The organism is Mannheimia pernigra (assembly GCF_013377995.1).
Taxonomy (GTDB): domain Bacteria; phylum Pseudomonadota; class Gammaproteobacteria; order Enterobacterales; family Pasteurellaceae; genus Mannheimia; species Mannheimia pernigra.
The window spans coordinates 1,268,773-2,169,356 of the sequence record NZ_CP055305.1; the positions used below are offsets into that span (position 1 = coordinate 1,268,773).

Sequence of the window (900,584 nt, forward strand, 5' to 3'; positions counted from 1 at the left end):
CCAATAAATATCATATGGAAGATGTTCACCGTGCAGGTGGTATTATGGGCTTATTGGGCGAATTAGACCGTGGAGGATTAATTCATCGCCATACTAAAACAGTATTAGGTTTGACAATCGAAGAACAATTAAATCAATATGATATTATGCGAAATAAAGATCCAGAATTGCATAAATTCTTCCGTGCTGGCCCTGCGGGTATTCGCACCACCAAAGCATTTTCACAAGATTGCCGTTGGGATACCGTTGATGATGATCGTGAAAACGGTTGTATTCACAGTGTTGAAAATGCGGTCACTAAAGAGGGTGGTTTAGCGGTATTATTCGGCAATATTGCTGAAGATGGCTGTATTGTCAAAACCGCTGGTGTGGATGAATCTATCTGGACATTTACTGGTACAGCTATTGTATTTGAGAGCCAAGAAGATGCTGTTGCAGGCATTTTAGGTGGAGAGGTAAAAGAAGGGCATATTGTAATTATTCGTTACGAAGGTCCGAAAGGTGGGCCTGGTATGCAAGAGATGCTTTATCCAACCAGTTATTTAAAATCAATGGGCTTAGGTAAAAAATGTGCGTTATTAACTGATGGACGTTTCTCTGGGGGGACATCAGGTTTATCTATTGGACACGCCTCGCCAGAAGCTGCATCAGGTGGTGCAATAGCGTTGATTAACAATGGCGATACGGTATCCATCGACATTCCAAACCGTTCAATCAACTTGATGATTTCAGACGAAGAATTGGCGGCTCGCCGTGAAAATATGGAATCTCGTGGCGAGGATGCTTGGAAGCCAGTTAATCGTGAACGTGAAGTATCATTTGCGTTGAAAGTATTTGGGCATTTTGCAACCTCTGCCGACAAAGGAGCCGTACGCGATAAATCATTATTGAAATAAATAATGTTATAAAACAAGCTTCAATTTTTAAGATTGAAGCTTGTCTATGGCAAAGATTTATGGCGAAGATGAATTTTAAGCAAAATAAGCTATTTTTTTCCATTCGCCTGTTCTTCTGCTTTTTTCCGTCTAATTTCTTTGGGATCAGCAATTAAGGGGCGGTAGATTTCAATTCTATCGCCATCATCTACTGTTTCATTCAATTTTGCAGGGCGACTAAAAATCCCCACTTTGTTTTCTCGCAAATCAATTTCAGTGTATTTTTCTAATATACCCGAAAGCAAAATAATATTTTGAATGGTGGTATTTTGTGGCACTTGTAGTTTTTTCAAAAAAAACTTATCGGGGTAAGCATACACGACTTCTACATTAATTTTCTGTTCTTCTTTTTGTACGCCTAAATCAGACACTATATACCTCTCTCGCTCGTTGTTTAAACGCATTTACCATTTTTAACGTCATTTCATTGAATATTTTGCCAAATACCAATGCCACAAGGGGGCTTGAAAATTCAAAATTTAGCTCCAAGGTGATTTTACAACTTTGCTCATCAAACGGAGTGAATGTCCAAGCTCCGTGTAAATGACGGAAAGGCCCCTCAAGTAATGTCATTTCAATTTTATGTGGCGGGGTCATTTTATTGTGTGTACTGAACGTTTGGCTAATGCCTAGCTTTTGGATATGCAATTCAGCCTTCAGCTCATTTTCGCCAGTGCCCAGCGTTTTGGAGCCAACACACCCCGACAAAAATTCAGGGTATTTTTCATAATTATTGACGAGCTGATACATTTGCTCAGCACTGTAAGGCACTAAGGCAGATTGATTTACGATTGGCATAATTTCTTTAATAAATTAACAAGCGGTTGGATTTTACCAAAATTTTGCAAATCTATAAAGAAACGCTTTTGACTTGTAGATAGACGGTTTGCCCTTTTGAAATGGCCAGTTCCTCAAAAGACCACAAGCTAATCGTACTCCAAATTTGTTGATTTTCGACATTGATCTGTATATCCACTTTATTTGAGTGATGCTCAATTTGGCATACGATGCCTTTTAATATATTACGAATAGAACTTTGTGCTGGCTTTTCAATGCTTAGCGAAACATTAGCACTTGCAATAGTCACACGCAATTTTTCACCTAGGCGGTAGTGAGGGATTTCGTTAATCCATAATATCTGGCCATTGAGATCAAGCCCCAGCATTTTATAGCGAGTTTGATGTTCTTTAATAGGCAGCTCAAGCAGGCTAATACGTTGATTATTTGGCTGCCAAGCTTCAAATGCAGGGCTTTGCCAAACATTGACAACAGTATTAAAGGCGGTCACTTTGCCGTTTTCAAGCAATACTAAATTATCCGCCAGCCGCACGATTTCATCGAGGCTATGGCTAACGTATAAAATCGGGATTTCAAGTGTAGTGGCAAGCTGGCTTAAATAATCTAAAAGCTCTTGTTTACGAGGCAGATCAAGAGCAGATAAAGGCTCATCCATCAATAAAATATCTGGAGAACTTAATAACGCACGTCCAATTGCTACACGCTGTTTTTCACCGCCAGATAGGCTGGCAGGGTAGCGATCTAACAAATGAGAAATGCCTAAAAGCTCGACAATTTGCAAAAAATCGGCAGAATTTGACCGCTTGCAACCGTATTTGAGGTTTTTCTCCACCGAATAATGAGGAAAAAGTCGATGTTCTTGGAATACATAACCAATATGGCGTTTTTCAGGCGGAAGATTTATGCCTTTTTGGCTGTCAAACAGCGTACGTCCGTTTAATTCAATCAGCCCAGATTGTGCCGTAGAAAGCCCCGCAATTAAATTAATCAGGCTAGATTTACCCGCCCCCGAACGACCGAAAATAGCAGTAACGCCTTTTGCTGGAAGAGTGAGATTAATGTTCAGCTCAAAGTTACTGAGTTGTTGGGTAAGATTAAGTTTTAGCATAACGTTTTTGCCTTTCCGCTAACCATTCGGAACAGAATAGGGCGATAAGTGAAATGACGATTGCCACCATACAAAGCCGAGCAGCTGCCATTTCGCCATCTGGGGTTTCGATAAAGGTAAACAGGGCAGCTGGAATGGTTTGGGTTTGGTTTGGAATGTTGGACACAAAGGTAATGGTTGCCCCAAATTCACCCAACGAGCGAGCAAAACCTAACACCGTGCCAGCCACAATACCCGAGAATGAAAGCGGTAGCGTGAGGGTGAAAAAGACGTTGAGCGGTGTTGCCCCCAAGGTGCGGGCAGCTTGTTCCAGTTTAGGATCAACTGAATCAAACGCTAAGCGAATAGAACGCACCATTAGCGGAAATGCCATCACCATTGAGGCAAGCACCGCTCCCTTCCAAGAAAAACTAAAGCTAACATTAAACCACTCCCACAGGTATTGTCCGATTACTCCTCGTTTCGCCATCGAGATAAGCAATAAATAGCCAATAACAACAGGAGGCAAAACTAGGGGAAGATGCACAATGCCGTTTAAGAGATTTTTACCCCAAAATTGTTTGCGAGAAAGCAACCAAGCCACCCACACGGCAAGTGGCAGGGCAAGCATCACTGCAATGGAGGCAACTTTTAGGCTGAGAACAATCGCATTGAGTTCTTGTGGGGTAAAATCAAACATCACTCAATCAGTTTAAATCCAGCGGCTTCAAATCGGGCTTTGGCTTCTGGTGTTTGTAGAAAATCTAAAAATTTTATGGCAGATTGTTTTTCACTCACCACCGCGGCAGGGTAAACAATCTCGCCATAGCTTTCAGGTGAGAAAATAGCAACGACTTTCACTTTATCAGACGCTTTTGCATCCGTTGCATACACAATGCCTAATGGCGATTCGCCACGTTCAACAAAGGAGAGCGCATCTCGCACATTTTTTGCACGAGCTAATTTGGGCTCAACCGTTTCCCATAAATTATAGTAAGTTAAAGCTTTTTGGGCGTATCTGCCTGCTGGAACGTGGGAAGGATCGCCCACAGATAAATAGCTGTTTGCTAATTCTTTGGTAAAATCGACCGCTTGTATGCTATTGGCTTGAATTTCACTCTCTTTCGGGGCAACTAAAACGAGGGCATTTTTGATGATATTGGTTCTGTTTTTAATTTTAGCAGGTTGTTTTTTGGCAAGATAATCCAGCCATTTTAGATCAGCAGAAATAAAAACATCTGCTGGTGCATCTTGTTCAATTTGTTTGGCTAATGCGGAAGAGGAGGAAAAAGAAAAGGTTACTTTATCTTCAGGATATTGTCGCTCAAAATCTTGATTAATTTCCTGCAATACGTTTGTCATTGAAGCTGCGGCAAAAACAGTTATGTTCTCCGCCCACGCTGAAGTTGAGGCAAGGGCGAATAAAGCGGAAATAGTGAGTTTTTTGAGTTTGTTCATTTGGTTTTTCTCCTTTTTCCCCCGCACGGCAAGCCATAAAGGGTTAAGCATAATTCAGCCCCTCTAGGGCTTCGTAATTTAGAGTGGCAGAGCCACTCATCTATGCGTAACCTGGTTACGCACTTGTGCGTGCCAGGCACATATCTAAGACCTTAGCCCAATCCCTCGTTGAATTAAAGAATAAGCTACACTATATAGCACCACACATAATGCAATGAGTACTGCAAATGTATAAATCAAATGCACATCGCTAATACCAAGAAAGCCGTATCTTAAGCCATTAATCATATACACAATCGGGTTGAATTTTGACACTGTTTGCCAAAATTCAGGCAGTAGCGAGATAGAATAAAACACGCCACCTAAATAAGTAAGAGGCGTAAGTACAAAGGTTGGAATGATCCCTATATCATCAAAAGATTTAGCAAAAACCGCATTAATCAAGCCACCTAATGCAAAGGCAATAATGGTTAAAAAGAGCGTTAAAATAATGACGCTAACGCAATAGATATCAAGTCTGACGAAAATCATCGCCACACACATTACTAATAGGGCGGCTAAACTTGCTCGTAGGATACTGCCTAACACATAGCCCCAAATAATATTATGAGTGGAAAGGGGCGAAATCAGTAGCTCTTCAAAATCACGAGTGAATTTGCTTAAAAAGAAAGATGAGGCGGTATTCACATAAGAGGCGGTAATTGCTGTCATCATAATTAAGCCAGGAGCGATAAATTCCATATAGCCTATACCGTTCATTTCCCCAATACGTCCGCCGATTAATTTACCAAAAATCAAAAAATATAGCGTAGTGGTGATAACTGGTGGCACAATGGTTTGTCGCCAAATTCGTAGAATACGGCGACATTCTTTGCAAGCTAAGGTATAAAATCCGATAAAATTCATTTTATTGAGCCATATTGATAAAAAGTTCTTCCAAGCGATTAGATTTGTTACGCATACTTAATACTTCTGCTCCTTGCTCAGCAATTTGCAAGAAGAGATGAGTGAGCCCTTGCTGGCGTTTTACATTCACTTCAAGGGTATTTTCATCTAGCCACTTATGTGGATAATGTTGAATAACAAGCGGTTGATTTTTATCAGAATTTTGCAAATCTAACACAAAAACCTCACTTTCTAATTTTGTAAGCAGAGCCTTCATTGAGGTATTTTCAATGAGTTCACCATTTTGAATAATACCGATATGACGGCACAGGATTTCAGCTTCTTCCAAGTAGTGCGTAGTAAGAATAATGGTTGTGCCTTGATTATTCAGATCTCGTAGGAAATCCCATAATGAACGGCGAAGTTCAATATCTACACCTGCTGTTGGTTCATCTAAAATCAACAGTTTTGGATTGTGCATTAAAGCTCTGGCAATCATCACTCGACGTTTCATTCCCCCTGAAAGTTCACGGGTAAGATGAGTTCGTTTTTCCCATAAATCGAGTAATTTTAGCCACTTTTCTGCCCGTATTAATGCTTCTTTATGAGCAATACCGTAGAAGCCAGCCTGCTGCACCAACACATCAATAACTTTTTCAAATTGATTAAAATTAAACTCTTGTGGTACTAAGCCAATTTGGTGTTTTAGTTGCACTTTTTGCGTATCTAAATCGTAGCCAAAGACTTTCACGCTCCCACTTGTTTTATTCACAAGTGAGCTGATAATGCCAATAGTTGTGGATTTTCCTGCACCGTTATGTCCTAACAAGGCGTAGAAATCGCCTTGTTCAACCACAAGGTTGATCCCTTTTACCGCTTTTATGCCAGTTGGATAGGTTTTAACAAGGTTGATTAATTCTAATGCTTTCATCTCTTTACTCACTTTCTGCAACCGCCCGAATAGTCGATTCGTCAATGTTTGCATCAAAGGCGTTGCGAAGTAACATCAATTTTTCATCATTAAGCAACGCTGATTTGGCTGCTTCCGTTAATTGTTTGAAAATTGTTCGGCGAATTTCGAGCGGAGTCGGTTTTTCCGCATTGTCGCCTATGGATAAATCGTAGGTGTAACCTTTTTCAGCTAAGGCTATTTCTAAATTTTTACGTGATTCTACATTATCTAAATGTGCCATATTCGGTTTCAAAACCAAAGAAAGGTGGCTATCAGCGTGTTTGTCTAAGTAGCTATTTAGGCCAATTTGGCGAGAAAAACCGCCTAAGTGGAGCGAATTGGTAATATCGCACCATCTATCTTGTTGGCAAGATAATTTAATGGTTTTTTGCACCAATTCAGGCGTACGTTCTTGCAAAATGGCTTGTTTAATATCCGACGGTTTAGCACTGTCTTCTTGGCTTTCTAATTCAGGATTGAGCCAAGTCCATTGGTAATCTTCATCTTCAACGCTTTTGGGTGCAAATTCTACTTTCTGAGTAGTTGGCTGAGCAACTTGGTGTTGATTTTCAGTAAAGTGAATAAAGTGTTCGTGCAATAAAGCGGTCGAATTTTCTGATTTTTTTGCAACAAATCGAGTAGGTGTTAGCTCAGGCTTTTTTTTTTCAGTTTGAGCTAAATTGGCTTGCTGTTGCTGTAATTTTTTACGAGCTTCAAGTGCTGCCATTGCAGGAGAAAGCGTAGGCGGACTATTTTCTTGCTGTATTGCTGGTTTTATATCAGTCGCTTTTGTTTCAATGACTTGCGTATCGGGTGAGTCAATGACTGCTTTTTCCTGAGTTCTATCAAAATTTTCTTTTAATTTAGCGATTTGATTTTGTGGTTTTGATTGCGTATGTGAAGCCAGATGGTTTACTTGTGGCATAACAGAAGTAGGCGATGTGGCTAATGTAGCCATTCTTTCAGTCTGTTTTGGGTGGAAAGCTAAAGCACGCAATATTGCCATTTCTACTCCAGCACGCTGTTCTGGAGCAAATAGCAGCTCTTTTTTACTGTTAAGAATGAGTTGATAGAAAAATTGCACATCTTCAGGTGGTATCTGTTTTGCCAGAAAATGAATAAGGGTTTCTTCGGTTGTGGTTGTTTTCAAGAGTTGCAGCATCGCAATTTTGTGCAAGGTTTCTGCAATATCGCTGAGTAGCTGTTGCCAATTCACGCCTTTAGAGGCAACTTGCTCAATGATTGCCATTGCTTTTTCGCCATCAGCTTGGGCAATCGCTTGCACTAATTCTAGGGGTTGGTTGTCATCAATTAGCCCGAGCATTTGGCTTACAATAGGTAATGTAATATTTCCATTACTCATTGCGATAGCTTGATCAGTCAGGCTGAGAGAGTCTCGAATGCTACCTTGTGCCGCTTTTGCCAGCTTTTCAATCGCAAGGGTTTCGTAGGGAATGCTTTCTGCGTTGAGAATGAACTCTAAATGGTTTGCGATTTGCGATTGCTCTAATGCACGCAAATGAAATTGCATACAACGCGATAAAATGGTAATCGGTAACTTTTGTGGATCGGTAGTGGCTAATAAGAATTTGACGTATTCAGGCGGCTCTTCAAGCGTTTTTAGTAACGCATTAAAACTGTGGCGGGAGAGCATATGCACTTCGTCAATCAGATAAACTTTAAAACGCCCAACAGTTGGTTTGTATTGCACATTATCAAGTAGTTCACGGGTGTCTTCCACTTTGGTGCGAGAGGCAGCATCGATCTCAATCAGATCGATAAAATGCCCCTCTTCAATTGCTTTACAATTAGCACATTCACCACAAGGCTCGGCCGTAATACCGTCTTCACAGTTTAGCCCTTTAGCAAACAGACGGGCAATTGACGTTTTACCAACACCACGCGTACCTGAAAACAGGTAGGAATAGTGAAGTCTATCTTCTCTTAAACTATTTTCAAGAGCAGATAAAACGTGCTGTTGCCCAACGACTTCTGAAAAGCGTTGTGGTCTCCATTTGCGGGCTAAAACTTGATAACTCATAGGCTTTTCTAGTGAGAGAATATTTACAAGCGGTTCATTTTTGTTATTTTTTTGCAAAAAATTAATAAAAAACGACCGCTTGCAACAGGTTAATGTCCTTCAAAACTGACTAAGCTAAAGGAGGTAATGCCTTCTTTTGCTAAACGCTCTTTGCCACCTAACTCAGGTAACCAAATAACAAACGCAGCATTTTCTACTTTGCCCCCCAAGCGGCGGATTAATTTGGCTGTTGCATCAATCGTGCCGCCAGTGGCTAATAGGTCGTCAATCATTAACACATTGTCGTTAGTATTAATGGCATCTTTGTGAATTTCTAACGTGTCTTCGCCATATTCTAAAGTATAAGACTGAGAAATGACTTCACGGGGTAATTTTTTAGGTTTGCGAACTAATACAAAAGGCACGCCAAGTGCTAAAGCAACAGGGGCCCCGAAAATGAAGCCACGGGACTCCGTGCCGACAATTTTCGTAATGCCTTTGTCTTTAAATTCAGCCGTAATAGCATCAACTGCTGCTTGAAAAGCTGTTGGCACTTCTAAGAGAGAAGTAATATCACGGAAAATAATCCCTGCTTTAGGGTAATCAGGAATAGATTTGATGGAAGATTTAATTAAATCTAATTGGCTCATTATTTAACCTATATATAATTTGAAAATAACCAGAAAACTCTATAGAAAAATGGGAGAAATTTCAAGGAGAATAGTAAATTTCCTTATAAACATTTTGCGGGTTTAGGTAATCCTGCAATTTTTGTGGCTTGTTTCGCGGGACCTTCAGGAAATAAACGCTGCAAATAACGGCTGCTACCTTTCTCTTCGCCAAATTCTTGTGCAATGGCTTTCACTAACATACGAATAGCAGGGGACGTTTTGTATTCTTGATAAAAATCACGCACCAAATAGATGATTTCCCAATGTTCTTCAGTTAATGTGATTTGCTCTTTTTCTGCGATTTTTTCTGCTAATTCTGAAGACCAGTCAGCTAAGTTTTTTAAATAGCCTGCATCATCAGTTGGATATTCGATATTATTTAGTTCAATAGACATAAAATAAAAATGCCACATAAAGTGGCATTCCTCTTAAATTTTGGTATTAATCGTCATTACCTAATACGCCAAAGATTTGTAAGAAACTCACAAATAGGTTGTAGATAGAAACATATAAATCAACCGTTGCACGAATATAGTTGGTTTCACCACCGTGAATAATATTGCTAGTTGCAAGCAAAATAGCACCGCTTGAGAAGATGATAAATAAGCTGCTTAATGCTAAGCTTAAAGCTGGAATAGCTAAGAAGATATTTGCCACAATGCCGACTAATAACACCACAAAAAGGGCAATCATCATTCCACTGATAAAGCTCATATCTTTTTTCGTTGTTAATACATAAGCTGAACAGGCAAAGAAAACTAATGCAGTTGCACCAAATGCAAGGGCAACAATATCGCCTAAGCCTGCTCCAATATAACGATTTAAGATTGGGCCTAAGGTGTAGCCTAAGAAACCAGTTAGAGCAAATACGCTTAAAATTCCAGCACTACTATTAGCTGTTGCGTTAGTTAAGAAAAGCAATCCGTAGAAACCTACTAACAATCCCCACCAAGGCATCATTGGTGCATTCATTGCCATTGAGGTAAAAGCAACTACTGCGGAGAAAGTTAAGGTTATTGCCAACAACATATAAGTATTACGAAGCACTTTGTGAGTGCTGATGAGTGATTCTTTGGTTGAGTAGCTATGAGCTAAACGATTTTCCATAAAAATTCCTTCTATTTTTTTGTTTTTAAATCGGAAAAGCCGATGGATTTATATCTATGGATAAATTTCCATAAATCGAGCCCTAAGTTAGCGATAATTGATGGTAAAGTCAATGCGATTTTGTCACGTAAGAGTAAAAAAAATAATTTAGTTATGTTACACTTAATCCAATTCTACTGCTTGTTTCTTTAGACCTGTTATGATACTTAATTTCCCAACTTGTTTAACCTTGGTTCGTATCGCAATGATCCCACTGTTTATTGTGGCGTTCTATCTACCCACTAAATATGCTGCTGAAATTGCAACTTTTATCTTTTTTATTGCTTCCATTACGGATGCTTTTGATGGCTATCTAGCACGTAAATGGAATCAAACAACCAGACTAGGTGCGTTTTTAGACCCTGTTGCTGATAAGGTGTTGGTTGCGGTGGCTTTTGTGTGTGTAGCCGAATATTATCATACTTGGTGGATCACAATTCCCATCTGCATTATGATTGCACGAGAAATTATTATTTCTGCCTTGCGTGAATGGATGGCAGAACTTGGTGAGAGAGCAAGCATTGCGGTTTCAATTTGGGGAAAAGTGAAAACCACTGCACAAATGTTAGCCTTAGGTGGGATGATTTGGCGACAAAGCGAAGCAATGGAGATTTTAGCCTTTATCCTACTTTATATTGCAGCAGGTTTGACTATTTGGTCTATGTTGCAATATTTAAATGCCTCAAAAAGTAGTTTGTTGAAGTCGTAAGCGGTTCATTTTTATTATTTTTTTGCAATTATAGGCATTCCTAGCATTGCATACTATGAAGTTCATTAAGCCTAATGTCCGAATTTAATGCCAAATCTTTTCTTGCCGATGTCCCTCATCAACCAGGTGTTTATCGTATGTATGATGGCACGGGAACCATTATCTATGTGGGTAAAGCCAAAGATTTAAAAAAGCGTTTATCTAGCTATTTCCGTGCGAATTTACCCAATCGTAAAACCGAAGCATTAGTGTCTCATATTGCTCATATTGAGACAACACTTACCCATTCTGAAACAGAAGCGTTGCTGCTAGAACACAACTATATTAAAGAAAATCAGCCCAAATATAATGTGCTTCTACGTGATGACAAAGCCTATCCTTATATTTTGCTTACAAAGCACCCGCATCCTCGTGTCACCAGTTTTCGAGGCAGCAAAAAAATGAGCGGTGAATATTTTGGGCCCTACCCAAATGCTACCGCAGTGCGAGAAACGCTCTATTTGTTACAAAAGATTTTTCCTGTGCGTCAATGTGAAGATAGTTACTACAAAAATCGTTCTCGCCCTTGCTTGCAATATCAAATTGGACGTTGCCTTGCTCCTTGTGTTGAGGGTTACTGTACGCAAGAGGAATACAATAACCAAGTCAAATTAGTTCGACTTTTTTTACAAGGCAAAGATCATCAAGTGGTTGAGTATCTGATCGGGAAAATGGAAAGTGCGGCTGAAAATCTTGAGTTTGAGATGGCAGCACGTTATCGAGATCAGATTCAACTTGTGCGTGAAGTAATGGAAAAACAGTCAATTACCACCGACCGTTGGGATGATTTGGATTTTATATCAATTGCTTATCAATATGGAATTGCTTGTGTGCATATTCTCTTTGTGCGGCAAGGCAAAGTGTTAGGCAATCGAAGCTATTTTCCCAAAGTGCCGAATCATACTGAACTTGCTGAGCTGAGCGATACCTTTATTGGGCAGTTTTATTTGCAGATGAACCAACATCGTACCATTCCAAATCAGATTGTCATTGACCAAGCGGTAAGTGAAAAAATAGCACTGGAAGCGGTGCTTTCTCAGCAAGCAGGGCATAAAGTGACGATTTTAAATAAAGTGCGGGGAGAAAAAGGACGCTATCTTGCGTTAGCTCAAACTAATGCAATGGCAGCACTCAATGTTCAGTTAAAGCAAGAGGAGCGAATTCACACTCGCTATGAGGCGTTACAAGCGGTGCTAAATCTCGAAAAAATAACCAGAATGGAATGTTTTGATATTAGCCACACGATGGGTAATCAAACCGTGGCTGCTTGCGTGGTATTTGATGAAAATGGTATTTTGAAATCGGATTATCGCCGTTTTAACATTGAAGGTATTACACCTGGCGATGATTATGCTGCAATGGAGCAAGCACTATTGAAGCGTTACGATAGACCCCAGCCGCCTGAAAAAATCCCTGATATTATTTTTATTGATGGTGGTAAAGGTCAGCTCAATCGGGCATTGGAGACTTTTGCTAACCTTAATGTGGAATGGGACAGATCAAAGCCTCTTTTGATTGGTGTAGCAAAAGGGGTAGAACGTAAAGCAGGGTTGGAAACCTTAATCATCAGTAAATGGGATAAAGAAATTAATTTGCCGCCTGACAGTCCAGCATTGCATTTAATTCAGCATATTCGAGATGAGGCTCACAATCACGCTATCAATGCCCATCGTAAAAAACGTCAAAAAGCCTTTACTGAGAGCGGTTTAGAAAGTATTGCAGGGGTAGGGGCTCAGCGTCGCCAAGCCTTATTGAAATATTTAGGCGGTATGCAAGGCGTAAAAAATGCTACTCTTGAAGAAATTCAAAGTGTGCCAGGCATTTCCAAAGCATTGGCAGACGTGATTTTTGATACTTTGAAAAATAGTTAGGTAATAGACAAGCGGTTATTTTTTAGAAATTTTTCGTTATTACGTAGCAGTTGCACAAAGACCTAAATTTTATTTCACCAAATGATAATAATGCTTATTGCCACCCTTATTCGTTGTAAAATGTGGGAGGGCAAAGAAGTAGATGTGTTTTTAACACCAGAAGAATGGAGAAAGTTATCAGGTGTTAATGAGTCATTAAAAAATACCGAATGGATTCATTATCCAATTACTGAAGGAAAAGCAGAAAAGAACCTTTTTTATAAAAAATCAAGGGTGTACCAACGAGAAATGAATTTTAATGGCAATAGACATTTCCTAAATTCAGTAAATAGTAAATAGTAAATAGTAAATAGTAAATAGTAAATAGTAAATAGTAAATAGTAAATATCCCTACTTGAATAAATATACATATATCAACACAACAAAGATGTTTGGTCATAATACATTTATTTTATATGATAAAAAACTGTAAAAAATTATTGTGCAATATAATTACATTACAGATATCCTAAAAATCCTTTTTTCTCAGCTCGTATCCCCTGTAATGACAGTAGTATTTCAGAGTCTGATGAATTACTAAAGACATATTTTCACTAAATTTCGGAGAAACATAAATGTCTAATGATAATATGGCTTTATTGGCGGCCGCTTCATATGCTGATTTTAAAGATATCAAAAATCTTGATGCTCTTCAAAATGCATTAATATAAGAAATGTCTACAGCACAAGCTGAAAAATTTACTAATATTTATGACATAATTGCTCATAAACTAAACACCTCTAATGGTTATTCAGGAACTATTGTTAAGAATAAAAAAACAAATGAGATGTTTGTGTTACATAGGGGAACAGAAATTAAAACAGGGGCTGATTGGCTAGAAGATGGTATTTTGGGTTACAACAGGATTACCCTATCGTCAATTAATGGATGCCAAAGCTTTTGTTGATGAGAATATTCGTAATGGAAATATTAAAGGAAATTTTATCAATGTAGGCTATAAAAAATATGAAGTAGATCACAAATTCAATATGTGGTGATGTATTAAACTTATTGGGTGTGCTATAAACGCCACCCATAATCATCCTATCCCCTATGTTTAGGATTTAGCATAAAAATGATAGCGAGATTTTATGATGAGTAAGCTAAAGCAACACTTTTTAAAACACCGATTCTGTTATATCTCTCTAGGGTTATTCTTATTTTTGTTTCACCAGATGATAATAATGCTTATTGCTACCCCTATTCGTTGTAAAATGTGGGAGGGAAAAGAAATAGAGGTGTTTTTAACCCCTGAAGAGTGGAGAAAGCTATCTGGGGTTAATGAATCATTAAAAGAGACTGAATGGATACCTTATCCTATACTTGAAAGTAGATTTATTGACACCCCTTTTCTTGTGCAAAATAGAAATTCATATCAAACAAGAGTACACTTCTATGGAAAAGAACATAAACTTAGAGCTATAAATAATAAATACTCTAACATTAATATATATTCTTATATATATCCTAAAAATATTTTAGGTCACAATACATTTATACTTTATGATAATAATATAAAGAAAAAAATTGTTCAATATAACATGATTTTTGGGCATGGTAATAATATTTTTTTTCTGGTCAGTTTTATTGTAAGGAAGATGGTATTGCACAAGCTTACAAATTATTAGAAAACTTTTTACTTTAAGCTTAGGAGGTAATATGTCTAATGATAATTTAGCTTTATTGGCGGCTGTTTCATATGCAAAATTAGAAAATATAACTAATGCTAATTCTATTCAAGACGCATTAATTATAGCAGAAATACCGGAATCACAAACTCAAGAATTTACTAATACCTATGAACTAATAGCTCACAAGCCAAACACTTCTAATGGTTATTCTGGAACTATTGTTAAGAATAAAAAAACAAATGAGATGTTTGTGTTACATAGGGGAACAGAAATTAAAACAGGGGCTGATTGGCTAGAAGATGGTATTTTGGTAACAACAGGATTACCTTACCGTCAATTAATGGATGCCAAAGCTTTTGTTGATGAGAATATTCGTAATGGAAATATTAAAGGAAATTTTATCAATGTAGGCTATAAAAAATATGAAGTAGATCACAGAATCAATATTTAGTTATTTTTTATTCACATTTCTTTGCTAGGATTTGTTCTATGAGGAATTAACTTGGTGACTAACCTAGATAACTAGATTAAAGCTCCTTTAACCAATCTGTTTTAAAATGGAAATTTGATTTTGTTAGTTACTGTGATTAAAACGCCATTCGCACTTCCTCAAATACAGCTCAAAATGAGCTTTAGAGGTGTCGTTAAACCTGCGTAAATGGAGTTTGGCTTAGTTCTAAAAATTCTCAATTTTATTGATGTGATTATGATTTTCTGCAAAGTATATGCTGTAATTGATGCGAAAATAGTGAAATTCACTCACATTTAGTATGTCTAGTATGTCGTAACGTAACTTGTGTAGAAATCTGTATAGACAATGCTGTTGGGCTTCACTTGTTTGCGAATTATCTGCGGCATCCGCTGCTATTACCCCTGCGACGAAGAGCTCGAAAAGTTTGTGCTATTTTAGGAGACTTTTATCATGGCGTTATCTTAAACTAAATAAGAAATTTAGTCATTATTTATGAGTAACCTCTTAACCAATTTTTGTAAAATTAATTTTTCGTACAATAGTTAATATCTAGCGTGGTATAAATATAAGCTGTTAACTAGAATTTGAAGTGGAAATCAGGATAAGTGTATAAAGAAGTTTTAGATAATAAATTATGAAGAGTTTTGAACATAAAGAATACCTCTATCTGTTATTGTGTTTTATATTAATTATTAGTAATTGCTATTCATATGATAAGGTGGAGTGTTTTAACCGTAATGAAGTAGATGTGAATCACTCTATAAATAGTTTTTTTGAGAAAATGAAAGAGGATAGAGAGAAAAGAAAAAATAAATATGAAAGTTGCAGGTATGATCAAGAGTGTGAAATATGGGTTTCTCCTAAAATAGATATTTATAAATTAGAGTATAAGTTGCATGATTATATATATAATTATAGCGATAATATACTAATTGAAGATGACTCAGGTAATCTAATAAAAGTAATGAAGCTAGATCTTAGTGACTTTTTTAGAGATTTGAATGCCAAAGTTGTGGAGGGAGTTGAAGTGGGAAGTCTTATTGATCATTCAGTTATAAATCATAGGGGAACTCACTTAGAGCTTTACAATCTGGATAGTTTTTTGATTAAGAAGGATGTGTTGTTGGTAAATGTAAAATCCTTAACAAACATAATTCAAGGGTATCATTATCGCTTGGATATTGATTTGCTTAAAGTGCCATCATACGATGGACTTTCCGAAAAAAGATATTATCCTTTAAATCAATGTGGTGAAGTTATTAACTTTAATGAGTATGAGATTTCTACTAATAATTAGGATTGAATATGACTATAATTAAGATGAATCAAGAATATGATAAAATAGTACTTGATGCACAGGATAAAAAATTAGCAGAAGTTATGTTTTTAATGAGCGATATCATGAAAAATGGACATGGTAGGCTTGTATCAGCGGCTAGCTTTGGTGTTATTGATAAGTTTATGTCTGGCATAAAGGATAATGGAGATAAGATTGATTTTTCTAAATATACCTTAGGAAAATCTGGAAATATTGAGTTAACTCATAATGATATAGTTGAGCTTATTTATACTGTAGCTTCTAATAAAGAAGATGCCAGGCTGGGAATTAGATCATTTTTGAACTACAATATAAATACTAATTCCGCAGATTATGCAAAAAGAAGTTTGGTTTTTGGTTCATTTGAAGCGCTATTGGATACAAAAAACATCCGTTATGTTATTGACTCAAAAGGAAATCCAGTAGGGGTTAAAAATTATAGCGTAAGTATAAAGGATGATAATTATGATTATAATAGCACCAATGTCAATAAGTACCTTAATCTGGCTTTAAAAAACTTATTAAGTTATGGAAATGATCATATAGTAAAATTAAAGTTTATTGAGGATAGAAAAGAGAATGAATTGTTCAAAGATATATCAATAAGTGAGTATGGTTCTATTTTACAAAAATATAAGAGGGAAACTGTTTTCTCAAAAGAATGGAATACTGGTGCATTGGCTGTCAGAGGGAATGAACTTCTTATGCATCAATACGTCATGCCGTTATCTCAACAAGCGTTTCTTTATAGTGTTAGTGCTAACATCCTAGCTCTAGAAAGGCTCAATAATTTTTTAAGAAATAGCGAGAAAGGATTACAGAACTATTCAAGTCAGTATTGGCCTAATTATGGTTTGGCACAGAAAAATAAATTTGATATTACTACAAATAGAAGCACTCCATTAATTAACAATCCGGAATTTTTTGATGCAACTAAACATAAACAAATTGGCGTAAATAAAGAAACTTTGAATGCCTTGATCGATCCCAAGTCTATCAGTATGTCAAATATGTTAACCGATAACTTTCGTTGGGCTAATTATAATTTATCAAAAGACGCTATTAATATTCCGAAGTACCAACCGAAATTTTGGTCTAACCAATATGAAACCATTATGCTTAATCGTTCTTTGGGAAACCGACCAAATATACCTGTAGATCCTTTAATCCTTGATTTAAATGACGATGGCGCTAAAGCTGTAAGTTATAATGATAAGCCTGTACTATTTGATATTGATAACGATGGTGGTTCCTTGGAGGAAACAGGCTGGCTCAGCCATCAAGATGGATTATTAGTTAGAGACCTAAATAATAATAGCAAAATTGATAATATGTCAGAAGTGTTCTCTGAATATTATGCAGGAAAGGCTGGCCGTAACGGTGAAAGTGGTGAAAAACGGTTTAAGAATGGATTTGAAGCATTAAGAACATTAGACTCGAATAAGGATAATATTTTTGATAGCAAAGATACTGATTTTAATAAAGTTAGAATTTGGCAAGATAAAAACCATAATGGTCTTACCGATTCGGGTGAGTTGCAAACACTTTCTAGTCTTGGAATTACTGCAATTGATTTGACATATCAAGAAATGGGAGGACAACTCTTCAGCGGCAATGAGCTGTTAGCGAAGGGAAACTTTATTCGCAATGGTAAAAAACAAGAAGCAGTTGCTGTAAATTTTCTTGCGAATCCACGTGGCCATACAATTACTAATGTCGCAGGAGGGAAGAAAACGGTTACAGAAGGTTCTGGACTAATTGCTGGAACAAGTAGTTTTACTGCAACTGACTGCAACTGATAATCAAAATCGAGATTTAAATGCACGGCAGCTTGGCGTCACAAATATCCAAGCAGGCAACGGTAATGATATTTTACGTGGTGATGCTCAAAATAACTGGCTAGCTGGTGGAGGTGGTTCAGATACCTTCCATGGCGGAGATGGCGATGATGTATTACTGATTGATGGAGATGATTTACCTGAAAATATACACGGTGGCAAAGGAGATGATATTGTTCAGGTTGTTGGTGATAAGCCAGTCTCTCTCGACTTAGGCAAAGCTGAAATTGAAATTGCCCACGGTGGAAGGGGGAATGATACATTTGTATCTTCAGGCAATAGCTCTGTGTTTGTGCGTGGTGGTGATGGTAATGATGTGATTGTGGGTAGTATTGCCAATGATGCGTTATCAGGCGAAAACGGCGATGATTTTATTTCGGGTAATGCAGGAAAAGATTTAATACGAGGGCATCGTGGTAATGACCGTTTGTTTGGTGATGATGGTGACGATGTCATATTTGGTGGTTCTGATGATGACTTATTATATGGTGGGCAAGGAAATGATACTTTGCTTGGAGAGGGAGGAGATGATTATTTAGACGGTGGTGAAGGTCTTGATATTGCCGAATTTTCTGGCAATTTTGCAGATTATAAAATTACCAAAATGGGAGATGGTATCCTTGTGAGTGATAAAACACAGGGGCGTGATGGCACAGACTTTTTGCGTAATATTGAAATGATGAATTTTAAAGATATTACGGGTTATGCTGTTCCTACCGTAAATTTAGAATGGGAAAATCCAACGCCTGTAGAGGATATTCTTTACCAAGATAGTAAAGGTCAGGCTTTTGATGGTTCACGTCCCTATATCATTAAGCCAGCTCAATTGCTGAAAAATGATATTGATCTACAGGGTGATAAAATCATCATTTATCAAGCGTCCAATATTCGAGGCGGTACTATTAAAGAACTACCCAATGGAGACATTGAGTTTACACCAGCAAAAGGATTTAAAGGCATTGCGAGTTTTGAATATTCTATTAAAGACTCAAAAGGGACTAAAGCAATTCAAACTGTTGGTAGCGGTGAGTTAACAGGTAAAGTTTATCTTGTTCCGCCTTCACTACCTTCTGATCCTGATATCATTCGCCAGTATTATTTGGAAGCGAATAATATTGCACCTGTATGGAATCATTATACAGGTAAAAAAATTCGTATAGGACAGTTTGAGCCAAGTGGTCCATTCTCTGTAGCAGAAGAAGTTGCGGACTACCGACATCCTGAATTACGTAATAAGATTGATAAAAAATGGTTACATGACTACGAATATAAACGCCAAGAAGAAGATAAGGTCTTTAGTAAACATGCTACAGAAGTTGCGGGTATTATGGTTGCCGAACGTAATGGGGAAGGTGGGGTTGGTGTTGCTTATGATGCCACAGTAGCAAGCTATTGGGTTGGAGCAAATGTTTCTAGTTTGGATCAGATGAAAAACTATGATATTGCGAACCATAGTTGGGGGCATAATCAAAACTTTAAGCAACAAATTAAGTTTTCCGATAAAAGCAAAACAATTTTTGATATTTATAAACCAGCTTTGATAGAGGGGCGTAATGGTTTAGGGACAGTTATAGTCAATTCTGCAGGTAACGATAGACAAAAAGGCGGAAATACTAATTATTCTGAATTGACTAATGTCAGATATGGAATTGCAGTGGCATCTGCTGAGCAGAATAGACAATTTGAGACTAAAATTGCCTTCTATTCAAATCAAGGTGCAAGTGTTTTAGTCACAGCCCATGGTTCTGATGCCTATTCAAGTTCTCGTGAGATTGTGAACGAAAATGGTTCAACATTGGGGCAAGAGTATGCCCGTAATAATGGAACAAGTTTCTCTGCACCTATTGTTTCAGGTGTAATTGCACTAATGCTTGAGGCAAATCCTTACCTTGGATATCGTGATATTCAAGAAATTCTTGCCCTTACGGCGACAACAAAAGGAGTAACGGATAGCAAGTGGCAACGTAATGGTGCTAAGAACTGGAATGGTACAGGCATGCATGTAAGTCACGATTATGGTTATGGAGTAATAGATGCTCAAGCAGCGGTAAGATTAGCTCAAGATTGGAATACTCAACATACTTATGAAAATGAAGTTAAACTAGAGGATATCTACAAATCAGGAAAAGTTAATCAGGCTATAACAGATAATAACGGCAGACAATTTTCGGTAGACGTTTCGAATTTTTCCATGTTACTCGAAAATGTAGCAGTTAAAGTCAATCTGACACATACCAGAGCCAGTGATTTAATTATTAAATTAATTTCTCCGTCAGGCACAGAATCTATCTTAATGAATAGACCTGGAAAAGATCCTAAAGATGACAATCCGATGGGAGATATTAAATTTGGGGAGTCATCCACATTAAATTACACATTCAATACCACCTTATTAAAAGGAGAGAATCCTAATGGGCAATGGAAATTACAAGTTTTTGATGTTGCTACAGGAAGCACGGGAACGTTACATGATTGGTCATTGAGTTTCTATGGACGGGCTTATGGATCTGGTGATACTTATGTATATACGGATGAGTTCCATAACAACCAAGCGGCCGATACATTGAATGATACGAATGGTGGAATAGACACTATTAATGCGGCTGCTATGGATGGTGTTATTGAAGTAAATCTCTCAACAGGCAAAGCTGATTTAGCAGGAAAAGCGTTGACAATTACAAATCCTCAACAGATAGAAAATGTGACAGGAGGAGATTACAACGATAAACTCACTGGAAATAATGCTGCTAATATACTTATTGGTGGGCGAGGCCATGATACCCTAGTTGGTTTACAGGGTAATGATGTTCTAGTGGGAGGTCTAGGCAATAATACATTGACAGGAGATCAGGGAAATGACACTTTCATTATTGAGAAGAAATTAAATAGTCAGGATGTGATTACTGATTTTAGCGTGGGTACTGATCGTTTAGTCTTTACTGGATTTGAATCCTTTAATTTATCTAAACAGCAGCAGGGGAATGACACCCTTATTTCTTTAGGCAATGGCCAAACAGTTCGACTGAATAATGTACAAGCTAATAGATTAACTAATAACAATATTGTGGTAACTACAGAGGTGTTTAAGCCTTATTGGTTAAATCAAGCTGGTGGCTATGGATTCTCGAATGATAATGCTGAAGTTGCTCTACCTGATTTTGGTGTGGCTTTCTGGGGAACAGAAGGTGAAGATCGCCTGTTCGGGGGTAATGGTGATGATATCCTTCGAGGGGGAAGAGGTAATGATGTCATCGTCGGTGAGCATTCTGCGGATTCTGCCACAGGTGGCAATGATACACTATACGGTAATGATGGTGATGATCGTATTTTAGGTGGCGGAGGTAACGATACGCTCTATGGTGGAGCTGGCTCTGACTATCTTGGTGGTGGTGCAGGTAATGATGTTTTGTACTTAGAAGGTGATGATGCGGCACTATCATCAACTTATCGTAACCAACAATATACGACACTAAATCAATACAATAATGTTGAGTTCAGTTGGGCAAGAGCAGAAGGTGGTAAGGGAAGTGATAGATTTATTGTAGTTAAAGACACGTCTCCAAACGCATCTAAAGGGCTGTTGAAGAATCTCATTTGGGATTTTGATATCAATGACAAAAATGAGAAAATTGATATTTCTCAGTTTAAAGGTGTGACTACTATCAACTTTTATGGATTTAGCGTTAATAATGAACAATATACAAGAATCTGGCTAGGTGAGCCTAAAGCAGGTACACAATATGTGACAGTAAAAGGCATTAAGCCTGATCAGTTGAAAGCTGAGATGTTTATCTTTTCCAAAGAACAAGCAGAATTACCTCAATTAGTTCATACTATTGCCGGAACTAATAGTAACGATACTCTAAAAGGAAATGCGATAGGTAATCTGATAGATGGGCGATCAGGTGCTGATAGTATGTCTGGTGAATTTGGCGATGATACCTATATTGTTGATAATGTAGGCGACAACGTGCTAGAAATTAAGGATGGAGGATACGACATAGTCAAATCTTCTGTCAGTTATACATTACCTAACTATGTTGAAGAGATTCAACTGCTAGGTAATGCTGCAATTAACGCTATTGGAAATAGCGAAAATAATCGTTTGGTAGGTAATTCAGGTAATAATAGACTGGATGGTAAGGCTGGGTTTGATACAATGATTGGTGGCTTGGGTAATGATACCTATGTCGTTGATTCTCACCTTGATAAAGTGATTGAGAAAGCTAATCATGGGACTGACACTGTTATTTCATCGGTCTCTTATACCTTACCTGAAAATGTAGAGCATGTAGAGTTAATTGGTAACGCACATGTTTCTGCAACGGGGAATGATACCAATAATTCTCTTAAAGGCAACTCGGGAAATAATCGATTGATTGGTTATGGTGGTAATGATTCTCTAAATGGTATGCGCGGGAATGACTTCTTAATGGGCGGTTCAGGAAATGATACTTATCATTTCAATAGAGGTGATGGCATCGATACCATCTATGATGAGCAAGGCAGTGACATGTTACGTTTTACTAATATAAACCATAATCAACTTTGGTTCCGTAAATTAAATATGGATTTAGAAGTCAGTGTTATTGGTACTCAGGATAAAGTAGTTATTTCTGATTGGTATGGTAAGAATTATAAAGTAGAAAATTTTGTAGCTGCAAATAATAAGTCTTTAAACCATGCTAGTGTAGATAAACTGGTCAGTGCAATGGCAGCGTTTTCCCTACCATCAGCAGGACAGATTTCATTACCGCATGCAGTCAAAACAAAATTAGAGCCAATTCTAGCTGCTAATTGGACATAATTTTTATTAATTCTTTAAAGCCTCACTGTGTTCTTGAAAAATATGGTGAGACTTTTTATTTGATGAGGAAGGTAAGATTCATTAATAGTAATATCAGTAAGATACTGTGCAAAAGAAAGCTCTTCTACTTTATTACTAGATGCAGTGACTGGAGTCGGTTCAAGCTTATTGATAAAATTCTCCATATCGGCACAAACTGACAAAATAAAAGCATCGCCTATAGCAAGTACAAGTACCGTATTTTTTAGAAATTTAATATAGTGTTCCTTTGTGAGTAAGTGGATAAACTAAAATTTTGATCTTCAAAATATCTAATTATTATAATTTAAGGGGCTGTCCTAGATAACGACTAAAACTCCCATTTAGGTTAAGATAACCCAATGAGAAAAAGTCGTCTAAGTCAGTACAAACAGCATAAACTCATCGAGTTGTTTGTGGCAGGCGTAACTGCTCGAACAGCGGCTGAGTTGGTAAATGTAAACAAAACCACCGCAGCCTATTACTTTCACCGTTTGCGATTGCTCATCTATCAACATAGCCCTCATTTGGAAATGTTTGAGGGTGAAATTGAAGCGGACGAAAGCTATTTCGGTGGTGCTCGCAAAGGTAAACGAGGTCGTGGTGCAGCGGGTAAAACCGCCGTATTCGGGCTTTTAAAGCGTGACGGCAAGGTTTATACCGTTGTCGTACCGAACACACAATCTGCCACACTTTTGCCGATTATTCGGGAAAAGGTGAAACCAGACAGCATTGTTTACACCGATTTTTACCGAAGTTATGATGTACTTGATGTGAGTGAATTTAATCATTTTCGTATCAACCACAGCCCGTACTTCGCTGAAAATCAAAATCATATTAACGGAATAGAGAATTTTTGGAATCAAGCGAAGCGAGTACTCCGAAAATATAACGGAATTAACCGAAAAAATTTCCCTTTATTCTTGAAGGAATGTGAATTTCGGTTTAACTTTGGTACACCAAAAGAACAGCTCAAAACGTTGCGAAAATGGTGTGAGATTTAGGGCTAATCTACTACAGCCCCTAAGCTAGTTATCTAGGACAGCCCCTAATTTAAAAATAAGATATGCTTTCAATTAAATCATCTAATGATTTGGTCATCTCCATTGGTTCTGATAAAAACGCTATAAAATATCTGAATTTATATTTTTCTTAGTTAAAATTAGGTAGTCAGGGTAATGATTGACAACCCCACTGATTTTAAAACTATAACCTTTTCTTTTTTAGCAATTCTATGCCACAAAACAATATTTCCAGAACTAATTACTTGAGAAATTACAGTAGACTCCCCTTCATTCCTGCTTATTTTTCATATAAGCTATAACTTAATAGGTCTGCAAAATATTTTGGATTGATTTCTTTTGGAAGCTGATATTCTGCTTTAATCTGAAAACGATCCTGATCAATCCATTTATAAAATTCTTGTTGAGAAAACGCTAATTGTAACTGTTTGATTTTATTTTTAATTTTTTCAAAATACATATGACTTAATTAAATAGCCTTCCATATCAGCAGTATTCATTGCTCAACAACTCTCTAAAATAGATTTATCTTTATCAAAGTCAAAAGACTCATTATCTATTAATTCGCTTTGTTGAGTTAGCGTTAATGCTTAGGGATTATTATCAAGCGCTGTCGAAACTAATTCTCTATTTTTTCATCATTACTACCAATTACTCAATAATCTTTTGGGCTAAAGCCAGCTAACGTTACTGCCGAAATCATTACATATTCTTTACTTACTTGATTTGAACCATTTACAGGCAATTGTTTGGTAATTAGAACCTAAAAATAACCGCTTGTAATTTAATATCAATGATAAATAAAATTACGCAAACGTTTGCTTATTTGTGCTTAAATCCGTATAATTCGCTCCATTTTTACTTCTCTTAGATATTTGAGGCTCTATGCAAAAAATTCTTTATCCTGTTGATTCCAAACCGCCATTCGGCTTAACTCTTCTTTTGGCTACGCAACATTTGCTGGCGGCGTTGGGCGGTATTATTGCTGTTCCGTTAGTAATTGGTAATGTGTTGAATCTACCTGCAGCAGATATTATTGTTTTGGTTAATGCGGCGTTATTGGTTTCAGGTATTGTCACCATTATTCAATGTCAAGGAATTGGGCCTATCGGCTTACGTTTACCTAGCGTGATGGGGACGAGTTTTACCTTTGTCGCTGCGGCTCTTGCTATCGGTTTTAGTGAGCACGGCGTAGCTGGGATTATGGGGGCTTCGTTAGTTGGCTCTCTTGTGATGATTATCGGTAGCTTTTTTATGCCGTATGTGCGTAAACTTTTCCCACCTGTAGTAACAGGCGTTGTTGTCATGATGATCGGCTTGAGTTTAATTCCTGTTGCAGTAGACTGGTTCGCAGGTGGTCAGCGAGGGGATGCTCATTATGCGGAACCTGCAAATCTTGCGATGGCAACCTTTGTATTAGTGCTCGTTGTGGTTTTAGTGCAATGGGGGAAAGGCATTTTTTCAGCCGCTGCGATTGTAATTGGTATGATGGTCGGCTATGTTGTGGCTTTAGTATTAGGTTGGATTAATTTTGAGAATATAAAATCAGCCGATGTGGTTGCTATTCCTCAACCATTGCATTTTGGTCTGGCCTTCCCAATTTCAGGCATTATTGGTATGAGCATCGCTTATTTAGTGACGATTGTAGAATCAAGCGGTAACTTTTTAGCCCTAGGAAATGCCACTCAAACGGAAATTTCGGGTAAACATTTACGTGGTGGTGTATTGTGTGATGGATTAGGTTCCGCATTTGCCGCAATTATGTCTACTACGCCATTTTCTTCTTTTGCACAAAATATTGGCGTGATTTCTTTAACGGGTGTTGCAAGCCGTTATGTCGTAACAATTATGGGGTGTTTATTAGTATTAGCAGGTATTTTCCCTTGGTTTGGGGCATTGATTGTCTCTATTCCAAGCCCAGTTTTAGGTGGTGCAGGGCTAATGATGTTTGCAATGATTATTTCAGCCGGTATTCAAATGCTAGATAAAGTGGAACGTTCTAAACGTAATGGGTTAATTATTGCGATTTCAATTGGTTGTGGATTAGCGGTAACTACTCGCCCTGAGCTATTAGATAAATTGCCTTCATTTGTAAAAGAAGTATTTGGTTCGGGTATTACGGTAGGTTCATTATTTGCATTAATTTTAAATTTAATTTTGCCGAAAGATGAAAGTAATGAATAAGACAATGAATAGTGATTGATGTAATCGGTAAATCTTACTTGAAATTTGATTGATTAATCACTATCTTAACGAATGCTGTACGCCTTAACTCGTATCAGTTGAGGCGTTTCTTTTTTAGTTAGATATTTAAGGAAAATTTATGAGTAATGTTATTCATACAACAGATGCGACATTTGAACAAGATGTATTAAAATCAGATGTGCCGGTATTATTAGATTTTTGGGCACCTTGGTGTGGGCCTTGCCGTATGATCGGGCCTGTGCTTGACGAGTTATCTGTTGATGCACAATTTGAGGGCAAAGTGAAAATTGCAAAAATGAATGTAGATGAAAATCCATCTGTTGCTGCACAGTTCGGTGTACGTAGCATTCCGTTTTTACTCTTGTTCAAAAACGGCGAAGTGATTGCTCAGCAAGTTGGTGCACTTCCACACGCCCAAATGGCTGAATTTATTAAGCAAGCACTATAATTAAATTAGAGCGGAAGCAGAGCGAATTTATCGCTCTGTTTTTTCTTGAATGATCAGTATGCAAAAAAAATAGCAAAAAAGACCGCTTGTTTTATAGGCAAATGATAATATCAGACTTAAGCGAGTAGGTTTTCATTAAATGGGAGTATTGTTATGGAGACGATTGTCATTGTAGGCGGAGGTGCAGGCGGATTAGAGCTTGCAACTTATCTAGGACGAAAATTAGGGCGTAAAAAAAAGGCAAAAGTGATTTTAATCGATCGCAATGCTACTCACTTATGGAAACCATTGTTACACGAAGTCGCAACAGGCACACTCGATGAAGGCGTAGATGCATTAAGCTATCGTGCTCACGCAAAAAATCACGGCTTTGAATTTCAACAAGGCACCTTAGTAGCTGTTGATAGAGAAAATAAATCGGTTTCTCTGGCTCCTATTTACAACGAGCAAAGCCAATTATTAGTGAAAGAACGTCATATTAGCTATGATAAACTGGTCATTGCAATTGGGAGTAAATCTAATGACTTTGGCACGAAAGGCGTTGCAAAGCATTGTGTTTTCTTAGATGGTTCAGAACAAGCAAAAGCGTTCCAAAAGCGAATGATGGAGCTGTTCTTGCGTTTTTCTCATAGCGAAAACAAAGAGGTAAAAATTGCTATTGTAGGTGGTGGCGCAACAGGTATTGAACTTTCTGCTGAGCTTTATCATATTGTTAAAAACTTAAATTCGTATGGTTTTGGTAAGTTAAATCGTGCTAGCTTAAAAGTGACACTCATTGAGGCTGGGCCTCGTTTAATTCCTGCTTTACCCGAAAGGATTTCTATTGCTGCATTTCGAGAGCTGAAAAAAGCTGGGGTAGAGGTACGCTTAGGTACAATGATTACCGAGGCTTGTCCAGATGGCTTAATGACGCGTTTAGGCGAGAAGATCGAAGCAGATATTATGGTGTGGGTAGCAGGGGTGAAAGCCCCAGATATGACCTGTGCATTTGGTTTTGAAACTAATCATTTAAACCAAATTGCGATCAAAGATACCTTACAAACTACGGTGGATGATTCGGTATTTGTAATTGGTGATTGTGCCTCGTTAATTCAAGACGGTAGACCTATTCCACCAAGAGCACAGGCGGCTCATCAGATGGCAACCCAATGCGGTAAAAATATTGTTGCCTCGCTTGAAGGGAAAGAGATGAAAGCGTTTAGATTTAATGACAAAGGATCGTTACTCTCATTTTCAAAATTTGGTACTGTGGGTAATTTAATGGGAAATTTAGTCAGTGGCGATATGTTTATTGAAGGTAAAATTGCCCGATTTGCGTATCTTTCGCTATATAGAATGCATCAAGTTGCATTGCATGGTTATTTTAAAACAGTGTTGATTGTTTTGGTCGGACAAATTAATCGCTTTTTACGACCAACAATGAAATTACATTAAAATCCATCGCATTATTGATCTGCACCCAAAGGTTGGACTAAACAACCACTGATTAAGGTGCAGATTTTTTATGACTAAATAAAACGTGATCAGGTTTTATCTTCGATTTGGGAAAATTGATGACTTACTCGTTAATCTGTTCAGTGTATTTAAGAGGATTGCCTTCAATTTATCTAGGATAGTCGCTATGCTACTGTGAATTTGCAAAAATTAAACAAAATATGACCGCTTGTAACTGAATATGACAAGCGGTCTTTTTTGGCTAATTTTTTGCAAATTAAATGGCTAAACCGAACGCATAGAATGCGACTAAAATCACCGCAATGATGGCTGTGCCTAAGTTCAGTTTTTTTGCTTCGCCTGAAATTAAGCGACCAATAACTAATGTTGCGAATCCTAACATAATACCGGTTACAATATTTGCAGTTAATACGATAAATACCGCACATACCAAGCCAGACATCGCACCAACAAAATCACTGAAATCTAATTTAGAGACATTGCTCAACATCAATAACCCTACATACATCAATGCAGGAGCCGTTGCATAGCTTGGTACTAAGAAAGCCAGTGGTTGGAAGAACAGCATAAATAAGAAACCAATACCAACGACTACCGCGGTTAAGCCTGTTTTACCGCCAACTGCTGTGCCTGCAGCCGATTCAATATACACTGCTGCAGGTGCTGTACCGAATAAACCAGATAAAATTGATCCGAAAGAATCTGACGTTAAGGCTTTATCACCATTGATGATTTGGCCATCTTTATCTAATAAATTAGCTTGGCCTGCCACCGCTCGAATTGTGCCTGTTGCATCAAAAATCGCCGTCATCACTAATGCAAATACCACAGGTAAAATGGCTGTGTTTAGTGCACCCATAATATCTAAGCTTAAAAATAGCGAATTTTCGCCAAAGCTTGGCATTTTGAAAAAGCCTGAATATTTTACGCTTGGATCAAACAATAACCCTACTATAGTAATCGCGATGATTACCCATAAAATGCTACCTTTTATTTTTAGTTTTTCTAAACCGATAATGGCAGCTAGACCTATTAACGACATTAATACCGGAAATGATGTGAAATCGCCAAGTTTTACAGGAATATCCATACCGCTATTGATGACTAATTTTACGTTAGTAGCCGCAATGATAAGTAGAAATAAGCCGATACCAATACCTGCACCGTGTGCAATACTGCTTGGTAAATTACGCAAAATCCAAGTACGAATGCCTGTTGCAGAAATAATAGTAAAAACTACACCCATTAAGAAAATCGCACCTAAGGCAACAGGAATAGAAACTTGTTGCCCAAGCACTAAACTAAAAGCGGTAAAAGCAGTTAAAGAAATGGCACAACCAATTGCCATTGGTGCATTAGCCCATAGCCCAATTAAGATGGAGCCTAAACCAGAAACTAAGCAGGTAGCAATAAATACCGATTCCGCAGGAAAACCCGCTTGGCTTAACATTCCTGGCACAACAATAACTGAATAGACCATTGCAAGAAAAGTAGTTAAACCTGCGATCACTTCTTGACGAACGTTTGAGTTACGCTCTTCAAATTTAAATAAGGACATAAAAACCTCAAAGAAAAATAGAAAGGAGAAAAATGGTGGGCTGCATTCTACAGAAATTCAAATTAATTGGCAAACGTTTGCGTAAGTTGATGAGTAACTGAATTCAAAGATTAGCGAGATACGAAAAGACAGCTGATATTGCAAAAAATTGTTTATTTTTGACCGCTTGTAGTAAAAAATCTGCACCTCAGTGAGCTGTTTAGTCCAACTTTGGGTGCAGATTATCTATTACTGTATTAGTAGTCGATAAAGGTAGCTTGATCTGCCCCTTCTTTTTCAACCTTAGGTTGAACCATATGTTCACGTTTCAAACCAAGTTGTAATGCGACACCAATTGCAATATAAATCGATGAGTAAGTACCGAAACCAATACCAATCAATAATGCAAGTGAAAAGCTATATAATGTTGGTCCACCTAAATAGAACAATGCTAATACCACGAAGAGAGTCGTAATAGAGGTCATTAACGTACGAGAAAGTGTTTGGCTTAATGAAATATCTATTACTTCAATTGAGCTTAAACGGCGAATTTTCGAGAAGTTTTCTCTGACACGGTCGAATACAACGATAGAGTCGTTCAATGAATAACCCACTACAGATAAAATAGCTGCTACGAATGTGAGATCGATCTCAATCTGCAATAAAGAGAATACGCCAAGTGTCACTAATACATCGTGTGATAATGCAACAATACCGCCTAAGGCTAAACGCCACTCAAATCGTGTTCCAACGTAGATAAGTAGCATAGCAAGGGTGGCAAGGGTGGCATAAATAGCACCTTGAGTTAGTTCTTCACCAACGTTAGGACCAACGAACTCAATGCTTTTGATAGTCGCGTTCGGATCTAATGTCTGGTGGATCATCGCCATCACTTTATTTCCGACACTCATATCACCGGCATTCGCAGACAAGCGGATCATTAGGTCTTTTTGGCTGCCAGTAGTTTGTACTAACGCACTACCATAGCCTCTATTTTCAAGTTCCGCACGCAGTTTTGTTAAATCAGCAGGCTGCGAAAATTGCGTTTCAATAACCGTGCCACCAGTGAAATCTAAACCCCAGTTAAATCCTTTCGTTACGATGATGAAAGTACATAATACAGAAATAATAATCGAGAAGATGAAACCCAAATAGCGGTATTTCATAAATGGGATTAATTTATAAGGCAGTTTAATGTCTGCTACATCTTGTTTTGTATTTTCAATAGCCATTTATTCCACCTTAAATCCAAAGTTTTTTCACACGTTTGCCACCATAAACCCAGTTTACGAGCATACGCGTTCCTGTAATCGCCGTAAACATTGAAATGATTACGCCTAAAGCCAGAGTGATTGCAAAGCCTTTTACAGGACCTGTTCCGACGCCATAAAGCACAAGAGAGGTTAAGATTGTTGTGAGGTTTGAGTCAAAAATACTGGAAAATGCACCGCTATAACCTTCGTGAATAGCTTGCTGAACAGAACGTCCATTGCGAATTTCTTCTTTAATTCGTTCATAAATCAGTACGTTTGCATCAACCGACATACCTACTGCAAGCACAATACCAGCAATGCCTGGCATAGTTAGGGTTGCTCCAATTAATGACATTAAACCGATAGTTAAAAGCATATTTGCAATTAATGCAAAAGAGGCAAACACACCAAACATTTTATAAAACACTAAGCAGAACAGAATTGTTAAGCCTAGACCTAAAATACTCGCATTCATACCTTGTTTAACATTATCAGCACCTAACGATGCACCGATAGTTCGCTCTTCTACAATGACGATTGGAGCAATTAACGCACCAGAACGTAATAAAACAGCAAGGTTTTGTGCTTCAGCTGCAGAATTAATACCTGTAATTTGGAATTGGTTTCCTAGACGGGTTTGAATGGTGGCAACATTAATAATTTCTTGATGTTTTTCCAAAATTACTTTACCGTTTGCATCTTTACGACCTGAATCTTTAAATTCGGTATAAAGCGTTGCCATTGGCTTTTTGATTGCCATCTTGGTTATTTCGCCCATCATTTCGCCACCAGCAGTATCTAATCGGATACTAACTTGTGGCAACCCTCGCTCATCTGTGCCTGAGGTTGCATCAATAATGTGCTCGCCACCTAAAGATGGCTTACGGCGTAAAACGACGGGTTCACCATCACGGGTATTCTGTATTTCAGAATCTGCGGGAACAATCCCTTTAGCTGCAGAAGCTAAATTCGCTTCTGTATTTACTAAACGGAACTCAAGTGTTGCAGTTGCACCTAAAAGTTCTTTTGCACGGGCAGTATCTTGAACGCCAGGTAATTCAACCACAATACGATCTGCCCCCTGACGTTGAATAGAGGGTTCTGAAACGCCCAACTCTTCTACACGCTTACGTAAAATAGAAAGATTTTGCTCAATCGCTACACTACGAGAATCTGAAAGAGCTTGTGCTGAAGGGGTTAAGGTAATGCTATTACCTTTTAATAATACATCAAGTGTTGGATGAACACGTTGAACTAAACGAACTGCTTTTTCTGCAGTTTGGCTGTCTGCAAATTCAATGTCAGTTGCAAAATTTTCCCCTTTTTTGACCGCTTTATATTGCAGTTTTTCTTTACGGAAATCGTTACGCAGACTGTCTTGCAAAGTATCTTGTTGTTTTGCAAGAGCCGTGTTCATATCTACTTCCATTAAAAAGCGAACACCACCAAGTAAGTCTAAGCCTAACTTCATCGGACTCCCGCCAATACTTGAAAGCCAATCTGGTGTTGCAGGTGCAAGGTTCAAGGCAACTGAATAGTTATTACCCAATACCTCTGCGATTTTTTCTTTCGCTGCTAATTGTTGCTCGCTGCTTTCTAAACGCACCAAGATCGAACCATTTTCTAATATGGCTGATTTGGGCTGAATATTCACAGATGAAAGTGTAGATTGAATTTGAGTAAGAGTTTCAGGTGTGGCTTGTTGCCCACGAGTACCAGAAATTTGGACTGATGGATCATCACCATATAAATTTGGAAGGGCGTATAAAGCACCAATGGCGATCAATAAGATCACCATTAAATTCTTCCATAGCGGGAAACGGTTTAACACAATAAATCCCCAAATAGTAAAGTTGGATTAGCGGTTATTAAAGCGATTTTAATGAACCTTTTGGAAGTACAGCTACAACGAAATCACGTTTAATGGTTATTTCAGTTGTGTCGTTTAATGCGATAACAATATTGTCATTATCAGCCGTTATTTTGGTAATTTTGCCGATTAAACCACCGCTGGTTAATACTTCTTCGCCTTTTGCTAGGCTTGCTAGTAATTCACGTTGTTGTTTTTGGCGTTTTGCCTGAGGGCGATAAATCATAAAATAGAAAATTGCACCGAAAATAATCAGGATAAAGATCATTTCCATTCCGCTACCTTGTTGCATAAAAACTCCTTAAATTGTCTTAAGTGGTAGAAAAAAATGATGTTATAAAAACGCCTGTTAAAATAGCATAAATTCAATGAATTAACGAGTAGAAAAAGCCATCAAATGCTTTTCTTTTAAGCAAAAATGAGGTTAGCGTTAGTTAAAAAGTAGCTTTTTTAATTTTTTACCAAAGAAATAGCCATCTAGCCTAAATTATGATGGATTATTGCCTTCTACATCAATAATCAACACTTCAGATTGTGATCCTAACCGCATTGGTATGCCCCAAAAACCATAGCCTGATGTGACAAAATAATGACCTAAGCCGATTTTTTCATAGCCGTAGTGTAATTGATACATAAACTGAGTAATAATATTTGCAGGGAAAATTTGTCCTTTGTGGGCGTGGCCTGAAACTTGAATGTCAATCGGCAGTTTAGTGTGTTTTTCAATTTCTGTCGGACGATGGTCAAGTAAAATCACGGGCAATTTAGTATTGACAGATTGCAGTAATTGCTCAGCAGATGGGCGTGTTTTGACTAAATCATCGTTACGTCCAACAATAACAAATTTTCCATCAATTTCGACCGCTTGATCCCATAAAACCCGAATACCTGCCTGACGAATGGCCTGGGCAATACTTTCTTGATTGCCAAAGAAATCGTGGTTGCCAAGTGTAGCATATACGCCAAGTGGTGCATTGAGTTTAGCGAGTGAACTGTGCATATTTTCTGAATGATAAACCGTTAAGTTATCGTCCATAATATCGCCTGGTAGTAAAATGAGATCTACGTTTTCTTGCTGAAAAATCTCTGCTAGTTTATCGAGTTGTTTTGCCCCAAATTGTTTGCCTAAATGTAAATCACTTGCTACACCAATACGAATTGGTTGTGCTAGAGGTTTTTCTAATTTGACTGAATAATGCACCAGCGTTGGCACATAAGCATTATAAAACCCAAGCCCAATTAAGCCTAAAAAAGCAAAAGGGTAGAATATCTTCAAGCCTCGATTAACGGAAGGATTCCCTCTGGTTAATTTGTAAATACAAGCGGTCAAAAAACTGATAAAAAATGCAAATAGCAACAACACTAGCACCAGTGCCATTACTCGAAACAGCAAGAACATTCGGGTAATGGCTAGAATGACCATTCCATTAATAATTAAAAAGCTAAGAAAGCTAACGGTTTTACGGTTTTTTGTAGATAAATTAAGTAACCAGCCAATAGTTTTTGCAAAGCTGTATAAAAAGAGTTGTAACACTGCAACAGCAATTACGACGGTAATATAGTAACGGTATTCCAAGCGTCTATCCTTAAATGAGAGGCTAAATTTAGCCTCATTGTCTTAACAACACGATATAAATGCGATTACAACCCTGCTTTCAGACTTGCTTCCACAAATTTATCTAAATCGCCGTCTAGCACTTGTTGTGTAGTACGGTGTTCTACCCCTGTACGATGATCTTTAATGCGTGAATCGTCTAACACATACGAGCGAATTTGACTACCCCAGCCAATGTCGGATTTATTATCTTCCATTGCCTGTTTTTCGGCATTTTTCTTGCTCATTTCCAGCTCATACAGTTTCGCTTTCAATTGTTTCATCGCTTGATCTTTATTTTGGTGTTGCGACCTACCGTTCTGGCACTGTACCACAATCCCACTTGGTTGATGGGTAATCCGCACAGCAGATTCAGTTTTATTGACGTGCTGACCGCCCGCTCCTGAAGCACGGTAAACATCAATACGCAGATCGGCTGGATTGATCTCAATATCAATATCATCATCAATTTCAGGATAAACAAATGCGGCTGAGAACGAAGTGTGTCTTCCGTTGTTAGCATCAAATGGGCTTTTACGAACTAAGCGATGAATACCCGTTTCAGTTCTAAACCAGCCGTAAGCGTAATCGCCAGAAATTTTCACTGTGGCAGATTTAATCCCTGCTACATCACCGTCTGAAGCCTCCATCAAATCGGCTTTAAAGCCTTTAGATTCCGCCCAGCGTAGGTACATTCTCAGCAGCATTTCCGTCCAGTCTTGTGCTTCTGTTCCACCTGAGCCTGCTTGTAAATCTAAGTAGCAATCTGCACTGTCGTGAGGCCCACTGAACATCCGTTTAAATTCTAAATCTGCCAGTTTTTTCTCTAATTCATCGGCCTCAAGCTGGGCTTCGTTAAAGGTGTCTTGATCTTCTGCTTCGATAGCAAGCTCAATCAAACCTTCCACATCTTCAATTCCTTGCGCTAAGACTTTGATAGTATTAACAATTTGCTCCAACATTGAGCGTTCTTTCCCTAATGCTTGGGCTTTCTCTGGCTTGCTCCAGACATCGGGCTGTTCCAGCTCTGCATTCACTTCTTCTAAACGCTCGACTTTATGATCAAAGTCAAAGATACCCCCGAATGATCGAGGTTCTTTGGGTTAGATCAGCAAGTTGAGTTTTAATTGGATTGAGTTCAAACATCGATTGATTCCTTTTACTGTTTTATAAGGGCGTGATTATACCGCAAGCGGTTAAATTTGTAGAATTTTTTGCAAATGAACGGCATGCGAAACAAAATGTCGTTATTATGTGTATAGTGCACATTTATTTATATTAAAGGAGCCTAAAATGTTAGAACAACTTGCCCAACGCTCAGCACAACACCCAAATAGTAGCAAAATTATTTTTCAAGAGACGCAACTTCGTACAGAAAAGTTAGCCGAAGAAGAGATTAGTCGCACACTTAAATCTATAGTGAGTAATGAAGGAATGATCAATATTGATGGAGACGATTTCAAGATGTTCGAACGTGCTGAGGAGGTTCAAGCCTATTTGATCGAATTTGAACAGTGTCAATTTGATAAAAGATCGCTCTCTTCCCTCAATCAGCAAAAGAAATTTGATATTTTATTAGTGAATATTCAAGCCTCTGCAGAGATAACTCTTGAGACCGTCTACCAAATTATGGGGGAGATAGAGCAGTATGCGAATGAAGATGCTGCGATTATTGTGGGCGCAGATTACAGCGGTGATCACTTACGCTTATTTATTTTAGGTGGTTATGGCGAGATTAAAGAGCCTATCAAACAACATGTGGTTGAGCTGCCGCGTGAGAATAAGCCAGAGTATTATGACGCTCAGTTAGTCGAGCAGTTTATCGATGCGTTGAGAGATAATCCAGCGACCTCCATAGCGAGCTTGCAACGTCGCTATTCAATCGGTTTTAATCGCACCGCCCATAATTTAGATATTGCCAAAGCCCGACTCCAACAAGAGCAAGCCTAACGTCTCAACAAGCGGTGAATTTTGCAGGTTATTCTGCAACATCACTGCTTATTCTTGCTATAATTTCACCTCTATTTGAAAGGGAGAACATCATGGCAAACCGACCCAGTGATATTGACGCCACACTACTGCAACTCGAAATTTTACGCCGTATTCCAAAATTGCCTCGAAAAATTGATGCAAAAAGCCTACACGAACAGCTTCTTGAAACCGGTTTTGAGCGAGATTTAAGAACTATTCAACGTACGCTTAAAATTTTATGTGAACATTTTGATATTGAATGTGATGAGCGTTCAAAACCCTTTGGATACAGTTGGAAACTACACTCCGAAGGTTTGGTATTGCCTATTTTAAATGAGCAGCAATCACTATTACTGAAACTTGCCGAGCAACATTTGAAATACTTGCTACCGGCAAATTTAATGGCATCGATGAAGCCCTTTTTTGAACAGGCAGATAAGATGGTCTCAGGCAGTAAAGACAAGCCCGAATATCAATGGCTAAATAAAGTTTGCTCAACACCAACCAGCTTACCGCTTATCCCAGCCAAAATTAAAGATGAGATTTTTGCTGCTGTAAGCCAAGCACTATTTCAAAATAAATTGCTCCATATTGAATACCAAAATCAATTTGGCAAAAAGCATTCAGCAACCATTATGCCGCTGGCGATAGCTCAACAAGGGGCAAGTATTTATCTGGTCTGTCGTTATGAAGGATTTGAAGATAATCGATTGCTTGCTCTGCATCGTATTCGCAAAGCTGAAATTTCCACTTTTACCTTTGAACGCCCGAAAGATTTTAATTTGCAACGTTATCAGAATGACGGTCATCTCGGTTTTGGTAATGGCGATAAAATCTGCCTCACTTTCTCGATTTCCAAATCGGCAGGCTTTCACCTCACGGAAACCCCAATAGCCAAAGATCAAAAGATGTTGGAAGAGAGCGAAGAACACTATCGTTTCCAAGCCACGGTTGCGGATAACAATATGCTAGAATGGTGGCTACGCAAATTTGGGGAAGATATTTGGGATATAGAAAAAGAGCCAGTTTAGTTTTATGCAAGCGGTTGATTTTGCGATATTGGTTGCAAAATCAACCGCTTGTTTTAAGCGTTGATCGTCAATAACAAACCCTTTAATAATAAATTCTCGCAATGTATTGGTTGCCCAAATACGGAACTGAGTCGCCTCTCGGCTGTTTACACGATAGCCTACGGTAATAATGGCATCGAGGTTGTAGAAATCAAGGTTACGACTAACTTGACGATTTCCTTCCTGTTGAACTATTCGAATTTTTCGAGTGGTTGAAATTTGTTCTAATTCTCCCGTTTCAAAAATCTGCTTTAAATGGAAATTAATTGTATGAGATTGAACCCCAAACAACTCTGCCATACTCTTTTGTGTTAGCCAAAAGGTTTCATCAAGATATTGCACTTCAATTTGTACATCTTGCGGTGCCGAATAAAATAGAATGTTCGCACTGGTGGGTGTGGTTAATGCTTGCATAAATTTCTCCTTCCTTTGAGTGATACCTTAACACAAAACCAACGCAGATTTTGGGCTGATTTTGTGATCTTCATCGAAAAAATATCGATTTTCCGACTTTTAATTGCACCGATTAGCCTGTATTAAAGAGAGAATTTTCGTAAAAAAGGGAGACATTAATGCCTTTTCAACTCACATTCTGCCAACAGGTTGGCTCTTTTCACAAGAAAAACCAAGATGCGTTATTCAACGGTAAAGCGGTTTATCAATGGCAGTATAAAAATGCTGAAAGTGATATGTTGGAGGCAAACAAGGTGATGTTTGGTATCGCAGATGGTGTTTCGCATAGCTCTCAATCCCAGCTTGCCAGCCGTTTTTTAATGGGAAGGTTGAGTGAATGCCAAGAGCTTAATTCAACGTGGTTGCGTGCCACACAATTTGCCCTTTGTGAAAAATATGCAGCTGTGCATTTTGGGATAGGCAGTACCTTTGTCGGTTGTGAATTGCACGCTAATGGCAAGGGCAAAATCTTAAATGTGGGCGATAGTCGAGCATACAAGATTACCGCACAAGGTCAGTGGCAACAGCTCAGTGTTGATCACACCATGCTAACCGAAATGCGGCAACAAGGCGTTGTCGATGAACATACGCAGTATGCTTCCATCTACAACGGCTTGACTGATTGTCTCATTGCCGATTTTGAGGCGGATGATTTTCGTATTCATACAGCTGAATTTCAGCTGGAAAAAGGCGAGAGTATACTGCTGTGTAGTGATGGATTACATGACAGAATTTCATCAGAGAGACTAAATTGGCTCTGGCAACAAAGTCAGGACAATTGCGTTAGGCTGCATTTTCTTCAACGTTTTATCAAAAAATCAGATGATTTTTCTGTCGTGATTGTTGAGATATTGTAATTGATACGACATAAATTGTCGTGTTAACACTTAAAATCATCTTATACCCCATTAGATATAAGGAACGCCATATGAAAAACGATCTTAACTACGCAGCAGAACTTATCCGTCAAGCAGACGGCATTTTAATTACCGCAGGGGCGGGGATGTCGGTGGATAGCGGTTTGCCTGATTTTAGAAGTGTTGGCGGATTTTGGAATGCTTACCCACCACTTAAAAAGTTTGATTTGCAATTTATGGACATTGCCACACCGCTTGCTTACCAACAACGTCCTGAGCTTGCCAAATGGTTTTTCGCTCACCGCCTAAATCAATATCGCCAAGCCGAACCGCACGAAGGCTATGCAATTCTCAAACGTTGGGCAGAAAGCAAAAAGCACGGCTATTTTGTGTTTGCCAGCAATGTGGATGGGCATTTCCGTAAAGCAGGCTATTCCGAAGCCCGTATTTATGAATGTCACGGCACATTAGAGCGTTTGCAATGTGTGGCAAATTGCCAAAGTAAATCGTGGTGGTCTTACGGTTATCAACCGATAACTGATGATGAAAACTGCGTGGTCTTAAACGAAGCCCCTCGTTGCCCCGACTGTGGCGGTTTGGCTCGCCAAAATGTATTGATGTTCAACGATTGGAGCTATGCCGAAGGTTACCAATTTGGCAAAGAAGCTTTATTAAATGAATGGCTAGGCAAAACGGAGCGACCAGTGGTGATTGAAATCGGTGCAGGCAAAGCCATACCAACCGTGCGTAATTTTTCCGAACGCACCGCCAAACAGAAAAGAGGAGGTTTAATTCGAATTAACCCGATAGACGCAGGCGTGCCGAAAATGCACTTTTTAAGTTTGGAAATGGGCGGATTGGAGGCGTTGAAAGCGATTGATGAGGTTTTAAAATAAGATATTTTCTATTAAAATCAAATGGTTAAAATAATTTTGCTTGCTTGCTTGCTTGCTTGCTTGCTTGCTTGTTATTATTGTGTGAGAATTAAACATCTTTTCAATATGGAGTTATATTATGGAAGCCTCTACAACTATCAGAAAAATGCTGGCAAGAGGTCAAATTATCGTGCCAAGTTATCAACGAGCTTATGCTTGGGAAAAAGACAAACAGGTTAGTCAATTTTTGCAAGATCTGGAAGAATATCGAAAAAGCAAGGCAAGTTCCCCTTACTATTTTGGACACTTCTTATTTGAAGATAAAGGTAATGATACCTTTCACATCGTAGATGGGCAGCAACGCCTGACAACAATAGTTATTTTTGTGACTGCACTTTTTCAGCGTTTGAAGGAAATTCACAATGTAAAAGAAATAGCTGCATTACCAATTAAACTGCAAGCTAAATATGGTGAAATGGTGCAGTATTATCATCAAGATCGATTCCAAACCGTTGAGTATGATAGACGATTATTTAAAGATGCTATTATTGACGGTGTAGTAGGTGCAGTGCCTGAACTGAGTAGTGTAGATACTGAATCTAAGCGTCGTTTTTTACAAGCATTTCAATATTTTAGTGTTTATTTCTCACATTGCGAGGAAGAACAATTATTACATTTATTGGATATTGTAAGTGATGCATCTTGTACTACTCACGCCGTAAAAGATGAAGCCGAAGCCATTCAAATGTTTATTTTCCAAAACAATCGTGGGAAAAAACCAACTGATTTAGAAGTTATAAAAGCAGAATTGATGTTTTATGTACATCTCTATGGCACAGCAGAACGAGATAACTTATTAAAAGAAATCAAAGATCGCTTTGAAACCATATATAAATCAATTTCGGCTATTGAATATAAAATCAGTGAAGATGATGTTCTGCGCTACACTATTCGAGTTTATGGAAATTCATTAAATGCCTTGAATGAACTGACTCCACAAAAGTGGATTGCAAAACGATTAAATGAAGCAGACAAAGACATGGAGGAAAAATCGGGTATTCAGTTTATTCGTGAGTTTGTATTAGAGCTTTCTCTCAGTTTTGAAAATCTAAAACAATTTTTTACCAAAGATGAAAAATCTGTACATAAAATCCACTCTTTCGTTTCACTTGGTGATTTAGGTGCAGTAATGCCATTTGTATTAAAAGCCTATAAATTTAATCTCGGCTTAGAACAAAAATCAGCATTATGTGAAGCATTAGAATCTATTTTACTTCGCCATAGATTAGCTGGAACAAGAGCAGATTTAACAGCAAGACTAAAAAATGTATATCAGAGTTTTAATGCCAGAAATACTAGTATTGACCCCATTCTAACACTTATCAATGAATTGAAAACTTGTGATGAATGGTGGTGGAATTACTGGAATAATAATGTAATTAAAACTGCGTTAAGTGGAAATATTTATAACCCTATCGCAAAATTCCTTCTGTGGAAATATGAAAACTATTTAGAGTCAAAAAATGCCAATGGCTATGAGCTTACTCGCTTTGAAGAGGTGAAAAGCCCAGAATTAGAGCACATTTCGCCTAAAACGCCAAAAGATCAATCAGAGATCGCAACTGGATATGATGAGTACGATAACGAATTTAATGCAAACTACCTACATTGCTTAGGTAATTTAATGTTAATTTCAAAATCTCAGAATTGCTCTATTGGGAATCAGTCATTTGAAGATAAGCGTAATAGCTATAAGAATAACCGTTTGGCACAGCAGAGAGAAATTTTTGCTATGACGGAAAAAGATCCTAAATGGAAAAAAGAAGAAATTCAGGCAAGACGAGATAAGATTATTTCATTTTTAATGAGCATTCTGTAACTCTCCTCAATTTATAGCGGTGCAACTTTGCAAAAAATCTGCAAAACTGCACCGCTTATTTTTTTCCTTTTCCCGACTTTTCAATCCTACTATTAGCCTGTTTAAGTACATTCTTCCATTCTTATACTTTTGCTAAAAATCTAGAATTTTTATGCGAAACAAAATAACGCATGAGTGTGTATCATCCTGATATCTAACACCATAGGAGTAAAAAATGAAAAAATACTGTTTAACTGAAAGTACAGAAGAAGTAGATGGAAAAACTGTCTATCAAATTCAAGCATTAATTGATATTCCAAGCATAGATATAAAGAAAGGTGATCTTGGTGGTTATGTTGAGGGCGAGCATAATTTATCTCATGAAGGAGATGCGTGGATTTATGATACAGCATTGGTAATGGATAATGCTAAAGTTTATGGAAGTGCGCAAGTTCGTTATAGTAAATTAACAGACAATGCTGAGATTTTTGATAATGTTCGTATTGTTTATGAAAGTGAAACAGAATCTGAGCTTGAATATACTCAAGTATGGGTTGGAGAAGATGCTAAAATATATGGTGATGTTATGCTCCGTAATAATAGGAGGCTTCATATTTTGGGTAATACTAAAGTGTATGGTAGGACTATTTTCTGTAATAATATAGAAATTAATATTAGTAGAAATGTTGAGATTTTTGATGTTAATTTTAGTGACAATGTAAAAGTAGATGTTTTTGATAACGCTAAAGTTTTGGATTCTATACTGGCGTATAATCATTATATAGACATATATGAAAGTGCTGTAATTAAATCTTCTAGAATTCAGTTTAATCAATATTTATATATTAAAGGAAGTGCTTATATTAATGGTTTGGTCAGTAATTCCTGTAATTTATCGTTAGGGGATTATCTTAAAATATATGGAAAAATTTGTGGAACACCAAAGCTAGAAGGCAAAGTTTATATTGGTCAAGATACTTTAATAGATGATAGTTTGATTGTTTCTGGAAATGGACGGCTGAATGGTTCTATGTTGAAAATTGATAGAATATATTTACCGGATAATGCAGATATTGATAGTAATGGTGCAGTGTTTTTTGTAAATTATATTAGCGATCTTAGTAGAAGTATAACAGTTTATCATAATCAGAATAACGGTTTGTCTGTTGGGTTTATTATTAATTCTACAGATTATGATAATAAACGCTATTTTGCTACTTTGGATGAGTTTAGAGAGTTTTTACAAGAAAATGCTAATCAAGATGAGATTGAGGATATTAATTTGATATTAAAGATTGCTGAGAAGAGGATCTTAAATAGGAAGTTACCTATGGTTATTGAAAATATTGAGAGTTAGAAATTATTGGATTCTTCTAATTTGGGTTAGAGAAAGCGGTGCAATCTTGCAAAAATTCTGCAAAATTGCACCGCTTATTTTTTCCTTCCCCGACTTTTAAATCCCACCATTAGCATGTTCAAATATATTCTTCCATTCTTATGCTATGGCTAAAATCTAGCATCTTATGCGACACAAAATAACGTATCTTTACCTAGAATATCCCTATCTCACAAAACAGGAGTAGCAAATGAAAAAGTATTGTTTAATTGAAAGTGATAAAGGCGATGATAAGCAAAAACTCTATCAAATTCAGGCGTTGCGAGATTTTACGACAAGTGATGGTCACGAAGTGAAAGTCGGTGATCTAGGCGGTTTCATTAGCGGTGAGCATAATTTGTCGCAAGAGGGAAATTGCTGGGTGGCGAATAGTGCGGAAGTATGGGATCAGGCTTATGTCTCCGAAAATGCCTATTTGGGAGGTTTTTCTCGCTTATATGATCAAGCACAGTTATATGGCAATGCTCGGGTTACAAGAGGGAATATTGGTGATAATGTCAAAATTTATGGTAATGCTCAAGTTTCTGTAAAGGGACAGATTTCAGACCATGTAGAAATTTTCGGGAATGCTGCAGTATGCGGAAAAAACACTCGTATTTGTGGTTCCGTGAAAATTTTTGAAAATGCCCGTGTGGGTGGAAATGCTATTGGAAAAATTTGGATTTCTGATAATGCTCAGATTTATGGTAATGCTCAAATTGAAGCAAATTGCCATATTAAAGGAGATGTGGAAATTTGGGGAAATTCGATCATTCAAGGTAATCGAATCAGGATTGAAGATAATGTCAAAATCTGTGGGGCGGAAATTAGTGGTAGTAATGATTTTTTCGGTAATACTCGGATTATTGGTGAAAATATTGTGATCAATGATGGTGTTAATTTGGGTAGTAATGCCTTTATTCAATCTCAAAATGATTTTTTGCAAACAAAAATATTTTCGGATTTTCTAGAATATTTAACAGCATATAAAACAGAAAATGGATTTGAAATTCGTTATAACAATGAGCCTTTCTCACCGACACAAATCCGAAATGCCTTAAAGGCTTATTCAGAATATGAAACGGCAATTAAATTAGCAAAGTCACGCATTTTGGGAGGTTTCTAATGAAATATCGTTTAACTGAAAATACTGTAGAGTATCAAGGAAAAACACTTTATCAAATTGAATCATTAAGAGACTTTTCATTTTACCGAAAAGGTGCTTGGGAACATTCTGTAAAAGAGGGAGAGCTAGGAGGTTGGATTGAAAAAGAAGAAAACCTTTCTCAGCAAGGTAATTGTTGGATAGCCGAAAATGTTTATGTCTTTGGTAGTGCCAAAGTCGAGCATAATGCGATTATTACAGGCAAAGGCATTATTCACGGAAATGCAAGAGTATTTGGTCGGGCTTGGATTTATTGTGAAAATCACTATAAATTTGATATATCTGATCAAGTAAAAATCTATGGTGATGCTTTTATTTGTGATGTAAATCTGACAATGAAAGATAATGCAAAAATATATGGTGATGCTGAGGTAAACGGATATTACTCATCACTTTCTATGTCTAATAATGCTATTTTTTGTGGTGGTAAGACGAATAGTTCGGAAAATGGATGTATTTCTTTACGAGATAATGCCGAAGTGCGTGGCGGTTGGTTGAATAATAGTTGCTCAGTATATGGTAATGCAATTATCTATGGTGGGGGGATTCACGATAATGCTGAAATTTACGGCAATGCTAAAATTTATGATTCAGACATTTGTGGTGAAGCGAAAGTGGAAGGCAATACCGAAGTGAAGTTTGATACCAATATCGGTAGTAATGCTTATCTTTGTGGCAATGCGATTGTGGAACGAGATGAGGATGTGATGACATTCTCGAATATCGGCACACTGGCACTGTTACAAAATGAAGAAATAGAAGATATGAAGCATCTCACTTTTTTCCGAGCCAGCGACAAAATGCAGATGACGATTGGAAATCGTTTTTACGATGATCCGGAAAAGTTTTTACAGCATACCAAACTCTTTTGCCAAAATTTACAGGCAATGCTCGAAATGGCAGAACAGCGGTTTGGTTATTCGGAGAAATTTTAATGAAAGCTGATTTCACTCAATGGGTCATTAATGGTTTTATCGCCTTGCCAGAGGTACAAAAACAGCAGCCGATTGTGGAATATAAAGGTAACAGCATTATTATTACATCAAAGTTATGGGATAAACATTTAAGTTTACAATTTATCAAGCATTCCAATACCCATTTTGAAGGTAGTTATTGCTATCAATTTACCTTAGAAAATGGCGAGAGATTTTTTGATATGCCGATAAGTGTTGATTGTTTAATGTGCAAAGAAAACGGTAAGTTTTATGATCTCGGTTGGATAAATCAAACCCGATTTGATGCTCCTAAAACCTTATTCTGTGAAAGTATGCTTGTGCCACTATTAGTTCCGATTTATCGCCAGCTGACCTTAAAGAAAATTGTTTGGGGAACCAGCGGTGATAATTCATATCAATATGCGATGTTTGATCATACGCTCAATACTGATGAAATTGACCCAGAACAGACTATGGAAGCGTACTTCTCCATTGAAAAATGGAGCTATCAAGATTTTTTAAATAATGAGAGTGTAAAGAGTAAGGAGAATTAAAATGGAAAAATTACCGAGAATTGTTGTATTAACTGGTGCAGGCATTTCCGCCGAGTCAGGTATCCGCACATTCCGAGCCGAAGATGGCTTGTGGGAAAATCATCGGGTGGAAGATGTCGCCACGCCGGAAGGCTATAAACGGGATCGGGAATTAGTCCAACGCTTTTATAACGAACGCCGCCGTAAGCTGTTTGAGCCCGAAGTGCAACCGAATGCCGCCCATTTGGCATTGGCTAAATTGGAAGAAAAACTCGGCGAAAATCTGCTGATTGTAACCCAAAATGTCGATAACTTGCATAAGCGTGCCGGTTCGAAAAATGTGATTCATATGCACGGTGAATTGCTGAAAGTCCGCTGCCCAAACAAAGGCACGGTCTATGACTGGCAAGGCGATGTGACGGACGAAAGTCGCTGTACTTGCTGCATTCAACCGGCAAGATTACGTCCGCATATTGTCTGGTTTGGCGAAATTCCGTACCAAATGCTAGAAATTGATGAGGCGATTTACGATTGCGATATTTTCGTCTCAATTGGTACATCGGGTAATGTGTATCCTGCCGCCGGTTTTGTGGAAAAGGCAAACCGTTGGAAGTCACATACCATTGAACTCAATTTAGAGCCGAGTAAGGTTAAAACGGCGTTTAAAGAAGCTCGTTACGGTAAAGCCACAGAGATTGTGCCGCAGTTTGTGGATGAGATTTTAGCTAGATTAGAAGAATAGGGGATAAAAGCGGTCGGTTTTTTGTAAAAATTTGCAGAAAATCGGCCGCTTGCATTCTTTATCAGAGGTAATGGGAGATTTAAAAGAGCGAGAAGCAATCAAATTGTTCAATAAGTTTCCCTATTTACGTAAGCATAAATTGTGGGCAAGTACTTTTGGGCAAAAGTTTACTGCGTAGACACTGTAGGTATTAATGCAGAAATGATAAGGACGTAGGTGAAATATCAGGGAAAAGCACGAATTAGAAGATAAACAACTTCATTTATCAGATATATACAAATTCGGCTGCTATGAATTCGAATATTAATCGCCCCCTACTGGGCTTTTTACTAAAAGTTAGCATTAAATCATACTAAATATTGCTCGAATATAGTGTGCGACAGCTTCATCTTTATTGTAACCAATGACTTCATTATTTGGTAACGCTGCTTTTAAACGAGGATCGGCATTTGCCATTAAACACCCTTTACCAGCTAGGCTCAACATCTCTAAATCATTCATTCCATCGCCAAAAGCAATGCAGTCTTGCAGAGTATAACCACGTAATTTTACTAATTCTTCCAACGCATTTGCTTTACATACGCCTTTTGCCATCACTTCAAGACAGAGTAACGCTGAATAGGTCATCTGTACCTTATCGCCATACGTTTCTCTAACATAATGCTCAATTGGCACTAAGGCTTCAGGTGTTCTACCAATAAAAAAGACTTTCTCTGTTTTTCTACCGTGGTGGTCGCCAAAATTAACCACTTGATAACTAAACCCAGAATCTTGATGAAAATTTTTTAACTCTGGGATCGCTTTATTAATAAACCATTCATCGCCTTGATAACTGTTTAAGCAAACATTCTGGTTATCAAATTCAATATTCATTAATGCAAAAGCAATATTCTCAGGCAAATAGTGGCTGACAATTTTTTTACCATCTAAATTATTTGCTCTTGCGCCGTTTGAGGTAACTAACATTGCATTTTCAACATTTATTTTGCGGATAATATGAGAAACATCAGGGTAATTTCGACCAGTCGCAAAAAAGATATCTACGCCTTGTTGAGATAGTTTTTCTAAGGTATCAATCGTAAAATTGCCAATTTTATGATTGGCATTTAGTAAAGTACCATCAAGATCGGAAATAATGGCACGAAATGGTTGAGTCATAGTTGATCCTCATCAGTAAAATTATTTAAAAAGGCTATCAAATTTGAGTTGAAATTTCAAAGAGAATAACAATATTGAAGTATTTTTTCATTTTATGAAAAAACGGGTTAAAAGTTAAAATATCATATTTATTTGTGATATTGATTAATTGTTTTAGATTGATGGGGTGATTTGGATTTTTAATCTAATATATTGATTGTACACGATATAAAACTCTAAATAGATGATCTATTAGTGGAGTTTAAACGGTTGCGTAAAGAGAAAAATGCTATTGACATTGGTCTGTATAAAGCTAATATAAGCCTTACGACTGAATAACAATGCAAACATAAACACAATATGGAAAAATTTACCTTACTTCGACTCTCTCTGTTATCGCATTTTGTGCAAGCATAAAGATTGTCTAGAGAAGTAAATGAACTATCCGCATTCTTGCCCGCACTCAATATGCGGGTTTTTTTATCCCGAAATAACAAAATAAAGGTTTTATTATGAGTAACAATAACATTATTATTTTCGATACTACACTGCGTGATGGTGAGCAATCGTTGAAAGCAAGTTTGACGGTAAAAGAGAAACTACAAATTGCACTTGCTTTAGAGCGTTTAGGCGTTGATGTAATGGAAGTGGGGTTTCCTGTGTCTTCAGCAGGGGATTTTGAATCGGTGCAAACAATTGCTCGCCATATTAAAAATAGTCGTGTAGCAGCACTTTCTCGTGCAGTACCAAAAGATATTGATGCTGCTTACGAAGCCTTAAAAGTGGCAGAAGCCTTTCGAATTCATACCTTTATTGCGAGTTCTGCTTTACACGTTGAAGCTAAATTAAAACGTTCATTTGATGATGTAGTTGAAATGGCGGTAGCTGCGGTTAAACGTGCTAGAAGTTATACCGATGATGTTGAATTTTCGTGCGAAGATGCAGGGCGTACAGGCATTGATAATATTTGCCGTATTGTAGAAGCCGCAATTAATGCAGGTGCAACAACAATAAACATTCCTGACACTGTGGGTTTTTGCTTGCCAAATGAATACGGTAATATTATTCATCAAGTGATGAACCGTGTACCAAATATAGATAAAGCCATTGTTTCAGTACACTGTCATAATGATTTGGGAATGGCAACCGCTAATTCTTTAATGGCGGTACAAAACGGAGCTAGACAGATTGAGTGTACTATCAATGGAATAGGCGAGCGTGCAGGAAATACGGCATTAGAAGAAGTGGTAATGGCAATTAAAACTCGTCAAGCATTTATGGGGGTGGATACTCGTATCAATACTCAAGAAATTCATCGAGTAAGCCAAATGATAAGCCAGCTTTGTAATATGCCCATTCAGCCAAATAAAGCGATTGTGGGAAGTAACGCATTTGCTCATTCATCGGGCATCCATCAAGATGGTATGTTGAAAAATAAAAATACCTATGAAATTATGTCGCCTGAAACAATTGGCTTGAAAAAAGAGAAGCTAAACTTAACTGCTCGTTCAGGACGTGCTGCAGTGAAAGGGCATATGGCGGATATGGGTTATACCGAATCTGATTATGATCTAGATAAACTCTATGATGCTTTCTTACAACTTGCTGATAAGAAGGGGCAAGTATTTGACTATGATTTAGAAGCACTTGCCTTTATTGATATGCAGCAGGGCGATGAAGATAGATTATCACTTGATGTAATTACTACTCAGCTTATTAGTGGCTTACCTGCATCAGCGTTTGTGCAGGTGGAGTTAGATGGCGTTCGCCAAAGTGCTACTTCACAAGGCGGTAATGGCCCCGTTGATGCTACTTACAATGCGATTATGAACATTGTGGGTATGGAGCTAAAAATGTCTCACTATAATCTCACTGCAAAAGGAGAAGGGGCGGAAGCATTGGGGCAGGTTGATATTGTGGTGGAATACGAAGGCAGAAAATTTCATGGCGTTGGTTTAGCAACAGATATTGTAGAGAGTTCAGCAAGGGCGTTAATTCACGCTATCAATGCGATTTACCGCTCACAAAAAGTAGCGAATTTAAAGCCTAAAAAATAATAATTTTATTAGGGTCAATGACAATTTGCTCTTTATTTCTTCTTCGTTTACAAGCGGTCAGATTTTTTGAAATTTTTGCAAAATTTAGCTAAAATCTGACCGCTTGTTTTTGGTTATCAAAAATAAAAAGATGAAAGAATTTTAAATTAATTGGAACTATTATAAAAATGCATTCTCTAAAGAGTAGTGCAATGGAATTGACACATTATAAATTATAATTAGGAGAGTCCGCAGTTGAGCGAGCAGATCACCGACCAAGAGTTAGTCGAAAAAGCACAAAAAGGTGATAAAAAAGCATTTAATTTACTTGTAGTACGCTATCAAAATAGAGTTGCGAGTTTACTGACTCGTTATGTAGCAAGAGACGATATTCCTGACATTGTTCAAGAATCTTTTATTAAAGCTTACCGCTCTTTAGAGTCTTTTCGTGGGGAAAGTGCTTTTTACACTTGGCTTTACCGTATTGCAGTTAATACTGCAAAAAATCATTTAACGTCTTTGGGCAGAAGACCACCTAAAGAGGATATTTTAGCAGAAGATGCTGAAAGCTATGATGTCGGTGCTCAGCTTCGTGAAAGCGATACACCTGAAAATTTAGTGTTATCGGAAGAATTAAAAAAAGTTGTATTTGATACGATTGAAAATTTACCTGAAGAGCTTAAAATTGCTATCTGTTTAAGGGAATTAGACGGTTTAAGCTATGAAGAAATCGCAGAAGTGATGGAGTGTCCGATAGGAACAGTACGTTCACGTATTTTCCGTGCAAGGGAAGCAATTGATGCGAAAATCAATCCACTTATGCAGTAAGTAGAATTAGTTTTAGAAATCTCGAAAATCATTGGAGACAATTATGCAACAACGCATTATTCAACGCGAATACCTTTCTTCTTATATGGACGGGCAAGATGTTGATAGAGAGTTTGTAGAGACTTTAACCCATAGCTCAGAATTACAGCAAAAATGGGCAAGTTATCATACTATTCGCAGTGTGATGCAAGGCGATGAAATCATTTTAGGTGCGGATTTTTCTGCCCAAATGGAAGCCTTACTTGAGAACGAAGAAATTAAATCTCAAAATACTGCGGAAAAACCAAAAGGTTTATTACTTAAACTTAAACGTTGGAGTACACCTATTTTACAAGCAGGTATTGCTGCCTCGGTGTGCTTAGTGGCAGTAATTGGCGTAAATTCAATGAACTCTAGCGAAGACATTGCTCAAACTCAGCAACCTGTGTTACAAACGTTTCCTTTTAGTAATTCTGTTGAGGCGGTAAGGTACACTGCTTTAGTACAAGAGCAGCCAACTACTGAACAATTAGAAATTCAGCAACGCAAAATTAATGCGTTGTTGGAAAATCACGAGTTACAACGCCGTACAAATAATTTGCAAAATACTTTGCCAGAAGAAAAACAGAAAGCCCAAACTTCAACTTCTTCTAATTAGATTAGTAAAATAGAACGGAATGAACTAAAAGAAAAAATTAAGAAAGCTACATAATTAGTAATTATGTAGCTTTTTGTATGGCAAATATAACGAAAAATAGAAATAACTTACAAATAGCGAAATAATTTTAATTTTGATAAAATGGGCACAATTAATTTGATTTGAGAATAAATATGTTTATTAAGATAATAAAATCTTTTTTGATGTTCATAGCTATTTTCACTTGTTCTGGTTTTGCTTTGGCAGCAGATACAGGGATAAAAACACCTTTATCATATTTAGCGTCAATGGCTGAAGCACATAAAAAGTCGAATTATGAATTACTTTATATTTTTCAGCAAGACAGCAACGTAGGATTTTTCCGATTGCGTCATATATTTACTGATAAAGCGTATGCCCAATTATTAAACCTCGATCATAACCGAGAAGAAATTATCCTAAAAGGTAACAGCGTTAGTTATTTAGGATACAATTTTCGGCCTTTTAGCTTAAATAGCCACCATATTTTAGATAACCTTCCTAATGTTCTTTACGCAGATTACCATAACTTAAAAGGGTATGTTTTTTTAGATTTGGGTAAAGATCGTATTTCAGATAGAGTGACGAAAGTCATTCGCATTTTACCAAAAGATACTTTCCGTTATTCTTACACGCTTTGGATTGATGAAGAAACCAATTTGCTACTTAAAAGCCAATTACAAAATGAAGACAATATTGTGTTAGAAGAATTTCGAGTATTACAGCTTTATCAATCTCCAGAGCTTGAAATGATTGCAAATGCGATTAACTCTTTGATGTTGCCGTCCTTAACCTCTCCCCCAAAAGAAGAGGTCAAATTGCCTTATGATTGGGATATTAAAGAACTACCAACAGGTTTTGAACTAGTACAGAACCAAACAGTAACAGGGGCAACCTATCAATTTGACAGTGAATATGTAGATAGCCGTTTATATAGTGATGGTTTATCTAGTTTGACAATTTACGTTATGCCTAGTCAGGGAGCTAATTTTGATGAATATGCTTGGCGACAAGGTAAATTAACCATTTTAAATCAGACAATTAATGATAAAGATATTGTTATTATTGGCGATGTACCGCTACAAGTAGCTAAGCAGATTTTGAAAAATATTCAGTTTAAAGAAGGAGCATCGCGATGATGATAGAAGAAGCCAGTGTGGTTGAATATCATAATGGTATTGCGATTGTACAATGCAACGCAAAAAGTGCTTGTGGTGCTTGTTTGGCTCGTACTACTTGTGGTTCAAAAGCATTATCCGCTTTAGCTGGTGAAAAAATGGCTCCTCGTTTTAGTATTCGTGTCGACGAGCCGTTAAAAGTGGGAGATAAAATTCAGTTAGGTTTAGCTGAAAATACGCTACTGAAAAGCGTTTTTTTAATTTATGGGATACCTTTGCTTGCTTTAATCATCACAGCGGTCGGATTTTCACAATTTTTTGCAAATGAACTTATCGTTTTATTCGCAATGTTGATTTTTACAGCAATAAGTTTCTGGGGGGTAAAGAAATTAATGGATAAACGCAGTCAGCAAATCCATTTTTCGCCCATCTTTTTAGGTAAAGTTTAGGAGATTTGAATGGACAAAATATGGCTTAATAATTACCCGCCTTACTCGCCAAAAACCATTGAGGTGAATCAATATGAATCATTAGTTGATATGTTTGAAGCCGCAATAAAACGCCATCTAGATATTCCAGCTTATATTAATATAGGGCAAATTCTAACCTTTCGTAAATTAGAAGAACGTAGCCGTGCTTTTGCTGCTTATTTACAAAATGAATTACGTTTAGAAAAAGGTGATCGTATTGCGTTAATGATGCCCAATTTATTGCAATATCCAATCGCCTTATTCGGTGCTTTGCGTGCAGGGCTCGTTGTGGTGAATGTCAATCCGCTTTATACGCCCCGTGAATTAGAGCACCAACTTAACGACAGTGGTGCAAAGGCGATTGTGGTTATTTCCAACTTTGCGGCAACGTTAGAAAAAGTGGTATTTAATACGAATATAAAACACGTTATTTTAACTCGAGTAGGCGATCAGCTCTCTTTTGGTAAGCGTACTTTAGTGAATCTCATCGTTAAATATATTAAGAAATCAGTTCCCAAATATAAGTTGCCTCACGCTGTTAGCTTTAGAGAAGCATTAAGTATTGGCAAGAAAAGGCAGTATGTAAAACCGCATATTTTAAGTTCTGACCTCGCCTTTTTACAATATACAGGCGGTACAACTGGTGTGCCTAAAGGTGCAATGCTAACGCATCAAAATCTCATTGCCAATATGATGCAAACAAAATGGATTGTAGATCCACTATTAGGTAACGCTAAAAATATGATTGGTGCTACTGCCTTGCCATTATACCATATTTTTGCATTATCTTTGAACTGTCTCTTATTTCTTGAACTAGGTATTACAGGATTATTAATTACAAATCCTCGTGATATTCCAAGCCTTATTAAAGAATTAAAGAAATATAAAGTATCTATTTTTACAGGGGTAAATACACTATTTAGTGCATTACTGAATAATCAAACACTAAAAGAAGTGGATTTTTCATCCTTAAAATTAAGTGTTGGCGGTGGGGCTGCAATTCACGCTAATGTAGCACAAGATTGGTACGATTTAACAGGTTGCCACATTATTGAAGGCTATGGTATGACTGAATGTTCGCCTGTTATTAGTGCAACACGTAGTGATTCAGTAGAATATTCAGGCTCAATAGGTATTCCTTTGCCAAATACAGATATTCGCATTGTAGATGCTGAAGGTAATGAGCTACCTTTGGGCGAGCAAGGCGAGTTATTAGTTAAAGGCCCTCAAGTGATGCAAGGGTATTGGAATCGCCCGGAAGAAACGGCAAAAGTATTAAATGATGGCTGGATGGCAACAGGCGATATTGTTGTTATGGGTGAAGATCTTAATTTACGCATCGTTGATCGTAAAAAAGATATGATCCTTGTTTCTGGTTTTAATGTCTACCCAGCTGAAATTGAAGATGTTATTTTACAAAATCCAAAAGTGAATGAAGTTGTTGCTATTGGTGTGCCGAGTGAGCTTTCTGGCGAACGTATAAAAATTTTTGTGACGAAAAAAGATGAAAGCTTAACCTGCGATGAACTGCGTCGTTATTGCCGTCAATTTTTAACTGGCTATAAAATTCCACGTGATATTGAATTTCGTGATGAACTACCCAAAAGTAATATTGGAAAAATTCTTCGCAACGTACTAAGAGATGAAGAATCAGCAAAATCAAACGTTAATAACGCTTAAATAACATAATTAAGGAGCTTACAATGAAAATTGTTGAGGTAAAACACCCGCTTGTAAAACATAAATTAGGTTTAATGCGAGAAGCAGAAATTAGCACCAAAGATTTCCGTGAGTTAGCAAATGAGATTGGTAGCCTATTGACTTATGAAGCAACCAAAGATCTTGAAATGGAAAAAGTTGAGATTAATGGTTGGAATGGTAAGAAAATTTCAGTTGAACGAATTAAAGGTAAAAAAGTTACCGTGGTGCCAATTTTGCGAGCTGGTTTAGGTATGATGGATGGGGTGCTAGAACACATACCCAGTGCAAGAATTAGTGTAGTGGGGATTTATCGTGATGAAGAAACGTTAAAACCAGTTCCTTATTTTTCAAAATTAGCAAATGATGTAGATGAACGCCTAGCGATTATCACAGACCCAATGTTAGCAACGGGTGGCTCAATGGTAGCAACGATTGATCTACTGAAAAAAGCAGGTTGTAAACACATTAAAGTATTAGTATTAGTTGCAGCACCCGAAGGGATTAACGTGCTAGAAGAAGCTCACCCAGATGTTGAACTTTACACAGCTTCAATTGATAGCCACTTAAATGAAAAAGGATATATTATTCCAGGCTTAGGTGATGCGGGCGATAAAATTTTTGGCACCAAATAGTATTTAACGTTAATAAAAATACAAGCGGTCATATTTTGTAAAATTTTTGCAAATATGACCGCTTGTTGATCTGCATTTCAAAACCTAGGTTCTTAATGTGAGGTGCAGATCATTTTTGGGAGAGATCATCAAGCGGTCAAATCTTAACATTTTTTTGCAAATTATTCTAAAAATCCTTCCAATAACTCATTTAAGAATAATTTTCCGTGCAGGGTAATTTGCCAATGCGTTGGAGTTTCAAAAATATAATCTTGGCTTAATGCCCAATCCATTGTGGGGCGAACAACCTCCCTATCTAGCCCTGTAAACCATTCAAACTCTTGTTTTGGCACAGCTTCAAGCAAACGGAATCGGTTCATAAAAAACTCAAATGGGCGATCTTCTAGCTCAATTAAATCTTGGCTGTAGCGGTATTCACCCCGCATATAGCCTTTTGGGTGTTTGGTTTTACTAAAGCGGTAAATTTCGCCCGTTGGATAGGAAATTTTACCGTGAGCACCGCAACCAATTGCTAAATAATCGCCAAACCGCCAGTAATTGAGATTGTGCTTGCATTGGTAGCCTTTTTTCGCATAGGCAGACGTTTCGTATTGCTCATAGCCTGCCGCAGTTAAAAGTTGATGCCCCTGCTCAAAAATATCCCATAATTCGTCATCATCTGGCAAAGTGGGTTTACGATAATAAAACATCGTATTAGGCTCAATAGTGAGCTGATACCACGATAAATGAGGTGGATTAAGAGCAATCCCTTGTTCTAAATCACTTAACGCTTGTTTTACCGATTGATTTGGTAAACCGTGCATTAAATCAATATTAAAACTGTTCAAGCCAAATTTTGCAGAATTTTGGGCATAGATGACCGCTTGTTTTGCCTCATTTGCATCGTGAATTCGTCCGAGTTTGAGCAATTTTTCTGGCTCGAAACTCTGAATGCCCATTGAGATGCGGTTGACTCCGCCTTGGGTGTAGCCAACAAATTTCTCCGCCTCTGCTGTGCCAGGGTTGGCTTCAAGCGTGATTTCAATACCCGCCTCAAAGGGGATTCGCTTTTCTACTTCTTTTAATAAATAAGCAATACCTTCGGACGAAAACAGACTTGGTGTGCCGCCACCAATAAAAATAGAGTGTAATTTACGATCGCCTATGGCTGCTTGATAAGCGGTTAAATCTTGCAATAAATCTGCAAGGAGATGTTCAATATATTCTTTCTCTGGAATAAACCCTTTTTGAGCGTGAGAATTGAAGTCGCAGTATGGGCATTTTTGTACACACCACGGAATATGGATATAAAGGCTTAAAGGCGGTAAAATAAGTTTCACAATAAATATTTCGTTATGTTTAAGAAGCCTAAATAATAGCGAAAAGCAAATAAAGTGGGAAGTAGAGATTTTTTCGTGAACTAGATCACAAATTCAAAAATTCCCTCTTTACCGCTTTGGCATTAATGATATGATAGTTTCGTTTCAAAAAATTAATATGTTTTGATAAATTCACTTCATATTAAAAACAAACTATCCAATATAGCGACCTTAAGGAGCTTACTATGACAAAACAATTTGAACATAACGAATCACGTCGTGGTTTTATGAAATTGATGGCTGGTGTGGGTGCAGGTTTTGCATTCAGCACGACATTAGGCACATTCTCAGCACCAGTAGCAGCGGCAATGGCTCCTGCAAAAGGCTCTGTGATTGAAGCGGGTATTTCTTACTCTCTTTCCACTGGGTTCGACCCATTACGTACCACTGGTGCAACCCCAATGGCAGCAAACCTCCATATTTTTGAAGGACTCGTGGATTTACACCCAGCCACTCGCGAGCCATACTTAGGTTTAGCGGCAAAAATGCCTGAAAAAGTGGACGACGTAACCTACCGTGTAACACTACGTGATGGTGCGGTATTCCACGATGGCAAGCCAGTAACTACTGCAGATGTTGTATTCTCTTTTGAGCGTGTACTAGATGACAACAATAAATCTCTATTCAAAGGTTTTATTCCATTTATTGACAGCGTAAAAGCAATTGATGAGAAAGTCGTTGAATTTAAACTCAAATATCCATTTGCATTATTTAAAGAGCGTTTAACGATTATCAAAATCGTACCGAAACATGTGATTGAATCTGTGGGCGAAAGTGCATTTGATGCAAACCCAGTAGGTTCTGGTCCATATAAATTTGTCTCTGCGGTTAAAGATGACAAAATCGTCTTTGAAGCATTTACTGCTTATAATGGTATCTATCCAGCGAAAGCAGAAAAAATGGTTTGGTCATTGTTATCGGACGATGCTGCTCGTGTAACTGCACAAGAATCTAAACGTGTTCAAGCGATTGAGTCTGTACCTTATCTTGATATTCAACGTTTAAAATCGAAAAGACAATCTATTGATTCAGTTCAATCATTTGGCTTATTGTTCTTAATGTTTAACTGTGCCGAAGCACCGTTTAACAACCCGAAAGTACGTCAAGCATTCCACTATGCGTTAGACACTCAAAAAATGATCGATATCGTCTTCTTAGGTAACGCACGCAAAGCAACGTCTTACTTACAAGAAACGCACCCTGATTATGTGAAAGCAGAAACTCAGTACGATTTCAACAAAGAAAAAGCAGTTGCACTATTAAAAGAAGCAGGTGTAGATAAATTAGAGTTTGAATTACTCGCAACAGATACTTCTTGGGTGAAAGAATGTGCACCATTAATTCTTGAGTCTTGGAATGCTATCCCAGGTGTGAAAGTAACTTTACGCCACTTACAATCTAGTGCGTTATATGGTGAGTACATTGCATCAGGTAACTTCAAAGTGGTTGTTGCACCAGGTGACCCGTCTGTATTCGGTAACGATGTGGACTTATTATTAAGCTGGTTCTACCGTGGTGACGGTTGGGCGAAAAATCGCTACCGCTGGTCTGAAACCGCAGAATATGCAGAGGTACAAAAACTGTTAGATGCAGCAGTGTCAGCAAAATCACACGATGCGGCAAAAGCAGAATGGGCAAAAGTGTTCAATATTATTGCTGAACAAGTTCCGCTCTATCCTCTTATCCACCGTAAATTACCAACGGCTTGGGATGCTAAAGCATTAACGGACTTCCAACCATTGCCAACCACAGGTATGTCATTCTTAGGTGTTGGACGTAAATAAGCCTTAACACACGGCTAAGCAAGCGGTTGTTTTTGGGGAAAATTTTGCAAAAAATCGACTAAAATCAACCGCTTGTCACTTTAAATTTATACTCAAATTTTCTGTGTTTTTTATATAACAACATAGAGTATGTTTTGCATACTGAAAACAAATTAACCCAGTGTATTTCGCACTCGACCTTCCTATAATATTTTATAGCTGGAGATAAAAATGGAAATTGTACTGCGTCTGTTATTCCGCCGCATATTGGCACTACCTATTATGATCATCGGGGTAACAGCACTCGTTTTTATTATTTTACAATTCACGCCGGGAGATGCTGCAACCGTAGCATTAGGAGATGCTGCCAGTGATGAAGCTAAAGCATTATGGCGTGAGCAACGTGGGTTAAACGATCCGTTACTGGTTCAATACTTTCGTTTTCTCGGAAACCTTCTCGTGTTTGATTTAGGGGTAACTACTCCACCTGAATTACCTATTTCATCAATGATTGCCAAAGCGTTCCCAATCACATTGCAATTAACCTTTATCGGTGTCATTTTAGCTGCGGTTATCTCATTTACACTAGGTGTATTTGCAGCACTTCATCGTGATCGTCTTGTCGATCAAATCATTCGTCTGTTCTCCGTTGCAGCAGTTGCAACACCATCTTTCTGGCTCGGTATTTTATTAATTCAATACTTCTCACTTGAACTCGATTGGTTGCCATCTGGTGGTTATGTACCATTTAGTGAAGATCCGAAAGAGTGGGCTATCTCAATGGTTCTACCGTCTCTTGCATTAGCGATTCCAGTTTGTGCCTCATTAATCCGTGTAGTACGTACTGCAATGGTAGAAGAAATGGATAAAGATTATGTGCGTACCGCAATTGGTAACGGTGTACCATATTCAACCGTTATTCGTCGTAATGTATTGCGTAATGCCTTAATTACACCTGTAACCGTTCTTGGCTTGCGTGTCGGTTACTTACTCGGTGGGGCAGTTGTTATCGAACAGATTTTTGACTTACCAGGTATGGGTAAATTGATTTTCAATGGAATTACTAATTTGGACTTAAACTTAGTACAAGGCGTGGTACTAACCATTGCATTGACTTTCGTGTTAGTCAATATCATTGTTGATATTCTTTACCTAATTATTAACCCTAAAATTCGGAGTCTATAATGTTTCGTCAAGGATTAGCAGACAGACTTGCTTCTGGCGGGGCAAGATTCAAAGCATTATCAACCACATCCAAGATCGCGTTAATTTTCTTAATTATTATGGCTCTTATCGCAATTTTGGCACCATTAGTTGCACCTTATGACCCACTTCAAACACTACGCCCAGTCCAAGCTCCAGGTTCAGAGTATTGGTTCGGTACAGATCGTTTAGGGCGAGATATTTTCTCTCGTATCGTTTACGGAGCAAGAACCTCACTCTTTATTGGGTTAGGGGCTGTAGCTTGTGCCATTGTATTTGGCAGTATCTTGGGAGCAACCGCGGCAACCGCTGATAAATTCGGTAATGAAGTCATTATGCGTCTGATGGATATTCTAATGGCATTCCCTGGCATCGCACTTGCAGCGGTATTGCTTGCCACATTCGGCAACTCTTCACCGATTATTATCCTTACGATTGCGATTGTTTATACCCCGCAGCTTGCTCGTGTTGTACGTGCAAATGTTGTTTCCCAATGGGAAGAAGATTATGTGCGAGCAGAGCGTGTAATAGGTGGTAGCCGTACTTATATCTTATTAAAACACGTTGTGCGTAATACCGCAGCACCTGTACTTGTGTTTGCCACAGTAATGGTTGCTGATGCGATTATTCTTGAAGCATCACTTTCTTTCTTAGGTGCAGGGGTTCAGCCACCACACCCTTCTTGGGGTAATATTTTATCTGAAGGGCGTAACTTAGTCTTAAGTGGCTTCTGGTGGGCAACAACTTTCTCTGGTTTGTGTGTACTTTTAACCGTATTATCGTTAAATATTCTCTCTGAAGGTTTAACGGATGCATTAGCGAATCCGAAAACGAAGAAGAGCCCAACTGCAGCAAAAAATGATGTATCAAAACCGCTTTCAACCGATGTTCAAGAGGCAATGGCGGAGGGCTTAGCATTAAAACGCTACTTACTTCAATTGAAGCAAGCAGAAGTCGTGCGTACAGACCGTATGCAACTTAACCCAAATGCAAAACCGATTTTGCAAGTGAAAAACTTATCTATCCGCTTCCCAAACCGTTATGGTGAAACCCCATTGGTGGATAATATCAGCTTTACCGTACATGAAGGTGAAACGATGGGCTTGGTAGGGGAATCTGGCTGTGGTAAATCAATCTCTGCCTTCTCAATTATGGGATTATTACCACCAACTGCAAAAATCACAGGTGAAATCCTGTTTACTGACCGTGCTGGCAATCAGTACGATTTACTGAAAACAGATAAGCTTAATGATCTTCGTGGTCACGAGATTTCAATGATCTACCAAGATGCGTTAAGTGCGTTAAATCCATCAATGCGTATTCGTGAACAAATGGAGCAGTTAATCAGTCGTGGCGGTAAACAGTCCGCAGAGACATTACTCAAATGGGTACATCTTGATCCTGAAAAAACTCTCAACCGTTATCCACACGAACTTTCAGGTGGTCAGCGTCAGCGTGTTCTTATTGCAATGGCATTAGCACGTGAGCCAAAACTGTTAATTGCAGATGAACCAACCACAGCATTAGACGTAACCGTTCAAGCAGAAGTCATTAAGCTTCTCAACGAATTGCGTGAAAAACTGGGCTTTGCAATGGTGTTTGTGAGCCACGATTTAGCCTTAGTTGCTCAAATTGCTCACCACATCACGGTAATGTATGCAGGACAAGTGGTAGAAGCATCGCCAACTAGCGACTTACTGATGCATCCAACGCACGAATATACACGTGGTTTGTTAGGCTCAGTACTTTCAACGGAATGTCGTGCAGAACGCTTATATCAAATTCCAGGCAGTGTGCCTTCTCCGTTTGACTTTGCAAACGGTGACCGTTTCGCTAGCCGCTCATTGCGTCCTGATGCGAATCCAAAACAACACTTGAAACTTGTTCCAACTGGAGAACACCCACAACACGTTTGGGCATCTCACTTAGAAGAAAATCAGGGAGCTAAACTATGAGTATGAAACCCATTAAAGAGCAGCCGATTATTGAGCTGAAAGATATTGTTGTCGAGTTTCGCTCCCGTGATGGAACGCTATTCAACCCGAAAAAATTCCGTGCAGTAAATGGTGTGAGTTTAGATATTCACGCTGGCGAAACAGTTGGTATTGTAGGGCAATCTGGCTGTGGCAAATCTACCCTAGCAAACGTGATGATAAGCCTTCAAAAACCAACTTCAGGCACGGTAAAATTTAATGGATTAGAGATGAAATACGGTAGTGCAGAAGCTCGTAAATACTTCGGTAGCCAAGTATCTGTTATCTTCCAAGATCCAGCAACGGCACTAAACCCTCGTATGCGTGTATTAGATATTCTCAAAGATCCGATGGATATTCATAATATCTTACAACCACGAGAGCGTGAAAAACGAGTTTATGATCTTCTCTCTCGTGTAGGTTTACCACGTTCTGCTGCACTAGTTGAGCCAACTCGTTTATCGGGTGGTCAAAAACAGCGTGTCGCAATCGCCCGTGCATTGGCATTAAATCCCAAATTAATTGTAGCTGATGAACCAACTTCAGCACTTGATGTATCAGTTCGAGCTCAAGTCCTGAACTTACTTGCCGATTTGAAGAAAGAGTTAAATCTTGCAATGGTGTTTATCTCGCACGATTTACAAACGGTTAATCAGGTTTCGGATCGAATTGTGGTAATGAATGGCGGTAAAATTGTCGAAATGGGCAATGCAAGACAAGTTTTTGACACACCAAAAGAGGCATATACGAGAACCTTGATTGAGTCAGCCCCGTCATTATTATAATACGGTAGGGGCAAATCCAATTTGCCCCATAATTCAGTTTATTATTTTCGCTACAAGCGGTAAAATTTTCACCAAATTTTACCGCTTGTATTTTATTTTATGATCACAATTAACCAAATTCTCGAAACAGATTTACTGATTGTCGGCTCTGGTATCGCAGGGCTTTCTGCCGCAGTTGAAGCAAAAAGCAAAGGCATTAATACTTTACTGATTAGCAAATCCACGATTGGCTCTGGGGCGAGCTATTTTCCCCTTAAAGCCACATTAGGCATTCAAGTGACAGGCGATGAAAAAGACCATCCACTTTTTAGAGCAGATATTGAAAATATCGGTAAACAAAAAATCAATCCGAATGTCATACAAGCCTATATTGAAGATTCACCGAAAGCAATTGCTTTATTAGAGCGTATCGGCTTTAAGCCTTGGAAGCGTAATGACAACCGCCCAGCTTGCTTTGCCAAATATACCCGCCCCATTTATTTAATTAAGGACTGGCGAGAGGCTGCTCTGCGAGCTAAGCAGATTTTACAAGAGCAACAGATTCCGTTCTATGAAAATGCGACGCTTTTACATATCGTTGCCGAGCATAATCAAGTGCAAGGTGCTGTATTTGCATATACTACAAGCGGTCAAATTTCTTATATTTTTTGCAAAACTAACCATATCATTTTAGCCGCGGGTGGTCTTGCTGGGCTTTATAAAGATAACCTCTACCCAGCTGATGTAATAGGTTCGCTCCATTCTGTTGCCAAACAAGCTGGGGCAACATTAGTCAATCTGGCTTTTATTCAATTTATTCCTGCCTTTGTTGAACCCAAATATAAGGTATTATTCGGGGAACATACGTTGAAATACGTCACTGAAATTACCGACTCAACAGGCAAAAATCTATTCCCTCATTTAAATGAAGCACAATTTAGCAAAATGATGCTTGAACGCAGCCATTATGCACCATTTAGTTTGGATTTTGAGTGTGTGGAATTTGACTTAGTGATGATGAAGCATTTGCTGGAAAATCCAGATGAAAAAGGTATTTACCTCAAATACAGCCCCAAAATTTATGAAGATAAAGAAGAATTTTACACCGTCTATTTAAATTGGCTGAAAAATGAAGTGGGGATTGATTTAGTGAGAGATAAAATTTCGATTAAACCTTTTGCTCATAGTTGCAATGGTGGGATTCAAATTAATGAATGGGGCGAAAGCTCCGTTAAAGGTTTGTTTGCAATTGGAGAAATAGCCCATTGTATTGAGGGTGCAAACCGTATGGGGGGCAATTCAGTTGGGGGCGGTTTAGTATTTGCAAAACGTGCCGTTGCTGAAATTATACGCACTCTACAAAACGTACATTTGCAAAAAAATGCAGATTTTTCACCGCTTGTCGTTGCGGAAAAAGCATTAAATAAACTGGCTAATCCAAATGCCAATCTAACACTTTCTGCAAGCGAAGTGCTTTCCACTATTAGAGAGAATATGGCACTATATGCGAATGTTTATCGTACCACAAGTAACCTTAAACTGTTACTTAACACTCTAAGTAATTTGGAACAGCAATTTGATCCAATCTACCACGCCCAACATCAAGGTATTGAAATTTACAATGCATTAAAAACCGCTCAATTAATAGTAAAGCATATGCTTGATGAGAAGAGTTTGGGGGCACACTACTTATCTGAATAAAATTAGTCTATAATACGCCTCTTCCTGTCATAATAACTTAGGAGTATAAATGAACAACTACCTACTCAAATTAAAGCCTAGTACGGCGGTCATACTTTCTCTTTTGACTGTCTTTATTTTAGGTTTTACGATGATTGCACTTGGCTGGGTGCCTCAAATTTCAATTTTAGCAGTCATTGTTATCCTCTTACTTTTTGGGTTAGTGAATAAAATTCCGTTTAAAAATATGCAGGAGGGTATGGCAAATGGGCTGATGTCTGGTATTGGTGCCATTTATTTGTTCTTTTTTATTGGATTATTAGTTTCTGCATTAATGATGTCTGGGGCAATCCCAACCTTAATGTATTATGGCTTAAGTGTGATTTCTCCTGAGTTATTTTATATCTCTGCTTTTGCCTTGAGTTCTGTGGTCGGTATAGCGTTAGGTAGTAGTTTAACAACAACCGCCACTATTGGCGTTGCCTTTATTGGAATGGCAGCTGCATTTGGCGCGAACCCGGCAATTGTTGCAGGAGCCGTTGTTTCCGGTGCCTTTTTTGGTGATAAAACCTCTCCGCTTTCAGACACCACCACTATTGCAGCGTCTATTGTGGGTATTGATATGTTTGCTCATATTCGCAATATGCTTTATACCACCATACCAGCGTGGATATTTACCGCACTTATACTTTGGTTTTTAACCGAACCAGCTGATGCTCAGAACTTAGCGAATATTGAAGACCTAAAAACCCATTTACAAGCCACAGGGCTTATTCACGGTTATACACTACTGCCATTTATAACCTTAATTTTAATGGCGATGAATCGTATTAATTCAATTTATATCATCGTCACGACTGTAATTTTATCGCTTATTATTACCTACACGCATAGCTCACCCAGTTTAGAGCAACTGGGTAATTATTTCTTTACGGGTTATAAACCCGCTGAAGGTATTGACTTAGGTGAAGTGGAATCTTTAGTATCTCGTGGTGGTATTAATAGTATGTTCTTTACTGTTACTATTGTTGTATTGGCATTAAGTTTAGGTGGTTTATTACAAATTTTAGGTATTTTACCTGCTCTACTTAAAGGCATTAGTAGTTTTTTAACCAATACTGGGCGTGTTACTTTTGTGGTTGCAAGCACTGCGGTAGGTATTAATGTATTAATCGGTGAACAATATTTAAGCTTATTATTATCAGGTAATACCTTCCGTTCCACCTATGAACATTTAGGGCTTGAGCTGAAAAATTTATCTCGCACTATTGAAGATGCTGGCACGGTAATCAATCCATTAGTGCCTTGGAGTGTGTGTGGTGTGTTTATCAGCAGTGTTCTGAATGTGCCAGTGTTAGACTATTTGCCTTACGCATTCTTCTGTTACATTTGTTTAATCCTCACGTTAATTTTTGGATTTACAGGCGTAACTATCAGTAAAAAGCCAACTAATACATAAAGTTAAGATACAAAAAATGCCTACAAATTTGTAGGCATTTTTGCTTATCAGAGCTGAATAACTATTTGTTTTGCTAACTCTCTAGCAAGTTTATCAATATGCAATACATCAGCAATTTCTTTCACTTGAATTGGGGCAATATTTTCCACTACCGTTCTATTCACATTCACAATATCGGTAAAACGAATTTGTTCATTTAAAAATGCCTCAACGGCAATTTCATTTGCTGCATTCATCGCGGTTGTCGCATACTGCCCTTCTGTAAAAGCCTCAATCGCTAATTTTAAGTTTGGATAACGAGCAAAATCAGGCTTAATAAAAGTCAGCTCTTTTAATTTAAAGAAATCAAGTGGCGGTACGCCTGCATTAATTCGATTTGGGTATGCCATAGTGTGTGCAATCGGCGTACACATATCAGGATTACCCATTTGAGCAATCACCGAACCATCAATATATCTTACCATTGAGTGAATGATCGATTGCGGGTGAATAATAATGTCCATCTCGTCTGCCGTTGCATTAAATAACCAACGAGCCTCAATATACTCCAATCCCTTGTTCATCATTGTCGCAGAATCTACCGAGATCTTTTTTCCCATCGACCAATTTGGATGAGCGACAGCCTGAGCTGGGGTAATTGCCTCAAATTCAGTTAACGGTTTGGTGCGGAACGGACCTCCCGAACCAGTGAGAATAATTTTACTCACACCTAGTTCTGCAAGCGGGCAAAAACCGACTTTTTCTTGTGCTTCAGGCGGTAGCGATTGGAAAATCGCATTATGTTCACTATCTACCGGCAGTAATTTCGCTCCCGATTTGCAAGCTTCATCAATAAAAATCTGTCCACAAGTTACCAATGATTCTTTATTGGCTAATAACACTTTTTTGCCTGCTTTCACAGCTGCAAGCGTTGGTAATAAACCAGCTGCTCCAACAATGGCTGCCATAACCATATCAACATAAGGGTGAGCGGAAAGCTCGCAAATTGCTTTTTGCCCTGATAACACTTCTGTTTTTATGCCTAAATTTGCCAATGATATTTTCAAGTCTTGAGCTGCTTTTTCATCATCCATTGCCGCAAAAGTGGGTTGATATTGCTGGCATTGTTCTGTCATTAATGCCACATTTTTTCCACCAACCAAAGCAAATACTTCATACTGTTCTTTATTATGTTCAACCACCGATAAAGTGCTTTTACCAATTGAGCCTGTTGAACCTAAAATCACTAACTTTTTCATTCTTTTCTCTTTATTTTTATGTAAGAGAAAATGCCACTTTCCCTTACAGATCTCAAATTTGATCTTGCAAAATTTTTATAAAAAACGACCGCTTATATTTAGCTTGAAAGTCTTTTTGCCTCAATCACATCGTCTAATTGCGATACTCTCGCCAATAATTTATTTAAAATGGCAACATTATTCAGTTGAATTTCCATATCAATCGTAGCCAGGCTGCGTTTAACGTCTGTTCGGCTAGAAACACCTAACACATTTACTTTTTCATTCGCCATAATTGCACTCACATCTCGCAATAAACCGTTTCGGTCATTTGCAATCACACGAATAGTTAAGCTCAAACCTGAAACATAGCCTTCCCCCCAATCTGCCTCTACTACACGTTCTGGATTTGTATTCAACAATTCGTGTAATTGCTCACAATCGGCTCGATGGATAGAAATACCTCTCCCTTGTGTGATATAGCCCAAAATTTCATCGCCTGGAATTGGCTGACAGCACCGAGCAATAGAGTGCATTAAATTACCAACCCCTTCAACAACCACATAACCTTTACTCGGTTTTTGCTGGTTATTATTTTTATTAACCTGTTTTAACACTGCCTCATCTTCTTGCTCGGCAGTAGGCTTAATTAATTTCGATTGCAAATAATGCATTAACTGATTTAAACGAATATCACCGCCACCGATGCCTGCGTATAAATCATCAAACTGTTTTAAGTTATAGCGAGGCAGCGCATATTCCTCTATTTGTCTAAATGTGAAACCAAATTTTTCCATTTCGGTTTCAAGAGCCTCTTTACCAATCGGAATATGCTTTTCTCGATCTAATTTTTTAAACCAAGCAATAATTTTTGAGCGAGCCTTGCTCGTATTCACGAAACCCGTATTTGGATTAAGCCAATCTCGGCTTGGGTTGGGTTCTTTCTGAGTGATGATTTCAACCTGATCGCCCATTTGCAAATGGTAAGTAAACGGCACAATTCGGCCTGCTACTTTTGCCCCAATACAACGATGTCCGATTTCGCTGTGGATTGCATACGCAAAATCCAGCGGAGTTGCTTTTTGTGGCAGATCGATTACCTCGCCTCTTGGCGTAAAGACATAAACACGATCATCAAAAATTTGTGTCCGCATTTCTGCCACCATATCCCCTGAATCGGCAAGATCGTTTTGCCACTCAAGTAATTTACGTAACCACACAATTTTTTCTTCATAGCCTGAACGCCCAGCAGTTGCTCCCTCTTTGTATTTCCAGTGAGCAGCCACCCCCAGCTCGGCATCATCGTGCATTTGCTGGGTACGAATTTGTACCTCAATCGTTTTATCTTCTTCACCTAATACCACGGTATGCAAAGATTGGTAGCCATTTGGTTTTGGATTGGCAATATAATCATCAAAATGTTCGGGTAAGTGAGTGTATTTAGTATGGATAATACCTAATGCGGTGTAGCAATCTTCTAGCGTTGGCACAATCACCCTCACCGCTCGAATATCAAAAAGCTGATCAAATCTCAAACGCTTTTTCTGCATTTTTTTCCAAATGCTATAAATATGTTTTGGGCGCCCATAAATCTGTACATTGTCGATTTCATCAACTAAACAAGCGGTCAAATCTTCAATAAAATTTGCAATATAACGTTCGCGATCAAATCGGCGTTCGCCTAAATCAAATTTAGCAATTTGGGTATAAGTCGCGGGGTGTAACGTACGGAAACAATAATCTTCCAACTCCCATTTAAGCTGCCCGATACCTAAACGGTTGGCAAGCGGTGCATAAACGTGGAAACATTCTTTGGCGGCTAATACGATGTCTTCTTCAGTATGTTGGCTACTATCTCTCAAATAAGCAATGCGTTCAGCCAGTTTAATCACTACGCAACGAAAATCGTCTACCATTGCCAGTAACATACGGCGGATATTATCGATTTGTAAATCAGACACATTGTGAGCAGATAACTGGCGGATATTTTCCATTTCCAGCACGCCTTTCACTAAGTTTTTGATGTGATTATTAAAATCTTCTTTTAATTGAACAAGATCAATAATATTGTGTTTTACAAGAGGGAAAAGCAACGCCGCCACTAGGCTGTCATCGTCCATATTCAAGCCGTGAAGCACTTCGACCATTTCAATGCCATACCACATCAAACTATAATCGGTATCGAGCTTTTCTTGAGCGTACTCCCAAGCGTGTTGAATGTGCTCAAATGTAACAGGAGACATATTCAGGCTCGTACACCAGCTTGCTAATTCAAAATTATTTGGATCAAGTTGGTGGGAATAACGAATTGCTACCATAAAGCCTCCTTGTAAATTTTCGTCAAAATCAGACCGCTTGTTATCGCTGAATATGGGGTGCAATTATACGTCCAATTTCAGAAAAAATTTACTTATTTTATAAAAATTTAGCACAGAGATTAGCATCGTGATTACTCCTTAAGAGGTAACATTCTTGTGATAAATCAAACCTATTAACACAATTATTTGCACGACTTCACGCTCTTGATTAAAATACTCGCGTTTTTATTTATTTTCTGTGGGAACAATGACAATTTTAGTGTTAGGAATCAATCATAAAACCGCCTCTGTGGGTTTAAGAGAGAAAGTCGCATTTGTGGATAGCAAACGTGAGCTCGCTCTCAAGCAAATTCAAGAAAGTGGATTAGCCGAAAGCGTTGTTATTCTTTCTACTTGTAACCGCACCGAACTCTATTTCCATCAGCCCAATATTTCGCCTCACAAAGAGAGTGATGATAATATTAAATGGCGTGAACAGTGCTTAAAATGGTTTGCTCAAGTGCATCAACTTGATGAAAAAGCACTAGGTGAATGCCTCTATTTCAAACAAAATTTAGATGCTGCTAACCACTTAATGAACGTGGCAAGTGGCTTGGATTCTCTTATTTTAGGTGAGCCCCAAATTTTAGGGCAAGTAAAACAAGCTTATCAATATAGCGAAGATTTTTACCAACAACATCACAAAACGATCTCTACCAAGTTATCTCGCTTATTCCAACGCACATTTGCTACTGCAAAACGTGTTAGATCTGAAACGGAAATTGGTAGCCAAGCGGTTTCTGTTGCTTATGCAGCTTGTGGTTTAGCTCGCCAAATTTTTGATAATTTCGGGAAATTACGTTTTTTGCTTGTGGGGGCGGGTGAAACCATTGAATTAGTGGCTCGTTACTTAATTCAACACGGTGCAAAAAATATGATGGTGGCTAATCGTACCCATATTCGGGCAGAAATGTTAGCGGAAAAATTAAATTTCCCAATGCAAATTCTCTCTCTAAGTGCATTACAACTAGGCTTAAATCAAGCCGATGTCGTGATTAGCTCAACGGGCAGTGCGGATACACTTATCACTAAAGAGATGGTTGAAATTGCTCAAAAACAACGTCAATTTGACCCACTGTTGCTTATTGATATTGCTGTGCCTCGTGATATTGATGAAAAAGTAGGGGAATTAGAGGGCGTTTATTCTTATAGCGTAGATGATTTACAAAATATCATTCAACGCAATATGGCTCAACGTGAAGAGGCTGCAAAACAAGCGGCTGAAATCGTAAAAGAAGAGAGCAAAGCCTTCTTTGAATGGTTAAAACAGCAACAATCTAGCGATCTTATCAAACGCTATCGCCAAGATGCAGAATATATCCGACAAGAACTATTAGACAAAGCCTTGCAAGCTATCACACAAGGTCAAGATAGTGAAAAAGTGATCAGTGAATTAAGCTACAAACTCACTAATCAGCTGCTCCATATACCAACCCAAGCTTTACAAGCTATGGCGAAAAGTGGAAATTCAACGGGGTTGCAAAGTTTTTCTAAAGCATTACGTTTAGAAGAATAATGTTGAGCACGCTGTGTTCCTATGCTTTTGCAAAAAATTGAAAAAATTTGACCGCTTGCTGATCTACACGATGCTTCCTACGGCAATTTATCTCAGATCACGCTTCTAATTTTAACTTTCCTCAAATTTCCGCTATAATGCTACTGTTTTTGCAACTCCTTGCAAATGATTGAATTTAGAGGACAAAAAATGACGCCTGTTGTTGCCTTAGTTGGTAGACCAAATGTGGGTAAATCCACCTTGTTTAACCGCTTAACTCGCACTCGAGATGCCTTAGTGGCAGACTTTCCTGGCTTAACCCGTGACCGCAAATATGGACACGCCAATATTGCTGGTTATGATTTTATCGTAATCGATACTGGCGGTATTGATGGTACAGAAGAGGGCGTGGAGGAAAAAATGGCAGAACAATCGCTATTAGCGATTGAAGAAGCAGATGTTGTTCTTTTCTTAGTAGATGCTCGTGCGGGTTTATTACCTGCAGATATTGGTATTGCACAATACTTACGTCAACGTGAAAAAACTACGGTGGTAGTTGCAAATAAAACAGATGGTATTGATGCCGACTCACACTGTGCAGAATTCTATCAACTTGGTTTAGGCGAAGTGGAACAAATTGCCGCAGCTCAAGGGCGTGGCGTGACACAGCTTATTGAGCAAGTGCTTGCGCCTCTTGGTGAACAGTTAAATGCAGAGCAAGCGGTCGATTCTGATGAAAATACTGCAAATAATGAAGAAGTAGATGAATGGGATACTGATTTTGACTTCGACAATGAAGAAGATACCGCTTTATTAGATGAAGCATTGGAAGAAGATACTGAAGAAACGATTGAAGACAAAAATATCAAAATTGCGATTGTTGGACGCCCAAATGTAGGCAAATCAACGCTTACTAACCGCATTTTAGGTGAAGATCGTGTGGTTGTGTACGATATGCCTGGAACAACTCGTGATTCTATCTACATTCCGATGGAGCGTGATGGTCAGCAATATACCATTATCGACACGGCGGGGGTGCGTAAGCGTGGTAAAGTCAATTTAGCCGTTGAGAAATTCTCCGTAATTAAAACGCTACAAGCTATTCAAGATGCCAACGTGGTGCTTTTAACCATTGATGCTCGAGAAGGTGTTTCTGATCAGGATTTATCGCTGCTTGGCTTTATTTTAAATGCTGGTCGTTCGCTAGTTATTGTTGTCAATAAATGGGATGGTTTATCGCAAGATATTAAAGATCAGGTGAAATCAGAACTTGATAGACGTTTAGATTTTATTGATTTTGCTCGTGTGCATTTTATCTCAGCACTACACGGCTCAGGTGTGGGCAATTTATTTGATTCGGTGAAAGAGGCCTATGCTTGTGCAACCCAAAAAACCTCAACCTCAATGCTGACCCGTATTTTGCGTATGGCAGCCGATGAACATCAACCTCCACTCGTAAATGGTCGCCGTGTTAAATTAAAATATGCCCACCCAGGTGGTTATAATCCGCCGATTATTGTTATTCACGGTAACCAAGTGGAAAAATTAGCTGATTCTTACAAGCGGTATTTAAGTAACTATTTCCGTAAGAGTTTGAAAATTATCGGCTCTCCGATTCGGATTTTATTCCAAGAAGGCAATAATCCATTTGCAGGTAAGAAAAATAAACTTACACCAAATCAATTACGAAAACGTAAGCGTTTGATGAAGTTTATTAAGAAAGCGAAGAAATAATCTTACTCTCTCCCCTTGTGGGAGAGAGACCGAAAAACGCCTCGTTCAGAGGTGTTTTTCAGAGAGAGGGAAAATAACGAAGATTTTCTAAAAACAAACAGCCCCCTCTCCCTGATTTTTCTTCTGAACGAAGAAAAATCTGTCCCTCTCCCACTAGGGGAGAGGGCTATAGATATAAAAAGGTTCAATATATGATGATGCAATACTCTCCCAAATTTAATAACGCTAAAGTATTGGTGCTAGGTGATGTTATGTTAGATCGCTACTGGTTCGGTGCAACCAATCGTATTTCACCAGAAGCCCCTGTGCCTGTAGTGAAGGTGCAAGATATTGAAGAGCGTGCAGGCGGTGCAGCAAACGTGGCTATGAATATTGCCAGCCTTGGCGTACCCGTTACGCTTCATGGTTTAATTGGTCAAGACGATGCAGGATGTGCATTAGATAGGCTGCTCAATTCACATAATATCCAAAACCATTGTGTAGCAATTAATTCACACCCTACCATCACTAAATTGCGGATTTTATCTCGTCATCAGCAATTATTACGCTTGGATTTTGAAGAAGACTTTCAAAATGTCGATTCAACCGCGCTACTTGCAAAACTTTCACAAGAAATCACCGCTTGTGGTGCATTGATTTTATCGGATTATGGTAAAGGTACACTTAAATCAATACAACAGATGATCCAAATTGCTCGCAAAGCGAATGTGCCCGTTTTAATTGATCCGAAAGGTACCGATTTTGAACGCTATCGTGGCGCCACGTTACTTACCCCTAATATGTCTGAATTTGAAGCGGTTGTTGGGTATTGCAAAGATGACGATGAAATCGTCACGAAAGGCTTAAAAATGATTGATGATTTTGAGCTTTCTGCATTACTCGTTACTCGTTCAGAGAAAGGAATGACGTTACTTCGTCCAAACCAAGAACCTTATCACTTACCCACTCAAGCAAAAGAGGTTTATGATGTCACTGGTGCGGGTGATACCGTAATCAGCGTATTAGCGACTGCAATTGCAGACGGTCGTCCTTATGAAGAAGCTTGTTATTTAGCTAATGCTGCTGCAGGTGTTGTGGTCGGTAAATTAGGCACATCAACAGTAAGCCCTGTTGAATTAGAAAATGCGATTCATCAACGTGCAACAACAGGTTTTGGAATTGTTTCTGAAATAGAGTTAAAAGCAATTATTGATGAGGCGAAAAAACGTGGAGAAAAAATTGTGATGACGAATGGTTGTTTTGATATTCTGCATCCAGGACACGTTTCTTATTTAGAAAATGCGCGCAAATTAGGCGATCGCTTAATTGTAGCGGTAAATACGAATAATTCAGTGAAACGCTTAAAAGGTGAGTCTCGCCCAATTAATGATTTAGCGGCACGAATGGCCGTGCTTGCAGGTTTAGCCTCCGTTGATTGGGTAGTGCCTTTTGATGAGGATACGCCACAACGTTTAATTGCTGAAATGCTACCTGATTTATTAGTAAAAGGGGGAGATTATAAACCTGAAGATATTGCAGGTAGCCAAGAGGTGTGGGCAAACGGTGGCGATGTAAGAGTACTTAACTTTGAAAATGGTTGCTCTACCACGAATGTAATTAAAAAAATTCAATCGCTATAGTTTAGTTATGAAAAAAATCATTATTGATACAGAGCAGTTTCAGCGAATTATTTCTCGGATTTCCCATCAAATTATTGAAAAGCATGGGGATTTACAAGATGTCGTTATCGTGGGTATTAAACGTCGTGGCGCTGAAATTGCTGAACTCATTCAAAAACGTATCAAAGAATTATCTCAAATTCAATTACCCAATATGGCGTTAGATATTACTTTCTATCGTGATGATTTGGATTTAATCTATCAAGATCCTGTATTTACTGGTGCGGAAAATCAGCTTAATCTCAACGGTAAAAAAGTGATTTTAGTGGACGATGTTTTGTTTACTGGAAGAACTATTCGTGCTGCGTTAGATGCCTTACTTGATTTTGGTCGAGCCGATAGAATTGAATTAGTTATTTTAGTTGATCGTGGTCACCGAGAGCTGCCAATTCGGGCTGATTATGTCGGAAAAAATATCCCCACTGCGAAAAATGAGCAAATTCAGGTATATACCTCCTATTATGATGGCATCAATCAAGTTGTCTTAGTTCCTGTAGCACATAAAGAGTAATAAAAAGTACTTAATTTAAGTGAACCTTTTCGATAAACTAATCTCTAAGAAAAGAATAACTTATTTATCTCCATTAGGATTTTTATAAAATGAAATTAGTAAAATCATTATTTGCTGTTGCTATTGCAACAATCACACTTACCCAAACAGCTCAGGCGTTTGAAGAGCGAGTGGTTGCATTAGTGAATGATACCCCTATTATGCAGAGCCAAATTCGAACTATGCTGGGTAAGAAAACCGTAACAAAGGCCTCTCAACGTATGGCGATTGATCAATTAATTGACGATATTTTAGTACAACAAGCAATGAGAGAAGCTAACGTAACCATTAGCCCTCAGGCAGTGCATCAAGCGGTTGAAAATGTGGCTATTCAAAACGGTATTACTTATGGTCAATTATTAGATACATTAGATTATCAAGGGATTACGCTAGAAGAGTTTAAACATAACATTGCTCAACAAATGGCTATGGAACAAGTTCGTCATATTAGCATTGGTAAATCTATTCAAGTTTCACCGCAACAAGTTCAAACTCTTGCGAAAGAGTTAATGGCAAAAGATAAATCTGCAGGTAAATTAAAAACAGTCATGGGTAAAGAGCATCGTATTAGCCATATTTTGCTAAAAACTAACCCAATTTTAAACGATAGACAAGCAAAAGCGAAATTAAACAGTTTAATTGCAGATATCAATTCAGGCAAAACGACCTTTGAAGAAGCCGCTAAAGTACATTCTGTTGATTATGCTTCAGGTGCAGATGGTGGCGATTTAGGTTTTAACCCCTTAGGCATTTATGCCCCTGAATTTGCAGACGTAGCATCTAAAAGTAAAAAAAATCAAATCTCTGCCCCATTTAAATCGCAATTTGGCTGGCATATTCTAAAAGTAACGGATGTTAGTAATAGTGATAGAACTGAAGATGCTTATCATCAAAGAGCCTATCAGCAGCTTGTTAATAAACAAGCAGAAGAAGCCTCAAAAGATTGGATTAAAACATTAAGAAAAGCTGCAAATATTCAGTATATTGGTCAGTAATTAAACAAATTATAAGAACCTCGCCTAGCGGGGTTCTTTTGTTATTTAAAGGATAATAATGAGTTCACAAAATTCAAAAAAACATTTAGGTCATACTGCTCGTAAACGCTTTGGACAGAACTTTTTACACGATATGAATGTTATTCATGGTATTGTTTCCGCGATTAACCCAAAAAATGATCAATTTTTACTGGAAATTGGCCCTGGTTTGGGGGCATTAACGGAGCCTGTTGCAGAATTAGTTGATAAACTGGTCGTGGTAGAAATTGACCGTGATTTGGCAGAACGCTTACGCCATCACCCATTCTTAAACCAAAAATTAACGATTATCGAACAAGATGCGCTACGTTTTAATTTCCGAGAATATTTTGAGAGTCAAAATTTAGAGGAAGATTCCGTTCGCGTATTTGGTAATTTACCTTATAACATCTCCACCCCATTAATTTTCCACTTATTGACGTTCCACGATCTCATTCAAGATATGCACTTTATGTTGCAAAAAGAAGTCGTCAAACGTTTATGTGCTGCACCAAACAGCAAAGCCTATGGCAGATTAACTATTATGGCACAATATTATTGCCAAGTAATTCCTGTGCTTGAAGTACCGCCAACCGCATTTAAACCTGCTCCAAAAGTGGATTCAGCAGTAGTGCGTCTAGTACCTTACAATAAACTACCGCACCCGGCGAAAGATGTTTATTGGTTAAACCGTGTAACTACACAGGCCTTTAACCAACGTCGTAAAACATTACGTAATGCACTTTCTAGTCTGTTTACTGCTGAACAGCTTGAAGCATTAGGTATCAATTTAACTGCACGTGCTGAAAATCTAACGATTGCAGATTATGTTCGTTTAGCTAACTGGCTATATGAAAACCCGCCATCAATAGACAAAACAGAAGAGCTTATTGACGAAGATATTTAAAAATAGAAAAGTAGTTGGAGGGTAAATCCAACACGCATTAAACTTGATTTAAAAAGGATTGAGCCCAGTACAATACTGATCTCAATATTTAAGTTAATAAACTGCCCAACTTTTGGGGACAGATCAACAAGCGGTTATTTTTTATGGAAAAATTACAAATGAATATCTTAAAAGCAGGCGAGAAAGCCCCTCAATTTACTCTTCAAAATCAGGCTGGTGAAGCTGTTTCTCTTTCCCAATTTACGGGTCAAAACGTATTAGTCTATTTTTACCCTAAAGCCCTCACACCAGGCTGTACCACGCAGGCTTGTGGGCTGCGTGATAGTAAATCAGAGCTTGAGGCACTTAATGTAATTGTGCTTGGTATTAGTCCTGATTTACCCCAAAAATTAGCTCAATTTGCTGAGAAAAAAGCACTAAATTTTACGCTTTTATCAGACCCTGATCATAAGGTAGCAGAAGCCTTTGGTGTGTGGGGCGAAAAGAAATTTTTAGGCAAAACTTATGAGGGTATTCATCGCATTAGCTTTTTAGTAAATGAGCAGGGTGTGATTGACCACGTTTTCGATAAATTCAAAACAAGCGAGCATCATCAAATGGTTGTAGATGTTATTAAAGGATCAAATTGATGGCTAAGAAAGCGATTTTCCTAGATCGTGATGGCACAATTAATATTGATCACGGTTATGTGCATAAAATTGATGATTTCCAGTTTATTGAAGGCGTTGGAAAAGCGTTAAAACAGTTTCAAGACAAAGGCTATTTGCTTGTGTTAGTCACTAATCAATCGGGCATTGCACGTGGTTATTTTAGCGAAGATCAATTTATGCAACTGACTGAATGGATGGACTGGTCATTAGACGAAGACTATGGCGTTGTGCTAGATGGAATCTACTACTGCCCACATCATCTAGAGGGTAAAGGTGAATACTGTGAAGATTGCAATTGCCGTAAGCCGAAATCAGGAATGTTTGAGCAAGCGATAAAAGATCTCCATATTGATCCGTTTCAATCGTATATGGTAGGCGATAAATTAGAAGACTTGCTCGCAGCAGAAAATGCTGGTGTGAAAACCAAGGTATTAGTGCGAACAGGTAAAGAGGTAACGCCAGAAGGTGAGGCAAAAGCCGATTTAGTGCTGGATAGCCTTGTTGATTTGGTTAGATATATTAAATAAAGAAAGCAGGCATTTGATTGCCTGCTTTCATTTTTTATTTTCGGCATTGAGCCAAAATGTCTAATTCCGTTTTATAACTGTTTAAAGTGCTGAAATCCATATCGTTAATACTGAACATAGTATGGAAGAGATTATCATGCGAATAAGCATTATTTTTCGCATTATTTCTAACACAATTTAAATCAAAGGGTTTATTTTGAATCCACATGTTAGAAAACCACATAATCATCGGGATATGGGTTTGATATTCAGGAGCAATTGCATAAGGAGCACCGTGTAAATATAAGCCGTTCTCACCTAATGATTCGCCGTGATCGGAGACATAATATAATGCACTTTTCCACTTATCATTCTGTTCTAATTTGGTAATGATTTTATCGAGAAATTGGTCAAGATAAATTATACCATTATCATAAGTATTAACTAATTCTTGATTAGAGCAGTGGTTGATTTCATTAGTATCACAAGTGGGTGTAAATATTTTTTCTGAATTTGTATATCGCTCATAATAAGTAGGCCCATGGTTTCCCATTGTATGTACAATAATCATAAAATCTTTTGCGGTGTCATTAGCTAATGCTTTATCAATTTCGGGTAATAAAATATTATCTAAGCACTCTCCATCACGACAATATTCTGGCAGATTAAAATTTAATACATCAGTGCTTGGTATATTCTTACACACACCTTTGCAATCACTATTATTATTTAACCAGTGAATATCAATATTTGAGCGTTGTAATATATCGAGTAAATTATCCTGTTTGTAAGATAAATTGACATTAAAATCGTCTTTACTCAAGGAGGAAAACATACAAGGCACGGAGACTGCAGTTGCAGTACCACAGCTAGTTACATTCGGGAAATTAATAATCTGATCGCCTCGTGCTGCTAATTTGGGTGTTGTTTGGCGATAATAGCCGTTGAGTCCCCAATTTTGAGCTCTTGTTGTTTCACCAATCACAATAATAGTTACGTTTCGGTAACTATCAGACTTAGCTTGTTTTGCATTTATATCAATTTGCTGATATGGCGTGTTATCTCGATAATAATGACGAATTCCTTTAATGCCAGAGACTATAAAGTTACTCGGAGTAATTAAATGTGCCAGGTTTTTATGATTTCTGAAAAAAGAAGCATAGTCTTGATAATGAAATTTTGCTATACCTAAGATTACGCCTGCTGATAATAAAATGGATACTATTCGGATCAATAACTCTTTCCACCAACGTTTATAAACAATTTTGGTGTTTAAATAGAGTAATGTAGGTAAAATACCGAGAAAAAATAACCACAAAACATATGAATTAGTAAACATTCTTGAGCTTTCGGCAATATTCGTTTGTAGCACATTATTTAACATATCTACATCAAAATAGATGTTAAAAAAGAGCGAGTTATAGCTAATTGCGGCACTCACTAAAATGAGTAATGGAATAATGATTTTATGTAAAACAGGAATAGCAAGAATATTAAGAATAATATTTAAAGCAAAAAAATAGACTATTGGCACACTATATAAAAAATAGTCTGCACTAGTGCCATTAAATGGCTGAATTTTTAATATTTGCTGAAAAAAGCCGAGATTTAACGCGACAGTAAAATAGAGCGAAACAATAAAAATAAGCGTTGTTGAACTTAATTTAAAAGAAAAAAATTTCATTTTATTTTTCCATAAAAGATAGGAGTGGCTATAAGACAGCATATTCTTTTAGTAAGTTTCAATAATTTACGCTAAAATTCTACATTATTTTTTTAATATATAAATGATCCGATGAACTACAACGACAACGCACTCTCTGCCCTAAAACTTGGGCAAAAAACCGAATATAAAAGTGAATACGACCCAACACTTTTACAGCCTGTGCCACGCAAATTAAACCGCGATGGCTTGGGAATTACGCAATCTCAGCCATTTAATTGTGGGGCAGATATTTGGACTTGCTATGAACTTTCGTGGCTAAACCAAAATGGCCTACCGCAGGTAGCGATTGCTGATGTAGCAATTGATTTTAAAAGTGAAAATTTAATTGAATCAAAAAGTTTTAAGCTTTATTTAAACAGCTTTAACCAAACAAAGTTTAATTCTATAGAAGACGTGGAGCAAACGCTTCAGAGTGATTTGGCGAACTGTGCAAGCGGTCAAGTTTCGGTAAAAATTGACAAATTATCGCATTACACGCAACAACCGATTGTGGACTTTGAAGGGGAGTGCATTGATGAGCAAGATATTCAAATCGACCGTTATGAATTTTCACCCCACTATTTAGAAAATAGTGCAGAAGGTGAGGTTGTGGAAGAAATATTAGTGAGCCATTTACTTAAATCTAACTGCTTGATTACCTCACAACCTGACTGGGGCAGCATTCAAATTCACTATCAAGGTAAAAAAATAAATCGTGAAAAACTGCTGCGTTATTTAATTTCTTTTCGGACACATAATGAGTTTCACGAGCAATGTGTTGAGCGGATTTTCTGCGATTTAATGCAATTTGCACAGCCTGAAAAATTAAGCGTTTATGCACGTTATACAAGACGTGGTGGGCTAGATATTAACCCATTTAGATCAAATTTTGAGGACGTGCCTGCTAATTTGAGAATGGCACGTCAATGATTTCGCCATTTTTTGTTCCCGTTTGAACCGCTCGGGTTGCCTTTCTTTTGGTTACTTTTCTTTGGCAAAGCAAAAAAGTAACAAATAGCCGATGTTGATTTTTATGATGAATGAATATAGCCCAAATTATTATATTGGTGTGATGTCTGGGACTAGCTTAGATGGCGTAGATATCACCTTAATGGATTTTGCAAAAAATCCGCCTAAAATGACCGCTTGCGATTTTTTTCCAATGCCAGAAAATTTGCGAGCGGAGATATCTGATTTGATTAAAACTGGCGAAACTCATCTTCAAAAACTCGGTGAAATTGACCATCGTTTAGGCGTGCTTTATGCGGAAACGATCAAGGCGTTTTTAGCGAAAAACCAGTTAACGGCAGAAGATATTCAAGCTATCGGTTGCCACGGACAAACTGTGTGGCATTCTCCAGACGCTATTTATCCGTTTACTATGCAAATTGGTGATATGAATTTAGTTGCAGCTAAAACAGGCATTACGACTATTGCGGATTTTCGCCGTAAAGATATGGCTGTGGGTGGGCAGGGCGCGCCGCTTGTGCCTGCGTTTCATCAGGCGATGTTTAGCGAACTGAACCGTGTAACCGTGGTGCTAAATATTGGCGGCATCAGCAACATTTCAGTGCTAAAGCCGAATAGCCCAACAATTGGCTATGATGTTGGCGTGGGTAACACTTTGATGGATAGCTGGATTGAGCAGCATCAACGAAAAAGATATGACAAAAATGGCGAGTGGGCAAGAAGTGGAGAGGTAAATGAGGCATTGTTAGCTTTATTACTCGCTGATCCTTTTTTTGCCAAAGCTCCCCCAAAAAGCACTGGGCGAGAGTTGTTTAATTTAATGTGGCTTGCAAAAAAATTGCAAAATTTCACCGCTTGTAAGCCTGAAGATGTGCAGCGTACCTTAGCTGAATTTACCGCAAAAAGTATTGCTAATGAATTGGCTCAGTTTGAAAGTGAATTGCCTTGCTTATTGTTGGTTTGTGGCGGTGGGGCAAGAAATCCGTTATTAATGGAAAGGTTGTCTCACCTTTTACCAAATTGGAGGGTTGCCATCACAACTGAGTTCGGTTTAGATGTTGATTATGTTGAATCTGCTGCATTTGCGTGGCTTGCTTACCAACGAATGAATAATTTAATCAGTAATATGCCAACGGTAACTGGGGCAAAAAAAGCGGTAAGTTTAGGGGTAATTTACCCTGATGAATAAAGTGAAATAATATGAGTGAAAAAAATTTACTGAATGCCTTAGGGCAGATGATTACCGAGCAGCGTAATCCTCATTCAATGAATATCGACAAACTGTCTGCACTTGAGATCGTGAAAATCATCAATAATGAAGATAAACAAGTGCCTATCGCAATAGAAAAATGCTTAGCGAAAATTGCACAAGCGGTAGAAAAAATCGTACAAGCCCTTCATCAAGGGGGGCGTTTAGTTTATATTGGTGCTGGCACGAGTGGGCGGTTAGGTGTGCTAGATGCGTCGGAATGTCCTCCAACTTATGGTGTAAATCCTGAAAGCGTGGTGGGATTAATTGCAGGTGGTGAGCGAGCGTTACGTTTTCCAGTTGAAGGGGCAGAGGATAATGCTGAGCAAGGAGCATTAGACTTACAAGCGGTCAATTTTTCTAAAAAAGATGTATTAGTGGGCATTGCAGCAAGTGGCAGAACACCGTATGTGCTAGGGGCAATGGAGTATGCTAATTCATTCGGGGCGGTGACCGTTTCAATTGCCAGTAATCCACATTCCGCAATGGCTCAAATGGCGGATATTGCAATTGACACCATTGTTGGGGCAGAAGTACTCACGGGCTCTAGCCGTATGAAATCGGGTACGGCACAAAAATTAGTGCTGAATATGCTCACTACCGCTTCAATGATTTTAATCGGCAAATGCTATCAAAATTTAATGGTTGATGTGCAAGCGACTAATGAAAAGCTAAAAGCTCGTGCAATTCGTATTGTTATGCAAGCCACAGAGTGTGAAAGGAGTATTGCTGAAAATACCCTAAAATTAGCTGAAAATAATGCGAAATTAGCAATTATGATGATATTAGGTAATTTAGATAAGCAAGAGGCTGAGAGTTTATTAGTACAGAATCAGGGAAGATTGCAAAAAGCGTTAAATGTGTAAGGCTTGTAACGTAATTTCTTCCCCAAAAGGGGAAGAAATATGGAAGCATTAAGCAAATAAATGTCTATGTTTTACTAGCTCTTCTTTTGTTAGGCTAAATACTCCTAATCCACCATTTTCAAATTCCAGCCAGTTAAATGGTACGGTTGGGAATTGTTCTATTAAATGCACCATACTGTTACCCACTTCGCAAACGAATACGCCATTATCATTTAAATAATCAGCAGCTTCGGCAAGCATACGTTTGGTTAAATCCAAGCCATCTTTACCAGAACCGAGTGCTAATTCTGGCTCGTGATGAAATTCTTGTGGCATATCACCCAAATCTTCTTCATCAACATAAGGTGGGTTAGTAACAATTAAATCGTATTTATCTTGCGGCATATTGTTAAAGAGATCGGAGCTGATTGGAAAGACTCGGTGCGATACTTGATGGCGTTCAATATTAATTTGTGCCACATCTAAAGCATCAAGGGAGAGATCAACGGCATCCACCTCCGCGTCAGGAAATTGTTCAGCACAGGCAATAGCAATACAGCCGCTGCCTGTACACATATCTAAAATACGGTGTGGCTCATTTTTGATAATACCTTTAAAGCCATTTTTAATGAGTTCGCCAATAGGAGAGCGTGGCACGATCACTCGCTCGTCCACATAATATTCGGATCCGCAAAACCAGGCGGAATGAGTTAAATAAGCTACAGGCTTGCGAGAGCCTAGGCGTTCACAAATTAAATCAATTACACGTTCTTTTTCTGCTTGTGTTAAACGAGAAGAGTAAAGCGATTCTGGTATATCAAAAGGGAGATATAATCCGGCTAAAATTAATTGTTGGGCTTCGTCCCACGCGTTGTCATAGCCGTGCCCATAGTAAAGATCGGAAGCATTAAAATAGCTGTATGCCCAACGCATCATATCTTGAATGGTAGCTAAATCATTAGCCACTGGCATCGCTGCAATTTCATCAAGGAGTTCGATATTATATTTAAACATATTAAGTGCCTTTTGCATAATGATAGAATTGCTGTTTTATACCACATTTTGCTTTGTGTTAGAATGTAAAAATGAAAAGAGGGAATTATTATGCCAGAGAAAATACTAGAAGATGAATTTGCTTTGTTTCGCGAGGCAGCAAAAGGAACAAAAAAGATAGCACAAAATACTTATGTGCCAAAATCAGAGCCTCGCAAAAAATTACAAGAATTAAGAGAATTAAAAGAAAAAGCGGATATAGAGTTTTATTTTTCAGATGAATATGAGCCATTGCTTAAAGAAGAAAATGAAAAAGTAAAATATCTACGTGAAGATGTCGATCCTCATATGCTAAAAAGGCTCAGACGTGGCGACTTTCAGCCTGAACTGTTTTTGGATTTACACGGTTTAACCAAAGAAAAAGCAAAAAAAGAGCTGGCGGCATTAATTCTTGCTTGTGAGCGAGAAAAAGTGTTTTGTGCCAGTATTATGACGGGTTTTGGTACTCGTGCCTTAAAAGATCAAATTCCTCGCTGGCTTGTGCAACATCCTAAAATTATGGCGTTACATCAAGCACCCAAAGAATGGGGAGGCGATGCCTCTATTTTGATTTTAGTTGAACAGCCTGAAAACCCCGAGAAAATGTTCGGACGATAGCGAGGCATTGGAATATTTTATTATTCTGAATACGGAAAATAATTGAAGCATTTGGAATAAAACCTTAGTGAAACTTGTGAAAGTTAAACTAAGGTGCAAAAAAATCCACTATTTTGCCGATGGTTATATCCATTAATTGAGGGTTAGAAAAAGCGTGATCAGCCCCTTCAATGGGGATCAGCTCAATCACATTCTTGTCGGCAAATTGTTGGGATGTGTGCAGTGCTACCATTTCATCTGCTGTGCCGTGTAGAATTAAGATTTGATCGGCATAGTCTAAGTAATCGTTTTGTGTAATATCAGATTCAGCGAGTTCATTGAAAAAGGTTTGGCTGATTTTCATTTGGCGGTCAAAACCCCATAAAATTTCTCTCCCTTTTGCCAGTTTTTGCCGCTCTTCTTCTGATAAGCGATTCATTAGTGAGTGATAAATTTGTATGGCTGGTGCACGTAAAGCAATTTTTAGAAATGGATTGCCTTGTTCGCTAATATATTTGAGCGTTAAATAACCGCCAAAACTGGTGCCATAAGCGTAGATATTTTTCGCATTTAGCGTGTTTTTGGCATAATGAATAACTAATTGCAGATAACTAAGACACTCTTCAACTGAAAGTTTTTTGCGTGCATCATTGCCGTGACAAGGAAAATCAAAAGCAAGAGCGGCATAACCGTTATACTTTGAGATTAAACGTTCGCCAAATTTAGTATTTGATTTTAAATCTTTTGATGAGCCAAAACCGTGTAGAATCAGCACTACATTTTCAATGTTGTGCAGATCTTTTTCATAAAACAGCTTGCAGCGAATGCTGAAACCTTGTTCGTTAATCTCAAAGCGTTTTTCCATTTTAGTTCAATTCCACGATGCTTTATATGATTGCAGTTTAACATTGTTCCCTTACAAGCGGTCGGATTTTTCCATTTTTTGGTAAATTTAATCGGGTATGACTAGCTAAGTACAAAATATATTTATAGAATGTTTCACTCATTTTTAAAGGAGAAAGCAAAATGTTACAACTTATTTTCGCTATTTTATGTAGCGTAACCGTTGGCGTATTAATTAAATTCGCACGCCAAAAAGGCATCAGGATCGATCAAAGTATCGCAGTAAACTATATCGTAACGACTACGATGACATTTTTATTACTTAAGCCTGATTTTCAAGAACAATCCATAACTGATATTGTTGCCAATAACCCATCTTCTTATATTTTTGTGATTTTAAGTATCACTCTTCCCACTATTTTCTTAGTGCAAGCCAAAGCACTTGAATTTGCAGGTATTATTAGAACAGATGCAGCACAGCGTTTGTCTTTATTTTTGCCTATTCTTGCCGCATTCACTATTTTTGGTGAGGAAGTGACTAACAATAAATTAATTGCTTTGCTATTTGCTTTTGTGGCGTTGGTTTGTTTGCTTTGGAAAGGTAATCAAGGTATAGAAAAAGGGGGAAAAATTGCGATTATCAGCCTTTTCCTAGTTTGGGTTGGTTATGGCGTGAATGATATTTTATTCAAACAGATGGCGAAATCAGGCTCTGCTTTTCCCGTTACCTTAGCAATTGCTTTTATTGGTGCAGGCAGTTTTATGTTTATTTATTTGCTACTGAAACGTACTCAATGGCACATTCCAAGCGTATTAACAGGTTTGCTGTTAGGCGTGTTGAATTTTGGTAATATTTTATTCTATATTCAAGCCCATCAAGCAATGAAAGATGATCCAACACTCGTCTTTACAGGAATGAACTTAGGCGTTATCTGTTTAGGTACTTTTGTGGGGGCATTTTTCTTTAAAGAGAAAATTCATAAAGTAAACTATTTGGGTGTGGCGATTGCGATTGTCGCAATTATTTGTTTATTCTATTGGCGATAAATTTAGGGTGATTTTAGGTAGAATTGCAACATTTTCAATAAATTTAACCGCTTGTTAGTTTTATCCACATATATTTCATAAAGGATTCCATAATGAACCCCAAAGCCTTGCTTGCATTTATTGTTTCTACTATTTTTGCTACTCAAACCGTTGCTACCACAACAGATAAACTTATTGAGCCTAAACATTTTTTGAATGGGACGGAGATAGGCTACGATCTGAATTTTAATGATCAAAATTATCGTACTATTGAAACAGCAATCAATGGTGAAAAAGTACGCTTTCGAGCTTTTGAGCGAATTGTTTATGTAAAAAATCCTGTTGAGCCTGAATATCAGAGTATGAATATTTATGTGCCAGAAAGCTATTATAACGAGGGAGAGATTAACGGTTATAAAGCGGATACTGCCCCCATTTTCTTCCAAAATTGGATAAAAGGTTATATGCCCACTAAAGCAGAAAGTGATGAGCAAAAAGGAGAGGTCGGTTTACCTCATTTGATTTTACGTGCACTTTCTAAAGGATATGTTGTGGTGAGTGTTGGCGTGCGAGGTCGTACCTTGCAAAAAGAGGGGAAATACATAGGAAAAGCACCAGCCGTAATTATGGATTTAAAATCAGCCGTGCGTTATTTGCACGCGAATGATGAAAAAATGCCAGGCGATGCGAATAAAATTATTGCAAATGGTACAGGTGCAGGTGGGGCAGTGGCTGCTCTATTGGGAGCTTCTGCCGATCATTTTGATTATGAGCCTTATTTCAAGGAAATTGGAGCATTAAAAGCAAGTGATAAAGTATTTGCTGTTTCTGCGTATGCACCAATGACCAACCTTGAAAATGCCGATATGGCGTATGAGTGGCAATTTAACGGTGCGAATGAATTGGCAGAGCGTTTTCCTATTTATCTCAATAGCTTAAATTTAACAGATGAATCAGGCAATCCATTAACACTCGATTTACAAGGTAATGGTTCTTTTAAAGATTATTTAGCAAATTTAATTAAAGATTCAGCAAATAAAGCCTACAGTCAGTTAGCTGAAAATAGTGAGCAACAAAAAGCGTTTCAAGAAATTAGTTGGCTATCTTTTGAAAATAATAAAGTGAGCAATGTGGATTGGTCTGGCTATGTACTTTCAGAAAAACGAATGAAATCATCGCCAGCGTTTGATATATTCAATGCAACTTCAGATGAAAACAATCTATTTGGTACTACGACGGAAAATAACCGCCATTTCACGCTTTATAGTGCAGAACGTTCATCAAATAAAGAGATTCATTTAGCGGATCCACAAATAGTGAAACGAATGAATCCAATGTTTTATTTGGATAACCCAAATGCAGCAGAGCATTGGCGAATTCGAGTAGGGACTGCAGATCGTGATACGTCATTGGCTATTTCTGCGATTTTAGCGATTAAACTACAAATGGAAGGTAAAAATGTGAGCTATAAAACGCCTTGGGGCGTTTTGCATTTAGATGATGATTTAGATGAGTTGTTCGAATGGGTTGATGAAATCGTCAAACCCAAGCCATAAAAAATGGAGTAGAATAGGCAGATCGAAGGATCTGCTTTTTTATAGATTGAAGATGTATGCAAGTTAAAAAATTTAGTCAAAAATATGTGAATTGGGTATTAAGGCTCGGGCGATTAAGAGCCTCGCTTCTTGGTTTTTTTATGGTTGCAGCATCAGCAATTGCCATTCAAAGCGGATTAACGTATCTGTTTATTGGCAAAATAGTTGTGGTAGATATTTTACGCTCCATTGCTTTTGGATTAATTTCCGCCCCCTTTGTCCTCTATTTTTTCACATTATTGGTTGAAAAGTTAGAACGCTCCCGTTTAATGTTAGAGAAGGCAGTTAAAGATTTAGAAGAATTAAGAGAACAAGATGCTTATCTCCACGCTAAATTAGAAAAGAACAACCGTGATAAAACTATCTTGATGGCAACGATTAGCCATGAATTACGCACACCGCTCAATGGCATTATCGGCTTAAGTCAAATTTTGCTTGATGAGGAGCTAAATGAAAAGCAGCAGGAATATCTTAAAACGATCAATATGAGTGCAACCGCATTAGCTCATATTTTTGGCGACATTATTGACTTAGAAAAAATTGACAGCAGTCGTATTGAACTATTTAGGAAAGAAGTAGAATTTGAGCGATTTATTCGAGATATTACCAATTTCGGTAATTTTATGGCGGGAAATAAAAATATTGATTTTGAATTAAAGTACCCGAAGAATTTACCTAAATATATTTATATTGACTATGCACGCCTAAGTCAGATTTTATGGAACTTAATCAGCAATGCGGTGAAATTTACCCCTGCAAGCGGTCGAATTTTGCTAGAAATTTGCCAACTGGATAAAGAGCAATTTAGTTTTAGTGTCGCAGACTCAGGCATTGGTATTCCTGAAAAAGAGTTACGCAAAATTTTTGATATGTTCTACCAAGCTGAAAATTCAAAAGAGAAAAAGGCACAAGGGAGTGGCATTGGGTTGTCCGTTTCAAAACGGATTGCAAAATTAATGGGGGGAGACTTAGTCGCTAAAAGTCAAGAAAATCAGGGCTCAACGTTTACGCTCACTGTTCAAGCAGAAAGTACAGAAACAAAGCCAGAGCTAGAGATTCAACATCACGCGTTAAAAGTGCTTCTTGTTGAAGATATTGAAATGAATGTGGTTGTTGCTCGTGCCATTCTAGAAAAAGTCGGTTGTGATGTTGATGTAGCGATGAGTGGGGCAGAAGCGTTCAAATGTTTTGAACAAAATAGTTACGATTTAATTTTATTAGATATTCAGTTGCCTGATACCACCGGTTTTGAGATTGCACAAACATTAAGAAATCGTTATGAAAATGAAGAAATTGATTATCTGCCCTTACTGATTGCATTAACGGCGAATGTGATTCAAAGTCAACAATCTTATCAAGCACAGGGTATGGACGATGTACTGCATAAACCGCTCTCCTTAGAGGCGTTAGTCAATTGTTTAAATCATTACTTCGATAATAGCTTTTTGCAAAAAGAGAAGGAAAAACAACCGCTTGCAGCTAATAAATTGTCTGAAGAGCCTTATAATATTTCAATGTTAGATGAACTTACCGAAGTAATGGGAAAAGACGCCGTGCTGGCCAATATGGATCTATTTGCTGATTTAATGCCAACGTATTTAGACAATCTACAACGTTATTTAAGTGATTGGCAAGCAACATCGGATCCTCAAAGTCGAAAATTAGTGGCAGAAGAAGCACACAAAATCAAAGGTGCTTTATCATCTATCGGTTTAGAGCAATTACAACGAGTTGCTCAACAAGCTCAATCGGATAATGGCAAGCAATGGGAAGAAAATATTACCTCTTGGGCAGAAAGGATTCAGTCAATATGGCAGACCGATTTGCAAGCCGCGAGAGAATATATCAATATGTTAGATAAAGTGTAGTTATTTACCACTTCTTTATTTTCGGATTCACAAATTCAATCCCTTTATCTTGATAGCTTATGCCTTCCAGCTCTAGCAGAAAACGCTTATTCGGTAAGCCACCCCCAAAACCAGTTAGCGTTTGATTTTTACCAAGCACTCGGTGGCAGGGAATAAGAATAGAGATAGGGTTACGCCCCACTGCACCACCTACCGCTCGCATAGCATTCGGATTGCCTAACTTGTTTGCTATTTCTCCATAGGTTGTGGTGTTACCATAAGGAATTTTACGCAGGATTTCCCAGACAGATTGCTGAAAATCGGTGCCTTGTGGAGAAAGAAAATCCAAAGGCTGGAATGCAATTTTTTCTCCTGCGAAATAGCGGTCTAAAATTGCTTTTGTTTTGCAAAAAATGTCTAAAACTGCACCGCTTGTTTGGGGTGCTTTAATAAAGTGTTCTACCGACGTTGAGCGCTGTTCTTGCTCAAATTCAACATAAATTAACCCATCTTCTTGGGCAAGTAAAAGCAATTTGCCTACAGGGCTTTGGTAATAATCGTAGTAAATTTGTGATTTCATTGAATATTAAAATAGAGTGACACCATAAATGGCGATGGCTGGAAAGTATAATGGACTTTGTTACACCAATCAAATTTTATCCAATTTCAATTGTTGCGATCTGTTGAACGCCAAGCTGATGAAATGATGTACGCCATAATGGAGTTTGTTTTGGTATTTTGGACTATTTTTTCGTATAATTGATTTTCTTTTTTAATATATAAAACCTTTCACATTAATTAGTGCTAAATGATTGACTAAATTAGTGGGTTATATAGAATTTAGCACATTGTTCTGGATGATTTTCTGGAAAACTATGAGGATATTTTATGAAACTTACCTCAAAAGGGCGTTATGCGGTAACCGCTATTTTAGATATTGCTTTACACGGTAAATCAGAGCCAGTGAGTTTAGCCGATATTTCAGATCGCCAAGCGATTTCCCTTTCCTATTTAGAACAGCTTTTTGCACAGCTTCGTCGTGACTGCATTGTGCAAAGTATTCGCGGTCCAGGTGGCGGTTATCAATTAGGCAAAAAGCCAGAGCACATTAGCATAGGAATGATTATTTCTGCAGTTAATGAAAATATTGATGTCACCAAATGTAAAGGGAGCGGCAACTGCCGGAAAGATTCTCAATGTTTAACGCATTCTTTGTGGGAGCGATTAGAAGATCAAATTGAGCAGTTTTTAGGGACAATTTCAGTGGCAGACTTAGCCGCAGAACACGCTGATCACGATTGTGAAAAAGCCCATTGTCACGAACATTCTCATCATCACTAATTGCAAAATTTTTAATAAAAACAACCGCTTTTGAGTTGTTTTAACTAGGAGTAACAATGAAATTACCAATTTATTTGGACTATGCCGCAACCACACCAATGGACGAACGTGTTGCGAAAAAAATGATGGAATATATGACCAAAGACGGTATCTTTGGTAACCCAGCTTCTCGCTCTCACAAATTCGGTTGGGAAGCAGAAGAAGCGGTTGATGTAGCTCGTAATCAAATCGCAGATTTAATTGGGGCAGATAGCCGTGAAATCGTTTTCACTTCAGGGGCAACAGAGTCTGATAATCTTGCAATTAAAGGTGCGGCTCACTTCTACCAAACAAAAGGTAAGCATATCATCACGGTTAAAACGGAACACAAAGCGGTATTAGATACTTGCCGTCAGTTAGAGCGTGAAGGTTTTGAAGTGACTTACTTAGATCCTGAAGAGGACGGTTTAGTCGATTTAGCGAAATTTGAAGCAGCAATTCGCCCAGATACAATTTTAGTGTCCATAATGCACGTGAATAACGAAATGGGCGTTATTCAGCCAATCAAAGAGATTGGTAAAATTTGTCGTGCGAAGAAAATTATTTTCCACGTAGATGCAACGCAGTCTGTTGGTAAAATCGAAGTGAATGTACAAGACTTAAACGTCGATTTAATGTCTTTCTCTAGCCATAAATTATACGGACCAAAAGGTATCGGTGGTTTATATGTTTGCCGTAAACCTCGTGTACGTTTAGAAGCGATTATTCACGGTGGTGGTCACGAGCGTGGTATGCGTTCAGGAACATTACCTGTTCACCAAATCGTGGGTATGGGTGAAGCTTATCGTATTGCGAAAGAAGAAATGGCAACAGAAATGCCCCGCTTAAAAGCACTTCGCGATCGTTTATACAACGGCTTTAAAGATATTGAAGAAGTTTACGTAAATGGTTCAATGGAAGAAGGTAAACGTATTGATTCAAACTTAAACATCAGCTTTAATTTTGTTGAAGGTGAATCTTTAATGATGTCATTGCGTGATATCGCCGTATCATCAGGTTCAGCTTGTACTTCTGCAAGTTTAGAGCCATCTTATGTGTTACGTGCTATCGGTCGTGACGATGAATTAGCCCATAGTTCAATTCGTTTTACGTTAGGCCGTTGGACAACGGAAGAAGAGATCGATCACACTATTGAAATCGTGAAAAAAGCAATCGTGAAATTGCGTGAGCTTTCTCCACTTTGGGAAATGTTTAAAGAAGGCGTGGATCTCTCTAAAATTGAGTGGAATCACCACTAATGCAGAAAAATTTTGCCGTGCGAGGTAGTCTTTAATGCAAGGCTTTGCAATCGCAGGCAAAATTTTCCTAATCTAACAAATAATTTGGAAGGAATACAAAATGGCATATAGCGAAAAAGTAATTGATCACTACGAGAACCCTCGTAATGTAGGTACATTTGATAAAGAAGCTTCAGATGTGGGAACGGGTATGGTGGGAGCACCTGCGTGTGGTGATATTTTACGTTTACAAATTAAAGTAAACGATCAGGGTATTATTGAAGATGCACGCTTTAAAGCGTACGGTTGTGGTTCTGCCATCGCATCAAGCTCGTTAATTACCGAATGGGTAAAAGGCAAGTCTTTAGATGAAGCGGGCGCAATCAAAAACAGCGACATTGCAGAAGAGCTTGAATTACCACCGGTAAAAGTTCACTGCTCAATTCTTGCAGAAGATGCGATTAAAGCAGCAATCGCAGACTACAAAGAAAAACAAGCGAAGTAATATGATACAATCAATGCAAGCGGTCGATTTTTGCAAAAAATTTGCAAAATTTCACCGCTTGCATTTGCTATTTCTATCTTGATTTAATCCATTCACATACAATATCCATAAGGACAGTACAGATATGAGTATTACCTTAACTGAACCAGCAGCAAACCGAGTTCGTACATTTCTAGAAAACCGTGGAAAGGGCATTGGCTTAAGGCTTGGCGTGAAAACCTCAGGGTGTTCAGGCTTGGCGTATGTGCTGGAATTTGTTGATGTATTAAATGAAGACGATCACGTATTTGAGCAACACGGAGTAAAAGTGATTGTGGACGAAAAAAGCCTCGTTTATCTCAATGGTACAGAGCTTGATTTTGTCAAAGAAGGCTTAAACGAAGGCTTTAAATACAACAATCCGAATGTGAAAAATGAATGCGGTTGTGGCGAAAGCTTTAATGTTTAAGGAGCAAAAATGAGTAATCCATTTATACTATTTGACTTACCCGTTCAATTTCAACTTGATAATGCCCAGCTTTCTGAGCGTTATCTTGCTTTACAAAAACAGCTTCACCCCGATAATTTTGCTAGCTATTCAAGTGCAGAACAACTTGAAGCGGTGCAAAAATCAGCAGATGTGAACGATGCGTTAAATATTCTTAAAGATCCGATTTTACGAGCAGAAGCGATTATTGAAATTCACACAGGTGAAGCTAAAAACCTGGAAGAAAAAAGTATGCGAGATGTGGATTTCTTAATGCAACAGCTCGAATGGCACGAAAAGCTCGAAACCATCGAACACCGCCAAGACGAAACCGAATTAACGGTTTTCTTAAAACAGATTAAAACTGAGCAAAAATCGGTACTTCAACAGCTTGGAACAGAATTAAATGCAGAACAATGGCAAAAAGCAAATGCCTTAACCGATAAATTACGCTACTTCAAAAAGTTGATTATTCAGATTGAGAAAGTAGAAGAAAAATTGTTTGAAATGTAAATACAAGCGGTCATATTTTATCGGGGTTTTGCAAATGAAAAGTTTAGACGTGTTACTAGATAAACAATCCGCTTGGTTAATTTTAAGAGACTGGTTCGCTCAAGCAAAAAATCATTACGAAATTTTGGCAAGCTATCCTGAAGATGCCAGTGCGGCTTTAGTCGGAATGCAGCTTTCCACCCGCTCACCGCTTGGAGCAATGCTTTATGAAACAGGTGGAGTACTTATTGACCACGGTTGGCTACGCATTTTAGGCTCAGACAATGAAAAATTACCCCGTGGGTTGTTCGATTGGAATTTCGGCAAAACCTTCAAGCAATCGGGCGAGCAGCCAAGCCATTTATTGATTGCAGATGATGCGATTGGCGGCTATTTTGCCATTAACGCAGGTGGAATTGGGGCTGATATCGGCAACGTGTATTATCATCACCCGAAAAGCCAACAATGGCAAAGTCTTAATTTTGGCTATTCTGAATTTTTAGGCTGGGCATTATCTAGCGATTTAGACGAGTTTTACCAAGACCTCCGCTGGGAAAATTGGCAAGCCGATGTTAGAAAATTGCAAGGTCATCAAATTTTAGATTTAAACAGCAAAATTGCCATACCGATTGAACGCCACTACCAAAGCGTTTTTGCCCCTGAAAATATGGGATATTCGGTGGCTTAAAAATTTTTCTCTCTCCCACAAGGGGAGAGGGGGATAGATTAGAGAGATAAAAATATAATGGCATTATTACAAATTTCTGAACCCGGTCAAACCGCTGCACCACATCAACACAGATTAGCAGTTGGCATTGATTTAGGCACAACAAATTCATTGGTTGCGACTGTTCGTAGCGGGCAGGTGCAAGTGTTGTTAGATGAACAAGAAAGAGCATTAGTGCCATCGGTCGTGCATTACAGCGAAACTGAAAAAACAGTCGGTGTTGAGGCTTTTGCAAAAGCAGCACTTGATCCACAAAATACGGTTATTTCCGCCAAGCGTTTAATTGGGCGTTCGCTTGCTGATGTTGAGCAACGTTATACCAATTTACCTTATCAATTTAATGCGAGCGAAAATGGCTTGCCGCTCATTCAAACGGCACAAGGGAATAAAAGCCCGATTGAAGTTTCAGCAGATATTTTAAGCCACTTGGCACAATTCGCAGAAAAACGTTTAGGTGGAGAATTATCGGGCGTAGTTATTACTGTGCCTGCCTATTTTGATGATGCCCAACGCCAAAGCACTAAAGATGCGGCACGTTTAGCTGGCTTAAATGTATTACGTTTATTAAATGAGCCAACGGCGGCGGCAATTGCCTATGGTTTAGACAGTGGTCAAGAAGGCGTAATTGCTGTTTACGACTTAGGTGGTGGCACGTTTGATTTATCCATTTTGCGTTTACGCAAAGGCGTGTTTGAAGTATTGGCAACGGGAGGCGATACCGCTCTTGGCGGCGATGATTTCGATCATTTATTAGCCGATTGGATAGCCGAACAAGCTAATTACAAACCACAAACTGCTAGCGAACAGCGCGAATTATTAACTTTAGCAACTCAAGCAAAAATTGCTCTTTCACAAGCGGCCGAATTTGAGGTGAATTTTGCAAATTGGACAGGTACTGTGAGTCGTTTGCAATTTAATGAGCTAATTCAACCGCTTGTAAGACGTTCTTTAATGGCTTGTCGCCGTGCGTTAAAAGATGCTGGCGTGGAAGCTGAAGAGGTGCGAGAAGTGGTGATGGTAGGTGGTTCAACCCGAGTGCCTTTTGTGCGTGAGCAAGTGGGTGAGTTTTTTGGTAAAACGCCATTAACATCTATTGATCCAGACAAAGTGGTGGCGATTGGTGCGGCAGTTCAGGCCGATATTTTAGTGGGTAACAAGCCTGATTCTGATATGTTGTTATTAGATGTCGTGCCTCTTTCATTAGGTATTGAAACAATGGGCGGTTTGGTGGAAAAAATTATTCCACGTAATACTACTATTCCTGTTGCTCGAGCCCAAGAATTTACCACTGGCAAAGACGGGCAAACAGCAATGACTATTCACGTGCTACAAGGCGAGCGTGAGCTGGTGGAGGATTGCCGTTCATTAGGTAAAATCAGCCTGCGTGGTATTCCTGCAATGGCAGCTGGTGTGGCACAGGTTCGAGTCACTTATCAAGTTGATGCAGATGGTTTATTAAATGTAACGGCAATGGAGAAATCAACAAAAGTTCAGGCATCGATTCAAATTAAGCCATCTTACGGTTTAACTGATGAAGAAGTTACCCAAATGATTAAATCTTCGATGAGCAATGCCAAAGAAGATATGGCAGTTCGTCAACTCGTTGAGCAAAAAGTGGAAGCAGACCGTGTGATTGATAGTGTCGTGATTGCATTGAAAGAAGATGGCTCAGAGGTATTGAACATCGAAGAATTTAAGGCGATTGAAGCTCAATTAGCCCGTTTAATTGAATTAAAAGCAGGAACAGATCGCCTAGCTATTCAGCAAGGCATTAAAGATTTAGATTTAGCCACACAAGAATTTGCCGCACGCCGTATGAATTTATCTATTCAAAAAGCATTAGCGGGTAAAAAAATGGACGATCTTGCATAAGGAGTGTTATGTCTAACTATGTAAAAACCGAACTCTCAGAGCCGTTTAGAACTGTTTCGGTGGAATTTGATTTAGAAGATAATCGCATTTTTGAATTAGGCGAGCGAATTAATGCAAAATATGAAGCTGCTTATATGAACGGCTATAATTGGGCGGCATTTTTACGAGCTTATCTTAGTATTTATCGTCCAAGCCTATTAGAGTTATTAGAGGAAGATCCTGAGGTAGGGTGCTATTATGTAACTTATCCGCTTTCGGAGAAAAGCAAAGAAAAAGCGAGAGAATTGAAAAATATTATTATTTATTTGGTTGAGAATGAAGATGAAATGTTCAACTTCATTGGAGAGCATATAGATAATATTGAATGGGATTAATTAAAGGAAAATTAAGATGCCAAAAATTGTATTTCTTCCACACGAAGAGTTTTGCCCAGAAGGTATGGTTATTGAGGCTAAGACTGGGGATAATTTATTAGAAGTTGCACACGATGCTGGGGTGGAAATTCACCACGCTTGTGATTGTTCTTGTGCTTGTACTACTTGCCATGTCGTCATTCGTGAGGGGTTTGATTCTTTAAACGATACAACCGATCAAGAAGAAGATATGTTAGATAAGGCTTGGGGCTTAGAAATGGATAGTCGTTTGAGCTGCCAATGTGTTGTTGGCGAGGAAGATCTCGTTGTTGAAATTCCAAAATATAACTTAAACCACGCAAATGAGGCAGCACACTAATGAAATGGACAGATACCCGAATGATCGCAGAAAATCTGTATGATATGAATCCAGATTTAGATCCAACCACCGTGCGTTTTACCGATATGCACAAATGGATTTGCGAAATGGACGATTTTGATGACGATCCTGAAGCATCAAACGAACATATTCTTGAGGCGATTTTAACCATTTGGTTGGAAGAGTACGAGTAATAAAGAAAACCTAAAGCATTGGCTTTAGGTTTTTTGCATTTAATATCTTAACAATTTGTTTGTTTTATTTTTTTCACAGCATAACCTCTACGTTTATTTAATTCCTCTCGAATTCCTTGTTTTTCAAATCCGTCTTGAATAACTTGTTGCACATCAATTTTCATTGCGGCTCGGTAATATTTTTGAGCAAGTGCGGCTTGTGGGTAATCGCGATTTTCAAAGGTTAATCGCCCCCTTGCATCCGCCTCACAAGCAAGCAGAAAATCAAAAAATCGTTTTGGTTTTCGCCATACATCAAGGGCATTAAAGAGCTTGATGACAGTTTCAGGGCGGAGTGCTGCCATTTTGTGGCAATGGGTGTGATATTCTGTAACAAGCAATGCGAAATCTTTAATCTCTGTGGGTATTTTTAAACGATTAGCCAATTCTCGGGTAGGTTGAATACCTTTGACTTCGTGCCCGTAGTGGTGAGGCAAAATCTCTTTCGGTGTTAAGCCTTTGCCAAGATCGTGACAGAGAGCGGCAAACAGTAAAGCGGTCGGATTTTCCGCATTTTTTGCAAGTCTTGTGGCTTGTTCCAACACCATTAATGTATGTACACCCGAATCAATTTCGGGGTGATGCTGTGCTGGTTGTGGCACGCCGAAAAGCCGCTCTAGCTCGGGAAATAAGACTTTTAATGCCCCAACTGAACGCAAAACCTCAAAATAAATGGATGGATTGTTAGTTTCAAATACTTTTTGTGTTTCGAGCCACACTCGTTCTGCGGTGAGCGTTTCTAGCTCGCCACTTTCCGCAATATTTCGCATTAAATCAAGGGTTTCAGCGGCTATCGAAAAGCCGAAATGGTGAAAGCGGGCAGCAAAGCGAGCCACACGTAATACTCTAAGCGGATCTTCGCTGAATGCGGGTGAAATGTGGCGTAACACACGGTTTTCTAAATCTTTTACGCCGTGGTAAGGGTCAAAGATCGTGCCATTTTCATTTTGTGCAATAGCATTAATGGTGAGATCTCGGCGGATTAAATCTTGTTCTAGTGTGACCTCTGGCGAAAAATCGCAAATAAAGCCGTTGTAGCCATTACCTTGTTTACGCTCTTGGCGGGCTAACGCATATTCCTCTTTGGTTTCAGGGTGGAGAAAAACAGGAAAATCTGCCCCTACTTGCTGAAAGCCTTGAGCGATAAGCTGCTCAGAAGTTGCTCCCACTACCAAAAAATCCTGATCTTTCACGGGCAAGCCAAGTAATTTATCTCTCACCGCACCGCCGACTAAATAGATATCCATTTTGCAAAATTTCCCTAAAATATCACCGCTTGCTACATATCCGTTTTTTCTTTAAATTCGCATAAATCTTCAATAATACAAGAGCCGCAGCGAGGTTTGCGGGCAACGCAGGTATAGCGACCGTGCAAAATTAGCCAATGGTGAACATCCACTTTAAATTCATCTGGTACGACTTTGAGTAGCTTTTCTTCAACTTGTACGACATTTTTGCCAGGCGCGAAGTTGGTACGGTTAGCAACACGGAAAATATGGGTATCTACCGCAATAGTTGGATGCCCGAAAGCTGTATTCATTACAACATTTGCTGTTTTTCTGCCTACGCCAGCAAGAGCTTCTAAGGCATCGCGATTCTCGGGTACTTCGCTATTGTGTTTTTCAATGAGATCTCGACAGGTTTTAATAATATTTTCAGCTTTGCTATTAAATAATCCGATAGTTTTAATATACTCTTTTAGCCCATCTACACCTAAATCTAAAATTGCTTGTGGCGTATTTGCTACAGGAAATAGTTTATCCGTTGCCTTGTTTACCCCTTTATCGGTGGCTTGTGCGGAAAGAATTACGGCAATGAGTAATTCAAAGGGATTGCTATAATTGAGTTCCGTAGTCGGCTTGGGGTTTTCGTTGCGTAAGCGAGTTAAAATCTCAACACGTTTTGCTTTATTCATTATTAATTAAAAATTCCTTGTTCGTAGAGCATTTTAGCAACCATAATAAAAGACATTGTTACGAGCATTGGGCGAATTAATTTTTTGCCTTTTGTCATTACCATTTTAGCACCGAGTGTGCCACCAATAAATTGTCCTACCATCATAATTAAACCGACTTTCCAAATGATCGCACCACCGATAGTAAAAAAAATCAGTGAAGCAAAGTTAGAGGTAAAATTAATGACTTTTGCGTGTGCAACGGCTTTAGGTAAGTTAAAGCCCAGTAGTAAGATAAAGGCTAGTGTAATAAAAGAGCCTGTTGCAGGACCAAACATACCATCATAAAAACCTAGTGCAATGGATGCGGTAAAAGCAAAAGTAGTAAAACTAATTCGCTGTTTACGATCTTTATCTCCTACATTTGGGCTAACTAGAAAATAGACACCAATCATTAAAATTAAAAATGGCAGTAATGTTTTTAGGAAGTCAACATCAATATTTTGTACAAAAATAGTCCCTGCGGCAGAGCCGATAAAAGTACATAAAATAAGTCTCCAAATCGGCTTTAAATTCACGGCTTTTTGACGAATAAAATAAAAAGAGGAGGAAAATGATCCACCGCAGGCTTGTAATTTATTTGTACCTAATGCGATTGCTGGTGGCAATCCTGCAGCCATTAAAGCTGGAATAGTCAGTAGCCCGCCTCCGCCTGCAATAGCATCAATAAAACCAGCAATGGTAGCAACTAGGAATAAAATGGCTAAAATATCAATGCCTAATTCCATTAATACACCACCATTTCATCACTATGTACGGCGACAGAGCCAAATTCATAGCCCAGTAGTAGCTCAATTTCTTTCGATTTTTTCCCTTTAATGCGAAGTAAAGCCTCACTGCTGTAGCGAGCAATACCTAAGGCAATAGCCTTTCCGTCTTGATTGAAGATTTTAATAACCTCTCCGCGTGTAAACTCGCCTTTAATTTGAGAAACGCCAACCGGTAATAATGATTTATGTTGCAGCAACGCTTGCTCAGCACCTAAATCTACAACAATTTCCCCTACTTGTGGGGCGGCAAAGATCCAACGCTTTCTACCCTCCAAGCGGTCAGATTGTACTAAAAATTTGCTGCCGATAGCCTCGCCATTTGCTAAATCAACCAACACATTCGGACGAGAGCCAGAGGCGATAATCGTTTCTACGCCTGAGCGAGTGGCGATATCGGCTGCTGTAATTTTAGTGCTCATTCCGCCTGTCCCTAAACCTGTTGAACTGCCACCTGCCATTTGGCGGATTTCAGGCGTAATCTTTTCCACTACAGAAAGTAATTTAGCATCAGCGTTCGAGCGAGGATCAGCATTAAATAATCCCTCTTGATCGGTCAATAAATAGAGCTGATCTGCTTGGGCAAGAATAGCAACTAATGCAGATAAATTATCGTTATCGCCTACTTTAAATTCTTCAGTGGCTACGGCATCATTTTCATTAATGACAGGGATAATTTTTTGAGCGAGTAACGCATCGAGGGTATCACGAGCATTTAAAAAACGCTCACGGTCATCAAGATCAGCACGGGTTAATAACATTTGCCCGATATGAATATTATAAATATCAAATAAATTTTCCCACACTCGAATTAATTGGCTTTGCCCAACTGCCGCTAACATCTGTTTAGATGCTAAGGTATTCGGGAGTTGTGGGTGTCCTAGATAATCACGCCCAGCTGCTGCGGCACCTGAGGTGACAACGATCACCCGATGGTTTTGGTGCAATTGTGCGATTTGTTTCACGAGTTCTAATATATAAGGGCGACTTAAACTTTTTTGGCCGTGCGTTAGCGTGCTTGTTCCGAATTTAATGACGATAGTTTTTGACATAAGTGCTTCACTTTTATTTAAAAAATAATGCGAATAAAATTATCATTTTTAAGGTGTAAAATCACGCTGAATTTGATATAAAATCGAACCAAGTGACATAAAAGGTATAGAAAATGAAAATTAGCGTGATCGTAGCTCGAACAAAGAATAATGTGATTGGTAAAGGTAACGAAATGCCGTGGCATTTACCTGTGGATTTAGCGTGGTTTCGTCAAAATACGGTAGGCAAACCGGTGATTATGGGAAGAAAGACGTATGAATCAATAGGCAGGCTTCTACCAAAACGCCCGAATATTATTCTTTCTCGCTCAGAGATGATTGTGGAAGGCGCTTATGTTGCCCAATCGCTTGAACAAGCGGTCGAATTAGCTAGAAATCTTGCAAATGGTGATGAAATGATGATTATTGGCGGAGGAGAATTATTTAAACAAGCGTTACCACAAGCAGAGCAGCTCTATTTAACCGACATTCAAGCGGAGATCGATGGCGATACTTTCTTTGAATTTGATGAAGAAAATTGGACATTGATAGAAGAAAAATGGTCGGAAGTGGATGAAAATAATCCATATCGCTGCCATTTTATGGTGCTTAAACGTAAAAGTGATTAATAAATAAGCAATCAAAAATAAAAAGTTGAACGCAAACCTTTGCTATTTTTCGTCCTAGATACAAATATGTTCAGACATCTTAAAATATGACCGTTGATTTTAATTTTTATTGTTTAGGGAGACTTCAATGGAGTATGTTGAAATTTTAGGCTATGTCGCAATGGTTTTGGTTGCTAGCTCATTTTTATTAAAAGATGTGATTAAGCTCCGTGTAATCAATTCGTTAGGTTGTGCTTGTTTTGTTGTTTATGGTTTATTGATTGGCTCAATTCCAGTGACAGGCTTAAATGCTTTAGTCGTTTGTATTAATTTATACTATATTTTTAAAGGTAATAAACCTAAAGTGATAGAGCATTCTTAAATAAATTGGATGAGGGCAAATAGTTATTTGCCCTACTGCTATAAATTATAAAGAATATCTAACGCATCACTTAGTTTTTTAACAGTAAAAACGTCCATATCTTTAATCGGCTTTTTAGGCGCATTACCGTGGGGAATGATGGCTCGCCTAAAACCGTGTTTTGCTGCTTCACTAATTCGTTCTTGTCCGCTAGTCACAGGACGGATTTCCCCTGCTAATCCCACCTCGCCAAAAATAACTAAATCTTGTGGTAATGGGCGATTGCGAAAGCTAGACATTAAAGCCAAGATCAGAGCCAGATCGGCACTGGTTTCGGTTACTTTCACACCGCCTACGACGTTGACAAACACGTCTTGATCTGACATTTGTAGTCCGCCGTGTCGATGTAAAACTGCAAGCAGTAGCGATAAACGGTTATGATCTAAACCAACGGCGACACGGCGAGGATTTGCTAGCATTGAATGATCGACTAGAGCCTGAATTTCAACTAGAAGTGGGCGAGTTCCTTCCCACAACACCATTACAGAGCTACCAGGCGTTTGTTCTTCGCTACGGCTAAGGAAAATTGCAGAGGGATTTTTAACCTCTTTCAAGCCCTGCTCAGTCATTGCGAATACACCTAGCTCATTTACTGCACCAAAACGGTTTTTATGGCTACGCAAAGTGCGGAATCGAGAATCGGATTCGCCTTCAAGTAATAATGAAGCATCAATAGCGTGTTCCAATACTTTTGGGCCAGCAAGTGTCCCATCTTTAGTGACATGCCCTACCATAATAATGGCGACTTGGCGGGTTTTAGCATAACGAGTTAAAAATGAAGCACATTCTCGAACCTGTGAAACGCTTCCTGGAGAGGATTGAATATCGGATAAGTGCATCACTTGAATAGAATCGATTACCATAATTTTAGGTTTTTCTTGATCGGCAATATTGCAAATATGCTCAACGGAGGTTTCAGATAGCATTTTAAGATTTTGTGCAGGTAAACCTAAACGGTTAGCACGCATTGCCACTTGCTGCAAAGATTCCTCACCTGTAACATAAAGAGTAGGGATATTTTGAGCTAAGCCACACATTACTTGGAGTAAAAGCGTACTTTTGCCTGCACCAGGGTGTCCGCCAATAAGAATGGCAGAACCTGGTACAACCCCCCCACCTAGCACACGATCTAGCTCATTAAAACCACTGCTAAAGCGAGGCACTTCTTGCAGGCTAATATCTGAAAGTGCTTGCACTTTGCCTGATGTTTTACCTGCGTAACCACTAAAGCGGTCAGATTTTGCTGATTCTTTACTCGAAATCAACCTAACTTCGCTGATGGTATTCCAAGCCTTACATTCACGGCATTGCCCCATCCAACGGGAGTATTCCGCCCCACAATCATTACAAACATAGGCGGTTTTAGGTGCTTTTGCCATTTTTTATCCTTGAATTTGAAAAATTTTGCGAAATTCTAGCAAAAAACTGTATGAATAAACAGAGTGAATATTTATTTTTTCGATCTGTGTCGAAAATTTAGAAATTGATAGTCGCACCTTTAGCAAAAAATTTGCACACTTTGTTTGCCAAACTTTTTGGTTTTTTTATAAGGAATTTATATGCAAAAAATTTATCTTTTTCGACCGCTTGCAAAAGCGTTTACCTTGATTGAGCTAATGATCGTGATTGCAATTATTGCCATTCTAGCCACTATTGCGATTCCATCTTACAACGCTTACACACAAAAAGCGGCTTTATCTGAATTATTGAGAGCATCGGCTTCTTATAAATCAGATGTTGAGCTGTGTATTTATAACCGTAATGAGCTGGATAATTGTTCGGGCGGTACAAATGGTATTCAAGCCAATAAAGCTGATACTAGCGACACCAAATATCTTAAGACGATTACGGTAAATAAAGGTGTGATTACCGTAACAGGAAAAGGCTCGCTTGACGGCTATAGCTACACGCTAACACCAGCCTTTTCCAATAATACGATCAGTTGGAGTGCAAGTTGTACCGCCTCGAATAATGATACCAGCTTGTTCCCCGCAGGTTTTTGTAATTAGCTAGGTAGAGAGGAAATCAAAATGGCGTATTCAGTTACCGATCTTAACAGCCAGCAAATCATTGAAATTTCTGCCGAACAATGGGCAAAAAACGGCAATGAAAAGCAGATTTTGTTGCGATATTTAGCCGTTCCGTTGCGAGAAACTGAATCACAATTATGGTTAGCGATTGATGATATGCAAAACTTGAGTGCGTGTGAAATCTTTGCTTTTATTCATCATAAGCAGATTGAGCCTGTTTTGATTTCCTCTGATGAGTTGAAATTTTTACTTAATGCCCTTTCACCCGAGCAGAGTCGCTTGCAGAGTGAAATTTATGAGGATAATGCCGCTTATTCGTTATCAAATGCAGAGCAGGTAGATAGAAACGATCCGATTATTCAAATTTTAGATAATCTCTTTAAATTTTGCTTAAAAAATAATGCCTCAGACATCCATTTGGAGCCTCAGAAAGAGAGGTTACTCATTCGACTAAGAATTGATGGAGTTTTACATCTTTATAAAACGTTTCCTCAAAATGTATCAAACCGACTGATTTCTCGAATTAAATTACTAGCGAAACTAGATATTAGTGAAACCCGTTTGCCTCAAGATGGGCAATTTCATTTTAAAACGATTTTAGCAGAAACCTTAGATTTCCGCGTTTCAACTTTGCCTACGCATTTTGGTGAAAAAGTGGTACTTCGGATTCAAAAAAATAAGCCAATTAATTTGGACTTTTTAGAGTTAGGATTTACCCCAAGCCAGAAAGAAAAATTGCTCAATGCACTGAATCAACCGCAAGGCTTGATTCTAGTAACAGGGCCGACAGGTAGTGGTAAAAGTATCACGCTTTATAGTGCATTAAGTCATTTAAATAGCAATGAAAAACATATTTTAACCGCGGAAGATCCAATTGAAATTGAGATAGAGGGTATTATTCAAACTCAGGTAAATCGTGGTATTCATCTTGATTTTAGCCAACTACTGAGAACCTTCCTTCGACAAGATCCTGACATCATTATGCTAGGTGAGATCCGTGATGAGGAGAGTGCAGAAATTGCCTTAAGAGCGGCACAAACTGGGCATTTGGTTCTTTCGACATTACATACTAATGATTCACCCTCTGCCATAGAGCGATTATTACAACTAGGCATTAAGGAATATGAACTAAAAAATACATTATTACTCGTCGTTGCTCAACGTCTATTAAGGCGGCTTTGTACAACGTGCGGAGGAATTGGATGTACGCATTGCTATCAAGGCTACAAAGGTAGAATTGGGATTTATCAACTCTTGAGCAGAACTGCAAAAAATTTTGAAAAAACGACCGCTTGTTTAGATTTTGAAACCTTAGCTGAGAGTGCAAAAGAAAAATTAGTGGAAGGAAAAACAGATCAGAATGAAATTTTGAGGGTATTAGGAAATGGCGAAAATCTATGAATACCATTGGAAAGCGGTTGATCGTTTCCAACAAAAACGTAAAGGCAGCCGATTATCTAGCAGCCGAGAAGAGCTTGAAAGTATGTTGCTAATGAAAGGTTATGAGCAGATTCGCATTAATCGAAACTTCGTTTTATCTCAAAATCCGAAAAGAGAGCAGATCAGCCAATTTATTTCCCAGCTTGCGTTATTAGTGAATTCCGCTATATCGTTAAAACAGGCTCTTTCGATGATTTTACAAAACTGCCGAAATATTAAAATGTATCAATGGCTAAGCGAGCTCATTTTGCTGATTGAAAATGGTTATTCTTTTTCACAATCATTAGAGAAACAAGATAAATTTATTGCTAATCAAGAACTTCAACTGATTAAAATGGGCGAGCAAAGCGGAAAACTAGGTATCATCTTAACGAATTTGGCGAAAAGCCGAGCTAAGTCTGATAAGTTAGCTAAAAAAGTGAAGAAAATCCTGTTTTATCCTGCGATTGTATTGTTTATTTCCCTGTCTCTTTCTCTCGGATTGTTGATCTTCATTGTGCCCCAGTTTGCAGAACTTTACGGCACAAAAGAGAAAGCCTTACCACTGATTACGGAAATACTATTTTCTCTTTCCCAGTGTTTGATTGAACAGAAGCATCTTCTACTTAGTTTATTACTAGCGGTCGTTTTTTTCCTCTTTTTTGCAAAAAGAGAGAACGGGTTTGTGAGGTTAAAAATGGCGTTATTGTCTAAACTCCCTGTATTTCGACAAATCATACAGCAAGCCCGTATTGTCTTTTTTAGCCAAAATATGGCTTTAATGTTGAATGCTCATATTCCGTTAGATTTGGTATTAAAATCCTTTTTATCTGAAAAAAGTGATGATCCTATATTACAAAAAGAGGTTGAATTTATGCTAAATCTCTTGCAACAAGGCTACCCATTTTCGCAAGGCATTAATCCAAATGTGTTTGGCTTAGATATGCCACAAATGATCGAAATCGGCGAGCAAAGCGGCAACGTTGCCAACATATGCGAACATATTAGCGAGATGTACCAACAAAAACTGGATTATCAAATTGATATGCTCTCTCAGTTATTAGAGCCAATGTTGATGTTACTGATGGGAATAATTGTGGGGACTATTATTGTCGGTTTATATCTACCCATTTTTGATATGGGAAGTTTAGTGGAGTAATTATGTGGCTTTTACTTTCCTTTTTATCTGCCTTTTGGTTTAAAGCGGAAATGCCAAGATTTGCAATAAGAATAAACCAGCAAATTTATCAAGCAGCTAATTCAATCAATCAGCTTAATTTAACCGAGCAGCAATTTATTGCACTCTCGTCTTTAAAATCTCAACAAACAAGATGGGTAAACCTCTTTTTTCTACTTTTTCCGCTTATTATGTATTGTTCGGAAAACCCGATTATGGGCGGAATTTTTATTCTACTTTGCTTTCTTTCTCTTTTAGATATTTGCTATTACCTAACGGATACTCGCTATATCGGGCTTATTTTTCTACTTGTTTTATGGGAAAGCGTAAACCATTTCCATAATCAAACGTTATTGTTTACCTCACTGTTTTGTTTATTTATCGCGCTCTTTTCCTTTCTCGTTTTTAAAAAAGAAACATTTGGCTTTGGCGATATGTTGTTATTGCTAGCGTTATCTCCCTTATTCAATATAGAAAAAATGTTACTGCTGATATTAACGGCTTGTTTATTAGGCATTTTTTATTACTTAACTTATTGGTGGATAAAAAAGCAAAAATTAGAAAAGTTGGCATTTATTCCGTTTATTAGTTTGGCGGTGGGCGTTATTGTAACGCTTGAAAGCTGGGGGATTAATTATTAGAATTGAGGAACTTTAATTTTGAGGAACTTTTATGACTTACATTGTGGGTTTAACAGGTGGAATTGGCAGTGGTAAAACCACCGTTTCGGATTTATTCGCCGAACTTGGTGTAGAAGTGATTGATGCCGATATTGTCGCTCGCCAAGTGGTTGAAAAAGGCTCACCACTTTTAGTGAAAATTGCTGAGCATTTTGGTAAGCAAATTTTAACTGCAGATGGAGAGCTAGACCGCACCGCACTCCGCTACATTGTGTTTAACAATGAAAACGAAAAAACGTGGTTGAATAATTTACTCCACCCAGCAATTCGAGAAACAATGGTAAAAAAATTGCAAGAATCGACCGTTTGTTATCTGATTTGGGTTGTACCACTCTTGATTGAAAATAAGCTCACCGAATTTTGTGACCGCATTTTAGTGGTTGATGTCAGCCCAGAAATTCAGCTCGAACGAGCCACCAAACGAGATAAAAGCAAAGTGGAAACCATCCGAAAAATCATGGCGACTCAAGTCAGCCGTGAAGAAAGATTAAGTTACGCTGATGATCTGATTGAAAATAACTTACCGATTGAGCAAGGATTCGTTTTGATTAAAGAGCAAGTGAATAGTCTGCACCAGAAATACCTAACATTAGCAAATAAAAAGGAAAAAGAATGTCAGAAACTATCGTAAATTGCCCGACTTGTGAAAAAGAGGTTGTGTGGAATAAAGAAAGTAAATATCGCCCATTTTGCAGTGAGCGTTGTCAGATCATTGATTTGGGGGATTGGGCAGCGGAAAAGCACGCTATCGCCAGTGAAGAGGAGGATCTTTTTAGCGAAGATTTAGAAAAATATTAGCTATGTAAATTGAGCAGAGAAACTCTCTAGCTCTAGCCAAATATCATCGCTAAATTCTTGTTTGACTTTACGCTCTAATTCGGCCAGTTGGTGGATTAGAGCGTAAAGTTTTTTATAATTTAATCGTTGTACAATCTGGCTGTAAAATGGTCTGCGGTTTTGCCAGATCTTCAAGCGGTCAAATTCCGTTCTTAAATTACCATTAAAGAGCGGTTGTTCGCTTGAGACTGGTGTGGGGGCGCGTGTGATTTCAAGTAAAATCATCAGCTCTTTTTGTATGATACGTAATAAAACAACCGCTTGTACTTCTTCATTTTGTAAGTGATGTAAAATGCGTTGAGCTCTCCCGATTTTCCCTTCAAAAAGGGCATCAATCCATTGGAATGGAGTAAATTGAGCGGAATGTTCCACTACTTCTTTGACTTTATTAAGGGTAATTTTGCCATCATTGCATTGAAGCTGTAGTAGTTGTAATGCTTGTTTTAATGCAAGTAAGTTGCCCTCGTAGCTATAGCAGAGTAGCTGATTTGCTTCAGGTTCGAGTTGCAAATTCATCTCTTTTGCTCTATTGCTTAACCACTGAGGTAACTTACTGATTTCTGGCGTTTGGCAGTTAATTTGTACTACTTGAGGCTCAATTTGGGTAAACCAAGCCTGCTTTTCCATCGTTTTGGAAAATTTAGGCAAATGCAAAATAAAAAGGAGATCTGAATGAATTAATGCACAGAATTCGGATAGCTTTTTAAATTGTGTCGTTGTTGGAGATTCAGGAAAATTCAAAATAATGATTTGTCGGGAGAAAAATAATCCCATTTCTTGGGCTGTTTCAAAAAGTGCTTCCCAGTTTGTGTCATTTTTTACGTCAATCTCTTTTTTCTCATCAAAGCCTTTTAAACGAGCGGATTGGATAATCAAATCTTTAGATTCATTCACCAACAACAAGTCGTTCCCTGTTAATAAATAAAAGGGATGTAATCCTTTGTTTAGAGAAAGTTGAAGCGCTTCAGGGAATAGCTTTTGCATAGATAAATGGCGAAAAATAGTTCGCCCCTACAAATTATTGTTATTTTGAAAGTTCTTTTTTCAACGCAGCCATTTTAATAATTAACTGGCGAGAGGCTTGTTCGTACATATCTTTCATAATCATCTCTTTTTCTGCTGACTTGGCAAGTGCAGCACGAGAGTCATCAAAGAAAGTTCGATGGGCAGAAACCGCTAGTGGATATTGCCCTTTATTTGGAATATCTGCAATTGCTTCTACATTCAGTGTTAATATTTTTTCTGCTTCACGAGCTTGTTTAAATACTGAGACAACCTTGCTATTTGTAGATGTTGAAACTAAACGAAGTTTTGATACATTTACAGAACTTGGCACTAATTTTACATCATTTAATTGTAATTGATTACGTAAAATACGAGACATTTCACTATGTTGATCGGCACTTTCAAGCGTTAATGTTCTGAGTGATTCAGGTAGTACTTCGTTGTTTTTAAAATGCCAACTGCAAGCAGTGAGGGCTAAAACAGCAACGAGGGAGAGTTTTTTAATCATAAGTTTTCCTCTAAGATAGTACAAGCTTAGCAGCTTGTACTATCAATTTATATAGATATTATCCTTTAACTACAAAGCTCAACATTTTAAATGGAATATAGATTTCTTTAATGATTTCTTGACCATCTAAGAATTTCACTACATTCGGTTCTGCTTTGGCAATAGTTTTCACTTCATCTTCAGTTGCGGTTGCAGGTACGGTAATTTTGCCACGCACTTTACCGTTTACTTGCACCACAACGAGTTTTTCATCTTCTACCATTGCAGTTTCGTTTGCTTGCACCCAAGGGGCGAAGTCGATGGTTTGCTCATTACCTAAGGCTTGCCATAATTCAAAACAGATATGTGGCGTAATTGGGTAGAGCATACGCACCACCGCACTTAAGGCCTCCGCCATTACTGCTTTGTCTTGCTCACTTTCAAGCGGTGCCTTGGTGAGCTTATTCATTAGTTCCATTACCGCCGCAATTGCTGTGTTGAAGGTTTGGCGGCGACCAATATCATCACTCACTTTCGCTATTGTTTTATGAACATCACGGCGAAGCTCTTTTTGGGCTTTGTCTAATGCAGATGTATCTAAAGTTGTCGTTGCTGGCGATTTTGCATATTCATACACTAAATTCCATACACGACCTAAGAATCGTTTTGCGCCTTCTACGCCAGATTCTTGCCATTCAAGGGTCATTTCTGCAGGGGAGGCGAACATCATAAATAAGCGAACCGTATCCGCACCATATTTTTCCACCATTTCTTGTGGGTCGATACCGTTGTTTTTCGATTTTGACATTTTCGTCATACCGCTATGAACTAGCTCACGACCTTCAGGATCGGTTGCTTTAGTGATTCTGCCTTTTTCATCACGCTCAAGTGTTACTTGCGTTGGACTTACCCAGATACGCTCGTTCGTTGGGCTGGTGTAGTAGAACGCATCGGCAAGTACCATACCTTGACAAAGCAGTTTCGTTGCTGGCTCGTCTGAATTTAAAATGCCTGCATCACGCAATAATTTGTGGAAGAAACGGAAGTAGAGCAAGTGCATTGTCGCGTGCTCAATACCGCCGATATATTGATCTACGGGTAACCAATAATTTGCCTCGTCAGAATCTAACATTCCATCAAAATATTGCGGGCAAGTGTAGCGTGCGTAGTACCAAGATGACTCCATAAAGGTGTCGAAAGTATCGGTTTCACGCAATGCGGGTTTGCCGTTGTAAGTGGTTTTTGCCCATTCTGGATCTGCTTTGATTGGGCTTTTCACGCCGTCCATCACCACATCTTCAGGCAGGATCACGGGTAGATCTTGTAATGGAACAGTTACCACTTCGCCTTCTTCGGTTGTCATCATTGGAATTGGTGCCCCCCAATAACGCTGGCGAGAAACACCCCAGTCACGCAGACGGAAATTCACTTGGCGTTTACCCACGCCCATTGCTTCTAATTTGTCTGCAATCGCATTAAATGCTACCTCAAATTCTAAGCCGTCAAATTCAGCAGAATTGATTAATTTACCGTGTTCGGTGTAAGCTGCTTTTGAGAAATCCCATTCTGAGCCATCAAGCGGTCGAATTACCTGATTAATTTGCAAATCGTATTTTTGAGCGAACTCGAAGTCACGTTCATCGTGGGCAGGCACAGCCATTACCGCACCAGTTCCATAGTGCATTAATACGAAGTTTGCGACCCAAACTGGCACTTCTTTGCCTGTTAATGGGTGAATAGCGAATAAGCCAGTCGCCATTCCTTTTTTCTCCATTGTGGCAAGTTCGGCTTCCGCCACTTTGGTGTTTTTAGCCTCACGGATAAATTCCGCTAATTCAGGACTATTTTCTGCTGCCAATTCTGCCAATGGGTGAGCGGCTGCTACCGCCACATAACTCACGCCAAAGAAGGTATCTGGGCGAGTGGTGTAAACAGGCAAGGTTGCGTTTGAACCAGCGATTTTGAAGGTGATTTCCACCCCTTCAGAACGACCAATCCAGTTGCGTTGCATTGTTTTGACTTGATCTGGCCATTGCGGAAGGTTGTCTAACTGGGTTAATAACTCTTCGGCATAATCGGTGATTTTGATAAACCATTGCGGAATTTCACGCTGTTCAACAGGCGTATCGCAACGCCAGCAGCAACCCTCGTGAACTTGCTCGTTGGCAAGTACGGTTTCATCATTCGGACACCAGTTTACGGTTGAGGTTTTTTTATAAACCAAGCCTTTTTTATACAGCTCAGTAAAGAACCATTGCTCCCATTTGTAATATTCAGGGCGACAGGTTGTCACTTCACGATCCCAGTCGTAAGAGAAGCCCAGCATTTTAAGCTGACCTTTCATATATTCGATATTTTCGTACGTCCATTTAGCCGGAGCAGTATTGTTTTTCACCGCTGCCCCTTCTGCTGGCAAGCCGAATGCGTCCCAACCCATTGGTTGAAGCACGTTTTTACCGATCATACGTTGATAGCGTGAAACTACATCGCCAATCGTGTAGTTACGCACGTGTCCCATATGCAATTTGCCTGATGGATAAGGCAGCATTGAAAGGCAATAATATTTCTCTTTAGTAACGTCTTTAACTGCTTTGAACACTTTATTTTCTGCCCAATAGTGCTGAACTTTCGGTTCAATCTCACTTGGGGTGTATTGTTGTTGCATAAAATCTAACCTTGCTTTGAATTAGTTAAAAAATTGCTATGATAATACCGTAAAACAAGGCTCTTTTGAATGGCAAGCGGTGGGATTTACAAGGTTTTTTGCAGATTTTTGCGATATGCTTCGAAAAATCATTAAATGATAAGTGAGAAAATGCAGAACTTTGATTATGATATTTCAAGATATTTTTGTAACAACAAAAAATATTGATTTGATTGAGTGATGATGTTATAACTGATGAGGTTCATCGCAAATGAAATTGGAATATGATGAGCAAAAAAGTATAAAAAATACCTTAGAAAGAGGACTCCCTTTCTCAATGGTAAAGGATTTCGAATTTGATACTGCATTTATTAAACAAGATTTACGCAATGAATACGGCGAAATTAGGTATCAAGCTTTAGGACTAATTGAGACTCGACTTTACGCCTTGGTTTTTTGTCTAAGGCAGGAAGTGGTGAGGGTAATCAGTTTTAGAAAAGCTAATTCAAGAGAGATTGCAATTTATGAAAAAAACAGAAAATCAGATAATAGATAATGAAAATCCGGAATGGACACAGGCAGATATTGATAATGCTTTGGCATTCCAGCAAATGCCTGAACAACTTCAATCTTTAGTTTTACAATCACAAGCTAAGAAAAGGGGCAGACCTTTAAGCCAAAACAAAAAAGTGAGTGTGACAATTCGTTATTCATCAAATGTGATTGAGGCTTTTAAAGCTACAGGCAAGGGTTGGCAGAGTAGAATGAATAAGGTTTTGGAAGATTATATTGCTCAGCATTGAATTAAGAAAAGTAGGAGATACATTATGAATGCTAATAATGTAAGAGTTTATAGCCCAATATTATCTAGTGATAATTTAGAACATTTAATATGGTATGCTAAGTGTAAAAATAGACTAAAAGAAGCGATTCAAATCAATTTGGATAATTGTACGATCCAAAGAATGGAAAGGCTAGATAAAAATTCTACTGTAGAAGATATTAAGAAATTAGGGTTATATCCTTTATATAAGATACTTACCGAGTGTCCAAATATATTAATTTCTGCTTTAGGTATAAATGAAATGCCTGGCTGTTATATCTCTAGAGCAAGAGAGGCTTATAACTTATTTTGTAAAAAATTTATTCCTAGTTATGTTGATGATCCTAATGCAACGAATAAACCATTTAATGTTGAGGAAGAAAAAATAATATTTAGAGATCTTCCTTTAGATACACAAAAAGCATTAGGATGTTTTTATTTACCATACTTATTAATACAGTATATCTATAAGTATAACTCAGGGCAATCTGGTTTAGATAAATTCAGGCATTATTTATATGGAGTTATCCATTATTTAGATATGGTGTCAGCTTTTGAATTAGAATTGGCAAAATATGCCTTTTGGAAAATTAATGATAAATCAGTAATTCATACTTTATCAAGTGAAATAAAGGAAAGACGAAAAAGAATAAGAAAAAATTTTGTGAAAGAAAGAAATTCATTAAATTCAATCAGAGCTGCTTGTCTTAATTCTGCAATGGATACATATTGGATAAGAAGTATTTGTATTGGGACTGATGAAAGAGAAGCGATTTTGAATGGATATACTATTTGTGAACATTGGCTAGCAACTAATGATGATAAACTCTATATTATAGCTAATGATATAAAGCCCGTCCAAAGCATAAATGGGTTTGGATATATTATAGAATCTGTAAGAGAAAAAGAGTTACTAGAATTTTCTTATTGGAAGGAAGTTGATAATTTATCTTCAAAGGTGTTAAATGATAGAAAATATTTATCTGATAGTCAATTTGATATAAAAATTGAAAATATCACAGAATCAATTTCTCAATTGGATGATGCATTGGAAAAATATTTTCGGAATTTAACAGTTAGAAGCCAACCTGATTAAGATTGGCTTCTATGTAGTATAACAGACTAGACTGTGATAATCTCAGTTCCACCCATATAAGGTCTTAACACTTCTGGCACAGTAATTGAGCCATCAGCATTTTGGTAGTTTTCAAGTACTGCTACAAGCGTACGCCCAACCGCTAAACCTGAACCGTTTAGGGTGTGGACTAAGCGAGTTTTTTTGTCTGATTTTGCTTTGCAACGTGCAGCCATTCGGCGCGCTTGGAAATCCCACATATTTGAGCAAGATGAAATTTCACGGTAAGTGTTTTGCGCCGGTAGCCACACTTCTAAATCGTAAGTTTTTGCTGAACCGAAGCCCATATCGCCTGTGCAGAGTAACACTTTGCGGTATGGTAAGCCTAAAAGTTGTAATACTTTTTCCGCGTGGCCTGTTAATTCTTCTAAGGCTTCCATTGATTTTTCAGGAGCAACGATTTGCACCATTTCTACTTTTTCAAATTGGTGCATACGAATTAAACCACGCGTATCACGCCCGTAAGAACCCGCTTCAGAACGGAAGCACGGTGTGTGGGCGGTGTAGCGTAATGGCAAGGTTTCTTCATCAATAATTTCATCACGCACTAAGTTTGTGACAGGCACTTCAGCGGTTGGAATTAAGCTATATGAGCGCTGTACCTCGTTCGGATCTTGCCCCATTAATGGTTGTGTGTGGAATAAATCTTCGCCGAATTTGGGTAACTGACCTGTGCCGAATAATGAATCTTGGTTCACTAAAAATGGTACGTTGGTTTCTATGTAGCCGTGCTGTTCGGTGTGCAAATCTAACATAAATTGCGATAACGCACGATGCAAACGAGCCAGTTTGCCTTTCATTACCACAAAACGGCTAGCGGTTAATTTCACGCCTGCGGCAAAATCTAAACCGTTTAACGCTTCACCTAGTGCTACGTGATCTTTCACCTCAAAGTCAAATTGACGAGGCTCACCCCAGCGAGAAATTTCTTGGTTTTCGCTGTCATCTTTACCTAATGGAACTTCTTCTGCGGGTAAATTGGGTACAGATAATAGTAATTCACGGATTTGGTTTTGGACTTTGTCTAATTCTACTTTTGCTGAGTCTAGTTCGTTACCCATCGAATCCACTTCAGCTAAAAGGGCTGAAATATCTTCGCCACGTGCTTTAGCGGCACCGATATTTTTAGAACGTGCATTACGCTCAGCCTGTAAAGTTTCAGTTTTTACTTGCAGGGTTTTACGTTGTTCTTCTAACGATTTCACACGCTCAATATCTAAAATGAAATTACGTTTAATTTTTAATATTTCTGCAACTTCTTCTAGGTTGGTACGCAGTAGATTCTGGTCTATCATATTAATTTCCTTAATTTAAAATCTATTAATGGATAAGGTTTATCCACGATTCGCATTTTTCATAATACGTTGTTTGGCGACTTGCCATTCACGATCTTTAATATCTTCACGTTTGTCGTGTAGCTTTTTCCCTTTTGCTAAGCCAATTTTCACTTTCGCCCACGCATTTTTCCAATACATTGAGGTTGCTACAATGGTGTAGCCTTCACGATTGACTTTTCCGAAAAGTGAATCTAGCTCACGCTTTTTTAGCAAGAGTTTGCGGGTGCGAGTTGGGTCACTCACGATGTGGGTTGATGCCATATTAAGTGGCGTAATCATCGCGCCAAATAAAAAGGCTTCGCCGTTGCGAAAAATGACGTAACTGTCGCTGATATTGCCTTTTCCTGCTCGAAGTGCTTTTACCTCCCAGCCTTGTAGTTCAATCCCTGCTTCAATTTCATCTTCAATGAAATATTCGTGTCTAGCACGTTTATTTAATGCAATCGTATTCGATGCTGCTTTTGGTTTTTTTGCCATAATTTTAGAAAGTGTTAAAAATTTATTTGAATTCTACCCTAAACGAGCTAAACAGTGAACAGCGAAAGGAGGGAAACCTTTGCAAGCGGTCAAATTTGCTGAAAAATTTGCAAAAAGCGTGTGTTTTATTATCCACTTTGCTGATGGCTAGACGTGCGAGCATAGCGAGTAAAAAATTCATAAAAAATGACCGCTTGTGGTTACTCAAACATATCCGCAAGTAAAAATTGTAATACCGAATCCATTCGTAAATGTGGAATAGATTGGTCAAACTCAATCCGTTTTGGCTCAAATTGATCGAACTCAAAATGGTTAAATTGCCAATAATTTTTATCTGGCAATCGGCTTGGCACTGTGCCAGGGTAGAGCGTCACTTGTTTTTTATCGCTTGAGCGGATACCTCGAATTGCTCGCAGAGTCTTATCGTTTTGCGTGACTTTTACCGCATCGGTTGCTTGAATTGCAGAAATGGCTAAATAACCCGTTTCAATGCCATTAAATTCGGCGTGTCTGCCCCCTTCTTGTACAAGTTGTCGCATCAGGCTTTCTAAGTTTGGTATTTGATCGCTTGTGATATGGTCAGCTTTCGAGGCAATAAATAGTAGCTTGTCGATATTTGAAGAGAAAAGTCGGCTAAATAGTGATCGATTACCGTAATGAAAATGGTTGAAAAGCTGCTGTAGCCCTAATTTCATTTCCATAAATTCATTATAGCCATAATTTAATGGTGTGAGGCAGTCGGCTAGGATCACTTGGCGGTCGAATGTTGAGAAATAATCTTCATAAAATGGTCTCACAATTTTTTTCTGGTAATGCTCATAACGTTTTTTTAGTGTATGGAACAGGCTGTTTTTATCGCTTTGCTCTAGCTTTTCCCATTCTGCTTGGTTTAAATCTAACAGTGGAAAAAATTGGAAAACGGGAGCACCTTTTGAATTTTCTGTTGGCAACACAAATCGCCCTGGCTGAATATATTGCATTCCCTCTGCTTTACAGGCGAGTAAATAATCGGTGTATTGCTGGCTTAAGTCTGCGAGCAAGTTTTCGTTTGTTTTTGCAAAAAGATCGACTTTTTTGACCGCTTGTAACCAAGGTTGAGCCAATTCGAAACGTTTATCTTTATGTACCGCTTGCTGGGTTTGTGACCACTCTTTATATGAAAGAGAGAGTAGTGGTAAATCCAATAGCCATTCGCCAGGGTAATCAAAAATATCCAGATATAGCGTACTTGTTTCTTTAATATGGCGAAGTAGGGAGTGTTGGCGTTGGTAGCGAATCGCAAGACGAATTTCACTAATGCCAGTGGTTGAGTTTGGCCAGTAAGGCGGATTAGCTTCAAAAGATTGGCGGTTTTTATCATATTCAAATCGAGGAATGGTTAAATCGCCCTGTTCTACCCGCTTTACCGAAATAATTTGCCCATTGCGAGCAGGGGCGAATAAATGCAAATGGGCGTTGCCCGCTTGATTAATGTGTAAAAGCTGATCAATCAGGCTGGTAATAAATGCTGTTTTACCACTGCGGCTTAACCCTGTAACAGCAAGGCGTAAGTGATTATCCAACCCACGTTGAACAAAGTTATTCAGTTTATGATGAATTTTAGAAAACATTTTGCAACTTTTATTGATAAAATAACCGCTTGATTATACAACGTTGTGGGGCTGTGTTAAATGGAAAACAAAAATCCAGCAGAAATTGAGCTGAAAATTATGCTCAATAAATCTAACATTCCGTTCATTAAAAATTGGCTGAATAGCTTAGAACGGTTTGAGTTAATTGAGCATAAATCTCAACTATTAGCGAATTGTTATTATGATACACCTGAGCAGTTTTTTGCCTCAAAACAGATGGGGCTGAGGGTGCGTGCATACAATCATCAATTTGAAATGACGCTTAAAACACAAGGCGAAATAGTTGGTGGCTTACATATTCGCCCTGAATATAATTTAGCACTTTCAAAAAATGATCCCGATTTTCTCGCTTTAGTTAAAAAATTTAATTTGCCTTTTGAGAATGCCAAACAGATTGCCGATAGTTTACAAGTGATGTTTAGTACAGATTTCATTCGTGAAATTTGGTTATATAAAGTAGGAGAGTCTGAAGTGGAGGTGGCACTTGATCAAGGTTTGATTAAAAATCAATATGGTAAAGAAGTTATTTGTGAATTGGAGTTTGAAATTAAACAAGGTAATTTAAGTGATTTATTGCTCTTAGTGGACACTATGCCACAAATTGATGGAATGTGGCTCAGCGGTTTAAGTAAGGCTCAACGTGGCTATTTAAGTGGACAAGCGGTTAAATTTGAACAAAAAATTGCCAATGCAATGCAACAAGAAAATAGTTATCAGCTAGAACAAAAGTTGGCTGATTTTATTCGAATAGGGGGTGAAAATCGTGCTGTTCTGGCACGCTTTAATCAATGCACCAACCAGCAATTTGATTCTTGGCAGCAGGCAAAAGAATTTGTAAAAAGTAAAGGCTATTTTTTATCCAATTTGGTGGCATTGAAAAAACGAGAATATGCCTCATAATTTATTCATTTTTCATTTTCTCCGATATTTTGTGTTTTTCTCGTAATTGATTAGCAATAATTTGAATTGCCTCTCCTGCACTGATGCCTTCTGCCATCAGCTTTTGAATGTCTTCCACGGCTGCTTGTTGTTGCTCGTGGGTAAGTGATAAAAGTGAATTATCCATAATGTTCCTTTTAGTTTAAGGGTGGGAAGTTCCAGTTAAAAAATGCGAAGAGGGTTTGCCATTGCTTATCAAGCGGTGCAATTATTTCAATTTTTTGCAAAGTTTTTGGGTGCTGAAATTGTAACTTATGGGCGTGTAGCATTAAACGATCTACACCTGATTTTTCGCTCAACGCACGGTTTTGATGGAGATCACCATATTTACTGTCGCCCATAATAGGATGAAAAAGATGCTTTAAATGGCGGCGAAGTTGGTGTTTTCTGCCTGTTCGGGGATATAATTCTACCAAGCTATAACGTGCATTTGAATGTTTTCCCGCAGGGAAAGGCATTTCAGCAGTAGCTAAGCCTTCATAATCAGTAATAGCCTCTTGAGCGGCTTTTTCTTGCGAAAATTTATCGGCGATTTTATCTAAAACCACTTTGAGCGGATAGTTTATTCGTGCTTTTCCTCGCAAATAACCACGCACAATCGCTAAATAACGTTTTTGTACTTGATGTTGTTCAAATTGCTCACTCATAAGCCGTGCCATTTCGCTATTTAATGCAAAGAGCAAAACACCAGAAGTAGGGCGATCAAGCCGATGAATTGGGAAAACGTGTTGCCCGATTTGATCTCGCAACGTTTGCATAGCAAAAATAGTTTCGTGCTTATCAAGCCAGGAGCGATGAACCAGCATTCCGGCAGGTTTATTGATCGCTATGATTTCATCATCTTGGTATAAAATTTCAAGTTCCATTCGTTTAATCTTTTAATAATTGCTCTAATTTTAATATCGGTGCTGAAATGGTGGGAAGATAGTCTTCATTCTTCAATGCCTCTTCCAAATAAGGCGTAATGGCAAAATTGCGAGGCAAATTTGCATTAGCTTCTAAAATTGCTCGCATTCTTGGAATAAAGATCCATTGTAACCATTGCGTGGGGGTTAACGTGTCTAGGCAAAATGGTTGTTGATTGGCTAAGGCTTCTTGGCTTGGGGGGGTGGCTTCCCAAAGCTGATGAATATGAAGAGCGATTTCTAAGTCAGATAAATGTTGTTTAACTTTTGCGTTTATTTCGGGAGATTTCATTTCAGTTTCACTTGTTAAATGCGTTTTTTTCAGTAAAAATAATGGCAAATTCTACCATTCAAACTTATTTCCCTCTAGGAATTTATATGCAAGATTCAGATTCAACTCATCAGCCAACTATTTTACAAAAAATCGTACAAGATAAAGCGATTTGGGTGAAGCAAAAAGAGCACGATTTTCCACTAAGAGAGTTTCAGCATAAAATTGTGAAAAGTGAGCGTGATTTTTATGCTGAATTAGCTAAAGGTACGCATCAAGAACCAGCTTATATTTTAGAATGCAAAAAAGCATCTCCATCAAAAGGGTTGATTCGAGCTGAGTTTGATTTAAATCACATTGCATCAGTTTATAAAAAGTATGCGAGCGTGATTTCAGTTTTGACCGATGAGCAATATTTTCAAGGCGATTTTCGCTATATCGACCAAGTAAAACAGCAAACTACACAACCAATTTTGTGCAAAGATTTTATGATTTCGCCTTATCAGGTTTATCTCGCTCGTTTTTATAATGCCGATGCGATTTTGCTGATGCTCTCGGTTGTTGATGATGAAACTTACCGTGAACTTTCTACGTTAGCTCACGAGTTAGGAATGGGCGTTTTAACCGAGACCAGTACAGAATCGGAATTTAAACGTGCGTTAGCCTTGAAAGCGAAAGTGATTGGCGTGAATAACCGTGATTTACACACGCTGAAGATTGATATGAGCCGAATTGTTCGCTTGGTAGAAAAATATCAAGATCACATTCCTGCCGATGTGTGTTTGATTTCAGAGTCGGGCATTAATGATCATCATCAGATAAAACGCATTAAGCCTTATGTGCATTCCTTTTTAATTGGCAGTAGTTTAATGGGAAATCGTGATCTGGATAATGCCGTGCGTGCGGTTATGTTCGGGGAAAATAAAGTGTGCGGTTTAACCCGAGTACAAGACGTAAAGGCGGTTTATGAGCAAGGTGCATTATACGGTGGCTTAATTTTTGCAGAAGGTTCTCCTCGCCAGCTTTCATTACGACAAGCACAAGAATTGGTGGTAAATGCTCCTTTGTGTTATGTAGGCGTTTTCCAAGATCAAGCGGTAGAATTTGTAGAAAAAATTGCAAAACAGCTTAAATTATGTGCAGTGCAGTTACACGGTTCAGAAGATGAGAAATATATCGCCGAATTGGCTGAAAAATTGGGCGATAAAACGCAAATTTGGAAAGCATTATCGGTAGATCTTGACGCTGAACACATTGAATTTACCGATAATCCAAAAATTACTCGCTATGTATTAGATAGTAAAGTCGCAAATCAACAAGGTGGCACGGGTATCACATTTAATTGGTCATTAATTCCAGCTGCATTAAAACAGAAAGCGTTATTAGCTGGTGGAATTAATGCAGAGAATATTGAAGAGGCTTTGCTCCAAGGCTGCTTAGGCGTAGATTTAAATTCAGGTGTTGAAAGTGCTAAAGGTGTAAAAGATTTTGCAAAATTAACCGCTTGTTTTACGAAAATTATTCATGCGTAGCGACACGGCGAATCAAAGTGTGTTAGAATAAAATCGGTTTTAACAATAACTAACAATGAGGGTTTATATTATGGGGACTTTGGGTTATTCAATGCTAACAGTGGTGTTTTCACTGAGTATGATCGTATTTTTAGCCTACAATATTTTCTAATATTTATTCTATTATTAAGACACGGAAAATCCTTTGATTTTCCGTGTCTTGTTTTGAGGGATATATGTCTAAACTCACTTTTGCCTCGCTTTCATTTAATGCGGCAAATACGCCTGTTTCTGAGCAATTTGATGATATTTATTTTTCCACCCAAGATGGCCTAGCAGAAAGTCAGTATGTGTTCCAAGAAGGAAATCAACTTTGGGAAAAATGGCAATTACATTTAAGTGAGGCTTTTGTGATTGCTGAAACGGGTTTTGGGACAGGCTTAAATTTTTTAGCCGTTGCTGATAAGTTTCAGCAATTTCGAGCGGCTTTTCCAGAAAATCAACTTAAGCGCCTTTACTTTATTTCGTTCGAAAAGTTTCCTTTAACTTCAACGCAATTAGATGAGGTTCATAAACATTATTCGCAATTTGCCATATTATCTGAAAAATTAACCGCTTGTTGGCAGCCCCGCCAGAGCGGTTGTCAGCGTTACCATTTTGACAATATCTATTTAGATGTATGGTTTGGCGATATTGCAGAAAATTTACCACAGTTGGGCGATTTATATAATTCTAGTGTTGATGCTTGGTTTTTAGATGGATTCTCACCAGATAAAAATCCTGAAATGTGGAATGAGCAGCTTTACAATCAAATGTTTCGCTTAAGTTCTCAGGGCGGTAGCTTTGCGACTTTTACGGCTTCAAGTGCAGTGAGAAAAGGATTACAAGCGGCTGGTTTTGAGGTGAAAAAACGCAAAGGTTTTGGCAAAAAACGTGAAATGTTATTTGGCGAAAAACCGCTTGATAGCACAATTTACGCCCCCAATTACCCCTATTTTTATGCAAAAAATGAAAAAGTAGATGATGTGGCAATTATCGGTGGCGGGGTAGCAAGTTTATTTGTTGCGTTATCGCTCTTAGAAAAAGGCAAACAAGTGACGCTTTATTGTAAAGATGAAAATGTTGCAATGAATGCTTCTGGCAATTTACAAGGTGCGATTTATCCACAGCTGAGCGATGATGATGAGCGTAATGTCAGGTTTTATGTCCATAGTTTTGATTATGCGTTGCAGCGATTGGCACAATTAAAAAGTCAAATTGAGTTTGAATATAATGCAAATGGCGTAGCACTTTACGCCTATGATCATAAAACAGCGAAAAAATTGGAGAAAATGGCAGAGCAGACAGAGGATGAAACTCTGTTTGCACTTTGCTCAGCCACAGAATTAAGCGAGAAATTAGGTTTAAAAGTACCAAATGGAGGTGCTTTTATTCCACAAGGTGGTTGGCTCTCACCAGTGCAACTTGTGAGAAATGGTTTTGCTTGGCTTGAAGATAAAGGCTTGAATATTGTACTTAGCCATAAAGTGGAAGCGTTACATTTTTCTCAAGGAAAGTGGCAATGGCAGATGAATGGAAAAACATTTCAACATCAAGCCGTTGTATTTGCCAATGGTCATACGCTCAATGAATTTAGCCAAGCCAATGGTATTCCGCTCTATCCTGTTCGAGGACAGGTAAGCCAAATTCCAACCACAGCGGAGCTGCAAAAACTAAAATGTGTGGTTTGCTATGATGGTTATTTAACGCCAAAATCGACATCAGGCACCCATTGTCTTGGGGCAAGCCATATTCGTGATAATGCGGAAATGGATTTCAGTGTAGCCGAACATGGTGAAAATCTTGCAAAACTTCAGCAAAATGTAACCGCTTGTAGCTGGACGGATGGGGTTGATTTATCTGAAAACAGGGCGAAAGTTGGCGTTCGAGCAGCCCTTAGAGACAGAGTGCCGATGGTGGGGGCAATGCATCATTTTGAGCAACAAAAAATACAATACGCTAACTTGTATAACCAATTAAGGCGAAAGCAAGCGGTTGAAACTGCGGATATTTTTGCAAATTTATATATGGTTAATGGCTTGGCTTCTCGTGGCTTAACTACAGCCCCGTTATTAGGAGAACTGTTAGCAAGCCTAATTGCGAATGAGCCAGTACCCATCAGTGAAGATATTTGGCATAATTTAAGTCCAAATCGAACTTGGATGAGAAAATTATTGAAAGGTTCAGCGGTGGAATAAAAAGCAAATCCCGAAATTTTATTTCGGGAGTTTCATTTTTGCATTAGCGAATAATACCACGTGTTGAACGTTTGAAGAACTCTTTGAAAATAGCAATAGCAGGCTCATTTTCTGCAATTTGTTCAATTTCTACTAAGCCTTCTTCTAATGTTTTACCGCTAGAATAAATCAGCTTATACACTTTGCGAATTGCGTGTAACGTTGCTTTATCGAAACCTCGGCGTTTCAAACCTTCAAGATTAATACCAAATGGACGAGCGTGATTACCTTGTGCCATCACATAAGGTGGGACGTCTTGGCTAACCATTGAACCTCCGCCTAACATAGCATGTGAGCCGATTACCACAAACTGATGAATAGCAGACATACCGCCTACGATGACGAAATCATCTAACGTAACGTGTCCTGCAAGGGTGCCATTATTGGCAATAATACAACGATTGCCAATAGAACAGTCGTGAGCAATGTGGGTGTTGATCATCAATAAGTTGTCATCTCCAATCTTAGTTACCCCACCCCCTTGCACCGTACCACGGTGGATCGTGACACTCTCACGAATACGATTACGGTTGCCTATCATCACTTTTGTTGGCTCACCTTGATATTTTAAATCTTGATTGATTTCCCCAATGCTCGCGAATTGGAAAATATGGTTGTCTTCTCCAATCTCAGTTAGACCATTTATAACAACGTGAGAGTGAATTTTGGTTCTGGCACCGATTTTTACATCTTTACCAATCACCGTAAAAGGGCCAATTTCAACATGAGCACCAATTTGTGCCCCATCTTCAATAATAGCAAGTGAGTTAATCTTAGCCGTTGAGTCAATTAGACGCATAGTTTAGCTCCTTTATTTTAAGCTAGTTAATTATTTACGGCGAGCACACATTAAGTCTGCTTCACACACTAATTTGCCATCAACGTATGCTTTACCAGTGAATTTAGTAATACCACGCACTTCTTTTAAAAACGCCACTTCAAGTTCAAGTTGATCGCCAGGCACTACAGGGCGTTTGAAACGAGCATTATCAATTGCTGCAAAATAATAAAGCTCATCTTCACTTAATTTACCATAGGTCGCAACTGCTAATACGCCTGTTGCTTGAGCCATTGCTTCAAGAATTAATACGCCTGGAAAAATCGGTGCATTCGGGAAATGTCCAGTAAAACAAGGCTCGTTAAAGGTTACATTTTTAATTGCTTTTAACCATTTGCCTGCTTCGTAATCAGTTACACGATCAACTAAAAGAAAAGGGTATCTATGTGGTAGCATACCCATAATTTCGGTAACTTCAATAATTTTTGACTCACGATTTTTAGTTGTAGTTTCTGTCACTTTAAGACCTCTAAATAAAATTAATCGTTAAAACGTTTTTCAAGTGATTTTAAACGTTTATTCATTTCATCAATATTCATCACTAATGCGGCAGTTTTACGCCACTCTTTATTGGTTTGTAGCGGAATACCTGATGAATAAATACCTTTTTCTGTAATCGGCCTCATCACCATTCCCATACCAGTAATAATTGCACCGTCGCAGATTTCCATATGACCGTTGATAACGCTAGCCCCACCAATCTGGCAAAAGCGACCGATTTTTAGGCTACCAGCCATAATGACACCACCTGCAACGGCGGTGCCAAAGCCAATATGAACATTATGTGCGATTTGGCAAAGGTTATCAATAATCACATTATCTTCAATGACCGTTGGATCTAACGCACCTCTATCAATACAAGTGCAAGAGCCAATTTCAACACGATTACCAATAATTACCCCGCCAGTTTGTGGGATTTTGATCCACTGACCTTTATCGTTAGCATAGCCAAAGCCATCACTACCAATAACAGCAGATGATTGAATGAGACAATCAGAGCCGATTTGAACGTTATGATAAACCGAAACATTTGCCCAAAGCTGGGTTCTTGCTCCAATTTTACTATTTTTACCTACAAAGCAGCCTGCACCTATTATAGCACCATCGCCTAATTCTACACCGCTTTCAATGACAGCGTTTGCTCCAACAGAAACATTATTGCCTAATTTTGCTTGAGATGAGATCACAGCACTTGGGTGAATATCTGTAGCTGCTTTGGGGGAGGAATCCATATATTGTGCAATTAATGCGTAGGCGACATAAGGGTTAGCGACAATAATTATATTTTGATCTTCACGACAAAACTCAACATCTGCTGGGCTAACAATGATTGCACCTGCATTGCAAGCGGTTAAATTTTCCCGATATTTTGCATTTGAGATAAAGGTAATTTGAGCACTATTTGCTTTATTTAAAGCGGCTATACTTTGAATAGCCAAATCGGCGTTACCCCTAAGGGTACCGCCGATATGCTCCGCCAAATCAATTAAACGGAAATTTCCCATTATTTTTTCACTTTTTCTTGCTTCGTTGCTTCAGTTTTAGTTTCTGCTGGTTTTTCTATTTTGATATCAGGGTGTTTTTTCACAATAGCTTCAAGTACCGCCTCAGTGATGTCTTTGCTTTCATCCTCAGCATAAAGAGCGATTTGTGGTTGAAGCACTAAAGTATAGCCTTTAGATTTTGCAATATCTTTAATCGTGGCATTAACTTCATCAATAGCTTGTTTTTGTGCTTCTTGTGGGTTAATACCGCCATTTTCTTTATTTGCTTGCTCAATTTTTTTCTGGAACTCATCTGCTCGTTTTTGGAACGCTTCTGCTTTTTTTGCAAATTCCGCTTCACGTTTTTGAATCGCTTCTACTTTCTTTTGGAAAGCATCTGCTTCTTTTTGGATTGCATTTTGACGAGTTTGAATATCTTTTGAGCGTAAGCGAGGCGCTTCTTTTTCTAATGCCGCCACTTTCTTTTTAATAGATTCTTCTACGGCTTTTTGCTCATTTTGTAATTTTTGTGCATCAGCGTTAATTTTGTCACGTTCAGCAGTTAATTCTTTATTTTCTTCAGCTAATTTTTTATCATCTTCTGCAAATTTTGATTGGCTTTCTTTTATAAATTTATTGAATTTTACCGTGGCATCTAATAATACAGGGTGGTTTTGTAACACATAAGTCGGATCAACAAAACCGATTGTATCAGCGGCAGTAGCCATACCAGTTGCACTTGCTAAAGCAATTGTTAAACTTGTTGTTTTAAATAATTTTTTCATAGGTTTTCCTTTTTAAATAAACGTTTAAATAAGCGATCAATTTGCAAATTTCATCACATTTTTGACCGCTTGCACTGAATTAGAATGAGCTACCGATATTAAATTGGAATTGCTCAATTTCATCATGCTCATATTTGCGAATAGGTTTTGCATAAGAGAATGATAATGGTCCAATCGGAGAGAGCCATTGGAACGCTACGCCTGCAGAAGCACGGAAACGTTTGAAGTCACCATAATTAGGTAATGTTGAGTATTCTGTTTGTTTCCATTTTGTATTCCAGGCAGTAGCAGCATCAACAAATATAGAGGTTCTTACATTATGTTGATATTTATCGCTCACAAAAGGCGTTGGTGTAATTAATTCTAAACTTGCCGCAGCTAAAGCGTTACCACCAATAATCTCGTTTTTCACATTATCAAATTTGTTAGATTGATTATTATAGTAAATGGCTTTCGGTCCAATTGCTCCATAAGAGAAGCCTCTTAAGGTGCCAATACCCCCTGCGGTGTAAAGTTGATAGAATGGAACCTCTTTGCCACTAAAACCATTAGTGTAGGCTAGGCTTGCTTTAGTTGAAATTACCCATTTGTGTTCACGATTTAATGGGAAATAGTTTCTAAAATCTGCACTTACACGATAGTATTTATTATCAGACCCTGGAATAGTAATTTTGCCACTAAGACTTGCAGCGGTTCCTTCAGTTGGGAAATAACCTCTGTTTAAGCTGTTATAGTTCCAACCTAGTGAGAAATCGAAATCATCTGCTTTGATTTTGTCATAGTAGCTTGAGCGAGGATTAAACTCAAAGTTCATTGATTTTACATATTTTTCACGCGTATATTCACGAGCTGCATTTTTGATTTTATCGTGCGTATAACCTAACCCTAAGTAGTATGAGTTATTTTCATTTACAGGGAAGCCTAGTGTGCCGTTAATGCCGTAAGTTTGGCGTTTATATGAAGTAACGTTATCATTTTTTGAGTTATTGTAATCTTCATAGAACGCATTACCACCTAAACTCACGCCATCTTTTGTGAAATAGGGTTCGGTATAACCTAAGTTAATGCTTGTGCCATAGTCATTACGGTTACCATTTAAGCTAATAGTTGAGCCCATACCCAAGAAATTATCTTGCTTAATCCCAGCTTGATAGCTAATACCATTTTCTGTACCGTAACCGATACCGAAGTTAATACTACCCGTATTACGCTCTTTGATTTTATATATAATATCAACTTGGTCTGAGGTGTTTTCTACATTTTGCATTGACATATCAACACTTTCATAGAACCCGGTTCTTTCTAAGCGAGCTTTACCTAGTGAGGCTTTATTTGTTGATAACCAAGCACCTTCTTGCTGACGCATTTCACGGCGTAGAGTGGAGTCTGCGGTTATATCATTGCCCTCAAAACGGATTTTACGTACATAAATTCGACGACCTGCATCAACGACAAAGCTGATTTTAACGCTGTTATCTGCATCATTAAATTGTGGGTAAATATCTACTTTTGTAGAACCATAACCAGCATCGCCTAAAATTTGTTTAATATCTTCTTCGATTTGCGTTAAATCAGCTTTACGGAACCGTTGACCAGCTTTAAAACCTTTTAATAACGGATTTAATTTATCGTCCATATTGGCTGTATTACCAACAATACGCATCTCACTGATATTATATTGTGAACCTTCATTTAATTTATAAGTAAGGTTTACTTCAGTTTTATCATTATTAAATTGTACGTCGGTGCCTTCAATCACAAATTTTGCATAACCACGATTTAAATAGAAATCTCTTAATGTTTCTAAATCTTTTTGGTAGGTCGCTTGCTCAAATTTACTACTTTCAAAAATATTCCACCAAGAAACGTCGGGTTGAATATCTAAGTTTTCTAATAATTTTTTATCAGAGAACGCATTATTTCCTTCAAATTTAATTGTCTTGGCTTTTGCAACATCGCCTTCATCAATTACTAATTTAACATTAACACTGCCTTGCGCATTATTTGTTACAACCGTATTGATTTTTGCCAAATAACGACCAGTAGCATTGTAATGTTCAATCAAACTCTCTTTAAACGCATCTAATTTTGCTGCGTTGAAAATTTCACCTTCATTGATTAAGTTTGCTTTTAAATTTTGTTCTAAAGCCTCTTTGGGGATAGCTTGGTTGCCCTCAATTTCTACTTTACTGATAATTGGTTTTTCTGCCACTTTGATAACAAGGGTATTGCCTTCTCGTTTTGCGCGCACATCGGCAAAACGTTGTTGGCTAAATAAGTGACGAACAACATTAGATACATCATTATCTGTGGCGGTTTGACCTACTCTAACAGGGATAGACGAAATAATAGCTGCACCTGTTGTTGGTTGTACGCCTTCAACACGAATATCTTTAACTACGAAAGGTGCAGCAACTACACCATTAGCAATTAAAAGAGAAGAAAGTAATAATTTTTTCATTGAAATTATCCTATAAATCTTTTGCAAGATGATTGCAAAAATGTTTGAAAAATAAACCGCTTGTTAAAAATGAATAATGTCATTTATAAAAGCAAAAAACATTAATCCCAGCACAAATATAATGCCGATTTGTTGAAATAACATCTGTACTTTTTCTGATAATGTTTTGCCTCGAATAGCTTCGACTGCTAATAAAATCAGTTGTCCGCCATCTAATGGCAAAATTGGAAATAGATTCATTACTCCTAAATTGACACTGATGAGTGCCATAAAACTTAAGTAATAAATCCAGCCAATTTCAGCCGTTGCCCCAGCCCCCTTTGCCATTGAGATAGGGCCACCTAAATTTTTAATCGATAAATCACCAGAGATTAAATTACCGATAAATTGTAGTATGGTTTGAATTAAAGACCATACTTTTTCAATACTTTTAGAAAATGCAGTAATAATATCATATTTTAATTCGGTGCGATATTTATCTGCAAGTCTTTCGTATGTTGGTACGATGCCAATAATATAGCGATTATCTCGTTTTTCAGGTTGAATTATTAGTGTCTTAATTTGTCCGTTTTGTTCAATTTTGAGTTCAATTAAATCACCATTTTGTACAGACTCTATTAAAGTTGTCCAATTGAAAGGTTGTTGGTTTACTTTTAAAATCCTATTTCCTGATGCTAAGCCTGCTTTTTCTGCGGGTGAATTTTCGATAACCTCTTTTATTTCAGCCATTATTTTTGTGCTTTTAGGCCGAATACCTAATGCGGTTAGTGGGTTTTCTTTGGTACTATCAATCTTCCAGTTGGAAAGATCTAATTCATAATGCTGAACAGCTTGGCTATCATAGAATCGCCCCTCTAGTTGAACGTTCTTATTTCCTACTGATCCAACTAATGCCAAAGAGGCACTTTCCCAATCTTGAATATTTTGATTATTGATTTTAGTAATTTCTAATTCAGTAGGTAGTTTGGCTTGTGCTGCAATGGTATTAGGCAAAACTTCACCAATGACAGGCTTGATAGTAGGAATACCTGAAACAAATACTACCCAATAAGCCAATATCGCAAAAATAAAGTTTGCAGCTGGGCCTGCAAAAATAATAAACGCACGTTGTAAAACAGATTTTGCGGCTAATGATTGTTCTGGTGTGGCATTAACCTCTTTCTCGCCATTCCACATTTGAACATAACCGCCTAATGGAATTAATGAGAAAGCAAATTCTGTCCCGTGCTTATCGGTTTTCTTAAATAGCACTTTACCAAAGCCAATAGAAAAACGAGTGACTTTCACACCGCATTTACGTGCAGCCCAGAAATGTCCGTATTCGTGCACGAATACCAGTACGCAGATTAAAACAAAAAAGGCAATAATTGAGGTCATATCTTATAGCAAAAGAAAGTTATAGTACAAAAAAGAAGAAGGTAGCAAAAAATGGAATCGCTGCTGTTAAGCTATCAATGCGATCTAAAATACCACCGTGCCCTGGAATGAGATTGCTACTATCTTTAACACCAGCTTGACGTTTAAACATACTTTCAGACAGATCGCCTAGTACAGAAATGGCTACAGTTGCAATAGAGACTAAAATAAATGGAGTAGTCGCTAATTCTCTACCGAATACATTAGTTGGCGTAAGTTGAAGGAATGCGAAAGCGATTACACCAGAAGTTAATAAACCACCCAAAACACCTTCCCACGATTTACCTGGAGACACCTTGGGAGCAAGTTTTCTTTTGCCAAAAGCTCGTCCAAAGAAATATGCACCTGAATCAGCACTCCAAACTAATAAGCAAACATAAAGGAATAAATAAGTACCTTGATAAGGATTAATGTGGTAATTGTAGAAACGTAATGCTAATGCACCAATTAAAAATGGAATTAAAGTTGCAAAACCAAATAAAAATTTAGCTACTACTGATTTTTCCCATAATTTTGCGGAATTTGGGTAAGTAATTACTAAAATAAGAGCAATTAGCCACCATATACAACCAACAAAGAGAAGGGGAGCGGTTTCATCGGTAATAAAACGTGTAGCACGAATATAATCGGTATTGGCAACTATCGCAAACAGTAATAAACAAATGGTTACGAGTGCTACAATAGCTCGTGGTACAGAGCGTTTAAAACCTACAAATTGAGCCCATTCCCACATTCCAGCCACAATAATAGCAGATAGAGCCAACGTTAATGATAACGGAGAGAGCCAAAAAATAGCGGCTAATACCGCAATAATCATAATAATTGCCGAAACTACACGTTCTTTAAGCATCGTATTTCCTTTTAGATTTTTTAACAACCACCAAATCGGCGTTCACGTTGTTGATAAGCCAAAATTGCTTCAGTAAATGTGTTTTCATCAAAATCTGGCCATAAAACAGGGCTGAAAAAAAGTTCAGCATAGGCAATTTGCCATAATAAAAAGTTGCTGATTCTTTGTTCTCCACTGGTTCTAATGAGTAAATCAACCTGAGGTTGGGTTTCAGTTGTTAAATGTTGTTGAAAAAGTTCAGCGGTGATTTGTGTTACATCAATCTGGTTTTCTTTTACCTGCAATGCTAATTTTTGCGTAGCTTGAACAATGTCCCAGTAGCCACCATAGTTTGCAGCAATATTTAAAATAAGCCCGCTATTGTTTTTTGTTAATTTTTCCGACTCAGCAATACGTTTTTGTAAGCTGTCACTAAAGGCTGATTTATCGCCAATAATATTCAAGCGAATATTATTTTTATGTAATTTTTTTACTTCAGAATCTAATGCTTTGGTAAAAAGTGACATTAAAGCTGATACTTCGGGTTCTGGTCTGCTCCAATTTTCACTACTAAAAGCATAAAGTGTTAAAACGTTAATCTGATGTTTAGCTGCAAAACCTACCGCAGAACGAACCGCTTTAACACCATTTTGATGCCCGAAAATGCGTAATTTGCCTTTCTTTTTAGCCCAGCGACCATTGCCATCCATAATAATTGCAACGTGTTTTGGCATATTTTGAGGATCAAAGTTCACAGGTCCACTCACTAAAATAATAGAGATAAGATAAAAATGGCACTAACTATACCATAGGATAAGGCGTAGTGGAATTAACAAGCGATATTTGCACAAGTTTTTATAAAAAAATGAAAAAACTTAATGATTGTCATCAAATTGTCATAATTGTTTTCTACACTTAGTCACGCAACAGCAATTTAATGTAAGGAGAATTACTATGCTAATGCGTCAGACTAAAAAAGTAATGTTATTAGGTTATATTTTTGCCTCAGTGGCAGTGGCTTCTCACGCACACACTATTACAGGAGCTGGGGCATCATTCCCTTATCCGATTTATGCGAAATGGGCTGCTTTATATGAAAAAGAAACGGGTAATAAAGTCAATTATCAATCAATTGGATCGGGCGGTGGTCAGCAACAAATTATCGCAAAAACTGTTGATTTTGGGGCATCTGATGACCCGATGAAAGCAGAGTTATTACAACAACATCAATTATTACAATTCCCTGCCATTATTGGTGGTACAGTGCTAGTGGTTAATATTCCTGGTATTAAAGAAGGTGAATTAACACTTTCTGGCGATTTAGTTGCTCAAATCTATCTGGGCAAAGTAGCTAAATGGAATGATGCAGCCATTCAAAAATTAAACCCCAATGTAAATCTGCCTGATAAAGATATTCTAGTGATTCATCGCTCGGATGGTTCTGGCACCACTTTTGGTTTTACTAACTACTTATCTAAAGTATCAAGTGAATGGAAATCAACAGTCGGTGAAGGAAAAGCCGTGAAATGGCCAAAAGGACACGGTGGTAAAGGTAATGAGGGGATTGCAGCCTATGTTCGCCAAATGAAATATTCTATCGGTTATGTGGAATATGCTTACGCAAAACAAAACCAACTTGCGTGGACAGCATTACAAAATCAATCAGGCGAATTTGTTCAGCCGAACAAGGAAAGTTTTATGGCGGCAGCAAGTAATGCTAAATGGAATGAAGCAGAAGGTATGGGCGTGATTCTTACCAATGAAGCTGGCGAAAAATCTTGGCCGATTACCGCAGCAAGTTTCATCTTAATTCATAAAAAAGAGGGCAAGCCTGAAGCAACGCAAAATGTGGTGAAATTCTTTGATTGGGCGTTTGCAAAAGGGCAGCGTGTGGCAGAAGAATTGGATTATGTGCCAATTCCTGAAGAGGTTGTAAAACGCATTCAAGCTAAATGGAACGCTGAATTGCAAAAATAAGGAAAAAAACGACCGCTTGTATTAGGTGGGCGGTCGTTACTTTGTCACAGATTTCATACAGAAAAATGATTATGCCTAAATTGAATCAATGTTTAAATCAAAATCGATTTGAAATATTTTTTAGAAATATGACCGCTTGTTTTGCGTGGTTGGTGTTTCTTTTACTTGCTGCAATTATGATTTCGTTATTTATAGAAAGTTGGCCAAGTATCAAAAAGTTTGGTGTGAGTTTTTTATCGGATAGCGAGTGGGACCCAGTGCAGAACCAGTACGGAGCGTTAATGCCTGTTCTCGGTACATTAATCACTTCCTTTTTAGCATTGATGATTGCCGTACCGATTTCATTTGGGATTGCCGTATTTATCAACGAACTTTCGCCACAATGGTTAAAACGCCCGATTGGTACAGCCGTTGAAATGTTAGCCGCTATTCCTTCGATTATTTATGGTATGTGGGGCTTGTTTGTATTCGTCCCGTTATTCCAAGAATATGTTCAACCAACAATGATCGAATGGTTGGGTGATTTGCCTATACTTGAATATGTATTTTCAGGTGCCCCCTTTGGTATTGGCTTATTTACTGCGGGCTTAGTGCTTGCCATTATGATTATTCCGTTCATCGCATCAATGATGCGTGATGTTTTTTCTATTGTGCCGCCTATGTTGAAAGAAAGTGCCTACGGATTAGGCTCAACCCGTTGGGAAGTGCTCTGGAAAGTGGTACTACCTTATACCAAAACAGGGCTTATCGGCAGCATTATGTTAGGGTTCGGACGTGCATTGGGCGAAACAATGGCGGTCACTTTTGTGATTGGTAATGCTTTCCAAATACCCAATTCATTATTCTCGCCTTCGGTGTCTATTGCTTCAGCTATTGCAAATGAATTTAATGAAGCCTCAGGCTTACAAAAATCGGCGTTAATTGAATTAGGTTTAGTTCTTTTCTTTATTACCACCATCGTACTAGCCATTTCTCGCTTAATGATTTTAAGAATGCAGCGTAAGGAAGGAAAATAATGAAAAATTTACAAAACGCTCGTTTTTATAGACGCAAATGTTGTAACAGCATAATGCTAAGTTTAGCCTATATTGCGGTGGCTTTCGGTTTGTTTTGGCTTTGTTGGATTTTATATTCATTAGTTAGTCGAGGAATTCCAGGTCTTTCGCTAGATCTTTTCACACAAATTACCCCAGCACCAAATGAGCAGGGCGGTTTAAGCAATGCGATTTTAGGCTCACTGCTTATTGTAGGAACAGGCACGCTTATCGGTACGCCTATTGGGATTTTAGCCGGCACGTATTTAGCGGAATATGGCAACTATAGCCGTTTGGCGAAAGTCACTCGTTTCCTCAATGATATATTGCTTTCTGCACCGTCAATTATTATCGGCTTGTTTGTGTACACGCTTTATGTGTCAAAAGTAGGGCATTTTTCTGGCTGGGCAGGTTCTTTAGCGTTAGCGTTATTGGTTATTCCCATTGTGGTGAGAACCACAGACAGTATGCTTAACCTTATTCCAAATAACCTGCGTGAAGCGGCAATTGCATTAGGTTGCCCTCAATGGAGAGTGATTGTGATGATTTGTTATCGTGCAGCAAAATCAGGAATTTTAACCGGCGTATTATTAGCGGTTGCTCGTATTTCAGGTGAAACAGCACCATTGCTATTTACTACATTATCTAACCAATTTATGTCTTGGGATATGAATGCACCAATGGCGAATTTACCTGTTGTGATTTATCAATATGCGGCAAGTCCGTTTACAGATTGGAATAATCTTGCGTGGGCAGGAGCGATTTTAATTACCTTATTCGTATTATGTATCAATGTGTTAGCCCGTGTTTTCTTACAACCCAAACAGAAATAATAAGGTGTTTAGAAATGAACATAGAACCAAAAATTTCAGTACAAAATCTTAATTTTTATTATGGCGATTTCCACGCTTTAAAAAATATCAACTTAAATATTGCAAAAAACAAAGTAACCGCATTTATTGGGCCTTCTGGTTGTGGTAAATCCACCTTATTGAGAACTTTTAACCGTATGTTTGAGCTTTACCCAAATCAAAGAGCGGAAGGCGAGATCAATTTAGATGGCGAAAATCTATTAACCACCGAGACAGATATTTCGATTATTCGTGCAAAAGTGGGGATGGTATTCCAAAAACCAACGCCATTTCCTATGTCAATTTATGACAACATCGCCTTTGGCATTCGTTTATTTGAGAAATTATCAAAGCAAGAGATGAATGAGCGAGTAGAATGGGCTCTAACCAAAGCCGCTTTATGGAATGAAGTAAAAAATAAGTTACACCAAAGTGGCGATAGTCTATCGGGTGGACAACAGCAACGTTTATGTATTGCCAGAGCGATTGCTATCAAACCTGATGTTTTATTGTTAGACGAGCCCTGTTCGGCACTAGACCCCATTTCTACAATGAAGATTGAAGTCTTGATTACTGAACTCAAGCAAGATTATACTGTGGCAATGGTAACGCACAATATGCAACAAGCTGCACGTTGTTCCGATTACACCGCATTTATGTACTTGGGCGAGCTAGTGGAATTTGGCGAAACGACACAAATTTTTAGCCAACCCAAAATTTCACGTACGGCAGATTATATTCAGGGCAAAATGGGCTAGTTAATTCAATTAATGCAGTGTTAATACAATTTCACTGCATTTCTTCTATTGGAGTATGGATAATGAGCAGAAGCATTTTAGTGGTAGAGGATGAACGAGGCATTCGTGAGATGATCACTCTTTTTCTAATGCAACATCAATATGATGTGATTGAAGCGGAAGATTATCAAAGTGCAGTAAAAAAACTGGCTGAAAAACCACAATTAGTTTTACTAGATTGGATGTTACCAGGGCGTTCAGGCGTGCAACTCATTGAATATATGAAAAAGCACGAAGACATAGCCCAAATTCCTGTGATTATGCTCACGGCTCGTAGTGCAGAAGAAGATTGTATTACCTGCTTAAACGCTGGAGCAGATGATTATGTTATCAAACCTTTCTCTCCCAAAGTGTTATTGGCTCGGATTGAAGCTGTGTGGCGAAGAATTTACGAGCAAACCGTGCAAATTATTCAAATAGGTGATTTAACGTTAGATGAAAATGCCCAGCGAGTTTTTTATCAATCGGAACAAATCCATTTAAGTTATACTGAATTCAAATTACTCCATTTTTTTATGGCACACCCAGAAAAAGTGTACTCCCGCGAACAGTTATTAAATCGAATTTGGGGCGATGATTTAGATGTAGAAGACAGAACGGTTGATAGTTATATCCGCCGCTTACGCCGTAGCCTTGAGGCTTGCCAATGTGATAGCTATGTGCAAACAGTAAGAGGAAGTGGCTATCGTTTTTCTCAACATATTCAAGGTGAGTGATGAAAAAACTACTTAACTTGTTAGCAGAACTGATTTTAGCGATTACCATCGCTTTTATTTTTAGCTTATTTGGCTTGGATATCAGCACTTGGTTGATTGTTATTTTTGTGGGCTTATTGATATGGCATCACATCACGGAACACCGCTTACTTCAAACCCTCAATCCGAAAAGTAAGAAAGAGCTAGAGCTGATTAATTTAGAAAATTTTTCTCAAACCATTGCTTATTATCGGAATAAAAATAAGAAAGAGAAATTTGAGAATTTACGCCTGCTGTCTAAATTAAATAAAAATATCCAATATTTACCTGATGCGATTATGGTTTCACAAGCAGATGGCGAACTTGTTTGGTGTAATCAAGCCGCTCAAAAAATGTTTGATTTCTATTGGCATAAAAAAACGCAAAAAAATATTCTTAATGTGATTTTTTACAAACAATTTAAGCACTATTTTGCCCAACCTAAAAAAAGCCGACCGCTTGTGTTATTAACGTATAACGAACGTTATATTGAAATTCACATTCATCAATATGACCCAGAAACCTTGCTGATTATCGGGCGTGATATTACAGAAATGATAAAGTTGCTAGGTTCCAGACAAACATTTTTAAGTAATATTAACCACGAATTAAGAACGCCACTCACGGTTTTACAAGGCTATTTAGAAATATTAGCTGATCAACCTATACAAAGTTTGCTACAAGAAAAAGCGATAAAAGCGATGCAAGAGCAGAGCTTGAGAATGACGAATTTATTACAGCAGCTAAATATGCTGGCAAAGATTGAAACTTCATCAAATAAAGATCACCAACTGTTTGATATGTCTGCAATGATTCTTTCACTTAAAAAAGATGCAGAAATTTTAAATACATATTCACATCAAATCAGCTTTGATATTCAGCGAAATGTAGAAATATTCGGTAATGAGCACCAGCTACATAGTGTAGTGTCTAATTTAATTTATAATTCAATTAAACATGCTGGGCAGGCTTGCCATATTGAAATCAGCTGGAAACCTTGCGAGCAAGGTATGAAATTTGAAGTAAAGGACGATGGAATCGGCATTCCTGAAATCCACTTGCCACATTTAACCGAACGTTTTTATCGAGTTGACGAATCCCGAAGTAAAAAGACTGGCGGCAGTGGTTTAGGGCTGGCAATAGTGAAGCACGCATTAGAGCAACACGGCTCAACACTCAACATTATCAGCAAAGAAGGCGAGGGGAGCCGTTTTTCTTTTGTACTGAAATCCGCATAATGCTCCCATAATGGTTAGAAATTATCTTTTTTCTTCCGAAGCGCAATAAATTCTTGTAAATCGACCGCTTGCATAAACGGATTAACTTGCATTTCAAGCCTAATGGTAGTAGGTAGAGTGGGCTTATTTTGAGAACGTAGAATATCAACTTGTTCTTGATATTCTGCGAGAGTGCAACTTGTGGGTAACACAGCTTCGGCAAATTTTAAATTGCTCTTAGTATATTCGTGGGCTGGATAGGCTTTAACCGAGTCAGGCAGATTTTTAAAGCGTTGTAATGCATCAAATTGTGCTTGATAATCGCCCGTGAAAACACGTCCGCAGCCGCCAGAGAATAACGCATCGCCACAAAATAGATAATCATATCCAAATAAATAGCTAATATGCCCTGCGGTATGTCCCGCACTCTCTATAATTTGCACCTCATAACCAAACAATTTTATATGTTGCTCTGGCGAAACAATCATATTGGCAAATTCGGTGGCTTCTTGCGGGCCATAAATAGGTATATTCGGGTATTTCTCAACAATGCCTGCTACACCATCGGTGTGATCATTATGATTATGCGTGAGTAATATAGCGGTCAAATTTAGCGAATTATTTGCAATAAAATCTAAAACAGGCTGATGTTCTGATGGATCAACAATAATCACATTTTGCTCTTTACGAATTGCCCAAATGTAGTTATCGCTTAATGCCGGAATAGGAGTGATCTGGAGCATGGCTTTCTCCTGATAGGGAGTTTAGATAAAAGGGTGGGGCGTTACCAGCAGCTCTCGGCACACAGAAATTTCAACCCAGACTGCTTTCTTCCGAACCTGATCAAGTAAGCTGAACACCGTTGCGAGGAACCAATAACGCCCCATCGGATTACGCTGATTGCGTAAGGCTTGCTATTATAGATAAATTTAAAAATAAGACAAGGTAGAATTTTACAAGCGGTTATTTTCTGGTTGAAATTTGTCAATTTTTGCAAAAATATGACCGCTTATCATCAGTTATGCTTTTAATAACAATGCCACCGCTTCGCAGGCGATTCCCTCGCCACGCCCAGTAAAGCCTAATTTTTCAGTTGTCGTCGCTTTCACATTCACTTGTGCAATATCGCATTTCAAATCATCGGCAATCACTTGACGCATTTTATCAATGTGCGGTCGCATTTTCGGTGCTTGGGCGATAATGGTTACATCCACATTTCCCACCTTGTAGCCTTGTTCTTGTACTTGACGATAGGCTTCAATCAACAAACCTCGACTGTCCGCATTTTTATATTGCATATCGGTATCTGGAAAGAGTTTGCCAATATCGCCTAAGGCGACTGCACCGAGTAACGCATCCGTTAAGGCGTGTAGAGCAACATCGCCATCACTGTGGGCGATAAAGCCTGTATGGTAAGGCACTTCAACGCCTGCAATTATGAGTGGGCGGTCTTCACCGAAAGCGTGAACATCAAAACCGTGTCCGATTCGAATCATCTTATTCTCCAAATTTATAAACTAGGGCTATGTGTGAGATAAAATTCCGCCAAGGCTAAATCTTCAGGGCGGGTAATTTTCAAATTATCGCTTCTGCCAGAAACCAGCTGTGGTGAATAACCAGAAAGTTCCATTGCAGAGGCTTCGTCTGTGACATTTTGTCCTTTTTCAAAGGCGGATTGCAGCGCTTTCTTTAAGCGATCTGCGGGAAAAAATTGCGGTGTGAAAGCTTGCCAAAGGGTTGTTCTATCTTCCGTGTATAGAATCTGCGTGCTGTGAGCTCTTTTGATCGTATCTACCACTGGGGTGGCTAGAATGCCGCCTTGTTGATCTTCAATTTGCAAAATTTTGTCTAAATCTGACCGCTTGAGACAAGGGCGTGCGGCATCGTGAACTAATGCCCACGCGGTTTCATTTTCAATCTGGCAGAGGGCATTGAATACGGAGTTTGCTCGGGTTTCGCCCCCAAAGACGATTTGTACTTTATCTGATTTCAGCAGGGCAATGTTGGCATAGAAAGGATCATCTTTTGCCACCGCTACAATCACTTTGTGAATTTGTGGATGATCAATAAAAAGCGAAACCGTATGCTCTAATACGGTTTTCCCTTTTAATGTTAAATATTGTTTAGGTTTGTCTGCCTGCATTCGGCTACCAATGCCAGAGGCTGGAATAACAGCAATAATTTCTCTCATCATAAACCTATTATTTATTTTACTTTTGGTACAATGCGGTAGAACATTTCATTCTCTTTTACCATTTCACGCTCAAGTCTGGCACGTTCTTCAAGTGCATCTACACCATTTTTTAGATCGTAAATTTCTGCTTCAATGAGTTTATTCCGAGCGGTCAATTTAGCATTTTCTTCTTTTAATTGTGCGACTTCTGCTTGAACATCTTGATAATCCGTCCAGCCGTTTTTGCCAAACCAAAAGCTATATTGGAAAAAAACGAGTAGAAGGGCAAAAAAAATAATCAATAAACGCATTTAGTTCTCTTTGTTTAAACTATAAATACAAGCGGTCTGATTTTACCTTGAATTTGCAAAAAGTCCAACCAAACGCTTGTTTTGAATATGCTTAAGTTAATAGTAAATGTTGATATAACGCAAAAAAACGTTTGAGCAATTTTCAAAAGTTTGAAGTATGTAACATTTTTTCTATTTCATTTCGGTATAATAGGCTGAGTTAAATTTTTATAACTATTATGAGGTAATTACTATGTTAAATCGTATTGAACAAGAACTTGCAGACTTAGGCATTACAAACGTGAAAGAAATTGTGCGTAATCCTAGCTATGAGCAACTATTTCAAGAAGAATTGAACTCAAATCTTCAAGGTTATGAAAAAGGTGTTTTAACAAATTTAGGGGCGGTAGCGGTTGATACTGGTATTTTTACTGGGCGTTCGCCGAAAGATAAATATATTGTGTTAGATGAAATCACAAAAGATACTATTTGGTGGACATCTGAGGCGGCTAAAAATGACAATAAGCCAATGAATCAATCAACGTGGCAAAGTTTAAAAAGTTTAGTGACCGATGAGCTTTCTAACAAACGCTTATTTATTATTGATGCGTTTTGTGGGGCAAGCACTAAACATCGTATTAATGTACGCATTATTACACAAGTAGCGTGGCAGGCACACTTTGTGAAAAATATGTTTATTCGTCCAACGGAAGAAGAATTAAAAGATTTTAAGCCTGATTTTGTTGTCATCAATGGCTCTAAAGTGACCAATCCGAATTGGAAAACACAAGGCTTAAATTCGGAAAACTTTGTGGCGTTTAATATCACAGAAGGTATCCAAATTATTGGTGGTACTTGGTACGGTGGTGAGATGAAAAAAGGTATGTTCTCAATGATGAATTACTTCTTACCACGTAAAGGTGTTGCTTCAATGCACTGTTCGGCAAATGTTGGTGAAGAGGGCGATGTGGCAATATTTTTCGGTTTATCTGGTACAGGTAAAACAACATTATCAACAGACCCAAAACGTAAATTAATTGGTGATGATGAGCACGGTTGGGACGAAAACGGCGTATTCAATTACGAAGGCGGTTGTTATGCGAAAACTATCAATCTGTCTATCGAAAATGAGCCAGATATTTATCGTGCAATTCGCCGTGATGCGTTACTAGAAAATGTGGTTGTGCGTGAAGATGGCGTAATTGATTTTGATGATAAATCGAAAACAGAAAATACGCGTGTAAGTTATCCAATTTATCATATTGATAATATTGTTGTGCCGTCAAAGGCAGGGCACGCCCAAAAAGTGATTTTCTTAACCGCTGATGCATTTGGGGTGTTACCACCTGTATCTAAACTCACGCCAGAGCAAACAAAATACTACTTTTTATCTGGTTTCACTGCAAAATTAGCCGGTACAGAGCGTGGTATTACTGAGCCAACCCCAACATTCTCAGCGTGTTTTGGTGCAGCATTCTTATCGCTTCATCCAACACAATATGCTGAAGTGTTGGTAAAACGAATGGAAGCAGCTGGTGCTGAAGCGTATTTAGTCAATACAGGTTGGAATGGCTCGGGTAAACGCATTTCAATTAAGGATACTCGCGGTATTATTGATGCGATTTTAGATGGTTCAATTGAAAAGGCAGAAATGGGGAAATTGCCAATTTTTGATTTAGCCATTCCAACAGCGTTGTCAGGCGTTGATAGCAATATTTTAGACCCTCGCAATACTTATGAAGATAAGTTACAATGGCAGACCAAAGCGGAGGATTTAGCAGAAAAATTTGTCAAAAACTTCGAAAAATATGCAACTAATGAAGAAGGCAAAGCATTAATTGTAGCAGGTCCAAAATTATAATTTGTAATTAACAGTAATTAGAAACTCAAGGACTAAATCTTTTTAAAGGTTTAGTCTTTTTTTATAAAGGAGTATTTTAGTATGACAACCTTCCAATTAAGGTTAAAATCCAAAGATGAACTGACGCCACACCCAACAACGCAGTATTGGCGAAAATGCCAAGTGGAAGAGCTATTTGATATGCCGTTTATGGATTTAGTATTTAAAGCAGCACAAATCCATCGTGAAAATTTTGATGCTAATGCAATCCAACTTTCTACTTTGCTTTCAATTAAAACAGGTGGTTGTCCAGAAGATTGTGAATATTGCCCACAATCTGCTCGCTATAATACTGGCTTAGAAAAGCAAACTATGTTGGATATTGAAACTATTATTGAAAAAGCCAAAATTGCGAAAGAAAGGGGAGCAAGCCGTTTTTGTATGGGAGCTGCTTGGCGAGGACCAAAACCAAAAGATATTAAAGTGGTGTCTGAAATTGTAAATGCTGTAAAATCATTGGGTTTAGAAACCTGCGGTACTTTTGGGATGCTGGAAGACGGAATGGCGGAAGAATTAAAAGAAGCAGGTTTAGATTATTATAACCATAATTTAGATACCGATCCTGAACGTTATAATCAAATTATTCACACACGCAATCACGAAGATCGTATGGATACCTTAGGTAAAGTACGTAATGCAGGCTTAAAAGTATGTTGTGGGGGGATTGTTGGTATGAATGAAACCCGACCAGAACGAGCAGGGCTGATAGCCAGTCTTGCTAATCTTGAACCACAACCAGAAAGCGTGCCGATTAACCAACTTATCAAAGTAGAAGGAACTCCACTTTCTGATGCACAAGATTTAGATTGGACAGAATTTGTTCGCACAATTGCCGTGGCAAGAATTACTATGCCACATAGTTTTGTCCGACTTTCAGCGGGTCGAACGGCAATGCCTGAGGCAATGCAGGCCCTTTGCTTTATGGCGGGAGCTAATTCTATTTTTTATGGCGATAAATTGCTCACCACAGAAAATCCTGAGGAAGATTCTGATCGTAAATTAATGGAGAAGTTAAATTTATATCCGTTACAGTATGAGCGTAATGATTAACTTATCTTACAAGCGGTCAATTATTCATCATTTTTTGCAAAATACATCTTGTATAGAAGGGGGCTTTCATTTGTGAAGCGCCTTTTTCTGTAAACGTCTTTGCTTAAAAAAATCACTGATCTTTTGGCTACATTCTTTACCGAGCACATTACCCTGCACGTCTAAAAAATGGTTCATTTTATAATCTTCAAACAGGTGATAACGTGAACCTACAGCACCTGTTTTATAATCACTGGCACCAAAAACTAATCGCCCAATTCGGCTATGCAAAATAGCCCCAGCACACATAGGACAAGGCTCAAGCGTAACATATAGCGTGCAATCTAATAAGCGATAATTGTGAATGGCTTGCCCTGCTTGGCGAATAGCTTGCATTTCAGCGTGGGCAGAAGGATCTGAAAGTTGGATGGTTTGATTCCAGCCTTTGCCAATAATATTTTGATTTTTATCCACTAAAACTGCCCCAACGGGAATTTCGCCTTTTGTTTCGGCTAAATCTGCCAAATCTAAAGCATATTGCATAAAGGCGATATCCTGTTCGGAAATATCCGTTGAGCAGGATATTTGATTAGGTTTTATAAACATATTTGCAAAAAAATATAAAAAAAGAACCGCTTGTAAATCGCATTATTTAAATTAAAAAATGCCCCATATTGGGGCATTATCTAATTAGTCACGGCGAGCCCGTTTTTCGTTAAAACGTTTTTCTTTAAAGCCGCCTTTTCTATCCTTATTAAAGCCACTATCACGGCGAGGACCTCGCTCACGGCGATCATCTCTGCTACGTCGGTCAGGATTGCTATTACTTGCACTGTTCGCGGGCCCTAACAGGCTCATTTGCATAGGTTTACTTAACACTCTGGCTTTATGTGTAAAGTGTTGTACTAACTGGTTTGGCATACCTTGTGGTAATTCAATGGTAGAGTAGGTGTCGTATAATTTGATATGACCAATATAACGACTACTGATATCCCCTTCATTTGCAATCGCACCAACAATATGACGTACTTCTACGCCATCTTCACGACCAAGCTCAATACGATATAAATCCATCGCAACATTTGTGCCTTGACGTTCTTCACGGCCATTTCTACGCTCATTTCTGTCATTGCGATCACGCCCACGCCCATTTTCTGAACGAGCGGCACGAATAACAGGATCAGGAGGAAGGATTAATTTTTGTTTTTCTTGCAATAACATCATCATTGCAGCTGCTAATTCTTCGTGATCTTGATCTGCTGTGAATAAGTCTTCTAGTAATTCACGGTATTTTTCTAAATCGTGGTGTTCTAGCTGTTTAGAAATTCGAGCTTTGAATTTCTCACGACGTTTTTCCATTAATGTTTCGTGATTTGGGATCGGTACTTCATTAATTGGTTTTTTGATTAAATGTTCAATATTGCGTAGTAAGCGGCGTTCGCGAGGCTCAACAAATAATAATGCACGACCTGAGCGGCCCGCACGGCCAGTACGACCAATACGGTGAACATAAGACTCTTCTTCAAGCGGAATATCATAGTTTATGACAAGGCTGATACGCTCAATATCAATACCACGAGCTGCAACATCTGTTGCGACTAAAATATCTAAGCGACCTGAACGAAGTTTTTCTAATGTTTGTTCACGAGCTTGTTGGGTCATATCACCATTTAATGCAGCGGTACGATAGCCATTACGTTCACATAGTTCTGTAATATCAATTGTACCTGTTTTGGTGCGAGTAAAGATGATAGCGGCATCAAACTCTTCTACCTCTAAAAAGCGTAATAACGCATCATTTTTACGGAAGCCGTTTACTAACCAATAGCTTTGCTCAATATCTGGTGCAGAGCGTTCTGTAGCCTTAATTTTTACTTCTTGTGGATCATTCATAAAGCGACGAGTAATACGGCGAATTGGCTCAGGCATTGTTGCAGAGAATAATGCAGTTTGATGATTTTCTGGTAGCTCAGCCATAACAGTTTCAACATCGTCAATAAAGCCCATACGAAGCATTTCATCAGCTTCATCTAACACGATAAATTTTAATTCAGATAAATCTAAAGTACCACGACGGATATGGTCAAGAATACGACCTGGTGTACCCACAACGACTTGTGAGCCTTGTTTTAAGGCACGAAGTTGAATGTCATAGCGTTGTCCACCATAGACAGTTACAATACGAACACCTTTCATATTTTTAGAAAATTGTTCACAAGCATCAGCAACTTGGATCGCAAGCTCACGGGTTGGGGCCATTACTAGCATTTGTGGATGGCGTTGAGTTGGGTCTATTTGTGCAAGTAAAGGTAAAGAGAAGGCAGCTGTTTTTCCACTACCTGTTTGAGCCATACCAAGCACATCACGCCCAGCTAATAAATGAGGAATACATTCTTGTTGAATAGGCGATGGGTTTATAAATCCCATATCATTTACAGCATCAAGAATAGGTTGAGGTAAGCCTAAGTCGGCGAAAGTTAAAGATTCAGTTGTCATAAAAAACCATTATTTAGGAAAGCATAATACAGAAAATAAGATTAATTTCTGTATTTGCATTCAATGAAAATTATATTGTTGAAATCTAGGTAGAAAATGAAATAACAAAGCAAGTGGTGCCTTAAAAATCCCCTGAGTATACGTAGCAGTTAATTTTATAAAATTAACCGCTTGTCTGTTCTAATTTTCCCTATTCAACAATGGGCGTTGTTTGAGTCATACCACGAATTTGTGATAGTTCAAACAGGGCAAAACGATACTCAACGAAGTTAAACACTTGATTTGCTAAAGCAAGGCGGAAGAGGCTAACTGCCTCATCTTTATGATCTAATTTGAGTTGTTGTTTTGCTAAATAGAAATACGTTTCTGTTAGTATTTCTGCATATTGTGAGCTATTTTCCTTAGCTTCGGAATCCATTATAGCACGAAGTTGAGTTAAATTTAGCTTACCTAAAAAATAATTTACAATATTTGTTCCCCAATAATCTGGAGAAAGGGCATTAGCTCTCTTTTGTAAATTATTTTTAGCGTCTTCTGGAGTCAATTCTAACTCGTTAAAATAGAGCCATAACACCCGATAAGGATCTTTTTTATCTTCTTCATAAAAACGTAGTAAGTCACGCTGAGCTTCAGAATAGCGGCTGCTATAGTAGAATGCTAACCCACGATTTAGATAAGTATAACTATATTCGTTATCTAACTCTAATACCGCATTAAATGCATCAATAGAGCTGTCATAATCGCCTTCTAAAAGCAGATATAATCCCATATAGTTATAAGCTGCTGCCATTCGTTGATTAATTGAGATAGCTTGAGCAAAATCATAACGGGCTAATGACCATAATCCCAAGCTGTCATAAATCACACCTCTTTCAAAATAAAGGTCTGCTTGTTCAGAGGGCGTTAATTTGGCTTCTTCCAATACCTGACTAAGCCTTACCATCATCGCCTCTTGTTCAAAACGAAATTGTGGATTAAGTTCTGATAATGCTAAATTTTTAATCGAAACTAAATCTGAGTAACGACTAGCACAGCCAGTTAGTATTAAAATAGATACTAAATTAAGTAAAAATAAGCGGATTCGAAACAACTTAAACAGCTGTGCCATTACAGAATATCCTTATTAAGGCGCTAAAAACTGAATAACAGACAAGACAAGTCTGTTATTCACCTTTATATGTAGAGCTAGATATTTTCTTGCTCTGTGGTAACAATATCTTCAGATACAGTTTCTTCCATATTTTTTTCTGAGTTAGTGTTGTTAAGATCTTTCATCGTTAAGCGAATACGTCCTTGACGATCGATTTCTACCACTTTCACCTGTACTTCTTGACCAACTTGTAGGTAATCTGCAACACGCTCTACACGTTCGTTAGTAATTTGTGAAATGTGAACCAATCCCTCTTTACCACCAAGAATTGATACGAATGCACCAAAATCAACCACACGGGTGACTTTACCATTGTAGATTTGGTTTACTTCAACTTCTGCTACGATCTCTTCGATGCGTTCCATTACTGCTTTCGCCGCGTTACCGTCAGTGGCTGCAATTTTCACGGTACCATCATCATCAATATCGATTGAAGTGTTGGTTTCTTCGGTTAAGGCACGGATTGTTGCACCGCCTTTACCAATCACATCTTTGATTTTCTTCGGATCGATCTTCATTGTGTGAATACGTGGTGCATAGTCAGAAATATCTTCTCTAGGTGCAGGGATTGCTTGTTCCATTACTCCTAAAATGTGCATTCTTGCACCTTTTGCTTGGTTTAATGCAATACGCATAATTTCTGGCGTAATACCTTCGATTTTGATGTCCATTTGAAGTGCGGTTACACCAGTACGTGTACCTGCTACTTTAAAGTCCATATCACCTAAGTGGTCTTCATCACCTAAGATATCTGAAAGTACGACAAATTTATCTTCTTCTTTTACAAGTCCCATTGCTATACCTGCAACAGCTGCTTTAATTGGTACGCCCGCATCCATTAATGCTAATGATGCACCACACACAGATGCCATTGAAGAAGAACCATTCGACTCAGTAATTTCCGAGACCACTCGCACAACATACGGAAACTCTTCTGCTGTTGGCATTACCGCTAATACGCCACGTTTCGCTAAGCGACCATGACCGATTTCTCGACGTTTTGGCGATCCGATACGACCAGTTTCACCTACAGAGTATGGAGGGAAATTGTAGTGGAAGAGAAAGCGATCTGATTTTTCGCCAGTAAGCTCATCGATTGTTTGTGCATCACGTTCAGTCCCTAAAGTTGCTACAGCCAATGCTTGAGTTTCACCACGGGTGAACAATGCTGAGCCGTGAGTTCTTGGTAATACACCTGTACAGATGTCTAACGCTCGTACAGTATCTACAGTTCGACCATCAATACGCGGTTCACCTGCGATAATACGGCTACGTACGATTTGGCTTTCTAATTCATTGATAATGTCGTTAATTGCGTTTTCTGAAATTGTTTCATCTGCTGTTGTGATCTGAGCAATAACATCTGCTTTAATTGCATCAATTTGCTCGTAACGAGCTTGTTTTTCAGTAATGCGATAAGCATCACCAATGCGGCCTTCTGCTAACGCTTTTACTTTGTTGATTAAATCGGTATTTGGAGCTGGAGCAGTCCAATCCCAGCGTGGTTTGCCAGCCTCCGCAACGAACGCTTTAATGTTCTCAATCACCACTTGTTGTTGCTGATGACCGAACACTACCGCAGAAAGCATTTGCTCTTCGGTTAGAATATCCGCTTCAGATTCCACCATTAATACAGCTTTATCTGTGCCCGCAACTACCAAATCTAAACGGCTAAGTTTTTGTTCGCTGGTGGTAGGGTTTAATACAAATTGATCGTTAATGAAACCAACACGTGCTGCACCGATAGGACCATTAAATGGCACGCCAGATAAAGATAATGCGGCTGATGCACCGATCATTGCCACTAAATCAGGGCTGATTTGTGGGTTTACTGAGACCACCGTGGCAATTACTTGAATTTCGTTAAAGAAACCTTCAGGGAATAATGGGCGAACAGGGCGATCGATTAGGCGAGCAGTTAATGTTTCACCCTCAGATGGACGCCCTTCACGCTTGAAGAAACCGCCTGGAATTCGGCCCGCTGCATAAGTACGTTCTTGATAATCAACGGTTAATGGGAAGAAATCTTGACCTTCTTTCACCTCTTTTTTCGCCACAACAGTGACAAAAACGGTTGTGTCATCCATACTTGCCATTACGGCTGCGGTTGCTTGGCGTGCGATTGCACCCGTTTCTAAGGTTACGGTATGTTGGCCGTATTTAAATTGTTTAACAATTGGAGTCATTCTGTTTTCCTTTTAAAGAATTACTATTATATTTTTTGTTTTATTTCTTTAAATTGCGACTAACAAAAAAACTCTTAGACGAAAAGAATTTTTGGTAGCCGCCTCTCAATATGAAAAATAAAACTTGCCTATTGTACAGAAGTTTTCATAAAAAATCGCCTGTTTTTTGCTTATGCAAGCGGTTATTTCTTGATTGTTTTTTGCAAAATAATCATCAAAGATGACCGCTTGTGTTTCAAGCTAGACTAAAATGGTTAAATCGTAGAAAATAGCCTCCATTTATCCAGAGAATAAAATTAGAAATGACCGCAGAAATCAATTACGAAGGCATTGAGCAAATGCCTATCAAGCGTTTTACTGAAGACGCTTACCTAAATTATTCAATGTATGTGATTATGGATAGAGCATTGCCTTTTATTGGTGATGGTCTAAAACCCGTACAACGACGTATTATTTATGCAATGTCCGAGCTGGGCTTAAATGCTTCGGCAAAATATAAAAAGTCGGCTCGTACGGTGGGTGATGTATTGGGGAAATTCCATCCACATGGCGACAGTGCTTGTTATGAGGCGATGGTGCTAATGGCTCAGCCTTTCTCTTATCGCTACCCACTTGTTGATGGGCAAGGAAACTGGGGAGCTCCAGACGATCCAAAATCATTCGCAGCAATGCGTTATACTGAATCCAAACTCTCTAAGTTTGCTGAAATTTTATTAGGCGAATTAGGGCAGGGAATGGAGGATTATCAGCCTAATTTTGATGGCTCGTTAGAAGAGCCAAAATATTTGCCTGCACGTTTACCGCACATTTTGCTTAATGGCACAATGGGCATTGCGGTAGGTATGGCAACCGATATTCCTCCGCACAATATTAACGAATTGGCTGATGCCAGCGTGATGTTATTAGATAATCCAAAAGCCACTCTAGATGATCTTTTAACCGTAGTGCAAGGCCCTGATTACCCAACCGAGGCAGAAATTATCACGCCAAAAGCGGAAATCGCCAAAATGTACGAGCTCGGGCGTGGTTCGATCAAAATGCGAGCGATATGGAGAAAGGAAGAGGGTGAAATTGTGATTTCAGCTTTGCCACATCAGGCTTCCCCATCAAAAATCATTGAACAAATTGCCAGCCAAATGCGTAATAAAAAATTGCCGATGGTAGATGATATTCGTGATGAATCTGACCACGAAAACCCGATTCGGATTGTGATTGTGCCACGCTCAAATCGTATTGATTTTGAGGCGTTGATGGATCACTTATTTGCTACTACCGATCTGGAAAAAAGCTATCGTGTGAATATGAATATGATCGGTTTAGATGGCAAACCTGCGGTAAAAAATCTGCTGACGGTTTTAACTGAATGGCTGACCTTTCGCCGTAGCACCGTTACTCGCCGACTCAATTACAAATTAGACAAGATTTTAAACCGCTTGCATATTTTAGACGGTTTGATGGTTGCCTTTTTAAATATTGATGAAGTGATTGAGATTATTCGTAATGAAGAGGCGCCGAAAGCGGAATTAATGGCTCGCTTTAACTTAAGCGATATTCAAGCCGAAGCGATTTTGAATTTACGCTTACGTCATTTGGCGAAGTTGGAAGAGCATCAACTACAAGCAGAAAAATTGGCACTTGAAAAAGAGCGTGATGAATTACAGTTAATTTTAGGCTCAGAACGCCGTTTAAATAGCTTAGTCAAAAAAGAGATTCAAGCAGACGCTAAAACATTTGCCAGCCCACGTCGTTCACCATTGGTTGAACGTGCAGAATCAAGAGCGATTGCAGAAAGTGATTTAACCCCAGCTGAAGATATTACGGTGATTCTGTCTGAAAAAGGCTGGGTACGTTGTGCGAAAGGGCACGATATTGATGTACAAGCATTAAGCTACCGTGCTGGTGATAGCTATCTTGCCCACGCACGAGGCAGAAGCAATCAACCAGTGGTGTTCCTTGATAGCACAGGACGAGCTTATGCGTTAGATCCAACTTCACTGCCGTCTGCTCGCTCGCAAGGCGAACCTCTAACGGGTAAAATTACCTTACCTGAAGGAGCAAGCGTTCAACAAGTATTAATGGCAAATTCAGACAACAAAGTGCTAATGGCATCGAATTCAGGCTACGGTTTTATCTGCTCATTTGAAGATTTAGTTTCTCGTAACAAGGCTGGGAAAGCGGTCATTTCTTTAACAGAAAATGCAAAAGTGTTACCGCCGCAGTTGTTGGAAAATGATGACAATTTATCGCTCGTGGCAATGAGCAATGTGGGCAGAATGTTGGTGTTCCCTGTAAGCGAGTTGCCTGAATTATCGAAAGGAAAGGGGAATAAAATCATTAATATTTCTGCAGCTGCTGCAAAATCAGGTGATGAATACTTAGCTCGATTATTGGTAATCAAACCGACAAATTCCCTGGTCTTTGTTTCAGGCAAACGCAAAATCACGTTGAAGCCGAGCGACATCGACAACTACCGCGGCGAACGAGCAAGAAAAGGCTCGCAGCTAGTGAGAGGACTGAGCACCAACTCAACGGTGGAGGTTGTGGAGTAGCTTCTACAAAGCTAAAAAATCCTCTAATCGTTTATATTTAAAAATACAAGCGGTCGGTTTTGCAAAAAATTCTGCAAAACCGACCGCTTGAACGTTTTAATTAGGCAATCTTCTCCAGCTTCGCAGGTATTCCATTTCGTACCGCCGAGCCACAGACCCAGTCTACCCAGGGGGATTTAACGGCTTTGGTGTGGTCGATAATGCCGAGATCGTTCAAATTAATGCCTTTGGCGATCATTGGGTTAGCTTTGACTTCCACACCGTCGATGGTGTAGGCACTTGCCCCGAGCTGTTTGTGACCATAGCCGTGTTCAATCGCAATCGTACCACGGGCGAGTCCATCGAGTACCACGATTTGCACGTTAAGGCTGGCAGTTGGGGTACTGAGTTTGATAAGATCGCCTTGAGTAATGCCATTTTCCTCTGCATCTTGACGGTTCATTGCCACAATACCTTCTGGTTTTATTGAGAGTAGTCGTAGCAGCGGGGCAGTAATACTGCTCATAATGTTCGATTTGAACGAAATAAGCTTGAAGCCCCATTCCGATTGCGGGTAGTGTTGTTCCAGCGTGGAGCCGTCGGCAAAGCGTGGCGGCATATAGCGCGGGCAGCCCCAGTAGTGCTCGCCGTTACTATGATGCTTAGCTTTATAAACCGTTTCGTTCCAAATTTGCAGGCAATTTTTCCACTGGAACGCCATATTATCTTCTTTCCAGGCTGATTCGTGTGGGGCGAAACGTCCGCCCTTGCAGTAAATCGCCGCCACTTTCAACACTTCCTCTGCTTTGAGTGTCTGCTCAATTTTCGGCAAAATACGTTGCACTCCAGTCAGTAATAAATCTTCTTGGCTGGCATCAGGGGCGGGCTTCTCGCCGACAAACGCCACGTTCGCCGCTGCTCGTAAGAAGTAATCTTCGGAGCGGTTGAGCGGATATTTGTTGCCTTCTAAATCGGTAATTGCATTCTCACCAAAGCCTGGCAAGCCCATTTTCTTGGCAACCGCAATCACAAAGGCTTCCATACAGACTGTGTCGCCCTCGGCGGTTTTGGCGTTCGGGGACGGTACAATTGGGTGGCGGGCGGTGCTAGCTCGGGTCGGCACGCCGCCCCACGGCGTTGAAAAGCCCCAACTCTCGAAGTTGTGCGTGTCCGGCACGATGTAGTCTGCAAGGGCAGTCGTTTCATTCATAAAGGCATCAACCGCCACAAAGAGCGGTAAGATTTTCGGGTCTTTCAGCTTCTCCAACGCAATCGGGTTCATCGCCGCCAAGCCATAGACGGGGTTGGTCATATGGCTGATCCACGCTTTGGCAAAGTAGGGATAGCCCTGCACCATCGAGGTAATCATCTCGGTAGTCTGCCCGCCGGTGAAAGGGTACCACGCCCCCTGTGCTGGATACGGATTTTCGCCTTTCGCTACTTTTTGCTTGTATTCGCTTGAATTTTCGTAGGCTTTTTTACTGCGGGCAAGGTTCGTGCCTTTCGGCTTCACTTGGTTCGGGAAGTTCGCCAAATCGTAGCGAGGACCATCGCCAAAATCTTTGAATTTGCCCGCCCCGACCGACATTCCGCCTTTTTTGTTCATATTACCGACCATCGCATTCAGCAACAAAATCGCCCAACTGGTGTAGAAACCGGTGCTGTGCATTGTGCCGCCGTGGGTAATGGCATTGGCTTTGTGACCGTGTGAAGTGAATTTTTTCGCCAAGTTTTCAATCACTTGCACCGGCACACCGCAAATCTCGCTGTATTCTGCCAGCGTTTTTTGTTGGGCGGACTCTTTCAGCAACTGCATTGAGGATTTCACCCGCACTTCCGTGCCGTCCAACAATTTTGCAATTTCATCGACAAAAATGACCGCTTGTAAGCAATCTTTCGCCGCCACCAGCTCGCCGGTTGCCTGATCTTTCACCACAATCGCATTCTCTTCCACTTTATCTTCGGGATCGCGTTGCACCGCTTGCAGATCGGTAATGCGTAACGCCTGCCCGAATTTCGGGTGTTTTTCGTCCGCCACAATCAAATGCGAAGCATTGCAATAGCTGGCGTGGTTGGCTTGGGTCATCGCTGACAGGCTTGGGCGAGAGAGATAGTCGGCGTTGAAACGGTCGTTTTCGATAATCCAACGCAACATCGCCATGACCAAGGCCAAATCGCCCTCGGGCTTAATTGGCACCCAGTTGTTGTTTTGGGTGGCAAGGGTAGAAGTCATCTCCAAACGAGGGGCGACCACCACATAGCTGAAATTGTCGTCCGGACGACGTTTGGCAAGCTGGCGGGCTTGGCGTTTGAACGGATTGCCCGACTGTGCCGGCGACGTGCCGATAAACAGGATAAATTCGGCGTGATCCCAGTCCGGCTTGGCGTGCTGATTGTTGTCGAAATCCTTCATAAACGCCCCCGAACCGTTGCGGTAAGACGCTCCGCAATACGCCCCGTGCTGGGAGAAATTGATCGTGCCGAAACTGCGTTGGGCAAAGCGTTGCAACAACGGTTGACGACCTTCCGGGCCGGCAAAGGTGACTAGCAGTTGGTTGGCTTTCACGCCTAAATCGGGCTGTTTCGGGTTAATTGGATCTTGCAGGTTGCGAATGGCTTTCAAGCCTTCCACCTCGCCCTTGCCGAACAGATTACCGCCATTCACTACCTCTTCCACCAACTGCTCAAAGCTAATCGTCTGCCACTTGCCTTCACCACGCTTGCCGACACGTTTTAACGGTTGAGTAATGCGGTATGGACTATTGATGCTGTCCAAAAACGCCGCCCCACGCGCGCAAGCGGTTGAGCGGTTTTCAATCCCGCTTTCGCCCGCCAGCAACACTTCCGCCTTGGCAATCGGCATACCGAACGGCAGGGTTTTATCGCTCGATAACGGGTGGTACGGGTTGCCCGAAATACGGATAACTTGATTGGTTTTCAAATCGACCCGAGCCCGTACGCCACACTGCGTCCAACAGCCCATACACTGCGTATTGCAGACGATTTGATCAGGATTGCTCAACAGCTTGCCGTCAATCACCTGATATTCCGGTGGCAATGAATTGCCGTGAATGGGATCACGGGTTTTCTCACCCGACGTGCCGTGCATCACCCCTTTGGCAATCTCCGACACCTTCGGCGCATACCCTGCCCCAAACGCCGCCGCCCCACCGAGCGCGAGGCTGCCTTTTAATAAATTCCGCCGTTTGTTATTCATTTTATTCCCCACAAGCAAAGCTAAAATTCAATACAGTCATTGTAAAAACGAGCGGATTAGGTGGATATTGTGGTTTTCCACATATCAAGGGGAAGTTTGATTTGGGTCAAGGGGGAGGGAACAAGCGGTCAAAGTGCGGTGGGGATTTGCGAAGTTTTGAAGGGATTTGACCGCTTATATGTATAAAATACTTAGTTGCTATCTCCTGTTAAGAAGAAGTTTATGGGTACTGGTAACCTATAATGCCTGCAAGCCAGTAATGCAATAGGATAAAACCCGTGTTTAATTGCAGATATATTCTCAAAATTTTCCTTTTGGTTATTAACTTCAAAATTTAGTTGTTCTAGAAATTTCTCAGGTGATGAGACATCAACATTGGGCAATGTGGCTCCATGTATTTCTTCGTTATTATATAGATAATCTTCAGAAATATGATTAAAAAAGAATACTTGAAAGTTACAATGAGGCAATAGCTTTTCCTTAATAGAAGAAATTCTATTTGTACCTAACTCACCCTTTAATTGAGATAAAAATAAAAACAAATATGGATAGAATGCAGATGCACTTGTTAGTTTTTCAAATTTATTTCTATCTCCAGAAAACTCTATAAAATCTATTAAATCTCTATAATTATTTATGGTTGTTATGTGTCGCCTTCTTTGATTAAGGCAAAATGCACAATTATCTATAATTTGATTAAGCCACCCTATCATATTATTGGTATTAATATCCTTAGATGACCTTAGGAAAATCATCGCAATAGAAATATCTATGATTTGGTTATCCATATAAGGGGAATATAAGGAACTGTTATTCACAATAACACCCCAAACCAAGTTTGTTAGATCATAATGCCTATTAGCCAAAAAGTCTTTATGCTCTTCATTAACTCTTTGATATAACCAAGAGTTCCAAATCCCAAGTAAAGAAACTCGGCTTAAAATATCAAATAATTTAAGATTTATATCAACGGAAGATAGTCCTATAGAAGATGATAATAAGTACTTTTCTTGTGATAATGGAATGATGGCTCGCTGTATATATTCTTCTGAAATTCTCATATGTAACATAATCAAAGAAATTAGTTGTTGATAAACAGGGCAATTTCCTCTTATTTTCTTATCACCTATATACTTCTTATATGAATTCCAAGCATGTAATATAACGAACTCTGAAGAAATATAAGCACTTTCAGTGTTATTTTCATTTCTTGCCCATATCCACAAAATAGAAGTATATATGTATATCTGTCTAAAGACGGTTAAGTAATCATCTTTGCTTTTCATTTTTCTGGAAAACAAATGCTTAACTAATTTTTTAAAGTGTAAAATAGATATCTCCGGCTCATCAACCATTGCTAAAGATTTTCTTAATAAACTCTTTATATCATCAGGTGCAATATCCTCTCTTAGGAAATAATCTTGTATGAATCCTGCTAATTTATCTCCGTCCCAAATAGAAAATGATATTTCATTTAATTTTAGATATCTATCCATAAAACCAGTTATCTCATCTTGAATAAGATTGTTACCACCAAAACAAGGGCAAACTACAATTTCTTTTCCCCTGTACTGTACAGGTATTCTTCTCTGAATAAAGACATCAAAGATTTCATTCATTGACTGGCGTAATGATTGATCTGAATTCCCATCCCAAACATTTCTAGTTAAATCCCCACTTTTTATCGAAAACAAATAGATCTTTTCTACTTCATCATTTTCTAGTTTCCCAAAGCAAGCAACATCTACCCCATATTCTCTTCTTCCTCTTATTGGAGACACAAATACATTTGCTCCCATTTGGCTTAATAAATCAGGAAGTATTCTGTCTAATTCATCTCTTTCTTTAAGAGAGCGTAGGTATTCTTTGAGTATTAATTTCATTCTGATATTCCTTCTATTCTAAATAGAAATAATATTTTCTCTGTTTCCACAGGATTTAATAAAGATAATCTAAAGATTTCAAATTCTGTTTTAATTGAAGAAAATGGGGATATATTCCTATTAATATTGCTACCGTTCTTCATATGATGGATAGTTTCGCTCCCGTGTAGAATAGTTATCTTTGTGGCAATTTTAGAAAAAATAGAGTTATTTTCTGATTTTTCATATGCTTGCGTAAAACAAGTATGTTTCTTTATATTATAGATATGTCTATTTTCATTACTTGGTGAGAATTCTTTGGACTCGATTGCAAGATCCAATAATTTATCGTACTCTTCACATCTATAGATTAATTCCTTTAGCTTCTTATTTAGTTTTCCTTTAGTACTCTTTTTAAACTTCCTAAAGTACTCAATAGAACTCATTGGGTAAGCCATAAAAGCAAAATCATAAAGAAGATTTATGATTTCATTCTGAATGTTATCCTCAGATTTATTTAGCAGAGATAAAGTAATAGGTATAGAAGATTTTGAACTATTTGGCAGTAACCAGCCTATGCATTTTTTAGCTAAAAAGTGTAAGTCTGTATTATCAGGTATTAAGCTAAAGTCAAACTCTGTTTCAATTCCTTTATTATAACTTAGAATATCTGAAGCAAATCTATAATAGATGGTCTGATTTTTTAGAAAGCATTTAGTGATGAAATAAGACAAGTCTTTTTCAGAAAGTTGAGAGAGGTGATAATCTAAATATTTCAGTTCGTCAAGAAATATATTTACATTCTTCTCTTCGATAAAAAACTCTACTTCATTGAACAGTGTATCCACACCTTGATTTTCAAGTGTGTCACTTAAATGTAAATATAAGTAATACAAACATTCATCAGTTTGTTGCTGAGAATTCTCATTTAGTAGTTCCAATACCTTTTCTTTCATACTAACCCCAACAACACCCCAACCTTCTTCCGAATTTCCACCAATTCACTCTCTGCAATCTTCCCTTTAAATTCGGCTTGACGAACTCGCCAATCAAGGCTTTTCACTTGGTCGGAAAGCACCACATTTTGTGGTTTGCCGGCAATATGCACTTCAAACGGATAGCCCTTGATTTTGGTGGTTAGCGGGCAACAGATGAGCAAGCTAGTGAGTTGGTTATAGCTTGCTGGGGTGAGAACCACCACTGGACGATGCCCTGCCTGTGGCGTGAAATTCAGCCAAATAATATCGCCGACATCGGGAACATACTCGCTCATAGTTGCTCCTTGCCGATAGGTTCGCCGGTCTCGATTTCTTGATGTAAATTCTCTGCGGTAATACCCGATAAAAGCTGTTCCAAACTATATTCTTGGCGGATGGGTTCAATAATAATTTTGCCGTTTTCTGCCCGAATATCGACTAAATTATCTGCTTGTAATTGCAGTGCGGTAAGAATAGAAGCAGGAATTCGCACCCCCACACTATTCCCCCATTTTTTGATTGCCAATTGCATTGTTTGCTCCTTTTTTATCCGATGTTATACATTGTATAATTTTTTAGTGAATAAAAAAAATGCGGTCAAAATTTGTAAAATTCTGACCACACTTGACCGCTTGTTATTGCACTTTTTATGGGTATAAGCCCAAATACTCGATTAATCTGAGAAGTTTTTGGGGTTATACCCAGAAAATTTGCAAAAATTCCAATGAATTTGACCGCTCGCCCCTAGTTATTGCTTTTTCATTTGTAAAAATGTAAAGGTAACTCACTTTTTCATTTGAAAAAATGTAATCTTCATCATAAGATCAGACGAAAAAATAGATAGAAAACATAATGAAACGAACAATTCTTCACGCATTACACAAGTGGAAAGAGAAACCGAACCGTAAGCCATTGATTATTCAAGGGGCAAGACAGGTAGGAAAAACGTGGGCAATGAAACATTTTGGAGAGCAAGCTTTCACTAAGGTGGCATACATCAATTTTGATAACAATCCCCGAATGAAAGCTCTGTTTTCAGGCGATTACGATGTTCAACGCCTACTTTTGGGCTTGAAAATTGAGAGTGGCGTGGATATTCAGGCGGAAGATACGCTAATTATTTTTGATGAAATTCAAGAAGTGCCACAGGCTCTCTCTTCGCTTAAATATTTTTATGAGAATGCACCACAGTTTTACATTATGTCGGCCGGTTCGTTGCTCGGCGTATCGCTACATCATCAAGTCTCTTTTCCTGTCGGTAAGGTCGATTTCCTGCCTCTCTATCCGATGGATTTTCACGAATTTCTGACCGCACTTGGCAAGCAAGATTTAGTGCAACTATTGGAATTGCAAGATTGGACGCTGATTTCTGCAATGAAAAGCCGTTATATCGATCTGCTCAGGCAATATTATTTTGTCGGTGGAATGCCGGAAGCGGTCAAAACTTTTATTCAAACTCAAAATTTGGACGAAGTTCGCCAAGTGCAACGCAATTTGTTGATGGCGTATGAGCAAGATTTTTCCAAACATATTCAAGACGGACATACGGTGCAACGGGTGCGGGCGTTATGGCATGCAATCCCTGAGCAACTTGCCAAGGAAAACAAAAAATTTGTGTATTCTCTATTGCAAAAAGGGGCGAGAAGTAAGGACTATGAACTTGCTCTGCAATGGCTAAAAGATAGAGGTTTGGTGCATTTAGTCCCTCGTATTAAAAAGCCATATTTACCGCTTTCGGCCTATCAAGATGGTGCATTTAAATTGTTCGGATTAGATGTAGGGTTACTGACAGCACAAACACACCTAGATAAAAGCGTTTTATTGGAAGGCAATCGCCTATTTACCGAATTCAAAGGGGCATTAACCGAACAATATGTACTTCAACAACTAATTGCAAGCCAAGAAAATCCGGTATTTTATTGGGCAACAGAACGAGGAACTGCTGAGGTAGATTTTGTTCTGCAATGCAAGCAGTCTGTTATCCCAATTGAAGTGAAAGCCGAAGAAAATTTGAAGGCGAAAAGTTTGAAAGTTTATGTAGAGCAATTCCAACCTGAAAAAGCAATCCGATTTTCAATGGCGGATTATCGAGAGCAGGACTGGATGATGAATGTGCCGTTGTATGCGGTTAATATCATTAAATAAAAAGGAGCAGAACGATGAATCACCGTGCCTATTATCAATCATCTATTGGCGATTTTTTAAACACGAATACCGATAGTATTTTAGGAATATTGAGTCAAAACCATCTAAATCGTAGCTTAGAAGATTCGCAACGAAATACTTGGAAAAGGCAAATTGAAATTCTAAAACAACAATTAGTTGATGTAAAAGGATACATTTTCTTTGAGTTTTCTATACCAAGAATGGGGAAGCGTGTTGATAATATTATTATCATTGGAAAAACGATCTTTATTGTTGAGTTTAAAATAGGAGCTACAAAATATGAAAAGCAGGATATCAATCAAGTCCTTGATTATGGTTTGGATTTAAGAAATTTTCATCGTTCCAGCCATTCGGCTGATTTAGTGCCTGTATTAGTTGCAGAAAAAGCACCCACTCAAACTTCATTTAATTTTGAAATGGCTCGCAATTTTCAGACAGCGATTATAATTAATGCTTCACAATTAAAAAATATTGTTCAATCTGTATCATCTTCGTCTATTTTAAATGTAACTGATTGGGCTAATGCGCCTTATCATCCAACTCCTACTATTGTTGAAGCTGCACAAGCACTTTATCAAGGACATAGTGTTGATGAAATTACTCGCTCTGATGCAGGAGTACAAAATTTAAGCCTAACTAACCAATGCCTACACGATATTATTGAAGAAAGTAAAAAAGAAAAACATAAAACAATTTGTTTTATTACAGGTGTTCCCGGTGCAGGTAAAACCTTAGTGGGACTGAATGCTGCAACCCAACGAATGAATATAGATGAATCAGAACACGCAGTATTTTTATCTGGTAATGGACCTTTGGTTAAGGTACTACGTGAAGCTCTTATTCGTAACACAGTAAATAATACGCCTAAAACAACCAAAAGAGATATTGCCCCAAAAGTAGAGTCCTTTATTCAGAACATTCATCATTTCCGTGATGAATATTTAAAAGATCAATCTGCACCAATAGAAAAGGTTGTTATTTTTGATGAGGCTCAGAGAGCCTGGGATAAAGAACAAGCAAGTAGTTTTATGAAAAGAAAAAGAGGATTAGATGATTTCAATCAGTCTGAACCTCAATTCTTAATTGATGTTATGAACCGTCATCAAGATTGGTGTGTCATCATTTGTTTAATAGGCGGTGGGCAAGAAATCAATATCGGGGAGGCCGGCTTATCAGAATGGATTCGCGCATTAAAAATACATTTTCCTGATTGGGATATTTATTATTCTCCCTACCTGCTTGAACATTCTGAATATTTAAGTGAATCGCCATTGTCTGAATATTTAGTGCATAAAGGGCAGAAAAGTCCTCAACTGCATTTAGCCATTTCTGTGAGATCATTTCGCTCTGAAAGATTATCTGATTTCATTAATGCTTTATTAAAACGGGATAATGATTTAGCTAAGAAACTATATCAAATTATTCAAAATGATTATCCGATTCTTCTTACTAGAAATCTAGATATTGCAAAGCAGTGGCTAAAAGAACGAGCAAAAGGAAGTGAGCGTTACGGTTTGCTATCTTCATCCGGCGCAAGAAGATTAAAAGCATTTGGGGTAGATTGCAAGAATGAAATTAATGAGTCTGACTGGTTTTTAAATGATAATAATGATGTACGTTCGAATTGTTTTTTGGAAGATATAGCGACGGAATTTAGTGTACAAGGATTAGAGCTTGATTGGACTTGTGTTGCTTGGGATGCTAATTTTTATATTAAAGATAATCGTTGGTGTTTTCAAAACTTCAAAGGGAGTAAATGGCAAAATATCAATCAAGAACAGGCACAAAATTATCTATTAAATGCTTATCGAGTTTTATTAACACGAGCAAGACAAGGTATGATTATTTGGGTTCCTTATGGTAGTAACGAGGATAAAACACGCTTACCTGAATATTACGATTCTATATATCACTATTTAAAAGAAATAGGAATTAAGGAACTTGAATAAGATATTAAATGAGAAATGCTACCTCAATATTAGAGGTAGCATTTCTATGTTTTATTTGTGATATTTAATTAAATTCACCACCTGCCACACCACCACCGTCACTAACACCGCCAACCCAAAAATCCCCACAATCCCTAATCCACCATCAACGGCTAACCAATCAAAGTGGTACGGATTTTGCAGAGCGTTGGTTTTGGCGATGGTTTGGGTTTGGATAACCAATACCCAACGTAGCCACCAGCCGAAGCCGATGAGAGCGACCACGCCGATCCATTGCAAGCGGTGATTTTTGCTCGAAAAACTGCAAACAAGAGCGATGAGCCAGCAGATACCGGTGAGATAAACAGTGATTGAGCCGTTGAAAAGTAAGGCGAAATCACGTTGGGCGGTTTCACTGCTGAATGCTAATCCTGCGATTGAAAGTGCGGTTAAAATTAACAGCGTTTGTAGGGGCTTGCGTTGCACGCCCTGATTTTCCCCAGCGGGCGTATGACATACAGCCCTACTTTTTTCGCTCACAAATTGGGTTAATCCCAACGCCACCGCCCACGCGGAGAACAGCATAATCGGCAGTAGCCACGCACTGTGCCACAAGGCTCTTGTGCCGGTTTGGTAGGTTTCAAGCACGGTGTAGCCGATAATGCCGACTGCGGTAAGCACCGAAAACAGGCGGAATGCCCATAACAAGCCTTGACTGCGTAGGAGTGGAAGGTTGAGCCACGCCAGCCATTTTGGCAGGTTGGGTTGAGCATTATGTGCTAAGGTCAGCACGAAATAACCGGCGACTGCCACACTAAACAACGGCAGGATAATCGCCCCCCACGCCATCGGCGACCACCAGGCAAAATCGGTGTAGAAATGCAGAATTCGGCTTGGCTGGTGCAGGTCGGCAGTCAGAGCCACCGGAGCGACAATTGAGCCGATAAAGGCGACCAGCACCGCCGACTGTTCGCAAGCGGTCGGTTTCTGGGCTTTTTTTGCAAACAGCACCGCCGTAAATACCGCCGTTGCCGCCACACCGACAAAGAAGAAATAATTGACAATCCACGGCAACCAAACAATATGTTGCGGTTCGACTAATACTTCACGAATCATGTTACGCCTCCCCTGTCCAAAGCATCGGCTGACCATCGACTTTGCTCACAAACGCCTCGTCCAGCCCTAAATAAAAGACGTGCGGCACCGTGCCGGATTCCGGTTTCAGCACTTTCAACTCGTCTTTATGTTGTTGATAAAGTTGAGAAATTTGGCTTTTCGGATCGTTCAAATCGCCAATCACCCTCGCTCCGCCCACGCAACTTTCTACGCACGCTGGGAGCAAACCTGCCTCCAAACGGTGCGAGCAGAAGGTACATTTGTCGGCGGTTTTGCTCTCTTCATTGATAAAACGGGCATCGTACGGACACGCCTGCACGCAGTAACCGCAACCGATACACTGCTCGTTGTTGATCACCACAATCCCGTCTTTGCGTTGGAAGGTCGCCTGCACCGGACAGACCGGCACGCACGGTGGTTGGTCGCAGTGGTTACACAGGCGAGGCAACACCACATTATTCGCCACCTGCTGACCGTTGGTGATTTCATACTGACGCACCGTGGTGCGGAAGCTGTGCAGCGGTGTGGCGTTCTCCACTGAACAGCTCACCGTACAAGCCTGACAGCCGATACATTTGCGTAAATCGATCAACATTCCGTAGCGTTTCGTCCCGTCGCCCTCACGGCGATCAGGCATAAACGCCTTCGCCTGAGCCAACGGCATCGCAGCCGCCCCCACGGTTAAGGCGGACTTCAAAAATAATCGTTTTGTAATATCCATACGTCCCCACAATCATAAAAAAATCAACGAGGGTATTGTAGAAACGGGCAGATTGGGTGGGTATTGTGGTTTTCCACATATCAGGGGGAAGTTTGATTTGGGTCAAGGGGGAAAAGAATAAGCGGGCTATGGTAGGGGATTTTTTTAAATGATAATTTTATTTATAAAAATAATTCACTATGAAGTCACAGAGTTATTCACTCTGTAACCCAAAAATCTCCATTTTTACTACAATAGGGATTTTACCCAGATAAAATGGTATTTCTGATAATACTTTTCAAGAAATATTCCACTCCTACACTAATAAACTTCTCATAAAGAAGATTAAATAGTAAGTATAGTATTCTTGATTTTATACTATACCCACTAAATTATAGAGATAATAATATTTTATTTATCTAATAAATTTTTATTTATAATAACTGGAATTTCTATGTTTTTAGGGGATTTAAATTGTTCGCACATCATTGAACAATTTATTAAGAACTCTCCTTCCTGTAATGGAGAAATGTATAGTTTATGTGGTAATCTGATTTCTCTAGTATGCAAAAGATCTGTGATTTTTATAGAAACTGAATTCCCTTCAACCCATAATTTTTTATAACCATTATTATTTAATAAATAAGAATTAGATAAACGACTTAAGCTCTGAAAATTACTAGACTTGGTATCTAAAAATAGATTGCCAAGATCTTTATAAGGACGCATTAAATTTGAATAATGATTAATGTTTTTCATAAAAGGGTTTATGCTTTCCATATATTTTTTACGAGCATTAAAAATAGGATTTATTGGAATTTCTAACTTAGGCTCTTTAATTTCTTCCAAAAATTCCTCTGTAAAAACTCGTACTTCTTTTGGAAATTCAAGATCTATATAAATTTCAGTAGCTTTAATGATGCCTATATTTGCTATTGATATTTCTAATAAAGATGAGTGATTTGTAATTAACTCATACTCTAATTTATTTTTATTAAATTTATCAATATCTTCTATGCTAGGAATCTTAGAATTAAATTCTTCTATTTCTTCATCTTTAATAAATGGCAATAGTTTTTCATCAATCTCATCTTTTTTGATCTTTTGATACTGCATTTTTTTTATCAATCCATCTACTATTTCAGGATAAATTAAAGATATTTTATATTCGTTATTCAATAGAATTTCTAATTCGGGAAGTTCATTATTTTTTCTATAACGATCTAGCTCTGAACGTAATTCACTATTTTCTCTACTCAATCTAGCTAGTTCATTAGCCATTTCTGGAGAGGCTGCTTGATCTCCTCGAATCCAGCCAATAGAAGGATTATGGTGAAAAGCCTTAAATAAGGCAGTTTGCATTTTAGCTACTAAATCATCTGAATCATCCCAAAATTGACACATTTTAGTTTTAGCTTTTTCAATAAACTTTTCTAATTTAGCAGTTAGTTCAGGATCTTGTTCTCTTTCGGTTGGTAATGTCGCTATATTTCTATTCCTAATAAATGCAAGAACAGGAATATTTTTATTCACAGCATAGTCATATTCCCTTTCTGTATAACTAATACCTGATACTGGCTCAATACTGCCGTATCTATGCCCTATAATCACTACATAATAATCACTATTATCGATAGTTCTTTGAATAATACTCCATTGCTGTTCATTCGCAGCACTAAACATTTCCATTCCAGCAGGAAATTGTTCCAATGAAAGAATACTATTAATAACCTTATTTCTCGTTTCAACTAAATCCATATATGTTGAACTAACAAAAATTTGATGTTTTTTATTATTCATATAAACGACCTTAACACATTTTAGGTGTGGTTTGTTTGTTTTTTATACTAAAATAACAGTTGGTATAAATATTGTTCATAGTTTAAAACTATAGTTTTCTCTGAAATCTTTATATTCTTTATAGTTTTAGCTGTAAGAATTTTAGAGGCGTCTCGCTGCTTAATCATATATTTTAGATCATCAAAAGTAAAAGGCTTCATCTAACCTTCGGCATCTAGTACAATAACAAGTACTAGGTTACACATAGCCGAGCAGCTCTTATATAACAAAATTCCCAATTTTTGTGCATATTTCTACTGAATTTTCACACTCAACCTATTACTATAACCATATTGATTAACCTAACTACCCAAAATGAAACGCCTACTTCTCTTCCTCCTATTCCTCTCCCACACCGTTTGGGCAGAAACCTACCAAATCGGTATTCTCGCCCAGCGTGGGGAAGCCTATACACGCACTCACTGGCAACCTTGGGTGGATTGGTTGAACGGGCAGTTTCCGAATGAGCAGTTTGAGCTTGTGCCATTGGGCTTGGGCGAGGCGAACAGTCGGGCGGAGTTGGATTTTTTGCTGACTAACCAAGCCCAGTTTTTCTATTTAAGTCGGCAGAATGTCCGTTGGTTGGCGACGCTCAACAGCCCTCATTCGGCGGACGGCGGCTCGGTCGGCAGTAGCATTTGGGTGCGTGCCGACAGCCCTTATCAACGCCTGACCGATCTGAAAGGCAAAACCCTGAGTGCGGTGGATAACGATGCGTTCGGCGGTTTCCTGCTCGGCTACTACGAATTTCATCGGCAAGGAATGCAACAAAACCGAGATTTTGACGTGCAGTTTTCTGGCTTTCCGGTGGATAACACCTTGTTTTTATTGGCAGAAAATCAGGTTGAAGCGGCGATTGCCCCCATCTGTTTAATGGAAGATCTGGCGAAAGAGGGCAAGATCAAGAGGTCGGATTTCCGCTTAATTTTGCAAAATCCGCAGGCTCGGGGCTGTGAAGCCAGTACCGAGCTGTTGCCAAACTGGTCGTTGGCGGCGATGCCGAATGTGCCGAACGCCCTTGTCGCCCAAATTTCGACCGCACTTTTGGCGAGCCAATCGCCCGATTTGCCTCGTTGGACACCGCCGTTTTCCTCGTTCCAAGCTGACCTGATTTTGCGTGAGCTGTATCGCCACCCGCAGCAAAAAAGCCTGTGGGACACGGTGCTGGACTGGGTTCGCCTCAACCAATTCGGGCTGCTGGCGGTCGCTGCCTTTATCCTGTTCAACCTCGCCGCCCTTCGCTATCAGGTCTATCGCAAAAGCAAGGCGTTGCGTGCCGCTCACCGCAAAATGCAGCAATATCAGCAGGAACTGGCAACCGCTGACCGTCTGACGCTTTTAGGTGAGATGAGCACGGGCTTCGCCCACGAGCTGAAACAGCCGCTGTCGGCGATTCGAATGTACGCCGAGGGCTTGAAAAATCAGACCAACGACAGCTATCAGAGGCTGATTTTGGACAAGCTTATCGCCCAAGTGGATCGCTCGACCAACACGATGCAGGCGATTCGGGATTGGGCGAAAAAACGCCCGAGCGGCGAGCCGCAAGCGGTAGTTTTGAACGAATTAATTGCAAAAGTGGTGGAATTTGTCAGCGTAGAAAACCGCCAAAATGCGACAATTCATCTCTTTTCTGACAACACTTTTTCGCTTAATATAAATTCCACGGTGCTGGAGCAAGTAATAACCAATTGCTTGCTCAATGCCTTACAAGCTGGGGCAACGGCAATTGAAATCTGCCTACAAACGGTCGAAAATGAGTTAAAAATTACCATTGAAGATGATGCGGGCGGCTTCTCTCAAAGCCAACTCGACTTCCCCTTCGTCCCCTTCCGCACCGACAAACCGCACGGCTTAGGACTAGGCTTAGTCCTCTGCCAACGCCTAATGCAAACTCTCGGTGGTGGAATTGAGTTGGCGAATGGGGAGCAAGGGGCGAGGGTGACGCTGTCTATTCCTCACACGTAGGGTGGGGATCCTTGCCCACCGCTAACGAACGAATCACTATCGCAACGGAGGGCAGGGATGCCCACCCTACGGAGACAAAATGATAATACATATTTTAGATGACGATGAAGCCCTGCTTGACGCAATGGCTTTCCTACTTTCCCCACTCAATCTGCCCATCAAAACGTGGCAAAACAGCGTGGAGTTTATCGAGCAGGCAGATTTACACCAACTTGGTGTGGTATTGCTCGATATTCGTATGCCGTTGTTAGACGGTCAGCAGGTGCATCAAAAACTGCGAGAAGCCCAATCCACCTTGGCGGTAGTAATTATGACCGCCCACGGTGATGTGCCGATGGCGGTGCGTGAGCTGAAAAATGGGGCGGTGGACTTTCTGCAAAAACCAGCGACCTTTGACCAGCTCAAACAGGCAATCACCCAAGCGGAGAAAATTAGCCAACAAGCGGTTAAAATTCACGAAATTCGGCAAAATTATGTCAAACTCACCGAAAAAGAGCAAAATCTCGCACCGCTGATTATGCAAGGTTTTACCAACAAACAGATCGCCGATAAACTGGCGGTTTCCGTACGAACGGTAGAAGTTCATCGGGCGAATGTAATGGTAAAAATGCAGGCGGAAAGCTTGGCTGGATTGGTCCAGAAAATTAGTGATTTGCAAAAAATATAGGAAATTTAACCGCTAGCCTATTTTTGAATATGAGTAATATGATGTCTGATCTTCTATAAATAAATCTTGTAATGGCAAAGATATTCTCCTTTTATTGGGTTTGGTTGTAAAAACTTTATAGTATCTACAACTTAATTTGATTTTTAGCTGTATGTTCTCAATAATTAAGATAAAGAGCTTTTTCTACTATAGATATACCTTGCTTATATCTTTGCATAAAATGTTTATATCCTTCATTTACTGTTTTATCTGGCTGTATAAGATTAAGCTGAGTGGTATTGAATATCTTTTTATCTAGATAATCTTCCAAATTACAGCCATCAGAAACTTCTAGAAAGTTCGCCAGTAATGCAATTCCCCAAGCTCCGCCATTTGAGGCCGTACTTGCTGTAGCTAATGGAATACCTAATGCAGAGGCTAGAATTTTTTGAGCAACTCCTTCTGTTTTAAAAATTCCACCATGTCCTAAAATTCGAGATATCTCCACTTTTTCTTGGTTAATGAGAATATCCATTCCTAATTTCATTGCACCAAAGGCAGTATAGAGGTGTACTTTCATAAAATTGGCTAGATTAAATCGGGCTTTGGTGGGGTGTAAAAACATAGGGCAACCTTCGGATAGCCCAACATTATGTTCTCCAGAGTGGAAACCATAAGCGAGAAGTCCTCCACAATCAGCTTCACCTTGTAATGCTTGTAGGAAGAGTGTTTCATAAAGTTCTTCAGTACATACATTAACACCGAAGGTATCTAGACATTCACGGAATAGATTTACCCAAGCATTGATGTCAGAGGTGCAATTATTGGCGTGAGCCATTGCGACTAATTTACCTGTTGGGGTCGTGACAATATCTAGTTCTGAATAGACTTTGGAAAGGGCTTTTTCTAGAACTATCATAGCAAATGCAGAAGTGCCGGCTGATATATTTCCTGTTTTCTCTTTGATGCAATTAGTAGCGATCATTCCTGTGCCAGCATCTCCCTCTGGAGGGCAGAGTGGAATGCCAGCATTTAATGCTCCACTAGGGTCAAGTAATTTTGCGCCTTTTTTAGTTAATTTACCCGCTTGTTCGCCAGCAACCAAAACTTTGGGTAATATAGATTCTAATCTCCAAGGCATTCCGAATTTAGTAATAGCTTCATCAAATTGTGTCAGCATTTGTTGGTTGTAGGAATTTGATTTAATATCAATAGGAAACATTCCTGAAGCATCACCTACGCCAAGTACTTTATGATCGGTTAGTTGCCAATGTATGTAGCCAGATAAAGTTGTTAGATAATCAATATTTGCTAAATGTGGCTCTTGGTTTAAAAGTGCTTGATATAAATGAGCAATGCTCCATCTTTGTGGTATCGGATACTGAAATAGCTCTGTAAGCTGTTCGGATGCATCTCTAGTAATGTTATTTCGCCAAGTTCTAAAAGGAACAAGCTGGTTTCCTTGTTTATCAAATGGTAAATAGCCGTGCATCATTGCACTAATTCCAAGAGCTTTGGCGCTACGAATAACGGTATGATATTTTTCTTTAACCGTTTTATTCAAATCAGCGTAAGCTGCTTGGAGTCTTTCCCATATTTCTGTTTGGTGGTAAGTCCAAATACCCTCAATGAGGTGATTTTCCCAATCAACACCACCTGTAGCAAGTATTGTTCCATCTGTACTGATTAGTACTGCTTTTATACGAGTTGAGCCTAACTCAATCCCAATAACGACCCTCCCTAGTTCAATAAGTTGTTTTTCATTTTGCATATATGACCACCTTAATGTTTTAATTGGAATAGATGATTTTTTTGTAAGAAGATGAACACTAGTAGCAAGCTGCCCCATAAAATCATCGTAATATAACTACTGACACTGAGCATATTTAAGCCACTTTCAATCACTTGCAATAAAACAAGAGCTAGCATAATGCCAACCAGTTTCCCTTTCCCACCATCAGGATTAATGCCACCTAATACTGATGCCAAAATAGAAATGAGTAGGTAAGAATTGCCATAAGAAGCTTTAGCTGAATTTAGTTTTGACATCATCAAAATTGCCGCAAATATACAGAGAATAGATGAGATGATATAAACCCAAATCAGTACTTTTTTCGTGTTAATGCCGGAATAATAAGTTGCTTTTTCATTATTGCCAATAAAGTAAACTGCTTTTCCCATTGATGTTTTTTCCAGGAAGAACCATACCAACCCTGCCAGTAAGAGAAAAAGTAAGATTGGTGTTGGAATACCTAGAATGGCTGATGCATTAATATTCAAAATACTTTCTGGAAAATTGGCTATTGTTGAACCATTTGTTACTAAAATGTTGATGCCATTAAGTAAGGTCATTGTACCTAATGTGGCTAAAATAGGGGAAACGCGAATAACCGCAATTAAAGTGCCATTTAGCAGACCAATAGCTAATGCACATAAGAGACTTAATATGATAGAAATAAATAGCCAAGAAATTCCTGTATATTGAGTAATAAAGTAGGCAATAATTAATGAACAGGCATTCATACTAGCGATGATTGAAAGATTGATTCCACCTGTTAGCATAGGTAATGCCATTGCTAAGGTTAAAATACCTAATACAGGAATTTGTGATGCCATAGATTGAAAATTATCGACAGACCAAAATATATCCGGAATAAGGATACTAAATACGATAACAGCAAGTGCAAACAGAGCCAGTAGATAAAAAATAGTATGATCAATTTTGTTTTTCATCGTTATACTCCTTGTTTTTTAAGTTGGCCTAATGCGGTGGTGCTAATACTTAAAATAATAATGATGCCAGTGATAATAGTTTGCCAATAGGAAGACACACCCATTAAATTTAATCCGTTCTGAATAATTGCCAATAACATTACCCCCATAACCGTACCAAATAGTGTCCCTCTTCCCCCTGATAAACTTGCTCCACCTAAAACAACCGAGGCAAGTACGGTTAATTCATATCCTAGTAAAGAATCTGGTGCAACAGATTGTACTGTGTAAGATTGAACAATACCTGCAATCCCAGCCATGAATCCCATATAGCCATAAGCAAAAAGGTGTAAGGATAATAGATTAAAACCAATACGAGACGTTGAGTCTTGGCTGCCTCCAAGTGCATAGATTTTACGCCCGATAGTTAATTTATTTGTAATCAACCCAGTAAGGATAACAGCAAAGATTGCCATTATTGCTTGGAAGGATAAACCGAATTCAAACCCATCTAAGGTAGTTTGTTTAAAGAAAATAATTTCTTGTGTAAACCATGCAGGATAGTCATATAACCAGACGCCTTTGGTGAAATAAAGTAGTCCCCCGTAAAAAATATTTAAGGTTGATATCGTGATAATAATTGAAGGTACATTAAGGCGATTAACAAAAGTTGCATTTATAAAGCCCAATAAAATTCCGATAGTAGATGAAACTATAAATACACCCAAGAAACCGATATCATATTTTCCTATCATAGTAACCATAATATATTGTGAGATGATCGTGATTGCAGGAAATGAAATATCAATTCCACCGGAAAGTAAAACGATAAATAAACCACAAGCTAAAATCATTAACATAGAATAGTTGTTGATGACATCATAAACATTTTCAATCGTTGCAAAATCACTTGTAAATAAGCTCAACAGAACAATTAAAAAGAGGATAGTCCCAGATAGAATATGATTATTACTGATTTTCATAAATAGCCTCCGAAATTGATTTTTCTGTAGCATGCATTGGTAAGAACTCATTAACTATTTTGCCCTTTTTCATTACGAGAATTCGATGGCTGTTATAGTATGCTTCTTCTATCTCATCGGTTACAAAAATTACCGCAATTCCTTGTTTGGCTAATGATTTAATAATTTGGAAAATACCGTCTTTATTGGCAATATCTACGCCAATAGTCGGTGAATCTAAGATAATAATTTGGGGATCAATGGCTAACCATTTTGCAATTGAAACACGTTGTGCATTACCACCAGAAAGTGTATTAACGGGCAACTCGGAATCGGTAACTTTAATTTTCAATGACTCAATTAAAGTTTGGCTATAGTTATATGCTTTTGGTGATTTAATAATATGCAATTTATCTGTGATTTTGTGGAAAATAGTTGAAATAATATTGTGATGAATAGATTCTGCCATAATCAGTCCAGTATTCATCCTATCTTCAGAAACATAAGCAATCCCTTTTCTAATAGCATCGCGGTTAGTGTTGAATACAACTTTTTCGCCATTTAATAATATGTCACCAGATTGAGGTTTGGTGATGCCGAATAAGCTAAGGCATAATTCAGTTCGACCTGAACCGAGTAATCCTGTTAAGGCGATAATTTCCCCTTCTCTTAGAGAAAAATTAATCTCCTCATATTGACGAGGTAAGGAGAGATCCCTGACTTCTAAAACTGTATTATTTTGCGAAAAATTGGGTAAATCTAACCGCTTGAGATCGATTTCTAATCCAGTCATTAAAAAACCTAAGCGTTTTTCATCCATTTCACTAATAGGATATTGCCCCACCATATTCCCATTCTTCAACACTAAGACACTATCAGAAACGCTCATTACTTCTTGCAATTTGTGACTGACAAAAATAATGCTAATTCCTTTACTTTTTAGTTTGATTACTACATTTAATAGATCGCCAACTTCTTTTGCTGTCAGTGAAGCTGTTGGTTCATCCATAATTAATAAGCGAGCGTTTTGTGCTAAGGCTCTGCAAATAGCAACTAATTGTTGCTGAGCAATTGGTAAATCTTCTAAAGTTGCATTTAGGTCTAGATCTGCATTGATACTTTGAGCTGCATCTGAAGCCACTTGATAAATTTTTGCTTGGCTGACCCAACCAAATTGGCGATGTGAGTTGATAGCAATATTTTCTGCTACTGTTAAATTTGGAAAAAGTGCGAGATCTTGATAGATAACCTGTATGCCTTTTTCAATAGATTCTTGTGGAGTAAGCTTAGTATATTTAGTTGCTCCAATTCGGATGTCAGCACCTTTATCAGGTTGATAAACACCAGAAAGAATTTTAATTAAGGTTGATTTACCACAACCGTTTTGGCCGGCAAGGCAGATTGCTTCGCCATAGTCTAAAGAAAGATTAACTTGGTTTAATGCCTTTACACCATGGAAGGTCTTACTGATATTTTGCATAGAAATAAATGCCATAATTGCCTCCTAGAGAAATATGGGTTCATAAAGAACCCATATTGTAAGTAGAATTATTAGTAGAGGTTATCGATATTTTCTTTGGTTACTTTTAACACATTATGGAATTGGAGTAATTTTTTCTCGCTATCTACTTTCGCTTTACCTACATTTGGAATTTCTAAACCATCTTCGATTTTTTCACCTTTAAGTGCTTTTGCGGCTACTGCTGCTAAGGCATAACCCGCATTTGCAGGATCGTAGGTGATACCCATTGTGATATCGCCACTCTTAATTAAATTAGCTGCTTGCGATGGAATCATCATACCAAAAACATGTAATTTATTTTTCAAACGTTTTTCTTTGACTGCTAGGCCAGCACCAATCGGACCTTGTGAACCGAAAGAAACTACAGCTTTTAAGCCTGAATGAGCTTTAACTAGGTCAATTGTGGTTCGGCGGGCATCATTAATATTTTCTGCAACTGGCATTCTGCTAGTGACTTCAAACATATCTGGATAATGTTCTTTTTGGTATTTAACAAATAAATCTGCCCAAAGGTTATGTTGAGGCACGGTTAAACCACCTACATAAATCACATATCCTCCTTTTCCACCCATTGATTTTGCTACTTCTTCTACATAATCGGCAGCAAATTGAGCGTTATCGATAATTTCAATATCCCAATTGGCACTTGGCTGACCAACAGATTCGTTAGTTAAAATGATAATGCCGTTTTGTTTTGCTTTTTTAAGTACAGGTTCTAACGCATTCGCATCATTCGGTACAATAGAAATCGCACGAACTTTTTTTGCAATTAAGTCCTCAATCAATTTCACTTGTTGAGGAGCATCAGTGTTAGATGGTCCAACTTGGTAAGCATTGATATTATTATCTTTACCTGCTTGAACAACGCCTTCTGCCATACGATTGAACCAAGGCATGCCATCAATTTTAGAAATGTTAACAATATCATTAGCAAATGCAGAGCCATAGCAAGTTAATGCAAATAATCCTGAAAATAATGCGTGTTTTAATGTCAATTTTTTCATCATTCTTCCCTCATTAAATAAGAAGTCATCAGGTTTTAATATTGGCTGAAATAACAGAGCAGCCAATCTTTAATAGAACCAGAGCTATTAAAGTGGGGTTATATTATGGGGTTAGCATTGAGAATAATAGGTAAATTTTTGTTGTTGATATGGAATATTCTGCTACATACACAAATTTGAGAGCGAGATCACATTTCGCTTTCTTTTCGTCTTTCGATTGTTCGAAATTCTGTAGGAGAAAGCCCTGTATGTTTTTTAAATATTTTTGAAAAATAGAGAGCATCCTCATATCCTAAGGATTTAGCAATATTTAATATTGACATATTTGAGAAATAAAGTAGTTTTTTAGACTCAGAGATTCGTTGCAGTTCTCGCCATTGAACTAAACTCACACCAAGAAATTGCTTAAATAAATGAGATAAGCGTGATGAAGATAGAAAGACTTTTTCTGCTATCATTTCTACACTATCATTAGCCGATAAGTTGGATAAAATAGTATCGCAAACGGCTAATATTCGCTGATCAATAGTTGGAATAATAGCTATTTTTTCTGCGGAAATACATTTCATCAGCAAGTATTCTAGTAACGTTGTGGCAACATCTTCCTTGAAAAAATATCCAGATTTTAATTCCATATCAACTTTGGAAAAAAGCTGGCTGATTTCTTGAAAATATCGGTGATTGTTGATTTTAATTTGACCTATATCAGCTTCTTTGTCAGACCAGTTTAGCCACTTATTTAGCTTAGGGTTTGGCATAAAATATATCCATTTATAGTGCCAAGATTGACAGTCTAAATGGCGATAATAGTACTGGATAGTACCAGGGTAGAAGAGTAACAATTGTCCTCGTTGAGTAGTAAATGTTTTGTTACCGTCAAAGACAGCTCCTTGTCCAAATGTTGTGAGCTGTAACATATATCCACTCATTCCTTGTGGTTTATCTACAGCAAAATCAAGATAATTGCCTTTTTCACATTGGGTAATTCCAGCAATTAATTCTAAATCAAAAGGATTACTAGGAGAGAGCAAAGATAGATTTTTATACATATTAGTCAATTATTATTTATTGTAATGAAAATCCTATTTTATATAGATAAGTGAGTATATTTGCAAAAAACTTTACAAAACGCACCGCTTGTATTTTATCCATTCCCATTTCTTTTACATTCAGTTACAATACTCGCCATTTTTCTATTTTATACACAAATCAAAGATTAAGCCTGTATGCAAAACGAATTGGCACAAACTATTCCAGAACTCATTTCTTGGACGAGAGATCGTGAATTTTCGCTGTCACTTTCTTCCGACCGTTTAGCTTTCTTACTTGCGATTTCTATTTATAATCAAGAACAAACGGACGGTGAATTGCTAGAAAGTGATCTTATTGATCTTTTTCGTTATGTTTCAAATTCGTTTGAGCAGTCTGATACAACTTTTACTCAGCGTGCGAATAATGCGATTAATGATTTAGTCAGGCAGCGTTTGTTAAATCGTTTTAGTAGTGAATTTACCGAAGGTATAGCCATTTATCGCATCACTCCGTTAGGGGTGGGGATTTCCAACTACTATATTCGTCAGCGTGAGTTTTCAACTCTTCGTCTTTCTATTCAGCTTTCAATTGTAGCAGATGAAATTCAGCGTGCTTCAATGGCTGCAGAAGAGGGGACGGCGGAAACAAAAGATGCGCGTTTTTGGCGAAATAATGTGTATGCACCGTTGAAATATTCGGTGGCGGAAGTTTTCGACAGTATTGATCTGTCACAACGGATGATGGATGAAAATCAGCATCAAATTCGTGAGAGAATTGCTGAGTTGTTAAGTCAAAACTGGCACGAGGCGATTATGAGTTGTGAGCAATTATTAGATGAAACCTCAGGTAATCTTCGTGAGCTACAAGACACGCTCAATGCGGCAGGCGATAAACTTCAAGCTCAATTATTGCGTATTCAAAGCTGCTTACTTGCTCGTGATGATTTGGATTTTATCGATCAGCTTATTGTGAATTTACAAAATAAATTAGACCGTATCATCAGTTGGGGGCAGCAAGCAATTGATCTGTGGATTGGCTACGATCGCCACGTGCATAAATTTATCCGAACGGCAATTGATATGGATAAAAACCGGGTATTTGGGCAGCGTTTACGTCAATCCATTCAAACTTATTACAACAATCCTTGGTTTCTTTATACCGCTAAAGCCGATTCGTTACTTGACTTGCGTGATGATGAAGCAATGCTAAATGAGGCTGAATCGGTAGGTGAGTTACCAAACGAATTAGAGTATGAATCCCTTTCTGATGTACAAGAGAAAATTGTTTCGGCAATACAAGCTCATTTAGCTCCATTGCGTGTGGAGGGCAAACCAATTGATTTAGGTATTGTCTTGCGTGAGCAACTTGCTCAATTCCCTGAGTCTTGCCATTTCGATGTGGCTCGCATTATTGTGGATCAAGCGGTTAAATTAGGTATGGCGAGCCAAGATAGCCAAGCGGTTTACCCACAATGGCAGCTAATTAACGAACAAGGTGCAAAAGTACAAGCTAATGTAATTGATCAATTCATAGGAGTATGATTTGTGGAAAAACTACAATCTATCACTAAACCATTTTTAATGCCTACACCTTATTTTGCTATTTCTGTTGGTTTAGCCGCAATTGCTATTGCGTGGTTTAAGGCGAGCTATTTATGGCGTGGAGCAGAAATAGTTGGGACTATGTTGGGCTTATTTGCTACGCTGTTTTTAGTGATATTTTTAGCTCTTTATACTTATAAAATAGTGGCATTTCATCATCAAGTTGAAGATGAATGGAATTGTCCTGTGCGTTTTTCTTTTCTTGCCCTGATTTTTATTAGCATAATGCTTGTTGGCGATTTACTTTACCATTGGAAATGGTATCTGTTTGGTGAAATACTTGTTTGGCTAGCAGTATTTGGTCAATTGACTTATTCTTTATTAAGAATTGGCTCACTTTTGACGGGTAATATATTTAAAGATGAAGCAGTTCAGCCACCATTTTATTTACCTGCAGTAGCAAGCAATTTTACTACTGGAAGCTCACTCGCTGTATTAGGGTATATTGATCTCGCTTATCTTTTCTTTGGCGCTGGCTTTTTTGCTTGGTTGGCGTTTGAACCTATTTTATTACAACGTTTACGCGTTGCTCCATTACCAGTAGCAACTAAAGGGACGATAGGTATAGTCTTAGCTCCTGCATTTGTGGGGGTTGCTTCTTATTTAACAATAAATGGGGGACATGTTGATTTATTCGCTAAATTCCTTTGGGGGTATGGCTTTTTACAATTCATCTTCTTATTGCGTATTTTTCCAAGCTTAATTAAAAATGGCTTCTCTGTAGGATTTTGGTCCTTTTCATTTGGCTTAGCTTCTATGGCAAATAGTGCTATTGCCTTTTATGAGCAGTCGCAACTTACCTATCTAGCTTTATTTAGCTTTGTTTTTGCTAATCTAATGATTTTATTTTTGATTTTAGGTACAGTGGTGAAAATCCTAAAAAGACAGTTTTGGCTAAAATAAATTTTTTGCCTTTGGTATAAACAGCTAGAGATATTCTACATGACAGACAATATTCAAGATTTTATTTCTACGAAATTGGCGATTGCTATTTCAAATCCTATTTTTCCAGAGCTCGATAGTCAATTACGTGCTGGTCGCCATATCAATACGGAACAGCTTGATCAACATGCTTTTTTGATGGATTTCCAAATTGAGCTGGAAAGTTTTTATCGCCGTTATCACGTTGACCTGATTCGAGCACCAGAAGGTTTTTTCTATTTACGACCGAAAGCTTCAACATTGATTGCTCGTTCAGCAATGTCTGAAATGGAAATGCTGGTGGGTAAGGTGTTATGTTATCTCTATTTAAGCCCAGAGCGTTTGGCTCAACAAGGCATTTTCGGTCAAGATGATGTGTATGAAGAGTTGTTAAGCCTTGCTGATGAAAGCAAGTTATTAAAAGCGGTAAATCCACGATCAACAGGTTCTGATCTGGATCGTGCCAAGTTAGCAGAAAAAGTGGCTGGAGCATTACGCCGCCTTGCTCGTATTGGTATTATTACGCGTGTAGGCGAGCAAAACAGCAAAAAGTTTGTGATTTCAGAATCTGTATTTCGCTTTGGGGCGGATGTACGAACAGGCGATGATCCGCGAGAATCTCAACTTCGCTTAATTAGAGATGGGGAGGCTACTACACCAGACCTATTAACCAATCAAGCGGTTGGAATGGGTGAACATTTTGCAGATGATGAAGCCGAAGAGTCTATATTTGACGGAGAAAATCAATAATGTGTACTTTAATGCAAAAAGATGTGTTGATTGAAATGGTAGCGACTGCTCAGGCGGATTTAAGTAAGCGTTTGGCATTGCCGTTAAATGAAGACCAAATAACGCTTAGTCGTCTGCGTGGTGAGATTTATCGTTCAGAGCCTGCTCATATTAATTTTGAGCAAATGGTGGCTAAAATTCAAAATATTAGCCAAAAATACCAACATTTACCGCAGATGTGAGCTATGTTCGATTATGATGTAGAAGCGGATCTTGAGCGAAAAATTCCCTACGTTTGGGCGAATTTATTAGCAGAAAATAATCTTGTTCCTGAACAAAATCCGATAGCTATTTTATTGGGCGGTCAGCCTGGAGCTGGAAAGTCTTTTGGCTCGCTTGAAATGAGCAAGCGATTAAATTTCAATTTATTGGTGATTAATGGCGATGAGTTTCGTCCTTATCATCAGTATTATCACGAGATTTACCAACGTTATCGAAAAGATGCTTCAAAATATACTGGCGAATTTACCGGCAAAATGGTTCAGCGTGTCCGTAATGAAGCAATTAAACATCGTTTTAATATTCTAATTGAAGGTACACTCCGCACGGTAGATATCCCACTTAATGAGCTGGAAAATTTCAGAACTGAAGGTTATCAAACAGCAGTGCTAATTTGTACTTGCCCAAAAGAAATCAGCTGGAAAAGCACGCTAAAACGCGCAGAGGAACAAGCAAAAAATGGCATTCAACCACGCTATGTGCCGAGAGAGCATTTTGATTTAGTTATTCATTCATTAGCTGAAAATGCCTTAAAAGTCTTAACGCAAGGAAAACCTGAAAGTTTTGAGGTTTATTCCAGAACGCAAAAATTATTTGACAGCAAAATTGATCCTGAAGAACGCTTAGTCGCCATCATTGAACACGAATTACACAGAACAGAGGACGAAACAGAATAATGGAAAATAATGAATTAGCTTTGCAAAATAATCCTCAAATTGCACCGCTTGCAAAACAAAATGAGATACAGCGTGGCAAATTTCTCTCTTTAACCCTTATCAACTGGAATGGTTTTTTTGCACGTACCTTTGATTTAGATGACCTTGTTACCACGCTTTCTGGTGGTAATGGCGCGGGTAAATCCACTACAATGGCAGGGTTTGTAACGGCGTTGATTCCCGATCTAACATTATTAAATTTCCGTAATACCACAGAGGCTGGTTCAACGGCAGGCTCTCGGGACAAAGGCTTATATGGTAAGTTAAAATCAGGCGTATGTTATGCGGTGTTGGAATCGTTAAATTCTCGTGGTCAGCGAATTATTACGGGTGTACGTTTACAACAAATTATTGGGCGTGATAAGAAAGTTGATATTCGTTCGTTTTCAGTACAAAACATTCCTGCTAATCAAAGTATTATCAGTCTATTTACTGAACAAGTAGGCGAAAAAGCCCGTGTATTGCCGTTAAATGAATTTAAAGAGAAATTTGAGGGCTGTGAATTTCAATTCAAGCAATATCACTCGATTACCGATTACCACAGTTTTATGTTTGATTTAGGGGTGATTCCAAAGCGTCTTCGTTCGTCAGCAGATAGAAGCAAATTCTATAAATTAATTGAGGCTTCACTTTACGGCGGTATTTCCAGCGTGATTACAAAATCGCTGCGTGATTACTTATTGCCAGAAAATACAGGCGTTCGCCAAGCGTTCCAAGATATGGAATCGGCACTACGTGAAAACCGAATGACGCTAGAGGCGATTAAGGTTACCCAATCAGATCGTGATATGTTCAAACGCTTGATAACTGAATCGACTCATTATGTGTCGGCAGATTATATGCGTCATGCTAATGAACGTCGTGGCAACGTAGAAGCCGCGTTGGAGCAGCGTAAAGAGTGGTATGCAGCGAAATCCAAAATTGTGCTTGAACAGCAACGTTTTGTAGAATTTAGTCGTGAAAGTGCGGATATTGCAGAAGCAGAGCAGGCGCTTGAGAGCGAATATAATAGTGCGAACGATCATCTTAATTTAGTGATGAATGCTTTACGCCATCAAGAAAAAATCGAACGCTACCAAGATGAAGTGGAAGAGCTGAATATCAAGCTAGAAGAACAGCAAGAAGCGTTGGAAGAAATTACTGATTTGGCGGAAAACGCCCAAACGAGAGCTGATCAGGCAGACGACCACGTTGAAGAACTACGCTCTCAAATGGCGGATTATCAACAAGCCTTAGATGCTCAACAAACCCGAGCGTTGCAATATCAGCAAGCGATTAATGCATTAGAAAAAGCGAAACAATTAACCTGCTTGGCAAATTTAGACTTGAATAATATTGAAGATTATCACGCAGAATTTGAAGCTCAAGCAGAGGATCTGACCAATAAAGTATTTGATCTTGAACAGCGTTTAGCTGTATCGGATATGGCGAAAACGCAGTTTGAAAAAGCCTTTGAGTTAGTTTGCAAAATTTCAGGGAAAATTGACCGCTCGCAAGCGTGGGAAGAGGCCCGTTCGTTACTTTCTGCTTTCCCTGAACAAAAAATGCAAGCCCAACAAGCGGTTAGTTTACGTCAGAAACTGAACAATTTAGAACAGCGTTTGCAACAACAGCAAAATGCACAGCGTTTATTGGCGGAATTTAATCAAAAATCGCAACAACAATTAGATTCAAGTGAAGAATTAGAGAACTTTTTTGACGAGCAGCAAGCTCGCCTAGAAGATTTAGAGGCTGAGTTTTCTGATTTTGTAGAACAGCGTTCAATTCAACGCCAGCAGCGTGAACAACTCAATCAACAATATCAACAATTAGCGAAAAATGCCCCTGGATGGCACACAGCTCAATCAGCATTGGTTCGTTTGGAAGAGCAATGCGGCGAGAAATTTGAATCAAGTAAAGCGGTTATGCAGTTTATGCAAAATATGCTGAGCAAAGAGCGTGAAACCACGTTGGAACGTGATGAATTGGCTCGCAAAGAGCAGCGACTAGACGAGCAAATTAACCGTTTAAACCAGCCCGACGGCTCGGAAGATGCTCGTTTAAATCATTTGGCAGATCGTTTTGGCGGCGTGTTGCTCTCTGAGCTTTATGATGATGTGTCGATTGAAGATGCTCCATATTTCTCTGCCTTATACGGCGAAGCTCGCCACGCTATTGTGGTGCGTGATTTAGAGGCTGTTAAAGCTCAGCTAGAAAAATTAGAGGATTGCCCAAGTGATCTCTATTTAATTGAAGGCGATCCTTCTGCTTTTGATGATGCTGTATTTAGCACTGAAGAGCTAGGAGATGGCGTTGTGGTGAAAGTATCTGACCGCCAATGGCGTTATTCTAAATTCCCCGAAGTACCGTTATTCGGGCGTGCAGCGCGTGAGAAACATTTAGAAACTTTAAACGCTGAGCGTGATGCAATTGCAGAAAAGCACACTGAGCGATCCTTTGATGTGCAGAAATGTCAGCGTTTACATCAGCACTTAAGCCAGTTTGTCGGCACACATTTGAATTTGGCATTCCAAGACAACCCAGAAGCACTAATGCAAGAAATTGCGGCAGAGCGTGCAGAAATTGAGCGTGAATTGACTCAATCAAGTGGCAATGAGCAACAATTACGCCACCAATTAGAGAGCGTAAAAAACCAGTTGCAAATGTTAAACAAAATTCTACCGCTTGCAAATTTATTAGCGGATGACAGCCTATCAGAACAAGCAGAAGAGTGTCGTGAACAGCTAGAAAATGCAGAAGAAGATGAAATTTTTATTCGCCAATTTGGCTCAACATTAAGTCAGTTAGAGCCGATTGCCGTCGCCTTGAAAAGTGATCCTGTATTATTTGAACAGCTTGAGGCAGATTACAGTCGTCTGGTTGCAGAACAAAAAATGCTACAACAAAAAGTATTTAGTTTGGCTGATGTGATGCACCGCCGTTTGCACTTTAGTTATGAAGAAACAGTGGGCAAAGAAGGCTCAGCATTAACGGAACAGTTACGCCAACGATTAGAAAATGCACAATGTGAACGTGAGCAAGCTCGTGATAATCTACGTCAAGCACAAGCACAATTATCACAATATAACCAAGTTTTAACTGGATTGCGTAGCGCTTATGATGCCAAAAATCAAATGTTACAAGAGCTCATTCGTGAAATCAATGATTTAGGCGTGCGTGGCGATATTAACGCAGAAGAGCGTGCAAGATTCAACCGAGATGAATTACAGCAAAGATTGAGCCAGCAACGTGCTCGTAAAAGCTACTTAGATAAACAAATTGCCTTGATTGAAGCTGAAATGGATAATCTCAATCGTACATTGCGAAAAGCTGAGCGAGATTACCATACACAGCGTAAGTTAGTGGTTCAGGCGAAAGCAAGCTGGTGCATTGTACAGCGTTTATCTCGCAATAGTGATGTGGAAAAACGATTGAACCGACCTGAACTGGCTTATCAATCCGCTGAAGAGCTACGTTCAATTTCAGATAAAGCATTAGGTGCATTGCGTACTGCAGTGGCAGATAATGAATACTTGCGTGATAGTTTACGAGCATCTGAAGATAGCCGTAAACCAGAGAATAAAGTGGCATTCTTCATTGCGGTTTATCAGCACTTGCGTGAGCGTATTCGCCAAGACATTATTAAAACCGATGATCCGATTGATGCAATTGAGCAAATGGAAATTGAGCTTTCACGCTTAACCAATGAATTAACAAAGCGTGAGAAAAAACTGGCTATTAGTGCAGAAAGTGTAGCAAATATTTTACGTAAAACGATTCAGCGTGAGCAACAACGTATTTTGCAACTCAACCAAGGTTTACAAAATATTGCCTTTGGTCAAGTAAAAGGCGTGCGTTTGGTGGTGAATATTCGTGATACGCACGCAATTTTGCTTAATACACTATCTAATCACCGTGATGAGCATAAAGATTTGTTTGACAGCCAGAAACTCAGCTTCTCCGAAGCATTGGCAATGCTCTATAAACGTGTGAACCCACATATTGATATGGGGCAGCGTACGCCACAAACTATGGGGGAGGAGCTGTTGGATTATCGTAACTATTTGGATTTAGAAGTAGAAACCTTCCGTGGGACAGATGGCTGGATGCGGGCTGAAAGTAGTGCATTATCAACGGGTGAGGCGATCGGTACAGGTATGTCGATTCTCTTGATGGTAGTACAAAGTTGGGAAGAAGAGGCTCGTCGTATGCGTGCGAAAGATATTCTTCCGGCTCGTTTATTATTCCTTGATGAAGCTGCTCGATTAGATGCGACTTCAATTAATACGTTATTTGAACTTTGCGAACGTTTAGATATGCAGTTATTAATTGCCGCCCCTGAAAACATCAGTCCAGAACGTGGTACAACTTATAAATTGGTGCGTAAGATGAGTAATAACCAAGAGTATGTGCATGTGGTTGGGTTGAAAGGTTTCGGAAAATAGTTCTTTTATACCCTATCTAATAAAAGATTGTTAATGGCAACATTAACAATCTTTTTAATATCAATTGCTTTTAGAATAGGAAATATGACCGCTTGTATGTTGTATGCTTATTTAGCAATAAATTGATTGCTTTGTTGGATCATCTGTAAGAATAATGCAAGCGGTGGGCGAGTATCTTTTTGTATTTCCCCATTTGCACTGAAATGTTTGAAATTTCCTTTGCGGTCAATGTGATATTGCTCCCCGTTTGGCATTACCGCCACATTCCATTTGTGATTTGAGCTAGATACCCAAATGCGTGGGCTTTGAGTGCTTAAATCAATACCTTGTGCGTAATCGCTAAGTGGATTTTGTACTTTAAAGAAGCCGCTTAGCAATGTTGGCATAATATCTAAATGGCTGGAAAGAAAGTGATACTCTTTGCTTTCCCCTTGCCAGTAAAAGAGCATTGGCACTTGAATGTGTTGCTTATCAAACTGATTTTCATCGCTTGTTTCATTATGGGAAATATCGGAAGTAATCATAACCAAGGTATTACCTAATAACGCATTTTGCGTTAAGTGCTGCCAAATTTCAGTCAATGCTAAATCTAATTGTGTTGGCGTATCTTGAGTTGATGCATCGGATGGCACACTTAAATCCAAATAACTAAAAAATGGATTATCTAGCGAACGGTGGCTTATCCAATTTTTCCATTGCGAAATTGCCCCGATGTTGTTGTGAGCTGTCGGTAGTAAAATGCCAGAGAAAATAGCTTGGTGGTAAATCGGATCGGCAAATCCATTATGAGAAAAAAGCCCTAATTTATAATGAGATTTTCTGAATGTTTGGATTAATGGCGATGTTGTTTTGTCTGCTAGCACAGAATCTAAATATTTCCCACTTAGGCTATAAAATAAGCCTAATGCCCCAGCAGATTTGCTATCTCCGCTGCTATAGTGGTTCATAAAGCGGTAAGAATGTTGGCTTATTTCTGTCAGCTTTGGCATTGTTTCAGCGTTAATCATCTCTTTGGATAAGCCAGAGAGATTAATCAATAAAATATTAGTATTTGATTGCTGAGTTACCACCAAAGAAGATTTAGGATAGTTCAAGAAAAAAGTGTCTAAACGTCCGCCTTCTTCAATTTCTTGATCTAATTCCGCTCTATCAATAAATCCGTGTTTTTCTAAAAAGTTACGAGCAGTCATTGGGTGAGACAACGGATAATTCGCTTTTTGAGCGGTAATCGGGCGATAAGCATTCATATCAGCCCACGCATAGATTAAATGGGTGGCAGTAAAGCTTACTAAGAAAAATAACGCAACATATTTTCCCCATTTTTGGCGGCTGAAGCTACGCAGCTTCTGCCAACACCAACGAGAGTAAATCATTTCTGCTAATAAAATAAGAGGCATTGGCACGAATAATAGCTGCCATTTTCGGGTAAGTTCACCTTCTTCGGGATTGACTAATAAATCCCATACAAGCGGTGATAAATGCAAGGAAAATTGCTTAAAGACTTCCGTATCAACCAATAAAACCGTTTGACCAATAGTTGCAAGAATGACTGAAACCCCTCGATAGGTGCGCTCATTTTTGATTAGGAAACTAAGCGGGAACAAAATTAACAGAAAAGCAGCAAAAACAACAAAACTGAAATGCCCAAATAAGCTGACAAAAAAGTAAAGTTTGCCGACAAGCGTATTTGGCCAGTCGGCATTAAAGGCATAACGAGCAGAAATCAATAACGTCAACACAATGTTAAATAATGCAAACCAATGTCCCCACGTGATTTTTTGTGAGGTAGCTTCTCGGTATTGGCGAGAATTGGTTGGCAATAAAGCGTGTAGACGTTTAAACATAATCGTTATTGAGTTTTTAATGATTGTTTTAATGCTCTTGCAAAGGCCTCTGCAAGAGCTTCACGTTGTGTAGGATTTTGAATATTGTCACTTAAAATATGCGTGACCATATTGCCTAATGCCATTAAAGATAAATCAACAGGGGCTTTGTGCTTTTCAATCGCAGCAATGAGATCGGCTAATAACGCATCAAATTGTTTTGTATGATATTTAGATTTTGTTGCCATAAACAGATAAAAAACGGATAAAAATGTATTTCAATAGTAGCATAAAAATGGGGCGAAAGTAGTATTTCAGATTATTGTTTGGCTGATTTTTGCAAAGTTTTGCAGAAATTCGACCGCTTGTTTAAAAAATTTAAATTTTTCAATGAATCTCTTTATATTTTTTATGATTTTTCTGCTTTCTTTTTTCCTAAAAATGTCTAAAATGAACAGCTGTTCATTATTGGCCGGGAGATTAAATGTCTAGGCGGATTGAGCCAAAAGAAGATATGGTAAACCGTATCTTATTGGCAACTGAAAAACGGATTGTTCAAGATGGGTTACAAAATCTTTCAATGCGGAATATTGCAAAAGAAGCAGATATTGCTTCGGGCACATTGTATCTTTACTTTAAGACAAAAGAGGATTTATTACATTGTTTAGCAACTCAATTACTTGAGTGTTATAACAGCTATCTCTCTTTTGAATTTAATCCAGAGATGGAACTGTTCGAGCAATATCAAGCGTTAATGAAAAAGAAATGGTTGTTTTTAACAGAACGATTAGATCTGGTAAAGCAGTTTCAGGCAGTGATTGGAATTGATGAGCTGATTCGTGAAACTATTGCAGATGAAAATTCATTTTGGAATCAATTGATTTTTGAAGGCAAGCGACAAACGTTAATTGTAGATTTACCCAATGAGTTACTTTATTCATTAAGTATTGGAACATTGGTGGATATTAAATATTTACAAAAACTCAATCAAGAGATTCATTTTGAAGAGTATCTTGATGAAATTATTTTACGCACTTGGAAAGCAATCACTTTTTAAGTTTATTTTTTATTTATTTACGGAGAATGTATGACAACGAAAACGCAGACGCCAGGCAAAGGCAGAAAGTTTTTTATTGTGCTCACATTGTTAATTGTATTGGTTGTGTTTGCCGCAATCGTCGGGTTACAACTCATTGGGAAGAAAGCAAAAGCAGACGCAGCAGCGAATATGCCTGAATCTGTTAGTGAAGTGACGGCAATGCACGTTACCGCACAGGCGTGGACGCCAATGCTTTCGGCGGTAGGTTATATCCGCCCAAATCAAGGGGCTATGCTAAGTGCTGAAACATCAGGTGTGGTAAAGCGTATTTTAGTGACATCAGGTCAGCGTGTGACAAAAGGTGATCTTTTAGTTGAATTTGATAGTAGCGTTGAACAGGCTAATTTAAGAGCATCAGAAGCTCAACTTTCAACAGCAAAAACGAATTTTGAGCGTTATCGTAAGTTGGTTGCCTCAAACAGTGCTTCAAAAGCGGAGTTTGATAATGCACAATCGACTTACAATCAATTACTGGCGAATATTGAGTCATTGCGTTCTACTATCAAGCGTCGTCAAATTTATGCACCATTTAGCGGTGTTGCAGGTATCGTCAATGTAAATGTGGGTCAATATATTACGATGGGAACGGAAATTGTGCGTGTTGAAGACCAATCGGCAATGAAAGTTCGTTTTAGCCTTCCTCAAACAAATATCACCCAAATTTCTGTTGGGCAAAAAGTAACGGCAGAAATTGATGCCCTGCCAGAACATCGCTTTTCTGCACGTATTGTAGCAATTGATCCTGCTGTTGATCGTTTAACTGGCCTAATCAATGTAGAGGCGGTTATTGAGGAAGGGCAAGAAAAATTGCTTTCGGGTATGTTTGTTCGTTTAAATATTGCGTTACCAACCCAAACTGAGCAAGTTGTAGTACCACAAATTTCTGTGGCTTACACGATGTATGGAGAAACTGTTTATGTTTTACAGCCTTTATCTGAAGCAGATAAAGAGATGGTTAAAAAAATGTCAGCACGAAATCCAAGTTTAGATGTAAATAAAATGTACCGTGCAAAGCAGGTGGAAGTAAAAACCGCTGATCGTCAAGCTAACTATTCACAATTAATTAAAGGTGTAAAAGCAGGCGATTTAATTGTAACAGGTGGTTTACAGCGTTTAAGTAATCATTCGTTGGTAAAAGTGGTTGATGCTGAAGCTGTCGGTGTAACTACCCCTGAAAAAAACAGCAAACTTTAATGGAGTAATGAGTGAAATTTACTGATATCTTTATTAAACGCCCTGTTTTAGCGGTTTGTATTAGTTTATTAATAACTATTTTAGGATTACAAGCGATTAAAAAATTGCAGGTGCGTGAATATCCAGAGATGACGGTTTCTATTGTAACGGTAAGTGTGAACTATGCAGGTGCCGATGCAGGTTTAATGCAAGCTCTTGTTACCTCACAGTTAGAAGAAGCTGTTGCTCAGGCTGATAATATCGATTATATGACTTCATCAAGTTCGCCAAGTACAGCAACAATTACTGCGAAAATGAAGCTAAATACTGATCCAAATGCGGCACTTTCTGATATTTCAGCTAAAGTCAATGCGGTACGTTCAAACCTACCTCGTGGCATTGATAATCCATCTATCAGGGTTTCAACAGGTTCGAATGATGCGTTAATGTATATTCGATTTGTTTCTGATGAATTAAATACAGCACAAGTAACCGATTATCTAAACCGAGTGGTTAAACCGCAGTTCTTTACCGTAAATGGTGTGTCAAGCGTTGATGTGTATGGCTCAACTTTTGGTTTACGCATTTGGTTAGACCCAGATAAAATGGCGATTCATAAATTATCAGGCTCAGCGGTGTTATCTGCATTAAGTGCTAATAATTTACAAACAGCAGCAGGTAATACTAACGGTTATTATACGGTTTATAAAAACAAAGTATTATCAACTACGCCTTCCGTTGAGGAATTAGAACAAGTAACGATTTCAACAACGGCAGACGGTAGAACGATTAAACTTAAAGATATTGCCACAGTTGAGTTAGATAAATTCCAAGATGTTGCTCGTGCAACAGTAAGCGGCAAAGAAGCGGTTGTTTTAGCGGTGTCTGTTGCAACAACAGCTAACTCGCTTACGGTTGCAAAAGATATTTACCCGATGTTTAAACAGATCGTTAGAAACTTACCGGATAGTATTCAAGGGGATATTGTTTACGATAAAACGATTGCGATTGATAGCTCAATCAACGAAGTTATTCGTACTATTTTAGAAGCAACTGTGATTGTACTCGTGGTCATTATCTTATTCCTAGGCTCACTTCGTGCAATGATTGTACCGGTTATTACCATTCCAATTTCACTTATTGGAGCATTATTCTTACTTCAAATGTTTGGCTTTTCTATCAATCTTCTAACCTTACTGGCTCTAGTGTTGGCAATTGGTTTGGTAGTTGATGATGCAATTGTTGTATTAGAAAATGTAGAACGCCACGTTAAAGAAGGTAAAACACCGTTTGATGCAGCAATTATTGGTACGCGTGAAATTGCGTTACCAGTAATATCAATGACAATCACATTAGCGGCAGTATATTCTCCGATGGCTTTAATGACAGGGGTTACTGGCACGCTTTTTAAAGAATTCGCCTTAACTCTTGCGGGTGCAGTATTTATTTCAGGCATTGTTGCTCTTACCCTCTCGCCAATGATGTCTAGCCGAGTGTTAAAAGAGGAAAAAGAGGGGGAAGAATCTCGTTTTGCTCGCTTTGTGCATCGTACGCTAGATAAAATGACAAACGGCTACACCAATATGCTAAGTGCTGTAATGGCAGTGCGTGGTTTTGTGTTACTTTTTGCGGTATTGATTTTTGCAAGTCTTCCTTTCTTATTTACTTCTCTTTCAAATGAAGTTGCACCAACAGAGGATCGGGGCTTTGTAGTGGGAATTTCAAATGGGCCTTCTAACACAAACTTAGATTATACAGAGGAAGCATTAGCACCATTTAATGAAAAGGTATCAAATATTCCTGAAGTGTCATCGGTAATGACCATATCAGGCATTGGCGGTGGTAGTGGAGCACTATCTATTATTGCGTTAAAAGATTGGAATGAACGTACACGTGGGCGTGCAGAAATCTCCAATGAAATTGCAGCACTGGGCAAAAAAGTCGTTGCAATGGACGTAAATGCGATCGCTTTCCCTGAAATATCAACAGGCGAAAATGGTTTACCATTCTCACTTGTGATTACAAGTGCAGACAGCTATGAAAAACTTGCTATTGTTGCATCAGAGTTCTTGAAAAAAGCACAAGCATCGGGTCAGTTTTTCTTTGCAAACCTAGATTTGAAATTTGACACGGCAACGATGAATATGAAGTTTGACCGTGAAAAAATGGGCGTCTATGGCGTGACGATGCAACAAGTGAGTAGTACATTAGGCGCATTCTTATCAGGAGCCATTATTACCCGTGTAGATATTGACTCCCGTGCTTACCCAATCGTATCTCAAGCCGTGCGTAACGATCGTTTAAACCCTGAAAATTTAATGAACTACTTTGTAACAACCGCAAGCGGGGAATCTATTCCGTTAGGTTCATTTGTTACAATGGAATTAACCACCTCGCTCTCTTCTCTGCCACGTATGAGCCAATTAAACTCCGCAACTATTGGTGGGGTAGTATCAGGCTCTATTGGTGATGCGGTAAACTGGGCGAAAGCAGAGTTAGATCGTACATTGCCAACAGGTTATCAATACGATTTTAGAGGCGAATCTCGCCAATTTATTCAAGAAGGTAACGCAATGGTAATCACATTCGCACTTGCCGTTGTCATTATCTACATTGTGCTAGCAATTCAGTTTGAGTCTTGGCGTGATCCATTCGTCATCTTAGTTTCTGTACCGCTTGCAGTGAGTGGTGCGTTATTAGTAATGAATATTCCATCTGCAATAAAGGGATTGTTTATGGGGATTGCTGCTGGCACAGGATCAAAAGAGATGATGGCTTTTGCTAATAGTATCTGGACAGCAGGTTACACACTGAATATTTACTCACAGGTAGGGTTGATTACTCTTGTTGGCTTGATTACCAAGCACGGTATCTTAATGTGTGAAGTTGCAAAAGAAGAGCAATTAAATCACGGCAAATCCCGCTATGAAGCGATTGTTTATGCAGCCACTGTTCGTTTACGCCCTATTATGATGACCACAGCAGCGATGATTTCAGGCTTAATTCCGCTTCTTTTTGCTGTTGGTGCAGGGGCAACAGCGCGCTTTAGTATGGGGATGGTGATTGTATCTGGCCTTGCCATTGGTACACTTTTTACCTTATTCGTCTTGCCAGTTATCTACACCTTCTTAGGGCAAAAACACAAACCCTTGCGTGAGTTTGATGAGCAAAAATATTTCCCGATGATTAAATAATCATCAATGAATATGAAAGGGCGTTATAACACGCTCTTTTTATTGGCTCAAGCGGTTGAATTTCTCTTATTTTTTGCAAAATATGGAGAAATTCTGACCGCTTGTAAACTGATTTTGCAATCACGTAATCGTTTGCCTATTTACAAAAATAGTGTTCCTCTGTATAATCCGCTCGCAATTTTCCAATACAGTTTTTAAATTTAACCACTTTTTAAGGAATTATTGCAATGTTACGAATCAAGCAAGAAGCCCTCACATTTGATGATGTTCTTCTCGTCCCAGCACATTCAACCGTGCTCCCAAATACTGCTGATCTTTCTACTCAATTAACTAAAACTATCCGTTTAAATATCCCGATGCTTTCCGCCGCGATGGATACCGTAACCGAAACTAAACTGGCGATTTCCCTTGCTCAAGAAGGTGGTATTGGCTTTATCCACAAAAATATGTCGATTGAACGCCAAGCTGACCGTGTGCGTAAAGTGAAAAAATTTGAAAGTGGTATTGTTTCTGAGCCTGAGACGGTTTCGCCTGGTATGACGTTAGCGGAATTAGCCAATTTAGTAAAACAAAATGGCTTTGCAGGTTATCCTGTTGTGGATGAAAACCAAAATTTAGTTGGTATTATTACCGGTCGAGACACACGTTTTGTAAACGATTTAAGTAAAACTGTGCGTGAATTTATGACACCAAAAGAGCGTTTGGTTACCGTTAAAGAAAATGCAACTCGTGAGGAAATTTTCCACCTAATGCACGAGCACCGTGTGGAAAAAGTGTTGGTGGTGAACGATGATTTCAAACTAAAAGGAATGATCACACTCAAAGATTATCAAAAAGCCGAAAGTAAGCCGAATGCGTGTAAAGATGAATTTGGTCGCTTGCGTGTTGGTGCCGCAGTCGGTGCTGGCCCAGGCAATGAGGAGCGTATTGATACGTTAGTGAAAGCGGGTGTGGACGTATTATTAATTGATAGCTCCCACGGTCATTCCGAAGGCGTTTTACAACGTGTGCGTGAAACACGTGCAAAATACCCGAATTTACCGATTGTGGCAGGTAATATCGCCACCGCCGAAGGGGCGATTGCCTTGGCAGACGCTGGAGCAAGTGCGGTGAAAGTCGGTATCGGTCCAGGCTCAATTTGCACCACTCGCATCGTAACTGGCGTAGGTGTGCCACAAATTACCGCGATTGCAGAGGCTGCCGAAGCCTTAAAAGATCGTGGTATCCCTGTGATTGCTGATGGCGGTATTCGCTATTCAGGCGATATTTCCAAAGCGATTGCCGCAGGAGCAAGCTGCGTAATGGTTGGCTCAATGTTCGCTGGCACAGAAGAAGCCCCTGGCGAAATTGAGCTTTACCAAGGCAGAGCCTTCAAATCTTACCGTGGAATGGGCTCACTTGGTGCAATGAGTAAAGGTTCAAGTGACCGCTATTTCCAATCCGACAACGCCGCAGACAAACTCGTGCCAGAAGGCATTGAAGGGCGTATTGCCTACAAAGGCTTCCTAAAAGAAATTATCCACCAACAAATGGGTGGCTTACGTTCTTGTATGGGTTTAACTGGCTGTGCCACTATTGAAGAGTTACGCACCAAAGCCCAATTTGTGCGTATCAGTGGTGCCGGCATTAAAGAATCACACGTTCACGATGTTGCTATTACCAAAGAAGCACCAAACTACCGTATGGGCTAATGGTGTAGGGGCGAATCATTATTCGCCCCTACAATTGTAATATTTTGCGAAAAATTAACCGCTTGTAAAGAGAGGCTCTATGCTCCAAGCTATCATTTTTGATATGGACGGCGTGATTGTCGATACGGAATTTGTCGAATTCGATCTGCAACAACAGTTTATTGAACAGCATAAAGAACACGATGATGAAATCAGTTTCGAGGCGCGTTCGGAAGTATGTGGCAAAGCATTGTCCGATATTCCTGAAATTATGCAACGGCTGACGAAATCGTCCCTCCCTTTGGAAGATCTGAAAACCCGCTATCAGGCATTTTTTGAAAATCTGTTTAACAACGTAGATTATCCGTCGATTTTTCGTTCGGACATCAAGCTGATTTTGGATTACGCCAAAGCAAACAATATCAAACTGGCGGTCGCCTCATCCTCTGCTCTTGCACATATTCAGCGAATTTTGACCGCTTGCGGCATCATTGATGAATTTGATTTAATCGTCAGCGGCGAGCAGTTTGAACACAGTAAACCCGACCCAACGATTTACCGCTACACCTGTGAGAAATTAGGAGTGCCTCCTGAAAATGCCGTGGCGATTGAAGATTCCTACTACGGAATGAAATCTGCAAAAACCGCAGGTTTAACCGTAATTGGCTACGAAGAAAAACGAATGCTAATCGACCAAAGTTTAGCGGATTATATGGGGAAGGATATGGTGGAGATTTTAGGGATTATCCAAGCACGCTATAACCAAGCCAAACAAGCGGGCTGATTTCAAGGAAAATTTGCAAATGGCGGAACTTCAACAACACTTTGGCGAAATTGCCGGTTTAATCCAAACCTCACGGGCGAATGCGTTGCGAGCGGTCAATGCTGAGCTGGTTAATCTCTATTGGAACGTTGGAGCCTATATCAGCCAGAAATTACAACATTCTGAATGGGGCGATAAAACCGTGTCGGAGTTGGCGAAGTTTTTGAAACAGAATGAACCGGATTTGAAAGGTTTTGATCGACGCGGGCTTTATCGTATGGTTCAGTTTTATGAAACCTACGCATTGGAAGAATTTGTGTCACCACTGGTGTCACAAATTGGGCAACGGCAAGGTAAAGAAATCGTGTCACCAGTGGTGACACAATTAGAAAACTCGCCTGAAACCAATATTGTCTCACCAGTGTCGAGACAATTTGTCCCAATGGATATTCGCCAAACTATTCTTGGAAAAGTCAGTTGGACAAACCACTTAATCATTTTCACTCGTTGTAAAATAGATGTGGAACGTGAATTTTATATTCGGATGTCAATCAAAGAACGGTATAGCAAACGAGAACTCGACCGCCAAATTTCCGCTTGTCAATTTGAACGAACAATGTTGGGCAACACGCAACTATCCCCTGCGTTAAAAGAATTTACCCAAGAAATCGAACCCGTTTTTAAAGACAGTTATATTTTTGATTTCCTGAATTTACCTGAAAGCCACAACGAAAGCGATTTGCAAAAAGGCTTAGTTTCGCAAATGAAAAACGTTATTTTGGAACTGGGTAGAGATTTCTTATTTATGGGGCAAGAATATAAATTGCAGGTAGGCAACAGCGATTTCTTTATTGATTTGCTGTTTTATCATCGTGGCTTGCAATGCCTTGTCGCCTTTGAACTGAAAGCCGACAAATTCCGCCCCGAACATTTAGGGCAGCTCAATTTCTATTTAGAGGCTTTAGATCGTGATGTGAAACGGGAAAACGAAAATCCGAGTATCGGTATTTTGCTCTGCAAAGATAAAGATAACGAAGTGGTTGAATACGCTCTAAACCGCAATTTATCGCCGGCAATGGTGGCAGAATATCAGGTGCTACTGCCACAGAAAGAACTGTTGCAACGGAAATTGCGGGAGTTAGAGATCTAAAAGTGCGGTCTGTTTTTGCAAAGTTTTTAAGGAATTTGACCGCTTGTACCAAAGACATTAGGAGAAAAATTATGGGTTTTGATGTTAGCTATCATCCAATCAGTGAAGACGAAATACAACATTGGTATTTTGATGTACTCGAAGATCAAAGTATTATTTCTGACCTAGCAGAAAAATTTGATATAGATCCTTTCTATCAAGAACAATATAGGGAATTTATCCAAGAAGTAAAAAACGAACATCATAATATTTTTGAAAAATATCACGGATTTAATATCGCAATTGCACAGGGATTTGTAAGGAAGTATTTTTATACTCGTGGTTCTGCATTTTCTTTCATTATTGAAAAATATCCAGCTTTTAAAGAATACACTAAACACTGGCAAGATATTTTAAAAAATAAATTTGAGGGTACTATCCACAATCAAATTTTTGAAAACTATTCTTCTGGTGTTTTTATTCCCAATGATAAAGTGAAAAAACTTTTAAATGACTATGAGCATAATGAGAATGTAAGACGTATTTTGGATGAGTCTTATTCACATAAAAGAATTTCGGTATTTTTAAATGCACTAAAATTTGCTCAAGAACATAATGTAGGCTTGCTTGAAGCGACTGATGTCATTACTCCAGACCCTTTGGAACTCAATAATTCCTCCTGTTACTCAAACTTATTTAATTGTGATGTTGAAGGGGCGTTATTATATCAAGAAGCGGTATTTGAACAGTTAAGTGAAGCTCTGCCAAGCAATCCAAATTCAGAAGTATTAACAACGAAGTAAAGCAAGTTTCTCTTTGGCAAAAAATTAAAAATTTCTTTTCTAAGTAAGGCAAAAAATGACAAACATCCACCACCACAAAATTTTAATTTTAGACTTCGGTTCACAATATACCCAACTGATCGCCCGCCGTGTGCGTGAAATCGGGGTCTATTGCGAGCTTTGGGCTTGGGACGTGACCGAAGAGCAGATCCGTGAATTTAACCCGACTGGGATCATCCTTTCGGGTGGGCCGGAAAGCACCACCGAAGCGAACAGCCCACGAGCACCTGAATATGTATTCAACGCCAGTGTGCCGGTACTGGGTATCTGCTACGGTATGCAAACAATGGCGATGCAGTTGGGCGGTTTAACCGAAACTTCCGATCACCGTGAGTTTGGTTATGTCTCTGTTGAGCTGAAATCCGCCGATCAACTTTTTGCAAATTTAAACGATGATTTGACCGCTTGCGATCCGAAATTAGATGTTTGGATGAGCCACGGTGACAAAGTGACCAAGCTCCCAACCAACTTCCAAATCACAGGCGTTACCCCAACCTGCCCGATTGCGGCAATGTCGGACGAAAGCCGTCGTTTCTACGGCGTGCAGTTCCACCCTGAAGTAACCCACACAAAAAGCGGTTTAGAACTTCTAACCAACTTTGTGGTAGGTGTTTGTGGCTGTGAGCGTAACTGGACACCGGAAAACATTATCGAAGATGCCGTTGCTCGCATTAAAGAGCAAGTAGGCGACGATGAAGTCATTTTAGGCTTATCAGGTGGGGTAGATTCGTCTGTAACTGCGTTATTATTACACCGTGCCATCGGCAAAAACTTGCATTGCGTATTCGTGGATAACGGTTTGCTCCGCTTAAACGAAGGCGATCAAGTGATGGAAATGTTCGGCGATAAATTCGGCTTAAACATTACCCGTGTCAATGCGGAAGATCGTTTCTTAGATGCCTTAAAAGGCATTGATGAGCCAGAGGCAAAACGTAAAACTATCGGCAAGGTGTTCGTGGATGTGTTTGATGACGAGAGCAAAAAACTCACTTCAGTAAAATGGCTTGCACAAGGCACGATCTACCCAGATGTGATTGAATCAGCTGCCAGCAAAACAGGCAAAGCTCACGTGATTAAATCGCACCATAACGTGGGCGGTTTACCGGATTATATGAAACTTGGCTTAGTTGAACCATTACGTGAATTGTTTAAAGACGAAGTTCGCAAAATCGGCTTGGCACTTGGCTTACCAGCTGAAATGCTAAACCGTCACCCATTCCCAGGCCCGGGTTTAGGCGTACGTGTACTTGGTGAAATCAAAAAAGAGTACTGTGATTTGCTACGTAAAGCCGATGCAATTTTCATCGAAGAGTTATACAACTCAGATTGGTACTATAAAGTTAGCCAAGCCTTTACTGTATTCCTACCTGTAAAATCGGTGGGCGTAATGGGGGATGGACGTAAATACGACTGGGTTGTGAGCTTACGCGCTGTTGAAACCATCGACTTTATGACCGCACATTGGGCGCATTTACCTTATGATTTATTAGGTAAAATCTCCAACCGTATCATCAACGAAGTGAACGGTATTTCCCGTGTGGTGTATGATGTTAGCGGGAAACCGCCAGCAACGATTGAGTGGGAATAAAATTATAAAGCCTTGTTTTACAAGGCTTTATTTATTTTTGCTGTAATTCTTCCTCAGTTTTTTCTATCAACTCTGTAGCTGAGCAACCTAATCCTTTAGCTAATTTAAAGATGGTTGTGATACTAGGTTGTTGTTGTCCAAGCTCTAATTTACTCACGTAAATGCGTTGCAAATCCGCCTCAAATCCTAGTTCTTCCTGTGATAAATTTTTCTGTTTTCTTAATTGGCGAATAGCTCGACCAAATGCAATAGCGATATTTTCCAAAACCCATACCTTTTATTGTTCCTATAATTGTATGAATTTCAGCAATATGTTATATTTTAGTCTTCATATAGAAGTATGAAATTTTAAATAAATATCCTTAGGAGCTATCAAATGAAAACTAAGTTATATCTTTCTGCTTTAATGTGTTTTGGTTTAAGTGGTTGTCAAGTAGTTACTGATACACTTTCTACCGTTAATGGAGCGTTGAGTTCTGTGAACTCCGCACTTTCCGGTACTGCTGTAACTTCTGCTGCTCAATCTTCCGTTGATAGTGCAGTGAGTGAATAAAGCTAAAGCTAGTCAAGATGCTAAAATTTTATTTAATCAAGCAAAACCTGCAATTTCTAAATATGTGGCTCTGATAGCGTGTAATACCCCGACAAAGCAATTAGCGGCATATAGCGATCCCGATAGTATAGAACCTAACGGTTTAGGTATGCCACAGCATAATATGTCACACCATAAATCAGGGTGCTTAAACGTATTACGCATTGAACGCATTAAAAAATTAGCCGCAAATACGGTTGAATTTCAAGCTGTTTACATTTCTCCACAAAGTGAAGAGGTTGTTAGAAAAACACATCACGCAATTAAACAGCCGAGTGGAGATTGGCTATTTGATTTCTGGGGGCTTTAATTAACAAAAAGCCTCTGTGAAAACACAGAGGCTTTTGCAAAAAATCAGCAGAATTTAACCGCTTGTTATTTCTTTTTGGTCGGGCGTTGCCAGCCTTGAATGTGGCGTTGTGGCACACGGCTAATCACTAGCTCGTTTTCAGCCACATCTTTAGTAACTGTTGCACCAGCTCCGATAGTTGAGCCGTTAGCAATCGTTATTGGTGCAACCAATTGGCTATCTGAGCCGACAAATACATTGTCGCCGATAATAGTTTTGAATTTGTTCGCTCCATCGTAGTTACAGGTGATTACACCTGCACCGATATTACAATCTTTACCCATTTCCGCGTCGCCCACATAGGTTAAGTGGTTTACTTTTGAGCCTTTGCCGATAGTTGCTTTTTTGATTTCGACGAAGTTGCCGATATGGGTTTCTTCCGCTAATTTTGCACCCGGGCGTAAGCGTGAGAACGGACCGATAGCCGATTTTGCCCCAACAATCGAATCTTCAATCACAGAATAAGGTTTGATTTCAACATTGTCGCCGATTTCACAATTTTTTAGTATACAACCAGCACCAATTTTTACGTTGTTACCGAGTTTGATATCGCCTTCTAAAATTACATTTACATCAATCTGCACATCTTTACCGTGAGTGAGTGTGCCACGAATATCAAAACGGCTTGGATCGATAATGGTTACACCTGACAACAGTAATTTTTCCGCCTCACGTTTATGGTAGAAGCGTTCTAATGCAGCGAGTTGTAAACGGTTATTTGCTCCTTCCACTTCCATAAATTCAGTGGCTTGAACCGCTTGTACTTTGAAGCCGTCTTGGTTTGCCATTGCGATCACATCAGTAATGTAATATTCGCCCTGTGCGTTGTTATTATTTAAGTTTTTCAACCATTTCTTGAAGCTTGCACCGCTTGCTACCATTACGCCAGTGTTTACTTCTTTGATACTGAGTTGCTCTTCGTTCGCATCTTTATGTTCAATAATAGCAACAACGGAACCGTTTTCACGAATAATACGTCCATACCCTGTAGGGTCTTCTAATTCAACGGTTAATAATGCAATCCCATTTTCAGGTTTAGCTGCAACCAAACGTGCTAATGTGCTTGGGGTAATTAATGGGGCATCGCCATATAGCATTACAATATTTTCATCATCAGCAAAAAATGGAGCCGCTTGTAGCATTGCGTGCCCTGTGCCTAATTGTTCGGCTTGGAATACCCAGTTTACAGGTTCTTCACTTAGGTGTGCTTTTAATAAATCTGCACCGTGCCCATAAATTAAATGAATTTGCTGAGAATCTAACTGCTTGGCTGTATCAATGACGTGTTTTACCATTGGTTTTCCAGCAATTGGATGTAACACTTTTGGTAAGTCTGAATACATACGGGTTCCTTTACCAGCAGCTAAAATTACAACGCTCAGTTGAGTCATAACAGATCCTTATTTAGTTAATATTTTGCAGTGCTCACTATAACAAGCATAATTTGTGCGATATTTTACTCTTTTTGTAAAATGATTTCATTTATTGATGTGAGAAAATTTCTATTAAGTTTGTTCTTACACTTTTTAAGGGAAGATTTAACTTATCATAGAATTAAATAGGTATTACTTATTTCTTATATTTCTCTACAACTAAAAATCTTTTTGATAGAATGTAAATATGGAGTATATAACTAATTTATATTAAGGAGAATTTATGCCAACAGTACAAAAAGGCCATCAGCCTTTGCCTATTTGGTCACTTTTATTGCCTATAGCAGCTTGGATAATTTATTTTGTTGGAGTGAAAGAGAGTGTTGCTTTACAGTTAGTTGGCGGTGTTTTACTGATTGGAAGCGTGCTTTCTGCTGTTCACCATGCAGAAGTTGTTGCCCATAAAGTAGGAGAGCCATTCGGTACCATTATTCTTGCATTAGCAATCACTGTAATTGAGGTGGCACTTATTGTTTCATTAATGGTTGCAGGTGGAGATAATACCGCTTATTTAGCTCGAGATACTGTTTTTGCGGCAATAATGTTAATTTTAAATGGTATTTTGGGGGGCTGTTTACTAATTGGAGGGTTAAAGCATCACGAACAATTCTTTAGTAAAAAGTCTGCAACGACAGCATTGGTTACGTTAGTTGTGATTTTAGTGATTACCTTAGTTTTACCAAACTTTACTACCAGTACGCTGGGAGCAACTTATAGCCCATCTCAACTGATTTTTGTAGCGATTGCATCAATTGTACTTTATGCATCATTTATTTTGGTTCAGACAGTTCGTCATCGTGACTATTTTTTAGCTGATGATAATAATCCATCACATCACGCAGCACCGCCTTCAGCTAAGATTGCATTGGCTAGTTTACTATTTTTGATTATTTGTTTAGGCATTGTCGTGTTGTTAGCAAAAGCCCTTTCACCTGCGGTTGAGGCAATAGTCGTTGGTGCGGGTGCTCCAGTTGCGTTAGTTGGGGTGATTATTGCGGCTGTTGTACTCTTGCCAGAGGGTGTAGCTGCTTTAACTGCTGCACACCGTAACCGTTTACAAACCAGTATAAACCTTGCATTAGGTTCAGCACTGGCAAGTATCGGCTTAACAATCCCTGCAGTCGTGATCGTATGCTTGATTTTTGACATTAATATGGTATTAGGGCTAGATTGGAAATCAATGGTATTATTATCGCTCTCTTCTTTTGTAGCAATGCTTTCGCTTAACCACGGACAAACTAATATGTTATACGGTATAGTGTTATTGGTTATTTTAGCGACTTATGTATTTACCGTTATTGTTCCTTAGCGTGCGGAAATCATCTATGCCATAAGAGATAGTGGGGAAATCCCACTATCTCTTGAATTATTTAATTTAGCCCTTATTAAAGACTAAATTTAACTTAAAAGAAAGAAAAATGGGTAAAAAACGTAGTGCAAGCTCCTCTCGTTGGCTTGCAGAGCATTTTAAAGATCAATTTGTGCAAAAAGCACATAAGCAAAAATTACGTTCACGTGCTTATTTTAAGCTAGACGAAATTCAGCAAACTGACCGCTTGTTTAAGCTTGGAATGACGGTTGTCGACCTTGGTGCTGCACCAGGAGGGTGGTCACAATATGTGGTGACACAAATTGGTAGTAAAGGTAGAGTCATTGCTTGTGATATTTTAGATATGAACCCGATTGCAGGAGTAGATTTCTTGCAAGGTGATTTCCGTGAAGAGTCCGTTTTGAATGCATTGTTGGAACGAGTAGGCGAAGACAAAGTTGATGTAGTAATGTCTGATATGGCACCGAATTTTAGTGGTATGCCATCTGTAGATATTCCTCGTGCAATGTATTTAGTGGAATTAGCCTTAGATATGTGTCGCCAAGTATTAGCTCCAAAGGGAAGCTTTGTGGTGAAAGTATTTCAAGGTGAGGGATTTGACGAATATCTCAGGGAAATACGTTCCTTATTTAGTGTTGTAAAAGTTAGGAAGCCAGAAGCTTCACGAGATCGCTCACGAGAAGTCTATATTGTTGCGACTGGCTATAAAGACTAGAAACCACGCAAGCGGTTGTTTTTTGCTAAAAATTTGCAAAAAAATTAGGAAATTTGACCGCTTTTATAGTAACCTTGAATAGATTTTTATTAAGAGAATAGGGGATTAACCTTGAACGATATGGTTAAAAATATTTTACTTTGGGTTGTGATTGCTGTTGTGCTGATGACAGCTTACGAAGGTTTCAATTCTAATTTTGGTAGTAGTTCAAACACCGTACCATATTCGACTTTTTTAAGTGATATCAAAGAGAATCGCTTACAAGGTGTCGATTTTAAACAAAATAATGACACTATTATGGTGACAAAAAATGATGGTGCAACTTATCAAACTGTAATGCCAATGTATGATGAATACCTGATGGCAGATTTAGCCAAGACGAATGCAGTGATTACAGGACAACCAGCGGAACGTAGAGGATTATTATCACAAATCTTAATTTCTTGGTTCCCGATGCTATTATTAATTGGTTTCTACATCTTCTATATGCGACAAATGCAAGGTGGCGGCGGACGTGGAGCAATGGGGTTTGGCAAAAGCAAAGCAAAAATGCTGACTGCAGAAGAAATCAAAACTCGTTTTTCTGATGTTGCAGGTTGTGATGAAGCGAAAGAAGAAGTAGGTGAAGTGGTTGAATTTTTACGCGATCCAGCTAAATTCCAAAAACTAGGCGGACGTATTCCTAAAGGGATATTAATGGTAGGTCCTCCAGGTACGGGTAAAACCTTACTAGCCAAAGCCATTGCTGGTGAAGCTAAAGTGCCGTTTTTTACAATGGCGGGTTCAGACTTTGTAGAAATGTTTGTAGGTGTTGGTGCTTCTCGCGTTCGTGATTTATTTGAGCAAGCAAAGAAAAATGCACCTTGTATTATTTTCATTGATGAAATTGATGCGGTTGGTCGTAAACGTGGTGGTGCAGGCTTTAGTGGTGGTAATGATGAGCGTGAACAAACACTGAACCAAATGCTCGTAGAAATGGATGGTTTTGAAGGTTCAGAAGGCGTAATTATTATTGCTGCCACAAACCGTGCGGATGTGCTTGATGATGCTCTAACACGTCCAGGTCGCTTTGACCGCCAAGTTACAGTAGATTTACCGAATGTGAAAGGGCGAGAGCAAATTTTGAAAGTTCACTTGAAAAAAGTACCGCTTGCAGAAGGTGTTGATCCAATGCAAATTGCACGAGGTACCCCTGGTTACTCAGGGGCACAATTAGCTAACTTGGTAAATGAAGCGGCATTGTTCGCCGCGCGTAAAAACAAGCGTGTAGTAACAATGGAAGACTTTGAAGAAGCCCGTGATAAAATCAATATGGGACCAGAGCGTCGTTCAAATACGATGACCGAAAAAGAGATCATCAATACTGCTTATCACGAAGCTGGGCACGTTATTGTCGGTTATCTAATGCCAGAACACGACCCACTTAATAAAGTAACCATCGTACCTCGTGGTCAAGCGTTAGGTTTTGCCCAATTTTTACCAGAGGGCGACCGTGTAAGTGAAACTTTTACGAAATTAGAAAGCCAGCTTTCAACGCTATTTGCAGGGCGTATTGCAGAAGGGTTGATCTTTGGGGACGATAAAATTACCACTGGGGCTTCTTCGGATATCCACCGTGCAACGCAAATTGCACGTGCAATGGTAACACAGTGGGGATTCTCGAAAGAGTTAGGTCCAATCTTTTATCAAAATGAAGATGGAATGGGCGCAATTAAAGGCGTATCAGAAGAATCTCAAAAGCTGATTGATACTGAAATGCGTAAGATTATTGATAGAAACTATCAACGAGCAAAACAAACATTAGAAGACAATATGGACATCTTACACGCAATGAAAGATGCCTTATTAAAATACGAAACGCTTGATAGTAAACAAATTGATGATCTAATGGCTCGTCGTCCAGTAGGAGAACCTTCGGGTTGGAGTGATACACCTACAAAAGATGATAATGCAACGCCACCAAGTGGTGAGCAAGCAGCAGATACAACCTCTATCACTTTAGATGATAAGCCTGTTAAGGATAACAATATTGGCGATTCTCTGGCTGATTCTAAAGCTAGAGAGTGATAGATAGATGAAAACCGAGAGTAATTTACTCTCGGTTTTTTGTTATGACAAGCGGTTATTTTTTATTAAAATTTTACCAATATAAGACATTAGGCGATTGTACTTATTTCTTTCCATTTGTAACAAATTTTTTACTAGCAAAAAGGTGCTTTCTCCACTAAAATCATTTTGTATGTTAATAAGAAAAACAGAGGTTATTATGCAATTTTTCAAGATCGCTAATGAGGGAGTGAAATCGCTTTCGCCTTATCAAGCGGGCAAGCCTATCGAAGAGTTGGAGCGTGAATTAGGTATTCAAAATATTATTAAACTTGCTTCAAATGAAAATCCATTTGGTTTTCCTGAGAGTGCGAAACAAGCAATTATTAGCCAGTTTGAACACCTCACTCGTTACCCTGATTCAAATGGTTTTGAACTCAAATCAACGATTGCTAAAAAGTTCAATTTACACCCAAATCAAATTACCTTAGGTAATGGCTCAAATGATTTATTAGAGCTTTTTGCTCATACTTTTGCAAACGATAAAGATGAGATTATTTATTCACAATATGCCTTTATTGTTTATCCCCTTGTTACAAAAGCGATTAATGCAATCGCGCGTGAAATTCCTGCAAAAAATTGGGGACATCATTTAGATGGTTTTTTAGCCGCAATCAATGAAAAAACCAAGCTTATTTTTATTGCAAACCCAAATAATCCAACAGGAAATTTCTTAACTCAAGCTGAAATAGAAGCCTTTTTAGTAAAAGTGCCGAATAATGTAATTGTCGTCTTAGATGAGGCTTACACTGAATTTACTGAAGTGGGAGAACGGGTTGATTCTTTTGGCTTATTAGCTAAATATCCAAATTTAATTGTTTCTCGCTCACTTTCTAAAGCCTATGGGTTGGCGGGCCTTCGTATTGGTTATGCCGTATCAAATTCTGAAATTGCTGATTTATTGAACCGTGTTCGCCAACCGTTTAATTGTAATAGCCTTGCGTTAGCCTCAGCGATTGCAGTCATGAATGATGATGCGTTTGTGCAAAAAGTGGCAAAAAATAACCGCTTGGAAATGGCTCGTTATGAGGCGTTTTGTCAGGCAAATAGATTGGAATATATCCCTTCTAAAGGCAATTTTATTACGATTGACTTTAAATGCCCTGCGGTACCTATTTATGATGCACTATTGCGTGAAGGTGTGATTGTTCGCCCAATTGCAGGTTACGGAATGCCGAATCATTTGCGTGTGAGTATTGGATTGCCTGAAGAAAATGATAGATTCTTTGCTGCATTATTGAAAATTTTAGCTTAACAAGCGGTCTTTTTTTATCAAAATTTTACAAATTAAATGAACAAATGGAAAAACTAACTCTAGCCCCCATTTCCCGTGTAGAAGGGGAAATTAATTTACCAGGCTCAAAAAGCCTTTCTAACCGTGCATTGTTACTCGCAGCCCTCGCTAAAGGTACAACACGGGTTACCAACTTATTAGATAGCGATGATATCCGCCATATGCTTAATGCCTTAAAAGCGCTAGGCGTGCAGTATGAATTATCCGCAGATAAAACTATTTGTGTAGTAGAAGGGATTGGCGGTGCTTTTCAGGCTCAGAATGGCTTGTCTCTCTTTTTAGGCAATGCAGGCACAGCTATGCGTCCCTTAGCAGCTGCACTGTGTTTAAAGGGAGAAAGCAATGCTCAGATTATTTTAACTGGCGAACCTCGAATGAAAGAGCGTCCAATACAGCATTTAGTGGATGCGTTACGTCAAGTCGGTGCGAACGTGCAATATTTAGAAAATGAGGGCTATCCTCCGCTTGCCATTACAAATAGTGGTTTAAACGGCGGAAAAGTACAAATTGATGGTTCTATATCTAGCCAATTTCTAACCGCATTGTTAATGTCAGCCCCATTGGCGGAAAATGATATGGAAATTGAGATTATTGGCGATCTAGTATCAAAACCTTATATCGATATTACTCTTGCGATGATGAGTGATTTTGGTGTAAGCATTGAAAATCGTGATTACAAAACGTTTTTAGTGAAAGGAAATCAACGCTATATTGCACCAAAAGGCAATTACTTGGTGGAAGGCGATGCCTCATCGGCTTCTTACTTTTTGGCAGCGGGAGCAATTAAAGGCAATGTAAAAGTAACGGGTATTGGTAAAAAATCAATACAAGGTGACCGCTTGTTTGCTGATGTGTTAGAGAAAATGGGAGCAAAAATTACTTGGGGAGACGATTTCATTCAAGCAGAGCAGATGCCATTAAAAGGTGTTGATATGGATATGAATCACATTCCCGATGCCGCAATGACGATTGCTACAGCAGCCCTTTTTGCGGAAGGGGAAACTGTTATTCGTAATATCTATAATTGGCGAGTAAAAGAAACAGACCGTTTAACTGCAATGGCAACTGAACTACGTAAAATTGGCGCAGAAGTTGAAGAAGGGAAAGATTTTATCCGTATTCAACCACTTGTGTTAGATAAATTCCAACACGCAGACATTGAAACCTATAACGATCATCGAATGGCGATGTGTTTTTCACTTATCGCATTATCGGATACGCCAGTAACGATTTTAGATCCAAATTGTACAGCGAAGACATTCCCAACCTATTTTACTGAGTTTGAAAAATTATCGGTAAGATAAAACTAAAAAGGATTTAGCTTAAAGCTAAATCCTTTTTTAGGTTATATGCTATAGCCAGCCGCCGTTATTACGTTTTCGGCGAGGAATCAGTAATGGCACAATTAAGCCAAGTAATAATCCTGCACCTAATACGGTACCGCCGTAAATGAACCATTGAATCACAATTTCACGTTTTTCAGAATCGTGCATCGTTTCTAAATCACGATTTTTATTTTTTAAGATTTCTAGCTCACGCTTTAGTTGTGAATTTTCAGCCACTAAAGCGCTGCTTTTTTGTATAGCATCTTGTGTTCTTCTCTGCATTTCTGCAGTACGTTGTTGCCACTCAGCATCAATTTTACTTAAGCGATTAGCCAAATCTTGCACTTGCTGATTTAATTGTGGAATGCGCTCTTTCGGACTGGCTGTATTGCTTAAATCTGAGTTTAAAACCCATCCCTCACGATTTCTAGCATCTCTAATTAAGCTATAACGTTCTTTTTTATCTAATACTTTTACCTTCTCGCCTGCTTGGATCGCACCAGAAATTCTAAAATTATCTCCTGCACCTTTACGCATATAGGTACTAAGATTTTCGCTAATATATTGCGTTTGAGCCAGTGTAGGTAAAGCTGTACAGCACATAAGCCCTGCGAGCAAATAAACGATTTTTTTCATAACCCTCCCTGCAATCTAAAGTGGCGAAGGGGTAAACAGAATCACCCCTAAGAATAGTAAGTGAATTAAATAAAAATTACACTCAAAATATGGTAAATCACAATCGCAAGTAATGCACCTGCTGGTAGTGTGATGACCCAAGACGCAATAATATTGCGAATGACGTCAAGATTAAGTGCGGCAATACCTCGTGCAAAGGCAACACCAATTACAGCACCTACAAGAGTTTGAGTTGTCGAAATTGGAAGCCCCGTACCTGAGGCAATGACAACTGTAATTGAACAAGCAAATTGTGCGGCAAAACCACGACTTGGCGTTAAGTCTGTAATGCCTGTACCGATAGTTCCCATTACTTTATGCCCCATTACGGCAAGACCAATGGCGATACCCACAGCACCTAATGGTAGAACCCAAGGAGCCATGATAGTCTTTCCTTCAATTATACCGCCATGATCAACGATAGATACTACCGCCGCTAAAGGTCCGATGGCGTTAGCAACGTCATTTGAACCATGTGCAAAAGCCATTGCACAAGCCGTAATTAGCATTAAAATACTAAATACTTTTTCTACGCCGCTGAATGCAGAGCTATCTTTTAGACTCGTTTTAAATACATTACTACGAAGATAAAAAACGCAAATAACCGCACAAATTACAGCAATTGTTGCTGAAAGAATGGCAGTTTGTAAGCCAGTTAAATTTAAACCAACGTGTTTAAGCCCTTTTTCTAACGTAACGATACAAATAATAAAGACGGTTAGAGCAGTATAATAAGGAGCATACTTCTCTGCATTTTTCATTGGGGCTTCAGTATCAAAAATCATCTTTTGTGTAGAGGTAAAGATGAAATAGGCAACAATCCCTGCAATAAATGGAGTAATAAACCAGCTACCTACAATACCGCTAAATTGAGACCATTGCACTGCTTCCATTCCAACTGAAATTACTGCAAAACCAACAATTGCCCCAATAATAGAGTGTGTCGTTGAAACTGGCCAACCTTTTTGTGAGGCAACTACTAACCAGATACCCGCTGCAAAGAGTGCTGACATCATACCGAGAATAAGTATGTCAGGATGCCCTATAAAAGCATCAGTAGAAATGATACCGCTTTTAATAGTCTCCGCGACTTCTCCACCTGCAAGATAAGCACCAAAAAATTCAAAAACTAATGCAATATAGATAGCTTGTTTGGCGGTAATAGTACGAGAACCGACAGCAGTCCCCATTGCATTTGCGACGTCATTAGCACCTATACCAAAGGCCATAATAAAGCCAAAAATAGCGGTAATGACGACGATAATAAACCCGTAGTTATTAATCAGTTCCATTGTAACTTCCTATGATTTAGCTAACATCAATTCAATTCGAGAACCGATTCGTTGGGCTTGATCGGCTAAAACACTAATACGTTCGATACATTTATATAAGAACATAACATCAATTGGGTTAAGTGTTTTTTCTAATGATAATAGTGTATGACGTAATGTGATTTGATATTGATCTGTATCATCTTCAATTTGGTCAAGTTCAAGGATCATTTTATTGACGAAATCAAGCTCTCTGCCTCTAAAGCCAGTTTCTAACAATTGATCCATTTCATCTAATACCTTGCTAACTTGACGACTAGCGTCAATGCTACGAGAAAGGAATTTTTTGAAAAGCGGTTGCATTTCAGTAGGAATGACTAATTGACGTCCAATGATACGGCCAGAAATATCTCTTGAGTAGTTTGCCAGTTTGTCTAGCTGTGTAACTAACTCTAATAAGTCTGTTCTTTCGAGAGGCATAAATAAGCCACGAGGGAGTTTTAAGCGAATTTCACGTTTTAAAGAGTCTGCTCGGCGTTCTAAATCAACTATTTGACCTCGCACTTCTGCTGCTTTTTCCCAATTATGTACAAAAGTAGCTTCAAAAAAAGGTTCTAATAACTCGCTACATTCTGTCACTTTATTGGAGTGTTTTTGCAGCGGTTTAAGTGGGGACTGGGCGAATAAACCTAAAATGTTATTCAATGCCATAGAATATCTCCATAATGATAATATTTACAAGGACTCTAAAAAGTCCTGCGTATTTTACTTGATGTATTCATAAAGATCACGATATAAAGCCTGTTTTTTGAACAAGCGGTTGAGTTTTGTGAGAATTTTGTAACATTTTGAATAAATCCAATCGCTTGTAGTTCTTTCTGGAAAATGCAAATTTCAATTTAATTCAAATTCCGATAAACTATAGACAGTCAAAAAGATCATTAATAAGAGATAAAAATGGCAGAATATAACGGAACATCCCGTGGAAAAATGAACGATAAACAAGTCGAGCAAATCAGTATTTCCCCCCACTCTATTGAGGCAGAACAGGCAGTGCTTGGCGGTATTATGCTGAGTAACGAGCATTGGGATAACGTTGCAGAGCGTCTGCAACCGCACGACTTTTATAACTACGCACATCGTATTATTTTTGAGCAAATGGCGGATTTGGTGCGAGCAAATAAGCCCGTTGATATTATTACCCTAGACCAAGCGTTAAAAGATAAGGGCGTGTTACAAGATGTAGGAGGCTTTGCTTATCTTGCCGAAATTTCAAAAAATACGCCAAGTGCCGCTAATATTCTTGCTTATGCGAATATCGTACGTGATCGTTCTGATTTAAGAAGCGTGATCAGTGCGGGAAATAAAATTGCGGAAATGGGTTATAAAACCAAAGGGCGAACGTCTAAAGAAGTGTTGGATGAAGCCGAGCGAATTGTATTTGAAATTGCGGAAAAACGCCACAATGCAAATGAAGGTCCGCAACGTATTGATGATATTTTATTAAAAACGCTCGCAAGAATGGATATGCTATCTAAAAATCGCCATAATGGCGGGATAACTGGCGTTTCAACAGGCTTTACCGATCTGAATAAAAAAACAGCAGGTTTACAGCCATCTGATTTGATTATTGTGGCAGCACGCCCTTCAATGGGGAAAACTACCTTTGCGATGAATCTGTGTGAAAATGCGTCATTACTGGATATTGAAGACAAAGATGACTTAGATGAAAATGGCAATCCGAAGAAAAAACCAGCAAAACCAGTGTTAATTTTCAGCCTTGAAATGCCAGCAGACCAAATTATGATGCGTATGTTGGCGTCACTTTCTCGGGTGGATCAAACTAAGATCCGAACTGGGCAAATTTCAGATGATGAAGACACGGCGAAAATTTCCAGCACAATGGCCATTTTACAGGAGCGGAATAATATCTATATTGATGATAGTTCAGGCTTAACACCCACAGAGCTTCGCTCTAGAGCCAGACGTATTTATCGTGAAAATGGTGGCTTGAGCTTGATTATGGTGGATTATTTGCAGTTAATGCGAGCCCCAGGTTTTTCTGAAAACCGAACTCTTGAAATCGCAGAAATTTCTCGCTCATTAAAAGCCTTAGCCAAAGAGTTAGAAGTACCTGTAGTGGCACTTTCTCAGTTAAACCGTAGCTTAGAACAACGTGCAGACAAACGCCCTGTCAACTCTGATTTACGTGAGTCTGGTTCTATTGAGCAAGATGCAGACTTAATTATGTTTATTTATCGTGATGAAGTATATAACGATAATTCCGATCTCAAGGGCATTGCTGAAATTATTATTGGTAAACAGCGTAATGGCCCAATTGGGCGTGTGAGATTAACGTTTCAGGGGCAATATTCCCGATTTGATAATTATAGTGGTGGACATTATGACGATGAATACTAAGCCAATGACGCTTTGTGCGATTTACAAAAGCAAAATAAAAGAAGAAATGTATTTATATGTAGAGAAGCGAAATCAATTTGAACAGGTACCAGAAACGTTACGCCAAATGTTTGGCAAGCCTGAATTTGTGATGATGTTTAACTTAATGGGCGACAAGCCTCTCGTTCGAGCTAAAAATGAAGAGGTTCTGCAAAAATTAGCAGAGCAAGGCTACTATTTGCAAATGCCACCTCCGCCTGAAAATCTGCACCACGCTTTTCTTGCACAACATAAAGGGAAGAAATAATGCGTTGTCCATTTTGCTCAATGGAAGAAACTAAGGTAGTTGACTCACGATTAGCTGCAAATGGCTACCAAATTCGCCGTCGTCGTGAGTGCGTAGGGTGTAAAGAACGCTTTACTACTTTTGAATCGGCGGAATTAGTTGTGCCTTATGTCATTAAAAATAATGGTAATCGAGAGCCATTTGATGCGGAAAAACTCAGAGTGGGCTTAAGACGTGCGTTAAATAAACGCCCCGTGAGTACTGATGATGTTGAAAAAGCGATTAGTCAAATGATTATTCAGTTACAAGCTATGGGGGAGCGAGAAGTACCGAGTCGCCATATTGGCACTCTTGCAATGAATGTGCTAAAACAGTTAGATAAAGTTGCCTATATCCGTTTTGCCTCTATTTATTTGAGCTTTAGCGATATTGAAGAATTTACGAAAGAAATAGAGAAACTAAAAGAATAAAGGATAAGTATGTTAGCAATTATTTCACCAGCGAAAACCCTTGATTTTGAAACAAAAGTAGATGGTTTTGCATTTTCTCAGCCAAATTTGACCGCTTGTAGCCAAGCGTTGATTGATACTTGCAAACAGCTTTCGCCTGCTGAAGTCGGGAGTTTAATGTCAATTAGCGATAAGCTAGCGGGGCTCAATGTCGCTCGCTTTGCAAAATGGCAAATTGAGCATAATCAAGACAATGCCAAAGCAGCGATTTTTGCGTTTAAAGGCGATGTTTATACCGGTTTAGATGCAGAAAATTTAACCAAAGAACAAATAGAATACGCTCAAAATCATTTGCGTATACTTTCAGGCTTATACGGATTATTAAAACCCTTAGATTTAATGCAACCTTATCGCTTAGAAATGGGGACGAAACTACGCAACGCAAAAGGTAAAGATCTTTACGCATTTTGGGGAAATACGATTACGGAACATTTGCAAAAAGCGATTAATGAACAAGGTGATCATATTTTAGTTAATCTTGCATCAGATGAATATTATGGAGCGGTTAAACCGCAGCATTTGAATGCGACTATCGTCAAGCCTATCTTTTTAGATGAAAAAAACGGCAAATATAAAGTAATTAGCTTCTATGCAAAAAAAGCAAGAGGAATGATGGTTCGTTTTATGTTAGAAAAGCAGCCAACTGAAATTGAAATGCTTAAGCAGTTTAATTATGGTGGTTATTGGTTTGATGAAGAAAGCTCAACCGCAACAGAATTTATTTTCAAGCGAGAAGAGCAATGATTGAGCGTTTATTTAGAAGAGGAATGTTATTTGCTTCTACATTGATGATAGTCGGTTGCGTGAGCCAACGAGATCCCTTTTCTGTGCCAGAAAAAGTGGATTTTCAAGGGCAAACTTACGTTAAAGTGACGGTAAATCAGCTAGATGAAATGCAGCATTTACTTTACTTGCCTGAAGCTGGAGAGAAAAATACGGCACAATGGGAAAAAGGTATTTTGTTTTTTCTAGATAAAAACAGCAAAAATCAGACGTTGGAACAACGAGCGACTTTTCGTCAATCTAGTTTTGCTAAGCAGAAAGATGTAGTTTCCACGTTTAAGATTGAGCAAAATGAACTGCAAAGTAGCGTAATTTATCCACCAACAGAACGCTTTCATAATGTGATGTTAGAAGTAACACGCGGACGTAATTTAGATTGTGGCTATGGGCAGATGCAGTTTTCAGATAAGAGATCGTTAAATAAATCGGAAATTGCAAAAAAATCAAAAAATCTGACCGCTTACAACGATGCAATCGCCGAACTTACCCTTGAATTCAACCAATTTGTGTGGTTAGTAGGATGTAGAAAATGAAAGAAAATTATGACAAATTAGTGAAGCTGGCAGCAAATTTTGCGATTATTGTTGCTATTTCGCTCATTATTATTAAAGCATTTGCTTGGTGGAAAACAGGCTCAATTTCTATTTTGGCGGCAATGACTGACTCTGTGGTGGATCTCTTTGCCTCTCTAACCAATATTTTAGTGTTACGTTTTGCGTTGCAGCCTGCAGATGATAACCACACTTTTGGGCACGGTAAGGCGGAATCTTTAGCAGCGCTCGCTCAAAGTGCCTTTATTTCTGGATCAGCGGTTTTTTTGCTGTTGCAAGGTTTTCATAAATTAACTAATCCTGAATTAATTAGCCAATCAAATATTGGGGTTGTGGTAAGCATTATCTCAATAATAGTTACTGCAATTTTAGTATTTTATCAGCGATACGTTGTTTCTGTTACACAAAGCCCCGCGATTGAAGCGGATTCCTTGCACTATCAAACAGATTTATTTATGAATGCGGCAATTTTAGTGGCAATGTTATTTAATGGGGCAGGTTTTATCTATGCTGATGCGATTTTTGCGATTGGTATTGCCTTTTATATTGCCTTTAATGCAGTAAAAATGTTTTGGGATGCGGTGCAAATCTTACTGGATAAATCATTGCCTAACGAAGAAATTGAGCGAATTAAAGAAATAGCGTTGCACCATCCGAATATTTTAGGCATTCACGATATTCAAACTCGCCGTGCTGGGGCTGTTCGGTTTATCCAGCTGCATTTGGAATTAGATGATCATTTAACGCTTTTAGTCGCTCACGAAATTACAGACAGTCTTGAGCAGAAATTGCTTAATGCTTTTCCAATGTCAAAAGTGATTATTCATCAAGAGCCAACAACGGTGGTTAAGCAAGAATTTCAAGATATGGCAGAGAATATTTAATGTATCAAATTATCGCTCATTTCAGTTACCAACATTTTGAGCAAGATCCTGTTACATTAATTAGCCAAGTTTTAAATCAATGGCTATATAATGGGCAGGTGATTGGCAGAGAAATGCCGATTACTTTTCACCAAAATGAGTTTCAAGTAAGAGTTTGTACACCCGAGCAAGAGAGTTTATTGGCTAAAAATAATAGTGATGAAGTGAATCAAGCACTATTACAAGCGGTCGAATATGGTATAAATTTTACTGGTTTTGAAATAATGGGGCGAGATTATCAAGGTGAAGAAACGAGTAATAATAAGCAGCCGAAATTCCAAATTTTATATACCACCTATTTAGATACTTGTTCGCCACTTTATGATGGCGAGCAATTTGCACCGATTCCTCTTTACTGTTTAAAAGATCAAGAACTGAGCGAAGCATTATTAAATTGGCAACAAAATTGGCAGGCTTGTGATCTATTACAAATGAAAGGTGTTATTTTAGAAGAAAACGCATTAAGACAAATCTCGGATAATAAAAGTGAATTAGCGATTGAGGGCTTAGCGTTGTGTAAACAACTAGAAGAGAAAACGCAGATTCCAACTTTCTACTATCTATACCGTTTGGGAGCTGATGAAGTAGAAGAACGTGATCGAAAATGTCCTGCTTGTAATGGGGACTGGAGATTATCTTCTCCACTGCACGATATTTTCTATTTTAAATGTGAGCGTTGTCGGCTAATTTCTAATCTCAGTTGGGAGTTGTTATAACTTTTAGTTATTTAAAGGCAATAAATCATCTTGAATGAATGCTGTAAGCGTAATAACCTTGCAGCATTTTTTATTATCTGTTGTTTTGGAGGCTGTATGTTTGTGTTTAATTTAGCGGTTTTTGTCGCTATTTTGTTTTTATTGGCAAGAATTTATCAATCTACGCAAAAGTTAGGGAAAACGGTATTTATTGGTTTAGTATTAGGGCTTACAAGCGGTGTAATTTTGCAAACTTTTTACGAGAAGCCTATTATTGATGAAACCTTAGCGTGGGTCAATCTAATTGGTAATGGTTATGTACGCTTATTGCAGATGATTGTGATGCCATTGGTATTTGTTTCTATCTTATCTGCAATGACACGCTTAAAAGAGGCTAGTACTTTAGGCAAAATCAGCTTTTATGTGTTGTCGGTATTGTTAGTCACTACAGCCATTTCTGCGGTTATCGGTATTGCGTTAGTTTATCTTTTTGATCTTTCAGCTGAAGGATTAGTGGCAGGTACTCGTGAAATTGCTGCACAAGAACGCGTTGTGGGTCGAGCTGAGCAAGTGAGCAATTTATCTGTGCCAGCAATGTTACTTTCTTTTATTCCAAGAAATCCATTTTTAGAATTAACAGGAGCAAATCCAACCTCTATTATCAGTACAGTCATTTTCTCTGGGTTACTCGGTTTTGCGGCATTAAGTTTAGGCAAAGAAGATAGGGATTTAGGCAGCCGTATCGCACAAGGGGTCGAAACTTTAAATAAATTAGTAATGCGTTTAGTCCACTTTGTTATTCGTTTAACCCCTTACGGTGTATTTGGATTGATGATTAAAATGGCAGCAACTTCGCAATGGAGCGATATCCTAAACTTAGGTCGTTTTATTGTTGCATCTTATATTGCAATCTTGTTGATGTTTGTTGTACACGGTATTTTACTTTTTGTTGTAAAAGTAAATCCGCTTGATTATTACAAAAAAGTATTACCAACCTTGAGTTTTGCTTTTACTTCTCGCTCAAGTGCAGCAACGATTCCACTGAACATTGAAACGCAAACTAATAAATTAGGGAATCATTCCGTCATTGCTAATTTTTCGGCAACATTCGGTGCGACAATTGGGCAAAATGGTTGTGCAGGGATTTATCCTGCGATGTTAGCCGTGATGATTGCACCCACAGTTGGTGTTGACCCATTTAGCTTAAACTATATTTTAACGCTGATTTTAGTCGTGGCTATTTCGTCATTTGGTATTGCAGGCGTTGGCGGTGGTGCCACATTTGCGGCAATTGTGGTGTTATCTACCTTAAACTTACCTATTGAGTTGGTTGGCTTATTGATTTCAGTTGAGCCACTTATTGATATGGGGCGTACGGCATTAAATGTAAATGGTGCTATGGTTGCGGGTAGCATCACGAATAAATGGATTAAATCTGAATAAATGCTATAAAAATGGGCGATTAATTCGCCCGTTTTTTCAACTCAATAATTATTCAACCCATTCGATCACTTCTTCAGCAGGTTTACGCGATTTTTTCTTAATATCTTTGTTACGGTAACCAAAGGTAACCATACACGAAATGCCATACTCATTGAGATCAAACAGCCCTTCATCAGCTAAAATTTGATTTACTTTCTCATAATGGAAACCTTCAATCGGGCAGGAATCAATGCCAATTAAGGCTGCACCCGTCATCATATTACCCAATGCGATATAAGTTTGCTTCGTACTCCAATCAAATAAGGTTCGTTCACTGTCTAAAATTTTCATATCTTCTTCTTGAAAACTTTTATAGCGAGCAACCGAAGCCTCAATTTGTTCATCACTTAAACCTCGTTTGATAAGTGAATCTCTTAAATATTGAGAATCATAGCGAACATTTTTTTTAGCAAGAATGACCACTAAATGGCTCATCTCTTCCATTGAGTGTTTAATTCCCCAAGAAAACGGGGCGATTTTGCTACGAATTTCAGGGTTTTGTAGCACTAAAAACTTCCACGGCTCAGAGCCAACCGAACTTGGCGAAAGACGACCCAATTCTAAAATGTAATTCATATCGTCGGTACTGATTTTTCGAACAGGATCGTAATGACGACAAGCCGCACGGAAGTTAAATGCTTCTAAGATCTGTTGTTTGCTAATATTGAACATCGCTTTTTCCTTTGTTAGCTTAAAAATTTTATTAATCATAACGCTTTTATATCGTAAAGCCAATTTTATCTCTAAATACTTGCAAAAAAATAAATAAATACGACCGCTTGTATTAAAATCCAATCCTTTACCTTAAAAATCAACAATTTAGCAGAAGGCTACATTTACTTTTTTTTGCTAAAGTATTATCATTTCACCAATTTTAAATCATCAAAATTATTAGAGGATAAAATGCACAACTTAGAAGGTTTAGTTGCACAGGCAGTTGATGCTGTTAATGCTACGAATGATATTGCCACATTAGAAGCATTGAAAGTGGAATATTTTGGTAAAAAAGGGCATTTTACCGCGTTAATGCAAGGGTTACGTAATGTTCCAGCAGAAGAACGCCCTGCGGTGGGTCAAAAAATTAATGATGCTAAACAAATCGCACAAAATGCGTTAAATGAGAAAAAAGAAAAACTGGAAGCCGAAGCGTTAAATGCCAAACTAGCTAACGAAAGTATTGATGTTTCACTTCCTGGTCGTAAAATTGAATTAGGTGGCTTACACCCAGTTTCTATTACGATTGAGCGTGTCGTAAAATTTTTCTCTGAGTTAGGTTTTACCGTAGCAAATGGCCCTGAAATTGAAACAGATTATTATAATTTTGATGCTCTCAATATTCCTGCTCATCACCCTGCCCGAGCCGATCATGATACGTTCTGGTTTGATGCAAATCGTTTATTAAGAACCCAAACTTCGGGCGTACAAATCCGTACAATGGAAAAGGTAAGCCCGCCTATCCGTATTGTGGCACCAGGTCGTGTATATCGTAATGACTACGATCAAACTCATACGCCAATGTTCCATCAAATTGAATTATTATATGTGGATAAAAAAGCGAATTTTACCGAGTTAAAAGGTTTAATTCATGATTTCTTAAAAGCATTTTTTGAAGAAGATCTACAGGTACGTTTTCGCCCATCTTTCTTCCCTTTCACGGAACCTTCGGCTGAAGTTGATGTAATGCGTCAAAATGGTAAGTGGTTGGAAGTATTAGGATGCGGAATGGTTCATCCTAATGTATTACGCAATGTAGGCATTGATCCTGAAGAATATAGCGGCTTTGCAGTCGGTATGGGTGTAGAGCGTTTAACAATGTTACGATACAATGTCACAGATTTGCGTGCATTCTTTGAAAATGACTTACGTTTCCTAAAACAGTTTAAATGATTGAATAAGACAAGCGGTCTAGAATAAGAAAAATTTTGCAAATTAAAGGATAGAAATAATGAAATTCAATGAATCTTGGTTGCGTGAATGGGTAAACCCAGCAATTAGCACAGAGCAGTTATGTGACCAAATTACGATGTTAGGTTTAGAAGTTGATGATGTAGAGCCTGTAGCAGGTAGCTTTTCAGGCGTGGTGGTTGGCGAAGTGGTTGAATGTGCCCAACACCCTGATGCCGATAAATTACGTATAACAAAAGTTAATGTGGGCGGTGAGCGTCTATTGGATATTGTGTGCGGTGCACCAAATTGTCGTCAAGGTTTAAAAGTGGCCTGTGCGGTTGATGGTGCCGTTTTACCAGGTAATTTCAAAATTAAGAAAACTAAATTACGTGGTCAGCCATCAGAAGGTATGCTTTGTTCTTATTCTGAGCTTGGCATTAAAGAAGATCATAGCGGAATTATTGAATTACCTGCAGATGCACCAGTTGGTCAAGATTTCCGTGAGTATTTGAATTTAGATGATGTTGCGATTGAAATCAGCCTTACACCAAATCGTGCTGACTGCTTAAGCATTGCTGGTATTGCTCGTGAAGTGGGCGTGATTAACCAAGCGGGTGTTAAGTCGCCAACGATTGAACCTGTTCAAGCAAGCATTTCAGATAAAGTGGCAGTCGAGTTACAAGCTCCAGAGGCTTGCCCTCGTTATTTAGCCCGTGTAGTGAAAAACGTGAATGTAAAAGCGGCTTCGCCATTGTGGTTACAAGAGAAACTCCGCCGTTGTGGTATTCGTTCAATCGATCCAATTGTAGATATTACCAACTTAAGTTTATTAGAGCTTGGGCAGCCAATGCACGCTTTTGATGCCGCTAAAATTGAAGGCAGCATTCAAGTGCGTATGGCAAAAGCGGGTGAAGAGCTTGTATTATTAGATGGTACAACAGCGAAATTGCAGTCAAATACGTTAGTAATTGCTGATAGTAAAGGTGCACTGGCTATGGCTGGGATCTTCGGTGGTGAAGCGAGTGGCGTGAGCGAAAACACAAAAGATGTAGTGCTAGAGTCTGCATTTTTTGCACCGCTTGCCATTACAGGCAGAGCTCGTCAATACGGCTTACACACCGATGCTTCACATCGTTTCGAGCGTGGTGTGGATCCTAAATTAACACGCCAAGCAATGGAACGTGCAACCGCATTATTAATTGAGATTTGTGGTGGTGAGGCTGGTGAAATTGTGGAGGCGGTCAGTGAAGAAAACTTACCAAAACGCAATACTGTCACGCTACGTCGTAGTAAATTAGATTCCGTAATTGGTCATCACATCGAAGATGCAATAGTTACAGATATCTTAACTCGTTTAGGCTTAAAGGTCACTTTTACTAATGATACTTGGACAGCTGTGGCGCCAAGCTGGCGTTTTGATATTGAAATTGAAGAAGATCTGATTGAAGAAGTAGCTCGAATTTATGGCTATAATAGCATTCCAAATAATGCTCCACTTTCTCATTTAACGATGAATGGGACACCAGAGAAGTTACTGGAAGTTAACCGTATTCGTACGGCATTCGTAGATAGTGATTATCAAGAAGTCATTACTTATAGTTTTGTAGATCCTAAAAAGCAAGCGTGCTTACATCCAGAACAACAGGCATTAGTTCTCCCGAACCCAATTTCAAGTGAAATGTCGGTAATGCGAGTATCATTGTTAACAGGTTTATTAGATACAATTGTCTATAATCAAAGTCGCCAGCAACATCGTGTGCGTATTTTTGAGGCTGGTTTACGTTTTATCCCAGATAGCAATGCGGAATCTGCTGTACGCCAAGAGTTTGTATTCGCTGCGGCAATTGTTGGTGATAAACGCCCTGTACATTGGGAAAACAAAGCTGAAGCGGCTGATTTTTTTGATCTAAAAGGCGATATTGAACGCATACTTTCTCTTAGTTCTGTGCGTAATGATCTAAAATTTGTTGTAAAACAATATCCTGCATTACACCCTGGGCAATCTGCGGCAATTATGTTAGATGGTAAAGAAATTGGCTTTATTGGTACAGTTCACCCATCTATTGTGCAAAAATTTGGCATTAAAGGTAAACCGATTGTATGTGAAATTTTAGCCTCGGCAATTGCAGAAAGAACTGTTACACAAGCGGTCGAAATTTCTAAATTTCCTGCAAATAACCGTGATATTGCGATTGTGGTTGATGAGTCTGTTCCAGCTGGCGAAGTGTTAGATGTTTGCCGTCAAGCTGCAGGCAGTAAATTAATTGCATTAAACTTATTTGATGTCTATCGTGGTGTAAATTTAGCCAAAGATAAGAAAAGTTTAGCGATTAGTTTGACTCTTCAAGATAAAGAAAAAACATTAGAAGAAAATGAAATCAATACTGTTATTCAAGCGGTATTAGCTGAATTGGCAGCACGTTTCAATGCGGTACTTCGTGATTAATCAGCAAATAAAATATGGCTGGTGTTTATATCAGCCATAACAATAAATTAAGGATAAATTATGGCTCTTACCAAGCTTGAAATTACAGAAAATCTAATTGAAAAATTAGATTTAGAAAAGCGTGTTGCCAAGCAATTTGTAGATCTATTTTTTGAAGAAATTCGTGCAACTCTTGAGAATGGCGAAGAAGTGAAATTGTCGGGTTTTGGTAATTTTTTCCTGCGAGAGAAAAAAGCTCGGCCAGGGCGTAATCCTAAAACGGGTGAAAATGTTGCGGTATCTGCTCGTAGAGTAGTTAGCTTCAAAGCGAGTAAAAAATTGCGTGAACGTGTTGAGCTGGCTATGGCTAATGCACAATCAAAAAAATAATTTATTTATATGAATATGAAATGCTCATTAAGTGGTATTAAATGAAATTAGTAAAAAAATGGCTATCATTAGGCTTTGTGCTAGTAGGTGTAGTTGTATTATCAGCTTGCTCTAGTTCAAATGGCTCTAAAACTGACGAACAAGCAAAACGAAAAATTTATCCTTCAGCTTATCATGCGGAGCTTGCAGATCCGATTATAGCAATTAGCCGCTTAAGCGAACATCAACATGAATGGAAAGGCACCCGCTATCGTTTAGGTGGCAATAGCAAATTAGGTATTGATTGCTCTGGTTTTATGCAAGTGACCTTTAGAGATCTATTTGGGATTAATCTACCGCGAACAACAAAAGAGCAAGCAAAAGAAGGACAACGTATTTCTAAGCGAGAATTACGCACAGGGGATTTAGTGTTCTTTAATACAGGCAGAGGACCAAATGGCAAACACGTGGGTGTTTATGTTAAGAATGGGCAGTTTCTTCATGCTTCAACAAAAGGCGGTGTGATTTATTCCGATATCGACTCTCCTTATTGGTCAAAGGTATTTTGGCAAGCCCGCCGCTTATGATAAATAATAACGTTTTAAGGAACTTATAATGCTGAAAAAAATTGGACAAGCGGTCATTTTTGGACTTTTTTGTGCATTTTTGATTCTATTTATTGCGCCATTATTTCAAGGTAACGTAGGGATATTTTCAGCACTCAATCAAAAAGAGATCATCAGCTACAATACTGCGGTTAAAATTGCTTCTCCAGCTGTTGTGAATGTATATAGCCGAAATTTTAGCTCAGAAAACTCAAGTTTTGAGGTAGAGAATTTAGGTTCAGGCGTTATTATGAGTAATGATGGGTATATTTTAACCAATAAGCATGTTATTGAAAATGCAGACCAGATTGTGATTGCATTGCAAAATGGATTAATTTCGGCAAATGTTAAATTAATTGGAGATGATTCATTAACAGATTTAGCAGTATTGAAAATTGATGCTGAAAATCTACCCACTATTCCGCAAAATCCAAATAGAAAGTTAGAAGTTGGTGATGTGGTATTAGCGATTGGTAATCCTTTAAATTTGGGGCAAAGTATTACCCAAGGTATTGTGAGTGCAATTGGACGTAAAACATTGACCGAGAGCGGAAGACAAAATTTCATTCAAACAGATGTGTCTATTAATCAAGGTAATTCAGGTGGTGCATTAATTAATACGGCAGGAGAATTAATAGGCATTAATACACTTCGTTTTGGCAAGAATACAAATGAGCTATCTGAAGGATTAAATTTTGCCATTCCTATCAATCATGCTAATCGAATTATGGAAAAAATTATTAAAGATGGTCGTGTCATTCGTGGTTACTTTGGCGTGAGTACTGATTTGATTGATACCGCAAAAATGAATGGCTATGAAAAGGGCGTTTTTATTGCGAATGTTGATGAACAAGGCCCTGCTGCTCAAGCTGGAATTAAATCAGGTGATTTGGTGCTTAGCATTGGCGGTATTGAGGCTTTATCACCTATTCAAATGATGACTGAATTAGCAGAAATGAAGCCCTATAGCACAGTGAAAGTGGCCGTGCAGCGTGGTGAACAATTATTGAATTTTGATGTCACAATTACCGAACTACAAGCTCAGTAAGTGATTGAATAGAAAGGGATAAAATGGAAAAAGTGGTTATTACGGTTGATGGTCCGAGTGGCGCGGGCAAAGGCACATTGTGTCACGCTCTAGCTGAAAAATTAGGCTTTGATTTTTTAGATTCTGGAGCCTTGTATCGCATTACTGCGTTGGATGCAGAGAAAAAAAATGTCTCTCTTGATGATGAGACAACATTAGCCGAAATTGCACGTAATTTAGATATTCAATTTTTACCTGAAAATGGTGAGATTAAGGTAATTTTAGAGGGCGAGAATGTTGGCGACCAAATTCGCACGGCACAAGCGGGTCAAAATGCGTCAAAAATTGCAGCTTTTCCACTGGTTAGGGAAGCGTTATTAGCGCGCCAACGTGCATTTAGCACTGAAAAAGGACTGATCGCAGATGGACGGGATATGGGGACAGTTGTCTTTCCTGATGCTAAAATTAAGCTATTTTTAGACGCAAGTGCAGAAGAACGCACAAAAAGACGCGTAAAACAGTTGCAAGAAAAAGGATTTAATGCTAACTTTGACGAGATTTTAGCTGAGATAAAAGAGCGTGATTTGCGCGATAGAAATCGTGCAGTTGCACCGCTTGTCCCAGCGAAAGATGCGTTACTTCTAGATTCCACGCATTTATCGATTGATGATGTGATTAAACAAGCGTTATACCACATCGCTCAATATATTAAATTTTAGTTTGTTGGCTTTACATAGGATTTGTTTAGCTTTTACTACCAACCCCGTTTAGCAGGAAGCTAGATGGATGTTTATTTTTAAGAAGATTTATTATGTCAGAATTATCGTTTGCTCAACTACTTGAAGAATCATTTGCAGCTACACCACGTTTAGGCGATGTTGTTAAAGGTACTGTTGTTGCTATCCAAAAAGGTTTAGTGATTGTTGATACAGGTTTCAAATCTGAATCAGCGATTGATGCATCAGAGTTTACTAATGCACAAGGCGAATTAGAAGTTCAAGTTGGTGATGAGGTTGATGTTGTCCTTAAAGCTGTAGAAGACGGATTTGGTGCAACAGTTGTTTCTCGTGGTGATGCAAAACGTAACGAAGCTTGGATTGCTTTAGAAAAAGCTTTTGAAGAACAAGCTACAGTTGTCGGTTTCGTAAATGGTAAAGTTAAAGGTGGTTTCACTGTTGAATTAAATGGTGTGCGTGCATTCTTACCAGGCTCATTAGTTGATACTCGTCCAGTTCGTGATTCTTTAAACTTAGAAGGTAAAGAGTACGAATTTAAAGTAATCAAATTAGATCAAAAACGTAATAACGTAGTTGTATCTCGTCGTGCGGTTATTGAAACAGAAAGCAACCAAGATCGTGATGCTGTATTAGCAAGTTTAGTTGAAGGTTCTGAAGTTAAAGGTACAGTTAAAAACTTGACTGACTACGGTGCTTTCGTAGATTTAGGTGGTGTTGACGGTTTATTACATATTACAGATATGGCATGGAAACGTGTTAAGCATCCAAGTGAAGTGGTTAATGTAGGCGATGAAGTTACGGTTAAAGTATTGAAATTTGACAAAGACAAAACTCGCGTATCATTAGGCTTAAAACAGCTAGGCCAAGATCCTTGGGCTGTTATTGCTGAAAATCACCCAGTAAATAGTAAATTAACAGGTAAAGTAACTAACCTAACTGATTATGGTTGCTTCGTTGAAATTTTAGATGGTGTTGAAGGTTTAGTCCACGTTTCAGAAATGGATTGGACAAACAAAAATATTCACCCATCTAAAGTAGTTAATGTAGGTGATGTTGTTGAGGTTATGGTACTTGAAGTTGATGAAGAGCGTCGTCGTATCTCTTTAGGTTTAAAACAATGTAAAGCAAACCCATGGGAGCAATTCGCTGCAACTCATAATAAAAACGATAAAGTATCAGGTAAAATCAAATCAATCACTGATTTCGGTATCTTCATCGGTTTAGAAGGTGGTATTGACGGATTAGTTCACTTATCTGACATTTCTTGGAATGTTTCAGGTGAAGAAGCTGTTCGTAACTACAAAAAAGGCGACGAAGTAGAAGCTGTTGTGTTACAAGTTGATGCTGTGAAAGAGCGTATCTCTTTAGGTATCAAGCAATTAGAATCTGATCCGTTCACAAACTTCGTAGATAGCACGAAAAAAGGTGCAGTCTTAACAGGTAAAGTTGTAGAAGTGGATGCTAAAGGCGTTAAAGTTGAATTAGACGGTGGCGTTGAAGCATTTATTCGTACAAATGAAGCAACTGCGGAGCGCATTGAAGATATTACATCAGTAATTTCTGTAGGTGATTCAATTGAAGCAAAATACACAGGCGTAGATCGTAAATCTCGTATTGTAAACTTATCGGTTCGTGCGAAAAATGAAGCTGAAGAATCAGCAGCAATTGCACAGGTGAACAAAGAAGAAGTTGCAGTACCAAATGCATTTGCTGAAGCTTTCAAAGCAGCTAAAGGTGAATAATTTTAGCTTCTAACTGATAAATGGGTATGTTCTAAACATACCCATTTAAACTTAGAATAGTTATTTTAAATACTCATTAATTTTATAAGTGATTATTTAAAATAGCTATAATGATTTTGATGAGGAAGAGATGACCAAATCCGAATTAATTGAGAGGTTAATTGCCCAAAACTCAAGTTTGCAAATTAAAACCGTAGAAAATTGTGTAAAAGAGATTTTAGAGCATTTAACGCTTACGTTAGAAAAAGGTGAGCGAATTGAAGTGAGAGGTTTTGGTAGCTTTTCCTTGCATTATCGACAACCTCGAGTAGGGCGTAATCCTAAAACTGGTGATAGTGTGGTATTATCTGAGAAATACGTTCCTCATTTTAAACCAGGTAAGGATTTAAAAGAGCGGGTAGACTTAATGTAATTCTCATTAAGTTATACATTTCTATAGTCAGGGAGATTATATGGTTAAGTATATTTTGAGTATTTTAATTGTAATTACGGTAATTATTGTTGCAATTACAGTTGGTGCAAATAATGATCAACTTATTACTTTTAATTATATTATTGCACAAAGTGAATTACGCTTATCTACATTAGTAGCAATTTTATTTGGTTTAGGATTAATTTTAGGCTGGTTGGTAACAGGTATTTTTTACTTAAAAATTAAACTCCAAAATATCGCGTTGAATCGCCGTGTAAAACGCCAATCTCAGCAAATCATTGAATTAACCACGCCAAAGGTTGAATAGCTAATGCTTGAATTATTGTTCCTTTTATTGCCTATTGCTGCATTATATGGTTGGTATATGGGGCGGCGTAGTGCAAAAAAGGAGCAAGAAACCGTCAGTAATAAATTCTCTCGTGAGTATGTTGCTGGCTTAAACCTTCTATTATCTAATCAACAGGAGAAAGCTGTCGATCTTTTCCTTTCTATGCTGCAAAAGCAAGAGTCTGAAAATCAAATTTCTACTGAATCTCAGTTTGAAGCAGAATTAACTTTAGGTAATTTATTCCGTTCAAGGGGAGAAATTGATAGGGCTCTGCGAATTCATCAAGCATTAGAGAATAATCCTAATTATTCGTTTGAACAGAAATTATTAGCAAAGCAGCAATTAGCTAAGGATTTTATGGCTGCAGGTTTTTATGATCGAGCAGAAAATTATTATATTTCATTGGTTGATGAACCAGAATTTGCTAAACATTCCTTATTTCAGCTTACTGTTGTTTATCAAAAAACACGAGAGTGGAAGAAAGCGATTAATGTCTTTGAGAAATTATTAAAAATTTCGCCTGAGTCCGATAAAATCCCGCTATCTCATTTTTTCTGTGAATATGCACAAGCGGTCAAATTTGAAGATAAAATGGCATTTGTTGATGCGTTAAATAAAGCTTTAGACTATTATCCAGAATCTACCCGAGCCTCAATGATGCTTGGGGATTTTTATTTAGAACAAAGAGAGTCTATAAAAGCATTAGGTTATTTTGAGCAAATACTCCAGCAAGATCCTGATTATATTAGCGAGGTACTTGGTCGTATTCTAGAATGTTATACGGTCTTAAATGATCCTAATGGTTATGAGTTATTTTTGATTAAAGCAAATCAAGTAAAACATAATAGTAGCGTAGATGTTGCATTAACTGAATTTATTGAAGAAAAAGATGGCGTTAATGCTGCGCATTCTAAGTTGTATCAGCAGTTAAGTAGTTATCCGAGTTTGATCACTTTCCATCGTTTTATTCGCTATCAAGCAGATTTTGCTGAAGCAGGGAGTGGTAAAGAAAGCTTGATTTTGTTACATAATATGGTGGGTAATCAAATCAAAAAAGGTTTTCAATATCGTTGCTTAAATTGTGGTTATCAAAGTTATCGATTAATGTGGCAATGCCCATCTTGTAATCAATGGGAAAAAATTAAACCGATACCAAGTATCGATGGTCTTATCCAATAGAAAATTAAGGAGCTCAGTATGAACAATAAAGTTATTGTTGCTTTAGATTATGAAACCGAAGATGAGGCACTGAAGTTTGTAGATTTAGTTGATCCATCACTTTGCCGTTTAAAAGTAGGTAAAGAGATGTTTACGACATTAGGCACAAATTTTTTAAAACAATTACACGCACGAAACTTTGATGTATTTCTTGATTTGAAATATCACGATATTCCAAATACGGTTGCTCGTGCAGTGCGTTCAGCGGCTGATTTGGGCGTATGGATGGTAGATTTGCACGCTTCAGGTGGCTTAACGATGATGGAAGAAGCGAAAAAAATCTTAGAACCTTATGGTAAAGATGCACCATTATTAATTGCTGTAACCGTGTTAACCAGTATGGAAGATTTGGATTTATTACAAATCGGCATTAATGCCTCACCAATGGAACAAGTTATTCGTTTAGCACATTTAGCTCAACGTGCAGGTTTAGACGGTGTAGTTTGTTCTCCTCAAGAAGTGGAAGTATTACGTACACATTGTGGGAACGATTTCAAATTAATTACCCCAGGTATTCGCCCAGAAGGAACGGATTTTGCTGACCAACGTCGTGTAATGACGCCTAAAAAAGCCATAGAAACAGGTTCAGATTTCTTAGTGATTGGTCGTCCAATTACTCAAGCTGCAGATCCATTAGCGGTATTAAAATCAATAAATCAATCAATTGCTAATTAGTATAAGTTGCGCTTTTCTTTTAAATAAATACAAGCGGTCATATTATTCGCTTTTTTTTGCTCTTTTAAACCAGGAGCAGAAGTTAACCTTCAAATAGATAGATGTTTTTGAGGAAAATTTACAAATGACATTAGTTTATTCAACCGAAACAGGGAGAATTAAGCCTGAAGTAATTGAAGAAAAGCGTCCTAAATGCGATGGTATTGTACGCATTCAACGTCAAACCAGCGGGCGAAAAGGCAAAGGTGTTTGTGTTATTACAGGATTGGATTTAGAGGATAAAGCCTTTAATTCTCTTGCCTCAGAACTTAAGCGTAAATTAGGTTGTGGTGGCTCCTTTAAAGAGGGAATTATTGAAATTCAGGGTGATAATCGTGAAGCTATCAAACAAATTCTAGAGTCTAAAGGATTTCAAGTAAAACTATCAGGTGGTTAAAATAGGGAGATCAGACGATCTCCCTATTTCTTTAGATGAGATTATTTGAAAATAATGTCATCTTTCGGATCGTATTTATCCGCTTCAATGACTTTATTTTCTTCAAAGTATTTTTTCAGCATTTCTGCATCAATAAACCCTGTATTTACATAAGTTGGGTGATTTTTCAGTAATGGATAACCATCACCACCAGAGGCTACATAGTCAGGTAAAGAGACTTTGTAGGTTTTGTTTTCATCAAATGCTTTATTGCCAATTTTTACATTAGAAATAGTTTTTGTATTACGATCAACGACCATTGAAATACCTGCAAATTGTGGATATGCACCAGTATCTACCTCTTTTAATGCAATGGTTGTAATTGTATCTAATAGCTCCTTGCCTTTTAAATCAACGGTTGCAATCATATTACCAAATGGCTGAACGGTTAGAATATTTTTATAAGTTACTTTACCTTCTTCAATGGAAGTACGGATACCACCTGAGTTCATAATACCAATATCAGCTTTCACACGCTCCATTTGAGATTGAGCAATGAGGCGACCAAGATTTGTTTGATGGAAACGAATATGCTCACGCTTACCATCTAATAAGCCTTTAACAATACCGACATCAATATTGAGCTTTTCATCACCTTCATCTTGGTATTTTTTAAGTAGTGTATAGGTATTTTCATCAGCTTTAATTTCTGGTTGGTAAAGTTGATATTCTTTTTTACCATCTTCTTTTTTTATCGTTTTTTTCAAATTGACAGGAATTAACTCATATTTTACTAAGGTTGTTTTGCCATTTTTAAACTCAAAATCGGCACGTCCAACAAATTTGCCCCATTCGCCTGCTTGAACAATCCAAGTACCATTTTGGAAATCAGGCTTACATTCTTCACCTGGCGTATATTTGGTTTTAAATTGACCTTTTTCATCAATGCAGACGGTGTCATGAGTATGTCCGCCAATGATTAAATCAAAAGCACCTTTATCTAAACTACGAGCCATTGTTACATCACCCGGTGCGTTAGTGCCGTGTTTACCATCAAAATAATAGCCCATATGAGTTAAGGCAATCCGTACATCTGGTTTTTCATTTTTGTTAATTTCTGCCAGTGTTGTTTTTGCGGTTTCAATCGGATCTTTAAATACTGCATTTTCAGTGACATCAGGATTGCCTAATTTTGCCGTATCTTCTGTCGTTAATCCAACAACCGCAATTTTTATACCGCCTCGTTCAAGAATAACGTAAGGTTTTACGATAGGCTTATCTGTTTTTTTATTAATTACATTCGCAGAAATAAAAGGGAATTTAGCCCATTTTTCTTGGATAGACAGCGTTTGTAGCGGAAAGTCAAATTCATGATTGCCTAAAACCATCGCGTCATAACCTATCGCATTCATACCCTCAATATCAGGACGAGCATTTTGCATATCAGATTCAGGCACACCCGTGTTTACATCACCTGCATTTAACACTAAGATTTCACCCCCTTTGTCTTCCACTTCTTTGCGAATATGTTCAACTAGCGTTTTTTGTGCAGCCAAACCATATTCACCTTTATCATTTTGCCAAAAGTGCCCATGCAAATCATTGGTATGTAATACCGTAAAAGAATAGGTTTTATCTGTTTCATACGCGATTGCGGATGCAGAACCTAAAATAGAGAGTGTAAGTAATGTTTTTTTAAAATTCATAGAAATACCTCAGTAAGTATTAGCGTTGTAAAATAGCATTAGAAGAATAAGACCAATATCCAAGTAATTGCCAGTAAAATCATTGATAAAAATACGGCGGCAGAACCAAGATCTTTTGCTCTGCCTGAGAGTTCGTGGAAGTCAGAACCGATACGGTCAACGACCGATTCAATTGCACTATTTAATAATTCAGTAATTAATACAAGAAAAATGGTTGCAACTAACAACACTTTTTCAATGTTAGTGTCACCTAAAATGAGGGCTAAAGGAAATAAGATAATCGTACACCACAGTTCTTGACGAAAGGCTGCTTCATTAATATAGGCGGCTTTCAAGCCTTTGATTGAATAATTTGTTGCATTAATAATGCGTTGAAAATCAGCTTTATTTTTAGGTTTCATAAGTTAAATAAGATTAAGTGTGTAAAGGGATTATTGTACTGAAAGAAGCGTTATCTTCAAATAAATTTAGTATGAATACCATAAATTAATCTGAAAAGAGAAAAAAGCAGCTTTTTGCAAAAAACTTCAAAAAAATGACCGCTTGTTTATTCCATATTGATTATTTTTCCGCTAATCTAATAAGCCTATTTTTAGGTGGGTAAATTGTCTTTATCCTTATTTTTATCTTACAGAAGTGAAATGTTATGAGTTATTCATCATCAAAAATTCTTGGCGGTAATTTAGTATTACGTATCGCTATTGGTTTAGTGCTAGGGGTGTTATTGGCATTTATTAATAAAGATTGGGCTGTTAGCGTTGGGGTATTAGGTCAATTCTTTGTGAAATCTCTACGTGCTATTGCACCTATTTTAGTTTTTGTATTAGTGTTATCTGCGATTGCAAATAAAGAAGTGGGAACAGATAGCAAATTAAAACCAATCTTAGTGCTTTATATATTAGGTACATTCTTTGCAGCCTTAATTGCAGTTATTTTAAGTTTTATGTTCCCAACCACATTAGAATTAACTGCAAGCCCTGATGGTTTAAGCCCACCACAAGGCATTGGTGAAATTTTAAAAACGGTTATTTTCAACTTAGTCGATAACCCACTAACTGCATTAAGTAATGCTAACTTTATCGGTATTCTTGCGTGGTCTATCGGTTTAGGGATTGCTTTCCGTCACGGTTCAGCAAGTTCAAAAGCTTTTTTAAATGATTTAGCTGATGCAGTTTCTTTTGTGGTTAAAGTTGTGATTGCTTTCGCACCTATTGGTGTATTTGGTTTGGTTGCTGAAACTGTTGCAGTAAATGGTTTAGAGGCATTTGAAGGTTACGCTCGCTTGTTATTAGTATTAGTGGGTGCAATGTTATTCGTCGCATTGGTGTTAAATCCACTATTAGTTTTTTGGAAGATTCGCCGTAATCCATATCCATTAACGTTCACTTGCTTGCGTGAAAGTGGTGTCACCGCATTCTTTACCCGTAGCTCAGCGGCTAATATTCCAGTGAATATGAATCTTGCTAAACGTTTAGGTATTCGTGATGAAATTGCATCTGTAGCGATCCCTTTAGGGGCAACCATTAATATGGCGGGTGCGGCAATTACTGTTACGGTATTAACTTTAGCCGCAGCTTATACACAAGGTATTCAGCCTGATTTTGCAACCGCATTATTATTAAGCGTGGTAGCATCAATCTGTGCTTGTGGTGCATCTGGCGTTGCTGGCGGTTCATTATTGCTCATTCCATTAGCCTGTAGCTTGTTTAATATTCCAAATGATATTGCCGCTCAAGTTATTGGCGTTGGTTTTGTTATTGGGGTAATTCAAGATTCAGTTGAAACTGCATTAAATTCATCAACCGATGTTTTATTTACCGCTGCGGTAAGTTATTCTGAAGATCAAAAGTCAGCATAATCTGATTACAAAGGCAGGCATTTTGGCCTGCCTTGTTTATTTTTGCGATCTGGCTCGAAAATTTACATATTCTCTCTGAAAATTTTTAGCGTAAACGGCATACTCAGTTTAAAAATTTAAACTGTTTTATTATGACCTTAGATCGTTTTTGTATTACTACTGTCTTATGCCATTTGCCTATCTTATTTTTACCTAAAGATTGGTTATTAGGTAGCATTGTCTTTGGTGGAATGATTTTGCTATACGGTATTTGTAGCCGAACAACATTCACTTTTTTATGTGGGCTGATAATCTGTATTAGCTATTTTCATACTTTCCAAGTTGCAAAAAATGCGGGAAATATAACCGCTAATAAACAACTCACTCAATTTAAAATCACGAAAATCCTTAAACAGGGAGATTATCAAACCGCTATTGCCACAATTAAAACTGGTGAGAACATTTACCTAAATTGGCAAGCAGATCAACCTTTATTCCTCGATCAACATTATCAAGCAGCACTTCATCTACGCCCGATTTCAGCTCGCAGTAATATCGGTAATTTTGACCGCCAACGTTGGTATTTCTCTAATCATATCAATATGATAGCAACCGTTCGTCAAGTTGAAAAATTAGCACAAACAGACAACTCATTGCGAACAAATTGGCTTAATAAAGTTAACGCAGAAACGAAAAATTTACCTACTCAAGGTTTATTATTGGCGCTAGCTTTCGGTGAGAGAGCTTGGTTAAAGGCAGAACATTGGGCGCAATTTCAACAAACTGCAACCGCTCATTTAATTGCAATTTCAGGATTGCATATTGGTCTTGCTATGTTATTTGGCTTTTATGTTGCCAAAGGATGGCAATGGTTATGCTTAAAAAGCAGGCTTGATTGGTTACAAGCGGTCGGATTTTCACTACATTTTGCAAGAGTAGTTGGCTTTCTCACGGCGTTTGCTTATAGCTATTTAGCTAGCTTTGCTGTTCCGACTATGAGGGCGTTATTCGCCATTACGTTTGTGTTACTCTGCCAAGTGTTAAGGCGACATTATACTCATTGGCAATTTTGGTGGAGAATTGTTGCTTTATTGATTGTGATTGACCCTTTGAGTTTGCTTTCAGATAGCTTTTGGCTCTCTATTTTAGCCGTAGCAAGCTTGATTTTGTGGTATCAATTTTTTCCATTAAATCGTTTTATTTCTGATGAAACACGCAAAAAAATGACAAAATTCAACCGCTTGTGGTTATCGCTTTTACATTTGCAAGTGGGTATTTGGCTCATTTTCTCGCCTGTTCAGCTCTATTTTTTTGAGGGTGTCTCTACCTTTGCATTACTTGCTAATCTTATGATTGTGCCACTATATAGTTTTTTGCTTGTTCCACTCATTTTATTCAGCCTGTTAAGTGATAATCTCTTTGCTACTTGGCAGCTAGCGGATTACCTAGCTCAATTTAGTTTATGGCTGTTAGCCCCATTTTCTAACTCTTGGCTTGCACTAAACGATTGGCAACAATGGCAATTACTCTCATTTAATTTACTCGTCTTGTTATGCCTTTATTGTAAACTTTATCGGCTCTCTTATAAAAAATGGTTTAATGTAGTCATTTTCACAATCTTGTTTAATTTCAGTTTTTATCTACCTAAATGGGCTTTTAAAGCCAAATCAGAATGGATTATTTTCGATGTTGGACAGGGCCTAGCAATGGCATTCATTGATGATCAAAATAACGCGGTGATTTACGATACAGGTTCAAGTTGGCGATCGAATAATAATGGCAACAAAAACTCAATGGCGAAGCTAGAGATTTTGCCTTATTTAAAACGTAACGGCATTTTAGTTGAAGCGATTTTTCTCAGCCACGATGATAACGATCATTCAGGGGGCGTGGTGGATTTGCTTTCTGCCTATCCAAATGCCAAGCTTATTAGCTCAAGCAAAATTCGTTACTTAGGGCGTGAGCCAGAGCCTTGTATTCGAGGAAAAAGATGGCAATTTGGTGAATGGAATTTATCGGCACTTTACCCCTCTCATTTGGTAGAAAGGGCTAAGAATCAAGATTCTTGCGTTATTTTAGCAAAAAATGACCGCTTGCAGATTTTGCTAACAGGGGATTCAGGCATACAACAAGAACGCCAATTTGCACAAGATGCTAGACAGATTAATTTCTTACAAGTAGGGCATCATGGAAGTAAAAGTAGCACCAGTGAAACATTATTAGCCCTAACTGAACCACAATTTGCGATGATTTCCGCAGGACGTTGGAATGCCTGGAAATTGCCTAATAAAGGGGTTATTGAGCGATTAGAAAGAAAAAATATTGCGGTATTAAATACCGCAGAAGTAGGGATGATAAGAGTAAAATTTTATGAGCATTCTTTTGAAATAGAACAAGCCAGAAGTGATTATTCGGCGTGGTATAAACAACAATATTAAGGGCAGATCATTTTACACTTAATCCTTTTTGTTTATAGAGTTGCTACAAGCGGTTATTTTCTTGCAATATTTTGTAAATTCGCTATACTTCGTTGCGAGTTGGTTAGGCAATCGCTGGTTTATTGAAGCCTCTAAATTCGTGAAAACGTAAACTGAGAAACAAGTAAACGAGAGGAAAGTCCGAGCTACACAGGGCAGAGTGCCGGATAACGTCCGGGGGGCGTGAGCCTACGACCAGTGCAACAGAGAGCAGACCGCCGATTTTTCGGTAAGGGTGAAAGGGTGCGGTAAGAGCGCACCGTGTGGGTGGTAACATTTCACAGCAAGGTAAACTCCACTCGTAGCAAGACCAAATAGGAACTCAATCGGTAGCCCGCCGAGAGTTCGGGTAGGTTGCTTGAGCGTATGTGTAAATGTACGCCTAGAGGAATGATTGTCCAAGACAGAACTCGGCTTATCGACCAACTCACCGAATTTTTAAATGCGAACAGGGCTAACTTGTTCGCTTTTTTATTTTATAGTGAATGAATATGAAATTATTAAAATTTTTTGTGATTGCATTATCTACTTTATTGACAACTTATGCTTATTCTCACCCTCATTCTTTTGTGGATTTAAAAAATAAAGTGGTAGTTGACGGTACAATGTTGAGATCATTTCAAATGGAATGGATGCTTGATGAAATTGCTTCATCGGAGTTGATTTACGAAATGAATAATAGTGTAGATAAAGCGAAAACTCGTCAGGCTATTACGGCAGAGATGGTGCAATCTGCCCGACAAAACCATTATTTCAGTGTGCTTTATGACAGTAAAAATCAGCCAATAAAATTTTCTTCTCAACCAACAGAAACACGTTTTGAAATCAAACATAATCGAGTGGTGTTTTATATCACGTTCCATTTAAGTCAGCCTTATGAGTTAAAGCAAAATAAGGTAAGACTTTCAACTTATGAGCCAAGTTATTATATTGCGATGGAGTACAACCGTGCTAATGAAATTAGTATCAGCAACCCGAGCTGTAAAGTAACATTATTACAGCCGCAAGTAGATAATAAATTGCGTTTATATGCTTCAAGCCTAGATAAAACGCAATCTCAGGAGATGGTGGATAATCAAGATGATTCATTAGGTGCTCAATTTGCTCAGAAAGTGGAGATTATATGCGATTAGGCACGAAACGATGGGCAGTACTAGCGGTTGGATTTCTGATATTTTTTGCATTTTATCAACTTTATCCGATTTTGCTATTTAAAGTAATGGAGTGGCAAAAGGTGTTTAATTCAGCGATTTCCACTTCGTTAAACGCATTGAGTAACAATCAGCAAAAAGCAGGTGTGACCTTAGTTTTTATCAGCTTTTTATACGGTGTGTTTCACGCGGTAGGCCCAGGGCACGGTAAGTTTATTCTAACGAGTTATCTTTCGCTTGAAAAAACAAAACTCAATCAGGCAATGAAAATTACCTTCGCTTCAGCTTTGGTGCAAGGCTTGGTGGCGGTTTTACTTGTTACGGTGATTGTGGTCATTTTTACGCTTTCTCGCCAATACTTTAATTTAACGTTGAAGTGGGTTGAGCGTGGTAGCTTTGCTATGATGATTTTGCTTGGGCTTTATTGGTGCTATCAGATTTTCAAAGGAATGAGGAAGTCGAGTAAGCCTAAGATTAAATCAATCCGATTTTCAAAACAGCTCACTTTGCAAAAAACATTACAAAAACAACCGCTTGTTCAGCATATAGATCATATTCATAATGAACATTGCAGTTGTGGACATAAACATTTGCCTACCTCGAATGAAATACAAAAAGCCAAAGATTGGAAAGCTCAATTAATACTAGTGTTAAGTATTGGTGTGAGACCGTGCTCTGGTGCGATTTTGGTATTATTTCTCTCTTATACGCTCGATCTCTATTTTTGGGGCGTGATTTCAGCGTTAGTCATGGCAATTGGCACAGGATTTACCTTAAGTTTATTGGCATTCTTAGTTCTTATTGCAAGAAATAAAGCAGTTAAAATAAGTAGTTGGTATTTTTCAGCACGAATGAATAGAAAGGCAGTGCTATTATTTAAATTTGCCTTAGGAATAATGCTGATTCTATTTGGTATAACATTATTTCATAGTAGTTTTATTGATACTAGCACAGGTATTTTATTTAGGCGTTAAGTGGATGGCGATAAAATTATTATAGAAAAGTATTAAAAAATGTTTAAAAATGGGAATTCGGTTAAACTAGCACGTTTTTATTTTAATTAAGAGGTCTTTATGGATTCTATTATTCTATTTTTTGAAGGTGTTTTAACTTGGATAGTCAATACAATTGACGGCCCACTTTGGGATATTACTATCATATTATTACTCGGTGCTGGCATGTTTTTTACTATCACGACAGGCTTTGTGCAGTTTCGTCTTTTTCCCCAAAGTTTGCGTGAAATGTGGGGAGGACGTTCTACCTCAGGTCAAGCACTCTCGCCATTTCAAGCCTTTACAACAGGCTTAGCAAGTCGTGTTGGCGTTGGTAATATAGGTGGTGTGGCAACAGCGATTGCTCTTGGCGGACCAGGTGCGGTGTTCTGGATGTGGATAACGGCATTAATGGGTATGAGTTCAGCTTTTGCTGAGTCCTCTTTAGCTCAATTATATAAAACCAAAGATCCAAATGGTATGTTCCGTGGTGGTCCTGCTTACTATATTACACGGGGGTTAAAACTGCCTTCATTGGCGATTGCTTTTGCCATCACCTTAATATTTACCTTCGGTTTTGCATTTAATGCAGTACAATCCAATTCAATTGTGGAAGCAACTAAAAATGCGTGGGATTGGGATCCTTCTTATGTAGGGCTTGCTTTAGTTGTTATCACAGGCGTGATTATTTCAGGTGGAGTAAAACGTATTGGTAAATTTTCTGCTCAAGTTGTACCAATGATGGCATTATTTTACTTGATTATTGCTGTGATTATTTTAGGCATGAATATTGAAAAAGTACCACAGATAATCACGTTGATTATTGAAAGTGCGTTTGACTTCTCGGCAGTAGCTGGCGGGATGTTTGGTGCGTTGGTGTCAAAAACGATGCTAATGGGAATTAAGCGTGGTTTGTTCTCAAATGAAGCAGGGATGGGGTCTGCACCAAACTCAGCAGCGACGTCTGATGCAAAACACCCAGCAAGTCAGGGGTTGATACAAATGTTAGGTGTATTTGTGGATACTATCGTGGTTTGTACTTGTACGGCGGTCATTATCTTAATGTCGGATAACTATGGTGGCGAAAGTTTGAGAGGTATATCACTTACCCAAACAGCGTTACAATTCCACTTAGGCGAGTTTGGACTACATTTCTTAGCCTTTATAATTTTGCTATTTTGTTTTACTTCAATTATCGGTAATTACGCTTATGCGGAAACTAATATTCGCTATATTAAAAATAATGTTTGGTTTGTCTGGGGTTTCCGTGCTGTTGTGCTGTTCTTTGTTTACTTTGGTGCGGTGAGAGATGGTGGTATTGTATGGGCGTTTGCAGATACGGTAATGGCATCAATGGCAGTTATCAATCTAGTAGCAATTTTAATTCTGTCTCCTATTGTGTGGATTATTATGAAAGATTATATCCGCCAGCTCAAACAAGGCAAAGAGCCTGTGTTTAAAATTGAGGAGCACCAAGTACTTATTCAAAAAGGTGTTGATCCATTAATTTGGAAGTCAAAAGAGTAATTTAAGTGCAAAAAACAAGCGGTCTAATTTGCAAAAAAATGTGTAAATTAGACCGCTTGAGTTTTTGGGGCAAATCACCATTCGCCCAAAATCCCTATAGCAAAACTCCCCCAAGTTTGCCCAGTCGAACTCTTGACTTTACCCCCCTAATCAAAGATAAAGTAGAGCAATTTAAACAGTTTGCGACAGAGGCGAACAATAAAATTATTTTAGAAGCCACCTTACAAGAGCGACAAGAAAAACAAGAGCTTTTGCGTGAGCGTGTGCGTTTTATACGAAATCTTGATTATATTGAGAAAACAGTACAGGTGCAAAATACTCGTGAAGAAGATAGCCGCATTCAGCGTAATATTGAGAGACAGCAACAAAATATTCAGTCTCATTTAGCTGCAATGGTGGTATTACAACAACGTTTTGATAAAGTAGAAGCACGTTTTGATAAAGTGGAAGCGTTTTTCCAATCGCAAGAATATAAAGAAATTGAGAGAAAAATGGACTCTTTTGTTTCTCAAAACCCTGAGTTTTCGGGAATTTGGAATGAGACTAAACTTACCCCAGATAAGATTGCTTTAAATAAAAATATTCAAAATGAAATTAAAAACGCTAATCCACCCATAGAAAATGGGGTTGAATTTCTTGAAGGTATGGCAAATTATCAAGAGAAAATACAGCAGGTAATGCAGGATAGCAGTTTGAGTGAGAAGGAAAAGCTCAATAAAATTTTTGAACTTCAAATTGAAGAAGCATTAAGAGTGGAAAAATTCCAGAGGGAAAACAAAGATAAGTTACCCCCGATTTTGGTCGACTTAATGAAAGATTATGCCAAATCAATAGGGAAAGACAAATTAACAGAGGAAGATTTATCGGAGCTTCTTGCCAATATTAAAAGTGGTAAAATAACTCTTGATGATTTAAAAGGTAAAGCATTTTATTTAGATGCTTATATTGCCGAAGCAAATATTAATGAAACCATTCAAAAACGCAAAGAGTTGCAAGCGAAAATCGCCACCTATAAAGGTGAAGTCCCCGCCCATTTAAAAGGTCAGCTTAATAATTTAATTTACACTGAAATCACCGTAGGGGTAACAAATCATATTCTTGCAAAACAAAAAGATGACGAAAACCTCAAAGGGTATCAAATTAAAATCAGTAGCTTTGGATCCGATATGGGGGTGATTTCCTTAAAATCCAAAGATGACGGACAAGTTATGTTGGATTTTACCGAAGCGATGTTGAAAGTGGGGTTGAAAAATTTAACCTCAGAAAATAAAACTGATATTAACTCAGTTGATGACTTCTTAAAAAATTTCACGAGTGAAAATACAAAGTTTACCCTTATTAACGAAGATGAATGTAAACAGGCGAAATTTAATGACATTAATGAGCAATATGCGAAGTTAAGAGCATTAGTGAGCTATAAGTTGGAAAATAAAGATAATGAAGACTTATCAAAAATGCTAGTGGGTCATATAAATGCTATGAGAAAAACATTGATTTCCGCTTATGTTAACGACCCTCATATTAAAATGAATCAAGAAGAAGCCGAGCGTTTTATAAATCGTATGACCGAAGATGAAATTATGGCGAATAACGCTTATAGTGCATACAATAATGTTTATAAAAAAGAAGAAGTTAATCAATTAACGCCCTATTCTTTGGGGGTTGTTTTACAGAAAATGAAAGATAAAGAGCCTGTTAGCGAGGAAGAAAAACAGTTCGCTCTAGATGAATTATCTAAACAAGGGAAACCGTTAGGGGAAATTAAAGAAGAATATCCTCAATTAGATAGGCTCGTCGCAAAAGAACATGAAGCGGTCGCATTAGGAAATACAAATGAGCAAACGAAAGAAATAGAAATAAAAGAAGAAAACATTGGTGTTAGAGTATAAAAATAGCGGGAAATCCCGCTATTTTTTATTCTTCATATAATTTTAAAGTGTCTAAAATTTGAGAAGAGAAGTTAATTTCTTGTTTTAATTGTTCAAATTCAGGCGTACCTTTGATTTTCCTGAAGTAATCCCAAAATTGATATTTAAACGCTCGCTGAATGTTTTTAATTGTAGCATCGTATTGTAAAAGCATATAAGGGTTGTAACCGTCCAAATAGATGGTTTTACGCATTGGCTTTAAAGTTTGTAAACCCTCAATAAAGGCTTTCGTCATCTTAATAATATCGCTTTCAGATTTAGTCTCTTGTTTTAAGAATTTTTCTAATCTTTTTTCGAGATTAAAATATATTTCATTGTTTTTATCAACAAATTTCCATTGGGGGGTTAAAATCGCTTTTCGTTCACCATTGACGATTTCATATTTGGTTTTACCATCGTCAGGAAATGCAGGTCCTTTTACCGTAATCTTCCCAAATTCAGGGTCGGTAAACGTATCGCCAATTTTAGCGTGTGCGGTTAATGATAATGCAAATAAAGTAATCGTAATCAGTTTTTTCATAATGGGCTCCTGTTTACGCCCCTCGTTATTTAATATAGAGTTGGGGCGTTTTTTGGGGTAAAGGCTATTCTTCAGATTCAGGTTTGGAATCGTGTTTATCATAATTTTGGTTTAACTTATCGATATTTACAGCAGCATTTGCTGCTAGAAATAATCCGAAGTTAAATAAAATTTCGGTTGGAGTTTGCAGAGGTTTTTCTGGTGTAAAGAGGTAGCAGCTAATCAATATAAAAACAGCCGTCACTCCGAATATTTGCTTTCTGGATAGCTGCTTGCTAAGTAGCTTTCTATTCAAATAGGCAGTAAAAAATACAAGAATGAGAGCACACCAATATTGTTTTTTAGAAAGACATTCATTTAGGACAACCCCCCAAATCACAAAAAAGACAACAAAAATGGTTAAAATAGAATTGTTTTTAATAAAAGACATCATAATGTAATCCTTCAGTTGAGTAATAAAATTCATATTCTGCATTGTTTTTTTTTTGTGCAATATGCGATGATGATTTGAACAGGTAAAGGGGCGGAATGAGGATAGGAAATGCGAGAAACGGTGGTGTTAGTGTGTTTTATTGGGCTGTATTTTTTGAATATGGGGAATGAGGTTGGATTGTTGATGGTTTAGTTGCGGGGCGAATATGATTCGCCCCTACGGTGATATTATTAACCCAAAATCTTACGAAGAGCAGAGCCGATTTCTGCGAGGCTTCTCACGGTAGTTACACCAGCATCTTCCAATGCTTTGAACTTCTCATCTGCTGTGCCTTTTCCGCCACTGATGATAGCACCAGCGTGCCCCATACGTTTGCCTTTTGGTGCGGTTACACCAGCAATATAACTGACCACAGGTTTAGTTATATTATCTTTAATAAAAGTAGCCGCTTCTTCTTCTGCAGAACCGCCGATTTCGCCAATCATCACAATGGCATCGGTTTCAGGATCTTCTTGGAACATCTTTAAGATATCAATAAAGTTAGCGCCTGGAATAGGATCGCCGCCGATACCAACACAAGTAGATTGCCCAAAGCCCTCGTCAGTCGTTTGTTTAACGGCTTCATAAGTGAGCGTGCCAGAACGAGAAACAATACCAATGTTTCCTTTTTTATGAATATTGCCTGGCATAATGCCAATTTTACATTCATCAGGCGTAATCACACCTGGGCAATTTGGGCCGATCATTGTTACGCCAGTTTGTGCTAAACGTTGTTTAACTTGAAGCATATCTAGTGTCGGGATGCCTTCGGTAATACAAACAATAAGCTGAATACCTGCATCAATAGCTTCTAAAATCGCATCTTTACAGCCAGGCGCGGGAACGTAGATGACGGTTGCGGTTGCACCTGTAGCTTCTACCGCTTCACGAACGGTATTAAAAACAGGTAAACCTAAGTGCGTAGTGCCCCCTTTGTTTGGTGACACGCCACCTACTAATTGAGTGCCATAGGCGAGAGCTTGTTCGCTGTGAAATGTACCTTGTCCGCCAGTAAAACCTTGGCAAATTACTTTTGTGTTTTTATCAATTAAAATCGACATTTTCCCTCCTAATTTGCAGATTTTACCGCTAATTCAGCCGCTTCTTTTAGTGATGAGGCTGATAAAATACTTAGTCCACTATTGGCTAACATTTCACGCCCTTGTGTTGCGTTGGTACCTTCCAAACGTACAATGACTGGCACATTTACACCGACCTCATTTACGGCGGCAATGACCCCTTCAGCAATTAAATCACAACGTACAATACCACCGAAGATATTGACTAAAACGGTTTTCACATTTGGATCAGATAAAATCAGCTTAAATGCTGCCGCTACACGCTCTTTGGTTGCACCGCCGCCTACATCTAAGAAGTTAGCCGGTTTGCCACCATAGAGTTTTACAATATCCATCGTCCCCATTGCAAGCCCTGCACCGTTTACCATACAGCCAATATTACCATCTAATGCGACATAATTTAGGCTCCATTTTTCGGCTTCCGCTTCACGCTCATCATCTTGTGAGAGATCTTGCAATGCTTTTAGATCTGGGTGGCGATAAAGTGCGTTGCTATCAATCGTGATTTTTGCATCTAAACAGAGCAGTTTTCCTTCTTTGGTTACTACAAGTGGATTGACTTCTAATAAGGCGACGTCTTTATCTATGAATAATTTAGCCAGTTTTACAAAAATATCAGCGAATTGTTTAACTTCATCGCCTTTTAAGCCTAATTTGAAAGCAAGTTCACGCCCTTGATAAGCTTGACCACCTGTTAGTGGATCGATAGTCACTTTGTGAATTAACTCAGGTGTTTTTTCAGCCACTTCTTCAATATTCATACCACCCGCACTTGATGCCATAAATACCACTTTTTGTGCAGAGCGATCTAACACCGCCCCTAAATAGAGTTCACGGTCAATATTGCAAGTTTCTTCTACATAAATAGCGTTAACAGGTTGCCCGTTAGCATCTGTTTGGAAGGTAACTAAGCGTTTGCCTAGCCATTGTTCCGCAAAGGCTTTTGCATCATCAGCATTACTCACTAGTTTTACACCACTGGCTTTGCCTCGCCCCCCTGCGTGAACTTGGCATTTTACCGCCCACTGTTCGCCCTTTAGTTGTTTTATTGCTTCAACGGTTTCATCTGCTGAAAAGCAAGTGATACCTTCACTTACAGGCAGTCCATACTGCTTAAATATTTGTTTTGCTTGATACTCGTGTAGATTCATAGAGTTTCCTCATCGTGTTATGTTACTTTGCTTTGTGCAAAGAAAAGTAACCAAAAGAAAGCAGACCTTGCTTCGCCACTTTGTTTGCTTGACGCAAAAAGTAGAGCGTTTATCCGATTTTGTTAATTTTGATTAAAAATAGACCGCTTGTAGCGAACTACAAGCGGTCAAATTTATTAGATTTCTAGTAATAAGCGAGTTGGATCTTCCAGTAATTCTTTTACTGTGACTAAGAAACCAACAGACTCTTTGCCATCAATTAAGCGGTGATCGTAGCTTAAAGCCAAGTACATCATCGGGCGGATTACTACTTGTCCGTCAATCGCTACTGGGCGATCTTTAATTGCGTGCATACCTAAAATCGCACTTTGTGGTGGATTGATAATTGGGGTAGACATTAATGAGCCAAACACACCTCCATTGGTAATGGTGAAGTTACCGCCAGTTAAGTCTTCAACCGTTAATTTGCCATCACGCCCTTTTTCCGCAAGCTCTTTAATTTTCTTCTCAATCTCAGCCATACTCATTTTGTCGCAATCCCGTAGCACGGGCGTTACTAGCCCACGAGGCGTTGACACTGCAATGCTTATATCGAAATAATTGTGATAAACCACATCATCACCATCAATAGAGGCATTGATTTCAGGGTAGCGTTTAAGCGCCTCAACCACGGCTTTGATATAGAACGACATAAATCCTAAGCGTACACTATGTTGTTTTTCAAATTTTTCGCCATAGGTTTTACGCAAGTTCATAATTGGTTGCATATCTAACTCGTTGAAGGTGGTGAGCATTGCGGTTGTATTTTTTGCCTCAAGTAAACGTTCCGCAATACGTTTGCGTAGCCGAGTCATTGGTACACGTTTTTCACTGCGGCTGCTGAAAGCAACCGTGCTGACGGTATTTTGATTCGTTGCTGATTCTTTTACTTGGTTGAGTTGAACGCGTTTGGCAATCTCTTTTTCAATGTCTTCACGAGTAATTCTTCCGCCTACGCCACTGCCTTGAATATCGGTTGCTTGTAAATCGTGTTCAGCTAATAAACGACGGATAGCTGGGCCTTGATCGTCAGCGTTTGCGTGACTATTTTCAATAGCGGCATATTTGCGATCTGATGGGGTTGCTTCCGTCTTTTGCTCAATGGTGGCTGAGCTAATATCACCTGCTTGAGCCGTCTCTAATTTCCCTAAAATTTGTTTTGAAATAACGGTTGCACCTTGTTGTTGGGTTATTTCAATCAGTACGCCGTCATTGGTAGCGGGTACTTCTAAAACGACTTTATCTGTTTCGATTTCGACTAGAATTTCATCACGTTTTACGCTGTCTCCCACTTTTTTATGCCATATCGCTACGCTTGCATCTGCGACAGATTCAGGAAGGTCTGGAGTTAAAATTTCGATTGTCATTTTATAATCCTTTTTCTTTAGAGGGTATGTAATCTACCTTATAATCAAATGTGTAAATTTTTGTTGAAAATTAACCGCTTGTAGGCGTATTTTATGCGACATTTTCATTTGATTAAGCTATCGTTAAAGCATCTTCAACAAGTTGTTTTTGCTGTTTTGCGTGCAGTGACGGATAGCCAACCGCTGGAGAAGCTGAAGCCGCTCTGCCTGCGTAAGTTAATTTTGCACCTTCTGGAATAGAGGCCTCAAAATTGTGCTTACTGCAATACCACGCACCTTGATTTAATGGCTCTTCTTGACACCAGACAAAATCTTTTATGTGTGTGTAAGGTTCAAGAGTTTGTTTCATTTCTTCAAGTGGGAATGGGTAGAGTTGTTCAATTCGAATAATTGCAACATCTGTTTGGTTATTCTCACAGCGTTTTTCAATTAAGTCATAATAGACTTTACCCGAACACATCACCACACGTTTAACTTGTTTCGGTTCGATGTTATCAATCTCGCCAATCACATTTTGGAATGAGCCATTAATCAGTTCATCAAGTGACGATACTGCAAGTGGGTGGCGTAACAAGGATTTAGGTGTAATGGCAACCAACGGACGACGCATTTTGCGAATTGCTTGGCGGCGTAGCATATGGTAAACCTGAGCGGGTGTTGATGGCACACAAACTTGGATATTTTGTTGTGCACAAAGTTGTAAATAACGCTCAATACGAGCAGAAGAATGCTCAGGTCCTTGACCTTCATAACCATGCGGAAGAAGCATGACTAAACCACACATTCTTCCCCATTTTTGTTCACCAGAGCTGATGAATTGGTCGATAACAATTTGTGCACCATTTGCAAAATCACCAAATTGAGCTTCCCAAATTGTTAAGGTTTTCGGATCGGTTGTCGCAAAACCATATTCAAAAGCAAGAACCGCTTCTTCAGAAAGCACCGAATCCCACACTTGGAAACGCCCTTGATTTGCATGTAACTGTGTTAATGGAACATAACCTGTACCATCTTGTTGATTATGGATTACTGCGTGGCGGTGGAAGAATGTGCCACGCCCAGCATCTTCACCAGAAAGGCGAACGTGTGAGCCTTCATCAAGTAACGTAGCATACGCCATTGTTTCAGCCATTCCCCAGTCGAATAGTTTTTTGCCTTCATACATTTCTTTACGATCGGCATAGATTTTTTCAACGCGAGAGTGGGCTTTTAATGATTCGGGATACTCACATACTCGTTTAGCAATCGTTAAGAAACGCGCTTTAGGAAATTTACTTTCGTATTGTGCTGTCCAATCATAGTTGAGATATTGTAACCAATCTACGGCAGCCATATCCATTTCACGCCATTCAGGCACTACGCGTTCACCATTATCTAAGGCATCACGATAAAGATTTAACATTTCAATTTCTTGATCGCTGGTTAATACCCCTTCGGCGATTAAACGATCAGCGTAAACTTTACGCGGTGTTGGGTGTTTTTTTATAATGCCATACATCATTGGTTGAGTGGCTAGTGGCTCATCTGCTTCATTATGGCCGTGACGGCGATATGAAATTAAATCAATGAAAATATCACGTTTAAATTTAGTACGATATTCCACCGCCATTCTTGCTGCGAATGCAACCGCTTCTGGGTCATCTCCATTTACATGAATGATGGGGGCTTGAATCATTTTAGCGATATCAGTACAAAATTCTGTTGAGCGAGTATCGCTTGGATTAGACGTAGTAAAGCCGATTTGATTATTAATCACTATGCGAATAGTGCCGCCTACTTTATAACCACGGGCATTCGCCATATTTAAGGTCTCTTGAACAACACCTTGTCCTGTAACTGCAGAATCACCGTGAACAGTAATTGCTAATACTTTTTCGTGCTCGGTATCACGTATACGCTCTTGTCTTGCACGAACAGAACCGATTACTACAGGACTTACGATCTCCAAATGTGATGGGTTGAACGCTAAGGTGAGGTGAACGTTTTTATCATCTACAGCAAAATTTGAAGAGAAACCTTGATGGTACTTCACATCGCCAGTACGGCTCTCATCAGTGTGTTTACCTGCAAATTCATCAAATAATTCTGCAGGGCGTTTACCAAATACGTTCACTAACATATTTAAACGACCACGATGAGCCATACCTACAACGACATCTGTCATTCCTTGGCGAGAGGCGTGACGAATGATCTCTTTCATCATCGGAATAAAGGCGTCACTTCCTTCTAAAGAGAAGCGCTTAGCTCCAGGGAATTTCGCCCCTAAGTAACGTTCTAAGCCATCTGCTGCGGTTAATTCACTTAATAAATTCAGTTTTTCTTTTTTTGTGGAAAGAGGTTTATTTAATACGCTCTCCATTTTTGTTTGTAGCCAGTTACGTTGTTCAATATCTTGAACGTGCATAAATTCTAAGCCAATTGAGCCTAAATAAGTTTCTTTTAACGCATCATTGAGTTCGCTTAGTTTCATTGTATCTTTATCATACACATAGCGACCAACAGTAAAGGTTTCATTGAGTTCTTCATCTGTGAATCCGTGATACTTGTAATCCAATTCAGGCACACTAGAGGTTTTCCAGCGATAATAGCCAAGTGGATCGAGTTTGGCTTCTAAATAACCACGAAAGCGGTGGGCATTAATCCATTGCAGTAAACGAACTTGCTTCGCACCAGCTTCTGGATCAATAACTGTTACAGATTGAGGTTGTTGTTCGCGTACTAATTTACGGAAGTAGTCACGCACTTTAGAATGAGGCTGTTCAATATGAGGAATGTTGGGAAATGAGTCAAAAATGCATCTCCAGCTTTCATCAACGCTTGCTGGATTTTCTAAATACTGTTCATAAATTTCTTCGACATAAGATTGGTTTGTACCACCTAGAGGCGATGAAGTAATCCAATCATCAAAATTTTTATATTGCATAAAGACCTAACCTAATTTTAGCGTGTTGAATCATAGTGCTATTATACTTGAAATAAAGTAAATAAAATGTGATATAAGTCTGATTTTTATATAATTGTTGATTTATAAGCGGTTATTTTTAGCAAAAATTTTACAAATACTAAACAGAATAAAACTTTAATATTTACACTGACATTCGTCTAAACAAACATCGCCGTGTAGATTATGGTGGTGATTATGGCGGTGTGAATAAAATGCGACATTTCGAGCAAATTGATCGCCAAAGAAATGAATGAAACTAGGATCATGAGTAATCACTTCTGGTGTGCCTTGGCAGCAGATGTGTTTATTCACGCAAAGTACTTCATCCGTATTTGCCATTACAATATTTAAATCGTGCGAAACTATTAAAATAGCACAATTTAGCCAAGAGCGGGTCTGATTTAATAGTTGATAGAGTTCAGTTTGCCCTGTAATATCTACCCCTTGCATTGGCTCATCTAATACTAATAATTGAGGTTTATTTAAGATAGCTCGGGCAAGTAAAACACGTTGTAGCTCTCCGCCAGACAATTTCTGCATACTGTTTTGCGCTAAATGGTGGATAGCAAACATAGACAATGCTTCTTCAATCATCGCTTTATTAGTATGCGGTTTGAGACCAAGAAAATGACTCACCGTTATAGGCATAGACGGATCTAAATGCAGTTTTTGTGGCACATAGCCAATTTTTAAGTCTTTATGGTGAACGACTTTGCCTTTAGTTGGGGTAATTAATTTTAGCAATACTTTGAGTAAGGTTGATTTACCGCCGCCATTTGGTCCAACAATTGTTGTAATGGAGTTAGGGTAAATAGATAAATTGATATTGTGTAAAGCTTTCTGATTGTTAAATACGACCTCTATATCATGTAATGAGACCAAAGGCTGATGTTGTTTAGTTAAGGCAATTTTTGTGGCATTTAGGCTAGGTATTAGTTGATTAATTTTCATTACGATAAAAAATTTAAGGACACTGAAATAAAAGTAGCGGATTTTTTACTTGATGACAATAGAATAAATGAATTTTTTCTTAGTAAGATAGTCTATTAGGAAATTATGTAAATTTTAGTAAATAATTTAATAAAGAGAGAGATAGTTTGCAGTATGTAATTTTAGCAAGAGATCGTAAACAGCGTAAGAAACACTTAAAAATAATGGTTTTTTTATTAGCTGTCTTTAGTTTGCTTGTTGGTATTGTTCTCACATTAAAAGAGCAATCTGCAATAAGTACGATGGCTACACGAGAAAATGTAGTGGTTTTGGCTCATCAAAATGAACCTCATACCCATATTCCTCCACAAAAGCGCAATGTTGATCACAATACGAGTTTTGTTTGGCATATTACAGAGGTAATCACCCAATTTACTCTTTCTATACTGGGAAAGGACGTGCTTGTTGAGGATCAAAGTGCGACATCTTATGAAGATGACTTAACAAATGAAGATGACGAAGTTGAAGAGCGGGTTGATACAGTAAATAGTCTTGATACAGAAGAACTCCCTGCAGAAGCAGAAAAAGTATTAGAAGATATTGTTGATGTGGCAGATCAGGCATTAAGAATTCAAAATCAATTTAGTTATACGGTGGCAGTAGGTGATAAACTAAGACATGTATTAGAGCAATCAGGGCTGGATGCTTCAGTTGCCAGCGATTTGATTAAACAATATTCATCATTAGCTCAATTAGAATCAGGACAACAATTTTACTGGGTGTTGGATAAAGACGGCGAGTTGGAATATCTAAACTGGTTAGTTTCAGAGAAAGAAGAGCGTGTTTATGAACGGCAAGCAAATGGCAAATTTACTTATCAAAAATTTAATAAAAAAGGTGAATGGAAGCAAGATGTTGTACGTGGCACGATTCAAAATAGTTTCACGGCTAGTTTGAAAGCAGTAGGGCTTTCTGGTCGTCAAATTAACCAATTAGCGGTTGGATTACAATCACAGATTGCGACGAATAAACTGAAAAAAAAGGATAAATTTGCTATTTTAATTAAGCGTGAATATATAAACGGAAAAGTAACCGATTTAGGTAATGTAGAAGGTATCCTCGTAATTAGTGGCAAAAAAAGTTATTATGCAATCCAAGCGGATAATGGACGATATTATAGTCGCTATGGTGAAACGTTAAGTGGTGGATTTGCTCGACATCCATTATTATATGCAGCAAGAGTGACTTCTTCATTTAACCTAACACGTAGACATCCAATCACTCGCCTTATTAGTCCGCATAAAGGGGTAGATTATGGTATTCCAATAGGTACACCAATTATTGCACCTAGTGATGGAGTAGTTGAGCGTGTAGCATATCAAGCCAGAGGAGCAGGACGTTATATCAAAATTAAACACGGCCATATTTCCACTGTTTATATGCACTTAAGTAAAGCGTTGGTAAAGCCAGGGCAAAGAGTGAAAAAAGGTGAGCGTATAGCTTTATCTGGCAATTCAGGAGGTTCCACAGGACCTCATTTACACTATGAGTTTCATATTAATGGGCGACCCGTCAATCCAATGACGGTAAAATTACCAGGGTCAAGTTTAGGTATGAGCAACAAAGAACGCCAAGCATTCTTAAATAAAGCCAAGAATGTGATAGCAAAACTAAAAATGTAAGGACATCTAATGAAAAAAAATGCAATTGCACTCGGATTAATGTTTTTATCAGCATCAGTTTTTGCCTCTGATGCAAACTTAAAAAAACAGTTAGAACAGATAGGGGCAACAGAGGTGAAAATTTCTGATTCGCCGTTAGCTGGTTTTAAAATGGCAACGTCAAATGAAGGCATTATTTATATTAGCCAAGACGGACGTTATGTGATTCAGGGCAAGGTTTTTGAATTGAAAAATGGCAAGGTGGTTGATATTACCAATCAAGAATTACTTGCAGAGCTAAATGCTTATACTAATGAAATGATTATTTATCCAGCAAAAAATGAAAAGCACGTGATTACCGTATTTATGGATATTACGTGCCATTATTGCCACTTATTACACGAAAGAATAAAAGAATACAATGAGTTAGGAATTACTATTCGGTATTTAGCATTTCCTCGAGGTGGTATGAATAGCCAAACGGCAAAACAAATGGAAGCGATTTGGACGGCTAAAGATAAAATAACAGCATTAAATAATGCTGAGAACGGAAATTTACCAACTCAGTTAAAGACGCCAGATATTGTCAAAAAACATTACCAATTAGGAATCAAGTTTGGTGTAACAGGCACACCAAGTATGGTTACCTCAGAAGGTGAATTAATTGGTGGCTATGTTGAGCCGAAAGAGCTTATTAAAATGCTTGAGCAATAATAACAAATAATACAAGCGGTTAGATTTTGTAAAAATATTGCAAATTCAGACCGCTTGTATTGATTTTTAAGGATTTTTAGCTTTTGCTCCTACAGTGCCTTTCCAGCTATTATCTTTATCATTATGATCATCGTAATCTAATGTTCCAGCTAGAACTTCCCCATTTTTACCATATATGGCACCATTGAATGTGGCGTTAGCCGATCTATTATCATATAGCCGACCAAAAACATCACCTTTTTCTGATACTGTTACACCTGCTTCATTTGGCTTTTCTTTTAACTCGAAATGTTCTTTATTTTTTCCGAATAGTTCCATAAATAGCCGCTTATCTTCTTCACGATAAGAGGCTTTCACATCTCCTTTTAGTGCTGTAACAGGTTGATTTTTATAGTAATAAAAGAAAGATCCCTCATAGTTGATATTATGAGTTGGACGTGCTTTTTGTGACTGATCCATTTCTAACATCGGAAAAGTGTAATGTGTCACGATTTCATCACCTACGTTATTGATATTTGGCTTAGTGTGAGTAAATGACGCATAGCCGACATAGCCAAGGAATTGCCCTGATTGGTCAAATAATTCTGTTACTTCTTGGGAGCTAACTATCATTTTTTTGTGTAATGGGAGCATTTGAATTTTCCCATTATCATCAAGTTTTAGTGAAATCCATTGCCCTGATTCAAAACTACCTCCGTTACGGCTTAACGTATTGAAAATAGCTGCCTTAGTTAACGGTTTTTCATTTTTATCGTTCGGTTTTATTGGATTAGGTTCAGTTTTAGGTTGCTCAATAGTTGGTTTTTCAGCTTTGGGTTTAATATTATTTTCTGCTTTTTTAGCAGGGGGAGCTACTGCATTTTTCGATGGCACTAATACGTGTTCTTTTTGTTGATTGCCTGAACTGCCACCGCCACCGCTGCTACAAGCGGTTAAAATCATCGTAGATAGCAAGGTGAGGGTAAATTTATTCAATATTTTCATTAATTACTCCTTAAATAAACTATGTATATAAAAAGTGGATCATATCCTATACATTTCGGTGTAAGATAATAGACTAAAAATGATAAAAATCAATAGATAGTTTGAGGTGGCAGTGATTGAATGATTAATTTTCTTGAAAAGGTTGAATTATTGCAAAATTTATGCAAAATCAGACCGCTTGTTATTCTAAAAAAAGAAGAGTATTGTGGAAAAATTAATTAAAAAGCGTCCTTTATTAACGACTAAAACCTTATCTGAAAATACGCTATTAAATCGGATTTATCAAAGTCGAGGCATAAAAACAACGAAAGAGTTAGAGCATCATCTCCAACATTTACACAGACCACAACAGCTTGCCAATATTGAACAAGCAGTTGATTTATTAATTAATGCGTTTGATAAACAAAGCCGAATTGTGATTGTGGGCGATTTCGATGCTGATGGAGCAACTAGCACAGCACTGGCAATTATTGCACTAAGACAGCTCGGTTTTGAACAGGTTGAGTACTTGATTCCAGATCGTTTTTCACAAGGTTATGGTTTAAGCATTGCGGTTGCAGAAATTGTTATAGCAAAGGGGGCTGATTTAGTTTTAACTGTGGATAATGGTATTTCTTCGTTTGAAGGCGTTGAATTACTGAAACAGAATGATATTCAAGTTCTGATTACCGATCACCATTTACCGCCTGAAGCATTACCTATTGCTGATGCAATGATCAATCCCAATTTACCATTTTGTACCTTTCCTTCCAAATCGTTGGCGGGTGTTGGCGTTATTTTTTATGTGATGATGGCGCTTCGCGCTAGAATGCGAGAGCAAAAATATTTTCATAATAAAGTAGAACCAAATTTTGCAGAGCTTTTAGATTTAGTTGCTTTAGGCACGGTAGCGGATGTTGTACCGCTTGACCAAAATAATCGAATTTTAGTATATCAAGGGCTTCAAAGAATCCGTTCTGGTCATTGCCGTTTGGGGATAAAAGCATTAGCGGAAGTGAGTAAGCGTGAGCTTTTAACCTTACAAGCCTCAGATTTAGGTTTTGTGATTGCCCCAAGACTGAATGCCGCGGGCAGGCTTGAGAATATGTCTTTAGGCGTTGAGTTGCTAATTTGTAACAATATGGATATAGCTCGTCAGCTTGCTTTTGAGCTAGATTCCCTTAATCAAACTCGAAAAGAGTTTGAACAAGAGATGAAAACTGAAGCCTTAGCAATTTGTGCAAACTTGCCAAGTTTGTCTCAATCTCAACAAGCCCACGGTATTGTGTTATATCAAGCAGATTGGCACCAAGGTGTAATTGGTATTCTTGCTTCTCGCATTAAAGATCAATTTCATCGTCCAGTTATTGTATTTGCACAAGAAAGTGAAAATAGTGAATGTTTAAAAGGTTCTGCCCGTTCTATTTCGGGCTTGCATATGCGAGATGTGTTGGAACATATTAATATGCAATATCCAGCGTTAATCACTAAATTTGGTGGACACGCAATGGCGGCAGGTTTGACAATTCACCAAACTCAATTAAACACCTTTAAACAAGTTTTTGATCAAACCATTAATGAAATTTTAGAACCAGAACAATTACAAGGCATTATTTATACTGATGGAGAGCTTGCAGAAGAGGATTTCACTATTGCAAATGCGGAAATGTTTCGTTGTGCAGGACCTTGGGGGCAACATTTCCCAGAGCCAAGTTTTGAAGGCGAATTTAGTATTTTGCAACAAAAATTATTGGCAGGTAAGCATTTGAAGTTGATTTTACAATCGGAAAAAGGACAATTATTAGAGGCAATTTGGTTTCATGTTGAGGTAAGTTTATTTCCAGATTTGTCGGCTAAAAAGGCGAAATTTGTGTATAAATTAGATATAAATGAATTCAGAGATAGCAAAAGGTTACAATTAAAGGTTGAATATATGCGTTATATTTAATGACTTTACGTAAAATTTAATGAATTCATTATCGTTGTATTGTAGAATTGTTGTAAATATATCGTTTATGTATAAATAAATTATTAAAGCGTTTTTAAATAAGTTAAATAAGGAACTTAATATGAAAATGGAAAAAACAAATATTTTCCGTATGTTTTTATTATCAAGTGTTGCACTAGCGGTTGCAGCCTGTGGTAACTTAAGCAAAGTGAGCGATGAAGGAACAACTGAAAATCCGGTATTTCCAAAAATTCCAGCATCTAAATTCAACCACGATGGTTCTCAATTTGGTTCATGGCCAAATTGGGAAAATGTTCGCCAAATTGAAAAAGGGATGAACAAAGATCAATTATATAATCTAATTGGTCGCCCTCACTTTGAAGAAGGCTTGTATGGTGTGCGTGAATGGGATTATGTTTTTAACTATCGTGAAAATGGTGTGCATAAAATGTGTCAATTCAAAATTTTATTTGACAAAAATATGGACGCACAAAGCTTCTTCTGGTATCCAAATGGTTGTAATGGTAACGCATCATTCAGTTTAACTGGCGACTATTTATTTGATTTCGATAAAGCAACCTTAACGAATAAAGGTACAGAAGTCATTGATAATATAGCACAGCAATTAAAGGCGACGGGTGCACAAAAAATCAAAGTTGCAGGTTACACAGACCGTTTAGGTTCTGAACAATACAACTTAGATTTATCGCAACGCCGTTCTAATGCGGTTAAAGAACGTTTAATTCAACAAGGTATTAATGCTCACATTGACGCTGTAGGTTATGGTAAGGCAAACCAAATTAAACCTTGTGAGGGTTATGCTTATGCAAGCCAAGCAGAAAAAGATTGTTTGCGTCCTAATCGTCGTGTAGAAATTTCCGCAAACGGTGGTGTACTTAAACAAAATGAGAGTGGTAATGTAGCAGGTCCTAATGGTCCAGCACCACTTTACCAAACACCAGCATATAATAGTGGTAAATAATTTCTAGTTTTAACTAACTTAGAGTAAAATATAAAGGCAGCCAGAATGGTTGTCTTTTCTTTTTTCTTATCTACTATTTTTTCAGGAGAATGCTATGAATTACCAAGCTGTCGCTTTTGATTTAGATGGAACCTTACTTTCATCAAATGCTACGATTTTAGAATCAAGTAAACAGGCAATTAAACAGATAAGAGAGAAGGGCATAAAAGTTTATTTTGTAACAGGCAGGCATCATACTGCTGTTCGCCCATATTATGTTGAACTTGACTTAGACACACCTGTAGTTTGCTGTAATGGTACTTATGTTTATGATTTTAAAAATGAAAAAGCACTTATTGGTAATCCGTTACCAGCAGAAGTTGCGTCTAAACTAATTAATGATGCACAAGCTCAAGGTATTCATACGGCCGTTTATTTTGAAGATGCGATGACTTATGAAACCCAGAATATTCATTTTGAAAAATTTCAAAAGTGGGTGGAATCTTGTCCAGAAGCTGTTCGCCCGAATGTTTATCAAGTTGAGAAGTTCCAACAAGAAATTGATAAAGGATTAACCGTTTGGAAAGTATTAATCAGCGATCCAGATTTAACTAAAATGCAAAAATTTGTTGAAAAATTACCGCTTGATCAAGTTAGCCCTGAATGGTCTTGGGTAGATCGTGTGGATATTACCAATGTCGGCAATAGTAAAGGGAAAAAGTTGGCAGAATTATTGAAAACAGAAGGTATTGAACTACAAAAAGTCATCGCATTTGGTGATAATTTTAATGATATCTCAATGTTAGACATTGTTGGATTAGGAATTGCAATGGGGGGGGCAGAAGAGGCTGTTCAGCAAAAAGCGAAGAAAATGATAGGTTCTAATAACGAAGATAGCATTTCTGAGGAATTAAAGACGCAATTTAATCTATAAATTATGATTAAACCGAAAGACTCAATTGGGCGACGTATTGGCATTTATTTTCTGATAATGATCGTATTTGCCTCTATTATTAGTACGATTTCGCTGGGTATTATGTGGAGTAATAAATCGGATGCGAGCCTGATTAATGTATCTGGCTCGCTTCGAATGCAAACTTATCGTTTATTATCTGAAATGGATACCAAGCAAGACGTGCTACCTGAGCGTTTATTAGAGTACCATCGTACTTTGCATTCTACTGAATTGAGCTCGCTGAAACAGAGCTTTTTATTGCCTGATAACGTAATCCAAAGTTATCAGCAATTATTAAAAGAGTGGTATGCAATGCAATCTTATGTAAATCAAAATGATCGAGTGAGCTACGCGGTTCATATTGATGAATACGTTAAACAAGTTGATGATTTTGTACTCCGTTTACAAGAGTTTGCGGAACTTAAATTAAAAATTGCTACAGGCGTGATTGCAATAGCAATGCTACTGATTATCGCCCTTGCTTATATTGGCGTGTGGTACACTCGTAAAAGTATCATCACACCGCTTAAACAATTAGTAAAAGCGAGTTGGCAAATTCAAAATAAGGATTTTGACCACATAAAATTGGCAGTCAATGAGCTTAACGAATTAGGCATACTTTCTTCCACTTTTACTGCAATGTCGAGTGAATTGTTAAAACTATACACTTCACTAGAAGATAAGGTGCAGGACAAAACTCGCCGTTTACTTGCTGTAAATCGTTCGCTATTGGTACTGTATCAATGCTCCCAGTTATTAACAACAAAGCCGATTAGTAAAGCGGTGCTAGATCAAGTGGTGAAAACAGTGTTTGATAATGAACATCTACTAGGCATTGAGTTACAAGTGTATGGAGCAGATGATTGGAATGTGAAGATTGGCGGCAGTCAGAAGGTTGAGTGGCAGGTATGTGAAATTGCGATTAAAAATGAAAAAATTGGCATTTTACGCTGGCAGCCATCACTTGCTTGCCCCGATGAGCGATTGATCCAAAACGTTTCAGAGATGATTGGAAATAGCCTTTATGTCGTACAAATGCAAAAACAACAGCAGCAACTAGTACTAATGGAGGAGCGGGCGATTATTGCCCGTGAATTACATGATTCCTTAGCCCAATCGCTGACTTTTTTTAAAATTCAAGTAAGCTTACTTAAATTAGCAAAAACCGATGAAAAACGTAATGAAATATTAGTAAAATTTGAAAGTGCATTAAATGATGCTTATAGCCAGCTTAGAGAACTGCTTTCAACCTTTAGATTGACTATTCAAGAGGCAAATTTACAACAAGCGTTAGAAAAAATTGTCGAAAGCTTAAGACCGAAAACGTCTGCCCAAATTCGCTTAAGCTGTAAATTACCATCGCATATGTTTAATGCCCAGCAGCAAGTTCACGTATTGCAAATTGTGCGGGAAGCGGTAATTAATGCGATTAAACACGCTGATGCTACTGAAATTAGTGTCATTGCTGAATCGAATGATGATGGTGAGCCTTGTCTGATTATTCAAAATAATGGTAAAAGCTTACCTGAAAAGACGCAGATTGAAGGTCATTATGGATTAACTATTATGCAGGAACGAGCTGCTGAATTGAAGGCCGAGTTTTCCATTCAAAATCTAGAAGATGGAGGTGTGAAAGTGCAAATCTTACTACCGAATATGATAAGCAAGCGGTGATTTTTTACTAAAAATTTACAAATAAGAGCTAAAAAGGAAATAAAATGCAGATCCGAAAAGCAATAGAAGCGGATTTTGAAATTATCTTAGATATCTACAATCAGGCGATTCCAACCTGGCAAATTACTGCAGATTTAGTGTTTGCGACTACGGAAAATCGCCGAAAATGGTTTGATTTTCATCTTCAAAGCAAGCAATACCCGATTTGGGTTGTAGAAGATGAAACAGGTGTGGCTGGCTGGTTTAGTTTTTCTCCATTTTACGAGAGGTCTGCTTTTGTGCATACTTCCGAAATCAGTATCTATTTAGATGAAAAATCAAAAGGTAAAGGTTATGGCTCAAAAATTATTGAGTTTATGCAGGCAGAAATGCTAAATCATAATATTCATACTTTAATGGCGTATGTGTTTGAACTGAATACAGTTAGCCAAAATCTAATGAAAAAATATGGTTTTGAACAGTGGGGATGCTTTCCAAATATTGCCAATATGGGGAAAGATGAGCAGGGTAATGATAAATGGCGAACTTTACTGATGATGTCTTACCAAAAAGGGATTGTATAGATGTATCAGCTTGAGGCTACAAATATCACATCAAGAGAATAAAATGGAAAAAATAAAAGTTGTACTTGCTACTAGCAATTTAGGTAAAGTCAAAGAGATGGCGGACGTGTTAGCTGAATTTGGTTTTGAGGTGATCGCACAAAGTGAATTTGGTATTGAAACGCCTGAAGAAACGGGATTAACTTTTGTCGAAAATGCGTTAATTAAAGCCAGATTTGCCTCTAAAATCACAGGGCTTCCAGCAATTGCAGATGATTCAGGTTTATCAGTGGAAGCATTAGATGGTGAGCCTGGTTTATATTCTTCTCGCTATGCTGGCGAGCAAGCAACTGATGCGGATAATCGTAAAAAATTATTAACAGTGATGTCGGATAAGGACAATCGCTTAGCGAAATTTGTGAGCTGTATTGTATTTTTAAAACATGAAACTGATCCAACGCCTTACATTGCATTGGGTGAATGTGTTGGAGAAATTTTAACAGAGGAAAGAGGTAAGAATGGGTTTGGTTATGATTCACTCTTTTTCTTTCCGCCTAAAAATCGGAGCTTTGCGGAATTAGAAACTCAAGAGAAAAAAGCAATTTCACATCGTGCTATTGCTTTAGCGCATTTACAACAGCAATTAAGAGGAAATAAATAATGATCATTACAACAACGCCAACTATTGAAGGTAAGCAAATCATTGAATATAAAGGCTTAGTATTTGGTGAGGTAGTATCTGGTGCGAATTTTATTCGTGATTTTTTAGCCGGTATTACCGATATTATTGGTGGACGTGCAGGTGCTTATGAAAGCAAATTGAATAGTTCGCGTCAGCAGGCATTAGCCGAGTTAGAAAAAGAAGCAAAGAAAGTAGGGGCGAATGCCGTGGTTGGTGTTTCAATGGAATACCAATCTATGGGCGGTGATAAAGGTATGTTCATCGTGGTAGCAACAGGTACTGCGGTTGTGCTTCGCTAGTATGTCATCTCATCAACAAACATTAACACCTTATTTCTGGCAAGAAAAATCACTACTGGAGATGAATGAGGCAGAGTGGGAAGCACTGTGCGATGGGTGTGGTAAATGTTGCTATCGTAAATATATTCAAGGTCGGGGTAAACGAGAGCAACTTTATTACACATCGGTAGCCTGTAATTTATTAGATGTAAATACAGGACGCTGCACGAATTACTCAAATCGTTTCATCATTGAGTCTGATTGTACCAAGTTGACCAAAAAGAATTTACCTGATTTTGGCTGGTTGCCGAAAACTTGTGCCTATCGCTTATTATATGAAGGGAAGCCTTTGTATGATTGGCATCCGCTGATCTCAAAAGATCCTAATTCGGTAAAAAATGCAGGTATATTAATTGCTAATGGCATTCACGAAAAAGAGGTAATTGATTGGTTTGAATTTGTGATTGATGAGGTTTGATAAAAGGCGTTTAAAAACGCCTTTTGCTTTGTTTATTCAGCTTTTGCCATTTCAAATTCAATGAGCATCATTAAAATATGAATGACTTTAATATGGATTTCTTGAATGCGATCGGCATAACGGAAATGAGGTACGCGAATTTCCACGTCGGCGAGCCCCTCCATTTGACCGCCATCTTTGCCTGTCATCGCAATAACCTTGATTCCTTTCTCTTTGGCTACTTTAATTGCATTTAATACATTTTTAGAGTTGCCTGAAGTTGATAACCCAAATAACACATCGCCTGTTTGCCCAACGGCTTCCAAATAGCGAGAGAACACAAACTCATAACCAAAGTCGTTACTGACACAGCTTAAATGGCTTACATCAGAAATCGCAATTGCAGGATAGCCAGGGCGATTTTCACGATAACGACCTGTTAATTCTTCGGCAAAGTGCATAGCATCACAGTGAGAGCCCCCGTTACCGCAAGAAATTACTTTTCCGCCTTGTTTAAAACTATTAGCAATCAGTAAAGCTGCTTCTTCAATGAGCTTAATGTTGTTTTCATCAAGCATAAATTTGTCTAACACATCGGCTGCTTCTTGAAGCTCTGCTTTAATTTGTTCTAAATACATCATTTGCTCCTTTTGCAAAAAAATTCTCTTTTTTGACCGCTTGATCGGTTAAAAGTGCGATAAGTTTAGAAGATCAAATCAATCTTGTAAATTAGCTTAGATCAAATAATCGCATTCTTATTGTAAAGAAAATTGTAAACAAAAGTTTCCAAAATTAAAAAATAGCGGTATGATTTGCTTATCAAACTTGCTACGATAGGAAAATATATGACAGCCCAGCTAGAATGCTTTGAGAAGATTATTGGGAAATCAATAAAAATTAAAGAAGTGATTTCTCAAGCTCAGAAATTTGCCAATCTTAATGCACCATTACTTATTCAAGGTGAAACGGGTACAGGAAAAGATCTATTTGCGAAAGCTTGTCATCATTTTAGCACGCGTAGAACGCAAAAATTTATTGCGGTAAATTGTGCAGGGCTGCCCGAAGAAGAAGCAGAAACGGAGATGTTTGGGCATCGTGGTGGTGATTCTGATTCAATTGGTTTTTTTGAATATGCTCACGGCGGTACAGTGCTGCTTGATTCTATTTCGGAATTATCCCTTGAAATGCAGGCAAAATTACTCCGTTTTTTAAATGATGGTTCGTTTAGACGAGTAGGAGAAGATCAGGAAGTCAATGTTGATGTGAGAGTGATTTGTACCTCGCAAAAGCCGTTATCTCAGCTTGTTTTAGCTGGTAAAGTTAGGGAAGATCTCTATCATAGATTAAACGTCTTAACACTAAATTTACCACCGCTGCGTGAGCGTAAAGAAGATATTCCTTTATTAGCCGATTATTTTATTACTCAAGAGAGCAAACGGCTTGGCGTGAGTAAATTAGAATATGATAATGCTTTCTTGCAAGCGTTACAGTGTTATCACTGGCCGGGTAATTTGCGTGAATTTTATAATGCTATTTACCGAGCTTGTACACTTGCACAGGGTTATCAATTAGCGGTAAAAGATTTAAATTTGCCTGATGATAAGGTAGAAGAAAATGAAGTCTCTCTTGAAAATGCAACCCTTGAAGAAATGATGGGACAATATGAGGCACATTTGCTGCAAAAATTCTATTTAGCGTACCCAAGCACACGAAAATTAGCGAAACGCCTAGGGCTTTCACATACAGCGGTCGCTAATAAATTGCGTCAGTATGGCTTAACCAAAAACGGAAATGTTAAAGATGAATAAACTAGCGGTCATTTTTTCAATGATTTTTGCAAGTCTCTGTCTAAATTCAAATGCTTATGCTGCACCGAGCATTCCTAAAGAATTGCAGGCAAATAGTTTGGTTTATTGCACGACTTCGTCGGGGCTGTCATTTAACCCACAAAAATCAGATGTAAGCTCAAATATGAACGTGGTGACCGAACAGATCTACGATAAATTATTTGAATTTAATTCAAAGAAAAATCGCCTTGAGGCAGCATTAGCCGAGAGTTATTCAATTAGTGATGATGGATTAATCATCACTTTGCATTTAAGAAAAAATGTGGCTTTTCATACGACTAAATGGTTTACTCCTACGCGTACGTTAAATGCAGAAGACGTTGTTTTCTCGCTTAATAGAATGATTGGGAAAGAAGGGGATCTACCTGAAGTGGAGATTGTGACAGAGCGTGCATTGAATCATCAACGCCAAAGCTATGTTTACCAAAAAGCAACAAGTCAAATTTATTTTCCTTATTTTGAGAGTGTGGATTTAGTGAATAAAATTGCTCATATCAGCTCGCCTTCAAATCATATTGTGCAGATAGCATTAACTAAGCCAGATTCTTCGTTATTAGCTCATTTAGCCAGCCAATATGCGGTCATTTTGTCTAAAGAATATGCACTACAGCTTAATGCAGATGAAAATTTGGTTCAGCTCGATCTTTTGCCTGTTGGAACAGGTGTTTATCAACTCGACAGTTACGAAAATAATAACTATGTTAGATTAAAACCGAATCCTAATTATTGGGGCAAGAAAGCCTATATTGAAAATATGATTGTTGATTTTTCCACCGAAGCGACGGGAAGAATGGCTAAATTTTTAAATAATGAGTGTGATGTGGTGGCTTTTCCAGAGCCAAGCCAACGCGTGGTTTTAACTGACCAGCAGCTGATTGAGAATAAAGGGGCAAATTTAGTTTATTTAGCCTTTAATATGCAAAAAGAAATTGGGAAAAATCTTGCACTACGCCAACAGATTGCCGCTAGTATCAATCGACAACGAATTGCTGAGAAATTATTTTATAATATGGGTGAAGTGGCTGATAATGTATTGCCCACCGCTTTATGGGCAGAAAAGAATAAAGAGAGCTATTCTTATGATGCTTTAAAGCACAGTGAACAAGCGGTCAAAAAAGGTAAAAATTTTGCAAATATAGACCGCTTGATCTTGTGGGTCATTGATGAAAAACGAGTGTATAATCCACACCCAATTAAAATGGCAGAGATGATTCGATCAGATTTAGCCGCTAAACATTTAGCGGTAGATATTCGCAAAGTCAGCCGTGCGTATTTAGTGCAACAGCTTGAAAATAAAACAGCCGATTATGATTTAATTTTAGGCGGCTGGCTGGCAAATAATCTAGATCCGAATCATTTTCTAGAAGCATTATTAAGTTGTAAAACAGCAGAGACGGTAACTAATTTATCGAATTGGTGTAATGAAGACTTTAATTTCTGGCTAGAGACTGCTCGCTTAAGTAATGATTCAGCATCATCTAACTTATTGTATGAATTTGCACAAAATTTATTAGAAGAACAGTTGCCAATTTTGCCATTAGTTAATGCAAATCGTGTATTAGTGATAAAAAATGGTATTCAACAGGCGGAAATTTCGCCTTTGGGGCAGGTTAAATTATCTGAACTGCGTTTAAGTTCGGAGAATAGAAAAGGGAATTAATATGTTAATAGCCTTTATCCGAAAAATATTTCTTACATTGATTACACTGATTTTTTTATCCATTATCAGCTTTCATATTTTGCTTCGAGATCCGCTAAATCACCTAACAGATCTGAACTGGTTCGATGCTTATTTTAATTATCTAAAATTGTTACTGCGTGGCGATTTTGGCATTAGTTTTAATAATGGACAGCCATTGAGCGAGCAAATTTTACAAGTATTTCCTGCCACTATTACACTTTGTCTATCAGCGTTAATACTTTCGCTTATTGTTGGGATTCCACTTGGCTTTTTTGCCGCTACTCAGCAGAAAAATATGATAGGTAAAATGATGAGTATTTTAGGCTCTTTAAGTTTAGCCGTACCGGTATTTTGGCTTGCTTTAGTCTTGATGTATTATGCCTCGCTGAATCAATGGGCAATTTCTACAATGGGTGAAATCCATCCTATTTATTCTAAGCAAAGTGTAACAGGCTTTTTATTATTAGATATTTGGCTGTCGGATAGCCCTTATAAATTAAAAATGCTACAAAATGCATTACATCATTTAGCTATGCCAACGTTAGTGCTGGCAATTCCAGCAATCCTTGAAATTATGTATGTTACTCAAGCGAGAGCAGCTTATGTTATGAAGCAAAATTATATCAAAATTGCGAAAACACGAGGCTGGACACCATTTAAAATCTGGACAACGCATATTCTCCGTAATACTTTACCTTCCTTAGTGCCGATGATTGCCCGTACGTTTATTCTGATTTTTGCCTTCGGAATGTTAATTGAGAATATTTTCAGTTGGGGGGGGATTGGACGCTGGCTAATCAATGCATTGGCTATTCAAGATTACAATGCTATTTCATCTGGTGTTGTGGCTATTGGTGTGTTTGTTTTATTGGTAGATATGATGACAGGCCTTATTCGAGTGATATTAGACCCTTCAGATAAAAAGGATTGGTATGGCTCTTATTAAAGAACCCGAGCAATTTAGAGAAACGGAATCGTTTAAAAAGTTCTGGCGATATTTTCATCAAGATAAAGTGGCACTTGGCAGCTTTTATCTTTTTGGGTTATTACTCACGCTCGTTTTTTTTGGCAGTTTACTTGCTCCTTATAATTACAATCAGCAGTTTGTTGGTTTAGAATTAATGCCACCATCTTGGGACGATAACGGACAAATCAGCCATTTTCTGGGCACAGATGATTTAGGAAGAGATATTTTAAGCCGTATTATGTATGGTTTTTATTACACCGTTGGCTCAGCGTTAATGATTACGGTGCTAATTGCCGTAATTGGAGGAGGAATCGGTATATTAGCAGGCTTGAAAAAAGGTAAGTCCGTTTGGTTTATTAGCCATTTATTTGATACCTTTTTATTTATGCCCATTTTGCTGATTGCGATTATTATTGCAACCTTAATGGATGCAAGTTTAATGAATGCAATGCTCGCTATTTTCTTAGCTATGTTGCCTCATTTTATCCATAAAATTTATCATGCAACCGAACAGCAACTGAAAAAAGAGTACATTGTAACGCTTAGATTAGATGGTGCAACCCGTTGGTACTTAATTAAGGAAGTCATTATTCCAAATTTAACGGGGGTGGCAATGAAAGCACTTTCCCATATTTTTGTGATTGCTGTGCTAGATATTAGTGCATTAGGCTTTATTATGCTTGGTACGCAAAGCCCAATGCCAGAATGGGGCATAATGATTAGAGAATCGATGGATCTTATCTATGTTGCCCCTTGGACGGTTATTTTACCTGGCTTGGCTATTATTTTTAGCATTTTTAGCATCACAATACTGGGCTCCCGATTAACCGATATTTTTGAACAATACCGCAACATATAAATGTGGCGCATAACATAACAAGCGGTCATTTTCTCACGAAAATTTACATATTAAGGAGTACTTATGGCACTACTGGATATTCGCCATTTAAGTATTGAAATTAACACGCCAAAAGGGCGAGTCAAAATGGTAGATAATATTAATCTTACCGTCGATGCAGGAGAAATTTGCGGTTTGGTGGGAGAGTCAGGCTCTGGAAAAAGTCTGATTGCTAAAGTGATCTGCGGTATTGTTAAAGATGAATGGATTGTGACGGCGGACCGTTTTCGATTTGACGATATTGAATTACTTAAACTCTCGCCAACAGAGCGTCGAAAATTAGTTGGCGATCACATCTCAATGGTATTTCAAGATCCATTGACCAGCCTTGATCCCAGCCAACGAGTGGGTAAACAGCTTATGCAGGCGATTAACTCGAAAGGTAAATGGTGGCGATTTGGTTGGAAAAAGAAAAAAGTGATAGAGTTGCTGCACCGTGTTGGTGTGCGTGACCATAATGATATTATGAATAGTTATCCAAGCGATATTACCGAAGGGGAGGCCCAAAAAGTAATGATTGCAATGGCTGTGGCGAACCAGCCTCGCTTATTGGTTGCAGATGAGCCCACTAATGTGATGGAATCAACCACACAGCTACAAATTTACCGCTTGCTTTCCAGTATGAATAAAAACTTAGGAACCTCTATTTTATTGGTAAGCAATGATATGAAAAGTATTAAAAACTGGGTAGATTCTTACAATGTACTTTATTGTGGGCAAACGGTTGAAATTGCGGATAAAGAAAGTATTTTATCATCCTCCTATCACCCTTACACCAGAGTATTACTGAATAGTTCGCCTGATTTCTCTCAACCACTTGCATTTAAAAGTAGTTTAAATACCTTACGTGGTTCTGTCCCAATGTTGAAAGAAATACCAATTGGTTGTCGTTTAGGGCCTCGTTGTCCTTTTGCTCAGAAAAAATGTATAAATAAACCGCCTTTAGTGAAAGTGAAACAACATGAATTTGCGTGCCATTTTCCAATTAATTTTAGAGAACAAAATTTACTGAAAAATAAACGAGAAAACACGCCATTTATAGTCGCTGAGTTGGGTGAAAAACTTTAGTAAGAGGCTATTGGTAAAAATTATCTAATATAAGACCGCTTGTTATGTTATTGACTTAATGTTACAGGTAGTAGCAGTGTATCTAATACAAAGCTCAGTGGTAAATCAATCACAGCGAGTACAGCTAAAACACCTCCTTCTTGCATAGCTTGGAAATCGTTGGTTACACCTGCATACACACGGTAATTTTTTTCAGCTAAGCTAATCATCGTGCCACAGGCACTTAGATGAAATATTAAACAGAGTAGTGCTATAATTTTACAATCGGTTAATTTCATAAAAAATCTCCAAATATGCGTTCATTCTACGCTATTTCCCTAAAATTTCATTTTAAAAAAGGTTATTTTCAGGCAGAATGTAGCGTGATTTATTTATAATTTAAGAGGATTTATATGCAAACTTACAACATTGCAGTATTAGCTGGTGATGGTATCGGGCCAGAAGTAATGGCTCAAGCCATTAAAGTACTTGAAGCAACACAACAAAAATTTGGTTTTAAATTAAATTTTAACGAATACAACATTGGCGGTGCAGCGATAGATGCTCAAGGTAAAGCTTTACCTGAAAACACGTTAAAAGGCTGTGAGGAAGCTGATGCCATTTTATTTGGCTCAGTAGGCGGACCCAAATGGACACACTTACCGCCAGATGAACAACCTGAGCGTGGCTCATTATTACCATTGCGTAAGCATTTCTCATTGTTTTGTAACCTACGTCCAGCCGCACTTTATAGTGGCTTAGAAAAATTCTGCCCTCTGCGTGCGGATATCGCTTCTAAAGGATTTGATATGATGGTTGTGCGTGAATTAACAGGCGGTATTTACTTTGGTCAGCCAAAAGGCAGAGATGGCGAAGGTTCACAAACTCGTGCCTTTGATACCGAAGTCTATTATAAATATGAAATTGAACGGATTGCACGCGTGGCGTTTGAATCAGCAATGAAGCGTAAAAAACACGTTACTTCTGTAGATAAAGCGAATGTGTTGCAAAGCTCAATTTTGTGGCGTGAAACGGTAACGGACATCGCGAAAGAATACCCGGAAGTCACTTTAGAACATATGTACATTGATAATGCCACAATGCAGCTGATTAAAGCCCCTGAATCTTTTGATATTTTATTATGCTCAAATATTTTCGGCGATATTATTTCAGACGAAGCAGCAATGATTACTGGTTCAATGGGGATGTTGCCTTCTGCAAGCCTAAATGAACAAGGATTTGGCTTGTATGAACCTGCAGGTGGGTCAGCGCCTGATATTGCAGGTAAAAATATTGCTAACCCGATTGCACAGATTTTATCAGCAGCGATGATGCTACGTTATAGTTTCAACTTAAGAGAAGCTGCAGATGCAATTGAAGCCGCAATTCAAAAGGCATTAGTAGATGGTTACCGTACCGCTGATTTAGCCGATGGTAGCAAGCCGCTTTCAACCTCAGAAATGGGGGATATTATTGCGAAAAATATTTAACTTAATTGATTGTAGGGCGAGAGTTTTTTCGCCCTAATATAAACCTTAAAAAATAACTAAGACAAAATGTGTTGATTTTAGAGCAGTGGGCTCATTAATCGTACAATATTTTCGACTAATCCCCACAATTTAATGCGATAACGCCATCCTTTCGGTGTAATAAATTCACTTTGTTCCAAGTATTTTTGTTGAAGCTGAGCAATCTTTTTGGTCATTTCTTTATCATAAATAGCAAGACTGATTTCTAAATTTAAGAAGAAACTTCGCATATCCATATTTACTGTGCCAAAGAGGCTAAATTCACCATCAATTACTAGTGTTTTGGTATGGAGCATTCCTTGATCGAATCTCGCAATTTTAACATTATGTTTAAGTAATAATGGGAAATAAGCTCTCGAAGCATAATGAACCATCGTGGAATCATTTTTTTTCGGTAAAATGAGGGTTACATCAACCCCTCTGCGAGCAGCAGTAGTGAGAGCTAGAAGTAAGGGTTCATTCGGCACAAAATAAGGGGTGGTAATCACAATACTCTTCTTGGCAAGGTGAATAGCACACAAAATGGTTTCGTAAATAATGTTTTCTTCTTGCTCTGGTGCAGAAGGAATCACTTGAGCAATTACATTACCATCATCAGGTGGTGTTAAACCGCTATCTTGCGTTACTTGCTGGTTAAGGTAATCTTTGACTTTCTGTAAATTTACACCATCTTCAACAGCAATATCAGCATAGAGTACCGCTGCCATTTCAAGTACAATAGGGCCTTCACAACGCATCATCACATCAACCCATTCACCGATCCCAGTATCTTTTTTAAATAAGACAGGATCGATTAGATTAAAACTGCCTGTATAACCAATTTGGTAGTCAACCACTAAAATTTTGCGGTGGTTACGTAAATCATTACGCCCGTAAAAGGTTTGCATAATACCAACAGGCAAAGAAGTTTGAATAAATACACCAACTTGTTCTAGTTTTATTCTCCATTCACTTTTAAGAAAAGGGGCACTTCCAACATCATCAGCTAAAATAATGCAGTGAATGCCACGTTCTGCAGCCACTTTTATTGCCTCTAATAGCTTATTGATTTTGCCTTCTGGCTCAATGATATAAAATGCAAGTAGAAAACTCGATTTAGCTTGCTCAATATCTTTAATCATAGACTGAAGAATATCATCTGTTTTACTTAGCAGTTGCATACTATTATTTGAACTGGCTCCCAAGCGAGTGGCTTGTTTTGCCATTCTTTCTATTCCACGAAAAGTAGGCGGGATCTCATTATCAGGATTGAAATGCTTACTCGGCATATATTCTTCAGCAAATTCATCATAGAATCTGATCATTTTTTTTGTTCGGGCAAGACGTTTTTTGCTTACACGAACTTCTCCAACCAGTAAATAGATGAGAATCCCCCCAACAGGGAAAACAAATAAAATAATTAGCCAGGCAATCGCTGTACCAATATTGCGTTGAGTATATAAAACTCTGATCGCAAATATGAGTACAATAATAAAATTAATCAGGAGTAAGACGCCACTCCAAGTAAAAGAAAAAGGCATAAGGTATCCCTATTAATATGGTAGCGATGCTATTTTAGTGAAAAGTCCAACTCAAGTGGATTATGATCTGAGCTTTTCACCATATAGCTTTTTGTAGAATGCACAATAATATCTCGAGTAAAAATATAATCTAGTGGGTAGCCGAACACCGTGATTCGATGATCGGGCGTAATTTCCACTTCGGTAAGATTTAATTCATTAGTTAATTGAAACAACTTTGTTTTGCGTTTTTCATTCCAAGTATTAAAATCGCCCGCTAAAATGACAGCACCTTGATGTTGTTGGATAAGCTCTTTTAAACTATCTAATTGTGTCTGATAACTATGGTTTGTCCAATCAAAATTAATAAGGTGTACATTTATAACAAGTAGTGATTTTCCATTCTCAAATGGAAAATACATCGCAGACATTAGTTTAGGTAGCCTAATTAAAGGCTCTTTCGCACTATTTAAGCAATAACGCTCAGTATCTAATTGGCTTAAATTGAGAATACCTGATTTTTGCTGCTGATACTGAAAAGCAAAAATATGTAAAAAACTATCAAAATGTGAAAGTCGTTCTGGAATTTGCTGCCCAGAAATTGCTTCTTGTAGCAAGATAAAATCTGCTGTCTCTGCGAATGCTTTTAGATCTTTCTGCCAGCCAGAATCTTCCCCTTTATGAATATTCCAATTAAGTAACCGAAAACGTTTATTTAGCGTAGTAGGAGCAGCAGGATTTTGATAGCATTGCCAATAAGAAGAAAATTCTATTTCTTTAAAGATACTTTTCTGGGAATGTTGAAAAATAACCTCAGGTGGAGTGTAGATGGTTAGATTATAGTTCAAAAATAAAGCACTCCCTAATAAAATAGGAATAAACAATAGTAAGCTTTTTTTCATTTTTTATATGTTCAATCATAAACAAGCGGTTTATTTTTGATGAAATTTGGACAATTTTTTTACAAAATTGACCGCTTGTATTTACTAAAGCTAGCCGTCTATTTCTTCGCCAGTCTCAGCCCATTTAAAATTTAATGCCGCAGAATTTAGGCAAAAACGCAATCCTGTTGGAGGTGGACCATCATTAAAAACATGTCCTAGATGTGAACTACAGTTGCCACAACGAATTTCTGTTCTATGTCTGCCTAAACTGTAATCATCTAAATAGCGTAATGCAGTTTCAGAAACGGCTTGATAGAAACTAGGCCAACCACAACCAGCGTCAAATTTAGTATCAGAATGAAAGAGCTCTTGATGACACCTTGCACAACGATAAACACCAACACGGTTTTCATTTAAAAACTTGCCCGTAAAAGGCAGTTCTGTACCTTGGTTTATTAAAATATCAACTTGCTGCTCGGTTAAATCTTTAATCTCTTTCATCATCATTTCCCCTAAAATCATTGCAAAATATTGTAACTTTTTTTTCATTATAAATCGTTATAAATTTCAAAAATTGACATAGATCACAAAAAATTTATCTGTTATATTGGGCGAGTTCTTTTAAGTTGTCAGAAAAGTGAAAAGATGTGTTATAATTCCTGCCATCTTTATTTAGTAGTACATAAAGAACGAATTTTGTTTAACTTTAATATAGGTAGAAAAATCTATGGCAATTAAAATTGGTATTAACGGCTTTGGTCGTATCGGTCGTATCGTTTTTAGAGCAGCACAACAACGTGATGACATTGAAGTTGTAGGTATTAATGACTTAATCGATGTTGATTATATGGCATATATGCTTAAATATGACTCAACTCATGGTCGTTTTGATGGTACTGTTGAAGTTAAAGATGGTCAATTAGTAGTGAACGGTAAATCAATCCGTGTGACTTCTGAGCGTGATCCAGCTAACTTAAAGTGGAACGAGATCGGTGTTGATATTGCCGTTGAAGCAACAGGCTTATTCTTAGATGATGAAACTGCACGTAAGCACATTACAGCAGGTGCAAAAAAAGTTGTTTTAACTGGTCCATCTAAAGATGCAACTCCTATGTTTGTAAACGGCGTAAACTTTGATGCTTATGCAGGTCAAGACATCGTTTCTAACGCTTCTTGTACTACAAACTGCCTAGCTCCATTAGCAAAAGTAATCCATAATAAATTCGGAATTAAAGAAGGTTTAATGACTACTGTACACGCAACTACGGCGACACAAAAAACAGTAGATGGTCCATCAGTGAAAGACTGGCGTGGTGGTCGTGGTGCATCACAAAATATCATTCCTTCATCAACAGGTGCAGCAAAAGCAGTAGGTAAAGTATTACCTGCATTAAATGGTAAATTGACTGGTATGGCTTTCCGTGTTCCTACAACTAACGTTTCTGTTGTAGATTTAACTGTAAATTTAGAAAAACCAGCAACTTATGCTGAAATTTGTGCTGAAATCAAACGTGCTTCAGAGCAGGAAATGAAAGGTATTTTAGGTTACACAGAAGATGCAGTTGTTTCAACAGACTTCAATGGTGCAACTGAAACCTCCGTATTTGATGCAGCAGCAGGTATCGCATTAACAGATACATTTGTTAAATTAGTATCTTGGTACGATAACGAAGTTGGTTATTCAAACAAAGTATTAGACTTAGTCGCTCACGTTTATAACTACAAAGGCTAATGACTCATTTAGGAAAAGATCAAGTTGAAAGACTTGGTCTTTTTTTGTCTTTAATCGATCAAATAAATCCTGCATCTCTCTATTATCCAAGCAATTTTTAAAGCCTATTTCTTTTTCAATTAATAGCGGTATTCATCATATATAGTGCAAAATTATCTTATGGCATCTCGCAAAGAAAGTATAAAATAGCGAAATAATCACTTGTAAACGCACAAAGAAAAAAGAAAGCGGTGTAGCGTCATTATCAGACAGACTTAAAAGGTGTTCTCAATTTCTGCTAACGTTTCAGCCTCTAATCTTTGGTGGTGTTCAAGCGGATCGATATTTTCCGCCATAATGCTCGATATTCTTCCCTAATCTCTCTTGCTTCGGCTAAAGTGATTTTCGGGGTAACTCCTTATTCCTAAATCGCTCTCTTTACCTGTAATAGGCTTTTTATATCTAAACCGCCATAGCTTAGAGCCTTTGCGTTTTTGATTTGGGTATTGTTTAATTCGGTGGTAACTCTAGCCATAAAAATGCACCTAAAATCGCATAGTGCTTTACCAAATAATAAGGGGTTTAAGGGTATGGGTTTCGTACCCTTTTACGTTATACCCTCAAATATACCCCTAAAAAAGGGTATGTAAACGAATGAACACGAAAGAATACGAATGAAAAAATAAATTAAAATCTAGTTTATGCTAGTGTTATCAAGGGTTTTGTGTAAGATTACGAAAGAAGAGTGGAAAATTTGAATTGGTCCCCCCAGCCGGACTTGAACCAGCGACCAAGCGATTATGAGTCGCCTGCTCTAACCACTGAGCTATGGGGGGAATGTATTGGTCGTAGATTATAGAGAAAAACCGAGTAGTCGTCTAGTAGTAGAAAATTACTCGGTTAATTATTAATCGAGTTAGCGAAGAGTTATTCTTCTCGCCAGATCAAAGTAGCCATTCTGCCTGTTTGTTTATCTCGTCGATAAGAAAAAAATAGCTCTGGCTGGCTGTAAGTGCAGTATTCTCCTCCTGAAATATGGGTAATGCCCAGTTTATTGAGGCGTTGAGTTGCAATTTGGTAAAGATTTCCTAAAAACTTACCGCTTGTGGAGCCGTCTTGAATAAATGCTTCTTTTGCTTTTGGATCAAAAGCACAGAATTGCTCCATTATCTCTGTACCGACTTGGAAAGCTTTTTCGCTAATTGCAGGGCCTAGCCAAGCAGAAATTTCACTTCTTGGAGACTGGAATTTTTCAATTGTTGCTTCTAGCACGCCATCACACAGCCCACGCCAGCCTGCGTGAGCTGCTGCGATCTCTTTTCCATTTTGACTTGCGAATAGTACAGGTAAGCAATCTGCTGTCATCACTAAACACACTTGATTAGGCTGATTTGTGTAAACTGCATCTGCCTCAACATTTTCACTTGAATAAGGAATTTCAATCACTTTTGTGCTATGCGTTTGGGTTAAAAACAGCGGGGAGCACGGTAATTGAAATTTCTCTACGAGTAATAAACGATTTTGAGTTACATCTTTTGGTGCATCATTGACGTGTTCGCCTAGGTTAAAACTATCAAAAGGCGGTTTACTGACTCCGCCTGTTCTAACTGTAGTGAATGCGTGAATATGTTTGGGAACGCACCAGTTTGGAATAATCCTATCCATTTGCAAAAAATCTTAAAAAATAACCGCTTGTTATCTACGTACGGCAATAGCTTCGATTTCGATACCGACATCTTTTGGTAATCGAGCCACTTCTACGCAAGAGCGAGCAGGAAAATTTGGATGTTCATATTCTTGGAAAAAGGCTTCATATTCTGCATTTACAACAGCAAAATCATTTAAGTCTTTAACAAATACAGTGGTTTTAACAATATCCGCAACGGTTAGCCCTGCTTGCTCAATGATTGCTTTTACATTATTGAGTGATTGGCGGGTTTGTTGAATGATATCAGTTGGTATTTGACCTGTTTCAGGATTGACTGGTATTTGACCTGATGTTAAAACAAGACTACCTAAATCAACTGCTTGAACGTAAGGTCCGATTGCTGCTGGTGCGTTTTCTGTATGAATGACGGTTGGCATTTTTACTTCTCCTTAATTAATGAAAAATGAATAGATTAATGATAATATCTTTTTCCATTATTTGGAATAAAGAGAATAACGAAATGAGCATTAATGTTTCAGAAATTGTACTACATCAAATTCACAAAACAGAAAGTGAGAATTCAGAATTAAAAACATTTTTACGTGAAAACTTATTAGAAATCTCGCCTGAAGTCGATCAAATGATGTTGCAATTACACCAAGCGTATCAAAGTAAGGCAAAAGCTTATGGTATTTTTAAGCCAGAGTCGGTATTTGCTCAGCAGCTTAATCGTTTGTTAGAAAAAGAAACCGATTTTCTTCCTTTTAGTCACAGTTGTGTAAAAATGTTAGCGGCAGAATTGGCGAAGTATTCATTTGCTGATGGTGGTACCTTTGTTATTTGCCGTTACACTTTTTTGGCCACGGAATATCTTTTTATGGCTTTAATTGATAGTCGTCATTCAATGTTGGTTGACGAGCAGTTAGAGATCAAGCGTACGCAGTATTTAGATATTTTACAATATGATATAGCTTGTCGAATTAATTTAACTGAACTGAAACTTGATGCAACCTCAAACCGTTATTTAACTTTCGTGAAGGGCAGAGTAGGGCGTAAAATTGCTGATTTCTTTATGGATTTCTTAGGTGCAGAAGAAGGTTTTAATCCTCAATTACAAAATCAGACTTTACTGCAGGCTGTAAGTGATTATTGTGAACAAGGCGAATTGTCTTCACCTCAAACCAGGGAAGTGAAAAAGCAGGTTTTTGATTACTGTAAAGAGAAAATCAATAATGGAGATGAGATTGCACTCAATGATCTTTCAAATTCAATGCCAACCTTAAACGATATTGATTTTGCTGAATTTACCCAGAATCAAGAATATGGATTGGAAGAAAGTATTCCCCCAATTCGTAACGCATTAAAAACGCTTACTAAATTTTCAGGTTCAGGTAAAGGAATAACGATCAGTTTTAATACAGAATTATTAGGTGAGCGTTTAATTTGGGATGAACTAAATGATACTTTAACAATCAAAGGGTTACCAGCTAACTTGCGTGATCAGCTCGAACGTAATAAATAATGGAAAATTTTTGCTGGTTTAGGTATTATCTTAATTATATGAATTTTGTATTATCAAAAGGTCAATCTATGAAAATGAAATCTCTTTTATTAACATTATTAGTTGCAATGAGTGTAACTGCCTGTTCAACGGTTGAGAAAGTGGTCTATCGAATTGATGTTCCGCAAGGCAATTACTTAGAGCAAGATAAAATTGCACAACTTAAGGTAGGTATGACACCAGAACAGGTGGAATATTTACTTGGCACACCAATGTTAAGAAATATTTTTGAAACCCATCGTTGGGATTATGTCTTTATTAAACGTGAAGGTTATAAAGCTGCGGAAAAGTACAATTTATTTGTTTACTTTGATGAAAACGGATTAGTTTCAAAAATTGATGATGTCGGTGCAAATTCAAAGTAGAAATAAAATTTTTGATGATTAAAACTGAAAAGCCCATCTTAGCAATGATCTGACCCCAAAAAGTTAGACTGTTATTTAAATGTAGAAGATCAGACTTGATCTGACAATTCACTCTAAAAATTGAGAGTTTCCCGTTTAGAATATGAGTGTCCAAATTCAATCTAAACAAAAAAGGAAACTCTCATGTTTTATTCTAACTGTAATGGTCTAACCTACTGCAATATTCCAAAGACACAACCACATTTAAATCCTTAAACAATCCATTTCAAACTGCATTGGGGAGCGATTTCCTAATGCAGAATGCAGTCGTCTCGGATTGTAAAAATCTTCAATGTATTCCGCCACACAAAGCAATGCTTGCTCGCGTGTCTTAAATCGGTAGCGGTTGAGTTTCTCCGTCTTTAAACTGCGGAAAAAACGCTCTGTTACCGCATTGTCCGTACATTTCCCCGCCCTACTTTGGCTATGCACCATTTTCGCTTCTGTCAGTACGTTCCGAAAGGCTTGGCTGCTGTATTGGGAGCCGCGGTCTGAGTGGAAAATAACGTCCGCAGGGGGCTTGCGGCGGTAGATGGCAAGTCGCAAGGCTTGAACGCATAAGCGGCTATCCGGTGTATCCGATACCGACCAGCCGACAATTAACCGTGAAAACAAATCAATGACGATAGCCAAATACAGCCAGCCCTCATCAGTGGGAATGTAGGTAATGTCGCCTGCCCAAATGGTGTCGGGCATCATTGCACACTGCCCATTTGCACTATTTTCCGCAAAATCGACCACTTGTTTTCGCCAAACTTTAGCTTTCGGGCACTTGGCTTTTATCTCAAGCTCCCGCATTAAACGGCGAGCTTTAAACCGCCCGATTTTTACCCCTAAATCCGTCACCGCCTGTGATAAACGCCGTGAGCCATAGGTTTCACCGCTTGCCTCAAAGACAGATAACAATGTTTCCTGCAAGCTCATCAACGTTTGATTAGGTGGCGATTTTTTCCCAACGGTGGCTGGTGGAGCGATTCAACGAAAAACAACGGGACAGTTGTGCGGGGGAAATGCCTTCTCGCCGTAAATCCACCACATAGGATTTCAAGACTTCTCGAGCACCTTTTTTAGTAAGGCATTGTCGCTACGCAACGGCTCATTCTCCGCCCGTAAACGCTGAATTTCCGGCTGCTCGGCAGAAATCGCCGGAGCTTTAGGGGTAATGCCTTGCTGCTCGGCGAGAAATTGCTGCTTCCAACGATTCAAGGCAGATTGGCTGACTCGCATCATTTTGCACACTTGACTGACGCTATGTTTGCCGTCTAACACCATTTCAACACATTGCTTTTTATACTCAGGGGGTAAAAAGTTTAACCATTTTCTATTCTCCATTTTGAGAGAGTTTATCAAAAATAGTCTTTGGTTTATTGCAGTGGGTTAGGCCATTACACTTAATCAGTTGGAAAGTTAGTCCAACTTTTGGGGTGCAGATCACAAGATGGGCTTCTTTCTTTTTGAATGAAAAATAAGCATTTAGACTTAATTTTTCTTATTTTAATGATAAATTTTTCTAATCACTCTTTTCAAATAGACATTTGCTTGTTAGACTGCACTCATCTTATACACAACATCAAAATTAAAATTCGGGAGTATCAAATGAGTGATTTAAATTGCCTTTTCCAAAAAATTAAACAACGCGATCCTAACCAAGCACCTTTCCATCAAGCAGTTGAAGAAGTGTTTGGTAGCCTTGCGCCATTCCTAGCCAAAAATCCAAAATATACTCAACAAGGTTTATTAGAGCGTATTGTTGAGCCAGAACGTGTAATCAGCTTCCGTGTGACTTGGGTCGATGATAAAGGTCAAGTTCAAGTAAATCGTGGATATCGTGTACAAATGAGCTCGGCGATTGGTCCATATAAAGGTGGTATTCGCTTCCATCCAACTGTAGATTTAGGCGTATTAAAATTCTTGGCTTTTGAACAGGTATTCAAAAATGCTTTAACAACATTACCGATGGGCGGCGGTAAAGGTGGTTCTGATTTTGATCCTAAAGGAAAATCTGACGCTGAAGTAATGCGTTTCTGCCAAGCATTTATGAGTGAATTATTCCGCCATATTGGTGCGGATACTGACGTACCAGCAGGTGATATTGGTGTAGGTGGTCGTGAAATCGGCTATATGTTCGGCCAATACAAAAAATTAACTAACGAATTCACTTCTGTTTTAACCGGTAAATCATTAACTTGGGGCGGTAGCTTAATTCGTCCAGAAGCAACTGGTTACGGTGCAGTTTATTTTGCTGAATCAATGTTAGCCACTCGAGGTCAAGAAATTGATGGAAAACGAGTGGTTATTTCAGGCTCTGGTAACGTAGCACAGTATGCGGCAGAAAAAGTGATTCAAAAAGGCGGTAAAGTGTTAACCGTATCAGATTCAAACGGCTATGTATTATTCCCAGAATCTGGTATGACAGAAGCTCAATTATCGGCATTATTAGAGCTTAAAAATGAACGTCGTGAGCGTCTATCTGTTTACGCTCAAGAACAAGGCTTAACATACTTCGAAGGTCAAAAACCGTGGGGAGTAAAATGTGAAATTGCATTACCTTGTGCAACACAAAATGAATTAGATACAGAAGATGCTAAAGAATTGGTGAAAAACGGTTGTGTATGCGTGGCAGAAGGTGCAAATATGCCAACTACATTAGGTGGTGTTGAAGTCTTTATTGGTGCTAAAATCCTTTATGCTCCAGGTAAAGCAGCTAACGCGGGTGGTGTAGCAACTTCAGGCTTAGAAATGAGTCAAAATGCAATTCGCTTATCGTGGAGCCGTGAAGAAGTAGATGAACGCTTATTCAACATTATGAAATCTATTCATGAAAACTGTGTAGAAAATGGTACAGAATCAGATGGATTTATTAACTATGTAAACGGTGCAAACATCGCAGGCTTCAAAAAAGTGGCAAATGCAATGTTAGATCAAGGTATCGTCTAATTGCTCATTTTATACTAGCCCTCATTATTTGAGGGCTTTTTCATTTGAACTAATCTAAAACGCTACGCTTTCTTTTAAGTTTACCGTTAAATTAAAGACTAAATTATCTTTTGAGCCATCTTTACTATCTAAACAGAAATAGCCTTCACGTTCAAATTGATAGCCTTGTTCCGCTTTCGCATTCGCTAAACTTGGCTCAACAAAACCGTATTTTACTACTAAAGATTGTGGATTTAGCACTTCATTAAGATCCTCTGCTGCACTTGGATTTGCAACGGTAAATAAACGGTCATAAATACGGAATTCGGCAGGTTTATTATCTTCTGCGGAAACCCAGTGAATTACACCTTTTACTTTACGTCCATCACTAGGATTTTTACCCAATGTTTCAGAATCGTATGTGCAAAAAATGGTAGTAATTTGACCGCTTGCATCTTTTTCCACACGTTCCGCTTTAATCACATAGGCATTACGTAAACGCACTTCTTTACCCAATACTAAACGTTTGTATTGCTTATTTGCTTCTTCACGAAAATCGGCTTCATCAATATAAATCTCTCGAGTAAAGGGTAAATCACGCTCGCCTAACTCTGGACGGTTAGGGTGATTCGGGGCTTTTAAGATCTCTTTTTCGCCAAAGTTTTCAATGACCACGCGTACAGGGTTGATCACAGCCATTGCCCGAGGTGCATTTTCATTTAAATCTTCACGGATACAAGCCTCAAGTGCTGAATATTCCACCACGTTATCTTGCTTAGTCACACCAATGCGGCGGCAAAATTCACGCAGAGCAGCAGGGGTGTAACCACGGCGGCGTAAGCCTGAAATGGTTGGCATACGAGGGTCATTCCAACCATCAACAATCCCATCTGTAACTAATTTTAACAATTTACGCTTAGAGGTTAATGTGCCTTCTAAATTTAAACGTGAAAATTCATACTGATGCGGTAATGGACGTTGAATGCTGATATTTTCTAATATCCAATCATACAAACGGCGATTATCTTGGAACTCTAATGTACAAATTGAGTGAGTAATTCGCTCAATGGCATCAGAGATACAGTGGGTGAAATCATACATAGGGTAAATGCACCATTTATCGCCTGTTTGATGATGTGAAGCAAATTTTACACGATAAAGCACAGGGTCACGCATTACAATGAATGGTGATGCCATATCAATTTTTGCTCGTAGGCTTGCTTTACCTTCTGCAAATTCACCATTTTTCATTTTTTCAAATAATGCCAAGTTTTCTTCTACAGAACGATCACGATATGGGCTATTTTTACCTGGCTCGGTTAACGTACCACGATATTCACGCATTTCCTCGGGTGATAATTCGCACACATAAGCTAATCCTTTATTGATTAACTCAATAGCATAACCATAAAGTTGGTCAAAATAATCTGACGCATAACGTGGCTCGCCTTCCCATTTAAAGCCTAACCATTCAACATCTCGTTTGATGGAATCTACATATTCAACATCTTCTTTAACTGGATTTGTGTCATCAAAACGCAGGTTACATTTGCCGTTATACTCTTGAGCGATACCAAAGTTTAAGCAGATGGATTTGGCGTGACCAATATGTAAATAGCCGTTCGGTTCAGGAGGGAAGCGAGTGTAAACATTGTTATGTTTACCGCTTGCTAAGTCTTCATCAATAATATGGGTAATAAAATTGGCTCGAGTTTCTGTTTCAGCCGTTAAAATTTCTTCGCTCATAGTTCTCTCTAATTTTCTCAATTAAAATAACGGTTTATTCTACACGTTATTGCGATAATCTAAAAGACCTTGCAGGGTCTGAATTAATATCTGTTAGCAGTGTAATATCTAACCAGTTAAAAGGTGTCTATAAAAAAATCAGAAATTCTGCTTGCACAAATTTCTAAAATTACTTATCTTAAATGGAAATGTACTATTATGATAGTACGAAAACATAATTATTGTAGGAGTGTGTATGAAATTTCGTAAAATATTATTAGTTGCCGCATTAAGTGCATTTTCTGTCGCTGCATTTAGTCAAGATAAAATTCAAAATGTTGCTATTACTGCGATTGTGGAACATCCTGCATTAGATTCTATTCGTAAAGGAATCATTGAAGAACTTGAGCGTGAAGGTTTTGTTGATGGTAAAAATATCAAAATTGACTATCAATCAGCACAAGGTAGCACTGCAACAGCCGCTCAAATTGCACGTAAATTTGTAGGTGATAAAGCCGATATCATTATTCCTATTACTACACCTTCAGCACAGCCTGTAGTGGCAGCAACTCGTTCTATTTCAATTGTGTTCTCTGGTGTAACTGATCCTGTTTCAGCAAAATTAGTGAAATCGTGGGAACCTTCAGGTACGAATGTAACAGGAATTTCAGATCACAAGCCTATTGCACCACAAGTGAAATTAATTAAAACTTTAGTGCCGGAATTAAAGTCGGTCGGCTATGTTTATAGTGCAGGAGAAGTTAATTCTACAATTGTATTGGAAGAGCTAAAAGAAGAGGCTAAAAAACAAGGATTTAATGTTATAGCTGTTGCAGTTCAACGTAGTGCAGATATTGGCACCGCCGCTCGCAGCTTGAACGGTAAAGTACAAGCAATTTATATTTCAGAAGACAATGGTGTCGTTTCTGCTTATGAGGCGTTACATAAAGCGGCTTTAGAGGCTAAAATTCCTGTGATTGCCTCAGACCGTGATACCGTTAAGCGTGGAGCACTTGCAGCGTATGCTGTAAACCAGTATGATATTGGTGTTGCAACGGGTAAAAGTGCAGCACGTATATTAAGAGGCGAGAAACCAGGTTCAATTCCAACACAAGAAGTGAATCAATTAGAGCTTTCTATTAATACAAATACAGCGAAAGAGCTAGGTATTAGCTTGCCGCACAATTTATTAAAAGAAGCAAAAGAAACCTTTTAATCATATTAAATAATAACTTTTGTATGGTTATTATCAGTACAATTTAAAATAATATAAGGAGTATGTTATGGGCTGGATTGCTGCAATTATTGTCGGTGCTATTATTGGTTGGTTAGCATCCATTGTAATGAAAAGTGAAGGTGGTCTTTGTAAAAATATCATTGTAGGTATTGTAGGTTCATCTTTAGGACGTTGGTTATTTGGTGACGTATTAGGAATTGGTTCTGCGTATAACGCAGGCGATTTTAACGTAGTTGGCATCTTTTTCGGTGTGTTAGGTGCGGCATTGTTAATTTTTATTTTAAGAAAATTAAGCATTTTTAATTAATATAAAAGTTAAAAGCGGGTAGTTATAAAAATAACTGCCCGTTTTGTTTTTTTAAATTTACAAACTAAACTGATTGCGTTTAGTTTATCCATTTTCTCTCTTCTTTATATTGTAATTTCTGTTGAGGCTTGCTATCGTAAAATAGTATATTGAAAATCAATTAAAAGAAATAATTATTAAAAATTAGGTAATAAACTATGGGAAAATCACTCGTTATTGTGGAATCTCCAGCGAAAGCGAAAAAAATTAATCAATATCTTGGTAGCAACTACGTCGTAAAATCAAGCGTAGGGCATATCCGTGATTTACCGAAAAGCGGCAGTGATGAAAAATCAGAAAAAGCAAAACCGATTTCAATCAAAGGTTTAAGTGCAGAAGAAAAAGCAAAAGTAAAGGCAGAAAAAGAACGTACAGCCTTAGTAAAGCGTATGGGAATTGATCCATATAACGGCTGGAAAGCGAATTATCAAATTATGCCAGATAAAGAGAAGGTTGTTTCTGAATTAAAATCGCTGGCGAAAAAAGCCGATCATATCTATCTGGCAACCGATTTGGATAGAGAAGGAGAGGCGATTGCTTGGCATTTACGTGAGATCATTGGTGGAGAGGATAGCCGTTTTAGCCGTGTGGTATTTAATGAGATAACGAAGGACGCGATTAAAAAAGCTTTTGAAGCTCCGCAACCACTCAATATTGATCGCGTCAATTCTCAACAAACTCGCCGATTTTTAGATCGTGTCGTGGGTTTTATGGTTTCTCCGTTATTGTGGAAAAAAGTTGCTCGTGGCTTATCAGCAGGGCGTGTGCAATCTGTTGCAGTGAAACTTCTTGTTGAGCGTGAGCGTGAAATTAAGGCATTTCAAAGCGAAGAGTTTTGGACAATTTTAGCCAATACGCAAATTAATCGTAAAAAATTACCGCTTGAATTAACCTCTTATAAAGGTAAAAAGTTCTCAGCTGAGAATGAAAAAGAAGCAAATATTGCAGCCCACGCTTTAGAGCAAAGTGATTTTATTGTTTCTAACATTGAATCAAAAGAAACGAGCTCTCGAGCTTCTGCACCATTCATTACGTCATCGTTACAACGTGCCGCAAGTACACGTTTAGGCTTTGGAGTAAAGAAAACTATGATGTTAGCGCAACGTTTGTATGAAGCTGGTTATATTACTTATATGCGTACTGACTCTACAAACTTAAGCGGTGAAGCGTTGGCAATGGCTCGTCACTACATTCAAGAGAATTTTGGTGCAAATTACTTGCCTGAAAAAGCTAATGTGTATCGTAGCAAAGGCAATGCACAAGAAGCACACGAGGCAATTCGTCCGTCTGATGTGAATGTAAATATGGCAGATTTGAAAGGAATGGATAAGGATGCTGAGCGTTTATATGATTTAATTTGGCGTCGTTTTTTAGCTTGTCAAATGTTACCTGCTCGTTATGATTCTACCTCACTAACCGTTCGTGCGGGTGATTACGAATTAAAAGCGAATGGGCGTGTTATGCGTTTTGATGGCTGGACAAAAATATTACCAGTGCAAGGTAAAAACCCTGAAGATCAAGAATTACCCGCAGTAGAAATAAATCAAAAATTAAAACTTGATGAGGTTGTACCAACTCAGCATTTCACTAAACCGCCAGCACGTTTTAATGAGGCTTCATTGGTAGCAGAGCTTGAAGAACGCAAAATTGGCCGCCCTTCAACTTACGCCTCAATTATCTCAACTATTCAAGAACGTGGCTATGTTCGTACCGAAAACAAGCGTTTTTATGTGGAGAAAATTGGTGAAGTGGTAACAGATCGTTTAAATCAATCCTTTAAAGATTTAATGAATTACGATTTTACTGCCAATATGGAAGAAGTGCTCGACCAGATTGCAGAAGGGAACAAGAATTGGAAAGAGGAATTAAATACGTTCTTTAAACATTTTTCCGAAGAGCTAACACAGGCTGAATTAGATGAGCTAGAAGGTGGAATGAAACCAAATAGTCTCGTTCCAACTGAAATTGATTGTCCGACCTGTGCTAGAAAAATGGCAATTCGTACTGCCTCTACAGGTGTTTTTTTAGGTTGTACAGGCTATGCCTTGCCACCGAAAGAGCGTTGTAAAACGACAATGAATTTAATTCCAGAGGCTGAGTTTCTAAATGTATTAGATGCTGATTCAGAAGCTAAAGCATTAATGGCTCGCAAGCGTTGCCCGAAATGTGATGCTGCGATGGATAGCTATGTAATTGATATTGAGCGTAAATTGCACGTTTGTGGTAATAATCCGAATTGCGATGGACATATTGTTGAGCAAGGTTCATTTAAAATTAAGGGTTATGATGGGCCTGTTGTAGAATGTGATAAATGTGGTGCAGATATGCACCTAAAATTAGGTCGATTTGGCAAATATATGGGCTGCACGAGTTGTGATAATACCCGTAAAGTATTGAAAAATGGTGAAGTTGCACCACCACGAGAGGATCCTGTTGCCTTCCCTGAATTAAAATGTGAAAAAGCAGATGCGTATTTTGTTTTAAGAGATGGGGCAAGTGGCGTATTTATGTCTGCCCACAACTTCCCGAAAGTACGCGAAAGCCGAGCACCAAAAGTGGCGGAGCTTGCGAAATATCGTGATAGATTGCCTGAAAAATTGCAATATCTTGCTGATGCGCCACAGACAGATCCTGAAGGCAATGAGGCGATTATTCGCTTTAGTCGTAAAGAGAAGCGTCAATATGTGACTTCAGAGAAAAATGGTAAAGTGACTAAATGGGCTGTTGATTACGTTGATGGTAAATGGGTAGAGCGTGCTAAATAATCTGTGAAGAGATCTACAAGCGGTTAAGTTTCGTTACACTTTTGCAAATGGTAAACGCTGAGGTTTATTGGCTCTCTTAATTCAAGGACTAAGTTCTGTATTGCACAGGCTTAGTCCTTTTTCATTTGAGTATTATTTATTTAAAATAATCGCCTCCGAATGGCTAGGCGGTATTGCTTGAACAACTGCTTTAACCAGCGTTGCTAGAGGAATAGCAAAGAATACGCCCCAAAATCCCCATAGACCGCCAAAAATCAGCACTGAGATGATGATTATCAGCGGATGGAGATTAACGGCTTCAGAAAATAAATAGGGCACAAGTAAGTTTCCGTCCAACAATTGGCTAATAACAAAAGCAAGCATTAAATAATAAAAATCGGAGGAGAAGCCAAATTGGAATAAGGCGATGAGCATCACAGGAATACTGACCAACACAGCACCAATGTATGGAATTAATACTGAGATTCCCACTGCAACGGAAAGAAGCAGAGGATAACGTAAATTAAAAAAGAGGAAAATGATGTAGGTTACAACGCCCACAATAATAATTTCCAAAAATTTACCCCGAATATAGTTAGCAATTTGTTGTTGCATTTCAAACCAAACGTGTGTCGCTAAGCGGCGGTTTTGTGGTAGCATTTTGCTAAATGAACGCATTAAGACTAGCTTGTCTTTCAATAAAAAAAACACCATTAAGGGGACTAAAAAAGTATAAATACCTAATCCAACCAAGCTGATAATTGAATTGATAGAAAGGGTTAAAAGCGATTCTCCCATACTCAAAATATTGCTCTTGGCGGTATTCATAATTGAATCAATAGTGGCATAATCAATTAAATCTGGATAATGTTCTGGCAGGCCTTGCCACCAAGCATTCAGCAAGTTAAACATTGAGGGTAAATCTTGTATAAAGGTTACCGCTTGATTCCAAAGTGTAGGGAGTAAAACTACGCCTAAAAACGATAATGAGGCGATAAAACTCCCTAGAATTAAAATAACGCTAAGTGTTCTGGGTAAACTTAATTTAACGGATAAAAAGCGTGTAGGCCATTCCAACAAATAGGCAAATACAAGGGCAACCAGCAGGGGCATCAATAAATCACTGAAAAAATAAATAATGCCGAAGCCAATTAATAAAATGCTCAGTAGAACAACTATTTGTGGATCGGAAAATCTTCTTTGATACCATTCTTGCAACATTTGAAACATATTTCTTATTACCTTATCAAATTGGAGCCTTGTTGCATTTGCTTTTGTACTTGGAAATGCTCAACTTCCTATTCTTTATATTATTGAAATGTTTGCAATTATACTCAATTTTTTCGTTTTCTTATATACAACAGAGCCAGATTTTGACAGAATGCCTCTTGTTTTTAACAAGAGGAACGCGAATGAAAAAACAAAACGAGCATTACGCTCATCAACGAGGAAAAATTAAAGAGAGTGCGGTGAAAGCATTGGTAACTGATCCGCTTTTTAGTCATAAAATTGAGCGAAATCGTAAAGGAAAGGGCAGTTACCGACGCCACGAAAAACATAAAAATGTGTCTTATGGAAAAGGTGAAACCCCATTTAAAAATATGCTTAAGTGTCTTTTTAAATGGGGTTTCTATTTTTAAATACTATACCAGCAAAGGTGGCATTATATTTCTATTGCTATGTATAATTTGCAAAATTTTGGTATTTTTTGACCGCTTGTTTTGACTTTTAGCTTTGCTTGAAATATTCAAATAATGGCGTTGGGTTTTGAATAAAAGGGGATAAATCTTTACGCTCAGGATGTCCCATATAGGGAATTTGCCCAAGCAGAGGGGCATTAATTTTTTGCGTTAATAGCTCAATTAATTCGTGGTAGTGGCGAAGCCCTGGATTGACCCGATTTGCTATCCAGCCTACTAATTTAACACCACGTTGCAAAATTTGATTGGCAGTCAGTAGCGCGTGATTTACGCAACCCTCTTTAATGCCAACAACTAACAATACGGGCATATTATTTTGTTCGACCCAATCCGCAAAGCAGTAATTTTTATTAATCGGAGTCAGCCAGCCATAAGTGCCTTCAACGACCACATTAGGGAATTTTTCTTCCAAGCGAGCTAAATCGCTATTCAATTTTTCTAATTGAATATGATGCACCGCATCCAACGCAGCAAAGACGGGAGTGCTAGAGTGGATAAAGGTATAACTATTAATATCGCGATAATTTACTTTATCAGGACAGCTATCTAAGATAGTTAAAACATCAGGGTTATCTTCCGTTGCATAATCATATTGAGTGGGTTCTGTGGGTAATGAATCATCGCCACCACAGGCAATAGGCTTATAGCCAACAACGGGAAAATTGTGTCCTGCTAATGTCTGTATAATTGCACGAGTGACCACAGTTTTCCCTACACTAGTATCTGTTCCAGTAATAAATAATGAGGGCATTACAAATTCCTTTAATAAAAGTTTATACCTTGTAGTTTAACTAAGAAATAATTAATTTATACTGTCTTTGATCAAATTTCCGTTATAAATTCCCTGTTTTATTGCCGAACAAGCAATTAGTGGGCTATTCCATTCATATTGGCTAGTAACTAAATCGATGTTTAAATCGTGCTTTAGTAAATTTTTATGTAGTTTTGCCGAAAGTTGGTTAAATAATGGATCTTTTATCTGGAGTAGTGGTGAGTTAAACATAATTTTCTCACTAGAGAAAATATTGACTAAATTCATTAACACATAGGCTAAATTATCAGTAATATGTGCCAGGATTTTAAGTGCAAGCGGTTGATTTTGTAGTGTTTTTTGACAAAGCAAACGGATTTTTTGCTCTGGTTTTACGAAATTATTGGGTAAATATTTATCGATTAATTTCACAATAGCAGGGAAAGTAACTTGATTAATCAGCTTATAACGATCAATGTCTGCTAACTCGGGGAAAATGTCGTCACTTAATGGGCTGAATTTGGGCATAGCAATATTATCAATATTCATCTTCGATTGTTTATAAAGCAACTTGCCGCCTAGTAGCACGTTCACATTCAGCGTATCATTTAATTCAAGAAAAATAACATTGTTCTGGCTGATTAAAGAACCTACGGTAGATTCTGCTAATAGCCATAGCTGAAAATGCTCCATTAATAAAATTGGGCAATTAAATAATGGAGAGATAGTGGATATAATGTTGGAGTGAATCTCCATATTGCCTAAGTGCGTAATACTCTCTTTTTCTGTATTAATTTTACCAACCACACTGACAGAAACTGCAAGTAGTTGCTCTTTTTTTATGGTATGAATTTGTTGGAAGTTTTCAATAAATTTCAAAATGTTATCGTCTAATTGAGCATAATTTTGCGGCGAGATTGTATAATCTTGATGATGAATCTGCTTGCCGTTTAATTGACAGAGCGAAATTTCTACCTGATGTGGTGAAACGGTTATACAGAATAATTGCCAGAAGAAATTGGAAACGGCTAAGCCAACAGAAGGGCGACCTCGAGATGGCGTGTTTTGCACTATTCTTTCTAAAATAAAATGGTTGTCTATTAAGATCTTAGTAAGGTTAGTCACAGAGGCTGGAGCTAAGCCAGAGAGCTTCGCCAGATCTGTCCTTGAAATTAATTCAAATTGCTCAATAAGGCGATAAATCTTACCTAAATGCAGCGCTTTGTTATCCGAAAACATCTAAAAAATCCCTTTTCATTTTGATGCTGGCAATTATTTTTTGATCTGAAAAAAATAACAATCTTTTTTTGTTTATAATGAGAAGCAGATCACATAATTATTTTATTCTTAAAAATGACGGAAAACGAATATGAAATCTTTAATTCGCTATAACTGGGTTGAAACAAACGAACAACTAGCGAAAGTCTGCGAAGAGGCTAAAAAAGCAGATGCCGTAGCACTTGACACAGAATTTATCCGCACTCGCACTTATTACCCCATATTAGGTTTAATTCAGTTATATGATGGCAAACACGTTAGCCTAATTGATCCAACTACGATTTCTGATTTTTCACCCTTTGTATCCTTATTGGCAGATAAAAATACAGTAAAAGTGCTGCACGCCTGTAGTGAAGACTTAGAGGTTTTTAATCATCAATTCAAACAACTCCCTGAGCCCATACTGGATACACAAATTATGGCTGGTTTTGCGGGGGTTGGAATATCAATCGGTTTTGCAAAATTGGTTTCTCATTATTTAAATATTGAACTGGATAAAGCAGCTTCTCGCACAGATTGGCTTGCCCGCCCTTTAACTGATGAGCAATTGCAATATGCCGCAGCAGATGTGTGGTACTTATTACCGATTTATCAAAGGCTGACTGACACTTTAGCCAAAGGTAATTGGTTAAACGCGGTAGTAGAGGAATGTAGTGCAATCTCAGCTAAAATTACGCGATTTGAAGATAAAACGAAAGCGTATAAAAATATTGCTAATGCGTGGCGATTAAATCAGCAAGAATTAGCGATTTTGCAGATTTTAGCAAAATGGCGAATTGAGGAAGCTCAAAAACGCAATCTTGCATTAAATTTTGTGGTTAAGGAAGTAAATCTATTTCAAATTGCGCAGATACAACCAAAAAACACTTCCCAATTATTAGAATTTATGCACCCAAATGAAGTTAGAATTCACGGTAAAAAAATTCTATGGTTAGTCGAGCAGAGCAATGCGGTTAAACCTGATGATTATCCTCAACCGATCAAACGCTTAGTGGATGAAAAAGGCTACAAATATAATATGCAGGCAATGTTGCAAAAATTAGCCGAAATTCGACCGCTTGATCTTGCCCCAGAGTTGATTGCGAGTAAACGTCAATTAAACCAACTCTTCAAATGGTTTATTGATGGAAAGCCACAAAACAAAATGCCAGAGCTGTTAGTGGGTTGGCGAACGCCGTTTGGTGAGCAACTATTATCCGTGTTATCGCAAAATTATTAGGACTATTTGTATTTGGCAAAGTATAATTGCCTGAAAAGGAGTAAATATGGAACATAAAAAACTACCTAAAGCACTAGATGCTATTGATTTAAGAATATACGAATTACAGCGTAACGGAAAAATATCAAACATTGAGTTATCTAAACGTGTAGGGCTTTCGCCTACGCCTTGTTTAGAGCGAGTAAAACGCCTTGAAAAAAACAATGTGATTACAGGTTACAAAGCCTTATTGAACCCAGAGTTATTAGATGCCCCTTTATTGGTTATCGTAGAGATCACGCTTGTGCGTGGTAAGCCAGATGTATTTGAGGAATTTAATAAAGCGATTCAGCAACTAGATGAAATTCAAGAATGCCATTTAGTTTCGGGCGATTTCGATTATTTATTAAAAACCCGTGTGGCTGATATGGCCGCCTACCGCAAATTACTCGGTACAACTTTATTACGCTTGCCAGGTGTAAACGACACCAGAACCTATGTGGTAATGGAAGAAGTGAAACAAACCAACTATTTGTTGTTAAAGTAAGGAGAATTGAGTGATTGAGCAACTCAAACCACACTTAAAAGGTAAAGCTATACTGATGAAATTAGTGCTTTTATTAGCTTGCGTACTTGGTATTTATTTACTTATTGCATGGGTAAGTTATAGCCCATTGGATAATGCTTGGTCTACAGCAAGTACCTTTACTCCGACTACTTTAAATAAAGCAGGTAGTTTCGGTGCCTGGAGCATTGATATGCTTTATGCTATGTTTGGCAAGGTAACGGTATTAATACCTTTTGCATTAATTATTTCATCAATTTATATTTTAGGTATGGGCTTAAGTGGGGAAATGAAATGGAAAATCGTTTTCTTACGATTAGTAAGTTTTCTCTTACTATTAGTAGGGCTTTCAGCATTATTTAGTGTGCTTTTCTCAAATAGTACTTATTATCTTTCTGGTGGATTTGTTGGCGGTATTTGGCATTCTCTACTTTCTGAAACCTTAGGACAATTTGCTGCATTACTGATTGCGATGATTTGTACCGTCATAGGTTTATATTTCTGTTCAGTTCAATCGCTATTACCTATCTTATCGCAATTCTATGATTGGGTAATGGCAAAGAAAGAAGAGCAACACTTTGATGAAATAACGCATAATTTGCAAAACGCAGAGCAAAATCAACCGCTTGTAGCAGATAAAGAGCAAGCCACGGCTGAAATTGAGGAAGAAAAACAGCCACAATTTACGGATATTTCTGCTTTCACTCGGCCAAATATTAGTGGTTTAAGACAAACTATGGCGGAAACACCTAATGATAGTGAAATGTATAATATTGAGCGAGATTTAGAGCTACCAACAATTAATATCAACGCTCAGTTTGAAACCACAAATGAAATTGTTGAAGAACAGGCTGAAGCGATGGATTATCGCACCCAACGTATTCAGATGGACGACGTTGAAATGCCAACGGTTCGTTTAAATAAAATAGTTGAAAATGAAATAGAGCCAACGATAACGCTTATAAATACAGCGTCAAATGAAACTACGCGTGCTCAAATTTATGCTCAAATTTATGCTGAAAATAGTCTTGAGGAAGAGTATGCGGTTGAAGATGACATTAATGATACCCATGAAATGACGCCTGCATTTATGGTTACGCCACCTAAAATGATGAAAGAGGTTGCCGAGCAGACGAATTATCCCAAAGGTTATGGCGAAACCTTAATTCACCCACTTTTACAACGAAAAGTAAACATAGAAAAACCAACAACACCATTACCTACATTAGATTTGCTAGATAAAGCACCGATTCAAACACAACAAATTACCGAGCAAGAAATTCGTGATATTTCCGTGCGTTTAGAATCGGAATTAGCCAATTTTGGTGTAAAAGCAACCGTAGAAGATGTATTGGTTGGGCCAGTAGTGACTCGCTATGAAATTCAACCTGCAGCAGGCGTTAAAGCTGCCAAGATCACAAATTTAGCTAGTGATATTGCTCGTGCTTTAATGTTTAAAGCAATTCGTATCACAGAAGTTATTCCGAATAAACCTTATATGGGCATTGAAACGCCAAACAAATACCGTGAAACGGTTTGGTTACGTGATGTGTTAGATAGCGATGAATTCCGTCATACTACCGCAACCCTACCAATGGCACTCGGTAAAGATATTAGCGGTAACCCTGTCGTGGTAGATATGGCGAAAATGCCACATTTATTAGTTGCAGGGCAAACAGGTGGTGGAAAATCGGTGGGGGTAAATACGATGATTTTAAGCCTCTTGTTTAAACTTTCTCCAGAACAAGTTCGCTTTATTATGATTGATCCTAAAGTGGTGGAACTTTCAATTTACAATGATATTCCTCACTTATTAACGCCAGTGGTAACCGATATGAAAAAGGCAGCAAATGCGTTACGTTGGGCAGTTGAGGAAATGGAACGCCGTTATATTTTAGTTAGCCATTTGCAGGTGCGTAATATAGAAGGTTACAATGCTAAAATAGATCAAGCAGCAACAATGAACTTGCCAATTCCCGATCCAACGTGGCGACCTGGTGATTCAATGGATAGTTTGCCTCCATCATTACAAAAATTGAGCTATATTGTCTTAATTGTTGATGAGTTCGCCGATTTAATGATGTCTGCTGGTAAGGAAGTAGAAGAGTACATTATGCGTATTGCACAAAAAGCAAGAGCAGTGGGCCTTCATTTAATTCTTGCAACACAGCGTCCTTCAACTGATGTGATTACAGGCGTAATCAAAGCAAATATTCCAAGCCGTATCGCCTTTACCGTCGCTAGCCAAATTGACTCGAGAACGATTTTAGATTCTGGCGGGGCTGAAGCATTATTAGGACAAGGCGATATGCTGTACTCTGGTGCAGGCAGCCCAGATATTATTCGAGTACACGGTGCGTTTATGAAAGATGATGAAGTACAACGTATAGCAGATAACTGGCGTGCCAGAGGCAAGCCAAATTATCTAGATAGCATCGTGGAATCAAAATCAGATGATAACGATACAAAAAATGATAATTCGGGGGGCGATTTAGATCCGCTATTTGATGAGGTAGTCGAATATATTATCGAAACGGGTTCTGTCTCTATCAGCAATATTCAACGCCGATTCGCAGTTGGTTTTAACCGAGCAGCCAGAATTGTAGATCAGATGGAAGCACAAGGGATTGTATCTGAACCTGGCAAAGGCGGAAAACGAGAAGTGCTTGCAAGATAATCAATAACAAGCGGTTAGATTTCATCAAAAGTTTGCAACTTTTAACCAAAATCTGACCGCTTGTTTTTTATTTCACTAAAATAAACCGTAGTATAAAAAGTGCTGTTGAGCTAAAATCAATCTAATTTTATGTTGAAATTGGGGAAAATTATGCGATTAGGTGATTTAAGACGCAGTAAAAATGTGGAAGACAGACGAGCGAGTGGCTCAGGGCGAATGTCTGTTGGGCGAGGTAAAGGCGGTATTCTTACCTTTATTATTGTACTAGTTGGGGCTTATTATGGCGTGGATTTAAGTGGATTAATGAGCGGGCAAGAGAGCTATCAACAAACTTCAAAGTTGGAGAGTAGTGAAGAAGCACACTTAGAAGATCTATCTTCTAAAGTATTAGCCAGCACAGAAGATATTTGGGGTGAATACTTCAAACAAAATGGTATGGCTTACAAAGAGCCCACTTTAGTACTTTACCGTGGGGCAACTCAAACTGCTTGCGGTACAGGTCAATCTGCGATGGGGCCTTTTTACTGCCCTGTAGATCAAAAAGTCTATATAGATTTATCATTTTATGATGATATGCGTAAAAGACTTAAAGCATCAGGCGAATTTGCTTTTTCTTATGTGATTGCACACGAAGTAGGTCACCACGTTCAGAATTTATTAGGTATCACAAGTAAAACACAACGTGAACAGATGAGAGCAACATCTAAAGCGGCGGCTAACCAAATTTCAGTAAATGTGGAATTACAAGCAGACTGTTTTGCGGGTGTTTGGGGTCATCAACTGACTCAGCAAAACAGGCTAGAGCAAAGCGATATTGAAGATGCCTTTAATGCAGCACAAGCAGTAGGCGATGATAGATTACAACAGCAAAGTAGAGGCTATGTTGTGCCTGATAGCTTTACACACGGTTCATCTGCCCAGCGTCTAGCCTGGTTTAAAAAAGGATTAACAACAGGTAATCCGTCAGTTTGTAATACATTTAAAAAAATATAAAAATACATTTGCAAAAATACTAATGCACTATTATGATAGTGCGATATTTGTTGTAAATATAGAAATTAGAGAGTAAAAAATGGCTTATACAGATACCAAAAATGACGATGTGAGAATTACCCATATTGAGGAATTATTACCGCCAGTTGCATTATTAGAGCGTTATCCTGCCAGTGATATAGCCGCAGCAACCGTTGAGCAAACTCGCAAGGCAATCCATAAAATTTTACACGGTGCAGATGACCGCTTATTGGTTGTCATCGGACCTTGCTCCATTCACGATCCAAATGCTGCATTGGAATATGCACAGAAAATTAAAGAGATACGTGCAAATCCTAAAATTAATCAACACTTAGAAGTAGTAATGCGTGTTTATTTTGAAAAACCGCGTACGACGGTAGGCTGGAAAGGCTTAATCAATGACCCATATTTGAATGAAACATATTCGTTAAATGATGGGTTACGCATTGCTCGTAAAGTTTTATCTGATATTAATGATTTAACCGTCCCCGCTGCTGGCGAGTTTTTAGATATGATCACTCCACAATATATGGCAGATTTTATGAGTTGGGGAGCAATTGGAGCAAGAACAACAGAATCACAAGTTCACCGTGAACTTGCTTCTGGTTTATCTTGTGCAGTTGGTTTTAAAAATGGCACAAATGGTAGCGTAAAAATTGCACTAGATGCCATTTCTTCAGCAAAATCACCACACCATTTCTTATCTGTTAATAAATTCGGGCATTCTGCTATTGTAACTACCGCAGGTAACCCAGATTGCCATATTATTTTACGTGGCGGAGATAAGGGCACTAACTACGATGCAACCTCTATTCAAGAGGCTTGTGTTGCTATCGAAAAATCAGGAGGACGCACACACGTAATGGTTGATTTTAGTCACGCTAATAGCCAAAAACAATTTAAACGCCAAATGGACGTATGTGAAGATATCTGTAAACAAATTTCAGACGGTTCAGAATTTATTTCTGGGGTGATGATTGAAAGCCATTTAGTTGAAGGTCGTCAAGATTTAATTGAAGGAAAAGGTTTAGAGGCGTTAGTTTACGGGCAAAGCATTACCGATGGTTGTATTGGTTGGGAAGATAGCGAAAAAGCTCTATTTGCCTTAGCCGAAGCGGTAGAACAACGCCGTAAAAATCGCCCATAAAATTTCAATTTTCATCTAATTTTTATATAATGGCGTACGTTTAAACGTATGCCTTTTATTTTTAGAGAGATTATGACAACAATTCTTGCTTTAGATACTGCAACAGAAGCCTGTTCGGTTGCCTTACTTCATAATGAAAAAGTGTTCACACTTGATGAAATCAGCCCTCGCTCCCACACGCAACGTATTTTACCCATGGTGGATGAGTTACTCACTCAAGCTAATATTCAAATTAAAGACGTGAATTATTTAGTATTTGGGCGTGGTCCAGGTAGTTTTACTGGGGTAAGAGTAGGCGTAAGTGTTGCCCAAGGCTTGGCAATGGGGGCAAACTTGCCGGTCATTGCTATTTCCAATTTAAAAGCAATGGCAGAAGAAGCTTACCAAAAACTGGGGGCAGAAAACGTCATTGCCTTAATTGATGCTCGAATGAATGAAGTTTATTTTGCTCAATTTTCAAGAAATGGCGACAAGTGGACTGAAATCGTCACAGAACAAGTCTGCTCGCCAGAAGCGGCAATTCAACAATTTCAAATAACTGAAAATACCCTTGTCGTAGGCACAGGCTGGGCGGCTTATTCGCAATTTTCCGAGAAAAATCTACCGCTTGTAGTCAGTGAAATTACCTTACCTTCTAGCGAATATATGTTATCTCTTGCACAAACTGAAATTCAGCTAGGAAATATACAATCTGCCCTAGAAATAGAGCCTGTTTATTTAAGAAATGAAGTAACTTGGGAAAAATTACCCAATAAACGATAATGACAAGCGGTTAAATTTCTACCATTTTTTGCGATTTGCAAATCTTCAGAGAAATTTAACCGCTTGTTTATCTACTATAATTTACCCAATTTTTGCTTGTAGTGATAACGACAAACCGAGAGATATTTATCATTACCACCAATTTGGATTTGCTCGCCTTCTTTAATTGCATCGCCTTTCTCATTTAAGCGAATAACAAAATGGGCTTTTTTGCCACAATCACAGATGGTTTTAAGTTCTTCTAATTCATCTGCCCACGCCAATAAGTATTTACTGCCTTCAAATAATTCAGCTTGGAAATCGGTGCGTAGCCCGTAGCAGAGTACAGGAATTTTTAATTTATCAACCACATCACCTAATTGGTAAACTTGGGCCTTTGTTAAAAATTGTGCCTCATCAATTAAGATACAGTGTAACGTTTGATTGCTACAAGATTGTTTAATTTCTGTAAATAAATTCGTTTCAACATTAAATAATGTGGCTTCTTGTGAAATGCCGATGCGTGAGCTGACTTTTCCGACACCAAAACGGTCATCAATTGCAGCAGTATAAACTAACGTATTCATACCGCGCTCTTGGTAATTATAAGAAGATTGAAGTAGCGTGGTTGATTTTCCTGCATTCATTGATGAGTAGTAAAAATAGAGCTTTGCCATAATATATAAAACAATAAAAAAACGGCTAACAATTTAGCCGTTCGCGGATTAAAAATTAAACGTTATCAATTTGACCTAGAAGTGAACGTAAACGCTCTTGGAAGTTTTGCTGTTCAACTTTTAATTGCTCGTATTCGTGACGTAATGTTTCGTTTTCTTGCTTAGCCGCATCATTTTTGCCTTTTAATTCTTCTACTTCTAATTGAAGTAATTGAATTGTTTCAACAGCTTGTTTAATTTTCTCTTCTAATTGATCTAAAACCGATAATGACATAATAAATTCCCTCTAAAATATTTAAAATTGCGAAGATTATACTCTAAATCTGACCTTATTTTTATAAAAAAGTTTGCCTATTTATGAATTTCTATTCAAATGATGATTTTTTAGTAACATCGCTTCTTAGTTGCTGATAAAATACAGCTTCTCTTCTTTTAAAGTTTTTCTTTCAAGAAACTAAGGAATAAAATGAAACGAACTCTTTCTTTTGAATTTTCTCGTGTAACAGAAGCTGCTGCACTTGCGGCATATTCTTGGCTTGGGCGTGGTAATAAACATTCGGCAGATGAAGCGGCAGTTAAAGCTATGCGTTTTATGCTTAATCAAATGGCAATACGAGGCGAAGTCGTGATTGGTGAGGGAGAAATTGATGAAGCACCAATGCTGTATATTGGCGAAAAAATTGGTTTATCTCGTCTTGAAGATGATGAAATCAGTATTGCAGTTGATCCGATTGATGGTACACGAATGACTGCAATGGGGCAGGCGAATGCACTTTCTGTTCTTGCGGCAGGAGGGAAAGAAACATTCTTAAAAGCCCCTGATATGTATATGGAAAAATTAGTCGTTGGTCCTGAATGTAAAGGAATGATTGATTTAAATTTGCCACTGGAACAAAACCTTCGTCGAATTGCTTCTAAAAAAGGAAAACTACTTTCTCAATTAACGATTGCTATTTTAGCTAAACCTCGACACGAGCAGATTATTGCGGACGTACAAAAGCTCGGGGTTAGAGTGATAGCAATTCCAGATGGTGATGTTGCAGCAGCCGTGCAATGTTGTTTACCCGATAACGAACTTGATTTGCTTTACGGTATCGGTGGAGCACCTGAAGGGGTTGTAGCAGGTGCAGCCATTCGGGCATTAGGCGGTGATATGAATGCAAAACTGATTCCTCGTAATCAAGTAAAAGGAAATAGTCCTGAGCATTTAACAGCGACTGAAAAAGAGATTTCTCGCTGTAAAGAAATGAATGTGCCAATTAACACGGTACTAAAATTAGAAGAGTTGGTGCGTGATGATAATATCGTTTTTGTTGCAACGGGAATCACATCTGGCGATTTACTCAACGGTATTAAACGTAGAAGCAATATTGCCAGCACAGAAACTTTGTTAATTCGCGGTAAATCAAGAACTATCCGTAGAATTCAATCTCATCATTATATTGATCGTAAAGATAATGAATTACTTTCATTAATGGATTTATAAACTTTTCTATCAAATCGGGCAATGCCCGATTTTACTTTCACTACAGCGTCACGATTCTTCTGATTTATGAGTATTAATTGCACATAAATTAAATCCTAATGTTTCCGCTACCACGTAAACCGTCTGAAATTTGACTTGGCTTGGATCTTTAAATAAACGTTTAAGGGTAGAGCTAGAAACCCCTGTTTGCATTTCAAGTGTAATAAGCTCAATCCCTAATAATTTTCTTTGAGCATTTAATTGCTTCCCGAAATCGACCAAATCATTAATTTTATTCTTTTCAAATAATTTCTGCTCTTCTTGCTCTTGCTTTAATGCTTGTTTTCTTAATTGGTTTAACTGGTTAATTTGATTTTGTAATTCTACTGAAAGTTTCATTATTTTTCCTTTGTAATCTTGATGGTTTGTTTTTGGCTTATTTTTCTGCTTGTTTTGATGTTTAAGATCATTTGTGGTTTATTTTATTTTTATTGTTCGTATGTGAGCTAAATTTTATTTTTATAAGATGTGGTGGTGTCAATTATAAGCTTTGTAAAGATTGAAGCCAATTAAAAATATCGCATCGCTTGTGTTAAAATATGAAATACTAAAAGAAAATAAACAGGATAATGTATGGATCTCGCCTATTTGGCAAAAATGCCACAAGAAGAATTTACGGCTCGTCGTGAGCGTATTTTAGAGCAAATGCAAGATAATTCAGCGTTGTTAATTTTTACGGAATCAGAAAAACGCCGTAATAGTGATTGTGATTATTTATTCAGACCTGATAGTTATTTCTGGTATTTAACAGGATTTGCAGAACCTCAATCAGCAATATTATTGGTGAAACAAACACATAAAACAGAAAGTATTATTTTTGTTCGTAAAAAAGATCCATTAATGGAAACGTGGAATGGAAAACGATTAGGTGTTGAAAATGCCCCTAAAACGTTACAGTTTAACGAAGCATTTGATATAGAAGAAATTAAAACTGTTCTTGCAAAAAAATTAGCCAATTTGACCGCTTGTTATTACGTAAGAGACTTGCAGAAGTGGGGCGATGATGTATTAGATGAAATTGCAGCAAATAATCATAAAATACCGACTTTGATTGATTGGCAACCAATATTATCTGAAATGCGATTAATTAAGTCAGAATTTGAAATTGCACTTATTCAACAGGCTTGTCATATTTCTTCAATGGCACATATTCGAGCGATGAAGCAAACTCGCCCTAATCGTTATGAGTTGGAAATTGAAGGTGAGATGTTGCACGAATTTACTCGCTTTGGGGCAAGATTTCCTGCTTATAACCCCATTGTTGCAAGCGGAGAAAATGCTTGTATTCTGCATTATAATGAAAATGATGGCATACTAAAAAATGGAGATTTATTGCTGATTGATGCAGGTGCAGAATTTGCCTATTATGCAGGCGATATTACTCGAACCTTTCCGATAAGTGGTCAATTTTCTGAACCACAAAAAGAACTATATGAATTAACTTTGATGATGTTACAAGAAGCTACAAAGCTACTTGTACCACAAAGTTCTATTAAAGCAGCGAATGACAAAGCGGTACAGATTCTAACCGAAGGTCTGGTGCGTTTAGGCATTCTAAAAGGCAATGTGACGGATCTGATTGAACAAAAAGCGTATCGTCAATTTTATATGCACGGTTTAGGTCATTGGTTAGGGCTAGATGTGCATGATGTTGGAGATTATGGTGCAGAGCGTAATCGCCCATTGCAAATTGGTATGGTGCTTACAGTTGAGCCTGGCATTTATATTTCAACAGAAGCAGATGTCCCCGAACAGTATAAGGGCATTGGTATCCGAATTGAGGATAACTTGCTGATTACCGAATATGGTAATAAAAATCTAACCAGTGGCTGTCCAAAAGACATTGCTGATATTGAGCAGCTGATGCAATCATAAATTTGCAATATTATTTTAAAAAAATAACCGCTTGTTTGATATTCTTCTTAATTTGCTTAAGCCTGAGAGTAACAAGTTAAAGTAAGTAAAGCCCTGATATTAACAAATGATTTTTGTTTTATGCAGAAAATATGATTAATTATGCAATTTAATGGTTGCGGATTTTTCTAAAAAAGCTAATATAATTGATATTATTAAGAGGGAATTATGCGTAACACAGAATTAGCTTTAGCCCAATGGTTTAGACAATCTACGCCCTATGTGAATATGCACAGAGGGAAAACCTTTGTTATTATGCTTGATGGCGATGTGATAGAAAGTCCAAACTTTATCAACATTATTAATGATATTAGTCTATTACATAGTTTAAATATTAAGTTAGTGATTGTATTTGGTGCAAGACCACAAATTAATATGCTTTTAAAACAAAATAGTATTGAGCCTGAATATTACAACAATATTCGGATCACAAACCCACAATCACTAGATTATGTGAAACAAGCGGTGGGGAAGGTTCATTATGATTTGTTTGCTCGCCTTTCACTGCGTTTACCGCATTCAGATGTGATTAATGTAGTGAGTGGTAATATGATTTTAGCCCAGCCAATAGGCGTAGTTGATGGCGTGGATTATGCCTTAAGCGGTAAAATTCGCCGCATTAATGTAGAAAGTATCAAGCAGCAACTTTCACAAAATTCAATAGTATTACTTGGGCCTATTGCCCCTTCCGTAACAGGGGAAATGTTTAATTTACCGTTTGAAGATATTGCTACTCAAGTTGCGATCAAGCTAAGAGCAGATAAATTAATCGGGTTTTGTGAAGAACAAGGTATTTTAGATGAAGCTGGTAATGTGATTTCCGATATTTTTCCGCAAGAAGCTCAAAAAGTGCTAAATAATTTAATTGAGCAAGGGCAGTACCACACTTCAAAAGCCCGTTTTTTACAGGCAGCGATTAGTGTCTGTAGAGAAGGGATAAAACGTTCACATTTGCTAAGTTACAAAGAAGATGGTTCTCTCCTGCAAGAATTATTCTCTCGTGATGGTATTGGTACACAGTTCTCTATGGAAAACTCAGAAAATATTCGTATTGCTAACTCAAGCGATATTCCAGGATTACTTGATTTAATTCACCCACTTGAACAACAAGGTATTCTAGTTAAACGTTCTCGTGAACAATTAGAAATGGAAATTGCCAATTATACGATTATTGAGCGTGATGGCGTGGTGATTGCGTGTGCGGCATTAAATGTCTATCCAGAAGAAAAAATGGCGGAAATGGCGTGTGTGGCAGTGCATCCTGATTATCGGGATTCCTCAAGAGGCGATGTCTTGCTCGAAAACATTTGCAAACGAGCAGAGCAGTTAGGCGTGGAAAAACTCTTTGTGCTAACCACCCGAACCACGCAATGGTTCCAAGAGCGTGGCTTTAGATTGGCAGACGCCCAAGATCTACCACGTTATAAGCGAGAAAATTATAACTACCAACGCCGTTCCAAAGTGTTGATTTTGACACTCTAATCGCGTTGTAACTTTGTCTTATGAAATAATGGGTAAAAAAATCCGCCTTTTTTAAAAGGCGGATTTGCAATTTTTAGCGGAAATTTAACCGCTTACAAGGCGTTTTTCTCACCACGAGAGAGGCTAATTACACCTGAGCGGACGATTTCAACGATAGATGTTTCTTCTTTCACCGCTTCAATGAAGGCATTCAGTTTCTCGCTTGAGCCAGCTAATTGAATGGTGTAGAGCTTCGGCGTTAAATCCACAATTTGCCCACGGTAAATATCTACCATACGTTTTAATTCATCACGAGATGAGCCTGTTGCACGCACTTTTACTAACAGCACCTCACGTTCAACGTGTTCGTAAGCACTTAGGTTACTCACTTTAAACACATCAACTAATTTGTGTAATTGCTTTTCTATTTGTTCTAAAACTTGCTCTTCACCTTGAGCAACAATCGTCATTCTTGAAAGGCTTGGGTCATCAGTGGGGGCAACGGTTAAACTTTCAATGTTAAAGCCACGTTGTGAGAAAAGGGCAACCACACGAGATAAAGCACCTGACTCATTCTCTAATAATACTGCTAATGTTCTACGCATCTGTTCTCTCCGTTTTACTTAACATCATTTCATTCATTGCACCGCCACGAATTTGCATTGGGTAAACGTGCTCCGTTTCGTCAATTAATACATCGACAAAAACTAATTTATCTTTGATAGAAAAGGCTTCTGTTAATTTTGCTTCAAGCTCGGAAGGGTGATCAATTTGAATGCCAATATGGCCATAAGCTTCAGCTAATTTAGCGAAGTTTGGTAGTGAATTCATATACACCTGTGAATGGCGGCCAGAGTAGATAATATCTTGCCACTGTTTCACCATACCTAAGAAACGGTTATTAAGGCTTATAATCACAATTGGTGTATCGTATTGTTTTGCAGTGGAGAGCTCTTGGATATTCATTTGAATACTGCCATCACCTGTTACACACACAACCGTTGCTTCTGGGTGAGCAAATTTCACCCCCATTGCTGCGGGTAATCCAAAGCCCATTGTGCCAGCACCGCCTGAGTTGATCCAACGGCGTGGCTTGTCAAAACCATAATGTAGTGCCGCAAACATTTGATGTTGTCCAACGTCTGAAGCAACATAAGCCTCGCCATTAGTGAGCTTGTGGATCATCTTAATAACTTGTTGTGGCTTGATCACTTCTGAGCTTTCTTCAAAAGCTAAGCAATTACGGGCTTTCCACTCATCAATTTGTTGCCACCAAGCGGTCAAATCTGTCTGACTTTTTGTAAGGCTTTCATCGCCAAGTAATGATAAAAACTCGTCCATCACATTTTTTGCACTACCTACAATTGGAATATAAGCCGCGACGGTTTTGGAAATAGAAGCAGGATCAATATCAACGTGAATAACTTTAGCATTCGGGCAGTATTTGGCTAAATTATTTGTTGTACGATCATCAAAACGAACACCAATGCCTAAAATCAAATCACTTTCGTGCATAGCATTATTGGCTTCATAAGTTCCGTGCATACCCAGCATTCCTAAAAATTGCTTATCAGAAGCAGGATAGGCCCCCAATCCCATTAATGAAGTCGTAACAGGAAGATTTAATTTTTGAGCAAATTCAGTTAATTCTGCAGAACACTCAGCATTAATCACGCCACCACCGATATAGAGAATAGGCTTTTTGGCTACTAACAAGGCTTTTAATGCTTTTTTAATTTGCCCTTTATGACCTTGTATTGTTGGATTGTATGAACGCATTGCGACGGTTTTGGGATATTCATACGGATATTTATTTAATGGATTGACCATATCTTTTGGAATATCAATAACCACTGGGCCAGGGCGGCCACTTGAAGCAATATAGAATGCTTTTTTGATGATGTGTGGAATATCTTCGGTATTTTTTACCAAGAAGCTGTGTTTTACCACAGGGCGAGAGATACCTATCATATCACTCTCTTGGAAAGCATCGCTGCCAATAAGACTTGATGGAACTTGCCCTGATAAAATCACCATTGGGATAGAATCAGTATAAGCTGTTAAGATACCAGTAATGGTATTTGTTGCTCCAGGTCCTGAAGTCACTAATACACAACCAACTTTACCCGTAGAACGAGCATAGCCATCTGCCATATGCACAGCGGCTTGTTCGTGTCGAACTAAAACGTGGTTTAAGCCAAGTGTATGAATAGCATCATAAATATCTAATACAGATCCACCTGGATAACCGAAAACGTATTCAACGCCTTCATCTTTAAGGGACTGTACAACCATTTCTGCACCAGAAAGTTTTTTCATTAAATCCTCCAACCAAAAAATGCTGTTTAATTGGTTGGATTGTGCAGGAATTTTTTATGGCTGTCTAGTGGTGTTTTTTGAATCAAGCTTAAACTAATATGGTTTTATTTTCTAAAAATATAAAAAATTTAGATTTTTATAAAGATAATTTAAATTAAATTTGGGTTTTTGATTTTATATTCTATATTTTATACTTTTGTCAAAATTTAAAACTTTTATTGCTAAAATTGTTTTTCGGGTAAAAAATAGCCATTTTAATAATTTTAAATTTTGCAAAAAAATAACAGAATATGACCGCTTGTAACATTAGGCTTCATCAATTAACGTTAATTTTTCATTCGCATCTGTAGTAATTTTCGCAATTGCATTGCGGTAAGTAATTTCCAGACTTTCTCGGCTTGTTGCAATTACCCCCTGATCGAGTAAGAAGCCATCTTTGACATCATAAACCCACCCGTGCAGAGAGAGGGATTTACCTCGTTCCCAAGCGGATCTGACAATCGCTGATTGTCCTAAGTTATAAACTTGTTCAGCCACATTCAATCTAGTTAGCACATTTGCTCTTTCTTCATAGGGAAGATTACCTAATAAATGGCTGTGTTTAAACCAGATATCACGCAGATGTAATAACCAGTTATTAATTAACCCAAGATCATTTTGTATCATTGCGGCATTAATACCCCCACAGTTTGTGTGTCCGCAGATGATAATATGCTCAATTTCCAATACATCTACCGCATATTGCACCACAGATAAACAGTTAAAATCGGTATGAATAACCATATTGGCAACATTTCGATGAACAAATAACTCACCAGGTTCTAATCCTGTTAATTTTTCAGCGGGTACGCGGCTATCAGAGCAGCCAATCCATAGATAAGTTGGCTTTTGATGCTCTGCTAACTTTTTAAAGTAATCAGAGTTTTCATCTTTCATCTGAGTTGCCCAAGTATAATTATTCGTAAATAGGCGTTCAATTTTTTCCATAAATTCTCCTTTTAATATGCTATTTTAGCCAGCTGAGATTATATGACTAAATTAAATAGTCGGGTAGGTGAAAATAAAAAATGCCCTTAACTCTGGGCATTTATTGAACGATGGAAAGCGAATTATTGAGTCGCCTGAATAGCAGTGAGTGCAATAGTATAAACGATATCATCAACTAAAGCCCCACGAGACAAGTCATTTACTGGTTTACGCATACCTTGTAACATTGGACCGATAGAGACGAGATCTGCAGAACGTTGTACCGCTTTATATGTAGTATTACCCGTGTTTAAGTCTGGGAATACAAATACCGTTGCTTTACCCGCTACTGGAGAGTTTGGTGCTTTAGAACGAGCAACATCTTCCATAATTGCAGCATCATATTGTAACGGACCATCAATAATTAAGTCTGGGCGTTTTTCTTGTGCAATACGAGTTGCTTCTTTCACCTTCTCAACATCTGCACCAGAACCTGATGTACCTGTTGAGTAAGAAATCATCGCAACACGAGGTTCAATACCAAATGCTTTCGCCGATTCAGCAGATTGAATCGCAATTTCTGCTAATTGCTCTGCGGTTGGATCTGGGTTTACCGCACAATCACCATATACCAATACTTGATCAGGTAAAAGCATAAAGAAGATTGAAGAAACAATAGAACTGCCTGGTGCGGTTTTAATAATTTGCATTGGCGGACGAATAGTATTAGCGGTGGTGTGTACAGCCCCTGATACTAAGCCATCCACTTCATTTGCTTCAAGCATCATAGTACCTAATACTACGTTATCTAATAATTGCTCACGAGCAACTACTTCTGTCATACCTTTTGCTTTACGCAATTCAACTAATCGAGCAACATAATTTTCACGAACAGCGGCAGGATCAACAATCGTAATGCCTTTGCCTAAGGTTACACCTTGTGCTTCAGCTACACGCTCTACTTCTGTAGGTGATGCTAATAGTACACATTCTGCAATACCACGTTCAGCACATAATGCGGCGGCTTTTACTGTACGAGGTTCATCGCCTTCTGGTAAAACAATGCGTTTTTTCGCTTGACGAGCATATTCAGTTAATTGATAACGGAACGCAGCAGGAGAAAGACGACGAGTACGCGTGCCTGCTTTAGACATATCATCAATGAAATTAGCATTAAATTGACTCGCCATATATTCTTTAATCGCAGCAATACGCTCTTTATCATCTACAGGCACTTCTAGGCTAAAGCTTTGTAAGCTTAATGCAGTCTGCCAAGTGTTTCCTTCAATACGGAATACAGGCACACCGGTTTCAAAGGCTTGTTGGCATAATTTCCCAATAATGCTATCGATTTTATAACCACCAGTTAATAAAATCGCACCAATTTTCACACCGTTCATCACTGCTAATGAGGCAGCCACTAACACTTCTGGACGATCAGCAGAGGTGACTAATAAGCTACCAGCTTTAAAATGATCCACCATATGTGGCAAACTACGAGCACAAAAGGTTACACCACGAATACGGCGAGTTTTAAGCTCCCCTTCATTAATAATAGTAGCACCTAAATGTTTAGCAACATCAACTGCTCGAGTTGCAATGAGCTCTGCTTTCCAAGCAATACAGCCTAACAACTTAATTGGACTTTTCGCAAAAAGATTTTCTATTTCAGAGACACTGTTATTAGAGTGTTGGAATGAATCAAAGATTTCAGTTAAGTCTGGACGAGTTCTGCCTGAATCATCAACAGGTGCATTGAATTTGTTGATGATTACACCTAATAAATTCGGATTATGGCGACCTCCAAACAGTGATGCGGCGGCTTCAATACGTTCTTTTAATTGGCTTGAGGTATCTGAAGCGGGTGTTGCAACTAAGATAATTTCAGCATCAAGAGATTGAGCTATCTCATAGTTAATGCTATTTGCATAAGAATTTTTACGAGTTGGAATTAAACCTTCAATAATGATAATTTCATTATTTTTAGACAGTTTTTGATGACGTTCTACCACTTTTTCTAATAGCACATCAGTTTGGTTTTGACCAATTAATGATTCCGCTTCGCTTAACATAAATGGCTCGCCAACTTCAGTAGTTTGATCTGCCCGAATAATGGTTGTGGAGCGATCTAAAGTATCTTCACCGCTAATAGGTTGAGCAATAGGTTTTAAAAATCCGACTTTAGCACCTTTTTGTTCTAGTGCATGAACTAGGCCTAAGCTTACACTGGTTAAACCAACACCTGTTGAAACAGGGATAAGAATAATTGTTCTAGACATAATTATTTCCAGTTTTAGAAATTGAAAGGGCAGAATATCTGCCCCTGTAAATCATTATAGTGCTAATTTAGCAGTATCTTGTGCAATCACTAACTCTTCGTTAGTTGGGATAACAACAGCCTTAAATGCTGAGTCATCGCTTGTAATTACGCCCTCTTTACCAAAGCGAGCAGCAAGATTACTTTCATTATCTAACTTAATACCGAATAATTTTAAATGATTTAACGTTAATTCACGCACTAAGCCTGAATTCTCGCCAATACCGCCTGTAAATGCGATAGCATCTAAGTGCTCTGCACCTAAAATTGCCATATATGAACCAATATATTTTGCTAAACGGTAGCTGAACACATCTAACGCTCGTTTCGCTTCTGGTTTGCTTGCATCATCATAATTATCTTCAGCATAACGACAGTCACTTGTTACCTCAGTTAAACCTAAAAGCCCTGATTTTTTAACTAGAGTAGTATCAATTTCTTCCATTGACATACCTAAGTTATTGTATAAGAAAGAAATAATGGCGGGGTCGATATCACCTGAACGTGTCCCCATTACTAAACCTTCCAGCGGCGTTAACCCCATTGAGGTATCAATACATTGACCGTTACGCACTACAGAAACAGAACCGCCGTTGCCTAAATGACAAATAATGGCGTTGGTTTGTTCAACTGATTTACCCACCAGCTCAGCCACTTGTGAGGTAATGTAGAAATGGCTTGTGCCGTGAAAGCCGTAGCGACGGATACCATTTTCTTTATAGAATTTATATGGAAGGGCATATAAGAAAGCGTGCTCAGGCATAGTTTGATGGAAAGCAGTATCAAAAACAGCCACATTCTTATCTTTTAATTCAGGGAAAATACGAAAAGATTCTTCAATACCGATTAAATGAGCCGGGTTATGTAATGGAGCAAATTGAACTGCCTCTTCAATACCTTTAATGACTTCATCGGTAATTACAACAGAAGAAGTAAATTTCTCGCCACCGTGAACGATACGATGACCAATTGCGCCAATGTTTGCTTTTAATTCATCTGATAATAATTTTTCAGCAATAAATGTAAGTGCTTCACTATGTGCTGCACCTGCACCTAAATCAGCGTTACCTTTCTCTCCATTTAACTTCCACTTGATACGAGCATCGTCTAAATTAAATGCCTCAGCAAGGCCTGATAATTTCTCATCACCCGTTTTAGGATCTAAAATAGCGAATTTAAGAGATGAACTACCACAGTTAAGGATTAAGATTAAGTTTTTAGACATGGTGAAATTACCTTATTTTATGAAATGACTTTGAATAAAATACAAAAATTTCTATTTGTACATTCAGCCACAAAGGATACACCTTTCAGCTGCTAAAATAAATCCTTGAAGTGAAAAGAAAGGCAAAAATGTGTTTAAAATTTGATATAACAGAGTATAAATACAAAAAAATATAGTAAACAAGCGGTTATTTTTCTAGAATATATTGCAACTGACAATTTTATTTCATTCGGAGATTTATTTATGCTTAAAAGACGCAAGTTTATTCAACTCGGTACAAGTGCAATATTGGTATTAGCTACAACCCCCTCTGCTTTTGCAAATGCCCAACGCAAAGCAGCATTACGTGTCATTGCAACAACAGATATTCACAGTTATTTAACAGACTTTGACTATTACAAAGACGCCCCAACTGAAAAATTTGGCTTTACTCGTGCAGCAACGCTCATCAAACAAGCAAGAGAGGAAGTGAAAAACAGCATTCTAGTTGATAATGGTGATTTAATTCAAGGCAATCCAATTGCAGATTACCAATCTAGCAAAGGTTCAAAAGAGGGCAGAGCAGAGCCTTCAATTATGGCATTAAATGCGATGCAATATGATGCAGGCACATTAGGTAATCACGAATTTAACTATGGTTTAGCTTATTTAGACAATGCCATCAAACAAGCAAAATTCCCCATTGTTAATGCCAACATTGTTAAACCTGGAACAGATGAACCTTTTTTCAAGCCTTATGATATTCAAGAGAAAAAAGTCATTGACGAAAAGGGTATGGAGCAAACGATCAAAATCGGCTACATTGGCTTTGTACCACCGCAAATAATGATTTGGGATAAAGCGAATCTTGAAGGCAAAGTAGAAGCACGAGATATTGTCAAAACAGCACAAAAATATATTCCTCTTCTCAAAGAGGCGGGTGCTGATGTGATTGTTGCCCTTGCTCACACAGGCCCATCTGACGAACCTTATCAAGAAGGTGCAGAAAATGCCGCCTTTTACCTTGCTGATGTAAAAGGTATTGATGCAGTGATTTTTGGACACGCACACCGCCTGTTCCCAAATAAAGAATTTGCCACATCACCAAATGCTGATATTGCAAAAGGCACAATGAAAGGTGTAGCACAAAGTATGGCTGGTTATTGGGCAAATAATATCAGCGTGATTGATTTAAGTTTAGCTCAACACAATGGTAAATGGAGCGTTGTAGATGGCAGGGCAGAACTACGTCCAATTTATGATGCTGAAGCGAAAAAATCTACGGTTGAAAATCACCCAGAAATTGCAGCGTTATTAAAAGAAACACACGAAGAGACCCGTAAATTTGTTGCTCAGCCGATTGGCACAGCCACAGATAATATGTACAGCTACCTTGCCTTAATTCAAGATGATCCAACAATCCAAATTGTAAACCAAGCACAAAAAGCTTATGTTGAAAATGTCGTTAAAGGCTTACCTGAACTTGCAGGATTACCCGTTTTAAGTGCAGGCGCACCATTTAAAGCGGGGGGTCGTAAAAATGATCCAACGGGCTATACTGAAGTTGATAAAGGCAAATTAACTTTCCGTAATGCGGCAGATTTATACCTTTATCCAAATACGTTAGTGGTTGTTAAAGTAAGCGGCACAGAATTAAAAGAGTGGTTAGAATGTAGTGCAGGTATGTTCAAACAAATTGATACAACGAGCGATAAACCACAACATCTACTAGATTGGACAGGCTTCCGCACCTACAATTTTGATGTGATTGATGGCGTAAATTATCAATTTGACTTAACGCAACCAGCCCGTTATGACGGCGATTGCAAGTTAATTAATGAAAACGCTCACCGTGTAATTAATCTAACTTTTGAAGATAAACCAGTTGCCCCAAACCAAGAGTTCTTAATTGCCACAAACAACTACCGAGCTTATGGTGCTAAATTCCCAGGGACGGGCGAAAAACATATTGTTTTTGCAGCCCCTGATGAAAACCGCCAAGTGCTAGCAAACTACATTACTTCTGAAAGTAAAGCTCACGGACAAGTAAGTCCAAAAGCCGATAACAACTGGCGAATTGCATCAATCAACTCAACCGTAAAACTGGATATCCGCGTTGAAACCTCGCCGACGGAAAAAGCAAAAGCCTTTATTAAAGAGAATGCACAATATCCGATGGAATATGTCGAAAACGATGAAACAGGCTTTGCGGTGTATCGTATTGATTTAACGAAGTAATATAAAATAACAAGCGGTTGGATTTTCTAAATTTTTGGCAAAATTTTTATAAAATTCAACCGCTTATTTTAACTAGAACTGTTCAGCAATATTTTGACGAATTTCATCAAAATTAGTTTCTTTAACCAATTTACCATTTTCAAAAATCACTTCTAAAAGATCATCAGAACAATCATCTAGGGCAGTTAAACCATCGATATAACTCTCTAAAGTCGTTACCTTTACTCGGCCTTTTTGCGATTTTTTCAAGCCATCATCGGTTTTTGGATCTTTGAAAATAGCTTTCTCAGCGCCATTAATGGTGATGGAAGTCGCTTTAATCGCAAAACCAAGCGTATCTCTTGTATTGCGTTGATAGGTTTGAGCCCCAACACCAAATACAATATTGCTTGAAGCAAAACCTTTCGCTTCCAATCCCTCCAAAATTTTAACCATTTTTTCATAGGTTACACCATCGCCATAAATAGCCCCAATATGCGAATTAAGCACTTTATAGCCTTTGTTATTGATTGTTCCACCGAAAATATCCCATAAACACTCAATTAATCCTTTGCGTTCGTGTTCGGTTCCAGCGGTAACATCGCCACAAATAATGGTAAAAAAGTCGCCACTATCAGGGCGAATAACAACTTTTGCTGATTCTGGACGAGCTAAAATTTCCTCTTTGAGTAATGGCAGATTTACCGTGATGTTATGCCAAAAATCGGTAGTATCCGCTACAATAGAGAGCATATTATTCGGATATTTATTCATTAAATAGCGGAAGGTTGGCAATTCATCAACCCCGTGCGAACTCATTACAGAATGCTCGGAAGCTGGAATTGATGTACCGATTAAATTTTTAGAGCCATAATAGGCTTCCACAAATGAAATGGCAGGAATGGTATCTGTACCTAAAAATGAGGTTAAATGCCCAGCTCCAGAGGTTTCAGCTGATTCTAATGAACTCATTCCACGCATTGAAAAATCGTGCGATTGGAAGGGTAGATGGCGATGATCATCGCAGGTTTGCTCGGAAAACTGCATTAATGTTTTACGATAAGCAAAAGCAATAGAGGCTGATGTTATCGGCTGCCATAACGAAACATTAATCAACGTTTCCAAATAATTGGTAAGCCAAAAGAAATCAGGATGCGTGTTTTCAATAGTCATCATCGGCACTTTAATTGCCACTGATTTACCTTCAGGAATAGCTTTAATTCTAATTGGCAAATAACCTAATTGATGTAATTGTGCGATATGTTCGCCAGAATCTTCAATGTGTAATGTATCTGCAATAAATTTCGTGTATTCAGTCACAACTTCAGATTCTGAACGAGAGAAAAAATTATCATTAAAATAATGAATTAAGTATTTCATAATAAAGGCTTGAAAACCAAATGAAACAATACGATGCAGAAATGGAGCCTTTGCATTACTACGAGGTGTAAAGGTGCTATATAAAAATTGTGAACCTTCTGGATATTGTATTCTGTGCAAGGTTTTGTAAAAATCACATAATAATGATGGGATTGCAGTAGATTTGATTTTTTTATCTAATATGCTATTCATTTGGCAAATTCCTTATGTCATTTTAAGTTGCTAAAGCCTAACATAACTTAGTTTAAAATGGAAAGTATTTATTACAAAATGAGAATAAACCCAAAATAATAACCCTCAATAAAAATTCGCATAATGGCCTACAGGTTATGCGAAAGTCATCTAATGAGATAATTAAAATGGAAAAAGTAGAGAAGAGTTCGAATCTTGTTCTAAATCTTTCTCTTGAAGATCGAATGCGAATTCTTGAGTGTTTAGAAAATCCTAAAGAGCCTAATTCAGAAATGCTAGAGGCTTTAAAAATACATTCCTTGTATGTTGCTAAAACAAATACCAAATAATGTTTTCAAGCAAAACTATGGCAGATATAACCCCTTTCCCACATCACTCCCCAACATTTTTTTGAAACTGTCCGACTACTTAAAATGCAGGAACATAGAATCTATATTGGTGTAGATTCAATAGAAGTTCGTTTTAAGCAAAAGCGTTTTGAGTCAAAAGAGGAAACAGATAAGAGGTTAGAACAGTTAGAGCATTTTATGCTCTTTCTACAAGAAATCATTATAATGAAGTTCAAAAAAGACTACAAGAAGCCCAGCACGACTTCAAAAAATCACCAAGTAAAAAGTAGCACGGAGCTTGCGAGTACAACAAAACTGAGGCTGTATCTAGATAATGATAGCTTGATTAATGTTTTTACTATTTTAGTAATTTCGCATAATTCACATTATGTTAAATAAATAATAAAGGTAACGAATTATTCTATAAAAACTACTAAACTACCTTCCTTTTATTTATAGTTCTAAAAAACGATCATATTTGCACATATTTTTACAAAAATGACCGCTTGTATTTTTTGTTGGGATTTAGCTTAATTGCTTAAATGCTTGTAGTAAATCCATTTTAATATCTTCAATATGTTCTAAACCAACGGAGAAACGCAATAAGGTGTTGGTAATACCACGAGCAATACGTTCTGATTCTGGAATATCCATATGGGTTTGGGTTGCTGGATAAGTAATGAAACTCTCTGCACCGCCTAAACTTTCCGCAAAAGTGATTAATTTAATTGCTTTAAGGAATTTAGGTACCCATTCTTCTTTTTGTAAGCGGAAAGATAACATACCGCTTTTACCTGAATATAATACGCTGTCAATTTCAGGTTGCTCGGCTAAAAATGCGGCTAATTCTGTTGCATTAGCTTGATGACGCTCCATTCGTAATGCCAAAGTTTTCATTCCACGCACCGCAAGGTATGAATCAAATGGCGAAAGCACTGCACCTGCACAGTTTTGGAAATAGAATAAACGCTCTGTTAAGTTTTGACCATTTACTTTAGTGGCTTCAGAGTCTTTTGCCACAATTAAACCCGCTAATACATCATTGTGGCCAGAAAGATATTTGGTTGCACTATGCACAACAATATCAGCACCATATTCAATTGGGCGGAACAATACGGGTGTTAAAAATGTATTATCTACAATTAACATTAAATTGTGTTTTTTTGCAATTTTAGAAATTGCAGCAACATCACACTCTTCCATTAATGGATTAGATGGCGTTTCAACAAAAATCGCTTTGGTATTGGGTGTAATTGCGGCTTCAATCGCGGCTAAATCTGCGGTGTTTACATAAACAGGCTTTAATGTATGGTGATTTTTATGGCTAAAATCGAACAAGCGGTATGATCCACCATATACATCGCTTGAAATAATCCATTCATCAGAGCCTTTAAATAAAGACATAATTAGCTGAATTGCTGCCATTCCCGATGCCATTGCAAAGCCTGCATCGCCACCTTCTAAATCAGCGATGCCCTGCTCTAACACGGCACGGGTTGGGTTTTTGGTGCGGGTGTAATCCCAGCCAGTTGATTCGCCTAGCCCATCACGCCCATAAGCAGTCGATAAAATAATTGGCATTGCAACCGCCCCTGTTCTTGGGTCGGTGCGGTTACCAATTTGTACTAATGTGGTTTCAATATTATTGAACGTTGTCATTTTTATTATCCTTCAATTATAAATTGTTTAAATCAAGTACATCGGTCATATCAAATAAGCCATTTTGTTTGGTGCTTAACCATTTTGCAGCACGCACTGCACCATTAGCAAATGTCATACGGCTAGAGGCTTTATGGGCAATCTCTACACGCTCTCCCTCATCAGCAAACCAAACGCTATGCTCGCCCACTACATCGCCTGCACGAATGGTGGCAAAGCCAATTTCATCACGTTTACGTTCGCCAGTAATACCATTACGCTCAAAAACACCGTGCGTTTTTAAATCACGTCCAAGAGTTTTCGCAATATGTTCCCCCATTGATAATGCCGTGCCAGATGGAGCGTCCACTTTGTGGCGATGATGTGCTTCAATCACTTCGATGTCGCAATAATCCCCCATTACTTTCGCTGCTTTTTCTAACAGTTTGAACACTAAATTTACGCCCACGCTGTAGTTTGAAGCAAACACGATACCGATTTTGTTAGACGCCGCTTTAATTGCCTCTTTGCCTGCATCATCAAAACCTGTTGTACCAATCACCATCTGCTTTTTATTTTCAACGCAAATTGCGATGTGTTCTAAGGTTCCTTCAGGGCGGGTGAAATCAATTAACAAATCAAAATTCGCCACGTTTTTTGCTACATCGTCAGACACCATAATGCCTAACGCACCAACACCAGCTAGTTCACCTGCATCGCTACCAACTAATGATGAGCCTTTACGCTCAAAAGCAGCACCTAATTCAACGTCCTCTGCATTATGAACGGCTTGAATTAATTGGCGTCCCATTCTGCCACCAGCCCCTACGATTCCAATTTTTAATGCCATCTTTTTTCCTTTTTTGTTATGTGTGTACGACAATAATAAGCGGTCTGATTTTACAAGAAATTTGCAAAAAATTGTGTAAATTTTACCGCTTGTAGGTTATTTTTCTAATGATGCCTTTCCGATTTTCCTAGCACCGCAATGTGTACGGTGATTTCTTCTCTATCGTGGTATAAATGCTTTGCTTGAATGCTGAACCAAAACCCTTGCTTTGTGAGTTCCTCTTCCAAAAAGTTTAGGCACAGCTGCACTTCTTGATAACGTTTTTTCATCGGCAGTTTTAGATTAAAAATGGTTTCTCGACACCAGCCGTTAATTAGCCATTTTGCGATTAATTTAGCAATCCGAATCGGTTGTTCGACCATATCGCAAACTAGCCAATCTACAGATTTACGTTTTGGTGGCTGGAATTTAAAACCATCTTCAGGGCAATGTTCAATTCGTCCTGTATCGTGCAAACTGGCTGCCATTTTGCCGTGATCGACCGCATACACAAATACACCACGCTTCACCAGTTGATACGTCCAACCGCCTGGGCAAGCACCAAGATCTACTCCTGTCATCGTATCATTAAAACGTTTTTTCTCTTCCGCTGGTGGGATAAACGTTAAGATAGCTTCTTCCAATTTCAGTGTTGAGCGGCTCGGTGCATCGACAGGAAATTTTAAGCGAGGAATGCCCATAAAAAACGGCGATTTATTGTGATTATAAGCATATCCCACATAACAAGCTCCTGAGCGAACAAACAGAATATGCAAGCTGACACTACCCTTTGCCGTTTCAGCTTTGCCAAGCCAGCCTTGTTTTTTCAATGCAGAACGCAACGGTACGGTGAATTTTCGGCAGAACGTTAATAATTCTTTGGCTTCATTGGTGTCTGGCGTTTCCACTAAAACGTCCGAACTGTTGCGAGGATTTAACTCTGCATATTGTGCCAAGATCGGCGAAATTCGATCATTTTCGGGTAAGTTTTGCAGCAAATCCCCCACCACGACCATTTGGCGAATAAAGATCAATTGCTCGAATTTTAACTGTTGAGCTAATTTATCCGCCTCCCCTGCTTGGTAGCATTCAAAAATCACATAACCGCTGTTTTCTTTGAGGTTAGCAAAACCAAAAATGCCAAGTTGAGCGGCTTTATCGCTAATTTCTCCAGCCACTTCTTTTTCAAAACCAGCACGGCAATATAGGGCTAATTTATTGAACATTTCGACGTCTCACGCTGATATAAATTAACACCACCCAGCCAAGCATAAAGCTCAGCCCACCAATTGGCGTTAGCCAATGGATTGTTGGTATTCCCAAGGCTAATAGATAGAGGTTTCCGCTAAATAATAAAATTCCTAACGCCCAACTATCGCCAATTATATTAAAGGCTTTTGCTCTACAAGCGGGCGAATTTTGCGAAGCATTGGCAATTTGGAATAAGCCCAAGGCAAAAATGGCAAGAGTGTGGAACATTTGGTATTTAATGCCTGTATCAATCCAACCTAATGCTTTGGGTTCTACTAATTGGGCTGATAATGCGTGGCTGGCAATAGCCCCAAACGCCACGGTAAATAAACCGCTTAATGCAGCAAGGGTAATAAATTTGTTTTTCATAAATTTAAATAGAGAGAGTGATAAATAATTTACTATATCATATTGTGAGAGCTTACAAGCGGTGAAATTTTGCAAAAATTTTACAAAAAATCACCGCTTGTAGGTTATTTAGAGCGTAATAAAGCTAGGTGCTTCAAACACCGTCACTTTCGGGGCTTCTCCCTCAAACTTCTCGACTTGCACCGTGGTGGTGTTTGGGGCGTTGCCCTGCCCGAGCTTGGACGAACCGTCGTTTCTAGTCAGCACATTCGGGTTGCCGTTTTTGCAAAGTGGTGATGTTGAGCCAAGATCTTGTGGGTCGTACCAACCGCCTTCGTAAAGAGCAACCGTGCCTGGCATAATGCCATCTGTTACCACCGCTCCAGCCAGTACTTGCCCTCGTTTGTTAAAAATTCGCACAATATCACCGCTTGTAATGCCTCGTGCAGCGGCATCTTGGGTATGAATAAGCAAGGGTTCTCTGCCATTGACTTCGTAATATTGGCGGAGAGAAGAGTACGCAAGCTGGCTATGCAGACGATATTTAATGTGTGGTGTGACTAACGCCAGCGGTTCTGCTGTCGTGGTTTTGCCTGAATATTCTTGATGTTCAAACCACGTTGGATGCCCTTTGCAATCGTCATAATTCATTTTTGCGACAGTTTCAGAAAAAATCTCAATTTTGCCTGATGGCGTGGCGAGTTTGTGCTTAATCGGGTCGTGACGATAATCTTGATAGCGAACAAAGCTATTTTTATTTTCAGTATCAAAACTGAGCACTTTGTTCTCTGCCCAAAATTCATCAAATGTTGGTAAGGGATTATTCATTTTTTCTGCTGCTTCAAAGGCAATTTGGTAGAACGCTTGCAGCCACTCCATTTCGCTTTTACCTTCGGTAAATTCAGCTTCTTTGCCTGCTCGTTTCGCTAGTTCTGCAAAAATATCATAGTCGTTTTTCGCTTCAAATTGCGGTGGCACAACTTGCTTCATCGGAATGATATTTTTCACCACATAATCACCAGAAACCGTGACGTCGTTGCGTTCGTAACTCGTGGTGGCAGGCAACACAATATCTGCCATTCGGGCCGTTGGCGTCCAATAGCATTCATTTACAATCACCGTTTCAGGCTGTTGCCACGCTTTCACTAAATAGTTGGTGTCCGGATGATGAACAAATGGATTGCCTCCTGCCCAATAGACTAATTTGATATTTGGGTAATGAAATGTTTGTCCATTGTACTCAAAGGGTTGATTTGGCTTGAGCAACGCATCGGCAATGCGAGCAACAGGGAAAAATGGCATTGCTGGGTTTGGTTTGCCTGCGTTAATCGAACCAATCCGCACACCTGAATGGGTGTTTAAACCGTCTGTTGAATAGCGATAATTCAGCCCGAAGCCACCACCAGGTAAGCCGATTTGTCCAAGCATTGCGGCTAATGTCACTAACGCCCAATGACTTTGCTCGCCGTGCTGTAGGCGTTGCAAGCCCCAACCCGCCATCAGCATCGTGCGGTTTTCAACAAAAGCGTGGGCTAATGCTTGGATTGTGTCTGCAGGAATGCCACAAATTTGGCTTGCCCATTGAGCCGTTTTAGGATGATTGTCCGTTTTACCAAGTACATAGTCGCTAAATGGCTCGAAACCTACGGTATATTTGGTTAAAAAGTCGTGATCGTGCTTGTTTTCAGTGATTAAGGTATGAGCGATGCCCAACATTAAAGCAACATCCGTTCCTGTGTTAATTGGCAACCATTCGGCATTTAAAAATTGGCAGGTTTCACTTTTTACTGGGTCAATACAGATAATTCGCTTGCCTTTTGCTTTTAATTTAGCCAGATAATCAATTCCTTCGGGCTCAGCGGAAGTCCACGCAATGCGTAGCGTATTGAGCGGATTCGATGACCAAATGACCAATAATTCCGTATTTTCAACAATAGTGTGCCAGCTGGTTTGCTGGGCGTAAACTTCAATATTGCCCAACACATAAGGCATAATTACTTGAACGGCACCTGTAGAATAATCCCCTTTGGTGTTGATAAAACCGCCAGTTACATTTAAATAACGCTGTAATAGCGTGCGAGAGGCGTGTAATGCCCCACAACTATACCAACCGTAAGAACCACCAAAAATGGATTCGCTACCATAATCTCGCCGTACACGTTCGATCTCGGTTGAAATCAGCTCAAAGGCTTTATCCCAAGAGACTCTAACCCATTCATCACGTCCACGCAAAGTGGTGTCTGGGGTGCCATCCAAGTAACCTTTACGCACCATCGGATATTTCACACGCACAGGGCTATAAAGTTGGTCAGCGACTACATCTTGCAGTTCATTTTGATGATTTTTCGCTAAACTGCCCTCCGATTTAATCACTTTTCCATTTTCCACCGTCACATTCAACGCCCCCCAGTGGGCTGCAGTGGTAATCGTATTTTGGGGTTTATCGAGGTAAACAAATTTGCCTTTTTCTAATGCTGTATTCATTTAATGTGCCTTTTAAAGGTGAAAATTGTTTGGAATTTACTGGATTAAGTGGAAAGTTGCAACTGCAAGCGGTTGTTTTTTTATTGAAATTTGCAAAAAATAAAGACATTTAGACCGCTTGTAAATGGCGCATAAAAAATCAGCACATTATCTTATTTCAAAAAATAACGTGCTGATTAAAAAAGCAAAGGTTCTGTTTGTATAATTAAACAGCTACTTGCACAATCACATTATCCGCTTTTTTCACATAACTGCTGATTTGGTCAAAGTTCATATAGCGATAGATGTCGTCTTTGTCTTTTTGCAGACCGTTTACATAACCAAGATACTCTTCTGGTGTAGGTAATTTACCTAACAAGGCAGAAACTGCCGCCAATTCCGCTGAGGCTAAATACACATTTGCACCTTGCCCTAAACGGTTCGGGAAGTTTCGGGTTGAGGTTGAAACCACATTTGCATTATTCGCAACGCGGGCTTGGTTGCCCATACAGAGCGAGCAGCCTGGCATTTCAACCCTTGCCCCACTTTTACCATAGATACTGTAATAACCTTCCTCGGTCAATAAAGCGGCGTCCATTTTCGTTGGCGGTGCAATCCAGAGTTTAGTCGGTAACTCCCCTTTCTCTTGGCTTAGCAATTTACCTGCCGCACGGAAATGTCCGATATTGGTCATACAAGAACCGATAAAGACTTCATCAATGGTATCGCCTTGCACTTCAGAAAGCAGGCGAGCATCATCTGGATCATTTGGCACACATACAATCGGCTCGTTAATTTCATCTAGGTTGATATCAATAATTGCCGCATATTCTGCATTTTCATCCGCTTCTAATAACAGCGGATTATCTAACCACGCTTGCATATTAGCAATACGACGCTCAAGAGTACGTTTATCATCATAACCTTCTGCGATCATCCATTTTAATAGCGTAATGTTAGAGTTTAGATATTCAATGATGGGTTCTTTATTCAGTTTGATAGTACAAGCTGCTGCAGAACGCTCTGCAGAAGCGTCGGATAGCTCAAAGGCTTGTTCGATTTTTAAATCTTCTAAACCCTCGATTTCAAGAATACGCCCAGAGAAAATGTTTTTCTTACCTTTTTTCTCAACGGTTAATAACCCTTGCTTAATTGCATAATAGGGAATCGCGTGAACTAAATCGCGTAGTGTAATACCTGGTTGCATTGTGCCTGAAAAACGGACTAAAACGGATTCTGGCATATCTAACGGCATCACGCCAGTTGCGGCTGCAAATGCGACTAAACCAGAACCTGCAGGGAATGAAATCCCGATTGGGAAACGAGTATGAGAATCGCCACCTGTACCAACCGTATCAGGCAATAACATACGGTTTAACCAAGAGTGGATAACACCATCGCCTGGACGAAGTGAAACGCCACCACGATTCATAATAAAATCAGGTAATGTATGGTGTGTGACTACATCAACTGGTTTTGGATAAGCCGCGGTATGGCAAAATGACTGCATAACTAAATCAGCCGAGAAGCCTAAGCAAGCTAAATCTTTTAGCTCATCTCTTGTCATTGGGCCTGTGGTATCTTGAGAGCCAACAGAGGTCATTCTCGGTTCACAATATTGACCTGGGCGAACCCCCTCAACCCCACAAGCACGCCCAACCATTTTCTGGGCAAGTGTATAGCCTTTATCGCTGTCTGAAACAGCTTGCGGTTTGATAAATATCTCACTTTCGGGCAGACCAAGTGCCACTCTTGCTTTGTGGGTTAAACCTCGTCCAATAATGAGTGGAATTCGACCGCCTGCACGGACTTCATCCAATAATACATCGGTTTTTAATTCAAACTCAGCCAATACCTCATCAGAATTGTGCTTACAAATTTTACCCTCGTAAGGGTAAATATCGATCACATCACCCATATTAAGTTGCGTAACATCCACCTCGATAGGTAAAGAACCAGCGTCTTCAAGTGTATTAAAGAAAATCGGGGCAATTTTACCACCTAATACGATACCACCTGCACGTTTATTGGGGATATACGGAATATCTTCCCCCATAAACCAAAGAACAGAGTTAGTCGCAGATTTACGAGATGAGCCAGTGCCTACAACATCCCCTACATAAGCCAGTGGAAAACCTTTTTCCTTCAATGCTTCTAACTGTTTTACTGGACCAACTTGCCCATTATCATCAGGGAAAATACCATCACGTTCATTTTTAAGCATTGCTTGAGCGTGAAGTGGAATATCAGGGCGAGACCAAGCATCTTGGGCTGGAGAAAGATCGTCTGTATTTGTTTCACCTGTTACCTTAAACACCGTCACAGTCAATTTTTCAGCAAGTTTAGGGCGAGAGGTAAACCAATCTGCATTTGCCCACGATGCTAAAACTTGTTTTGCAAATGCATTGCCACGTTCTGCTTTTTCCTGCACATCATGGAAATTATCAAACATCAATAAAGTTTTAGATAAAGCCTCTACCGCAACAGGTGCTAGTTCAGGTTTATCTAATGCTAAAAGCAAGGTTTCAATATTATATCCTCCCTGCATTGTGCCTAATAATTTCACGGCGTGAGTGGGCGAAATAAGTGGCGATGAAGTGGTGCCCTTTACAAGATCAGCTAGAAATGCCGCTTTAACATAAGCGGCTTCATCAACACCCGCTGGAATACGATTTTCAAAAAGTTCCAATAAAAAGACCGCTTGTTCCTCTGGTGGATTTTTAAGCAGCTCAACTAACTGTGCGGTTTGCTCTGCCGTTAATGGCTGTGGCACAACCCCCAACTTTGCACGCTCATCAACCTGCTGTTGATAGTTTTCTATAAAATTTGCCATAAATTACTCCTTATCCTTCCTTGAATTACATATTTGCAATAATATCTTGTGCAAACTCTGATGTTGAGCGTAATGTTGCACCCTCTAACATTTCTGCAAAATCAAAGGTGACGGTTTTATCCATAATCGTTTTAGAGACAGCTTTAACGACTAAATCTGCTGCTTCAACCCAGCCTAAATGGCGTAACATCATTTCACCACTTAAAATTAATGACCCTGGGTTACCTTTATTATGCCCTGCAATTTTGGGAGCGGTGCCGTGCGTAGCTTCAAAAATTGCACTATCAAAACCAATATTCGCTCCTGGAGAAATACCAATGCCGCCAACTTGAGCCGCTAATGCGTCAGAAATATAGTCGCCATTTAAGTTAAGGGTTGCGATTACATCATATTCTGCTGGGTGTAATAAAATTTCTTGTAAGAATGCGTCAGCAATGCAGTCTTTAATAATGATTTCCTCGCCAGTTTTGGGGTGAGCTAAACTCATCCAAGGGCCTTTATGAATTAATTTTGCACCAAATTCTTCCGCCACTTGATAGCCCCACTCTTTAAATGCCCCTTCGGTAAATTTCATAATATTACCTTTATGCACAAGGGTAAGTGATTTACGATTATTATCAATCACATATTGCAATGCTGCACGCACTAAGCGTTGCGTACCTTGCTTAGAAACAGGTTTAATGCCGATACCGCAATCTTCAGTAAAGCGGATTTTTTTTACGCCCATTTCTTGTTGTAAAAATTCAATCACTTTATTCGCTTCAGGGGAGCCTGCCACCCACTCTACACCAGCGTAAATATCTTCAGAATTTTCACGGAAAATCACCATATCAATTAATTCAGGCTGTTTAACTGGGCTAGGTGTACCGTCGTAATAACGAATTGGGCGTAAGCAGTTATATAAATCTAACCCTTGACGCATTGCTACATTTAAAGAACGAATACCACCGCCGACAGGTGTCATTAAAGGGCCTTTAATTGCAACGTGATATTGACGAATGAGATCGAGTGTTTCATCTGGAAGCCAAGTATTTTCACCATAGCGTTCATTTGCTTTCTCACCAGCATAAATTTCCATCCAAGCAATTTTACGCTTGCCTTGATAAGCTTTTTCAACGGCAGCATCTAATACTGCTTTCATTGCAGGGGTGACATCAACGCCGATACCATCACCTTCAATGAATGGGATAATAGGATTATCAGGCACTTGCAATGAGCCGTCTTGATTTAGTTGAATGGTTTCGCCTTGTGGAATTTGGACTTGTGTTTGCATTTTCTCCCCCTTGTCGTGACGAAAAATAAATGTTTATGATTGAATAACAAATCAACTATAAACAGGAAATCTGTAAATGTAAATAAAGAAAGTTCTCTAAGAAAAGATTTGTGATCCATCGCACATTTTGTAAATGAATTATAAAAAAATATTGTTATTCTGTTAAAAATAATCTAGTTTATTGGGAAGCTAAAATTAGAAAAGGAGTATGTATGTCAGCAGTAACATTAACACTAGAAACAGGTGAAAAAATTGAACTTGCTATGAAAAAAGGCTCACTAGGGTATCAAAACGTTGATATTAAACCTTTTTCAAAACATAAATTGTTCGCTTACGACCCTGGCTTAGTTTCAACGGCCGTTTGTGAATCAAGCATTACTTATGTAGATGGCGACAAAGGTATTTTACTCTATCGCGGCTATCCGATTAATCAACTGGCAAAAAATTCTGACTACTTAGAAGTAAGCTATATGCTCTTATTTGGGGAACGCCCTACCAAAGAAGAATATAATGACTTTATTCAGCTTATCAAAAAACACACGTTAGTACACGAACAGCTCACTAAGTTCTTCTCTGGTTTCCGCCGAGATTCTCACCCTATGGCGGTAATGTGTGGTGTAAGTGGTGCATTAGCGGCTTTCTATCACGACTCCATTGATGTTAATAACCAAGCGCACCGTGAACTTACTGCAATTCGATTATTAGCTAAAATTCCAACTCTCGCTGCGATGTGTTACAAATACTCCATCGGTCAGCCGTTTATGTTCCCACAAAATAATTTATCTTATGCAGGTAATTTCTTATATATGATGTTTGCAACCCCTTGTGAGCCTTATGAAGTCAATCCAGTATTAGAACGTGCATTAGATAGAATTTTCATTTTACACGCCGACCACGAACAAAATGCCTCTACTTCAACAGTGCGTACGGCAGCCTCTTCTGGTGCGAATCCTTTTGCCTGTATTGCAGCAGGGATTGCCTCTCTTTGGGGGCCTGCACACGGCGGTGCAAACGAAGCTTGTATTAATATGTTAGAAGAAATTGGTACTGTAGATAGGATTCCTGAATTTATCGCTCGAGCCAAAGATAAAAATGACCCATTCCGTTTGATGGGCTTTGGACATCGCGTCTATAAAAATTACGATCCTCGTGCGAAAGTAATGCGTGAAACCTGCCACGAAGTATTAAAAGAGCTGAATATTGATAATCCATTATTTGAAGTTGCACTAGAGCTAGAAAAAATCGCACTAAACGATCCTTACTTCATTGAGCATAAACTTTATCCAAATGTAGATTTCTACTCTGGTATCGTATTAAAAGCGATTGGTATTCCAACTTCAATGTTCACGGTAATGTTTGCTTTAGCAAGAACGGTTGGCTGGATTGCACACTGGAAAGAGATGTATCTACAAGGCAATATCAAAATCGTTCGTCCTCGCCAGATCTACACAGGGCATACCGAACGTGATTTTGAGTCGATGGATAAATCATAAGATTTGCAAAAAATTGAAAAATTTTAACCGCTTGTTGAGCTACCCCAACAAGCGGTTAAAAAAATAGAAAGTTTTGCAAAAAATTAAATAAATTTAACCGCTTGTAAACAGCTTAAGCATTACGCTGTTCAAACGCTTTCATAAATTCAATCAATGCTTTAACGCCTTCAATTGGCATTGCGTTATAAATTGAGGCTCTCATTCCCCCTAGCACTTTATGCCCTTTCAACGCTTGTAAGCCACAAGCGGTTGCTTCACTCACAAATTTTGCATTTAGCTCATCGTTGCCTGTAGTGAAAGTCACATTCATCCAAGAACGGTTTTCTTTCGCTACCGTGTTGTAATAGAATGTTGAGCTATCCAAATAATCATACAATAGCGATGCTTTAGCTAAATTACGCTCTTCAGTTGCTTCTAATCCACCCTCTGCCAATAAGTGTTTAAATACCAATGAACATAAATACCACGCAAATGTTGGTGGCGTATTAATCATCGAATCAGCGTCACGCTGTATTGCATAATTCCAAATAGATGGGGTGTCTTTACGTGCCTTACCTATTAAATCATCACGGATAATAACAATCGTAATCCCTGCTGGCCCTAGGTTTTTCTGCGCACCTGCATAGATTATGCCAAACTTACTAATATCAATGCCACGGGCTAGAATATTTGATGACATATCCGCCACTAGTGGCGTGTTACCCACATTGGGAATATCAAAAATTTCCACACCACTAATGGTTTCGTTTGTGCAGTAATGCACATAGTCGTATTGTTCGCTAATATCGCTAAAATCTAAACGATTTACTTTTAATTGTGGTTCAGTCTCTAAAATATTAATTTCATCAATTTCAGCAAAATGACGAGCTTCTTTCGCAGCAGTTGCCGACCAATGCCCTGAGTTTAAATAAAGTGCTTTACCTTTTTGTCCAATAAGATTCATTGGAATAGCGGCAAATTGCCCTCTTGCTCCGCCCTGTAAAAATAGAATACGGTAATTTTCGGGCACATTATAAAGTTTACGTAAATCAGCTTCAGACTGGGCAGCCAATTCCACAAATAATTTACCACGATGGCTCACTTCCATTACCGATGTGCCTTGCTCCAGCCAATTTAATAATTCTTCTTGTGCTTTTTCTAACACTTTTTTCGGCATCATTGCCGGCCCTGCACTGAAGTTATACACCTTTGTCATTTTTCACCTCTTATATTAAAAATAATGGTTATATTCTATCCTAAAAATAATGAAATACTAGAACGATTAAGAAATTCTTTTTCTTACAAGCGGTCATTTTTTCTTAAATATTGGCAAAATAAAACCCCTAACAATTTTAGTTGTTAGGGGTTCAATATTACAATCAGCGATTACCAGTTTACACGTAAACCTACACCAATCGCTTTCTCTGTTGTTTTACCTGAACGAGTACCATCTACATTGTGGTCTCTTGTAGTCACATATTTACCTTCAACGAAAGCTACTACGTTTTTGTGGAATTTGTAATCAGTCCCTGCTAAGAAACCGTGAGATTTGGTTTTCTTGTTACTGTTATCTTTAGCACTACCATATCTATAGTTAGCGTAAACAGATGATTTATCTGTTAAGTCAACTTTAACCATTGGGCCAACGTAGTATTGTCTATCTTTAACTAAGCCCGTTTTCTTCACTTCGTAACCGCCATCAACACCTACTAATGCAACATCACTTAGATTGTAGCCGATTGCCGCATCAAAAGCGTTTGCACGAATTTTATCCGCTGAGTTTGATTTGAAATGTGTGCGACCGAAAGCACCTTGGAAAATCCAGTTATTTACTTCGTAAACTGCACCAAAACCGTAGCCGTTTTTAATTTTTTCATCTAATGCTTTACCGTCATTTTCTTCGCTTTGAGCAAAGTTGTAGTTAGCACTTAATGTTAAACCTTCAATGCCTTGATAGTCATAACGAATTGCACTGGTGCTAGAAGTTGGTACATAGTCACGTAATAAACCATATTCGTAGTCATTTGCTAAACCTACGTCATCAGCAATCACAGATTGTTTACCGAAAGTAACTTGACCAAACTCTTTTTGACCTAAACCTACATAGGCTTTATGTGCATAAGCATCACCGAAGCCAGAGTTTTGGTTGTTTTTGAAGCGAACTTGCACTTCACCTAATGCGTAAAAACCATCATCACTTAGTGCGTGCTTTACTTTTACACCAAAACGAGTGCCTTGATTGCGTAATTTCGTGTCGCCGTTATCTTCATCAGCTTTTTTTACGCCATTTTCTTTTGTTGTTTGGTTCTCTACAATCACACGAGCAGAACCATAGAAATCAATTTTTGAACCTTCTGCTTCATAAACTGTTACCGCAGATGCAGATGCTGCGAATGCAGTTACTGCTAATGCAACTAATGTTTTTTTCATAATTTTCACCTTAGATTTTTATATGTTGTATATACAAGCTATTACTCTCTTTAAGGTATAGAGCAACACCCTAAATCACAATGTATTCGCTATAATGGCTCATACTATTTGCGTGAGCATAATCTCAAAAACAAAAGTTGATGTCAATAGATTAGTTCCTTTTCCATACATAGAAATACCCTTTATAAATCAATAAGTTAAATGACTAATTTTTCATTTAGAGAATTTCTTCATTATCACTCCATATTTTAAAATTTCATAATTCATTGAAAAATAAGGCTTTTTTATAATTCTATTTTGTGCATTATAAAATGCATAAAAAGTTCATTCATTTTACAATTCTGATTGTATTTTAATCAAAAATAGAACCTTTCGCTTGTTTTTTGCTCAGCTTGCAAAAAATGAGAAAATTTCCACCGCTTGTAACCCAGCATTGCTTTTGTAGCAAGTTAATATAAAATGGCATAGCCTCTATTGATGATAAAGTTATAACTATGCAAAAACACCTTTTCCTTGCTCAAATAAAAAAAAATTTAGCTGTCTTGGCATCATTTTCTGAACAAAAAATTACCCTTAATTCTGCCTATTTCTCTAAACAATCAGGCTTAGTCAGCTTTTTTCTTACTGAAATTGAACAAACAGCCGAACTATTATTAGGTCAAAACGATATTTCATACAGTGAATTTTATGCTGATAAATTGATTAAGCAATTTGATACCCTAAATAATGCGATTGAAAAAATGCCAGAACAAAAAAAAGCTGCAAAATTCCGCCCTTCTTTTCAATTTTCGCCCAACATTCATCGTCTTTCACCACATAACCGCTTGAAGGAATATCGCAAAGCATTACGAGCATTGAATGAAAAAATGAGCTGGTTAGTGGAGAAAAATTATAATGAGGACAGTGAAATTTTGAGGCAGGCGTTGCAAAATCAAATTGTGGAAACAGAATATCGAAAAATGAAATGTATAAAAGCAATTGAAGATTTAGAGCAAGAATTATTATTCAAATAAAATAGACAGCACTATGCTGCCTATTATTCATAGTAATTTTTAGTTACAGTGATTTTGCTAAATCTTTAATAAAAGTTTTAAACGCTTTCCCGCACTTATCGTGGTTTAAACTGTACTCCACAAAGGCTTGCATATAACCTACTTTATCACCACAGTCAAAAGAACGACCTGTCATATTGAAAGCCTCCACCGTTTCTTGCTGAATAAGCATATCAATCGCATCGGTTAGCTGAATTTCATCACCAACGCCTACAGGTGTTCGCTCTAATAAATCCCAAATATTGGCTGAGAAAACATAACGTCCTACAACGGCTAAGTTAGACGGGGCTTCTTCCACATTCGGTTTTTCTACCATTTTCGCAATAGGTGCCGATCCGCCTAACGGGATATTGATTCCATTACAGTCCGCCACACCGTAACTGCTTACATTTTCAATTGGCACAGGTGCAACCATAATCTGACTATGGCCAGTTTCCTTGAAACGTTTAACCATAGCCGCTAAGTTTTCTGTTTTTTGGTTAGCTGTAAAATCACCTAATAAAACATCAGGCAAAACAACAGCAAAAGGCTCATTACCCACTACCGCTCGTCCACATAAAACAGCGTGACCTAACCCTTTAGCTTGACCTTGACGAACGTGAATTAATCGCACATCTTTTGGAATAATCGAACGAACTTCATCTAATAACTGGCGTTTAACACGCTTTTCAAGCATAGTTTCTAATTCAAAAGAAGTATCAAAGTGGTTTTCAATAGCGTTCTTAGAGGAATGCGTGACTAGAACAATTTCTTTAAAATCTGCTGCCACACATTCATTAATGATATATTGAATTAACGGCTTGTCGGCAAGGGTAAGCATTTCTTTGGGAATTGCTTTTGTTGCAGGTAACATACGAGTACCAAGACCTGCAACAGGAATTATCACTTTCATTTTAAATCCTTATAATTAATGAATTAAAATTTATCCTCTTTTGAGGCTTTAATCCTTTCATAAATTTCTTGGCGATGTACTGAAATCTCTTTCGGTGCATTCACACCCAGCTTCACTTGGTTTCCTCGTATGCTGAGTACCGTAATCTCAACATCATCCCCTACGAGCAAAACTTCCCCAATTTTACGAGTTAGAATAAGCATAATTGTCTCCTTACTAAGTTATCACTCCATTAGAGTAAAGTTTAAAGGCGAATTTATCTCGCCTTGTTATTATTTTTTTAAAGTTTTTGAGCAATCCACTCTTGGGCAACTTTTAGTGCTTGAGGAATATTTTGTGTTTCAGTGCCGCCTGCCATAGCCATATCTGCCCTGCCACCACCTTTTCCTCCAACTTCAACCGCCATTAAACCAACTAATTCTCCAGCATTCAGTTTAGCGGTTAAATCTTTAGTTACACCTACAATCAAATTTACTTTACCTTCTACCTCGGTTACAAAAGCAATAACGCCAGAACCAAGTTGATTTTTCAAGTCATCTACGATGATACGGAGTGCTTTGCTATCTACATTATTCAATTTTTCAACAATGACATTTACGCCATTGATCTGTTTTGCAGATTTTGCCAATTCTCCACCCGCTTGCGTTGCTTGCTTTTCTTTTAAGTTTTGTAGCTCTTTCTCCGCTTTTTTGACTTTATCTTGTAGTTGTTGAACTTTTTCAACAATAGAGGCTTGATCTGCTTTAAGAAGATCAGCAATTTGGTTTAATACTTGTTGCTGGCTGTGCAGTAACATAATTGCATTTTCCCCTGTTACGGCTTCTACACGACGAATACCTGCCGCAACAGCCCCTTCAGAGACAAATTTGAACAAGCCTATATCACCTGTTTGTCTTATATGTATGCCGCCACATAACTCAATTGAGAATGGTCCCATTTCGACTACACGCACTACATCGCCGTATTTTTCGCCAAATAATGCCATTGCCCCTTTTTCTTTCGCTTGTTCAATGCCCATTGTTTCAATTTGAACTTGAATATTTTCACGTATTTTCGCATTCACAATACGCTCTATTTCTTCTAAGTCCGCTTTAGTTATCGCCTCTGGCTGGGAGAAGTCAAAACGCAGGCTACTATCAGATACCAGCGATCCTTTTTGTGCTACGTGTTCCCCTAATACTTGGCGAAGTGCCGAATGAAGCAAGTGGGTAGCACTATGGTTTGAGCTAATAGCTTGACGGCGTTCAACATTTACTAAAGCAGAAACCACATCACCAATCGCTAAAACACCGCCATTAAGCTTCCCGATATGTCCCCAAACCTGTCCATATTTTTGAGTGTCATTCACTTGGAATAAACCGAGAGGTGAGCTAATCTCACCCGCATCGCCGATTTGACCGCCTGATTCTGCATAAAACGGCGTTTGGTCTAAAATCACCACCGCATCATCGCCTGATTCAATTTTTTCTACGGCAACTCCATTACAGAATAGCCCCACTACTTTTGCATTATGTGCTGTTTGTTCATAACCTAAGAACTTCGTTTGGCCATCTATTTTGATGACATTATTATAATCTACGCCAAAATTACTGTTAGCTTTTGCACGCTCACGCTGAGCGGTCATTTCCGCTTCAAAGCCTTTTTCATCAATAGTAATATTTCGCTCACGACAAACATCAGCCGTTAAATCTAGTGGAAATCCGTAAGTATCATAAAGTTTAAATGCAACATCACCAGAAAGTGTGTTATTTTCCACTTTTGCTAACGCCTCTTCTAACAGCGTTAAGCCACGCTCTAATGTACGTGCAAATTGTTCTTCTTCCGTTTTTAGGGCTTTTTGAACAAGGTCTAGTTTTTGTGCAACAACTTCACCAGCATCTCCCATCACTTTTGCTAAAATTGGTACTAATTGATAGAAGAATGCTGATTTAGCACCTAATAAATTACCATGGCGTACTGCTCTGCGAATAATACGGCGTAATACATAACCACGCCCTTCGTTAGATGGCAAAACGCCATCAGCAACTAAGTATGAACAAGCACGAATATGGTCGGCAATCACACGTAGTGATTTATTATCTAAATCTTGTACATTTAATAAATTTGCTGTTTCTTTAATCAGCGTTTGGAAAATATCGGTTTCATAGTTAGAGTTTACGTGTTGCATTACCGCCGTCATACGCTCTAAGCCCATACCTGTATCTACCGATGGCTTTGGTAATTTTTCCATTGTGCCATCTGCTAAACGGTTAAACTGCATAAATACGATATTCCAAACTTCAATATAGCGATCACCATCCTCTTCTGGCGTGCCTGGCAAACCACCCCAATGTTCTGGGCCGTGATCGTAGAAAATTTCGGTACAAGGTCCGCAAGGACCTGTATCACCCATTGCCCAGAAATTATCAGAAGCGTAAGGCGCTCCTTTATTGTCGCCAATACGAATAATATGATCTGTTGGAACACCAACTTCTTTGTGCCAAATATCGTATGCTTCGTCGTCAGTTTCATAAACCGTAACGTACAATTTTTCTTTCGGTAAGCCTAGCCATTGTGGCGACGTTAAATATTCCCAGCCAAATTTGATTGCATCTTGTTTGAAATAGTCACCAAAACTGAAATTTCCCATCATCTCAAAGAAAGTATGATGACGAGCGGTATAACCTACATTTTCTAAGTCATTATGTTTACCGCCAGCACGCACACAGCGTTGAGCTGTGGTTGCTCGGGTATAAGGACGTTTTTCTAAACCAAGAAAAACATCTTTGAATTGATTCATTCCTGCGTTGGTAAATAACAATGTTGGGTCATTTTCAGGCACAAGAGAGCTACTAGGTACAATGGTATGTCCTTTAGTTTCGAAAAACGCTAAAAAAGATTGTCTGATTTCTGAAGTTGTTTTCATTAAAATACTCTTTTTAAATAGAAGATAAACGTTGATTTATCTCTATTTTACACATTTTTTATATTATTTTGTTAGTTAAGTTCGGCTTATTTTTTGATAATTAAAGGATTTTTGCAAAATTTTGCTAAAAAATGACCGCTTGTAGAGAGGACAAACCTTCAAGCGGTTCATTTTATGCAAAAATTTACACTATTTATTCATCGGCTAATGGAACAACTAACATATCAACCGTAATATTATTCATTACTTGACGAGTTGAGGACATAAATTTGCTCCAAAAATCTTGATGGTGACCTGTGATCAATAAATCTACATTATGTTTTTCTACCGCTTCTTCCAGCACTTGGCTAAAATCGCCAGTGCCATTTAAACAATCTGATACAGGATAATCCACTTTAGTTGCTAACTCTGCCAATGCGGAATTCGTTTCTGCCATTGCACCATCTTGTACAGAAGACATATTAATATCAATCAACCCTGTATATAAGTCAGCAAAATTAACATCAACGTGAATAAGTGATAATTTAGCTCCGCATTTTTCGGCTAATCCTGCACCTTTTCGAACTAATACCAAACTTTCTTCTGAAAGATCAACGGCCACTAAAATATGTTTATACATAATCATCTCCTTTTAGACTTATCTTAATGGGGTTAAGTTATACTAACATACTGTTAAAAATAAAAATTTGAAGTAGATCGCAAAAATGAAAATGTACCAATATTTTCTTTTTACTGCGTTTCAAGTTGCTAAACTTTTCTTCTAATAAACTATAACTTTGCTTCATTCTAAATTTGATGATAGACTTTGCTCTAAATCAAATTTTAGAAAAATTTTTCTAATCTTCTAAGGTTGAATATATGAAAATTGTATCAGAATCGAAGATTAGCGGACGCCATACTTGCACAATTCATTGTCAGAATTGTAGCATCAGTCAGCTATGCTTACCTTTTACACTAAATGAAAGTGAGCTAACACAGCTTGATAATATTATTGAGCGTAAAAAACCAGTCCAAAAATCCCAAGTAATATTCAAATCTGGCGATGAACTTCGCTCTCTTTATGCAATTCGTTCTGGCACATTAAAAGCCTACACATTAAGTGAAAGTGGTGAGGAACAAATTACAGGCTTTCATCTGCCTGGAGACTTAATTGGTTTTGATGCCATTATCAATATGCAGCACGAAGGCTATGCTCAAGCCTTAGAAACTTCAATGATCTGCGAAATTCCGTTTGAAATTTTAGATGATCTCGCAGGCAAAATGCCCAAAATCCGTCACCAAATTATGCGTTTAATGAGTAATGAAATTAAAAGCGATCAAGAAATGATCTTGTTACTCTCTAAAATGAATGCGGAAGAAAAGCTGGCCGCTTTCCTATATAATCTTTCCCAACGTTATTCTGCTCGCGGATTTTCAGCCAAAGAATTTCGCTTAACTATGACTCGTGGCGATATTGGCAATTATTTAGGGCTTACTATTGAAACGATTAGCCGCTTACTTGGTCGCTTCCAAAAAAGTGGTATGATATCCGTACAGGGAAAATATATTCATATTAACTGTATGGAAGAATTGGCTAAATTAGCTGGTGCAATCAAACCCCAACAAAATATTATTACCCAAACAACAGCGTAACGTTTGAAAAATCCCTTCTTGATTTTTAAAGAAGGGATTTCTGATCCGATGAGCCATCAACTCCATTTGCCGATATTCACTATATCCGCTATAATCGACAAAATTTTGACCCCCAATTAATACAAATAGAGGAATTTTTATGGGTATCTTAACTGGCAAACGTATCTTAGTAACAGGTTTAGCAAGTAACCGTTCAATTGCTTACGGTATTGCAAATGTAATGAAACAACAAGGTGCAGAATTAGCTTTCACCTACTTAAATGATAAATTAAAACCTCGTGTTGAAGAGTTTGCTAAAGAATTTGGTTCAGACATTATTCTCCCATTAGATGTTTCAACAGATGAAAGCATTACAGAGTGCTTTCAGGCATTAAGCCAACATTGGGAAAAATTTGATGGTTTCGTTCACGCAATTGCATTTGCACCGGGTGATCAATTAGATGGCGATTATGTAAACGCAGCAACTCGTGAAGGATACCGTATTGCACACGATATCAGTGCTTATAGCTTTGTTGCAATGGCACAAGCCGCTCGCCCGTTCTTAAATGAAAATGCGTCACTTTTAACATTGAGCTATTTAGGTGCTGAACGTGCCATTCCTAACTACAATGTAATGTGTTTAGCAAAAGCATCGCTAGAAGCAGCCACTCGTGTAATGGCAGCCGATTTAGGTAAAGACGGCATTCGTGTCAATGCTATTTCAGCTGGTCCAATCCGTACATTAGCCGCCTCAGGCATCAAAAACTTCAAGAAAATGCTTTCAACATTTGAGAAAACTGCCGCACTACGCCGTACTGTTACTATTGACGATGTGGGTAATTCAGCTGCGTTCTTATGTTCAGACTTAGCTTCAGGTGTAACAGGCGAAGTATTACACGTTGATGCAGGCTTTAGCGTAATGGCAATGGGTGAATTAGGCGAAGAAGAGTAATTTCTCAAGTAATTGCAAAATTTTATGAAAATTTAACCGCTAGTCCCTCTTTCTGGCCAATCCGAAAGAGGGTTTATTTATTTTTAAAGATGTCATTATATGTTTCAAGATAACCCCCTTTTAGCTCAACTCAAACAACAAATTGAGGCAAGCAAAGAATATGTAGAAGGCTTTGTTAAAGCCTCAGAAAAAGCATTTGGTTTTTTAGAATGTGATAAGAAAAGCTATTTCATTCCACCAATGGAAATGAAAAAAGTAATGCACGGTGATTTAGTTAAAGCTGTGGTAAAACGTGATGGTGATAAAGAACAAGTAGAAATTGATACTCTACTTGAGCCAATGCTCGACAGATTTATTGCTCAGGTGCATTTAAATAAAGAAGGAAAATTGCAATTATCGGTCGATCATCCAAGCATTAAGCAACATATTCCTGCCAACACACACAAAAAAGTGACTGAAAAATTAGAAAACGGTGATTGGGTTGTTGCCCAACTAAAAACGCACCCCTTGCGTGATGATCGCTTTTTCTTTGCTCAAGTAACTCAATTTATTTGTAAAGAAAATGATAACTTTGCCCCGTGGTGGGTAACGCTTGCTCGCCACGAGCAGCCTTGTGAACCTGTTGCTAATGAAAAAAGTTATGAATTGCACGATGAATTAGAACGTGAAGATTTAACTCACCTTTATTTCACCACGATTGATAGCCCAAGCACACAAGATATGGACGATGCTTTATTCATCGAACCCATCAAAGAAAATAACGCACAAATTGGCTGGTGTTTAGCCGTGGCAATTGCCGATCCAACCGCTTATATTCCTGAAGATTCCGAGATTGAAAAAGCTGCTCGCCAACGTTGTTTTACTAACTATTTACCTGGTTTTAATATTCCAATGTTACCACGCGAGTTGTCTGATGATCTCTGCTCACTCGTACCGAATGAAAAACGACCTGCCTTAGTCGCTTTTATTGAGACCGATTTAGAAAGTAACTTAACTAAAGAAGCAAAATTCACTTTAGCTTGGGTAGAATCTAAAGAAAAGCTAGCTTATGATGATGTGTCTGATTACCTTGAAGGCTCCGTAAATGCGTGGCAGCCTACCTCAGAAAAAACGAAACAGCAAATTGATTGGTTACATCAATTTACCCAAGCTCGTATAAAATGGCGTGCAAACAATGCACTTTTATTTAAAGAGCAAGGGGATTACGCATTTGAATTAAATGAAGATGGTTCGGTGAAAGATATTCATATTGAATATCGCCGAATCTCAAATCAAATGATCGAAGAGTCAATGATTATTGCCAACATCAGCTGTGCTCAATTCTTAAGCAAATATGCAAAAACAGGCATATTCAACACACATTCAGGATTTGTTCCGAAAAACTACGAGTTGGTTAAATCATTCTTACTACAAACCTTAGCCACAGACGAAAACCGTAATGAACTGGAAGAACGCTATTCTGCTGAACGCTTAGCGACATTGGACGGCTATTGTCAAATGCAACGTGATATTCAAGATTTTCCAGAGAAGTTTTTAGAACTTCGGTTACGTCGCTATTTAAATTTTGCTGAATTTAAATCAGACGTTGCTCCCCATTTTGGTTTAGGTATCAGCCACTATGCAACCTGGACATCACCCATTCGTAAATATGGTGATATGGTAAATCATCGTTTAATCAAACAAGTCTTATTAAACCAAGAAATAACCGCAGTTGATGAATCTGTTTTAATTCGCCTACAAGAAGCCCGACGACAAAATCGATTAGTAGAACGCGATATTGCCGACTGGCTTTATGCACGTTATCTTTTCCCAATGGTCGCACAAGCGGTCGAATTTGAATGTGAAATTGCAGATGTCTCCCGAGGCGGTTTACGTGCAAAAATAATTCAAAATGGTGCACAAATTTTCGTCCCCTTTTCAACTTTACACAATAATAAAGATGAAATGGAATACCGCCAAGAAGAACTCGCCATTTACATTAAAGGTGAAAAAGCTTATCAAATAGGGCAATCCGTACGCGTAAAACTAACAGAAGTGCGGTTAGAAACGCGTTCAATTGTAGGGCAAATCATTTAATGGTAAGCGGTTATCTTTTGCAAATTTTTTTCAAAAAATAACCGCTTGCTTATTAAATTAAAAGGAGAAGAAATGGCAACCTATATTGTAGGCGACCTACACGGCTGCTTTGACGAATTTCAACTTTTATTAGAAAAAGGGAACTACGATCCTAAAAAAGATGAACTCTTTGTAACAGGCGATTTAGTCGCTCGTGGTAAAGATTCACTAGCCTGTCTTCGTTTTGTAAAAGACCCCGCAAATAATACTAAAATGGTTTTAGGCAACCACGATTTACATTTACTGTCCACCCTACTTGGCATAAAGCGAATTAAGCCGAATGATAAAGTTGAACCTATTTTTCAATCTGAAGATCGTCTTGAATTGCAAAATTGGCTAAGAAATCAACCGCTTGTCATACAACACCCAACCCATAAGTTTCTGCTGGTTCACGCAGGCATCAGCCCAGAATGGAGTTTATCTACAACATTACATTGTGCCAAAGAAGCCGAAGCGGTATTACAAAGTTCAGAATATGCTAATTATATCGCCCAAATGTATGAAAATAGCCCTCAACGCTGGTCTGACGATTTGCAAGGTATTGAGCGTTGGCGTTATATTATTAATGTATTTACACGAATGCGTTTTTGCTATATCGACAAGCGGTTAGATTTCGAGTGTAAATTACCGATTGAAGAAGCACCAAAAGAGCTGATTGCTTGGTTTGAATCAGATAATCCGTTATATAAAGAACAGAACATTATTTTCGGGCATTGGGCAAGCTTAATGGGTAAATGCACCATTCCTAATATTTATGCTTTGGACACAGGCTGTGCTTGGGGTAACGATTTAACAATGCTTCGCTGGGAAGATAAACAAATTTTCACGCAAAAGCGTTTAAAATAAAAGCATTCAAGAAAAAGTATATTGCATAGATGCGTTTTTTCCAATAGAATGCACCCCATTAACGCGACTATAGCTCAGTTGGTTAGAGCACCACCTTGACATGGTGGGGGTCACTGGTTCGAGTCCAGCTAGTCGCACCATTATCCCTATAGTAGCCTTTCGTAACTGCTCGCAAATCCCTTGTAAAGCCTAGTACGAAAGGCTTTTTTATTGCTTATTCTCAACATAACTCAACGCATTAAAACGCATTTAATCTCTTTTTTATGTAACCATCTTTGTAACCACTTATGATTGTAAGTTAATAACAGCGATAAGTCTCAAAACAAAAGCCTATCAAAAAGATTGATAGGCTTTGTGACTTCAGCATTATTATTGTATGTCTATTTAGCTTTTTTATTTCTATACCATTTCCAACCGAAAAATAAGATTACCGCACCTAAAATAGCAAAAATAATATGCTGACCGTTGGTCACTTGTTCTTTCAACCAATCTAGATTTGAAGCACCGTAATCCCCTAAATAAACCCAAATTGGTACAGAAATAATTGCAGCAAAAAAATCTACTAGTAAAAATGTGCCAAAGTTCACTTTTTGAGTAATACCTGAAACAAGGTAAATTACTGCTCGTAGTCCTGGTAGGAAACGTGCCATAAATAGTAATTTCCAACCTTGCTTTTCAAAACGTTCTTGCACCATTGCAAAGCGTTCAGGTGTGGCTATACGTTTTATGAGCGGAAATCTTAGAATTTTTTCGCCGTAAATTCTGCCTAACCAGTACATAGTACTATCGCCTATGAGTACACCTAGCATACTTATAACGAGCATCCAATGCACATTAGTATAACCTAGCCCTGAAATTACCCCACCTGAAACTAACGTTATATCTTCCGGAATAGGTAAACCAAATCCGCAAGCAAGTAATACAAAAAATACCGCCCAGTATCCATAGCTACTAAAAAATTCAATTAATGTTTCCATATTACTCCTTAATGGTTAAATTTCTAACCGATTTGCGTTTTACTAATTCAGGGAAAAATTCCAAAACTTTAGGCTCTTTCGCCTTTTCATTATTCTCAATTCGTTCTAGTAATAATTCTAAAGCGGCTGCTCCTAGGCGTGATTTTGATTGGTGTACTGTGGTAAGTGGCGGAGCATAAAAACGTGAGCTATGTACATTATCATACCCGATCACAGAAATATCTTGTGGCACATTTAAGCCCTTTTCAGTAATAGCTGAAATGGCACCTAATGCCATTACATCATTAAAACAAAATACGGCTGTTGGTAACTCTTTGTTTTTGAGTAAGTTATTCATACACTCATAACCGCCCTCTGGCTCGAAATCACCTTCTTGAACCCATCCATCTCTAAGTGATAAGCTAGCATCTGATAATGCTTTTTTAACGCCTTCAAAACGCGTGCGTGCAATCTCTTTATCTAGGTTGCCAGTAATAACTGCAATTTCTTTATGCCCATTTTCTATTAAATGTTGCGTAGCTAAATAACCGCCATCAAAACCGTGATCTAAAATCACATCAGCTCGCCCATCACTCATTCCCCAATCCATAATAACCATTGGAATATTGGTATTTTCAAAAATCTCGAATGAATTACCCGCATATTCAGAGCACATTACTAAAATACCATCAACTCGTTTTTTAATTAGCATATCTAAATGGTTTTCGATTTTTTCTAATTTATTTTGAGTATTACATAAAAATAGTGAATACCCCTTACTGTAGCAAAATTCCTCTACTGCTAATACAATTTCTGCAAAAAATGGAGATTCACTAGTTGTAATAATCATACCAATTGATTTAGTCGTATTCACTTTTAAGCTACGAGCAACCGCACTAGGAGAATAATTTAATGTTTTGATTGCATCCCAAACAGCTTTAGTTGTATCTTCTGCAACAAAACGGGTTTTATTAATTACGTGTGATACAGTCGTAGTTGAAACACCAGCCTGTTTAGCGACATCTTTTATTGTTGCCATACCATTTTCCTCAAAAATAAGTCACTGTGCATTATAACTGATTCTACCTAATTTTGGGTTATAAAGAATAAATGAAGTACAAGCGGTTGTTTTTGTTCAAAAATTTGCAAAAAATAACCGCTTGTTAAGATTTAATTGCAATCACGGAACCAAAATTAAAGCATTGAAACCAGAGTTCTATTTGCTTAAATCCCGCCTCTTTTAAACGCTTTTTATGGGTTTCAATATTATCTGTTCGCATTACATTTTCTAACGCATTGCGTTTTTGGCTTACTTCTAATTCGCTGTAGCCATTCGCTCGTTTAAAAGTATGGTGAAGATCGATTAACAATTCATTCATCATTTCACTTTCAAAGGTAAATTTTTCCGATAAGATTAAAATACCATTTAAATTTAATCCGTGATAAATTTTTTGTAGTAACGAAAGACGATCTTCTCTCGGTAAAAATTGTAGCGTGAAGTTTAACACCACCATTGAAGCATTCTTGATTTCAACTTGGCGAATATCATCTAATAAAATTTCAACGGGAATATCAGAGTGGTAAGCATTCAAATGTGTTTTGCAACGTTCAACCATTGGTTGAGAATTATCCACACCGATAATCTGTACATTTTGGGCTCTTACATTACGGCGGATAGATAAAATACCCGCCCCCCTTGAGCAGCCCAAATCATAAACATTTGAATTATCTGTGACAAACCGTTCCGCCAACATACCGATTGCCGTAATAATATTAGAATAGCCTGGCACAGATCGTTGGATCATATCTGGAAAGACTTCCGCTACCGATTCATCAAAAGTAAAATCGCCTAATTTTTCAATCGGGGCTGAAAATAGAGTATCTCTTTGCATTTTTTATTTCTCTAAAAATTTTTTAATTGCTCGTACAACTGTCTCTGGTTTTTCAGCGTGAACCCAGTGATCAGCATTTGCCACAATAAAAGATTTCACGTGTGGAAACTGTTTTAATATGGTTTCTGTATGTGCTGATTGAATATAATCGGATAATGCCCCTTTAATAAAAAGAGTGGGGACATTCACAAATACCTCATTCCAATCCATTAGATTTTGGTAATTTTGATGCAACGCTGTTAAATTAAATCGGAATAATTGTTCGCTTTGTGCATCAAAGGATTTCAACATAAATTGCTGAATACCTTGATCAGGAATATACTCTGCCATCACTGTTTTTGCGTGTTGGCGAGTCTCGGGCTTAGCCATTTTTACTGCAAATAGACCTTCAAAAATCTGTTTATGGCGATTTTGCGTATAGGTTACAGGAGCAATATCAATCACAATTAATTTATCCACCAATTCTGGGGCGAGGTTCGCTAATGCCATCGCACTCTTACCGCCCATTGAATGCCCCACCACAATAGCATTTTGAATATTTTGTTCAACGAATAACGCTTTTAAATCTTGAGCAATCAACGAATAATTCATTTCTACGGAATGAAAAGATCTTCCGTGATTTCTAAGATCCACTCTCAGCACGGAGTAATCTTCTTCAAACGATTTGGCAATAATACCTAAATTATTCATATCGCCAAATAACCCATGTAAAAACACCATTGTTTGGGCATTTGGATTATGTTTAGCTGGCTGATAAAGAAAATTTAAACCTAATTTTTTTGTCATATAAATGTCTTTTTTAGCATAAATTTTCAATCAAGATCCTCTATAAAAAAGCAAATAAATGCGTATAATAGCACCCTAACTAATGCTATTTTATGTTCAAAAAGAATGAGGATCCCGATGAAAAGAATCGAAATTGATGATGAATTATATCAATATATTGCCAGTCGTACACAATCTATTGGTGAAACGGCATCAGATATCTTACGTCGTTTACTAAGATTACCGCAATCGCCTCAACCTTTTGTATTAGTACAAGAGCATATGATCAATGAGCTCAAAGAGCTGGTTAAAACGCCATCGCGTGCTACCGCGAGAAAAGATGAATCCAAGACTGAAAAAACGGTAGCCAAATTGGAAGATATTTTAAACTCAGAACATTTTATGAATGAAAACAAAAATGTCGTGCGTTTTATTATGCTATTGGCAGCACTCTACCGTTCTAACCCTGACGCCTTTGCTAAAGCAACCGAAAATGTGCGTGGTAATGAGCGTATTTATTTCTCTCAAAGTGAAGAAGAAATTTTAGCTACAGGCAGCGGTGTGAAAGCAAAACAGATTCCTGATTCACCATTTTGGGTTATTACTAACAATAATACGGCTCGCAAAGGGCTTATTCTAAAAGGCGTAATGGAATCTATGCAAATACCATCTAAACTAGTTGAGCGAATTCAAGTCCTTTTTGTATAACACATCGTATGGTACTTCATTCTTCTCTATTTCCTACTCAATTTTGGGCGGAAAAGACAGAGCAAGATATTGCTATTGTCCGAGAAAAGGGAAAGGTTGATTATTTTCCAACTCTTCCTTCCCAACTTAATTGGCAGGAATTTCATCAACTTATTCAGCAAATTGGTGTGATTTTAAAAGCAAAGGGCATTCATTCTGAATGCTTAGTTGCTTATTGTGGCACTAACCGCTTTTGTGGATTGCTCGCCTACTGTGCCACACTCTGGCTTGGGGCAAAGATCTTAATGCTTAATCCAGCTTATAGCGAAGAACAACAAAAAATGATCTTAGAAGAAGTGGGAGCCGATGTTTTTATTAGCGATGATATATTTGCAAATTTTTCGGAAAAAATCACCGCTTGTTATCATTCAGCCAGCCTTGATATTGAAAGAGCTGCTACGCTGACATTAACATCAGGATCAACAGGTTCACCGAAAGCAGTTGTTCATTCTATTTCTGCTCATTTATACAGTGCCGAAGGTGTGTGTGAGTTGATGCAGTTTGAAAAATCACATTCGTGGTTACTTAGCCTGCCATTATTTCACGTTTCAGGGCAAGGCATTATTTGGCGTTGGCTACTTAAAGGGGCAACGCTTTATGTTAATGAAACTAAAGAGACTTTTTTTGTTTGGCTTAAACAAGTAAGCCACACATCATTAGTGCCAACCCAATTACAACGCTATTTAGACAAGTTAGACTGTTGTATGAATCAAAAATGTTTATTAGGCGGAACAACTATTCCATCAGAATTAGTCACTCAAGCACAACAACACGGCATTACGCCCTTTTCTAGTTATGGAATGACGGAAATGGCTTCGACTATTTGTGGCATAGAAAATGAATTAGATAATGTCGGTTATCCATTAAAACATCGAGAAGTCAAACTAGAAAATGGCGAGATTTGGGTAAAAGGTAAGCCTCTTGCTTTAGGCTTTTGGCAAAAAAATAAAGAAATTCGACCGCTTGTTAATCAACACGGTTGGCTTGCCACCAAAGATAGAGGCGAATGGAACAGCAAAAAACAACTTGTAATAAAAGGGCGATTAGATAATATGTTTATTTCAGGTGGAGAAAATATTCAACCTGAAGAAATTGAACAGATTATTTTTCACTCCAACCTAATAGAGCAGATCTTTATTCTACCAATAAATGATGCCGAGTTCGGACAACGCCCCATTGCCGCCATAAAATTCAAACAGCCTCATTTTGAACAAGAAATGCATAAATTAAAAATTTGGCTGTCTGATAAATTAGAAAAATTCAAGCATCCCGTTGCTTATTACTTGTTGGATATTGAAAAATATCAAATACAAGGTGCAATCAAAATTTCACGAAAACAATTACAACACGATATACAATATAAAATATTAGAGGAAATCCATGTTTAAACCAATGTTAAAAACCGCTTTTCTCAGTTTAGGGCTTCTATTTGTCACTAATAGCTATGCCTTATCTGAAATTCCGCTTCAACAATTGATTCGGAATCAATTAGAAAGTGCAAAAAAACTCGATCAAACGGATACAGATAATAAAGCCTTAGTCCAAACACTTGAAGACACCTTTTCCCTCTTAGCCCAAATTGAGAAGCAAAAGGCAGATAATCAAGCATTAAATCAATCCATTCAAGACTCCCAAAAAGCCTTGAAAGCTAGCCAACACAATATTGAAGAATTAAAAGCAACTATCGCACCAAGTCTTGAAGCTTTAATGCAAAAATCAACAACTGATTTGCAAAAAGAATTAACCGCAGCACAATCTAAACTTGAAACCGTACAACAAGATTTAAGTCTGATTAATAACAATTTAGTTGCTCAAAATACCGTGCCAGATAAAGCTCAGGCGACATTAACTGAAATGATTAAACGTAAGCAGGAAATTAATACTCAACTTTCATCTGCTAATAATATCAAAAACGAGCTACAAACCAAATTAGAAGTAGAACTTGAACTCATTGAACTAAAAAATACTTATAACCAAATTTTACTTAATGGTAGTGATAACTTATCTGCCCTTTATTCATCACAACTAGAGGAAAAAAGACAAGAACAGCAAAACCTACAAGCTAAAATTAGTCACTTACAAACCGCTATTAATAATCAGGTTGTAGAAGAATCCAAAAATAAGTTAAAGCAAGCACAAGCGGTTCAAAATCAGCAAAATAATGCAAGGACTAATCCTGCTATTTTGCGTGAGTTAGATCTAAACACCCAAATAACGCAAGAGTTACTTGAGCAAACCAAAGATATGACGCAGTTATCACAAGATAATTTGCGAATTAAAAACGTGCTTAATAATTTGCAACAAACGCAGCGTAATATTGAAGAACAAATTAGCTCATTACAAGGCACATTAGTGCTTTCTCGCATCATCAATAAACAAAAACAATCGTTACCACAAGATGAAATCATTTCAGGTATTTCTAAGCAAATTACCGAACTACGTGTACGTGTTTTTGATATGACTGAGTTTAAGGACTCTTTTTCTAATATAAATGCCTATATTAGCAAATTGGAGCAAGAGCAAAAAGAGAGCTTTACCGACAAGGAGAAACAACAATTAACCGATATTATTCAAAAGCGTTTAACCACTTTAACTGAAATGATTAAATCATTGAATAATCAGCTTAATTTATTAATTAATATTGAACTTAACCAACAACAGGTTCAAACAATCAGCGACTCGTTACAACAAAAACTGCAACAACAAAGTTTCTGGGTAAAAAGTAATAGTCCTATGGATTTAGAGTGGTTTAGCCGATTTTTTGATATAGCCCACTACCAAATTATTAATATCGGTGAAAAGCTCAATTTTTCAAACTGGCGTGATAATATCGTACCAACAACTGTCTTGGTTACACTTTTATTGCTAGTTGCAGCTTTTATTAATCGCCAAAAAAATAAGATTAAACAAAGACTAAACCAAATCAATAACCGGTTAAAAATTGTAGCCACAGATAGCCAATGGAATACCCCTCTTGCTATTTTTTGGACATTAGTCCTTTGTTTACCTAGAATGTTAATCTTCTTGGCTGGATTTATTGCCGTAACCTATATTTCATTTGAACATCCGCAACAAGTTTGGCCTTGGGGATTAAAAATAGCAATTTACTGGCTTTACTTTGCTTTTTTAGTGGCTATGCTACGTCCTCATGGCATTGGGCACGTTCATTTTAATATGCCACAAAAAAGTAATGAAATTTTCCGTAATATTTTAAAACGTTCAGTATTAATAATTACCTTGTTGCTTAGCACCTCTATTTTTACTAACGTAGAGACCGATGTTTCTTATGATGTGCTGGGTCAAACTATGGTAATCCTCATTCTTATTTTAATGATTTGGATGATCGTTCCTGCATTTAGACGAGCAATTTCCACTTATGAAAATGTTGCTTATGAAAAAAATAAAGAATCGAACAGTATTCTTCTCACTATCGTTAAATTAGTATTGCTGATTGCCCCTGTTACTTTGATTATTCTAATCGTATTGGGCTACTACTATACCGCTTTAGTCATTATCGAACATTTAATTGCCTCTTACTTTGCAATTATCACCTGGATTATTATACATAATGTTATTTATCGTGCATTCTCCATCTCTGCACGCCGTCTCGTTTATCGACGTTTACAAGAGAAAAGAGAAACTGCCGAAGCCAAGGCTAGAGCTAAAGCTGAACAGAGTAATGAAAATCAAGATGGTGTTGAAATTCCATTTGAATTAAAAGAAGACTCCATTGCTGTTAGCGAAGTCAAAAACCAAATGTTGAAATTAACCGATTTTGTTCTTTGGATTGGGTTATTTGTGTTGCTTTATTGGGTATGGTCAGATTTGATTACTGTGGCACTCTATCTAGATGGCGTAACATTATGGCAACAAAGTGCAACAACAGAAGCGGGTATTGTGATGGAGTCTATCACGCTTTTGAATTTACTCACCGCTATTTTGATCATTGTAGTCATGGTTATGTTAATTCGTAATTTAAGTGGTTTGCTTGAAACGCTTATCTTCTCACACATTAAATTATCACAAGGTACGCCATATACAATCACAACATTACTAACCTATATAATTATTGCGTTTGGATCAATATCAGCGTTCTCTATATTAGGCGTATCTTGGACAAAACTACAATGGTTATTAACCGCTTTATCGGTTGGCTTAGGATTTGGTATGCAAGAAATCTTTGCAAACTTTGTTTCAGGGATCATTATTCTATTCGAACGTCCTATACGTATTGGTGATACGATTACAATTGATATATTCAGTGGTACTGTATCTAAAATTCGTATTCGTGCAACCACCCTTGTTGACTTTGATGGAAAAGAAGTTATTGTACCAAACAAAGCATTCGTAACTGAGCGCTTAGTAAACTGGGCATTAAGTAGCACATCCACTCGAATCATCATAAAAGTAGGTGTTGCACACTGCTCTAATTTAGAGTTGGTGAAATCTCTATTATTACAATCTGCAGAAGAAAATCCTAAAGTATTAAAAACACCGAGCCCAATTGTATTTCTCTTGAATATAGGTACAAGTAGCCTTGAATATGAGTTACGTGTTTATGTAAATGATATTGCAGATAGAAACCCTGTAATAGATGAATTAAATAGCCGAGTTCACCAGCTATTTAAGGAACATAATGTGGAGATTGCATTTAACCAATTAGATGTATATCTTAGAAATAATGATACGCAAGATGAAGTCAAGGTAAGCTCAAAACGTTTTGATTTTGACCTCACACATAACACAAAATAAATAAGGAATAAAAATGGCAGGCAACAGCATTGGACAATTATTTAAGGTTACCACTTTTGGTGAATCACACGGTATAGCATTAGGCTGCATTGTAGATGGTGTACCGCCTAATATGGAACTCAGTGAGGCAGATTTACAACCTGACTTAGATCGCCGCAAACCAGGTACATCACGCTACGCAACACCTCGCCGTGAAGACGATAAAGTGCAAATTTTATCTGGTGTGTTTGAAGGTAAAACAACAGGAACTAGCATTGGTTTAATTATCAAAAATGGGGATCAACGCTCACAAGATTATAGCGACATTGCAGAAAAATTCCGCCCTGGGCACGCTGATTATACCTATGAATATAAATACGGCATTCGTGATTATCGTGGAGGCGGCCGCTCCTCTGCTCGTGAAACCGCAATGCGTGTTGCAGCAGGTGCAATTGCCAAAAAATATTTACGTGAAAAATTCGGCATTCAAGTACGTGGATATCTTTCTCAAATCGGCAATATTAAAATATCCCCAAAAACCGTTGAAAATATTGAGCAAATCAACTGGCAAGCAGTAAACAGTAATCCGTTTTTCTGCCCCGATCCTATCGCCATTCAGGGCTTTGATACTTTAATTCGTGAACTGAAAAAAGAGGGCGATTCTGTGGGGGCAAAACTCACAGTAATCGCAGAAAATGTACCCGTTGGATTAGGTGAGCCAGTTTTTGACCGCTTAGATGCTGATCTAGCACACGCTTTAATGTCAATTAATGCGGTAAAAGCGGTTGAAATTGGCGATGGTTTTGCTGTTGTCGAACAACGAGGCAGTGAACACCGTGATGAAATCACCCCAGAGGCATTTCTTTCTAACCACGCTGGGGGGATTTTAGGCGGTATTAGTTCTGGTCAACCAATTCTTGCTCACATTGCGTTAAAACCAACATCCAGTATTACGATTCCAGGAAAAAGTGTGAATAAAAACAATGAGCCTGTTGAAGTCATTACCAAAGGCAGACACGACCCTTGTGTGGGTATTCGTGCTGTGCCCATTGCAGAAGCAATGGTCGCCATTGTGTTATTAGATCATATGCTAAGATTTAAAGCACAATGTCGATAATGCCTAATGACATTACAGGATAAAATATTTCCGCTAAATAGATTAGAAAAAATGAAAATATTCTTCAAACTCCTTTTTATCACAACCGTTGCTCTCACAAGCACTCAAACTAACGCAACACTATGGGAAAAAATCAAAACACCCATACGAGGAAAAGCCCAATCTATTGGCGGATATAGTAACGGCTGTATTATTGGAGCAACACCTTTAGCCTTACAAGGTGAAGGCTACCAAGTAATACGCTCAGCGAGAAATCGTTACTATGGGCACCCAGAATTACTGGATTACCTCATTAACTTAGGCAAAAAAACAAAAGCGGCAGGCATTCCAACTATTTTAATTGGCGATATGGGAATGCCTGCTGGCGGGCGTTTTGCCTCAGGTCACGCCTCTCATCAAACAGGGCTTGATGCCGATATTTGGTTAAGATTCGGACCGATGGACAACCAAACTGCACGCAACCCAGCAGGGCTTGCAACTATTATGGTTAACCGAAATACACAACGAGTTTATGACAATTTATGGCAGCAACAACATACCGACTTAATTAAACTTGCCGCCTCAGACAATCGAGTAAACCGCATTTTTGTAAACCCCGCTATTAAAGTAAAACTCTGTCAAACAGCAGGAAATGATCGTGCTTGGTTAGCTAAAATCCGCCCTTGGTATGGACACGATGCCCATTTCCACATTCGCTTAACTTGCCCTGCTGATGCTACAAGTTGCGAAAACCAAGCACCTATTCCAGCAGGCGATGGTTGTGGCAAGGAACTTTACTCCTGGTTCGAGCCGAAACCAGATACAGGCACTCCAGCGACAAAAACATTACCAACTCCGCCTGTTCAATGTCAGATGATACTTTCTGAACAAGGTTTAAACTAATTTGCCAAAAAATCGTTATTTCTAACCGCTTGTACAAGCGGTTAATTTTCTTTAAAAATTAACAACTATGCGTTTATTTGTAGCCGAAAAACCAAGCCTCGCTAGAGCAATTGCTGATGTATTACCAAAACCGCATACACGCGGAGATGGCTTTATTCAATGCGGAGAACACGATACCGTCACTTGGTGTATCGGTCATTTATTAGAACAAGCCGAACCCGATGCGTATGACGAACGTTTCAAAATATGGCGAATGGAACACCTCCCCATCGTGCCTGAACAATGGAAACTCACTCCTAAAAAAGAGACATTAAAGCAATTTAAAGTGGTCGAAAAACTCATTAAAAAAGCAGATATTTTAGTGAATGCGGGTGACCCAGATCGTGAGGGGCAACTGCTAGTGGATGAAGTGTTTGGCTACCTCAACTTACCACCAGAACGCAAAAGCCAAATTCAGCGTTGCCTAGTAAGCGATCTCAATCCAACTGCGGTAAGCCGAGCAATTCAAAAATTGCAAAAAAATAGTGATTTTATACCGCTTGCAACCTCTGCCCTTGCCCGTGCTAGAGCCGATTGGCTCTATGGAATCAATATGACCCGTGCTTACACCCTTCAAGGTCGCTGGGCAGGCTACAAAGGCGTATTATCAGTTGGGCGAGTGCAAACCCCTGTGTTAGGGCTGATCGTTAGACGAGATCTTGAGATTGAGAATTTTATCCCGAAAGATTATTTTGAGGTATTTGCCCACCTTCTTGTGCCTGAAACCCAAGAAAAATTTAAAGCACAATGGCAACCAAGTAAAGCCTGCGAAGATTATCAGGATGAAGATGGGCGTGTGCTATCACTCCCACTTGCCGAAAATGTGGTAAAACGCATAACCAATCAGCCTGCCAATGTTACTGACTATCAAGACAAAATTGAAAAAGAAGCAGCCCCTTTACCCTATTCACTTTCTGTTTTGCAAATGGATGCAGCGGGAAAATATGGATTGTCTGCACAAGCTGTGCTAGATATTTGCCAAAAATTATACGAAACGCATAAGCTGATTACTTACCCACGTTCCGATAATCGCTATTTACCCACTGAGCATTTTAACGACAGATTTAAAGTAATGGCCGCTATCATCCATCATTTAGCTGAATACCAAGACAAGCCCGATGTCATTGATTCTAACCGCCGTAATCGTTGTTGGAATGACAAAGAGGTAGAAGCACACCACGCAATAATTCCTACCGCTAGACAAGGCACAATACATTTAACCGAAAACGAAAAACGCATTTATAAGCTGATTGCTCGTCAATATTTAATTCAATTTTGCCCTGATGCCGAATATCGCAAAAGCAAAATTGATCTTGAAATTGCAGGAGGCAAATTTACCGCACAAGCTCGCCATTTATCGGTTGCAGGTTGGAAAACCCTATTAGGGAAAGAAGATAATTTTGATGACGCTCAACCAGCTCTACCAGTCGTGAAAAAAGGACAAGTTTTACACTGCGAAAATGGCGAAATTATGAGTAAAAAAACACAACCACCTCGCCATTTTACTGACCGCAGTTTACTTTCTGCAATGACGGGAATTGCTCGTTTTGTACAAGATAAAGAATTGAAAAAAGTACTAAGAGAAACTGACGGTTTAGGCACAGAAGCAACTCGTGCAGGGATTATTGAATTACTATTTAAACGAGGTTTTTTAACCCGTAAAGGTAAAAATATTCACAGTACAGAAGCTGGCAGAACGCTTATCAATGCCTTACCTGACTCCGCTACCCAACCTGATATGACCGCTCATTGGGAAATGCGGTTGAACCAAATCAGTAAAAAAGAGACAAGCTATCAGAAATTTATGTTTGAATTAAATCAACAACTCCCCCATTTATTGCAAAGCCCAAATCGTCAAATTTTACAAAATTTGGCAAAAATCACACCGCTTGCAACTCAGTCTAAGAAAAAATATTCCAAAAGATCATAAAAATTGCTGAAAATTAAATCAAGCGTTTAAAAATCAACGTTTGCCTCTTGTCAAAGAGAAGTAAATTCTATATTATTCACGCCATTGCAATTTTCGCATAAAGAATAATATAGAGAATAAATTAATGTTAATTAATGTACTAACCATTATTTATCTTGTTGTTGCAGTTTTACTCATCGCATTCGTATTAATGCAACAAGGTAAAGGTGCTGATGCAGGAGCCTCTTTTGGTGCAGGTGCTTCAGCAACTGTTTTTGGTTCAGCTGGTTCAGCTAATTTCTTATCAAGAACAACTGCTTTATTAGCAACTATTTTCTTCGCTATTAGCTTAGCAATAGGCAACTTAAGTTCACATACTAAAGCACCAACAAGTCAATTTGAAGACTTAAGTAATGTTGAACAAAAGCAAGTAGAACCTGTAAAAATAGAAAATAGCGATATCCCTCAATAATCGCTTAACATTAAAAAGAATAAAGCTCTGGTGGTGGAATTGGTAGACACGCCATCTTGAGGGGGTGGTGGACACAGTCCGTGCGAGTTCAAGTCTCGCCCAGAGCACCATTTAACTAAATTTAGCTCAACGAAGCTAAACTAAAAAGCCTTAGAAAGCCTGTAAAATCAACGTTTACAGGCTTTTTTGTTATCTTAGCTAAACGCAACTAAACGCTTCTAATCGCAAATTATTGTAACCAAAATTGTAACCACGATTTATAATGGTTACATCGAGTCTCTTTTTATGGTTACTACATTATGGCTAAAGTTATCAAACCGCTTACCCCTACCCAAATAAAAAACGCAAAGCCTAAAGATAAAGAATACTCTTTATCAGATGGCGATAACCTATTTTTATTGATCTTGCCTAGCGGCTCTAAAAGTTGGCGGTTTAATTATGTACGCCCCATTACAAAGAAAAGGACTAAAATCTCACTTGGTTTATTCCCTGATATTTCACTTGCGGAAGCTCGTGCTATTCGTGATGAATACCGTGCTTTATTAGCAAAAGGGATAGATCCACAGAAAGAGCAAGAGAGAATCCAACAAGAAGCCGAAAATCGAGTAAACGACACCTTCCGCAATGTTGCCGAAAGCTATTTCAATGGCATTTACAAAGAGAAAGCGAAAAATCCGCTTACCCGTGAAAAGAATTGGATAAGGCTAGAAAATCATATATTCCCCTATATTGGCGATAAACACGTTGAAGAAATCAAAGTAAAAGCCCTTGTTGATATTTATGCCAAAGTAGCAGATAGAAGCAACACATTAAAAAAACTTCATCAGCTTGTATCTGCTGTAATGGATCACGCCATTACGCAAGGCATTATAGAAAGCCATAACTGCCGATTAGCCATTAAAAACTTTTATATCAAGCCGTCTAGCCCCAATCCAACGATTAAGCCTGAAGAATTACCGCAGCTATTTACTGATTTAAATAATGCTAAGTTATCAAAACAAACTTACGCCCTTGTTTGTTGGTCGTTCTTGACTGCTCTACGCCCAAATGAAGCCGTTAATGCTGAATGGAAAGAAATAGACTTTGAGAAAAAGCTATGGAATATCCCTAAAGAGAAAATGAAAGGAAAAGCAGATAAAAAACGCCCTCACGCTGTGCCGTTATCCTCCCAAGCGTTAAAGATATTAGAGATGATGAAAATGTACTCTAATTCTAGTCCTTTTGTTTTTCCAGGTCGTTCATCAAATAGTAAACCAATGAGCAACGCAACGGTAAATTCAACATTAAAAAGGAATGGATATAAAGATAGACTAACCGCACACGGTATTCGGGCATTTGTGAAAACATTTCTATCTTCTCGCAAAGTAGATCGCCACGTTTCCGAAAGTATATTATCCCATTTATTAGAAGGTGGAGATGATTTAGAAAACACATACAACCGATATGATTTTTTAGAAGAGCGTGTGCCAGTAATGCAGCTTTTAGGTGATTATTGCGAACAGTGCGGAATGAATTTAGAGTTAGTTCGGGGTTAGGGAGGTAAAATATATGATTTTAGTCGTCACGTCATCACTTTCCCCACCTTCTCCTTTAAAATCAAATAGTTAAGTGGTGATGACTGGTTTTAAAGTCATCATTAAGTCATCACAAAAAGGTGATGACCTAGAAAAAAAGAGGGGTTTCCCCCTCTTTGCTAATTCAAAATATCACTTTGAAAGTCATCAAAATTTTTGAAATGAACGTTTGTTCGTTGCCCTTTATTCGTCTTTCGTTTTGTGAAATCGTGCTTATTGCCGTGTTGCTTTACTGCTTGCTCAATACCTACTACAAAAGTATTTAAGCCTAGTTCTAGCACATTCTTAGCCTTAACAAAGGCTAAATATGCCGGATAAAGGTGCGTTCTTATTTTGTCGTGTCCAAGCGTGTTGCCAGTTCCGATATAAAGCCCGTCTGTATTTTCTGTTGTATATAGATACTCGAAAAAATCCGTTAATGGGTCAGACTGCTTTTTAATCTCCAACGCCTCTAGGCTCTCTTTTTGCTCCTCTAAGGCTCTTTTAGCTTCGAGTGGGTCAGGGAAGGTATCAAGCACTTTACGGATAATGCCCCCTATCTCTAATGTAATTTTATCCATAAAATACGGATCACGTTCATTTTCAGGCGGTCTTTTATTAAAACGGAAATTGACAATCCGCCTATCTATACCGCCATTCCGTTCTGTCCATTTACAAGGGTCGTTATTGACGATCATAATCATTGCCGCAATTCTTGCGTTAAATGGGTGCTTGTTCTTCGGATCGACTCGCACCATATCACCGCCAGTAATCGCTTTCAATCCGCCACCATCTCCAGCGTATTTCGTTTGCTCGGAACAGATAATCAGCTTTTTATCTTCCAGCCCTGCGATTTTGCGTTCATCATCAAAGTTTTCTAGCCTTGCTGAAGCTGTGTTCTTTTCTCCAGCTAATAGTGTCGCAATGCCAGCAAATACCGATTTACCGCTTCCGCCTTTCCCTGTTACTTGGAAGAATACTTGCCAGTTGTAGCGGTTTGTTAAAATCGCATAGAGAGCGGCTAGAATGTTCTTCGCCTTGTCTTGCTTGCCGTCTGATACAAAGTTAAGCCATTGATCAAAGTGTGGTGTTTCGGCTACGTTCTCGTCATAGCTATGTGGAATATAAGCCGTTAGCCAGTTTTGGCGGTTATGAGGTTCAAATAACAATGTATTCCGATTTAATACGCCATTATCAAAAGCAATTAAATCACCAGCAACTTCCCCCATTAATGGCAGTTGAATTTCCATCGTTTCCAACAAAGCATTCACCGATTTTTTACTATATCCTATCTCGTTCTCTTCCAAAAAGGTAACTACACTTCGGTTTATCTGCTCTCGTTCTACTTTTTCCCATATTTTGCCGTTATATGCGTGTATTTCACGGCTACCACATTGAAAAGCAAGATCTAAACCTAGCCATTTTTGAAAGGCTCGGGCTTTATCGTTGGTTCGGTCGCTTTCCTTTATCTTCGGTTTTTCCGCCACACTTCCGCCATTTTCAGTACGCAATCGGGCGATATAGCCGCTCGCATTTTCTTCAAGCTGTAGAGCTTCGTCATAGAATACGACCGTTTCAGCGGCGGAATACTTAGCGAGATTTTGACAGATGGCGGATTTCTCCGCCTCTGTGAGTGTACCGGCACGGTATATTGCCACATTGCCGACCTCTAACGCCAACTTCAAGCGGTCAATTTCTCGCAATTCTTTACTACCTAGAATGATAGGCTGATAATTCGCTTCGGCTTTCGTCCACTCTAGCACGGTTTGCTGTTTGGTTTTATTCCACGCATTGCCACCGGCAATAATATAGGCTTCGTATGGCTTGCCTTTCGGTTGTTTATCTACAAAAGGAGCGTTTCTTAGTTTAGTCATCGTTGCCCCCTGTTGTTTGAGGGTGTGCGGCATTGCCTGATACCCTTTCAAGCTCAATGTTGCAATAAATACCACTCTTGCGGTTCTCTTCCGCCACCTCTAAGAAATGCTGAACGGCTGAAATAGCGGTTTTGATAGTGCTTGTACTCGTGAAAAACTCTTCGGGTTCATCGCTCTCGTTGTTCGGGCTGTCGTTTTGGATTAGCGTTAAAATCGCCTTGGCGTAATTTAGTGACCAGTCAATTTTGCCCGCCTGTTCTTGAGTTAAAGCGATATGGGTAGGAATAGCTCGATTACGCATTTTTACCTCCCTCTTGATTGAAATCTAAATCTTCCATATCACATAAAGCAGAATGTAAAATGCTATAAACGCCTTCTAAGGCCAGCGATATATCTACGCCGTCCATTTCTTGAAGGCGTGATTTTGACATTGCTTGAAGAATGGTTGCCGCTTGCCAGCATTTAGCAATGCCTTTGTTGAATTGTTTTTGTTGATTACGCATATTGCCCCCCCCTCAAAACGTGGAGAAGATACAATGGCGGAAGTTGTGCCAATTAAGGCTTTGTAAAATAGGGTTGGTTTGTTCATAGTGTCGTATGTTTTAGTTAGTGAATAAAATGACTTATCGCTTTGTGAAAGGTGCGATAAGGGTTCAACTGCTACATACGAATAGCCCCCCTTATTCGTGCTTAAAGCCTTATTTCGGGGTGTCGCCCTTACCGCTAATTCTGAATAGATCTTGGGTGTAGTAAGCCCGTGATATTGGTGAATTTTAGGTAAAAAAAGACCGCTTGTATCACGCTTGCGGTTAGCGTCGTATGTAGTAGTGAGGTCATTATGACCGCAACTCCCCACATTTGGCAAGCTGTTATTTTGTTCAGTATCGCAAGCGGTCGGATTTTGTGAATTATTTACAAGCGGATTGCGTAAACGTGCCACTAGAAGCGGTTTAGAGGCAAATTGAACACGGCTTAAGGCTTCGGCTTTGTTGTTGGCGTGTACGGTAATTTTCAGGCGTTTTGAGCCTAGTAAAAGGAATTTGTAGATCATCGCTGATAGCTCCAAAGTTAAATTTTGAGGGGCTACCGCTAAACTTCTCAGGGTTTGGGCGGTAACGTGTAACGGGCTGAGAAACTGCGAACTTTGGAACACAGCAAAGGGCGAACCTTTCCCGCTACACGCTACCATTGATAGAATTTGGGTGTGTCCAAAAACCGACATACCTAATTCATAAAGACACTCTGAACCTCTAAGGGTTTCTAGGTGTTCTTTAGGTGTGCGTGTGCCACGAACAAAAAAAGCACGGTTTAAAGGCGTGCTACTGTCCGCCAAAGTTTGATTATTCGAGTTCTCAGGCTCGACAGCCGATTTTGCGACTGCGAGGATAGAATAAATCGAATTTTTACTTTTTGAAAATGAAATAATTTCAAGTTTATTGATTTTTGTATTAATTTTGCTAAAATAGCATTGCTTTATGAATACAGGCATATTCGTGAAGTCCTTTAATTGAAAACCAGTGTTACTGTGTGCCACGTCCACTGATTTTGATCTTGTTCGTATTGGTATTGATTAAATAGCTCCAAGTCGTGAGGCTTGGAGTTGTTTTTTAGCTGTTTTTAATGGTTACAATAAATTCGCCTATTTCAGGTAATTTAAAGAGAATTAAAGCGAACATTCCGCATAACACTAGGAACCATATAAACCGCTTAACTGTTGCTGATTTATCCATTAGTTCTAACATTTGATTAAACTCCTTTGATATTTTAAAAATCATTTATCCCCCAGCGATTGAGAGATATGCCAGCACAATTCCTAAAAGCAAAATTGGTGGCGGTGGAATTAGTCGCATTTTTCGCTCCTCCTAATCCGTAAATTTGCCTACTTGTTTTTTCAGCTCCTCTTTCAGAATATTCACATCTGCCGCCACTAATAAAACTTGATCTTCAATGTAAGATAAATTTTCGTCTGCGGTTGCTTGTTTACGTTCGCCAGTTGCGGTATTAGTCCAGTAAATAGGCTTACCATTTCTTACGCTGTCAATATAAGTTAAAAGGTTGTCTAACTCTTTGGCTATGCTTGTGAATGTAATCATTCTGCCTCCTTCTGTTTAACTGCTGTAGATTGGAATCGAGAATAAGCCCGTTGTTGTTCTTCTGCCGCCAGCTCCCCGCCTTTTGCCGTATAAATCGCAATCACTTGCTTTAATTGCTTAAGATTGGCAATTTCATAGCGGTAATACTGCCCCGCACCGTCTTTTGTGCTTTCTCGTGTACGTTTTACTTTTTCGGTTAAGTGGTTGCGTTCAAGTTCGCTAATATAGTTCCGGGCGGAAGTCATATTCATCGCATAGCCATCAATACCGCTAACACTTGCCACGATTAGGCGATGAAGGACTTTTAAAAATTGGGTTGGTTTTCTTGCTTTTTCCATCTTCCGCCACCTTAAGCTCGTGCTGCTTTCTGTTCTTCAATCCAGCTATTCACTTCTGCTAAATCCCAGCGGATAAAGTTTTCAGAAAATCGGATCGGTTGTGGAAATTGATTGGCTTTTACCAGCAAATTTAGTTTTGTTCTGCCAAAGCCAACAATGGCGGTTACTTCTTTTCCGCTAATTAGTTTTTTTGATTGGGTTTGTGATTGGGTCATAAAAATTCCTCTTCATTCGTTCAGTTATTTAAAACGCTGTGGCGTTTCGTTGAGTTGTTCGAACGGGAGGAATAATAAACCCGCCAAGGCGGCGGGTCGGTGCATTTACACTTTTGGGTGGTGCATTTGCACCTATACATTTTGAAGAGAGTTTTTTGCGGCGGCAAATTTGCCTTTGAGATTTCTTTCAGATAAACCTGAATAGCCTTGATAATGGTTTGATAAGTATTCAATTAAGGCGTTTTGGTTTTCAAATTTATCACTTTGTAAACTAGTTTCAAGTAATGCTCCAATGATGTTTAAGTAAGCGGTTTCGGATTTTTTAGCTATTTCATCTTTAGGCGATATTTGCTCTAAAGCATTAGCGTGCTGCTCTTTTATAATATCTATAGCATTCAATAATCCGTCTTTAGATATTAAAATCTCATCTCTTGGCAATAACAAGCCTTGTTCAAAATAAATGATTAAATTTTCAGTTTTAAAGGTATCTTCATCTTCTTCTATTAATTCATCTTCTATTAATTCCTTAATGGATTCAATGTGTAAAGAATTATCAGCTAAAACTTTCAAACCATATATTTTAAAATCCTCTGATATTTCCACAAGCTCTTTAGGTATTTGAAAATAACCATTTCCACTTATATTTTCTCTTGTTATATATAGATTATTTTCGTCATCTCCTATAATAGATAAAAAGGCATTATTTACTGGATTAGAAAATAAATCTATTGGGTGTGATTTTATTGATTTTTTGAAAGTAAATAAATCTATTTCTCTTTCATTTATATTTTTAACACGCAAGCAGAATCTGAAATAATCAGACAAATAGAAATCTATAATATCTCTTTGGGTAAAAGAGTTAGTTTTAAATAATTCATTTAATAAATGAACCGCATTTTCTATAGAATAGAAATCTTTAGAAAATATCATATAAACGCCCCTTTCGCATTTAGTCCTTATAGAGGGAATGCACCAACAAGATAAGGTTTCTTGCTTTCGGGGATCAGCCTAGGTGCATTATATTAGGTTATTCTTTGCCCTTAATTTGTAGATTAATACTAAAATCTTCTCCTTTCGGGGTTGTGTAAGTAATTTCTGCTTTGAGTGGATTATCTTTGGTTGGAATAGCCGCACGAATTACATCAAAAAAGCTGCTTATTACGCTTGAAAGTGTGCCGCTTTCCTCCTCTCTGTTCGGGAAGAGTGGATCGTAGTCTTTCATAAAACACCCCCTTAGTAGAAATAACCGTTTCCCTTATTTTGTGGGTGTTTTAGCATTTTTTCAAGCCTATTTTATGACATCTTTCATTTCTTTTTCAAAAGTGTTTTTTACCGTCCTTAAGGCTCTTTCCTCTGCTGCCTTTGCTCCTTTCTCAAAAAAGTGTGTGCCGGTCATCTTGCTTGTGCCTCGGTCAAGCATAAACCAGTAGAAAGGGTCGGTGCGGTCTCTCGTATTTTCACCTACTCTTGCCATACGTTTTCCACCAGCTCGTCTAATTCTGATTATGGTTGTTCCGCTTAATCCGTCTCGGGCTATATGCGTGCGGTGTCGGAGGTTGTTTTTTACCGTGCCTTTTTGTCTAAAATTGGTGCTTGAGCCTAAAACGGGAATATAAGGCTTCATAATGCTTTTCGCCTCTTTTGCTCCAGCATTAAGTGATTTTCTGATGGCTTTTTTCGCTTTGCTCTGAATTTCTTTCTCTTTCTTCTTCAAGGCTTGCTGTAGTTCTTTTAGTCCTGTGATTTTTACACTCATTTTAGCTTTCTCCGTTTCTCTAATAGGTTTTTAAGGGTTAGTTCAGTTTCTATAGTCGGTGTGGTTGAATGTAGCTCTTTTAGCTGCTTAATCCACACATCTAAACAGATTAATAGTTCATCTTTTGGGAATGGTTCTTCATCATTCCATAGGCTAACAAAAGTAAATAAGCCATTTTTATTTTTTAGGTAAAACTCCATCGCTTGCTTGATGATTAGCGGGTTAGTTTTCGCAAATTCGCATTTCATTAAATATCCACTCCTGTGAAGTTTTCTAGGGTTTTACGTTGTTCTTCTGTCATCTCGAAAGCAAGATCACCATATTCAAGTTGATAAGTGCCTAACGCCATTAAAAAGGCGATTGCCGGGTCGATTTTGTTCGCTGATTTCTTCTTATTCGGCTTAATGTTGGCATTGGCGTCTGATTCCATTACGACATTTGATAAAGCCCACGCTAAAATAGGGTCGCCATTGTGTTCTATCATTTGGCGATTAATGAGCACTTCGGCAGACTTCGCCACCGGGCTATAGCGTTGATAGGTTTGCGGAAAGGGTTCAACCTCCAACCCATAGCCTTGTAACTGCGTGCGTAGGTGTGTGGCGTTCCATACGTCAAAGCCGGTCATTTTGATTTCAAATTTTTCTGCGTCTTTGAAAATATCATCTCGGATTCGGTCGTAGTCGATACAGTCGCCCTTGGTAATGCGTAGCCAGCCCATACGCTCCCAGTTGCGATACATCGCTCTATTTTTGTTGGCCACATTCGCAAGTTGGTATTCGGGTATGTAGTGCCGGGTGATTATTCGTACTTTGTTTTGTTCCACCGGGAACACATAGCAAAGGCTTGTTAAGTCGTTTGTACTAGATAAATCAAGCCCCATATAGCACGCTTTACCCTGTAATTCTTCTTCGTTGTATTGCCGCTCGCACGCTTTCCAGCCCCCTTCGCCTAGCCACGGTGTAGAGCCGTTGCACCATACATTAAAGCGTTTGGTAAGCATTTCTACCCACTCGGACGGAATCCCCCTTGCTTTGGCTATGGTATTTTCAAAATCTTTGTAAGGGATGGATTTTCCTATGTTGGGATTTGCCTTGATCCAGTTTTTCGGGTCGTCAATATCGGTTTCATCGTCCAGCTCAAAAATCATTATAAAAATGCTGTCGTTCTGCTCTGAACCGTCTAAAATTTGGCAACAATAATCATAATGCTGTTTACAAGCTGAAATCGTGTTACTGCCGGCAGTGGTAATGGCAAATAGTAGCCCTTCCGGTCTTGCCCCTTGCCCTAACTCTAACGCACTATATACGCTGTTGTCGGGGTGTAAGTGGTATTCGTCCACAATCGCTAGACTTGGGTTTGTGCCTTCAATAGTAGAGGATTTAGCCGCAAGCGGTCGCATTAAGCTGTTTTTTTGCGTGTATAGCATTTTGTGCTGTTGGATAGTCAGCCGTTTATTCAGTGGCTTGCTTAAGGTTGCCATTTTCTTGGCATCATCAAAAACAATTCGGGCTTGATCTCGGCTCACTGCTGCGGTGTAAATATCCTGTTGCCCCTCTTCCATCACTAGCCACCAATTCGCCAGTATTGCCGCCACCGTGCTTTTTGCGTTCTTGCGTGCTACTTGTACATAGGCGGATCGGTATTTCCGCAAGCCACTATCTCGATATTTAAAGCCTAAAATGTTCGCAAAAATAAAGATTTGCCAGTCTGAAAGCTCAATTGATTTACCGTATAACGGACCTTTAACGTGAGGGCATAGGGCTGAAAACTTGATAAATTTCGTTACAATTTCTTCATCAAAATAGTATTCGGGGTTGTTTAGGTCTGAAAAATAACGCTCTACCGCTTGTTTTATGCGTTTACAAGCGATAATTTCGCCATTTTGTACTTGTTCTGCGTAAGTGTGCCACGGTGTCATAGTTGGTCTAGTTCGTCTGTTTCTTCGGTATCAATCGGGGTTTTACGTCTGCTTACCGGGTCAAAGCCTAATAATGAAGACATCTTGATAATGATTTTTTCAGCTTCGCTTTTAGCGGTAAGTGCCGGATTTCGGGCTTCTGTGCCTTGGCTGTTGGTAATGCTAAAGCCACGTTCTGCTATATTTTGAACCGCTTGCCGGTAAAGCGAATAATTCACGCAATAAAGTTCTAAATTGGTGTAGTCCTCGCCTGTAATATCGCCACGTTCTGCTAACATATTAATTTTACTTTTCCATTGGCTCTTAGCGATTTCGTCTAAATAATCGGGTGCTTTTGGTAACTTCTTTTTTGTCATTCGTTTAGTCCTTAAATTGTTGTGGTTGTAATCTCCTAAAATTTCAGGAGATTGAACGCTCCCCATTTTTCGGGAACGTTCCTAAAACTTCAGGAGCGTACTCGCCCATAATTTCGGGGATGTTCTCCTCAAAATTGAGGAGACTAACAAACGCAAAATTGCGTTCGCTCAATCTGCTGAATTTTCAGCTGGTTAATCTCTCCAAATTTGGGGAGATGGTAAACGCAAAACTGCGTCCACCTATATTTTCTAAAAAATTGCCGTGCGTAAAAATTTGATTAGGGGGGCGGTTCTTAGCCGTTGGCGGTTTCTTTTCAAAACTCCCCCCCCACCTGTTCGTTTTTTGTAACTCATTGATTTTAAAGCAAAGCTCAAAGTTGAGCTTCGTTCATTATTTCAACCAAACCAAAATTGGTTCGGTTACTTCTTCGCTCCATATCCTCGTTTGTCTATCTCTCTTGTCTTGTAGCTGTGGCAATCACGACATAAGGCTTGATGATTAGATTGCACCCAAAAGAGCGGATCGGCTTGTCCGTTTTCTACTGGTTTGATATGGTCTATAACCGTTGCGGGTGTATAAATTCCTTTTGCTAAGCACATCACACAAAGGGGATTTTGTGCTAAGTAGCCTTTGCGGTATTTCGTCCATCTGTGGTCGTAGCCTCGTTTAGCGGCACTCTCTCGGGTGTCTTTGGGTTTATGCTCTTCACATCGTCCAGCCTTCACACGATTACGACAACCAGGGAAAGTGCAACGCCTTAATGGTTGTAATGGCATAATCTCCCCTTAATAGATTGCCAGTTCTCTGTATGGATTCCATAAAGACTTCACCGCCATAGGTACTTCATATAATTGAACATCACTCACGGTTTCACGGTTAGCATATAAATGACCGATAAACATTAAGCAGCCCACCTTGATCCCCTGTGTGAATTTCACTGTATCGCTACTGTTATCGCTGCCAAACGTTTTCCCTATATGGTTCTCTGCCGCCTCCAGTGCTGCAGTAGAATAGAGCTCTAGTAGTTCATCATCTAAATTGTGATCTATGCGTAAGTGTTGCTTGATTTCTTCTAACTCGATTCTAGCCATTATGGGCTTCTCCCTCTTTACACATTATTTGAATTTCCTCGTGTCGTTCTTTGCTATCAATAACAGAATACACATCAAATAATTTATCGCCGTACTTAATCCGCATTTTGCGATCAACCTGTAAATCAGGCTGGTAACGTATGCGAATGCGTGTAATGTTTTCGCCTAATTGAAAAGGACCGCTAAAATATTCTCGCCCTTGTAAGGGTTCGATACTCGCCCGAATCGTTTTCACGTCTTGCCATTTACGCTTAACTGAACCAAAATTATTTGAGCCGGTAACCGCTTTCTGAATCGTTATAACTTTATCGAATTTCCCAGCTCTAACCATTCTCGCCATCTTCGCCCCCTTTTGAGTTGCCTTTCTTAACTTCAACGGTTTGCTTCCACGCTTGACTAAATTCATCACCGCCAACATAAGGCGGTAAGCCTTCACGCTTACGGGCTTCATTTGGGCTAAGGATTCCGCACTTGATCGCCACATCATAGCTACTGAAGCGTTCTTGCTGATTGGTTCGCAGTAGGTCGCTAGTATCAAATTCCACAACGTAACGCTTTTTACTGTTACTCGTTAAATCAATCATCAAGGCATCTTTTAGCTGCTGTTCAAAATTGACTAAGTGAGGGCGTAAGGTTTGCCCTAAGAACGCCCGGCTAGCTTCGCTAAAGTTCGCATAGGTTGAATGGCTGTAATCTTGAAGGAAGATAGGACTGATATTAAAAATGCGTGCTATATCTTCAATCGTGAATTTACGGCTGGCTAACCATTCCGCATCTTGGTTACTCATTCCAAGCTGTTTATATTCCATTCCACCTTCAAGAATTGGGGTTTTACCGGCATTCTTCGCACCTTGATAGCGTTTTAAGGCTTCCATCGCCTTTTGTCCTTTGCTTTGGTCGAACCATTCCGCCGTTGTAACAATACCGCCAGCCATCAAGCCGTTTTTCATTACGCTTGAACCGTGTTTCTGTTGAGCCAATCCCAGCCCCACCGCTTCACGGCAAACAGTAATAGGCGAACGCCCCATAAAGCCATCGTTTGAAGCGTGTCTCAAGTGTAGAATTTCATCTTGAAAGTAGTTTCTTACTTTGCCATTCAAGTCGGTAATTTGATAAAAATAATCGCCTGTAATGGCTCTTTGAACATTTACCGAATAAGGTGGGTAAGGGGTTAAAGTTTCAGGTTGCCCTTTGCTATTCCAGCCAATAACCGCATAAGCATTTCCATTCAAAAGAACGTGCCTCATCATCACTTCTTTGAATTGGTAAGGGGTTTGATTTCGGTTAGGCATTTCATTAAGCAAGTATTCAACGCTATGATTCTCAATGCGTTTACGCCCCTCCGCATTGACCTCAAACAGATAGCAAGGCATAGCCGCCACCGCTTGAGCAATCACATTCACGGCATTAAGGACGGCTGGCAATGATTCCGCATTGTAAGGGCTAACATATTCGCCCGCTCCTGTGTTAGCTACTCCCATATTGGCGATCAAGTCATCAATGGTCAGGCTTCGGGTCTCAGATTTCTTTTTAAATAGTCCGAACATTTAAGCCCCCAAAATATGAAGCCATTTATGGCGGTTATCATCTTGCCAATTTGAAGAATCTTTACCTTTTGCTACCGCTTGTGAACGTTTTAAAATTTCTAGGCTAGAATCAGGGTAAGCAGGAATGCTTGTAACTGTAATTTCAACCAGCTCCGCTTGTAATACTGTTCTAGTATTTGGCTCAACACTAAAATCCCATTCGTTCTTAATAGTACGGAATCCAAAAGACATTCCGCTAATATCGCCACGCTCTACACTAACTAATAAATCTCGCCCTGTTTGAGTATCAGGCGGTAATAATTCAAAACGTAAGCCAATATTATCTTCTTCAAGCGTAAGTGTACCGCTTGAGGTTCTGCCTAACAGTTTCGTGTGGTCGTGTTCAAATAACGCCCTTACATCTTTCCCACTTTTTAACGATTCAGCGAACGCATTTGGGGCGAACCGTTCTATATACTCTCCCCATAAAATTTCGCTATCTTTGTTCCATTGCACCACATAACCGACTAATTTTTGACTTTCTTTATCTGCGGAGAGTGTGGCGGATCGAATTTCTAAATCTGTCATTATTTCCACCTTTAAAACAACAAAAGGGGCGAATGCTGCCCCTTATGTTTTATTGCTTAGGCTTTCGCTTCAAGCACTTTGATAGCGTTAGAATCTACAACGCCACCGCCAAGGTATTTATCAGTGTGAACCTTATAGAAGCCCGGTTCGGTGATTGAATCCGGTTTGGTGCGTGTGCCTGTTGTATGATCTACAATGGTATAACCACGTTTGAAATCGCCCACCGCTAAGAATGGATTAGTTTCTGTCGCATTTGGCATTGTTTCTAAGTAGTAAACTGGTAAACCTAAAAGCGTGCTAGGACTGCCAGCTTGTAAACCATCACGCCAGATATAATCGCCATTTTTATTTTTGATTTTCTGTAGCGTTGCAGCCGTTTGAGAGTTCATTACCCACACCGCATTTTTACGGTATTTACTATGAAGAGAGAATAACAAGTCAATCAATACATCTGCGTCAAGTTTCGCTGGTTGCACTTCCATTTTTTGAAGTGTGCCGAATGCTCGGGCTTTGTCGTTGTCAGTTGCTCGTGGATAAGCTAAGAAGCCTCTAGCCTGTTTTGTGCCTGTACCGTTGGTTAAATCGGTTTCTTCAGTTTCCACAAAGGATTCTGAAATTTCTTCCGTCAGCCAGCCTAGAATATCAACGCCGCCAAAGTCTAAAATCTCTTGCGTTGTTTTCGGGTAAGCGTAAATATTATGAACGGCAATCGTTACTTCGTTCATTTTCGGGGTTGTGGTTTCGGTGCGTGCTTCGCCTTCACCGATATGATTTACTACCGCACCGCCTGCCGATACTAATTTTTTATATTCTTTGCCTTGAGTGAGTTTTACCACGTTAGCAATTTGTCGCATTACGGAATCATCTGTTAGGCGTTTCATCACTTGCTTATCAAGTTCAGGGATTACAGAATAGCCACCGTCTGCACCGCCATTCGTATTTGTAGCAAGTGAACGCAATTCACCTGTTTTAATCCAGTGGCGGAGTTCGTCATCACTGACTTTTACGGCTGCGGTTTCGACTTGTTGCCCCGGCTGGTTACGCTGTTCATCAGTAATCGCTTCATAGCGTGAAATTTCTTTCACTAGGTTTTCAGCTTGTGAGCGGAGTTCATCAAACTTAGCCCCTTCAGCTTCAGTAGTAGAACGTTTTTCTTCATCTGCTTTGGTTAAAATTGAACGCATTTCTGCTTCAATAGCCGCTTTTTGTTGGCGGAGTTCTAAAAGTTTTTTAAACATTGCTTTGTCCTTAATTCAAATAATTGATGTTGTAATGAATTGTGGCTGTTTTCCACGCTGATTCGTTAGCATCATAGTCATAGCTGTATTTAGCAAGCACACATTCGTCCATACTGCGGAATGTAGCTTCATTCATTACATCACTGATTTTTTGAGCCACTAAATCAAGGTCGTTTTCCGTTGAAAACATTGGTAGGTAAATGCCGATTTTCAAATAGGCGTTGCATTCGCCATCGCAAAGCGTGAGTTGGCTATATTCTGCTTCATCAATGAATACGGCGATAGCCGGTAATTCATTTTCTACATCGGTGAACACGGCTCTGCCGTTATGGAAATGTTGAATGCCTTGAATGTTACCTTGTAATAAGTCGATAACTTCTTGGCGGATTGCTTCGTTAGAAATCATAAAAAAGTCCTCTTAATTAAGAAGGCTACAATTAGCCATAGAACAATATAGGCATAATTTCAACGGAGTAAATAGGGTAAAATTTAATCGTTTAGCTACGTTTGAACACGTTAAGAGGATAATTTTTAAATGATTATTTTTTATTCAACAAAAGACAAAATGGAAGGAAATAAACGAATAATTTTATAGAAGTGATGACTGTGATGACTTAGTGATGACTTAAAAAGAAGTCATCACTATATTAATATATTGATATATAAGGGTTTATTTCAATTTAGTGATGAGGTGATGACTTGTTTTATAAAATAATTTCCTTTAAGCAAAAATAGATTGATATACTATTAAAACATATGAGAATTACACTATTTTCCTGATGTAACCAAAATTGTAACCACAATAAACAACACAATAACTAATACCTTTAAAAATCAATAAGTTAATCAATTATTCCAAGTCTCGCCCAGGCACCATTTAACTAAATTTAGCTCAACGCAGCTAAACTAAAAAGCCTTAGAAAGCCTGTAAAATCAACGTTTACAGGCTTTTTTGTTGTTTGCTCAATGGCACTAAACGTTTCATATCGCAAATTTTAAGTAGCCTAGCAAATTTTCCGCCAAATATGACCGCTTGTAATGCCGTTAGGTTATTGCCTGGCGGCCTTTTTGTTACAGCTCTTATATTTTTTACACCAAAGTTCAGAAAAAAGTCACTTTTATCACTAACATTAAGATGAAACCTTGATACAAAGCTTGGGCTTCGGTGATATTTAAAAAATATCACTTTTTTCAATAATTGTGACAAATCTCTCAGATTTTTTTATTTTTTTGTGCTTAAATCTTAATCATAAAATGCCGTTACAATTACTTGCTAGCTGGTATTTTATACATAAGATTGAACCATATAATATCTGTTCAGCTAAAAATTAGTTTTTGCACTTTATCCCCCTAATGGAGAAAATGATGAGAAAAATCAATCAGTTAATCATATCCCCATACTTTTTCCTAAGTATTTTGCCTGCTTCCGCTAACTCTGATTTTTGGAAAAGCGACCTTAATTTTAATCTCACAAATATTACCAAGCGTGTCGGAGTCGATAACTTTACCACTCCAGTAGCTGGCGAGCCTTGGGCTGGTATTGGTCCAAATGGTGAAGCTGCAGGTACTGCACCATTATATTATAGCCGTATTCCAGCTATGCAAGTTACCGAAGATAATAAATTAGTTGTTATGTTTGATTTACGCTGGAATCGTGCGTATGACCAAGATCGTATTGATCCTGGTATTGCGATTTCTTCCGATGGTGGCCATACTTGGACGAAGAAAACCGCTTGGTCTTTTGATAGAACTAATCACCCAGCACGTCGTTCAATGGATCCAACTTTATTACATAATCCTATTGATAATAGTTTATATGTCATGCACGGAACTTGGTCTATGTCGGATCAACAATGGTATGGTGGGCGTGTTCCTCACTTTAATAGTGGCAGCTGGGCAGCTACCATTTATAAATCTACTGATGGCGGTTTAAATTGGGAGAAAAATACTGAGTTTAGTAAATTCAGCAATTTAGACGTATTTTCTAAAGTCACCAAAAATGGAAAACCTACCTTAGGCTTTTTAGGCGGGGTCGGATCTGGAATTGTAATGCAAGATGGTACGTTGGTTTTCCCAATTCAAACCGCACATCAAAATGGTATTGCCACCACTATTATGTATTCTAAGGATAATGGGAAAACTTGGGATATGCCAGAAATTGACAACCCAGTTGCACCGAACCAAAGTTCTTTAGAAAATATGGTGTTTGAACTCGAACCCGGTAAGCTGGTGATGACTGGACGAGGAAACAGTCGCTGGGCATACTCTTCTACTGATATGGGTAAAACCTGGGAATTATTTACTCCAACTAATGGATTATTACCAACTAGCTCACAACCAACTCAAGGCTCTTCTATCTATGTAACACTACCAAATGGTCGAAAAGTGCTGCTAATCTCTAAACCAGATGGAAAGAATGACGGGTGGAAAAGGGGTGATATTACACTTTGGATGCTAGATGCAAAAGATCCATCGCACAAACACAAGGTGCATATTATTCGTCCAGGTTCAGGTAATGCCGCTGGTGCTGGTTATTCCTCTTTAGCCTATAAAGAAGGGAATTTATTTGTTGCTTTTGAAAACGATGGTGATATTTCAGTAAAAAATTTAACTGAACATATTGCTGAAATGGAAGCAAAAGCTATCGAATGGGGATTACCAGATGAACTTACTCCTGCTTTGGATAAAATCAATGCACTGCCTTATCTCAATAAAGCTCAAAAAGAGACACTAGTCGAAAAAATGCGTCGTGCTAATGATACTGCGATTGCACAATCTTTTGTGATTAACAAAGAAATGTATAATCTGAAAAACAATAGTGATGAGCTGGATAAATTGGCAAAAAATATTACTAAAGCACTGCCGTCTCAACAGAATATTTATCAAAGAGCCTTAGCTTATGTGAATAAAGTCACCAATACAGCGGATACCACTTATTTAAATTATAATGGTATTATGGATACGTATGCTAATTTATATGAAAGCTATTTGGCTTTAAATACTAAATTAGACTTCACTCGCTACATCCAAAAAGCGAGAAAGTTCAATGAATATAACACAGATATTTTATATCGTAGCTTTGATAATTTCTTTGCCCATTACGACACAGGTGTAAAACACAATAATCTATCCTTAGGCTTGAATACAAAATTAAGTGCGAATTTACGTGGTGGCTTATTCTTTGAATACAGTAATAAAAATCGTAATAGCGTACAAATTGGTGCAAGAGCTAAATATGAAATGGATAATCACCAACTTTCTGGCTTCTTACGCTATCGTGGCGTAAAACATAAAGATATGCTAGCACGTAATAACAATGTTGATGGCTACCTCAATTATGCTTATCGTATTCAATTAGATGATAAATTAAGCATTAGCCCATCAGTTGGTGCTTACGTTTCACGTTCTTCTCGCTCATTAATAGATGAAGATCTTGCGATTAATAGCCGCACGGTCTATGCAAGTGATGTAGGATTGAATATCCATTATAAGCTAAATGATATTGATGCTTATATTCGTCCAAGTATAGGGTTTGTCAATGGTGATATAACTTTATCTCAATCTAATGATATGACAAACACATACAAAATAAAGGATAAAAGTAACGTGTATTCTGTCACGACAGGGTTGAAAAAACGCTTTGCAAATGGTGTGGCATTAGGGGCTGATTTCAAATTACATCGTTATGGTTCTCAAACTACTGAAAGTAATTTCGGTCTAAATGTGAGTTATAACTGGTAATACCGTAAACTGATTACGATTTAAAAGTTAGACTAGCTCAAGACTGAGTTCTATATTCCATAGAGCTCAGTCTTTTAATTTTTCTTTCTCGATAAGAATATTTTATATTTCAACCTTAATCGAGAATGTAATTAGTCGTGAAAATCTAAGTAGTGATTGAGTTTTTTTATTCAATCACTACTTTAGCAATATAATCTAAATGACGATATTTTTGGGCATAATCAATCCCATAACCCACCACAAATTCATCGGGGATCTCAAATCCCACCCATTTTACGGGCACATCAACTTCGCGGCGGCAAGGTTTATCTAATAAAGTACAAATAGCAAGTGAATTTGGCTCACGTAATTTGAGAATCTCCCCTACCTTGCTTAAGGTGAAGCCAGTATCAATAATATCTTCTACAATCAATACATCTTTACCTTGAATTTCACCATCTAAATCTTTGAGAATTTTGACATCACGGCTAGATTCTGTACTGTTTCCATAACTTGAAGCGGTTAAAAAATCCACTTCTACAGGTAGATCTAACCGCCTAACTAAATCTGCCATAAACATAAATGAACCACGCAACAATCCAACAACAACCAAATTTTGACACTGTTTTTGTTGGTAGTGCTGGTTGATTTGTTTTGCCAGCTCATTGATTCTTGCTAGCACATCCTCTTTTGAATATAACGTTTCGATATGATGATTTTGCATTGATTTCTCCAAGTAAATTTGATTTGATGACAAGCGGTTATATTTTGTAAAAATTTTGCAAATTATTCGCCAGATACTGTCATTTTTTCCAATAAAATTGAACCTGTTTGGATATTTGAGCGATGCTCAATATCATCACCAACAGCAATCAAGTTCTTATACATATCTTGTAGCTGTCCTGCAATGGTAATTTCTGCCACAGGATATTGAATTTCACCATTTTCTACCCAAAAACCGGCAGCTCCGCGTGAGTATTCGCCAGTTACGTTATTAATTGCTGAGCCAAGCATTTCAGTAACCAATAAGCCAGTGTCCATCTCCTTTAACAAAGTCTTCAATCCACCTTGACGGTTTGGTTTAACCAGCCAATTATGAATGCCACCTGCGTGCCCTGTGCTTTTTAGCCCCATTTTTCTCCCTGAATAACTTGTCATTAAATAGGTTTGTAACACCCCTTCAGTAATGATTTCACGGTTTTGCGTAATGACTCCCTCGCTATCAAAAGCAGAAGAGGCTAACTGGCGTAATAAATGGGGGCGCTCTGAAATAGCAAACCATTCGGGTAGAATTTGCTCGCCTAATTTATCTAATAAAAAACTTGATTTACGGTATAATGCCCCGCCACTAATAGCACCCGCGAGGTGTCCGATTAAACCTGTAGCAACATCATTATAGAAAATCACTGGCATTTCTGCCGTTTTAATACGCTGAGGGTTAATTCTATCTACCGCCTTCATTGCTGCTTGTTTACCTACCCATTTTGCAGGCTGCAATTTATCAAACTCACGAGAAATAGTGTATTCATAATCACGCTCAAGTTGGTCTTCATAAGCTGAAATCAGACTACAAGAAAGCGAATAACGGCTAGATAGATAACTTTGCAACATTCCGTGCGTGTTGCCATAAACCCTCACACCGCTATGCGAATTAAACGCTGCTCCCTCGCTATTTACAATTTTATCATCGGCGTTTAAACCATAATGTTCCGCCTCAATCGCTAATGCTATTGCTTGATCAACGGAAATATCCGCTTGATGATAAAGTTCGAGATCAGGGGCTTCAAATGCTAACATTTCTTTATCTGCCAGCCCTGTGCAATCATCTTCGGAGGTATATTTTGCAATAGCTAATGCTGCTTCTACGGTTTTTTGGATAGAGGCGTATTGTAAATCAGAGGTTGAGGCATTGCCTTTTCGTTTTCCTAAATATACAGAAATACCAAGAGATCCATCATTATTAAATTCTATATTTTCAACCTGCTCTAATCGGCTTGAAACCGAAAGCCCCATCACTTTAGTCACGCCAACTTCCGCTTCTGCTCCTGCCTTTTTTGCAAAATTTAATGCAAATTCAACCGCTTGTCGTAGTTCTTGCTCTTGCTGTTGTAAAATTTGTTTATCTGTAATCGACATTCTTGTTCCATCTTATTGATTTCAACGATTCATATATTCTAACCCAAATTTCTGTTAGAATACGGCATTTTTTATAGTTTGCACGAAAAAGGACGCACAATGGCTAGAAAACGTAGCAAAAATGAGATTGATTGGACAGATGACGAAGAAGAGATTATCTGGGTCAGTAAAAGTGAAATTAAACGAGATTCCGAGCATTTAAAAAAAATTGGGGCAGAATTAATTGAATTAACACCACAAAATCTAGAAAAAATCCCGCTTGATGACACACTTAAAGAAGCCATTCGCCAAGCTCAAAGCTTTAAAATGGAAGCACGCCGTCGTCAAATTCAATTTATTGGAAAGTTATTGCGAAATCAAGATCCTAATCCCATTCAAGAAGCATTAGACAAAGTAAAAAATCGCCATAACCAGCAACAGGCATTGTTGCATAAATTAGAACTGGTGCGTGATCAGCTAATTGCAATGGGCGATCCTTCGCTAGATAATCTGTTAAATGAATACCCTCATTTAGATCGCCAACATTTACGTAATTTAATTCGTGGCGCAATTAAAGAGCGTGAAGCGAATAAACCAGCAAAAAATTATCGTGAAATTTATCAATATTTAAAAGCTGAAATTGCGGAGTAATTAAAATGGAATATCTATCAATAATACTTAAAGCTCACTTTGGATTAGCCTACATTAGCTTAGTGCTCTTATTAGTGCGTGGTTTTTTAGCAGCAAAGGCGGTTAATTGGAGACAATACACAATATTACGTATTGCACCACATATTGTAGATACAATTTTATTAATAACGGGGATTGCAGCGGTTATTATTTTCCTCTCGTATGAATTTTTTACCTTAGCCCAATTTAGCTGGTTGTTGCCTAAAATATTATTTTTAGTGTTATACATTATTTTTGCAACCAAAGCCTTCAAAAAAGGGCATCCATTTTCATTAAAGTTCTATTTGCTTTCAGTTTTCTCATTTATGATGATTATGCTTATCGCAAGCTTTAAATAGAATGATGATCATTTAAGGTAGCACAACAATTTTAGGTAAGTTAATGATGAAAAAACGTATTATTGTTGGTATTAGTGGTGCAAGTGGTTTTCAATATGGTTATAAAGTGCTTGAGTTACTCCACCCTTTTGAAGACATAGAAACCCACTTAGTCATCACAAAAGGGGCAGAGCTTACTCGAACACTTGAAACAAATTATGAGCGAGAAGCTCTACACCACTTAGCTGATGAAATACACGCCATTCAAAACGTGGGGGCGAGTATTGCAAGTGGTTCGTTTAAAACCATAGGAATGATTGTTGCACCTTGCTCAATGCGAACGCTGGCCTCTATTGCCAATGGGTTTAGCGATAATCTTCTTACTCGAGCCGCTGATGTGGTATTAAAAGAACGCCGAAAATTGGTACTGATGGTAAGAGAAGCCCCTTTTAATCTTGTACACATTGATAATATGCGGAAAGTAACTGAAATGGGCGGCATTATTTTCCCCCCGATTCCCGCTTTTTATCAAAAACCAACCAGCCTTGATGAAATGGTAACCCATAGCGTTGCTCACGCCCTTTCATTACTGGATATTGAAATTCCCAATATACCTCATTGGGGCGAATAAGTTATAAAAATGAATTCGCTAATTCCCCAAGAGATCGCCGATTTTATCCGCTCAAATCACGTTGTGAGTTTTGCTACTCATACTCAAGATGATTTCTGGGCAGCAAATTGTTTTTATGCCTTTGATGAAGAAAATGCTCGTTTAATTATCTTAACCGCAAAAAAAACCAGACACGCACAAATTATGCTAGAAAATCCATACATTGTTGGCACAATTTGCGGGCAAACTGAAAAAATAAAAGATATTGAGGGCGTGCAATTTTCTGCAACTACGAAATGTTTAGAAGACAAAGCAGCCAAAAAAATCGCTTTGCAAATTTATTATGAAAAACACCCGCTTGCACGGTTTAAACCGAGTGATGTATGGGAAATAGGCTTTAGCACAATCAAGCACACAGGCAATAAAGTAATCTTTGCGAAAAAGACTATTTGGGAAAAAGAATAAATCAAACTTATTTGGTAAAATTTACTCGGTTTTCGACCGCTTGCTCAATAATCTCTACAATCCAACTTTGCTCCTGGGCAAGCAGTTCAAAATCAGCAAGACTACTCTGCTTGTTGAGTAAAATTGTTAAGTAATCGCCCTTTTTAAGATCGGTCATCGCTTTTTTAGCCATAAACAAAGGTAACGGGCAGCTATAGCCTGTTAAATCTAAAGAATATTTCATTGCATTGATACACAAAAGGCGAACTTAAAGTTCGCCTTATTCGTTGAAATTATAATTTACGGCGATCCGCCATAATCTTACCCATTGCTGATAGCTTTTCTTCTGCTAAATGCTCTCGCCCTAACTCAAAAAGCGGCTCTTCAATGGCAATATGCACATCATAGCCTGCCACAAAAGCCTTAATAAGATCTCTATCAACATTCTCTCGTTTGCCTTTAAGTAAATCTTCTAGCTGTACAGATAAATCGTCCCAATTCTTATGCAAATGAACGTGCTGGCTCTCTAGTTCATCAACATTAGCTTGTGCTTGCGGCTGCACTTTAATCAACTCTGGAAAGAAATCATCTTCTTCATCTTGGTGATGAAGCGGAGCTGAAATATTGAAATAATTTAAAATCTGCTGAACATCATTTTTTACTGCCTGATTGATACCATTCTTTTCAAGGTAATCTGGCAAAATTTGTAACTGTTTGCAAAAGTTTTTCACTTTTCTATGGCAGGCATATAACATATCAATAGGTTCAGCCCAGCTTGCAAACTCTTGTGGTTCAAGTTGTTGCATATAAAACTCCTGATTATTTCTGATTGTTTACTTCAGATTGTAAAGGGGGTACTTCTTTACCTATTCGAGCATAAAATTCAATCACAAAATCATCAAAGCGATCATCTTCAATCGCTTGGCGAATTTCCGCCATTAAACGTTGATAATAACGTAAATTATGAATGGTATTTAATCTTGCACCTAAAATTTCACCACATTTATCTAAATGATATAAATAGGCTTTAGTATAATTCTTACAAGTGTAGCAATCACATTCAGCGTCAAGTGGTGTAGTATCTTCACGATATTTCGCATTACGGATTTTCACAATACCATTCGTTACAAATAAATGACCATTACGAGCATTACGGGTTGGCATTACGCAATCAAACATATCAATACCACGGCGAACGCCTTCTACTAAATCTTCAGGCTTTCCCACCCCCATTAAATAGCGGGGTTTATCTGCAGGAATTTGTGGGCAAACATATTCTAAAATGCGGTGCATATCTTCTTTTGGCTCACCAACTGCCAACCCACCTACTGCATAACCATCAAAACCGATTTCGACTAATTTTTCCACTGAGACTTTACGCAATTCCTCATACACACCACCTTGAATAATACCAAAGAGTGCATTTGGATTTTCTAATTCATCGAAACGATTACGACTGCGTTTTGCCCAACGTAGCGACATTTCCATTGATTGCTTTGCGTAATCAAAGGTCGCCGGGTAAGGCGTACACTCATCAAAAATCATAACAATATCCGAGCCAAGATCGTATTGAATCTCCATTGATTTCTCTGGAGAAAGAAAAATTTTCTCGCCACTAATTGGATTTTGGAAAGTCACGCCTTCTTCTTTTATTTTACGCAATTTACCTAAACTAAATACTTGGAACCCCCCTGAATCGGTTAGAATCGGTCCGTGCCATTGCATAAAGTCGTGTAAATCACCATGCATTTTCATAATTTCTTGACCTGGACGCAGCCAAAGGTGAAAAGTGTTACCCAACAGAATTTGAGCACCAGTTGCAGCCACTTCTTCAGGCGTCATTCCTTTTACTGTGCCGTATGTTCCTACAGGCATAAATGCAGGGGTTTCAACGTGAAACTCCCCTTTCGGGCGATTGAATGTTAAACGCCCACGACGTGCGTTACCGCTGGTTTTCTTTAATTCGTACTTCATTTCTATCCACAAATAAACAGTTCGTGAAAGCGGTCAAAAACCGCTAAAAATTTACAATTTAAATATTAGAATCTCAGACCTGTGCCAACGCCCAAGCCGATTCCAACTCCATTTGAGCCACCGCCAGCTCCTATGCTTCCATCAACACCTGTTGATGAACAAGCCACTATTGTTAAAATGCTAAAGCATAATAAGAATTTTTTCATTTTTTATATGTCCTAAATGGAAAGTGGATGATAGTCCGAGTGCATTTTACCTTGTTTAAACGATTAAACCTAATTTAAAAGAGCAAATTATGAAAATTTTACGCCAATTTACCGCTTTATTTGTTGCTTCAACAGCAATGTTTTCAGCGAATGCGAATATGCTTCGCATTAGTGAAAAGGAAATTAACGATTATTTATCGACTAAATTAAATGAAAAAGTGCCACTACAAGATAAAGTCGGCATTCCTCAGTTATTTGAATTGGATTATCGCCTTCATTCACTGACTAGCAAAATTGGCAGAACCGAAGACAAAAAAGTTGCCATTTCAGGTGCAGTTGACGGCATTTTAAAAGCCAGAGGCAAAAAATATGATGCTTCAGTCCATTTAAATATGGATACTACACCCTATTACGATCCCAAAAAAGGCGCATTGTTCCTCAAAAATGTGCGATTACTAAGTTGGTCTGCTACACCAACAAAATATCAATCTGAACTTCAGATGTTCTTACCGATGCTTGCAGAAGGGTTAGCCAGCTTTTTAAACAATACGCCAGTTTACACTTTAGATGAAAATAAAACGAAAGAAGCAATGATAAAAAAATTTGGTAAAGCAATAGTAGTTGAAGAGGGTAACATCCGATTAGAAACCTCCATTTTTTAAAAATTTTGTGATCTCTGTCTAATTTCTACACTTTGGCAGTTGAGCTTTTAAACATTTTATTTACAATCCGAATATTATTTAATTATTGGGGAGATTTAAATGGAAATCGGTGTTGTTAAATGGTTTAACAATGTAAAAGGATTTGGTTTTATTACATCGGATGTATGCGAGGGTGATATTTTTGTGCACTTCTCTGAAATCAAAACAGAAGGCTATCGCTTATTAAAAGTAGGGCAAAAAGTACAATTTGAATTAGTACAAAGCGATCGAGGAGCATCCGCTACCAACATTGCCCCACTTGATGATAAAACCTCATAATCTACTGTAAAATAATAACTTTTCTTGCTATTCCACACATTCTTTATGCTTTGCTCGGTTTTAAACCGAGCTATATGTATTTTTATGCCTCTTTCTCATCAGCTAATTCTCACTCATTTGCTCTATGTTTTATTGGTTTAAACATTGTATTATTACGATTTTTGAGCCTACATTTCGATCCGCTCAATAATAATAGCTTGAGATTTCTCGTAGGTGGCTTAGCCTTTGTTTGAATTGGTAAAAATTAAGAGAAAATAGACCGCTTGTAATAAAAAACCTTTGGCTGATCAAATTAACCAAAGGTTTTTTCTTGCTCGAACTATCTAGCTTTTAATTCTTTGCTCTAAAATCACATTCAGCGTTTTTTGTTTCTGTTTTAACGCATTTTCAGGCTCAGCTTTTACTAACAAGGTGTAAATTAAATCTAGTACAAAAAGTTGCGACATTTTCGTACCAATAGAATCCCCTTGCATATGACCTTGCCGATTACCATTAATTAACACATAATTCGCTTCTTCCGTGACAGGAGATCGTAAATTATGGGTAATAGCAACAGTTTTCGCTTTATTTGCTCGAGAAAAACGAAGGGATTTTACCACCTCTTCAGAATAGCCAGAATGGCTAATGCCAATAACTAAATCACCTTCTTGTACAAGAGCTGCTTGCATATACATAAAGTGGTTATTGGTTACAGAATCGGTTTGTAGCCCAATACGCATCAATTTATGTTTTGCATCTTCTGCCGTTAAACCCGAAGAGCCCACACCAAATAAAAATATTCTTTTTGCTTGCCTTAACTCCTGCACCACTTTTTCTAACACATCAAAATCCAGTAAGTTAATCGTTTCGCTAATCACGCTGTCTAAGCTATTTTTCAGCTTATTGGCAATATCTTTAGATGTATCCGCTTCAGATACATCTGTATCCAATAGCACTTGTTTATCTTGATGTTGAGTAGCCAATTCTATCGCTAATTCCAACTTGAAATCAGTATAGCCTTTAAAGCCTAATGTTCGACAAAAACGAATAAACGTTGCCTCGCCAACATCTAAATATTTTGCTACATCAGATAAAGAACATTGGCTAAGTAATTCTGGTTGAGACAAAATAACAGTTGCTATTTTTTTTTCTGTTTTTGTCAAACTATTTTGTAGAGAGCTAATTGTATTGAGAATTTTTCCTCTAGCAGACATTCCCGCCTCCTATAGTAATTCCACAGGTACTTTTACTACTAATTTTTTTAATGTTTTGTTCTCATTCACTGTATTACCTGGCTTATGTGGTTCATAAGGTAAGAAAATAGCAAACATATTGGGTTTAAGTATGACTTCATTTTTATCATCAATCTCATCAGTTAATTGATAGTCATCTTCATCTCTGTATTCATCATATTTTGATAAATTAGGCTGACTTAAACCATATTCGATCATTTCTTCGCCTTCAATAAGTAGTTGAATATCTACAAATTTGCGGTGCATTTCTGCTTTTTTACCTTCAGCTGGACTAGTTTCAAATGACATCACATTCATACGAATACCCTCTTCTAAATCTTGCCAGCCTAATGCTAAATTTGCTAAATCTAATGCCTTTAATTTCCCACAAAGGCGTGCAAATACAGGAGGGAGAGATTTTGCATAATCGTCTCTTGATAAATCTGCTAATAACATAGATGTTTCCTTAATTTAATCAACAATATAATTTGATGTATCACTCCATAAATATATATTTATGAAGATATACTCCAATGGAAGAAGAATAATAGTTTAAAAATATAATCTCAATAAGAAAATTCCAAAAATGCGAAGTAGATCAAACTTTAAAGCTGAAGAAATCATTAATGCCTCTCATAGCGTTAATGAAAACGAAGAGAAATGTGTATACGTTAAGAAACCATTAAGCGAAAACCCGCCTTAGACAACGTCTTTTGCTCCTCTTGTAAATCTGCTAACACTAATGGATTTTGGCTTAAAAAGCCCCCATTAAATACTAAATGCCAATCATTATTTTCAATAGTTAGCGTGACATTCTTTGGCTCAATAGTCGCTTGACGGGAACGATTAAGCAATACGGCTAATCTAAATAAGCGGACTAAAGTTAATATATCGCGATATTGATAGCGATTAATACTGCGAATATCTGATCGTTTAAATCCTTTGAGGTGGTATCGAATTAACACTGTTAGCAATGTCTGTTGTTCAAAATCAAACCCTGGTAAATCTCGGTTTGAAATCAAATATGCCGAATGACGATGAACATCATGATGATTCACCACGATACCAATTTCGTGTAATAAACTTGCCCATTTCAACATAGAATGCAAATCTTCAACGTGACGGCGATTTTTCCAAATATTCACTTGTTCAAAAAGCATAAAAGCTGTTTTTTCTACTCTTGCAGATTGTTTCTTATCTAAATCAAACTGCTCCACTAATGCTTGTGCTGTGCGTTGACGAATATCACTCACCTGAAAACTTTTTTCTAAGCCATACATCACGCCCTCTCGCAATGCACCGTTAGAATAGCGTAGCGTTTCAATTTTGAACGTATGGAAAAGGGCTAATAAAATGGCTAAACCAGGCACTAATACATCTGCCCGATCTTCTAATAGTCCCCTCATTTTTATATCTTGCAACGATTTAAATTCTAAGCACAAATCAATAATTTTTTGTAGTCGGGGTTCAGTAATCAAGCCATCTCGATAGCCATTAGCAATTAGCACTCTATGAACGGTTTTTATTGTGCCTGACGAACCGAGTGCTTGCTCCCAGCCTAATTCTTGGTATTCCCACATCAGATCTTCAATTTTTTCCATTGCAAGCTGATAAGCTCTATCAAAATTTTCGAGAGTTAATTCCCCTTTTGGGAAAAAACGCTTCGCAAAACTTACACAGCCCATATGACGGCTTTCTGCTCGAATGGGATTAAAATTCTCGCCAATCGTAATTTCAGTTGACCCCCCACCAATATCCAATACTAACTTTCTACCTGTTTCGGGTTGAGTATGACTAACACCCGAATAAATTAATTTGGCTTCTTCCTGTCCAGAAATAATTGAAATCGGATAAGGAAAAACTGCTTTTGCTTGATGAAGAAAATCCTGCTTATTCACAGCTCTGCGTAGCGTATAAGTGCCTACAACTTTTACATCATCAGCTGAGAAACCGTGCAAACGCTTAGCAAATAATGCTAAGCAATCAACGCCTCTATCAATAGCCTCTTGGCTTAATACTAAGTTTTCATCAAGCCCATCAGCTAAACGTACACGGCGTTTAAGACGAGAAAGGATTTGAATTGAGCCATTCACAATACGGGCTACGATCATATGAAAGCTGTTTGACCCTAAATCAATCGCAGCAAATTCACGAGGAGCAATATTTGATGACATTATTAAACCCTGTACTATATAAACTAAAATGATGAGATATTACCATTTTAAACTAAATAGCACGACAAATTTAATGATCTTTTTAATTACCGATTTAAATCATAGAATTCACACAAAAATTTTTGACGAATCGTTCGAAAAAGAATAGGATTTATCTACTTACTTTTAATCAACTCAACCAAGAGGCTTTGTCTATGTCTGAAGTAAATAAATCATTCCACGATATGTTAGAGTATGTACATCTTTATCGTTTAAAAAATAAATTACATCGAGAAACTGCTGATAATGATCGCAAGATTCGTGATAACCAAAAACGAGTACTCCTACTAGATAACTTAACACAATACATCTCAGATGAAATGTCGATAGACGATGTCCGAGCAATTATAGCGAATATGCGTGATGACTACGAAAACCGCGTTGATGATTATATGATCCGCAATGCTGAACTTTCTAAGCAACGCCGTGAGATTCGTCAAAAAATGGCTTCTCACAAACAGGCGCCAACCAATAAGAAAGCCTAATACAAAAATTAAAAACAAGCGGTCATATTTTGCAAAAATTTTACAGAATATGACCGCTTGTTTATTTTATCAGAACACTTTAATAGCTGATTTAAAGTTTCTTCATTGCATCAGCAACAAATTCAGCTTCAGGTCCAAGAATAACTTGGTAGCCGTTATTGCCTAATTTGATATTACCTTTTGAGCCTAATACTTTTAATTTTGCCTCATTTACTTTGTTCGTATCGTTTAAGGTTAAACGTAAGCGTGTGATACAGGCATCAATGCTGGTAATATTCCCTTTACCACCTAATGCTTCAATAAATTTTGAGGCTTGTTCACTACGAGAAGTTGCATTGATTGTTTGTGCATCCACCTCATCTTCACGACCTGGCGTTTTTAAGTTGAAAACACGAATGACAATACGGAATAACGCATAGTAAATCACTGCAAAAACTAGGCCTTGTACGATAAGCATATACCATTGAACCGCAAGTGGGTTTCGACTAGACAAGACTAAATCCACTAAGCCAGCACTAAAACCGAAACCTGCAATCCACTCCATTGAAGCTGCAATATAAACAGAAAGCCCCGTTAATAATGCGTGTACAACATAAAGTACGGGTGCGACAAACATAAATGCAAATTCAAGTGGTTCTGTAATACCCGTAAAGAATGAAGCCAAGCTAGCAGCAAACATAATTGATGCAACTTGTGCTTTCTTAGCTGGTTTTGCACTATGATAAATCGCTAATGCTGCGGCTGGTAAACCGAACATCATTACTGGGAAAAAGCCTGCTTGATACATACCTGTCACGCCAACAACTGCGTTGCCTTCAGCCAATGATTTCGCACCACCTAAGAAGTTTGGAATATCATTAATACCTGCCACATCAAACCAGAATACTGAGTTTAATGCGTGGTGTAAACCAACAGGAATGAGTAAGCGGTTGAAGAAAGCATAAATACCTGCACCGATTGAGCCCATATCTTTAATTGATTCACCAAAAGAGACTAAACCACCGAAAATAACAGGCCATACATAAAGTAAGATAAATGCGACCACAATCATCACAACAGAAACAACAATCGGTACTAAACGTTTACCACTAAAAAATGATAATGCTTTCGATAATTCCACTTGATAGAAGCGGTTATAAAGCTCTGCAGAAATAACACCGACTAAAATACCAATAAATTGATTATTGATTTTACCAAACGCCGCGGGCACTTGATCTGCCGCTACACCTAATAATTGAGCCACTGCCCCTGGAGCAAGTAAGGTTGTTAGGACTAAATACCCCACTAGACCTGATAATGCTGCTGCACCATCTTTTTCTTTTGACATTCCAAATGCAACCCCTACTGCAAATAGAATAGACATATTATCAATAATTGCCGCACCCGATTTGATGAGTAATGCCGCAAACTGACTATTTGCCCCCCAACCCTCTGGGTCAACCCAATAACCAATACCCATTAGTAACGCTGCTGCTGGTAATGCAGCAACAGGCACCATTAAGGCACGCCCGATTTTTTGTAAATATGTTAATGCACTCATAATATATGATCTCCAAAGTTACCTTATGAGGAAATGAGAATAAAATTAACTCAAGAAAACTACAACTAGATAAATTGAGTTTTGTGATCCATTTCAAAAAATATCTTTGAAATTTTATTTCAATACGGCACCCAAGCCCTAGATAACAAATATTCATTGACAAAACTATGATAAAAAGGTATTTCTATACCGTTTTTCCATTGTGCTGGAAAAATAACAATGGCTTTACCATTGTGGGAGAGGTGCAACACTCAGGCAACTTAATTTGAGGTAACTAGGACCGTTTGAAAATTAAGTGATGGGAGTGCTTGCCGAGGTGTGAATTCACTAGAATGGAATTAACATCGGCTGCATAGGTTGAATCCTATCAGCTGTCATTTAATATCATATATTAAATGGAGTGCTCTGATTACTTGGTTCAATCAATCAAACCGTATAATCTGCTCAAATTTCCTTTCCGAATATCCCCTAACACAATATTATCTCAATCTATTTAAGGAAATTTTTATGTCTCATCTTTCTGTGGCTAAATTCGGTGGTACAAGTGTTGCCAATTTTGATGCAATGACTTTGTCTGCTAATATCGTGATTGCTGATGCAAACACTCGGGTGGTCGTTCTTTCTGCTTCTGCGGGAGTTACAAACTATTTAGTTGAACTCGCAAATGGTTGTGAAAAAGAAAAACGTGATGAAATCATAAAAGCAGTACGCCAAATTCAATACAATATTATTGAAAAATTACAACAGCAAGATAACGTACGTGCTGAAATTAACGAGTTATTAGAGCATATAGAAGCATTAGCCGAATCAGCAAGCCTTGCTACTTCTGCCGCATTAAGTGATGAATTAATTAGTCACGGTGAGATGATGTCCACAAAAATATTCACTCAATTATTAATTGAACGTGGACACCCAGCATTATGGGTAGATGTGCGTGACGTTGTGGCGACAAATAATTTCTACGGCAAAGCCACACCAAATGACGAAAAAACCCAACAGCAATCTGACAAGATAATCAAACCGCTTATCGAATCTGGCAAAATTGTAATTACACAAGGCTTTATTGGCCGTGATGATGAAGGTAAAACCACTACTTTAGGGCGTGGAGGCTCAGACTACTCTGCCGCATTATTAGCTGAGGTATTAAATGCAAATGATGTTTTAATTTGGACAGACGTTCCCGGCATCTATACTACTGATCCACGTGTTGTACCAAATGCACAACGTATTGATACTATGGCATTTAACGAAGCAGCAGAAATGGCAACCTTTGGAGCAAAAGTACTTCACCCAGCCACATTACTACCAGCCGTACGTAGCAATATTCCTGTTTACGTGGGGTCAAGCAAAGCCCCTGAACAAAATGGGACTTGGGTAACACGTGATCCTCAACCCCGCCCGACTTTCCGAGCAATAGCGCTACGTCGTAACCAAACTTTATTAACACTTTCAAGCCTTTCAATGCTACACGCACAAGGTTTCTTAGCAAATCTATTTACTATTTTAACAAAACATAAAATTTCGGTTGATGTCATTACTACTTCAGAAGTAAGCGTATCTCTCACACTAGACAAAACAGGATCAGCCTCTTCTGGCACAGAAATGTTATCTGCCGAATTACTTGATGAGCTCAATGCTTATTGCAATGTTCAAGTTGAAAATGATTTAGCATTAGTCGCCATTATTGGTAATAACTTACACCACCAATCAGGCGTAGCAAAAAAATTATTCCATACTCTTGAGAATTATAATATTCGCTTAATCAGCTATGGTGCAAGCAGTAACAATATCTGTATGCTTATCAAAAATAGTGAAGCTGACGATGCTGTTCGTGCATTACACAAAAACTTGTTTGAGTAATCAATCTACACTGCAAGCGGTTATTTTTAGTAAATTTTTTGCTAAAAACGACCGCTTGTTCGCCTATCCTTTCTAAAATACATTTAAATTTAAAGATGAATAAATATACTCTATTAGCCATAATTTGGCTTGTTGTTAGTATCTATGCGCTGATTTTTCGTGAAAATGGGGGCAACCCACCACCTTTTCCACATATTGAAAAAATAGGGCATTTCGCTATTTTCTTTATACAAATTTGGTTGGCGGCGAGAGCATTTATTCAATCCAGTAAAGCCGTACCCTATTTAGGGTTGATAATTTTTGCATTCATTTACGCTTTTGGAACAGAATGGGGACAAGCTAATTTTACTGAAACCCGACAAGGCTCTTGGTTAGATGGAGTGGCTGATCTGATTGGTGCAGGAACAGCATTATTAATTGTAAAATATATCTATAAAAAATAACTTCAAATTGCAATAAAAAAAGGCAGGAAACCCTGCCCTTTTTTGAAAACGAAAATATAATTAACGTTTTGAGTATTGTGGACGACGACGTGCTTTGTGTAAACCCACTTTTTTACGTTCAACGCGACGAGCATCACGAGTAACAAAGCCTGCTGCTCGAAGTGCTGGGCGTAAAGTTTCATCATATTCCATTAATGCACGGGTGATACCGTGACGGATAGCACCTGCTTGACCAGAAATACCACCACCAGTTACTGTGATGTATAGGTCTAATTTATCTGTTAATTCAACTAATTCTAATGGTTGACGAACGATCATTCGTGAAGTTTCACGACCGAAGTAAACCTCTAAAGAACGTTGGTTAATGGTAATGTTACCATTGCCCGGTTTGATAAATACACGAGCTGAAGAGCTTTTGCGGCGACCTGTGCCATAGTTTTGATTTGCTACTGTCATTTTTCTGCTCCGTGATTAGATGTCTAAAACTTGTGGTTGTTGTGCAGCGTGGTTATGTTCGTTGCCTGCGTAAACTTTTAATTTACGGAACATTTCACGACCTAAAGGACCTTTAGGTAACATACCTTTAACTGCGATCTCGATCACTGCTTCTGGACGACGTGCAATCATTTCTTTGAAGGTTGCATCTTTGATACCACCTACGTAGCCAGTGTGCCAGTAGTAGATTTTATCAGTTTCTTTTTTGCCAGTTACTGCTACTTTCTCTGCGTTAATCACGATGATGTAATCACCTGTATCTACGTGCGGAGTATATTCAGCTTTATGTTTACCGCGTAAACGGCGTGCTAATTCAGTAGCTAAACGACCTAAAGTTTTACCTGTCGCATCTACTACATACCAGTCACGTTGAACGGCTTCTGGTTTTGCTACAAAAGTTTTCATTAATTAAATACCAAAATTTAAAGTTTATAACCCAATTCCTAAAAAGGAATTACCTATGACGGTAGAATCTAACCCCTTCGAGTCAGTTCTGACCAAACTACTTGGCGGGAAAACCAAGCAAAACAGGGTGGCACGATTATACAGATTTTTTATACCAAAATCTAATATTTTTTAGACTTATTCGTTAAAATTAAGCCTATATCACATTTTAATCATTTGCTGCTTTTCAAATAAAATCTGAAGTGTTAAAAAGACAGTCATAAATTTTACTACTTAAAATATGAGGAGCTTATGATGGAACAATGGACAAGCGATATTTGGATAGCGATTGCTGCTGCATTTATTGTTGGTGCTGTACTAGGTGCTATTCTAGTACGTGCATTTAATAGTAATGTTAAGAAACAACACGAATTAGAGCAAACACTTAAACTGGCAAAAGCAGATATTAATGAAAAAAATCAACAACTTGAGAAACATTTTGAACAATCCGCTCAGTTACTTTCCACTTTAGCAACAGATTATAAAAAACTTTATGCACACTTAGCCCAAAGTTCTGAAAAACTATTGCCTGAAAATGCCAAAAACATTCCCTTTTTCCAACAAACCCAATTGCCTACTCAGCCTAAAAAGACAGGCGAAGATCAGCCACGAGATTATTCTGAAGGCTCATCTGGTTTACTTAAATCGTAAAATTTATCGAAAAAATGACCGCTTGTAGTTATTAACGGCAAGCGGTTTTTCTATTCACTCTCTAATTCGCTGATTATTGTTTCTTGAAGTGCAAATTGCTCTTGCTCGGATAACGCCTGCCCTTTAGCATTATTTACGACAAAGAAATCTTCTACTCTCTCTCCAATTGTAGTAATTTTCGCATTTAGCAAATTCAAATTAAGGCGATTAAAAATATAACCAATTTGTGCTAATAAGCCTTCTCTATCAAGCGTAAATAGTTCAAATTCAGTTTGTTTTTTTGATGTTGCTGGAAGAAAACGTAGTCTAGTTTTGCGTTTAAATGATGAATGTTTAACGGGCTTTTTAATAAATTTAACGTGATTATTCGGCATTCCTAACATTTTAATGAGCGATCGCTGAATTTGCAGACTTCTTTCATTCGTTAAGTCCGCTCCATTACGCTCGGTGACAATAAAGCTATCCAACACTAATCCATTTTCGCTAGTAATAATTTGTGCATCGTGAATACTGATTTTCTTTTGGCTTAATAACTGTGCTATACGAGCAAAAAGCTGGGGTTGATCTTGGCAACACACAAAAATTTCTGTCCCCCCTCTTGCACATTCATTACTTATCAATGCCATTGGCAATTTTTGATTTTTGATATAACTTAAGGTATGCCAGACCAACTGAGTCGGGGTATGGCGTAAAAAATAGCTTTGTGGGCAAGGCTGCCAAAATTCAGCTAAGATTTTACGCTCATTCGGCGAAAGCATAAACTTCATTAGCTCTAAAGCTTGTAAGCGATGCTCGTTCGCTACTGCTTCGTAGTCTAAATTTTCAGCGAGTTGTTTTAAGGTGAATTGGTATAGTTGCGTAAAGAGTGAGGCTTTCCAATCATTCCATAAACTTCCACTCGTTGCACAAATATCAGCAACGGTCAAACAAAGTAGTGAAGATAAAGCGGTCTGATTTTTCACTTTTTTTGCAAATGTACGCACAACTTCAGGGTCGTGAATATCACGCCGTTGAGCAGTAATCGACATTGTTAAATGCTCTTCCACCAGCCATACCATATAGTCGGTTTGCTCTTGATTAAAGTGATGTAATTCGGCAAACGCACTCATATCACCAGCCCCTACCTTAGCGTGATCACCCTCTCTTCCCTTCGCAATATCGTGGAAAAGTGCGGCAATATAAATCAATGCGTGGTTATTCGATAACTGTGAAAATAATGTATGGCAGAGCGGAAAAGCCGAATTTTTAGCATTTTCAGTAAAATGCTCCAAATTCAGCATAACTCGAATGGTGTGTTCATCTACCGTGTAAATATGGAAAAGATCGAACTGCATCAATCCTTCAATCCCTTTCCATTGTGGCAAATAGGCCGCCAAGAAACCTAATTGGTGCATAGGTAAAATAGCTCTAGATACCACTTTAGGCTGATTAAAAAGCTGAACAAACTTTTCTCGCATTTCCCGATCTTCACAAAGTGGTTGCTCTTGCTGCTGGAGAGATAAACGTAATTGTCTTAACGTATCAGCACTCGCATTTAATTGCGGAAAATGCGTCATATGGAAAAAAAGATCCAATATGGTCGTTGGCTGATTTCTGAAAATGCGGCGATCTTCAACAAACAACATCTGATTTTGTTGATAAAAATGCCGATCAAGCGGTTGTTTTTGCCCCATTTTTTGCAAATTCAATAAATGGGCTTGCTCAAAACTATTAAGCAGTAATTGGCTAAGTTGAGAAATGGATTTTGTCGATTGGAAATAATCTCTCATCATCATTTCAACCGCTTGGTTTCCCTCACCTTGATAGCCTAAAAATGCACTTAATTGGAGCTGTCTATCAAATCTCAGGCGGTTATCATAACGTTTGAGTTGTAAATGAAGTGCAAAACGCATCCGAAAAAGCACCGCTTGTGCTGCGGTTAATTCCTTATATTCTTCGTAATAGAGCAAGCCTTTATTGAGCAAATCTAAAAATGAATGCACGCCGTATTGGCGTAACATAATCCACGAGATCAAATTGAGATCTCTTAACCCGCCAGGGCTATGTTTTAAGTCAGGCTCAAGATTGTAGCTGGTATTATGATAGCGGACATAACGAGCGTTTTTTTCGTCCATTTTAGCTTTAAAAAATGCCTGAATGTCCCAAAAATCGGGTTGGTATATTGCTTCTTTTAAATTGAGCCAGAGCTGATGATTGCCGAATAAAAAACGGCCCTCAAGCATATTAGTCGCAACCGAAATTTCAGCCCTGCCAATTTCAATACATTCCTCAATAGTTCGGATACTTGAGCCAAGTTGTAATTTGCTATCCCAAAGTACATTAAATAATTCATTCAACACGTGTTGAGTGCTTTCATCTAACGGCTTTTCAGTTAGCACTAAAATATCCAGATCAGAGAGCGGAAACATTTCTTCCCGCCCATATCCGCCAACGGCTAATAAAGCAAGATCTTCACGTTTTTCTAATCCATATTCTTGCCAAAGTGTATGCAAAATTTCATCATAAAAGCGACTACGTTCGGCAATTAATTCTAGTACATCCGTGTTTGAAAATGCAGCTTTCTGCTGTTGCGTAAATTCAGCTAAAAGCGTTTTTAATTCGTTATCTTTCATTGTTTATTTGTCCAAGTTTTTCAAAATAATAGGCGATTTATTTTGCTTTGCCTATATTTATTTTTAGGCAACAAGCTATAATGCCATTTCTTTGTACATAGAAGGATAATTTATGACTTTTGCTCTTATAGCCATTATTGGCGGCTTACTTGTGCTAGTTTGGAGTGCCGATCGATTTGTTGATGGTGCTGCCTCAGTAGCTCGCCATTTTGGTATGGCTCCGTTACTCATCGGGATTGTCGTAATTGGCTTTGGTACATCCGCACCCGAGATGATTGTTTCAGCTTCATCGGCGTTAAATGGCGTACCTGGTATTGCTCTCGGTAATGCGTATGGCTCAAATATTACTAATATTGCCCTTATTTTAGGTTTAACCGCCATAATTAAACCGCTACGGGTAAACTCTGACGTGTTGAAAAAAGAGTTACCCATTTTAATGGCAGTGACTCTACTTTCTGCTTATTTACTTTACGATGCGAATGTTACTCTCTTAGATGCGATTATTTTACTTGCTATATTTTTGGCTTATATGGTCTGGACAATTATTATCTCTATGAGAAATAAAAATGATGCGTTAGCAATAGATGTTGATGCACAATTAGCTGATAGTTCAGCAATGAGCTTAAAAAAATCGATTCTATGGCTCATTATTGGGTTAGTACTTTTAGTGGTGAGTTCTCAATTTTTAGTTTGGGGAGCGGTTGAAGTAGCCAAATTCTTCGGTGTAAGCGACTTAGTTATCGGGTTAACCATTGTCGCTATAGGCACCTCTTTACCAGAGCTTGCCTCATCAATTGCTGCAGCCCGTAAAGGCGAAGTAGATTTAGCATTAGGTAATATTATCGGTTCTAATTTATTCAATACCCTTGCCGTTGTAGGGATTGCAGGGACAATTGAGTCAATGCAAGTCACAGCAGAAATATTCTATCGTGATATTATTACGATGTCCGCTTTAACTTTCTTACTCTTTATTTATGGTATCAATATTTATCGCCGACCAGAAGGTGGGAGAATTAACCGCATAGAAGGTCTGTTACTTTTCTCCGCGTATATTGGCTATAACCTCTATCTGTTTAAAACAGCTATCTGATTCTAATATAAATGAAAATCCCCTGTGCTTAAGTTGCAAAATATTTGCCGTTTTTGACCGCTTGTATGACAAGTAATTTAAGTTCAGGAGAGCAAGTTTGCCTCTTACCAAGAACAGTACCGATTGATTTCATTATGATTATTGGTTGATCCCACATTAAAAATCTGCACCTTAATCAGTTGGTTAACTTCAACTTTTGGGGTGCAGACAAAACGTGGTACTTTTATGCAATCAATTAAGCTTTCGTATATTTAGGCTCTTTAAAGACCGTTACTTCTGGTGCTTGTCCTGTAAATTTCTCAACTTGTACTATTGCCGTGTTTGGTGAGTTACCTTGTGCTAATTTTGATGTGCCTTCATCACGTGTTAACACATTCGGGCAACCAAATTTACACAGTGGTTTTTCACTTTGACCTGCATCTGCTGGATCATACCAAGCCCCCTCGTGAATAGCGACCGTGCCTTTAATAATACCCTCTGTAACAACTGCACCTGCTAGAATTTGACCACGGGTATTAAACACGCGAACAATGTCACCATCAGCAATACCACGAGCAGCGGCATCATCTTTGTGAATTAACATAGGTTCACGATCTTTTACGGTATATTTGTTACGCAATGAAGTATGTGCTAACTGGCTATGTAAGCGATAGTAAGGATGAGGGGTAACTAAAGCCAATGGTGCTTCAGCCGTTGCATTACCCGCATACTCTTCTGGTTCCATCCAACTTGGATAGCCTTGACAGTCATCATAATTCATTTTAGCAATCACATCTGAGAATATTTCAATTTTTCCCGATGGCGTACCTAATGGATTGAGCAATGGATCATTACGGAACTCTTCATAACGCACCCATTTTTTCGCTTTATCACTTACTTTAAATGTAATTGGTTTATTTTCTGCCCAGAACTTATCGAAATTCGGCATAATAACTCTGTTTTTACGTGCTGCATCAAAAGCGGATTGATAGAAGCCCTTGAGCCAATCCATTTCTGATTTCCCCTCAGTAAACTTATCTTCTACGCCAGCACGTTTAGAAAGCTCAGCAAAAATATCGTAATCGCTTTTCGCTTCAAATTGTGGCTCAACAACTTGTTTCATTGGGAAAATATTCATCATTGAATAATCACCCGACATTGTTAAGTCATTACGCTCATAACTGGTTGTTGCTGGTAATAATATATCTGCCATACGAGCGGTTGGCGTCCAATAACATTCGTTCACCACAATTAAATCTGGTTTTTGCCAGGCTTTTACCATTGTGTTAGTATCTTGATGATGCACTAATGGATTACCGCCTGCCCAATAAATCACTTTGATATCTGGATAGGTAATTTCTGTTCCGTTATATTGAATAGTTTTACCTGGATTGAGTAACGCATCTGAAATACGGGCTAATGGGAATGACGCTTTTGACGTATCATCTAACCACGTTTTTTCGCCTACATCACCACTTATATTTGCCGATATTGCACCAACAATCCCGCCAGTTGCAGTTGGTGCACCACCATTTGCATAATGATAACTTAACCCAAACCCTCCACCTGGCAATCCAATTTGACCTAACATTGAAGCAAGGGTAACTAACATCCAGTGAGTTTGTTCACCGTGGCGTTGGCGTTGCATACCCCAGCCCCCCATTAACATCGTGCGTTTTGATGAAAAATCAGCGGCTAATTGCTTAATTTTTTCTGCTGGCACACCACAAATTTTCGCTGCCCACGCGGCATCTTTTGGCTGATTATCCGTTTTGCCTAATAGGTATTCTTCAAATTTATCATAGCCTGCCGTATATTTTTTCAAAAACGCTTTATCGTGCTTATCTTCACTCACTAAAGTATGTGCGATACCTAACATTAATGCCACATCTGTCCCAGTATTCACAGGCACCCATTCTGCATTGAGATATTCCGCTGACTCATTACGTTCAGGCGTAATACAAATAATACGTTTACCTGTTTCTTTGAATTTTTTGAAATATTCAATACCTTGTTGATCGGTTGATGTCCAAGCATTACGTAAAGTCGTTAATGGATTTGCTGACCAAAGCACGATAATATCGCTACTTTCAAGTAAAACCTCCCAACTGGTTTGTTGTTCATAAACCTCAATAGTACCCAGCACGTGCGGCATAATAACTTGAGCCGCACCAGTCGAATAATCACCTTTTACCCCAACAAATCCACCCGTTAAGTTCATATAGCGGTGTAATAATGTACGGGCAGCGTGTAATGAGCCTGAGCTATACCAACCATAAGAGCCTGCAAAAATACTGGTTGCACCGTATGTATCACGAGCAGATTTTATCCCTGCGTGAACCAATTCAAAGGCTTTTTCCCAAGAAACTTGAACCCATTCATCACGCCCACGTAAGGTGGTATCTTTATTACCTTCTAAGTAGCCTTTACGCACCATTGGATATTTCACACGAGCTTCACCGTGAACTTGATCAGCCACAACGTGCTGTAATTCATTTGGCACAGAAATATCAATAGCAGAATCGGATTTCACAACTTTACCGTTTTCAACCACAACGGCTAATGGCCCCCAATGGGCGGCCGTTAGCACCGCATTCATTTCGGCCGCTTTTGCACTCGTTGATGCTAATGCACCTACTACGCCAGTAGTACTGGTTACGAAACCTGCACCCGCAGCTAAGCTAAGTGATGATTTTTTTAGAAAACCACGACGACTTACGTCAATATTGTCTTGCTTTTTCATAATAAACCTCATTTGAAGTTAAGTTAAAAATAGACACCTTTCTGAAGTCGAGTGGATAAACCATTTCTCGCTTATCCATTGGTAAAGTTGCTAGATCTTTTTGCAAAATTTTCGCAAAAAACGACCGCTTGTTTCGCATCTTTACGGCTTGCTACCATATCCCACATAGAGACTTAGGTTCACAAGCTCGGTATCCTCTAAGTTAAAAATTAATGTGAACTACCTGCAATATCTTTAGCGTTACGTTGTAAATAAATAGTGACCGCTCTGACATCATCTGCAGACATTGATGTTCGATCTTTCATTGAATTTACTACCCCAATCCACTGATTAGCCGTGTAATGATCTGCTCCGATTGGTGCATGGCAACCACTACAATGGGTTTGGTTCAAATTATCTCCAAATTGATTTAATGCCATAATATTTGCGGTTACTGCAGTTTTAGGCGCAATAATCTCAACATTAATTTCTTTCCAATTCGAGTTAGTCACATTATCAAAAACCGTGTTTACGATATTCACTTTACTTTGAGCCTCATCAGGTAATAACGCCACCATAATGCGTTTACCTAAATCCATATATACAACAGATTCAGCTCCTTCTTGTTGCCAGCCCTTAATTGTCGCTTTTACTTGCTCCCCTTCTTCTTTCCACTGATGTAATTCAGCATAAGGCAATAACCGAACTTCTCCTCCTTGTGGAAGTTGAGCCGTGGTCATCGCAAGCGTGTAAAGCGTTTTATCACTGGTAGTAAATTCTGCACCGTGTTTTGATAATTCTCCTGCTGCGACATTATCTAATTGAATATCTGGCATAAAATGAGCAACACCTTTATGGCAATCAATACAAGTTTGGTTAGTTTCTTGTGCAAGTTTGTGCATCTTCTGAGCAGATTCTTTTTGATCTGACAACACCATAGCATCAAAACTATGGCAACTTCTGCAAGTCATAGAATCATTTGCTTTCATCTCTTTCCACACTCGTTGAGCCATTTCAAGACGATGAGCTTCATACGCTTCCTGATCGGGTAATTTGTTAGTCACAAAAGTGTGCCACACATCTTTTAATGCTATTACTTTTGCTTTTACATAATGCAAGGTATCTTGCGGAACGTGGCAATCCGAACATTCTGCTCGAATGCCTTTACGGTTAGAAAAATGTACGCTCCCTTCCCACTCTGCTTGAGGGTGACTCATTGAATGGCAACTTACGCAAAATTCTGTTGAATTAGTGGCTTTCATTGCATATTGAGAACCACCTAACAAAATGGCTCCTAACCCCATCACACCAATAAAAGCCACTATTTTTTTCGCTTTAGACATAACTCTCCCACTAACTAAAAATTAAAGACGGGCATATTTTATTAACTCATTAGAGGTATCTGCAATAAGTAAAAATACGTATTAACTCAAAAGAGTTAATAAAGTTTGATCTAAGGCAAAAATAGTAAATAAAAATGAGAAAATGCTTCCTCAATCATATTTATTTATAAGAAAACCAGTTTGGTAATATGAACTGTGAATCAGCAAATAGGGCTGGAGCAATAACAGCACTTCTACCTTGCTGAATTTGATAAATTAATTGTGGCAAGCTAATAGATAAATCTTTCGTTTCTGGATAAGTTAAACCAATTTGACTATCGGTATTAAAATAATAGGTGCCATTCACGCCATAATGTGGTTGCTGGCGAATAATATTCGAAACCGCTTTAAAATGACGAGGGGAAACGCTTTGTTTCCAAGCATTTACTAAAATATTTGCTTGATCATAGGCAATGCTTGCCTGCGAATAGGTGGGTTTTCGTTCGAATAGTTGTTCATAGGATTGGCAGAACTGTCTGCCTAAATAGTTATCGCTTAATCCACTGTTAGTGCTCCATAATACCCCTTCACAAGGTTGCTCGTGAGGTAAAAAAGCAGAAGGTGCATAAATACTGTAAATAATTGCATTAGTCGGATTTTCAATAAAGGCTTGATGAAAATGGACAATATCTTCTGCAAAATAGGAAGCAAGCACAATCATAGATGGAGCCGCATCGTGAATTTTCTTCATCAAATCTTGATAAGCCGTATTAGCCTGTTCTAACTCCACATATTCAATATGCCAGCCTTGTTTACGTAAATTGATTGATAAATTATCTATACCAATATCGACTTTTTGCCATTTTACACTAACAACTATGACGGTTTTGTTTTGAATAAAATCTGCATAATAATAACGGTAATATTGCAGAAAATTTAGAATACCCAAGCTATAAGTGACATCGCTTGCACAAACTTGGAACATATTCTCAATTCGTTTATTCGGCAAATTCTGAGCAAGTTTATTAGAGCCACTATGCGTTGCAATATGCAAATAGGGAATACCTTCCGTTGCAATAAGTTCGTGAACTTCGGGCAAATAACAAGCATAGGCGGTAGAAATTGCATCAACGTCTTGTTCCAACAACGTGTTATAAGCATTAAGAATGCTGGATTTATTCTCTACACAAAAACCAGCAGTAGCAATCTGTACTTCTCGCCCATTAATCCCCCCTTGTCGGTTGATATTTTCTACCGCAAGTTGTGTGCCATTTAGTAATTCTCTTGTATCAATTTGACCAATACCTTGCTCTACGTAAGGTACGCCAAGCATAATTGGGCGATGACTGTAGCAATTAATCGAAAAAGCGGCAGGCTCATTTATTACAAGCGGTCGTTTTTTGCTTTTAAATTGCAAAGCTAGTTGTTCAATTTTAAAGGTAGCAAGAATAGACTTTTCTAGATTACCTGGGGTTGGCAAGCAAATTAAATGCTCGGTAATGGCAAACACCGCTAATAGTGTTCGGCTCTCGGTATTTGTTTTAGCAAAAATATGTTCAATATGTTTACCCACAGTACGCTTACTGATGTTCAATGTATGTGCAATTTCTTCATTGCTAAGCCCACTGCTAATTAAAGTTAATAGTTCAATTTCCCTTTTACTGATGTCAAAAGGCAATTCAGTTTGCTCTGCTTGTATTAACGTAAAATCTTGATGGCGATTCAACAACACTTTAAGCCAATATTGATTTGGCAGACAATAAAAGAAAGACAGCGAAGTTTGATTAGAATAAAGTAACGCTTGAGCATAGCGGCAGAGTTGTTCTAACTGCGTAAAATATTGCACCCCTGCTTTATTTTCCCACTCTAAAACATCACCCTGCTTATTAATCAAGCAAGACCATCGATTATTTTCACTCATTCCGTTTCCTAAATAAAAAATTGCAACACTAAAATAACAAAATTACCTATTCAAAAAAATGATATAAATCAAACCAACCTGATTTAGTTATAGCTACTTATCAAAATATAACGTGATATACGCTTGCTTAATCCGCATTCTCCCCCTACAATAAAACCAATTTTATTTAAGACTCCGAGCATTATTTCCTAACTCTAAAAATTAAAGCACATTTTTTGATATGGAATTTATGCCAGTAACAGCTTAGCTGTTCAAAGGATAACTTAGAAATGAGTTGTCCTCTCGTATTTAGAAAGGTGTCAAATGCAATCTATTATTCCAATTAAAAACGTGGGTAATGATATTTCTGGGCTTGTTGATCGTTTTCAGCGTCAATATACTTACTTACGACTTTCTATTACTGATGTCTGTAACTTCCGTTGTAACTACTGTTTACCTAATGGCTATAGACCACCTTCGCATAAACAAACATTTCTCACCGTTGATGAAATTCAACGAATCGCTAAAACCTTTGCTAATCTAGGTACAGAGAAAATCCGTATCACTGGTGGCGAGCCGACTTTACGCAAAGATTTTGCCGAAATTGCTCATACTCTTTCACAAACTGCTGGCATCCACAAAGTCGCCTTAACCACCAACGGCTACCGAATGGAGCGTGACGTTGCTCTTTGGCAACAAGCTGGTATTACGGATATTAATGTGAGCGTAGATAGTTTAGATACACGACAATTTCAACTAATCACGGGCGAAAATAAATTACAATCGATTTTAAACGGCATTAATAAAGCCTTTGAAATTGGCTACAAAAAAATCAAGGTCAATGCCGTTTTAATGAAGCAGTACACCGCGCACGAGTTAGATAATTTCCTTGCTTGGATCAAAGATAAGCCTATTCAAATGCGTTTTATTGAGCTAATGGAAACAGGGGAAATGGATAGTTTTTTCAAACAGCAGCACCTTTCTGGCCAGTTTGTTATAAATCGCTTGCTAAATGAAGGCTGGCAATTACAACCGAAAGCAATATCAGACGGGCCAGCAAAAGTGCTATTCCACCCCGATTACCAAGGGGAAATCGGTTTAATTATGCCTTATGAAAAGAATTTCTGTGCCTCTTGTAATCGCTTGCGTGTTTCCGCACTTGGTAAACTTCATCTCTGTTTATTTGGCGAAGAAGGAATAGATCTTCGTGATTTACTTGAACGAGACGAACAGCAATTACAACTAGAAACTCGTTTAAAATCAGCATTACAAGGCAAGAGAGAACACCACTATTTACATATTGGGGATAGTGGCGTAAGGAATAATTTATCAAGCATAGGCGGTTAAATCACCATCTAGAATTTACTTTTTGGCACAAATAAAGAAAGAGATAAAATAAATGACAACCTTCACTCATATCAACCAACGCGGCGAAGCGAATATGGTCGATGTTTCGATGAAACAAGAAACGGTACGCATTGCTCGTGCCGAAGCCTTTGTACGAATGAATGCGGAAACGCTACAAATGATTGTCAGCGGTAATCATCATAAAGGCGATGTTTTTGCCACCGCTCGCATTGCAGGTATTCAGGCAGCAAAAAGAACTTGGGAGCTTATTCCACTATGCCACCCATTACTACTTTCTAAAATAGAAGTACAGCTTGAAGCCTTGCCTGAGACTAACCAAGTTCGTATTGAATCTCTTTGCAAACTCACAGGTAAAACAGGTGTAGAAATGGAAGCCCTCACGGCTGCAAGTGTTGCTGCACTAACAATTTACGATATGTGCAAAGCGGTGCAAAAAGATATGATTATTGAAAATGTCCGCCTGCTACACAAAAGTGGCGGAAAATCAGGAGACTTCAACATTGATTAAAGTGCTTTTTTTCGCCCAAGTACGTGAACTTGTGGCAACAGATATGTTAGAAATTGACCCCACATTTAATACCGCAGAAGAGCTGCGTGAGCATTTAAGCCAACAAGGGAAAAAATGGCAGTTAGCGTTAGAAAAAGGCAAACTTTTAGTAGCAATTAACCAAACCATCTGTCCGTTTGAGACAGCCATCAAAGATGGTGATGAAGTCGCATTTTTCCCACCAGTAACAGGGGGTTAAAATGCACGCTACATTGATTGAAGTACAAGAAGCTGAATTTGACCAAAACAAAATCTATCGTTGGCTCAGTGAATACAATAGTGTTGGGGCAACTACGCTTTTTATCGGCAAAGTGCGTGAAATGAATTTAGGCGATAATGTGTCGGGTTTATTTCTTGAGCACTACCCTGCAATGACGAAAAAAGCCCTGCAAGAAATTGTTGATGAAGCACGCCAACGTTGGGATTTACAACGCGTTGCCGTTGTTCATCGAATTGGGCAGCTTCACACAGGCGATGAAATTGTATTAGTTGGAGTCAGTTCAGCTCATCGAGGCGATGCCTACCATGCCAATGAATTTATTATGGATTACCTCAAAACCAAAGCCCCTTTTTGGAAGCGTGAGCAAACTCAAGAAGGAGAACGTTGGATTGAAGGGCGTGAGAGCGATCAACAAGCGGTCGAAAAATGGCTATAATTTGCAAAGGTAATACGAATGGAAAATTTATATATTGATTTACAGATCGCCTGTGAAAATACCGAAAACTTACCAAGCGAACAACAATTTTACACCTGGGTTCACAAAGCTTTATCCATTGAAGCAAAAACGGAAAATTTCCCCGAAAGTGAAATCACTATTCGAATTGTGGATGAAGCCGAAAGCCACGAACTCAATCTCACTTATCGAGGCAAAGATAAACCGACCAACGTGCTTTCTTTCCCATTTGAAGTACCAGAAGGCATTGAAATGCCGCTATTGGGAGATTTAGTTATCTGCCGTCAAGTGATGGAAAAAGAAGCCAAGGAACAGCAAATCAGCGAAGAAAGCCATTGGGCTCATTTAAGCGTTCACGGCACACTCCATCTGCTTGGCTACGACCACATCGAAGAAAAGGATGCAGAGGAAATGGAAAGTCTGGAAACGGAAATTATGCAAAGTTTAGGCTATGACGATCCGTATTTGAGTGAGAAAATGTAAATAAAACAATGCGTTCGCTAGTCATTATAACAAATCAAAATACCTTTAGCCTTGCTAAGCAAGGCTATTTTTACATTTCTGAAAACCATACCCTCAAGGCTATTCCTTTTTCCAACGCCAAAACTATTTTAGGGCAAGAACATCCTTTTGCGCTCTATAATATGCAAGCAGAAAATGGTATAAATTTTCATCTTGAGGCATTTTCTATTCTTGCTGGCACTATTCAAGAAAACGGTACTCTATTTTTGCTTTGTCCTCAGTGGCATAATTTAGAAAACGAATTAGATTATGATGCGTTACGTTGGAACGCTAATCACGCAATTGCCTGTCCTAATTTTTATCAGCATTTCAAGCAATTAGTCGCCAAATTTGGTTTTGAAATCAAGCCAGATCTGCCTAAACTCCCTGTAACAAGCGGTCAAATTTCAACAAAATTTTGCAATTTAACCGAGCAACAGCAAAAAATTCTACAAAATCTACCGCTTGATAATGCTGATATTCATTTAATTACTGCCCCTCGTGGACGAGGGAAATCCACCCTTGCAGGCAAATTAGCGGAAACCATTTCTCAAGAAAATCCTGTTGTAATTACCGCTCGTTCCCACTCTGCTCTGCCGAATTTTTGGAAGCAGGTGGAGGGTGAGAAAGTCCGTTTTTTTGCTCCAGATCGGTTGATACAAGCGGTGGGAAATGGTGAAAATTTTGCAAAAACGTGGCTGTTTATTGATGAAGCAGCGAGCTTGCCGTTGCCGATGTTGCAGCAATGTTGTGAGCATTTTGACAAAGTGGTTTTAACCACCACCACGCAAAATTACGAAGGCACGGGGCGAGGGTTTGAGCTGAAATTACCGAAGATGTTAAATAAGCCATTCAAACATTGGACGTTATCTGAACCGTTACGCTGGGGGGAGAATGATCCCCTTGAGAGATTTATTACAGATTTGCTTTTACTTTCCGAAGAAAAAGCCCCCCTCTTTAACAAAGAGGGGCAGGGGGAGATTTGGCAGAAGCAATTATCGAAGAATATAATTTATTCAAACAAGCATTTACAGGAAAAAAGTTCCTTCTATCATCTGCTTGCCTCCGCCCATTACAAAACCACGCCAACCGATTTACGCCGCTTGTTTGACGGCGAGAGGCAAATTTTTCTACATAAAACAGAGAATGAAAAACTAATTGGCGGTATTTGGGCAATGTTAGAAGGTGGCTTTAGTGACGAATTAACTCAAGCAATTTGGCGTGGCGAACGCCGCCCGCAGGGTAATTTAGTGGCTCAATATCTCTGCTTTCAAGGCAATTTACCAGAAGCTTGTAAATTGCATTCGGTTCGTATTTCTCGCATTGCGGTTCTGCCTGAAAAGCAAAATCAAGGTATTGGCAAGCGGTTAATTTCTCAATTTATTTTGCAAAATATTCAACAAAAACAACCGCTTGATTTTATTTCTGTCAGCTTTGGGCTCACAGCTCCGCTCTATCAATTTTGGGCAAATTGCGGTTTTGAACTGGTGCAAATTACCCCCAACAAAGAAGCCAGTAGCGGCTACCGCAGTGCGATGATGATTTACCCAATTTCAGAACAAGGTAAACAATTTAGCCAACAAGCTACCCAAGCTTTTGTCAGAGATTTCGCTCTTCAACCGTTTTTCACGGAAATTTGTGAGGAATTGCAAAATTTCGAGCAATTTCAACCGCTTGTAGAAATCTCTTTAGATGAGCGTGATTGGCAAAATTTAACCGCATTTGCAAATGGAAAGCGAGCCTTGCCTGCTGTTTATATTAGTTTAAAACGTTTATATTTATCTGCTCCGCAAACGCTGAACTCACTTGCTGTTTTTAACGAACATCAGCAAAAATATTCAAAAGTAGAAATTGAAAAGTATCGGGAAATTGTGAAAACATACTTAAAAAGTGTAAATCATTAAAATAATTTATGGATTAACTTAATTTTTTTATGCTTTCCCTCTTGCTAAATTTTCCATTTAGCCGTATAAATTCAACGTTTATTTTTTAAATTTTAGGAGTATTTCTTATGCCAATGTTTAGCCATATTCAAGCCGCCCCTGCCGACCCGATTTTAGGTTTAGGCGAAGCGTTCAAAGCCGATACCCGTGAAGGTAAAATTAATCTTGGTATTGGCGTTTATATGACAGATGAGGGCAAAACCCCTATCGTTAAAGCGGTAAAAGAAGCAGAAAAACGCTTACTAGATACCGAAACCAGTAAAAACTACCTCACTATTGATGGTGTTCAAGCCTTCAATGCAGCAACTCAAGCTTTATTATTTGGCGAAGGGGCTGAAGTGATTACCTCAGGGCGTGCAAAAACGGCTCAAAGCTTAGGTGGCACAGGGGCGTTGCGTATTGCAGCAGAATTTATTAAACGCCATACTAATGCGAAAAATGTGTGGATTTCTACCCCAACTTGGCCAAACCACAACGGTATTTTTGATGCGGTTGGTGTGAATGTAAAAGGTTATCGCTACTATAATAAAGACACCAATGGTTTAGATTGGGACAATTTAATTGCAGACCTAAGCCAAGCTGAGGCTGGCGATGTGGTGTTACTCCACGGTTGCTGTCATAACCCAACAGGGATTGACCCAACGCCATCACAGTGGGAACAACTTGCAGCATTATCCGCAGAAAAAGGCTGGTTACCGTTATTCGATTTTGCTTATCAAGGTTTCGCGAACGGTTTAGAAGAAGATGCTTACGGTTTACGTACTTTCGCTAAAAACAACCGTGAATTATTAGTTGCCAGCTCATTCTCGAAAAACTTCGGTTTATATAATGAGCGTGTTGGGGCATTTACGTTAATTGCCGATAACGCAGAGGATGCAAACCGTGCATTCACACAAATTAAATCGATTATTCGTGTGCTTTATTCTAACCCATCTGCCCACGGTGCAAGTGCGGTAGCAGTGGCATTAGCTGATCCTGAACTGAAAGCATTATGGATTGACGAATTAGACGAAATGCGTAACCGCATTAAAGATATGCGTACTCAATTAGTACAAAAATTAAAAGAAAAAGGGGCAAATAAAGACTTCTCTTTCATTACTGAGCAAAATGGTATGTTCTCATTTAGTGGCTTAACGCCTGAGCAAGTCGATAAATTAAAAGATGATTTCGCCATTTATGCGGTGCGTTCAGGCCGAATTAATGTTGCAGGAATTACCAGCAAAAACATTGATGTACTTGCTGATGCCATTGTCAACGTGCTTTAATTAAAATGTAGATGGCGTAGCATATACTGCTTTCGCCATCATTTTCTGCTATTTTTCCAACCAAAGCATAAAATCTGCTACAGTATGGAATGAACCAAACACCAACACAATATCTTGTGCTGTGGCTTTTTTGAATAATGCTAGGCTTGCTTGACCAACCGTCTCATAACTAAAAGCGATCGAATTCGGTAACACGTTTACCAGTTTACTCAACACAGCTTCACCACTTTGCCCTCGCCAGCAATCTAAACTGGCACAATACCATTCATCAATCAAATGTTCTAACGGCTCAACAATACCCGATAAGTCTTTATCTTCCAATGCACTAAATACCGCATAGATTTTTTGATTTGCTTGTTTTAACTCTGCAAGTTTATCTGCCAAATAACGAGCAGCGTGTGGATTATGCCCTACATCAATAATCACTTTTGCAACTGGTTTTCGTCCTGAGAATTTCTCAAAATCCTTATCCGTCAGCATTTGGAAACGCCCTGTCATTTGAGCTTCAAGAACGGCTTCGCGAATAATTTGCTCATCAATTTCAAAGGGTAATTGCATTAATGCCGCAAGTGCCGTACCTGCATTTGGGATAGGAATTAATGGCAAAGGTAAATCTTTAAAGGATTTTTCTTTAGAAGTCCAATGAAATAGATTGTTTTTAATGTCAAACTGCCAATCCTTATCTCGATAAAAAGCGTGACAACTTAACGATTTTGCAATTTCTTTAATCGAGTTCGGGCAATCTGGCTCGCCAATAATCACTGGAATATTTTCACGGAAAATTCCCGCTTTTTCACGCCCAATATCTTCTCGATTATCACCCAAAAATGTGACGTGGTCGATATCAATAGACGTAATAATCGCAAGGTTCGGATCAACAATATTCGTTGCATCTAACCGCCCGCCTAAACCGACTTCTAAAATCACAATATCTAGTTTATGTTGCTTAAATAATTCAAAAGCCGAGAGTGTGCTGAACTCAAAATAAGTGAGTGAAGCGGTCTTTTTTTCATTAATTTTTGCAAATGCACGAACGTGATCGTCATCGACTAAAACCTCACCATTAATCCTTACTCGTTCATTGTAATGAATTAAATGCGGTGAAGAGTAAACCCCTACACGAAACCCCACTTTTAATAATGTTACTTCTAACAGTCGACAAGTAGATCCTTTGCCATTTGTACCAGCAACGGTAATCACATAAGGAGCAGGATTCAGTAAATCCAACTCTTTTGCCACAGTTGTAATACGCTCTAAGCCCATATCAATCGCTTTTGTATGAGCTTGTTCTAAATAGGAAAGCCACGTTTCCAAAGAATCCGTGGCTTTAGGAGTCATTAATCTATTCATTTATTCTATGTTTTCAACAATCAATTCAGCCACTTTAAATGGCGTTGGTTGATTGGTTAATTTAGCACAAAGTCGGGCAAGCGTATCACGCATCTCTTTACGGGGAACGATCATATCAATAGCACCGTGTTCTAATAAAAACTCTGCTCGTTGGAAACCTTCTGGTAATTTTTCACGCACCGTTTGCTCAATAACTCGAGGGCCTGCAAAGCCTATCAATGCTTTTGGTTCAGCAATATTGACATCACCTAACATTGCAAGGCTGGCTGAAACACCGCCTAAAGTTGGATCAGTTAATACCGAAATAAATGGCACGCCCTGCTCTTTCATTCTTGCTAAAATAGCACTGGTTTTCGCCATTTGCATTAATGAGAATAATGCCTCTTGCATACGTGCACCGCCCGATGCAGAGAAACAGATAAACGGAATGCTTTCTGCTAAGGCTTTCTCTGCCGCTTTTACAAATTTTGCCCCTACCACAGATCCCATTGAACCGCCCATAAACTCAAAGTTAAATGAAGCGGTCACTACTGGCATACCATAAAGTTTACCCGATAACACGATGAAGGAATCTTTTTCGCCCGTTTGCTTTTGTGCAGCGGTCAAACGATCTTTATATTTCTTTAAATCTTTAAATTTCAGCACATCTTGAGGCTCTAGGTCTGCGGCAATTTCAACTGCTGAATCATTGTCTAATAAGTTGAGTAAACGAGTACGAGCATCAATACGCATATGGTGCTCACATTTAGGGCAAACGTGTTGATTGCGTTGCAATTCTTCGCTATAGAGCACCTGTTCACAGCTTGTACATTTTGTCCAAACGCCTTCTGGGATTTTTGATTTTGCTGCACTTGATGATGAGTCTCTACCTAAAATTCTTTCTAACCAGCTCATTATTATTCCTTTTGGATTGAGTTTTGGGATATAAACAAATTTTTGCTATTAAAGCACAATTTACGCTTTTGTGATATGTTTTATTGACATATCAGATCACTAAGCGTGCGTATAAGTTCGATAAAAAAACGCAATCAGAAGAATGACTAACATAATCACAATTTGAATTAAACGTTGTTTAGTTAATTTTTCTGCTGCCATTTTCTCTCCTGTTTTGCTAAGAATGCCGTATTATAAGCGAAAAGAGTATTATTATGCTAGAATTTGCAAAATTTTAAGCAAAAACAACCGCTTGTCGTGAGGGAAAATATGGCAACTATTGAACAATTTCTTGAAGTGGTAAATCAACTTCGTCATCCAGAACACGGCTGCCCGTGGGATTTAAAACAAAACTTTAACACTATGCTCCCCCATTTACTAGAAGAAACCTACGAAGTTGCAGAAGCAATTCACACCAATGATCGCACAGCACTCCGGGAGGAGCTGGGCGATTTATTACTTCAGGTTGTGTTTTTAAGCCAATTAGCAAAAGAAGAAGGGGCTTTTACTTTTGATGATGTTGTCAGCGACATTCACGATAAGCTAATTTACCGACACCCTCACGTTTTTGGTGATGAAAAAGCAGGAAATAGTGAAGAGGCATTAAAAAATTGGGAAACACAAAAAGCCAATGATGCTAAGCATAAAAAGCAAAAATCTATTTTAGATGATTTACCCTTTGCTTTACCCGCACTGACTCGTGCTAATAAATTGCAAAAACGTTGTTCGAAAGTTGGTTTTGATTGGGATGATCCTAAAGATGTGCTTGCAAAAGTAGAAGAAGAGCTTCACGAAGTAAAAGTCGAAATTGCCGAATACCCTAATCGCTCTGCAGAGCTGGCCGAAGAATTAGGTGACTTATTATTTGCCACGGTGAATTTATGTCGTCATTATCATACCGATGCTGAAGAAAATTTACGGAATGCAAATCTTAAATTTGAACAACGCTTTAGAAAAGTAGAACAAGCGGTTAAAAATGCAGGAAAATCTGTAAAAGCCTGTAGTTTAGCTGAATTAGATGCTATTTGGCACGAAATAAAAAGGGTAGAATAATTCATCTTGCTTGTTATAATAAGGCAAATTTAATATTTTAGCCCCCCTATTTTTAGCTATAAAAATATAGCATTCATATTTTATAGGAAATATCTTATGTCAAAAATCTTATTAATAGATGATGATATTGAATTGACCGAATTATTAACTGAACTGCTTGTATTAGAAGGGTTTCAAGTCACTGTCGCTCATAATGGTCAAGAAGGCTTAAATGAATTAGAAGCTAATCAATATGATTTAATACTACTTGATGTGATGATGCCTGTATTAAATGGCACAGAAACATTAAAACGAATAAGGCAAAAATATGTATTGCCTGTTTTAATGTTGAGTGCAAGAGATGATGAAATTGATCGTATTTTAGGGTTAGAATTAGGGGCTGATGATTATCTCCCAAAACCTTTTAATGACCGAGAATTAGTCGCTAGAATGAGAGCTATTTTAAGACGTACTGCTCCCGTGTCATTACCAGAACAAGAAAAAAATGCTCCAGTTGAAATACATAATAGCAAATTATTTCAATTTACAGGTATAGAATTACATTCAGGTCGCCAACAAGCATTTTACCAAGGCAACAATTTAGATTTAACAGCCACTGAATTTGCACTATTACAATTGTTCGTGCGTAATCCTGGTGAGGTTATCACTAGAGAATCATTAAGTTTAGAGATATTAGGCAAACCATTAACCCCTTACGATCGTGCAATTGATATGCACATATCTAATCTTCGTAGAAAATTACCTGAAAAAAATGATGGCTCACCTTGGTTTAAAGCCTTAAGAGGCAAAGGTTACTTATTAGTCACTGAAAAATAAAATACTCTTTCAGATCCCTAACGTGATTAGGGATTTTTACATTCTATTATTATGTCAAACTTATTTAAAAGAATTTCCCAACTTAGAAAACGTTTAGCTTATAAACTTGTTAAATATTATGGTTTATTGCTTATCTTATTTATTACTATTACCTTTAATTTAGATAAGTTTGATGCCAGAAAATTCTCACCGCTTTCACAAAAAGACCAATCTTATTTTAGAAACGAAAGTGTTGAAACAGAAAAAAATTTAAATTTAGATGACGTATTCGAACGGAATTTATCCGTTGAAACAGCTAACGGCTATGATGTTATTTTAGAAGACAACACTACTGGAAATTTAAGTGGTGTAAACCAAAGTAATATTAAATCGTTACAATTTTTTATTTACCAATCACAACAAGCGAAAATGCCATACCAACGCCGTTTTGAAAATATTGAAATATACGGACCTTTTGTCGTTAAATCTCCAATACGTACTTATAACCAATATTTTATTAAAGCAGTTGATGCACAAGAAGAATGGTTTGATACAATTTTGGATTCACCATTTCTGATGATATTCATCCTGATGCTCTCAGGTATGCCATTACTATTATGGTTATCATTTAAAATCACAAAACCTGTTCAAAGTTTAACAGCCTCTGCAAATGCTATCGCAACAGGGCACCTAGAAATAAATCCTAAACTTGAAAAAGAAGATATTTATGAAATCAGAGAAGTCGGCAAAAGTTTTAATCATATGGTAAAAAGTTTAAAAGACTTAACCGAACAGCAAAGAAGAATGATTTCTGATATTTCTCACGAACTAAAAACACCGTTGGCAAGATTACAACTGGCAACCGCGATTTCACGCCGAAAAATGGGCGAATCTGCTGAAATTCATCGTATTGAAACGGAAATCAGAAAACTTGATCAGATGGTTAAAGGTTTATTAGTTATCTCTCAGCAAAAACTAAATTATCAGATTCATAAGAAAATATTTAAAATTAATGAAATTTGGCACGATGTCATTGAAGATGCACAATTTGAAACAGCTCAAAATAATATTATACTCATCATCAAACAAAATATCTCCAACCCTGAATTATATTCTATTAATGGTTCAGTAAGCACACTCACCAGTGCATTGGAAAATTTAATTCGCAATGCACAAAAATATTCGAATAAAATCATTTCTATTTCAATGGAAATTAAAGAGGAAAAATTGATTTTAGTGGTTGAAGATAACGGAGAAGGCATTCCAGAAAATGAATATGAAAATATTTTAAAACCTTTTTACCGTATAGATGAAGCCAGAACAAGAGAAACGGGTGGCTCAGGCTTAGGGCTTTCTATTGTACATAATGCCGCACAGCAGCATCAAGGCAATATCCACTTAACAAAAAGTGATCTGGGTGGTCTAAGAGCGGAATTAGAAATTCCGCTTTGGAAACCATATTCATAATTTGTAAAAATGATAAGAAAAACGACCGCTTGTTTATAAGGAAAACAAAATGACCATAACCAATATTGAACTCGAGCAAATTCTCAATACTAAACTAAATAGTTCTGCCATTAACGACTACGCCCCCAACGGCTTACAGGTTGAAGGCAAAAAAGAGATTCGTAAAATTATTACAGGCGTAACAGCATCTCTGCCACTGATTGAAAAAGCAATTGAGAAAAATGCTGATGCGATTTTAGTTCACCACGGTTATTTTTGGAAAAGCGAAAACCCGTGTATTCGTGGTATGAAAGGCAAACGCATCAAACAACTTTTAGTGAATGATATTAATCTTTTCGGCTACCATTTACCGCTTGATATCCACTCAGAACTAGGCAACAACGCACAATTGGCAAAACATTTAGGGCTGCTTAATTTGAGAGGTCTTGAAGATAGCCCAAACTCAATTCCAATGTACGGCGAATTAGACAGCCCAATTTCTGCCGAAGATCTAAAACAAACGCTTGAAAAAACGTTACAACGCACGGTGATTTTGTGTGATGAATTTGTTTCTACCCCACAAAAAATGATTAAAAAAATCGGTATTTGCTCTGGTGGCGGACAAGGCTATATTGATTTAGCTTTTGAAAAAGGTTGTGATGCCTTTATTAGTGGTGAAATTTCTGAACAAACCACTCATTCAGCACGTGAACAAGGCATTTACTACTTTGCCTGCGGACACCACGCCACAGAGCGAGATGGTGTAAAAGCCCTCGGTGAATGGCTAGCTCAACAGTACGGCTTAGACGTGGAATTCATTGATATTAATAACCCTGCATAATAAATTATTCCACAGCGTTTAAAGCAAAAGGCGGAAACGCCCGCCTTTTAAAAGGTGTTAGATTATTGCAAAAAATCAGCCAAATTTAACCGCTTGTCCGCTTACTTACTTTTCCTTCTGCATAGGTAATGTAAACTGTTGCAGCAATAATAATCGCCGCCCCTAACCATAATTTACCTGGTGGAACCCAGTTAAAAACGAGCCAACCAGCTAATACATTGAGTGGTAATTTAATAAAATCGAACGGTTGAATGTAAGATGCATCCGCTAAGTTATAAGCTTTTGCAACCGCTAATTGAGCCAGTGCTGTTAAAAAACCAAGCAAAATTAAAAAGCCGAAATCACTCCAAGAAGGCAGGCTAAATCCGCTTGGACTTAGGTTAGTTAAAGCAATCAGCACGTTAAATGGCGTAATTAAAATAAATAAATAGGCAACCATTGTGGTTGGGCTATCATAGCGAGAAAGTTTTTTAACCATCAATGAATAGCCTGCCCAGAAAAAAGCAGCAGCAAGGGGTAGTAAAGCAATAAGATTAAAATTATCACTCCAAGGCTCTAAAATAATCATCGCACCAATAAAACCCAGTGCGGTAGCAATCCAACGCCGTTTTCCAATTTGTTCTTTCAAAAATATGCCAGAACCAATAGTGACAAATAATGGCGATGTCATCAATAACGCAATACCCTGCCAAATAGGTAATTGATTAGCCAATGCCATTGTCCAGCATTGAATGCCGATAGCTGAAAGAAAAATGCGAAAACAATGTTGTCCAAAATGGGCGGTTTTCAGCGAAGAAAAAAAACCAACATTATTCATACTTGGCACAAGGAACACGAATGCAATAAGATATTGCACCAATGCAATCACACTAGAATCAATGGGCGAAATGGACGTGAGTTTCGGAATAAGTGTATTAATACAGGCAAACAATACCCCTGCGGTAATAATTGCAATTGCCCCTTTAATCGGTTGATGATTTTTCATAGGTTCTAATAAAATACGTTAAGCTAAAAGATGATATTAAATGAGATAAAATGACTGCGTGTTTTGCTTAATCTGCACTGTAACAGATATTTCAGGCAACTGCTTAATTTCTGCCAGTTTTTTAATGACGGCGGAAAGTTGCTGAGTAATTTCGACAGACTCAAAGCCCTCGTGTTGCCAAGGGGCATCGGTTTCAATTAAAAGCCGTGCTAACGGAAAAATCTGAGCAACGTTTTGCGTTTTCGGGTTAGTCAAAATATCGGGCGTAAGACTAACAAAATAAGGGGTTAAAAGCAATTTTTCCAGCGTCTCATCACTTGCCTTAAACCAATGAAAATGGGCTTGTTGAATTTGATGTTTTGCCAGCAATTCAAGGGCAATTTCCGTATCTTCATACACAATATGCAAATTTAACGGCAAATTATACCGCTTGCTCGTTATGATAAAACGCTCTAACAAATCAATATAAGGCTGATAATCTAATACTGGATTTTCTCGCTTTCGGTAATGCGGCAAGCCAACCTCCCCACAAGCGGTCAATTTTTGATGATTTTTTGCAATAAAATCGAAGAGTTTTTCGATCTCATTTTCCGAAAGTAACGCCTGTTCTGGGTGAAAACCTGCGGCAATATAAAGCTTAGAATATTGCTCTTTTAATGCCAATAACCTTTCACAACTGGCTAAATCTGTTGCAACCGCCAGCACACTTTGTAAATTAGGTTGCTGTAAAATGTCTGCTATTTCTTGATCTGAAAATTGATCAAGATGGATATGGGTATCGAAAAGCATTTTTAGACTTCCAATAAAACCGCCTTCAATTGCTGCAGTTTATCCCTTGTTGCAGCCGCTTTTTCAAACTCTAAGTTGGCGGCAAAATCTCGCATTTGTTGTTCTAACACTTTCAGCTCTTTTTCCAACTCTTTGCGGGATTTCGGTTTGTATTCATTTGCAGAATTTTCAGATTTTTTGACCGCTTGTTTGCCACGTTTTGGTTTGTCGGATTGTCCTATATCGAGTAGCTCACCGACTTTTTTATTTAATGCTTGTGGCACAATGCCTTTTTCTTCGTTATATTTTATCTGCTTTTCACGACGACGTTCGGTCTCAAAAATCGCTTTCTGCATTGAGTTCGTAATACGATCGCCATATAAAATTGCCTTGCCGTTAAGGTTTCGGGCAGCTCGCCCAATGGTCTGAATCAGCGATCGTTCAGAACGGAGAAAACCCTCTTTGTCTGCATCTAAAATCGCTACCAGTGAGACCTCAGGCATATCTAAACCTTCACGGAGCAAGTTAATTCCTACCAATACATCAAACATTCCCATACGCAAGTCGTGAATAATCTCGACCCGTTCTACCGTATCGATATCGCTATGTAAGTAGCGAACCCGAACGCCGTGTTCATCTAGATAATCCGTGAGATCTTCCGCCATTTTTTTAGTAAGCGTAGTAACCAACACACGCTCGTTTACCGCTACTCGTTTGTGAATTTCCGACAATAAATCGTCCACCTGCGTAGCCACTGGGCGGACTTCAATAATGGGGTCAAGCAAACCTGTTGGACGAACAACTTGATCGACCACCTCGGGATTTTTCTCTAACTCATACGCCCCAGGTGTGGCAGATACATAAATTGTTTGTGGTGATAGGCGTTCAAACTCCTCAAATTTAAGCGGACGGTTATCAAGTGCAGACGGCAGTCGAAAGCCATATTGCACCAGTGTTTCTTTTCTTGAGCGGTCTCCCCGATACATACCGCCGATTTGTGGTACGGTAACATGGCTTTCATCAATCACTAAAATACCGTCTGCAGGCATATAATCAAACAAGGTGGGCGGTGCCTCTCCCTCTTTTCTCCCCGAAAGATAGCGTGAATAATTTTCAATGCCCGAGCAGTAACCTAGCTCATTCATCATCTCAATATCAAATTGCGTGCGTTGAGCGATCCGCTGTTCTTCCAGCAGTTTATTTTCCTGAATAAAGTAGGTGCGGCGTTCGACCAGCTCCGATTTAATTTGCTCAATGGCTTCTAGAATTCGTTCTCGTGGCGTGACATAGTGCGTTTTCGGGTAAATCGTGTAGCGTGGCACTTTGCCTAAATTATGCCCCGTGAGCGGGTCGAACAATGAGAGGTTTTCGATTTCATCATCAAACAACTCAACACGCAATGCCACTTCATCACTTTCTGCGGGGTAAATATCAATCACATCGCCCCGTACACGGAAAGTTGAACGTTGAAATGCCTGATCGTTGCGAGTGTATTGCAGCTCCGCAAGACGAGAGAGAATTTCCCGTTGTCCAATCATCGCTCCTACTTGTAAATGCAGCATCATTTGCATATAGGCATCAACATCGCCTAAACCGTAGATAGCGGAAACAGAGGCCACTACTATGGTATCTCGTCTCTCCAAGAACGATTTAGTAGCAGAAAGTCGCATCTGCTCAATTTGCTCGTTAATTGAGGCATCTTTCTCAATAAAGGTATCGCTTGCTGGAACATAGGCTTCGGGTTGGTAGTAATCATAGTAGGAGACAAAATATTCCACCGCATTTTCAGGGAAAAAGCTTTTCATTTCCGCATAGAGCTGAGCCGCAAGGGTTTTATTCGGGGCAAGCAACATAGCAGGACGATTAAGCGTAGCAATCACATTTGCAATAGTGAATGTTTTCCCCGATCCTGTTACACCCAATAATGTTTGATGAGCAAGTCCGTCATTTAAGCCTTCGACTAGCTTTGCAATAGCAGTTGGCTGATCACCAGAGGGGCTAAATGGGGCGTGAAGAATAAAAGGTTTGTGCTGTTTGCTCATAAAATAAAAATCCTGAAAAATGTTCGCAGGATTTTAGCATAAGTTAATAATTGATCGCATAATTTCATTAGAAATCCCCTAATATTAGGGATGTAAGCTGTTGTTTTGCCTATTTATATTCTTCTTTATAACTGGAATAAACAAGCGGTGTTTTTTTGATAATAATTTGCAAATTATTATATAAATTAAATCACAGTCATATTGATAATAATTCGTAATATCAATATGATATATAAGTTTACCATTACTAAGGAGAAATTATGCGTTTAACTAAACTTACTTTTGCCATCTCTAGCTTTTTTGTAGCAACTCAAGCTTTTGCATTAGATTTAACCAAAGAAACTGAGGCATATAAGCAATTTGTCATTGAAGAGATAGACCACTTAGTGGCTAGTACAGAAAAATTTGTCAGTTACTTAGCTAAAGGAGATGTGCAAAAAGCGAAAGAAATTTACCCGCTTGCTCGAATGTATTTTGAACGTTCTGAGCCAATTGCAGAGAGCTTTGACGATTTAGACCCTCGTATTGATGCTCGCCTTGTTGATTTAGTAGAAGAAGGCAAAACCGAAAAAGACTGGTCTGGTTTCCATAAAATTGAAAAAACACTGTGGGAGAAAAATACGACTGAAAGCACAAAAGAAATCGCTGAGCAATTACTTAAAGACGTGAAAGAGCTACGTGCTAAAATTCCAACTGCAGAAGTCACGCCCGAGCTAATGATTACTGGTGCCGTGGATTTATTAAATGAAGTTTCTACCACTAAGGTAATGGGCGAAGAAGAGATCTTCTCAAAAACTGACCTGTACGATTTTAAAGCCAATATTGAAGGGGCTGAGAAAATCTATGAGATTTTCAAACCTCAGCTTGAAAAAGTAGATGCAAAGCTTTCCGCTGAGATTGCTAGCCGTTTTATTACTGTGAATGCATTATTAGAAAAGCATAATAAATCAAAAACAGGTGGTTATGATTACATAAGTTACGATGCACTTTCAAAAGGAGATATCAAATCCCTTGCAGAAGCAGTGAATCAACTTGGCGAACCATTAGCTCAATTAGGTGTGCTGTTAAATAAATAATGGGAGTAACAATTATGGCAGAAAATCGTTCTCGCCGTGATTTCTTAAAAAACTCTACATTAATGGGAGCAGGTTTATTGTCTGCTCCTGCTTTTAGTTTAGAATCACGACAAATTCCTCAAAACGCAGAAAATCAACATTCATTTTTTGGCACACACCAAGCTGGTATCGTTACTGCGGCACAAAAACATATCTATTTTTTGGTGCTTGATTTAGATACCAACGATATTAATAAAGTAAAAACCATTTTTCAGAAATGGACGGCTTACAGTAATAACCTCACGCAGGGCAAAAATGTAAAGCCTTATAGTACGAATAATTTCCTTCCTCCTAATGATACTGGAGAAGCAGATAGCTTGTCACCACAAGGTCTTACGCTAACTTTTGGTATTAGCCACAGTTTTTTCAGTAAATTAGGCATTGAAAAACTGAAACCTACCCAACTCAATAACCTCCCACACTTTCCTCGTGATCAGCTTCAAACCGAATATACTGCTGGTGATATTTGTATTCAGGCTTGTGCTGATGATCCACAAGTGGCTTTTCATGCCATACGCAATTTGGTTCGTGCAGCACGAGGTGAAGTTAAAATGAGGTGGTCACAAATGGGCTTTAACTCTTTTATTGATGAGCGAACCCCTCGCAATCTATTCGGATTTAAAGATGGTACTGCCAATGCCCGTAGCTTAAAAGAACAAGATAATACCATTTGGGTTAAAGATGGCTGGCTGAAAGGCGGTTCTTATTTAGCAGTTCGTCGCATTAAGATGTTTTTAGAAACCTGGGATCGCACCCATCTCCACTCTCAAGAAGAAACTTTTGGTCGCCATCGAGATTCTGGTGTAGGGCTCAGGCACCAACACGAATTTGATACATTGAATTTGGCAAAAAAAGACGAAAAAGGTCATACTGCTATTCCTGAAATGTCCCATACACATCTTGCAAATAAAACAGGCTTACAAATACTTCGCCGCTCCTTTTCTTACTCAAACGGTATTGATGACAAGGGGCAGTTTGATGCTGGTTTGTTATTTATCTCGTTTCAACAAAGCCCTGAGCAATTTATCCAAATTCAAAACTCACTGGGTAATATTGATAAAATGAATGAATATATTACCCACATTGGCAGTGGCTTATTTGCCTGTTTTGCAGGTGTGAAAGATGAAAATGATTATTTGGGGAAAGCCTTATTTGATTTGATTTAAAGGAATAAAAATGGTTACTAATTTAGTTCATTTTATTCTGTACTTATAAAACATAGGAGCAAATCACTATTGCTCCTATAATCTAAAATAGCTCCCAAATTGGCTTGCACTCTCTTGGTAGCTCTAAACTTTTACCCAGTTCAATCCAACCTGTCGGGTGATGGAAATCAGAACCTACTGAGCCATATAAATCAAACTCTTTCGCCCAGCGAGTGAGTAGTTGACGTTGGTCTAGGGTTTGCCCACATCCTGAAACTTCTATGCCATCTCCCCCAGCTAATTTGAAATCACTAATTAAACGGCGAATCCAACGCGCTGTCATTTTATAACGTAATGGGTGGGCAATATTAATCACGCCGCCTGCGTTGTGTGTTGTCCGAACGGCTTCCTCCAAACTACTCCACCGAGGTTTTACATAGGCTGGCTTTCCCATACCTAAATAACGTTTGAAAGCGTGTTCAATGTTACGGACATATCCCTGTTCATACAAGAAACGCCCATAATGTGCTCGGGTTACTTCGCCACTTGCTAAAGCCTTTGCACCTTCATAGGCATTTGCAATCCCCTCTTTTGCTAATTTTTCGCCAATTTCGACCGCTCGCTCTTCACGTAATAGCGCTTGATTATCAAGAAATTGGATCATTTCTTCGTTCTTGTCATCAATATTGAGTGCCGCTAGATGGATACTTTTATCCTGCCACAAAATCGAAATTTCTACACCAGAAATAAAAGTGATTGGTTGAGTTTGCGCGAATCTTTTTGCCTCACGAATACCTGAAATAGTATCGTGATCAGTTAAAGCTAACATATCAACGCCTTGATCAACTGCTCTTTGAACTAATTCGGTTGGGGAAAGCATTCCATCAGAAGCCGTGCTGTGTGAATGTAAATCGTATTTCATTATTAATCCTTAATTAACCCCGCTTGAATGAAAAATTGGCGATAGGCCTCAATCTTTTTCTCCAAACTTAATGGATAAGCCCTTGAAGTAGAAGGCAAACGATATAAATATAGCTCTCTTGATTTCAAATACGGATAGTTCACCCATTCATTTGTTTTGGGTGCTTTAATTTTTTCTGGCAAAAGTGCTAATAAAGTCTCTGTTGCCAAACCACCTGTAGTAAAAATCCATTTCATTTTTGGTAGTTGGATTAAAAGCTCGTCCATATCTACAGGCTCCACAATTTGCAAATCTTTATCTGCCGCATTCCCTTTCAAACGAATGGCTGTTTTGGCAGATGAGCAAAGTGCGATCTGTTTTTCTTGTAAAAAGGCTTCAATTTGAATAGGATCAAATCGTTTTTCATCCTTTACTCGAAAATAGTTTATATCATCAAAAAACACTTTTCCCATTATTCGCCACATATCATTTTGAAAATTAGGATAATGAAATTCCATACAACGTTTTTCTGATGTTGGCGGAAAAGTTCCCATCATCATAACGATAGATTGTTCTGGCAGAACTGGCTCAAAAGGATGATGTTCTAATTCAGGTATTGGCATTATTTGATCAATTCCTTTAATAATTTCAATTTTTCAGCCTTATTTAACTGTTGCTCTGCAGCCTTATTTAAATCACTGATTAATTTTCCATCTTCGTTATTTTTTGTGTAAACCGCCGTTTGTTTTTGTGATATTTGTTCTGCGTAAGCGGTCAAATTTTCCAATAATTTTACTATTCCAGGGTTATCATTATATTGTTGGTATAACTCATCAATAGACTTCGCAAACTGCTCTGCTTTTGCATCAATTTGCTGATGGCAGTATTTCTGCCACTTTATCTGTTCAGCCCTCGTCAGCGTTTGTGGATAATGCCTTGCTCGATAATGGAATAACAATTTCTCTACACGAGGATCTTCAAATTTCAAACCGTGATTAGCTAAATGTTCAGGTAATAACGTACGTAAAATTGCCATATTATTTTTATCTGATGTTGAGAAAAAACCATCATACAAGGTTGTTTCTACATTAGGTGACAACTCAAAAACTCGTTTGTCATTAAAAATTTCCAGTACTTTTTCTCGCACAAGCGATTTTTGTGCTTTTAATGCCTGCAAATTTGCTAAACATAACGCCCTATCAATACCTAATCGCTCTGCATTTTCAGGTAACAAGGTTTTTGCTGGTGCTAAAATTGGACATTTATTAATGTGCACCAATTTTAGTGGCACAGGGAGATCATTTTCAGTTAATGCTTCACGTTTGGTATATAAACGTTGGTGTAAGGTTTCTGCATTTTCGTTCAGTAAACCATTCACATCGCCCGATAAATCGCACACAATCACGGCATTGGGATTAGTTGGATGCCATTCTAACGGCACTACCCAAGCCGTATTACCACGATAATTGCCCAACATTCCTGAAACGTGTACAAGCGGAGTCATCTCGCCTGTATCAATAAGCATTTTCACCTCTTTTTTAATCCGTAAATTAAAGAAAAATTGAAATAACTTCGGCTGTTTTTCTTTAATCAATTTCGCCATCGCAATGGTGGCATAAACATCCGACATTGCATCGTGTGCGTTTTCGTGAGAAATGCCATTTGCCTTCGTTAAATTTTCTAACTTAAAGCTCGGCATACCGTTTTCATCTTTGGGCCACTCAATACCTTCGGGGCGTAAAGCATAGCACGCACGCACTAAATCCAATAAATCCCAACGAGAATTGCCATTTTTCCAGCTGTATTCGTACGGATCGTAAAAATTGCGGAAAAAAGTATAACGTGTCATTTCATCATCATAACGGATATTGTTATAACCAATAGTACAAGTATTTGCTTGGCTAAATTCTGCGTGAATTCGAGCTGTAAATTCAGGCTCAGACAAACCATTATCGTTACATTGTTGCGGTGTAATGCCTGTAACTATAACGGCTTCAGGGCTAGGCAAATAGTCTGGTGTTTGCTTGCAATAAAACATCACTGGATCATCGATGATATTAAAATCCTCATCGGTACGAATGCCTGCAAACTGTGCTGGCCTATCGTGAGATGGGCTTACACCAAAACTTTCATAGTCATAAAAGAAAAAAGAAAAGGATTTGCTCATTAGTTTTCGTTATCCAGAAATTATAAAAATTGCAGAGATTGTATCATATCTAGTGTAAAAGAGTGGCAGAAATACAAGCGGTTATTTTTCAATAAAAATGTGCAAATGTTTAAATAAAAAAAGCCCCTAATCAAAATATCGAAAAGGGGCGGAGGTCTTACCTAAGGAAAAGGAAAAATGAAAAAAACTTGCATAAATCGGTTATACGGATATTAAGACCAGTTGATTAAATAAAAAGTTCATTCAAAACAAAAATTTTTTTAACCACCCGTAAATCCAGTTTCCAGATTTAACTGCTTACAATGTTTATTGACCAACAAATTTTCAAATAATTCCGTAAACTTATTATAATTCCCCCCATTTTCTTGTAGAATATTGCACATTATTTATAAAAGCGCTCACAAGAAAAATTTGAGGTATTAAATGTCTAAATTTCCAACCGTTTCGGATATCCTATTTGGCAAAATTGCAGTAGGTGAAGAAGTTGTCGTGCGAGGCTGGGTTCGTACCCGCCGTGACTCAAAAGCAGGTTTATCTTTCTTAGCCGTTTATGACGGCTCTTGTTTTGATCCAATCCAAGCAATCATCAATAACAATTTAACAAATTATAATGATGAAGTATTACGATTAACTGCTGGCTGCTCTGTGATTGTAACCGGTAAAGTGGTTGAATCACCTGCTGAAGGGCAAGCTGTTGAGTTGCAAGCAACAAACGTAGAAGTTGTTGGCTGGGTTGAAGATCCCGATACCTATCCGATGGCAGCAAAACGCCACTCTGTCGAATATTTACGTGAAGTCGCCCACTTACGCCCTCGTACAAACTTAATTGGTGCCGTAGCACGTGTTCGTCACTGTTTAGCACAAGCTATTCATCGTTTCTTTCACGAGCAAGGTTTCTACTGGGTTGCAACCCCTGTGATTACTGCTTCAGATACTGAAGGTGCTGGGGAAATGTTCCGTGTTTCAACATTAGATTTAGAAAATTTACCACGCAGCGAAAGTGGTAAAGTAGATTTCAACCAAGATTTCTTCGGTAAAGAATCTTTCTTAACCGTATCAGGTCAATTAAATGCGGAAACTTATGCTTGTGCATTAAGCAAAGTTTACACTTTCGGTCCCACTTTCCGTGCTGAAAATTCAAACACAACTCGTCACTTAGCGGAGTTTTGGATGATGGAGCCTGAAATTGCATTTGCAGACCTAAATGATAATGCAAAATTAGCGGAAGATATGTTGAAATACGTTTTCCGTGCGGTGCTCGCAGAACGTAAAGACGATATGCAATTCTTTGTTAAACACGTTGATAAAGAGGCAATCAACCGTTTAGAAGACTTTATTCATGCACCTTTTGCTCAGGTAGACTACACTGATGCTATTGAGATTTTATTAAAATCAGGCAAGGAATTTGAGTTCCCAGTAGAATGGGGAATTGATTTGTCTTCTGAACACGAACGCTATCTAGCAGAAGAACATTTTAAATCACCCGTGGTGGTGAAAAACTATCCGAAAGATATTAAAGCTTTCTATATGCGTTTAAATGATGATGGGAAAACCGTTGCGGCTATGGATGTTTTGGCACCAGGAATTGGTGAAATTATCGGTGGTTCACAGCGTGAAGAACGTTTAGATATATTAGATAAACGTATGAATGAAATGGGCTTAAATCCTGAGGATTACTGGTGGTACCGTGATTTACGTAAGTACGGTACAGTGCCGCATTCAGGTTTTGGTTTAGGCTTTGAGCGTTTAATTGTTTATGTAACAGGTTTACAAAACATTCGTGATGTGATCCCATTCCCTCGCTCTCCACGCAATGCAAGCTTCTAATTTGCAAAAAATCGAATAAAAACGACCGCTGGCAAGCGATCAAAAAAGGCGAAAATTTTACCTTTCGCCTTTTTTACATATCGTTACTAGCCTTTTAATATTTTATTCGGCTCTTTTGCAATTTCCCTTGCCAGTTTGGGAACAAGGTAACCTGAAGTTATTTTTTGTAATTCTCGATAAATCTCAATCGCTTTTTCATCTTCAATATAAAAATGACTTGCCCCCGCTACTTTATCAAACAAATGCAAATAATAAGGCAAAATACGGCACTCAAATAATTTATCGCTTAATGCTTTTAAGGTTTGAGGATTATCATTTACCTCTTTTAACATTACCGATTGATTGAGTAATACTACGCCTGCTCTTGTAAGCATTCTCATTTTTTCAGCAAAAATTTCATCAATTTCATTAGCGTGATTAATATGTGTAACCAGAACTATATTCAAATGAGATTCTGATAACCGTTCACATAATTCAAAAGTAATGCGATTTGGGATAACAACAGGAAGCCGTGAGTGAATACGCAACGTTTTGATATGTGGAATCTGCTCAAGTTTATCTAACAGCCAGTGTAATTCCTGATCTTTTGCCATTAGCGGATCACCGCCTGAAAAAATAACCTCTTCCAGCTCAGTATGTTGTGCAATGTAGTCTAAACTTTCTTGCCAGACCGCTTTACCACTTTTCACTTCATCGTAAGGAAAATGACGACGAAAACAGTATCGACAATTAATCGCACAACTATTTTTTATCATAAATAATAAACGGTTATGATATTTGTGCAAAATATTCGGTGCTGGACTTTTCTGCTCTTCTAAAGGATCAGCAATAAATCCCTCCTGCTCAATAAATTCCTCTTGCAATGACATCGCCTGCAGAAAAAGCGGATCTTTTGGGTTCCCTTTTTCCATTTTCTCTGCAAATGCTTTTGGTACTCTGAGGGCAAATAATTTTCGAGCAGCAATATCTGCCTCAAAATCTGCAGGATTAAGCGATAAAAACTCCAGTAAATCAATAGGATTATTAAAGGCTTGAGCAAGTTCAGTAAGCCAAAGTGGTTTAATTTGAATTGGTTGCATAAACAAAAATACTCCCGCTCCATAAAGAACGAGAGTAAAAAATGACAAGAAGCTAAGGAATTAAGTTACATTGTAATGGTGTACCATTTGGATTTACCATTACCACAGGCGAAGCTTGAGCACCTTGTGCTGCCACCAAATACTGCACCCCAGAAATACAGTAACGACGGTAGCCATCTGTTTTCTCAACTAAGAAAGGATCAATTTGTCCACCAATGCTCTTAAATTCTGCAATCGCACCATTTGCAATATTTTGCGCAGAATTAACCGCTTGTTGTGCATTTACCTCTGCTGGTTGGTTTGCGTGTGCATTTGATGACATCATATCACCCAAAATATAGCCTGCCGCCGCCCCCATTGCGACATTGGCCATTGTGCTACTTTGGCGAACTTGCGGTTGAGTTGCTGTGTTATTTGGCGTATTTGCAAATGTTGCGTCTCTTTGCTGTTGAGTTGGTTTTTTAGTTACAGGTTTAGTCGAAATCGCTTTTGATGAACTCATTGAACGGAAACCACCACCTCGTTTTGCCTCTGCAACTGTGGCAACAGAAACCGCTAAAATAGCAGAAAGAGTAATTAATTTTTTCATTCGTATTCCTCATTAAAAGTAAAAAGTATAGCAAAAAATTTTAGAGATCTTTCGCTAATTTTATGAATTTAGGTTATTATATAGCTCTTTTTGGAAACCCCAAGAGGGTTCGGTTCAAAATACGTTAATTTATTGTTATTTTTTGAATAATTGAGGAAATAATGGCTAGTTACAGCACTAATGACTTTAAAAAAGGTTTAAAATTTATCCAAGATGGTGAGCCTTGTGTAATTGTTGAAAACGAATTTGTAAAACCAGGTAAAGGTCAAGCATTTACACGTACTAAAATTCGTAAATTAATTTCTGGCAAAGTATTAGAGATCAACTTCAAATCAGGCTCTTCTGTTGAAGCAGCCGATGTTGTTGATTCTAACTACAACTACTCATACAGCGATGGCGATTTCTGGTACTTTATGCACCCAGAAACGTTTGAGCAAATTTCTGTTGATGAAAAAGCATTAGGCGATAACGTAAAATGGTTAGTTGATAATGCAGAATGTATCGTGACATTATGGAATGGCTCTGCCATTGCCGTAACGCCACCAAACTTTGTTGAGTTAGAGATTGTTGAAACTGATCCAGGCTTAAAAGGCGATACCGCAGGTACAGGCGGTAAACCAGCAACACTAAGCACAGGTGCGGTTGTTAGCGTACCGCTATTCGTACAAATTGGCGAAGTAATTCGCGTAGATACACGTTCTGGTGAATATGTTTCTCGTGTGAAATAAGTTTTTATCTCACTATAATTAAAAAAATTAAGCCCTGTTGTAATACAGGGCTTAATTTTACTGTGCTATTTGACTAATTTTAAAGTTGATGCTTTTTTCACTTTAGGATTCTGAATTTTTTCAGTACCCAAGCGGGCTTGATAAGCCTCCACGCTATAATACTCTTCCTCTTGAAACATAATACCATCACCTGTTTCTTGAGCATAAATAGCTTCCATTGCGCCAAAAGGAATGTGAATATCTCTTAACATTCCCTGAAAACGTGCACTAAAGCCAATATATTCTTCGGTTGCAATATATTGTCCAATAGAACGAGAAGAAATATTTAAGATAATTTTTCCTTCTTTGACAAATTCTACTGGCACATCAACATCTGGATACTCTGAATTTACTAATAAATAAGGCGTATTATCGTTATCAATAATCCAGTTGTAATACGCATTGTAAAGATAAGGTCTTAACGGTTTCATTAATCTTTATCATCCATTAAGTGTTTAGGTGCTTCACCACCAACAGATTGAATAAAACTATCTCGTTGGAATACTCTGGTCATATAAGTATTAATTGGTTTTGCTGTAGAGCCAGTAAATTTCACGCCTAAAATCTGCATACGCCATAATAATGGTGCAATATAACAGTCAACAAGACTAAAATCATCACTCATAAAATAAGGTTTAGCAGAAAAAACGGGAGCTAATGCCAAAATATCTTCTTTTAACTGTGCTAATGCTTTTTTGCCTTCTGCCGATTCAGGATCTTTATTCACTAAATCAATTTGTGCATACCAATCTTGTTCAATACGATAAATATTCAAGCGACATTGCCCACGAGAAACAGGATAAACGGGCATTAATGGAGGATGTGGAAAACGCTCATCTAAATACTCCATAATGATGCGAGGGTTAAATAACACCAACTCACGATCAACTAAGGTCGGAATATTACCATAAGAGTTTAATTCTAATAAATCTTCAGAAATACTACCTAGCGTAACGTTCTCAATTTCATAAGGAACCCCTTTTTCTGCTAATACGATACGTACTTGATGGCTATAAATATCATTTTTATCCGAAAAAAGCGTCATTACTGAACGTTTATTTATACTACTCGTCATTTATATCTCCGATGATTAAATTTAACTAAAATTGGTCGCTAATTATATCATATTTCAACTAATAGATAATAGCCCCCAAATTTGGCTTTATGATATGAAATAGCCAAGCAAACGATTGCTTTATGTGGTATGATGACGCCATTTTACATAGCACATAAGGATTTAAAATGTCAAAGAACGCGGAAATTGCTATTGTTATGGGATCTAAAAGTGATTGGGCTACAATGTCTGAAGCCGCACAAATTTTAGATCAATTTGGTTTGAACTACCACGTTGAGGTCGTCTCTGCTCACCGTACACCCGATAAACTTTTCTCTTTTGCTGAATCCGCCCAAGCTCAAGGCTATAAAGTCATTATTGCTGGAGCAGGTGGTGCAGCCCATTTACCTGGTATGATTGCAGCCAAAACTATTGTACCTGTGCTAGGCGTACCAGTGAAAAGCTCAATGTTAAGCGGTGTAGATAGCCTTTACTCTATCGTACAAATGCCAAAAGGCATTCCTGTTGGTACACTTGCTATTGGCCCTGCAGGTGCAGCAAATGCAGGCTTATTAGCCGCTCAAATTCTAGCTGCTTTCAATCCTGAAATTGCAGAAAAGTTACACGCTTTCCGCCAAAATCAAACTAAAGTGGTGTTAGATAATCCAGATCCCCGCATGGAATAGCATTTACCTAACTCTTGCAAATGAGTGAAGAAAAATCGGTAATTTTTTCTCAAAAATTGACCGCTTGCGAGTATTTGCAAAATATGGCTTTACTATTATTTAATTATCCTCACGACCAAATTATTTATTTGAGAACATTACTATGCAAAAAAGTACAATCTACCCTCCTGTTTATGTATTAGGCAATGGTCAATTGGGCAGAATGTTGCGTTATGCAGGAGCACCGCTTGATATTGAGGTCAAGCCACTTGCCTTCGATGCCCCGATTTTTGATATTAATCCAAATAGCATTATTACCGCCGAAATTGAACGTTGGTCAGATACCCCCCTAACGCAACTACTCGGTAATCATAAAAATTTTGTGAATCTCAACGTATTTGGACGATTAGCTGATCGCTTCACGCAAAAATCGCTACTTGATGAACTTAACCTTGCCACATCAACTTGGCAATTAGTAGAAAATGCGGAGAAATTAAAGTCTATTTTTCAACATATTGGAGAAAAAATAGTGGTTAAACGCCGTACTGGCGGTTATGACGGACGAGGGCAATGGATTATTACCCCAGACTCGATAGACCAAATTCCAGCCTCTTTATTCGGAGAGGTGATTGCCGAAAAATTTATTCCATTTGACGGCGAAATTTCGATTATTGGAGCAAGATTTAGAAATGGCTCAACCCGTTTCTATCCAATTTCTCACAACCTCCAACAAAATGGTATTTTGCGTTATTCGGTGTCAGATATAAATTTACCTAACCAAGCTATTTACCAACAACAAGCTGAACAAATGCTCAGTGCGGTAATGCAAGAATTAGATTACATCGGCGTAATGGCAATGGAATGCTTTGTCGTGGGAGAGCATTTATTAATTAACGAACTTGCTCCTCGTGTTCACAACAGCGGACACTGGACACAACTTGGATGTTCTATCAGCCAATTTGAGCTTCATTTAAGAGCTTTACTTGATTTACCAACACCAGAGCTTAAGCAAATTGCACCTAGTGTAATGGTGAATTTAATCGGCATTGAACACACCAACCAATGGCTTAACCTTCCATTTAGCCAGCTCCATTGGTACGGTAAAGATGTTAGAGCAGGCAGAAAAGTAGGGCACATCAACCTTACTCATCCAGATAAAAATGAGCTGATTAATTTACTTGAACAATTAAAACCTACTTTAACTGATGATTTCTATTCAGGATTGGATTGGACCATTGAGAAGTTAAGACAAGCGGTTAAATTTTAAGAAAAATTTGCTCATTTCAAGAAGTACAGGTTTCTGACTTGTGCTTTTTTTTATGCTATTATTTCTGCCATTTTTTACTAGAGAGAACAGAATAACCGTGTTAGTTTCAGATTTTTATTTTGACTTGCCCGATGAGCTAATTGCTCGCTACCCAACTGTCGAGCGTTCTGCCAGCCGACTACTTCATTTAAACGGCGAAACAGGCAAGTTTGCTGATCAGCAATTTATTGATTTATACGATCACATTAATGAAGGTGATCTTTTAATCTTCAATAATACTCGAGTGATTCCTGCTCGACTCTATGGCCGTAAACCAAGTGGTGGAAAAGTTGAGGCATTAGTGGAACGCGTATTAGATGAACACCGATGTTTGGCACACGTTAAATCCTCAAAAGCCCCCAAAGAAGGGGCAAAATTAATTTTCGGAGAAGATAAATTAGGCGAAGGAAACGGTTTTACCGCCACAATGATTGCTCGCCACGAGACTTTATTTGAATTAGTGTTTTGTGAAAATCAACCGTTATTTGATTTATTACAACAAGCCGGACATATACCTCTGCCACCTTATATCAACCGCCCTGATGAAGATACTGACCAAGAACGCTATCAAACCGTTTATAGCAAGGTGTTAGGTGCCGTAGCCGCCCCCACTGCAGGCTTACATTTTGATAATGCGATGCTTGAAAAACTAAAAGCACAAGGGGTAGATACGGCTTTTGTCACCCTTCACGTTGGTGCGGGTACATTCCAGCCTGTGCGAGTCGATACTATTGAAGAACATAAAATGCACGCAGAATATGCCGAAGTAAGCCAAGAGGTTGTAGATAAAATTTTAGCCACCAAAGCGCTAGGAAAGCGAGTGATTGCAGTTGGCACAACGTCTGTTCGCTCAGTAGAAAGTGCCGCTTTGGCAGCAGAAAAAGAAGGTAAACTCATTGCTCCATTGTTCTCTGACACCACGATTTTTCTCTATCCAGGCAAGCAGTTCAAAATAGTTGATGCGTTAATTACCAACTTCCATTTACCTGAATCGACATTAATTATGCTAGTTTCCGCTTTCGCTGGTTATAAAAATACGATGAATGCCTATGCCCACGCGGTTGAAGCGAAATATCGCTTCTTCAGTTACGGTGACGCTATGTTTATTAATAAAAACCCGAATGCACTAAATGACCTGCCTTGATTTAAGGGCTACTCATTTAAATTCAAACGAGTAAATCCGCTTTTTGCTAAGGACACTCATCTATTGATGCCAAATGATTATACTGTTTAATCCAACGTTTTAGTGTTGTTTTTGCAAGCTAAAAATCCCAACGGATCAGTGAGCCATTTTTACCGTTGAAGAAACAATGATTTGCTGTTTGAAAGATAGGCTGTATTTAGTTATAAAAAATCTGCACCTTAATCAGTTGGTTGTTTAACCCAACTTTTGGGGTGCAGATTTTTTGTTATTCACTTACCGCAATTAAACACGCTTGAAGTCCAAGTGAACTAATTTTGGTTTAGTTGGGTGGCGTTGAATTGCTTGTACTTTAACTTGCTCTTCTTTACCACCTACAACGATAGTTAAAACTTCGTTGTAGAACGCATCGTGTACTTGTGCGTTATTTACATCATCGTGGTTTAAGATGATTGATACAGGTTCTGCACTACCACCATAAATGATGGCAGGAACTTGACCATTATGACGCAGGCGGCGGCTCGCACCCTTACCTTGCGTTGAACGAACTTCAGCTTCAAATTTGAATGACATTGTTTAATTCTCTTAAAAATGGGAATGACCCCGTTGATAGAAAAAACAGCAGGCGACCCAGCTGTTTGTGAAAAAACTTCAGCCTACTATGGTTATGGTAGGCTGAGTGCGTATTTTACTGAAGATGGCGAAAAATGCAACGTAAATTAAGATAATTTGCTTATTTTCCTGATGAAATAATCCACAATTTCTAGGGCAATATCTATCTCATTTATTTGTTCTATGCCTTCAAATCCAGGACTTGCATTGACTTCTAGAACAACCACTCCATTTGCCGTACGAAAGAAATCTACTCCAGCTACCTCAAGCCCAATTACTTGAGTTGCCTTAATCGCTAATATTTTTTCTTCTTCAGTTAATTCAATACTTTCTGCTATTCCGCCTTGATGGAGATTGGCTCGAAAGTCTCCTGCTGCACTGGTTCTACTCATCGCAGCTACAACTTTATCACCAATCACAAAAACTCGAATATCACGCCCTTTCGATTCGGTAACGAACTCTTGGCACAGATAAGCTTCCTCTACTTGCCTAAAAGTTGAGAGTACCGATTCGGCATTATGCCTATTTTCAAACAGCATTACGCCATTGCCTTGCGAGCCATTCAGGACTTTTGCAATAAGCGGAAAAGAGAAATGATTTAGTTGCGATTTCACTGAAACTAAATCCCCTGCCAAATTAGTCTTCGGGACAGGTAAACCATATTCTACTAGCCTTTGCAAAGATTGCCATTTATTGCGCGCTAAGGCAAAAGCTTGAGCGTTATTTAAAACAGGAATACCTTTTGCTTCAAAATGGCGTAACACTGTGCAGCCCATTTCGGTACTGCTTGTTCCAAAACGGGGTAAAATGCCATCATAATCCTTTAATAGCACAGCCTCTGAATAGCTTTTAGCATAATGCTCTCTTTCTTGTTGATAAAAAACCTCAAATTTTCCATTATTTAGCATCAGTAACATTTTATTTGGATCTAAAATATCTAATTCAATGCCTCTTTTGATGCACGCATTTTTAATGCGTTTGCAACTATAGAGACGAGGTTCACGACATAACATTAACCATCTCATTTTTACGATCCTTCTTGGGTAACGCAAGCGGTCAAATTTTCATTATATTTTGCACATTCTGCCGCATCAAAAGGTTGATATTGAGTTAAATCTCGCTCTGCAACGGATTGTAAATGGTTTAAATGTGAAGCTAGTGTGCTTTGTATTGTCATCGTTATTTTTCTATAGTTTGTCTAAATAATGTTTACCATCAAGCAAGCTGACTTGACGTATAATCCACGCTTGGCGTTTTCGCATACTTAAGCTAGGTTTATCCACCTTAAACACAATTGGATTTGGTAGAGAGGCCGCCAATAATGCTGATTCTTGTAAATTCAAGTGCTTAGCTGATTTTTTGAAAAAATGTTGGGCTGCAGCTTCAACGCCGAAAATACCATCGCCAAACTCAGCAATATTGAGATAAACCTCTAAAATTCGGGATTTTGTCCATATATTCTCAACTAAAAGAGTCAATAGTGCCTCAATGCCTTTTCTTATCCAACTCTGCCTATGCCATAAAAATAGATTTTTCACGGTTTGCTGGGAAATCGTTGAGCCGCCTCGAATTTTTTTCGATTTCGCATTGAATTTCAACGCGGATTCAATAGCAGCAAGATCTAAGCCAAAATGGCTTTCAAATTTTTGATCTTCAGAAGCAATAACAGCCATTTTCACCTGCCAAGAAATCGCATCAAGACTTACCCAATCTTTCTTAATAGCGTAAGTTTTATCTTGTAACATATTTTCGACTTTTTTCTGCACCATATACGCAGAGTAAGGGACAGGCAGCACAGAAAAAACTAAAATAGCGATTAAGAAAAAACCACTCCAAAAAGTAAATAACCGACTAAAACCAAACCAAAGCCAGCCAAATATCGTTCCTATTTTTCGAGGAATAAAAAAAAGCCCTATTTTCTTCAAAAGAGAGCTTAACAAACAGTTCTTACGCGTTGCCATTTACGATTTACCATTGAGCTTGCCATTCACCCATTGCAGAAAATCTTGATCTAAGGTTTTTAGCATATTTGAGCCACGTGTAATAGTTGCCGCACTGGTATTCAAATTTTGTTGAATTTCACGTTGCGAATCTTTACCCTCTAACAAGGCTTGTACAATTTTCACCCGCAGCCCTAAAGACTCTCTCTCATCTGCAGTTAAAAACATTGAGAAAAAAAGTGCTAATTTATCTTCCGTCACAGCTTGTTTAAGCAACACTAAAAATTGCTCCCATTCTTTTGGATCTCGTTGGTTATAAAGCGTTTTCATTTTATTTCCTCAATATACAAGCGGTCATTTTTGTCAGAAATTTTGCAAAAATCTCACTTTTTATAACCGCTTGTCACTATATTATTTTCTATTTTTTACTAGCACGCTGATCATCTAACTCAGCCTCTTTGGGTACTCTGAATTTGAATAACTCGCTTGAAACACCGCCTGTGGTAATGTTGCGTAATACATATAAATTGCTTTGCCCATCACGCTCAATGGTGCTGAATCCTTTTAATAAACCGCTTTTCTCAATACGTACATCAAACTGTTTTAAGTTACTTTTATTGGATTTTGGCTTTAATACAAAAGTATCCGCATTTTGGGTTACATCGTATTGCGCCCAATGATTCTTATCATTGCTGGTTAATAATACAAATGGCGTATTATTAACCGCATCTTGCACATTATTTACGGTCACTTGTGACACAAAAGGATCATAAAACCATAAATTTTCACCATCAGAAACAATCAAATTTTCTTGTGGTGATTTAGTCTCCATTCTAAATAAATTAGGGCGTTTTACTTGGAATTTGCCTTTACCTTTTTGAATTTCTTTGCCTTTGCTTGAACGTACAACTTGATCGAAATCTGCACTATATTGGCTAACTTGCATTAAACGGCGTTGTAATTCAGCAACTGATTGAGCATCAGCAAATGCCGTGCCTGCTAAGCCTAATAAGGCGAAACTTAATACGGATTTTTTGAGTAATTTTTTCATTTATTTTCCTTACTATTCAAAGAATTTTTACCTCTTTGGCAACGAACCAATTAAACGCTTCATATTAATGAACTGCTACAACGATACAATAAAAGTTCGCCATTGTATAGCGTTAGATTAATGAGCCTCGTCCCAATTATCGCCAATTCCGACCTCTGCAATCAGTGGTACGTTAAGCGAAATGGCTTTTTCCATTTCAGCTTTAATGAGCTGGCTGTATTGTTCTAGCTTATCTGCTTTCACTTCAAACACTAATTCATCGTGAACTTGCATAATCATTTTAATCTCGTGATTACCACGAATCGCTTTATCAATACCGATCATTGCAACTTTGATAATATCTGCCGCCGTGCCTTGCATTGGGGCATTAATTGCCACTCGCTCCGCTGCTTTACGCAAAATAGCGTTGCTTGATTTAATATCGGGCAAATATAAACGGCGACCAAACAAAGTTTCCACATAGCCTTTTTCTGCGGCAACTTCACGAATATCTGTCATAAACTGCTGCACGGCTGGATAGCGTTTAAAATAGAGCTCCATATATTTTTGGGCTTCTGCTCGTCCAATACCGAGTTGGTTTGAAAGCCCAAATGATGACATTCCATAAATCAATCCAAAGTTAATCGCTTTCGCACTGCGGCGTTGCTCGCTGGTAACCTCTTCTAATGCAACACTGAAAATTTCTGCGGCGGTTGCTCGGTGAATATCTTTTCCTTCCGCAAACGCAGCGATCATCCCTTCATCATTGGCCAAATGCGCCATAATCCGTAGTTCAATTTGGGAATAGTCGGCGGCAACAATTTTATAGCCTTCTCTTGCAACGAATGCCTGACGGATTCGTCTGCCCTCTTCGTTGCGGATAGGAATATTCTGTAAATTTGGATCACTAGAAGAAAGTCGCCCTGTTGCAGTTACCGCTTGGTTATATGAGGTATGTACTCGCCCTGTTTTTTTATTAATTAATTGTGGAAGTTTATCAGTATATGTTGATTTCAATTTACTTAATCCACGATGTTCCATTAATAATTTCGGGACGATATGCCCTCGCTGTGCCAATTCATCTAACACTTCCTCGTTCGTCGAGGGTGCACCTTTGGGCGTTTTTTTCAAAACTGGTAAGCCTAATTTGCCAAATAGAATGTCTTGTAACTGCTTGGTTGAAGCTAAATTAAACGTCTGTCCTGCTTCCGCGTGAACTAGCTGCTCGATTTCACTTAAACGTTTTTCAATTTCTGCCGATTGTGTTAATAATTTTTTTTGGTCAATTAACACACCATTGCGTTCAATACGAGAAAGCACGCTCACCAATGGCATTTCAATTTCGTTAAACAATTTCACCAACTCAGGCTCTGATGATAATTTTTGCCATAACACTTGGTGTAACTTCATTGTGACATCAGCATCTTCGGCGGCATATTCTGCGGCTTTAGGAATCTCAATTTTATCGAAAGTAAGCTGATTTTTGCCTTTACCCGCCAACTCTTCAAATGGAATAGTCTTATGCCCTAAATAACGGTAAGCTAACTCATCCATATTATGGCGACCTGTACTATTTAAGGTGTACGATTCTATCATCGTATCAAACTCAACGCCTTGTAACTCAATGCCATAGTGAGAAAAAATGGTTAAATCATATTTGATGTTCTGCCCAATTTTTTTTATGCCACAATGTTCTAAAATTGGTTTGAGTTGCGTTAAACAAGCGGTCAAATTTAGCTGATTTTTTACCAATTCATCACTATTTTCATTATCTGTATCGCCAAGCTCACCAAACATATCTACTTGTTTTTGCTCCGCTTTTTGCTTATGCCCAAGTGGAATATAGCACGCTTCGCCATTTTCAAGCGCAAATGAAATCCCCACTAAATTGGCTGACATTGAATCTAAATTATCCGTTTCAGTATCCACTGCAACCATCTTGGCTGAATTCAATTTGCCGATCCAAGCCGCTAATTTTTCTTGTGTGTCCACCGTTTCATATTTACTGCGGTCAATCACGATAGGATCTGCAACATTTCCCTCTTTTTTAACCGCTTGTGTCACTTGGTAATGATTGGGCACTTTCTCTGCAGATATGCGAGTAAGCGGATTGGCGTTATTATTTACCTCATTCAGCCAACGTTTGAATTCATAATATTCAAATAAAGTCGTCAGTTCCGCACGATTTTGTGCTTGGGTTAAAAGCTGATGATGAGTAACGTCTAATTCCACATCGGTTTTAATCGTTGCCAGCAGATAAGATAAATCAGCATTCTCTTTTTCAGCGGCTAATTTTGGGGCGAAACTTTTTGCGCCACGAAACGAAAGTGAGGCAATTTTATCTAAATTGTCATAAATCTGTTTAAGTGACCCAATTCCTTGCAATAAAGCGAGTGCGGTTTTTTCACCAACGCCTTTAACGCCAGGAATATTATCTGCTGAATCTCCCATTAGGGCTAAAAAGTCGATGATCAACTCAGGTGGAATACCATATTTTTCAATAACACCTTCCCGATCAAGCACGGTGTTATTCATTGTGTTAATCAACATAATGTGATCGTTCACCAGTTGTGCCATATCTTTATCGCCAGTGCTAATTAACACATCTTTGCCATCTTTAGCTGCTTGCACAGCTAATGTGCCAATAACATCATCTGCCTCTACCCCTTCAATCGAAATCAGTGGAATACCTAACGCTTTAATAATAGCGTGTAACGGTTGAATTTGAGCACGCAACTCATCTGGCATTGGCGGACGGTGCGATTTATATTGCTCAAACAATTCATCACGAAACGTTTTTCCTTTCGCGTCAAACACAACGGCAATGTGGCTGGGTTCTACTTGTGCGATCAGGCTTTTTAACATATTCAATACACCATACATTGCCCCTGTTGGATCTCCATTTTGATTAGTTAGCGAAGGGAATGCGTGAAATGCTCGATATAAATAAGAAGAACCGTCCACTAGCACCAGTGGATTTTTTGCGATAGTTGCCATAAAAAATCTCTTGAAAATCAAATAAATATTGGCGTTATTATACAAGAATCGTAAAAGAAAGGGATAAAAAAGCGTATTTCAGCCATAGCCAAAATACGCTTTTTCAAGTGGTTACGATTATTGACCGAGCGAACTTGCTCCCATCATAATCATAAATAACGCCATTTGAATTTCATCTTCGGTTAATTCACGTCCATTGACGATTAATTTCTCATTTTCAACCGATAATTCCATCTTCACGTTGTTTTCATCTACTTTTCTTAATCCGTAGTGTCCAACGTCGGCATTGAGAAAAATAGCATCGACTTGTTGTTTGGCAAACGCTTTTGCTTCTTCTTCGCTTAACTTCTCTGTTGCCATTGAGATTTGGCGAATAAGATCTTCTGCATATTCACGGTTGATATTTGAAGTAAATTTACTGGTTGAGAGGGCTTTTAATACCTCTTGAATATTACCAAGATCTTGTAAATTAACTTGAGCCATATTTAGTATTAAGGCTAAATCCACTTTTCCTTTGCTATTTTCAAAAGAGAAATTATTAATGTGGAACTTGGCTGATTTTTCCAGTAATTTCAATAAGAGTTCGGTTGTCTGCTGATTTTCGATAGCTTCAGGATTAGACAATAATGGCGTAATATCGTTAGTTAATTTAGCATCTAAATCGTATGCCATATCCATTTTTAATTTTCCCATTTCAACCCCTTCAAGGTTGAAAGATTCAGCAGTCAAACTACCTGTAGAAACTAAACGCTCGCCTTTTAACAGATTATCACCTTTAACCACAATATCTTTAATTTGTGATAACTTGCCACTTTTAGACTTAAATTCAATATCTTTAACTTTCGCACTTCCTACTCCAAAGGTGAGATTCGGATAATCGCCATTAACCTCTGCTTGCATCTCATAAGACACACCTTGCACTTGGAAATCAAGCTCTTTATCCATTACCTTAAAGGCATCTAATTCAACCGTGCCATCTATTGCCTTTGCATTCTGGTAACTATATTCTAACTTAATGGGTGTTGCTTCAACAAAGCCAGCTTCATCACCATATTTAATCGGAGATACCTCAAAATTTCCTTTTATATCACCCGAATAACTGATATTAGCCACCCCCGAACCAATATTTTCTCCAACGAATTTTTTAAACTGCGTTGGTGCTTGAAGTTTGCTTTCAGTACTCATCATAACAGGTAGGAAATTAAACTTCGCTAAACGGTTAAGTGGCAATGGGCCGTGATGAATTTTATCATTACCAATAAAGTCTAATTTTTCACCATCACCTAAATCTACCTCTAATCGATATTTCGCTTCAGAACTGAAGAAGTGGCGTTCAATCTGCACATCTTTAAACGCAATATTTGCACCAAATTCACCACTCAATTGTTCAAATTGATGATTGGCTTGCGTAACTAATTCTTGATATTTTTCTTCGACTTGTTTACCTGTATACCAGCTGCCACCAACTGCCACTACACCAATTACAGCAACGACTGAAAGTGTAATTTTGCTTAATTTCATTGTGTTTCCTTTTATTTAAAATAGTTATTTCTGTTGTTTAGATCATCATTTTTTAAATTTCTTCAACTTAAAAAACGCTCAGTTTTTTCACTAAACGCTATTGGGCGAACATTGCCTGCCATATTATACGCAAATTATTTCAAAAAAATAACCACTTGCTACTTACTTTTAGTTGCTGACTTCATTGAAGCGACAAATTCCGCTAGCTCTTTAAGCAAATTTGCTTGATCATCTAAATTACGCTCAATGATTTTCACAATTGCCGAACCTGAAATAGCTCCATCTGCCCCTAATCGTAACGCTTCTCTAACTTGTTCAGGTGTAGCAATACCAAAGCCTTGCAAGATAGGGGCTGAATTTGCTTTTTTTAAGCTCTCGACTAAAGAATCCAGATTACTTGCGTGAGCCTGATTTTCTGCACTAGTGACCCCTGCACGAGAAACCAAATAAGTATAGCCCTCGGTCAATTGTGCAATGCGTTGAATCGTATTTTCATCTGCATTGGGTGGGCAAATAAAGACAGGCTGAATACCATATTTTTTAGCCACAGGAGTAAATTCTTCAGCCGCTAAAACGGGCAAATCTGCAATTAAGACAGCATCAACACCTGCTTGTTGGCAGCGATGGAAGAATGTCTCTGCACTTGGTACAAAAATTAAGTTTGCACAAAGCAATAAACCAATTGGAATCTCTGGATATTTATTACGGATTTGTGCAATTAATTCAAAACACGCATCGGTACTGTAACCTGCATCTAATGCACGTTTATTAGCCGCTTGAATAACGGGCCCATCTAATAGAGGATCAGAAAATGGTAAGCCAAGCTCTAAAGCATCTGCCCCCTTTGCAATCATTGTTTCGATAATTTCAACACTACGATTAAAATCAGGATCACATAAAGTAACAAATGGAACAAAAGCCCCTTCATTTTTTGCCTTTAAGCTATTAAATAAAGTATCAAAGCGACTCATTTTACTTTCCTCCATTTAAAATTTTATCGACCGTGAAAATATCTTTATCGCCTCGTCCTGATAGATTGACGACGAGCAATTGTTCTTTCTCAGGGTTTTGGTGAATTAGTTTTAACGCATAAGCAAGAGCGTGGGAAGATTCTAGTGCTGGAATAATTCCTTCATACTTCGCTAAGGCTTGGAAAGCATCTAGTGCTTCTTGATCTGTAATTGAAACATACTCTGCTCGCCCTGTTGCATTTAAATAAGCGTGCTGTGGACCAACCGATGGAAAATCTAAGCCAGCTGAAACGGAGTAAGACTCTTCAATTTGCCCATCTTTATCTTGCATAATTGGGGATTTCATACCAAAGTAAATTCCTGTTGTACCGTGTTTAAGCGGTGCACCGTGTTCACCTGTTTCAATCCCCTTGCCCGCAGGCTCTATACCGATTAATTTAACCGTTTTTTCTTCAATAAAGTCCGCAAACATACCAATCGCATTAGAGCCTCCGCCAACTGATGCAATCACTGCATCTGGCAAGCGGTCTTCTTTTTCTAAAATTTGGCGTTTAGTCTCTTCGCCAATCATTTTTTGAAATTCACGCACCATTGTTGGAAAAGGGTGTGGGCCTGCTGCCGTGCCTATTAAATAGTGGGTTGTATCGTAATTCGCTGCCCAATCACGCATTGCCTCACAACAGGCATCTTTTAATGAGCAAGAGCCTTTCTGCACCGAAATGACCTCTGCTCCCATTAGATGCATACGAAATACATTAGGCGATTGACGCTCAACATCTTTTGCACCCATATACACCACACAAGGCATTCCAAGCATTGCACAAGCAAGAGCTGTTGCAACACCGTGTTGCCCTGCTCCAGTTTCAGCAATGATCCGCGTTTTGCCCATACGTTTTGCTAGTAAGATTTGTCCTAACACTTGGTTAGTTTTATGTGCTCCGCCGTGCAATAAATCTTCACGTTTTAAATAAAGCTTCGTTTTTGAACCTTTTGTTAAGTTACGGCAAAGAGTTAATGCCGTTGGACGACCTGCGTAATTTTTTAATAAATCAGCAAATTCCGCTTGAAAAGCTGGATCTTGCTGCGCTTCAACAAAAGCTTGCTCTAATTCTTTGAGTACGGGCACTAAAATTTCTGGCACATACATACCGCCAAATTCGCCAAAATAAGGATTAAGAAGTGTATCTGACATAATTTTTCCTTTTCTAAATTTAATTCGCTAAAGACTGCGTGCCACATTCAAAGCTGATGAAGTTTGTGCAACTGGCATTACTTCAATACGATTTATATTCACGTGTTCTGGTTGTTGATTTAACCATAACACAATGTTGGCAACATCTTCTGGGCGAATAAATTCCACATTTTCATAAATTTTTGCTACTTTTTCATCATCACCTTTAAAACGAATATGAGAAAATTCGGTTCCACCACATAAGCCTGGCTCAACATTCGACACTCGCACTTTTGTGCCGGCTAAATCTGCACGTAAATTTAAACTGAACTGTTTTACAAAAGCTTTTGTTCCACCATAAATATGCCCGCCAGGATAAGGATAAGTGCCTGCAATTGAGCCAATATTAATAATATGACCTGAATTATGCTCAACCATTTCAGGTAGCACTATACGCGTTATTGTGACTAAGCCTTTAATATTAGTATCGATCATTTGATACCAATCATTTAAATCCGATTTATAGGCAGGCTCTAATCCAAGGGCTAGCCCCGCATTATTAACTAATACATCTATTTTTCGCCAACCTTGAGGACGACTGTTTAATGCTTCTTCCACTTTTTCTGGTTGCTGAATATCAAATACAAGCGGTAAAAATTGATCGCCAAATTGCAAATGTAGCTCGTTTAAACGCTCCGCTCGTCTGCCCGTACCAATCACTTTATAGCCTGATTGAAGCAGTAATTTACAAATGGCTAAACCAAAACCAGCGGTTACGCCTGTTACTAATGCAGTTTTCATTTTTTTACTCTCAATATTAAAATGTACTATCAAAGTAGTACAAAAAGAACAAAATTGCAAGGAATATATATCAGAAGAGAAAAAAAGCGTACCAAAAGGTACGCTAAATACATAGGAGGATCTTATAATTTTATATAACACAACATTCGATATCCATATCTTGAGTTGCATTCTATACCATAAATCCCTTTAATTCTGTGATTGTCTTCACATTTTTAGAAATTAACCTTATTTTTCTGTTTTTTTCGCTTTAAAGATTAAAATCAATAGTGCCATTACTACAGCAGTTGATACAAATCCTAATAAGGCTGATTGTGTGAAGCCCACAAACAAATAACCAACAATAGATGCTACTGCCACTAATAACGCATAAGGTAATTGAGAAATAACGTGATCCATATGGTTACATTGAGCCCCTGTTGAAGATAGAATAGTTGTATCAGAAATAGGTGAGCAGTGGTCTCCACATACTGCGCCCGCCATTACTGCCGATAAACAAGGAATAATTAATGAAGGGTCAGAATGTACAGCCATTGCTGCACCAATTGGCAACATAATACCAAAGGTTCCCCAACTTGTACCTGTTGAGAATGCCATTGCCGCCGCTAATACAAATAAAATCGCAGGTAAGAAACCCGCTGCAATATGCTCACCAACTAAACCAGATAAATATTTACCCGTTTGCATATCACTTACTACGCCATTGATTGTCCAGGCGAAGAATAAAATAGTAATTGCACCAGACATCATTTTTACGCCTAATCCATAAGCACGGAAGTAATTTTTTAGCGAAATATGACCGCTTGTTACAATACAAATCGTTGCGACAATAAGTGCAGCAAGCCCACCGACAACCAACGAAATACCTACGGTGGTATTTTCAAACGCCCCTAAAATAGAGAATGGTGTACCAGCTTCAGCTAAAGCATCTGCCCCCGTTTTTATCATCATTGTAACAGTTGTAAAAATTAAAGTAGCAATTGGTAAAATCAGATCACGAACTTGTCCTTTTGTCTCTACTTGCTCTTCCTCTAATGAATCTAACGCTTCTGTATGGCGTTCAAAACGAGCCATTGAGCCAATATCAAATGAGAAATAAGCTACAATAAATACCATAATCATTGAAAAAATCGCATAAAAGTTCATCACACTCATTGTCATAAATGCACCAAGTGGCGAATAGCCACTAATAGAATGCGTCGCTAATAAACCTGCGATTAAAGTAATGATGTAAGCTCCCCAGCTTGAAATAGGCATTAGAACACACATTGGGGCAGCTGTTGAATCTAGAATATAAGCTAATTTTGCACGAGAAACACGAAATTTATCCGTAACTGGACGAGCAATAGCCCCTACAGCTAAACTATGAAAATAATCATCAATAAAAGTAAAAAATACTAAACCTGCTGCCATTAATTTTGCACCACGTTTACCTTTTACTTTATTTTGTGCCCAATTAGCGAAGGCTTGATTACTGCCAGAAATACTTAATAAAGAAGTTAACACGCCTAATAAAACCAAAAATAAAATAATATTGACATTATTAGCATTTAAACCTTCCTCAGCACCTTTATAGACTAAAGAAACAACACTATTTTTAATATAGGTAAGTGCATCAAGAAAATTACTATTAGTTAGCATAAATGCACCAAATATAATTCCGATACTTAATGAAATAATCACTTTGCGCGTAATTATTGCTAACATTAATGCAATCAATGCAGGCAACACAGACCAAAGCGATGTAGAATAATCAACTAGATTCATAAAACCTCTAAAATGACTTTGTATAATTAAGGATAACAGCCAAACAAGAGATGTACTGAGATATTTATAAAATAAATATAAAGGAAGGAAATATGAAAGCCTAAAACCCACCCTAACAGTAGCACTCCGTAGCATTAACTACGACAGTGTCGTTTCTTTCGATAACGACCCCAACCAATTAAGATGACGCTTAATTGATTTCGGCAAACTCACCTTTCCTTTTTCTTCATCGTTTTCCACTCAGAAAAAATACTTATTGAATTTGCACCTCTACATTTTGTAGGAGGTCGTAAGATACCACGAATATCTTAAGATATAAAGTATCTCTTTTTTATTTACCTTAAATATCTTTTAATATATGATAAATAGCAATAACTTTAACTTTTCGTTACTACTAATAAAATAAGGAGTAAAAAATGTCAGATTTAAAAAGTCTTTTAAATATTCGTAGTTTAAGAGCATTCGCTAAAGATTTAGCTCTTGAGCAATTAAAATCAATTGCTCAAAAACTAGATACTATTATTGCTGAAAAAGAAGAAGAAATTAGAAAAGAAGAGCAGGAAAAAGCAAAACAATTAGAAAGCTTGAAAAAATATACCGAAATGCTTAAACAAGACGGGCTCTCTATTGATGAATTGGCACAATTATTAGCAGATAAAATGATTAAAGGCCGTAAAACACTTAAAGCACGCAAATCAGCTTCTCCTCGCCCTGCTAAATATAAATTTATTGATGCTAAAGGCAATGAAAAAACGTGGACAGGTCAAGGCAGAACACCAAAAGCATTGCAACAAGCACTAGATAAAGGTAAAAAGTTAGAAGATTTCGCTATTTAATATATTAAATAACATTAAATATAAGAGAGAACTCTATTGAGTTCTCTTATTTTTATAACAGGAAATGCTATGCTTGAACACAAAATATTATTAACCGAATGCCCTGATGACACAGGATTAGTCGCCAAAATTACTAATATTTGTTACAAACACCAATTAAATATTATTAAAAACTCGGAATTTGTAGATAACGAAACCAAACGTTTTTTTATGCGTACTGAATTAAATGGTATTTTTAACGATAAAACCTTATTAGCAGATCTGGAATTTACTTTACCAGAAGGTTCTATTTATAAATTATTACCAAAACAGAGAAAGCGTATTGTTATTTTAGTAACAAAAGAGGCTCATTGTTTAGGCGATTTATTAATGAAAAACTATTATGGTGGATTAGATGTAGAAATTGCTGCTGTAATTGGCAACCACGATACGCTAAAAGGCTTAGTTGAACGCTTTGATGTGCCATTTCATTTAATCAGCCACGAAAACCTAACTCGTATTGAGCACGACAAAATGCTCGCTGAAAAAATTGACGAATACTCACCTGACTATATTGTTCTAGCTAAATATATGCGGGTTTTAAATCCTGAATTTGTTGCTCGTTATCCAAACCGAGTCGTAAATATTCATCATTCTTTTTTACCTGCTTTTATTGGAGCCAAACCGTATCAAAGAGCTTATGAGCGTGGGGTAAAAATTATTGGTGCAACTGCACATTTCGTAAATGATGAATTAGATGAGGGCCCAATTATTATGCAAAATGTGATCAACGTCGATCACACCTATACCGCAGAAGCAATGATGCGTGCAGGGCGAGATGTAGAGAAAACAGTTCTAAGCCAAGCATTAGAATTAGTGCTTACCGATAAAATTTTTGTCTATAAAAATAAGACGATTATTCTATAACCAAAATAAAAAGCTGGTTCATCTTAATAACCAGCTTCTCTCTATTTAATTATATTCTAAACTCAGCAATAAAATAATGCCCTTTCATAATCGCTATAAATCTTTCCCCGATCTAGGCCTCTAAGTTCTAATTTCCAATAAATAGATTAAAAAAACAAAATAAACTTAAATTTTTTAGCCGTTTAAAAATCCAGACGTTTAGACGTCTAAAAATCCTTGACAATTCACCGCAACACCGCTAATTTAGCCATATTATTACAACTACAAGCGGTCAAAAAAACACAATTTTTTGCAAATAAGGATTCTATGGCTCAGCACATCACGCTTTTTGAGGAAACGCCCCTGCCACTTTCATTAGGCGGTGAACTTTCCCCTATTACTGTCGCTTATCAAACTTACGGCGTCTTAAATGCAGATAAAAGTAATGCAGTTTTAATCTGCCACGCCCTTACTGGCGATGCTGAGCCTTATTACGATACAGCAACTGAAAAAGGTTGGTGGCAAGATTTTATGGGAAAAGGGCTAGCTTTTGATACCGAAAAATACTTCTTTATTTGTAGTAATGTGTTGGGTGGTTGTAAAGGTACGACAGGTCCCGCTTCTATCAACCCTAAAACGAATAGACCTTACGGTAGCCAATTCCCCATTATTACCGTACAAGATATTGTGAATGTACAAAAAGCCTTGATTGATTATCTAGAAATCCCAAGACTTCATACAGTAGTGGGCGGCTCTTTTGGTGGAATGCAAGCAACACAATGGGGAATTAGTTATCCAGACCAAGTGCGTAACATTATTAACCTCTGCTCATCGCTTACCTTAAGTGCTGAAGCGATAGGTTTTAACCATATTATGCGTCAAGCCATTATTCACGATCCACATTTTAATGGTGGAGATTATTATGATGGCATAGAACCAGATAACGGCTTAGCAATAGCTCGAATGTTAGGAATGCTCACTTACCGTACCGATATTCAGTTAGCTAAAGCGTTCGGACGAGAAACAAAACAGCAAGGCAAAATTTGGGGTGAATATTTCCAAGTGGAATCTTATCTAAGCTATCAAGGCACAAAATTTCTGGGGCGTTTTGATGCAAATACCTATATTCATTTATTAAGAGCGCTGGATTTATACGATCCCGCCCTTGGTTATGAAAACGAAGAAATGGCGTTAAAACGCATTAAAGCTAACTATACATTTGTTGCGGTCACTAGCGATCAGCTTTTCAAACAAATTGATGTATATAAAAGCAAACAGAAATTAGAGCAAGCTGGGGTGAATTTAGAATTCCACGAGTTTCATTCCGATTTTGGACACGACTCATTCTTGGTGGATTATGATTTCTTTGAACCGATGATTAAAAAAGGCTTAGAAAAGTAAATTTACATTTTTTTAGCGAAATTTGACCGCTTGTCATCAAGAAAAAAGCACACATTGGTGTGCTTTCACTATTTTACTGATTATTTCAAACGCATTGCAGGGAATAAAATCACATCACGAATTGACTGTGCATTTGCAAAAATCATGGCTAAACGGTCGATACCTAAACCTTCACCTGCCGTTGGTGGTAAACCGTGTTCCAATGCTACAATAAAGTCTTCATCTTTAAACATCGCTTCATCATCACCCGCATCTTTCGCGACAACTTGTGCATCAAAACGCTCAGCTTGATCTTCCGCATCATTTAATTCAGAGAAACCATTACCAATTTCACGACCACCGATAAAGAGCTCAAAACGATCAGTCACCTCTGGATTTTCATCATTACGGCGTGCAAGCGGTGAAATTTCTGCAGGATGTGCCATTAAGAAAGTCGGTTGAATTAATTGATGTTCTGCGACTTCTTCAAAAATTGCATTCACTACAGAGCCTAATCCCCATGATTTTTGAATTTCAATGCCTAAACCTTTTGCAATTTCAACGGCTTTCTCAATGTTATCTAAATCGGAACGAGAAATACCATTACCATATTTCACGATAGCATCGTGCATTGTAATACGCTCAAATGGCTTACCAAAATCAAACACATATTCTCCATAAGGTACGTCTGTTGTACCAAGAATATCCAATGATAATTGTCTTAACAATTCTTCGGTGTTATCCATTAAATCGTGATAATCTGCATAGGCTTGATAATACTCAATCATTGTAAATTCTGGATTATGACGAACAGACACCCCTTCATTACGGAAGTTACGGTTTAACTCAAATACACGTTCAAAGCCACCAACGACTAAACGCTTTAAGTAAAGTTCTGGCGCAATACGCAAATACATATCCATATCTAACGCATTATGGTGTGTAACAAAAGGCTTCGCTGCTGCTCCACCTGGGATTACTTGTAACATCGGAGTTTCAACTTCAATAAAATCTCTATCTAAGAAGAATTTACGAATGCCTGATACTACCTGCGAACGAATCATAAAAGTACGGCGAGATTCTTCATTAGAAATAAGATCTAAATAACGTTGGCGATAACGAGTTTCCAAATCCGTTAAGCCGTGATGTTTATCGGGTAATGGGCGTAACGCTTTTGTTAAAAGTTGAACTTCAGAACAACGAATAGTTAATTCGCCTGTTTTAGTTTTAAATAAAGTTCCCTCAACACCAACAATATCACCAAGATCCCAAAGACTTACGTTTTCTTCGTAAACACTTTCGCTCAAATTATCACGTGCCACATAAAGTTGGATGGCACCACTCACATCTTGAATGGTAAAAAAAGATGCCTTGCCCATTACACGTTTTAGCATAATACGGCCCGCTACTTTAGCTTGAATATGTTGCTCTTTTAATACTTCGCCTTCGACTTCATCATACCTAGTATGTAAATCTTTTGCTAACACATCACGACGAAAAGTATTTGGAAAAGCGTTACCCTGCTCACGAATTTTATTTAACTTTTCACGACGAGCTAACATTTCTCCATTAAGATCTAATTCTTGATTTTCTACTTCAGACATTAAATTACCTTTAGATTTTCAAAATTTGGATAAATAAAACTGGGCGATTATACGTTATTTTCAGGAATTTTGGTAGGAAACAAGCGGTAAGATTTTCAATAAATTTTGCAAATAGGCAGGATTGAAGCTAAATCACTTAACTCCAATCCGTTATACATTACATTACAACAACATCAAATTGATCCCGATGATAATACGGTTCTAATTTTATCTCTATTTTTTGTCCGATAAAGGCCTGCAATTCAGCTAGTAATGCGTGGCTTTCTTCATTAATCAAGTATTCTGCCACTTCTTTAGACGCATAAACATGCATTTTTTCTGTTTTAAATAGATGATGTACACGCACAATTTCACGCATAATTTCATAGCTGACGGTTTCAACTGTTTTTACCGTACCACGCCCCTGACAAGCCGAGCAATCGCAGCAAAGAATGCGTTCTAAACTCTCACGCGTACGCTTGCGTGTCATTTCAACCAAACCAAGTTGAGTAAAGCCATTTACGTTAGTTTTTACTCGATCACCTTTTAACGCTTCTTGTAACGATTGTAAAACTAAGTTGCGATGCTCTACTTCTTGCATATCAATAAAATCAATAATAATAATACCGCCTAAATTACGTAATTGAAGTTGGTGTGCAATTGCCTGCGTTGCTTCAATATTCGTATTAAAGATGGTGTGTGCAAGATTTCGATGCCCAACAAATGCACCTGTATTGATGTCAATTGTTGTCATAGATTCTGTTTGTTCAATAATCAGATAACCGCCTGATTTCAGATTTACCCTCTTATCGAGTGCTTTTTGAATAGCTTCCTCAACACCGTAAGCGTCAAATAATGTTTTAGCCCCTATATACAAACTTACAGAATTTGTTAGCTCAGGCATAAACTCAGTTAAGAACTCTTTGACTTGCTCACAAGTTATTTTTGAATCAATCCAGACTGCATTAATATGCGTGCCAATAAAATCTCTTAGCACACGTTGAGCCAACGCAAGCTCTCCATAAAGCATTGACTTAGCTGGATATTTTGTTTTCCGCTCTAACACTTTTCGCCATAATCTTTTCAAAAAAGCAGCATCTTGCTTTAAGCTTTCTTCATTTGCTTCTTCAGCCGCAGTACGAACAATAAATCCACCCAATTCATCACAATAAGGCTCAACCAATCTTTTTAAACGCTCACGCTCCTCCTCACTTTCAATTCTTTGCGAGACCCCAACGTGACTATTTTCTGGCATAAAAACTAAATAGCGAGAAGGTAACGTAATATCAGTCGTTAAACGAGCCCCTTTGGTACCAATCGGATCTTTAACTACTTGCACAACAATATCCTGCCCTTCACGCACTAGCTCGGCAATATCTTTTACTACAAACTGCTTCTTCTCATTTTCATCAACACATTCTGTATGTGAAACAATATCAGAGGCATGTAGAAAAGCCGCTTTTTCTAACCCAATATCCACAAAAGCAGACTGCATTCCTGGCAACACCCGGGTTACTCGTCCTTTGTAAATATTACCGACAATACCACGCTTAGCTTCACGTTCAATGTGTAGCTCTCTTAACAATCCGTTTTCAACTAATGCTACCCGAGTTTCACTTGGAGTTACATTAACTAATAATTCTGTCCCACTCATTTTTTTCTCTATATTTGTAAACTACTCTAAAGTTTACCATTTCATCATTAAGAAAACAAAACCTTAGTATAGTATGTATATTTGTATGGTAGCTGCAAAAGAAAGAATGATAAATCGTACTGCACAAACTGTAATGGTTCATTCCTTGCAACATTCCAAAGACACAACCACATTTAAATCCTTAAACAATCCATTTCAAACTGCATTGGGGAGCGATTTCCTAATGCAGAATGCAGTCGTCTCGGATTGTAAAAATCTTCAATGTATTCCGCCACACAAAGCAATGCTTGCTCGCGTGTCTTAAATCGGTAGCGGTTGAGTTTCTCCGTCTTTAAACTGCGGAAAAAACGCTCTGTTACCGCATTGTCCGTACATTTCCCCGCCCTACTTTGGCTATGCACCATTTTCGCTTCTGTCAGCACATTCCGAAAGGCTTGGCTGCTGTATTGGGAGCCTCGGTCTGAGTGGAAAATAACGTCCGCAGGGGGCTTGCGGCGGTGGATGGCAAGTCGCAAGGCTTGAACGCATAAGCGACTATCTGGCGTATCCGATACCGACCAGATGACAATTAACCGTGAAAACCAATCAATGACGATAGCCAAATACAGCCAGCATTCATCGGTAGGAATGTAGGTAATATCGCCTGCCCAAATGGTGTCGGGCATCATTGCACACTGCTCATTTGCACTATTTTCCGCAAAATCGACCGCTTGTTTTCGCCAAACTTTAGCTTTCGGGCACTTAGCTTTTATCTCAAGCTCCCGCATTAAACGGCGAGCTTTAAACCGCCCGATTTTTATCCCTAAATCCGTCACCGCCTGTGATAAACGCCGTGAGCCATAGGTTTCACCGCTTGCCTCAAAGACAGATAGCAACGTTTCCTGCAAGCTCATCAACGTTTGATTAGGTGGCGATTTTTCCCAACGATGGCTGGTGGAGCGATTCAACGAAAAACAACGGGACAGTTGTGCGGGGGAAATGCCTTCTCGCCGTAAATCCACCACACAGGATTTCAAGACTTCTCGAGCAAGAAGGCGGACACCTTTTTTAGTAAGGCATTGTCGCTACGCAACGGCTCATTCTCCGCCCGTAAACGCTGAATTTCCCGCTGCTCGGCGAGAAATTGCCGCTTCCAACGATTCAAGGCAGATTGGCTGACTCGCATCATTTTGTACACTTGACTGACGCTATGTTTGCCGTCTAACACCATTTCAACACATTGCTTTTTATACTCAGGGGTAAAAAGTTTAACCATTTTGCTGTTCTCCATTTTGAGAGAATTTATCAAAAATAGTCTTTGGTTTGTTGCAGTGGGTTAGGCCATTACAAAACGTATATCAAGTGTTTTCATTATATCCTCACTTTGGTTACTGATTTTACATACAGTATAATAAGTGAGGATTTTTATGTCAAAAAAATAGTGTAATAATTTACAGTATTTGAGTTTTTAATTATTAGCCAAAATAACCGCACGCTTAGGGGCTGGGTAGCCTTCAATGGTTTTATTGCGATCGGCTGGATCTAGAAAATCTACCAAACTTTCATTTTCTAACCAATCGGTTTTACGTTGTTCCTCAAGGGTGGTGATTCCTTCATCAACACAACGTACATTCTTAAAGCCGACTTTTTTCAACCAGTTAATTAATGCAGGCACGGACGGAATAAAATAGACATTTTTCATTTTAGCGTAGCGATCCGTTGGCATAAGTGTATCATTGATATCACCATCAATGACGAGAGTTTCCAGCACTAATTCCCCGCCTTTTACTAATTGTGCTTTGAGCTGAGAAAGATGATCGAGAGGTGATTTACGGTGATAAAGCACGCCCATTGAAAAAACCGTATCAAAAGCCGCCAGCGGTTGCATTTGCTCAATCCCAAGTGGGATAAGATTGGCTCGTCTGTCATTGCCTAATAATTTTCTGACTGCCTCAAATTGACAAAGAAAAAGCTCAGTTGGGTCGATCCCCACTACCATTTTTGCCCCTTCACCGACCATTCGCCACATATGATAACCGCTGCCACAGCCAACGTCTAAAATGGTTTTTCCTTCAAGCGGAGATAAGTGTGGCAACACACGATCCCATTTAAAATCGGAACGCCATTCGGTATCAATATGAATGCCGTGTAAGTGATAAGGACCTTTACGCCAAGGCATAAGTTGTCTTAAATGATGGGTGATTTGCTTTATCTCACCTTCAGACAACACTTCACTTGGAATTGATTCCACTTTGTCTTTTAGGTTAATACAAGCGGTCGAATTTGGTAAAAAATTTGCAACTTTTGCCCATTTTGCATAATCGGCGTGAGTGGTTTTTTCCCATTGCTTTAACTGCAAAGGCAAGGTTTCAAGCCAATCAGAAAGTGGCGTAGTTGCAATTTGTTGATAAAAAGGACGGAAGTCGATCATATATTCAGGGGTTTTAATAATAAAATATTGAATTTTGTAAGGGCGAGCCTAAGTGCCTGCCCCACAAATTAAATTGGATTATCTCACAATCGGATTAACTTTCGCTTTCTGTACTTTGCGGTAAGCGTTGAGTAATTTCTGATGAGCGATCATATTTTCCAACGTTTCGTCAGAAGCGGTTAAACCGTGGAACGGATTACCGCCTTGCACCGCATTCCAAGCGAATTCCACCGCTTCCACGCCGTACATTTTCTCGAATACAGAACGATATTGAGCCGGTTCACGGTTTTGATCTAGAAATAATTCAAGCGTGCTGATTAAGCAGCGATAATAATTGTTACGCTCTGCTGAGAAGACGCTGGCGTTCATATTTGCCGTCCAGTTTGCCCAATCTAAGGCTTGCTCTAAGTTGCCGAGAGCCAAGTGAAGCATTGATTTCAACTCACCGATACGCAAGGTTTGCATTGCCGAGCCTTTTTCTGCTACCACGCCGATAAACTCACGGACACGGGTAAAATCATCAATGCTTTGCTCGTCTAATTCATCAAGCAATTCTTGATAAGTGTCTGCATCGTGATGGAAGTGTGGCAGGTCCAACAAAATTTCACGCCAATCTAATCCCATATTATTGTTAGCATAAATCAGGTCGTCACTTGGATAAATATTTGACATTCCTGGTGCTAAAATACGGCAAGAGTACACACCTAAATGCTCGTAATCCATAATATAAACTGGCTGATTGTGCTTGTTGAAAATCGCCATCATATTATTAAATTCTTGCTCGGTTGTGCCAGAGAAATCCCAATGCACGAATGGATAATCTGCATCACGTTTGAAAAGATCCCAAGAAATAAGACCGCTTGAATCAATAAAATGGGTTTCCATATTCGCGTGATCGGCTACATCTTCATTATTGAAAGACGGCGGTGCAAACACATCTAAATCTTTGAGGCTGCGACCTTGCAGAAGCTCGGTGACAGTACGCTCAAATGCGACTTGGAAATTTGGGTGTGCACCGAAAGAGGCGAAACAAGAGCCGTTTTGTGGATTGAGTAAAATCACACAAATTACAGGGAATTCGCCACCTAATGAGGCATCGTAGCAAAGAATCGGGAAGCCTTCTTGCTCTAATTTTTCGATAGACGCCTTAATGGTTGGATAGCCATCAATCACCGATTGCGGAATTTCAGGCAAGCTGATCGCTTCAGTGATAATGCGATGTTTTACGAAACGCTCGAAAACTTCGGATAAACCTTGCACACGAGCTTCGTTTTTGGTGTTACCTGCAGACATACCGTTTGATACGAATAAGTTACCGATAATGCTTTGCGGAATGTAAACGGTTTCGTTGTCTGATTGACGAACGTAAGGCAAGGTCACGATCCCACGATCGTAGTTACCCGATTGTAAATCCACTAATAATTCAGGAGTAAGTTCGCCATTCGGGTCAAAATATTCCCATAAGAAATCATCCATCATTTCTGGTGGTGGCACATCTTCATCTTCAATCAGGAACCATTTTTCGGTTGGATAATGCACGAAATCGCTGTTCGCAATCTCTTGCCCTAAGTAGAAATCCGCCCAGAAATAGTTAGTGGATAAACGCTCAAAATATTCGCCTAACGCAGAAGCTAACGCTGCTTTTTTGCTTGCTCCTTTACCGTTTGAGAAACATTGCGGGCAATCTGCATCACGAATATGTACAGACCACACGTTTGGAACGGGATTTAACCAAGAGGCTTCTTCAATATTAAAGCCAAGGTTTTTTAATTTGTGTTGAAAGGTAGAAATACTCTCTTCAAGAGCAGCATCTTTACCTGTGATAAAAGTTTGTTCTGACATAGAGGCCTTTAATATGATTTAGTAAGCTAATTATTATACTAAAAAATGGATATAAAGTGGGGAAGTTTAATCAATAGAATTTGGAGAAATTTATACTTTAATGTGAATATACGCCACATTATTGTTATTCTATTTATAATAAATTATAGTACTAGAGAATATAGATAGGGATTTATATAAATATGAAAAATGAATACTTTGCACACATTAGAAAATCTGATGGGGTGATTCAATCTGTTCTAACCCATCTTTTGGAAACCGCTCAAATTGCTCGCATTTTGGCAACGAAGTTAGATTTAGCTGAGGCGGGAGAATTACTTGGTTTAATGCACGATTTCGGCAAATATTCCGAGAAATTCCAGAAATATATTCGCCGAGTGACCGGTATGTTAAATCAAGCGGATTTAGACAGCGAAGATGAAACCAACGGTGGCGACCATTCCACCGCAGGGGCTCAGTGGATTTATCGCCGTTTTATAAAATATGGTTCGAACGGTATTGGCGAGCTTTGTGGGCAAATTTTAGGACTATGCATTGCCTCTCACCACGGTGCAGGCTTGATTGACTGTTTAAGTCCGGAAGGTAAGGCGGTTTGGCGAGACCGTTTTAATAAGGAGGATAAAGACGCCCATCTTAGCGAATGTGAGCAAAAGGTGGATAAATCTATTCTTGAACGTGCAGAGCAATTAGCTTCTGAATCCCTCATTCAATCCCTTCAAAAACCGATTGCCGCAATTTTAAGTCAGCAAGATGTTCCCTTTAAAATTAAAGAGCTTTATTTAGCCTGTTTAACCCGTTTTTTATTTAGTTGTTTGATTGATGCCGACCGTATAAATAGTGCTGATTTCGAGCGGGAAGAACAAAAAGAGATTCGCCATTTCAACGAAAAACCAAATTGGCAACAGGCGATTGATACATTAGAAAACTATTTATCTCGTTTTGAAATTAAATATCCGATTGACCAAATTCGCCGTAATATTTCCAACGATTGCTTAACGCGAGCCTGTGATAAACAAGGTATTTATTCTCTTACCGTGCCAACTGGCGGAGGTAAGACCCTTGCCACTTTGCGTTATGCGTTACATCACGCTCAAACACACCAACTTGATCGCATTATTTACATTATTCCCTACACATCAATTATCGATCAAAATACTCAGAATGTGAGAGAGATTCTAGGCGATGATTGGGTGTTAGAGCATCATTCCAACATTGAGCCGGAAAAACAGACTTGGCAAAATAAAGTGTTATCCGAGAACTGGGATAAACCGATTATTTTCACGACAATGGTGCAATTTCTTGATGCTTGGTTTGGCGGCGGTACGCGTGGTGTTCGTCATATTCACGCTATGACAAGAAGCGTTTTGATTTTTGATGAAATTCAAACCTTGCCGATTAAATGCGTTCATCTGTTTTCCAATGTATTAAATTGGCTTGCCCAATTTGGTAAAAGTACCGCCGTTTTATGTACCGCGACACAACCTTTATTAAATCAGCTCAAAAAGCCGGAATTAGGGCAGGTGAAATTAGCGGAAAACGCTGAGTTAATGGGAAATCAACAGGATTTGACCGCACTTTTTGATGATCTCTCCCGTGTGGAAATCCACTATCGCTCGCAAGTGGGCGGATTTTCGCTAGAAAATGCAGGTGAGTTTTTGCTAGAACAGTTCAAATTGCATTCTAGCTGTTTATTTATTGTGAATACCAAAAAATGGGCTCAGGATTTATATCGTTACTGTCAGGATCACCATATTCCCCAAGATGCCCTTTTTCATTTAAGTACCAACCAATGTTCTGCTCATCGAAAAGTGATTTTTGAGCAAATTAAAACTCGATTGAAAAATAAAGAGCCGGTGATTTGTATCAGCACTCAACTTATTGAAGCGGGAGTGGATATTTCTATGGCGTGTGTCATTCGAGCCTTAGGCGGTTTGGATAGCATTGCACAGGCGGCAGGGCGTTGTAATCGCCACGGTGAAAAAGAGGGTAAAGGGCAAGTTTATGTGCTAAATCTGAAAGAACCAAATTTAGAAGAAGTCTTGCCGGATATTACAATCGGGCAAGATAAAGCGGCTCGGGTATTTGGTGAATATGAAGGGCAAGATATTTTACAACCGGCGGCAATGACGCAATATTTCAAGTATTATTTCCACGATCGCAGTGATGAAATGGTTTATCCGCTCAAAAATAGTAGATCGGGATCCTTATTGGATTGGTTGTCGGATAATTGCCACAATGTTTATGCCCCGAAAAATGATCGAAGAACCCGGCCTTTCCCGTTATTGATGCAATCCTTTAAAAGTACGGGGAGGGAATTTCAAATGATTGACGCCCCAACCCAAGCGATCATTGTGCCTTATGGTGAGGGAAAAGAGATAATTACGACATTATGTAGCGTGGAAGATAACAAGGAGAAATATGAAGCTCTTGCCAAAGCCCAACGATATAGCGTGAATGTTTTCCCCAAGGTGTGGCGAAAATTGGTGGAGGCAGAGGCCTTACAAGAAACGCAGGCAGGGTCGGGAATCTACTATTTAGATGAACGGCATTATTTGGAAGAATATGGTTTATGTACAGACCGTGCAGGCAATATGACCTGCTATGATTTTTAAGTTGTGAAAAAGGAGCGATATGAATAATAAAATTAGTTTTCGCGTGTGGGGCAGGCAAGCACTTTTTACGGATCCTGTCACTAAAATTGGCGGTGAAAAATTTAGCTATCCGGTGCCGACTTATGAAGCCTTAAAAGGTATTTTAAGAAGCATTTATTGGAAGCCGACCTTGATTTGGCATATCGACCGCGTGCGGATTATGAAGCAAATTCGTACTCAAACTAAATCCACCAAACCCTTGGATTGGAATGGCGGCAATACCTTAGCCATTTATACTTTCTTGCAAGAGGTTGAATATCAAGTGGAAGCCCATTTTACTTGGAACGAACATTGGGACGAATTAGCCGGTGATCGTAATCCAGGAAAACATATGGCGATTGCCGAACGAATGTTAGCCCGAGGCGGACGACAAGATATTTTCCTTGGCACAAGAGATTGCCAAGGTTATGTTGAGCCTTGTCAGTTTGGAGCGGGCGAGAGTTTTTATGATGGAACAGGCGAGTTGGATTTTGGTTTAATGTTCCACAGTTTTGGCTATCCGGAAGAAACCGGCAAACACGAACTGATTAGCCGTTTTTGGAATGCCACGATGCAAAATGGCGTGATTGAATTTCCAAGCGTCAATGATCAATCCGGTCGTTTAAAAAAACGTTTTATTCGTGAAATGAAACCGTTTAAACCTTTTAAACGCGGCGAAAATGTGAAACTGGTGGAAGACGAGGAAAAGGAGCTTGAATTATGAGCTGGATGCAGAAACTTTATCGGACTTATGAAGCGGTTTTAGCTCGTTCGGATAAACTTGATGGCGATCCTTTAACACCGATAGGGCATACACTACAAAATGCCCATATTGTGATTGTCTTGAATGGAGATAGTGAGTTTCAAACCGCAAGAGTGATGCCGCCGAAAACGGCGATTATGTTACCGGCGACAGAATCCTCGGAAAACCGCACAAGCGGTGAAGCCCCTCATCCGCTGGCGGACAAACTACAATATGTCGCGAAAGATTATGTCGATTTCGGTGGCGAGAAAAAAGCTTATTTTGAGGGCTATTTAACCCAATTACAGGCTTGGTGTGATTCATCTTTTCAACACCCAAAAGTGTTAGCCGTTCTCCATTATGTTAAAAAAGGGCAGGTGATTGCAGATTTAGCCCGAGCTGCTGTTTTGCCGCTTGATGCGAATGGTAAGGTGCTGAATAAATGGGAAAATGACAGTGAAGCCCCGGCTATTTTTTCAACCTTGCCAAAAACCAAAGGCGAAATTGAGTTTGGTTCTGCCTTAGTGTGTTGGTGTGTGGAAATACCCAATGATCCGCAGTCTGATACTTGGACGGATAGCAGCGTGCAACAATCTTGGGCTGATTACTTAGCTTCTGCCGACAGCAACAAAGGCTTCTGCTTGGTAAAAGGCGAGGAGGCAGCTATTTCTACGATGCACCCTGCGAAGTTACGTCATACAGGCGATAAAGCTAAGCTGATTTCATCAAATGACACTGGCGGTTATACCTTCCGTGGCCGGTTTGAAACGGCAGATGAAGCAGCGACGATTTCAGCCGAGGTTTCAGCCAAAGCCCATAGTGCATTGCGTTGGTTGATTGCCCGCCAGGGCATTCGCAATGGCGATCAAGTCACCGTGGCTTGGGCGATTAGTGGTAAAGAAGTGCCTTCGCCATTACAAGATCCGTTTCAAAACTTCGATTTTGATAATGCGGATACCAGTGCGATCGAAAATAACGCTGAATTTCAAACATCGGCAGATTCGGAAACAAAGCTGGATTGGTCAGAGAATATCGGCAAAGAGGCAGCCAACCTCATCAAAAAGAAATATCACGGCTATAAAGCGAAATTGGATCATCACGAGCAAATTTCATTGCTGATGTTAGATTCTGCCACACCAGGGCGAATGGCATTAACCTATTACCAAGAATTTTTGCCAAAGGATTATTTTGCCAATTTAGAAGCGTGGTTGGACGATTTTACTTGGTTCCAACGCCACACTTTTGAGGTAAAAGGCGGTAAGAAAAACGGAAAACGTACCTTGTGGTTAGAGATTCCGCCATCGCCGTTTGCGATTGCGCAAGCCGTGTATGGCAAATCGTTAAATGATAAGTTAAAAAAACAACTTTATGCCCGCTTGCTCCCTGTGATTGCTGGTGGGAAAAGTGTGCCAATTCCCTACGATTTGGTGCAAAAAAGTTTCCAAGTCGCCTGTAATCCAAACGGCTGCGATACTTGGGAGTGGCAACGCAATATCGGCGTAGCTTGCGGCCTATATCGAGGCTGGCGCGCTCGTCATCACAAAGAATCAGAAAGGAGAACTTACGATATGAGCTTAGACATCGAAAATCGCTCACGGGATTATCTGTACGGCAGACTCTTGGCTGTTGCAGAAAATATTGAATCTTACGCACTCTATCTCGCCGGCGAAAAACGCTCAACCAATGCAGAACGCTATATGCAGCAGTTTTCTGATCGCCCTTATTATACTTGGCGTAATCTTGAATTAGCCTTACAGCCTTACCAAGAACGCCTGAAAAATAATGGCAAAGATACGGGAATGCAGGCCATTAGTGAGATAACCGATCTCTTTGAGCATAATGATTTTATCAATGATGGCAAATTAAGTGGCGAATTTTTATTAGGTTACCATTGCCAAAAAATGGAAATTGCTCGCCAAGTTGCTGAATTAAAAGCGAAAAGTGCTAAATCAACTGAAGAATAATTTTATAGAAGGAAAATAGTATGTCTTTAACCAAAAAAATCGACTTTGCCTTAATTATCCAAGTAAAAAATGCTAATCCAAACGGTGACCCATTAAACGGCAACCGTCCTCGTACCGATTTTGAAGGCTTCGGCGAAATCACCGATGTTTGCTTAAAACGCAAAATTCGTGACCGCTTGCAAGATGACGGCGAGAGCATTTTTGTGCAATCTGACGAAAAGAAAACTGACGGAATGACCAGCCTTGCCAACCGTGCGAAAGATAAGGATGTAGGTTTGGGTAATGAGGCATTCAACGCGAAAAAATCCAACCGTGATGAAACGGCGAAAAAATCCTGTGAAAAATGGCTTGATGTACGGAGCTTCGGGCAAGTATTCGCTTTTGGTAAAAGTGATGACGGTGCCGGCGTATCGATTGCCGTGCGTGGGCCGGTAACCATTCAATCGGCATTTAGTGTTGAGCCGGTGTTGATTACCAGCACGCAAATCACTAAAAGCGTGAGTGGCGAAGGTGACGGCAGCAAAAAATCTTCCGACACTATGGGAATGAAACACCGTGTTGATGGCGGTATTTATGTGGCATATGGGGCAATGTCGCCGCAACTTGCCGAACGTACGGGTTTCTCTGATAACGATGCAGACAAAATCAAATCTGTTCTTACCAAATTGTTTGAAGGCGATGCCTCTTCCGCTCGCCCGGAAGGCTCAATGCAGGTGCTGAAATTGATTTGGTGGGAGCATAACTGCAAAACGGGGCAGTATTCCTCAGCGAAAGTGCATGGTAGCTTGAACGTGAGTGCAGATGGCAGTTACACATTAAGCCAGCTCGAAGGCTTGAAACCACAAGAAATTGACGGTTTCTAATATGCCAACGGTTTTGCAAAATTCCGAGCAAATCCGACCGCTTACAGGGCAGGAAAGCAATAAAGAAACGTTGCTTATTCCTCTTTCTGCCCTGCAACACTACGCTTTTTGCCCAAGACAATGTGCGTTGATCCACAATGAACAGGCGTGGGCAGAAAATTATCTCACCGCCCAAGGTCGCGTATTACACGAACGGGTGGATAGCGGTGAGCCTGAAACCCGCAAAGGCGTGCGTTTTGAACGCACTGTACATCTTTGTGCCGAGCAGCTTGGCTTAAGCGGCATTGCAGATATGGTGGAATATGAGCTGGCAAGCGGCAAGTTTAAACCTGTCGAATACAAACACGGCAAACCAAAACCGACCGCGATGGATGAAATCCAACTCTGCGCCCAAGCCCTCTGTTTAGAGGAAATGACAGGACAGCGGATTGAGGAGGGTGCATTGTGGTATCAACAAACCCGGCATCGTGTGTTGGTAGTATTTTCAGACAGTCTTAGACAGACAACACAGGATACTATAGCCCAAGTCCGTAAATTGTTTATCAGTGGAAAAACGCCTGCACCTGAATACGGCAAACATTGCAAAGCTTGCTCGTTGGTGGAGGTTTGTCAGCCAAAGTTATTGGGCAGGGATAGGTCGGTAGTGTATGTGGGAGGATTATTTGGTGAAGACGTCTAAATAATATTTAAGTATATGAGAAATGTTTTTAGTTCCTAGTGATATTTAATATTTCATTAACGGTTTATTTTAGTAATCATTGTTGACCTGTTCATTAGCTCGTCTTATCATAATTGCATTTTTAATCAATAATTGAGAGGTGAATATGAAAGTTAGAAATTATCTGCGTTGCTTGATTTATAGACAGGAAAATAAATTCTTATTTCTTTTGGAGGGAAATATAGGAAAGCTAATATATTTTATAATATCTGTTATAAGCGTTAGCTTATTGATTTCAGGAAAGCTTCCTTTCTAATATCTTAGGATATTGTTTCTTAAAGGAAGATCGATTGTCAGTCATTTAATGCCTGTGAGTTGAAATATTAATGGTTTTTTGTGAGCTGTTGTAAAGCATCACTGCCCGAATTAGGGCAGTTGTTATATAAAAGTGCGACTAAAACCAAGGGAATTCTCTAAATGCGAAAACTTCAAAACACCCTCTACATCACCACCCAAGGCAGTTATTTGCACAAAGAACGTGAAACCTTAGTGGTGGAGCAAGAACGAAAGAAAGTGGCACAGTTGCCGATTCATTCCATCGGACATATTTTCTGTTTTGGTAATGTGTTGGTTTCGCCGTTTTTGCTAGGGTTTTGTGGGGAGAATAATGTTAATGTCGCCTTTTTTAGCGAAAATGGACGATTTTTAGCCCGCTTGCAAGGGCGGCAGAGCGGTAATGTGTTGCTCCGAAGGGCTCAATATAAACGCTCGGAAGAAAACCCTATGCCGATTGCTAAAAATATTATCGCGGTGAAAATTCAAGCCTCTAAACGTGTATTACAGCGGAGGTTGCGAAATCACGGAGATTGTGCGCCTGTAGAGTCGGCGATAAGCGCTCTGAACATTAGCCTCAGACAGCTACAGAAAGCGGATAATTTAGATTTAATTCGAGGTATTGAGGGCGAAGCTGCTTCTCGCTATTTTGGTGTTTTATCATATTTATTAAGTGAAAAATGTGAATTTCAATTTAACGGACGCAATCGTCGCCCTCCAAGAGATGGCGTCAACGCTTTGCTCTCGTTTTTATACAGTGTATTGAGCAAGGATATTAGCGGAGCATTGCAAGGAGTAGGATTAGATCCGCAGGTTGGCTTTATGCATGCAGATCGACCTGGGAGAGATAGCTTAGCACTTGATATTTTGGAGGAGTTCCGTGCATGGTGGGTAGACAGAATGGTACTATCGCTGATTAACCGAGGGCAAATTAAATTGTCTGATTTTGTGAACGAAGCGAGTGGCGCTGTGATTCTTAAACCAGAAGCCCGAAAGGTGGTTTTCCAAACGCTACAAGCTAAAAAGCAAGAAAAGATTATGCACCCGTTTCTACAAGAAGAGGTAGAAATTGGTTTATTGCCTTATATTCAAGTAATGTTATTAGCTCGCCATCTACGAGGTGATTTGGCAGAGTATCCCCCATTTTTAATGCGATAATGTTACAAAAAATCTGAAAAAACTAACCGCTTGTAGTAAGTATAGGGATAGAATTATGATGATGTTAATTACTTACGATATTTCTTTTGACACCCCAGAAGGGCAGAAGCGCCTGAGGCATATTGCCAAATACTGTTTAGATTACGGCATCAGGGTTCAATATTCTGTATTTGAATGCGATGTCACACCCGACCAATGGGTTAAACTCAAACAGAAATTACTCTCCACCTATAATCCGGAAACGGATAGTTTACGTTTCTATCATCTCGGAAGCAAATGGAGAAACAAAGTGGAGCACCACGGAGCAAAAAAAGCGGTGGATATGTTCAAAGATGTTCTAATTTTATAGATTTTCTGTTATCGCTAGCTACTTGTTCTCATCAATATATAGGGAGGCTAGCGATTTTAAAAGTTCTTTAATAATTAATTAGTTAAAAATTTTTATAGCATATTACTGAATGTGCTATACTCAAATCACCCCCTGTAACGACTGCTTTAGCGAAAATCAGGTAATACAACCTGATAGCATAACGTATTTTGATATAGGGGCAGCTACCTACACGTAGCTGTGAGTTGAAACATACAAGGCATTTTGTAGCAGTATGGGTGGTCAAGCAGCTACCTACACGTAGCTGTGAGTTGAAACTTTTTATCCGAATAAGTCACTTGCACTGCGTTATGCAGCTACCTACACGTAGCTGTGAGTTGAAACGCTATTGTCCTGTCTGCCAATGGCGTAAATCGCTGGCAGCTACCTACACGTAGCTGTGAGTTGAAACGATATTTTAGCTCGCTACGCTGCGGGTAAGGTATAGCAGCTACCTACACGTAGCTGTGAGTTGAAACTAGTCAAGAGGTGGGCAGTATTTATAATGAGTTGGCAGCTACCTACACGTAGCTGTGAGTTGAAACATCGCAGTATTTCGCAATTTGGTAGAGCTGGAACCAGCTACCTACACGTAGCTGTGAGTTGAAACAAGACAATTCGTAAAAAAGGAGGGTATATGACCTGCAGCTACCTACACGTAGCTGTGAGTTGAAACGCATCCTTGATAAACTTCAAAATCTCTTTCTTATGCAGCTACCTACACGTAGCTGTGAGTTGAAACTGCACCGTCTGAAAATCTAAATAGATGCTCATACTGCAGCTACCTATACGTAGCTGTGAGTTGAAACCAGTTATCTCAAAGGATTGCACGCTTCTCAATAAGGCAGCTACCTACACGTAGCTGTGAGTTGAAACGCCACCCCTAAGCGTGCGGTTGCCTCTTTGGTCAGCAGCTACCTACACGTAGCTGTGAGTTGAAACAATTTGGAGACATTCACAATGGCAAAAATTACAGCAGCTACCTACACGTAGCTGTGAGTTGAAACAATTTGGAGACATTCACAATGGCAAAAATTACAGCAGCTACCTACACGTAGCTGTGAGTTGAAACACTGGTTCGGTAAATCGTGAAAATTCAGGATGTAATGGTCTAACCCATAGCAACAAACCAAAGACTATTTTTGATAAACTCTCTCAAAATGGAGACCAGCAAAATGGTTAAACTTTTTACCCCTGAGTATAAAAAGCAATGTGTTGAAATGGTGTTAGACGGCAAACATAGCGTCAGTCAAGTGTGTAAAATGATGCGAGTCAGCCAATCTGCCCTAAATCGTTGCTTGAATCGTTAGAAGCGGCAATTTCTCGCCGAGCAGCGGGGAATTCAGCGTTTGCGAGAAGGCATTTCCCACTCACAACTGTCCCGTTGTTTTTCGTTGAACCGTTCTACCAGCCATCGTTGAGAAAAATCGTCGCCTAATCAAACGTTGATGAGCTTGCAGGAAACGTTGCTATCCGCCTTTGAGGCAAGCGGTGAAACCTATGGCTCACGGCGTGTATCGCAGGCGGTGACGGATTTAGGAGTAAAAAGCCACCTTCATAGAAGGTGGCTTTGCTAAAGCCCCCTAGAAGGGGGCAATTAAAATTCGAATTCATAGAACCCGAATTTTTATATATCTGATAAACGAAGTTGCTTATCTTCTAATTCGTGCTTTTCCTGATATTTCACATACTTCCTTATCATTTCCGCATTGACACCTACGGTGTCTACGCAATAACCTCTTGCCCAAAAGTGGTTACCCCACAATTTATGCCTACGTAAATAGGGAAACTTATTGAACAATCTTATTGCTGTTCGACCTTTTAAATGTCCCATTACCTCTGATACAGATAATTTCGGGGGAATTTTTACCAATAAATGAACGTGATCTATTTGGACATTTAATTCCACTACCTCTACTTTCAACTGCTCACATAAAATCCTCAGCTGAACGTAGACTTCCTTCCCGACGTTTCCTTTTAGTATTCTATAACAGCATTTGGGTGTCCAAATTAAATGATATTGACAATGCCAGATAACGTGCGATGATTTTGTAAATCGACTCATAGGTTTTTTCCTTATGTTGGTTATGGGGATAACTTTCTTGGAAAATTCTCTATGAGTTTTTTTATTCAGGCAAAAGCCTTTTAAGGCGATGACCACCTTCATAGAAGGTGGTTTTTAGTTAGTAATAAAACATGAGAGTTTCCTTTTTTGTTTAGATTGAATTTGGACACTCATATTCTAAACGGGAAACTCTCAATTTTTAGAGTGAATTGTCAGATCAAGTCTGTTCTTCTACAGTTAATTAGACATCAATCTGAGCATATAATGCGTTGGTTTCTATAAAATCACGTCTTGGTTCAACTTCATCGCCCATTAGCGTACTGAAGAGCTTATCTGCTGCAATTGCATCGCTAATATTGACTTGCAACATTTTACGAGCTACTGGATCCATTGTAGTTTCCCATAATTGCTCTGGGTTCATCTCGCCTAATCCTTTATAACGTTGAATAGTTAAACCTTTACGAGACTCTTTCACCAACCAATCTAATGCTTCAGCGAAGCTACTGATATCTTGACGACGCTCACCACGCACAACGTAGGCTGAATCAGAAAATAAATCATTCAATTCATTACCCAATGCCACAATGTGAGCGTATTCATTACCATTGATAAAGTTATAATCCAAGCGATAAGTCGTATCCATACCATGAGTGGTCACAATAATGTGTGGCTCGTGAATTTGACGTTCTTCGTTAAACACCGTATGAATACGATAGAAACTACCGCCTACTTCTTTCTCCATTAAATTAGCCACAAAAGCCTCGCTCCAAGCGGTCATATTTGCTTCATTTTTTGCAAATTCAACTGAAAGCGGTTTTGAGTAAATTAATTCATTTAATAACAATATTGGATAACGTCTACTTAAACGCCCAATGAGTTTTTGCACGTGATTATATTGCGAAATTAAATTCTCTAATGCCACCCCACTTAATGCAGGTGCATCTTTGCTTACATATAAACCTGCGCCTTCAAGGGCAATGTCAATTTCATATTGTGCCATTTCATCATTATCTTGAATATAACGCTCTTGTTTACCCTTTTTCACCTTATAAAGCGGTGGCTGAGCGATATAAATATAGCCATTTTCAATCAACTCTGGCATTTGACGATAAAAGAAAGTTAATAAAAGCGTGCGAATATGGGCGCCGTCCACATCTGCATCGGTCATAATAATGATTTTATGGTAACGTAATTTCTCAATATTGTAGTCATCACGCCCAATCCCTGTGCCTAACGCGGTAATTAAGGTTGCCACTTCTTGTGAAGAAAGCATTTTGTCAAAACGCGCTTTTTCTACATTTAGAATTTTACCTTTTAACGGTAAAATCGCTTGGTTTTTACGGTCACGCCCTTGTTTCGCCGATCCGCCTGCAGAATCGCCCTCAACTAAATAAAGCTCAGACAATGCAGGATCTTTCTCTTGGCAATCTGCTAATTTGCCTGGCAGACCGCCCAAGTCCAGCGCCCCTTTTCGACGTGTCATTTCACGAGCTTTACGAGCAGCCTCTCTTGCACGTGCAGCATCAATAATTTTAGTCACGATATTTTTTGCATCATCTGGGTTTTCAGCTAAATAGTCTGATAATGCTTCATTCATTGAGCTTTCAACCGCACTACGCACTTCAGAGGAAACTAATTTATCTTTTGTTTGTGAGGAGAATTTTGGATCAGGCACTTTTACCGAAATCACGGCGACTAAGCCTTCACGTGCATCGTCACCTGAAGCATCAATATTCGCATCCGCTTTTTTCAACACACCGCTGTTATCCATATAATTTTTCAATGCACGGGTTAAAGCCCCTCGAAAGCCGGCTAAATGCGTACCACCATCACGTTGTGGAATATTATTAGTAAAGCAATAAACACTTTCGTTGTAACTATCATTCCATTGCAGAGAAATCTCTACGCCAATACCGTCTTTTTCAGTCGTCAAATAGAAAGGGGTATTGTGAATATGCGTTTTGCCTTCGTTTAAATATTCGACGTAGGCTTTGATGCCCCCTTCGTATTTGAAGTGTTCTTCTTTGCCATCACGCTCATCAACTAATTTAATCGAAACCCCTGAGTTCAAAAAAGACAATTCACGCAAACGCTTTGATAAAATTTTATATTCAAATTCGGTTTTGTTTTTAAAAATATCTAAACTTGGCCAGAAACGAACAGATGTGCCTGTTTTATCGGTATTACCAATAATCGTTAATGGTGCATCAGGCTCGCCTAAACTATAGAACTGTTCGTGAACGTGCCCCTCACGGCGAATAGTAAGTTGTAATTTTGAAGAAAGTGCATTTACTACCGACACGCCTACACCATGTAAACCACCCGATACTTTATAGGAATTATCATCAAACTTACCGCCTGCGTGAAGAACCGTCATAATCACTTCCGCTGCAGAAACGCCTTCTTCTGGATGAATGCCAACAGGAATACCACGTCCATCATCTTGCACGGAAACTGAATTATCAGAGTGAATGGTCACGATAATATCTTTACAATGTCCTGCTAATGCCTCATCAATGGCGTTATCTACCACTTCAAATACCATATGGTGCAAACCCGTTCCGTCATCGGTATCACCGATATACATTCCTGGACGCTTACGCACCGCATCCAAGCCGCGTAAAACCTTAATACTTGAAGAATCATAACTTGTTGGTTGAGTTTGTTCAGACATTGTTATTCCTACTAATTTAAAATCGAAAAAATTGCGTGAATTATAGCAGAAAAATGCCAAAATGTATCGTAAAACAAGCGGTTAAATTTCTATTGGAATTTGCAAATTTTCCAATAAATTTAACCGCTTGTAGAGAATAAATAAGGGCTAAATTTTTAGCCCTTACTGCCATCAGAAATAAACCCCAACTAAAATCGCAAAAAAGACACCTAAGCCAACGTAATGATTGTTCAAAAATGCGTTAAAGCAATCGCTACGCTCTCGTTTTCTCGTTAGCCAACATTGATAAATAAATAGCGTTGCACTTAACGCCAAAACAATGAAATAGCCGATATTATACTCTTGTACGATGCCCACTAAGGTTAATAATATCAAGGTGATCAATTGCAATAACGCAATAATTTTATTGTCATATTGAGCAAATAAAATTGCGGTGGATTTTACCCCAATACGCAAATCATCATCACGATCAACCATCGCATATTGGGTGTCATAAGCCACCGTCCACGCAAGATTGGCAAAGAAAAGCAGCCAACATTCAAGTGGCAGAGCTTCACTTACCGCCCCAAATGCCATTGGAATTGACCAGCCAAATGCCACTCCAAGCACCACTTGCGGTAAATGGGTAAAACGTTTCATAAAAGGATAAATAACCGCTAAAAATACGGCTACAAATGAAAGCAAAAAGGTGTATCGGTTGAGCATTAAATTGAGCATAAAAGCAAACAATAGCAATATCACAAAAATGATTTTAGCCTCTGTAATGGTAACCCTGCCTGTTGCTAACGGGCGTTGTGAGGTACGCTTAACGTGCTTATCAATTTCTCTATCTGCATAATCATTAATCACACAACCAGCGGCTCGCATTACAATTACGCCAAGAGTAAAAATAAGCAAAATAGAAAGGGGCGGCATTCCATCTGCTGCTATAAATAACGCCCATAATGTCGGATGAAGTAATAGCAAGGTACCAATTGGCTTATCGAATCGCATTAATTGAGCGTAAGCAATCCATTTTTGTTTAGAGAAAAGGCTTTCTTTATTCATTACAAACTTTAACAATAACGTCTGATTGACTTAAATGATGTTGTAATTCTAGCGGCAAATCAGTATCTGTAAACAAATAATTTACTTCTTTAATATTTCCTAAACGAACAATAGCATTGCGACTGAATTTTGAGTGATCGGCGACCAACACCACTTGTCTAGCACATTCCATTAACGCTCTTTTTACCTGAACTTCGTGATAATCATAATCCAACATTGAGCCGTCTAAATCCACCGCACTAATACCCAAAATACAAAAATCCAAACGAAACTGATTAATAAAACGAACCGTTTCTTCGCCAATTAATCCACCATCGCTTCTTAAATTACCGCCCGCTACCGTAATTTGGCACTCTGGATTTTTCATTAAAATATGAGCAGCATTTAAATTATTTGTTACTACTTTTAAATTTTTATGTGAAAGCAACGCTAATGCCACAGCCTCAGAGGTTGTACCAATATCTAAAAAGATCGACGATCCATTCGGTATTAATTTTGCCACTTGCTGAGCTATCGCATTTTTCTCTTGCGAGAAAAATTGCTTACGGTGCGTATAATCACTATTTTCCGTGTTAGAAGGTGCTGCCGCTCCACCATGATGACGACGAATAAGATTGTTCTCCGCCATCTCATTTAAATCACGCCGAATAGTTTGTGGACTCACTTTCATCTGAGCCACTAACTCTTCAGTGCTGACATAACCTAGCTGATTGACTAATTCAATAATTTTTTTATGTCTATTTGCTTGCTTCATATCATTCCTTTTGCAAAAATTGGGTAGAAAAAGACCGCTTGCAAGCGGTCTTTTTTGCGTTATATTTTACAATTTATCAACGAGCTCGACAGCATAGCCGATGTAAGTCGCTGGTGTCATCTCTTTTAAGCGGGCTTTCTCATTTTCAGGAATGTCCAGCTTCTCGATGAACTCATGCATTGCTACTTCATCAACACGTTTACCACGCGTTAATTCTTTCAGCTTTTCGTATGGTTTTTCAATGCCATAACGACGCATTACGGTTTGAATTGGCTCAGCTAACACTTCCCAGTTTTGATTAAGCTCATCACGTAAATGCTGCTCATTCACTTCTAATTTGCTAATGCCTTTTAAAGTTGAAGCATAAGCAATTAACGCATAACCTAAACCTACGCCTAAATTACGCAGCACAGTTGAATCGGTTAAATCACGCTGCCAACGAGAGATAGGTAATTTTTGCCCTAAATGAGCGATAACCGCATTCGCTAAACCTAAATTCCCCTCGGAATTCTCAAAGTCAATTGGGTTCACTTTATGCGGCATTGTACTTGATCCAATTTCGCCTGCAATAGTGCGTTGTTTAAAATGATTTAATGCAATATAACCCCACATATCACGGTCAAAGTCGATCAAAATGGTATTAAAACGAGCCACGCAATCAAAAAATTCCGCAATGTAATCGTGCGGTTCAATTTGCGTAGTGTACGGATTCCACCTGACCCCTAGAGATTCCACAAACTCTTGGCTGAAATTATGCCAATCAATTTCAGGATACGCCGATAAATGTGCATTATAGTTCCCTACTGCACCATTAATTTTCGCTAAAATCTCCAAATTTTCCAGCTGTTTATATTGTCGCTTTAAACGATAAGCAACATTTGCCATCTCTTTCCCCATTGTGGTTGGACTAGCGGGCTGACCGTGCGTACGAGAAAGCAATGGAATGTTTTGATAACATTTTGCAATCGCTACTACTGAATCAATCACTTTTTTCCATTCAGGCAATAACACATCTTCACGTGCCTTTTTTAGCATTAAGGCGTGTGAAGTATTATTAATATCTTCTGAAGTACAGGCAAAATGGATAAATTCATTCACCGCTTGTAATTCAGGCAACACCTCACACTTTTCTTTTAAGAAATACTCCACCGCTTTTACATCGTGGTTGGTCGTACGTTCAATCGTTTTGATACGATTGGCATCCTCTAACGAGAAATTTGCTACAATTTGATTTAGGTAATCGTTTGCTATTTCTGAAAAAGCAGGAACTTCATTAAGTTGTGGGTGAGACGCCAATTTTTGTAACCAGCGGACCTCAACTTCTACGCGAAATTTTAATAAACCAAATTCACTAAAAATAGGACGAAGGCAAGCAACCTTATCTTGATAACGCCCGTCAATTGGGGATAACGCTGTTAGAGCAGTAAGTTCCATTGTTTTATGTTCTCCAAAATAATAAATGTTCGGTTAGATTTGACGATAAAGCTGCTGTGCCTGTTCGAAAATTTTCTTGCGTGAAAATAAAAACTGCCAGCGGCTACCACCTACTTGTTGCCATAAAATAGCAGCACGAATACCTGCAAGAAGTGATGCACGAATTTTATGTTGAATATCAGGGCGAACCAAATAATCCTGCATCCCCATCACGTGAATTTTTGTGCCTAATGGGCTGATAATATCGCTATAAATTGAGGCCAAATTCACAATCATTTGATCTGCTAAAATATTATCTTCATAAAGTGGTAACTGACGTTCAATCTGTTGCAAACGTTGAGAGAGCTGCTGCTTCGCTTCAAGATTTTTATTTAATTTCTGACTAAGTGCAATCAAGCTTACCCAATAACGCCCCACTTCAGTATCTAACTTACCATTGCCACCACCTGTTTGAGACATCGCCGTTTCCAACCCTATTTTTAGATGAGAAAGATCATCGCCAAATACACTTAGCGTGGACTCAGGCTGCGTCACTAATAAGCTACGGATAGATTGTCTAAATGCTTCTCTATCTGCCGTGCCTTTATGTGCAAATTGTTGCACTAAATTCGCCGCTTGGCATATTCCAGCATAGGAAATTGTAATATCGTAATAATCTGCCATTTTTCTAAAGTTCAGTATGGTTAAAAATCAGTGGCGAATATAGCATTTTTTACCATTCTTTTGAATGGCAAAAGGTATTTATCTGATAAATGTGTTAATCGATAATAGATACGTTTTTGAGTAACTTTATAAAATTATCCTAATAGCTTTCCATTATCCATTCGGTAAATGACATCAAATCGGTCTAATCCGCTTTGTCTGTGGGTAATCATCAGTAATGTTCTGTTTGCACAATGCGTTAAAATCAGATTTAAGATCTGTTGTTCGGTTTCACGATCTAATCCTTCGGTTGGTTCGTCTAGTAGTACTAACTCAGCTGAACTTAGCAGCAAACGAGCAAGCCCTAATCGTCGTTGTTCGCCACCTGAAAGCGGTCTTCCACCTTCGCCTAACCAAAGCATTAAACTTTCCGTTTCTAGTAAGTAGCCTAGACCTACTTTTTTTATCACCTCAATCATCTGTTCATCAGTTGCTGCTGAGTTCCCCATTAATAAATTATCACGCAGAGTTTGGCTGAAAATATGCACGCGTTGGCTAAGCGTGACTAATTTTGAGCGTAATGTTTGCTCTGAGAAATCTTCAATTTTGCAATTATTTAGCCAAATTTGACCGCTTGTTGGATCATAATTACGGTTTAACAATTGGAAAATAGTCGATTTTCCGCTGCCTGTTTTACCTAAAATTGCGACTTTTTGTCCTTTAAACACGTCAAATGAAAGATCATTTAATACCTGTTGCTCGCCATTCCAATACGCAAAATTAACATTTTCAAAACGTACAAGCGGTTGATTTAGGCTCAAATTTTGCCATTCTGCTCTGCCATTAAATTGCACATTCGGCTGCTGTTCCGTAATTTCGTTAATACGTTCGGCAGCAGTAATCACCTGCCCTAAATGTAAAAATGAGATGCCAATCGGGCTAAGTATTTCAGCTGATGCCATTACGCAAAACACCACTAATGCAATTAAAGCTTCGGGGTATTCCGCTGTTGGTACATTAATTGCAGTAGAAACCAAGTAGATCACAACACAAGTTAAAATGCCATTTGAGAGCATTAGCAAAGCATTCGACAAACCCGAAAGTTGGCTTTCTTTACTTTGTGCGTTGAGCCATTGACGTTCTGTATTTTGTAGCCTTTTAGTTACTTGGTTTAAGTTGCCAAACAATAAAAATTCCGCATTTAGTTGAATCCATTCAATAAATTGGCTACGGTAATTCGCTCGATTTTGTATTGCATTTCGCCCCAAATTCAGCCCTAAATGGTAAAACACCGTTGGCACAATAATTAATAATGCTAAAAGTGTGCCACAAATGATCAGCATTAATGAAACAGAAACGAACGATAACCCAATTGCCATAAACAAAATAATCATTATTGCACTCATAAATGGCGAAATGAGGTTAAGATATAGCGTATCTAAAGTATCAACGTCCGCCACTAAACGGTTTAACAATTCGCTATTTCTAAAACGATTTAGACCGCTTGGACTAAGTGGAATGAGTTTTTTGAACACACTGACACGCAAGTTCGCCAATACACGGAAGGTCGCATCATGGGTAACTAATTTTTCAAAATAGCGTGATACGGTACGAAAAATCGCCAGCCCTCTCACGCCTGAAGCTGGGTAAAAAAAGTTAAAAATAATTGCATTACCCGCTAAAAATGAGGCGGCTAAAAACCAACCTGATAGGCTTAATAAACCAATACTAGCCGCCAATCCAACAATTGCCAGTACAATCCCTAACAATAAACGCCCGAAATGGGTTTGGTAGAGAGAAAAGAATGGGAATAACGATTTCATTAGATTTCTCCCTGATGAACTAATTCATTACGCAATAATTCAGCAAAAAAGCCTGTATGCTCTAATTCAGCAAAATTACCTTGTTGGATAATTTGCCCCTGTTTCATTACCCAAATTTCATCGCATTGTGTTAAATCTTCTACACGGTGGGTAATCATCAACGTAGTTTGCTCACGGCTTAAATGATGTAATGCGTCTAATACTTGCTGCTCAGAGTCTATATCTAGACTTGCCGTTGGTTCATCAAGTAACAATAATTCATAACGGCGTAGCAAGGCTCTAGCAATCGCAATACGCTGAGCTTGCCCACCCGAAATGCCGATATTGCTATCTTGTACTTGATGCTCTAACCCTAAGCGTGAAACAAATTCATCCGCTTTAGCTAAACGTAATGCTTGTGCAATATCATTGTCTGTCGCGGCTGAATTACCAAGCAAAATATTCTCTTTTAAGCTACCACGCATTAATTGCGGATTTTGCCCCACCCACGCTAATTTTGCTCGCCATTCGTTTAAATTCAGCTCACGTAATTCTGTACCATTAATACTAACTGACCCTTCATAAGGCAAAAAGCCAAGTAACATATTCATTAACGAACTCTTACCTGCCCCACTTTGCCCAACTAAGGCAATGTGTTTATTGGCATTTATCTTAAAATTCAACGGTTTTGTTAAAGCCTTGCCTTGGGGTGAAAGGATAATACACGCGTTTGCCTCAATCACAAGCGGTCGATTTTCCATTGATTTTTGCAAATTGCCACTTTGCGTTTTAACTTCTTCGTTTAAAAACTTTTCGATACTATCCGCCGCCCCAATCGCTGCCGCTTTATCGTGATAAAAAACGCCCAATTCACGCATAGGCTGATAGAATTCAGGCGCTAACATTAAGCAGAAAAAGCCAATAAACAATGTAACGCCCGTGTTGTAGTAGCCGAAATCAAGCTCCCCTAAGAAGATAAAACCAAAATAAACTGCCATCACCGCAATCGAAATAGAGGTAAAAAACTCCAATACTGCTGACGATAAAAATGCCATTTTTAAAACGTCCATAGTGCTGGTGCGGAAATCTTCCGTACTTTGGTGGATTTGATGGGTCTGTTTTTCAGATTGCCCGAATAGACGAATAGTTTCAAGGCCTTTTAATTTATCTAGAAATTGACCGCTAATACGAGAAAGGATACCGATATTACGCTGATTTGCCTCAACGGCTTTCATTCCAGCTAAAATCATAAATAGTGGCAATAGCGGCATTGTAGCAAACAGAATCACACCCGCTGCCCAGTTAATTGGGAAAACAAAACATAGGATTACAAGCGGTATAATTAGCGATAAAAATTGCTGAGGTAAATAACGAGCATAGAAATTATGCAGATTTTCTACCTGCTCTAACATTAAAATTGCCCAGCTACCCACTGGCTTTTGCTGAATGCTCATCGGCCCAACCGCTTCCAACTTCGCCAAAATTTGTTTACGAAGATGCAAACGTAACGTTTGCCCTGCTTTAAAGCCAACACGCTCACGCAAAAAAATCAATAATGCTCTAGCGATGAAACAGCCAAATAATAAAATGATCTCGTTAATAAAAGTGTTCGGAGATAGTTTCTCCACAATCATTTTTTGAAGCATTGTGGCTAGCAACCACATCTGCCCAATCATACATAAACTACTGAATATCCCTAACAGTACATTTAAGTGTATATATTTTTTAATGACTTTCTGCTGACTTTTAAGCCATTTTTGCAATTCGCGTTGGCGTTGTTTTTCCATAATGTGTAATTTTTTACTTTTTCGACCGCTTGTATAGAGGTGCCATTTTACTATAAAGAAAAAAGGTTGTTAATGTGCCACATTAACAACCTTTAGATTAGAACAATTTATCAAATTGGAAGCGGTACATTAAATCAACCGCTTGGTTTACATTAGAAACCCATTGCAAATAAAGTCTTCTGGTTAAGTTGTATCTTAATGTGAGTTCGGTTAAAGGAACAAATAAGCCAAAACCATATTTCACACGGAAGCGAGGCGACAGGCTAGCACTCACTTCTACTCTGGTTTTGTCACCGATACCAGCAGTACTTACACTTAAATCTTTTAAGCCAAAAGCACTACCCACATCGCCGAGTAATTTACTGCTTTTTGATAAACTCATACTCAGCAAGGCTGCCGCCATTTCATTACTTGAACCAGGATCGCCGCTACTGTCTAATGAACGCCCTGTCAACACATAAGAAAGTGCTTCATTTTGCGACATTGCAGGATTGGAGAATACTTTCACTGTTGGATTATCCGCCAACCCCGTCACTCGCACACCCGCGGTAATGTTAGGATCTTCCATTACATCTGGATTCCTAATTGCTTCAATATCTAAGTAAGGCTGCGATGGTGAGCCAGCAAAACTAATATTTCCTTTTTGAATCAATAAGTCTTGTCCATAAGCAGCAAAACGGCCTTCATCTAAGCGAACCTGTCCATAAAGCCCTAAACCTTGTTTACCACGGCGAACTGAGAGCGATCCATTTAAATTACTATTTAAACCATAGGCTTTAACTTTTACATCATTGCCAATGTTAATGTTAATATCTGCATTAATCTCCATTCCTCCAGCCGTTTTATTCGGAATAGTCTGTTGATTAAATGGCACTTTTTTTATTGCCGAGCCATCCATAATAACTTCATCATTACTTACTTTAATCGCTTGTTCTGGCAACTCTTCTACTTCAATTCTTGCCCAAGGTATATCAATATTACCGCTTAAGGTTAATAACGTTGGTGTCGCAACTACTTGAATATCAGGGCTAACTTCTACTCTCGCCAAGTTTGGAATATCCACTTTAAAGCGGTCTGCTTGTGCGTGAATTCTCGTTCTCCAAGCATTGATATTTCGCCAATCTGCATCACCTTCTAAGAGCAAATCACTTTCTTTCGTTTTTACTCTCCCACTTAATGTAGAGGTTGCCCCCTGAAAGTTCATCGCTAAATTACCGCCTGTTATATCAAATGGCATAGTCACAGAGCGAACTTTTAGATCAGTTAAATTTAGATTACCGTATAGCAATGGCGAGGTCGCTTTACCACTTACTTTTAAGCGAGCATTAATACTTCCATCAACAAAATCACCTCGATCAAGCAGTGGCTGAACAAGCTTTAAGGTTAATTGATCAATATTGATATTACCCGATAAAGTTCTAGTATTGGTCAGATCTCGAATCACTAAATCGCTTGAAAGTGTGCCGTTATTTTCAACCTTTAACTTAGATTTCAAGGTTAAATTGTTATCCGCCATTTTCAAATTCATTTTTAATGGCGAAATAGTGAGAGGGAAAGTACGGCCTCCTTCTATTTTTTGCACAAGTTTTATTGAGTTGGACATTACATCCAAATTAACCTGTGGTTGTTTATCTTTAAACCAAGCAACATCACCTTTAGCATTCACGATACCTGAAATTTGACTGGCGTTATCAAGATAATTTTGTAATATTGCCAAATCAAACTTGCGGATATCAAACGGTACTTTACCCTCTTGTCCTGCATTAAACGCGGTAGGGAAGCAGAGATGAACTTTCGGATTATGCCAGCAATGAGCAGACACATTCGCATTAACCGCCTTATTGTCATATTTTATATTTACTGCTTTGTCTGTTTGCAGTTTGCCAAACTCAGCAGATTGAATGACTACTTGGCTTAATTGCCCTTCCCAAATTTGTTGCAAGCGGTCAAATTTTCCAGAAATTTGCAAATCCACCCCAACTGGATTACCTTTTGAGGTAAATGTTAAGGTATGGTTAGCTTCATTGCCTTTTGCCAATAAAGTGGCACTATCTACTTTAATATCATTATAGGCAAATTGACGGAGCTCTAATGATAAATTACCTTGGCTAGCTTTTTCGGTAATAATGTTGCCTTTTGCGATTAAACTTTGCAGCTTGAATTGTTCATAGCTCACATTTGAGGCAACTAAATCTAAATCCAGATTTGGCTCAGTAAGCTTGCCTGATAACTTCACCTTACCATTTACACTTGCTTTTAAATTCGGCACTAAACCTTGCAGATTAGGGGCTTTAATGTCAGCATAAAAATCTGACTCTTCACCTAAAATGCCTTTCAGATCAATATTATTTTCACCATAAATAAGAGATAGACTTGGAACATCTAAAAGTTGCTGATTGTTCGCATTTAGATTTCCCTTTAATTGAAGATTTTTGTTGTTTAACGCACCGTTAATATCAATATTTGAAATATCCGCTTTCCAATCATTGCCCTTGTTGCCACGTCCTACATAACCTTGAGAAGATAAAGAGCCTGATAATACTGCATTCCAATCACCCGCTAACGTTTTTGTATTAATATTGCTCAGCTTAAGCGTTGAGTTCCACTCTACGCCTTCTGTCCAGTCAATTAAACCAACAAGTTGTACGTTGCCGTCTAACGTATTTAAGTTTAAATCATCAATATTAAAATGCGTTAATGTCCCATTTCCTGTTAAATCAGCGAAACTTGGAGGAATGCCCATTCCTTTAGCTCTCATTTTTGCTGCCAGATTATAGGCAAAGAGATTGCCGTTTAAACGAATGTCGATATGCTCTAAAACCAGCTTTTCATCGTCTTTTTGTGATGTAAAAGGATACTTCACCGATTCACTTTTAAGCACTATGTCAAAAGGTGTTTTTTCAGTAGCAAGTTCAATATGACCATCTAACCTAGCATTAATCGCACCCTCTGTTTTTAGGTTAATAATCGTTTTATCATAGAGCGATCCAGAAAGATTGGCATTGATATAACTAAATGGCAACGCCACATTTGCCTGTTTTGCCGCTATGCCTTCTAACTGCCAATTTAATGGATAATTATCTTTAAGTGAGAGCGTACCTGTTGCACTTAGATCACCTAGATCACTTTTTAAGTCCAAACGCTGTAAGCTGACGAGCTGATCTTTTGCTTGTGCCTCAATTTGTAAAGACTCTACATTGAGCAACGGAATCGAATCAGCCCAATGATCTTGGTTGGCTTGCGATTTTTGAGCGACTAAAACATTCGTAATATCAATTTGCTCAATAGTTAAATCTAGCGGTAAAGAAAGGCGAATATCTTTATTCAGAATTGGGTGTTCTAATTGGGTTCTAATTGCGGCCCAATCTATTTTATTTTTATGATGAGATTGTGTTTCTGTTTCTGCTATAGTTTTTCCCTGCAATTGCTGGAAGCCTTCAGCTAATTTTTCATCTGTTTTCTCGACTGCATCTTGAATCACCTGCTCTGCGATTTCTTGTGCATTCGTTGGATTTTTTTCTACCGTGACTGTTGCATTTTCTGACTTAAAATCGACCGCTTGTGTCTCTGATGCATCTACTTTTTTTGCAGCTAATAGCAGATTTAAGCCATCTAATCTTGTTGGGTGAATAATAACTTCACGGTCTTTGCCAGAAATTGAGGTATTTAAGTGATTGAGATGAATATCCATATCATCAACACTAACCTCAATATTCTCTAATGTAATATTTTTCGCTGAAATGCCTAGTGGTAAATTTAACTCAGTAAACGGCTTATTTTCTTTTTCTGGAGAACGAGGTAATTTAGTCGTATCAATAGCAACTTTAGCATCTTTCACATTAAAATCATTTAAACAAACCTCGTACTTAATCAAGCAGTTAAAATCAATATGTAAATTCGATTTACCTAGTTGTACATTCACACCATCTATGACAAATTGAGTATCGGAAAGGACTAATCCATCTTGAATACTGCCTTCTACTTTACCAATTTCTAAAGGTTCAATAATTTCAGCCACCCATTGTACTGTTTTACGTTGTCCAAAGCCCGTAGATAAAAATAAAATGAGGGAAAAGAGAAGTGCTAAAATAATGCAAATCCCCCATTTTAAGAAACGCCATTTTGACTTATTTTGAGGCACTTTATGTTGCGACTGTGCTTCTGTATTATCAGTTATTTGTTGTTTTTCTTCATTCATCATTTTAAATACTTAATAGTAGTGTGATAAAAGTAAATACTGAGTAAAATAATACTGCTTGTATTAAATATCTGAGCCTAAACCGATGTAAATTTGGACACCACGTTTACCTTCAGGCGATTTTACTGGTGCGCCAACATCAAATTTAATAGCACCGACAGGAGAAACCCAACGAACCCCTAGCCCAGAGCCATGATGTAGTGCTTTTGTTTTAAACTTATTTGACGCTAAACCCACATCATAAAACATTGCTCCCCACCAATTTGGGTAAACTTGATATTGATATTCTACTGTCCCTGTCGCTAAATGCGAACTGCCTACTCGTTTTCCTGTAGCGGGATCACGTGGCGAAATCTCTTTATAACCAAAACCACGCACACTCATATCTCCCCCAGCAAAAAAACGTAATGAAGGAGGAATACGTTCAAACTGGTTAGCTTTCAAATACCCTAATTCTGCTCTTAGATAGAAACGATGGTTATTAATATAAGTTCTCACAAAAGATGTAGATGCTTTATAACTATAAAAATTCACATCCGAACCGAACGCTTTACTCCCCCAATTCACTGTTAGCCTCTGGCTATCCCCCCATAATGGATAAGGTTTACCATCTGTACGAGTGCGGTTTAACGAAGCAGTTGGGTAAATCAGTAAGGTTTTAAATTTATCACGTGCTTGAGTAAAAGAATCATAACGAGCTTTGACACCTGCTGAAAACGACCAACCAGTGGTATGCGTCCAATAGCGTTTTAATCCTAAAGTTGCTGCTGTTGATTTAGTATCTTTTTGATCTTCATTTTCAAATGTACCCGAAAATTGGTAATAGTAATGCAGCGGATCTTCTTTTAGTGGAACGTTATAACCAAACTCAAATCTCTGCTCAGGAGTAGAAACATAAGTTCGAGTCTCAATGCTGTGCCCTCGCTTGTTTAGCCAAGGCTTTTTCCAGTTAAATTGTAAACGTGGTCCAATCTGAGTTTCATAACCGATACCAACTTCAACCTCATTTTTCTTCTTCGGTTGAAAAAGAATATTTAAATCAACAATTTTAGCTTGCTCATTTAAATGAGGCTCAACAATAACCGACGAGAACCAGTTACTAGATAAATAATCTTGGGTTAAAATAGAAAGCTCGTTAGCAAAATAAGGTTCGCCTGAACGTATTCGTAGAATATTTTGCAAATACTCTTCCTTAATTTGGCTATCTACAAAGCGAATTTTCCCGTAGCGATAGCGAATACCGCTATCGTAACCTAAACGCCAATCAGCTTTATGATCCGTTGGATAAACTTCTAAACGATGATAAAGCCAATGCCCATCAAAATAGCCTTTACTAAATGCCTTACTTTCAATACTACTTTTAAAGCTTTCATAAGTTTTATGGTTTAAGCGAGAACCTTGCTTCGGCACTTTTTTGATAAGATGAGCAAAATCCCCATCATTTCTTGCCTCACCTTGTAACAAGATATCCGTTTCATCAATTTTAACTACTTCTTTATCTAACTGCACATTTAGCACTAACGAAGGCTTTTTGCCTTGTTGTGGAACTTGCATAAATTGATATTCGCTATTGTAGTAACCCAAGGCACGTAGTGCTTTATCTACAGTTGTTTGCACTAAATATTGATGGCGTTTAGAACCATCTGCATACTGATTGGCAAGTTGACCTAAATACAAATCAACGTTTTTTTTCGCTTCTTTATCGTGAATACCTTTCACTTCTAAAGTTACTAATGCTTCAACCTTTTCTTTTTCATTAGGTTCGTCTGTGAGTTTGTCTTCTAACGATCTAATCCTATTGGCATCAACATCTGTAATTCTATGTTGTTGATTAGCCTGAGCCATTGAAGTAAAGACAACTAAGCAACAGAATGTTAAAAAATGTAATTTTGTATTCATTGGTAACCTTTTATTATTTTGGAATACCGCGTAACAGCGGCACGCTTTCATAAGGTGGCACAGAAGTTAGTGCAGGCTCTTGCTCAAATATCATAATGAAGGGTTTTTCTGGCACAACTTTTTCATTTCGCCATAATGCTCCTACCCCAATTAATTCAATATCTTTAGGCAACTGAGCTAAATTTTGTTTAAGTACACTAATTGTATTCTTGCGAGGATGCCCAATTACCACGGCTACGCCATTTTTTCGGGCATATTGAATTGCCAATGCAAATTGTTTTTGTACATCAGAAAGTAGATCGCTATCATCTAAAAAAATATCTCGCTCTAACGTTTTCACGCCAAATTCACGAGCTGTTTTGGCAGCAACACTACTGCCAATCGTTTTACTATCTAAAAAGAACAGGGCATTTTCTTTCAATACGTTCATTAAATGTTGCATTGTTGCCAAATCTGACGTTGCACCACTGCCCATATGGTTATTTAAACCAATCGCATAAGGCACTCGGCTACGAGCAGACTCAACAAGTTTACGAATTTTTTCTTCGCTATCGCCAATTTTAACACCGACTTCAATGAATTTTTTAGATTTCGGCTCCATCGGCAAATGGATTAAAATATCACGCTTTTGAGCATAAGCATCGGTAGCCCGTTCTTCAGCATAAGGAGCTGCAGGAATAATCGCAACGCTCACTTCTTTGGGAAGTGATAAGATTTCAAGATCGCCTTTAACGCGATAGCCCACATCATCAATTACAATCGCTAACTTTGCGGCTTGTGCAAGCGGTGAAAAAAGTAGAAAAATTTGCAAAAAATTCTTAAAATTTAACCGCTTGTAAATCTGTTTTAGCATCTATTTCACCAAATTTAGGGGGTTAATCGGTCTGCCTTTACGAGTTATTCCAAAATAGAGTGCAGAGCTACTTTGACCGCCTGTATTTCCCACTTTTGCAATAATTTGACCCGTATTTACTCGGCTACCTTTATTTACTAAAATAGATTGGTTATAACCATAAAGGGAAATGTCACCATTACCGTGATCAATTGCCACCATATTGCCATAGCCAGCGAGCCATTCTACCATAATTACTCTGCCGCTTGCCATTGCTTTTACAGACGTCCCCGCAGCCGCACCAATCACAACACCATGCCAATTATTGCCAAATTTAGTTATGATATTCCCCGAAACTGGCATAATATATCTGCCTGACGTAATTAATGTATCTATTTTATTTGCATTTTTAGAGGATTTAGCCTGTTCCTTCGCTTCTCTATTTTGTGCTTGTTGTGATTCTCTCTGTGCCTTTTCTAATTGTTCTCTTAATGCTATTTCATTATTACGTAAGTTTTCTAAACGGCTTTCCTCTTTTTCCAAGGTTTTATTAAGAGAACGTAATGTGCTTTCACGCTGGCTCTGTACTTTCTTTAAATTTCTTTCTTGCTTCTTCTGCTCACTCAGCTGTGCCTGGTGATCTTTCTGTTGTCCTTTCAACTCATCATTTCTGGCTTTTAAATCTGCTTGCGTTTTGCGAATATCAACAATGGCATCAATACGAATATTATTCATATGCTCATAATAAGCGGTCATTCTTTCCACATTTTTTGTCTCTTCAGACATTAAACGTGCTAGAACCGATGGATTTACCCCTGAACGATACGCCGAATCTAACTGCTCTTTTAATCGCTCTTTTTGCTCTTTTTCTTGATTTTCTAAACGAGTGATTTCCGCCTCAGTTGCTTTAATGGTTCTGCTCACTTCACTTAACGACATCTGAGTTTGTTGCAACTTATCCAGCACTTTTCCCATTTCTACCTCTTGAGTTTTAAGTGTGGATTGCAATTCGTTACGTTTTTGCTTCTGCTCATTAATTTTTGAAGCTTGCTGTTGAATTTTTTGCTGAATTTGATTTAGATTATTCGCAAAAGAAAACGATACAGAAATGCTCATTGCCCCGCCTAAAATGGCAGCCCAAGTGTAAGAATTTATTCGTTTCACAAATATACCTTTTAATCCAAAACATTACGAGGCTATATTCTAGTCGGTTATTTGCTCAAGATCAGCTTTTTAGTGAAAGAATTTAACTATCTATTTAAAAATCTAACAAATTTTGTTATAAATAGCACAGTTTACACCCATTAATTTTACTCAATGTAAGGAGTTGTTATGAAATTAGTCTTTATCCGCCACGGTTTTAGTGAATGGAATGCTAAAAATTTATTTACTGGTTGGCGTGATGTGAATTTAACAGAGCGTGGTATTGAAGAAGCGAAATCTGCTGGTCAAAAATTAAAAGAGGCAGGCTTTGAATTTGATATTGCCTTCACTTCCGTTTTAACCCGTGCAATTAAAACTTGTAATATTGTATTAGAAGAATCTAGCCAATTATGGGTTCCACAAATCAAGAATTGGCGTTTAAACGAGCGTCATTACGGTGCATTACAAGGTTTAGACAAAAAAGAAACCGCTGAAAAATATGGCGATGAACAAGTTCATATTTGGCGTCGTTCTTACGATATTTCACCACCAGATTTAGACCCACAAGATCCCAACTCTGCTCATAACGACCGCCGTTATGCAAACTTACCGAAAGATTTAATTCCAAACGCAGAAAACTTGAAAATCACGCTTGAGCGTGTATTACCATTCTGGGAAGATCAAATTGCCCCTGCGTTAATTTCAGGTAAAACCGTACTAGTTACCGCACACGGTAACTCACTTCGTGCGTTAGCAAAACACATTGAAGGCATTTCTGATGCGGACATTATGGATTTAGAAATCCCAACTGGTCAGCCATTAGTGTATGAGTTAGATGATAACTTAAAAGTAATCAGCAAACGTTACTTATAATAGTAAAGTTTTTATAAAAATAAACCGCTTGTATTGCTACAAGCGGTTTATTTTTACCTATTTTTTGCAAATTAGAAATCTAACAGTTCTTTTTCTTTTGCCGCTAGCACTTCATCTACTTTTTTTATGTAAGTATCGGTAATTTTTTGGATATCTTCTTCAGCTTTATGTTGTTCATTTTCGCTGATTTCTTTATCTTTTAGTAACGCTTTGATTTGGTCATTAGCATCGCGGCGTACGTTGCGGATTGCCACTTTACCTTGTTCACCTTCAGATTTTACGATTTTAATTAAATCTCGACGGCGTTCCTCTGTTAATGGTGGAAGTGGAACACGTATTGTAGTGCCCGCAGATGATGGATTTAAACCTAAATCTGAGGTCAAAATGGCTTTTTCGACCGCAGAAATTAGCGATTTATCAAATACGTTTACCGCTAATGTACGAGCATCTTCTGCTACTACGTTAGCAACTTGGCGTAAAGGCGTGGCGGAGCCGTAATATTCGACTTGAATACCGTCTAATAAAGAAGGTTGTGCACGACCTGTACGAATTTTTGCAATATGACCTTTTAAAGCATCTAAGCTTTTTTCCATACGATCTTGTGTATCTTTTTTGATTTCATTAATCATTGATTTTTTATCCTTTTACTTAAAACAGAGAGTTTAAAACCGAGAAATAAATTATTCAGAAATAGTAGTGCCTTCTTCTGTACCAAATACAACATTACGCAATGCACCTGGCTTACCCATATTGAATACACGAATTGGCATTCCATGATCGCGTGCAAGAGTAAATGCCGCTAAATCCATTACTTGTAACTCTTCATCAATTACTTGTGCATACGTTAATTGGCTGTAAAGTTTTGCATCCGCATATTTTGCAGGATCTTTATCATAAACACCATCCACTTTTGTGGCTTTTAATACCACATCAGCTTCAATTTCAATACCGCGTAAGCAAGCTGCAGAATCGGTAGTAAAAAATGGGCTACCTGTACCAGCAGAGAAGATCACCACACGTTTTTCACGCAACATTTTAATTGCTTCAGACCAGTTGTATGTGTCACAAATACCATTTAATTGGAATGCAGACATTAATTTTGCATTCACTTCAGCACGGTGCAGTGCATCACGCATTGCCAAACCATTCATTACCGTTGCTAACATTCCCATATGATCACCAACTACGCGGTTCATACCTGCTTTTGCTAACTTCGCTCCACGAAATAAATTACCGCCACCAAGTACAACACCAACTTCCACGCCTTCTGCAAGTAGTTCTTTAATTTCTAACGCCATACGATCTAAAATAGATGGGTCGATACCAAAGCTTTCATTGCCTTGTAAGGCCTCACCGCTTAATTTGAGTAGAATTCGTTGGTAAATAGGTTTGCTCATTTTATTTGCCTCTTAACTGTATCGGGTAAACACAAAATTACGCTATTATAGAACAATCCAACCCAACGATAAACCGAAAAATTTTAACAAAAATGAGAAAAAACAAATTTCGGCATCATTATTCGCTTTACTAGCAACGCTGCCTGCTACTTATACTCATTAATTATACTTTCAGGTTTGAATAAGCCAATTTGTTGTATAGCGGTCATTTTTTTCGAAAAAATTGCTATTCACTTATAACTTTCCTATACGATTATCTAATAGTAAATTCCAGACAGAAAAAAAGCAGGCGATAAGCCTGCTTTATATCATCATTCAACTAAAATTAAGCATTGCCACCTGTGATTTTAGCGACTTCTGCTGCGAAATCCTCTTCCACTTTCTCAATACCTTCACCCACTTCTAAACGGATAAAGTTAGAAACAGAAGCACCTACTGATTTTAAGAATTGACCTACAGAAGCTGATGGGTCCATTACAAACGGCTGACCAGTTAATGAAACTTCGCCAGTGAATTTAGCCATACGACCTTCAACCATTTTCTCTGCAATTTCTTTTGGTTTGCCAGAATTCATTGCGATCTCGATTTGGATTTCACGCTCTTTAGCAACTACATCAGCAGAAACATCTTCTGGGTTTACAAATTCAGGCTTGCTTGCAGCAACGTGCATAGCTACTTTTTTAAGTTCATCTTCAAAACCTGTACCTGCTACTAATACGCCAATTTTCGCACCGTGTAAGTATTGAGCAATTACTTCACCTTCTAAGTATTGGACACGGCGAATATTCATATTTTCGCCAATTTTTGCAACTAATGCAGCACGCTTCTCTTCAAATTGTGCTTGCAATGCTTCGATAGTTGTATCTTTATTCGCTGCCGCAAAATCTGCAACTTCATTTGCTAGCTCTAAGAAACCTGCATCTTTTGCAACGAAGTCAGTTTCACAGTTCATTTCAACTAATACACCAAAGCCTGATGCAACACGCGCAAGGATTACACCTTCAGCCGCTACTCGACCTGCTTTTTTAGCCGCTTTTGCTTGACCAGATTTACGCATATTGTCGATCGCTAATTCAATATCACCGTTCGCTTCTACTAATGCTTTTTTACATTCCATCATACCTGCACCAGTACGTTCACGAAGTTCTTTAACTAATGATGCTGTAATTTCAGCCATTTTACTATTCCTCTAAGATGATTTTTAATACGATAAAAGCAGAGGTTTTCACCCCTGCTCTCAAATGATAATCAAATGATTAAGGGCTACGCCTTATCGTTTGCCTAATACGATTATTCTGCTGCTTCTTCAGCTGCAACTTCTTTCGCTTCAACGCCACGGCCTTCTTTAATAGCAGCAACGGCTGAATCTAAGTAAAGTTGAATTGCACGTGTTGCGTCATCGTTACCTGGAATGATGTAATTAACGCCATCTGGAGTTGAGTTAGTATCAACAATCGCAAATACTGGAATACCTAAGTTATTTGCTTCTTTGATTGCGATATGTTCGTGGTCTGCACCGATAACAAAGATTGCATCTGGTAAACCGTTCATATCTTTAATGCCGCCTAAGCTTAACTCTAATTTCTCTAACTCACGAGTACGCATTAACGCTTCTTTTTTAGTGATTTTGTCAAAAGTACCGTCTTGAGTTTGAGTTTCTAAATCTTTTAAACGCTTGATTGATTGACGAACTGTTTTCCAGTTAGTCAACATACCACCTAACCAACGGTGATTAACGTAGAATTGTTGGCTATCTACAGCAGCTAGCTTAACTGCTTCTGACGCTGCACGTTTTGTACCTACGAATAAAACTTTACCGTTGTTAGAGGCAATACGAGTTAATTCCGCTAATGCTTCGTTAAATAAAGGTAATGTTTTTTCTAAGTTAATCACGTGAACACCATTACGAGCACCGAAAATGAATGGTTTCATTTTTGGGTTCCAATAACGAGTTTGGTGACCATAGTGAACGCCTGCGTTAAGCATATCGCGCATAGAAACTTGTGCCATAAGAATTTTCCTTCAAAGTTGTTTGTCTTACCACTTATGTAAGGCAAGACGGGGTTTAGCCTCCACATATCCTAGAAAATCGATCTTTTTATAAAGACACCCCAATTCCTAGCTTGCAACATGTGTGTGTTTTAGTGTTAAAAAATAAATGTTTATGTTTTCTATCTTAACGAAGACAAAAAACGGCGTGTATTATGCCAAAAAACAAACAGCTTGCCAAATATTTTCTCCATTTTGCGCGCTTATCATTTTAAGAAATGCTAAAAGCCACCATTTAAAAATCAATAACAAAAACCGTTCTCATTATTGACTAAAAAAATGGGGAGGTTTAGAATGTCTTTCATTCTGTTATGAAAACCTGTCTGAAGGAGACAATCATGAAAAAAACACTTTCTGCACTTGCTATTGCTGCAGCCACTTTTACATCAACTTCAACGTTTGCTGCAAATGAAGTGAATGTTTATTCTTACCGCCAGCCTTACTTAATTGAGCCAATGCTAAAAAACTTTGAAAAAGATACTGGCATTAAAGTAAACATCATCTTCGCTGATAAAGGGTTGGTTGATCGTGTAAAACAAGAAGGTGAATTAAGTCCTGCTGATGTGCTTTTAACAGTAGATATTTCACGCGTAATGGAAATTGTTAACGCTGATCTTGCACAAAAAATTGACTCTAAAGTGTTAGAAAAAAATATTCCTGCACAATTCCGTGACTCTAACGACCAATGGTTTGGTTTAACCACACGTGCTCGTGTTATCTACACGTCAAAAGATCGTGTAGGTAAATTACCAGCAGGCTTTGACTACCTAGATTTAGCTAAACCAGAGTATAAAGGTAAAGTCTGCGTGCGTTCAGGCAAAAACTCTTACAATGTCTCACTATTCGCGGCGATGATCGAACATTACGGCATTGAAAAAACCAAAGCATTCTTAGAAGGCTTAAAAGCGAACTTAGCACAAAAACCACAAGGTGGTGACCGTGATCAAGTAAAAGCAATTAAAGAAGGCATCTGTGATTACTCTATCGGTAACAGCTACTACTACGGCAAAATGTTAGATGATGAGAAACAAAAATCGTGGGCTGAAGCAGCGATTATTAATTTCCCGAGTGGTGAACACGGCACGCACAAAAACATCAGCGGCGTAGTTATTGCAAAACACTCACCAAATAAAGCAAACGCGGTGAAATTAATTGAATACCTAAGTGGCGAAAAAGCACAAGGTTTATATGCTGAACTTAACCACGAATATCCAGTAAAAGAAGGCATCGAGCCATCAGCAATCGTAAAAGGTTGGGGTACGTTCAAATCAGATACCATCAAACTTGAAGATATCGCAAAAAATTACGAAGCCGCATTAAAATTAGTTGATGAAGTGAAATTTGACGATTTCTCTGAGAAAAAATAATCAACCAATAAGCGGTCATTTTTCCACAAAAATTTGCAAAATTTTGTTAAAATACAACCGCTTGCAAAAGGACGCATTTTGCGTCCTTTTATTTTTTTATGAAATAACAGGCTTAAAGAAAAATGCGATCACAATTTTGCTGGAAAAGTATTGCTGCCCTAACAACTTTTATCGTTTTGCTTCCTCTTATTGCAATTTGCTATCACGCATTGAAAGGGGATAATGAAAACCTTGCTCACCTTTGGCAAACAATGTTGCCAATCTATCTTAAAAACTCAACTTTATTAGTATTAGGAACCGTTTTCCTTGCACTGATTTTTGCTCTACCTACCGCTTGGATTGTGGCAAATTACCGTTTTTGGGGGCAAAGAACCTTACAATGGTTACTTTGTTTGCCCCTCGCTATGCCTGCTTATTTAATTGCCTATTTATATACCGATTTATTAGATTACTCAGGTGCTTTTCAAGGCTGGCTGCGTAGTATTTTTGGCTGGACTCATCCACAAGATTACTGGTTTCCTCAAATTCGTACATTGTATGGTGCTTGCTTTGTGCTTGCGTTAGGACTGTATCCATACATTTTTTTATTAGTGCGAGTGGCATTATTAGAACAGTCTGAAAACTTAACACAGAGTGCAAAAATGCTTGGTGCATCTCCTGCTCAACTTTTTCGCCGTATTACATTACCATTAATTCGACCTTCTATCGCAGTTGGTATCGCATTAGTCGCAATGGAAACGCTTGGCGATTTCGGTACTGTGGCCTATTTTGCTGTGCCAACACTGACTACGGCAATTTATGATTCGTGGCTAGGCTATCACGATCTTGGTACAGCCAGCCAGATTGCGATCTTTATGTTGCTAATGATTTTCCTGTTTTTAAGTTTAGAGCAATATAGTCGCCGTAAACAAAAAAGCTATCAACGTGGCTATGAAAAGAAATCAGCCTTTAAATTTTTAACTGGTTGGAAATTAGCATTAGCCCTTGCTTGGTGCTGGGGCTTATTAGCGTTAGCCTTTTTCATTCCGTTTGGCAGGTTGCTCTATTGGGCATACGACTATTTCGAGCAAGCGTGGAATTTAGACTTTGTCCAATTTTCGCTTAATAGTTTGAAAGTATCGATCATCGCCTCCGTGATAACGGTACTGATTGCTCTACTTCTGCATTTTTATAAACGTTTGAATACCCGCAAAATTTTAGTCAAAAATGACCGCTTGTCATTACAACTTGCCTCACTGGGCTATGCGGTTCCTGGCACAGTATTAGCGATCGGTTTACTTTCGCCTTTAACATTTGCCGATCATCAACTCCATGCTTGGCTAAAAAGCCTTGAATTATCACCCGTTGGATTGATTTTTTCAGGCTCACTCTTTGCATTAGTATTAGCTTATACCATCCGATTTTTAGCAATGGCAATCGGAAGTCTTGAAACTTCGCTCAATAAAATTTCACCTTCATTGGATATGGCAAGCCAAACGCTTGGTAAAAATGGCTCAGCAATGTTAGTAAAAATTCATATCCCTTTAATTTATAAAGGTATTTTAACTGCAGGATTAATGGTCTTTATTGAGAGTATGAAAGAGCTAAATGCTTCTCTGCTACTTCGCCCATTTAATTTTGATACACTCGCAACCTATGTGTTTACCTTTACATCAGACGAGCAGCTTGAGCGTGCAGCATTACCTGCCATTGTACTGGTGTTAGTCGGTTTACTGCCTGTTATTTGGCTTACCCGATCCCTTATTTCGCAGTCTGAAAAGGAAAGATAAAGGAATTTTATGTCTGTTTTAACTATCTATAATCTGAATCTTAATTTTGGCAGTACAACGGTTTTACAACATCTCCATCTGGCGGTAAACCAAAATGAAATTATCTGCCTGCTTGGTGCAAGCGGCTGCGGTAAAACAACCTTACTGAAAGCCATCGCAGGCTTGTTACCAATTGAACAAGGCGATATTCATTTAGCTGGGCAATGCTTAAAAAGCAAAGCGGTAGAAGAACGTAAAATCGGGCTGATTTTCCAAGATTATGCTCTTTTTCCACACCTAACCGTGGCAGAAAATATCCAATTTGGTTTATCTAAATTGCCAAAAGTACAACAAAAAGCAATTACCGAAAAAATGCTTTCAGTTGTGCATTTACAAGGCTTTGACAACCGCTTTCCACACGAACTTTCGGGCGGGCAACAACAGCGTGTCGCTATTGCCCGAGCATTAGCCTGCCAGCCAGAATTGCTACTGTTAGATGAGCCGTTTTCCAATATTGACAGCCAAACTCGCTATGCAATGATTCAAGAGATCAAGCAAATCTTAAAAAGCCAAAATGTGCCCGCTATTTTTGTAACCCATAGCAAAGAAGAAGCCTTTGCATTTGCCGATAAAATTGCCGTGATGGATCAAGGGAAAATTATTCAATTTGGTAAGCCAAACGAGCTATACCATTCTCCAGTTAATCCATTTGTAGCGGATTTTTTAGGTGGTACAAACTATCTTAACTGTAATGTAACGGAAGATAAAGTGCTATGTAGCCCGATTGGTGAGTTCCGACTCTTCCCTGAAATGGACGTTCAGAAAGGGCGTTACCGCTGGCTTCTTCGCCCAGAACAGATTATCTTAAAACCCAATGAGCTAGGTTTAGGTAAAGTGGTAGGCAAACTGTTTTTAGGCTTATACTACCGCTATCAGGTTGAAATTAAAGGCATTGAGATTGTAACTTACCAATCCCAAGAGCTGAAAATTGGCGAACAAGTGGAAGTTGGCTTCCAAGTGAGAGAATTTATCCTATTTTAAACAGAGAGAGAATATGAAAATTGAAGTTTGGTCAGACTTTGCCTGCCCGTTTTGTTACATTGGCAAACGCCATTTAGAACAAGCCTTAGCTCAATTTGAGGGTGAGGTTGAAGTGATTTTCCGAGCCTTTGAGCTTGACCCACACGCAAATGGTGAACCAGAAGGTGATATTCAGCAACGCTTAATGCAGAAATATCAAAAAACGGCTGAACAGGCTGATGAAATGATTAACTATGTGGAGGAAGCTGGAAAACAAGCCGGGCTAGATTTACGCTACCGCACCACACAATACACTCGCACCTTTGAGGCTCATCGCTTGGCAAAATTTGCGGAAAGTAAAGACTTAGGCGAAGCAATGGTTGAACGTTTATTCAAAGCCTATTTTACCGATAACACTATTCTAGCTAAACGCACAGAGCTTATCAGTTTAGCCTTAGACATTGGCTTAGAGCGTGATGAAATCGCTCAACTGCTCACAGGTGATGATTTCGGGCACGAAGTCCGTGAAGATGAGCGAGTCGCTCACAAATATGGCATTCACAGCGTACCGTTTTTTGTGATCAATGAAAAACTCGGTGTGTCAGGAGCTCAACCGCCAAAGGTGTTGCTAGATGCTATCAAACAAGCATTGCAAAAATAATCTAAAAAAAGACCGCTTGTATTCATTACAAGCGGTCTAATTCTTCTTAACATTTGCAATTTATTTTTTTGTGATCGCCCCTAAAATGCCACGCATAATTTGCTTGGTTACTTGGTTGCGTAAATTTCTACCAACTGAATGTGCCACTTGGCTCACCACTTGTTCGGTAATTGATTGATCTTTTTTCTTCTTCGAGCCAAAAATCGAAGAAAGAATACCGCCAAAGAAATCATTATTTGCCTCTTTCGCAGCGACTTGCTCAGCTTTAATCGCTTCTGCTTTCGCATTGAGTAATTCAAAGGCAGATTGATTATTCACATATTGGCTGTAGTGATGATATAACTCATCTTGTTTCACTATAGCATCACGCTCGCCCGTCGCTAATGGTGCTAATTGGCTTTTTGGCGGATAGATATAGGCAATTTCCACCGGAGTTGGCATCCCTTTTTCATCTAGCACCGAAACCAAAGCCAGCCCCACACCTAGCTGGGTGATGGCCTCCACCACATCCACATCTTTATTGGCACGGAAGGTTTCCGCCGCTGATTTTACCGCTTTTTGATCACGTGGCGTGAAAGCACGCAAAGCGTGTTGGATACGATTGCCAAGCTGCCCTAATACTGAATCAGGTATGTCCAGCGGATTTTGCGTAACAAAATAAACACCCACCCCTTTTGAGCGAATTAAACGAACCACCTGTTCAATTTTATCCACCAATGCCTTAGGGGCATCGTCAAACAATAAATGAGCTTCATCAAAGAATAAAACAAACGTCGGTTTTTCAGGGTCGCCAACTTCTGGCAAATTCTCAAAGAGCTCTGCCATAAACCAAAGCAGGAATGCACTGTACACTCTTGGTGAGTTAATTAATTTTTCTGCATTCAACATATTGATTACACCACGCCCATTACGGGTTTGGATCCAATCGTGCAAATCTAATGCAGGCTCACCAAATAAATTAGCTGCCCCTTCATTTTCAAGCCTTAATAACGCACGCTGAATAGCTCCGACGCTTGCTGCAGAAATATGCCCATATTCCAGTTGGAATTCTTTCGCATTATCTGCGACAAATTTAAGCAACGCACGCAAATCTTTTAAATCAATTAGCAATAAACCTCTGTCATCTGCCACACGAAAAACGAGATTTAACAAGCCTTCTTGGGTATCGTTTAAATTGAGTAAACGAGAAAGTAACATCGGTCCCATTTCGGAAATAGTGGTTCGAAGTGGGATACCCGATGTACCAAATACGTCCCAAAACGAAACTGGATAGCCCTTTAAGTAATCTTCTCCCCCTAAATTAAACTGTAAAATGCGTTCTGCAATTTTTCCTGAAAAATTACCCGCTTGTACCAAGCCCGAAAGATCACCTTTTACATCTACTAAAAATACTGGCACGCCATCATCACTCAAAGATTCTGCCAATTTGCGTAAAGTAACCGTTTTACCTGTACCCGTAGCCCCAGCAATTAAACCGTGCCGATTTGCCATTTTGGCATTAAGCGAAATAACTTTGCCTGTTTCTGTTTGAGCAATTTGATACAAACTCATCTTTCATTCTCTTAAAGGTAAATTAATTTTTTGTTCTCATCATATAAAAATTTATCACTTAATTACGGCTATTCTTTTTCGTTTTTGCCAAGAACGTTTTTTTACTTCTTGAGCGGTTCACTTTCGGTAAAGTCAGTAAGGATTCCTTGTCGTATTGACTCACAGGAATCTGATGCCCAATATACTCTTCAATTGCAGGCAAATTAACCGCATAACGCTCGCAAGCAAAACTAATTGAATGGCCGCTCTCCCCTGCCCGACCCGTTCTACCAATACGATGAACATAATCCTCTTTATCATCGGGCAAATCATAATTAAACACATGCGTAACATCTGGAATATGTAATCCACGTGCTGCCACATCAGTCACGACTAAAATATCTAAATTACCTTTGGTAAAATTATCTAACAGAGATAGGCGTTTTTTCTGTGGAATATCACCTGTTAGCATTCCAATCCGATGACCATCGGCTGCTAAATATTGCCAAATTTCCTCACATTTATGCTTAGTATTAGCAAAAATCATACAGCGGTCTGGCCATTCTTCCTCCAATAAAGTCAATAAAAGTGCCATTTTGTCTTCATTAGACGGATAAAATAACTCTTCTTTTATACGATGCCCAGTGCGTTGCAGCGGTTCAATCTCAATATATTCAGCATTATCCATATCTTCATAAGCAAGCTCACGTACTTTAGCGGATAAAGTTGCTGAAAAGAGCAACGTTAAACGCTCAGTAGGCACGGGAGCTTTTCTCATTAAATAACGAATATCTTTAATAAAACCGAGATCAAACATACGATCAGCTTCATCTAGCACAATCACTTGGATTTTATCTAAATGAATAATCCCTTGCTTAACATAATCGATCACACGCCCTGTGGTTCCAACTAAAATATCTACCCCTTTTTCTATGGCTTGTATTTGCTTGTCGTAACCATCTCCACCATAAGCAAGGGCAAGTTTAAGATCGCAATGTGGTAAAAAAAGCTGTGCATCTGCCCCGATTTGTACCGCCAGCTCACGAGTTGGTGCAAGAATTAATGCTCTTGGCTGATTTTTTGCTGTCTCAATTTCGTTATTTAATAAATGGTTGAACGTGGCAATTAAAAAAGCAAGCGTTTTACCTGTGCCTGTTTGAGCCTGTCCTGCAATATCATTTCCGTTAAGCGTAATCGGGAAAGTTTTTGCTTGGATAGGTGTACAGAACTCGAAGCCTTTACTATTCAACGCATTGAGTACATTTGTGTGAATGGGGAAGTCAATAAAACGGTGTTCGGTAAGATGATTTGACATAATATTTCCTTGAGATATTTGTTATTGCTACAAGCGGTTATATTTTAATTAAAATTTGCAAAAAAATTTAACAAAACTAACCGCTTTTCACTTTATTAGGCAAGATAGATTGAAAAAGTTCTCGGCTTTTTAGTGGCTGAGAACCTAAATAAGGCTTCAATGCAATTCGGGTAAATCGTTTGGCAGCTTGTTGTGTTTGTTTTTCTGAAAAGTCTAATTGAGCAAACGCCAATAAATCATAGCCTAAAAAGCTATTGTTATTTTGTAATAATGAGGCAATAAAGCCTTCACTTTCTCTAAATTGGTAACTCATTTTCGGATCAATTGGCAAACCTGTTGCCGTACAATGGGTAAAATCTACGCCATAGCCTAATGCTTTTAATGTATGAAATTCAAAAGTACGCAAAATCGGCTCAATTTGGTGTTGAGTAGCCAGCTCCGTCATACAACGCAAATAATGTTGAAATAATTCAGGGTAAGCGGTCTGATTTTCTAACACTCTTGCAAGCACCTCATTGATATAAAAACCGCTATAAAGTGCAGCCGTTTCCATTGGTAAAGTAAGAGCAGCAGGCTCTGCCTTTGTGAGTGTTTTTAAATCACCCTTGCCAGACCAACGCACTAACAAGGGTGTAAAAGGCTGAAGCACGGCTTTCAACGGCGAGCGAGCCCGCCTTGCACCTTTAGCAAGTAAAGTAATCCGCCCGTGATGTTCGGTAAAAAACTCCACTAATAAACTGCTTTCGCTGTATTCTCTGCGATGGAGTACAAAGGCTCGTTGCCATTGATCTGTGGTCATAATTAATCCCGACTATATGTCACTTTCTTTGCTTCGCCAAAGAAAGTAACCAAAGAAAGGCGACCCTATTTCACCGCTGTCTTCGCTTGGTTTGAATTTGCTTAACGAAAAAATTCCAAACTCGCTCAGGCGGTTCAGAAGGGAACCCGGCAGAGCATCATTTTGCAAAATTTTTCAAAAAAATCACCGCTTGTATGGTCGGATCGGGTTCCCTTCTGAGTTGCCCGAACGACTTGAAATTTTTAGGAAAATAACCCGAGCGAGAGCGAAGCGAACATCAGGGTTATTTTTCGTTAAGAAAATTTCAACCAAGTGAGGATAGCAACGAAGCAGGGTGTGCTTTCTTTTGGTTACTTTTCTTTGCACAAGTAAAGAAAAGTGACAAAAAAACTACTCATCCATATACCCCAAACTTCTCAATGCTCTTTCATCATCCGCCCAACCAGCTTTTACTTTCACCCAAAGCTCAAGGTGCACTTGGTTGTCAAATAGGCGTTCCATATCTTTTCGAGCTTCAATGCCGATGGTTTTGATTTTTTGCCCCCCCGCACCAATAACCATTTTTTTCTGACCATCTCGTTCTACTAAAATCAAGCCATTGATTTCATACACCCCACGCTCATTCATTTTAAATTGTTCGATTTCTACCGTTACCGAATAAGGTAACTCTTCACCTGTAAAACGCATTAGTTTTTCACGAATAATTTCTGATGCCATAAAGCGTTGAGAGCGGTCTGTCACATACTCTTCAGGAAAGTGGTGCTCACCTTGACGCAGTGATTGACGCACAAATTTCTGTAAAATATGCACATTTTTACCCCGTTGTGCCGAAATTGGCAGAATTTCAGCAAAATCAAATTTTTGTGAAAGCTCGGTAATATGCGGCAGAAGTTCTTCTTTTTCCTTGATGTTATCAATTTTATTGATTGCCAATAAAACAGGGGCTTTTGCCGAACGCAATTTGTTTAACACCATTTCATCATCTTCTGTCCATTTTGTGCCTTCCACAACAAAGATGATGAGATCTACATCGCCAATAGCAGAACTTGCTGCACGGTTCATTAAACGATTAATCGCACGTTTTTCTTCTATGTGTAAGCCCGGGGTATCTACATAAATCGCTTGGTATTGATCTTCAGTGTGAATACCAACAATACGATGGCGAGTCGTTTGAGCTTTGCGTGAGGTAATGGAAATTTTTTGTCCTAAAATCTTATTTAATAATGTTGATTTCCCTACATTTGGGCGACCAACAATCGCAATAAAACCGCAGTAGGTTTTGGCTGTTTGTTCTGTCATTTTGTATTCCTTTTATTTATAACCCTCTCCCCTTGTGGGAGAGGGACAGACTTTTATTCATTCAGAATAAAAATCAGGGAGAGGGGGGGGGGAATCTAATATCATACCCATAAGCCCCCTCTCTCTGCTTATTTCGCTGAACGCTCATACGCGGTCTCTCTCCCACAAGGGGAGAGAGTGCTTACTTCTTCATTTTAATCGATTCTAACACTTTCTCCGCCGCATTCTGCTCTGCTTTACGGCGGCTTGTGCCTGTTCCGATAAAGATTTCCTCAATATTAATCACTTTACAGGTTACACGGAAAGTTTGGTTATGAGCTTCGCCTTTAATATCTAATACATCATATTCAGGCAATGGCAATTTTCTACCTTGTAAAAACTCTTGCAGGCGTGTTTTCGGATCTTTTTGTGAATCGCCTGGACTGATGTCTTTAAGCAAATCTGAATACCAATCTTCCACCTTTTCCATTGCTTTTGCCATATTTTGATCGAGATAAATGGCCGCAATAATCGCTTCAACACAGTCCGATAAAATCGATTCTCGGCGAAAACCACCACTTTTTAGCTCTCCTGGACCTAATTTTAGGTAGTCGCCTAAATCAAATTTGCGAGCAATAATCGCTAGAGTTTGCTCACGCACAAGAGTTGCTCTCATACGGCTAAGCTCACCTTCATTCGCTTTTGGAAATTTGTCGTATAATACTTTACCAATAGTAAAATTTAAAATTGAATCGCCTAGAAATTCAAGACGCTCATTGTTTTTGGTTGCCGCACTGCGGTGTGTTAAGGCCTGAATGAGGTAATCAAGGTGATGAAATTGATAACCTAATTTTTTCTGTAATCGTTCTAGTTGCATAGTTTATGTGAATAAAGGGGCGTATCTCATACGCCCCTGTTAAGATTAATTGATTGAGGTAAACATTCTAGAAAAACGAAGCCCCGTTGGGAATTCATTTGCTTTTTTATCTAAACTTAACCAAATAAAAGTGGCTTTACCAACGATGTTTCTCTCAGGCACAAAGCCCCAGAAGCGGCTATCTTCACTGTTATCACGGTTATCGCCCATCACAAAATAGTGTCCTTGTGGCACAATCCATTCACCCTCTGCTTGCCCTTCTTGTTGGTAGAAATAAGGTGCATAGTTAAATGCCATTGGGTGATTTAAAATTTGATGAGTTACGTTACCTTTTTCGGTGCGTTCGATTTGCATTTCACCATGATAAAAAAACTCAGGATTTGGCTTGCCTTCACTGTATTCAAACACATTGGTTTCACCATTAATTTTAGTTATTGTTAATTGCTGAGTTGCAAAATCATATTTAAGCTTATCACCACCTACTGCCACCACACGCTTAATATAATCAATGTGTGGTTGTGCAGGTGCTTTAAACACAATCACATCGCCTCGTTCTGGTTTGCCCGTTTCAATCAAGGTGTTTTGCCAAATTGGATCTTTAATACCGTAACTAAATTTGTTCACCACTAAAAAATCGCCCACACGCAATGTTGGCTCCATTGAACCACTTGGAATTTGAAATGGTTCAAATAAGAACGAGCGAAGTACTGTAACAAAGAATAAAATGCCGAAAAGTGAGGCAAAAAATTCGCCTACTGCGGATTTAGGTTGAATTTCCGCTATTTCTTCAGCGGTTAATTCTCTGCCTAAACGTTTTTGTTGTAGAACAATCGCCTGTTTACGTCTTGGGTCAGCACTGAATTTGTAAAACGCCCAAAATCCACCACAAATAATAACCAAGGCAACTAAAATAATGGAAATAGTATTTGGCAGTTGCATTGAATCAAGCCATTGCCAAATACCATAAATAATACCTAGAAAAATAATTGGCATAAATTGTGCCACTGAATGCTCCTTTTTATTCAAAATTGCAAAGTTTTCTCAAAATATGACCGCTTGCAAGCGGTCGTATTTTACACGAATATTGACAATTAATCCTTACCCACATGAAGAATTGCCAAAAATGCTTCTTGTGGCACTTCTACGTTACCGAGAGATTTCATTCGTTTTTTACCCTCTTTTTGTTTTTGTAGCAGTTTCTTCTTACGACTTACATCACCACCGTAACATTTTGCTAATACGTTTTTACGCAACTGTTTTACCGTTGAGCGAGCAATGACGTGGTTACCAATTGCCGCTTGAATAGCGATATCAAATTGCTGACGAGGAATCAGCTCACGCATTTTTTCTACTAATTCACGCCCACGATAAGCCGCATTTGCACGATGAACGATAATCGCCAACGCATCAACACGCTCGCCATTAATCATAATATCCACACGCACCATATCTGCAGTTTGAAAACGTTTGAAACCATAATCAAGTGAAGCATAGCCACGCGAGGTGGATTTTAAACGGTCAAAGAAATCCAACACTACTTCGCCCATCGGGATCTCATAAGTTAACGCGATTTGGTTGCCGTGATACACCATATTGGTTTGCACGCCTCGCTTTTCCACACACAGGGTAATCACGTTGCCTAAGAACTCTTGCGGCACAAGCATATTACATTCTGCAATCGGCTCACGAATTTCCGCAATATTATTAATGGCAGGTAATTTAGATGGGCTATCAACATAAATGGTTTCGCCACTGGTTTCTACCACTTCGTAAACTACGGTTGGCGCGGTAGTAATCAAATCAAGATCGTATTCACGCTCTAAACGCTCTTGAATGATCTCCATATGCAACAAGCCTAAGAAGCCACACCGGAAGCCAAAGCCCAACGCACTTGAGGTTTCAGGCTCGTAGAAAAGGGATGCATCATTTAGGCTTAATTTGCCTAAGGCATCACGGAAGGCTTCATAATCGTCCGAACTAATCGGAAATAAACCTGCGTAAACCTGTGGTTTTACCTTCTTAAAGCCAGGTAATACTTCAGTTGCTGCGTTGTGATGATGAGTTAAAGTATCACCCACTGGAGCGCCTAAAATATCTTTAATCGCACAAACGACCCAGCCTACCTCGCCAGTTTTAAGTTCTGCGGTATCCACTTGTTTTGGTGTAAAAATACCAAGGCGATCGACGTTGTAAGACTGACCTGTACTCATCACTTTGATTTTATCGCCTTTTTTCAGTACACCGTTTTTCACGCGTACTAAAGAAACAACGCCTAAATAGTTATCAAACCAAGAGTCGATAATTAACGCTTGTAACGGTGCGTCAGGCTCACCTTCTGGGGCTGGAATTTTTTTGACAATATCTTCTAAAACATCTTCAATGCCTAAGCCTGTTTTTGCTGAACAACGCACTGCATCAATCGCATCAATACCAACAATATCTTCAATCTCTTCTGCCACACGCTCAGGCTCGGCGGCTGGTAAATCGATTTTATTTAAAATCGGCACAACCTCTAAATCCATTTCAATTGCGGTATAACAATTCGCCAACGTCTGTGCTTCCACGCCTTGGCCTGCATCAACCACTAATAAAGCACCTTCACAAGCAGCAAGCGAGCGAGAAACTTCATATGAGAAATCCACGTGCCCTGGCGTATCAATAAAATTCAGCTGGTAAGTTTCGCCATCTTTCGCTTTATAGTTTAGGGTTACACTTTGTGCTTTAATAGTAATTCCACGCTCACGCTCAAGATCCATTGAATCTAATACTTGAGCCTCCATTTCACGGTCTGATAAGCCGCCACAAGTTTGAATTAAGCGGTCTGATAAAGTCGATTTGCCGTGATCGATATGAGCGATAATCGAAAAGTTACGAATATTTTGCATTTTCATCGGGCAGTTAATGTCCTGTTTTGTTATTTGTTTATCAAAAATTAATCGGGGAATTGTACTTGAAATACAAGGTTTTGCAAAGAAAACAAATAGCAATAAGCGGTTATTTTTTCCTAAAAATGTGCAAATTTCTTGAGAAAAATGACCGCTTGCACTCACCCTAATTGCAAATAATTTCCCGTAAATATAAAAAATATTGAGCAATCACAAATTTTTATTGTAAAATCCATAAGTTTTTTTAATTCATATTACACAGGTAGGAAATTATAATGCAATTCAGAGAAATCAACCCTTCCCCACGTTTATTAATGTGCCCTGGCCCAACAGATGCTGACCCACGTGTTTTGCGTGCAATGTCTGCACCCATTTTAGGTCAATTTGATCCAGAGTTTACCTCATTAATGAACGAAACAATGGAAATGGAACGCCGCTTATTCCAAACGAAAAATGAGCAAACTTATGTAGTCAACTCCACCTCTCGTGGTGGCTTAGAAACTGTTCTAACCGCAGCGATTTGCCCAGGCGATAAAGTATTAATTCCTGCATTTGGTCGTTTCGGTTATTTATTAAATGAAATTTTAGCTCGTAGCGGTGCAGATATTACCATTATCGAAAGAGAGTGGGGAACCGTATTTGAACCAGAAGAAATTGAAGCAGAGTTGAAAAAAGGCGGCTACAAAGCCGTTGCAATTATTCACGGCGAAACCTCAACCTCTATGATGCAACCGTTAGAAGAGATCGGCAAAATCTGTAAACAATATGATGCCATGTTAATTGTAGATACCGTTGCAACCTTAGGCGGTGTAGATATTCGTGTGGATGAATGGGGCATTGATGCTTGTATCGGCGGTACACAAAAATGTATTTCCGCCCCATCAGGCACAGCTTTAATCACTTATAACAAACGGATTGAAGAGATTATTGCAAAACGTAAACGTGTGGAAAAAGGCATTCGTGCAGAGTCTGATGTAGATGGCACATTACCGCCAATTCCAAGTAACTACTTAGACTTAGCACAACTACAAGATTACTGGAGCCCACGCCGTTTAAATCACCACACAGAAGCCACTTCTGCACAATATGGTGTACACGAAGCGTTACGCATTATTTTACAAGAAGGCTTAGAAGCTCGTTTTGCTCGCCATATTTTAAACGACAAAGCATTATGTGCAGGTTTAGAAGCAATGGGTTTGAAAATTTTTGGCGATCGCAAACATAAAGCCCCCGTTGTAACGGCATTCCACATTCCAGAAGGTATGAGTGGCCCAGCATTGCGTAGTGATATTTTAAACCACTTCGGTATTGAATTAGCCACCTCATTCGGCCCCTTAGATGGGAAAGTAATCCGTGTGGGTAATATGGGCTTTTCAAGCCAAAAACGTAACGTACTTTTAACCTTAGGTGCGTTAGAAGCCGTACTTTTAAGCCATAAAGTAAAAGTGCCTTCAGGCGATGCGGTTGCAGCTGCCTTGGCAGTCTATAAAGAGGCTGATAAATAACCACCTTCCTAAATTTACAATACAACTCACTAATAATTAATACTGTGGATATTTATCCACAGTAAAACCGCAGAAACTCAAAATATTTTCACAAATTTAATCTTTTCCTATTTTATTTAATCAAATTAAATATTATGATACGGAGCATTTCTTTTTTTAAGAATGAAAAGTAAAAATTTTAATGAGGAAATTTTGATATGCCAAACTTTAGTTTTACCCCCCCCGCCTGTATAAAAAACACACAAAAGAGTTCCCTGCTGTTACCTTGCTTACCGCTCTGATAGGGCTTAGCCAAGTCTCTTATGCCAATCCACTTCCTTTAGGCAACACCGCTGGCACCAATAACCTTGCTGTAGGTGAAGGTAGTTTCGCGTCAGGCACAGGTTCTCAAGCAATCGGCAAGAATGCCATTGCAACCGGTGGTAATATCTCCCCCAAAGAATTCAATGCGGAGTTAGAAAACTTCCGTGATTTAGTTAATCAAATTGAAGAGTTACGTACTCAAATTGCTGAACAAGAAAAACAAGGCTCTGTTAATCAACAATTACAAGATGCTTTAAAGAGTCAGATTGCTCAATATGACACTATTTTAGAGCGTGTACGTGAAAAACAAGCACAACAAGTAACATTAGCCAATAGAGTTATACCAATTCGGAAAGAATTAGTTAATAGAAGAAACCAGTTACTAGAATTGCAAAATAATTTTAATACTAGTTTTTTACCAGGAAAAAATAAACAAGAAACATATCAAAAATTTACTACAGTAATAGAATCATTAGACTGGACTAAATTATCAAAAACTAATGGGGTAGATCAATTAGCAACAGACTTAAAAACTAAAATTGAAACTGATTTCCCTAATATTAATCTTTCAAATGACAAATATAAAGATCTCATTGAAGGTTATCGCAATATTCAAGGTAACTTAGTAAATGCCATTCCTGACTTCCTGAATAGAGTTAAGGATGATTTTGCTATAAAGACATCAACATATAATAAATACCTTACTTATGATACCTATTACGATGCTATTAATAGGTGGGCTAATTCTACTTTTAACTATCGAACACTAAATGGAATTTATTATGATGATAATCTAACTTCAACAGAACTCATGCGGGCATTTGTGACTCAAAAAGATGATCGAGTTATTTCTGCTCTAGGTGATACTGCACGCTTAGTAAATCCTAAACCTGATAGGCGGGCTGAAAATTACCATCTTGTAGTTGCAAAAATGTCCTATGAAAACCTAGTAAAAGAATTATCTAATAAACCTGACTCTACATTTCATAAACTGAAGAATCTATATGGAACCGATGGTAAATTCTTTATTGATCGAGATGATAATTCATTGGAATTCTTAACAGCACCTGCACTTAAAAGAAGTTTAAAAAACTACAAAGAAATGCCATCCCCTAGAGATCTGTCTTGGCAATTTACTGCTGTCAACGATGCTATTGCACAACAAACATCAAACATTACTGAAGAACAAATTGTTGATTTAGAAGAAGCTGTGGCTAATTTCAATAACTTCAGAGATTTAATTGATTATAATAGCGATGCGTGGATCTTTGATAAAGAAGAATATCGCACTTATATGAATGATAATGTAATTCCTTTTATGAATAAGGTAGAGGAATATACTGTAACATTAAGAGCTTTATCCAAAAATAACTTAAGTGAAGAGGAGCGTAATACCAAAACAGCTAAAGCGATTGAATTAAGAAAATATCTCAATCAACAAGCAAAAAATCCTAAAAGTTATATTAATGGATTTGTACCTACCGATTGGATTCCTGAAATTAAAGATCAAATGACAAAATCCAAAAATCTATGGTTAAAATATGAAGAGGAAGCCAAAACAACATTAAAACCATACAAAGAAAATACAGTATCTAGTGCTATACAAGATGAAATCAAGAAAAAAACGGCTGAAATAGCTACTAAAGCACGAGAGGTTGATGATAAAGAAAGGGAGATCGAGAGACTTGAAAACCAAATTAATGCTTTAGCTTTAACTGGTGAAGAAAAACTTGCGGAAGATGTGAAAAATGATTTAACCTCAAAGCTTGATGAGGCTAAAGCAGCCTTAGCAAAAAACCAGCAAACGCTCAAAGAAAAGCGTGATGAATTACTAGGGCTAAATAACCAATTAGATAACTCACCACTGGGTAAAAAAGGTAAAAATGCACTTGCAGAAGGCACGAATGCCTTTGCTTCTGGTGAGAATGCCATCGCATTCGGCACGGATTCACAAGCTACGGGTAATAATGCTATCGCACTAGGTGCAAATTCAAAAGCAAACGCAGAAAGTGCGATTGCAATTGGTAAAGGTGCACAAGCATTAAAAGAAAAAGCCCTTGCTTTAGGCGAAAATGCCATTGCCAACGGGGCATCTGCTATTGCGATTGGTGATAATGTAGGTGTTTCTGGTGAAAAAGCCGTAGGTATTGGTTCAAATGCTATTGTATCTGGCAATGGGGCAATGAGTATTGGTTCTGATAATCTCGTTTTGCATAAAAATGCAGTAGTTATTGGTTCAAATATTACCCAAACAGCTGAAAACTCAGTAAATTTAGGCAATGAATCCGCAACAACCGTAAAACTGACACCTGAAACGGCTGGCACAACGCAATACGCACATGCCGAGATTTTAGGTGAGATCTATAAATTTGCCGCCTCAGAGCCTGCTGGAGTCGTGACTGTTGGGGCAAAAGGTAAAGAGCGTCGTATTCAAAATGTTGCTGCAGGTTTAGTTTCTGAAACCAGTACTGATGCAGTAAATGGTAGCCAATTATATGCCGTAGCCAAAGCAGCTAATGAAGGTAAACTCGGTGCGGTAAAATATAAAACGACTGAAACGACTACAGGTACGACTAAAGGTGTAGTAGAGATTGCTACCCATTTAGGTGGTGATGAAGTTAATATCCAAAATAGCTCTGGCACGGCTCGTCGCCTAACTGGCGTTTCTGAAGGTCTTGCACCAACAGATGCGGTAAATAAACAACAGCTTGATAGTGGATTAGATACTCTAACCACAGCAGCTAATGAAGGTAAAATCGGTGCAGTAAAATATAAAACGACCGAAACTGCTACGGGTACTAAAGGTACAGTAGAGATTGCCACTCATTTAGGTGGTGATGAAGTTAATATCCAAAATAGCTCTGGCACGGCTCGTCGCTTAACTGGCGTTTCTGAAGGTCTTGCACCAACAGATGCGATAAATAAACAACAGCTTGATAGTGGATTAGATACTCTAACCACAGCAGCCAATGAAGGTAAAATCGGTGTTGTAAGATATACAACTACAGGTGTAGTAGGGATTGCTAACCATTTAGATGGTAATGAAGTCAATATCAGCAATAAGTCTGGCAATACTCGTCTCTTAACTGGACTTTCTGAAGGTCTTGCACCAACAGATGCGGTAAATAAAGCACAACTTGATCGTGAAATAGGTGTAGTAAATAACAAAATCAGTGGTGTAGAAAACAAAGTCGGTAATGTAGTTAGCAGAGTCGGTGATGTAGTAAACAGAGTCGGTAACGTAGAAAACAGAGTCGGTAATGTAGAAAACAAAGTCGGTAATGTAGTCAACAGAGTCGGTAATGTAGAAAACAGAGTCGGTGGTGTAGAAAACAAAGTCGGTAATGTAGTCAACAGAGTCGGTGGTGTAGAAAACAGAGTCGGTGGTGTAGAAAACAGAGTCGGTAATGTAGAAAACAGAGTTGGTGATGTAGAAAACAAAGTCGGTAATGTAGTCAACAGAGTCGGTGATGTAGAAAACAAAGTCGGTAATGTAGTCAACAGAGTCGGTGATGTAGAAAACAAAGTCGGTAATGTAGTCAACAGAGTCGGTGGTGTAGAAAACAGAGTTGGTGATGTAGAAAACAGAGTCGGTAATGTAGTCAACAGAGTCGGTGGTGTAGAAAACAGAGTTGGTGGTGTAGAAAACAGGGTCGGTAATGTAGAAAACAGGGTCGGTAATGTAGAAAAAGAGGTAAAAAACGTGAAAGGTTCGGTATCAAATGCTATCGCAATAGCAAGCTTACCTCAAGTATCTGTACCAGGAAAACGTCAACTCTCTGTCGCTACAGGCCATACCCTTGGTACCACTTCAGTTGCAGTAGGTTTAAATGGCCTTAGTGATAACGGTAGAATATCTTACAAGCTAGGCACATCTGTATCGCAAAACAGTAATTTTGCGGTTGGTGCTGGTATTGGTTTCTCATGGTAAGGAAACATAATGTATTGTATGACTAAAAAAATGAATGCTCATTTTGTAAAGGCAAACAAAATACTTGCTGCTATGTTACTTTTAGCTCCATTAGGTTTCTCTTATGCTGATGAGGCGAGCTTAACAAAATACCAGCAAGCACGTATTGCGGTAACTTATAAAGGTAACGTTGGTGATCTCTCTCAACAACTCGCTGAGAAGTTAGGAATTGGTTATTATGCCACACAGCATAATTCATCTATTCAAGTAAAGTTGAAACAGACCGATAACGATACCTTGCAACATTTGCTCGATCAAATAAACCAGCAACTTAAACAGCAAAATAGTAACCAGCAATTACGCTTTGATATGCTAGATGATAAAGTAGTGTTGGCTTTAGTTGGCAACAATGTCAGTTTAGCTCCAACTCAATTTATTGGGGATGTGGTCTATGATAATAAAGCTCTAGTTCAAGAAGAGGAAGAGCGTAATATTATCTCTGTACCCATAGTTTCAGATCCTACTGAGAAAAAAAGTGAGAAATCAGAAGATGACTCCTCAAAAAAACTTATTGAGAATATCTCAGTACCTCCTCAATCAAATAAAGGATCATATAGCGAGGTTAGCAGTGCTGAAGAAAAAAAGCTCGGTGATATTTTAGCATTGAGTCAAGATACGAAATTAATTAGTCAATATGCTAAACGAAAAGTGCCTATCTATAATGTGGTTAACCAACACGCATTAGGGTTAGAAAATATCCGTAGTACTAAAATCAGTACCTTCTTAATTTTTAAAGATGGCATTGATATGAGTAAATATAAAGTTGAAGGTCAATTTCAGGATATCGCTATCGTAGGTAACGTAGTTGGAATTTTACATCGTCAGAAAACACCGCCGAAGGAAATTTTAATTACAGCGCCTGATAAACAGCAATATAAACTAGCTAAAGCTAATTAAATACCCTTGCTAAAAAACAAATAGGTTAAATTCTGCACTGAATTTAACCTATTTTTATTTACCTATAAAAATAGGTTATAATTTTTCACACATTTTTTGTAATAAACGTATACTTATTCTGTCTAATAGTCACATTTTTAGTTAGGAGCATTTTTATGTCATCATTTTCAACCCAGTCAGCTTGCTCAATGACAGCTTGTAAAAACGGCTTGGGCTTTCTTGTATTACGTCTATTTCTTGCTTATGAATTTTTTGAAGCAGGGTTATCAAAACTAAACGGTGAAAATTGGTTTGCCTCAATTCAAGAGAGCTTCCCATTCCCCTTTAACGTACTACCAGCCGATCTTAGCTGGGCTATTGCTAGCGGAGCGGAAATCTTACTGCCTATTTTACTCGCTTTAGGTCTGTTCACCCGCTTCAGTGCGTTAGGATTAATGATCTTAACAGCGGTAGCGTGGTATGCTGTTCACGCTGGCAATGGCTACAATGTCTGCAACAATGGCTATAAAATGGCACTCATTTATTTAGTGATGTTAGTACCACTTTTACTACAAGGTGCTGGCTCACTCTCTCTCGATTTTCTGTTACAGAAAAAATCCCCAACCAAACGCTGGTTGAAATTCCTTTAATCCCTTAATTTATGGAGAATTTTTTAATGAAAAAAGCAACTTTAATGGCATTAGCTGGTGCATTAACTATGGCAACTGCAACTGTAAACGCTGAAACTAAATCAGTGAAAGCAGATGCTTGTATGGAAGTAAAAGATGGCAAATGTGTAAAAACCAAAGCTACAGAAGGTAAATGTGGCGAAGGCAAATGTGGAGCAACCTCTTCTGAGTCAAAAGCAACCGAAGGTAAATGCGGCGAAGGGAAATGTGGAGCAACGGCACCAAAAGCGGCAGAAGGTAAATGCGGTGAAGGCAAGTGTGGAGCTTCTAAGTAAGTAGCGAAGGTGCGTTTTCTAAACGCACCTAACCTCTTATAAACACAATCTACAAGCGGTTAAATTCCGCTGATTTTTTGCAAATTAAAGGAACAAGACGATGCTAAAATTTACTGGTGCCGGTCTAGGCTATCGCCGTGATCTAGCGGACGGATTTTTATCTCTCACAGATAACAATATAATTAATTTTATGGAAGTAGCCCCAGAAAACTGGCTGAAAATGGGCGGTCAGGCTCGGTATAACTTCGATAAAGTCGCTGAAAAAATCCCTGTTATTATTCACGGTTTATCCCTCTCTCTCGGCGGGCAAGCGCCTTTAGATATGACGCTACTAAAAGGGATCAAGAATATGCAGCAGCAGTATAACTCCTTTTTCTTCTCTGATCATTTAAGCTATTGCGAATGTGAAGGGCATTTATATGACCTGCTGCCAATGCCGTTTACCGATGAAGCCGTACATCACGTGGCAAATCGCATTAAACAAGTGCAAGATTATTTAGGTATGCAAATTTCCCTTGAAAATACGTCCTACTATCTGCATTCACCAACCAGTACGATGAATGAGGTAGAGTTTCTCAATGCAATTGCCCAAGAAGCGGATTGTGGCATTCACCTTGATGTGAATAATATTTATGTTAATGGCGTAAATCACGGCTTGCTTGATCCATTTGTATTTATTGATCAAGTGGATAAATCTCGTGTCAATTATATTCATATTGCAGGCCACGATGAAGATCACGGTGCGGCGGAAGAAGTTAAAATGACCGAGGGCGAATCATTTAATATGGTGAAAGGCGAATTGCGTCATCTGCCAACTTTATTGGTCGATACCCACGGAGAAGCGGTACAAAAAACCGTGTGGGATTTACTAGAGTACACCTATGAACGCCTACCGCATATTCCACCAACACTGTTAGAACGGGATTTCAACTTCCCACCGTTTCAAGAACTGATTAGTGAAGTACAGCACATTATGAGCTTACAGAAAAAATATGCAAAAACGAGGCTAAAAAATGCCGCTTAAACTCGTTGAAGAACACAAACCTTCACTCAAAGAGATTCAAGCCGAGTTTACGAATGCAATTCGCCATAACGATGTAAAGCTGATGAGTGGTAATATCTCTCCACAGCGGCTTGGCGTCTATTCTCGCTTGGTTCGCAATAATACTCTCGGTTTTATCGACCGTTGTTATGTACAGCTCCCTCAACATCTAAGTCCTGAAGAATGGCTTGCAGTCAAAGAAAAATTTATACGAGAAGGTAAGGCTCACTCGCCCTTTTTCCAAGATATTGCTGGCGAATTTCTCAATTTTTGCCGAGAAAATGGCTGTATGCCACCACACTTGCTTGAGTTGATGGACTTTGAAAATGCTCAATTACTGGCTGAGGTATCAATGGCAACCGTACCATCAGAATTTGAATGGGATAACGATACTATAATGCAATTTTCTGGTGCAGCTGAGCTGCGTCAATATGAAACTCACTTTCTACGTAGTAACTTCAAGCAGTTTGAACAAGAACCCAGTAATGTATTAGTTTGGCGAGATGCTGAATTTGGTATTTATCATAATACGCTTGAGGAACTCGATTTTTTCTTGCTCAGCTCATTACAGGAAGGGGCCAATTCACTCAATGGCTTATTTGAAGAACTCCGTGAATTTCTCGACCAAAACACAAATTTGAAAGCCGTATTACAGCAGATTTGGGTAAAATGGGTAAATGCAGACGTGATTTATCCCGTATAGTATGACTTTCTTTTTAACAAAAAAGAAAAGAGAGAATGAAGAATCAAATAAACAACGTTATCCATAGAATATAGATGAATACTCCAATCCTACGACAAATTTCCCCTCAGCAGCTAGAAGAAATCCGACTGCAAATGGTGAAATTTGCCATTTTACATTTAAAAAATAGAGATCTTGCCGAAGATGCGGTACAAGAAGCCTTTGTCAGTGCATATAAATATGCTGATAGTTTTAAAGGTAAAAGTGCATTAAAAACTTGGTTATTTGCAATTTTAAAAAATAAGCTCGTTGATCTACTCAAGACTAAGAGCAAAATGGTAGCTATATCCGAATTAGTCGAACAAGACGAAAAAGATCTCAGCGAGAAATTATTCCACGAAAACGGGATGTGGGATAGTGATGTTTATCAATCCTCCGAATGGAAAAGCACGGATAGCCAAGCTTATTCCGATCAGTTTTGGCAAGTATTTGACCTTTGCCTGAATCATTTACCGCCAAGCCAAGCTCGAGTATTTATGATGCGAAGCCACTTGGAAATGCAAAGCGATGAAATTTGCAGAGAATGCGATATTTCCACTGCAAATCTGCATACACTACTTTATCGGGCAAGATTACAGCTACAAGTTTGCCTAACACAAAAATGGTTTGGAGAATAATATGTTTAATTGTAAGAAATATACCGAGTTAATTTCCTTCTCTTGTGAACAAAAATTGATGTTTAAACAGAAATTACAGCTCGAAGTTCACTTAATGATGTGCTCTCATTGCCGTAGTTTTCAGAAGAATTGCCAAACAGTAGAAAAATTAATGAAAGAGTTTAAATAATAAAATACGATGTCATCTCGTATATGTTCGATATGACAAGAGCAAATCCACAAATTTATATAGCGGCAGGTTTAACCTGCCGCTACATTCAAGAGATAAAGGCCTTTCCTTTGGTTTATTCTAAAATCGTCCCTTTACGGAAAGATGCTGAACTTTTCAATACTTTCATAAGAAAGTAGTAGCTTAAACCAGAAGGAAGTAAACTCACATACCAAGAAAGATCAACCACAATCAATGAGCAAAGTGAACCAATTGTAATAGCTATGATTGCAGCCCAGTTAATCCCTTTGAAAATACCTTCTTTATTATATAAGTCATTTACGTTTAAAGTACGTTTTCTTAAGATGCAGTAATCGACGACCATTACCGCAAAAATAGGGCCTAAGAATGCCGAGTAAATTTTAATAAACAAAGATAATCCATCTGCTGATTCAGCAGTTACCAATTTCCAAGGCATTACACATATAGAAAGAATGCCCACTAAAATGGTGGCATGCGACCATTTCATTTTAAATGAATCCATTAAAATGTAAGATGGCGGAACAATATTATTCAACACGTTTGTCGTAACCTGTGCAAAAGCTATGAATAATAACGTTATTACAGTTAAAAATTTATTATCCATTGCAGTTGCAAATACTTCAATTGGGTCACTATTGCCTGTAGCTGCCGTAACTAACAACCCTATTAACCCCATAAATAAGGTTACAGGGAGGATTGATAATACATAAATCACACCTGTTGCTGTTGGGGTTGTTCCTTTTTTAACGTGGCGAGAATAATCGGAAGCATTTAAAATCATTGTTGAATAAATACCCAAGAATGCTGTAGTTGCAGCCCAGAATGGCATTCCCCAAGTGCCTTCAATATTGGCAAAGCGCTCGCCTATTTCTACAGAGAATTTTGTATTCACAACATAAAGCATATAAGCAAGAATACCGATGAGGAACACACAAGAAACATTTTCCAACCATTTAATACCTTTAAAACCATTAATGGATAAGCCAACTTGAAGAACAGTGAATAGCACATAAACAACAGGCAAGTTATCAAAACCGAACAACAGTTTTAAACACATATTGATAGCACCTGCCCCTACCCAACTTTGGAATCCAAACCAAACGATTGCAGGGACACCACGTAAAATACCAGGAATTTTTACACCTGTTGTACCAAAAGAGCTTCGTAGTTGGATTGGGAACGGAATACCATATTTATGCCCGCTATTGCCAATTAGCACAAGGCCGATAGCAATCACAATACAACCAAACGACATTGCAATAATCGCTTGTGTTATCGTTAACGCTCCAATCAGACTTGCCCCCATAGAAAATGTACCAATAGAAACACAGCCACCTAAAAAACTTGCCCAATAGGAAAAGTTATCCATAATGCGTTCTTTGGTTGGCTGTAAGTCAACATTTACTTCTTTTGCTAACTCAGGGTTAAGTTGTGTGTTGTGTTGCATTGTTATGCTCCTTGTTTTGTTTTAGTAATAAATTTTCCAAAACCTTTGCTGTCGGTGAGTTTCCCATCTTGAGCAATCACTTTACCACGTACGATGGTGCAAACTGGTAAACCTTGACCTTTTTTGCCCACATAAGCGGAGATTTTATTCACATATTGCAGATCTTCCGCTTTAATTTCCCACTGCTTGTTTGGGTCAATAATCGTAAAATCTGCATCAAATCCAACTTGAATATCGCCTTTCTGCCCATAAATACCGAACGCTTTAGCTGGTAATTTTGCCATTACATTTGCCAATACACTTGGAGATATTCCACGCTTTATACAACCCTCATAGAAAGCCACTTGTACACAACTTTGAATGCCACTAATCCCGCCCCATACATCAAATACATTGTTAATTTTTTGACCTAAAATTTCATTGTACTTTTCATCATAAGAACAAGGAGAATGGTCGCTACTAATGCCGCTAAATGTCCCATCTACCACATAATTCCATAGACGATCAACATCAGATTTTGAGCGAAGTGGCGGAGCACATTTGAACAACGCCCCTTTTTCAATCACATCATCTTCACTAAAGCAGAGATAATGTGCACAGGTTTCAGCGGTAATATCATAGCCCTCTTGTTGAGCTTCTTTAATTTTTTGAGCTACATCAGGATGGCTAACATGGCAAATATGCGCCTTACAGCCCGTCGCTTTAGCAATTTCAATAATATTAATGGTGGCAAGCATTTCTGCAATAAGCGGACGGGAATCTAGAAATGCTCTCCAGTCTAAATGCCCTTCGTTTTTCATTCTTTGCTCTTGCCATTTGATGGTGGAAAAATCTTCACAATGGAAGCCAGCACGACCACCAAATTTTTGGATAATTTCCATTGCCTCAACAGTTTGACCATAGTTAAGTGAAGCATAATCAGGAGAAACAGGCCCAATAAAGGACTTTAACGCGACACAGCCTTTATCATTTAATTCACTTAAATGCTCAAAATTACTTGGTACTAAACCACCCCAGAAACAGTAATCGACATACGCATTTGGCGATACTTTAGCCATTTTGGCATCAAATATTTTGCCATTAGTTAAAGCAGGCTCATTTTGCAAAGGCATATCAATAATGGTGGTATATCCGCCAACTGCGGCGGCGGCTGTACCGTGTGCATAATCTTCACGCCATTCATAACCTGGGTCATTAAGATGGGTGTGAGTATCTATTGCCCCTGGAAAAACATAATTTCCTTTAACATCAATAACGTCTTTTGCATCTGGCTCTGTGCCTTCTTCTAAAATAGCAGCAATCTTACCTGAATTAACGGCAATATTACCGTTGAAAACGGTATCGGATAAGACTATCTTCCCATTTTTTATGATGAGATCATACATAGTCAAATACTCCTTATAGTTGTGTTTGTATTAAAATTTATAGGCAATTTACAAGCGGTCAAATTTTAAAAAAACTTTGCAAATCCCCTCATTTGAATATTATTCGTCTAATAATTGCTCAACTAATTCTTGTTGTAATACCGCTGCTTTTGAGAAATAGTGATACTCAGTAAACTCTACTGGAGTATGGCTCCGCCCCTCTTTACTTGGAACAAAGATCATCACAGTTGGAATTTTTTGCCCAATTTCTAATGAATCGTGTCCTGCTCCACTTGGCAAACGTTTATAGCTGAATTGGTGAGCTTTAGTAGCCTCTTCTAAAATGTTTAACATTTTTTCAGATAGCTTAACGGGTTGAATAACCAATTTTGTCTCTTTATCAAATCTCGAACCAATTTTTTTAGTTTCCTCCGCTAATGCTGCATCAATTTTTGCCGTAATATCTTCAATATTTGCCATATTTAAAGAACGAATATCAACACTAAAGATCACTTTTTCTGCCACAATGTTAATCCCACCAGGTAGAACATTCATATAGCCAACCGTCGCTACAGTGCCATCATTTTTCTCTCTTGCCCAGTCTGCAATTTTAGCAATCACTTTAGTTGCCACATCAACGGCATCTAAACGCATATCCATTGGGGTTGTGCCTGCATGATCTGCTCGCCCATGAACCGTAAACATATGACGATGTAAGCCAACAATACCCGTTACTAAACCAATTTCAAGCCCTTGATTTTCTAACACCGGTCCTTGCTCAATATGGGTTTCAATAAAGTGGCCAATTGAGCCCTCTTCCCATTTTGCATTTTGAACTTTTTCTGGATCTAAACCATAATTACGCATTGCTTCATAAATGGAAATGCCATCTTTATCTAAGAATTTTTTGCAATACTCTGCATCACGAAGCCCTAACATTGCACCCGATCCAAAATAACCTGTGCCAAAACGCATACCTTCTTCGTCATTAAAGCCTGCAACGACAAAGCTACGTTTAAATTTTTTTCCGCTTTCTTTCAATAAACGAGCCGTTTCCAGTGCCGTAATCACGCCTGCGATACCATCATAATCGCCACCATGAAGCACACTGTCATAGTGAGAACCAGACATCACACAGGGTAAATTGGGCTCTTCGCCTTCTAAAATACCGAAAATATTTCCAGCTTCATCTTCTTTCACACGAAGACCAACTTCCACGATTAAATCTCTTAAATAATTTACCGCACTTCTCGCCTCTGGTGAGAACGGTAAACGTGTACAACCATTACCTGGTGTCGCGGTAAATTGTTTTAAAGTTTCTAAATTTTGCGTAATACGCTGAGTAATTCGTTCCATTTTTTTATTCCTTTTTATAAACGAAAATATTTCGCCATACGTTAATTTTTCTTACGATTTAGAATAAATACATCAACTGGCGAATATAACATTGCCAGCAACATTAGCACAAATCCTATATGAATAAAGACATTATTCACTTGATAAATGCCAAGCATAATCAATGCAAACGCTAACATAATCACAATGAAAGCAAGAGTCATTTTGCCTGCTTTAGTTTTAAAAAAACTACTTTCTAATGTAGATTTTACTGTCATAAACTCCTCCTAAAGTGAAGCAAAATAAGCCACAACGCCAATTAATAAAATAGGAAGTAACGTTATCCAAATAATTGTTTTTAACACATCGCCTTCTTTACCTAAAATATTAGCCGTTGTCGTACCTAAAATTATCTTACTTGGGCTAATTGCACTGCCAATAGCGCCACCCGCAGTTTGGGCTCCAAGCACAGCAGCTGAATTCGCATTCAGGAGTTTGGAGGTCGTCATTTGAAAGTCACCAAATAAAATATTAGAGCTCATATTGCTCCCCGTCATAAAAGTACCTAACAAACCAATAAATGGTGATAAAATCACATACGTTTTACCTAATACCGCAGCCATTCCTTCAGCCAATACGGCGGTTTGCCCTGTCCCCCCCATAATTTTCGACATAATCACAAGCCCTACTACTGCAATACCAGACGGCGTTGTCATTGAAATAGATTTAGCAAAAATCGTTTTTGATTCTCCTTTTGCAATCCAGCCTTTGCGTTGGTAATAAATCAAGCCAATAATTGAAGAGATAAATAAGAACATACTTGCGTGAGTAAAAATGGCAATAGGCGAATAAGAGGTATAAGCCTTATTCAAAAAGCCATAGCCTGTTATCGTTTCAGGGAATGCAAAGCCGAACTTAAATTGCGATAAGAATTGGTTGATTGGCGTAATGACAAGAATTGCAAGCGTCATCACTGAAAGCACAATATAAGGAATAAAGGCTTGTAACAAATTCATATTCGGCAATGCTTCTTCCGTTTCGGTGGTTTTAGTTCTATCCATAATTGGACTCTCTTCCACACACCAAACTTCTTTATACATACTCATTTTGCTGATAAGCACAATCGCTAAAATTGACAAACAAGCAGGAATAAACGCTGAAATTGTTGTATTTACCTGGCTAAGTAATAATTCACCACCGCCTTGAATAGTCGCAATAATTAAGGTTGCAACTAAGCCTTTTTTAACTGCTTTGCCTCTACCATAAAACCACGCAATCGCTAAGCCTGTAATGACAATCCAAAACCATAAGAATGCAGAAGACCAAAGTGCTGTTAAAAAGTATTTTTCATTACCAATTTCAAGCCCAGCTGAGCCTGCTAAAGCATCCCAAGCAGCCGCTAATGTACCAAAAGTATTTCCCCAAGCCTGACCTAACAATGGCAAAACAACTGCCCATAATGGGCGAACCCCAATGCCAATTAAAAGCGGGGCGCCCACTGCTACTGGCACACCAAAGCCAGTAATACCTTGTAAGAAACTTTCAAAAATCCAGCCCATTGCCAATACCAGTAATAATTCGTTCGGGAATAATTTACTCATTTCCGAACGAATGACTAAAAAGGCTTTTGCAGCGTCACTGACTTGATACATTAATACCGCAGTCCAAACAATTAACAAAATAATTAATGCATACCAAATCCCTTTTGCTGATTCAATTGCAATTAATGTAATATCTGCTTTGTATAAAAAAATGCCTGAAATAATGGTAATTAATAATCCAACAGGAGCAGCTTCAGTCGCCCCCCATTGGAATTTAACCATTAAAATAACTAAGGTGATAATCGGCAATGACGCCATAAACCACATAAAAAAATTAACTGGAATATCCATTTTCGTTTAAATAACCTAATTGAAAAAAAATGAAGAAAAATGACCGCTTGTGCTAGATATTTTACGAATAAATTACCGTACCTGTTTCGCCTGCAATGCCTTCTGCAGCCTTATCTAGCAAGGTGATTAATGCTCTACGTGCTTCACCACTTTCTGCAAATTTTAACGCAGCCTCTACTTTAGGCAGCATTGATCCTTTTGCAAATTGCTCTTCGGCAATATATTGGCGAGCCTGTTCTGTGCTTAATTCAGAAAGCCACTCTTGGTTAGGCTTACCCCAGTTAATGGCAACCTTTTCTACTGCTGTTAAGATAACTAAATAGTCTGCATTGAGCTTTTCAGCTAATAACGAACTGGCATTATCTTTATCAATAACCGCATCTACACAGACTAAACGCCCTTGCTCATCATCAATAACAGGAATACCACCACCGCCACACGCAATAACAATATGCCCTGCTTCTACTAGCGTTTTAATCGTTTCTAATTCACAAATCCGTAGTGGTTTAGGAGAAGGCACAACAATACGATAACCACGTCCTGCATCTTCCATTGTACAAATACCTTTTGTCTCTAATTCTTCGGCTTCTTCTTTAGTTAAGAATCTACCAATCGGCTTATCTGGATTTTGGAATGCAGGATCTTTCGGATCAACTGCAATTTGCGATAAAATTGTACTCACTTTATTCTGAATGCCACGAGCAACCAGTTCATATTTAATCGCATTTTGCAAGTCAATGCCGATATAGCTCTGACTCATTGCTACACAAGTTGGTAATGGAATTTCATCGCCTGAAGTTTTAGCAAAATCGTCCATTGCTCGTTGGATAATTCCCACTTGCGGTCCATTCCCGTGAGTAATAACGATATTTTTACCTTGTTGCAAAATATCCACAATCACTTTCGCTGTTTTTGCAACCGCCTCACGCTGTTCTGTTAAATTATTGCCAAGAGCATTGCCGCCCAAAGCTAAAACGATGGTTTGTTTTGACATTATCTATCCTTAAAAATTATCCGAACTACAACCCCATACGAGTCGTATGGGGTTCTATTATCTCAACCACGCCGTGGCTAGGTTAATGCAGTATTTTACTCGTTAAACCCTAACTTTCTCGCATACGCAAGCACGGCTTTTTCAAAGCAGGCAAGCGGTGGGCGAACGGTACCAGCACCAATCTGCCCAAAACCTGCCACTTTATGAGCGATACCCGTATTGATAACTGGCGTAATGCCTTTTTCTACCACTAAACAAGCATCAACACCTAAGCAAGCGCCTTGGAAATTCCAGTTTGGCACCACATAGTTCGGGTTACGGTCGATACAAATTTCCATCATATCATTACTGGTGCGAAGAGCATCTTCATAACCACCTGCTCCCACAAAACGAGTTACCGCTGGTGCTGCAATCATCGCTAAGCCACCTACACCAAGGGTTTCGGTAATTGCTGAGTCGCCAATGTCAGGGCAAGCATCTTCGCCGTCATAGCCAGTAAAATACAAGCCTTGTGGTGTATTTACTGGACCTACAAACCATTCATCGCCCATACCCGCAATACGAATACCAAAATGCACCCCATTGCGACACATTGCAGTCACAACCGTACCCTCTGTAATAGTTCTCGCCCCGTCCATAATCGCTTTACAGCTTGCCATCATAATGTTTAAGAAGAATTGATCGGTATCCGCTAAAAATTTAATCACATCGTATTTATCATTTTCTGCCAAATCACTCATTGCAGTAATGCGAGGAGCCACTTCTTTGAAGAAAGACATTGAGGCTGCAATATTTCTTTGGTGGAACTCATCCCCCATCGCAATCGCTTTCGCCACCAGTGGATTGACTGCCAAACCGTTTTCCATTGAACGGATTGCCTTGCCAAGTGTTGGACCTAATACATCACGCATCCATTCTAAACGTTTCACCACTTCATCTGAATACGCACCAAAACGCAATACCTTACCGATACCTTCATTCATTGTACAGTAAGCGAAATTGCCATCTGTAGCATTTTCTACTACCCAAACAGGCATATTTGCTGTCGTGATTCCGCCCATCGGACCCACCGCATTCACATGGTGGCACGGCATAAATGTAATGTCGCCGTTTTCTAATAAAGCACGAGCCGAGGCTTCATCTGTCGCCCATTTTTCAAATAATACTGCCCCAACGCAAGAACCTTGCACCGTGTTCGGCATATCTTTGTATTGAATTGGTGGACCAGCGTGTAAGATCACTTTGCCGTCATTTAGCTCTTTGATCACCGTTTTTGCCAACACGTTATCACGAATAATTGGTGTGGCTGCCACAACCTTAGCAATCACTTTACGATTTGCCTCATCAATATCCACCGCTTCATATTCGTTTAAGAAATTCAGTGCTTTGATCAACTGAATATTACCACCTGCTGGAGGTTGCCAGTTAAATTGCACTACTTGGCAGCCAAATTTTTCTGCTACATCTGCAAAACTTTTTAAACCAATATTAATGATTTTAGGTTTTTCAGATAATAAGCGTAATAACTGCTCAGAAGCTGGGCTATTTTCGCCTTGCACTACGGTTTTCGGCTGGATTGGTTTGGTTGGCTCATCAAATGGTAAACCTAATAAATCTAATGATTTTTCTACTGCAGCTTTATTGGTTTCGCATACTTCAACGCCTGCTTCTACCAATTTACGCACGGTTTCATCATAGCCTTGGTAATCGCTGCGAGTACCGCATACGGTTGCCACAAAAGCAACATCACGGCTTTGAGCTTTGGCTTTTTGTTGCAGTTCTTGAATGGTCGGAATTAAGGCTGTTGCCATATCTTCGTGCGAGCCGTAGCCTAACACAATGTCGAATAAAATCACGCCAGTAGTCGCATCATCAACCGCATCACGCATAGATTCAATACGCTTGGCGGGGTCAATCATCGGGTGCGGTTTGCCTTGAGTATAAATATCATCGCCTAAATCCACCACGATGTGTCCATCTTGTTTGAACATAAACCCATCGGCTTTCGAGCTGCTGCCTTCAATGCGTAACGCATCTTTCAGCAACATTGCCGCTTCGCCAGCCAGTGTGCCGCCTGAATAGTAGGCTTTTAAGGTTTTACCGCAAGCGGTCGAATTTGTCGAATTTTTTGCAAATGTTGGAATTGGCTCTTGACGCACTAATGCCACCGCTAAACGAGCCGCTTCATCTAGGGTGTAAGCGTGATAGAAATCTTCTTCGTGGAATGTTGGTTTTTCGCCCAAAAATAAGGTAATAACAGGCTTGCTATAACGGCTTAAGCGAGCAGAGATTTTCTCACGTACCGCTTTTGCTGGTGGTTTGGAGATCACGATCAGCACTTTCACTTTGTCGTTTTGTTCCATCGCTTCAATGGCATCTAACATTGTGATACCACCGATGTCTTCGTATAAATCACGCCCCCCCGTACCAATCGCATTTTCCACGCCTTCGCCTAAGCGGTCGATAATCGTAGTTAATTCTTGGATACCCGTACCAGACGCACCAATAATACCGATTGAACCTGGCGTTACGCTGTTAGTAAATGCAATCGGCACACCTTGGATAATCCCTGTTCCACAATCTGGCCCCATTACCACTAAACCTTTGCTATGAGCTTTTTCTTTTAACGCTTTCTCATCTTCCACACTTACGTTATCGCTGAACATAAAAACGTTTAATCCCTCATCTAACGCACGGTTCGCTTCCAATGCAGCATAAGCACCAGGAATTGAAATCACTGCCAAGTTTGCATCTGGCAGAGAAGCGGTCGCTTTATTCCAAGATTTTACCACTTCCGTACCGCTTTGAGCCGAGCTTGCTTGAGATTTCTGTTTTAAAAATGCTTCAACTTTTTCCATTACCACATTGATCACATCTTCTTGATCAACATCTGCGACTACTACCATATCGTTGGCAGTCGCTTCTAATAATTCCGCGGTGTCTAAACCACTTTGAGCAAAAATATCTTTGTTGGCTGGGGTTGCCATCATTACAGATACTTTATTTACCCCCTCTAAGCCTGAAATGGCATTAGTGAGCAACATTAACACTACCGAGTCTTGGTAGCTGCCTTTTTTTACTACTGTTTTTAACATATTATTCTTCCTAATTTTATAACCCTATACAAGCTGTATAGGGTTCTTTGAATTCAGCCACACTATGGCTATATGATAAGATTAGTCCGCAAAACGGTTTTTATGATCGTAGCGGTCAAAATGAATATCGTCACTGATTAAGTATTCATAGACTTTATCCACAATTTCAATACCACCTGTTGCAGCGTATTTATCACGACGCATTTCAGCACGTTGCCCTGGGTAATACACCTTATCGTTACCTGGTGCTGGAGACATTTCATTTAGCTCATTAATTGATTGTGCCATATTTTCACGGAATTGTTCTGCACCACAGAAACGAGCAGGATCAATCACAATATGCATTTGACCTAAACGACGACCTTCCGATAAATCGTGGTACATTGAAGAAACGTGTTTGCCAAATGGTACCCCTAATAAAATACCTGAGAAAATATCTACCATCATCATTAAACCATAACCTTTCGCTCCAGAAATTGGTACTAGAGCATTCACTTTGTTCGGATCGGTTACAGGATTGCCATCAACATCAACTGCCCAATCTGGTGGAATAGATTCGCCACGAGAACGCTTATCTAAAATTTTACCCCAAGCTTGAACGGTCGTTGCCATATCAAACACGACATTTCTGCCTTCATCTGCAGGTGCTGCAAAAGAAATTGGGTTTGTGCCGTAATAAGGTTCAGAACCGCCATAAGGCACCGCCATAGGATCTGATTGACAAAATGAAATAGATAACAAGCCTTCTTTCGCTGCCATTTCTGTGTAATATCCTATCGCACCACTATGAGAAATGTTACGGATACCTACAATTGCAATGCCCGATTTTTTCGCCATTTCAATCGCTTTTTCCATCGCAAAGGTTGCAGCGACATAACCACAGCCGTTATCGCCTTCAAAAATCGCTGAGGCAGGCCCTGTTTCTTTCCATTCAAATTTAGGATTATGTGTGATGCCACCTTTAAAAATACGCTCGCAATAATACTCCATACGAACGGCACCGTGAGAGTGGTAGCCACGTTCATCAGACCACGTCAGAATTTCTGCTGTAATATCTGCGTGCTGATCGTTTAAACCCGCTTTCATTAATTTAGCTTTCATTAAGCCTTTTAATTCTTCTCTTGATAGTTTCATTGTCAATTCCTCAACGTTAAATTAAAGTTCTACATCACGGTTACACTCTTTCGAGTAGATATAGACAAAATCCTCATCACCTACCGCATAACAGGCTTGTGGGCAGTAGGAATCCATAAAAACATAATCATCTTTTTTCACAGGAATCCATTCATCATCTAAACGGTACATTCCTTTACCTGAAAGAAACAGCATTCCGTGTTCTTGGAAGTGCGTTTCAATATAACCATGCGACGCACCAGGCTTAAATAACAAAATGTGCATATTCATATCAAAGCCAAAATCAGTTGCAGAAGGAAGTAAATCTTTAATTAAACAGGTTTTCATTCCTTCATATTCAACATAGTCGATTTCATTCACATTACCTACATAAGTGATTGCCTGGTGACCTTCTAACGCGGTATAACGGCGACGGTGAATATAGATTTTAGTAGCGTGTTCCGATTTATTGATAAAACTCAGCACTTGATCGGCAGGCGAAAAGATATAACCACCGCTTTCTAGAACCACATCAGTATCACCATTTTTAACAGCGAGCTGCCCGCTAATCAAATAAACAAAAACCTCAATACCGTTACCACCTAATTGTGTGCAGCCACCATTCGGGTGAACTGTAGCAATATAATCAACAAAAGATGCACCGAGTGCAGGAGAGGATAAAATACTAATATCGCAGTTATGGTAATTTGGAATACTATTTCTCACTAAACCATCTGTTTCCAAAATCACAAAATTATGCTTACGAATTACCGAACGTGTTTCAAGTAATCCTTGTCGATAACCTGTTTGACCATTCAAATATCCCATAATATTCTCCTTCTTTTTATATAAGTTAAGTTGAATTATTTTGTACTATAATAATACAAAAATAGAGGTTCATTATGCTAAAAGCAACACAAATCACATTAAATACGGTTCAAGTCCAAGACACAGCTCTTGTAATTGAAGCAACCCATTATCTAGATGATAATATCGCACCTAAAGCGAATCTTATTTATCTACACGGCGGCGGCCTACTTTATGGTACAAAAGAGGATTTGCCTCAACGACATCTTGAAACATTTACTCAAGCTGGTTTGCAAATTTTTGCAATAAATTACCCGCTTGCACCACAGGCTCAGATTGAGGAAATTATAAGCTCCATTCAACAATCTATAAAACATTTACAGAACCAGCTACACCTAGAACTCCCTTATTTTTTATTCGGACGTTCTGCTGGAGCTTATCTTGCATTACTGACTGCTGTCAGACTTAGCCAGCAAATAGAAATTGAAAAGCCACAAGGTGTTATCTCTTATTATGGTTATGGCTTTTTGAAAGATGGTTGGTTTGATAGCCCAAGCCCACACTATTTAAAATTACCATTAGTCATTGAAAATACCGTTCAATCACTAATAGCCACTCCAAGCCAAGAGGCTGATTTAAACACACATTTCAGTTGTTATGTTTACGCTCGCCAAACTGGCAAGTGGAAATCATTAATTTATCAAGGCAGAGATAAATTTTTCTACCTCGATTACAGCTTACGTTTGGCGGAATTAAATCTACCGATTTTCGCTGCTCACGCCACAAACGACCCTGATGTGCCGTTTGCAGAGTTTCAAGCCCTGTGCGAAAAATTCAACCCAACCAAATTTGTCATCGCCGCCGAATTACACGATTTCGACCGAGATGAACAATCGAAAGATACAGAGGAATTGATTCAAGCGACGATAAAATTTATTCAAAGCACCTAGCACAAGAAGTGCTAGGTTACATAATAAGTCCCTCTGGGATTTTACAAAGTCACAGCGTGTGCTCAACTTATTGAACCCCATACGCCTCGTATGGGGTTGTTATTATTTTTCCAAAATTGTGCCCTTTCTGAAACGTGTACTTGATGCCATATATTTCATCGCAAAGTAATAAACTAAGGCAGTTGGAATGGTAGCCGTTAGGAATGATATATCCGCATTAAATAAACCAATTAATGCCCCAACAGAAATAGCAATGATTGCAGCCCAGTTCACGCCTTTGCGGTTACCATTTTCATCATAAAGCTCGGCAACATTAATCTTGCCTTTATGGAGAATGTAGTAATCCACCAATAAGACGGAGAAAATCGGACCAAAGAATACGGTGTAGGTTAAAACGAAAATATCTACACCTCTTGATGAAGAATCTGAGGTAATTAACCACGGACAGGTGGCAATCGCAACTAAACCGATGATGATTACCGAAGTTTTATGTTTGATTTTGAACGCATCCATTAACGCATAGGCTGGTGGCACTACGTTACTTGCCAGGTTGGTCGTCATTTGAGCGAATAAGATAAATACTAACGTAATAACCACTAAGAATTTGTTATCCGCCGCTTGTGCAAACGCATTGATTGGATTGCCTAAACCAGTTGCAGATGAAATCATCAAACCAATCACACCCATAAATACAGTAGCAGGTACCATTGCTAAAAAATAAACCACGCCACGTTTAGTCGTGGAATAGCCTGGTTTTAATTCGCGTACATAGTCACCCACGTTCAGCATTACCAACACATTCACACCAAAGAATGCCACAATCGCACTCACAAACGGCAAGCCCCATGTACCTTCTTTATTAATAAGGTTTTCTTCAATACGCCCACCGAATTTGGTCATACAAACGTAAAACATATAAGCAAGAGAGGCAATAATCACTACAGCACCAATGTTTTCCAACCATTTCAAGCCGTGGAAGCCAGTGGTAGAAATCCAAATTTGCAGTGCTTGGAATAGCAAGAAGTAAAGCACGATATTGTCATAACCAACTAATAAAATAGAAATTTGGTTGATTGCCGAACCGCCTAACCAGCTTTGCACGCCGTACCATACAATCGCAGGCAAGCCACGCAACATTGCAGGTAAAATAGCCCCCTTCGTACCGAATGCACTTTTCAGTTGTACCGCATAAGGTACACCGCTTTTATAGCTCATTTGGTCGTTTAAACATAAACAAATAATCAACAACAATGAACCAATTAGCATTGCAACAAAAGCTTGGGTTAAGTTCAGCCCTTTCTCTAATTGTCCTGAACCGAGGGCAAAGGTGCCAATAGATACACAGCCCCCTAGCCAAAGAAAGAGATAAGAAAGTAAATCCATAATCCGCTTATTTGCCAGAATTGGTTGTAAGTTGGTATTTTCAGACATTGTGTCTCTCCTGTAATAACATTGTTTTATTTTTATGATAATAAAAGTGCGGTCATTTTTTCAGATATTTTTGAAAAATTGACCGCACTTAAATTCTAGCGTTTGACTGGGCGAATAAACTCTCCATAGCCCATCGCATCTTGTTTGTACATACCGTTTTCCGCAACTAAACGACCACGAATGAAAGTATGCGTTGCCGCACCTTTGCCCTCTAAGCCGTTGAAGCAGGTAACGTGCCCCTTGGTAAAGAGTTTTTCTTGTTCTACTTTCCACGGTTTTTCTGGATCAACAATCACAATATCCGCATCAAAACCAATTTCAAACGCCCCTTTACGACCATATAAACCAAATAGTTTTGCTGGATTCACACCCATTACTTTGGCAATTAAACTTGGACTGAGTTTACGTTGATGCACGACCATATCAAACATCATCGGCAGGAAAAACTGAATACCATTTAAACCACCCCAAGCCTCCCAAATATCGTGAGTTTCATTATTTTTTTCTTCATCGGCTGCTGGAGAGTGATCGCTACCCACGCAAGAAAGCGTACCATCAATCACATAATCCCAAAGTTTTTCCATATCCTCTTTTTTACGAAGCGGCGGCGTACATTTGGCAGGCCCCCCTTTTTCAAATACAAAATCTTCGGTAAAACCTAAGTAATGTGGACAAGTTTCGCCGGAAACTGGCAAACCTTCATAAATGGCATCTTTAACGAGCTGAGCCACCATAGGGTGTGTCACGTGGCAAATATGCACACGACCACCTGTTGCTCGAGACATATCAATAATATTTTTTGTCGCCACATATTCCACCCACACATCGTGAGCATCTAAAAATTCACGGATTTTTTCTTGATTGGTTAAGCCAGTTTTCGCTTTCGCCTCTTTCACACGCTCTTTTACTTGGCCATATTCTTCACAGTGAAAGCCCGATAACGCATTAAACGGCTTTAAGATTTCTAACGCTTTACGTACGTTCCCTAAATTAACCGTTGGAAATAAATCCCCATTCGGGCAGGTAAATCCTTTAAAAGCAGCTACGCCACAAGCTTCAAGCTCAACAAGATCAGCGGAATTACTTTTAATGGAGTTCGGGCTATCATCATAATCACCCACAATTCCGCCCCAAAGAGCAAAATCAATAAAGGAATGCTTACTCACATTGTCGTGTTTAAGTTTAAAAACGTCTTTGTTAATTAAAGAAGGATCATTATTAAGTGGCATATCAATTAAGGTTGTACAACCTGCAGCCACTGCAGCACGGGAGCCTGTTTCAAAGTCTTCACGGTAATCAAAACCTGGCTCGTTTAGATGAGCGTGGCAATCAATAATCCCTGGATAAACCAAATTGCCTTTTGCATCAACCACTTCTTTTGCTTGAACTTCGACCTCTGGTGCTAAAAAACCAGCAAATTTGCCTTCCTTTACCGCAATAGTTGCAAAATAAATTCTATCAGGCGTAACTAACTGACCGTTTTTAATAATTAAATCATACATAATAAACCTTCTTTTTATTGACTTTTAACGGTTTGAAAGGAAAATAGGAAGCATTATACTAATCAATAGCGATTAAAAAGCAATAGGTATTTTACAATATGACTGAAAAAGAGCAAACAATACATATTTCCCTGTTAAAAATCAGCCAATATGCTCAACTGTCTATAGGTTGCAACTGTGTAGCAACCATTCATTCTATTTACAACAACACAATTAACCTATTGATAAATAATCAACTTTTCTCACTACAACCTAAAGAAAGCCATCTATCGCCAATTAGCTTAATCACAACACGCGCTCAATTTCAACAACTCAGATTACAACCTCATCGAACTTATCCGTTTCATTTTAATTATCAAGATTGTACAACTTTTTGTACAAAATTGACCGCTTGTACATCCTCTTTAACCCACCAACTGAGCCGTTATGCCTCACTATCTAAAAAAATCTTACAGCAGTCAGATAAAAAAGGATTGAATCTACTCTTTCACAAGCAAAATGATGACTTAATATTATCTGCTTTCAAGCAATATTTAATTAAAGCTAAACACTTTTATTATATGAATGATGAGGAAAACGCCTGTAATATGTTGAGTAAATTAATTGGCTTAGGAATAGGGCTTACACCAAGTGGCGATGATTTTCTCTGTGGTTTGCTTGCAACACTCCAACATTCTAATGCAACACAGTCCCATTTTTACCAAAGACTCTCTCAGCAAATTAAACAAAATTTGACTAACACCAATCTCATCAGTAGCCGATTTTTAGAATGTGCATTACAACAACAATTTTCTTTACCTGTGCTAGCTTTCTTTAAAAATATTAATAAACAAAATGCAGAGATAGAACAACTCAGTAAACTATTTGAAAATATCGGACATTCTTCAGGAATAGATACGCTTTTTGGTATTTATTATGGTTATATTCTGCTATTGAATGAAAACGAATATTGTTAATTGCAAGATAGCAAAAAGCCTGTAAACGTTAATTTACAGGCTTTCAAATCTTTTTGTTTAACTTCGTTGAGCTAACTTTAGTTAAATGGTGCCTGAGGTCGGACTCGAACCGACATGGTTATTCACCGGCGGATTTTGAATCCGCTACGTCTACCAATTTCGTCACTCAGGCTGAGAGTGTGTTTTTGATTTGATTACTCTTAATGTAAAGAGTACAGATTAGAACCATTCACTATTTTTCTAGCTCTGGTTTAAATTTCTGCCGAATTATAGAAAAATATGACCGCTTTCGCAAGTGTTAAAAACGTCTTAAAAATCGGTTGATTTAAAAACCAGCATTCGATTCATCTTTACAAAAATAGTTATGCACACGTTCTGTGGATAAGTAAGTGAAAAAGCCTGTTTATAAACATTTAACCTACTGATTTTCATATATTTAATTTTTCAAATCAGAGGCGTTCAAAAATTCCCCTACAGAAAACCCACTACTTGACTTCTTATTTTTCCTGTTTTTAGTTGTGTGATGATCATTTCCCCATACTTAACATCATTGCTTGAAACAAGCATTTTCCCCTCTTCTGTTTGGGTAATTGAGTAACCTCTGGTTAGAATTTTTAATGGGCTTAGTCCGTCTAATTTTGTACAAAGTTCCTGAAAATACTGATTCTCTTTTAGTATCATTTTTTCGATTGTGTAATTTAAGCGTTGAGAAAATTTTGCCAACAACATTTGCTGCTGATTAATTTGATAAGGTAGTGGATTTCGTTCCAAACATTGAGTGACTGTTTTCCACTGTTGCTGTTTTTTACTTAATTGCTGTGTTATCTGCCAGTGAAGTGTTTGTTGAATTTGTGCTAATCGCAGGCTTTGTCTCTCAATTTGCTTTTTGGGATGTTGATTTTTCAAACTCAAATCAAGATCTTTGATTTGTTGTATTTTCTCTGAAAGTAATTTATAAACCGCTTGCTCAAGTCTGTATTCCATATAATCAAACTTTTGTTGTCGTATTTCAATAAGTTTAATTGGATGCTGAGCGTTTAAACGTAGATGAAGTTGTTGGAAATGGGCCATTTTTGCAGTCCAGCATCTGTCAAAGGCTAAGCTTACTTTATCAAGCTGATGCTGTAGCTGGCGTTGTAGCTCTTTTTGATCACGGCTAACTAATTCCGCTGCTGCTGAAGGCGTTGGCGCTCTTAAATCTGCAACAAAATCGGCAATCGTAACATCAGTTTCGTGTCCTACCGCACTAATAATTGGAATATTGGAATGATAAATCGCATAAGCCACTTCTTCTTCATTAAAACACCATAAATCTTCTAACGAACCACCGCCCCGTCCAACAATCAACACATCGCATTCATTACGCTGATTTGCTAATTTAATCATATTTACAATGTCTTGAGCAGCTTCCTTACCTTGCACTAAGGTAGGGTAAATCACGACTAACAAACTCGGATCCCGGCGTTGTAAAATATGTAGGATATCTTGCAATGCCGCACCTGTTGATGAAGTAATTATCCCTACTTTTTTTACACATTGTGGAATGTACTTTTTATGTTCTTGAGCAAATAGACCTTGAGCTGCTAATTTGTTTTTGAGCTGTTCAAATTGCTGTTGCAATAAACCCTCTCCAGCTGGCTGCATATTTTCAATGATAAGTTGGTAATCACCTCTTGGCTCATAGAGTGTGACACTTGCTCTAACCAGAACTTGCATACCATTTTGCGGACGAAAATTCACTTTTACATTTTTCATTTTAAACATAGCCGCTCGAACTTGTGCCTTGTCATCTTTTAGCGTGAGATACCAATGCCCAGATACTGGCTGGCTAAAATTAGAAATTTCGCCTGTTAGCCAAACTTGGCTTAATTCCATTTCAAGTAAATTTCGGACAGAATAGTTAAGTTGTGTAACAGTTAAGATATTGCTCATAATCATCACAAGTAAATGAGGAAAGGTTGGTTTAGTGTAGCGAGAAATCAGAAAGAGAGGAAGTGTGCAGTCAATGCAAGCGGTCATTTTTACACATTTTTTTGCAAATTCGCTTTTAGGAAAGCAAATAAAGAAAAACCCTCGATATAATCGAGGGTTTAAATTTGGTTGCGGGGGCTGGATTTGAACCAACGACCTTCGGGTTATGAGCCCGACGAGCTACCAAGCTGCTCCACCCCGCGTCAGATGTCGCTATAATATATCAATCTGGCATATTGACAAGTAAAATCATAAAAAACCGCACTGAATGATGTAATTTACAACAAAAATAGTATAAAAATCCATTTATCGATTCAAAATCAAGCAGAATATATTATTGTTTTATTTTTAATAGTATTTTTGCTATTCTCCAAAATAATTTTTCAGATTTTATTAACAATAAAAGGATTTTCAATGAATTGGAAAGCATATAAAAAATCAATCATTGCTACTAGCGTTGCGATTATAGCAACAATTTTAGTGGGCTGTTCGTCTTCAGTCAAAAAAGAGCAAGCCACCACTTCGTACGTCGATAAAGCAAAATTTGGTGCAAAATATAATGGTCGCCAATTTATCTCTTATGGCATACATTTTCAAAGTGGTCGTTTAAGTTTAAATGCCTCTCCAGTTAATCAGAAAGATTTTTTACAGCAGCTCTCCAATGTTTTAACTTATAGTCGCCTAGCGAATACTCACGCTTTGGCGTATGGCAAGATTAATCGCTGGATTTCATCAGGTGCAAATATTAATGATCTTGCTAAATATGGCATCAGCACCCGTTTAATGCGGGGCGAAGACGGTTATCAGAATGTTTTAATGACGGGCTATTACTCCCCTGTGATTAAAGCTCGTCGTATGCCTCAAGGGCAATATCAGCACCCAATTTATGCAATGCCAATAAACAAACGCTTTTCTCGTGCGGAAATTTATGCTGGTGCATTACGGGGGAAAGGTTTGGAATTAGCTTATAGTGATTCAATGTTAGACAATTTCTTATTAGGCGTGCAAGGTAGTGGTTATATTGATTTTGGCGATGGTCATTTGAATTACCTTGCTTATGCAGGACAAAATGGCTTTAAATATGCCAGCGTTGGACGTTTATTAGTTGAAGATGGTGAAATTGCAAAAGAAAAGATGTCAGTTCAAGCTATTCGTGAATGGGGAACTCGCAATCCTAGTCGTGTTCAAGGCTTGTTAGAACGTAACCCATCTTATGTTTTTTTCCAAAACGATCCTAATGGTAAAGTAAAAGGCTCAGCAGGCGTGCCGTTAGTACCGCTAGCTTCTGTAGCATCCGATCGCAGCATCGTGCCTACTGGCAGTGTATTATTGGTAGAAATGCCACTTATTGATAATAATGGTAATTGGACTGGTAAACATGAAATGCGTTTAATGGTTGCACTTGATGTAGGCGGTGCGGTAAAAGGACATCACTTCGATCTATATCAAGGTGTGGGTGATAAAGCAGGACACGTTGCAGGCTTAATGAAGCACTATGGTCGTGTTTGGGTGTTAAATTAATCTAAGAAAAATATGTTAAAAGAAGTCTTAATATAGTTCGATTGTTTGTATTTGCAAATCATTCGAAAAATTTGACCGCTTACCAGTGCTTTAGCAAAACAGAAGAAATAAAGAAAACTCGCAGTTTATTACGCTGCGAGTTTTCTTTTTAGCTTTCGTTATGAATTTCTAGATTTGTGGCTTGCTTTGCCGCATTTGTCTTTGCTTTATCATTACGAGCGTTAGCAATTGCATCTAAATAGCCTTTATCAATATCACCTGTGATATATTCGCCAGTAAAGACGGAGTCATCAAAGTTGCGAATAGAGGGATTTTCTATTTGAATTGATTTATAAAGTGCTGTTAAATCTTGGAAAATCAGCTTATCTACACCAATCATTTCAGCAACGTCTTCCACTGAACGATCATAGGCTACCAGCTCTTCACAAGTTGGCATATCAATCCCATAAACATTCGGATAACGAATTTCTGGTGCGGCAGAGGCAAAATAAACTCTTTTTGCCCCTGCCGCTCTTGCCATTTCGACAATTTGCTCTGAGGTAGTGCCTCGAACAATAGAGTCATCAACTAATAATACACTTTTACCTTTAAACTCTGAGGCAATCGCATTTAGCTTGCGGCGAACTGAACTTTTACGTTGAGCTTGACCTGGCATAATAAAGGTACGAGCCACATAGCGATTTTTCACAAAACCTTGTCTATATGGTTTATAAAGTACATTTGCAATACGCACTGCGATATCATTGGAAGTTTCTGGAATCGGAATAACCACATCAATATCATCTACAATACGCCCCCATTCTCGTTTTATTTTTTCACCGAGTAATTCTCCCATATGCACACGGGCTGCATAGACAGAAACACCATCAATCACGGAATCAGGACGAGCAAAGTAAACATACTCAAAAATACAAGGATTAAGTTTTGGGCTATCTGCACAGATTTGAGAATGTAGTTCACCCTCAAAGGTAATATAAATTGCTTCGCCTGGTAACACATCTCGCACAAATTCAAAGCCTACAACATCCAGTGCTACACTTTCTGAGGCAAACATATATTCGGTTTTGCCTTCTACTTCACGCTTACCAAGTACTAGCGGACGAATACCAAAAGGATCACGAAATGCCACCATACCGTGCCCGATAATCATCGCAATACACGCATAAGCACCCCGAATACTGTCATTTGTTTTTCGTACTGTTTCAAAAATATTCGCTGATGTTAAATGCTTGTTTGGATAAAGATCTAAAAAATAGGCAAAAATATTGAGTAGCGATTCTGAATCTGAATTGGTGTTAACGTGGCGGCGAGCCTCATTAAATAAACGCTCTTTTAATTGTGCATTATTAGTTAAATTACCATTATGCACAAGTGTAATACCAAAAGGCGAGTTTACATAGAAAGGTTGAGCTTCTGAGACACTAGAACTCCCTGCTGTAGGATAACGCACGTGACCAATACCTACATTTCCTTGCAAACGTAACATATGTTCTTGCCGGAAAACATCGCTTACCAAACCATTTGCTTTACGTAAGCGAAAACGGCTTTCATCGTCTATGGTGACGATACCTGCGGCATCTTGTCCTCGGTGTTGTAGTAATGTCAAACCATCATAAATCGCCTGATTAACAGGAGAATGCCCAATAATACCGACAATGCCACACATATAGAAAAACCTCTTTATTTAGTCGAGTTTAGAAAAGTAGAATTTGTTTGTAACTGTTCAAAGAACCATTTCACAATAAAGTCAAAGTGCGGAATCAATAATGATGATTTCCATAAATCCGTCTGACTTGATTGTGTGAAAGTATCTAAAAAGAATAAAACGGCGGAAACGATTAAAATGCCACGCAATGCCCCAAAAGCTCCCCCTAAAATGCGATCAGTAATAGACAAACCACTTAAATCAATTACTCTGCCTAACAAACCGTTAATTACGCCACACACAATTAAAGTTAAAATGAATAAAATAACTGCGGCTAACCCATTGCGTAAAAATTCTGAGTTTTGTAGGTAAACTGAATTTATTTGTGTTAAATAACCGCTCAAATAAGGATAAAACGAACTTGCCACAAAAAAAGCAATTACCCAACCAAGTAGTGATAACGCTTCATTAGTAAACCCTCGCCATAAACTTACGAGTACAGAAAAAGTAATAATTCCGATAATAACTAAATCAACCATAAATACCCTTAAAAGCTTAAAGCTCTCCTATTCTACAAAAAAAGAAAACGTTTGCGTAGCCCCATTTTGTTAAAAATTTGATAATCTACGTAAAATAACAAGCGGGTGTATTTGACAAAAAAATGGCAAAATCTGACCGCTTGTCAAAATCGGCTATTCTACAACATAGCCAACATCCTCTAAAGTCGGGTTATTTGCCCCATTTTTTGCCAGTTCATCACAAATTTCATTTTCACGGTGCCCCGAATGCCCTTTAACCCACGCCCACTCAATTTGATGACGGTGAATCTCGTTATCTAAGGCTATCCATAAATCTTTATTTTTAACAGGTTTCTTATCGCTTGTTTTCCAATCATTTTTCTTCCAATTAAAAATCCATTTTTGGATACCGTTTTTCATATATTGGCTGTCGCTGCTAAGTTTTACCTTGCAAGGTTCTTTCAACATAGATAATGCATCAATTACCGCACGTAATTCCATACGATTATTAGTGGTTTGAAAATAACCTTTGCTAACCGTTTTTTCATATCCGTTATAGCGAAGTAAAATGCCAAGTCCGCCTTTACCTGGGTTGCCTAAACAAGAACCGTCTGTAAATATTTCAACTAATTTCATCACATTAATCTTTGAAAATAAAAACCCCAAAGCCTTCACTTTGGGGCAGATTTTACTCAATTATCAACATTGAGATCCGCTCATTATTTTTTTCCAAGCTGAGGAATGACACTATTATTTGCAGCTAATAAACCAGCATCGGTGTAAACCGCTAATTTACCACGAGTATCCACAATGTCTAAGTTACGCATTGTTAATTGACCAATTCGATCAGCTGGTGTAAACGGTGCATCTTCCACTTTTTCCATACTTAAACGCTCTGATTCGTAAGTTAAGTTTGGCGATTCTGTGTTAAGAATGGTGAAGTCATTACCACGACGTAATTCAAGCGTTACGGTTCCAGTAATTGCTTTTGCCACCCAGCGTTGAGCCGTTTCACGCAGCATTAATGCTTGCGGATCAAACCAACGCCCTTGATATAATAAACGACCTAAACGTAAACCGTTGATACGATATTGTTCGATAGTGTCTTCATTGTGAATACCCGTTACCAAACGCTCATAAGCGATATGTAATAACGCCATTCCCGGTGCTTCGTAAATACCACGTGATTTTGCTTCGATAATACGGTTTTCGATTTGGTCTGACATTCCTAAACCGTGACGTCCACCAATGCGGTTCGCTTCCATAATTAATTCAACCGCATCATCAATGCGTTTACCATTTAATGCAACTGGCACGCCTTCTTCAAAAGTCACAGAAACCGTTTCAGCTTTAATCTCAACAGATTCGTCCCAGAAAGCAACGCCCATAATTGGCTTTACAATCTTCATTCCTGTGCTTAACTCTTCTAAATCTTTCGCTTCGTGGGTTGCGCCTAGCATATTTGAGTCAGTGGAATACGCTTTTTCAACTGACATTTTGTAGTCAAAGCCATTTTCAATTAAGAATGTTGACATTTCTAAACGACCACCAAGCTCATCAATAAAGAGTTGATCTAACCACGGTTTATAGATTTTTAATTTTGGGTTAGTGAGTAAACCATAGCGATAGAAACGCTCAATATCATTGCCTTTAAACGTTGAGCCATCACCCCAGATATTTACATTATCTTCTTTCATCGCAGCAACAAGCATCGTACCAGTTACCGCACGACCAAGAGGCGTGGTGTTGAAATAAGGAATACCGCCTGTTGAAATATGGAAAGCACCACATTGGATTGCTGCAATGCCTTCGTGGGCTAATTGTTGGCGACAATCAATTAAACGTGCATTTTCTGCACCATATTCGATGGCTTTTTTCGGAATTGCGTTGTAATCATCTTCATCTGGCTGACCTAAATTTGCGGTATACGCATAAGGTACGGCGCCTTTTTTACGCATCCAAAGTAATGCTGCTGAGGTATCTAAACCGCCTGAAAAGGCAATACCAACCTTCTGCCCTAAAGGTAAAGCTTCTAAAATTGTTGCTGACATACGAATTCCTATAAATTTTGAAAGTAAAAAACAATTAAACGCAAACGCTTGCGTATGCATTCAAGGAAAATATTCTAGCTGAAAAGCGTTAAAAATTCATCTAAAATTTACACATCAGATTTGCACATTTTCCGTAAAATATAACCGCTTGTCATATTAAGTTCTTTAGGAGATAGATATGTTAAAAAAATGCCTAATAGGGATTGTTATACTATTGATTACTTTGATCGGTATTGAGCAATTTAAAGTACCTTATCTCTATGATTATCTGCGTTGGATACCGACATTAAAACAAGGCATTCCAACTAAACAAAGTTTGCCAAATCCTATTGCAGGGCAACGCTTTATTGACAGTTGGCACAGCCCAAGAAGTGGAGGACGTAAACACGAAGGTGTAGATATTTTTGTACCGAGAGGAACACCTATTCGTAGCACTACGAGCGGGGTTGTAGTGCGAATTGGCACAAACAGACTAGGCGGTAAAGTAGTTTCGGTTATGACAGGTAGAACAGTACACTACACGCCCATTTAGAAGATTATGGCAATATTTCCCGCCACCGATGGATTGAGCAAGGAGAAATCATTGGCACAGTAGGCGACAGTGGTAATGCTAGAGGCACGCCGCCACACTTGCATTATGGTATTTATACACCAAGCGGAGCAATAAATCCGTATCCGTTGATTAGACAGTGATTTGCAAACTTTCAAGGAAAAATGACCGCTTGTAGCTAAAAATATCAAGGCTTAATTTCAATTTCAGCCCGATGTATAACTGATAAAAACAGCTCATCAATTTCCTCATTTGTTACAGCAATGCAACCGTGTGTCCAATCTTTCAGTAAGTGGTTACGTCCGATATCGCCAAATCCATTGCGTAAACCGTGAATTTTAATTAATCCGCCCGCTGATTTCCCTTGAGCCTCTGCGAATGCCTTGTCTTGACTGTTAGGATAAGAAATACCCAGATTTTTATGATAGCTGCTGTTTTTGTTTCGTTCATTGATGGTATAAATCCCCTCAGGGGTTTTGCCATCGCCTTCAAATTGTTTATGCCCTATTGGATTAAAACCTAAAGAAATTGGATAAATTTTAATAAGTTTATCCCCATTATAAGCAAACATTTGACGTTGTCCTTTGAGTACCACCAAACGAGTAATTTCAATTCCTTCTGGTAAAGATTCAAAATTTTTTACCATTGGTGCAGCCTCAATCTCACCTTCAAGTAATTGTTTTGGTATCATTCGACTTATCTCCTTAGCCTGTATTAATAAACAGATTGATACCATAGCAACTATTAGCCCACCTATAAACAACACAATCTTAATTAATTTACTCATTTTTTCCTCACTATTTGAATTTAATGTTTTCAGGTAATCGATAGTGCCCAACTATTTTATACTTAAATAAAATATCTTCTTCAACTGTACCTCTGCCTATATTGTGAATAATAAGCGGCGTGCCATCAGCTGATTTTTTATCTGAGACAAGACCAATATGTGGGAGATTCTTCGGTAGCCGCCAAGTTACAATATCCCCTGCTTGGAAGCTATTGATATCGGTTAATGATAATGTTTTTCCATAACGGCTGAAAAAAGTTTCTAAATTAGGGACACGGCGATGATCGATATTTGTATCCGTATTTTTCAAGCCCCATAACTTAGGGTATTTCTCCCACGCAGATTTCATATCTTTATTGACCGCTTGTTGCAAATCTAATCCTTGCAAACGATAAGCCCGAATCACCACATCAGTGCAAACACCGGTTGTTGCCGGCACATCCCCCATCGGGAAATCAATTTTACTATATTGAGGATCATAACTCACCGTTACGCCAATTTGTTTTCTGGCATTTTCGACCAAAACATTCCCATAAGCCAACACAGAACCGAAAAGAAAAACCGATAAGTATGCGAATTTTAACCTGTTTTGCATTATTGACCCTAAAATAAAGTTAATTTTATTGATTTATCGACCTTTTCATTTCTACTTTGTTCAATGATTTCTTCAAATAATAAAATCAAGGTATAATTTGGCAAACTGGTTAGAAAAAGAGAATAATAATGAAAAAACTACTCGTGATCCGAAATGATAAAATCGGTGATTTTATGGTTTGCTTTCCTGCATTTGCGATGTTGAAGCAGTCTATGCCAGAAGTAACAATTACCGCCCTTGTGCCCAACTATACCGCTCCACTTGCAGAACTTTGCCCTTCTATTGATAAGGTCATTATTGATACGCCAAACAAGAAAGATAAAAATGACTTTAATCGTATTTTACAAGCGGTCAAAAATGAACAATTTGATGCAGTTATTTGTTTCGTCTCAGATTGGTATAATGCAAAACTCACTTGGCATAGTGGAATTAAATATCGCTTAGCCCCTGCCACTAAGTTATTTCAGTTTTTATATAATCATCGCTTAACGCAACGCCGCTCTCAATCTGCAAAAGCGGAATCAGAATACAATTTGGATTTAGCCCGTGCATTTTTAGCTCAACATAACGTTAACATTGTAGAGCCTAAAACGCCTTATTTAGCTTTTGATGGGGCAACTATCCAAGCACAAAAAACTAAACTATGTAACCAGCTAAACATCACAACCAATAAAAAATGGCTATTTGTACATAGTTCGACAGGCGGTTCTGCTAATAATTTATCTCTTGAGCAATATGCAGAATTAATTCAAGGTATTTTGGCTGAATTTAAGTGCTATGTTGTCCTCACAGCAGGGAAAGGCGAAAGTGAGAAAGCAAATAGGCTAGCTCAGAAAGTCAATAATAGTAATGTAGTGGTATATGATAAAAACGATGGGCTAATAGACTTCTCTTGCTCCCTTGCTTGTGCAGACTTATTTATTGCCGGCTCAACTGGTCCATTACATATTAGCGGAGCATTGAATATTCCAACCATTGGATTTTATCCAAGCCGGCTTTCTGCGATTCCTCGTCGCTGGAAACCCATTAATGATGCGGACAAACATATTGCATTCTGCCCGCCATCAGACAAAGCCTCGCAGATGAATTTAACCTTGATTTCGATTCCTGACGTGTTGAAAACCGTTTTGCCCTTTCTGCGGAAAATATGGAATGTGCCTTCTCTCTCATAAAATTACCGAGTGCGATTTTATCTACCAATCGCTCTCCCTTTAAAGGGAGAGTGTGTTAGTTACGGGCTATTTTCTTGTTCTATTCCATAAATCCGCATATTTTACAAAGGTGGAATGAGCTGATAATACAGCTAATAAGAATCCTTGCTTACCATCTAAAAAACCTGCTTTTAAGAAATACATTTTCACAAAACAGCCTATGGCGTGCGTTATGCCATCAAGCAATGATGCCGTTTTTCCTGCACTCGCTCGCTGAATTGCCCACGCTTTGGCATAACTGGCAGATTTTACTAAATAATGATGAATATCTTTATAAGTGAAGTGCAGTAAATCGCCTTGTAACTTTTCTACTTTCGCCTCTTTTGGGTAATGCACTTTTTCGTGAACTAATTCATCGCCATAGGCTGCAAATTCCGTTCGATACAATCTCACCACATAATCAGGATACCACCCCGAATGGCGAATTTGCTTACCAAATACCTCACTTAAACGGCTAATTTTATACACGGTATTTTTTTCCTCTTTTTTGACCGCTTGTAAAATAGATTGCTTAAGCTCTTCGGTAACTCGTTCATCTGCATCAAGCCACAAGACGTAATCGCCTGTAACATATTGCTGTGCGAGTTGGCGTTGCTTGCCGAAACCTTGCCAATCCGTATTGGTATAGAATTTAGCATTATATTCTGCAGCAATTTGAGGTGTTGTATCTGTGCTGCCACTATCTAAAATCACAATTTCATCAACCCATCCATTCACTGTTTCTAAACAGGCTGCCAAATCTTGGGCTTCGTTTTTTACAATCATCGCAACACTTAATGTTGGCATACTTTATCCTTTTCTCTTATTTCTGTAATTCATTGCATTGTACTTTAAAAATCCTTGTTTTTGTGCTATTTTCTACGCCAAATTTTATTTCATAAACCAATAGCGGATAAAAAATGTCAATTAAATTAACAACCAAACAAAAGCAATATTTAAAAGGCTTAGCACACCATTTAAGCCCTGTTGTGATGCTAGGAGGCAACGGCTTAACCGAAGGCGTTTTAGCGGAGATCGATAACGCATTAGCACATCACGAATTAATCAAAGTCAAAGTAGCTGGTGCGGATCGTGACACTAAGCAACTAATTATTGATGCCATTTTGCGTGAGACCAAAGCAGCTGAAGTGCAAGCTATCGGTCACATTTTGGTACTTTATCGACAAAGTGAAGAGAAAAAAATCACGCTACCGAGAGCTACCAAAGCGATCTAACGGTAATATGCAACATTTTTCAAAAATATAACCGCTTGTATTCAAGCGGTTTTTTAACGGAATATCTATGTTTAAAAAATTCTCTCTTTATACGCTGGCAATGCTGCTGATTCCTATCGTAACCTGGCTTTCTAACTGGCAATGGTCTTTAGCGATTCAATATTCTGAATATAGTTTTGACTATTTCTTATTTGTAATTACCGAAACTGGATCTATGCCTTACGCTATCGCTACTTGCGTTATTTTTACCTTATTACTGGCGTGGGTAGTCAAAAAGCATTATGCCTTCGTTTTTGTTATTACAGTTTGTGCTTCTTCAATGGTCACAACTCAAATTATCAAAACAGCGATGAAATCTACCTTTCAAGAACCAAGACCTTTTGTTTCTGCGCTGTTTGAAGATAAGTCTGTCGATTTTTATCAATTAACACGCGAGCAGAGAGGCTTAGCCGTTACCGAAAAAGTGGGGACTCAACAAAATTTTGTGACTATCCATCAAGCTAAAGAGGTGGGCTACTCTTTCCCATCTGGTCATACGATCTTTGCCGTTTCTTGGTTGCTTTTAGTGGTAGGATTTTGCATTAATATACAGAGACAAGCGGTCATTTTTGTGCATATTTTTGCAATTACTTGGGCTGCATTAATGCTCATTAGTCGTTTAAGATTAGGTATGCACTACCCAATTGATTTATTTATTAGTAGCTTACTTGCATTTGCAACAAACCTAGCACTCTTTGTATGGTTTGTGCCTTGGTTACAAAAGACGAATCCATTTAATTTATTTCATAAGAGAATTTAATGATGGCAATTTATTATGGTTTAGATATTGGTGGCACAAAAATTGAGTTAGCAGCGTTTAATAATAAATTAGAAAAATTACACAGCGAGCGGGTTCCTACTCCACAAACGAATTATGAAGATTGGCTAACAACGATTGAACATTTAGTCCATAATGCAGATGCTAAATTTGGAGAGCAAGGATTTGTTGGCTTAGGCTTACCTGGTTTTGTAAACCGTGAAACAAATATTGCGGAAATTACCAATATTCGTGTTGCCGATGGCAAAGCCATTATTAAAGATTTAAGCGAGCGTTTAGGACGTGAAGTGCGTGCTGAAAATGATGCTAACTGTTTCGCCCTTTCTGAAGCGTGGGACGAAAGTAATCAATCTTTTTCAACCGTGCTTGGCTTAATTATCGGTACAGGTTTTGGCGGAGGATTGGTATTTGATGGCAAAGTGCATTCTGGCAAAATTGGGATGGCAGGCGAAGTTGGCCATATGCAGTTAAATTATCACGCCTTAAAATTATTAGGCTGGGATAAAGCCCCGATTTATGAATGTGGTTGTGGCAATCGAGCTTGTTTGGATACCTATATTTCTGGTCGTGGTTTTGAGCTCCTGTTTAACGATTTAGTGGGCGAGAAAATATCAGCTAAAGAGATCATTGAACGTTTTTACAATAACGAACAGAAAGCGGTTGAATTTGTTGAGAAGTATATTACGTTAATGGCAATTAGTATTGGCAATCTCATTACCGTTTTAGACCCTGATATGATCGTATTTGGCGGTGGTTTATCTAACTTCGACTATATTTATGAAGCTTTACCAAAAGTCCTACCAAAACATTTAATGCGTTCAGCTAAAGTGCCGGTCATTAAAAAAGCCATTCACGGCGATTCGGGTGGCACACGAGGTGCGGCTGCATTATTTTTAAAATAATCTGGTGAGAGAGGGCAAGCGGTCATTTTTAATGAAAATATTGCAACCCTCTCTCTTTTAGTTTTCTCTATTGCTTAGTTTCTGACGGTAATTTATACAACTGATTTTTATATAAATAGCTGCCAAGTAATGCGTGAGCCAATGCCTCTTTCTTAAAAGATTCTGGTTGTGCTTTAGGGGTTAGGCTAAAAGTTGACTTATCATACACAAAACCTTCAATCGGTAAGTTTGGTCGCATTACAACCACATCGCTACCTTTCATCATTGCTTGTGTGGCATCATATTGCATAAAGGCTCGATTGGGGTCTATATTTTGCGTTAAATCATAACCAATCATTGGATATTGCCCACTTATTCCTGCAACAGAGAGTAATGTTGTTGGCATATCTAACTGGCTAACTAAACGATGATCTGCTCTTGGTTCAATATTTTCCCCTAACAATAACGCGGGTATATGAAAATGTTGAACTGGCACTAAATGCTCGCCAACCGCTCGAGAATCATGATCCGCAATAATTAAAAATACCGTATCTTTCCAATAATCTGATTTTTTCGCTAACTCAAAAAAATGTCCGATAGCATAATCCGCATATTTTGCCGCATTATGACGAGTCTGCTTTGGTTGTTCGTATAATTCAATTTTACCGTCTGGAAATTCAAATGGATCGTGATTACTCGAACTAAATACTAAGCTAAAAAATGGCTTTCCCTCTTTATAGAGCTGAGTGAAAGTGTCATTTGCCTTATCGAAGAGATCTTCATCGCTCACTCCCCAAGTGGCAGTAAATTTGGGATCTTGATAATCTTTTTCATCAATAATTTGCTGAAAACCATTACCATAAAAGAAACTTGCCATATTATCAAAGTGCTTCTCGCCACCATAAATAAAAGAAGTATGGTAGCCTTGATGCTTTAACAATTCTGCAATACTAAAAAAGTTATTTTGACTTTTCGTCAATTTCACTACCGCTCTTGCTGGCGTAGGTGTAAAACCTGTTGTAACCGCTTCAATCCCTCTAACTGAACGAGTACCTGTCGCATAGAGATTTTTAAAATACCAGCCATCTTTAGCAAGTTTATCTAAATTTGGAGTGAGATTTTTACCGCCTAATGAGCCAACAAATTGAGCTCCCAAGCTTTCTTCCAAAAGCACTACGATATTTTTAGGCTTACCTTGATAAGTCGCTTTATTTTCAGTCAGTGTTGGAATTTCATCTGAGATATAATCTGAATCAGGACGGTTTCGAGCTTGTTTAACAATCGTTAACATTTCCTCAACCGACATTTTTCCATATTGTTCTGAAGATCGCTCTTCATCTTTCAACTGCTGTACCGCATAAAGTACGGAATAGCCTGAGTTTAGTACCAGTGAATTGACCAGAGGGTCGCTTGAAAATGCAACCATAGCAGGATTTATTCCACGATGAGCTAAACTTGAACGCCCGCCAATAAAAACCGCTACAGCTACTAATAAAGCTAATAATGGACGCATTTTCCAATTTGGAAAACGTAAATTTCGTGTTGCCCAGCCCGATAATTTCCAATAAATAAAACAGGACACAATTGCTGCTAATATACCAATAATTACAGTCAATAAATGCCCATTCATCAACATAGTGAAAACTTCTTTAGGATGAACCAAATACTCAATGAAAAGACGATTAGGCCGGAGATCAAAGGTCTCAATAAAATTTGGCGTTACCACTTCCATAAAAAGAATAAATACGCTACCGACAGTTAGCCAAACTCTCAAAACCGTCTGCCAAATTGATCCAAGCTTATTTTTATGGAAGAAAAGTACGCTAAATAGTGCAGGCAAACCAAACAGCCAACATAATGCGGATATATCAATACGAATGCCTTGCAACATTAATGGTATCCAGCCATCAACGGCTGATACTCTCTCAATTTGCCAGATACCTAAAGCTAAACGAGATAACGTTAAGATAAATAAATTCATCCCAATAAACAGTAGGATCGGGAATAGCACAGTTCTTGATGGACTGCGTTGGTGCATTTGAATCTCCTTTTAAAAATATTGAATTATTATCATTATTTAATAATGACAGGATCGCCGACTCTTATTACTCCACTATTTTGTGGCACAAGATGAATACCAAAAATCGGCTTGCCCTTATCATTAGTATGCTTTTGTTTCAACGTTCGGAAAGGCTCTGCTTGAGGGTCTAATTCTAACGTAGATAAATTGCGAGTAATCAGCACACATCGAGTACAGAGGGCTGACTTGGTGAATAAGACTTCTCCAACTTGAATTTGTTCCCACCGCTCTTCTTCAAAGGCAATATTTCCATCAATCACGATATTTGGACGAAAACGAGCCATTTCGATTGGAATAGGCGACCATTGTTGGACTTGCTCAAGCGATTTTAATGACATTAACGTAACAGGATTGCTGTCTGCAAAACTCAGCGGATTCTCACCAAAGTTTTCAACCTTACGTTGGCTTTTGCTACCCAGCCAACGCAATTGCACTTCTCTACCTAGCATTCCACTTAACCACTGATTCACCTTCTTATCAGCCACTTTAGTATTAAAATGTGTTCCCCACACTTCGCTTGATTGCTCCTCAATGAAGTCTTGGTAAAGTGCCAAACATTTTTGACCGCTTGTATGAGTAATCACAAGCCCTGTAGCAATCGGAAAAGCCGTTAGGCGGTATAGTTCCGCCTCTTTACGGGCAGTAATAAATTTACCATCAGGTTCAGTTATCATAAATTCACGGTCAAAATTTAATCCTTTCGGTTCAACAAAGGCTTGAGAAACTTGGGTTGGCTGAGTAGATTTTATCGGGTAAATATTCAATTCTGTTACTTGCATAGAAAATCCTCTTTATATCAATCGAGATACAATACTACAAGCGGTCAAAAAGTAAAAGGAATTTGCAAATCCCTTTGTAGAACGGTAAACTTGCAAAACTTTAATGAGCTATAGGTCAAATAAAATGGCAAAAAAACCAACTCAAGATTTTGAAACTACGCTGAAAGAATTAGAAGCAATTGTCACTCATTTAGAAACTGGCGATTTACCTCTAGAAGAAGCACTTAATGAATTTGAAGCAGCAATTAAATTAGTACAACAAGGGCAAGAACGCTTACAAAAAGCAGAGCAACGAATCCAGATTCTATTAAATAAAAACGATTCAGCAGAACTTAGCGACTACGTTAAAGAATAAAAAGAGAAGAATAAAATGAGCTATTCCTTAGCTGCCGATCTTAACACTCAACAAAAACGTATTAATCATTTTTTAGCTGAAAAATTAAGCCAATACGAATCCTTTAATTCCCCTTTAATTAAGGCGATGGAATACGCGGTATTATTGGGCGGAAAACGTGTTCGCCCATTTTTAATCTATACAACAGGCAAAATGTTAGGCGTATCGCTTGAAAAATTAGATCATAGTGCAGGTGCGATGGAATCCATTCACGCTTATTCACTGGTTCACGATGATTTACCTGCAATGGACGATGATAAATTACGTCGTGGCAAACCCACTTGCCATATTGCCTTTGATGAATCCACCGCCATTTTAGCAGGCGATGCCTTACAAAGCCTCGCCTTTGAGTTAATCGTAACCGATCCACATCTTAATGATAAAGAAAAAGTGGCTCAAGTCACAGAATTAGCGGTTGCCTCTGGTGCAAAAGGAATGTGTTTAGGGCAAAGCTTAGATTTAATTGCAGAAAATAAATCGGTAGATTTAGCAGAATTGGAACTTATTCATCATAATAAAACGGGGGCGTTAATTCTCTCATCCGTGATGATGGGCTTTAACCTTTCCGAACATTCGCAAAATTTGTCCATAAAACAACCGCTTGTAAATTATGCTAAAGCCATTGGTTTAGCCTTTCAGGTACAAGATGATATTTTAGATGTGATTGGCGAAACCGATAAAATTGGTAAAACGGTTGGCTCCGATGAAAACTTAAATAAAAGTACCTACCCTAAACTATTAGGGCTAGAAGGTGCGAAACAAAAAGCTGAAATGCTATATCAAACCGCGCTTACAGCTCTTGAGCAACTGCCTTTCGATACCACGGCATTAAAAGAATTAGCTCACTTTATTGTTAAACGTGAAAACTAAAAAAACCTAGCATTTGCTAGGTTTTTAATAGCTTTTTTATAGCCTTTATACGTGAGGCTTCGCTTCTGGTAGCGTGCCTTCTATTTCATAAATTACATCGCCATCTTTAAAGAAAACGTAGCCACCGTTTTTCATTTTAGTCCAGTTCTCATTTTTCGTTAATGGTTGAGTTGTAATAATGGTTACTTTATCGGTAATTTGGGTATATTGACTGAAATCAATCGACACATCATCATCACGCAACGCTTTACCAAATGGGGCTTTACGGCACACATAATGAAGGTTAGTTGTGCAGCGAGCAATCATCCAATCTCCGTTCGATAAAATAAAGTTAAATACTCCGTGTTCAGCGATTGTTGAGGTTATTTCTACTACTGCATCAAAGATCTCTTTTTCGCTTGGTTTATCTGGATATTTCTCTTTTAATTGGGATACCATTCGGCAAAATGCGACTTCGGAATCCGTTGTGCCTATCGGTTGATAATGGCACTCTTTGCACACTTCAATCCCTTCTACCGTGCCATTATGTGCAAATACCCAATTTTCTCCCCATAATTCACGAATAAAAGGGTGTGTATTTTCCAAATTCACATCGCCACGAGTGGCTTTACGAATATGTGCAATCACATTTAATGATTTAATTTGATATTGACCGATAGATTCTGCCATAGGTGACGAAGCACCTGGGCGATTATCTCTGAAAACACGCACGCCTTTACCTTCAAAAAATGCGATCCCGAAACCGTCCGTGTGATGATCACTTAATCCTCCACGGCGACGAAAACCGTCAAAAGAAAACGTAATGTCGGTTGGCGTATTGCAGTTCATTCCAAGTAATTGACACATAATTTAATTCGTTAGCTCTCAATAACTTACTATAAAAAACTCATAGTGATATTTAAACAGATTGATAGAAAATTTCAATGGGATTTCTATAGAAATCTTATTCCTTATTTTTATAATTTATAGCTTTTTTATACTTTTTAGTTGTATTCTTTTTTAAACAGCGAAATTAAAAAAAGCATTCCAGCAAAAACAACCACCGATGGACCTGCTGGGGTATCTTTCCAAGCTGATAGCAGTAAACCTCCAGTTAATGCAATAATGCTAAACAAGGCTGCAATCAACACCATTTTTTCTGGCGTTTGAGCAAAACGCCGTGCCGTTGCAGAGGGAATAATCAATAATGAAGTAATAATTAATGCCCCAACAAATTTCATACTTAATGCAATGGTTAATGCAGTCAAAAGCATAAGCAATAAACGTAAGCGAGCCACATCCAATCCCTCAATTTGAGCCAGCTCTGGGCTAATCGTTATGGACAATAACTGTTTCCAAAATTTCATTAACACAGATAAGATCAAAATTGCCCCTATCCCAATAAAAATCACATCAGAAAAACTAATTGCAAGCAGATCACCAAAGAGATAAGACATTAAATCTACTCTTACATTATCAAGTAAGCTAATAGTAATCACACCCAAAGAGAGGCTAGTGTGGGCAATAATGCCTAATACCGTATCAACCGAGTAGTTCGTTTTATGCTCAAGCCAAACCAACAATATTGCTAACATAATCGTCATTGCAATCACGGCAATATAAGGATCAATTTGTAAAAAAATACCAAGAGCTACGCCCAATAAGGCAGAATGGGAAAGCGTATCGCCAAAATAGGCCATTTTTCGCCAAACCACAAAAGCACCGAGCGGTGCAGTAATAAAGGCTAGCAAAACACCTGCGAGCCACGCAGGCAGTAAAATATCAAACATATCTATTCCAAATAACAAGCGGTTGATTTTTCATAAAATTTTGCAAATTTTATGAATATTATTTATATCGTTTTATTTCACTCAATTCATCTTGTGATTTCAGCCACGCTATTTTTTCTTTAATCTGTTTTTCCATTCCTCGTTCTGTCGGGAAATACAATTGGGTATCTTTAAGTTCAGGAGGAAAATAATTTTCTCCTGCGGCATAAGCATTCGGTTCGTGATGGGCGTAGCGGTATCCTTCGCCATAGCCTAACGATTTCATTAAATTTGTTGGTGCATTTCGCAAATGCTCTGGCACATCGTAATCTTTCGCTTCTTTTGCTAAGCGTTTTGCTTCATTAAAGGCCTGATAAACTGCATTGCTTTTAGGCGCAACCGCAAGATAAATAATGGCTTGAGCTATGGCTCTTTCACCTTCATAAGCGCCAACTCGAGTAAAACAGTCCCAAGCGGCTATAGCAATTTGCATAGCACGTGGGTCGGCATTGCCTACATCTTCTGAAGCGATAGCCAATAAGCGTCTTGATACATAAAGCGGATCACCGCCAGCGGTTAAAATTCTAGCATACCAATATAAAGCACCATCTGGCGATGAACCTCGAATAGATTTATGAAGTGCCGAAATGAGATCGTAATAACGATCTCCGCCCTTATCAAAACGTGCTTGTCTCTCGCCCAATACATCGCTAAGCAATATTTTATTTAACACTTTATGAGGGAAATTTTCTGCCATATCTACCATTAATTCGAGGCAATTTAAGGCAAAGCGAGCATCACCATTCACATAATCGGCAAGCAATTTCAGCACATCATCTTCAATTAATAATTTTTCATTACCGAGCCCACGCTCTTTATCTGCCACCGCCATTTGCAAAATTTCTAAAATTTCGACCGCTTGTAATGGCTTTAAAATATAAATTTTGGCACGAGAGAGTAAAGCATTATTTAGCTCAAACGAAGGATTTTCAGTCGTCGCACCAATAAAAATGATTGTGCCATCTTCAATATGAGGTAAAAACGCATCTTGCTGGCTTTTATTGAAGCGATGAACTTCATCAACAAAAATCAGTGTTCGTCTTCCCGCTTGTCGGTTTAATTTTGCCTGCTCAATGGCTTCTCGAATCTCTTTCACGCCACTGGTGACAGCTGAAATGCGTTCTACTTCTGCATCAAAATGATGTGCAATAATTTCAGCTAATGTCGTTTTACCCGTTCCTGGAGGCCCCCAAAAAATCATTGAATGGATAAGCCTTGCTTCAATCGCTCTACGCAATGATTTTCCTTCGCCAATGAGATGAGATTGCCCTACATATTCGCTCAAATTTTGAGGACGCATTCTTGCCGCTAGCGGTCGGAAATCTTCAGCAAAATCAAAAGATAAACTGTTCATATTGGCTCTTAGCGTAAACGAAGTTGACGGCGGATATGACGCATGAGTAGGAAAATCCAAGGCCAAAGCACACCGCTAATCGCTGCACCTAAGATTTGTTGAGCGTTAAATTCTGCACTGTGTAAAACAAATTCAACGACAAAAATAGCAAAACGAATCAACACAATATATGCCATCACCAATAAACTTTGTAACCAAAGAGATAAGTTACGTAAAATAAGATGATATTTTGCTACAAAATAAATGGCAACGGATAGCACTAAAGTATGAATGCCTAAAATTGAGCCCAAAATGAGATCCCACACGATACCTGCTAAAAAAGCAGTGCCAATACTGATTTTATCTGGTAGGGCTAATGCCCAATAAATGAGTACTAATACAATCCAAGTTGGACGTAATCCTTGAAATCCAATTGGCCAAGGCATTATTTCCAGCACAAAAGCAACTATAAAAATTGCAAGCATAACTAGAATCTGAAAAATTGGATTTGTTCTCATTATTCAGCTCCTTGTTCTATGTGATTCTCTTCGTGGCTTTCAATATCAGGTTGTGATGCTGGATTTTCATCTATTTCTTCTACATCTTGCTCTTCTTTAGTCTCTAACTGAACCTCTGTTTTCTTATTTGACATCTGTTTTAATCGCTCAAACGGATTTACGCTATTACGCCTTTCTTCAACAATTTCACGCACTTGTTCAGGCGATAAACTTTGACTGTAATTTTTCTCTTCCGCTATTGGCCAAAGCAATAATAAATAACGCAGGCGATCAAATGAAGCTAACGGGCGAGCAACAATTCTAGCAAACTGACTTTTTGTATCATTTTCTACCGTTTCTACAATCGCAACTGGATAACCTTCTGGAAAACGACCACCTAGGCCTGATGTAACTAACACATCTCCTTTTACTACATCAATAGAACGAGGTAGATTATCAACGACCAATTCTTTGTTTAAACCTGTACCATTAACAATTCCACGAACATCGTTACGTAGCACCTGAACTGGGGTGGCATGAGTAATATCGGTTAAAAGTAGAACACGACTGGATTTTTCTCCTACGGAAATAATTTGTCCTACAACGCCTCTTTCATCAATCACTGGCTGTCCAACAAAAGCACCATCTAACCGACCTTGATTAATAACAACTTGCTGACGGTAGGTATCCATTTCTGCTGCCAAAACTTCTCCAATTTTTTTGTATTCATCTTGGCGAAGCGGGGAACTAAGCAACAATCTTAAACGTTGATTTTCTACTTTTAACTGATCAAGCAGTAATAAATCTGCACTTTTTTCTCTTAATTGCTCTTTTAAAGAGTTATTCTCCATTTGTAATTTATTGTTATCAATAAAATTACCACTCACACCATCTAAGATTGAGCGAGGCGTATTCGCAAAATAATATAATCCACTCACTGCTGTTTCTAACATATTTCGAGCTTGAATCATCAATGAGCTTCGACCATCAGAAATAATCAAGATAATAGATAATATTATGGCAATAATCAGACGCATCCCTAAAGACGGCGTTTTAGCAAAAATTGGTTTCATCAGAGAAGTATAATGTAAAATTTATGGGAATATATAACGAAAGTTGACAATAGATTCAATCTATTGTCAACTTCCAATTCAATACTTAGCAAGAAAAGCGAGGATTATTCATCTGGACTAAATACGTCTCCACCGTGCATATCTATCATTTCTAGTGCTTTACCACCACCACGAGCTACACAAGTTAATGGATCTTCTGCAACAACCACTTGAACACCAGTTGAATCAGACAGTAGGCGATCTAAGTTATGTAATAATGCTCCGCCCCCCGTTAGTACCATACCACGTTCAAAAATATCAGCAGCTAATTCTGGTGGACATTGCTCTAATACAGCTTTAACTGCTTCAACAATACCATTTAAGGGTTGTTCAATTGCTTCTAATATATGTTTTGAATTCAACTCAAAAGTACGTGGTGCACCTTCTGCTAAATTATGACCATGAACTTCCATTATTTTAATATCATCATCAGATTCAATTTTAGCTGTTGCAATTTCTTGTTTAATACGCTCAGCAGTGGCTTCACCGATTGCAGATCCAAAATGGCGACGAACATAAGCAATAATTGCTTCATCTAATTTATCACCACCAATACGCACAGAAGTCGAATAAACAATACCATTTAAAGACAATACCGCAACTTCAGTTGTACCACCACCAATATCAATCACCATCGATCCCATTGCTTCGTGAACAGGTAAACCTGCCCCAATAGCAGCTGCCATTGGCTCTTCAATCAAATATACTTCACGAGCACCAGCCCCAATAGCTGATTCTTTAATTGCACGACGTTCTACTTGAGTTGCTCCCGCTGGTACACAAACTAATACACGTGGGCTTGGACGCATAAAGTTATTGCTATGCACTTGTTTGATAAAGTGTTGCAACATTTTTTCTGTTACAAAGAAATCTGCAATAACACCATCTTTCATTGGACGGATTGCCATAATACTTTTTGGTGTACGACCTAGCATTAATTTTGCGTGAGTTCCTACTGCAGCAATGCTTTTTACCGATCCCATACGATCTTGCCTAACCGCAACTACCGAAGGCTCATCTAAGACAATCCCCTGCCCTTTAACATAAACTAAGGTATTGGCTGTGCCGAGATCGATAGAAAGATCATTTGAGAATAATCCTAAAAATTTTTTAAACATAAAAGAATCCGTCAATAAAATTATTAAATAAATAAGGCACTATATTTGTGCAAATATTGCCGCTAATATAGCAAAAAATAGCAGTATTCAGCAATGAAAAATTTGGGCTGTTAGAAAATTTGCTTTATAAGTTGATAAGCATAAATCAGCAGACTAAAAGCGATGAAATACATAATCAATCCCGTGATTGCATCTAAAATTTGCCAAGTTCTACGCTTAGCAAAATAAGAAGAAAGTAATCTTGCCCCGTAGCCTAATCCAAAAAACCACAAAAATGAACAAAGTAATGCTCCCGCTAAGAAATACATCTTGCCACTAAAATCTAATTTTCCACCAATGCTGCCTACAATCACAACGGTGTCAATATAAACGTGAGGGTTTAAAAATGTAATCGCCAAGGTAACCATTAAGGCTTTTTGCAGGCTTGAAGCATTTTCACCACGTGCAACAAGATAATCTCCGCTTTTAAATACGCTAATAAATGAGCGACTCCCATAAGTAAATAGAAAAATTGCACCTAAGAGAGAGATAACTAAACTAACAATCGGTAATTCTGAAATCAATGTGCCTAATCCTAATACGCCGATAGTCATTAGAAATACATCACCTAAAAAGCAGATAAGAATAACCCCAAAAACGTGTTGTTTGAGTATCCCTTGTTTTAGCACAAAGGCATTTTGTGCCCCGATTGATACAATCAGCCCAAAACAAACAATAAAACCTTGAATAAAAATATTCATTTTGTCTCCTAAATAAACTACAAGCGGTCGATTATACAGAAAATTTTGCAAAAATTAGGTATAATTCACGCAATATTCTAGCTGAAGGAAAATTTTATGAATGATACTGTCTCGCAACCATCTTGTGTTGTAATTGCTATTGCGGGAGCTTCTGCATCAGGGAAAAGCCTGATTGCCTCAACAATATATAAAGAACTACAATATGAATTAGGAACGGATAATATCGGTATTATTTCCGAAGATGCTTATTATCGAGATCAATCCCATTTAACAATGGAAGAACGAATCAAAACCAACTACGATCACCCTAATTCAATGGATCATCATTTATTAGTTCACCATCTATGCCAATTAAAACAGGGAGAAGCAATCGAAATCCCCGAATATGACTATACTGAGCATAATCGTAAAACCACTACTCAACACTTCGAGCCGAAAAAAATCATTATTTTAGAGGGCATTTTGCTCCTTACCGATGAAAACATCCGCAATCAGCTCAATGTATCAATCTTCGTTGACGCTCCATTAGATATTTGCTTTATCCGCCGTTTACGACGAGATATGGTTGAGCGAGGAAGATCAATGGAATCCGTTATTAGCCAATATCGTAAAACCGTTCGCCCAATGTTCTTGCAATTTATCGAACCTTCCAAGCAATATGCTGATATTATCGTGCCCAAAGGCGGTAAAAATCGTATTGCCATTGATATTCTAAAAGCACAAATTAAGCAATTACTCAAATAGGAATTCAATATGCGTTTATGTGACAAAGATATTAAAGATTATTTAGATAAAGGCATCATCACGATTACCCCTCGTCCTTCTGACGAAAAGATCTCAGGAGCCACAGCCGATGTTCGCCTGGGTAATTCATTCCGAGTCTTTCGTGAACATAATACGCCTTATATTGATTTAAGCGGCCCTCGTGAAGAAGTTACCGCTCAGTTAAATAACGTGATGAGTGATGAAATTATCATCAGTGATGACGAAGCTTTTTTCTTACACCCTGGAGAGTTAGCACTTGCAACCACACTTGAATCGGTTACCTTACCTGCAAATATTGTTGGTTGGTTAGATGGGCGTTCTTCGCTAGCAAGATTGGGCTTAATGGTTCACGTTACTGCTCACCGAATCGATCCAGGCTGGGAAGGGAAAATCGTCTTAGAATTTTTCAATGCAGGCAAACTACCCCTTGCTCTACGCCCTAATATGGCTATTGGTGCATTAAGTTTTGAAGTATTAAGTGGAGAAGCTCAAAAACCATATAATGCACGTAAAGACGCAAAATATAAAAATCAACAAAGTGCTATTTTTAGTCGGATCAATCAAGATTAAGCGTGCTTTATTTGTAATAAAAAAGCGAACATTTTTGATGTTTCATCCCAAAATGTTCGCTTTTTTCATTTCTAGCTATTTAGTGCTCTTAAAATATCATCTACTCGTTCTTTCGCATCACCAAACAACATTTGGGTGTTCTCTTTAAAGAAGAGTGGATTTTGCACACCAGCATAACCTACTGCCATTGAGCGTTTAAATACAACAACATTCTGTGCTTTCCATACTTCAAGTACTGGCATTCCTGCAATTGGGCTAGATGGATCATCTAATGCAGCTGGATTTACGGTATCATTTGCACCAATCACCAATACAACATCAGTATCTTTAAAATCATCATTGATTTCATCCATTTCTAACACCACATCATAAGGTACTTTTGCTTCTGCTAATAACACGTTCATATGACCTGGTAAACGCCCTGCCACAGGATGAATACCAAAACGGACATTCACACCTTTTTCACGTAATTTTGCTGTAATTTCTGCTACTGGATATTGTGCTTGTGCTACAGCCATACCGTAGCCTGGAGTGATGATAACAGAGCTTGCATTTTTCAGCATTTCTGCCACGTCTTCTGCATTAGTTTCACGATGTTCGCCATATTCAGTATCGCCTGAACCAGATTGAACGTCATTACCAAAACCGCCAGCAATGACACTGATAAATGAACGATTCATCGCTTTACACATAATGTAAGAAAGGATTGCACCAGAAGAACCAACCAACGCACCTGTTACGATTAATAAATCGTTGCTCAGCATAAAACCTGCTGCAGCTGCTGCCCAACCTGAATAAGAATTCAGCATTGATACCACAACAGGCATATCTGCCCCACCAATTGAGGATACTAAATGCCAGCCGAATGCTAAGGCAATGACTGTCATAATTAACACAGGGAAAATATTTTCTGGATGATTTAAAAAGACAATCATTAGGAAGATCGAAACAACAATCGCTGCTAAATTCCATTTGTGTTTATGCGGAATATTTAACGCTGCAGAAGAAACTTTACGCCCAAACAATTTACCGCTTAATTTCCCAAAAGCCACTAATGACCCCGAGAAGGTTACCGCACCAATGAAAATTCCTAAGAACACTTCCACATTATGAATGTTAGTAAGCGTTGCTTGTTCTGCTAAAAATGCGGCTTGTGCTACTGCATCTAAATTTGCTGGCATTAAGGTTTCACTATGTAAACCATAGCTATTAAAACCAACTAATACAGCAGCTAAACCTACAAAACTATGAAGAATAGCCACAAGCTCAGGCATTTCAGTCATTTCTACTTTAATCGCTTTTTTAACGCCGATGAATCCACCTGCAGCCATTGCAATTAAAATCCAAATGGTACCGTGAGATTGAGGTCCAAAAATTGTCGCGACTAACGCAATTCCCATACCGACAATACCGTACCAGCAACCTGCTTTTGCCGTTTCGTGTTTAGAAAGACCCGCCAGACTCATAATAAAGAGAAGCGTGGCAATAATATATGCGGCAGTAACAAATCCAAAAGACATAGTTCGTTCTCCTTAACCTTTTCTAAACATTGCTAGCATTCTTTGCGTAACTTTAAAGCCACCAAAAATATTGATGCTGGCAACTAAAATCGCAATAAAGGCTAAAATATCAATAAAGAAATTACCCACTGGTTGCGCAATTTGTAATACCGCCCCAACGATGATAATACCTGAAATCGCATTAGTTACTGCCATAAGTGGCGTGTGTAATGCGTGACTTACGTTCCAAACGACATAATAACCTACCACGCAAGCGAGTACAAACACGGTAAAATGCGATAAAAATGCCGCTGGAGCAACAGAAGAAATCCATAAAAATAACGCCCCCACGCCTGCCATTACGCCATATTTCACACGAGGATTTACAGATTTTTCCTCTTTTTTGACCGCTTGTTGTGACGCTGCCGTTTGTTTTTGTGGTTGAGCTGAAACCTGAATTGGTGGAGCTGGCCACGTTAATTCGCCCTCACGCACAACCGTTACACCGCGTAGCACCACATCATCAAAATTAATCTCAATTTGGCCATCTTTATTCGGTGCTAATAATTTCAACAAATTCACTAAATTAGTGCCGTAAAGTTGGGAAGATTGCGTTGGCAAGCGCGCTGGGAAGTCAGTATAACCAATCACTTTCACTTGGTTATCTGTCACTACAACTTCACCTGCTTTGGTATATTCGCAGTTACCACCCGTTGCAGCGGCTAAATCTACAATCACCGAACCTGGCTTCATTGAATCCACCATTTCTTTTGTGATTAAGCGAGGTGCTGGTTTGCCTGGAATAGCCGCAGTGGTAATGATAATATCCACTTCTTTTGCTTGAGCTGCATAAAGCTCCATTGCACGGCGGTTGAACTCTTCCGACATCACTTTTGCGTAGCCATCACCCGAGCCACCTTCTTCTTCAAAATCAATTTCTAAGAAGTCAGCCCCCATTGATTGAACTTGTTCTTTTACTTCTGGGCGAGAGTCAAAAGCTCGTACAATAGCACCTAAACTATTTGCTGCACCAATTGCGGCCAAACCTGCTACTCCCGCACCAATCACCAGTACTTTTGCTGGCGGCACTTTACCTGCAGCGGTAATTTGACCTGTGAAGAAACTACCAAATGAATTAGCGGCTTCAATTACTGCACGATAACCTGAAATATTTGCCATTGAACTTAACGCATCTAATGCTTGTGCACGAGAAATACGTGGTACAGCATCCATTGCGAGTACATTGATTTTTTTAGACTGCAATTTTTCCATTAATTCTGGATTTTGTGCAGGCCAAATAAAGCTCACTAAGGTGGCACCTTCTTTAATTAATTCAATTTCAGACTCTGTTGGTGCATTAACTTTAAAGATAATGTCTGAGTTCCAAACGTCTTGTTGAGTGCCGATATTTGCACCTGCATTTAAAAATGCATTGTCTTCAAAGCTCGCCTTAAAGCCTGCATTTTGTTCAATGAGGACATCAAAGCCTAATTTTTTAATCTGCTCAACGGTTTTAGGCGTTGCCGCCACACGAGTTTCACCGTCTAGCAGCTCTTTTGGTATACCAATAAGCATAAAGACTCCTGTATGGTTGTTATTATTCAAAGCTAAATAAATAGCCGGCTCAAGTTAAAAACACGTTAAATGTACCACTAAATAGAGTAAATTTGTAAAAAAATCTTACTATTTAAAAGGATTATTTGATGTTTTTTCAAATTTTAAGCTAACAAAAATTTTGATAAACTGTTCGCGTAAGAAAGATTTAACCAAAAAAGACACAATCCAATGAAAATTTTCAATCACATTCAGATTATTCTAGTCGAACCCTCACTCCCAGCCAACATAGGCTCTGCTGCACGTGCAATGAAAACAATGGGTTTATCTCATTTACGTTTAGTCTCACCCAAACAGCCTATTGATGAACAAGCCAGATCGCTTGCCGCGGGCGCAAAAGAGGTATTAGATAACGCCCAAACTTATGCTACGTTTGATGATGCGATTGCAGATTGCCAACTCGTTATTGGCACCAGTGCCAGACTCCGTCATTTACAAAATACCTTAGTTGAACCAAGAGATTGTGGTGAATTAGTGATAAACCGAGTCAGCGTTGGTAAAGTTGCGATAGTATTTGGGCGAGAACGTGTTGGGCTAACTAATGAAGAGTTGCTGAAATGCCAATATCACCTCAATTTCCCGACTAATCCTGATTATGGCTCACTCAATTTAGCAATGGCGGTACAACTAGCAAGCTACGAAATCCGTATGGCGTATTTGCAAAAAACAGCAGAAAAACAACCGCTTGTAGAGGCAAAAGAATATCCTACAGCAGAAGCGTTAGAGCATTTTTTTGCTCACACCGAGCGGTTATATAAAAAATTAGGTTTTATCCGCAATGAAGCGGTTATGCTGAAACTTCGCCGATTATATCAGCGAGCAGAATTGGAAACGAATGAAGTAAATTTACTAAGAGGAATGCTAACCGCCGTTGAAAAAGCAAACTAAATAAGCCGTATAAAGTTTATGAAGATTAAAATTGGTCAGTCATCTAGCTATCTTCGTTTTTTCTCTATACAATGTGTATAATTTTTCACACTCTTTTATTTTATAGGACTTAATAATGAAAAAGATTTTTTGGATTTTATTGATCGCAGTGCTTGCAGTGGGTGGTTATTCATTAACAAAATATAACGAATTAATGCGTGCGGAAGAAGACATTAACTCTGTATGGGGGAATGTGGAATCAGCTTACCAACGCCGTGCTGATTTAATTCCGAACTTAGTCAACACAGTAAAAGGTCAAGCTAACTTTGAGAAAGAAACATTAACTTCTGTGATTGAAGCTCGTGCAAAAGCAACCGCTGTAACAGTTGATCCAAGCAATGTCACCGAAGAGCAAATGGCAAAATTCCAAGAAGCTCAACAAGGCGTAAACTCAGCGCTATCTCGTTTATTAGTTTCAGTAGAAAGATACCCTGAATTAAAAGCTCACGATGCATTTTTAAATCTTCAAGCACAATTAGAGGGCACCGAAAACCGCATTAATGTTGAACGTAATAACTTTAATGAAAAAGTGAAAGAATACAACAAAAAGGTGCGTGAGTTCCCAACTAAATTAGCCGCGATGATGATGGGATTTAAAACCAAACCACAATTCAAATCTGAAGCGGGTTCAGATAAAGCACCAACAGTAAACTTTAACTAAGTGATATTAATTTAGCTATATTTTAAAGCAATAAGCGCTTTTAAATTCGGTGCTTATTGCTTTATTTTTAAGGGGACGAAATGGGACTACTTTCTTTTCTTTCTAATCAATTGCCTATTGATACTCATCTTATCAAACAGGCTATCACTCATTTAGAGCAGCATACTTCTGCAGAATTGCGTGTTGTGGTAGAGCGAAAAGCCAAAATCAAGAAGATGCAAAATGCTGCTATTGTGCGAGCAAATCAACTGTTTGATGAATTGAATATGCAAGAGACCGCACAGCGTAACGGAGTGCTGATTTATCTCTCATTTAAACCCCATTATGTTGCGGTCATTGGCGATGAAGGCATTCATCAAAAAGTGGGGGATGATTTCTGGCAAAAAATTTATCAGGCAATGTGCACTCATTGCCAAAACCAACATTATACTCAAGCCATTTGTGACGCTATTAAAAGTGTGGAAGAGCCTTTAGCCTACTATTTTCCTTATCAAGAAGATGATAAAAACGAGCTGTCTAATGAGGTGGTGATTAAATGATGAAATCCATTTGCAACATTTTTACCCAATTCAACCGCTTGTTATTTATTCTACTGACAGCATTTAGCATAAATGCAGTGGCGGTAACCTACCCTGATCCACCCGATCCGTTTTATTACATTACGGATTACACAAAAAATACGCTAAGCCAGCAAGAATGGCGAATCTTGGAAGATGCGTTAATTGCAAACCGAGCCAACACCAGCTCACAAATTGCAGTAGTGATTGTGCCAAGCACAGAAGGAGAAGCCGTTTCTACCTATGCTCACACATTATTCAACAAATGGGGAATTGGGCGTAGCCAAAATAACGAAAACAATGGTATTTTGTTACTGATTGCCAAAAACGACCGCAAGCTCTTTATTGCGACAGGGAGAGGTTTAGAAGGTGCGTTACCTGATGCTATCGCATCAAGCATTATCCGTAATGAAATCACGCCATTTTTCAAGCAAGAGCAATATGCTGCTGGAATTGCTCGCGGATTATCCGCCATTATGGCAGCCATTAACGACGAATATGCACCTTACGCCAGCGACGAGAACGAAGCACAAGAATTTGATGGGCTATTTTTCTTCCTGTTTGCCGCAATGGTGATTTTCCTCATATTCCGCCCACGCAATCATACCTACATTAGCCCAAGCTCAATGGATCAACTGGGAAGAGTGTTAAGAGAAAGCCAACATAGAAATGGTGGTTTCGGCAGACATTCAGGAGGGTTTGGCAGCAGCTTCGGCAGTGGCGATAGTTTTGGGGGCGGTTCATCAGGCGGTGGTGGTGCTGGCGGAAGCTGGTAATTTCTCCAAACTCACATTCAAGCGGTCAAATTTTTAGAATACTTGCGTTGGCAAAATATTTAGGAAATTAGACCGCTTGCATTATACCCATATTTAAAAATGCCCATTGGTTGTAATGTTAAATTGCTTCGCCAAGCAAGCACTAAGATAAAACAACAAATTTTTATCATTTAATCCAAATTTTTAATTAAATATATTTGCTATTTCTACCTATTTTAGGCATATTTAGAATTAGTTTAATTTATATTAATAATAGGAAATTTTTATGAGTCAGCAATATTCCAGCATACACAATAACATTCAGATATTAGGTGACTTCTTAGGTCAAACTATCCGTGATGCTCAAGGCGATTATATTCTTGATTTAATTGAGAGTATTCGTGTGTTATCCAGAGACTCTCGCTCTGGCGATGAAACTGCCCGTGAGCAATTATTAGACAAATTAGCCAATATTTCTAATGATGATGTTCTGCCTGTTGCTCGTGCTTTTAGCCATTTTTTAAACCTCACTAATATTGCTGAACAACATCAAACGGTTTCACGCCATCATACCAATAAATTATTAGGAAGCCGTTCATTAGATTCACTTTTTCTTCGCTTAAAATCGCAAAATATTCCAGTTGAAAAAGTAATTAAAACCGTTGAAAGCCTGCTGATTGATTTAGTTTTAACCGCCCATCCAACAGAAGTAACTCGTCGCTCCTTAGGGCATAAGCACGTTGAAATTAATAAATGTTTAGACTTGTTAGAACACGATGATTTAACCGAATCGGAGAGCTATAAAATTAAACGCCGTTTAATGCAGCTTATCGCTCTTGCGTGGCATACTAATGAGATCAGAACTCAACGTCCTACGCCTATTGATGAAGCAAAAGGCGGTATGGCAGTGATTGAAAATAGCTTATGGACCGCTGTACCTGAGTTCTGTCGCCAGCTTAATTTTTATTTAGAGAAACATTTCAATGTGCAATATCCAGTAAGCCTAGCACCTGTTCGATTTTCCTCTTGGATGGGTGGCGACCGTGATGGCAACCCATTTGTGACAGCTGAAACTACTCGCCACGTATTAAGAATGAATCGTTGGAAAGCCGCAGAGTTATTCTTAGCAGATATTAAACATCTCAACGAAGAATTATCTATTACACAATGTACACCTGAATTTCGTACTAAATATGGCGATCATTTAGAACCTTACCGTGTCGTGTTAAAAGAGTTACGCCAAAAATTAGCCAATACTGAAATTTATTATGCAGAACTCTTAGAAGATAGAATTTCTACCATCGATGAAGATGATATTTTAACGTCAGATGATCAACTTTGGCAGCCTCTATTTGACTGCTATGAATCTCTACAAGCTTGTGGTATGCGAATTATTGCAAATGGTGCATTATTAGACTGTTTACGTCGCATAAGTTGCTTTGGTTTAAATCTATCTCGTTTAGATATCCGCCAAGAAAGCACCCGTCACGAAATGGCGATTGCAGAAATTACTCGCTATATCGGATTAGGCGATTATTCGCATTGGACAGAAGATGATAAACAGGCTTTCTTAGTGCGTGAGCTAAACTCTCGTCGTCCGCTTATTCCACATAATTGGACACCAAGTGCCGAAACAAAAGAAGTGTTAGATACTTGTAAAATTGTCGCTGAACAGCCACAAGGTGTAATTTCTGCTTATGTCATTTCAATGGCACGTGAAGCATCGGATGTCTTAGCTGTCCATCTTCTATTGAAAGAAGCAGGCTGTAAATTTACCATTCCAGTTGCTCCGTTGTTTGAAACATTAGGGGATTTGGATCACAGTGAAAAAGTGATGACCGATTTATTTAATATTGGTTGGTATCGTGGTGTGATTAATAATTACCAGATGATTATGATAGGCTACTCAGATTCTGCAAAAGATGCGGGTATGTTAGCCGCAGGCTGGGCACAATATCGAGCACAAGAAGCACTGGTCAATTTATGTGAGAAATACAATATTGAGCTTACACTGTTTCACGGTCGAGGCGGAACGATTGGACGTGGCGGCGCCCCAGCTCACGCAGCCCTACTCTCTCAACCTCCTCGATCACTCAAAAATGGTTTACGAGTAACCGAACAAGGTGAGATGATTCGCTTTAAATTAGGCTTGCCTGCGGTTGCACTTGAAAGTTTAGAACTTTACGCTAGTGCTATTTTAGAAGCTAATATTTTCCCACCGCCTGAGCCAAAACAAGAATGGCGAGATGTATTAGCCAAAGCGTCTAATATTTCTTGTCAAATTTACCGTAATATGGTGCGTGGCGAGGAAGATTTCGTACCTTATTTCCGAGCGGCGACCCCAGAGCAAGAACTCTCTCGCTTACCGCTTGGCTCACGCCCTGCAAAACGTAATCCTAAAGGCGGCGTAGAAAGTTTAAGAGCTATTCCTTGGATTTTTGCTTGGATGCAAAACCGCTTAATGCTTCCTGCTTGGTTAGGCGCAGGACAAGCATTGCAACAACTGATTAATGATGGCAATGAAAAGCTGTTAAAAGAGATGTGTAACGAATGGCCATTCTTCTCAACGCGTATCGGAATGCTAGAAATGGTCTTTAGTAAAGCTGATGTTTGGTTAGCTGAATATTACGATCAACGCTTAGTCGATCCAAACCTGCACCGTTTAGGTAATATGCTTCGTACACAATTACAAGCTGATCTTAAAACCGTATTAGCACTTGCTCACGACGGTCAATTAATGGCAGATCTGCCTTGGATTGCCGAATCTATCGCACTGCGTAATGTTTATACTGACCCGCTTAACTTACTCCAGGTGGAACTTTTACACCGTATTCGTAGTCAAGGGGAAAATGCCGATCCTGAATTAGAACAAGCTCTAATGATTACGATCACAGGTATCGCAGCTGGTATGCGTAATACCGGTTAGTTATATGACAAGCGGTCTGATTTAGTCAAAAATCTGCAAAATTCTGACTAAATCCGACCGCTTGTAGTTTGAAAGATTGATTATATTTAACCATAAAAAAATCTGCGCCTTAATCAGCGGGTTATTTAGTCCAACTTTTGGGGAGCAGATCGCTTTTCTCTCTTTTTACTTAGTTAATACCGTAAGGCTCGGTGTAAGGAATTATTCCACGTTTTAACATTCTTGAAACACCGTTACTATAGTTTGTGCCAAAGCGTAACTCAAAGTTAATGCCAAATTTATTATCGTAGTAGAAATTATTAATGGTATCAGGCAAACCAACTGGTGTTGATACTAAACGGCGAGCAACATACACATTCGCAGCCCAACAGCAAGTGTTATAATTTAAAGAAAATTGCCCTTCAACAGGTTTCTTCAATGCAAGATCATGATAATAGCTCGTCATTACTGACACTTTATCCGTGACCGCCCAGCCCAATACCGCACCAACTTGTTTGATAGATTGATCATATCTATTCGTATTTAAGTTTTGATTGATGTAATCCTTGCTTGCATAACGATAGTTAAGCTGAATCAATTTATCTAATTGAGGCTTATGTTGTAATGACATATTCGCCAAAGCAGTTTGGTTTAAGCGGGTGTCGTATTGATAACTACCATGCCAGTTCCATTTTTTATGGAACTTCCAGTTAGATTCTGCAGCCCATGAGGAAGAACGTTTTGCAATGCTGTTATCTGATGTATCGCCAATTTTTGATGGGCTTAAATAATATGTTTGACCTACACTCAAGTTAAACACTTCTTCAGCCGTTTCATTATTAAAGAATCGAGTTGTTCCACCAGCTGTAATTAAATTTGCCGAAGAAATTCGATCTAAACCACTATAGCGACGATCGTTAAACAGCGAGAAATAATCATTTTGCAACATAGCGGAATCATAACCTAAACTCACACTTCTCTGGTCTTTAGAGCCAATACCACTTTGATTTTTATATGGACGGTAAATATATTGCAATCTTGGCTCAACCGTTTGATTAAAGCCAGAGAAAAACTGTTTATCTGATTCTAAAATAGTTTTGAAATCTAATTTAATTTGAGGGATTACACGGCTTACACGCTTCTTAACATCCTCCGTGCTTTCACTCCCTTTAGTTTGCAAATAGTGCGTTGCATACAACTTTGTTTCTGAATTCAAACTACCATAGCGATTAGCTAATGGGAAACTCAACGCTGGCTCAGCATGGAAACGCCACGCTTTTGGCATAAGTTTACTATTATTTTCAAAACGAGCTGCTTGAGCGAAAAATGTCACATTACCATCTTTAATGACATTATGCTTATAGTAGTTAAAGTCAACTTGTGGAAGCACACGGTAAGGTGCAATATTTAATTCATCAAACGTTTGGAATTTTTTTCCTGAAATCGACAAATTATAGTTTGGCTGATAATACCCTAATGTAAAATTCTGAGTTGCATAACCATCTGTACTTCTACCATAAGCAGAATCAAAATCAGAGAAATAACGCCTATCACTTACTTTGGTATAATCTACAGAGAAACGCCAATTCGTTAATAAATCGATTATATGACGCCAATGAAGTAAATAACGCTTACGATCATTATTTTCTGGCTGGTATTCAGTTAAACTATCCTTTGCCATATACTCTGTTGCGACTAAGCCTTGACCCATTCGGCTTAAATAGCGAAACGCTGGACTAATTTGCCAGCCACGACGAGAGTAATATGTTGGTGTAATAGTTGCATCCATATTCGGTGCAATATTCCAATAAAATGGTTGTGAATAAGTCCAACCGTTTTTATTTGAACGCTCAAAACTTGGAACGAGTAAACCTGAGCGACGGCGATCGCCAATCGGGAATTGCAGGTAAGGCGAATAAAAAACAGGCACGCCAAGCACTTTAAAACGAGCGTGCCACATTTCTGCGTATTCCTCTTCCACATATTGAATCATCTCATTAGCTTCAATTTTCCAAGCATTATCATCTGGTAAACAAGAGGTAAAACTCGCATTTTTTAGCGTACGTTTATTGTTACCAAACTCACCATATTCCGCTGTACCTCGACCTTGTCTGCCTACTAATTGATAGTTCGCATTACTTAATCTCGCATCTTTTGATAAAAGATAAATGCTGGCATCCGTTCCTGTGGCTTGAATCAAATTATCTTGATAATTAAAGTTACCTTGCAAATATGCCATACGAGCATTTTCGCCATCTTGTTCAACTCGAACTTGATCTGCCCAAATCGAACGATTGCCCTGTTTGATCGTTACGTTACCAGTATAGGTCGCATCACGAGGCTGATTAATCGCAGCACTATCTGATTCAATAGTAACAGGCATTTTAAGCTGATCGCCCTCAACCACTTCTCCTTTAAATTGAGGTACACCAAGCAAACATTGTTGCTTTAAATCAGACACTGCATAATTGCTGTAACAAGCTGCTATTACAGCAAAAGAAAGTAAGCTATAACGCTGTTTCATTATTTTTCCTTTCTGAATGGGAACAAGCGGTCATTTTTTAAATGATTTTTCACTTGCAACACGGCATCTCACTTAGCCGTGGGTAAAGCCAACGTTCAAAGTAAAGTAGGTGCTTTTTGCAAATTTTCACAAAAAAATGACCGCTTGTTTATTAAATAATACGGGAGAACTGCTGTCTTCTCGCTAATTGTCTTGAATAAACATCAAAACATAAACAAATGTTGCGGATTAATAAACGTCCTCGTGGTAACACCACAATACCATCATCATTAATCACTAATAATTCATCTTCAGCTAACGGTTTTAAGAAAGCAAAATCTTCAGCAAAATAAGTATTAAAATCAATGCCGTACTGCGTTTCAATGATTGCAAAATCTAATTTGAAGTTACAAATCAAGGCTTTAATCACATCACGACGAATACAGTCATCTTGCGTAAGGGCAATGCCTTTATGCAACGCAATACCGTTGGTTTCAATATCTGCATAATATTGTTGTAACTCTTTGCGGTTTTGGGCGTAGGTATCGCCCAATAAGCTAATTGCCGAAACGCCTATGCCTAATAAATCGCACTCTTCTTGTGTGGTGTAGCCTTGAAAATTACGGTGTAAAATACCTTTGTCTTGGGCAATGGCTAATTCATCATTTGGTTTAGCGAAATGATCCATACCGATAAATTTATAGCCATTTTCACCTAAAAATTCGATCGATTTTTGTAAAATCGTTAATTTTGTTTCTGCTGCTGGCAATAAGTCTTCTTTAATTTTCACTTGAGCAGCAAAGCGACTTGGCAAATGTGCATAGTTAAACACACTCATACGATCTGGATTTAGTTCCACCACACGTTGTAGTGTGTACATAAAACTTTCTACATTTTGCTTTGGCAAGCCATAAATTAAATCCACATTCGTGGAAATAAATCCTAACTCCTTTGCTCGTTTCATTAAAGCAAAAATAAACTCTTCATCTTGCTCACGATTGACTAAAGCTTGAACTTCTTTGTCGAAATCTTGAATTCCCATACTGATTCGGTTAAAACCGATAGCTTGAAGGTGATCCAACATATTCAGTTCAATTTCACGCGGGTCCATCTCAATACTAATTTCAGCATCTTCGCTAATTTCAAAATGAGATCGTAACATCTGCATCAGACGTGCTGATTGATCTTCATCTAAATAAGTGGGTGTACCGCCACCCCAGTGAATTTGCGTCACCAAACGGTGAGTAAATAATGGTGCACGGGTTTTAATTTCACGCTCTAAATAATCTAAATAGATTTCAACCTTATGGCGATGGCGGGTAATTATCTTATTACAGCCACAGAAATAGCATAGCTTATGACAAAACGGAATATGCACATATAGCGAAAGCGGTCGCTCAGGATAACGAGCTGCCGCCGCAATAAAATCATCATTAGTATAATGTTCGTTAAACTCCAATGCGGTTGGATAAGAGGTATAACGAGGGCCTGAATGGTTATATTTTTGGATAAGGGCTAAATCCCAAATAATTTCTGACATTAGACTGCCTTTCTCATTGCTTCCACATTTTTTAATAATTGCTCACTCTCGATTTTAATTTCTGTTTCAAGCTCAGCTTCTTTTACTTCTCGCTCTAAATCAAGTTTCATTCGTTCATTACGTTTTAAATTTTTGCGTTCTTCTAAAATCGGCATATTTTCAACCACTTGATATAACGACCACATCGCATTATAGTAGCTTAATTTTTTGCCTAGTACATCTAATAATGGCTTTAAACGTAAAACCCCTTCAGAAAGATCACATTGTTCAGAAATCATTGCTCTGCTAATAATATCAATGCTCTCTAAAATACGAAGGTAACGCTCTTTTTGTGATTGTTTCGCTTTTTCAATCAACTCTTGCTCACGCCTTTTTTGTCTCTTCACTTTCATCATTAAGTGAATAGCATAGCCTGCCATTGAAATCAAAATGAGGGCCGCAAGCACAATCAAGAATATTTTTAGCATCATAATGGCTATCCATTAACGGAATTTATTAATATCCATAGTTTCGAATTGGCGTAATAACGCATCACCGTTATCACTCTCTTCATCTTCAAATTCAATGCCAAGCTCCGTCATCAACTCATCGATACGATCTAGACACTCATTCATAAATTTCTGATCTTCAGAAGATAACGTTTTACCTGCTTCTAAATCATCTAATAATTGATTTAAACACTCGTTATTTTCTAATTGCTCCAACTCTTGCTCTGGTGAAAGAACTGGTTTTACCGCCTCTACAGGCACAGGCTTAATAGTACGCCCTTTCTCTGGTTGATTTACAAATTCCACCATCAGTGGGACTTTTTTACGACTACCAATACGTGGATCTTTTACCTCTTTCACTACCGCTTTTTTCTGCTCTGTAGAATCCACATTACGAGAACCTGTTGGCAAACCCTTATGCTTACGTTTACGTTTTTCCTCACGGGCTAACACATCTAACTCATAACGAGTGAGTTTCAATTTTTTGCCGCCACCTAATTTAGGTGTTGGCTTCGCTGGTTTATCGGCTTTTCTTGCTGGCATAATATCAGTAATGCGGCGTGTTTTTTTAGTACGGCTCATAATTCTTTAATCGATTAATAAAATTTTAATAAATCACTATTCTACAGGGAATTAGGTTCCCTTAATAGTATCGTTTTAATTCAGCATTCCCATCAATGATAAGTTTGCACAAAGTACTGGTAGGCTTTTAACAGTTTTTCAAAATCATCTAAGCCACAAAAAGCAATACTTTCCTCATTATAAAATTGAAAGCCATCTTCCATTTCATTCTCGTCAAAAGCGGTATCTAAATTATTCGCTTTTGCCATCACCTCATCATAATCAAAATAGAGGCTGTACTCACGACCTTCAAATATACATTCATAATGATTAGGAAAAGCGGCTCTACATTTTTCAATTTCAACAAAAATAGCTTCTAGCTCTTTCGGATTGCCCGTAATTTCCGTATTCAACCAGCGGGCAAATGCTTCGTGATCCATTGAACATTTTGCCACAACGCCGTGAATACTATGGGTAAATTGATATTCCATACACATTCTCCTTTTAATCGCTATTATAGCCTAACAAGCGGTTATTTTTTGGAAAAATTTTACCATTTAGTTTAATAATCTTTGCCACATTCCACGCACAAATGCCCTCTCTTCAACAAATTCATTGGTATCTACCACGCTGTCTTTTCGGAGTAAGTTTAAATGGTGAATTTGATTGCGAAGTGAAGTATAACAATGTTTGAGCTGTTCGCTTTCTTTTAAACTTAAAATGCCACATTCAACCGAACTGTCGAAAATACGAACATTATCAGACCATACCGCCATATCCGATTTTTCATTACTGTGAGCTAACACCAAATATTGAGCGATAAATTCAATATCAGTAATGCCGCCTAAATCAGTTTTGATATGGAATTTATCGATTGAATGCAAGCTAAGATGCTGATACATCTTCTCCCGCATTTTGCAAATTTCTTGACGTAATTGACCGCTTGTACGAGGTAATGCAAGGGAGCTTTGGCGAATGCGTTCAAACTCTTGCTTTAAATGTGCTGCACCAAATACGCATCTTGCTCGTACTAAAGCTTGGCTCTCCCACGTCCAAGCCTCATTTTTTTGATAATGTTCATACGCTTTAAACGTACTGACTAAAAGTCCTGCTTCACCCGAAGGGCGAAGTCGCATATCTACGTCATAAAGCACGCCAGTACTGGTGTTAAGACTAAAAATAGAAGTGATTTTTTGTGCTAACTTTAAGTAAAATTGATGACTTGAAATCTCTTTTTTACCCCCCACGGTCTGGCCGCCATCAGGGGCATTGTGCAAAAAAACAAGATCCAGATCTGAATTATAACCGAGTTCAATTCCACCTAATTTGCCATAACCAATAACCGCAAAGCCTTTTTCATCCTCTTCTAAATGCTCTGGTTTTCCAAAACGTTGGCTGACTTGCTTCCAAGCTATATTGACTACCGAGTTGATAATCGCTTCTGCAAGGTAAGTTAAGTGATCGCTAATTTTCATTACTGGCAATACACCTAAAATATCCGCTGCCGCAATTCGTAAAATTTGTGTTTGTTTAAACTGACGCAAACCATCAATTAACGCTTCTTCATCTTCTTCAGGAATGCGAATCAAATAATCCTGCAAGGCAAATTGATATTGTTCAAAAGCCAGCACGTCGGTTAAGCCTCTATGGCTCATAAGCTCATCAAGTAGCATTGGATGTCGAGCTATCTGTTCCGCAATCATCACCGATTTACTGCATAGCGTTAAAAGCTGGGGCAAGATCTGCTCCCTTTCTACCATCAATTCAAGATAAGTTGTGCGTGTAGTAATTTTATCTACAATATTCAACAAACGAGGTAAAAGTAACAAATAATCGTCACGCTCAAAAAGACTGCCTGCTATTTTCGGCATTAAATTGCGTAACACTTCTCGTCCACGTAAGCCGATTGGACGTTTCACCCACTCTTGAAAAGTGGTATAAAAATAACGGAAAATCTCCTCATAATCGCTTTCTGCAACTTGAGGATAGCCTTTGAGTACGGCAGATAAATCTTCATACGAAATACTATAATTTAAAATATCTTTCCATTCTGCTAATTTTTCATTTAATGGACTGCTTTGGTCTTCACTTTCTTCCTCGCCGATCAACTCATTAAAAATGTGGCGAACTTCTTGTTGGTAACCATTTAAAACGGTTAAAAATCCAGCCCAATCACTAAAAGAATGCTCTATAAAAATAGCATTTTCACTCTTTAAGGCTTGTTGCCAATAGCTTTGGCAAGCAAAGATCAGACGAGCTTGATCATCAGAATCTACCGGTAAAGTTTGCGTTTGTTTATCATCTATCGCTTGTAGCACATTCTCTACTTGGCGATAAAAAATATAGGCATTGTGCAGTTTTTCTACCTGTGCCTGCGTTAATAAATTAAGCTCGCTTAAGCGAGGAAGTACTTTTAACAAACTACGTTCTTGTAAAATTTTATCTCGCCCACCACGAACCATCTGGAAAGTTTGCACAATAAATTCAACTTCCCGAATTCCGCCTGCACCAAGTTTTATATTATCGGTTAAGTTACGTCGAACGACCTCTCGGCTGATTTTTTGCTTCATTTCACGTAGCGATTGGATTGCTGAAAAATCTAAGTAACGACGATAAATAAAGGGTCTGAGCATCTGCTTTAAGTAGCAATGGTTAATATTTTCTCTCTCTTCACCTAAAATTTTCGCTTTTATCATCGCATAGCGTTCCCAATCTCGCCCTTGCTCTTGATAATAATCTTCCATTGCCGCAAAACTGAGCACTAACGCACCATTATCGCCAAAAGGGCGAAGCCGCATATCAGTGCGATACACTAATCCATCAGCGGTAATATCATCTAAAGCTTTAATTAAACGCTGTCCGAGTCTGGTAAAGAACTTACTATTTTCAATCGGTTTACGCCCACCTACGGTTTCTCCTACATCGGGGTAAGTAAAAATGAGATCAATATCAGAAGAAAAATTTAGCTCTCCGCCACCAAGTTTTCCCATTCCTAAAATCAGCAGCTCCTGCTTTTCTCCTAAGCTATTAATTGGTGTGCCATATTCAGCGCAACATTTTTCAAATAGCCAATCTCGAGCCGCCAAAATCAAGCTCTCGGCTAAATCAGATAAGCATTGAAACACAAACTCCACTGTTGCAAGTTTGTTTGATTGAATAAAACTAATCCGAGCCAACTCACAATAACGAAATAAACGCAATGTTTGACTAAGTTGCTCTTCATCTTCAACCTTTGCTAAAAGCTCATTTAAACGAACAGCATAATTGCTACAATCATTTGGTGTTGGAGGCGAATTAATCCACTGTGCCAATAAATTGGGTTGTGTTTGTACGGTCTGTTTAAACAGATTAGACATTGCTATAGCAACAACAAGCGGTTTAATTTGTGCTGAATGTTGCCAATCGGCTGGTAAATCGAATTGAGACTGCGAAAGTAGCGTGGTGAGCATAAAATAAGCTTCTTAAGGGTGAGGAAAGGCATACACCTTTCCCCACAAAATTTACAAAAAATAAGTAAAATTTGACCGCTTGTTAAAACACTCTCTTAAACGGTTTAATAATTACATCACCATAAACTCCCGCATCAACGTACGGATCTTCGCTCGCCCATTTTTGTGCGTCTTCAAGCGAATTAAATTCTGCAATTACCGTAGAACCTGTTACACCTGCCCCATCTTCCGTTGGGTTAGGGCCTGCAATTAATAAACGATCTTCCGCCTGTAATTTTTCTAAACGGGCTAAATGAGCAGGACGCACTTCTAAACGTTTTTCCAACGTATTCGGATTATCTTGCGCAAAAATGATATAATACATACTATTCTCCTTACTCAACTGTAGTTGAGGTAATTAATGATAAAGCTTCGTCTAATTCAGGATTATTCTCTCTCGGCACCACACGAGGTTTACCTGCTTTATCAATAGCGACATAGGTAAATAAAGCTTCTGTTACTAGAAAACGTTCACGTGTGCCTTCATAAACTTGTTTGATAAACACTTCTACTTTCACTTGCATAGAAGAACGCCCTATGTGCATAAGTTTGCCATAGCAGCAGACAACATCACCAACAGAAATCGGTCTATGGAAGATCATTTTATCAACCGTAACCGTAACCACTCTGCCTTTTGCTAATTCTTTCGCTAAAATTGCCCCACCTAAATCCATTTGCGACATAATCCAGCCACCAAAAATATCGCCATTGGCATTGGTGTCTGAAGGCATTGCGAGTGTTCTTAAAATCAATTTACCTTCGGGAGCTTTTTCATAGGGTTTATTTTTCATTTTGTTTGTCCTGATTTTCAGCATTTTTAAGGTAAGGGTAAAGTACAAAACCAGTGATGACTATTGCAATTAAAGTTAAGCCAATGATACCAAAGGATTTAAAATCAACCCAAATATCTTCTGATAAATATTGGCTAATATAAATATTGAGCAACATACAAATAATAAAGAAAATTGCCCAGCCTAAGTTGATTTTGTTCCAAACTTGCTCAGGCAAATGAATTTCTTTACCTAATAATTTTTTTATCAGAGGAGCGTTAAACACAAATTGGCTTACTAACAAAACTAACGCAAAAAGAGAATACACGATGGTAACTTTCCATTGCAGATATTTTACTTCGTTGAAATAAGCACTCAGTAAACCGAAGAAAATTACGGATCCGCCCATAATCACTTGCTGTTTTTCAATTTTGCCGTAAAGCACTTTTAAAGTAATCATCTGCACAACAGTAGCAACCACAAGTACAATAGAAGCTATTTGAATGCCACCCATTTTATAAGCGACAAAAAACAGAATCAGTGGAATAAATTCAAGTAACTGTTTCATTTAATCTCCATTAATTTGCAGGCATTTGACGATAAACTTGGTAAAAGCGGAAGCTGAAAATTAGCATAAAAACATTGATCACTGCACTACAAACTACCGTGATGAATGCCCCATCACATCATTACCCAAAACGGCAAGTAAACGAGACAACATTCCTGGCAATAAGTAAGAAATCACACAGAATAAAATAAGGGGAAAAATTTTTCCACGCGATAATTGAAAGGTAAATTTAATACTTCCTAATAACGTTTTCCGAGGGCTTTCCAGTAAATAAGCATAAATAACAATTGATAATTTAATACAGAAATAAAGCCCCATAACAAGCACAGGCAACGCAATCATCACACTTTCTGGCGATGCCATAAGAAAAGAAGCACCAAGTGAAAGGGGCAGTACCATAATAAATTGCAAAATTAAAACCGGTAAAAAATTCATTAATGCACTACCTACATTTTTAAAAAAGTGCTGATAATTGCCATTATTGATAGATTGAATATTTAAAATCATTAATACCGTAAGAAACAAATTTGCCACACCTAATAAAATTGTTGGCATTAGCACAGATAACAATTTCTCACTATCAATTTGAATTTGTTGTGGCTGCGTATCCGCTAGGATTTCTGGCGAAGCTGGCAAGAGTAAAATAAATGCCATTTGCACAACGACAATAGTGACTATTGCAAACAGCGTAAAAGATTGCTGATTACGCATAAAATTCCAACTTTGCTGAAATAAATCTACAAATTTAATTGGCATAAAAAAATCCTTCAATACGTTGTAAACATTTTGTTGTAAAGTATAGCAAGTGTTAGCCGAAACTGCATTAGCCTATTGTAGATTTTAGCAACTTAGCTAAAATAAAAGAAAAACTGAGAAGAGAAATACTATGTTCAGCCTATTTGAAGCGGGGCAACGCTATCTAAACACCCTACCTAATCAGAAAAAACTGGCGAATTTTATGCCTGATTATCACATTATCCGCCTCGTTAAGTTTTCATCCAAAGTGATGCCCGCTTTTGCGTGCTTTGCTTTAGTGTGGCAATACTTTTTTACTGACCCCACCCAGTCTGTGCTAGCAAATTCTGTTATTACCGCAATTTTTGCAATATCTATCCCCTTTCAAGGGCTTTATTGGCTAGGTAAACGTGCAAGATCACCACTTTCATTATCATTATTAGAATGGTATGAATCGATCAGGCAAAAACTGATTACCGCTCAAGTCAAACTTGAAGAAAAACAAGCGGTACCTTCTTTCCAAGATTTTGCAAATTTACTGAAATTGGCAGAAGAAACGTGGGGAAATGAATACTTTGATCAACTTTAATCACGCTAAAAAAAACTCCACTCAATAAGTGAGCGGAGCAAAACTTTTGTTCTAATTCTGGAATGTTGAATTACTGTTTTATAAAAGGAGACAAATAAAACAAGAACAAAAGAAAAACCTTGGCTCCTCCTGCGGGACTCGAACCTGCGACATATGGATTAACAGTCCACCGTTCTACCAACTGAACTAAGGAGGAATTTATGAAATAAATATTAAACTAAAACGTTTTAGCTTTCAAGAAAATAATCAATTTCTGTTCATTATTCACACACGAATACTTCATCAAGTATTACAAACAGAGCAATTTTTTTGCTTAGGTAATGCCATTTCTCGTACTGAAAAATGTAAGCCATCAATCATCAGTAATTTTCCTGATAAGGTTTTGCCAATACCAAGCAACACTTTTATTGCTTCCAACGCTTGAAGGCTACCGATTACGCCTACAATAGGTGCCATCACACCAGCCTCTACGCAGCTTAATGTGCCATCACCAAATAAACGACTCAAACACTGGTAACAAGGTTCGTTTTCTTGATAGCTAAACACGCTAATTTGCCCTTCGAAACGGATTGCTGAGCCTGATACAAGCGGTCGTTTTTGCTTAAAACATTGCAAATTAAGTTGATTGCGAGCCATCACATTATCTGTGCAATCTAGCACTAAATCTGCTTTAGCAATTAACGCAGCCCACTGTTCATCATTGCATTTTTGGTTTATTGCTTCAATTTGAATATTCGGATTAATCGCTCGCAAACGAGTTTTAGCCGATTCCACTTTGGGTTGCCCAATGGTTTCATCCGAATGCAAAATTTGACGTTGAAGATTAGAAAGCGAAACCGTATCAAAATCGACCAAGGTTAAACATCCAACGCCAGCACAAGCAAGATATTGTGCAGCCGCACAGCCCAAGCCCCCCAATCCCACAACCAACACGTGGCTGGATTTCAATTTCTCCTGCCCATCAAAATCGACACTTTTGAGAATAATTTGGCGGTTATAACGAAGAATTTCGTGATCCGTGAGTTCCATACTTTCTCTCAACTAACTGAGTAACGAATTAAACGGCTGAATTGTTACCCTTTCCCCAGCTTCCACATCGGTACGCTCAGCTTCCAATACAATAAAGCAGTTACTTTCATTAAAGGCACTAAAAATATGTGATCCTTGTGTGCCAATTGGTCGAACTTCTAACTCACCTTTTTCATTCGCATAATAATAACCACGCTGAAAGTCTTGCCGACCTGCCGCTTTTTTCAATTTCTCAGCACTACAAGCGGTTAAATTTTGGGTAATTTTTGCAATATTGTCTGCGGATAAGCCTGATAATTTCGCTAACGCTGGCTGTACTAATTGATAGAATGTGACCAATGCAGATACAGGGTTACCTGGTAAACCAAAGAACCACGCATTTTCCAACTTACCGAATGCAAATGGTTTACCTGGTTTCATTGCAATTTTCCAAAAACCAATTTCGCCTAATTTTTCCAATACCTCTTTGGTAAAATCTGCCTCGCCAACAGATACGCCACCGCTGGTGATGACAATATCAGCTTGCTGCTGAGCTTGAATAAATGTTTGTTCAAATAAAGCACGATCATCTGACAAAATACCGTAATCTAAAATCTCACAATTTAATTTTTCCAACATCAAACGGATAGCAAAACGGTTGGTATCGTAAATTTTTCCTTCTTTCAAAGGCTCTCCAACCGAGGTTAATTCATCACCAGTAGACAAAATGGCTACTTTTAATTTTGCAAACACAGGCACAGACGCAATACCAAGTGAAGCTAATAAAGGCAAACTGGCTACATTGAGCAATGAGCCTTTTTTTAATACCAATGCACCTTGCTTGACATCTTCGCCAATTCGGCGAATATTGCTACCTAACTTTGGTATATGTTGAAAGGTAACAGAACCATCGGGATTTAACGTTGTTTCCTCTTGCATTACAACGGCATCCACAGCGTTTGGCACTAAAGCCCCTGTCATAATGCGGATACATTCGCCTGTATTTACTTCACCACTAAATGGCGTTCCTGCAAAGGCTTTACCAGCCACTTTCAAAGTTAAATGTTGCTCTAAATCCGCAATTCTCACCGCATAACCGTCCATTCCTGAATTATGAAAACTCGGAACATTAACTGGTGAAAAGACATCTTCTGCTAACACTCGGTTTGCACACTCATTTAATGGTAAATACTCAATAACGGTTGGTGATGGCAAACGAGAAAACATATTATCCAACGCATCAGAAAGTGCTAAAAGTGTCATAAATCTATCCTACGCTTAATTATAAAATTAACTCACTTGTACGAAGAAATCACGTACACCAATAAGCAAATTATTTACCGCAATTGCTGCCAAAATTAACCCCATTACACGGCTAATGATTGCCGCACCAGCATTACCAATTAAATGCTGAATTTTATTTGCCGCTAACAATAATAAATACGTAATTGCTAAAACAAGTGCCATGATGCTAGCTGTAATAAATTGGTCACTAATACTAAAACGATGATTATCTGTTAATAAAACAATCGCCATCATTGCCCCTGGCGAAGCAATAGACGGAACAGCTAATGGATAAACGGCTAATTCACTTAAACTGCTATTAATCCTAATTTCTTGCTCTGGCTTACTTTCCCCAAAAATCATCGTCAGAGCGAATAATAAAAGCACTAAGCCCCCTGCTGCCTGGAAAGCTGGTAAGGGAATTTGCATAGATTCTAAAAGAACCTGTCCACCGATAAGGAAGAAAATGAGAATTCCTGCTGCAATCAATACTGCATTTAATGCCATTTTACGACGAGCCTCAATCGGCAAACCAATCGTTTTCGCTAAATAAACAGGAACAGAACCAATCGGGTCAATCACTGCCCACAAAACCACAAATTGCACCGCTAATGAATCAAACATATTTTCTCTCCCTGTTATATAAATTTATTAGATTGCAAAATTTTAGCATAGATTCACCGCTTGCAGGACGCTTCTGCCATAATTTCTGTGAATTGTTTAACTAAGCTTACTATCAATAATTACAATTAAGTATAAACTTATTTTAGATAGATCAACAATACTTCCCTTATGTTAAAATACGCAAAATTTTCAACAAAATAGACCGCTTGCAATGATCTTTTTTACAAACTTAATTTTAAAACGTGGGCATTCTGTCCTCATTGATAACAGCTCTGCGACTATCCACACTGGGCAGAAAGTAGGCTTAGTAGGCAAAAATGGCTGTGGAAAATCTTCGCTTTTTGCTCTGCTTAAAAATGAATTACAGCCTGAAGGGGGCGATGTTTCACTCCCCAAAAATTGGGCAATTTCTTGGGTAAGTCAAGAAACGCCAGCGTTGGATATTCCCGCTCTTGATTACGTGATTCAAGGCGATAGAGAATACACAAAATTAATGGCAGAGCTTGATGAAGCGAATGCCAAAAATGATGGTAATCGCATTGCGACCATTCACGCTCATTTAGATACGATTGATGCTTGGACAATTCAAGCCCGAGCCTCTACCTTGCTGAACGGTTTAGGTTTTAGCACCGAAGAACTCCAACTGCCAGTAAAATCATTTTCGGGTGGTTGGCGTATGCGACTGAATTTAGCACAAGCCCTAATTTGTCGCTCTGATCTATTACTACTTGACGAACCAACCAACCACTTAGATTTAGATGCGGTGATTTGGCTAGAGCGTTGGCTCACCAACTATCGTGGCACATTACTACTGATTTCTCACGACCGTGATTTTTTAGATCCAATTATTGACCATATCATTCATATTGAACATCAAAAACTCAACGAATATACAGGCAATTACACCTCGTTTGAAATTCAACGAGCAACTAAAATTTCACAACAAAATGCTGCGTATCAACAGCAACAACGCAAAGTTGCCCATTTACAAAGCTTTATCGACCGCTTCAAAGCCAAAGCCACCAAGGCTAAACAGGCTCAAAGCCGCATTAAAGCGTTGGAGAAAATGGAGCTTATCGCCCCTGCCTATGCCGATTCACCGTTTGAATTTGAATTTCGTCCACCGCTTGCCTTACCGAGTCCGTTGTTGATGATGGAAAAAGTGAGTGCTGGTTATGCAAACAAAGCCGTCTTGGAATCTGTGAAGCTCAATTTAGTCCCTGGCTCTCGCATTGGCTTGCTTGGGCGAAATGGAGCAGGTAAATCTACTTTAATTAAATTATTAGCAGGCGAACTTCCGCCACTAAATGGCTCAATTCAGCTAGCAAAAGGCGTACAGCTTGGCTATTTTGCCCAACATCAAGTAGATACTTTACGATTTGATGAAAGCCCACTCTGGCATTTGCAGAAAATCGCCCCTGAAAAAACCGAGCAAGAGCTGCGTAATTATCTAGGCGGTTTTGATTTCAAAGGCGACAAAGTAGTACAACAAGTGCACTCTTTTTCGGGCGGTGAAAAAGCTCGCCTTGTGCTTGCCTTAATTGTGTGGCAACGCCCGAATTTGCTGTTGTTAGACGAACCGACCAACCATTTGGATTTAGATATGCGACAAGCCCTTGTTGATGCGTTAACGTATTATGAAGGCTCGCTTGTGGTGGTGTCGCACGACCGCCATTTGCTCCGTAGCACCGTAAACGAATTTTATTTGGTGCATAATTATAAAGTGGAAGAGTTTAAAGGCGATTTAGATGATTATCAAAAATGGCTGAATGAGCAAAATGCTTTAGCGAATGAGCCGAAATCGGTACTTGCAAAAAATTCGGAAAATGCAACCGCTTGTGAACCGACAGCCAATGAAAATAGTGCGGCAAACCGCAAAGAGCAAAAACGTTTAGAAGCCGAACGCCGCCAACAAACAGCTCCACTGCGTAAAAAAATCACGCAGTTGGAAAAAGAATTGGAAAAAGCCACAGAAAAACTAAATCAACTGGAAGCAATGCTTGCCGAAAGCGATATTTACGAGGCAAAAAATAAAGCCAAGCTCACAGAAACCCTCGCTAAACAGCTCGAGGCAAAAAAACACGTTGAAGACATTGAAATGCAGTGGTTGGAAGCTCAGGAGGAGCTAGAGGGAATACTGAGTTAAAATGTAGAGTCACTCGCTGTCAGCTTAACATTACCCCTCATAAATATAATCTTTAATGGACGCGAATCTCGCGTCCTGTTTCGTTCTTTGATTATTAAGTTCAATAATCTATTACACTCTCGGCTTGGTTTCAGCCAAAATACTGTATTTATTATTCATTTCTTCTGCCCAAGCGGTTAAATTTGGGTGATCTTTTGCAAGATCGTAGCCTAAATGTTGGAGGCGGAATGCCCACCAATCAATTAATGTCACCGCAGTTAATGTGCCTAAATTCAGCTCTGTGCCAAATTCTTGCAAAGCCTCTTCCAACTGTTGGAAAGTGCGGACATTTCTTTCCATTAATTGTTCGTGGCGGCTTTTCCACCACTCATTTTCAGGACGATTCATTCGCTCTTGTAACAAAGTTGGCATTGTATTTTCCATAATGCCATCAACTAAATTATGCAATGCCAGCACTGCCCAGCGGGCTTTGCCCTCTTTCGGTAAAAGTGGGCTGTTGCTGCCTTTTTGATCGAGATATTCACTGATAAGTAAACTGCCGAACAGCCAGCGTCCGCAATTTCGTTGTAACGCTGGAATTCGCCCTAATGGATTGTCTTGGTTATGTGGCGAATTCGGATCAATTGCGGCGGTAATACGTAGCATTTCAACTTTTTCATCTAATTGGTGATGCTTAATTACTGCAATCGCTTTCCGAGCAAAAGGGCTTGTAGTTGAGTACCAAAGTTTCATAATGTTCTCCATTTTTTGTGATATAAATTAGCCAATTTTCTGCCAAAAATGACCGCTTGTAGGCTCCGCTTGCACGCAGATTTGCTCATTTTCGTATTCAAATTCCAGTTGGTAGGCGTGTAGATAAACTCTATCTGCCGCTGAGCCTGTATAAAGTTTATCGCCTAAAATTGGGCTACCCAAACTTTTCATTGCCACTCTGAGTTGGTGGGTTTTACCTGTTTTCGGCTGCAAAATAAAATGGCGAAGTGATGGCTCAAGCAAATTAGCGTTAAATTGTGTTACCGCTGGGTTCTCTTTATTGTGACATAATTTCCACGCTCCGTTACGGCTTTTTTCCATATCGCCCACAATTTTCCCCTGCTTTTTCTTCGGTTTTCTATCGCTCAACGCCCAGTAAGTTTTTTGAATTTTATGTTGTTTAAACAGATGATAGAACTTCGCGGCTGTCTCTTTATTTAAGGCTAAAATCAGCAAACCGGAGGTGATTTTATCAAGACGATGTACCAGCCAAACTTGCTCAACATTGAGCTGGCGAGCCATTATTTCAGTTAAGCCGATTTTCGCATCATCTTTGTGAACGCTCAAACCATCGGGCTTATTGATAATAATAAAATCGGGGTGTTGATAACAAATAGGCAATGTGAAGGTCATTTTGCTATAATCTCTCAAATTTTTGACTATTTTAGCAAGGAAACACGATGGCAGTTACTATTTATTTAGTTCGACACGGCAGAACCGTTTGGAATATTGAAGGCAGATTACAAGGCTCGGGCGACTCTGCCTTGGTGGAAGAAGGGATTATCGGGGCGAAAAAAACAGGCATTGCGTTAAAAAATGTCCCCTTTATCGCAGCTTATTCAAGTATGCAAAAACGGGCTCAAGATACTGCAAGCTATATCCTAGCAGAAAATGAATTGAATAATATTCCCCATTTCCATCATAAAGGGCTAAATGAATTTGATTTTGGCAGCTGGGAAGGTATGAAATCTCTTGATTTACAAGAGAATGAAGAATATGCGGTAATGAAACGCACGCCAGCGGAATATGAAGCGAAAAGCAACGGCGGCGAACGATTTGAGCAACTTTACCAACGTGTGACCCAAGTGTTCAATCAGATTGCTGAGCTCCATAAAAATGCAGGCAACGTTTTAATTGTTTCACACGGAATGACCTTAACGCTACTTACCGCAGTGCTGAAAGGCATTGCGTGGCAAGATTTCCGTAATGAAGAAAAACATAGCTTTGTAATAAATACCGCTATCACTAAAGTGGAAGTGGATAATGGAAGAATTACCGTACTAGAATTTAACAATACTAACCATTTGGATAATATGCCAAATGATCAATACAAAGGCTAGCATAAGTATAAAAAACTAACTAACCTATCACGCTAATCACGAAACACGTTTTCTTTTACTTGCGTTTTAGCCAATACGGTATTTTTAACTGAAGTTAATAGCTCTTGACGAATAGCTGAAATTTTCGGGCGTTCGTTAGCTTGGAAGGCAATCGGGCGGCAAAATTCCATTGCTTTAATGCCTAATCTTGCCGTGAGTAAGCCCACGCCAATTCCTTGTGCTGCTCGGAGTGAAACTTTTGCTGTGAGATTTTGTGAGAAAAAATCCATTCCCACATCAGTAGCAATTTCTGTTGCCCCAGCAAATATCATATTTTTTAATATCATTTTAAATAGTTTTAAGCGGCTGATGTAGCCCAGCTCCATACCATACGCTTTAGTAATTTTATTTACTAAGGCAATATTTCTAACAGACATTAATAGCACATCCACTATCGCAAGTGGGCTAAGGGCTACAATAACTGCATTTTCTGCCGCATTTCGAGAAATCATCTGCTTAACCTGTTTATCAATCGGCTTCAATACATTTTCGCTAAAGAGATATAGCACCTCTTTGGCATTATAAGCCTCATTGAGTTGGCTCTTCCAGCGTTGTTCGGCTTGTACAACCATTGGTAAGTGGTTGAGATTATTTGCAATATCTTCACAAAATTTGACCGCTTGTTCCCCTTGGTGAGAAGGCAACTTTTCCAACAAAAGCTGGCTGCTCATCTGCTGATTTTGCTGATGCTTACGTAAATAGACCAATTTCCGCCATTCGGAAATCACCGCCCCTACACCAGTTAAACTGATGATGAAAAACACGATAGAAAAGGCGAAATAAATCCACTCTTTTTGCTGAAAAGAGTCGATAAGCCATTGCACACTTTGGGCAATCACCGCCATACCAAACAACGCAAGCACGCCAAGTAACACCCGAAACCAAAAGCGAGAGGGTTTTAGGCTTTCTTCAATAATCAGCTCTGCTTCCACCGCTTTAGCTTCTTCTTCAACAATCACATTTTCCAAATCAAACTCTTGTTTTGGCTGATAGGTTGTTTCAGCCACCGCTTCTTCACTAAAAATCTGTTTATTCATTGTTGCCCACCGCTTGTTCAATATGTCTTTTTAGACCGTCATATCCGTGTTCGGTTTTCAAAATTTCAAATAATTCTACGGCTTGAGGATATTCTTTATACAGATAACGCAACCATTGCTTAATACGCGCAATATGATAAAAACCAGTATCGTACTGGTTTTCCATCTGCACATACCTCAATAATAGTTGCAAAACCCCACTCCACGCCATTTTTGGCTCATTATATTTCACGACTTTACTTAAATTTGGCGTATTCAATGCCCCTCGTCCAATCATCAACGTATGGCAAGCGGTCGTTTTTTGGCAATTTTTTGCAGATTCAAAATCCCAAATTTCACCATTGGCAGTTACAGGAATAGTTAAACGCTTTTGAATTTCGCCAATCGCTTGCCAATTAATACGTTCGGCACGATAACCGTCTGATTTGGTTCGCCCGTGCACGGTAATTTCATTTGCTCCACCTTGTTGAACAGCATCGGCAATTTCAAAACATTGTTCGGCAGAATCCCAGCCTAAACGCACTTTGACAGACACAATCTGTTCATTTGGCACTGCTTCCCGCATTGCTTTTGTGGCTCGGTAAATTAAATCCGGATCTTTAAGTAGCGATGCACCACCATTGCTGCCATTCACCGTTTTAGAGGGGCAACCACAGTTCAGATCTACTCCGTGCGAACCCAGCTCAATCGCAAGTGCCGCATTCTCAGCAAGCCACTGCGGATGTTGCCCTAAAATTTGTACTCGAACAGGTGTGCCAGAATCTGTTAATCCGCCTTGATAAAGCTCCGGTGCTAAGCGGTAAAAGGCTTTTTTCGGTAATTTTTGATCCACTACCCGCACAAATTCGGAAATACAGAGATCGTATTCATTCACAGAGGTTAAAAGGTTACGAACGAAGGGATCTAACACCCCTTGCATTGGGGCAAGAATAACTTTTGGAATTGAGTTCATTAGTTAAAATAAAATGGCAAGCGGTTGAATTTTATAAAAATTTTGCAAAAAATGCGTAAATTCAAACGCTTGAACGTTAAAAATGTCTATCGTGAATACGCAAATCAGGGCGAGTAATCACATAAATTATCAAAGCGGTAATTGCTCCTAAGGTATCGGCTAACATATCTTTTTGTGCATCCCAAATATCGCCTTGCGAGCCTAAAAACTCAATACCTGCATTGCCACCTTCTATCACCGCATATTGCCACTCAATAATTTCATAGGCTGCCGCAACTGACATAATAAAAAATAGTGAGAAAAAGAGAGCAACGCCAAAGGTACATTTACGTTTACGCAATAGCCATTCTGCCATTGGGTAGCTATAAAAACCGATAATATAGTGTGCCACACGGTCAAAATGGTTGCGATCTTCTCCTAAGAACGGGGTAAGAAATTTGTTTGCCCAATCAAAAGGTACATTAGCGAAAGTATATTTTGCACCAATTAAGTGCATAATCAGCCAAAGCGACATTAGAAAATAAGCTAAGCTGCTAAACTGAAATTTTGGGTAAGTGATAATCAGCAAGCCAAATACGACAAAAATGGGGGCAACTTCCGCATACCACACCGCTCTATCTGTTGGATTAAAACCAGACCAAACAGCAATTACAGTAATGACTATCGCTAAAAACAGTGGAATGATATGCGAACGTGAATCCATTATTTCCAACCTTTCACTTTGCAAATTAAATCATACGCCGATTGAATTTGCTGTGCTTTCTCTTTTGCCAGCTCCATCATTTCATCTGGCAAGCCTTTTGCTGCCAATTTGTCAGGATGATGCTCGTTCATTAGCTTGCGATAAGCACGTTTAACTGTATTTTGATCATCTTGTGCCGTTACGCCTAATACTGTATAAGCCGCTTCAATGCTAGGTTTTGCGGGCTGTTGATAACCATATCCACCACTTTGAGAATGGCTATATCCGCCCTGCGATTGATGATAGCGTCCCTCTTGTTGGTAATAACCACCAGAGCGGAATTGTTGAGCTGCCATAATCATCGCAATCATTTGCTCAAATTGGAAACGAGACATCCCCATTATTTCTGCAATCGTAAATAGAATTTGTTGCTCATTTGCATCTAACTCGCCATCTTGTAATGCCGCCTGCATTTGTACTTCAACAAAGAAACGTAACAGATCCGTTCTTGCACCACAGGCTTCACGAAACTCTTGAATTACCTGACGCAACGGAAAATGAGGTTCTTTACCTAATGTGAAAGCCTCTTGAGCTAACTGCTGAGCTGCTCCGTCTAATTTTAAACGAGCCATTAATGCACGAGCTAATTCAATATCTGCTTCAGTTACACGGCCTTTTGCTTTTGCAATATGCCCGAAAACTGCGAAAGTTGTTTGAGTGAAAAGCGATTGGCGAGTGAGATTTTTACCAAAAATACTTGAGCGAACTGAGCCTAAAGCATAGAGTTTTTTATCTGCTAAATGCCCGATAAATGCTCCTAATAAACCACCAAAGAGCCCGTGAAAGATTTGGTAGCCCACAATAAAACCAATTATTTTTCCAATAAATTGCATTTTTTATCCTTTTATAGAGTAAATGGCACTATTCTAACAAAATTTGCTACAAAGATTAACGATTTCACTCTGCCTACTTTTTCGTTAAAACAAACATAACAACCTCTCATACATAATAGTATAAAATTCACCTGTCAGTGTATTGGATTAATCCTAAAACTGCACTGAACTAAATAAATTACCTCTACAGCAGTTAGTTGTACCATAATCAATGGCGACAAAAGGTAATAATATCAAGTCAATAATAAACAAAAAAATAAAGCCCTGACTTTTCAGGGCTTCACTTTAGAATCAACTAAGAATTAGTATTCTAATACTGCACGACGGTTTTTCGCGTAGTCAGATTCAGTGTGACCTAACACAGCTGGTTTTTCTTCACCGTAAGAAACAGTTGAAGTGTTGTTAGCACCTTTAGCTGATAAGTAGCTTTTAACCGCATCTGCACGGCGTTGACCTAATGCGATGTTGTACTCTGGGGTACCACGTTCATCAGCGTGGCCAGCAATAGTTACCTTACCTTGAGTTTGAGCTAATAATTGAGCGTGAGCGTCTAATAATTGACGGTACTCACCTTCAACTGCATAGCTGTCAAAGCCAAAGTATACCGTGTTGTATTGTGCTTTTAATTGTTCAGCTGTTAAACCACCGAATTCACCTACTGCATTTACTGATGCATTAGTTGCTTTGTTATCTGATGAGCTGCTACATGCTGCTAATGCGAAAGCAGGTACTGCAATCATTAAAACTTTAGCAAATTTTTTCATTTTTTACTCCTAATTAGAGAAATATTATATTTTAGTTAATTAAGTACGGTGACCACGCAGGGAATTTATAATGCCCACCTGCTCCTGGCAAATTAGCTTTGAAACGCCCATCTGCAGACACCAATTGTAGCACTTTGCTCGTACCTTTGGTAGAGCTGTAAATAACCATAATCCCATTTGGTGAAATACTTGGACTTTCGTCTAAGAAAGTTGAACTCAATACTTCCGTGCTACCTGAAGCGAGATCGCGTTTCACCACTCTATCACCAGCAATCATGATTAGATTCTTACCATCAGATGATACTTTCGCATTATAACTGCCACGCCCGCCCATTGGGCTTGCCGCACCACCTGATGAATTCATTCTATAAACTTGTGGAGCACCTGCACGGTCAGAAGTAAAGTAAATCGTACTTCCATCTGGAGACCAGCTTGGCTCTGTATTATTACCTGCATTTGAGGTTAATTTACTTGGCTCTCCCCCTCCACTGCCTACAACATAAATATTTAACTCACCATCTTGATTAGAGGCAAATGCAATACGAGAACCATCGGGTGAAAACGCAGGTGCACCATTATGTCCTTGTAATGCAGCGACTACGCGACGAGCACCTGAACGAATATCGTGCACAACGATTTGTGCTTTTTTGTTCTCAAATGTTACATAAGCTAATTTACTCCCCTCTGGAGACCACTCTGGAGACATTAGCGGTTCTTTACTTGTTGTAATCGTAAAGGCATTAAAACCATCATAATCAGACACACGTAATTCATAAGATGACACGCCACGCTGTACAACATAAGCAATTTTTGTTCTAAACGCACCACGAATTTGAGTTAATTTTTCAAAGACTTGGTCGCTAACTGTATGTCCACCTTGACGAAAATGCGCCTCAGGAACGATGAATGAACCTTGAGCAATAACATTACCAGCAGCACCAGAAGTACCAAGTGTATCAATTAATTGATAGGCTATATTATAACCACCGCTCACACTACTCACTTGCCCGACTACAATATTATCAATACCAATAGCACTCCATTGTTCTGCCATAACTTCACCCGCAGAACTCGGTTGAGCAGGCATCCGAGCGCGTTCAAGCGGTGTAAATTTACCGCTATTTTGCAAATCATCAGAGATTATTTGTGCAACATCAGCTGGCACACCATTTGATTTAAATGGAACAACAGCTATCGGTTGAGCCATACTCACACCTTCATCAATAGAAATCCGAACATCAGAATCTGCCATAACTTGGCTTGTCACCAATGTAGAAACTATCGCTATTACACTCGATATACGAGAGAATAATTTCATTTTTAACCCTCTAAAGTTATTTAACTTTTAAACTAAAATCAAGAGTTGGAGATTTAAACATATTATAAACTGCATCTGATGGTGCTGGAGGCACTTTTTTCGTTGCCATAATTGCACTTACCGCTGCATCACATACTGCTTTATCGCCACCTACTACGTCATAATGAGTGATTGTGCCATCTCGACTTAAAGATACCCTAACATCACACTGTTTTCCTGCAAAGCTTGGATCAACACGATATTTAGATTGAATTAATTTCTTAATACGCTGGCCGTATGCACTACCATCCACATTTGCCCCTTGACCAAGACCTCTTGTGCCGCCAGAGCCTTGAGATCCCGATAAATTTTTATTACCGCCTTTGCTTGAACCACCGCTAATATCTCCTCCACTTAGGAAATCATCAAGGGCTTTATTATTCTTAGCTTGGGTCTCTTTCGCTTGGGCTGCCGCTTTTTCTTTAGCCTCCTTTTCAGCTTTTGCTTTAGCTGCTTTTTCAGCTCTCGCCTTTGCTTCTTTTTCAGCCTTTTCCTTTGTCTCTCTTTCCGCCTGTGCTTTAGCCTCTTTCTCAGCTTTCTCCTTAGCTTCCATTTCTGCCTGTGCTTTATCTTTCTCGGCTTTTTCCTTTGCTTCTTTTTCTAATTTCTCTTTAGCTTGCTTTTCTTTCTGCTCTTTCACTTTTTCCGCCTGAGCTTTTTTTTGCTGCTCTAGCTTCTTCTCAAGAGCTTCTTGAGCTGTTTTTTCTTCTTCAGCTTGTTTTGCCGCAGCTTCTAAACGTTTGGCTTCAGCATCTGCTTTTAATTTAGCAGCTTCAGCTACTTTTTTACGCGTAGCTTCTTCTGCTTGTTGCTTTTTAATTTCTGCTTGTTTAGCCTGCTCTTGAAGCCTCTGTTGCTCTTGTAATTTTTGCTGACGCTCCATTTCTTGCATTACAGCTAATTCAGCTTGATTTTGCTGCTTGATTTCTTCTGGCGTTGGATCATCCTCAACTTTTTCAACAGTTTCTTTAGCCTCTTCTCTCGGTTCTTCCTTAGGTTCTACTGTTGATTTTGCAGATTTTGAGCCTTTTTTCTGTGCAATCAATTGCCCATACTCAGCTGCTACTTGCCCAGTATCAACCATTACCGCCTCAAAGCTGTCGCTATCACCGCCACTACCACCAGCAGCAAATTCTGTTTTGGTGAAAAGAGACCCAAGCAATAATAATCCAATCAATAATATATGCAATAAGATCGAAATAATAACTGCAAGCTCTAGTCTATCTTGTTGATATTTCACACTTTATCCCTGCTGATTATTTGCCTTCAGTCATTAAACCTACTGATTTAACCCCTGCATCTTTAAGTAATGTGATACCTTTCATAATTTCCTCATAAGGTACTACTTTATCACCAGCAACTAAAAATAACGTCTTATTGTCTTTTTGGAATTGCTCCCCTGCATAGGCAATCACTTCTGTTTCAGAGATATTATCTTGTCCGTTGTTTTGCACATAGTTACCATCAATTTTTAACTTATATGCACCAACACCTGCTACTTCTAAAATCACAGGGGTTTTATCTTCATTTGATACAGATTGACTATGTGTATCTTCAGGTAAATTAACTTCTACGCTTTGGCTGATAATTGGTGCTGTTGCCATAAAAATGAGTAAAAGCACTAACAGCACATCTAGAAATGGTACGATATTAATTTCCGATTTAATGTCATTACGTTTTAAACGACGAACCGACATATTTCCCTCTTTAAGATGTAAATTCCATCATTAATTTTATGTAACCTAGATTTTAGCTACACATTATTACTGACAAGCGGTCTAATTTTTGCAATATTTTGCAAATTTCATTAAAAAAATGACCGCTTGTAGCTTTGTAGCTTATCTTTTCGAAAATGCTTGACGGTGTAATAAAGTTGTAAACTCGTCAATAAAATTCACATAACCTTGCTCAACTTTACCTAAACGTAAATTTAAACGGTTATATGCCATAACAGCTGGAATTGCAGCGAACAAACCAATCGCAGTTGCAATTAATGCCTCTGCAATACCTGGGGCAACAGATTGTAGTGTTGCTTGTTTTACTGCACTTAAGCCCATAAATGAGTGCATAATCCCCCATACCGTGCCAAATAAACCGATATATGGGCTGATTGAACCAACTGTACCTAAAAATGGAATATAGTTTTCTAGACTTTCCATTTCACGGTTTAAAGCTAGGTTCATTGCACGAGTAGAACCTTGAATAATAGATTCTGGTGCATCAGGATTTGCTTGCTGTAAGCGGTTAAACTCTTTAAATCCAACATAGAAAATTTGTTCTGAGCCTGTTAAAGCATCACGACGATTTTCTAAACCTTGATGCAAACGATTTAAATCTTCGCCAGACCAAAAACGATCTTCAAACGACAACGAATCTTTTCTTGCTTTTGTTAATACCTTACTGCGTTGAATAATGACCGCCCAAGATAAAATTGAAAATATAATCAGGATCAACATTACGATCTTTACAACTATACTTGCTTCTAAAAATAACGATAGAAGGCTAAATTCAGCTTGCATTAATAAAACTCTCCGAATATTTTTTTAAATAGAAAAATTAATTTTTTGTAATGCTTGATGAATATCATCAGGAATTGCAACTGGTTTCATTTTAACGAGATCAACACTGGCAATAGTAACCGTTGCCACACTTAAACAAACATTTTGTTTCCACAATGTTTGCTTAAACACCATAGTTGCTTTTTTAAACTCTGAAATAGTTGTTTCTACATTTAATAAATCATCTAAACGAGCAGGTAATTTATACTCTATCTCAATTTTTTTAACTACAAAAGCGAGAGATTGAGCCAAAAGTGCCTGCTGTGAGAAATTGCATTGTCTTAAAAATTCCGTTCTAGCTCTTTCAAAAAAGTTAAGATAGTTAGCGTGATAAACTACCCCTCCAGCATCGGTATCTTCGTAATAAACTCGAATCATAAAATCCATAACGCCATTTCTCTTCTTTCAAAATGAAAAAACGCCCAAAATTTAGGCGGAAAATTGAGTGCTATTGTAGAGATAGACAAATCGTTGTGCAAGTATATTTTGTGTTTAATCGTAAAAATATTTTTACCTATCAAAAACAATAGAGGCATAAAAATGCCTCTATTTAATCAATAAAATACATAAAGATGGAATGACAATAAGGTACCCTATTACGGGTAAAAAAATTGCTTTCCAAATCGTTGAACGAATTTCAAATCCAACCCCGTGTATCCATAAAATCGCCATACCATAAAAAACAAGAATAACTAAATACGGTGTTTTTCCGCCAAAAATAAGAGCGAAAGCGGTCGAATTTAGCAAAATAATTGCACATAATAGGGTAGCTAAAATAAATGAAAGGGCTTTTAACAAGCCCTTTGCTGTTAAGTTATAAAGAGTATTAATCATTACTCGTCAAACTTACCTGTTTTTTCAATACTAATGGTAATGACTGTTGCAAATAAAATTGCAAGCATTACACCTAACACCCAAGTTACATAAAACATAATGTACTCTCCTATTAGTAAGCTGATTTATTTTGTTCTAAGTAACTCGCATCTAAGCGACCATACATTTTAATGTATGACCAAATAGTATAGCCTAATACTGTTGGTACAAAGATACATGCTACCACTAACATTACGGTTAATGTTGTTTGGCTTGCTGTTGCATCCCACATTGTTAAGCTCATATTAGGGTGAGTAATTGATGGCATTACAAATGGGAACATTGAAACTGCCGCCGTTGTAATTACCCCAACAAGCATAATTGATGATGAGAAGAATGCAAAACCAGAACGATTCGCTCTTGATGCCACAATAGTAAGTAATGCACCAATCACTGCTAATGCGGGAATGATCCATAATACTGGCATTATTGCATAGTTTCTAAACCACGCACCTGCCTCAACGGCTACCGTTTTATTAGTAAAGATAGATTGAGCGTTATGATCTAACTGACTTGTTACAACAAAACCATCTTTGAAATATAACCCCACACCAGCAAGTACAAACGCAACTAACACAACAGCCGCGGTAACCTGTGCTACTTTTCTTGCATTGTTATGAAGTTCATCTGTAGTTTTCATTTGTAACCAAGTTGCACCCTGTGTTGTTAGCATCATTAAACTAATCACACCACATAATAATGCAAATGGATTTAATAAACCAAAGAACGTACCCGTGTATTGTGATTGGTTAATGCTGTTAAATTCAAATGGTACACCTTGTAATAAGTTACCAAATGCAACACCAAATACTAATGATGGTACAAATCCACCGATTAATAACCCCCAGTCCCAAGCATTACGCCATTTTGGACTATCAATTTTGGCACGATACTCAAAACCAACAGGGCGGAAGAATAACGCTGCTAATACTAGAACCATTGCAATATAGAAACCTGAGAACGAGGTTGCATATACTGTTGGCCACGCTGCAAATAACGCACCACCTGCGGTTAATAACCATACTTGGTTACCGTCCCAGTGAGGAGCAACTGTATTGATCATAATACGGCGTTCAATATTACTCTTACCAATCACAGGTAAAAGGTTTAATACGCCCATAGTAAAGCCATCAGTAATGGCGAAACCAATTAATAATACTATGATTAAAATCCACCAAATAAAGCGGAGAAATTCATAATCGAGCATTTTTAACTCCTATTATTTAGCTGATTGTTCGAAGTAATAACGACCTGTTTTTAATGAACTTGGTCCAAGTCGTCCGTATTTGAACATTAAGTACATTTCTATAATTAAAAACAGCGTATACAAACCACATAACAAACCGATAGTAAACCATAAATCGCCCGTTGTTAATGCTGAGTTTGCCACACCAACGGGTAACATTTCATATACAGCCCAAGGTTGGCGACCGTATTCAGCTAAGAACCAGCCAGATTCAATTGCAATCCATGGTAATGGAATACCACATAATAAGGCTCTTAATAGGAAACGGCTTTGTCCAACTCTACCACGCATATTTTGAACAAATGCAGAGATGATTAACAATAACATAATCCCACCCGCAAGCATCATCACACGGAATGCCCAGAATGTAGGACCTACATTTGGAATCGTTTTATCTGCTGCTTGCTTAATTTGCTCTTCTGTTGCATCAATAATATTATCTGTATATTGTTTTAACAATAAACCAAAGCCTAAATCTTTTTGTGCTGCTTTAAACGCTTCTTTATCAGCTTCTGTGTAGTTACCAGAACGTAATTTTTCTAATAAACCATAAGCTACAATGCCGTTACGAACACGTTGTTCGTTAATTATGCGAATATCTTTTAACCCTGTAATTTCAGTATCTAAAGAGCGTGTTGCAATAATACCTGCAGCATATGGAATAGATATTGACACTTCATTTTTCATTTCTGCTGTATTTGGAATCACGACAGCATTCCAAGCTGCTGGTGCTGGATGAGTTTCAAATTCACCTTCCATTGCTGCTAATTTAGTTGGCTGAGCTTTACCTATTTCATAACCAGACTCATCACCAGCAATAATAACTGCAATAATAGCAAATAAACCAAAGCTTGCAGCTACAGAGAATGAACGTTTAGCAAATCCTAAATCACGACCTTTTAAGATATAGTATGCACTAATACCTAATACGAAAATAGAACCACAAACATAACCTGCTGTTACAGTGTGTAAAAATTTAGATTGTGTAACTGGGTTTAATAACAATTCAGAGAAGCTTGAAAGCTCCATACGCATAGTTTCAAAATTAAACTCTGAAGCAACTGGGTTTTGCATCCAGCCATTTGCAACTAAAATCCATAATGCAGATAAGTTAGAACCAAATGCAACACAGTAAGTCGTTAATAAGTGTTTAGCTTTTGATAAACGTTCCCAACCAAAAAAGAACAATCCCACAAATGTAGATTCTAAAAAGAACGCCATTAAACCTTCAATTGCTAATGGAGCACCAAAAATATCACCTACATAATGAGAATAATATGACCAGTTCATACCAAACTGGAATTCCATTGTAATACCAGTTGTTACACCTAGAGCAAAGTTAATACCAAATAACTTACCCCAGAATTTAGTCATATCTTTATATACTTCTTTACCCGTAGTTACATAAAGCGTTTCCATCACAACAAGTACGAAAGAAAGACCTAAAGTAAGCGGTACGAATAAGAAGTGATAGAGTGCAGTTAAAGCAAACTGCAAACGTGAGAGTTCAACTACGTCTAACATCTCAAACCTCTTATTTATTAATATAATAATTTGACAAATAGATTACCCAAAAGTAATCCCCCACAAATTTTCACTTAATTTTAATAACAACCCAAATTGGTTACATTTATAATAAAGTGCTGGTGAATATTCTACCTGTAAATAGCTAATTAAAAAATAGTAATTTTGTTATATTCTTCACAAAATTGGTTTATTTATTAATACAACCTATATAACCAATCGAATAACTTAGTTATATTTACAAACTTATAACAAATAATTTACTATTTTAATAAATATAAAGATAAGTAGATCTTTTATCAAATAAAGATCAAATTTGTAGATGACTTTCACTTAAACTTCTGCTAGTATCTGCTCGCTTTTATCAGTAAAAGATTGAATTTAATAACACTTAAATGTTTGGAGAAACCTATGCTTGGCAGAATTTTAGGAATTACACTTTTTACGATTATTGCTTCAACAGCAGCTCTGGCAAGTGTTAAGACCTCATCACTCTCCGTTGCAAAACCTACTTTAAGTAAAACCCTCCCTACAGAATGTGAGAAAATGTTTAATACTGCAAATAAATTAGTTTCTGATGCAGAAAAACAACCCGGTACTCATACTCAACTCGCTAAAATGAAAAATAAGCTCTCTTCAACAAAGCAACAAATCCTAAAAATGGATACGGCTCTACAGCAAAAAAGTTGTGAAAAAGGTTTAACCGTATTAAATAACCTAAGACAAAAACATCAATAATAAAGCTAATCTAAACCTTATTTTTTACAAATTTTTATAAGAAAATCACCGCTTGTAAAAAGTCTATATTCTTACTAACTCAAATAATCCACATATAATAAATAAAATAGAATTTCTGATCTGCCCCCCAAAAGTTAGACTAATCGTTCAACTATTAAGGTGCAGATTTTTTTATGACTAAAATCTTATTACAAGCGGTCGCAAAGCTTCCAAAAAATGTAAATCTAATATTACATTAGCCCAAGGTATTCAACTAAAACTAAAAGGACTGAGCCGATACAATATCAACATCAGTCCTTTAAATAAGAGTCTAACTTTTGGGGATCAGATTACATCATACCGCCCATTCCACCCATACCGCCCATTGCAGCTGGATCTAATTTTTCTTCTTTAGGTAAATCTGTGATCATACATTCTGTTGTAATCATCAAACCTGCTATAGAAGCTGCGAATTGAAGTGCCGAACGGGTAACTTTAGTTGGATCTAAAATCCCCATTTCAAGCATATCGCCGTACTCTTCTGTCCCTGCGTTATAGCCGTAATTGCCAGAGCCTTCTTTCACGTTACGAGCAACCACTGAGGACTCTTCACCAGCATTCGCTACAATTTGGCGTAATGGCGCTTCCATTGCACGCAATGCAAGTTTAATCCCCACATTTTGTTCTTCGTTATCGCCTTTTAAAGTTGACGCTACTTTGGTTGCAGCACGCACTAATGCTACGCCGCCTCCTGGTACGATACCTTCTTCAACTGCAGCACGAGTTGCGTGAAGTGCATCATCAACACGATCTTTTTTCTCTTTCATTGCTACTTCGGTGGCTGCACCCACTTTAATTACTGCCACACCTCCAGCAAGTTTAGCTACACGCTCTTGCAGTTTTTCTTTATCGTAATCTGAAGTTGAATCTTCAATTTGCTGACGAATTTGAGCCACACGACCTTTAATTTGTGCCTCGTCGCCAATACCATCAATAATAGTCGTGTTATCTTTTGTGATAACCACACGTTTTGCTTGACCAAGCTCTTCAAGCGTTGCTTTTTCAAGCTCCATACCAATTTCTTCAGAAATAACCGTACCCGCAGTTAAGATCGCAATATCTTGTAACATCGCTTTACGACGATCGCCAAAGCCTGGGGCTTTTACCGCAGCGACTTTCACGATACCACGCATTGTGTTTACTACTAAAGTTGCTAATGCTTCGCCTTCAATATCTTCTGCTATAATTAATAATGGCTTACCAGCCTTCGCTACCCCCTCTAACACAGGAAGTAATTCACGAATATTAGAGACCTTTTTATCCACTAAAAGAATGTATGGATTTTCTAATTCAACCGTTCCAGATTCTGGCTTATTAATGAAATATGGCGATAAATAACCACGGTCAAACTGCATACCTTCAACTACATCTAACGCATCTTCTAAACCAGTACCGTCTTCAACAGTAATCACGCCTTCTTTGCCTACTTTTTCCATTGCTTGAGCAATTAGCTGACCTACGGTTGAATCTGAGTTGGCAGAAATTGTACCGACTTGTTCGATCTCTTTTGAGGTTTCACACGGTTTTGAAATTGCTTTTAACTCATCAACTACTGCAGCAACTGCTTTATCGATGCCGCGTTTTAAATCCATTGGATTCATACCTGCTGCAACCGCTTTTAAACCTTCGTTTACGATAGCCTGAGCAAGTACGGTTGCGGTGGTTGTACCGTCACCCGCTGCATCATTGGCTTTAGAGGCAACCTCTTTCACCATTTGTGCGCCCATATTTTCAAATTTATCTTCTAATTCGATTTCACGAGCAACCGAAACCCCATCTTTAGTGATAGTTGGTGCACCATAAGCACGATCTAAAACTACATTACGCCCTTTTGGACCTAAAGTTACTTTTACTGCATCAGCTAAAATATTCACACCTTTTAACATTTTTACGCGTGAATCATTACCAAATTTAACGTCTTTTGCTGCCATTTTATACATCCTTTTTGCTTTTTAACTTGTAAAAAATTTGACTAATCCGACCGCTTGTTGCGGAAAACATTACTCTACGATAGCTAAAATATCGTGTTCGGCAAGAATTAACACTTCTTCGCCATCAATTTTTTCTGCTTTTACACCGTAACCTTCATTAAAAATGACCAAATCGCCCACTTTAACCGCTAAAGGTTGAACAGAACCATTATCTAAAACACGTCCTGAACCTACTGCAATCACTTTACCACGGGTTGATTTTGTTGCTGCCGAACCTGTTAAAACAATGCCACCTGCTGATTTTGTTTCAACTTCTTCACGTTTTAAAATAACTTTATCGTGTAATGGACGAAGTGCCATATTCTGTTCCTCTTATAAATTAATGATTGATAATCCACGCAAAAAGCGTAACGCATAACAATATAAAGGCAGATTTTAGACTTTCAAGAGCAAGCGGTAAAATTTATAAAAAATTTTGCAAACCTCATATTTGTTAATACCCCCAATAAACATTAATTTTATTCATAATAAGATTGAAAATTATGATATTGATTAATAATAACGTTTATTTCATTCTATAGATAAGAGACTTTTAATCTCTGTTTGATTGACTAATATTTTACAAAATGAGGGATTTTCTATGACAACATCACATATTTTAGGTTTTCCACGTGTTGGAGCGAAACGTGAATTAAAATTCGCAGAAGAACGCTACTGGCGTAAAGAAATCACCGAACAAGAATTACTAGATCTAGCAAAAACGCTACGTGAGAAAAATTGGCAATATCAATCACAGGCAAATGCTGATTTCGTATCAGTCGGTGATTTTACCTTCTATGATCATATTTTAGATCTGCAAGTAGCTACAGGTGCTATTCCCGCTCGTTTTGGTTTTGATAGCCAAAATTTAACGCTAGATCAATATTTCCAACTTGCCCGTGGTAATAAAGATCAATTTGCGATTGAAATGACAAAATGGTTTGATACCAACTACCATTATTTAGTACCCGAGTTTCATCCAAATACTGAATTTAAAGCAAATGCAACGCACTACGTCAACCAAATTCGTGAAGCTAAAGCAGCTGGCCATACCGTAAAACCAGTGATTGTAGGGCCTCTCACTTTCTTATTTTTAGGGAAAGAAAAAGGAAATTGGGCAATCTCATCTGCTGAAAAAGCTAACGACAAAGCGACTACTGCAAAATTAGCTATCCAAGCTATTTCACAAAAATCGACGAACACTCGCTTGGATTTATTACCTCAATTATTACCCGTTTACCAAGAGATTTTAACCGCTATCTCTGCAGAAGGCGTAGAGTGGGTTCAAATTGATGAACCGATCTTAGCCTTAGATTTAGCCCCTGAATGGTTAGCTGCATTTGAAACAGTTTATAGCAAATTATCGTCAATCAATGCAAAAATCTTACTTGCTACTTATTTTGGCTCCGTTGCTGAGCATGCCCCCTTGTTAAAAGCACTACCTGTTGATGGCTTACATTTAGATTTAGTACGGTCATCAGAACAACTAGCTTCCTTTACAGATTATCACAAAGTACTTTCAGCAGGCGTGATTGAAGGGCGTAATATCTGGCGAGCTAACTTGACTCAAATTTTAGATGTTCTCGAACCACTTAAAGAAAAATTAGGCGAACGCTTGTGGATTGCGCCAAGTTGTTCACTGCTCCACACACCTTTTGATTTAAATATTGAAACCCAGCTAAAAGAGAACAAACCTGATTTATATAGCTGGCTGGCGTTCACACGCCAAAAAGTGGAAGAACTCAATATTCTTAAACAAGCATTAACCAATTGTAGAGCAAGCGTGAATGCTCAGTTAGAAGAAAGTAATAAAGCGGCGGAATCTCGTGCTAACAGTAAGGTTATTCATAAAGCTGAAGTAACCGAACGTTTGGCTAACCTACCTGCAAATGCAGACCAGCGTCAATCACCATTTGCAGAACGTATTGTAAAACAAAATGCGTGGTTAAATTTACCATTATTGCCGACGACCACTATTGGCTCGTTCCCACAAACCAATGAAATCCGCCAAGCTCGTGCTGCATTCAAAAAAGGGGCATTAAGTTTAGAAGATTACGAAAATGCAATGAAAAAAGAGATTGAGCTTGTAGTGCGTGAACAAGAAAAACTTGATTTAGATGTATTAGTACACGGTGAGGCAGAACGTAACGATATGGTAGAATACTTCGGAGAATTATTAGACGGTTTTGCCTTTACCAAATTCGGATGGGTGCAAAGTTATGGCTCTCGTTGCGTAAAACCACCAGTAATTTATGGCGATGTAACCCGCCCCAGACCAATGACTGTACGCTGGTCGCAATATGCCCAAAGCCTTACCAGCAAAGTAATGAAAGGTATGCTTACTGGTCCAGTTACTATTTTACAATGGTCATTCGTACGTAACGATATTCCACGTTCAACCGTATGTAAACAAATTGGTGTAGCACTTTCAGACGAAGTATTGGATTTAGAGAGAGCAGGTATCAAAGTCATTCAAATTGATGAACCCGCTATTCGCGAAGGCTTGCCACTCAAGCGGTCAGATTGGGGAAATTATTTGCAATGGGCAGGCGAATCATTCCGTTTAAGCTCAATGGGAGTGCAAGATGATACACAAATTCATACTCATATGTGTTATTCAGAATTTAATGATATTCTACCCGCAATTGCCGCACTTGATGCGGATGTGATCACAATTGAAACTTCACGTTCAGATATGGAACTCTTAAATGCTTTTATTGATTTCCACTACCCGAATGACATCGGACCAGGCGTGTATGATATTCACTCGCCACGAGTACCTACCGAAGAGGAAATTGCACATTTATTGCAAAAAGCGTTAAAAGTTGTACCTAAAGAACGCCTTTGGGTAAATCCAGACTGCGGTTTAAAAACCCGTGGCTGGAAAGAGACCTTAGAACAACTTGAAGTGATGATGAAAGTCACTAAAAAATTAAGAGTAGAACTAAAAGCTTAAACCAAAATAGAGGCGAACAAATTGTTCACCTCTATTTTGGTTTTTTCATTCTAAATTGCTTTAGCCAAAAAATCTCCTACCCATTTCTACGCTGTATTTTCCGTTTCTGCTTTTAAACGTTTAATCAGCTCTTTATTTGCTGGTGGAAAAGCTCCCTCGTCTAAATCAGATTGAGCAACCCAAAAGCCCTCTTGCCCCTCTCGTCCAAAAGGTTTATTTATCCATTCTTCCACTAAGTAGAAGAAAAATTCAATAATCTTGTTTGGGTACTCAAAGCTAAAATTTTCATAAGGAAAAGCACTTAGCACTTGAATGCCAATTTCCTCCTCCAACTCACGCTTTAGTGCTTCTTCGGGGGTTTCACCAGCATCAACTTTTCCACCTGGAAATTCTAGCGATTGAGCAAAATCCTGCCCTTCTAAGCGTTGAGTTAAATAAATTTGTCCAAATTCGTTACGGATAATTCCAGCTGAGACTTGAATAATTGGTTTTGACATAAGTTTCCTTTACTCTTCTCCAATTCAAGCGGTTAAATTTAGACGATAATTTGCAAATTTCTATCTAAAAATAACCGCTTGTATCATTATGCGTATTTCGCTTTGTTGCCGTGGCAATGTTTATATTTTTTGCCTGAACCACAAGGACAAGAGTCGTTACGACCAATATTTAAGTTGGCTAACTCTTCATCGCTTAAACTTTCAAGATCCGCTTGCTGTTCTGGCTCATTAGTTTGCATTTGCTCGCTAGCTTTTGCTTCCGTTTCTGCTTGCAAGCGTTGGGCTTCTTCCATCTCTTCTTGGCTACGTACTTGAATACGACTTAGAATGCTGATCACATTGAATTTCAAGGTATTGAGCATATTGGTAAACATTGCAAAAGACTCTTTTTTGTACTCTTGCTTCGGATCTTTTTGGGCGTAACCGCGTAGATGAATCCCCTTGCGTAAGTAGTCCATTGAAGATAAATGATCTTTCCATAACTCATCTAGGTTTTGTAACATTACACCTTTTTCAAAGTTACGCATTACTTCTGCACTCACTTTTTCTTCTTTGGCTTTATACTCTTCAATAGCAATATTGAGAATACGCTCACGCAAGGTTTCTTCATATAGATCTTTTTCGGTTTCTAGCCAGTGAGAAATCGGTAAATCTAGACTAAACTCACGGCGTAAACGCTCTTCTAAACCTGCAATGTCCCACATTTCCTCAATAGATTGCGGTGGAATATATTCGCTGATAGTCGTCTCAAATACATCTTGGCGAATCGCTTCGATCATTGGCGAAATGTCATCTGTATCTAATAAATGATTACGTTGCTCGTAAATAACTTTACGTTGTTCATTTGCTACATCATCATATTGTAGAAGGTTTTTACGACCATCAAAGTTATAGGCCTCTACTTTTGCTTGTGCCGATGCAATTACTTTAGTCAAAAGTTTGGATTCCATCGCTTCACCTTCTTGAGTAAAGGCTTTACGCATCATATTTAACTTACCTTCATTGAGATAAATTCGCATTAACGCATCATCTAACGATAAATAGAAGCGAGATGAACCAGGATCACCTTGACGACCAGAGCGTCCACGTAACTGGTTATCAATACGGCGAGATTCGTGGCGTTCTGTTCCTATAATATGTAAACCACCTGCTTGCATTACGATATTATAGCGTTCCTGCCACGCAGCTTTAATTTCATCAATTTGCTCTTGAGTGGGGTTTTCAAGTTTGGCAATTTCCATTCTCCAGTTACCACCAAGCACGATGTCTGTACCACGACCTGCCATATTAGTTGCAATAGTTACAGCACCAGGCATACCCGCTCTTGCAACAATTTCAGCCTCTTGAGCATGAAATTTTGCATTTAATACATTGTGTGGAATACCCACTTTGGTTAATTCTGCGGATAACAATTCTGATTTTTCTACCGAGGCTGTACCAACTAACACAGGTTGCTGGCGCTCCATACAATCTTTAATTTCCGTAATAATTGCAGCAAATTTTTCTACTTCGCTTTTGTACATTAAATCGGTATGATCAACACGAATAATCGGTTTATTAGTTGGTATGACAACCGTATTTAAGCCATAAATTTGCTGGAACTCAAAAGCTTCAGTATCTGCGGTACCTGTCATACCCGCTAATTTTTCGTATAAGCGGAAATAATTTTGATAGGTAATCGAAGCCACAGTTTGATTTTCGCCTTGAATATTCACACGCTCTTTAGCTTCAATCGCTTGATGTAAACCGTCAGACCAGCGACGACCTGCCATTGTACGGCCAGTATGCTCGTCAATAATTACAATTTCGCCATCTTTTACGATGTAGTCCACATTACGTTCAAATAATTTATGTGCACGTAATGCTGCACTGACGTGATGTAAAAGTGAAATACGAGCTGGATGATATAAACTCTCTCCCTCTTCCATTAACCCCATTTCAGTCAAGAAAGCTTCCACTTTTACCATACCTCGCTCGGTTAAGTGAGCCTGTTTATTTTTGAGATCTAAAGTGAAATCTCCCTCGCCGGTGTATTCTTCGGTATCTTCTTTATCTTGTGCAATCAAATGTGGAATAATTTGATCTACGGCTTGATAAATTTGTGTTGCATCTTCTGCAGGGCCCGAAATAATTAATGGCGTACGGGCTTCATCAATTAAGATAGAGTCTACTTCATCCACTAAGGCGTAGTGTAATTCACGTTGAAAACGCTCATTTTTGTCGTGAGCCAAGTTATCACGCAAGTAATCAAAGCCTAATTCGCTGTTGGTAGAATAAGTAATATCTGCTTGGTATGCGGCACGTTTGACTTCTGGTGCTAAACCTGGAATATTCACACCAACGGTTAAGCCTAAAAATTCAAATAATGGACGGTTAGTTTCCGCATCACGGCGGGCAAGGTAATCATTCACAGTTACAACGTGAACCCCTTTACCTGTTAAAGCATTCAAATAGCAAGGGAAAGTTGCCGTTAACGTTTTCCCTTCACCAGTACGCATTTCGGCAATATTACGCCCTGTTAAAGTCATACCACCAATGAGCTGTACATCAAACGGACGCATACCTAACACACGTTTACTTGCTTCGCGAACTGTTGCAAATGCTTCAGGCAATACACTTTCTAAGGTGGCACCGTCTGCTAAACGGAGTCTAAATTCAGCCGTTTTTGCTTTTAATTCTTCATCTGATAATTGTTCAAATACTGGCTCCAGTTTATTAATTTGTGCCACACGTTTTCTTAAACGTTTTAACGCACGGTCATTGCTTGAGCCAAAAATAGAGGTAAGTAATTTTGAAATCATTGTATTTTCCTAAATATAAATGTTAATTGTTTGATTTTAAACGTTATAGTTAGGCGTAAGGACCTGCTCGGATTGGGTAAATATTTTTCTGTTCCAAGCGGTAGGATTTAGTAAAAAATTCGCAAAAATGCACCGCTTGTGGTTTAATTTCCACTATGTTATGGTTCAATTGTGCAACAAAAAGCGATTGTTGCTCTACCTCATTTGTGAATTGAACGTACTGAAGAAAAGATTGATTGATGACAGCTTCTTGTTCACTTTCATTATCGTTGATCACTTGAACTTCAGGTAAAGCAAGCATCGCAACCATTCCAAAAAAAAGTTGCGACCAAAAAGGTGTTTTATGAAAGTGTTTAAAAAATAAGCTCATTAAGTTCAAGTTAAGTAAATTTTGGTAATTATACGCTAAATTTAAAAAATTGGGTCAAGTAACCTAAAATCAAGTATAAAAATTTAGATAAAGTGAATAAATAGATGAAAAATTCAGCACCCAAAAAGATTAATGACATTTTACAGCACTCGACATTAAGTAAAATTGTCGAAAAAGCCAATTTTATTAATGAGTTAAATCAAAAAATTCGGAAAATATTGCCAGAATCCTATCGTGGGCTTTACCGTGTGGCAAATTTAGTTGATAATCAGCTCATTATTAATGTACAAAGTGCCACTGTAAGACAAGGTTTATTGTTACAACAAACCGCCCTGTTAGCACAAATACAAAATGACTTACCTGAAATAACCCTGCTTGAATTTAGAGTGAATCCAAGCGTTAGATAATTAAGGAAAATGATATGAAAAAAATCGCATTAATTGGGTTTATTACGACGATATTAGCTGGATGTTCATCATTACCACAAAAAAGTGTAATGGGCACCTATGCGGGCGAATTTCCTTGTGCCGACTGCGAGAAAATCCAAGCGCAGCTCACCTTAAATGCTGATAGAACTTATCAATACGACACCATCTATTTCAAAAACAAAAAAGAATATGTTTATCGTGATAAAGGCACATACATCTGGGAACCAAACAAATCAAATGTTATCCGTTTAGAACAAACCTCTGGTAGTCTAGCATTCCAAATATCAGATAGGTATGTAGAGCTTTGCGATCCAAACGGTAATACGGTAAAAAATACAAACAATTATAAATTGAACAAGATCCGTTAACGCATTCTAATAATAAAGAGATTCTTAAGAATCTCTTTATTATTTCTAGCCATTAAGTATAAAAAATCCCCAAGTGAATATACTTGGGGAGAATCTCAAAATAAAAAAGCATTTTACTTTTTTATTTAATCAAGGAAATATCTATGAAAACAGTAAGGAGTCTTTCACTGTTAATGGCGGTGAGAGGGGGATTCGAACCCCCGATACAGTTTCCCATATACACGCTTTCCAGGCGTGCTCCTTCAACCACTCGGACATCTCACCTAACAACATAAAGAGGGCGTAAATATAGCAATATTGCTATATAATTTCAAGTATTTTCTTTACAAAATAAATTAAATCAATTTTGAGATAATTAGTGTCCAACACCTAAACAATTCGGTGATTTCGGCACAACACCGCCTATTTCAGCCCATTCACTTTTGGTGTATAAATGCAGTGCTAATGCGTGAACGCCATTTTTTAATTCTTCGTTCAAACAAGCATAAACTGCTTGATGACGAGCTACTGCTCTCTTGCCTTCAAATTTATCCGAGACTAAAGTGAGCTTAAAATGAGATTCAGCGCCTCTACCTGAACTGTGCATATAGCTTTCATTTTCGATATTTAACAGAATTGGCGAAAAATCTTTGTTGATTTTCTCAATAATGGCTTGTTCTATTAACATTTTTTTCTCTTTCATTGAAAATTAATGGCTAAATGATACTATACTAGGAAAAATTTTCCCATAATTTAGTAAATAGAAGGATTTATTATGAAATTATCTAAAAAAACCTTAGTTTTCACAACTACCTTTGCAGCTGCTTTATTAGCAGGCTGTCAAAGCCAATCAAATATTTTAACTTTTGCAACACCAACGCCAACCGCTGTGTTTAATACAAATAATCAAACTGCTGCCGTGAATGTAATGACACAAGACTTACGCACTTCTCGCGAAATTGCAAGCTATATCAAAAATGGCGAACTTATTCGTTTAACCGCTGTGCCTGAAGTAGCCGCAATGTTCCAACAAGCGGTGCAACAAGACCTTAACGCAAAAGGATTCCAAATTGTGCAAGGTGCAGCAAATGCCAATGTAACGGTTAATATTCGCCGATTCTTTGCCACTATTGAACAAGGTAATCTACGCTACAAAGCGGATGCACAAGTCGGTGTTGAAGTCACAGTTCAAGGACCAAAAGGAAATTTCAGCAAAAACTTCAACGCAACACGTGGTTATGAATCTGTATTTAATGCAAATAATGATGAAATCAAAAAAGTCTTAGATCAAGCCTATTCTGACGTTGTGAAAGCGATTTATAACGACAATGAAATCGCAGCTGCAATTCATCAATTCAAATAAGTTATTTTGTAAGCGGTTAAATTCCCTTAGTTTTTTGTAAAATTGAGGGAATTTAACCACTTGTTTTGAGAAGCTAAACATCGCCTACAAAATTTAATTTACTATTCGGGCATTTCCATTTAATACAATCGTAAAAAAATGAATATGCCTTGGATATTTTATATAGATATAAAAATGAGAATCCCAAGAATTTACCACCCAGAGCCGTTGGCAAATCAGCAAACTTGTATGTTAAGTGAAGATGCACTCAATCATATTGGACGAGTGTTGCGAATGAAAGCTGGGGAGCAAATTATTTTATTTGATGGTTCAAACCATATATTTAATGCGACTTTACAAGCGGTCGAAAAAAAGCAAATTATTGCAAAAATCTCTTCCAGTGAATTAGATAATAGGGAATCCAATTTGCCAATTCATTTAGGGCAAGTCATCTCTCGAGGCGATAGAATGGAATTTACCATTCAAAAATCAGTAGAATTGGGCGTAAAAATAATTACGCCACTTTGGTCAGAGCGTTGTGGCGTGAAGCTCAATGATGAACGACAAGATAAAAAACTGCAACAATGGCAAAAAATTGCGATTGCAGCTTGCGAGCAATGTGGGCGAAACGAAATTCCTGAAATTCGCCCGATGATGAAACTCACCGATTGGTGCAAAGAGCAAGATGGAATGCTGAAACTAAATCTTCACCCAAGAGCAAAATATACCATTCGCGAACTGTCAAATGTGCCAAGTTCGGGAGTTCGTTTATTGATTGGCTCAGAAGGGGGATTATCTGCTAAAGAAATTATGATGACAGAAAATGAGGGCTTTACTGAAGTTCTGTTAGGTAAACGTATATTACGCACAGAAACTGCCTCACTTGCTGCAATCACCGCCCTGCAAGTTTGTTTTGGAGACATTTAATACTCATGCTAGAAAATCTACAAGGTAAATTTTTAATTGCCACACCAGAAATGGATGATGATTATTTTGAACGCACCGTTATCTATATTTGTGAACATAATCAGCAAGGGGCAATGGGTGTTGTCATCAATACCCCCACGGATCTTTCAGTGCTAGAATTGATTACCCGAATGGATTTCCAGATGGCAAATCAGCGTGATTATAATAAAGATCAAATGGTGTTAAGCGGCGGACCTGTCAATCAAGATCGTGGTTTTATTATCCACACCAAGACGGAAAATGATTTTATCCATACTTATCCAATCACGGATAAAATTACACTCACCACATCAGGCGATGTATTAAACGCTTTCGGTACGCCAGAATCGCCAGAAAAATTTATTGTTTGTTTAGGCTGTTCAACGTGGAAGGCTAACCAACTTGAGCACGAAATTGCTCAAAATTATTGGATTGTGTCTGAGGCGAATGAAAAAACGTTGTTTGAAACAGGCTATTTAGAGCGGTGGTCAACCGCCTATGAAATGATGGGCATTTCAGGTCTACCAGCTAGAGCGGGAAGAGCCTAATGTCTGAAATATTAATTGCATTTGATTTCGGTACAAATAGCATTGGGTGTGCAGTCGGGCAAAACATTACTGGCACTGCTCAAAGTTTGGGTGCATTCAAAGCCCAAGATGGTATTCCCAAATGGGAAGAAATCGGTAAACTATTGCAAGAATGGAAGCCCGATAGATTAGTCGTTGGTTTACCGTTAAATATGGATGGAACAGAACAGCCTTTAACTCAACGTGCGAGGAAATTTGCCAACCGTTTAAATGGACGTTTTAATTTGCCTGTTGAGTTACAAGACGAACGCTTAACCACGGTTGAGGCAAAAGCTGAAATTTTTTCTCGAGGTGGCTACAAAGCATTAAAAAAGGGAAAAGTGGATTCTATTTCCGCTTGTTTAATTTTAGAAAGTTGGTTTGAAAATCAGTAATTTGCAAAAAAATTACCATTTTTAACCGCTTGTAAAAGGATATTTATGATATTTTCATCTAGTCGCAGCTTAGTTTCAATTGCTGCAAGCATTATTATTTTAGCGGGTATTAAATTATCTAGCGAAATTGTCATACCGTTTCTGCTCGCTCTTTTCATTGCGATAATTTGCTCGCCAATGATTAATTTTATGATGAAGCGGAAAATTCCACTGTGGTTAGCAATTACGCTCTTGCTCGTTGTTATTCTATTAGGCTTTACCTTTTTTGCAGGCATTATTAATAGCTCATTGCAAGAGTTTACTAGCTCAATACCGCAATACAAAACACAGCTATCAACCCGAGTTCGTTCGCTTTTAGTATTTGCTCAAGAATGGAATTTGCCTATTCATATTTCACAAGAAGAACTGATGAGTAAATTTGATCCAAGCTCAATTATGAATTTGGTGAGCTCTTTACTGTTTGGGCTTTCTGGCACATTATCGAATATTTTTGTGGTGTTTTTAATTGTGATCTTTATGCTAATGGAAATGCCCGTGGCTAAATACAAACTGGCTTTAGCCTTGAGTGACGATGATGATTTACGCAATGAAAAAGAGTATATCAATCAGGTGCTAGAAGGTGTGATTGGCTACCTTGGAGTTAAAACATTTTTAAGCTTGCTGACAGGTCTTTTAGTATGGATTTTATTAGAAATATTAGACGTACAATACGCAATTTTATGGGCAATGTTTAGCTTCCTACTTAACTATGTTCCTAATATAGGTTCCGTTTTAGCAGGCATTCCAATTATTATTCAAGCGTTTTTACTTAACGGTCTTTCAATAGGGCTTGGTACATTAATCGGGATTGTTACAATTAATATGATTATAGGCAATGCCCTAGAGCCTCGCTTAATGGGCAAAAAATTAGGGCTTTCAACTCTCGTGGTATTCCTTTCACTACTGTTTTGGGGTTGGCTGCTTGGGGCGGTAGGAATGCTACTTTCTGTTCCTTTAACAATGGCTTGTAAAGTAGCATTAGAGTCAAACAAAAGCACAAAAAAATATGCGGTATTATTCAGTGATTTAGAAGAAGTACCAAGAGGCAAAAAATACCGCTAAATTTGCTTGACGCGACAAAAAGAGTTGCTAAAATCTGCCACTCTTTTTTATTTCTAAAATTAAATAAATAAGATTGTTCGGATGAAGGTAGCTGGAGAGAAATGAATTAACATTTCACCGACGAGGTAAACTCTTTCAGGTGCAGCTTTAATTTTGAGCTGCGAGGACAGTTACTGGACGAACCCTTGGAGAGAGCTGATTAAATATCAGCCGCCGAAGGCGAAAATACAATAATGTGTGAAACGCTCAGGCAAAAGGACAGGGGAGAAAAGTAAAATCTATTTAGTGGTACAGCATTTTTACATTTGCAAAAAATGGCTTGATTTTGACCGCTTGTATTCTAATTCCTGCTTTTCTTTCCTTGTAAGCTATTTTTACGAGGAGTATTTAATGTCATTAGACGCAATTCTTAATCAAATCAACAATATTATTTGGGGAGCTCCACTACTGATTTTAATATCAGGCGTAGGGTTATACTTCACACTTTCACTCAAAGGCATTCAATTAAGTCAACTTGGACGAGCTTTTGTTTATATGTTCAAGCCTGAAAAAGGAAAAGGGCAATCAGGGGATATTTCAGCTTTTGCAGCGCTTTCTACCGCGCTTGCCGCAACTATCGGGACGGGGAACATTGTCGGTGTAGCTACCGCTATTCATTCGGGCGGACCTGGTGCATTATTTTGGATGTGGCTTATTGCACTATTTGGTATGGCAACTAAATACGCTGAAGGCTTGCTTGCGATTAAATATCGTACTAAAGATAAAGCAGGCTTTGTAGCAGGTGGGCCGATGTACTATATTGAATTAGGAATGGGCAAAAAATGGCGTTGGCTTGCTAAAGCCTTTGCCTTTTTCGGTGTACTGGTTGCCCTACTCGGCGTAGGAACATTCCCACAGGTAAACGGCATTACCGCCTCTTTGGAATCTACCTTTGATGTGCCGATTATTTTCAGTGCCATTATTTTAACCTTAGTGGTTGCGGTAATTATTTTAGGGGGCGTGAAACGCATCTCTAAAATTGCAACAATTATCGTACCATTTATGGCGATTGGCTATGTGGTTGCGTCACTCTGTGTGATTTTAATCCACGCCGAGAAAGTACCAGCGGCAATTACCACCATTATTCACGCGGCGTTCAATCCGCAAGCCGCCCTTGGTGGAGCGTTCGGCTTTACCGTAATGCAAGCGATTCAATATGGTGTTGCCCGAGGTATTTTCTCAAACGAATCAGGCCTGGGCTCAGCACCTATCGCTGCCGCAGCAGCCCAAACCAAAGAGCCTGTGCGACAAGGCTTAATTTCAATGACTGGCACGTTTTTAGACACCATTATCGTCTGTACAATGACAGGCTTAGTGATTGTGATTTCAGGGGCGTGGACAACAGATGTAAAAGGGGCGGTTTTAACCACCACTGCCTTCACGCAAGGCTTAGATAGCTCGTTTGGTGCAGTGATTGTCACGCTTGCATTAGTATTTTTCGCATTCACCACCATTCTCGGTTGGTGCTACTACGGCGAACGCTGCTTTGTTTACTTAACCAAAGGCAAAACCCAATTTCTGAAGTTCTACCGTTTGCTGTTTATCGGTTTGATTGCCACTGCCCCATTTTTAAAATTGGATACCATTTGGACGATCGCCGATATTCTCAACGGCCTAATGGCATTCCCAAACCTTATTGCCCTGCTTGCTCTACGCAAAGTGATTTTGGCGGAAACAAAAAATTTCTTCTCTAGGCTGAAAAAAGAGAAATAAACTAAAAAAACGGATAAAATAGAGGGTGTTCTGCCTCTATTTTTTATTTATGAAATTTTTCTACACACTGATTTTTGCTTTATTGCTATCAAGCGCCCACGCAGCCGACCGCTACTTGCAGTGTAAAGTAGTGGGAATTAGTGACGGCGACACCTTAACTTGTCTTTTAAATAAAAGCAAGCTCAAGGTCCGCTTGGTGCATATTGACGCTCCCGAACAGCCTCAGCCCTACGGCAATAGTGCGAAACAAGCCTTGTTAAAATTGGTGTTTCGCAAAAAAGTAACAATTGTGGTAAAAGGCCACGACCACTATCAACGCATCTTAGCAGAAGTTTATTTGCATAATGGGCAAAATGTTAATTTGAAGTTAGTGGAAATGGGAATGGCGTGGGCATATCAATCAGCCAAACCTCAATATGAGCAAGCACAACAACGGGCAAAAACAGCGAGAGTTGGCTTATGGCAAGACAGTTCTCCCCTTCCACCAAGCGAATGGCGAAAACAAAACGTGCCTCAACAAGCGGTCAAAAATCGTAAAAATTTTGCAAATCTACCTAAAGCTATCAACTGCCATAAGAAACTAAAGTGTAATCAAATTAACAATTACGAGCTTGCTAAACGTTACTTTCAACAATGTGGCTGGAAAGCACTAGACGGTAACAATGACGGCATTCCGTGCAATACACTTTATTGGAAATCAAAACGTAAACATTAACTTAACATTCATTCAACGCAATAATTCTATCTGTTGATTGAATGGTAGATTGTCTATGAGTAATAACAATCCTTGTTATATTAATTTGTGAAATAGCTTGATTAACAAGCTTCTCATTCTCTTCATCTAAATGGCTGGTGGCTTCATCCATCAATAGAATTTTTGGCTTTTTATATAAGGCTCGGGCAATAAAAAGCCGCTGGCGTTGTCCTCCGGAGAGGTTATTTCCTAGCTCCCCCAACAGCGTTTCATAGTTCATCGGCATTGCCATAATATCCTCGTGAATATTCGCCAGTTTAGCACATTCCATCGCCCATTCTCTGTCATAGTGATTTTCAAAGCTAACAATATTTTCCAAAATAGAGCCTGAAAAGAATTTATCTTCCTGTAATACACAGGCAATGTGTGTTCGGTAACGGTTTGAACCCATTTGGTGAATATCCATATCGTTAAATAAAAGCATACCTGAAGTCGGTTTTAATAAGCCTGCCATCAATTTTAATAGTGTGGTTTTTCCATAACCTGATGGAGCGGTAATTGCCACACTTTCACCACTATTTATTGTTAAATTCAAATTTTCAATCACATTTTTTGCAAAAGGGTCATATTTAAAGCAGAGATCTTTAATTTCCAATTTAGCTTGTTGATGTTCGTCTAAATCCATTTGATATTTGCTGCTATCTTCAACCTCATTTAAAGCAATATCAGCAATTCGTTCCCGATGAAGTGAAAGGATTTTTAAATTAAAGATAATATCAATCAAATTTCCCATTCGGGAAGAGAAAGAACCTCTATAAGCATTAAAAGCCACAAACATACCTAGCGTCATCACATTTTCAATTACCATAGTAGCTCCAATCCATAAAATCAGAATTTGCTCAATGGTGGAAATAAAGGTATGAATACCTGAAAACAGCATATTAAATTTAGTAACTTTGATAGAGGTATTAAACTCATCGGCATTGAGCGACATCCATTGCTCTTGGCGTTTATTTTCTAACCCTAGTGATTTTAAGGTGGTGATACCATATAAGGTTTCCATAAAATGAGAATGTGCTTTTGCTCCTTTAATAATCTGTTCTTCATTCATTTGGCGGTAAATCAAATAAGTAACCATTCGGAGAATAAAATAGATAAAGGAAAAGGCTAGCACTACCCAAAACAGCCAACCACCATATAGCACCATCATAATAATTAGGCTGATAATCATAATGGTATCAATAATTGTAGCAATAATGCTCGAAGTTAAGGTTTTCTGAATCGTTTTTAATGAACTAAATCGGGAGTGAATATCACCCACTTGGCGTTTTTCAAAGAAATCAAGCGGTAATTTTAATAAATGGGAAAAGAAGCTTGATGTCCACTGAAAATCAATTAAGTAGTTCATTTTCAACGAAATCCAAGCCCTAAACATACTGACGGCAGTTCTGAAGAAAGTAAATAAAAACAAGCCGATACAGATAATCAGCAATAGTGACTGATCTTTAGCGTGCATCACATGATCCATCACTAACTGTATACCTATCGGCATAAGTAATGCGATCAGTTCAATCAGCATAGAAAGAGCAAAAATTTTAACTAATGCCCCTTTAATACCAGAAATACCTTTGAATGTTTCATAGAGGCTAATTGTATTTTCATTTTTCTGCTTTTCAAATTTCACTTCCGACCACACTTCTAATGCCACACCGGTAAAGTGGTTGGAAAATTCGGCACGGGATAATTTTCGTTTACCGAAAGCTGGGTCATGAACCGTGAAATGGGTTTCCGTTACGTGGGTGAGTACAACAAAGTGATTAAAATCCCAATGTAGAATACAAGGTAGACGAAGTTGCGGTACTTCATCTAATTCCAATGAAAGAGGGCGGGTAACAAAGCCACAATCATTAGCAATAGAAATTAAAGTATGTAGCGTGACGCCACGAGAGGAAGTCCCATATTGGCTACGCAGCTCAAAGAGATTGGTACTTTTATCGTAATACCCCAACATCATTGCCAAGCAAGCTAAACCGCATTCTGCCGTTTCGGTTTGTAAAATGACAGGCATTTTTCGCCGAAAGCCGAATTTTAACTGTTCAATGCCTTTCATTATTGCTCCATATTCTTGCTTAGTTGGTACATAGGGAACAGAATCCACTCATAAAGCTTGCGTTTTTCTAAAAACAGCGTGGCTTCGGCTTTCATTCCACTCATAAAATAGAGGGTGGTATCGTGATATTTTACGCTTTGGTCGGCAAGCTCAATTAAAATTTTATAAAGCGGAATACCTTGCTCTAAATTTGCAGGGAGATTTTTATAAAAACTCAGCTCTTGAAGAGAGGCGGGTAAAGTAGAAATTGAGGTGATTTTGCCCTTAAACTGCCCGAATTTTTCAAACGGAAAAGCCTCATAGCGAATATTCACCTCATCGCCTTGTTTAATAAATGAAATGGCACTATTCGGTACCCACATCACTAGCTGATAATTTCCTTTATTCTGTGGCAGAATTTGTGCAAGCGGGTCATTTTCTTTAATAATTTGCCCAACGGTAACGCTAATGCTTTCAATTTTTCCATCAACTGAAGCATTCACAATAATATCTGAAACAGATTCAAATTCCATTAAACGAATGTTTAAATCGCTTTTTTGCATTTCATAGCGAATAATCTGATTATTAAATTCGGTTTTACGGGTTTCAATTTCATTTTCCAAGCTAAGTTGGGTGGATTTTAATTGAATTAATTCTTGCTTTAATTCATTAAAGAGGGATTTTTGTTGAAAATATCGACTCTTCTGAATATTTACTTCATCATAGCTGGAATGCCCTGCTTTTAATAATTTCTCATAACGCTTTACTAAATCGGCATAGTCATTCATTGTTTTTTCAACTTCAACTAAATAAACCTGTTTATCTTGATAAATTTTTTGATTGTTTTTGATCTGATTTTCAAGGCTATTAATGGTTTCTAACTTATTCTTATTTAAAGCTGTGATCGCTTGTTCTGTTGCTTGAATTTGTGATTTCAGAGAAAGAATAGAATTCACATTAATATTGCCACTATGGGTAATTCTGTCTAAGGTAATTTTAAACAAAGGATCACCTTTTTTCACTTGCTGATGAGGCTGAATATAATTTTCGGATATATAACCGGATTTAGGAGCAGAAAGAATAATTGGATGAGCTTGCATTACTAACTCACCAACAACAGTTTCACGGCGGGTATAACTGCCAAAAACAATAAATAAAATAAATGCAGCAAAAATAAAGAAAGAAATGAAAAAGACAAACCAAGCAGGAATTCTGCTAAATAGTACCGCAGTGCTTTTCCATTTTTTTGACTGATATGCAATAGCTTATTTTCTGAACATATAATACCAATTTATACAACTACATTATCATTCTTATTTCTATATACATAAAGATATAATTTTATAAAAAATATAAAGTTAATAAAATAATCATATTAAAAATTTAAACACTACAAGTATAAAATATATCACAATCGTTTTTGAAGAAAACAATAGGCAATCAGAAAGAAAAAAACACAATGTCATAAATAGCCACTCCACACTCGAATGGTAACAATGGATAAACAAATCGGTAAATCATAAAATAAATAAACGCAATATAAATTACAGTAACAAATCTCATAAAACACTCGCAATAAAATTTAGTTACATACATTAATTAATCTTACATCTATACAGACAAGATATATTATTCAATGATTGCCACTTATGAAATAAGGCTTATTCTCTCTTAAACATCTATTATACTCTATTCTTTTCCTAACAGAATCTTTTGCCTTTCCACTTCCATAGGAAAAATAATAACATTCACCATCCTTTTTCTCATATTCTTGATAGTTAACACAAGCAGATAACATTTAAAGGTAATAACGCCCTAAGAATCAATAATAACATCCCATTCACTTATAACCTATATTTATAATTAAAAATAGAGAACAAATAGCTTAACCTAATAAATTATTTTAATATTAGCCTCTATTAGAGGCTAACAAAATAACTATATATGTAAATTCCCACACATTTAACTTAATTTTAGCACACCAATATAAGATAACTGCCAAATAAGCTGGGAAATCTTCTCTCTTTTATCTTCTGATACTTTTTCTAAAATATCATTTAATGAAACTTCCGAACCCTGTTTAAGAGATTTAATAACATCTCCAAACTCTTCGTCAAGAGAAATACCATATCCATTTGAAATTATCTTATTTTCATAACCAAAGTAATGATTTTTGGTTTTAAATGAAATTTTTTGATTTTCCGAAATAGAGTTATATTGATAATTTCCTAAAGTTTCCAAATTAAGTGGCTTTTCAATCCGCTTCTGATCATAAAAATTCTCAATAAATTTGCGATAATTCTCTTTATCTTTAATATATTCTGCTGTGTGTTCTGCCAGCTGTGCTATCAACTCTTTATCTGACTCATAATGCGATAAAGAAGCTCGGGCAATTTCTTTCTCAACCATATTTTGAGATACCCAAGTCAGATAGTTATGAGTATAAGCAGGAAAAATGCCTACAGCTAAATGCACAGTTTCTTCTCCAACAGGAATAGGATCGTGCCACCAGCCACGAGGTAAATAAAGAACATCTCCAGCTTCTAATACAATATCCATATATACATCATCAAGATTAGGAGCATATTCAGGCATATCTTTACTACGATGCATAAACAATGGTTTTTTAAATGTTGGAGTGTGAATAATCCAACGCTTTTTACCCTGCATTTGAACTGCAAAAATATCACGACTATCCAATGGCTTTTAAAAGATCTTTGAGTATTAAACGCAATATATAAACTTGAAAAAATATGACAGCCTGTAAATTGAGCTATCTCTTGAGAGAAGCAATCAACACTTGGTTCATTTACAATACCATTTGCGACTAATGTTGCTCCATCTCTTAAAAAACTATATAAATTTTCCTCTTGAAATTTATAACGAATAGCACCTAGATCATTATATTCTTCTAAATAATCTTTTTTATGAGCCCTTTTCCCTTTATGCATTACCTTAATTGCATCCTCAGAAATTAAATCACAGCGAGGTAATATTTCATTTATTGACTTCCAAGAAAGTAAATCTTTCTGAGATATTGCTCCTTTCATTAAAAGTGGTTTTTTCTCAAAATAGTTTTCACGAAATTCTTGATAAGAAATTGGAAATTGAATTTTCATAATATACTCTCTTATTGATAATCACATCCATCACCATAATCCGAACCTGATTGATTGCAACTCGCCTTTATACCAATACTATTTTTGATACCTTGAGAAGTACTTTTATACAAGCCCTCCCCCATACCACCACCTAAAGCAGATAAAGTTGACACTGTCACCGCACCAGCTTTCATTGTTGCTCCAATACCGCCACCAATAGCCCCACCTATAGCTGATGCTCCCAAACTCTCCCAAGTCATTTTTTACCCAGAAATCATACTATTCCCAACATAATATGCAGCTCCAGCAACAGCTCCTACAATAACAGGTGCAAAGCCTGCCGAAACAAATTGGCAATCCTCAATTTTTAACTCTTTCATAAGAGATATTCCTCTATAATGTTTATAATTACAACAAATACTATTAGAACTATAGCCTCAATAACATCTTGTACATTTTTATTTTTTACAATCTTCTTTACAAGAAGAATAGACACAATTCTTGATAATATGAATGGGATAATCAATATAAGTAATATTTTTTCAAAAATCATATTTATCTAGCCGTATAAACTAAAATACTAGTGGTAGGGTGGTATAATTTAGTTCCCACATATGATGCAATACCAGCACCAGCCCACCACAAAAAAGGGGCTATGCCTCCATATATTATTTCACAATCCTTAATACTAAGATCTTTCATTTTCTCTCCTCTTATTTATTTTTAAATAAAATAGCTCTTATATGTCCCAAGTAAAATTATTATAAATAAATATATTATTATTTGGCATTTGTCATTTTTTTCCTTACTCATATCTAACTTACTAAGCAACAGTACATCTACAACTTTCACAAAAATAACAGGCAATACTATAACTAATATCAAAATAGAAAAATCCACCATACTCTCTCCATTAAAGTATTTCAACCTACTTTATACATTACTTTAATTGCATCTTCAGAAAGTAAATCACAACGAGGTAATACTTCATTTATCGCTTTCCAAGAAAGCAAATCTTGCGGATCTATAGCACCTTTCATTAAAAGTGGTTGCTTCTCAAAATAATTTTCACGAAATTCTTGATAAGAAATTGGAAATTGAATTTTCATTTTATCTCCTTAATCTTGGTAATATGTACCATCACCACAATCGTAGTTTGAGCCAGATTGGTTATTATTCGTTCTACCTGGAACTCCAAACGTAGGCTTTATTGGTAAAGATGATGGAATTAATTCTTTTACACCGCTAGGTAAAGAATTTTCATGTATTGTAATAGGTAGGCTCCTCGCTAAATCAAGGGCTAAATTAACAGAAGTACTTGATAAACCGCCTAAAGCCCCCCCCTCTTGCAAACCCTGTAGCAAAAGCAACGCCATAAGATACAAGATCTGGTTGATTAGCCTTATTTTCAGAATTCCCTCCAACTACTAAGCTTAATTGTAAAATTGATAGTTCTTTCATTTCATTCTCCCTTTAATCTAATTCTGATCACAAAAACCAATATTAAAAATAATTCTAAAAATAATACTATACTTACAACATCTTCCACAATATATAAAACATTAAGTTCCTTCATATATCCATCTTTTATAAAAAAGAAAAAATTAGACAGCATCGAAAAAAACAAAACCTTCCATATAGTTTTTTTCATAAAAAAATAAAGACTATTATTTGCTGACATACAAATATCCTTATATACAAAAGGAAGCAAAATACTTGATGTAAAAAACAATACTTTAAGATACATAAAAACCTCACATACAAACATATTACAGCATTAAATATAAAACTAAAAACTCAGCAAAAATAAACGTCACACTTTTAACAAAAAAGTGACTATTTTCTTAAAATAATTAAAAAATAATATTCCAAAATAAAAATAAGCAACATGCACATTAAAAAATGATGATATTATTAAAGATATACAATATATAAAAATATAAAACAAAAACATATTTATGATTTTATTCGCATTTTTAAAAAATGAGTTCATATAACCTCCCTTAGGTTAAAATAAATAGAATATATTTCAGAGCATTCTAAAAAAATATAGATTATCTTATTCTTTTCATACGTTAGTAACGTTTATTTTTTACCCCTCCAAATAGACCATATTTTTTATATGGATTTTATAAAAACAATTTTATTAGTCAACAACAATTTAACAGGAAGTTAACAAAATAAATCCTTTTATTTCTTGAAATGCTTCTTATCTCAAAACATTTCTTTATAATAAGTGCTTTCTTGTTAACTAAATTTTCAAAAAAATCCTAGGAATTAACTTATGCCTAACGCCCTATTCCGTACCCACTTCCCCTTTTTTGAAAAATCGGATGGTTGGACATATTTAGACTCTGCCGCCACAACCCTAAAGCCTAATGTACTTATTCAAGCAACAAGTGAGTTTTACTCCTCTGCGGGTTCAGTGCATCGCAGTCAGTACGATTTACCACAAACGGAACAATATGAACTGGCTCGTGATTTAGTTGCAAAACGCTTCAATGTAGAAACTTGTGAAGCAGTGATTTGGACGAGTGGCACAACCCAAAGTATCAATATAGTCGCTTATGGCTTAGAACATCGAATTAAGCAAGGTGATGAAATTGTGATTTCGGTGGCAGAACATCACGCCAATTTTATTCCTTGGCAGCAACTGGCAGAACGTACCAGGGCAAAACTTATTGTGTTACCGCTTAATGACAAATATCAAATTGAGCCTGAAGCACTTAAAAATGCGTTATCGAAAAAAACCAAAATCGTTGCCTTTAATTTGGTTTCCAATGTTACAGGCGTTCGCCAAGCGGCAGAGCAACTTATTCCGATGATTCGCCAATATTCTTCCGCTAAAGTTATGTTGGATATAGCTCAAGCGGTGTGCTGCGAACAAGTTGATGTGCAAAAACTTGGTGCTGATTTTTACGCCTTTTCCGCACACAAAATGTATGGACCAAACGGTGTGGGCGTACTAACAGGTAAATTGCAAAGTTTGGAGCAAATTCGACCGCTTGTATTTGGCGGAAAAATGTTGAAAAACATTACGGAAGATGAGCTGATTGTGGCAGATTTGCCTTATCGTTTAGAGGCTGGCACGCCAAATATTGCGGGCATTATTGGTTTTGGACAAGTGCTGGCTTGGTTGCAAAATTTCGATCTTTCAAGGCTCAATAATCCGCTTTATGCGTTAGCGGAATACACCCGCAAGCGGTTAAATTCTTATCAAAATGTGCAAATTATCGGGCAACAAAATACGCCAACCATTAGCTTTATCATTGAAAATCAGCACCCTGCTGATATTGCCGCTTTTCTTACTCAACGTCGGATTGCTATCCGCCAAGGTGAACATTGTGCGAAACCTTATTTGCGTTATTTACAAGAAAGTGGCACGCTTCGCCTTTCTCTGGCTCATTACAATACAAAAGAAGATATTGAGCATTTTTTCAACGCTTTAGATTTAGCGTTGGAAATTTTACAATAAAGCTAAGCTAAATCAAAAAATACACATTTTTTAGTAGAATGAAAAGGCTGAATATTGTAATCTTTACCTCAGTTTTCATTTTAAATTTAATTTATCAACAAGGTGTTTTTAAATGAGTAAAAAAATCAAAAAAATCGCGGTATTAACCAGTGGCGGAGATGCACCAGGAATGAATGCTGCCATTCGTGGCGTGGTGCGTTCAGCGTTAAATGAAGGCTTAACTGTTTGTGGTATTCAAGATGGTTACTACGGGCTTTATCACGATAAAGTCCTTCCACTTGATAGACACTCCGTGTCAGAAACGATTAACCGTGGCGGTACATTTTTAGGTTCAGCACGCTTTCCTGATTTCAAACGCCCCGAAGTTCGTAAAAAATGTGTTGAAACATTAAAAAAATATAATATTGATGCATTAGTGGTCATTGGCGGCGATGGCTCTTATATGGGCGCGAAACTCTTAACTGAAGAGTTTGGTTATCCGTGTATTGGGATTCCAGGTACAATTGATAATGATATTGTGGGTACCGACTATACGATTGGTTATCAAACCGCATTAGAAACCGCATTAGCTGCAATTGACCGCCTACGTGATACATCAAGCTCTCATCAACGTATTTCAATTGTAGAAATTATGGGCCGCCATTGCGGTGATTTAACCCTGAGTGCGGCACTTGCTGGTGGTTGTGAATATGTGATCGTACCAGAAAAAGGGCTAGACAAAGATGCATTAATGAAAAGCATTGAAGATGGATTCCGCAAAGGAAAACGCCACTCTATTATTGCAATTACTGAATTAATGACGGATGTTCACGCACTGGCAAAAGAGATCGAAGCTCGCTTTGGTAATGAAACCCGAGCAACGGTGTTAGGCCATATTCAACGTGGTGGCACACCTTGTGCATTCGACCGTATTTTAGCCTCCCGTATGGGCGTTTATGCCGTAGAATTATTGCTTCAAGGTTTTGGTGGCCACTGCGTGGGTATCCAAAATGAACAATTAGTTCACCACGATATTATTGATGCGATTAATAATATGCGTCGTCCGTTTAAAGAGGAATTATACGAGACCTCTAGAAAATTATTCTAACACTCCTTAAAATTTTAAAGGCGACTAAAACTAAAATGGTCGCCTTTTTATATTCAAATGTAAGGATTAATGATGTTAAAAGATAAACCCGTGATATCCAACCAACATGGTGCATTAGCAATGGCTATTTTGCCTTTTCTTTATGCCGTAATAAAAAATGGTTTTATGACTTTACACATATTCTTTGGACTTTCTTGGTTATCACTCTATTTTTTCTCTTACCCATTTCTTTCTCTATTTAGCAAAAAAACCACTGAACGCAATAAAAAATGGGCAAAAATTTATTTTGCTTTAAGCTTATTCTTTGCTCTGCCTGTGATTTATCAACAACCTGCTATTTTGCAATTTTTAATCATAATTCTACCGCTTGGATTGATTCAAGTTTACTTTGCAAAACAAAAAGATGAACGGAATTTATGGAATGATATTGCAGGAATTTTAATCTTTGGGGTAATAGGAATGGCAGCGTCTTATCTTGTGACGTCGCAATATCACATTGAGGTTTTACTCCACCCTACACTCTTTTTTATAGCCACCACTTTCTATGTAAAAAGTATGGTACGAGAGCGTAAAAACCCGATTTATATGGAGATCAGCATTGCAACACACTTATTGTTAGCGATAACTTATAGCCTAGTCTCACTACAAGCGCTCTTTTTTGCTTATTTAATTGCAACTGTTCGTGCCATTATTGTGCCAAGTTTAGGGTTAAACGTAAAACAAATTGGAATGTTAGAATTTCCTGTTATGCTGATTTTTTTCATTGCTTTAATATTATAATTTAACCTATAAAAAAACCTCTGGGTTCTTCCAGAGGTTTTTTTATTATTCTTATTGTGCAGCTTGTTGGATTTTATCGCCAGCTTTCTCAACGTCCTTGCCAACACCATCAACTGTATTACATGCTGTTAAAAAAGTTGCACTTGCTAAAATTGCTAATACTAATTTTTTCATAAAACGCTCCTTATTTTTTTGTTTGTTATGAAAACGGCTTCAATATAACAATTTTAAATTACAAAAGCAACACTCTAAATTAATAATCTAATTCATCTTTATAAAGCTTATAATCCTCTTTTAATACTTGAAGTAATTCAACAAAATCATCTGGTAACGGAGCGTGCCATTCCATTAATTCACCTGTAATTGGGTGCTCTAAGCGTAACATAATCGCGTGTAATGCTTGGCGTTGAAAACTGCGTAAAGTCGCTAAAAATGCCTCACTTGCTCCTTTCGGTGGGCGAGGTCTGCCACCATATAGTTGATCGCCTAATAATGGGTGAGCAATATGAGCCATATGGACACGAATTTGGTGAGTACGCCCTGTTTCTAAGCGTAAACGCAGCCGAGTGTAGTTACGAAAACGCTCCATAATACGATAATGCGTTACCGCAGGCTTCCCCATTGGATGTACCGCCATTGCTATGCGTTTTGTAGAATGACGAGCCATTGGCTCATCTACTTTACCACCTTGAGTCATAATACCACTTGCCACTGCTTCATACTCACGAGTAATACGGCGTTTTTGCAATGCTGTAACTAAATGCGTTTGAGCTGGGATATTTTTTGCCACCACCATTAAACCTGTTGTATCTTTATCTAAACGATGCACAATACCTGCTCGTGGCACTTCAGCAATAGGTGGATAATAATGTAACAACGCATTCAATACGGTTCCATCTGGATTGCCAGCTCCTGGGTGAACCACCAACTCTTTCGGTTTATTGATGACAATAATATCGTCATCTTCATATACAATATTGAGTGGAATATCTTGTGGCTCAAAGCGAATTTCTTCCTCAATTTCCGCACTGATTTCAACAGTTTCACCACCAAATACCTTCTCTCGTGCCTTATTGACAATATTGCCGTTTACCTTAACTAAATCACTTTCAATCCATACTTTAATGCGTGAGCGTGAATAGTCTGAAAAAAGTTGTGCTAACGCTTGATCTAAACGAGCACCTAATAAATCTGCAGTAATTTCTGCTGTCAAAATCTTTTGTTGAGTAGTCATTAAAATATAAATCCTAATTAGTCATTTGCTTACTTGCGTGATGTTATATAAAATAGCGAGATGAACTTCATAAGTTATTCTTAGTCTGAGGCTATTGTACATTAACTTTTTGTTTCAGACACTTCATTATAGGTAAAACATATGCGTAAATTTAAAACTCTTGCCACATTAGCATTAGCAGGACTTGTTGTGGGCTGCTCAAGTTCTAATAAAGACATCGAACAATCCAGTGCTCAAGATCTTTATAACAAAGGGCAAACCTATTTACAAAATGGCGATTATAATTCTGCTATTCGTTATTTAGAAGGAATGGGGGCTAAAGGTTTTCAATATTCAGGCTTGGGTGAACAAGCTCAATTAAGTTTAATTTATGCACAGTATAAAGTCGGCGAATATTATAAAGCGTTAGATGCTGCAGAACGTTTTGCTCGCACTTATCCAAATGCGGCGAATATGGATTATGTATTTTATCTTGCAGGCCTTTCAAATGCACGTTTAGGTGACAATTTTATGCAAGATTTCTTTAAGGTAAACAGAGCCTCTCGTGCGGTAGTGAATGTCCGTAATGCTTACGGCAATTTCCAAACTATCGTTAAACACTATCCACAAAGCCAATACGCACAAGATGCCCAAAACTGGATGAACTATTTATTCAACCGTTTAGCAGAACACGAATTATCTATTGTGAAATTCTACAACAAACGAAAAGCTTATGTTGCTGTCGTAAACCGCGTAGAAGAAATGTTACGTTTCTACCCAAATACTGAAGCAACTAAAAATGCACTCCCTTATTTAAAAGAAGCATTTGGACAAATAGGTATTCAAGATTCTCAGCAAAAAACGGAGCTATTAATTAAAGAATACGAGAATAAAACGCTACCAATCCCGACAAAACCTGAATATGGCGAACAATTCTAATTAAAAATAATAGAATATTAGGGGCGAGTTCGCCCCTTTTGGCTTTCTGACTTATTTAAGCTTACTAGGAAATTATGCGAATTTTAGGTATTGAAACCTCTTGTGATGAAACTGGCGTTGCTATTTATGATGGAAAAAAAGGCTTAGTAGCAAACCAGCTTTATAGCCAAATTGATCTGCACGCTGATTACGGTGGTGTTGTGCCCGAACTTGCCTCTCGGGATCATATACGCAAAACACTTCCGTTAATCCAAGCAGCTTTAAAAGAAGCCAATCTTCAGCCTTGTGATATTGACGGTATTGCCTATACGGCAGGTCCTGGTTTAGTTGGTGCATTATTAGTAGGTTCAACTATTGCTCGCTCTCTAGCTTATGCCTGGAATGTGCCAGCCCTTGGTGTACATCATATGGAGGGGCATTTGCTCGCCCCAATGTTAGAAGAAAATGCCCCCCAATTCCCTTTTATAGCATTGCTTATTTCTGGTGGGCATACTCAATTAGTCAAAGTTGAAGGCGTAGGTCAATATGAACTTTTAGGCGAATCGATTGATGATGCGGCAGGCGAAGCCTTTGATAAAACAGGTAAATTATTAGGCTTAGATTACCCCGCTGGAGTAGCACTATCTAAGCTTGCCGAGTCTGCTACCCCTAATCGTTTTAAATTTCCACGCCCAATGACAGATAGGCCAGGCTTAGATTTTAGCTTCTCAGGTTTAAAAACATTTGCCGCCAATACTATTAGGGCGAATCTCAATAAAAATGGCGAGTTAGAAGAACAAACTCGTTGTGATATTGCTCACGCATTCCAACAAGCAGTTGTGGATACTATTTTAATCAAATGCAAACGAGCATTAGAGCAAACTGGTTATAAACGCCTAGTAATGGCTGGTGGCGTAAGTGCTAATAAACAGCTTCGAGCTGATATGGCTGATATGATGAAAAAACTAAAAGGCGAAGTTTTTTATCCTCGCCCGCAGTTTTGTACTGATAATGGTGCAATGATTGCCTACACAGGTTTTTTACGTTTAAAAAGTGGTGAACGCACTGATTTAAGTATTAGCGTAAAACCACGCTGGCCAATGACAGAACTACCCAGAATGAAATAGACTTCAAGCGGTCAGATTTCTTTAAACTTTTTCAAAAATTTAAAGAAATCTGACCGCTTGCAACATATGAATATTAGATAACCCTATCATAAAATTGATGACTTTCAATAACCTACATTAAGATTTAAGGACAGAAAATGAACATAGCACAATTCCATCAAGCCGTAGAGCACGTTTGGCAACAAATTGAAGAGAAAATTGATGATGAAGGTTTATCGATTGATACCGAGATTCAAGGTGCCGTTTGTACTTTAACTTTTGATGATAAATCACAGATCATTATCAATAAACAAGAGGCTATGCTAGAGTTATGGCTTGCCAGTAAATTAGGTGGTATTCACTTTAAAAATGTTGATGGCGAATGGGTAACCGATGAAGGAAATACTTTCTGGCAACATTTAGAAGAGGCTTTTATTCGACATGGCGAAACCGTTTCTTTCTAATAACTGAATTTAGGATGCACCACCTGCATCCTTTTAATCACATTTGCTAACAATACTTGCAAATTTTTCCTCAAAATAAACCGCTTGCAGGCACACGCTGTGCTTCTTGCATATAATAAAATAATGAACACTACCGCAATTTCTGTTTTAAATAATGTCTTTGGCTATCAAAAGTTCCGAGACGGGCAAGAAGAAGTGATTAATGCTGTCTTGGAAAATCGTGATTGCCTTGTGATTATGACAACTGGCGGTGGAAAATCCCTTTGCTATCAAGTACCTGCACTTTGTTTGGAAGGGATTACTCTTGTTATTTCACCACTGATTTCTTTAATGAAAGACCAAGTGGATCAACTGATTACTCACGGCATTGAAGCAGCTTATCTAAATTCCACTCAAATGCTTGAAGAGCAGCAATTAGTAGAACAAAAAGCCCTATCGGGACAGTTAAAATTGCTTTATCTTTCTCCTGAAAAAGTGATGACTCAAGGCTTTTTCCACTTTATTTCACTCTGTAAAATTAGTTTTATTGCGGTAGATGAAGCCCATTGCGTTTCTCAATGGGGGCACGATTTTCGTCCTGAATACACACTACTTGGCAGATTGAGAAATACGTTTCCTAGCGTGCCATTAATGGCATTAACTGCAACGGCTGACCCAACAACACGAGCAGATATTCTATACCATTTACGCCTACATTCTCCTCATATCTATCTAGGCAGCTTTGATCGCCCCAATATTCGCTATACGGTACAAGAAAAATTTAAGCCCCTTGAACAACTACTAAAATTTATCAATAAACAGCAAGGAAAAAGTGGCATTATTTATTGTAATAGCCGTAAAAAAGTGGAAGAGATTACGGAAAAACTCTCCTCACGAAATATCAGTGTTATGGGTTATCACGCAGGAATGAGTTTTGAGCAGCGAGAATTCGTACAGAATGCCTTCCAACGAGATGATATTCAAATTGTAGTCGCAACTATCGCCTTTGGTATGGGAATTAATAAATCGAATGTGCGTTTTGTCATACATTTTGATTTACCTCGATCGATTGAATCTTATTATCAAGAAACAGGCAGAGCTGGACGAGATGATCTCCCTTCCGAAGCTATGCTTTTTTACGATCCAAGCGATTATAGCTGGTTACAAAAAATCCTCTTAGAAGAGCCTGAGAGCGAACAACGAGATATTAAACAGCATAAATTACAAGCTATCGGAGAATTTGCCGAATCGCAAACCTGTCGCCGATTAGTCTTGCTTAATTATTTTGGCGAACACAAACAAGAAGATTGTAAAAACTGTGATATTTGCCTAGATCCGCCTCAAAAATATGATGGATTACTTGATGCCCAAAAAGTAATGTCGGTGATTTACCGAACAGGACAAATCTTTGGTCAACACCATATTATTGCCGTATTGCGAGGAATGAATAATCTGAAAATTCGTGAACACAACCACGAACAACTTTCAGTTTATGGTATCGGAAAAGAGCAAAGCCAGCACTATTGGCAAAATGTGGTACGACAACTGATTCACTTAGGGCTGATTTATCAAAATATTGCGAACCATTCGGCTCTCCAATTAACCGAAAGCGCCAGACCTTTCTTACGTGGTGAAAAAACATTACAACTCGCATTACCACGTCTGGGTATTTCAACCACTACATTTATGCAAAAACAAGCGAGTCACCGTTATGACAAAGATCTTTTCGCTCGTCTTCGTTTCTTGCGTAAACAAATTGCCGATAAAGAAAATATTCCGCCTTATATTGTCTTTAATGATGCGACACTACAGGAAATGGCGGAATTTTTACCCGCCTCAAAAATCGAGATGCTTGAAATAAATGGCGTTGGGGAACGAAAATTTGAACGATTTGGCCAAGCATTTATGGCATTAATCAAAGAACATCAAAACAACCGAAAATAGGCACTAAGTCCGCGTTTATTATTGCATACACATTGAAAATGCTATAGAATTTGCACGCTTATCTGTTTTTTGTACTGCAAAAACAGACACTATGAAAAACTATTTATCCGCTTTACAAGCGGTCAAAAAAGCAATATTTTTTGCATATTGGTTTTGCTAATGACGCTGATGTAGGCCAATATCTCAAGATTGTAAATAAATTTAACAGAAGGAATAAGGCTATTAAACCTGTAAAACGTGTTCAAACAAATCGCGCCCATCGTCTTAATGATGAAATTCGTGGAGTGAAAGAAGTTCGCTTAACTGATGAAAATGGCGAACAAGTTGGTATCGTATCTATTCAAGAAGCATTAAGTCGTGCTGAAGAAGCGGCATTAGACTTAGTGGAAATCAGCCCAAATGCTGAGCCTCCAGTTTGCCGTATTATGAACTACGGTAAATTTATCTACGAAAAAGAAAAAGCCGCAAAAGAACAGAAGAAAAAACAAAAAGTCGTGCAAATCAAGGAAATCAAATTCCGTCCAGGTACGGATGATGGCGACTATAACGTTAAAATGCGTAGTATCGTACGATTCTTGGAAGACGGCGATAAAGTGAAAATTACCGTACGTTTCCGCGGACGTGAGATGGCTCACCAGGAGATCGGTATGGAAGTATTAGAGCGAGTGAAAGCCGATACTGCTGAAATTGCAATGGTGGAATCCGCACCAGGTAAATTGGAAGGTCGCCAAGCGGTAATGGTGATTGCACCGAAGAAAAAATAATTTACTTACTCAATTTGTTCTTGCATAACACGGGCAGTTCCTATAAAATCTGTCCGTTTTTCAATTTGAAAAACCAAAGCAAACAGGCATACTCAGCAGCCTGATTTTGCTTTTATGAATGCAATGTAAATTGCAGAGGACGGTAATAAGAGCCATCAAGTGATTTCTGTAGGAGTAAACACAATTTCCCTACCTGAAATCCGCCTAATTACCAATATTTAACCAAAACAATGCGGAGTTATTTTAACAATGCCTAAAATTAAAACAGTACGTGGTGCTGCTAAGCGTTTCAAAAAGACAGCTTCTGGCGGTTTCAAACGTAAACAATCTCACTTACGTCATATTTTGACTAAGAAAACCACTAAACGTAAACGTCACTTACGTCATAAATCAATGGTAGCGAAAGCTGACCAAGTTTTAGTAGTAGCGTGTTTACCATACGCATAAGCGTAAAACACAAACGTACGAATAGTAATTCTTAGAGACGAAATTTCGTCTACCAAATCAAAATAGACAATTTAGGAGATTAAATAATGGCTCGTGTAAAACGTGGTGTTATTGCAAGAGCACGCCATAAGAAAGTTCTTAAGGCTGCTAAAGGTTATTATGGTGCGCGTTCACGTGTTTATCGCGTTGCGTTCCAAGCTGTAATTAAAGCTGGTCAATATGCTTACCGTGACCGTCGTCAGCGTAAACGTCAATTCCGCCAATTATGGATTGCTCGTATCAATGCTGCAGCACGTCAAAACGGTTTATCTTACAGCAAATTCATCAACGGCTTGAAAAAAGCCTCTGTTGAAATCGATCGTAAGATCTTAGCTGATATCGCAGTATTCGATAAAGTTGCTTTCGCAGCTTTAGTTGAAAAAGCAAAATCTGCTCTTTAATTAAAAAATCAATACTAGGACACCTTAGGGTGTCCTTTTTTATTTATAGCTATTAAGAAGTAAGAAGTAAATGAACAACAAGCGGTCTCATTTAGAATATTTTTTGCAAATATCCATAAGCTGCTTATCACTTATAGGCATTACTTATAGGCATTAGAAATATTGTGCTATAAAAAATATAAGGGCTATCAAATAGCCCTTATGTTATAAACTCATTTTATTTAGCTCAGAAGAGCTTAATTAAATCCAGATTTCACTAAATCATCATAACCACCGTGATTGGTTACATTAGTATAGCCTAATTTCTTCAACTCACTCATTGCCACTTCTGCTCTACGCCCTGATCGGCAATAAAGATGAATTGGCTGGTCTTTATCTGGCACAACTTCCGAAATTCGTTCGGCAATTTCAATATGTGTTAAATTGATTGCACCCATTAAATGCCCTTGCTGAAATTCTTCAGCAGAACGAACATCAATCCAAACACCTGGTGCTTTTTCAAGCTGTACTTGCTTAACGACCGTTTCTTGAGCATTCACCATTATTGGTGTTGCCATTATTAGTCCTAAGATCCAACCTAACCTTTTCATCTTAGCCTCTCCTATTTTTGTGTTTCAACTGCTTCCAAGGCACGTAGAGCATAAGTGTATGCAGCACCTGCATTTAGTGCAATTGCGGTTGCCAATGCCCCTGCAATTTCACTTTCTGTAGCTCCAGCTTTTGCGGCTTCTTCTGCATGAACGCTGATACAACTTTCACAACGTGTAGTAATCGCAACCGCTAAAGCAATTAATTCTCTCGTTTTATGATCTAAAGCTTCAGCCGCTGCAGCAGTACCTAGTGCTTTATAAGCTTCCAACATTTTAGGGTGCTTTTGCCCTAATTTACCGAAAGATTGTTTCACATGTGCCGTGTGTTCTGACCAATTTTGAAATGAAGACATATTGATTTCCTCCTTTATGGGATATGATAAAAAAACAGTGGCATTATTGCGTTTATTTAATAAACTTTATTATCAAATAAGTTCATTTTATAATGAAATAATCGCAAATTAAGGAAAAGAAATGGATATATTAGATAAATTACTTGATTTTGCCCAACTATCAGCAGGTATTAGCGTAAAGTGCCAACTACAAGGTAATTGGGAATTAGATAACCCACATCAAAGTGGGCTAGCAGTTGCACACATTATTAGTGCTGGTTGTGCCTATCTAGAACATAATGGGCAAGTTCATTTACTAAAACAAGGGGATATTGCATTTTTCCCTAAGTTTTCCAGCCATACTTTACGTAGTCAAATACAACCATTGGCAACGAAAACCCTATTAAGCCTCGAGTCTTTAGGGGCTTTTACCTCAGTAAAAACTGGGAAAGCACAGTACAATTGCGATATGTTCTGCCTGCATTATCACTATGACTCTCAATCTGAATTAATGGATACGTTGCCAGAAATGATCCTTTTCCAAATTGCTGAAACACCATTACAAATGATGTTAGATCTGCTCAGAACAGAGGCAACCGCTTCCCATTTAGCCACAAAATCGCTGGTTAATTCATTAGCTTTAGTTATTTTAACTATGATATTAAGGCAGCACCTTGCTAATCATAATCACAAGCTATGTGGCGTTTTAAAAGGATGGCAGGAACTACGATTACGCCCATTACTTAAAGCCATCTTGCTTAATCCAGAAAAAGATTGGACAGTTGATAAAATGGCTGCAACAGTACATCTTTCTCGCTCACAACTTATTCGGTTATTTAATCAGCATTTATCTATTAGCCCACACGCTTTCGTGCATAAAATGCGATTGCAAAAAGCAGCGATGTTATTGAAAAGCCAAGCAGATTCTGTATTAAGCATTGCCCTTACCTGTGGCTTTCAATCTGAACCGCACTTTATTACTGCCTTTAAAAGGCAATATGCTGTGACACCAAGCCAGTACCGCAAACTAAATACCAAATGATAAATTAGCAGCTTTTGCAAAATTTTGCGAAGATCCGGCCGCTTGTAAGGAAATTACTAGTCAATAGTATATAAAATCGTTATACTTTACCGCCTTAAATTTTAGGTAAGACAGCTTCTCATTTTAATAGAAGCAAAATAGAATAATTTGCTACAAATACGTAGCGTAAACAAAGTAATAGAGGTTTTCAATGTCAGCTCCAAATTCAGGAACTAACCCAGCTCCGCTCGGTTTATGCGGCTTTGCACTTACTACATTTTTATTAAGTTTAATCAACAACGGAACATTCAGTGGCGATAACGTTGGCTTAGTATTAGCAATGGGCTTTGCCTTTGGTGGTACGGCTCAGATGATCGCAGGTATGTTTGAATTTGCTAAAGGTAACACCTTCGGCTTTACTGCATTTACTAGCTACGGTGCTTTCTGGTGGTCTTTTGCCTTATTTAAACTATTCTTTGTTTCCAGCGTATCGCCTGAGTTTATCGGTTGGTACTTAGTGGCTTGGGGCACATTCACATTAATGATGTTCATCGGTACACTTGCTAAAGCACGAGCATTACAAGCAATTTTCTTCTTCCTAACAGTCACTTTCTATGTATTAGCAGCTGGCGATTTTACTCATAACAGCACGATTACAAATATTGGCGGTAACTTCGGTTTAATCACCGCATTCTGCGCATTCTACTTAGCCGCAGCGGATATTATTAACGAAAGTTTTGGTAGAACTATTCTACCAATCGGTGAACCAAAATAATCGTTATCTAAATATTAAAAGGCGGCATATAATCAATTGACTATATACCGCCTTTTAATTTGCAAAAAATGATAAGAAAATAACCGCTTGTTAGCTCTCTTCTCTACTCATTTTTATTTGCTAGACCTGCTTTTCGATACAAACCTTTGCTATTGCACCTTGAATAGTTTGCTGGACTTCAATAGAAATCAAACTTCTTAGTAATGCTTCAGTTTCTTTAATTTTCTCGATAACTAAATTATCTTCGCTATCAAAATAACCCTGTTCTTTTAAGCTATTTATGAAGATTGAGAAAATCGCTTTATCAAAAAATTCTGGAGCATTAATGCCGTGTAATACTGATAGACGCTGTGCAACCGAACTACTTTCTTTCTCTAAAGCTACGCGACTAATATCAGGCTGTTCTAGCAATAAACTTAAACTGATATAGTAACGTTGTAATATTTCACGCACGCCAGCCGAATGTAATTGCAATGTACGAATATGTGGTCGGTTAATCATCAACATATCGCTTTCATTTTTAATCACATTTTGACGAATAAACTCCTTAATAATCGCCTCAATATACTCCGCCACTTGATCTTCTTTAAAGTGTAAAAATAGCTCTGTTTGTAAGAACGGATAAATTCGATTAACCGATTGAATAACAAGATCTTTTGAAATAGCCTCGTGGTGTAGCACAATGCTTGCAACCAATGAGGGTAATACAAATAAATGTTGCACATTATTACGATAATAGGTCATTAATACCGCAGCTTCACGTTCTAAACGAATTAACTCACCGAAATCATCTTTTTCTATTGCTCCCCCTGAACGAGGCAGATTGATAACACGGTTTAGCATCTCATCTGCACTTTCTTCGGGCAAGGTCATATCTTTAGAATAAGGCACATAACGGAATAATTGAACATAACTTTCAAGTTGTTCAATTAATTGCTCACGAGTTAAAGCTCTTTGGCGTGAAGCCAATAATGCAGAACCAACCAAATTTTTCGCATTTACTGCAGCTGCTTTATTAATATTGATCATAATCTGATTTGCAACCTTATTAACAGCCTCATTTAACCACTTAGGACGGCCATCTTCAGCTTGCTCCTTCCACTCAGGGAAATGCTGATTTAGGTAATTATTTATCTGAATCGGCTCACCAAAATTTACATAGCCTTGACCTAAATTTTTCAACTTTTTAAGTACTCTTAATACTAAACCTGCATTTTCTTTCTCTTTTGCAGCACCTCTTAGCTCTTTAGCATAAGTATCTACCTCAAGAACGTGCTCATAGCCAATATAGACTGGTACAATACTCAATGGGCGATTTAAGCCCCGTTGAAGTGCTTGTAAAGTCATTGACACCATTCCCGTTTTGGGTTCTAACAAACGCCCAGTACGAGAACGCCCACCCTCAATGAAATACTCTACCGAATAACCCCGATAGAATAGCTCAGCCAAATATTCACGGAAAATAGTGGAATATAGGCGGTTATTAAAAGTACGGCGAATGAAAAATGCCCCCCAACTGCGGAAAATTGAACCAGCTGGCCAGAAATTCAGATTAATCCCTGCTGCAATATGTGGTGGTACAACACCATGATGATAAAGTATGTAAGATAAGAGTAAATAATCCATATGACTACGATGGCAAGGCACATAAACAATTTCATGCCCTTCTAACGCCAACTTACGCACACGATCAGCATTTTGTACATTAATACCCTGATATAATTTATTCCAAAGCCAACTTAAAACGCGATCTGCAACACGTAAACTTTCGTGTTTTACATCAGCCGCAATTTCATTAATAATTTTCTCTGCTTCTTTACGTGCCTTTTCTGGCGAAGATTTTTTTGCTTCTTCAGCAATTGCTGCTTGAATAACCTCTGAATTGAGAATTTTATTAAACATTGCCTCACGATTTGGCAAACGAGGCCCCATTGCAGAATAACGCAATTTAGCAAAGTGCATTTTTGCTACACGTGCAATTTTTTGAGCAATTTTTTCATCTGCACCGTGTTCAGCTATCATATGGCGTAATGATACTGCTGGTGAGAAACGCACAAAGTTATCACGACCAAACCAAACCATTGACATAAAACGTTGTAATGAGGTCAAAACCTGTAAGTGCCTTGCATCTTCTTTGCCTGGTGCTCGCCCCCACAGCACAGAAACGGGGATAAGTTGAACATCTAAATCGCCCTTTTCACGATGTAAATCCAAATAACGATAAAAAATAGATTCAGTCTCACTTTTCACCCCTTTTGATTTAAAAAAACGTCTTCCCTTATCTAAAAAGACAAAACGGGGCAAAGTCTGCCCATCAATTACATTATCTTGCAATGGATCAGGTAAATTTAACGCTGAGCAGTTTTTTTGCAAAATAAGTAAATCAGTTTGCGATGTATAAGGCAATACATAGACGATAGGTTGTGCCAGATTTAGCGCTAACTCACTCACAGGATCAGTTGGAATAGCACGAGACTTTACCAAAAGTGAAAGTGGTAAATTTAAGAAAGTACGGTATAAATTTAATAAGCCAGACATATCAATACCCTTAAGAATTGTTATTAGCGGAGGTCTAACCTCTAATTTGCCTCATTCTACCATAATTTTTTCCAGAATTTTGTGAAATTATTAGTTACAAAACAAAAAATACTGTATATACTATCAATATTTTCTGTATATAAAGACAGTGAGGTTCAACTCAAATGCGTAAACATTTAACTGCTCGTCAGCAAGAAATCTTTGATTTCGTAAAAAATCATATTGAAACAACTGGTATGCCCCCCACTCGTGTAGAAATTGCACGTGAAATCGGTTTTAAATCTCCTAACGCTGCAGAAGAGCACCTAAAAGCCTTAGCACGTAAAGGCTATATTGAAATGCTCTCTGGTACATCTCGTGGCATTCGTATTTTAGTTGAAGACGAAAACGAAGCCGCCAACGATGAAAATGAAGGATTACCCCTAATAGGTAAAGTCGCTGCTGGCACGCCAATCTTAGCATTGGAACACGTTGAAAATCACTATCCTATTAATGGCACGATGTTTAATCCAACTGCTGATTATTTACTCAAAGTAAAAGGTAACTCAATGGAGAAAATTGGTATTTTAGACGGCGATTTATTAGCTGTTCACAAAACGAATACCGCTCGTAATGGTCAAGTTGTAGTTGCTCGTGTAAATGATGAAGTAACCGTAAAACGTTTAGAGAAAAAGGGCGAATTAATTTATTTACATCCCGAAAATGACGAGTTAAAGCCAATTAAGGTCAATCTAAGCCAAGAATATATTGAGATTGAAGGGATTGCCGTTGGTGTTATTCGTAGCAATGCCTGGATGTAATATTCGTAGGCCGCGAGTAAAAAATCGCTCCATAGCTGCAAAAAATGATAAAAAAATAACCGCTTGTCTATGATCTATGAAAAACAAAAACAATAGTGCCTATGAACCATAATTCTCTTACCAGTATTCCCCAAACAGAACAAGAATTGCTAGCCAGAGCACAATGGCTAGCAGGTTTTACCTTGGGTGAAGTAGCGGAGATGCTCAATGTCACTGTTCCATCTGATTTAAAGCGAGATAAAGGCTGGGTCGGAACATTAATTGAAATGGCTCTTGGTGCAAAGGCAGGTAACAAAGCCGTGCAAGATTTTTCTAATTTAGGTATTGAGCTTAAAACTATTCCTATTAATCAAAAAGGCCTGCCATTAGAAACCACCTTCGTTAGCCTTGCCCCCTTAACCCACAACAATGGTATCATTTGGGAAAGTTCTCATGTTAAGCATAAACTTTCTCACGTATTATGGGTTCCTGTTGAAGGTGAGCGTAATATTCCACTTTATCAACGCCATATCGGACAAGCTATTTTATGGTCGCCTACGCCTGAACAAGAATTTCAATTAAGACGAGATTGGGAAGAGTTAATGGAAATGATCGTTTTAGGTCAGCTCCATACCATTAATGCAAAATGTGGTGAAGTCTTACAACTTAGACCGAAAGGGAGAAATAATCGCTCGCTCACTTCTGCTATCAATGCCCACGGTGAGCCAGTTCAATCTTTACCTTTAGGGTTTTATTTACGCAAGCAATTCACCACAGAAATTTTACAAAACTTTTTACATTCTCCTCTTTAATTTTGCATACATTCTCTATAGAATGCCCGCTTTCTTTTATAGAAGAAAGCAATTATATCCCTAATTTTAAAAGGACATTTTTATGTTTGATTGGATAGCAAATCCTGAAGCTTGGTTAGCACTGATTACACTCACCGGGCTTGAAATTGTATTAGGCATTGATAACATTATTGTTATCAGCATTTTAGTTTCTCGCCTACCTATTGAACAACGTCAATCCGCACGCATTATTGGTTTAGCACTCGCAATGGGAACACGTATTTTATTACTACTTTCACTTGCTTGGTTAATAAAATTAGTTACACCGCTGTTCTATATCGCAAGCCATCCGATTTCAGGCAGAGACTTAATTCTACTTATCGGAGGACTTTTTCTGATTATAAAAAGTTTGATGGAATTGAAAGAATCTGTTGCTGCAAATTCGCACGAAGAACAAGCCACCTCGGCTAAAAAAGCCAGCTTTCTGATGGTGCTCACACAAATCGCTATTTTTGACGTGATTTTTTCACTTGACTCTGTAATTACTGCCGTTGCAATGGCAGATGATATTCCTGTTATGGTGATTGCCATTATGATTGCAGTGGGAGTGATGATGTTGGCAGCAAGAGGTATTGGAAATTTTGTCGATAATAACCCAACTATTAAAAATCTTGCATTAGCTTTCTTAATTTTGATTGGCGTAGTGTTAGTAGGTGAGGCATTTAATTTCCATATTCCAAAAGTAGCTGTTTATACTGCAATGGGCTTTTCTGTTGTGGTTGAAATGCTTAATATCAAAATGCGTCGCAATCAAATGAAAGTACAGAAATATCATTCCTAATCCATTCATAGCCCTTGATGAAAATCAAGGGCTTTTCAACGTACAATACAAGCGGTTGAAATTTTTCTCTTTTTTGCAAATTAACTACATTTAAAACGTATGCTACTCATTGATATTAAAGACAAAGAACTTGCCCAAGAAGAAGTGGAAATATTATCCCACCCGCTGATTTCAGGTTTAATTTTATTTAGCCGTAATTTTTATGACAAACAACAAATTCAAGGCTTAGTAAAAGATATCCGTCAACGTGTGAAAAAACCTTTGCTAATCACTGTAGATCAAGAAGGGGGGAGAGTACAACGCTTCCGTGAAGGCTTTACAAAATTGCCTGCAATGCAGTCTTTTAACCTGCTAGCTCAAACCCAAGACCACGCATTGCAACTCGCGAGAGAAACAGGCTGGTTAATGGCGGCTGAAATGTTTGCATTGGATATTGATTTAAGTTTTGCCCCTGTTTTAGATTTAGGACACGAATGCAAGGCAATTGGCGATCGATCATTTGGGAAAGATCCATACACGATTTTGCCAATTGCTGAAGCCTTTATTGACGGAATGTTGGAAATGGGGATGGCAACTACAGGCAAGCATTTTCCTGGTCACGGATATGTTTTGGCTGATTCACATTTAGAAACGCCTTTTGATGATAGAGCAAAAGAGGTGATATTTAATCACGATATTCTTCCCTTCAAACAACTTATTAGTAAAGGCAAACTCTCCGCTATTATGCCAGCTCACGTTGTTTATACCGAATGTGATAGCCAGCCTGCAAGCGGTTCAATTTACTGGTTAAAAAACGTTTTACGCAAACAACTCAATTTCAATGGTGTCATTTTCTCTGATGATTTGGGTATGCAAGGTGCTAGCTTTATGGGTAATTTTGTGGAACGCACCGAAAAAGCCATTCAAGCTGGCTGCGATTTATTGCTGCTTTGCAATCAGCCAGAGGGCGTCGTTCAAGTTTTAGATGGCTTGAAATATCAGCCTACTCAAATTCAAAAAGCACGTCATTTATCATTAATGAAACGTAAAACTGTCACTTGGCGTGAGCTAGAAAACAGTAAAGCTTATCAGCAAGCTCAAGCTAGGCTGACCGCTTTACAAAATCACTGGCTAGCGTGGAAAGAAACAAATGCCTAATCTAGCTAACTGCCCACATTTTAAACGTGGTGATTGCACCTCCTGCCAATGGCTTGAAAAACCATACCAGAGCCAATTAGCCGATAAAGAAGCCGACCTCAAACGGTTAATTTCTCCATTTATTTTGCAAAATAAAACGGAAATCTTACCGCTTGTAGCATCCCCCATTTCACATTTTCGCAATAAAGCGAAAATGGTGGTTTCAGGTAGTGTGGAACGCCCAATTTTAGGCATTTTAAAAGATCAACACGACCCGCAAAGTGGGGTAGATTTAACCGACTGCCTACTTTACCCAGCTTCTTTTTATAGCTTATTCCCCATTCTTAAAGATTTTATTGCCCGAGCAGGCCTTGTGCCCTACAACATCAAAAAGAAAAAAGGCGAGCTGAAATATATCCTAATCACTGAAAGCCAATATAACCAATCGTTAATGCTCCGTTTTGTGGTGCGAAGCGAATCAAAGCGAGCATTGGTGGAGCGAGAATTACCCCATCTGTTAGAAAAATTGCCACCTAATTCGGTGGTGAGCCTAAATATTCAACCGCAACACGCCGCTGTTTTAGAAGGTGAAACGGAGATTTTCTTAACCGAACGAAAAGTGATCGAGGAAAATTTCAATAGCGTACCGCTATTTATTCGCCCACAAGGCTTTTTCCAAACAAATCCAACTGTAGCCAGCCAGCTTTACTTGACAGCTCAACAATGGGTTGAAAATTTACCAATAAAAAAGTGTTGGGATCTGTTTTGTGGCGTAGGCGGTTTTGGTTTACATTGTACAAAAGCATTACAAAAAAAAGGGATTGATGTTGAATTAACTGGCATTGAAATTTCAGCATCCGCAATTGAAAGTGCCACAAAATCAGCGGCAACATTAGCCTTAGAAAGAGTAAGATTTATCTCGCTCGATTCTGCAAAATTTGCCTTAAATGAAAACGGCACACCACCTGATTTGGTGATTGTAAATCCACCTCGTAGAGGCATTGGTCAATCTTTAGCGGAATTTTTAAACAATTTGGGCTCAACTTATTTAATCTATTCCAGCTGCAATGCCCAATCTATGGCAAAAGATTTTGAATCCTTAACTCATTACGAATTATGCAAAGTGCAGTTATTTGATATGTTTGCACATACTTCACACTATGAAACGCTGACGCTGTTAATCAAAAAATAAGCATACAAGCGGTCAAGTTTTTGCCGTTTTTTGCAAAAATTGCTATACTCTGGAGCGAATAATATAGTCTTAATCAAATTAGTGATAAATTCTCGAACTCTCATCACAGTTTTTCAAAGACAAAAGCGTAAAATCGTTTTACTATATACCTATTCTTTTTCTATTAACTAACTCTCAATTAGAGGAACTCAACAATGGCTAAAATTGTTAAAGTAATCGGTCGTGAAATCATCGACTCTCGTGGTAACCCAACAGTAGAAGCAGAAGTTCACTTAGAAGGTGGCTTCGTAGGTTTAGCAGCTGCTCCATCAGGTGCTTCTACAGGTTCTCGTGAAGCATTAGAATTACGCGATGGCGATAAATCACGTTTTTTAGGTAAAGGTGTATTAAAAGCGGTTTCTGCGGTAAACAACGAAATTGCTAAAGCATTAGAAGGCAAAGAAGGAACAGCACAAGCTGAAATCGACCAAATTATGATCGACTTAGACGGCACTGAAAACAAATCTAAATTTGGTGCAAATGCTATCTTAGCGGTTTCTTTAGCAACGGCTAAAGCAGCAGCAGCAGCAAAAGGTTTACCACTTTATGCTTACATTGCTGAATTAAACGGCACTCCTGGCGTTTACTCTATGCCATTACCAATGATGAACATCATCAACGGTGGAGAACACGCAGACAACAATGTTGATATTCAAGAATTTATGATCCAACCAGTGGGTGCTTCAACCTTAAAAGAAGCGTTACGCATTGGTGCAGAAGTGTTCCACAATCTTGCTAAAGTACTCAAAGCGAAAGGCTTAAATACAGCAGTAGGTGATGAAGGTGGTTTCGCACCAAACCTAGCTTCAAACGCAGATGCTTTAGCGTGCATTAAAGAAGCGGTAGAAAAAGCAGGTTATGTATTAGGTAAAGATATTACTTTAGCGATGGACTGTGCTTCTTCTGAGTTCTATGATAAAGAGCGTAATGTGTACGATATGAAAGGCGAAGGCAAAACCTTTACTTCACAAGAGTTCACTCACTACTTAGAAGACTTATGCAAAGAGTACCCAATCGTATCTATCGAAGACGGTCAAGATGAATCAGACTGGGAAGGTTTCGCATACCAAACTAAAGTATTAGGCGACAAAGTACAATTAGTGGGTGACGACTTATTCGTAACCAATACTAAGATCTTAGCTCGTGGTATCGAAAATGGTATTGCAAACTCAATCTTAATCAAATTCAACCAAATCGGTTCATTAACTGAAACCTTAGCTGCAATCAAAATGGCTAAAGACGCAGGTTACACCGCCGTTATTTCTCACCGCTCAGGCGAAACCGAAGATGCAACGATTGCAGATTTAGCAGTTGGTACTGCGGCAGGTCAAATCAAAACGGGTTCGATGAGCCGTTCAGACCGTGTAGCAAAATACAACCAATTAATTCGTATCGAAGAAGCATTAGAGCGTGCTGGCACACCAGCGGCGTTCAATGGTCGTAAAGAGATCAAAGGTCAAGCGTAATCGCTAATTAAACATTTAAATGCCACTGAGAAATCGGTGGCATTTTGCTTATAAGGATAATCAAATGCTCTACTCTGTTTTAACCGATCACATTCTACTCAACGAGCCTTACCGCAACGGAGCTCACTCTACTCAGCACGAACATTTAGTGGTGATGTTTGAAATTGACGAAGAAACAGGCTATTTTTATGCAATGGATCTACACCAAACCGAGCAACCTGTGGTGGACAGCCTTTTCGTTTTCCGCATTAGCGACATTGAACAAAACTCACTCCACGAACCACGCCGTGTGGAAATCTGCTGGAGTGAAGATGGCTATCAAGCCTTTTTGCTCATCAACGGCTACCCACACGCTGTCTTTGATTTCCGCCAATTTATCGGCTACAACCACACTAAATTCCCCCACCCAGAACTTGGCAGTATGTGGCTACACAAAGAAACCACCAATGAATTGGTGGAAAAGTGGTTAAAATAAATTAATGTAAGGGCAAATAACCATTTGCCCCTAGAAATAGGATAAAACAACTCATTTTATTACCACCCCAATGCTTGATTTATCACAAAATCTCGAGCGCATTTTGAATGTGAAACCATAAATAAACCCAAGTTCCGCATCACTTGTACAGGCAACATTTCGCAAGAAAAAATCGAAATCAGACCGCTTGTCGCGTTCATCATTTTGGCTTGATCTTGAGAACGCTGGCATTCAAATTCGGATAAGAGCGAAAATTCACCAATATCCTTACCTTGATTAAAGGCTTGAGCAACCAATTCTGCGAGCGTATGTAAATCTCGCAAACCGAGGTTAAAGCCTTGCCCTGCAACGGGGTGTAACATTTGTGCTGCGTTACCAACAACCGCTAAACGATGGTGAATATGGCTCTCGGATTTTTGCAAAATAAGGGGATAAATAAACCGCTTACTGACTCGCAAAAACTGCCCTAATTTCCAGCCGAATTGCTGTTGTAAGCGATCCAAAAATTCGCTGTCAGGCAGTTGTAGCCCATCAACATTTTTCACGCACCACACCAGCGACATCCTATTCCCATTTAGCGGTAATAAAGCAAAAGGGCCTTGTTCTGTAAAATATTCAAAAGCTTGATTTTGATGAGGTTTGCTTAACTCCACGTTGGCAATAATTGCAAATTGCTGATAATTTCGCCTTTCGAGAGTTTCCACACCACACTGGCTCGCAATCTTAGATTGAATACCGTCAGCCCCAACCAGCAAGGTACAGTTCAGCTGTTCGCCATTGTTTAACGTCAGTTTGCAGGCGTCTATTGAGCGTTGAACCTCAATGACTTCGTTAGGGCAAAAAAGCTGGATATTGGCGTGCTGTTCAAGACAAGCGGTCAATTTTTTGCCTAATTTTGCTAATTCCACCACCGCCCCAAGTTGTGGCAAATTCTGCTCACTGGCTTTCAAAGTGGCTTTACCAAAATGCCCTTTATCCGCCACTTGAATTTGCTTAATCGGCGTGGCAATTTTCTCAATTTCCGCCCCTAAATTATCGCCTACAAGCGGTGTAATTTGTCGCATTTTTTGCAAACTGCCAAAAGCCAAGGCAATACTGCGAGCATCAAAACCGCCTTGTTGTTCATAGTCTGGGAGCGATTTTTCAATAATCGCAATCGATATTTTGTGCTGGCTAAAACTGCTCAATGCTAATGCCAGCACTGACCCCGTTACCGCCCCGCCTACAATCACCACATCAAATTGCTTGATTTGTTGCATTAGTGCCCCCACTCAAACGCATTTAATAACGAGAGCGGATAACGCTCACCGCTCAAATAATCTTTCAGCGATTGCCTCACAAGCGGACTGCGTTCACATTGCCCTTCTTGCTGGATATAGTGTTGAAATTCCGCCTCACTCAACCAAAGAGCTTGAGTTATCTCAGCATCTTGCGGGTTAGGCTCTAGCCATTCCGCCAGCTCCACCGCAAACAGAAAACGGAGATAATCAGTTTGGGTTTGTGGGGCTTGCCATTGGTAAATTTTCACCAGACTTGCCATTTCTGCTTGAATCCCTGTTTCTTCAAACAGTTCACGGCTCGCCCCCTCCAGCAAGGTTTCATCTTTTTCTAAATGCCCTGCAGGTTGGTTGAGTGTACGTTTGCCATATTCAATCTCTTCCACAAATAAAAATTTGCCCTTGCAATGTACCACGCAGGCAAGGGTCACATGGGGTTTAAACATTAAATAACCTCAATCAGTGGCTTTTCCTTGTCCATTTCAAGCAATCGCCCGATGTGGAATAGCGGCACATTCGCCTCTTTTGCAAAATGTTGTAATTTTTCGACCGCTTGTGGCAATGCGGCAACCAACAATCCGCCCGAGGTTTGCGGATCGCACAAAATCGCTTTTTGCTCCTCCGTCATTGACGAAATCAAATGCCCGTAGCTTTCAAAATTACGATTTGTACCACCAGGAACGGCTCCCAACGCAATGTATTCTCTCGTACCGTCTAGGGTTTGAATATCAGAAAAATCGACTTCCGCCCGTAAATTCGAGCCTTGACACACTTCGCTTAAATGCCCTAACAATCCGAAGCCCGTCACGTCTGTCATCGCCATCACTTCAGAAAGCTCAGAGAATTTCGCCCCGATCACATTGAGTTGACACATCACCTCGCTTGCCAAATTTTGATGTTCAGGTTTCAATAAACCTTTTTTCTCCGCTGTGGTTAAAATACCAATACCAAGCGGTTTGGTGAGATATAACTCGCAACCAGCGACAGCAGAGGCATTACGTTTCACACGTTCAGTCGGCACAATGCCTGTTACGGCTAAGCCAAAAATTGGCTCTGGAGAATCAATTGAATGGCCACCAGCCAATGCAATACCAGCCTGCTGACATGCAAAACGACCGCCTTCCACTATTTGCTGAGCTACTTCCGCTGGTAATTTGTTTACAGGGAAACCAAGAATCGCAATGGCCATCAGCGGCTTGCCTCCCATTGCATAAATATCGCTAATTGCATTCGCAGAGGCAATCCGCCCGAAGTCAAATGGATCATCTACAATCGGCATAAAGAAATCCGTGGTGCTGATGATTGCCTGACCATTGCCCAGATCATACACCGCCGCATCGTCCGCCGTTTCGTTGCCCACCAACAAATTTGGATCAACAAATTTCTCACGTTGCGTTTGTAAAATCGTCCCTAACACCTTAGGAGAAATTTTACAGCCTCAACCCGCCCCGTGGCTGAACTGGGTTAATCTAATCGGTTCAGACATTCCGCCTCCATAATCAATCAAAATTGTGCTTATTGTACGCTAACAAGCGGTCAAAATGACAAAAAATTTTACACTTTTTAAGTTTCATTACACAGGAAAAACTAGAAAAAACCACCTAGAAAAGTTAATATAAAAACAATTTTGGCTTAGAGTCTACAATAAACCTAAGCGAAGCTCTTCAATTTTTTAAGGTAACGCATACTAATGATAGTAATAAAAAAAATATCGCTCCCTGTCTCTTTTACACAAAATAGCAAAAAGAATGCTAAGCAATATATTATTGATGATACATTGATAACTAAAGCATTAAATGGGGACAATCAGCAACTTGATAACCAGGAAAATTGGAAAATTGAAAGGATAGTGCTTGAAAAAGTTGCTTATGATAAAGAGATTGCAGTTGAAGAGGCTAGCAATAGTGCTACAAATACGACAGACAGTCCATATTCTTTGCCAGAGCAAACTGAGTGGCAAATACAAAAAATAGGTTTTGAGCCATCGAATATTTCAGGCACAAGCATATTATCTACACTAGGTGGTATTGGATTGTCAGGCTGGTTTTTTACAGACCGTTTTTCTCATACTAAAGCAAATGAAGAGAGAAAATCCCCTCATTCTGAAATCATAAAATTTAAGGCTGATGCAACTCAAAGTACTCAACCTGAAAAAACGATAATAGTAAATCCTGCTATTACAAATAGCTCTACCAATGGCAATAAAACTATTGAGAATAATCCCTCCGTGAACTCAAATACTAATACTAATACTAATACTAATACTAATACTAATACTAATACTAATACTAATGAAAATGTTGTAGTAACAAAGCCAATATTGCCAGTGATTATGTTTAATAAAGTCGCAGAAGACGATGTGATTAATGGTGCTGAAGCGACGCAAAATAGCGTGACGATTTCAGGCAGCGTTAAGAATGCGAATATAAATGATGTATTGACGTTAAAAGTAGGCGATACCACGTTAACCACGCAAATACAAGCAGATGGGCGTTTTGCGGTGACGACCACGGGAGCGATATTAGCTGCAAACCGTCAAATTGAGGCATCGATTACGACACGTGATAGTGCAGGAAATGAGAAGTCTGCGACGAAAACACATCGTTATGATGTGGTAACCGAGATTGCAGAGCCAGTGATTACGTTTAATAAAGTCGCAGAAGACGATGTGATTAATGGTGCTGAAGCGACGCAAAATAGCGTGACGATTTCAGGCAGCGTTAAGAATGCAAATATAAATGATGTATTGACGTTAAAAGTAGGCGATACCACGTTAACCACGCAAATACAAGCAGATGGGCGTTTTGCGGTGACGACCACGGGAGCGATATTAGCTGCAAACCGTCAAATTGAGGCATCGATTACGACACGTGATAGTGCAGGAAATGAGAAGTCTGCGACGAAAACACATCGTTATGATGTGGTAACCGAGATTGCAGAGCCAGTGATTACGTTTAATAAAGTCGCAGAAGACGATGTGATTAATGGTGCTGAAGCGACGCAAAATAGCGTGACGATTTCAGGCAGCGTTAAGAATGCGAATATAAATGATGTATTGACGTTAAAAGTAGGCGATACCACGTTAACTACGCCAATACAAGCAGATGGGCGTTTTGCGGTGACGACCACGGGAGCGATATTAGCTGCAAACCGTCAAATTGAGGCATCGATTACGACACGTGATAGTGCAGGAAATGAGAAGTCTGCGACGAAAACACATCGTTATGATGTGGTAACCGAGATTGCAGAGCCAGTGATTACGTTTAATAAAGTCGCAGAAGACAATGTGATTAATGGTGCTGAAGCAACGCGAAATAGCGTAACGATTTCAGGCAGCGTTAAGAATGCGAATATAAATGATGTATTGACGTTAAAAGTAGGCGATACCACGTTAACTACGCCAATACAAGCAGATGGGCGTTTTGCGGTGACGACCACGGGAGCGATATTAGCTGCAAACCGTCAAATTGAGGCATCGATTACGACACGTGATAGTGCAGGAAATGAGAAGTCTGCGACGAAAACACATCGTTATGATGTGGTAACCGAGATTGCAGAGCCAGTGATTACGTTTAATAAAGTCGCAGAAGACAATGTGATTAATGGTGCTGAAGCAACGCGAAATAGCGTAACGATTTCAGGCAGCGTTAAGAATGCGAATATAAATGATGTATTGACGTTAAAAGTAGGCGATACCACGTTAACCACGCAAATACAAGCAGATGGGCGTTTTGCGGTGACAACCACGGGAGCGATATTAGCTGCAAACCGTCAAATTGAGGCATCGATTACGACACGTGATAGTGCAGGAAATGAGAAGTCTGCGACGAAAACACATCGTTATGATGTGGTAACCGAGATTGCAGAGCCAGTGATTACGTTTAATAAAGTCGCAGAAGACAATGTGATTAATGGTGCTGAAGCAACGCGAAATAGCGTAACGATTTCAGGCAGCGTTAAGAATGCGAATATAAATGATGTATTGACGTTAAAAGTAGGCGATACCACGTTAACCACGCAAATACAAGCAGATGGGCGTTTTGCGGTGACAACCACGGGAGCGATATTAGCTGCAAACCGTCAAATTGAGGCATCGATTACGACACGTGATAGTGCAGGAAATGAGAAGTCTGCGACGAAAACACATCGTTATGATGTGGTAACCGAGATTGCAGAGCCAGTGATTACGTTTAATAAAGTCGCAGAAGACAATGTGATTAATGGTGCTGAAGCAACGCGAAATAGCGTAACGATTTCAGGCAGCGTTAAGAATGCGAATATAAATGATGTATTGACGTTAAAAGTAGGCGATACCACGTTAACCACGCAAATACAAGCAGATGGGCGTTTTGCGGTGACAACCACGGGAGCGATATTAGCTGCAAACCGTCAAATTGAGGCATCGATTACGACACGTGATAGTGCAGGAAATGAGAAGTCTGCGACGAAAACACATCGTTATGATGTGGTAACCGAGATTGCAGAGCCAGTGATTACGTTTAATAAAGTCGCAGAAGACAATGTGATTAATGGTGCTGAAGCAACGCGAAATAGCGTAACGATTTCAGGCAGCGTTAAGAATGCGAATATAAATGATGTATTGACGTTAAAAGTAGGCGATACCACGTTAACCACGCAAATACAAGCAGATGGGCGTTTTGCGGTGACAACCACGGGAGCGATATTAGCTGCAAACCGTCAAATTGAGGCATCGATTACGACACGTGATAGTGCAGGAAATGAGAAGTCTGCGACGAAAACACATCGTTATGATGTGGTAACCGAGATTGCAGAGCCAGTGATTACTTTTGATAAAGTGACAGATCACAACACTATCAATCTAGATGAAACTAAATTATCCCACATTAATATTACTGGCACAGTTAAACATTCTAGAGATAAAGATGCCATCACGATTAAAATCGGCGATCAAACTTTAACAACGGAAGTTGTTGGTGAACGCTTTAGCGTGACGACAAGCGGTCAAATTTTGGCAAAAAATAGCAAAATTACTGCAAGTTTAACCACAACTGATATTGCTGGTAATAAAGCCTCTGCAGTTGCCACTCACGATTATCAGGTATTACCTGTTTATTCCACTAAGGTAACTTATCCAAATAATGTTTTATCGTATGAATCTAACAAACCATTTGATTTTAGTACCTTAAAATATAAATTAGATCCTCAGGCTTATATATTACAAAATAGTGAAGCCAAAGCTAAAGTAATTACTGCTTTAGAGAAATATGTTGAAGCCAATCCTGATATAGCCGCGAAAAATATTACTGACTCTTACAAAGTAGATTCTGATGGCGATGGGATTATTGATATTCACGATAAAAATCCGAAAATGTGGAATGTTTCGGAAAGGGATCTACGTTTCTTTGCAACCGCTGCACATAGTAGTGAGAATGTAAATAGAAATATATTTGAGCGTTATAAAGAAGATGCGATAAATTCTTTTAATAAACAAAGAATGGATAATGGCACAGATATTAGAGAAATTAATAAATATTGGGATATACTAAAATCGGTTAAAGCAGATAATGGTTTAGAATATCGTATTTATGGTAATGGCAAGCAAGCAGATAACTCTTACCAAAATGTTGTCATAGGGTTTAAAGGGACAGATAAAAATAATTATATTGATTGGTTAGGAAATCTAGATATTTTACAAGGTAAGAAACATCCACAACTAAATCATCTTCAACAAGCGGCAGAATATGTTGCAGAATATAATCCTCATAATCTATACACAACTGGTACTTCATTAGGCGGTTATTTAGCCCAATATTTTGCAACTGATACAATACAAAAAAATCCCACACTTGCAAAAGTGTTCCGACATAGTAGTATATTTAACCCTGCTGTATTAAAAACAGATTCAGGAAGCCCCGACGATTTAAAACAGGCTAGAGCAACTACAGATAGATTTGTTAAACAATCTATAACAGATGATAGTGATATTACAAATTCTGTAGAATTATATAAAACAAATTCCTATGTTATTAAAGGAGAATGGTTAAGTAGCGGTTATTTAATTTTATTCAATGGGCTTGGTTCTTATGAGAATACCACTTTCTTTAATGGAACAGGAAGTTCACTAAATAAACACAATATGTCCCAATTTTTTGGAAAAAATGCCACATTAGATAAAATCTTTACAAGAGGTTACTTAATGGATAAGCACTATTTAAATAATGATAGCGACAATGATGGTTTAACCAATTATCAAGAAGCTCGATTAGGTACAAAACGAAACGAGACAGACAGCGATGGAGATGGATTTAGTGATAAATTAGAAGCTCAGCTCAAATCGGATCCCCTTAATGCGAATGCTATTCCCGATTTCTTAAATAAAATCAATATTCAGGAAGTATTCTCCTCTATTGCAGTCACCATTGAAAGTCAAAACTCTAAAGGTGGATCAAAAACCAAGGAGGTTGCATTAACTGCGTCTTTAGAAGATGGCAATATTATTTATAGCCTTGATCCTATTGTTGCGGCAGAATATACATCAGATTTTATCTTATAATTTAAATCTACTTTAATTTTGGAGCTGTCCTAAATAACGACTAAAACTCTCATTTAGGTTAAGATAACCGAATGAGAAAAAGTCGTCTAAGTCAGTACAAACAACATAAACTCATTGGGCTGTTAGCGGGCGTAACTGCTCGAACCGCGGCTGAGTAAACAAAACCACCGCAGCCTATTGCTTTCACCGTTTGCGATTGCTCATCTATCAACATAGCCCTCATTTGGAAATGTTGGCATAGTGGACAAAATTGAGTCTGCAAAGTAGGTTAAAACCTTGTAATATAAGGCTTTAACCTACTTTTTATAAAAATGCCTAAAAAATTGCATTTTCTGCTCATCTTTTAACCTTAAAAAGTATGGCAAAATTCATGGTATTCAACGCTATAAATGCCTTGATTGCAGCCGTAACTTTTTCGCATCCAAGCGACTTAATTCCGAAGAAATTTGGTTTAAGTACACCTCACAAAAACAGACTATTCAACAGCTTTCTTTGGAATATCAATGTTCTGAAAGAACGATTAGAAGGCATCTTGAGAAAGCCCTAGAAGCAGAGCAAAAAGTACTTCCTCAAACAGCGAGTATCGTGATGGATATCATTCACTTTAAACAACGATTTTCGGTACTCGTCCTAATGGATTCCTCATCATCAAAACCGATTTATTTTCGCTTTATTCTGGCTGAGAAAAATTGATATTATTTTGAAGCAATCTCAGAACTCATGGAAAAAGGCATTAAAACTCAACCTATTACCTGCGATGGGAGAAGAGGGCCATTAAACGCTTACCCTCATATTCCTACTCAAATATGCCATTTTCATCAAATCGGACGAGGCATATTTTATCTAACAAAATCGCCTAAATCTGAAGCGGGAAAAGCACTATTATCCCTCTATTACTCCCTTAAATTTCAAACGCAAGAAACTCTCACTCTCGCGTTATCTGAATGGTTAAATGAACATAAAGATTACTTTAATGAACGTTCTGAAACAGACTCAAAACGATTTAAACATAAGCGGTTATGGAGCGCGTATTGGAGCTTAAAACGTAGCATAAATTATCTATTTACCTATCAAGCACATCCCGAATTAAACATTGCTCATACGACCAACCTGGTTGAGTTATTTTTTAGGCAAATGAAAGCCAAATTAGCCCCACATCAGGGACTAACAGATGAACATAAGATGATGTTTATAAAGGATTTTATCTGTCGGAAGAGTTAAAAATAAAGCCATAGCAGACTCAAAAATGTCCACTATGGCTGACCCACCAGGAAATCAGACTCAATTTTGTTCACTCCCCCCAAAATTGGCAAATTTTTCGACAAAAATCAGCACGTTATTATTTGCCTTCGCTTCTTTGAAAACACAGGTGATATTTTGATCGGTTTCCCCACGTAAGGCGAAAGTAGGTCTGAACCTTGGCAAACTAAGGCTTGCAAACCCATTTCCTGAGCCAGCCAATTTGCCCACGTTGGATACGCTTCAACCCGTTGCTGGTTTTGTGTAGATTGTCCGAGCTATTCACCCAATCCAAATTTTATCTTAAAAAACGACTGTTTATTTATGATTATCGTTTTTCATCTTTGCAAAAATCATCGCTAAAATCGGGCCTGAAATATTATGCCAGAAACTAAATACCGCACTTGGTACAGCAATCACAGGATTAGCATTAAAATGTAATGCCGCAAGGGCTGCCCCTAAACCAGAGTTTTGCATTCCCACTTCAATTGCAACCGCTTTGCTATCCGCAATCGCTAGCTTGAATAAACGGCTGGCTAAATAACCAATTAAATAACCTAAACCATTGTGTAATGCCACAACCGCAAATATCAACAATCCTGATTCAATAATACGATCACGACTTACTGACACCACCGCGGTCACAATTAATACAATCGCAATAACTGAAATTAACGGCATCGTTTGGCTAAATTGTTCTACTTTTTGCTTGAAAACAGTACGAATAACCACTCCAACAAAAATAGGTAATAACACTATTTGTAGTACAGAGATAAACATTGCCGTTGCATTAATTTCTAACCATTGGCTTGCAAATAAATAGAAAATAGCTGGCGTTAATACTGGGGCTAACAAGGTTGAAATGGTGGTGCAAGCGACAGATAACGCAGTATTACCGCGTGCTAAATAAGTCATTACATTTGAAGATGTTCCCCCAGGGCAACAACCCACTAGAATCACGCCAATAGCTAGATCAGGTGGCAAATTAAATGCTTTTGCTAATCCATAAGCAACGCTTGGCATAACAACAAATTGTGCAATCACACCAATAATAACTGATTTTGGATTTTTCGTTACTTCAGCAAAATCTTTGAACGTTAAGGTTAACCCCATTCCAAGCATAACGATACCTAATAGGTAAGGAATCCAAGGCACGAATTGTTTAAACAAATCTGGAAATTGTGCTGCAATGTAAGCAAAAACAACCACCCAAATGGCAAAGGTTTTACTCACAAATTGTGTAAATTTTAATAATGTTTGCATATAGCCTCTATTTTTATGTTATAAAAAGGTTGATAGGCTATCTTAGTTTTCATTAAAAGTGAATAGCCGTAATAAAATTATAAAATTTATAGTAATCAACCTCTCTTTAGGTATAATAATTTCGCTTATCAACAAAAAATTAAGGACAACTTTATGAAACACTTAAAATATTCAGCAATAAGCCTAACGGCCTTATTCGTTCTAACAGCTTGTACTCACACTGGTCAAAAAAATAGTGAGCAACACCACCAAATGGTATTGCAAGAACAAGCAACCTTAGGCGTAAATTGGGTACAACAATCGGGTGAATATCAAGCATTAGCATACCAAGCATTTAATACAGCAAAAGTCGCTTTTGATCAGGCAAAAGTGAAAAAAGGCAAGAAAAAAGCCGTTGTTGTTGATTTAGATGAAACGATGGTAGATAACAGCCCATACGCAGGCTGGCAAGTAAAAAATCATAAACCGTTTGATAGTGAAAGCTGGACACGCTGGGTAAATGCTCGTCAAACGGGAGCAATTGCTGGAGCCGTTGAATTTAACAACTATGTAAACAGCCATAAAGGCACCGTGTTCTATGTTTCAAACCGTAAAGACAGTAATGAAAAAATCGCCACTATCGACAATATGAAAAAACTTGGCTTTAATGGCGTGAGTGAACAAACGTTATTCCTAAAAAAAGATAAATCAAATAAAACGCCTCGTTTTGAAGAAATAGAAAAACAAGGCTATGAGATTGTGCTTTATTTAGGCGATAATTTAAATGATTTTGGCGATGCCACCTACCGCAAATCTAACACGGAACGTCGTGCATTTGTTGCTGAGAACAGCAAATTATTCGGTAGTAAATTCATCATCTTACCAAACCCAACGTATGGCGACTGGGAAGGTGCGTTAGATAAAGACTATTACAAAGGCAATGCAGAAAGCCGCATTAACATTCGCCACAATGCAATTAAAGCGTGGAATGGTCAATAATTCACAAAAGCTTCGTAAAAACACCTAAAATGACCGCTTGTAGATGCCTCACCGCATAACAAGCGGTCGTTTTTCTATAAAAATTTGCAAAAGTTTGCTAGGATAATCGGGCTTCATCTCCGCCCGAAACCATAAAAAACAAGGAACGAATAATGACTGCAATGAACATCACCCTTTCTCAACAAGCGGCACCTGAAATTTGGGGAGAAAAGGCTATTCTGTCTGCCAACGATTTAGGCTTTACCGTCCACAATCTGCAACATAACTTACTAACTGTTCAAAAAGCCGCACGCAAAATTAAAAACCAAGGCATTTTGAATGTTAAATTAGTGGGTAATAACTGGGGTTTAGAGGAGTGTTGGGCTTTCCATCAAGGCTTTAACTCAGTTAAAAATAAAGGCTCGGTACAATATCCTGATTTGGGCGAACAGCAATCCGAATTTGACAACCGCTTGAAATGTGCCACTTTTATACGCGAATTAATCAATGCACCTTCAGATAGGCTCACGCCTGTAAAATTAGCACAACAAGCGGTCGAATTTATTCAACATATGGCAAAACCCAATACCGTTTCTTATGACATTATTCAAGGTGAAAACTTACAATCACAAGGCTACCACGGCATTTGGACGGTGGGGAAAGGCTCAAGCAATCCTGCGGCACTATTAACGCTCGATTTCAATCCCCAATGTGATGAAAACGCCCCCGTTTTTGCTTGCTTAGTTGGTAAAGGAATTACGTTTGACACTGGTGGTTATAGCCTTAAACCAAGTGATGGAATGAGTACAATGCGTACCGATATGGGCGGTGCGGCACTTTTAAGTGGTGCCTTAGCCTTCGCGATTGCACGAGGTTTAAATAAACGCGTTAAACTCTATCTCTGCTGTGCAGAAAATATGGTGAGCCATAACGCATTCAAATTGGGCGATATTATCACTTACCGCAATGGCGTGACCGTTGAAGTACTCAATACTGATGCAGAAGGACGCTTGGTATTAGCCGATGGCTTAATTGATGCCACTAAGCAAAAACCAGAATTTATTATTGACGCCGCAACCTTAACGGGTGCGGCAAAAGTAGCGGTAGGTAATGATTACCACGCCATCCTTTCAATGGATGACAGTTTAATTGAAACCCTATTCAACTCTGCTAAAAAAGAAAATGAGCCTTTCTGGCGTTTACCATTTGAAGAGCTACATCGAGGTCAAATTAGCTCATCTTTTGCAGATATTGCGAATATCGGCTCTGTGCCAGTAGGTGCTGGAGCAAGTACCGCTACTGCATTTTTATCTTATTTCGTTGAAAATTATCAACAAAATTGGTTACACATTGATGCCTCTGCTACGTTCCGCAAAACGGGCAATGATTTATGGGCAGCAGGTGCGACTGGTTTAGGTATGAAAACAATCGCAAATTTATTACTTTCTAAATAATTTTCTATACTGCAAGCGGTCATTTTTCATTGAAAAACGGTAAATTTCAGAGAAAATTTAACCGCTTGTTTATTCTCTAAAGGAATAATCGTGGCTAAATCTCATTACATTACTCGATCAGGCTGGCAAGCTCTTGATCAAGAATTAAAATTCCTATGGCGAGAAGAACGCCCAAAGGTTACGCAAGCCGTTTCTGATGCCGCAGCACTTGGCGATCGCAGTGAAAATGCCGAATACATCTATGGTAAACGCCGTTTAAGAGAAATTGATCGTCGCGTGCGTTTTCTCTCAAAACGCCTAGAAGTGCTCCAAATTGTAGATTATCACCCAAAACAAGAAGGCAAAGTCTTTTTTGGTGCTTGGGTAGAACTTGAAAATGAAGAGGGAGAAGCCAAGCAATATCGTATTGTTGGCTGTGATGAATTTGATCCTGCCCAAAACTGGATCTCTATTGATTCCCCCGTTGCCAGAGCGTTAATCGGCAAACAGATTGATGATGAAATTCGGGTAGAGACACCTGCTGGTAACGTTTTGCTTTATATCAATAAAATTTGGTATGAAAAAGGGTAACAAAATGGGGGAAATATTTCTCCCCTACAATAGGCATAACATCTACCCAAATAACAAGTCCATTTCTTCAATCAATTTTTTATTTGGTTTATCAAAATAGACACCATTACCGCTTTCGCCATTCATTGCACGTAAAAATAGATAAGCTACACCACCAAAATCTCGATCATAATCGTAAGATTCGCCTAAACGAGAGAGTAAATAGCGGTGTATTGCAAGGGTATAAAGCAAATATTGTAAATCATAACGCTGTCTCCCCATTTCTCTTTGAATGCTTTCTGTAGAATAATTTTGTGGTAAATAGCCTAAGAAGTTGGATTTATAGTCAATTAAATAGAATTTTCCATTTATCTGCACAATGCAATCAACAAAACCACGTACGAACCCTTCTAATTGTGGCAGCTGTAACTCTGGCAATGTTTTCGCTAATGGACTATATTGCTTTAATAACGCATTCAATTGGTGTAAGGCTTTATTATTTTTTAAACGTAAATAGAATTGCCATTCGTTTAACCGTTTAGTTTCATCAATCTCTTTTAAACAAAAATTTGCCTCTGCCAAAGGGGTAGAAAAAATACGATCAAACCAAAGCAATGTTGGCTCTCTCCATTCCTCGCTTAAACCTAATTGTTCACACACTTTGGCAACACGTTCTTTATCAATTTGCTCACCAAATCGGCAATGCTCAAAAAAGCTGTGTAACACCGTTCCAACTCGAATACCGTGCGGAAATTGATATGGTGAAAAGGCATCGGTTTCAATCGCGTAATCTGGCTCAATGGTTTCAATATGCACATCTCTGTCTTGGGCTAAATCTACCACTCTGTCTGCTTTACCCTCACTAAAACGCTCGTGTTGTGCATAAAGTGAAGTGAAGCTTGTAATCTGCCCTACTACCCGAATATTGCCACTAAAGGTTTTAGCTTGATAATCCTCTTCTGTTTTATCGCTTTCCCAACGGCTAAAAGGTAAATGCTCTGCGACTTCGACAATCTTGGCTGAAATCTGTTTTTGCTCAAAATAGCCCGCCACACTTACTTTATCTTTTGGTAACTGCCCCTCTGCCAATAAATAATGTAATGGGCTCCAGAGCGAAATCATTTTTGGCAACACTAAATTGATCTGCGATTCTGCACGGGTGAGTGCCACATAAAACAGACGAAGATCTTCCGCATAAGCTTCATTTTGGATTTGTGCTTTTACCTCTTCTTCGCCTAAATACCAATCCAATTCACCTTGTGCATTGCGGTATAAGCCCAAATTTGCCTTAGTATCGTTCTCGCTTTTTTCTGCTGCAAATGGCAGCCAAACAATCGGATACTGCAAGCCTTTCGAGCCGTGAATAGTCACAATTTTGATCAACTCTTCCTCGCTTTCCAAACGCAGAGGCTGTTCATCATTAAAATCGGGCGAGCTAATTTGTTTTTCATACCAACGCACCAGCTCCGCCTCTGATTCGAATGCTTGCGACATTTCTTGCAAAATTTCAGTTAAATGCAGTAAATCCGTAATTAAACGATCTGCATTCGCTAAACCTTTCAAGCGTTCAATAATACCTTGCTCTAAATAGATTTTATGCAACATCGGTAAAATGCCTTGCTCTTTCCAAATTCTGCTATATTCAACGAACTGATTTACCTTTAAATCCCACAACATTTCGTTTTCTTTATAGCGATAAATCTCTGCCGCACTTAGCCCCCAAAGGGTTGAGCCTAAGGCTGACAATAAGGCTTTGTAGTGATATGGATTCAGCCCTGCTTGTAAAAGCCAACAGAGCTCAGAGGCAATTTCTGAAGCAAACACGCTAGCAGATTCTGCTAAATAAACCGATTTGATATTTCGTCTAGTCAAGGCTTTTTTAATCCGTTTTGCCTCTGAGCCTTTTCTCACTAAAATCGCAATATCTTTTGGCTCAAAGGGGTTAAATTCACCGCTTTTTTCAATACCCAATTTGCCCGCACGCATTGCATTAAGCTGTTGATGAATTTGATACGCACAAATTTCCGCCACATCATCTTGATTAGTTTTATCACTGGTATAACAAACAAAATGCCCCTGTTCGCTTATTAATTTACCTTTGCGACTATCTGCTTGAACAGGATAAAAACCGATGTCCTCATAAAGAAACGGAGATTTCTCGCTATTTGCAAAATGAAACAAATTATTGACCGCTTGCACCACCTCGGGCAAAGAACGCCAGTTTTTACCTAAAGTAAATTGCTCATCAGCCTGCTTCGCTGCTCTCAAATAAGTAAAAATATCTGCCCCACGGAATTTATAAATAGACTGCTTCGGATCGCCAATCATAATAAAACCGTTATCGCTCTGCTCTGCCATAAAAATTTGGCTGAAAATTTCATATTGGATAAGATCGGTATCTTGAAACTCATCAATCATTGCAAAAGGATAAATAGATCGAATTTTTTGTGCTAATGCTTTACCCGTTTGCGGATTTTTCAAAGCTTGATTTAACATTACCAACAAATCATCAAAACCACGCTCTGGGTGTGATTGCTTATAGTCTGCCAGCTTCGTTTTTAAGCCTATTAAAAATTGATAGAGCAAAATCGCTTTCAAACTATTTTCAAACTGCTCTTTGTAAGCGGTCAAAAATGCCTGATTTCTTGCAAGTTGGGGAGAATTTATCGGTTCGCACTTGTCTTTTGTTGAAGCAACTATCATATTTTCCGTTAATCGGTGAAATTCTTTCGGCAATACTAATGAGGCAGTATTTACCCAAACGTTCATTTCGGTAACAATATCTTCAAACTTATTTGCTCGATATTTATTGCCGTGTAAAGATTTCTTCGCAGCTAAATCCTCTCGAATTAAAGTAGCTAATTCTTTACCATTTTTTATCCATTCTTTCTTAACTTCATCAATAAATTGCTTATATTTTACTAAATATTCAGAAAAATCCTGATTTAAAAACGCTTTCGGCTCTGGCAATTCGCTTGCCAAATAGTTTCTCACGGCATTTAACGCATTTTCTGGTGTAGCTAATTCAGTCGAAATAATTTCACATTCTGTTATCCCTTTCGGATAAAATTGCTCTCGCCACACCTCTTCGCTTAATTTTTTAAGTAAATCCCGTTGATTTGGCTGTAAATCTAAATCAAACCTTACGCCAGATTCAAACGCAAATTGCACTAACATTTTTTGACAAAACCCGTGAATGGTGAACACGCTAGCAATATCAATTTCTCGTTCAGCAATGCTTAAACGCAATAATGCCTCGTGAATATCATTCATTTGCGAATAAAGTTGAACTAAAAATTCAAGATTATTGGCATAAGGCTTACCGTCAATACTTTCCCCATTAACTTTATCTCTTAAAAATTCGGCACATTGCTGAATATTTTTGCGAATACGGTTTTTCAGCTCTTCCGTTGCCGCTTTCGTATAAGTGACGACTAAAATCTGCTCAACCGTAAGTGGCATACACCCCACGCCCAACAATAAACGCAGATAGATATTCGCAATAGTGAAAGTTTTGCCCGTGCCTGCAGAGGCTTCAATTAGCACAGATTGATTAAGTGGTAATTCAATAGGATTTAAGTTTTGCATAACTGGTTAATCAACAAAAAGAATGGAAAGATTTTATCGACAAATAAAGAAAATAACTAGCACTGAATACTCAAGAAATTTCAGTCGGATACTGAAGTAAAACACCCATATTTTTTTCATTTCTATCATTCTTCATTTATTTTGTGATCAAGATCACAAATTTGAACAAAATTTTGAATTTTTTGCTTTTTTATAAATACATAAAATCTGACTTTATCTAATTTCAAAAAATATGCTTAAAAATCAAAAAGTTACATATTTTCTTTGAAATTTCACTCCAAAAGAATTATTAAAAATGTGATCTACGCCTCATTTTTAAGTCAGCCCTATTTTTATAAAAAGTTCATAACTTATTGATTTTAAAATGATTATAAAAAATCGCTTAAATTTAGAGTATTTGACGAAAAAATTTTATTTAGGTAAATTTCACCACGACAAAAAACACGTTGTTTAAATAAATTTTCAGTTCTTATTGGCTGGGTAACTAGCTTGTTAAAAACACTAACTACTATAAGGGAAAACATTATGAAAAAAACACTTCTTGCATTAGCAGTTGCGGCAATGGCTGCAAGTGGGGCAAACGCAAACGTTATCTATCAAAAAGACGGTACTAAAGTTGATGTGGACGGTCGTGTTGCATTAGAAATTCAAAAATTTGACAATAAACGTACAGATGTAATTGATAACGGCTCACGCCTTCGCTTCCGTGCGTTCCAAGAGCTTAATAATGGTTATGAAGCGTTAGCTGTTGCTGAATTACGCTTTTCTAATAAAGATGGTTTTGGTAACGACATTCGTGCACACCGTTTATTTGCTGGAGTAAAACACAACGATATCGGTTCTTTAACCTTTGGTAAGCAATTAGTAGCAGGGGATCATATTCCTAAAGCAAACTACACAAATAATATGGGCGGAAACGTATTCTTAGACTCTCACGGTAAAGCATTACATTTTATGTCTGCTAAATTTAATGGCGTTCGTGTAGCAGCAGACTACTATGTGGGTAACTCAAATAAACAAGAAGTAAATTCAGGCAACGGTTTCCAATTCGGTTTATTCTATGATGGTCAATTAGGCGATGCAAAAGTACGTATCGGTTCAGGCTTTGGTGAAGTAACTGCAGCTAAAGCAGGCAAAAAAAATACAGTATGTCATGTTTACTCAACGGTAAATCCAGCTAAATGTGTTTACGAAGAAGTTACTTACGATAAATCAGAAGAATTCAAACGTAAATTTGCAGGCGTAGGTTTTGATGTAAATTACGGCGATGTAACTTGGGGTCTTGACTGGGCGTATGCGAAATCACCAAAAGGTCAAGCAGCACAGACATTCCAAACATTTGGCGTGAAAAAATTCGAAAAAATCAACCGCTTTGATGCAGGTGTGAAAGTTGCATTAACGCCACAAAATAACGTCTATGGTAGCGTGTTATTCGGTACTGGACAAAATGCTGGCGAACAAAAAGCGAAAAACTTAGGTTGGAGATTAGGTGCAGATCACCAATTCAACAAATTCGTTACCGTATATGTTGAGGGTGGTAAAGGTAGAACCAAACAAGCAGGCAAAACTGTTGAGAGAAATAGCAAAGTTGCTGTTGGTACAATCATCAAATTCTAATCTCACCATTAATTTACCTTAGTATTTTAGCCACTCGAAAGAGTGGCTTTTTTCATTAAAGATTGGCAATTTTTAAGTACAATACATTTGCAAGATTTCCTCATAATTTGACCGCTTGCAAATTGCCTATCAAAATTACTTCACCCTTTCTAATTTCGCAATAAGCTCTTCTTCTGGTATAGATTGAATTTTTCGCATTTGCCAAAGCAATAAACCACCCGCTAAACTTAAACCAATACAGAATACAAGCCAGAAGCCCTGTGCTTCCATCGGTTGTACAATCCAATCCGTTCTTGCCAAAATATAGCCTAGTGGCATACTCACCGTCCAATAGCAAAAAATTGTGACATATAAAATTGGTTGAGTATGTTTATAACCACGTAAAATACCATTTGTTACCGCTTGAATCGCATCAGGAATTTGATAAATCGCGGCAAAAATCAATAAATTTGCGGTCATCGCAATGGAAACAGGGTTGCTAGTAAATGCAAGCGGAATGACATTTTTAAGTGTAATAATCATTATTGCAGCAATAATTGCTAACATAGTTGCAGTTATCAACGCGTGATAACTGAGCATTTTTGCACCTTCTATATTTTTCTCCCCAAGGGTTTGCCCAATCATAATCGTAGTGGCAATACCAAATGACATTGGAATCATAAAAAACAACGAACTGGTTTGCAGTGCCGCTTGATGGCTTGCCACAACCTGTGAGCCAAGCGGTGAGAGAAAAAGAGAGGAAGTTGAAAATAGCATCACCTCAGTAAAAATCGCAAAGGCAATCGGCAAACCTAATTTGCAAAGTTTAAGCAAAATTTGACCGCTTGGGGCTTCAAGCCATTTTTCAAATAAGCGAATATCTCTTTGTGGCGGATTAGTATAGCAATAATGTAACAACATTAAGAACATCACCCAATTCACAATCGCCGTTGCCACACCGCAACCCACTGCGCCCATTTCTGGCAAACCAAACTTCCCAAAAATAAAAATATAGTTGAGTGGAATATTAAGTAATAGACCGAAAAACGTAATTCGCATAGCCGGTTTAGGGTTAGATAACCCGTCGTTCATACAGCGTAAAGTTACGCTAAGTAAGGCAGGAACTACCCCAATTGCCATTAAAACTAAATATTGTTGCGATTTCACTGAAAATTCAGCTGGCGTTTTCATCAAGTCTAAAATCAAATGACTATTCAGGAAAATTGCAATCAACGGAATCGCCATTGCAAATACAATCCAATAACTTTGCCTAACTTGGTGTGCGATTAAGTGTCGGTTACCCGATCCGTTTAAATAAGAAACAGTAGGCGTAATCGCATTTAAAAGTCCTAATACAAATAGGAAAAGCGGAAAATAGATAGAATTGCTTACAGCAATTGCAGAAACATCATCATCACTCACTAAGCCTGCCATCACAATATCAGCTAAGCCCATTCCAGAAGCGGAAAGTTGAGAAATAAAAATTGGCAATGATAATTTAAATAACTTACGGGCATTTTGTGAATATTCTTGCCATCTCAAATTCATAGTAACCTCCTAAAATCTGGTGAACTTCATTATTATTCCTTAGAAAGCGGTCGTTTTTTTCAAACGTTTTGCAACTTCAGCAACGAAGAAAAAGCCTCTAGAGATTGCTCACTAGAGGCTCAAGAATTAATCAGCGATTAATTTTTTACTGCTTTTAATTCTTGGTAGTATTTTTCATAAAGCTCTACTGCATCACCTACATCATCTTGCCATTGTGCTTTTTGTAATACCTCAGTTGTTGGGTAAATTGATGGATCTTCAGTAATTTCTTTTGGTAATACTTTCAATGCCTCAACGTTTGAAGTTGGGTACCCGATTTCTAATGTTAATTTTTCAGCTACTTTTGCACTTAATAAGTAGTTGATTAATTTATGTGCGTTTTCTTTGTTTTTCGCATTTGCCGGAATGGCTAAAGTATCCACCCAAAGAACTGGACCTTCTTTTGGGAACACCATATCAATTGGTGCATTTTCTTTCTTAGCAATACGCACAGAACCATTCCATAACTGACCTACAGATACTTCACCTGAAATAAATGCGTTTGCAGGGTTATCCGAGTTAAATGCCAGAATATTTGGACGAAGCTTCAATAATTCTTCATAAGCCGCTTTAATTTCTTCTGGATCAGTTGTATTAGGGCTTTTACCTAATTTTAAGAGTGCTAGATTAAATACTTCACGCGCATCATCTAATAATTGGATTTTATTCGCAAACTCAGGTTTCCATAAATCTCCCCAAGAAGTGAAAGTATCGCCTTTATAATCAGCTGTGCTAAATGCAATACCTGGTGCACCTAATAGTTGAGGTAGTGAATATTTATTACCTTGATCGTAAGGTTTATTTAACCAATCTTGGTTTAATTCTTTAATGACAGGAAGTTGAGCATGGTCTAACTCCGCTAACATCCCTTCACGAGCCATTTTAGAAACAAAGTAGTTAGTTGGTGCAATAACATCATAACCACCATCTTTACCTTGTAATTTTAATTTAGCATACATTGTTTCATTAGATTCAAGACTTGAAACTTCTACTTTAATGCCCGTTTCTTTGGTAAATTCATCTAACAAGCCTTCAGGCACATATTCAGTCCAAGTATAAAGATGAACTGTCTGATTTGTTGCTTGAGGTTTTGCTTCTGCCGCAGTTTTATCTTCTGCTTTTTCTTCATTACACGCTGTTAATGCAACTGTTGCTAAACCCGCTGCGAATAAACCCGCTAATTTTTTCATTTAAGTTTTCTCCGTTAAGTTAAAGAAAAGTGATTAAAAAATATAGCCTTGCCTAAGGGCGTAAAAGACTAGGGGATTTTAAGCTACCCCCTAGATTTTGCAAGCCTTTTCTGACTAAAAGCAGAATATTTTAGCAAAAAAACTGTATGATGAGCTTGAAATCCCTTAATTTATCTTTATATTAAATAGCGTTTATAATTTCTAAAATAGGCTTTAAGAGGATTAAAATGACTACACAAAACGAAAATTTACACACAGACGTAACGGAAGAACTGCAACCTGAAGTTGTAAATGAAGAAACTCAACAAGAAGAACAAACTAAACAACAAGCCGATCCATTAGCACTCGCTCAAGCTCGAGTTGCTGAATTAGAAGCTTATATTGCAGATGCCGATAAACGTGAGCAAGATATTCAATTACGTGCACAAGCAGAAATCCAAAATATCCGCCGCCGTACAGAACAAGATGTAGAAAAAGCACATAAATTCGCGTTGGAAAAATTCTCTAAAGAATTATTAAACGTAGTTGATAACCTAGAGCGTGGTTTAGATGCTTTAGATAAAGCCGTTACTGATGAAACAACTCAAGCATTAGTTGATGGTGTTGAAATGACTCATAAAGAATTTGTTAATACCTTAGCTAAATTTGGCGTTGTCGCGATTGGCGAAATAGGCGAAGCATTTAACCCAGAATTGCACGAAGCAATTTCAATGCAACCAGCTGAAGGGATTGAATCTAATCATATTAGCTCCGTACTACAAAAAGGTTACACGCTACACGGTCGTGTCATTCGTCCTGCGATGGTAATGGTGGCGAACTAACTTCAAATTTAGGAAGAAGATCACAAAATGAGTCTACGATTTGATAAATTGTGTTTGACAAAAGCTCCGAAAAAAGTCAATCAATCGCCTAAAATCGTAGGCTTGATGGTAGCAAATGTTGGCTTAATAATGACGTTAATGAGATTTATCAACTAATCCTTAATCCCTTTAATATTCCCTTACTTCTCAGAAGTAAGGGTTTTTACATTTTTTAATTACGATGTCTTTACAAATAAACTCCGTTGCATTACTGCTTGTGATGCTAATTGTGCTAGGTCTAATTAGCCAAAACAGTGCGGTAACGATTTCCGCTGCTGTATTGCTGATTATGCAACAAACTTTACTTTCTAAATATATTCCCTTTGTCGATCAATATGGCTTAAAAATTGGGATCATTATTCTGACAATTGGCGTACTTAGCCCATTGGTTTCAGGGCGAATAATCCTCCCCAATCTAGCCGAATTACTGAACTGGAAAATGATCTTCTCAATTGTAGCTGGTATTGTCGTTGCTTGGCTTGGTGGACGGGGCGTCAATTTAATGGGCAATCAGCCAGTATTAGTCACCGGATTATTAATTGGCACAGTTATTGGTGTTGCTCTGTTTAAAGGTGTGCCAGTAGGGCCTCTGATTGCCGCAGGCATTTTGTCGTTAGTGATAGGAAAAGCGTAATGAAAGAAAAATTACCCAAAAACACACATAAACAACCGCTTATAAAATTAGAAAATATCACAACAACCGATTTTAGACGTCTGCTTAGTCGGTTAAAAGGTGCTGAAAATATTAAAAAAGAAGCACACAAGCGGTCTGTTTTAGATGAAATATTGCAAGATTTAAATGCCTGTCAAGCTCGCTTTCTCGCTCGCCAAGCACATTCTAGAAACCTCAAAATAGATTACCCTGATTTACCCGTTTCCGCTCGCCGTGAGGAAATTTTAACACTAATCCGTGAAAATCAGGTAGTGGTTATTGCTGGAGAAACAGGCTCGGGCAAAACGACTCAATTGCCTAAAATGTGCTTAGAACTTGGGCGTGGCGTGAAAGGATTAATTGGGCATACTCAACCACGCCGAATTGCAGCTCGCTCAGTAGCCACTCGCATAGCCGAAGAGCTAAAATCAGAACTGGGTAATACTGTCGGCTACAAAGTCCGTTTTAACGATCAAGTAAATGAACATAGTTTAGTCAAACTGATGACAGATGGGATTTTACTCGCTGAAATTCAGCACGACAGATATCTTAACCAATATGACACGTTAATTATTGACGAAGCCCACGAGCGGAGCCTAAACAACGATTTTATCTTAGGTTATTTGAAGCAAATTCTGCATAAACGCCCCGATCTGAAAGTAATCATCACCTCAGCAACCATTGATGTAGAACGCTTCTCTAAGCATTTTAATAATGCTCCAATTATTGAAGTTTCTGGACGAACTTTCCCAGTTGAGGTGCGTTATCGTCCGATTGTAGAGGAAAAGGAGCAAGACCAGCTGCAAGGGATTTTAAATGCCGTTGATGAATTGCAAGCCGAAGGACGTGGCGATATTCTGATTTTTATGAACGGAGAACGGGAAATTCGTGATACTGCTGAAGCGTTACAAAAGCAGAAACTTCGTCATACTGAGATCCTGCCACTCTATGCCCGACTGTCTGTGGCCGAACAGCAACGGATTTTCCAGCCAAGCGGTGGTTTAAATCGGATTATTTTAGCGACCAATGTTGCGGAAACCTCGCTCACAATCCCCAACATCAAATATGTGATCGATACGGGTACTGCTCGCATCTCACGGTACAGTTACAGAACCAAAGTGCAACGACTACCCATTGAGCCAATTTCCCAAGCCTCCGCCAACCAACGGAAAGGGCGTTGCGGGCGGGTTTCTGAGGGAATTTGTATCCGCCTCTATTCTGAGGAGGATTTTAACAGCCGCCCACAATTTACTGATCCCGAAATTTTGCGAACTAACCTTGCTTCGGTTATTTTACAAATGACTTCACTTGGGCTAAGTGATATTGCCTCATTCCCTTTTGTAGATGCTCCCGATAGTCGCCAAATTCAAGATGGAATTCGGTTGTTAGAGGAATTGCAGGTGATTAGATTACGCCATAAAAATGATAGAGCAAACCTCAACGCAGGTCCAAAATCTAAAAATACGAAAGAAAAGGATCGCATCAACAAATCAAATTGGATTTTAACGCCTATTGGTCGCCAACTCGCTCAACTGCCTGTTGACCCCCGCTTAGGTAGAATGATTGTTGAGGCAGCAAAAAATGGATCGTTACACGAAGTAATGATGATTGTCTCGGCTCTGTCAATTCAAGATCCCCGTGAGCGTCCACAGGAAAAACAGCAATCGGCAGACGATAAACATCGCCGTTTTGCAGATAAAGAGAGCGATTTCTTAGCATTTGTGAACCTATGGCATTTTATCCAAAGCCAGCAAAAAGAGCTGTCGAAAAACCAATTTCGCCATCTCTGCCGTAAGGATTACCTTAACTATAACCGTGTGCGAGAGTGGCAGGATATTTATCATCAGCTACGCCTTGCCGTGCGTGAAATGGGGCTAAAAATTAACTCAGAGCCTGCTACTTATCAACCGATTCATACTGCACTTTTAACGGGTTTATTGTCGCATATCGGCGTGAAAGATAACGAAAAAATGCACTATTTAGGGGCAAGAAATGCACACTTCTTCCTATTTCCGAACTCAGTACTCTTTAAAAAACAGCCAAAATGGGTGATGGCAGCTGAGCTGGTAGAAACCACTAAACTCTGGGGGAGAATGGTCGCTCGAATTGAGCCAGAATGGATTGAGCCACTCGCCGTGCATTTAACGAAATCAAGTTATAGCGAACCTCATTGGGCAAAATCCAAAGGGGCGGTAATGGCATCAGAAAAAGTCTCACTATTCGGCATTCCAATTGTAGCAAGTCGCCCTATCAATTACGGTTTAGTGGATCCTAGCGTTAGCCGTGAAATTTTTATCCGCTCAGCACTGGTTGAGGGCGAATGGCACAACAATTACAAATTTTTCAAAGAAAATAACCGCTTGATCCGTGAAGTAGAAGCAATGGAACACAAATCTCGCCGCCGTGATATTTTAGTGGACGAACAAGTTCTGTTTGAATTTTACGATCAACGAGTGGGTACAGAGGTGGTTTCGGCTAAACACTTTGAGACTTGGTGGAAAAAAGTCGCCAAAAACGATCCTGATCTGCTCAATTTTGAAAAATCCTTCCTGATTAACAACAATGCGAACCAAGTAAGCGAGCTGGATTTCCCGAATTTCTGGCATCAAAAAGCATTAAAACTCAAGCTGAGCTATCAATTTGAAGTTGGCAAAGATCACGATGGTGTCACCGTGCATATTCCGCTACCACTGCTCAACCAAGTCGAGCCTGAGGGCTTCGACTGGCAAATTCCGGGGCTCCGCCACGAATTAGTCGTCTCTCTAATCAAGAGCTTACCCAAATCACTAAGACGAAATTTTGTGCCTGCACCAAACTATGCTGAGGCTTTTCTAGGCCGAGTTGAGCCATTTAAAAAGCCATTATTGGAAAGTCTAAGTGTTGAGCTTCGCAAAATGACAGGCGTATTGGTTGAGCCTGAACAGTGGGATATTAGCCAATTACCACCACATTTGCGGATAACATTTCGTGTAATTGATGGCAAAGGCAAAAAGTTGCAAGAGAGCGAAAATTTAGATGAGCTGAAATTTGACCTCAAAGATGAGGTGCAAAATACCCTTTCTAACATCGCTGATGATGGCATTGAACAAAGCGGTTTGCATATCTGGAATTTTGCTGAACTTCCACAATTCTACGAGCAGAAAAAAGCGCATTTCAGTGTTAAAGCCTACCCTGCAATTGTTGATGAACAAACGACTGTTGGCGTGAAATTATTTGAAACCGAATTTGAACAAACAAGAGCGATGCAAGCTGGGCTTCGTCGTTTGTTGCTGTTAAATGTGCCTTCGCCAATTAAATATCTGCACGAAAAATTGCCAAACAAAGCGAAGCTAGGTTTGTATTTCGCCCCATTTGGTAAAGTACTCGAACTGATTGATGACTGCATAGCCTGTGCAGTAGATAAGTTGATTGAAGATTTTGGTGGATTTGTCTGGAACGAAGAGAAATTTAACGCTCTAAAAGAATATGTGCGAGCTAACCTCAACACCACCACAGTCGATATTGCAAAACAGGTCGAGAAATGCTTAACACTAGCCTATGAGCTACATAAACGCTTAAAAGGCAAACTTGATTTCACGATGGCGTTTGCATTAAGTGATATTAAATCACAAATTGATAGGCTAATTTACCCTGAATTTGTAACCCAAACTGGCTATCAACGGCTAAACGATCTACACCGCTATTTGACTGCAATTGCACGCCGTCTAGACAAACTCGTGATAGATAGCAACACAGACAGAGCCAAAATGCTGCGAGTCGAACAGGTACAAGAAGCCTATAAACAGCTCTTAAACAAATTACCAAAATCTAAGGCGATTCCAGATGAAGTGCTGGAAATCCGTTATATGATTGAAGAATTAAGAGTCAGCTTATTTGCTCAACAGCTAGGCACAAAGTACCCCATTTCGGATAAACGGATTTTGAATACGATTAATGATATAAAATAGATATTCTATTATCTATGGGGGAATTTGTCAGTAGCAAATTTCCCCTTGTTTTATATTTAATTGCAATCCTAAAAAGCACATCTACTACATTTTGATTGCAAAAAAATATGCAAAATAACTACTATTACAGCACTTCTGTCTTCATTAAAATCATATGAGTATTATTTGCAATATTAAAGATACTATATTGGCTATAAAAACCAACTTAGGTGAAGAAATAGGTGCTGATAGTATAGCCACCTACCTCTAAATATAGAAAAATCACTTAGTAAACATATGCCATTTTAAGCGATGAAAGGGTTAATTTTACCCTATTGGGTAAATAATTTCTCCAACCAATTTAAATTCACTAAAATAGGTAGTAAAACTTTAAGTCTTTATGATAAAATATCGCTGCCTACCTTTGAAGCTAGACTTCAACTGTAAAGACAGAAAATAAAATCGCTTACATAATCAAATTACAATATAAAAATTGTTTTTTGATAAATTAGACTTTGTTCGGTTTGAATATAGTCAAAAAAATCAGAATAAAAACCATACAGAGGATTGAATTTATAAATCTCGCTTAAAAATATTTAGTTATATCATAATATAACTAAATATTTCTTCCTCAATTTATATAGCATTATAGAATAACGATAAAACTGAATTGTGAATATCATATGAAAAATACCTTTAACACCCCAACATTTAGTGAATTATTCCCAAATGAGAAAAGATTTACAAAAATATTGAGAGAATATTTACGTTATCACCTTCATAAAATATGGTGTTCTTCTGAATGTTATGGACTAAATGACTATCTTGCTAACAACCCTTTGTGGGCGAGATTATTCAAACAAGATTTATATCGATTTAATACATTACTAGAAACCTATTGTAATAAAAAATTTAATAAGAAAGAACGATTAAATGCAATTATCACTCACTTTAATTGTGCAGAAAAGCTATTTGGTTCAGCCTATTGTAATCAGTTAGTAGAAGATAGAGAAATATGTTTAATTACACTGAATGATGAAGTAAGCATCTACCTTAGTATTAACCAAATAGATCCGCTAGAAGGCTTTTTTTCACTAAATATTCAAAACAACCAAAAAGAACATATTTATGATTCATCTTTTACTTTTTTAAGTAAAGATCAACTCTTGATTTCATCTATTCAAGGACCCAATACTGAATTCTCCCAGTCATTAATTAAATCTGCAACTAAACAATTATATGGTGTTCGTCCAATGTTTATGCTAGTAAATATATTTAAGCTGATAGCTCAATACTTAAATTTAGAACTTTTAGGCATTCATCATAAAAACCAAGCAAAATATCGCTGGAATGATCACTCTAAATTATTGTTTAATTATAATCTATTTTGGCAAGAAAATGGAGGAACTTTAAATTCTAATAATTATTGGCGATTACCGACTATAGTTGAGATAAAAGAATTAAGCACAATTCCGAGTAAAAAACGCTCTATGTATAAAAAACGCTATGAACTATTTGAAAAGATAGAACAAGAACTGAAAGAGCTATGGTAAACAAATAAAATATGACATAATTTTCAATAAAATTATCCTACTTGTTTTTATAAGAATAAAACCTTGAATAAATTCAAGGTTTTATTTTAAAAGAGCAAAAATAATATAAAAAATAACCGCTTGTATTAAATTATTCTACCATTTTAGTTACATACAACGTAATCCCATCAACACGTTGAACCTGTACTTTATCACCTAAATTAAGCCCTATTCCCATCACTCGCCAAGTGGTATCGCCAAACTTACCTCTAGCAACGCCATTTTCCAGTATTTCAACAATTATACCTTGCATACCAATCATTGATTGCTCTCTTGAATTGAGCGATGTAGATTTATCATCTTGTTTATCTTTAGTATGTTGATATTTCCACCAAATCAAGCTAAAGACAATGGCTAGAATAGCGAAGCCACTAATTTGAATACTCACAGATAAATCAGGCAATAGCCAAACCAGTATTGCCAGCAAAATGGCAGAAAATCCCCACCACATAATCAATACGCCTGGAATAATTAATTCTAAAGCAAGCAATACAAAGCCTAAAATTAACCAACTACTCCAGTTAAATAGCCAATCCATATTTTCTCCTTGCTAAAAGCAGAACTACTTACTGCTATTTTTAGTGTTTTTTAATAATTCAGCAATACCTGCAACAGAACCAATTAAATTGCCCGCTTCGAGAGGCATTAACACTACTTTACTGTTTTCTGCCGAACCAATATCTTTTAATGCATCAGTGTATTTTTGAGCAATGAAATAATTAATTGCGGTAGTATCCCCTTTTGCAATAGCGTCAGATACCATTTGAGTTGCTTTTGCCTCCGCTTCCGCTGCACGTTCACGAGCTTCCGCTTGTAAGAATGCTTCTTGGCGTTCCCCTTCAGCTTTTAAAATACGAGATTGCTTTTCACCTTCTGCACGTAGAATTTCAGCTTGTCGGATACCTTCTGCTTCCAAAATATCTGCACGTTTATTGCGTTCAGCTTTCATTTGAGCGTTCATCGCAGCCACTAATTCTTTTGGCGGACGAACATCACGAATTTCAATTCTAGTTACTTTTACGCCCCAAATATTGGTTGCCTCATCAACAATCGAGAGCAAGCGACTATTAATGACATCACGTTGTGAAAGCATATCATCTAAATCCATCGAACCTAACACAGTACGCATATTTGTCATTGTTAAATTGACAATCGCCTGTTCTAAATTATTCACTTCATAAGCTGCCCGACGAGCATCAATGGTTTGAACAAAGCAGACTGCATCAATAGACACACTGGCATTATCACGAGAAATAACTTCTTGCGATGGAATATCTAATACCTGTTCCATCATATTGATTTTTCGTCCAACTCTATCAATAAAAGGTAAAACAATATTTAGTCCCGGTGTAAGGGTTTTGGTGTAACGTCCAAAACGTTCGATTGTCCAATGATAACCTTGTGGCACAATTTTGATGGTTGAACTTAATGCTACCAACACCAATATTGCAAATGCAGCACCTAAAATCGGTAAATCAAATTCCATCTTTTTCTCCTTTAAATAAACAATTAAATTTCAATAGGTAGTTGCCAATTAATTGGGGATATTTCTTTTGAAATCAAGTAATTATTTGCTTTTGAGAAATGTTTACAGCCAAAAAAACCACGATAGGCCGAAAGTGGCGAAGGGTGTGGTGAAGTCAGCACGAAATGGCGGTTACGGTCAATAAACTGCCCTTTTTTCTGGGCGTGGCTGCCCCATAAAATAAATACCAAATTATCACGATGTTCATTTAATTGTGCAATCACTTTATCGGTAAACATTTCCCAACCAATTTGTGAATGCGAGCCTGCTCTGCCCTGTTCTACCGTTAAACTGGTGTTAAGCATAAACACGCCTTGCTTCGCCCATTCCACCAAGTAACCGTGGCGAGGAATTTGGAAGCCTGCAATATCGTCCGCTAATTCTTTATACATATTGACTAACGAAGGCGGCGGTGCGACTGGCGGTTTCACCGAAAATGCTAATCCGTGTGCTTGATTTGGTCCGTGATATGGATCTTGTCCCAAAATCACCACTTTTACATCACTAAACTCAGTTAAGGCAAATGCACTAAATACCTCACGCTGAGGAGGATATATAGTTTTTCCTAGCAATCGTTCATTATGAACATATTTCAAAATCTGCTGGAAATAGTTTTTTTGCTTTTCTTCACCTAAGGCTTCAGTCCAAGTTTTCATAAAAATGCTCACATTTGATTATATTTCATACAAGTAAAATAATTTAAGCGAAAAATGGTTAAATTTTTATCGCTTTTTATCTCAAAAAAGGTACAATGATTTTCAAATAAATTTGAATTTTTAAAATTTTTTCGTAATTTTTAATTTCACTCTATAGGAGAACTAAAATGATCAAAGGCGTACAAATCACCGAATCAGCAAACAGCAACTTACTAAACTCTTTTTGGTTATTAGATGAAGCTAAAAATGAAGCTCGCTGCTTAGCAGCTAAAGCAGGCTACCAAGAAGATCAAATCGTTGCCATCAGCGAATTAGGCGACATTGCATATCGTGAAGTTCCTGTGAATGTCGCTCCAACCATTAAAGTAGAAGGCGGTCAGCACTTAAACGTAAATGTTTTACGCCGTGAAACATTAGAAGATGCCATCCAAAACCCTGAAAAATATCCTCAATTAACGATTCGTGTTTCAGGTTATGCCGTTCGTTTCAATTCATTAACACCTGAACAGCAACGCGATGTTATTACCCGTACTTTCACTGAAAGCCTATAATAACAGCTTTTAACGCTAAGAAGCACCCACACTGGGTGCTTTTTTTTATGCTTATACAAAGCCTTACAAGCGGTCAAAATAGCCGTTAAATTTACAAAAATTTTTAAATAAATTATTGACACTGTTTTTTTACCCAGTAAAATGCACCTGTATAAAAATACAGAAAAAGGATTCTGCAATGGCTTCATTAAAACAAATTTCAACTCAAGCGTTATCACACCAAGCTATTCCACTTTATCGGGACTTTAATAGCAACCGTTCTGTAAAACTCGATCTTAATTCATTATGTATTAAACGTCCGACAGATACATTTTTTATTCATATTAAAAATCCAAATTTAATTGCCTGGGGAATTGAGCTTGATGATTTACTCATTGTCGAAAAGACCGATCAATATTTAGTTAATGATTTATTAGTTCTTGAGAAAAATGGTGAATACAAATTCTACCAATTCTTTAATGAAATTAAGAACGAACAAGACATTAATGAAAAAATATTATTTTCATTAGAGATCAGCGAGAAAAACCTGAGAATTACAGATTGGAGCGAAGTGAGCATCTCTGGTGTAATCACAAATGTTGTGCATCAAATGCGTACTCGTGGAACATTTACACAGACTAAGCTACCTGCAGCCTAAATAATAAACGAAAAAGGCACTTCATTTAAATTTAGCCTTGTTCTTATAATTATAAAGTAAAGATTAAATTATTCGGCGAGACTGAGTGTAAGTTCTTGACCAGTAGCTTTCTGATAATGAACTGGTAGTCACACCACGGCTAGAACTGGCGTGAACAAATTTACCGTGACCAATATAAACACCAACGTGGTTATTTTTACGAAAGAAAACTAAATCGCCTGGACGTAAATCTGATTTTGAAATTGAACGACCAAGGCTACGTTGCTCTGCAGTTGTTCGGGGTACATATTTATTGAAGGCTTTGTCCATTACTTCACGGACAAACGCAGAGCAATCAATACCTGCTTTAGTTGTGCCGCCCATACGATAACGTGTACCAGCCCAATTACGATAAACATAATTAATACGACTTACACTGTTAGAAGGCTGTTCTAAACGAGGGGAATTCTTAGGGAGTTTTTTTGAGATAGAATGCTGAGATAATCTTTCTGCCTTACTTGCAATAATTTTATTTGGTATGGCTTTCTTTGTGCTTAAACTAGCGACGGCAGTGGAAGAATAAATGCCCCCAAAAGCAAAAATGAAAATAATAAATAACGGTTTTATAATTGTGACAAAAAGGGGGCTCTTCATAATTAATATCTCATCTCGCTAGAACAATATAAAAAACAAATGTCTGGATTGCTCTAGACAGACTAATCTGACCTATACAACCTATTTTAGTTCTAAGGTGCGAAGAAATTTTATTTCATCTGCCCAAATTTCAGGCGAAGTTGTCTCTAAAATAAGTGGAATGCGATCGAAATTTGGGTTTTGCATAATAAATGCAAATACTTCTGTACCAATTGTGCCTTCTTTTAAAGTATGATGCCTATCCACTCGGCTACCTAATGACGTTTTTGAGCCATTTAAGTGCATACCTCTTAAATAATCAAAACCAACTGTTTGGTTAAAATCGTTAAATACGTTTTCACTTCTTTCGTACGAACTAATATCATAACCCGCAGAAAATAAATGACAGGTATCTAAACATACCCCGACTCGGCTTTTATCTTCTATTTGTTCAATAATGTTTGCTAAATGGTCAAAATGCCACCCCAAATTAGAACCCTGCCCTGCCGTATTTTCAATTACGGCAATAACATTTGGCACAGCCTCCACTGCAATATTGATAGATTCTGCAATTCTAGCCAAACAATCCAATTCTGAAATTTTCTTTAGGTGTGAGCCTGGATGGAAGTTCAGTAATTTTAAACCAAGCTGATTAGCTCTTGCCATCTCATCAATAAATGCAGTGCGAGACTTTTCTAATGCCTCTGCTTCTGGGCTACCTAAATTAATCAAATAGCTATCGTGTGGTAAAATCTGTTCTGCTGAAAAATGGTGTGCTGCACAAAACCGCTTAAATTTTTCAATCGTATCGGCATTGAGTGGTGGTGCTTGCCACTGACGTTGGTTTTTAGTAAATAATGCAAAGGCGTTTGCTTCAATTTCTACTGAACGAAGAACCGCCTTTTCTACACCACCTGAAGCACTCACGTGTGCACCAATATATTTCATTCTGTCCTCTCTTATGTTCTGCTATACTAATAGCACTTTAATTCTCAATCTAAGACTATGAGCGAAATAACCATTAACGATTTTTCACTACTTTGCCGCCTGTTCGGCAATTTATTTTACCGCAACCCAACAGATCCCATTCTAGCAGGCACATTTAACTGGCTTGCTCAAGGCGGATTACGCCAACACTGGGCATTAAGCACCGATGCACAAAGCGAAAATGCATTGAATATTTTGCAAAAGAGTGCTAACCCTACGCAATTAGAAACAAGCTATCAAGCACTTTTTGCAGAAAATGGGGCTATTGCTACAACAATTTCAGCCTATGGTTTATCCGTTGCAGATTTTGTCGCATTTCGTCAAGAACGAGCAATGCCTGAATTAGAAAAGGAAGATCATATTGCATTATTACTTTTAACCGCTTCGTGGATTGAAGATAATCTAGATTCTACCCTCGCACAAAAAGCATTGTTTGAGCAATTTTTACTCCCTTGTATCAGTCAGTTCTTAGGCAAAGTTGAAGCCTTTGATAGCGGATTTTATAAGGCACTTGCGCAATTATCTCGTGATGCCCTAAGCGCAATGGCTGATGAGCTTGAAGAATGCGAGCAAGCATCAGTATAATAAACAACCACTTCAATTAGAGGATTTGGATATGAACATAGTAAAATTGAGTTTACCGCTCTCGCTTTCATTCATATTAACTGCGTGTATATTCACGCCTGAACAACAAGCTGAACGCCGAGCAAAACAAGTACGAGCAGAACAAGATTTACAGGTGCAACTGGCAAAAAAGTGTGATGCAGAAACGGCGGAGCTCCTATATCAACAATTTAATCCACCCCTAAGCCAAACAGAGAAAGAAGAAGCGGCATTTAAAAAACGTTATGCTAAAGCAGTGAATGATCCGATGTTTCAAGCTTGTTACAAAATGGCTTGGCAAAACTATAAGTCACAATTAGAGCTGGAAGAAATACGTTGGAATTATGATAGAGAGCGATATTGGGGCATACCTTACTGCTATTATTGCTGGTAAGTCTGAGCGTACAAGCGGTCATTTTTTGCAAAAAATTAACTAAAAATGACCGCTTGTTGATTAGAATAGAATTATTTTACGTTTTTTTCCACCCAATCTAGGAAACGTTTTTGCGTTTGTTTATCTGCTTTTTGGAATAAAAGCTGTAATTCAGATTCTGAAACTTTGTTTGTATCTACAACAATTTGTCCTTTTGCTTCAAGTGGTGCAGTCGCAAACGTTTTAACAGACGCTACTTTTTTAGCTAAATTATATTTGCTTAGATTTTCTTCCACTCTGGTTTTTGCTAAAAAGCCTTCACCTTTTAACAAGTCTTGCTTATGGGAAATCACTTTTCCAGAATCTGTTTTAATGGTGATTGCTTGATTCTCTTGGAATTTGCGAAGATCCAACTTTGAGCTCAATCTTGGTATTTCAATCTTGGCATTTTCTGCTGTTCCTTGAAAGGTCAAAATAATTTGCTCTGACGTAAAGAAATCGTCGCCAATTGTTCCAGCCACTTCCACTACCACTTGGTGAGTTTTATTTTCACTTATTTGTACTGAAGTAGTGCCTACTTTCATCTTTTTTCCATCCAACGCTAAAATTTCTACCATTGGTGAGGAACTTAATGTACCCGCTACCCCGATAGAACTTACCGCTAAAGTCGCGATCGCTAATGCCATTTTGGTTAATTTCATTTCAAACTCCTAACATAATAAATCGTGCCTATCCTATGCTAATTTGAATAGAAATAGCAATGTTTTATTTGATTTGTTATTGAATTTGCTTATTATAGGCGTAATTTATTTAACTGGAACAAAACTATGAGTGATGAACAGCAAAGTGTAAATATCAATACAACGGAAAAATCAGAAAAAAAATCCATTTTACACACGCTATTTGGTAATCTTTTTCAAAATGAGCCTAAAAACCGTGAAGATTTAGTTGAGGTAATCCGAGATTCTGTCGAAAACGAGCTAATTGACAGTGCAACCAAAGAGATGCTTGAAGGTGTAATGGAGATCTCTGAATTGCGTGTTCGCGATATTATGATTCCCCGCTCACAAATTGTATTTATTGATGCTAATGAGCCTTTAGAAACCTTTATTGATGTGATTGTTGAGTCTGCACACTCTCGCTTCCCTGTTGTGCGTGACGAGAAAGATACAATCGAAGGCATTCTCCACTCAAAAGATTTACTCAAATTCCTACGCTCTGATTCTGAGCCATTTAATCTGCAAGAAATCCTTCGCCCTGCCGTTATTGTGCCAGAAAGTAAACGATTAGACAGGATGTTAAAAGAATTCCGCTCTGAGCGTTTTCATATGGCAATCGTCGTAGATGAATTTGGAGCAGTATCAGGTTTAGTGACGATTGAAGACATCCTTGAACAAATTGTTGGTGATATTGATGATGAGTTCGACGAAGAAGAAGTGACACCCATTCGCCAACTTTCAAGACACACTTATGCCGTGTTGCCCCTCACTGATATTAAGAGATTCAATGAGTTTTTCTATACTCACTTTAACGATGAAGAGGCAGACACCATTGGTGGGCTTGTAATGAAAGCCTTTGGCTACTTCCCTAAACAAGGCGAACAAATTGAGTTAGATGGGCTAGAATTTAAGGTGACTTCTGCAAATAGCCGCCAGTTAATTCAGCTACGAGTGACCTTTTCCGATGAACACTTAGAGAAAATGGAACAACGTTCGCAAAGCGAAGAAGAATAATCGATAATTTAAAAAGGCACCTTTAGACGTGCCCTCTTATTTACTTAACTAGATGATGAATTTTGCAAAAAATCCCCCAATTTTAACCGCTTGTATTACGGCTCTGTTGCTAGGGGCATTAGGTACTCTTGCCTACTCCCCTTTTGATATTTGGATCATTGCTTTTGTTTCAAGTACTGGCTTAATGTGGGCAGCCACACTTGAACACAAAAAAACAGCATTATGGGCAACATTTGCTTGGTCTATCGGTTATTTCTGCACTGGTGTGAACTGGGTGTCCGTGAGTATGACTCAATTTGGTGGCATACCAGTTACGCTAAGCTATCTCGCTGTTTTGCTACTGGCTTGCTATTTAGCCATTTATAATTTGCTCTTTAGCTTTCTCTCATACAAACTCAAGCTAAATAATCCGTTTGCTCTTGCGGCCATTTTCACTTTCACCGAATATTTACGTGGCGCGGTATTTACTGGCTTTCCTTGGTTACAATTTGGTTATAGTTTGATTGATAGCCCATTTGCGGGCATTGCCCCCATTTTCGGGGTAGAGGGATTAACTTTCCTTGTCATAGTAACAAGTAGCTATTTAGTCAATATAGTGAAAAAAGAGTGTCGCATTGCTTCGTCCTTTGCCATACTATCGGTCATTCTTTCGATAAGCGTTGCCACTCGTTTTCTCAACTTTGTGCAAATTAATGAAGAAAAACAACCGCTTGTCATAAGTCTAGTGCAAGGCAATATTGAGCAGAAAATGAAATGGGATCCGAAGCATTTTAACCATAGCGTTCAAACCTACGAACAATTAATTCTGCCCCATTTAGACAGCAGCGATGTCATTATTCTGCCTGAATCTGCGATTCCTTCTCTTGAAAATCAAATTGTTGGCATTTTAGAGGCCTGGGATAATCTCTCTTATCAAAACAATAGCGAGATTATCATCGGCACACTCTATGAAAATGAAAAACAAGAATTATTTAACAGTGCAGTACTATTAGGGCAAGATAAGGCTTATGATTTACACAAAAATGAACGCTATAACAAGCACCATCTCGTCCCATTTGGCGAATATGTGCCATTCGGCTCAATATTAAATTGGATGCGAGAAGTCTTTATTCTGCCGATCAATCTTTCGCAAGGTCATTTTATTCAAAACCCCATTATTGCTAAAAATCATCGTTTTAATCTGGCAATCTGCTATGAAATTATTTTTGGTCATCAAGTTCAACAAAACCAAAAAAGCCAGAATGCGGATTATCTCTTAACCATTACAAATGATGCCTGGTTCGGTTCAAGTATCGGTCCTTGGCAACATTTCCAAATAGCAAGAATGCGAGCTTTAGAACTAGGCAAACCGCTTTTACGTGCGGCAAATACTGGCATTACTGCAGTTGTTGATCCGAGAGGGAAAGTGGTACATCAACTACCGCAATTCACTGCTGATGTACTTACTGCAACCATTCAGCCAACCAAAGGCGATACGCCTTTCAAACAATTTGGCACTTGGTTGATTTATGGGCTAAGTCTGCTCTGTTTTATCGGCAGCTTACTGTTGAGAAAGAAATAAAAAATCCCCTTAGAATGCTAAATTCTAAGGGGATTTTTTAAGCAATCAAACTATAATGCCTTTAATAGGTTAGCCATTTCGATCGCAACCATTGCACACTCTTCGCCTTTATTGCCTGCTTTAGTGCCTGAACGTTCAATCGCTTGCTCTAGATTTTCTACCGTTAAAATACCGTTGATAATTGGCACGCCCGTTTCTAATGCCGTAGTGCTGATCCCCTTTGCAGATTCATTTACCACCACATCATAATGGCTAGTTGCACCACGCACCACCGCACCTAAACAGATAATCGCATCATATTTACCACTTTGTGCCATTTTTTTCGCCGCAATCGAAATCTCTAATGCCCCTGGCACCCAAACGGTGTCAATGTTTTCTGCCTCTACACCGTGACGCAATAGCTTATCAATCGCACCATTTAATAGCTGATCGATAAAAATTTTATGCCAATTAGTTGCCACGATACCAAATTTTAAGCCTGTTGCAATATAGTTACCTTGAAATGTTGCCATTGTTTGTTTTCCTTACTTTAAAAATAAATTTGATATTTCAATTAAGAGCGACAAGCGGTCATTTTTCACTAAATGTTTGCAAATTACCCTTGTACCAGAGAATTTTCATTAAAAATTAAACATATGTCGCATTTTATGCTGTTTTACTTTGAGGTATTCTAAATCATGTTTGTTTGGTTCAACCATAATTGGCTCACGGGCGACTACATTTAAGCCCTGCTCAATTAACCCTTCAATTTTTGCTGGGTTATTAGTTAATAAACGAATAGATTTCACACCCAGTTTTTCAAACATTTGAGCCGCAATGTAGTATTCACGCTCATCATCTTTAAAGCCTAGTGCAAGATTGGCCTCCACCGTATCCATTCCTCTGTCTTGCAATTCATAAGCACGCAGTTTGTTGATTAAGCCAATACCTCGCCCTTCTTGACGTAAATAAAGTACGATACCTCTGCCTTCTGCTTCTATTTGATTCATCGCGGCGGCAAATTGTTGTCCACAATCGCAACGTTGTGAACCAAACGCATCGCCTGTTAAACATTCTGAATGAATACGGCATAACACATTTTCGCCATTGCCAATATCACCTTTTACTAAAGCGACGTGTTCTTTGCCAGATAAAGTTTCCACAAAGCTATGGGCTTTAAATTCACCATATTTAGTCGGCATATTCACAACCGAGACCTCATCAACTAGACTATCGTGTTTTCTACGATACTCCTGCAACTGCTGAATGGTAATAAACGGCATATTATGCTCTTTCGCAAAGGCTTGGAGTTCGGGCATTTGCATCATCGAGCCATCTTTTGACATAATTTCACAACAAAGCCCTGCTGGTTTTAAGCCTGCAAGGCGAGCTAAATCTACCGTTGCTTCCGTGTGCCCATTACGCACTAATACGCCGCCCTCTCTTGCCACTAAAGGGAAAACGTGTCCTGGACGGCGGAAATCTTCTGCTTTTGAATGTTCATCTAACATCTTCATACACGTTAAAGAACGCTCAAAAGCCGAAATACCAGTACCTGTTTCAATATGATCGACAGAAACTGTAAACGCTGTTTGATGATTATCTTTATTTATCACCACCATTGGGTGAAAATCCAATCTCTCAGCAATCTCTGAAGAAATCGGCGTGCAGATCAATCCTTTACCATATTTCGCCATAAAATTAATATTTTCTGACGTAGCAAACTCCGCCGCACAGATAAAATCACCCTCGTTTTCTCTATCTGCATCATCACTGACTAAAATAATTTTACCTGCGGCAATTGCTTGAATAGCTTCTTCTACAGTTGAAAATTTAAACATTATTTATCCTTTTAAAATCCTGCATTTTTTAGAAAATCAATCGTTAGTTTACTCGGTGGGTTTTCAGGTTCTTTTTTCAATAAAAACTGTTCGATATATTTACCGACAATATCGTTTTCTAAATTCACAAGGCTACCGATTTTTTTCGAGCCTAAATTTGTTTCTTTAATCGTATGCGGAATAATCGATACACGAAATGATTCGTCATTCACATCAACTACTGTTAAACTAATTCCATCAATAGTAATTGAGCCTTTTTCAATAATATAACGCATTAATTTCGGTGCGGTTTTGATGCGATACCAGATAGCATTATCTACTGGAGTAATTTCGACAACTGAGCCAATACCATCAATATGCCCCGATACAATATGCCCACCAAAACGCCTATTTGCCGCCATTGCACGCTCAAGATTGACTGGGCTATTGATGCCCAACTCACCAAGCGATGTGCGTTTTAGCGTTTCTGACATCACATCGGCGGTAAATTGTTCTTTCGTAAAAGAAGTGACCGTCAAACAAATACCATTTACCGCAATACTATCGCCTAATTGCACATCCGTAAGCACTTTTTTAGCTTTTACCGCAACCACGGCAAACTCACCCTGTTTTTTAATTTGCACGATTTGACCAACTTCTTCGATAATGCCTGTGAACATTTTTCTTCCCTACTTAACCACATAATCCAATAAAAGATCTTCACCAACCTGCTCTGTAGATTTCAATTCTAATTTTACTGCTTGAGCTAAATTGCCAATCCCCTCGCCCCCAATCGGCGTTTTAGCATCTCTTCCACCAAGCAATTTGGGGGCAATATAGCAATGCACTCGGTTTACACAACCTGCTTTTAATGCACTAAAATTCAAGCTTGAGCCGCCTTCAATCAACAGGCTGTCAATTTGCATTTCGCCTAGTTTTTGCAAAAGATTAAGCAAATCTACCCGCTTGTTATCAGCTTTTGTTACCACAATTTCCACACCGTATTGTTGGTATGCGTTGTGAGCTTCCGCATTATTATTGGTTGTCGCAATGATTGTGCGGTATGCTTTGGCGGTTTGTACCAATTTGCAATCTAGTGGCGTTCTTAACTGACTATCGCAGACAATTCTGACGGGTTGTTTTGCATTAGGCATTCTGCTATTTAACATCGGGTCATCCGCCAACACCGTTTCTACACCAACCATAATTGAGCTGTACTGATGGCGAGTTTCTTGCACTTTCGCTCGTGCTTGTTCGCCCGTAACCCATTTTGATTCGCCCGTGTAGGTAGCTATTTTGCCGTCTGCCGTCATTGCATATTTCAACAACACATAAGGGCGTTTAGTTTGAATGTAGTGAAAGAAAATGGGATTTAGCTCATCACACTCCGCACGCATAAAATCTTCAATTACTTCTATCCCAGCCGCTTTTAACTGCTCAATGCCTTTACCTGAAACAAGAGGATTCGGATCACGAGACCCGATAAACACCTTTTTAATTCCTCGCTCAATCAATAAATTAGAACAAGGTGGCGTTCGTCCGTGATGGCAGCAAGGCTCAAGGGTAATATAAGCTGTTGTTCCGTTTAAATCTTGCTCGGAGCGTAAAATCGCATTACGTTCGGCATGCCACTCACCATACTTTTCGTGATAGCCACTAGCAACAATTTTGCCATCTTTCACAATCACACAACCCACTAAAGGATTTGGATTCGTCCAGCCTTTTGCTTTCTTGGCAAGTTCAATGGCATAAGCCATATATTGTGCGTCTTTCATATAGTATTTTGATAAATGGAGGGCGTGATGAATAGATCACTTTTAACCACAAGCGGTTAAATTTCATAAAAATTTTACTTGTGCTAAAAGTAACGAAGCCTTGAAATCTCACGATCTCAAGGCTTGCAAAAAAGGAATGAAAAACCACCGCTTGCGCCGTGCTTTCCACATAATAACCTCTTCTTCCATCCAGACTATACTGTCGGTACTGGAGTTTCACCAGTTCCTGCCAAACCTTTTTCGTTTCGCTCGCGGACTTTACCGCCGATCGGGAATTTCACCCTGCCCTGAAGATTAAAATTTGCGAGAATTCTGCTTGCATTCCCATTTAATGTCAAGCAAGAATTAGGGCAAACTCTGCTGAATTTAACGATTGATTAAATTGCTAGAACCTACTGTTTTGGTATGTTGAGTTTTTTTAATATAAATCAAATTTTCCCTTGTTTTTCCTAAATTCATCCTCATAATGGGATAACGAGATTTTAGGAGAGAGCAAATTTATGGCACCAAGAAAAAAGAAAGCGATTGAATTACCACTACTTCCATTGCGTGATGTGGTGGTTTTCCCTTATATGGTGATGCCGTTATTTGTAGGTCGTGAAAAATCAATTCAAGCCCTACGCTCGGCGATGGATTCAAATAAACAACTGTTTTTAGTTACCCAACAAGATCCGAATAAAGAAGAACCGAGTAAAGATGATATGTATTCGGTTGGCATAACAGCGAATATCATTCAAATGTTAAACTTGCCAGACGGCACTGTGAAGGTGTTAGTTGAAGGGCAAACTCGGGCAAAAATCGAACAAATCTATGATGATGAAAATGGTTTTTGGGCAGCCATTCAACCGCTTTATTCTGAATATGATGAAGATAATGAAGAATTAAAAGCCATTGCCAAAACAACTCTGACCGAATTTGAAAATTACGTTAAAAACAATAAAAAAATTCCAGCGGAAATTATTCCTAAATTGCAAAAAATTACGCATGAAGACCGTTTAGCCGATACTATAGCCTCTAACTTAATTTCCCCTGTAAAGAAAAAACAGGAACTGCTAGAGCAACTCAATCTGGTCGCTCGTTTTGAAAGCTTATTAATTGCAATGGCAACGGAAATGGACACGCTTGAAACTGAAACCCGTATCCGTAACCGTGTGAAGCAGCAAATGGAGAAAAACCAACGTGATTACTATCTCAATGAACAAATCAAAGCAATTCAAAAAGAGCTGGGTAATGGCGATGACGTTGAGCAAAGCGAATTAGATAAGCTCAAAGAGAAAATTGATGCGACTAAATTACCCACAGAAGTTAAAGACAAACTTGATGGTGAATTTAGAAAACTAAAAGCTATGCCACAAAACTCTTCTGAAGCGACGGTTGTGCGTACTTATATCGACTGGATTTTACAAATGCCTTGGCATAAAAAATCCGCCGTAAAAAAAGATTTAGCACAAGCTCAGGAAGTGCTAGACAAAGACCACTACGGTTTAGAACGAGTGAAAGATCGCATTGTGGAATATCTTGCGGTACAAAGCCGTTTAAATAAATTAAAAGGCCCAATTCTTTGCTTAGTTGGCCCGCCAGGCGTAGGTAAAACCTCGCTTGGACAATCTATTGCGAATGCAACAGGCCGTAAATATGTGCGTATGGCGTTAGGTGGCGTGCGTGATGAAGCGGAAATTCGAGGACATCGCCGCACTTACATTGGCTCAATGCCAGGTAGCCTAATGATGAAAATGGCGAAAGTTGGCGTGCGTAATCCACTATTCTTATTAGATGAAATAGATAAAATGGCACAGGATATGCGTGGAGACCCAGCTTCAGCGTTACTTGAAGTGCTAGATCCAGAGCAGAATAAAGCCTTTAACGATCACTATTTAGAAGTAGATTATGATTTATCTGATGTAATGTTTGTAGCAACTTCAAACTCAATGAATATTCCGCCAGCGTTGCTAGACCGTATGGAAGTGATTCGTCTTTCAGGCTATACCGAAGATGAAAAAATGCACATTGCCCGTGATCACTTATTGGCTAAACAGCAAGAAAATAACGGACTAAAAGAGGGCGAGCTCACAGTTGAAGATAGTGCAATTTTAAGCATTATCCGCTACTACACACGTGAAGCAGGCGTGCGTGGGCTTGAACGTGAAATTGCTAAAATCTGCCGTAAAGCCGTAAAAGCCTTAGTGTTAGATAAAAAATTAAAATCAATTACAGTTTCTGAGAACAACATTGAAGATTATTTAGGGGTAAAACGTTTTGATTACGGCAAAATGGATAATCAAAACCGCATTGGCGAGGTCACAGGCTTAGCGTGGACCGAAGTTGGCGGTGATTTACTTACCATTGAAACCGCTTCGGTTGCTGGTAAAGGCAAATTTTCTTACACCGGCTCACTAGGCGATGTAATGAAAGAGTCTATTCAAGCAGCAATGGTAGTTGTGCGTTCTCGAGCAGAAAAATTAGGCATTGCAGAAGATTTCTACGAAAAACGAGACATTCACGTGCACGTGCCAGATGGAGCAACACCGAAAGATGGACCAAGTGCAGGTATTGCAATGTGTACCGCACTAATTTCAAGCCTAACCGGCAATCCTGTTCGCAAAGAAGTGGCGATGACGGGTGAAATCAGCTTACGGGGTAAAGTGTTACCAATCGGCGGATTAAAAGAGAAATTACTGGCTGCTCATCGAGGGGGCATTACAACCGTTATTATTCCAAAAGAGAATGAAAAAGACTTAGAGGAAATCCCAGAAAATGCCAAAGCTGCATTAAGCATTCACGCAGTGGAAACCATTGATGAAGTACTGGCAATTGCTCTTGAAAACCCACCAATGGGTATTGAGCTGTTATCCAAAACGGACATCAAAGTGAAAAAAACACGAGCGAAAGCAACCGTCCAATAATAACGAAAGGTGCAGAAATGCACCTTTATTTTTTATACAAGCGGTCTAATTTTTGATCTATTTTGCAAATTTTTATAAAAATCTGACCGCTTGTTATTATGTGGTTTTAGACAAAAGTGCCCAAAATGCCTGAATAATCGGTTCTTGCAGACGCTTTTGCTGAACACAGACTCCAAGTTCAAAAGGTGTAATAGGCGAGGGTAAATTCAGATAAGAAACTTGATTATTCATTGGGCTATGCTTAATCACCACATCAGGCAACAACGCCACACCAAAACCAAGTGCAACCATCGGCAATATTGCCTCGTGCCCTGTTACGGTGGCATAAATTCTCGGCTCTTTAATTTTTTGCTCTTTAAACCAGCGGTCAATACGTTTTCTGACTGGTCCATTCGCTGGAAGAATAAAGGGAATCTTTTTCCAATCAATCGGCGATTGTTGTAGAAACTGTGTAGCTTGGCAAGCAACACGAGGAGCAATAATGGAAAGTGCGATATCATCAATATAATGAAAGATAATATTATTCGGTAGCAATTCTGGCTTGCCTGCAATGGCAATATCGGCAGTCAGCGATTGCACTTCGTGTAGTGCTTGTGCTGGATCGCCTGTGGTTAGCTTAATATCCACCTTCGGATACTTTTGCCTAAAATGCGATAAAATAGGTGGCAAATGGCTATAAGAAGCAGTGACAGAACAAAATACTTTTAGCTCCCCCTCCAACTCCCCGTGTAAAGGAGAAAGCTTGTGCTGGAGCTGTTGCCACTCTGTCCAACCTTGTTTTGCAAATTCTAAGAATTTTTCACCCGCTTCAGTCAAATGAACCTGTCTATTATCCCGCAAAAACAAAGGCTGCCCCAGCTCTTCTTCCATACGCTGAATATGGCGAGTAAGGGTTGAGGCAGTCATATAATTTTTATCCGCACTGCGGATAAAACTACGGCTTTGGGCGATGTCTAGAAACAGCTTAAGGCTTTGAAAGTCCATTTAATTTAGCCATTCAGGTTTAATCTGCTCTGGTGAAATTTCATTAATATTTTCTTTATAAAATAGAATATGAGTTTCTGCTTTGCTCATAGGCTTCCAATGTGTCCAGTTTTCTTGTCCATCTCCATATAATGCAATGATTTTTTTATTTAAGCCTGAAGCGATATGGACGGTTGAAGTGTCTGGTGAAATTAACCAATCCGCATAACGAATAAGCTCAATCGTGTGGAAAATATGTTTGGTATCAAACACAAAAACTTGGTCAAATTGTTTTGAAATTGCTTTCAATTTTTCCAACACATCAGGATAACTTAGCAATATAAGCGGTCTATTTGGAACAATTTTTTGCAAATGGGAAATATATTTTCCCATATTTTCATCATTGATTTTACGAGAGCTTGAAGCACCAAAAAAGTTGATGGCAATATAATCTTTTAGTTGTTTTTGGTCTAAGAAATCACAAATTTCTGCATTTGCAGTTGAATGATAAGGAATATCATATTGCATATTTTCAACCACAATGCCCAATTTTTCTAATGCTTGTTGATAAAGTTCAGAAAAATGACATTCTTGCTCCAAGCTGATATTAAAAATTTGATAATCAGATTTTTTGTAACCAATATAGCTTTTAGCATTGATCAATCGGAGTAACAATAGATCTCGATTTCTTAGCATAACTGTAGGGTCAATCACCACATCATATTGTTCTTGACATAGATTTTTTCCACATTGAATATAATCTAAAATATCTTTCCGTTTAACTCGATAACATTGATCAATATAGGGATTTTGCTCAAATAAATAGGCTTGCTTTTTATCACAAACCACCCCAATTTTTAGATTAGGATTATACTTTTTGAGTTCTCTAAATACGAAGGAACTGACGATATAGTCGCCGATCTTCCCATCTTGACGAAGGAAAAGAATCTTATTCAGTAATCTCAACGAAGAATCTTTTGATTTCTCTATATCAATCAGTTTTTTACCCAGTGATAAACGGAGTTTTTGTAGAACAGCTTTTAATTTCATATTAGTTTATATTTTCTATTAAATAATTCTTAAACCAAATAATTGCCTGAGCAATTTCAAAATCTTCTGTTAAATTTGAATTTGTCCCTACATCATTTTTTGTGAGTACCCTAAAATGAGGTGTAGTAGGTAATAATAATGGTTCCCAAGCCCCCATATTAGGCATACTCTTAGCAAAGAAGCTTAATAACGGCTTTTGAAAAGCACACGCAATATGTAGAGCACCGCCATCTACCGCAATAACAAAATCTGCACTCGCCACTAAAGAGATATATTCACTCAATGACTGCTTAGGGGATAATCGAATATTCAGATGTGGGCAATATTGTTGAAGATTTTGATAATACTCTTGAGCTAATTCTGTATTGCTTAGAATAATATCAATGTATTCTATGTTGTCTGTTACAGATTGATTAAGTAATTCTGCTAATTCTCTAACAGGAATATATCGTTTACTTCCATAAGGAGATAATAGTATTCTAAATGTTTTCTCCCTCCATATCTGAGATGCTTTTAGATCATATTCTGGCTCAGTATTTAGCACACTATATTCAATAGATAAACGATTATTAGCGTTAAATCCCGAATTTAACAAATAATGGCTTAATTTATCACTAGCCTCTTGCGGGTAGTGAAAATTATAATTCTGAATGGTTTCAAGATTGTAATATTTTTTATGATACTTCCGAAAAATAACAATATACTTTGGATTAATAATCCTATCCATTAATAACGAAGAGGAATTAAAGTTATTTTCAAAATCAATAACCAAATCCCATTTTTTATAATTTCGAATGTAATCTAAAAAATTTCTATACACATAACTATCAACCAGCTGAGAATTTTCATAGATTACTTTATTAGCAGATGCTACAACAACACCAATTTTTGCATTAGGATAGCGTTTTTTCAGCTGCTTTATATGTGCTGTATGGACTACAGCGTCACCAATCGCCCAACCAAGTGGACGTATGAGAATAGAATTGATTTCTGTAGTATGCAATATTTTATCATCAAGAATATTTCTTTTCTCTAATAAAAAAAGCATTAATTTTTTGAAGATCTTCATTGAGCTTAATACCAATTTATTTATATCTATCCTCAATCTCATCAATTTCTGAGATATGCCCACCAAAAACACAAGCAGGCTCTACACCATAAGCGTGAATATCAGTCATTTGAAGTAACCCAGTCAAGAAATCAGATGGTAATCTGACAGGATAAGCACATTTGAGTAACTTTTTCGCCCCATCTTGCGTAATTAAATAAGCTGTTGTTCTAATAATAGAACGTTTAGAATTTTTTGAGGGCTTTAAATATCTAGCTAAACGATAACGCTCTACTAAATTACGCATAATCGGAAATACTTTTGCTTTTCCGTGATCAAAGAAAATGATTTCTCTGCGAGCAGGAACCTTTCTTAATACATCTTTTAAAATTTGCTTAAAATAAAGAGAAACAATTGCATCATCTTCCAAAATAATTGCTTCAGGAATGTTATTAGCAACAATATGCTCATACATTTTTATATGGCTTAATGCACAGCCTATTTCACCTAATGTTAATGGCTTTTTTGCTGCATATTTTTGGGGATAGAATTCAAAATCAATTTGTTTTAGCTGCTCTTGAGTAAGAGCTTTACCATAGACTGCATCAAAGAACTGAAAGTCAAGCTCCAAGCTATTTAGCCGTGCTGAAATTTCTTTTCTGCGAGTAGAGTCTTTTAAGCTAATAATAAAAATAGGAGGATGATTATACATAATACTAATCCTTCTTCACTGTTTCAGATAAAATGCGTGTCATATCAGTAATAAATCTCGGTATATTATGAACCTCTTTAATATACTCCACTGCTTCTAATACTAATTTAGTGCGTTTTTCATCATTTAGCATTAACTCTCTAACCGCATTTACATAAAGCTCAACAGATTCAAAACCATCACCCAAAACAGTACCCACATCTACACCAAATTTAGAGGTTAAATTCTCGGGGTTTTGATTGCTTACCAACAATGTTCCATAAGATAATGCTTCTAAAAATGACACAGGCAATGCTTCGTGAATAGATGTATTAATTAAAATTTTTGCATCTTTTAGATATTGATTCTTTAATTCACCATCTACGTGACCAGCAAAATGTAGATTAGGAACATCTTTATATTGATTAATAATTTCAGAATTTCTTTCTGCATCATAGAATGTCTGTCCTAACATATAAAAATCATATTCAGGACATTGTTTTGCTATCTCACAAAATAACCAACCTCGTTTAACAGACTCAATACGCCCTAAGAAAATAATAATATCTTTTTTAGGATAGCTAGTTACATCAAACTGTTCATCAATTTCAATTGGGTTTGGTAAATAGGTAATATCTATATTATCATCTAAGCGATAAAGCTCTTTAGCTTTATCATTTAAAAAATAACCTTGAGAAACAAATTTAATTCTATTATCTTTGTAAAGTTGATGTACTCTATCATAAGCAGCTTGATCATAATAACAAGGCTCAGGAAATAGTTCTACAGTATTAATTTCATCCCAGTCACTTAATGGTCTAGGATCTTGAATCCAGAAAATGAGCTTTTTCTCCTTATCTGGTTCAATCATTATTGGCAGGTCAAAGGTCGTTTCAATAGTTAAATACGCATCATAATTTTGATTTCTTAACCATCTTTTCGCAAACCACTCTTTTTTCGGAATTTCATAAACATTTACGCCATCAATAATATGCTTTCTAGCAAACATTCCAAAATTTCTTGATGTATTTTTTAATAGAACGTCAACCTGAATATCATTATTATTTAAGTATTTAGCAACTAATCTACGTGCTAAAAAACCATATCTGCCGAATCCTGTTCCCAAAGCACCGAAATATTCATTAATAAGTAGTGCAATTTTAAATTTTTTCATTGTTTAATCCTATTATCTGATTAATAAGTGAAATAAATTTTCTCTTTATTTCAATTTCACTAAATTTTTTAATATGAATATTCATATTATATTTATAAAAGTCAATTTTTGACTGCGATTCTAACAAGCTTAACGTTTTAGCAACAAAAGTTTCATTATCTCCCATTTCAACAAGCTCACCACATTTACCATCATCTAAGATTTCTCTTGGACCAGTAGGGCAATCCATAGCAACGACAGGTGTATTTAAGATCATACTCTCAAGCAAAACAGTCGGCAGCCCCTCTCTTTCAGATGTATGGAGAAATAATTTGGCATTCTTTATATACGGATATGGGTTTTCTATTTCACCAAGTAGAAAACAATTTTCTTGTAAACCTAGCTCATTAATTAAATTTTTTAGATTTCTTAATTCCGCCCCATCTCCAATAATCAATAATTTCTCTTTTCTACCTTTCTTAACTAATTGATGAAAAATGCTAATTAAATCAGAATGTCTTTTTATTTTATCTAGTCTAGCTACTTGTATCAAATAACCATACTCATATTCATTTGGAATACTTTCTTTAGAAAGTTCCAAAACTTTCTGTGTTTCCATCGGGTTAAATAACACTTCTAGCTTGTCTGGGGATACATAATTTAGCAACTGTAGCCTCATATCTTCACAAATAGTAACAATCTTACTATATTTCCCCAATAGGTTTATATCTTTGTCTCTAATTTTATCTATTGCCAAGTGTTGCCATCTAATAATAGGGCATCTTAATCTATTAAAATCAATATATGGATCGAAATGGTTACTAAAATTAATCACAACATCATATTTTCCTTTTAAAATATGATCCATAAGCCATTTCTTCTTATTTTTCTTTTCCTTTATATTAAGAAGTTTATAGTTAAGTTTTTTTATCCAACTTATATTTCTTTCAGAATATAAATTCTCTTTATATGAATAATAATGCTCATCAAATAAATATTTGACACTAATATTCTTAGGTATTAAATGATGGAATACATTTTTTTCTGTATCATAATCAATCAGAACATCTATATAAATTTCTTCTTCATACTGTAAAATAGAGAGATAATTTACTAAAATTCGCTCTATTCCTCCCATAACTAACCACTTATGTAGAAATAATATTTTCATTGATAGTCTCATTAAATAATTAGCTTGATAGCAATACGATCATTACTTAGTTTTAAAATTTATCGAACTGCTCACTACTGTCGTCAATAATACTTGGTTTGCTGATGTAATTAGAATTGGTCTAGTTTTTTACAAAATCACGCTTATATTTTCGATGGCTTTGAATATTTTTCTCCGCATCCTTTTTATCCCATACTTGCAATTCCCAAGGATAGTAAAAGTTGCTTGCATTTTTAAAATAGATATGAATACCAATATACTCTTCTTTATCTCGCAAATACCAATTTTTTAGACCATACTTTTCTTTCCATTCATCTAAACTTTCCATTATTTTTTCGATGGTTTCCGTATCAACAATGACTCTCGCACCAAAAATATCATTTAGAATACTATTTACAGGATAACCTTCACTACATTGATTAAAACGCTCTATCTTATAAACAATAGATTCTGATGTTTTTACCCGATAAAAATAAGATATGTCATATAAATCTGCACGATATAAATAATCATTGATTGACTCATGTAGATTTAGTCGATAAGCCAGAATATGCTCAATAGGTACTTTAGAAAGAGTATGTTTAAGGTTTACTTTCTCAATTTTACTGGTTTCAAAGTAATCTTGTGAGAAAGCTAGATGAACTTTATTAATTTCATCAATCAGTTTTTCAATTTTACTTAACATACGAAAAATACCTATTTTGCATAAACAAAACCCCGCATTTGCGGGGTTTGCAATAATTAAATTATTTTGAACTTGGAATGCTGAAACGTTTGTTAAAGCGTTCAACACGTCCACCAGTATCAACAACACGTTGTTTACCAGTGTAGAACGGGTGGCAGTTGCCACATACGTCTAAGTTTAAATCTTTACCTACTGTTGAGCGGGTTTTAACTACATTACCACAAGAGCAAGTTGCAGTAATTTCTTTATATTCTGGGTGAATACCTTGTTTCATTATGGGGAACCTCTAACGAGACCATATCGCCACTTATCTTGTTAGAATTTCTACCGCTGATAAGTACCATATGTGATTAATAAAATGTTGAGTACATACTCAACGCCTAAAAAGAGTGTGTATTTTAGATAAATTTATAGCTGAGATCAACCACTAAAATAGGCTGTAGCCAAATAAAATCCTATTTTCTGTTAAATCAAATTAAATCATAAAGAATCATATTTTAAATATGATATTTTTGAATTTTTCATAAAAAATAGTGTAGAATCCAAATCTACACCCTTTCATATATAACTCATATAACATCTCAATTAGGAGTAACACAATGGCAGAACGTAAAGTGCTTGCGAATGCAATTCGTTTTTTAAGTATGGATGCTGTGCAAAAAGCTAACTCAGGTCACCCAGGTGCACCAATGGGTATGGCGGATATTGCAGAAGTTTTATGGCGTGATTTCTTAAAACACAATCCTACCAATCCAAAATGGGCAGATCGTGACCGTTTCGTTCTGTCTAATGGTCACGGTTCAATGTTAATTTATAGCTTGCTTCATTTAACAGGCTATGATCTTTCTATTGAAGATTTAAAACAGTTCCGCCAACTACATTCTAAAACACCAGGTCACCCTGAATATGGTTATGCACCAGGTGTTGAAACTACTACGGGTCCTTTAGGTCAAGGTATTACCAATGCGGTAGGTATGGCAATTGCGGAAAAAACGCTTGCTGCACAGTTTAACCGTGAAGGTCATAATATTGTCGATCACTACACCTACGCATTCTTAGGCGATGGTTGTTTAATGGAAGGGATCTCTCACGAAGCTTGTTCATTAGCAGGCACCTTAGGTTTAGGTAAATTAATTGCATTCTATGATGACAACAATATTTCTATTGATGGTCACGTTGATGGTTGGTTTACTGATGATACAGCTCAGCGCTTTGAGTCTTACGGCTGGCAAGTCATTCGTAACGTTGATGGTCATAACGCTGAACAAATCAAATTTGCGATTGAAAATGCAAAAGCAGAAACAGAACGCCCAACCCTAATCATCTGTAAAACAATTATCGGCTATGGTTCACCAAATAAATCAGCGTCTCACGATTGCCACGGAGCACCATTAGGCGATGCTGAAATTGCAGCCGCTCGTGAATTCTTAGGTTGGGAACACGCTCCATTTGAAATTCCAGCAGAAATCTATTCAGAGTGGGATGCAAAAGCAAAAGGCACTCTAGCAGAGAAAGACTGGAATGCAAAATTTGCTGCTTACGAATCTGCATATCCAGAATTGGCAGCAGAATTTAAACGTCGCAATGCAGGCGAATTACCTGCAAATTGGGAAGCAGAAAGCAAAGCGTTTATTGAAAAACTACAGGCAAATCCAGCGAACATTGCAAGCCGTAAAGCATCTCAAAATGCTATCGAAGCATACGCACCAACGTTACCTGAATTCCTAGGTGGTTCAGCAGACCTTGCAAGCTCTAACTTAACATTATGGTCTGGCTCAAAACCAATCCGTGCGGAACACAATGTAGATGGTAACTATATCAACTACGGTGTACGTGAGTTTGGTATGTCAGCAATTATGAACGGCATTGCCTTACACGGCGGATTTATTCCTTACGGTGCAACATTTTTAATGTTCTATGAATACGCTCACAACGCAGTGCGTATGGCCTCATTAATGAAACAACGTGTCTTATTCGTTTACACTCATGACTCAATCGGTTTAGGAGAAGATGGTCCAACACACCAGCCTGTAGAACAAACAGCATCACTACGTCAAATTCCAAACTTAGAAACGTGGAGACCAGCAGACCAAGTAGAATCAGCGATTGCTTGGAAAGCAGCGGTGGAGCGTAAAGATGGTCCAACAGCATTAATCTTTACACGTCAAAACCTTGCTCAACAAGAACGTACAACTGAGCAACTAGCGAATGCAGCTCGTGGTGGTTATATTTTGCGTGATTGCTGTGAAAAAGGCACTTGCCCAGATTTAATCTTAATTGCAACAGGTTCTGAAGTGGACTTAGCAATGAAAGCCGCTGATGTATTAGCCAGCGAAGGTGTAAAAGTTCGCGTCGTATCAATGCCAAGCACTAATGTATTTGATAAACAAGACGAAGCATATCGCGAATCTGTACTACCACGTTCAGTAACTAAGCGTGTAGCAATTGAAGCTCAATTAGCAGATTTCTGGTATAAATACGTTGGTTTTGAAGGGCGTATTGTAGGTATGAATAGCTTTGGTGAATCAGCGCCTGCAGATCAATTATTCAAACTATTCGGCTTTACCGTTGAAAACGTAGTTGCAAAGGCGAAAGAGATTTTATAATCCAGAGATAAAAATAAAAGCGGGAATTGAATTCCCGCTTTTTTGTTATTTGAAAGATTAAGCAAGCGGTCATATTTGCAAAAAAATTTGTAAATATGACCGCTTGACTTATCATATTTGGGCTTGTGCTAAGATTTTTTCTTGCTCAAGTGCTAATTTTTCAAGTTTGTGCTGCTCTCTGCGTTCTTCATCAATCGCTTCCCAAACATCATAAGCTTGAACAATCTTAGCCACGACTGGATGGCGAACAATGTCTTTGCTATCAAAGAAGTTAAAGCTCAGTTCTGGTACCTCTTTTAGCACTTCCATTGCGTGTTTTAAACCCGATCTTTGGCTACGAGGCAAATCAACTTGCGTAACATCGCCTGTAATCACCGCTTTGGAATTAAAACCAATTCGAGTTAAAAACATTTTCATCTGTTCTGTCGTTGTGTTTTGGCTTTCATCTAAAATAATAAAGGCATCGTTTAGCGTTCGTCCACGCATATACGCCAGAGGTGCAATTTCAATTACACCACGTTCCATTAATTTCTGGGCTTTTTCAAAACCAAGCATTTCAAAAAGAGCATCATATAAAGGACGTAAATAAGGTTCAATTTTCTGTCCTAAATCACCAGGTAAAAAGCCTAACTTTTCTCCCGCCTCAACCGCTGGACGTGTGAGCAAAATTCGGCGAATTTCTTGGCGTTCAAGCGATTCGACTGCCGCCGCCACGGCTAAAAACGTTTTACCTGTACCAGCTGGACCAATACCAAAACTAATGTCATAGCTTAAAATATTGCGGAGATAGGCTTGTTGATGTTCGCCTCGCGGTTTAATCACGCCACGTTTGGTTTTAATCGCAATTTCACCTTGTGCACTTGCTTGCCACTGGTTTTGTAATAACATTCGGCTTTCTTGAATCGCTAAATGAACATCGTCTAAATCTAACTCTTTAATTTTGCCTTTAATTGGTGCAGTTTCGTTGTAGAGTTGTTTGATTAGCTTAACGCTATTTTGAATCAGACTTGCACAATAGCGGTTTTCATCTACCGATTGAATAGTAAAGTTGAATCCTTGACGAGAAATAACCAAGTTAAAACTTTTCTCAATTAAGGCTAAATGTCCATCAAATGCACCGCAAAGTGATTTCAAACGGGCATTATCTTGAGGCTCTAAACTAAAAATAATTTCGTTCAACGTGTTACCTTCTATTAAAGTTCACCTAAAGTTTCGTGAACATTTACGGATAATTTTTTCCAAATTTCGCCACTAGATTGGCGGTTTTTTGCCATACAAATACTCGCTTTTTGGCTATCTCCCGTAAGACAAGCAGCCAATAGCGAGCGGTAAAAATTTAAGGTTAATTGGCGATTACTCGAATCATTAAAAAAAATTTTAGCGACTTGATGATACATAGATTTAAAACTATTTAAAATCAAAGCATAAACAGGTTTTTTCGCTAAAAAAGTAAACTGCCTGAACAATTTATAATCAAACTCCGCATACGCAGTTGCCGTATTTTCTAGATTCTCTAATCCGTCAAATAATTTTACACACTCTTGTGGTGAAAACTTAACAGCTTCAGGAATATAGGCTTCTGCCATACGAGTGCGTAATGAAACTACATTTGAAATGACAACAGGTAGATAATTTTTATCCAGCTTAATAATAGTACTGATTATATTTGGACCAGCAGTTTCCCAAATATTATTTACTCTTGTTGGCTTGCCATGTTGAATATGTAACCATCCGTCACGAGCTAAGCGTTGTAAAACTTCTCGTAATGTTGTTCTTGTTACCCCAATTCGTTCTGCGAGCTCTCTTTCAGCAGGAAGATCAGAATCTGCTGGAAAATGATTATTCCAAATACTTTTTACAAGATATTCTTCTGCTAAAGCTGCTGGGCTTTGGGCTTTTAAAATGCTAGTGTTTTCCATTAGCTCCTCAATATGTTTCAACACAGTTTTTATTTATGATCAATTATTGTAAATAAAAATTCAGTTGTCCCTATTATCCTTTAATCTAAACTAGATTACAATTGCAATATTATTTTCAAAGCTTGAGGTTATTATGAGTCATTTTGATGTTTTTTTTAAAAGTTTCTTAGGGAAAAGCCCTGAATGGTACAAACTCTGTATTATTGCATTTTTAATTATTAATCCTCTCGTTTATTTCTTTATTAGCCCTTTTGCAGCTGGCTGGTTTCTTGTTGCTGAATTTATTTTTACTCTTGCAATGGCATTAAAATGTTATCCTTTACAACCAGGTGGATTACTTACAATTGAGGCGGTTATTATTGGTATGACTAGCCCTACACATATTAAACATGAAATTATTGCGAATTTTGATGTTATTTTACTTCTCATGTTTATGGTCGCTGGCATTTATTTTATGAAGCAACTGCTACTTTATATTTTTACTAAACTGCTGGTTGTTATCCGCTCTAAAAATACACTCTCACTGGCATTCTGTTTAAGTGCGGCATTCTTATCTGCTTTCCTTGATGCCCTAACTGTAATTGCTGTTATCATCAGCGTAGGAACAGGTTTCTATGGGGTATATCATAAAGTTGCTTCAGGTAATAGTTTTGATGACTCAACCGATATTACCAATGATGAGAAAATTCTAATTCACAAAGAGATTTTAGAACAATTTCGTGGTTTTTTAAGAAGCCTGTTAATGCACGCTGGTGTCGGTTCTGCGTTAGGCGGTGTTATGACCATGGTGGGTGAGCCACAAAACTTAATTATTGCATCACAAGCAGAGTGGGGATTTACAGAATTTTTATTACGCGTTTTACCTGTTAGCTTACCTGTATTACTTTGTGGTATTGCCACCTGTTTTATTGTTGAAAAATTCAAATTATTCGGTTACGGCGATAAACTACCTCGTAAAGTATGGATTGTACTTGCTCGTTACAATCAACTAAAAGAGCGAAAAATGACTAAGCAAGATAAACTAAAAATGCTTGTACAAGCTATTGCTGGTATTTGGTTAATTATTGGCTTAGCATTACACCTTGCCGATGTAGGCATTATTGGTTTAACGATCATTATTATTTGTACTGCATTCTGTGGTATTACCGATGAACACGCGTTAGGTAAATCATTTCAGGAGTCAATGCCTTTTACTGCATTGCTGACAGTGTTCTTCTCAATCGTTGCTGTTATTATTGATTTAAAATTATTCGAACCGATTATTTCATTTGTATTATCTGCAGAGCCACACGATCAACTGTCCTTATTCTATATTTTCAACGGATTACTCTCAATGGTTTCAGATAATGTATTCGTGGGTACCGTTTATATTAACGAGGCTAAAACAGCATTAAATGCTGGGATTGTAGAACGAGCACAATTTGATTTACTTGCAGTTGCCATTAATACAGGCACAAATCTTCCTTCTGTTGCAACACCAAACGGGCAAGCCGCTTTCTTGTTTTTATTAACCTCTTCTTTTGCGCCGTTAATTAGGCTATCTTATGGCAAAATGGTGTATATGGCTCTACCTTATACTCTTGTTCTTTCTATTGTTGGCTTCTTATCATTGGAATTCTTGCTGCCTGCTATGACAGAATTGATGATAGATTGGGGATTGTTTGTCACACGTTAATCTAATATAGATAAGCCATACCAAATAAGGTAGAATGAAAAAACTTCATAAATATAAGGAATCATTATGCTCCATTATTTTAAAAATCTGTCACTCTCTCGTGGTGCGTGGTTTTTTCTGGTATTAAGCTGTATTATGCTAGAAGGTGTCGCTCTATACTTTCAACACGTAATGGGTTTAGTGCCTTGTGTAATGTGTATTTATGAGCGAATAGCTTTATTGGGTATTTTATTTGCAAGTATTTTAGGTCTTTTTGGCAATCGCTATGCAATTCTTCGCTGGCTAGCAATTCTGATATGGCTTATCAGTGCGTTTAAAGGTCTAATGTTATCACTTAAGCATCAAGATTATCAGATTAATCCATCACCTTGGAATCAATGCGAGTTTAAGGTAGATTTTCCGCAAACCTTACCCCTTGATAAATGGTTACCTGAGTTCTTTTCACCTGGTTCGGTGAATTGTAGCGAAAACCAATGGGAAATGTTTGGTTTTTCAATGGCACAATGGCTTATTTTTATGTTTGCGGTTTACCTCGTTTTTGCGGTGATTACTTTAATGAGTCAATTTAAACACAACCGACAAAAAAATAGTTTTATTTTCCGTTAAGGCGGATTGCAAGCGGTAAGATTTTGCAAAAAATTTGTAAAATCTTACCGCTTGTTTATTTATTAGGAGAAAAGAATGTCTAACTATAAAAATCTATCCACTAAACTTGTTCATACAGGCCGCCAAAAACGTTACACACAAGGTGCTGTTAATTCGGTTATTCAGCGTGCCTCATCCTTAGTTTTTGAAACATTAGAAGAAAAAAAACACGCCACCCAAAATCGCTATAAAGGTGCTTTATTTTATGGACGACGTGGCACACTTACCCATTTTTCACTACAAGAAGCGATGTGTGAATTAGAAGGCGGTGCGGGGTGTTATCTCTACCCCTGCGGAGCGGCAGCGGTAACAAATGCTATTTTAGCGTTTGTGGAACAAGGCGATCACGTTTTAATGACAGGTGCCGCTTATGAGCCAACGCAAGATTTCTGTAATGTCGTATTAAAACGTATGGGCGTTTCAACTACGTATTACGATCCGATGATTGGAGAAAGTCTGAAAGCACTTCTTCAACCTAATACTAAAGTGCTTTTTTTAGAGTCGCCAAGCTCACTTACAATGGAAGTACCCGATATTCCAACATTGGTAAGAGTAGCACGTGAAGTGAATCCTAACATCGTGATTATGATAGATAACACCTGGTCTGCTGGCGTGCTATTTCCAGCTCTGCAATATGGCATTGATATTTCCATTCAAGCTGGCACAAAATACTTAGTCGGACATTCTGATGTAATGATTGGTACCGCTGTTTCTAACCAACGCTGCTGGGACAGATTACGTGAAGGCTCTTATCTAATGGGACAAATGGTTGATGCCGACTCTGCCTATACGACTGCTCGTGGTTTACGCACTTTAAGTCTTCGCCTAGCACAGCACGAAAAAAGCAGTATTGAAATCGCAAACTGGCTGGCACAACGCCCTGAAGTAAAAGCCGTTTATCACCCTGCTCTTGCTAGCTGCCCAGGTAATGCGTTTTTCAAGCGTGATTTTTTAGGTGCAAGCGGTCTATTTTCTTTTGAACTTTACGAAAAACTCACGCAAGAAAAATTAGCGAATTTCTTAGAACATTTTGAATTATTTTCTATGGCATACTCTTGGGGTGGTTTTGAATCGCTGATTCTTGCCAACCAGCCAGAAGAGATTGCAAGCATTCGTCCTAATATTAGCCGCAACCTCACTGGCACATTAATTCGCATTCACGTTGGATTAGAGGCGGTAGAAGATTTAATTGCCGATTTAACACAAGGGTTTGAACGAATCAAGTAACTGATTTCAATTTTGTCAAAAACGTGGTTAATGGTGTGTGTTTTTACACACCATATTTTTTACGATATTCTCTCATTTTGGATAAATAAGGCACGTATTGTTCCGATGTTTCGATAAATGCGATTAAATCATCAAAATCCACAATGGAGAAAACTTGGCAACCATAATCACGCTCAACCTCTTGGATTGCTGAAAGCTCACCTTTGCCTTTTTCTTTACGGTTTAAGGCAATGAATACGCCAGCTAACTCTGCGTGATTGGCATTGATAATTTCCATTGATTCACGAATTGCTGTGCCAGCGGTAATCACATCATCAACTAATAAAATATTGCCCTTTAACGGTGAGCCGATTAAATTACCGCCCTCGCCGTGATCTTTGGCTTCTTTGCGATTAAAACAGCAAGGTTTATCCACCTCAAACTTGTTAGCGAGAGCTACCGCAACGGTGGTGGCAATTGGAATGCCTTTATAAGCAGGTCCAAATAGCACATCATACTCAATTTCTGAGGCCTGGATTGCTTGAGCATAATATTCGCCTAATTTGGCTAAATCTCGCCCCGTGTTGAATAAACCAGCGTTAAAAAAATAGGGGCTGATTCTGCCTGATTTCAGCATAAATTCGCCAAATTTTAGCACATTACGGCTTAAGGCAAATTCAATAAAGTCGTGTTTGTATGGTTGCATTTTGCTTTCCTCCTCTACAAGCGGTCATTTTTTCTCAACATTTTGCAAATCGCTTATTCAGGTGTAATCCATTCTACTGTCCAAGAGCCGGTTCCTTCTGGTACAAGCACTTTCGTTAAGTACGGGAGAATTTTTTTCATCTGAGCTTCCAGTTGCCAAGGTGGGTTGATCACAATCATTCCACTGGCGGTCATACCTCGCTGGTCGCTATCGGGGCGAACGGCTAATTCAATTTGCAGAATTTTACGAATGCCAGTATCAATTAAGCCACGCACAATGCGTTTAGTATGTTGGCGAAGCACAACAGGATACCAAATCGCATATACGCCCGTAGCAAAACGTTTGTAACCTTCTTCAATCGCTTTTACTACCAATTCGTAATCTTCTTTTAGTTCATATGGTGGGTCAATAAGCACAAAGCCTCTACGTTCTTTTGGAGGTAATGCAGATTTTAATTGCTGGAAACCATTCTCACGCTTAGTTTGCACATTTTTCACTTTCGCAAATTCTTGACGTAATAGCGGGAAATCATTTGGGTGGAGTTCTGTTAAAATTGCGCTGTCTTGTTCACGTAACTGTTGCACCGCTAAAAGTGGTGAACCCGCGTAATATTTGAGTTTTCCGCTACGGTTAATTTTTTTCAGAGCATCAATGTAGATAGCCACGTCTTCAGGTAAATCATCACGCTCCCATAAGCGTGCAACGCCCTCTAAATATTCACCTGTTTTTTCTGATTCAAAACTCAGCAAACTGTAACGCCCAACGCCTGAGTGAGTATCAATGTATAAAAAGCCTTTTTCCTTCTCTTTTAATGAACGTAAAATCAAAAGTTGAACGATATGTTTTAACACATCTGCGTGGTTGCCAGCGTGGAAACTGTGGCGATAACTCAGCATAATTTTCTCTTTTCTTGTAAAATATAGTTAGACGTAATTTTACCGTATTTACCCTATTTAAACTATGCAAAAATTGAAAATTCAGAACGGCTGTTTAGTTCATCAAAAACAAGTACCCTCGCCTTATTTTAGCCCTCGCCCCAACGAAAACGACATTTCACTGTTAGTCATTCACTATATCAGCCTTCCACCCGAACAGTTTGGGGGTAATTTTATCGATCTCTTTTTTCAGGGAAAACTGGATCCTACTCTACACCCTTATTTTGAAGAGATTAAAGATCTACGTGTTTCTGCCCACTGCCTGATTAATCGCAAAGGCGAGATTACCCAATATGTCAATTTTAATGATATGGCGTGGCACGCGGGCGTTTCTTGTTTTGAGGGGCGAGATAAATGTAATGAATATGCGATTGGCATTGAGCTTGAGGGCAGTAATAATCAGCCATTTACCAATGCACAATATCAATCTTTAGCTAAACTCACGCAAGCTATTCAACAAAGCTATCCACAAATTACGGATGAAAGAATAACAGGGCATAGTCATATTGCCCCAGGGCGAAAAATCGATCCAGGGCAATATTTTGATTGGGCATATTACAGAAGCCTCTTGAAATAGTTTAAAATTCAGGCTTAGCAGTAAAGGTCATTTGCTCCCCTGTAATAGGGTGAGTAATAGTTAATGATTCTGCGTGTAAACATAAACGAGGCGATAAACTTTTCGCCAGCGGATTGGCATAAAATTTATCGCCAATAATAGGGTGCCCTAATGCGAGACTGTGTACTCTTAACTGGTGCGAACGACCTGTAATGGGCGTGAGTTTCACTCTCGTAGTATTATTTTGATTATGAGCCAACACTTCGTAATGCGTAATTGCCTTCTTTCCCCGTTCATAACAAATTTTCTGACGAGGGCGATTTTCCCAATCACAAATCAGCGGAAAACTCATTTCCCCTATATCGCCAACTTTCTCACCTAATTTTCCCCAAAGTAGGGCAATATAATGCTTTTTCGGCTCACGTTCACGAAATTGGCGTTTTAGCTCTTTTTCCGCTGTTTTGCTAAGTGCGAATAAAAGAATACCGCTTGTCGCCATATCTAAACGATGGGCTGGTTCGGTAAAGCCATATTTTTTCTGCACTCGGGTCATCGCACTGTCATAATATTCAGGTTGGCTACCTGGCACAGAAAGCAAACCACTTGGTTTATTAATCACTAAAATGTAATTATCCCGATAAACCTCATCTAAAAAAGGCTCTAGCGGTGGGTTGTATTCAATTAACGCCATTTTTTTACTCTTTATTACTTACAATCACACGCAAGCAATCCAAGCGGTAATTCGCCAGTGCTATTTGTACTAATGTGTCATTTAATTGTTGCTCTAATGCCTCTACTTCATCGGCTCGAATGTTTTTATTCACCATTTTAAGTGATTCCAAGCGGTGTAATTCTGCTTTTAATTTGCAATTTGCTTCAAATTTAGCCGTTTCAATAACTGTTTTAACCTGAGGCATCACCGCTTTTTCGCTCGCTTTAATCAATTTTTCAATATCTGCTCGAGCCATTTTCGCAATTTTATTTGCCATCTGCTTATTTACAGGCTTTAACTGACGCTCAAGTCCTGCAAAGGGCACTTGTGGAGCAATATTGTTGCCTTTATTATCCACTAAAATCCGAATGGGTGTGGGTGGCAAGAAACGAGCTAAATTCAAACCTTTTGGTGCTTGAGTTTCCACAATATAAATTGCCTCAAGCAGCAAGGTGCCTGCGGGTAATTTATTATTCATCAGCAATGAAATAGCTGATTTTCCAATATCGCCTGAGGTAATTAAATCAATACCATTTCGGATCATAGGGTGATCCCAAGTCAGAAATTCTACCTCTTCACGCATTAAAGCTAATTCACGGTCAAAGGTAATTGTTGTTCCCTCTTCCGATAAACCTGGAAAATCAGGCACTAGCATATACCCTGTTGGCGTAATCACAATGCTCTGCTCGCCTAAATCTTCCTGCTCAACACCAATCACATCAAATAACTGTAAAGCAAAATTCACTAAATGCGGATTATTATCTTCCTTCATAATGTCATTGGCGAGCTGCTCCGCAACTTCTCCACCATTAGAGTTGAGTTCTAATAATCTATCTCGCCCTTTTTCTAATTCTGTTTTTAATTGTTGTTGGCGTTTACGGGTTTTCGCCAAAAAGTCGTTAAATTGTTCTAAAAGTTGCGGATTTTTCAGGAAATGTTGCAGTGCTTCATTCAACTCACGGAAAATAGCGGTTCCCATCGGGCAAGTTTCTTCAAAGGCATTTAAACCTTGATGATACCATTGTGCCAACATCTGTTGAGCCGATAAATTAAAACAAGGCACATAAATTTGGATATCATTTTTCTGCCCAATACGGTCTAAGCGTCCAATGCTCTGCTCCAATAAATCAGGGCTATCTGGTAAATTAAACAACACTAAATCTTTAGCGAATTGGAAGTTTCGTCCTTCTGAACCAATACTTGAGCTAATCAGAACTTGTGCCCCTTCCTCTTGTTGAGCAAAATAAGCAGCCGCTTTATCACGCTCTACAATCGACATTTTTTCGTGGAAAACGGCAGAGCGAATCGCCTCACGCTCACGCAGCACTTGCTCTAAAGCAATTGCGGTCTCGGCTTGTTTACAAATCACCAACACCTTTTCTTCTCGATGGTTTTTCAAAAAAGTTATCAGCCATTCAATGCGAGGATCAAATTCCGTCCATTTCGCATTTGGGTTCATTCGCTGAAATAAATACTCTGGATAAAGTAAATCAGTTTGGCTCACGCTACCCATCATTCCCATCACTTTTAAAGCATTTTGGTATTGCTTCGGCATTTCCAAACTAATTTGATGGTATTCACGATGAGGGAAGCCTTTCACCGCCTGACGAGTATTTCTAAATAGCACTCGGCTAGTGCCGTGTCTGTCTATCAGCTCACGAATTAGCTCTTGTCGTGCCTGCAAGCGGTCATTTTCGTCCGATTTTTTGCTATTGATCGCACGAAACATTGGCTCAGTATCTTGCTCGCTTAACAGTTCCGCAATGGTATTTTGTTCCTCATTGGTTAAAGGCTTATCGCTTAGTAATGTAGAAACTGCATCCGCAACGGGCTGATATTGCATTTGCTCCACCACAAAACGATGGTAATCATAAAAGCGATCTGAATCTAATAATGCTAAGCGGGCAAAATGGCTCTCTTGTCCTAACTGCTCAGGCGTTGCAGTTAAAAGGAGTACTGATGGAATTTGTTTCGCCAACTGCTCAACAAATTGATAGCCTACCGAGGCTTGTGCCTCCGACCATTCCAGATGGTGTGCTTCATCAACAATCAGTAGATCCCAGTTTGCCTCAAGCACTTGCTTTGCTCGTTGAGGGGCTGTTTCTAACCAGTTCAGTGAGGTAATCACTAAAGATTCGCTCTCAAATGGATTCTCGTTTGTGTGATCGTGGTTTTCGTCTTGCTGATCAAAATCTCCACAGCGTTCTTCATCAAATAAAGAGAATTTCAAATTAAAACGACGCAGCATTTCAACTAACCATTGATGTTGTAAACTTTCTGGCACCAGCACTAAAACACGCTCAGCTCTGCCACTAAAAAGTTGTTGCTGTAATATCATTCCCGCTTCAATTGTTTTTCCTAAACCCACTTCATCCGCAAGCAAAACACGGGGCGATAAACGCTGCCCCACTTCTTTAGCAATATGTAATTGATGAGGGATAAGACTTGCACGAACGCCTCGTAAGCCTCTTAACGGCGATTGATATTGTGCCTGTTGGTGTTCTAACGCTCGAAAACGTAACGCGAAACGATCACTGCGATCAATTTGTGCTGAGAAAAGCTTATCTTGCGGTTTGCTAAAGCTAATTTTGTGATCGAGCAACATCTCGGGCAAAACAACATCTTCGTTATTATCTAGCCGTTTTCCTAAATAAATAGCAACGCCTTGATTTTCAACAACCTCTGTGACATCAAGCTGCCAACCGTCAAGGCTGCTAATTCTATCGCCTGCTTGAAATCGTACACGAGCTAAAGGTGCGGCTGAAATCGCATATACTCGCTCTTCTTCTGCTGCGGGAAAGTGAATAGTCACCGTGCGATGATCCACCGCTTTCACAATCCCTAAACCTAAATTATTTTCCGATTCACTTAGCCAACGCTGACCGACTAAAAACATACTTTCCTCTAAAAATTAGTTCATTCTTTTTATAAAGTCACATTTTAACAAATTCTCTCCTTAGTCTGCTTTAATATTTTTGCAAAAAAGCTTAACAAAAAGACCGCTTGTGCGGTTAAAACACACAAGCGGTCTTTTTTTAATTAGATCCTACAAATTATTTATTGTCTAAATCTAATTCTGCTTTATATTCAATGTGATCTTTGCCTTCTAATTCAATATCAACATCTAATTCTTGTTTATTACGCTTAAATTTTAAATCTGCATCTTTATCTTTGATTTCTGATTTAACTAAATCAAAGCCTTTGCTTTTAGCGTGTTCAATTGCTTTTTCTGCTAAACCACGCACATCTGTCCCTTTAACGTGATATTCCACTTCAAATTCGTTCTTACCTTGAAGCTCTGATTTAATCAGCTCACCCTGTGGCTGATAAATTTCTTCAGGAACAGCGACAGCTTGAGCAAATGCAGTTGCATAAGCGAAAGTGGTTAGAACTAATAATGCTTTACTTACTTTTTTCATAAGAATCTCCTATTCTCTTGTGTTAAAAGTTGAATTATTTATCAACTTAATACTGTGACTGAACATCTTTTACTTAGTTCATTTAATTTATAAAAAACTTTTAAAAAGTTTAAATGCCTGCCTATCTGACATACTAGCTAAGTAATCGCAAATCACTCTCGCTCGTTTATTTTCTTCTGTACTCTGTTGCCAACGCTCACGCACATTGTTCGGTAATAATCGTATTGGATCACTACTTAAAATATCAAAAAGCTCCATTAAAATACGCTGCCCCTTTCGCTCAACTCGCTGGGTTTTCACATCACAAATCACATACTGATACACAAAATCTTTCAAAATTTTCAGCACGCAATCCACATTATCAGGCAAGTAGGCGTTGTAACGTAGCAACGGCTCATCAAATTCAGGGAGTTCTTTCCAACGCACGTTGGTAATAAAGTGATTGACTAAAGCCCCTATTGCATCTTTACGTTCATAACGGTGCTGCGAAAATAATTTTTGGCTTATATCGGGCAAGCGTTCTTTTATCCAATCCGAACTACATTCAGATAATAATTTTTCAGCATATTGCCAAGATTGTAGCGTCACCATTCCGCCTACTATCGCATCTTCTAAATCGTGAACACCATAAGCAATATCATCTGCCAGCTCCATAATACTGCAATCCAACGATTTATAGCGGGTTTTATTTGGTTTTTGGGGATCTTCATTTTGTTCCACTGAACAAAATTGGCATCGGTCTTTTTCATTGAGTGGGGCTAATACCCAATCAAAAAAATGTTTGTCATCATCAAAAATCCCTTTGCTTTGTGGAAAATAATGCAAATTGATATGATGAGCTTCTTCTATTTCTACAAGTTCAACAGGAGAGCTTTTGGATAACAATGATGGATATTTCATCACGCCAAGCAATGTTCGGCGAGTCAAATTCATACCTGCATTTTCGGTGTAAGGCTCAAGTTGAGTCATAATGCGGAAAGATTGTGCATTCCCTTCAAAACCACCCAATTCACGCATTTTGTAATTTAATGCCATCTCGCCGCCGTGCCCGAAAGGCGGATGCCCGAGATCGTGAGCAAAGCAGAGTGATTCAATCAAGCTACGAGAAGGCAATAAAGCGGTTAAATTTTCTTCATTTTTTGCAAATTTTTGATCAGAACAAACCGCTTGAAAGCCTGCTTTATCATCTAATAATTTCTCACGCAAACTACTGCCTATCTGAGCCACCTCAAGAGAGTGAGTCAAACGAGTACGATAAAAATCGTCCTCGCCCACTGCGTGAATTTGCGTTTTCGCCTGTAAACAACGAAATGCTTCAGAATGCAACAATCTTGCTCTATCTCGCTGAAAAGGCGAGCGGTGATCCTGCTCTCGCTTTTGGTCTGACAAATAACGTGCTGTCCAAACGTCTGAAATCATACTGCCTCCGTTTTCCACGACCTACTTTTCTTATATAATACCGTTATTTTCACTCTTTATATCACAACAATTCGCATCAAAACAATGGCTATTTTTTATTCCGATAAATCTGCAAAAAAATCACAGAAAACGACCGCTTACCAAACTGCACAAATTCAAGCTTTAGACTATCAAGGCTTAGGCATTGCTAAAATTAATGGCAAAACGTGGTTTATTGAAAATACCTTGCCTGGCGAGCAAGTCGAATTTAAAGTGCTGGAGGAAAAACGCCAGTATGGGCGAGGGCAAGCGGTGAAATGTTTCAAAAAATCGGCAGATCGTAGAACGCCAAGCTGTGAGCTTTATAACAAATGCGGAGGCTGCCAAATGCAGCATATTTCCCTTAATTTGCAACGAGAGGCTAAACAAAACGCTTTAGTTCAACGCTTGCAGAAATTGCAAGTCAACAAGATTCATTTTCAGCCGATGATTGTAGGTAAGGATAAAGGCTATCGCCGCCGCACAAAGCTCAGTATTGCTATTCAAAATGGAAAAACCGTAATGGGTTTTCGCTTGCAAAATTCTCATCAAATCATACCGCTTGCACATTGCGAAGTATTGGTTGAGCCGCTTTCCAATCTCTTACCTAAACTGCAATGCCTTGTAGCAGGCTGGCAAAACAAGAAAAAACTCGGACATATTGAATTGGTGCAAGCAGATAACACTACCGCCCTATTTTTACGCCATTTAGGGCAATTATCGGCACAAGATCGTGACATTTTTCTTCAGTTTGCCAAACAGAATGCCCTTTCTGCTTTTTTGATGTATCAAGAAAATCACATTGACCATCTTTATGGCGAATTGCCTTATTATGAAATTCAAGGCTTAAAATTGCATTTTTCGGTTCGAGATTTTATTCAAGTCAATACCGAGCTGAATACAAAAATGGTGGAGAAAGCCCTCGAATGGCTTGAGCTTTCCGATGATGATCGTGTGTTAGATCTATTTTGTGGAATGGGCAATTTTACGCTTCCAATCGCCCAACGTGTAAAATCGGTTGTTGGCGTGGAAGGCGTTGAGCCGATGGTGGAACAAGCTCGTACGAATGCAATTGCAAGCGGTCTAAAAAACGTGGAATTTTACCAAACCAACCTAGATGAACCCTTTGCTGATAAACCCTGGGCGAAAGAGTCTTTTAATAAAGTACTGCTCGACCCAGCCCGCAACGGGGCATTGTTCTGCTTAGATCACCTTGTCGCCCTCAACCCCGAGCGAATTGTTTATGTATCTTGCAACCCTGCCACACTCGTGCGAGATGCAGAAAAACTGCTGCAATGTGGCTACCGCTTAGAAAAAGTGGCGATGATTGATATGTTCCCCCACACAGGGCATTTAGAATCCATTTCGTTGTTTTTAAAAGATAATTAGAGACTTTTATAACAAAGAAAATAATAAACCACACCAGCGGTAATCGTACACAACGCCATTGCATAAAGCATCGGGGCTGCACTGATAATTGTGATATGCGATAACCCTGCCCCCACCAACGAAGCAATACCAAAACGAGCCGTGCCGGCAACACCATTTGCTGTGCCTGCCATTTGGGGGTAACGGTCTAAAATCGCAGCTGAGGCATTGCTGCCAATAGTGGAAAGCATTCCGATATAAAATGGCACGCCTAATGCCATTGCCCAGAAACCCAGCTCAAATATCGCCGTCAAAGCAAGCCAAATACCACTTAATACTTGTAATGCTAAGGCAATTTGCAACATTCTTTCCGAGCCGACTTTGACCACCATTTTGGTGTTGATAGTAGTCATTATTACCATCACGACCATATTCAAACCAAAGAAATAGCCAAAATATTCCTGAGAAATGCCATAAATACCAATATAAACAATTGAGCCTGATGTAAGAAAACAAAAAATACCCGCAAAGGTTAAACCACCAATCAGCACATAACCCAAAGTGGATTTATGCAATAAAAGTTCAGAGAAGTTTTTCAGACTTTTACCAAAACTCAACGGTAAACGTTTTTCTTTTGGTAGCGTTTCAGGGATTTTCCAACTGATTAATACCACACAAAGCAATCCCATTGCCATCAATACATAAAAAATTGAATGCCAATGGAAATATTTCGCCATATAACCACCTATAATCGGTGCAAGTAACGGCGCGAGCATAGAAATAATCATAATGATAGACATTAAACGGGCAAATAGATTTTTCTCAAATAAGTCTCGCACCAATGCGCCAAGCACCACCGCAGGCGCAGCAGCACATAAGCCTTGAATCAACCTTAGCAAATAGAAAATGTTGATATTTTCCACTTGGGTAAGACAATAAGCGGCAATCGACGAGCCGATTAGCCCAATTAGAATAATCATCTTTCGACCAAAACTGTCTGCTATAGGCCCCAAAAGAGCTGACCAAAACCAAAACCGAATGCATATACCGCCAAAGTGATTTGCACTTTTTCTTGCGAAATGGCTAAATCTTTGGCTATGTCTAAAAATGAGGGCAAGTACATATCAATCGCTAGCGGCGGTAGCATTCCCATCATTCCTAAAATGAGAAAAAAACTCACACTTGGTTTTTTACTTTCCATTAAAATCGCTCTATCTCGTCTATTGTAAGTGGACGAAATTCGCCTTCTCCCAAATCATCATCTAAAACAATATCGCCAATTCGCCAACGGTGTAATGCTTCGACTTTATTACCAAGTGCAGCGAACATTCGTTTGACTTGATGATAACGCCCTTCACTAATGGTACAATTCACATTGTAATCGTCTAAAATTTCAAGCTGAGCTGGCAAAGTTAGCTCTTTTTCGCCACGTAATAAAATGCCCTCGGCTAATTTTTCGGCATAAAAATCTTCTACTGGATCGGCGAGGGTAACTAAATAGGTTTTTTCACAATGATGTTTCGGCGAAGTAATGCGGTGTGACCATTTTCCGTCATCGGTTAATAGCACAAGCCCAGTGGTATCCACATCTAGCCTACCTGCGGTGTGCAATTTGGTCATTAGCGGATAATCGAAAAATTGGAACACGGTTGGATATTCGCCATCATCGTGCGAGCAAATATAGCCTTGTGGTTTATTGAGCATAAAATACTGCCCAGCCTCCACCCACTCTAGTTTCTGATCTTCGTAATAAATGTCATCTTCTTGGCTGATTTTTGCCGCACCGCTTTTTTCAATGTTGCCATTTACGGTAACGATGCCACTTTTGAGTGCTTTCGCTGCTTGTGAGCGAGTTAAACCTGTATTTTCTGCAATAAATTTATCTAAACGCATAGTTTCTCTTGATGAGTAAATTTCTTGATTTTTCTGACCGCTTGTAGATTGGACATTATAGCACTACTTCACGCACAAATTCGCTCTCTAATTCAACCAAAGGCAAGCTAGAACCTTGCCACGCTCGCAATAATTGATGTTGCATTAAATTGAGCGTATCCAATCCTGGAAGGCTGTTTGGCGTATATTGGTAAGCAATGCGAGCTAATTGTGTTAAGCCTAAACTGCTCTCAAGGCTTGAGCTAATAACCGCCTTTAATCCTAACGAATGGGCTTGCTCAATCAGTTTTACACATTTTGGCAACGAGCCTGTTAGCGTGGGTTTGATGATAATAGCGGTCAGATTTTGCTCTTTTTTTACTACAAAATTCGGCTCTCGAACGGTTTCGTCCCACGCAATCACTATGCCTGTTTGCTGGGCAAATTGACGGGAAAGCTCAGGCGAATGGCACGGCTCTTCGATAAATTGAATGCGTAGTTTGTTGGCATTTGCAATTTTTTCGGCAAATTTGACCGCTTGTGGTAAGCTCCATTGGCGATTGGCATCAAGCCTAAGCTGTAAAGTCGGGAAAGTGGAGAGCAGCCAATTCGCCTGTTCGCCTTCTTTTTCAGGCATTACGCCAATTTTTAATTTGCCGACGCTATTTATTGGCGTAAATTTTGTTAAATCGCCATAGCACAAGGTTGCGGATTGATAATTGCCCTGCTTGCCTAATTGGCCACTCAATTCCGCCAACGCACAACTTAGCCCAAAAGCAACCGAGGGAAAAAGTGCATCAAGCGAATTCTCCTCGCCATTTTGCCAGGCTTTTAACCAATTTTTAGCTTGGCTTTCAGCTTGTGATAAGTTCTCTTCGCTAAAAGTAGGTAAAGGTGCAATTTCACCCCAGCCAACTTGTTCTTGCTCTTGCAAAAAAACGACTAACCCAGCACGTTCGTGTAGCTTTTTTTTTCGTAATACCACGCCTGTTTGAATGGGCAACTGGTAACGGTATAAATTCGCCTTTCTCATAAGCTTCCTTAAAATTGGTAAATTTTTACGATTATTCTACCGCTTGTTTTTATAAAGCCCTAATAAATTCACGCCAACTGGAAAAACACGCTATTTTCAGCTAGAATAATGCCCAATTTTTCCCTCATTTTAACGAGAAATAGAATGTCTAACCAAAAACGAAAAATGCTTGTTACTTGTGCGTTGCCTTATGCAAACGGTGCAATTCATTTAGGTCATATGCTTGAGCATATTCAAGCGGATATTTGGGTGCGTTTTCAACGTATGCGTGGCAATGAAGTCCACTTTGTCTGTGCAGATGACGCACACGGCACGCCCATTATGCTCAACGCCGATAAATTAGGCATTACGCCTGAACAATTAATTACAAAAGCGAAAGCTGATCACGAAGCCGATTTCGCTGGTTTTAATATTAGTTTTGATAACTACCACTCTACCCATAGCAAAGAAAACCGCCAAATTACCACTGAAATCTATAAAACCTTAAAAGCAAATGGTTTTATTAAAAGCAAAGTGATTTCACAGCTATTCGACCCTGAAAAAAATATGTTCTTGCCAGATCGTTTCGTCAAAGGCACTTGCCCAAAATGTAAAGCGGAAGATCAGTATGGCGACAACTGTGAAGTGTGTGCTTCAACTTATAGCCCGATGGATTTGATTAATCCACGTTCAGCCGTTTCTGGAGCAACGCCTGTTGTAAAAGAGTCTGAACATTTTTTCTTTGACCTACCCAGTTTTGAAGGTATGTTAAAAGCGTGGACTCGTTCTGGCTCGCTTCAGTCAGAAATTGCCAATAAAATGCAAGAATGGTTTGAAAGCGGGTTACAACAATGGGATATCAGCCGTGATGCTCCGTACTTTGGTTTTGAAATTCCAGATGCGGAAAACAAGTTCTTCTACGTTTGGTTAGACGCACCTATCGGTTATATGGCGTCATTTAAAAACCTGTGCGATCGTAAAGGCATTGATTTTGATGCCTTCTGGAAAAAAGATTCTACTGCTGAGCTTTATCATTTCATTGGTAAAGATATTGTTTACTTCCACAGCTTATTTTGGCCTGCTATGCTTGAAGGAAGTGGCTATCGCAAACCAACAAACGTGTTCGCACACGGCTATGTAACCGTAGATGGGGCAAAAATGTCAAAATCTCGTGGCACATTTATTCAAGCTAGCACTTATTTAAAACATATCGACCCTGAATGTTTACGCTATTACTACGCTGCTAAGTTAAACGATCGCATTGAAGATTTAGACTTCAATCTTGAAGATTTTGTACAACGTGTAAATAGCGATATTGTTAATAAATTAGTAAACCTTGCCTCTCGTAATGCAGGATTTATTACTAAACGTTTTGATGGCAAATTGGCTGAAAAATTAGAAGACGAAACCTTATTCAATGAATTTACCGCTCAAGCGGAAACCATTGCAAATTTCTATGAAAATCGTGAATTTAACAAAGCGGTTCGTACCATTATGGAATTAACCGACAAAGCCAATAAATACATTGATGATAAAGCACCTTGGGTACTGGCTAAAGAAGAGGGCAAAGAGGCAGAGTTACAAGCAGTTTGCTCAATGGGCATTGAGCTATTCCGTGTATTAATCAGCTATTTAAAACCTGTATTACCAAAACTAGCCGAACGTGCCGAGGCTTTCTTACTAGTCAAATTAGGTTGGGACAATATCGCAACACCATTATTAGACCATACCGTTGCACCATTTAAATCGTTGTTTTCACGCCTTGAGAAAAAACAAATTGATGCCGTTATTGATGAAACAAAAGCATTATTTGCCGAAAACCAAGCAGCAGAGAACAAAAAAGGAAAACAAGCGGTGGAAAATCAAGAAAATTCTGCAATTGAGCAAATTGCCCCTGAAATCACTATTGATGATTTTGCGAAGCTCGACTTGCGTGTTGCAAAAGTCATACGTTGTGAGGCGGTGCCAGAATCCAATAAATTATTGAAATTTCAATTAGATTTAGGCGATCACCAACGCCAAGTATTCTCAGGCATTAAAGCTGCTTATAATAATCCAGAAGAATTAAATGGTCGCTTTGTGATTATGGTGGCAAATCTGGCTCCACGTAAAATGAAATTCGGTGTATCTGAAGGAATGATTTTATCCGCAGGTACAGGTGGTGCAGATTTATTCTTACTGTCTGGTGATGAAGGTATTCGCCCAGGTATGCAAGTGAAATAAGGGAATATGTATGATTCAACAAACACTTTCTATCATTAAGCCTGATGCAACACGCCGTAATTTAATTGGCAACATTCTCTCACATTTAGAATCAAATGGGTTGACGATAAAAGCAATTAAACGCCTACACCTTACTCGTGAACAAGCAGAAGGTTTTTATGCTGAACATAAAGGCAAAGATTTTTTTGAGCCTTTAGTAACATTTATGACCTCAGCACCTATTGTTGTATCTGTATTAGAAGGTGAAAATGCCGTACAACATTACCGTGATTTGATGGGAGCCACGGATCCTGCAAAACGTGAAAAAGGCACGATCCGTGATAAATTTGCATTAAGCTACCGTGAAAACTCTGTTCACGGCTCAGACTCGGAAGCATCCGCAAAACGTGAAATTGCCTATTTCTTCGTACCGAGTGAAATCGTTTAAAAGCAAAAAGCCATTTGAGCAACAGACTCAAATGGCTTTTAACTTTGGGGAAAATTAGATATATTCCACACCCACAATATCAAATTCAACTTGACCACCAGGCGTGCTAATACTTACAGAATCATCTACTTCTTTACCAATTAAACCACGTGCAATTGGCGAATTCACTGAAATTAACCCCTCTTTAATATTAGCTTCATCATCGCCTACAATACGATAAGTCACTTTTTCATCAGTATCCGCATTCACTAATTGAACTGTTGTGCCGAAAACCACTTTCCCATTATTGGTCATTTTCGTTACATCAATGATTTGAGCATTACCTAATTTACCTTCAATTTCTTGAATACGCCCTTCACAAAACCCTTGTTGCTCACGAGCGGCGTGGTATTCTGCATTCTCTTTTAAATCGCCGTGTTCACGAGCTTCAGCAATGGCATCAATAATTTGCGGACGGCGTACGTTTTTTAGAAAGTCCAACTCTTCACGCAGTTGCTCTGCACCACGTACAGTCATAGGAATTTGTTTCATTCAGTCTGTTTCCTTACTAAAAATAATCGGTTTACGAATAAAATTGAAAGGGCTATTATTCATTTTCTCAGCGAAAATTTCAACTGTCCTTTTACTATAAATTTTTCATATTCGATCGCTAAAAACCTAAACAATCATTAGATTATCATCCAACATCAAAATAATATTTTTATGCGACTTCACAAAACCAAAATGCTCTTATATTTAAACAGTTAAGACGATAAAGGCTCATTTCAAACAATTAAATCTCGATTGCTCCGCTGCATTTTCACGTCAATATAACTACAACTTGGCTTGATTTTTAACTGGTTTTCTTGGGCAAACGCAATTAACGCATTATATAACTCGCCTGCTATTCCCTTGCCTTGAAAAGCTTCATCAACTTTGGTGGTGTAAGCATCAATCACATTTAACGCAGACTGCCCACTTTTACGCCATTTTCTGCAACATATTCAAATTCAACATTATCTAGATTGTGTTTAATCATAATTCCTCCGTTTTTTTGTGCATTCTACGCTGTTTGGGGCTGACTGCAAGCGGTTATTTTTGCAAAAAACTTTGCAAAAATAACCGCTTGCAGATGAAAAAGGCAAACGTTTGCTTTATAATGAAGCCCATTTTATTTCAACTTTTAACTTCATTTTTAAGGAATTTAAAAAATGGCGATTCAGCAGGCGTTATTAAGTGTGTCTGATAAAAAAGGCATTGTCGAATTTGCTCGAGGGCTATCTGCTCGCGGTGTAAAATTACTTTCAACAGGGGGAACAGCAAAATTATTAGCTGATGCGGGTTTGCCTGTAACGGAAGTCTCAGACTACACAGGTTTTCCTGAAATGATGGACGGCCGAGTAAAAACGCTTCACCCTAAAATTCATGGCGGAATTTTAGGCCGCCGTGGCACAGATGATGAGGTGATGAATCAGCACAGCATTGAGCGTATTGATATGGTGGTGGTGAATCTCTATCCTTTTGCCCAAACCGTGGCTAACCCAAATTGTCGCCTTGAAGATGCAGTAGAAAATATTGATATTGGTGGGCCAACAATGGTGCGTTCTGCTGCGAAAAATCATCAAGATGTAGCAATTATTGTCAATAATAACGATTTTGATGCCATTCTTGACGAGATGGATCAACATCAAAACTGCTTAACCCTTGAAACTCGCTTCAACCTTGCCATTAAAGCGTTTGAGCACACTGCACAGTACGATTCGATGATTGCGAACTACTTCGGTCAAAAAGTACCGCCTTATCAAGGTGCTGAGGAAGAAGACTTAACTCAACCAAGCGGTCAATTCCCTCGTACGTTAAACTTGAATTTCGTGCGTAAACAAACAATGCGTTATGGCGAAAACTCACATCAAAATGCGGCTTTCTACGTGGAAAATGAGCTAACAGAAGCTTCTGTTTCAACAGCCAAACAATTACAAGGCAAGTCACTTTCTTATAATAACATTGCTGATACTGATGCTGCACTGGAGTGTGTGAAGGAATTCGCAGAGCCTGCTTGTGTGATCGTAAAACACGCCAACCCTTGTGGCGTGGCGTTAGGCAAAGATATTTTAGAAGCCTACAACCGTGCTTACCAAACCGACCCAACCTCTGCGTTCGGTGGCATTATTGCGTTTAATCGTGAATTAGATGGTGAAACGGCACAAGCTATCGCAGATCGTCAATTTGTTGAAGTAATTATTGCACCAACCATTTCCGCAAAAGCCAAAGCCGTATTAGCGAGCAAGAAAAATGTACGATTGCTTGAATGTGGCGAGTTTTCAACTGCGTCAAAACGCTTAGATTTCAAACGAGTAAACGGTGGATTGCTAGTGCAAGATGCCGATCAAGGCTCTGTTTCGTTAGATGATTTACAAGTGGTCTCTGAACGCAAACCAACCGAAGCGGAATTAAACGATTTGCTATTCTGCTGGAAAGTAGCGAAATATGTGAAATCAAATGCCATTGTGTATGCGAAAGACGGTCAAACTATTGGTATTGGTGCAGGGCAAATGAGCCGTGTTTATTCAGCAAAAATTGCAGGCATTAAAGCAGAAGATGAAGGGTTACAAGTTGCAGGCTGTGTAATGGCATCTGATGCCTTCTTCCCATTCCGTGATGGTATTGATGCAGCGGCAAAAGTCGGTATCACTTGTGTAATCCACCCAGGTGGTTCTATGCGTGATCAGGAAGTGATTGATGCGGCTAACGAACACAATATGGCAATGGTGCTTACAGGTATGCGTCATTTCCGTCATTAAGCCAAACAACCCAATTCAGGGCGAATATTATATTCGCCCTTTATTTTTTAAATGTTGATATAAATATTGATATGAAAAGGGGCGAAAATCTTTCGCCCCTACACTCTTGCAAAAAATAATTAAATTAAGACCGCTTGTTGCAATGCTTTCAATACCGCAGGCTGTGCCGATTCAGATAACGTAGTTAAAGGTAAACGTAAATTTGGCTCGCTAATTAATCCTAATTTATAAGCAGCCCATTTCACGGGGATCGGGTTTGATTCTACAAATAGATCTTTGTGTAATGCCATTAAACGGTTGTTAATTTCTTCTGCTTCATCAAATTTACCTGATAAGGCTAACTCACACATTTTTGCCATATCTGCAGCAGCAACATTATTTGTTACTGAAATAACGCCTTGACCGCCTTGTTTCATTGACTCAAACCCAGTTGCATCGTCACCACTTAAGAAGATGAAATCATCTCCTGCTAATTGCTTAATTAGCGGTAATCGACTTAAATCACCTGTGGCTTCTTTTACCGCAACAATATTTTCAATTTTTGCTAAGCGACCAATTGTTTCAGGTTTTAAATCACTGCCTGTACGCCCTGGTACATTGTAGAGAATTTGTGGCAGTTCAGTACTTTCTGCAATCGCTTTATAGTGTAAATACATACCTTCTTGAGTTGGCTTATTATAATAAGGTACAACACTTAAACAACCTGATACGCCACTATTTGCTAATAATTTAGTCATAGTAATTGCTTCACTGGTTGCATTTGAGCCTGTTCCTGCAATAACAGGAATACGCCCGTCAGCAAACTCAACCGTTTTCTGAATGACTTTCACATTTTCATCAATGCTTAACGTTGTTGATTCACCTGTTGTCCCGACAGAGACAATACCGTGAGAACCTGCTTGAACGTGGTAGTCTACTAATTTTTTTAGATCTTGATAATCCACTTCACCGTGCGTCATTGGAGTTACTAAAGCCACGATACTACCGTGAAATAAAGGGTTTGCCATAATCATCTCCTGTTTTTTATTATGTTTAATATTCTTTGCTAGATTGCAAAATTCAGTTTAAATATGCAAGCACTTTTTTATAATTATTTGAAATTTAATCATAAAGGCTCTTATCCTCTTCATTTGGTCGGGTTTTAAAACGTCGATGTAGCCACATATATTGCGTGGGTACATTCATAATCTCCCGCTCAACAACCTTATTCATCAATATGGCTGTCTCTACTTCATCTTGACATTCACTAAAATCAACTGGAGGACTAATTTTAATCGTGTAGCCTGAATAATCCGCATTGCGAATCGGACTAAATGGAATAACCACAGTATTAGGTGCAGAGCGAAGTAACATATAGCTACCTGCTGTAGTACAAGCTTCATCTACTGCAAAAAAAGGCACAAAAACGCTGTTTCTTCTACCATAATCGTGATCTGGAGCGTACCAAATCATTCCGCCGTTTTTTAATACTCGAATCATACCTCGAACATCTTTGCGATCGAGCATCCCTTTATTAGAGCGAATTCTACCTCGAAATTGTATCCAATCTAACAGGGGATTATCATTTGGCCGATAAATGCCAATACCTTGATGATGTAAGCCAACAATTCTTGCACCAAGTTCTAAAGTTAAAAAATGTACACCTACTAGCAATATGCCTTGGTTATTTCTTGTACTCTGCTTTAAATATTCTTCCCCTTCAATTTTAGACCATTTCAGAATACGCTCATCAGACCAGAACCACGCCATACCTGTTTCAATAATCGCCATACCTACCGATTTCATATTTTCTTGAACTAACGCTGTAATTTGCTCAGCTGAATAATGTGGAAAACAGAGTTCCAAATTGCGGCGGGCAATTTGCATACGGCGTTTTCCAAAACCTAACTGAGTAAACACCTTCCCAAGGCCCAAGCCAATTTTGACTAAAATAGGGTATGGTAAACAGAGAATTAATTTGAAAATCCCTAATCCCAGCCATAATCCCCAATATTTAGGATGTAAAAACGCTTTTTGAAACGGAGGTAATTTTTTTTTATCGTTCATTATCAAATCTCTGCTGTCTATTTAGCGATATTATAGCCAAAAACAGTTAAAAGTGTTAAGTAGATCAAATTTTTGAAAACTTATTCTATTTTTAACTTGAATTTTTAGGGTGAACCGCATATTTTGATTACAGATATCAATGGCAGCAGCCTTAACTAAACAAGAGGAAAATGTTATGTCACTCAATATTTCAAGCAAACAAATGGACATTACCCCTGCAATCCGTACTCATATTGAGGAGCGTTTAGCTAAGTTAGAAAAATATCATACCCAGTTAATAAATCCGCATTTTATGCTGATTAAACAACCAAATACCTTCCAAGTAGAAGCAACCATAGGCACACCTTTAGGTGATTTGGTTGCAAAAGCTGAGCAGGAAGATTTATATAATGCGATTTTCGATGTAAAGAAAAAATTAGAAGGGCAATTAATTAAATTAAAAGAGAAAAATGAGCATTAATGCTGCTCCCTTTTAAATAAAATTCAGGGCTAAATGAAAACTCATTTAGCCCTTTCTTACAAGCGGTTAAATTTGCTTAAAAGTTTGCAAATATGCCTATTTCGCTTGAAATACTTTCACATTACGATAACCACTCTCTTTTAAATAAAGTGCTTGCAACTTACTCATCACACCACGCTGGCAATACAGCAAGTAAGTTTTATCTTGATCTAACTCACTAAACAGACTAGAAAGTTTATAAAATGGTAATGCTTTTACCTCAACCCCCGGTAATCGGAAAGGGTTTTCATCTACTTCCTCCGGGCTGCGAATATCTAAAATAATATCGTTTTCTGATAATTCACTTGTTGTTTCAACCGAAACAACTTCTTTTTCTGCTTGCTGAGCGATTTCACGAATATCCAAATAGTCAGCATTTTTAACCGCTTGATCTAGCACATCAAAATTAAAGTGCCCCTCTTCTTCCACAATTTTACTCTCAATCGCTTTTACGGTTGGATTTTTAGAAATCACGCCGCAAAATTCTGGCATAGATTTAGCAATATCATCCGTGCCAATCTCTTTTGCTATCGCAATAATTTTTTCTTTATCGTGAGTAATCAGTGGGCGTAAAACGAGAGTGTCAGAAGCCTTATCAATCAAACGCAAATTGGTTAAGGTTTGGCTTGAAACTTGTCCTAACGCCTCACCTGTTACGATTGCTTGAATGCCAAAACGCTCGGCAATTTTGCTTGCTGCACGCACCATCATACGTTTTAATACCACCCCCATTTGTCCGTTATCGACCTTTTCTAAAATCTCGCCAACTACATTTTCAAAATTGATCGCCACAAAACGGACTTTATGCGAAGTGCTATAACGGCTCCAAATATGATATGCCATCTGCTTAACGCCAAGTTCGTGAGCTGCTCCACCTAAATTGAAAAAGCAATAATGTACACGAGAGCCACGGCGAATCAGCATATAGCTTGACACACCAGAATCAAAACCACCCGATATAAGAGACAGAACATCTTCTTGCGTGCCAATAGGATACCCACCCAATCCCTCATAACGTGCTTTAATCAACAACATTTTGTCTTGTTCAATATCAATTCTAACCGTCACATCAGGATTTTTTAATTTCACTCTAGCACTTTCAATCCGTTGGTTTAGCCCTCCACCCACATAACGTTCAACATCCAGTGAGCTGAAATCGTGCTTGCCTTTACGGCGAACCCGCACACTAAAAGATTTATCTTCAAGTTCATCTTTTACCGCAGCATAGGTTTGCTCAAAAATATCGTGCATATCAGTAAATGGCGTTTCTTCAACCTCCAAAATATGATGAATACCAGGGGTACGCTTGAGCAAATCCAGCACTAATGCCCCCTCTTCCTCGACTTTTGCTCGCACTTTAATAAAATCACAATGACGAACAACAGATATATTTTTGGTTTCTTTTAACAAGACATTGCGGATATTTGAGGTTAAAATTTTGATAAATCGTCTACGCACTGAGTCGCTTTTAATCATAATTTCAGGGAAAAATTTAATAATAAATTTCATATAAAAATCTGTTCGCTATAATTCGCTATAAAAAGGTGGGCTATTTTAGTCTTTTCTGGCTCAAAATCCTAGAAAAGAAAATCCCCAATCTAAGAAATAGACTGGGGATTTGCAAAAAATCTGACTTTTTAGACCGCTTGTAAATGGTTTTCGTAAGCCTGCAAGGTATTTTGCATTAACATTGCTACAGTCATTGGCCCAACGCCACCTGGTACAGGCGTAATAAATGACGCTTTTTTTGAGGCAACAGAATATTCCACATCACCTTTTAGCTTGCCCCCTTCACTACGATTAATCCCAACATCAATCACTATCGCACCGTCTTTAATCCAATCTCCAGGGATAAACTCAGGCTTTCCAACTGCCACCACTAGAATATCCGCTTGATGTATATGGCTTTTTAAGTCTTTTGTAAAACGATGGGTTACAGTAACGGTACAGCCTGCAAGTAGCAATTCTAATGCCATTGGCCGCCCCACAATATTAGAAGCCCCCACAATCACAGCGTGCTGACCATATAAATCCACACCCGTTGCTTCAAGTAATTTCATTACACCATAAGGAGTGCAAGAACGCAAAAGTGGAATACGTTGAGCTAAACGCCCTACATTATAAGGGTGAAATCCATCCACATCTTTATGCGGTGCAATTGCTTCTATCACTTTAGTTGAATCAATTTGTTTTGGTAAAGGTAATTGCACTAAAATACCATCAATACTATCATCTTGATTAAGCTTATCAATGAGCGAAAGCAGCTCCGCTTCGGTTGTTTCTACAGGCAAATCATAAGATTTAGATTCAATGCCAATTTCTGCACAACTTTTACGTTTACTTCCAACATAAACTTGAGAAGCAGGATCAGCCCCAACTAAAATAACCGCAAGCCCAGGCTTACGCTTGCCTTGTTCAATATATTGCGTAATTTTCTCACTAATATCTTTTTTTATTTTTGAGGCAATCTCACTCCCCGATATAATCTGTGCAGCCATTTTTCTCTCCCGAAACATTAATTAGCGAAAACGTTTGCTATTTTACTCAAAAAAATCCTATTTTGATAAGTTAATTTTACGAACAGCGGATAAACTTCAATCATTTAATCACACTTTAACAAAAAAAGATTGACTGTTGATTAAAGAAATTTATAATCACTACATCATTTTTCGGCGAGTAGCGCAGCTTGGTAGCGCAACTGGTTTGGGACCAGTGGGTCGTAGGTTCAAATCCTATCTCGCCGACCACTTCTTTTTCTCATTGCGCCCTTAGCTCAGCTGGATAGAGCAACGCCCTTCTAAGGCGTGGGTCAAAGGTTCGAATCCTTTAGGGCGTGCCATTAAATCCTTTTAAAATCAATCAGTTGTCTTTTTATAACTCATTTTAGAGAGTTTTTCCTGAATTATGAAATGCCTTAATTACTTTAGCCATATTAAAGCACCTCCAAAACACCCACTAAAAAAATTGGATAGATTCGGATTTTGCCCAAATTATTCGGAGTTAAATTTTACACAAAAGTACTGAAATGCTAGATTTCTGGGATTTCTCAGGGTTACTTATAGTTTATTAGATAATAAGATGGAGGCGTGTCCCGGAGTCGAACCGAGCTACATGGATTTGCAATCCAGTGCATAACCGCTTTGCTAACACGCCGTAAGATTTGAAAATTGGAGCGGGAAACGAGGCTCGAACTCGCGACCCCGACCTTGGCAAGGTCGTGCTCTACCAACTGAGCTATTCCCGCATTTGAATATTCTGTGAAAGAACGAGTTGCATTTTACGGATTTATCGTTTTATGTCAATGACAAATTTGACACACACTTATCAAGTGCTGAAAAAAAACTCACCACACACCATTTTAGATCTAAAAACAAACAAGCGGTTGATTTTTGCAAAAAATTGACAAAAAACAACCGCTTGCTAGAGCTTATCAATTAGCGTTTTTTCGCTTTCGCATTTGGTAAGTCTGTAATAGAGCCTTCAAATACTTCTGCCGCTAAACCTACCGATTCGTGTAAAGTTGGATGTGCGTGAATGGTTAATGCAATATCTTCTGCATCACAACCCATTTCAATTGCAAGACCGATTTCGCCTAATAATTCGCCACCGTTGCTACCTACAATCGCACCGCCTAATAGGCGATGAGTGTCTTTGTCAAAAATCAGCTTCGTCATCCCTTCTGAACATTCAGAGGCAATTGCTCGACCTGAAGCTGCCCAAGGGAATTTCGCGACTTCGTAATTTAAGCCTTCTTGCTTGCACTCTTTTTCGGTTTTACCTACCCAAGCGACTTCTGGCTCAGTGTAAGCAATAGATGGAATTACTTTCGGATCGAAGTAGTGTTTTTGTCCTGCAATGACTTCTGCCGCAACGTGACCTTCGTGAACCCCTTTGTGTGCTAACATTGGCTGACCCACGATGTCGCCGATTGCAAAGATGTGTGGCACGTTAGTGCGAAGTTGTTTATCGACAGGAATGAAGCCACGCTCATCAACGTGAACGCCTGCTTTACCTGCATCAATTAATTTGCCGTTTGGTACACGACCAATTGCTACTAATACGGCATCATAACGTTTGGTGTCGTTGCACGCTTTGCCTTCCATTGAAACATAAATACCGTCATCTTTTGCTTCAACTGCGGTCACTTTAGTTTCAAGCATTAACTTGAATTTTTTCTCGATTTGCTTGGTGTAAATTGCCACAATGTCTTTGTCTGCCGCTGGAATCACTTGGTCGAACATTTCCACCACTTCCACTTCCGAACCTAACGCATTGTAAACCGTTCCCATTTCTAAACCGATAATACCACCACCCATAATTAACAGTTTCTTAGGCACTTCTTTTAATTTAAGTGCATCTGTTGAATCCCAAACACGTGGATCTTCGTGTGGAATGAATGGTAATTGAATTGGGCGAGAACCCGCTGCAATAATTGCATTATCAAAGGTTACCGTGGTTGGGTTGCCGTCACGATCACGAGCAACTAAGGTGTTTGGTCCAGTAAATGCAGCTAAACCTTCTACCACCGTTACTTTACGTGCTTTCGCCATACCGGCTAAACCGCCCGTTAATTTTGAAACTACGCTCTCTTTACCTGCACGAACTTGGTCTAAATCAATAGTGGGTTCGCCGAAAGTGACACCGTTATGTACTGCGTGTTTTGCTTCTTCAATCACTTTTGCGACGTGTAATAACGCTTTAGATGGAATACAACCTACGTTTAAACATACGCCACCTAAGGTTGAATAGCGTTCAACAATAACGGTTTCTAAACCTAAGTCGGCACAGCGAAATGCAGCTGAATAACCTGCTGGGCCTGCACCAAGTACCACGACTTGCGTTTTAATTTCTTTGCTCATATTTGCCTCATTTGTGATACAAGCGGTCGATTTTGCAAAATTTTTTACAAAAACAACCGCTTGTTAAAATTACATTACTAAACGACGAATATCTGCTAATACGCCGTTAATATAGCTTAAGAATCTTGCGCCATCTGCCCCATCAATAACGCGGTGGTCGAATGATAAGGATAATGGAAGCATTAAGCGTGGCTCGAACTCTTTACCGTTCCAAATTGGCTGCATTTCAGATTTAGATACACCTAAAATTGCCACTTCCGGAGCATTCACGATCGGGGTGAAGTGAGTAGTACCGATACCACCTAAACTTGAAATAGTAAAACAACCGCCTTGCATATCTGAAGCCGTTAATTTACCTTCACGTGCTTTTTTCGATACTTCCATTAACTCACGAGAAAGTTCGATAATGCCTTTTTTGTTCACATTTTTAAATACAGGAACCACTAAACCATTTGGTGTATCTACTGCAACACCGATGTTGATGTATTTTTTCAATGTTAAACGTTGTGCATCTTCAGAAATTGAGCTATTGAAACGTGGAAATGCTTCTAACGCGCTTGCTACCGCTTTCATAATGAATACCACAGGTGTGATTTTCACATCTAACTTACGTTTTTCAGCTTCTTTATTTTGATCTTTACGGAAATTTTCTAGCTCAGTAATGTCTGTGCGGTCAAAGTGAGTGACATGTGGAATCATTACCCAGTTGCGGTGTAAATTCGCACCAGAAATCTTATTAATACGGCTTAACTCAACTTCCTCTACTTCACCAAATTTGCTGAAATCCACTTTCGGCCATGGTAATAAGCCTAAACCAGCACCGTTTGCTGCACCAGTTGCGGCAGCTGCCGTTCCGCCTTGTTTTTCAAATACTTGAACTGCAGTTTTGACGTATGCTTGAATATCTTCTTTAACGATACGACCTTTACGACCTGTACCTTTTACTTTGTCTAAATTGACACCGAACTCACGAGCCAAACGACGAATTACTGGTGTTGCGTGTGCATAACCAGCAGCAGAAACTACTTGTTCTTGATTTAAACCTGATTGGTTTTGAGCGGCTGGGACCGTATCAGTTTTCGCTGGTGCTACTTGTGGTGCTGGAGCTGACGCATTTTGAGCCACAACAGGTTCTGCACCTGTTACTTCAAATTTCATAATTAATGAACCAGTTAACACTTTATCGCCAGATTTCACTAGAATTTCTTTTACCACCCCCGCAAATGGTGCAGGTACTTCCATTGATGCTTTATCGCCTTCAACAGTAATTAAAGATTGCTCTTCTGATACAGAATCTCCTACTTTAACCATAATTTCAGTTACGTTTACTTCATCGCCACCGATATCTGGTACATTCACATCTTTAATTGCAGATGTTGAAGCAGGTGCAACAGCTTCTGCAACTGGGGCTGCTTGTACTGATGCAGATGATGCGGTTTCAAACTTCATAATTAATTTGCCTGTTGAAACTTTATCGCCTACATTGATTAAAATTTCTTTTACCACGCCCGCAACTGGTGCAGGGACTTCCATAGACGCTTTATCACCTTCAACACTAATGATTGATTGATCAATTTCAACGCTATCGCCTACTTTAACCATAATTTCAGTTACATTTACTTCATCGCTACCAATATCTGGCACATTTACTTCAACAACTGCTGAAGTTGTTGCTACAGACGCAGGAGCAGTTTCTGCTTTTGGTGCTTCAGCCTCGGGGGCAGCATCAGCTGAGGCTAATACTAACATTGGAGAGCCAGTTGAAACTTTATCGCCTACCTTCACTAATACTTCTTTTACTACACCTGCTTCTGGTGCAGGCACTTCCATTGAGGCTTTATCACCTTCTACGCTAATAATTGATTGGTCTACTGAAATAGTATCACCAACTTTTACCATCACTTCAGTAACACTTACTTCATCTGAACCAATATCTGGCACATTAATTTGTTTTGACATTTTAAAATCCTTCTTTTGTAAACAGATAAACTGATTTTATCCTTACAAATTTAGGGTGGGTTTCCCCACCCCATTTTGCAAAATTTTCGTTAAATTTTACCGCTTGTATTACGCATATAATGGGTTAATACGATCCACATTTAAGCCAAATTTAGTAATAGCATCAGCAACAACTTTAGTTTCCACTGTGCCTTCTTTCGCTAATTGAGCAAGTGCTGCAACAACGACATAACGCTCATCAACTTCAAAGTGCTCACGTAAGTTTGCACGGCTGTCTGAGCGGCCGAAACCATCTGTACCTAACACATGATAATGTTTACTTGGCACATACGCACGAATTTGCTCAGCGTATAGTTTCATATAATCTGTTGCGGCAACTGTTGGTAAGTCTGCTAACACTTGTGCGACATAAGGAATACGCTGCTCTTCTGTTGGGTGTAATAAGTTCCAACGAGCTACATCTGCACCGTCACGACCTAATTCGTTGAATGATGGTGCTGAGAATACATCTGCAGTTATACCGTAGTCATTTGCAAGAATTTGAGCTGCTAAACGTACGTGACGCATAATTGCACCAGAACTTAATAACTGAATATGGCCCTTGCCTTTACCTTCAACCGTTTCAAATTTATATAAACCTTTACGGATACCCTCTTCAGCACCTGTAGGCATTGCTGGTTGTTCGGTAATTTCATTTAATGTGGTAATGTAGTAGAATATATCTTCTTGATCTTCGCCATACATACGGCGGATACCATCTTGAACAATGACCGCTACTTCAAATGCAAATGCTGGATCGTAAGTGACACAATTCGGAATTACGCCCGCTTGAATATGGCTATGACCATCTTCGTGTTGCAAACCTTCTCCATTTAAGGTTGTACGGCCTGAAGTTCCCCCAATCATAAAGCCACGAGCTAATTGGTCGCCAGCTAACCACATCATATCGCCTACACGTTGGAAGCCGAACATTGAGTAGTAGATGAAGAATGGAATCATCGGTAAATTGCTGACAGAATATGATGTTGCAGCAGCAACCCAAGATGCAGTTGCACCCAACTCATTGATACCTTCTTGTAATACTTGGCCATCTTTTGCTTCACGGTAGTAAGCCACTAAATCACGGTCTGATGGCACATAGTTTTGACCGAATGGGTTGTAAATACCGATTTGACGGAATAAACCCTCCATACCAAAAGTACGTGCTTCGTCCGCAATAATTGGCACGATTTGCTGACCGATATTTTTATCTTTCAATAAGGTATTTAACACACGAGAGAATGCCATCGTAGTTGAAATACCACGCGGTTGCTCATCTAATAATGCTTGGAATTCAGATAACTCAGGCACTTTGAACTCAACGGTAAATTTCGGCTTACGCACAGGAACAAAACCATTTAAATCTTTACGTTTACCATGTAAATAATTGTACTCTTCTGAACCTTCTTCGAATTTGATATATTCTAGATTTTCAACTTGCTCATCAGTTAACGGCAACTCAAAGTAATCACGGAAGCCTTTTAAGCTCTCTAATGACATTTTTTTCGATTGGTGAGCCGTATTTTTACTTTCTGCCTCAGGAATACGATAACCTTTTACTTGTTGAGCTAATATCACAACTGGTTTGTCTGATTTCTGTGCTTTTGCATAAGCCGCATACAATTTTTCAGAATCATGAGCTCCACGACGTAATGCCCAAATTTCATCATCTGTCATATCCGCTACGAGTGCGGCAGTTTCTGGATAGCGACCGAAGAAGTGTTCACGAACGTAAGCACCATTTTTAGATTTGAACGTTAAATAGTCACCATCTAACACTTCCATCATTAATTGGCTTAATTTACCTGAAGTATCTTTAGCGAATAATTTATCCCACTCGCTACCCCATAATACTTTAATCACTTCCCAACCTGCACCAGTAAATACGCCCTCTAATTCTTGAACAATTTTACCGTTACCGTTTACTGGACCATCTAAGCGTTGTAAGTTACAACTAATAGTAAAAATTAAGTTGTTTAATTTTTCACGACCTGCAAATGATAATGCACCTTTAGATTCGATTTCATCCATCTCGCCATCGCCTAAGAAAGCATATACTTTTTGATCAGCAGTGTCTTTTAAACCACGATGTTCTAAATATTTTAAGAAACGAGCTTGGTAGATTGCATTCACTGGTCCTAAGCCCATTGATACCGTAGAGAATTGCCAAAACTCAGGCATCAATTTAGGGTGAGGGTAAGAAGATAAACCATCTGTGAATGCTTCTTGGCGGAAGTTGTCCATTTGCTCAGCCGTAATACGACCTTCTAAGAAAGCACGACCATACATTCCTGGTGCTGCGTGGCCTTGGAAGAAGATTAAATCTCCACCATTTTTATCCGTTGGTGCTTTAAAAAAGTGGTTAAAGCAAACTTCATACATTGTTGCTGCAGATTGGAATGTTGAGATGTGTCCACCTAAGTCAAGATCTTTTTTCTGGCTACGCAAAACAGTGGCAATTGCGTTCCAACGTACGGCAGAACGAATACGACGCTCGATTTTATGATCACCTGGATAAGCTGGTTGCTCAGAAACTGGAATTGTATTGACATAATCCGTTGTCGTACCTGTTGGTAATGACACGCCGCCAGCACGTGCTTGGCTGATAACTTGTTCAACGATAAATTGAGCTCGCTCTAAACCTTCTTCACGAATTAACGAATCTAGTGATGCCAACCAATCTTGAGTTTCGATTGGATCTACGTCATTTCTCAAGTTCTCTGACATAGTATTCTTCCTTATTAAATTAATGATTGAAGTAATAAATAACAAAATCTTAACAAATTTTGCTTATTTGATGATTTTTAGACCAATTTTTATCGAAAAAATTCATCTCAAACGGCTATTTTAAATTTAGCCTTAGTTAAGCTTTAAGTCGAAAAGCCCAAAATAAAAGTATTATCTATTTGATTTTAAACGTTTTTATAGTGTTTTATAAAATTTGTTTAAATTTTGTAGATAAATTTGCAATGCAAGATAGCAAAAATCGCTGATGTTGTCTAATTTTGTTCAAGACACAAACCACGCTTAATGTTAATTAAACCTTATAAAAATAAGAAAAAACCTGATGTTTAACGCTAAATTAGGTATATATTGTAGCTATTCCTAATCCTTACTCTTTACTTCAACTTCACGTGCTTAGCTAACCTTTGGATAAGTGATGGCCCTTGATAAATCATAGCAGAGTAAACTTGCAATAAGCTCGCACCAGCATTAATCTTTTCTTGCCCACTCTCTAACGAATGAATTCCTCCGCTTCCAATGATAGGAACACGCCCATTTAATTCAACAGATAATCGGGCAATCAATCGGCTGCTTAATTGATGCAGAGGCTTACCGCTTAATCCACCTTGCTGCTCAAAATGTGTTAAACCCACAACACTTTCACGAGAAAGCGTCGTATTTCCTGCAATGACTCCATCAATCTGATGGCGAACTAAGCTATCTGCCACAGAAGCAATTTCCTCATCCGTTAAATCAGGGGCAATTTTCAATACAAGCGGTCGATATTGACCAATTTTTTGCAAAAGTTGAGCCTGCTCTTTTTTTAAATTAACCAATAAATCATCTAATGCCTCGCCATATTGCAGACTACGCAAATTTTTAGTATTTGGCGATGAAATGTTTACTGTGACATAATCGCAATATTCATACACTTTCCGTAAACAAGTCAGATAATCATCTAAGCTATGCTCAATCGGAGTGAGTGCATTTTTGCCAATATTAATCCCCAAAATGCCGTCATATTTCGCTTTTTTCACATTCTCAATCAGAGCGTCAACACCTTTATTATTAAACCCATTTCGGTTAATAATGCCTTCAGCTTCTAAAACTCGGAATTGTCTTGGCTTAGGATTTCCATCTTGTGCAAGAGGCGTCACTGTACCAACTTCAATAAAACCAAAGCCTAATTTGCCAAAGCCATCTATCGCTTCGCCGTTTTTATCTGCTCCAGCTGCCAAACCAATCGGATTTTTAAAATTAAGCCCCATCACTGTTGTCGGATTAGATGGCGTAACTAAAGGTGAAAAAGGGAGTTTCCCTACTAATGCAAGAGCTTGAATAGAAAGTTGATGTGCATTTTCAGCCTCAAGCGAAAATAAAAATGGACGAATAAGAGAATACATAAAGGTATTTTCCCCAAATGATAAATAGTTATAAAAAAGCCCAATCATTAGATTGGGCATTCGGGCAATAAAATCATTACGCATCAAACATTGCAGAAATAGACTCTTCATTGCTAATACGACGAATCGCTTCTGCAAGCATTCCAGATAAAGTTAAAACTCGCACCTTATTAAGTGCTTTAATTTCATTAGTTAATGGAATAGTATCTGTTACCACAATTTCATCTAACGCTGTATTTGCTAGGTTTTGTGCTGCTGCTCCAGAGAATACTGCATGGGTTGCATAAGCAAATACACGACGTGCACCACGCTCTTTTAATGCTTCAGCGGCTTTAGCTAAGGTACCGCCAGTATCTATCATATCATCAACTAAAATACAATCACGCTCTGCGACATCACCAATAATATGCATAACTTGCGATACATTTGCTTTCGGGCGACGTTTATCAATAATTGCCATATCGGTATCATTCAATAATTTAGCGACCGCTCTTGCACGCACCACCCCGCCAATATCAGGGGAAACTACAATAGGATTGACTAAATCTGATTTTTTCAAAATATCTTCAATAAGTACAGGCGAACCAAATACATTATCTACTGGCACATCAAAGAAGCCTTGAATCTGTTCCGCATGTAAATCACACGTTAATACTCTATCTACACCAACGCTTGACAGAAAGTCAGCGACCACTTTTGCAGTAATAGGGACACGGGCTGAACGCACACGTCTATCTTGGCGAGCATAGCCAAAGTATGGGATAACGGCTGTAATACGACCAGCAGAAGCACGACGCAACGCATCAACCATTACAATCAATTCCATTAGATTATCATTCGTTGGTGCACAAGTTGATTGCACAATGAAAATATCGCCTCCACGCACATTTTCATTGATTTGCACTTGAATTTCACCATCGCTAAAACGACCAACAGTTGCATTACCTAATGAAGTATAAAGATGTTTTGCAATACGATTAGCAAGTTCTGGCGTTGCATTGCCCGAAAACAGTTTAATATCTGTCATGGAGTGACCCTTTGATTAGTGGTGGTTAGTTTGGAATAATGTTTGATGTAATGGCGAAATATTTTGCCCTTTCGCCACAAAACCAAATGTCTCTGGTGGCCTATAAGCAAAAACTTGTTCAGCTTCTGCTTGTGTACTAAATTCAGCAAAAATACAAGCACCTGTGCCTGTTAGCTTAAACGGTGCATATTGTAACAATTCTTGCATAAGATCTTCAACCGCTGAATAACGTTCTCGCACAACTTTTTCGCAATCATTTGTCCATTTTGACGATAATAATTTGCTCAAATCGCGTTTTGGTGTGTTTCTTGGTAAATTCGGATCATTAAAAACGATTGCCGTTGAAATAGAAACCTCAGGTTTTAGCACCACATACCATTTTTCTTCAGGCTCACAAGGTGTGAAGACTTCACCGACTCCTTCAGCAAAAGCTGACACACCTCTTACAAAAATGGGCACATCAGCCCCTAAACTTAAACCTAATTCAGCAAGTTGTTCAAGTGAAAGATCTGTTTGCCATAAATGATTTAAACCCACTAACACCGTAGCGGCATTTGATGAGCCACCACCAACACCACCACCCATCGGCAAATTTTTAGTAATGCCAATTTTTGCCCCTTTGTTGCAAGCGGTTGTTTTTTGCAAAAGTTTGGCAGCTCGGTAAATCAAGTTATCTTCAACGGCAACCCCTTCTAATTGATTTGTTAATTCAATTTCAGGGCTATCGATTATTTCAATCTCAATTTCATCGCAAAAGTCTAAAAACTGAAACAGTGTTTGTAACTCGTGATAGCCATCTTCCCTTTTGTTGGTAATATACAAAAACAGGTTCAATTTAGCTGGACTGGGTAAAATCATTTTTTCCATTAATAAGTCCATCTTTCAATGCGGATTTTTAAAGTTTGCGAACCATTTTCAAGCACAATTAATTTAGGCAAATGTGGCTCACGATCTTCGTGATACTCTACATAACTTGATGTCCAAATGGTGCCATTGAGTGGATAGCTAAATTGCGAAAGCTGGCGTTTTTCATTCACAATATAATTACCTTCTTTTTCAGGTTGCCCTTTTACCCAATAAGCAAACTGGTCAATTGGGAATGAAACACCAATCATCTCTTTCATTAATGCTTCAATATCACTATCAGAACGGCTACTGCCTTCACTATCTGAAACCGTTAAACCACGCTCATTACGTTCCAATTTCAATGATTTAGTGGAAAAAGTAGAAGAAAGCTCTAAGCTAAAATGCGTTGGCGTATGGTATTGCAAATTGAAATGGGAAGAAAAACGCTCTTTTGGCGAAATGTAACCAAATTGACCTGTCGCGCTATAGCGTTGAATTTTAGCTAATTGCCCTAAATGTTGTTGCCATTGTCTATCATTGTGTGGAATTTGTACTGTTGGCTTTGGTACTTCCGTCGGAGCCTGTAATACGGAGTTACACGCCATTAAGCCAAGCAATACACTCAGAGATAAAATTTTTATGCGTTTTTTCATATTTTAAAATCAATTGTAGAAGCGAAAACTACTCGCCTTATTGCCTATTATAATTAGCTAAATTGTAAGCTGTGAAGCTGTTTATAAGCCCCACCTTTTGCCAACAATTCTGTATGATTACCACGTTCAATAATATTTCCGTGATCGACGACTAAAATTTCATCGGCTTTTTCTATCGTCGATAAGCGGTGAGCAATAACCAAAACAGTGCGATCTTTTTGCAACACGTCAAGAGCCGATTGAATCGCCCTTTCTGATTCTGTATCTAAGGCAGAAGTTGCCTCATCAAGTACTAATACTGGTGAGTTTCGCAGCAAGGCACGCGCAATCGCTAAACGTTGGCGTTGCCCGCCCGATAAGCTCGCGCCATTTTCACCAATCACAGTATCTAAACCATTATCCAGTTTTTCAATAAATTCCATTGCGTGCGCGGCTTTTGCCGCTGCAATAATTTCATCTCGGCTATATTTATCTGTTGCTGCATACGCGATATTATTGGCAATCGTATCATTAAATAAATGAACCTGCTGTGAAACCACAGAACATTGCTCACGTAAATTTTTCAATGTGTAATCTTGAATATTTATGCCATCAAGTAAAATCTCGCCTTCATCCACATCATAAAAGCGAGTAAGTAAATTGGCAATCGTTGATTTGCCTGAACCAGAACGCCCAACTAATGCAACGGTTGTACCTTTAGGAATATCAAAAGAAATATTGTTTAATGCTTTATTCTCTTTGCCTAAATAACTAAAGCTTACATTTTTAAATTTAACATTCCCTTCAACTTTTTCCATATTAACCGTGCCATTATCTGCCTCAGTTTTTAAATCTAAAAATTCAAATAATGTTTGGCAAGCCGCCATACCACGTTGGAATTGCGAATTTACATTGGTTAATGATTTTAAAGGACGCAACATTGCCATCATAGAAGAAAAGACGACGGTAAATGAGCCCGCAGTTAAATTCTCACTCATTACTTCAGGAAAGGTAGCAACATAAAGTACGGCAGATAACGCAAATGAAGCGATAAGTTGTACCACGCCATCAGAAATACCGTCAGCTGAAACCACTTTCATTCCTTTACGACGCATATCATTGCTAACACGGTCAAAGCGTTCTTTCTCTACTTTTTGCCCACCAAAGGAAAGAACTTCTTTATGCCCTTTTAGCATTTGCTCGGTAGTCACTGTCAGTTCGCCCATTGAGTGTTGAATATTACGGCTTAATTTGCGGAAATATTTAGAAATAAAACCAATTAACAGACCAATAATCGGAGCCATAATAAAGAGCACGATAGAAAGCTGCCAGCTAGTGTAAATCATCACAACAAACAAAGAGAGCAAATATGCACCTTCACGCACAATAGTCACTAACGAATGCGAAGCGGAACTTGCCACCATCTCCGTATCATAAGTAACACGTGAAAGTAAACGCCCAGTTGGATTATTATCAAAATAACTCACAGGCATATACATTAAGTGCTGAAAAATATTGCGGCGTAATGTCATTACCACTTTGCCCGAAACCCACGCCAAGCAGTAACTAGCGATATAGTTAGTCACTCCTCTCACTAAAATAAATACAACGACAAGTGCTGCCATTAATTTAAGAAAATAATGGTTTGCTTGCCCAAACCCTTCATCTAAAAGTGGTTTAAGCAAATAAATGAGGCTTGAATCAACTAAGGCATTTAGTACTAAAGCGACTGCACCTGCAATCAACCCCGCTTTAAAAGGACTGATTGTTGGCCATAAACGTTTAAAGGTTTTAAACGTGGAAAGATCTTTTTCTGAATTCACTTTTTACATCACTCTTGCTTATTGAAAAATCGGGCTATTGTACCTTGATTTCAAAGGCTAACCAAATCGGTTTTATTTTTGTTTGATTTTTAATCAGAAATAACACCTTTCTCAGTTTAAACAAGCGGTGATCTTTGGTGAATATTTTGCAAAATTTAATCAAAATATGACCGCTTGTCTATTTTGGTATTACGCTTTTAAAAATTGAATAACCGAACCTAGATCTCTCGTTCGTTTAGAGGGGGGTAAACTTTTCAAGAAGGTTTGTCCATAATTACGCATAACCAAACGCGAATCGCAGATAATCACCACACCTCGATCCGTGACATCTCGAATTAAACGCCCAACACCTTGTTTTAGTGTGATCACCGCCTCAGGAATTTGAATATCATTAAACGGGTCTCCGCCTTGCAATTTGCAATCCTCCATTCGTGCCTTGAGTAGTGGTTCATCTGGTGAAGTGAAAGGCAATTTATCAATAATCACCAGGGAAAGTGCATCGCCTCGTACATCAATACCTTCCCAAAAACTTTGGGTAGCAACCAGTACGGCGTTATCTTCTTTGACAAATTTCTCTAATAGACGCCCTTTACTTGTCTCGCCTTGTAATAATACGTTGAGCGAACTCTGTTCTCGTAAGAAATCCGCTAGGCCTCGCATCATATAATAAGAGGTACAGAGCAAGAAACAACGCCCTTTGTTCGCCTCAATAACGGGTTTTAATAGTTGTCCTAGTGCCGTTAAAGTATGAGCCTTATTGGTATCGGGTAAATAACGAGGTACGCACAGTAACGATTGATTTTGATAATCGAAGGGGCTTTGCAAAACCAGTTGTTCGGCATTTTCAATACCTAATCGTTGGCAGAAATGCTCAAACGAACCACCAACCTCCAGGGTTGCGGAGGTAAACACCCAACCAATTTGCTGATTTTTTAGCTGTTCGCCAAACTTATCTGCCACCATAAGTGGCGTGATGTGTAAGCCAAAAGAGCGACCGTTTGCTTCGTACCAATAGCAATATCCTGTCACCGTAGTATCCATTAATTTTTTAAGCTGTACTTTCACTTCCGCTAAGCGTTCAAAAATTTTATCTAAAGTGTCAGATCGACCTAATGATTTTTTTACTACCTCACTTAAAAAGTCAATGTTTTCAGATACTTTTACTAAGCCATCCACCACTTTTTTATCTCGAAACAGATCCCGTAAATTCCCTCTAATCTGCCCTTCTCCCCCCATTAATAAGCGAAAATCTTGCACCACTTTCATAAGATGATCGGAGGCTTTACCTAATTGTGCCACATCTTTTAATTCTGTACGGTAAACGATGTTGGTATCTTTGCAAAGATCAAATAATTGGCGAGAAGAGAGGGATTGCCCAAAGTATTGGCTAGCAATATCTGGAAGTTGATGAGCTTCATCAAAAATCACCAATTCAGCTTCTGGGATCAACTCGCCAAACCCCGTTTCTTTTACCGCCATATCTGCACAAAATAGATGATGATTTACCACAACCACATCAGCTTCCATCGCCTTACGGCGAGCCTGTACCACATAGCAATCCTTAAAATGGGGGCAATCAGAGCCTAAGCAGCTCTCTGTTGTGCTCACTAATTGCGGTAAAATCGGGCTGTCTTCCGCAATCGTAATACATTCACTTAAATCACCTGTTTTACTTGAATTTTGCCATTTGCTGATTTTTTTCAAATCTGATAATACGGATTTATCGCCGAGCACTCCCATTGCCGTCACTTGCTCTAATCTCTCTAAACAGAGATAATTCGCTCTGCCTTTTAGTAACGCTATTTTACCTTTATATTTGAGGGCTTTTTGAATGGTAGGGAGATCACGATTAAAGAGTTGATCTTGTAGGTTTTTAGAACCTGTGGAAATAATCGTTTTTTTACCTGAAAGCAATGCTGGCACTAAATAGGCAAATGTTTTGCCTGTTCCTGTGCCAGCCTCAACAACCACGGGTGTTGCAAATTTTACGGATTTTCCGACCGCTTGTGCCATCGCAAGCTGGGCTTTTCGTGGGCGAAAGCCATTAATATTTTGGCTCAATAGACCATCATCGCTAAATGCGTGAAGAATTTTATCGTCGTATTTTGTCATAAATTAATCGCCCAACAACAAGCCGTCATCACTTAACTGTTCACGGCGGTTTTGTTGGAAAAGTTGTAGTAAATCTGGCACATCCATTTTTTGTCGCTGCTCGCCAAACACATCAAACGCGACTTGTCCTTGGTGTAACATCACAGTACGGTCGCCGTAATCTAGGGCTTGTCGCATTGAATGAGTCACCATTAGGGTAGTGAGTTTTTGTTCTCGCACGATTTTGTTGGTTAGCTCCAGCACAAAATCCGTGGTTTTAGGATCAAGAGCAGCAGTGTGTTCATCTAGTAATAGAATATTAGATGGCTTCAGCGATGCCATCAAAAGACTCACCGCTTGGCGTTGTCCGCCTGATAATCGCCCCATTTGGTCGGTTAATCGGTTTTCTAAGCCCAATCCTAAAAGTGACAGTTTTTCTTTAAAAAGCGCTCGCATTTGGCGTTTGATCGCAAAGCTTAAACTTCGCTTTCCACCACGTTGATAAGCGAGTGCCATATTTTCTTCAATGGTCAAACTTTCACACGTGCCCGCCATAGGGTCTTGGAATACTCGAGCGACTTGATTCGCTCTTTGCCACGTTGTTGTATTATTAACTTTATGACCTTGAATAATAATCTCGCCACTATCTACTTGGCAATCGCCACTAATTGCATTTAGCATAGTGGATTTGCCTGCTCCGTTACTGCCAATCACAGAAACAAATTCACCTTGTTCTACTTTAAGAGATAACCCTCGCAATACAGGATTTTCAATTGCGGTGCCTTTATTGAAGGTAATGAATAAGTTATTTAATTCAATCATCTTAACCTCTCTTACCCAACAATTTCTGTTTGATTTTTGGTAATGCTAATACGATAACCACTAATAATGCTGTAATTAAATTCAGATCTTGCGGACCAAAACCAATACTATTGAGCGTCTCGTTATTTAATGCCAGAGCGATAAAGAAACGATATAAAATTGAGCCGATAATAACCGCAAAGGTGAGCCAAATAATACGTTTAACTGAAAAAATCGCTTCGCCAATAATCACCGCGGCTAACCCTATCACGATAGTGCCTACACCAATAGAAATATCTACCCCGCCATTACTTTGTACATATAATGCCCCACCTAACGCAATTAAAGCATTAGAAATTGCCATACCTAAAATCGTCATTTTATTAATCGCAATGCCTTGCGCCTTTGCCATACGGCTATTTGTGCCTGTTGCTCGAATGGCTAAGCCTATTTCGGTAGCAAAAAAGAGGTCAAATAGGCATTTCACGATAACAACAACAAGTAATGCCATCACGAGCCGAACTAAGGCTAATTGCAGATCGCTTTCAATAGTCATCACATCATAAATTGTGGTTTCGCCGAGAATCGCAATGTTGGGCATTCCCATAATGCGTAAATTAATCGAATAAAGGGCAATCATCATCAAGATACTGGCAAGCAGTTTCTCAATTTTAAAACCGATATGCAGACAGGCTGTAACAATGCCCGCAGCAGCACCCGCTAATGTGCCGTAAAGCGTTGCCAACCAAGGATCAACTTGATTTAAAATGCTAATGACACACACCGCACCACCTAGTGGAAAACTGCCATCTGCTGTTAAATCAGGAAAATCCAGAATTTTATAAGAAATGAATACGCCAAGTGCAACAAGGGCATAAATCAAGCCTAACTCTAAGGCACCAATCCAGGTGATATTACTTAAAAAGAAACTTAAAAAATGAATAATCGCGTCCATTGGTCATTTTATTATGGTTAATTGATTGAGAAATGCACTACTATAATAGTACAAATTTGGAAGGCATTTTACGCTATTTTTAAGAAAAAATCAGCTACTTATTTGTCTTGCAAAGGCTAAAGAAAAAGCTAAAACACAAGCGGTCATATTTCCTTTGCATTTTGCAATCGCAAAAAAGAGTAAAAATATGACCGCTTGTATGCAATATTAGCCTTTAGCCAATATCTCTTTTAAAAACCTTGCTGTATGAGAGCGTTTATCTTTAGCAACCTGTTCAGGTGTGCCCGTTGCGATAATCTCGCCACCGCCACTACCGCCTTCAGGGCCGAGATCTACAATCCAGTCTGCGGTTTTTATTACATCTAAATTATGCTCAATCACAACAATCGTATTGCCTTGATCACGCAAGCGATGTAATACACCGAGTAACTGTTTAATATCTGCAAAATGCAAACCTGTGGTTGGCTCATCTAAAATATAGAGGGTTTTGCCGGTGTCTCGTTTAGACAACTCAGTGGCTAGCTTGACACGCTGAGCCTCTCCTCCTGAAAGTGTGGTAGAAGATTGCCCTAAGCGGATATAAGATAATCCTACATCTATCAAGGTTTGTAACTTACGAGCAATCATCGGCACTGGAGCAAAAAACTCTCTCGCCTCTTCCACTGTCATTTCTAACACTTGATGAATGGTTTTACCTTTATAACGGATTTCAAGTGTTTCACGGTTATAACGCTTACCTTTACAATGATCGCAAGGTACATAAACATCGGGTAAAAAGTGCATTTCTACCTTAATAACACCATCTCCTTGACAAGCTTCACACCGCCCACCACGCACATTGAAACTAAAACGCCCTACGTTATAGCCTCTTGCTCGAGCCTCTTGCGTGCCTGCAAATAACTCTCGAATTGGCGTAAATAGCCCTGTGTAAGTGGCAGGATTTGAGCGTGGCGTTCGCCCGATCGGGCTTTGATCGATATCTATCACTTTATCAAAATGGGCTAAGCCATCAATAGCTTCATAAGGGGCAACATCGCTATTTTCTGCACGATTTAACGCATTCTGAGCCAAAGGGAAAAGTGTATCATTAATCAATGTTGACTTGCCTGAACCTGAAACACCTGTAATACAAGTAAATAAACCCACTGGAATTTCTAACTTCACTTTTTTCAAATTATTACCGCTTGCACCTGAGAGGGTTAATACTTTGGCAGGGTCATAAGCCACTCGCTTAGCAGGAATTTCAATTTTTTGCTTACCCAAAAGGAATTGCCCAGTAATAGATTCTTCAATCTGCATAATTTCTGACGCGCTTCCCTGTGCAATAACTTGTCCACCATGTACACCAGCCCCAGGTCCAATATCAATAATATGATCTGCTGCCCTAATCGCATCTTCATCGTGCTCAACGACAATCACCGTATTACCTAAATTACGCAAATGAATCAGCGTATTAAGTAAACGCTCATTATCACGCTGATGTAAGCCAATTGAAGGCTCATCTAACACATACATCACACCCACTAAGCCAGCACCAATTTGGCTCGCTAGGCGAATACGCTGAGCCTCTCCTCCAGACAAGGTTTCAGCTGAACGCGAAAGCGAAAGATAATTCAAGCCAACATTAACCAAAAACTGCAAACGCTCACGAATTTCTTTTAAGATCTTTTCTGCAATTTTCTCTCTTTGCCCTGATAACTTAATCTCTTCAAAGAACGCCAGTGCTTCGCCAATACTTTTTTCTGATACCATCGGTAAATTTGTTTTATCTAAGAAAACATACCGAGCCTCACGACGCAAGCGAGAACCTTGACAACCAATGCAAGGGCGAGTGTTGATATATTTCGCTAATTCATCTCTTACTGAATTGGATTCCGTTTCTTTATAGCGACGAGCCATATTATTCAGAACGCCCTCAAAAGCGTGTTTACGCTTAACTTTATCGCCCCTATCATTTACATAAACAAACTCAATCTCTTCTTTTGTGCCATTTAAAATAATATTTTGATATTTTTTAGGCAACTGCCCAAATGACGTTTCCAGATCAAAACCGTAATGCTCCGCCACTGCTTTTAGTAGCCCAAAGTAATAAAAACTACGACGATCCCAGCCTTTAATTGCCCCTGAGGCTAATGAGACATCAGCATTCTGAACAACTTTATTTTCATCAAAAAACTGCTCTACTCCGAGCCCATCACAACTCGGGCAAGCCCCAGCAGGGTTATTAAATGAAAATAAACGAGGCTCTAATTCTTGTAATGAATAGCCACAATGTGGGCAAGCAAAACTCGATGAAAATACCATTTCTTCTGCCTGAGGATCGTCCATGTCCGCAATAACTGCCGTTGAGCCAGATAAATCTAATGCCGTTTCAAAAGATTCCGCTAAACGTGTTGCAAGATCAGACCTTACTTTAAAACGATCTACCACAACCTCAATCGTATGTTTTTTCTGAAGTTCTAATGTTGGAGGATCTGATAAATCGCAAATTTCACCGTCAATTCTGGCACGTAAATAACCGCTAGCGGTCAAATTTTCTAATAATTTTACGTGTTCGCCTTTTCGATCTTTTACAACTGGAGCAAGTAGCATTAGGCGTTTACCTTCTGGCTCTTCCAATACTCTATCCACCATTTGTGAAATCGTTTGAGCCGCTAACGGAACATCATGATCAGGGCAACGTGGTTCCCCCACCCTTGCAAATAGTAAACGCAGATAGTCGTGAATTTCCGTCACCGTTCCCACCGTAGAACGAGGGTTATGTGAAGTTGATTTTTGCTCAATTGAAATCGCAGGTGAAAGCCCTTCAATGTGATCAACATCGGGCTTTTCCATTAAAGAGAGGAATTGACGAGCGTAAGCAGAAAGCGATTCCACATAACGGCGTTGCCCTTCAGCATAAAGTGTATCAAAAGCCAAAGAGGATTTTCCTGAACCAGAAAGCCCAGTAATCACAATAAATTTATCTCTAGGTAAAGTTAAATTAATGTTTTTTAAGTTATGCGTTCTCGCTCCACGAATATCTATATATTGCATCTTTTTTCTATCCACTGCTATTTCTAAATTTTCGAGCATTATCGCATATTTTAATAAAACTGTACAAAATATCAGTTTTTCTGTGTTCAATACGTTAATTTTCAGTTAGAATATTCCACAATTTTGTATAAAGACACAGTAAAAGAAAGAGGTTTTATGGCTGGTATCAATAAAGTAATTATCGTAGGTAATTTAGGTAACGACCCAGAAATGCGTACAATGCCAAATGGCGAAGCGGTAGCAAATATTAGTGTAGCTACATCTGAAAGCTGGACGGATAAAAATACAGGCGAACGTCGAGAGGTTACTGAATGGCATCGTATTGTATTTTATCGTCGCCAAGCAGAAGTATGTGGGCAATATCTACGTAAAGGTTCACAAGTTTATGTGGAAGGTCGTTTAAAAACCCGTAAATGGCAAGACCAAAACGGACAAGATCGTTACACCACTGAAATTCAAGGTGATGTGTTACAAATGCTCGGTAGCCGCCAAGGTAATGATATGAACAACCAACCACAAAGCGGTTGGGGTAATTCAGCACCTGCAGGAAATAGTTATAATCAAGGTAATAGCAATTATAGCTATAGCCAAACTTCAAACTCAGCACAACCACAATCTAAACCTGCTCCACAAGCTGAACCTGCAATGAACAATTTTGATGATGATATTCCGTTCTGAGATACGTATATATCTAAACTGTCAAAATAAATCATAGAGTATCTAGGTAGAGCCTTGTAAAACAAGGCTCTACTTTTTTTACATTTATTTTGACAAGATACTCTCTATTCTATTAAGTGATTAAGAATAGAACTCAGTTCTATAATCTACTCAAATCAAAGAGTAAATTTCAATAGTCATATAAAAAACAAGCGGTCGATTTTCTTCAGAATTTTGTATAATAGATAAGAAAATCGACCGCTTTTAAGAGTTAAATTAGAGTAACCAGCTACCAATCAATGCACAGGCAAAACCAGTTAAACCAATTGAAGTCTCAAGCATTGTCCAAGTTTTTAACGTAGTTAATAGATAAGAAAATCGACCGCTTTTAAGAGTTAAATTAGAGTAACCAGCTACCAATCAATGCACAGGCAAAACCAGTTAAACCAATTGAAGTCTCAAGCATTGTCCAAGTTTTTAACGTAGTTTTTTCGTCCATTTCAAGGAAACGGCTCATAAGCCAGAAGCCTGAATCGTTTACGTGAGAAATAACGGTTGCACCTGAAGCGATTGAAATCACGATAAAGCAAAGATCAAACTGGCTTAAATCTGGCGCAGCCGCCACCATTGGGGCAATTAACGCTGCGGTTGTGGTTAAAGCAACTGTCGCAGAACCTTGTGCGACACGGAAAACCGTTGCAATAATAAAAGCTGCAACAACAATCGGCATGCCCGTATCTGCCATCATTGCAGATAATACATCGCCAATGCCGCTTGCACGTAACACGCCACCAAACATACCTCCAGCCCCTGTTACCAGGACGATAGAACAAATTGGACCTAGTGCGTTATTACAAATTTTCTCAATTTGATCGAGACTACGGTTATCACGCAGAAGCATAATCGCCACAATCAGAGTAATCAATAACGCTATTGGTGTTTTACCAATTAAACGCAAGCTTTGTACCCAAAGTTCGTCGCTATCCACTACTTTCGTAACAGCGAGCGTATTTAAGCCTGTATCAAACAAAATTAAGATGATTGGAAGTAATAGTACCGTCAGTACTTTACCGAAACTCGGCGGATTTTGCACCGCCATTTCATTTGCGGATAAGCCGTTCAAAAATGCTTTTGGTAAATCAACGTGAATGCGCTTACTGATAAATTGACTGAACATATAAGTTCCGATGTACCAAATTGGGATTGCACAAACTAAACCCACTAATACTAATAAGCCCATATTTACGCCAAGTAAATCGCCAGAAGCAACTGGCCCTGGGTGCGGAGGAAGGAAAGCGTGCATCACCGCAAATGCCCCTGCAGACGGGAAAGCATAACGCAGTACTGAGCCGCCAAACTGTTTCGCTACGCTGAAAATAATTGGCAACATCACGACTAAACCCGCATCAAAGAAAATCGGGAAACCAAATAGCAATGATGCCACACCCAGCGCAAATGGTGTTTTCTCTTTACCGAATTTATTGATAAGCGTGTCTGCTAATACTTTTGCACCACCCGTGATTTCGAGCAAACGACCAATCATTGCTCCCAATCCCACCAACAATGCAACAGAAGCAAGCGTACCGCCAAAGCCATTTAATAAAGTCGGCAAGATTTTATCAACAGGAATACCCACAGCCAATGCTGTGAGTAAACTCACAATAATTAAAGCAACAAAGGCGTGAAGCTTAAATTTAATAATTAATACCAGCAATAATAAAATTGCGGCAAACATAATGAAAAGTAACATACTATTTTCTCCACAATAAATTGTTATCGGTAACATAGCGATAAAAACTAAACTTGTAAATAATTCGTTATTTTTTATTTTAAATTTGTGATCTACTTCAAATTTTACATAAATATCAGATGATTTTTCGTTTTAAACTGCTAAATTAAGCTCAAATAAAAGTTACCGATAACACAGGAGCAGACAAATGTCTCAAGGAAAAGCATTTATCTTAATGGGAGTATCCAGCACAGGTAAAACCTCTGTTGGTACGGCTATTGCACAGAAATTAGGCTTGAAATTGATTGATGGGGACGATCTTCACCCTCGTGCGAATATTCTCAAAATGGCAAACGGTACACCTCTAAATGATGATGACCGCCGCCCGTGGTTAGAGCGAATTAACGATGCCGCTTTCAGCCTAGAACAGAAAAGCGAAAAAGGAATTATTGTCTGCTCGGCATTAAAGAAAAAATACCGTGATCAAATCCGAGCAGGCAATGCTGATGTAAAATTCCTATTCCTAAACGGCTCATTTGAGGTGGTGCTGGAACGAATGAAACAACGCAAAGGCCATTTTATGAAGCCTGAAATGTTGCAAAGCCAGTTCAATACTCTAGAAATCCCACAAGCTGATGAGCCTGGCGTATTCTTCATTGATATTGATGGCAGTTTTGAGGAAGTAGTGGAGAGATGTGTAGAGACGGTTAAACCCTTGATTTAAGATACAAGCGGTCTAAATTACAAAAAAGTTTTCAAATCTAACCGCTTGCTACACACTCTCGCCCAAATGTATCTGATACCCTAAATTGATAATCGGGCTTTGTTGCGGTATGCCGTGAATGCGGTCGAGCAGTTCTTGTGCTGCTACTCTGCCCATTTGTAAGCGAGGGGTAATCACACTGGCAAGCTGTGGGGTGAGAGATTGTCCGACATCGTGTCCGTGAAAGCCAGCAATTTTGATCTGCTCTGGCACGATAATGCCTAAACGTTGGCACTCAAATAATGCTCCGATGGCTAAGTCGTCATTGGTACAGAATACACCATCTAGTTGTGGCTGTTGAGCAAGAGCTTGGCGGAGTTGCTCTGCTCCGAGCGTAAAGGAAGAATGTTGTTCAGTCGTAATGTTGAGCGGTATCAAACTGTGTTTTTGCATTGCCTGTTCATAGCCCTGCATTTTAAGTTGCGAGCGTTTATCCATTCTCGCCCCAAAGTAGGCAATATGGCGGCTACCACGTTGGATCATCGTTTCCACCATCGCTTGTGCTGCAGAAATGTTGTCAAATCCGACCGCTTGTTGAATGCCGCCTTCACACTCCATTATCTCAATCACAGGAATTTGAGCCACTTCCAGCATTTTCAGTGTGCGAGCGGAGTGATGATTTTCAGAGAGAATAATTCCATCAACGTTATAAGAAAGTAGCGACTCAATCCTCTTCTCTTCCTTTTCTTCGCTATAACCGTAGTGGGCGAGCATCGTCTGATAACCTGCTTGGTCGGTAATCTGTTCAATGCCTTTGATCACATCCGCAAAGACTTGGTTAGTGAGTGAAGGAACAAGCACGCCAATCGCTCTACTTTTGGCGTTAGAGAGAATATCAGGAGCACGATTTGGAATATAACCAAACTGTTCTATCGCTTGTGCAATGCGTTCACCAGTCTCTTTCGCTACCATGTTTGGATCACGCAAAAAACGGCTGACGGTCATTTTAGTAATGCCGAGATAGGAAGCGATATCTTGCAAAGTAGGACGTTTATATTTGGTCATTTAGAATACGTTGAGTAGTAAAAATATCGCTCATTATATGCAAAATTCTACGTAAAAACGACCGCTTGCAGCTAATCCTCCCGAAACTCTTCGGGGTGCTATTTTTATAGCCAACTTGGCGCTAGCCCAACCTGACTTTCGCCATTACCGTAGCCTTTTGCCAGATTCCCACCAGAGGTAATGCCCCCCTGCACCAGTTAAGGTTAAAGCCATCGTTATCGCTTTTTCCTCTACCGTGCGTTTGTAAAATAAGGTGTCAAAATTATGCCAATTGCCTTTTATGTTGACAATTTAATTTGATTGGTGATAAATTTAAAGTGCAATTAATTGATTTATAGATAACTTTTTTAATCATCGGTGCATTTTTAAATAAACTCAACATTGTTCTGCACGCTGAAAGTTAAATCAAGCCAACTGATTAAGGTGCAGATTTTTTTATATTTATTCACTTTAATATACACATCCCCTAATTTTATTCTAACAATTAAGCCCCATATATTATGAATTTATTTGAAGCTATCTTAATTTTGGTTGCACTTGTTATCATCAGTGCGATCATCTCCTCTGCTGAAATTTCACTAGCTGGTGCTCGTAAAATCAAATTACAGCAACTGGCAAATGAAGGTAATGCAAAAGCCAGCCAAGTCTTAAAATTACAGGAACAGCCTGGGCATTTCATTACTGTTGTTCAAATTGGACTCAATATGGTTGCGATTTTAGGTGGCGTGATTGGTGAGAGTATTGTTAGTCCTTTTGTCTATTCACTACTTTCTCAATATAGCCAAGCTGATTGGATAGAAAGCATCAGTTCTTGGTTAGCCTTTATTTTTGTTACCTTTACCTTTATTTTATTTGCTGATCTCATTCCTAAACGGCTGGCAATGGCTAACCCAGAAAAAATTGCTTTACAGACTATAGGAATAATGACATTTTTCATCACTGTATTTAAGCCATTAGTTTGGTTATTTGACATTATTGCAAACACAATTTTTAAACTTTTCAAATTACCCACTATTCGAGAAGATAATATGACATCTGAGGATATTTTTGCAGTAGTAGATGCAGGTACTCAGGCAGGTATTTTAAAAGAGCAAGAGCAATATTTAATTGAAAATATTTTTGAAATGCAGCAACGTACCGTTACCTCCACAATGACAACACGCGAAAATATAATTTTCTTGGATCAGAGTTTTAATCAAGATCAAGTGCTAGCTACTATTAAAGAAAATCCGCACTCTAAGCTATTGATTTGCGATAAGTCTATCGACAAAATTTTAGGTTACGTAGAAAGCCATAATATTTTAACACTCTATCTGCAAGAAAAGCAGGTAAAACTAACCGAAGCTAACGTATTACGTAAATCGCTATTTATTCCAGACACTCTCTCTTTATATGAAGTATTGGAACTCTTTAAATCAACTGGAGAAGATTTTGCCGTTATCGTTAATGAATATGGATTAGTAGTAGGTATTGTTACTCTCAATGATGTAATGAGCATTGTAATGGGTGAATTAGTGTCTAACGAAGAAGAACAAATTGTTCAACGTAATGAACACTCTTGGCTTATTGATGGTGCAACACCATTAGAAGATGTAATGCGAGCATTAGATATTACAAATTTTCCTAATGCAGAGAATTATGAAACTATCGCTGGTTTTATGATGTATCTATTGCGTAAGATTCCTAAGAAAACCGATTTTGTATTATGGGATAAATATAAATTTGAAATTATTGATACCGATAATTTTAAAATAGATCAGGTGATGGTTTCTATTCGCAATGATACATAGCCATAATAGCATTAGCTCCGTTTAAAAATTCTAAAACCATTCTGAATAAAGCACGCATTTAGATTTTGAGGGCAGCATAGTTTGAATTCCTCTTACTATGCTTTTCGCCTCTATTGCCCAACTGAAGCTAGAATTCTGTCTGCAAATTTACCAATGCTTATACCGAAGTTGTTTGATCTATTCCAATCCATTAAGGTACGAAAGTTATTAGAAACTAAAAAGGCTCTTCCTGCTTCTTTATCAGGACGAATAAGCCATAACTTTTTACCATTTAAGCGTGCCATTTTCGCCACTTCTTGTTGATTAGGATAAGCTAAATAAACGCCTAATGTTTGCCAATTTTCTAACATTTTTGCTTTATTATGTTCAATGCCTGAAAAACTTAAATCAATTGGGGCGGATAAATTAACTTCAACACCCCAAGGTAGTTGATTATCCCAACCTACCGTTGAAAGATAATTAGCAATTGAAGCAAAAGCATCAGCCTTATTATTCCAAATATCTTTTTTGCCATCATTATCTCCATCGGCTGCATAGGTTAAATAAGAGGTTGGCATAAATTGAGTCTGCCCCATTGCTCCTGCCCAAGAACCTAATAGCTCATCACGATTAATCGTACCGTTGTCGAGCATTTTCATTGCATTCACAAATTCTTGTGTAAAGAGCTTTTCACGACGACCATCAAAAGCAAGGGTTGCCAATACGGAAAGTACATCAAAACGACCTTGGTGACGACCAAAACTACTTTCCATTCCCCATAATGCTAAAATATACTCTTTTTGCACCCCATATTTTTGGCTGGCACGATTTAAATCTACACTATAACTATACCAACGTTCTACCGCCTGGTTCACCTTGGCTTGATTAAGCACTTTATTCAAATAATTCGTTACTCCATTTGGATTTGGCGGAGGAGGCGGTAAATTTGGATTACGCTTACGAGCAGCTTGCTGTTGATCTAATTGCACTGCTCTTGCATTGTAATGAATAAATTTCTGTTCATTTAATGTTTTTGTTGAAACGCCTGCACCCGCGGCTTTCTGCTTCAAAAAATGCACATACTCATTAAAATGGTCTATTGTACGTGATTTGCCATATTTCGCCGCTAAGTCTAAACGTGAGTAATGTTCTGAATTATCACTTGAACAAGCTGCAAGGGCTAAGGAAATAATCACGAGTGGTAAAGAAAATATTGATTTCATTTTTATTCTGTTAAGTTAATCATTCGGCTAGGGCGGATTACATTATCGTGAGTCATTTCAGCTATACCCAGAAATTGCTTATCATCGGAATATAAACGCACCAAACCATAAATTTTATCGGGGTTATCAAACCTCACTCTTTGGCCAAAACCAACTGCTTTAGTTTGCTGTTCAGTTAAATTGATTTTTGCTAGTGAAGAAACTGCCGTATCCATTTCCAATAAATGCTTATCTAGTTCTACAAGCGGTTGATTTTCGACTAACTTTTGCAAATCCACATAGCTCATCATTTTATCAATAGGATAATTCGCTACTGCAGTACGGCGTAGCATCGTCACGTGAGCACCACAACCAAGCACTTCACCTAAATCATCAATCAGAGTACGAATATAAGTGCCTTTTGAACAATGCACTTCAAGGGTTAAAAATGGTGCATTGTACTCAATAAAATTCAGCTCAAAAATAGTAATAGGACGTGCTTCACGTTCAACGGTTATTCCTGCTCTTGCATATTCATACAAAGGTTTTCCGTTATGTTTTAAGGCAGAAAACATCGTCGGTACTTGCAAAATATCGCCACGAAATTGATCTAAATTCGCTAAAATATCCGCTTCTGCCACCTTCACCTCTCTTGTTTCAACTATCTGCCCTTCAGCATCCGAGGTATCCGTTCTTTCACCTAATTTAGCTGTGACCAAATAGCGTTTATCGGAATCCAATAAAAATTGGGAAAATTTGGTTGCTTCACCCAAACAAATTGGCAACATACCTGTGGCTAGAGGATCTAACGCACCCGTATGCCCAGCTTTATTCGCTTGAAAAATGCGTTTTACCTTTTGCAGAATATCATTTGAGGACATTCCCTGCGGCTTATCTAATAAGAAAACGCCGTGAATATCACGGCCACGCTTACGAGGTCTAGACACAATTAGTCCTCTTTATGCTTTTCTTCGTCATTTTTAATCACCGTAGAGACAAGGTTAGACATACGCATACCTTCTACCAATGATTCATCATAAATAAAGCGTAATTCAGGCACAATTCGCAAACGCATTGCCTTACCGACTAAAGTACGGATATACGGACTTGCTTTCTCCAAGCCCTTCATACCTTGTGAGATCGCATCCGGATCGTTATCAAATAAGAAAGTTACAAAGATTTTGGCATAAGCTAAATCTCTTGAAACTTCTACATCTGAAACCGTTACCATTCCAATACGGGGATCTTTTACTTCTCGCTGTAAAATTACCGCCACCTCTTTTTGCAACTCTTGAGCCACGCGGTCGCTGCGTTTAAATTCTCTGGACATTTTCTATTTCCTATAAAGGGAAAGGCACGGTGTGAGAAACACCCGTGCCGTTAGCTCGCAAGCGGTCAATTTTTACAAATTTTTTGTAAAATCAGACCGCTTGTTGATGATTAGATAGAACGTTTAATTTCAACGATTTCAAAGACTTCGATTTGGTCACCAACTTTTACATCGTTGTAGTTTTTCACACCGATACCACATTCCATACCGTTACGCACCTCGCCTACGTCATCTTTGAAACGACGAAGAGATTCTAATTCGCCTTCAAAAATCACCACGTTATCACGTAATACACGAATTGGGTTGTTACGTTTCACGATGCCTTCCGTTACCATACAACCTGCAATTGCACCAAACTTCGGATGACGGAAAACATCACGCACTTCTGCCAAGCCAATAATTTCTTGTTTAAACTCAGGCTGTAACATACCTGTCATTGCGGCTTTCACATCATTTAACAGTTCGTAAATGATAGAGTAATAACGCAAGTCAATACTTTCTGCTTCAATCACACGACGAGCAGAAGCATCCGCTCGAACATTAAAGCCAACCATAATCGCATTTGAGGCAGCAGCTAAGGTTGCATCAGTTTCAGTAATGCCCCCCACACCAGAACCAATAATTTTCACTTTCACTTCATCGGTTGAAAGCTCTGTTAATGATTGGCTAATAGCTTCAACAGAACCTTGTACATCTGCTTTCACAATGATGTTCAATTCTGCCACATCACCGGCTGCCATATTGCTGAACATATTTTCCAGCTTCGCTTTTTGTTGGCGAGCAAGTTTTACTTCACGGAATTTACCTTGACGATATAAAGCTACTTCTCGGGCTTTTTTCTCATCACGCACAACCGTTGCTTCATCACCCGCTGCTGGTACGCCTGAAAGACCTAATACTTCAACTGGAATTGATGGACCTGCAGAATCAATATCCTTACCATTTTCATCACGCATTGCTCGAACACGTCCATATTCAAAGCCACAAAGAACGATATCGCCCTTATTTAACGTACCTGATTGAACAAGAATAGTTGCAACTGGGCCACGGCCTTTATCAAGGTAAGATTCAATTACTACACCACTTGCCATACCATCTTTTACAGCCGTTAATTCTAGCACTTCCGATTGAAGCACAATCGCTTCTAGTAGTGCATCAATCCCCATACCTTGTTTCGCTGAAACGGGCACAAATTGCACATCTCCACCAAATTTTTCCGAAATAACTTCGTGTTGTAATAATTCTTGCTCAACACGATCAGGATTTGCTTCTGGTTTATCAATCTTGTTTACTGCAACAACTAATGGCGCACCTGCTGCTTTTGCGTGTTGAATAGCTTCAATAGTTTGAGGCATTACACCATCATCTGCTGCCACTACTAAAACAACAATGTCAGTTGCCTTCGCACCACGAGCACGCATTGAGGTAAAGGCTGCGTGTCCTGGCGTATCTAAGAAAGTAATCATCTTACCTTCATCAGTTTCAACGTGGTATGCACCAATGTGCTGCGTAATACCACCCGCTTCTCCTGCTGCCACTTTCGCTTTACGAATATAGTCAAGTAATGAGGTTTTACCGTGGTCAACATGCCCCATAATAGTTACAACTGGCGCACGAGTGACTTTTTCTGCGTTGGTATCACGATCTTCTAAAATAGCTTCTTCTAATTCATTTTCTTTACGAAGAATCACTTTATGACCTAACTCCTCTGCAACCAATTGTGCAGTTTCCTGATCGATAACTTGGTTGATAGTAACCATTTCGCCCATTTTCATCATCATCTTGATGATTTCTGTCGCTTTAACTGCCATTTTGTTTGCAAGTTCGGCTACAGTAATGGTTTCACCAATTACAACATCTGCTTTAACAACTTGTGCAGGTTTAGTGAAAGCTTGTTGCAACGAGCCTCCTTTCTTGCCCTGCTTACCTTTTCCTTTTACTTCTTTTTGATTACGGCGATCTGCACTACGTTCATTCTTATCATCTTCACGTCCGCCTTTCTTCGCCTTCGCAACAGCGGCTTTATTGTTACGACCGCGACTATGTTCACTACGATGGTCATTATCGCGATCAGCTTCACGTGCGTAAGATGAAGTAAAACGATCATCATCAAAATCTTCATTGCTATTATCCCCAGCATCTTCAAGCTCAATTTCTGCTAAGCGACGTGCATTTTCTGCTGCACGTTTAGCTTCCATTTCTGCTTTTTGCTGAGCTAATTCTTCTTGCTTACGGCGTAATTCCGCTTCTTCTTTACGCTTCGCTTCTTTTTCCGGATCAACCGCTTTTTCTTGCTTCGGCTGCTGTACTTTCGGTTTATCTTCTTTTGCTTTGCTATTTGGCATTACTGGCACAGAAGGCGCTTTACTAGCGGTCAATTCTGCCGATTTTTTTGCAGCTTCTTCTTTAGCTGCTTTCTCTCTTGCTAGTTTTTCAGCCGACTCTTTTTCTTGTTTTGCTTTTGCTGCTGCCGCTTTTTCTTGTAATGCTTTTGCATCAATTTTAGGTTTTTTCTCTTTTACTTCAACCGCTTTTACCTTACCACTGGTAGTAGTTGTATTCACTTTACTCGCTTTACGAGTACCTCCAAGCGAAAGTGTTTTTTTCTCTTCAGTCATCTTTTTATCCTCTTTGCTTAGCTTAGTTGAACCAACAAATTTGACGTGCTGCCATAATTAACTCGCCTGCTTTCTCTTCTGATAGCTCTTCAATATCCGCTAAATCATCAACACCTTGCTCTGCAAGTTCTTCAAGCGTAGTGATTTGTTTTTCAGCTAACTTGAATACAATATGGCGATCCATACCTTCAAGCGTTAATAATTTATCTTCAACTTGTGCTGATTTTAATAATTGCTCTTCTTCCAACGCTTTCTTTGTAATCGCATTTTTAGCACGAGATTGCAATTCTTCCACTAAGTCTTCATCTTCTAAACCATCAATAGCAGTTAAAGCATCAACTGGCACATACGCAATAGCTTCTAATGAAGTAAAGCCTTCTTCAATTAATACTTGAGCAAACTCTTCATCAATTTCTAACGCGGAGGTTAGTAAATTGATTACTTTGCCATCTTCTTCAGCATTTTTCTGGGTTAATTCTTCATTTGTCATCACATTTAACGCCCAACCCGTTAATTGAGTTGCTAAGCGTACGTTTTGACCGTTACGACCAATCGCTTGTGCTAAATTTTTTGCTTCAACGGCAATATCCATTGAGTGAGCCTCATCGTTAATCACGATAGAGCTAACATCCGCTGGTGCCATTGCATTAATCACAAATTGTGCAGGATTATCATCCCAAAGTACGATATCCACACGCTCACCACCTAATTCATTGCTGATTGCTTGAACACGAGCACCACGCATCCCCACACAAGCACCGACGGGATCAATACGTTTATCATGCGTTTTCACTGCAATTTTTGCACGAGAGCCAGCATCACGAGCAGAACCTTTAATCTCAATAACACCTTCGCCAATTTCAGGCACTTCAAGTTTAAATAACTCTTCAAGCATTACTGGTTTTGCACGGGTAACAAAAAGCTGTGGACCTTTTGATTCAGGCTTTATCTCATATAACACACCGCGAATACGGTCGCCAGGGCGGAAGTTTTCACGAGGAATCATATCTTCACGCACAATCACTGCTTCACCTTTAATATCTTCAGTTTTGCCAAGTAGTTCTAGAAAAATATTATCACGAGTGACTTTCTTAACGGTTGCAATGATAATTTTTCCTAAATCCGAACGGAACTCATCAATAATCTTAATTTTCTCAGCTTCACGAATTTTTGTTTTAACCACTTGACCAAAAGTCTGAATTGCCACGCGACCAAATTCGATAGACTCGACTTCATCTTCAATAAAATCACCTAATTGCATCGTTGGATCTTCAAATTGTGCAGCTTCTAAGCTGATTTCACGAGTCATATTATTCACAACATCAACAACTGCCCAACGGCGGAAAGTTTGAAAATCACCCGTTTTGCGATCAACAACCACACGTACATCAATATCTAAATCGCGGCTTTTCTTAGTAGCAATCGTTAAAGCGGTTTCCAATGCTTCAAAAATTGCTTCTTTTGGTAATTGCTTTTCGTTTGATACCGCTTCCGCAGCTAATAAAATCTCTTTACTCATTTTTTCATTTTGCCTTAATCTTAAAAATTAAAAACAGGAACTAAATTTGCTTTTTGAATATTGCCAAATGCAAATTGACGATTTTCGTTATCTATTGTTAGTGAGATGAAGTCGCCCTCAACCGCGTTGATTTTCCCCTGCCATTTACGACGATCTAACATTGGAATGCGTAAATGAATAACGACATCACGCCCAATAAAACGCTCATAATGTGCAACAGTAAAAAGTGGTCTGTCTAGCCCTGGTGAAGACACTTCTAAGTTATATTTATCTGTAATCGGATCTTCAACGTCAAAAATCGCACTCACTTGGCGGCTCACATCACTACAATCATCAATAGTGACACCACCTTCTTTGTCAATATATAAACGAACCGTTAAAAAACGCCCCGCACGTTGGCATTCAATGCCAACTAATTCAAAGCCTAATGCTTCAATAGAACCAAGCACAAGGTCTTCTAGTTTTTGCTCTAATGTTGCCAAGTCAATCTCCAAATATAAAAAAAGCCAGATAAACCAGCTTTGATACGTTAATTCCTGTACCAATTTCCGTAAAAAAACCCCAGACGGGAAACCGTGGGGCTTTAAGCGGTTTGTTTTATGATGTTGAAGACAACAAGCGGTCTTTTTTAGCGAATTTTTTGTAAATTTGTAAAACATCATATAAAACAAAACTCACAACTTTAACCAAAGCTGTGAGCTTAAAACTGGTTGCGGGGGCTGGATTTGAACCAACGACCTTCGGGTTATGAGCCCGACGAGCTACCAAGCTGCTCCACCCCGCGTCTGATGCGTTTGATTATAGGCTTTTAAGATAAAAATGCAAGTACTTTTTAATATTTTCGATCTAATTCTTCTTGATAGAACATTTTTAACTCATTTTTTGCCTTCATATCACTATAAAGCATCTGATAATAGTAATCATAAGCCAACACATTTTGTACATAGCCTCGGGTTTCATAAAAAGGAATGCTCGCAATAAACTCATCCATTTCTAAAGTTCCGTTACTACGGCGAAGCCATTGTGCCACTCGCCCAGTTCCTGCATTATAAGCTGATGAAATTAAAACCCGATTGTTAGGATATTTCTCATTTAGCTCCATTAAATGAGTGGTGCCAAGCATAATATTGTTAAAAGGCCTAAATAAATCTTGCTCGCCACTAAACGGTAATCCATTATCTTTTGCCGTTTTCTGAGCAGTCGTTGGCAACATTTGCATTAACCCTCTCGCATTAGCATACGATTGAGCCTGCGGATTCCACGCACTTTCTTGGCGAGCAATCGCTTGGGCAAAGGATTGAGTAATTTTCTTACCCATCAAATTCAAATCAAACCAATTGGAATAGGCATTTGGCAAACGTAAATCAATATGGTCGAATGCTTTAATTTGAATCGTACCTTCTACTGCTAAATCATACCAACTGTTTTCTTTCGCATATTTGATAATGGCAAGCTGAAGTTTAGTTGGTGAGAGCTCACCTGAAACTGGCTTAACATTGTTGATTAAGTAAATCCAAACTCTTTTTGCTTGATCAAATTGCCCTAATTCACGCAACTCACGAATACGTTCCAGTGCGTTTTCATACAATGAAAGTTGCTCAGGTGTTAAACGAGCAACTTCAATAATCGGCAACTGGTATGCCACGCCTAATTGTTGAGCCGCAAGTATCGGATAGAACCCTCGCTCTTTTGCTAATTGCTCAAACGCTGTTCTACGTTTAGCTTCATTCTTTTCAACTTTGGCCGCCCAATAACGCCATTCAGCTTTTTCCCTGCCCTGACTTGAAAGCTTATCTAACCAATCAACTAAATCTGTCTGTTGCAAAATTGCCAGACGTAATCGCCGTTCTAACAAATTATCAGAGCCTAATGTTTTAATTTGCTCATCACGCCATAGCTGAAAAGTAGGTTCCTCATTATCAAAGTGTCGGCTGATAAAATCAATTTTTAATGTTTCAAGTTCATTCTCGCTAAATTGGTATTTGTCCGCCCATAATTGGTATTGCTCAAATGTCAAATTATCCAACTTCTCTGGTTGCGAACGAATATATTTCGGTAATAATGCCAAAAGAATTGCTTTATTCTCAGCCTTGAACGAAGAGTCAAGCGGTTGATTTTCTATAAAATTTTGCAATTCTTGCGGATTATTAGCCACTTTCTCTACTGAATTTAACCACGTTTTCAACCCCTCATCCGTTACATTAAGCGATAAATTAGCCATCTCTGCATTTGCATTTTGTCTAACTAATTCGACCGCTTTCAAACGCACTTTTTCATGAGTTTTAAAGCCCCGATCTCGCCAGTAGCTTTCTAAATTTGCACAATCAGAGGTTAATTTAGGCGTCGCAAGCCAAAAATTATCGAACTCTTGCACTAATGCCAATAATTCAGCGTTTTCCACTTGTTGCTTAGTAGCTTCTGGATTGATTTGAGCATTACTCGCAGCTATCTCATAACGAGCAGAAAATAAACGGCATTGATCCACTAAGCGAGTTGGCTTTATCTTTTTGGCGAATTCCAGCAACTCAGCAAATTTCTGCTCACGATAAAGTTTCTCAAAAGAAAAATTCTGCAACTGCCTTTGATATAAAGAATCAGGGTATTTCTCAGCAAACGCTTTAATCTCATTTTCTGTTGCTTGCTCTAGCACCATTTTTGCATTTAATAGCTTCCATTTTGCCTCCATTTCTAATGGATACCCCGATAAAGTGGCTAATAAATGCTGGATAATCTGCTCCGTTGACGATGATAAATGTTTTTGGCTCAACGCGGCATCGACTAAATAACTTATTTGCTGAAAATTTTCTCTCTGCTGTAAACGCTGGTTTTCTAATTGCTGCAACTCTTTTTTATAACCCATCAACCAGTCATTTTTTAATTGCTTTAATTCTGTTTCGGTATAATTTCTTGAGAGCTCTTGCCCAGCACCTGTCGCAAAGGTATATTGGCTTGCTAAAAATACGGCAAGCCACGCCTTCTTCCACATAGTATTCTCCTCAGTCGATTGTTTTAGGAAAAAATAGGAATGTAAAATGGTTAGGAAGTCATATTTTAAAATAAAATCCAACTTAAATAGATAAAAGAAAGCTCGCTTTATGCGAGCTTCTTTCCATTGATTATGCTGCAAATGGATCACGTAAAATCATTGTTTCTACACGGTCTGGTCCTGTTGAAAGAATATCGACAGGCACACCCACTAATTCTTCAATACGTTTAATATAATTTAATGCAGCTTGTGGCAAGTCTTCACGCTTAGTGACACGGAACGTATTCTCAGACCAGCCTGGCATCGTTTCATAAATTGGCTCTATGCCTTCCCAGTCTCTTGCTGCAAGTGGTGCATACTCCTCGATTTTACCGTTTGGCATTTTGTAGGCAACACAAATTTTTAACTCTTTGAAGCCGTCTAACACATCCAATTTAGTCATACAAAAACCAGAAATAGAGTTGATTTGCACCGCTCTGCGAACAGCCACCGCATCAAACCAGCCACAGCGACGAGGGCGACCTGTCACTGCACCAAATTCTTTTCCTTTATATGCAATTTCTGCACCAACATCGTCAAATAATTCCGTGGTAAAAGGACCACTCCCTACACGAGTACAGTAGGCTTTGATGATGCCAAGTACATAGTCTAAATGACGAGGACCAAAGCCAGAACCAGTTGCCACACCACCAGCCGTCGTGTTTGAGCTGGTAACAAATGGATAAGTACCGTGGTCAATATCTAGCATTGTACCTTGGGCACCTTCAAATAATATGTTATCGCCATTTTCACGAGCTTCGTGAAGCAAGGTTGTGACATCAGCCACCATTCCTGTAATCACCTCTGCAATTGCAAAAACGTCATCCAACGTTTTTTGGTAATCGATTGCTTCCACTTTGTAGTAATTAACTAACTGGAAGTTATAGTAGTCTAAAATATCCCTTAATTTTTCCGCAAAATGTGCTTTATCGAATAAATCACTCACACGCAATCCACGTCGAGCTACCTTATCTTCATACGCTGGTCCAATTCCACGCCCTGTTGTGCCAATTTTATTTTTACCAAGTGCCGCCTCTCGTGCATTATCCATCGCAACGTGATAAGGGAGAATCAGCGGGCAAGCCTCAGAAATTTTTAAACGCTCACGCACATTAATACCACGCGTTTCCAATTCACCCATTTCTTTCATCAACGCTTCAGGTGAAAGTACCACGCCGTTGCCGATTAGGCAGGTTACATTATCACGTAAAATACCTGATGGAATAAGGCGAAGAACCGTTTTTTCACCATCAATAATAAGCGTATGGCCTGCATTATGACCACCTTGATAACGCACGACATATTTAACACGATCGGTCAATAAATCTACAATTTTTCCTTTACCCTCATCGCCCCACTGAGCGCCAAGAATAGCAACACTTTTACCCATAAATGCCCCTTTAGTTAGAATAAATAATGACGATCTATTACAGCCTAATCTGATAAGCGGTCAAAATTTTATGATTTTTTACTCACTATGCGTCTGCAAAATTTGATAAAAATTGAACCGCTTGTAACGCTAACAGATCGGAAAATCAAAAACCCGATACAAGATCGGGTTTTATAGATACAGCTATTTTGTTGGTGCTTGCATAAAGCGTAAAAATTCGCTATTTGGCTTTAACAACATTATATTATTTTGCCCTTCTGCAAAGCTCTCTTCATACGCTTTTAAGCTACGCACAAAACGATAAAAGTCGGATTCATTACCAAATGCGTTAATGTAGAGCTTAGCAGCCTCTGCATCACCTTCGCCTCGCAGGACTTGGGCAGTTTTATTCGCACTAGCTAAAATTAACACCACTTTTTTATCCACTTCTGCACGAATAATCTCTGCTTTTTCATTCCCTTGTGAGCGATGCTCACGCGCTACCGCATCTCGCTCAGCACGCATACGTTGGTAAATTGAGGAAGAAACTTCATTCGGTAAGTTAATTTGTTTTACACGCACATCAACCACTTCAATCCCTAAACGCTCTGCACCATCTTCGCCTGTATTTAAAGCTTTATGCGCACCTGCCATCAGCTCACCACGAGAGCCAGACACAATATCTTTAATCGTACGAGAACCAATTTCTGAACGCAGGCGATCGCTCACTTTACGGCGTAATAAGTCTGATGCTTTTTGATAATCGCCACCTGTTGAGGTATAGAACTGACCAAAATCACTGATTCGCCATTTCACATAAGAATCAACTAATAGGTCTTTTTTCTCAATCGTCACAAAACGATCTTCTTGACCATCTAAGGTTTGAATACGAGCATTTAGTACTTTTAAACTATCAATAAATGGTATTTTAAAATGTAATCCTGGCTGATAAATCACCACTTTTTGCTCGTGATCACGCTGTACTTTATTAAAACGCAACATAATGCCACGCTCTCCTTCATTTACAATCGTAACTGATTGCAACACAATAAAAGCGATCACTGAAAGTACAGGCAATAATAATTTACGCATTATTAAAATCTCCCTTTACGTATTTGATCTTGTTTGATTTCTACCTTCGGCTGAACAACTTTTGGTTGCGTTTGCGGTTCAACAACTTGTGGCTGAATTATTTGCGGCTGTAAAACCACTTGCTCAGTTCTCGCAGAAGAATTCATTAATTTATCAAACGGAAGAACATTCAAATTATTACCTGCTGAATCCATCACCACTTTTGGTGTATTTTTCATCACTTTTTCCATTGTTTGGATATATAAACGCTCACGTATTATTTCTGGCGAGGCTTTATATTCAGGCAATAATTTAATTAAACGCTCCACTTCCCCTTTCGCATTTAATACAACCGCTTCTTTATAAGCTTGGGCTTGTTCAATTGCACGCTGTGCCTGCCCTCGAGCAATAGGCTCTTCGCCTCTTGCATAGGCTTCTGCCTCACGAATTAAACGTTGTTCATCTTCTTGCGCTTTAATTGCATCATCAAATGCAGCTTTCACTTCCTCTGGAGGGCGAGCGTATTGGAAGTTTACATCGGTAACCAACAAGCCCATATCATAGGTTTTAATGATTTCACGCAAAGTTGCCCAGGTTCTTTCTCGCACTGTTGCACGGCCTGTAGTTAAAATTTCATCCATTGTCATATGACCAATCACATAACGCAGGGCACTATCAGTTGCTTGTTTTAAGCTATCGTCAGGATTATTTACACTAAACAGATATTTAGCAGGATCTTCCACACGATATTGCACCGTCATTTCAACCTGCACCATATTTTCATCTTGAGTAAGCATTGAGCCATTAGTATTCAATTCAACTACACGCTCTACATTTACACGCTGGACTGAGTCAATAAACGTTGGTTTCCAGTTCAAACCTGGCATTACAATGCTATCTAGCTTACCTAAGCGGGTTACCACACCACGCTCAGCTTCTTGTACAGTATAAAAACCAGAACCTGCCCAAATCACTGCGGCAAGCCCTAAAATATAGGGAAAAAATTTACCTAAACCTGGGGTATTTTGATGATTTGCACCTTTATTAGGCCCTTTACCGCCACCCATTTTTTTCAATAAACTACTGAAAACTTCTTCTAAATCAGGAGGCTGCTGTTCATTTCTTTGGTTATTTCTAGGATCTTGTTCAGTTGCCTGATCTTGCGGTTCTTGTTGTTCTGGCTTTTGCTCCGTTCTCTTCTGACCTGGCTTGCCCCAAGGATCTTGTTGATTACCTGATTCTTTCCACGACATAAATATCTCCAAAATAAAATCGCACTTTCACTCAAAAATGCAAGTTGAAGATTGTACCTATTTGGTAATCATTTGACTAGGCTTATTGGTTAAATAAGCGGTCTTTTTTTACAATTTTTTTGCAAATGGTCATTCATTTTCAACGTGATGACAAACAGAAAACAAAAAAGTTGAGTGTATTACACACTCAACTTTATTATTTATTGGAAAGGTTTAATATCACCTAGCTAAATTACCATTGGTAACCTACACCAACACCACCAGACAAGCTTCCTTCGCTGGTTGCAGTACCTTGTAATTTCAAGATAAGTTTACTATTATCACTTGCCTTTGAATAACCTACAGAGACTGCTGTTGCACCATCGTAAGTACCGCCTGCTGCGGCAATCATTGATTTACCAGGAAGATAAACTTGCGGTAGAGCAGATGATGCTGCTGCACTCGCACCTATACCCCGTACACGTCGATCAATTTTATCTACTTTACGACTTAGATTACCGATGTCATTTTTCACTTGATTTAACTGGTTTACATTCACTGCATCTGTGCCTTTCAGACCTGGAGCAACATTTGTAATGCGTGTTTGAGCATTCTTAGCACCACTAATCTTCACTTCATTTACACCATCTTGTGCAACAGATGAACTGATAGTAGTATTGCCTACTTTCACGCTGTCAAATTCAGGAGTACTTGAAGTGGCAAGTTCAATTGTTGAGTCTTTACGTGAAACAACCATATTTTTACCGCCAGAAACCGTTACTTTCCCCTTATTTTTTACCTTTTTAGATCCCTGTTCTGAATCTTTAGCCGTATTGCCTGCAACAGTTAGATCCCAACCGATATTATCTAATTCACTCTGTAATTGACCACCGTTTACTGCATCTTTGCTACCTGCACGAATCTCACCATCTTTCACGTTAGTGATCTTCTTACTACCTGCGTCAATACCAGATTTTTTCACAGTTGGTCCACCTTTAATAGTTAAACCTTCTTTATCTAACTTAGAATCACCAATGGTCAGTGAACCTTCTGCGGTTAAATCAATTTTTTTGTTTAAGGTTAGTTTGTACTCTTTAGCTCCTGTTTCATTAGTAGTTGTATTATCCACCAATAAGTTAGTATCTTGGCTAGTTACTGACTCTTCTTTCTTAAGCTGATTTTTAGTAGCTTCAGACAAAGCAACTTTGTAGTCGTTAGTTTTTACGCCATTTTCATCACTTTCTACTGTATGTGTAACTACAATACCATCACCTTGAGTAACCTTTGAGCTATCTGCATGCACGGTATAAACAGCTTGGCCATCAGCACCCTTTTCGTTTTTAACAATCACATTTTTGCCTTCAGCAATTTGCGTAGTCGCACCACCTATGGCTTTCTTTAGCTGAGCCACATTCACTGCATCAGTCTCGTTAACACCTTCTTGAACATTCTTAATGGTATTACCACCATTATCCAAACCATTTTTAGTGAGTTTGACTGGTTTGCCTGCTGCACCATTATTAATGCTGATGCCAGTGTTATCCATCACCGTGTTACCTGTGGTGACGGTGGTGAATTTAACATTCTCTTTGGTGGCAAAGGTGAAGTTGGCTCCCTCTTGCTTCACGCTTAGGTTGTCGCCTGCTTTATAGGTAACTGTCTCACCTGATTTAATGAGTGTGTTGGCTTTAGCACCCAACTGCTGACCTGTACCCTCTACGCCTGACGTGGCCACAAAGCCTGTGTTATTCACCACATCGGTTAATGTTTGAGCGGTCACAAAGCTGTTTTGTGCGTGGGTGTCATTGGTTGGGGCAACCACTTTACCTGCATTCGTTAAGGTGATGTTATCAGCCTCTGGATTGTCGGTATTGGTTTTATTCAAACCTGCTTTATTCACCTGCACTTTATAGACAGGGTTGGCTATATTGGCATTATCTACCGACACCGTTGTAGTGTCACTATCGATCAAGCCAGTCACCGTGTTGGTATCAATCGCCGCTTTATTGACTTTAAGCTTACCATCTTCCACCTTGATGGTGTCATCATCAACCTTCACATCATACTGAATCTTAGAGGTTTTACCATCAGTGGTGACTGTTGCGGTGGTGACATTACCGTCAACAAAGTTGACTTTGTTACCATGGTTGATGGCATCAATGTCAGTGTCATTGTTTTGGATTGTCCACCCTGCGTTTAATACATCGCCCACAGTGGCGGCGTTGCTTAGCTTGCTTGCCAGATTGTCAGGGCTGTTGGCAACAGGTTGGGCATCGTGGGTGTTGGTTACTGCCACCAGATTGCTTGCCACATTTTTTAGTGCCATTGGGGCGGTGGTACTGCCTTGGGCATTGTTTAGGCTAGCAACAACATTGGTTACTGGTTGAACATTTGTTGTTGGTCTGCCTTGAGCATCAAACACCGTACCTGCTGGATAGAATTTGCCATCGATAGATTTGACCAGTTTATTGCCGTTTTCATCGGTATAAACCACTGGGGTTTGAGCGCTTTCTACCGTGCTTTGAGCATTAACTTCGATGGTGATTTCACGCACACCACCTTCGGTCTTGCCTTTAACCACAGCACCATTGATGCCTGTGAATTTGACTTCTTGGGCGTTTGTGACCGTGTCTTTATAGCCATCTTGAGCAGAAACCACAAAGCCTAAGTTTTTCAAATCGCCCACGGTAGCCACATTGCCGTTTTGGCTGTTGTCAAGATTGAGCAAGGTTGCATTTGGTGCAACGCCTGTCCCTGTGGTGGCAATCGTTTGGGTATTGGCACCATTAGCCACATTGGTGATTTTGTTGTTACCGTTATCTAGACCTGTATTGGTCAAGCTAACAGGGTTGTTATTATTGACAGGCGTAATGACCACACCTGCACCGTTTACGACCGTTTTGTTTCCTGCATTGTCAGTAAAGCTTGCACTGCTAAGACCTGTTAAATCCTTAGCCAGTTTGACGGTCAAGGTGTCTTGGTTGGCAGTTACGCCAATGTTGTTGTCGGACAACGCCCCTGTATTGCCCCCTTTGACAGCGATGGTTTCGCCAAGCTTACGCTCAAAGTTACCCACATCGCCTGCAAAAGTCAAAGGCTTGTAAGCTTGCATTGCCACTTGATTGATGGCTTCATTGACATTATTGACATTCTGATTGTTTACGCTGATTGGCTCATTGGTCAATGTAATGTTACCAACCGATACGCTATTATTAGCAATATTGACATTACCGCCAATTTTTGCAGTCGCAAACTCCACATCGTCTTTGGTGGCAATGCTGACTTGTCCGCCTGTTTGGGTAATGGCAATGTTTTTGCCTGCATCAATCGCAATTGCTTTTCCTGCACCAATCAATTCGTTGCTGGTGCCTTTGACCACCCCTTCACTGGCTGAAGTGGTTAGGGTAAAGCCTGCTTTGTTAATGGCGGTAGCAATATCGCCTGCATTGACCAGTTTGCCTGCGTCATTGATACTATTGATTGTAACAGCACCTGTGGGGGTCGTGGCAAGCGTGGTGGTATTGGCGGTAACTTTGCCACCTTCTACCTTGATGGTCGTGCCATCGGTATTGACCGACAAATTAAACTCATTGCCTTTTCCTGCTTGAGCTTGAGGGGTAACGCTGATAGAGCCGTCTTTTGATACCACCGTCTCGGTAGAGGCATTTTGGGCATTGGTAATCTGCGTATTTAGAGCATTGACCGCATTGTTTAGGTCGCCTGCATTGACCGCATTGTAGGCGTTATTTACATCTTTAATATCGCCTGCACTGGCAACATTGACAAGCTGTGTACCGCCTTGCATCGTCATTGTGCCATTTTGAAGTGTGGCAGGAGTGGCAGAATTTGCACCAACGGTCAATACATTGCCTTGACTGCTCAATGTAGTGTCGCCAATTTTGACCGTCTTAAATTCTACATCGTCTTTGGTGGCAAAAGTAAAATTGGCACCGTCTTGTTTGACATCTAGGTTGTTGCCTGCCAAATAAGTAACTTTTTGACCTGCTTTGATGAGCGTATCGGCTTGGGTGCCTGACTGCGTGCCTGTGCCTGTATTGCCTGATGTTACCACAAACCCTGCATTGTTAATGGCATTGACCACATTGTCAACCGTGGCAAGCTTGTTGCCATCGTTTGGAGTTGAGTTTACAACGCCTTGATTGCCTGCTGTCATCGTACCTGTATTGGCTTTGATTGCTCCTGTGGCTGGGTCTTTGACAATGGTATTGTCATCAGTTTTAACATCAATCGCACCTGTTTGGGTATTTACCGTCAAGCTATTGCCTGTGTTTACCGCAACATCAAAAGTGGTCGCTTGGGTAACTGGGTCGGTTGCTTGAGTTACTGTTAGCGTTTTGTTGGTTGATGTAACATTTTCTTTTGAGCCTGCAAACTTGGTGTTTAACTGCTTAACATTCACTGCGTCGGTATCGTCTTTACCATCTGCAATATTGGTAATTTTGTTACCGCCGTTATTCAACCCAGTATTGGTTAGACTGACATTACCGCCTTTAATATTAACGCCTGTAACAGTGATAGTATCGGCAAGATTGTGAACAATGTTGTTGCCTTGCTTGCTAACTACGATATTGTTGTCGGTGTTACTTAAATCAACGCTTTCGCCTGCCTTGACCAGTGATTTGTCATTGCCTGTGTTTACTGACAAATTAAAGCCAGAATTGTTAATGGCGGTAGCAATATCGCCTGCATTGACCAGTTTTTTGGCGTCATCGTTTTGTGGGGTTAGCACTTTGCCTTGGCTGATAGGGTCTTGGGTAAGCGTGGTGGTATTGGCGGTAACTTTGCCACCTTCTACCTTGATAGTCGTGTTGTCGGTTTCAACATCAAACTGCACGTTACTTGTTACACCATCAGAGGTAACCAAAGCGGTGGTGCCTTTGCCATTAACGAAATTAACTTTGTTACCATGGTTGATGGCATCAATGTCAGTGTCATTGTTTTGGATTGTCCAACCTGCGTTTAATACATCGCCCACGGTGGCAGCGTTACTTAGTTTGCTTGCCAGATTGTCAGGGCTGTTGGCAGCAGGTTGGGCATCGTCGACATTATTGACTGCCACAAGGTTGCTTGCCACATTTTTTAGTGTCATTGGGGCGGTGGTGTTGCCTTTGGCGTTGTTTAGGCTGGCAACAACATTGGTTACTGGTTGAACATTTGCACTAGCCCCTGTTGGTCTGCCTTGAGCATCAAACACCGTACCTGCTGGATAGAAGTTGCCATCGATAGATTTGACCAGTTTGTTGCCATTTTCATCGGTATAGACCACAGGAGTTTGAGCGCTTTCTACCGTGCTTTGAGCATTAACTTCGATGGTGATTTCACGCACATCACCTTGAGTCTTGCCTTTAACCACAGCACCATTGATGCCCGTGAATTTGACTTCTTGGGCGTTTTTGACCGTGTCTTTGTAGCCGTCTTGAGCAGAAACCACAAAGCCTAAGTTTTTCAAATCGCCCACGGTAACTGCATTGCCGTCTTGGCTATTGTTGTCTGGCAAGTTAAGCAAAGTAGATTGCGGTTGTGCAACGCCTGTCCCTGTGGTGTTAATCGTTTGGGTATTGGCACCATTAGCCACATTGGTGATTTTGTTGCCACCGTTGCTAAGACCATTGGCGGTTAAGGTCACAGGGTTATTTGCGTTGTGAGGCGTGCTGACAATAACGCCTGAACCTGTAATGGCAGCTTGATTGCCTGCACCATCGCTAAAGCTGGCTGACTTTAAACTCACATCATCTTTGGTTGCTACCGTGATTTTGTTGCCGTCTCGTGTGATGGCGATGTTTTGACCATCTACGAAGTTGACGCTACCACCATTATTGATTTTTTGACCATCTTGCTCATAGTTGGCATTTAGGGTAAAGCCTGAGTTGTTGATGGCATCAACAATATCGCCTGCTTTGACCAGTTTGTCAGGGTCAGCAGGGTCATACACTCTGCCTGTCTTACTGCTGGTCAGCGAAGTAGTAGCAACAGCATTGTTGATCACATTTGCCACATTTTGGGCGGTAGCAAAGGCATCGCCTTTATTGTCGGCAGTGACTGTATTATCAGCATTGGTGGTTAAGGTGGCTTTGGTGACATTAAAGGTAATGTTATTACCTTGGCGCTGGGCCGTTGTACCTGTGCCATTGGCAAAGTTGACTACGCCATCGTTTTTAATTTGGACTTCGCTTACACCATTGACTTGCGTTTTAAAGCTCTGCATGGCGGTATCAGCTTTTGTCAGGCTTTGTTTAGTCGCGTCATCAAGTTCAATGGCGATTTGAGCACCATCATTTGTATCGACTTTGCTAAGTTTAATGCCTTTATCAGCTTTAAAATCTACCTTATTGCCTGATTTGATAAATTTATCAGTAGTAGTGCCAGTTGCCATGCCTGTACCTTGGCTAATTGCAAGGTTAAATCCTGCACTATTCGCCACCGCTTGCAAATCACCGACATTGACCGCATTGCCAAGTTGGTCGCCTTTGGCTTCGTTGACTTTTTTGGCAATCGCTTGTTTTTCGTCATCGGTAGGTGCTTGTGGATTTTGATAAGTACTACCTACACCACTTTGTAGATTGATAATAGGCATATTTGCCATATCAATACCATCTTTATTGATAGCAATGTTTTGTAGCTTGTTGGTTATCGGGTCGTAACTAACAGGCACGATAAGATTTTGCACGCCTGCGTTTTTGGCAAGCAAGTCTTGAGTGCTGACGGTGTTAAAATCCACATCGTCTTTGGTAGCAAAGGTAAACTTACCACCCTCTTGGGCTACGGTTAGGTTTTTGCCCGCTTCTAGGGTAACGGTATTGCTTGGCTTGATAAGTTGATTGGCAAAAGGATTAGCACCATCTGCTATGTTGCCTGCACCGATTACATTAAAGCCAGAGTTGTTAATCGCATTAGCCACATTAGTAACGGTCGCTACTTTATTTTCATCGCCTATAGTTGGGGTAACTTTACCTGTATTATTGGCAGCGATTGTACCTGTATTGGCTTTGATTGCTCCTGTGGCTAGATCTTTGACAATGGTATTGTCATCAGTTTTAACAGCAACAGTATAAGTGGTGCTGCCATCAGTATTTTTCTTATCAGTTACCAATACGCCTTGATCGCCTTCCACCTTAGTGGTTGCAGCTTTTTGAGCAGCATCTAACTGTGATTTATTGACAGCATCAGTTGGGTTTTCACCTGCTTTGACATTGGTGATTTTGGTAGGATCGCCATTTTCGTTGCTAACTTTTATGTTGCCATTGTCATTTTGGATCTTAGGACCCTTTTCATCAAATTGAACTGATGTAAAGATTGGGGTCTTGGTGGTGGCAAACTCAAAGGTCTTACCAGTACGCTTGACAGTTAGGTTATCACCTGCAACAAACTCAACTTCATCACCTGCTTTGATAGACTCAGCAGTATCTTGGTCGCCATTAGCCTTATTACCACCCGATTTAGCTTTCCAAGCAGCGTTATTGATGGCATTAACGACATCGCTTGCTTTAGCCAATGCATTGCCATCTGCTGGAGTATCGACCCTTCCATCATTGTTGGCATATGTGATTGTGGTGGTGTTGGCTGTTAGCTTATCGCCTTCTACTTTGATGGTAGTGCCATCGACATTGACATCAAAGGTAATGTCATCATTTTTGTTGGTTGCAGTGGTTACATTACCATTTACAAAGTTAATGACTTTATTGTCTTTGTCAATGGTATCAACTGTTGTACTATTCACCGCTGTGGTAAAGCTTTGGACGGCTGTGTCTGCTTTTTTCAGGCTGTCTTTAACACCTTGAGCTAAACCAACCGTATATTCAGTATTGCCATTTATTTCATTACCTGGGTTTACAGTTACAAAGGCTGTATCACCTGATACAACAGACGATGTTTTTTCGCTATCAGTGATGGCGGTTGCAATGTTGCCTGCGGTCATGAGTTTATTTTTATCTGTTTCAGTCACAGTCACATTACCACGAGCAACCTGTGGTGTTGTCGTCTCTACGCTGACGGTGTAAGTGGTGCCGTTGGCGTTAGGAGTCCCAGGGGTGACTGTTACAGGTCCATTACCTACAACTGTAGTCTTAGCAGCATCTAACTGTGATTTATTGACAGCATCAGCTGGGTTTTCACCTGCTTTGACATTGGTGATTTTGTCTCCGCCAACATCAAGACCATTTAGCGTTGAGGTTAAAGTGGTGGTATTACCATTACCGATGACAAGGCTATTGGTGGCGGTAACGGTTGTAAATTCTGGGCTTTCAGCGATTTTGACAATCAAGCCGTCATTGGTCGCTTCCACATAGGTGTTTTTGTCGCTTACCGAGCCAGTAGCGCCACCTTTGATGACAAGCTGACTACCCAAATCACGGTGTACATTGAACGCATTGTTATTGCCAGTAAAGTTCAAGCCTTCTTGGGTCAAAGTATTGGCGGTGTTTGCCAAAGTCTCACCTGTAACCAATGCTGAACCAGTAGTAGCAGTAAAGGTTGGCTTTGTGTTGTCGGTTACATTGCCAGTAGCAGTAACAGCGGTGGTGATGGCTTTTAATTTTCCATCTGCAGCCTTGTTAATGGTTGTGTCATCGGTATTGACCTTCAAATCAAGCGTGCTGGTGGTGTCTTCTGTCTTAGAGGTGATGACAACCGTTTTATCTGATGAAGTGAAATTAACCGTATCGCCCCAGTGTATGTTCTCTACTGGCATGCTGTTTGCTTGTAGCTTCCAATGCCCTGTATTGATGGTATTGTGCAACTGACTGCCGTTAATCGCATCGGTACTGGTAGCCGATATCTCACCAGCCGCCACATTCTGAATACGGCGTTCTGCACCACTTGCACCCACCGACACCGCACCTACCGCCTTTTTGCCCACAAAGTCGCTGTATGTTATGCCGTTTACGATGGCATTATTTACCGTCCCTTTTGCACCGCCGGTGGTGGTGTCGCCCTCGGCATCGCTGTTAAGTTGATGGTTCTTGCCTTGATCAGCACGCACGCTACTGTCATCACCCAGATAGACAGAGTTAGAAACAGTACCTCCAATTTTGGTATAGTTACCTTTATTATTAATGCTGCTACCCAGTACATAAGTATTTGAGCTGGTAATAATATTGTTATTACCAATCACATGGGAACCAGAAACAGTAACTTGTTCAGTTAAATTTGTAGGTTCCTGGATAGAACCATCATTTCTATAAGTCGTGATTGCACCAATTTGGTTATTGTTACCAAATGCACCCACATTATTAGAGGTTGCACCGACGATATTATTAATACCGCTTGTATAAGATTTTCCACCTTTTACAACAGAATTTGCACCAAACGCCCCTGAATAACTCCCTTCTACAACGCTTCTTGGACCGATCGCTATGCTATAAGTTTCTGTAGCTTTTGTTACATTACCAATGGCGATTGACGTGTTTCCAGTAGCTTGAGAATAGGCACCTAATGCAGTTGCTCCCCCATTAGCAGTAGTACCATAACCAATAGCATTAGCTTGATTACCCAAAGCCTTAGCATCACCACCAAATGCCGTAGCGTTTTTATCAGCTGTGGCCCTAAAACCAAAAGCAGAAGCTTGCAAGCCAGTTGTTTTAGCCGAAGCACCAAATACACTACTTTCTTGCTCAGCTATGGCTTCATAGCCCACTGCTGTAGAATATTTAACACTGGCTTTTGCACCACGACCTGCCGCCAATGAATGTTGCCCTAAGGCACCGCCTGCAGTTTTAATGTCGCCATAGTTGGTAGTTGCATCGCCTGCTTCTTGATTTGTATGATCATTATAATGGAAATAAGTATTGACATCAGCACCACCAACTTCCGCATACAGCTGACCTTCGCCATTTATCTTAATGGTCTTATCATCAACTTTGACAGATACGGTAGATATGGTTGAGCCGTTGGGTTGTTGTTGGTCATCTACTTTGATACCAAGGCCTTCTTGAACTTTGGCCGCAGCTGCTATATCAGTAATCATAGCATAGGCATTATATAGCTGACTGCCATTGACGGCATCGGTGCTTTGTCCACTAAGTTCACCTGCTGCCACATTTTGGATACGACGCTCCGCACCACTGGCACCCACAGAAACCACACCCACGGCATCATTGCCCGCAAAAGGCCCTCTAAGCTCTTGAGCACCAGAGATACCAACGATTAGCTGTGGCTTAAGTGCACCAACACCAGCTGTGGTGGTGTTACCAACTTGATCGCTATTAGGCAGATAGTTCAAGCCTGTGGTGGCACGTGCAGTGCTGTTATCTCCCAGATAAACGGAGTTAGCAACAGTATCGCCAACTTTAGTATATTTGTTTTTACTATTAATACCACTACCTAGCACATAAGTATTTGGGCTGGTAATAATGTTATAATTACCAATCACACGAGAACCTGAAGCATCAACTTCGCTAGTTAATTCTACAGGCTCTTTGAGCGTACCATCAGTATCAAAAGTGGTCATTGCACCAATTTGGTTATTGTTACCAAATGCACCCACATTATTAGAGGTTGCACCGACGACATTATTAATACCGCTTGTATAAGATTTTTCACTTTTTACAACAGAATTTGAACCAAATATCCCTGAATTAGCCCCTTCTACAGTACTTCTTGAGCCAACCACTGTGCTATATATTTTTTTAGCGTTTGTTACACTACCAATCGCGATTGCCCCATAGCCATTAGCATTAGTGTAATTACCTAATGCTGTTGCCCCATCACCATCAGCAACAGTAGCATAACCAATAGAAACTGTTTGAGCACCCGAAGCATTACTATCACTGCCAAATGCAGCAGCGGCGTTGCCAGTAGCATTAGCCCTAATACCAAAAGCAGAGGATTGTAAACCAGTTGCTTTGGCCGAAGCACCAAAAGCACTACCCTCTTGAGCAGCTATGGCTTCATAACCAACAGCTGTAGATTCTTTAACACTGGCTTTTGCATTTACACCTGCGGCCAATGACTTACTACCCACAGCACCGCCTTTGGATTTGATACTGCCCTTGTTAGTATCAGGATCACCCGCTTCTTGAGTATCTGTACCATCATTGACATGGAAGTAAGTAGGGGTACCTGCCACCGCTTTTAATTGTGCCACATTGACCGCATCAGAGTCGGCACTCCCTGCGGCCACATTGATGATTTGGCGAGTGGTTTCATCTGTTGCACCTACCGACACTGCACCATTTTCAGTGCCTTTGACGGTTGCCAAAATCTCTGCGTTATCTGCTTCGGTATTGGTTGGCGAATACACGCTGTTTTGGGCAGCATTCGGTGTGGTGCTGGCGGTGGTTGCACCTTCTGGCAGTCCAGCACGATCAGCAACCGACTGACTGCCTAGTGCCACCGCACCTTGTTTTCTTGCTTGAGCATTTGAACCAACCGCCGTGCTCTCTTGTGCATAAACTTGTGCTGCTGTACCGATGGCAGTACCAGATTCGCCGAAAAATGAAACATGAGCACCCGCACCCAATGCGGTGCCAGCTGTAGCACCGAAGGCTACTTCTGCCCTTTCACCCAAAGCGGTGGCACTTCTGGCATATGCATGTGTATGAGTCCCTAAAGCGGTGGAGTACAAGCTCCCCGCTTCTGAGTCTACACCAAAGGCAATGCTACTCTCGCCGTAGGCCATGGACTCAAAACCCAATGCCATTGCACCTTGTTTTTGAGCGATTGCAGAGTGGCCTAACGCAATGCTGTCGTCTCCAAGGCTTGATGAATGCCCACCAACAGCAATGCTTCTGAACCCAGATTTAACTTTTTGAGTATTGTCTCTTTTTAGCTTTTTAAACTCTTCGGCGGCTTTTTCAGCAGCAATAGTCAAAATCTCTATTTTTTCCGCTTGAGTAAGCTCATGTTCAACTTCCGCCTTGTTTCGTTTTTTTAGTTCCTCCAAATAAGCTAAATCTTGAAGCTCTTGAGTTATTAAGAGTCGGTTACCCGTTAAGCTCTCCCTATAATAATCATCAGTACCTGCTCTAGCAGATGAACCAATGGCAATGGCGTTTGCATCAGCAAGGTTATAGTTATCATCTTTATCTTTAGATTGTATCGCTTGGGCATTATCACCGATAGCGATATTGCGATGAGTGGCTTTTGTCCCAGAATTACCAATAGTGATACCAGGCTGTTTTCTATTATCCTCTATAGTGCGAATCTTCTCATCACCAAACTGCAAGCTAGACAAGCCCTTCACATGCGAGTTGAGTTCCACTGAGACGGTGTTGTTGGCAGCATCAAGGGTGGTGGTGATGTTATTTGTATTTTCACGTTCTTTGTTGATTTTATCTTTGGCTGGGTCTAGTTCTATAGCAGTGTCTTTACCCTTAATTCCTAGCACACGATTAGGCATAATTTTGGCGGTGGCTTTGTCAGTGGCAGGGTTGTCAGCAGACACATCTTTATCGGCAAAGTATTTGGCGGCCGTGGCTTTTAACTGTGCCACATTCACCGCATCAGAGTCGGCACTCCCTGCGGCCACATTGATGATTTGACGGGTTGTGTTGGTATTACCTACTGATACCGCACCATTGTTTGTGCCTTTGACGGTTGCCAAAATCTCTGCGTTATCTTCTGTGGTATCAGTTGGCGAATATACGCTGTTTTGAGCGGCATCAGCTGTAGTACTGGCAGTCAACCCTACAACAGTCAACCCTACACGATCAGCAACCGAACCACTGCCTAGTGCCACCGCCCCGATTTGCGAGGCTTCGGCTCTACGCCCCATAGCGATGCCATTTGTAGCATTTTCTACTTTTGCAGAAGTACCCAAAGCAATAGCGTATTCTGAATTTATAGACTTGGCATTATTCCCTATAGCGGTGGCATTAGCGGAGTTTGTTACAGCAGTTTCATTGCCAATCGCCACAGAATTAATAGAATTAGATCTTAATGTTGCGGACTTACCGATTGCTATAGAGTTAGCAATTCTATCTTCCACCAGAGTACTTTCTCCGCCACAGATTACATTATTACCACCTTCTTGGCTATAGTAACAATGATATATGGTATTGCCTTCATCATCCCTAGTACTGAGTTTATTGCCTCTTTCTTCGGCTGCTTGTACTACCCCTGCCAGTCCCAATGCTACTACCAGTAGCGACAAGCGAAACACCGCAGGGCGAAATATCTTGGTGCGTAAACTGCCCTTGCCGTGTCCACGGGCAAACTCGGAGACGGCGGTCATCGTACCTGTGGCTTTGTTAAAGACGATTTTGTAAATGTGGTTCATATTTCCTCTAAGTGTATCAGTAACTTAATAATTTAAAGCCATCACCCTGATAGAGTGATAGCAACACATTAAAATTATTACTAAATTAGTGAGTGAAATCGAACATATTTACGATTCTTTACACATCATTTGCCCACAAAACGCAGGGGTGTTTTGCATAAACGACAAATATAGCTTCGTGTATTACGTATAGTCGCATTGTGTCTGCGAATAGAAAGTAGGTGAATTTGGCAACCACATTGGTAAGTAAATTGCTGTTGCACACTTTGAGTATTAAAGCGGTGATAAATCTCTGCCTGCACACCAAGCACGGTTTCCATCATCATTTTCCACTCTTTTCCGTGTGGTTGAACACGCCCAAATTGTTGATAAACTAAAATATGAGCAAGTTCATGTGGCACCACTTGAGGAATAAATAGTTGTGCATTTTCTTGTAATAATACAGGATTAAAACGGACTTCATTTCGTTCAAGATACGCAACGCCTGCTTTTACCCCACGCACATTGTAATGAATGGTTGGTTGGATAAATCTTTTCTCAAAGTAGATATTCGCACGTTCTAAATCACGCACTAATTGGCGTTGCACTTGCATTTTTAATTGGCGTAAATCAACCATTAGGGCAATCCATTGGCTGCCATTGCTTGTTATAGCAGATGTAAAGTTCATCTTTGCCACCGCCTAAGTAAATCTCTCTTAATTGTGGGTTTTGTGCTTTTACCCATTTGAATAAATCTGATTTTGGCGTCGCAAAATTCGGTAAATTTAATGCGTTGAAAAGCGTTTTCTGCTTTTCAAAATAAGCCCTTGCATCATGAAAGGCACAAGCTCCATGCTTTTCCCATTCACCTTGTAAAAGGGTTGCCGCAGGCGATTCTGGCAAATAGTGTTTGATCGTATTTTCTGCAACCATAGGTAAATCACCTTGACAGTAGCGAGGGTGTTCGTCAATTGCATGAGCCTTCGCACTTTGTGGCCATAATCCGTGAATGACCCAACCAAATGACTTGGTGCCGTCACATTGATATTTAAAATGTGGCAATACTTTGCCATTATTGTTACGTTTTTGCCTTTGGCAAAACCCTGGCGACCAAGAAAGGGCTAATAAATAATAATCGGTTTCCACAAGGTTTTGCTTCAAGCGGTCATTTTTCATCTGTATATCGTAATTACCTAATGAGGAGGTTTGCGATATTGTATGTTGTGTTTCGGGGCGATGTATTGTTTTGGGCTTTTTATCTGGTTGAGTAAAAAGCAGAGTGGCAGCACCCAAAATAGCCAATATGGTGAAAAAAAGTATTTTTTTATTATTCATTGTAATCTCAATCCGTTTTAAGCATTTGATACAAATACACAATCGCCTGTTTTTAATTGAAGTACTTTGTTTTGTTAAATAGTGTGAGATGTTTTTGCCGTAAAAGATCGTAATCTTCCTTAAAGGTTAAATATGTTTCGGCACGTTTTAGATAATTTTCAGCCGCAATGATCGCAGCCTCCCGTAGCTCTATTTCAGGTGCATTACGCCAAATACTTGCCAGTACTTTTTGTAACGTTATTCCTACTTCCATTATTGCTCCGCCATCACGAGCGATAGGCGAAAAACTGTGTGAAATAATCTTTCCAATATTGAGATCTACGATAGATAAGCGGTCATAATGCTTGCGCTGTGGGTGATTATTTGTATGTGGTGTCACGAGGAGTTTCATCATATGCATCATCACTTTAATCGTGGTGCCAGGATCATTTGCAGAGGGGGGTAACGCCCTCTGAGCAACTTCGCTTAACACAATAATGCCCCACAATGGATCTTGGTCAAATCCACGATCTTTATCAAGAATAAAACATTCACGAATGGTATTTGCTTTATCACTGACACAATCAATTTTAGCGAGAAGTGTATCAGGCATAATTAATTCACCTGGTCGAATCGCAATATGAATATAGGTCGAAAGTTGTTGAGCTATTTTTTGTAATTGTGCAAAGTCAATATGCGTTAAATAGCCTGTATCTTGAGCATAAATAGATTCCGCTTGTAAGCCTAAAGTGCCTTTCCAAGTCGCCCCTAAAGAGGGATCTGCTCGATAATTTTGTAAACTTTTTTCACTAGAATCATATATTTTATCAATAGTATTCCCTAAACGCCCTAGATGAGAGAGCACATAAATCCATTTAATTAACGTGAAAATAACATAGCTTAACACTGCGAGGGTTGTGATAAATAAGACAAATCGTCCATTTTGCCCAAAAAATTCCATTCCTAATGCAGTCTTTGCAATAATTGAATAAATAAAAGCAGAGATAAAACTTGAAACCGCTCTCCTACTGGTTTTGTCATCAATCACTAAATTTGTGGCTCTTGGCGTTGCACCATTTGCGGCTGAACTAAATGCAGATACCATTATAGAAAGTGAAAATGTACTCACTGCAAACATGGTTGAAGCAATCACATTTAATAAACTTTCTAACGTGCTTAATTCAATTTTCGGAAAAATTTCAGGCGGGAAAAATAAGTTTGATAATTTGGCGACAAAAGCAAATAAAATCGCCCAAAAAACAGATAGAATAGTTGAAATCCATAAACGATTGCTCGGCTGTTTTAAATAAAGTAACACTCGATAGAACATAAAGACCCCTGAATAATTTCTTATCTTAATAAGCGGTTTGATTTTAACAAAATTTTGTCAATAAAAATATGAGGCTAAAACTAAATAGTGAAATTCTGTTTGCCTAAAATACTGAAAAAATCTATTATAGCCGTCTAGACGGAAAAACATCTAAACAATTAAACGAGCGGTTACATTTGCTCATTTTTGACTAAAAATGACCGCTTGTGAGGATTAAAATCAATATGAGGAATAACAATGGCAATTAATTTATTTACTTCTGAATCTGTTTCAGAAGGGCATCCAGATAAAATCGCAGACCAAATTTCAGATGCGGTGTTAGATGAAATTCTAAAACAAGATCCAAAAGCTCGTGTTGCTTGCGAAACGTACGTTAAAACAGGAATGGCATTAGTAGGCGGTGAAATTACCACTTCTGCGTGGGTAGATATTGAAAATTTAACTCGACAAGTTATTTGCGATATTGGTTATACCCATTCAGATATGGGCTTTGATGCTCACTCTTGTGCCGTATTAAACGCAATTGGTAAGCAATCTCCAGACATCAATCAAGGTGTAGATAGAACTGATCCATTAGAACAAGGGGCAGGTGACCAAGGAATTATGTTCGGCTATGCCACAAATGAAACCGAAGTGTTAATGCCAGCTCCTATTACTTATGCTCACCGCTTAATGGAGCAGCAAGCGATCGTTCGTAAATCAGGTAAATTAGACTGGCTACGCCCAGATGCAAAAAGCCAATTAACCTTTGCTTATGAAAACAATAAAATTATTGGCATTGATGCTGTGGTACTTTCTACCCAGCACGCTGAGCATATCTCACAAAAGGAATTAATCGAAGGCGTGATGGAAGAAATCATCAAACCTGTACTTCCAACTGATTGGCTAAATCAACATACCAAATACTTTATTAATCCAACTGGTCGCTTTGTTATTGGTGGACCAATGGGAGATTGTGGATTAACTGGCCGTAAAATTATCGTAGATACCTACGGCGGAGCTGCTCGTCACGGTGGTGGTGCGTTCTCTGGTAAAGATCCATCAAAAGTTGATCGCTCAGCAGCTTATGCTGCACGTTATGTAGCCAAAAACATTGTAGCTGCGGGCTTAGCAGATCGTTGTGAAATCCAGCTTTCTTACGCTATCGGTGTCGCTGATCCAACATCAATTATGGTCGAAACCTTCGGCACAGGCAAAGTCAGCCACGAAACATTAGTTAAATTAATTTATCAACACTTTGATTTACGCCCCTATGGTTTAATCAAAATGTTAGATTTAATCAAACCAATTTATCGTGAAACTGCTGCATACGGGCACTTCGGGCGTGAGCATTTCCCTTGGGAAAAAACAGATAAAGCAGAAATATTAAGATCTGCAGCCAGATTATAGCTCTAAATTTGCATATTCAATCTCTCCCACTCAGACCGCAAGTATTGCTACAAGCGGTCATTTTATTGATATTTTTTGCCATTTTCGCTTTTTGGCTTTTTGGCTTTTTAAAAATAAAAAAAAGCAAAAACCTCAAGCCTATCACTAAGCTTGAGGTCGTTTAAAATAAATCCCGACGATGCCCTACTCTCACATGGCGAATCACCACACTACCATCGGCGTCACTGCGTTTTACTTCTGAGTTCGGTATGGAGTCAGGTAGAACCACAGCACTATGGTCGTCGGGAAAATCTGTTGATTTTCTGTCTTTTCTATTTTTTGTTCTTTAATCTAAAAACAAGCTGTTGATTCTGAGTTTATTTATTTTCTGAGTTTATTTGTTTGTCTGTCTTTTTTGTTTAGTCTTTACGTTACTTCGCTTCGTGCTTTCTTATTTTTTCTATAAAAACACTTGAGCGTTGTATAGTTAAGCCTCTCGGGCAATTAGTACACATTAGCTCAACGTATCGCTACGCTTACACATTGTGCCTATCTACGTCGTAGTCTCCAACAACCCTTACAGTCTTATAGACTGGGAGAACTCATCTCTTGGCAAGTTTCGTGCTTAGATGCTTTCAGCACTTATCTCTTCCGCACGTAGCTACTCGGCAATGCGTCTGGCGACACAACCGAAACACCAGCGGTGCGTCCACTCCGGTCCTCTCGTACTAGGAGCAGCCCCAACCAATTCTCCAACGCCCACGGCAGATAGGGACCGAACTGTCTCACGACGTTCTAAACCCAGCTCGCGTACCACTTTAAATGGCGAACAGCCATACCCTTGGGACCTACTTCAGCCCCAGGATGTGATGAGCCGACATCGAGGTGCCAAACACCGCCGTCGATATGAACTCTTGGGCGGTATCAGCCTGTTATCCCCGGAGTACCTTTTATCCGTTGAGCGATGGCCCTTCCATTCAGAACCACCGGATCACTATGACCTGCTTTCGCACCTGCTCGACTTGTCTGTCTCGCAGTTAAGCTTGCTTCTACCATTGCACTAACCTGACGATGTCCGACCGTCATTAGCAAACCTTCGTGCTCCTCCGTTACTCTTTGGGAGGAGACCGCCCCAGTCAAACTACCCACCAGACACTGTCCGAGTACTCGTTCCGAGTACTTCGTTAGAACATCAAACGTTAAAGGGTGGTATTTCAAGGACGCCTCCAACAACACTAGCGTGTCATCTTCAAAGGCTCCCACCTATCCTACACATCAAAATTCAATGTTCAGTGTCAAGCTATAGTAAAGGTTCACGGGGTCTTTCCGTCTAGCCGCGGGTACACCGCATCTTCACGGCGATTTCAATTTCACTGAGTCTCGGGTGGAGACAGCCTGGCCATCATTATGCCATTCGTGCAGGTCGGAACTTACCCGACAAGGAATTTCGCTACCTTAGGACCGTTATAGTTACGGCCGCCGTTTACTGGGGCTTCGATCAGGAGCTTCTCTTTCGATAACACCATCAATTAACCTTCCAGCACCGGGCAGGCATCACACCCTATACGTCCACTTTCGTGTTTGCAGAGTGCTGTGTTTTTAATAAACAGTTGCAGCCAGCTGGTATCTTCGACCGGTTCAACCTTCATCCGCGAGGGATTACAATCTACGCCGGCGCACCTTCTCCCGAAGTTACGGTGCTATTTTGCCTAGTTCCTTCACCCGAGTTCTCTCAAGCGCCTGAGTATTCTCTACCTGACCACCTGTGTCGGTTTATAGTACGGTTTAGTGTAATCTGACGCTTAGTGGCTTTTCCTGGAAGCGTGGTATCGGTTACTTCAACTCCGTAGAGTCTCGTCATCACTTCTCGTTGTTAATAGAAGACCGGATTTGCCTAATCTTCCCAACTACCTGCTTAAACAGGGTAATCCAACACCCTGATAACCTAACCTTCTCCGTCCCCACATCGCAATTACACCAAGTACGGGAATATTAACCCGTTTCCCATCGACTACGCTTTTCAGCCTCGCCTTAGGGGCCGACTCACCCTGCCCCGATTAACGTTGGACAGGAACCCTTGGTCTTCCGGCGAACGAGTTTTTCACTCGTTTTATCGTTACTTATGTCAGCATTCGCACTTCTGATACGTCCAGCAAGCCTCTCGACTCACCTTCTTCCGCTTACAGAACGCTCCCCTACCCAACAATGTTTCCATTGATGCCGCAGCTTCGGTGACTAGTTTTAGCCCCGTTACATCTTCCGCGCAGGCCGACTCGACTAGTGAGCTATTACGCTTTCTTTAAATGATGGCTGCTTCTAAGCCAACATCCTAGCTGTCTAAGCCTTCCCACTTCGTTTCCCACTTAACTAGTACTTGGGGACCTTAGCTGGCGGTCTGGGTTGTTTCCCTCTCCACGATGAACGTTAGCACCCACCGTGTGTCTCCTATGCATTACTCTTCGGTATTCGCAGTTTGCATCGGGTTGGTAATCCGGGATGGACCCCTAGCCGAAACAGTGCTCTACCCCCGAAGGTATTCACATAAGGCTCTACCTAAATAGATTTCGGGGAGAACCAGCTATCTCCCGGTTTGATTGGCCTTTCACCCCCAGCCACAAGTCATCCGCTAATTTTTCAACATTAGTCGGTTCGGTCCTCCAGTTAGTGTTACCCAACCTTCAACCTGCCCATGGCTAGATCACCGGGTTTCGGGTCTATACCTTGCAACTATACGCCCAGTTAAGACTCGGTTTCCCTACGGCTCCCTTATTCAGTTAACCTTGCTACAAAATATAAGTCGCTGACCCATTATACAAAAGGTACGCAGTCACAGAATAAATCTGCTCCCACTGCTTGTACGCACAAGGTTTCAGGTTCTATTTCACTCCCCTCGCCGGGGTTCTTTTCGCCTTTCCTTCACAGTACTGGTTCACTATCGGTCAATCAGGAGTATTTAGCCTTGGAGGATGGTCCCCCCATCTTCAAACAGGATATCACGTGTCCCGCCCTACTTGTTGTGAGCTTAGTACCACGGAAATATTTTCGAGTACGGGATTATCACCCTCTATGATTGAGCTTCCCAGCTCATTCCTCTAATAAATCCGCTATTACTCACTGGCTCTTTCGCGTTCGCTCGCCGCTACTAACGAAATCTCGGTTGATTTCTTTTCCTCGGGGTACTTAGATGTTTCAGTTCTCCCGGTTTGCTTCACTTGCCTATGTATTCAGCAAGTGATAGTAGATTCTTCATCTACTGGGTTTCCCCATTCGGACATCTTGGATTAAACGCCTCTTATCGACTCATCCAAGCTTTTCGCAGATTAGCACGTCCTTCATCGCCTCTGATTGCCAAGGCATCCACCTTGTGCGCTTAGTCACTTAACTATACAACCTCAAATGTTTTTGTTTTTGTATTTCAATTCAATCAAAGGAAAGAAAAAACAACATAACAACACATTTAAAGTCTGTTTTAAACTAAACACTTAGCTGCTTTTGTTCAGCTAAGATTTTATTACATACTCAGACTTTCTTTCGAAAATCTCTCAGTTTTTCAGCTTGTTTCTAAATTTTTAAAGAACAACGATGATAATGTCTTTCGACTCTCATCATACCTAAATTAACAAGCGGTCTCTTTTTTATTGAATATTGCAAATCTTTGCTCAAATTCAACCGCTTGCTACCTTAGGTATGACGACTCACGATGCTTGGTGGAGATAAGCGGGATCGAACCGCTGACCTCCTGCGTGCAAGGCAGGCGCTCTCCCAGCTGAGCTATATCCCCAGACATCATTGACTTACCACTTCCTTTTAGTTTTCACTCACATTCTGTGCTTTCGCTTTCGCTTACTCACGTCATTGAGTGGTGGGTCTGAGTGGACTTGAACCACCGACCTCACCCTTATCAGGGGTGCGCTCTAACCACCTGAGCTACAGACCCAAAAGGATGTTTCTGTTTATTCTACTTTCTATCAAACAATCTGTGTGAACACTTGCTGTCGTCGCGACGCTAAACTCTCGCCTAGCCTCGCACTTGATTTTTTTGGTAAGGAGGTGATCCAACCGCAGGTTCCCCTACGGTTACCTTGTTACGACTTCACCCCAGTCATGAATCATACCGTGGTAAACGCCCCCCCGAAGGTTAAGCTATCTACTTCTGGTACAACCCACTCCCATGGTGTGACGGGCGGTGTGTACAAGGCCCGGGAACGTATTCACCGCAACATTCTGATTTGCGATTACTAGCGATTCCGACTTCATGGAGTCGAGTTGCAGACTCCAATCCGGACTTAGACGTACTTTGTGAGATTCGCTCACCATCGCTGGCTCGCCGCCCTCTGTATACGCCATTGTAGCACGTGTGTAGCCCTACTCGTAAGGGCCATGATGACTTGACGTCATCCCCACCTTCCTCCGGTTTATCACCGGCAGTCTCCTTTGAGTTCCCACCATAACGTGCTGGCAACAAAGGATAAGGGTTGCGCTCGTTGCGGGACTTAACCCAACATTTCACAACACGAGCTGACGACAGCCATGCAGCACCTGTCTCAGAGCTCCCGAAGGCACTCCCATATCTCTACAGGATTCTCTGGATGTCAAGAGTAGGTAAGGTTCTTCGCGTTGCATCGAATTAAACCACATGCTCCACCGCTTGTGCGGGCCCCCGTCAATTCATTTGAGTTTTAACCTTGCGGCCGTACTCCCCAGGCGGTCGATTTATCACGTTAGCTACGGGCACCAAGCTTAAAGCCCAATCCCCAAATCGACAGCGTTTACAGCGTGGACTACCAGGGTATCTAATCCTGTTTGCTCCCCACGCTTTCGCACATGAGCGTCAGTACATTCCCAAGGGGCTGCCTTCGCCTTCGGTATTCCTCCACATCTCTACGCATTTCACCGCTACACGTGGAATTCTACCCCTCCCTAAAGTACTCTAGACCCCCAGTCTGAAATGCAATTCCCAGGTTAAGCCCGGGGCTTTCACATCTCACTTAAAAGTCCGCCTGCGTGCCCTTTACGCCCAGTTATTCCGATTAACGCTTGCACCCCCCGTATTACCGCGGCTGCTGGCACGGAGTTAGCCGGTGCTTCTTCTGTCGTTAACGTCAATCGCCGATTCTATTAAAATCAACGCCTTCCTCGCGACCGAAAGAACTTTACAACCCGAAGGCCTTCTTCATTCACGCGGCATGGCTGCATCAGGGTTCCCCCCATTGTGCAATATTCCCCACTGCTGCCTCCCGTAGGAGTCTGGACCGTGTCTCAGTTCCAGTGTGGCTGGTCATCCTCTCAGACCAGCTAGAGATCGACGGCTTGGTGAGCCATTACCTCACCAACTACCTAATCTCACTTGGGCTCATCTTATGGCAGGTGGCCCGAAAGTCCCACCCTTTCCTCCTTAGAGATTACGCGGTATTAGCGACCGTTTCCAGTCGTTATCCCCCTCCATAAGCCAGATTCCCAAGCATTACTCACCCGTCCGCCACTCGTCAGCATTAGTACAAGTACTAACCTGCTACCGTTCGACTTGCATGTGTTAAGCCTGCCGCCAGCGTTCAATCTGAGCCATGATCAAACTCTTCAATTAAAAGTTCAATCGCTCAATAAACTGCTTAGCTAAAGTTCACTTCAACTTCTAAACTTAACTTAAGTCAAGAAATCAAAAATAATGAATTTCTAGTTATAAGCACCTATTAAGACTTCAAGTTTTAAAATATTTTTTAAATCAAGTCTATCAACAAGTGCCCACACAGATTGTCTGATAATTTGTTAAAGAACAAAACAAAACGACGCACCGTAATCAACATCTAATCATTCACAACAGTGCGTCGTTGTGTGCCGTGCATTATACGCAAAACAAAATGCCTTGCAACCCCTTTTTTGTAAAAATTTTCAAAAAAATCACCGCTTGCATATTTTTACTACAACTTGCTTATTCTATTATCAAAATCTGTTAATTAATTGTTCTTTTAGTCCACTTTGTCTTTCTGTTTTCGTACCAACACTGTATTTCCATACTTTTTCATTGCCAAATAGCGTAAATTTATCTTTAGCACGGGTAATTGCTGTGTAAATCAATTCTTTAGTTAAGATAGGTGATATGGAAAGTGGCAAAATTAAAATAGTATGTTCAAATTCCGATCCTTGTGATTTATGCACTGTCATTATATAAGCTGCTTCATAATTTGAAATGCGACTTAGCGGTAAGCGATGATATTGGTTGTCTGCTTGTAGTGAATCAAAATAAACGCTTGTCTCTCCATTTTCATCTGGCAGAATAATGCCAATATCGCCACTAGCCATTTTATTTGATGGCATATTTTCGGTAATCATAATCGGTTTGCCGATATAGCGATCCCGACTATGATTAAATTTAACTAATCCAGCTTTTCGCAGCCCCTCCGCAATTGCAATATTCAATCGTTCAACACCCAATTCACTCACACGCAAAGCAGAAAGAAAATGCACTTTTTGAAATTTGTCAAAAATCGTTTTGATACTTATTGATTGCGGCTGCGCTTCTCTTTGTTTAACTGCTTGCAAATAATCACGGTAAAGCTCAATCGCTTTATCAACTATCATTTTTACACTTTTCTCTACCCAGTTTGATTTATCTAACATCTCTTTCGTTTCTGGATAGCGAATATTTTCCAACTTCCCGCTATTTTTATATTCGCTAAAAATATCCCAAGAGCGATTAATTTTTTGCTCATTAACCGCATTTGCTAACTCCCCAATCCATATTTTTTCACCAAATCGGTAGCTGTGTTTTAAATGAGAGAGTGAATCACAAATAGGCAACGCATTACCCGCATTTATCTGATAGCCTGTAACGGCGTTTAAATAATCGCAATGCTTTTGGCTATAACCATATTCTAAGAAAGAACCGAGTTCACCGATAATCGATCCAGCTTCCACCGAGGCGAGCTGATCTTTGTCGCCTAGCATAATCAAACGAGCAGTTGGCTTAAGTGCTTGTACAATTTTTGCCATCATAGATAAATCAATCATTGAAGCTTCATCTAGTACCACCAAATCATAATGCAGAGGGTTTTTCGCATTGAATTTTGTGTTATCTGTTAATGGTCTGGCACCAAGTAAGCGATGAATCGTCATTGCCTCCGTTGGAATGGATTTGATTATGGCAGGCGATAGCTTATTTTCTTCTGCTAACTTACTCTCAATCGACTCTTTCATTCTTGATGCGGCTTTTCCTGTTGGGGCAGCTAAGGCAATTTGTAGAAAAGGGGCATTTTGCTCTAGTTGTTTGAGCTGATGCCCGAGCAATAATTTTACAACTGTGGTCGTTTTACCTGTTCCTGGCCCACCAGAAATCAGGGTGAACTGCTTTTCAAGTGCGGTTGCAATAGCCACTTTTTGCCAATCAATGTCTTGTTGTGGGCTGGTGTGATTGTCAAATAACTGTTGAATGATTTTATTATTTAATACTGTATTGGGTAATTTTTCAGAAAAGTTGACCGCTTGTTGTAGATAAACCGCAACTTGGTGTTCTGCCTGCCAATAACGATAAAAATAAAGCAATCCATTTTGGAAGAGCATAGGAGCAATTTTTTCAGGCGAATCGCTAAAAGCAATATGATCCTTCAAGGTACATTGCCATTCAAGCGGTGAAATTTTTCCAATTTTTTGCAAAATTTTCTCAAGCAAAAGGTGGTATTGAGGCTTTGCGTTGAGTTCAAACAGTGTTGAAAGCGTGAGAGAATTTAATCGCAATGCTGTATGCCCTAGACCAACTTGATATGAGATCAATGCCGCCAACAATAGTGCAAGCTCTCTCTGCTTCTCTGAATAATTATATTGTTTTTGTTTACTCTCAATAAAACAAGCAAATTGGTAGTTTAAATCAGAAATAATCTTCTCTTTTTTTAATTCAAGTAATAAATTCAGCATAATTGAACCATCGTCCTATTAGAATTCTTCTTACAATAATACTAATCTTTTTTGCATTATTTGCTAAGGGATTTTTCATTTTGGGCGTATAATTTAGCGTTCTTATTATTTTATTGTTCAGAAAAATATGAAACCAGCAACAGCAACTATTGATAGCCAGGCACTCAGGCATAATATCCAGCTCATTAAATCATTTGCACCCAATCAAAAATTATTGGCGATGATTAAAGCAAATGCGTATGGGCAAGGGTTGTTACCTGCTGCCAGCACTTTAGCGGATATGGTGGATGGTTTCGGTGTTGCTCGCTTGCGTGAGGCTTTAGAAATTCAAGAAACTGGCTACACGGGCAAAATTGTGTTGATAGAGGGTTTTTTTGACCGTGAAGAGCTACTCAAAGCTCTTTCTCGCAAATTTGATGCTGTCATTCATAACATTGAGCAACTTGAGCTGCTAGAAAAAGTCGCAAACGAGTGGAATGAAGAGCAAAAAAAAGGCTTTTGGACACGTAAGACAAAAATATACTTTCCCATTCATATCTGGCTAAAAATTGATACTGGTATGCACCGTTTGGGTATTCACCCCGAGCAGGTGGATCTGTTTGTAGAACGGTTGAAAAATTGCTCGCTGGTTAATTCCATCAGCTTTGTTAGCCATTTTAGCCGTGCAGATGAATTAGATTGTCGCTATACCGAAAAGCAAATTGACGTTTTTGAACAAGCCACCGAAAAATATTCCCAACACGACCGCAGCATTTCTGCCTCAAGCGGTATTCTTTATTGGAAACAAGCCCATTATGACTGGGTTCGCCCGGGCATTATTATGCACGGTATTTCTCCACATTATACTCCAATTACCGATTTAGGCTTTCAACCCGTAATGACGCTCTCATCCTCACTTATTGCCGTTCGTACCCACAAAGCGGGTGAACCTGTTGGCTACGGCGGAGCGTGGATTAGCCCTAAAGACACTAAACTTGGCGTGATCGCAATGGGCTATGGCGATGGCTATCCTCGTAATGCGCCTGAAGGCACACCTGTGTTAATTAACGGCAGACTTGTGCCGATTGTGGGACGTGTTTCAATGGATATGCTGACTGTCGATTTAGGACAAAACAGCCAAGATAAAGTGGGCGATAACGCCATTTTTTGGGGAGAAAAATTACTGATTGAAGAAGTAGCAAAACACATCGGCGTAATTAGCTACGAGTTAATTACCAAACTCACACCAAGAGTGATTTTTGAATATAAATAATACGAATGATGATATGGACTATTTAGATAATCTTATCAAACTCCACCAAATTGAAGGTGAGATCCAAGTAATTTGTCGCTTTCAAGGTGATTGGCAAATTAAAAATCCGCAAACCGAGCAACCAATCGGGGTATTTCATATTATTTCCCGAGGGCAATGTTGCGTAAAATTCGAAAATGAATGCCACCATTTGAAAGTGGGCGATGTTGTATTTTTGCCTTATGGCACTCAGCACGAGCTAGCAAGCTGTCCGACACTCTTATCGGTATCAGACAGTCAGCTGATCCCGATTAAACAAGAGCCAATCGGGCCATTTATGCTCTGCCATAATCAGCAAGAAAGTGATTTTGAAATGTTTTGTGGCACCTTTCATTATAGAAACTCCTCAAATACCCCGTTGTTTGAGTTGCCGAAATGGCACTTATCTTCAGATAATGCTTCCATTTTAGCGTTACTGTCACTGTTGCAAAAAGAAAGCGAAAGCCAGCTGGGTAATAAATCCGTCATCAATGCGCTTGCTAGTGTGCTTTTTACCTATCTTGTTCGAGATTATATGAATCATTACGAGCTGAAAAGTGGCACATTGAGCCTACTGCAAGATAAACGATTACAAAATGCCGTGCAGGCAATGCTCAATCAGCCTGAAGCAGCTTGGTCAATGGACGTCTTGGCTGAACGCTGTGCAATGTCTCGCTCCAATTTTATTCGGACATTCAAAGAGAAATGTGGCATTTCAGCAGGGCAATTTCTGACCGAACTTCGATTACAAAAAGCGGAAATACTGCTGCAACATAGCGAGCTTTCCATTCAACAAATTGCTCTAGCCGTAGGCTACCAGTCTGAAGCTCATTTCAGTAAGTTGTTTAAAACCTACAAGAACAGCTCACCAAGCCAATTCCGTAAAGTATAAAAAATCCGCTGATAACACAGCGGATTTGTCTATTTTCAACCCAGTATCAGCCGCCTAAGGCCTTTAAACCTACCGTCATATGTGTGCCGTAAAACAATGTTCTGGCAATCAATTCACCAGCGATAACCAATACCAAACCAAGGCTACTCAATGCGACCAGCTGTTTTTTTACGCTCACAAACAATAATCCTAACCCAACTACAATCAAAATGAAGCGGATTACGCTATAAGTGGCATAGCTTGGTATAAGTTCTAATGCACTAAAAATAGCTGTTTTAGTTTGGGCCAGATGTTGATAATGAAAGAAAGAGACCACTAACGCCACCGCAGCAAACACAGCAGCCAAGATCGCAAAGCCTTTCTGCCCCCTTTCTACTTTTGCCAGTTGTAACAAAGTAACTGTTAATGCTGAACCCGCTAAAAGAGCTGTTAAACCGAATGAAAGTGGGGTAAAAAGGGTATTCCACGTTGGTACAGTTGGAATTAAGTAAAGGCGAGCCATTGCCCATATAAAAATCACACCGCTAAGTGCAACGATAACTCGCCCAAACCCAGCCCAGCCTTGTGGCAATTTATTAGTAATCGGCACGATAAAGTGAGCCAAAGCACTAGCAAGCGGTAATTTTTTGCCATTTTTTTGCAAAAAACCAGACGTTGCCACCACCCAATAAGCACTGCCTAAGGCAAAGAATATTGAACCAGTGAAAATTTCATTACTCAAATCTGATGCCCCAACACGGTTTAACGCATTAAAGGCACGCTCAGGCGAGCCAAGATGGGTGGTAGAAGCTACAAAGCCAAGTGCCATTAACACCCATAACACCGTCATTGCGTAGTGTAAACGATCTGCACTCGCCTTTCCTTGCGGGGTAAGTAGCACCACACATAGTCCAATAAATGCACCAACTACCGCTTGAGCAAAGACGGTAAAGAAAACAAGGGGTAATTCGTGTAATCCTGCACCCATTTTAAACCTCCTTCGGATTAGCTAAGAAACCGCCATCAAAATCTGTCGGTTTAGCATTACTGTTTAAACGTAAGGCTATATTTGGATTGGTATAGCTAGATGGTGGCAATGGGGCAACATCTTTGATGTCGCCATATTTCTCACGCAACTCATCGATTGGCAATAAATCCAATGCACGTAATGGGCAAGATTCCACACACATCGGTTTTAAACCTTGTTCTACACGCTCAAAGCAACCATCGCATTTCGTCATTCGGCCTGTGCGTTGGTTAAATTGCGGTGCACCGTATGGACAAGCCATTGAGCAATATTGGCAACCAATACAAACATCTTGGTTTACCACTACAAAGCCATCTTCACGTTTGTGCATTGCACCACTTGGGCAAACACTCGCACAAGCAGGGTTATCACAATGATTACAAGAGATTGAAAGATAGTAGGAAAACACATCTTGTGTCCACGCATCACCTTCTGCTTTCCAATCTCCGCCACAAAATTCATAAATACGGCGGAAACTCACATCAGGGCTTAAATCTTTGTAGTCTTTACAGGCTAATTCGCACGTTTTGCAACCCGTGCAACGCTGAGAATCAATATAAAAACCATACTGTTTTTTACTCATTTCTCTCCTCCTTATCCTGAAACTCGTTCAATTTGAACTAAATTGGTATGCTGCGGATTACCTTTTGATAATGGCGATGGTCTTTGCGTAGTTAACACGTTAAAACTACCATTGTGATCTACACGATTACCATCTGGCATATACCAAGCACCTTCTCCCATTGCCGTTACGCCAGGCATAATTCTTGGTGTAACATTTGCCATAACACGAGTTTCACCGCGATCATTAAATATCCGCACAGTGTCTCCATTTTTAATACCCCGTTTTTGTGCATCAATCGGGTTAATCCAAACCGATTGTAAAGACGCCTGTTGTAATACATCTACATTGCCATAAGTAGAGTGAACGCGTGATTTATAATGGAAGCCAACTAATTGCAGTGGAAATTGTTCACGTTTAGGATCGTCCCACCCTTCAAATTGGCGAGTATAAATCGGTAATGGACTAATTACATCGCCCTCTGGTAACTCCCATGTTGCGGCAATTTTCGCTAATCGTTCAGAATAAATCTCAATTTTGCCCGATGGTGTCGTCAGCGGATTATTGATCGGATCTTCACGGAATTTCTTAAACGCAACCAGATGCCCGCTCGGATCTTTCTGCTTGATAATTCCACGCTCACGGAATGCTTCAAAGGTAATGTCTTTAAAAAACGGATTTTTCTCTTGGGTTTGAGCATAAAGGTGACGCAGCCACTCTTCTTGAGTTCGACCTTCAGTGAATATCTCTTTCACCCCCATTTTTTCCGCAATGCCTGAGTAAATCTCATAGACTGGTTTACACTCAAATTGTGGCTCAATCGCTTTGTCGGCAAAAATTACATAACCCATATTACCTGCCGAACCGTCCATACAGAAATCAGGTTGCTCCGATGTAGTACAATCTGGCAGAAGAATATCTGCATATTTAGCGGTAGAAGTCATATGGTTATCAATCACGACCAACATTTCTAATTTGCTTTCATCCTGCAAAATTTCGTGGGTGCGATTGATGTCGGAATGTTGATTAATAATGCAGTTTCCTGCATAGTTCATAATAAATTTAATGTTTTGATTGAGCTTTTCAGCACCTTTTAAACCGTCTTTGAGGGCAGTCATTTCCTCACCACGAGTGACCGCATCTGTCCACATAAAGATGGGGATTTTCGCATTAATCGGATTTTTATGCACAGGCATACGCACAAAAGGTATGGTATAGAATCCTTCACGAGAACCACTGTTACCGCCACTAATTCCTACATTCCCCGTTAAACACGCTAACATTGCAATCGCACGAGCGGCTTGTTCGCCATTTGCGTGGCGTTGCGGCCCCCAACCTTGACAGATATAGGCTGGTTTAGTCGTAGCAATTTCACGAGCAAGCTCAATAATACGAGCTTGTGGAATACCCGTAATTTTTTCTGCCCATTCTGGCGTTTTAGCGGTTTTATCATCACCCTCGCCTAAAATATAGGCTTTGTAATGCCCATTTTTAGGGGCTGATTCGGGTAAGCTTTTCTCATCATAGCCAATACAATAGGTATCTAGGAATGCCTGATCGACCAAATTTTCGGTAATCATAACAAACGCCATTCCCTCGATTAATGCTGCATCCGTACCAGGACGAATAGGCACCCACTCCCCACGCCCTGCAATAGTGTCATTATAACGAGGATCAATCATAATGGTTTTAGCTTGCGAACGCTCTTGAGCTTGCTGATAAAGATAAGTCACTCCTCCTCCACTCATACGAGTTTCCGCAGGGTTGTTACCAAAATAAACAACCAATTTAGCGTTTTCGATATCGGTTGGGCTATTACCTGCATTACTGCCGTACATATACGGAATGGCTTCAAAAATTTGCGAATAGCTGTAAGTGCCGTGGTGTCCGAGGCAGCCACCAATACTATTCATAAAACGACTAGAAATACTACGAGGTGGCGGATAACTCGCCGCAACGGTTGCACCGAGTGTACCCGTTGCAAAAGGTAGATATAACGCCTCATTACCATATTGGGCAATAATGCGTTTTAAATTGGAAGCAATCTCTTCAAAAGCCTCATCCCACGAAATGCGTTTAAATTTACCTTCGCCACGCTTGCCTACCCGCTTCATCGGATATTTCAAACGATCTGGATTATACACACGGCGACGCATAGAACGCCCCCTTGCACAGGCTCGCACTTGATGGAAATCGCCATAAACATCCGAGCCTAAATTATCGGTTTCCACATATTTAATCACGCCATCTTGAACGTGCATACGCAACGGGCAACGACTGTGACAATTAACCGTACAAGCACTCCAAACCAATTTTTCTTCACCTAAATTAGCAACTGGCTTGATTTCTGCTTTAGCTTTAGCAATCGGAATTTGTACACCGCTTGCTGCTAATGCAACACCGCCCACCGCAGCGGAGCCTTTTAAAAAGGCACGTCTATCCAGACACAGAGGTGTTTCAGATTTATTCTGCATAGTTTCCCCCACAAAAGATCAATAAAAACAGGAAAACTATACCGTTTCATCGGCAAGGGGTTATTGATCAACGTCAATTTCCCCAAAAGGTTGGACTAAACCGCAAAAGGTTTAGACTATTGTGCAGGCAAGTTGCTTAGCGTTTTAACCACACAGCAACATTTTCTTTGGCTTTGTTGCCAAGTGAAGCTCAATTAACGATAAAGTTGCAGAGCAAGCGGTTGAATTTCCAAATTTTTTTGCAAATCAAGCAATAACGCTTCAGCAAGAATGCCCAAGCCTTGATAAAACGGGGTTGATGTAGCATTAAATAACTCAAAAAAGCGATATGCCCAAGGCAGAAAATGCTCTGCCAAAAATGGTTTGAGCAAATGCTGATTTTCATCAAGCAAATAAGCGGTGAGCATTAACATTAAGCCGATATGATCTTCTGGCTCATTTTGATTTAAAGAAAAATCAATGCCACTATGTTGCAAAAAAGCTCGCAACGCTAGCAAACTCTCGCCAAACACAACGCTCTCTTTATCCAAATAGACCGATCCCCACGGCGGAGCTGGCAAATTATTCGGCCCGATAAATAAGGCTTGATAGTCAGCCTCAATCTGCTCATCCGCCACCTTTTGCAAATTTTGCTGAATTTCAGACCGCTTGTTTTCACTGAGAAAGTGACAGTCTGCTTGCCAAGCCCCCGTTTGAAACAGAGCAATAAGCGGTTTATTTTGAGGCTCATTAGGCGGGTAAAAAAACAGCGAGCCGATAATTCGAGTAAGTGGTGAATAGTATTGTTCCATAGTGAATCCAAATGCAAAATAAATGTAGCCAAATATTAGCCTAAAAGAGCAATTTAGTTAAGTTTTGCTCGTAACAATCTACATTATAGGCAATAGAAATAATAAACAAGCGGTCATATTTTGCAAAATTTTTACAAAATATGACCGCTTGTGCATTTTTACTTTTTAACGCTTCTTGAATATTTCATTCAAAAAAACCACGCTTGTAAGCGCTCTTTTGATTGCTTACAAGCGATCTACTATGCAGACTTTTTGCACATCAATTAGAATTTAAATCCAATTGATGCCCCCCCGCCTACATCGCCTTTATTGCTCGCTGAGCCTATCAATTTCAGCGAAACTTTGCCATTATTTGACACCTTTGAATACCCCAATGCCACTGCCGTTGCACCATTAAAGGTGCCTGTACCGACCGATAGCATACTGTCTCCTGCACCCGGTGCATTGATTAAACTTGCCGCCGCATACGCCCCAGCAATCCCTGAACTCATCCGCTTTTCTGTGCGGGCTATCTTGTTCTCTAACTGATTCACTTGCCCGCCTAACGCATTCATCCCTCGGGTGAATTGCCCCATATTAACCGCATCGGTCTCCGATACCCCCTCTGCCACATTGGTGATTCGGCGTGCGGCATTGGCATTACCAACAGAAAATTCATTGTCGCTCATCGCCACCGAACCAGTGCCTACTGCAACGCTATTGCTGCCTTTCGCGACACTATTAGCACCGATTGCAACACTCTCCGCACCCTCTGCCTTCGCACTATTGCCTGTGCTATTTACAGAAATATACTTCGTATTTTGAGCTGCTGCATTTAACGCCGTTTTCACATTATTCGTCGTCTTCTTCTCGCCTTGTTCGTAATAGTCGTATTTTACCTCTACTGAACCATCTGCGGCTAGCGTTGCACCTAACACATTAGCAACTTTCAGGATTTCCTTATCTATCTTTTGATCAATGCCGTTAATTCGGCTACTTACTTTATTGTCAACTTCAACAACTGCGCCTATCACTTCCTTCAGTTGAGTATTTACTTTACCTACTTCAGTGTCAATTTTTGCATCCACTGCTTGTACCTGATTTGCAACTTTAGCAACGGCACCTATCACATACTTAAGTTGTGAAATATTTACCACATCTGTATCTGCCTCACCTGCGGTAACATTGGTAATTTTTCGGGTAAATTCAGTTTTACCTAAATTATTTTTACCCACCCCAACTGAAACCTCGTTTTCGCTAACCGCTAACGAACCTGCACCTAATGCAACAGCGTTTTTGCCTGTAGCGATTGCATTGCTGCCGAATGCTATTGCGTTTTCAGCTGTGGCTAAGGTATTTGCTCCGTAGGCAATAGCGTTTTCGCCTGAGGCAAACGCACTTTCGCCTTCTGCGAGCGAATTTTTACCGATATTTTTAATTGATGAATTCGCTAACTGTCGATTTAATTGTGCTAATTCCGCTTGTTTAGCAACAAGATCTTGGTTTTGTTTTTCCAGTTCAGCCTTACGCTGATTTAACAGTTGCTCTTGCTGTTGTTTGCGTTCTGCTAAAGCTTCATCATCGGGCGTTAAGCCTAAACGAGAAATATCATCAATAATATATCTGATATCTTGTTCTGTGCTATCTATCGAACCTTTAGCGTTTGAGAGTGCATCATATAATTGCTTCACTTTTTCGCTAGTGGCTTTAACTACCTCATTATTTTGATTGTAAGTGTGAATACGCTCTCTGGTTTGATTATACAGCTCTTCTACTATTGGTTTAACTTGGCTGAATTCCTTTTCAATAACATCATTTTTATATGTTGGAGTATATGTATTAAAATTACTTTCAGGCTTATCTTTCTCTCTATCGATAAAATCTTTCTTTTTTATTACTTCTTGACTTATTTTGTCTATTTCTGTTTTATCTTGCTCATCCAAAGGTTTGGAAAGCTCTAGTTGTAATTTTTTATCTAACTCTAACCACTCTTCAACAGTATCATTAAATTTTATAATTCTATCTAGACTTGATTTATAGTCAGTTAAATCAAACCACCAACTGTCATTTTTAGTATAATCAATATGCTCAACGATGTCTTTTAGCATTTTATTAATCTTCTTAAAGTCATCAACATAGCCTTGAGAGCCATTGTTCAAAACACTCCGTCGATAACTATCCCCATCATCTGATATAGATTGTAAATCAATCGTTTTATTTCCTTTTAATGGTGGCATCTTTATCATGTTTCCATAATAATAGCTATATATACCATAAGTATTCAATAAAAGACGGGCATTTGAATTTTCCTTTTTAGCTGAAAGATAGAAATAAAGTCTCGACCTATAATCTTCAATCGCTTCTCGGTTAACAACATACGAACGAAACGAACTTAAATCATTAAAATTAGAAAGACCAAATCCTGGCAATTTATTCGGGGTTTTTAAATCATCTTCCGTGGAGAAAATCGTTCTAAATAGATCTGCATTAAATGTATATGAATCAGCGCTAGTTCCATATATATTGTCATTTATAAAGCTAGATAAATATTTAGCAGTTGGTTCTGCTGTCGCGTTACTCGCAACATAGCCATCAATTAATTGTCTATATTGTGGAGCGGTAAAATTCCCTTTAAATTCAGGAAAAGCCTCTTCTATAATAACTTTAATATCAGCCGCTAATTCATCTCGCCCCTTACCTGATTCGTTATCTAATTTACTCCAGTCTAATTTTTTAAATATTCCATCATAATTAACAGTACGACCACTGATAATATCTTGTGGCAAACGGTTATAGGCATCATTCGCTTGTTGTAATTGGTTTTGCTGTTCAGCTAATCTCTTTTGAGCCTCATCGCGTTGGTTTTGAAGAGTTGCGTATTCCTTAAGTAAAGGGACAATTTTCGCTTGGCGTTGGTCAATATCGGTAATACTGGCTTCAATATTATCAATATGGCTTTGAACAGAGGAGATTTGAGCATCAATTTTGTTGATTTCAGTTTGCTTTTCGCCTAGTTGGCGTACAATTTCGTCTGCCACTTTACGGCGTTCAGCAAATTGCTCGCGGCTCATTCCCCCACCTGTGGCAACGGCATTATGCCCTGTAGCAACACCATTTTCTGAAGTGGCATAACTACCTGCCCCATTCGCCGTTGAATTTGTGCCGACAGCGTAACCATTACCAGCTGCATACGCCGAGCCTGAAATTAGCACCGTGAGTAGCAACGAGGCTACACTACGCCGTGAGTGAGTGAGTGAGTGAGTGAGTGAGTGAGTGAGTGAGTGAGTGAGTGAGTGAGTGAGTGAGTGAGTGAGTGAGTGAGTGAGTGAGTGAGTTCATCATATAATTATCTCTCTGTAAATAAAAAAGGCGATTTTAATCTATTTTTTGTGTGATGAATACTAAAAATTTAGCTTTTTTTAATGTGAATTTAAGTTGCAGAACGCATATTAAACAAGCGGTCATATTTTGCAAAATTTTTACAAAATATGACCGCTTGTATTTATCGTACTAAACTAGATTTATTTTCCGCAGCCGCAGCCTGGCGTTTGTTTTTCAAAACGGTTTGCCGCTTCGTTCCAGTTTACCACGTTCCAGAACGCTTTGATGAAATCCGGACGGCGGTTTTGGTAGTTCAGGTAGTAAGCGTGTTCCCATACATCTAAACCTAAAATTGGGTAGCCAGAAACCCCTGCTACGTCTTCACCCATTAGTGGGTTGTCTTGATTTGCGGTTGAGACTACCGATAATTTTCCTTCATTTACAACTAACCACGCCCAGCCTGAGCCAAAACGAGTAGTTGCTACTTTTTCAAATTCTGCTTTGAAATTATCCACAGAGCCAAAATCACGCTCAATCGCATCTTTTAATGCACCTTGTAAAGTTGTGCCTGTTTTTAAACCTTTCCATAATAATGTGTGGTTTACGTGTCCGCCTACGTTGTTACGCACTGCAACACGTTTTTCAGCAGGGACTTGGTTTAAATCTGCAATTAATTTGCCTGGGCATTGCTCTAATAATTCAGGGTGGGCTTCTAATGCTGCATTTGCATTATTAATATATGCTTGGTGGTGCTTAGTGTGGTGAATTTCCATTGTTTTTGCATCAAAATGTGGCTCTAACGCATCATACGCGTAGCCTAATTCAGGTAATGTGTATGCCATAGTTCATTCCTTTCAAATAGTAATCAATCAATAGGTTAATCAGAGTTAAACTCCAAACGCATTCTAACAAGAAATAACCAGAAAAGGCATATTTTTTTGATCTAGAGCAAGATTATTCAATCATCTTAAAAGTAAATACGAAAAATAAAGAAATTCTCATTCCCCCATTGACAAAGTAGTTATTTTCACGCATTCTTCACCCATTATTAATTCTATTACATAGAAAACAGCCAATGAGTCCTTTTTCTGTAATTACAATGATTATTACCACCATTATGTTTCCAGCATAGTGCGGGTTTTTTATTGGCTACAAAAAGAATAAACTGAAACCCGCTACAAGCGGGTTTTTTTATAGAAAAATTTACCAATATTCATCAGGAGTAACTATGCGAGTTCTTAAATTTGGGGGCACCTCTCTTGCCAATCCAGAACGCTTTATGCAAGCGGCGGATATTATCGAAAAAGCCCATTTAGCTGATCAGGCGGCAGGGGTTTTATCCGCTCCAGCCAAAATCACTAACCACTTGGTCGCCATTGTTGATAAAGCAATTGCTGGCGAATCATTTGAATCTAACCTTTCTGAAGCAACCGAGATTTTCCACAACATCATTAACGGCTTATATGAAGCAAACAATAACTTTGCCAAAAATGAACTATTAGCATTGGTTGATGCTGAATTAACCCAAATTCAGCAAGTTGCGGCAGATTCTGCAAAAAGTAAATCACTCTCGGATGATATTGCAGCAACAATCCATTGCCGTGGTGAAAAACTTTCTATTGCAATGATGCAAGCGTGGTTTGAAGCAAAAGGCTACACCGTTACTCGCATCGACCCTGTTGAAAAATTATTGGCTCACGGGAGCTATTTGGAATCTTCAGTTGATATCCCAGAATCAACCAAGCGTGTTGATGCAGACTCGATTCCAAAGAAGAATGTGGTATTAATGGCAGGTTTTACTGCAGGCAATCAGCAAGGTGAATTAGTGCTATTAGGGCGAAACGGTTCTGATTACTCTGCCGCGTGTTTAGCCGCTTGCTTGAAAGCAGATGTCTGTGAAATTTGGACAGATGTGGATGGTGTTTATACTTGCGATCCTCGCCTAGTGCCCAATGCGGTTTGTTTGGAATCTATGAGCTACCAAGAAGCGATGGAGCTTTCTTACTTCGGGGCAAAAGTGATTCATCCTCGCACAATCGGGCCTTTAGTATCATTAAATATTCCGTGCTTAATTAAAAATACAGGTAATCCTGAAAGCAAAGGCACCTTGATTGATGGCAATGTTGCAAATGATAACTTGAAAGTAAAAGGCATTACTAACCTTGATAATGTTGCTATGTTTAACGTATCAGGTGCGGGTATGCAAGGAATGGTGGGTATGGCTGCTCGTGTTTTCTCTACAATGTCGAAATCAGGCATTTCAGTGATTTTAATTACCCAATCTTCATCAGAATATAGTATTAGTTTCTGTGTGCCTGCTAAATCAGCAGAAAAAGCGTTACTTGCATTAAATGCGGAATTTGCCCAAGAATTAGCTGAAAACTTACTTGATCCGATTGATATTATTAAAGATTTATCCATTGTTTCTGTAGTAGGTGACGGTATGCGTACCGCTAAAGGTATCGCAGCACGCTTTTTCTCTGCACTTGCTCAAGCAAACATTAGTATTGTTGCGATCGCACAAGGTTCATCAGAGCGTTCAATTTCAGCAGTGGTGCCACTGAATAAAGCCATTGAAGCCGTGAAAGCCACCCATAAATCATTATTTAATAGCAAACGTGTTGTAGATATTTTTTTAGTTGGCGTTGGCGGTGTTGGAAGTGAGTTAATTGAGCAAGTAAAACAACAAAAAGAGTTTCTAGCCAAAAAGGATATTGAAATTCGTATTTGTGCCTTAGCTAATTCAGATAAGATGTTGCTTAACGAAAGCGGTTTAAATTTAGATAACTGGAAAGAAGATTTAGAAAAAGCAATCCAACCCTCAGACTTTGATGTACTACTTTCTTTTATCAAATTCCACCACGTGGTCAATCCTGTGTTTGTTGATTGCACCTCGGCACAATCTGTAGCAAACCTTTACGCCCGAGCGTTAAAAGAAGGCTTCCATGTGATTACACCAAACAAAAAAGCCAATACGTCAGGCTATAACTATTACTTAGAAATGCGTGAGAATGCTCGTCAAAGCCAGCACAAATTCCTTTATGAAACTAACGTAGGGGCAGGTTTACCCGTTATCGAAAATCTACAAAACTTGCTAGCAGCTGGCGATGAAGTAGAGAAATTTGAGGGGATTCTTTCAGGCTCACTCTCATTCATTTTCGGTAAATTAGAAGAGGGCTTAACGCTTTCTCAAGCTACCCTATTGGCAAAGGAAAAAGGCTTTACTGAGCCTGATCCTCGTGAGGATTTATCTGGTGCTGATGTTGCTCGCAAATTATTAATTTTAGCTCGTGAAACTGGCTTGCCGCTTGAATTTGAAGATATTGAAATTGAAGGCATATTACCAAAAGGCTTCTCCGAAGGAATGAACCGTGATGAGTTTTTAGAAGCATTGCCTGCATTAGATGAAGAATTTAACAAACGTGTAGAAGCAGCCAAAGCAGAAGGTAAAGTGTTACGCTATGTAGGCTCAATTACAGGGACAAAATGCCGTGTGGCAATTGAAACTGTTGATGACAATCACCCACTTTATAAAGTAAAAGATGGCGAAAATGCTCTTGCCTTCTTAACTCGCTACTACAGCCCAATCCCCCTTCTCTTGCGTGGTTATGGTGCAGGTAATAGCGTAACTGCAGCAGGTATTTTTGCTGATATTCTTCGTACATTACCAGGAGGTGCAAGCTAATGACCTTACGCATTTATGCACCTGCCTCAAGTGCGAATATTAGTGTGGGATTTGATTCATTAGGGGCGGCAATCTCACCTATTGATGGTTCTTTATTAGGCGATGTTGTTCAAATTGAAGATTGCGAACAAACTTTTGAGCTAGAAAGTGCAGGTTATTTTGTACGTAAATTGCCCAAAGAACCACAAAAAAACATTGTCTATCAAGCCTATGTGCTATTTAGCGAACGCTTGAAATTACGTAACGGCAGTGTAAAAAATTTACGCTTAACACTTGAAAAAAATATGCCGATTGGCTCAGGGCTTGGCTCAAGTGCTTGTTCAATTGTGGCTGCATTAGTGGCACTTAATCAATTCCATAATGAACCATTTTCAAAAATGGAATTATTAGAAATGATGGGAGAGCTTGAGGGGAGAATTTCAGGTTCAATTCACTACGATAATGTTGCACCTTGCTACTTAGGTGGCTTGCAATTAATGACGCAATCTCTGGGCAATATTTGCCAACCTTTACCTTTTTTTGATGAATGGTATTGGGTGCTTGCTTACCCAGGTGTGGAGGTTTCTACTGCAGAAGCACGAGCCATTTTGCCTAAAAGCTATACGCGTCAAGATATGATTCAGCAAGCGCGTTACTTAGGCTCTTTCGTTCACGCTTGTCATACACATCAAGATGTATTAGCTGCCACTATGATGAAAGACTTAATTGCCGAGCCTTATCGTGAAGGATTACTCCCAAACTTCCCTACTGTTCGTCAAGGCTGTAAAGATTTAGGTGCATTAGCGGTTGGTATTTCAGGTTCAGGCCCAACAATGTTTGCCATCGCCCCCGACTTGGAGCACGCCCAACGCTTAGTAAACTATTTGGAGAGAGAGTATCTGCAAAACAACGAAGGGTTTATCCACATCTGCAAAGTGGATAACCAAGGGGCGAGGGCACTGAAATAATCTATTACAAGCGGTCTGATTTTGCTTATTTTTTGCAAAACAGACCGTTTTTTTATGTAAACCCATCTCTTATATTCCTTTTGGTTATACAAAATAAATTTCTGCTACTAGCCAAGCTCAAAAAGATCAGTATGATGAAATACAATTTTAATACCTACTTTGAGAGGAATTTTCTATGACAATTTATTCAGACAACTCATATTCCATCGGCAACACTCCACTTGTGCGTTTAAAACATTTCGGTAATGGTAATATCGTAGTTAAAGTGGAAGGGCGTAACCCAAGTTTTAGCGTGAAATGCCGTATTGGGGCGAATATGGTCTGGCAGGCGGAAAAAGACGGTATTTTAACGAAAGATAAAGAAATCGTAGATGCAACCAGCGGTAACACTGGTATTGCATTAGCTTACGTTGCGGCAGCTCGTGGCTATAAATTAACACTTACAATGCCTGAAACAATGAGCACTGAGCGTAAACGCTTATTACGTGGTTTAGGCGTAAACCTGATTTTAACTGAAGGTGCAAAAGGAATGAAAGGCGCCATAGCAAAAGCAGAAGAGATTGCAGCCTCTGATCCAAACCGTTATGTCACCTTAAAACAGTTTGAAAATCCAGCAAACCCAGCAATTCACCAACAAACCACGGGCCCTGAAATTTGGGAGGCGACGCAAGGCAACATTGATGTTTTAGTTGCAGGCGTAGGAACAGGCGGCACCATTACTGGCGTATCTCGTGCGATTAAACAAGATAAAGGTAAACCCATTATTTCTGTCGCAGTAGAACCAGCAGAATCTCCCGTTATCACACAAACTTTAAATAACGAAGAAGTAAAACCAGGCCCACATAAAATTCAAGGCATTGGTGCAGGTTTTATCCCGAAAAACTTAGATTTAGCGTTAGTAGATCGTGTTGAGCAGGTTTCAAGCGAAGAAGCCATTGCAACCGCTCGCCGTTTAATGGCAGAAGAAGGAATTTTAGGTGGCATTTCATCAGGTGCTGCCGTTGCAGCAGCAGATCGCATTGCGAGACTACCCGAATTTGCTGATAAATTAATCGTCGTAATACTACCATCTGCTTCAGAGCGTTATTTAAGCACCCTTTTATTTGAGGGGGTTGAGGCTTAATAAGCCTATCCAATAAAAATGCTGATGTTTTATCAGCATTTTTATTGCTACTATTGCTACAAGCGGTCATTTTTTATAAAAAATTTGCAATTTCGCCTCTATTAAGGTATGCTTCGCCTCATCTTTTGTGGCTTAGCCATATCAAATCAATACCAACAACTCCAACCTTATTTAATCACAATTTAACATTCAAATTATGCATCTTACTCAACTTAAAAATACGCCAGTTTCAGAATTAGTCGAAATGGGTGAAAACCAAATGGGCTTAGAAAATTTAGCTCGTTTACGTAAACAAGACATCGTTTTTGCTATTCTTAAACAACACGCAAAAAGTGGTGAAGATATTTTCGGTCAAGGCGTGTTAGAAATTTTACCCGATGGTTTTGGTTTCTTGCGTTCATCAGATAGCTCATACTTAGCTGGGCCCGATGATATTTATGTTTCACCAAGCCAAATCCGCCGCTTTAACTTACAAACTGGTGATAAGGTAGAAGGGAAAATCCGCCCGCCCAAAGAAGGCGAACGCTACTTTGCATTATTAAAAGTCGATTCCGTTAATGATGACAAGCCTGAAGTCTCTCGTAGCAAAATCTTATTTGAAAACTTAACGCCTTTACACGCAAATTCCCGTTTGAAAATGGAGCGTGGTAATGGCTCAAAAGAAGATTTAACTGCTCGTATTTTAGATTTAGCGGCTCCCATCGGTAAAGGTCAGCGAGCGTTGATTGTAGCCCCACCTAAAGCAGGTAAAACTGTTCTTCTACAAAATATCGCACAAAGTATTACCCATAACCACCCAGAATGTGAGCTTATCGTTCTGTTAATTGATGAACGTCCTGAAGAGGTCACTGAGATGCAACGCACGGTGCGTGGCGAAGTCATTGCATCTACCTTTGATGAGCCAGCCTCACGACACGTTCAAGTTGCAGAAATGGTAATAGAAAAAGCAAAACGTTCTGTTGAACATAAAAAAGATGTGGTGATTTTATTAGATTCCATCACACGTCTTGCTCGTGCTTATAATACTGTTACGCCTGTTTCAGGTAAAATTCTTTCTGGTGGTGTAGATGCAAATGCGTTACATCGTCCTAAACGTTTCTTCGGGGCTGCACGTAACGTAGAAGAAGGCGGTAGCTTAACGATTATCGCAACGGCGCTTGTTGATACAGGGTCTAAAATGGATGAGGTCATTTTTGAAGAATTCAAAGGTACCGGTAATATGGAACTACATCTATCTCGCCGAATTGCAGAACGCCGAATCTTCCCTGCGATTGATTTCAATCGTTCTGGTACACGTAAAGATGATCTATTAATGGCTGCTGATGAACTACAAAAAACGTGGATGTTGCGTAAAGTGCTTAATCCAATGGATGATGTCGATGCAATCGAATGGTTAATTGATAAATTAATGATGGCTAAAACCAACGAGGCGTTTTTTGAAATTATGAAACGTTCGTGATAAATATCGCTAAAAAATCAGCACCATTGAGGTGCTGATTTTCTTTTTTGAAAGATTAAACTAATTGAATTGCTGATAAAAAACAGCTTATCTTACATTCCCCACATCCATTACATAACTCATCATTTACCACTAAATGTTCAGAAATCGCCTGCTGGGGGCATTTCTCTTGGCACACAGTGCAAAACTGATTCTGCTTAACTAGGCACGTGTTAAAAAAATTTGGTCGAAGCTCGGTATCTCGTTTAAAGAGGGTATTTAAAGCATTGCTTGAACAGCTTTCAGCACATTTTCCACATAAGTCACAACTCATATAATCTAACTCTAAAACTGCTTTTTGTTGCTGAATCTGAATCAAATTATATGGACAAGCCTGCGTACAATCACCACAGCCGTTGCAAGCAGCAAGAAATAGATGTTCCTCTGCCGCAAAAGGTGGGCGATGAGCTAAACGGATATGCTGCTCTTTCTGCACTTTATCTACAGACTGAAACAGCGTGCGTAATAGCCCCCGCCTTGAAATCTGCTTATGATTTAAATACGCTTCATAATATTGTTCATTTCTACCTTGCATATTCATTACCGATAGATGTGCTCTTGCCAGAATTGTAATGTATCTTTTGTAAGAGTTCTATGCTTCTATAAATGATCTCATCGCCAAAACTAAACTATCTTGATTCAAGAACCTCTTTCAATACCTTTATTCCCTGTTCAATCTGTTCATCAGATATAATCAGCGGTGGCAGTAATCTTAATTTACTTTTTGCAGTTAAAAACAGCACACCTTGTTCAATACATTTTGTCACGATATCGGAGGCTAAAATACCCTCTTCAAATTCCACACCAATCATTAAACCTAAGCCAGAAACAGATTTTACTTTTGGCAAAGCATTTAATCTTTGTTGCAGAGATTGCCCTTTACGTTGCACTTCTTTTAAAAAATCTGGCGTTATTTTATCTAAAACCACATTTGCGCCAGCACAAGTAACAGGATTACCGCCAAATGTTGAACCGTGATCGCTCTTACCTAAAGTATGTTCAACTTTGTTGCCTAATAGAAAAGCCCCTATTGGTAGTCCGCCGCCTAAACCTTTGGCCAGACTCACAATATCAGGCTGTAAGCCAAATTGTTGATAAGAGAACATTGTGCCTGTTCGCCCAATACCTGTTTGTACTTCATCTATTATAAAAACTAAATCTTTTTCTTGGCAGAGAGATTGCACTGCTTGCAAGTAATCATTATCTAACGCACAAACTCCACCTTCGCCTTGTAGCACTTCAACTAAAATAGCACAGACATCATCAGTATTTAAACGGATTTTAAGTGCATCAATATCATTTGCTGGCACATATTCAAAGCCATCCGTAAACGGAAAAAAGTGTTGGTGAAACACATCTTGCCCTGTTGCTGCCAGTGTTGAAATAGTTCTACCGTGAAATGAATTCACTAAGGTTAAAATTGTGGATCGCCCAGTGCCATATTTATCGTGGCTATATTTGCGAGCTGTTTTTACTGCCCCTTCATTTGCCTCTGCGCCTGAATTGCAAAAAAATGCTCTTTTTAGACCGCTTGTAGAGACCAATTTTTTAGCTAATTGGCTTGATGGCTCAGTGAAAAATAAATTTGAAGTGTGTTGCAATTTGCCTGCTTGAGCCGTAATCGCTGAAAGCCAATCGTCATCAGCCCACCCTAAACTATTTACGCCAATGCCGCTGGTAAAATCTAAATATTGCTTACCCTCAACATCCCACACATCACAGCCTTTACCGTGTGAAAGTGCGAGGTCAAATCTGCCGTAAGTTTGGGCAATATATTCTTTATCTAGTTGTTTGATGTTGTTACTTGTCATATATTTCTTCCTAATCTATTTTTTGTAAAAACGTGTTCCATTTTTACCACCAAATAGTTCAACTAAAATAGCGTGTTCGATTCTTCCATCAATAATATTTGCTTCAATACCGCCTGCATTAATAAAATCCGTACAGCAAGCAATTTTAGGGATCATACCGCCTGCAATAATACCCTGATCAATCAGTCCTTGCACATCACAGACATCAACCTCTGGAATAAGCGTACTTTCATCAAAACGATCTCGTAATAAACCTGCAATATCCGTCATTGAAACTAATTTCGCTGCATTAAGCGCTATTGCGATTTCACTTGCTGCCGTATCAGCATTAATATTATAAGCCTGCCCGTTTTCATCCACACCAATAGTTGAAATCACAGGAATTAAACTCGCATTTAAGGCAATTTCGATCACTTTTGGATTAACCTTGACAATATCACCTACAAAGCCATAATCCACCTCAGCTTCTAATTTTTTGCATTGCAACATTGCTCCATCAATACCACACAACCCAATGCCTTTACCTTTCAATAAGGCAACAAGACTTTTATTCACTTTGCCCGCTAACATTTGCAACACCACGCTAATCGTGTCGCTATCAGTCACTCTTAACCCATTGATAAACTGAGGCACTTTACCTAATAATTTTACACCTTGTGAAATCTCAGGCCCTCCGCCGTGTACCAGCACGACTTTTATCCCTAAACGATTAAGCAATAAAATATCTTCCATTACCGATGTTTTCAGATCTTCATTAATCATCGCATTACCGCCATATTTCACAACAATGATTTTATCTTGCCATTTAGCAAGACAAGCGGTTGATTTTTCTAATAAATTTGCGAATTGATTGATTTCTTGAATATCCATAATATCTCCAGTTTTATGTCACTTTTCTTTGCTTGTGCAAAGAAAGTAACCAATTAAATTTCTAACCCCGAGATTTCATCTCTCCCAAGCATTATATTCATACACTGCACCGCCGCACCTGATGCCCCTTTACCTAAATTATCAAAACGAGCAACAAGTAAAATTTGGTCGTCATTTCCATATACAAAAATATCCAAACTGTCTTTGCCTGAATAAGCATTCGCAGAAAGCATACCGTCTTCTGGTAAATCTTGGAAAGTATGGATTGTGATTAATTTGCTATTTTGATAATAGTCTGCAAATAGCTTTGTAATTTCTTCACCAGATTTAACCGCTTGTAACGCAGAAATGGGAAGCGGAACAGTCACTAGCATACCACTGTAAAAATCTGCCACTACTGGAGTAAAAATCGGCGGAATTTTCATTTGAGTGAGCATTTGCATTTCAGGTAAATGCTTATGTTTTAACGCTAATCCATAAACACGAGGTGCATTTAAGGCATCAACACGATTTGGGTTTTCGTAATCAGCAATCATTGATTTTCCGCCACCTGAATAGCCTGTTAAAGATTGGCAGCTCAACGGATAATCAGCGGATAAAATGCCCATTTCGACTAACGGGCGGACTAAGGCAATATAGCCTGTTGCGTGACAGCCTGGTATAGCTACGCGGTTAGCCTTTCTGATTTTTTCAGTTTGCCCGGTTAATTCAGCAAAACCGTAAACCCAATCAGCATTCACGCGATGGGCAGTAGACGTATCACAAATTCTGGCATCAGATGGTGCATTGGCAACTAACTCTTTTGAGGCTTCATCAGGCAAGCAAAGAAAAGTTAAATCAGCTTCTGCTAATTTTGTTAATCGAGCGTTTAGATCTTTACGTTGTGCCTCAGGCAATGTTAATAACTCAATATCCTCGGCTTGACTCAATCGTTCGTGAATTCGTAATCCTGTTGTACCAACAGCCCCATCTACAAAAATTTTGTATTTACTCATTAGATATCCTTATATTTTCACTTTTTATGCTGTAGTCTAAGCCTAATTGTAAGCAAACTCAATCTTTATTTTGAATAAATATTCAATCATATTGATTTTATATTCAAACATTATTTTCTATGAGTACACAAAATTTGTTAAAGAATATCTTGATATTTTATACATCATACTGAAAGTAATAAGCGGTCAAATATTGCAATTTTTTGCAAAATTTAACCGCTTGTCAATTTTAAGATAAATCAGTTATCGCTTATTATTTATCGCCAATCAATACTGACTCTAATGCAATCTCAATCATCTCATTGAAAGTTAATTGGCGTTCTTCAGCACTGGTTTGTTCGCCTGTGCGAATATGGTCTGAAACTGTGCAAATTGCTAATGCTTTCGCACCGAACTCCGCCGCAACAGCATAAATACCAGCAGCTTCCATCTCTACCCCTAAAATGCCATATTTTTCCATCACATCGAACATTTCAACATCTGGGCTATAAAATAGGTCTGCTGAAAATAAATTCCCTACTCGCACATTAACGCCTTTCTGTTGTGCCGCTTGGTATGCGGCTAAAGTCATATCAAAGTCTGAAATCGCGGCAAAATCATTATCACGAAAGCGGATACGGTTTACTTTAGAATCAGTACAAGCTCCAGAGCCGATGATAACATCACGAATACGAACATCACTACGCACAGCACCACAAGAACCAACACGAATGATTTTTTTCACTCCATATTCAGTAATGAGCTCTTTCGCATAAATTGAACAAGACGGGATTCCCATACCATGTCCCATTACAGAAATGCGACGACCTTTATAACTACCCGTATAACCTAACATATTACGTACGTTAGTGACTTCTTTAACATCTTCTAAAAAAGTTTCTGCGATATATTTTGCACGAAGCGGGTCGCCTGGCATAAGTACAACGTCAGAGAACGCCCCTTCAGGTGCATTAATATGTGGAGTTGCCATTTTTAATTTCCTCTTATGATGAATAATTAATAACCTTGAACAGATTGTTGCTGTTCATCTTTTAATGTTGCTAACAAATTGCCTAAAAGACTAGAGGCACCAAAACGAAAATGTGAGCTATCTACCCAATCATTACCTAAAATTGAACGTGCTAAAGCGAGGTATTTTGCCGCTTCTTCGCTAGTTTTCACGCCACCCGCAGCTTTAAAGCCAACCGTTTCTGCCACCCCTAAATCTCGAATAGTTTCAAGCATAATGCGAGCAGATTCTAACGTTGCATTTACTGGCACTTTACCTGTTGAGGTTTTGATAAAATCTGCCCCTGCACGAATTGAAATTTCGCCTGCTTTGCGAATTAAGTCTGCTGATTTTAGCTCACCCGTTTCAATAATGACTTTAAGTAAAACACCCTTTTCTTGGCAAACTGCTTTAGCTTGTTTAACTAATTCAAAACCAATTTGTTCATTACCTGCAATTAATGCTTGATAAGGGAAAACAACATCAACTTCATCAGCACCGTAAGCCAATGCAGCTTTGGTTTCGGCAATCGCAATTGCAATATCATCATTGCCGTGCGGGAAATTAGTCACAGTAGCAATTTTGACTTGCTCTATGCCCTGTGCTTTAAGAATCTTGCGTGCTAGCGGTACAAATCGTGGATAAACACACACTGCGGCAGGTGTGCCAAAATCGGTTTTAGCTTGTTCGCACAAAGCTATTATTGTTCCGTCTGTATCATTGTCATTTAATGTGGTGAGATCCATCAAAGAAAGTGCAATCTCAGCTGAATTTTTTACATTCATGATTTCTCCTTTTTTAATTAAATGAATGACTTAGTAAAATTTTATAAAAATTTGACCGCTTGTAAATAGGCAAATGACAAGCAACCGTTTACGTTAGCTAAAAAAACATAAAACCACTATTTTTGATCTACACCTAACATTGGACTAAGCAGCCAACTGATAAGGTGCAGATCATTTCTAGTGGTTTTACAGATTATTTAAATTATAAAACTGCGCCGCCTAAGCCAATAAATAAGCCTGCAATAGTTGCACTCATTAAGTTAGCAAGTGAACCTGCAATAACAGCCTTAATACCTAAACGTGCAATATCACCACGACGGCTTGGTGCCATTGCACCAATACCACCGATTAAAATCGCAATTGAACTGAAGTTAGCAAAACCACAGAGTGCAAAAGTAATAATGGCAATGGTTTTATCGCTTAACTGAACAGTCGCTTCAGGAGCTAAATATTTAGCAAACTCTAAATAACCTACGAACTCATTAACAGCCAACTTCAAGCCGATCATTTGACCAGCTATTTCAGACTCTTCCCAAGGTACACCAATTACCCAAGCAAGTGGTTTGAACACCCAACCGAAAATTTGACCCAAGTTTAATGTTTCATAACCAAACCAGCCGCCAATGCCGCCTAAAATACCATTTACTAATGCAATTAAAGCAACGAAAGCAATCAACATCGCCCCTACATTTAACGCAAGTTGCATACCTGATGATGCACCTGAGGCTGCTGCATCAAGAATATTCGCTGGTTTTTCTAAATCGACCGCTTCTAATTCATCACGGAATTGTTCGGTTTGTGGAATCATAATTTTCGCAAATAATAAACCTGCTGGTGCTGCCATAAATGACGCTGCAATTAAATAAGTTAATGGCACGCCCATTCCAGCATAACCAGCCATTACCGAGCCTGCAATAGACGCTAAACCACCTGCCATAATTGCAAATAACTCAGATTCAGTCATTTTGCTAATATATGGTTTTACCACAAGTGGAGCTTCAGTTTGACCGACGAAAATATTCGCTGCCGCAGACATTGATTCCGCTTTAGATGTGCCTAATGCTTTTTGTAGTAAGCCACCTAGAATACGGATAACCCATTGCATCACACCAATGTAGTAAAGCAATGAAATAAGTGCTGAGAAGAAAATAATGACTGGAAGCACACGGAAAGCAAAGACGAAACCGCCACCACCAAAAACTTCAAACATTTTGTCGCTTACTAAGCCACCAAATAAGAATGAAATACCTTCATTACCATAAGAAATGACTTTAGAAACTCCATTCGCCATTGCATTTAATGCATCGCGACCTGCTGGCACATAAAGTACCAACGCCCCAATCGCAACCTGCAATGCTAATGCACCTAACACCGTACGCATATTTATTGAGCGTTTATTGCTCGAAAATAAAAATGCAATGAATAGTAAAACAATAATGCCTAAAAGGCTGTTAAGAGTACCCATAGAACCTCTGAGATAAAGTGATAAAAAGTGGCAATACTATACCTATTTTTAGATAAAAAATCTTGTAAAAAATGCAATTATTTATGACTGAAATCAGCAAAATCGATATTTGTATTTTACAAGCGGTATAATTTTAGCTATTTTTTACAAATGATTTAAATTTAAAGACGATAGGAGAGAATATGCAAAATAGTCGTGAAATTTATTTAGCAGGTGGTTGTTTCTGGGGAGTAGAATCTTTTATGCAACGCATTAATGGCGTGATTAAGGCTCAATCGGGTTATGCCAACGGCAACACGGACAACCCAACCTACCAAGATGTGTGTTCAGCTAGTGGGCACGCGGAAGTAGTCAAAGTAACTTATGATGCCAACCAAATCAGTCTAGCTAAATTACTTGATTATTTTTTTAAAGTCATCGATCCTGTGAGCATTAACCAACAAGGTGGCGACATTGGCATTCAATACCGCACAGGGATTTATCACACCGATCCGCAAGATGTTCCAATTATTAACCAAGCTTTAAGGGAATTACAAACACAGTTTGATAAACCCTTAGCCATAGAAAACCAAATGTTGGAACAATACTTCCCTGCGGAAGAATATCACCAAGCATATTTAGTGAAAAACCCAACAGGCTATTGCCACATTGATATTCAGTTGATGAATGAAATTTTAAAAAATCAATAGCAAAAAAGCCACAGAATAAAATCTGTGGCTTAATCTTATTTTCTCAACAATCCATAGACTGCTTTCAGTACCGATAATGGCAATAAGCGTGGAACCGCTCTCATTAAGAAAATGCCAAAACCTGAAATCGGATCGTGAATACGGCAACGATTTTTTAATTTATACAAACGCCATTCTGCATCTGCTTGTGCTTTGCCACGACGCCTATTCACCATACCATTTCCAACCCGGGCATAAACCAATAAATCAGGCAAATTTGCAACTTGTTTAAACTGAGCAATCAGTTTAATCCATAAATAATAATCTTCTTGCAAATCTTGATAGCCCCCCACTTCCAATACCTTCGATTTTTGATAGGCGACCGTCATATGGTTAAATGGGCAACGCATACGGGTAAATTGAATAATCTCCTGTGCTGTTATCGGCACATTACGATAAGCGACAATATCATAAATATCTTGTCCAAATTCGGCAATTTGTCCACCAAAAATCACTATTTCAGGATTTTTCTCAATAAATGCTACCTGTTTTTCAAAACGATCGGGCAGGCAAATATCGTCTGTATCCATACGGAAAATCCACTCATTCGAGCAATAAGTTAAGCCCTCATTTAGCGTTTTGCCTAAACCTCGATTTTGTACGAACTTTACTGTTTTTATTGGCAAAATCACACTATATTCTTCTACAATCGCTTCCAACTCAGGTGTAACAGCGCCATCAAAACAGAGTATAATTTCATCGGCTTGGCGAGTTTGGGCTTTGAGACTTTCAAAGGATTCTACCAAATATTGAGGCTGCTCTTTAATGTATAACGACATTAAAACGGAAAATTTCATTAAATAAACCTTTTTAAATTAATCGCCCATTTCGGCGAAATAAAAATAATAAGTGCAATAACTAGCTGCTTAATATTTTTTGTCTGTTTAAACATCTCAAAATAATAACCAGCCGCCTTACGAGATAAATTCATTATGTGCGGATAACTTAAAATATAAAGTGAATTGAGCTTAAAATTATTCGCCTGCTCAGGTGTTTTAATATAAGTTTGTTGAATATATGCAATCGCCTTTTCAGTATTTGTTGTGTCGGTTGAAACACTTGAACGCTTGGTATGGAAAGTACAATAAGTTAAAGCTTCATCAACATAAAGTGGCTCAAAACTTGGTTCTTCCAGCAATTTTAACAAAAAATCGTAATCCTCCAGCGAACGCAAGCGGTCAGATAATCCGCCAATTTTGCAAAATAACGCTTTCTTCAAGCCAATCATCGGCATTCCGCCGATTTTATTTGCTTTTAGCATATTCTCTTTCGTTAATTCGCTTTTATGTTGAAATGGCGTGGTGATATAAGTAAACCCTTCATTTACCATTTCGCATTTGGCTGGATGATAAATAAAATTTGCCATTGGATTTTGGGCAATTTCTTGTGCGAGTCGTTCGCACTTTTCAGGTATAAAGCGATCATCATCATCTAAAAATAATAGCCACTCTTGGCTCGCATTATTTGCTCCAACATTTCGACTTTGTGCAGCCCCCATATTCGGATTATTACGGATAACTTTTAGTGCAAAAGGATAATCGTTATTTACCTCAACAGGTATTGTTGAATAATCATCAACAATCACCACCTCAAAATTATAAACCGTTTGCTGCTTTAAACTTTCCAATAATGCCTTAATTTCTTGATTACGATTATAAGAAGGCACAATAATACTAAACATTTTTTATCTCTTTATTTTTGCAAAAAAATATTAAATTTCGACCGCTTGTACCAAATAAGGATAAGAACATTAAAAAAATAAACATAATCCCTGGGAATGCAAAGGTATCCGCTTTAATATTTAAAATGGAAAGAATTCCAATCGTCGATAAAGTAAAAATCCAACTTCCCTCAAACCAATTAATGGCGACTTTCCGCACAAAATAAAACGTAAAAGCAAAGCAAGTTAACATATAAAACAAACCGCCATATAAGACTTGGCGAATATAACCTGAATCCGATGCACCATAATAGCCACCCGTTTCAGTATAATATAGACCGTCTCCTGAAATAAATTGGCTAAGCGTTGGAATAAATAAATGGTTTTTCACTAAATTATCGGTAGAGGAACTCACTTTTCCTGTGCCAGATAATAAATTAATTACTGGCTCTAAAGCGTGTGCAACATAACGATTTTCTGGTAAAACTATCGCTAGAAATAAAATTAAAACTATAAAAGCGATTAAAGGTAATACATATTTCCATTTAAAATAAAGCACAATACTAACCACTGATATTAATAAAAAAGTTCGACCTGAAATCAACCCGACACATAAAATTAAGAATAAAAACCAGCCATTTATTGAATCTGTTTTTTTATTATATGCTAATAAAAAATGGAGTAGCATTAAGTAAAAAGCACTTAATTGGAAAAAGGCTGATGAGGTAATATTATAGAGTCTATATTCTTGCTCCGAACCAAAAAAGCGTGGCATCATCGCATTGCTAGATAATAGAAAATCTACCATAAACGGCACACCTAATAATGCTGCTATGCCACAAAGGCATTGAATAGTAATGCCGATTTTTAAATCACGCACAAATAAGGCTTTACCATCTTCTATTCGATAAAAAATATTATATACCGCAATGCCAAATATAAACAAAATCAGCATTTTGACATACATTGCCAACACACCTATTTCTTTCGTTCCATTAATTAAAAGTGGAATAATGCTAGCTATAAGCAAAGCGATAATCACAATAATGCTGTCTTTAGGAATAATAATGCCGCTAGCTTTTCCTTTAATAACTTGGAAAGCTAAATACCCACAAGCCAGTATCCCGACTAAAAATGCTACGCGTAAAACGTGAAAGAACCAAGGATCATAAATATAAAATAAATTAAAAAGTGCTGACATATCAACCTATGATAAATTTAATGAGTTAAAATTACGTTTAATTGCTAATAATTTTTTAAGCGGATATTTAACTATTTTGTTAAAAAAATTATTATTTACTGAGCCACGCAAACTTTCTAAATTACTGACTAATGCTGGATTTTCAATCGCCATTAACGGACGAACAATTAACACATCTAATTTGAATCTATGACTAAATAAAATAAAATCATCTGCAAGCCAATAAGGTAAGGCTTTTGAAGTTTGCGTTAAAAACTGACAAGCGGTCGATTTTTTAATTAAATATGCAACGGTACCCGCAAAATAATTACGATAAGGATAGGCATATTTATACTCGCTATCTCCAATCTGTTTCTGTAAAAAGCTAAAAGTTGTAGGGTAACTAATTTCCAATTCAATATCATCAAAATTTGAGATCTTGGACTGCCCAACTAAAATAATATCCGCCTTTACATTTTGAGCCAATAAAGTATGAATATTTTTTTGAAAATCTTGAGCAAATAACACATCATCTTCACACACAAGACAATAATCATCATCTTGAATAGTCTGATCATCTGCAATTTTCTGATAAATTGATAAATGGCTTAAAGTACAGCCAATTTCTCCTTTTGTGGTTTTACGCCCATAATATTGCTCAAATTTAGCTAAATCAAAGCTATTATTTAATCTTTCCCAATCACTATCCATCGTATTGATCGCATTAAACACTTCAAAATCTCTTGTATTGGGCTGTAAAAAGAAAAGCTCACGTCTTTTCACATCTTTTTCTAATGAAATTAAATATTTCTTCATTTTATTCTCTAATATCAATAATGTTGATCCCCAAATTTTCAAGCAATACATAGCTTTCAATATAAGTAGGATTATCTACATTTACTCTTAACGCAACGACCTCAATACTCGGGCTTTTATTTAAAATATTAATAACAGCACTGCTAAAGTAGGTATAAACTCGGCACTTTTTATCACTACACTCTTGGAAAAGATAATCCTCTAAAATTAAGTTTGTCTTAATATATTCTACATTACTGATTTGGTATTTCTCTCTTGGGTGAGGAAAATAGCGATCAATATTAAATTGCCTAATTACTTTTTCAGCTAAAATAATATTTTTCTCATCATCTCTCTCAAAAATAGGCTGACCAAGTAAAATATTTACCACCTCAGAATTATTTAGTTCTGAATCAGGTAACGTTGTTGAATTAATCAGTTCAATATAAACCGTATTTTCTATAATATTCGGAAAGCCTTTATAAATAGTATAGTGTTTTTTTGATAATTTCTTTAATTTCTCTAAACTATATCTATTACCTAAAAAGGTATTAATTAACTTACGATTTATTCCCGAACATTCTTGTTTATAGAAAATTCCACTTTGTACTATATTGGCTATACCGTCATCAAAGGTGTTAATTTCATTAAAATTAATTGCACTTAATAGAAATTGAATTTCCAGTTCATTAATATTAGCTAAAAATACTTTATTGAATTTTTTACCGCCAAAAGTTGATTTTAAATAAATAATTTCTTTGAGCAGTTGAATACGCTCGCTATGCTGTTGCATTGCAAAAAACTGCTGACATTTTTTCGCTAAACGAGATTGATAAAAATCAAATTTTGCATTTTTTACTGTTGAAAGCATCACCCCAAAAAATTGTTCATTCCGGTGAATTTCAATGATTTTTTCTGCAATAAGCACTTGCAAAGGGGTACAACAAATAATTAAATTCATACTGTTTTTCCTACTTTTGCGGTCATTATATAGAGGATTGGAATAATCACAACTGCCCCAATAATGCTTGCAAAAGGAATATACTCTATTTTAGTAAAAGTTAAGATGAATAATGCCAACAAATAGAAAATAGTAGATAAAATCGAACAAAAGGAAATAAACTTATTTTTGCCGTAAAAGAATAAATAATTCACTAAAATCAAATAAGGCACAACCAGCATTGTCGAAATTAAAAATAGAATAATGTAATATTTTGTGCCGACAAATTGATCACCTAAAATCCAAACCACTACATTTTCAGGAATTAACCACATCACGAATGCTGGAATTGGTATCGTAAATAACGCATAAAATGCCCATTTATGAATATGGCTCACATTAATTCGTTTCTGCTTTAACGCCTCGTAAAAATAAGGAAGCATTGCTTTATTTAAAGCTTGAATTATAATCGCTAAAATCATTGCAATTTGTGCCCCCATTGCGTATAAACCTAAATCTGCCTCGCTGAATTTATGGAAAATAAAAATACGGTCTAATTGCCCTTTTAGAAAAATACTGGAATGGTGCAAAACCAGCGGCAAGCCAAACCCCATTAAATAAAAGAGTGCCGTTTTATAACGTTCAAAACTAAATTTCTTTATTTTTGTTTTTTTCGCATAAAGTAAATAAGCAATAAAAAAGACCAACATATTACTAATTAAAATAGCTAAAATCCGTTTTTCCACTAAATCCGTTTTGAAATATTCCATCATAACAACGGTAATAACTGCGGAAAACATTGCTGACATTAACTGAATAACCGTATAAGCAAGAGCTTGTTTTTGGCATTGCCTTACACTTAACTGCACATTTAAAAAAGATTGGAACATTGCGCCAATTGCCACATAAGCAATAATTTCTGATTTAAAATACCAACAGCCTAACAATATTAATACGCTCGCACAAAAAGTATATAAATAGCCTGTCGTAAGTACTAAATTTAACGAACGTTTACCATAAAAATAAAAATAACGAGCTACAGCCCCTTCTTGACTAAGACCGATAAAAATCACAAATAAAGCTGAAAAAGTTTGATAATAGGAGAGCTCTCCGTAACCTTCCAGCCCAAGTTTTCGGGAGAAATAAGGTAAGAGTAAGAAAGGAATTGACTTAGAAGCCAATTCCCCAATTAAATAAATAATGCTGTCTTTAACTGCTTTCATAGTGACAAATTATGTAAAATTTTTGACCGCTTGTAGTAATGTTTTCCAATTTACTAAATGCTTTATATCTATTTAACAATCGCACGCAAAACGAACGCTGATAATATATTCGATATTTTTCATTTAATTTAGTGCTTCTTCTAAAATAGCGGTTAATTTTTTATAACCTTTTTCATTTAAGTGTAAGCCATCATCGCTATAATTTAAATCTAATTTGCCATATTTATCACTAAATTGCTTATCTAACGCAATCCATTTTACCGATAAATTATCTTTTAAATATTGATTTAATAAGCGAATATCATCGTTATTACGATCCACTCTAAAAGCTGTTGGCGTAATTTCTAAGAAATAAAGATTAATATCATCACGAATTGCTTTTAACTGGCTAATCAAATGATTTATATCTGCTAGAATTTTTTCATCGCTCCAATCATTACGCACCAGATCATTGGTGCCAAACATCAAGACGACTTCTTTTGGTAACGCAGAAATTAAACCTTTATCTAAAATCAGTTCGCTATATTCTTTCGTTGAAATACCTGCAATACCTAAGTTATTGACTATTTTGTCGTTTAAACGTTCAATATTCCAATATTCCATAATAGAATGACCAATTAACGCAATCTCTTTTACTTCGTTAAAGTTCTCTTTTTTCATTAAAATTGAGCGTTTAATGGTTTCAAGTAATATTTTTGCTTTGTTACGTTGCTGAAGAATAAAATAGAAATATTCAAAATCTTGGCGATCATCAATATCAATAGAAACCGCTTTATCCATAAAATAAGCAAGACATTTCGCTCCATAAAAATGCTTTTGCTCTAGATAAGCGGTCGGTTTTGCTGAAAAAATTGCACCATTTGGAGAATATTCAGGATGATAACGCTGGCGAGCGTAATTAGAGTAATCTAATTGGAAATGTTTTAAACTCTCATCATCTTCAATAACACGTGTCAGTGTTGTTGGCTTATGTGCATCAGACACCGACACCAAGAAATCAAATTGATCAAAGTTACGCTCAAATTTATTACAAGCTTCTTTAATATGCTGAGCTGTTCTTAAAGGCGATGTTGGCTGTAGTAACACAAAATAATCAAAATCAACCGATTGGTATTGATTTAAAACATCTTCAATCACAACAAAAGAGCTGGCTCTATCACTCGCTAAATGTTCTGCCCGCTTGATAAATTCAATTGGATAATGGCAAAGCAAATCAATATATTCTTGTGAATCTGTACTAACAATAATTTTTTCAAATTCTCCAGACTCAATCGCTGCCTCAATAGAATAAGCCATTAATGGCTTGCCATCTGCTAACAATACATTTTTATTCGGTAAACCTTTTGAGCCAGCACGTGCTGTAATAATTGCAATTTTTTTCATAAATTTAACCGCTTGTTATCTACAAAATAAGGGACTTTCCCATCAATATATGAGCACCTTGAATGCGTTATTTTTCAAAGTCTTGTCGTTTCTTCCTAGTACATCATACCAGAGCTATTTTAAAATTTTTATCTAAATAACGTATTTTTCAATAAGGATAAAAAATAAGCCGATGAATAATCAAAAAAATAGACAATCCTCAAATAATCTAGGAGAATAAATAACACTTTTTCTCCTACTATCTATAGCATTTTATGTTTGAACTCATTAAACTCATTACTGCAATAATCCTACCGCCATTTAATATTATTCTATTATGGCTTTTAGCATTAATTTTGTTTGCAGTAGGCTATAAATATCCTGCCTACTTTTTTGCACTGCTTGGTATGCTGATTTTATATATTTTTAGTATTCCTTACACATCACAAAAACTAGGAAATTCCTTACTTGAAGGCGAAGAGCCCACCATCGAAAGCTACAAAAATGCCCAAGCGATTGTTGTATTAGGTGGCGGATTACGCGACAGCCAAGAGTTATTCGGTAAATTAGCGATTACTGGCACGCCACTAGAAAGAATGCGTTATGCTGCTTATTTACATAAAGAAACGGGCTTACCGCTTTTAGTCACAGGCAGTGCTCCAAATGGCACATCTGAAGCTAAAGTGATGGCTAGTGAGTTTAAAATGTTCTTTAATATTGAAACTAAATGGTTAGAAAACAAAGCGAAAACGACCAAAGAAAATGCCATTTTTAGCCGCGAAATATTGGAAAAAGAGAACATTAATCACATTATTTTAGTCACAAACCAATGGCATATGAAACGAGCAGAAATGCTGTTTACCCAACAAGGCTTTAAGGTTCTTCCAGCCAGCGTTGGCTCAGGTGACACCCCTAATCATTACAAATTAACCTTTATGCATTTTATTCCACAAGCAAGTGCAATGAACAGCAATATGCTTGCACTAAAAGAATGGATTGGATATTGGAAAGAAAAGTAAACAGCAAGGCAGGTCTAATCTGCCTTATTTTTTACAAAAAATTCAACAAAAACAACCGCTTGATCACGCTCGGCTTATCCGATCTCCTGCGGATCGATATCCAAACTCAATCGAACACTGGCAGGAATATCTAAACTCTCTCTCTCTTTATCAAACCAATCAAGCAATTGTTGCACAGCATTTCTTTTTGTATGTTGAATTAACAGCAACCAACGATAAAATCCTGCTTTTTTTGCCATTGGAGCAGAAAATGGCGGAATAAGTTGAAAACCTTGCCAGTTTTGCTGTTGGATTTTTTGGTGGAAAGCGTTCGCCAACTGCTCAAGCAATTTTAACGCCTGCTCGTTATTTTTTCCTGTCGCTTTAAATAACACTTGGGAGGAAAACGGCGGTAATCCCATTAGTTTTCGCATTTTCAAGGCTTCTTGTGCAAATTCGCTATAGCCTTGCTCCAACAAGGTTTTGAGCAACGGATGTTCGGGGTAATGGGTTTGTAACACCACTTCGCCCTTTTTCTCTGCTCGCCCAGCTCTGCCAGCAACTTGTAAATAAAGTTGAGCCAATTTTTCTTCCGCACGAAAATCGGTAGAGAAAAGTGCAGAGTCCACATTAACAATTGCCACTAAGGTAACATTTGGGAAGTGGTGCCCTTTTGCCAACATTTGTGTACCAATCAAAATTTGGCTTTTTCCTTCTCTAATCGCAGTGAGATGATTTTCTAACGCGCCTTTTCGTGAAGTCGAATCACGGTCAATTCGAGTGACTTGGTAAGTTGGGAATTGCTCATTGAGCACTTGTTCAAGTTGTTCTGTGCCAACACCCGTAGTAATTAAATTTGTTGAGCCACAATGCCCACATTGGCGAGGAATAACCTTTTGTGTAGCACAATGATGACAACGCAACACCCGCTGCTTTTGATGATAAGTAAATGGCTTATCACACGCTTCACATTCACAAATCCAACCACATTCGTGGCAAAGCAACACAGGAGCAAAACCACGACGATTTAAAAACAGCATCACTTGATTACCTTGTTCTAAATGTCGCTTCATCATTGACAGTAACCGCTCAGACAAGCCAGAGGTTATTCTTTGCGTTTTCAAATCAATAATATATTGATTCGCACTTTGTGCATTACCTGCTCGGGCGGTCAATTCCAGCTCAATAAATTTACCACTTTGCACATTTTGCAAACTTTCAAGGCTTGGTGTTGCTGAACCTAATACAATCGGAATATTCACATTTTTTGCTCTCACAATGGCTAAATCCCGTGCGTGATAACGCCAGCCATCTTGCTGTTTAAAAGAGCTATCGTGTTCTTCATCTAAAATGATCGCGCCCAATTTTTCAAATTGGGTAAAGAGTGCTGAACGAGTGCCGATCACAATCGCACTTTCCCCATTTTTTGCTCGAAGCCAGACATTTAAACGCTCGGTTTCATTCATATTAGAATGAAGCACATCAATTTCCACATTAAAGCGAGCGTTAAAACGTTGCACGGTTTGAGGAGTCAATCCAATTTCAGGTACTAACACCAGCACTTGCTCTCCCCGTTTTAGCACCGCTTCAATTAGCTGGAGATAAACCTCTGTTTTGCCCGAACCTGTTACGCCATTAAGCAAAAATGCAGCAAAGTTTTTTTGAGCATTCAAACGACTCACCACTAAAGTTTGCTGTTTATTAAGCTTAGGACGATTTTGCACATTGACCAATGGCCGTTCACCTAAAGATTGCTGCCAAGATTGCGACACAAAATCCACATCAATTTTTTCAATATAGCCTTTTTCTAATAGCCCTTTCCAAACCGAAGGGCTACAAGCGGTCGTTTTCTCAAAATATTTTGCAAATTCAGCAAGCTCGGTTAAAAGTGCCACTTGCTTTCTCGCTTTCTTGTTTTCGCCAAGTATTAACGATTTCCTCCCCTGTTCAGTGACCACAAAATAATCGGGCTGACAACGCTCGGTGGAATCGCCATTACGCAGTTTCACAGGTAACGCACTGTTTAGCACTTCACCAACAGGGGCGTGATAATAGTGAGCAGCCCAGATCAGGAGCTGCCACATTTCGTCATCAAAAATTGGAGTAAAATCTAAAACACCTTGAATTGGCTTGAGCTTATGAGTTGGCACATCGCTACTTAGTGGAAAATCTACCACAATGCCAATTTTTATTTGGCGACCAAAAGGCACAACAACCCGACTACCTCTGTAAACATTACGTTCTTCAGGTAATAAATAGTCAAAATAACGATGTAAAGGCACATTGAGTGCTACTCTGATGAATCTCACTTCTCTAACCAATTTTGATAGCAAACTCAATAAAGGATTGAATTGTTTTTTTCTTCCTTTCCCCTCTTTTTTAAGAGAGGAAAGAAGAGATTTGATCTAATCTTGACGATAGGTTTTTAAGAAATTTGCAAGACGCCCTATTGCAGCTTCAATTTGATGTGCATAAGGCAATGTAACGACACGGAAGTGATCTGGCTTATGCCAATTAAAACCTGTGCCTTGCACTAACAATACTTTTTCTTGTTGTAACAGATCGTAAATGAATTTTTGGTCATCTTTAATTCCATACATTTCAGTATCAATTTTCGGAAACATATACAATGCCCCTTTTGCTTTCACACAGCTAATGCCTGGAATCTGCACCAATAAATCGTGCATTTTGTTACGCTGCTCTAATAATCGACCACCTGGTAACACAAATTCATTGATACTTTGATAGCCACCTAACGCCGTTTGAATCGCGTGTTGCATTGGCGTATTCGCACACAAACGCATTGAAGCAAGCATATCCAATCCTTCAATAAAGCCTTTTGCTTGATGTTTAGGCCCACTTAACACCATCCAACCTTGACGAAAACCCGCCACACGATAAGCCTTAGACAAACCATTGTATGTCACAGTTAACACATCTGGTGCAAGAGTAGCAATATGATGATGCACAGCACCATCATAAATAATTTTTTCGTAAATTTCGTCTGCAAAAATAATTAAATTGTGCTGGCGAGCAAGCTCGGCAATTTCAAGTAAAATCTGGCGGCTATATACCGCACCAGTTGGATTATTTGGATTGATGACCAAAATCCCTTTTGTGCGAGGCGTGATTTTCGATTTAATATCAGCGATATCTGGAAACCACTCATTTTCCTCATCACACAAATAATGCACCGCTTTACCGCTAGCAAGGGTTGAAGCTGCCGTCCATAGCGGGTAATCTGGCATTGGAATCAAAATTTCATCGCCATCATTCAACAACGCCTGCATAGACATAGTAATTAATTCTGAAACGCCATTACCGATGTAAACATCGTTTACATCCATTCCACGCATACCCTTCGATTGATAATATTGCACAATTGCTTTACGGGCTGAATACAGCCCCTTTGAATCACAATAACCTTGAGCCGTTGGCAAATTACGAATAACATCGACTAAAATTTCATCTGGAGCTTCAAAACCAAACGGAGCAGGATTACCGATATTTAATTTTAAAATTTTATGTCCTTCTTCTTCTAAACGAAGTGCCTCTTTATGAATAGGTCCGCGAATATCGTAACGAACCTGTGCTAATTTATCTGATTTGGGAAAAAGTTCCATTGCTGACTTCCTCATAATTAATGCTGATATTTTCTGTTAAAATATGGATATATTAGAATGAATTTATGAACATTACTCTAATTTGAGAGGAAAAAAAAGAGAAAATACGTTAAAATGATCTCCTTTTTTTCAATCAGCTAAAAACAAGCGGTTTCTTTTTCTGATTTTTTTGCAAATGCTTATTTTTAATCAATTAAAACAAGAACTTATAAAAAGTTATTCAAAACTGGGGGAGAAGAAAGGTTTGATAAAAATTCAAGCCTCCGTACCGCTATTTGAAGAAAACTTCTCACTACTTGGTTGGTTAAAAGCAAAAAATCAGCACTACCCTCACTTTTTTCTAGAATATAGAGATACAGATCAGACCATTTTAGCCATCGGGAAAATTCGCCAATTTCACACCCTTGAAAACGCACAGTACTTTATTCAACAACACCATTTACCCTTAATCGGCGGTTTACAATTTGAAGGACAAACACTGTTTATTTTGCCGCAATTTACATTAGTAAAAAATTCGCAAAATCTGACCGCTTGTTTCTATTTTGATAGTGATAACGCCACAGGGCAAGCGAGCATTTTTGAGCAATTTTTGGCAAATTTTGAAAATGTTGTGAAATTGAGTTTGCCCGACAATCAGTTGCAATCCGTTGCTGCTACAAGTAGTTTTGAACAGTGGGAAAACAATATCAATAAAGCCATTTCGGCTATTGAGCAAGGCAAATTTCAAAAAGTAGTGTTGGCAAATGCTATCAGACTCCATTTTGAGTCTCCGATTTGTGGCTATGATTTAATGGCACAAAGTCAGCAAATTAATAAAGGCTGTTATCATTTTTTATGGGCAGAAAGTGATGAAGTGGCATTTATCGGCTCAACACCAGAACGCTTATATCAACGCAAAGGCTCGCTATTTTTTACTGAGGCATTAGCAGGAACCGTTGCCGTCACGCCAAGTGAAACCCAAACTGAATTAAATGCACAGTGGTTATTAAGCGATCCGAAAAATATACACGAAAATCAATTAGTGGTTGACGATATTGAAAGCAACCTAGCCGATTGCGTAACTGAATTTGAGGTTTCTGAAGCTACAATCAAGCAATTACATAATGTGCAACATTTGCGTCGCCAAATGCAAGCAACCTTGAAACAGGGCATTTCAGATAGCGATTGTTTAAGCCGCATTCACCCAACGGCAGCCGTTGCGGGTCTTCCTCGTCCTAACGCAAAACAATTTATTACCGAAAATGAAACCTTTGCTCGCCATTGGTATGCAGGCACCTTAGGTGTGATGAGTAAAAATGAAGCTGAATTTTGCGTCACGCTCCGCTCTGCGTTGATCTCGCAAAACTCAGTGACACTCTATGCAGGAGCAGGCATTGTAGAAGCGTCTGATCCACACTCAGAATGGCAAGAGATTAGACGTAAATCACAAGGTCTTGCAAAATTGCTGAAAGTAGATTTGGTTTCCATCGAAATTTAATCTGCCAGAAAGCGGCGAGTGCCTCTTTCTATCTGTTTATTTCTATTCAGCGAACTGTCGTTCTGCCAAATATTCATTCAATCCTTTTTCTCGCAATATACAACTTGGGCAATCGTGGCACCCACCTTCAACGCCCAAATAGCAAGTGTGAGTATGCTGGCGAATATAATCAAATGCACCGAGTTGATCGGCTAATGCCCAAGTTTCTTTTTTGGTTAAATACATCAAAGGCGTTCGAATATTAAAGTTGTAATCCATTGCTAGATTAAGCGTAACATTCATTGACTTAATAAATACATCTCGGCAATCCGGATAGCCGCTGAAATCCGTTTCACATACACCAGTAAAAATGGTTTGAATGCCCTGCCCTTTCGCATAAATTGCCGCATAAAGTAGAAAAAGTGCGTTACGCCCATCAACAAACGTATTGGGTCTGTTGCCTTGTTGCTGAATTTCAGCATTATTATCCATTAACGCATTGGTAGTAATTGCTTTAATGACAGAAGTGTCAATGAGCGTTTGCTGCACGCCTAAATCTTGGGCTATCCATTCTGCTTTTTGGAGTTCAATCGCGTGGCGTTGCCCATATTGAAATGTAATCACTTCAACATTTTGTTTACCAAATTCAGCAATCGCTTGGAATAAACAAGTCGTGGAGTCTTGACCGCCTGAAAAAATTACAACGGCTTTGGGAATTTGAATGGTCATTTTGTGTCCTTAGTTTTTTTGTGTGGGAGGTTTACGAACCACAAATCAAGAAAATGCAAGCGGTCATTTTTCGCTTATATTTTGCAAGCGGCAGCATTTTACAAAGATTAGCGTAAAATGGCTATTTAAATAGACTAACTATCGTAATAAATTGCAGAATTTACTTTCTCTTGTACCTAAAATTAACTAGAATTGAATAAATTATTATTAAAAGGAAGATTAATATGCTCTCGCCTAAAAATTTAGAAGCCATTGCTCAACAATTACACAGCGCACTACCTCAGAGCCTGAAAAATGTGGGTAACGATCTAGACGAAAAATTTAAGCAAATTCTTCAAGCTCAGTTGGCTCGCCTTGATGTGGTCACCCGTGAAGAGTTTGATGTTCAATCACAAGTTTTACTCCGTACTCGTGAAAAATTAAACGAATTAGAAAAGCGTCTTGATGAATTAACCCAAGATGCTCAATCCTAAGCTGGTTTAAATTGAGTAAATTCATAATTAAGGAAATAAAAATGCAGAAAACCAATCCTGTTCAGACTATTGCTTGGAATGCTTTAACAGAGCATAAAGCAGATAACCTCTCCATTCCTCAACTTTTTGCAGAAGATGCAACCCGTTTTTATAAATATTCTCTTCGTTTTGAAAACGAACTGCTCATTGATTTCTCAAAAAATGCGATTAATGACAACACTTTAACACTTCTTCGCCAATTAGCGAATGAGTGTGGTTTAGAGTCAGCTAAAAATGCAATGTTCTCAGGTAAGAAAATCAACCGTACCGAAGATCGTGCTGTATTACACGTTGCCTTGCGTAACCGCTCTAATACGCCAATTTCCGTTGAGGGTAAAGATGTTATGCCCGAAGTGAATGCGGTATTAGCTAAAATGAACCATTTCTGTCACCGTGTCATTTCAGGTGAATGGAAAGGCTATACAGGTAAAGCAATTACTGATGTGATTAATATCGGGATTGGTGGCTCAGATTTAGGACCTTATATGGTCACAGAGGCATTACGTCCTTATAAAAACCATCTGAATATGCACTTTGTCTCAAATGTAGATGGTACTCACATCGCAGAAGTATTACGCAAGGTAAATCCCGAAACCACGTTAGTCTTAGTAGCGTCAAAAACATTTACCACGCAAGAGACCATGACGAATGCACTTTCTGCCCGTAAGTGGTTATTAGATTCGGCAAAAGATGAATCAGCCGTGGCGAAACATTTCGTCGCACTTTCAACCAATGCGAAAGAAGTAGAAAAATTTGGTATTGATACTGCCAATATGTTCGAATTTTGGGATTGGGTTGGTGGCCGTTACTCATTATGGTCGGCAATTGGTTTGTCTATCGCACTTTCTATCGGTTTCAAGAACTTTGAGCAGCTGCTTGATGGTGCCCACGCAATGGATCAGCACTTTTTATCAGCTCCAATTGAAAAAAACATTCCAACTACTTTGGCATTAGTCGGCATTTGGAATAACAACTTCTTAGGGGCAGAATCTGAGGCTATTTTACCTTACGACCAATATATGCACCGTTTTGCCGCCTATTTCCAGCAGGGCAATATGGAATCAAATGGTAAATTTGTCGGCCGTGATGGCAAAGCGGTTACTCATCAAACAGGTCCAATTATTTGGGGCGAACCTGGCACAAACGGTCAGCACGCGTTTTACCAATTAATCCATCAAGGGACTAAATTAATTCCTTGTGATTTTATTGCACCAGCTCAAACGCATAATCCATTAAGCGATCACCACAACAAATTACTCTCCAACTTCTTTGCTCAAACCGAGGCATTAGCATTTGGTAAATCAAAAGAAGTCGTGGAAAAAGAGTTTTTAGATGCAGGTAAAACACTTGAAGAAGTGGCTGAAATTGTGCCATTCAAAGTATTCACGGGAAATAAACCAACTAACTCAATTTTAGTACAAAAAATCACGCCATATAGCTTAGGTGCATTAATTGCGATGTACGAACACAAAATTTTTGTACAAGGTGTCATTTTTAATATCTACAGCTTCGACCAATGGGGTGTTGAGTTAGGTAAACAACTTGCTAATCGTATTTTACCTGAGTTAGAAAATAACGAAGAAATTAACAGCCACGATAGCTCTACCAATGGCTTAATTAACCAATTCAAGGCTTGGAGATAAGCTTAAATACAAGCGGTTAAATTTTCATAAATTTTTGCAATCAGTTATCTATAAAGCAAAAAGCGGACAATATATTTTGTCCGCTTTATTATTAATGAGCCTTTTAGGCTTTTTCCATTTCCAACCGCTCAAAGGCTAAAACGTTAGTTTCTAACTTTCTCAATATTACTGTCATAATGCCTGTAATCACTAAATAAATCATACCAGCTATGCCATAAATAGTAAGTGCATCGTACTCCGTACCATATAACTGGCGAGCATAGCCCATAATATCCATAATCGTAATGGTAGAAGCCAGTGATGTGCCTTTAAAAACCAATATAATTTCATTACTGTAAGAAGGCAACGCACGTTTCAAAGCATAAGGAATTAAAATTTTAAGTGTATCTAAACGACTTAAACCCAATGCAGCACAGGTTTCCCACTGCCCCTTTGGAATCGCTTTCACTGCACCATAAAATAGTAATGTCGAATAAGCTGCACTGTTTAATGATAATGCTAATACCGCACAAAACCAGGCATCTGACAATAATACCCACGCTACACTTTGCGTAATCCACTCAAACTGCCCTGGTCCATAGTAGATTAGGAAAAACTGAACTAATAACGGTGTACCCGTAAATAAAGTTAAAAACCCATTTATTATCCATTTTACAGGGCGATTTTCCATTGAAAGCAGGAAAGTAAGGCTAACTGCCAGCACAAAGCCAATCACTAATGCTACCACCATTAAAGACAGACTAGTTGAAATACCTTGTGCAATCACATTTAAATATGCTTGCCACATTTTATCTGCCCCCTCTTTCAAAACGAGTCACACGCCATTCAAGACGGCGGATAAGCACTTGGCTAATTAAAGTCACTGCTAAATAAATCAAGGCAGTAAGACCATACCAAGTAAACGGCTCGTGGGTACGGGTGTTAATCAATTCAGCTTGACGCATTAAATCGTGAACACCAATAAGCGAAACCAATGCGGTATCTTTTAATAGCACTAACCACTGGTTACTCAATCCTGGCAGAGCGTGCCGCCATACTTGAGGCATTACAATGTGAATGAAGGTATAGCGCCGACTTAAACCAAGAGAGGCACCTGACTCCCACTGCCCTAGCGGAATAGCCTGAATTGCACCACGCAAACTTTGTGAAGCATAAGAAGCAAAAATCAGTGAGAGTGCCACTACACCGCAGCCAAACGGACCAAGTTCAACATATTGTCCTGTCAGTAATTCCAATACTTCAGGCGTACCGAAGTAGATCAAAAAAACAACCAGAATTTCTGGTAAACCACGTAGTAGAGCTAAAAAAGTACTGGTTGATTTACGAATAACGGACCATTTACTTGTTTCTAATGACACAAAGCCAATCGATAAAGTTAAACCAAGTAGTAATGAACAAACCGCTAACCCTAAGGTCATTAGGGTTGCGGTGTAGATTAAAGGGAGATACTCAACAAACATTAGATTATTTTGTCATCCATTTATCGTAGATTTTCTGGTATTTGCCATTCTCTTTAATCAATTTAATACCTTTGTTTAAGCTTGCAACCAACTCAGTTTTCGATTTATTTACTGCAATACCTAAACCATTATTGAAATATTTTTTATCAGTCACTTTCTCGCCCACAAAACCTAACTCAGTATTTTTATCGAACATTTCTCTTACCACATCCGTGTCACCAAAAATAATATCAATACGTCCGTTTTTTAGATCTAAGATTGCATCTTGTAAGCTTGCATAAGATGATGCCACATATTGCTTCGCTTCATTTGCAATATACTGTTGGTAAGTTGTACCGTTTTGTACACCTACTTTTTTTGCAGTGTCAAGAGTAACGCCTTTATCTTTTACTGCAATAAAGCTTGCTGAACTTTCATAATATGGATGAGAGAATAACACCTGTTTTGCTCGTGCTTCGGTAATATCAATTGCAGAAATTGCCGCGTCAAAACCACCACGCCCTTTCATTAAACTTGGGATTAACGAGTCAAAAGATTGGCTTTTGAAATGGCAAGTTGCGTTAAGCTCCTGACAAATTGCATTTGCAATATCCACATCAAATCCAATAATTTCACCTTTCTCATTGGTTAATTCAAAAGGGGGATAGCTAGGCTCCATTGCAAAAGTGATCTCTTGCTGAGCATTCGCGATTGCAGAAGTAGAAATTAACATTGCTAAAAGTAATTTTTTCATATTGTTTTCCTTATTTTTAATCAGGAGTGTGAAAGATAATTTGCAAATTCAGCCGTTTTCGGCTGCTCAAAACAGCTTGTATCGCCTTGTTCAATAATAGAGCCATTTTCCATATAGACTACTTTAGTTGCTACTTTTCGAGCAACACTCACCTCATGAGTCACAATCACTTGGGTAATGCCCGTTTGCTGTAGTTCCTTAATAATATCTACCACCTGGGCAGTAATTTCAGGATCAAGAGCTGCAGTTGGCTCATCAAAAAGTAACACCTGTGGTTGCATCATTAATGCTCTAGCAATGGCTACACGTTGTTGCTGACCACCTGAAAGATGTAGAGGAAAACGCTCGGCAAACTCACTTAAACGTAAACGGGCTAAATGTATTTTAGCACGAGCAATTGCGTCTTCTTTGCTTAATCCAAGTACTTTCATCGGTGCTTCAATTAAGTTTTGCATTACGGTTAGATGCGGCCATAAGTGATATTGCTGGAACACCATTCCCACTTCACGGCGTAATAAACTTACTGCTTTGCTATTGGTTTTGGTGCTTAAATCAAATTTATGATTTGCAATCGCTAAAGTGCCAGACTGTGGCATCTCCATTAAATTTAATGTACGAATTAAGGTACTTTTACCTGCTCCACTCGGACCAAGTAAGACGACTATATCGCCTTTTTCAATGTCTAAATTAATGTCAAACAAAGCTTGATTTGAGCCATAAAAGAAATTGACATTTTGAATGCGAATTGCCATTAGTTAAAACCCTACTACATTATTTTAAAATATTGAATGAATACTAATTATTATTGCATTATTATGCAATTTTCTTTAGAATTTTGCAATTCTTGCATTATAATTTGCCACAATATTTTTTTAATGACTATCTGAATATGATTAAAACACTTTTTACTCTATTTTTAAGCCTTTTAATGTTAGGCCCATCTCACGCTAATCTTTTTGCTTCCAAAAATAAGTTTTTAAAATCGGAAGAAGCTTTTATTTTTTCGTTAGAAAATAAAAATAACCACTTACTCTTAAATTGGGATATTGCTGAAGATTATTATCTTTATAAAAAAGAAATTAAGATAACACCCCAAAATATTGATGTTGGCGATATCAAATTCCCTGCATCTGAGAAACATCGTGATGAATTTTTTGGGGAAGTTGAAATCTATCGCAATCAGTTACAATTAACGGTGCCGTTTAAAAAAATTAGAGATAATGCCTCAATAGAATTGGTCTATCAAGGCTGCACTAAAGGTTTTTGCTACCCACCTGAAAAGCTCGAACTGAAGTTTGATAGCATTCTCACAGCAGAAGATACAGGGGAAATGATAGAACAAGCGGTCGAAAATAGCGGAAATTTTGCAAAATCAGAGCAGGTTGAGCTTGCCGATAACCTATCTAACAATCGCTTTTCGATTTTTTGGTTTTTTGTTCTAGGAATAGGATTAGCGTTTACACCTTGTGTGTTGCCGATGTTGCCATTACTCTCTGCAATTGTTATCGGAAATAAAGAAAGGCCGTCTACCTTCAAAGCGTTATTGCTTAGCATTACCTATGTACAGGGAATGGCTCTTACTTACACTTTATTAGGGTTAATTGTTGCTGCAATTGGCTTACCATTCCAAGTGGCATTACAAAGTCCATTCGTACTCATCGTCTTATCTATTGTCTTTACGCTAATCGCTTGTTCAATGTTTGGTTTATATGAAATCAAACTTCCTAACAGTTGGCAGCAAAAGCTTAATACGATAAGTCAAAAACAAAAAGGGGGAGCATTCGGTAGTGTATTTTTTATGGGAATGGTTGCAGGTTTAGTCGCTTCACCTTGTACCTCAGCACCGCTTTCAGGAGCATTGCTTTATGTTGCCCAAAGTGGCGACTTGTTTACAGGCGGATTAGCCCTTTACTTATTGGCACTGGGAATGGGGCTTCCGCTTATCATCATCACCCTCTTTGGCAATAAAATTTTACCAAAATCTGGCGAATGGCTTTTAAAAGTCAAAACAGCATTTGGTTTTGTAATGTTGGCATTACCTGTATTTTTATTAAGCCGTGTATTTAGTGACTACGAACCGTTTTTATGGTCTGCCTTAGCTATCGCATTTTTGATTTGGTTAATCGAGTCAATTTCGTCTCATTCGATTACAAAAAGAATAATAAAAGTTTTACTGTTAATTAGCTTATGTTTTGTTGCGAAGCCTTGGACGGATTTAGTTTGGGGAACGCATATTGAAAGTCCGCACGCTCAACATTTAAAATTTGAGAAAATTCACTCACTTGCAAATTTAGAAGAAAAATTGACCGCTTCCAAAGGAAAAAAAGTGATGTTAGATCTCTACGCAGATTGGTGTGTTGCCTGCAAAGAATTTGAAAAATACACTTTCACCGATGATAAAGTGCAACATAAACTGAATGAAATGGTGGTTTTACAAATCGATCTCACTAAAAATTCAACGGAAAATACCGCATTGATGAAGTATTTTAATGTATTAGGTTTGCCAACAATTTTATTCTTTGATGAAAATGGCAAAGAATTAACGCAATCTCGGGTGACTGGTTTTTTATCAGCAGATAAGTTTTTAGATTGGTTGAAGAAACTTTAAAAGAATAAGCAATAAAATGAAACAAGAAAATCATAACATTGAAGATATTATTCGCATTTTTGATGACTGCTTTGCTATAGAATATAACACACGCTTAAAGCGTGGCAGTGATTACCCAATCTATCTGCCTGCATTCTTAAACGAAGGGGGCATAAAAAGCGAACGTTCTTACAACGTTATTTTTTTCGCTCACGGCTACTATAGCAGTGCTTTACATGAAATTGCTCACTGGCTAGTAGCAGGCGAAGAACGCCGTAAATTAGAAGATTTTGGTTATTGGTATGAACCAGACGGGCGTTCTGCCGAAAGACAAAGAGAATTTGAACGTGCTGAAGTAAAACCACAAGCAATTGAATGGGTGCTTGCCACTGCAGCAGGCTTTCGTTATTTTGCAAGTGCCGATAATCTTTCTGGTAACCCTGGCGACAATTCAGCCTTCAAGCTAGCGGTTTATGATCAAGTGAAGGTGTATGCTGAACGTGGATATTTGCCTAAAAGAGCCGAAACCTTGCGTAAGGCTTTATGTCGCTTTTATGGCACTTCAGATATGATTAATTTAAATCAATTTGATATTGACCGAATTTAATCACATTTCTACTCAAATTGCTTTATGGAATAAATAAAAATCGGTTTTTGTAATAAACCTAAAAAATCAAGCGGTAAAAAAATGATATTTTTTTACCCCTTATCGTTTAATTTAAAACTATTCTACTTTAACAATCCAGCCTTCTGGTGCTTCCACATCACCAAATTGGATGCCCGTTAATTCTGCATATAAACGGCGGGTAATGGGCCCAACTTCGGTTTCAGAATGAAATACATAGAATTGACCTTTATGCTGAATACCACCAACTGGAGTAATCACCGCTGCCGTACCACAGGCACCTGCTTCAATAAATTGATCAAGTTGATCAATATATACATCCCCTTCTTCTACCTCCATACCTAAACGCTCTTTTGCAATATAGAGCAATGAGTACTTAGTAATACTTGGTAGAATAGATTCAGAAATAGGCGTGACGAATTTATTATCTTGAGTAATTCCAAAGAAATTTGCCGCACCGACTTCTTCAATTTTGGTATGGGTTTTCGGATCTAAGTAAATTGCATCCGCAAACTTACGACTTGCAGAACTTTCCTCTACCGCCAACTCGTGTGGCAATAAACTTGCCGCGTAGTTACCGCCTACTTTTACTCCCCCTGTTCCCATAGGTGCTGCACGGTCATATTCGGTTGTAATAAAATTAGAAGGTGCTAAACCACCTTTAAAATAAGCACCCACTGGGCAACAAAATACAGAGAAAATAAATTCAGGCGCTGCTCTTACACCAATGTTTTCACCCACACCAATTAAGAAGGGGCGTAAGTAAAGCGTTGCCCCAGAGCCGTAGGGGCCTAACCAATCTTGGTTTGCTTTTACAACTTCTTTACAAGCACGAATAAATAATTCTGTGGGTACACGTGGCATTAATAGGCGATCGGCTGTACGTTGCATACGCTCTGCATTTTGATCTGGGCGAAATAGATTGATAGAACCATCTTTACAGCGATAGGCTTTTAACCCCTCAAAACATTGTTGCCCATAATGTAATGCCGTTGAGCCTTCGTGAATATGTAATGTGTTATCTTGTGTTAATTCGCCCTCATTCCATTTACCTTCTTTCCAATGTGCAATGAAACGATAATCTGTTTTTATATAAGAAAAGCCTAAATTTGCCCAATCTAAATCTTTTAATGCCATATTGTGTCCTTTATTTTTATGTTGCTAAATAATCTTAGCATTCTAAAACAAAATAGCAGTTGAAGTAAGAATTTTCATAAATTAAAAGAAAAATTAAGGCTCTTAATCAACTTAAGAGCCCTAATTTTTAAACTTTAACGAATTATTCAGCGTGCTTTTGAGCGACTTCTTTTAGCAATGCTTGAAGTTCGCCTTTTTGATACATTTCTAGCACGATATCACAACCGCCAATTAACTCACCCTCTACCCATAATTGTGGGAAAGTTGGCCAATTTGCAAATTTTGGTAATTCCGCACGAATATCTGGATTAGTTAAAATATCCACATAACCAAAAGGCACTTGGCAGTTAATTACCGCTTCTACCGCACGCGCAGAAAAACCGCAAGATGGGAATTTTGGTGAACCTTTCATATAAAGTAGAATAGGATTTTCGCTAATTTGTTGTTTGATTTTATCAATAGTTTCCATTTTTAGCCTCAATAAAATATAGAATATGTAAAATAGTTGAGTGATTATATCAAGATTAAGCCCATACCGAAACAGATTTAAAAGGTAATATCACGCCGCCCGACAAAAGAGTGAGAAAGCGTTGTACCATCTACCATTTCTAGCGAGCCTCCCACTGGCACACCGTGTGCAATTCGAGTTGCTTTTACATTATATATTTTGCATATTTCAGCGATATAATTTGCTGTCGCATCACCTTCAATGGTTGGGTTTGTGGCTAAAATCACCTCATAAAAAGATTCCTGTTCCAAACGCTGTTGCAATAAATCTAGCCCAATTTCACGAGGGCCAATACCATCAATGGGTGATAAATGTCCCATTAGCACAAAATAACGCCCCGAAAATTGCCCTGTTTGCTCAATTGCTTGAATATCTTCTGGCATTTCCACCACACAGAGCTGCCCACTCATTTGGCGTCTAGAATTTTTACAAATCGTGCACTCTTCTTCTTCCGTAAAAGTACGGCAAGATTGACAATGCCCAATATGGCTCATCGCCTCACTTAATGCTTTTGCTAATGCCACACCGCCCAAACGGTTACGCTGCAAAAGATGGTACGCCATTCTCTGTGCCGATTTTGGACCAACGCCAGGCAAAGCACGCAAGGCTTCCATTAAGTTTTCAAGTAAAGGACTTGTTTGCATACTCAATTAAAATGGGAATTTCATACCAGGCGGTAATTGCATACCAGACGTTACGCTTGCCATTTTGTCTTTTTGCATTTCTTCTGCACGGCGAACGGCATCATTAAATGCAGCGGCCACTAAGTCTTCTACCATCTCTTTATCATCTTCCATTAATGATGAGTCGATCTCAATTCGGCGACAATTATGTGCACCGTTAATAGTGACTTTCACTAAACCTGCTCCAGACTCGCCTGTTACCTCTAATTGCGCGATCTCTTCTTGCATTTTTTGCATACGCTCTTGCATTTGCTGAGCCTGTTTCATTAGGTTACCTAAACCACCTTTTCCGAACATAATTTTCCCTCTAAATTTAGCGATAAAATGAGCGGTTCATTTTACTGAACGCATTTCTAATCTGCAAGCGGTTAATTTTTACAAAAACTTTGCAAATTGATAGAATAGCACCTCTTTTTTACTTTTGACTCTGCTATGGCACTTACCCGTTTACTCATCAATGATTTCCGCAATATCCAACATACTGATTTGGCATTTAGCCCACATTTTAACTTTTTAGTTGGGGCTAACGGCAGCGGTAAAACCAGTTTGCTGGAATCCATTTTCTATTTAGGGCACGGGCGTTCATTTAAAAGCCATATCAGCAATCGTATTATTCACTACGATAAAGACAATTTCGTACTACACGGCAAAATTGACGAAGCCCAACACAGTTGGTCTGTCGGTATTCAAAAATCTCGCAATGGCGATACTACACTTAAAATCAACGGCGAAGATGGCAATAAAATTGCCGATCTTGCTCACTTATTACCAATGCAAGTAATCACCCCAGAAGGCTTAACATTGTTAAATGGAGGCCCGAGCTATCGCCGAGCTTTTTTAGATTGGGGCTTATTCCATCAACACAATGATTTCTACACCCATTGGACGAACCTACGCCGCTTGCTCAAACAACGAAATTCCGCTTTACAACAAGTTCGCACTTATCAAGAATTAAAAGCGTGGGATATTGAATTAGTCAAAACCACCTATGCAGTAAGCCAAATGCGAGCGGAATATGCCGAAGCTCTCCGCCCTGAAATTGAGAAAACCTGTCAATTTTTCTTGCCGGAATTAGAAATCGGCTTAAGTTTTCATCAAGGTTGGGAAAAGGGAGCGGATTATGCTGAAATTCTGGCACAAGGCTTTGAGCGAGATAAAGCGATTGGTTATACAATGATTGGGGCACAAAAAGCCGATTTCCGCTTTAAAGCAAGTGGATTACCAGTGGAAGATGTGCTTTCTCGTGGTCAGTTAAAATTATTGATGTGTGCCTTACGCCTTGCTCAAGGGGAACATTTAGTTGCCCAAAAGCAACGCCAATGCCTGTTTTTAATTGACGATTTCGCCTCCGAACTCGACCCCACCAAGCGTGAACTTTTAGCTCATCGTTTAAGAGAAAGTGACTCACAAGTATTCGTTACCGCCATTACTCAAGATCAGCTCAATCAAATGCAATGGCAAGATAGGGCTGATGATTGTTTGTTTGAGGTAGAAAATGGTATAATTAAATATTAATTTAGTTAGTCAATCCAAAGAAAAAATGAATAAAAAATATTACTTTAAACACTTTTTTTTAAGTTTAACTATAGGATTTATAATTTCTTATAAAATATTTTCATCTCCATTAACTAGCTATAAACAATATTTATTTCTATTGTGGATAATTAGTTGTGTATTTTTATATCCTATTGCACATTATACTCTCGAAACTAGCTATTCTTATTTCATTCATTCAAGAATAGAAAGAAACAAATTTATAGATAACCCAGCTTTCTTTAGAATGAAGGAATATTTTTGTTTCTTTGTGAGTTTTTTGTTTTCTATCCCAATTAGTTTTTGTTTGATTATTTATAAATATTTAAAAAAAGAAAGAAAGCTATAACAAGCTTTCTTCCTTTTCTAGCCTAGAAGAATAATGCTTTATGTACTTTTTCTACTAATTCATCACTTATCAAAGCACTTACTACTACCATTAATACTCCATAACCTATAATACCTATTGGAGTTCTAGTTAAGATTACTAAAGCAAGGCTTACAACATAAGTTGCAGATTTGTCTAATACTTGCTTTTCTACTTCAAAATAAAATGGCTTCCAATTCCCTTTTTCATACCCTTCTTTCAAAGCTGTTGTTAGAGCTACTCCTGAAAATGTTTTACCCACATATTTGAAAGCCTTATTAAACTTATACAAATCATTACTAATTGATTTCATATCTAAGGATTGTAAAGCTTTAGATATTGCCTGACGATCCCTAGAATTAAATTTCTTATTAATATCTCCTTTATATTTATCAAATGCTTTTAAGGCTTCATTGACATTCCGAATTTTCTTTCCTTTAGCTACTGCTGCAATTTTTTTAGCCTCCTGACTAGCTAGGTTTCCATATTTTTCAGTAATATGTTCAAAAAAAGCATTAGAGTACTCTAAAATAGTTTTAAGCTTTTTGTCTTGTAAATCTTGTTTTAAACCTTTTAAAAGCTCACTTGCCTCTTTCCTTACATCAATTAAACTACGTAAACTCGCTTCTATTTTCTGTTTCTCCAGTAAAATTTTAGTTTGGGGTATCTCCACTTTTTCTTTCCATAATTTGATATATTCCTCTGTCATTTTAGGACTACGAAAATAAGCAATATTAGATTCATAAGCAGCAGAAATGAGCCCAGGATTACTATCTCTAAATTTTTTAAAATTAGATAATCTAACTATGTTATTATTCAATAATTCATCAAATTTCTTATCCGCATCATTCTCTAAGGAAATTAAATTCTTCTCAGAATTTTCTAAAATTTTTAAGGCATTTTCCAGTGTATTTATATAAACTTCTATTTCTTGTCCTTTTTCAAAATCCAATGCATATTTATTAAACCACTCCCTAGCTTCTAAAAGCAGCTTTTGCACTTCCGATTTAGAAAGCTGAGCCTTATATTTAACAATAGAGCCATTTAAATCTCGAATTTTAATAGAAAATTCCGCTAAATTGATCAATCCAACTCTTCCTATCTTTAAGTCTACAGGCTTTAAAACAACATGTGCAGGAACCTCTAAAGAAATCCCAAAAGATGGCCCAGGATAATAAGGCTTCCCGCCTATTGTAATTGGGCTAGGTTTATAATCTGGTTTAACGATAATTGGATCAAGTACAATTGAATTATTTGACATATATAATCTCCTTATAGCCAAAGAAAACAAACTGAGTTAATAAAACGTTAGATTTGATAAAGTTATTTCGGTTGATTATCACAAAATTGATTAAAATTATTACGTTAGGACTAACGTCTCGAATCATTCGCCTGTTGGAGCAATACTCTACTCTCTTTTAAGAACTGCTCCGAATAATCACCAAACCAGTGATGCACTTCATCAAAAGCTTGGATAAAGCCGGCTTTATCGTTACGTTTGAAGAAATCCAGACCTTGTTCAAAGCTCTCTTTGAGTGATTCAATAATGTCTATATTTTCCGGTTTATCGGCAATAATATCTGCGTATAGGCTACCGTCTTGAGCAAATAAACGCCCGATCATCGCTAATTCTAATCGGTAAATGGGGGAAGATAACGCCAATAATTGCGACAGTTGCACCGGCTGGCGAGAAAGGTGCAAGCCAAACGCAAAAGTTGAAAAGTGGCGTAACGCTTGAATATAGGTCATTGCGTGGTCGTGTTCTTTCGCCTCAATCTGTTCGATTTTCGCCCCCCAAATTTTCATTTGTTCAATCAGCCATTCATAACGCTCAGGGAAACGCCCATTACAGCAAGCAATCACCTGTTTTGCCTGACTCGCAATATCTGGTCCGAACATTGGGTGTAAGCCAACTACTGCTCCATTATGCACTTCCAGCATTTTTTGTAGTGGCTGATATTTAACAGAAGTTAAATCTGCCAAAATCATATTTTCAGTTAAGTATGGCTGCAAACGCTCTATTGTTTCTAGGGTATTGGCAATTGGCACACACACAATAACCACATCTGCATTTGCTAATATTTGCTTCGCATTCGCCCAATCATCACGCCCTAATGCCTCAACATTATAGCCAGATAGGGTTAAATAATTACCGAATAATCCACCTAATTTCCCGTTACCGCCTACGATGACAATTTTTTGAATTGCCGTATTTACTCTTTTGAAGCCGTGCTTGTTTTCATTGGCGTAAGATTCACGCATTACACGGCGTAGCACATCTTCAATCAGATCAGCTGGAATGCCTTGTTTTTCCGCCTCTCCTCGGCGGGCGGAAATCATTGCGGTTTCTCGCTCTGGTGCATAAACAGGAATACCGTGCTCTGCTTTCACTTTTCCGACTTCTGCCACAAGAGATAAACGCTGGGCAAGTAATTTAATGAGCTGTTGATCAACCTGATCAATTTGTTCACGTAATGGAGCTAATGGGTTCATATTTTTATCAACCATAAAACAAGCGGTTATTTTCTCATTATTTTTTGCAAATTACCGATGGCGTAATTTTTCTGCAAAATGGGTTAAAAGATTTTCTGTCGTTTGCCAATCAATGCAAGCATCGGTAATTGAAACACCATACGCCATCTCATCAAATGGTAATTCTGATGACTGATTACCCGCATTTAAGTGGCTCTCAATCATCAAGCCAATAATTGAAGTGTTGCCTGCTAATAATTGCTCCAACACATTTTCTGCGACAACTGGTTGGCGGCGATAATCTTTATTGGAGTTGCCGTGGCTGCAATCAATCATAATCGCAACAGGTAAGTTTGCTTGTTTGAGCACCCATTCGCAGTCATCAACATATTGCTTTTCATAGTTCGGCGTTTTGCCACCACGCAAAATAATATGTCCGTCTTCATTCCCTTTCGTTTTCAGTAAAGTCACCTGCCCTTTTTGATTAATGCCGATAAAACTATGACCTTGAGCAGAAGATTGCATCGCATTAAGTGCAACGGCTAAGCCACCATCTGTACCATTTTTAAAACCAACCGCCATTGATAAACCCGAGGCTAATTCACGGTGCGTTTGCGATTCTGTGGTTCTTGCCCCAATTGCAGACCAACTAAATAAATCAGCAAGATATTGTGGCGTCATCGGATCTAAAGCTTCAGTCGCAAGAGGCAAGCCCATTTCAGCTAAATCTAAACAAAGTTTGCGTCCAACACGCAGACCAGTTTCTACATCAAAAGAGCCATCCATTTTCGGATCGTTAATTAACCCTTTCCAACCGACTGTAGTACGAGGTTTCTCAAAATACACCCGCATTACAATGTAAAGCTTATCACTCACCTGGTCTGAAAGTGCTTTTAGTTTTTTACCATATTCAATAGCAGCAATCGGATCGTGAATAGAGCAAGGACCAATAACAATCAACTGGCGTTTATCACGTCGGTGAATAATGTCAGAAATGACTTTACGTGAACGTTCAATTTGCTCGCGTAAATGTTCTGGCAATGGAAATTCCTGCTTTAGCTCTTGTGGGGTTAATAATACTTTTTCATCTTTTATATTAACGTTATGTACGCTATCTTGGTTAAATACAGTGTTCATTTTTATTTCCTAATGTAAATTTTTTAGTACACTCACTTTACAACTTTATTTTTAAGGTTTCAACTATTTTTTGCTTTACTGCATCAACGCTGATTTTTTCCATCCAATTTTTGCCTTTAGCTTTGGTTGCCCACGCCAATTCTTGCCAAGGTTTGCCATAAGATTGCAAAATTGCTTCATCATATACAGAAACCACTTTATTTAAATCTTGGTAAGGCCCCGTCCGCTTTGGGTTATGAATTGCATACAGCCCAACAACTGGAGTATGTTGAGTTGTCGCAATATGGGCTGGTGCTGAATCAGAGGAAATGACTAAATCTACTTGCCGAATCACGCCAGCTAATTGTTTTAACGTAGTTTTGCCTGCAATATTGCAACTTTTCGGAGCAAGTTGGTGTATTTTGTGTGCGGTTTCCATTTCATAGCGAGAAGGCGATCCTGCAATCAGCACATTGATATTTTTCTCAATCAAGCAATTAGAAAGTTCTGCGTATCTTTCTGGTAGCCAATCTTTCTCTTTTTTACTTGAGCAAGGAGCAATTAGCACATTTTTTTTCGTGAAATCAATGAATTTTTTTCCATAAGCTAAATCTTCATCGCTCACAAACAGATCCCATTTTGCAGATAAATCCGTCACGCCAATCGCTTTAGCAAACATCATCTGCCCATCAAGAACGTGAGGAGAGCTGGCCATTTCAACCTTTTGATTGGTAAATAACCATTGCATTTCTCTTGCTCTATCCTTATTAAAACCTATTTTTTTATCTGCTTTAATGCCAAGTGAAAGTATTGAAGCCCGAAATGCCGTTTGCAAATTTAGTAGAAAATCAAACCGCTTGTGGGAAAGCTGCCTCCATATTGTAAACAATTCTTTCCAGCCTGATTTTTTATCAAAGGAAATTAACTGTACATTAGGAATGTTTTTCATTAGTGCTGCTTCTGTTTTTCCGATGATCCAAGTAATTTCAGCAGAGGGATAGTGCCGCTGGATAGCTTGCACAACGGCTAAAGTATGACACACATCACCAATGGCTGAGAGGCGTAAAATACAAATTGAAAGGGGTCTATTTAGCATAGTAATTCAAATAGTTAGGCGTTCATAAAACGATATTAAGATATAAAAAAGCCACATAAGTAATGTGGCTTTTGTTTTAGCGTTTATATCATTCCACTCTTAAAATACGGCAAGTATTTGTGCCACCTGCTTTTAATTCATCACCGTGTGTTAGAAGTACTAATTCACCCGTTAATAAATAACCTTGCTCTTTTAATTGAGCAATCGCTCTTTTAGCGCCTTCCATTGTACGGCTTTCTTCATTGTAAAGTACTGGCGTAACACCACGATAAAGCGCACAAAGATTCAATGCTTTTGGGTTACGAGAAAGAGCATATATTGGTAAACCAGAGCTAATACGGCTCATTAATTTTGCTGTTTCGCCTGATTGTGTTAATGAAACAATTGCTGATACGCCTTCTAAGTGATTTGCCGTGTACATTGCAGACATTGCAACGGCTTCATCAATAGACTTAAATCTATCTTCCATACGATGACGTGAAATATTGATGCTTGGCATTGTTTCTGCACCTAAACACACTTCCACCATTGATCTTACTGTTTCAACTGGATAATCACCATTTGCCGTTTCCCCTGAAAGCATTACGGCATCAGTACCATCTAATACTGCATTTGCAACATCCATTACCTCAGCACGAGTTGGCATTGGTTTTTTAATCATTGATTCCATCATTTGCGTTGCGGTAATCACTACACGGTTTAACTTACGAGCACGGCGGATTAAACGCTTTTGTACACCCACTAACGCTGCATCGCCAATTTCAACCCCTAAATCACCACGTGCAACCATAACAACATCAGCCCCTAAAATGATGTCGTCCATAGCCTCTTCTGTCGCAACCGTTTCTGCACGTTCTACTTTAGCCACAATTTTTGCCTCTAAACCCGCTTCTTTGGCTAGTTGACGCGCATATTCTAAATCCGCACTTGATTGTGGGAATGAAACCGCTAAGTAATCCACACCAATTTTTGCTGCTAATTTAATGTCTTCTTTATCTTTTTCTGTTAATGCAGGTGCAGATAAACCACCGCCTAATTTATTAATCCCTTTGTTGTTTGATAAAGGGCCACCAACGGTCACTTCAGTATGAACACGCATACCTTCAACTTCTAATACTTTAAGTTGCACATTACCATCATCTAATAACAAAATATCGCCTGGTACTACATCGTTTGGTAGATTTTTATAATCTAAGCCAACCGCAGATTGATGACCTTCGCCACGCGGTAAATCTGCATCTAAAGTAAATCTGTCGCCAATACTTAAGAAAATTTTGCCATCTTTGAATGTCGAAACACGAATTTTAGGTCCTTGAAGATCGCCTAAAATAGCAACTTGACGACCTAATTTTGAAGCAATTTCACGTACTTTGTTTGCACGTTCGATATGATCTTCAGGAATACCGTGAGAGAAGTTCATACGAACCATATTCGCACCAGCAGCAATAATTTTTTCTAATGTATTACCACGGTCGGTTGCAGGCCCCATTGTACAAACGATCTTGGTTCTTCTGAGTTTTCTAGACATTATTTGACTCCATAATAAATTTAAAATATAAGCTAAAATCTTTCTAAGCACTTGATTATGCGTTAAACGAGGGTCATTATACGCCTAAATGACAAGAGTTTAAATACAAGTTAAGGAGAATGTTATGAATATTTGGATTATGCGACACGGAGAAGCAAGTTTTAATGCCCCGAGTGATCCCGCTCGCTGTTTAACCGAAAATGGCATAAAAAATGTTATCTTACAAGGCAAGTGGCTAGGTGAATATTTAACCAATAAGCAAATACAACTTGATAAAATTCTGGTTAGTCCTTACCTTCGTGCCAGACAAACCCTTGAAAATATTATAACAGGTATGCAAGCGGTCAATTTTTCTCAAAACGTTGCAAATCTTATTGAAGAATGGGAAGAAATTACGCCTGATGGTAATCCCTATATTATTGAAGATTACCTTCGTTTTTTAAGAGAAGAAGGAGCAAAAAATATTCTACTCATTTCACATTTGCCTCTAGTATTTGATTTAAGCCAGCTTTTAACAAACAATCAAAGCAATGTGCAATTTCCAACCTCAACCATCGCTGAAATTAATTGGATAGGAAATGTGGGTAAAGTTGTCTATATAAAGCACGTTTAATCCTATTTTTATATTGTCAATAAAAATATTTTCGCTATTTTTGCACATTGTCTAATTTATAGACTTCCAAAATGATTAAAAAATGCGTATCATACGCCCCCTAAATCAGTGAAACTGATAATAAGCATCAATTAAAAAGTACGGTATTTGCCGTACTTTTTATTTGGGTATCTTTCTGGTTAAAATTACTTCAAATTTGTTAATAAAAGGTTAAAAATGCAAATAGGACAATATGAAATCAAAAACCGTATTTTCCTTGCACCGATGGCTGGTATTACCGACCAGCCTTTTCGCCGATTATGTAGCCAACTTGGTGCAGGTTTGACGTTTTCAGAAATGATGTCCACAAATCCTGATGTATGGCACACCGAGAAATCAAGATTGCGTTTAGCACATCACGATGAAATCGGTATAAATGCTGTACAAATTGCAGGTTCAGACCCAACAGAGATGGCACAAGCTGCAAAAATTAATGTTGAGTATGGGGCAGATATTATTGATATTAATATGGGCTGCCCTGCGAAAAAGGTAAATAAGAAAATGGCAGGCTCAGCCTTGTTGCGTGAACCTGAATTAGTCGCTCAAATATTAAATGCTGTTGTAAATGCCGTTGATGTGCCTGTTACCTTAAAAATTAGAACAGGTTGGGATCTTGAAAATAGAAATTGTCTGACAATAGCCAAAATTGCAGAACAAGCTGGAATTAAGGCACTGACTATTCATGGGCGTACTCGCAGCTGTTTATTTAACGGTGAAGCGGAATATGAAAGTATCAAAGCGGTAAAACAAACCGTGTCGATTCCGATTATTGCAAATGGCGATATACGCTCCGCAGAAAAAGCAAAGTCTGTTTTAGATTACACCAATGTTGATGCGGTGATGATCGGACGAGGTAGCTTTGGTAATCCTTGGCTATTTAAGGAGATCAACGATTTTTTTGAAACTGGGCAATATTCCACATTACCTGAAAAAGAAAAATATCAACTAATGTTTAAGCATATTGAAGACTTGCACCAATTTTATGGTGAAGAAAAAGGCTATCGAATTGCCCGTAAACACGTTGGTTGGTATGTGGAACAATTACAACCAGAGTCAAATTTTAAACGCACTTTTAATACGTTAAACTCTACCAAAGAGCAACTTAACGCATTAGAAGATTTTGTTAAATTGATTCTTTAGAATCTTAATAATAAAGTTGGATAAAAAAATGTTAGAACAACAACCTACACAAAACCCATTAACAGTAACAATGTTAAATTCACAAGCACAACAGGTTAACAAACCTCTGCGTGATAACGTGAAAGCAGCATTAAAAAACTATCTATCTCAATTAAATGGTGAAGATCCAACAGAATTATACGAATTAGTATTATCTGAAATCGAACACCCAATGTTAGATATGGTGATGCAATATACTCGCGGCAATCAAACTCGTGCAGCAACAATGCTAGGCATTAACCGCGGTACATTACGTAAAAAATTAAAAAAATACGGTATGGGTTAATCTAAAACTCATAAAAAAATGCACCTTAAACAGTCTTGATAAACTGATTAAGGTGCAATTTTTAAGTAAAGAAAAACGCTAAATATTATCTATTTAGCGTTTTTTCTTTTTAGTTTTAGAACTTCATCTCAAATGCAAGGCTGAAATTACGTCCTGGTGCTGCGAAACGAGTGTAGTTATTACCCGTATCTTGGTTTATTGCAGTACTAGATGATTGGCGGACTGATTCCCAAGTACTGTATTTACGATTCATCAGGTTATAAATACCCGCTCGTAGGGTATAGTTTTTATAATTAACATAACCGGTTAAATCGTGTGTATACCAAGAACCAGTCACTTTTCCACCTAAATCAACACGATGGATACCATAGTGACGGGTACCTTTAATTTCATCAGCATTTTTTGCTTTAGAATACGTGGTTGTCAAATTAATTCCCCATTTTTGTTCAGGGTGATCATAACCAACACCTAATACATATTTACCTGGTTGAATAGCCTCTAAAGTTGGGTCATTTACAGCGTGTAATGTCGGATCATTAAGGCTACGTTTTTTCACTTTAACTTTATTGTAAGCTAAGTGTGCATTAAAGCCATCAGGAATAAAAGACATTAAGCCGTGAAGATCCCATTTTGAGACAACATTAATACCATTTAATGTTACATCTTGCACATTATGATAATTATCAATACAGGTTACCGTACTGTCATCTTTTTTACAGGCTTCGGCGATCATCCCCTTATACTGATTATGGAAGTAACTAAGATCGATATAACCAAAATTGCCTTTAAAGCTAATGCCAAATTCGTGGTTAATAGATTTTTCTACGTTTAAACGACGATTACGATGCTCTCTTTGAAGAGACTCATCATTCGTGTTACCGATATGTTTACGCTTTCCATACAGTTCATAGAATGCTGGTACTCTAAACCCATTCGAGATACGGTAAGAGAACGAGACAAAATCTGTTGGTTTGAGCGTTATACCGCTATTCCAAGACCAATTACGATACGTTTTACTAACTGTCCAAGGATCTGAAGATTTAAAACGATGTTCATCAAATCGTACTCCAAGCCCTAAATCAACATATTGACTACTCATTAAATCACGTAAGCCAATAAAGCGATTATGCCCTTTAATAGTACGAGTTTCACAGTTAAGAATACCACCACGACTGTTGTTACAAAGCGATTTTGTCACAATGCTGCGAGGCTTACGCACATAAACATCTGGGTTATCCAAACGTCCTTGTCCACTTTCGTGAATATAACCCGCTTCCGTATATTGAGCGTGCCAATCACCGCGTTCAAGATCAGAACTGAATTTATCCAAACCAATATTGAAATTAAATTTATGTTGCTGTTTAAACCAATCTCGACCAGCGGTAACGGCTTTACTTAAATCTAGCTGGATGGTCTGATGTTTTTCACGATAAGTATTTTTCTCAGTTTCATACATAGACCAAGGCTTGTCTAAACTTGGGCGGCAATGCTTGCTCACAACTGGATAGTCGCTACAATGCAAGCGGTGCATCTTACTATGTAAAGCAATATCTTGTTTGTCCCAACTTAGTGTTGCCTTGTCTAACCAAGTCGGCTTCTCTACTTGATATTCATACTTTAATCCAACACGACGTTTATAGTGACGCTCATCGAAAAATTTAGCTCTACTATATCGAGTACCGTAAGGAATAGTCTTATCGAAAACCAATCCATTTAATAAAATATCACCTTCGTACACTTGACTTAATTTATAGAGATTATCCGTACTCGGATTAATGTCATTTTTAGTATAGTAAGCTGGCGTTTGCATATCACGAATATCATAACGTTGAGCTGTATTTTCAAATACTGTGCCTAAGTAGTGATATGGCGTAAAACGATAGCCAAATTTAAGAAATACGGAATTGCTTTTGTAGTCCATAGGATTCGGTGCAATTCTATCTTTACCTGTATATTCATTCGCAGAAAGCGTCTCTTTTCTATAGGGTATTTGAGCCAATTGTTGTTTTTCAGCTGCTGACAATTCAGGTGATTCCCTAGATGTAAAGTTATCATTATTGATCTTCACATCCGCTCTTGGTGTACAACTTGCTGGTGTCGAGCAATTATCTTTAATAATAAAGAAACGACCGCCTGGTTGCTCCAATTGACTACCAGGACTAAGATTATAGCGATTTTCATAGCCAGTTAAACGAGCAATTTGATGTTGGATATTATAAGCTTCACTATGAATTTTTGTTTCCTTAGCGTGACGATGTGTGGCAATCACTAAGGCATCAAATCCACTAGACTGACCAGCCATCGCAATTGATTGCATCAATTCACTATTTTTGCCTACATAGGCAGTTTTGGTATCCAATCCCCAATTTTGACCCTCTTTAATAATATCTTGAGAATCTTTAGAACGAAAACCAATTGCACCACCTAACGCACCTGATCCATATTCAGCAGAACTTGCCCCTTTGCTCAACTCAATCGAACGAATATTTTCATATTCAATTTCGTTGATTGCTCCGCCATTCGCCTGAGAACCTGAAGTATTATAGTGTTGTGCTTGTGGCAAACCGTCCACCAACATTGCCACTCTATTTTTATCTACACCACGAATAGCATAACCACTACTTGCCCCTCTCCCCTGTTCTACCACAGAAATACCAGGATCGTAACGTGTTAAATCTCGAATCCTCAAAATTTGATTTTTGCTCATTTCATCATAATTTTTAACGACTTTACCCAAGCCTGTTACTTCATTTTGTCTCTCATGAGCGTAGCGGCTCTCAGTCACAACAACTTCATCGAGAACTGCAGAATGATCGTTTGTCATTTGATGTTCATTAGCAAATAATTGAGAGTGTGAGACGGAAAAAATGACTGCTATAGCAATCGGCGAATAATGGAAAGTATGTTCTTTCATTGTTTTATTTATCCTTTAGATTTTACATTTTTTTGGCGAAAATTACCCGCTTGTTAGAGCGGGTAAGTCTTGGCTTATTCTCTACCTAGCGTTTTCCACCGAAAGTGATACTCACTTTATCTTTATTAGTTTCTGCACTATGCACAATGCCGCCTAATTCAGCAGCTTGCGGACCATAAAAACCACCTTCAAATTTGGCATTAAGATGAACAACTGTACCACCAGCTGTACTCTTATTATCAATATTAAAGCCTTTTTCACCCGTTTTTGCTGTACCGCTAAAACCATTGCCTTCAATCTTTCCATCTAATGTCAGCATCGGATTTGTCTCTAAACCATCATTCGCAATCAATTTACCTTCAATCTTCTTATCGGCAAAATTCACATCAAATATAGAACGAGTGCCATGAGCTTTATCACTTGGCGAATCACCACCTACACCCCCATTCTTACTACGAATAATTCCATCCCAAGTACCAGTATAACGATAAATACGAGCCTCTTTTGGTAAATCAGCAACTGCCGTACGTTCACCCACTAAGTATTGATGCCCGTCTTTATTATCTTGGCTGTCTTGTTCAAATGTGCCGAATTTAACATAGTCTAAATTATTACAACAGACTGAAATTTTGTAATCTTTACCATTTATATTTTTTGTTAATACTTGATAAAAATCCATATCAGCAAAACGTGTTTTTTCTTCTGGCAATAAAGCAATTTGAACACCATCAATAACTAAATGAGTTGCCAGACCAAAAGTATCCATATCTGATTTAGCCAAATCTTTCAAACTCACTTGCACTGAATCAAATTTCTTTTCGACCTTGTCTTCACCTTTTTCATCACGCTTACCCGCAAATACAACGAAAATTGATTTGTCATCTGCCAAAAATTTTCCCGCAAGTTCCTGAGCTTTATCGCCATAAAAACCGCCTTCTACTGTATTACTATCTTTACCAAAGTAAGGATCGTCTGTTTTTAAAGCCTTTGCCTTACCATTAAAGCGGTTTCCGTGGATATTCGCTTCTATCTTATAATGATCAGTAATTTCCTGCTTGTCCTTTTCCCTTGGATTTACATAGCCATTTTTAGTTAAAGTACCTTTAAGCGTTTTATCGCTAAAATTAACCTCAAACTTACTACTATGCCCTATAGGATTGCCTTCCACCTCTGTATTTGCTTGGTTGTTTTCTGGCGTAGCCCCAACATTCGTACCAGCATCACCTCCTTCAAAATACTTACTTTTATTTTTTGCAGATGCATTAGTAGTAAAATCCCAAGTTCCTTCATAAGTTGCTATTTGGGTTGGGAAAGCTTTAGATGGTTGAGTGCCTAAATAATAAACATACCCTGTAGGGCCTGTTTTTAGAAGACGAGGTTCTCCTCGTTTACTTCTCTCGGTTGCAGCATCTAAATGAAGGAAATAACCCGAACGAACAAATTTCATCTCTCGCTTATGATGTAATTTTTTTCCATCGTGAGTATGAATAATCAGGTCTTCATCATCACCAAGCTTTTTCACTTCTTCAAAAAGTTTTTTTACTTCTTTCTCAATATCTAACGACTCACCTACAATAGGCGTGATCGCCTCAATCGCTCCATTTTCCTCTCCTGTGCCACCGAAGAAATTACGACGTGGAATTTTAGTTTGAAATCCTAAGGATGGTTGAGCTGAGCTTTCAGTCGAAGATATCGTTCTACGTTCTGATTTAGGTTGGGCTGTTGAGTCTTTAGAAGAGCTAGAATGAGATGGGCTTGCCTTAACTGAATTGGTATCAAAACTACCACCGTTTGAAGTACAAGCCGAAAGTAGTACAGCATTCAATAAAATAACGCTATTTTTTATTTTAAACACAATTTTCTCCTTAATTAAAAATGATTACCATTTTATTTATATAGAAGAACTGTGTAAATAGCTAGATTATATTTTTTTAGAGAGCCATCTTTTAAATAATAAAAATTGAAAAATAACGCCCATCTTCCTCTACACTAAATGTGTGGAAAGCCGCCCAAATCTTTTAGTTTATTCACCATAGCACAAAATAGCTCTGTGGTCTTTTCGGTATCGTATAATGCTGAATGCGCTTGGTGTCCGTCAAAGTTAATTTGGGCAGCTTGGCAGGCTTTAACTAACACGGTTTGCCCATACATAAAACCAGCAAGTGTTGCGGTATCAAACATTGCAAAAGGGTGGAATGGATCACGTTTAGCGTTAATCCGCTTGATTGCTGCTTGTAAAAAACTCTGATCGAATGTGGCATTATGAGCCACAATAATCGCACGCTGGCAACCTTGTTCTTTCATCGCCCTACGCACCATTTTAAACATTTCAGGGATCGCAATATTCTCTGCCACCGCACCACGCAGGGGGTTATCAATATCAATGCCGTTAAATTTAAGAGATTCGGGGTTGATATTTGCCCCTTCAAACGGTTTGATATGAAAATGGCATTTTTGATCTTCAACTAAATAGCCGTTTTCGTCCATTTTCACAGTAATTGCCGCCAGCTCCAATAACGCATCGGTTTGAGCATTTAGCCCTGCCGTTTCAACATCAATCACAACAGGCAAATAGCCACGAAAGCGATTTTTTAATAGATTATAATCGGTTGGTGGTGTAGTCGATTGAGGGATAGATTCAGTTATATTTTCCATTTTATTTCAACTTAAAAATACAAGCGGTCTGATTTGCAAAATTTTTTACAAATCCGACCGCTTGTGACTATGTGAAAGGAATTAGTTTCCTAATGCGGCTTGTGCGTTTTTATTTTCAATAAATTCGATTTTGTAACCATCGGGATCTTCAGCAAATGCAATCACGGTTGTGCCGCCTAATACAGGGCCTGGCTCACGCGTAATATTACCGCCTGCGGCACGCACATCTTCAATCGTTTGATAAATATCATCAACGCCTAATGCGATATGACCATAAGCTGTGCCTAGTTCGTAGCTTTCCACACCCCAGTTGTAAGTCAGCTCAATGACTGCACTTTCGCTTTCATCAGCATAACCTAAGAAAGCTAAAGAGTACTTGTATTGCTCGTTCTCACTTCTGCGTAATAAACGCATCCCTAATACTTCGGTATAGAACTTAATTGAACGTTCTAAATCTCCAACACGTAACATTGTGTGTAAAATTCGCATATTTTCTTTCCCCCTTGAAGTTAAAAAGTCTTGCGTATTATGGCATAATTTGGGTTCGAAATCATTTTTCTTTATATTTTTGGGATTCCTTATGGCTCACGATAACTATACGCCGTCAAAACTTGAAATTGCCACACACGCCGCCTTGCCAATGGTGTTAATGTTATTTATTGAAATGGTACTTAATTTTTACGCAGCCCCACGCAATGCAATTTTTATCTCTCCTTATTTATTGGCGTTTTTTGTGACTTCTTTAATTGCCCTCTTAGTGTTATGGAAAGGGGAAATTTGTCGTGGGCAAACCAACCGCCTCACTTTTATTTTGCCTTTTTTACTGATTTTTGCTGTGGGGAATTTTATTTATTCGATTGGCTTTACCCCCAAATACAACCCAATGGCAATTGCAAGCTTTGCTGCCATTTTATCTTGCCTAATCTATTTCCGCTTGCCCGAAGATGAAAATTTGTATAACACACTGATATATTGTGGATTTGGTATTGTTACGATTGGTATCATTGAATATTTAGCCATTTATTGGTTTGAGCTACGCTCACTATTTAATGGCATTCGTGCTAATAACTTCGCTCAAGTATTGCTCGGTATTTTATTAGCGGGTTGGTATTTAATGTTGGCAAAAAGCCGTTTAGAGGTTTTCTTGAAATTATTAGTCAAAGCCGCCTTGATTGCGTTGATACTCAACTACTGCTGGTCAGCATTCGTGCTATATCAATATCTACAAGTAATGCCTGAAATGTCGTTACTGCCATTTAGTCTCTATTTTGTCGCACAATTTGTTATTTTATCTATGTTGGCGTGGCTATTACTGGGAAAAAATATCAAAAATCCGACCGCTTGGACTATCTCAACCTTCCTTTCGATCTTATACCCTTTCACGAATGTGGTCATCTAACAAATCGTACAATTACCGTAATATTGCGGTAATTGCTTTTTTATTCAAATTCAGCTCGCTTCGCAACTCTTTTAATTATCTAGTGATTCGTTGAATCTAACCATTTGATGATCTTTAAATTGCTGATAAATATCGGCTAACTTTTCCCCTGTAGGTAATACCAATTCAGGATTTAAATCAAACATAGGTACAATCACAAATTCACGATTTTTCATTTCAATATGCGGCACAGTTAAACGCTCGGTTTGAATTTGCTGATTGCCGTACAAAATAATATCTAAATCTAAAGTCCGCTCACCCCAACGGCGTAAACGCACCCTACCTTGTTCATTTTCGATACTTTGTAGTTTGTCTAATAGTGCTATTGGCGACAAGTCTGTTTCAAATTTCACCACTGCATTTACATAATTGGGTTGATCTTGCGGCCCAATCGGTTTCGAGCCGTAAAAAGGGCTGCTTTCCAAACGAATGGCAAATTTTTTCAATTTTCCGACCGCTTGTTTGATTTGTTCTAGCGGATCATCTAGGTTTGAGCCTAAGGCAATATAAACGGTTTCCATAGTTTTCCTTTGTAAAAACGGGCAGTCAGATTGGTCTGCCCGACGAAATTATTCTGCCTTTGCCGATTTTGGCTTTTTCTTAAAGGTTCTACGGCGGCGTTTTTTCTTCTGTTCAAGCTGAGCCTGTGGTAAATGACGAAAAGATTTTAATAACTCGCCACGTTGTACATCATTACTAAATTGGTACTCGTGCCACCACGCAGAGAGTTCAACCAAATCGCCGCCCTCAATTTCTGCACGCATAACCAATAAATCAAACCCTGCACGAAACTTAATATGTTCTGATGTTTGCTGTGGACGATTGCCTGCACGCTTCGTCATCTGGAATTGCAACGCCCAAATATCGCGAATGACTGAGGTATGACGGCGATGTAAAGCGATAGCCTTACAACTCTCTGCCAAAATATCATTTGCTGCAAGTAGCATCGCATCGTGATTGTTGAAACCACCTTCATTTTTAAGCTGTTCTATTTTTTCACACAATGGATACCAAAGCAGTGCCGCAAATAAAAAAGCAGGATTGACAGGCAATTTATCAGCAATACGTTCATCCGTCGAATTTAACGCTTTAATAATCATACGCTCAGCATTAGAGTCGTTTTTTGGGGTGAAAAATGGCGTTAAAACGGGGAATAAAAATTGCCACAAATTATACTCACGCAAGAGCTGATAAGTTTTTAGCCCTACGCCTGTTTGCAATAGCTTTAACGACTCATCAAATAAACGAGCCGCTGGAATATTCGTTAGCAGTACCGCCATATCACGAATTGGATCCTGCGTTGGTTTATCCAAAAACATATCTAGCTTCGCCATAAAACGAATTGCTCTGAGTAGCCGTACAGGATCTTCTTGATAGCGAATAGCAGGCTCACCAATCAAGCATAATTTACCCGCTCGTAAATCTTCAATACCGCTAAAAAAATCAAAAATTAAATTACGTTTAGTGTCGTAATATAAAGCATTAACCGTAAAATCTCGTCGTTCGGCATCATCTCTTAACGTGCCATAGACGTTATCACGAAGTAACATTCCCTCATCGCTGACTTTTGAAATTTTATCATTACGGTGAGATTCGTGCCCTGCTCGGAAAGTTGCCACCTCAAAAATTTCACGCCCATACATAATATGTGCTAAACGAAAACGACGACCAATTAATCGGCATTGTCTGCCAAAAATACGTTGAATTTCTTCTGGACGAGCATTCGTTGCAATATCAAAATCTTTTGGTTTTTTCTCAAACAGAAGATCTCGAATACAGCCGCCTACGATGTAGGCTTCAAAGCCAGCAATATGCAATTTATCGACAATAGAAAGTGCATTTTTAGGAAATCCCTTCGGGCTAATGCCGTATTGTGAAGCATTCACCACAAATTTTTTATGCACTATATGTGATGGTGCATTATGATGCCCTTTCTCTCTGTTTGACTGACTTTTTGATTCTGTAAATTTAGGCGTAGCACGCTTTGAGCGATGATGGCTTTGCTCGCTCACCACTTGCTTCTCTCTTGCCTGGTTTTCATTTTCCGTATTTCGTTTTTTCGGTTTGGAAAACAATGACTTAATATAATTAAAAATAATACACCTCTAAATAGTAAATGCCTCTTAAAAAAGAGGCATTATGCACAAATTATAAACCTAATTGCTTTTCTCGAATTTCAGCTAAGGTTTTACAATCAATACATAAATCTGCTGTTGGGCGAGCTTCTAAGCGTTTTATCCCAATCTCCACACCGCAGGTTTCGCAAAAACCATAATCATCTTCTTGGATTTTATACAATGTTTGCTCAATTTTTTTCAACAATTTACGTTCGCGATCACGATTACGAAGCTCTAAGCTAAATTCTTCTTCTTGGCTTGCACGGTCGTTAGGATCAGCAAAGTTCGTCATATCTTCTTGAAGCTGGCTTTTAGTGCGTTCTGCTTCTTCCATAATTTGACTATGCCAAGCTTTTAGAATTTTATTGAAATGCTCACGTTGAGCTTCATTCATATATTCTTCATCTTTTTTAGCTTCATAGGGCTGCACGCCTGCTAATGCCAATAATCCGAGAGAGGTGGTTTTAGCCGCTTCAGTCATAGATTTACTCCTTGTTTGGAATTTTATTGTTAAATTATTCCCGAATAACAAACTAACTTCCTTGTAACTACTTTATACGAAAAAAATCAAATCTTCGGGTTTTTAGTAATGGCGGCTATAAATAACACAAAATTAACTGACTCACAAATAAATTTGCAAGATTTTTACATTTATGGATTTATTTGCACACAATTATAGCCGAATATCAATTCGGCTATTTATCTGCCTATTTATTTACCAACTTTTTGACCAATCAGCAAGCCATTTTTGCACTACCTCATTAGATGGTGGGGTAAATGCTAATTTTTTATAGGTTGGCATATCTGCAAAAGCAGGGTCTGTTCCCTCAGCTAAAACAGGGTTCATCACATTATGATAAGAAATAATATGTTGTGACTCTGGTTGATGTAAAAATTCAAGAAATTGATTTGCTAGGGCTTTTTGCTTAGTCGTTTTTACAATAGCAGCATTTTCAACTTGAACTAAATGCCCTTCCTCGAAAGGGGCAGCGACATACTTATCCGTTTTTTCGTGCCACTTATGATATAAAGGAGAGGTGGTATAACTTAGCACGAGATCCGACTCCCCTTTTAAGAAAGCCCCGTAGGTTTCAGACCAGCCTTTACCTACTGTTACTGTGTGTTTTGCTAATGTTTTCCACGCGTTTGGCGTTTCATCACCATAGACCTGATTTACCCACATTAAGAAGCCACGCCCAACACTGCTGGTTCTAGGATCTTGATAAATGACTTTGAGATCTTGGCGTTCCACAAGCTCTTTTAAACTTTTAGGCGGATTTTTTAACTTTTCTTTATCATAAATAAAGGCATAAGACCCCATATCATACGGAAAGAAAATTTTGTCTTTAATCTCTAATTTAGTTTTGGCCTCAAATTCGGTAAATAATCCGCTTTTCTCTGCCTCAGCTTGTAAGAAATTATCAATACCTAATACCACATCAGCTTTGGTTTTTTTGCCTTCTAAACGGACGCGATTAAACATCGTTACGCTATCATCAAACGGCATAAACTTTAAATCGCACTGACATTCTTTCTCAAAATTCTGTTCCAACTTATAAGCAGGGCCATATTCAGAGGCAAAAGAGCTGTAAGTATAAACTGTTAGTGTTGGTTGATTGGCAAATGCCGTAGCAGTCAGTAATGCCAGTGAAGATAAAATCAATTTCATAAAAAAGTCCTTCTAAAATTAAGTAGATAGAAGGATTTAAGAAAGGCAAAGTTGCTTATCTCAAATCCCTACGCTGATATTAATCAGATCAGGTTCTATGGGTATTTCTCAGCTACAAGCGGTTTGATTTGTATAAAATTTTGCAAATTTTTACCTAAAAACAACCGCTTGTTGCACCCCAATGAGAACGCCTTATTGTAAAAAGTTTATCGACTAATTTCAATCATCGCAAACGTTTGCTATTTAATAAAAAACGCATTATACTACCGCCCTAGTCCAAACAAGGAACTAGAAATGAATTCTCTTATTTTCAAAACACAAAATGCTAAACAGCTACGCATCGTTTTTCGAGGCGTAGCTGTTTTTTTATTCATTTCTAAATATTAAAAATCGCTGTAAAGCGATTTTTTTGTAATATCAGCTCAATTAAGAGCAACTACCTAAGCCGATTTTTAAACCCAAATTGATAATATTGAAAAGGAATAGCATATATGAGCCTGTTGATTCGCACCTTAAAAGGTCATATTCGTGATGAAATAATCAAACAAGGAGGCTGGGTTAATGCACACGCTCACGCAGACCGTGCATTTACGATGACACCAGAGAAAATCACCGTTTACCAAAATGCGAATCTACAACAAAAATGGGATTTAGTCGATGAAGTTAAACGCAATTCAAGCGTTGATGACTACTACCGTCGCTTTTCACAAGCAATTGAGTTAATGATTTCACAAGGCGTAACTGCATTCGGAACTTTTGTTGATATCGATCAGGTATGTGAAGATAGAGCTATTATTGCTGCCCATAAAGCACGTGAAGTGTATAAAAATGATATTATCCTAAAATTTGCCAACCAAACTTTAAAAGGTGTTATTGAGCCAACTGCGAAAAAATGGTTCGATATTGGCTCGGAAATGGTCGATATTATTGGAGGGCTGCCCTATCGTGATGAACTTGATTACGGCAAAGGCCTGGAGGCAATGGATATTTTAATGGATACCGCCAAATCGCTCGGTAAAATGTTACACGTCCACGTCGATCAATTTAACTCACCAACAGAAAAAGAGACGGAACAACTTTGCGATAAATCAATAGAGCACGGAATGCAAGGCAAAGTAGTAGCAATTCACGGCATCTCGATTGGTGCTCATCCCAAAGAGTATCGCAAAATGCTATATCAAAAAATGCGTGATAGCCAAATGATGGTCATTGCTTGTCCGATGGCGTGGATTGATAGTAGCCGTAAAGAAGATTTACAACCTTTCCATAATGCCTTAACACCTGCTGATGAACTCATTCCTGAAGGCATTACAGTTGCAATCGGCACAGATAATATTTGTGACTATATGGTTCCATTATGCGAAGGCGATATGTGGCAAGAGTTAAGTCTGCTTTCTGCTGGCTGCCGCTTTACTAACTTAGAAGAAATGGCAAATATTGCAAGTATCAACGGCAGGAAAGTGCTGGGCTTACAATAAAATTAATTAAAAAAGCGTGAGTTTCCATATTCACGCTTTTTAAACTTAAATTTCTATATGTATATGCTATTTTCTATACTTGCCAGCCATTGCTTGGTAAACCGCATTTTCATTGGTTAAAATGGAATATTTTGCATTTAAAATCGCAAATTGTGAATTACGCTCTGTATTCATTGCTGCAATCCACTCACGGAATTCTGCAACCCCTTGATCATAACGATTTTTGTAATATGAACTAATTCGTTTATCGTGATTATAAGTATCTTGTAACATTTTTAACGCACTTATTGATTGCGTATAGTTGTAGTAATAACGATCTATTTCATTTAATGCTGCGGTAATTTTTTGCTCATAATTTAAACGAGCCGTTACATAATCTGCTTCTGAAATTTTTACGTTATTTTTTACACGGTTCCAATCCAAGAATGGCAAATCCAGTTTAATTAACCCATTACCAATAGGATTATCTGCAATATTACCCACATTTGTTGCACTGCCTGTAATAGAGCCACCAATCGTTAAAGTTGGGAACCAGCTTTTCTCTGTCGCAGTTAAAGATTTAAATGCACTTCTTAAGCGTTGTAATGAACCTAACACATCAGGACGATTTGCAATAGCTGAAACGGGTACATTCAAATCTACACCTTGTAATTTCACATCCATCACATTTGGATAACGAATATGAAGCGGTGTATTTGGGTGAAGATTTAGCAAATTACGTAACGTCTGCTCCGCTGATTTTTGCATTGTTCGTAATTCAATAACCTTATTTCTCGCACTTAATACGGCTTGTTGTGCTTGATCAACCGACAAACTGTCAATGACACCCGCATTCATTTTATTCGTTAAAATACGACCAATTTGCTCGTAATTTTTTACGTTCTCTTCGGTAATACGAATAGCATCATAGTAATAAGCGAGTTGGTAATAAGTTGTTACAACTGAATTGATAATAGACAAACGTGTTGCCTTTAAATCTTCAATCGTAGCCTTATGCCCCCACTCTGCTGCACTTGCGGTATCTGCCAAACGTCGCCATAAATCAATGGTATAACTTAAATTAAATGCCGCTTGAGCCGCGGTTGTTGAAACGCCAGTTGAAACATTATTAGAGGAAGAAGAACCCAAACCTTTTGCTGCAGAAACCGACCCAGAACCGCTAAAAGTTGGTACTAAATTTGCCCCAACTAAATTAGCATTGTAAAGTGCTTTATTGACCGCAATACTGCTTTTAGCTAAATCAAGATTATTTTTAATCGCTAAATCAACAATACGGTTTAATTGTGCATCATTATAGCCTTGCCACCATTGCTCATTAATTCGATATTGTTTGGTAATTTCATCATAGCGTTGATAAGTCTCTTGTGCTTGCTGCAAAGTACCATCATTGCTCATATTTCCTGTAGTACACGCGGTTAGCGTTAATGCTAATACTACCGAAAACGCTGATTTTGAGAGTTTCATTATACGTCCTTTGGGAATAGAAATAATTGAGGTAGAAAAGTGGCGTATTCTAACCAAGAACCTTTTTTCTTTCCAGTTAAAATGAACAATTGTTCATTTAATTATTTAACAGCTCACTGATCCGATTTATATGGCGAATTTTCTGACTACTCAAACTCACACGCTCTGCAAGCAAAATCGCTTTCAGCTCAGATAACGCTTGTTGAAAATCATCATTAATAATCACATAATCAAATTCATCATAATGACTCATTTCCGATACAGCTTCCGCCATACGTTTGGCAATCACTTCATCAGAATCCTGCCCACGCCCAATCAAACGCTTTTCTAATTCTGCTTTTGACGGTGGGAGAATAAAGATAGTTTTCACATTCTTCACTTTTTCCCGAATTTGTCTTGCTCCCTGCCAATCAATATCAAGAAAAACATCAATACCCTGCTCAAGACTACGTTCAATCATCGGTAACGACGTGCCATAGTAATTGCCAAATACTTCCGCCCATTCTAAAAAATGACCTTGTTCAATTAAATGCGTAAATGCTTCTCGGCTAGTAAAATAATAATGCACGCCATCTTGTTCAGCTGGACGTGGACTACGTGTTGTATGAGAAACAGAAAGCTGAACTTCCGAACGAGGCAAATCGCCCAATAATGCGTTAATTAACGAAGATTTACCTGCACCACTTGGTGCTGAAATAATATAAAGATGACCTAAACTCATTTTCTTAACTAATTTAAAACAGATAAAAATAATGGACAATTTTCATTGTCCATTACACGAAATGACTAACGAGCCAAAGGTGGAACAAAGGTAATACCTAAATCCCACGGCTGCTCAATCCACGTTTCTTGTGGAATATCAATAATATAATCATCCACAAGTGAGGCTCCTTGCGGTTTTGCAAATACCGTTACAAAACGAGCCTTCGGATACATTCTACGAATTTCTTTTGCGGTATTACCTGTATCAACTAAATCATCAACCACAATAAAGCCTTCGCCATCGGTTTCTGCCGCGTGTAACACTTTTAACTCACCTTGACTATCGTGCTCGTAGCTTGCGATACAAACTGTTTCTACGTGGCGAATACCCAATTCACGCGATAATACCGCAGCAGGGAACAAACCGCCACGGCTTACGGCAATAATCCCTTTCCACTGAGAAGCGGGTAATAAATTTTCTGCCAACTTACGGGCGTGCATATGGAACATATCCCACGTTACCACATATTTTTCATTTGTGTATTTTTCGCTCATAGAAACAACCTAATATAAAATTGGGGCTCAGCCCGATATAAAAAATTGCACTAGAATAACCTGAAAATAGCTTTTTCGCCATCATTTCATTCATTTTTTTCTACGGCTTGTTACGCAAGCGTATGCGTAGTGCAAAAAATCAGCACTAGAATAACTTCTCTAACGTAAAAAATAGCGATTTATTTTCCCGAGAGTAAAAATCGGCGATGTTGCTATCCATTTTTTGGTAACGAAAATTCAATTTCGGCACAATGCCCTGCCAATGCCAGTGGCGATTCCAAACGCTGATATTCGCTTGATATTCCTTATCCACCCGTTTGTAGCCAAACAGATAATGAGGATCGGCGAAATAGCGTTTGCCAAACCCGATATTCGCTTGCATTGCCCAACGTTCGCCTTGATAAACTGCCCCGATTTTTACCAAAAATTTATTGGAGCTTTGGGCTTTTTCACGGGCAATTTCACGGCTACCGTCTAAATTTGCAAAAAATCGCCAATTTTTGACCGCTTGTAACTGCACGCCCAAGCCAATTTGGTTAAGGTAACCGTTGTATCGGCTTGCGGTGAGCGGTTCAAAATAACGCTTTTGTAAATGGGTGAAACGGCTGGAAACCGACCATTTCTCATTCACCGCCCGCCAAGCATTTAAGTTTGCACCAAACTGGTAATTGTAACGGCGGCTGCCTAGCCAATTTTGCTCAAGAAAAGGCGAAATGCCTAAGCGGTAACGTGCCGTGCGGTAGCTGTAATTTGGGGAAATCGAAAGCGATTGTTCGTTGTAATCCTGATTGTTCCAGTAATAGACGCCATCGTAGCGGAAATCTGCCCCCACAAAATGATTGCCGCCAATATTCTGCATTTTCCCCAAGCCTACGCCATATTTCCCCCCTTTTGCTGATTGCGGCAGGCTATTTGGATCTTTTCTAAAAATCCGCCCATTCACATTCACAATCGGGGAATCGGAGGCGTTATTTACGTTATCCGTTTGGGTATATTGCAGGTAAAAATCGGGCTGCCAACGCTCACTTTCTGCGATTTGCCGCTGCGTTTGTTCGGCAATTTGGCGTAAATCGGGCGGTAGTGTCAGTTGGCGAAATTCACTTTCTGCCTCACGAAACTGCTGATTTTCCGCCAAAATCAAGGCGAGATCAAAACGAGGGTAAACTAATTCAGGCTTTTTCGCCAACAGTTGGCGATAATGAAAAATCGCCTTGTGGTGATCTTTTTCCGCATAGGCTAATGCCGCCAAGCCGTAATCCAGCAACAGCGGATCTGCATTCGTTTGTTTCGAATAATCCTGTAAAAGCCGGGCTAAATATTGCCAATCTTGGCGTAAAATCGCCGTGTTGATTTGCTCTTCAAGCGTTTGGTCAGGTGAATTTTCAGGCAGGTAAGCGGTCGTTTTTTGCGGCTTTTTTGCAAATTTTTGTTCAAATTTCACCGCTTGTGAATGGCGTTCAAACGAAACGGGGTCGGCGTTGTGTTCAATCACGGTTTCTGCCAAAACAAAAGGGCTGAAAAGTGGTAATAAAAGGGTATATTTTTTCATAAAGATAAATAAAATGGGTAGATACGGTTAATATAAATGCCGTTTAATTTGTTGTTAAACAGCATTGGATATTAGAAAGGATTATTTTTGGATATCGCCACGAGTGCCGGCAAGACCGTAATTGCTATCAGGATCGCCTAAATTCATTGATCCACTAACCTCTTCTGCTTCTGGACCAAAAAATTCTAATGAATATGTGCTCATTTCATCTTGATTGATGGTAGAAGAGATTTTTGTATTCTCAATTTGCCCTTTATCCAAATTAAGCAGACCTACATTAAGCCCTGTAACCTTCCCTTCACCATTTCTTTCTTGGAAATTAACATTATAAGTTAATTCACCAACTTCTTTAGCTCTAAATACTTTACCCGTATAAGTTGCAGAACCCTCCGTCGGAATAGCTTCATTAGATGTTTTAAGACCTTTTACCTCAACATCAAATGAATTCACGTTAACCTGATATCCATTTTGACGACCATTACGATAAGAATAGTCTCCCATTACTACAGAATATTTTTGATTATAAACTGTCTTACCCGAATCTGTTGTACCCTCCCAAGTTGTACAACGGAAATTCACACAACTACTTGAAGCAGATCTTGATGGACTATATCCCTCATAATTGAAGCCTTGAGAGTATTCATTTTTTGAAAATCCCTTAGCCGTATCAATATCACGCTGTAATTTGTAAGCTTCAGCAATTTTCTTAAATTCCTCAGGACTTGAAGATGCGTTTTGATTGGCTAAACTCTCCGCTGCCTGCGCATCTAATCCTGCTTCTACCGCAATAGGTTTTAATTGAGCAATTTTCGCTTGACGCTCTTGCTCTGCTTTTTCTGCCGCTAAACGTTCTGCTTCTGCTTTTTCTTTAGCTGCTTTTTCTGCCGCTAAACGCTCTGCTTCGGCTTTTTCTTTCGCTGCCTTTTCCGCCGCTAAACGCTCTGCTTCCTCCTTTTCTTTCGCTGCTTTTTCTGCTGCTAAACGTTCCGCTTCCGCTTTCTCTTTAGCTGCTTTTTCCGCCGCTAAACGTTCCGCCTCCGCTTTCTCTTTCGCTGCTTTTTCCGCCGCTAAACGTTCCGCTTCCGCTTTCGCTGCTTTTTCTGCCGCTAAACGCTCTGCTTCCGCTTTCTCTTTAGCCGCTTTTTCTGCTGCTAAACGTTCCGCTTCCGCTTTCTCTTTCGCCGCTTTTTCTGCTGCTAAACGCTCCGCTTCTGCTTTCTCTTTCGCCGCTTGTTCCGCCGCTAAACGCTCCGCTTCCGCTTTCTCTTTAGCTGCTTTTTCCGCCGCTAAACGTTCTGCTTCCGCTTTCGCTGCTTTTTCTGCTGCTAAACGTTCCGCTTCCGCTTTCTCTTTCGCCGCTTTTTCTGCTGCTAAACGCTCCGCTTCTGCTTTCTCTTTCGCCGCTTGTTCCGCCGCTAAACGCTCCGCTTCCGCTTTCTCTTTAGCTGCTTTTTCCGCCGCTAAACGTTCTGCTTCCGCTTTCGCTGCTTTTTCTGCTGCCGCTTTATCGGCTTGTTGTTGAGTAGTTTGCGGCTTAGCATTGGGTTTTGTTGCATTGTTTGAGCTGCCGCCAGAACCGCCGCTACTACACGCCGTTAAACTCAATAAAATCAAACTTGCTAATGTTGCTTTTTTGATAGACATAAAATGTTCCTTTTGTATTTGTAAAATAAAAAATGATTTTTGTGTTTAAAACACACGCAAATTGTACAAAAAAAAAACAACTCGTCATCAAGTTCTTTTTTCATTTTTTTTAAGATTTTTTTATTAAATTCATCTCAAATTATTCTACAATGGTAGAGATAGCTATCCAGCTTAAATACAAGCGGTGATTTTTTCTCAATTTTTTACAAAAGGAGCTCATTATGTCTGAAATCTCAACTCTCGCCCCTCAACTGCTCTGGCAATGGTTTGATAAAGTATGTGCTATTCCACATCCCTCTTATCACGAAGAGGAACTGGCTGAATTTATTGTGAATTGGGCAAAATCGAAGACGTTTTTTGTTGAGCGTGATGAAGCAGGCAATGTGTTAATTCGCAAGCCTGCAACCGTAGGAATGGAAAATCGTGCAACTATTGCCCTGCAAGCTCACTTAGATATGGTGCCACAAGCCAATGCCAGCACAGTTCACGATTTCAAAAAAGACCCAATCCAGCCTTATATTGATGGCGACTGGGTGAAAGCGAAAGGTACAACACTTGGGGCTGATAACGGCATTGGTTTAGCTTCGTGCTTAGCGGTGTTAGATAGCGATGACTTAGCTCACCCAACCATTGAAGTACTGCTGACAATGACAGAAGAAGCGGGAATGGAAGGGGCGATTGGCTTACGCCCAAATTGGCTTACTGCCGATATGATGATTAATACCGATACCGAAGAAAACGGTGAAATCTATATCGGCTGTGCAGGCGGTGAAAATGTGAATATAACCTTACCCGTTTTTTTAGTGCCACACCAGCAAGATTCTGCACTGACGGTTACGCTTAAAGGCTTGCAAGGCGGACATTCTGGCTGCGATATTCACACTAATCGTGCCAATGCGATTAAGGTTTTTGCTCACATTTTAGAAGCAGCATACCACGAAGTTGCATTTCAGATTTCAGCCATTCAAGGGGGGTCTGTGCGTAATGCCATTCCTCGTGAAGCTCAGGCAACCTTGATTGTTTCTGCAAAAAATAAAGAAAAATTGACCGCTTGTTTAACCCAAACTGCGGAGCAATTAAAGGCTGAACTCAACATTGCAGAGCCAAACTTGCAATGTTTAATTGAAGAGGCGAATATTCCTGCACAGGCATTTGATCTTGCAAGCACGGAGCGTGTAATCCATTTCCTTAACATTCTGCCAAATGGTGTTGTGCGTAACAGCGATGTAGTGAAAAATGTGGTAGAAACCTCATTAAGCGTTGGTGTGATTACCACCGAAGAGAGCAATATAAACGTAACTATTCTCGCTCGCTCATTGATTGAAGGCGGTAAAGCCGAAATTCGTAGTAAAATCCGCTCGTTAGCTACTCTGGTTGGTGCTGAAGCTGATTTTTCGGGCAACTATCCAGGCTGGGAGCCAAATCCAAACTCAAAAATCACGCCATTAACCAAAGCGATTTATGATGATATTTTAGGCTACGAGTCTGAAATTAAGGTTATTCACGCAGGGCTTGAGTGCGGCTTAATCAATAAAATCTATCCAAATATGGATTTTGTGTCGATCGGACCAACCATTCTTAATGCACATTCGCCAGATGAAAAAGTGCATATTCCGGCGGTGGAAACGTATTGGAATCTCTTGACTAAACTCTTAGCTCAAACACCAGAGAAATAAACATTATAAAAGTAGGGGCGAATCATTATTCGCCCCTGTTTTTAGCTATTTATAGAAACGAGGCAACATCCTGAAAATCAATGATCACTGTCCTGACGCTACACAATAAACTTCTTTTTGGTTAGAAGATGGTGCATAGCATACAAATGATGATGGAACACCATTCGGTTTCGTAACTTGTTCAACATCCTTACCATCCAAAACCTTGTAGGCATTTTCACCTTCTGAACCTATAGAAAGTTGCTTATCATTCTGAAAGCCCCATGATTCAAATCCGCCATTCATATTTCCACAGGTATCATAATTAACAATCTGCTTTGAAATTTTACCATTTTTGACAAAGTAAGCCGTTTGTTCACCGTTATAGCAACCTGCGTAAGCTGCATTACTCATTCCGATTACAAGTAGAGGTAAAAGATATTTTTTCATAAAAAGCTCCTAATTTATTAATAACAAAAAACTTTTCGCATTTTACAGTTGTTTTTTTTTTGCACAATATGCTATTTTTATAGCCAGCCACCCCTAGGCTAATTAGCTAAGAAAAAAGGCATTGAACTATTTGGTTCAATGCCTTTACTCTGTGAGTTTTTACGCCAATTTATATATTTTTAATGTTTATAAATATCTTCCCCATTTCGTCTGGTTTTAAGCAAACGTAAAATCCAAACATATTGTTCTGGGTTTTTCTTCACAAAATACTCAATCACTCGATTCATTTCTCGGGCAGATTGCACCGGATCGCCTGAAAATTCAAGTGGCGGTAAGATCTCCATTTCATACTTTGATTTTTCCGCATTATAAATTGAAAACATTGGGATCACTTCCGCATTCGCTACTCTTGCCATTTTATTTAAGCCAGGTAGTGTGGCTTTTTCGGTAGCAAAGAAATCCGTATAAACACTGAGCTCCTCACCAAAATCTTCATCAGGCAAGAAATAGCCTACATCGCCTTTACGTACATCGGCTAAAAAGGCTTTAATACCATTTTGACGAGTGTGCATTCGACCGCCTAAACGCTCACGGGTCATATTCCAAAGCCAATCTACTAACGCATTGCGGTGCGGATTATACATAGACGTCATCGGGTAACCTAACGAAAACATAGCAATTCCAGCCATATCAATAGACCAAGTATGTGGCACAAGCATAATCACATTTTTACCACTTTCTTTGGCTTTTACTACGTGCTCAAAGCCTGTAAACTCACAACGTTTTTGTAAATAAGAGACTGGGCGAATTGCTGTTTCTCCAATAGCAAGCATTGTTTGAGCTACGGTAATGAACATTTTTTCAACTACGTCTTCACACTTTTGCTCGCCCCATTTGGGAAAGCAGTAACGTAAATTTACTTTTGCTCGGTGATAACCCTTTTTATTGTGCTTTTTTAGGTATTTATAAGCAACTTTACCAACGAAAGTGGACAATTTATCTCTGATTCGTGCTGGCACATACGCCAAAATCACAAGCCCTAATACACTTAACCAGATGCTCCAATATTTAGGCTGTAGAAAAGACCATAGGAATTTGTGAGTGTAACCGTCTTGGGCGGTAATTCTTGTCATTCTTTATTCCTCTTTATTTGTCACTTTTCTTTGCTTGTGCAAAGAACTAAAATGCCCTGAGATACATTCCCCTCTTTTCTAAAGAGGGGAGCTAGATCTCCATAACATCTTGAGCAAAGAAAGTAACATAATCACTTCTTATCAATAATGTTCTTCACCGCCAATATTATCCCAAGCCCGATAAATGCCCCAGGAGGTAAAATCGCAATCAACAGCCCTGAATCAATATGTAATACATCAATATATAACGCTTTTGCCCAGTCGCCGAGTAGTAAATCTAAGCCATAAAATAACGTACCGTTACCGATAATTTCACGCAATGCACCGAGTACAACAAGACTTAATGTCATACCTAGCCCCATTGAAAAACCATCAAAGACGGAGAATTTTACTTCATTTTTCGAAGCATAGGCTTCTGCTCGCCCGATAACAATACAGTTGGTCACAATCAACGGAATAAAAATACCAAGTGATTGATACACGGGAAAAGCAAAAGCATTCATTAAAAGTTGTACTGCGGTTACCACTGTTGCAATAATCATCACATAAATCGGAATACGAATATCATGTGGCGTAATTTTGCGGAAAAGCGAAACAGTGACATTAGTGCAGATCAGCACCAACATAGTGGCTAAACCTAATCCTAACGCATTAGTGACGCTATTTGAAACTGCAAGCAATGGGCAAAGCCCCAATAGTTGAACTAAGGTACTATTATTTTTCCATACACCATCAGTAAACAGCTCTTTCCAAACACTCTTCTGTTTAGGCTCTATCTCAATATTAGTTACAGGGATCTGGTTTTCTTTTTCCATTTTATGCTCTATTTGCAATCTTTAAATTGGTCGATCATTTGCGGATTTTGTGCCAAGTCAGTCACAACCCATTTTGCAATTTGACGAACATTATTGACCACTGCACGAGGGGTAATAGTCGCACCTGTGAATTGATCAAATTCTCCGCCATCTTTTTTCACATTCCACTCTGATTCGTTTTCTAAGCTAAAATGTTTATTTGTAAAAGATAAAATCCAGTCTGATACTCGAGTTTCAATTTTATCACCCAATCCTGGTGTTTCTTTATGTTCAATCGTTCGTACACCTAGCACATTGCCATTTGGCTCAATGCCTACCAACAGCACAATATTGCCTGAGTAGCCATCTGGGGCTGTGCTTTGAATTAAGTAAGCGGTTCGTTTTTCCGATTTTTTTGCAAGATAAATATGATTTAAATGGGGTAAATTTTCAAGATGAATAATTTTACAACTACTTAGCACATCATTATCAAAATAAGTTTTAGGTACCACTTCCTCTAGTAATTTGCGTTGTTGCATTGCAGTAACATCATCAATTCTGCTTTTAGTGAGCAGATACACACTAGTTAAAACAGCGGTGCTTAACAATGCAATCAAGCCTAAAATTAAGGCATATTTTAAAGTGATTTTTGAGATATTCATTTATCTTTTATCCAATTTTGTGCCATAAATTCTTGGCTGTGTGTAATGATCGATTAATGGCACGCAAATATTCGCCAATAAAACGGAAAAGGCGATTGCATCGGGGTAATTGCCGTAATAGCGAATGATATAAAGCAAAATTCCCACTAAAGCACCGAAAATTAACTTTCCTTTTGGTGTAATAGAAGCACTTACAGGATCGGTTGCAATGAAAAACGCACCGAACATCATTGCCCCGCTAAATAGATGGCTTATAAAATGCAAATGTGCTTGTTCAGTAAAGAGTTCGGTAAGACCACTTAACACAAAAAAAGCCACAAGTAGAGAAGCAGGAATTTGCCAGTGGATAATCCGCTTATAAATCAGCACAAGCCCACCGAATAAAAAGGCGATATTAAGTTGAAACCAACCTGTTGCAAACAATCCATCAAAAATCGGAGTGTTCATTACTCTATCAAAACCGAACTTTGCCAAACTGCTTTTCATACTGTCTAACGGTGTCGCTTGTGCAATCCCATCAACGCTATTAACCAATTGATGAAGACTAAAACCATCGCTGGTAACATCACTGAAAATTAACGAAATCGCATCATTGAATGTGGGCGGTTCGTTTAATAAATCAATTGGCACAAGCCAAGATGTCATCTGTACTGGAAAAGAAACCAATAGCAACGCATATCCAACCATTGCAGGGTTAAACAAATTCTGCCCTAAGCCGCCGTAACTGTGTTTTGCTAATAACAATGACGAAATCACACCAATTACAATAATCCAATAAGGTGCATAAGGTGGGATCGACATTGCTAAAATCAACGCAGTCAAAATACCAGAGATATCCGCCAAATAGAAAGCGGTCGTTTTTTTACGTAATTTTGCAATCCCAATTTCAATAATAATTGCCAAAACAACGGCGATCATTATTTGAATTAGTACCCCAAAACCAAAATAATAAAGTTGAACGCCAAGTGCTGGTAACATCATCGCAATTACCCACAACATAATATGTGCGGTAAGATTGCTTGAATGGGTATGTGGGGAACTAACTACTCTAAACATTATATAAAAGCCCTTATCAACATTTTGCGAAAAATACGACTATTACAATTTCGGCAAATTCAGATTAAAACGAATCGCCAACAAGCGGATAATAATGACGGTGAAAACAGTGGACAAATACACCCAATCACTTTCCAATCCAAATGAATTCGCTGTTACAAAAATCACACCGCCAATCAAGCTTACGGTAACATAAACTTCTTTTTGCAACACAATTGGTACTTCGTTTCGTAAAATATCTCGAATGACTCCGCCAAAACAGCCTGTTACGCCACCCAGTGCCACACAAATTAATGGATGTAGCCCAAAATCTAAGCCTTTTTGCACACCTATTACGGTAAATACACCAAGCCCAATTGCATCAAAGACCAATAAACTGGTCTGCCAGCTTTTACGGGAAATTTGATTACGGAAAATGGCGGTAATGACCACCGCGAGGGTAATCATCAACACATAAATCGGCTGTTTCATCCAAAACACGGGGGTTGATCCAATCATCATATCTCGTAACGTACCACCGCCAACACCCGTAACAAATGCCAAAATAAACATACCGAAAATATCCATTTTGTGCTGGCGAGCAGCGATTGCCCCCGAAATCGCAAACACAATCGTGCCAATTAAATCCTGAATAAACAGGAACGACCAAGGCAAGGGAGGGATTAGTTCGCTAAACATTTTCTTCTCCCCGCTGTTTTTTCTCCTGCTCAGCTTGCTTGCGAGCTTTTGCTCGGGCAAGGGCTGCCGCCACTGCTGCTTTACGTGGATCTGTTTCGGCAATTTCAGCTTCACTGTTTGCAATATTTTCCGATTTTTCGACCGCTTGTTGAGCGGCTTTTTTCGCTTTCGCTCGGGCAAGGGCTGCCGCCACTGCTGCTTTGCGTGGATCCGTTTCGGCAGTTTCAGCTTCACTGTTTGCAATATTTTCCGATTTTTCGACCGCTTGTTGAGCGGCTTTTTTCGCTTTCGCTCGGGCAAGGGCTGCCGCCACTGCTGCTTTGCGTGGATCCGTTTCGGTAGTTTCAGCTTCGCTATTTGCAATATTTTCCGATTTTTCGACCGCTTGTTCTGCCTGCTTGGCTAAACGTCTGGCTTTGCGTTGTGCCATTACATCGCGATTATCAGGTTCGCCGTTGGATTTTACTTGCACGTCTGTTGGAGCTTCTGGCACGGTTTCAGCTGCTTTTTTCGCTTTCAAGCGTTCAAGAGCCGCTTTTACAGGATCGACACCACCTTCATTTGCCACGTCTTCACGGCGTTTTTCAGCTGCTTTAGTAATCCGAGCGGTACGGGCATCTCGTTCTTTTTGTAAACGAGCCTCTCTTGCTTCAAAACGGATTTTAGCCTCTTCTGCTTTGCGAGCTTTTTCCTCAATTTCATTGATTTTCGCTTTTTCTTGGCGGAAATATTGAATGAGCGGAATATAGCTTGGGCAGACGTAAGCACAAACGCCACATTCAATACAAGCATCTAAATTATATTCTTTGGATTTATCGTGATCTTCTGCTCTTGCAAACCAATAAAGCTGCTGAGGCAATAAGCCAACAGGACAAGCATCTGAGCAGTTTGAGCAACGAATGCAACTACGTTCTAGCTCAGGTGGCGAATATTCAAAATGGTCGGGGGCAATTAAACAGTTTACCGTTTTGGTCACTGGAGATTGCAGCGAGGGCAAAATAAAACCCATCATTGGGCCACCTAAAAATACAGGAAAACGTTTATCTGCTTGATAATCCACTTGTTCCAATAAATGCTGAATGGGTGTACCGAGCCTTGCCCATACATTGCCTTTATTACGAATTTTATCGCCCGTTAAGGTCACAACTCGTTCAATTAAGGGCTCGTCATCAATAATAGCTCGTTTAACCGCATACGCTGTGCCAACATTGTGCATTACAATACCCATTTGAATGGTGCGTTGTCCTACGGGAATTTCAAGCCCAGTTAAAACTTGGATTAATTGATCTGATGCACCAGATGGATATTTTGTTGGAATGGCACGCACAAACATATCATTTGAGCCTTTTAACGCCTCTTCTAATGCTTTAATAGCGTGCGGTTTGTTATCTTCAATCGCAATCACCACTTCTTCAGGGCGAAGCACATAACGTAAGATCCGAATGCCTTCAATCAGATCACGTGCACAATCTTGCATTAGGCGATCATCACAAGTGATGTAAGGCTCACATTCCGCTCCATTAATCACGAGCAGTTTGCAGCGTTTATCCGCTAGGCTTAATTTTGTGGCGGTTGGGAACACCGCACCACCAAGCCCTGCAATGCCATATTCGTAAACTTTTTGGATAATTTGATCGCTTGTAAGGCTTAAGAAATCCTCAATCGGTTGTCGTTCAATCCATTTATCTTTGCCATCCGTCTCAATGATGATCGTCATTTCCGCTAAACCTGACGCATGCGTTGAAACATAAGGCTCAATGCCGATAACTCGCCCAGATGTCGGGCTGTGTACGGGTAATTGCCGGTAATGCTCACCTTTTGTGAGTGGTTGCCCTTTCAGTACAAAATCGCCCACTTTTACTATTAATTCACCAGGAAAACCAGAATGCTGCACCAACGGCACGTAGAAAAAGCGAGGTAAATTAAGCGTTCTAATTGGCTTGCTATTAGATTGGCTTTTATTTTCGATTGGGTGAATACCACCCGGGAAGTCCCATAATTTACTACTGGCTTTATTTTGACGGATTCTCTCAATCACTAAATTAGGATTGCTCATTTTTACCTCCGCCTGTTACTAATTTTTTCTGTAATTCAGTTGTATTTACTACAGGAATAATTAAATCTTGATCGAACTTCCAGTTCCACGATTGCGTGGTTTGTTTCACTGGAATCATTTCAATACAATTGGTTGGACAAGGTGCAACACAGAGCTCGCAGCCTGTACAGAGATCAGGAATAATCGTGTGCATTGCCTTATTCGTACCAATAATGGCATCAACAGGACAAGCCTGAATACATTTAGTACAACCAATACACAAATTCTCAATAACAAAAGCCACTTTCACTTCGGGCTCTTCTATGCCATCCATTGGTGGTACGTCAATACCCAAAAGATTTGCAAGATTTACCACCAACGGCTGCCCACCTGGCACACATTTTGTAATCACATCACCATTGGCGATCGCCTCTGCATAAGGTTTACAGCCTGGATAACCACATTGACCGCATTGGCTTTGAGGCAATAACGCATCAATTTGATCAACGATAGGATCAGATTCCACTTTGAGTTTAATCGAGAAATAACCCAAAATTGCCCCGAAAATAAGTGCAATAACAGCAATAGCGATAAGAATATAAACGATAATTGGTAAATCAAGCATTAGAGTTTCACCAATCCTGTAAAGCCCATAAAGGCAAGCGACATTAGTCCTGCGGTAATTAAAGCGATAGCTGCCCCTTGAAATGGACGAGGTACATCAGCTGCCGCCAAACGTTCACGCAGTGCAGCAAACAGTACTAAAACAAGCGAGAAACCTACCGCGGCACCAAAACCATAAAGTACAGATTCAACAAGATTATTAGCTAAATTCACATTTAATAACGCAACGCCTAGCACGGCACAATTGGTGGTGATAAGGGGTAAATAAATCCCTAATAAACGATACAGCGTCGGGCTGGTTTTGTGTACGATCATCTCTGTTAATTGCACAATCACGGCGATCACTAAAATAAACACCAATGTGCGTAAAAATTGTGCATTTAACGGCACAAGTAGATAAGCCTCCACCAAATAGGCAGAGAGAGAGGCAACCGTCAGCACAAAGGTAGTTGCCATCCCCATTCCAATGGCAGTTTCAACCTTTTTAGAGACACCCATAAACGGACAAAGCCCTAGAAATTTCACAAGGACAAAGTTGTTTATAAGTGCTGTACTGATGATTAACAGAATATAATCGACCATAAATTCCACAATATAAAAAAACAAGCGGTCAAATTTGCATAGTTTTTTGCAACTTTTTGATGAAATTAGACCGCTTGAGCGTAATTCAAATAAAAATAACGTAATATTATCCCTTGTTTTTTACTCATTCACAATAAGAAATCATAGGTACTTTTTTAAGCCCAAAACTGCCCTATATTTCAAGGCAAAATTCAAGTAGAATAGGGCGAATTTTTTTGTGAGGAATCAAACAATGTCAAGTCAATTTGTATATACGATGCACCGTGTCAGCAAAGTGGTGCCACCGAAGCGTCATATTCTTAAAGATATTTCCCTAAGCTTTTTCCCGGGTGCAAAAATCGGGGTGCTTGGCTTAAATGGTGCAGGTAAATCCACTTTGCTCCGCATTATGGCAGGCGTTGATAAAGAGTTTGAAGGTGAAGCTCGTCCACAACCAGGCATTAAAATCGGTTATTTGCCCCAAGAGCCGAAGCTCGATCCACAACAAACCGTACGTGAAGCCGTAGAAGAAGCCGTAGCCGAAGTAAAAAATGCCTTAACCCAGCTTGATGAAGTGTATGCACAATATGCTGATGAAAATGCCGATTTCGACAAATTAGCGGCAAAACAAGCCGAGCTGGAAGCAATTATTCAAACTCACGATGGTCATAACCTACAAAATCAGTTAGAGCGTGCAGCCGATGCACTTCGCTTGCCAGATTGGGATGCAAAAATCGAACATTTATCAGGGGGTGAACGCCGCCGTGTAGCACTTTGTCGCCTATTACTTGAAAAACCAGATATGCTCTTATTAGACGAGCCAACCAACCACTTGGATGCAGAATCTGTGGCGTGGTTAGAGCGTTTCTTACACGACTACGAAGGCACAGTGGTGGCAATTACTCATGACCGTTACTTCTTAGATAACGTGGCAGGCTGGATCTTGGAGCTTGACCGTGGTGAAGGTATTCCTTGGGAAGGTAACTACTCTTCTTGGTTAGAGCAGAAAGAGAAACGCCTTGCCCAAGAGCAAGCGGCAGAATCCGCTCGTCAAAAATCCATTGAGAAAGAGTTGGAATGGGTACGCCAAAATCCAAAAGGCCGCCAAGCGAAAAGCAAAGCTCGTATGGCACGCTTTGAAGAGCTTAATAGTGGCGAATACCAAAAACGCAACGAAACGAATGAACTCTTTATTCCACCTGGCCCACGCCTAGGCGATAAAGTGATTGAAGTTCAAAACTTAACCAAATCTTACGGTGACCGCACGTTAATTGATGATTTATCGTTCAGCATTCCAAAAGGGGCGATTGTCGGCATTATCGGGGCGAACGGTGCAGGTAAATCGACGCTATTTCGTATGCTATCAGGTCAAGAACAGCCAGATAACGGCTCTATCGTAATGGGCGAAACCGTGGTGCTTGCCTCGGTGGATCAGTTCCGTGATTCAATGAATGACAGCAAAACCGTGTGGGAAGAAGTCTCGAACGGACAAGATATTTTAACCATCGGCAACTTTGAAATTCCAAGCCGTGCTTATGTTGGTCGTTTCAACTTCAAAGGCATAGATCAACAAAAACGTGTCGGCGAATTATCAGGCGGTGAGCGTGGTCGTTTGCACTTAGCTAAACTTCTCCAACGCGGTGGTAACGTGCTGTTACTGGACGAACCGACCAATGACCTTGACGTAGAAACCCTGCGTGCATTGGAAAATGCGATCTTAGAATTCCCGGGCTGTGCAATGGTGATCTCGCACGACCGCTGGTTCTTAGACCGTATCGCGACTCACATTTTAGACTACGGCGATGAGGGCAAAGTGACCTTCTACGAAGGCAACTTCTCCGACTACGAAGAGTGGAAAAAGAAAACCTTTGGTGAAGCTGCCACCCAACCGCACCGTGTGAAATATAAACGGATTGCGAAGTAATAAACTAAAAAGCTCAAATCTATTCAGATTTGAGCTTTTTAATATCTCTATGTATAAAATAGAACTTATTTTTTACAAGAAGAAACTGCTTCAATAATTGAAATGCCCATAAATGTCGCATTTTCACATACAGGACCTGAACCATCGTGTCCACGTACACCAGTACAAGCAGCTAATGTTGCAACAACAGAGGCAATTGCAAAAAGTTTGATTGCTTTTTTCATATTTTTTCTCCTTTAAAGTCAAAAGCTGGGGCATTATATTAGAAATCACCTTTAAAAAAAACAATTTAATCATATCTAATGTATGTTTTTTATGCTCTCAATCTACTTTGCTACAATTGCGGTATAAATCTTCCTACAAGCGGTTCAATTTTGGTAGAATTTTACCAAAGCTAGGTTACAGAAAGGAAAAATATGACAGAAGAAAAACTTGTCCGCCAAGTGGTCTTAGATACGGAAACTACAGGTATGAATATGGCTGGAGGCCCTCCTCAAATCGGACATAATATTATTGAAATAGGTGCTGTTGAGGTTATTAATCGCCGATTAACTGGAAGAACTTACCACGCTTACATTAAGCCTCCGCGTAAAGTTGATGAAGAAGCCATTAAAGTTCACGGCATTACCAACGAATTTTTACAAGATAAGCCTGCTTTTGCCGAAATTGCTGATGAGTTCTTAGCGTTTATCAGCGGAGCTGAGTTGATCATTCACAATGCACCCTTCGATGTAGCATTTATGGATCAAGAATTCTCTTATCTTCAACATCCACCAACAAAAACCAAAGAAATTTGTACTATTACCGATAGCCTTCAGCTGGCACGAAAAATGTACCCAGGTAAACGGAATAATTTAGACGCATTATGTGATCGCTTAGGCATTGATAATAGTAAACGTGTACTTCACGGTGCCTTGCTGGATGCGGAAATTCTAGCAGATGTTTTCCTAATGATGACAGGCGGTCAGATTTCATTATTAGGTGAGGAAGAAGTAGAAAAAACATCAGCAACGATTGAAATTGAGACTGAGATAGAAGAACAATTTTCAGAGATAGTATTAAATGCTGAAGATGCTATTATTATAAAAGCCACAGATGAGGAAGAAGAATCACATTCAGCATTATTGAGATTAATTGAAAAGAAATCAAAAGGAAATTGCTTGTGGGCAAAGAGTGCAACAGAAGAAATAACACCGAATCATCATTAGTCTCAAAGACAAAAACCCAGCTTTTGCTGGGTTTTTAACTCGTATTTTACTGATTATTCAGCAACTACGTTTACAGTCACAGTTGCATTCACTTCTGGATGTAAGTGAACTTTAACTTCATGTTCGCCAGTTGTACGAAGTGGACCTTCGCTTAAACGAACTTCAGATTTAGCAACTTCAACGCCTGCTGCGGTTAATGCTTCAGCAATATCTTTTGCAGAAACAGAACCGAATAAACGACCATCATCACCTGCTGTTGCAGATACTGATACAGATGCAATTTCAGTAATTTTAGCTGCACGTTTTTGTGCTGCTGATAACACTTCTGCTGCTTTCGCTTCTAATTCAGCACGACGAGCTTCAAAATGAGCAATATTTGCTTCAGTTGCCATAACTGCTTTACCTTGTGGGATTAAGAAGTTACGAGCAAAACCAGATTTAACAGTTACTTTCTCACCTACAGAACCGAGGTGAGCAACTTTATCTAATAAAATAACTTGCATTGTACTCTCTCCTGATTATTGGTGGTTATCAGTATATGGAAGTAACGCAAGGTAGCGAGCACGTTTGATTGCACGAGCTAGTTGACGTTGATACTTCGCACGAGTACCAGTAATACGGCTAGGAACAATCTTGCCGCTTTCAGAAATGTAGTTCTTTAATGTAGCGATATCTTTGTAATCGATTTCAACAACATTTTCCGCTGTAAAACGGCAGAACTTACGACGACGGAAATAACGTGCCATTTGGCTTCTCCTGATCTATAAATTCAATTTGTTCGGTGTGTAAGACTAACTGATTTAAACCGTTAAAGTCCTTGTGAGTATGGATAAAACCCTTAATTCTCACACGCTCACCGAGCTTAATTTGTTGGGTTAAATAACTAAATTGATTGCCTGCCAAAATCACTTGAATTTTGCACCACGCTTGGCGTTCTAAATTGACTTCTGTTTGATTTGAACGGTGTTCTAACCAAAAACTGTAATGTGGAACTCCAAGAGGGCTTAGGCTTTGTTTAACCCTTGTGGAAATTCTGCCACTTAAGATTAAACAGTTATCAATCGGCGAATTATTCGCCTGCTTCCTCTGATTCAACTTCAGCTACCGCTTCAGTAACTTTGCTTTCTTTAGCTTTCACCATTAGTGATGCTTCAGTTACTGCTGCTTTAGTGTGAACGATTAAGTTACGAAGAACAGCATCGTTATAACGGAAGTTAGTTTCTAACTCGTCGATTACACTTTGAGGTGCTTCTACATTCATTAACACATAATGTGCTTTGTGAAGTTTGTTGATTGGGTATGCTAATTGACGACGACCCCAATCTTCTAAGCGATGAACTTGACCGCCAGCTTCTTTAACAGATGCTGTGTAACGCTCAATCATTGCTGGTACTTGTTCGCTTTGATCTGGATGAACCATAAAAACGATTTCGTAGTGACGCATTGACTATCCTTACGGGTTAGCAGCCTCCAACGTTAGCCAGTCACCAACTTGTGGAAGCAAGGATTAAAAAAGGGATGTGACTGAACGGCAGGATTATACTGAAAAAAGCCTATTTTGCAAGCAACAATTCAGCTTTTTGCAAAAAATCCTAACAAAACAACAGCTTGTAATCAAACAAATAAATAAAGTACAATACGCAAACGTTTGCTTTCTCATTTTATCAAGGAATCATATGAATATTTTAATTATCGGAAATGGTGGTCGTGAACACGCTTTAGCTTGGAAAGTACGGCAATCTCCATTAGCAGATAAAGTTTTTGTTGCTCCAGGAAATGCAGGAACAGAAACCGAAAATGGTATTGAAAATGTTGCTATTTCAAGTACAAATTTAGACGCATTAGTCGCTTTTGCGAAAGAAAACAATATTGGTTTAACGATTGTCGGCCCCGAAGCGCCATTAGTTGCTGGCGTGGTTGATGCTTTTCGTACCAATGGTTTAACCATTTTCGGTCCTACTCAAACTGCCGCACAATTAGAAGGTTCAAAAGCATTCACCAAAGATTTCTTAGCTCGTCATAATATTCCAACCGCTGAATATCAAAACTTTAGCGAAGTTGAACCTGCCCTTGCTTATTTGAAAGAAAAAGGGGCTCCAATTGTGATCAAAGCTGACGGTTTAGCTGCAGGCAAAGGTGTGATTGTAGCGATGACATTACAAGAAGCTGAAGATGCGGTGCGTGATATGCTTTCAGGTAATGCGTTTGGCGAGGCAGGAAGCTGTGTTGTTATTGAAGAATTTTTAGATGGAGAAGAGGCTAGCTTCATCGTGATGGTGGATGGCAAAAATATTGAGCCAATGGCAACTTCGCAAGATCATAAACGCGTGGGAGAGGGCGATAAAGGCTTGAACACCGGCGGAATGGGAGCTTATTCACCTGCATCCGTTGTCACGCCTGAAATTCATCATCGTGTGATGGAAGAAATTATCTACCCAACTGTGCGTGGTATGGCAAGTGAAAATAATCCTTACACGGGCTTTTTATACGCAGGTTTAATGATTATGCCAAATGGTCAGCCTAAAGTGATTGAATTTAATTGTCGCTTTGGCGACCCTGAAACACAGCCAATTATGATGCGTTTAGAGTCCGACTTGGTTGAACTTTGCTTAAAAGCCTGTGCGGGCAAATTAGACACGATTAAATCAAAATGGTGTGAACAAGCAGCTCTTGGTATCGTCCTAGCTGCCCAAGGCTACCCTGCCGATTATCGCAAAAGCGATGAAATAACTGGCATTCCCACCGCCACACAAGAGCAAAAAGTTTTCTTAGCGGGTGTTGAGCAAAAAGAGGGCAAATTAGTCACCAATGGCGGACGTGTACTTTGTGCCACTGCATTGGGTAACAGTGTATTTGAAGCCCAGCAAAAAGCCCTTGGGCTTGCCGAACAAATTAAATGGACAGGCAAATTCTATCGGCGAGATATTGGTTATCGGGCAATTGCTAGAGAGCAGGCAAAATAAGCTAAAAAAATAAAGGCATACTTTTGTATGCCTTTATTTTTGCGGCTATAAGCCACTTTATTTGCAACCTAAATGGGCAATTAATGTGCTTTGTAAAAATTTGCCCAAAAACAACCGCTTGAGCTGATTATTGGTGTTGATGATTTTTGTGAAGTTTAATCCAATTGTAATAACCGTAAATTGAGTTACAAAGATACATCACATACATCGCCAATAATGGCAAGCTGGTTTCACCGTTTTGGAAATACACCGCACTCCAGAGCGAAATCGTCATAATATTGACGATAATCCACAACGCCCATTGTTCACGGTATCTTAATACCATCAGAATTTGTGCGACAATTGAAATAACCACCGTTGCACCATCGAGTAACGGTAAAGCACTGTCTAAATATTTCAGTAATTCAACATAAAGAAAAGTCCCAACAATGGCTGAAATAATCACAATCCCCCACTGCTTAGCAGTTAGAGCTTTTGCTATCACTTCCTCTACCCCTGCATTATTCACCGTATTTTGGCTTGTCATATTTTTACGCCAGAAATAGAACCCGATAAATTGCACTGGTACATAAACGAGTAAATTTAACATCATCTCGCCATAAAGCTGGAAAGTGTAGGAAATATAAGCATAAAGTGATACAGAAATTAAGCCGAAAAAGTAGTTGCTAATTTTTCCTTTACCAACAAATACTACACACAAAATACCTGTAATAGCCGCTATAGTGGCAATCCAACTGTCTGGCTGGTATATGAAAATGCCAATTTGAATCGCAAGAAAAGTCAATAACCAACCTGCTTCAAATTTAGTCCAACCACCAAAGAACTCTTGTTTTAATTTTGTTGAAAATGATAAATCGTGCATATCTGTCTCCAATATAAAATGTAAAAAATACATATCAAATCACAGAGCATAAAAGCATAAAAAGCAAAATTAAGTAAAGAAAATTTTACTTAAAGTTTAATTTCTCTTTTTTACTTCTGTGCTCAGTAATGCTTCTGAACGTTTAAAAGTATCATCTGCTCTGCTAAACTCACCTGTTTGGTTATTCAGAAAGAAATGGCGATACTCATTGACCCATAACGCCGTTGCTCCACAAACTGCCACAGGCATTACTACCAGATTCACAACTGGAATCATCATAAACAAGCTCACTAACGCACCAAAGGTAAAATTAAGCGTGCGATATTGTGCAAGTGCATTTCGCATACGTTGAAAAGTAATTTTATGATTATCAAACGGATAGTCACAATATTGAATTGCAATCAACCACGCACCGAACATAAATGTGAGAATAGGTACAATGGTTTGCCCAACTACAGGTAAAAACCCCAGTACAAAAAGGACAATCAATCGTGGAATGCTATACATCATTTTTTTCCATTCACGTTTTAGCATCCTTGGTAAATCTTTTAACATTGCACCGAACGACATATCGCCTAACGGCTCACCAGTAAGCTGTAACTCAACTTTTTCTGCCAGTAAACCATTAAAAGGCGCGGCAACAAAATTTGCCAGTGTGGTGAAGGCAAAATAAAATCCAACCAAGATCATTAAAAAAATCAGAGGAATTAAGATAAAGCTAATCCATTCCAACCACGTCGGTAATAGTAATGCCAATAATCCGCCGATATTGGCAAAAAATGCCCATATCAATCCAATCATTAACACGGTATTAATCACAATTGGGAAAAGCACAAAAGGTAAAAATTGGCGTTGTAGTAATAACTTCCAACCATAAATAAAGTAGTGAAAACCAAGCCCTGCTTGGTTTTGTGGCTTTAAAAAAACAGAAGACATAATGATTCCTTATTTTTTGTCAAAAATTCTTAGAAATATGGTAAGCTACGCACACTATTTTCGCAAATATGAAAATGTATTTTTATTGATTATTTTAATAAGAGGACACAATGGAACTGCATATTATTTTCTTCATTCTAGCTGGATTATTGATTACTGTCTTAATCGGCTTTAGCATTTGGTCTGCCCGCCGTGAAAAATCGAACGTTTTCTCAAACTCGTTCTCAAATAGAGCAGTGATTGTACCTCCATCAAATAACGAGTTAAGCACCCCTATTCCTACTTCATTAAAACCACAAAATGAGGAATATCAAGGAATGTCTATGCCAGAAGAAAACTCACAGCAGATTCAACAAGAAGTGGAAAGCTCATTGCAAAATATCAAAATCAGTTTACCAGGTGAGGCTCAAGTTCAAACCACAGCACCTACTAGCAGTACTTATGGTCAACGAATTTCTAACCAACAACATATTCAAAATACGCCAGATTTTGCTAACACCGCAATGAATATTTCAGTGCCCGAAGAAGATCACGTTTCAACGGTAGAAGCAGAAGCCACACAAATAGCAGCAGAAGAAAATCCATTTATAACACTTTATATTTACGCACCACAACAAGCTCCCTTCCGTGGCGATTATGTGGTTCGCTATTTAGAAGAAATTGGATTGCGTTTTGGCGAACATCAAATTTTCCACCGTCATCAACACATTGATGATTCGCTCAGCCCGATTATTTTCAGTGTCGCAAATTTAATCAATCCAGGGACATTTGATTTACACAATATTGTTAATTTCTCTACCGCAGGCTTGGTACTCTTTATGCAATTACCAACCGAAGGCAACGATGTTGCAAATATGAAATTATTAATTAGTAATGCCGAACATTTAGCAGCATCACTGGGCGGATATTTATATGATGACGCCCAAGAACCATTTAGCGAAGAATCTCGCCAACGTTATATGCAACGCGTAATGCACTAATTGCAAAAATAATTGTTTTTTCGACCGCTTGTAACAAGCGGTCTTTTTTGTAGAGAGTTTTACCTATGTCATTATCTAGTCAAGACAATTTAGTTTTTGAAGAAAACACCACACCCCAGTTAATTGAACAAATTGAACAACTTCGCCAAACGTTACGCCAATACGAATACGAATATCACGTTTTAGATAATCCAAGCGTACCAGATGCCGAATATGACCGCTTGATGAATGAGCTCAAAAATATTGAATGGCAGCACCCAGAACTCATTACCTTAGATTCGCCTACTCAACGAGTAGGCGCAAAACCATTGGCAGGTTTTGCTCAAGTTATACATAAAATCCCTATGCTTTCATTGGATAACGCATTTGGCGATGACGATTTAGATGGTTTTTTACGCCGAATAGAAAGTTATATTCACGTTAGTTCTAGCCAGCTAACATTTTGTTGTGAACCAAAATTAGATGGTTTAGCCGTAAGTATCTTGTATGAAAACGGCTTACTCACCCGTGCTGCAACGCGAGGCGATGGTACAACAGGAGAAGACATTACCGCAAATATCCGCACCATTCGTAATATTCCATTAAAACTTAACACGCTCAATCCACCAGCCCGTTTAGAAGTACGTGGCGAGGTATTTATGCCGCAAGTAGGTTTTAATGAATTAAATGAAAAAGCACTGGCTAAAGGTGAGAAAGCGTTTGCGAATCCTCGTAATGCTGCAGCAGGTTCGCTACGCCAACTCGATCCGAAAATTACTCGTCAGCGTCCACTTATATTCAATGCCTATGGTATTGGCGTTTACGAGAGTGATGACGAATTACCAAATACTCAATTTGAGCGTTTGCAATGGTTAAAATCGTTAGGTATTCCTGTTAATGATGAGATTTGTTTAGCTCAAGGCAGAACCGCACTTTTGACTTATTACACCGATATTCAAACTAAGCGACCAACGTTAGGTTACGATATTGATGGCACAGTATTGAAAGTCAATGACATCGCCTTACAAGAACAACTGGGTTTCATCTCTCGCTCTCCCCGCTGGGCAATTGCGTACAAATTCCCTGCTCAAGAGCAGATGACGATTTTAAAAGATGTAGAATTTCAAGTTGGGCGAACAGGGGCGATAACGCCTGTGGCAAAATTAGAACCTGTTTTTATTGCAGGGGTCACAGTAAGCAATGCAACATTACATAATGGCGATGAAATTGAGCGTTTAGGCATTGTGATTGGCGATACGGTGATTATTCGCCGTGCAGGCGATGTTATTCCGCAAATTACAGGTGTGATTGCTGAACGCCGCCCTGAAAATGCAAAAAAAATTGAATTTCCGACCGCTTGTCCTATCTGTCACTCTGCGGTTGTTCGGGTAGAAGGCGAGGCGGTGGCACGTTGTACTGGTGGTTTATTCTGCAAAGCACAACGCAAAGAAGCACTCAAACATTTTGTCTCTCGCAAAGCGATGGATATTGACGGCGTAGGCGAAAAACTGATTGGACAATTAATGGCTCGTGAGTTAATTAAAACACCCGCTGATCTGTTCAAGCTCGATCACACCACCTTAATGCGACTAGAACGAATGGGCGAAAAATCTGCTCAAAATGCCCTAAATAGTCTTGAAAAAGCGAAAAATACAACGCTTCCTCGCTTTTTATTTTCATTGGGTATTCGAGAAGTTGGAGAGGCAACCGCCCTCAACTTAGCCAATCACTTTGGCAGTCTAGAGGCAATCCGCCAAGCGACTTTTGAACAACTAAAAGAGGTTCAAGATGTCGGTGAGGTGGTGGCAAACCGCCTTGTCAGCTTCTGGCAAGAACCGCATAATGTCGAGGCAGTGGAAGATTTAATTGCCCAAGGTGTGCATTGGCAAGACATTGTGAAAACCGAGATTGTCGATAATCCATTAAAAGACAAAAACGTGGTTTTAACTGGCACACTTACTCAACTTACTCGTGATGAAGCCAAAGCCTTATTACAAAGTTTAGGTTGTAAAGTTTCTAGTTCAGTTTCAAGTAAAACCGAATACCTCATTGCAGGCGAAAAGGCAGGCTCTAAACTGACTAAAGCACAGGAACTAGGCATTCAAATATTAACCGAGCAAGATTTCATTACGCTAACAACCCATTATTCGTAAAGCAATGTGAAAACAAGTAATACAAGCGGTAATTTTTTTAATAAATTTTGTAAAAAGGAAGACAAAATGGCCATTTTAGTAACAGGCGGGGCAGGGTATATTGGCTCTCATACCGTTGTCGAACTCTTAAATGAAAATAGAGAAATTGTTGTCTTAGATAATCTCTCTAACTCATCTGAAATTTCACTTGAACGTATAAAAGAAATAACAGGCAAAAGCGTAACGTTCTATCAAGGCGATGTTTTAGATCGTGAAATATTGCGTAAAATCTTTGCTGAAAATAAGATTGAATCAGTTATCCACTTTGCTGGCTTAAAAGCAGTTGGTGAAAGCGTAAGAGAGCCGCTGCGTTACTATCAAAATAACGTAACAGGCTCAATTGTTTTAGTGGAAGAAATGCTCAGAGCAAACGTGAATACCATTGTATTCAGCTCATCGGCAACTGTTTATGGTGATCCGCAAATTATTCCCATTGTCGAGTCTTGTGCTGTAGGAGGTACAACCAATCCCTACGGCACATCAAAATATATGGCAGAACGCATTCTTGAGGATGCTGTAAAAGCCTTCCCGCAATTAAGTGTGGTAGTATTACGCTACTTTAACCCTGTTGGTGCACACGAAAGTGGCTTAATTGGTGAAGATCCAAACGGCATTCCAAATAATTTAATGCCATTTATTAGCCAAGTAGCGGTAGGTAAATTACCGCAACTTTCCGTTTTTGGTGGCGATTACTCTACTCACGATGGAACAGGCGTGCGTGATTATATTCACGTTGTTGATTTAGCTATCGGACACTTAAAAGCATTAGACAAACACCAAGGGGATGCAGGCTTCCACGTTTACAATCTAGGTACAGGCACGGGTTATTCTGTGTTAGATATGGTGAAAGCCTTTGAAAAAGCGAACGGCATTGAAATTCCATATAAAATTGTTAATCGCCGCCCAGGTGATATTGCCGTTTGCTACTCAGCTCCTCAAAAAGCCCTCGACCAACTCGACTGGAAAACCGAGCGTGGCTTAGCGCAAATGATGAAAGACACTTGGAACTGGCAAAAAAATAATCCGAATGGTTATAAAGGATAAAGAAATGAAGGGCTATCGTAAAATAGCCCTTTGTTGTTGCTTATTCAGGCCTTATCCCTAAGGTATGGCAAATTGCATAAGTCAACTCGCTACGATTTAAAGTATAGAAGTGGAAATCATTAACTCCCTCGCGTGAAAGCACTTTCACCATATCCATCGCGATGCTTGCTGCTACTAGATTTCGAGTAGTTTGGTCATTATCTAACCCCTCATATATTTTACCCATCCAGACTGGAATTTTTACATTGGTGACTGTAGCCATTTTTTTTAATTGTTTGAAGTTTGTAACAGGCAGAATGCCTGGCACAATCTCACAATCAATCCCAATGGAAACACAACGATCACGAAAACGTAAATAACTCTCTACATCAAAAAAGAATTGAGTAATAACGTGATTTGCACCTGCATCAATTTTACGTTTTAAGTTAATTAAATCTGCCTGAGCCGATTTTGCCTCAGGGTGAACCTCAGGATAAGCCGCAACCGAAATATCGAAATCAGCCACAGATTTTAATAATGCCACTAAATCTGACGCATAAAATAATGCTTTGTCATAACCTTGAGACACATCACCACGTAATGCCACAATACGACGGATGCCACTATGCCAATAATCTTTCGCAATCACTTTTAATTCTTCAGGAGTGGCATCAATCCCCGTTAAATGTGGTGCAGAAATAATGCCTGTTTTTTCTTGAATAGACTTCACAATACTGTGGGTACGATCACGCTCACCAGAATTTGCTCCATAAGTGACAGATACAAATTTTGGCTTTAAAGGGCTTAAACAGCCAATTGAATCCCAAAGCAAAGTTTCCATTTTTTCATTTTTAGGCGGAAAGAATTCAAAAGAAACATTAATTTTACGACCAATATCCGCAATATGTTGATTAAGTGCATCAATTTGAGTTGCATAATTCATAAGCCAGACTCCTTTATTGTGTGTGCTTCTGCCTAAAAAGTAGTTCGATTCTAACAAACCCAATCGAAAAAACAATGATAGGTTTGCCTTTTCCATCACAAGATTTTTCACATTAAATATTAAAAAGTTTCATATCAAAAAATACACCTTAAATTCAGATATCAATAAAACTGTCAAACCTTTTAAGTTGTGGTATATTCGCTGCCAACATTTTGCAAAAATTAGGAAAAATATGACCGCTTACACACCTGAAAATGCTGTGCCTAAACCATCTATTTGGCAGCAAATTTTCACTAAGAATATGCTAATTTGTATTTATACGGGTTTTTGCTCTGGCTTACCGTTATTTGTATTAATTCAGCTAATGCCAGCATGGCTAACTAGTGCGAATTTAGATATTAAAACCATTGCGGCATTTACTCTAACTTCCCTTCCCTACACTTGGAAATTTTTATGGGCTGCATTATTAGATCGCTATTTCCCTCCATTTTTAGGTAGGCGTAAAAGCTGGATTTTTATTTCACAAGTTGGGATTTTAGCCATTTTAGCGAGCTTTGGATTATTTGACCCTGTCAACGATATTTCTATTATTGTTGTGCTCTCTCTCTTACTGGCATTTCTTTCTGCTACACAAGATATTGTCATTGATGCCTTCCGTCGTGAAATTTTATCCGATAACGAGCTTGGTTTAGGTAACTCCATTCACGTCAATGCTTATCGGATCGCAGGCCTAATCCCAGGTGGATTGTCGCTATTTTTAGCCGATCATTACGCTTGGGATACGGTTTTCCTGATTACTGCCGCCTTTCTAGTGCCTTGTTTATTCATTACACTGATAGCCGCTGAGCCTAATCATAAACCTATCGACCGCTCTAAGCCGTTTTATATGGCGTTTGTCGATCCGTTTAAGGAATTTTTCACTCGTAAGGGCGTTGCAGGAGCAATCGGGTTAATTCTGTTCATCTTTCTCTATAAATTAGGCGATTCTCTTGCGACCACATTGCAAACCAAATTTATTTTAGATATGGGGTTTACCAAATCACATATTGCAGGTGTTGTGAAAATGACGTCTCTTTGGTGTAGTATTGGTGGCGGTATTATCGGTGGGATTGCAATGCTGAAACTTGGCGTAAACCGTGCATTGTGGCTTTTTGGTTTAGTTCAATTAGTCACTATTTTAGGTTTTGCCTATCTTGCGAGCTTTGAACATTTCCCAACCGAAACCATTGGTGCGGCTGAGCTTTGGAAATTAGGCTTGGTGATGGCTGGAGAATATCTAGGTGTTGGATTAGGCACAGCTGCTTTCGTTGCTTTTATGGCACGTGAAACCAATCCCATTTATACCGCAATGCAGCTAGCCATTTTTACCAGCCTTGCGGCTTTACCGAGCAAAATGTTAGGGGCATACACAGGGCATTTGGTAGAAATGATGGGCTATTATCCATTCTTCTGGCTTTGCTTCTTTCTTGGCATTCCAGGAATGTTGATGCTGTTTAAAGTGGCACCTTGGCATAAAGTGCAATAACAGCAAAATAATCGCAAAATATAACCGCTTGCAAGTGGCTACAAGCGGTAAAAAAGCCAAAAAAATTTGCAATTTTAGGCAGTAATCGGTAAGGTTACTGCCTAAGTTATTTATTATTTTTTAGTTATTGAGGTTTATAAATGAAAATTATTTTATTAGGTGCACCAGGTGCAGGTAAAGGGACACAAGCTCAGTTTATTATGAACAACTTTGGTATTCCACAAATCTCAACAGGCGATATGTTCCGTGCGGCTATTAAAGAAGGCACTGAATTAGGCAAACAAGCAAAAGCGTTAATGGACGAAGGTAAATTAGTGCCTGATGAATTAACCGTGGCGTTAGTAAAAGATCGCATCGCACAACCAGATTGTGCAAAAGGTTTCTTATTAGATGGGTTTCCTCGTACTATTCCACAAGCTGACGCTTTAAAAGAGTCTGGCGTAAAGATTGATTTGGTACTTGAGTTTGACGTAGCTGATGAAGTCATTGTTGAGCGTATGAGCGGCCGCCGAGTGCACCAACCGTCTGGTCGTACTTATCACGTTGTGTATAATCCACCAAAAGTGGAAGGAAAAGATGATGTAACTGGCGAAGATTTAATTATCCGCCCAGACGATAAAGCTGAGACAGTATTAGAGCGTTTAGCGGTTTATCATAAACAAACAAAGCCATTAATTGCATACTATACCGCAGAAGCAGAAGCAGGCAACACACGCTATGAGCGTTTAGATGGCACAAAACCCGTTGAAGAAGTCAGTGCTACATTAGAGCAAATTTTAGCTTAATTTACTTATAAACTATTTACAAGCGGTCAAAATTTTGCATTTTTTTGCAGATTTTTGACCGCTTGTTGATTAAATATTATGCCTTTTTAACATAAAGAAATCATCATAAATAGGCAAAATCAAAACCTCAGGGTTTTCAATCTTAATGATTTTAGATTTTTCTTCTGTTTTGCTCTCAGCATTATTTTCTTCTTTGTTATTAGCAAGATTTTCCGACTTCGTGTGAGAAAGACTCTCTTCTCTATTTATTTGAGCGGCATTACTATCTGCCTCTTTGGTAGATAGATTTTCTATTTGATGATTTACTTGGTGAGTATCTATATTAATTTCTTGAACATTATCTTGCGATTTTTCAACCTCTGGCTGCTCTACCGCTTTTTGCATATTTCGCTCTTCCGCTTTTTGTCTATATGATGGATCTAATAATTGGCGACTAATATCCATTTTAGGATCAAGCCAAATCGCAACAATTGCATCATTAAATTGCTTATGAAACATATCGGATACAATTTGATCGTTTAAAATAAAATAACCTCTATCTTCTAAGGCAATATAATGCAAAGTGTCTTCAGGCTTAATATCAGGAAAAGTTTTCCTAAGGCGAGTAATCACTTCATCAACCTGCTGCTCGGGTAATTTTATGCCTAAATTATGCCAAGATCTTGCCAAAGACGCAGCAAAATCCCGCCCTTCCCACGGCTTTTTATACTGTAATGTAAGCATTAACGGACGTGTACCTTCAACATATCGACCCGTTTCGGTAAAAAGTGTGATGTGGTAGATATTAAACGGCCCCCAAGTATAATTGACATCGCTAATTTTTTTCCAAGTTGCATTTGCCGTACCTAAAAATAGAGAGAACAGTATTAAAAAGACCGCTTTATAACGCATTATTTAGTATCCTAAAGACAAAATTATGGAGCTATTATAGCCTTAAATATCATTATCACACAGACTAATTTTCGGTATAAACGTTGTGTTCAAGTGCAAAAAATGAGAAAAGTTTATACATAAAATCACTGCATAAGAGTTAAATAGTTTTCCAGAATTTCTGGCTTTTTTACTTTATAATGTCTCCAAATTTGCCATTTTGGCAATCAACCATTTAATGCCATTTCCAGCAAATGCGACTTGTAAACGAGTCGCTTCACCTGAGCCTTCTACATTGATGATCGTACCTTGCCCAAATTTGGCGTGATTGACTTTCTGCCCCATTTTCCAGCTATCATCATCTACAATGGAAGCGGTCGTTTTTGGGGAATTTTTTGCAAATGAGGACAATTGATTAAAACTCGCAGCTCGGTTAATTGAGCCCCTTAAACGCACCTCACGGATATGTTTTTCTGGCAATTCAGTAATAAAACGAGAAGGGATATGGCGTTCTTCCTTGCCATATAAGCGTCTGGATTCTGCGTAACTGATAGTCAATTTTTTCTTTGCACGTGTTATCCCAACATAGGCTAAACGGCGTTCTTCTTGAAGCCTGTCTTCATCAAAACTCATCCCACTTGGAAAAATCCCTTCTTCCACCCCTACCATAAATACACGAGGGAACTCTAAACCTTTGGCAGAGTGTAACGTCATTAGCTCTACATAGTCTTCATGTTGGGAAGCTTGTGCCTCTCCAGCTTCAAGCGAAGCGTGTGTTAAAAAAGCAGTTAAATCCGTTAAATCTTCTGCTTCGTCAGGTTTCACAAATTGTTTGGTAGCGGTGACTAACTCTTCTAAGTTTTCGATGCGAACCTCACCCTTCTCACCTTTTTCTTGTTTATACATTTCATACAAACCTGATTTTTTAATGACATAATCAGTTTGTTCAGCTAACGGCATCTGCTCGGTTTCTTGATCTAAGGCATTAATCAACTCAACAAAACGGAGTAACGAAGAAGCTGCACGCCCTGAAAGTTGTTCTTCCTGCACCGCCAGTTGAATCGCTTGCCACAAAGTGAGTTGACGATTACGGGTAATTTGACGAAGTGTGTCTAACGTTCTATCACCAATACCTCTAGTTGGAGTGTTAATAACACGCTCAAAGGCAGCATCATCTTGACGATTAGCAATCAAACGTAAATAAGCTAAAGCATCTTTAATTTCTTGGCGTTCAAAAAATCGCATACCACCATAAATACGGTAGGGAATATTCGCTTGAATTAGAGCTTCTTCAATCACACGAGATTGGCTGTTACTGCGATATAACACTGCACATTCAGCAAGATCGCCTTCATCTTCTTTCCATTGTTTGATTTGTGAAGCCACAAAGCGAGCTTCATCCAACTCATTGAACGCACAGTAAATATCAACAGGCTCTCCATCGCCGCTGTCTGTCCATAAATTTTTGCCTAAGCGATTATCGTTATTCGCAATTAATTCATTCGCACAAGTTAAAATATTGCTCGTTGAGCGGTAGTTCTGCTCCAAACGAATGGTTTGAGCATTATGGTAATCCTTTAAAAAACGCTGGATATTTTCCACTTGTGCTCCACGCCAGCCGTAAATAGATTGGTCATCATCGCCTACAATCATCACCTTGCCGACATCACCTGCTAACACACGAATCAGCTCATACTGAATATTGTTGGTATCTTGAAACTCATCAATTAAAATCTGCTGAAAACGCTGCTGATAACGCTGTAAAATCGCAGGTTTATATTTGAATAATTCGTAAGCTCGAATAAGTAGTTCGGCAAAATCTAATAAACCTGCTCTGTCACACGCATCTTGATATATCTGATAAATCTCAACCAGCTTCTTCTCATTCGGATCATTATGATGTTCGATATCTTTAGCACGCTTGCCCTTATCTTTTTGTGCATTGATGTACCACGCAACGTGTTTAGGTGGAAAATGTTTTTCATCAATATTATGCAATTTCAACAAACGTTTCAGTAAACGTTGCTGATCTTCGGTATCCATAATTTGGAAATCTTGCGGTAAATCTGCATCTAAATAATGAGAACGTAATAAACGGTTAGAGATGCTATGAAAAGTGCCTACCCACATACCAAATAGGCGACTCTCCCCCGATTGAGCAAGCGTATGCTCAATACGATGTCGCATTTCTGCTGCCGCTTTATTAGTAAAAGTTACTGCCAAAATGTTAGATTCAGGTACATTTTCCACGCCAATTAACCACGCAATGCGATGGGTTAAAACACGCGTTTTTCCCGATCCTGCCCCTGCGAGTACCAAGTAATTCCCGATAGGCGCTGCAACAGCCTCTCTTTGCTTGTCATTCAAACCATCTAATAATAATGAGAAATCCATAACCACCCTTTAATATGTGCTTTTATACAGCATTATAGATCAATTTAAGGCCTTAAGAAAATTTTCTCAGTTAAAATTGGATCGTTGAATTCAAAACCTTCTGTTACTAGTTTTTCAGGAATAAGCTGCTGATTATCTAACACCAAACAAGCTCGCTCGCCTAATCCCAATTTTAAAGCAAATTCAGGTACGCTAAAGAAGGCAGGGCGATGAACTGCACTTGCTAAAATGCGGTTAAATTCAACATTTCTAACAGGATTTGGTGCAACAAAATTATAAGCACCTGAGCATTTTGCATTTTTTAATAAAAAAATAACCGCTTGCACATGGTCTTGTAAACTAATCCACGCCCAATATTGTTTGCCTGAACCCAATTTACCGCCTAATCCATATCGATAAATTGGTAAGATTTTACTTAATGCCCCACCTTCTGGAGAAAATACGATACCAGTTCGAATCAAACAGACTCTTGTCTGCTCACTTTCAGCCTTTAAAGCAGCGGCTTCCCACTGTTGACATAAATAGTGAGTAAAGCAATCTGAATAACAAGCGGTTGATTCTGTATAAAAATTTGCAGATGGCGGTAAATCACCATAAATACCGATTGCCGAACCAGAAAGGAAAGTATGGGGTGGATTGCTACTACGATTAATGAGTTCACTCAGTTTATTTGTTAATTCAACTCGGCTTTCAATTAACTGTCGTTTATATTCTTCTGTCCAACGCTTATCGAAAATCGGCTCACCCGCAAGGTTTATCACTGCATCAAATTCATTTAGATCAACAAATTTATCCAGAGAATAGCAATACTCAATCTGTTTATCGTCACTTTTCACATTTTTATCTCTAGTTAAAAGTGTCAAGTGATGATTTTCAAAAGCTAGCCTTTTGACTAATTCAGTACCGATAAAGCCTGTACCACCTGTGATCAGAATTTTCATTGATTAACTCCTTAAATGAAAAAGGGCAAAATTGCCCTTTCGTTACCTACAGTGATGTTTCAAATAGCTCCGTGATATTTTTAATTAAATTTTCAATTAAAACACTACGCACTGGCGTAATAAAAATCGTATCATCGCCTGCAATAGTGCCTAAAATCCCTTCTGCTTTTCCCATTGAATCTAATAAACGGGCAATAAGCTGAGCAGCTCCAGGGCTGGTTTTAACCACAATTAACGCATCGTTGTAGTCAATATCTACCACCAAATTTTTAAGTGGACTTGATGTGGTTGGCACACTTAATTCTACCGGGAGCTGATAAATCATTTCCATCTTGGTATTACGTGTTCTCACTGCACCAAATTTTGATAACATACGAGAGACCTTTGATTGGTTAATATTATCAAAGCCCATTTCTTGTAGTGCTGCGACAATTTCACTTTGGGAGCTAAATTTTTCTTCTCGCAATAAAGACTTAAACACTTCTGATAAATTATCTATCTTATCCACATTTATTCTCTTAATAAAAATCTAAAATTATTCATTATTCTTGCTTATCTATTCAAATAAATCAATAAACTGTTAGAAAATCAAATAAAAACTTGCTGTATGTCTCAAAAATAGGATTTGCCGTTTGAATCACTAAAAAAATTGTCTTACACTTAAGTCGAATCTAAACTTCCATAATTTATTAGGAGAAATTTATGTGTAAAAAAGTCGCTCTTTTAGGTGCTGCAGGTGGCATTGGTCAATCTCTTGCATTATTGTTAAAACTCAATTTACCTGCTAAATCTGAATTATCTCTTTATGATATTTCCCCTATCACACCAGGAATTGCTGTCGATTTAAGCCACATTCCAACCGATGTTAACGTAACAGGTTATGCAGGCGAAGACCCAAGGGAGGCGCTTGAGAACGCAGATGTGGTTGTAATTTCTGCAGGTATAGCTCGTAAACCAGGTATGACACGTGCTGATTTATTTAACACTAACGCAACTATAGTACATAACTTAGTGGAAAAAGCAGCAAAAATTTGTCCAAAAGCCTGTATTGCGATTATTACTAACCCTGTTAATACTATTATTCCAATTGCCGCTGAAGTATTGAAAAAAGCAGAGGCTTACGATAAAAATAAACTCTTTGGAGTCACCACACTAGATGTGATTCGTGCTCATACATTTGTTGCTGAAGCTAAAAATGTCAATGTGAAATATGTAAAAGTGCCTGTTATTGGTGGACATTCTGGCACAACTATTCTTCCATTACTTTCTCAAGCAACCGTAAATGGTTTAAAACTTGAATTCACACAAGCACAAATTGAACAATTAACCCATCGCATTCAAAATGCAGGAACGGAGGTTGTTGAAGCGAAATCAGGCGGTGGTTCAGCAACATTATCAATGGCACAAGCGGGGGCAGAATTTACACTTGGATTAGTAAGAGCATTAACGGGTGAAGATGTTATTCACTACGCTTATGTTGATAATGCGAATGGAGAAACCTCACCAGCATTCTTTGCCTACCCAATTCGCTTGGGCAAAAATGGCGTGGAAGATGTTCTACCAATTGGCAAACTCAGCGATTTTGAAAAAGATCAATTAGAGCAATTAATTCCAGTATTAGAGGATGAAATTGAATTAGGTCAAAAATTCAATAAAGACGCTTAATTACATTATTTACAGGGGCTGAAATACCAGCCCTTATTTTTTTAAGGGCTTAAAGATAACGCCCTAATTTGTTTCAAATAATGCAATCACGCTTAATTTTTCAATTTTTTATGAACTTTTAAAAATAATATAAGTCCACAATAACAAGCGCTTACAATTTTTTAACACATCCATAAAATAATAAGGAGTATTAAATGAATTTAAAACAAATTAAGGAAATCCAAGCAAAACATTCATATCCAAGTGTGACTATTACCTTACCAACAAACCGTACCGCACCAGATAATGAAAAAGATGTTATTCGTTTAAAAAATCTAGTACAAGAAGCTGTCACTCGATTAGAGTCAGAGTTTGGAAAACGTGAAACAATTAATATTGTTGAAAATATTCAACGTTTAGCTGATGAAGTAGATCATCAACATAATTTAGACGGTTTAGTTATTTTTGCAAATAATGAATTTAGTGCATCGTACAAATTACCATTCCGCCTACCAGAACGTGCAAGCATTGAAGACAACTTTGTTACACGTGACTTAGTTTATGCCTTAAATCGTAGCCCACTTTACTTACTTACCGTGTTAAGTGAAAACGGTACCCGATTATTTGTTGGGCATAAAGATATTTTAGATGAAGTAAATGATCACGGCTTCCCATTCTCTCTGGAAAATGTCATTGCATCTGCAAGTCCTGGTCAAGATATCAGCCATGTTAGAGATCAAATTGTAACTGATCATATGAAAGAGATTGGCGATGCATTAATTGAAGCTCAAAAACAAACACCCGCACCAATTGTTGTTGTAGGTGTAGATCGCAACATCGGGCATTTCAGAGATGGCGCTCGCAATAGTGATGATATTATGCTTTATATTAATAGTGGTTTAAGTAATGAGAATGAGCACGAATTAGCAAAAAACATTTGGCCACAAATTAAAGATGCATTACACGTAGAACGCCAAAAAATATTTGAAGAGATTAGCTCAGCAAAAGGTAATAATCTCTTCGTTGGTGGATTAGATGAAGTATGGCAAGCTTGTATTGATGGCCGAGTTGAAACATTAATTGTTGAAGAAGATTTACATATCGCCGCTAATGTAAGCGAAGATGGCCGAAACTTAACTGAACTTGAAGGTTCATTTGAGCATACTGAAAATACTTATGAAGATATCGTAGATGAAATGATTGAAAAAGTATTAGAAACTTCTGGTAGAGTAAAATTTGTCGACAACGGCAGCTTAAAAGAAATGAATCCAACCCATGGAATCGCTGCAATTACTCGATACTAATCTAACGTAAATAAATCCCCTTGAATAAAAATTCAAGGGGATTTATTTACTCTTTATTTTCAGATTTTTCTTCTTTTTCAGACTCAGGGTCGAACTTGACTACTGGCACACAACCACGGCAGGCACCTTGATTCACCCCTAACTCATCACAAAAATTATTATATTTTTCGCGGGCTTTTTTAAACCAACTTTTCTTCTCATCTTGTTTACTCATAATTTTCTCCAACATTTAACAAGCGGTGATTTTTTGCAAAAAATTTGCAAAAAATCACCGCTTGTCTTTCTAGTTAATCACGGAAGTTATTGAACTGGAAAGGCTGCCCTAAATCAGCACCTTTTACCAATTGAATAGCCGCTTGTAAATCATCACGCGATTTGCCCGTTACACGCACTTGCTCACTTTGAATTTGAGCTTGAACTTTGATTTTTGAATCTTTAATCAGCTTCGTAATTTTCTTCGCCATATCCGATTCAATCCCTTGTTTGAGCTTAATCTCTTTAGAGTAAAGCTTGCCGTGATGTTCGCTCTCATTTGGAATATCTAATGAGTTATGCTCAATGCCACGTTTTACACAAGAGCCAATTAAAATCTCAATCAACTGCTCTAATTGGAAGTCTGATTCCGTAGTTAATTTAATGCTTTCATTTTTTTCGTTTAACTCAATAACCGCTTCAACACCGCGAAAGTCATAACGCGTGCTTAACACACGGTTTGCATTCTCTACTGCGTTACGCACCTCGTGCATCGTTATTTCAGATACAATATCAAATGATGGCATTTTTTCTCTCCATATTAATGTTGAAATAAATTCTTCGCATTTAGTAATAAACATAATGCGGTTAAGTCGGCAAAGTTTACCACAAAATTCGCTTGTTCTTGTACTTTTGGTTTGGCGTGTAGGGCAACACCTAAACTCGCTGTTTTTAACATCGGTAAATCATTTGCCCCATCACCTACCGCAACCCATTGATTTTGAGGAATATTAAATCTGTCCGCTAAGTTGCGTAGCGTTTCGGCTTTAAATTCGGCATCCACCACCTTACCCAGCACTTTGCCTGTTAATTTGCTTTCTAGGATTTCTAGTTGGTTTGATACGGCAAAATCTAACCCATATTTTTCTTTGAGATAATCCGCAAAATAATCAAATCCGCCAGAAGCAATAGCCAGTTTCCAACCATTTTCCTTTAGAATTGAAACCATTTCTTCAAAGCCATCCATAAGCGGTAGATTTTCTCGCACTTTTTGCAAAATGGATTCAGACGCATTTTCAAGCGTGCCAACTCGCTTACGCAAACTCTGTTCAAAATCTAATTCACCACGCATTGCACTTGCGGTGATCGCAGAAACCACCTCACCCGTACCAGCAAGCTTAGCAATTTCATCAATGCACTCAATTTTAATTGCCGTGGAGTCCATATCCATCAACAACAAGCCTGCTTGATTGAGATTTGGAATAATATTGAGATCGCTAATATCCGCATTGACTTGTTGAGCCGTTTCACGCAATTCACACGCGGTCAAATTTGTCGAAAAATATGCAATTTTATAGTCTAAATAGACCGCTTGTTTCAACAAATTTGCATTCGCTCGCTGGGAAAACTGCTCAATTTCACGCTCGTTTAAGGTTTTAGAATAAATAAAAATTGTATTTGCCATCGTCTTATTTTAAGTGGTTTAAATTTACTGCATTAATCTATCAGAAAACCGTGCTACAATCACGCATCATTTTAAGAGGAATGCTATGTATATTACTCGTGAAAAAATAATCAAAACACTTCTACTAGCCAGTATAACCATACTCTGCGTAGCAATTGTGGCGGTTATTTTAATGGGCGTAAATCAATTTAAATTAGGCTCACAATTAGCTAGTATTAACCAAGTATCAAACCTTTCGCATTTATTAGTTCGCCAACAAGCTAATATTTTTTCGTTTTTATTGGTAAAAAATGCAAAGAGTGACGAACTAACCGCCGTCTTAGATGGCTTTGCTAAAGAAGATTTTATTATTGATGCAAATATTTATTCATCCAAAGGCGTTCTACTTGCACAAAGCCAGAATGCAAAAGAGTTAAAAACACTCTTAACGTCTGAACAAGCTGACAAAACTCAGCAAATTGTGGAGCCTATTTTCGCTCAACAAACGTTAGTGGGCTTTTTACGTGTGACTTTTGATGCTGAATATGGGCAAACAACCAAAGCACGAGTAGAGCAACAATTCCACCAACTTTATGGTGAAATCATTATTCTGCTTTTAACTGGTGTATTATTGGCAAGTAGCGTACATTACTATTTCCGCCGGAGAATTCATCATCTACAGATATCACCAAAACCTACTATCAGTGATGTAAAAACCCAAACCCAACGGTTTCACTCACGTCGACGCTTGCCAAAACGTAAATAGTTCGCTATAAAAGTGATAAACGATTGTAATTTAAGCAAATAAGCGTATAATATCCGCCGTTTTTCGCCAAACGGCATCGTATAAAAAATAAAATTCAAAAAGAGGAATAAATGGCCAAAGAAGATAGCATTGAGATGCAAGGTACGATTTTAGAAACCTTACCAAATACAATGTTCCGAGTGGAATTAGAAAATGGACACGTAGTTACTGCCCACATTTCGGGTAAAATGCGTAAAAATTACATTCGTATTTTAACGGGCGATAAAGTCACTGTTGAGATGACACCATATGACTTAAGCAAAGCACGTATTATTTTCCGTGCGAGATAATTTGTATCATCAAAAAATAAAGGCGAACGCTAACAGGTTCGCCTTTATTTTTAGGCTTGGATTTTAGCCTTTTCAATTATCCCCGCCGCACAAGCAAAAGCAGATGACCACGCCCATTGGAAGTTATAGCCACCAAGCCAGCCTGTTACATCAAGCACTTCACCAATAAAGTAAAGCCTTTCTACATTTTTCGCTTCCATTGTTTTGGAGGAAATGTAATCGGTATCCACGCCACCTTTGGTAACTTCCGCTGTACGATAGCCTTCCGTTCCATTCGGTAAGAACTGCCAATGATGAATAAATTGTTCTAAAAAGGTCAACTCTTTTTTGCTGAGATCCGCAATTACTTTGTCCGCTAGCAATTTTTGATCCAACCAAATATCGACTAATTTTTTCGGAAAATAACGAGCCAATACGGTTTTTAACTGCAATTTCGCTGAAGATTGGCGAAGTTCGGCTAAAATATCTACAACTGAATGACTAGACAGCAAATCAATTTCGACGGTTCCGCCAAGTTCCCAATAATTGGAAATTTGCAAAATCGCAGGCCCAGATAAACCACGGTGGGTAAACAGCATTTGATTACTGAAACTTTTTCCGTTAGCAGAAACCGTAATGGGAATTGCAATCCCTGAAAGCTCGGTAAAAAATTTATCACTCTCTTTCCAAGTAAAAGGCACCAAGCTTGCACGAGGGGAAACCACTGGAATGCCAAACTGCTCAGCAATTTGATAACCAAACGGGCTTGCTCCAAGTGCAGGCATAGACAATCCACCTGTGGCAATCACTAAATGCTCAGCTTGAAACTCTTCACTAGCGGTCGAAATTTTGAAATCTTTTGCAAATTTTTCGACAGAAATGACCGCTTGTCGTAAAAAGATTTCGACGTTGCCTTTATCGCATTCTGCCTGTAATAAATCGACAATTTGCTGCGAGCTTTCATCACAAAAAAGCTGGCCTAGCTCTTTTTCGTGATAGCGTATGCCGTAAGAGGCAACAAGGGCAATAAAATCCCATTGGGTATAACGAGATAGGGCAGATTTTACAAAATGAGGGTTTTGGCTAAGGTAATTTCCAGCACCAATCTCTAAATTGGTAAAATTACAAAAACCGCCACCCGACATTAAAATCTTACGTCCAATTTTCTTACCACTGTCTAGCACTGCCACCTTTTTGCCTGCTTGCCCTAATTGGGCAGCACAAAATAGCCCTGCTGCCCCTGCACCAATAATGATGGTATCAAATTTTTGCATTAGACGTTTGTACCTTTGGATTAATCAACCCAAATAAATTTAATAATAAAGAGTAACGAAACCACCAATACAGAAGGAGTGATTTCTTTCCAACGACCAGTAAATGCCTTCATCACACAATAACTAATAAAACCAAATGCAATGCCTTCAGTAATTGAGTATGTAAATGGCATCATAGCTGTCGTAATGAATGCAGGCGTTGCTTCAGTTAAGTCGTCCCATTTCACCTCAATTAAACTTGATGCCATTAAAATGCCAACAAATACTAATGCTCCAGCCGTTGCGTAAGCTGGCACCAAGCCTGCTAATGGTGAAAAGAAAATAGTGAGTAAAAATAAAATACCAACAACCACTGCGGTTAAACCTGTACGTCCGCCAACAGAAACGCCAGAACCACTTTCAATATACGTCGAAATTGCAGATGTTCCCATATAAGAACCTGCCATTGCGGCGGTGCTATCGACTAATAGAGCTTGCTTCATTTTTGGGAAACGTCCTTGCTCATCGGCAAAGCCCGCCTTAGTAGTAACTGCAATCAGTGTTCCTGATGAGTCAAATAAGTTAACTAACATAAAGGAAAAAATAATGCCTAGTAAGGCAATATCAAAAGCCCCCGCAATATCTACCTGACCTACAACCGCCCCTAAACTTGGTGGTATAGAAACAATACCATTAAAGGTTATGGCAGGATCAAATATTAATGCCAATGTTGTAACGACAACAATAGAAACCAACACACCTGAGTGAATACCTTTTGCTGCCAAGATCACGATGATGAAAAAGCCTAAAATACCCATTAACACTTTTGGATCGTGTAAATTGCCCAGTGCAACTAAGGTATCTTGATTTGGCACAACTAATCCCATATTTTTAAAGCCAATTAAAGCAATAAATAAGCCGATACCTGCACCAATTCCTACTCGCAAACCAAGCGGAATCGCAGACATAAACCAGTAGCGAACTTGCAATACAGTTAATAGGAATAAGCCCACAGAGCCTAAGAAAATAGCCCCCATACCAACTTGCCAAGAATAACCAAGCTTTTGCACAACAACGAAAGCAAAAAAGGCGTTTAACCCCATTGCGGGTGCCAGTGCAATTGGCAAGTTGCTAAACAACCCCATAGCAATAGTACCAAATGCAGCAATTAAGCAGGTTGTTACGAATACCACTTGGGTATCCATTCCTGCCACGCCTAAAATAGATGGATTAACGAAAACAATGTAAACCATTGTGAAAAAGGTAGTAATACCTGCAATAATTTCGGTTTTAGCATTACTGCCTTTTGCATTAAGCTGAAATAATTTTTCTAACATAAGACCTTCGGAACTTAATATAAAGTTGAGTTGAGAAATGACAACGCCCGAGCAATCGGTTGCTCGGGCGTTGTCAATTTTTATCACGGAATGAATGCTTTGGCAAGCAATTAATACTCTAAAACTAATTTTAATAGTTCAATAGATAAAAATGCGAGGCTGAAACGCTGCTCATCAGCCACCGACCAAAACTGAATTTCTTGTTCTGATTTCGCTAATAACTGGCTAATTTCCAACGCATTTCGCTCTTCATTTTCGCCGTATTCTACCGCAGTCATAACCGAATTTTCATTAAAATGAATCCAATCTGCCGCTTTCCATTCAGCACTTATATTTTCTGCATCCAATTGATATTCAGATTGTATTGACACCATTTGTGATACGCCATAAAAGACTGGCACTTGAACACAATGGAAGGTGGTACAAGCGGTCAAATTTGGTAACACTTTTGCAAGTTGTAACTCAAAGGCTTTAGAAAACGGTAGATTTTTTTCCTCTCCTTGCACATTAGCTGGCACAACATCAAAAGCAATACGCTCTGCATTTTCGCCAAAGGGAATACCATTTAATAACCGAGCTGTTTGCCCAGCTAACTCTTTGACTTTCTCATCGCCAAAATACGCTGCAGGCAACAAAGAGGTCACAAATACTCGATTTAACGGCTGAGCAAGTAACGGCTTTAACGCTAATGCAAGTTGAGAAACTTGTGGATTAGCAAGGGCGATAATATTTCTTTCACGCAAATTTACTACATTTTCATCATTTACACTCGGCACAACAACAGGCACATCACTAATTAATGCCGTAATACCGTACAAATCTAAAATCACACAGCCTGCTTTAACAGCTTCCGCCAACACCTCCGCTTGAGCCATTTTGCCAGCAAATAAAATATGGGTAAATTCTGCCCAGTTCACCTCATCTAACGCATATTGTGCGATTGCTTTTGCCCCTAAACGTAAATTCTGCTCTTCACCAAACGGCTCTAACTCCACCGCTGAAATTTTCTCAATCGCGACATTTTTATGCTCTAACGCCTCCAATAATTTCTCGGCAAGAGTGAAATCGCTGGCAATGGCTAAATGAATATTTGACATTTTCTTTCCTTTTACATCTATTTTATGGGCATTATATGCTAATTTAAGGAAGGATAAAATAATCACCGCCTATTCTAGCTTAATCCCCAAAAAATGAAATTACTCGTCATAAAATCTACAAGCGGTCAGATTTTTGATAAGTTTTGCAAATTTTTTCCGAAAAAACACCGCTTGTTTTCCAATTGATTTACTTTTCAAGTGTTTGGATTTTTGATATAGTTCGTACTTTTGAGAAGTAGCTTCTCATTCTCATCAAATGGAAGCTAAAAGCCTGATATATAAAGAAATGGCAAAACAAGATTCAGATTGTATCACATTAGATCTGTTTGCGACTGTACCAAAAATTGGGCGTCCTCGCACTAATCCTCTAGACAGAGAACAACAAATTCGAATCAATAAACGTAACCAGCTAAAACGAGATAAATCTTCGGGCTTAAAACGAGTTGAATTAAAATTGCATTCGGATTTAGTCAAATTTTTAGAGGAGCAGGCGGCTAAACAAGGGGTTTCACGCGGGCAGTTAATTGAAATAATTCTAAATAATTATATCAAAAATAGGTAATAGAAATGGCAGTTGTAGGTTTATTTTACGGTAGCGATACTGGCAATACAGAAAATATTTCTAAAATGATTCAGAAAAATTTAGGTGCTGAATTAATTGATATTCTTGATATTGCTAAAAGTACAAAAGAAGATATTGAAGCATACGATTTTCTGATGTTTGGTATCCCAACTTGGTATTATGGCGAATCTCAAGCAGATTGGGACGATTTTATGCCAACATTGAAAGAAATTGATTTTAACGGTAAAGTTGTCGCCATTTTCGGTTGTGGAGATCAGGAAGATTACGCAGAATATTTCTGCGATGCAATGGGCACAGTGCGTGATGTTATTGAGCCAAACGGTGCGGTTATTGTCGGACACTGGCCAACTGAAGGCTATAACTTTGAAGTCTCTCAAGCATTAGTTGATAATACGACTTTCGTCGGTCTTTGTATTGATGAAGATAGACAACCAGAATTAACAGCTGATCGAGTCAATAAATGGTGTGCACAGCTAAAAGAAGAAATGTGCTTAGACCAACTTGCATAAGGTTTTAGGTAAAGATAATTAGGTGGCAGATATGTCTGAAGTAAATATTAAACGTTTAAAAGAGGTTGGCTTAAAAGTTACCGAGCCTCGCTTGACTATCCTTGCATTAATGCAAGATATCCGTGATGAAATGCAGCATTTTGCAGCGGAAGATATTTATAAAATCCTGTTAGAAAAAGGCTCAGATATTGGTTTGGCAACTGTTTATCGTGTATTAAACCAATTTGAAGAAGTGGGTATTTTAACTCGTCATAATTTCGATGCAAACAAAGCGGTATTTGAATTAAATATGAACCACGAACATGATCACATCATCTGTATGGATTGCGGTAAAGTATTTGAATTTAAAGATCCTGATATGGAGCGTCGCCAACGTGAAATTAGTGAAAAGCACGGAATGGAATTAACTAACCATAGCTTATATCTCTACGGTAAATGTAGCAATTTGACCAACTGTGATGAGAAAAAATAAAAGTTCTTATTTAACTTGATTATACTATTACCGAAGTCCTCTTTTTGGGGCTTCGGTATTGTTCTATATAGGTTTCGCTAATTTAATAGTATGATGGAAAAACAAACACAGAATGTAATGGATGCCAAAATTAGGCAGCCTCGCAAAATATCGCCTTTTTGGATCTTGCCGATTGTTGCTTTTATTATTGGTGCCTTACTTTTTTTCCAAATTTTAAAAGAACAGGGTGAAACAATCTCAATCCGATTTGCCAAAGGTAATGGGATTATTGCTGGAAAAACCGTTGTTCGCTATCAAGGTTTAGAAATCGGGCGAGTAAAACGCGTTTATTTTGTTGATAACTTAAGAGAAGTTGAGGTTTTAGCTGAAATCAACGCCGAGGCAAGAAGTCTATTACGCCAAGATACCAAGTTTTGGCTAGTTCAACCAACAGCCTCATTAGCTGGAGTATCGGGACTAGATGCTATCGTTTCGGGTAATTATATTACGCTCTTGCCTGGTGAAGGTGAATCTGCCGATGAATTTATTGCCGAAGAAGACCCACCTGCAGTGCCAGTAAGTGATGGGGATCTACTCATTCATTTGGTCTCTGATGATATTGGCTCAATTAATGTCGGGGCAAATGTTTATTTCCGCAAAGTGCCTGTGGGAAATATTGCAGACTACCGCTTTACCAAAGATCAGAAAAAAATTGAAATTGATGTCATCATCCAGAAAAAATATGCCAATTTAGTCAAAAAAGAGAGTCGTTTCTGGAATATTAGTGGTATTAATGCCGATCTAAATCTACAAGGTATTCAAATTCATATGGATAGTCTTGCTTCTATAGTGCAAGGAGCTGTTGCCTTTGATTCTCCTGATAATATGGAAACCGCTAAGCAAGGGCAAAAATTTGAGCTATATCCAGATTTAAAATCAGCTAAGAGAGGGATTGAAATCAAAGTTAAAGTGCCGCTTTTGCCTAATTTAAAAGTCAATGAAACCGCGGTGTTCTACCAAAATATGCAAATTGGCATACTATCTCAGCTCAAATTGCCTGAAATAGTCGATAATGAATTACCTCAGCAAAATTTAGAGCAACATAAATTAATTGATGGTGTTTTATTAATTTCCCCAAGCTATGAGAACTTGCTTCGCTCAAAAACTAAAATTTTACTCAAAGAGCCTAAATTTTCACTCAATACGGAACAACTCACTAAAATGGGTGAACTACTACGTGGCATTTATTTTGATATTCAACCTGGCAGTGGGGAACCTCAATCTGAATTTACGATACAAACTGAAGCTGATTATTTATTAAGCCTACCCAATTTATTAAATTTTAGCCTGATTGCTCCACAAGCCTACGGGGTTGATGTAAATCAAGGTATTTACTATAGCGATGTGCAAATTGGAGAAATTGTTAAACGCTCATTAGATTTAGATAACATTCGTTTTGATGCGATCATTTATCCGCCTTATCGCAATCTAATCGGAAATAGCAGTAAATTTATAGCGATCTCCAATATTGATATGTCTGTCAGTTTAGAGGGGTTACGCATACACGCTGGCTCTCCATCTGATTGGTTAAAAGGCGGTGTTCGTTTAGTTAATGGTAAAAGCGAGGGCTCACCTAAAAAGCAATACCCCTTATATAAAGATATAGAAAGTGCGGAATCTGGTATTTCAGCCTTAAATAAAAAAGCAACGGTTACCCTTTCTGCTGAATCGTTATCGGGCATTAGTGAAAGTTCAGTTGTACTTTATCGTGATTTTCAAGTCGGCGAAGTATTAAAAGTCACGCCTAAGCAAAATCACTTTGATGTTGAACTCTTTATTGAACCCAATTATCGTAATTTATTAACCGAAACAAGCCGCTTCTGGATTGAGCCTGCAACTAATGTTGATGTGTCACTAAAAGGGGTGAACATTACTGCAGCACCGTTAATGCGAACATTAAAAGGGGCAATTAGCTTTGATAATGGTGGTCTAAAAGGCAATAAAACCCTTTATGCAACGAAAGAAAAAGCCACTTCAGGCAATACCTACATCACGTTAATTGCTAAAGATGGTAGCAAACTCAGTGAAGGTATGAGCATTAAATATATGGGCTTAACAGTCGGTCAAATTGAAAAACTGGAATTGCAAAATGCAAAAAAACAGATAAAAGCGACCGCTTACATTCAAGGAAAATATTATCCATCAATCGCTAAAGCGGGTGCAACATTCAGTGTGGTTTCACCAGAAATCAGCACAACAGGTTTTAAAAACTTAGATGCTACATTACAAAACTATATTACGGTTGATGCAGGCTCAGGCAAAACTCAACACCATTTTGAGTTATCACAAACCGATACCGTTAAAACGACTTATACAAATGGCTTCCCAATTATTGTGGAAACCAGCAATGCAAACGGTATTCAACCAGAAGCCCCCGTACTTTATCGTGGTATGCAAGTGGGTATTGTAAGCCATTTAGGCTTAAGCGAACTCAATGACAGAGTGTTAATTCATCTTAAAATTAACAATAAATACAAACACTTAGTTAGAACTAATACCCAATTCTGGCAGGCCTCAGGATATACAATGGATATCAGCCTACAAGGTGTAAGTATGAATTCTGGCACAATGTCGCAATTATTAAACGGTGGAATTGAGTTCTCAACCCCTTACACTAAAGTGGTACAACCTCAAGCCCACGCAAACAAAAGATTTTTATTACAACGCAAACGTCCTGAAGATGCCCTAACCTGGGAGCAAGGAATTGCAGAATAATATATGGAGTGAAAAATGCCTTTATTAGATAGTTTTAAAGTTGATCATACTAAAATGAATGCCCCTGCCGTACGTGTTGCCAAAACGATGACAACACCAAAAGGCGACACCATTACCGTATTTGATTTACGCTTCTGCCGTCCGAATATTGATATTCTGCCTGTACGAGGTATTCACACAATGGAGCACCTTTTTGCAGGATTTATGCGAGATCACCTAAATAGCAAAAGCGTAGAGATTATTGATATTTCACCAATGGGCTGTCGCACTGGTTTTTATATGTCGCTAATTGGTACGCCTTCAGCACAAGAAGTCGCGAATGCGTGGGAAGCATCAATGAACGATGTATTAAACAAAATTCCAGATGTATCTGCCATTCCAGAACTTAATGAATACCAATGTGGATCTTACAAAGAACATTCATTGGAAGAAGCTCATAATATTGCGCGTAATGTTTTAAATACAGGCATCGGAATTAACCACAACGAAGATTTGGCATTAGATGAAAAATTACTAAACCTATAGTTCTGTGATGTTGATCGAATAGCACATCAGGCTATACAAGCGGTCAAATTTACTCACAACATTGCAAAATCAACAAATTAAGGGGTAAATCGCCATTTACCCCTACTTTTTATATTTGGAAATCATTAATTTATGTTTGAAAAACTCTTTAGATGGTTTGAGGCAAGGGTGGAAACCTACCCCAATGAAATGCCACAAACGCCAAAATCAGGCTTAATTCCCTTCATTTTTGATGCTACAAAAGGTATGCGGATTTATATTTTAATTCTGACAATCTTTGTGGCAGCAGTTGGCGTTATTGAAGCTATTTTGTTTCAATTTATGGGCGATTTAGTTGATTGGATCAACACATATTCCCCATCTGAGCTCTGGGCAGAAAAAGGTTGGACAATCATAGGAATGTTTTTTATTGCAATACTTGCCGTTGTGTTCGTTTATCTCGCCAGCAGCATTCGCTTCCAATCGTTGCAAGGGGTTTTCCCAATGCGTTTACGTTGGAATTTTCATCGCTTAATGTTAGGACAAAGTTTAGGTTTCTATCAAGATGAATTTGCTGGCAGGGTATCTGCAAAAGTAATGCAGACCGCACTCTCCGTGCGTGACGTAATGATGACTTGTGCAGATATGCTTGTTTATGTACTCGTTTATTTTACTACCTCAAGTGTGATTTTATTGCAGCTAGATGGCTGGCTATTTGTGCCGTTCATCTTATGGGTTATCTCACTTGGCGCAACTATTATCTATTTTGTACCCAAACTTGCTCAAGCTGCCCAAGAGCAATCTGATGCTCGAAGCCTTATGACAGGAAGAATTACCGACGCTTACTCAAACATCGCAACCGTAAAATTATTCTCTCACGGTAACCGTGAATCCGCCTACGCAAAAGAGTCAATGGAAGAATTTATGGTTACCGTGCATAAACAAATGCGTTTGGTTACCGTCATTGAAACGATCACCAACCTCACCTCTATGGCGTTAATTATTTCAACCGCAGGTATCGGTTTATGGCTTTGGGGCTCAAGTGTTGTAACCGCAGGAGCAATCGCTACCTCAACGGCTTTAGCACTACGCATCAAAGGTTTATCACAATGGATTATGTGGGAATTTGCCCGTCTATTTGAAAATTTAGGTACCGTGCAAGATGGTATGATGACATTTTCTAAGCAACATAATGTCGTAGATAAAGAAAATGCCCAGCCATTAAATGTAACGAAAGGCGAAATTAAATTTGAGAATGTCGATTTTGCCTACGATGTAAAAAAACCATTACTGAAAGATTTTAACTTAACCATTAAACCAGGTGAAAAAGTGGGCTTAGTCGGTCGCAGTGGAGCAGGTAAATCAACGCTAACTAACTTATTACTGCGTTTTTACGATATTCAAGGCGGCTCAATTACAATTGACGGGCAGAATATTCGAGACATCACGCAAGAAAGCCTCCGCTCACAAATTGGTTTGGTTACACAAGACACTTCTCTACTCCACCGATCTGTGCGTGAAAACTTAATGTATGGTCGCCCAACCGCAACGGAAGCAGAAATGATCAACGCTGTAGAACAAGCTGCCGCCAGCGAATTTATTCCCAACCTTCAAGATGCCAAAGGTAGAACAGGGTTTGATGCCCACGTCGGCGAGCGAGGCGTTAAGCTCTCGGGCGGACAACGCCAACGCATTGCCATCGCCCGTGTAATGCTCAAAGATGCCCCCATTCTATTACTAGATGAGGCAACCAGTGCCTTAGATTCCGAAGTGGAAGTGGCTATTCAAGAAAATTTAGCTAAGCTGATGGAAGGCAAAACGGTCGTAGCAATTGCTCACCGCCTCTCCACCATTATGGCGATGGACAGATTAATTGTGCTAGATAAAGGCGAAATTGTCGAACAAGGCACGCACGAAGAGCTACTTGCCCACAACGGCGTTTACGCCCGACTTTGGGCTCACCAAAGTGGCGGGTTCTTGCCAGAGCACACGGATATCTAAGTCCGGATCTCATACTCTTTTTAAGATCAAGCGGTCATTTTTAGTGTAACATTTGCAAATTTTTCAGCAAAA

801 protein-coding genes, 14 tRNA genes, 3 rRNA genes, 2 other RNA genes, 6 pseudogenes, 1 CRISPR repeat array and 8 riboswitches (1 of these 835 running past the window's edge) are annotated in these 900,584 nt (G+C 38.6%); of the genes and pseudogenes, 370 read left to right on the forward strand and 456 right to left on the reverse strand.

Annotation, left to right across the window (positions count from 1 at the left end; all coding sequences use genetic code 11):
• On the forward strand, positions 1-896 hold the end of the coding sequence (gene ilvD, locus HV560_RS06155) for a dihydroxy-acid dehydratase (protein ID WP_176812406.1). It extends 952 nt beyond the left edge of the window; the window shows 896 of its 1,848 coding nt (coding positions 953-1,848); its start codon lies off the left edge, out of view; it ends in the stop codon at positions 894-896.
• An 89-nt stretch (positions 897-985) separates the two neighbouring features.
• On the opposite strand, the gene HV560_RS06160 is transcribed toward ilvD, so the two are convergent.
• The 11 genes from HV560_RS06160 to HV560_RS06210 form a co-directional block, all read right to left on the reverse strand.
• The gene (locus tag HV560_RS06160) at positions 986-1,339 is read right to left on the reverse strand and encodes an RnfH family protein (protein ID WP_176808148.1); all 354 of its coding nucleotides are present in this window, start codon (positions 1,337-1,339) and stop codon (positions 986-988) included.
• Positions 1,299-1,733, reverse strand: coding sequence for a type II toxin-antitoxin system RatA family toxin (locus HV560_RS06165; protein ID WP_176808149.1), 435 nt, complete (start codon positions 1,731-1,733; stop codon positions 1,299-1,301). The genes HV560_RS06160 and HV560_RS06165 overlap by 41 nt, the downstream gene beginning before the upstream one ends.
• Before the next feature lie 52 nt (positions 1,734-1,785).
• On the reverse strand, positions 1,786-2,841 hold the full coding sequence (modC, locus tag HV560_RS06170) for a molybdenum ABC transporter ATP-binding protein ModC (RefSeq protein WP_176812407.1): 1,056 nt from the start codon (positions 2,839-2,841) through the stop codon (positions 1,786-1,788).
• The gene (modB, locus tag HV560_RS06175; protein WP_176808151.1) at positions 2,828-3,520 is read right to left on the reverse strand and encodes a molybdate ABC transporter permease subunit; all 693 of its coding nucleotides are present in this window, start codon (positions 3,518-3,520) and stop codon (positions 2,828-2,830) included. Before modB ends, modC begins: the two co-directional genes overlap by 14 nt.
• Positions 3,520-4,278 carry a molybdate ABC transporter substrate-binding protein gene (gene modA, locus HV560_RS06180; RefSeq protein WP_176812408.1) on the reverse strand — a complete coding sequence of 253 codons (759 nt, stop codon included), beginning with the start codon at positions 4,276-4,278 and terminating at the stop codon, positions 3,520-3,522. Before modA ends, modB begins: the two co-directional genes overlap by 1 nt.
• 144 nt (positions 4,279-4,422) lie before the next feature.
• On the reverse strand, positions 4,423-5,184 hold the full coding sequence (locus HV560_RS06185; protein WP_159629454.1) for an ABC transporter permease: 762 nt from the start codon (positions 5,182-5,184) through the stop codon (positions 4,423-4,425).
• Between the two features lies 1 nt (position 5,185).
• Positions 5,186-6,094, reverse strand: a complete 909-nt coding sequence (locus tag HV560_RS06190) for an ABC transporter ATP-binding protein (protein WP_176809003.1) — start codon at positions 6,092-6,094, stop codon at positions 5,186-5,188.
• Between the two features lie 4 nt (positions 6,095-6,098).
• Positions 6,099-8,156, reverse strand: a complete 2,058-nt coding sequence (gene dnaX, locus HV560_RS06195; RefSeq protein ID WP_176812409.1) for a DNA polymerase III subunit gamma/tau — start codon at positions 8,154-8,156, stop codon at positions 6,099-6,101.
• Between the two features lie 89 nt (positions 8,157-8,245).
• The gene (apt, locus tag HV560_RS06200; protein ID WP_176808155.1) at positions 8,246-8,785 is read right to left on the reverse strand and encodes an adenine phosphoribosyltransferase; all 540 of its coding nucleotides are present in this window, start codon (positions 8,783-8,785) and stop codon (positions 8,246-8,248) included.
• An 83-nt stretch (positions 8,786-8,868) separates the two neighbouring features.
• Positions 8,869-9,219 carry a TusE/DsrC/DsvC family sulfur relay protein gene (locus tag HV560_RS06205; protein ID WP_176812410.1) on the reverse strand — a complete coding sequence of 117 codons (351 nt, stop codon included), beginning with the start codon at positions 9,217-9,219 and terminating at the stop codon, positions 8,869-8,871.
• A 28-nt stretch (positions 9,220-9,247) separates the two neighbouring features.
• Positions 9,248-9,913, reverse strand: coding sequence for a Bax inhibitor-1 family protein (locus tag HV560_RS06210; RefSeq protein WP_176808157.1), 666 nt, complete (start codon positions 9,911-9,913; stop codon positions 9,248-9,250).
• 199 nt (positions 9,914-10,112) lie between these two features.
• On the opposite strand from HV560_RS06210, the gene pgsA reads away from it, so the two are divergent.
• The 6 genes from pgsA to HV560_RS06240 all read left to right on the forward strand — a co-directional run bounded on the left by pgsA (position 10,113) and on the right by HV560_RS06240 (position 14,693).
• On the forward strand, positions 10,113-10,661 hold the full coding sequence (gene pgsA / locus HV560_RS06215; RefSeq protein WP_159629466.1) for a CDP-diacylglycerol--glycerol-3-phosphate 3-phosphatidyltransferase: 549 nt from the start codon (positions 10,113-10,115) through the stop codon (positions 10,659-10,661).
• 74 nt (positions 10,662-10,735) lie between these two features.
• A complete protein-coding gene (gene uvrC / locus HV560_RS06220) occupies positions 10,736-12,571 on the forward strand; it encodes an excinuclease ABC subunit UvrC (RefSeq protein WP_176812411.1) in 1,836 nt (611 codons plus the stop codon).
• 81 nt (positions 12,572-12,652) lie between these two features.
• Positions 12,653-12,910: a hypothetical protein gene (locus tag HV560_RS06225; protein ID WP_176812412.1), complete on the forward strand. Its 258-nt coding sequence runs from the start codon at positions 12,653-12,655 to the stop codon at positions 12,908-12,910.
• Between the two features lie 374 nt (positions 12,911-13,284).
• Positions 13,285-13,518 (forward strand): hypothetical protein, encoded by a 234-nt coding sequence (locus HV560_RS06230; RefSeq protein ID WP_176812413.1) that lies wholly within the window; start codon positions 13,285-13,287, stop codon positions 13,516-13,518.
• A gap of 277 nt (positions 13,519-13,795) precedes the next feature.
• Positions 13,796-14,239 (forward strand): hypothetical protein, encoded by a 444-nt coding sequence (locus HV560_RS06235; RefSeq protein ID WP_238348706.1) that lies wholly within the window; start codon positions 13,796-13,798, stop codon positions 14,237-14,239.
• 31 nt (positions 14,240-14,270) lie between these two features.
• Entirely contained in the window at positions 14,271-14,693 is a 423-nt protein-coding gene (locus tag HV560_RS06240; RefSeq protein WP_176809811.1) for a DUF6792 domain-containing protein, read from the forward strand.
• Between the two features lie 123 nt (positions 14,694-14,816).
• Here the strand turns inward: HV560_RS06240 and HV560_RS06245 are convergent.
• Positions 14,817-15,091 (reverse strand): annotated as a pseudogene (locus HV560_RS06245) (transposase); the annotation flags it as partial.
• A gap of 257 nt (positions 15,092-15,348) precedes the next feature.
• Between HV560_RS06245 and HV560_RS06250 the strand changes: the two are divergent.
• From HV560_RS06250 to HV560_RS06260, 4 genes are all read left to right on the forward strand, one after another.
• Positions 15,349-16,011, forward strand: a complete 663-nt coding sequence (locus tag HV560_RS06250) for a hypothetical protein (RefSeq protein ID WP_108925033.1) — start codon at positions 15,349-15,351, stop codon at positions 16,009-16,011.
• A gap of 8 nt (positions 16,012-16,019) precedes the next feature.
• A complete protein-coding gene (locus HV560_RS10375) occupies positions 16,020-17,831 on the forward strand; it encodes a hypothetical protein (protein ID WP_238348707.1) in 1,812 nt (603 codons plus the stop codon).
• On the forward strand, positions 17,791-22,677 hold the full coding sequence (locus HV560_RS10380; RefSeq protein WP_272955340.1) for a S8 family serine peptidase: 4,887 nt from the start codon (positions 17,791-17,793) through the stop codon (positions 22,675-22,677). Before HV560_RS10375 ends, HV560_RS10380 begins: the two co-directional genes overlap by 41 nt.
• A 380-nt stretch (positions 22,678-23,057) precedes the next feature.
• The gene (locus HV560_RS06260; protein WP_176812414.1) at positions 23,058-23,699 is read left to right on the forward strand and encodes an IS1595 family transposase; all 642 of its coding nucleotides are present in this window, start codon (positions 23,058-23,060) and stop codon (positions 23,697-23,699) included.
• 298 nt (positions 23,700-23,997) lie between these two features.
• On the opposite strand, the gene HV560_RS06265 is transcribed toward HV560_RS06260, so the two are convergent.
• The gene (locus HV560_RS06265) at positions 23,998-24,177 is read right to left on the reverse strand and encodes a hypothetical protein (protein WP_176809813.1); all 180 of its coding nucleotides are present in this window, start codon (positions 24,175-24,177) and stop codon (positions 23,998-24,000) included.
• Between the two features lie 425 nt (positions 24,178-24,602).
• On the opposite strand from HV560_RS06265, the gene HV560_RS06270 reads away from it, so the two are divergent.
• The 3 genes from HV560_RS06270 to HV560_RS06280 all read left to right on the forward strand — a co-directional run bounded on the left by HV560_RS06270 (position 24,603) and on the right by HV560_RS06280 (position 27,804).
• A complete protein-coding gene (locus HV560_RS06270) occupies positions 24,603-25,901 on the forward strand; it encodes a uracil-xanthine permease family protein (protein WP_176812415.1) in 1,299 nt (432 codons plus the stop codon).
• Between the two features lie 139 nt (positions 25,902-26,040).
• Positions 26,041-26,370: a thioredoxin gene (gene trxA / locus HV560_RS06275; protein WP_176808166.1), complete on the forward strand. Its 330-nt coding sequence runs from the start codon at positions 26,041-26,043 to the stop codon at positions 26,368-26,370.
• A 153-nt stretch (positions 26,371-26,523) separates the two neighbouring features.
• Positions 26,524-27,804, forward strand: a complete 1,281-nt coding sequence (locus HV560_RS06280; protein WP_176812416.1) for an NAD(P)/FAD-dependent oxidoreductase — start codon at positions 26,524-26,526, stop codon at positions 27,802-27,804.
• Between the two features lie 277 nt (positions 27,805-28,081).
• Here HV560_RS06280 and HV560_RS06285 read toward each other — a convergent pair whose 3' ends face one another.
• From HV560_RS06285 to prfB, 6 genes are all read right to left on the reverse strand, one after another.
• The gene (locus HV560_RS06285) at positions 28,082-29,383 is read right to left on the reverse strand and encodes an NCS2 family permease (RefSeq protein ID WP_159629476.1); all 1,302 of its coding nucleotides are present in this window, start codon (positions 29,381-29,383) and stop codon (positions 28,082-28,084) included.
• A 236-nt stretch (positions 29,384-29,619) separates the two neighbouring features.
• Positions 29,620-30,594 carry a protein translocase subunit SecF gene (gene secF / locus HV560_RS06290; protein WP_176812417.1) on the reverse strand — a complete coding sequence of 325 codons (975 nt, stop codon included), beginning with the start codon at positions 30,592-30,594 and terminating at the stop codon, positions 29,620-29,622.
• Between the two features lie 10 nt (positions 30,595-30,604).
• Complete coding sequence (gene secD, locus HV560_RS06295; protein WP_176808170.1) at positions 30,605-32,446, reverse strand: protein translocase subunit SecD; 1,842 nt, start codon at positions 32,444-32,446, stop codon at positions 30,605-30,607.
• Positions 32,447-32,483: 37 nt separating this feature from the next.
• Positions 32,484-32,777 carry a preprotein translocase subunit YajC gene (gene yajC / locus HV560_RS06300; protein ID WP_159629484.1) on the reverse strand — a complete coding sequence of 98 codons (294 nt, stop codon included), beginning with the start codon at positions 32,775-32,777 and terminating at the stop codon, positions 32,484-32,486.
• Between the two features lie 195 nt (positions 32,778-32,972).
• Entirely contained in the window at positions 32,973-34,061 is a 1,089-nt protein-coding gene (locus HV560_RS06305) for a metallophosphoesterase (RefSeq protein ID WP_176812418.1), read from the reverse strand.
• 65 nt (positions 34,062-34,126) lie between these two features.
• A protein-coding gene (gene prfB / locus HV560_RS06310; protein ID WP_176812419.1) for a peptide chain release factor 2 occupies positions 34,127-35,225 on the reverse strand; the annotation gives its coding sequence in 2 pieces (ribosomal slippage) (positions 34,127-35,149 and positions 35,151-35,225; 1,098 coding nt in all).
• Positions 35,226-35,372: 147 nt separating this feature from the next.
• Here prfB and HV560_RS06315 point away from each other — a divergent pair.
• Both HV560_RS06315 and HV560_RS06320 read left to right on the forward strand, forming a co-directional pair.
• The gene (locus tag HV560_RS06315; RefSeq protein WP_176812420.1) at positions 35,373-36,029 is read left to right on the forward strand and encodes an FtsZ/tubulin family protein; all 657 of its coding nucleotides are present in this window, start codon (positions 35,373-35,375) and stop codon (positions 36,027-36,029) included.
• Positions 36,030-36,121: 92 nt separating this feature from the next.
• The gene (locus HV560_RS06320) at positions 36,122-37,081 is read left to right on the forward strand and encodes a helix-turn-helix transcriptional regulator (protein WP_176812421.1); all 960 of its coding nucleotides are present in this window, start codon (positions 36,122-36,124) and stop codon (positions 37,079-37,081) included.
• Here HV560_RS06320 and HV560_RS06325 read toward each other — a convergent pair.
• Positions 37,031-37,534 carry a virulence RhuM family protein gene (locus HV560_RS06325; protein WP_176812422.1) on the reverse strand — a complete coding sequence of 168 codons (504 nt, stop codon included), beginning with the start codon at positions 37,532-37,534 and terminating at the stop codon, positions 37,031-37,033. The two genes, HV560_RS06320 and HV560_RS06325, sit on opposite strands and share 51 nt — an antisense overlap.
• A 158-nt stretch (positions 37,535-37,692) precedes the next feature.
• Between HV560_RS06325 and HV560_RS06330 the strand changes: the two genes are divergently transcribed.
• From HV560_RS06330 to HV560_RS10395, 9 genes and pseudogenes are all read left to right on the forward strand, one after another.
• Positions 37,693-38,430: a PP2C family protein-serine/threonine phosphatase gene (locus HV560_RS06330; RefSeq protein ID WP_176812423.1), complete on the forward strand. Its 738-nt coding sequence runs from the start codon at positions 37,693-37,695 to the stop codon at positions 38,428-38,430.
• Between the two features lie 71 nt (positions 38,431-38,501).
• Positions 38,502-39,326, forward strand: a complete 825-nt coding sequence (locus HV560_RS06335) for an SIR2 family NAD-dependent protein deacylase (RefSeq protein ID WP_176812424.1) — start codon at positions 38,502-38,504, stop codon at positions 39,324-39,326.
• Between the two features lie 118 nt (positions 39,327-39,444).
• Positions 39,445-41,184: a DUF262 domain-containing protein gene (locus HV560_RS06340; RefSeq protein WP_176812425.1), complete on the forward strand. Its 1,740-nt coding sequence runs from the start codon at positions 39,445-39,447 to the stop codon at positions 41,182-41,184.
• A gap of 214 nt (positions 41,185-41,398) precedes the next feature.
• Entirely contained in the window at positions 41,399-42,520 is a 1,122-nt protein-coding gene (locus HV560_RS06345; RefSeq protein ID WP_176812426.1) for a hypothetical protein, read from the forward strand.
• A 229-nt stretch (positions 42,521-42,749) separates the two neighbouring features.
• A complete protein-coding gene (locus tag HV560_RS06350) occupies positions 42,750-43,664 on the forward strand; it encodes a hypothetical protein (RefSeq protein ID WP_176812427.1) in 915 nt (304 codons plus the stop codon).
• A complete protein-coding gene (locus HV560_RS06355) occupies positions 43,664-44,638 on the forward strand; it encodes a hypothetical protein (protein ID WP_176812428.1) in 975 nt (324 codons plus the stop codon). Before HV560_RS06350 ends, HV560_RS06355 begins: the two co-directional genes overlap by 1 nt.
• Positions 44,638-45,192, forward strand: a complete 555-nt coding sequence (locus HV560_RS06360) for a hypothetical protein (RefSeq protein ID WP_176812429.1) — start codon at positions 44,638-44,640, stop codon at positions 45,190-45,192. Before HV560_RS06355 ends, HV560_RS06360 begins: the two co-directional genes overlap by 1 nt.
• A gap of 1 nt (position 45,193) precedes the next feature.
• Positions 45,194-45,913, forward strand: coding sequence for a Sir2 family NAD+-dependent deacetylase (cobB, locus tag HV560_RS06365; RefSeq protein WP_176812430.1), 720 nt, complete (start codon positions 45,194-45,196; stop codon positions 45,911-45,913).
• A 55-nt stretch (positions 45,914-45,968) separates the two neighbouring features.
• A pseudogene (locus HV560_RS10395) lies at positions 45,969-46,123 on the forward strand (transposase); the annotation flags it as partial.
• 132 nt (positions 46,124-46,255) lie between these two features.
• Here HV560_RS10395 and HV560_RS06370 read toward each other — a convergent pair.
• Positions 46,256-47,071, reverse strand: a complete 816-nt coding sequence (locus HV560_RS06370) for a Cof-type HAD-IIB family hydrolase (RefSeq protein ID WP_176808173.1) — start codon at positions 47,069-47,071, stop codon at positions 46,256-46,258.
• 491 nt (positions 47,072-47,562) lie between these two features.
• Between HV560_RS06370 and leuA the strand changes: the two genes are divergently transcribed.
• The 7 genes from leuA (at position 47,563) to upp (ending at position 54,490) form a co-directional block, all read left to right on the forward strand.
• A complete protein-coding gene (gene leuA, locus HV560_RS06375; protein ID WP_176812431.1) occupies positions 47,563-49,107 on the forward strand; it encodes a 2-isopropylmalate synthase in 1,545 nt (514 codons plus the stop codon).
• A 234-nt stretch (positions 49,108-49,341) separates the two neighbouring features.
• On the forward strand, positions 49,342-49,914 hold the full coding sequence (gene rpoE / locus HV560_RS06380) for an RNA polymerase sigma factor RpoE (protein ID WP_176808175.1): 573 nt from the start codon (positions 49,342-49,344) through the stop codon (positions 49,912-49,914).
• Between the two features lie 43 nt (positions 49,915-49,957).
• Positions 49,958-50,551, forward strand: a complete 594-nt coding sequence (locus tag HV560_RS06385; RefSeq protein ID WP_176809820.1) for a sigma-E factor negative regulatory protein — start codon at positions 49,958-49,960, stop codon at positions 50,549-50,551.
• Positions 50,552-50,754: 203 nt separating this feature from the next.
• Entirely contained in the window at positions 50,755-51,708 is a 954-nt protein-coding gene (locus HV560_RS06390) for a MucB/RseB C-terminal domain-containing protein (protein ID WP_238348708.1), read from the forward strand.
• On the forward strand, positions 51,705-52,136 hold the full coding sequence (locus HV560_RS06395; protein ID WP_159629501.1) for a SoxR reducing system RseC family protein: 432 nt from the start codon (positions 51,705-51,707) through the stop codon (positions 52,134-52,136). The genes HV560_RS06390 and HV560_RS06395 overlap by 4 nt, the downstream gene beginning before the upstream one ends.
• Before the next feature lie 9 nt (positions 52,137-52,145).
• Positions 52,146-53,837: a long-chain-fatty-acid--CoA ligase FadD gene (fadD, locus tag HV560_RS06400; RefSeq protein WP_176812433.1), complete on the forward strand. Its 1,692-nt coding sequence runs from the start codon at positions 52,146-52,148 to the stop codon at positions 53,835-53,837.
• Positions 53,838-53,860: 23 nt separating this feature from the next.
• The gene (gene upp, locus HV560_RS06405; RefSeq protein ID WP_176812434.1) at positions 53,861-54,490 is read left to right on the forward strand and encodes a uracil phosphoribosyltransferase; all 630 of its coding nucleotides are present in this window, start codon (positions 53,861-53,863) and stop codon (positions 54,488-54,490) included.
• A 161-nt stretch (positions 54,491-54,651) separates the two neighbouring features.
• Here the strand turns inward: upp and hemW are convergent, their stop codons facing one another.
• Positions 54,652-55,809: a radical SAM family heme chaperone HemW gene (hemW, locus tag HV560_RS06410; RefSeq protein WP_176812435.1), complete on the reverse strand. Its 1,158-nt coding sequence runs from the start codon at positions 55,807-55,809 to the stop codon at positions 54,652-54,654.
• A 224-nt stretch (positions 55,810-56,033) separates the two neighbouring features.
• Between hemW and HV560_RS06415 the strand changes: the two genes are divergently transcribed.
• From HV560_RS06415 to nhaC, 6 genes are all read left to right on the forward strand, one after another.
• On the forward strand, positions 56,034-57,632 hold the full coding sequence (locus HV560_RS06415) for an ABC transporter substrate-binding protein (protein ID WP_176812436.1): 1,599 nt from the start codon (positions 56,034-56,036) through the stop codon (positions 57,630-57,632).
• Positions 57,633-57,842: 210 nt separating this feature from the next.
• The gene (locus tag HV560_RS06420; protein ID WP_159629511.1) at positions 57,843-58,796 is read left to right on the forward strand and encodes an ABC transporter permease; all 954 of its coding nucleotides are present in this window, start codon (positions 57,843-57,845) and stop codon (positions 58,794-58,796) included.
• The gene (locus HV560_RS06425) at positions 58,796-60,769 is read left to right on the forward strand and encodes a dipeptide/oligopeptide/nickel ABC transporter permease/ATP-binding protein (RefSeq protein ID WP_176812437.1); all 1,974 of its coding nucleotides are present in this window, start codon (positions 58,796-58,798) and stop codon (positions 60,767-60,769) included. The genes HV560_RS06420 and HV560_RS06425 overlap by 1 nt, the downstream gene beginning before the upstream one ends.
• Positions 60,766-61,572, forward strand: a complete 807-nt coding sequence (locus tag HV560_RS06430) for an ABC transporter ATP-binding protein (RefSeq protein WP_176808183.1) — start codon at positions 60,766-60,768, stop codon at positions 61,570-61,572. Before HV560_RS06425 ends, HV560_RS06430 begins: the two co-directional genes overlap by 4 nt.
• A gap of 99 nt (positions 61,573-61,671) precedes the next feature.
• Complete coding sequence (locus HV560_RS06435; protein ID WP_176812438.1) at positions 61,672-63,252, forward strand: FAD-binding protein; 1,581 nt, start codon at positions 61,672-61,674, stop codon at positions 63,250-63,252.
• Between the two features lie 49 nt (positions 63,253-63,301).
• The gene (gene nhaC, locus HV560_RS06440) at positions 63,302-64,690 is read left to right on the forward strand and encodes a Na+/H+ antiporter NhaC (protein WP_176812439.1); all 1,389 of its coding nucleotides are present in this window, start codon (positions 63,302-63,304) and stop codon (positions 64,688-64,690) included.
• A gap of 47 nt (positions 64,691-64,737) precedes the next feature.
• Here the strand turns inward: nhaC and ispC are convergent, their stop codons facing one another.
• Both ispC and relA read right to left on the reverse strand, forming a co-directional pair.
• Entirely contained in the window at positions 64,738-65,928 is a 1,191-nt protein-coding gene (ispC, locus tag HV560_RS06445; RefSeq protein ID WP_176812440.1) for a 1-deoxy-D-xylulose-5-phosphate reductoisomerase, read from the reverse strand.
• 98 nt (positions 65,929-66,026) lie between these two features.
• Complete coding sequence (gene relA / locus HV560_RS06450; protein WP_176812441.1) at positions 66,027-68,225, reverse strand: GTP diphosphokinase; 2,199 nt, start codon at positions 68,223-68,225, stop codon at positions 66,027-66,029.
• A gap of 247 nt (positions 68,226-68,472) precedes the next feature.
• Between relA and hemA the strand changes: the two genes are divergently transcribed.
• From hemA to gmhB, 8 genes are all read left to right on the forward strand, one after another.
• Entirely contained in the window at positions 68,473-69,780 is a 1,308-nt protein-coding gene (hemA, locus tag HV560_RS06455; RefSeq protein WP_176812442.1) for a glutamyl-tRNA reductase, read from the forward strand.
• 189 nt (positions 69,781-69,969) lie between these two features.
• Positions 69,970-71,493, forward strand: coding sequence for a ribosome biogenesis GTPase Der (gene der, locus HV560_RS06460; protein WP_176812844.1), 1,524 nt, complete (start codon positions 69,970-69,972; stop codon positions 71,491-71,493).
• A gap of 191 nt (positions 71,494-71,684) precedes the next feature.
• The gene (gene hldE / locus HV560_RS06465) at positions 71,685-73,112 is read left to right on the forward strand and encodes a bifunctional D-glycero-beta-D-manno-heptose-7-phosphate kinase/D-glycero-beta-D-manno-heptose 1-phosphate adenylyltransferase HldE (protein ID WP_176808189.1); all 1,428 of its coding nucleotides are present in this window, start codon (positions 71,685-71,687) and stop codon (positions 73,110-73,112) included.
• 7 nt (positions 73,113-73,119) lie between these two features.
• Positions 73,120-73,662: a bifunctional pyr operon transcriptional regulator/uracil phosphoribosyltransferase PyrR gene (pyrR, locus tag HV560_RS06470; RefSeq protein ID WP_159629529.1), complete on the forward strand. Its 543-nt coding sequence runs from the start codon at positions 73,120-73,122 to the stop codon at positions 73,660-73,662.
• An 89-nt stretch (positions 73,663-73,751) separates the two neighbouring features.
• Positions 73,752-74,696 carry a peptidylprolyl isomerase gene (locus HV560_RS06475; protein ID WP_176812443.1) on the forward strand — a complete coding sequence of 315 codons (945 nt, stop codon included), beginning with the start codon at positions 73,752-73,754 and terminating at the stop codon, positions 74,694-74,696.
• 58 nt (positions 74,697-74,754) lie between these two features.
• Positions 74,755-75,621: a 16S rRNA (adenine(1518)-N(6)/adenine(1519)-N(6))-dimethyltransferase RsmA gene (gene rsmA / locus HV560_RS06480; RefSeq protein WP_159629533.1), complete on the forward strand. Its 867-nt coding sequence runs from the start codon at positions 74,755-74,757 to the stop codon at positions 75,619-75,621.
• Between the two features lie 158 nt (positions 75,622-75,779).
• On the forward strand, positions 75,780-76,250 hold the full coding sequence (gene bcp / locus HV560_RS06485) for a thioredoxin-dependent thiol peroxidase (protein ID WP_176810382.1): 471 nt from the start codon (positions 75,780-75,782) through the stop codon (positions 76,248-76,250).
• Positions 76,250-76,798, forward strand: a complete 549-nt coding sequence (gmhB, locus tag HV560_RS06490; protein ID WP_176808191.1) for a D-glycero-beta-D-manno-heptose 1,7-bisphosphate 7-phosphatase — start codon at positions 76,250-76,252, stop codon at positions 76,796-76,798. Before bcp ends, gmhB begins: the two co-directional genes overlap by 1 nt.
• A gap of 34 nt (positions 76,799-76,832) precedes the next feature.
• Here the strand turns inward: gmhB and HV560_RS06495 are convergent, their stop codons facing one another.
• A complete protein-coding gene (locus tag HV560_RS06495; RefSeq protein ID WP_176812444.1) occupies positions 76,833-78,461 on the reverse strand; it encodes a phosphoethanolamine transferase in 1,629 nt (542 codons plus the stop codon).
• 111 nt (positions 78,462-78,572) lie between these two features.
• On the opposite strand from HV560_RS06495, the gene queF reads away from it, so the two are divergent.
• The 3 genes from queF (at position 78,573) to murQ (ending at position 81,566) form a co-directional block, all read left to right on the forward strand.
• Positions 78,573-79,412 carry an NADPH-dependent 7-cyano-7-deazaguanine reductase QueF gene (gene queF, locus HV560_RS06500; protein ID WP_176812445.1) on the forward strand — a complete coding sequence of 280 codons (840 nt, stop codon included), beginning with the start codon at positions 78,573-78,575 and terminating at the stop codon, positions 79,410-79,412.
• Between the two features lie 91 nt (positions 79,413-79,503).
• Entirely contained in the window at positions 79,504-80,640 is a 1,137-nt protein-coding gene (locus HV560_RS06505) for an anhydro-N-acetylmuramic acid kinase (protein ID WP_176812446.1), read from the forward strand.
• A gap of 11 nt (positions 80,641-80,651) precedes the next feature.
• Positions 80,652-81,566 carry an N-acetylmuramic acid 6-phosphate etherase gene (murQ, locus tag HV560_RS06510; RefSeq protein ID WP_176812447.1) on the forward strand — a complete coding sequence of 305 codons (915 nt, stop codon included), beginning with the start codon at positions 80,652-80,654 and terminating at the stop codon, positions 81,564-81,566.
• 48 nt (positions 81,567-81,614) lie between these two features.
• Here murQ and prmB read toward each other — a convergent pair whose 3' ends face one another.
• Positions 81,615-82,559: a 50S ribosomal protein L3 N(5)-glutamine methyltransferase gene (prmB, locus tag HV560_RS06515; RefSeq protein WP_159629543.1), complete on the reverse strand. Its 945-nt coding sequence runs from the start codon at positions 82,557-82,559 to the stop codon at positions 81,615-81,617.
• Positions 82,560-82,661: 102 nt separating this feature from the next.
• Between prmB and smrB the strand changes: the two genes are divergently transcribed.
• Entirely contained in the window at positions 82,662-83,195 is a 534-nt protein-coding gene (smrB, locus tag HV560_RS06520) for an endonuclease SmrB (protein ID WP_176809007.1), read from the forward strand.
• An 88-nt stretch (positions 83,196-83,283) separates the two neighbouring features.
• On the opposite strand, the gene HV560_RS06525 is transcribed toward smrB, so the two are convergent.
• Complete coding sequence (locus tag HV560_RS06525) at positions 83,284-84,039, reverse strand: alpha/beta hydrolase family protein (RefSeq protein WP_176812448.1); 756 nt, start codon at positions 84,037-84,039, stop codon at positions 83,284-83,286.
• A 161-nt stretch (positions 84,040-84,200) separates the two neighbouring features.
• On the opposite strand from HV560_RS06525, the gene HV560_RS06530 reads away from it, so the two are divergent.
• The 3 genes from HV560_RS06530 to HV560_RS06540 all read left to right on the forward strand — a co-directional run bounded on the left by HV560_RS06530 (position 84,201) and on the right by HV560_RS06540 (position 88,506).
• Positions 84,201-85,064, forward strand: coding sequence for an EamA family transporter (locus tag HV560_RS06530; protein ID WP_159629549.1), 864 nt, complete (start codon positions 84,201-84,203; stop codon positions 85,062-85,064).
• A 92-nt stretch (positions 85,065-85,156) separates the two neighbouring features.
• Positions 85,157-86,599 carry a subtype B tannase gene (locus HV560_RS06535; protein WP_176812449.1) on the forward strand — a complete coding sequence of 481 codons (1,443 nt, stop codon included), beginning with the start codon at positions 85,157-85,159 and terminating at the stop codon, positions 86,597-86,599.
• A 56-nt stretch (positions 86,600-86,655) separates the two neighbouring features.
• Positions 86,656-88,506: an ATP-binding protein gene (locus HV560_RS06540; RefSeq protein WP_176812450.1), complete on the forward strand. Its 1,851-nt coding sequence runs from the start codon at positions 86,656-86,658 to the stop codon at positions 88,504-88,506.
• 4 nt (positions 88,507-88,510) lie between these two features.
• Here the strand turns inward: HV560_RS06540 and HV560_RS06545 are convergent, their stop codons facing one another.
• The gene (locus HV560_RS06545; protein ID WP_176812451.1) at positions 88,511-89,065 is read right to left on the reverse strand and encodes a methylated-DNA--[protein]-cysteine S-methyltransferase; all 555 of its coding nucleotides are present in this window, start codon (positions 89,063-89,065) and stop codon (positions 88,511-88,513) included.
• Positions 89,066-89,373: 308 nt separating this feature from the next.
• Between HV560_RS06545 and HV560_RS06550 the strand changes: the two genes are divergently transcribed.
• From HV560_RS06550 to iscX, 10 genes are all read left to right on the forward strand, one after another.
• Positions 89,374-89,826: an Rrf2 family transcriptional regulator gene (locus tag HV560_RS06550; RefSeq protein ID WP_176812452.1), complete on the forward strand. Its 453-nt coding sequence runs from the start codon at positions 89,374-89,376 to the stop codon at positions 89,824-89,826.
• 56 nt (positions 89,827-89,882) lie between these two features.
• Entirely contained in the window at positions 89,883-91,103 is a 1,221-nt protein-coding gene (locus HV560_RS06555) for an IscS subfamily cysteine desulfurase (protein WP_176809838.1), read from the forward strand.
• A gap of 100 nt (positions 91,104-91,203) precedes the next feature.
• Positions 91,204-91,587 carry a Fe-S cluster assembly scaffold IscU gene (gene iscU, locus HV560_RS06560; protein WP_018651776.1) on the forward strand — a complete coding sequence of 128 codons (384 nt, stop codon included), beginning with the start codon at positions 91,204-91,206 and terminating at the stop codon, positions 91,585-91,587.
• A gap of 124 nt (positions 91,588-91,711) precedes the next feature.
• A complete protein-coding gene (gene iscA / locus HV560_RS06565; RefSeq protein ID WP_159629561.1) occupies positions 91,712-92,035 on the forward strand; it encodes an iron-sulfur cluster assembly protein IscA in 324 nt (107 codons plus the stop codon).
• A 9-nt stretch (positions 92,036-92,044) separates the two neighbouring features.
• Entirely contained in the window at positions 92,045-92,566 is a 522-nt protein-coding gene (gene hscB, locus HV560_RS06570; protein WP_176809839.1) for a Fe-S protein assembly co-chaperone HscB, read from the forward strand.
• A 34-nt stretch (positions 92,567-92,600) separates the two neighbouring features.
• A complete protein-coding gene (locus tag HV560_RS06575; RefSeq protein ID WP_176812453.1) occupies positions 92,601-93,233 on the forward strand; it encodes a DUF2625 family protein in 633 nt (210 codons plus the stop codon).
• A 57-nt stretch (positions 93,234-93,290) separates the two neighbouring features.
• Positions 93,291-95,144, forward strand: a complete 1,854-nt coding sequence (hscA, locus tag HV560_RS06580; protein WP_176812454.1) for a Fe-S protein assembly chaperone HscA — start codon at positions 93,291-93,293, stop codon at positions 95,142-95,144.
• A gap of 8 nt (positions 95,145-95,152) precedes the next feature.
• Positions 95,153-95,518: an Imm51 family immunity protein gene (locus tag HV560_RS06585; protein ID WP_176809842.1), complete on the forward strand. Its 366-nt coding sequence runs from the start codon at positions 95,153-95,155 to the stop codon at positions 95,516-95,518.
• A gap of 16 nt (positions 95,519-95,534) precedes the next feature.
• Entirely contained in the window at positions 95,535-95,876 is a 342-nt protein-coding gene (fdx, locus tag HV560_RS06590; RefSeq protein WP_159629572.1) for an ISC system 2Fe-2S type ferredoxin, read from the forward strand.
• Positions 95,876-96,070 carry a Fe-S cluster assembly protein IscX gene (gene iscX / locus HV560_RS06595; RefSeq protein WP_159629574.1) on the forward strand — a complete coding sequence of 65 codons (195 nt, stop codon included), beginning with the start codon at positions 95,876-95,878 and terminating at the stop codon, positions 96,068-96,070. The genes fdx and iscX overlap by 1 nt, the downstream gene beginning before the upstream one ends.
• Positions 96,071-96,117: 47 nt before the next feature.
• Here iscX and HV560_RS06600 read toward each other — a convergent pair whose 3' ends face one another.
• The 4 genes from HV560_RS06600 to proB are packed head-to-tail and all read right to left on the reverse strand — an operon-like array spanning position 96,118 to position 99,882.
• Positions 96,118-97,356, reverse strand: coding sequence for a multifunctional CCA addition/repair protein (locus HV560_RS06600; protein WP_176812455.1), 1,239 nt, complete (start codon positions 97,354-97,356; stop codon positions 96,118-96,120).
• 32 nt (positions 97,357-97,388) lie between these two features.
• Positions 97,389-98,024, reverse strand: a complete 636-nt coding sequence (gene nth, locus HV560_RS06605; RefSeq protein ID WP_176808290.1) for an endonuclease III — start codon at positions 98,022-98,024, stop codon at positions 97,389-97,391.
• Between the two features lie 2 nt (positions 98,025-98,026).
• On the reverse strand, positions 98,027-98,791 hold the full coding sequence (locus tag HV560_RS06610) for a TSUP family transporter (protein ID WP_176812456.1): 765 nt from the start codon (positions 98,789-98,791) through the stop codon (positions 98,027-98,029).
• Positions 98,791-99,882, reverse strand: coding sequence for a glutamate 5-kinase (gene proB, locus HV560_RS06615; RefSeq protein WP_159629587.1), 1,092 nt, complete (start codon positions 99,880-99,882; stop codon positions 98,791-98,793). The genes HV560_RS06610 and proB overlap by 1 nt, the downstream gene beginning before the upstream one ends.
• A 113-nt stretch (positions 99,883-99,995) precedes the next feature.
• On the opposite strand from proB, the gene HV560_RS06620 reads away from it, so the two are divergent.
• Both HV560_RS06620 and HV560_RS06625 read left to right on the forward strand, forming a co-directional pair.
• On the forward strand, positions 99,996-100,490 hold the full coding sequence (locus tag HV560_RS06620; protein WP_159629590.1) for a dihydrofolate reductase: 495 nt from the start codon (positions 99,996-99,998) through the stop codon (positions 100,488-100,490).
• Positions 100,491-100,617: 127 nt separating this feature from the next.
• Positions 100,618-100,851, forward strand: a complete 234-nt coding sequence (locus HV560_RS06625; protein ID WP_159629593.1) for a YgjV family protein — start codon at positions 100,618-100,620, stop codon at positions 100,849-100,851.
• 38 nt (positions 100,852-100,889) lie between these two features.
• Here HV560_RS06625 and radA read toward each other — a convergent pair whose 3' ends face one another.
• Positions 100,890-102,269 carry a DNA repair protein RadA gene (gene radA, locus HV560_RS06630; RefSeq protein ID WP_176812457.1) on the reverse strand — a complete coding sequence of 460 codons (1,380 nt, stop codon included), beginning with the start codon at positions 102,267-102,269 and terminating at the stop codon, positions 100,890-100,892.
• 180 nt (positions 102,270-102,449) lie between these two features.
• Between radA and ppdD the strand changes: the two genes are divergently transcribed.
• From ppdD to yacG, 6 genes are read left to right on the forward strand one after another with little or no spacing between them, the layout of a single operon-like run.
• Complete coding sequence (gene ppdD, locus HV560_RS06635) at positions 102,450-102,899, forward strand: prepilin peptidase-dependent pilin (protein WP_176812458.1); 450 nt, start codon at positions 102,450-102,452, stop codon at positions 102,897-102,899.
• A 21-nt stretch (positions 102,900-102,920) separates the two neighbouring features.
• On the forward strand, positions 102,921-104,321 hold the full coding sequence (locus HV560_RS06640; protein ID WP_176812459.1) for a GspE/PulE family protein: 1,401 nt from the start codon (positions 102,921-102,923) through the stop codon (positions 104,319-104,321).
• Positions 104,305-105,498, forward strand: coding sequence for a type II secretion system F family protein (locus HV560_RS06645; protein WP_176812460.1), 1,194 nt, complete (start codon positions 104,305-104,307; stop codon positions 105,496-105,498). The genes HV560_RS06640 and HV560_RS06645 overlap by 17 nt, the downstream gene beginning before the upstream one ends.
• Before the next feature lie 2 nt (positions 105,499-105,500).
• The gene (locus HV560_RS06650) at positions 105,501-106,157 is read left to right on the forward strand and encodes a prepilin peptidase (RefSeq protein WP_176812461.1); all 657 of its coding nucleotides are present in this window, start codon (positions 105,501-105,503) and stop codon (positions 106,155-106,157) included.
• Between the two features lie 31 nt (positions 106,158-106,188).
• The gene (coaE, locus tag HV560_RS06655; RefSeq protein WP_176812462.1) at positions 106,189-106,827 is read left to right on the forward strand and encodes a dephospho-CoA kinase; all 639 of its coding nucleotides are present in this window, start codon (positions 106,189-106,191) and stop codon (positions 106,825-106,827) included.
• Positions 106,809-106,994 carry a DNA gyrase inhibitor YacG gene (gene yacG / locus HV560_RS06660; RefSeq protein WP_159629615.1) on the forward strand — a complete coding sequence of 62 codons (186 nt, stop codon included), beginning with the start codon at positions 106,809-106,811 and terminating at the stop codon, positions 106,992-106,994. Before coaE ends, yacG begins: the two co-directional genes overlap by 19 nt.
• Here the strand turns inward: yacG and holA are convergent, their stop codons facing one another.
• Genes holA through leuS form a run of 3 tightly spaced genes read right to left on the reverse strand, consistent with a single transcriptional unit; the run spans position 106,995 to position 111,190 of the window.
• Complete coding sequence (gene holA, locus HV560_RS06665; RefSeq protein WP_176812463.1) at positions 106,995-108,017, reverse strand: DNA polymerase III subunit delta; 1,023 nt, start codon at positions 108,015-108,017, stop codon at positions 106,995-106,997. It lies immediately after the preceding gene.
• A gap of 40 nt (positions 108,018-108,057) precedes the next feature.
• On the reverse strand, positions 108,058-108,546 hold the full coding sequence (locus HV560_RS06670; RefSeq protein ID WP_176812464.1) for an LPS-assembly lipoprotein LptE: 489 nt from the start codon (positions 108,544-108,546) through the stop codon (positions 108,058-108,060).
• A gap of 58 nt (positions 108,547-108,604) precedes the next feature.
• Positions 108,605-111,190 (reverse strand): leucine--tRNA ligase, encoded by a 2,586-nt coding sequence (leuS, locus tag HV560_RS06675; protein WP_176812465.1) that lies wholly within the window; start codon positions 111,188-111,190, stop codon positions 108,605-108,607.
• 250 nt (positions 111,191-111,440) lie between these two features.
• Here leuS and HV560_RS06680 point away from each other — a divergent pair, with 250 nt between their 5' ends.
• Genes HV560_RS06680 through HV560_RS06690 form a run of 3 tightly spaced genes read left to right on the forward strand, consistent with a single transcriptional unit; the run spans position 111,441 to position 113,088 of the window.
• Positions 111,441-111,725, forward strand: coding sequence for a BrnT family toxin (locus tag HV560_RS06680; RefSeq protein WP_176812466.1), 285 nt, complete (start codon positions 111,441-111,443; stop codon positions 111,723-111,725).
• Positions 111,694-111,972: a BrnA antitoxin family protein gene (locus HV560_RS06685; protein ID WP_176812467.1), complete on the forward strand. Its 279-nt coding sequence runs from the start codon at positions 111,694-111,696 to the stop codon at positions 111,970-111,972. Before HV560_RS06680 ends, HV560_RS06685 begins: the two co-directional genes overlap by 32 nt.
• Before the next feature lie 24 nt (positions 111,973-111,996).
• Positions 111,997-113,088, forward strand: coding sequence for a hypothetical protein (locus tag HV560_RS06690; RefSeq protein ID WP_176812468.1), 1,092 nt, complete (start codon positions 111,997-111,999; stop codon positions 113,086-113,088).
• Positions 113,089-113,114: 26 nt separating this feature from the next.
• Here the strand turns inward: HV560_RS06690 and serS are convergent, their stop codons facing one another.
• The 3 genes from serS to HV560_RS06705 all read right to left on the reverse strand — a co-directional run bounded on the left by serS (position 113,115) and on the right by HV560_RS06705 (position 116,551).
• On the reverse strand, positions 113,115-114,422 hold the full coding sequence (gene serS, locus HV560_RS06695; protein ID WP_176812469.1) for a serine--tRNA ligase: 1,308 nt from the start codon (positions 114,420-114,422) through the stop codon (positions 113,115-113,117).
• A gap of 39 nt (positions 114,423-114,461) precedes the next feature.
• A complete protein-coding gene (smpB, locus tag HV560_RS06700; protein WP_176812470.1) occupies positions 114,462-114,941 on the reverse strand; it encodes an SsrA-binding protein SmpB in 480 nt (159 codons plus the stop codon).
• Between the two features lie 200 nt (positions 114,942-115,141).
• Positions 115,142-116,551 (reverse strand): YcjX family GTP-binding protein, encoded by a 1,410-nt coding sequence (locus HV560_RS06705; RefSeq protein ID WP_176808316.1) that lies wholly within the window; start codon positions 116,549-116,551, stop codon positions 115,142-115,144.
• A 60-nt stretch (positions 116,552-116,611) separates the two neighbouring features.
• Between HV560_RS06705 and HV560_RS06710 the strand changes: the two genes are divergently transcribed.
• Positions 116,612-117,472 carry a CYTH domain-containing protein gene (locus HV560_RS06710; RefSeq protein ID WP_176812471.1) on the forward strand — a complete coding sequence of 287 codons (861 nt, stop codon included), beginning with the start codon at positions 116,612-116,614 and terminating at the stop codon, positions 117,470-117,472.
• Position 117,473: 1 nt separating this feature from the next.
• Here HV560_RS06710 and HV560_RS06715 read toward each other — a convergent pair whose 3' ends face one another.
• The 3 genes from HV560_RS06715 to HV560_RS06725 are packed head-to-tail and all read right to left on the reverse strand — an operon-like array spanning position 117,474 to position 118,693.
• Positions 117,474-117,638 (reverse strand): YoaH family protein, encoded by a 165-nt coding sequence (locus HV560_RS06715; RefSeq protein ID WP_159629633.1) that lies wholly within the window; start codon positions 117,636-117,638, stop codon positions 117,474-117,476.
• A gap of 10 nt (positions 117,639-117,648) precedes the next feature.
• The gene (gene truC, locus HV560_RS06720; RefSeq protein ID WP_176812472.1) at positions 117,649-118,377 is read right to left on the reverse strand and encodes a tRNA pseudouridine(65) synthase TruC; all 729 of its coding nucleotides are present in this window, start codon (positions 118,375-118,377) and stop codon (positions 117,649-117,651) included.
• Positions 118,378-118,381: 4 nt separating this feature from the next.
• Positions 118,382-118,693 carry a YqcC family protein gene (locus tag HV560_RS06725; RefSeq protein WP_176809015.1) on the reverse strand — a complete coding sequence of 104 codons (312 nt, stop codon included), beginning with the start codon at positions 118,691-118,693 and terminating at the stop codon, positions 118,382-118,384.
• Positions 118,694-118,794: 101 nt separating this feature from the next.
• On the opposite strand from HV560_RS06725, the gene trpCF reads away from it, so the two are divergent.
• On the forward strand, positions 118,795-120,219 hold the full coding sequence (gene trpCF, locus HV560_RS06730; protein ID WP_176812473.1) for a bifunctional indole-3-glycerol-phosphate synthase TrpC/phosphoribosylanthranilate isomerase TrpF: 1,425 nt from the start codon (positions 118,795-118,797) through the stop codon (positions 120,217-120,219).
• A 215-nt stretch (positions 120,220-120,434) separates the two neighbouring features.
• Positions 120,435-122,435 carry a bifunctional tRNA (5-methylaminomethyl-2-thiouridine)(34)-methyltransferase MnmC2/FAD-dependent 5-carboxymethylaminomethyl-2-thiouridine(34) oxidoreductase MnmC1 gene (mnmC, locus tag HV560_RS06735; protein ID WP_176812474.1) on the forward strand — a complete coding sequence of 667 codons (2,001 nt, stop codon included), beginning with the start codon at positions 120,435-120,437 and terminating at the stop codon, positions 122,433-122,435.
• A 43-nt stretch (positions 122,436-122,478) separates the two neighbouring features.
• On the opposite strand, the gene lpxA is transcribed toward mnmC, so the two are convergent.
• The 8 genes from lpxA to uppS form a co-directional block, all read right to left on the reverse strand.
• Positions 122,479-123,273 carry an acyl-ACP--UDP-N-acetylglucosamine O-acyltransferase gene (lpxA, locus tag HV560_RS06740; RefSeq protein ID WP_159629641.1) on the reverse strand — a complete coding sequence of 265 codons (795 nt, stop codon included), beginning with the start codon at positions 123,271-123,273 and terminating at the stop codon, positions 122,479-122,481.
• A 30-nt stretch (positions 123,274-123,303) separates the two neighbouring features.
• A complete protein-coding gene (fabZ, locus tag HV560_RS06745; protein ID WP_176808322.1) occupies positions 123,304-123,771 on the reverse strand; it encodes a 3-hydroxyacyl-ACP dehydratase FabZ in 468 nt (155 codons plus the stop codon).
• A 20-nt stretch (positions 123,772-123,791) separates the two neighbouring features.
• Entirely contained in the window at positions 123,792-124,817 is a 1,026-nt protein-coding gene (gene lpxD, locus HV560_RS06750; RefSeq protein ID WP_159629645.1) for a UDP-3-O-(3-hydroxymyristoyl)glucosamine N-acyltransferase, read from the reverse strand.
• Entirely contained in the window at positions 124,817-125,581 is a 765-nt protein-coding gene (locus HV560_RS06755) for an OmpH/Skp family outer membrane protein (protein WP_176812475.1), read from the reverse strand. The genes lpxD and HV560_RS06755 overlap by 1 nt, the downstream gene beginning before the upstream one ends.
• Positions 125,582-125,660: 79 nt before the next feature.
• Positions 125,661-128,042, reverse strand: a complete 2,382-nt coding sequence (bamA, locus tag HV560_RS06760) for an outer membrane protein assembly factor BamA (protein ID WP_176809880.1) — start codon at positions 128,040-128,042, stop codon at positions 125,661-125,663.
• A 63-nt stretch (positions 128,043-128,105) separates the two neighbouring features.
• Entirely contained in the window at positions 128,106-129,419 is a 1,314-nt protein-coding gene (gene rseP / locus HV560_RS06765) for an RIP metalloprotease RseP (RefSeq protein ID WP_176812476.1), read from the reverse strand.
• Between the two features lie 19 nt (positions 129,420-129,438).
• Positions 129,439-130,308, reverse strand: coding sequence for a phosphatidate cytidylyltransferase (locus HV560_RS06770; RefSeq protein ID WP_159629653.1), 870 nt, complete (start codon positions 130,306-130,308; stop codon positions 129,439-129,441).
• Between the two features lie 20 nt (positions 130,309-130,328).
• Positions 130,329-131,042, reverse strand: a complete 714-nt coding sequence (gene uppS, locus HV560_RS06775; RefSeq protein WP_264148850.1) for a polyprenyl diphosphate synthase — start codon at positions 131,040-131,042, stop codon at positions 130,329-130,331.
• A 205-nt stretch (positions 131,043-131,247) separates the two neighbouring features.
• On the opposite strand from uppS, the gene pstS reads away from it, so the two are divergent.
• The 6 genes from pstS (at position 131,248) to phoR (ending at position 136,918) form a co-directional block, all read left to right on the forward strand.
• Positions 131,248-132,264 (forward strand): phosphate ABC transporter substrate-binding protein PstS, encoded by a 1,017-nt coding sequence (gene pstS, locus HV560_RS06780; protein ID WP_420371389.1) that lies wholly within the window; start codon positions 131,248-131,250, stop codon positions 132,262-132,264.
• 71 nt (positions 132,265-132,335) lie between these two features.
• Positions 132,336-133,280, forward strand: coding sequence for a phosphate ABC transporter permease subunit PstC (gene pstC, locus HV560_RS06785; RefSeq protein WP_176812845.1), 945 nt, complete (start codon positions 132,336-132,338; stop codon positions 133,278-133,280).
• Positions 133,280-134,131, forward strand: coding sequence for a phosphate ABC transporter permease PstA (gene pstA / locus HV560_RS06790; protein ID WP_176812478.1), 852 nt, complete (start codon positions 133,280-133,282; stop codon positions 134,129-134,131). Before pstC ends, pstA begins: the two co-directional genes overlap by 1 nt.
• Positions 134,132-134,145: 14 nt before the next feature.
• Positions 134,146-134,907: a phosphate ABC transporter ATP-binding protein PstB gene (pstB, locus tag HV560_RS06795; RefSeq protein WP_176812479.1), complete on the forward strand. Its 762-nt coding sequence runs from the start codon at positions 134,146-134,148 to the stop codon at positions 134,905-134,907.
• 62 nt (positions 134,908-134,969) lie between these two features.
• The gene (gene phoB, locus HV560_RS06800) at positions 134,970-135,662 is read left to right on the forward strand and encodes a phosphate regulon transcriptional regulator PhoB (protein ID WP_176809885.1); all 693 of its coding nucleotides are present in this window, start codon (positions 134,970-134,972) and stop codon (positions 135,660-135,662) included.
• Positions 135,662-136,918 carry a phosphate regulon sensor histidine kinase PhoR gene (gene phoR / locus HV560_RS06805; protein ID WP_176808331.1) on the forward strand — a complete coding sequence of 419 codons (1,257 nt, stop codon included), beginning with the start codon at positions 135,662-135,664 and terminating at the stop codon, positions 136,916-136,918. The genes phoB and phoR overlap by 1 nt, the downstream gene beginning before the upstream one ends.
• 14 nt (positions 136,919-136,932) lie before the next feature.
• Here the strand turns inward: phoR and gloB are convergent, their stop codons facing one another.
• From gloB to ftsB, 5 genes are all read right to left on the reverse strand, one after another.
• Complete coding sequence (gene gloB, locus HV560_RS06810) at positions 136,933-137,640, reverse strand: hydroxyacylglutathione hydrolase (RefSeq protein ID WP_176812480.1); 708 nt, start codon at positions 137,638-137,640, stop codon at positions 136,933-136,935.
• 38 nt (positions 137,641-137,678) lie between these two features.
• An RNA gene (gene ffs, locus HV560_RS06815) (signal recognition particle sRNA small type) lies at positions 137,679-137,776 on the reverse strand.
• A gap of 140 nt (positions 137,777-137,916) precedes the next feature.
• On the reverse strand, positions 137,917-138,393 hold the full coding sequence (gene ispF / locus HV560_RS06820) for a 2-C-methyl-D-erythritol 2,4-cyclodiphosphate synthase (protein ID WP_159629670.1): 477 nt from the start codon (positions 138,391-138,393) through the stop codon (positions 137,917-137,919).
• 14 nt (positions 138,394-138,407) lie between these two features.
• Complete coding sequence (ispD, locus tag HV560_RS06825) at positions 138,408-139,091, reverse strand: 2-C-methyl-D-erythritol 4-phosphate cytidylyltransferase (RefSeq protein WP_176812481.1); 684 nt, start codon at positions 139,089-139,091, stop codon at positions 138,408-138,410.
• 11 nt (positions 139,092-139,102) lie between these two features.
• Entirely contained in the window at positions 139,103-139,381 is a 279-nt protein-coding gene (ftsB, locus tag HV560_RS06830) for a cell division protein FtsB (protein WP_159629674.1), read from the reverse strand.
• 232 nt (positions 139,382-139,613) lie between these two features.
• Between ftsB and pckA the strand changes: the two genes are divergently transcribed.
• Both pckA and bioB read left to right on the forward strand, forming a co-directional pair.
• Positions 139,614-141,221, forward strand: a complete 1,608-nt coding sequence (pckA, locus tag HV560_RS06835) for a phosphoenolpyruvate carboxykinase (ATP) (protein ID WP_420371374.1) — start codon at positions 139,614-139,616, stop codon at positions 141,219-141,221.
• An 81-nt stretch (positions 141,222-141,302) separates the two neighbouring features.
• Positions 141,303-142,310, forward strand: a complete 1,008-nt coding sequence (gene bioB, locus HV560_RS06840; RefSeq protein WP_176812482.1) for a biotin synthase BioB — start codon at positions 141,303-141,305, stop codon at positions 142,308-142,310.
• Positions 142,311-142,376: 66 nt separating this feature from the next.
• Here bioB and tadA read toward each other — a convergent pair whose 3' ends face one another.
• From tadA to pnp, 4 genes are all read right to left on the reverse strand, one after another.
• Positions 142,377-142,895, reverse strand: a complete 519-nt coding sequence (gene tadA, locus HV560_RS06845; protein ID WP_176812483.1) for a tRNA adenosine(34) deaminase TadA — start codon at positions 142,893-142,895, stop codon at positions 142,377-142,379.
• An 84-nt stretch (positions 142,896-142,979) separates the two neighbouring features.
• Positions 142,980-144,785 (reverse strand): DEAD/DEAH box helicase, encoded by a 1,806-nt coding sequence (locus tag HV560_RS06850; RefSeq protein WP_176812484.1) that lies wholly within the window; start codon positions 144,783-144,785, stop codon positions 142,980-142,982.
• A 190-nt stretch (positions 144,786-144,975) separates the two neighbouring features.
• Positions 144,976-145,893, reverse strand: a complete 918-nt coding sequence (gene nlpI / locus HV560_RS06855) for a lipoprotein NlpI (protein ID WP_176812485.1) — start codon at positions 145,891-145,893, stop codon at positions 144,976-144,978.
• Between the two features lie 77 nt (positions 145,894-145,970).
• Positions 145,971-148,121, reverse strand: a complete 2,151-nt coding sequence (gene pnp / locus HV560_RS06860) for a polyribonucleotide nucleotidyltransferase (RefSeq protein WP_176812486.1) — start codon at positions 148,119-148,121, stop codon at positions 145,971-145,973.
• A 302-nt stretch (positions 148,122-148,423) separates the two neighbouring features.
• Here pnp and parC point away from each other — a divergent pair, with 302 nt between their 5' ends.
• The gene (gene parC, locus HV560_RS06865; protein ID WP_176812487.1) at positions 148,424-150,670 is read left to right on the forward strand and encodes a DNA topoisomerase IV subunit A; all 2,247 of its coding nucleotides are present in this window, start codon (positions 148,424-148,426) and stop codon (positions 150,668-150,670) included.
• A gap of 100 nt (positions 150,671-150,770) precedes the next feature.
• On the opposite strand, the gene HV560_RS06870 is transcribed toward parC, so the two are convergent.
• From HV560_RS06870 to HV560_RS06890, 5 genes are all read right to left on the reverse strand, one after another.
• Positions 150,771-153,866 carry a tetrathionate reductase subunit A gene (locus HV560_RS06870; protein WP_176812488.1) on the reverse strand — a complete coding sequence of 1,032 codons (3,096 nt, stop codon included), beginning with the start codon at positions 153,864-153,866 and terminating at the stop codon, positions 150,771-150,773.
• A gap of 191 nt (positions 153,867-154,057) precedes the next feature.
• On the reverse strand, positions 154,058-155,749 hold the full coding sequence (locus HV560_RS06875; protein ID WP_176812489.1) for a hypothetical protein: 1,692 nt from the start codon (positions 155,747-155,749) through the stop codon (positions 154,058-154,060).
• Positions 155,746-156,684 (reverse strand): hypothetical protein, encoded by a 939-nt coding sequence (locus tag HV560_RS06880; RefSeq protein ID WP_176812490.1) that lies wholly within the window; start codon positions 156,682-156,684, stop codon positions 155,746-155,748. Before HV560_RS06880 ends, HV560_RS06875 begins: the two co-directional genes overlap by 4 nt.
• Positions 156,681-157,001 (reverse strand): endoribonuclease MazF, encoded by a 321-nt coding sequence (gene mazF, locus HV560_RS06885; protein WP_176812491.1) that lies wholly within the window; start codon positions 156,999-157,001, stop codon positions 156,681-156,683. The genes HV560_RS06880 and mazF overlap by 4 nt, the downstream gene beginning before the upstream one ends.
• Entirely contained in the window at positions 156,998-157,237 is a 240-nt protein-coding gene (locus HV560_RS06890; protein WP_176812492.1) for an AbrB/MazE/SpoVT family DNA-binding domain-containing protein, read from the reverse strand. Before HV560_RS06890 ends, mazF begins: the two co-directional genes overlap by 4 nt.
• A 320-nt stretch (positions 157,238-157,557) precedes the next feature.
• Here HV560_RS06890 and HV560_RS06895 point away from each other — a divergent pair, with 320 nt between their 5' ends.
• Both HV560_RS06895 and HV560_RS06900 read left to right on the forward strand, forming a co-directional pair.
• The gene (locus HV560_RS06895; RefSeq protein WP_176812493.1) at positions 157,558-158,850 is read left to right on the forward strand and encodes an ATP-binding protein; all 1,293 of its coding nucleotides are present in this window, start codon (positions 157,558-157,560) and stop codon (positions 158,848-158,850) included.
• Positions 158,851-158,864: 14 nt separating this feature from the next.
• Positions 158,865-160,820, forward strand: a complete 1,956-nt coding sequence (locus tag HV560_RS06900; protein WP_176812494.1) for a DUF2075 domain-containing protein — start codon at positions 158,865-158,867, stop codon at positions 160,818-160,820.
• 51 nt (positions 160,821-160,871) lie between these two features.
• Here the strand turns inward: HV560_RS06900 and nrfD are convergent, their stop codons facing one another.
• The 3 genes from nrfD to HV560_RS06915 form a co-directional block, all read right to left on the reverse strand.
• Positions 160,872-161,915, reverse strand: a complete 1,044-nt coding sequence (nrfD, locus tag HV560_RS06905) for an NrfD/PsrC family molybdoenzyme membrane anchor subunit (protein WP_176812495.1) — start codon at positions 161,913-161,915, stop codon at positions 160,872-160,874.
• Between the two features lies 1 nt (position 161,916).
• Positions 161,917-162,636 (reverse strand): tetrathionate reductase subunit TtrB, encoded by a 720-nt coding sequence (ttrB, locus tag HV560_RS06910; protein WP_176812496.1) that lies wholly within the window; start codon positions 162,634-162,636, stop codon positions 161,917-161,919.
• Between the two features lie 390 nt (positions 162,637-163,026).
• On the reverse strand, positions 163,027-164,415 hold the full coding sequence (locus tag HV560_RS06915) for a DUF4062 domain-containing protein (protein WP_176812497.1): 1,389 nt from the start codon (positions 164,413-164,415) through the stop codon (positions 163,027-163,029).
• A 354-nt stretch (positions 164,416-164,769) separates the two neighbouring features.
• On the opposite strand from HV560_RS06915, the gene HV560_RS06920 reads away from it, so the two are divergent.
• Positions 164,770-166,419, forward strand: coding sequence for a sensor histidine kinase (locus HV560_RS06920; protein WP_176812498.1), 1,650 nt, complete (start codon positions 164,770-164,772; stop codon positions 166,417-166,419).
• 79 nt (positions 166,420-166,498) lie between these two features.
• A complete protein-coding gene (locus HV560_RS06925) occupies positions 166,499-167,086 on the forward strand; it encodes a response regulator (RefSeq protein ID WP_176812499.1) in 588 nt (195 codons plus the stop codon).
• A 157-nt stretch (positions 167,087-167,243) separates the two neighbouring features.
• Here the strand turns inward: HV560_RS06925 and HV560_RS06930 are convergent, their stop codons facing one another.
• The 6 genes from HV560_RS06930 to araC form a co-directional block, all read right to left on the reverse strand.
• A complete protein-coding gene (locus tag HV560_RS06930; RefSeq protein WP_176812500.1) occupies positions 167,244-168,836 on the reverse strand; it encodes a xylulokinase in 1,593 nt (530 codons plus the stop codon).
• A gap of 11 nt (positions 168,837-168,847) precedes the next feature.
• Positions 168,848-169,798 (reverse strand): ABC transporter permease, encoded by a 951-nt coding sequence (locus HV560_RS06935; RefSeq protein WP_176812501.1) that lies wholly within the window; start codon positions 169,796-169,798, stop codon positions 168,848-168,850.
• 2 nt (positions 169,799-169,800) lie between these two features.
• The gene (locus HV560_RS06940; RefSeq protein WP_159629698.1) at positions 169,801-170,760 is read right to left on the reverse strand and encodes an ABC transporter permease; all 960 of its coding nucleotides are present in this window, start codon (positions 170,758-170,760) and stop codon (positions 169,801-169,803) included.
• Complete coding sequence (locus tag HV560_RS06945) at positions 170,747-172,234, reverse strand: sugar ABC transporter ATP-binding protein (RefSeq protein ID WP_159629700.1); 1,488 nt, start codon at positions 172,232-172,234, stop codon at positions 170,747-170,749. The genes HV560_RS06940 and HV560_RS06945 overlap by 14 nt, the downstream gene beginning before the upstream one ends.
• 56 nt (positions 172,235-172,290) lie before the next feature.
• The gene (locus HV560_RS06950) at positions 172,291-173,265 is read right to left on the reverse strand and encodes a substrate-binding domain-containing protein (RefSeq protein WP_176812846.1); all 975 of its coding nucleotides are present in this window, start codon (positions 173,263-173,265) and stop codon (positions 172,291-172,293) included.
• Positions 173,266-173,453: 188 nt separating this feature from the next.
• On the reverse strand, positions 173,454-174,314 hold the full coding sequence (araC, locus tag HV560_RS06955) for an arabinose operon transcriptional regulator AraC (protein WP_176812502.1): 861 nt from the start codon (positions 174,312-174,314) through the stop codon (positions 173,454-173,456).
• Positions 174,315-174,491: 177 nt separating this feature from the next.
• On the opposite strand from araC, the gene mukF reads away from it, so the two are divergent.
• Genes mukF through mukB form a run of 6 tightly spaced genes read left to right on the forward strand, consistent with a single transcriptional unit; the run spans position 174,492 to position 182,967 of the window.
• Complete coding sequence (gene mukF / locus HV560_RS06960) at positions 174,492-175,838, forward strand: chromosome partition protein MukF (RefSeq protein ID WP_176812503.1); 1,347 nt, start codon at positions 174,492-174,494, stop codon at positions 175,836-175,838.
• Positions 175,839-175,877: 39 nt separating this feature from the next.
• Positions 175,878-176,801 (forward strand): SLAC1 family transporter, encoded by a 924-nt coding sequence (locus HV560_RS06965; RefSeq protein ID WP_176809017.1) that lies wholly within the window; start codon positions 175,878-175,880, stop codon positions 176,799-176,801.
• A gap of 39 nt (positions 176,802-176,840) precedes the next feature.
• Entirely contained in the window at positions 176,841-177,569 is a 729-nt protein-coding gene (gene mukE / locus HV560_RS06970) for a chromosome partition protein MukE (protein WP_176808342.1), read from the forward strand.
• Positions 177,569-177,790: a hypothetical protein gene (locus tag HV560_RS06975; RefSeq protein WP_176808343.1), complete on the forward strand. Its 222-nt coding sequence runs from the start codon at positions 177,569-177,571 to the stop codon at positions 177,788-177,790. The genes mukE and HV560_RS06975 overlap by 1 nt, the downstream gene beginning before the upstream one ends.
• A gap of 3 nt (positions 177,791-177,793) precedes the next feature.
• On the forward strand, positions 177,794-178,504 hold the full coding sequence (locus HV560_RS06980) for a zeta toxin family protein (RefSeq protein WP_176812504.1): 711 nt from the start codon (positions 177,794-177,796) through the stop codon (positions 178,502-178,504).
• The gene (mukB, locus tag HV560_RS06985; protein WP_176812505.1) at positions 178,504-182,967 is read left to right on the forward strand and encodes a chromosome partition protein MukB; all 4,464 of its coding nucleotides are present in this window, start codon (positions 178,504-178,506) and stop codon (positions 182,965-182,967) included. The genes HV560_RS06980 and mukB overlap by 1 nt, the downstream gene beginning before the upstream one ends.
• 107 nt (positions 182,968-183,074) lie before the next feature.
• Here the strand turns inward: mukB and HV560_RS06990 are convergent, their stop codons facing one another.
• Positions 183,075-184,811, reverse strand: a complete 1,737-nt coding sequence (locus tag HV560_RS06990) for a DUF3413 domain-containing protein (RefSeq protein ID WP_176812506.1) — start codon at positions 184,809-184,811, stop codon at positions 183,075-183,077.
• 5 nt (positions 184,812-184,816) lie between these two features.
• Entirely contained in the window at positions 184,817-185,038 is a 222-nt protein-coding gene (locus tag HV560_RS06995) for a YejL family protein (RefSeq protein ID WP_159629718.1), read from the reverse strand.
• Positions 185,039-185,274: 236 nt separating this feature from the next.
• On the opposite strand from HV560_RS06995, the gene HV560_RS07000 reads away from it, so the two are divergent.
• The 9 genes from HV560_RS07000 to guaA all read left to right on the forward strand — a co-directional run bounded on the left by HV560_RS07000 (position 185,275) and on the right by guaA (position 196,248).
• The gene (locus HV560_RS07000) at positions 185,275-185,847 is read left to right on the forward strand and encodes a TetR/AcrR family transcriptional regulator (RefSeq protein WP_176812507.1); all 573 of its coding nucleotides are present in this window, start codon (positions 185,275-185,277) and stop codon (positions 185,845-185,847) included.
• Positions 185,848-185,877: 30 nt separating this feature from the next.
• Entirely contained in the window at positions 185,878-187,083 is a 1,206-nt protein-coding gene (locus tag HV560_RS07005) for an efflux RND transporter periplasmic adaptor subunit (protein ID WP_176812508.1), read from the forward strand.
• Positions 187,084-187,094: 11 nt separating this feature from the next.
• Complete coding sequence (locus HV560_RS07010; RefSeq protein WP_176812509.1) at positions 187,095-190,256, forward strand: efflux RND transporter permease subunit; 3,162 nt, start codon at positions 187,095-187,097, stop codon at positions 190,254-190,256.
• Between the two features lie 6 nt (positions 190,257-190,262).
• Complete coding sequence (locus HV560_RS07015; protein WP_159629726.1) at positions 190,263-190,454, forward strand: hypothetical protein; 192 nt, start codon at positions 190,263-190,265, stop codon at positions 190,452-190,454.
• A gap of 29 nt (positions 190,455-190,483) precedes the next feature.
• On the forward strand, positions 190,484-191,947 hold the full coding sequence (gene guaB / locus HV560_RS07020) for an IMP dehydrogenase (RefSeq protein ID WP_176812510.1): 1,464 nt from the start codon (positions 190,484-190,486) through the stop codon (positions 191,945-191,947).
• Positions 191,948-192,026: 79 nt separating this feature from the next.
• Complete coding sequence (locus HV560_RS07025; RefSeq protein WP_176812511.1) at positions 192,027-192,710, forward strand: HAD family hydrolase; 684 nt, start codon at positions 192,027-192,029, stop codon at positions 192,708-192,710.
• Positions 192,711-192,729: 19 nt separating this feature from the next.
• Positions 192,730-193,839, forward strand: a complete 1,110-nt coding sequence (locus HV560_RS07030; protein WP_176812512.1) for a PDDEXK nuclease domain-containing protein — start codon at positions 192,730-192,732, stop codon at positions 193,837-193,839.
• Between the two features lie 71 nt (positions 193,840-193,910).
• On the forward strand, positions 193,911-194,621 hold the full coding sequence (locus tag HV560_RS07035) for a hypothetical protein (RefSeq protein WP_176812513.1): 711 nt from the start codon (positions 193,911-193,913) through the stop codon (positions 194,619-194,621).
• A gap of 55 nt (positions 194,622-194,676) precedes the next feature.
• Positions 194,677-196,248, forward strand: coding sequence for a glutamine-hydrolyzing GMP synthase (gene guaA, locus HV560_RS07040; protein ID WP_176812514.1), 1,572 nt, complete (start codon positions 194,677-194,679; stop codon positions 196,246-196,248).
• Positions 196,249-196,279: 31 nt separating this feature from the next.
• On the opposite strand, the gene HV560_RS07045 is transcribed toward guaA, so the two are convergent.
• Positions 196,280-196,513 (reverse strand): helix-turn-helix domain-containing protein, encoded by a 234-nt coding sequence (locus tag HV560_RS07045; RefSeq protein ID WP_176812515.1) that lies wholly within the window; start codon positions 196,511-196,513, stop codon positions 196,280-196,282.
• A 111-nt stretch (positions 196,514-196,624) separates the two neighbouring features.
• Here HV560_RS07045 and HV560_RS07050 point away from each other — a divergent pair, with 111 nt between their 5' ends.
• Together HV560_RS07050 and HV560_RS07055 are read left to right on the forward strand one after the other, a co-directional pair.
• Entirely contained in the window at positions 196,625-196,801 is a 177-nt protein-coding gene (locus HV560_RS07050; protein WP_176812516.1) for a hypothetical protein, read from the forward strand.
• The gene (locus HV560_RS07055; protein WP_176812517.1) at positions 196,794-197,150 is read left to right on the forward strand and encodes a hypothetical protein; all 357 of its coding nucleotides are present in this window, start codon (positions 196,794-196,796) and stop codon (positions 197,148-197,150) included. Before HV560_RS07050 ends, HV560_RS07055 begins: the two co-directional genes overlap by 8 nt.
• 65 nt (positions 197,151-197,215) lie before the next feature.
• Here HV560_RS07055 and glmU read toward each other — a convergent pair whose 3' ends face one another.
• Positions 197,216-198,580, reverse strand: a complete 1,365-nt coding sequence (gene glmU / locus HV560_RS07060; RefSeq protein WP_176812518.1) for a bifunctional UDP-N-acetylglucosamine diphosphorylase/glucosamine-1-phosphate N-acetyltransferase GlmU — start codon at positions 198,578-198,580, stop codon at positions 197,216-197,218.
• Positions 198,581-198,845: 265 nt separating this feature from the next.
• Here glmU and HV560_RS07065 point away from each other — a divergent pair, with 265 nt between their 5' ends.
• The 5 genes from HV560_RS07065 (at position 198,846) to aroA (ending at position 205,371) form a co-directional block, all read left to right on the forward strand.
• On the forward strand, positions 198,846-199,931 hold the full coding sequence (locus HV560_RS07065) for a calcium:cation antiporter (RefSeq protein ID WP_176808353.1): 1,086 nt from the start codon (positions 198,846-198,848) through the stop codon (positions 199,929-199,931).
• Between the two features lie 109 nt (positions 199,932-200,040).
• Positions 200,041-200,667 (forward strand): 23S rRNA (uridine(2552)-2'-O)-methyltransferase RlmE, encoded by a 627-nt coding sequence (rlmE, locus tag HV560_RS07070; protein ID WP_159629746.1) that lies wholly within the window; start codon positions 200,041-200,043, stop codon positions 200,665-200,667.
• A gap of 120 nt (positions 200,668-200,787) precedes the next feature.
• Positions 200,788-202,734 (forward strand): ATP-dependent zinc metalloprotease FtsH, encoded by a 1,947-nt coding sequence (ftsH, locus tag HV560_RS07075; RefSeq protein WP_159629748.1) that lies wholly within the window; start codon positions 200,788-200,790, stop codon positions 202,732-202,734.
• Positions 202,735-202,933: 199 nt separating this feature from the next.
• The gene (gene hisC, locus HV560_RS07080) at positions 202,934-204,028 is read left to right on the forward strand and encodes a histidinol-phosphate transaminase (RefSeq protein ID WP_176812519.1); all 1,095 of its coding nucleotides are present in this window, start codon (positions 202,934-202,936) and stop codon (positions 204,026-204,028) included.
• A 44-nt stretch (positions 204,029-204,072) separates the two neighbouring features.
• On the forward strand, positions 204,073-205,371 hold the full coding sequence (aroA, locus tag HV560_RS07085) for a 3-phosphoshikimate 1-carboxyvinyltransferase (RefSeq protein WP_176812520.1): 1,299 nt from the start codon (positions 204,073-204,075) through the stop codon (positions 205,369-205,371).
• A 48-nt stretch (positions 205,372-205,419) separates the two neighbouring features.
• Here the strand turns inward: aroA and HV560_RS07090 are convergent, their stop codons facing one another.
• The 3 genes from HV560_RS07090 to HV560_RS07100 all read right to left on the reverse strand — a co-directional run bounded on the left by HV560_RS07090 (position 205,420) and on the right by HV560_RS07100 (position 208,049).
• Positions 205,420-205,995 carry a TIGR04211 family SH3 domain-containing protein gene (locus HV560_RS07090; protein WP_238348746.1) on the reverse strand — a complete coding sequence of 192 codons (576 nt, stop codon included), beginning with the start codon at positions 205,993-205,995 and terminating at the stop codon, positions 205,420-205,422.
• A 98-nt stretch (positions 205,996-206,093) separates the two neighbouring features.
• Positions 206,094-207,359 carry an inorganic phosphate transporter gene (locus HV560_RS07095; protein WP_176808357.1) on the reverse strand — a complete coding sequence of 422 codons (1,266 nt, stop codon included), beginning with the start codon at positions 207,357-207,359 and terminating at the stop codon, positions 206,094-206,096.
• Between the two features lie 9 nt (positions 207,360-207,368).
• The gene (locus HV560_RS07100) at positions 207,369-208,049 is read right to left on the reverse strand and encodes a TIGR00153 family protein (protein ID WP_176808358.1); all 681 of its coding nucleotides are present in this window, start codon (positions 208,047-208,049) and stop codon (positions 207,369-207,371) included.
• Between the two features lie 246 nt (positions 208,050-208,295).
• On the opposite strand from HV560_RS07100, the gene HV560_RS07105 reads away from it, so the two are divergent.
• From HV560_RS07105 to HV560_RS07140, 8 genes are all read left to right on the forward strand, one after another.
• Complete coding sequence (locus tag HV560_RS07105; RefSeq protein WP_159629760.1) at positions 208,296-209,759, forward strand: replicative DNA helicase; 1,464 nt, start codon at positions 208,296-208,298, stop codon at positions 209,757-209,759.
• Positions 209,743-210,045 carry a YcgL domain-containing protein gene (locus tag HV560_RS07110; RefSeq protein WP_371739898.1) on the forward strand — a complete coding sequence of 101 codons (303 nt, stop codon included), beginning with the start codon at positions 209,743-209,745 and terminating at the stop codon, positions 210,043-210,045. The genes HV560_RS07105 and HV560_RS07110 overlap by 17 nt, the downstream gene beginning before the upstream one ends.
• Complete coding sequence (gene nrdR, locus HV560_RS07115) at positions 210,045-210,494, forward strand: transcriptional regulator NrdR (RefSeq protein WP_159629764.1); 450 nt, start codon at positions 210,045-210,047, stop codon at positions 210,492-210,494. The genes HV560_RS07110 and nrdR overlap by 1 nt, the downstream gene beginning before the upstream one ends.
• Positions 210,495-210,503: 9 nt before the next feature.
• On the forward strand, positions 210,504-211,277 hold the full coding sequence (yaaA, locus tag HV560_RS07120) for a peroxide stress protein YaaA (RefSeq protein WP_176812522.1): 774 nt from the start codon (positions 210,504-210,506) through the stop codon (positions 211,275-211,277).
• Positions 211,274-211,849: an ABC transporter ATPase gene (locus HV560_RS07125; RefSeq protein WP_176812523.1), complete on the forward strand. Its 576-nt coding sequence runs from the start codon at positions 211,274-211,276 to the stop codon at positions 211,847-211,849. Before yaaA ends, HV560_RS07125 begins: the two co-directional genes overlap by 4 nt.
• On the forward strand, positions 211,846-212,751 hold the full coding sequence (locus HV560_RS07130) for a cation diffusion facilitator family transporter (RefSeq protein ID WP_176808362.1): 906 nt from the start codon (positions 211,846-211,848) through the stop codon (positions 212,749-212,751). Before HV560_RS07125 ends, HV560_RS07130 begins: the two co-directional genes overlap by 4 nt.
• A complete protein-coding gene (locus tag HV560_RS07135) occupies positions 212,751-213,506 on the forward strand; it encodes a Zn-ribbon-containing protein (protein WP_176812524.1) in 756 nt (251 codons plus the stop codon). Before HV560_RS07130 ends, HV560_RS07135 begins: the two co-directional genes overlap by 1 nt.
• Positions 213,507-213,602: 96 nt before the next feature.
• The gene (locus HV560_RS07140) at positions 213,603-214,928 is read left to right on the forward strand and encodes an L-cystine transporter (RefSeq protein ID WP_176808364.1); all 1,326 of its coding nucleotides are present in this window, start codon (positions 213,603-213,605) and stop codon (positions 214,926-214,928) included.
• Positions 214,929-214,976: 48 nt separating this feature from the next.
• Here the strand turns inward: HV560_RS07140 and HV560_RS07145 are convergent, their stop codons facing one another.
• Complete coding sequence (locus HV560_RS07145) at positions 214,977-215,639, reverse strand: NAD(P)H-dependent oxidoreductase (RefSeq protein ID WP_176812525.1); 663 nt, start codon at positions 215,637-215,639, stop codon at positions 214,977-214,979.
• A 231-nt stretch (positions 215,640-215,870) separates the two neighbouring features.
• Between HV560_RS07145 and pheS the strand changes: the two genes are divergently transcribed.
• The 12 genes from pheS (at position 215,871) to yciH (ending at position 226,849) form a co-directional block, all read left to right on the forward strand.
• On the forward strand, positions 215,871-216,854 hold the full coding sequence (gene pheS / locus HV560_RS07150) for a phenylalanine--tRNA ligase subunit alpha (protein WP_176812526.1): 984 nt from the start codon (positions 215,871-215,873) through the stop codon (positions 216,852-216,854).
• Positions 216,855-216,912: 58 nt separating this feature from the next.
• Complete coding sequence (gene pheT / locus HV560_RS07155) at positions 216,913-219,300, forward strand: phenylalanine--tRNA ligase subunit beta (protein ID WP_176812527.1); 2,388 nt, start codon at positions 216,913-216,915, stop codon at positions 219,298-219,300.
• A 60-nt stretch (positions 219,301-219,360) separates the two neighbouring features.
• Positions 219,361-219,669 carry an integration host factor subunit alpha gene (locus HV560_RS07160; RefSeq protein WP_176808368.1) on the forward strand — a complete coding sequence of 103 codons (309 nt, stop codon included), beginning with the start codon at positions 219,361-219,363 and terminating at the stop codon, positions 219,667-219,669.
• Between the two features lie 41 nt (positions 219,670-219,710).
• A complete protein-coding gene (locus tag HV560_RS07165; protein ID WP_176808369.1) occupies positions 219,711-220,235 on the forward strand; it encodes an NlpC/P60 family protein in 525 nt (174 codons plus the stop codon).
• Positions 220,236-220,263: 28 nt separating this feature from the next.
• Positions 220,264-221,301, forward strand: a complete 1,038-nt coding sequence (degS, locus tag HV560_RS07170) for an outer membrane-stress sensor serine endopeptidase DegS (protein ID WP_176808370.1) — start codon at positions 220,264-220,266, stop codon at positions 221,299-221,301.
• A 23-nt stretch (positions 221,302-221,324) separates the two neighbouring features.
• On the forward strand, positions 221,325-221,999 hold the full coding sequence (gene cmk, locus HV560_RS07175) for a (d)CMP kinase (RefSeq protein ID WP_176812528.1): 675 nt from the start codon (positions 221,325-221,327) through the stop codon (positions 221,997-221,999).
• A gap of 92 nt (positions 222,000-222,091) precedes the next feature.
• The gene (gene rpsA, locus HV560_RS07180; RefSeq protein WP_176812529.1) at positions 222,092-223,759 is read left to right on the forward strand and encodes a 30S ribosomal protein S1; all 1,668 of its coding nucleotides are present in this window, start codon (positions 222,092-222,094) and stop codon (positions 223,757-223,759) included.
• Between the two features lie 130 nt (positions 223,760-223,889).
• Entirely contained in the window at positions 223,890-224,171 is a 282-nt protein-coding gene (locus HV560_RS07185) for an integration host factor subunit beta (protein ID WP_176808372.1), read from the forward strand.
• Between the two features lie 40 nt (positions 224,172-224,211).
• Entirely contained in the window at positions 224,212-224,499 is a 288-nt protein-coding gene (locus tag HV560_RS07190; RefSeq protein WP_176808373.1) for a LapA family protein, read from the forward strand.
• A gap of 3 nt (positions 224,500-224,502) precedes the next feature.
• Positions 224,503-225,699 (forward strand): lipopolysaccharide assembly protein LapB, encoded by a 1,197-nt coding sequence (gene lapB, locus HV560_RS07195; protein WP_176812530.1) that lies wholly within the window; start codon positions 224,503-224,505, stop codon positions 225,697-225,699.
• A gap of 18 nt (positions 225,700-225,717) precedes the next feature.
• Positions 225,718-226,413 (forward strand): orotidine-5'-phosphate decarboxylase, encoded by a 696-nt coding sequence (pyrF, locus tag HV560_RS07200; protein WP_176808375.1) that lies wholly within the window; start codon positions 225,718-225,720, stop codon positions 226,411-226,413.
• A gap of 124 nt (positions 226,414-226,537) precedes the next feature.
• Positions 226,538-226,849 carry a stress response translation initiation inhibitor YciH gene (gene yciH, locus HV560_RS07205; RefSeq protein ID WP_159629798.1) on the forward strand — a complete coding sequence of 104 codons (312 nt, stop codon included), beginning with the start codon at positions 226,538-226,540 and terminating at the stop codon, positions 226,847-226,849.
• Between the two features lie 41 nt (positions 226,850-226,890).
• On the opposite strand, the gene ushA is transcribed toward yciH, so the two are convergent.
• Together ushA and HV560_RS07215 are read right to left on the reverse strand one after the other, a co-directional pair.
• Positions 226,891-228,534 (reverse strand): bifunctional UDP-sugar hydrolase/5'-nucleotidase UshA, encoded by a 1,644-nt coding sequence (gene ushA / locus HV560_RS07210; RefSeq protein ID WP_176812531.1) that lies wholly within the window; start codon positions 228,532-228,534, stop codon positions 226,891-226,893.
• A gap of 38 nt (positions 228,535-228,572) precedes the next feature.
• Positions 228,573-228,935, reverse strand: coding sequence for a diacylglycerol kinase (locus HV560_RS07215; RefSeq protein ID WP_176812532.1), 363 nt, complete (start codon positions 228,933-228,935; stop codon positions 228,573-228,575).
• A gap of 245 nt (positions 228,936-229,180) precedes the next feature.
• On the opposite strand from HV560_RS07215, the gene sstT reads away from it, so the two are divergent.
• The 7 genes from sstT to HV560_RS07250 all read left to right on the forward strand — a co-directional run bounded on the left by sstT (position 229,181) and on the right by HV560_RS07250 (position 238,407).
• Positions 229,181-230,392, forward strand: coding sequence for a serine/threonine transporter SstT (gene sstT, locus HV560_RS07220; RefSeq protein WP_176809935.1), 1,212 nt, complete (start codon positions 229,181-229,183; stop codon positions 230,390-230,392).
• A 131-nt stretch (positions 230,393-230,523) separates the two neighbouring features.
• Complete coding sequence (locus HV560_RS07225) at positions 230,524-232,809, forward strand: DNA internalization-related competence protein ComEC/Rec2 (protein WP_176812533.1); 2,286 nt, start codon at positions 230,524-230,526, stop codon at positions 232,807-232,809.
• A 95-nt stretch (positions 232,810-232,904) separates the two neighbouring features.
• Positions 232,905-233,282, forward strand: an RNA gene (gene rnpB, locus HV560_RS07230) — RNase P RNA component class A.
• 57 nt (positions 233,283-233,339) lie between these two features.
• Positions 233,340-233,981, forward strand: a complete 642-nt coding sequence (locus HV560_RS07235) for a DUF1007 family protein (protein ID WP_176812534.1) — start codon at positions 233,340-233,342, stop codon at positions 233,979-233,981.
• Entirely contained in the window at positions 233,972-234,973 is a 1,002-nt protein-coding gene (locus HV560_RS07240) for a nickel/cobalt transporter (protein ID WP_176809938.1), read from the forward strand. Before HV560_RS07235 ends, HV560_RS07240 begins: the two co-directional genes overlap by 10 nt.
• A 99-nt stretch (positions 234,974-235,072) precedes the next feature.
• Positions 235,073-236,518 carry an alanine/glycine:cation symporter family protein gene (locus HV560_RS07245; RefSeq protein ID WP_176808382.1) on the forward strand — a complete coding sequence of 482 codons (1,446 nt, stop codon included), beginning with the start codon at positions 235,073-235,075 and terminating at the stop codon, positions 236,516-236,518.
• A gap of 38 nt (positions 236,519-236,556) precedes the next feature.
• Positions 236,557-238,407, forward strand: a complete 1,851-nt coding sequence (locus HV560_RS07250; RefSeq protein WP_176812535.1) for a hypothetical protein — start codon at positions 236,557-236,559, stop codon at positions 238,405-238,407.
• 25 nt (positions 238,408-238,432) lie between these two features.
• Here the strand turns inward: HV560_RS07250 and HV560_RS07255 are convergent, their stop codons facing one another.
• The 7 genes from HV560_RS07255 to znuC form a co-directional block, all read right to left on the reverse strand.
• Positions 238,433-238,966, reverse strand: coding sequence for a hypothetical protein (locus HV560_RS07255; RefSeq protein ID WP_176812536.1), 534 nt, complete (start codon positions 238,964-238,966; stop codon positions 238,433-238,435).
• 64 nt (positions 238,967-239,030) lie between these two features.
• Complete coding sequence (locus HV560_RS07260) at positions 239,031-239,399, reverse strand: hypothetical protein (RefSeq protein ID WP_176809942.1); 369 nt, start codon at positions 239,397-239,399, stop codon at positions 239,031-239,033.
• 230 nt (positions 239,400-239,629) lie between these two features.
• Entirely contained in the window at positions 239,630-240,499 is an 870-nt protein-coding gene (sucD, locus tag HV560_RS07265; RefSeq protein ID WP_176812537.1) for a succinate--CoA ligase subunit alpha, read from the reverse strand.
• Between the two features lie 8 nt (positions 240,500-240,507).
• Positions 240,508-241,668, reverse strand: coding sequence for an ADP-forming succinate--CoA ligase subunit beta (gene sucC / locus HV560_RS07270; RefSeq protein WP_176812538.1), 1,161 nt, complete (start codon positions 241,666-241,668; stop codon positions 240,508-240,510).
• A 176-nt stretch (positions 241,669-241,844) separates the two neighbouring features.
• Positions 241,845-243,074: a 2-oxoglutarate dehydrogenase complex dihydrolipoyllysine-residue succinyltransferase gene (odhB, locus tag HV560_RS07275; protein WP_176812539.1), complete on the reverse strand. Its 1,230-nt coding sequence runs from the start codon at positions 243,072-243,074 to the stop codon at positions 241,845-241,847.
• Positions 243,075-243,186: 112 nt separating this feature from the next.
• Positions 243,187-245,997 carry a 2-oxoglutarate dehydrogenase E1 component gene (gene sucA / locus HV560_RS07280; protein ID WP_176812540.1) on the reverse strand — a complete coding sequence of 937 codons (2,811 nt, stop codon included), beginning with the start codon at positions 245,995-245,997 and terminating at the stop codon, positions 243,187-243,189.
• A gap of 156 nt (positions 245,998-246,153) precedes the next feature.
• Entirely contained in the window at positions 246,154-246,969 is an 816-nt protein-coding gene (gene znuC, locus HV560_RS07285; RefSeq protein ID WP_176809947.1) for a zinc ABC transporter ATP-binding protein ZnuC, read from the reverse strand.
• 146 nt (positions 246,970-247,115) lie between these two features.
• Here znuC and mepM point away from each other — a divergent pair, with 146 nt between their 5' ends.
• Positions 247,116-248,630 carry a murein DD-endopeptidase MepM gene (gene mepM, locus HV560_RS07290; protein ID WP_420371375.1) on the forward strand — a complete coding sequence of 505 codons (1,515 nt, stop codon included), beginning with the start codon at positions 247,116-247,118 and terminating at the stop codon, positions 248,628-248,630.
• A 9-nt stretch (positions 248,631-248,639) separates the two neighbouring features.
• Entirely contained in the window at positions 248,640-249,323 is a 684-nt protein-coding gene (gene dsbC, locus HV560_RS07295) for a bifunctional protein-disulfide isomerase/oxidoreductase DsbC (RefSeq protein WP_176808388.1), read from the forward strand.
• A gap of 66 nt (positions 249,324-249,389) precedes the next feature.
• On the opposite strand, the gene HV560_RS07300 is transcribed toward dsbC, so the two are convergent.
• Positions 249,390-250,307, reverse strand: a complete 918-nt coding sequence (locus HV560_RS07300; RefSeq protein ID WP_176812541.1) for a HupA family protein — start codon at positions 250,305-250,307, stop codon at positions 249,390-249,392.
• Between the two features lie 205 nt (positions 250,308-250,512).
• Between HV560_RS07300 and recJ the strand changes: the two genes are divergently transcribed.
• The 8 genes from recJ to HV560_RS07340 all read left to right on the forward strand — a co-directional run bounded on the left by recJ (position 250,513) and on the right by HV560_RS07340 (position 257,804).
• Positions 250,513-252,234, forward strand: coding sequence for a single-stranded-DNA-specific exonuclease RecJ (gene recJ / locus HV560_RS07305; protein WP_176812542.1), 1,722 nt, complete (start codon positions 250,513-250,515; stop codon positions 252,232-252,234).
• Between the two features lie 127 nt (positions 252,235-252,361).
• On the forward strand, positions 252,362-253,216 hold the full coding sequence (locus HV560_RS07310) for an OmpA family protein (RefSeq protein WP_176812848.1): 855 nt from the start codon (positions 252,362-252,364) through the stop codon (positions 253,214-253,216).
• A gap of 94 nt (positions 253,217-253,310) precedes the next feature.
• On the forward strand, positions 253,311-254,129 hold the full coding sequence (locus tag HV560_RS07315; protein WP_176812543.1) for a pyridoxal phosphatase: 819 nt from the start codon (positions 253,311-253,313) through the stop codon (positions 254,127-254,129).
• Positions 254,130-254,132: 3 nt separating this feature from the next.
• A complete protein-coding gene (gene narQ, locus HV560_RS07320; protein ID WP_176812544.1) occupies positions 254,133-255,824 on the forward strand; it encodes a nitrate/nitrite two-component system sensor histidine kinase NarQ in 1,692 nt (563 codons plus the stop codon).
• A 44-nt stretch (positions 255,825-255,868) separates the two neighbouring features.
• Positions 255,869-256,387, forward strand: a complete 519-nt coding sequence (locus HV560_RS07325) for a GNAT family N-acetyltransferase (RefSeq protein WP_176812545.1) — start codon at positions 255,869-255,871, stop codon at positions 256,385-256,387.
• Positions 256,388-256,430: 43 nt separating this feature from the next.
• On the forward strand, positions 256,431-257,027 hold the full coding sequence (gene rdgB, locus HV560_RS07330) for an RdgB/HAM1 family non-canonical purine NTP pyrophosphatase (protein WP_176808394.1): 597 nt from the start codon (positions 256,431-256,433) through the stop codon (positions 257,025-257,027).
• Complete coding sequence (locus HV560_RS07335; protein WP_159629840.1) at positions 257,027-257,347, forward strand: YbjQ family protein; 321 nt, start codon at positions 257,027-257,029, stop codon at positions 257,345-257,347. The genes rdgB and HV560_RS07335 overlap by 1 nt, the downstream gene beginning before the upstream one ends.
• Before the next feature lies 1 nt (position 257,348).
• Positions 257,349-257,804: a YcgN family cysteine cluster protein gene (locus HV560_RS07340; protein ID WP_176808395.1), complete on the forward strand. Its 456-nt coding sequence runs from the start codon at positions 257,349-257,351 to the stop codon at positions 257,802-257,804.
• A 32-nt stretch (positions 257,805-257,836) separates the two neighbouring features.
• Here HV560_RS07340 and lpcA read toward each other — a convergent pair whose 3' ends face one another.
• Complete coding sequence (lpcA, locus tag HV560_RS07345) at positions 257,837-258,421, reverse strand: D-sedoheptulose 7-phosphate isomerase (protein WP_176809021.1); 585 nt, start codon at positions 258,419-258,421, stop codon at positions 257,837-257,839.
• Between the two features lie 207 nt (positions 258,422-258,628).
• Between lpcA and HV560_RS07350 the strand changes: the two genes are divergently transcribed.
• The 5 genes from HV560_RS07350 (at position 258,629) to HV560_RS07370 (ending at position 264,244) form a co-directional block, all read left to right on the forward strand.
• A complete protein-coding gene (locus HV560_RS07350; protein WP_176808396.1) occupies positions 258,629-259,591 on the forward strand; it encodes a sigma 54-interacting transcriptional regulator in 963 nt (320 codons plus the stop codon).
• Positions 259,575-261,290, forward strand: coding sequence for an ABC transporter substrate-binding protein (locus HV560_RS07355; RefSeq protein WP_176812546.1), 1,716 nt, complete (start codon positions 259,575-259,577; stop codon positions 261,288-261,290). The genes HV560_RS07350 and HV560_RS07355 overlap by 17 nt, the downstream gene beginning before the upstream one ends.
• Before the next feature lies 1 nt (position 261,291).
• Entirely contained in the window at positions 261,292-262,257 is a 966-nt protein-coding gene (locus HV560_RS07360) for an ABC transporter permease (protein ID WP_176808398.1), read from the forward strand.
• The gene (locus HV560_RS07365; protein ID WP_176808399.1) at positions 262,244-263,137 is read left to right on the forward strand and encodes an ABC transporter permease subunit; all 894 of its coding nucleotides are present in this window, start codon (positions 262,244-262,246) and stop codon (positions 263,135-263,137) included. The genes HV560_RS07360 and HV560_RS07365 overlap by 14 nt, the downstream gene beginning before the upstream one ends.
• Positions 263,138-263,200: 63 nt before the next feature.
• Entirely contained in the window at positions 263,201-264,244 is a 1,044-nt protein-coding gene (locus tag HV560_RS07370) for a peptide ABC transporter ATP-binding protein (protein ID WP_159629852.1), read from the forward strand.
• A 47-nt stretch (positions 264,245-264,291) separates the two neighbouring features.
• On the opposite strand, the gene HV560_RS07375 is transcribed toward HV560_RS07370, so the two are convergent.
• Positions 264,292-264,522: a YceK/YidQ family lipoprotein gene (locus tag HV560_RS07375; protein ID WP_176809953.1), complete on the reverse strand. Its 231-nt coding sequence runs from the start codon at positions 264,520-264,522 to the stop codon at positions 264,292-264,294.
• 114 nt (positions 264,523-264,636) lie between these two features.
• Here HV560_RS07375 and leuB point away from each other — a divergent pair, with 114 nt between their 5' ends.
• Entirely contained in the window at positions 264,637-265,713 is a 1,077-nt protein-coding gene (gene leuB, locus HV560_RS07380; protein ID WP_176808401.1) for a 3-isopropylmalate dehydrogenase, read from the forward strand.
• Positions 265,714-265,790: 77 nt separating this feature from the next.
• Here the strand turns inward: leuB and cls are convergent, their stop codons facing one another.
• The 3 genes from cls to msrB form a co-directional block, all read right to left on the reverse strand.
• On the reverse strand, positions 265,791-267,272 hold the full coding sequence (gene cls / locus HV560_RS07385; protein WP_176808402.1) for a cardiolipin synthase: 1,482 nt from the start codon (positions 267,270-267,272) through the stop codon (positions 265,791-265,793).
• A gap of 29 nt (positions 267,273-267,301) precedes the next feature.
• The gene (locus HV560_RS07390; RefSeq protein WP_176809956.1) at positions 267,302-268,153 is read right to left on the reverse strand and encodes an endonuclease/exonuclease/phosphatase family protein; all 852 of its coding nucleotides are present in this window, start codon (positions 268,151-268,153) and stop codon (positions 267,302-267,304) included.
• A 90-nt stretch (positions 268,154-268,243) separates the two neighbouring features.
• Entirely contained in the window at positions 268,244-268,639 is a 396-nt protein-coding gene (gene msrB / locus HV560_RS07395) for a peptide-methionine (R)-S-oxide reductase MsrB (RefSeq protein ID WP_176812849.1), read from the reverse strand.
• A 223-nt stretch (positions 268,640-268,862) separates the two neighbouring features.
• Between msrB and gap the strand changes: the two genes are divergently transcribed.
• Entirely contained in the window at positions 268,863-269,867 is a 1,005-nt protein-coding gene (gap, locus tag HV560_RS07400) for a type I glyceraldehyde-3-phosphate dehydrogenase (protein WP_176808404.1), read from the forward strand.
• 739 nt (positions 269,868-270,606) lie between these two features.
• Here the strand turns inward: gap and HV560_RS07405 are convergent.
• From HV560_RS07405 to HV560_RS07415, 3 genes are all read right to left on the reverse strand, one after another.
• Positions 270,607-270,682, reverse strand: a tRNA-Ile gene (locus tag HV560_RS07405).
• 91 nt (positions 270,683-270,773) lie between these two features.
• Entirely contained in the window at positions 270,774-271,511 is a 738-nt protein-coding gene (pgeF, locus tag HV560_RS07410; protein WP_176808405.1) for a peptidoglycan editing factor PgeF, read from the reverse strand.
• Between the two features lie 30 nt (positions 271,512-271,541).
• Positions 271,542-271,931 (reverse strand): RidA family protein, encoded by a 390-nt coding sequence (locus tag HV560_RS07415; protein ID WP_176808406.1) that lies wholly within the window; start codon positions 271,929-271,931, stop codon positions 271,542-271,544.
• Positions 271,932-272,014: 83 nt separating this feature from the next.
• On the opposite strand from HV560_RS07415, the gene yejK reads away from it, so the two are divergent.
• Both yejK and bamE read left to right on the forward strand, forming a co-directional pair.
• A complete protein-coding gene (gene yejK / locus HV560_RS07420) occupies positions 272,015-273,016 on the forward strand; it encodes a nucleoid-associated protein YejK (RefSeq protein WP_176808407.1) in 1,002 nt (333 codons plus the stop codon).
• Positions 273,017-273,084: 68 nt separating this feature from the next.
• Entirely contained in the window at positions 273,085-273,420 is a 336-nt protein-coding gene (gene bamE, locus HV560_RS07425) for an outer membrane protein assembly factor BamE (protein WP_176808408.1), read from the forward strand.
• Positions 273,421-273,663: 243 nt separating this feature from the next.
• Here bamE and HV560_RS07430 read toward each other — a convergent pair whose 3' ends face one another.
• Both HV560_RS07430 and HV560_RS07435 read right to left on the reverse strand, forming a co-directional pair.
• On the reverse strand, positions 273,664-274,383 hold the full coding sequence (locus HV560_RS07430) for an IS3 family transposase (RefSeq protein ID WP_176812547.1): 720 nt from the start codon (positions 274,381-274,383) through the stop codon (positions 273,664-273,666).
• 120 nt (positions 274,384-274,503) lie between these two features.
• Positions 274,504-274,791, reverse strand: a complete 288-nt coding sequence (locus HV560_RS07435; RefSeq protein ID WP_176812548.1) for a transposase — start codon at positions 274,789-274,791, stop codon at positions 274,504-274,506.
• Positions 274,792-275,055: 264 nt separating this feature from the next.
• Here HV560_RS07435 and gdhA point away from each other — a divergent pair, with 264 nt between their 5' ends.
• Entirely contained in the window at positions 275,056-276,396 is a 1,341-nt protein-coding gene (gene gdhA / locus HV560_RS07440) for an NADP-specific glutamate dehydrogenase (RefSeq protein WP_176808411.1), read from the forward strand.
• Positions 276,397-276,450: 54 nt separating this feature from the next.
• Here the strand turns inward: gdhA and glnS are convergent, their stop codons facing one another.
• The gene (gene glnS / locus HV560_RS07445) at positions 276,451-278,121 is read right to left on the reverse strand and encodes a glutamine--tRNA ligase (RefSeq protein WP_176812549.1); all 1,671 of its coding nucleotides are present in this window, start codon (positions 278,119-278,121) and stop codon (positions 276,451-276,453) included.
• Positions 278,122-278,356: 235 nt separating this feature from the next.
• Here glnS and HV560_RS07450 point away from each other — a divergent pair, with 235 nt between their 5' ends.
• From HV560_RS07450 to topA, 3 genes are all read left to right on the forward strand, one after another.
• The gene (locus HV560_RS07450) at positions 278,357-279,316 is read left to right on the forward strand and encodes an ABC transporter substrate-binding protein (RefSeq protein ID WP_176812550.1); all 960 of its coding nucleotides are present in this window, start codon (positions 278,357-278,359) and stop codon (positions 279,314-279,316) included.
• A gap of 67 nt (positions 279,317-279,383) precedes the next feature.
• Positions 279,384-279,644, forward strand: coding sequence for a GlsB/YeaQ/YmgE family stress response membrane protein (locus HV560_RS07455; protein WP_159630246.1), 261 nt, complete (start codon positions 279,384-279,386; stop codon positions 279,642-279,644).
• A 197-nt stretch (positions 279,645-279,841) separates the two neighbouring features.
• On the forward strand, positions 279,842-282,448 hold the full coding sequence (gene topA, locus HV560_RS07460; protein ID WP_176812551.1) for a type I DNA topoisomerase: 2,607 nt from the start codon (positions 279,842-279,844) through the stop codon (positions 282,446-282,448).
• A gap of 132 nt (positions 282,449-282,580) precedes the next feature.
• On the opposite strand, the gene HV560_RS07465 is transcribed toward topA, so the two are convergent.
• The gene (locus tag HV560_RS07465) at positions 282,581-283,657 is read right to left on the reverse strand and encodes an AI-2E family transporter (RefSeq protein WP_176808416.1); all 1,077 of its coding nucleotides are present in this window, start codon (positions 283,655-283,657) and stop codon (positions 282,581-282,583) included.
• Positions 283,658-283,839: 182 nt separating this feature from the next.
• On the opposite strand from HV560_RS07465, the gene HV560_RS07470 reads away from it, so the two are divergent.
• Positions 283,840-284,067, forward strand: coding sequence for an alternative ribosome-rescue factor A (locus HV560_RS07470; protein WP_176808417.1), 228 nt, complete (start codon positions 283,840-283,842; stop codon positions 284,065-284,067).
• An 88-nt stretch (positions 284,068-284,155) separates the two neighbouring features.
• Here the strand turns inward: HV560_RS07470 and bioD are convergent, their stop codons facing one another.
• Together bioD and HV560_RS07480 are read right to left on the reverse strand one after the other, a co-directional pair.
• Positions 284,156-284,878: a dethiobiotin synthase gene (gene bioD, locus HV560_RS07475; protein ID WP_176808418.1), complete on the reverse strand. Its 723-nt coding sequence runs from the start codon at positions 284,876-284,878 to the stop codon at positions 284,156-284,158.
• Between the two features lie 51 nt (positions 284,879-284,929).
• Entirely contained in the window at positions 284,930-286,117 is a 1,188-nt protein-coding gene (locus HV560_RS07480) for an ROK family protein (RefSeq protein WP_176812552.1), read from the reverse strand.
• A 130-nt stretch (positions 286,118-286,247) separates the two neighbouring features.
• Here HV560_RS07480 and rnd point away from each other — a divergent pair, with 130 nt between their 5' ends.
• From rnd to tsaB, 6 genes are all read left to right on the forward strand, one after another.
• Positions 286,248-287,375, forward strand: coding sequence for a ribonuclease D (gene rnd / locus HV560_RS07485; RefSeq protein ID WP_176812553.1), 1,128 nt, complete (start codon positions 286,248-286,250; stop codon positions 287,373-287,375).
• Positions 287,376-287,421: 46 nt separating this feature from the next.
• A complete protein-coding gene (gene lrp, locus HV560_RS07490; RefSeq protein WP_176812554.1) occupies positions 287,422-287,901 on the forward strand; it encodes a leucine-responsive transcriptional regulator Lrp in 480 nt (159 codons plus the stop codon).
• Positions 287,902-287,911: 10 nt separating this feature from the next.
• Positions 287,912-290,596 carry a DNA translocase FtsK gene (locus HV560_RS07495; RefSeq protein ID WP_176812555.1) on the forward strand — a complete coding sequence of 895 codons (2,685 nt, stop codon included), beginning with the start codon at positions 287,912-287,914 and terminating at the stop codon, positions 290,594-290,596.
• 150 nt (positions 290,597-290,746) lie between these two features.
• Positions 290,747-291,589: a KPN_02809 family neutral zinc metallopeptidase gene (gene ypfJ / locus HV560_RS07500; RefSeq protein ID WP_176812556.1), complete on the forward strand. Its 843-nt coding sequence runs from the start codon at positions 290,747-290,749 to the stop codon at positions 291,587-291,589.
• Between the two features lie 79 nt (positions 291,590-291,668).
• Positions 291,669-292,757, forward strand: a complete 1,089-nt coding sequence (gene aroG / locus HV560_RS07505; protein ID WP_176808424.1) for a 3-deoxy-7-phosphoheptulonate synthase AroG — start codon at positions 291,669-291,671, stop codon at positions 292,755-292,757.
• 69 nt (positions 292,758-292,826) lie between these two features.
• Complete coding sequence (tsaB, locus tag HV560_RS07510) at positions 292,827-293,519, forward strand: tRNA (adenosine(37)-N6)-threonylcarbamoyltransferase complex dimerization subunit type 1 TsaB (protein ID WP_176812850.1); 693 nt, start codon at positions 292,827-292,829, stop codon at positions 293,517-293,519.
• Between the two features lie 74 nt (positions 293,520-293,593).
• On the opposite strand, the gene HV560_RS07515 is transcribed toward tsaB, so the two are convergent.
• The gene (locus tag HV560_RS07515) at positions 293,594-294,175 is read right to left on the reverse strand and encodes a thymidine kinase (protein WP_176812557.1); all 582 of its coding nucleotides are present in this window, start codon (positions 294,173-294,175) and stop codon (positions 293,594-293,596) included.
• Between the two features lie 55 nt (positions 294,176-294,230).
• Positions 294,231-294,449: a cell division protein ZapB gene (gene zapB / locus HV560_RS07520; protein ID WP_176808426.1), complete on the reverse strand. Its 219-nt coding sequence runs from the start codon at positions 294,447-294,449 to the stop codon at positions 294,231-294,233.
• Positions 294,450-294,641: 192 nt separating this feature from the next.
• On the opposite strand from zapB, the gene glpX reads away from it, so the two are divergent.
• Complete coding sequence (gene glpX, locus HV560_RS07525) at positions 294,642-295,661, forward strand: class II fructose-bisphosphatase (protein ID WP_159630213.1); 1,020 nt, start codon at positions 294,642-294,644, stop codon at positions 295,659-295,661.
• A 48-nt stretch (positions 295,662-295,709) separates the two neighbouring features.
• Here the strand turns inward: glpX and HV560_RS07530 are convergent, their stop codons facing one another.
• Complete coding sequence (locus HV560_RS07530; RefSeq protein ID WP_176812558.1) at positions 295,710-296,039, reverse strand: helix-turn-helix domain-containing protein; 330 nt, start codon at positions 296,037-296,039, stop codon at positions 295,710-295,712.
• A gap of 234 nt (positions 296,040-296,273) precedes the next feature.
• Between HV560_RS07530 and pepP the strand changes: the two genes are divergently transcribed.
• Together pepP and argA are read left to right on the forward strand one after the other, a co-directional pair.
• Positions 296,274-297,575, forward strand: a complete 1,302-nt coding sequence (gene pepP / locus HV560_RS07535) for a Xaa-Pro aminopeptidase (RefSeq protein ID WP_176812559.1) — start codon at positions 296,274-296,276, stop codon at positions 297,573-297,575.
• A gap of 207 nt (positions 297,576-297,782) precedes the next feature.
• Complete coding sequence (gene argA, locus HV560_RS07540; RefSeq protein WP_176812560.1) at positions 297,783-299,096, forward strand: amino-acid N-acetyltransferase; 1,314 nt, start codon at positions 297,783-297,785, stop codon at positions 299,094-299,096.
• A gap of 92 nt (positions 299,097-299,188) precedes the next feature.
• On the opposite strand, the gene ilvN is transcribed toward argA, so the two are convergent.
• From ilvN to HV560_RS07565, 5 genes are all read right to left on the reverse strand, one after another.
• Entirely contained in the window at positions 299,189-299,680 is a 492-nt protein-coding gene (gene ilvN / locus HV560_RS07545) for an acetolactate synthase small subunit (protein WP_159630205.1), read from the reverse strand.
• A complete protein-coding gene (locus HV560_RS07550) occupies positions 299,673-301,394 on the reverse strand; it encodes an acetolactate synthase 3 large subunit (protein WP_176812561.1) in 1,722 nt (573 codons plus the stop codon). The genes ilvN and HV560_RS07550 overlap by 8 nt, the downstream gene beginning before the upstream one ends.
• Before the next feature lie 306 nt (positions 301,395-301,700).
• Positions 301,701-302,381, reverse strand: coding sequence for a carbonate dehydratase (gene can / locus HV560_RS07555; protein WP_176812562.1), 681 nt, complete (start codon positions 302,379-302,381; stop codon positions 301,701-301,703).
• A gap of 122 nt (positions 302,382-302,503) precedes the next feature.
• The gene (gene pta / locus HV560_RS07560) at positions 302,504-304,639 is read right to left on the reverse strand and encodes a phosphate acetyltransferase (protein ID WP_176812563.1); all 2,136 of its coding nucleotides are present in this window, start codon (positions 304,637-304,639) and stop codon (positions 302,504-302,506) included.
• Positions 304,640-304,693: 54 nt separating this feature from the next.
• A complete protein-coding gene (locus HV560_RS07565) occupies positions 304,694-305,902 on the reverse strand; it encodes an acetate kinase (protein ID WP_176808432.1) in 1,209 nt (402 codons plus the stop codon).
• 243 nt (positions 305,903-306,145) lie between these two features.
• Between HV560_RS07565 and cpdB the strand changes: the two genes are divergently transcribed.
• On the forward strand, positions 306,146-308,119 hold the full coding sequence (gene cpdB / locus HV560_RS07570) for a 2',3'-cyclic-nucleotide 2'-phosphodiesterase (protein ID WP_176812564.1): 1,974 nt from the start codon (positions 306,146-306,148) through the stop codon (positions 308,117-308,119).
• Positions 308,120-308,191: 72 nt separating this feature from the next.
• Here cpdB and HV560_RS07575 read toward each other — a convergent pair whose 3' ends face one another.
• Positions 308,192-309,670, reverse strand: coding sequence for a nicotinate phosphoribosyltransferase (locus tag HV560_RS07575; protein WP_176808434.1), 1,479 nt, complete (start codon positions 309,668-309,670; stop codon positions 308,192-308,194).
• A gap of 167 nt (positions 309,671-309,837) precedes the next feature.
• On the opposite strand from HV560_RS07575, the gene HV560_RS07580 reads away from it, so the two are divergent.
• Both HV560_RS07580 and HV560_RS10400 read left to right on the forward strand, forming a co-directional pair.
• Positions 309,838-309,999 carry a type II toxin-antitoxin system TacA family antitoxin gene (locus HV560_RS07580; protein WP_159630191.1) on the forward strand — a complete coding sequence of 54 codons (162 nt, stop codon included), beginning with the start codon at positions 309,838-309,840 and terminating at the stop codon, positions 309,997-309,999.
• Positions 310,000-310,083: 84 nt separating this feature from the next.
• Positions 310,084-310,398 carry a hypothetical protein gene (locus HV560_RS10400; RefSeq protein ID WP_238348711.1) on the forward strand — a complete coding sequence of 105 codons (315 nt, stop codon included), beginning with the start codon at positions 310,084-310,086 and terminating at the stop codon, positions 310,396-310,398.
• Between the two features lie 126 nt (positions 310,399-310,524).
• On the opposite strand, the gene HV560_RS07590 is transcribed toward HV560_RS10400, so the two are convergent.
• From HV560_RS07590 to icd, 7 genes are all read right to left on the reverse strand, one after another.
• Entirely contained in the window at positions 310,525-311,658 is a 1,134-nt protein-coding gene (locus tag HV560_RS07590) for a methionine biosynthesis PLP-dependent protein (RefSeq protein WP_159630187.1), read from the reverse strand.
• A 16-nt stretch (positions 311,659-311,674) separates the two neighbouring features.
• Complete coding sequence (dapB, locus tag HV560_RS07595) at positions 311,675-312,487, reverse strand: 4-hydroxy-tetrahydrodipicolinate reductase (protein ID WP_176812565.1); 813 nt, start codon at positions 312,485-312,487, stop codon at positions 311,675-311,677.
• Between the two features lie 104 nt (positions 312,488-312,591).
• Complete coding sequence (gene rlmM, locus HV560_RS07600; RefSeq protein ID WP_176808437.1) at positions 312,592-313,692, reverse strand: 23S rRNA (cytidine(2498)-2'-O)-methyltransferase RlmM; 1,101 nt, start codon at positions 313,690-313,692, stop codon at positions 312,592-312,594.
• Positions 313,682-314,086: a DUF423 domain-containing protein gene (locus HV560_RS07605; protein WP_176812566.1), complete on the reverse strand. Its 405-nt coding sequence runs from the start codon at positions 314,084-314,086 to the stop codon at positions 313,682-313,684. Before HV560_RS07605 ends, rlmM begins: the two co-directional genes overlap by 11 nt.
• Positions 314,087-314,194: 108 nt before the next feature.
• Positions 314,195-316,549 (reverse strand): molybdopterin guanine dinucleotide-containing S/N-oxide reductase, encoded by a 2,355-nt coding sequence (locus tag HV560_RS07610; protein WP_176812567.1) that lies wholly within the window; start codon positions 316,547-316,549, stop codon positions 314,195-314,197.
• A 205-nt stretch (positions 316,550-316,754) separates the two neighbouring features.
• Positions 316,755-319,361 (reverse strand): bifunctional aconitate hydratase 2/2-methylisocitrate dehydratase, encoded by a 2,607-nt coding sequence (gene acnB / locus HV560_RS07615; RefSeq protein WP_176809980.1) that lies wholly within the window; start codon positions 319,359-319,361, stop codon positions 316,755-316,757.
• 25 nt (positions 319,362-319,386) lie between these two features.
• Entirely contained in the window at positions 319,387-320,634 is a 1,248-nt protein-coding gene (icd, locus tag HV560_RS07620) for an NADP-dependent isocitrate dehydrogenase (protein WP_176812568.1), read from the reverse strand.
• 212 nt (positions 320,635-320,846) lie between these two features.
• Between icd and HV560_RS07625 the strand changes: the two genes are divergently transcribed.
• The gene (locus HV560_RS07625; RefSeq protein ID WP_176812569.1) at positions 320,847-322,127 is read left to right on the forward strand and encodes a citrate synthase; all 1,281 of its coding nucleotides are present in this window, start codon (positions 320,847-320,849) and stop codon (positions 322,125-322,127) included.
• Between the two features lie 112 nt (positions 322,128-322,239).
• On the opposite strand, the gene serC is transcribed toward HV560_RS07625, so the two are convergent.
• Both serC and HV560_RS07635 read right to left on the reverse strand, forming a co-directional pair.
• On the reverse strand, positions 322,240-323,322 hold the full coding sequence (serC, locus tag HV560_RS07630; RefSeq protein WP_176809982.1) for a 3-phosphoserine/phosphohydroxythreonine transaminase: 1,083 nt from the start codon (positions 323,320-323,322) through the stop codon (positions 322,240-322,242).
• A 170-nt stretch (positions 323,323-323,492) separates the two neighbouring features.
• On the reverse strand, positions 323,493-324,536 hold the full coding sequence (locus tag HV560_RS07635; RefSeq protein WP_176812570.1) for a porin: 1,044 nt from the start codon (positions 324,534-324,536) through the stop codon (positions 323,493-323,495).
• A 494-nt stretch (positions 324,537-325,030) separates the two neighbouring features.
• Here HV560_RS07635 and priC point away from each other — a divergent pair, with 494 nt between their 5' ends.
• Positions 325,031-325,549 (forward strand): primosomal replication protein PriC, encoded by a 519-nt coding sequence (gene priC, locus HV560_RS07640; RefSeq protein ID WP_176812571.1) that lies wholly within the window; start codon positions 325,031-325,033, stop codon positions 325,547-325,549.
• Between the two features lie 43 nt (positions 325,550-325,592).
• Here priC and galU read toward each other — a convergent pair whose 3' ends face one another.
• The 4 genes from galU to HV560_RS07660 form a co-directional block, all read right to left on the reverse strand.
• Entirely contained in the window at positions 325,593-326,480 is an 888-nt protein-coding gene (gene galU / locus HV560_RS07645; protein WP_176812572.1) for a UTP--glucose-1-phosphate uridylyltransferase GalU, read from the reverse strand.
• A 23-nt stretch (positions 326,481-326,503) separates the two neighbouring features.
• Positions 326,504-326,683 (reverse strand): carbon storage regulator CsrA, encoded by a 180-nt coding sequence (gene csrA, locus HV560_RS07650; protein WP_176808447.1) that lies wholly within the window; start codon positions 326,681-326,683, stop codon positions 326,504-326,506.
• 77 nt (positions 326,684-326,760) lie between these two features.
• Positions 326,761-329,385, reverse strand: coding sequence for an alanine--tRNA ligase (gene alaS / locus HV560_RS07655; RefSeq protein WP_176808448.1), 2,625 nt, complete (start codon positions 329,383-329,385; stop codon positions 326,761-326,763).
• A gap of 193 nt (positions 329,386-329,578) precedes the next feature.
• Positions 329,579-330,004 (reverse strand): universal stress protein, encoded by a 426-nt coding sequence (locus tag HV560_RS07660; protein ID WP_176812573.1) that lies wholly within the window; start codon positions 330,002-330,004, stop codon positions 329,579-329,581.
• Positions 330,005-330,243: 239 nt separating this feature from the next.
• Between HV560_RS07660 and HV560_RS07665 the strand changes: the two genes are divergently transcribed.
• The 5 genes from HV560_RS07665 (at position 330,244) to HV560_RS07685 (ending at position 335,049) form a co-directional block, all read left to right on the forward strand.
• Positions 330,244-331,017 carry an FNR family transcription factor gene (locus tag HV560_RS07665; RefSeq protein WP_159630157.1) on the forward strand — a complete coding sequence of 258 codons (774 nt, stop codon included), beginning with the start codon at positions 330,244-330,246 and terminating at the stop codon, positions 331,015-331,017.
• 139 nt (positions 331,018-331,156) lie between these two features.
• Positions 331,157-331,948, forward strand: coding sequence for an enoyl-ACP reductase FabI (locus HV560_RS07670; protein WP_176812574.1), 792 nt, complete (start codon positions 331,157-331,159; stop codon positions 331,946-331,948).
• Positions 331,949-332,047: 99 nt separating this feature from the next.
• Positions 332,048-334,024, forward strand: coding sequence for an exoribonuclease II (locus HV560_RS07675; protein WP_176812575.1), 1,977 nt, complete (start codon positions 332,048-332,050; stop codon positions 334,022-334,024).
• A 72-nt stretch (positions 334,025-334,096) separates the two neighbouring features.
• Positions 334,097-334,909, forward strand: a complete 813-nt coding sequence (apaH, locus tag HV560_RS07680; protein ID WP_176812576.1) for a bis(5'-nucleosyl)-tetraphosphatase (symmetrical) ApaH — start codon at positions 334,097-334,099, stop codon at positions 334,907-334,909.
• 63 nt (positions 334,910-334,972) lie between these two features.
• Positions 334,973-335,049: transfer RNA gene (locus HV560_RS07685), tRNA-Val, on the forward strand.
• A gap of 240 nt (positions 335,050-335,289) precedes the next feature.
• Here the strand turns inward: HV560_RS07685 and HV560_RS07690 are convergent.
• From HV560_RS07690 to HV560_RS07705, 4 genes are all read right to left on the reverse strand, one after another.
• A complete protein-coding gene (locus HV560_RS07690; RefSeq protein ID WP_159630058.1) occupies positions 335,290-335,886 on the reverse strand; it encodes a DedA family protein in 597 nt (198 codons plus the stop codon).
• Position 335,887: 1 nt separating this feature from the next.
• Positions 335,888-336,904 carry an HTH-type transcriptional repressor PurR gene (gene purR / locus HV560_RS07695; protein ID WP_176808502.1) on the reverse strand — a complete coding sequence of 339 codons (1,017 nt, stop codon included), beginning with the start codon at positions 336,902-336,904 and terminating at the stop codon, positions 335,888-335,890.
• Between the two features lie 124 nt (positions 336,905-337,028).
• The gene (gene cmoA, locus HV560_RS07700; protein ID WP_176808503.1) at positions 337,029-337,757 is read right to left on the reverse strand and encodes a carboxy-S-adenosyl-L-methionine synthase CmoA; all 729 of its coding nucleotides are present in this window, start codon (positions 337,755-337,757) and stop codon (positions 337,029-337,031) included.
• A gap of 3 nt (positions 337,758-337,760) precedes the next feature.
• Positions 337,761-338,543 carry an alpha/beta fold hydrolase gene (locus tag HV560_RS07705; protein ID WP_176812577.1) on the reverse strand — a complete coding sequence of 261 codons (783 nt, stop codon included), beginning with the start codon at positions 338,541-338,543 and terminating at the stop codon, positions 337,761-337,763.
• 117 nt (positions 338,544-338,660) lie between these two features.
• Here HV560_RS07705 and seqA point away from each other — a divergent pair, with 117 nt between their 5' ends.
• The 9 genes from seqA (at position 338,661) to HV560_RS07750 (ending at position 349,954) form a co-directional block, all read left to right on the forward strand.
• Positions 338,661-339,230 carry a replication initiation negative regulator SeqA gene (seqA, locus tag HV560_RS07710; RefSeq protein WP_176812578.1) on the forward strand — a complete coding sequence of 190 codons (570 nt, stop codon included), beginning with the start codon at positions 338,661-338,663 and terminating at the stop codon, positions 339,228-339,230.
• A gap of 8 nt (positions 339,231-339,238) precedes the next feature.
• The gene (gene menE, locus HV560_RS07715) at positions 339,239-340,657 is read left to right on the forward strand and encodes an o-succinylbenzoate--CoA ligase (RefSeq protein WP_176812579.1); all 1,419 of its coding nucleotides are present in this window, start codon (positions 339,239-339,241) and stop codon (positions 340,655-340,657) included.
• Positions 340,650-344,021, forward strand: coding sequence for a mechanosensitive channel MscK (gene mscK / locus HV560_RS07720; protein ID WP_238348712.1), 3,372 nt, complete (start codon positions 340,650-340,652; stop codon positions 344,019-344,021). Before menE ends, mscK begins: the two co-directional genes overlap by 8 nt.
• A gap of 13 nt (positions 344,022-344,034) precedes the next feature.
• A complete protein-coding gene (aroC, locus tag HV560_RS07725; RefSeq protein ID WP_176812580.1) occupies positions 344,035-345,117 on the forward strand; it encodes a chorismate synthase in 1,083 nt (360 codons plus the stop codon).
• Positions 345,118-345,168: 51 nt separating this feature from the next.
• Positions 345,169-345,999: a penicillin-insensitive murein endopeptidase gene (gene mepA / locus HV560_RS07730; RefSeq protein ID WP_176809992.1), complete on the forward strand. Its 831-nt coding sequence runs from the start codon at positions 345,169-345,171 to the stop codon at positions 345,997-345,999.
• Positions 346,000-346,066: 67 nt separating this feature from the next.
• Positions 346,067-347,968, forward strand: coding sequence for a DNA topoisomerase III (locus HV560_RS07735; protein ID WP_176812581.1), 1,902 nt, complete (start codon positions 346,067-346,069; stop codon positions 347,966-347,968).
• A gap of 124 nt (positions 347,969-348,092) precedes the next feature.
• Positions 348,093-348,419, forward strand: a complete 327-nt coding sequence (gene secG, locus HV560_RS07740; RefSeq protein ID WP_176808510.1) for a preprotein translocase subunit SecG — start codon at positions 348,093-348,095, stop codon at positions 348,417-348,419.
• Between the two features lie 24 nt (positions 348,420-348,443).
• Positions 348,444-348,529, forward strand: a tRNA-Leu gene (locus tag HV560_RS07745).
• 189 nt (positions 348,530-348,718) lie between these two features.
• Positions 348,719-349,954, forward strand: a complete 1,236-nt coding sequence (locus HV560_RS07750; protein WP_176812582.1) for a tyrosine-type recombinase/integrase — start codon at positions 348,719-348,721, stop codon at positions 349,952-349,954.
• 158 nt (positions 349,955-350,112) lie between these two features.
• Here the strand turns inward: HV560_RS07750 and HV560_RS07755 are convergent, their stop codons facing one another.
• From HV560_RS07755 to gpU, 21 genes are all read right to left on the reverse strand, one after another.
• A complete protein-coding gene (locus HV560_RS07755; protein WP_176812583.1) occupies positions 350,113-351,846 on the reverse strand; it encodes a DNA primase family protein in 1,734 nt (577 codons plus the stop codon).
• Positions 351,839-352,147, reverse strand: a complete 309-nt coding sequence (locus HV560_RS07760) for a hypothetical protein (RefSeq protein WP_238348713.1) — start codon at positions 352,145-352,147, stop codon at positions 351,839-351,841. The genes HV560_RS07755 and HV560_RS07760 overlap by 8 nt, the downstream gene beginning before the upstream one ends.
• The gene (locus HV560_RS07765) at positions 352,140-352,277 is read right to left on the reverse strand and encodes a hypothetical protein (protein ID WP_176811871.1); all 138 of its coding nucleotides are present in this window, start codon (positions 352,275-352,277) and stop codon (positions 352,140-352,142) included. The genes HV560_RS07760 and HV560_RS07765 overlap by 8 nt, the downstream gene beginning before the upstream one ends.
• Positions 352,241-353,335: an ash family protein gene (locus HV560_RS07770; RefSeq protein ID WP_176812584.1), complete on the reverse strand. Its 1,095-nt coding sequence runs from the start codon at positions 353,333-353,335 to the stop codon at positions 352,241-352,243. Before HV560_RS07770 ends, HV560_RS07765 begins: the two co-directional genes overlap by 37 nt.
• 118 nt (positions 353,336-353,453) lie before the next feature.
• Positions 353,454-353,588, reverse strand: a complete 135-nt coding sequence (locus tag HV560_RS10455) for a hypothetical protein (RefSeq protein ID WP_256437770.1) — start codon at positions 353,586-353,588, stop codon at positions 353,454-353,456.
• Between the two features lie 120 nt (positions 353,589-353,708).
• Positions 353,709-353,939, reverse strand: a complete 231-nt coding sequence (locus HV560_RS07775) for a hypothetical protein (RefSeq protein ID WP_176812585.1) — start codon at positions 353,937-353,939, stop codon at positions 353,709-353,711.
• Entirely contained in the window at positions 353,936-354,277 is a 342-nt protein-coding gene (locus tag HV560_RS07780; RefSeq protein WP_176812586.1) for a hypothetical protein, read from the reverse strand. The genes HV560_RS07775 and HV560_RS07780 overlap by 4 nt, the downstream gene beginning before the upstream one ends.
• A gap of 11 nt (positions 354,278-354,288) precedes the next feature.
• Complete coding sequence (locus HV560_RS07785; RefSeq protein ID WP_176812587.1) at positions 354,289-354,492, reverse strand: helix-turn-helix transcriptional regulator; 204 nt, start codon at positions 354,490-354,492, stop codon at positions 354,289-354,291.
• A 132-nt stretch (positions 354,493-354,624) separates the two neighbouring features.
• Positions 354,625-355,422, reverse strand: coding sequence for a hypothetical protein (locus tag HV560_RS07790; RefSeq protein WP_176812588.1), 798 nt, complete (start codon positions 355,420-355,422; stop codon positions 354,625-354,627).
• A 97-nt stretch (positions 355,423-355,519) separates the two neighbouring features.
• A complete protein-coding gene (locus HV560_RS07795; RefSeq protein WP_176812589.1) occupies positions 355,520-355,714 on the reverse strand; it encodes a hypothetical protein in 195 nt (64 codons plus the stop codon).
• A gap of 66 nt (positions 355,715-355,780) precedes the next feature.
• Entirely contained in the window at positions 355,781-356,248 is a 468-nt protein-coding gene (locus HV560_RS07800; protein WP_176812590.1) for an HK97-gp10 family putative phage morphogenesis protein, read from the reverse strand.
• Positions 356,245-356,496 (reverse strand): hypothetical protein, encoded by a 252-nt coding sequence (locus HV560_RS07805; RefSeq protein ID WP_138316992.1) that lies wholly within the window; start codon positions 356,494-356,496, stop codon positions 356,245-356,247. The genes HV560_RS07800 and HV560_RS07805 overlap by 4 nt, the downstream gene beginning before the upstream one ends.
• Positions 356,496-358,166, reverse strand: a complete 1,671-nt coding sequence (locus HV560_RS07810; RefSeq protein ID WP_176812591.1) for a terminase large subunit — start codon at positions 358,164-358,166, stop codon at positions 356,496-356,498. Before HV560_RS07810 ends, HV560_RS07805 begins: the two co-directional genes overlap by 1 nt.
• Positions 358,163-358,522: a phage terminase small subunit P27 family gene (locus tag HV560_RS07815; RefSeq protein WP_161667893.1), complete on the reverse strand. Its 360-nt coding sequence runs from the start codon at positions 358,520-358,522 to the stop codon at positions 358,163-358,165. The genes HV560_RS07810 and HV560_RS07815 overlap by 4 nt, the downstream gene beginning before the upstream one ends.
• Before the next feature lie 420 nt (positions 358,523-358,942).
• Positions 358,943-359,299, reverse strand: a complete 357-nt coding sequence (locus HV560_RS07820; RefSeq protein ID WP_176812592.1) for an HNH endonuclease — start codon at positions 359,297-359,299, stop codon at positions 358,943-358,945.
• A gap of 9 nt (positions 359,300-359,308) precedes the next feature.
• A complete protein-coding gene (locus HV560_RS07825; protein ID WP_176812593.1) occupies positions 359,309-359,614 on the reverse strand; it encodes a head-tail connector protein in 306 nt (101 codons plus the stop codon).
• The gene (locus HV560_RS07830) at positions 359,607-359,954 is read right to left on the reverse strand and encodes a phage head closure protein (RefSeq protein WP_176812594.1); all 348 of its coding nucleotides are present in this window, start codon (positions 359,952-359,954) and stop codon (positions 359,607-359,609) included. The genes HV560_RS07825 and HV560_RS07830 overlap by 8 nt, the downstream gene beginning before the upstream one ends.
• Positions 359,938-361,161, reverse strand: a complete 1,224-nt coding sequence (locus HV560_RS07835) for a phage portal protein (protein WP_176812595.1) — start codon at positions 361,159-361,161, stop codon at positions 359,938-359,940. Before HV560_RS07835 ends, HV560_RS07830 begins: the two co-directional genes overlap by 17 nt.
• Complete coding sequence (locus tag HV560_RS07840) at positions 361,162-361,728, reverse strand: HK97 family phage prohead protease (protein WP_371739894.1); 567 nt, start codon at positions 361,726-361,728, stop codon at positions 361,162-361,164.
• A 56-nt stretch (positions 361,729-361,784) separates the two neighbouring features.
• The gene (locus tag HV560_RS07845; RefSeq protein ID WP_176812596.1) at positions 361,785-362,966 is read right to left on the reverse strand and encodes a phage major capsid protein; all 1,182 of its coding nucleotides are present in this window, start codon (positions 362,964-362,966) and stop codon (positions 361,785-361,787) included.
• 10 nt (positions 362,967-362,976) lie between these two features.
• The gene (gene gpU / locus HV560_RS07850; protein ID WP_176810006.1) at positions 362,977-363,372 is read right to left on the reverse strand and encodes a phage tail terminator protein; all 396 of its coding nucleotides are present in this window, start codon (positions 363,370-363,372) and stop codon (positions 362,977-362,979) included.
• A 947-nt stretch (positions 363,373-364,319) separates the two neighbouring features.
• Here gpU and HV560_RS07855 point away from each other — a divergent pair.
• Positions 364,320-366,707, forward strand: coding sequence for an exo-alpha-sialidase (locus tag HV560_RS07855; protein WP_176812597.1), 2,388 nt, complete (start codon positions 364,320-364,322; stop codon positions 366,705-366,707).
• Between the two features lie 166 nt (positions 366,708-366,873).
• On the opposite strand, the gene hpt is transcribed toward HV560_RS07855, so the two are convergent.
• Together hpt and pmbA are read right to left on the reverse strand one after the other, a co-directional pair.
• Complete coding sequence (gene hpt, locus HV560_RS07860; RefSeq protein WP_159630006.1) at positions 366,874-367,410, reverse strand: hypoxanthine phosphoribosyltransferase; 537 nt, start codon at positions 367,408-367,410, stop codon at positions 366,874-366,876.
• Positions 367,411-367,472: 62 nt separating this feature from the next.
• Positions 367,473-368,822 (reverse strand): metalloprotease PmbA, encoded by a 1,350-nt coding sequence (pmbA, locus tag HV560_RS07865; RefSeq protein ID WP_176810007.1) that lies wholly within the window; start codon positions 368,820-368,822, stop codon positions 367,473-367,475.
• A gap of 99 nt (positions 368,823-368,921) precedes the next feature.
• On the opposite strand from pmbA, the gene yjgA reads away from it, so the two are divergent.
• Genes yjgA through HV560_RS07885 form a run of 4 tightly spaced genes read left to right on the forward strand, consistent with a single transcriptional unit; the run spans position 368,922 to position 370,883 of the window.
• On the forward strand, positions 368,922-369,452 hold the full coding sequence (gene yjgA / locus HV560_RS07870) for a ribosome biogenesis factor YjgA (protein WP_159630002.1): 531 nt from the start codon (positions 368,922-368,924) through the stop codon (positions 369,450-369,452).
• Between the two features lie 5 nt (positions 369,453-369,457).
• Positions 369,458-369,829: a SirB2 family protein gene (locus HV560_RS07875; protein ID WP_176808512.1), complete on the forward strand. Its 372-nt coding sequence runs from the start codon at positions 369,458-369,460 to the stop codon at positions 369,827-369,829.
• Between the two features lie 46 nt (positions 369,830-369,875).
• Positions 369,876-370,439: a UbiX family flavin prenyltransferase gene (locus HV560_RS07880; protein WP_176810394.1), complete on the forward strand. Its 564-nt coding sequence runs from the start codon at positions 369,876-369,878 to the stop codon at positions 370,437-370,439.
• Positions 370,440-370,448: 9 nt separating this feature from the next.
• The gene (locus tag HV560_RS07885) at positions 370,449-370,883 is read left to right on the forward strand and encodes a pyridoxamine 5'-phosphate oxidase family protein (protein WP_176808513.1); all 435 of its coding nucleotides are present in this window, start codon (positions 370,449-370,451) and stop codon (positions 370,881-370,883) included.
• Positions 370,884-370,890: 7 nt separating this feature from the next.
• On the opposite strand, the gene HV560_RS07890 is transcribed toward HV560_RS07885, so the two are convergent.
• Genes HV560_RS07890 through tgt form a run of 3 tightly spaced genes read right to left on the reverse strand, consistent with a single transcriptional unit; the run spans position 370,891 to position 372,836 of the window.
• Positions 370,891-371,106 (reverse strand): sulfurtransferase TusA family protein, encoded by a 216-nt coding sequence (locus HV560_RS07890; RefSeq protein WP_176808514.1) that lies wholly within the window; start codon positions 371,104-371,106, stop codon positions 370,891-370,893.
• Positions 371,107-371,155: 49 nt separating this feature from the next.
• The gene (locus HV560_RS07895) at positions 371,156-371,668 is read right to left on the reverse strand and encodes a hemerythrin domain-containing protein (RefSeq protein ID WP_176808515.1); all 513 of its coding nucleotides are present in this window, start codon (positions 371,666-371,668) and stop codon (positions 371,156-371,158) included.
• Positions 371,669-371,681: 13 nt separating this feature from the next.
• On the reverse strand, positions 371,682-372,836 hold the full coding sequence (gene tgt / locus HV560_RS07900) for a tRNA guanosine(34) transglycosylase Tgt (protein ID WP_176810010.1): 1,155 nt from the start codon (positions 372,834-372,836) through the stop codon (positions 371,682-371,684).
• A gap of 295 nt (positions 372,837-373,131) precedes the next feature.
• Here tgt and HV560_RS07905 point away from each other — a divergent pair, with 295 nt between their 5' ends.
• Positions 373,132-373,704, forward strand: a complete 573-nt coding sequence (locus HV560_RS07905; RefSeq protein ID WP_176812598.1) for a YceB family lipoprotein — start codon at positions 373,132-373,134, stop codon at positions 373,702-373,704.
• 99 nt (positions 373,705-373,803) lie between these two features.
• Positions 373,804-374,022, forward strand: a complete 219-nt coding sequence (gene cspD / locus HV560_RS07910) for a cold shock domain-containing protein CspD (RefSeq protein WP_176812599.1) — start codon at positions 373,804-373,806, stop codon at positions 374,020-374,022.
• A 323-nt stretch (positions 374,023-374,345) separates the two neighbouring features.
• On the opposite strand, the gene HV560_RS07915 is transcribed toward cspD, so the two are convergent.
• From HV560_RS07915 to ppx, 3 genes are all read right to left on the reverse strand, one after another.
• Positions 374,346-375,215 carry a MurR/RpiR family transcriptional regulator gene (locus tag HV560_RS07915; RefSeq protein WP_159629984.1) on the reverse strand — a complete coding sequence of 290 codons (870 nt, stop codon included), beginning with the start codon at positions 375,213-375,215 and terminating at the stop codon, positions 374,346-374,348.
• Positions 375,216-375,224: 9 nt separating this feature from the next.
• Positions 375,225-375,689: an N-acetylneuraminate anomerase gene (gene nanQ, locus HV560_RS07920; RefSeq protein ID WP_176808519.1), complete on the reverse strand. Its 465-nt coding sequence runs from the start codon at positions 375,687-375,689 to the stop codon at positions 375,225-375,227.
• A 215-nt stretch (positions 375,690-375,904) separates the two neighbouring features.
• Complete coding sequence (gene ppx / locus HV560_RS07925) at positions 375,905-377,407, reverse strand: exopolyphosphatase (RefSeq protein ID WP_176810015.1); 1,503 nt, start codon at positions 377,405-377,407, stop codon at positions 375,905-375,907.
• A 194-nt stretch (positions 377,408-377,601) separates the two neighbouring features.
• Between ppx and HV560_RS07930 the strand changes: the two genes are divergently transcribed.
• Entirely contained in the window at positions 377,602-377,931 is a 330-nt protein-coding gene (locus tag HV560_RS07930; protein WP_176808521.1) for a DUF496 family protein, read from the forward strand.
• Positions 377,932-378,022: 91 nt separating this feature from the next.
• Here the strand turns inward: HV560_RS07930 and nagE are convergent, their stop codons facing one another.
• On the reverse strand, positions 378,023-379,471 hold the full coding sequence (gene nagE / locus HV560_RS07935) for an N-acetylglucosamine-specific PTS transporter subunit IIBC (protein ID WP_176808522.1): 1,449 nt from the start codon (positions 379,469-379,471) through the stop codon (positions 378,023-378,025).
• A 229-nt stretch (positions 379,472-379,700) separates the two neighbouring features.
• Positions 379,701-379,885, forward strand: a riboswitch (Lysine riboswitch).
• A gap of 93 nt (positions 379,886-379,978) precedes the next feature.
• Between nagE and lysC the strand changes: the two genes are divergently transcribed.
• Positions 379,979-381,331: a lysine-sensitive aspartokinase 3 gene (lysC, locus tag HV560_RS07940; protein ID WP_159629974.1), complete on the forward strand. Its 1,353-nt coding sequence runs from the start codon at positions 379,979-379,981 to the stop codon at positions 381,329-381,331.
• 95 nt (positions 381,332-381,426) lie between these two features.
• The gene (locus HV560_RS07945; RefSeq protein ID WP_176812600.1) at positions 381,427-381,774 is read left to right on the forward strand and encodes a VanZ family protein; all 348 of its coding nucleotides are present in this window, start codon (positions 381,427-381,429) and stop codon (positions 381,772-381,774) included.
• A 60-nt stretch (positions 381,775-381,834) separates the two neighbouring features.
• Here HV560_RS07945 and rpsI read toward each other — a convergent pair whose 3' ends face one another.
• Together rpsI and rplM are read right to left on the reverse strand one after the other, a co-directional pair.
• Positions 381,835-382,230: a 30S ribosomal protein S9 gene (rpsI, locus tag HV560_RS07950; RefSeq protein WP_159629968.1), complete on the reverse strand. Its 396-nt coding sequence runs from the start codon at positions 382,228-382,230 to the stop codon at positions 381,835-381,837.
• A 15-nt stretch (positions 382,231-382,245) separates the two neighbouring features.
• Positions 382,246-382,674 carry a 50S ribosomal protein L13 gene (gene rplM / locus HV560_RS07955; RefSeq protein ID WP_176812601.1) on the reverse strand — a complete coding sequence of 143 codons (429 nt, stop codon included), beginning with the start codon at positions 382,672-382,674 and terminating at the stop codon, positions 382,246-382,248.
• A gap of 294 nt (positions 382,675-382,968) precedes the next feature.
• Here rplM and HV560_RS07960 point away from each other — a divergent pair, with 294 nt between their 5' ends.
• Positions 382,969-383,364 carry a Z-ring associated ZapG family protein gene (locus tag HV560_RS07960; protein WP_176812852.1) on the forward strand — a complete coding sequence of 132 codons (396 nt, stop codon included), beginning with the start codon at positions 382,969-382,971 and terminating at the stop codon, positions 383,362-383,364.
• Between the two features lie 50 nt (positions 383,365-383,414).
• On the opposite strand, the gene glnD is transcribed toward HV560_RS07960, so the two are convergent.
• Positions 383,415-385,976 carry a bifunctional uridylyltransferase/uridylyl-removing protein GlnD gene (gene glnD, locus HV560_RS07965; protein WP_176808525.1) on the reverse strand — a complete coding sequence of 854 codons (2,562 nt, stop codon included), beginning with the start codon at positions 385,974-385,976 and terminating at the stop codon, positions 383,415-383,417.
• Between the two features lie 112 nt (positions 385,977-386,088).
• Here glnD and HV560_RS07970 point away from each other — a divergent pair, with 112 nt between their 5' ends.
• On the forward strand, positions 386,089-387,066 hold the full coding sequence (locus HV560_RS07970; protein ID WP_176808526.1) for a calcium/sodium antiporter: 978 nt from the start codon (positions 386,089-386,091) through the stop codon (positions 387,064-387,066).
• Between the two features lie 235 nt (positions 387,067-387,301).
• On the opposite strand, the gene torA is transcribed toward HV560_RS07970, so the two are convergent.
• From torA to HV560_RS07985, 3 genes are all read right to left on the reverse strand, one after another.
• Complete coding sequence (gene torA, locus HV560_RS07975) at positions 387,302-389,788, reverse strand: trimethylamine-N-oxide reductase TorA (RefSeq protein WP_176812602.1); 2,487 nt, start codon at positions 389,786-389,788, stop codon at positions 387,302-387,304.
• A gap of 18 nt (positions 389,789-389,806) precedes the next feature.
• Positions 389,807-389,993, reverse strand: a riboswitch (molybdenum cofactor riboswitch).
• Positions 389,994-389,997: 4 nt separating this feature from the next.
• Positions 389,998-391,110: a NapC/NirT family cytochrome c gene (locus tag HV560_RS07980; RefSeq protein WP_176812603.1), complete on the reverse strand. Its 1,113-nt coding sequence runs from the start codon at positions 391,108-391,110 to the stop codon at positions 389,998-390,000.
• 160 nt (positions 391,111-391,270) lie between these two features.
• Positions 391,271-393,010 carry a LuxR C-terminal-related transcriptional regulator gene (locus HV560_RS07985; RefSeq protein WP_176812604.1) on the reverse strand — a complete coding sequence of 580 codons (1,740 nt, stop codon included), beginning with the start codon at positions 393,008-393,010 and terminating at the stop codon, positions 391,271-391,273.
• A gap of 160 nt (positions 393,011-393,170) precedes the next feature.
• A riboswitch (molybdenum cofactor riboswitch) is annotated at positions 393,171-393,325 on the forward strand.
• Here HV560_RS07985 and moaA point away from each other — a divergent pair.
• From moaA to HV560_RS08020, 7 genes are all read left to right on the forward strand, one after another.
• A complete protein-coding gene (gene moaA, locus HV560_RS07990; RefSeq protein WP_176812605.1) occupies positions 393,314-394,336 on the forward strand; it encodes a GTP 3',8-cyclase MoaA in 1,023 nt (340 codons plus the stop codon). (Overlaps the previous riboswitch by 12 nt.)
• 52 nt (positions 394,337-394,388) lie before the next feature.
• Complete coding sequence (gene moaC, locus HV560_RS07995; RefSeq protein WP_176812606.1) at positions 394,389-394,865, forward strand: cyclic pyranopterin monophosphate synthase MoaC; 477 nt, start codon at positions 394,389-394,391, stop codon at positions 394,863-394,865.
• A complete protein-coding gene (gene moaD, locus HV560_RS08000; protein ID WP_159629954.1) occupies positions 394,858-395,103 on the forward strand; it encodes a molybdopterin synthase sulfur carrier subunit in 246 nt (81 codons plus the stop codon). The genes moaC and moaD overlap by 8 nt, the downstream gene beginning before the upstream one ends.
• A 1-nt stretch (position 395,104) precedes the next feature.
• Positions 395,105-395,560, forward strand: coding sequence for a molybdopterin synthase catalytic subunit MoaE (gene moaE, locus HV560_RS08005; RefSeq protein ID WP_176812607.1), 456 nt, complete (start codon positions 395,105-395,107; stop codon positions 395,558-395,560).
• Positions 395,561-395,578: 18 nt separating this feature from the next.
• Entirely contained in the window at positions 395,579-396,061 is a 483-nt protein-coding gene (ybeY, locus tag HV560_RS08010) for an rRNA maturation RNase YbeY (protein ID WP_176812608.1), read from the forward strand.
• Between the two features lie 8 nt (positions 396,062-396,069).
• Entirely contained in the window at positions 396,070-397,983 is a 1,914-nt protein-coding gene (locus tag HV560_RS08015) for a tRNA(Met) cytidine acetyltransferase TmcA domain-containing protein (RefSeq protein WP_176812609.1), read from the forward strand.
• Between the two features lie 107 nt (positions 397,984-398,090).
• Complete coding sequence (locus tag HV560_RS08020; RefSeq protein WP_272955342.1) at positions 398,091-399,287, forward strand: amino acid aminotransferase; 1,197 nt, start codon at positions 398,091-398,093, stop codon at positions 399,285-399,287.
• A 48-nt stretch (positions 399,288-399,335) separates the two neighbouring features.
• On the opposite strand, the gene folC is transcribed toward HV560_RS08020, so the two are convergent.
• Entirely contained in the window at positions 399,336-400,637 is a 1,302-nt protein-coding gene (gene folC, locus HV560_RS08025; RefSeq protein ID WP_176812610.1) for a bifunctional tetrahydrofolate synthase/dihydrofolate synthase, read from the reverse strand.
• Positions 400,638-401,531 (reverse strand): acetyl-CoA carboxylase, carboxyltransferase subunit beta, encoded by an 894-nt coding sequence (gene accD / locus HV560_RS08030; RefSeq protein ID WP_176808539.1) that lies wholly within the window; start codon positions 401,529-401,531, stop codon positions 400,638-400,640.
• 309 nt (positions 401,532-401,840) lie between these two features.
• On the opposite strand from accD, the gene mazG reads away from it, so the two are divergent.
• From mazG to HV560_RS08050, 4 genes are all read left to right on the forward strand, one after another.
• Positions 401,841-402,623: a nucleoside triphosphate pyrophosphohydrolase gene (gene mazG / locus HV560_RS08035; RefSeq protein ID WP_176812611.1), complete on the forward strand. Its 783-nt coding sequence runs from the start codon at positions 401,841-401,843 to the stop codon at positions 402,621-402,623.
• 96 nt (positions 402,624-402,719) lie between these two features.
• Entirely contained in the window at positions 402,720-403,439 is a 720-nt protein-coding gene (locus tag HV560_RS08040; protein WP_176810031.1) for a response regulator, read from the forward strand.
• A gap of 51 nt (positions 403,440-403,490) precedes the next feature.
• Complete coding sequence (gene cpxA, locus HV560_RS08045; RefSeq protein WP_176810032.1) at positions 403,491-404,885, forward strand: envelope stress sensor histidine kinase CpxA; 1,395 nt, start codon at positions 403,491-403,493, stop codon at positions 404,883-404,885.
• A gap of 49 nt (positions 404,886-404,934) precedes the next feature.
• Positions 404,935-405,705, forward strand: coding sequence for a Nif3-like dinuclear metal center hexameric protein (locus HV560_RS08050; RefSeq protein WP_176808543.1), 771 nt, complete (start codon positions 404,935-404,937; stop codon positions 405,703-405,705).
• A gap of 85 nt (positions 405,706-405,790) precedes the next feature.
• Here HV560_RS08050 and HV560_RS08055 read toward each other — a convergent pair whose 3' ends face one another.
• The 3 genes from HV560_RS08055 to uvrB are packed head-to-tail and all read right to left on the reverse strand — an operon-like array spanning position 405,791 to position 409,500.
• Positions 405,791-406,690 (reverse strand): DMT family transporter, encoded by a 900-nt coding sequence (locus HV560_RS08055; RefSeq protein WP_159629934.1) that lies wholly within the window; start codon positions 406,688-406,690, stop codon positions 405,791-405,793.
• A 36-nt stretch (positions 406,691-406,726) separates the two neighbouring features.
• Positions 406,727-407,479 carry a TatD family hydrolase gene (locus tag HV560_RS08060; RefSeq protein WP_176812612.1) on the reverse strand — a complete coding sequence of 251 codons (753 nt, stop codon included), beginning with the start codon at positions 407,477-407,479 and terminating at the stop codon, positions 406,727-406,729.
• Between the two features lie 2 nt (positions 407,480-407,481).
• Positions 407,482-409,500, reverse strand: coding sequence for an excinuclease ABC subunit UvrB (gene uvrB / locus HV560_RS08065; RefSeq protein WP_176812613.1), 2,019 nt, complete (start codon positions 409,498-409,500; stop codon positions 407,482-407,484).
• Positions 409,501-409,760: 260 nt separating this feature from the next.
• Between uvrB and efeO the strand changes: the two genes are divergently transcribed.
• Positions 409,761-410,576 (forward strand): iron uptake system protein EfeO, encoded by an 816-nt coding sequence (gene efeO / locus HV560_RS08070; protein WP_176812614.1) that lies wholly within the window; start codon positions 409,761-409,763, stop codon positions 410,574-410,576.
• Between the two features lie 14 nt (positions 410,577-410,590).
• Complete coding sequence (efeB, locus tag HV560_RS08075; RefSeq protein ID WP_176812615.1) at positions 410,591-411,781, forward strand: iron uptake transporter deferrochelatase/peroxidase subunit; 1,191 nt, start codon at positions 410,591-410,593, stop codon at positions 411,779-411,781.
• Between the two features lie 82 nt (positions 411,782-411,863).
• Here the strand turns inward: efeB and HV560_RS08080 are convergent, their stop codons facing one another.
• The 3 genes from HV560_RS08080 to sbcB are packed head-to-tail and all read right to left on the reverse strand — an operon-like array spanning position 411,864 to position 414,828.
• Positions 411,864-412,682 (reverse strand): PHP domain-containing protein, encoded by an 819-nt coding sequence (locus HV560_RS08080; protein WP_159629928.1) that lies wholly within the window; start codon positions 412,680-412,682, stop codon positions 411,864-411,866.
• 2 nt (positions 412,683-412,684) lie between these two features.
• The gene (locus HV560_RS08085; RefSeq protein WP_176808548.1) at positions 412,685-413,284 is read right to left on the reverse strand and encodes a DNA glycosylase; all 600 of its coding nucleotides are present in this window, start codon (positions 413,282-413,284) and stop codon (positions 412,685-412,687) included.
• Positions 413,284-414,828, reverse strand: coding sequence for an exodeoxyribonuclease I (sbcB, locus tag HV560_RS08090; protein ID WP_176808549.1), 1,545 nt, complete (start codon positions 414,826-414,828; stop codon positions 413,284-413,286). The genes HV560_RS08085 and sbcB overlap by 1 nt, the downstream gene beginning before the upstream one ends.
• Before the next feature lie 423 nt (positions 414,829-415,251).
• Here sbcB and asnS point away from each other — a divergent pair, with 423 nt between their 5' ends.
• Positions 415,252-416,655: an asparagine--tRNA ligase gene (gene asnS / locus HV560_RS08095; protein WP_176812616.1), complete on the forward strand. Its 1,404-nt coding sequence runs from the start codon at positions 415,252-415,254 to the stop codon at positions 416,653-416,655.
• A gap of 86 nt (positions 416,656-416,741) precedes the next feature.
• Here the strand turns inward: asnS and epmB are convergent, their stop codons facing one another.
• Together epmB and HV560_RS08105 are read right to left on the reverse strand one after the other, a co-directional pair.
• Positions 416,742-417,734 carry an EF-P beta-lysylation protein EpmB gene (epmB, locus tag HV560_RS08100; protein WP_176812617.1) on the reverse strand — a complete coding sequence of 331 codons (993 nt, stop codon included), beginning with the start codon at positions 417,732-417,734 and terminating at the stop codon, positions 416,742-416,744.
• A 52-nt stretch (positions 417,735-417,786) separates the two neighbouring features.
• Positions 417,787-418,323, reverse strand: coding sequence for a hypothetical protein (locus HV560_RS08105; RefSeq protein WP_176808552.1), 537 nt, complete (start codon positions 418,321-418,323; stop codon positions 417,787-417,789).
• 161 nt (positions 418,324-418,484) lie between these two features.
• On the opposite strand from HV560_RS08105, the gene efp reads away from it, so the two are divergent.
• Entirely contained in the window at positions 418,485-419,051 is a 567-nt protein-coding gene (gene efp / locus HV560_RS08110; protein ID WP_159629916.1) for an elongation factor P, read from the forward strand.
• Positions 419,052-419,116: 65 nt separating this feature from the next.
• Here efp and HV560_RS08115 read toward each other — a convergent pair whose 3' ends face one another.
• Complete coding sequence (locus HV560_RS08115) at positions 419,117-419,521, reverse strand: ClpXP protease specificity-enhancing factor (RefSeq protein ID WP_159629914.1); 405 nt, start codon at positions 419,519-419,521, stop codon at positions 419,117-419,119.
• Complete coding sequence (locus tag HV560_RS08120; RefSeq protein ID WP_159629912.1) at positions 419,521-420,165, reverse strand: glutathione S-transferase N-terminal domain-containing protein; 645 nt, start codon at positions 420,163-420,165, stop codon at positions 419,521-419,523. The genes HV560_RS08115 and HV560_RS08120 overlap by 1 nt, the downstream gene beginning before the upstream one ends.
• A gap of 167 nt (positions 420,166-420,332) precedes the next feature.
• Between HV560_RS08120 and purE the strand changes: the two genes are divergently transcribed.
• The 3 genes from purE to queA all read left to right on the forward strand — a co-directional run bounded on the left by purE (position 420,333) and on the right by queA (position 423,259).
• The gene (purE, locus tag HV560_RS08125; protein WP_159629910.1) at positions 420,333-420,830 is read left to right on the forward strand and encodes a 5-(carboxyamino)imidazole ribonucleotide mutase; all 498 of its coding nucleotides are present in this window, start codon (positions 420,333-420,335) and stop codon (positions 420,828-420,830) included.
• Positions 420,831-420,972: 142 nt separating this feature from the next.
• Positions 420,973-422,076, forward strand: coding sequence for a 5-(carboxyamino)imidazole ribonucleotide synthase (purK, locus tag HV560_RS08130; RefSeq protein WP_176808553.1), 1,104 nt, complete (start codon positions 420,973-420,975; stop codon positions 422,074-422,076).
• Between the two features lie 97 nt (positions 422,077-422,173).
• Positions 422,174-423,259 (forward strand): tRNA preQ1(34) S-adenosylmethionine ribosyltransferase-isomerase QueA, encoded by a 1,086-nt coding sequence (queA, locus tag HV560_RS08135; RefSeq protein WP_176812854.1) that lies wholly within the window; start codon positions 422,174-422,176, stop codon positions 423,257-423,259.
• A 282-nt stretch (positions 423,260-423,541) separates the two neighbouring features.
• Here the strand turns inward: queA and rplY are convergent, their stop codons facing one another.
• Positions 423,542-423,829, reverse strand: coding sequence for a 50S ribosomal protein L25 (rplY, locus tag HV560_RS08140; protein WP_176808610.1), 288 nt, complete (start codon positions 423,827-423,829; stop codon positions 423,542-423,544).
• Positions 423,830-423,853: 24 nt separating this feature from the next.
• Between rplY and HV560_RS10460 the strand changes: the two genes are divergently transcribed.
• Positions 423,854-423,979 carry a hypothetical protein gene (locus tag HV560_RS10460; RefSeq protein WP_256437769.1) on the forward strand — a complete coding sequence of 42 codons (126 nt, stop codon included), beginning with the start codon at positions 423,854-423,856 and terminating at the stop codon, positions 423,977-423,979.
• Here the strand turns inward: HV560_RS10460 and HV560_RS08145 are convergent.
• The 11 genes from HV560_RS08145 to HV560_RS08195 form a co-directional block, all read right to left on the reverse strand.
• Complete coding sequence (locus HV560_RS08145; protein ID WP_176812618.1) at positions 423,976-424,893, reverse strand: ATP-grasp domain-containing protein; 918 nt, start codon at positions 424,891-424,893, stop codon at positions 423,976-423,978. The two genes, HV560_RS10460 and HV560_RS08145, sit on opposite strands and share 4 nt — an antisense overlap.
• A 2-nt stretch (positions 424,894-424,895) precedes the next feature.
• Positions 424,896-425,045: a hypothetical protein gene (locus tag HV560_RS08150; protein ID WP_176808612.1), complete on the reverse strand. Its 150-nt coding sequence runs from the start codon at positions 425,043-425,045 to the stop codon at positions 424,896-424,898.
• 10 nt (positions 425,046-425,055) lie between these two features.
• Positions 425,056-425,829, reverse strand: a complete 774-nt coding sequence (gene mtgA / locus HV560_RS08155) for a monofunctional biosynthetic peptidoglycan transglycosylase (protein ID WP_176812619.1) — start codon at positions 425,827-425,829, stop codon at positions 425,056-425,058.
• Positions 425,830-426,138 carry a trp operon repressor gene (gene trpR, locus HV560_RS08160; protein WP_176808614.1) on the reverse strand — a complete coding sequence of 103 codons (309 nt, stop codon included), beginning with the start codon at positions 426,136-426,138 and terminating at the stop codon, positions 425,830-425,832.
• A gap of 88 nt (positions 426,139-426,226) precedes the next feature.
• Positions 426,227-426,859, reverse strand: coding sequence for an outer membrane lipoprotein periplasmic chaperone LolA (lolA, locus tag HV560_RS08165; protein ID WP_176808615.1), 633 nt, complete (start codon positions 426,857-426,859; stop codon positions 426,227-426,229).
• A 117-nt stretch (positions 426,860-426,976) separates the two neighbouring features.
• Positions 426,977-429,835: a DNA polymerase I gene (gene polA, locus HV560_RS08170; protein ID WP_176812620.1), complete on the reverse strand. Its 2,859-nt coding sequence runs from the start codon at positions 429,833-429,835 to the stop codon at positions 426,977-426,979.
• Between the two features lie 117 nt (positions 429,836-429,952).
• Positions 429,953-431,356 carry a YdgA family protein gene (locus HV560_RS08175; RefSeq protein ID WP_176808617.1) on the reverse strand — a complete coding sequence of 468 codons (1,404 nt, stop codon included), beginning with the start codon at positions 431,354-431,356 and terminating at the stop codon, positions 429,953-429,955.
• A gap of 158 nt (positions 431,357-431,514) precedes the next feature.
• Positions 431,515-432,327, reverse strand: a complete 813-nt coding sequence (gene trpA / locus HV560_RS08180; protein ID WP_176808618.1) for a tryptophan synthase subunit alpha — start codon at positions 432,325-432,327, stop codon at positions 431,515-431,517.
• 1 nt (position 432,328) lies between these two features.
• Positions 432,329-433,519 carry a tryptophan synthase subunit beta gene (gene trpB / locus HV560_RS08185; RefSeq protein ID WP_176808619.1) on the reverse strand — a complete coding sequence of 397 codons (1,191 nt, stop codon included), beginning with the start codon at positions 433,517-433,519 and terminating at the stop codon, positions 432,329-432,331.
• A 27-nt stretch (positions 433,520-433,546) separates the two neighbouring features.
• On the reverse strand, positions 433,547-434,299 hold the full coding sequence (locus tag HV560_RS08190) for an SDR family oxidoreductase (protein ID WP_176808620.1): 753 nt from the start codon (positions 434,297-434,299) through the stop codon (positions 433,547-433,549).
• 228 nt (positions 434,300-434,527) lie between these two features.
• Positions 434,528-436,066, reverse strand: a complete 1,539-nt coding sequence (locus HV560_RS08195) for a Na+/H+ antiporter NhaC family protein (protein WP_176812621.1) — start codon at positions 436,064-436,066, stop codon at positions 434,528-434,530.
• Between the two features lie 111 nt (positions 436,067-436,177).
• A riboswitch (Lysine riboswitch) is annotated at positions 436,178-436,347 on the reverse strand.
• A 135-nt stretch (positions 436,348-436,482) separates the two neighbouring features.
• Between HV560_RS08195 and HV560_RS08200 the strand changes: the two genes are divergently transcribed.
• The 3 genes from HV560_RS08200 to metX all read left to right on the forward strand — a co-directional run bounded on the left by HV560_RS08200 (position 436,483) and on the right by metX (position 439,188).
• Complete coding sequence (locus tag HV560_RS08200; RefSeq protein WP_176808622.1) at positions 436,483-436,902, forward strand: H-NS family histone-like protein; 420 nt, start codon at positions 436,483-436,485, stop codon at positions 436,900-436,902.
• 69 nt (positions 436,903-436,971) lie between these two features.
• A complete protein-coding gene (gene purU, locus HV560_RS08205; protein ID WP_159629880.1) occupies positions 436,972-437,808 on the forward strand; it encodes a formyltetrahydrofolate deformylase in 837 nt (278 codons plus the stop codon).
• Between the two features lie 306 nt (positions 437,809-438,114).
• Complete coding sequence (metX, locus tag HV560_RS08210; protein WP_176808623.1) at positions 438,115-439,188, forward strand: homoserine O-acetyltransferase MetX; 1,074 nt, start codon at positions 438,115-438,117, stop codon at positions 439,186-439,188.
• Between the two features lie 80 nt (positions 439,189-439,268).
• Here the strand turns inward: metX and lysS are convergent, their stop codons facing one another.
• From lysS to ycaO, 6 genes are all read right to left on the reverse strand, one after another.
• A complete protein-coding gene (gene lysS / locus HV560_RS08215) occupies positions 439,269-440,771 on the reverse strand; it encodes a lysine--tRNA ligase (RefSeq protein ID WP_176808624.1) in 1,503 nt (500 codons plus the stop codon).
• Positions 440,772-440,928: 157 nt separating this feature from the next.
• On the reverse strand, positions 440,929-442,404 hold the full coding sequence (gene rng / locus HV560_RS08220; RefSeq protein ID WP_176812622.1) for a ribonuclease G: 1,476 nt from the start codon (positions 442,402-442,404) through the stop codon (positions 440,929-440,931).
• Positions 442,405-442,577: 173 nt separating this feature from the next.
• Positions 442,578-443,408, reverse strand: a complete 831-nt coding sequence (locus HV560_RS08225) for an IS3 family transposase (protein WP_238348715.1) — start codon at positions 443,406-443,408, stop codon at positions 442,578-442,580.
• 8 nt (positions 443,409-443,416) lie between these two features.
• Positions 443,417-443,674: a transposase gene (locus HV560_RS08230; RefSeq protein ID WP_238348716.1), complete on the reverse strand. Its 258-nt coding sequence runs from the start codon at positions 443,672-443,674 to the stop codon at positions 443,417-443,419.
• 177 nt (positions 443,675-443,851) lie between these two features.
• Positions 443,852-444,814, reverse strand: coding sequence for a tRNA 5-methoxyuridine(34)/uridine 5-oxyacetic acid(34) synthase CmoB (gene cmoB, locus HV560_RS08235; RefSeq protein ID WP_176812624.1), 963 nt, complete (start codon positions 444,812-444,814; stop codon positions 443,852-443,854).
• A 78-nt stretch (positions 444,815-444,892) separates the two neighbouring features.
• Entirely contained in the window at positions 444,893-446,656 is a 1,764-nt protein-coding gene (ycaO, locus tag HV560_RS08240) for a 30S ribosomal protein S12 methylthiotransferase accessory factor YcaO (protein WP_176812625.1), read from the reverse strand.
• 182 nt (positions 446,657-446,838) lie between these two features.
• On the opposite strand from ycaO, the gene cas3 reads away from it, so the two are divergent.
• From cas3 to HV560_RS08280, 8 genes are all read left to right on the forward strand, one after another.
• Complete coding sequence (gene cas3, locus HV560_RS08245) at positions 446,839-449,268, forward strand: CRISPR-associated helicase Cas3' (RefSeq protein ID WP_176812626.1); 2,430 nt, start codon at positions 446,839-446,841, stop codon at positions 449,266-449,268.
• Positions 449,269-449,287: 19 nt separating this feature from the next.
• Positions 449,288-450,010: a type I-C CRISPR-associated protein Cas5c gene (gene cas5c / locus HV560_RS08250; RefSeq protein ID WP_176808631.1), complete on the forward strand. Its 723-nt coding sequence runs from the start codon at positions 449,288-449,290 to the stop codon at positions 450,008-450,010.
• Positions 450,007-451,992 (forward strand): type I-C CRISPR-associated protein Cas8c/Csd1, encoded by a 1,986-nt coding sequence (cas8c, locus tag HV560_RS08255; protein WP_176812627.1) that lies wholly within the window; start codon positions 450,007-450,009, stop codon positions 451,990-451,992. Before cas5c ends, cas8c begins: the two co-directional genes overlap by 4 nt.
• 20 nt (positions 451,993-452,012) lie before the next feature.
• Positions 452,013-452,855, forward strand: a complete 843-nt coding sequence (gene cas7c, locus HV560_RS08260; protein ID WP_176808633.1) for a type I-C CRISPR-associated protein Cas7/Csd2 — start codon at positions 452,013-452,015, stop codon at positions 452,853-452,855.
• Position 452,856: 1 nt separating this feature from the next.
• A complete protein-coding gene (cas4, locus tag HV560_RS08265; protein ID WP_176812628.1) occupies positions 452,857-453,534 on the forward strand; it encodes a CRISPR-associated protein Cas4 in 678 nt (225 codons plus the stop codon).
• 456 nt (positions 453,535-453,990) lie between these two features.
• The gene (gene cas1c / locus HV560_RS08270) at positions 453,991-455,004 is read left to right on the forward strand and encodes a type I-C CRISPR-associated endonuclease Cas1c (protein WP_176812629.1); all 1,014 of its coding nucleotides are present in this window, start codon (positions 453,991-453,993) and stop codon (positions 455,002-455,004) included.
• Positions 455,005-455,059: 55 nt separating this feature from the next.
• Entirely contained in the window at positions 455,060-455,353 is a 294-nt protein-coding gene (gene cas2, locus HV560_RS08275; RefSeq protein ID WP_176808637.1) for a CRISPR-associated endonuclease Cas2, read from the forward strand.
• A 199-nt stretch (positions 455,354-455,552) separates the two neighbouring features.
• Positions 455,553-456,443: direct repeats of the CRISPR family, unit length 32 nt; unit sequence GCAGCTACCTACACGTAGCTGTGAGTTGAAAC.
• A 103-nt stretch (positions 456,444-456,546) separates the two neighbouring features.
• Positions 456,547-456,681 carry a helix-turn-helix domain-containing protein gene (locus tag HV560_RS08280; protein ID WP_176808638.1) on the forward strand — a complete coding sequence of 45 codons (135 nt, stop codon included), beginning with the start codon at positions 456,547-456,549 and terminating at the stop codon, positions 456,679-456,681.
• A 317-nt stretch (positions 456,682-456,998) separates the two neighbouring features.
• Here HV560_RS08280 and tnpA read toward each other — a convergent pair whose 3' ends face one another.
• The 12 genes from tnpA to HV560_RS08340 all read right to left on the reverse strand — a co-directional run bounded on the left by tnpA (position 456,999) and on the right by HV560_RS08340 (position 475,621).
• Positions 456,999-457,436, reverse strand: a complete 438-nt coding sequence (tnpA, locus tag HV560_RS08285; RefSeq protein ID WP_176812630.1) for an IS200/IS605 family transposase — start codon at positions 457,434-457,436, stop codon at positions 456,999-457,001.
• Positions 457,437-457,677: 241 nt separating this feature from the next.
• Positions 457,678-460,110, reverse strand: coding sequence for a DNA topoisomerase (ATP-hydrolyzing) subunit B (gene gyrB / locus HV560_RS08290; protein ID WP_176810114.1), 2,433 nt, complete (start codon positions 460,108-460,110; stop codon positions 457,678-457,680).
• 171 nt (positions 460,111-460,281) lie between these two features.
• On the reverse strand, positions 460,282-461,157 hold the full coding sequence (ubiA, locus tag HV560_RS08295; protein ID WP_176812631.1) for a 4-hydroxybenzoate octaprenyltransferase: 876 nt from the start codon (positions 461,155-461,157) through the stop codon (positions 460,282-460,284).
• Positions 461,150-461,911 carry a DeoR/GlpR family transcriptional regulator gene (locus HV560_RS08300; protein ID WP_176810116.1) on the reverse strand — a complete coding sequence of 254 codons (762 nt, stop codon included), beginning with the start codon at positions 461,909-461,911 and terminating at the stop codon, positions 461,150-461,152. The genes ubiA and HV560_RS08300 overlap by 8 nt, the downstream gene beginning before the upstream one ends.
• Positions 461,912-461,977: 66 nt before the next feature.
• On the reverse strand, positions 461,978-463,345 hold the full coding sequence (gene purB, locus HV560_RS08305; RefSeq protein ID WP_176812632.1) for an adenylosuccinate lyase: 1,368 nt from the start codon (positions 463,343-463,345) through the stop codon (positions 461,978-461,980).
• 33 nt (positions 463,346-463,378) lie between these two features.
• Positions 463,379-464,008, reverse strand: a complete 630-nt coding sequence (hflD, locus tag HV560_RS08310; protein ID WP_176812633.1) for a high frequency lysogenization protein HflD — start codon at positions 464,006-464,008, stop codon at positions 463,379-463,381.
• Positions 464,009-464,142: 134 nt separating this feature from the next.
• Positions 464,143-465,810, reverse strand: coding sequence for a heme ABC transporter ATP-binding protein/permease CydC (gene cydC / locus HV560_RS08315; protein WP_176812634.1), 1,668 nt, complete (start codon positions 465,808-465,810; stop codon positions 464,143-464,145).
• Complete coding sequence (gene cydD / locus HV560_RS08320; protein WP_176812635.1) at positions 465,810-467,576, reverse strand: heme ABC transporter permease/ATP-binding protein CydD; 1,767 nt, start codon at positions 467,574-467,576, stop codon at positions 465,810-465,812. The genes cydC and cydD overlap by 1 nt, the downstream gene beginning before the upstream one ends.
• A 97-nt stretch (positions 467,577-467,673) precedes the next feature.
• Positions 467,674-471,777, reverse strand: coding sequence for an autotransporter assembly complex protein TamB (gene tamB, locus HV560_RS08325; protein ID WP_420371376.1), 4,104 nt, complete (start codon positions 471,775-471,777; stop codon positions 467,674-467,676).
• A gap of 60 nt (positions 471,778-471,837) precedes the next feature.
• Complete coding sequence (tamA, locus tag HV560_RS08330) at positions 471,838-473,673, reverse strand: autotransporter assembly complex protein TamA (protein ID WP_176812636.1); 1,836 nt, start codon at positions 473,671-473,673, stop codon at positions 471,838-471,840.
• 13 nt (positions 473,674-473,686) lie between these two features.
• On the reverse strand, positions 473,687-474,526 hold the full coding sequence (locus HV560_RS08335) for a divergent polysaccharide deacetylase family protein (RefSeq protein ID WP_176812637.1): 840 nt from the start codon (positions 474,524-474,526) through the stop codon (positions 473,687-473,689).
• Entirely contained in the window at positions 474,527-475,621 is a 1,095-nt protein-coding gene (locus tag HV560_RS08340) for a peptidoglycan DD-metalloendopeptidase family protein (protein ID WP_176809036.1), read from the reverse strand.
• A 216-nt stretch (positions 475,622-475,837) separates the two neighbouring features.
• On the opposite strand from HV560_RS08340, the gene HV560_RS08345 reads away from it, so the two are divergent.
• Positions 475,838-476,521, forward strand: coding sequence for a 2,3-diphosphoglycerate-dependent phosphoglycerate mutase (locus HV560_RS08345; protein WP_159630283.1), 684 nt, complete (start codon positions 475,838-475,840; stop codon positions 476,519-476,521).
• 71 nt (positions 476,522-476,592) lie between these two features.
• On the opposite strand, the gene frr is transcribed toward HV560_RS08345, so the two are convergent.
• The 4 genes from frr to rpsB all read right to left on the reverse strand — a co-directional run bounded on the left by frr (position 476,593) and on the right by rpsB (position 479,928).
• Positions 476,593-477,150 (reverse strand): ribosome recycling factor, encoded by a 558-nt coding sequence (gene frr / locus HV560_RS08350; protein ID WP_159630285.1) that lies wholly within the window; start codon positions 477,148-477,150, stop codon positions 476,593-476,595.
• Between the two features lie 51 nt (positions 477,151-477,201).
• Positions 477,202-477,918 (reverse strand): UMP kinase, encoded by a 717-nt coding sequence (gene pyrH, locus HV560_RS08355; protein WP_159630287.1) that lies wholly within the window; start codon positions 477,916-477,918, stop codon positions 477,202-477,204.
• A gap of 325 nt (positions 477,919-478,243) precedes the next feature.
• Positions 478,244-479,095: a translation elongation factor Ts gene (gene tsf, locus HV560_RS08360; protein ID WP_176812638.1), complete on the reverse strand. Its 852-nt coding sequence runs from the start codon at positions 479,093-479,095 to the stop codon at positions 478,244-478,246.
• Positions 479,096-479,208: 113 nt separating this feature from the next.
• Entirely contained in the window at positions 479,209-479,928 is a 720-nt protein-coding gene (gene rpsB / locus HV560_RS08365) for a 30S ribosomal protein S2 (protein ID WP_176808649.1), read from the reverse strand.
• A 377-nt stretch (positions 479,929-480,305) separates the two neighbouring features.
• Here rpsB and HV560_RS08370 point away from each other — a divergent pair, with 377 nt between their 5' ends.
• The 4 genes from HV560_RS08370 (at position 480,306) to HV560_RS08385 (ending at position 484,763) form a co-directional block, all read left to right on the forward strand.
• A complete protein-coding gene (locus HV560_RS08370; RefSeq protein WP_176812639.1) occupies positions 480,306-481,334 on the forward strand; it encodes a Fe(3+) ABC transporter substrate-binding protein in 1,029 nt (342 codons plus the stop codon).
• A 122-nt stretch (positions 481,335-481,456) separates the two neighbouring features.
• A complete protein-coding gene (locus HV560_RS08375; RefSeq protein WP_176812640.1) occupies positions 481,457-483,103 on the forward strand; it encodes an ABC transporter permease in 1,647 nt (548 codons plus the stop codon).
• Between the two features lie 9 nt (positions 483,104-483,112).
• Positions 483,113-484,123: an ABC transporter ATP-binding protein gene (locus HV560_RS08380; protein WP_176812641.1), complete on the forward strand. Its 1,011-nt coding sequence runs from the start codon at positions 483,113-483,115 to the stop codon at positions 484,121-484,123.
• A gap of 13 nt (positions 484,124-484,136) precedes the next feature.
• On the forward strand, positions 484,137-484,763 hold the full coding sequence (locus tag HV560_RS08385) for a DsbA family oxidoreductase (RefSeq protein ID WP_176810124.1): 627 nt from the start codon (positions 484,137-484,139) through the stop codon (positions 484,761-484,763).
• A gap of 60 nt (positions 484,764-484,823) precedes the next feature.
• On the opposite strand, the gene HV560_RS08390 is transcribed toward HV560_RS08385, so the two are convergent.
• The 7 genes from HV560_RS08390 to lepA form a co-directional block, all read right to left on the reverse strand.
• The gene (locus HV560_RS08390; RefSeq protein ID WP_176812642.1) at positions 484,824-486,314 is read right to left on the reverse strand and encodes a helicase HerA-like domain-containing protein; all 1,491 of its coding nucleotides are present in this window, start codon (positions 486,312-486,314) and stop codon (positions 484,824-484,826) included.
• Between the two features lie 58 nt (positions 486,315-486,372).
• Positions 486,373-487,608 (reverse strand): ATP-dependent RNA helicase RhlB, encoded by a 1,236-nt coding sequence (rhlB, locus tag HV560_RS08395; protein WP_006250643.1) that lies wholly within the window; start codon positions 487,606-487,608, stop codon positions 486,373-486,375.
• Between the two features lie 76 nt (positions 487,609-487,684).
• Positions 487,685-488,407: a DNA repair protein RecO gene (recO, locus tag HV560_RS08400; RefSeq protein ID WP_176812643.1), complete on the reverse strand. Its 723-nt coding sequence runs from the start codon at positions 488,405-488,407 to the stop codon at positions 487,685-487,687.
• Between the two features lie 390 nt (positions 488,408-488,797).
• Positions 488,798-489,706: a GTPase Era gene (era, locus tag HV560_RS08405; protein ID WP_176808656.1), complete on the reverse strand. Its 909-nt coding sequence runs from the start codon at positions 489,704-489,706 to the stop codon at positions 488,798-488,800.
• Positions 489,707-489,887: 181 nt separating this feature from the next.
• Complete coding sequence (gene rnc / locus HV560_RS08410) at positions 489,888-490,562, reverse strand: ribonuclease III (RefSeq protein ID WP_176812644.1); 675 nt, start codon at positions 490,560-490,562, stop codon at positions 489,888-489,890.
• 45 nt (positions 490,563-490,607) lie between these two features.
• Complete coding sequence (gene lepB / locus HV560_RS08415) at positions 490,608-491,567, reverse strand: signal peptidase I (protein ID WP_176810127.1); 960 nt, start codon at positions 491,565-491,567, stop codon at positions 490,608-490,610.
• 86 nt (positions 491,568-491,653) lie between these two features.
• Positions 491,654-493,447: a translation elongation factor 4 gene (lepA, locus tag HV560_RS08420; protein ID WP_176809037.1), complete on the reverse strand. Its 1,794-nt coding sequence runs from the start codon at positions 493,445-493,447 to the stop codon at positions 491,654-491,656.
• 275 nt (positions 493,448-493,722) lie between these two features.
• Between lepA and HV560_RS08425 the strand changes: the two genes are divergently transcribed.
• The 9 genes from HV560_RS08425 (at position 493,723) to HV560_RS08480 (ending at position 503,635) form a co-directional block, all read left to right on the forward strand.
• Positions 493,723-494,952, forward strand: a complete 1,230-nt coding sequence (locus HV560_RS08425; protein ID WP_176812645.1) for a pyridoxal-phosphate-dependent aminotransferase family protein — start codon at positions 493,723-493,725, stop codon at positions 494,950-494,952.
• Positions 494,953-495,217: 265 nt separating this feature from the next.
• Positions 495,218-499,186, forward strand: coding sequence for a YadA-like family protein (locus tag HV560_RS10405; RefSeq protein WP_238348717.1), 3,969 nt, complete (start codon positions 495,218-495,220; stop codon positions 499,184-499,186).
• Positions 499,187-499,204: 18 nt separating this feature from the next.
• Entirely contained in the window at positions 499,205-500,122 is a 918-nt protein-coding gene (locus HV560_RS08450) for a hypothetical protein (RefSeq protein ID WP_176812646.1), read from the forward strand.
• A 188-nt stretch (positions 500,123-500,310) separates the two neighbouring features.
• On the forward strand, positions 500,311-500,751 hold the full coding sequence (locus HV560_RS08455) for an HvfX family Cu-binding RiPP maturation protein (RefSeq protein ID WP_176809038.1): 441 nt from the start codon (positions 500,311-500,313) through the stop codon (positions 500,749-500,751).
• Between the two features lie 26 nt (positions 500,752-500,777).
• A complete protein-coding gene (hvfA, locus tag HV560_RS08460; RefSeq protein ID WP_176810130.1) occupies positions 500,778-501,065 on the forward strand; it encodes an oxazolone/thioamide-modified RiPP metallophore HvfA in 288 nt (95 codons plus the stop codon).
• 100 nt (positions 501,066-501,165) lie between these two features.
• A complete protein-coding gene (locus HV560_RS08465) occupies positions 501,166-502,089 on the forward strand; it encodes an HvfB family MNIO-type RiPP peptide maturase (protein ID WP_176808661.1) in 924 nt (307 codons plus the stop codon).
• The gene (locus tag HV560_RS08470) at positions 502,079-502,810 is read left to right on the forward strand and encodes an HvfC family RiPP maturation protein (RefSeq protein WP_176808662.1); all 732 of its coding nucleotides are present in this window, start codon (positions 502,079-502,081) and stop codon (positions 502,808-502,810) included. The genes HV560_RS08465 and HV560_RS08470 overlap by 11 nt, the downstream gene beginning before the upstream one ends.
• A 74-nt stretch (positions 502,811-502,884) precedes the next feature.
• Positions 502,885-503,466, forward strand: a complete 582-nt coding sequence (locus HV560_RS08475; RefSeq protein ID WP_176810132.1) for a sigma-70 family RNA polymerase sigma factor — start codon at positions 502,885-502,887, stop codon at positions 503,464-503,466.
• Between the two features lies 1 nt (position 503,467).
• Positions 503,468-503,635, forward strand: coding sequence for a zf-HC2 domain-containing protein (locus HV560_RS08480; RefSeq protein ID WP_176810133.1), 168 nt, complete (start codon positions 503,468-503,470; stop codon positions 503,633-503,635).
• A gap of 115 nt (positions 503,636-503,750) precedes the next feature.
• Here the strand turns inward: HV560_RS08480 and HV560_RS08485 are convergent, their stop codons facing one another.
• The 9 genes from HV560_RS08485 to allE form a co-directional block, all read right to left on the reverse strand.
• Positions 503,751-505,103, reverse strand: a complete 1,353-nt coding sequence (locus HV560_RS08485; protein WP_176812647.1) for an NCS1 family transporter — start codon at positions 505,101-505,103, stop codon at positions 503,751-503,753.
• Between the two features lie 2 nt (positions 505,104-505,105).
• Complete coding sequence (gene allB / locus HV560_RS08490) at positions 505,106-506,488, reverse strand: allantoinase AllB (protein WP_176812648.1); 1,383 nt, start codon at positions 506,486-506,488, stop codon at positions 505,106-505,108.
• Positions 506,489-506,587: 99 nt separating this feature from the next.
• Complete coding sequence (locus tag HV560_RS08495; protein WP_176812649.1) at positions 506,588-507,823, reverse strand: M20 family metallo-hydrolase; 1,236 nt, start codon at positions 507,821-507,823, stop codon at positions 506,588-506,590.
• 41 nt (positions 507,824-507,864) lie between these two features.
• Positions 507,865-508,080 carry a hypothetical protein gene (locus HV560_RS08500; RefSeq protein WP_176812650.1) on the reverse strand — a complete coding sequence of 72 codons (216 nt, stop codon included), beginning with the start codon at positions 508,078-508,080 and terminating at the stop codon, positions 507,865-507,867.
• A gap of 9 nt (positions 508,081-508,089) precedes the next feature.
• Positions 508,090-509,694, reverse strand: a complete 1,605-nt coding sequence (locus tag HV560_RS08505; RefSeq protein WP_176812651.1) for an L-lactate permease — start codon at positions 509,692-509,694, stop codon at positions 508,090-508,092.
• A gap of 61 nt (positions 509,695-509,755) precedes the next feature.
• Positions 509,756-510,688, reverse strand: coding sequence for a carbamate kinase (arcC, locus tag HV560_RS08510; protein WP_176812652.1), 933 nt, complete (start codon positions 510,686-510,688; stop codon positions 509,756-509,758).
• A gap of 95 nt (positions 510,689-510,783) precedes the next feature.
• Positions 510,784-513,783 (reverse strand): bifunctional FdrA/YlbE family protein, encoded by a 3,000-nt coding sequence (locus HV560_RS08515; protein WP_176812653.1) that lies wholly within the window; start codon positions 513,781-513,783, stop codon positions 510,784-510,786.
• 81 nt (positions 513,784-513,864) lie between these two features.
• Complete coding sequence (gene allD / locus HV560_RS08520) at positions 513,865-514,917, reverse strand: ureidoglycolate dehydrogenase (RefSeq protein WP_176808670.1); 1,053 nt, start codon at positions 514,915-514,917, stop codon at positions 513,865-513,867.
• 21 nt (positions 514,918-514,938) lie between these two features.
• Entirely contained in the window at positions 514,939-515,724 is a 786-nt protein-coding gene (gene allE, locus HV560_RS08525; protein WP_176810141.1) for a (S)-ureidoglycine aminohydrolase, read from the reverse strand.
• 74 nt (positions 515,725-515,798) lie between these two features.
• Here allE and HV560_RS08530 point away from each other — a divergent pair, with 74 nt between their 5' ends.
• Positions 515,799-516,653 carry an alpha/beta hydrolase gene (locus HV560_RS08530; protein ID WP_176812654.1) on the forward strand — a complete coding sequence of 285 codons (855 nt, stop codon included), beginning with the start codon at positions 515,799-515,801 and terminating at the stop codon, positions 516,651-516,653.
• Positions 516,654-516,755: 102 nt separating this feature from the next.
• Here the strand turns inward: HV560_RS08530 and HV560_RS08535 are convergent, their stop codons facing one another.
• Together HV560_RS08535 and allB (HV560_RS08540) are read right to left on the reverse strand one after the other, a co-directional pair.
• Complete coding sequence (locus HV560_RS08535) at positions 516,756-518,084, reverse strand: NCS1 family transporter (protein ID WP_176812655.1); 1,329 nt, start codon at positions 518,082-518,084, stop codon at positions 516,756-516,758.
• Positions 518,085-518,179: 95 nt separating this feature from the next.
• Positions 518,180-519,586: an allantoinase AllB gene (gene allB, locus HV560_RS08540; protein WP_176808674.1), complete on the reverse strand. Its 1,407-nt coding sequence runs from the start codon at positions 519,584-519,586 to the stop codon at positions 518,180-518,182.
• Between the two features lie 98 nt (positions 519,587-519,684).
• On the opposite strand from allB (HV560_RS08540), the gene HV560_RS08545 reads away from it, so the two are divergent.
• Positions 519,685-520,542, forward strand: coding sequence for an oxamate carbamoyltransferase subunit AllH family protein (locus HV560_RS08545; RefSeq protein ID WP_176812656.1), 858 nt, complete (start codon positions 519,685-519,687; stop codon positions 520,540-520,542).
• 86 nt (positions 520,543-520,628) lie between these two features.
• Here HV560_RS08545 and HV560_RS08550 read toward each other — a convergent pair.
• The 3 genes from HV560_RS08550 to HV560_RS08560 form a co-directional block, all read right to left on the reverse strand.
• Positions 520,629-520,714, reverse strand: a tRNA-Leu gene (locus HV560_RS08550).
• A 299-nt stretch (positions 520,715-521,013) separates the two neighbouring features.
• Positions 521,014-522,474, reverse strand: coding sequence for an exodeoxyribonuclease VII large subunit (gene xseA / locus HV560_RS08555; RefSeq protein ID WP_176812857.1), 1,461 nt, complete (start codon positions 522,472-522,474; stop codon positions 521,014-521,016).
• A gap of 165 nt (positions 522,475-522,639) precedes the next feature.
• A tRNA-Met gene (locus HV560_RS08560) sits at positions 522,640-522,716 on the reverse strand.
• Positions 522,717-522,927: 211 nt separating this feature from the next.
• On the opposite strand from HV560_RS08560, the gene mltA reads away from it, so the two are divergent.
• Complete coding sequence (mltA, locus tag HV560_RS08565; RefSeq protein WP_176810144.1) at positions 522,928-524,034, forward strand: murein transglycosylase A; 1,107 nt, start codon at positions 522,928-522,930, stop codon at positions 524,032-524,034.
• 148 nt (positions 524,035-524,182) lie between these two features.
• Here mltA and purF read toward each other — a convergent pair whose 3' ends face one another.
• The 4 genes from purF to argG form a co-directional block, all read right to left on the reverse strand.
• Complete coding sequence (purF, locus tag HV560_RS08570; RefSeq protein ID WP_176810145.1) at positions 524,183-525,700, reverse strand: amidophosphoribosyltransferase; 1,518 nt, start codon at positions 525,698-525,700, stop codon at positions 524,183-524,185.
• Positions 525,701-525,714: 14 nt separating this feature from the next.
• Complete coding sequence (locus tag HV560_RS08575; RefSeq protein WP_176812657.1) at positions 525,715-526,218, reverse strand: CvpA family protein; 504 nt, start codon at positions 526,216-526,218, stop codon at positions 525,715-525,717.
• A gap of 153 nt (positions 526,219-526,371) precedes the next feature.
• Positions 526,372-526,833 carry a ribonuclease HI gene (gene rnhA / locus HV560_RS08580; RefSeq protein ID WP_159630438.1) on the reverse strand — a complete coding sequence of 154 codons (462 nt, stop codon included), beginning with the start codon at positions 526,831-526,833 and terminating at the stop codon, positions 526,372-526,374.
• Positions 526,834-526,916: 83 nt separating this feature from the next.
• Positions 526,917-528,248 (reverse strand): argininosuccinate synthase, encoded by a 1,332-nt coding sequence (argG, locus tag HV560_RS08585; protein ID WP_176808679.1) that lies wholly within the window; start codon positions 528,246-528,248, stop codon positions 526,917-526,919.
• A gap of 178 nt (positions 528,249-528,426) precedes the next feature.
• On the opposite strand from argG, the pseudogene HV560_RS08590 reads away from it, so the two are divergent.
• A pseudogene (locus tag HV560_RS08590) lies at positions 528,427-528,941 on the forward strand (M23 family metallopeptidase).
• 44 nt (positions 528,942-528,985) lie between these two features.
• On the opposite strand, the gene HV560_RS08595 reads toward HV560_RS08590, so the two are convergent.
• The gene (locus HV560_RS08595; RefSeq protein ID WP_236650856.1) at positions 528,986-529,585 is read right to left on the reverse strand and encodes a L,D-transpeptidase family protein; all 600 of its coding nucleotides are present in this window, start codon (positions 529,583-529,585) and stop codon (positions 528,986-528,988) included.
• 10 nt (positions 529,586-529,595) lie between these two features.
• Positions 529,596-530,180, reverse strand: coding sequence for a DUF1287 domain-containing protein (locus tag HV560_RS08600; RefSeq protein WP_176808680.1), 585 nt, complete (start codon positions 530,178-530,180; stop codon positions 529,596-529,598).
• A 128-nt stretch (positions 530,181-530,308) separates the two neighbouring features.
• Here HV560_RS08600 and HV560_RS08605 point away from each other — a divergent pair, with 128 nt between their 5' ends.
• Entirely contained in the window at positions 530,309-531,352 is a 1,044-nt protein-coding gene (locus HV560_RS08605; protein ID WP_176812658.1) for a glycosyltransferase family 9 protein, read from the forward strand.
• Between the two features lie 66 nt (positions 531,353-531,418).
• Here HV560_RS08605 and HV560_RS08610 read toward each other — a convergent pair whose 3' ends face one another.
• On the reverse strand, positions 531,419-532,177 hold the full coding sequence (locus tag HV560_RS08610; protein WP_176808682.1) for a glycosyltransferase family 2 protein: 759 nt from the start codon (positions 532,175-532,177) through the stop codon (positions 531,419-531,421).
• A 113-nt stretch (positions 532,178-532,290) separates the two neighbouring features.
• On the opposite strand from HV560_RS08610, the gene yhbY reads away from it, so the two are divergent.
• The 3 genes from yhbY (at position 532,291) to nagK (ending at position 534,324) form a co-directional block, all read left to right on the forward strand.
• Positions 532,291-532,605 (forward strand): ribosome assembly RNA-binding protein YhbY, encoded by a 315-nt coding sequence (yhbY, locus tag HV560_RS08615; RefSeq protein ID WP_176808683.1) that lies wholly within the window; start codon positions 532,291-532,293, stop codon positions 532,603-532,605.
• A 67-nt stretch (positions 532,606-532,672) separates the two neighbouring features.
• A complete protein-coding gene (locus HV560_RS08620) occupies positions 532,673-533,404 on the forward strand; it encodes a phosphatase PAP2 family protein (protein ID WP_176812659.1) in 732 nt (243 codons plus the stop codon).
• A 2-nt stretch (positions 533,405-533,406) separates the two neighbouring features.
• The gene (nagK, locus tag HV560_RS08625; RefSeq protein ID WP_176812858.1) at positions 533,407-534,324 is read left to right on the forward strand and encodes an N-acetylglucosamine kinase; all 918 of its coding nucleotides are present in this window, start codon (positions 533,407-533,409) and stop codon (positions 534,322-534,324) included.
• 67 nt (positions 534,325-534,391) lie between these two features.
• Here the strand turns inward: nagK and HV560_RS08630 are convergent, their stop codons facing one another.
• Together HV560_RS08630 and HV560_RS08635 are read right to left on the reverse strand one after the other, a co-directional pair.
• Complete coding sequence (locus tag HV560_RS08630; RefSeq protein ID WP_176812660.1) at positions 534,392-536,341, reverse strand: LTA synthase family protein; 1,950 nt, start codon at positions 536,339-536,341, stop codon at positions 534,392-534,394.
• Between the two features lie 35 nt (positions 536,342-536,376).
• Positions 536,377-537,162, reverse strand: a complete 786-nt coding sequence (locus tag HV560_RS08635) for an MOSC domain-containing protein (protein ID WP_176810151.1) — start codon at positions 537,160-537,162, stop codon at positions 536,377-536,379.
• 124 nt (positions 537,163-537,286) lie between these two features.
• Between HV560_RS08635 and xseB the strand changes: the two genes are divergently transcribed.
• Positions 537,287-537,517: an exodeoxyribonuclease VII small subunit gene (xseB, locus tag HV560_RS08640; protein WP_159630454.1), complete on the forward strand. Its 231-nt coding sequence runs from the start codon at positions 537,287-537,289 to the stop codon at positions 537,515-537,517.
• 15 nt (positions 537,518-537,532) lie between these two features.
• On the forward strand, positions 537,533-538,426 hold the full coding sequence (ispA, locus tag HV560_RS08645) for a (2E,6E)-farnesyl diphosphate synthase (RefSeq protein ID WP_176812661.1): 894 nt from the start codon (positions 537,533-537,535) through the stop codon (positions 538,424-538,426).
• 45 nt (positions 538,427-538,471) lie between these two features.
• Here ispA and HV560_RS08650 read toward each other — a convergent pair whose 3' ends face one another.
• The 7 genes from HV560_RS08650 to HV560_RS08680 all read right to left on the reverse strand — a co-directional run bounded on the left by HV560_RS08650 (position 538,472) and on the right by HV560_RS08680 (position 545,034).
• Positions 538,472-539,272, reverse strand: coding sequence for a class II glutamine amidotransferase (locus tag HV560_RS08650; protein WP_176808689.1), 801 nt, complete (start codon positions 539,270-539,272; stop codon positions 538,472-538,474).
• A gap of 137 nt (positions 539,273-539,409) precedes the next feature.
• Positions 539,410-540,195, reverse strand: coding sequence for a zinc ABC transporter permease subunit ZnuB (znuB, locus tag HV560_RS08655; protein ID WP_159630461.1), 786 nt, complete (start codon positions 540,193-540,195; stop codon positions 539,410-539,412).
• A gap of 58 nt (positions 540,196-540,253) precedes the next feature.
• Entirely contained in the window at positions 540,254-541,588 is a 1,335-nt protein-coding gene (locus HV560_RS08660; RefSeq protein WP_176812662.1) for a replication-associated recombination protein A, read from the reverse strand.
• Between the two features lie 8 nt (positions 541,589-541,596).
• Positions 541,597-542,085: a rod shape-determining protein MreD gene (mreD, locus tag HV560_RS08665; RefSeq protein WP_159630465.1), complete on the reverse strand. Its 489-nt coding sequence runs from the start codon at positions 542,083-542,085 to the stop codon at positions 541,597-541,599.
• Positions 542,085-543,137 carry a rod shape-determining protein MreC gene (gene mreC, locus HV560_RS08670; RefSeq protein WP_176810155.1) on the reverse strand — a complete coding sequence of 351 codons (1,053 nt, stop codon included), beginning with the start codon at positions 543,135-543,137 and terminating at the stop codon, positions 542,085-542,087. Before mreC ends, mreD begins: the two co-directional genes overlap by 1 nt.
• Positions 543,138-543,241: 104 nt before the next feature.
• Positions 543,242-544,294, reverse strand: a complete 1,053-nt coding sequence (locus HV560_RS08675; RefSeq protein ID WP_176808691.1) for a rod shape-determining protein — start codon at positions 544,292-544,294, stop codon at positions 543,242-543,244.
• A 110-nt stretch (positions 544,295-544,404) separates the two neighbouring features.
• Positions 544,405-545,034 carry a LysE/ArgO family amino acid transporter gene (locus HV560_RS08680; protein WP_159630471.1) on the reverse strand — a complete coding sequence of 210 codons (630 nt, stop codon included), beginning with the start codon at positions 545,032-545,034 and terminating at the stop codon, positions 544,405-544,407.
• A 96-nt stretch (positions 545,035-545,130) separates the two neighbouring features.
• On the opposite strand from HV560_RS08680, the gene udk reads away from it, so the two are divergent.
• Together udk and dcd are read left to right on the forward strand one after the other, a co-directional pair.
• Positions 545,131-545,778, forward strand: a complete 648-nt coding sequence (gene udk, locus HV560_RS08685) for a uridine kinase (protein WP_159630473.1) — start codon at positions 545,131-545,133, stop codon at positions 545,776-545,778.
• A gap of 9 nt (positions 545,779-545,787) precedes the next feature.
• On the forward strand, positions 545,788-546,369 hold the full coding sequence (dcd, locus tag HV560_RS08690) for a dCTP deaminase (protein WP_176808692.1): 582 nt from the start codon (positions 545,788-545,790) through the stop codon (positions 546,367-546,369).
• Between the two features lie 71 nt (positions 546,370-546,440).
• Here dcd and pntB read toward each other — a convergent pair whose 3' ends face one another.
• Together pntB and pntA are read right to left on the reverse strand one after the other, a co-directional pair.
• On the reverse strand, positions 546,441-547,889 hold the full coding sequence (gene pntB / locus HV560_RS08695) for a Re/Si-specific NAD(P)(+) transhydrogenase subunit beta (RefSeq protein WP_176812663.1): 1,449 nt from the start codon (positions 547,887-547,889) through the stop codon (positions 546,441-546,443).
• A gap of 12 nt (positions 547,890-547,901) precedes the next feature.
• The gene (pntA, locus tag HV560_RS08700; RefSeq protein ID WP_176808694.1) at positions 547,902-549,443 is read right to left on the reverse strand and encodes a Re/Si-specific NAD(P)(+) transhydrogenase subunit alpha; all 1,542 of its coding nucleotides are present in this window, start codon (positions 549,441-549,443) and stop codon (positions 547,902-547,904) included.
• Positions 549,444-549,653: 210 nt separating this feature from the next.
• Between pntA and trmJ the strand changes: the two genes are divergently transcribed.
• From trmJ to ppc, 5 genes are all read left to right on the forward strand, one after another.
• Positions 549,654-550,370, forward strand: a complete 717-nt coding sequence (gene trmJ, locus HV560_RS08705) for a tRNA (cytosine(32)/uridine(32)-2'-O)-methyltransferase TrmJ (RefSeq protein WP_159630481.1) — start codon at positions 549,654-549,656, stop codon at positions 550,368-550,370.
• A 115-nt stretch (positions 550,371-550,485) separates the two neighbouring features.
• Positions 550,486-551,070 carry a LemA family protein gene (locus tag HV560_RS08710; RefSeq protein WP_176810158.1) on the forward strand — a complete coding sequence of 195 codons (585 nt, stop codon included), beginning with the start codon at positions 550,486-550,488 and terminating at the stop codon, positions 551,068-551,070.
• An 80-nt stretch (positions 551,071-551,150) separates the two neighbouring features.
• Positions 551,151-551,609, forward strand: coding sequence for a TPM domain-containing protein (locus HV560_RS08715; RefSeq protein ID WP_176812664.1), 459 nt, complete (start codon positions 551,151-551,153; stop codon positions 551,607-551,609).
• On the forward strand, positions 551,606-552,403 hold the full coding sequence (locus HV560_RS08720; RefSeq protein WP_176808697.1) for a TPM domain-containing protein: 798 nt from the start codon (positions 551,606-551,608) through the stop codon (positions 552,401-552,403). The genes HV560_RS08715 and HV560_RS08720 overlap by 4 nt, the downstream gene beginning before the upstream one ends.
• 265 nt (positions 552,404-552,668) lie before the next feature.
• Positions 552,669-555,308, forward strand: a complete 2,640-nt coding sequence (gene ppc / locus HV560_RS08725; protein ID WP_176812665.1) for a phosphoenolpyruvate carboxylase — start codon at positions 552,669-552,671, stop codon at positions 555,306-555,308.
• Between the two features lie 169 nt (positions 555,309-555,477).
• Here the strand turns inward: ppc and lptD are convergent, their stop codons facing one another.
• The 10 genes from lptD to HV560_RS08775 all read right to left on the reverse strand — a co-directional run bounded on the left by lptD (position 555,478) and on the right by HV560_RS08775 (position 565,961).
• A complete protein-coding gene (gene lptD / locus HV560_RS08730; RefSeq protein WP_176812666.1) occupies positions 555,478-557,811 on the reverse strand; it encodes an LPS assembly protein LptD in 2,334 nt (777 codons plus the stop codon).
• A 151-nt stretch (positions 557,812-557,962) separates the two neighbouring features.
• The gene (gene hemN / locus HV560_RS08735) at positions 557,963-559,330 is read right to left on the reverse strand and encodes an oxygen-independent coproporphyrinogen III oxidase (protein ID WP_176812667.1); all 1,368 of its coding nucleotides are present in this window, start codon (positions 559,328-559,330) and stop codon (positions 557,963-557,965) included.
• Complete coding sequence (locus tag HV560_RS08740) at positions 559,330-559,797, reverse strand: DUF2489 domain-containing protein (protein WP_159631295.1); 468 nt, start codon at positions 559,795-559,797, stop codon at positions 559,330-559,332. Before HV560_RS08740 ends, hemN begins: the two co-directional genes overlap by 1 nt.
• 15 nt (positions 559,798-559,812) lie before the next feature.
• Positions 559,813-560,400 carry a Der GTPase-activating protein YihI gene (gene yihI, locus HV560_RS08745; protein WP_176808701.1) on the reverse strand — a complete coding sequence of 196 codons (588 nt, stop codon included), beginning with the start codon at positions 560,398-560,400 and terminating at the stop codon, positions 559,813-559,815.
• Between the two features lie 92 nt (positions 560,401-560,492).
• Positions 560,493-560,870: a YacL family protein gene (locus HV560_RS08750; protein WP_176808702.1), complete on the reverse strand. Its 378-nt coding sequence runs from the start codon at positions 560,868-560,870 to the stop codon at positions 560,493-560,495.
• A 66-nt stretch (positions 560,871-560,936) separates the two neighbouring features.
• Positions 560,937-563,828 (reverse strand): bifunctional [glutamate--ammonia ligase]-adenylyl-L-tyrosine phosphorylase/[glutamate--ammonia-ligase] adenylyltransferase, encoded by a 2,892-nt coding sequence (gene glnE / locus HV560_RS08755; RefSeq protein ID WP_176812668.1) that lies wholly within the window; start codon positions 563,826-563,828, stop codon positions 560,937-560,939.
• 82 nt (positions 563,829-563,910) lie between these two features.
• Complete coding sequence (locus HV560_RS08760) at positions 563,911-564,192, reverse strand: YciI family protein (protein WP_176812669.1); 282 nt, start codon at positions 564,190-564,192, stop codon at positions 563,911-563,913.
• Between the two features lie 10 nt (positions 564,193-564,202).
• A complete protein-coding gene (gene yciA, locus HV560_RS08765) occupies positions 564,203-564,658 on the reverse strand; it encodes an acyl-CoA thioester hydrolase YciA (RefSeq protein ID WP_176808705.1) in 456 nt (151 codons plus the stop codon).
• Entirely contained in the window at positions 564,648-565,205 is a 558-nt protein-coding gene (locus HV560_RS08770) for a septation protein A (RefSeq protein ID WP_176812670.1), read from the reverse strand. The genes yciA and HV560_RS08770 overlap by 11 nt, the downstream gene beginning before the upstream one ends.
• A gap of 93 nt (positions 565,206-565,298) precedes the next feature.
• On the reverse strand, positions 565,299-565,961 hold the full coding sequence (locus tag HV560_RS08775) for an ABC transporter permease (protein WP_238348718.1): 663 nt from the start codon (positions 565,959-565,961) through the stop codon (positions 565,299-565,301).
• Between the two features lie 130 nt (positions 565,962-566,091).
• Between HV560_RS08775 and yfbV the strand changes: the two genes are divergently transcribed.
• Positions 566,092-566,529 carry a terminus macrodomain insulation protein YfbV gene (yfbV, locus tag HV560_RS08780; protein ID WP_176808708.1) on the forward strand — a complete coding sequence of 146 codons (438 nt, stop codon included), beginning with the start codon at positions 566,092-566,094 and terminating at the stop codon, positions 566,527-566,529.
• Positions 566,530-566,649: 120 nt separating this feature from the next.
• Here the strand turns inward: yfbV and HV560_RS08785 are convergent.
• The 4 genes from HV560_RS08785 to HV560_RS08800 all read right to left on the reverse strand — a co-directional run bounded on the left by HV560_RS08785 (position 566,650) and on the right by HV560_RS08800 (position 569,445).
• A tRNA-Asn gene (locus HV560_RS08785) sits at positions 566,650-566,725 on the reverse strand.
• Positions 566,726-566,811: 86 nt separating this feature from the next.
• Positions 566,812-567,558, reverse strand: a complete 747-nt coding sequence (gene moeB, locus HV560_RS08790; RefSeq protein WP_176808709.1) for a molybdopterin-synthase adenylyltransferase MoeB — start codon at positions 567,556-567,558, stop codon at positions 566,812-566,814.
• Positions 567,559-567,570: 12 nt separating this feature from the next.
• A complete protein-coding gene (gene moeA, locus HV560_RS08795) occupies positions 567,571-568,800 on the reverse strand; it encodes a molybdopterin molybdotransferase MoeA (protein ID WP_176812671.1) in 1,230 nt (409 codons plus the stop codon).
• A gap of 27 nt (positions 568,801-568,827) precedes the next feature.
• The gene (locus HV560_RS08800) at positions 568,828-569,445 is read right to left on the reverse strand and encodes a MarC family protein (RefSeq protein WP_159630523.1); all 618 of its coding nucleotides are present in this window, start codon (positions 569,443-569,445) and stop codon (positions 568,828-568,830) included.
• 211 nt (positions 569,446-569,656) lie between these two features.
• Between HV560_RS08800 and HV560_RS08805 the strand changes: the two genes are divergently transcribed.
• On the forward strand, positions 569,657-571,591 hold the full coding sequence (locus HV560_RS08805) for an ABC transporter ATP-binding protein (RefSeq protein ID WP_176812672.1): 1,935 nt from the start codon (positions 569,657-569,659) through the stop codon (positions 571,589-571,591).
• Between the two features lie 111 nt (positions 571,592-571,702).
• Here the strand turns inward: HV560_RS08805 and HV560_RS08810 are convergent, their stop codons facing one another.
• Positions 571,703-572,323, reverse strand: coding sequence for a glutathione S-transferase (locus tag HV560_RS08810; protein ID WP_176812673.1), 621 nt, complete (start codon positions 572,321-572,323; stop codon positions 571,703-571,705).
• 27 nt (positions 572,324-572,350) lie between these two features.
• Positions 572,351-572,977, reverse strand: coding sequence for a TIGR01621 family pseudouridine synthase (locus HV560_RS08815; RefSeq protein ID WP_176812674.1), 627 nt, complete (start codon positions 572,975-572,977; stop codon positions 572,351-572,353).
• A 47-nt stretch (positions 572,978-573,024) separates the two neighbouring features.
• Between HV560_RS08815 and HV560_RS08820 the strand changes: the two genes are divergently transcribed.
• The gene (locus HV560_RS08820) at positions 573,025-573,684 is read left to right on the forward strand and encodes a histidine phosphatase family protein (RefSeq protein WP_176808715.1); all 660 of its coding nucleotides are present in this window, start codon (positions 573,025-573,027) and stop codon (positions 573,682-573,684) included.
• A gap of 32 nt (positions 573,685-573,716) precedes the next feature.
• On the opposite strand, the gene HV560_RS08825 is transcribed toward HV560_RS08820, so the two are convergent.
• The 14 genes from HV560_RS08825 to HV560_RS08890 all read right to left on the reverse strand — a co-directional run bounded on the left by HV560_RS08825 (position 573,717) and on the right by HV560_RS08890 (position 585,609).
• Positions 573,717-574,760 carry a TIGR01620 family protein gene (locus tag HV560_RS08825; RefSeq protein ID WP_176812675.1) on the reverse strand — a complete coding sequence of 348 codons (1,044 nt, stop codon included), beginning with the start codon at positions 574,758-574,760 and terminating at the stop codon, positions 573,717-573,719.
• Complete coding sequence (dusC, locus tag HV560_RS08830; protein ID WP_176812676.1) at positions 574,753-575,712, reverse strand: tRNA dihydrouridine(16) synthase DusC; 960 nt, start codon at positions 575,710-575,712, stop codon at positions 574,753-574,755. The genes HV560_RS08825 and dusC overlap by 8 nt, the downstream gene beginning before the upstream one ends.
• Positions 575,713-575,788: 76 nt before the next feature.
• A complete protein-coding gene (locus HV560_RS08835; RefSeq protein ID WP_176812677.1) occupies positions 575,789-576,415 on the reverse strand; it encodes a DUF2238 domain-containing protein in 627 nt (208 codons plus the stop codon).
• Positions 576,415-577,287 (reverse strand): co-chaperone DjlA, encoded by an 873-nt coding sequence (gene djlA / locus HV560_RS08840; RefSeq protein ID WP_159630546.1) that lies wholly within the window; start codon positions 577,285-577,287, stop codon positions 576,415-576,417. Before djlA ends, HV560_RS08835 begins: the two co-directional genes overlap by 1 nt.
• A gap of 302 nt (positions 577,288-577,589) precedes the next feature.
• Positions 577,590-578,051, reverse strand: coding sequence for a peptidoglycan-associated lipoprotein Pal (gene pal / locus HV560_RS08845; protein ID WP_176808720.1), 462 nt, complete (start codon positions 578,049-578,051; stop codon positions 577,590-577,592).
• Between the two features lie 31 nt (positions 578,052-578,082).
• The gene (gene tolB, locus HV560_RS08850) at positions 578,083-579,369 is read right to left on the reverse strand and encodes a Tol-Pal system beta propeller repeat protein TolB (protein WP_176810173.1); all 1,287 of its coding nucleotides are present in this window, start codon (positions 579,367-579,369) and stop codon (positions 578,083-578,085) included.
• A 16-nt stretch (positions 579,370-579,385) separates the two neighbouring features.
• Positions 579,386-580,648, reverse strand: coding sequence for a cell envelope integrity protein TolA (tolA, locus tag HV560_RS08855; protein WP_176812678.1), 1,263 nt, complete (start codon positions 580,646-580,648; stop codon positions 579,386-579,388).
• A 16-nt stretch (positions 580,649-580,664) separates the two neighbouring features.
• A complete protein-coding gene (gene tolR, locus HV560_RS08860) occupies positions 580,665-581,105 on the reverse strand; it encodes a colicin uptake protein TolR (protein ID WP_176810175.1) in 441 nt (146 codons plus the stop codon).
• 141 nt (positions 581,106-581,246) lie between these two features.
• Positions 581,247-581,927 carry a protein TolQ gene (gene tolQ, locus HV560_RS08865; RefSeq protein WP_176808724.1) on the reverse strand — a complete coding sequence of 227 codons (681 nt, stop codon included), beginning with the start codon at positions 581,925-581,927 and terminating at the stop codon, positions 581,247-581,249.
• Between the two features lie 24 nt (positions 581,928-581,951).
• Entirely contained in the window at positions 581,952-582,353 is a 402-nt protein-coding gene (gene ybgC, locus HV560_RS08870) for a tol-pal system-associated acyl-CoA thioesterase (protein ID WP_159630558.1), read from the reverse strand.
• Between the two features lie 159 nt (positions 582,354-582,512).
• Positions 582,513-582,800, reverse strand: a complete 288-nt coding sequence (gene ybgE, locus HV560_RS08875; protein WP_176808725.1) for a cyd operon protein YbgE — start codon at positions 582,798-582,800, stop codon at positions 582,513-582,515.
• Entirely contained in the window at positions 582,800-582,898 is a 99-nt protein-coding gene (locus HV560_RS08880) for a CydX/CbdX family cytochrome bd oxidase small subunit (protein WP_176808726.1), read from the reverse strand. Before HV560_RS08880 ends, ybgE begins: the two co-directional genes overlap by 1 nt.
• A gap of 14 nt (positions 582,899-582,912) precedes the next feature.
• The gene (gene cydB / locus HV560_RS08885; protein WP_176812679.1) at positions 582,913-584,046 is read right to left on the reverse strand and encodes a cytochrome d ubiquinol oxidase subunit II; all 1,134 of its coding nucleotides are present in this window, start codon (positions 584,044-584,046) and stop codon (positions 582,913-582,915) included.
• Between the two features lie 12 nt (positions 584,047-584,058).
• On the reverse strand, positions 584,059-585,609 hold the full coding sequence (locus tag HV560_RS08890) for a cytochrome ubiquinol oxidase subunit I (RefSeq protein ID WP_176810177.1): 1,551 nt from the start codon (positions 585,607-585,609) through the stop codon (positions 584,059-584,061).
• Positions 585,610-586,020: 411 nt separating this feature from the next.
• On the opposite strand from HV560_RS08890, the gene HV560_RS08895 reads away from it, so the two are divergent.
• Positions 586,021-586,347, forward strand: a complete 327-nt coding sequence (locus HV560_RS08895; protein WP_176810178.1) for a DUF5339 domain-containing protein — start codon at positions 586,021-586,023, stop codon at positions 586,345-586,347.
• Between the two features lie 329 nt (positions 586,348-586,676).
• Here HV560_RS08895 and groL read toward each other — a convergent pair whose 3' ends face one another.
• Entirely contained in the window at positions 586,677-588,317 is a 1,641-nt protein-coding gene (gene groL, locus HV560_RS08900) for a chaperonin GroEL (protein ID WP_176812680.1), read from the reverse strand.
• A gap of 69 nt (positions 588,318-588,386) precedes the next feature.
• Positions 588,387-588,677: a co-chaperone GroES gene (locus HV560_RS08905; RefSeq protein ID WP_176808730.1), complete on the reverse strand. Its 291-nt coding sequence runs from the start codon at positions 588,675-588,677 to the stop codon at positions 588,387-588,389.
• A gap of 280 nt (positions 588,678-588,957) precedes the next feature.
• Here HV560_RS08905 and metE point away from each other — a divergent pair, with 280 nt between their 5' ends.
• Positions 588,958-591,312: a 5-methyltetrahydropteroyltriglutamate--homocysteine S-methyltransferase gene (gene metE / locus HV560_RS08910; RefSeq protein ID WP_176812681.1), complete on the forward strand. Its 2,355-nt coding sequence runs from the start codon at positions 588,958-588,960 to the stop codon at positions 591,310-591,312.
• A gap of 86 nt (positions 591,313-591,398) precedes the next feature.
• On the opposite strand, the gene mutT is transcribed toward metE, so the two are convergent.
• The 3 genes from mutT to secM all read right to left on the reverse strand — a co-directional run bounded on the left by mutT (position 591,399) and on the right by secM (position 594,980).
• Positions 591,399-591,809: an 8-oxo-dGTP diphosphatase MutT gene (gene mutT / locus HV560_RS08915; RefSeq protein WP_176810180.1), complete on the reverse strand. Its 411-nt coding sequence runs from the start codon at positions 591,807-591,809 to the stop codon at positions 591,399-591,401.
• 86 nt (positions 591,810-591,895) lie between these two features.
• Positions 591,896-594,610, reverse strand: a complete 2,715-nt coding sequence (gene secA / locus HV560_RS08920) for a preprotein translocase subunit SecA (RefSeq protein WP_176812682.1) — start codon at positions 594,608-594,610, stop codon at positions 591,896-591,898.
• Between the two features lie 49 nt (positions 594,611-594,659).
• Complete coding sequence (gene secM / locus HV560_RS08925) at positions 594,660-594,980, reverse strand: secA translation cis-regulator SecM (RefSeq protein WP_176812683.1); 321 nt, start codon at positions 594,978-594,980, stop codon at positions 594,660-594,662.
• A gap of 104 nt (positions 594,981-595,084) precedes the next feature.
• Between secM and HV560_RS08930 the strand changes: the two genes are divergently transcribed.
• Entirely contained in the window at positions 595,085-595,387 is a 303-nt protein-coding gene (locus tag HV560_RS08930; RefSeq protein WP_176808735.1) for a DciA family protein, read from the forward strand.
• A gap of 14 nt (positions 595,388-595,401) precedes the next feature.
• The gene (locus HV560_RS08935) at positions 595,402-595,776 is read left to right on the forward strand and encodes a copper resistance protein NlpE (RefSeq protein ID WP_176812684.1); all 375 of its coding nucleotides are present in this window, start codon (positions 595,402-595,404) and stop codon (positions 595,774-595,776) included.
• Between the two features lie 174 nt (positions 595,777-595,950).
• Here the strand turns inward: HV560_RS08935 and HV560_RS08940 are convergent.
• Both HV560_RS08940 and HV560_RS08945 read right to left on the reverse strand, forming a co-directional pair.
• Positions 595,951-596,040, reverse strand: a tRNA-Ser gene (locus HV560_RS08940).
• Between the two features lie 91 nt (positions 596,041-596,131).
• Positions 596,132-596,443, reverse strand: coding sequence for a BolA family protein (locus HV560_RS08945; RefSeq protein ID WP_176810184.1), 312 nt, complete (start codon positions 596,441-596,443; stop codon positions 596,132-596,134).
• Positions 596,444-596,530: 87 nt separating this feature from the next.
• On the opposite strand from HV560_RS08945, the gene HV560_RS08950 reads away from it, so the two are divergent.
• The 7 genes from HV560_RS08950 (at position 596,531) to HV560_RS08980 (ending at position 602,571) form a co-directional block, all read left to right on the forward strand.
• Positions 596,531-597,118, forward strand: a complete 588-nt coding sequence (locus tag HV560_RS08950) for a YajG family lipoprotein (RefSeq protein ID WP_159630588.1) — start codon at positions 596,531-596,533, stop codon at positions 597,116-597,118.
• A gap of 174 nt (positions 597,119-597,292) precedes the next feature.
• Positions 597,293-598,024 (forward strand): 16S rRNA (uracil(1498)-N(3))-methyltransferase, encoded by a 732-nt coding sequence (gene rsmE / locus HV560_RS08955; protein WP_176812685.1) that lies wholly within the window; start codon positions 597,293-597,295, stop codon positions 598,022-598,024.
• A gap of 5 nt (positions 598,025-598,029) precedes the next feature.
• A complete protein-coding gene (locus tag HV560_RS08960) occupies positions 598,030-598,590 on the forward strand; it encodes a YqgE/AlgH family protein (RefSeq protein ID WP_176810186.1) in 561 nt (186 codons plus the stop codon).
• Positions 598,590-599,003, forward strand: a complete 414-nt coding sequence (ruvX, locus tag HV560_RS08965) for a Holliday junction resolvase RuvX (RefSeq protein ID WP_176812686.1) — start codon at positions 598,590-598,592, stop codon at positions 599,001-599,003. The genes HV560_RS08960 and ruvX overlap by 1 nt, the downstream gene beginning before the upstream one ends.
• A gap of 45 nt (positions 599,004-599,048) precedes the next feature.
• Positions 599,049-600,104: an AI-2E family transporter gene (locus HV560_RS08970; RefSeq protein WP_159630596.1), complete on the forward strand. Its 1,056-nt coding sequence runs from the start codon at positions 599,049-599,051 to the stop codon at positions 600,102-600,104.
• A gap of 175 nt (positions 600,105-600,279) precedes the next feature.
• Positions 600,280-600,376, forward strand: a riboswitch (glycine riboswitch).
• Between the two features lie 118 nt (positions 600,377-600,494).
• Positions 600,495-601,856: an alanine/glycine:cation symporter family protein gene (locus HV560_RS08975; RefSeq protein WP_176812687.1), complete on the forward strand. Its 1,362-nt coding sequence runs from the start codon at positions 600,495-600,497 to the stop codon at positions 601,854-601,856.
• Between the two features lie 49 nt (positions 601,857-601,905).
• A complete protein-coding gene (locus HV560_RS08980) occupies positions 601,906-602,571 on the forward strand; it encodes a thermonuclease family protein (protein WP_176812688.1) in 666 nt (221 codons plus the stop codon).
• 1 nt (position 602,572) lies between these two features.
• Here HV560_RS08980 and HV560_RS08985 read toward each other — a convergent pair whose 3' ends face one another.
• The 7 genes from HV560_RS08985 to HV560_RS09015 form a co-directional block, all read right to left on the reverse strand.
• The gene (locus tag HV560_RS08985; protein ID WP_176812859.1) at positions 602,573-604,660 is read right to left on the reverse strand and encodes a peptidase domain-containing ABC transporter; all 2,088 of its coding nucleotides are present in this window, start codon (positions 604,658-604,660) and stop codon (positions 602,573-602,575) included.
• Positions 604,660-605,739, reverse strand: coding sequence for an HlyD family secretion protein (locus tag HV560_RS08990; RefSeq protein ID WP_475440166.1), 1,080 nt, complete (start codon positions 605,737-605,739; stop codon positions 604,660-604,662). Before HV560_RS08990 ends, HV560_RS08985 begins: the two co-directional genes overlap by 1 nt.
• An 862-nt stretch (positions 605,740-606,601) precedes the next feature.
• The gene (locus HV560_RS10480; RefSeq protein ID WP_337790853.1) at positions 606,602-607,288 is read right to left on the reverse strand and encodes a JmjC domain-containing protein; all 687 of its coding nucleotides are present in this window, start codon (positions 607,286-607,288) and stop codon (positions 606,602-606,604) included.
• Positions 607,183-607,758: a hypothetical protein gene (locus HV560_RS10485; RefSeq protein WP_337790773.1), complete on the reverse strand. Its 576-nt coding sequence runs from the start codon at positions 607,756-607,758 to the stop codon at positions 607,183-607,185. Before HV560_RS10485 ends, HV560_RS10480 begins: the two co-directional genes overlap by 106 nt.
• Before the next feature lie 11 nt (positions 607,759-607,769).
• Positions 607,770-608,000: a hypothetical protein gene (locus tag HV560_RS09005; RefSeq protein ID WP_142778313.1), complete on the reverse strand. Its 231-nt coding sequence runs from the start codon at positions 607,998-608,000 to the stop codon at positions 607,770-607,772.
• A gap of 663 nt (positions 608,001-608,663) precedes the next feature.
• On the reverse strand, positions 608,664-608,849 hold the full coding sequence (locus HV560_RS09010; protein ID WP_176810190.1) for a hypothetical protein: 186 nt from the start codon (positions 608,847-608,849) through the stop codon (positions 608,664-608,666).
• Between the two features lie 196 nt (positions 608,850-609,045).
• The gene (locus HV560_RS09015) at positions 609,046-609,201 is read right to left on the reverse strand and encodes a hypothetical protein (protein WP_176812690.1); all 156 of its coding nucleotides are present in this window, start codon (positions 609,199-609,201) and stop codon (positions 609,046-609,048) included.
• An 823-nt stretch (positions 609,202-610,024) separates the two neighbouring features.
• Here HV560_RS09015 and HV560_RS09020 point away from each other — a divergent pair.
• The 3 genes from HV560_RS09020 (at position 610,025) to HV560_RS09030 (ending at position 613,082) form a co-directional block, all read left to right on the forward strand.
• Positions 610,025-611,215, forward strand: coding sequence for an aminotransferase class V-fold PLP-dependent enzyme (locus tag HV560_RS09020; RefSeq protein ID WP_176810191.1), 1,191 nt, complete (start codon positions 610,025-610,027; stop codon positions 611,213-611,215).
• A gap of 112 nt (positions 611,216-611,327) precedes the next feature.
• Positions 611,328-612,302 carry a 6-phosphofructokinase gene (pfkA, locus tag HV560_RS09025; protein ID WP_176808744.1) on the forward strand — a complete coding sequence of 325 codons (975 nt, stop codon included), beginning with the start codon at positions 611,328-611,330 and terminating at the stop codon, positions 612,300-612,302.
• Positions 612,303-612,374: 72 nt separating this feature from the next.
• Positions 612,375-613,082: a YwiC-like family protein gene (locus tag HV560_RS09030; RefSeq protein ID WP_176812860.1), complete on the forward strand. Its 708-nt coding sequence runs from the start codon at positions 612,375-612,377 to the stop codon at positions 613,080-613,082.
• Between the two features lie 51 nt (positions 613,083-613,133).
• Here the strand turns inward: HV560_RS09030 and HV560_RS09035 are convergent, their stop codons facing one another.
• Positions 613,134-613,256, reverse strand: a complete 123-nt coding sequence (locus tag HV560_RS09035; protein WP_159630616.1) for an entericidin A/B family lipoprotein — start codon at positions 613,254-613,256, stop codon at positions 613,134-613,136.
• Positions 613,257-613,335: 79 nt separating this feature from the next.
• The gene (gene rluD, locus HV560_RS09040) at positions 613,336-614,316 is read right to left on the reverse strand and encodes a 23S rRNA pseudouridine(1911/1915/1917) synthase RluD (RefSeq protein WP_176808745.1); all 981 of its coding nucleotides are present in this window, start codon (positions 614,314-614,316) and stop codon (positions 613,336-613,338) included.
• Positions 614,317-614,457: 141 nt separating this feature from the next.
• Here rluD and HV560_RS09045 point away from each other — a divergent pair, with 141 nt between their 5' ends.
• The 7 genes from HV560_RS09045 (at position 614,458) to rplT (ending at position 620,357) form a co-directional block, all read left to right on the forward strand.
• Positions 614,458-615,234, forward strand: coding sequence for an outer membrane protein assembly factor BamD (locus HV560_RS09045; RefSeq protein WP_176812691.1), 777 nt, complete (start codon positions 614,458-614,460; stop codon positions 615,232-615,234).
• Between the two features lie 74 nt (positions 615,235-615,308).
• Positions 615,309-616,340 (forward strand): tRNA (adenosine(37)-N6)-threonylcarbamoyltransferase complex transferase subunit TsaD, encoded by a 1,032-nt coding sequence (tsaD, locus tag HV560_RS09050; protein WP_176808747.1) that lies wholly within the window; start codon positions 615,309-615,311, stop codon positions 616,338-616,340.
• A gap of 137 nt (positions 616,341-616,477) precedes the next feature.
• Positions 616,478-616,783, forward strand: coding sequence for an iron donor protein CyaY (gene cyaY / locus HV560_RS09055; protein WP_159630624.1), 306 nt, complete (start codon positions 616,478-616,480; stop codon positions 616,781-616,783).
• Positions 616,784-616,906: 123 nt separating this feature from the next.
• A complete protein-coding gene (recQ, locus tag HV560_RS09060; RefSeq protein WP_176808748.1) occupies positions 616,907-618,706 on the forward strand; it encodes a DNA helicase RecQ in 1,800 nt (599 codons plus the stop codon).
• Positions 618,707-618,846: 140 nt separating this feature from the next.
• The gene (gene infC, locus HV560_RS09065) at positions 618,847-619,470 is read left to right on the forward strand and encodes a translation initiation factor IF-3 (protein ID WP_434803506.1); all 624 of its coding nucleotides are present in this window, start codon (positions 618,847-618,849) and stop codon (positions 619,468-619,470) included.
• A gap of 249 nt (positions 619,471-619,719) precedes the next feature.
• The gene (gene rpmI / locus HV560_RS09070) at positions 619,720-619,917 is read left to right on the forward strand and encodes a 50S ribosomal protein L35 (RefSeq protein WP_005596065.1); all 198 of its coding nucleotides are present in this window, start codon (positions 619,720-619,722) and stop codon (positions 619,915-619,917) included.
• 86 nt (positions 619,918-620,003) lie between these two features.
• Positions 620,004-620,357, forward strand: coding sequence for a 50S ribosomal protein L20 (rplT, locus tag HV560_RS09075; RefSeq protein ID WP_005596075.1), 354 nt, complete (start codon positions 620,004-620,006; stop codon positions 620,355-620,357).
• Positions 620,358-620,593: 236 nt separating this feature from the next.
• On the opposite strand, the gene HV560_RS09080 is transcribed toward rplT, so the two are convergent.
• Both HV560_RS09080 and HV560_RS09085 read right to left on the reverse strand, forming a co-directional pair.
• On the reverse strand, positions 620,594-620,947 hold the full coding sequence (locus HV560_RS09080; protein WP_176812692.1) for a rhodanese-like domain-containing protein: 354 nt from the start codon (positions 620,945-620,947) through the stop codon (positions 620,594-620,596).
• A gap of 11 nt (positions 620,948-620,958) precedes the next feature.
• Positions 620,959-621,300 carry a carboxymuconolactone decarboxylase family protein gene (locus tag HV560_RS09085; RefSeq protein ID WP_159630631.1) on the reverse strand — a complete coding sequence of 114 codons (342 nt, stop codon included), beginning with the start codon at positions 621,298-621,300 and terminating at the stop codon, positions 620,959-620,961.
• 121 nt (positions 621,301-621,421) lie between these two features.
• Here HV560_RS09085 and HV560_RS09090 point away from each other — a divergent pair, with 121 nt between their 5' ends.
• Both HV560_RS09090 and HV560_RS09095 read left to right on the forward strand, forming a co-directional pair.
• Entirely contained in the window at positions 621,422-622,321 is a 900-nt protein-coding gene (locus HV560_RS09090) for a helix-turn-helix domain-containing protein (protein WP_159630633.1), read from the forward strand.
• A gap of 190 nt (positions 622,322-622,511) precedes the next feature.
• Positions 622,512-623,075 (forward strand): acetate uptake transporter, encoded by a 564-nt coding sequence (locus tag HV560_RS09095; protein ID WP_159630635.1) that lies wholly within the window; start codon positions 622,512-622,514, stop codon positions 623,073-623,075.
• Positions 623,076-623,195: 120 nt separating this feature from the next.
• Here the strand turns inward: HV560_RS09095 and plsB are convergent, their stop codons facing one another.
• On the reverse strand, positions 623,196-625,613 hold the full coding sequence (gene plsB, locus HV560_RS09100) for a glycerol-3-phosphate 1-O-acyltransferase PlsB (RefSeq protein WP_176810197.1): 2,418 nt from the start codon (positions 625,611-625,613) through the stop codon (positions 623,196-623,198).
• 164 nt (positions 625,614-625,777) lie between these two features.
• On the opposite strand from plsB, the gene lexA reads away from it, so the two are divergent.
• The 7 genes from lexA (at position 625,778) to HV560_RS09135 (ending at position 632,312) form a co-directional block, all read left to right on the forward strand.
• Positions 625,778-626,413: a transcriptional repressor LexA gene (lexA, locus tag HV560_RS09105; protein ID WP_176812693.1), complete on the forward strand. Its 636-nt coding sequence runs from the start codon at positions 625,778-625,780 to the stop codon at positions 626,411-626,413.
• Between the two features lie 101 nt (positions 626,414-626,514).
• Positions 626,515-627,204, forward strand: a complete 690-nt coding sequence (gene mutH, locus HV560_RS09110; RefSeq protein WP_176808751.1) for a DNA mismatch repair endonuclease MutH — start codon at positions 626,515-626,517, stop codon at positions 627,202-627,204.
• Between the two features lie 82 nt (positions 627,205-627,286).
• The gene (locus tag HV560_RS09115; RefSeq protein ID WP_176812694.1) at positions 627,287-628,024 is read left to right on the forward strand and encodes a TerC family protein; all 738 of its coding nucleotides are present in this window, start codon (positions 627,287-627,289) and stop codon (positions 628,022-628,024) included.
• A gap of 99 nt (positions 628,025-628,123) precedes the next feature.
• Entirely contained in the window at positions 628,124-629,161 is a 1,038-nt protein-coding gene (gene nagZ, locus HV560_RS09120; protein ID WP_176812695.1) for a beta-N-acetylhexosaminidase, read from the forward strand.
• Complete coding sequence (gene rlmC, locus HV560_RS09125) at positions 629,154-630,332, forward strand: 23S rRNA (uracil(747)-C(5))-methyltransferase RlmC (protein WP_176812696.1); 1,179 nt, start codon at positions 629,154-629,156, stop codon at positions 630,330-630,332. The genes nagZ and rlmC overlap by 8 nt, the downstream gene beginning before the upstream one ends.
• Before the next feature lie 194 nt (positions 630,333-630,526).
• The gene (gene eno / locus HV560_RS09130; RefSeq protein ID WP_176812697.1) at positions 630,527-631,837 is read left to right on the forward strand and encodes a phosphopyruvate hydratase; all 1,311 of its coding nucleotides are present in this window, start codon (positions 630,527-630,529) and stop codon (positions 631,835-631,837) included.
• A gap of 64 nt (positions 631,838-631,901) precedes the next feature.
• Positions 631,902-632,312 carry a DUF2251 domain-containing protein gene (locus tag HV560_RS09135; RefSeq protein WP_176808756.1) on the forward strand — a complete coding sequence of 137 codons (411 nt, stop codon included), beginning with the start codon at positions 631,902-631,904 and terminating at the stop codon, positions 632,310-632,312.
• A 59-nt stretch (positions 632,313-632,371) separates the two neighbouring features.
• Here the strand turns inward: HV560_RS09135 and ubiH are convergent, their stop codons facing one another.
• Genes ubiH through selD form a run of 3 tightly spaced genes read right to left on the reverse strand, consistent with a single transcriptional unit; the run spans position 632,372 to position 635,075 of the window.
• Entirely contained in the window at positions 632,372-633,571 is a 1,200-nt protein-coding gene (gene ubiH, locus HV560_RS09140; RefSeq protein ID WP_176812698.1) for a 2-octaprenyl-6-methoxyphenyl hydroxylase, read from the reverse strand.
• On the reverse strand, positions 633,571-634,035 hold the full coding sequence (locus HV560_RS09145; protein WP_176808758.1) for an NUDIX hydrolase: 465 nt from the start codon (positions 634,033-634,035) through the stop codon (positions 633,571-633,573). The genes ubiH and HV560_RS09145 overlap by 1 nt, the downstream gene beginning before the upstream one ends.
• A complete protein-coding gene (selD, locus tag HV560_RS09150; protein ID WP_176808759.1) occupies positions 634,035-635,075 on the reverse strand; it encodes a selenide, water dikinase SelD in 1,041 nt (346 codons plus the stop codon). Before selD ends, HV560_RS09145 begins: the two co-directional genes overlap by 1 nt.
• Before the next feature lie 204 nt (positions 635,076-635,279).
• Between selD and HV560_RS09155 the strand changes: the two genes are divergently transcribed.
• From HV560_RS09155 to HV560_RS09170, 4 genes and pseudogenes are all read left to right on the forward strand, one after another.
• A complete protein-coding gene (locus HV560_RS09155) occupies positions 635,280-640,124 on the forward strand; it encodes an Ig-like domain-containing protein (RefSeq protein ID WP_176812699.1) in 4,845 nt (1,614 codons plus the stop codon).
• Positions 640,125-640,195: 71 nt separating this feature from the next.
• Positions 640,196-640,356: pseudogene (locus tag HV560_RS09160) on the forward strand (IS1595 family transposase); the annotation flags it as partial.
• Between the two features lie 95 nt (positions 640,357-640,451).
• Positions 640,452-640,817, forward strand: a complete 366-nt coding sequence (locus tag HV560_RS10550) for a transposase (protein ID WP_420371390.1) — start codon at positions 640,452-640,454, stop codon at positions 640,815-640,817.
• 15 nt (positions 640,818-640,832) lie between these two features.
• Positions 640,833-641,345 carry an IS256 family transposase, variant Zn-binding type gene (locus tag HV560_RS09170; protein WP_420371391.1) on the forward strand — a complete coding sequence of 171 codons (513 nt, stop codon included), beginning with the start codon at positions 640,833-640,835 and terminating at the stop codon, positions 641,343-641,345.
• Between the two features lie 336 nt (positions 641,346-641,681).
• Here the strand turns inward: HV560_RS09170 and HV560_RS09175 are convergent, their stop codons facing one another.
• Positions 641,682-642,626: a bile acid:sodium symporter family protein gene (locus tag HV560_RS09175; RefSeq protein ID WP_176812700.1), complete on the reverse strand. Its 945-nt coding sequence runs from the start codon at positions 642,624-642,626 to the stop codon at positions 641,682-641,684.
• A 153-nt stretch (positions 642,627-642,779) separates the two neighbouring features.
• Here HV560_RS09175 and HV560_RS09180 point away from each other — a divergent pair, with 153 nt between their 5' ends.
• The 3 genes from HV560_RS09180 (at position 642,780) to greB (ending at position 645,607) form a co-directional block, all read left to right on the forward strand.
• Complete coding sequence (locus HV560_RS09180; RefSeq protein ID WP_176812701.1) at positions 642,780-643,604, forward strand: 5'-nucleotidase, lipoprotein e(P4) family; 825 nt, start codon at positions 642,780-642,782, stop codon at positions 643,602-643,604.
• 152 nt (positions 643,605-643,756) lie between these two features.
• On the forward strand, positions 643,757-645,037 hold the full coding sequence (gene pepB, locus HV560_RS09185; protein WP_176812702.1) for an aminopeptidase PepB: 1,281 nt from the start codon (positions 643,757-643,759) through the stop codon (positions 645,035-645,037).
• Between the two features lie 90 nt (positions 645,038-645,127).
• The gene (gene greB, locus HV560_RS09190; RefSeq protein WP_176812703.1) at positions 645,128-645,607 is read left to right on the forward strand and encodes a transcription elongation factor GreB; all 480 of its coding nucleotides are present in this window, start codon (positions 645,128-645,130) and stop codon (positions 645,605-645,607) included.
• Positions 645,608-645,649: 42 nt separating this feature from the next.
• Here the strand turns inward: greB and recB are convergent, their stop codons facing one another.
• Positions 645,650-649,174 carry an exodeoxyribonuclease V subunit beta gene (gene recB / locus HV560_RS09195; RefSeq protein ID WP_176812704.1) on the reverse strand — a complete coding sequence of 1,175 codons (3,525 nt, stop codon included), beginning with the start codon at positions 649,172-649,174 and terminating at the stop codon, positions 645,650-645,652.
• 525 nt (positions 649,175-649,699) lie between these two features.
• Here recB and HV560_RS09200 point away from each other — a divergent pair.
• Positions 649,700-650,791: a porin gene (locus HV560_RS09200; protein ID WP_176812705.1), complete on the forward strand. Its 1,092-nt coding sequence runs from the start codon at positions 649,700-649,702 to the stop codon at positions 650,789-650,791.
• Positions 650,792-650,926: 135 nt separating this feature from the next.
• Here the strand turns inward: HV560_RS09200 and HV560_RS09205 are convergent, their stop codons facing one another.
• Positions 650,927-652,318, reverse strand: coding sequence for an MATE family efflux transporter (locus tag HV560_RS09205; protein WP_176808767.1), 1,392 nt, complete (start codon positions 652,316-652,318; stop codon positions 650,927-650,929).
• A 137-nt stretch (positions 652,319-652,455) separates the two neighbouring features.
• On the reverse strand, positions 652,456-653,547 hold the full coding sequence (locus tag HV560_RS09210; RefSeq protein WP_176808768.1) for an extracellular solute-binding protein: 1,092 nt from the start codon (positions 653,545-653,547) through the stop codon (positions 652,456-652,458).
• 227 nt (positions 653,548-653,774) lie between these two features.
• On the opposite strand from HV560_RS09210, the gene grpE reads away from it, so the two are divergent.
• The 4 genes from grpE to HV560_RS09230 all read left to right on the forward strand — a co-directional run bounded on the left by grpE (position 653,775) and on the right by HV560_RS09230 (position 660,538).
• Positions 653,775-654,368: a nucleotide exchange factor GrpE gene (grpE, locus tag HV560_RS09215; protein ID WP_159630675.1), complete on the forward strand. Its 594-nt coding sequence runs from the start codon at positions 653,775-653,777 to the stop codon at positions 654,366-654,368.
• A 220-nt stretch (positions 654,369-654,588) separates the two neighbouring features.
• Positions 654,589-655,041 carry a DUF441 domain-containing protein gene (locus tag HV560_RS09220; protein ID WP_159630677.1) on the forward strand — a complete coding sequence of 151 codons (453 nt, stop codon included), beginning with the start codon at positions 654,589-654,591 and terminating at the stop codon, positions 655,039-655,041.
• The gene (hrpA, locus tag HV560_RS09225; protein WP_176812706.1) at positions 655,041-659,006 is read left to right on the forward strand and encodes an ATP-dependent RNA helicase HrpA; all 3,966 of its coding nucleotides are present in this window, start codon (positions 655,041-655,043) and stop codon (positions 659,004-659,006) included. Before HV560_RS09220 ends, hrpA begins: the two co-directional genes overlap by 1 nt.
• Positions 659,007-659,668: 662 nt before the next feature.
• Positions 659,669-660,538, forward strand: a complete 870-nt coding sequence (locus HV560_RS09230; RefSeq protein ID WP_176812707.1) for a VirK/YbjX family protein — start codon at positions 659,669-659,671, stop codon at positions 660,536-660,538.
• 130 nt (positions 660,539-660,668) lie between these two features.
• On the opposite strand, the gene HV560_RS09235 is transcribed toward HV560_RS09230, so the two are convergent.
• Genes HV560_RS09235 through ung form a run of 3 tightly spaced genes read right to left on the reverse strand, consistent with a single transcriptional unit; the run spans position 660,669 to position 662,758 of the window.
• On the reverse strand, positions 660,669-661,115 hold the full coding sequence (locus HV560_RS09235; protein ID WP_176810213.1) for an NfeD family protein: 447 nt from the start codon (positions 661,113-661,115) through the stop codon (positions 660,669-660,671).
• A 24-nt stretch (positions 661,116-661,139) separates the two neighbouring features.
• On the reverse strand, positions 661,140-662,063 hold the full coding sequence (locus tag HV560_RS09240; protein ID WP_176808772.1) for an SPFH domain-containing protein: 924 nt from the start codon (positions 662,061-662,063) through the stop codon (positions 661,140-661,142).
• Between the two features lie 23 nt (positions 662,064-662,086).
• Positions 662,087-662,758 (reverse strand): uracil-DNA glycosylase, encoded by a 672-nt coding sequence (gene ung / locus HV560_RS09245; RefSeq protein ID WP_176812708.1) that lies wholly within the window; start codon positions 662,756-662,758, stop codon positions 662,087-662,089.
• Between the two features lie 167 nt (positions 662,759-662,925).
• Between ung and grcA the strand changes: the two genes are divergently transcribed.
• Both grcA and HV560_RS09255 read left to right on the forward strand, forming a co-directional pair.
• Positions 662,926-663,309 carry an autonomous glycyl radical cofactor GrcA gene (gene grcA / locus HV560_RS09250; protein ID WP_176808774.1) on the forward strand — a complete coding sequence of 128 codons (384 nt, stop codon included), beginning with the start codon at positions 662,926-662,928 and terminating at the stop codon, positions 663,307-663,309.
• Between the two features lie 178 nt (positions 663,310-663,487).
• A complete protein-coding gene (locus tag HV560_RS09255; protein ID WP_176812709.1) occupies positions 663,488-663,946 on the forward strand; it encodes a LexA family protein in 459 nt (152 codons plus the stop codon).
• Between the two features lie 63 nt (positions 663,947-664,009).
• On the opposite strand, the gene HV560_RS09260 is transcribed toward HV560_RS09255, so the two are convergent.
• A complete protein-coding gene (locus HV560_RS09260) occupies positions 664,010-664,579 on the reverse strand; it encodes a C40 family peptidase (RefSeq protein ID WP_159630689.1) in 570 nt (189 codons plus the stop codon).
• Between the two features lie 81 nt (positions 664,580-664,660).
• Complete coding sequence (nfo, locus tag HV560_RS09265) at positions 664,661-665,506, reverse strand: deoxyribonuclease IV (RefSeq protein ID WP_176812710.1); 846 nt, start codon at positions 665,504-665,506, stop codon at positions 664,661-664,663.
• A gap of 57 nt (positions 665,507-665,563) precedes the next feature.
• Here nfo and HV560_RS09270 point away from each other — a divergent pair, with 57 nt between their 5' ends.
• Complete coding sequence (locus HV560_RS09270) at positions 665,564-666,130, forward strand: TorD/DmsD family molecular chaperone (RefSeq protein ID WP_176812711.1); 567 nt, start codon at positions 665,564-665,566, stop codon at positions 666,128-666,130.
• 31 nt (positions 666,131-666,161) lie between these two features.
• On the forward strand, positions 666,162-666,542 hold the full coding sequence (locus tag HV560_RS09275) for a hypothetical protein (RefSeq protein ID WP_159630695.1): 381 nt from the start codon (positions 666,162-666,164) through the stop codon (positions 666,540-666,542).
• A gap of 71 nt (positions 666,543-666,613) precedes the next feature.
• On the opposite strand, the gene HV560_RS09280 is transcribed toward HV560_RS09275, so the two are convergent.
• On the reverse strand, positions 666,614-667,222 hold the full coding sequence (locus HV560_RS09280) for a DUF2057 family protein (RefSeq protein ID WP_176812712.1): 609 nt from the start codon (positions 667,220-667,222) through the stop codon (positions 666,614-666,616).
• 126 nt (positions 667,223-667,348) lie between these two features.
• Here HV560_RS09280 and corC point away from each other — a divergent pair, with 126 nt between their 5' ends.
• Entirely contained in the window at positions 667,349-668,254 is a 906-nt protein-coding gene (gene corC, locus HV560_RS09285; RefSeq protein WP_176808781.1) for a CNNM family magnesium/cobalt transport protein CorC, read from the forward strand.
• Positions 668,255-668,309: 55 nt separating this feature from the next.
• Entirely contained in the window at positions 668,310-669,815 is a 1,506-nt protein-coding gene (gene lnt, locus HV560_RS09290) for an apolipoprotein N-acyltransferase (RefSeq protein WP_176812861.1), read from the forward strand.
• A 50-nt stretch (positions 669,816-669,865) separates the two neighbouring features.
• Here the strand turns inward: lnt and ribH are convergent, their stop codons facing one another.
• From ribH to ribD, 4 genes are all read right to left on the reverse strand, one after another.
• On the reverse strand, positions 669,866-670,327 hold the full coding sequence (ribH, locus tag HV560_RS09295) for a 6,7-dimethyl-8-ribityllumazine synthase (RefSeq protein ID WP_176808782.1): 462 nt from the start codon (positions 670,325-670,327) through the stop codon (positions 669,866-669,868).
• A 108-nt stretch (positions 670,328-670,435) separates the two neighbouring features.
• On the reverse strand, positions 670,436-671,635 hold the full coding sequence (locus HV560_RS09300) for a bifunctional 3,4-dihydroxy-2-butanone-4-phosphate synthase/GTP cyclohydrolase II (protein ID WP_176808783.1): 1,200 nt from the start codon (positions 671,633-671,635) through the stop codon (positions 670,436-670,438).
• An 11-nt stretch (positions 671,636-671,646) separates the two neighbouring features.
• Positions 671,647-672,294 carry a riboflavin synthase gene (ribE, locus tag HV560_RS09305; protein WP_176808784.1) on the reverse strand — a complete coding sequence of 216 codons (648 nt, stop codon included), beginning with the start codon at positions 672,292-672,294 and terminating at the stop codon, positions 671,647-671,649.
• 9 nt (positions 672,295-672,303) lie between these two features.
• Complete coding sequence (ribD, locus tag HV560_RS09310; RefSeq protein WP_176808785.1) at positions 672,304-673,389, reverse strand: bifunctional diaminohydroxyphosphoribosylaminopyrimidine deaminase/5-amino-6-(5-phosphoribosylamino)uracil reductase RibD; 1,086 nt, start codon at positions 673,387-673,389, stop codon at positions 672,304-672,306.
• A gap of 173 nt (positions 673,390-673,562) precedes the next feature.
• Positions 673,563-673,688, reverse strand: a riboswitch (FMN riboswitch).
• A gap of 201 nt (positions 673,689-673,889) precedes the next feature.
• Here ribD and lon point away from each other — a divergent pair.
• Positions 673,890-676,292 (forward strand): endopeptidase La, encoded by a 2,403-nt coding sequence (gene lon / locus HV560_RS09315; RefSeq protein WP_176812713.1) that lies wholly within the window; start codon positions 673,890-673,892, stop codon positions 676,290-676,292.
• Positions 676,293-676,388: 96 nt separating this feature from the next.
• On the opposite strand, the gene ilvY is transcribed toward lon, so the two are convergent.
• The 8 genes from ilvY to rpmE all read right to left on the reverse strand — a co-directional run bounded on the left by ilvY (position 676,389) and on the right by rpmE (position 683,327).
• Positions 676,389-677,276 (reverse strand): HTH-type transcriptional activator IlvY, encoded by an 888-nt coding sequence (ilvY, locus tag HV560_RS09320; protein WP_159630711.1) that lies wholly within the window; start codon positions 677,274-677,276, stop codon positions 676,389-676,391.
• A complete protein-coding gene (locus HV560_RS09325; RefSeq protein WP_176812714.1) occupies positions 677,277-678,305 on the reverse strand; it encodes a glycosyltransferase family 9 protein in 1,029 nt (342 codons plus the stop codon).
• Between the two features lies 1 nt (position 678,306).
• Positions 678,307-679,374: a glycosyltransferase family 9 protein gene (locus tag HV560_RS09330; RefSeq protein WP_176812715.1), complete on the reverse strand. Its 1,068-nt coding sequence runs from the start codon at positions 679,372-679,374 to the stop codon at positions 678,307-678,309.
• 16 nt (positions 679,375-679,390) lie between these two features.
• The gene (locus HV560_RS09335) at positions 679,391-680,065 is read right to left on the reverse strand and encodes a glycosyltransferase family 25 protein (RefSeq protein ID WP_176812716.1); all 675 of its coding nucleotides are present in this window, start codon (positions 680,063-680,065) and stop codon (positions 679,391-679,393) included.
• A 4-nt stretch (positions 680,066-680,069) separates the two neighbouring features.
• The gene (locus HV560_RS09340) at positions 680,070-681,218 is read right to left on the reverse strand and encodes a glycosyltransferase family 4 protein (RefSeq protein ID WP_176812717.1); all 1,149 of its coding nucleotides are present in this window, start codon (positions 681,216-681,218) and stop codon (positions 680,070-680,072) included.
• The gene (locus tag HV560_RS09345) at positions 681,205-682,368 is read right to left on the reverse strand and encodes a glycosyltransferase (RefSeq protein WP_176812718.1); all 1,164 of its coding nucleotides are present in this window, start codon (positions 682,366-682,368) and stop codon (positions 681,205-681,207) included. The genes HV560_RS09340 and HV560_RS09345 overlap by 14 nt, the downstream gene beginning before the upstream one ends.
• 121 nt (positions 682,369-682,489) lie before the next feature.
• Positions 682,490-683,053, reverse strand: coding sequence for a nucleotidyltransferase family protein (locus HV560_RS09350; protein ID WP_176812719.1), 564 nt, complete (start codon positions 683,051-683,053; stop codon positions 682,490-682,492).
• Positions 683,054-683,114: 61 nt separating this feature from the next.
• Positions 683,115-683,327, reverse strand: coding sequence for a 50S ribosomal protein L31 (rpmE, locus tag HV560_RS09355; RefSeq protein WP_006249284.1), 213 nt, complete (start codon positions 683,325-683,327; stop codon positions 683,115-683,117).
• Positions 683,328-683,637: 310 nt separating this feature from the next.
• On the opposite strand from rpmE, the gene tkt reads away from it, so the two are divergent.
• The gene (tkt, locus tag HV560_RS09360; protein ID WP_272955350.1) at positions 683,638-685,659 is read left to right on the forward strand and encodes a transketolase; all 2,022 of its coding nucleotides are present in this window, start codon (positions 683,638-683,640) and stop codon (positions 685,657-685,659) included.
• A 111-nt stretch (positions 685,660-685,770) separates the two neighbouring features.
• Here tkt and HV560_RS09365 read toward each other — a convergent pair whose 3' ends face one another.
• Both HV560_RS09365 and fadR read right to left on the reverse strand, forming a co-directional pair.
• The gene (locus HV560_RS09365) at positions 685,771-686,838 is read right to left on the reverse strand and encodes a PhoH family protein (RefSeq protein WP_176812721.1); all 1,068 of its coding nucleotides are present in this window, start codon (positions 686,836-686,838) and stop codon (positions 685,771-685,773) included.
• A 14-nt stretch (positions 686,839-686,852) separates the two neighbouring features.
• A complete protein-coding gene (gene fadR / locus HV560_RS09370; RefSeq protein WP_176808795.1) occupies positions 686,853-687,578 on the reverse strand; it encodes a fatty acid metabolism transcriptional regulator FadR in 726 nt (241 codons plus the stop codon).
• 133 nt (positions 687,579-687,711) lie between these two features.
• On the opposite strand from fadR, the gene nhaB reads away from it, so the two are divergent.
• The 3 genes from nhaB to metC all read left to right on the forward strand — a co-directional run bounded on the left by nhaB (position 687,712) and on the right by metC (position 691,125).
• Positions 687,712-689,253, forward strand: coding sequence for a sodium/proton antiporter NhaB (gene nhaB / locus HV560_RS09375; protein WP_176808796.1), 1,542 nt, complete (start codon positions 687,712-687,714; stop codon positions 689,251-689,253).
• A gap of 66 nt (positions 689,254-689,319) precedes the next feature.
• Positions 689,320-689,859: a disulfide bond formation protein DsbB gene (gene dsbB, locus HV560_RS09380; protein ID WP_176812722.1), complete on the forward strand. Its 540-nt coding sequence runs from the start codon at positions 689,320-689,322 to the stop codon at positions 689,857-689,859.
• A 75-nt stretch (positions 689,860-689,934) separates the two neighbouring features.
• A complete protein-coding gene (gene metC, locus HV560_RS09385; protein ID WP_176812723.1) occupies positions 689,935-691,125 on the forward strand; it encodes a cystathionine beta-lyase in 1,191 nt (396 codons plus the stop codon).
• Positions 691,126-691,168: 43 nt separating this feature from the next.
• Here metC and pyrE read toward each other — a convergent pair whose 3' ends face one another.
• Together pyrE and HV560_RS09395 are read right to left on the reverse strand one after the other, a co-directional pair.
• Entirely contained in the window at positions 691,169-691,810 is a 642-nt protein-coding gene (gene pyrE, locus HV560_RS09390) for an orotate phosphoribosyltransferase (RefSeq protein ID WP_176812724.1), read from the reverse strand.
• A 53-nt stretch (positions 691,811-691,863) separates the two neighbouring features.
• On the reverse strand, positions 691,864-692,706 hold the full coding sequence (locus HV560_RS09395) for a 23S rRNA (adenine(2030)-N(6))-methyltransferase RlmJ (protein ID WP_159630738.1): 843 nt from the start codon (positions 692,704-692,706) through the stop codon (positions 691,864-691,866).
• A 64-nt stretch (positions 692,707-692,770) separates the two neighbouring features.
• Here HV560_RS09395 and ampD point away from each other — a divergent pair, with 64 nt between their 5' ends.
• Positions 692,771-693,322 carry a 1,6-anhydro-N-acetylmuramyl-L-alanine amidase AmpD gene (ampD, locus tag HV560_RS09400; RefSeq protein ID WP_176808800.1) on the forward strand — a complete coding sequence of 184 codons (552 nt, stop codon included), beginning with the start codon at positions 692,771-692,773 and terminating at the stop codon, positions 693,320-693,322.
• Between the two features lies 1 nt (position 693,323).
• On the opposite strand, the gene rluA is transcribed toward ampD, so the two are convergent.
• The 4 genes from rluA to HV560_RS09420 all read right to left on the reverse strand — a co-directional run bounded on the left by rluA (position 693,324) and on the right by HV560_RS09420 (position 698,851).
• The gene (gene rluA / locus HV560_RS09405) at positions 693,324-693,992 is read right to left on the reverse strand and encodes a bifunctional tRNA pseudouridine(32) synthase/23S rRNA pseudouridine(746) synthase RluA (protein WP_176808801.1); all 669 of its coding nucleotides are present in this window, start codon (positions 693,990-693,992) and stop codon (positions 693,324-693,326) included.
• A 4-nt stretch (positions 693,993-693,996) separates the two neighbouring features.
• Entirely contained in the window at positions 693,997-696,909 is a 2,913-nt protein-coding gene (gene rapA / locus HV560_RS09410) for an RNA polymerase-associated protein RapA (RefSeq protein WP_176812725.1), read from the reverse strand.
• A 157-nt stretch (positions 696,910-697,066) separates the two neighbouring features.
• Entirely contained in the window at positions 697,067-697,432 is a 366-nt protein-coding gene (locus HV560_RS09415) for a hypothetical protein (protein WP_176812726.1), read from the reverse strand.
• Positions 697,433-697,519: 87 nt separating this feature from the next.
• The gene (locus HV560_RS09420; RefSeq protein ID WP_176812727.1) at positions 697,520-698,851 is read right to left on the reverse strand and encodes an anti-phage deoxyguanosine triphosphatase; all 1,332 of its coding nucleotides are present in this window, start codon (positions 698,849-698,851) and stop codon (positions 697,520-697,522) included.
• An 84-nt stretch (positions 698,852-698,935) separates the two neighbouring features.
• Between HV560_RS09420 and rlmD the strand changes: the two genes are divergently transcribed.
• Positions 698,936-700,258: a 23S rRNA (uracil(1939)-C(5))-methyltransferase RlmD gene (gene rlmD / locus HV560_RS09425; protein WP_176812728.1), complete on the forward strand. Its 1,323-nt coding sequence runs from the start codon at positions 698,936-698,938 to the stop codon at positions 700,256-700,258.
• Here rlmD and HV560_RS09430 read toward each other — a convergent pair.
• From HV560_RS09430 to menC, 3 genes and pseudogenes are all read right to left on the reverse strand, one after another.
• A pseudogene (locus HV560_RS09430) lies at positions 700,255-701,438 on the reverse strand (Bcr/CflA family multidrug efflux MFS transporter). The gene rlmD and the pseudogene HV560_RS09430 sit on opposite strands and share 4 nt — an antisense overlap.
• Entirely contained in the window at positions 701,438-702,130 is a 693-nt protein-coding gene (gene rsuA, locus HV560_RS09435) for a 16S rRNA pseudouridine(516) synthase RsuA (RefSeq protein ID WP_176810235.1), read from the reverse strand. The pseudogene HV560_RS09430 and the gene rsuA overlap by 1 nt, the downstream one beginning before the upstream one ends.
• A 55-nt stretch (positions 702,131-702,185) precedes the next feature.
• Positions 702,186-703,142 carry an o-succinylbenzoate synthase gene (gene menC / locus HV560_RS09440; RefSeq protein ID WP_176812729.1) on the reverse strand — a complete coding sequence of 319 codons (957 nt, stop codon included), beginning with the start codon at positions 703,140-703,142 and terminating at the stop codon, positions 702,186-702,188.
• Between the two features lie 144 nt (positions 703,143-703,286).
• Between menC and metG the strand changes: the two genes are divergently transcribed.
• Entirely contained in the window at positions 703,287-705,344 is a 2,058-nt protein-coding gene (gene metG / locus HV560_RS09445; RefSeq protein ID WP_176812730.1) for a methionine--tRNA ligase, read from the forward strand.
• Positions 705,345-705,354: 10 nt separating this feature from the next.
• A complete protein-coding gene (gene ndk / locus HV560_RS09450) occupies positions 705,355-705,771 on the forward strand; it encodes a nucleoside-diphosphate kinase (RefSeq protein ID WP_176808809.1) in 417 nt (138 codons plus the stop codon).
• A 54-nt stretch (positions 705,772-705,825) separates the two neighbouring features.
• Here the strand turns inward: ndk and greA are convergent, their stop codons facing one another.
• Both greA and HV560_RS09460 read right to left on the reverse strand, forming a co-directional pair.
• Positions 705,826-706,302: a transcription elongation factor GreA gene (gene greA / locus HV560_RS09455; protein ID WP_176812731.1), complete on the reverse strand. Its 477-nt coding sequence runs from the start codon at positions 706,300-706,302 to the stop codon at positions 705,826-705,828.
• Between the two features lie 233 nt (positions 706,303-706,535).
• A pseudogene (locus HV560_RS09460) lies at positions 706,536-706,789 on the reverse strand (GNAT family N-acetyltransferase).
• A 172-nt stretch (positions 706,790-706,961) separates the two neighbouring features.
• Between HV560_RS09460 and purH the strand changes: the two are divergent.
• A complete protein-coding gene (purH, locus tag HV560_RS09465) occupies positions 706,962-708,551 on the forward strand; it encodes a bifunctional phosphoribosylaminoimidazolecarboxamide formyltransferase/IMP cyclohydrolase (RefSeq protein WP_176812732.1) in 1,590 nt (529 codons plus the stop codon).
• Between the two features lie 119 nt (positions 708,552-708,670).
• On the opposite strand, the gene dapA is transcribed toward purH, so the two are convergent.
• Both dapA and HV560_RS09475 read right to left on the reverse strand, forming a co-directional pair.
• The gene (dapA, locus tag HV560_RS09470; protein WP_371739889.1) at positions 708,671-709,564 is read right to left on the reverse strand and encodes a 4-hydroxy-tetrahydrodipicolinate synthase; all 894 of its coding nucleotides are present in this window, start codon (positions 709,562-709,564) and stop codon (positions 708,671-708,673) included.
• Positions 709,565-709,652: 88 nt separating this feature from the next.
• Positions 709,653-710,597 carry a Kdo(2)-lipid IV(A) acyltransferase gene (locus HV560_RS09475; protein WP_176812733.1) on the reverse strand — a complete coding sequence of 315 codons (945 nt, stop codon included), beginning with the start codon at positions 710,595-710,597 and terminating at the stop codon, positions 709,653-709,655.
• A 175-nt stretch (positions 710,598-710,772) separates the two neighbouring features.
• Between HV560_RS09475 and hpf the strand changes: the two genes are divergently transcribed.
• Positions 710,773-711,057 (forward strand): ribosome hibernation-promoting factor, HPF/YfiA family, encoded by a 285-nt coding sequence (hpf, locus tag HV560_RS09480; RefSeq protein WP_176808814.1) that lies wholly within the window; start codon positions 710,773-710,775, stop codon positions 711,055-711,057.
• A gap of 96 nt (positions 711,058-711,153) precedes the next feature.
• Here the strand turns inward: hpf and thiI are convergent, their stop codons facing one another.
• Both thiI and folD read right to left on the reverse strand, forming a co-directional pair.
• Positions 711,154-712,605 (reverse strand): tRNA uracil 4-sulfurtransferase ThiI, encoded by a 1,452-nt coding sequence (thiI, locus tag HV560_RS09485; RefSeq protein WP_176812734.1) that lies wholly within the window; start codon positions 712,603-712,605, stop codon positions 711,154-711,156.
• A gap of 128 nt (positions 712,606-712,733) precedes the next feature.
• A complete protein-coding gene (gene folD / locus HV560_RS09490) occupies positions 712,734-713,594 on the reverse strand; it encodes a bifunctional methylenetetrahydrofolate dehydrogenase/methenyltetrahydrofolate cyclohydrolase FolD (protein WP_176812735.1) in 861 nt (286 codons plus the stop codon).
• A gap of 172 nt (positions 713,595-713,766) precedes the next feature.
• Between folD and HV560_RS09495 the strand changes: the two genes are divergently transcribed.
• Together HV560_RS09495 and HV560_RS09500 are read left to right on the forward strand one after the other, a co-directional pair.
• Positions 713,767-713,843 (forward strand) — tRNA-Pro (locus HV560_RS09495).
• Between the two features lie 15 nt (positions 713,844-713,858).
• A tRNA-Arg gene (locus HV560_RS09500) sits at positions 713,859-713,935 on the forward strand.
• 240 nt (positions 713,936-714,175) lie between these two features.
• Here the strand turns inward: HV560_RS09500 and HV560_RS09505 are convergent.
• The 14 genes from HV560_RS09505 to uvrA all read right to left on the reverse strand — a co-directional run bounded on the left by HV560_RS09505 (position 714,176) and on the right by uvrA (position 733,291).
• Positions 714,176-714,249: transfer RNA gene (locus tag HV560_RS09505), tRNA-Cys, on the reverse strand.
• 15 nt (positions 714,250-714,264) lie between these two features.
• Positions 714,265-714,340 (reverse strand) — tRNA-Gly (locus HV560_RS09510).
• Between the two features lie 190 nt (positions 714,341-714,530).
• Positions 714,531-715,955 (reverse strand): dihydrolipoyl dehydrogenase, encoded by a 1,425-nt coding sequence (gene lpdA / locus HV560_RS09515; RefSeq protein WP_176808817.1) that lies wholly within the window; start codon positions 715,953-715,955, stop codon positions 714,531-714,533.
• A 69-nt stretch (positions 715,956-716,024) separates the two neighbouring features.
• Positions 716,025-717,914: a pyruvate dehydrogenase complex dihydrolipoyllysine-residue acetyltransferase gene (gene aceF / locus HV560_RS09520; protein ID WP_176812736.1), complete on the reverse strand. Its 1,890-nt coding sequence runs from the start codon at positions 717,912-717,914 to the stop codon at positions 716,025-716,027.
• A gap of 108 nt (positions 717,915-718,022) precedes the next feature.
• On the reverse strand, positions 718,023-720,680 hold the full coding sequence (gene aceE, locus HV560_RS09525; protein ID WP_176808819.1) for a pyruvate dehydrogenase (acetyl-transferring), homodimeric type: 2,658 nt from the start codon (positions 720,678-720,680) through the stop codon (positions 718,023-718,025).
• A 392-nt stretch (positions 720,681-721,072) separates the two neighbouring features.
• Entirely contained in the window at positions 721,073-722,080 is a 1,008-nt protein-coding gene (gene pyrD / locus HV560_RS09530; RefSeq protein ID WP_176808820.1) for a quinone-dependent dihydroorotate dehydrogenase, read from the reverse strand.
• 76 nt (positions 722,081-722,156) lie between these two features.
• The gene (locus tag HV560_RS09535) at positions 722,157-723,107 is read right to left on the reverse strand and encodes a ribose-phosphate pyrophosphokinase (RefSeq protein WP_159630893.1); all 951 of its coding nucleotides are present in this window, start codon (positions 723,105-723,107) and stop codon (positions 722,157-722,159) included.
• Positions 723,108-723,122: 15 nt separating this feature from the next.
• Positions 723,123-723,986, reverse strand: coding sequence for a 4-(cytidine 5'-diphospho)-2-C-methyl-D-erythritol kinase (ispE, locus tag HV560_RS09540; RefSeq protein WP_176808821.1), 864 nt, complete (start codon positions 723,984-723,986; stop codon positions 723,123-723,125).
• Positions 723,974-724,606: a lipoprotein insertase outer membrane protein LolB gene (lolB, locus tag HV560_RS09545; protein WP_176808822.1), complete on the reverse strand. Its 633-nt coding sequence runs from the start codon at positions 724,604-724,606 to the stop codon at positions 723,974-723,976. Before lolB ends, ispE begins: the two co-directional genes overlap by 13 nt.
• Positions 724,607-724,659: 53 nt before the next feature.
• Positions 724,660-726,408 (reverse strand): lipid A ABC transporter ATP-binding protein/permease MsbA, encoded by a 1,749-nt coding sequence (gene msbA / locus HV560_RS09550; protein ID WP_176810245.1) that lies wholly within the window; start codon positions 726,406-726,408, stop codon positions 724,660-724,662.
• A gap of 189 nt (positions 726,409-726,597) precedes the next feature.
• Complete coding sequence (locus HV560_RS09555) at positions 726,598-728,520, reverse strand: DNA repair helicase YoaA (protein WP_176808824.1); 1,923 nt, start codon at positions 728,518-728,520, stop codon at positions 726,598-726,600.
• A 3-nt stretch (positions 728,521-728,523) separates the two neighbouring features.
• Positions 728,524-729,321 carry an ABC transporter ATP-binding protein gene (locus HV560_RS09560; RefSeq protein WP_176812737.1) on the reverse strand — a complete coding sequence of 266 codons (798 nt, stop codon included), beginning with the start codon at positions 729,319-729,321 and terminating at the stop codon, positions 728,524-728,526.
• Position 729,322: 1 nt separating this feature from the next.
• Positions 729,323-730,255, reverse strand: coding sequence for an ABC transporter permease (locus HV560_RS09565; RefSeq protein WP_176812738.1), 933 nt, complete (start codon positions 730,253-730,255; stop codon positions 729,323-729,325).
• Positions 730,256-730,462: 207 nt separating this feature from the next.
• Positions 730,463-733,291: an excinuclease ABC subunit UvrA gene (uvrA, locus tag HV560_RS09570; protein WP_176812862.1), complete on the reverse strand. Its 2,829-nt coding sequence runs from the start codon at positions 733,289-733,291 to the stop codon at positions 730,463-730,465.
• Positions 733,292-733,447: 156 nt separating this feature from the next.
• On the opposite strand from uvrA, the gene HV560_RS09575 reads away from it, so the two are divergent.
• Positions 733,448-733,969 (forward strand): single-stranded DNA-binding protein, encoded by a 522-nt coding sequence (locus HV560_RS09575; RefSeq protein ID WP_176812739.1) that lies wholly within the window; start codon positions 733,448-733,450, stop codon positions 733,967-733,969.
• Positions 733,970-734,348: 379 nt separating this feature from the next.
• Here the strand turns inward: HV560_RS09575 and HV560_RS09580 are convergent, their stop codons facing one another.
• Entirely contained in the window at positions 734,349-735,698 is a 1,350-nt protein-coding gene (locus HV560_RS09580) for a GntP family permease (protein ID WP_176812740.1), read from the reverse strand.
• A gap of 187 nt (positions 735,699-735,885) precedes the next feature.
• Here HV560_RS09580 and HV560_RS09585 point away from each other — a divergent pair, with 187 nt between their 5' ends.
• Positions 735,886-736,401 carry a gluconokinase gene (locus HV560_RS09585; RefSeq protein WP_176812741.1) on the forward strand — a complete coding sequence of 172 codons (516 nt, stop codon included), beginning with the start codon at positions 735,886-735,888 and terminating at the stop codon, positions 736,399-736,401.
• Positions 736,402-736,449: 48 nt separating this feature from the next.
• Here the strand turns inward: HV560_RS09585 and gntR are convergent, their stop codons facing one another.
• Positions 736,450-737,445 (reverse strand): gluconate operon transcriptional repressor GntR, encoded by a 996-nt coding sequence (gene gntR / locus HV560_RS09590; protein ID WP_176810250.1) that lies wholly within the window; start codon positions 737,443-737,445, stop codon positions 736,450-736,452.
• Between the two features lie 500 nt (positions 737,446-737,945).
• On the opposite strand from gntR, the gene paeA reads away from it, so the two are divergent.
• Positions 737,946-739,235, forward strand: a complete 1,290-nt coding sequence (gene paeA, locus HV560_RS09595; protein ID WP_176812742.1) for a polyamine export protein PaeA — start codon at positions 737,946-737,948, stop codon at positions 739,233-739,235.
• Between the two features lie 110 nt (positions 739,236-739,345).
• Here the strand turns inward: paeA and HV560_RS09600 are convergent, their stop codons facing one another.
• The 15 genes from HV560_RS09600 to HV560_RS09670 all read right to left on the reverse strand — a co-directional run bounded on the left by HV560_RS09600 (position 739,346) and on the right by HV560_RS09670 (position 768,437).
• A complete protein-coding gene (locus tag HV560_RS09600; protein ID WP_176812743.1) occupies positions 739,346-740,437 on the reverse strand; it encodes a lytic murein transglycosylase in 1,092 nt (363 codons plus the stop codon).
• Positions 740,438-740,439: 2 nt separating this feature from the next.
• Positions 740,440-741,363, reverse strand: a complete 924-nt coding sequence (truB, locus tag HV560_RS09605) for a tRNA pseudouridine(55) synthase TruB (protein ID WP_176808852.1) — start codon at positions 741,361-741,363, stop codon at positions 740,440-740,442.
• 2 nt (positions 741,364-741,365) lie between these two features.
• Positions 741,366-741,746: a 30S ribosome-binding factor RbfA gene (gene rbfA, locus HV560_RS09610; protein WP_159629153.1), complete on the reverse strand. Its 381-nt coding sequence runs from the start codon at positions 741,744-741,746 to the stop codon at positions 741,366-741,368.
• A gap of 110 nt (positions 741,747-741,856) precedes the next feature.
• A complete protein-coding gene (gene infB, locus HV560_RS09615; protein WP_176812744.1) occupies positions 741,857-744,364 on the reverse strand; it encodes a translation initiation factor IF-2 in 2,508 nt (835 codons plus the stop codon).
• A gap of 22 nt (positions 744,365-744,386) precedes the next feature.
• Positions 744,387-745,883, reverse strand: a complete 1,497-nt coding sequence (nusA, locus tag HV560_RS09620; protein ID WP_159629147.1) for a transcription termination factor NusA — start codon at positions 745,881-745,883, stop codon at positions 744,387-744,389.
• A gap of 20 nt (positions 745,884-745,903) precedes the next feature.
• Positions 745,904-746,365, reverse strand: a complete 462-nt coding sequence (gene rimP / locus HV560_RS09625; protein WP_176808855.1) for a ribosome maturation factor RimP — start codon at positions 746,363-746,365, stop codon at positions 745,904-745,906.
• A gap of 225 nt (positions 746,366-746,590) precedes the next feature.
• Positions 746,591-746,667: transfer RNA gene (locus HV560_RS09630), tRNA-Met, on the reverse strand.
• A gap of 48 nt (positions 746,668-746,715) precedes the next feature.
• Positions 746,716-748,869 (reverse strand): transglycosylase SLT domain-containing protein, encoded by a 2,154-nt coding sequence (locus HV560_RS09635; protein ID WP_176812745.1) that lies wholly within the window; start codon positions 748,867-748,869, stop codon positions 746,716-746,718.
• 130 nt (positions 748,870-748,999) lie between these two features.
• Positions 749,000-750,298, reverse strand: a complete 1,299-nt coding sequence (purA, locus tag HV560_RS09640) for an adenylosuccinate synthase (RefSeq protein ID WP_176812746.1) — start codon at positions 750,296-750,298, stop codon at positions 749,000-749,002.
• Positions 750,299-750,481: 183 nt separating this feature from the next.
• Entirely contained in the window at positions 750,482-751,369 is an 888-nt protein-coding gene (gene hflC, locus HV560_RS09645) for a protease modulator HflC (protein ID WP_176812747.1), read from the reverse strand.
• Positions 751,370-751,371: 2 nt separating this feature from the next.
• Positions 751,372-752,601 carry an FtsH protease activity modulator HflK gene (hflK, locus tag HV560_RS09650; RefSeq protein ID WP_176812748.1) on the reverse strand — a complete coding sequence of 410 codons (1,230 nt, stop codon included), beginning with the start codon at positions 752,599-752,601 and terminating at the stop codon, positions 751,372-751,374.
• Between the two features lie 232 nt (positions 752,602-752,833).
• On the reverse strand, positions 752,834-765,814 hold the full coding sequence (locus HV560_RS09655) for a YadA-like family protein (protein ID WP_176812749.1): 12,981 nt from the start codon (positions 765,812-765,814) through the stop codon (positions 752,834-752,836).
• 125 nt (positions 765,815-765,939) lie between these two features.
• Positions 765,940-766,431: a SprT family zinc-dependent metalloprotease gene (locus tag HV560_RS09660; protein WP_176809048.1), complete on the reverse strand. Its 492-nt coding sequence runs from the start codon at positions 766,429-766,431 to the stop codon at positions 765,940-765,942.
• Entirely contained in the window at positions 766,424-767,128 is a 705-nt protein-coding gene (locus HV560_RS09665) for a ribonuclease T2 family protein (RefSeq protein ID WP_176812750.1), read from the reverse strand. The genes HV560_RS09660 and HV560_RS09665 overlap by 8 nt, the downstream gene beginning before the upstream one ends.
• A gap of 52 nt (positions 767,129-767,180) precedes the next feature.
• A complete protein-coding gene (locus HV560_RS09670) occupies positions 767,181-768,437 on the reverse strand; it encodes a DUF2254 domain-containing protein (RefSeq protein ID WP_176808861.1) in 1,257 nt (418 codons plus the stop codon).
• Between the two features lie 237 nt (positions 768,438-768,674).
• On the opposite strand from HV560_RS09670, the gene metK reads away from it, so the two are divergent.
• Entirely contained in the window at positions 768,675-769,826 is a 1,152-nt protein-coding gene (metK, locus tag HV560_RS09675) for a methionine adenosyltransferase (protein ID WP_176808862.1), read from the forward strand.
• 170 nt (positions 769,827-769,996) lie between these two features.
• On the opposite strand, the gene rrf is transcribed toward metK, so the two are convergent.
• The 6 genes from rrf to recD all read right to left on the reverse strand — a co-directional run bounded on the left by rrf (position 769,997) and on the right by recD (position 777,713).
• Positions 769,997-770,112, reverse strand: a 5S ribosomal RNA gene (rrf, locus tag HV560_RS09680).
• A gap of 176 nt (positions 770,113-770,288) precedes the next feature.
• Positions 770,289-773,189 (reverse strand): 23S ribosomal RNA (locus tag HV560_RS09685).
• A 321-nt stretch (positions 773,190-773,510) separates the two neighbouring features.
• Positions 773,511-773,586: transfer RNA gene (locus HV560_RS09690), tRNA-Ala, on the reverse strand.
• A gap of 79 nt (positions 773,587-773,665) precedes the next feature.
• Positions 773,666-773,742, reverse strand: a tRNA-Ile gene (locus tag HV560_RS09695).
• Between the two features lie 106 nt (positions 773,743-773,848).
• Positions 773,849-775,389, reverse strand: a 16S ribosomal RNA gene (locus HV560_RS09700).
• The 16S, 23S and 5S rRNA genes sit together here with 2 tRNA genes alongside, the layout of an rRNA operon.
• Before the next feature lie 356 nt (positions 775,390-775,745).
• Positions 775,746-777,713, reverse strand: coding sequence for an exodeoxyribonuclease V subunit alpha (gene recD / locus HV560_RS09705; protein ID WP_176812751.1), 1,968 nt, complete (start codon positions 777,711-777,713; stop codon positions 775,746-775,748).
• A gap of 127 nt (positions 777,714-777,840) precedes the next feature.
• Here recD and alr point away from each other — a divergent pair, with 127 nt between their 5' ends.
• Together alr and HV560_RS09715 are read left to right on the forward strand one after the other, a co-directional pair.
• Positions 777,841-778,965, forward strand: a complete 1,125-nt coding sequence (alr, locus tag HV560_RS09710; RefSeq protein ID WP_176812752.1) for an alanine racemase — start codon at positions 777,841-777,843, stop codon at positions 778,963-778,965.
• A complete protein-coding gene (locus HV560_RS09715; RefSeq protein ID WP_238348720.1) occupies positions 778,952-779,875 on the forward strand; it encodes a helix-turn-helix domain-containing protein in 924 nt (307 codons plus the stop codon). Before alr ends, HV560_RS09715 begins: the two co-directional genes overlap by 14 nt.
• A 46-nt stretch (positions 779,876-779,921) precedes the next feature.
• Here HV560_RS09715 and HV560_RS09720 read toward each other — a convergent pair whose 3' ends face one another.
• The 6 genes from HV560_RS09720 to sodA form a co-directional block, all read right to left on the reverse strand.
• Entirely contained in the window at positions 779,922-780,842 is a 921-nt protein-coding gene (locus HV560_RS09720) for a DmsC/YnfH family molybdoenzyme membrane anchor subunit (protein ID WP_176810262.1), read from the reverse strand.
• A gap of 1 nt (position 780,843) precedes the next feature.
• Entirely contained in the window at positions 780,844-781,464 is a 621-nt protein-coding gene (locus HV560_RS09725) for a DMSO/selenate family reductase complex B subunit (protein ID WP_176810263.1), read from the reverse strand.
• A gap of 11 nt (positions 781,465-781,475) precedes the next feature.
• Positions 781,476-783,917, reverse strand: a complete 2,442-nt coding sequence (locus HV560_RS09730; protein WP_159630960.1) for a DmsA/YnfE/YnfF family dimethyl sulfoxide reductase — start codon at positions 783,915-783,917, stop codon at positions 781,476-781,478.
• A 194-nt stretch (positions 783,918-784,111) separates the two neighbouring features.
• Positions 784,112-784,708: a Tat proofreading chaperone DmsD gene (dmsD, locus tag HV560_RS09735; protein WP_176812753.1), complete on the reverse strand. Its 597-nt coding sequence runs from the start codon at positions 784,706-784,708 to the stop codon at positions 784,112-784,114.
• 263 nt (positions 784,709-784,971) lie between these two features.
• Entirely contained in the window at positions 784,972-787,899 is a 2,928-nt protein-coding gene (locus HV560_RS10465; RefSeq protein ID WP_272955344.1) for a YadA-like family protein, read from the reverse strand.
• A gap of 309 nt (positions 787,900-788,208) precedes the next feature.
• Positions 788,209-788,850: a superoxide dismutase [Mn] gene (gene sodA / locus HV560_RS09745; RefSeq protein WP_176812755.1), complete on the reverse strand. Its 642-nt coding sequence runs from the start codon at positions 788,848-788,850 to the stop codon at positions 788,209-788,211.
• 386 nt (positions 788,851-789,236) lie between these two features.
• Here sodA and thrA point away from each other — a divergent pair, with 386 nt between their 5' ends.
• From thrA to rho, 4 genes are all read left to right on the forward strand, one after another.
• A complete protein-coding gene (gene thrA / locus HV560_RS09750) occupies positions 789,237-791,693 on the forward strand; it encodes a bifunctional aspartate kinase/homoserine dehydrogenase I (RefSeq protein ID WP_176810271.1) in 2,457 nt (818 codons plus the stop codon).
• Positions 791,693-792,640: a homoserine kinase gene (thrB, locus tag HV560_RS09755; RefSeq protein ID WP_176808871.1), complete on the forward strand. Its 948-nt coding sequence runs from the start codon at positions 791,693-791,695 to the stop codon at positions 792,638-792,640. Before thrA ends, thrB begins: the two co-directional genes overlap by 1 nt.
• 175 nt (positions 792,641-792,815) lie before the next feature.
• The gene (cysK, locus tag HV560_RS09760; RefSeq protein WP_159630974.1) at positions 792,816-793,763 is read left to right on the forward strand and encodes a cysteine synthase A; all 948 of its coding nucleotides are present in this window, start codon (positions 792,816-792,818) and stop codon (positions 793,761-793,763) included.
• 196 nt (positions 793,764-793,959) lie between these two features.
• Positions 793,960-795,222, forward strand: coding sequence for a transcription termination factor Rho (rho, locus tag HV560_RS09765; protein ID WP_159630976.1), 1,263 nt, complete (start codon positions 793,960-793,962; stop codon positions 795,220-795,222).
• 55 nt (positions 795,223-795,277) lie between these two features.
• Here rho and napF read toward each other — a convergent pair whose 3' ends face one another.
• The 7 genes from napF to HV560_RS09800 form a co-directional block, all read right to left on the reverse strand.
• Positions 795,278-795,802 carry a ferredoxin-type protein NapF gene (gene napF, locus HV560_RS09770; protein WP_420371377.1) on the reverse strand — a complete coding sequence of 175 codons (525 nt, stop codon included), beginning with the start codon at positions 795,800-795,802 and terminating at the stop codon, positions 795,278-795,280.
• A gap of 88 nt (positions 795,803-795,890) precedes the next feature.
• A complete protein-coding gene (locus HV560_RS09775; protein ID WP_176810275.1) occupies positions 795,891-797,072 on the reverse strand; it encodes an aspartate aminotransferase family protein in 1,182 nt (393 codons plus the stop codon).
• Positions 797,073-797,087: 15 nt separating this feature from the next.
• Positions 797,088-797,942, reverse strand: coding sequence for an acetylglutamate kinase (gene argB, locus HV560_RS09780; protein WP_176812756.1), 855 nt, complete (start codon positions 797,940-797,942; stop codon positions 797,088-797,090).
• A 53-nt stretch (positions 797,943-797,995) separates the two neighbouring features.
• On the reverse strand, positions 797,996-798,937 hold the full coding sequence (argC, locus tag HV560_RS09785) for an N-acetyl-gamma-glutamyl-phosphate reductase (protein ID WP_176812757.1): 942 nt from the start codon (positions 798,935-798,937) through the stop codon (positions 797,996-797,998).
• A 253-nt stretch (positions 798,938-799,190) separates the two neighbouring features.
• Positions 799,191-799,907, reverse strand: a complete 717-nt coding sequence (deoD, locus tag HV560_RS09790; protein WP_176808877.1) for a purine-nucleoside phosphorylase — start codon at positions 799,905-799,907, stop codon at positions 799,191-799,193.
• Positions 799,908-799,933: 26 nt separating this feature from the next.
• On the reverse strand, positions 799,934-800,710 hold the full coding sequence (deoC, locus tag HV560_RS09795) for a deoxyribose-phosphate aldolase (protein WP_176812758.1): 777 nt from the start codon (positions 800,708-800,710) through the stop codon (positions 799,934-799,936).
• A gap of 202 nt (positions 800,711-800,912) precedes the next feature.
• Positions 800,913-802,175, reverse strand: a complete 1,263-nt coding sequence (locus HV560_RS09800; RefSeq protein WP_176808879.1) for a NupC/NupG family nucleoside CNT transporter — start codon at positions 802,173-802,175, stop codon at positions 800,913-800,915.
• Between the two features lie 182 nt (positions 802,176-802,357).
• Between HV560_RS09800 and msrA the strand changes: the two genes are divergently transcribed.
• The gene (gene msrA / locus HV560_RS09805) at positions 802,358-802,864 is read left to right on the forward strand and encodes a peptide-methionine (S)-S-oxide reductase MsrA (protein ID WP_159630992.1); all 507 of its coding nucleotides are present in this window, start codon (positions 802,358-802,360) and stop codon (positions 802,862-802,864) included.
• 35 nt (positions 802,865-802,899) lie between these two features.
• On the opposite strand, the gene HV560_RS09810 is transcribed toward msrA, so the two are convergent.
• The 7 genes from HV560_RS09810 to HV560_RS09840 form a co-directional block, all read right to left on the reverse strand.
• Positions 802,900-803,700, reverse strand: coding sequence for a glycosyltransferase family 2 protein (locus HV560_RS09810; protein ID WP_176812759.1), 801 nt, complete (start codon positions 803,698-803,700; stop codon positions 802,900-802,902).
• Positions 803,700-804,584, reverse strand: coding sequence for a glycosyltransferase family 2 protein (locus tag HV560_RS09815; protein WP_176808881.1), 885 nt, complete (start codon positions 804,582-804,584; stop codon positions 803,700-803,702). The genes HV560_RS09810 and HV560_RS09815 overlap by 1 nt, the downstream gene beginning before the upstream one ends.
• A complete protein-coding gene (locus HV560_RS09820; protein ID WP_176808882.1) occupies positions 804,577-805,764 on the reverse strand; it encodes a hypothetical protein in 1,188 nt (395 codons plus the stop codon). The genes HV560_RS09815 and HV560_RS09820 overlap by 8 nt, the downstream gene beginning before the upstream one ends.
• A gap of 6 nt (positions 805,765-805,770) precedes the next feature.
• Positions 805,771-806,559 (reverse strand): glycosyltransferase family 25 protein, encoded by a 789-nt coding sequence (locus tag HV560_RS09825; protein ID WP_176812760.1) that lies wholly within the window; start codon positions 806,557-806,559, stop codon positions 805,771-805,773.
• 1 nt (position 806,560) lies between these two features.
• On the reverse strand, positions 806,561-807,499 hold the full coding sequence (locus HV560_RS09830) for a glycosyltransferase family 52 (protein ID WP_176812761.1): 939 nt from the start codon (positions 807,497-807,499) through the stop codon (positions 806,561-806,563).
• Positions 807,496-808,701 (reverse strand): oligosaccharide flippase family protein, encoded by a 1,206-nt coding sequence (locus HV560_RS09835; protein ID WP_176808885.1) that lies wholly within the window; start codon positions 808,699-808,701, stop codon positions 807,496-807,498. The genes HV560_RS09830 and HV560_RS09835 overlap by 4 nt, the downstream gene beginning before the upstream one ends.
• A gap of 123 nt (positions 808,702-808,824) precedes the next feature.
• On the reverse strand, positions 808,825-810,084 hold the full coding sequence (locus HV560_RS09840; protein WP_176812762.1) for a cytidylyltransferase domain-containing protein: 1,260 nt from the start codon (positions 810,082-810,084) through the stop codon (positions 808,825-808,827).
• A gap of 254 nt (positions 810,085-810,338) precedes the next feature.
• On the opposite strand from HV560_RS09840, the gene HV560_RS09845 reads away from it, so the two are divergent.
• Positions 810,339-811,082, forward strand: coding sequence for a YdcF family protein (locus HV560_RS09845; protein ID WP_159631008.1), 744 nt, complete (start codon positions 810,339-810,341; stop codon positions 811,080-811,082).
• Positions 811,083-811,156: 74 nt separating this feature from the next.
• Here the strand turns inward: HV560_RS09845 and priA are convergent, their stop codons facing one another.
• Positions 811,157-813,370, reverse strand: a complete 2,214-nt coding sequence (gene priA / locus HV560_RS09850; protein WP_176808887.1) for a primosomal protein N' — start codon at positions 813,368-813,370, stop codon at positions 811,157-811,159.
• Between the two features lie 96 nt (positions 813,371-813,466).
• Positions 813,467-814,684, reverse strand: coding sequence for a pyridoxal phosphate-dependent aminotransferase (locus tag HV560_RS09855; protein ID WP_159631012.1), 1,218 nt, complete (start codon positions 814,682-814,684; stop codon positions 813,467-813,469).
• Between the two features lie 175 nt (positions 814,685-814,859).
• On the opposite strand from HV560_RS09855, the gene HV560_RS09860 reads away from it, so the two are divergent.
• Complete coding sequence (locus HV560_RS09860) at positions 814,860-816,161, forward strand: isochorismate synthase (RefSeq protein ID WP_176810287.1); 1,302 nt, start codon at positions 814,860-814,862, stop codon at positions 816,159-816,161.
• 42 nt (positions 816,162-816,203) lie between these two features.
• Here the strand turns inward: HV560_RS09860 and queC are convergent, their stop codons facing one another.
• On the reverse strand, positions 816,204-816,869 hold the full coding sequence (gene queC / locus HV560_RS09865) for a 7-cyano-7-deazaguanine synthase QueC (protein ID WP_159631016.1): 666 nt from the start codon (positions 816,867-816,869) through the stop codon (positions 816,204-816,206).
• Positions 816,870-816,872: 3 nt separating this feature from the next.
• Positions 816,873-816,917, reverse strand: a riboswitch (PreQ1 riboswitch).
• Between the two features lie 176 nt (positions 816,918-817,093).
• Here queC and ubiK point away from each other — a divergent pair.
• Positions 817,094-817,342 carry a ubiquinone biosynthesis accessory factor UbiK gene (gene ubiK, locus HV560_RS09870; protein ID WP_159631018.1) on the forward strand — a complete coding sequence of 83 codons (249 nt, stop codon included), beginning with the start codon at positions 817,094-817,096 and terminating at the stop codon, positions 817,340-817,342.
• A gap of 41 nt (positions 817,343-817,383) precedes the next feature.
• A complete protein-coding gene (pgi, locus tag HV560_RS09875; protein ID WP_176812763.1) occupies positions 817,384-819,024 on the forward strand; it encodes a glucose-6-phosphate isomerase in 1,641 nt (546 codons plus the stop codon).
• Positions 819,025-819,127: 103 nt separating this feature from the next.
• Here pgi and artM read toward each other — a convergent pair whose 3' ends face one another.
• The 4 genes from artM to artP are packed head-to-tail and all read right to left on the reverse strand — an operon-like array spanning position 819,128 to position 821,969.
• Entirely contained in the window at positions 819,128-819,811 is a 684-nt protein-coding gene (artM, locus tag HV560_RS09880) for an arginine ABC transporter permease ArtM (RefSeq protein ID WP_176812764.1), read from the reverse strand.
• Position 819,812: 1 nt separating this feature from the next.
• On the reverse strand, positions 819,813-820,484 hold the full coding sequence (artQ, locus tag HV560_RS09885; protein WP_176812765.1) for an arginine ABC transporter permease ArtQ: 672 nt from the start codon (positions 820,482-820,484) through the stop codon (positions 819,813-819,815).
• Positions 820,485-820,488: 4 nt separating this feature from the next.
• Positions 820,489-821,217, reverse strand: coding sequence for a transporter substrate-binding domain-containing protein (locus HV560_RS09890; RefSeq protein ID WP_176808893.1), 729 nt, complete (start codon positions 821,215-821,217; stop codon positions 820,489-820,491).
• 20 nt (positions 821,218-821,237) lie between these two features.
• A complete protein-coding gene (artP, locus tag HV560_RS09895; protein ID WP_176812766.1) occupies positions 821,238-821,969 on the reverse strand; it encodes an arginine ABC transporter ATP-binding protein ArtP in 732 nt (243 codons plus the stop codon).
• A 137-nt stretch (positions 821,970-822,106) separates the two neighbouring features.
• On the opposite strand from artP, the gene HV560_RS09900 reads away from it, so the two are divergent.
• Positions 822,107-823,825 (forward strand): protein-disulfide reductase DsbD, encoded by a 1,719-nt coding sequence (locus HV560_RS09900; protein WP_176812767.1) that lies wholly within the window; start codon positions 822,107-822,109, stop codon positions 823,823-823,825.
• 16 nt (positions 823,826-823,841) lie between these two features.
• Positions 823,842-824,411: an elongation factor P hydroxylase gene (locus HV560_RS09905; RefSeq protein ID WP_176812768.1), complete on the forward strand. Its 570-nt coding sequence runs from the start codon at positions 823,842-823,844 to the stop codon at positions 824,409-824,411.
• A gap of 117 nt (positions 824,412-824,528) precedes the next feature.
• Here HV560_RS09905 and HV560_RS09910 read toward each other — a convergent pair whose 3' ends face one another.
• The 4 genes from HV560_RS09910 to HV560_RS09925 form a co-directional block, all read right to left on the reverse strand.
• On the reverse strand, positions 824,529-825,566 hold the full coding sequence (locus HV560_RS09910; RefSeq protein ID WP_159631034.1) for a branched-chain amino acid aminotransferase: 1,038 nt from the start codon (positions 825,564-825,566) through the stop codon (positions 824,529-824,531).
• Positions 825,567-825,708: 142 nt separating this feature from the next.
• The gene (grxD, locus tag HV560_RS09915; RefSeq protein WP_159631036.1) at positions 825,709-826,035 is read right to left on the reverse strand and encodes a Grx4 family monothiol glutaredoxin; all 327 of its coding nucleotides are present in this window, start codon (positions 826,033-826,035) and stop codon (positions 825,709-825,711) included.
• Between the two features lie 77 nt (positions 826,036-826,112).
• Positions 826,113-826,718, reverse strand: a complete 606-nt coding sequence (gene recR / locus HV560_RS09920) for a recombination mediator RecR (protein ID WP_159631038.1) — start codon at positions 826,716-826,718, stop codon at positions 826,113-826,115.
• A gap of 6 nt (positions 826,719-826,724) precedes the next feature.
• Positions 826,725-827,054: a YbaB/EbfC family nucleoid-associated protein gene (locus HV560_RS09925; RefSeq protein ID WP_176810292.1), complete on the reverse strand. Its 330-nt coding sequence runs from the start codon at positions 827,052-827,054 to the stop codon at positions 826,725-826,727.
• A gap of 135 nt (positions 827,055-827,189) precedes the next feature.
• Between HV560_RS09925 and recF the strand changes: the two genes are divergently transcribed.
• Positions 827,190-828,272, forward strand: coding sequence for a DNA replication/repair protein RecF (gene recF / locus HV560_RS09930; RefSeq protein WP_176812769.1), 1,083 nt, complete (start codon positions 827,190-827,192; stop codon positions 828,270-828,272).
• Between the two features lie 389 nt (positions 828,273-828,661).
• On the opposite strand, the gene HV560_RS09935 is transcribed toward recF, so the two are convergent.
• The 5 genes from HV560_RS09935 to pyk all read right to left on the reverse strand — a co-directional run bounded on the left by HV560_RS09935 (position 828,662) and on the right by pyk (position 834,869).
• On the reverse strand, positions 828,662-829,918 hold the full coding sequence (locus HV560_RS09935; RefSeq protein ID WP_176812770.1) for a colicin-like pore-forming protein: 1,257 nt from the start codon (positions 829,916-829,918) through the stop codon (positions 828,662-828,664).
• Positions 829,919-830,028: 110 nt separating this feature from the next.
• The gene (gene tyrA, locus HV560_RS09940; RefSeq protein WP_176812771.1) at positions 830,029-831,150 is read right to left on the reverse strand and encodes a bifunctional chorismate mutase/prephenate dehydrogenase; all 1,122 of its coding nucleotides are present in this window, start codon (positions 831,148-831,150) and stop codon (positions 830,029-830,031) included.
• A gap of 51 nt (positions 831,151-831,201) precedes the next feature.
• Positions 831,202-832,266: a 3-deoxy-7-phosphoheptulonate synthase gene (locus HV560_RS09945; RefSeq protein ID WP_176812772.1), complete on the reverse strand. Its 1,065-nt coding sequence runs from the start codon at positions 832,264-832,266 to the stop codon at positions 831,202-831,204.
• Between the two features lie 37 nt (positions 832,267-832,303).
• Entirely contained in the window at positions 832,304-833,341 is a 1,038-nt protein-coding gene (locus HV560_RS09950; RefSeq protein ID WP_176812773.1) for a glycosyltransferase family 9 protein, read from the reverse strand.
• 88 nt (positions 833,342-833,429) lie between these two features.
• Entirely contained in the window at positions 833,430-834,869 is a 1,440-nt protein-coding gene (gene pyk, locus HV560_RS09955; RefSeq protein WP_176808902.1) for a pyruvate kinase, read from the reverse strand.
• A gap of 124 nt (positions 834,870-834,993) precedes the next feature.
• Here pyk and sixA point away from each other — a divergent pair, with 124 nt between their 5' ends.
• The 3 genes from sixA to fis all read left to right on the forward strand — a co-directional run bounded on the left by sixA (position 834,994) and on the right by fis (position 836,986).
• Positions 834,994-835,482 (forward strand): phosphohistidine phosphatase SixA, encoded by a 489-nt coding sequence (gene sixA / locus HV560_RS09960; protein WP_176810301.1) that lies wholly within the window; start codon positions 834,994-834,996, stop codon positions 835,480-835,482.
• A 216-nt stretch (positions 835,483-835,698) separates the two neighbouring features.
• Positions 835,699-836,661 (forward strand): tRNA dihydrouridine synthase DusB, encoded by a 963-nt coding sequence (gene dusB / locus HV560_RS09965; RefSeq protein ID WP_176812774.1) that lies wholly within the window; start codon positions 835,699-835,701, stop codon positions 836,659-836,661.
• Positions 836,662-836,689: 28 nt separating this feature from the next.
• Positions 836,690-836,986 (forward strand): DNA-binding transcriptional regulator Fis, encoded by a 297-nt coding sequence (gene fis / locus HV560_RS09970; protein WP_159631056.1) that lies wholly within the window; start codon positions 836,690-836,692, stop codon positions 836,984-836,986.
• 115 nt (positions 836,987-837,101) lie between these two features.
• Here fis and HV560_RS09975 read toward each other — a convergent pair whose 3' ends face one another.
• From HV560_RS09975 to gloA, 4 genes are all read right to left on the reverse strand, one after another.
• A complete protein-coding gene (locus tag HV560_RS09975; RefSeq protein ID WP_176810303.1) occupies positions 837,102-839,900 on the reverse strand; it encodes a lactoferrin/transferrin family TonB-dependent receptor in 2,799 nt (932 codons plus the stop codon).
• Positions 839,901-839,985: 85 nt separating this feature from the next.
• Positions 839,986-841,755 (reverse strand): transferrin-binding protein-like solute binding protein, encoded by a 1,770-nt coding sequence (locus HV560_RS09980; protein WP_176812775.1) that lies wholly within the window; start codon positions 841,753-841,755, stop codon positions 839,986-839,988.
• Positions 841,756-841,889: 134 nt separating this feature from the next.
• Positions 841,890-842,555: a ribonuclease T gene (gene rnt / locus HV560_RS09985; protein ID WP_006252190.1), complete on the reverse strand. Its 666-nt coding sequence runs from the start codon at positions 842,553-842,555 to the stop codon at positions 841,890-841,892.
• An 81-nt stretch (positions 842,556-842,636) separates the two neighbouring features.
• The gene (gene gloA / locus HV560_RS09990) at positions 842,637-843,044 is read right to left on the reverse strand and encodes a lactoylglutathione lyase (RefSeq protein WP_236650864.1); all 408 of its coding nucleotides are present in this window, start codon (positions 843,042-843,044) and stop codon (positions 842,637-842,639) included.
• A gap of 91 nt (positions 843,045-843,135) precedes the next feature.
• On the opposite strand from gloA, the gene HV560_RS09995 reads away from it, so the two are divergent.
• A complete protein-coding gene (locus HV560_RS09995; RefSeq protein WP_176812776.1) occupies positions 843,136-843,954 on the forward strand; it encodes a hypothetical protein in 819 nt (272 codons plus the stop codon).
• 71 nt (positions 843,955-844,025) lie between these two features.
• Here the strand turns inward: HV560_RS09995 and folK are convergent, their stop codons facing one another.
• The 4 genes from folK to thiB form a co-directional block, all read right to left on the reverse strand.
• Positions 844,026-844,514 (reverse strand): 2-amino-4-hydroxy-6-hydroxymethyldihydropteridine diphosphokinase, encoded by a 489-nt coding sequence (gene folK / locus HV560_RS10000; protein ID WP_176812777.1) that lies wholly within the window; start codon positions 844,512-844,514, stop codon positions 844,026-844,028.
• A 48-nt stretch (positions 844,515-844,562) separates the two neighbouring features.
• Positions 844,563-846,008: a polynucleotide adenylyltransferase PcnB gene (gene pcnB / locus HV560_RS10005; RefSeq protein WP_420371392.1), complete on the reverse strand. Its 1,446-nt coding sequence runs from the start codon at positions 846,006-846,008 to the stop codon at positions 844,563-844,565.
• 133 nt (positions 846,009-846,141) lie between these two features.
• Complete coding sequence (gene dksA, locus HV560_RS10010) at positions 846,142-846,591, reverse strand: RNA polymerase-binding protein DksA (RefSeq protein ID WP_159631066.1); 450 nt, start codon at positions 846,589-846,591, stop codon at positions 846,142-846,144.
• Positions 846,592-846,825: 234 nt separating this feature from the next.
• On the reverse strand, positions 846,826-847,779 hold the full coding sequence (gene thiB / locus HV560_RS10015) for a thiamine ABC transporter substrate binding subunit (RefSeq protein WP_176812779.1): 954 nt from the start codon (positions 847,777-847,779) through the stop codon (positions 846,826-846,828).
• A gap of 47 nt (positions 847,780-847,826) precedes the next feature.
• Positions 847,827-847,970: riboswitch (TPP riboswitch) on the reverse strand.
• 300 nt (positions 847,971-848,270) lie between these two features.
• Between thiB and HV560_RS10020 the strand changes: the two genes are divergently transcribed.
• Complete coding sequence (locus HV560_RS10020) at positions 848,271-849,257, forward strand: amidohydrolase family protein (RefSeq protein WP_176812780.1); 987 nt, start codon at positions 848,271-848,273, stop codon at positions 849,255-849,257.
• Positions 849,258-849,323: 66 nt separating this feature from the next.
• On the opposite strand, the gene tdeA is transcribed toward HV560_RS10020, so the two are convergent.
• From tdeA to HV560_RS10045, 5 genes are all read right to left on the reverse strand, one after another.
• Positions 849,324-850,721, reverse strand: coding sequence for a toxin/drug exporter TdeA (tdeA, locus tag HV560_RS10025; protein WP_176810309.1), 1,398 nt, complete (start codon positions 850,719-850,721; stop codon positions 849,324-849,326).
• Between the two features lie 97 nt (positions 850,722-850,818).
• A complete protein-coding gene (gene gmk / locus HV560_RS10030; RefSeq protein ID WP_176812781.1) occupies positions 850,819-851,442 on the reverse strand; it encodes a guanylate kinase in 624 nt (207 codons plus the stop codon).
• Positions 851,443-851,507: 65 nt separating this feature from the next.
• Positions 851,508-851,978, reverse strand: coding sequence for a xanthine phosphoribosyltransferase (gpt, locus tag HV560_RS10035; RefSeq protein WP_159631076.1), 471 nt, complete (start codon positions 851,976-851,978; stop codon positions 851,508-851,510).
• Positions 851,979-852,123: 145 nt separating this feature from the next.
• On the reverse strand, positions 852,124-853,527 hold the full coding sequence (locus HV560_RS10040) for a surface lipoprotein assembly modifier (RefSeq protein ID WP_176812782.1): 1,404 nt from the start codon (positions 853,525-853,527) through the stop codon (positions 852,124-852,126).
• Between the two features lie 81 nt (positions 853,528-853,608).
• On the reverse strand, positions 853,609-855,171 hold the full coding sequence (locus HV560_RS10045) for a factor H binding protein domain-containing protein (RefSeq protein WP_176812783.1): 1,563 nt from the start codon (positions 855,169-855,171) through the stop codon (positions 853,609-853,611).
• A 221-nt stretch (positions 855,172-855,392) separates the two neighbouring features.
• On the opposite strand from HV560_RS10045, the gene HV560_RS10050 reads away from it, so the two are divergent.
• Positions 855,393-856,847, forward strand: coding sequence for an aminoacyl-histidine dipeptidase (locus HV560_RS10050; protein ID WP_176812784.1), 1,455 nt, complete (start codon positions 855,393-855,395; stop codon positions 856,845-856,847).
• A gap of 84 nt (positions 856,848-856,931) precedes the next feature.
• Here HV560_RS10050 and HV560_RS10055 read toward each other — a convergent pair whose 3' ends face one another.
• From HV560_RS10055 to rsxA, 9 genes are all read right to left on the reverse strand, one after another.
• Positions 856,932-857,276, reverse strand: coding sequence for a hypothetical protein (locus HV560_RS10055; RefSeq protein WP_176812785.1), 345 nt, complete (start codon positions 857,274-857,276; stop codon positions 856,932-856,934).
• A gap of 179 nt (positions 857,277-857,455) precedes the next feature.
• On the reverse strand, positions 857,456-858,409 hold the full coding sequence (lpxM, locus tag HV560_RS10060) for a lauroyl-Kdo(2)-lipid IV(A) myristoyltransferase (RefSeq protein ID WP_176812786.1): 954 nt from the start codon (positions 858,407-858,409) through the stop codon (positions 857,456-857,458).
• Between the two features lie 131 nt (positions 858,410-858,540).
• Complete coding sequence (locus HV560_RS10065; protein WP_159631087.1) at positions 858,541-859,224, reverse strand: electron transport complex subunit E; 684 nt, start codon at positions 859,222-859,224, stop codon at positions 858,541-858,543.
• Positions 859,225-859,232: 8 nt separating this feature from the next.
• On the reverse strand, positions 859,233-859,865 hold the full coding sequence (gene rsxG / locus HV560_RS10070) for an electron transport complex subunit RsxG (RefSeq protein WP_176808919.1): 633 nt from the start codon (positions 859,863-859,865) through the stop codon (positions 859,233-859,235).
• Positions 859,866-860,921: an electron transport complex subunit RsxD gene (rsxD, locus tag HV560_RS10075; RefSeq protein WP_176812787.1), complete on the reverse strand. Its 1,056-nt coding sequence runs from the start codon at positions 860,919-860,921 to the stop codon at positions 859,866-859,868.
• Between the two features lie 42 nt (positions 860,922-860,963).
• A complete protein-coding gene (locus HV560_RS10080) occupies positions 860,964-861,599 on the reverse strand; it encodes a trimeric intracellular cation channel family protein (RefSeq protein WP_176810315.1) in 636 nt (211 codons plus the stop codon).
• On the reverse strand, positions 861,592-863,655 hold the full coding sequence (rsxC, locus tag HV560_RS10085; RefSeq protein WP_176812788.1) for an electron transport complex subunit RsxC: 2,064 nt from the start codon (positions 863,653-863,655) through the stop codon (positions 861,592-861,594). Before rsxC ends, HV560_RS10080 begins: the two co-directional genes overlap by 8 nt.
• On the reverse strand, positions 863,642-864,259 hold the full coding sequence (rsxB, locus tag HV560_RS10090; protein WP_176808923.1) for an electron transport complex subunit RsxB: 618 nt from the start codon (positions 864,257-864,259) through the stop codon (positions 863,642-863,644). The genes rsxC and rsxB overlap by 14 nt, the downstream gene beginning before the upstream one ends.
• Positions 864,259-864,840 (reverse strand): electron transport complex subunit RsxA, encoded by a 582-nt coding sequence (gene rsxA / locus HV560_RS10095; RefSeq protein WP_176810317.1) that lies wholly within the window; start codon positions 864,838-864,840, stop codon positions 864,259-864,261. Before rsxA ends, rsxB begins: the two co-directional genes overlap by 1 nt.
• A 232-nt stretch (positions 864,841-865,072) precedes the next feature.
• On the opposite strand from rsxA, the gene ettA reads away from it, so the two are divergent.
• A complete protein-coding gene (gene ettA / locus HV560_RS10100) occupies positions 865,073-866,743 on the forward strand; it encodes an energy-dependent translational throttle protein EttA (RefSeq protein ID WP_176812789.1) in 1,671 nt (556 codons plus the stop codon).
• Positions 866,744-866,808: 65 nt separating this feature from the next.
• On the opposite strand, the gene HV560_RS10105 is transcribed toward ettA, so the two are convergent.
• Positions 866,809-866,967, reverse strand: coding sequence for a hypothetical protein (locus tag HV560_RS10105; protein ID WP_176812790.1), 159 nt, complete (start codon positions 866,965-866,967; stop codon positions 866,809-866,811).
• A 192-nt stretch (positions 866,968-867,159) separates the two neighbouring features.
• Between HV560_RS10105 and dnaQ the strand changes: the two genes are divergently transcribed.
• The gene (dnaQ, locus tag HV560_RS10110) at positions 867,160-867,951 is read left to right on the forward strand and encodes a DNA polymerase III subunit epsilon (RefSeq protein ID WP_176808926.1); all 792 of its coding nucleotides are present in this window, start codon (positions 867,160-867,162) and stop codon (positions 867,949-867,951) included.
• Positions 867,952-868,004: 53 nt separating this feature from the next.
• Here the strand turns inward: dnaQ and rplI are convergent, their stop codons facing one another.
• The 4 genes from rplI to rpsF are packed head-to-tail and all read right to left on the reverse strand — an operon-like array spanning position 868,005 to position 869,395.
• Positions 868,005-868,454, reverse strand: coding sequence for a 50S ribosomal protein L9 (gene rplI / locus HV560_RS10115; RefSeq protein WP_176810319.1), 450 nt, complete (start codon positions 868,452-868,454; stop codon positions 868,005-868,007).
• 15 nt (positions 868,455-868,469) lie between these two features.
• A complete protein-coding gene (gene rpsR, locus HV560_RS10120; RefSeq protein WP_005598105.1) occupies positions 868,470-868,697 on the reverse strand; it encodes a 30S ribosomal protein S18 in 228 nt (75 codons plus the stop codon).
• Complete coding sequence (gene priB, locus HV560_RS10125) at positions 868,672-869,046, reverse strand: primosomal replication protein N (protein WP_176810320.1); 375 nt, start codon at positions 869,044-869,046, stop codon at positions 868,672-868,674. The genes rpsR and priB overlap by 26 nt, the downstream gene beginning before the upstream one ends.
• A complete protein-coding gene (rpsF, locus tag HV560_RS10130; protein WP_176808929.1) occupies positions 869,021-869,395 on the reverse strand; it encodes a 30S ribosomal protein S6 in 375 nt (124 codons plus the stop codon). Before rpsF ends, priB begins: the two co-directional genes overlap by 26 nt.
• A 232-nt stretch (positions 869,396-869,627) precedes the next feature.
• Here rpsF and purD point away from each other — a divergent pair, with 232 nt between their 5' ends.
• A complete protein-coding gene (gene purD, locus HV560_RS10135) occupies positions 869,628-870,914 on the forward strand; it encodes a phosphoribosylamine--glycine ligase (protein WP_176812791.1) in 1,287 nt (428 codons plus the stop codon).
• A gap of 127 nt (positions 870,915-871,041) precedes the next feature.
• Here the strand turns inward: purD and pnuC are convergent, their stop codons facing one another.
• Together pnuC and cysZ are read right to left on the reverse strand one after the other, a co-directional pair.
• Complete coding sequence (pnuC, locus tag HV560_RS10140; RefSeq protein WP_176812792.1) at positions 871,042-871,776, reverse strand: nicotinamide riboside transporter PnuC; 735 nt, start codon at positions 871,774-871,776, stop codon at positions 871,042-871,044.
• A 96-nt stretch (positions 871,777-871,872) separates the two neighbouring features.
• Positions 871,873-872,712: a sulfate transporter CysZ gene (gene cysZ / locus HV560_RS10145; protein WP_176812793.1), complete on the reverse strand. Its 840-nt coding sequence runs from the start codon at positions 872,710-872,712 to the stop codon at positions 871,873-871,875.
• A 110-nt stretch (positions 872,713-872,822) separates the two neighbouring features.
• On the opposite strand from cysZ, the gene zipA reads away from it, so the two are divergent.
• The 3 genes from zipA (at position 872,823) to galE (ending at position 876,907) form a co-directional block, all read left to right on the forward strand.
• Positions 872,823-873,692 carry a cell division protein ZipA gene (gene zipA / locus HV560_RS10150; protein WP_176812794.1) on the forward strand — a complete coding sequence of 290 codons (870 nt, stop codon included), beginning with the start codon at positions 872,823-872,825 and terminating at the stop codon, positions 873,690-873,692.
• A gap of 65 nt (positions 873,693-873,757) precedes the next feature.
• Entirely contained in the window at positions 873,758-875,824 is a 2,067-nt protein-coding gene (ligA, locus tag HV560_RS10155) for an NAD-dependent DNA ligase LigA (protein WP_238348721.1), read from the forward strand.
• A 66-nt stretch (positions 875,825-875,890) separates the two neighbouring features.
• Positions 875,891-876,907 carry a UDP-glucose 4-epimerase GalE gene (gene galE / locus HV560_RS10160; protein WP_176812795.1) on the forward strand — a complete coding sequence of 339 codons (1,017 nt, stop codon included), beginning with the start codon at positions 875,891-875,893 and terminating at the stop codon, positions 876,905-876,907.
• 40 nt (positions 876,908-876,947) lie between these two features.
• Here the strand turns inward: galE and metF are convergent, their stop codons facing one another.
• Positions 876,948-877,829: a methylenetetrahydrofolate reductase gene (gene metF, locus HV560_RS10165; protein ID WP_176812796.1), complete on the reverse strand. Its 882-nt coding sequence runs from the start codon at positions 877,827-877,829 to the stop codon at positions 876,948-876,950.
• A 232-nt stretch (positions 877,830-878,061) separates the two neighbouring features.
• Between metF and HV560_RS10170 the strand changes: the two genes are divergently transcribed.
• Together HV560_RS10170 and adk are read left to right on the forward strand one after the other, a co-directional pair.
• Positions 878,062-879,354: an AmpG family muropeptide MFS transporter gene (locus tag HV560_RS10170; protein WP_176808936.1), complete on the forward strand. Its 1,293-nt coding sequence runs from the start codon at positions 878,062-878,064 to the stop codon at positions 879,352-879,354.
• 140 nt (positions 879,355-879,494) lie between these two features.
• Complete coding sequence (adk, locus tag HV560_RS10175; RefSeq protein ID WP_176808937.1) at positions 879,495-880,139, forward strand: adenylate kinase; 645 nt, start codon at positions 879,495-879,497, stop codon at positions 880,137-880,139.
• A 69-nt stretch (positions 880,140-880,208) separates the two neighbouring features.
• Here the strand turns inward: adk and HV560_RS10180 are convergent, their stop codons facing one another.
• The 4 genes from HV560_RS10180 to argR form a co-directional block, all read right to left on the reverse strand.
• Complete coding sequence (locus tag HV560_RS10180) at positions 880,209-881,030, reverse strand: dihydroorotate dehydrogenase (protein WP_176812797.1); 822 nt, start codon at positions 881,028-881,030, stop codon at positions 880,209-880,211.
• Positions 881,031-881,204: 174 nt separating this feature from the next.
• On the reverse strand, positions 881,205-883,403 hold the full coding sequence (uvrD, locus tag HV560_RS10185) for a DNA helicase II (RefSeq protein WP_176812798.1): 2,199 nt from the start codon (positions 883,401-883,403) through the stop codon (positions 881,205-881,207).
• Between the two features lie 44 nt (positions 883,404-883,447).
• Positions 883,448-884,344, reverse strand: a complete 897-nt coding sequence (locus tag HV560_RS10190) for a TIGR01777 family oxidoreductase (protein WP_176812799.1) — start codon at positions 884,342-884,344, stop codon at positions 883,448-883,450.
• A 46-nt stretch (positions 884,345-884,390) separates the two neighbouring features.
• A complete protein-coding gene (gene argR / locus HV560_RS10195; protein ID WP_176812800.1) occupies positions 884,391-884,852 on the reverse strand; it encodes a transcriptional regulator ArgR in 462 nt (153 codons plus the stop codon).
• Positions 884,853-885,046: 194 nt separating this feature from the next.
• Here argR and mdh point away from each other — a divergent pair, with 194 nt between their 5' ends.
• Positions 885,047-886,009 (forward strand): malate dehydrogenase, encoded by a 963-nt coding sequence (gene mdh / locus HV560_RS10200; RefSeq protein ID WP_176812801.1) that lies wholly within the window; start codon positions 885,047-885,049, stop codon positions 886,007-886,009.
• A 194-nt stretch (positions 886,010-886,203) separates the two neighbouring features.
• The gene (locus HV560_RS10205; protein WP_176810332.1) at positions 886,204-887,292 is read left to right on the forward strand and encodes an AOC03_06830 family ribosome hibernation factor; all 1,089 of its coding nucleotides are present in this window, start codon (positions 886,204-886,206) and stop codon (positions 887,290-887,292) included.
• Positions 887,293-887,338: 46 nt separating this feature from the next.
• On the opposite strand, the gene HV560_RS10210 is transcribed toward HV560_RS10205, so the two are convergent.
• From HV560_RS10210 to serB, 3 genes are all read right to left on the reverse strand, one after another.
• Positions 887,339-887,506: a DUF5363 domain-containing protein gene (locus HV560_RS10210; RefSeq protein ID WP_159631133.1), complete on the reverse strand. Its 168-nt coding sequence runs from the start codon at positions 887,504-887,506 to the stop codon at positions 887,339-887,341.
• 73 nt (positions 887,507-887,579) lie between these two features.
• Positions 887,580-888,071 (reverse strand): YajQ family cyclic di-GMP-binding protein, encoded by a 492-nt coding sequence (locus HV560_RS10215; RefSeq protein WP_176812802.1) that lies wholly within the window; start codon positions 888,069-888,071, stop codon positions 887,580-887,582.
• A gap of 14 nt (positions 888,072-888,085) precedes the next feature.
• Entirely contained in the window at positions 888,086-888,949 is an 864-nt protein-coding gene (serB, locus tag HV560_RS10220) for a phosphoserine phosphatase SerB (protein ID WP_176812803.1), read from the reverse strand.
• Positions 888,950-889,034: 85 nt separating this feature from the next.
• Here serB and HV560_RS10225 point away from each other — a divergent pair, with 85 nt between their 5' ends.
• Positions 889,035-889,694 carry a YtjB family periplasmic protein gene (locus tag HV560_RS10225; RefSeq protein WP_176808947.1) on the forward strand — a complete coding sequence of 220 codons (660 nt, stop codon included), beginning with the start codon at positions 889,035-889,037 and terminating at the stop codon, positions 889,692-889,694.
• A gap of 110 nt (positions 889,695-889,804) precedes the next feature.
• Complete coding sequence (gene infA / locus HV560_RS10230) at positions 889,805-890,023, forward strand: translation initiation factor IF-1 (RefSeq protein ID WP_025217878.1); 219 nt, start codon at positions 889,805-889,807, stop codon at positions 890,021-890,023.
• A gap of 50 nt (positions 890,024-890,073) precedes the next feature.
• On the opposite strand, the gene HV560_RS10235 is transcribed toward infA, so the two are convergent.
• The 3 genes from HV560_RS10235 to HV560_RS10245 all read right to left on the reverse strand — a co-directional run bounded on the left by HV560_RS10235 (position 890,074) and on the right by HV560_RS10245 (position 893,689).
• On the reverse strand, positions 890,074-891,276 hold the full coding sequence (locus HV560_RS10235) for a BaiN/RdsA family NAD(P)/FAD-dependent oxidoreductase (protein ID WP_176812804.1): 1,203 nt from the start codon (positions 891,274-891,276) through the stop codon (positions 890,074-890,076).
• A gap of 20 nt (positions 891,277-891,296) precedes the next feature.
• The gene (locus HV560_RS10240; protein ID WP_176808949.1) at positions 891,297-892,592 is read right to left on the reverse strand and encodes an NCS2 family permease; all 1,296 of its coding nucleotides are present in this window, start codon (positions 892,590-892,592) and stop codon (positions 891,297-891,299) included.
• Between the two features lie 110 nt (positions 892,593-892,702).
• Entirely contained in the window at positions 892,703-893,689 is a 987-nt protein-coding gene (locus HV560_RS10245) for an oxidoreductase (RefSeq protein WP_176812805.1), read from the reverse strand.
• 286 nt (positions 893,690-893,975) lie between these two features.
• Here HV560_RS10245 and ybfE point away from each other — a divergent pair, with 286 nt between their 5' ends.
• From ybfE to HV560_RS10275, 6 genes are all read left to right on the forward strand, one after another.
• Positions 893,976-894,251: a LexA regulated protein gene (gene ybfE / locus HV560_RS10250; RefSeq protein ID WP_176808951.1), complete on the forward strand. Its 276-nt coding sequence runs from the start codon at positions 893,976-893,978 to the stop codon at positions 894,249-894,251.
• Between the two features lie 5 nt (positions 894,252-894,256).
• Positions 894,257-894,781, forward strand: coding sequence for a flavodoxin FldA (fldA, locus tag HV560_RS10255; RefSeq protein ID WP_176812806.1), 525 nt, complete (start codon positions 894,257-894,259; stop codon positions 894,779-894,781).
• Between the two features lie 31 nt (positions 894,782-894,812).
• Positions 894,813-895,253 (forward strand): ferric iron uptake transcriptional regulator, encoded by a 441-nt coding sequence (gene fur, locus HV560_RS10260; RefSeq protein WP_159631149.1) that lies wholly within the window; start codon positions 894,813-894,815, stop codon positions 895,251-895,253.
• A 93-nt stretch (positions 895,254-895,346) separates the two neighbouring features.
• A complete protein-coding gene (locus HV560_RS10265; RefSeq protein ID WP_176812865.1) occupies positions 895,347-898,007 on the forward strand; it encodes a PqiB family protein in 2,661 nt (886 codons plus the stop codon).
• 15 nt (positions 898,008-898,022) lie between these two features.
• Positions 898,023-898,532, forward strand: coding sequence for an S-ribosylhomocysteine lyase (luxS, locus tag HV560_RS10270; protein ID WP_176810345.1), 510 nt, complete (start codon positions 898,023-898,025; stop codon positions 898,530-898,532).
• Positions 898,533-898,664: 132 nt separating this feature from the next.
• Positions 898,665-900,512 (forward strand): ABC transporter ATP-binding protein, encoded by a 1,848-nt coding sequence (locus HV560_RS10275; RefSeq protein ID WP_176812807.1) that lies wholly within the window; start codon positions 898,665-898,667, stop codon positions 900,510-900,512.
• Positions 900,513-900,584 lie beyond the last annotated feature (72 nt).

What these genes read in the sequence shown, in the direction of transcription:
- HV560_RS06160 (WP_176808148.1), bottom strand. Translation starts at nt 1,339, where the DNA reads ATGCGTTTAAACAACGAGCGAGAGAGGTATATAGTGTCTGATTTAGGC.
- HV560_RS06165 (WP_176808149.1), bottom strand. Translation starts at nt 1,733, where the DNA reads ATGCCAATCGTAAATCAATCTGCCTTAGTGCCTTACAGTGCTGAGCAA.
- modC (WP_176812407.1), bottom strand. Translation starts at nt 2,841, where the DNA reads ATGCTAAAACTTAATCTTACCCAACAACTCAGTAACTTTGAGCTGAAC.
- modB (WP_176808151.1), bottom strand. Translation starts at nt 3,520, where the DNA reads ATGTTTGATTTTACCCCACAAGAACTCAATGCGATTGTTCTCAGCCTA.
- modA (WP_176812408.1), bottom strand. Translation starts at nt 4,278, where the DNA reads ATGAACAAACTCAAAAAACTCACTATTTCCGCTTTATTCGCCCTTGCC.
- HV560_RS06185 (WP_159629454.1), bottom strand. Translation starts at nt 5,184, where the DNA reads ATGAATTTTATCGGATTTTATACCTTAGCTTGCAAAGAATGTCGCCGT.
- HV560_RS06190 (WP_176809003.1), bottom strand. Translation starts at nt 6,094, where the DNA reads ATGAAAGCATTAGAATTAATCAACCTTGTTAAAACCTATCCAACTGGC.
- dnaX (WP_176812409.1), bottom strand. Translation starts at nt 8,156, where the DNA reads ATGAGTTATCAAGTTTTAGCCCGCAAATGGAGACCACAACGCTTTTCA.
- apt (WP_176808155.1), bottom strand. Translation starts at nt 8,785, where the DNA reads ATGAGCCAATTAGATTTAATTAAATCTTCCATCAAATCTATTCCTGAT.
- HV560_RS06205 (WP_176812410.1), bottom strand. Translation starts at nt 9,219, where the DNA reads ATGTGGCATTTTTATTTTATGTCTATTGAACTAAATAATATCGAATAT.
- HV560_RS06210 (WP_176808157.1), bottom strand. Translation starts at nt 9,913, where the DNA reads ATGGAAAATCGTTTAGCTCATAGCTACTCAACCAAAGAATCACTCATC.
- pgsA (WP_159629466.1), top strand. Translation starts at nt 10,113, where the DNA reads ATGATACTTAATTTCCCAACTTGTTTAACCTTGGTTCGTATCGCAATG.
- uvrC (WP_176812411.1), top strand. Translation starts at nt 10,736, where the DNA reads ATGTCCGAATTTAATGCCAAATCTTTTCTTGCCGATGTCCCTCATCAA.
- HV560_RS06225 (WP_176812412.1), top strand. Translation starts at nt 12,653, where the DNA reads ATGATAATAATGCTTATTGCCACCCTTATTCGTTGTAAAATGTGGGAG.
- HV560_RS06230 (WP_176812413.1), top strand. Translation starts at nt 13,285, where the DNA reads ATGTCTACAGCACAAGCTGAAAAATTTACTAATATTTATGACATAATT.
- HV560_RS06235 (WP_238348706.1), top strand. Translation starts at nt 13,796, where the DNA reads ATGCTTATTGCTACCCCTATTCGTTGTAAAATGTGGGAGGGAAAAGAA.
- HV560_RS06240 (WP_176809811.1), top strand. Translation starts at nt 14,271, where the DNA reads ATGTCTAATGATAATTTAGCTTTATTGGCGGCTGTTTCATATGCAAAA.
- HV560_RS06250 (WP_108925033.1), top strand. Translation starts at nt 15,349, where the DNA reads ATGAAGAGTTTTGAACATAAAGAATACCTCTATCTGTTATTGTGTTTT.
- HV560_RS10375 (WP_238348707.1), top strand. Translation starts at nt 16,020, where the DNA reads ATGACTATAATTAAGATGAATCAAGAATATGATAAAATAGTACTTGAT.
- HV560_RS06260 (WP_176812414.1), top strand. Translation starts at nt 23,058, where the DNA reads ATGAGAAAAAGTCGTCTAAGTCAGTACAAACAGCATAAACTCATCGAG.
- HV560_RS06265 (WP_176809813.1), bottom strand. Translation starts at nt 24,177, where the DNA reads ATGTATTTTGAAAAAATTAAAAATAAAATCAAACAGTTACAATTAGCG.
- HV560_RS06270 (WP_176812415.1), top strand. Translation starts at nt 24,603, where the DNA reads ATGCAAAAAATTCTTTATCCTGTTGATTCCAAACCGCCATTCGGCTTA.
- trxA (WP_176808166.1), top strand. Translation starts at nt 26,041, where the DNA reads ATGAGTAATGTTATTCATACAACAGATGCGACATTTGAACAAGATGTA.
- HV560_RS06280 (WP_176812416.1), top strand. Translation starts at nt 26,524, where the DNA reads ATGGAGACGATTGTCATTGTAGGCGGAGGTGCAGGCGGATTAGAGCTT.
- HV560_RS06285 (WP_159629476.1), bottom strand. Translation starts at nt 29,383, where the DNA reads ATGTCCTTATTTAAATTTGAAGAGCGTAACTCAAACGTTCGTCAAGAA.
- secF (WP_176812417.1), bottom strand. Translation starts at nt 30,594, where the DNA reads ATGGCTATTGAAAATACAAAACAAGATGTAGCAGACATTAAACTGCCT.
- yajC (WP_159629484.1), bottom strand. Translation starts at nt 32,777, where the DNA reads ATGCAACAAGGTAGCGGAATGGAAATGATCTTTATCCTGATTATTTTC.
- HV560_RS06315 (WP_176812420.1), top strand. Translation starts at nt 35,373, where the DNA reads ATGTTAGAACAACTTGCCCAACGCTCAGCACAACACCCAAATAGTAGC.
- HV560_RS06320 (WP_176812421.1), top strand. Translation starts at nt 36,122, where the DNA reads ATGGCAAACCGACCCAGTGATATTGACGCCACACTACTGCAACTCGAA.
- HV560_RS06325 (WP_176812422.1), bottom strand. Translation starts at nt 37,534, where the DNA reads ATGCAAGCATTAACCACACCCACCAGTGCGAACATTCTATTTTATTCG.
- HV560_RS06330 (WP_176812423.1), top strand. Translation starts at nt 37,693, where the DNA reads ATGCCTTTTCAACTCACATTCTGCCAACAGGTTGGCTCTTTTCACAAG.
- HV560_RS06335 (WP_176812424.1), top strand. Translation starts at nt 38,502, where the DNA reads ATGAAAAACGATCTTAACTACGCAGCAGAACTTATCCGTCAAGCAGAC.
- HV560_RS06340 (WP_176812425.1), top strand. Translation starts at nt 39,445, where the DNA reads ATGGAAGCCTCTACAACTATCAGAAAAATGCTGGCAAGAGGTCAAATT.
- HV560_RS06345 (WP_176812426.1), top strand. Translation starts at nt 41,399, where the DNA reads ATGAAAAAATACTGTTTAACTGAAAGTACAGAAGAAGTAGATGGAAAA.
- HV560_RS06350 (WP_176812427.1), top strand. Translation starts at nt 42,750, where the DNA reads ATGAAAAAGTATTGTTTAATTGAAAGTGATAAAGGCGATGATAAGCAA.
- HV560_RS06355 (WP_176812428.1), top strand. Translation starts at nt 43,664, where the DNA reads ATGAAATATCGTTTAACTGAAAATACTGTAGAGTATCAAGGAAAAACA.
- HV560_RS06360 (WP_176812429.1), top strand. Translation starts at nt 44,638, where the DNA reads ATGAAAGCTGATTTCACTCAATGGGTCATTAATGGTTTTATCGCCTTG.
- cobB (WP_176812430.1), top strand. Translation starts at nt 45,194, where the DNA reads ATGGAAAAATTACCGAGAATTGTTGTATTAACTGGTGCAGGCATTTCC.
- HV560_RS06370 (WP_176808173.1), bottom strand. Translation starts at nt 47,071, where the DNA reads ATGACTCAACCATTTCGTGCCATTATTTCCGATCTTGATGGTACTTTA.
- leuA (WP_176812431.1), top strand. Translation starts at nt 47,563, where the DNA reads ATGAGTAACAATAACATTATTATTTTCGATACTACACTGCGTGATGGT.
- HV560_RS06385 (WP_176809820.1), top strand. Translation starts at nt 49,958, where the DNA reads ATGCAACAACGCATTATTCAACGCGAATACCTTTCTTCTTATATGGAC.
- HV560_RS06390 (WP_238348708.1), top strand. Translation starts at nt 50,755, where the DNA reads ATGTTCATAGCTATTTTCACTTGTTCTGGTTTTGCTTTGGCAGCAGAT.
- HV560_RS06395 (WP_159629501.1), top strand. Translation starts at nt 51,705, where the DNA reads ATGATGATAGAAGAAGCCAGTGTGGTTGAATATCATAATGGTATTGCG.
- fadD (WP_176812433.1), top strand. Translation starts at nt 52,146, where the DNA reads ATGGACAAAATATGGCTTAATAATTACCCGCCTTACTCGCCAAAAACC.
- upp (WP_176812434.1), top strand. Translation starts at nt 53,861, where the DNA reads ATGAAAATTGTTGAGGTAAAACACCCGCTTGTAAAACATAAATTAGGT.
- HV560_RS06415 (WP_176812436.1), top strand. Translation starts at nt 56,034, where the DNA reads ATGACAAAACAATTTGAACATAACGAATCACGTCGTGGTTTTATGAAA.
- HV560_RS06420 (WP_159629511.1), top strand. Translation starts at nt 57,843, where the DNA reads ATGGAAATTGTACTGCGTCTGTTATTCCGCCGCATATTGGCACTACCT.
- HV560_RS06425 (WP_176812437.1), top strand. Translation starts at nt 58,796, where the DNA reads ATGTTTCGTCAAGGATTAGCAGACAGACTTGCTTCTGGCGGGGCAAGA.
- HV560_RS06430 (WP_176808183.1), top strand. Translation starts at nt 60,766, where the DNA reads ATGAGTATGAAACCCATTAAAGAGCAGCCGATTATTGAGCTGAAAGAT.
- HV560_RS06435 (WP_176812438.1), top strand. Translation starts at nt 61,672, where the DNA reads ATGATCACAATTAACCAAATTCTCGAAACAGATTTACTGATTGTCGGC.
- nhaC (WP_176812439.1), top strand. Translation starts at nt 63,302, where the DNA reads ATGAACAACTACCTACTCAAATTAAAGCCTAGTACGGCGGTCATACTT.
- ispC (WP_176812440.1), bottom strand. Translation starts at nt 65,928, where the DNA reads ATGAAAAAGTTAGTGATTTTAGGTTCAACAGGCTCAATTGGTAAAAGC.
- relA (WP_176812441.1), bottom strand. Translation starts at nt 68,225, where the DNA reads ATGGTAGCAATTCGTTATTCCCACCAACTTGATCCAAATAATTTTGAA.
- hemA (WP_176812442.1), top strand. Translation starts at nt 68,473, where the DNA reads ATGACAATTTTAGTGTTAGGAATCAATCATAAAACCGCCTCTGTGGGT.
- der (WP_176812844.1), top strand. Translation starts at nt 69,970, where the DNA reads ATGACGCCTGTTGTTGCCTTAGTTGGTAGACCAAATGTGGGTAAATCC.
- hldE (WP_176808189.1), top strand. Translation starts at nt 71,685, where the DNA reads ATGATGATGCAATACTCTCCCAAATTTAATAACGCTAAAGTATTGGTG.
- pyrR (WP_159629529.1), top strand. Translation starts at nt 73,120, where the DNA reads ATGAAAAAAATCATTATTGATACAGAGCAGTTTCAGCGAATTATTTCT.
- HV560_RS06475 (WP_176812443.1), top strand. Translation starts at nt 73,752, where the DNA reads ATGAAATTAGTAAAATCATTATTTGCTGTTGCTATTGCAACAATCACA.
- rsmA (WP_159629533.1), top strand. Translation starts at nt 74,755, where the DNA reads ATGAGTTCACAAAATTCAAAAAAACATTTAGGTCATACTGCTCGTAAA.
- bcp (WP_176810382.1), top strand. Translation starts at nt 75,780, where the DNA reads ATGAATATCTTAAAAGCAGGCGAGAAAGCCCCTCAATTTACTCTTCAA.
- gmhB (WP_176808191.1), top strand. Translation starts at nt 76,250, where the DNA reads ATGGCTAAGAAAGCGATTTTCCTAGATCGTGATGGCACAATTAATATT.
- HV560_RS06495 (WP_176812444.1), bottom strand. Translation starts at nt 78,461, where the DNA reads ATGAAATTTTTTTCTTTTAAATTAAGTTCAACAACGCTTATTTTTATT.
- queF (WP_176812445.1), top strand. Translation starts at nt 78,573, where the DNA reads ATGAACTACAACGACAACGCACTCTCTGCCCTAAAACTTGGGCAAAAA.
- HV560_RS06505 (WP_176812446.1), top strand. Translation starts at nt 79,504, where the DNA reads ATGTTGATTTTTATGATGAATGAATATAGCCCAAATTATTATATTGGT.
- murQ (WP_176812447.1), top strand. Translation starts at nt 80,652, where the DNA reads ATGAGTGAAAAAAATTTACTGAATGCCTTAGGGCAGATGATTACCGAG.
- prmB (WP_159629543.1), bottom strand. Translation starts at nt 82,559, where the DNA reads ATGTTTAAATATAATATCGAACTCCTTGATGAAATTGCAGCGATGCCA.
- HV560_RS06525 (WP_176812448.1), bottom strand. Translation starts at nt 84,039, where the DNA reads ATGGAAAAACGCTTTGAGATTAACGAACAAGGTTTCAGCATTCGCTGC.
- HV560_RS06530 (WP_159629549.1), top strand. Translation starts at nt 84,201, where the DNA reads ATGTTACAACTTATTTTCGCTATTTTATGTAGCGTAACCGTTGGCGTA.
- HV560_RS06535 (WP_176812449.1), top strand. Translation starts at nt 85,157, where the DNA reads ATGAACCCCAAAGCCTTGCTTGCATTTATTGTTTCTACTATTTTTGCT.
- HV560_RS06540 (WP_176812450.1), top strand. Translation starts at nt 86,656, where the DNA reads ATGCAAGTTAAAAAATTTAGTCAAAAATATGTGAATTGGGTATTAAGG.
- HV560_RS06545 (WP_176812451.1), bottom strand. Translation starts at nt 89,065, where the DNA reads ATGAAATCACAAATTTACTACGATTATTACCAAAGCCCTGTAGGCAAA.
- HV560_RS06550 (WP_176812452.1), top strand. Translation starts at nt 89,374, where the DNA reads ATGAAACTTACCTCAAAAGGGCGTTATGCGGTAACCGCTATTTTAGAT.
- HV560_RS06555 (WP_176809838.1), top strand. Translation starts at nt 89,883, where the DNA reads ATGAAATTACCAATTTATTTGGACTATGCCGCAACCACACCAATGGAC.
- iscU (WP_018651776.1), top strand. Translation starts at nt 91,204, where the DNA reads ATGGCATATAGCGAAAAAGTAATTGATCACTACGAGAACCCTCGTAAT.
- iscA (WP_159629561.1), top strand. Translation starts at nt 91,712, where the DNA reads ATGAGTATTACCTTAACTGAACCAGCAGCAAACCGAGTTCGTACATTT.
- hscB (WP_176809839.1), top strand. Translation starts at nt 92,045, where the DNA reads ATGAGTAATCCATTTATACTATTTGACTTACCCGTTCAATTTCAACTT.
- HV560_RS06575 (WP_176812453.1), top strand. Translation starts at nt 92,601, where the DNA reads ATGAAAAGTTTAGACGTGTTACTAGATAAACAATCCGCTTGGTTAATT.
- hscA (WP_176812454.1), top strand. Translation starts at nt 93,291, where the DNA reads ATGGCATTATTACAAATTTCTGAACCCGGTCAAACCGCTGCACCACAT.
- HV560_RS06585 (WP_176809842.1), top strand. Translation starts at nt 95,153, where the DNA reads ATGTCTAACTATGTAAAAACCGAACTCTCAGAGCCGTTTAGAACTGTT.
- fdx (WP_159629572.1), top strand. Translation starts at nt 95,535, where the DNA reads ATGCCAAAAATTGTATTTCTTCCACACGAAGAGTTTTGCCCAGAAGGT.
- iscX (WP_159629574.1), top strand. Translation starts at nt 95,876, where the DNA reads ATGAAATGGACAGATACCCGAATGATCGCAGAAAATCTGTATGATATG.
- HV560_RS06600 (WP_176812455.1), bottom strand. Translation starts at nt 97,356, where the DNA reads ATGGATATCTATTTAGTCGGCGGTGCGGTGAGAGATAAATTACTTGGC.
- nth (WP_176808290.1), bottom strand. Translation starts at nt 98,024, where the DNA reads ATGAATAAAGCAAAACGTGTTGAGATTTTAACTCGCTTACGCAACGAA.
- HV560_RS06610 (WP_176812456.1), bottom strand. Translation starts at nt 98,791, where the DNA reads ATGGAATTAGGCATTGATATTTTAGCCATTTTATTCCTAGTTGCTACC.
- proB (WP_159629587.1), bottom strand. Translation starts at nt 99,882, where the DNA reads ATGTCAAAAACTATCGTCATTAAATTCGGAACAAGCACGCTAACGCAC.
- HV560_RS06620 (WP_159629590.1), top strand. Translation starts at nt 99,996, where the DNA reads ATGAAAATTAGCGTGATCGTAGCTCGAACAAAGAATAATGTGATTGGT.
- HV560_RS06625 (WP_159629593.1), top strand. Translation starts at nt 100,618, where the DNA reads ATGGAGTATGTTGAAATTTTAGGCTATGTCGCAATGGTTTTGGTTGCT.
- radA (WP_176812457.1), bottom strand. Translation starts at nt 102,269, where the DNA reads ATGGCAAAAGCACCTAAAACCGCCTATGTTTGTAATGATTGTGGGGCG.
- ppdD (WP_176812458.1), top strand. Translation starts at nt 102,450, where the DNA reads ATGCAAAAAATTTATCTTTTTCGACCGCTTGCAAAAGCGTTTACCTTG.
- HV560_RS06640 (WP_176812459.1), top strand. Translation starts at nt 102,921, where the DNA reads ATGGCGTATTCAGTTACCGATCTTAACAGCCAGCAAATCATTGAAATT.
- HV560_RS06645 (WP_176812460.1), top strand. Translation starts at nt 104,305, where the DNA reads ATGGCGAAAATCTATGAATACCATTGGAAAGCGGTTGATCGTTTCCAA.
- HV560_RS06650 (WP_176812461.1), top strand. Translation starts at nt 105,501, where the DNA reads ATGTGGCTTTTACTTTCCTTTTTATCTGCCTTTTGGTTTAAAGCGGAA.
- coaE (WP_176812462.1), top strand. Translation starts at nt 106,189, where the DNA reads ATGACTTACATTGTGGGTTTAACAGGTGGAATTGGCAGTGGTAAAACC.
- yacG (WP_159629615.1), top strand. Translation starts at nt 106,809, where the DNA reads ATGTCAGAAACTATCGTAAATTGCCCGACTTGTGAAAAAGAGGTTGTG.
- holA (WP_176812463.1), bottom strand. Translation starts at nt 108,017, where the DNA reads ATGCAAAAGCTATTCCCTGAAGCGCTTCAACTTTCTCTAAACAAAGGA.
- HV560_RS06670 (WP_176812464.1), bottom strand. Translation starts at nt 108,546, where the DNA reads ATGATTAAAAAACTCTCCCTCGTTGCTGTTTTAGCCCTCACTGCTTGC.
- leuS (WP_176812465.1), bottom strand. Translation starts at nt 111,190, where the DNA reads ATGCAACAACAATACACCCCAAGTGAGATTGAACCGAAAGTTCAGCAC.
- HV560_RS06680 (WP_176812466.1), top strand. Translation starts at nt 111,441, where the DNA reads ATGAAATTGGAATATGATGAGCAAAAAAGTATAAAAAATACCTTAGAA.
- HV560_RS06685 (WP_176812467.1), top strand. Translation starts at nt 111,694, where the DNA reads ATGAAAAAAACAGAAAATCAGATAATAGATAATGAAAATCCGGAATGG.
- HV560_RS06690 (WP_176812468.1), top strand. Translation starts at nt 111,997, where the DNA reads ATGAATGCTAATAATGTAAGAGTTTATAGCCCAATATTATCTAGTGAT.
- serS (WP_176812469.1), bottom strand. Translation starts at nt 114,422, where the DNA reads ATGATAGACCAGAATCTACTGCGTACCAACCTAGAAGAAGTTGCAGAA.
- smpB (WP_176812470.1), bottom strand. Translation starts at nt 114,941, where the DNA reads ATGGCAAAAAAACCAAAAGCAGCATCGAATACGATTGCATTAAATAAA.
- HV560_RS06705 (WP_176808316.1), bottom strand. Translation starts at nt 116,551, where the DNA reads ATGTTTTCTAAAATTCATCATAAACTGAATAACTTTGTTCAACGTGGG.
- HV560_RS06710 (WP_176812471.1), top strand. Translation starts at nt 116,612, where the DNA reads ATGGAAAACAAAAATCCAGCAGAAATTGAGCTGAAAATTATGCTCAAT.
- HV560_RS06715 (WP_159629633.1), bottom strand. Translation starts at nt 117,638, where the DNA reads ATGGATAATTCACTTTTATCACTTACCCACGAGCAACAACAAGCAGCC.
- truC (WP_176812472.1), bottom strand. Translation starts at nt 118,377, where the DNA reads ATGGAACTTGAAATTTTATACCAAGATGATGAAATCATAGCGATCAAT.
- trpCF (WP_176812473.1), top strand. Translation starts at nt 118,795, where the DNA reads ATGCAAGATTCAGATTCAACTCATCAGCCAACTATTTTACAAAAAATC.
- mnmC (WP_176812474.1), top strand. Translation starts at nt 120,435, where the DNA reads ATGTCTAAACTCACTTTTGCCTCGCTTTCATTTAATGCGGCAAATACG.
- lpxA (WP_159629641.1), bottom strand. Translation starts at nt 123,273, where the DNA reads ATGCGTCTAATTGACTCAACGGCTAAGATTAACTCACTTGCTATTATT.
- lpxD (WP_159629645.1), bottom strand. Translation starts at nt 124,817, where the DNA reads ATGGGAAATTTCCGTTTAATTGATTTGGCGGAGCATATCGGCGGTACC.
- HV560_RS06755 (WP_176812475.1), bottom strand. Translation starts at nt 125,581, where the DNA reads ATGAAAAAATTATTTAAAACAACAAGTTTAACAATTGCTTTAGCAAGT.
- bamA (WP_176809880.1), bottom strand. Translation starts at nt 128,042, where the DNA reads ATGAAAAAATTATTACTTTCTTCTCTTTTAATTGCTAATGGTGTAGTT.
- rseP (WP_176812476.1), bottom strand. Translation starts at nt 129,419, where the DNA reads ATGACCTCAATTATTGCCTTTTTTGTTTTAATCTGCGTACTGGTATTC.
- HV560_RS06770 (WP_159629653.1), bottom strand. Translation starts at nt 130,308, where the DNA reads ATGCTTAAAGAACGTGTAGTTTCGGCAATTATTATGATTATTGCGGTA.
- pstS (WP_420371389.1), top strand. Translation starts at nt 131,248, where the DNA reads ATGCGTCAGACTAAAAAAGTAATGTTATTAGGTTATATTTTTGCCTCA.
- pstC (WP_176812845.1), top strand. Translation starts at nt 132,336, where the DNA reads ATGCCTAAATTGAATCAATGTTTAAATCAAAATCGATTTGAAATATTT.
- pstA (WP_176812478.1), top strand. Translation starts at nt 133,280, where the DNA reads ATGAAAAATTTACAAAACGCTCGTTTTTATAGACGCAAATGTTGTAAC.
- pstB (WP_176812479.1), top strand. Translation starts at nt 134,146, where the DNA reads ATGAACATAGAACCAAAAATTTCAGTACAAAATCTTAATTTTTATTAT.
- phoB (WP_176809885.1), top strand. Translation starts at nt 134,970, where the DNA reads ATGAGCAGAAGCATTTTAGTGGTAGAGGATGAACGAGGCATTCGTGAG.
- phoR (WP_176808331.1), top strand. Translation starts at nt 135,662, where the DNA reads ATGAAAAAACTACTTAACTTGTTAGCAGAACTGATTTTAGCGATTACC.
- gloB (WP_176812480.1), bottom strand. Translation starts at nt 137,640, where the DNA reads ATGCTCCAGATCACTCCTATTCCGGCATTAAGCGATAACTACATTTGG.
- ispF (WP_159629670.1), bottom strand. Translation starts at nt 138,393, where the DNA reads ATGATTCGAATCGGACACGGTTTTGATGTTCACGCTTTCGGTGAAGAC.
- ispD (WP_176812481.1), bottom strand. Translation starts at nt 139,091, where the DNA reads ATGATGAGAGAAATTATTGCTGTTATTCCAGCCTCTGGCATTGGTAGC.
- ftsB (WP_159629674.1), bottom strand. Translation starts at nt 139,381, where the DNA reads ATGCGTTTATTGATTATTTTTTTTGCCCTTCTACTCGTTTTTTTCCAA.
- pckA (WP_420371374.1), top strand. Translation starts at nt 139,614, where the DNA reads ATGTTAAATCGTATTGAACAAGAACTTGCAGACTTAGGCATTACAAAC.
- bioB (WP_176812482.1), top strand. Translation starts at nt 141,303, where the DNA reads ATGACAACCTTCCAATTAAGGTTAAAATCCAAAGATGAACTGACGCCA.
- tadA (WP_176812483.1), bottom strand. Translation starts at nt 142,895, where the DNA reads ATGTTTATAAAACCTAATCAAATATCCTGCTCAACGGATATTTCCGAA.
- HV560_RS06850 (WP_176812484.1), bottom strand. Translation starts at nt 144,785, where the DNA reads ATGACAACTGAATCTTTAACTTTCGCCGACTTAGGCTTACCTCAACCT.
- nlpI (WP_176812485.1), bottom strand. Translation starts at nt 145,893, where the DNA reads ATGGCACAGCTGTTTAAGTTGTTTCGAATCCGCTTATTTTTACTTAAT.
- pnp (WP_176812486.1), bottom strand. Translation starts at nt 148,121, where the DNA reads ATGACTCCAATTGTTAAACAATTTAAATACGGCCAACATACCGTAACC.
- parC (WP_176812487.1), top strand. Translation starts at nt 148,424, where the DNA reads ATGACCGCAGAAATCAATTACGAAGGCATTGAGCAAATGCCTATCAAG.
- HV560_RS06870 (WP_176812488.1), bottom strand. Translation starts at nt 153,866, where the DNA reads ATGAATAACAAACGGCGGAATTTATTAAAAGGCAGCCTCGCGCTCGGT.
- HV560_RS06875 (WP_176812489.1), bottom strand. Translation starts at nt 155,749, where the DNA reads ATGAAATTAATACTCAAAGAATACCTACGCTCTCTTAAAGAAAGAGAT.
- HV560_RS06880 (WP_176812490.1), bottom strand. Translation starts at nt 156,684, where the DNA reads ATGAAAGAAAAGGTATTGGAACTACTAAATGAGAATTCTCAGCAACAA.
- mazF (WP_176812491.1), bottom strand. Translation starts at nt 157,001, where the DNA reads ATGAGCGAGTATGTTCCCGATGTCGGCGATATTATTTGGCTGAATTTC.
- HV560_RS06890 (WP_176812492.1), bottom strand. Translation starts at nt 157,237, where the DNA reads ATGCAATTGGCAATCAAAAAATGGGGGAATAGTGTGGGGGTGCGAATT.
- HV560_RS06895 (WP_176812493.1), top strand. Translation starts at nt 157,558, where the DNA reads ATGAAACGAACAATTCTTCACGCATTACACAAGTGGAAAGAGAAACCG.
- HV560_RS06900 (WP_176812494.1), top strand. Translation starts at nt 158,865, where the DNA reads ATGAATCACCGTGCCTATTATCAATCATCTATTGGCGATTTTTTAAAC.
- nrfD (WP_176812495.1), bottom strand. Translation starts at nt 161,915, where the DNA reads ATGATTCGTGAAGTATTAGTCGAACCGCAACATATTGTTTGGTTGCCG.
- ttrB (WP_176812496.1), bottom strand. Translation starts at nt 162,636, where the DNA reads ATGGATATTACAAAACGATTATTTTTGAAGTCCGCCTTAACCGTGGGG.
- HV560_RS06915 (WP_176812497.1), bottom strand. Translation starts at nt 164,415, where the DNA reads ATGAATAATAAAAAACATCAAATTTTTGTTAGTTCAACATATATGGAT.
- HV560_RS06920 (WP_176812498.1), top strand. Translation starts at nt 164,770, where the DNA reads ATGAAACGCCTACTTCTCTTCCTCCTATTCCTCTCCCACACCGTTTGG.
- HV560_RS06925 (WP_176812499.1), top strand. Translation starts at nt 166,499, where the DNA reads ATGATAATACATATTTTAGATGACGATGAAGCCCTGCTTGACGCAATG.
- HV560_RS06930 (WP_176812500.1), bottom strand. Translation starts at nt 168,836, where the DNA reads ATGCAAAATGAAAAACAACTTATTGAACTAGGGAGGGTCGTTATTGGG.
- HV560_RS06935 (WP_176812501.1), bottom strand. Translation starts at nt 169,798, where the DNA reads ATGAAAAACAAAATTGATCATACTATTTTTTATCTACTGGCTCTGTTT.
- HV560_RS06940 (WP_159629698.1), bottom strand. Translation starts at nt 170,760, where the DNA reads ATGAAAATCAGTAATAATCATATTCTATCTGGGACTATCCTCTTTTTA.
- HV560_RS06945 (WP_159629700.1), bottom strand. Translation starts at nt 172,234, where the DNA reads ATGGCATTTATTTCTATGCAAAATATCAGTAAGACCTTCCATGGTGTA.
- HV560_RS06950 (WP_176812846.1), bottom strand. Translation starts at nt 173,265, where the DNA reads ATGAAAAAATTGACATTAAAACACGCATTATTTTCAGGATTATTTGCA.
- araC (WP_176812502.1), bottom strand. Translation starts at nt 174,314, where the DNA reads ATGTATAAAAATCTATCTTTGCTCTCTCCTAGTAATCCTTTTGATTTA.
- mukF (WP_176812503.1), top strand. Translation starts at nt 174,492, where the DNA reads ATGCAAAACGAATTGGCACAAACTATTCCAGAACTCATTTCTTGGACG.
- HV560_RS06965 (WP_176809017.1), top strand. Translation starts at nt 175,878, where the DNA reads ATGCCTACACCTTATTTTGCTATTTCTGTTGGTTTAGCCGCAATTGCT.
- mukE (WP_176808342.1), top strand. Translation starts at nt 176,841, where the DNA reads ATGACAGACAATATTCAAGATTTTATTTCTACGAAATTGGCGATTGCT.
- HV560_RS06975 (WP_176808343.1), top strand. Translation starts at nt 177,569, where the DNA reads ATGTGTACTTTAATGCAAAAAGATGTGTTGATTGAAATGGTAGCGACT.
- HV560_RS06980 (WP_176812504.1), top strand. Translation starts at nt 177,794, where the DNA reads ATGTTCGATTATGATGTAGAAGCGGATCTTGAGCGAAAAATTCCCTAC.
- mukB (WP_176812505.1), top strand. Translation starts at nt 178,504, where the DNA reads ATGGAAAATAATGAATTAGCTTTGCAAAATAATCCTCAAATTGCACCG.
- HV560_RS06990 (WP_176812506.1), bottom strand. Translation starts at nt 184,811, where the DNA reads ATGTTTAAACGTCTACACGCTTTATTGCCAACCAATTCTCGCCAATAC.
- HV560_RS06995 (WP_159629718.1), bottom strand. Translation starts at nt 185,038, where the DNA reads ATGGCAACAAAATCTAAATATCATACAAAACAATTTGATGCGTTATTA.
- HV560_RS07000 (WP_176812507.1), top strand. Translation starts at nt 185,275, where the DNA reads ATGTCTAGGCGGATTGAGCCAAAAGAAGATATGGTAAACCGTATCTTA.
- HV560_RS07005 (WP_176812508.1), top strand. Translation starts at nt 185,878, where the DNA reads ATGACAACGAAAACGCAGACGCCAGGCAAAGGCAGAAAGTTTTTTATT.
- HV560_RS07015 (WP_159629726.1), top strand. Translation starts at nt 190,263, where the DNA reads ATGAATATGAAAGGGCGTTATAACACGCTCTTTTTATTGGCTCAAGCG.
- guaB (WP_176812510.1), top strand. Translation starts at nt 190,484, where the DNA reads ATGTTACGAATCAAGCAAGAAGCCCTCACATTTGATGATGTTCTTCTC.
- HV560_RS07025 (WP_176812511.1), top strand. Translation starts at nt 192,027, where the DNA reads ATGCTCCAAGCTATCATTTTTGATATGGACGGCGTGATTGTCGATACG.
- HV560_RS07030 (WP_176812512.1), top strand. Translation starts at nt 192,730, where the DNA reads ATGGCGGAACTTCAACAACACTTTGGCGAAATTGCCGGTTTAATCCAA.
- HV560_RS07035 (WP_176812513.1), top strand. Translation starts at nt 193,911, where the DNA reads ATGGGTTTTGATGTTAGCTATCATCCAATCAGTGAAGACGAAATACAA.
- guaA (WP_176812514.1), top strand. Translation starts at nt 194,677, where the DNA reads ATGACAAACATCCACCACCACAAAATTTTAATTTTAGACTTCGGTTCA.
- HV560_RS07050 (WP_176812516.1), top strand. Translation starts at nt 196,625, where the DNA reads ATGAAAACTAAGTTATATCTTTCTGCTTTAATGTGTTTTGGTTTAAGT.
- glmU (WP_176812518.1), bottom strand. Translation starts at nt 198,580, where the DNA reads ATGACTCAACTGAGCGTTGTAATTTTAGCTGCTGGTAAAGGAACCCGT.
- HV560_RS07065 (WP_176808353.1), top strand. Translation starts at nt 198,846, where the DNA reads ATGCCAACAGTACAAAAAGGCCATCAGCCTTTGCCTATTTGGTCACTT.
- rlmE (WP_159629746.1), top strand. Translation starts at nt 200,041, where the DNA reads ATGGGTAAAAAACGTAGTGCAAGCTCCTCTCGTTGGCTTGCAGAGCAT.
- ftsH (WP_159629748.1), top strand. Translation starts at nt 200,788, where the DNA reads ATGGTTAAAAATATTTTACTTTGGGTTGTGATTGCTGTTGTGCTGATG.
- hisC (WP_176812519.1), top strand. Translation starts at nt 202,934, where the DNA reads ATGCAATTTTTCAAGATCGCTAATGAGGGAGTGAAATCGCTTTCGCCT.
- aroA (WP_176812520.1), top strand. Translation starts at nt 204,073, where the DNA reads ATGGAAAAACTAACTCTAGCCCCCATTTCCCGTGTAGAAGGGGAAATT.
- HV560_RS07090 (WP_238348746.1), bottom strand. Translation starts at nt 205,995, where the DNA reads ATGTGCTGTACAGCTTTACCTACACTGGCTCAAACGCAATATATTAGC.
- HV560_RS07095 (WP_176808357.1), bottom strand. Translation starts at nt 207,359, where the DNA reads ATGGAACTGATTAATAACTACGGGTTTATTATCGTCGTCATTACCGCT.
- HV560_RS07100 (WP_176808358.1), bottom strand. Translation starts at nt 208,049, where the DNA reads ATGGCATTGAATAACATTTTAGGTTTATTCGCCCAGTCCCCACTTAAA.
- HV560_RS07105 (WP_159629760.1), top strand. Translation starts at nt 208,296, where the DNA reads ATGGCAGAATATAACGGAACATCCCGTGGAAAAATGAACGATAAACAA.
- HV560_RS07110 (WP_371739898.1), top strand. Translation starts at nt 209,743, where the DNA reads ATGACGATGAATACTAAGCCAATGACGCTTTGTGCGATTTACAAAAGC.
- nrdR (WP_159629764.1), top strand. Translation starts at nt 210,045, where the DNA reads ATGCGTTGTCCATTTTGCTCAATGGAAGAAACTAAGGTAGTTGACTCA.
- yaaA (WP_176812522.1), top strand. Translation starts at nt 210,504, where the DNA reads ATGTTAGCAATTATTTCACCAGCGAAAACCCTTGATTTTGAAACAAAA.
- HV560_RS07125 (WP_176812523.1), top strand. Translation starts at nt 211,274, where the DNA reads ATGATTGAGCGTTTATTTAGAAGAGGAATGTTATTTGCTTCTACATTG.
- HV560_RS07130 (WP_176808362.1), top strand. Translation starts at nt 211,846, where the DNA reads ATGAAAGAAAATTATGACAAATTAGTGAAGCTGGCAGCAAATTTTGCG.
- HV560_RS07135 (WP_176812524.1), top strand. Translation starts at nt 212,751, where the DNA reads ATGTATCAAATTATCGCTCATTTCAGTTACCAACATTTTGAGCAAGAT.
- HV560_RS07140 (WP_176808364.1), top strand. Translation starts at nt 213,603, where the DNA reads ATGTTTGTGTTTAATTTAGCGGTTTTTGTCGCTATTTTGTTTTTATTG.
- HV560_RS07145 (WP_176812525.1), bottom strand. Translation starts at nt 215,639, where the DNA reads ATGTTCAATATTAGCAAACAACAGATCTTAGAAGCATTTAACTTCCGT.
- pheS (WP_176812526.1), top strand. Translation starts at nt 215,871, where the DNA reads ATGCACAACTTAGAAGGTTTAGTTGCACAGGCAGTTGATGCTGTTAAT.
- pheT (WP_176812527.1), top strand. Translation starts at nt 216,913, where the DNA reads ATGAAATTCAATGAATCTTGGTTGCGTGAATGGGTAAACCCAGCAATT.
- HV560_RS07160 (WP_176808368.1), top strand. Translation starts at nt 219,361, where the DNA reads ATGGCTCTTACCAAGCTTGAAATTACAGAAAATCTAATTGAAAAATTA.
- HV560_RS07165 (WP_176808369.1), top strand. Translation starts at nt 219,711, where the DNA reads ATGAAATTAGTAAAAAAATGGCTATCATTAGGCTTTGTGCTAGTAGGT.
- degS (WP_176808370.1), top strand. Translation starts at nt 220,264, where the DNA reads ATGCTGAAAAAAATTGGACAAGCGGTCATTTTTGGACTTTTTTGTGCA.
- cmk (WP_176812528.1), top strand. Translation starts at nt 221,325, where the DNA reads ATGGAAAAAGTGGTTATTACGGTTGATGGTCCGAGTGGCGCGGGCAAA.
- rpsA (WP_176812529.1), top strand. Translation starts at nt 222,092, where the DNA reads ATGTCAGAATTATCGTTTGCTCAACTACTTGAAGAATCATTTGCAGCT.
- HV560_RS07185 (WP_176808372.1), top strand. Translation starts at nt 223,890, where the DNA reads ATGACCAAATCCGAATTAATTGAGAGGTTAATTGCCCAAAACTCAAGT.
- HV560_RS07190 (WP_176808373.1), top strand. Translation starts at nt 224,212, where the DNA reads ATGGTTAAGTATATTTTGAGTATTTTAATTGTAATTACGGTAATTATT.
- lapB (WP_176812530.1), top strand. Translation starts at nt 224,503, where the DNA reads ATGCTTGAATTATTGTTCCTTTTATTGCCTATTGCTGCATTATATGGT.
- pyrF (WP_176808375.1), top strand. Translation starts at nt 225,718, where the DNA reads ATGAACAATAAAGTTATTGTTGCTTTAGATTATGAAACCGAAGATGAG.
- yciH (WP_159629798.1), top strand. Translation starts at nt 226,538, where the DNA reads ATGACATTAGTTTATTCAACCGAAACAGGGAGAATTAAGCCTGAAGTA.
- ushA (WP_176812531.1), bottom strand. Translation starts at nt 228,534, where the DNA reads ATGAATTTTAAAAAAACATTACTTACACTCTCTATTTTAGGTTCTGCA.
- HV560_RS07215 (WP_176812532.1), bottom strand. Translation starts at nt 228,935, where the DNA reads ATGAAACCTAAAAATAAAGCTGATTTTCAACGCATTATTAATGCAACA.
- sstT (WP_176809935.1), top strand. Translation starts at nt 229,181, where the DNA reads ATGAGTTATTCATCATCAAAAATTCTTGGCGGTAATTTAGTATTACGT.
- HV560_RS07225 (WP_176812533.1), top strand. Translation starts at nt 230,524, where the DNA reads ATGACCTTAGATCGTTTTTGTATTACTACTGTCTTATGCCATTTGCCT.
- HV560_RS07235 (WP_176812534.1), top strand. Translation starts at nt 233,340, where the DNA reads ATGAAATTATTAAAATTTTTTGTGATTGCATTATCTACTTTATTGACA.
- HV560_RS07240 (WP_176809938.1), top strand. Translation starts at nt 233,972, where the DNA reads ATGCGATTAGGCACGAAACGATGGGCAGTACTAGCGGTTGGATTTCTG.
- HV560_RS07245 (WP_176808382.1), top strand. Translation starts at nt 235,073, where the DNA reads ATGGATTCTATTATTCTATTTTTTGAAGGTGTTTTAACTTGGATAGTC.
- HV560_RS07250 (WP_176812535.1), top strand. Translation starts at nt 236,557, where the DNA reads ATGTGTAAATTAGACCGCTTGAGTTTTTGGGGCAAATCACCATTCGCC.
- HV560_RS07255 (WP_176812536.1), bottom strand. Translation starts at nt 238,966, where the DNA reads ATGAAAAAACTGATTACGATTACTTTATTTGCATTATCATTAACCGCA.
- HV560_RS07260 (WP_176809942.1), bottom strand. Translation starts at nt 239,399, where the DNA reads ATGATGTCTTTTATTAAAAACAATTCTATTTTAACCATTTTTGTTGTC.
- sucD (WP_176812537.1), bottom strand. Translation starts at nt 240,499, where the DNA reads ATGTCGATTTTAATTGATAAAAACACAAAAGTAATTTGCCAAGGTTTT.
- sucC (WP_176812538.1), bottom strand. Translation starts at nt 241,668, where the DNA reads ATGAATCTACACGAGTATCAAGCAAAACAAATATTTAAGCAGTATGGA.
- odhB (WP_176812539.1), bottom strand. Translation starts at nt 243,074, where the DNA reads ATGACAATCGAAATTTTAACTCCAGACCTTCCTGAATCTGTCGCAGAT.
- sucA (WP_176812540.1), bottom strand. Translation starts at nt 245,997, where the DNA reads ATGCAATATAAAAATTTTGATGATTGGATTACTTCATCGCCTCTAGGT.
- znuC (WP_176809947.1), bottom strand. Translation starts at nt 246,969, where the DNA reads ATGAAAATTAATCAACTAATACCTAGCCTAAATGCCACAAAAATTGCC.
- dsbC (WP_176808388.1), top strand. Translation starts at nt 248,640, where the DNA reads ATGAAAAAAAATGCAATTGCACTCGGATTAATGTTTTTATCAGCATCA.
- HV560_RS07300 (WP_176812541.1), bottom strand. Translation starts at nt 250,307, where the DNA reads ATGAAAATATTGAATAAATTTACCCTCACCTTGCTATCTACGATGATT.
- HV560_RS07310 (WP_176812848.1), top strand. Translation starts at nt 252,362, where the DNA reads ATGGAAAAAACAAATATTTTCCGTATGTTTTTATTATCAAGTGTTGCA.
- HV560_RS07315 (WP_176812543.1), top strand. Translation starts at nt 253,311, where the DNA reads ATGAATTACCAAGCTGTCGCTTTTGATTTAGATGGAACCTTACTTTCA.
- narQ (WP_176812544.1), top strand. Translation starts at nt 254,133, where the DNA reads ATGATTAAACCGAAAGACTCAATTGGGCGACGTATTGGCATTTATTTT.
- HV560_RS07325 (WP_176812545.1), top strand. Translation starts at nt 255,869, where the DNA reads ATGCAGATCCGAAAAGCAATAGAAGCGGATTTTGAAATTATCTTAGAT.
- rdgB (WP_176808394.1), top strand. Translation starts at nt 256,431, where the DNA reads ATGGAAAAAATAAAAGTTGTACTTGCTACTAGCAATTTAGGTAAAGTC.
- HV560_RS07335 (WP_159629840.1), top strand. Translation starts at nt 257,027, where the DNA reads ATGATCATTACAACAACGCCAACTATTGAAGGTAAGCAAATCATTGAA.
- HV560_RS07340 (WP_176808395.1), top strand. Translation starts at nt 257,349, where the DNA reads ATGTCATCTCATCAACAAACATTAACACCTTATTTCTGGCAAGAAAAA.
- lpcA (WP_176809021.1), bottom strand. Translation starts at nt 258,421, where the DNA reads ATGTATTTAGAACAAATTAAAGCAGAGCTTCAAGAAGCAGCCGATGTG.
- HV560_RS07350 (WP_176808396.1), top strand. Translation starts at nt 258,629, where the DNA reads ATGACAGCCCAGCTAGAATGCTTTGAGAAGATTATTGGGAAATCAATA.
- HV560_RS07355 (WP_176812546.1), top strand. Translation starts at nt 259,575, where the DNA reads ATGTTAAAGATGAATAAACTAGCGGTCATTTTTTCAATGATTTTTGCA.
- HV560_RS07360 (WP_176808398.1), top strand. Translation starts at nt 261,292, where the DNA reads ATGTTAATAGCCTTTATCCGAAAAATATTTCTTACATTGATTACACTG.
- HV560_RS07365 (WP_176808399.1), top strand. Translation starts at nt 262,244, where the DNA reads ATGGCTCTTATTAAAGAACCCGAGCAATTTAGAGAAACGGAATCGTTT.
- HV560_RS07370 (WP_159629852.1), top strand. Translation starts at nt 263,201, where the DNA reads ATGGCACTACTGGATATTCGCCATTTAAGTATTGAAATTAACACGCCA.
- HV560_RS07375 (WP_176809953.1), bottom strand. Translation starts at nt 264,522, where the DNA reads ATGAAATTAACCGATTGTAAAATTATAGCACTACTCTGTTTAATATTT.
- leuB (WP_176808401.1), top strand. Translation starts at nt 264,637, where the DNA reads ATGCAAACTTACAACATTGCAGTATTAGCTGGTGATGGTATCGGGCCA.
- cls (WP_176808402.1), bottom strand. Translation starts at nt 267,272, where the DNA reads ATGCCTTTTTCTTTTACTTGGAGTGGCGTCTTACTCCTGATTAATTTT.
- HV560_RS07390 (WP_176809956.1), bottom strand. Translation starts at nt 268,153, where the DNA reads ATGAAAAAAAGCTTACTATTGTTTATTCCTATTTTATTAGGGAGTGCT.
- msrB (WP_176812849.1), bottom strand. Translation starts at nt 268,639, where the DNA reads ATGATGAAAGAGATTAAAGATTTAACCGAGCAGCAAGTTGATATTTTA.
- gap (WP_176808404.1), top strand. Translation starts at nt 268,863, where the DNA reads ATGGCAATTAAAATTGGTATTAACGGCTTTGGTCGTATCGGTCGTATC.
- pgeF (WP_176808405.1), bottom strand. Translation starts at nt 271,511, where the DNA reads ATGGATAGGATTATTCCAAACTGGTGCGTTCCCAAACATATTCACGCA.
- HV560_RS07415 (WP_176808406.1), bottom strand. Translation starts at nt 271,931, where the DNA reads ATGCCAACCGTCATTCATACAGAAAACGCACCAGCAGCAATCGGACCT.
- yejK (WP_176808407.1), top strand. Translation starts at nt 272,015, where the DNA reads ATGAGCATTAATGTTTCAGAAATTGTACTACATCAAATTCACAAAACA.
- bamE (WP_176808408.1), top strand. Translation starts at nt 273,085, where the DNA reads ATGAAAATGAAATCTCTTTTATTAACATTATTAGTTGCAATGAGTGTA.
- HV560_RS07430 (WP_176812547.1), bottom strand. Translation starts at nt 274,383, where the DNA reads ATGAGCTTGCAGGAAACATTGTTATCTGTCTTTGAGGCAAGCGGTGAA.
- HV560_RS07435 (WP_176812548.1), bottom strand. Translation starts at nt 274,791, where the DNA reads ATGGAGAATAGAAAATGGTTAAACTTTTTACCCCCTGAGTATAAAAAG.
- gdhA (WP_176808411.1), top strand. Translation starts at nt 275,056, where the DNA reads ATGAGTGATTTAAATTGCCTTTTCCAAAAAATTAAACAACGCGATCCT.
- glnS (WP_176812549.1), bottom strand. Translation starts at nt 278,121, where the DNA reads ATGAGCGAAGAAATTTTAACGGCTGAAACAGAAACTCGAGCCAATTTT.
- HV560_RS07450 (WP_176812550.1), top strand. Translation starts at nt 278,357, where the DNA reads ATGAAATTTCGTAAAATATTATTAGTTGCCGCATTAAGTGCATTTTCT.
- HV560_RS07455 (WP_159630246.1), top strand. Translation starts at nt 279,384, where the DNA reads ATGGGCTGGATTGCTGCAATTATTGTCGGTGCTATTATTGGTTGGTTA.
- topA (WP_176812551.1), top strand. Translation starts at nt 279,842, where the DNA reads ATGGGAAAATCACTCGTTATTGTGGAATCTCCAGCGAAAGCGAAAAAA.
- HV560_RS07465 (WP_176808416.1), bottom strand. Translation starts at nt 283,657, where the DNA reads ATGTTTCAAATGTTGCAAGAATGGTATCAAAGAAGATTTTCCGATCCA.
- HV560_RS07470 (WP_176808417.1), top strand. Translation starts at nt 283,840, where the DNA reads ATGAAAAAACAAAACGAGCATTACGCTCATCAACGAGGAAAAATTAAA.
- bioD (WP_176808418.1), bottom strand. Translation starts at nt 284,878, where the DNA reads ATGCCCTCATTATTTATTACTGGAACAGATACTAGTGTAGGGAAAACT.
- HV560_RS07480 (WP_176812552.1), bottom strand. Translation starts at nt 286,117, where the DNA reads ATGTTTTCGGATAACAAAGCGCTGCATTTAGGTAAGATTTATCGCCTT.
- rnd (WP_176812553.1), top strand. Translation starts at nt 286,248, where the DNA reads ATGAAATCTTTAATTCGCTATAACTGGGTTGAAACAAACGAACAACTA.
- lrp (WP_176812554.1), top strand. Translation starts at nt 287,422, where the DNA reads ATGGAACATAAAAAACTACCTAAAGCACTAGATGCTATTGATTTAAGA.
- ypfJ (WP_176812556.1), top strand. Translation starts at nt 290,747, where the DNA reads ATGCGATTAGGTGATTTAAGACGCAGTAAAAATGTGGAAGACAGACGA.
- aroG (WP_176808424.1), top strand. Translation starts at nt 291,669, where the DNA reads ATGGCTTATACAGATACCAAAAATGACGATGTGAGAATTACCCATATT.
- HV560_RS07515 (WP_176812557.1), bottom strand. Translation starts at nt 294,175, where the DNA reads ATGGCAAAGCTCTATTTTTACTACTCATCAATGAATGCAGGAAAATCA.
- zapB (WP_176808426.1), bottom strand. Translation starts at nt 294,449, where the DNA reads ATGTCATTATCGGTTTTAGATCAATTAGAAGAGAAAATTAAACAAGCT.
- glpX (WP_159630213.1), top strand. Translation starts at nt 294,642, where the DNA reads ATGAAACGAACTCTTTCTTTTGAATTTTCTCGTGTAACAGAAGCTGCT.
- HV560_RS07530 (WP_176812558.1), bottom strand. Translation starts at nt 296,039, where the DNA reads ATGAAACTTTCAGTAGAATTACAAAATCAAATTAACCAGTTAAACCAA.
- pepP (WP_176812559.1), top strand. Translation starts at nt 296,274, where the DNA reads ATGGATCTCGCCTATTTGGCAAAAATGCCACAAGAAGAATTTACGGCT.
- argA (WP_176812560.1), top strand. Translation starts at nt 297,783, where the DNA reads ATGCGTAACACAGAATTAGCTTTAGCCCAATGGTTTAGACAATCTACG.
- ilvN (WP_159630205.1), bottom strand. Translation starts at nt 299,680, where the DNA reads ATGCGTAGAACATTAGCAGTATTATTAGAGAATGAGTCAGGTGCTTTA.
- HV560_RS07550 (WP_176812561.1), bottom strand. Translation starts at nt 301,394, where the DNA reads ATGAAAAAACTTTCTGGTGCAGAAATGGTTGTACAGTCCCTTAAAGAT.
- can (WP_176812562.1), bottom strand. Translation starts at nt 302,381, where the DNA reads ATGGAAAAAATTGAACGCCTATTTACGAATAATTATACTTGGGCAACT.
- pta (WP_176812563.1), bottom strand. Translation starts at nt 304,639, where the DNA reads ATGTCTAGAACAATTATTCTTATCCCTGTTTCAACAGGTGTTGGTTTA.
- HV560_RS07565 (WP_176808432.1), bottom strand. Translation starts at nt 305,902, where the DNA reads ATGTCTAAAAACTTAATCTTAATCCTTAACTGTGGTAGTTCATCTCTT.
- cpdB (WP_176812564.1), top strand. Translation starts at nt 306,146, where the DNA reads ATGCTTAAAAGACGCAAGTTTATTCAACTCGGTACAAGTGCAATATTG.
- HV560_RS07575 (WP_176808434.1), bottom strand. Translation starts at nt 309,670, where the DNA reads ATGAATAGCATATTAGATAAAAAAATCAAATCTACTGCAATCCCATCA.
- HV560_RS07580 (WP_159630191.1), top strand. Translation starts at nt 309,838, where the DNA reads ATGGAAAAAGTAGAGAAGAGTTCGAATCTTGTTCTAAATCTTTCTCTT.
- HV560_RS10400 (WP_238348711.1), top strand. Translation starts at nt 310,084, where the DNA reads ATGCAGGAACATAGAATCTATATTGGTGTAGATTCAATAGAAGTTCGT.
- HV560_RS07590 (WP_159630187.1), bottom strand. Translation starts at nt 311,658, where the DNA reads ATGACAACGTTCAATAATATTGAAACCACATTAGTACAAATTGGTAAC.
- dapB (WP_176812565.1), bottom strand. Translation starts at nt 312,487, where the DNA reads ATGGCATTAAAAATTGGAATCGTAGGGGCTGGTGGCAGAATGGGACGC.
- rlmM (WP_176808437.1), bottom strand. Translation starts at nt 313,692, where the DNA reads ATGTTCAATAAATTAGCCCTATATTGCCGTGCTGGTTTTGAAAAAGAA.
- HV560_RS07605 (WP_176812566.1), bottom strand. Translation starts at nt 314,086, where the DNA reads ATGAAAAACAAATTTATTACCCTTGCTGCATTAAGCGGTTTATTTACC.
- HV560_RS07610 (WP_176812567.1), bottom strand. Translation starts at nt 316,549, where the DNA reads ATGAATACAGCATTAGAAAAAGGCAAATTTGTTTACCTCGATAAACCC.
- acnB (WP_176809980.1), bottom strand. Translation starts at nt 319,361, where the DNA reads ATGGCAAATTTTATAGAAAACTATCAACAGCAGGTTGATGAGCGTGCA.
- icd (WP_176812568.1), bottom strand. Translation starts at nt 320,634, where the DNA reads ATGCAAACACAAGTCCAAATTCCACAAGGCGAAACCATTCAACTAAAT.
- HV560_RS07625 (WP_176812569.1), top strand. Translation starts at nt 320,847, where the DNA reads ATGTCAGCAGTAACATTAACACTAGAAACAGGTGAAAAAATTGAACTT.
- serC (WP_176809982.1), bottom strand. Translation starts at nt 323,322, where the DNA reads ATGACAAAGGTGTATAACTTCAGTGCAGGGCCGGCAATGATGCCGAAA.
- HV560_RS07635 (WP_176812570.1), bottom strand. Translation starts at nt 324,536, where the DNA reads ATGAAAAAAACATTAGTTGCATTAGCAGTAACTGCATTCGCAGCATCT.
- priC (WP_176812571.1), top strand. Translation starts at nt 325,031, where the DNA reads ATGCAAAAACACCTTTTCCTTGCTCAAATAAAAAAAAATTTAGCTGTC.
- galU (WP_176812572.1), bottom strand. Translation starts at nt 326,480, where the DNA reads ATGAAAGTGATAATTCCTGTTGCAGGTCTTGGTACTCGTATGTTACCT.
- csrA (WP_176808447.1), bottom strand. Translation starts at nt 326,683, where the DNA reads ATGCTTATTCTAACTCGTAAAATTGGGGAAGTTTTGCTCGTAGGGGAT.
- alaS (WP_176808448.1), bottom strand. Translation starts at nt 329,385, where the DNA reads ATGAAAACAACTTCAGAAATCAGACAATCTTTTTTAGCGTTTTTCGAA.
- HV560_RS07660 (WP_176812573.1), bottom strand. Translation starts at nt 330,004, where the DNA reads ATGTATAAACATATTTTAGTGGCCGTTGATCTTTCAGAAGAAAGTTTG.
- HV560_RS07665 (WP_159630157.1), top strand. Translation starts at nt 330,244, where the DNA reads ATGAAAATTGTATCAGAATCGAAGATTAGCGGACGCCATACTTGCACA.
- HV560_RS07670 (WP_176812574.1), top strand. Translation starts at nt 331,157, where the DNA reads ATGGGTATCTTAACTGGCAAACGTATCTTAGTAACAGGTTTAGCAAGT.
- HV560_RS07675 (WP_176812575.1), top strand. Translation starts at nt 332,048, where the DNA reads ATGTTTCAAGATAACCCCCTTTTAGCTCAACTCAAACAACAAATTGAG.
- apaH (WP_176812576.1), top strand. Translation starts at nt 334,097, where the DNA reads ATGGCAACCTATATTGTAGGCGACCTACACGGCTGCTTTGACGAATTT.
- HV560_RS07690 (WP_159630058.1), bottom strand. Translation starts at nt 335,886, where the DNA reads ATGGAAACATTAATTGAATTTTTTAGTAGCTATGGATACTGGGCGGTA.
- purR (WP_176808502.1), bottom strand. Translation starts at nt 336,904, where the DNA reads ATGGCAACAATAAAAGATGTCGCTAAACAGGCTGGTGTTTCAACTACG.
- cmoA (WP_176808503.1), bottom strand. Translation starts at nt 337,757, where the DNA reads ATGCAAAGAGATACTCTATTTTCAGCCCCGATTGAAAAATTAGGCGAT.
- HV560_RS07705 (WP_176812577.1), bottom strand. Translation starts at nt 338,543, where the DNA reads ATGACAAAAAAATTAGGTTTAAATTTTCTTTATCAGCCAGCTAAACAT.
- seqA (WP_176812578.1), top strand. Translation starts at nt 338,661, where the DNA reads ATGAAAAGAATCGAAATTGATGATGAATTATATCAATATATTGCCAGT.
- menE (WP_176812579.1), top strand. Translation starts at nt 339,239, where the DNA reads ATGGTACTTCATTCTTCTCTATTTCCTACTCAATTTTGGGCGGAAAAG.
- mscK (WP_238348712.1), top strand. Translation starts at nt 340,650, where the DNA reads ATGTTTAAACCAATGTTAAAAACCGCTTTTCTCAGTTTAGGGCTTCTA.
- aroC (WP_176812580.1), top strand. Translation starts at nt 344,035, where the DNA reads ATGGCAGGCAACAGCATTGGACAATTATTTAAGGTTACCACTTTTGGT.
- mepA (WP_176809992.1), top strand. Translation starts at nt 345,169, where the DNA reads ATGAAAATATTCTTCAAACTCCTTTTTATCACAACCGTTGCTCTCACA.
- HV560_RS07735 (WP_176812581.1), top strand. Translation starts at nt 346,067, where the DNA reads ATGCGTTTATTTGTAGCCGAAAAACCAAGCCTCGCTAGAGCAATTGCT.
- secG (WP_176808510.1), top strand. Translation starts at nt 348,093, where the DNA reads ATGTTAATTAATGTACTAACCATTATTTATCTTGTTGTTGCAGTTTTA.
- HV560_RS07750 (WP_176812582.1), top strand. Translation starts at nt 348,719, where the DNA reads ATGGCTAAAGTTATCAAACCGCTTACCCCTACCCAAATAAAAAACGCA.
- HV560_RS07755 (WP_176812583.1), bottom strand. Translation starts at nt 351,846, where the DNA reads ATGACTAAACTAAGAAACGCTCCTTTTGTAGATAAACAACCGAAAGGC.
- HV560_RS07760 (WP_238348713.1), bottom strand. Translation starts at nt 352,147, where the DNA reads ATGCGTAATCGAGCTATTCCTACCCATATCGCTTTAACTCAAGAACAG.
- HV560_RS07765 (WP_176811871.1), bottom strand. Translation starts at nt 352,277, where the DNA reads ATGTCAAAATCACGCCTTCAAGAAATGGACGGCGTAGATATATCGCTG.
- HV560_RS07770 (WP_176812584.1), bottom strand. Translation starts at nt 353,335, where the DNA reads ATGCCTGTATTCATAAAGCAATGCTATTTTAGCAAAATTAATACAAAA.
- HV560_RS10455 (WP_256437770.1), bottom strand. Translation starts at nt 353,588, where the DNA reads ATGTTAGAACTAATGGATAAATCAGCAACAGTTAAGCGGTTTATATGG.
- HV560_RS07775 (WP_176812585.1), bottom strand. Translation starts at nt 353,939, where the DNA reads ATGATTACATTCACAAGCATAGCCAAAGAGTTAGACAACCTTTTAACT.
- HV560_RS07780 (WP_176812586.1), bottom strand. Translation starts at nt 354,277, where the DNA reads ATGGAAAAAGCAAGAAAACCAACCCAATTTTTAAAAGTCCTTCATCGC.
- HV560_RS07785 (WP_176812587.1), bottom strand. Translation starts at nt 354,492, where the DNA reads ATGACCCAATCACAAACCCAATCAAAAAAACTAATTAGCGGAAAAGAA.
- HV560_RS07790 (WP_176812588.1), bottom strand. Translation starts at nt 355,422, where the DNA reads ATGATATTTTCTAAAGATTTCTATTCTATAGAAAATGCGGTTCATTTA.
- HV560_RS07795 (WP_176812589.1), bottom strand. Translation starts at nt 355,714, where the DNA reads ATGAAAGACTACGATCCACTCTTCCCGAACAGAGAGGAGGAAAGCGGC.
- HV560_RS07800 (WP_176812590.1), bottom strand. Translation starts at nt 356,248, where the DNA reads ATGAGTGTAAAAATCACAGGACTAAAAGAACTACAGCAAGCCTTGAAG.
- HV560_RS07805 (WP_138316992.1), bottom strand. Translation starts at nt 356,496, where the DNA reads ATGAAATGCGAATTTGCGAAAACTAACCCGCTAATCATCAAGCAAGCG.
- HV560_RS07810 (WP_176812591.1), bottom strand. Translation starts at nt 358,166, where the DNA reads ATGACACCGTGGCACACTTACGCAGAACAAGTACAAAATGGCGAAATT.
- HV560_RS07815 (WP_161667893.1), bottom strand. Translation starts at nt 358,522, where the DNA reads ATGACAAAAAAGAAGTTACCAAAAGCACCCGATTATTTAGACGAAATC.
- HV560_RS07820 (WP_176812592.1), bottom strand. Translation starts at nt 359,299, where the DNA reads ATGCCATTACAACCATTAAGGCGTTGCACTTTCCCTGGTTGTCGTAAT.
- HV560_RS07825 (WP_176812593.1), bottom strand. Translation starts at nt 359,614, where the DNA reads ATGGCTAGAATCGAGTTAGAAGAAATCAAGCAACACTTACGCATAGAT.
- HV560_RS07830 (WP_176812594.1), bottom strand. Translation starts at nt 359,954, where the DNA reads ATGGCGAGAATGGTTAGAGCTGGGAAATTCGATAAAGTTATAACGATT.
- HV560_RS07835 (WP_176812595.1), bottom strand. Translation starts at nt 361,161, where the DNA reads ATGTTCGGACTATTTAAAAAGAAATCTGAGACCCGAAGCCTGACCATT.
- HV560_RS07840 (WP_371739894.1), bottom strand. Translation starts at nt 361,728, where the DNA reads ATGACAGATTTAGAAATTCGATCCGCCACACTCTCCGCAGATAAAGAA.
- HV560_RS07845 (WP_176812596.1), bottom strand. Translation starts at nt 362,966, where the DNA reads ATGTTTAAAAAACTTTTAGAACTCCGCCAACAAAAAGCGGCTATTGAA.
- gpU (WP_176810006.1), bottom strand. Translation starts at nt 363,372, where the DNA reads ATGATTTCTAACGAAGCAATCCGCCAAGAAGTTATCGACTTATTACAA.
- HV560_RS07855 (WP_176812597.1), top strand. Translation starts at nt 364,320, where the DNA reads ATGGAGAAAATGATGAGAAAAATCAATCAGTTAATCATATCCCCATAC.
- hpt (WP_159630006.1), bottom strand. Translation starts at nt 367,410, where the DNA reads ATGCAAAATCATCATATCGAAACGTTATATTCAAAAGAGGATGTGCTA.
- pmbA (WP_176810007.1), bottom strand. Translation starts at nt 368,822, where the DNA reads ATGTCGATTACAGATAAACAAATTTTACAACAGCAAGAGCAAGAACTA.
- yjgA (WP_159630002.1), top strand. Translation starts at nt 368,922, where the DNA reads ATGGCTAGAAAACGTAGCAAAAATGAGATTGATTGGACAGATGACGAA.
- HV560_RS07875 (WP_176808512.1), top strand. Translation starts at nt 369,458, where the DNA reads ATGGAATATCTATCAATAATACTTAAAGCTCACTTTGGATTAGCCTAC.
- HV560_RS07880 (WP_176810394.1), top strand. Translation starts at nt 369,876, where the DNA reads ATGAAAAAACGTATTATTGTTGGTATTAGTGGTGCAAGTGGTTTTCAA.
- HV560_RS07885 (WP_176808513.1), top strand. Translation starts at nt 370,449, where the DNA reads ATGAATTCGCTAATTCCCCAAGAGATCGCCGATTTTATCCGCTCAAAT.
- HV560_RS07890 (WP_176808514.1), bottom strand. Translation starts at nt 371,106, where the DNA reads ATGAAATATTCTTTAGATTTAACAGGCTATAGCTGCCCGTTACCTTTG.
- HV560_RS07895 (WP_176808515.1), bottom strand. Translation starts at nt 371,668, where the DNA reads ATGCAACAACTTGAACCACAAGAGTTTGCAAGCTGGGCTGAACCTATT.
- tgt (WP_176810010.1), bottom strand. Translation starts at nt 372,836, where the DNA reads ATGAAGTACGAATTAAAGAAAACCAGCGGTAACGCACGTCGTGGGCGT.
- HV560_RS07905 (WP_176812598.1), top strand. Translation starts at nt 373,132, where the DNA reads ATGAAAATTTTACGCCAATTTACCGCTTTATTTGTTGCTTCAACAGCA.
- cspD (WP_176812599.1), top strand. Translation starts at nt 373,804, where the DNA reads ATGGAAATCGGTGTTGTTAAATGGTTTAACAATGTAAAAGGATTTGGT.
- HV560_RS07915 (WP_159629984.1), bottom strand. Translation starts at nt 375,215, where the DNA reads ATGTCTGCTAGAGGAAAAATTCTCAATACAATTAGCTCTCTACAAAAT.
- nanQ (WP_176808519.1), bottom strand. Translation starts at nt 375,689, where the DNA reads ATGTTATTAGCAGATTTATCAAGAGACGATTATGCAAAATCTCTCCCT.
- ppx (WP_176810015.1), bottom strand. Translation starts at nt 377,407, where the DNA reads ATGTCATCAAATATTGCTCCTCGTGAATTTGCTGCGATTGATTTAGGG.
- HV560_RS07930 (WP_176808521.1), top strand. Translation starts at nt 377,602, where the DNA reads ATGTCTGAAGTAAATAAATCATTCCACGATATGTTAGAGTATGTACAT.
- nagE (WP_176808522.1), bottom strand. Translation starts at nt 379,471, where the DNA reads ATGAGTGCATTAACATATTTACAAAAAATCGGGCGTGCCTTAATGGTG.
- lysC (WP_159629974.1), top strand. Translation starts at nt 379,979, where the DNA reads ATGTCTCATCTTTCTGTGGCTAAATTCGGTGGTACAAGTGTTGCCAAT.
- HV560_RS07945 (WP_176812600.1), top strand. Translation starts at nt 381,427, where the DNA reads ATGAATAAATATACTCTATTAGCCATAATTTGGCTTGTTGTTAGTATC.
- rpsI (WP_159629968.1), bottom strand. Translation starts at nt 382,230, where the DNA reads ATGACAGTAGCAAATCAAAACTATGGCACAGGTCGCCGCAAAAGCTCT.
- rplM (WP_176812601.1), bottom strand. Translation starts at nt 382,674, where the DNA reads ATGAAAACTTTTGTAGCAAAACCAGAAGCCGTTCAACGTGACTGGTAT.
- HV560_RS07960 (WP_176812852.1), top strand. Translation starts at nt 382,969, where the DNA reads ATGGAACAATGGACAAGCGATATTTGGATAGCGATTGCTGCTGCATTT.
- glnD (WP_176808525.1), bottom strand. Translation starts at nt 385,976, where the DNA reads ATGAAAGATAACGAATTAAAAACGCTTTTAGCTGAATTTACGCAACAG.
- HV560_RS07970 (WP_176808526.1), top strand. Translation starts at nt 386,089, where the DNA reads ATGACTTTTGCTCTTATAGCCATTATTGGCGGCTTACTTGTGCTAGTT.
- torA (WP_176812602.1), bottom strand. Translation starts at nt 389,788, where the DNA reads ATGAAAAAGCAAGACAATATTGACGTAAGTCGTCGTGGTTTTCTAAAA.
- HV560_RS07980 (WP_176812603.1), bottom strand. Translation starts at nt 391,110, where the DNA reads ATGTCTAAAGCGAAAAAAATAGTGGCTTTTATTGGTGTGATGGGGTTA.
- HV560_RS07985 (WP_176812604.1), bottom strand. Translation starts at nt 393,010, where the DNA reads ATGAGTGAAAATAATCGATGGTCTTGCTTGATTAATAAGCAGGGTGAT.
- moaA (WP_176812605.1), top strand. Translation starts at nt 393,314, where the DNA reads ATGCAATCTATTATTCCAATTAAAAACGTGGGTAATGATATTTCTGGG.
- moaC (WP_176812606.1), top strand. Translation starts at nt 394,389, where the DNA reads ATGACAACCTTCACTCATATCAACCAACGCGGCGAAGCGAATATGGTC.
- moaE (WP_176812607.1), top strand. Translation starts at nt 395,105, where the DNA reads ATGCACGCTACATTGATTGAAGTACAAGAAGCTGAATTTGACCAAAAC.
- ybeY (WP_176812608.1), top strand. Translation starts at nt 395,579, where the DNA reads ATGGAAAATTTATATATTGATTTACAGATCGCCTGTGAAAATACCGAA.
- HV560_RS08015 (WP_176812609.1), top strand. Translation starts at nt 396,070, where the DNA reads ATGCGTTCGCTAGTCATTATAACAAATCAAAATACCTTTAGCCTTGCT.
- HV560_RS08020 (WP_272955342.1), top strand. Translation starts at nt 398,091, where the DNA reads ATGCCAATGTTTAGCCATATTCAAGCCGCCCCTGCCGACCCGATTTTA.
- folC (WP_176812610.1), bottom strand. Translation starts at nt 400,637, where the DNA reads ATGAATAGATTAATGACTCCTAAAGCCACGGATTCTTTGGAAACGTGG.
- accD (WP_176808539.1), bottom strand. Translation starts at nt 401,531, where the DNA reads ATGAGCTGGTTAGAAAGAATTTTAGGTAGAGACTCATCATCAAGTGCA.
- mazG (WP_176812611.1), top strand. Translation starts at nt 401,841, where the DNA reads ATGGCAACTATTGAACAATTTCTTGAAGTGGTAAATCAACTTCGTCAT.
- HV560_RS08040 (WP_176810031.1), top strand. Translation starts at nt 402,720, where the DNA reads ATGTCAAAAATCTTATTAATAGATGATGATATTGAATTGACCGAATTA.
- cpxA (WP_176810032.1), top strand. Translation starts at nt 403,491, where the DNA reads ATGTCAAACTTATTTAAAAGAATTTCCCAACTTAGAAAACGTTTAGCT.
- HV560_RS08050 (WP_176808543.1), top strand. Translation starts at nt 404,935, where the DNA reads ATGACCATAACCAATATTGAACTCGAGCAAATTCTCAATACTAAACTA.
- HV560_RS08055 (WP_159629934.1), bottom strand. Translation starts at nt 406,690, where the DNA reads ATGAAAAATCATCAACCGATTAAAGGGGCAATTGCAATTATTACCGCA.
- HV560_RS08060 (WP_176812612.1), bottom strand. Translation starts at nt 407,479, where the DNA reads ATGCTTTTCGATACCCATATCCATCTTGATCAATTTTCAGATCAAGAA.
- uvrB (WP_176812613.1), bottom strand. Translation starts at nt 409,500, where the DNA reads ATGAGCAAACAGCACAAACCTTTTATTCTTCACGCCCCATTTAGCCCC.
- efeO (WP_176812614.1), top strand. Translation starts at nt 409,761, where the DNA reads ATGCGTTTAACTAAACTTACTTTTGCCATCTCTAGCTTTTTTGTAGCA.
- efeB (WP_176812615.1), top strand. Translation starts at nt 410,591, where the DNA reads ATGGCAGAAAATCGTTCTCGCCGTGATTTCTTAAAAAACTCTACATTA.
- HV560_RS08080 (WP_159629928.1), bottom strand. Translation starts at nt 412,682, where the DNA reads ATGAAATACGATTTACATTCACACAGCACGGCTTCTGATGGAATGCTT.
- HV560_RS08085 (WP_176808548.1), bottom strand. Translation starts at nt 413,284, where the DNA reads ATGCCAATACCTGAATTAGAACATCATCCTTTTGAGCCAGTTCTGCCA.
- sbcB (WP_176808549.1), bottom strand. Translation starts at nt 414,828, where the DNA reads ATGAGCAAATCCTTTTCTTTTTTCTTTTATGACTATGAAAGTTTTGGT.
- asnS (WP_176812616.1), top strand. Translation starts at nt 415,252, where the DNA reads ATGTCTAAATTTCCAACCGTTTCGGATATCCTATTTGGCAAAATTGCA.
- epmB (WP_176812617.1), bottom strand. Translation starts at nt 417,734, where the DNA reads ATGCAACCAATTCAAATTAAACCACTTTGGCTTACTGAACTTGCTCAA.
- HV560_RS08105 (WP_176808552.1), bottom strand. Translation starts at nt 418,323, where the DNA reads ATGAAAAAATTAATTACTCTTTCTGCTATTTTAGCGGTTTCTGTTGCC.
- efp (WP_159629916.1), top strand. Translation starts at nt 418,485, where the DNA reads ATGGCTAGTTACAGCACTAATGACTTTAAAAAAGGTTTAAAATTTATC.
- HV560_RS08115 (WP_159629914.1), bottom strand. Translation starts at nt 419,521, where the DNA reads ATGAAACCGTTAAGACCTTATCTTTACAATGCGTATTACAACTGGATT.
- HV560_RS08120 (WP_159629912.1), bottom strand. Translation starts at nt 420,165, where the DNA reads ATGACGAGTAGTATAAATAAACGTTCAGTAATGACGCTTTTTTCGGAT.
- purE (WP_159629910.1), top strand. Translation starts at nt 420,333, where the DNA reads ATGTCAAAGAACGCGGAAATTGCTATTGTTATGGGATCTAAAAGTGAT.
- purK (WP_176808553.1), top strand. Translation starts at nt 420,973, where the DNA reads ATGCAAAAAAGTACAATCTACCCTCCTGTTTATGTATTAGGCAATGGT.
- rplY (WP_176808610.1), bottom strand. Translation starts at nt 423,829, where the DNA reads ATGTCATTCAAATTTGAAGCTGAAGTTCGTTCAACGCAAGGTAAGGGT.
- HV560_RS10460 (WP_256437769.1), top strand. Translation starts at nt 423,854, where the DNA reads ATGACCCCGTTGATAGAAAAAACAGCAGGCGACCCAGCTGTTTGTGAA.
- HV560_RS08145 (WP_176812618.1), bottom strand. Translation starts at nt 424,893, where the DNA reads ATGAGATGGTTAATGTTATGTCGTGAACCTCGTCTCTATAGTTGCAAA.
- HV560_RS08150 (WP_176808612.1), bottom strand. Translation starts at nt 425,045, where the DNA reads ATGACAATACAAAGCACACTAGCTTCACATTTAAACCATTTACAATCC.
- mtgA (WP_176812619.1), bottom strand. Translation starts at nt 425,829, where the DNA reads ATGGCAACGCGTAAGAACTGTTTGTTAAGCTCTCTTTTGAAGAAAATA.
- trpR (WP_176808614.1), bottom strand. Translation starts at nt 426,138, where the DNA reads ATGAAAACGCTTTATAACCAACGAGATCCAAAAGAATGGGAGCAATTT.
- lolA (WP_176808615.1), bottom strand. Translation starts at nt 426,859, where the DNA reads ATGAAAAAATTACTCAAAAAATCCGTATTAAGTTTCGCCTTATTAGGC.
- polA (WP_176812620.1), bottom strand. Translation starts at nt 429,835, where the DNA reads ATGGCAACTATCGCAAAAAATCCACTGGTGCTAGTGGACGGTTCTTCT.
- HV560_RS08175 (WP_176808617.1), bottom strand. Translation starts at nt 431,356, where the DNA reads ATGAAATTAAGCAAAATTACACTTTCAGTCGTTGCTGTAATTGGTGTA.
- trpA (WP_176808618.1), bottom strand. Translation starts at nt 432,327, where the DNA reads ATGAGTCGCTTTGATACTTTATTTAATAGCTTAAAGGCAAAAAATGAA.
- trpB (WP_176808619.1), bottom strand. Translation starts at nt 433,519, where the DNA reads ATGTCAGATACACTTCTTAATCCTTATTTTGGCGAATTTGGCGGTATG.
- HV560_RS08190 (WP_176808620.1), bottom strand. Translation starts at nt 434,299, where the DNA reads ATGAAAACTGCATTAGTAACAGGCGTAACCGCTGGTTTTGGTTTAGCC.
- HV560_RS08195 (WP_176812621.1), bottom strand. Translation starts at nt 436,066, where the DNA reads ATGAATCTAGTTGATTATTCTACATCGCTTTGGTCTGTGTTGCCTGCA.
- HV560_RS08200 (WP_176808622.1), top strand. Translation starts at nt 436,483, where the DNA reads ATGTCAGATTTAAAAAGTCTTTTAAATATTCGTAGTTTAAGAGCATTC.
- purU (WP_159629880.1), top strand. Translation starts at nt 436,972, where the DNA reads ATGCTTGAACACAAAATATTATTAACCGAATGCCCTGATGACACAGGA.
- metX (WP_176808623.1), top strand. Translation starts at nt 438,115, where the DNA reads ATGGCTCAGCACATCACGCTTTTTGAGGAAACGCCCCTGCCACTTTCA.
- lysS (WP_176808624.1), bottom strand. Translation starts at nt 440,771, where the DNA reads ATGTCTGAAGTAGAAAATCAAGAATTAGATCTTAATGGAGAAATGTTA.
- rng (WP_176812622.1), bottom strand. Translation starts at nt 442,404, where the DNA reads ATGAGTGGGACAGAATTATTAGTTAATGTAACTCCAAGTGAAACTCGG.
- HV560_RS08230 (WP_238348716.1), bottom strand. Translation starts at nt 443,674, where the DNA reads ATGGAGAACAGCAAAATGGTTAAACTTTTTACCCCTGAGTATAAAAAG.
- cmoB (WP_176812624.1), bottom strand. Translation starts at nt 444,814, where the DNA reads ATGATCGACTTCCGTCCTTTTTATCAACAAATTGCAACTACGCCACTT.
- ycaO (WP_176812625.1), bottom strand. Translation starts at nt 446,656, where the DNA reads ATGTCAGAACAAACTTTTATCACAGGTAAAGATGCTGCTCTTGAAGAG.
- cas3 (WP_176812626.1), top strand. Translation starts at nt 446,839, where the DNA reads ATGAAAAATGAATACTTTGCACACATTAGAAAATCTGATGGGGTGATT.
- cas5c (WP_176808631.1), top strand. Translation starts at nt 449,288, where the DNA reads ATGAATAATAAAATTAGTTTTCGCGTGTGGGGCAGGCAAGCACTTTTT.
- cas8c (WP_176812627.1), top strand. Translation starts at nt 450,007, where the DNA reads ATGAGCTGGATGCAGAAACTTTATCGGACTTATGAAGCGGTTTTAGCT.
- cas7c (WP_176808633.1), top strand. Translation starts at nt 452,013, where the DNA reads ATGTCTTTAACCAAAAAAATCGACTTTGCCTTAATTATCCAAGTAAAA.
- cas4 (WP_176812628.1), top strand. Translation starts at nt 452,857, where the DNA reads ATGCCAACGGTTTTGCAAAATTCCGAGCAAATCCGACCGCTTACAGGG.
- cas1c (WP_176812629.1), top strand. Translation starts at nt 453,991, where the DNA reads ATGCGAAAACTTCAAAACACCCTCTACATCACCACCCAAGGCAGTTAT.
- cas2 (WP_176808637.1), top strand. Translation starts at nt 455,060, where the DNA reads ATGATGATGTTAATTACTTACGATATTTCTTTTGACACCCCAGAAGGG.
- HV560_RS08280 (WP_176808638.1), top strand. Translation starts at nt 456,547, where the DNA reads ATGGTTAAACTTTTTACCCCTGAGTATAAAAAGCAATGTGTTGAAATG.
- tnpA (WP_176812630.1), bottom strand. Translation starts at nt 457,436, where the DNA reads ATGAGTCGATTTACAAAATCATCGCACGTTATCTGGCATTGTCAATAT.
- gyrB (WP_176810114.1), bottom strand. Translation starts at nt 460,110, where the DNA reads ATGTCTGAACAAACTCAACCAACAAGTTATGATTCTTCAAGTATTAAG.
- ubiA (WP_176812631.1), bottom strand. Translation starts at nt 461,157, where the DNA reads ATGAATAAAGAAAGCCTTTTCTCTAAACAAAAATGGATTGCTTACGCT.
- HV560_RS08300 (WP_176810116.1), bottom strand. Translation starts at nt 461,911, where the DNA reads ATGAAGCAAGCAAATAGACATAAAAAAATTATTGAATTAGTCAATCAG.
- purB (WP_176812632.1), bottom strand. Translation starts at nt 463,345, where the DNA reads ATGGAACTTACTGCTCTAACAGCGTTATCCCCAATTGACGGGCGTTAT.
- hflD (WP_176812633.1), bottom strand. Translation starts at nt 464,008, where the DNA reads ATGGCAGATTATTACGATATTACAATTTCCTATGCTGGAATATGCCAA.
- cydC (WP_176812634.1), bottom strand. Translation starts at nt 465,810, where the DNA reads ATGAAATCGTTATTCCCATTCTTTTCTCTCTACCAAACCCATTTCGGG.
- cydD (WP_176812635.1), bottom strand. Translation starts at nt 467,576, where the DNA reads ATGGAAAAACAACGCCAACGCGAATTGCAAAAATGGCTTAAAAGTCAG.
- tamB (WP_420371376.1), bottom strand. Translation starts at nt 471,777, where the DNA reads ATGATGAATGAAGAAAAACAACAAATAACTGATAATACAGAAGCACAG.
- tamA (WP_176812636.1), bottom strand. Translation starts at nt 473,673, where the DNA reads ATGAATACAAAATTACATTTTTTAACATTCTGTTGCTTAGTTGTCTTT.
- HV560_RS08335 (WP_176812637.1), bottom strand. Translation starts at nt 474,526, where the DNA reads ATGCTAAAACAGATTTACAAGCGGTTAAATTTTAAGAATTTTTTGCAA.
- HV560_RS08340 (WP_176809036.1), bottom strand. Translation starts at nt 475,621, where the DNA reads ATGAGCATTTCTGTATCGTTTTCTTTTGCGAATAATCTAAATCAAATT.
- HV560_RS08345 (WP_159630283.1), top strand. Translation starts at nt 475,838, where the DNA reads ATGAAATTAGTCTTTATCCGCCACGGTTTTAGTGAATGGAATGCTAAA.
- frr (WP_159630285.1), bottom strand. Translation starts at nt 477,150, where the DNA reads ATGATTAATGAAATCAAAAAAGATACACAAGATCGTATGGAAAAAAGC.
- pyrH (WP_159630287.1), bottom strand. Translation starts at nt 477,918, where the DNA reads ATGAGCAAACCTATTTACCAACGAATTCTACTCAAATTAAGCGGTGAG.
- tsf (WP_176812638.1), bottom strand. Translation starts at nt 479,095, where the DNA reads ATGGCTGAAATTACAGCATCATTAGTTAAAGAACTTCGTGAACGTACT.
- rpsB (WP_176808649.1), bottom strand. Translation starts at nt 479,928, where the DNA reads ATGGCACAAGTTTCTATGCGCGATATGCTTAACGCAGGCGTTCACTAT.
- HV560_RS08370 (WP_176812639.1), top strand. Translation starts at nt 480,306, where the DNA reads ATGAAAAAAACACTTTCTGCACTTGCTATTGCTGCAGCCACTTTTACA.
- HV560_RS08375 (WP_176812640.1), top strand. Translation starts at nt 481,457, where the DNA reads ATGCGATCACAATTTTGCTGGAAAAGTATTGCTGCCCTAACAACTTTT.
- HV560_RS08380 (WP_176812641.1), top strand. Translation starts at nt 483,113, where the DNA reads ATGTCTGTTTTAACTATCTATAATCTGAATCTTAATTTTGGCAGTACA.
- HV560_RS08385 (WP_176810124.1), top strand. Translation starts at nt 484,137, where the DNA reads ATGAAAATTGAAGTTTGGTCAGACTTTGCCTGCCCGTTTTGTTACATT.
- HV560_RS08390 (WP_176812642.1), bottom strand. Translation starts at nt 486,314, where the DNA reads ATGAGTTTGTATCAAATTGCTCAAACAGAAACAGGCAAAGTTATTTCG.
- rhlB (WP_006250643.1), bottom strand. Translation starts at nt 487,608, where the DNA reads ATGTCAAATCATCTTACCGAACACCGTTTTATTGACTTCCCCATTCAC.
- recO (WP_176812643.1), bottom strand. Translation starts at nt 488,407, where the DNA reads ATGACCACAGATCAATGGCAACGAGCCTTTGTACTCCATCGCAGAGAA.
- era (WP_176808656.1), bottom strand. Translation starts at nt 489,706, where the DNA reads ATGACAGAACAAACAGCCAAAACCTACTGCGGTTTTATTGCGATTGTT.
- rnc (WP_176812644.1), bottom strand. Translation starts at nt 490,562, where the DNA reads ATGCAACTAGAACGATTACAGAAAAAATTAGGTTATCAATTTCATCAC.
- lepA (WP_176809037.1), bottom strand. Translation starts at nt 493,447, where the DNA reads ATGCAAAATATTCGTAACTTTTCGATTATCGCTCATATCGATCACGGC.
- HV560_RS08425 (WP_176812645.1), top strand. Translation starts at nt 493,723, where the DNA reads ATGCAATTCAGAGAAATCAACCCTTCCCCACGTTTATTAATGTGCCCT.
- HV560_RS08450 (WP_176812646.1), top strand. Translation starts at nt 499,205, where the DNA reads ATGACTAAAAAAATGAATGCTCATTTTGTAAAGGCAAACAAAATACTT.
- HV560_RS08455 (WP_176809038.1), top strand. Translation starts at nt 500,311, where the DNA reads ATGACAGCTTGTAAAAACGGCTTGGGCTTTCTTGTATTACGTCTATTT.
- hvfA (WP_176810130.1), top strand. Translation starts at nt 500,778, where the DNA reads ATGAAAAAAGCAACTTTAATGGCATTAGCTGGTGCATTAACTATGGCA.
- HV560_RS08465 (WP_176808661.1), top strand. Translation starts at nt 501,166, where the DNA reads ATGCTAAAATTTACTGGTGCCGGTCTAGGCTATCGCCGTGATCTAGCG.
- HV560_RS08470 (WP_176808662.1), top strand. Translation starts at nt 502,079, where the DNA reads ATGCCGCTTAAACTCGTTGAAGAACACAAACCTTCACTCAAAGAGATT.
- HV560_RS08475 (WP_176810132.1), top strand. Translation starts at nt 502,885, where the DNA reads ATGAATACTCCAATCCTACGACAAATTTCCCCTCAGCAGCTAGAAGAA.
- HV560_RS08480 (WP_176810133.1), top strand. Translation starts at nt 503,468, where the DNA reads ATGTTTAATTGTAAGAAATATACCGAGTTAATTTCCTTCTCTTGTGAA.
- HV560_RS08485 (WP_176812647.1), bottom strand. Translation starts at nt 505,103, where the DNA reads ATGCAACACAACACACAACTTAACCCTGAGTTAGCAAAAGAAGTAAAT.
- allB (WP_176812648.1), bottom strand. Translation starts at nt 506,488, where the DNA reads ATGTATGATCTCATCATAAAAAATGGGAAGATAGTCTTATCCGATACC.
- HV560_RS08495 (WP_176812649.1), bottom strand. Translation starts at nt 507,823, where the DNA reads ATGGAACGAATTACTCAGCGTATTACGCAAAATTTAGAAACTTTAAAA.
- HV560_RS08500 (WP_176812650.1), bottom strand. Translation starts at nt 508,080, where the DNA reads ATGACAGTAAAATCTACATTAGAAAGTAGTTTTTTTAAAACTAAAGCA.
- HV560_RS08505 (WP_176812651.1), bottom strand. Translation starts at nt 509,694, where the DNA reads ATGGATATTCCAGTTAATTTTTTTATGTGGTTTATGGCGTCATTGCCG.
- arcC (WP_176812652.1), bottom strand. Translation starts at nt 510,688, where the DNA reads ATGTCAAAACAAACCATCGTTTTAGCTTTGGGCGGCAATGCTCTTGGC.
- HV560_RS08515 (WP_176812653.1), bottom strand. Translation starts at nt 513,783, where the DNA reads ATGTTAAAAACAGTAGTAAAAAAAGGCAGCTACCAAGACTCGGTAGTG.
- allD (WP_176808670.1), bottom strand. Translation starts at nt 514,917, where the DNA reads ATGAAACTATCAAGAGAAGAATTAAAAGGCTTAATGAAAGCTAAATTA.
- allE (WP_176810141.1), bottom strand. Translation starts at nt 515,724, where the DNA reads ATGGGATATTTGAATGGTCAAACAGGTTATCGACAAGGATTACTTGAA.
- HV560_RS08530 (WP_176812654.1), top strand. Translation starts at nt 515,799, where the DNA reads ATGCTAAAAGCAACACAAATCACATTAAATACGGTTCAAGTCCAAGAC.
- HV560_RS08535 (WP_176812655.1), bottom strand. Translation starts at nt 518,084, where the DNA reads ATGTCTGAAAATACCAACTTACAACCAATTCTGGCAAATAAGCGGATT.
- allB (WP_176808674.1), bottom strand. Translation starts at nt 519,586, where the DNA reads ATGTATGATTTAATTATTAAAAACGGTCAGTTAGTTACGCCTGATAGA.
- HV560_RS08545 (WP_176812656.1), top strand. Translation starts at nt 519,685, where the DNA reads ATGACTGAAAAAGAGCAAACAATACATATTTCCCTGTTAAAAATCAGC.
- xseA (WP_176812857.1), bottom strand. Translation starts at nt 522,474, where the DNA reads ATGAGCAATATCTTAACTGTTACACAACTTAACTATTCTGTCCGAAAT.
- mltA (WP_176810144.1), top strand. Translation starts at nt 522,928, where the DNA reads ATGAATTGGAAAGCATATAAAAAATCAATCATTGCTACTAGCGTTGCG.
- purF (WP_176810145.1), bottom strand. Translation starts at nt 525,700, where the DNA reads ATGTGTGGCATTGTCGGTATTATTGGGCATTCTCCTGTTAATCAGGCG.
- HV560_RS08575 (WP_176812657.1), bottom strand. Translation starts at nt 526,218, where the DNA reads ATGGTTGATTTAGTTATTATCGGAATTATTACTTTTTCTGTACTCGTA.
- rnhA (WP_159630438.1), bottom strand. Translation starts at nt 526,833, where the DNA reads ATGAAATTAGTTGAAATATTTACAGACGGTTCTTGTTTAGGCAACCCA.
- argG (WP_176808679.1), bottom strand. Translation starts at nt 528,248, where the DNA reads ATGTCAGCAACAATTTTAGAAGCTTTACCTTTAGGGCAGAAGGTTGGT.
- HV560_RS08595 (WP_236650856.1), bottom strand. Translation starts at nt 529,585, where the DNA reads ATGAGTAAATTAATTAAGATTGTGTTGTTTATAGGTGGGCTAATAGTT.
- HV560_RS08600 (WP_176808680.1), bottom strand. Translation starts at nt 530,180, where the DNA reads ATGCAAAACAGGTTAAAATTCGCATACTTATCGGTTTTTCTTTTCGGT.
- HV560_RS08605 (WP_176812658.1), top strand. Translation starts at nt 530,309, where the DNA reads ATGAAAAAACTACTCGTGATCCGAAATGATAAAATCGGTGATTTTATG.
- HV560_RS08610 (WP_176808682.1), bottom strand. Translation starts at nt 532,177, where the DNA reads ATGCCAACATTAAGTGTTGCGATGATTGTAAAAAACGAAGCCCAAGAT.
- yhbY (WP_176808683.1), top strand. Translation starts at nt 532,291, where the DNA reads ATGTCAATTAAATTAACAACCAAACAAAAGCAATATTTAAAAGGCTTA.
- HV560_RS08620 (WP_176812659.1), top strand. Translation starts at nt 532,673, where the DNA reads ATGTTTAAAAAATTCTCTCTTTATACGCTGGCAATGCTGCTGATTCCT.
- nagK (WP_176812858.1), top strand. Translation starts at nt 533,407, where the DNA reads ATGGCAATTTATTATGGTTTAGATATTGGTGGCACAAAAATTGAGTTA.
- HV560_RS08630 (WP_176812660.1), bottom strand. Translation starts at nt 536,341, where the DNA reads ATGCACCAACGCAGTCCATCAAGAACTGTGCTATTCCCGATCCTACTG.
- HV560_RS08635 (WP_176810151.1), bottom strand. Translation starts at nt 537,162, where the DNA reads ATGCAAGTAACAGAATTGAATATTTACCCGATAAAATCTACTCAGCCA.
- xseB (WP_159630454.1), top strand. Translation starts at nt 537,287, where the DNA reads ATGGCAAAAAAACCAACTCAAGATTTTGAAACTACGCTGAAAGAATTA.
- ispA (WP_176812661.1), top strand. Translation starts at nt 537,533, where the DNA reads ATGAGCTATTCCTTAGCTGCCGATCTTAACACTCAACAAAAACGTATT.
- HV560_RS08650 (WP_176808689.1), bottom strand. Translation starts at nt 539,272, where the DNA reads ATGTGTCAATTACTTGGAATGAACTGCAATACGCCAACCGACATTACG.
- znuB (WP_159630461.1), bottom strand. Translation starts at nt 540,195, where the DNA reads ATGTTTGATATTTTACTGCCTGCGTGGCTCGCAGGTGTTTTGCTAGCC.
- HV560_RS08660 (WP_176812662.1), bottom strand. Translation starts at nt 541,588, where the DNA reads ATGAACAGTTTATCTTTTGATTTTGCTGAAGATTTCCGACCGCTAGCG.
- mreD (WP_159630465.1), bottom strand. Translation starts at nt 542,085, where the DNA reads ATGAGAACAAATCCAATTTTTCAGATTCTAGTTATGCTTGCAATTTTT.
- mreC (WP_176810155.1), bottom strand. Translation starts at nt 543,137, where the DNA reads ATGAAACCAATTTTTGCTAAAACGCCGTCTTTAGGGATGCGTCTGATT.
- HV560_RS08675 (WP_176808691.1), bottom strand. Translation starts at nt 544,294, where the DNA reads ATGTTTAAAAAATTTTTAGGATTATTCTCAAATGATCTTTCTATCGAT.
- HV560_RS08680 (WP_159630471.1), bottom strand. Translation starts at nt 545,034, where the DNA reads ATGAATATTTTTATTCAAGGTTTTATTGTTTGTTTTGGGCTGATTGTA.
- udk (WP_159630473.1), top strand. Translation starts at nt 545,131, where the DNA reads ATGAATGATACTGTCTCGCAACCATCTTGTGTTGTAATTGCTATTGCG.
- dcd (WP_176808692.1), top strand. Translation starts at nt 545,788, where the DNA reads ATGCGTTTATGTGACAAAGATATTAAAGATTATTTAGATAAAGGCATC.
- pntB (WP_176812663.1), bottom strand. Translation starts at nt 547,889, where the DNA reads ATGTCTTTTGGATTTGTTACTGCCGCATATATTATTGCCACGCTTCTC.
- pntA (WP_176808694.1), bottom strand. Translation starts at nt 549,443, where the DNA reads ATGCTTATTGGTATACCAAAAGAGCTGCTAGACGGTGAAACTCGTGTG.
- trmJ (WP_159630481.1), top strand. Translation starts at nt 549,654, where the DNA reads ATGAAAATTTTCAATCACATTCAGATTATTCTAGTCGAACCCTCACTC.
- HV560_RS08710 (WP_176810158.1), top strand. Translation starts at nt 550,486, where the DNA reads ATGAAAAAGATTTTTTGGATTTTATTGATCGCAGTGCTTGCAGTGGGT.
- HV560_RS08715 (WP_176812664.1), top strand. Translation starts at nt 551,151, where the DNA reads ATGGGACTACTTTCTTTTCTTTCTAATCAATTGCCTATTGATACTCAT.
- HV560_RS08720 (WP_176808697.1), top strand. Translation starts at nt 551,606, where the DNA reads ATGATGAAATCCATTTGCAACATTTTTACCCAATTCAACCGCTTGTTA.
- ppc (WP_176812665.1), top strand. Translation starts at nt 552,669, where the DNA reads ATGAGTCAGCAATATTCCAGCATACACAATAACATTCAGATATTAGGT.
- lptD (WP_176812666.1), bottom strand. Translation starts at nt 557,811, where the DNA reads ATGAAACAGCGTTATAGCTTACTTTCTTTTGCTGTAATAGCAGCTTGT.
- hemN (WP_176812667.1), bottom strand. Translation starts at nt 559,330, where the DNA reads ATGTCAGAAATTATTTGGGATTTAGCCCTTATCCAAAAATATAACCAT.
- HV560_RS08740 (WP_159631295.1), bottom strand. Translation starts at nt 559,797, where the DNA reads ATGCTAAAAATATTCTTGATTGTGCTTGCGGCCCTCATTTTGATTTCA.
- yihI (WP_176808701.1), bottom strand. Translation starts at nt 560,400, where the DNA reads ATGAGCCGTACTAAAAAAACACGCCGCATTACTGATATTATGCCAGCA.
- HV560_RS08750 (WP_176808702.1), bottom strand. Translation starts at nt 560,870, where the DNA reads ATGGAATATCAATTTACCCATAGTATTCACGGCGTTGTGGCAAAATGT.
- glnE (WP_176812668.1), bottom strand. Translation starts at nt 563,828, where the DNA reads ATGCTCACCACGCTACTTTCGCAGTCTCAATTCGATTTACCAGCCGAT.
- HV560_RS08760 (WP_176812669.1), bottom strand. Translation starts at nt 564,192, where the DNA reads ATGTATTATATCATTTTTGCGCAAGATAATCCGAATACGTTGGAAAAA.
- yciA (WP_176808705.1), bottom strand. Translation starts at nt 564,658, where the DNA reads ATGAAAAATAAACCCTATGAAAAAGCTCCCGAAGGTAAATTGATTTTA.
- HV560_RS08770 (WP_176812670.1), bottom strand. Translation starts at nt 565,205, where the DNA reads ATGAAACAGTTACTTGAATTTATTCCACTGATTCTGTTTTTTGTCGCT.
- HV560_RS08775 (WP_238348718.1), bottom strand. Translation starts at nt 565,961, where the DNA reads ATGCCAATTAAATTTGTAGATTTATTTCAGCAAAGTTGGAATTTTATG.
- yfbV (WP_176808708.1), top strand. Translation starts at nt 566,092, where the DNA reads ATGTTCAGCCTATTTGAAGCGGGGCAACGCTATCTAAACACCCTACCT.
- moeB (WP_176808709.1), bottom strand. Translation starts at nt 567,558, where the DNA reads ATGGAACTCACGGATCACGAAATTCTTCGTTATAACCGCCAAATTATT.
- moeA (WP_176812671.1), bottom strand. Translation starts at nt 568,800, where the DNA reads ATGACACTTTTAGCACTTTCTGATGCGTTGGATAATATGTTTTCTCGT.
- HV560_RS08800 (WP_159630523.1), bottom strand. Translation starts at nt 569,445, where the DNA reads ATGTTTGATTCATTAGCGGTGCAATTTGTGGTTTTGTGGGCAGTGATT.
- HV560_RS08805 (WP_176812672.1), top strand. Translation starts at nt 569,657, where the DNA reads ATGATCTTTTTTACAAACTTAATTTTAAAACGTGGGCATTCTGTCCTC.
- HV560_RS08810 (WP_176812673.1), bottom strand. Translation starts at nt 572,323, where the DNA reads ATGAAACTTTGGTACTCAACTACAAGCCCTTTTGCTCGGAAAGCGATT.
- HV560_RS08815 (WP_176812674.1), bottom strand. Translation starts at nt 572,977, where the DNA reads ATGACCTTCACATTGCCTATTTGTTATCAACACCCCGATTTTATTATT.
- HV560_RS08820 (WP_176808715.1), top strand. Translation starts at nt 573,025, where the DNA reads ATGGCAGTTACTATTTATTTAGTTCGACACGGCAGAACCGTTTGGAAT.
- HV560_RS08825 (WP_176812675.1), bottom strand. Translation starts at nt 574,760, where the DNA reads ATGAATAAACAGATTTTTAGTGAAGAAGCGGTGGCTGAAACAACCTAT.
- dusC (WP_176812676.1), bottom strand. Translation starts at nt 575,712, where the DNA reads ATGAACTCAATTCCAAAAGTTATTCTTGCCCCAATGCAAGGGGTGTTA.
- HV560_RS08835 (WP_176812677.1), bottom strand. Translation starts at nt 576,415, where the DNA reads ATGGATTCACGTTCGCATATCATTCCACTGTTTTTAGCGATAGTCATT.
- djlA (WP_159630546.1), bottom strand. Translation starts at nt 577,287, where the DNA reads ATGCAATTTATTGGAAAAATAATTGGTTTTATTGTGGGCTACCAAATC.
- pal (WP_176808720.1), bottom strand. Translation starts at nt 578,051, where the DNA reads ATGAAAAAATTTGCTAAAGTTTTAATGATTGCAGTACCTGCTTTCGCA.
- tolB (WP_176810173.1), bottom strand. Translation starts at nt 579,369, where the DNA reads ATGAAATTATTCTCTCGTATATCGAGTGTAATAGCGATAGTTTCTACA.
- tolR (WP_176810175.1), bottom strand. Translation starts at nt 581,105, where the DNA reads ATGTCGGTTCGTCGTTTAAAACGTAATGACATTAAATCGGAAATTAAT.
- tolQ (WP_176808724.1), bottom strand. Translation starts at nt 581,927, where the DNA reads ATGCAAGCTGAATTTAGCCTTCTATCGTTATTTTTAGAAGCAAGTATA.
- ybgC (WP_159630558.1), bottom strand. Translation starts at nt 582,353, where the DNA reads ATGGATTTTATGATTCGAGTTTATTACGAAGATACCGATGCTGGAGGG.
- ybgE (WP_176808725.1), bottom strand. Translation starts at nt 582,800, where the DNA reads ATGATTAATACTCTTTATAACTTAACAGCAAAGGGCTTGTTAAAAGCC.
- HV560_RS08880 (WP_176808726.1), bottom strand. Translation starts at nt 582,898, where the DNA reads ATGTTTTATGTAACTTGGGTGTTAGGTGTAATGCTTGCAATTTTATTT.
- cydB (WP_176812679.1), bottom strand. Translation starts at nt 584,046, where the DNA reads ATGCTCGATTATGAATTTCTCCGCTTTATTTGGTGGATTTTAATCATA.
- HV560_RS08890 (WP_176810177.1), bottom strand. Translation starts at nt 585,609, where the DNA reads ATGTTAGACGTAGTTGAACTCTCACGTTTGCAGTTTGCTTTAACTGCA.
- HV560_RS08895 (WP_176810178.1), top strand. Translation starts at nt 586,021, where the DNA reads ATGCTTGGCAGAATTTTAGGAATTACACTTTTTACGATTATTGCTTCA.
- groL (WP_176812680.1), bottom strand. Translation starts at nt 588,317, where the DNA reads ATGGCAGCAAAAGACGTTAAATTTGGTAATGATTCACGCGTAAAAATG.
- HV560_RS08905 (WP_176808730.1), bottom strand. Translation starts at nt 588,677, where the DNA reads ATGGCACTTCGTCCATTACACGATAAAGTTATTTTAAAACGTGAAGAA.
- metE (WP_176812681.1), top strand. Translation starts at nt 588,958, where the DNA reads ATGACAACATCACATATTTTAGGTTTTCCACGTGTTGGAGCGAAACGT.
- mutT (WP_176810180.1), bottom strand. Translation starts at nt 591,809, where the DNA reads ATGTCAAAACCAATTATTCAAGTCTCAGCTGGAATTATCCGTAACGAA.
- secA (WP_176812682.1), bottom strand. Translation starts at nt 594,610, where the DNA reads ATGATTTCAAAATTACTTACCTCTATTTTTGGCTCAAGCAATGACCGT.
- secM (WP_176812683.1), bottom strand. Translation starts at nt 594,980, where the DNA reads ATGAGCTTATTTTTTAAACACTTTCATAAAACACCTTTTTGGTCGCAA.
- HV560_RS08930 (WP_176808735.1), top strand. Translation starts at nt 595,085, where the DNA reads ATGAAAAATTCAGCACCCAAAAAGATTAATGACATTTTACAGCACTCG.
- HV560_RS08935 (WP_176812684.1), top strand. Translation starts at nt 595,402, where the DNA reads ATGAAAAAAATCGCATTAATTGGGTTTATTACGACGATATTAGCTGGA.
- HV560_RS08945 (WP_176810184.1), bottom strand. Translation starts at nt 596,443, where the DNA reads ATGTTAATAGAACAAGCCATTATTGAGAAAATCAACAAAGATTTTTCG.
- HV560_RS08950 (WP_159630588.1), top strand. Translation starts at nt 596,531, where the DNA reads ATGAAATTATCTAAAAAAACCTTAGTTTTCACAACTACCTTTGCAGCT.
- rsmE (WP_176812685.1), top strand. Translation starts at nt 597,293, where the DNA reads ATGAGAATCCCAAGAATTTACCACCCAGAGCCGTTGGCAAATCAGCAA.
- HV560_RS08960 (WP_176810186.1), top strand. Translation starts at nt 598,030, where the DNA reads ATGCTAGAAAATCTACAAGGTAAATTTTTAATTGCCACACCAGAAATG.
- ruvX (WP_176812686.1), top strand. Translation starts at nt 598,590, where the DNA reads ATGTCTGAAATATTAATTGCATTTGATTTCGGTACAAATAGCATTGGG.
- HV560_RS08970 (WP_159630596.1), top strand. Translation starts at nt 599,049, where the DNA reads ATGATATTTTCATCTAGTCGCAGCTTAGTTTCAATTGCTGCAAGCATT.
- HV560_RS08975 (WP_176812687.1), top strand. Translation starts at nt 600,495, where the DNA reads ATGTCATTAGACGCAATTCTTAATCAAATCAACAATATTATTTGGGGA.
- HV560_RS08980 (WP_176812688.1), top strand. Translation starts at nt 601,906, where the DNA reads ATGAAATTTTTCTACACACTGATTTTTGCTTTATTGCTATCAAGCGCC.
- HV560_RS08985 (WP_176812859.1), bottom strand. Translation starts at nt 604,660, where the DNA reads ATGAAAGGCATTGAACAGTTAAAATTCGGCTTTCGGCGAAAAATGCCT.
- HV560_RS08990 (WP_475440166.1), bottom strand. Translation starts at nt 605,739, where the DNA reads ATGCAAGCTCATCCAATTATTCTTTCTGCTCCTAAATCCGGTTATATA.
- HV560_RS10485 (WP_337790773.1), bottom strand. Translation starts at nt 607,758, where the DNA reads ATGAAAATTCAATTTCCAATTTCTTATCAAGAATTTCGTGAAAACTAT.
- HV560_RS09005 (WP_142778313.1), bottom strand. Translation starts at nt 608,000, where the DNA reads ATGACTTGGGAGAGTTTGGGAGCATCAGCTATAGGTGGGGCTATTGGT.
- HV560_RS09010 (WP_176810190.1), bottom strand. Translation starts at nt 608,849, where the DNA reads ATGAAAATTCAATTTCCAATTTCTTATCAAGAATTTCGTGAAAATTAT.
- HV560_RS09015 (WP_176812690.1), bottom strand. Translation starts at nt 609,201, where the DNA reads ATGAAAGAACTATCAATTTTACAATTAAGCTTAGTAGTTGGAGGGAAT.
- HV560_RS09020 (WP_176810191.1), top strand. Translation starts at nt 610,025, where the DNA reads ATGCCTAACGCCCTATTCCGTACCCACTTCCCCTTTTTTGAAAAATCG.
- pfkA (WP_176808744.1), top strand. Translation starts at nt 611,328, where the DNA reads ATGAGTAAAAAAATCAAAAAAATCGCGGTATTAACCAGTGGCGGAGAT.
- HV560_RS09030 (WP_176812860.1), top strand. Translation starts at nt 612,375, where the DNA reads ATGTTAAAAGATAAACCCGTGATATCCAACCAACATGGTGCATTAGCA.
- HV560_RS09035 (WP_159630616.1), bottom strand. Translation starts at nt 613,256, where the DNA reads ATGAAAAAATTAGTATTAGCAATTTTAGCAAGTGCAACTTTTTTAACA.
- rluD (WP_176808745.1), bottom strand. Translation starts at nt 614,316, where the DNA reads ATGACTACTCAACAAAAGATTTTGACAGCAGAAATTACTGCAGATTTA.
- HV560_RS09045 (WP_176812691.1), top strand. Translation starts at nt 614,458, where the DNA reads ATGCGTAAATTTAAAACTCTTGCCACATTAGCATTAGCAGGACTTGTT.
- tsaD (WP_176808747.1), top strand. Translation starts at nt 615,309, where the DNA reads ATGCGAATTTTAGGTATTGAAACCTCTTGTGATGAAACTGGCGTTGCT.
- cyaY (WP_159630624.1), top strand. Translation starts at nt 616,478, where the DNA reads ATGAACATAGCACAATTCCATCAAGCCGTAGAGCACGTTTGGCAACAA.
- recQ (WP_176808748.1), top strand. Translation starts at nt 616,907, where the DNA reads ATGAACACTACCGCAATTTCTGTTTTAAATAATGTCTTTGGCTATCAA.
- rpmI (WP_005596065.1), top strand. Translation starts at nt 619,720, where the DNA reads ATGCCTAAAATTAAAACAGTACGTGGTGCTGCTAAGCGTTTCAAAAAG.
- rplT (WP_005596075.1), top strand. Translation starts at nt 620,004, where the DNA reads ATGGCTCGTGTAAAACGTGGTGTTATTGCAAGAGCACGCCATAAGAAA.
- HV560_RS09080 (WP_176812692.1), bottom strand. Translation starts at nt 620,947, where the DNA reads ATGAAAAGGTTAGGTTGGATCTTAGGACTAATAATGGCAACACCAATA.
- HV560_RS09085 (WP_159630631.1), bottom strand. Translation starts at nt 621,300, where the DNA reads ATGTCTTCATTTCAAAATTGGTCAGAACACACGGCACATGTGAAACAA.
- HV560_RS09090 (WP_159630633.1), top strand. Translation starts at nt 621,422, where the DNA reads ATGGATATATTAGATAAATTACTTGATTTTGCCCAACTATCAGCAGGT.
- HV560_RS09095 (WP_159630635.1), top strand. Translation starts at nt 622,512, where the DNA reads ATGTCAGCTCCAAATTCAGGAACTAACCCAGCTCCGCTCGGTTTATGC.
- plsB (WP_176810197.1), bottom strand. Translation starts at nt 625,613, where the DNA reads ATGTCTGGCTTATTAAATTTATACCGTACTTTCTTAAATTTACCACTT.
- lexA (WP_176812693.1), top strand. Translation starts at nt 625,778, where the DNA reads ATGCGTAAACATTTAACTGCTCGTCAGCAAGAAATCTTTGATTTCGTA.
- mutH (WP_176808751.1), top strand. Translation starts at nt 626,515, where the DNA reads ATGAACCATAATTCTCTTACCAGTATTCCCCAAACAGAACAAGAATTG.
- HV560_RS09115 (WP_176812694.1), top strand. Translation starts at nt 627,287, where the DNA reads ATGTTTGATTGGATAGCAAATCCTGAAGCTTGGTTAGCACTGATTACA.
- nagZ (WP_176812695.1), top strand. Translation starts at nt 628,124, where the DNA reads ATGCTACTCATTGATATTAAAGACAAAGAACTTGCCCAAGAAGAAGTG.
- rlmC (WP_176812696.1), top strand. Translation starts at nt 629,154, where the DNA reads ATGCCTAATCTAGCTAACTGCCCACATTTTAAACGTGGTGATTGCACC.
- eno (WP_176812697.1), top strand. Translation starts at nt 630,527, where the DNA reads ATGGCTAAAATTGTTAAAGTAATCGGTCGTGAAATCATCGACTCTCGT.
- HV560_RS09135 (WP_176808756.1), top strand. Translation starts at nt 631,902, where the DNA reads ATGCTCTACTCTGTTTTAACCGATCACATTCTACTCAACGAGCCTTAC.
- ubiH (WP_176812698.1), bottom strand. Translation starts at nt 633,571, where the DNA reads ATGCAACAAATCAAGCAATTTGATGTGGTGATTGTAGGCGGGGCGGTA.
- HV560_RS09145 (WP_176808758.1), bottom strand. Translation starts at nt 634,035, where the DNA reads ATGTTTAAACCCCATGTGACCCTTGCCTGCGTGGTACATTGCAAGGGC.
- HV560_RS09155 (WP_176812699.1), top strand. Translation starts at nt 635,280, where the DNA reads ATGATAGTAATAAAAAAAATATCGCTCCCTGTCTCTTTTACACAAAAT.
- HV560_RS09175 (WP_176812700.1), bottom strand. Translation starts at nt 642,626, where the DNA reads ATGCAAACATTATTAAAATTTACACAATTTGTGAGTAAAACCTTTGCC.
- HV560_RS09180 (WP_176812701.1), top strand. Translation starts at nt 642,780, where the DNA reads ATGAAACACTTAAAATATTCAGCAATAAGCCTAACGGCCTTATTCGTT.
- pepB (WP_176812702.1), top strand. Translation starts at nt 643,757, where the DNA reads ATGACTGCAATGAACATCACCCTTTCTCAACAAGCGGCACCTGAAATT.
- recB (WP_176812704.1), bottom strand. Translation starts at nt 649,174, where the DNA reads ATGCAAAACTTAAATCCTATTGAATTACCACTTAATCAATCTGTGCTA.
- HV560_RS09200 (WP_176812705.1), top strand. Translation starts at nt 649,700, where the DNA reads ATGAAAAAAACACTTCTTGCATTAGCAGTTGCGGCAATGGCTGCAAGT.
- HV560_RS09205 (WP_176808767.1), bottom strand. Translation starts at nt 652,318, where the DNA reads ATGAATTTGAGATGGCAAGAATATTCACAAAATGCCCGTAAGTTATTT.
- HV560_RS09210 (WP_176808768.1), bottom strand. Translation starts at nt 653,547, where the DNA reads ATGAAAAAATTAGCGGGTTTATTCGCAGCGGGTTTAGCAACAGTTGCA.
- grpE (WP_159630675.1), top strand. Translation starts at nt 653,775, where the DNA reads ATGACTACACAAAACGAAAATTTACACACAGACGTAACGGAAGAACTG.
- HV560_RS09220 (WP_159630677.1), top strand. Translation starts at nt 654,589, where the DNA reads ATGTCTTTACAAATAAACTCCGTTGCATTACTGCTTGTGATGCTAATT.
- hrpA (WP_176812706.1), top strand. Translation starts at nt 655,041, where the DNA reads ATGAAAGAAAAATTACCCAAAAACACACATAAACAACCGCTTATAAAA.
- HV560_RS09230 (WP_176812707.1), top strand. Translation starts at nt 659,669, where the DNA reads ATGAAAAATACCTTTAACACCCCAACATTTAGTGAATTATTCCCAAAT.
- HV560_RS09235 (WP_176810213.1), bottom strand. Translation starts at nt 661,115, where the DNA reads ATGGATTGGCTATTTAACTGGAGTAGTTGGTTAATTTTAGGCTTTGTA.
- HV560_RS09240 (WP_176808772.1), bottom strand. Translation starts at nt 662,063, where the DNA reads ATGGAATTTGATTTACCGATTTTAGGTGCTGCATTTGCAATATTGGTG.
- ung (WP_176812708.1), bottom strand. Translation starts at nt 662,758, where the DNA reads ATGAAAACTTGGACTGAAGCCTTAGGTGAAGAAAAGCAAAAAAACTAT.
- grcA (WP_176808774.1), top strand. Translation starts at nt 662,926, where the DNA reads ATGATCAAAGGCGTACAAATCACCGAATCAGCAAACAGCAACTTACTA.
- HV560_RS09255 (WP_176812709.1), top strand. Translation starts at nt 663,488, where the DNA reads ATGGCTTCATTAAAACAAATTTCAACTCAAGCGTTATCACACCAAGCT.
- HV560_RS09260 (WP_159630689.1), bottom strand. Translation starts at nt 664,579, where the DNA reads ATGAAGAGCCCCCTTTTTGTCACAATTATAAAACCGTTATTTATTATT.
- nfo (WP_176812710.1), bottom strand. Translation starts at nt 665,506, where the DNA reads ATGAAATATATTGGTGCACACGTGAGTGCTTCAGGTGGTGTAGAAAAG.
- HV560_RS09270 (WP_176812711.1), top strand. Translation starts at nt 665,564, where the DNA reads ATGAGCGAAATAACCATTAACGATTTTTCACTACTTTGCCGCCTGTTC.
- HV560_RS09275 (WP_159630695.1), top strand. Translation starts at nt 666,162, where the DNA reads ATGAACATAGTAAAATTGAGTTTACCGCTCTCGCTTTCATTCATATTA.
- HV560_RS09280 (WP_176812712.1), bottom strand. Translation starts at nt 667,222, where the DNA reads ATGAAATTAACCAAAATGGCATTAGCGATCGCGACTTTAGCGGTAAGT.
- corC (WP_176808781.1), top strand. Translation starts at nt 667,349, where the DNA reads ATGAGTGATGAACAGCAAAGTGTAAATATCAATACAACGGAAAAATCA.
- lnt (WP_176812861.1), top strand. Translation starts at nt 668,310, where the DNA reads ATGAATTTTGCAAAAAATCCCCCAATTTTAACCGCTTGTATTACGGCT.
- ribH (WP_176808782.1), bottom strand. Translation starts at nt 670,327, where the DNA reads ATGGCAACATTTCAAGGTAACTATATTGCAACAGGCTTAAAATTTGGT.
- HV560_RS09300 (WP_176808783.1), bottom strand. Translation starts at nt 671,635, where the DNA reads ATGTTTAAATTTTCAACTGTAGAAGAAGCTATTCAAGCAATTGCCGCA.
- ribE (WP_176808784.1), bottom strand. Translation starts at nt 672,294, where the DNA reads ATGTTCACAGGCATTATCGAAGAAGTTGGTCAAATCGTGCAAATTAAA.
- ribD (WP_176808785.1), bottom strand. Translation starts at nt 673,389, where the DNA reads ATGAAAGACGCACAATATATGGCTTATGCCATTGAACTTGCCAAGAAA.
- lon (WP_176812713.1), top strand. Translation starts at nt 673,890, where the DNA reads ATGGCACCAAGAAAAAAGAAAGCGATTGAATTACCACTACTTCCATTG.
- ilvY (WP_159630711.1), bottom strand. Translation starts at nt 677,276, where the DNA reads ATGGACTTTCAAAGCCTTAAGCTGTTTCTAGACATCGCCCAAAGCCGT.
- HV560_RS09325 (WP_176812714.1), bottom strand. Translation starts at nt 678,305, where the DNA reads ATGAAATTAAAAGCTGTTCTACAAAAACTCCGTTTATCACTGGGTAAA.
- HV560_RS09330 (WP_176812715.1), bottom strand. Translation starts at nt 679,374, where the DNA reads ATGAAGATCTTCAAAAAATTAATGCTTTTTTTATTAGAGAAAAGAAAT.
- HV560_RS09335 (WP_176812716.1), bottom strand. Translation starts at nt 680,065, where the DNA reads ATGTATAATCATCCTCCTATTTTTATTATTAGCTTAAAAGACTCTACT.
- HV560_RS09340 (WP_176812717.1), bottom strand. Translation starts at nt 681,218, where the DNA reads ATGAAAAAATTTAAAATTGCACTACTTATTAATGAATATTTCGGTGCT.
- HV560_RS09345 (WP_176812718.1), bottom strand. Translation starts at nt 682,368, where the DNA reads ATGAAAATATTATTTCTACATAAGTGGTTAGTTATGGGAGGAATAGAG.
- HV560_RS09350 (WP_176812719.1), bottom strand. Translation starts at nt 683,053, where the DNA reads ATGTTAAGTAAAATTGAAAAACTGATTGATGAAATTAATAAAGTTCAT.
- rpmE (WP_006249284.1), bottom strand. Translation starts at nt 683,327, where the DNA reads ATGAAACAAGGTATTCACCCAGAATATAAAGAAATTACTGCAACTTGC.
- fadR (WP_176808795.1), bottom strand. Translation starts at nt 687,578, where the DNA reads ATGGAAAACACTAGCATTTTAAAAGCCCAAAGCCCAGCAGCTTTAGCA.
- nhaB (WP_176808796.1), top strand. Translation starts at nt 687,712, where the DNA reads ATGAGTCATTTTGATGTTTTTTTTAAAAGTTTCTTAGGGAAAAGCCCT.
- dsbB (WP_176812722.1), top strand. Translation starts at nt 689,320, where the DNA reads ATGCTCCATTATTTTAAAAATCTGTCACTCTCTCGTGGTGCGTGGTTT.
- metC (WP_176812723.1), top strand. Translation starts at nt 689,935, where the DNA reads ATGTCTAACTATAAAAATCTATCCACTAAACTTGTTCATACAGGCCGC.
- pyrE (WP_176812724.1), bottom strand. Translation starts at nt 691,810, where the DNA reads ATGCAACCATACAAACACGACTTTATTGAATTTGCCTTAAGCCGTAAT.
- HV560_RS09395 (WP_159630738.1), bottom strand. Translation starts at nt 692,706, where the DNA reads ATGCTGAGTTATCGCCACAGTTTCCACGCTGGCAACCACGCAGATGTG.
- ampD (WP_176808800.1), top strand. Translation starts at nt 692,771, where the DNA reads ATGCAAAAATTGAAAATTCAGAACGGCTGTTTAGTTCATCAAAAACAA.
- rluA (WP_176808801.1), bottom strand. Translation starts at nt 693,992, where the DNA reads ATGGCGTTAATTGAATACAACCCACCGCTAGAGCCTTTTTTAGATGAG.
- rapA (WP_176812725.1), bottom strand. Translation starts at nt 696,909, where the DNA reads ATGTTTTTAGTCGGTCAGCGTTGGCTAAGTGAATCGGAAAATAATTTA.
- HV560_RS09415 (WP_176812726.1), bottom strand. Translation starts at nt 697,432, where the DNA reads ATGAAAAAAGTAAGTAAAGCATTATTAGTTCTAACCACTTTCGCTTAT.
- HV560_RS09420 (WP_176812727.1), bottom strand. Translation starts at nt 698,851, where the DNA reads ATGATTTCAGACGTTTGGACAGCACGTTATTTGTCAGACCAAAAGCGA.
- rlmD (WP_176812728.1), top strand. Translation starts at nt 698,936, where the DNA reads ATGGCTATTTTTTATTCCGATAAATCTGCAAAAAAATCACAGAAAACG.
- rsuA (WP_176810235.1), bottom strand. Translation starts at nt 702,130, where the DNA reads ATGCGTTTAGATAAATTTATTGCAGAAAATACAGGTTTAACTCGCTCA.
- menC (WP_176812729.1), bottom strand. Translation starts at nt 703,142, where the DNA reads ATGAGAAAGGCGAATTTATACCGTTACCAGTTGCCCATTCAAACAGGC.
- metG (WP_176812730.1), top strand. Translation starts at nt 703,287, where the DNA reads ATGTCTAACCAAAAACGAAAAATGCTTGTTACTTGTGCGTTGCCTTAT.
- ndk (WP_176808809.1), top strand. Translation starts at nt 705,355, where the DNA reads ATGATTCAACAAACACTTTCTATCATTAAGCCTGATGCAACACGCCGT.
- greA (WP_176812731.1), bottom strand. Translation starts at nt 706,302, where the DNA reads ATGAAACAAATTCCTATGACTGTACGTGGTGCAGAGCAACTGCGTGAA.
- purH (WP_176812732.1), top strand. Translation starts at nt 706,962, where the DNA reads ATGGCGATTCAGCAGGCGTTATTAAGTGTGTCTGATAAAAAAGGCATT.
- dapA (WP_371739889.1), bottom strand. Translation starts at nt 709,564, where the DNA reads ATGATTATGGCAAACCCTTTATTTCACGGTAGTATCGTGGCTTTAGTA.
- HV560_RS09475 (WP_176812733.1), bottom strand. Translation starts at nt 710,597, where the DNA reads ATGAACGATAAAAAAAAATTACCTCCGTTTCAAAAAGCGTTTTTACAT.
- hpf (WP_176808814.1), top strand. Translation starts at nt 710,773, where the DNA reads ATGTCACTCAATATTTCAAGCAAACAAATGGACATTACCCCTGCAATC.
- thiI (WP_176812734.1), bottom strand. Translation starts at nt 712,605, where the DNA reads ATGAAATTTATTATTAAATTTTTCCCTGAAATTATGATTAAAAGCGAC.
- folD (WP_176812735.1), bottom strand. Translation starts at nt 713,594, where the DNA reads ATGGCTGCACAGATTATATCGGGGAGTGAGATTGCCTCAAAAATAAAA.
- lpdA (WP_176808817.1), bottom strand. Translation starts at nt 715,955, where the DNA reads ATGAGCAAAGAAATTAAAACGCAAGTCGTGGTACTTGGTGCAGGCCCA.
- aceF (WP_176812736.1), bottom strand. Translation starts at nt 717,914, where the DNA reads ATGTCAAAACAAATTAATGTGCCAGATATTGGTTCAGATGAAGTAAGT.
- aceE (WP_176808819.1), bottom strand. Translation starts at nt 720,680, where the DNA reads ATGTCAGAGAACTTGAGAAATGACGTAGATCCAATCGAAACTCAAGAT.
- pyrD (WP_176808820.1), bottom strand. Translation starts at nt 722,080, where the DNA reads ATGTATTCTCTTATTCGTCCATTTTTATTTTCGCTTGAGGCTGAAAAT.
- HV560_RS09535 (WP_159630893.1), bottom strand. Translation starts at nt 723,107, where the DNA reads ATGACAGATATTAAACTGTTTTCGGGCAATGCAACGCCAGAACTTGCT.
- ispE (WP_176808821.1), bottom strand. Translation starts at nt 723,986, where the DNA reads ATGGACTTATTAATGGAAAAAATGATTTTACCCAGTCCAGCTAAATTG.
- lolB (WP_176808822.1), bottom strand. Translation starts at nt 724,606, where the DNA reads ATGAAAAAACGCATAAAAATTTTATCTCTGAGTGTATTGCTTGGCTTA.
- HV560_RS09555 (WP_176808824.1), bottom strand. Translation starts at nt 728,520, where the DNA reads ATGACAAAATACGACGATAAAATTCTTCACGCATTTAGCGATGATGGT.
- HV560_RS09560 (WP_176812737.1), bottom strand. Translation starts at nt 729,321, where the DNA reads ATGATTGAATTAAATAACTTATTCATTACCTTCAATAAAGGCACCGCA.
- HV560_RS09565 (WP_176812738.1), bottom strand. Translation starts at nt 730,255, where the DNA reads ATGGACGCGATTATTCATTTTTTAAGTTTCTTTTTAAGTAATATCACC.
- uvrA (WP_176812862.1), bottom strand. Translation starts at nt 733,291, where the DNA reads ATGCAATATATAGATATTCGTGGAGCGAGAACGCATAACTTAAAAAAC.
- HV560_RS09575 (WP_176812739.1), top strand. Translation starts at nt 733,448, where the DNA reads ATGGCTGGTATCAATAAAGTAATTATCGTAGGTAATTTAGGTAACGAC.
- HV560_RS09580 (WP_176812740.1), bottom strand. Translation starts at nt 735,698, where the DNA reads ATGTTACTTTTCATTATGTTTGCCGCAATTTTATTATTGCTGGTATTA.
- HV560_RS09585 (WP_176812741.1), top strand. Translation starts at nt 735,886, where the DNA reads ATGTCTCAAGGAAAAGCATTTATCTTAATGGGAGTATCCAGCACAGGT.
- gntR (WP_176810250.1), bottom strand. Translation starts at nt 737,445, where the DNA reads ATGACCAAATATAAACGTCCTACTTTGCAAGATATCGCTTCCTATCTC.
- paeA (WP_176812742.1), top strand. Translation starts at nt 737,946, where the DNA reads ATGAATTTATTTGAAGCTATCTTAATTTTGGTTGCACTTGTTATCATC.
- HV560_RS09600 (WP_176812743.1), bottom strand. Translation starts at nt 740,437, where the DNA reads ATGAAATCAATATTTTCTTTACCACTCGTGATTATTTCCTTAGCCCTT.
- rbfA (WP_159629153.1), bottom strand. Translation starts at nt 741,746, where the DNA reads ATGTCCAGAGAATTTAAACGCAGCGACCGCGTGGCTCAAGAGTTGCAA.
- infB (WP_176812744.1), bottom strand. Translation starts at nt 744,364, where the DNA reads ATGACTGAAGAGAAAAAAACACTTTCGCTTGGAGGTACTCGTAAAGCG.
- nusA (WP_159629147.1), bottom strand. Translation starts at nt 745,883, where the DNA reads ATGAGTAAAGAGATTTTATTAGCTGCGGAAGCGGTATCAAACGAAAAG.
- HV560_RS09635 (WP_176812745.1), bottom strand. Translation starts at nt 748,869, where the DNA reads ATGTGGAAGAAGGCGTGGCTTGCCGTATTTTTAGCAAGCCAATATACC.
- purA (WP_176812746.1), bottom strand. Translation starts at nt 750,298, where the DNA reads ATGGGTAAAAGTGTTGCTATTCTTGGCGCTCAGTGGGGCGATGAGGGT.
- hflC (WP_176812747.1), bottom strand. Translation starts at nt 751,369, where the DNA reads ATGCGTAAATTATTATTGCCTGTACTTTCAGTGATCGCTTTTATTGTG.
- hflK (WP_176812748.1), bottom strand. Translation starts at nt 752,601, where the DNA reads ATGTCGTGGAAAGAATCAGGTAATCAACAAGATCCTTGGGGCAAGCCA.
- HV560_RS09655 (WP_176812749.1), bottom strand. Translation starts at nt 765,814, where the DNA reads ATGAACCACATTTACAAAATCGTCTTTAACAAAGCCACAGGTACGATG.
- HV560_RS09660 (WP_176809048.1), bottom strand. Translation starts at nt 766,431, where the DNA reads ATGGTTGATTTACGCCAATTAAAAATGCAAGTGCAACGCCAATTAGTG.
- HV560_RS09665 (WP_176812750.1), bottom strand. Translation starts at nt 767,128, where the DNA reads ATGAATAATAAAAAAATACTTTTTTTCACCATATTGGCTATTTTGGGT.
- HV560_RS09670 (WP_176808861.1), bottom strand. Translation starts at nt 768,437, where the DNA reads ATGTTCTATCGAGTGTTACTTTATTTAAAACAGCCGAGCAATCGTTTA.
- metK (WP_176808862.1), top strand. Translation starts at nt 768,675, where the DNA reads ATGGCAATTAATTTATTTACTTCTGAATCTGTTTCAGAAGGGCATCCA.
- recD (WP_176812751.1), bottom strand. Translation starts at nt 777,713, where the DNA reads ATGCTGAATTTATTACTTGAATTAAAAAAAGAGAAGATTATTTCTGAT.
- alr (WP_176812752.1), top strand. Translation starts at nt 777,841, where the DNA reads ATGAAACCAGCAACAGCAACTATTGATAGCCAGGCACTCAGGCATAAT.
- HV560_RS09720 (WP_176810262.1), bottom strand. Translation starts at nt 780,842, where the DNA reads ATGGGTGCAGGATTACACGAATTACCCCTTGTTTTCTTTACCGTCTTT.
- HV560_RS09725 (WP_176810263.1), bottom strand. Translation starts at nt 781,464, where the DNA reads ATGAGTAAAAAACAGTATGGTTTTTATATTGATTCTCAGCGTTGCACG.
- HV560_RS09730 (WP_159630960.1), bottom strand. Translation starts at nt 783,917, where the DNA reads ATGCAGAATAAATCTGAAACACCTCTGTGTCTGGATAGACGTGCCTTT.
- dmsD (WP_176812753.1), bottom strand. Translation starts at nt 784,708, where the DNA reads ATGGAACAATACTATTCACCACTTACTCGAATTATCGGCTCGCTGTTT.
- sodA (WP_176812755.1), bottom strand. Translation starts at nt 788,850, where the DNA reads ATGGCATACACATTACCTGAATTAGGCTACGCGTATGATGCGTTAGAG.
- thrA (WP_176810271.1), top strand. Translation starts at nt 789,237, where the DNA reads ATGCGAGTTCTTAAATTTGGGGGCACCTCTCTTGCCAATCCAGAACGC.
- thrB (WP_176808871.1), top strand. Translation starts at nt 791,693, where the DNA reads ATGACCTTACGCATTTATGCACCTGCCTCAAGTGCGAATATTAGTGTG.
- cysK (WP_159630974.1), top strand. Translation starts at nt 792,816, where the DNA reads ATGACAATTTATTCAGACAACTCATATTCCATCGGCAACACTCCACTT.
- rho (WP_159630976.1), top strand. Translation starts at nt 793,960, where the DNA reads ATGCATCTTACTCAACTTAAAAATACGCCAGTTTCAGAATTAGTCGAA.
- napF (WP_420371377.1), bottom strand. Translation starts at nt 795,802, where the DNA reads ATGAATATGCAAGGTAGAAATGAACAATATTATGAAGCGTATTTAAAT.
- HV560_RS09775 (WP_176810275.1), bottom strand. Translation starts at nt 797,072, where the DNA reads ATGACAAGTAACAACATCAAACAACTAGATAAAGAATATATTGCCCAA.
- argB (WP_176812756.1), bottom strand. Translation starts at nt 797,942, where the DNA reads ATGGATATTCAAGAAATCAATCAATTCGCAAATTTATTAGAAAAATCA.
- argC (WP_176812757.1), bottom strand. Translation starts at nt 798,937, where the DNA reads ATGAGTAAATACAAAATTTTTGTAGATGGGGCTGTTGGTACAACAGGA.
- deoD (WP_176808877.1), bottom strand. Translation starts at nt 799,907, where the DNA reads ATGGCAACTCCACATATTAATGCACCTGAAGGGGCGTTCTCTGACGTT.
- deoC (WP_176812758.1), bottom strand. Translation starts at nt 800,710, where the DNA reads ATGAATGTAAAAAATTCAGCTGAGATTGCACTTTCTTTGATGGATCTC.
- HV560_RS09800 (WP_176808879.1), bottom strand. Translation starts at nt 802,175, where the DNA reads ATGGGTACTCTTAACAGCCTTTTAGGCATTATTGTTTTACTATTCATT.
- msrA (WP_159630992.1), top strand. Translation starts at nt 802,358, where the DNA reads ATGCAAAATAGTCGTGAAATTTATTTAGCAGGTGGTTGTTTCTGGGGA.
- HV560_RS09810 (WP_176812759.1), bottom strand. Translation starts at nt 803,700, where the DNA reads ATGAAATTTTCCGTTTTAATGTCGTTATACATTAAAGAGCAGCCTCAA.
- HV560_RS09815 (WP_176808881.1), bottom strand. Translation starts at nt 804,584, where the DNA reads ATGTTTAGTATTATTGTGCCTTCTTATAATCGTAATCAAGAAATTAAG.
- HV560_RS09820 (WP_176808882.1), bottom strand. Translation starts at nt 805,764, where the DNA reads ATGTCAGCACTTTTTAATTTATTTTATATTTATGATCCTTGGTTCTTT.
- HV560_RS09825 (WP_176812760.1), bottom strand. Translation starts at nt 806,559, where the DNA reads ATGAAGAAATATTTAATTTCATTAGAAAAAGATGTGAAAAGACGTGAG.
- HV560_RS09830 (WP_176812761.1), bottom strand. Translation starts at nt 807,499, where the DNA reads ATGAATTTAATTATTTGTTGTACCCCTTTGCAAGTGCTTATTGCAGAA.
- HV560_RS09835 (WP_176808885.1), bottom strand. Translation starts at nt 808,701, where the DNA reads ATGAAAGCAGTTAAAGACAGCATTATTTATTTAATTGGGGAATTGGCT.
- HV560_RS09840 (WP_176812762.1), bottom strand. Translation starts at nt 810,084, where the DNA reads ATGAAAAAAATTGCAATTATTACAGCACGTGCTGGCTCAAAAGGTTTA.
- HV560_RS09845 (WP_159631008.1), top strand. Translation starts at nt 810,339, where the DNA reads ATGTTTGAACTCATTAAACTCATTACTGCAATAATCCTACCGCCATTT.
- HV560_RS09855 (WP_159631012.1), bottom strand. Translation starts at nt 814,684, where the DNA reads ATGGAACTTTTTCCCAAATCAGATAAATTAGCACAGGTTCGTTACGAT.
- HV560_RS09860 (WP_176810287.1), top strand. Translation starts at nt 814,860, where the DNA reads ATGCTTATTTTTAATCAATTAAAACAAGAACTTATAAAAAGTTATTCA.
- queC (WP_159631016.1), bottom strand. Translation starts at nt 816,869, where the DNA reads ATGACCATTCAAATTCCCAAAGCCGTTGTAATTTTTTCAGGCGGTCAA.
- ubiK (WP_159631018.1), top strand. Translation starts at nt 817,094, where the DNA reads ATGCTCTCGCCTAAAAATTTAGAAGCCATTGCTCAACAATTACACAGC.
- pgi (WP_176812763.1), top strand. Translation starts at nt 817,384, where the DNA reads ATGCAGAAAACCAATCCTGTTCAGACTATTGCTTGGAATGCTTTAACA.
- artM (WP_176812764.1), bottom strand. Translation starts at nt 819,811, where the DNA reads ATGTGGCAAGCATATTTAAATGTGATTGCACAAGGTATTTCAACTAGT.
- artQ (WP_176812765.1), bottom strand. Translation starts at nt 820,484, where the DNA reads ATGTTTGTTGAGTATCTCCCTTTAATCTACACCGCAACCCTAATGACC.
- HV560_RS09890 (WP_176808893.1), bottom strand. Translation starts at nt 821,217, where the DNA reads ATGAAAAAATTACTTTTAGCAATGTTAATTTCTACTTCTGCAATCGCG.
- artP (WP_176812766.1), bottom strand. Translation starts at nt 821,969, where the DNA reads ATGGCAATTCGCATTCAAAATGTCAATTTCTTTTATGGCTCAAATCAA.
- HV560_RS09900 (WP_176812767.1), top strand. Translation starts at nt 822,107, where the DNA reads ATGATTAAAACACTTTTTACTCTATTTTTAAGCCTTTTAATGTTAGGC.
- HV560_RS09905 (WP_176812768.1), top strand. Translation starts at nt 823,842, where the DNA reads ATGAAACAAGAAAATCATAACATTGAAGATATTATTCGCATTTTTGAT.
- HV560_RS09910 (WP_159631034.1), bottom strand. Translation starts at nt 825,566, where the DNA reads ATGGCATTAAAAGATTTAGATTGGGCAAATTTAGGCTTTTCTTATATA.
- grxD (WP_159631036.1), bottom strand. Translation starts at nt 826,035, where the DNA reads ATGGAAACTATTGATAAAATCAAACAACAAATTAGCGAAAATCCTATT.
- recR (WP_159631038.1), bottom strand. Translation starts at nt 826,718, where the DNA reads ATGCAAACAAGTCCTTTACTTGAAAACTTAATGGAAGCCTTGCGTGCT.
- HV560_RS09925 (WP_176810292.1), bottom strand. Translation starts at nt 827,054, where the DNA reads ATGTTCGGAAAAGGTGGTTTAGGTAACCTAATGAAACAGGCTCAGCAA.
- recF (WP_176812769.1), top strand. Translation starts at nt 827,190, where the DNA reads ATGGCACTTACCCGTTTACTCATCAATGATTTCCGCAATATCCAACAT.
- HV560_RS09935 (WP_176812770.1), bottom strand. Translation starts at nt 829,918, where the DNA reads ATGTCAAATAATTCAATTGTACTTGATCCAATTATCGTTAAACCAGAT.
- tyrA (WP_176812771.1), bottom strand. Translation starts at nt 831,150, where the DNA reads ATGAACCCATTAGCTCCATTACGTGAACAAATTGATCAGGTTGATCAA.
- HV560_RS09945 (WP_176812772.1), bottom strand. Translation starts at nt 832,266, where the DNA reads ATGAACACTGTATTTAACCAAGATAGCGTACATAACGTTAATATAAAA.
- HV560_RS09950 (WP_176812773.1), bottom strand. Translation starts at nt 833,341, where the DNA reads ATGCTAAATAGACCCCTTTCAATTTGTATTTTACGCCTCTCAGCCATT.
- pyk (WP_176808902.1), bottom strand. Translation starts at nt 834,869, where the DNA reads ATGTCTAGAAAACTCAGAAGAACCAAGATCGTTTGTACAATGGGGCCT.
- sixA (WP_176810301.1), top strand. Translation starts at nt 834,994, where the DNA reads ATGAATATTTGGATTATGCGACACGGAGAAGCAAGTTTTAATGCCCCG.
- dusB (WP_176812774.1), top strand. Translation starts at nt 835,699, where the DNA reads ATGCAAATAGGACAATATGAAATCAAAAACCGTATTTTCCTTGCACCG.
- fis (WP_159631056.1), top strand. Translation starts at nt 836,690, where the DNA reads ATGTTAGAACAACAACCTACACAAAACCCATTAACAGTAACAATGTTA.
- HV560_RS09975 (WP_176810303.1), bottom strand. Translation starts at nt 839,900, where the DNA reads ATGAAAGAACATACTTTCCATTATTCGCCGATTGCTATAGCAGTCATT.
- rnt (WP_006252190.1), bottom strand. Translation starts at nt 842,555, where the DNA reads ATGGAAAATATAACTGAATCTATCCCTCAATCGACTACACCACCAACC.
- gloA (WP_236650864.1), bottom strand. Translation starts at nt 843,044, where the DNA reads ATGCGAATTTTACACACAATGTTACGTGTTGGAGATTTAGAACGTTCA.
- HV560_RS09995 (WP_176812776.1), top strand. Translation starts at nt 843,136, where the DNA reads ATGGCTCACGATAACTATACGCCGTCAAAACTTGAAATTGCCACACAC.
- folK (WP_176812777.1), bottom strand. Translation starts at nt 844,514, where the DNA reads ATGGAAACCGTTTATATTGCCTTAGGCTCAAACCTAGATGATCCGCTA.
- dksA (WP_159631066.1), bottom strand. Translation starts at nt 846,591, where the DNA reads ATGACTGAAGCGGCTAAAACCACCTCTCTCGGATTATTGGCATTAGCA.
- thiB (WP_176812779.1), bottom strand. Translation starts at nt 847,779, where the DNA reads ATGAAATTGATTTTATCTTCACTGGCATTACTGACTGCTACGGCATTT.
- HV560_RS10020 (WP_176812780.1), top strand. Translation starts at nt 848,271, where the DNA reads ATGAGCCTGTTGATTCGCACCTTAAAAGGTCATATTCGTGATGAAATA.
- tdeA (WP_176810309.1), bottom strand. Translation starts at nt 850,721, where the DNA reads ATGAAACTCTCAAAATCAGCGTTTTCGGTAGTATTAGCATTAACGCTA.
- gmk (WP_176812781.1), bottom strand. Translation starts at nt 851,442, where the DNA reads ATGAGTTTAGGTCATCTTTATATTATTTCAGCACCAAGTGGTGCAGGT.
- gpt (WP_159631076.1), bottom strand. Translation starts at nt 851,978, where the DNA reads ATGAGCGAAAAATACACAAATGAAAAATATGTGGTAACGTGGGATATG.
- HV560_RS10040 (WP_176812782.1), bottom strand. Translation starts at nt 853,527, where the DNA reads ATGAAAAAATATACCCTTTTATTACCACTTTTCAGCCCTTTTGTTTTG.
- HV560_RS10045 (WP_176812783.1), bottom strand. Translation starts at nt 855,171, where the DNA reads ATGTCTATCAAAAAAGCAACATTAGCAAGTTTGATTTTATTGAGTTTA.
- HV560_RS10050 (WP_176812784.1), top strand. Translation starts at nt 855,393, where the DNA reads ATGTCTGAAATCTCAACTCTCGCCCCTCAACTGCTCTGGCAATGGTTT.
- HV560_RS10055 (WP_176812785.1), bottom strand. Translation starts at nt 857,276, where the DNA reads ATGAAAAAATATCTTTTACCTCTACTTGTAATCGGAATGAGTAATGCA.
- lpxM (WP_176812786.1), bottom strand. Translation starts at nt 858,409, where the DNA reads ATGACAAGAATTACCGCCCAAGACGGTTACACTCACAAATTCCTATGG.
- HV560_RS10065 (WP_159631087.1), bottom strand. Translation starts at nt 859,224, where the DNA reads ATGGAAAAAGAAAACCAGATCCCTGTAACTAATATTGAGATAGAGCCT.
- rsxG (WP_176808919.1), bottom strand. Translation starts at nt 859,865, where the DNA reads ATGAATATCTCAAAAATCACTTTAAAATATGCCTTAATTTTAGGCTTG.
- rsxD (WP_176812787.1), bottom strand. Translation starts at nt 860,921, where the DNA reads ATGTTTAGAGTAGTTAGTTCCCCACATACCCATTCAAGCAATCTTACC.
- HV560_RS10080 (WP_176810315.1), bottom strand. Translation starts at nt 861,599, where the DNA reads ATGTTTAGCGAACTAATCCCTCCCTTGCCTTGGTCGTTCCTGTTTATT.
- rsxC (WP_176812788.1), bottom strand. Translation starts at nt 863,655, where the DNA reads ATGAGCAATCCTAATTTAGTGATTGAGAGAATCCGTCAAAATAAAGCC.
- rsxB (WP_176808923.1), bottom strand. Translation starts at nt 864,259, where the DNA reads ATGCTTGATTTACCAATTATCGTTTATATTCTTATCGCTATTGCTGTT.
- rsxA (WP_176810317.1), bottom strand. Translation starts at nt 864,840, where the DNA reads ATGGTCGATTATATTCTGTTAATCATCAGTACAGCACTTATAAACAAC.
- ettA (WP_176812789.1), top strand. Translation starts at nt 865,073, where the DNA reads ATGTCAAGTCAATTTGTATATACGATGCACCGTGTCAGCAAAGTGGTG.
- HV560_RS10105 (WP_176812790.1), bottom strand. Translation starts at nt 866,967, where the DNA reads ATGAAAAAAGCAATCAAACTTTTTGCAATTGCCTCTGTTGTTGCAACA.
- dnaQ (WP_176808926.1), top strand. Translation starts at nt 867,160, where the DNA reads ATGACAGAAGAAAAACTTGTCCGCCAAGTGGTCTTAGATACGGAAACT.
- rplI (WP_176810319.1), bottom strand. Translation starts at nt 868,454, where the DNA reads ATGCAAGTTATTTTATTAGATAAAGTTGCTCACCTCGGTTCTGTAGGT.
- rpsR (WP_005598105.1), bottom strand. Translation starts at nt 868,697, where the DNA reads ATGGCACGTTATTTCCGTCGTCGTAAGTTCTGCCGTTTTACAGCGGAA.
- rpsF (WP_176808929.1), bottom strand. Translation starts at nt 869,395, where the DNA reads ATGCGTCACTACGAAATCGTTTTTATGGTTCATCCAGATCAAAGCGAA.
- purD (WP_176812791.1), top strand. Translation starts at nt 869,628, where the DNA reads ATGAATATTTTAATTATCGGAAATGGTGGTCGTGAACACGCTTTAGCT.
- pnuC (WP_176812792.1), bottom strand. Translation starts at nt 871,776, where the DNA reads ATGCACGATTTATCATTTTCAACAAAATTAAAACAAGAGTTCTTTGGT.
- cysZ (WP_176812793.1), bottom strand. Translation starts at nt 872,712, where the DNA reads ATGTCTTCTGTTTTTTTAAAGCCACAAAACCAAGCAGGGCTTGGTTTT.
- zipA (WP_176812794.1), top strand. Translation starts at nt 872,823, where the DNA reads ATGGAACTGCATATTATTTTCTTCATTCTAGCTGGATTATTGATTACT.
- ligA (WP_238348721.1), top strand. Translation starts at nt 873,758, where the DNA reads ATGTCATTATCTAGTCAAGACAATTTAGTTTTTGAAGAAAACACCACA.
- galE (WP_176812795.1), top strand. Translation starts at nt 875,891, where the DNA reads ATGGCCATTTTAGTAACAGGCGGGGCAGGGTATATTGGCTCTCATACC.
- metF (WP_176812796.1), bottom strand. Translation starts at nt 877,829, where the DNA reads ATGAATTATGCAACTCAAATTGATGCACTTAATCAACATATTGCGGAT.
- HV560_RS10170 (WP_176808936.1), top strand. Translation starts at nt 878,062, where the DNA reads ATGACCGCTTACACACCTGAAAATGCTGTGCCTAAACCATCTATTTGG.
- adk (WP_176808937.1), top strand. Translation starts at nt 879,495, where the DNA reads ATGAAAATTATTTTATTAGGTGCACCAGGTGCAGGTAAAGGGACACAA.
- HV560_RS10180 (WP_176812797.1), bottom strand. Translation starts at nt 881,030, where the DNA reads ATGCGTTATAAAGCGGTCTTTTTAATACTGTTCTCTCTATTTTTAGGT.
- uvrD (WP_176812798.1), bottom strand. Translation starts at nt 883,403, where the DNA reads ATGGATTTCTCATTATTATTAGATGGTTTGAATGACAAGCAAAGAGAG.
- HV560_RS10190 (WP_176812799.1), bottom strand. Translation starts at nt 884,344, where the DNA reads ATGAAAATTCTGATCACAGGTGGTACAGGCTTTATCGGTACTGAATTA.
- mdh (WP_176812801.1), top strand. Translation starts at nt 885,047, where the DNA reads ATGTGTAAAAAAGTCGCTCTTTTAGGTGCTGCAGGTGGCATTGGTCAA.
- HV560_RS10205 (WP_176810332.1), top strand. Translation starts at nt 886,204, where the DNA reads ATGAATTTAAAACAAATTAAGGAAATCCAAGCAAAACATTCATATCCA.
- HV560_RS10210 (WP_159631133.1), bottom strand. Translation starts at nt 887,506, where the DNA reads ATGAGTAAACAAGATGAGAAGAAAAGTTGGTTTAAAAAAGCCCGCGAA.
- HV560_RS10215 (WP_176812802.1), bottom strand. Translation starts at nt 888,071, where the DNA reads ATGCCATCATTTGATATTGTATCTGAAATAACGATGCACGAGGTGCGT.
- serB (WP_176812803.1), bottom strand. Translation starts at nt 888,949, where the DNA reads ATGGCAAATACAATTTTTATTTATTCTAAAACCTTAAACGAGCGTGAA.
- HV560_RS10225 (WP_176808947.1), top strand. Translation starts at nt 889,035, where the DNA reads ATGTATATTACTCGTGAAAAAATAATCAAAACACTTCTACTAGCCAGT.
- infA (WP_025217878.1), top strand. Translation starts at nt 889,805, where the DNA reads ATGGCCAAAGAAGATAGCATTGAGATGCAAGGTACGATTTTAGAAACC.
- HV560_RS10235 (WP_176812804.1), bottom strand. Translation starts at nt 891,276, where the DNA reads ATGCAAAAATTTGATACCATCATTATTGGTGCAGGGGCAGCAGGGCTA.
- HV560_RS10240 (WP_176808949.1), bottom strand. Translation starts at nt 892,592, where the DNA reads ATGTTAGAAAAATTATTTCAGCTTAATGCAAAAGGCAGTAATGCTAAA.
- HV560_RS10245 (WP_176812805.1), bottom strand. Translation starts at nt 893,689, where the DNA reads ATGTCAAATATTCATTTAGCCATTGCCAGCGATTTCACTCTTGCCGAG.
- ybfE (WP_176808951.1), top strand. Translation starts at nt 893,976, where the DNA reads ATGGCAAAACAAGATTCAGATTGTATCACATTAGATCTGTTTGCGACT.
- fldA (WP_176812806.1), top strand. Translation starts at nt 894,257, where the DNA reads ATGGCAGTTGTAGGTTTATTTTACGGTAGCGATACTGGCAATACAGAA.
- fur (WP_159631149.1), top strand. Translation starts at nt 894,813, where the DNA reads ATGTCTGAAGTAAATATTAAACGTTTAAAAGAGGTTGGCTTAAAAGTT.
- HV560_RS10265 (WP_176812865.1), top strand. Translation starts at nt 895,347, where the DNA reads ATGGAAAAACAAACACAGAATGTAATGGATGCCAAAATTAGGCAGCCT.
- luxS (WP_176810345.1), top strand. Translation starts at nt 898,023, where the DNA reads ATGCCTTTATTAGATAGTTTTAAAGTTGATCATACTAAAATGAATGCC.
- HV560_RS10275 (WP_176812807.1), top strand. Translation starts at nt 898,665, where the DNA reads ATGTTTGAAAAACTCTTTAGATGGTTTGAGGCAAGGGTGGAAACCTAC.